This is a genomic window from Rhodococcus sp. MEB032 (assembly GCF_030208925.1).
In the GTDB taxonomy this organism is placed as follows: Bacteria; Actinomycetota; Actinomycetes; order Mycobacteriales; family Mycobacteriaceae; genus Rhodococcus_F; species Rhodococcus_F qingshengii.
Genome location: NZ_JARVSY010000010.1, coordinates 56425 through 797628, shown reverse-complemented (window position 1 = coordinate 797628; position 741204 = coordinate 56425). Strand labels below are relative to the sequence as shown.

At 62.3% G+C, this 741204-nt stretch carries 736 protein-coding genes, 5 tRNA genes, 2 pseudogenes and 4 riboswitches (1 of these 747 only partly in view); of the genes and pseudogenes, 417 read left to right on the top strand and 326 right to left on the bottom strand.

The window, feature by feature from the left end:
• On the bottom strand, positions 1 to 535 hold a 535-nt coding region (locus QRN54_RS14145; protein ID WP_285182223.1), incomplete at its 3' end, for a TIGR03620 family F420-dependent LLM class oxidoreductase.
• Positions 536 to 579: 44 nt separating this feature from the next.
• Positions 580 to 900 carry a GYD domain-containing protein gene (locus tag QRN54_RS14140; RefSeq protein ID WP_007729728.1) on the bottom strand — a complete coding sequence of 107 codons (321 nt, stop codon included), beginning with the start codon at positions 898 to 900 and terminating at the stop codon, positions 580 to 582.
• An 81-nt stretch (positions 901 to 981) separates the two neighbouring features.
• Between QRN54_RS14140 and QRN54_RS14135 the strand changes: the two genes are divergently transcribed.
• The 4 genes from QRN54_RS14135 (at position 982) to QRN54_RS14120 (ending at position 3093) form a co-directional block, all read left to right on the top strand.
• The gene (locus QRN54_RS14135) at positions 982 to 1164 is read left to right on the top strand and encodes a hypothetical protein (RefSeq protein WP_003940600.1); all 183 of its coding nucleotides are present in this window, start codon (positions 982 to 984) and stop codon (positions 1162 to 1164) included.
• 44 nt (positions 1165 to 1208) lie between these two features.
• Positions 1209 to 2024, top strand: a complete 816-nt coding sequence (locus QRN54_RS14130) for a DUF72 domain-containing protein (protein ID WP_030536491.1) — start codon at positions 1209 to 1211, stop codon at positions 2022 to 2024.
• Between the two features lie 70 nt (positions 2025 to 2094).
• Positions 2095 to 2604 (top strand): hypothetical protein, encoded by a 510-nt coding sequence (locus QRN54_RS14125; RefSeq protein ID WP_030536492.1) that lies wholly within the window; start codon positions 2095 to 2097, stop codon positions 2602 to 2604.
• 33 nt (positions 2605 to 2637) lie between these two features.
• Positions 2638 to 3093: a PPOX class F420-dependent oxidoreductase gene (locus QRN54_RS14120; RefSeq protein ID WP_058038281.1), complete on the top strand. Its 456-nt coding sequence runs from the start codon at positions 2638 to 2640 to the stop codon at positions 3091 to 3093.
• A gap of 2 nt (positions 3094 to 3095) precedes the next feature.
• Here QRN54_RS14120 and QRN54_RS14115 read toward each other — a convergent pair whose 3' ends face one another.
• Positions 3096 to 3539, bottom strand: a complete 444-nt coding sequence (locus QRN54_RS14115) for a winged helix-turn-helix transcriptional regulator (protein WP_030536494.1) — start codon at positions 3537 to 3539, stop codon at positions 3096 to 3098.
• A 117-nt stretch (positions 3540 to 3656) separates the two neighbouring features.
• On the opposite strand from QRN54_RS14115, the gene QRN54_RS14110 reads away from it, so the two are divergent.
• The gene (locus tag QRN54_RS14110) at positions 3657 to 4061 is read left to right on the top strand and encodes a PaaI family thioesterase (RefSeq protein ID WP_003940256.1); all 405 of its coding nucleotides are present in this window, start codon (positions 3657 to 3659) and stop codon (positions 4059 to 4061) included.
• Between the two features lies 1 nt (position 4062).
• Here the strand turns inward: QRN54_RS14110 and QRN54_RS14105 are convergent, their stop codons facing one another.
• Positions 4063 to 4578, bottom strand: a complete 516-nt coding sequence (locus QRN54_RS14105; RefSeq protein WP_003940222.1) for a MarR family winged helix-turn-helix transcriptional regulator — start codon at positions 4576 to 4578, stop codon at positions 4063 to 4065.
• A gap of 58 nt (positions 4579 to 4636) precedes the next feature.
• On the opposite strand from QRN54_RS14105, the gene QRN54_RS14100 reads away from it, so the two are divergent.
• Positions 4637 to 6070, top strand: a complete 1434-nt coding sequence (locus QRN54_RS14100; RefSeq protein ID WP_058038280.1) for an FUSC family protein — start codon at positions 4637 to 4639, stop codon at positions 6068 to 6070.
• A 58-nt stretch (positions 6071 to 6128) separates the two neighbouring features.
• Positions 6129 to 6728 carry a TetR/AcrR family transcriptional regulator gene (locus QRN54_RS14095; RefSeq protein ID WP_285182218.1) on the top strand — a complete coding sequence of 200 codons (600 nt, stop codon included), beginning with the start codon at positions 6129 to 6131 and terminating at the stop codon, positions 6726 to 6728.
• Positions 6729 to 6749: 21 nt separating this feature from the next.
• On the opposite strand, the gene QRN54_RS14090 is transcribed toward QRN54_RS14095, so the two are convergent.
• On the bottom strand, positions 6750 to 7190 hold the full coding sequence (locus QRN54_RS14090; RefSeq protein ID WP_007729713.1) for a VOC family protein: 441 nt from the start codon (positions 7188 to 7190) through the stop codon (positions 6750 to 6752).
• Positions 7191 to 7364: 174 nt separating this feature from the next.
• Here QRN54_RS14090 and QRN54_RS14085 point away from each other — a divergent pair, with 174 nt between their 5' ends.
• A complete protein-coding gene (locus QRN54_RS14085) occupies positions 7365 to 8528 on the top strand; it encodes an alpha/beta hydrolase family protein (protein WP_007729711.1) in 1164 nt (387 codons plus the stop codon).
• 62 nt (positions 8529 to 8590) lie between these two features.
• On the opposite strand, the gene QRN54_RS14080 is transcribed toward QRN54_RS14085, so the two are convergent.
• Positions 8591 to 9322 (bottom strand): TetR/AcrR family transcriptional regulator, encoded by a 732-nt coding sequence (locus QRN54_RS14080; protein WP_285182217.1) that lies wholly within the window; start codon positions 9320 to 9322, stop codon positions 8591 to 8593.
• A gap of 146 nt (positions 9323 to 9468) precedes the next feature.
• Here QRN54_RS14080 and QRN54_RS14075 point away from each other — a divergent pair, with 146 nt between their 5' ends.
• The 6 genes from QRN54_RS14075 to QRN54_RS14050 are packed head-to-tail and all read left to right on the top strand — an operon-like array spanning position 9469 to position 16664.
• Complete coding sequence (locus tag QRN54_RS14075) at positions 9469 to 10491, top strand: ABC transporter substrate-binding protein (RefSeq protein ID WP_064112404.1); 1023 nt, start codon at positions 9469 to 9471, stop codon at positions 10489 to 10491.
• Positions 10488 to 12050, top strand: a complete 1563-nt coding sequence (locus tag QRN54_RS14070; protein ID WP_285182216.1) for a multicopper oxidase family protein — start codon at positions 10488 to 10490, stop codon at positions 12048 to 12050. Before QRN54_RS14075 ends, QRN54_RS14070 begins: the two co-directional genes overlap by 4 nt.
• A gap of 10 nt (positions 12051 to 12060) precedes the next feature.
• Positions 12061 to 12408: a plastocyanin/azurin family copper-binding protein gene (locus QRN54_RS14065; protein WP_003940254.1), complete on the top strand. Its 348-nt coding sequence runs from the start codon at positions 12061 to 12063 to the stop codon at positions 12406 to 12408.
• On the top strand, positions 12405 to 14219 hold the full coding sequence (locus tag QRN54_RS14060) for an ABC transporter ATP-binding protein (protein WP_225320158.1): 1815 nt from the start codon (positions 12405 to 12407) through the stop codon (positions 14217 to 14219). The genes QRN54_RS14065 and QRN54_RS14060 overlap by 4 nt, the downstream gene beginning before the upstream one ends.
• A complete protein-coding gene (locus QRN54_RS14055; protein ID WP_285182214.1) occupies positions 14216 to 15949 on the top strand; it encodes an ABC transporter ATP-binding protein in 1734 nt (577 codons plus the stop codon). The genes QRN54_RS14060 and QRN54_RS14055 overlap by 4 nt, the downstream gene beginning before the upstream one ends.
• A gap of 25 nt (positions 15950 to 15974) precedes the next feature.
• Positions 15975 to 16664, top strand: a complete 690-nt coding sequence (locus tag QRN54_RS14050; protein WP_285182212.1) for a SanA/YdcF family protein — start codon at positions 15975 to 15977, stop codon at positions 16662 to 16664.
• A gap of 95 nt (positions 16665 to 16759) precedes the next feature.
• Here the strand turns inward: QRN54_RS14050 and QRN54_RS14045 are convergent, their stop codons facing one another.
• From QRN54_RS14045 to QRN54_RS14010, 8 genes are all read right to left on the bottom strand, one after another.
• A complete protein-coding gene (locus QRN54_RS14045; protein ID WP_042447112.1) occupies positions 16760 to 17596 on the bottom strand; it encodes a hypothetical protein in 837 nt (278 codons plus the stop codon).
• A gap of 74 nt (positions 17597 to 17670) precedes the next feature.
• Positions 17671 to 17994, bottom strand: coding sequence for a cupredoxin domain-containing protein (locus tag QRN54_RS14040; RefSeq protein ID WP_080712742.1), 324 nt, complete (start codon positions 17992 to 17994; stop codon positions 17671 to 17673).
• The gene (locus QRN54_RS14035; protein WP_003940240.1) at positions 17994 to 18341 is read right to left on the bottom strand and encodes a plastocyanin/azurin family copper-binding protein; all 348 of its coding nucleotides are present in this window, start codon (positions 18339 to 18341) and stop codon (positions 17994 to 17996) included. The genes QRN54_RS14040 and QRN54_RS14035 overlap by 1 nt, the downstream gene beginning before the upstream one ends.
• 27 nt (positions 18342 to 18368) lie before the next feature.
• Positions 18369 to 19958: a multicopper oxidase family protein gene (locus QRN54_RS14030; RefSeq protein WP_065351486.1), complete on the bottom strand. Its 1590-nt coding sequence runs from the start codon at positions 19956 to 19958 to the stop codon at positions 18369 to 18371.
• Entirely contained in the window at positions 19955 to 21274 is a 1320-nt protein-coding gene (locus QRN54_RS14025; RefSeq protein ID WP_285182211.1) for a hypothetical protein, read from the bottom strand. Before QRN54_RS14025 ends, QRN54_RS14030 begins: the two co-directional genes overlap by 4 nt.
• Positions 21271 to 21942: a methylamine dehydrogenase light chain gene (locus tag QRN54_RS14020; RefSeq protein WP_285182248.1), complete on the bottom strand. Its 672-nt coding sequence runs from the start codon at positions 21940 to 21942 to the stop codon at positions 21271 to 21273. Before QRN54_RS14020 ends, QRN54_RS14025 begins: the two co-directional genes overlap by 4 nt.
• Positions 21943 to 22017: 75 nt before the next feature.
• A complete protein-coding gene (locus QRN54_RS14015; protein ID WP_019745575.1) occupies positions 22018 to 22626 on the bottom strand; it encodes a redoxin domain-containing protein in 609 nt (202 codons plus the stop codon).
• 44 nt (positions 22627 to 22670) lie between these two features.
• Positions 22671 to 23261 carry a MauE/DoxX family redox-associated membrane protein gene (locus tag QRN54_RS14010; RefSeq protein WP_285182210.1) on the bottom strand — a complete coding sequence of 197 codons (591 nt, stop codon included), beginning with the start codon at positions 23259 to 23261 and terminating at the stop codon, positions 22671 to 22673.
• A gap of 348 nt (positions 23262 to 23609) precedes the next feature.
• Here QRN54_RS14010 and QRN54_RS14005 point away from each other — a divergent pair, with 348 nt between their 5' ends.
• Positions 23610 to 25148 (top strand): APC family permease, encoded by a 1539-nt coding sequence (locus QRN54_RS14005; protein ID WP_047271947.1) that lies wholly within the window; start codon positions 23610 to 23612, stop codon positions 25146 to 25148.
• Positions 25145 to 25930 carry an IclR family transcriptional regulator gene (locus QRN54_RS14000; RefSeq protein ID WP_020909339.1) on the top strand — a complete coding sequence of 262 codons (786 nt, stop codon included), beginning with the start codon at positions 25145 to 25147 and terminating at the stop codon, positions 25928 to 25930. Before QRN54_RS14005 ends, QRN54_RS14000 begins: the two co-directional genes overlap by 4 nt.
• Before the next feature lie 2 nt (positions 25931 to 25932).
• Here the strand turns inward: QRN54_RS14000 and cobU are convergent, their stop codons facing one another.
• The 4 genes from cobU to QRN54_RS13980 are packed head-to-tail and all read right to left on the bottom strand — an operon-like array spanning position 25933 to position 30041.
• Positions 25933 to 27255 (bottom strand): bifunctional adenosylcobinamide kinase/adenosylcobinamide-phosphate guanylyltransferase, encoded by a 1323-nt coding sequence (cobU, locus tag QRN54_RS13995; RefSeq protein WP_285182207.1) that lies wholly within the window; start codon positions 27253 to 27255, stop codon positions 25933 to 25935.
• Positions 27255 to 28043 (bottom strand): ABC transporter ATP-binding protein, encoded by a 789-nt coding sequence (locus tag QRN54_RS13990; protein WP_285182206.1) that lies wholly within the window; start codon positions 28041 to 28043, stop codon positions 27255 to 27257. Before QRN54_RS13990 ends, cobU begins: the two co-directional genes overlap by 1 nt.
• On the bottom strand, positions 28040 to 29074 hold the full coding sequence (locus QRN54_RS13985) for a FecCD family ABC transporter permease (protein ID WP_019745569.1): 1035 nt from the start codon (positions 29072 to 29074) through the stop codon (positions 28040 to 28042). Before QRN54_RS13985 ends, QRN54_RS13990 begins: the two co-directional genes overlap by 4 nt.
• Before the next feature lie 7 nt (positions 29075 to 29081).
• Positions 29082 to 30041: an ABC transporter substrate-binding protein gene (locus QRN54_RS13980; protein WP_285182204.1), complete on the bottom strand. Its 960-nt coding sequence runs from the start codon at positions 30039 to 30041 to the stop codon at positions 29082 to 29084.
• Positions 30042 to 30349: 308 nt separating this feature from the next.
• On the opposite strand from QRN54_RS13980, the gene QRN54_RS13975 reads away from it, so the two are divergent.
• From QRN54_RS13975 to QRN54_RS13965, 3 genes are read left to right on the top strand one after another with little or no spacing between them, the layout of a single operon-like run.
• Complete coding sequence (locus QRN54_RS13975; protein WP_003939899.1) at positions 30350 to 30766, top strand: GntR family transcriptional regulator; 417 nt, start codon at positions 30350 to 30352, stop codon at positions 30764 to 30766.
• Complete coding sequence (locus tag QRN54_RS13970; protein WP_285182201.1) at positions 30763 to 31632, top strand: ABC transporter ATP-binding protein; 870 nt, start codon at positions 30763 to 30765, stop codon at positions 31630 to 31632. The genes QRN54_RS13975 and QRN54_RS13970 overlap by 4 nt, the downstream gene beginning before the upstream one ends.
• Positions 31629 to 32699, top strand: coding sequence for an ABC-2 membrane transporter-related protein (locus QRN54_RS13965; protein WP_285182199.1), 1071 nt, complete (start codon positions 31629 to 31631; stop codon positions 32697 to 32699). The genes QRN54_RS13970 and QRN54_RS13965 overlap by 4 nt, the downstream gene beginning before the upstream one ends.
• A 1-nt stretch (position 32700) precedes the next feature.
• Here QRN54_RS13965 and QRN54_RS13960 read toward each other — a convergent pair whose 3' ends face one another.
• Positions 32701 to 33342, bottom strand: coding sequence for a DUF4232 domain-containing protein (locus tag QRN54_RS13960; protein ID WP_285182198.1), 642 nt, complete (start codon positions 33340 to 33342; stop codon positions 32701 to 32703).
• A gap of 190 nt (positions 33343 to 33532) precedes the next feature.
• On the opposite strand from QRN54_RS13960, the gene QRN54_RS13955 reads away from it, so the two are divergent.
• Both QRN54_RS13955 and QRN54_RS13950 read left to right on the top strand, forming a co-directional pair.
• Positions 33533 to 34378, top strand: a complete 846-nt coding sequence (locus QRN54_RS13955) for an alpha/beta hydrolase (RefSeq protein ID WP_003939910.1) — start codon at positions 33533 to 33535, stop codon at positions 34376 to 34378.
• A gap of 24 nt (positions 34379 to 34402) precedes the next feature.
• A complete protein-coding gene (locus QRN54_RS13950; protein WP_285182197.1) occupies positions 34403 to 35476 on the top strand; it encodes a VIT1/CCC1 transporter family protein in 1074 nt (357 codons plus the stop codon).
• Between the two features lie 8 nt (positions 35477 to 35484).
• Here the strand turns inward: QRN54_RS13950 and QRN54_RS13945 are convergent, their stop codons facing one another.
• Together QRN54_RS13945 and QRN54_RS13940 are read right to left on the bottom strand one after the other, a co-directional pair.
• A complete protein-coding gene (locus tag QRN54_RS13945) occupies positions 35485 to 37317 on the bottom strand; it encodes an APC family permease (RefSeq protein ID WP_285182245.1) in 1833 nt (610 codons plus the stop codon).
• A 94-nt stretch (positions 37318 to 37411) separates the two neighbouring features.
• Positions 37412 to 38623: a DUF2254 family protein gene (locus QRN54_RS13940; RefSeq protein WP_285182195.1), complete on the bottom strand. Its 1212-nt coding sequence runs from the start codon at positions 38621 to 38623 to the stop codon at positions 37412 to 37414.
• 117 nt (positions 38624 to 38740) lie between these two features.
• Between QRN54_RS13940 and QRN54_RS13935 the strand changes: the two genes are divergently transcribed.
• Together QRN54_RS13935 and QRN54_RS13930 are read left to right on the top strand one after the other, a co-directional pair.
• Positions 38741 to 41107, top strand: coding sequence for an arylsulfatase (locus tag QRN54_RS13935; protein ID WP_285182194.1), 2367 nt, complete (start codon positions 38741 to 38743; stop codon positions 41105 to 41107).
• A 47-nt stretch (positions 41108 to 41154) separates the two neighbouring features.
• A complete protein-coding gene (locus QRN54_RS13930; protein ID WP_153211511.1) occupies positions 41155 to 41292 on the top strand; it encodes a hypothetical protein in 138 nt (45 codons plus the stop codon).
• Between the two features lie 8 nt (positions 41293 to 41300).
• On the opposite strand, the gene QRN54_RS13925 is transcribed toward QRN54_RS13930, so the two are convergent.
• The 3 genes from QRN54_RS13925 to QRN54_RS13915 form a co-directional block, all read right to left on the bottom strand.
• Complete coding sequence (locus QRN54_RS13925) at positions 41301 to 42956, bottom strand: FAD-binding dehydrogenase (RefSeq protein WP_285182192.1); 1656 nt, start codon at positions 42954 to 42956, stop codon at positions 41301 to 41303.
• Complete coding sequence (locus tag QRN54_RS13920; protein WP_065454946.1) at positions 42953 to 43618, bottom strand: TetR/AcrR family transcriptional regulator; 666 nt, start codon at positions 43616 to 43618, stop codon at positions 42953 to 42955. Before QRN54_RS13920 ends, QRN54_RS13925 begins: the two co-directional genes overlap by 4 nt.
• Positions 43619 to 43759: 141 nt before the next feature.
• Positions 43760 to 45091 (bottom strand): MFS transporter, encoded by a 1332-nt coding sequence (locus QRN54_RS13915; protein WP_030536520.1) that lies wholly within the window; start codon positions 45089 to 45091, stop codon positions 43760 to 43762.
• Positions 45092 to 45248: 157 nt separating this feature from the next.
• Between QRN54_RS13915 and QRN54_RS13910 the strand changes: the two genes are divergently transcribed.
• The 3 genes from QRN54_RS13910 (at position 45249) to QRN54_RS13900 (ending at position 47819) form a co-directional block, all read left to right on the top strand.
• On the top strand, positions 45249 to 46412 hold the full coding sequence (locus tag QRN54_RS13910; protein ID WP_003940457.1) for an LLM class flavin-dependent oxidoreductase: 1164 nt from the start codon (positions 45249 to 45251) through the stop codon (positions 46410 to 46412).
• A 150-nt stretch (positions 46413 to 46562) separates the two neighbouring features.
• Complete coding sequence (locus QRN54_RS13905) at positions 46563 to 47099, top strand: hypothetical protein (protein ID WP_007729952.1); 537 nt, start codon at positions 46563 to 46565, stop codon at positions 47097 to 47099.
• 87 nt (positions 47100 to 47186) lie between these two features.
• A complete protein-coding gene (locus QRN54_RS13900; protein ID WP_209448004.1) occupies positions 47187 to 47819 on the top strand; it encodes a hypothetical protein in 633 nt (210 codons plus the stop codon).
• A gap of 10 nt (positions 47820 to 47829) precedes the next feature.
• Here the strand turns inward: QRN54_RS13900 and QRN54_RS13895 are convergent, their stop codons facing one another.
• A complete protein-coding gene (locus QRN54_RS13895) occupies positions 47830 to 48345 on the bottom strand; it encodes a CGNR zinc finger domain-containing protein (protein WP_003940315.1) in 516 nt (171 codons plus the stop codon).
• Between the two features lie 25 nt (positions 48346 to 48370).
• Here QRN54_RS13895 and QRN54_RS13890 point away from each other — a divergent pair, with 25 nt between their 5' ends.
• The 4 genes from QRN54_RS13890 to QRN54_RS13875 all read left to right on the top strand — a co-directional run bounded on the left by QRN54_RS13890 (position 48371) and on the right by QRN54_RS13875 (position 51455).
• Entirely contained in the window at positions 48371 to 48562 is a 192-nt protein-coding gene (locus tag QRN54_RS13890) for a hypothetical protein (protein WP_039973125.1), read from the top strand.
• Between the two features lie 103 nt (positions 48563 to 48665).
• On the top strand, positions 48666 to 50273 hold the full coding sequence (locus tag QRN54_RS13885; protein WP_007729954.1) for an AMP-binding protein: 1608 nt from the start codon (positions 48666 to 48668) through the stop codon (positions 50271 to 50273).
• A 127-nt stretch (positions 50274 to 50400) separates the two neighbouring features.
• Complete coding sequence (locus QRN54_RS13880) at positions 50401 to 50685, top strand: hypothetical protein (protein WP_003939785.1); 285 nt, start codon at positions 50401 to 50403, stop codon at positions 50683 to 50685.
• 38 nt (positions 50686 to 50723) lie between these two features.
• The gene (locus tag QRN54_RS13875; RefSeq protein WP_285182188.1) at positions 50724 to 51455 is read left to right on the top strand and encodes a hypothetical protein; all 732 of its coding nucleotides are present in this window, start codon (positions 50724 to 50726) and stop codon (positions 51453 to 51455) included.
• 14 nt (positions 51456 to 51469) lie between these two features.
• Here QRN54_RS13875 and QRN54_RS13870 read toward each other — a convergent pair whose 3' ends face one another.
• Together QRN54_RS13870 and QRN54_RS13865 are read right to left on the bottom strand one after the other, a co-directional pair.
• The gene (locus tag QRN54_RS13870; RefSeq protein ID WP_285182187.1) at positions 51470 to 53425 is read right to left on the bottom strand and encodes an ABC1 kinase family protein; all 1956 of its coding nucleotides are present in this window, start codon (positions 53423 to 53425) and stop codon (positions 51470 to 51472) included.
• Between the two features lie 303 nt (positions 53426 to 53728).
• Complete coding sequence (locus QRN54_RS13865) at positions 53729 to 53866, bottom strand: hypothetical protein (RefSeq protein WP_021345701.1); 138 nt, start codon at positions 53864 to 53866, stop codon at positions 53729 to 53731.
• 1420 nt (positions 53867 to 55286) lie between these two features.
• Here QRN54_RS13865 and QRN54_RS13860 point away from each other — a divergent pair.
• Positions 55287 to 55586, top strand: a complete 300-nt coding sequence (locus QRN54_RS13860; RefSeq protein WP_223304584.1) for a DUF4259 domain-containing protein — start codon at positions 55287 to 55289, stop codon at positions 55584 to 55586.
• Positions 55587 to 55620: 34 nt separating this feature from the next.
• On the opposite strand, the gene QRN54_RS13855 is transcribed toward QRN54_RS13860, so the two are convergent.
• Complete coding sequence (locus tag QRN54_RS13855) at positions 55621 to 55797, bottom strand: hypothetical protein (protein ID WP_209448001.1); 177 nt, start codon at positions 55795 to 55797, stop codon at positions 55621 to 55623.
• Positions 55798 to 56015: 218 nt separating this feature from the next.
• Positions 56016 to 56897 (bottom strand): alpha/beta fold hydrolase, encoded by an 882-nt coding sequence (locus tag QRN54_RS13850; RefSeq protein WP_003940195.1) that lies wholly within the window; start codon positions 56895 to 56897, stop codon positions 56016 to 56018.
• A 113-nt stretch (positions 56898 to 57010) separates the two neighbouring features.
• Here QRN54_RS13850 and QRN54_RS13845 point away from each other — a divergent pair, with 113 nt between their 5' ends.
• Genes QRN54_RS13845 through QRN54_RS13835 form a run of 3 tightly spaced genes read left to right on the top strand, consistent with a single transcriptional unit; the run spans position 57011 to position 58551 of the window.
• Positions 57011 to 57655, top strand: coding sequence for a TetR/AcrR family transcriptional regulator (locus tag QRN54_RS13845; RefSeq protein WP_003939902.1), 645 nt, complete (start codon positions 57011 to 57013; stop codon positions 57653 to 57655).
• A gap of 9 nt (positions 57656 to 57664) precedes the next feature.
• Entirely contained in the window at positions 57665 to 58114 is a 450-nt protein-coding gene (locus tag QRN54_RS13840; protein WP_019745537.1) for an FAS1-like dehydratase domain-containing protein, read from the top strand.
• On the top strand, positions 58111 to 58551 hold the full coding sequence (locus QRN54_RS13835) for a MaoC/PaaZ C-terminal domain-containing protein (protein ID WP_058037951.1): 441 nt from the start codon (positions 58111 to 58113) through the stop codon (positions 58549 to 58551). Before QRN54_RS13840 ends, QRN54_RS13835 begins: the two co-directional genes overlap by 4 nt.
• Positions 58552 to 58627: 76 nt before the next feature.
• On the opposite strand, the gene QRN54_RS13830 is transcribed toward QRN54_RS13835, so the two are convergent.
• Both QRN54_RS13830 and QRN54_RS13825 read right to left on the bottom strand, forming a co-directional pair.
• Positions 58628 to 58972 (bottom strand): hypothetical protein, encoded by a 345-nt coding sequence (locus QRN54_RS13830; protein WP_225320154.1) that lies wholly within the window; start codon positions 58970 to 58972, stop codon positions 58628 to 58630.
• A 32-nt stretch (positions 58973 to 59004) separates the two neighbouring features.
• Positions 59005 to 59478: a hypothetical protein gene (locus QRN54_RS13825; protein ID WP_225320153.1), complete on the bottom strand. Its 474-nt coding sequence runs from the start codon at positions 59476 to 59478 to the stop codon at positions 59005 to 59007.
• Positions 59479 to 59592: 114 nt separating this feature from the next.
• Here QRN54_RS13825 and QRN54_RS13820 point away from each other — a divergent pair, with 114 nt between their 5' ends.
• The 4 genes from QRN54_RS13820 (at position 59593) to QRN54_RS13805 (ending at position 63687) form a co-directional block, all read left to right on the top strand.
• Entirely contained in the window at positions 59593 to 60654 is a 1062-nt protein-coding gene (locus tag QRN54_RS13820) for an NAD(P)/FAD-dependent oxidoreductase (protein ID WP_285182183.1), read from the top strand.
• A gap of 119 nt (positions 60655 to 60773) precedes the next feature.
• Positions 60774 to 61961 carry an ATP-binding protein gene (locus tag QRN54_RS13815; protein ID WP_007729973.1) on the top strand — a complete coding sequence of 396 codons (1188 nt, stop codon included), beginning with the start codon at positions 60774 to 60776 and terminating at the stop codon, positions 61959 to 61961.
• Entirely contained in the window at positions 61958 to 62677 is a 720-nt protein-coding gene (locus QRN54_RS13810) for a M50 family metallopeptidase (RefSeq protein ID WP_007729974.1), read from the top strand. Before QRN54_RS13815 ends, QRN54_RS13810 begins: the two co-directional genes overlap by 4 nt.
• Positions 62678 to 62850: 173 nt before the next feature.
• Complete coding sequence (locus QRN54_RS13805) at positions 62851 to 63687, top strand: SDR family oxidoreductase (RefSeq protein ID WP_285182180.1); 837 nt, start codon at positions 62851 to 62853, stop codon at positions 63685 to 63687.
• 54 nt (positions 63688 to 63741) lie between these two features.
• Here the strand turns inward: QRN54_RS13805 and QRN54_RS13800 are convergent, their stop codons facing one another.
• Both QRN54_RS13800 and QRN54_RS13795 read right to left on the bottom strand, forming a co-directional pair.
• A complete protein-coding gene (locus QRN54_RS13800; RefSeq protein WP_003940093.1) occupies positions 63742 to 64749 on the bottom strand; it encodes an NAD(P)H-dependent glycerol-3-phosphate dehydrogenase in 1008 nt (335 codons plus the stop codon).
• Between the two features lie 97 nt (positions 64750 to 64846).
• A complete protein-coding gene (locus QRN54_RS13795; protein ID WP_030536531.1) occupies positions 64847 to 65575 on the bottom strand; it encodes a FadR/GntR family transcriptional regulator in 729 nt (242 codons plus the stop codon).
• 133 nt (positions 65576 to 65708) lie between these two features.
• Here QRN54_RS13795 and QRN54_RS13790 point away from each other — a divergent pair, with 133 nt between their 5' ends.
• The 5 genes from QRN54_RS13790 (at position 65709) to QRN54_RS13770 (ending at position 69789) form a co-directional block, all read left to right on the top strand.
• Positions 65709 to 67097 carry a GntP family permease gene (locus tag QRN54_RS13790; protein WP_003939838.1) on the top strand — a complete coding sequence of 463 codons (1389 nt, stop codon included), beginning with the start codon at positions 65709 to 65711 and terminating at the stop codon, positions 67095 to 67097.
• Between the two features lie 12 nt (positions 67098 to 67109).
• Positions 67110 to 67640 (top strand): gluconokinase, encoded by a 531-nt coding sequence (locus tag QRN54_RS13785; RefSeq protein ID WP_007729978.1) that lies wholly within the window; start codon positions 67110 to 67112, stop codon positions 67638 to 67640.
• A gap of 46 nt (positions 67641 to 67686) precedes the next feature.
• Positions 67687 to 68226, top strand: a complete 540-nt coding sequence (locus tag QRN54_RS13780) for a LiaF domain-containing protein (protein ID WP_030536533.1) — start codon at positions 67687 to 67689, stop codon at positions 68224 to 68226.
• Positions 68227 to 68236: 10 nt separating this feature from the next.
• The gene (locus QRN54_RS13775; protein ID WP_083056544.1) at positions 68237 to 68674 is read left to right on the top strand and encodes an SRPBCC family protein; all 438 of its coding nucleotides are present in this window, start codon (positions 68237 to 68239) and stop codon (positions 68672 to 68674) included.
• A 143-nt stretch (positions 68675 to 68817) separates the two neighbouring features.
• Positions 68818 to 69789 carry an alpha/beta hydrolase gene (locus QRN54_RS13770; RefSeq protein ID WP_030536535.1) on the top strand — a complete coding sequence of 324 codons (972 nt, stop codon included), beginning with the start codon at positions 68818 to 68820 and terminating at the stop codon, positions 69787 to 69789.
• A gap of 6 nt (positions 69790 to 69795) precedes the next feature.
• Here the strand turns inward: QRN54_RS13770 and QRN54_RS13765 are convergent, their stop codons facing one another.
• From QRN54_RS13765 to QRN54_RS13755, 3 genes are read right to left on the bottom strand one after another with little or no spacing between them, the layout of a single operon-like run.
• The gene (locus QRN54_RS13765) at positions 69796 to 70599 is read right to left on the bottom strand and encodes a transglutaminase-like domain-containing protein (RefSeq protein ID WP_030536536.1); all 804 of its coding nucleotides are present in this window, start codon (positions 70597 to 70599) and stop codon (positions 69796 to 69798) included.
• 58 nt (positions 70600 to 70657) lie between these two features.
• Entirely contained in the window at positions 70658 to 71224 is a 567-nt protein-coding gene (locus QRN54_RS13760; RefSeq protein WP_261255138.1) for a nucleotidyltransferase family protein, read from the bottom strand.
• 2 nt (positions 71225 to 71226) lie between these two features.
• On the bottom strand, positions 71227 to 72069 hold the full coding sequence (locus QRN54_RS13755; protein ID WP_019745522.1) for an alpha/beta hydrolase: 843 nt from the start codon (positions 72067 to 72069) through the stop codon (positions 71227 to 71229).
• 146 nt (positions 72070 to 72215) lie between these two features.
• Between QRN54_RS13755 and QRN54_RS13750 the strand changes: the two genes are divergently transcribed.
• Together QRN54_RS13750 and QRN54_RS13745 are read left to right on the top strand one after the other, a co-directional pair.
• Positions 72216 to 73325: a DUF6670 family protein gene (locus QRN54_RS13750; protein ID WP_285182171.1), complete on the top strand. Its 1110-nt coding sequence runs from the start codon at positions 72216 to 72218 to the stop codon at positions 73323 to 73325.
• 18 nt (positions 73326 to 73343) lie between these two features.
• Positions 73344 to 73919 (top strand): P-loop NTPase family protein, encoded by a 576-nt coding sequence (locus QRN54_RS13745; protein WP_058226628.1) that lies wholly within the window; start codon positions 73344 to 73346, stop codon positions 73917 to 73919.
• Here QRN54_RS13745 and QRN54_RS13740 read toward each other — a convergent pair.
• Complete coding sequence (locus QRN54_RS13740) at positions 73902 to 74546, bottom strand: formylglycine-generating enzyme family protein (RefSeq protein ID WP_256938450.1); 645 nt, start codon at positions 74544 to 74546, stop codon at positions 73902 to 73904. The two genes, QRN54_RS13745 and QRN54_RS13740, sit on opposite strands and share 18 nt — an antisense overlap.
• A gap of 26 nt (positions 74547 to 74572) precedes the next feature.
• Positions 74573 to 76093, bottom strand: coding sequence for a PucR family transcriptional regulator (locus QRN54_RS13735; protein ID WP_241064861.1), 1521 nt, complete (start codon positions 76091 to 76093; stop codon positions 74573 to 74575).
• 175 nt (positions 76094 to 76268) lie between these two features.
• Here QRN54_RS13735 and QRN54_RS13730 point away from each other — a divergent pair, with 175 nt between their 5' ends.
• Positions 76269 to 76733 carry a nucleoside deaminase gene (locus tag QRN54_RS13730; protein ID WP_003940577.1) on the top strand — a complete coding sequence of 155 codons (465 nt, stop codon included), beginning with the start codon at positions 76269 to 76271 and terminating at the stop codon, positions 76731 to 76733.
• Positions 76730 to 78061 carry a cytosine permease gene (gene codB, locus QRN54_RS13725; RefSeq protein WP_042447014.1) on the top strand — a complete coding sequence of 444 codons (1332 nt, stop codon included), beginning with the start codon at positions 76730 to 76732 and terminating at the stop codon, positions 78059 to 78061. The genes QRN54_RS13730 and codB overlap by 4 nt, the downstream gene beginning before the upstream one ends.
• Before the next feature lie 94 nt (positions 78062 to 78155).
• On the opposite strand, the gene QRN54_RS13720 is transcribed toward codB, so the two are convergent.
• Positions 78156 to 79007, bottom strand: coding sequence for a mechanosensitive ion channel family protein (locus tag QRN54_RS13720; protein ID WP_007729990.1), 852 nt, complete (start codon positions 79005 to 79007; stop codon positions 78156 to 78158).
• 80 nt (positions 79008 to 79087) lie between these two features.
• Here QRN54_RS13720 and QRN54_RS13715 point away from each other — a divergent pair, with 80 nt between their 5' ends.
• From QRN54_RS13715 to QRN54_RS13700, 4 genes are all read left to right on the top strand, one after another.
• A complete protein-coding gene (locus QRN54_RS13715) occupies positions 79088 to 79726 on the top strand; it encodes a DUF2461 domain-containing protein (protein ID WP_285182165.1) in 639 nt (212 codons plus the stop codon).
• Positions 79727 to 80154: 428 nt separating this feature from the next.
• Positions 80155 to 81147: an ABC transporter substrate-binding protein gene (locus QRN54_RS13710; protein WP_007729992.1), complete on the top strand. Its 993-nt coding sequence runs from the start codon at positions 80155 to 80157 to the stop codon at positions 81145 to 81147.
• Positions 81148 to 81230: 83 nt separating this feature from the next.
• A complete protein-coding gene (locus QRN54_RS13705; RefSeq protein ID WP_285182160.1) occupies positions 81231 to 82016 on the top strand; it encodes an alpha/beta fold hydrolase in 786 nt (261 codons plus the stop codon).
• Positions 82017 to 82086: 70 nt separating this feature from the next.
• Positions 82087 to 82815, top strand: a complete 729-nt coding sequence (locus tag QRN54_RS13700; protein WP_030536545.1) for a Clp protease N-terminal domain-containing protein — start codon at positions 82087 to 82089, stop codon at positions 82813 to 82815.
• Between the two features lie 69 nt (positions 82816 to 82884).
• On the opposite strand, the gene QRN54_RS13695 is transcribed toward QRN54_RS13700, so the two are convergent.
• Positions 82885 to 83088, bottom strand: coding sequence for a cold-shock protein (locus QRN54_RS13695; protein WP_003939930.1), 204 nt, complete (start codon positions 83086 to 83088; stop codon positions 82885 to 82887).
• A 318-nt stretch (positions 83089 to 83406) separates the two neighbouring features.
• On the opposite strand from QRN54_RS13695, the gene QRN54_RS13690 reads away from it, so the two are divergent.
• A complete protein-coding gene (locus QRN54_RS13690) occupies positions 83407 to 84459 on the top strand; it encodes an ABC transporter substrate-binding protein (protein ID WP_285182154.1) in 1053 nt (350 codons plus the stop codon).
• Between the two features lie 46 nt (positions 84460 to 84505).
• Positions 84506 to 85225 carry a dienelactone hydrolase family protein gene (locus tag QRN54_RS13685; RefSeq protein ID WP_030536547.1) on the top strand — a complete coding sequence of 240 codons (720 nt, stop codon included), beginning with the start codon at positions 84506 to 84508 and terminating at the stop codon, positions 85223 to 85225.
• Here the strand turns inward: QRN54_RS13685 and QRN54_RS13680 are convergent, their stop codons facing one another.
• The gene (locus QRN54_RS13680) at positions 85226 to 85951 is read right to left on the bottom strand and encodes an SDR family NAD(P)-dependent oxidoreductase (protein WP_030536548.1); all 726 of its coding nucleotides are present in this window, start codon (positions 85949 to 85951) and stop codon (positions 85226 to 85228) included.
• A gap of 72 nt (positions 85952 to 86023) precedes the next feature.
• Here QRN54_RS13680 and QRN54_RS13675 point away from each other — a divergent pair, with 72 nt between their 5' ends.
• A complete protein-coding gene (locus QRN54_RS13675) occupies positions 86024 to 86563 on the top strand; it encodes a MarR family winged helix-turn-helix transcriptional regulator (protein ID WP_225320148.1) in 540 nt (179 codons plus the stop codon).
• Here the strand turns inward: QRN54_RS13675 and QRN54_RS13670 are convergent, their stop codons facing one another.
• The 6 genes from QRN54_RS13670 to pcaH are packed head-to-tail and all read right to left on the bottom strand — an operon-like array spanning position 86564 to position 92492.
• A complete protein-coding gene (locus tag QRN54_RS13670; protein ID WP_285182153.1) occupies positions 86564 to 87775 on the bottom strand; it encodes an acetyl-CoA C-acetyltransferase in 1212 nt (403 codons plus the stop codon). It abuts the gene before it with no gap.
• Between the two features lie 24 nt (positions 87776 to 87799).
• The gene (locus tag QRN54_RS13665; RefSeq protein WP_211920977.1) at positions 87800 to 88624 is read right to left on the bottom strand and encodes an IclR family transcriptional regulator domain-containing protein; all 825 of its coding nucleotides are present in this window, start codon (positions 88622 to 88624) and stop codon (positions 87800 to 87802) included.
• Positions 88621 to 89802 carry a bifunctional 3-oxoadipate enol-lactonase/4-carboxymuconolactone decarboxylase PcaDC gene (gene pcaDC / locus QRN54_RS13660; protein ID WP_285182152.1) on the bottom strand — a complete coding sequence of 394 codons (1182 nt, stop codon included), beginning with the start codon at positions 89800 to 89802 and terminating at the stop codon, positions 88621 to 88623. The genes QRN54_RS13665 and pcaDC overlap by 4 nt, the downstream gene beginning before the upstream one ends.
• Positions 89799 to 91127, bottom strand: coding sequence for a 3-carboxy-cis,cis-muconate cycloisomerase (gene pcaB, locus QRN54_RS13655; RefSeq protein WP_050654574.1), 1329 nt, complete (start codon positions 91125 to 91127; stop codon positions 89799 to 89801). Before pcaB ends, pcaDC begins: the two co-directional genes overlap by 4 nt.
• A gap of 11 nt (positions 91128 to 91138) precedes the next feature.
• Positions 91139 to 91780: a protocatechuate 3,4-dioxygenase subunit alpha gene (gene pcaG, locus QRN54_RS13650; RefSeq protein ID WP_042446987.1), complete on the bottom strand. Its 642-nt coding sequence runs from the start codon at positions 91778 to 91780 to the stop codon at positions 91139 to 91141.
• Positions 91773 to 92492 (bottom strand): protocatechuate 3,4-dioxygenase subunit beta, encoded by a 720-nt coding sequence (gene pcaH, locus QRN54_RS13645; protein ID WP_007730015.1) that lies wholly within the window; start codon positions 92490 to 92492, stop codon positions 91773 to 91775. Before pcaH ends, pcaG begins: the two co-directional genes overlap by 8 nt.
• A gap of 171 nt (positions 92493 to 92663) precedes the next feature.
• Here pcaH and QRN54_RS13640 point away from each other — a divergent pair, with 171 nt between their 5' ends.
• Positions 92664 to 93410, top strand: coding sequence for a CoA transferase subunit A (locus tag QRN54_RS13640; protein ID WP_007730016.1), 747 nt, complete (start codon positions 92664 to 92666; stop codon positions 93408 to 93410).
• Positions 93407 to 94054 (top strand): CoA transferase subunit B, encoded by a 648-nt coding sequence (locus tag QRN54_RS13635; RefSeq protein ID WP_003940102.1) that lies wholly within the window; start codon positions 93407 to 93409, stop codon positions 94052 to 94054. Before QRN54_RS13640 ends, QRN54_RS13635 begins: the two co-directional genes overlap by 4 nt.
• Positions 94055 to 94117: 63 nt before the next feature.
• On the opposite strand, the gene QRN54_RS13630 is transcribed toward QRN54_RS13635, so the two are convergent.
• The gene (locus QRN54_RS13630) at positions 94118 to 94996 is read right to left on the bottom strand and encodes an AraC family transcriptional regulator (RefSeq protein WP_064443675.1); all 879 of its coding nucleotides are present in this window, start codon (positions 94994 to 94996) and stop codon (positions 94118 to 94120) included.
• Between the two features lie 154 nt (positions 94997 to 95150).
• On the opposite strand from QRN54_RS13630, the gene QRN54_RS13625 reads away from it, so the two are divergent.
• The 4 genes from QRN54_RS13625 (at position 95151) to QRN54_RS13610 (ending at position 99252) form a co-directional block, all read left to right on the top strand.
• Positions 95151 to 95723, top strand: a complete 573-nt coding sequence (locus QRN54_RS13625; RefSeq protein ID WP_003940498.1) for a peroxidase-related enzyme — start codon at positions 95151 to 95153, stop codon at positions 95721 to 95723.
• Between the two features lie 133 nt (positions 95724 to 95856).
• Positions 95857 to 97554, top strand: coding sequence for a hypothetical protein (locus tag QRN54_RS13620; RefSeq protein ID WP_064443676.1), 1698 nt, complete (start codon positions 95857 to 95859; stop codon positions 97552 to 97554).
• A complete protein-coding gene (locus QRN54_RS13615) occupies positions 97526 to 98143 on the top strand; it encodes a sortase domain-containing protein (RefSeq protein WP_003940455.1) in 618 nt (205 codons plus the stop codon). Before QRN54_RS13620 ends, QRN54_RS13615 begins: the two co-directional genes overlap by 29 nt.
• A gap of 26 nt (positions 98144 to 98169) precedes the next feature.
• Positions 98170 to 99252 (top strand): M20/M25/M40 family metallo-hydrolase, encoded by a 1083-nt coding sequence (locus QRN54_RS13610; RefSeq protein ID WP_083056572.1) that lies wholly within the window; start codon positions 98170 to 98172, stop codon positions 99250 to 99252.
• On the opposite strand, the gene QRN54_RS13605 is transcribed toward QRN54_RS13610, so the two are convergent.
• Positions 99213 to 100238 carry a LacI family DNA-binding transcriptional regulator gene (locus QRN54_RS13605; RefSeq protein WP_285182146.1) on the bottom strand — a complete coding sequence of 342 codons (1026 nt, stop codon included), beginning with the start codon at positions 100236 to 100238 and terminating at the stop codon, positions 99213 to 99215. The genes QRN54_RS13610 and QRN54_RS13605 overlap by 40 nt on opposite strands.
• A 234-nt stretch (positions 100239 to 100472) precedes the next feature.
• Here QRN54_RS13605 and QRN54_RS13600 point away from each other — a divergent pair, with 234 nt between their 5' ends.
• Genes QRN54_RS13600 through QRN54_RS13565 form a run of 8 tightly spaced genes read left to right on the top strand, consistent with a single transcriptional unit; the run spans position 100473 to position 107448 of the window.
• On the top strand, positions 100473 to 101315 hold the full coding sequence (locus QRN54_RS13600) for a BtpA/SgcQ family protein (RefSeq protein WP_285182145.1): 843 nt from the start codon (positions 100473 to 100475) through the stop codon (positions 101313 to 101315).
• Positions 101316 to 101317: 2 nt separating this feature from the next.
• Positions 101318 to 102217: a PfkB family carbohydrate kinase gene (locus tag QRN54_RS13595; RefSeq protein ID WP_058037938.1), complete on the top strand. Its 900-nt coding sequence runs from the start codon at positions 101318 to 101320 to the stop codon at positions 102215 to 102217.
• Entirely contained in the window at positions 102214 to 103221 is a 1008-nt protein-coding gene (locus tag QRN54_RS13590) for a substrate-binding domain-containing protein (protein WP_019745494.1), read from the top strand. Before QRN54_RS13595 ends, QRN54_RS13590 begins: the two co-directional genes overlap by 4 nt.
• Before the next feature lie 2 nt (positions 103222 to 103223).
• A complete protein-coding gene (locus tag QRN54_RS13585) occupies positions 103224 to 103994 on the top strand; it encodes an ATP-binding cassette domain-containing protein (RefSeq protein WP_285182141.1) in 771 nt (256 codons plus the stop codon).
• On the top strand, positions 103991 to 105034 hold the full coding sequence (locus QRN54_RS13580) for an ABC transporter permease (protein ID WP_285182140.1): 1044 nt from the start codon (positions 103991 to 103993) through the stop codon (positions 105032 to 105034). Before QRN54_RS13585 ends, QRN54_RS13580 begins: the two co-directional genes overlap by 4 nt.
• The gene (locus QRN54_RS13575) at positions 104989 to 106080 is read left to right on the top strand and encodes a phosphotriesterase family protein (RefSeq protein ID WP_007730025.1); all 1092 of its coding nucleotides are present in this window, start codon (positions 104989 to 104991) and stop codon (positions 106078 to 106080) included. Before QRN54_RS13580 ends, QRN54_RS13575 begins: the two co-directional genes overlap by 46 nt.
• Positions 106073 to 106825 (top strand): glutamine amidotransferase, encoded by a 753-nt coding sequence (locus tag QRN54_RS13570; protein ID WP_003939869.1) that lies wholly within the window; start codon positions 106073 to 106075, stop codon positions 106823 to 106825. Before QRN54_RS13575 ends, QRN54_RS13570 begins: the two co-directional genes overlap by 8 nt.
• The gene (locus QRN54_RS13565) at positions 106822 to 107448 is read left to right on the top strand and encodes a TenA family protein (RefSeq protein WP_162114554.1); all 627 of its coding nucleotides are present in this window, start codon (positions 106822 to 106824) and stop codon (positions 107446 to 107448) included. The genes QRN54_RS13570 and QRN54_RS13565 overlap by 4 nt, the downstream gene beginning before the upstream one ends.
• Before the next feature lie 97 nt (positions 107449 to 107545).
• Here the strand turns inward: QRN54_RS13565 and QRN54_RS13560 are convergent.
• Positions 107546 to 107619, bottom strand: a tRNA-Met gene (locus QRN54_RS13560).
• Positions 107620 to 107672: 53 nt separating this feature from the next.
• Complete coding sequence (locus QRN54_RS13555; protein WP_285182139.1) at positions 107673 to 108383, bottom strand: FadR/GntR family transcriptional regulator; 711 nt, start codon at positions 108381 to 108383, stop codon at positions 107673 to 107675.
• 98 nt (positions 108384 to 108481) lie between these two features.
• Between QRN54_RS13555 and QRN54_RS13550 the strand changes: the two genes are divergently transcribed.
• The 4 genes from QRN54_RS13550 to QRN54_RS13535 are packed head-to-tail and all read left to right on the top strand — an operon-like array spanning position 108482 to position 112245.
• Positions 108482 to 109231, top strand: a complete 750-nt coding sequence (locus QRN54_RS13550) for a (Fe-S)-binding protein (RefSeq protein ID WP_285182138.1) — start codon at positions 108482 to 108484, stop codon at positions 109229 to 109231.
• A complete protein-coding gene (locus QRN54_RS13545; protein WP_003940584.1) occupies positions 109228 to 110748 on the top strand; it encodes a LutB/LldF family L-lactate oxidation iron-sulfur protein in 1521 nt (506 codons plus the stop codon). The genes QRN54_RS13550 and QRN54_RS13545 overlap by 4 nt, the downstream gene beginning before the upstream one ends.
• Complete coding sequence (locus QRN54_RS13540) at positions 110745 to 111371, top strand: LutC/YkgG family protein (RefSeq protein ID WP_285182137.1); 627 nt, start codon at positions 110745 to 110747, stop codon at positions 111369 to 111371. Before QRN54_RS13545 ends, QRN54_RS13540 begins: the two co-directional genes overlap by 4 nt.
• A 58-nt stretch (positions 111372 to 111429) precedes the next feature.
• Positions 111430 to 112245 carry a mycofactocin-coupled SDR family oxidoreductase gene (locus QRN54_RS13535; protein ID WP_007730029.1) on the top strand — a complete coding sequence of 272 codons (816 nt, stop codon included), beginning with the start codon at positions 111430 to 111432 and terminating at the stop codon, positions 112243 to 112245.
• Positions 112246 to 112251: 6 nt separating this feature from the next.
• Here the strand turns inward: QRN54_RS13535 and QRN54_RS13530 are convergent, their stop codons facing one another.
• Together QRN54_RS13530 and QRN54_RS13525 are read right to left on the bottom strand one after the other, a co-directional pair.
• Positions 112252 to 112890 carry an LON peptidase substrate-binding domain-containing protein gene (locus QRN54_RS13530; protein WP_064073901.1) on the bottom strand — a complete coding sequence of 213 codons (639 nt, stop codon included), beginning with the start codon at positions 112888 to 112890 and terminating at the stop codon, positions 112252 to 112254.
• On the bottom strand, positions 112890 to 113366 hold the full coding sequence (locus QRN54_RS13525; protein ID WP_003940372.1) for a DUF309 domain-containing protein: 477 nt from the start codon (positions 113364 to 113366) through the stop codon (positions 112890 to 112892). The genes QRN54_RS13530 and QRN54_RS13525 overlap by 1 nt, the downstream gene beginning before the upstream one ends.
• Before the next feature lie 140 nt (positions 113367 to 113506).
• On the opposite strand from QRN54_RS13525, the gene QRN54_RS13520 reads away from it, so the two are divergent.
• Positions 113507 to 113851 carry a YciI family protein gene (locus QRN54_RS13520; RefSeq protein ID WP_285182136.1) on the top strand — a complete coding sequence of 115 codons (345 nt, stop codon included), beginning with the start codon at positions 113507 to 113509 and terminating at the stop codon, positions 113849 to 113851.
• Positions 113852 to 113857: 6 nt separating this feature from the next.
• Positions 113858 to 115099, top strand: a complete 1242-nt coding sequence (locus QRN54_RS13515) for an RNA polymerase sigma factor (protein WP_083056580.1) — start codon at positions 113858 to 113860, stop codon at positions 115097 to 115099.
• Between the two features lie 8 nt (positions 115100 to 115107).
• Here the strand turns inward: QRN54_RS13515 and dprE1 are convergent, their stop codons facing one another.
• From dprE1 to QRN54_RS13500, 3 genes are all read right to left on the bottom strand, one after another.
• Entirely contained in the window at positions 115108 to 116520 is a 1413-nt protein-coding gene (gene dprE1, locus QRN54_RS13510) for a decaprenylphosphoryl-beta-D-ribose oxidase (RefSeq protein WP_285182135.1), read from the bottom strand.
• A gap of 62 nt (positions 116521 to 116582) precedes the next feature.
• Positions 116583 to 117161: a DUF7822 domain-containing protein gene (locus QRN54_RS13505; protein WP_208690207.1), complete on the bottom strand. Its 579-nt coding sequence runs from the start codon at positions 117159 to 117161 to the stop codon at positions 116583 to 116585.
• 26 nt (positions 117162 to 117187) lie between these two features.
• Positions 117188 to 117796, bottom strand: a complete 609-nt coding sequence (locus QRN54_RS13500; protein ID WP_030536572.1) for a TetR/AcrR family transcriptional regulator — start codon at positions 117794 to 117796, stop codon at positions 117188 to 117190.
• A 140-nt stretch (positions 117797 to 117936) separates the two neighbouring features.
• Between QRN54_RS13500 and QRN54_RS13495 the strand changes: the two genes are divergently transcribed.
• The 3 genes from QRN54_RS13495 to QRN54_RS13485 all read left to right on the top strand — a co-directional run bounded on the left by QRN54_RS13495 (position 117937) and on the right by QRN54_RS13485 (position 120662).
• Positions 117937 to 119082 (top strand): acyl-CoA dehydrogenase family protein, encoded by a 1146-nt coding sequence (locus QRN54_RS13495; protein WP_285182134.1) that lies wholly within the window; start codon positions 117937 to 117939, stop codon positions 119080 to 119082.
• A gap of 73 nt (positions 119083 to 119155) precedes the next feature.
• Positions 119156 to 119917 (top strand): SDR family NAD(P)-dependent oxidoreductase, encoded by a 762-nt coding sequence (locus tag QRN54_RS13490; protein ID WP_003939707.1) that lies wholly within the window; start codon positions 119156 to 119158, stop codon positions 119915 to 119917.
• A 97-nt stretch (positions 119918 to 120014) separates the two neighbouring features.
• Positions 120015 to 120662, top strand: a complete 648-nt coding sequence (locus QRN54_RS13485) for a TetR/AcrR family transcriptional regulator (RefSeq protein ID WP_007730038.1) — start codon at positions 120015 to 120017, stop codon at positions 120660 to 120662.
• 2 nt (positions 120663 to 120664) lie between these two features.
• Here QRN54_RS13485 and QRN54_RS13480 read toward each other — a convergent pair whose 3' ends face one another.
• Positions 120665 to 121126 carry an SRPBCC family protein gene (locus tag QRN54_RS13480; RefSeq protein ID WP_003940411.1) on the bottom strand — a complete coding sequence of 154 codons (462 nt, stop codon included), beginning with the start codon at positions 121124 to 121126 and terminating at the stop codon, positions 120665 to 120667.
• An 89-nt stretch (positions 121127 to 121215) separates the two neighbouring features.
• Here QRN54_RS13480 and QRN54_RS13475 point away from each other — a divergent pair, with 89 nt between their 5' ends.
• Positions 121216 to 121842: a TetR/AcrR family transcriptional regulator gene (locus QRN54_RS13475; RefSeq protein WP_030536574.1), complete on the top strand. Its 627-nt coding sequence runs from the start codon at positions 121216 to 121218 to the stop codon at positions 121840 to 121842.
• 80 nt (positions 121843 to 121922) lie between these two features.
• On the opposite strand, the gene QRN54_RS13470 is transcribed toward QRN54_RS13475, so the two are convergent.
• Entirely contained in the window at positions 121923 to 122501 is a 579-nt protein-coding gene (locus QRN54_RS13470; protein WP_269610952.1) for a TetR/AcrR family transcriptional regulator, read from the bottom strand.
• A gap of 82 nt (positions 122502 to 122583) precedes the next feature.
• Here QRN54_RS13470 and QRN54_RS13465 point away from each other — a divergent pair, with 82 nt between their 5' ends.
• Positions 122584 to 123513 (top strand): DMT family transporter, encoded by a 930-nt coding sequence (locus QRN54_RS13465; RefSeq protein WP_502944050.1) that lies wholly within the window; start codon positions 122584 to 122586, stop codon positions 123511 to 123513.
• On the opposite strand, the gene QRN54_RS13460 is transcribed toward QRN54_RS13465, so the two are convergent.
• The 6 genes from QRN54_RS13460 to QRN54_RS13435 all read right to left on the bottom strand — a co-directional run bounded on the left by QRN54_RS13460 (position 123500) and on the right by QRN54_RS13435 (position 126962).
• On the bottom strand, positions 123500 to 124321 hold the full coding sequence (locus QRN54_RS13460; RefSeq protein ID WP_042448676.1) for a tyrosine-protein phosphatase: 822 nt from the start codon (positions 124319 to 124321) through the stop codon (positions 123500 to 123502). The two genes, QRN54_RS13465 and QRN54_RS13460, sit on opposite strands and share 14 nt — an antisense overlap.
• Positions 124322 to 124359: 38 nt before the next feature.
• Entirely contained in the window at positions 124360 to 124773 is a 414-nt protein-coding gene (locus QRN54_RS13455) for a phage holin family protein (RefSeq protein ID WP_020970904.1), read from the bottom strand.
• 27 nt (positions 124774 to 124800) lie between these two features.
• Positions 124801 to 125778, bottom strand: coding sequence for a DUF1214 domain-containing protein (locus QRN54_RS13450; protein WP_003940299.1), 978 nt, complete (start codon positions 125776 to 125778; stop codon positions 124801 to 124803).
• 65 nt (positions 125779 to 125843) lie between these two features.
• Positions 125844 to 126152, bottom strand: coding sequence for an SHOCT domain-containing protein (locus tag QRN54_RS13445; protein ID WP_285182131.1), 309 nt, complete (start codon positions 126150 to 126152; stop codon positions 125844 to 125846).
• Position 126153: 1 nt separating this feature from the next.
• Complete coding sequence (locus QRN54_RS13440) at positions 126154 to 126591, bottom strand: DUF6325 family protein (RefSeq protein WP_007729624.1); 438 nt, start codon at positions 126589 to 126591, stop codon at positions 126154 to 126156.
• The gene (locus tag QRN54_RS13435; protein ID WP_030537228.1) at positions 126588 to 126962 is read right to left on the bottom strand and encodes a PLDc N-terminal domain-containing protein; all 375 of its coding nucleotides are present in this window, start codon (positions 126960 to 126962) and stop codon (positions 126588 to 126590) included. The genes QRN54_RS13440 and QRN54_RS13435 overlap by 4 nt, the downstream gene beginning before the upstream one ends.
• Before the next feature lie 171 nt (positions 126963 to 127133).
• Between QRN54_RS13435 and QRN54_RS13430 the strand changes: the two genes are divergently transcribed.
• Positions 127134 to 128669, top strand: coding sequence for a helix-turn-helix transcriptional regulator (locus QRN54_RS13430; RefSeq protein ID WP_058226603.1), 1536 nt, complete (start codon positions 127134 to 127136; stop codon positions 128667 to 128669).
• On the opposite strand, the gene QRN54_RS13425 is transcribed toward QRN54_RS13430, so the two are convergent.
• Positions 128604 to 129191, bottom strand: a complete 588-nt coding sequence (locus QRN54_RS13425) for a TetR/AcrR family transcriptional regulator (protein WP_285182130.1) — start codon at positions 129189 to 129191, stop codon at positions 128604 to 128606. The two genes, QRN54_RS13430 and QRN54_RS13425, sit on opposite strands and share 66 nt — an antisense overlap.
• 95 nt (positions 129192 to 129286) lie before the next feature.
• On the opposite strand from QRN54_RS13425, the gene QRN54_RS13420 reads away from it, so the two are divergent.
• The 4 genes from QRN54_RS13420 to QRN54_RS13405 all read left to right on the top strand — a co-directional run bounded on the left by QRN54_RS13420 (position 129287) and on the right by QRN54_RS13405 (position 134108).
• Positions 129287 to 131065 (top strand): ABC transporter ATP-binding protein, encoded by a 1779-nt coding sequence (locus QRN54_RS13420; RefSeq protein ID WP_007729612.1) that lies wholly within the window; start codon positions 129287 to 129289, stop codon positions 131063 to 131065.
• Positions 131066 to 131140: 75 nt separating this feature from the next.
• Positions 131141 to 132352, top strand: a complete 1212-nt coding sequence (locus QRN54_RS13415) for an acyl-CoA dehydrogenase family protein (RefSeq protein WP_003940162.1) — start codon at positions 131141 to 131143, stop codon at positions 132350 to 132352.
• Complete coding sequence (locus tag QRN54_RS13410) at positions 132349 to 133374, top strand: phosphotransferase family protein (protein WP_007729609.1); 1026 nt, start codon at positions 132349 to 132351, stop codon at positions 133372 to 133374. Before QRN54_RS13415 ends, QRN54_RS13410 begins: the two co-directional genes overlap by 4 nt.
• Complete coding sequence (locus QRN54_RS13405) at positions 133371 to 134108, top strand: SDR family NAD(P)-dependent oxidoreductase (RefSeq protein ID WP_030537223.1); 738 nt, start codon at positions 133371 to 133373, stop codon at positions 134106 to 134108. The genes QRN54_RS13410 and QRN54_RS13405 overlap by 4 nt, the downstream gene beginning before the upstream one ends.
• Before the next feature lie 4 nt (positions 134109 to 134112).
• Here QRN54_RS13405 and QRN54_RS13400 read toward each other — a convergent pair whose 3' ends face one another.
• The gene (locus QRN54_RS13400) at positions 134113 to 134658 is read right to left on the bottom strand and encodes a hypothetical protein (protein ID WP_007729604.1); all 546 of its coding nucleotides are present in this window, start codon (positions 134656 to 134658) and stop codon (positions 134113 to 134115) included.
• Positions 134659 to 134802: 144 nt separating this feature from the next.
• On the opposite strand from QRN54_RS13400, the gene QRN54_RS13395 reads away from it, so the two are divergent.
• Genes QRN54_RS13395 through QRN54_RS13380 form a run of 4 tightly spaced genes read left to right on the top strand, consistent with a single transcriptional unit; the run spans position 134803 to position 137282 of the window.
• Entirely contained in the window at positions 134803 to 135303 is a 501-nt protein-coding gene (locus QRN54_RS13395) for a methylated-DNA--[protein]-cysteine S-methyltransferase (RefSeq protein ID WP_003940613.1), read from the top strand.
• Positions 135290 to 135844 (top strand): RNA polymerase sigma factor, encoded by a 555-nt coding sequence (locus QRN54_RS13390; protein ID WP_285182129.1) that lies wholly within the window; start codon positions 135290 to 135292, stop codon positions 135842 to 135844. Before QRN54_RS13395 ends, QRN54_RS13390 begins: the two co-directional genes overlap by 14 nt.
• Complete coding sequence (locus tag QRN54_RS13385; protein WP_007729599.1) at positions 135841 to 136440, top strand: methylated-DNA--[protein]-cysteine S-methyltransferase; 600 nt, start codon at positions 135841 to 135843, stop codon at positions 136438 to 136440. The genes QRN54_RS13390 and QRN54_RS13385 overlap by 4 nt, the downstream gene beginning before the upstream one ends.
• Entirely contained in the window at positions 136437 to 137282 is an 846-nt protein-coding gene (locus tag QRN54_RS13380; protein ID WP_007729596.1) for a DNA-3-methyladenine glycosylase family protein, read from the top strand. Before QRN54_RS13385 ends, QRN54_RS13380 begins: the two co-directional genes overlap by 4 nt.
• A gap of 4 nt (positions 137283 to 137286) precedes the next feature.
• On the opposite strand, the gene QRN54_RS13375 is transcribed toward QRN54_RS13380, so the two are convergent.
• The 5 genes from QRN54_RS13375 to QRN54_RS13355 all read right to left on the bottom strand — a co-directional run bounded on the left by QRN54_RS13375 (position 137287) and on the right by QRN54_RS13355 (position 143180).
• Positions 137287 to 139512 carry an MMPL family transporter gene (locus QRN54_RS13375; protein ID WP_285182128.1) on the bottom strand — a complete coding sequence of 742 codons (2226 nt, stop codon included), beginning with the start codon at positions 139510 to 139512 and terminating at the stop codon, positions 137287 to 137289.
• Positions 139513 to 139614: 102 nt separating this feature from the next.
• Complete coding sequence (locus tag QRN54_RS13370; RefSeq protein ID WP_050654595.1) at positions 139615 to 141165, bottom strand: bifunctional 3'-5' exonuclease/DNA polymerase; 1551 nt, start codon at positions 141163 to 141165, stop codon at positions 139615 to 139617.
• A gap of 46 nt (positions 141166 to 141211) precedes the next feature.
• Positions 141212 to 142075, bottom strand: coding sequence for a 5-oxoprolinase subunit C family protein (locus QRN54_RS13365; protein WP_042448604.1), 864 nt, complete (start codon positions 142073 to 142075; stop codon positions 141212 to 141214).
• The gene (locus QRN54_RS13360) at positions 142072 to 142704 is read right to left on the bottom strand and encodes a 5-oxoprolinase subunit B family protein (RefSeq protein ID WP_003940006.1); all 633 of its coding nucleotides are present in this window, start codon (positions 142702 to 142704) and stop codon (positions 142072 to 142074) included. Before QRN54_RS13360 ends, QRN54_RS13365 begins: the two co-directional genes overlap by 4 nt.
• Positions 142701 to 143180 (bottom strand): MarR family winged helix-turn-helix transcriptional regulator, encoded by a 480-nt coding sequence (locus tag QRN54_RS13355; RefSeq protein WP_054188402.1) that lies wholly within the window; start codon positions 143178 to 143180, stop codon positions 142701 to 142703. Before QRN54_RS13355 ends, QRN54_RS13360 begins: the two co-directional genes overlap by 4 nt.
• A 238-nt stretch (positions 143181 to 143418) precedes the next feature.
• On the opposite strand from QRN54_RS13355, the gene QRN54_RS13350 reads away from it, so the two are divergent.
• On the top strand, positions 143419 to 144087 hold the full coding sequence (locus tag QRN54_RS13350; protein WP_285182127.1) for an alpha/beta fold hydrolase: 669 nt from the start codon (positions 143419 to 143421) through the stop codon (positions 144085 to 144087).
• A 4-nt stretch (positions 144088 to 144091) separates the two neighbouring features.
• Here the strand turns inward: QRN54_RS13350 and QRN54_RS13345 are convergent, their stop codons facing one another.
• Positions 144092 to 144535, bottom strand: a complete 444-nt coding sequence (locus QRN54_RS13345; protein WP_217017889.1) for a hypothetical protein — start codon at positions 144533 to 144535, stop codon at positions 144092 to 144094.
• A 49-nt stretch (positions 144536 to 144584) separates the two neighbouring features.
• On the opposite strand from QRN54_RS13345, the gene QRN54_RS13340 reads away from it, so the two are divergent.
• Entirely contained in the window at positions 144585 to 144863 is a 279-nt protein-coding gene (locus QRN54_RS13340; RefSeq protein WP_054188399.1) for a hypothetical protein, read from the top strand.
• A 118-nt stretch (positions 144864 to 144981) separates the two neighbouring features.
• Here the strand turns inward: QRN54_RS13340 and QRN54_RS13335 are convergent, their stop codons facing one another.
• Together QRN54_RS13335 and QRN54_RS13330 are read right to left on the bottom strand one after the other, a co-directional pair.
• Positions 144982 to 146358, bottom strand: a complete 1377-nt coding sequence (locus tag QRN54_RS13335; RefSeq protein ID WP_285182126.1) for an NAD-dependent succinate-semialdehyde dehydrogenase — start codon at positions 146356 to 146358, stop codon at positions 144982 to 144984.
• A 99-nt stretch (positions 146359 to 146457) separates the two neighbouring features.
• Complete coding sequence (locus QRN54_RS13330) at positions 146458 to 147771, bottom strand: YhgE/Pip domain-containing protein (RefSeq protein ID WP_285182125.1); 1314 nt, start codon at positions 147769 to 147771, stop codon at positions 146458 to 146460.
• Positions 147772 to 147942: 171 nt separating this feature from the next.
• Between QRN54_RS13330 and QRN54_RS13325 the strand changes: the two genes are divergently transcribed.
• From QRN54_RS13325 to QRN54_RS13285, 9 genes are all read left to right on the top strand, one after another.
• Positions 147943 to 148575 carry a DUF4178 domain-containing protein gene (locus QRN54_RS13325; protein ID WP_050654601.1) on the top strand — a complete coding sequence of 211 codons (633 nt, stop codon included), beginning with the start codon at positions 147943 to 147945 and terminating at the stop codon, positions 148573 to 148575.
• Positions 148572 to 149072, top strand: a complete 501-nt coding sequence (locus QRN54_RS13320; protein ID WP_042448582.1) for a DUF2617 family protein — start codon at positions 148572 to 148574, stop codon at positions 149070 to 149072. Before QRN54_RS13325 ends, QRN54_RS13320 begins: the two co-directional genes overlap by 4 nt.
• 26 nt (positions 149073 to 149098) lie before the next feature.
• The gene (locus QRN54_RS13315) at positions 149099 to 149476 is read left to right on the top strand and encodes a DUF4247 domain-containing protein (protein WP_042448578.1); all 378 of its coding nucleotides are present in this window, start codon (positions 149099 to 149101) and stop codon (positions 149474 to 149476) included.
• Positions 149473 to 149976: a DUF350 domain-containing protein gene (locus tag QRN54_RS13310; protein WP_042448576.1), complete on the top strand. Its 504-nt coding sequence runs from the start codon at positions 149473 to 149475 to the stop codon at positions 149974 to 149976. The genes QRN54_RS13315 and QRN54_RS13310 overlap by 4 nt, the downstream gene beginning before the upstream one ends.
• Positions 149976 to 151550, top strand: coding sequence for a polyamine aminopropyltransferase (locus QRN54_RS13305; protein ID WP_064074246.1), 1575 nt, complete (start codon positions 149976 to 149978; stop codon positions 151548 to 151550). Before QRN54_RS13310 ends, QRN54_RS13305 begins: the two co-directional genes overlap by 1 nt.
• A 150-nt stretch (positions 151551 to 151700) precedes the next feature.
• Positions 151701 to 153254, top strand: coding sequence for an acetolactate synthase large subunit (locus QRN54_RS13300; RefSeq protein ID WP_063316036.1), 1554 nt, complete (start codon positions 151701 to 151703; stop codon positions 153252 to 153254).
• Positions 153255 to 153303: 49 nt separating this feature from the next.
• Positions 153304 to 153981: a GAP family protein gene (locus QRN54_RS13295; RefSeq protein ID WP_030537205.1), complete on the top strand. Its 678-nt coding sequence runs from the start codon at positions 153304 to 153306 to the stop codon at positions 153979 to 153981.
• An 18-nt stretch (positions 153982 to 153999) separates the two neighbouring features.
• The gene (locus QRN54_RS13290; protein ID WP_234551271.1) at positions 154000 to 155892 is read left to right on the top strand and encodes an SEC-C metal-binding domain-containing protein; all 1893 of its coding nucleotides are present in this window, start codon (positions 154000 to 154002) and stop codon (positions 155890 to 155892) included.
• Positions 155893 to 155927: 35 nt separating this feature from the next.
• Complete coding sequence (locus QRN54_RS13285) at positions 155928 to 157850, top strand: SEC-C domain-containing protein (RefSeq protein ID WP_285182124.1); 1923 nt, start codon at positions 155928 to 155930, stop codon at positions 157848 to 157850.
• A 36-nt stretch (positions 157851 to 157886) separates the two neighbouring features.
• Here QRN54_RS13285 and QRN54_RS13280 read toward each other — a convergent pair whose 3' ends face one another.
• Positions 157887 to 159317, bottom strand: a complete 1431-nt coding sequence (locus QRN54_RS13280; protein ID WP_063315748.1) for a coniferyl aldehyde dehydrogenase — start codon at positions 159315 to 159317, stop codon at positions 157887 to 157889.
• A 109-nt stretch (positions 159318 to 159426) separates the two neighbouring features.
• Here QRN54_RS13280 and QRN54_RS13275 point away from each other — a divergent pair, with 109 nt between their 5' ends.
• The 5 genes from QRN54_RS13275 to QRN54_RS13255 all read left to right on the top strand — a co-directional run bounded on the left by QRN54_RS13275 (position 159427) and on the right by QRN54_RS13255 (position 165129).
• Positions 159427 to 160224 (top strand): enoyl-CoA hydratase, encoded by a 798-nt coding sequence (locus QRN54_RS13275; protein WP_003939812.1) that lies wholly within the window; start codon positions 159427 to 159429, stop codon positions 160222 to 160224.
• Between the two features lie 45 nt (positions 160225 to 160269).
• Positions 160270 to 161790 (top strand): acyl-CoA synthetase, encoded by a 1521-nt coding sequence (locus tag QRN54_RS13270; protein WP_063315749.1) that lies wholly within the window; start codon positions 160270 to 160272, stop codon positions 161788 to 161790.
• Positions 161791 to 161910: 120 nt separating this feature from the next.
• A complete protein-coding gene (locus QRN54_RS13265) occupies positions 161911 to 163077 on the top strand; it encodes an acyl-CoA dehydrogenase family protein (protein ID WP_007729538.1) in 1167 nt (388 codons plus the stop codon).
• 42 nt (positions 163078 to 163119) lie between these two features.
• Complete coding sequence (fabG, locus tag QRN54_RS13260) at positions 163120 to 163860, top strand: 3-oxoacyl-ACP reductase FabG (protein ID WP_003940214.1); 741 nt, start codon at positions 163120 to 163122, stop codon at positions 163858 to 163860.
• A gap of 72 nt (positions 163861 to 163932) precedes the next feature.
• Positions 163933 to 165129: a CaiB/BaiF CoA transferase family protein gene (locus tag QRN54_RS13255; protein ID WP_063315750.1), complete on the top strand. Its 1197-nt coding sequence runs from the start codon at positions 163933 to 163935 to the stop codon at positions 165127 to 165129.
• 5 nt (positions 165130 to 165134) lie between these two features.
• Here the strand turns inward: QRN54_RS13255 and QRN54_RS13250 are convergent, their stop codons facing one another.
• Positions 165135 to 166355 carry an acetyl-CoA C-acetyltransferase gene (locus tag QRN54_RS13250; RefSeq protein WP_007729531.1) on the bottom strand — a complete coding sequence of 407 codons (1221 nt, stop codon included), beginning with the start codon at positions 166353 to 166355 and terminating at the stop codon, positions 165135 to 165137.
• Positions 166356 to 166665: 310 nt separating this feature from the next.
• Between QRN54_RS13250 and QRN54_RS13245 the strand changes: the two genes are divergently transcribed.
• Positions 166666 to 167856, top strand: a complete 1191-nt coding sequence (locus tag QRN54_RS13245) for an acyl-CoA dehydrogenase family protein (protein ID WP_007729528.1) — start codon at positions 166666 to 166668, stop codon at positions 167854 to 167856.
• 64 nt (positions 167857 to 167920) lie between these two features.
• On the opposite strand, the gene QRN54_RS13240 is transcribed toward QRN54_RS13245, so the two are convergent.
• Entirely contained in the window at positions 167921 to 169591 is a 1671-nt protein-coding gene (locus QRN54_RS13240; RefSeq protein WP_209909936.1) for a chitobiase/beta-hexosaminidase C-terminal domain-containing protein, read from the bottom strand.
• A 182-nt stretch (positions 169592 to 169773) separates the two neighbouring features.
• Here QRN54_RS13240 and QRN54_RS13235 point away from each other — a divergent pair, with 182 nt between their 5' ends.
• On the top strand, positions 169774 to 170664 hold the full coding sequence (locus tag QRN54_RS13235; protein WP_030537198.1) for a LysR family transcriptional regulator: 891 nt from the start codon (positions 169774 to 169776) through the stop codon (positions 170662 to 170664).
• On the opposite strand, the gene QRN54_RS13230 is transcribed toward QRN54_RS13235, so the two are convergent.
• Positions 170598 to 171542, bottom strand: a complete 945-nt coding sequence (locus tag QRN54_RS13230) for a LysR family transcriptional regulator (protein WP_054188394.1) — start codon at positions 171540 to 171542, stop codon at positions 170598 to 170600. The genes QRN54_RS13235 and QRN54_RS13230 overlap by 67 nt on opposite strands.
• A 187-nt stretch (positions 171543 to 171729) precedes the next feature.
• Here QRN54_RS13230 and QRN54_RS13225 point away from each other — a divergent pair, with 187 nt between their 5' ends.
• The 6 genes from QRN54_RS13225 to QRN54_RS13200 are packed head-to-tail and all read left to right on the top strand — an operon-like array spanning position 171730 to position 177773.
• Positions 171730 to 173289 carry a long-chain-fatty-acid--CoA ligase gene (locus QRN54_RS13225; protein ID WP_285182123.1) on the top strand — a complete coding sequence of 520 codons (1560 nt, stop codon included), beginning with the start codon at positions 171730 to 171732 and terminating at the stop codon, positions 173287 to 173289.
• Positions 173286 to 174332, top strand: a complete 1047-nt coding sequence (locus QRN54_RS13220; protein ID WP_116057842.1) for an MBL fold metallo-hydrolase — start codon at positions 173286 to 173288, stop codon at positions 174330 to 174332. Before QRN54_RS13225 ends, QRN54_RS13220 begins: the two co-directional genes overlap by 4 nt.
• Positions 174333 to 174369: 37 nt before the next feature.
• Entirely contained in the window at positions 174370 to 175131 is a 762-nt protein-coding gene (locus tag QRN54_RS13215) for a crotonase/enoyl-CoA hydratase family protein (RefSeq protein WP_065351440.1), read from the top strand.
• Positions 175128 to 175940, top strand: coding sequence for an enoyl-CoA hydratase/isomerase family protein (locus QRN54_RS13210; RefSeq protein ID WP_064688122.1), 813 nt, complete (start codon positions 175128 to 175130; stop codon positions 175938 to 175940). The genes QRN54_RS13215 and QRN54_RS13210 overlap by 4 nt, the downstream gene beginning before the upstream one ends.
• Before the next feature lie 30 nt (positions 175941 to 175970).
• On the top strand, positions 175971 to 176873 hold the full coding sequence (locus QRN54_RS13205; RefSeq protein ID WP_007729501.1) for a LysR family transcriptional regulator: 903 nt from the start codon (positions 175971 to 175973) through the stop codon (positions 176871 to 176873).
• A gap of 3 nt (positions 176874 to 176876) precedes the next feature.
• Complete coding sequence (locus QRN54_RS13200) at positions 176877 to 177773, top strand: LysR family transcriptional regulator (RefSeq protein ID WP_003939949.1); 897 nt, start codon at positions 176877 to 176879, stop codon at positions 177771 to 177773.
• Here the strand turns inward: QRN54_RS13200 and QRN54_RS13195 are convergent.
• The 5 genes from QRN54_RS13195 to QRN54_RS13175 all read right to left on the bottom strand — a co-directional run bounded on the left by QRN54_RS13195 (position 177770) and on the right by QRN54_RS13175 (position 183973).
• On the bottom strand, positions 177770 to 178675 hold the full coding sequence (locus QRN54_RS13195) for an NAD(P)H-dependent flavin oxidoreductase (protein WP_502944049.1): 906 nt from the start codon (positions 178673 to 178675) through the stop codon (positions 177770 to 177772). The genes QRN54_RS13200 and QRN54_RS13195 overlap by 4 nt on opposite strands.
• A 53-nt stretch (positions 178676 to 178728) precedes the next feature.
• Complete coding sequence (locus tag QRN54_RS13190; protein ID WP_285182241.1) at positions 178729 to 180384, bottom strand: class I adenylate-forming enzyme family protein; 1656 nt, start codon at positions 180382 to 180384, stop codon at positions 178729 to 178731.
• A 41-nt stretch (positions 180385 to 180425) separates the two neighbouring features.
• On the bottom strand, positions 180426 to 181190 hold the full coding sequence (locus tag QRN54_RS13185) for an SDR family NAD(P)-dependent oxidoreductase (RefSeq protein ID WP_003939944.1): 765 nt from the start codon (positions 181188 to 181190) through the stop codon (positions 180426 to 180428).
• 54 nt (positions 181191 to 181244) lie between these two features.
• Complete coding sequence (locus QRN54_RS13180; protein ID WP_165638943.1) at positions 181245 to 182375, bottom strand: thiolase family protein; 1131 nt, start codon at positions 182373 to 182375, stop codon at positions 181245 to 181247.
• A 134-nt stretch (positions 182376 to 182509) separates the two neighbouring features.
• The gene (locus QRN54_RS13175; RefSeq protein ID WP_172403434.1) at positions 182510 to 183973 is read right to left on the bottom strand and encodes an MFS transporter; all 1464 of its coding nucleotides are present in this window, start codon (positions 183971 to 183973) and stop codon (positions 182510 to 182512) included.
• Positions 183974 to 184168: 195 nt separating this feature from the next.
• On the opposite strand from QRN54_RS13175, the gene QRN54_RS13170 reads away from it, so the two are divergent.
• A complete protein-coding gene (locus QRN54_RS13170) occupies positions 184169 to 185326 on the top strand; it encodes an acyl-CoA dehydrogenase family protein (RefSeq protein ID WP_003940617.1) in 1158 nt (385 codons plus the stop codon).
• Between the two features lie 66 nt (positions 185327 to 185392).
• On the opposite strand, the gene QRN54_RS13165 is transcribed toward QRN54_RS13170, so the two are convergent.
• The 3 genes from QRN54_RS13165 to QRN54_RS13155 are packed head-to-tail and all read right to left on the bottom strand — an operon-like array spanning position 185393 to position 188515.
• Positions 185393 to 186613: a CoA transferase gene (locus tag QRN54_RS13165; protein ID WP_054188392.1), complete on the bottom strand. Its 1221-nt coding sequence runs from the start codon at positions 186611 to 186613 to the stop codon at positions 185393 to 185395.
• 31 nt (positions 186614 to 186644) lie between these two features.
• Positions 186645 to 187643, bottom strand: a complete 999-nt coding sequence (locus QRN54_RS13160) for a MaoC family dehydratase (protein ID WP_285182121.1) — start codon at positions 187641 to 187643, stop codon at positions 186645 to 186647.
• Positions 187640 to 188515 carry an HpcH/HpaI aldolase/citrate lyase family protein gene (locus QRN54_RS13155; RefSeq protein WP_204855369.1) on the bottom strand — a complete coding sequence of 292 codons (876 nt, stop codon included), beginning with the start codon at positions 188513 to 188515 and terminating at the stop codon, positions 187640 to 187642. The genes QRN54_RS13160 and QRN54_RS13155 overlap by 4 nt, the downstream gene beginning before the upstream one ends.
• 200 nt (positions 188516 to 188715) lie before the next feature.
• Here QRN54_RS13155 and QRN54_RS13150 point away from each other — a divergent pair, with 200 nt between their 5' ends.
• The 5 genes from QRN54_RS13150 (at position 188716) to QRN54_RS13130 (ending at position 192852) form a co-directional block, all read left to right on the top strand.
• A complete protein-coding gene (locus QRN54_RS13150) occupies positions 188716 to 189867 on the top strand; it encodes an acyl-CoA dehydrogenase family protein (RefSeq protein WP_003940468.1) in 1152 nt (383 codons plus the stop codon).
• Between the two features lie 31 nt (positions 189868 to 189898).
• Positions 189899 to 190645 (top strand): GntR family transcriptional regulator, encoded by a 747-nt coding sequence (locus QRN54_RS13145; protein ID WP_285182120.1) that lies wholly within the window; start codon positions 189899 to 189901, stop codon positions 190643 to 190645.
• Positions 190646 to 190712: 67 nt separating this feature from the next.
• Complete coding sequence (locus QRN54_RS13140) at positions 190713 to 191165, top strand: MaoC family dehydratase (RefSeq protein ID WP_285182119.1); 453 nt, start codon at positions 190713 to 190715, stop codon at positions 191163 to 191165.
• Between the two features lie 40 nt (positions 191166 to 191205).
• Positions 191206 to 192402, top strand: coding sequence for an acetyl-CoA C-acetyltransferase (locus QRN54_RS13135; RefSeq protein WP_285182118.1), 1197 nt, complete (start codon positions 191206 to 191208; stop codon positions 192400 to 192402).
• A 60-nt stretch (positions 192403 to 192462) separates the two neighbouring features.
• A complete protein-coding gene (locus QRN54_RS13130) occupies positions 192463 to 192852 on the top strand; it encodes an ArsR/SmtB family transcription factor (protein ID WP_003940184.1) in 390 nt (129 codons plus the stop codon).
• A gap of 7 nt (positions 192853 to 192859) precedes the next feature.
• Here the strand turns inward: QRN54_RS13130 and QRN54_RS13125 are convergent, their stop codons facing one another.
• The 3 genes from QRN54_RS13125 to QRN54_RS13115 form a co-directional block, all read right to left on the bottom strand.
• Positions 192860 to 193357 carry a hypothetical protein gene (locus QRN54_RS13125; RefSeq protein ID WP_003940625.1) on the bottom strand — a complete coding sequence of 166 codons (498 nt, stop codon included), beginning with the start codon at positions 193355 to 193357 and terminating at the stop codon, positions 192860 to 192862.
• Between the two features lie 111 nt (positions 193358 to 193468).
• Entirely contained in the window at positions 193469 to 194119 is a 651-nt protein-coding gene (locus tag QRN54_RS13120; RefSeq protein WP_285182117.1) for a pyridoxamine 5'-phosphate oxidase family protein, read from the bottom strand.
• A 17-nt stretch (positions 194120 to 194136) separates the two neighbouring features.
• Positions 194137 to 195090, bottom strand: a complete 954-nt coding sequence (locus QRN54_RS13115; protein ID WP_193594923.1) for a DNA-3-methyladenine glycosylase family protein — start codon at positions 195088 to 195090, stop codon at positions 194137 to 194139.
• Positions 195091 to 195135: 45 nt separating this feature from the next.
• Here QRN54_RS13115 and QRN54_RS13110 point away from each other — a divergent pair, with 45 nt between their 5' ends.
• Positions 195136 to 195687, top strand: coding sequence for a ribonuclease H family protein (locus QRN54_RS13110; RefSeq protein WP_007729467.1), 552 nt, complete (start codon positions 195136 to 195138; stop codon positions 195685 to 195687).
• 5 nt (positions 195688 to 195692) lie between these two features.
• Here QRN54_RS13110 and QRN54_RS13105 read toward each other — a convergent pair whose 3' ends face one another.
• From QRN54_RS13105 to QRN54_RS13095, 3 genes are all read right to left on the bottom strand, one after another.
• Complete coding sequence (locus QRN54_RS13105; RefSeq protein ID WP_064074261.1) at positions 195693 to 196691, bottom strand: MDR family oxidoreductase; 999 nt, start codon at positions 196689 to 196691, stop codon at positions 195693 to 195695.
• An 80-nt stretch (positions 196692 to 196771) separates the two neighbouring features.
• Positions 196772 to 197905 (bottom strand): oxidoreductase, encoded by a 1134-nt coding sequence (locus QRN54_RS13100; protein ID WP_058037639.1) that lies wholly within the window; start codon positions 197903 to 197905, stop codon positions 196772 to 196774.
• A 4-nt stretch (positions 197906 to 197909) separates the two neighbouring features.
• Positions 197910 to 198437: a nuclear transport factor 2 family protein gene (locus QRN54_RS13095; protein ID WP_003939692.1), complete on the bottom strand. Its 528-nt coding sequence runs from the start codon at positions 198435 to 198437 to the stop codon at positions 197910 to 197912.
• Positions 198438 to 198562: 125 nt separating this feature from the next.
• Here QRN54_RS13095 and QRN54_RS13090 point away from each other — a divergent pair, with 125 nt between their 5' ends.
• A complete protein-coding gene (locus QRN54_RS13090; protein WP_197486159.1) occupies positions 198563 to 199468 on the top strand; it encodes an amidohydrolase family protein in 906 nt (301 codons plus the stop codon).
• 22 nt (positions 199469 to 199490) lie between these two features.
• On the opposite strand, the gene QRN54_RS13085 is transcribed toward QRN54_RS13090, so the two are convergent.
• Together QRN54_RS13085 and QRN54_RS13080 are read right to left on the bottom strand one after the other, a co-directional pair.
• The gene (locus tag QRN54_RS13085; RefSeq protein ID WP_064074321.1) at positions 199491 to 200234 is read right to left on the bottom strand and encodes an SDR family NAD(P)-dependent oxidoreductase; all 744 of its coding nucleotides are present in this window, start codon (positions 200232 to 200234) and stop codon (positions 199491 to 199493) included.
• 26 nt (positions 200235 to 200260) lie between these two features.
• Positions 200261 to 201199 (bottom strand): 3-oxoacyl-ACP reductase, encoded by a 939-nt coding sequence (locus QRN54_RS13080; RefSeq protein ID WP_007729451.1) that lies wholly within the window; start codon positions 201197 to 201199, stop codon positions 200261 to 200263.
• Between the two features lie 369 nt (positions 201200 to 201568).
• Here QRN54_RS13080 and QRN54_RS13075 point away from each other — a divergent pair, with 369 nt between their 5' ends.
• Positions 201569 to 203164, top strand: a complete 1596-nt coding sequence (locus QRN54_RS13075; protein ID WP_064687742.1) for an acyl-CoA synthetase — start codon at positions 201569 to 201571, stop codon at positions 203162 to 203164.
• A gap of 56 nt (positions 203165 to 203220) precedes the next feature.
• On the opposite strand, the gene QRN54_RS13070 is transcribed toward QRN54_RS13075, so the two are convergent.
• From QRN54_RS13070 to QRN54_RS13060, 3 genes are all read right to left on the bottom strand, one after another.
• Positions 203221 to 204468 (bottom strand): Nramp family divalent metal transporter, encoded by a 1248-nt coding sequence (locus tag QRN54_RS13070; RefSeq protein WP_020909201.1) that lies wholly within the window; start codon positions 204466 to 204468, stop codon positions 203221 to 203223.
• A gap of 129 nt (positions 204469 to 204597) precedes the next feature.
• A complete protein-coding gene (locus tag QRN54_RS13065) occupies positions 204598 to 205089 on the bottom strand; it encodes a nuclear transport factor 2 family protein (RefSeq protein ID WP_003939809.1) in 492 nt (163 codons plus the stop codon).
• 32 nt (positions 205090 to 205121) lie between these two features.
• Positions 205122 to 205997 (bottom strand): TIGR03619 family F420-dependent LLM class oxidoreductase, encoded by an 876-nt coding sequence (locus QRN54_RS13060; RefSeq protein WP_064687741.1) that lies wholly within the window; start codon positions 205995 to 205997, stop codon positions 205122 to 205124.
• A gap of 138 nt (positions 205998 to 206135) precedes the next feature.
• Here QRN54_RS13060 and QRN54_RS13055 point away from each other — a divergent pair, with 138 nt between their 5' ends.
• The 4 genes from QRN54_RS13055 to bphC all read left to right on the top strand — a co-directional run bounded on the left by QRN54_RS13055 (position 206136) and on the right by bphC (position 210296).
• Positions 206136 to 207044, top strand: coding sequence for an IclR family transcriptional regulator (locus QRN54_RS13055; RefSeq protein ID WP_007729442.1), 909 nt, complete (start codon positions 206136 to 206138; stop codon positions 207042 to 207044).
• 76 nt (positions 207045 to 207120) lie between these two features.
• Positions 207121 to 207990 (top strand): alpha/beta fold hydrolase, encoded by an 870-nt coding sequence (locus QRN54_RS13050; protein WP_285182116.1) that lies wholly within the window; start codon positions 207121 to 207123, stop codon positions 207988 to 207990.
• 171 nt (positions 207991 to 208161) lie between these two features.
• On the top strand, positions 208162 to 209340 hold the full coding sequence (locus tag QRN54_RS13045; protein ID WP_003940250.1) for an acyl-CoA dehydrogenase family protein: 1179 nt from the start codon (positions 208162 to 208164) through the stop codon (positions 209338 to 209340).
• 35 nt (positions 209341 to 209375) lie between these two features.
• A complete protein-coding gene (gene bphC / locus QRN54_RS13040) occupies positions 209376 to 210296 on the top strand; it encodes a biphenyl-2,3-diol 1,2-dioxygenase (protein ID WP_003940493.1) in 921 nt (306 codons plus the stop codon).
• A 64-nt stretch (positions 210297 to 210360) separates the two neighbouring features.
• Here bphC and QRN54_RS13035 read toward each other — a convergent pair whose 3' ends face one another.
• The 3 genes from QRN54_RS13035 to QRN54_RS13025 all read right to left on the bottom strand — a co-directional run bounded on the left by QRN54_RS13035 (position 210361) and on the right by QRN54_RS13025 (position 213230).
• Positions 210361 to 211674 (bottom strand): bifunctional o-acetylhomoserine/o-acetylserine sulfhydrylase, encoded by a 1314-nt coding sequence (locus QRN54_RS13035; RefSeq protein ID WP_003939848.1) that lies wholly within the window; start codon positions 211672 to 211674, stop codon positions 210361 to 210363.
• Positions 211675 to 211711: 37 nt separating this feature from the next.
• Positions 211712 to 212227 carry an OsmC family protein gene (locus tag QRN54_RS13030; protein ID WP_007732784.1) on the bottom strand — a complete coding sequence of 172 codons (516 nt, stop codon included), beginning with the start codon at positions 212225 to 212227 and terminating at the stop codon, positions 211712 to 211714.
• Between the two features lie 241 nt (positions 212228 to 212468).
• Positions 212469 to 213230, bottom strand: coding sequence for an enoyl-CoA hydratase-related protein (locus QRN54_RS13025; protein WP_007732783.1), 762 nt, complete (start codon positions 213228 to 213230; stop codon positions 212469 to 212471).
• A 117-nt stretch (positions 213231 to 213347) separates the two neighbouring features.
• On the opposite strand from QRN54_RS13025, the gene QRN54_RS13020 reads away from it, so the two are divergent.
• Positions 213348 to 213941 (top strand): TetR/AcrR family transcriptional regulator, encoded by a 594-nt coding sequence (locus tag QRN54_RS13020; RefSeq protein WP_003940428.1) that lies wholly within the window; start codon positions 213348 to 213350, stop codon positions 213939 to 213941.
• On the opposite strand, the gene QRN54_RS13015 is transcribed toward QRN54_RS13020, so the two are convergent.
• Complete coding sequence (locus tag QRN54_RS13015) at positions 213942 to 214544, bottom strand: TetR/AcrR family transcriptional regulator (protein WP_047270758.1); 603 nt, start codon at positions 214542 to 214544, stop codon at positions 213942 to 213944.
• A 343-nt stretch (positions 214545 to 214887) separates the two neighbouring features.
• Between QRN54_RS13015 and QRN54_RS13010 the strand changes: the two genes are divergently transcribed.
• From QRN54_RS13010 to QRN54_RS12945, 14 genes are all read left to right on the top strand, one after another.
• Positions 214888 to 215691, top strand: coding sequence for an SDR family NAD(P)-dependent oxidoreductase (locus tag QRN54_RS13010; RefSeq protein ID WP_007732778.1), 804 nt, complete (start codon positions 214888 to 214890; stop codon positions 215689 to 215691).
• A 55-nt stretch (positions 215692 to 215746) separates the two neighbouring features.
• A complete protein-coding gene (locus QRN54_RS13005) occupies positions 215747 to 216868 on the top strand; it encodes a DUF5938 domain-containing protein (RefSeq protein WP_003940189.1) in 1122 nt (373 codons plus the stop codon).
• Between the two features lie 73 nt (positions 216869 to 216941).
• Positions 216942 to 218462 (top strand): AMP-binding protein, encoded by a 1521-nt coding sequence (locus QRN54_RS13000; protein WP_285182115.1) that lies wholly within the window; start codon positions 216942 to 216944, stop codon positions 218460 to 218462.
• A 208-nt stretch (positions 218463 to 218670) separates the two neighbouring features.
• A complete protein-coding gene (locus QRN54_RS12995) occupies positions 218671 to 220050 on the top strand; it encodes an MFS transporter (RefSeq protein ID WP_007732774.1) in 1380 nt (459 codons plus the stop codon).
• A 137-nt stretch (positions 220051 to 220187) separates the two neighbouring features.
• A complete protein-coding gene (locus QRN54_RS12990; protein WP_042448493.1) occupies positions 220188 to 220730 on the top strand; it encodes a VOC family protein in 543 nt (180 codons plus the stop codon).
• 2 nt (positions 220731 to 220732) lie between these two features.
• A complete protein-coding gene (locus QRN54_RS12985; protein WP_042448491.1) occupies positions 220733 to 221497 on the top strand; it encodes an SDR family NAD(P)-dependent oxidoreductase in 765 nt (254 codons plus the stop codon).
• Positions 221487 to 222407 (top strand): beta-keto acid cleavage family enzyme, encoded by a 921-nt coding sequence (locus QRN54_RS12980; protein WP_054187476.1) that lies wholly within the window; start codon positions 221487 to 221489, stop codon positions 222405 to 222407. The genes QRN54_RS12985 and QRN54_RS12980 overlap by 11 nt, the downstream gene beginning before the upstream one ends.
• 58 nt (positions 222408 to 222465) lie before the next feature.
• On the top strand, positions 222466 to 222822 hold the full coding sequence (locus tag QRN54_RS12975) for a hypothetical protein (RefSeq protein WP_007732768.1): 357 nt from the start codon (positions 222466 to 222468) through the stop codon (positions 222820 to 222822).
• A complete protein-coding gene (locus tag QRN54_RS12970; RefSeq protein WP_285182114.1) occupies positions 222822 to 223256 on the top strand; it encodes a hypothetical protein in 435 nt (144 codons plus the stop codon). The genes QRN54_RS12975 and QRN54_RS12970 overlap by 1 nt, the downstream gene beginning before the upstream one ends.
• The gene (locus QRN54_RS12965) at positions 223253 to 224248 is read left to right on the top strand and encodes a dihydroxyacetone kinase subunit DhaK (RefSeq protein ID WP_042448479.1); all 996 of its coding nucleotides are present in this window, start codon (positions 223253 to 223255) and stop codon (positions 224246 to 224248) included. The genes QRN54_RS12970 and QRN54_RS12965 overlap by 4 nt, the downstream gene beginning before the upstream one ends.
• 29 nt (positions 224249 to 224277) lie before the next feature.
• On the top strand, positions 224278 to 224910 hold the full coding sequence (dhaL, locus tag QRN54_RS12960) for a dihydroxyacetone kinase subunit DhaL (protein WP_285182113.1): 633 nt from the start codon (positions 224278 to 224280) through the stop codon (positions 224908 to 224910).
• Positions 224907 to 225800 (top strand): beta-keto acid cleavage family enzyme, encoded by an 894-nt coding sequence (locus QRN54_RS12955; RefSeq protein WP_007732764.1) that lies wholly within the window; start codon positions 224907 to 224909, stop codon positions 225798 to 225800. Before dhaL ends, QRN54_RS12955 begins: the two co-directional genes overlap by 4 nt.
• Positions 225793 to 227523 (top strand): IlvD/Edd family dehydratase, encoded by a 1731-nt coding sequence (locus QRN54_RS12950; protein ID WP_058037644.1) that lies wholly within the window; start codon positions 225793 to 225795, stop codon positions 227521 to 227523. Before QRN54_RS12955 ends, QRN54_RS12950 begins: the two co-directional genes overlap by 8 nt.
• Entirely contained in the window at positions 227510 to 228265 is a 756-nt protein-coding gene (locus tag QRN54_RS12945; RefSeq protein WP_007732761.1) for an SDR family oxidoreductase, read from the top strand. The genes QRN54_RS12950 and QRN54_RS12945 overlap by 14 nt, the downstream gene beginning before the upstream one ends.
• 5 nt (positions 228266 to 228270) lie before the next feature.
• Here the strand turns inward: QRN54_RS12945 and QRN54_RS12940 are convergent, their stop codons facing one another.
• From QRN54_RS12940 to QRN54_RS12930, 3 genes are all read right to left on the bottom strand, one after another.
• On the bottom strand, positions 228271 to 229056 hold the full coding sequence (locus QRN54_RS12940; RefSeq protein ID WP_007732760.1) for an IclR family transcriptional regulator: 786 nt from the start codon (positions 229054 to 229056) through the stop codon (positions 228271 to 228273).
• Between the two features lie 92 nt (positions 229057 to 229148).
• Entirely contained in the window at positions 229149 to 230705 is a 1557-nt protein-coding gene (locus tag QRN54_RS12935) for an alpha/beta hydrolase (RefSeq protein ID WP_285182112.1), read from the bottom strand.
• Between the two features lie 78 nt (positions 230706 to 230783).
• Positions 230784 to 231551 (bottom strand): MerR family transcriptional regulator, encoded by a 768-nt coding sequence (locus QRN54_RS12930; RefSeq protein WP_042448467.1) that lies wholly within the window; start codon positions 231549 to 231551, stop codon positions 230784 to 230786.
• Between the two features lie 175 nt (positions 231552 to 231726).
• On the opposite strand from QRN54_RS12930, the gene QRN54_RS12925 reads away from it, so the two are divergent.
• The 4 genes from QRN54_RS12925 to QRN54_RS12910 all read left to right on the top strand — a co-directional run bounded on the left by QRN54_RS12925 (position 231727) and on the right by QRN54_RS12910 (position 235212).
• On the top strand, positions 231727 to 232677 hold the full coding sequence (locus QRN54_RS12925; RefSeq protein ID WP_054187475.1) for a TauD/TfdA dioxygenase family protein: 951 nt from the start codon (positions 231727 to 231729) through the stop codon (positions 232675 to 232677).
• 142 nt (positions 232678 to 232819) lie between these two features.
• Positions 232820 to 233950, top strand: coding sequence for an ABC transporter permease (locus QRN54_RS12920; protein ID WP_050656859.1), 1131 nt, complete (start codon positions 232820 to 232822; stop codon positions 233948 to 233950).
• Positions 233947 to 234633 carry an ABC transporter ATP-binding protein gene (locus tag QRN54_RS12915; RefSeq protein ID WP_003939803.1) on the top strand — a complete coding sequence of 229 codons (687 nt, stop codon included), beginning with the start codon at positions 233947 to 233949 and terminating at the stop codon, positions 234631 to 234633. Before QRN54_RS12920 ends, QRN54_RS12915 begins: the two co-directional genes overlap by 4 nt.
• Before the next feature lie 27 nt (positions 234634 to 234660).
• Positions 234661 to 235212, top strand: coding sequence for a TetR/AcrR family transcriptional regulator (locus QRN54_RS12910; RefSeq protein WP_058037647.1), 552 nt, complete (start codon positions 234661 to 234663; stop codon positions 235210 to 235212).
• A gap of 9 nt (positions 235213 to 235221) precedes the next feature.
• Here QRN54_RS12910 and QRN54_RS12905 read toward each other — a convergent pair whose 3' ends face one another.
• On the bottom strand, positions 235222 to 235596 hold the full coding sequence (locus QRN54_RS12905) for a nitroreductase family deazaflavin-dependent oxidoreductase (RefSeq protein ID WP_058037648.1): 375 nt from the start codon (positions 235594 to 235596) through the stop codon (positions 235222 to 235224).
• Positions 235597 to 235706: 110 nt separating this feature from the next.
• Here QRN54_RS12905 and QRN54_RS12900 point away from each other — a divergent pair, with 110 nt between their 5' ends.
• From QRN54_RS12900 to QRN54_RS12870, 7 genes are all read left to right on the top strand, one after another.
• Positions 235707 to 236381: a TetR/AcrR family transcriptional regulator gene (locus tag QRN54_RS12900; protein ID WP_058037649.1), complete on the top strand. Its 675-nt coding sequence runs from the start codon at positions 235707 to 235709 to the stop codon at positions 236379 to 236381.
• Positions 236382 to 236577: 196 nt separating this feature from the next.
• Positions 236578 to 238050, top strand: coding sequence for an aromatic amino acid ammonia-lyase (locus QRN54_RS12895; protein WP_003940419.1), 1473 nt, complete (start codon positions 236578 to 236580; stop codon positions 238048 to 238050).
• A gap of 99 nt (positions 238051 to 238149) precedes the next feature.
• Positions 238150 to 239265 carry an ABC transporter ATP-binding protein gene (locus tag QRN54_RS12890; protein WP_058037650.1) on the top strand — a complete coding sequence of 372 codons (1116 nt, stop codon included), beginning with the start codon at positions 238150 to 238152 and terminating at the stop codon, positions 239263 to 239265.
• Entirely contained in the window at positions 239262 to 239912 is a 651-nt protein-coding gene (locus QRN54_RS12885) for an ABC transporter permease (RefSeq protein WP_058037651.1), read from the top strand. The genes QRN54_RS12890 and QRN54_RS12885 overlap by 4 nt, the downstream gene beginning before the upstream one ends.
• Entirely contained in the window at positions 239909 to 240649 is a 741-nt protein-coding gene (locus QRN54_RS12880; protein ID WP_058037652.1) for an ABC transporter permease, read from the top strand. Before QRN54_RS12885 ends, QRN54_RS12880 begins: the two co-directional genes overlap by 4 nt.
• An 11-nt stretch (positions 240650 to 240660) precedes the next feature.
• A complete protein-coding gene (locus tag QRN54_RS12875) occupies positions 240661 to 241569 on the top strand; it encodes an ABC transporter substrate-binding protein (protein WP_058037653.1) in 909 nt (302 codons plus the stop codon).
• A 238-nt stretch (positions 241570 to 241807) separates the two neighbouring features.
• A complete protein-coding gene (locus QRN54_RS12870) occupies positions 241808 to 242077 on the top strand; it encodes a hypothetical protein (RefSeq protein WP_030536965.1) in 270 nt (89 codons plus the stop codon).
• A gap of 293 nt (positions 242078 to 242370) precedes the next feature.
• On the opposite strand, the gene hutG is transcribed toward QRN54_RS12870, so the two are convergent.
• The 11 genes from hutG to QRN54_RS12815 all read right to left on the bottom strand — a co-directional run bounded on the left by hutG (position 242371) and on the right by QRN54_RS12815 (position 255982).
• Complete coding sequence (gene hutG / locus QRN54_RS12865; RefSeq protein ID WP_042926100.1) at positions 242371 to 243339, bottom strand: formimidoylglutamase; 969 nt, start codon at positions 243337 to 243339, stop codon at positions 242371 to 242373.
• A gap of 23 nt (positions 243340 to 243362) precedes the next feature.
• Positions 243363 to 244553 (bottom strand): imidazolonepropionase, encoded by a 1191-nt coding sequence (gene hutI / locus QRN54_RS12860; RefSeq protein WP_029256288.1) that lies wholly within the window; start codon positions 244551 to 244553, stop codon positions 243363 to 243365.
• Between the two features lie 37 nt (positions 244554 to 244590).
• Complete coding sequence (gene hutU / locus QRN54_RS12855; protein ID WP_007732742.1) at positions 244591 to 246264, bottom strand: urocanate hydratase; 1674 nt, start codon at positions 246262 to 246264, stop codon at positions 244591 to 244593.
• A 42-nt stretch (positions 246265 to 246306) separates the two neighbouring features.
• A complete protein-coding gene (locus QRN54_RS12850; RefSeq protein WP_285182110.1) occupies positions 246307 to 247743 on the bottom strand; it encodes a purine-cytosine permease family protein in 1437 nt (478 codons plus the stop codon).
• 203 nt (positions 247744 to 247946) lie between these two features.
• Positions 247947 to 249311, bottom strand: a complete 1365-nt coding sequence (locus QRN54_RS12845; RefSeq protein WP_285182109.1) for an FAD-binding oxidoreductase — start codon at positions 249309 to 249311, stop codon at positions 247947 to 247949.
• Between the two features lie 16 nt (positions 249312 to 249327).
• Positions 249328 to 250401 carry a histidinol-phosphate transaminase gene (locus tag QRN54_RS12840; RefSeq protein ID WP_285182108.1) on the bottom strand — a complete coding sequence of 358 codons (1074 nt, stop codon included), beginning with the start codon at positions 250399 to 250401 and terminating at the stop codon, positions 249328 to 249330.
• Positions 250398 to 251966 carry a histidine ammonia-lyase gene (gene hutH / locus QRN54_RS12835; protein ID WP_007732730.1) on the bottom strand — a complete coding sequence of 523 codons (1569 nt, stop codon included), beginning with the start codon at positions 251964 to 251966 and terminating at the stop codon, positions 250398 to 250400. The genes QRN54_RS12840 and hutH overlap by 4 nt, the downstream gene beginning before the upstream one ends.
• Positions 251967 to 252075: 109 nt before the next feature.
• Entirely contained in the window at positions 252076 to 252867 is a 792-nt protein-coding gene (locus QRN54_RS12830) for an IclR family transcriptional regulator (protein ID WP_007732728.1), read from the bottom strand.
• Between the two features lie 91 nt (positions 252868 to 252958).
• A complete protein-coding gene (locus QRN54_RS12825) occupies positions 252959 to 253621 on the bottom strand; it encodes an IclR family transcriptional regulator (RefSeq protein ID WP_003939923.1) in 663 nt (220 codons plus the stop codon).
• Positions 253622 to 253658: 37 nt separating this feature from the next.
• Positions 253659 to 254801 carry a CaiB/BaiF CoA transferase family protein gene (locus QRN54_RS12820; protein ID WP_285182107.1) on the bottom strand — a complete coding sequence of 381 codons (1143 nt, stop codon included), beginning with the start codon at positions 254799 to 254801 and terminating at the stop codon, positions 253659 to 253661.
• Positions 254802 to 254812: 11 nt separating this feature from the next.
• A complete protein-coding gene (locus tag QRN54_RS12815; protein ID WP_007732726.1) occupies positions 254813 to 255982 on the bottom strand; it encodes an acyl-CoA dehydrogenase family protein in 1170 nt (389 codons plus the stop codon).
• 234 nt (positions 255983 to 256216) lie between these two features.
• On the opposite strand from QRN54_RS12815, the gene QRN54_RS12810 reads away from it, so the two are divergent.
• From QRN54_RS12810 to QRN54_RS12785, 6 genes are all read left to right on the top strand, one after another.
• Positions 256217 to 260863, top strand: coding sequence for an NAD-glutamate dehydrogenase (locus QRN54_RS12810; protein WP_285182106.1), 4647 nt, complete (start codon positions 256217 to 256219; stop codon positions 260861 to 260863).
• 109 nt (positions 260864 to 260972) lie between these two features.
• A complete protein-coding gene (hutC, locus tag QRN54_RS12805) occupies positions 260973 to 261728 on the top strand; it encodes a histidine utilization transcriptional repressor HutC (RefSeq protein ID WP_024487384.1) in 756 nt (251 codons plus the stop codon).
• Positions 261729 to 261945: 217 nt separating this feature from the next.
• Positions 261946 to 263340 carry a serine hydrolase domain-containing protein gene (locus QRN54_RS12800; RefSeq protein ID WP_230587599.1) on the top strand — a complete coding sequence of 465 codons (1395 nt, stop codon included), beginning with the start codon at positions 261946 to 261948 and terminating at the stop codon, positions 263338 to 263340.
• Between the two features lie 92 nt (positions 263341 to 263432).
• Positions 263433 to 264512: a dipeptidase gene (locus tag QRN54_RS12795; RefSeq protein WP_080961193.1), complete on the top strand. Its 1080-nt coding sequence runs from the start codon at positions 263433 to 263435 to the stop codon at positions 264510 to 264512.
• A gap of 32 nt (positions 264513 to 264544) precedes the next feature.
• Entirely contained in the window at positions 264545 to 265480 is a 936-nt protein-coding gene (locus QRN54_RS12790; protein ID WP_007732711.1) for an alpha/beta fold hydrolase, read from the top strand.
• Between the two features lie 87 nt (positions 265481 to 265567).
• Entirely contained in the window at positions 265568 to 266074 is a 507-nt protein-coding gene (locus tag QRN54_RS12785) for a ClbS/DfsB family four-helix bundle protein (RefSeq protein ID WP_064443723.1), read from the top strand.
• On the opposite strand, the gene QRN54_RS12780 is transcribed toward QRN54_RS12785, so the two are convergent.
• Positions 266065 to 266643 carry a GNAT family N-acetyltransferase gene (locus QRN54_RS12780; protein ID WP_030536976.1) on the bottom strand — a complete coding sequence of 193 codons (579 nt, stop codon included), beginning with the start codon at positions 266641 to 266643 and terminating at the stop codon, positions 266065 to 266067. The genes QRN54_RS12785 and QRN54_RS12780 overlap by 10 nt on opposite strands.
• 214 nt (positions 266644 to 266857) lie before the next feature.
• On the opposite strand from QRN54_RS12780, the gene QRN54_RS12775 reads away from it, so the two are divergent.
• Positions 266858 to 267652, top strand: a complete 795-nt coding sequence (locus QRN54_RS12775) for an SDR family NAD(P)-dependent oxidoreductase (protein WP_285182103.1) — start codon at positions 266858 to 266860, stop codon at positions 267650 to 267652.
• Between the two features lies 1 nt (position 267653).
• Here the strand turns inward: QRN54_RS12775 and QRN54_RS12770 are convergent, their stop codons facing one another.
• Genes QRN54_RS12770 through QRN54_RS12755 form a run of 4 tightly spaced genes read right to left on the bottom strand, consistent with a single transcriptional unit; the run spans position 267654 to position 270420 of the window.
• A complete protein-coding gene (locus QRN54_RS12770; RefSeq protein ID WP_054187461.1) occupies positions 267654 to 268112 on the bottom strand; it encodes a nuclear transport factor 2 family protein in 459 nt (152 codons plus the stop codon).
• Positions 268113 to 268163: 51 nt separating this feature from the next.
• Positions 268164 to 268952: an SDR family NAD(P)-dependent oxidoreductase gene (locus tag QRN54_RS12765; RefSeq protein ID WP_020909164.1), complete on the bottom strand. Its 789-nt coding sequence runs from the start codon at positions 268950 to 268952 to the stop codon at positions 268164 to 268166.
• Between the two features lie 30 nt (positions 268953 to 268982).
• A complete protein-coding gene (locus QRN54_RS12760) occupies positions 268983 to 269279 on the bottom strand; it encodes a hypothetical protein (protein ID WP_003940353.1) in 297 nt (98 codons plus the stop codon).
• Positions 269257 to 270420 (bottom strand): 3-ketosteroid-9-alpha-monooxygenase, oxygenase component, encoded by a 1164-nt coding sequence (locus QRN54_RS12755; protein WP_058037661.1) that lies wholly within the window; start codon positions 270418 to 270420, stop codon positions 269257 to 269259. The genes QRN54_RS12760 and QRN54_RS12755 overlap by 23 nt, the downstream gene beginning before the upstream one ends.
• Before the next feature lie 237 nt (positions 270421 to 270657).
• On the opposite strand from QRN54_RS12755, the gene hsaA reads away from it, so the two are divergent.
• The 7 genes from hsaA (at position 270658) to QRN54_RS12720 (ending at position 276597) form a co-directional block, all read left to right on the top strand.
• Entirely contained in the window at positions 270658 to 271824 is a 1167-nt protein-coding gene (hsaA, locus tag QRN54_RS12750; protein ID WP_042448427.1) for a 3-hydroxy-9,10-secoandrosta-1,3,5(10)-triene-9,17-dione monooxygenase oxygenase subunit, read from the top strand.
• 38 nt (positions 271825 to 271862) lie between these two features.
• Positions 271863 to 273155 carry a type I glutamate--ammonia ligase gene (locus QRN54_RS12745; RefSeq protein ID WP_285182102.1) on the top strand — a complete coding sequence of 431 codons (1293 nt, stop codon included), beginning with the start codon at positions 271863 to 271865 and terminating at the stop codon, positions 273153 to 273155.
• 65 nt (positions 273156 to 273220) lie between these two features.
• Positions 273221 to 273580 carry an ArsR/SmtB family transcription factor gene (locus tag QRN54_RS12740; RefSeq protein ID WP_285182101.1) on the top strand — a complete coding sequence of 120 codons (360 nt, stop codon included), beginning with the start codon at positions 273221 to 273223 and terminating at the stop codon, positions 273578 to 273580.
• On the top strand, positions 273573 to 274034 hold the full coding sequence (locus QRN54_RS12735; protein WP_285182100.1) for an SRPBCC family protein: 462 nt from the start codon (positions 273573 to 273575) through the stop codon (positions 274032 to 274034). The genes QRN54_RS12740 and QRN54_RS12735 overlap by 8 nt, the downstream gene beginning before the upstream one ends.
• An 81-nt stretch (positions 274035 to 274115) precedes the next feature.
• Positions 274116 to 274997 carry an SMP-30/gluconolactonase/LRE family protein gene (locus tag QRN54_RS12730; protein ID WP_285182099.1) on the top strand — a complete coding sequence of 294 codons (882 nt, stop codon included), beginning with the start codon at positions 274116 to 274118 and terminating at the stop codon, positions 274995 to 274997.
• Position 274998: 1 nt separating this feature from the next.
• A complete protein-coding gene (locus QRN54_RS12725; protein ID WP_285182098.1) occupies positions 274999 to 276015 on the top strand; it encodes a TIGR03617 family F420-dependent LLM class oxidoreductase in 1017 nt (338 codons plus the stop codon).
• A gap of 30 nt (positions 276016 to 276045) precedes the next feature.
• The gene (locus QRN54_RS12720; protein WP_285182097.1) at positions 276046 to 276597 is read left to right on the top strand and encodes a pyridoxamine 5'-phosphate oxidase family protein; all 552 of its coding nucleotides are present in this window, start codon (positions 276046 to 276048) and stop codon (positions 276595 to 276597) included.
• Between the two features lie 79 nt (positions 276598 to 276676).
• Here QRN54_RS12720 and QRN54_RS12715 read toward each other — a convergent pair whose 3' ends face one another.
• Complete coding sequence (locus QRN54_RS12715) at positions 276677 to 278209, bottom strand: FAD-dependent oxidoreductase (protein ID WP_285182238.1); 1533 nt, start codon at positions 278207 to 278209, stop codon at positions 276677 to 276679.
• A gap of 153 nt (positions 278210 to 278362) precedes the next feature.
• Between QRN54_RS12715 and QRN54_RS12710 the strand changes: the two genes are divergently transcribed.
• From QRN54_RS12710 to QRN54_RS12680, 7 genes are all read left to right on the top strand, one after another.
• Positions 278363 to 278989 (top strand): TetR/AcrR family transcriptional regulator, encoded by a 627-nt coding sequence (locus tag QRN54_RS12710; RefSeq protein WP_030536987.1) that lies wholly within the window; start codon positions 278363 to 278365, stop codon positions 278987 to 278989.
• Positions 278990 to 279181: 192 nt separating this feature from the next.
• Positions 279182 to 280345, top strand: coding sequence for a steroid 3-ketoacyl-CoA thiolase (locus QRN54_RS12705; RefSeq protein ID WP_007732681.1), 1164 nt, complete (start codon positions 279182 to 279184; stop codon positions 280343 to 280345).
• Positions 280346 to 280379: 34 nt separating this feature from the next.
• On the top strand, positions 280380 to 282560 hold the full coding sequence (locus QRN54_RS12700; RefSeq protein WP_054826826.1) for an acyl-CoA dehydrogenase family protein: 2181 nt from the start codon (positions 280380 to 280382) through the stop codon (positions 282558 to 282560).
• Between the two features lie 7 nt (positions 282561 to 282567).
• Positions 282568 to 283770 (top strand): lipid-transfer protein, encoded by a 1203-nt coding sequence (locus tag QRN54_RS12695; RefSeq protein WP_003940027.1) that lies wholly within the window; start codon positions 282568 to 282570, stop codon positions 283768 to 283770.
• Positions 283770 to 284639, top strand: coding sequence for a MaoC/PaaZ C-terminal domain-containing protein (locus tag QRN54_RS12690; RefSeq protein ID WP_042448411.1), 870 nt, complete (start codon positions 283770 to 283772; stop codon positions 284637 to 284639). The genes QRN54_RS12695 and QRN54_RS12690 overlap by 1 nt, the downstream gene beginning before the upstream one ends.
• Positions 284639 to 285289, top strand: coding sequence for a PaaI family thioesterase (locus QRN54_RS12685; RefSeq protein WP_003940283.1), 651 nt, complete (start codon positions 284639 to 284641; stop codon positions 285287 to 285289). Before QRN54_RS12690 ends, QRN54_RS12685 begins: the two co-directional genes overlap by 1 nt.
• A gap of 78 nt (positions 285290 to 285367) precedes the next feature.
• Complete coding sequence (locus QRN54_RS12680; protein WP_007732675.1) at positions 285368 to 286156, top strand: SDR family NAD(P)-dependent oxidoreductase; 789 nt, start codon at positions 285368 to 285370, stop codon at positions 286154 to 286156.
• A gap of 31 nt (positions 286157 to 286187) precedes the next feature.
• Here the strand turns inward: QRN54_RS12680 and QRN54_RS12675 are convergent, their stop codons facing one another.
• On the bottom strand, positions 286188 to 287012 hold the full coding sequence (locus tag QRN54_RS12675) for a mycofactocin-coupled SDR family oxidoreductase (RefSeq protein ID WP_003940537.1): 825 nt from the start codon (positions 287010 to 287012) through the stop codon (positions 286188 to 286190).
• Positions 287013 to 287147: 135 nt separating this feature from the next.
• Between QRN54_RS12675 and QRN54_RS12670 the strand changes: the two genes are divergently transcribed.
• Entirely contained in the window at positions 287148 to 287303 is a 156-nt protein-coding gene (locus QRN54_RS12670; RefSeq protein WP_003940615.1) for a hypothetical protein, read from the top strand.
• Between the two features lie 40 nt (positions 287304 to 287343).
• Here the strand turns inward: QRN54_RS12670 and QRN54_RS12665 are convergent, their stop codons facing one another.
• Complete coding sequence (locus QRN54_RS12665; RefSeq protein WP_054781179.1) at positions 287344 to 288840, bottom strand: DUF222 domain-containing protein; 1497 nt, start codon at positions 288838 to 288840, stop codon at positions 287344 to 287346.
• Positions 288841 to 289678: 838 nt separating this feature from the next.
• Here QRN54_RS12665 and QRN54_RS12660 point away from each other — a divergent pair.
• The gene (locus QRN54_RS12660) at positions 289679 to 290194 is read left to right on the top strand and encodes a hypothetical protein (protein ID WP_232329918.1); all 516 of its coding nucleotides are present in this window, start codon (positions 289679 to 289681) and stop codon (positions 290192 to 290194) included.
• A gap of 8 nt (positions 290195 to 290202) precedes the next feature.
• Here QRN54_RS12660 and QRN54_RS12655 read toward each other — a convergent pair whose 3' ends face one another.
• The 4 genes from QRN54_RS12655 to casG are packed head-to-tail and all read right to left on the bottom strand — an operon-like array spanning position 290203 to position 293752.
• Complete coding sequence (locus QRN54_RS12655; protein ID WP_042924821.1) at positions 290203 to 290712, bottom strand: nuclear transport factor 2 family protein; 510 nt, start codon at positions 290710 to 290712, stop codon at positions 290203 to 290205.
• 1 nt (position 290713) lies between these two features.
• Entirely contained in the window at positions 290714 to 291610 is an 897-nt protein-coding gene (locus QRN54_RS12650; protein ID WP_081558434.1) for a TIGR03619 family F420-dependent LLM class oxidoreductase, read from the bottom strand.
• Between the two features lie 13 nt (positions 291611 to 291623).
• Entirely contained in the window at positions 291624 to 292094 is a 471-nt protein-coding gene (locus tag QRN54_RS12645) for a nuclear transport factor 2 family protein (protein ID WP_054827056.1), read from the bottom strand.
• Complete coding sequence (gene casG, locus QRN54_RS12640) at positions 292091 to 293752, bottom strand: steroid-24-oyl-CoA synthetase (protein WP_007732670.1); 1662 nt, start codon at positions 293750 to 293752, stop codon at positions 292091 to 292093. Before casG ends, QRN54_RS12645 begins: the two co-directional genes overlap by 4 nt.
• Positions 293753 to 294006: 254 nt before the next feature.
• Here casG and casI point away from each other — a divergent pair, with 254 nt between their 5' ends.
• From casI to QRN54_RS12625, 3 genes are read left to right on the top strand one after another with little or no spacing between them, the layout of a single operon-like run.
• Entirely contained in the window at positions 294007 to 295638 is a 1632-nt protein-coding gene (gene casI, locus QRN54_RS12635; RefSeq protein WP_502944048.1) for a steroid-22-oyl-CoA synthetase, read from the top strand.
• The gene (locus QRN54_RS12630; protein ID WP_083056677.1) at positions 295635 to 296465 is read left to right on the top strand and encodes an SDR family NAD(P)-dependent oxidoreductase; all 831 of its coding nucleotides are present in this window, start codon (positions 295635 to 295637) and stop codon (positions 296463 to 296465) included. Before casI ends, QRN54_RS12630 begins: the two co-directional genes overlap by 4 nt.
• Positions 296462 to 297343, top strand: a complete 882-nt coding sequence (locus QRN54_RS12625; protein ID WP_285182095.1) for an LLM class F420-dependent oxidoreductase — start codon at positions 296462 to 296464, stop codon at positions 297341 to 297343. Before QRN54_RS12630 ends, QRN54_RS12625 begins: the two co-directional genes overlap by 4 nt.
• Positions 297344 to 297427: 84 nt before the next feature.
• Here QRN54_RS12625 and QRN54_RS12620 read toward each other — a convergent pair whose 3' ends face one another.
• Positions 297428 to 297991: a GtrA family protein gene (locus tag QRN54_RS12620; RefSeq protein ID WP_003939753.1), complete on the bottom strand. Its 564-nt coding sequence runs from the start codon at positions 297989 to 297991 to the stop codon at positions 297428 to 297430.
• A gap of 65 nt (positions 297992 to 298056) precedes the next feature.
• Entirely contained in the window at positions 298057 to 299262 is a 1206-nt protein-coding gene (locus tag QRN54_RS12615) for an enhanced intracellular survival protein Eis (RefSeq protein ID WP_372025156.1), read from the bottom strand.
• 133 nt (positions 299263 to 299395) lie between these two features.
• On the opposite strand from QRN54_RS12615, the gene QRN54_RS12610 reads away from it, so the two are divergent.
• On the top strand, positions 299396 to 300616 hold the full coding sequence (locus tag QRN54_RS12610; protein ID WP_021331991.1) for a fatty acid desaturase family protein: 1221 nt from the start codon (positions 299396 to 299398) through the stop codon (positions 300614 to 300616).
• A 4-nt stretch (positions 300617 to 300620) separates the two neighbouring features.
• Here the strand turns inward: QRN54_RS12610 and QRN54_RS12605 are convergent, their stop codons facing one another.
• From QRN54_RS12605 to QRN54_RS12590, 4 genes are all read right to left on the bottom strand, one after another.
• The gene (locus tag QRN54_RS12605; protein WP_007732650.1) at positions 300621 to 301289 is read right to left on the bottom strand and encodes a methionine ABC transporter permease; all 669 of its coding nucleotides are present in this window, start codon (positions 301287 to 301289) and stop codon (positions 300621 to 300623) included.
• Positions 301286 to 302287 carry a methionine ABC transporter ATP-binding protein gene (locus tag QRN54_RS12600; RefSeq protein ID WP_007732648.1) on the bottom strand — a complete coding sequence of 334 codons (1002 nt, stop codon included), beginning with the start codon at positions 302285 to 302287 and terminating at the stop codon, positions 301286 to 301288. Before QRN54_RS12600 ends, QRN54_RS12605 begins: the two co-directional genes overlap by 4 nt.
• Before the next feature lie 12 nt (positions 302288 to 302299).
• On the bottom strand, positions 302300 to 303157 hold the full coding sequence (locus QRN54_RS12595) for a MetQ/NlpA family ABC transporter substrate-binding protein (RefSeq protein ID WP_003940478.1): 858 nt from the start codon (positions 303155 to 303157) through the stop codon (positions 302300 to 302302).
• 114 nt (positions 303158 to 303271) lie between these two features.
• The gene (locus QRN54_RS12590; protein ID WP_030537000.1) at positions 303272 to 303730 is read right to left on the bottom strand and encodes a nuclear transport factor 2 family protein; all 459 of its coding nucleotides are present in this window, start codon (positions 303728 to 303730) and stop codon (positions 303272 to 303274) included.
• 130 nt (positions 303731 to 303860) lie between these two features.
• On the opposite strand from QRN54_RS12590, the gene QRN54_RS12585 reads away from it, so the two are divergent.
• Genes QRN54_RS12585 through QRN54_RS12560 form a run of 6 tightly spaced genes read left to right on the top strand, consistent with a single transcriptional unit; the run spans position 303861 to position 309525 of the window.
• A complete protein-coding gene (locus QRN54_RS12585; RefSeq protein WP_285182093.1) occupies positions 303861 to 305027 on the top strand; it encodes an acyl-CoA dehydrogenase family protein in 1167 nt (388 codons plus the stop codon).
• Positions 305024 to 305971 (top strand): bifunctional MaoC family dehydratase N-terminal/OB-fold nucleic acid binding domain-containing protein, encoded by a 948-nt coding sequence (locus QRN54_RS12580; RefSeq protein ID WP_285182092.1) that lies wholly within the window; start codon positions 305024 to 305026, stop codon positions 305969 to 305971. Before QRN54_RS12585 ends, QRN54_RS12580 begins: the two co-directional genes overlap by 4 nt.
• Entirely contained in the window at positions 305971 to 307086 is a 1116-nt protein-coding gene (locus QRN54_RS12575; protein ID WP_030537002.1) for an acyl-CoA dehydrogenase family protein, read from the top strand. Before QRN54_RS12580 ends, QRN54_RS12575 begins: the two co-directional genes overlap by 1 nt.
• A complete protein-coding gene (locus QRN54_RS12570) occupies positions 307083 to 307511 on the top strand; it encodes a MaoC family dehydratase (protein ID WP_003940399.1) in 429 nt (142 codons plus the stop codon). Before QRN54_RS12575 ends, QRN54_RS12570 begins: the two co-directional genes overlap by 4 nt.
• Positions 307511 to 308689 (top strand): lipid-transfer protein, encoded by a 1179-nt coding sequence (locus tag QRN54_RS12565; RefSeq protein ID WP_003940050.1) that lies wholly within the window; start codon positions 307511 to 307513, stop codon positions 308687 to 308689. The genes QRN54_RS12570 and QRN54_RS12565 overlap by 1 nt, the downstream gene beginning before the upstream one ends.
• 14 nt (positions 308690 to 308703) lie before the next feature.
• Entirely contained in the window at positions 308704 to 309525 is an 822-nt protein-coding gene (locus QRN54_RS12560; protein WP_003940443.1) for a MaoC/PaaZ C-terminal domain-containing protein, read from the top strand.
• Positions 309526 to 309635: 110 nt separating this feature from the next.
• On the opposite strand, the gene QRN54_RS12555 is transcribed toward QRN54_RS12560, so the two are convergent.
• Positions 309636 to 310412 carry an SDR family oxidoreductase gene (locus QRN54_RS12555; RefSeq protein ID WP_003940546.1) on the bottom strand — a complete coding sequence of 259 codons (777 nt, stop codon included), beginning with the start codon at positions 310410 to 310412 and terminating at the stop codon, positions 309636 to 309638.
• A 199-nt stretch (positions 310413 to 310611) separates the two neighbouring features.
• Between QRN54_RS12555 and QRN54_RS12550 the strand changes: the two genes are divergently transcribed.
• Positions 310612 to 311373 carry an SDR family NAD(P)-dependent oxidoreductase gene (locus tag QRN54_RS12550; protein WP_081558427.1) on the top strand — a complete coding sequence of 254 codons (762 nt, stop codon included), beginning with the start codon at positions 310612 to 310614 and terminating at the stop codon, positions 311371 to 311373.
• 15 nt (positions 311374 to 311388) lie between these two features.
• Here QRN54_RS12550 and QRN54_RS12545 read toward each other — a convergent pair whose 3' ends face one another.
• The 3 genes from QRN54_RS12545 to QRN54_RS12535 are packed head-to-tail and all read right to left on the bottom strand — an operon-like array spanning position 311389 to position 312798.
• The gene (locus QRN54_RS12545; RefSeq protein ID WP_285182237.1) at positions 311389 to 311472 is read right to left on the bottom strand and encodes an SDR family oxidoreductase; all 84 of its coding nucleotides are present in this window, start codon (positions 311470 to 311472) and stop codon (positions 311389 to 311391) included.
• Complete coding sequence (locus tag QRN54_RS12540; RefSeq protein WP_285182091.1) at positions 311450 to 312163, bottom strand: SDR family NAD(P)-dependent oxidoreductase; 714 nt, start codon at positions 312161 to 312163, stop codon at positions 311450 to 311452. The genes QRN54_RS12545 and QRN54_RS12540 overlap by 23 nt, the downstream gene beginning before the upstream one ends.
• The gene (locus tag QRN54_RS12535) at positions 312160 to 312798 is read right to left on the bottom strand and encodes a hypothetical protein (protein WP_007732640.1); all 639 of its coding nucleotides are present in this window, start codon (positions 312796 to 312798) and stop codon (positions 312160 to 312162) included. Before QRN54_RS12535 ends, QRN54_RS12540 begins: the two co-directional genes overlap by 4 nt.
• 188 nt (positions 312799 to 312986) lie before the next feature.
• On the opposite strand from QRN54_RS12535, the gene QRN54_RS12530 reads away from it, so the two are divergent.
• From QRN54_RS12530 to QRN54_RS12510, 5 genes are all read left to right on the top strand, one after another.
• Positions 312987 to 313886: a LysR family transcriptional regulator gene (locus QRN54_RS12530; protein ID WP_285182090.1), complete on the top strand. Its 900-nt coding sequence runs from the start codon at positions 312987 to 312989 to the stop codon at positions 313884 to 313886.
• An 84-nt stretch (positions 313887 to 313970) separates the two neighbouring features.
• Positions 313971 to 315002, top strand: coding sequence for a hypothetical protein (locus QRN54_RS12525; protein ID WP_285182089.1), 1032 nt, complete (start codon positions 313971 to 313973; stop codon positions 315000 to 315002).
• A 5-nt stretch (positions 315003 to 315007) separates the two neighbouring features.
• On the top strand, positions 315008 to 315994 hold the full coding sequence (locus QRN54_RS12520) for a hypothetical protein (RefSeq protein ID WP_193594938.1): 987 nt from the start codon (positions 315008 to 315010) through the stop codon (positions 315992 to 315994).
• A 9-nt stretch (positions 315995 to 316003) separates the two neighbouring features.
• A complete protein-coding gene (locus tag QRN54_RS12515; protein ID WP_390890689.1) occupies positions 316004 to 317293 on the top strand; it encodes an adenylosuccinate synthetase in 1290 nt (429 codons plus the stop codon).
• Positions 317290 to 317940 carry an NUDIX hydrolase gene (locus QRN54_RS12510; RefSeq protein WP_020909123.1) on the top strand — a complete coding sequence of 217 codons (651 nt, stop codon included), beginning with the start codon at positions 317290 to 317292 and terminating at the stop codon, positions 317938 to 317940. Before QRN54_RS12515 ends, QRN54_RS12510 begins: the two co-directional genes overlap by 4 nt.
• Positions 317941 to 317946: 6 nt before the next feature.
• Here the strand turns inward: QRN54_RS12510 and hppD are convergent, their stop codons facing one another.
• On the bottom strand, positions 317947 to 319152 hold the full coding sequence (hppD, locus tag QRN54_RS12505; RefSeq protein WP_007732631.1) for a 4-hydroxyphenylpyruvate dioxygenase: 1206 nt from the start codon (positions 319150 to 319152) through the stop codon (positions 317947 to 317949).
• A 195-nt stretch (positions 319153 to 319347) separates the two neighbouring features.
• On the opposite strand from hppD, the gene QRN54_RS12500 reads away from it, so the two are divergent.
• Positions 319348 to 319860, top strand: coding sequence for an Lrp/AsnC family transcriptional regulator (locus QRN54_RS12500; protein ID WP_003939810.1), 513 nt, complete (start codon positions 319348 to 319350; stop codon positions 319858 to 319860).
• Here QRN54_RS12500 and QRN54_RS12495 read toward each other — a convergent pair.
• Positions 319848 to 321392 carry an MFS transporter gene (locus QRN54_RS12495; protein WP_058037678.1) on the bottom strand — a complete coding sequence of 515 codons (1545 nt, stop codon included), beginning with the start codon at positions 321390 to 321392 and terminating at the stop codon, positions 319848 to 319850. The two genes, QRN54_RS12500 and QRN54_RS12495, sit on opposite strands and share 13 nt — an antisense overlap.
• 56 nt (positions 321393 to 321448) lie before the next feature.
• Between QRN54_RS12495 and QRN54_RS12490 the strand changes: the two genes are divergently transcribed.
• Positions 321449 to 322099, top strand: a complete 651-nt coding sequence (locus QRN54_RS12490) for a TetR/AcrR family transcriptional regulator (protein ID WP_030537009.1) — start codon at positions 321449 to 321451, stop codon at positions 322097 to 322099.
• A 4-nt stretch (positions 322100 to 322103) separates the two neighbouring features.
• Here the strand turns inward: QRN54_RS12490 and QRN54_RS12485 are convergent, their stop codons facing one another.
• Positions 322104 to 323204, bottom strand: coding sequence for an adenylate/guanylate cyclase domain-containing protein (locus QRN54_RS12485; protein ID WP_502944047.1), 1101 nt, complete (start codon positions 323202 to 323204; stop codon positions 322104 to 322106).
• Between the two features lie 206 nt (positions 323205 to 323410).
• Here QRN54_RS12485 and QRN54_RS12480 point away from each other — a divergent pair, with 206 nt between their 5' ends.
• Complete coding sequence (locus QRN54_RS12480; protein ID WP_285182087.1) at positions 323411 to 324130, top strand: DUF6319 family protein; 720 nt, start codon at positions 323411 to 323413, stop codon at positions 324128 to 324130.
• A 74-nt stretch (positions 324131 to 324204) separates the two neighbouring features.
• Positions 324205 to 324861 carry a S1 family peptidase gene (locus QRN54_RS12475; RefSeq protein ID WP_007732621.1) on the top strand — a complete coding sequence of 219 codons (657 nt, stop codon included), beginning with the start codon at positions 324205 to 324207 and terminating at the stop codon, positions 324859 to 324861.
• Positions 324862 to 324874: 13 nt separating this feature from the next.
• Here the strand turns inward: QRN54_RS12475 and ilvD are convergent, their stop codons facing one another.
• The gene (gene ilvD, locus QRN54_RS12470; RefSeq protein WP_003940201.1) at positions 324875 to 326569 is read right to left on the bottom strand and encodes a dihydroxy-acid dehydratase; all 1695 of its coding nucleotides are present in this window, start codon (positions 326567 to 326569) and stop codon (positions 324875 to 324877) included.
• Positions 326570 to 326644: 75 nt separating this feature from the next.
• Here ilvD and QRN54_RS12465 point away from each other — a divergent pair, with 75 nt between their 5' ends.
• The 3 genes from QRN54_RS12465 (at position 326645) to QRN54_RS12455 (ending at position 329941) form a co-directional block, all read left to right on the top strand.
• A complete protein-coding gene (locus QRN54_RS12465; protein WP_285182086.1) occupies positions 326645 to 326878 on the top strand; it encodes a hypothetical protein in 234 nt (77 codons plus the stop codon).
• A gap of 103 nt (positions 326879 to 326981) precedes the next feature.
• A complete protein-coding gene (locus QRN54_RS12460) occupies positions 326982 to 328670 on the top strand; it encodes an alkaline phosphatase D family protein (RefSeq protein ID WP_003939836.1) in 1689 nt (562 codons plus the stop codon).
• Positions 328667 to 329941 carry an alkaline phosphatase family protein gene (locus tag QRN54_RS12455; protein ID WP_058037682.1) on the top strand — a complete coding sequence of 425 codons (1275 nt, stop codon included), beginning with the start codon at positions 328667 to 328669 and terminating at the stop codon, positions 329939 to 329941. Before QRN54_RS12460 ends, QRN54_RS12455 begins: the two co-directional genes overlap by 4 nt.
• Here QRN54_RS12455 and QRN54_RS12450 read toward each other — a convergent pair.
• The gene (locus tag QRN54_RS12450) at positions 329938 to 330495 is read right to left on the bottom strand and encodes a TIGR03086 family metal-binding protein (RefSeq protein WP_042924783.1); all 558 of its coding nucleotides are present in this window, start codon (positions 330493 to 330495) and stop codon (positions 329938 to 329940) included. The genes QRN54_RS12455 and QRN54_RS12450 overlap by 4 nt on opposite strands.
• A 101-nt stretch (positions 330496 to 330596) precedes the next feature.
• On the opposite strand from QRN54_RS12450, the gene QRN54_RS12445 reads away from it, so the two are divergent.
• The 6 genes from QRN54_RS12445 to QRN54_RS12420 all read left to right on the top strand — a co-directional run bounded on the left by QRN54_RS12445 (position 330597) and on the right by QRN54_RS12420 (position 337083).
• The gene (locus tag QRN54_RS12445; protein ID WP_285182085.1) at positions 330597 to 331592 is read left to right on the top strand and encodes an aldo/keto reductase; all 996 of its coding nucleotides are present in this window, start codon (positions 330597 to 330599) and stop codon (positions 331590 to 331592) included.
• Positions 331593 to 331637: 45 nt separating this feature from the next.
• Positions 331638 to 332909 (top strand): MFS transporter, encoded by a 1272-nt coding sequence (locus tag QRN54_RS12440; protein WP_007732605.1) that lies wholly within the window; start codon positions 331638 to 331640, stop codon positions 332907 to 332909.
• Positions 332910 to 332979: 70 nt separating this feature from the next.
• Entirely contained in the window at positions 332980 to 333408 is a 429-nt protein-coding gene (locus tag QRN54_RS12435; RefSeq protein WP_007732604.1) for a DUF6325 family protein, read from the top strand.
• Between the two features lie 24 nt (positions 333409 to 333432).
• A complete protein-coding gene (locus QRN54_RS12430) occupies positions 333433 to 333759 on the top strand; it encodes an SHOCT domain-containing protein (protein WP_003939954.1) in 327 nt (108 codons plus the stop codon).
• 63 nt (positions 333760 to 333822) lie between these two features.
• A complete protein-coding gene (locus QRN54_RS12425) occupies positions 333823 to 335730 on the top strand; it encodes an alkyl/aryl-sulfatase (RefSeq protein WP_285182084.1) in 1908 nt (635 codons plus the stop codon).
• A gap of 114 nt (positions 335731 to 335844) precedes the next feature.
• On the top strand, positions 335845 to 337083 hold the full coding sequence (locus tag QRN54_RS12420) for an HNH endonuclease signature motif containing protein (RefSeq protein WP_054781515.1): 1239 nt from the start codon (positions 335845 to 335847) through the stop codon (positions 337081 to 337083).
• A gap of 70 nt (positions 337084 to 337153) precedes the next feature.
• On the opposite strand, the gene QRN54_RS12415 is transcribed toward QRN54_RS12420, so the two are convergent.
• Positions 337154 to 338149, bottom strand: coding sequence for an endonuclease/exonuclease/phosphatase family protein (locus QRN54_RS12415; RefSeq protein WP_050656987.1), 996 nt, complete (start codon positions 338147 to 338149; stop codon positions 337154 to 337156).
• A gap of 67 nt (positions 338150 to 338216) precedes the next feature.
• Positions 338217 to 339638 carry a short-chain fatty acyl-CoA regulator family protein gene (locus tag QRN54_RS12410; protein ID WP_285182083.1) on the bottom strand — a complete coding sequence of 474 codons (1422 nt, stop codon included), beginning with the start codon at positions 339636 to 339638 and terminating at the stop codon, positions 338217 to 338219.
• Positions 339639 to 339805: 167 nt separating this feature from the next.
• On the opposite strand from QRN54_RS12410, the gene prpD reads away from it, so the two are divergent.
• From prpD to QRN54_RS12380, 6 genes are all read left to right on the top strand, one after another.
• Entirely contained in the window at positions 339806 to 341308 is a 1503-nt protein-coding gene (gene prpD / locus QRN54_RS12405; RefSeq protein WP_003939787.1) for a 2-methylcitrate dehydratase PrpD, read from the top strand.
• Entirely contained in the window at positions 341308 to 342225 is a 918-nt protein-coding gene (gene prpB, locus QRN54_RS12400) for a methylisocitrate lyase (protein WP_099697539.1), read from the top strand. Before prpD ends, prpB begins: the two co-directional genes overlap by 1 nt.
• On the top strand, positions 342222 to 343343 hold the full coding sequence (locus QRN54_RS12395) for a bifunctional 2-methylcitrate synthase/citrate synthase (RefSeq protein WP_003939898.1): 1122 nt from the start codon (positions 342222 to 342224) through the stop codon (positions 343341 to 343343). The genes prpB and QRN54_RS12395 overlap by 4 nt, the downstream gene beginning before the upstream one ends.
• 189 nt (positions 343344 to 343532) lie before the next feature.
• Positions 343533 to 344315 carry an enoyl-CoA hydratase gene (locus tag QRN54_RS12390; protein WP_081558419.1) on the top strand — a complete coding sequence of 261 codons (783 nt, stop codon included), beginning with the start codon at positions 343533 to 343535 and terminating at the stop codon, positions 344313 to 344315.
• A gap of 60 nt (positions 344316 to 344375) precedes the next feature.
• On the top strand, positions 344376 to 345236 hold the full coding sequence (locus tag QRN54_RS12385) for an SDR family NAD(P)-dependent oxidoreductase (RefSeq protein WP_047269779.1): 861 nt from the start codon (positions 344376 to 344378) through the stop codon (positions 345234 to 345236).
• A gap of 10 nt (positions 345237 to 345246) precedes the next feature.
• Positions 345247 to 345720 carry a MerR family transcriptional regulator gene (locus tag QRN54_RS12380; RefSeq protein ID WP_054781518.1) on the top strand — a complete coding sequence of 158 codons (474 nt, stop codon included), beginning with the start codon at positions 345247 to 345249 and terminating at the stop codon, positions 345718 to 345720.
• Positions 345721 to 345726: 6 nt separating this feature from the next.
• Here the strand turns inward: QRN54_RS12380 and QRN54_RS12375 are convergent, their stop codons facing one another.
• Entirely contained in the window at positions 345727 to 346236 is a 510-nt protein-coding gene (locus QRN54_RS12375; protein ID WP_118606639.1) for a MarR family winged helix-turn-helix transcriptional regulator, read from the bottom strand.
• A gap of 94 nt (positions 346237 to 346330) precedes the next feature.
• On the opposite strand from QRN54_RS12375, the gene QRN54_RS12370 reads away from it, so the two are divergent.
• Positions 346331 to 347299 carry an NAD(P)/FAD-dependent oxidoreductase gene (locus tag QRN54_RS12370; protein ID WP_007731334.1) on the top strand — a complete coding sequence of 323 codons (969 nt, stop codon included), beginning with the start codon at positions 346331 to 346333 and terminating at the stop codon, positions 347297 to 347299.
• Here the strand turns inward: QRN54_RS12370 and QRN54_RS12365 are convergent.
• Both QRN54_RS12365 and QRN54_RS12360 read right to left on the bottom strand, forming a co-directional pair.
• The gene (locus QRN54_RS12365) at positions 347257 to 348177 is read right to left on the bottom strand and encodes a TIGR01777 family oxidoreductase (RefSeq protein ID WP_050656413.1); all 921 of its coding nucleotides are present in this window, start codon (positions 348175 to 348177) and stop codon (positions 347257 to 347259) included. The genes QRN54_RS12370 and QRN54_RS12365 overlap by 43 nt on opposite strands.
• Complete coding sequence (locus QRN54_RS12360; protein WP_285182081.1) at positions 348174 to 348851, bottom strand: TetR/AcrR family transcriptional regulator; 678 nt, start codon at positions 348849 to 348851, stop codon at positions 348174 to 348176. Before QRN54_RS12360 ends, QRN54_RS12365 begins: the two co-directional genes overlap by 4 nt.
• A gap of 145 nt (positions 348852 to 348996) precedes the next feature.
• Between QRN54_RS12360 and QRN54_RS12355 the strand changes: the two genes are divergently transcribed.
• The gene (locus QRN54_RS12355) at positions 348997 to 349401 is read left to right on the top strand and encodes an EVE domain-containing protein (RefSeq protein WP_030535154.1); all 405 of its coding nucleotides are present in this window, start codon (positions 348997 to 348999) and stop codon (positions 349399 to 349401) included.
• A 12-nt stretch (positions 349402 to 349413) separates the two neighbouring features.
• Positions 349414 to 349860 carry a MarR family winged helix-turn-helix transcriptional regulator gene (locus QRN54_RS12350; RefSeq protein WP_003940281.1) on the top strand — a complete coding sequence of 149 codons (447 nt, stop codon included), beginning with the start codon at positions 349414 to 349416 and terminating at the stop codon, positions 349858 to 349860.
• Between the two features lie 6 nt (positions 349861 to 349866).
• Here QRN54_RS12350 and QRN54_RS12345 read toward each other — a convergent pair whose 3' ends face one another.
• Positions 349867 to 350520 carry a TetR/AcrR family transcriptional regulator gene (locus QRN54_RS12345; protein WP_214924381.1) on the bottom strand — a complete coding sequence of 218 codons (654 nt, stop codon included), beginning with the start codon at positions 350518 to 350520 and terminating at the stop codon, positions 349867 to 349869.
• A 96-nt stretch (positions 350521 to 350616) separates the two neighbouring features.
• Here QRN54_RS12345 and QRN54_RS12340 point away from each other — a divergent pair, with 96 nt between their 5' ends.
• The 9 genes from QRN54_RS12340 to QRN54_RS12300 all read left to right on the top strand — a co-directional run bounded on the left by QRN54_RS12340 (position 350617) and on the right by QRN54_RS12300 (position 360371).
• Positions 350617 to 351078: a MaoC family dehydratase gene (locus QRN54_RS12340; RefSeq protein ID WP_042453553.1), complete on the top strand. Its 462-nt coding sequence runs from the start codon at positions 350617 to 350619 to the stop codon at positions 351076 to 351078.
• Positions 351079 to 351106: 28 nt separating this feature from the next.
• Positions 351107 to 352279 carry an acyl-CoA dehydrogenase family protein gene (locus QRN54_RS12335; protein WP_285182080.1) on the top strand — a complete coding sequence of 391 codons (1173 nt, stop codon included), beginning with the start codon at positions 351107 to 351109 and terminating at the stop codon, positions 352277 to 352279.
• A 9-nt stretch (positions 352280 to 352288) separates the two neighbouring features.
• Positions 352289 to 353422: an acyl-CoA dehydrogenase family protein gene (locus QRN54_RS12330; protein ID WP_073512532.1), complete on the top strand. Its 1134-nt coding sequence runs from the start codon at positions 352289 to 352291 to the stop codon at positions 353420 to 353422.
• 130 nt (positions 353423 to 353552) lie between these two features.
• Entirely contained in the window at positions 353553 to 355481 is a 1929-nt protein-coding gene (htpG, locus tag QRN54_RS12325; RefSeq protein ID WP_054781209.1) for a molecular chaperone HtpG, read from the top strand.
• Positions 355482 to 355635: 154 nt separating this feature from the next.
• On the top strand, positions 355636 to 356175 hold the full coding sequence (locus QRN54_RS12320) for a DinB family protein (protein WP_030535159.1): 540 nt from the start codon (positions 355636 to 355638) through the stop codon (positions 356173 to 356175).
• Between the two features lie 92 nt (positions 356176 to 356267).
• A complete protein-coding gene (locus QRN54_RS12315) occupies positions 356268 to 357848 on the top strand; it encodes an FAD-binding oxidoreductase (protein ID WP_042452763.1) in 1581 nt (526 codons plus the stop codon).
• A complete protein-coding gene (locus QRN54_RS12310) occupies positions 357845 to 358762 on the top strand; it encodes a diacylglycerol kinase (RefSeq protein ID WP_007731349.1) in 918 nt (305 codons plus the stop codon). Before QRN54_RS12315 ends, QRN54_RS12310 begins: the two co-directional genes overlap by 4 nt.
• 46 nt (positions 358763 to 358808) lie before the next feature.
• A complete protein-coding gene (locus tag QRN54_RS12305; RefSeq protein WP_285182079.1) occupies positions 358809 to 359636 on the top strand; it encodes a potassium channel family protein in 828 nt (275 codons plus the stop codon).
• A 48-nt stretch (positions 359637 to 359684) separates the two neighbouring features.
• Entirely contained in the window at positions 359685 to 360371 is a 687-nt protein-coding gene (locus tag QRN54_RS12300; protein ID WP_007731351.1) for a TetR/AcrR family transcriptional regulator, read from the top strand.
• Positions 360372 to 360377: 6 nt separating this feature from the next.
• Here the strand turns inward: QRN54_RS12300 and QRN54_RS12295 are convergent, their stop codons facing one another.
• Positions 360378 to 361562 carry a metallophosphoesterase gene (locus QRN54_RS12295; protein ID WP_030535164.1) on the bottom strand — a complete coding sequence of 395 codons (1185 nt, stop codon included), beginning with the start codon at positions 361560 to 361562 and terminating at the stop codon, positions 360378 to 360380.
• Positions 361563 to 361685: 123 nt separating this feature from the next.
• Between QRN54_RS12295 and QRN54_RS12290 the strand changes: the two genes are divergently transcribed.
• Positions 361686 to 362315 (top strand): GyrI-like domain-containing protein, encoded by a 630-nt coding sequence (locus tag QRN54_RS12290; RefSeq protein ID WP_007731353.1) that lies wholly within the window; start codon positions 361686 to 361688, stop codon positions 362313 to 362315.
• 3 nt (positions 362316 to 362318) lie between these two features.
• On the opposite strand, the gene QRN54_RS12285 is transcribed toward QRN54_RS12290, so the two are convergent.
• The 6 genes from QRN54_RS12285 to QRN54_RS12260 form a co-directional block, all read right to left on the bottom strand.
• Positions 362319 to 362711, bottom strand: a complete 393-nt coding sequence (locus QRN54_RS12285; RefSeq protein WP_228401307.1) for an RNA-binding S4 domain-containing protein — start codon at positions 362709 to 362711, stop codon at positions 362319 to 362321.
• A 24-nt stretch (positions 362712 to 362735) separates the two neighbouring features.
• On the bottom strand, positions 362736 to 363629 hold the full coding sequence (locus QRN54_RS12280; RefSeq protein ID WP_285182078.1) for an oxygenase MpaB family protein: 894 nt from the start codon (positions 363627 to 363629) through the stop codon (positions 362736 to 362738).
• 164 nt (positions 363630 to 363793) lie between these two features.
• A complete protein-coding gene (locus tag QRN54_RS12275) occupies positions 363794 to 364642 on the bottom strand; it encodes a 3-hydroxybutyryl-CoA dehydrogenase (RefSeq protein ID WP_003940434.1) in 849 nt (282 codons plus the stop codon).
• 87 nt (positions 364643 to 364729) lie between these two features.
• Positions 364730 to 365887, bottom strand: a complete 1158-nt coding sequence (locus QRN54_RS12270; protein WP_003939784.1) for an acyl-CoA dehydrogenase — start codon at positions 365885 to 365887, stop codon at positions 364730 to 364732.
• Between the two features lie 159 nt (positions 365888 to 366046).
• Entirely contained in the window at positions 366047 to 366739 is a 693-nt protein-coding gene (locus QRN54_RS12265; protein ID WP_003939674.1) for a TetR family transcriptional regulator, read from the bottom strand.
• Positions 366740 to 366767: 28 nt separating this feature from the next.
• Entirely contained in the window at positions 366768 to 368372 is a 1605-nt protein-coding gene (locus QRN54_RS12260) for an acyl--CoA ligase family protein (RefSeq protein ID WP_030535166.1), read from the bottom strand.
• A 131-nt stretch (positions 368373 to 368503) separates the two neighbouring features.
• Here QRN54_RS12260 and QRN54_RS12255 point away from each other — a divergent pair, with 131 nt between their 5' ends.
• Together QRN54_RS12255 and QRN54_RS12250 are read left to right on the top strand one after the other, a co-directional pair.
• Positions 368504 to 369370: a helix-turn-helix transcriptional regulator gene (locus QRN54_RS12255; RefSeq protein ID WP_058037699.1), complete on the top strand. Its 867-nt coding sequence runs from the start codon at positions 368504 to 368506 to the stop codon at positions 369368 to 369370.
• 115 nt (positions 369371 to 369485) lie between these two features.
• A complete protein-coding gene (locus tag QRN54_RS12250; RefSeq protein ID WP_285182077.1) occupies positions 369486 to 370913 on the top strand; it encodes an amidase in 1428 nt (475 codons plus the stop codon).
• 28 nt (positions 370914 to 370941) lie between these two features.
• On the opposite strand, the gene QRN54_RS12245 is transcribed toward QRN54_RS12250, so the two are convergent.
• From QRN54_RS12245 to QRN54_RS12190, 12 genes are all read right to left on the bottom strand, one after another.
• The gene (locus QRN54_RS12245) at positions 370942 to 371622 is read right to left on the bottom strand and encodes a 3'-5' exonuclease (RefSeq protein ID WP_050656424.1); all 681 of its coding nucleotides are present in this window, start codon (positions 371620 to 371622) and stop codon (positions 370942 to 370944) included.
• A 123-nt stretch (positions 371623 to 371745) separates the two neighbouring features.
• Positions 371746 to 372879, bottom strand: coding sequence for an o-succinylbenzoate synthase (menC, locus tag QRN54_RS12240; RefSeq protein WP_030535169.1), 1134 nt, complete (start codon positions 372877 to 372879; stop codon positions 371746 to 371748).
• Complete coding sequence (locus QRN54_RS12235) at positions 372869 to 373690, bottom strand: GNAT family N-acetyltransferase (RefSeq protein ID WP_007731362.1); 822 nt, start codon at positions 373688 to 373690, stop codon at positions 372869 to 372871. Before QRN54_RS12235 ends, menC begins: the two co-directional genes overlap by 11 nt.
• Complete coding sequence (locus tag QRN54_RS12230) at positions 373668 to 374831, bottom strand: M20/M25/M40 family metallo-hydrolase (protein ID WP_054187730.1); 1164 nt, start codon at positions 374829 to 374831, stop codon at positions 373668 to 373670. Before QRN54_RS12230 ends, QRN54_RS12235 begins: the two co-directional genes overlap by 23 nt.
• On the bottom strand, positions 374828 to 378187 hold the full coding sequence (locus QRN54_RS12225) for a serine hydrolase (protein ID WP_285182076.1): 3360 nt from the start codon (positions 378185 to 378187) through the stop codon (positions 374828 to 374830). Before QRN54_RS12225 ends, QRN54_RS12230 begins: the two co-directional genes overlap by 4 nt.
• Positions 378184 to 378975: an ABC transporter ATP-binding protein gene (locus tag QRN54_RS12220; RefSeq protein WP_003940215.1), complete on the bottom strand. Its 792-nt coding sequence runs from the start codon at positions 378973 to 378975 to the stop codon at positions 378184 to 378186. Before QRN54_RS12220 ends, QRN54_RS12225 begins: the two co-directional genes overlap by 4 nt.
• Positions 378972 to 380852: a dipeptide/oligopeptide/nickel ABC transporter permease/ATP-binding protein gene (locus QRN54_RS12215; protein WP_225320135.1), complete on the bottom strand. Its 1881-nt coding sequence runs from the start codon at positions 380850 to 380852 to the stop codon at positions 378972 to 378974. The genes QRN54_RS12220 and QRN54_RS12215 overlap by 4 nt, the downstream gene beginning before the upstream one ends.
• A gap of 1 nt (position 380853) precedes the next feature.
• Complete coding sequence (locus QRN54_RS12210; protein ID WP_003940249.1) at positions 380854 to 381867, bottom strand: ABC transporter permease; 1014 nt, start codon at positions 381865 to 381867, stop codon at positions 380854 to 380856.
• A gap of 62 nt (positions 381868 to 381929) precedes the next feature.
• The gene (locus QRN54_RS12205; protein ID WP_285182075.1) at positions 381930 to 383531 is read right to left on the bottom strand and encodes an ABC transporter substrate-binding protein; all 1602 of its coding nucleotides are present in this window, start codon (positions 383529 to 383531) and stop codon (positions 381930 to 381932) included.
• Between the two features lie 227 nt (positions 383532 to 383758).
• Positions 383759 to 385357, bottom strand: coding sequence for an ABC transporter substrate-binding protein (locus tag QRN54_RS12200; protein ID WP_285182074.1), 1599 nt, complete (start codon positions 385355 to 385357; stop codon positions 383759 to 383761).
• A 145-nt stretch (positions 385358 to 385502) separates the two neighbouring features.
• On the bottom strand, positions 385503 to 387104 hold the full coding sequence (locus tag QRN54_RS12195; RefSeq protein WP_211920864.1) for a PucR family transcriptional regulator: 1602 nt from the start codon (positions 387102 to 387104) through the stop codon (positions 385503 to 385505).
• Between the two features lie 49 nt (positions 387105 to 387153).
• Positions 387154 to 388068: an SDR family NAD(P)-dependent oxidoreductase gene (locus QRN54_RS12190; protein ID WP_007731375.1), complete on the bottom strand. Its 915-nt coding sequence runs from the start codon at positions 388066 to 388068 to the stop codon at positions 387154 to 387156.
• A gap of 100 nt (positions 388069 to 388168) precedes the next feature.
• Between QRN54_RS12190 and QRN54_RS12185 the strand changes: the two genes are divergently transcribed.
• Together QRN54_RS12185 and QRN54_RS12180 are read left to right on the top strand one after the other, a co-directional pair.
• Positions 388169 to 388786 carry a TetR family transcriptional regulator gene (locus tag QRN54_RS12185; protein WP_007731377.1) on the top strand — a complete coding sequence of 206 codons (618 nt, stop codon included), beginning with the start codon at positions 388169 to 388171 and terminating at the stop codon, positions 388784 to 388786.
• Between the two features lie 302 nt (positions 388787 to 389088).
• Positions 389089 to 390240, top strand: coding sequence for a magnesium and cobalt transport protein CorA (locus QRN54_RS12180; protein WP_007731382.1), 1152 nt, complete (start codon positions 389089 to 389091; stop codon positions 390238 to 390240).
• A gap of 88 nt (positions 390241 to 390328) precedes the next feature.
• On the opposite strand, the gene lppU is transcribed toward QRN54_RS12180, so the two are convergent.
• Positions 390329 to 390946 carry an LppU family putative lipoprotein gene (lppU, locus tag QRN54_RS12175; protein WP_007731384.1) on the bottom strand — a complete coding sequence of 206 codons (618 nt, stop codon included), beginning with the start codon at positions 390944 to 390946 and terminating at the stop codon, positions 390329 to 390331.
• Between the two features lie 109 nt (positions 390947 to 391055).
• Between lppU and QRN54_RS12170 the strand changes: the two genes are divergently transcribed.
• The 13 genes from QRN54_RS12170 (at position 391056) to QRN54_RS12110 (ending at position 403847) form a co-directional block, all read left to right on the top strand.
• On the top strand, positions 391056 to 392102 hold the full coding sequence (locus QRN54_RS12170; RefSeq protein WP_003940354.1) for an ATP-dependent DNA ligase: 1047 nt from the start codon (positions 391056 to 391058) through the stop codon (positions 392100 to 392102).
• A complete protein-coding gene (ligD, locus tag QRN54_RS12165) occupies positions 392102 to 393142 on the top strand; it encodes a non-homologous end-joining DNA ligase (protein WP_003940248.1) in 1041 nt (346 codons plus the stop codon). Before QRN54_RS12170 ends, ligD begins: the two co-directional genes overlap by 1 nt.
• A gap of 78 nt (positions 393143 to 393220) precedes the next feature.
• Positions 393221 to 393736: a DUF6764 family protein gene (locus tag QRN54_RS12160; protein ID WP_502944046.1), complete on the top strand. Its 516-nt coding sequence runs from the start codon at positions 393221 to 393223 to the stop codon at positions 393734 to 393736.
• Positions 393737 to 393844: 108 nt separating this feature from the next.
• Positions 393845 to 395056, top strand: coding sequence for a serine hydrolase domain-containing protein (locus QRN54_RS12155; RefSeq protein WP_003940004.1), 1212 nt, complete (start codon positions 393845 to 393847; stop codon positions 395054 to 395056).
• Between the two features lie 15 nt (positions 395057 to 395071).
• Complete coding sequence (locus tag QRN54_RS12150; protein WP_003939815.1) at positions 395072 to 395290, top strand: dodecin; 219 nt, start codon at positions 395072 to 395074, stop codon at positions 395288 to 395290.
• 10 nt (positions 395291 to 395300) lie between these two features.
• Positions 395301 to 396182, top strand: coding sequence for a hypothetical protein (locus QRN54_RS12145; RefSeq protein ID WP_285182072.1), 882 nt, complete (start codon positions 395301 to 395303; stop codon positions 396180 to 396182).
• 81 nt (positions 396183 to 396263) lie between these two features.
• Positions 396264 to 397946, top strand: a complete 1683-nt coding sequence (locus tag QRN54_RS12140) for an FAD-dependent oxidoreductase (protein ID WP_285182071.1) — start codon at positions 396264 to 396266, stop codon at positions 397944 to 397946.
• A 216-nt stretch (positions 397947 to 398162) separates the two neighbouring features.
• Positions 398163 to 399086 carry a L,D-transpeptidase gene (locus QRN54_RS12135; RefSeq protein WP_285182070.1) on the top strand — a complete coding sequence of 308 codons (924 nt, stop codon included), beginning with the start codon at positions 398163 to 398165 and terminating at the stop codon, positions 399084 to 399086.
• Positions 399087 to 399160: 74 nt separating this feature from the next.
• The gene (locus tag QRN54_RS12130) at positions 399161 to 400135 is read left to right on the top strand and encodes a carbohydrate ABC transporter permease (RefSeq protein ID WP_172827032.1); all 975 of its coding nucleotides are present in this window, start codon (positions 399161 to 399163) and stop codon (positions 400133 to 400135) included.
• Positions 400132 to 401034 (top strand): carbohydrate ABC transporter permease, encoded by a 903-nt coding sequence (locus QRN54_RS12125; protein WP_285182069.1) that lies wholly within the window; start codon positions 400132 to 400134, stop codon positions 401032 to 401034. Before QRN54_RS12130 ends, QRN54_RS12125 begins: the two co-directional genes overlap by 4 nt.
• Before the next feature lie 37 nt (positions 401035 to 401071).
• Positions 401072 to 402403 carry an ABC transporter substrate-binding protein gene (locus QRN54_RS12120; RefSeq protein ID WP_003940485.1) on the top strand — a complete coding sequence of 444 codons (1332 nt, stop codon included), beginning with the start codon at positions 401072 to 401074 and terminating at the stop codon, positions 402401 to 402403.
• A gap of 15 nt (positions 402404 to 402418) precedes the next feature.
• Positions 402419 to 403504, top strand: a complete 1086-nt coding sequence (locus tag QRN54_RS12115; RefSeq protein WP_007731405.1) for an ABC transporter ATP-binding protein — start codon at positions 402419 to 402421, stop codon at positions 403502 to 403504.
• A gap of 16 nt (positions 403505 to 403520) precedes the next feature.
• The gene (locus tag QRN54_RS12110; RefSeq protein WP_003940244.1) at positions 403521 to 403847 is read left to right on the top strand and encodes a YnfA family protein; all 327 of its coding nucleotides are present in this window, start codon (positions 403521 to 403523) and stop codon (positions 403845 to 403847) included.
• A gap of 67 nt (positions 403848 to 403914) precedes the next feature.
• On the opposite strand, the gene QRN54_RS12105 is transcribed toward QRN54_RS12110, so the two are convergent.
• Positions 403915 to 405873, bottom strand: a complete 1959-nt coding sequence (locus QRN54_RS12105; protein ID WP_058037706.1) for a M13 family metallopeptidase — start codon at positions 405871 to 405873, stop codon at positions 403915 to 403917.
• 112 nt (positions 405874 to 405985) lie between these two features.
• Here QRN54_RS12105 and QRN54_RS12100 point away from each other — a divergent pair, with 112 nt between their 5' ends.
• The 3 genes from QRN54_RS12100 to QRN54_RS12090 are packed head-to-tail and all read left to right on the top strand — an operon-like array spanning position 405986 to position 409264.
• A complete protein-coding gene (locus QRN54_RS12100) occupies positions 405986 to 406435 on the top strand; it encodes a helix-turn-helix transcriptional regulator (RefSeq protein WP_030535180.1) in 450 nt (149 codons plus the stop codon).
• A gap of 5 nt (positions 406436 to 406440) precedes the next feature.
• Positions 406441 to 406851, top strand: a complete 411-nt coding sequence (locus QRN54_RS12095) for a VOC family protein (protein ID WP_003940539.1) — start codon at positions 406441 to 406443, stop codon at positions 406849 to 406851.
• A 52-nt stretch (positions 406852 to 406903) separates the two neighbouring features.
• Positions 406904 to 409264 (top strand): ATP-binding cassette domain-containing protein, encoded by a 2361-nt coding sequence (locus tag QRN54_RS12090; RefSeq protein WP_007731409.1) that lies wholly within the window; start codon positions 406904 to 406906, stop codon positions 409262 to 409264.
• 13 nt (positions 409265 to 409277) lie between these two features.
• Here QRN54_RS12090 and QRN54_RS12085 read toward each other — a convergent pair whose 3' ends face one another.
• The 6 genes from QRN54_RS12085 to QRN54_RS12060 all read right to left on the bottom strand — a co-directional run bounded on the left by QRN54_RS12085 (position 409278) and on the right by QRN54_RS12060 (position 414747).
• Positions 409278 to 410261, bottom strand: a complete 984-nt coding sequence (locus QRN54_RS12085) for an intradiol ring-cleavage dioxygenase (protein ID WP_064073466.1) — start codon at positions 410259 to 410261, stop codon at positions 409278 to 409280.
• Positions 410262 to 410327: 66 nt separating this feature from the next.
• Complete coding sequence (locus tag QRN54_RS12080; RefSeq protein ID WP_064073465.1) at positions 410328 to 411254, bottom strand: PaaI family thioesterase; 927 nt, start codon at positions 411252 to 411254, stop codon at positions 410328 to 410330.
• A 44-nt stretch (positions 411255 to 411298) separates the two neighbouring features.
• Entirely contained in the window at positions 411299 to 412081 is a 783-nt protein-coding gene (locus QRN54_RS12075; protein WP_003940511.1) for a pirin family protein, read from the bottom strand.
• A gap of 115 nt (positions 412082 to 412196) precedes the next feature.
• A complete protein-coding gene (locus tag QRN54_RS12070) occupies positions 412197 to 412943 on the bottom strand; it encodes a pirin family protein (protein WP_003939960.1) in 747 nt (248 codons plus the stop codon).
• Position 412944: 1 nt separating this feature from the next.
• The gene (locus QRN54_RS12065) at positions 412945 to 413910 is read right to left on the bottom strand and encodes a pirin family protein (RefSeq protein WP_007731415.1); all 966 of its coding nucleotides are present in this window, start codon (positions 413908 to 413910) and stop codon (positions 412945 to 412947) included.
• A gap of 114 nt (positions 413911 to 414024) precedes the next feature.
• Entirely contained in the window at positions 414025 to 414747 is a 723-nt protein-coding gene (locus QRN54_RS12060; RefSeq protein ID WP_003939719.1) for an IclR family transcriptional regulator, read from the bottom strand.
• Positions 414748 to 414885: 138 nt separating this feature from the next.
• Between QRN54_RS12060 and QRN54_RS12055 the strand changes: the two genes are divergently transcribed.
• The 6 genes from QRN54_RS12055 (at position 414886) to QRN54_RS12030 (ending at position 420355) form a co-directional block, all read left to right on the top strand.
• Positions 414886 to 415335 carry a nuclear transport factor 2 family protein gene (locus QRN54_RS12055; RefSeq protein ID WP_007731417.1) on the top strand — a complete coding sequence of 150 codons (450 nt, stop codon included), beginning with the start codon at positions 414886 to 414888 and terminating at the stop codon, positions 415333 to 415335.
• A 49-nt stretch (positions 415336 to 415384) separates the two neighbouring features.
• Positions 415385 to 416221 carry an SDR family NAD(P)-dependent oxidoreductase gene (locus QRN54_RS12050; protein ID WP_064073464.1) on the top strand — a complete coding sequence of 279 codons (837 nt, stop codon included), beginning with the start codon at positions 415385 to 415387 and terminating at the stop codon, positions 416219 to 416221.
• On the top strand, positions 416214 to 416996 hold the full coding sequence (locus QRN54_RS12045) for an SDR family NAD(P)-dependent oxidoreductase (RefSeq protein ID WP_064073463.1): 783 nt from the start codon (positions 416214 to 416216) through the stop codon (positions 416994 to 416996). The genes QRN54_RS12050 and QRN54_RS12045 overlap by 8 nt, the downstream gene beginning before the upstream one ends.
• Entirely contained in the window at positions 416993 to 418450 is a 1458-nt protein-coding gene (locus QRN54_RS12040; RefSeq protein WP_050654819.1) for an FAD-dependent oxidoreductase, read from the top strand. The genes QRN54_RS12045 and QRN54_RS12040 overlap by 4 nt, the downstream gene beginning before the upstream one ends.
• A 76-nt stretch (positions 418451 to 418526) precedes the next feature.
• Positions 418527 to 419840 carry an MFS transporter gene (locus tag QRN54_RS12035; protein WP_007731424.1) on the top strand — a complete coding sequence of 438 codons (1314 nt, stop codon included), beginning with the start codon at positions 418527 to 418529 and terminating at the stop codon, positions 419838 to 419840.
• A 26-nt stretch (positions 419841 to 419866) separates the two neighbouring features.
• Complete coding sequence (locus QRN54_RS12030) at positions 419867 to 420355, top strand: nuclear transport factor 2 family protein (protein WP_030535188.1); 489 nt, start codon at positions 419867 to 419869, stop codon at positions 420353 to 420355.
• Positions 420356 to 420423: 68 nt separating this feature from the next.
• On the opposite strand, the gene QRN54_RS12025 is transcribed toward QRN54_RS12030, so the two are convergent.
• Together QRN54_RS12025 and QRN54_RS12020 are read right to left on the bottom strand one after the other, a co-directional pair.
• Positions 420424 to 422064 (bottom strand): ABC-F family ATP-binding cassette domain-containing protein, encoded by a 1641-nt coding sequence (locus tag QRN54_RS12025; protein WP_285182068.1) that lies wholly within the window; start codon positions 422062 to 422064, stop codon positions 420424 to 420426.
• Between the two features lie 208 nt (positions 422065 to 422272).
• Positions 422273 to 422830, bottom strand: coding sequence for a TetR/AcrR family transcriptional regulator (locus QRN54_RS12020; RefSeq protein ID WP_021332048.1), 558 nt, complete (start codon positions 422828 to 422830; stop codon positions 422273 to 422275).
• A 51-nt stretch (positions 422831 to 422881) separates the two neighbouring features.
• Between QRN54_RS12020 and QRN54_RS12015 the strand changes: the two genes are divergently transcribed.
• The 8 genes from QRN54_RS12015 to QRN54_RS11980 all read left to right on the top strand — a co-directional run bounded on the left by QRN54_RS12015 (position 422882) and on the right by QRN54_RS11980 (position 430599).
• Positions 422882 to 423841, top strand: coding sequence for a DMT family transporter (locus tag QRN54_RS12015; protein WP_064113427.1), 960 nt, complete (start codon positions 422882 to 422884; stop codon positions 423839 to 423841).
• Positions 423838 to 425433 carry an amidohydrolase gene (locus tag QRN54_RS12010; protein WP_285182067.1) on the top strand — a complete coding sequence of 532 codons (1596 nt, stop codon included), beginning with the start codon at positions 423838 to 423840 and terminating at the stop codon, positions 425431 to 425433. Before QRN54_RS12015 ends, QRN54_RS12010 begins: the two co-directional genes overlap by 4 nt.
• Before the next feature lie 516 nt (positions 425434 to 425949).
• On the top strand, positions 425950 to 426492 hold the full coding sequence (locus tag QRN54_RS12005; RefSeq protein ID WP_285182066.1) for an alternate-type signal peptide domain-containing protein: 543 nt from the start codon (positions 425950 to 425952) through the stop codon (positions 426490 to 426492).
• 3 nt (positions 426493 to 426495) lie between these two features.
• Positions 426496 to 427050: a hypothetical protein gene (locus tag QRN54_RS12000; protein WP_285182065.1), complete on the top strand. Its 555-nt coding sequence runs from the start codon at positions 426496 to 426498 to the stop codon at positions 427048 to 427050.
• Complete coding sequence (locus QRN54_RS11995) at positions 427047 to 427682, top strand: signal peptidase I (RefSeq protein ID WP_285182064.1); 636 nt, start codon at positions 427047 to 427049, stop codon at positions 427680 to 427682. Before QRN54_RS12000 ends, QRN54_RS11995 begins: the two co-directional genes overlap by 4 nt.
• Entirely contained in the window at positions 427675 to 428271 is a 597-nt protein-coding gene (locus QRN54_RS11990) for a SipW-dependent-type signal peptide-containing protein (protein WP_285182063.1), read from the top strand. Before QRN54_RS11995 ends, QRN54_RS11990 begins: the two co-directional genes overlap by 8 nt.
• Positions 428272 to 428278: 7 nt before the next feature.
• Positions 428279 to 429940 carry a signal peptidase I gene (locus QRN54_RS11985; protein ID WP_285182062.1) on the top strand — a complete coding sequence of 554 codons (1662 nt, stop codon included), beginning with the start codon at positions 428279 to 428281 and terminating at the stop codon, positions 429938 to 429940.
• Positions 429941 to 430032: 92 nt separating this feature from the next.
• Positions 430033 to 430599 carry an alternate-type signal peptide domain-containing protein gene (locus QRN54_RS11980; RefSeq protein ID WP_050654813.1) on the top strand — a complete coding sequence of 189 codons (567 nt, stop codon included), beginning with the start codon at positions 430033 to 430035 and terminating at the stop codon, positions 430597 to 430599.
• A 98-nt stretch (positions 430600 to 430697) separates the two neighbouring features.
• Here QRN54_RS11980 and QRN54_RS11975 read toward each other — a convergent pair whose 3' ends face one another.
• The gene (locus QRN54_RS11975) at positions 430698 to 431405 is read right to left on the bottom strand and encodes a hypothetical protein (RefSeq protein WP_285182061.1); all 708 of its coding nucleotides are present in this window, start codon (positions 431403 to 431405) and stop codon (positions 430698 to 430700) included.
• 358 nt (positions 431406 to 431763) lie between these two features.
• Between QRN54_RS11975 and QRN54_RS11970 the strand changes: the two genes are divergently transcribed.
• Positions 431764 to 433047, top strand: a complete 1284-nt coding sequence (locus QRN54_RS11970) for a hypothetical protein (protein ID WP_285182060.1) — start codon at positions 431764 to 431766, stop codon at positions 433045 to 433047.
• Positions 433047 to 434432: a lipase family protein gene (locus QRN54_RS11965; protein WP_502944045.1), complete on the top strand. Its 1386-nt coding sequence runs from the start codon at positions 433047 to 433049 to the stop codon at positions 434430 to 434432. The genes QRN54_RS11970 and QRN54_RS11965 overlap by 1 nt, the downstream gene beginning before the upstream one ends.
• Positions 434433 to 434438: 6 nt before the next feature.
• Here QRN54_RS11965 and QRN54_RS11960 read toward each other — a convergent pair whose 3' ends face one another.
• Positions 434439 to 435662, bottom strand: a complete 1224-nt coding sequence (locus tag QRN54_RS11960) for a cytochrome P450 (RefSeq protein WP_285182058.1) — start codon at positions 435660 to 435662, stop codon at positions 434439 to 434441.
• 185 nt (positions 435663 to 435847) lie between these two features.
• Between QRN54_RS11960 and QRN54_RS11955 the strand changes: the two genes are divergently transcribed.
• The 4 genes from QRN54_RS11955 (at position 435848) to QRN54_RS11940 (ending at position 439920) form a co-directional block, all read left to right on the top strand.
• Positions 435848 to 436402: a TetR/AcrR family transcriptional regulator gene (locus tag QRN54_RS11955; protein WP_007731448.1), complete on the top strand. Its 555-nt coding sequence runs from the start codon at positions 435848 to 435850 to the stop codon at positions 436400 to 436402.
• 122 nt (positions 436403 to 436524) lie between these two features.
• A complete protein-coding gene (locus QRN54_RS11950; protein WP_285182056.1) occupies positions 436525 to 437673 on the top strand; it encodes a TetR/AcrR family transcriptional regulator in 1149 nt (382 codons plus the stop codon).
• 58 nt (positions 437674 to 437731) lie between these two features.
• Positions 437732 to 438859: an acyl-CoA dehydrogenase family protein gene (locus QRN54_RS11945; protein ID WP_042452718.1), complete on the top strand. Its 1128-nt coding sequence runs from the start codon at positions 437732 to 437734 to the stop codon at positions 438857 to 438859.
• Positions 438856 to 439920 carry an acyl-CoA dehydrogenase family protein gene (locus QRN54_RS11940; protein ID WP_030535203.1) on the top strand — a complete coding sequence of 355 codons (1065 nt, stop codon included), beginning with the start codon at positions 438856 to 438858 and terminating at the stop codon, positions 439918 to 439920. The genes QRN54_RS11945 and QRN54_RS11940 overlap by 4 nt, the downstream gene beginning before the upstream one ends.
• A gap of 19 nt (positions 439921 to 439939) precedes the next feature.
• Here the strand turns inward: QRN54_RS11940 and QRN54_RS11935 are convergent, their stop codons facing one another.
• Positions 439940 to 441478 (bottom strand): acyl-CoA synthetase, encoded by a 1539-nt coding sequence (locus QRN54_RS11935; RefSeq protein ID WP_064073455.1) that lies wholly within the window; start codon positions 441476 to 441478, stop codon positions 439940 to 439942.
• A 190-nt stretch (positions 441479 to 441668) separates the two neighbouring features.
• On the opposite strand from QRN54_RS11935, the gene QRN54_RS11930 reads away from it, so the two are divergent.
• Positions 441669 to 442706 carry a phosphatidylinositol-specific phospholipase C domain-containing protein gene (locus QRN54_RS11930; RefSeq protein WP_285182055.1) on the top strand — a complete coding sequence of 346 codons (1038 nt, stop codon included), beginning with the start codon at positions 441669 to 441671 and terminating at the stop codon, positions 442704 to 442706.
• Between the two features lie 75 nt (positions 442707 to 442781).
• Positions 442782 to 443558: a trans-aconitate 2-methyltransferase gene (locus QRN54_RS11925; RefSeq protein WP_030535206.1), complete on the top strand. Its 777-nt coding sequence runs from the start codon at positions 442782 to 442784 to the stop codon at positions 443556 to 443558.
• Between the two features lie 27 nt (positions 443559 to 443585).
• Here QRN54_RS11925 and QRN54_RS11920 read toward each other — a convergent pair whose 3' ends face one another.
• From QRN54_RS11920 to QRN54_RS11900, 5 genes are all read right to left on the bottom strand, one after another.
• Positions 443586 to 444581, bottom strand: coding sequence for a glycine betaine ABC transporter substrate-binding protein (locus QRN54_RS11920; RefSeq protein WP_003939988.1), 996 nt, complete (start codon positions 444579 to 444581; stop codon positions 443586 to 443588).
• On the bottom strand, positions 444578 to 445396 hold the full coding sequence (locus tag QRN54_RS11915) for an ABC transporter permease (protein ID WP_003939758.1): 819 nt from the start codon (positions 445394 to 445396) through the stop codon (positions 444578 to 444580). Before QRN54_RS11915 ends, QRN54_RS11920 begins: the two co-directional genes overlap by 4 nt.
• A gap of 2 nt (positions 445397 to 445398) precedes the next feature.
• A complete protein-coding gene (locus QRN54_RS11910; protein ID WP_007731456.1) occupies positions 445399 to 446610 on the bottom strand; it encodes an ATP-binding cassette domain-containing protein in 1212 nt (403 codons plus the stop codon).
• Positions 446607 to 447254 carry an ABC transporter permease gene (locus QRN54_RS11905; protein WP_054187726.1) on the bottom strand — a complete coding sequence of 216 codons (648 nt, stop codon included), beginning with the start codon at positions 447252 to 447254 and terminating at the stop codon, positions 446607 to 446609. Before QRN54_RS11905 ends, QRN54_RS11910 begins: the two co-directional genes overlap by 4 nt.
• A gap of 300 nt (positions 447255 to 447554) precedes the next feature.
• On the bottom strand, positions 447555 to 448175 hold the full coding sequence (locus QRN54_RS11900) for a malonic semialdehyde reductase (RefSeq protein ID WP_007731458.1): 621 nt from the start codon (positions 448173 to 448175) through the stop codon (positions 447555 to 447557).
• A gap of 109 nt (positions 448176 to 448284) precedes the next feature.
• Here QRN54_RS11900 and QRN54_RS11895 point away from each other — a divergent pair, with 109 nt between their 5' ends.
• From QRN54_RS11895 to QRN54_RS11870, 6 genes and pseudogenes are all read left to right on the top strand, one after another.
• The gene (locus QRN54_RS11895; protein ID WP_064687673.1) at positions 448285 to 448638 is read left to right on the top strand and encodes a winged helix-turn-helix transcriptional regulator; all 354 of its coding nucleotides are present in this window, start codon (positions 448285 to 448287) and stop codon (positions 448636 to 448638) included.
• Positions 448639 to 448792: 154 nt separating this feature from the next.
• Positions 448793 to 448960 (top strand): hypothetical protein, encoded by a 168-nt coding sequence (locus QRN54_RS11890; protein WP_155277909.1) that lies wholly within the window; start codon positions 448793 to 448795, stop codon positions 448958 to 448960.
• Positions 448961 to 448983: 23 nt separating this feature from the next.
• A pseudogene (locus QRN54_RS11885) lies at positions 448984 to 449328 on the top strand (transposase); the annotation flags it as partial.
• A gap of 176 nt (positions 449329 to 449504) precedes the next feature.
• The gene (locus QRN54_RS11880) at positions 449505 to 450467 is read left to right on the top strand and encodes a DUF389 domain-containing protein (protein WP_021332068.1); all 963 of its coding nucleotides are present in this window, start codon (positions 449505 to 449507) and stop codon (positions 450465 to 450467) included.
• Positions 450468 to 451010: 543 nt separating this feature from the next.
• Positions 451011 to 451859, top strand: a complete 849-nt coding sequence (locus tag QRN54_RS11875) for an alpha/beta fold hydrolase (RefSeq protein WP_020970664.1) — start codon at positions 451011 to 451013, stop codon at positions 451857 to 451859.
• A 190-nt stretch (positions 451860 to 452049) separates the two neighbouring features.
• Entirely contained in the window at positions 452050 to 452253 is a 204-nt protein-coding gene (locus QRN54_RS11870; protein ID WP_003939828.1) for a PspC domain-containing protein, read from the top strand.
• Between the two features lie 9 nt (positions 452254 to 452262).
• Here the strand turns inward: QRN54_RS11870 and QRN54_RS11865 are convergent, their stop codons facing one another.
• Entirely contained in the window at positions 452263 to 452922 is a 660-nt protein-coding gene (locus QRN54_RS11865) for a TetR/AcrR family transcriptional regulator (RefSeq protein ID WP_080712681.1), read from the bottom strand.
• A gap of 99 nt (positions 452923 to 453021) precedes the next feature.
• On the opposite strand from QRN54_RS11865, the gene QRN54_RS11860 reads away from it, so the two are divergent.
• Positions 453022 to 454518 (top strand): MFS transporter, encoded by a 1497-nt coding sequence (locus QRN54_RS11860; RefSeq protein WP_003940566.1) that lies wholly within the window; start codon positions 453022 to 453024, stop codon positions 454516 to 454518.
• 49 nt (positions 454519 to 454567) lie between these two features.
• On the opposite strand, the gene QRN54_RS11855 is transcribed toward QRN54_RS11860, so the two are convergent.
• A complete protein-coding gene (locus tag QRN54_RS11855; RefSeq protein WP_007731468.1) occupies positions 454568 to 455275 on the bottom strand; it encodes a TetR/AcrR family transcriptional regulator in 708 nt (235 codons plus the stop codon).
• Between the two features lie 141 nt (positions 455276 to 455416).
• Between QRN54_RS11855 and QRN54_RS11850 the strand changes: the two genes are divergently transcribed.
• Together QRN54_RS11850 and QRN54_RS11845 are read left to right on the top strand one after the other, a co-directional pair.
• Positions 455417 to 455854, top strand: coding sequence for a GtrA family protein (locus QRN54_RS11850; RefSeq protein WP_020908979.1), 438 nt, complete (start codon positions 455417 to 455419; stop codon positions 455852 to 455854).
• Between the two features lie 50 nt (positions 455855 to 455904).
• Entirely contained in the window at positions 455905 to 456675 is a 771-nt protein-coding gene (locus QRN54_RS11845; RefSeq protein ID WP_042452705.1) for an ABC transporter permease, read from the top strand.
• A gap of 523 nt (positions 456676 to 457198) precedes the next feature.
• On the opposite strand, the gene QRN54_RS11840 is transcribed toward QRN54_RS11845, so the two are convergent.
• Entirely contained in the window at positions 457199 to 458680 is a 1482-nt protein-coding gene (locus QRN54_RS11840) for a flavin-containing monooxygenase (protein ID WP_285182054.1), read from the bottom strand.
• Positions 458681 to 458756: 76 nt separating this feature from the next.
• Positions 458757 to 459215 (bottom strand): DUF5990 family protein, encoded by a 459-nt coding sequence (locus tag QRN54_RS11835; RefSeq protein ID WP_285182053.1) that lies wholly within the window; start codon positions 459213 to 459215, stop codon positions 458757 to 458759.
• A gap of 38 nt (positions 459216 to 459253) precedes the next feature.
• Between QRN54_RS11835 and QRN54_RS11830 the strand changes: the two genes are divergently transcribed.
• Complete coding sequence (locus QRN54_RS11830; RefSeq protein ID WP_042452699.1) at positions 459254 to 460408, top strand: alpha/beta hydrolase; 1155 nt, start codon at positions 459254 to 459256, stop codon at positions 460406 to 460408.
• A 33-nt stretch (positions 460409 to 460441) separates the two neighbouring features.
• On the opposite strand, the gene QRN54_RS11825 is transcribed toward QRN54_RS11830, so the two are convergent.
• The 4 genes from QRN54_RS11825 to QRN54_RS11810 form a co-directional block, all read right to left on the bottom strand.
• Positions 460442 to 460774, bottom strand: coding sequence for a CD225/dispanin family protein (locus tag QRN54_RS11825; protein ID WP_007731480.1), 333 nt, complete (start codon positions 460772 to 460774; stop codon positions 460442 to 460444).
• A gap of 180 nt (positions 460775 to 460954) precedes the next feature.
• Complete coding sequence (gene msuE / locus QRN54_RS11820) at positions 460955 to 461521, bottom strand: FMN reductase (protein WP_054781094.1); 567 nt, start codon at positions 461519 to 461521, stop codon at positions 460955 to 460957.
• Positions 461522 to 461529: 8 nt separating this feature from the next.
• Positions 461530 to 462588 (bottom strand): LLM class flavin-dependent oxidoreductase, encoded by a 1059-nt coding sequence (locus tag QRN54_RS11815; RefSeq protein ID WP_054781093.1) that lies wholly within the window; start codon positions 462586 to 462588, stop codon positions 461530 to 461532.
• Between the two features lie 11 nt (positions 462589 to 462599).
• Positions 462600 to 463103, bottom strand: coding sequence for a MarR family winged helix-turn-helix transcriptional regulator (locus QRN54_RS11810; RefSeq protein ID WP_007731489.1), 504 nt, complete (start codon positions 463101 to 463103; stop codon positions 462600 to 462602).
• Positions 463104 to 463261: 158 nt separating this feature from the next.
• On the opposite strand from QRN54_RS11810, the gene QRN54_RS11805 reads away from it, so the two are divergent.
• Positions 463262 to 464563: an HNH endonuclease signature motif containing protein gene (locus QRN54_RS11805; protein WP_285182052.1), complete on the top strand. Its 1302-nt coding sequence runs from the start codon at positions 463262 to 463264 to the stop codon at positions 464561 to 464563.
• A 90-nt stretch (positions 464564 to 464653) separates the two neighbouring features.
• Here QRN54_RS11805 and QRN54_RS11800 read toward each other — a convergent pair whose 3' ends face one another.
• Complete coding sequence (locus QRN54_RS11800; RefSeq protein ID WP_058037733.1) at positions 464654 to 465616, bottom strand: sensor domain-containing diguanylate cyclase; 963 nt, start codon at positions 465614 to 465616, stop codon at positions 464654 to 464656.
• Positions 465617 to 465789: 173 nt separating this feature from the next.
• On the opposite strand from QRN54_RS11800, the gene QRN54_RS11795 reads away from it, so the two are divergent.
• A complete protein-coding gene (locus QRN54_RS11795; protein WP_030535218.1) occupies positions 465790 to 467058 on the top strand; it encodes a vWA domain-containing protein in 1269 nt (422 codons plus the stop codon).
• Between the two features lies 1 nt (position 467059).
• On the opposite strand, the gene QRN54_RS11790 is transcribed toward QRN54_RS11795, so the two are convergent.
• The 4 genes from QRN54_RS11790 to QRN54_RS11775 all read right to left on the bottom strand — a co-directional run bounded on the left by QRN54_RS11790 (position 467060) and on the right by QRN54_RS11775 (position 470464).
• Positions 467060 to 468151: an alpha/beta fold hydrolase gene (locus QRN54_RS11790; protein WP_058226197.1), complete on the bottom strand. Its 1092-nt coding sequence runs from the start codon at positions 468149 to 468151 to the stop codon at positions 467060 to 467062.
• A gap of 170 nt (positions 468152 to 468321) precedes the next feature.
• Entirely contained in the window at positions 468322 to 468948 is a 627-nt protein-coding gene (locus QRN54_RS11785; protein WP_030535220.1) for a superoxide dismutase, read from the bottom strand.
• Positions 468941 to 469513 carry a flavin reductase family protein gene (locus tag QRN54_RS11780; RefSeq protein WP_042451450.1) on the bottom strand — a complete coding sequence of 191 codons (573 nt, stop codon included), beginning with the start codon at positions 469511 to 469513 and terminating at the stop codon, positions 468941 to 468943. Before QRN54_RS11780 ends, QRN54_RS11785 begins: the two co-directional genes overlap by 8 nt.
• A gap of 105 nt (positions 469514 to 469618) precedes the next feature.
• Positions 469619 to 470464, bottom strand: a complete 846-nt coding sequence (locus tag QRN54_RS11775) for an LLM class F420-dependent oxidoreductase (RefSeq protein ID WP_050654799.1) — start codon at positions 470462 to 470464, stop codon at positions 469619 to 469621.
• Between the two features lie 125 nt (positions 470465 to 470589).
• Here QRN54_RS11775 and QRN54_RS11770 point away from each other — a divergent pair, with 125 nt between their 5' ends.
• The 5 genes from QRN54_RS11770 (at position 470590) to QRN54_RS11750 (ending at position 474799) form a co-directional block, all read left to right on the top strand.
• Complete coding sequence (locus QRN54_RS11770; RefSeq protein WP_285182051.1) at positions 470590 to 471480, top strand: class I SAM-dependent methyltransferase; 891 nt, start codon at positions 470590 to 470592, stop codon at positions 471478 to 471480.
• Between the two features lie 244 nt (positions 471481 to 471724).
• The gene (locus tag QRN54_RS11765) at positions 471725 to 472582 is read left to right on the top strand and encodes an ABC transporter permease (protein WP_277377528.1); all 858 of its coding nucleotides are present in this window, start codon (positions 471725 to 471727) and stop codon (positions 472580 to 472582) included.
• Positions 472579 to 473679, top strand: a complete 1101-nt coding sequence (locus QRN54_RS11760) for a taurine ABC transporter substrate-binding protein (RefSeq protein ID WP_231782504.1) — start codon at positions 472579 to 472581, stop codon at positions 473677 to 473679. Before QRN54_RS11765 ends, QRN54_RS11760 begins: the two co-directional genes overlap by 4 nt.
• Entirely contained in the window at positions 473663 to 474490 is an 828-nt protein-coding gene (locus QRN54_RS11755; protein ID WP_007733784.1) for an ABC transporter ATP-binding protein, read from the top strand. Before QRN54_RS11760 ends, QRN54_RS11755 begins: the two co-directional genes overlap by 17 nt.
• 81 nt (positions 474491 to 474571) lie before the next feature.
• Positions 474572 to 474799, top strand: a complete 228-nt coding sequence (locus QRN54_RS11750; RefSeq protein WP_030535223.1) for a hypothetical protein — start codon at positions 474572 to 474574, stop codon at positions 474797 to 474799.
• A 57-nt stretch (positions 474800 to 474856) separates the two neighbouring features.
• On the opposite strand, the gene QRN54_RS11745 is transcribed toward QRN54_RS11750, so the two are convergent.
• The 6 genes from QRN54_RS11745 to QRN54_RS11720 form a co-directional block, all read right to left on the bottom strand.
• The gene (locus QRN54_RS11745; protein WP_003940277.1) at positions 474857 to 475045 is read right to left on the bottom strand and encodes a helix-turn-helix transcriptional regulator; all 189 of its coding nucleotides are present in this window, start codon (positions 475043 to 475045) and stop codon (positions 474857 to 474859) included.
• Complete coding sequence (locus tag QRN54_RS11740; protein ID WP_218695843.1) at positions 475045 to 475464, bottom strand: hypothetical protein; 420 nt, start codon at positions 475462 to 475464, stop codon at positions 475045 to 475047. The genes QRN54_RS11745 and QRN54_RS11740 overlap by 1 nt, the downstream gene beginning before the upstream one ends.
• 90 nt (positions 475465 to 475554) lie before the next feature.
• A complete protein-coding gene (locus QRN54_RS11735; RefSeq protein ID WP_003940356.1) occupies positions 475555 to 476073 on the bottom strand; it encodes a GNAT family N-acetyltransferase in 519 nt (172 codons plus the stop codon).
• Positions 476074 to 476092: 19 nt separating this feature from the next.
• Entirely contained in the window at positions 476093 to 476971 is an 879-nt protein-coding gene (locus QRN54_RS11730; protein WP_065455251.1) for an SDR family oxidoreductase, read from the bottom strand.
• Positions 476968 to 478500 (bottom strand): flavin-containing monooxygenase, encoded by a 1533-nt coding sequence (locus tag QRN54_RS11725; RefSeq protein ID WP_054187715.1) that lies wholly within the window; start codon positions 478498 to 478500, stop codon positions 476968 to 476970. Before QRN54_RS11725 ends, QRN54_RS11730 begins: the two co-directional genes overlap by 4 nt.
• Before the next feature lie 13 nt (positions 478501 to 478513).
• The gene (locus QRN54_RS11720; protein ID WP_285182050.1) at positions 478514 to 479518 is read right to left on the bottom strand and encodes a patatin-like phospholipase family protein; all 1005 of its coding nucleotides are present in this window, start codon (positions 479516 to 479518) and stop codon (positions 478514 to 478516) included.
• A 130-nt stretch (positions 479519 to 479648) separates the two neighbouring features.
• Here QRN54_RS11720 and QRN54_RS11715 point away from each other — a divergent pair, with 130 nt between their 5' ends.
• Positions 479649 to 480239: a TetR/AcrR family transcriptional regulator gene (locus QRN54_RS11715; protein WP_030535226.1), complete on the top strand. Its 591-nt coding sequence runs from the start codon at positions 479649 to 479651 to the stop codon at positions 480237 to 480239.
• Here the strand turns inward: QRN54_RS11715 and QRN54_RS11710 are convergent.
• Positions 480175 to 481299, bottom strand: a complete 1125-nt coding sequence (locus QRN54_RS11710; RefSeq protein ID WP_256519831.1) for an alpha/beta hydrolase — start codon at positions 481297 to 481299, stop codon at positions 480175 to 480177. The genes QRN54_RS11715 and QRN54_RS11710 overlap by 65 nt on opposite strands.
• 19 nt (positions 481300 to 481318) lie before the next feature.
• Here QRN54_RS11710 and QRN54_RS11705 point away from each other — a divergent pair, with 19 nt between their 5' ends.
• Genes QRN54_RS11705 through QRN54_RS11695 form a run of 3 tightly spaced genes read left to right on the top strand, consistent with a single transcriptional unit; the run spans position 481319 to position 483341 of the window.
• Positions 481319 to 482083 carry an MBL fold metallo-hydrolase gene (locus QRN54_RS11705; protein WP_003940355.1) on the top strand — a complete coding sequence of 255 codons (765 nt, stop codon included), beginning with the start codon at positions 481319 to 481321 and terminating at the stop codon, positions 482081 to 482083.
• A complete protein-coding gene (locus tag QRN54_RS11700) occupies positions 482080 to 482739 on the top strand; it encodes an alpha/beta hydrolase family protein (protein WP_054187712.1) in 660 nt (219 codons plus the stop codon). The genes QRN54_RS11705 and QRN54_RS11700 overlap by 4 nt, the downstream gene beginning before the upstream one ends.
• Before the next feature lie 50 nt (positions 482740 to 482789).
• Positions 482790 to 483341 carry an SRPBCC family protein gene (locus tag QRN54_RS11695; protein WP_003940599.1) on the top strand — a complete coding sequence of 184 codons (552 nt, stop codon included), beginning with the start codon at positions 482790 to 482792 and terminating at the stop codon, positions 483339 to 483341.
• Positions 483342 to 483345: 4 nt separating this feature from the next.
• Here the strand turns inward: QRN54_RS11695 and QRN54_RS11690 are convergent, their stop codons facing one another.
• Entirely contained in the window at positions 483346 to 484416 is a 1071-nt protein-coding gene (locus QRN54_RS11690; RefSeq protein ID WP_285182049.1) for a LacI family DNA-binding transcriptional regulator, read from the bottom strand.
• Between the two features lie 159 nt (positions 484417 to 484575).
• On the opposite strand from QRN54_RS11690, the gene QRN54_RS11685 reads away from it, so the two are divergent.
• Positions 484576 to 485748 carry an acyl-CoA dehydrogenase family protein gene (locus QRN54_RS11685; protein ID WP_003939770.1) on the top strand — a complete coding sequence of 391 codons (1173 nt, stop codon included), beginning with the start codon at positions 484576 to 484578 and terminating at the stop codon, positions 485746 to 485748.
• Positions 485745 to 486893, top strand: coding sequence for a CaiB/BaiF CoA transferase family protein (locus QRN54_RS11680; RefSeq protein ID WP_003939934.1), 1149 nt, complete (start codon positions 485745 to 485747; stop codon positions 486891 to 486893). The genes QRN54_RS11685 and QRN54_RS11680 overlap by 4 nt, the downstream gene beginning before the upstream one ends.
• A 54-nt stretch (positions 486894 to 486947) precedes the next feature.
• Here QRN54_RS11680 and QRN54_RS11675 read toward each other — a convergent pair whose 3' ends face one another.
• Positions 486948 to 487949, bottom strand: a complete 1002-nt coding sequence (locus tag QRN54_RS11675; RefSeq protein ID WP_003939765.1) for an NADP-dependent oxidoreductase — start codon at positions 487947 to 487949, stop codon at positions 486948 to 486950.
• Between the two features lie 111 nt (positions 487950 to 488060).
• On the opposite strand from QRN54_RS11675, the gene QRN54_RS11670 reads away from it, so the two are divergent.
• Both QRN54_RS11670 and QRN54_RS11665 read left to right on the top strand, forming a co-directional pair.
• Positions 488061 to 488984: an alpha/beta fold hydrolase gene (locus QRN54_RS11670; protein WP_058037741.1), complete on the top strand. Its 924-nt coding sequence runs from the start codon at positions 488061 to 488063 to the stop codon at positions 488982 to 488984.
• Positions 488981 to 489412, top strand: a complete 432-nt coding sequence (locus tag QRN54_RS11665; RefSeq protein ID WP_003940510.1) for a nuclear transport factor 2 family protein — start codon at positions 488981 to 488983, stop codon at positions 489410 to 489412. The genes QRN54_RS11670 and QRN54_RS11665 overlap by 4 nt, the downstream gene beginning before the upstream one ends.
• Positions 489413 to 489430: 18 nt before the next feature.
• Here the strand turns inward: QRN54_RS11665 and QRN54_RS11660 are convergent, their stop codons facing one another.
• Positions 489431 to 490204 carry an SDR family oxidoreductase gene (locus QRN54_RS11660; protein WP_221741861.1) on the bottom strand — a complete coding sequence of 258 codons (774 nt, stop codon included), beginning with the start codon at positions 490202 to 490204 and terminating at the stop codon, positions 489431 to 489433.
• A gap of 209 nt (positions 490205 to 490413) precedes the next feature.
• Between QRN54_RS11660 and QRN54_RS11655 the strand changes: the two genes are divergently transcribed.
• Entirely contained in the window at positions 490414 to 491340 is a 927-nt protein-coding gene (locus QRN54_RS11655; RefSeq protein ID WP_218695847.1) for a hypothetical protein, read from the top strand.
• Here the strand turns inward: QRN54_RS11655 and QRN54_RS11650 are convergent.
• A complete protein-coding gene (locus QRN54_RS11650; RefSeq protein WP_058037744.1) occupies positions 491328 to 491939 on the bottom strand; it encodes a phosphoribosylanthranilate isomerase in 612 nt (203 codons plus the stop codon). The two genes, QRN54_RS11655 and QRN54_RS11650, sit on opposite strands and share 13 nt — an antisense overlap.
• Before the next feature lie 69 nt (positions 491940 to 492008).
• Here QRN54_RS11650 and QRN54_RS11645 point away from each other — a divergent pair, with 69 nt between their 5' ends.
• The 5 genes from QRN54_RS11645 to QRN54_RS11625 all read left to right on the top strand — a co-directional run bounded on the left by QRN54_RS11645 (position 492009) and on the right by QRN54_RS11625 (position 497348).
• Positions 492009 to 493310: an alpha/beta hydrolase gene (locus QRN54_RS11645; protein WP_030535234.1), complete on the top strand. Its 1302-nt coding sequence runs from the start codon at positions 492009 to 492011 to the stop codon at positions 493308 to 493310.
• Positions 493311 to 493401: 91 nt separating this feature from the next.
• Positions 493402 to 494631 carry an acyl-CoA dehydrogenase family protein gene (locus QRN54_RS11640; protein ID WP_007733810.1) on the top strand — a complete coding sequence of 410 codons (1230 nt, stop codon included), beginning with the start codon at positions 493402 to 493404 and terminating at the stop codon, positions 494629 to 494631.
• Positions 494632 to 494757: 126 nt separating this feature from the next.
• Positions 494758 to 495354: a CatB-related O-acetyltransferase gene (locus QRN54_RS11635; RefSeq protein ID WP_124567832.1), complete on the top strand. Its 597-nt coding sequence runs from the start codon at positions 494758 to 494760 to the stop codon at positions 495352 to 495354.
• A gap of 247 nt (positions 495355 to 495601) precedes the next feature.
• The gene (locus QRN54_RS11630) at positions 495602 to 495955 is read left to right on the top strand and encodes a VOC family protein (RefSeq protein WP_285182048.1); all 354 of its coding nucleotides are present in this window, start codon (positions 495602 to 495604) and stop codon (positions 495953 to 495955) included.
• A gap of 73 nt (positions 495956 to 496028) precedes the next feature.
• Positions 496029 to 497348 (top strand): M18 family aminopeptidase, encoded by a 1320-nt coding sequence (locus tag QRN54_RS11625; RefSeq protein WP_063315841.1) that lies wholly within the window; start codon positions 496029 to 496031, stop codon positions 497346 to 497348.
• A gap of 25 nt (positions 497349 to 497373) precedes the next feature.
• On the opposite strand, the gene QRN54_RS11620 is transcribed toward QRN54_RS11625, so the two are convergent.
• Complete coding sequence (locus tag QRN54_RS11620; protein WP_064073430.1) at positions 497374 to 498351, bottom strand: Dyp-type peroxidase; 978 nt, start codon at positions 498349 to 498351, stop codon at positions 497374 to 497376.
• A gap of 250 nt (positions 498352 to 498601) precedes the next feature.
• On the opposite strand from QRN54_RS11620, the gene purL reads away from it, so the two are divergent.
• The 9 genes from purL (at position 498602) to purM (ending at position 508949) form a co-directional block, all read left to right on the top strand.
• A complete protein-coding gene (gene purL / locus QRN54_RS11615; protein WP_003940379.1) occupies positions 498602 to 500890 on the top strand; it encodes a phosphoribosylformylglycinamidine synthase subunit PurL in 2289 nt (762 codons plus the stop codon).
• Positions 500891 to 500893: 3 nt separating this feature from the next.
• Positions 500894 to 502678, top strand: a complete 1785-nt coding sequence (locus tag QRN54_RS11610; RefSeq protein WP_285182047.1) for an alpha/beta hydrolase — start codon at positions 500894 to 500896, stop codon at positions 502676 to 502678.
• Positions 502675 to 503331, top strand: coding sequence for a CPBP family intramembrane glutamic endopeptidase (locus QRN54_RS11605; RefSeq protein ID WP_054827114.1), 657 nt, complete (start codon positions 502675 to 502677; stop codon positions 503329 to 503331). The genes QRN54_RS11610 and QRN54_RS11605 overlap by 4 nt, the downstream gene beginning before the upstream one ends.
• Entirely contained in the window at positions 503331 to 503720 is a 390-nt protein-coding gene (locus tag QRN54_RS11600; protein ID WP_007733822.1) for a sterol carrier family protein, read from the top strand. Before QRN54_RS11605 ends, QRN54_RS11600 begins: the two co-directional genes overlap by 1 nt.
• Positions 503721 to 503890: 170 nt before the next feature.
• Positions 503891 to 505468, top strand: a complete 1578-nt coding sequence (gene purF, locus QRN54_RS11595; RefSeq protein ID WP_003940541.1) for an amidophosphoribosyltransferase — start codon at positions 503891 to 503893, stop codon at positions 505466 to 505468.
• Positions 505469 to 505612: 144 nt separating this feature from the next.
• Entirely contained in the window at positions 505613 to 506221 is a 609-nt protein-coding gene (locus QRN54_RS11590; RefSeq protein WP_003940441.1) for an AIM24 family protein, read from the top strand.
• A gap of 3 nt (positions 506222 to 506224) precedes the next feature.
• On the top strand, positions 506225 to 506902 hold the full coding sequence (locus QRN54_RS11585) for an AIM24 family protein (RefSeq protein ID WP_003939918.1): 678 nt from the start codon (positions 506225 to 506227) through the stop codon (positions 506900 to 506902).
• Between the two features lie 13 nt (positions 506903 to 506915).
• Positions 506916 to 507662 (top strand): AIM24 family protein, encoded by a 747-nt coding sequence (locus QRN54_RS11580; RefSeq protein ID WP_165639040.1) that lies wholly within the window; start codon positions 506916 to 506918, stop codon positions 507660 to 507662.
• A 207-nt stretch (positions 507663 to 507869) separates the two neighbouring features.
• On the top strand, positions 507870 to 508949 hold the full coding sequence (gene purM, locus QRN54_RS11575) for a phosphoribosylformylglycinamidine cyclo-ligase (protein ID WP_003940225.1): 1080 nt from the start codon (positions 507870 to 507872) through the stop codon (positions 508947 to 508949).
• 150 nt (positions 508950 to 509099) lie between these two features.
• Here the strand turns inward: purM and QRN54_RS11570 are convergent, their stop codons facing one another.
• The 4 genes from QRN54_RS11570 to ygfZ all read right to left on the bottom strand — a co-directional run bounded on the left by QRN54_RS11570 (position 509100) and on the right by ygfZ (position 512242).
• Positions 509100 to 509303: a DUF3073 domain-containing protein gene (locus QRN54_RS11570; protein ID WP_003940337.1), complete on the bottom strand. Its 204-nt coding sequence runs from the start codon at positions 509301 to 509303 to the stop codon at positions 509100 to 509102.
• 202 nt (positions 509304 to 509505) lie between these two features.
• Entirely contained in the window at positions 509506 to 510459 is a 954-nt protein-coding gene (locus QRN54_RS11565) for an asparaginase (protein ID WP_003940365.1), read from the bottom strand.
• Positions 510456 to 511124 carry an MOSC domain-containing protein gene (locus QRN54_RS11560; protein ID WP_042451408.1) on the bottom strand — a complete coding sequence of 223 codons (669 nt, stop codon included), beginning with the start codon at positions 511122 to 511124 and terminating at the stop codon, positions 510456 to 510458. Before QRN54_RS11560 ends, QRN54_RS11565 begins: the two co-directional genes overlap by 4 nt.
• On the bottom strand, positions 511121 to 512242 hold the full coding sequence (ygfZ, locus tag QRN54_RS11555; protein ID WP_283376102.1) for a CAF17-like 4Fe-4S cluster assembly/insertion protein YgfZ: 1122 nt from the start codon (positions 512240 to 512242) through the stop codon (positions 511121 to 511123). Before ygfZ ends, QRN54_RS11560 begins: the two co-directional genes overlap by 4 nt.
• Positions 512243 to 512321: 79 nt before the next feature.
• On the opposite strand from ygfZ, the gene QRN54_RS11550 reads away from it, so the two are divergent.
• The 5 genes from QRN54_RS11550 (at position 512322) to cydC (ending at position 519317) form a co-directional block, all read left to right on the top strand.
• Entirely contained in the window at positions 512322 to 513185 is an 864-nt protein-coding gene (locus QRN54_RS11550; protein ID WP_007733829.1) for an aminodeoxychorismate lyase, read from the top strand.
• Between the two features lie 154 nt (positions 513186 to 513339).
• On the top strand, positions 513340 to 514839 hold the full coding sequence (locus tag QRN54_RS11545; RefSeq protein WP_003939875.1) for a cytochrome ubiquinol oxidase subunit I: 1500 nt from the start codon (positions 513340 to 513342) through the stop codon (positions 514837 to 514839).
• Between the two features lie 9 nt (positions 514840 to 514848).
• On the top strand, positions 514849 to 515892 hold the full coding sequence (gene cydB, locus QRN54_RS11540) for a cytochrome d ubiquinol oxidase subunit II (protein ID WP_003939727.1): 1044 nt from the start codon (positions 514849 to 514851) through the stop codon (positions 515890 to 515892).
• A 58-nt stretch (positions 515893 to 515950) separates the two neighbouring features.
• Positions 515951 to 517639: a thiol reductant ABC exporter subunit CydD gene (gene cydD / locus QRN54_RS11535; protein WP_285182046.1), complete on the top strand. Its 1689-nt coding sequence runs from the start codon at positions 515951 to 515953 to the stop codon at positions 517637 to 517639.
• Positions 517629 to 519317 (top strand): thiol reductant ABC exporter subunit CydC, encoded by a 1689-nt coding sequence (cydC, locus tag QRN54_RS11530; protein ID WP_285182045.1) that lies wholly within the window; start codon positions 517629 to 517631, stop codon positions 519315 to 519317. The genes cydD and cydC overlap by 11 nt, the downstream gene beginning before the upstream one ends.
• Before the next feature lie 233 nt (positions 519318 to 519550).
• On the opposite strand, the pseudogene QRN54_RS11525 reads toward cydC, so the two are convergent.
• The 8 genes and pseudogenes from QRN54_RS11525 to QRN54_RS11495 all read right to left on the bottom strand — a co-directional run bounded on the left by QRN54_RS11525 (position 519551) and on the right by QRN54_RS11495 (position 524800).
• Positions 519551 to 520591: pseudogene (locus QRN54_RS11525) on the bottom strand (hypothetical protein).
• Positions 520592 to 520735: 144 nt separating this feature from the next.
• Positions 520736 to 521374 (bottom strand): heme-binding beta-barrel domain-containing protein, encoded by a 639-nt coding sequence (locus QRN54_RS11520; protein WP_039973378.1) that lies wholly within the window; start codon positions 521372 to 521374, stop codon positions 520736 to 520738.
• Positions 521375 to 521632: 258 nt separating this feature from the next.
• On the bottom strand, positions 521633 to 521938 hold the full coding sequence (locus QRN54_RS11515) for a DUF1416 domain-containing protein (protein ID WP_003939797.1): 306 nt from the start codon (positions 521936 to 521938) through the stop codon (positions 521633 to 521635).
• 2 nt (positions 521939 to 521940) lie between these two features.
• Positions 521941 to 522774, bottom strand: coding sequence for a sulfurtransferase (locus QRN54_RS11510; RefSeq protein ID WP_003939859.1), 834 nt, complete (start codon positions 522772 to 522774; stop codon positions 521941 to 521943).
• A 74-nt stretch (positions 522775 to 522848) separates the two neighbouring features.
• On the bottom strand, positions 522849 to 523319 hold the full coding sequence (locus tag QRN54_RS11505) for a DUF4395 domain-containing protein (RefSeq protein WP_003940408.1): 471 nt from the start codon (positions 523317 to 523319) through the stop codon (positions 522849 to 522851).
• A gap of 131 nt (positions 523320 to 523450) precedes the next feature.
• Positions 523451 to 523537 carry a putative leader peptide gene (locus QRN54_RS33595; RefSeq protein ID WP_350318872.1) on the bottom strand — a complete coding sequence of 29 codons (87 nt, stop codon included), beginning with the start codon at positions 523535 to 523537 and terminating at the stop codon, positions 523451 to 523453.
• A gap of 10 nt (positions 523538 to 523547) precedes the next feature.
• Positions 523548 to 524024, bottom strand: coding sequence for a thioredoxin family protein (locus tag QRN54_RS11500; RefSeq protein ID WP_050654782.1), 477 nt, complete (start codon positions 524022 to 524024; stop codon positions 523548 to 523550).
• A complete protein-coding gene (locus tag QRN54_RS11495) occupies positions 524021 to 524800 on the bottom strand; it encodes an LmeA family phospholipid-binding protein (RefSeq protein WP_003939847.1) in 780 nt (259 codons plus the stop codon). The genes QRN54_RS11500 and QRN54_RS11495 overlap by 4 nt, the downstream gene beginning before the upstream one ends.
• A 141-nt stretch (positions 524801 to 524941) precedes the next feature.
• Between QRN54_RS11495 and QRN54_RS11490 the strand changes: the two genes are divergently transcribed.
• From QRN54_RS11490 to QRN54_RS11430, 13 genes are all read left to right on the top strand, one after another.
• The gene (locus tag QRN54_RS11490) at positions 524942 to 525694 is read left to right on the top strand and encodes a winged helix-turn-helix transcriptional regulator (RefSeq protein ID WP_003939728.1); all 753 of its coding nucleotides are present in this window, start codon (positions 524942 to 524944) and stop codon (positions 525692 to 525694) included.
• Position 525695: 1 nt separating this feature from the next.
• Positions 525696 to 526595, top strand: coding sequence for a mycothiol synthase (mshD, locus tag QRN54_RS11485; protein ID WP_285182044.1), 900 nt, complete (start codon positions 525696 to 525698; stop codon positions 526593 to 526595).
• 193 nt (positions 526596 to 526788) lie between these two features.
• Positions 526789 to 527907 (top strand): phosphate ABC transporter substrate-binding protein PstS, encoded by a 1119-nt coding sequence (gene pstS, locus QRN54_RS11480; protein WP_003940482.1) that lies wholly within the window; start codon positions 526789 to 526791, stop codon positions 527905 to 527907.
• 62 nt (positions 527908 to 527969) lie between these two features.
• A complete protein-coding gene (gene pstC / locus QRN54_RS11475; protein ID WP_007733846.1) occupies positions 527970 to 529061 on the top strand; it encodes a phosphate ABC transporter permease subunit PstC in 1092 nt (363 codons plus the stop codon).
• Positions 529062 to 529064: 3 nt separating this feature from the next.
• Entirely contained in the window at positions 529065 to 529973 is a 909-nt protein-coding gene (gene pstA, locus QRN54_RS11470; RefSeq protein ID WP_003940100.1) for a phosphate ABC transporter permease PstA, read from the top strand.
• A 58-nt stretch (positions 529974 to 530031) separates the two neighbouring features.
• Positions 530032 to 530808, top strand: a complete 777-nt coding sequence (pstB, locus tag QRN54_RS11465) for a phosphate ABC transporter ATP-binding protein PstB (protein WP_003939968.1) — start codon at positions 530032 to 530034, stop codon at positions 530806 to 530808.
• Positions 530809 to 531088: 280 nt separating this feature from the next.
• Entirely contained in the window at positions 531089 to 531391 is a 303-nt protein-coding gene (ureA, locus tag QRN54_RS11460; protein WP_003939800.1) for an urease subunit gamma, read from the top strand.
• A complete protein-coding gene (ureB, locus tag QRN54_RS33590) occupies positions 531388 to 531858 on the top strand; it encodes an urease subunit beta (protein WP_007733849.1) in 471 nt (156 codons plus the stop codon). Before ureA ends, ureB begins: the two co-directional genes overlap by 4 nt.
• A complete protein-coding gene (locus QRN54_RS11450) occupies positions 531855 to 533564 on the top strand; it encodes an urease subunit alpha (RefSeq protein WP_083056792.1) in 1710 nt (569 codons plus the stop codon). The genes ureB and QRN54_RS11450 overlap by 4 nt, the downstream gene beginning before the upstream one ends.
• Before the next feature lie 4 nt (positions 533565 to 533568).
• Entirely contained in the window at positions 533569 to 534258 is a 690-nt protein-coding gene (locus QRN54_RS11445; RefSeq protein WP_007733855.1) for an urease accessory protein UreF, read from the top strand.
• Positions 534251 to 534994: an urease accessory protein UreG gene (gene ureG, locus QRN54_RS11440; RefSeq protein ID WP_003939705.1), complete on the top strand. Its 744-nt coding sequence runs from the start codon at positions 534251 to 534253 to the stop codon at positions 534992 to 534994. The genes QRN54_RS11445 and ureG overlap by 8 nt, the downstream gene beginning before the upstream one ends.
• A complete protein-coding gene (locus tag QRN54_RS11435; RefSeq protein WP_232329909.1) occupies positions 534994 to 535731 on the top strand; it encodes an urease accessory protein UreD in 738 nt (245 codons plus the stop codon). The genes ureG and QRN54_RS11435 overlap by 1 nt, the downstream gene beginning before the upstream one ends.
• A 90-nt stretch (positions 535732 to 535821) precedes the next feature.
• Positions 535822 to 536568, top strand: a complete 747-nt coding sequence (locus tag QRN54_RS11430; RefSeq protein WP_285182043.1) for an SDR family oxidoreductase — start codon at positions 535822 to 535824, stop codon at positions 536566 to 536568.
• A gap of 58 nt (positions 536569 to 536626) precedes the next feature.
• On the opposite strand, the gene phoU is transcribed toward QRN54_RS11430, so the two are convergent.
• From phoU to QRN54_RS11405, 5 genes are all read right to left on the bottom strand, one after another.
• Positions 536627 to 537322, bottom strand: a complete 696-nt coding sequence (phoU, locus tag QRN54_RS11425; protein WP_003940130.1) for a phosphate signaling complex protein PhoU — start codon at positions 537320 to 537322, stop codon at positions 536627 to 536629.
• A 72-nt stretch (positions 537323 to 537394) separates the two neighbouring features.
• Complete coding sequence (locus tag QRN54_RS11420) at positions 537395 to 539425, bottom strand: LCP family protein (protein ID WP_042451384.1); 2031 nt, start codon at positions 539423 to 539425, stop codon at positions 537395 to 537397.
• A gap of 150 nt (positions 539426 to 539575) precedes the next feature.
• Positions 539576 to 540718 carry a tRNA dihydrouridine synthase DusB gene (dusB, locus tag QRN54_RS11415; protein WP_003939756.1) on the bottom strand — a complete coding sequence of 381 codons (1143 nt, stop codon included), beginning with the start codon at positions 540716 to 540718 and terminating at the stop codon, positions 539576 to 539578.
• 81 nt (positions 540719 to 540799) lie between these two features.
• Entirely contained in the window at positions 540800 to 541759 is a 960-nt protein-coding gene (locus tag QRN54_RS11410; RefSeq protein ID WP_003940492.1) for an acyl-ACP desaturase, read from the bottom strand.
• A 131-nt stretch (positions 541760 to 541890) separates the two neighbouring features.
• Positions 541891 to 542766, bottom strand: coding sequence for a LysR family transcriptional regulator (locus QRN54_RS11405; protein ID WP_081377546.1), 876 nt, complete (start codon positions 542764 to 542766; stop codon positions 541891 to 541893).
• Between the two features lie 147 nt (positions 542767 to 542913).
• On the opposite strand from QRN54_RS11405, the gene QRN54_RS11400 reads away from it, so the two are divergent.
• On the top strand, positions 542914 to 544098 hold the full coding sequence (locus QRN54_RS11400) for an MFS transporter (protein WP_166502994.1): 1185 nt from the start codon (positions 542914 to 542916) through the stop codon (positions 544096 to 544098).
• A 57-nt stretch (positions 544099 to 544155) separates the two neighbouring features.
• On the opposite strand, the gene QRN54_RS11395 is transcribed toward QRN54_RS11400, so the two are convergent.
• Both QRN54_RS11395 and QRN54_RS11390 read right to left on the bottom strand, forming a co-directional pair.
• A complete protein-coding gene (locus tag QRN54_RS11395; RefSeq protein WP_003940105.1) occupies positions 544156 to 544746 on the bottom strand; it encodes a DUF937 domain-containing protein in 591 nt (196 codons plus the stop codon).
• Positions 544747 to 544845: 99 nt separating this feature from the next.
• Complete coding sequence (locus QRN54_RS11390) at positions 544846 to 545292, bottom strand: hypothetical protein (protein ID WP_003939955.1); 447 nt, start codon at positions 545290 to 545292, stop codon at positions 544846 to 544848.
• Positions 545293 to 545391: 99 nt separating this feature from the next.
• Between QRN54_RS11390 and QRN54_RS11385 the strand changes: the two genes are divergently transcribed.
• Positions 545392 to 545769, top strand: a complete 378-nt coding sequence (locus QRN54_RS11385) for an MmcQ/YjbR family DNA-binding protein (protein ID WP_285182042.1) — start codon at positions 545392 to 545394, stop codon at positions 545767 to 545769.
• Positions 545770 to 545814: 45 nt separating this feature from the next.
• On the top strand, positions 545815 to 546399 hold the full coding sequence (locus QRN54_RS11380) for a hypothetical protein (RefSeq protein WP_003940111.1): 585 nt from the start codon (positions 545815 to 545817) through the stop codon (positions 546397 to 546399).
• A gap of 1 nt (position 546400) precedes the next feature.
• On the opposite strand, the gene QRN54_RS11375 is transcribed toward QRN54_RS11380, so the two are convergent.
• From QRN54_RS11375 to QRN54_RS11365, 3 genes are all read right to left on the bottom strand, one after another.
• On the bottom strand, positions 546401 to 547600 hold the full coding sequence (locus tag QRN54_RS11375; RefSeq protein WP_075834255.1) for a low temperature requirement protein A: 1200 nt from the start codon (positions 547598 to 547600) through the stop codon (positions 546401 to 546403).
• An 84-nt stretch (positions 547601 to 547684) separates the two neighbouring features.
• A complete protein-coding gene (locus QRN54_RS11370) occupies positions 547685 to 548773 on the bottom strand; it encodes an NAD(P)-dependent alcohol dehydrogenase (RefSeq protein ID WP_285182233.1) in 1089 nt (362 codons plus the stop codon).
• Between the two features lie 29 nt (positions 548774 to 548802).
• Entirely contained in the window at positions 548803 to 549276 is a 474-nt protein-coding gene (locus QRN54_RS11365; RefSeq protein ID WP_007733878.1) for a DUF4334 domain-containing protein, read from the bottom strand.
• 121 nt (positions 549277 to 549397) lie between these two features.
• On the opposite strand from QRN54_RS11365, the gene QRN54_RS11360 reads away from it, so the two are divergent.
• The 3 genes from QRN54_RS11360 to QRN54_RS11350 all read left to right on the top strand — a co-directional run bounded on the left by QRN54_RS11360 (position 549398) and on the right by QRN54_RS11350 (position 551382).
• Positions 549398 to 549940, top strand: coding sequence for a TetR/AcrR family transcriptional regulator (locus tag QRN54_RS11360; RefSeq protein ID WP_030535258.1), 543 nt, complete (start codon positions 549398 to 549400; stop codon positions 549938 to 549940).
• A 219-nt stretch (positions 549941 to 550159) separates the two neighbouring features.
• The gene (locus QRN54_RS11355; RefSeq protein WP_136470805.1) at positions 550160 to 550468 is read left to right on the top strand and encodes a hypothetical protein; all 309 of its coding nucleotides are present in this window, start codon (positions 550160 to 550162) and stop codon (positions 550466 to 550468) included.
• Positions 550469 to 550530: 62 nt separating this feature from the next.
• Complete coding sequence (locus tag QRN54_RS11350; protein WP_030535259.1) at positions 550531 to 551382, top strand: alpha/beta fold hydrolase; 852 nt, start codon at positions 550531 to 550533, stop codon at positions 551380 to 551382.
• An 88-nt stretch (positions 551383 to 551470) separates the two neighbouring features.
• On the opposite strand, the gene QRN54_RS11345 is transcribed toward QRN54_RS11350, so the two are convergent.
• From QRN54_RS11345 to QRN54_RS11335, 3 genes are all read right to left on the bottom strand, one after another.
• A tRNA-Lys gene (locus QRN54_RS11345) sits at positions 551471 to 551543 on the bottom strand.
• A gap of 12 nt (positions 551544 to 551555) precedes the next feature.
• Positions 551556 to 552947, bottom strand: a complete 1392-nt coding sequence (locus QRN54_RS11340) for an MFS transporter (protein ID WP_285182041.1) — start codon at positions 552945 to 552947, stop codon at positions 551556 to 551558.
• A complete protein-coding gene (locus tag QRN54_RS11335; protein WP_007733882.1) occupies positions 552944 to 553435 on the bottom strand; it encodes a MarR family winged helix-turn-helix transcriptional regulator in 492 nt (163 codons plus the stop codon). The genes QRN54_RS11340 and QRN54_RS11335 overlap by 4 nt, the downstream gene beginning before the upstream one ends.
• Positions 553436 to 553840: 405 nt before the next feature.
• On the opposite strand from QRN54_RS11335, the gene QRN54_RS11330 reads away from it, so the two are divergent.
• The 10 genes from QRN54_RS11330 (at position 553841) to QRN54_RS11285 (ending at position 563467) form a co-directional block, all read left to right on the top strand.
• Positions 553841 to 554494, top strand: a complete 654-nt coding sequence (locus tag QRN54_RS11330) for a TetR family transcriptional regulator (RefSeq protein WP_003940323.1) — start codon at positions 553841 to 553843, stop codon at positions 554492 to 554494.
• A gap of 112 nt (positions 554495 to 554606) precedes the next feature.
• Positions 554607 to 554679 (top strand) — tRNA-Glu (locus QRN54_RS11325).
• A gap of 135 nt (positions 554680 to 554814) precedes the next feature.
• Positions 554815 to 554888: transfer RNA gene (locus QRN54_RS11320), tRNA-Asp, on the top strand.
• A 70-nt stretch (positions 554889 to 554958) separates the two neighbouring features.
• Positions 554959 to 555035 (top strand) — tRNA-Phe (locus tag QRN54_RS11315).
• 241 nt (positions 555036 to 555276) lie between these two features.
• The gene (locus QRN54_RS11310; RefSeq protein ID WP_285182040.1) at positions 555277 to 556905 is read left to right on the top strand and encodes an ABC transporter substrate-binding protein; all 1629 of its coding nucleotides are present in this window, start codon (positions 555277 to 555279) and stop codon (positions 556903 to 556905) included.
• A 179-nt stretch (positions 556906 to 557084) separates the two neighbouring features.
• Positions 557085 to 557180: riboswitch (SAM riboswitch) on the top strand.
• Positions 557181 to 557184: 4 nt separating this feature from the next.
• Positions 557185 to 558264: an LLM class flavin-dependent oxidoreductase gene (locus tag QRN54_RS11305; RefSeq protein ID WP_285182039.1), complete on the top strand. Its 1080-nt coding sequence runs from the start codon at positions 557185 to 557187 to the stop codon at positions 558262 to 558264.
• Positions 558265 to 558293: 29 nt separating this feature from the next.
• Positions 558294 to 559688, top strand: a complete 1395-nt coding sequence (locus tag QRN54_RS11300) for an NtaA/DmoA family FMN-dependent monooxygenase (protein WP_285182038.1) — start codon at positions 558294 to 558296, stop codon at positions 559686 to 559688.
• Positions 559689 to 559757: 69 nt separating this feature from the next.
• The gene (locus tag QRN54_RS11295) at positions 559758 to 561119 is read left to right on the top strand and encodes an MFS transporter (RefSeq protein ID WP_128637942.1); all 1362 of its coding nucleotides are present in this window, start codon (positions 559758 to 559760) and stop codon (positions 561117 to 561119) included.
• A gap of 257 nt (positions 561120 to 561376) precedes the next feature.
• Positions 561377 to 562720, top strand: a complete 1344-nt coding sequence (ftsW, locus tag QRN54_RS11290; RefSeq protein WP_223304427.1) for a putative lipid II flippase FtsW — start codon at positions 561377 to 561379, stop codon at positions 562718 to 562720.
• A 114-nt stretch (positions 562721 to 562834) separates the two neighbouring features.
• Positions 562835 to 563467: a TetR family transcriptional regulator gene (locus QRN54_RS11285; RefSeq protein ID WP_007733896.1), complete on the top strand. Its 633-nt coding sequence runs from the start codon at positions 562835 to 562837 to the stop codon at positions 563465 to 563467.
• Positions 563468 to 563470: 3 nt separating this feature from the next.
• Here QRN54_RS11285 and QRN54_RS11280 read toward each other — a convergent pair whose 3' ends face one another.
• On the bottom strand, positions 563471 to 564229 hold the full coding sequence (locus QRN54_RS11280) for an SDR family NAD(P)-dependent oxidoreductase (protein ID WP_042922254.1): 759 nt from the start codon (positions 564227 to 564229) through the stop codon (positions 563471 to 563473).
• A gap of 131 nt (positions 564230 to 564360) precedes the next feature.
• Here QRN54_RS11280 and QRN54_RS11275 point away from each other — a divergent pair, with 131 nt between their 5' ends.
• Positions 564361 to 565101: a VIT1/CCC1 transporter family protein gene (locus QRN54_RS11275; protein ID WP_007733901.1), complete on the top strand. Its 741-nt coding sequence runs from the start codon at positions 564361 to 564363 to the stop codon at positions 565099 to 565101.
• A 54-nt stretch (positions 565102 to 565155) separates the two neighbouring features.
• Here the strand turns inward: QRN54_RS11275 and QRN54_RS11270 are convergent, their stop codons facing one another.
• From QRN54_RS11270 to QRN54_RS11260, 3 genes are all read right to left on the bottom strand, one after another.
• The gene (locus tag QRN54_RS11270) at positions 565156 to 566046 is read right to left on the bottom strand and encodes a universal stress protein (protein ID WP_063315860.1); all 891 of its coding nucleotides are present in this window, start codon (positions 566044 to 566046) and stop codon (positions 565156 to 565158) included.
• Positions 566047 to 566095: 49 nt separating this feature from the next.
• On the bottom strand, positions 566096 to 567631 hold the full coding sequence (locus tag QRN54_RS11265) for a CYTH and CHAD domain-containing protein (RefSeq protein WP_064073414.1): 1536 nt from the start codon (positions 567629 to 567631) through the stop codon (positions 566096 to 566098).
• 75 nt (positions 567632 to 567706) lie between these two features.
• Positions 567707 to 568630, bottom strand: a complete 924-nt coding sequence (locus tag QRN54_RS11260) for a pseudouridine synthase (RefSeq protein ID WP_081377549.1) — start codon at positions 568628 to 568630, stop codon at positions 567707 to 567709.
• Positions 568631 to 568770: 140 nt separating this feature from the next.
• On the opposite strand from QRN54_RS11260, the gene QRN54_RS11255 reads away from it, so the two are divergent.
• From QRN54_RS11255 to QRN54_RS11220, 8 genes are all read left to right on the top strand, one after another.
• The gene (locus QRN54_RS11255; RefSeq protein WP_064073412.1) at positions 568771 to 570798 is read left to right on the top strand and encodes a CocE/NonD family hydrolase; all 2028 of its coding nucleotides are present in this window, start codon (positions 568771 to 568773) and stop codon (positions 570796 to 570798) included.
• 62 nt (positions 570799 to 570860) lie between these two features.
• Entirely contained in the window at positions 570861 to 572105 is a 1245-nt protein-coding gene (locus QRN54_RS11250) for a DUF6986 family protein (RefSeq protein ID WP_007733914.1), read from the top strand.
• 3 nt (positions 572106 to 572108) lie between these two features.
• Positions 572109 to 573095 carry an allantoicase gene (gene alc, locus QRN54_RS11245; RefSeq protein ID WP_064073411.1) on the top strand — a complete coding sequence of 329 codons (987 nt, stop codon included), beginning with the start codon at positions 572109 to 572111 and terminating at the stop codon, positions 573093 to 573095.
• Between the two features lie 16 nt (positions 573096 to 573111).
• The gene (gene puuE / locus QRN54_RS11240; protein ID WP_064073410.1) at positions 573112 to 574041 is read left to right on the top strand and encodes an allantoinase PuuE; all 930 of its coding nucleotides are present in this window, start codon (positions 573112 to 573114) and stop codon (positions 574039 to 574041) included.
• Between the two features lie 169 nt (positions 574042 to 574210).
• The gene (locus tag QRN54_RS11235) at positions 574211 to 575122 is read left to right on the top strand and encodes an SDR family NAD(P)-dependent oxidoreductase (RefSeq protein ID WP_064073409.1); all 912 of its coding nucleotides are present in this window, start codon (positions 574211 to 574213) and stop codon (positions 575120 to 575122) included.
• Position 575123: 1 nt separating this feature from the next.
• Positions 575124 to 576044 carry a hypothetical protein gene (locus QRN54_RS11230; RefSeq protein WP_064073408.1) on the top strand — a complete coding sequence of 307 codons (921 nt, stop codon included), beginning with the start codon at positions 575124 to 575126 and terminating at the stop codon, positions 576042 to 576044.
• Complete coding sequence (locus QRN54_RS11225) at positions 576041 to 577528, top strand: flavin-containing monooxygenase (protein WP_007733920.1); 1488 nt, start codon at positions 576041 to 576043, stop codon at positions 577526 to 577528. Before QRN54_RS11230 ends, QRN54_RS11225 begins: the two co-directional genes overlap by 4 nt.
• Before the next feature lie 75 nt (positions 577529 to 577603).
• Positions 577604 to 578356, top strand: coding sequence for a MerR family transcriptional regulator (locus tag QRN54_RS11220; protein WP_285182037.1), 753 nt, complete (start codon positions 577604 to 577606; stop codon positions 578354 to 578356).
• Positions 578357 to 578399: 43 nt separating this feature from the next.
• On the opposite strand, the gene QRN54_RS11215 is transcribed toward QRN54_RS11220, so the two are convergent.
• Complete coding sequence (locus QRN54_RS11215) at positions 578400 to 579155, bottom strand: class I SAM-dependent methyltransferase (protein ID WP_030535277.1); 756 nt, start codon at positions 579153 to 579155, stop codon at positions 578400 to 578402.
• An 82-nt stretch (positions 579156 to 579237) separates the two neighbouring features.
• Positions 579238 to 580488, bottom strand: a complete 1251-nt coding sequence (locus tag QRN54_RS11210) for an MCE family protein (protein WP_397517595.1) — start codon at positions 580486 to 580488, stop codon at positions 579238 to 579240.
• A 338-nt stretch (positions 580489 to 580826) separates the two neighbouring features.
• On the opposite strand from QRN54_RS11210, the gene QRN54_RS11205 reads away from it, so the two are divergent.
• The gene (locus QRN54_RS11205) at positions 580827 to 581138 is read left to right on the top strand and encodes an ArsR/SmtB family transcription factor (RefSeq protein ID WP_007733929.1); all 312 of its coding nucleotides are present in this window, start codon (positions 580827 to 580829) and stop codon (positions 581136 to 581138) included.
• A gap of 98 nt (positions 581139 to 581236) precedes the next feature.
• Positions 581237 to 582412 carry an MFS transporter gene (locus QRN54_RS11200; RefSeq protein ID WP_064687638.1) on the top strand — a complete coding sequence of 392 codons (1176 nt, stop codon included), beginning with the start codon at positions 581237 to 581239 and terminating at the stop codon, positions 582410 to 582412.
• On the opposite strand, the gene QRN54_RS11195 is transcribed toward QRN54_RS11200, so the two are convergent.
• The 3 genes from QRN54_RS11195 to QRN54_RS11185 form a co-directional block, all read right to left on the bottom strand.
• Positions 582379 to 583107 (bottom strand): aspartate/glutamate racemase family protein, encoded by a 729-nt coding sequence (locus QRN54_RS11195; protein WP_064687637.1) that lies wholly within the window; start codon positions 583105 to 583107, stop codon positions 582379 to 582381. The genes QRN54_RS11200 and QRN54_RS11195 overlap by 34 nt on opposite strands.
• Positions 583108 to 583112: 5 nt before the next feature.
• Positions 583113 to 584687, bottom strand: coding sequence for an NCS1 family nucleobase:cation symporter-1 (locus QRN54_RS11190; RefSeq protein WP_064687636.1), 1575 nt, complete (start codon positions 584685 to 584687; stop codon positions 583113 to 583115).
• Between the two features lie 108 nt (positions 584688 to 584795).
• Positions 584796 to 585521 (bottom strand): GntR family transcriptional regulator, encoded by a 726-nt coding sequence (locus tag QRN54_RS11185; RefSeq protein WP_064114424.1) that lies wholly within the window; start codon positions 585519 to 585521, stop codon positions 584796 to 584798.
• Between the two features lie 196 nt (positions 585522 to 585717).
• On the opposite strand from QRN54_RS11185, the gene QRN54_RS11180 reads away from it, so the two are divergent.
• Entirely contained in the window at positions 585718 to 588075 is a 2358-nt protein-coding gene (locus QRN54_RS11180; RefSeq protein WP_064687635.1) for an ATP-binding protein, read from the top strand.
• Here QRN54_RS11180 and QRN54_RS11175 read toward each other — a convergent pair.
• Both QRN54_RS11175 and QRN54_RS11170 read right to left on the bottom strand, forming a co-directional pair.
• Positions 588050 to 588286, bottom strand: coding sequence for a PhlB family protein (locus tag QRN54_RS11175; RefSeq protein ID WP_042922236.1), 237 nt, complete (start codon positions 588284 to 588286; stop codon positions 588050 to 588052). The two genes, QRN54_RS11180 and QRN54_RS11175, sit on opposite strands and share 26 nt — an antisense overlap.
• A gap of 190 nt (positions 588287 to 588476) precedes the next feature.
• Positions 588477 to 589124 (bottom strand): C40 family peptidase, encoded by a 648-nt coding sequence (locus QRN54_RS11170; protein WP_285182036.1) that lies wholly within the window; start codon positions 589122 to 589124, stop codon positions 588477 to 588479.
• 281 nt (positions 589125 to 589405) lie between these two features.
• Here QRN54_RS11170 and QRN54_RS11165 point away from each other — a divergent pair, with 281 nt between their 5' ends.
• From QRN54_RS11165 to QRN54_RS11155, 3 genes are all read left to right on the top strand, one after another.
• Positions 589406 to 589711, top strand: coding sequence for a DUF6412 domain-containing protein (locus QRN54_RS11165; protein ID WP_029256089.1), 306 nt, complete (start codon positions 589406 to 589408; stop codon positions 589709 to 589711).
• A gap of 112 nt (positions 589712 to 589823) precedes the next feature.
• The gene (yidC, locus tag QRN54_RS11160) at positions 589824 to 590777 is read left to right on the top strand and encodes a membrane protein insertase YidC (RefSeq protein ID WP_003939695.1); all 954 of its coding nucleotides are present in this window, start codon (positions 589824 to 589826) and stop codon (positions 590775 to 590777) included.
• A 50-nt stretch (positions 590778 to 590827) separates the two neighbouring features.
• A complete protein-coding gene (locus QRN54_RS11155) occupies positions 590828 to 591703 on the top strand; it encodes an oxidoreductase (protein ID WP_030535283.1) in 876 nt (291 codons plus the stop codon).
• Positions 591704 to 591781: 78 nt separating this feature from the next.
• On the opposite strand, the gene QRN54_RS11150 is transcribed toward QRN54_RS11155, so the two are convergent.
• From QRN54_RS11150 to QRN54_RS11125, 6 genes are all read right to left on the bottom strand, one after another.
• Positions 591782 to 592789, bottom strand: coding sequence for an NADP-dependent oxidoreductase (locus tag QRN54_RS11150; RefSeq protein ID WP_019745038.1), 1008 nt, complete (start codon positions 592787 to 592789; stop codon positions 591782 to 591784).
• Positions 592786 to 593214 carry an organic hydroperoxide resistance protein gene (locus tag QRN54_RS11145; RefSeq protein WP_003939720.1) on the bottom strand — a complete coding sequence of 143 codons (429 nt, stop codon included), beginning with the start codon at positions 593212 to 593214 and terminating at the stop codon, positions 592786 to 592788. The genes QRN54_RS11150 and QRN54_RS11145 overlap by 4 nt, the downstream gene beginning before the upstream one ends.
• Positions 593211 to 593672, bottom strand: coding sequence for a MarR family winged helix-turn-helix transcriptional regulator (locus QRN54_RS11140; RefSeq protein ID WP_042451335.1), 462 nt, complete (start codon positions 593670 to 593672; stop codon positions 593211 to 593213). The genes QRN54_RS11145 and QRN54_RS11140 overlap by 4 nt, the downstream gene beginning before the upstream one ends.
• Positions 593673 to 593750: 78 nt before the next feature.
• On the bottom strand, positions 593751 to 595133 hold the full coding sequence (locus QRN54_RS11135) for a condensation domain-containing protein (protein WP_064687631.1): 1383 nt from the start codon (positions 595131 to 595133) through the stop codon (positions 593751 to 593753).
• Positions 595133 to 596599 (bottom strand): condensation domain-containing protein, encoded by a 1467-nt coding sequence (locus QRN54_RS11130; RefSeq protein WP_285182035.1) that lies wholly within the window; start codon positions 596597 to 596599, stop codon positions 595133 to 595135. Before QRN54_RS11130 ends, QRN54_RS11135 begins: the two co-directional genes overlap by 1 nt.
• Positions 596532 to 598046 (bottom strand): condensation domain-containing protein, encoded by a 1515-nt coding sequence (locus QRN54_RS11125; RefSeq protein ID WP_064687629.1) that lies wholly within the window; start codon positions 598044 to 598046, stop codon positions 596532 to 596534. Before QRN54_RS11125 ends, QRN54_RS11130 begins: the two co-directional genes overlap by 68 nt.
• Positions 598047 to 598516: 470 nt before the next feature.
• Between QRN54_RS11125 and sthA the strand changes: the two genes are divergently transcribed.
• The 3 genes from sthA (at position 598517) to QRN54_RS11110 (ending at position 601940) form a co-directional block, all read left to right on the top strand.
• A complete protein-coding gene (gene sthA, locus QRN54_RS11120; RefSeq protein ID WP_054827928.1) occupies positions 598517 to 599929 on the top strand; it encodes a Si-specific NAD(P)(+) transhydrogenase in 1413 nt (470 codons plus the stop codon).
• A gap of 151 nt (positions 599930 to 600080) precedes the next feature.
• On the top strand, positions 600081 to 600983 hold the full coding sequence (locus QRN54_RS11115; protein WP_058037781.1) for a hypothetical protein: 903 nt from the start codon (positions 600081 to 600083) through the stop codon (positions 600981 to 600983).
• A 93-nt stretch (positions 600984 to 601076) separates the two neighbouring features.
• Complete coding sequence (locus QRN54_RS11110; RefSeq protein ID WP_007733954.1) at positions 601077 to 601940, top strand: class I SAM-dependent methyltransferase; 864 nt, start codon at positions 601077 to 601079, stop codon at positions 601938 to 601940.
• 579 nt (positions 601941 to 602519) lie between these two features.
• On the opposite strand, the gene QRN54_RS11105 is transcribed toward QRN54_RS11110, so the two are convergent.
• Both QRN54_RS11105 and QRN54_RS11100 read right to left on the bottom strand, forming a co-directional pair.
• Positions 602520 to 602954 (bottom strand): hypothetical protein, encoded by a 435-nt coding sequence (locus tag QRN54_RS11105; RefSeq protein ID WP_285182034.1) that lies wholly within the window; start codon positions 602952 to 602954, stop codon positions 602520 to 602522.
• 50 nt (positions 602955 to 603004) lie between these two features.
• Complete coding sequence (locus QRN54_RS11100; RefSeq protein ID WP_285182230.1) at positions 603005 to 604006, bottom strand: helix-turn-helix domain-containing protein; 1002 nt, start codon at positions 604004 to 604006, stop codon at positions 603005 to 603007.
• A gap of 364 nt (positions 604007 to 604370) precedes the next feature.
• Here QRN54_RS11100 and QRN54_RS11095 point away from each other — a divergent pair, with 364 nt between their 5' ends.
• Positions 604371 to 606890 (top strand): helix-turn-helix transcriptional regulator, encoded by a 2520-nt coding sequence (locus QRN54_RS11095; protein WP_285182033.1) that lies wholly within the window; start codon positions 604371 to 604373, stop codon positions 606888 to 606890.
• Between the two features lie 6 nt (positions 606891 to 606896).
• On the opposite strand, the gene QRN54_RS11090 is transcribed toward QRN54_RS11095, so the two are convergent.
• Positions 606897 to 607652 (bottom strand): MerR family transcriptional regulator, encoded by a 756-nt coding sequence (locus QRN54_RS11090; protein WP_285182032.1) that lies wholly within the window; start codon positions 607650 to 607652, stop codon positions 606897 to 606899.
• Between the two features lie 321 nt (positions 607653 to 607973).
• On the opposite strand from QRN54_RS11090, the gene QRN54_RS11085 reads away from it, so the two are divergent.
• Entirely contained in the window at positions 607974 to 611429 is a 3456-nt protein-coding gene (locus QRN54_RS11085; RefSeq protein ID WP_165639063.1) for an indolepyruvate ferredoxin oxidoreductase family protein, read from the top strand.
• A 94-nt stretch (positions 611430 to 611523) separates the two neighbouring features.
• Here the strand turns inward: QRN54_RS11085 and QRN54_RS11080 are convergent, their stop codons facing one another.
• From QRN54_RS11080 to QRN54_RS11070, 3 genes are all read right to left on the bottom strand, one after another.
• The gene (locus QRN54_RS11080; RefSeq protein ID WP_003940243.1) at positions 611524 to 612183 is read right to left on the bottom strand and encodes an LppP/LprE family lipoprotein; all 660 of its coding nucleotides are present in this window, start codon (positions 612181 to 612183) and stop codon (positions 611524 to 611526) included.
• A 93-nt stretch (positions 612184 to 612276) separates the two neighbouring features.
• The gene (locus tag QRN54_RS11075; protein WP_285182031.1) at positions 612277 to 613944 is read right to left on the bottom strand and encodes an amidohydrolase; all 1668 of its coding nucleotides are present in this window, start codon (positions 613942 to 613944) and stop codon (positions 612277 to 612279) included.
• A gap of 16 nt (positions 613945 to 613960) precedes the next feature.
• Positions 613961 to 614932: an MFS transporter gene (locus tag QRN54_RS11070; RefSeq protein WP_285182030.1), complete on the bottom strand. Its 972-nt coding sequence runs from the start codon at positions 614930 to 614932 to the stop codon at positions 613961 to 613963.
• Here QRN54_RS11070 and QRN54_RS11065 point away from each other — a divergent pair.
• Both QRN54_RS11065 and QRN54_RS11060 read left to right on the top strand, forming a co-directional pair.
• On the top strand, positions 614904 to 615245 hold the full coding sequence (locus QRN54_RS11065; RefSeq protein ID WP_285182029.1) for a hypothetical protein: 342 nt from the start codon (positions 614904 to 614906) through the stop codon (positions 615243 to 615245). The two genes, QRN54_RS11070 and QRN54_RS11065, sit on opposite strands and share 29 nt — an antisense overlap.
• A gap of 213 nt (positions 615246 to 615458) precedes the next feature.
• Positions 615459 to 616088 (top strand): TMEM175 family protein, encoded by a 630-nt coding sequence (locus QRN54_RS11060; RefSeq protein ID WP_030535295.1) that lies wholly within the window; start codon positions 615459 to 615461, stop codon positions 616086 to 616088.
• On the opposite strand, the gene QRN54_RS11055 is transcribed toward QRN54_RS11060, so the two are convergent.
• A complete protein-coding gene (locus QRN54_RS11055; protein WP_054827153.1) occupies positions 616085 to 616663 on the bottom strand; it encodes a CGNR zinc finger domain-containing protein in 579 nt (192 codons plus the stop codon). The two genes, QRN54_RS11060 and QRN54_RS11055, sit on opposite strands and share 4 nt — an antisense overlap.
• A gap of 108 nt (positions 616664 to 616771) precedes the next feature.
• Here QRN54_RS11055 and QRN54_RS11050 point away from each other — a divergent pair, with 108 nt between their 5' ends.
• From QRN54_RS11050 to QRN54_RS11030, 5 genes are all read left to right on the top strand, one after another.
• Entirely contained in the window at positions 616772 to 617674 is a 903-nt protein-coding gene (locus QRN54_RS11050; protein ID WP_285182028.1) for an NAD(P)-dependent oxidoreductase, read from the top strand.
• A complete protein-coding gene (locus tag QRN54_RS11045; RefSeq protein WP_285182027.1) occupies positions 617671 to 618717 on the top strand; it encodes an MFS transporter in 1047 nt (348 codons plus the stop codon). The genes QRN54_RS11050 and QRN54_RS11045 overlap by 4 nt, the downstream gene beginning before the upstream one ends.
• On the top strand, positions 618714 to 618869 hold the full coding sequence (locus QRN54_RS11040; protein ID WP_285182026.1) for a hypothetical protein: 156 nt from the start codon (positions 618714 to 618716) through the stop codon (positions 618867 to 618869). Before QRN54_RS11045 ends, QRN54_RS11040 begins: the two co-directional genes overlap by 4 nt.
• A gap of 12 nt (positions 618870 to 618881) precedes the next feature.
• The gene (locus QRN54_RS11035) at positions 618882 to 619397 is read left to right on the top strand and encodes an Rv2253 family sensor-like surface protein (RefSeq protein ID WP_285182025.1); all 516 of its coding nucleotides are present in this window, start codon (positions 618882 to 618884) and stop codon (positions 619395 to 619397) included.
• Between the two features lie 114 nt (positions 619398 to 619511).
• A complete protein-coding gene (locus QRN54_RS11030) occupies positions 619512 to 621935 on the top strand; it encodes an ATP-dependent Clp protease ATP-binding subunit (RefSeq protein WP_058037788.1) in 2424 nt (807 codons plus the stop codon).
• Between the two features lie 52 nt (positions 621936 to 621987).
• Here QRN54_RS11030 and QRN54_RS11025 read toward each other — a convergent pair whose 3' ends face one another.
• The 5 genes from QRN54_RS11025 to QRN54_RS11005 all read right to left on the bottom strand — a co-directional run bounded on the left by QRN54_RS11025 (position 621988) and on the right by QRN54_RS11005 (position 627969).
• Positions 621988 to 623880, bottom strand: a complete 1893-nt coding sequence (locus QRN54_RS11025) for an FAD/NAD(P)-binding protein (RefSeq protein WP_285182024.1) — start codon at positions 623878 to 623880, stop codon at positions 621988 to 621990.
• A gap of 4 nt (positions 623881 to 623884) precedes the next feature.
• Positions 623885 to 623978: riboswitch (SAM riboswitch) on the bottom strand.
• Between the two features lie 78 nt (positions 623979 to 624056).
• Positions 624057 to 625247 (bottom strand): fumarylacetoacetase, encoded by a 1191-nt coding sequence (gene fahA / locus QRN54_RS11020; RefSeq protein WP_285182023.1) that lies wholly within the window; start codon positions 625245 to 625247, stop codon positions 624057 to 624059.
• Positions 625244 to 626113 carry a hypothetical protein gene (locus QRN54_RS11015; RefSeq protein WP_285182022.1) on the bottom strand — a complete coding sequence of 290 codons (870 nt, stop codon included), beginning with the start codon at positions 626111 to 626113 and terminating at the stop codon, positions 625244 to 625246. The genes fahA and QRN54_RS11015 overlap by 4 nt, the downstream gene beginning before the upstream one ends.
• A complete protein-coding gene (locus tag QRN54_RS11010) occupies positions 626110 to 627309 on the bottom strand; it encodes a homogentisate 1,2-dioxygenase (RefSeq protein ID WP_030535304.1) in 1200 nt (399 codons plus the stop codon). The genes QRN54_RS11015 and QRN54_RS11010 overlap by 4 nt, the downstream gene beginning before the upstream one ends.
• 108 nt (positions 627310 to 627417) lie before the next feature.
• Positions 627418 to 627969: a MarR family winged helix-turn-helix transcriptional regulator gene (locus QRN54_RS11005; protein WP_007733603.1), complete on the bottom strand. Its 552-nt coding sequence runs from the start codon at positions 627967 to 627969 to the stop codon at positions 627418 to 627420.
• Between the two features lie 104 nt (positions 627970 to 628073).
• Here QRN54_RS11005 and QRN54_RS11000 point away from each other — a divergent pair, with 104 nt between their 5' ends.
• Together QRN54_RS11000 and QRN54_RS10995 are read left to right on the top strand one after the other, a co-directional pair.
• Positions 628074 to 628688 carry a TetR/AcrR family transcriptional regulator gene (locus QRN54_RS11000; RefSeq protein WP_003939912.1) on the top strand — a complete coding sequence of 205 codons (615 nt, stop codon included), beginning with the start codon at positions 628074 to 628076 and terminating at the stop codon, positions 628686 to 628688.
• Positions 628689 to 628861: 173 nt separating this feature from the next.
• On the top strand, positions 628862 to 630460 hold the full coding sequence (locus QRN54_RS10995; RefSeq protein WP_007733602.1) for an ABC transporter substrate-binding protein: 1599 nt from the start codon (positions 628862 to 628864) through the stop codon (positions 630458 to 630460).
• Positions 630461 to 630518: 58 nt separating this feature from the next.
• On the opposite strand, the gene metE is transcribed toward QRN54_RS10995, so the two are convergent.
• From metE to QRN54_RS10960, 7 genes are all read right to left on the bottom strand, one after another.
• Positions 630519 to 632783 (bottom strand): 5-methyltetrahydropteroyltriglutamate--homocysteine S-methyltransferase, encoded by a 2265-nt coding sequence (gene metE / locus QRN54_RS10990; RefSeq protein ID WP_285182021.1) that lies wholly within the window; start codon positions 632781 to 632783, stop codon positions 630519 to 630521.
• 159 nt (positions 632784 to 632942) lie between these two features.
• A riboswitch (cobalamin riboswitch) is annotated at positions 632943 to 633167 on the bottom strand.
• A gap of 81 nt (positions 633168 to 633248) precedes the next feature.
• On the bottom strand, positions 633249 to 633686 hold the full coding sequence (locus tag QRN54_RS10985) for a helix-turn-helix domain-containing protein (protein WP_003940179.1): 438 nt from the start codon (positions 633684 to 633686) through the stop codon (positions 633249 to 633251).
• Between the two features lie 219 nt (positions 633687 to 633905).
• Positions 633906 to 634535, bottom strand: a complete 630-nt coding sequence (locus tag QRN54_RS10980) for a response regulator transcription factor (RefSeq protein ID WP_003940330.1) — start codon at positions 634533 to 634535, stop codon at positions 633906 to 633908.
• The gene (locus QRN54_RS10975; protein WP_003940336.1) at positions 634532 to 635656 is read right to left on the bottom strand and encodes a sensor histidine kinase; all 1125 of its coding nucleotides are present in this window, start codon (positions 635654 to 635656) and stop codon (positions 634532 to 634534) included. Before QRN54_RS10975 ends, QRN54_RS10980 begins: the two co-directional genes overlap by 4 nt.
• Positions 635657 to 636451 (bottom strand): ABC transporter permease, encoded by a 795-nt coding sequence (locus QRN54_RS10970; RefSeq protein WP_019745005.1) that lies wholly within the window; start codon positions 636449 to 636451, stop codon positions 635657 to 635659.
• Positions 636451 to 637407, bottom strand: coding sequence for an ABC transporter ATP-binding protein (locus QRN54_RS10965; RefSeq protein ID WP_285182020.1), 957 nt, complete (start codon positions 637405 to 637407; stop codon positions 636451 to 636453). The genes QRN54_RS10970 and QRN54_RS10965 overlap by 1 nt, the downstream gene beginning before the upstream one ends.
• 45 nt (positions 637408 to 637452) lie before the next feature.
• Positions 637453 to 638400, bottom strand: coding sequence for an EamA family transporter (locus tag QRN54_RS10960; RefSeq protein ID WP_285182019.1), 948 nt, complete (start codon positions 638398 to 638400; stop codon positions 637453 to 637455).
• 68 nt (positions 638401 to 638468) lie between these two features.
• Here QRN54_RS10960 and QRN54_RS10955 point away from each other — a divergent pair, with 68 nt between their 5' ends.
• The gene (locus QRN54_RS10955; protein WP_003939872.1) at positions 638469 to 639014 is read left to right on the top strand and encodes a CGNR zinc finger domain-containing protein; all 546 of its coding nucleotides are present in this window, start codon (positions 638469 to 638471) and stop codon (positions 639012 to 639014) included.
• Positions 639015 to 639127: 113 nt separating this feature from the next.
• Positions 639128 to 640426 carry an NtaA/DmoA family FMN-dependent monooxygenase gene (locus tag QRN54_RS10950; protein WP_058226146.1) on the top strand — a complete coding sequence of 433 codons (1299 nt, stop codon included), beginning with the start codon at positions 639128 to 639130 and terminating at the stop codon, positions 640424 to 640426.
• Here QRN54_RS10950 and QRN54_RS10945 read toward each other — a convergent pair.
• Both QRN54_RS10945 and pruA read right to left on the bottom strand, forming a co-directional pair.
• On the bottom strand, positions 640423 to 641388 hold the full coding sequence (locus QRN54_RS10945) for a proline dehydrogenase family protein (RefSeq protein WP_003940479.1): 966 nt from the start codon (positions 641386 to 641388) through the stop codon (positions 640423 to 640425). The two genes, QRN54_RS10950 and QRN54_RS10945, sit on opposite strands and share 4 nt — an antisense overlap.
• The gene (gene pruA / locus QRN54_RS10940; protein WP_058037794.1) at positions 641388 to 643049 is read right to left on the bottom strand and encodes an L-glutamate gamma-semialdehyde dehydrogenase; all 1662 of its coding nucleotides are present in this window, start codon (positions 643047 to 643049) and stop codon (positions 641388 to 641390) included. Before pruA ends, QRN54_RS10945 begins: the two co-directional genes overlap by 1 nt.
• A 195-nt stretch (positions 643050 to 643244) precedes the next feature.
• Here pruA and QRN54_RS10935 point away from each other — a divergent pair, with 195 nt between their 5' ends.
• Genes QRN54_RS10935 through QRN54_RS10925 form a run of 3 tightly spaced genes read left to right on the top strand, consistent with a single transcriptional unit; the run spans position 643245 to position 646329 of the window.
• Positions 643245 to 644915, top strand: a complete 1671-nt coding sequence (locus QRN54_RS10935; RefSeq protein ID WP_285182018.1) for a PucR family transcriptional regulator — start codon at positions 643245 to 643247, stop codon at positions 644913 to 644915.
• Positions 644912 to 645229 carry a nuclear transport factor 2 family protein gene (locus QRN54_RS10930; protein ID WP_007733586.1) on the top strand — a complete coding sequence of 106 codons (318 nt, stop codon included), beginning with the start codon at positions 644912 to 644914 and terminating at the stop codon, positions 645227 to 645229. The genes QRN54_RS10935 and QRN54_RS10930 overlap by 4 nt, the downstream gene beginning before the upstream one ends.
• Positions 645229 to 646329 (top strand): DNA alkylation repair protein, encoded by a 1101-nt coding sequence (locus QRN54_RS10925; protein WP_209447895.1) that lies wholly within the window; start codon positions 645229 to 645231, stop codon positions 646327 to 646329. Before QRN54_RS10930 ends, QRN54_RS10925 begins: the two co-directional genes overlap by 1 nt.
• An 11-nt stretch (positions 646330 to 646340) precedes the next feature.
• Here QRN54_RS10925 and QRN54_RS10920 read toward each other — a convergent pair whose 3' ends face one another.
• The 3 genes from QRN54_RS10920 to QRN54_RS10910 form a co-directional block, all read right to left on the bottom strand.
• On the bottom strand, positions 646341 to 646787 hold the full coding sequence (locus tag QRN54_RS10920) for a DUF2752 domain-containing protein (protein ID WP_064443831.1): 447 nt from the start codon (positions 646785 to 646787) through the stop codon (positions 646341 to 646343).
• A 50-nt stretch (positions 646788 to 646837) separates the two neighbouring features.
• A complete protein-coding gene (locus QRN54_RS10915) occupies positions 646838 to 647128 on the bottom strand; it encodes a CD225/dispanin family protein (RefSeq protein ID WP_003940575.1) in 291 nt (96 codons plus the stop codon).
• 166 nt (positions 647129 to 647294) lie between these two features.
• Entirely contained in the window at positions 647295 to 648344 is a 1050-nt protein-coding gene (locus tag QRN54_RS10910) for an ABC transporter substrate-binding protein (RefSeq protein ID WP_064444222.1), read from the bottom strand.
• A 373-nt stretch (positions 648345 to 648717) separates the two neighbouring features.
• On the opposite strand from QRN54_RS10910, the gene QRN54_RS10905 reads away from it, so the two are divergent.
• Positions 648718 to 649806, top strand: a complete 1089-nt coding sequence (locus QRN54_RS10905; RefSeq protein WP_003940571.1) for a 3-deoxy-7-phosphoheptulonate synthase — start codon at positions 648718 to 648720, stop codon at positions 649804 to 649806.
• Positions 649807 to 649860: 54 nt separating this feature from the next.
• On the opposite strand, the gene QRN54_RS10900 is transcribed toward QRN54_RS10905, so the two are convergent.
• From QRN54_RS10900 to QRN54_RS10865, 8 genes are all read right to left on the bottom strand, one after another.
• A complete protein-coding gene (locus QRN54_RS10900) occupies positions 649861 to 650664 on the bottom strand; it encodes a sugar phosphate isomerase/epimerase family protein (RefSeq protein ID WP_285182017.1) in 804 nt (267 codons plus the stop codon).
• A complete protein-coding gene (locus tag QRN54_RS10895; RefSeq protein WP_003940036.1) occupies positions 650661 to 652388 on the bottom strand; it encodes an FAD-dependent oxidoreductase in 1728 nt (575 codons plus the stop codon). Before QRN54_RS10895 ends, QRN54_RS10900 begins: the two co-directional genes overlap by 4 nt.
• Complete coding sequence (locus QRN54_RS10890; RefSeq protein ID WP_118603293.1) at positions 652385 to 653479, bottom strand: Gfo/Idh/MocA family protein; 1095 nt, start codon at positions 653477 to 653479, stop codon at positions 652385 to 652387. Before QRN54_RS10890 ends, QRN54_RS10895 begins: the two co-directional genes overlap by 4 nt.
• On the bottom strand, positions 653479 to 654303 hold the full coding sequence (locus tag QRN54_RS10885; protein ID WP_118603296.1) for an aldo/keto reductase: 825 nt from the start codon (positions 654301 to 654303) through the stop codon (positions 653479 to 653481). Before QRN54_RS10885 ends, QRN54_RS10890 begins: the two co-directional genes overlap by 1 nt.
• A complete protein-coding gene (locus QRN54_RS10880) occupies positions 654300 to 656252 on the bottom strand; it encodes an oxidoreductase (RefSeq protein WP_285182228.1) in 1953 nt (650 codons plus the stop codon). The genes QRN54_RS10885 and QRN54_RS10880 overlap by 4 nt, the downstream gene beginning before the upstream one ends.
• A 44-nt stretch (positions 656253 to 656296) precedes the next feature.
• On the bottom strand, positions 656297 to 657178 hold the full coding sequence (locus tag QRN54_RS10875) for a shikimate dehydrogenase (protein WP_285182016.1): 882 nt from the start codon (positions 657176 to 657178) through the stop codon (positions 656297 to 656299).
• A gap of 63 nt (positions 657179 to 657241) precedes the next feature.
• Entirely contained in the window at positions 657242 to 658618 is a 1377-nt protein-coding gene (locus tag QRN54_RS10870; RefSeq protein WP_047270985.1) for an MFS transporter, read from the bottom strand.
• 139 nt (positions 658619 to 658757) lie between these two features.
• The gene (locus QRN54_RS10865) at positions 658758 to 659675 is read right to left on the bottom strand and encodes a LysR family transcriptional regulator (protein WP_285182226.1); all 918 of its coding nucleotides are present in this window, start codon (positions 659673 to 659675) and stop codon (positions 658758 to 658760) included.
• Positions 659676 to 659809: 134 nt separating this feature from the next.
• Between QRN54_RS10865 and QRN54_RS10860 the strand changes: the two genes are divergently transcribed.
• Positions 659810 to 660502 carry an SDR family NAD(P)-dependent oxidoreductase gene (locus QRN54_RS10860; protein ID WP_099698086.1) on the top strand — a complete coding sequence of 231 codons (693 nt, stop codon included), beginning with the start codon at positions 659810 to 659812 and terminating at the stop codon, positions 660500 to 660502.
• Between the two features lie 22 nt (positions 660503 to 660524).
• Here QRN54_RS10860 and QRN54_RS10855 read toward each other — a convergent pair whose 3' ends face one another.
• The gene (locus QRN54_RS10855) at positions 660525 to 661298 is read right to left on the bottom strand and encodes a hypothetical protein (protein WP_285182014.1); all 774 of its coding nucleotides are present in this window, start codon (positions 661296 to 661298) and stop codon (positions 660525 to 660527) included.
• A 105-nt stretch (positions 661299 to 661403) separates the two neighbouring features.
• Here QRN54_RS10855 and QRN54_RS10850 point away from each other — a divergent pair, with 105 nt between their 5' ends.
• Together QRN54_RS10850 and QRN54_RS10845 are read left to right on the top strand one after the other, a co-directional pair.
• The gene (locus QRN54_RS10850) at positions 661404 to 662231 is read left to right on the top strand and encodes a crotonase/enoyl-CoA hydratase family protein (RefSeq protein WP_003939849.1); all 828 of its coding nucleotides are present in this window, start codon (positions 661404 to 661406) and stop codon (positions 662229 to 662231) included.
• Complete coding sequence (locus QRN54_RS10845; RefSeq protein ID WP_256082631.1) at positions 662228 to 663766, top strand: class I adenylate-forming enzyme family protein; 1539 nt, start codon at positions 662228 to 662230, stop codon at positions 663764 to 663766. The genes QRN54_RS10850 and QRN54_RS10845 overlap by 4 nt, the downstream gene beginning before the upstream one ends.
• Here QRN54_RS10845 and QRN54_RS10840 read toward each other — a convergent pair.
• On the bottom strand, positions 663759 to 664391 hold the full coding sequence (locus tag QRN54_RS10840; protein WP_204855459.1) for an alpha-ketoglutarate-dependent dioxygenase AlkB: 633 nt from the start codon (positions 664389 to 664391) through the stop codon (positions 663759 to 663761). The two genes, QRN54_RS10845 and QRN54_RS10840, sit on opposite strands and share 8 nt — an antisense overlap.
• Positions 664392 to 664538: 147 nt before the next feature.
• Between QRN54_RS10840 and QRN54_RS10835 the strand changes: the two genes are divergently transcribed.
• Entirely contained in the window at positions 664539 to 664955 is a 417-nt protein-coding gene (locus tag QRN54_RS10835; protein ID WP_003940106.1) for a DUF7144 family membrane protein, read from the top strand.
• A 94-nt stretch (positions 664956 to 665049) separates the two neighbouring features.
• Here the strand turns inward: QRN54_RS10835 and QRN54_RS10830 are convergent, their stop codons facing one another.
• Positions 665050 to 665277, bottom strand: coding sequence for a hypothetical protein (locus QRN54_RS10830; protein ID WP_020970523.1), 228 nt, complete (start codon positions 665275 to 665277; stop codon positions 665050 to 665052).
• 248 nt (positions 665278 to 665525) lie between these two features.
• Between QRN54_RS10830 and QRN54_RS10825 the strand changes: the two genes are divergently transcribed.
• Both QRN54_RS10825 and QRN54_RS10820 read left to right on the top strand, forming a co-directional pair.
• Positions 665526 to 666317, top strand: coding sequence for a MerR family transcriptional regulator (locus tag QRN54_RS10825; RefSeq protein ID WP_042921734.1), 792 nt, complete (start codon positions 665526 to 665528; stop codon positions 666315 to 666317).
• 83 nt (positions 666318 to 666400) lie between these two features.
• Positions 666401 to 666865 (top strand): hypothetical protein, encoded by a 465-nt coding sequence (locus QRN54_RS10820; protein ID WP_042921731.1) that lies wholly within the window; start codon positions 666401 to 666403, stop codon positions 666863 to 666865.
• 53 nt (positions 666866 to 666918) lie between these two features.
• On the opposite strand, the gene QRN54_RS10815 is transcribed toward QRN54_RS10820, so the two are convergent.
• Positions 666919 to 667293: a hypothetical protein gene (locus QRN54_RS10815; RefSeq protein ID WP_063315893.1), complete on the bottom strand. Its 375-nt coding sequence runs from the start codon at positions 667291 to 667293 to the stop codon at positions 666919 to 666921.
• Between the two features lie 136 nt (positions 667294 to 667429).
• On the opposite strand from QRN54_RS10815, the gene QRN54_RS10810 reads away from it, so the two are divergent.
• The gene (locus tag QRN54_RS10810) at positions 667430 to 667798 is read left to right on the top strand and encodes a hypothetical protein (RefSeq protein ID WP_042451261.1); all 369 of its coding nucleotides are present in this window, start codon (positions 667430 to 667432) and stop codon (positions 667796 to 667798) included.
• A gap of 22 nt (positions 667799 to 667820) precedes the next feature.
• On the opposite strand, the gene nicT is transcribed toward QRN54_RS10810, so the two are convergent.
• The 3 genes from nicT to QRN54_RS10795 form a co-directional block, all read right to left on the bottom strand.
• Complete coding sequence (gene nicT / locus QRN54_RS10805) at positions 667821 to 668966, bottom strand: Nickel transporter NicT (RefSeq protein WP_007733551.1); 1146 nt, start codon at positions 668964 to 668966, stop codon at positions 667821 to 667823.
• A 140-nt stretch (positions 668967 to 669106) separates the two neighbouring features.
• Positions 669107 to 669436, bottom strand: a complete 330-nt coding sequence (locus QRN54_RS10800; protein ID WP_003940007.1) for a branched-chain amino acid transporter permease — start codon at positions 669434 to 669436, stop codon at positions 669107 to 669109.
• Positions 669429 to 670166, bottom strand: coding sequence for an AzlC family ABC transporter permease (locus tag QRN54_RS10795; protein WP_003940360.1), 738 nt, complete (start codon positions 670164 to 670166; stop codon positions 669429 to 669431). Before QRN54_RS10795 ends, QRN54_RS10800 begins: the two co-directional genes overlap by 8 nt.
• A gap of 79 nt (positions 670167 to 670245) precedes the next feature.
• Here QRN54_RS10795 and QRN54_RS10790 point away from each other — a divergent pair, with 79 nt between their 5' ends.
• Positions 670246 to 670686 (top strand): Lrp/AsnC family transcriptional regulator, encoded by a 441-nt coding sequence (locus QRN54_RS10790; RefSeq protein ID WP_020970517.1) that lies wholly within the window; start codon positions 670246 to 670248, stop codon positions 670684 to 670686.
• A gap of 57 nt (positions 670687 to 670743) precedes the next feature.
• Positions 670744 to 671169, top strand: coding sequence for a VOC family protein (locus tag QRN54_RS10785; protein ID WP_003940409.1), 426 nt, complete (start codon positions 670744 to 670746; stop codon positions 671167 to 671169).
• Here the strand turns inward: QRN54_RS10785 and QRN54_RS10780 are convergent.
• The gene (locus tag QRN54_RS10780) at positions 671166 to 672176 is read right to left on the bottom strand and encodes an AraC family transcriptional regulator (protein WP_003940556.1); all 1011 of its coding nucleotides are present in this window, start codon (positions 672174 to 672176) and stop codon (positions 671166 to 671168) included. The two genes, QRN54_RS10785 and QRN54_RS10780, sit on opposite strands and share 4 nt — an antisense overlap.
• The gene (locus tag QRN54_RS10775; protein ID WP_003939670.1) at positions 672173 to 673363 is read right to left on the bottom strand and encodes a pyridoxal phosphate-dependent aminotransferase; all 1191 of its coding nucleotides are present in this window, start codon (positions 673361 to 673363) and stop codon (positions 672173 to 672175) included. Before QRN54_RS10775 ends, QRN54_RS10780 begins: the two co-directional genes overlap by 4 nt.
• Before the next feature lie 135 nt (positions 673364 to 673498).
• Here QRN54_RS10775 and QRN54_RS10770 point away from each other — a divergent pair, with 135 nt between their 5' ends.
• From QRN54_RS10770 to QRN54_RS10750, 5 genes are all read left to right on the top strand, one after another.
• Positions 673499 to 674077 (top strand): carboxymuconolactone decarboxylase family protein, encoded by a 579-nt coding sequence (locus QRN54_RS10770; protein WP_007733549.1) that lies wholly within the window; start codon positions 673499 to 673501, stop codon positions 674075 to 674077.
• 125 nt (positions 674078 to 674202) lie between these two features.
• Positions 674203 to 674598, top strand: coding sequence for a TOBE domain-containing protein (locus QRN54_RS10765; protein WP_003940157.1), 396 nt, complete (start codon positions 674203 to 674205; stop codon positions 674596 to 674598).
• Positions 674599 to 674623: 25 nt separating this feature from the next.
• Positions 674624 to 675433: a molybdate ABC transporter substrate-binding protein gene (gene modA / locus QRN54_RS10760; protein ID WP_042451258.1), complete on the top strand. Its 810-nt coding sequence runs from the start codon at positions 674624 to 674626 to the stop codon at positions 675431 to 675433.
• Positions 675430 to 676239, top strand: a complete 810-nt coding sequence (locus QRN54_RS10755; protein ID WP_020970514.1) for an ABC transporter permease — start codon at positions 675430 to 675432, stop codon at positions 676237 to 676239. Before modA ends, QRN54_RS10755 begins: the two co-directional genes overlap by 4 nt.
• Positions 676236 to 677321, top strand: a complete 1086-nt coding sequence (locus QRN54_RS10750) for a sulfate/molybdate ABC transporter ATP-binding protein (protein ID WP_285182013.1) — start codon at positions 676236 to 676238, stop codon at positions 677319 to 677321. The genes QRN54_RS10755 and QRN54_RS10750 overlap by 4 nt, the downstream gene beginning before the upstream one ends.
• Here QRN54_RS10750 and fadD11 read toward each other — a convergent pair.
• Genes fadD11 through QRN54_RS10715 form a run of 7 tightly spaced genes read right to left on the bottom strand, consistent with a single transcriptional unit; the run spans position 677297 to position 685566 of the window.
• Complete coding sequence (gene fadD11, locus QRN54_RS10745; RefSeq protein ID WP_064073967.1) at positions 677297 to 679099, bottom strand: fatty acid--CoA ligase FadD11; 1803 nt, start codon at positions 679097 to 679099, stop codon at positions 677297 to 677299. The genes QRN54_RS10750 and fadD11 overlap by 25 nt on opposite strands.
• Positions 679096 to 680058: an SDR family oxidoreductase gene (locus QRN54_RS10740; protein ID WP_064073968.1), complete on the bottom strand. Its 963-nt coding sequence runs from the start codon at positions 680056 to 680058 to the stop codon at positions 679096 to 679098. The genes fadD11 and QRN54_RS10740 overlap by 4 nt, the downstream gene beginning before the upstream one ends.
• Positions 680059 to 680062: 4 nt before the next feature.
• Positions 680063 to 681496, bottom strand: coding sequence for an aldehyde dehydrogenase family protein (locus QRN54_RS10735; protein WP_047270965.1), 1434 nt, complete (start codon positions 681494 to 681496; stop codon positions 680063 to 680065).
• Complete coding sequence (locus tag QRN54_RS10730; RefSeq protein WP_285182012.1) at positions 681493 to 681993, bottom strand: SRPBCC family protein; 501 nt, start codon at positions 681991 to 681993, stop codon at positions 681493 to 681495. Before QRN54_RS10730 ends, QRN54_RS10735 begins: the two co-directional genes overlap by 4 nt.
• Entirely contained in the window at positions 681990 to 683081 is a 1092-nt protein-coding gene (locus tag QRN54_RS10725; protein ID WP_063315897.1) for a PDR/VanB family oxidoreductase, read from the bottom strand. Before QRN54_RS10725 ends, QRN54_RS10730 begins: the two co-directional genes overlap by 4 nt.
• Positions 683078 to 684010 carry a metal-dependent hydrolase gene (locus QRN54_RS10720; RefSeq protein WP_003940129.1) on the bottom strand — a complete coding sequence of 311 codons (933 nt, stop codon included), beginning with the start codon at positions 684008 to 684010 and terminating at the stop codon, positions 683078 to 683080. The genes QRN54_RS10725 and QRN54_RS10720 overlap by 4 nt, the downstream gene beginning before the upstream one ends.
• On the bottom strand, positions 684010 to 685566 hold the full coding sequence (locus QRN54_RS10715; protein ID WP_054782246.1) for a flavin-containing monooxygenase: 1557 nt from the start codon (positions 685564 to 685566) through the stop codon (positions 684010 to 684012). The genes QRN54_RS10720 and QRN54_RS10715 overlap by 1 nt, the downstream gene beginning before the upstream one ends.
• A gap of 183 nt (positions 685567 to 685749) precedes the next feature.
• Between QRN54_RS10715 and QRN54_RS10710 the strand changes: the two genes are divergently transcribed.
• Positions 685750 to 686406 carry a TetR/AcrR family transcriptional regulator gene (locus QRN54_RS10710; protein WP_007733534.1) on the top strand — a complete coding sequence of 219 codons (657 nt, stop codon included), beginning with the start codon at positions 685750 to 685752 and terminating at the stop codon, positions 686404 to 686406.
• A complete protein-coding gene (locus tag QRN54_RS10705; RefSeq protein ID WP_030535343.1) occupies positions 686403 to 687029 on the top strand; it encodes a TetR/AcrR family transcriptional regulator in 627 nt (208 codons plus the stop codon). Before QRN54_RS10710 ends, QRN54_RS10705 begins: the two co-directional genes overlap by 4 nt.
• Before the next feature lie 4 nt (positions 687030 to 687033).
• Here QRN54_RS10705 and QRN54_RS10700 read toward each other — a convergent pair whose 3' ends face one another.
• Positions 687034 to 688212 (bottom strand): acyl-CoA dehydrogenase family protein, encoded by a 1179-nt coding sequence (locus QRN54_RS10700; RefSeq protein ID WP_047271188.1) that lies wholly within the window; start codon positions 688210 to 688212, stop codon positions 687034 to 687036.
• 187 nt (positions 688213 to 688399) lie between these two features.
• On the opposite strand from QRN54_RS10700, the gene QRN54_RS10695 reads away from it, so the two are divergent.
• On the top strand, positions 688400 to 690121 hold the full coding sequence (locus QRN54_RS10695; protein ID WP_064074069.1) for an FUSC family protein: 1722 nt from the start codon (positions 688400 to 688402) through the stop codon (positions 690119 to 690121).
• Here the strand turns inward: QRN54_RS10695 and QRN54_RS10690 are convergent.
• Entirely contained in the window at positions 690097 to 691059 is a 963-nt protein-coding gene (locus QRN54_RS10690) for a sigma-70 family RNA polymerase sigma factor (RefSeq protein ID WP_063315898.1), read from the bottom strand. The genes QRN54_RS10695 and QRN54_RS10690 overlap by 25 nt on opposite strands.
• Before the next feature lie 277 nt (positions 691060 to 691336).
• Here QRN54_RS10690 and QRN54_RS10685 point away from each other — a divergent pair, with 277 nt between their 5' ends.
• The 6 genes from QRN54_RS10685 to QRN54_RS10660 are packed head-to-tail and all read left to right on the top strand — an operon-like array spanning position 691337 to position 697706.
• Positions 691337 to 692416, top strand: a complete 1080-nt coding sequence (locus tag QRN54_RS10685; RefSeq protein ID WP_007733528.1) for an ABC transporter substrate-binding protein — start codon at positions 691337 to 691339, stop codon at positions 692414 to 692416.
• Positions 692413 to 693234 (top strand): ABC transporter ATP-binding protein, encoded by an 822-nt coding sequence (locus tag QRN54_RS10680; protein WP_063315899.1) that lies wholly within the window; start codon positions 692413 to 692415, stop codon positions 693232 to 693234. The genes QRN54_RS10685 and QRN54_RS10680 overlap by 4 nt, the downstream gene beginning before the upstream one ends.
• Entirely contained in the window at positions 693227 to 694099 is an 873-nt protein-coding gene (locus tag QRN54_RS10675; RefSeq protein WP_007733521.1) for an ABC transporter permease, read from the top strand. Before QRN54_RS10680 ends, QRN54_RS10675 begins: the two co-directional genes overlap by 8 nt.
• A 31-nt stretch (positions 694100 to 694130) precedes the next feature.
• A complete protein-coding gene (locus tag QRN54_RS10670) occupies positions 694131 to 695477 on the top strand; it encodes an LLM class flavin-dependent oxidoreductase (protein WP_285182000.1) in 1347 nt (448 codons plus the stop codon).
• A complete protein-coding gene (locus QRN54_RS10665; protein ID WP_042451237.1) occupies positions 695474 to 696706 on the top strand; it encodes an MFS transporter in 1233 nt (410 codons plus the stop codon). Before QRN54_RS10670 ends, QRN54_RS10665 begins: the two co-directional genes overlap by 4 nt.
• A gap of 13 nt (positions 696707 to 696719) precedes the next feature.
• Positions 696720 to 697706: an LLM class F420-dependent oxidoreductase gene (locus tag QRN54_RS10660; protein ID WP_063315901.1), complete on the top strand. Its 987-nt coding sequence runs from the start codon at positions 696720 to 696722 to the stop codon at positions 697704 to 697706.
• A gap of 9 nt (positions 697707 to 697715) precedes the next feature.
• Here the strand turns inward: QRN54_RS10660 and QRN54_RS10655 are convergent, their stop codons facing one another.
• From QRN54_RS10655 to QRN54_RS10635, 5 genes are all read right to left on the bottom strand, one after another.
• Positions 697716 to 698378 (bottom strand): DUF3239 domain-containing protein, encoded by a 663-nt coding sequence (locus tag QRN54_RS10655; protein ID WP_007733514.1) that lies wholly within the window; start codon positions 698376 to 698378, stop codon positions 697716 to 697718.
• Between the two features lie 74 nt (positions 698379 to 698452).
• Positions 698453 to 700531, bottom strand: coding sequence for an amidohydrolase family protein (locus QRN54_RS10650; RefSeq protein WP_285181994.1), 2079 nt, complete (start codon positions 700529 to 700531; stop codon positions 698453 to 698455).
• Between the two features lie 102 nt (positions 700532 to 700633).
• A complete protein-coding gene (locus QRN54_RS10645) occupies positions 700634 to 702292 on the bottom strand; it encodes a DNA repair helicase XPB (RefSeq protein WP_003940219.1) in 1659 nt (552 codons plus the stop codon).
• A 180-nt stretch (positions 702293 to 702472) separates the two neighbouring features.
• Positions 702473 to 703549 (bottom strand): alcohol dehydrogenase catalytic domain-containing protein, encoded by a 1077-nt coding sequence (locus QRN54_RS10640; protein ID WP_030535354.1) that lies wholly within the window; start codon positions 703547 to 703549, stop codon positions 702473 to 702475.
• On the bottom strand, positions 703546 to 704739 hold the full coding sequence (locus QRN54_RS10635) for an LLM class flavin-dependent oxidoreductase (RefSeq protein WP_165639086.1): 1194 nt from the start codon (positions 704737 to 704739) through the stop codon (positions 703546 to 703548). Before QRN54_RS10635 ends, QRN54_RS10640 begins: the two co-directional genes overlap by 4 nt.
• Positions 704740 to 704981: 242 nt before the next feature.
• Here QRN54_RS10635 and QRN54_RS10630 point away from each other — a divergent pair, with 242 nt between their 5' ends.
• Both QRN54_RS10630 and QRN54_RS10625 read left to right on the top strand, forming a co-directional pair.
• Positions 704982 to 705293, top strand: coding sequence for a hypothetical protein (locus QRN54_RS10630; protein ID WP_003939736.1), 312 nt, complete (start codon positions 704982 to 704984; stop codon positions 705291 to 705293).
• A gap of 54 nt (positions 705294 to 705347) precedes the next feature.
• Positions 705348 to 705998, top strand: a complete 651-nt coding sequence (locus QRN54_RS10625; RefSeq protein WP_285181987.1) for a TetR/AcrR family transcriptional regulator — start codon at positions 705348 to 705350, stop codon at positions 705996 to 705998.
• A 424-nt stretch (positions 705999 to 706422) separates the two neighbouring features.
• On the opposite strand, the gene QRN54_RS10620 is transcribed toward QRN54_RS10625, so the two are convergent.
• Together QRN54_RS10620 and QRN54_RS10615 are read right to left on the bottom strand one after the other, a co-directional pair.
• Positions 706423 to 706548 carry a hypothetical protein gene (locus tag QRN54_RS10620; RefSeq protein WP_003940363.1) on the bottom strand — a complete coding sequence of 42 codons (126 nt, stop codon included), beginning with the start codon at positions 706546 to 706548 and terminating at the stop codon, positions 706423 to 706425.
• Between the two features lie 87 nt (positions 706549 to 706635).
• Positions 706636 to 708960, bottom strand: a complete 2325-nt coding sequence (locus QRN54_RS10615) for a helicase-associated domain-containing protein (RefSeq protein WP_285181986.1) — start codon at positions 708958 to 708960, stop codon at positions 706636 to 706638.
• 60 nt (positions 708961 to 709020) lie between these two features.
• On the opposite strand from QRN54_RS10615, the gene QRN54_RS10610 reads away from it, so the two are divergent.
• Positions 709021 to 709209: a hypothetical protein gene (locus QRN54_RS10610; protein ID WP_019744939.1), complete on the top strand. Its 189-nt coding sequence runs from the start codon at positions 709021 to 709023 to the stop codon at positions 709207 to 709209.
• 83 nt (positions 709210 to 709292) lie between these two features.
• On the opposite strand, the gene QRN54_RS10605 is transcribed toward QRN54_RS10610, so the two are convergent.
• Positions 709293 to 709856 carry a transglycosylase family protein gene (locus QRN54_RS10605; protein WP_003939675.1) on the bottom strand — a complete coding sequence of 188 codons (564 nt, stop codon included), beginning with the start codon at positions 709854 to 709856 and terminating at the stop codon, positions 709293 to 709295.
• 8 nt (positions 709857 to 709864) lie between these two features.
• A riboswitch (cyclic di-AMP (ydaO/yuaA leader) is annotated at positions 709865 to 710074 on the bottom strand.
• Between the two features lie 394 nt (positions 710075 to 710468).
• Between QRN54_RS10605 and QRN54_RS10600 the strand changes: the two genes are divergently transcribed.
• Positions 710469 to 711866 carry a YncE family protein gene (locus QRN54_RS10600; RefSeq protein ID WP_058226123.1) on the top strand — a complete coding sequence of 466 codons (1398 nt, stop codon included), beginning with the start codon at positions 710469 to 710471 and terminating at the stop codon, positions 711864 to 711866.
• Positions 711867 to 711960: 94 nt separating this feature from the next.
• Here the strand turns inward: QRN54_RS10600 and QRN54_RS10595 are convergent, their stop codons facing one another.
• Positions 711961 to 712350, bottom strand: a complete 390-nt coding sequence (locus QRN54_RS10595) for a YccF domain-containing protein (protein ID WP_003939919.1) — start codon at positions 712348 to 712350, stop codon at positions 711961 to 711963.
• A gap of 33 nt (positions 712351 to 712383) precedes the next feature.
• Positions 712384 to 712611: a hypothetical protein gene (locus QRN54_RS10590; RefSeq protein ID WP_003940194.1), complete on the bottom strand. Its 228-nt coding sequence runs from the start codon at positions 712609 to 712611 to the stop codon at positions 712384 to 712386.
• A gap of 215 nt (positions 712612 to 712826) precedes the next feature.
• On the opposite strand from QRN54_RS10590, the gene QRN54_RS10585 reads away from it, so the two are divergent.
• Positions 712827 to 713240: a cold-shock protein gene (locus QRN54_RS10585; RefSeq protein ID WP_007733502.1), complete on the top strand. Its 414-nt coding sequence runs from the start codon at positions 712827 to 712829 to the stop codon at positions 713238 to 713240.
• A gap of 88 nt (positions 713241 to 713328) precedes the next feature.
• On the opposite strand, the gene QRN54_RS10580 is transcribed toward QRN54_RS10585, so the two are convergent.
• The 3 genes from QRN54_RS10580 to QRN54_RS10570 all read right to left on the bottom strand — a co-directional run bounded on the left by QRN54_RS10580 (position 713329) and on the right by QRN54_RS10570 (position 716417).
• Positions 713329 to 713796: a DUF2771 family protein gene (locus QRN54_RS10580; RefSeq protein WP_257230628.1), complete on the bottom strand. Its 468-nt coding sequence runs from the start codon at positions 713794 to 713796 to the stop codon at positions 713329 to 713331.
• A gap of 26 nt (positions 713797 to 713822) precedes the next feature.
• Positions 713823 to 715517, bottom strand: coding sequence for an MFS transporter (locus QRN54_RS10575; protein WP_285181982.1), 1695 nt, complete (start codon positions 715515 to 715517; stop codon positions 713823 to 713825).
• Positions 715518 to 715586: 69 nt separating this feature from the next.
• Positions 715587 to 716417 carry a glutaminyl-peptide cyclotransferase gene (locus tag QRN54_RS10570; protein WP_285181981.1) on the bottom strand — a complete coding sequence of 277 codons (831 nt, stop codon included), beginning with the start codon at positions 716415 to 716417 and terminating at the stop codon, positions 715587 to 715589.
• A gap of 38 nt (positions 716418 to 716455) precedes the next feature.
• Here QRN54_RS10570 and QRN54_RS10565 point away from each other — a divergent pair, with 38 nt between their 5' ends.
• The 3 genes from QRN54_RS10565 to QRN54_RS10555 all read left to right on the top strand — a co-directional run bounded on the left by QRN54_RS10565 (position 716456) and on the right by QRN54_RS10555 (position 720576).
• Positions 716456 to 717277, top strand: a complete 822-nt coding sequence (locus QRN54_RS10565; protein ID WP_030535360.1) for a DUF3027 domain-containing protein — start codon at positions 716456 to 716458, stop codon at positions 717275 to 717277.
• A 68-nt stretch (positions 717278 to 717345) separates the two neighbouring features.
• Positions 717346 to 720018, top strand: a complete 2673-nt coding sequence (locus QRN54_RS10560; protein WP_285181979.1) for a sacsin N-terminal ATP-binding-like domain-containing protein — start codon at positions 717346 to 717348, stop codon at positions 720016 to 720018.
• 6 nt (positions 720019 to 720024) lie between these two features.
• Positions 720025 to 720576: a phosphatase PAP2 family protein gene (locus QRN54_RS10555; RefSeq protein ID WP_050654714.1), complete on the top strand. Its 552-nt coding sequence runs from the start codon at positions 720025 to 720027 to the stop codon at positions 720574 to 720576.
• Here QRN54_RS10555 and QRN54_RS10550 read toward each other — a convergent pair.
• Positions 720566 to 721606 carry an iron-siderophore ABC transporter substrate-binding protein gene (locus QRN54_RS10550; RefSeq protein ID WP_285181977.1) on the bottom strand — a complete coding sequence of 347 codons (1041 nt, stop codon included), beginning with the start codon at positions 721604 to 721606 and terminating at the stop codon, positions 720566 to 720568. The genes QRN54_RS10555 and QRN54_RS10550 overlap by 11 nt on opposite strands.
• A gap of 90 nt (positions 721607 to 721696) precedes the next feature.
• Positions 721697 to 721954 carry a DUF2530 domain-containing protein gene (locus tag QRN54_RS10545; protein ID WP_007733492.1) on the bottom strand — a complete coding sequence of 86 codons (258 nt, stop codon included), beginning with the start codon at positions 721952 to 721954 and terminating at the stop codon, positions 721697 to 721699.
• Between the two features lie 102 nt (positions 721955 to 722056).
• Between QRN54_RS10545 and QRN54_RS10540 the strand changes: the two genes are divergently transcribed.
• The 3 genes from QRN54_RS10540 to QRN54_RS10530 all read left to right on the top strand — a co-directional run bounded on the left by QRN54_RS10540 (position 722057) and on the right by QRN54_RS10530 (position 725420).
• Positions 722057 to 723511 (top strand): NCS2 family permease, encoded by a 1455-nt coding sequence (locus QRN54_RS10540; protein ID WP_003940242.1) that lies wholly within the window; start codon positions 722057 to 722059, stop codon positions 723509 to 723511.
• Between the two features lie 65 nt (positions 723512 to 723576).
• The gene (locus QRN54_RS10535; RefSeq protein ID WP_003939901.1) at positions 723577 to 724008 is read left to right on the top strand and encodes a MarR family winged helix-turn-helix transcriptional regulator; all 432 of its coding nucleotides are present in this window, start codon (positions 723577 to 723579) and stop codon (positions 724006 to 724008) included.
• A 104-nt stretch (positions 724009 to 724112) separates the two neighbouring features.
• Complete coding sequence (locus QRN54_RS10530) at positions 724113 to 725420, top strand: MFS transporter (RefSeq protein WP_007733487.1); 1308 nt, start codon at positions 724113 to 724115, stop codon at positions 725418 to 725420.
• On the opposite strand, the gene QRN54_RS10525 is transcribed toward QRN54_RS10530, so the two are convergent.
• On the bottom strand, positions 725404 to 725952 hold the full coding sequence (locus QRN54_RS10525) for a hypothetical protein (protein ID WP_285181975.1): 549 nt from the start codon (positions 725950 to 725952) through the stop codon (positions 725404 to 725406). The genes QRN54_RS10530 and QRN54_RS10525 overlap by 17 nt on opposite strands.
• 70 nt (positions 725953 to 726022) lie before the next feature.
• Here QRN54_RS10525 and QRN54_RS10520 point away from each other — a divergent pair, with 70 nt between their 5' ends.
• The 3 genes from QRN54_RS10520 to QRN54_RS10510 are packed head-to-tail and all read left to right on the top strand — an operon-like array spanning position 726023 to position 727725.
• The gene (locus tag QRN54_RS10520; RefSeq protein ID WP_054826479.1) at positions 726023 to 726613 is read left to right on the top strand and encodes a TetR/AcrR family transcriptional regulator; all 591 of its coding nucleotides are present in this window, start codon (positions 726023 to 726025) and stop codon (positions 726611 to 726613) included.
• A gap of 48 nt (positions 726614 to 726661) precedes the next feature.
• Positions 726662 to 727468: a TrmH family RNA methyltransferase gene (locus QRN54_RS10515; protein ID WP_003939731.1), complete on the top strand. Its 807-nt coding sequence runs from the start codon at positions 726662 to 726664 to the stop codon at positions 727466 to 727468.
• Positions 727465 to 727725, top strand: a complete 261-nt coding sequence (locus QRN54_RS10510; protein WP_030535366.1) for a DUF2537 domain-containing protein — start codon at positions 727465 to 727467, stop codon at positions 727723 to 727725. Before QRN54_RS10515 ends, QRN54_RS10510 begins: the two co-directional genes overlap by 4 nt.
• A gap of 20 nt (positions 727726 to 727745) precedes the next feature.
• Here the strand turns inward: QRN54_RS10510 and QRN54_RS10505 are convergent, their stop codons facing one another.
• From QRN54_RS10505 to QRN54_RS10490, 4 genes are all read right to left on the bottom strand, one after another.
• Positions 727746 to 728531 (bottom strand): DUF6928 family protein, encoded by a 786-nt coding sequence (locus QRN54_RS10505; protein ID WP_042921685.1) that lies wholly within the window; start codon positions 728529 to 728531, stop codon positions 727746 to 727748.
• Positions 728532 to 728583: 52 nt separating this feature from the next.
• Complete coding sequence (gene sepH, locus QRN54_RS10500) at positions 728584 to 729525, bottom strand: septation protein SepH (protein ID WP_030535368.1); 942 nt, start codon at positions 729523 to 729525, stop codon at positions 728584 to 728586.
• A gap of 200 nt (positions 729526 to 729725) precedes the next feature.
• Entirely contained in the window at positions 729726 to 730847 is a 1122-nt protein-coding gene (serC, locus tag QRN54_RS10495; protein WP_007733484.1) for a phosphoserine transaminase, read from the bottom strand.
• 63 nt (positions 730848 to 730910) lie between these two features.
• Complete coding sequence (locus tag QRN54_RS10490; RefSeq protein WP_003940025.1) at positions 730911 to 732038, bottom strand: citrate synthase 2; 1128 nt, start codon at positions 732036 to 732038, stop codon at positions 730911 to 730913.
• Positions 732039 to 732282: 244 nt separating this feature from the next.
• Between QRN54_RS10490 and pdxH the strand changes: the two genes are divergently transcribed.
• From pdxH to QRN54_RS10465, 5 genes are all read left to right on the top strand, one after another.
• The gene (gene pdxH, locus QRN54_RS10485; RefSeq protein ID WP_007733483.1) at positions 732283 to 732996 is read left to right on the top strand and encodes a pyridoxamine 5'-phosphate oxidase; all 714 of its coding nucleotides are present in this window, start codon (positions 732283 to 732285) and stop codon (positions 732994 to 732996) included.
• Complete coding sequence (locus QRN54_RS10480) at positions 732993 to 734258, top strand: MFS transporter (protein ID WP_021332219.1); 1266 nt, start codon at positions 732993 to 732995, stop codon at positions 734256 to 734258. Before pdxH ends, QRN54_RS10480 begins: the two co-directional genes overlap by 4 nt.
• Positions 734259 to 734299: 41 nt before the next feature.
• On the top strand, positions 734300 to 735247 hold the full coding sequence (locus QRN54_RS10475) for an aldose 1-epimerase family protein (protein WP_003939677.1): 948 nt from the start codon (positions 734300 to 734302) through the stop codon (positions 735245 to 735247).
• Positions 735248 to 735605: 358 nt separating this feature from the next.
• Positions 735606 to 736904, top strand: a complete 1299-nt coding sequence (locus tag QRN54_RS10470; RefSeq protein ID WP_003940509.1) for a citrate synthase — start codon at positions 735606 to 735608, stop codon at positions 736902 to 736904.
• Positions 736905 to 736974: 70 nt separating this feature from the next.
• The gene (locus QRN54_RS10465) at positions 736975 to 737337 is read left to right on the top strand and encodes an FKBP-type peptidyl-prolyl cis-trans isomerase (protein WP_003940440.1); all 363 of its coding nucleotides are present in this window, start codon (positions 736975 to 736977) and stop codon (positions 737335 to 737337) included.
• Between the two features lie 92 nt (positions 737338 to 737429).
• On the opposite strand, the gene QRN54_RS10460 is transcribed toward QRN54_RS10465, so the two are convergent.
• Together QRN54_RS10460 and QRN54_RS10455 are read right to left on the bottom strand one after the other, a co-directional pair.
• Positions 737430 to 738191 carry an ABC transporter permease gene (locus QRN54_RS10460; RefSeq protein ID WP_285181968.1) on the bottom strand — a complete coding sequence of 254 codons (762 nt, stop codon included), beginning with the start codon at positions 738189 to 738191 and terminating at the stop codon, positions 737430 to 737432.
• Positions 738188 to 739141 (bottom strand): ATP-binding cassette domain-containing protein, encoded by a 954-nt coding sequence (locus QRN54_RS10455; protein WP_285181967.1) that lies wholly within the window; start codon positions 739139 to 739141, stop codon positions 738188 to 738190. The genes QRN54_RS10460 and QRN54_RS10455 overlap by 4 nt, the downstream gene beginning before the upstream one ends.
• Before the next feature lie 93 nt (positions 739142 to 739234).
• Between QRN54_RS10455 and QRN54_RS10450 the strand changes: the two genes are divergently transcribed.
• Positions 739235 to 740038: a TetR/AcrR family transcriptional regulator gene (locus tag QRN54_RS10450; protein ID WP_007733476.1), complete on the top strand. Its 804-nt coding sequence runs from the start codon at positions 739235 to 739237 to the stop codon at positions 740036 to 740038.
• On the opposite strand, the gene QRN54_RS10445 is transcribed toward QRN54_RS10450, so the two are convergent.
• Positions 739973 to 740956: a sugar-binding transcriptional regulator gene (locus QRN54_RS10445; RefSeq protein WP_007733475.1), complete on the bottom strand. Its 984-nt coding sequence runs from the start codon at positions 740954 to 740956 to the stop codon at positions 739973 to 739975. The two genes, QRN54_RS10450 and QRN54_RS10445, sit on opposite strands and share 66 nt — an antisense overlap.
• A 239-nt stretch (positions 740957 to 741195) precedes the next feature.
• On the opposite strand from QRN54_RS10445, the gene QRN54_RS10440 reads away from it, so the two are divergent.
• Positions 741196 to 741204, top strand: the 5' end (the start) of a protein-coding gene (locus QRN54_RS10440; protein WP_285182224.1) for an MIP/aquaporin family protein. It continues 819 nt past the right edge of the window; the window shows 9 of its 828 coding nt (coding positions 1-9); its start codon is at positions 741196 to 741198; its stop codon lies off the right edge, out of view.

Genomic DNA, 741204 nt, shown 5'->3' with positions numbered 1-741204 from the left:
GCTCGGGGGCCAGGATCTTCGAAGGGCCGAGGATTTCGCGAGCTTCGGCCGTGTGTTCGGGGGTGGTCAGGTACGGATGCGCGCCGGCGGCGCGAGCGGCGGACAGTTTCAACACCTTCGGCCCCAGTGCGGCGAGGACGCGCCGCGCTTCCGGGACCTGGGCCGCGTCGAGTTCGTCGAGGTACGACACGAGCGAGGCGTACGGCTTGGTGTAGTCGCCGGTAGCCTCCGGATGTCCGACGCCTACGCCGAGCAGGAATCGCCCCGGGTGCGCGGCTTCGAGTCGGTGATAGGACTCCGCCACCTCAGCCGCAGGTGAGGACCAGATGTTGACGATTCCGGTTGCCACGGTGATGTGCTCGGTCGCGTCGAGAAGTTTCTCGGCGATCCGTAGATCGGCGCGTGGGGAGCCGCCGATCCAGATGGTGCCGAAACCGAGTTTCTCGATCGCAGTTCCCAGCTCGGGCGGCAAACCAGCCGCTCCTCGCCAGATTCCGTAGGTTCCCAGGTCAGGTGTTTTCGTAGTCTCCGTCACAGCGGGTGCAACTCGGCTGCTGCCGGGATCTATTCCTTCCGTCGTCATTTGCCCGGCGCGCGGTAGTCGGTCGGTCGCTTGACTGCCTCGTCGATCTGCTCCGGCGTGAGCAGTGTGATCGACTCCGAGCGTGCTGCACCTGCCGCAGCCGTGCGAATGCTCAATGCGGCTGCCGCGACGTCGTCCGGCAGGTTGCCGATCACGAACATGTCGTGACCGCCCAGTGCGAAGTGGCAGGATTCGACAGTGCCACCGATGCTTTCGACCATTCGCGTTATCGCGTCGCGCCGCGCAGTGCCTCCCTCCTGCTGCAGACCGGCGGCGCCGGAGGGTGAGTACGTCACTTGCCAGAGGTATTTCGGCATTTCCACTCCTAGCTCGGGATGGGTACTTCGATCGTGTACCCGTAGGGCGCTCGGTGGCAATGGGTAGGGGACAATCACGGCATGGTTGGAACTCCGGTGATCGTGACTATCGTGTCCGTGTGTGTAGGTTTTGTGATCTTCATGCTCGCTGCCAGTGGTGCACGCGGAAAGTGGGACCGTCGCCTCGTGATCGCGTTGTTCATCGGTGCGGTGGTGTGCCTGACCGTCGTACCGGTATCCGTCGCGCTCAGCGCCGGAGTTTGAAACACGGAGTGCCAAAACGCTCGAGTGCCGCTTAGTCTGAATCGATGGCAGATATTCGGGTAGGTATCTCCGGGTGGACGTATCCCGCGTGGCGCGGAGATTTCTATCCGAAAGGTCTTGCTCACCGCAAAGAATTGTCTTATGCCGCAGAGAGATTGACGTCGATTGAGATCAACGGCTCGTTCTACGCGCTGCAGAAGCCGGAAAGCTACACCAAATGGCGCAGCGAAACTCCCGAAGATTTTGTGTTCGCGATCAAGGGCGGCCGGTACATCACACACATGAAACGGCTGCTCGACGCCCGTGACGGACTCGCCAACTTCTTTGCCGCCGGAACGCTCGCCCTCGGCCCCAAGCTCGGGCCGATTCTGTGGCAACTACCTCCGACGCTGCAGTTCGAATCGCAGCGATTGGCCGACTTCTTCGACGGTCTTCCCCGTACCACGCAGGCTGCAGCCGATCTGGCAGCACAGCACGACGACAAACTCACCGAAGACCGAGTGTTCGCCCAGACCGAGAGGGACGTGCCGATTCGCTACGCGGTGGAAGCGCGGCACGCCAGCTTCGAGACCGACGAAGCCGTGGACCTGATGCGCGAGCACTCCATCGGTTTTGTCGTCGCAGACACAGCCGGCAGGTATCCCCGCATCACCACTCCTACTGCCGATTTTGTCTATGTGCGGATGCACGGGGACAAGGAACTGTATGCGAGTGGGTACACCGACGAAGCTCTGGACAAGTGGTCCAAGCGCTTTCGGGATTGGATGGACGAGGGCCTCGACGTGTACGTCTACTTCGACAACGACATGAAAGGCTTTGCGCCGCACAACGCAATGTCCTTGTTGGAGCGGCTGCGCTGACGGATCGCCTGGCCTGTCGGTGGGATGTGGAAGGCTTCCGCATGAACACGAGGACCGAGGAGATACCACGATGACGCCAGAACAGCGGACGCCAGAACAGAGCTGGCCGACGCATTGGCCGAAGGTCGCCCGTGACATCGCCGATGCCACGGCCGACGCACTCGCCGCGGTGCGGGCGGCAAATCGTGACGGACTACTCGTGGCTGTCGAGGAACTGCGCGGGCTCTCTTTCGAGCAGGTCAGCTCGGTTCACGCGGCGATCGTGCGCGAATTGCTCGAGGACACGCATCCGGACGGCTTGTCCAGCGAGGACGTGCAGGATGCGCTCACCGCCTGCGCCAAGTCCACGATCGTGTGGCTGCCGGATCTGGACGTGCAGGCGCTCGCTGCGGTCTACACCGGGGCGCTCGGGATCTCGGATCTGGAAGACGATTCGTTCCGTATCGGGCACGGCGCGTACCTGCGTTCGGCGGTTCTGGTCATCGGGAGTTTGTCGACCGGAGTGAAGAAAGCTCAGAGCGCGTACATCATTCGTGCAATCGGCGAAATCGCACGTGCTCAGACCATCGAGATGCCCTGAGCGTCAGTTCGTAAATCGAATTAGGCTGAGGTCATGTCCAAGATCGCCAGCGCAGATCGTGTGTCGTTTGCCGAACTCCTCGAGTTCATCAGGCCGCGCCATCGGGCCACGTTCGTCACGGTGAAGAAATCCGGCGAGTTGCAGATCTCTCCGGTGACGTGCGGGGTCGACGACGAGGGTCGGATCGTCATCTCCACGTACCCGGAACGGGCCAAGGCCGCGAATGTCCGCCGCACCCCGGCGGTGTCTCTGTGTGTCCACTCCGACGAGTGGAACGGCCCGTACGTCCAGGTGAACGGAACCGCGGAGTTGATCGACCTCCCGGACTCGGTGGAACCGTTGGTCGACTACTACCGATCCATCGCCGGTGATCATCCCGACTGGGACGAGTACCGCGAAGCCATGCGCAAGCAGGGTAAGAGCCTGATCCGCGTCACCGTCGACTCCTGGGGTCCGATCGCAACAGGCGGGTTTCCGCCCGGACGCTGACGCTATCGAGCAGGCGGCGAGAGTTCGACTACATGCGCGTCTTTGGCGGCCAGCGGCTCTTTGCAGTGCGCGCACACAACTTGGGCGTGCAGGATCTCACCGCAACGGTGTTCGACGACGGTTGGCGGTGGACCCGTCGTCGCAAAGGCGTCCCCCCATTCCATGAGCGCCATCAGAATGGGATAGAGCGCCTTCCCTGATTCGGTGGCGACGTATTCGTAGCGCGGTGGATGGTCTTCGTAGCGTCGCTTCGCGAGGACGTCGGCGTCGACAAGGGTGCGTAGACGCGCGGCGAGGATGTCGCGGCTCGCACCCGTGCCCGCGGCGATCTCGTCGAACCGTCGTTGCCCGAGGGCGATTTCTCTGAGCACCAACAGTGACCACTTCTCGCCGACGACCTCCAAGGCGTTGGCGATGGAGCAGTTGCGTCCTTTTGTCGCCGTCATCTCTGGGCCCCTGTTAGTTGGAAATGTTAGTTGGGAATTCCAACTTAGCACTTGACGGCATGTATTCGAGGGCGGAAGGTAGGTCGAGAAATCCAACGGAGCAGATGAGGGGTCGTCATGACGGAATTGAATCTCGAGGCAGCAAGCGGATTTGTCAGCGCTGCCGGATTGCAACTGGACGAGGTGTCCGGCACGAAGGTTGTCGGGCACATCGATCTGTCCGAGGAGCATCACACGCCGTGGGGCGTAGTCCACGGCGGTGTCTACACGACCGCCGTCGAGTCCGCCGCGAGCATCGGGGCCAGCACTGCAGTGGCGGACCGTGGCGAATTTGCCGTCGGAGTGCACAACGGAACGGATTTCCTGCGGGCGCGTACGGGTGGGCGCGTGGACGTCGTGGCTGTGCCGATACAGCAGGGCCGGGTTCAGCAGTTGTGGTCGGTGGTCATCACCGATCCGGAATCGGGCAAAGAGGTGGCGCGCGGTCAGGTGCGTTTGCAGAACGTGCCGCTGCCGAAGTAGGTCAGTCCCAGATCCCCGAGTCGATGTTGAGTGAGATGCGTTTGAGCAGTGCCGTCAGTTGGGCACGTTCGTCCTCGTCGAGTCCGGTGAGTACTTGACGGTCTCGCTCGACGCGTCGGGGAAACTCTGCCTCGACCAATGCGCGACCGGCATCGGTGAGTTGAAGCAGAACCACTCGTCCGTCGTGTTCGAAGCGCTGACGCTCGACAAAGCCCAGCTTGGCCAGGCGGTCTGCGTGTTTTGTGGTGGCGGCGCCGCTGACCATCGTGACGGCGGTGACTTCGCTCGCCCGCAGGGGACGGTCACTGCGAGCAAGTGCACTCATCACGTCGAATTCGGCGCGAGAGACCCCGCTGGACGCCAGTGCGCGGTCGAGCTGGTGAAGAGACTGCGCGTTGATGCGGGCGATCCGGCCCATCACCTCGACGGGAGCAGTGTCGAACTCGGGGTAGGCGCGCTTCCATTCGCGACGGACTTTGTCGATGAAGTCGTCTTCGGATCTGTTCGCCGCGCCCATGTCCCTATCTTAGCGACAGAATTCACATTACTTCACAAGTAATTTACTAGTGAAATAAATGTATGCTGATTGGGTGAGCCGAACCGAAACCGCAGCCAGGACGCCCAGCCGTCTCACTCATTCGAGTGAAGCCATTGCACATACCGTCTCCGGGGCGACGTGGCGAGCGGCTTTTCGCGTCGGATCTGCCGACGCGACCATCGCCCCCGCGATCAGGGTCGGGCTCGCCACCGCCGTAGTCCTCGTGGTCGGCGGACTGCTCGGGCATCGGGAATTGGCCGGCTTCGCGGCCTTGGGCGCGCTGTGCGCCGCGTTCGGCAGGTACGAGCCGTATCCACGGTTGGCCGGCAAGCTGGCAATGGTGGGTGCTGCACTGGTGGTTTCGATTGCCTTCGGCGGCGCCATGGGTGTCGCGGGCGTTCCGATGTGGTTGCAGATCGGCATCCTCTCTTTGCTTGCGGGTGCGTCGTACTGCTTCATGTCGGGCTTCCGGATCACCGGACCAGGGCCCGTCATCCTCGTCTTCGCGGCGACCGGTGCAGCCGGATATGCCTCCAGCGTTGATGATTTGGCGCGGTTGGTCACTGCCGGTGCGCTCGGAGTTCTGGTCGGTTGGGCGGCCGCGATGCTCCCAGCGCTCGTACTGCCGATGGGACCTGCCCGCCTGGCAGTTGCCCGTGCAGTTTCTGCGGTGGGGCGTCTCGAACAGTCCGGCGCAGGCGGAGTGGAACCGGCGCTCGGATCGATTGCCAACGCCCGCTTGGTTATTGCGTCGAGTGGCCGGATCAAGTCGACCGTCGATCACGGACGCGAACTGGTGGCGGTGCTCGACGAAGCAGAAGCGGCAGTTCAGGAGTGGCAGTTGCACGGCGACGCCACCCTGATTCGCAGCATTGCTCGGCACGAGAAGGAGCTTCGGAAGCTCAAGCGTTCCAGCATGATCGAACACGATCTCGCACCGGCAAAGAACCTGGCCGCGCCCGAAGGCTATTTTCTCGAAGGATTGAATCGGCTGTATTCGCGCCCGGTGCGGATGAATGCTCTCCGCATCGTGGCAGCGTCGGCTCTGGCCGGTTGGCTCGCGGCGGGAGCCGGGTTGGAGCATCCGCTCTGGGCGTCGATGGGTGCCATCGCCGCGATGCAGGGGCTGAACTACAAGCAGACCGTCCAGCGTGGGATTCAGCGGTTGGTGGGAAATGTCGGTGGCGCCGTCGTCGCTGCTGCTCTCATCGCATTGACGCTCGGCTACTGGCAAGCGGTTGCCGTGGTCGTGATTCTGCAGACTGCTGCTGAGCTGCTCGTGATCAAGAACTATGCACTGACATCACTGGCCGTCACCCCGATGGCACTGCTCCTCATCGGTTTCAGTGCTCCGATCGGGACCGAAGCGGCAGTGGCTCGCGTCGCGGACACTCTCATCGGCGTGGTGATCGGTGTTGTCGTCGCCGCTGTGACGATCAGTCGATCGGATCGCCACCACGTCACCGTGTAACCGGTACTGCCGTGTTTCCGGTACTGCTGTGTTTCCGGTACTGCGTAGGCTCCTGCAGGTGGAGGACAGCACGCCGGTCGACGGCCGGAAACTGCGTTACCAGCATCGCCGTGCCGAATTGCTCGAGCAGGTAACCGCGTACGTCACGGCGAACGGCGTCGGTGAACTGTCCATGCGGCCATTGGCCAAGGATCTGGGGATCAGTCATGCGACACTCATCCATCATTTCGGTTCGAAGGAACAACTGCTCACTGAAGTAGTTGCCACCCTGCGAGACAGCTCTTCTCTCGACATCTCTTCCGGGACCGACATCGTCGAGATGTTGACGAGTTACTGGAATGGGCGCACATCAGCGGAATCGTTGCCGAACTTTCGCTTGATGTTCGAGATCTACGGACAGGCGTTGTTGCATCCGGAGCGGTATCGCGAGTTTCTCGACCATGTGGTGGGGGACTGGTTGGGTGGTTTGGCGGAAGCTGCGCTCGCGCACGGATGTCCACCCGATCGCGCTGATCGCTACGCGACGATCGTGTTGGCGCAGATTCGCGGGTTGACGCTCGATCTGGTGACCACCGGTGACCGCGTCAGAATCGACGCGGCGTTCGCCGAATTCGCGGCTGCGATGGGCGCTCTGGCCGGCTCCTGGAAGGCGATCTGACGCTCCGAATGCCGTGACGCTTCAGGCGATCTGCTCGAACAGGGACACGATGATCCCTTCAGGCCCCCGGACGTAGGCCATGCGCACGCTGTTCTCGTACTCGCCGATCCCGCCGATGAGTCCGTAACCGTCCGCAGCCACCGCGTCGACCGCAACCTGGAGATCGCCCACCTCGAAAGACACGTTGCGTATCCCGATCTCGTTGGCCATCGGAGCAGGCGATCCGGGTACGTGCTCGGGCGTGACGAAGGACGAGAGCTCGAGCCGTGATCCTTCGCCCGGCGGGCGCAGCATGGCGATTTCGCACTTGGCTCCAGGGATACCGCAGACGGTTTCCACGAACTCACCCTCCACGGATCCGGTGCCCTCCACCTCGAGACCCAGACCGACGAAGAATGCCGTCGCTGATTCGAGGTCCGCGACGGTGATGCCGATGTGGTCGAAACGCTGTACGTGTGCCATGGACACATCCTCCTACTGTTTTTTCGTGCGGTTCGATGCTAGGTCGGAGTTGGGGCCGGAATCTCGACATATACGTTTCACGAAGCTGCAAGATTTTGCTTGACCGATCGGTTAAACAAAATCTACGATAACGTCCAACGAGGTCGCCCACCGCACGAACCGGAGTCGTCAGACGTGAAATTCCAGTCGAAGTCGTTTGCCCGCATATCCATCGCAGCCCTCTGTGCTGCAACGATCGGCTCCGCCGTTGCTGCGCCCATCGCGTCCGCACAGGCACCGAGCGCGTCGCAAGCCACTGGCACTGTGGTGTCGAGTGAGCCGCTACCGAAAGATCTGTGGATTCCGGGTACCGCCGACGCCAAGCGATTCACGTACTGGACCATCGGTTCCAACGGCGGGCCTGCGCTGAGCAGTGGCGCGTACTACGTCCCGGCCGGTCCGGCACCGGAAGGCGGGTGGCCCGTCATCGCCTGGGCGCACGGCACCACGGGACTCGACGATTCCTGTGCCCCTTCGCTGGTCGGTCCTGGCCTGCCCGAGCGTGACTACCCCTACCTGGGGCGTTGGCTCTCCGAGGGCTACGCCGTCGTCGCCACCGACTACGTCGGTCTGGGTACACCAGGGCTGATGCCGTACCTCGACGGAAAGGTGGAGGCGCACAGCGTAGTCGACTCGGTCAAGGCGGCACGGGTCATCGACTCCTCGATCTCGAATCGTTGGGCAGTGGTCGGGCAGTCGCAGGGCGGCGGTGCGGCCATCACGACGGCCCGCTACGCAACCGAGTATGGAGGGGATTCGCTCGACTATCGCGGCGGGGTGGGTACCGGAGTGCCGGCCAACATCGAGTTGACCCTCCTGCCTGCCGGTCCGGGCTTCCCTCCCATCGCCCTCGGCGGCGGATTGACGTCGTACGCGCTCTACATCCTCGCGGGCTTGCGGGAAGCGCACCCCGAGATCGACTTGAATTCCTACCTGAACGACTTGGGAAGGGAAAAGGTCGACTCGGCCGAAAAGCTCTGCGCCGCAGACCTGGACGAGGCATCCAAGGATCTGGTCCTCGGTGACATCTTCTCCCGCCCGCTCAGTCAGATCCCGAACTTCCAGGGTCTGCTGAACGATTACATGGGTGTACCGACCAGTGGATACGATCGCCCCATCTTCATCGGCCAGGGCTTGCTCGACGTGGATGTCCCTGCACCGTCTGCACTTTCGCTGGTTGCAGCGTTGGTCGCCAACGGTGAACCGGTCACGTTCAAGACCTACAACACCGATCACAGCGGCGCTTTGGTCGAATCACAGGCTGACACGATTCCGTTCGTCGCGAACCTGTTCCGTTAGACATATCGAGAATCCAACTCATCCGAGGGTTGCTGTCGCACAACTGCGACAGCAACCCTCGGTCATTTCTGTGACTCCTTGATTGCGTTCAGCCGCGCCTCGAGGCCGTCGAGGACACGGTCGAGTGTGTAGCGATAGTGTTCTGCCCGTGTGGCTTCCGCAGCATCCGGTGGACCGGCGAACTTCCCGATCAGTGTCTCCATCGATGAACGAGGATCTGAGGGTCCGTCGTTACTCAGTCGTTCCAGCATCGCGCTGTGATCGGGTGAAGGCTGTCCGCTGGGAATGCGCCTGGCGTCGTTCATGGCGATCAGTGTGATTGTCGAGGTGAAGGCGACGGTGTAAGCCTGAGCGGCTTCTTCCCCGAACCCGGCGTCGATCAGCGATGCCAATCCGGCCTCCATGAGTTCCCGGCTGCGCTGGGTGGCAACTCCGTTCATCAGCAGCCACTGCGCCGCACCTGGACACTCGATCAATGCCTCTCGCATCTGCAAGAGCAGATGTGTCAGCCATTGACGCCAATCTTCTTGTGCGGATGGAACGTTCACGGCCGACACCGCACTGTCGACCACCGCAGCCGAGAGTGTGTCCCGATCTCCGACGAGTCGATAGACGACGGAGAACGACGTATCGAGTTCGCCGAGCAGCTGCCGCAGCGACCAGCCCTCGACTCCGTGCTCGCGACTGAGCCCGAACGCCACGGTCAGCACCGCGTCCGCAGTGATCCCGGTGTTGTAACTCCGGCGGCGCTGTGATTTCGCGGCGGACTTCTTGTCAGGTGATGGCGCAGTCATGGTCCGACCGAGCTTAGTGGCGTCGGATCGCGTCGCGTAGTCGACGCAAGCGATTGACGGATGAACTTAGGTGAGGTTTACTTGCCAAATCCGAGCAGTGCTCGGATTTATGCGAAGCCCCCGATTTTTCGAAGCTGAAGGACACCATGAAGTTGAAAACGCGACCCGGTTACCTATCGAGGCTGGGTGCTTCGCTGCTGGTCAGTGTCGTTGCCCTGACTGCGGCCGCCTGTAGCTCGAGTGAGGCGGGACCGACGACGGAACCTGCCGAGGGAACGCGTGTTGTGTCCCATGAATTCGGTGAAACGTCGGTTCCGGGCGACCTCGGGCGAATTGTTTCCCTCGACGAATACGCCGCACTCGGTCTCCTTGCCGTCGGCATCACCCCTGACGTGGTCTTCACGTCGTGGGGATCGGAGATCGGCCAGGACATCTTGGCGTCAGCTGGTACCGAGGTGGTCACGGTGCCGCCGCTCGGTGCACCCCCGATCGAGCAGGTACTCGCACAGGATCCCGGACTGGTCATCTTCACGTCGATGGGCGATCGGAGCTACTACGACTCCCTCGCGTCGACCGTCCCCACAGTGCCGGTCCCAGCCGTCACCACTCCGTGGCGTGAGAATCTTGCCTTCTTCGGACGCGCTTTTGATCGTCAGTCGGTTGCCGACAAGCTGACTGTCGCCTTGGAGGGCAAGATCGCTGACGTCTCTGCTCGGTCCGGTGGTGAAGCGAACACCGTGTCGGTGCTGATGAGCAGTTCTGGAATCCTTGCCACCACCACCGAGCAGGCGCCGCCGTCGTTGTTGTTGGCGGAGAGCGGCTTCGGGCGTCCGGAATCCCAGCGATCGAATGCCGCTGGAGGACTGCCGTATGCGCCCCTGTCCGACGAGGCGATCCCGGCGCAGGATGCTCGGATCATAGCCGTGTTCGACGAGGGCGTGTACGAGTTCGGCAAGGTTGCCGGTGTTCCCGGATTCTCGAGTCTTTCAGCGGTGCAGGAGAACCGAGTGGCCAAGGTCAACGGAGACATGTGGCTTGCCACTCATCCCTTCGCCACCTTCTGGATGATCGAGGACATGGATGCCATGGCTGCCGGCAATCTGACCGGCACCGGAACCGAAGATGTTGCCGCGACGCGCTATCAGGAATTCACGGCGCTGACGGCATGAGTTCGAGTGCGTTGAGTCGGCGCCTGGCTCTGCGATGGGGAGCGGTGACGCTCGGCTCTGCGGCTGTGGGTTCTGCGGCTTTGGGTTCTGTGGCATTGAGTGCGTGCAGCCGTGGTTCGGCGAACGAATCCAGTTCTGAGATTTCACCGTTCGACGACGAAGTTCGTGCTGCCGAACAGGCGAGATTTCATAGCGGGCGCACAGTCGAACGGAATCTGACAGCTGCACCGGCTCGGGTGAGTCTGGGCGCCAGAGAGGTCGACACATGGTCGTACGGTGCGGAAGCAGTTGGCCCGGAGCTTCGAATCTCCAAGGGAGACCGGCTCAACGTTCTTTTGCAGAACGACCTTCCGACGGAGACCTCGGTGCACTGGCACGGCATTGCGATCCGCAACGACATGGACGGCGTCCCGCCGGTCACCCAGGAACGAATCCAACCAGGTGCCGAGTTCACCTACGACTTCGTGGCCCCGGATCACGGAACATATTGGTACCACTCCCATTCAGGCTTGCAGGCCGATCGAGGGTTATTCGGTGCACTCGTGGTCGAGGACCCGAACGACCGGACCGGAGCCGACGAGGACGTCGTCATCGTGATCGACGACTGGCTCGACGGGCTGGGAACAACCCCGGATGCAGTGCTTCGCGCATTGTCACCGGACGTGCAGGGAGGACACCACGGGCACGGCGGCACTCCACCGGAAGTCGATGGTGCAGAGATTGATTCTGCCGCAGGACTTCTCGGCAGTGGTCACGGAAATTCCAAGGCGCTCGGTGGAATGGCAACGCACATCACGTATCCACTGCATCTGATCAACGGACGGCCTGTGGAAGATCCCTTCGTCGTCAGTGCGACGGCCGGAACTCGGCTTCGATTGCGGGTGATCAATGCCGGGGCGGAGACTCCGTACCGTTTCTCGGTCGCCGGGCACGAGATGACCGTTGTCAGTGCTGACGGGCAGGACGTTGCCTACACAGCCGGAGACGAGATTCTGATCGCACCCGCGCAGCGATACGACGTATTGGTGACGGTGCAGTCCGGCTCGTGGCCCATCGCCGCGAAGGTGGAAGGGAAGTCAGGTGGCGTCGCGTGCCTGCTTCGGACGCCGGATTCGGTAGCGGTCGTCGACCTGACTTCGCCTGCAGTGCTGTCAGGTTCCGGCGGTCGGCTCGTTCTGGAATCGGAGCTTCGCCCGTCAGGAGCGCTGGAGCAGAGGGCACCGGATCGTGCGTATTCGGTGGATCTCATTCAGGCCGGCGATCGATACCTCTGGGGAATGGCGGGCGCCGATGCAGGTCGGTTGAGAATGAAGCAGGGCGAGCGAATACGAATCGTCATGAACAACGACACCGACATGTGGCACCCGATGCACACCCATGGGCACACCTTCTCGGTTCCCTCCTACGGCGGGCTTCGCCGAGACACCGTGATCGTACTTCCGCGTACACAAATGGCGATCGACTTCGACGCCGACAATCCAGGACGGTGGATGTTTAAATGTCACAACGCGTACCACTTCGAGGCCGGGATGACTGCCGACCTCAACTACGTTCGATGAGGAGAGCAGAATGTCAGTTCGCACCGGATTGACCACATTGATCGCTGTTGCAGCGGTATTCACACTGACGTCGTGCGGCAACGATTCGACGGGATCTACCGAGCAAGCGCCGGTCGAGATCTCGGTGAAAAACCTTGCGTACACACCGAACTCCGTCACCGTGCACACAGGACAGACCGTCACGTGGATTTTCGAGGACCAGGGAATGCCGCACGATGTCGTGTTCGCCGAGTTGGGGATCAAGAGCGATCTCCAAGGAAGCGGAACCTACAGTCAGACCTTCGACAAAGCCGGAACGTTCACCTACACGTGCACACCACATCCGAACATGACCGGCACGATCATCGTCGAAGAGTGAGTGCGGCAATGAAAGTGAACGAGTCCGCAGCCCCGGAAGACTCGCCTGGACTCGTCGACCGAGACGCTTTGGGCAGGATGATCGCGCCGGTGAGAAATCAACTCCTCCTAGGGGCGGGTCTGTCGGCACTGTCGGTGCCGTTGCGATTCCTGCCCTACGTTGCGGTGGTCGAGATCGCGCGGGTGCTCCTGACCGGCTCGTCGTTGAACCTGGTCTGGATGTGGGCCGCAATCGGTGCAGCGGGCACAATTCTCGGTTTTGTCGTCTACAACGCAGCACTGACCGTCTGTCACACCGCCGACGCGCATTTCAAATACTCGATCCGCTCGCGTATCGCTCGGCATCTGTCCCGAGTTCCTCTGGGGTGGTTTGCAAATGGTGGCACCGGTGAAGTGAAGCAGGCGATGACGGACGACGTGAAGCGGATGCATCTTCTCGTCGCTCACCTTCCCGCCGACGTGGTACCAGCGATACTGTCGCCGATAGTGGCCCTGATCTATCTGGTGGCGATGGACTGGAAGTTCAGCCTGGTCCTGGTCGGCTACATCGGAGTGTGTCTCGCTCTCGCCGCGCCGTCGATGCGCAGAGCCTATCGAACGAACGTCGACTCCTGGAATCTTGCAATGTCGACATTGACCTCTGCGACAGTAGAACTGGGCGACGGTATCGAGGTTGTCAAGACGTACGGGAGTGGGAGTCGCGCATTCGCGCGCTACTCGAGCGCTGTCGATTCGATGGTTGCGGTGTGCGTGCGATGGATGTCGGGGATGGGAAGGCCGGTGGTCGCGATGTCGATCCTCCTCTCACCGGCGGTACTCATCGTGGTCATCACGGCGACGGGAACTGCAATGTTGTCCGGGGGTTGGATTACCCCGGTAGCTCTTGTTGCCTTTCTGGTCGTCGGAATCGGTGTTCCGTCGTCGGTTCTGCACATGGGAACGATGGCCAACCTCTACCGCGAAGGCCAACTGGGAGCGACTCACGTCGAGAGCATCCTCGGCGAACCAGAGCTGGCCGAACCTCAGGATGCAGTGCCTGCTCGCAGCACTTTGGTCGAATTCGACAGCGTCGGCTTCGAATACACCATTGGGCAGCGCGTCCTCGAGAACATCTCCTTCGAGATGCAACCGGGCACCGTGACCGCGATCGTTGGCCCCTCCGGCTCCGGAAAGACCACTTTGGCGCGTCTACTTCCGCGGTTCTGGGACGTCACGGACGGGTCTATTCGACTGGGCGGAAGTGATTTACGAGATCAGTCCAGTCGCGAACTCTTGAGATCAATGGCCATCGTCTTCCAAGATGTTGTGCTCCTGCGGGACAGCGTGCGCGAGAATATTCGGCTCGGTCGACCGGATGCAACGGATCTGGAAGTGGAGACAGCGGCGAGGCGGGCGCAGATTCACGACGTGATCATGCGACTGCCGGACGGGTATGACACCGAGATCGGTGGTGGTTCGGGCGGTGAGCTGTCGGGTGGGGAGAAGCAACGCCTGACGATCGCCCGCGCCATCCTTCAGAACCCGCCGATCGTCATCCTGGACGAGGCGACTTCGCAGGCCGATCCCCACAGTGAATCGGCCGTTCAACGCGCACTGGGCGAGATCAGTGCAGACGGCGGCACCCTGATGGTGATCGCTCATCGACTGCACACCGTCCGATACGCAGATCAGATACTCGTTCTCGACGCCGGACGGATCGTGGAAAACGGTACGCACGAACAGTTGTCGGCGCTCGGCGGAACCTACGCGCGGATGTGGGCGCTCCAGAACCCCCTCGTCGAAGACATCTCTCCGCGAAAGGCGCTGCAATGATTCGCGACCTGGACGAAATCCTCGGGCGCGGCAATGGGATGCGAGGTCAGATAGCAGGTTTCACCCTCGCTGGGATACTCGAGGGTGTCGTCTTTGCACTGATGATTCCGATCCCGAAAGCGGTGGTTCGCGGCGATTACGACGCCGCAGTGCCGTGGGTTGTCACGGCTGCTCTCGTGGCGGTGGCCTGTGGCGCCGTACGGTGGATCGCCGAGAATCGGGCGTACCGCATCGGAATCGAGGGTTTTGCCGGTGGAATCATGCATCGCCTCGGTGAGCACTTGGTGCAGGTTCCGCTCGGGTGGTTCAGCAAGGCAAACCGTGGAGCGTTCACTCGCCTGGTCACCGAGGGCACGGCTATCTTGATGAGCATCCCGGGAATGATCATCGCGCAACTCGTCACCGTCACGGTGACTCCAGCGACAGTGGCGATCGCTGTATTGTTTGTGGACTGGCGACTATCCCTCGCGATGGTCGTCTTCGTTCCACTGGGGATTCGGGCTTACCGCAACGTGCAGCGTGCGGTTGTTCCCGAATACGAGGCGATCGGCAAGAGCGAATCCGAGTTGGCATCGCGCGTCGTCGAATATGCACAGGCGCAGCAAGTTCTACGTTCGGCCGGTAAGAGCGGCGAAGGCTGGACCCGGTTGGACGAAGCTCTTGTGTCCAACCGGGACGCACACCTGCAGGAAATCGGATCGGTCGACAAGTATCTGCTGCGCTTCATGATCGTCGTTCAGGTTGCCTTTCTCACCGTCCTGGTTCTGGCGGCACTGCTGGTCACCACCGGGTCCATCGACACAGCAAGCGTGATCGTTGTTCTCGTGTTGGCCGTGAGGTTCGTGGAGCCGATGCAGATGCTCGCAGGATTCGGTGAAGGTATCTCACTGGCCCGGGTGTCGCTCGGATCTGTCCGAGAGATGATCGATGTACCGGTGCTGGCGGAACCTGAGGTGCCGAAAGAGCCTACGTCGTATGATATTCGGTTCGATTCGGTCTCCTTCGGCTACGGCCCGGATCGCGTGATTCGTAACGTGAGTCTCGAATTCCCGGACTGCTCGGTCACCGCTCTGGTCGGTCCTTCCGGTTCCGGAAAGACAACTCTGGTTCGGCTGATCTCCAGATTCTGGGACGTCGACGAAGGTGCGGTAACCATCGGGGGAGCCGATGTTCGCGAGATCGGAACGAGAGCATTGATGTCTCGGATATCGACTGTCTCACAGCAGGTTTACCTGTTCGACGGAACCATCCTGGAGAACATTCGGTTGGCGCGTCCGGATGCCACCGAGTCGGAGGTCCGTCAAGCAGTGGTGGATTCCAGACTAGGCGAAGTGATCGACCGTTTGCCGAGCGGCGAGGAGACCAGGGTAGGTGAAGGCGGATCACTGCTGTCCGGCGGTGAACGTCAGCGGGTCTCGATTGCGCGGGCATTCCTCAAGGACACTCCGATAGTTCTACTCGACGAAGCGACTTCCGCCCTCGACGGAGAGAACGAAGTCGCCATCACCGAGGCAATTCACCGATTGGCCCGTGGTCGAACGGTGGTGATCATCGCTCATCGCCTGTCGACTATTGAGGGAGCAGATCGCATCGTCTACCTCGAAGACGGTGGGGTGGAGGAGGTCGGCTCCCACGAAGACCTGATCGCGCGAGGTGGGAAGTACTCGGATTTGTGGGCCGAGCGCAGTGGCGCGGAGGGATGGAGGATCGACCGAGCGCCTAAGCGGTGAAGAAACCGTGTGGTTTGATCGACGAATGGACGAAGCCGCTGCAGATCCAGTGAAACCGCCGCGCAAGCGCCGGTGGCCTCGTTGGGTCGCAGGCATTGCGGTGCTCGGAGCGGTTGTCTACGCAGGCTCGATCGTGTGGATTTCCGTGGCGTCGGCCGGCCACACGTCGGACGCCGCCGATGCTCCCGATGCTCCGGTCGTGATCGTGCTGGGCGCGCAGATCAAGGACGGCAAGCCGATGGCTTTCCTGAAAGGGCGGCTGGACGCAGCAGTAGAACTGGTGGAAGCGGGAAAGGCTAAAGCGGTCCTGGTCTCCGGCGACGCGAACGGCGGCTCGGGTGACGAGATCGCCGCGATGACGAACTACCTGGTGGAGCAGGGAATCGATGAGCGTCGCATCGTGGGGGATCCGTACGGCCTCGACACCTACGACACCTGCTTCCGGGCCATACATACGTATGGGGTGACCAAGGCGTTGATCGTCACTCAGGGGTATCACGTGCCCCGCGCTGTTGCGTTGTGCCGAGACGTCGGCATCGACGCAGACGGTGTGAACAGAGATTGCGGGTGCGCAACTCCGACGCTGATCAAGAACGCCGCGCGGGAGTGGGTTCTTGCCAAGCCCAAGGCAGCGCTGGACATGCTCTGGAGTCGGGACGCAAAGGTGACGTCGCCGTCGGAGGACTCGGTCCAGGTGGCGCTGTCGATTCCCTGACGCGGTGTGAGTGAGCACAGTTCGTGTCGAGCGAACACACGCTCCGGGGAGTCGGAGCGTGTGTTCACTCGAGGTACAGGGTGCTAGCTCGACAGTCAGATCAGTGCTGCGGCGGCAAATGCTCCCAACGCGATCAATGCCGCGCCGGTAACGCTCTGCACGCGACGGTCCACGACGCACATGATCGAGAGGAATCCCGGCATCGAGCCACCGCGCTTGGTGTGCACGATTGCCGCGAGGCTGGGCATGCAGCGGCCAAGGGATACGACCGTGAACAGCGCCGCCCCGAGAGCCGGTGAACCCGAAGCCATGACGCCGAGTGCCAGGAGGTAGTACGCACTCGAGCGGATGAAGATCAGAAATCCCGGACCGATGATCGCGCCGAAGATCAGCGAGACCTTCCAGGGCGCCATCGTGCGGCGTAGATGGCGCGGAAGCTGTTGGCGCCGCATCGGAGTCGGCATGCTCACCGCACCCAACTCGTGCAGCCCGTATGCAACCGCGACGACGGCCCAGACGCCCAGCGCCCAGCCGACCGGCACGTACCCGGACATCGCCGCACCGAGAGCGCCGATCAATGCCCCGGTGACGGCTCCCGTCGTGACCGAACCCAGAGCGTGCCAGCCGAGTCGGCGGACGGGAGTCGAGGATCCCTTCCGATCGACTTGCTTCGGCGCCGCAACAACTCCGGCGACGGACATTCCGCAGGTCGACCAGTTCGCGGCCAGCGACGTAACCAGTCCGGCGCCGATAACAGCTGTGGTCAAAGCTGTTGTCGCAGATGGCGTGGCCACGAGTGCGAGGCCGGCACCCGCAGCGGCGCCCGCCGCGACGAGGCTGACACGGGTCGCGGTGCCGACCGAGCCTTGAAGGGTCGGCCGGATGTCAGGGACATCGGTCTGCAGTGGGCCGTGTGAGAGAACAGTAGTCATCAGATCCTCCGAAGTGTTTGTGGTTCAGGAAAAGTGTCGAGTCGAAGTCGCAGCGAAAAGTGATGAGCCAGTGTTCACAGCACTGTGATGACTCCGATCATGTACGGGTGCACGGAGCACGAATACTCGTAGACGCCGACGCTCTCGAACGTGTGCCGGAACGTTCCGTCTCCGGTGATACCACTGTCGAACAGGCCGGGTGATTCCACATGATGCAGGAGTCCACCGTCGTCGAAGCGCCACTCGACGGTGCCGCCGTGCTCCACGGTGACGTCCATCGGACTGAACTGAACATTGCTGATCTCGACCACCACGTCGGGGACGGGATCTTCTGTGCCGCAAGCTGGGACACACGTCGCCGCGACGGCGAGGCCGAAGCCGGCGATCCACCTCCTCACTATTGAACGATCACGGTGCCCACCATCATCGGGTGGGGCGTGCAGTGGTAGGTGAAGGTTCCGGCGTCGTCGAACGTGTACGAGAAGGTTCCCTCGGTGAGCAACTCGCTCTTCAGTTTCCCGTCGAGATCACCGTTGCCGACCACGTCGTGGGGGAGTCCGCTGTCGTCGAACTTCCATTCGACGGTCTGTCCCTTCTCGATGGTGACCGATGCCGGTGTGTACGCCATGTTCTTCACCTCGATCACGACTGCAGGTTCGTCCGACGACGCACCGGCATCACTACTGCAGGCGGTGAGGCTCAGGGCAGCGCACGCGGCCAGGAAAGCGGGAACGAGTTTCTTCATGAGGTGTTCTCTCCATTCTTCGACTTGTCAGCGGACGTAACGCAGATTTGCCGTCATGCCGGCCTCGAAGTGGTAGGCGTTGTGGCAGTGGAACATCCACTCGCCGGGATTGTCGGCGTCGAACTCGATGGCAAGCTCGGTGCCGGGTAGGACGTTGACGGTGTCGCGGCGAAGTCCGCCGTAATCCGGTACCGCAAACGTGTGGCCGTGGGTGTGCATGGGGTGCCACATCGTGGACGCGTTCTTCATCGTGATCCGGACCCGTTCGCCCTGTTTCATGACGAGCTTGCCTGCATCGGCCCCCGCCATTCCCCAGACGTACCGATCGCCGGCCTGGATCAACTCGATGCGGTAGTCGCGATCAGGCGATTTCGTCTCGAGCCGTGCGGATTCCGTGGGCCGGAGTTCGCTTTCGGTGACCAGTCGGCCGGCCAGTTCCGAGAGGTTTCCGCCGACATCCGGGTTCGCCAGCGCCAACGCGTCGGTGCTGCGTAGGACGGTCGACGCATAACCATCTCGGCCCTCGACCTTCGCCACCACCGGCCATGTTCCCGACTTCACCGTCACCAGCACGTCGTAGCGCTGCGCCATTCCGACGATGATGGTGTCGGCGGGAGTTGGTTCCACGTCGTAGCCATCGGTAGCGACAATTGTCATCTCGTGACCGGCCACAGCAAACCGGTACGGAGTTTCGGCGGCTGCGTTGATGATTCGCAGTCGCAGGGTCGAACCGGGCGCTGCAGTCACGACAGCAGGATCGTTGGGTGGCCGCCCGTTGATCAAGTGCAGTGGATACGCGATGTGTTGAGTCATCCCGCCGAGTGGTTCGGAAGAACCGTGTCCGCCGCTCACCAACTGTTGCGCGACGGACATGTCGGCTTCCGAGTGTTCCGCCGGAGTTGTTGCCCCACCGCCGTGTCCGCCGTGCCCGCCCGAAATTGCCGGGTTCAGGGCCATCAGGACGGAATCCGGTGTGGTACCCAATCCGTCGAGCCAGTCGTCGAGCACCAGAACGGCATCGATGTCGGCCCCGGTGATGTCGTTCGGGTTCTCGACGATCATGGCGCCGAAGAGCCCCCGATCGGCTTGTAATCCGCTGTGCGAGTGGTACCAGTACGTTCCCGGATCCGGTGCGATGAAGTTGTACTCGAAACTCGAACCGGCGCCGATGGGTGCCTGCGTGGTGGGTGCCGCGCCGTCCATGTCGTTGCGGATTCGAATTCCGTGCCAGTGCAGTGTTGTTTCGGCGTCGAGGCCGTTCTGGACGCTGACGTTCACCCGGTCACCGGACTTCAGGCGAAGTTCCGGAGCCACCGCAGCGCCTCCGTACGTCCACGTGTCCACGAGGCGTCCGCCAAGATCTACCGTCGAGAATCCGGCGGCAAGGGCAAACGCAGCGGTGGTCCCGTTCCAGGCTCGCGCCGATTCTGCGGCGGCAACTTCGGGGTCGGTGGGCAGGATGTAGTCGAGATCGGTTGTGGGCGTCGGAGATGCTGCAGTGGAACTGCATCCGGCAATCGTCCCCATTGCGCCGAGCCCGAGTGCTCCGGCGCCGAGTGCCCCCAAACTCAGGAAGCGGCGCCGGCCCATCACCACACCGGATCCGGGACGACTCATCGGAGTACTTCTGGTGTGATCAACCCGCTGACATCCCCGACGTTGCCCGAGACATCGACGGAACTGACCTGCTCGCCGGTGCTCGCGTTGTAACCCACGATCTTCTGCGGAGCGGAGCCTTCGACCTCAGGTCCCGAACCGAGCACGTAGAACGTGGCGCCGTCGACGGAAAAGGTCATGCTCTTGATGTCTGTCAAGCCGAGGTCTGCAAGCGTCAAGCTCTTCACCGGGGCGAAGGTCGTTGCATCGGACAAGTCGATCTTGACCAGTGAGCCTCCCCGAGCAGAGTCCGGATGAATAGCCGTGTCCGTGTACGCGATTGCGAGCCGGGTTGCGTCGGCGTTGATGACGTTCTCCGAGAATCGACCGGAGTCCTGCCCGGCGTTTCCGATCGGCTTGACACCTTCCTGAGGTAGTCCGTTGGAGAAGTCGAAGACGTACACATCGCCGTTCTCACTGACCAGCAAGGCTTTATTCGCTTTCGATGCCCACGTGACCTTGCGGGTGGAGACAAAATCCTCGGGTAGGACCTTGCTTCGGGCGGTTTCCTTCGGAACACCGTCGTCACCGATCGTGACGTGCAGCAGTTCCCGGGTGTCCTCGCAGACGCTGTACAGCTCGTGATCGACCATCCACGTGAACGGACCGCAGCCGACTATCTGGAGTGCACCGGTCGCTTCCTTCTTCTCGAGGTCGACCACTCTGATGCCGTACAAACCGTCGTCCCACGTGACGAAGAACTTGCCGTCGGAGGTCACGGCGTTCGAGCCGGGACGGGAATGTACGCGTGCGACGTCCGGAAGCATGACCTCGGCTGGTTCCAGTAGGTTCCCGGAGTAGGTGCTGACCGTGAAATCTGCCGCGCCGCGGGAACCTCGGGGCCGCCACACCTCGGCAGCGAGCACCGCAGGATCCTCGGCGGAATCCCCGACGAATCCGTGAATGACCGGATCCCAGATACCCGGGCCGACGGTGATCCGGCTCTCGGCCACACCGGTTTTCGGATCGATGACCTTGACGCTGAGCTCGAGTTGGCCGAATCCACCTTCGACGCCCAGCAAGCGGTCAGCTGCGATCGGGGTGATCGAACCGACGTGCAACGGCTCGGGAATGGTGTCGCCGATTTCCTGGTCGTCGTGACCGAGGGAGATTCCCTCGCCCGGTGCAGTGAACGGAACTGTCGGATAGGTGACATCACCTGCGCTGGAGGGTTCGTCGTTGTCGGACGAACTGCAACCGGCCAGCGCGAGTACGACGGTGAGTGGGATGACGGCAACGGCGGGTCGCGCCAGTTTTCGGGTTCGCGGACTGCTCATGATCCGGCACCGACCCTGGGGCGCTCGGCCGGTCGAGTCTGGCAGTCCTCACCGATGATGGGCGCCATCGTGCAGGTGTATGCCTGGGACTCGTCGGAGACACACCAGATGATTTCCTGGTCGTAGCTTCCGGAGACCGGGTTGTACATCACGGCCTGCATGTCCGGTTCGCCGCAGAATGCGTTGGAACACGAAGGCGCACCGCAGCAGTCGTAGTAGGCGATCAGATAGGTCTTGCCGGTATCAGGGTTGGTGCAGCATCCGACCCAGAACTCTGCGCCGGGCTTGCTGCCGGGGGCACAGGTGGTGACACCGCCGCCGTTGCATGCGGCACAGGACGTTCCGTCCATGTTGCACCAGCGCCAGTACTCGCACTCGGCCGGATCTTTACCGTCGTAGACAGGGACAAGAGGTTCGGGGCCAGGTGCCGGCGCAGGAACCTCGGGCTCTTGGGCGAAGGCACTACGTGTCACGGGAAGTGTGCTGATCAGTGCCACTCCTGACACACCCATGGTCCACTTGCCGATCCGACTGATCATGGATCGCCGCGAAACTCGTTCGGAGAGTTTACGTCCGGTTCGGCTGGTGAGCGAACCGCCCTGGCCCGCCATCCATTCGGCCTGGGCCTGAACTGTCGCCTCGTCGACGGGATATCGATTCTCCGTCATGTTGTGCTGCGGGAATTCATTGTCGTCCAACGATTTTCTCCTGATTCGTGAAGAGGATCGAACTGTGCAGGAAGATCAGGCCGCGCTGCCGGATTTCGCCTGGGCATGAAGGTGCTGGAGTGAGGGGGTGCCGGATTCGAGCGCATTGAGGAGGCTTTCCACCTGAGCCATGTGATTGCACAGGCCCTTTCCTCGGATCTTGCCGTGCTCGTCGAGAATCACGCCGTACGGAGTGGTGCCCACCTGGTATGCGATACCGACGTCTCGAGCGTCGATGTAACTGAGCTCGGAACCGATCCCGCTGCCGGCCAGGAACTCGCGATGCTCTTCGGGTGTTCCGTCGGAGATGATGATCACGTCGAGATCCGATTCGGCTCGGGCCATTGCCCTTACGCCGGGAAGAAGGCTCTTGCACGTCGAGCAACTCGGTGCTGTGAACAGCAGGAGTTGAGGTTTGTCGCGGTGACCACCGACTCCGACGGTCCGTCCTTCCTGATCGATGAGACCGGCAAACGACGGGCCGGCCTGTTCGACCTTGGGCCCGGTATCCATCATCCGGGCACCGAGAGGTCCGAGACGTACTTGTACGCGGCCGATTTCACGAGCCAGAGCAAGAACCATCAAGAACAGTACGGCTACGGCGATCACCAGGATCACTGTCGCGACAAGGAGGAAAGTGGTCATCGTGGTAGTCCTGCCTTCGAGTTTTCAGTGGTGGGGATGTAAGTTCACGAGCCGTACCGGGACGCGGTTTCGGCGGTTCGGAGGCGGATGGAGGCGCTCGACAGGTAGTCGTCGACCGGGCGTCGTCCGAGGTGGACCACCGAACGAATCTGTGCGAGAGCAACTCCAGCCAGGACGAGGAGGAATCCGAAGGTCGCCGCCACGACCTGGACGCCGATCTCAGCCTGTCCGGCGGTGACCGACAGTGCCACAGCGATCACCGCGAGTGTTCCGGCGCGAACGGCGTGGAACCATCCGATACGCGGAATCCCGCCGACTCCGAATGCAAAACATCCGCAGTCCAGATCGCGTCGCCCACGCAGGAGGTTGATCGTGAGGCCCGTGAAGAACGACGCGAACATGACGGCAGCAACCAAGGCGGCGAGGCGATGGGCCACGCCGAGAACCAGGAGGATGCCTACGACGGTTTCCGTGACGGGAAGGATGCGAGCGATAGGTACTTCGAGTCGCACCGGCAACACTTTGTATCCGCGCACCGAACGAAGGACCCCGTCGTGGTCGTTCAGCTTGGGAATGCCGGCGAGCAGGAGAACAAATCCGATGATCGCCGAAGTGGTGGCGCTGACCAAGTCCATGCTTCCTCCGTTCCTCTCGGGTAGTGCCGGTGGTGTGTGGGACACATCCTGTACGGGCGATGCTGCGAACCCGCGTCGACCGCGCTACGCCTGGACGAGGTGCAACTGAGAGAGCAGTTGTCGTGTGAGAATCGGAGAACTCGCAGGTCAAGGTGCTCCCGGAGGGGACGGATACCGTCGGCCGCCCTTGATCCGGCATGACGCTGGGTGGGAAACAGAGTCGGATTCTCACTTGAAAGTTCTGTGCGCGCCATCGTGGAAACTGCGCGGAAACATAAGCGGACTAACTTGACCGAATTCTGACAATTCGCTCGTAGGTTCGGGCCTGGACGCGACGGACGGTGACACATGGCCGTGAGTGCGGCACTGCGTGCGGCGATCACGCGAGCGCAGAATGCGGATCAACACAGTGAGCCCGTGTTCTCCCCGCTCCGTGGTCTCGGACGAGGACGTCTGACCCCGATCGACCTGTTGGGGCAATCACTTTCCACGATCGCTCCGGCAACGGGAATGGTGTTCATCGCCCTGTGGATGATCACCTACAGTCCCGGCTACGTCGGGTTGGCTGCGATTGCTGCGACAACTTCGGCGGTGTTTCTCGTTGCGTTCTGCATCACTCAGTTCACGCGGAGACTCGCCGCAGCAGGATCGTTGTACAGCTTCGTCTTCCAAGGCTCCGGTATCCGGGCGACACTGACGGCGGGTGCCGCACTGGTACTCGGGTATCTCGGAATCTCGGTTTCGGTTTTCTCGCAGGCAGTTCCGAGTCTGCTCGATACCATCGCCATTGTCGGCCCCGACGTGCGAGGGCCTGCCGCGACGGTGATCACGACGGTGGCGATTGCCCTGGCCGTCGCGTGGATTGCAGTGCGAGGCGTCCGGTTCGCCACCCGAGCGATCCTGGTCGTCGAAGCGTGCTCGTTGATTCTCATCGTCGTGGTCATGCTGGCGACGCACAGTGACACGACAACTGCTGTTGCCCTGCCGAATCCGTCGCTGAGTGCAGTTCCGTTTCTCGCGATGCTGACGGTGCTCAGCATGGCGGGCTTCGAAAGCTCGGCCTTCTTCGGCCCGGAAGCGAAACGACCACTCATTAGCGTCACACGCACGGTTCTCATTTCGCCGATCATCTGCGGGGTCCTCTTCGTTTTTGCGGCCTGGGCGGCGATGACCGGCCACGGCGCAACGATCGTCGGAGCGTACTTCGAAGGAACGGCATCCGGAGCCAGCGCGGAAGTGGTTCTGGCAGTCAAGATCGGAATGACGTGTTCCTGGTTCGCATCCACTCTCGGTTGTGCGCAGGCGGGTTCGCGGTTGTTGTACTCGATGGGGATCGAACGGGTACTGCCTGCGCCGCTCGCTCGCGTACACAGACGGTTCCGCACCCCGTACGTTGCGGTACTTGCGTTCGTCGCGGTAAGTGCGGCGGGCGTATTCATCTATTCGGATACGGTTCGCGACGATTCGGGATCCTTCGACGGCGTGGTGGAGACCGCGTTGGTCTGCGCTTACACGCTGGTGGCCTTTGCTTCGTGGAAGTTCTTGCGCCGAATCGGGGAACATACTTCGCTGACCCGGATATGCACTGTGTCCGTGAGCGTCGCCGGTGCCGGTCTATTGGTCTACATCGTTCTCGACGGTGCGGTTCACGGGATGTGGGCACTGCCGATCGCTGCTCTTGCTGTTGCTGTGTCGGGGACAGTGTGGAGTTCATTGCTTCGAAGAGCCAGACCGGAAAGCCTTCTGATGGTGGGCGCTTTCGACAGCGTCGAGACGGCGGACCTGTTGCCCGGTGCGGGCACTCTGCTGATCGACGGTGACGGGCGAAGGCGACTCGTTCCGGATCGTGGGACCGCCGAGGGTGACTCGCCGGAGCATGGGCGGTGACCGCGGACCGTGCAACCGCTGGTCCACGATCAGGCAAACAGATCGGCGACGAGACCCACTTCAGTGGACAACAACCGCGTGCGGTCCAGAAGGCGCTGGGGATGCTCGAGGCGGTGGCTCATCTGGGACCGGGAACAACCGCGAAGGAGATCGCCACTTTTGCAGGCGTTCCGTCGGCCACGGCGTACCGGATGCTGAATCTGCTGGTGGCGGAAGGCTTTCTCGTGCGGGTGCCGGACCTGTCAGGGTTCGCGTTGGGGCGTCGGACTGCCGAGCTCTCGCATGCGGCGTCGTCGAGTGGTCCGGCGCCGACGCTGCACGAGCGCGTCGAGGACATGCGGACACACACGAGGTTCGGATTGCACGTCGCCTCATTCGCTGGTGGGCGCTTGAGGTTCGTCGACAAGGATCCGGATCACGAGATCATCGGAATAGCGGCACTGGCCAAGAACCTTCACGCGAATGCGCTGGGGAAGGTTCTGTTGGCGCACGACGAGCGGCTGCTTTCGGGTTTGGAACTTCGCCGGGTCACGGAGTTCACCCTCGGTGATTTCGATGCGTTGTATGAGCAGTTGAGGTCTGTTCGCCTGCAGGGTTTTGCATTCGAGAACCAGGAATGTCGCCTGGGTCGATCCGCGGTCGCAGTACCGGTTCGAGATCACGCAGACCAGGTGGCCGGCGGGTTGTGTGTTCAGGGAGCGAGCGGGCGAGTGACGGACGAGGATCGAGAGTTGGTCGGTTTCCTACTCGATTGCGCGCGTCAGCTCACCGGATTGCTCTGACGTCACACGCGCAGGCTCAGGGGGAGCCCGGCGGTCATCAGGACCACGGACTCCGATTCACTGGCGATGCGGCTGTTCACCAGACCGAGTAGATCGCGGAACAGTCTCCCGGACTTCGTGTCCGGGACGACGCCGCTTCCCACTTCGTTCGTGACGGCGACAATCGGAACCGGACAGGCGGTCCAGGCGTCGGCCAACCGGTCGATATCTGCGTGGACGTCGCTGAGATCTTCTGTCGCCCACGCCTGATGTCGGTCCAGACGTGCGGTCAGCCACGTGCCGAGGCAGTCGATCAGGATCGGTGTTGTTGCGGCCACGAGAATTTCGGCGACCTCGGAGGTCTCTACCGTCGTCCACGTCGGCGGCCTCCGCGCGCGATGCGACGCAATTCGTTCGATCCAGTCGGGATCGTCGTCCAGCGGATCCCCGGTGGCGATGTACGTGACGTGCCGGTAGCCGGCAAGCAGGCCCTCCGCGTAAGTGGACTTGCCCGAGCGGGCGCCACCGGTGACCAGAGTTCGATGGCTCTGTCCTACCCCGATCTCGAGCACAGCTCCATCCGGAACCGCTCGCGCCCCTGACACACGAAGTGCTTCCGAGAGTTCGTTTTCGACGGGGTTGTGGTGCCCGAGGTGTACGGCGACCACATCGGTTCGATCGGTGATCGCGTCGCAGTTGCGGAGCCGCAACACCGTCTCCGCGAAACTCGACAGATCGTGGTGCCCGGTGCCGTGGTCGGTCTTGTAGCCGAAGGTCTCTTCGAGAAAGACGGCGTCGAAACGCGCGTCGGCAAGGGCGTCGACAGTTGATTCGGGCAAAGGCCCGGTGTCGGTGGCCCAGAAGATTCGGGTTCCGGATGCGTCGGTCATGTCGTAGAGAAGGGTGGGTACTTCGTGCGCGGCTTCGAGTGCGCGAACACGATAGGTGCCCAACATGATCGACTGGCCGGTCTCGAGCGGTGTGAAGGTCACCGGGTCATCCGGGCCTACCCAGTCTCGGCAGAGATCGAGCGCGTCGGGTGGTCCGAGAACCTGTAGTGGTTCGGTGCGCGAGGCCCAGGACCGGAACAGCAATGCCATCGGGCCGAGGTGATCGGGATGAGAATGCGTCAACAGGATGCGTTCGACGTGTGCCAGCGTTCGACCGAATCGCGACGCGGCACGCGGTACTTCGGGTCCACAGTCTAACAGGATTCTGTTGTCCACCAGGGCGGCAGTGTGCCCGCGGATGGTTTCACTCGACAGGGCGGCCAGGCAGGAAGGGCAAGTACAGAACGGGTTCGGCCAACCGTCGGCAGCACCGGTGCCGAGCATCACCAATTCCATCAGCGGGTGCCTTCCTGCCGAATCGGAACAACTATGGGACCGCTGGGCCGGTCCAGGATTTCGACCCGAGCGCCGTACACGCGGCCGAGGATGTCTGCCTTCAGCGCCGATGAGGGAGTGCCGTCGGCAACGACGCTGCCCTTGTCGAGCAACATGATTCGTCGACCGTACTGACCCGCGAGAGTGAGGTCGTGCATCGCGGCGATGACCGTGATGTTGTCGGCTTCACGCAGTTCCTCCACCAAGTCGAGAACCTGCTGCTGGTGACCGATGTCGAGCGCGCTGGTGGGTTCGTCCAGGAGCAGTACCTGCGGTTCTTGGGCCAGTGCCCGAGCCAGGACCGCGCGTTGCAATTCGCCACCGGAAAGTTCGGTGGCTCGTCGATCTGCGAACTCGGTGAGGTCGAGTCTCTCGATGACCGAAGAGATCACCGAACGGTCAGTGGCGGTTTCGGTTCCGAAGCGTCGTAGATAGGGAGTGCGGCCGAGCGCAATCAGTTCCTTGACCGTTGAGCCCTCGGGTACTACCGGACGCTGAGGCATCAACGCGACGACGGCGGACATCGCCTTGCGGCTGGAATTGCGAGGACTCAGCCCCCCGACCGAGAGCTCACCGGTAGACGGAATCAATCCAGCGAGGGCATGCATCAAGGTTGTCTTGCCGGCGCCGTTCGGCCCGACCACGGCAACCCAATCGCCTGGTGTCACATCGAGATCGATGCCGTCGACGACGTCCTTGCCGCCGAGGTTGACTCGGAGGTCGCGGCACCGCACTGCGCTGTCGGTCACGCCGAGACCCGGCTGCGGCGCAGAACCAGAAGGAAGAACGGAGCGCCGATCATCGCGGTTACAACCCCGATGGGGAGTTCGGCCGGTGCCATGACCGTGCGGGCGGCAACGTCGGTGAGGACGAGAAACGCCGCACCCAGCATGAGTGACAGGGGGAGAAGCAGTCGATGAGACGGGCCGACGACCAGTCGAACCGCATGGGGAACAACGATTCCGACAAAGCCGATCAGTCCACTTGCACTCACGACCGCCGCCGTTCCCAGAGTTGCGGCGAGCACCAGCACCAGGCGTGATCTGGCCGGGTCGACGCCGAGGCTGGCGGCTTCGACGTCACCTACGGCCATCACGTCGAGTACGCGTCGGTGTACCAGGATGACGGCAGATGCCAGCGCGACGTACGGCAAGACAACCAGAACTTCCGACCAACCGTCGGTGGACAGTCCGCCGAGTAGCCAGGAATAGACCTCGCGGAGTGAATCGTCGAACCGCTGCTGGACAAATGTCTGCGCTGCATTCGTGAACGCTGCGACTGCGACACCGGCGAGGATGATGACTACCGCGTTCTGCGGCCCGCCTATGCTTCGGCCGAGCGAATAAGTTGCGAACACGGCCAGCACACCACCGACGAAGGCGGCCATGGGAATTCCGAACATGCCCAGCGCTCCACCCGAAACGATGGCGAGGGTTGCGCCCAGTCCGGCTCCGCTGGAAACTCCGAGGAGATACGGATCTGCCAAGGGATTTCGAAACACGCCCTGGTAGGCTGCGCCGGCTACGGCCAACATTGCTCCGACCAACGCGCCCAGGACTACTCGCGGAAGCCGGATCTGCCAGAGAATCGCCTGCTGTGTTGCGGTGAGGCCGGAATCGAGGTGGATGCCGGGTATTCCGTCCAGAAGTTCGAGAATGGTCCGATCAGGCGTCAATCCGGCCGGCCCCACCAGAACACCGATCAGCAAGGCAGCGCACAGAATGAGCGCGGCGCCGAGCAGAACGGCGGTCCGATGTTGGGAGATACCGGCTTTGATCATCGAGTGCTCAGGCCGCGGGAACTTGGGCAACGATGGCCGCGACGGCCTTCACCTGGTCGGCGACACGAGGTCCCCAGCGGCTGGAGAGGTCTTCGTCGAGCACATGGATCTGGTTGCCGGTAACCGCTTTCATGCCGCTCCACCCGGGCCGAGCGGTGACGGATTCTGCTGTCACTCCACAGCATTGGGAGTCTGCGAGAAAGATGAGATCGGGATTAGCCTGCACCACGAATTCGGCGGACAGCTGCGGATAGTCACCCTGCCCCACGGCGTCGGCGATGCTCTTCATTCCGAACAGCGAGTAGATCTGCCCGACGAAGCTCGAACTCGTGACGGTGTAGAGCGAGGAGTCGAGTTCGTGGAAGTACGTCAGCGGCTGTTGGCGCGCAGGAACACTGGCGACAGCGGCGTCGATGTCCGAGCGCATGGTGTCGACAACTTCGGTGCCCTTGTCTTCGTGGCCGGTGGCCTTCGCGACGCGCTCGATTTGGGCGTAGACGTCGTCGATGCTTGTGGCTGCCGGTAGTAGGAGTGTCGGCACCTTCGCCTTTTGCAGTCCGGAGACAAGATCGTTCATGTCATCCGATGCGATCACCAGATCCGGTGCGTAGCCGAGGATGGCTTCGACGTTCGGTTGAAAGCCCGAGAGATCGGTGACCGGGATACCGGCCGGGTAGTCGGACTGATTGTCGACGGCCTTCACCTGATCGCCCGCGCCGACGGCCCACAGGGTCTCGGTGGCGCTGGGACTGAGTGACACGATCGACTGCGGACGTGACTCGATGGTGATGTCCGTGCCGGAATCCGTGGGACCGGAAACAACAGTCACCGGGAACGAGCCGTCCGAGGCCGCTGTGGTTGCGGGTGCATCGGACGTCGAGCTACTGCACGCACCGGCAAGCAGTGCGGTGCTCACCGTCAGTGCTGCAAGTACAGATCTGAATCTACGTGTCGGCCGAGTACTCACAGCCACCCCTCCGCTAGTGGTGAAGGGTCGCGAGCAGCGCGGCCGCGAGGCGAAGCGCCACGAGCGGTCCTTCGTCCGAGAACCATCGTGTCGCCACGAGGCCGGTGACCTGACTCGTTCGCCTCGAGTAGTGACGGGCGAATTCACAGTTGCGTCGACAGTGCCGGGGTTTCACCGAACTTCACACGAGCAGCGTGGCACCCCGGTGAACCGGGGCATCTGCACTTTACAGGGGTCGTCTGGCTTGACCCGGGAGGTCAAGGCAGGGTAAATATCTATTCCACTAATGAACTAGTGAAAGGGTTCGGATGATCGACTTCCGTATCGACCGCCGATCCGGCATTCCCACTTACGTGCAATTGGTCCTTCAGGTGAAGCAGGCGCTCAGGCTCGGTGATCTCCAAGTCGGGGATCGGCTGCCCACAGCCAAGGACGTCGTGGGAGCGCTCGCGATCAACCCGAACACAGTCCTGAAGGCCTACAAGGAACTCGAGCGCGACGGGCTTGTTGCCCCGAGGCCCGGATTGGGCACGTTCGTCGTGAAGTCCCTGGCCAAGCCCGGTATGGCGGAAAGCTCTGCGCTACGGCGCGAGTTGGCCCGCTGGGTGGCAGATGCCGTGGCTGCTGGACTCGAGCGCACGGACATCGAAGCACTGGTGAGTTTGGAACTCGAGAAGACGTTCATCGAAACGGATCCGTCCGGAAAGCAGGGGGAGACATCATGACTGAGCAACAATCGGCGCTCACGATGCAGGACGTGGACAAGCGCTTCGGTAAGAAGAAGGTGCTCGACGCCTGCACCTTCGAGGTCGCAACAGGAAGCATCACTGCCCTGGTCGGGGTGAACGGAGCGGGCAAGTCCACACTGATGTCCTTGGCGGTCGGGTTGACGATGCCTGACCATGGTTCGATCTCCGTCCTGGGCAGCACGCCGGATCAGGACGGCATCTGTCCAGGCCTGTCGTACCTCGCTCAGCACAAGCCGCTGTATCCCAAATTCACTGTTGCAGAACTTCTTCGATTCGGCGCATATACCAACGACGAGTGGGATGCGAAGTACGCTCTGGATCTGGTGGAGCGCGCTGGAATTGCTCTAGATGCGAAGGCGAAAGCCCTGTCGCCAGGTCAACGAACCAGGGTTGCACTGGCTTTGGCACTCGGGCGCAGGCCGCAGTTGCTTCTACTCGACGAGCCTCTGGCAGATCTCGATCCGGTGGCACGGCGGTCTGTCGCGACCACTCTGCTCGAAGACGTTGCCGAGTACGGCACCACAGTTCTGTTGTCTTCACACATCGTCTCCGAATTGGCAGACGTATCGGATCGACTTCTTCTGCTGGGCGGCGGAAACGCGAGATTGTCCGGTCCGTTGGATGAATTGATCTCTGCCCATTACGTATTGATCGGGGACGGCGACCCCTCGGACGTGGTCGGCGCCGGTGCGGTCATTCATACCGACAAGGGGATGCGGTCGAATTCTCACGTGGTGGAGGGAATCCGTCCGAGCCCTCGGGCCGGCTGGGTGATCGACGACGCAACTCTCGACGACGTGGTGCTCGGGCACCTGAGCGCAGAAACGATGGTGGCGGCATGATCTGGGTTACGTGGCGGCACCACCGGACATCGCTCGTTGTGTCATTGGGATTCATCGCGGCACTAGCAGTCATTGTCTTGTCGAGTGGTGCGATCATCAAGAGCAGCGGACAAACCCAACGCTTCGGATCGCCACTCAGTTGCTTCGACGACATCACCGCGATCTGCACGGCAGAGACGGCTCTCACCCTGACGACAGTGGTTGCTACTGCTCTGCCGGTGTTCCTCGGCGTGTTGATCGGGGTAACCGTGTTTTCGCGGGATGTCGAACAAGGAACACACGTACTGGGGCTTACTCAATCGGTCAGTCGGACTCGGTGGTTCTGGACCCGTGTGTTGATCGTCTTCCTGCCGATTTCTGTGGCTTCCGCATTGCTCGGATTTGCATTGCAATGGGCTCGATCCCTCCCGGATAACTCCCGGTATGGATTTGTTGCCGGGCGTTCGACTTTCGTCGAGATATCGAACCTGTCGTATCCACTCTTTCAATCCAGCGGACTGGTCTTGGGTGCGTACACATCCATGTCACTCTTGCTCGGAGCAGCACTGGCTTTGCTGGTGCGCAGTTCGATCGGCGCAATGGCGATCACGATGGTCGGTGTTGTTGCGATCCTGGCAGGATTTCAGTTGGTTGCACGACCCGATTACGCCGAGCCGAGTGTCCGAACATCACCCGTCGCCGGATTCAGTTCCTACTATTCGAGCGATACCAGTATCCCCGCGGTCAATTGGGAACTCGCGCAGGGATATGTCGACCTCCGAGGTAACTGGGTCCACGTCAAATACGACGAGTGCACGTGGGGTGGATCAGGCGATGAGGACCCGTACGACCAGCGCCCGGAGGAGACCGGCGCCGAGTACAACCTCCGCATGGATGTGCTCTCAGCGCAGCAGAACAGAGAGATGGAGATCTGTTTGCGGGAACACGGCGTCGACCACTACGAAGTTCGCTACCACTCGGATGATCGGTTCTGGCGTTTCCAGTTCACGGAAGCTGCACTCGTCCTGATCCTTTCAGGCCTGTTCCTCCTGCCGGCGCTCTGGGGTCTACGACGCCTCAAGCCGTGACTCAGCGGGCGACCGGCGCGACCGTCAGCTGGTTGATGTTCGCGCCGGTCATCGAGCAACCCTTGGTGGGGTAGGCGAGGAAGACCGAGTCGTAGCTGTTGGGCGGGTAAACCCTCAGTCCCGCAACGTCGGTCAGGCCGCACTGATCTTCCGGGTAGTTCTCGACGTTCGTAGCTCGCACCAAAGACGTTGCGGCAGAGCCAGGGGCAAGGGAGACGAGTGAACCGGATCCGGAGCGGCCGGCTGCAGCACCCACTTCGCTTCCGGACGCTCCCGTGACATACGAGACGCCGGGGAAACCGTCGAGCGTGCACGTGCGGCCGCCCGTGTTGGTGAAGACCACCGGAAGCTCCACAGAACCGGCGGCGCCACTCGACTCGCCGAGGGTGACGTTCAGTTCCCCGATCGCGCAGCCTTCGGGATTGGATGCCGTCGAGGTTGTGGTTTGGGTGTGATCGGTATGGGTCGTCGAAGGTGAAGCGGTGCCGGTCTGGGTCGTCGGCGCAGAGGCGGTCGTGGTTGAGGCGGGTGCCGGTGAACTCTCGGCCGTTCCCGTTTCATCCGAGCCGCAACCGCTGAGAAGGGCGAGAGCAGCAAGTGGAGCCGCCAACAAGCCGACGTTGCGCATGCGGTTGGGATTCATCGCTCTGTACTCCTCAGGCTGGTCGACAACTGTTTCCGAACATCCGTGTCCGGTATATCCGAGTTTGAAGCCGGATGTGCAGAAACGAATCAGGCTCGCCGGTGATCAGGACCTACTTCCCGGATGGATTGCCGCTGCGGATCTAGCATGAGAAATGACCTGTCCGGATCGCGACCACCGGGAGTAGCGCATGTTCACCTTCACCAGCGACGACGGAGTGGTCATTCATGTCCACGAATGGCCCACCGAGCAGGAACCTCGAGGGGTTGTTCAACTCGCGCACGGTATGGGTGAGCACGCAAAACGCTACGCACACGTTGCCGAAGCCCTGAATGCTCGCGGTTTCCACGTCTACGCGGCGGACCACCGCGGCCACGGTGAGAGCATGCACGCCGGCCCAGGCAACATCGGCGACGACGGCTGGAACCGCTTGGTGGCAGACATGGTGACCCTCACGGGCATCATCCGCGACAAACACCCCGGCCTGCCCGTCGTACTGCTCAGCCACAGCCTCGGTTCGTTCGCTTCGCAGCAGTACATCCTCGACCATTCACACCTGATCGACGCCGTCGCACTGTCGGGGACCACCGCGGTCGATCAACTCATCGAGAGCCTCGTCAACGACGGCCCGGACGTCCTCGCCCAGTTCAACGCCGAATTCGAACCGGCCCGTACTCCGCACGACTGGCTCAGCCGTGACGAAGCGCAGGTGGATCTGTACATCAACGATCCACTGTGTGGTTTCAGCCTGGACGACGCCGGCATGGGCGGGCTTATCGCAGCGGGACCGAGGTTCGTCGACGTCGAGGGCGTGCGACAAGACCTTCCGATCCTGGTCTTCGTCGGCACCTCGGATCCTCTCAACGCCGCGCTGAGCCGTACCGACGTCGCAGTCGAACGGTACAACTCGGCGGGGATCGAAGACGTCACCTATTACACCTATCCGGGTGCCAGGCACGAGATCTTCAACGAGACCAACCGCGACGACGTCATCAATGATCTGACGACGTGGATGGACCGCGTACTCGAAGCGTGACCGCCTCACCGGAAGGGGAACACGATGTCCACAGTTCCGGCCGCACGACCCGATCCAGACCCGCGAGATGTCAAGCGCTGGAGACGATACCTCGCCGACGAACAAGCCGAGGCCGCCGTCTACCGCGACCTCGCGGGTAGGCGCAGCGGCGAGGAGCGCGAAATCCTTCTCGCACTGGCCGATGCGGAGGGTCGACACGAGGCGCACTGGCGAGCGCTACTCGGCGATCACGTCGGCAAACCACTTCGCGGTGATATCCGCACTCGGATACTGGGCTTTCTGGCCAGACGCTTCGGCTCTGTCTTCGTGCTCGCTCTTGCCCAGCGCGCGGAGACACGATCCCCCTATCCGAACGACGCCGACGCGACCGCATCGATGGGCGCGGACGAGAAGATCCACGAAGAAGTGGTGCGGGCCTTGGCCACCCGAGGCCGCAACAGACTTTCGGGGACGTTTCGTGCCGCCGTCTTCGGAGCCAACGACGGCCTCGTCAGCAATCTCGCTCTTGTACTCGGCATCAGCGGTAGCGGCGTCTCCAACCAGATCGTTCTGATCACCGGCATGGCCGGGCTTCTGGCCGGCGCCCTGTCGATGGGCGCCGGCGAGTACGTTTCAGTCCGCTCGCAGCGAGAGTTGTTGGAAGCGTCCAATCCTGGTCCCGCTGCCAGCGAAGCTGTCGGCCTGCTCGACGTCGACGCCAACGAATTGTCCCTGGTCTACCGGGCCCGCGGCATGTCCGCCGAGGAAGCGGACCAGCGCGCCGCCGAGGTCCTCGCGAACAGCACCTTCGGCGCCGCTGACGTTGTCGACGACCATGAAGCCGTCGGAACCGGATTGGGCGCAGCGGCGGCAAGTTTCTGCTTCTTCGCCTCGGGCGCAATCATTCCGGTGCTGCCGTATCTGTTCGGCCTGGAAGGCATGACGGCTCTGATCGTCGCATCTGTTCTCGTGGGGATCGCGTTGCTGACGACGGGCGTTGTGGTCGGGTTGCTCTCGGGCGGGCCTCCGTTCAAGCGGGCCCTACGCCAACTTGCGATCGGCTACGGCGTTGCCGGCGCGACGTATCTGCTCGGCATGTTGTTCGGGACCTCGCTCTGAGCGTCGGCTCATGCGCGTAGGGCGGGATCGCGGTGAGCCGGATCGATCCGAACCGGAATCTGGCACACCACGGCCTCGGTGTGTTTGCGCAGTGCATGAGCGATCTCATCGGTCCGTTGGCTCGGGAGGAATCGGTGCCATCTGGTGGCCGGGTCGATGGTGGCGACGACAACAAAGGTCTCTCGGTGGGGGAAGTGTGTGCGGATGTATCGGGCGAGGGTGTTCCCCACGGAATTCTCGGTGTCCTCGATGACGATCAAACGCGAATTCGGGTGTCGGGCTTGCCATCGGCGTGTGAAGTCCGTCGTCGATTCGTGGGCCAGGCAGACTCGAATTGCGATGGGCTGTGACGACATCGCCGTTGCCGCGGCCATCGCGCGGGTGGAGAGCGACGTAATTTCGGACACGGGTACTAGGACCGCTGGTTTGTATCCGATAGACAGAGAATCGTTCTCACCCTGAACGGTTAACCGAGTACCGATATGTGTGTACGCACCGCGGATGCGTTCCATACCGAGGACGAGCGCAGGGAGGGCGAGAGCGATCAGCCAGGCTCCCTCGGTGAACTTCATGGCGGTGGTCACCACTGCTGCGATCGAAGTCAACGCAGCCCCGAAACCGTTGAGCGCTAGGCGCCACTTCCAGCCCGGCGTCTGTTCGGCGAGCCAGTGGCGCACCATGCCGAACTGCGCGAGCGTGAATCCGATGAACACACCGATGGCGAACAGCGGCACCAAGGTGTTCATGTTTCCGCCGGATCCGATGAGCAGGAGAGCACCGACGCCACCGAGCGACAAGACGCCGTAAGTGAAGACGTCACGCGTCGACTTCCGGCTGAAGCGGTGCGGGAGCACGTTGTCGTCGGCGAGGATCCGCATCAGGTTGGGAAGTCCGCCGTACGAGGTATTCGCGGCCAACGCCAACAGAATCACGGTGGAGAATTGGACGACGTAGTAGCCCACACCATTTCCGAGGGCAGCGGAAGTGAGTTGCGACAGGACCGTTGTTCCGGGGACTGGGGCCAGTGAGAACTTTTCGATCAACACCGCAAGGCCGATCAGCATGGTGCCCAACAGGATTCCCAGAGCTACTTCGGCACGCTGAGCGCTACGCACGCGAGGCTTCTTGAAACTGGGTACCGCATTGGCGATGGCTTCGACTCCGGTCAATGCGGCGCAACCACTCGAAAATGCCTTGAGCAGAAGGAGAATGCCGATCGTGTGTGCGTTGTCGGCGAGGAAGGGAGCCGTGGCGGCGGCAGGGTTTTCCCGAAGTAGTCCGGCACCGATCACCGTGAAGATGCTGACGACAAAAACCACGGTGGGCAACATGAATACTCGCGCGGAATCTGCGATGCCCCGTAGATTCAGTGCAGTGATGCCGCCGAGTATCGCCAGTGCGATCCAGACCGTGTAGGGAAGAAGCGCAGGGAAGGCGGAGGTCAGAGCCGCGACACCGGCTGCGATCGATACCGCGACGTTGAGGGTGTAGTCGACGATCAACGATGCGGCGGCAGTCAGGCTTGCGCGAGGACTCAGATGCTTCTTTGCGACGGCATATGCGCCACCGCCTTCGGGAAATGCGGCGATCACCTGGCGATACGACGCCACCAGAACCACAAGCAGCACGGCGATGGCGATCGTCACCGGCACGGTGAAGCCGATCCCCGCGCCGCCGGCGAGGGCCAAGACCAACACGATGGCCTCTGGACCGTACGACACCGAGGCCATCGCGTCGAGTGACAGACCCGCCAGTCCGGTTGCGACGGAGAGCTTTTGCTTCTCAGGTTCGCCGCCGGCGCGGATGGTCGACGATATGACTCCACGGTGTCCGAGTATCACTGCATGTCTCACCGAGTCAGTATCGTCATTTCCCGTAGCTCTGAGACTGATCTTGACGATGCTTTGACGCGATGGCCTGCAAATCTGTACGGGTTCACAACGGGGGTTCGAGTCGCGGGAAGCCTTGTGACAGCTGATCAATCCAGCGAGCGCGCGTGGCGAGAATATCGCGGTTCCGAGACTCCGATTGGGCGGCGACGTGCGAAAGTAGGTCGCGAAGTCGGCCCAGAACGAGTGGCGAGTTCGATGCCGAGGCTATGACGTCGTCCAGTCCGGTTCTGACGAAGCTCGTGAAGTCGGGCAGTGGAATCACCACACGCAGATCACCACGCTCGTCGACGGCCCGGATCGAATCTGCGCGTACGGAGGCCACCAGAGAGAGGAGGTCCTCGATCTCGTCCAGAGCCTGCACGGCCGTCGCAGGATCGTTGATAGCGGGTGAGAGCGCTCTGAGCGCGATGTCAGCCAACAACCGAATCGCGAGTAGGGGGTCCTGGGTGAAGGTCCGCTCACTCCCACTGACCAAGGCGTCAAGGATCGTGTTGGCGGGCATGGGTCCGCCGTAGACGTCGGCGAGCGGCAATCCGTCTCGCAGCGTGCTACCCGGCGACACTCGGAGGACCACCATGGATCGGCAGTTCCGAGCGTTCTGCAGCAGATCTTCGACGAGGATCTGCTGCAGAACGGCCGGCGGTCGATGCCACTCGATTGTCGTGATCACCGGAAGTGTTGGTAGAGGAGGCAACTCCAGATCAGTGGTGGGGTACACGGCGGCGAAGACTGCTCGGCCACGACTCGAGATCGTGGTCAGTACAGGAGCCAACTGGATGGCCGAGAATGCGCGCAGCTGGAGCAGCCTGATCAGCGTCAGCGTCGCCAAGAGCGCCAGCACTGCGAGGCTGGGCACGATCACCGACACGTCCGTTTCGTTGCTGATGGCGAGCGCCGCCGTGATGTCGAAAACCGACTGGCCTATCGCGAAGGCAAACGTCCGCCACACGATGGGGTCGTCGCGGAACAACAACAAGCGAGGAGTGAAGGTGGTCGCGGCCCACTGGACGACGAGGAACAGCAGCGAGAAGATCACTGCCACTACACCCAGTAACCCCAGTCCGAGGGCAACGAGCATCTCGCTGACCTGACGGGCGGGAATCATCGGGCCGCTCCGGACATACGGCATCCCCAGTCCGGCAGCCAGTCCCACGACGACGCACAGGATCTGGGTCAGGCCTGCACGTACACGGCGCCGGGGGACGAGGAAGGCATGCCCGATCGGGGTGGGAGCGAAACGTCCGGGCTGATCCACACTTCAAGCCTCCACGCTGCGGCAATGGTGCGCCTTCACCCGAAACGGATGATGTCGACGTCGTCGTGATCCTGAAACGCTTGAAAGAGCCATGTGAGAGACAGAAGGCGAGACGTCATGACGGATCCGACAGACCAGAGCCGCGCCGTACTACCGATTCCGGATCGACAACATCTTGGTCTGGTGACGTACGACGCGAAGGATCCGGACACCGAGTTTCCGCCGATCACTCCGCTACTACCGCCGGCCGGCGCACCCAATGTTCTGGTGGTCCTGTTGGACGACGTGGGATATGGCGCGAGCAGTGCCTTCGGAGGACCAGCGGACACACCGACTGCTGAGCGATTGCAAAGTAATGGGCTCACGTACACGCGGTTTCACACGACGGCACTGTGTGCTCCGACCCGCGCCGCTCTTCTGAGCGGGCGCAACCATCATTCGGTCGGCATGGGATCGATCACCGAAACCGCTACCTCGGCTCCTGGTCTTTCCGGCCTGCGGCCGAATACCAAAGCCGCACTGCCGATGACGTTGAAACTCAACGGATACTCGACGGCGCAGTTCGGCAAGTGTCACGAGGTTCCGCCGTGGCAAACATCCCCGGTGGGACCGTTCACGTCGTGGCCGACGGGAGAAGGCGGATTCGAGCATTTCTACGGATTCATCGGCGGGGAGAACAACCAGTATTACCCGGCGCTGTACGAGGGCGTCGCGCCTGTCGAGCCGGACAAGACACCGGAGGAGGGTTACCACCTCACCGAAGACCTTGCCGATCACGCGATTGACTGGGTTCGGATGCAGAAGTCATTGGCTCCGGACAAGCCGTTCTTCGTCTACTTTGCACCCGGCGCTACCCATGCGCCGCACCATGTTCCGATGGAGTGGGCCGACAAGTACGAGGGCCGCTTCGCAGGAGGTTGGGACGCTCAACGCGAATCAATTCTCGAGCAGCAGAAGCAGCGGGGGGTCGTTCCCGCGGATGCGGTCCTCACCCCGCGTCCCGAGGCCATCCCGGCGTGGGAGGACATGAGTGAGGAGATGAAGCCCGTCCTCGAACGCCAAATGGAAGTCTATGCAGGATTTCTCGAACACACCGATTTCCATGTCGGCCGGCTTGTCGATGCGATCGAAGAACTCGGAGCTCTCGACAACACCCTCGTGTACTACATCATCGGAGACAACGGAGCGTCCGCAGAGGGGACGATCAACGGCGCTTTCAACGAGATGGCCAACTTCAACGGACTCGCCGCCATCGAGACGCCCGAGTTCATGGCGGAAGTGAAAGACAAATTCGGTACCAAGGACGCATACAACCACTATTCCGTGGGGTGGGCGTGGGCAATGTGTACGCCGTATCAGTGGACGAAACAGGTTGCGTCACACTGGGGTGGCACCCGTAACGGGACGATCGTGCACTGGCCTGCAGGGATTCGGACCAAGGGGGAGACGCGGTCGCAGTTCACCCACGTCATCGACGTTGCACCGACGATCCTCGAAGTCGCGAAACTACCGGAACCGACCTTTGTCAACGGCGTCCAGCAATCACCCATCGAGGGGACCAGCATGGTCTACACCTTCGACGACGCCGAAGTCGCCGAACGTCACGATCTGCAGTACTTCGAGATGGCCGGCAACCGTGGAATCTATTACAAGGGTTGGAGTGCGGTCACCAGGCACAGCACTCCGTGGCTTTTCGCGGAGGCACTCCCCGCTCTCGACGACGACGTGTGGGAGCTCTACGACGGGTCTCAGGATTGGACGCAGTCCAAAGATTTGGCGGCCGAGTTGCCGGAGAAACTCGCTGCACTGCAACGCTTGTGGTTGATCGAAGCAGTCAAGTACAACGTGCTTCCGATCGACGACCGAAGATTCGAGAGGTTCAACCCTCACATCGCGGGGCGTCCGCAGTTGGTGTCCGGGAATCGACTGGTTCTGTTTCCCGGAATGAAACGGCTGAGCGAGCACAGCGTGCTGAGTATCAAGAACCGATCATTCAGTGTCACAGCAGCAGTCGACGTCGCGGATGGCATTACTGCCAACGGTGTGATGATCGCGCAGGGAGGCAGATTTGGTGGCTGGGCACTTTACGCGCGGGAAGGCCGCGCCAAATTCGTCTACAACCTATTGGGCATGACCGAGTTCGTCATCGGTTCCGACGTTGACATTCCGGCAGGATCACACCAGATCAGAGCTGAGTTCACCTACGACGGAGGTGGTCTCGCGAGAGGCGGTGGGGTCACGATCTATCACGACGGTCGCGAAGTGGGCTCAGGTCGCGTCGAGCAGACGCAACCGATGGTCTTCTCCGCGGACGAGACCACCGACATCGGGGATGACTACGGCATGCCTGTCAGTGTTGATTACAGTGGAGCAACCACATTCAACGCACGTATCGACGTCGTGCAGATCGATGTCGGTGACGACGACCATACCCACCTCATCGATCCGGAGGAGGTGGCGCGAGTGGCGGTGTCCAGACAGTGATTCCACAGGCAAGAGCAGCAGTCACAATCTCCTGAGGGAGGGTCGCAATGCCGACCGTCATCCGTACTGTTCACGATCTGGTCCGCCACGCGCGCGGGCCGACGCACCATCACCACCATCAATCCGTGCACGAGGCGCGGCGAATGCGTGCCCACCACATTCTGGTCACGCATTCGCTCGCCTGATTTCGGGGCTACAGGTCGCGCGCCAATGCTCGTCCGGCTGCGCGGCCCGAGAAGATGCAGCCGCCGAGGAAGGTCCCCTCGAGTGCGCTGTAACCGTGGACTCCGCCGCCGCCGAAGCCCGCGACTTCACCGGCTGCGTACAGGCCGTCGAAGACACTGCCGTCGGCCTTGATGACCTGCGAATCCAGGTTGGTTTCCAAGCCGCCGAGAGTCTTGCGTGTGAGCAGGTGCAACCGGACCGCGATCAGTGGGCCGTTCTTGGGGTCCAGGATCTTGTGCGGTGCAACGACGCGCACGATCTTGTCTGCCAACAGATTACGGGCACCGTGGATGGCGGTGACCTGGAAGTCCTTGCTGTACTTGTTATCGACTTCGCGGTCGCGGGCGATCATCTCGCGTTCGATGTCCTCGTAGTCGAGGAGCGGTTCGTCGGTGAGGGCGTTCATGCCGTCGACCAGATCACGAAGGTTGTTGCGCACCACGAAGTCCGCGCCCTTCTGCTTGAACGCCTCGACCGGTCCCGGCGCGCCCTTCTTGATTCGTTCGAGAAGGAGCTTGAAGTCGCGGTTGGTGAAGTCAGGGTTCTGTTCCGATCCCGAGAGTGCGAACTCCTTCTCGATGATCTTCTGGTCGAGGATGAACCACGTGTACTCGTGGCCGCTGTCGAGGATGTACTTGAAAGTTCCCATCGTGTCGAAGCCGGGGAAGTTGGGGACCGGCAGACGCTTGCCGGTGGCGTCGAACCACATCGAGGACGGTCCGGGGATGATTCGGATTCCGTGGTTGGGCCAGATGGGATTCCAGTTCTGGATGCCTTCGGTGTAGTGCCACATGCGGTCGCGGTTGACGATGTTTCCGCCCGCGGATTCGGTGATTTCGAGCATGCGTCCGTCGACGTGCGCCGGTACTCCCGTCAGCATGTGCTTCGGAGCCGTGCCGAGTCGCTCCGGCCAGTTCTTCTTCACCAGTTCGTAGTTGCCGCCGATTCCACCGGAGGTGACCACGACGGCCTGTGCGGCGAACTCGAATTCGCCGATGGGGGTGCGTGAGCTCTTCACACCGCGCAGATCACTGGAAGGTTCGAGGACGGTTCCTCGTACACCGGTGACCGCGCCATCGGTGACCACCAACTGATCCACCTGGTGGCGGTGCTTGAACGTGACAAGGCCACGTTTCTGGGCAGCTATGACCTTGGTCAGAAAGACATCGACGACGCCAGGTCCGGTTCCCCAGGTGAGGTGGAAGCGCGGCACCGAATTGCCGTGTCCAAGAGCCATTCCGCGGCCGCGTTCGGCCCAGCCGACATTCGGCATCAGGCGAAGCCCCAGATCGTGCAGGTACTGACGCTTGTCGCCGGCCGCGAACTCGACGTACGCCTTGGCCCACTGACGCGGCCAGTGATCTTCGCGGTCGCGGTCGAATCCCGCTGTGCCCATCCAGTCCTGCATCGCCAACTCGAGGGAGTCCTTGATGCCGAGTCGGCGTTGTTCGGGGCTGTTCACGAGGAAGAGTCCGCCGAGAGACCAAAATGCCTGCGCGCCGAGGTTGGCAGCGTTCTCCTGTTCCACGACAAGGACTTTGCGGCCCGCGCGCGTCAGTTCGTAGGTGGCGACCAGTCCCGCCAGCCCTGCCCCGACAACGATGACGTCAGCTTGTTCGCTCACGACAACTCCTCTTCCGATTGGTTGTTCTGGATTATTTCGCTGTAGGACAGCAGAATTCGAGTGAAGATATCGCGGCGCAGTGCAAAGGCGGCGTTGGTGTCGGTATCGACGAGGCACTGCACGCTGGTGCCGTCGTGCACTGCAACCAATGCCCGTCCCAACGCCGTCGGGTCGCCGACGATTGTTCGCCCGACATCGCTGAGTGCGGACTCCACGATGGGCAACAGGGTGCGAAGGATCGCGTCTTCACGGTCGGCAAGGGCTTTGCGAAGTGCCGGGTTACGGAGCGCGTGGGCTGTGAATTCCGCGTTGATCCGGTACCACTGGGGGTCGACCGGAACCACCGCCACGATCCGGGCGACAGCGGCATGGATGTCGACGGTGTTGCCGGCGGTGATCGACTCCGTCGCCAGCCGTAGATCGGCGAGCATTGATGCAGATCGCTGCTCCCACATCGCGAAGAACAATTCGTCGAGTGAATCGAAGTTGGAGTAGAACGCGCCTCGGGAGTATCCGGCGCGTTCGCAGATCTGCTCGACCGTGGCGTGCCCGAACCCGGATTCGGAGAAGACATCTGCAGCCGCGTCGAGCAGACGCTGCCGGGTCTGACCACGGCGTTTGGTGACACGCTTGGCCGGCGAGTTGTCCGTTCCAGTCGTCATCGGCGCCTCCGTCAGGGTGGGACCCCAAACGATACACCGATGTATCCGATGCGCAGGCGTATCTCGATCTGTTCTTCTTCGCAGGTATTTCTATGCATATCTAGTAAATGTGCAAGAGAGGTGAATATTCAGATGTGATCGCTATAGATGCAGATCACGCTTCCTGATCGCCGCAGTGGCGACGACGCTGATCGCCGAGGTGGCCACCAGATATCCACATGCCAGCCAGGGCGAACCGCCACTGGCGCCGATCAGTGCCGTCAGAATCAGAGGTGTGACGCCGGAGGCGTAGATACCCGAGAACTGGTAAACGACCGACAACCCGGTGTACCGGATTTCTGTGGGGTAGAGGCTCGCATACAGCGTTCCCTGGGCGCCGTAGAACAAGGCATGAATCACTCCGAAGACCACGACCATCGCGACTCCGAAGAGCAGGAGATTCTCGGTACCGAACAGTGCGAAGGCGGGGAAGATCGCGAGGCCGTACGCGGCGATGCCCACGATGTAGACCCGTTGCGGGCCGAACCGATCAGCGAGTGAACCGGAAAACGGCAGCAAGATCGCCATCACTACTGCGGCCACGGTGACCACAAGAAGTACCGGAACCTTTTCGAAATGCAGAGTCTTGGTTGCATACGTGATTGCAAAGACGCCCCAGGTGTTGAACGCGGCGCCCTCGCCCCAGCGAGACAGCATGCCCAGTACGGTGTTTCGCGCGACTCTTCCTTGAAAGACTTCCCTGAGCGGGGCGGATGAGCGCTGTTCGAGGTCGCGAACGGCCTGAAATGCCGGCGTCTCGTCGACCTTCAAACGGACCACCAACCCCACGATCACGAGTACCAAGCTCAGAACAAAGGCTATGCGCCAGCCGAAACGGAGAAACTGTTCGTCGTCGAAGACCGTTTGAAGTAGTGCGAACATTCCTGTGCCCAAAGCCAAGCCGAGAGCCAGTCCGATCTGCGGGATGCTGCCGAACAGCCCGCGCTTCTTCTCCGGACTGTGTTCGACCGCCAGAAGAACGGCTCCGGCCCACTCACCACCGAGAGCAAATCCCTGCAGGATACGAAGCAGCAGAAGCAGAATCGGTGCAACGACCCCGATTTGAGCTGCGGTCGGAAGGACACCCATGAGCGCCGTCGCGATACCCATGATGAACATCGTGAGGGCAAGCGTTTTCTTGCGCCCGATGCGATCGCCGATGTGACCGAACACCACTCCGCCGATGGGGCGAACGAGAAAGCCGACTGCGAAGGTCGCAAAAGAGAGCATGGTCCCGACGAACGAACTCTGGTTCGGGAAGAACAGTTGGTTGAAGACCAGACTCGCGGCCGTTGCGTAGAGGAAGAAGTCGTACCACTCGACCGTCGTGCCGAGCAGGCTCGCGGCGACGACGGTTCTCAATCTGGATCGCCGCTCGTCGTCGGTCTCGTTCGAGAACGGTGAATTGTGCTCGACTTCGGCAAACGTGGTCATCGGAGCCCCCGGGTCGCGGTGCAAATTCACGAAGGTATCGCCGGAGCCGAAAGTGGGCACCCCTAGCGATCAGGGTGATTTCAACCCTGTTCTTCGAGGTGGACTGTGGTTGTAATGACAGAAGAGTTCTGCCTGTTCGTCGACGAAAGGAATCACCGTGTCACTGCGCTTCCACTGGTTCTTGCCTACTTACGGTGATTCCCGGAATCTGATGGCGGGTGGGCACGGCAGTTCGATGTCCGGTGATCGTCCGGCGACGCTGAAATACCTCAATCAGATCGGCGCGGCCGCCGAGACGAACGGCTTCGAAGCTGTCCTCACGCCGACCGGCGCGTGGTGCGAAGACGCATGGCTGACGACGGCGATGATGCTCGAGACCACCGAGACACTCAAGTTTCTGGTTGCTCTGCGCCCGGGATTGCTCAGCCCCACGCTTGCCGCTCAGATGGCCGCAACCTTCCAATGGCAGTCGGGCGGTCGTCTGCTGCTCAACGTCGTGACCGGCGGGGAGGACCACGAGCAGCGCACGTTCGGTGACTTCCTCGACAAGAACCAACGGTACGCACGATGCGGCGAGTTCCTCGACGTGATCCGCCAGTTGTGGTCCGGTAACGGTCCGGTTGATTTCTCCGGCGAGTACGTCAACGTGGAAAAGGCTACGCTGCAGCGTATTCCGGATCCGGTACCGCCCATCTTCTTCGGCGGATCGTCGCCGGCGGCCGGAACCGTCGCATCGCGTTACGCGGATACGTATCTCACGTGGGGTGAGACGCCGTCCGCTGTTGCCGCCAAGATCGCCTGGATCCGCGACCTCGCGGAAGTCCAAGGTCGTCACCTCGACTACGGAATCCGTCTGCATGTCATCAGCCGGGACACCTCGGAACAGGCATGGGCAGAAGCGGATCGGCTGCTCAGTGCGCTCGATCCGGCGACCGTCGAGCAGGCTCAGGCGAGTCTTGCGCGATCCGGCTCCGAAGGTCAGCGTCGAATGCTCGAATTGCACGGCGGCGGTTCGGCTTACAAGGAGGGCGTCGGAGCGAGGTCGCTGGAGATTGCGCCGAACCTGTGGACCGGCGTCGGATTGGTGCGAGGGGGTGCAGGCACCGCATTGGTAGGTTCGCACCAAGAAGTGGCTGATCGGATTGCCGAGTACGCGGCGATCGGCCTGGATCACTTTGTATTGTCGGGCTATCCCCATCTCGAAGAGGCGTATCAGTTCGGTGAGGGTGTGCGTCCGATCCTCGAAAAGCGTGGATTGGTAGCACCGCACGGTTCGGTCGGCGGACCGGTGCGAACGCCCTTCGTCTCCAGTGGGAACTGAGTCGAACAGCAAGCTCTTCGAGAAGGGGACGTTTGTCCCGATCTTTCGGGCACGGCCTCCCTCCGGGACTATTCACGCAATTCGGTCAGTAGATCCGTTCTAGGCTGCGCACTGTTGCCGAACTCAAGGCGCAGTACGAAAGGATCCTCGATGAAGCTGGGCACGAGTGGAGTACGTCGCGTCGTGGGAACCGTGGCAGTCGCCGCTGCAACCGCGGCAGGCGTCGCGATGGTCAATCCTGCAACTGCGTCGGCCGAGGTGGTCCCGCCGGTCGTCTCGTACAAGGTGACCGGAAACGATCTGGCGCTGACGATCACGAACAACAACACGGGCATTGCCCCGTTGTGCCAGGCGTTTGTCGTCAACGCCGCGGATTCTGCTGCCGTGCTTGATGATCCGCTCAAGCTGCTCGATCCGAACCTTGTGGTGTACCCCAAGATCACCGACCCGTCCTCACTGTTCGCCGTCGGTAAGGGGCAGACGGTCACCAACACCGTGACCGATGTTCCGGACGGAACCTACGCCGTGCTCGGTGCCTGCTCCGATCTTCTCGATCTGGAGACGTTGGGTAAGCCTGTTCCTGGCGTGCCGAGCCTCGTTGTCATCGGTGGACCGTTCAGCGGCATCAATACCGGAAGCCTGAGCGACCTGTTCGGCAGCGGCAGCCTCGAAGGACTTTTCGGGTAGCTCACCGTCTGTCTCCCCAATTTTCCGACTGAGCGGTCTATTCTTCAGGCATCTGGTGATCTGACCGACTTGCCTGGAGGTTCGGAAATGCGAAGTCGTGGATTCAAACGCGCTCTGGGAAGCATTGTCGCGGCGTCGGCCGCCGTCGTGGGACTTGTTGTCATGACTCCGGCGACGGCGTCGGCAGCACCGGCGATTCTCCCGCCTCCGGTGTCGGTGAGCGCAGCGGACAATGCGATCACCTTCACCATCACCAATCCGAACCCGCGGTTCAGCTTCATCAACTGCACAGTGGCGATCCTCAACGCCAGGGATGTCCCCGACGTGATCCGCGATCCGGCAAAGCTGCTCCAGCCCGGCGTGTTGGTGTATCCGACCGTCAGCAACATCCTCGATCTGTTTGCCGTTTCGCCTGGGCAGACGATCACGCGGACCGTCGGGAATCTGCCGGCCGGGGTGTACGCCGTTGCGGGAGCGTGCGTTCGACTGCTCGATCCGACCAACCCCACTATCGCGATTCCGCAGGCCGTTGTGGTCGGCGGCTGGTTCGAGGGCGCCGGAACCGGAAGTCTCTCAGGTTCTTTGGAGGACCTGGGATACAACACGGTCCAGGACTTGATCGACGCGTGGAATCGGATCAGCTCGGGAAGCAGCGGCGGCAGTTTCCAGTTCGACTACCAAGGTGGCTCGGATTTCGAGGTAGTGGGTCCTACGTCGTAGTCGGTCCGGCTCACTTGCGCGCGCGGTGGCGTCGCACCGCGTCGCGATTTGCACACGTGGGGGAGCAGTACCGCTGATTGCCGTTGCGTGAGGTGTCCGCGTAGATGTTGGTGCACTCGTCCAGGGTGCACCGACCTAATCTGTGCATTCCGCGGCCGACGAGGTGCAGCGCCGTGCCTACCGAGAAGAGTGCCTTGAGGACCTCGGCGAGCGACTGTTGGGGATCGCGGTAGTGCAGATGCCACCCGTCGTTGGCGTGGTTGGTCATGCGCGGATACGCCGACGCTTGCTCGAGCATGACGTTCACCAACTCGGCGCGGGCAGCCTCCTCCGTGACGTCGACGATTTTCGACCACTCGATCAGAAGGTCGAGGGTCTCGTCGAGGTCCTTCTCGGCGATGGGGAAATCGAGAATGATGCCTGCATCGACGCAGCGTTCGACGAGTTCGGCCAAGGTCTCGGGATTTCGATTGGCCAGGTCGGCGGCCAGCGTCACCGCATATTCGCCGTAAGGGTTGAGATGCACAATGCCATTACATCATGCTCGTCGTATGAAGAAAACAGATTTCGCGCCGATAAGTTGCATCCACCGCTGGGAGATCGAATCTCGGCATCGGACCAGCGAGGGGACGGTCACCTACCTGCGCTGCCATTGTGGGTCGTGGCAGACCTTGCTCGCCGAATGGGTGTCGGGCGGTGCGGGCTCGGCCGTCGCTGCGCCGATCAAGGTCAGGTCCAGGTAATGGTCAGCTAATCGCTCCGTTTTGCCTCGGGTGACATGGAACGTGTTCTAGATTCAGGGTTGTATGCCTCGGTATCGCGGCGCAGACTCTGAAAGGGAAGACGATGCAGTTCAACCTCGCTGATGTATTCGAAACCGTCGCCAGCTCGGTGCCTGATCGCGTCGCCTTGACTTACGAGGGAGAGAACTTCTCCTACGCTGAGCTGGACGCGGAAGCCAACCGAACGGCCAACCTGCTCGCGCAAGCCGGCATCTCGCGCGGCGATCATGTAGCCCTGTTCCTGAAGAACAGCGTCGAACATGTCACGTCGATCCTCGGGTTGATCAAGATCCGTGCGGTCCCGATCAACGTGAACTACCGGTACACGCCCGCCGAGCTCGAGTACATCTTCACCAACTCCGACTCGGTCGCAGTGGTCGTGGAACTCCCCGAGCATCAGCGTGTCCTTGCTTCCCTTTTCGGTGCATGCCCGAAGGTGAAGACGGTGATCGTGATCGGCGAGGTCGAGGCCGAACTGGTCGCTGCCGCGAAAGCGCATGAAGTGTCGGTGGTTTCCTTCGACGACGCTCGCGAGATGTCACCGGTAGGGGAGTTCGATTCTCGTTCGGGCGACGACGTGTACCTGCTCTACACCGGCGGGACGACCGGATACCCGAAGGGTGTCATGTGGCGTCACGACGACTTCTTCCGTAAGCCGCTCTCCGGCGGAAATCCGTACGGCGAGGAAGCTCGACAGGACCTCGCCGAGATAGCCAGCGCTGCAAAGGAATTTCCGGAACTCTCGTTCCTCATTGCCGCCCCCCTCATGCACGGCGCAGCGTTGTATTCGCTGTTCACCTTCCTCACCCTCGGTGCCCGCGTGGTTCTACGACGAGAATTCGTTGCGGAGAAGGTCGTCGAAGCGATCGAGAAGGATTCGGTACAGGTGATCCTGATCGTCGGTGACGGCATGGGACTGCCGTTGGTCGACGAGATGGAACGACGCAAAGACGAGGTCGATTTCAGCAGTCTCTTCTCGATCACGTCAGGTGGTGCGATCTGGTCCACCAGCGTTCGAGACCGCATGCTGGCGGTGAAGCCGGACCTGCTGTTGCGGGACAACTTCGGAGCCTCGGAGTCCGGTAATGACGGCGCCTTCTCCATCGACGAGGCGGGAAATCTGCGAATGCCGCCCTCGCCGAACATGATCCTGGTCGACGAGCGGCTCGAAGAGATCCCCGCCGGCTCCGACGACGTGGGCTACATCGCGCGTATCGGAAACGTCCCGCTCGGGTACTACAAGGACGAAGAGAAGACCGCCCGCACGTTCCCGACCCGCGCTGACGGCACCCGTCTTTCGGTGCTCGGCGACATGGGCAAGGTCGAAGCGGACGGCACGATTGTCTTCCTGGGCCGCGGCTCACAGTGCATTAACACCGGCGGCGAGAAGGTTTTCGCCGAAGAGGTCGAGGCTGCCCTTCACGCGCATCCGGCGATCTCCGACGCGCTTGTCGTCCCCGCACCCGACGCGCGCATGGGGCAGCAGGTTGCCGCGGTGATCGCGACCTATCCCGAGTCCGACGAGCTGACTCTCGAAGCGGTTCAGGAACATTGCCGTAAGACGTTGGCCGGTTACAAGGTGCCGCGCACGATCGTGCTGGTCGATGAAGTCAAGAGGACCCCGGCCGGTAAGGCGGACTACCGCTGGGCGACGACACTGGCGTCGTCCTAGCAGTGTGGAGTGGGTGGCGACAACCTTTCACACGGATTTCACCACGACATAAGAGACATACCGGAAAGATGGCGCAGAGTAAGTCGTTCGCGCCTTGCGTCGTCACTCCACGAAAGGGTCTCAGCTCATGCTCATCATCGGAATACTCCTGTTCGGGATCGTCATCGGAGCGGGAGCCCAGCTGATTCTGGGGAAAACGACCGCACGAGTGGACTGGACCTTCGCGTTCATCGCGGGAATCGGTGGTTCGCTGGTCGGCGGATTGCTCGTGAGTTTGATTGCAGGCGACGGATTATCATTGCGCCCGAGCGGCATCCTCGGGTCCCTTGCCGGCGCTGTCATCATCACCGCGGGGTGGCAGTGGTACCGCGGGAGGAACGCAACTACAACTACGCGTCCGTCTGATCGCTGATTTCCACAGTTCCGTCAGGGGACGGAGAGCGTCGACATATGACCGAACTACTCGATGAAGTCCTCACCGCACATGGCGGAGTCGAACGTTGGCAGTCTGTTTCAGCGATCACGGCACGGGGACGTTTGGGCGGTCTGCTGCCTCAGCGCTTCCCCGGCAACAAGCTGGCGAAGTTCACGGTCGAGGTTGAAGTCGCCGAGCAACGCACTGTCCTCCAAGACTTTCCGCGTGTCGGCGAGTGCGCTGTGTTCGACAAGGGCGTCGTGCGGTTCGAAACTCGTGACGGCGAAGAACTCGGGAGGCGAACCGACCCACGTCCAGAGTTTTTCGGGTTGAGTGGAGTCCGGCGCAACCTCCACTGGGACGCGCTCGACACCGCTTACTTTGCCGGCTACGCCTTTTGGAACTATCTGAACGCACCGCTGCTGCTCGCCCGCGACGACATCACTGTCACCGAAGCCGAACCTTGGCAGGAATCCGGGCAGCAATGGCGACGACTACAAGCAACATTTGCGCCAGAAATCGACACCCATTGCCGGCAGCAGACCTTCTATGTCGACAACGGTGGCCTCATCCGCCGTCACGACTTCGTCGCCGAACCGGTAGGCAGCTGGGCGAAAGCTGCTCTCTACTGTGACCATCACCGTCAGTTCGACGGTCTCACCTTTCCCACTCGACGGCGCGTTCTCCCGCGGGGCCCAGGCAGTCGCGTTCTCTCGCGGCCGACCCTCCTGGCGCTCGACTTCGACGACATCGAGATCAAGCGATGAAAATCAGTTCTCGGTTACCTGTTGTCGAGTGTGAACAAACGGAACACGGTCCGCATGCACAGAACGACGCCGACGAAGCCCAGTACCGCACTCGCGAGTGCATAGCCCGACAGCTGAGGTGTGAGTTGTGGTCCGCCAGGTACGAACAGCAGGATCGCCGCGACGATCAGCGCGGTCACTCCCGCCGCCATACCCAGGGCGTTGTTCGCCGACCGTCGTAGCCATCGCCTGTCGTCGGGGTGTGCAACCGAGCGAGTGCGAAGTGTGAAGCTTCCCGACGCGATCGAGGTCGCGATCTGATCGAGCTGACCAGGCAGGCGCCGGACCACCGCGGTTGTGACCGCCGTCGTCGACAGGATTGCCTGCGCGGCTGCAGTCGGGCTGGCGACATGGGTCAACAGTCGGGGTACTTCGGCCCGAACAGCAGCGACGAGGTCGATCTGCGGATCCAGGAGCCGCAGGGCGCGCTCCAAGGACGCGAGCGAACGGAAAGCGGCGGCGACGTCTCCCGGCACTCCGATTCGGTGTTCGCGAAGCACGGTGAACATTCGCGCGAACGATGCCATGGAAACATTGGGTTGGACACTGAGCAGGGTGATCTCTCGGCCCACCTGGTGACGTAGTGCTCCGCGATCAACTTCGGGCGGCACGTCGAATGCCATCAGCATCGCGTCGACTGTCGCCACCGGATCACCTGCGAGGGCAGCGTTGAGGAGCACGGCGAACAAGATCCGTGTCTCGCCGTCCAGAACCCCTACTGCGCCGAAGTCGAGGAGCCCGACCCGGCCGTCATCGAGGATCATGATGTTGCCGGGGTGCAGGTCCGCGTGAAACACGCCGTGGACAAAGATCCCGTCGAGCAACGACGCAAGAAGTTCGTTGGCGATGCTGCTGCGGGTGTCGCGGTCGAGGCCGGTGAGCGCCGACTCACCGTCGGAGAGCGGTGTGCCGTGAAGACGTTCCATCACGAGCACCCGTCCGCTACTGAGGTTGGGGTAGATGTGCGGAACGACGATATCCGGGCGGTTCGACATGGTGGAAGCAATCGCGCCGGTATTCGCTGCTTCGGTGCGGTAGTCGAGTTCCTCGAGCAGTGACGTGACGAGGCCCCCGGCGAGTCGGTGAACGCCGATATCGCGTGCCCAGGGAAAACGGGTCTCCGCGCGGGATGACACGCGAAGGAAGATATCGCAATCCACGCTCACTTGTGCGCTCGCCTCGGGCCGTTGAACCTTCACCACAACGTCGACGCCTTCAACGGTGCGCGCGGAATGTACCTGTGCGACAGAGGCGGCGGCGAACGGCTCCACATCGAACCATGCGAACACCGACTCTGGTGCGTCGCCGAGTTCCGATGCCAGTAGCTCCGCAATGCGGACTGGATCAGCCGGTCGTGCCGAACTTTGCAGAGACGAGAGAGTGCGAGCCAACTGGGGTGGTATGAGGTCGTCTCGCGTGCCGAGGATCTGTCCCAGCTTGACGAAAGTGACACCGCACCGGTTGATTACTTCCACCAGCGCGTCCCCGAACTGAGGCGCTGATGGCCCAGCACGGAGAGCGGGCCCGCCTCCCGCTCGCACGACGATGCCCATGATCTGGACGTATCGCTTGGTTCGTCGCCACGATTTGCGGCTGCGCTGCAATGCTTCTGGCGGTCCGGGGATGGACCCTGTTGGAAGGACAACTTCGAGGAAAACCAATGCGGCCAGGCATGCTGCGAACACCCAGAGCGCGACAACTCCGAAGAATATGAGCGCTGTTCCTACGCTCACCAGAAGTTGATCGTCCTGGCTGGCAATTCCTGCAAGTGTTGCGACGTATCCCGACAGTGGAACCCCCACCGAGAGTGCTATCACCGCGACCGCAAGGGTTCGCGGCCATCCGACTCTCGTCCCCAGCGTTCGTCGCATCACGCCCGCCAGTGCTGCTGCAAGAAATGGCGTCGTGACGATCCAGACCATCAAGTCCATTGCGATAGCGTACGGGTTCGCAATCTGCGATACATCCAGGAAAACCCCGAGCCCACCCCGACTGCCGGGTAACAAGCCCGACAGTGCCCAAGCGTCGAACATGCTTGGGCACTTCGGTGTTCATTCGCTCCGATGTCGACTCGTCCTGATCGACCGTCCAAAACTGCGTTCACTGACCATCCGCGAGGCCGAACTGCGCATCATGCTCGTCAGCGATGTCCCGGCCACCTTTCGCGAGGAGCAGTACAGCCGAAGAACAGGCTGCGATGGACGCCGAGCAGAAGTGAGACCGAGTGGACTCCTTTAAAGAATGGGGCCGCCGGTGAACAGGTTGACGAGACTCACCGCGAAGAACTGGACGATCGCTATGGCGGTGGCAAACGGGTCGCCCGCATACGTAGCTTGGTTGACCCATTCGTTGAATGCGTTGATCGAACCCATTGTGATTCCTCCTGAATAGTGATGGCGTGACTGATTGAAACTGGTGGTGCGACACTCGACACGAGGGACGTCAGTACGGACCCAGCGCAGTTGGGCATATGAGGCCACGAAAGGTCAGTGACGAGCGCCGACAGTACGCTGCGGTTGCGGCCCTCTGTGTTTCGAATGTAGTTCCCCGACTTAGGAATACCGTGAAGGACGGGCGGATTCGGTTACGAGTATCCCGCGACAGACGACATCGTCAATATTATGATGTCGGCAACAAGCGCGACGACGGCACCAATCGGATTCTGGACAATCCACGAAATTACTTCAGTCATGTTCTCGGTCCTTCCTTAGCGTAAGACGCGTGATCGAATACTCGACCAGCTATTGCAGTACCCGGCCCCGTTCGGCGAATTAAGCCTTTGCCGAAAATGATTGGCGCAAACAGATAGATCGCACACCGGGGCGTTGAATCAACTCGCCCAATCGTTGCACCTCTATGCTCGGGGTTCGATTCGTTACCAACATCTTTCGGAGAAGGGGTGATCAGTCCCATCAGCGATCGGTACCCCGCGTGCGAAACCCTTTTCCGTAAACACCTGCCCAGCAACGTCGTAACGTCAGAAGTGGCAGTTGGCGAGGCCGACCGTCTTCTCGAGATCGTGGCGAGTTTTGCTGGGCAGATGTGACACTACCTCGCGGTCTCGCCGGATCAGTCTTCCTTTCGGACATCGATGGCTGTTCTTCGTGTGGTTGTTACACAATCGACGGAATCGCTGTTGGGGGTGGCGATGCGCAGCTATTTCCCCTGCGAATCTTCAGGAATTGCCTGCGACACCCGTGGATACGGATCCTCGATCTCCACCGAGCGCAATTCCGTGTGCCGACAAACATCGCAGTGCTTCCGACCGGATCGATGCACCCAGAACCAATCGCCGTCACGCACAAAGGGCCAGACGGTTCTGGGAAAGACCCAAGCGCTCCTGCAGTTCCCGGCGATCTGTTGCGCCAGTTCGAGTTCACACTTGATCTAACTGGTCGACGCATAGTGGTGTACCGGTAGCCAAAAGAGTCCCGCCGGTCGGTTAGTGTTGACGGTGAGATACGACGCGGAGGTGGCTGTGAGAATCTGGAACTGGTTGATGCTCAAAATTTCAGCAATCGGTGGGTCGCCGAAGTTTCGGAAGACAGTCGACAGTCCGATTTGGGCGGGCGCCAATGACCGCAAGCTCTGACTGAGCGGGCGGCAGATTCTCCAATTTGCAATTGCCGACCTGAAACTGCGAGCACGCTCACGGCCTGCTGCGACGGGAACGCGACTGTCGACCTGAATTTATCCGCAATCGATATGGGAGGGCTTGTGGGAGTCTGGGGTCCGGGAAACTTTGACAGTGACACCGTCGCGGATGGGTTGGGGGCCCTGACCGGTCGAATCGTGGACGACATCACTGCCGAGTTCGAAGACGATTCGAGTCTGGAGCCGGATGAATGGGGCGGGGAGATGGTGCCGGCGTGGCTCGAGATCCTCACCGATATTGCCCAGACGAAACGAGTCGGTGTGACGTTTCCATCCACGCAAGTGCTGATCGACTGGCGCGATCGATATCTGCGCGTGTGGGATGGCTACATTGACGAACTCGAACCGGACGAGGATCACAAGGTCGCTCGACGTGCAGTGCTCGTCCATACTTTCGAACAGGCGGTCGCCCTCGCAGCCGAGCGCGAACAGGCATAAACCTGGTGCGGCCGCGCTACTGACCATAGATCCGTCAGTTCCCCGGTGGAACGACGGTGAACGTGAACCCTCCGGAAGTCATTGCGTTGGCTTCTTCGAACATCGAACAGGGAGCTTCGGCGGCGTCGGTCGCCAATGCTCGGGCAGCGCTGGGGGTTCGACCTCGGGCCGTCACCGCGAGCCCAGGTACGTCCGCATCTGTGATCGTCAATCGGACTCGTGGTCGGAAGCACTGCCACCGAGTATCTGCGCGAGGAGATGGTCTTCGTCCACCACAGACCTCCCGCCACGACCAAAACGGCGGCGGCAACGGCCACCATTACCTGACCGCGGTGGTCGGAGAGGAATGTTCTCCTCTGTCAGTTGTACCGCCTTGGCCAGCTGATTGACCGGCTTCATCACCACCTTGTCGGCGGCTGGTCCGCGAGATCACGTCCGCTTCGCGTCGTCATGATTGCGGACGAACTTCATGAGTCGGGGAATCACCCGATCGGGTATGTGTCCCAGGATTCCGTGGCCGGTTCCGGCATAGATCTCCACTTCGGCTTCAGGTACAAGATCAGCTAACCTCGCGGCCACCTGCTCGGGGTTGGAGACCACCGTCTCAGCACCGGAGATTACGAGCATGGGAACCGAAATCGACTGCACTTCTGCATCCTTGAGCATTCGTGCCCACCCGATACCGGGCCGGTAGTTCAGCGCTTCCTTGGCGAGGGCGAACTCGAGGTCGCCGAGAACGTACCCGGGGGACAGCCAATCGTTGAGCTTGCGAATATTCTTGTCGGTGCGGCGCATACCGGCGCGGACCATCTTCAGCAGCACACGCCACGAGGGCTTGTCGAAGACTCCACCCGGTTCGATGAGCGTCACACTCGCCAGTCGTTCAGGAGAATGAAGTGCTACGAGAACGGCATGCCACGCGCCCTGCGAGTAGCCGACCAGGTGGACGCGATCGACCTCGAGTTCGTTCAATACCTCGCTGATCCAGGTGGCGAAGTCGGACTCCCCGGTCAGTGGAGAAGTCTGGACACTGAGGCCTGGTGTGCCGATCGTGTCCAGTGCGTACACGACTCGGTCTCGGCACAGGTCCTCGATGACGATGTGCCATTGCAGACAATTGGCCCCGAGAGAGTGCACCAGGACGATCGGCGTCTCCGTGCCGGTCCCCGACCTACGGACATGGGTGGTTCCGAACGATGTCGGCACGTCGAGTTGTGTCGACGGAACCGGCCAGGTGCTCTCCAGTTCTCGGTAGATGCTCTCGTACGCCTGCTTTGATGCTTCGTTCTTGAATCGTCCGATCTTCGGCATGAGCCTCCCTCTCGCTGCATTCAATTTTGATGGTATGACCGTATCACTAATGCGGTACGTGCGTATCATTAACGGGTCAAAGTCATCTATATCGAAAGGGGAAGGACAGCCTAATGCCGCGACTGGTCGACCATGAAGTGAGGCAACGGGAGATCACCGACGCGGTGCGGCGAGTAATTGTCGACGGTGGGCTCGCGGCGGTGACATTTCAGTCCGTTGCTGCCGAGGCCGGGATTTCGGTGCGACTCGTGCAGTACTACTTCGGCACGAAGCGGGAATTCCTTCTCGCGACGCATCAAGCTGTGCGTCAGGATGCGGGTGCTCGCTTGATGCAGGAGTTGTCTGTTCTTGGCGCGGAAGCGACACCCCGCGAGGTTATTTCAGCGTTCCTTGTTGGCATGCTCCCACTCGATCGACAACGTCGGGAGGAAGCGATTGTTCTCGGCGCCTTCCACGCTGCCGCACTGACCGGACAAGGAATCGCCGCCGAGGAAACCCTCACTGCCCCAAGAGAGTTGACAGCGCTCATTTCCGGCCAGCTTCAACGAGTGACCAATCGGGACGCGGTTGCGCCGTCAATGGATCCCGACCTCGACGCCGAGCTCATTCTGGCGGCTGTCGCCGGGCTCGCCCAGGGGATGCTTCCCGGCTACGCCACAGCAGAATTGGCGGTCCAGTTGGTTGAGCGTCTCCTCGATCGCATTCTCGGGCCGACGAGACCTCAGGCCACGAATCAACCCGAAGTCGGCCGCCGTTAGTATTCCGGGATGTCTCCTGTGAACCCAGCGCTCGCCGGCCGGGTGTTTCCCTCGTCTTCGTACCTTGTCGGGCGCGAGAAGATTCGCGAGTTCGCTCTGGCGGTGCGTTCGAGCAATCCCTTGCACCATGATGTCGGTGTCGCCAGGGAGGCCGGGTTCGTCGATGTCATCGCACCGACAACATTCACAACCGTTGTCCAGCAACGAGCGATCATGGCACTGCTGCGCACGCCGGATACCGGGCTCGATCCGACTCGTGTGGTCCATACTTCCGAGAAGATCGAGCATCAGCGTCCGATAGTCGCCGGCGATGACCTGTCTACGACACTGACGATTACAGGGGTGACAGTGCGTGCAGGCAGTGCGATCCTGTCGACAGTTTCCGAGATCCACGACGTGACCGACGCTTTGGTAGCAACGGTCACCTCGACGCTGCTGGCGCGAGGAGAAGGCGCATGACCGTACCCGTCGTGCCGGTTTTCGAAAACCTCGTCCTCGGTGACATCGTCGCGAAGGTTGATCTGGTCCTCACTCGTGATGACCTAGTTCGCTACGCCGGTGCCTCCGGCGACATGAACCCGATCCATTTCAACGACGCAATCGCTACTGCGGCTGGGCTACCGGGAGTTCTGGCGCACGGAATGCTCACTGCCGGAATTGCTTTGCAGGCTATCGTCGACTGGGTTGGTGACCCGAGCGGTGTGATCTCGTATGAAACTCGCTTTACTCGGCCCGTCGTAGTCGATGCCGTCGATGGTGCTGATCTCTCCATCACTGCGAAGATCGCGCGAATCGACGCCACGATGCGGACAACGCGGATCGATGTCACAGTCACGCACAAGGGCCAGACGGTTCTGGGAAAGACCCAAGCGCACCTTCAGTTCCCGGGCGCCTGACAGGATTGCGGGCTGTCACTGGTCACATCGGGACCTACGCATCCGGGCGGGAGATCAACTGCATTGTGGCGCAGCACTACCGGAAAGACACCAACAGCTCGTCCGACGCTTGCATCGGTGCGTATCCGTCGGCGATGACGCGCCGACAGCCGTCGATCTCGACGGTGAGTAATCGTTCCTCGTTCGTGGGACGGTCCACGTAGATCGTCGACGCCACCTCGGTGGCCACCGCGTCACAGTCGGGAGCGGGTGGAAGTCCGTCGAAGGTTTCCGTCGTAGACGATGTGCCTACGAATTCGGTGGAGGAGAATCGGCAGAAAACGCTGCCCGCCGACAGCGATGTCAGCGCCGTTGTACCTGTCGTGGCTGGTCGGTAGGTCGGCCTGCAATGCGACAGTTCGTAGATCTGATCGTCGGACAACGCTATTCGGTGTTCGGTACTGCCGACCGGTGTCAGTTCCTTGATGGCGGCCAGGCCACCGGGTTTCGGTAGTCCACACGAATCGGAGGGATACCCCGGCCGAGTTGCTCGGCCTCGATCGTCGACCAACCAGAATTGCTCCAGGACAGCCAGGCTGTAGTTGTGCAGCCTTCGGGGAACCAAGTCTTGTGCGCGGACGAGCGGTTCAGCATTTCCACCGCCCGACTGAAATCGCCCTCCCAACGGTGAGCAGAGAAGCTGACGGTTCGGTCGGCTGCCACGTTGTCGCTGACAAACGGGTCGCACGTGACGGCGGCGACGGGTACGAAATCGTCTGGAACTGTCGCAGTTGGTGTCGTCTGGAGCGGGCCGATCGGATACGGGGTCGCGCACCCCAGCGTCTCGGCGTCGACTATTGCGGCAACAGGACGGTCGGGGATGGTCACGTGCCAAATGCCGGCAACAGCGAGGATGACGATCACGACTGCGAACCAACGCCAGAGCATGAGCACACCGTATCGGTCCCGATGTGCGCCGAGGCTTAGTCCTCCGTTTACCGCCGAAGTCCTCGCATCCAAATTGAGTGGATCCAGGTTGCGGCTCGCAGATATGGTCCACTGGTGGCGCATCCGAATGGTCGAAACGACAGTCCGATCCTGGTGATTGGTGCCGGCGTCGTCGGCGCGTCGATCGCGTATCACCTGGCGCGCGTTGGTCTCCGAGTCACCGTGCTGGAGCACGGCTCGGTGGCGGGAGGGGTGACCGGCAACTCCTTTGCCTGGGTCGGCCTCTCGAAGAGTGCCGCAGAAACTTACTCAGATCCGTTCCGGCAAGGCGCTGCAGTCGAAATCGACCGCCTGGAGCGCGAACTCGTCGAGCCAATCGGTTTGCGCCGCAGAGGCGCGATCACCTGGGAAGAGACGGAAGCGGAGACTCGAGCGTTCGTAGATGCTCATCGAGCACTCGGCCATCCCGTCGACCTCATCGGTAAAGAGGAAATCCTTGCTCGTGAGCCGGGATTGCGGACGGCCCCCTCGGTCGCAGCGTACGCGCCTGATGACGGTGGCGTTGACCCGGTTGCGTTCGCTCGATCGCTCCTGCGAGGTGCCGAAGAGTACGGTGCCACAGTGTATTCCGATGTCAGTGCGCTCGGGGTGCTCGCGGAGGGCATGAGAGTGTGCGGAGTAATGACTGCCGACGGTCCCGTCTACGGAACGGCCACCGTGCTCGCTGCGGGTACCGCGATTCCTGGACTCGCGGCGTCGGCGGGAGTGGACGTCGAGGTCGACGCCTCCCCGTGTTGCCTCATCAGATTCTCGACGCCCTACCCATTGGTGAACGGAATACTCTCCTCTCCGGATTTCGAGATCCGGCAATTGGACGACACGACACTGATTGCGGCTGAAGATGTTCCGGTCGGGTTCTCCGGAGATGCTCGTGAGCTTGCGGGGCCGACGCTGCGCGCGATCCGCAGTCAGCTCGAGGACGGTGACCAAGTGGAACTGATCGAGGCGGTAGTCGCTGACCGTCCCATCCCGCGTGGTGGCCGCCCGCTGCTGGGCTTCGCCGAAGGCGTGTCGGGGCTCTATCTGGCCGCGACGCATCCGGCGATCATTCTGTCCGGAGCAATTGGAGCCCACGTGGCCGGGGACTTCGCCCGAGCGTCAACCCTGGACGGTTAGACGACGACGCCGGAGCCCGGTTCGACAAGGTTCGAGCCGATATTGCGGTTCCTAGTTCTCTCTAGGACACGCGCTAGAGAGCGGGATATTCGTCTACTCGGCTTGTACCGTCGATGGGCATGGACCCCGTGCGCAATCCGTATGCCCCCGGTGCCGGTCAACGCCCGCCGGAACTCGCCGGGCGCGACAAGCAGATCGACGCCTTCGACGTCGTTCTCGAGCGAATTGCGCGTGGCCGCCCGGAACGAAGTGTTGTCCTCACCGGATTGCGTGGCGTCGGCAAGACCGTCCTGCTCAATCAGTTGCGTTCGGCCGCGATCTCCCGGAGCTGGGGGACAGGCAAGATCGAGGCGCGCCCCGATCAGGATTTACGACGCCCACTCTCGTCAGCGCTCCACATGGCAGTCCGAGAGATCGCGGTCTCCCATCGCGATCCGGAGCGGGTCGAGCAGTTCCTCGGAGTCCTCAAATCGTTTGCCCTACGCGCCACTGCGGACAAGGGAATGCGCGAGCGCTGGCAGCCAGGCATCGACGCACCCGCGATCAAAGGTCGGGCAGACAGCGGCGACATCGAGATCGACCTCGTCGAGTTGCTGCTCGACGCGTCGTCGCTGGCCAGGGATGTCGGCGTCGGGATCGCCATCTTCATCGACGAGATGCAGGACCTCGGTGCCGCGGATGTCTCGGCGATCTGCGGGGCCTGCCACGAGTTGAGTCAGGACGCGGCACCGCTGATCGTCGTCGGTGCAGGGCTTCCGCATCTGCCTGCTGTGCTGTCGGCGTCGAAAAGCTACTCGGAGCGCCTGTTCAGCTACCACCGGATCGATCGCCTCGAGCGTGAAGCTGCAGATCAGGCGCTGATTGCACCTGCCGAGCGTGAGGACGTCGAGTTCACCGAATCCGCGCTCGACGCTCTGTACGAAGCGGCTGACGGGTACCCGTACTTCGTTCAGGCCTACGGAAAAGCCACGTGGGATGTGGCGGCGTCGAGTCCGATCACGGCAGAAGACGTGCGCGTCGGCGCGCCGACGGCTGAGGAAGAACTCGCTGTCGGTTTCTTCGGATCGCGGTACGAGCGAGCAACGCCCGCGGAGCGTGAGTACATGCGCGCCATGGCCGATCTCGCCGGTGACGACGGGCCCGTCGCAACCGCGAAGATCGCCGTCGAGTTGGGGCGCAAACCGGCTTCCCTGTCGCCGGCACGGGATGGACTGATCAAGAAGGGGCTGATCTATTCGGCAGAACGTGGATCCATCGGATTCACGGTCCCGCACTTCGGCCGATACCTGCGCGGACAAGCGGAGTGAACGCGCTCGAAACCGCGTGGGATCGGGTGGCGGCGCTCAGTCCCAATCCGCCGGTGTGGGTGGTTCAACTGGCCGCGTTGATCGCCGTGATCATCGTTCTCGAACCACACCTGTGGCGGATCGCCCGCAACGTCGTCACCATCGCACACGAGGGTGCTCACCTGATCGTCGCCGTCCTGGTCGGTCGACGGTTGAAAGGTCTTCGCCTGCATTCGGATACGTCGGGTGTTGCGATCTCGTCGGGCAAACCGACCGGCTTCGGCGTCATTCTGATGACGTTCGCGGGGTACGTCGGACCGTCGATTCTCGGACTCGGCGCGGCCGGGTTGTTGGGCGCGCAGCGTGCGGTCTCGGTGCTGTGGATCGGCGTATTCGTCATCGCGGTGATGATGGTCCTGATCCGAAACCTCTACGGAGTCTTCTCACTTGCCGTGGTGGGAGCCGTGTTGTTCGGGCTCGTCTGGTGGGGGACCCAGGAGCAGCAAGTGGCCGCAGCGTACTTCCTGACGCTCTTCCTCCTCTTTGCCGGACCACGCCCGGTCGTGGAACTTCAACGGCAGCGAATGCGACGAGGCGGGGCACCGGACTCGGACGCCGACCAATTGGCCAGGCTCTCACCGATACCCGCGATCGTCTGGGTCGGGTTGTTCCTGCTCGTGAACGTCGCGGTGCTCGTGCTCGGCGGATGGTGGATTCTGCGCCCGGTGGGTGGCTGACCGGATTGATCCGTTGTCCCGTCAGGACAACGGACCAACGATTGTTGATGCTCTGCGGACGTAGTCATCGCATGAAGGCGCTCATATCGTGGAAGTCGACGAGTGGTCGTGTGGGGACTTCACGCGGCCACACCCGCAACGACGAAGACCGTCGACGATGACAAGGATTCGTTTTGGACGACAAGAACTTCCGCGGACGAACCGCGATCATGTCCGGGGGAAGCCGTGGCATCGGACTTGCCATCGCCCGTGCGATAGCGCGCCGCGGCGGAAACATCGTGTTGCTCGCCAAGACCGATACGCCGGATCCCAGGCTGCCTGGAACTATCCACACGGCTGTGGACGAGTTGAACGAGCTCGAGGGTCATGCCGTTCCGGTCGTCGGCGACGTGAGGAACGACGACGACATCGCGCGGGCCGTGGCTGCAGCGGTAGAGCACTTCGGTGGCATCGACATCGTGGTCAACAACGCGAGCGTCCTCGACATCTCGAAAACCGAAGATCTCGCGATGAAGCGATTCGATCTGATGCAGCAGGTCAACGTCCGTGGCACCTTCGCGCTCACCCGCGCGTGCCTTCCGTACCTTCGGGTTTCGGCCAATGCGCACGTATTGACGCTGTCGCCGCCGCTCAACTTTTCGCCGCACTGGTTGGGTGCTCATCCGGGCTACATGTTGGCCAAATACGGAATGACATTGGCGGCCTTGGGCATCGCCGCAGAGTATTCAGGTGCACCGATTTCGAGTAATTGCCTGTGGCCGGAGACCATGATCGCCACGGCCGCTGTCGGAAACCTGCTCGGGGGAGACGACAGTATCGAGCACTCGCGTTCACCCGAGATCATGGCCGATGCGGCTGTCGAGATTCTCGGGCGTCCCGCCGGCACGGATACCGGTCGTACAGTGCTCGACGTCGAGATCTTGCGCGAGGCGGGGATCTCGGATTTCTCGCAGTACGGCGGTGAGTCACCGTTGGCGATCGACATCTTCGTCGACGCTCCAATTCCGTGATCTCGGGCGATCTACAGGTATCTAGCCAAATCGCTAGATACCTGTAGATCTTCCTCACGCCACTTCGTGCTCGCCGCCCGGGGCAACCTTCTGAAGTCCGCGATATGCGTCGCTGGCACTTTGGCGACCGCCGATGACGGCCTCGACCTCCGCGGCAATCGGCATGTCGACACCGTATTCACGGGCCAGATCCATGACGGTGGGGGCAGTCTTGACGCCCTCGGCAACCTGGCCGAGCTTGGCTACCGCCTCCTCGACGGTCAATCCCTGCGCCAGAGCTTCGCCGACGCGACGATTGCGAGAAGTCGGAGCCATGCAGGTGGCAATCAGATCGCCGACGCCCGTCAAGCCGGCAAAGGTGCGCGGGTTGGCGCCCATCGCCTCACCGAGTCGGGTCATCTCGGCGAGACCGCGTGCGAGCACCATCGCACGAGTGTTGTCACCGACCCCCAGACCGTCAGCCATGCCCGAGGCGATGGCAACGATGTTCTTGAGGATGCCGCCGAGTTCGCAGCCGAGCACGTCGGTGTTGCGATAGACGCGGAAGACCGACGACGCGAACAGGGGTTGCAGCGCGGCGGCGACGCGATCGTCCTGGGTCGCCACGACCGATGCCGCGGCCATGCCGTCGACGATCTCTTTGGCGATGTTGGGGCCCGCGAGCAATCCGACGGGATGGCCGGGCAGGCACTCGGCGATCACTTCGGTGGGACGCTGCCGGGTGCCGGGCTCGAGGCCCTTGGACAGTGACAACACCGGGACCCACGCCCGAACCTCGTTGGCGATCTCGGCGAGGGTGGAGCGAACGGCGTGCGATGGCACCCCGCACACGAGTACGTCCGCTTCTCGGGCGGCTTCGACCAGATCCGAGGTTGCCTTGAGCCCCTTGGGAAGTTTGCGCTCACCAAGGTATTTGGAGTTGGTCCGTTGCGAATTGATCTCGTCGGCTGCTTCGGAATTGCGTGCCCACAACAGGGTCGGGGTGTTGCGGGCAGCGAGGCCGGCCACCGTGGTTCCCCACGATCCGGCACCGAGGACGACGACGCGTACCGGGCGGGCCATCAGAGTGCGCTGTTCTGGGTAGCGAGTGCTGTCATGGCGCCAAGCGTTCCACTTGCGGAGCAGTTGCGGGCCAATTCCGCCGAGTCTGTGGCTCGACTTACAGATGAGGCGGCGGTTCGGGGCTTTCGCGCATTGTTTCGACCGCTTCTGCGGATTCCGCGACGATCGAGCGCATGGCGGCTTCCGCGGCGTCGGCGTCCCCGGCCTGAATAGCAGATGCGACCACTCCGTGCAGGTGAATCGCTTCGGGGTCGGCCTCGTGGGGCATCAACGAGTGGCGGGTGCGGCCTTCGAGTATCTCGACGACGATCTGCGACATCGCCCGCAGCATCGGGTTACCGGAGGCGGCGAGCAGGGTGCGGTGGAAGTCGGAGTCATGGCCGAGATAGGCGCCGGTATCGGCAGCGCGAGAGGTAGCTGACATGCCGATGACGGCTGCAGTGAGAGCGCCGCACTGCTCAGGTGTGGCGCGAGTTGCGGCGAGTCGCGCAGCCAGAGGTTCGATGCCGGAACGGAGTTCGCTGAGGATAGACAGCTGCTCGAACCGATCAGGACCGGCCAGTTGCCAGCGGATGACATTGGGGTCGAGCGAGTTCCAGTGTTCGGAGCCCAGGATGGTGATTCCGACGCGTCGACGAACCGAGGCGAGTCCGAGGGATTCGAGAACGCGGACAACTTCGCGGATGACGGTTCGCGACACGTCGTATCGCGTTGCCACCTCGTCGGCGGAGATCGTGGTTCCCGGAGCGAGCACACCACCGACTATGTCTTGGCCGAGCTGTTCCAGCATCGAGTCGTGTAACTGCTGAAACGGGACAGAAGGCATACGTAGATCGTCCCATGCGTATGGAGTAAGCCCGGTGGAAGCCGAATAAATACTACAAATTAGTGTCTGCTCTTGAAATTGTAGGTTAATTAAGGAACAGTGACCTCAATCACTCATCGGACTGGGAGTCCCTATGAACACCACAGCATTGCTGGCGGCCGAGGTCGTCCCCGCTGGTAGTGACGCACGATTGATCATCGCTGCAGTCGCCGGCGTCGCGGTTATCATCGCGCTGATCACCTGGCTCGACCTGCACCCCTTCCTCGCACTGTCCATCGGTGCGGTTGGTGTCGGTCTGGCGGCCGGCCTCGGATCGGCCGAGTCGGTCGCGGCATTCGCGACAGGCTTCGGGTCGACCATGGGAAGCGTCGGAATCCTGATCGGTTTCGGCGCGATGTTCGGCAAACTCCTCGCCGATTCCGGCGGTGCCGACCGAGTGGTCGACACGCTGGTCGGCCGCTCCAGCACCAAGGCGCTTCCGTGGACCATGGCTCTGGTCGGCGCAGTGATCGGTCTGCCGATGTTCTTCGAAATCGGTCTCGTCCTGTTGATGCCGGTCATCATCCTCGTCGCGCGGCGTTCCGGCTTGTCCCTGATGCGCATCGCGATCCCCACCCTCGCCGGCCTCTCGGCCATGCACGGGTTGGTTCCCCCGCACCCAGGGCCGCTGGTTGCAGTCTCGGCTTTGAACGCAAACCTCGGCCTCACCCTCGCGCTCGGTGTCCTCGTCGCGATCCCCACTGTTGTTCTCGCCGGACCGGTCTTCAGTAAGTACGCCGCGCGGTGGGTCGACGTGAAGGTCCCGGATCTTTTTGTCACAGGCGAAGATCGAGGCGAGGAAGAGAAGAAGCAGCGTCCCTCGTTCGCGGCTACTCTCGCAGCGATCCTCCTCCCGGTTGTTCTCATGCTGGGCAAAGCATTTGCAGACGTGATCGCACCCGATTCCGAGGCACTACCCAAGTCCGTCCTCGACTTCCTCGGAACACCCGTTGTGGCTTTGGGTCTCGCGGTTCTGGTCGGTATGGTGCTGCTGGGTCGCGGCGGCGGAATGGACCGCAAGGCCATCTCGAAGTCACTCGAGAGTTCCCTACCTCCCATCGCAGGCATCTTGTTGATCGTCGGCGCCGGTGGCGGTTTCAAGCAGGTCCTGATCGACACCGGTATCGCCGGAGTGATCGCCGACGCGATCAAGGGCAGCAGCCTCCCCGTGCTGTTCCTGGCCTGGCTGGTAGCGGTATTGATCCGCGTCGCAACAGGTTCGGCAACGGTGGCAACAGTGACGGCGTCGGGCATCCTCGCTCCGGTTGCGGCAGACCTCTCGTCCGCACATGTCTCGCTGATGGTCTTGGCGATCGGTGCGGGCTCGCTCTTCCTCTCGCACGTCAACGACGCCGGATTCTGGTTGGTGAAGGAGTATCTGGGCGTCAGCGTGGTACAGAACCTCAAGACCTGGACCGTGATGGAATGCATCATCTCGGTATCGGGCCTGGCCGGAGTGCTCGTGTTGAGCGCATTCATCTAGGTAGGCGAGCACATGAACAGCGAAGCGGCACAGCAGAAGCAGTATCCCGTGCTCGTCCTGATGGGTGTCTCGGGTTCGGGAAAGTCGACGGTCGGCGGCATGCTCGCCGGAGCGATGGGTTGGGACCTTCAAGAAGGCGACGATCTCCACCCGCAGGCGAACATCGACAAGATGGCGACCGGGCATCCGTTGAACGACCAAGACCGCTGGCCCTGGCTCGACAAGATCGCCGTCTGGATCAAGAGCCATACCGACGCCGGTCAGCCGGGCATCGTCACGTGTTCGGCACTCAAGCGCAGCTACCGCGACGTGCTTCGCGGTGAGCACGTCGTGTTCGTGCACCTCGCCGGTTCGCGGGATCAGATCGGCCAGCGATTGACCGCTCGCCTCGATCACTACATGCCCGCCTCGCTCCTCGACTCCCAGATCTCGACACTCGAGGCCGTCGACCCGGACGAACAGGCCATCGTCGTCGACGTGGGCGGGAGTCCCGCCAAGATCGCGGAGGAGATCCTGCGACGCGTGGAGACATTCGAATACTGAGCAAGCCCGGCGTGTAAGCACCCGAGGTTCGGGTTACGGTGCTTGGGTGACTGCTGCTGAAGAAGGCCACGACGTCGATCAATTGCGTGTCGATGCCCAAGCGCGTCTGGAAGTCGCGGTGGGTGAGGGGCGTTTGACCCTCGAGGAGTACTCGGACAAGGCGGCAGTGGTGTGGTCGCCCACCGCAGATCGAGGGCAGCTCGAGCAGATCGTGCCGTTCAGTGCGGCACCACCTGCTGTGGTGTCGCCGCCGCAAGCAACGATCGTCGGTGTCTTCGGTGACACGAAGCGCTCCGGCCGTTGGTCTTTGGCGAAAAAGACACTCGCTCTGCTGTTGTTCGGGGACGTCAAGTTCGATCTGCGATCGGCAACCATCACAGCGTCCTCCTCGACGATCACCATCGTGTCGATCTTCGGGGACACGAGGCTGCGGGTTCCGGAGGGTGTTTCAGTCGAGTTGGGTGGCTTCGACCTTTTCGGAGATCGGGAATTCGACGGGGGTCGACAGGATCCCGGCCCAGGTGCACCGGTTATTCGTGTCGTCGCGTATTCGTTGTTCGGCGATCTCACCGTGCGTACCGGCTAGCTCGGACGCCGTGACCGACTTCGACTTCCACAGCGTCTGGACGCTTCCTGCCTCTGCTGACCGCGTCTACGAGGTTCTCGCGGATGCCGAACAGTATTCGCAGTGGTGGCCTCAGATACGCCGAGTCGGGACGATCGACGAGCATTCAGGCTCCATGTCCATCCGCAGCGCTGTCCCTCTGACGCTGCTGGTCTTCGGGCGACGCGAGGTGGAAGACTCAGTTGACCACTTTCTGAAAGTGCGTCTCACCGGCGCAATGACCGGGTGGAGTAGCTGGGCGGTGCGCCCCGCTGGATCTGGTTGCACAGCCGAATTTCGGCAACAGGTAGCGGTGTCCGGAGCGCTTGGTCTGGCCGCGAAGGTCGCGAAGCCGCTGTTCGAGTGGAATCATGAAGCGATGATGCGTGGAGGGCACCGCGGACTGTGCGCATATCTCTCCCGGCCGTGATCGCGACCAGAACTTGCACACGCTCGAGCAATTGATCCATACCCGTCGTGTCATTTTGACGCAGCGTCAGTTATCGTTCACATCAGCAGCCGACAAGTATGTGTAACTCAAATGCACAAAACGGCTTGACCTGGGAGGACGCTATGCGGACGCGAGATTCGACGGTATGGCATTGGAACGTGAGTCCGCGAGCGCGGGTTATCTTCTGCCTGACCAGGACGTTCGTGAAGCCGATGTTCACCCTCTGGCCGACCACCGAACGTGGTATCCGCCAGCTCGAGCGACTCGACGCGATGGCGGACAAACTGCCGAAGCCGAAGAACCTCGATATCGAGCCTTTCACGCTGGGTGGTGTGCCCAGCGAGAAGGTGCAGCATCCACGCAAAGCGCAGGGCGAGTTGGCCGGCGCCACGATCCTCTACTTCCATGGAGGGGGATTCGTCTTCTGCGGTCTGGCAACGCACCGGGCACTGTGCGGTTTGCTCTCTGCGAAGGCCGGAGTACCGGTGATCTCCGTGCGCTACCGCCAGCTGCCGGAAGGTTCCATCGGCACCTCCGTCAAGGACGCAATGGCCGCGTACACCGCGTTGCTCGAGACAGCCGAAGACCCGAACAAGATTGTGGTTGCCGGTGACTCGGCGGGCGGATACCTGGCCATGAAGGTCGCCGAAATTGCCGCACTGCGCGGAATCACGCGGCCCGCTGCCGTGGTGGGATATTCCCCTCTTCTCAACGTGAACCTCGAGGACCATGATCCCGATTTCATGAAACGTGATGCCTACCTACCGATGTCACAGGTGGAAAAGCTCAAGGACCGGTGGCTCGAGGGTCCGGACGAGATTCCTGGTGCGCAGTCGCCGATCAACGCCGACGCCAGTCTGATTCCGCCGTCGTTCCTGGTGTCCGCCGAATACGAACTGATGCGTCCGGACGTCGAGATCATGACCGAAAACTTGATCAAGGCAGGACAAGCCGTCGAAACGCACATCTGGAGTGGGCAGATCCATGCTTTCCCGGTGATCGGGAAAGCTCTTCGGGAGGGGAAGGCGATCGTCGATCTCACGATCAAGTTCCTCGAGCGAACGATGGCCTCGCAGAACCAGATCAGCGCCTGACGCTTTTCAGCCGATCGATGTGAGTGTTGCGTAGTCGTCGTTGTCGAGAACGCCGTCGACGACTGCGCGAACTTCCGAGGCGTGCAACGTGATCGAACCGCCGTGATTGTCGAGGAAGGCTGTGTCTGCGGCATCTCGGCCGGTCGAGATGCGCACAAGATTGCTGCGCGGCGCCAATTGCGTTGCATCGACCACGCGCCAGACGTGGTCGATATTGGCTTCGACTACGGCGTGAAAATCCATCGGATCGCAGCCCGGCGCGTAGACGGCCACCAGTCGAGCGGGAATCCCCACGGCGCGCAGCAGTGAGATGGTCAGGTGCGAGTAGTCGCGGCACACTCCGGCGCCGGCGAGCAAGGTGTCGACCGCACTGTCGGTGCCGCGACTGGTGCCGGGAACATAACTCAAATGTGTACTCACCCAGCGAGTGACTTCGAGGAGGAGTTCGGCCGGGGGAGTGGCGAGATCGAATTGCCCGGCGACAAAACCGAAGAACTTGTCGGCCTCGGCATACCGGCTGGGGCGCAGATATTTCGACACGTCGTAGTCGCTGACCGACGCCGGTTCTGCGCGGCCGATGACGGTTGCGTCGTAGCTGACGATCAGTTTGCCTGGGGCACAGTCGAGTAGGTGAATTCGGGTACCGTGTTCGGCGGTGATCTCGCGGGGTTCGAGCGGATTGCCGTCATGGACGAACGACATCGTTTCCAGCAGTTCGACACCCGGCGCGCGCGTCACCGCGATCTTGAACTCCAGGTTGGTCGCCTCGTCGATCTCGATGTCGAGCAGGGCGGCGACGGTACGTTTCATCGGGCCATCTTTACACCGAATACGGACACCCACCACCTGGGAGGATTGTGACGTGCGATCAGGCTTCGGGATAGTCGACGTCGACGCCGCTGCTGAGGTCGCTGCACTCCACCAACTCGACCCCGTGTTCGCGTAGGTAGGTGTTGGCGCCGCCGTCCCCGGTGAGTGACTTTGCAAGCGTCGGCCAGTGGTCGCGTCCGATCAGGACGGGATGGCCGGGTCTTCCGTGAAAGACAGCTCTTCGCAGTATGTTTCGTGATGGGGAAATCTGACCCACGATCCGCGTCACGGTGTCGGCGTTGAGGTCCGGGACGTCGACCAGACAGATCGCTGCCGCATCTGCGTCGTCGATTCGCATGGCGGCTTCGAGTCCGCAGCGCAGTGACGCGCTCATTCCGTGTTGCCAATCCGATATCACCACAATGACATCGGTGGTGGGCAGTAGTTCGAGGGCGTCCTCTGCCTGCGCGCCGAGCACCACGATGACCGGTGAGAGGCCTGCGGACTGCAGTGTCGTCACCCCGTGGTGGAGCCAAGACTGACCCTCGGTGTTTGTGACGAGCGCTTTGGGTTTGCCCATGCGGGATCCGGCCCCGGCCGCCAGCAGGATCCCGCACGTAGACATGACTATGCTCCGGTGACCCGCGGACGCAGCCACTCGATCAGATCGTTCAGAACTTCTTCCTGCTCAGGCTCGTTGAAGATCTCGTGGTACAGGCCGTCGTACACCTTCAAGGTGACATCCGAAGAGCCGGCCAGATCTGCGACGAGCTTGCTGCCGGCCGGGTCCGTCAAACGGTCGTCCGAGCCGTGTTGAAGCAGTACGGGAATGGTGAGCGAGGGCAGGCGCGCCGGGAAGCCTTCCGCGGCGGTGATCATGCCGCGCGCGATGCCGGCGGGAACCTTGCCGTGGTGAACCAGCGGGTCGGCGTTGTACTTGTCGACGACCTTCTGATCACGCGATACGGCAGCAGCTTCCAGGTTCTCGACGGGCACGTCCGGGAGGTATTTGCCGACGATCTTGCCCAGCTGCATCACGATCTTCGGAGTGCCGGTTGCGATGATCACCGCAGGTCCGGACAGGGCGAGGGCTTTGAGATCGGCCTGATGGTCGAGGGCGTAGGAAAGGGCGATCGCGCCGCCCATGCTGTGCCCGAGCAGGAACTTGTCCTTGCCGGGATGTGCCGCCGTCACGATCGAGAACAACGTGTGGACGTCGTCGGTGAAGTCGGAGAATTCCTTGAGGTGAACGCGCTTGCCGCCAGAGCGTCCGTGCCCGCGATGGTCGGGTGCATACACGATGAGCCCGAGTTCCCCGAGCCGCGCAGCAACATGGTCGTAGCGCCTCGCGTGTTCGCCGAGTCCGTGGCACAGGACGAGAACCCCGGTGGGTTCGCGGTCCGGTGTCCACACGTCGTAGACGATCTTGGTACCGGCGACTCCGGTGAACGACGACTCTTCGTGCTGCATTGTTGCGCCCTCTCTGCGACCGGTTCCGGTACGCGGATTCTCACATGCTATTCGCCCGGTGGGCAGGGCGCGGGTGTTCAGGGTGTGAGGTCGTCGAGGAAACTTCGACACTTGTTTGTTACGGCTGGTTACATTAACTTAGGGGCGTGACCGGACAAACCGTTGATCGTTCCGACCCTGTTCCCGCCACCCGCTCGCGCCGATTGTGGCGACCCGCGGTTCGGGCTTTGCTGGACGGCGCGCTACCGCTGATCGACAAGCGAATGGCGGAATCGGTACGCCCGTTCGATCGGCCCGACATGATGCGTCCGCACCTGGCTTCGCGTAAGTTCGCGTGGACGCACTACGGGATCTTCGTTCCCCGGCTGCCAGGGCCTTTCCGTTACCTCAACACCATGACGTTGATCGGTGCAACCGGGACGGTGGTGTTCGACAACGACTATCTCGCTGCACCCGACGCGCGAAACACCGCAACCGTGCTGAGTTCCACCGCAGCGCCGGGCCATCACTTCTACCGGGCGTACGACGCTGCCGATGAGTGTGCGTTCGAAGAAGATGGTTCGCGAATCGCCTTCGGTGACAACCTGATCATCGAGAACAGCTATCCGAACTTCCGAGTCACCGGGCGATACGACTCATTCGACGTCGATCTCGAGATCGTGGCAACGGACCAAGCGACGTGGTTCGTGCGTAATCCCGTCTACGACCACGTCAGTCTGCTGGCACAGTGCTCCGGAACAATTGCGAGTCCGGATGGACCGGTGAGTATTTCGGCTCCGTGCACCGTCGAGTACGCGCGGTGCATGACACCGCAATCGTTGACTCGCCGCGTGCTTCCCGAGTCGTGGAAGCTCCCGGCCGACTTTTTCACCTACCAGATCGTTCAACTGGACGACCGGCATCAGTTGTTGCTCACCGATGTTCGAGCGTCAGGGGTTACGGCGTGCAAGCTCGCCTACATTCGGACTGTCGACGGTAGTGCGAAGGTCTTCGACGACGTCGAGTTCGACGTGCTCGAGTACGCCGACGCATTGCACGTCGACCCACAGGGTCGCGAGATGCGTGTGCCGCGCGTACTGCGTTGGCAGGTACGCGATCACGGCAGGACGGTCGTGGAGTTCGAGGCCGAGATAGACTCGGAGTGGCGCTACGGTCACGGCAAGGGATACGTCGGCGCGTATACCTACCGGGGAAGCTTCGACGGTGCGTCGATCAACGGCACCGGTTACATCGAATGGGTGGACTGCGAAGTGTAAGGCCCCTAGGGTGTATCGGTGCCTTTCGTAGACCCCGCCGCGCTGACGATTCGTCCGCAGAAGATCCTTGTCGCGGGGACTTCCGGTGCCGGAAAGACGACTCTCGCCGGTCGAATCGGGCGGCTTCTCGAGATCGAACACACTGAGCTGGACTCGCTGTTCCACGGGCCCGGCTGGATTCCGCTCGACAGTTTCGAAACCGAAGTACGACGCTTTTCCAGCGAGCCGGCCTGGGTGACCGAGTGGCAGTACGGTGCGGTGCGTCGACTTCTGGCCGAGCGTGCGGACCTGATGCTGTGGTTGGATCTGCCTCGGCGGACGGTGATGCGCCAGGTGATCACACGAACCGTGCGTCGGCGATTGCAGCGAGAGGTGTTGTGGAATCGCAACATGGAGCCTCCACTGCACACCATTCTGTTCGATCCGGATCACGTGGTGCGCTGGGCCTGGCGAACCGACGGACGCAACGCCGAGCGAATGGCCACGGTTCTTGTCGATGTGCCGTCGTTGCCGATAGTTCGGCTGCGCAGTCGAGAAGAGATCGAGGCTGTGCTCGAAGTCCTCAGCCGTCTGCCCTCAGATCGTTTGAGCTAGGCGAAATCCCAGGTCGTCGATTGCAAACGTCGGATGGCTTCGCCTCCTTACGGTAGCGCCGCAACCGCGCTCGCTTTCGGCCCAACTGCCGCCGCGAAAGATCCGGTACGTGCCGTAGACCTCGGGGTCGTAGAGATCCCAGCACCATTCCCAGACATTGCCGATCATGTCGTACAGGCCCCAGTTGTTGGGTGCCTTCGTTCCGACGGGACGAGCCCTACCCTCTGAATTGTCGCTGTACCAGGCAATCTCGTCGATCTCGCCGTAGCGGTAGCCGGAGGTGCCGGCCTTGCATGCGTACTGCCACTCGGCCTCGGTGGCGAGCCGGTAGCCAGTTGCGCCGCGGTCCCACTGCGGAGAATCGGTGTCGACGTCTCGATATGCGGGTGTCAGACCGTCCGCGACCGAAAGTGTGTTGCAGGTTGCGATGGCGTCCTTCCATGAAAGGTCGACCGCTGGTTTGCTCGAATCGTCCGACGAATCTCCGTGAAGCAGCGCCCTGGTGGTGAGATGGCGTGCGAGGCGGAAGGATTCGACTTTCGAGGTCCACGCAGTACCTTTGCGGTCGTCCCGAAGGTGCACCTGGCCGGCAGGGATCTCGATCATCAACTCTGCTGCTCCGGTCATTCGTTCATCATCGCAGAGGTTGTCGCTCACCCGGGGAGACGCTCGAACGCAGCTTGTGGATCAAGGCCGGTGCGCATGCGCCATGCGGTCAGCGCAAGCCCGAGGCAGACCACCTGTGCCGGATCGTCGAGGGAAACACCCATCAGCTTCTCGATACGCGTGAGCCGTGCATAAAGCGACTGACGCCGAATGCCGAGGAAATCCGCGGTTCTCGCCTTGCCGCCCCGATGTGCGAGGTACGCGTCGAGCGTTCGGACGAGATCGGCGGAATGTGCTGTGTCGTATGCGATCAGCGAACCGAGTTGCTCGGTTACGAACACGGACAGCGAAGCGGGAGTCGTTCCGGCGGCGAGCAGTCGCTGGACGCCGACGTCCCTCGCGAGGATCACTCCGGTCCGGGTGCCGAAGCGCCGCGCGATCTGGACGACTTCGCGAGCTTGCGCGACCGCCGCCCCGACGCCCGACAGGTCCGCGACCGGCGTCGCCACTCCGAGCGTGCGTACCGCGGAACCGCCCGGCCCGCGGCGTAGCAGCTCGTCGGCTTCGGTGAACGCAGTCCGCACTCGAGCGGGGGATGCGGACGCCCACCCGTGCGCGAGCACGATGACGTGATTGGCCGCAGTCCCGACGACACAGGAGCCGAGCACGGCCCGTACGGCGTCGCGTACTTGGTCAGCGAGCTCTCGAACCGGCGTTTGCCGATCGATGTCGACAGCGGCGACGAGGACGTGGTGCCCCTCCGACAACGGCGTCCACCCGGCCGCTGTCAGTCGCTCGGACAAGTCGCCGTGCGATGTGAGCACACCGCCCACCACGTCGGTGATCACCGATTGGGCGAGTGACTGTCTTGGGCCGAGATCGCCGTGACGGCCGAGTTCCAGAGCTACCGCGACGGCGGCGCAGTTTGCGACGGCGGTTCGGCGTGTGGTTGCCGGCCCGCACAGGACAAGTCGACCGAGTGAGTTCGTCGGGCCGCGTACGTCGTGGATAGTGCGTTCGGTCTCGGATCGCTCTGCGCCGGTTGTGCTGCGCTCGACGGTTCTGCCATCCGCGTCGAGCAGATCGACGCCGCACCCCGCGAGTCGTGACACCTTGTCGAGCAGCGCGGTCATGCCCTGGCCTGCAACCACGAGACTCAGAAGTTCTTGCCAGACAGGCTCGCCCGCTTGCGCCGAACCGAGAGTGCGGCGGAGCATGAGGTCGTGAAAGTCTTCGACCATCCGCTCGAAGGGCACTACTGCGTGCAGGGCCAAGAACGCGAGTCCCCGTCGGCGCGAAGCTTCGACGAGTTCGGGAGGGGCCGTGAGGAACGAGCGCCCGACTTCCATCGCGAGTGCGACGCATCCCGCGTCCGCCAATTGGTCGATGTAGGCGGTGAGCTGCTCGGGAGATCGCCCGTGCAGACCGAGGCCCGTGGTCAGAAGGACCTCACCTCCGGACAGCAGCCCACCCATCTCGTACACCTCGGACGAATGGACCCAGCGGACCACCGCGGTATCGACGTCGCCCGCGAGCACCTCGATTGCGGCGGCCTTGAACGAGGGCATCGCAAGAACTTGTCGCAGAGTCGGGAGCATTTTTATATCGTCCGCTGAGGGGGCACTTCGTCATAGAGCTAGTTCTGCCGAACTGACAGGTTGTCCCTTGTCGGGCTGTTACCACCGTGGTCGGATTGTGACACGAGCCACAATCGACGATTTTGGTCAGACTCCAGGAGCGCACATGAATCATCCGGCACACACCGATGAGTATTTTCTCGGACTTGCGATCGAACAGGCGAAGATCGGTTGGGAGGAGGGCGGCGTGCCGATCGGCGCGGCGCTGATTCACCGGGGCGAGGTTCTCGCAGTCGGACGTAACCGTCGGGTCCAGATGAACAGCGCCATCCGTCATGGCGAGACCGACTGCATCGAGCGCGCCGGACGACTGCCGGCCTCGGTGTATCGCGAGTGTGTCCTCTACACGACTTTGTCGCCGTGCTTCATGTGCGCCGGAACGGCTCGCCTGTACGAGATCCCTCGAATCGTGGTCGGCGAAAATCGTTCCTTCGAGGCATCGGAGGAATGGTTGCGCAGCAGCGGAATTCAGGTCGACGTCGTCGACGACGCGGAGTGTGTGGCACTGATGGACCGCATGCTGGCCGAGCGCCCGAGCCTGTGGCTCGAAGACATCGGCGAAGTTGTATGAGCAGCGCCGTCGAACCTGCCACGGTCGCAGGCGATTCGGAGAGCGCAGGCCCCCCGGTCGATCCTGACTATCCCGTTACTCCGGTTCCGCTTCATGCACGAAAGCCGTTCTTCTCGCTCGCGGTGGTGTTGTTGGGGTTCACCATCTTCACACCGACGATGTTGGCCGGAGCAGCGCTCGGTACCGCGTTCTCGTTCTGGAAACTGATGGTGGTGATCGCCGCCGGATCCGCCATCTTGGGGGTTTACGTCGCCATGATGGGGTTCGTCGGAGCTCGAACCGGACTGACAACAGTTGTGATGGCGCGCTACAGTTTCGGCACTCGCGGGTCCAAGCTCGCTTCGATCCTGCTGGGCGGTACCCAGATCGGCTGGTACGGAGTCATCATCGGCACGATCGGCGATCTCACCGCCCAGGCGCTGGGCTGGGATTCCTACCTCGCCAGGGCGTCGGTGATGATCGCGGCGAGCATCTTGATGTGCGTCACCGCCTGCTACGGCTACCGCGGAATGTACTGGGTTTCGCTCGTCTCGACGCCCTTGATCCTGGCGTTGGCCTGCTGGGTCGTGTTCAGGTCCCTCGAAGAGGTCGGTGGATTCTCCGGCCTGGTCTCGGTTCAACCGCAGACGACCATGACGATCGCGCTCGCAATCACCACTGTCGTCGGCACGTTCGTATCGGCGGGAACGCAAGCGCCCAACTGGACCAGGTTTGCCCGTTCCGGATCACAAGCGGTGTGGGCCTGCGTTATCGGGTTCCTCCTCGGAAACGGATTGATGATCCTGTTCGGCGCCATCGGAGCCATCACGTTCCACGAGGGTGACTTCGTGTTGATCCTCTACAACCTCGGGCTTGTCGGCTGGGGCCTGGTCTTGCTGTTCGGAAACCTCTGGAAGAGCAACGCAGACACCGCATACGCCTTCGGAGTGGCCGGTGCCGAGCTGTTCAGAAAGCCCCGCAAGACCCCGTTCGTCATCGGTGGATGTGTGATCGGCACGGCGCTCGCTCTGACCGGTGTGCACAACCATCTGGTCGACTACCTGAGCCTGCTCGGAACTTTCATCCCGCCGTTGGGCGGCGTGATCATCGCTGACTTCCTGTGCCGGTGGCGGCGAGGCATCCCCGAGGGGTACACCCCGCAGCCGGTCCACTGGCGCAACCTCGCCGTCTATGCCGTCGCAGCGTTCCTCGCTTGGCTTTCCGGTGAGTTCGAGGTGGGAATCCCGCCTCTGATCGGCATCGTCGTAGCCATTGCACTGACGATGTTCCTGCACCGGTTGTTTGGCAACAGCTCGGCAGATCGGGAGGTCTCGACTTCCACCGTCTGAATCATGCTTCAGGCACCAGCGAGCCCCCGGCGGTATCGACCGCGCCGGGGGCTCGCGTACTTGATGGAAAGGGCAGACGCTTCCGTCTCAACCGTCATCGCAGAACAGGCAGGTACGGTGCCTCGATTCCCTGCTCTTCGAACGCAGTCAGCGCCGAGCGCGCAAATGCGCGCTGGACTGCCCATTGGCGCCCAGGCTTGACCTGCGCCGTCACTCGAATGGTAATCGCCTCGGCAGTAACCGAATTGACTCCCAGCATCTCCGGCTTGTCGATCATGTCCGCCCTGATCGGTTCGGACTCCGCCGCCTCGAGGACGGCTCGCGTCGCCACCTCACACGCTTTGTGCACGTTCGCATTGTGGGCGATCGGGAGATCGAGAACTGCAGTGGCGTAACCCTGACTCATGTTGCCCACTCGCAGGATTTCGCCGTTGCGGCAATACCACAAGGTGCCGTTGACATCTCGAATCGTGGTGACGCGCAGGCCCACTGTTTCGACGGTGCCGACCGCGTCGCCGAGATCAACGACGTCGCCGACACCGTACTGATCCTCGAGCAACATGAAGATGCCGGAGAGGAAGTCACGCACCAGGTTTTGTGCACCGAAACCGATGGCAAGGCCGATGACTCCGGCGGATGCGATGAACGGCGCGACGTTGATCCCGAGGATGCCGAGAATCTGCAGCACACACCAGACCAGGATGACGATGGACACCGTCGATTTGAGTACCGAACCGATGGTCCGGGCTCGCTGCGATCTGCGCTCGTTCACCTTGGCGTTCGGAGACTTGCGAGGCTTCGACATTCGATCGATCCCGCGGTGCAGTGCGAAGCGCAGAACGACTGCGAGTGCCACGTAGATCGCGATCTCGACGGGTCGGTGAATCAACCAGTCTCGGTTGGTATCGGTCAGTTCCCATGCTTGTATTTCGGAAATCATCTCCATGCAGTCTACGGATTCGGGCCGATCCGGGCATCGGTGCAGGGCAGACGGTCCAAAGCCGAACAGGCAGCTAGGCTTACGTCATGGCTGCGTTCACTGGCATACCCGTTGCTGCACTCGACTTCTACGAAGACCTGGAAGCCGACAACAGCAAGACCTGGTGGGCAGCGCACAAGGAGACGTACGACGAAGTGGTTCGTCGTCCGATGGCGTCGTTGACCGCGGCATTGGAGGACGAATTCGGCACGGCCAAGCTCTTTCGGCCGTATCGTGACGTTCGATTCTCGAAGGACAAGATCCCGTACAAGACGCACCAGGGAGCGTTCGTCGGTCTCGCCGAGAGCTGTGGCTACTACGTGCAGATCGACGCGGCAGGGTTGATGGTGGCCGGTGGTTTCTACGCCAGCAGTTCGGAGACCATCGCGCGTTATCGTGCGGCTGTCGACGACGACGTTCGAGGGCCGGAGCTCGAGAAGATCCTGGCCTCCGTCGAGAAGGCCGGATTCACGATCGGCGGCGACAAGCTCAAGACGGCGCCTCGCGGATACACGGTCGATCACCCGCGGATCGAATTGCTGCGTCACAAGTCGCTGACCGCTGGGCGTACTTACCCGAGCCCGTCGTGGCTGGACAGCGCCAGGACATTGAAGGAAGTTCGCACAGCGTGGCGCGCACTGACGCCTTTGGTCGAATGGTCCGGACAGGTGCTCGGACCGAACTGACCGTCCGACAGAAAAGTGTGACGTAGCCGTAGGAGAGTTCACCTCGAGTTCATCGAAACTCGAGACGCCTGGGGCTAGCGTGGTGTGTGTAACCGAAAGTTTCGGCCCCGCTTCGAGTCGCAGCGCCGCAGTTCGAAGCCATTTTCTCTCGATCGACATCGTGAACAACCCGTGTCAGTGGAGACCATCATGGCTATGTTTCTCGCTCTCGTCCTGATCATCTCGGTCCTCGGAATCGTCGGCACCTACCTCGCGTTCAGTGCGGTCTACTTCGTCGAGATGCGCAAACTCGACAAGTAAGGGGTGCGAATTGGCCTGATTCGACTATTTCTGGGCCGATCGCGACGACCCTCCCTGCGTACGCTGTTAGGGCATCCTTATCCGCTCGCAACAGTGGATGATTCATTTCTTTTGGAGGTTCGACACGCATGCCCGCTCAATCCACGCTCTTGCTTCCCGAGGGCTACTCCGACAACCGCCTCGTTTCGGACCTCACACGTCGGCAGTTCGGCTTCGGTGCCGGGATCGCCGGGCTGGGCGCGTTCCTGGCGGCCTGCGGTGACAGCGGGAGCAGTTCGGGTGAAACCGAAATGCGTTCTGTGACGACACCTCTCGGAACGTACGACATTCCTGTCAATCCGAAGAGGGTTGTCGCGATCGACTCGCGGCTCGATCTGGAACCTGCTGTAGCTCTGGAACTTCCGCTCGTCGGCTACACGTACGCCCAGGCGACACCGTGGGTGCCTATCGATTCGTCGGTACCGTTCCTGTCGGAGATCCCCAACCGCGAGCAGATCTTGGCGCTCGAGCCCGACCTGATCGTGTGCCTGAACTACGAGAGCGAGTGGTGGCCGGTGGCCGAGATGTCCACCATCGCACCGGTTCTGACGACAGAGTTCACCGACGACTGGCGCACAAACCTCTCGCGGTTGTCGGGCTGGCTCGGTCGAACGGCCACACTCGATCGATTGACGCTCGACTACGACAATCTGATTTCCGACATCCGCAGTCGTCATGCCGAGAAGATTGCGTCCAAAACCGTTGCCAGTGTCTCGTTCATGCCGGACACGAACACGCTGTACGTCACGAGCATCCGTACCTCCGAGAAGGGCGACAAGCCCAGCGACATGACGCTCGGCGACATCGGTGGCAAAACCGCCACCTCGGAAGGGCTCGATCCCGAGGGCGGCGTCAGCCTCGAAGGCCTCGACGTGCTGGCCGGCGTCGACGGCTTCATGATCACCGAAAACGAGGACAGTGCGGCGTACCAGGCATTGGTGGCGAGCAAGCTGTGGCAGCGACTCCCGGCAGTGCAGGCGGGCAACGTCACCAGTCTGGGTGGCTCCACCTTCTACGGTTCGATCTACACGATTTCCTACGTGGCGCAGGGTTGGGATGCCCTGTACAACAAGATCAGCTGAAGCCTCTGCCGACCGGACCGATGAGTTTAGGTAACGCGGGCGGTCTAATCAGGTAGGCATTGACCAGACCTGAGGAGATCGACGTGCAAACAGAGCAATCCCCAGCGGTAGTGCAATCCCGCGACGGTACGACCATCGCATACGAACGCTCCGGTGCCGGACCAGCAGTGGTCCTGGTCGCCGGAGCGTTCTGCGACCGCGGTTGGTTCGATTCCCTGGCTGCAGAGTTGGCGGCGGACTTCACGGTGTACTCGTACGACAGGCGCGGACGCGGGGACAGCGGTGACAGTCGCGCGTTCTCGATCGACGCCGAGGTGGAGGACTTGCGGGCGGTCGTCGCTGCCACCGGTGAAACACCGCTCGTTTACGGATTGTCGTCGGGTGCCGCGCTGGCTTTGGAGGCCGCTGCGCAGGCCGTTCCGATGCGTAAGCTCGCCGTCTACGAGGCGCCGTACATGGACGACGACCAGCGTGACGAGACTGCCCAAAGTGACCTGGAGCGATTGATTGCGGGCGGCGACAGGGAAGGTGCTGTGACGCGTTTTCTGGATCTGACCGGCGCGTCTCCGGAGATGGTCGACGAGATCAAGCGGAGTGCCGATTGGCCCGACATGTGCGCCATCGCGCACACCTTGCCTTACGACGTCGCTGTGTGTGATCACGGCTGTCAGTCGCTCGACTGGCTTGCCTCCATTGCCGTCCCCACGTTGGTCATGTACGGCGGTGATAGTGGTCAATGGGCACCTGCCTCGGCGACGAGAATCGCTGCAAAAGTCTCGGGGACAAAGACTTTGGAGATCCCCGGTCAGGGCCACGGCGTCGCCGACGACGCTATTGTCCCGGCTCTGCGTGAATTCTTTTCCGGCTGAGCACTGGGCGGCGAAGACGATCGTCAACCTAGGGTTGACGTTTTCGATTGCGTCAACCTATGGTTGACGCATGAGCAAACCAGTGGAAATGACCAACAAGGTTCGACTCGACGACCTCATCGACGCGATCAAGAAGGTTCACACCGATGCTCTCGACCAACTTTCCGACGCCGTGATTGCCGCTGATCATCTCGGTGAAGTTGCAGATCACCTGATCGGTCACTTCGTCGACCAGGCGCGCAGGTCGGGAGCGTCGTGGACGGAGATCGGCGCGAGCATGGGTGTCTCGAAGCAGGCTGCGCAGAAGCGTTTTGTTCCCAAGGCGCCGAGTGATCAGAAGCCGATGGATCCGAACGAAGGGTTCAACCGGTTCACTCCCCGGGCGAAGAACGTCGTCATGGCCTCGCAGAACGAAGCCCGCGCCGCCGGTAACGCAGAGATCCAGCCGGAGCACCTGCTCCTGGGGCTCGTCGAGGAGCCTGCCGGGTTGGCTGCGAAGGCGATAGTGGCGCAAGGGGTGGAGCTCGGATCCGTCCGAGCTGCAGTGGCCGGTGTACTACCGGCTCCGACTTCCGAACTACCAGAACTCATTCCGTACGACGCTCGTGCGCGCAAGGTCCTGGAACTGACGTTCCGTGAGGCTCTTCGCCTGGGCCACAACTACATCGGAACCGAGCACATCCTGCTCGCACTGCTCGAACTCGAAGACGGATCAGGTGTTCTGGCTGATCTCGGAATCTCGAAGTCGGTGGCGGAGTCGAACATCGTTGGAGCGTTGGCCGTCATTCAGGATCAGTGATTCAGAGGTGAATCCGATGCAGAAGAGGGCCGCACCCTTGCGGGTGCGGCCCTCTTCTTGTGTCACTGATTAGACAGCGCGCACATTGGTGGCCTGAGGACCCTTCTGGCCCTGGCCAACCTCGAACTCCACACGCTGGTTCTCGTCGAGCGACTTGTAGCCGTTGCCCGAGATTTCAGAGTAATGAACGAACACGTCCGGTGTTCCGTCGTCGGGAGCGATGAAACCAAAGCCCTTTTCGCCGTTGAACCACTTCACGATGCCCTGTGCCATACCGATACTCCCTACAAACTCGATCCGGGCCCTCACATCGAAGTCCCGATCTCGATGTGTCTATCCTCCCATGCCGCGCAAGTCGAACGGTGGGCGACGTGCAGAAGCGAGTTTGTCAGGGGCCGACAAGGAGGAGGGATACCGATCTTCAGCACTTGTCTGATCAATCCGTCGACGGCGTGGACTCGTGGCTCGCATGCCAGCCTGCGGGGCTAGACCAGCGAGAAGCTGCCCAGCTGTGTTCTCGCGCTCGGATCGCTCGAAGTCGACAACGTAGGGCCCCACGGGAGCTGAGGGTGGGCTAACCTCTCATTCGCTGTGCCCTCGGCGCGCGCAGCAGACGCCGAGAAGGAGAGTGCACACGTGTACGGAACGATTCGCGAATCACCGACTACCGCTGAACTTGTGGACCAGCTCAGTCGCCGTGGGTTCTTCGGGGTCGGCGCAGTGGCGGCGGCCGCCATCCTTGCGGGGTGTTCGACTACATCAGATGCTTCTGATGCCGGCGAACAACGTGAGGTGATCAATGCGCTCGGAACCACCACGATCTCGGGAAAGCCGGAAAGGATCGTTGTTGCCAGCGACTTCACGGATCTGGAATTCCTGCTCTCGCTCGGCGTTCACCCAGTCGCCTACGGCAACACAGGATCGTGGGACCGCGGTTCACTGCCTTGGCAGAGCACCGCGGGAATAGCCGACCTCGAAAGCTTCGGCACCACAGGCGAAATCAACCCGGAAATCATCGCGCGCTACTCGCCGGACCTCATCATCGGAATGAAGACTTATCTCGAACCTGCAGCCGAGAGGCTCAGTCAGATCGCTCCGGTCATCGCGCTGGACTGGACCACCTCGTGGCGTGACGGCGTCGCCATGGTCGGGCAGGCAGCTTTTGTCGACGAGGCTGCTGCTGCAGCGATCGCCCGGACCGACGCTCTGATCTCCGACACCGCAGCTTCCCTGAACGGCTTGGGTGGCAAGACGATCATGATCGGCTCGATGTACGGCGATCAGTTGTATGTGCAGGGGGATGCCAGTGCGCCCGGGGTTCTGCTGCGCGAACTCGGACTCGACTATCGCGGATACAACGCCGAGCAGATGACTGCGCTGTCGATGGAGCAGGCGGAGGTACTCGCACCCGCAGACATTTTGCTCAGCCTCGCTTCTGATCAGGAAGCGACGACGAGGTTGGAGAACTTCGCAGTTTTCCAGAACCTCCCCGCGGTGAAGGCGCGATCCTATGCGCCGGTCGAACTTCTGCTCTCGAATGCCTTTGTCGATAATTTCGGTCCACTGAGCGCGCCGTACGCCTTGCCGCAGCTCGCCGGGGTCTTGACCGGGCTTGCGGCGGGCCAGGGAAAACAGCTCCCCTGACCTCGCTTCCGAGCCTATTGACGCCGCGTCGGCCTAGCATCGAAACATGGTGGACATAGATCTGACGGGCCGCGCCGCAGTAGTCGGCGGATCACAACCGCTGCGAGCGATACTCGAAACCCCCACTACCCCCGGCCCGTGGCCGGGGGTAGTGATGATTCACGAGGCCTTCGGGCTCGAGGAGGTGATGCAGCGGCAAGCCAAGCGGCTGGCCGCTGCGGGGTTTTTGACGCTTGCTGTCGACCTCTACAGCGCGGGCGGGGCGAAGCGGTGCCTCGTGCCCACCATGACGTCGATGCTTCGAGGACACGGCAAGGCGTTCACCGACATCGAAGTCGCTCGCAGTTGGCTGGTGGAATCCCCGGACTGCACCGGAAAGATCGGTGTCATCGGATTCTGCATGGGCGGCGGCTTCGCGATGGTCAGCGCCGGAGATTTCGACGCTGCCTCGGTCAATTACGGTCAGCTTCCACGCAAACTCGATGAGGCCGTGGTGGATGCGTGCCCGATCGTCGGGAGTTTCGGAGGCAAGGACTTTTCGCTCCGGGGCGCGGCAGCGAAGCTGGAGACGGCGCTCAGCAATGCCGGTATCGAGAACGACGTCAAGGAGTACCCCACCGCCGGCCACGCGTTCCTCAACGACGCGGAGGCCGGACCCAAGGTGCTTCGTCCTTTGGAGCGCATCCTCGGAATCGGTCCCGATCCTGTTGCAGCGCAGGATGCCTGGAAGCGAATCGACTCGTTCTTCGAGCGCCACCTGGCGTGATCAGCGACTGGTTCTCTCACCGCCGTTGACTGCCAATACCTGACCGGTGATCTGCCGGGCACCCGGTGAGGCCAAGAAATGGACGGCTGATGCGATGTCGTCCGGGGTTCCGGCGCGCTTGGTGCTGGTGGATTCGATCAGCATCGCGCGACGCTCGTCCGTCAGAAAGTCCCGGAAGAACTCGGTGTCGGCGATGTAACCGGGGGAGACGATGTTCGCCGTGATGCCTTCTGGGCCCAGTTCGGCGGCCAGATCGACATTCCACGTCGCAACTGCTGCTTTGGCAGCGCCGTACGCTCCAGCTCCCTTGTCGGCGGCAATCGATCCGATGGTGATGACGGCACCGCCACTGGGGATTCGATCTCGAACTGCTGCTGTGGTCAACACTGCCGAGATCAGATTGGAGTCCAGATTGGCCCGCCACCCGGCGGCCAGGGATTCCAGATCTGACGGCGCTTCGCGATCGAAGTCCGTGTTACCGCCGGCGCAGTGCACCACGACGTCGATGGTTCCCGGAAGTGAATCCTGCAGCCGCTTCAGGTCTTTCGGGTCGGAGTTGTCACACGTCAAGGCGTGAACATTATCGCCCAACTCCTCCGCGGTCTTTTCGAGTGGTTCCGTGCGTCGGCCGGTGACAAAAACGGTGTCTCCGTCTCGGGCGAACGCCGCTGCAACTGCGCGTCCGATCCCTGTTCCGCCGCCGGTTACCAGAACTGTGCGTGTCATGCCTACCTCCGTGAGCTACGTTTAGACCTATACGAAGAACGTATCATTTAGAGCTAAACGAGGTGTGCAGTGGTGGGCGACTACAACCCGGACGACGCGGTGGACGCGGTTGCCTTGGCGTGGCTTCGCGAAAGGCCGGGCACGCCCGTGGAGGGTATCGGCATCGTCACCAGGCTGTGGATGTGCGCCAAGCTGCTCGGTGAGGATCGCCGACGGGTACTCGCCTCGGCCGGTGCGGACACAGCGACGCTGGACCTGCTCAGTGTCCTGCGGCGATCCGGCGAGCCGTATCAGTTGACGACTCGCCAGATCACCGAGCAGACCGGAGTCACGGCCGGTGCAATCTCGCAGCGACTCGCGCGCGCGGAGAACGCGGGTCTGGTGGAGAGGTCTTCCGCCGCGGAAGGGTCACGAATAGTGCTCGTGACCCTCACTGCCGCCGGTCACGAACTGGTGGAGCAACTGGTGGACCGAGTCCTCGGCCGTGAAGCCGAACTGACGTCGATTCTCACCGAGCAGCAGCAGGCCGAACTCACCGACCTGCTGCGTGTCTTTCTCGACGGCCTACGCGGCGAACTCGGTGACTCCGGCGTCGCGCACGTCGGGGCTTGATCAGGACAGGCGCTCGAAGACCGCAGCCAGGCCCTGCCCGCCGCCGATGCACATCGTCTCGAGGCCGTAACGCGCTTCGCGACGGTCCATCTCGCGCAACAGGGTGGCCAGGATTCGTCCACCCGTAGCTCCGACCGGATGTCCGAGGGAGATGCCGGAGCCGTTGGGGTTGATGCGTGGGTCGTCGGCCTCGAGATTCCAACTCTGCAGGACTGCAAGTGCTTGTGCCGCAAAGGCTTCGTTGAGTTCGATGACGTCCATGTCCGCCAGGGACAGCCCGAGGCGGCCGAGTGCCTTCTCCGACGCCGGTACGGGGCCGATGCCCATGGTGCGCGGCGGAACGCCCGCAACGCTCCAACTCGCGAGGCGTGCGAGCGGTCGCAGTCCGAGGGTACGAGCTTTGTCGGCGGTGGTGACGATCGCCAGTGCTGCGCCGTCGTTCTGACCGCTGGCATTACCTGCAGTCACGGTGGAGTCGGGGTCGATCTTTGCGCGCATGGGACGAAGGCGCGCAAGCGATTCCATCGAGGTGTCGGCGCGTGGATGCTCGTCGGTGTCGACGAGCAGGGCCTCGCCCTTGCGCTGCGGAACGGATACCGGAACGATTTCTTCGGCGAAGACGCCGTTCTTCTGTGCTGCGACGGCACGCTGATGGGATTGAACCGCGAGTGCATCTTGATCCTCGCGGCTGATGGAGAACTCGGCGCGCAGGTTCTCTGCCGTTTCGATCATTCCGCCGGGAACCGGGAAGTCACGTCCGCCGGCTGTGACGCGGGCCCGCGCGAGACGATCGCTGAGCGCAACTCCTTCACCCTTGACGCCCCAACGCATTCCGGTTGCGTAGAACTCGGCCTGGCTCATCGACTCGGCACCGCCCGCGAGGACCAGGTCACTGCCACCGGACTGAACCTGCATGACGGCCTGGATGACTGCCTGTAATCCCGACCCGCACCGGCGATCCACCTGCATGCCGGGAACATCGATGCCCAGACCCGCGTTGAGCGCCGCGATGCGTCCGATCGCCGGAGCCTCACCGTTCGGCGAAGCCTGGCCGAGAATGACGTCGTCGATCTCCGCGCCGGAAATGCCGGTACGCGTGACGAGTTCGGTGATCAGCGTCGAGGCGAGATCTTCCGGGGCTACGTCACGGAAGGCACCGCCGAAGCGGCCGACAGGGGTACGGAGCGGTTCACAGATGACAACGTCAGGCATTGGTTCTTCCTTGGGTCTGCTCGGTCAGCGGGTGGCAGCCGAGTGATTGTTGGACGACTGAGTACGTCCGAGATCGACGGAGATGGCGTCCGCAGTGGCGACTGCGGCCGGAACCAGTTCACCGCGAACAGCTTCGGCGCTGTAGCGGGCGGCTTGGGTGGAGATGTTGACGGCCGCGACCACGTCACCGGTCGCGTCCCGGATGGGTGCGGCGAGCGAGCGCAGACCCTCTTCGAGTTCCTGATCGACTATCGCGAACCCGTCGGTGCGAATCTTCTCGAGTTCGGCGCGTAGTCCGTCGGCGGTGGAGATGGTCTTGCCGGTCAGGCGGGCGAAGGACACTCGGGCGAGGTAGGCGTCCAGGGCGTCGTCCGGCAAGCCGGCGAGCAGAACTCGACCCATGGATGTGGCGTACGCGGGAAAGCGCGTGCCGATGGTGATGGACACCGTCATGATGCGGCTGACCGGAACACGAGCCACGTACACGACGTCGTCACCGTCGAGGATCGACACGGACGTGGATTCACGGACCTTGGCGGACAAGGCTTCCAGATGCGGCCCGGCGATCTCGGGAAGGGACAGACTGGAGAGGTAGCTGTAGCCGAGTTCGAGGACACGGGGCGTCAACCAGAACACCGAACCGTCAGTACGTACGTATTCGAGTTCGACGAGCGTGAGTAGGAAGCGGCGAGCAGTCGCACGCGTGAGGTCGGTGTGCCGGGCAACCTCGCTGAGGGTGCGACGCGGGTGCTCACCATCGAAAGCCTTGATGACGGAAAGCCCACGGGCCAGCGACTGCACGTAGTCCGGGGACGGTCCCGGCGCTTGCTCGCTGCTGTTCTCACTCATGTTGTCTCGTTCTCCTCAGGTTCGGCCGAGAGGTCCGCGAGTGCTTGCTTTCCCAGCGCAAAAGCCAAGTTGCTGTTCGGCACACCCGCATAGACCGCGGTATGGAGAAATACTTCCACGAGTTCGTCGGGATCGATCCCGGCACGCAGCGCAGCGCGAATGTGCATGTCGAGTTCGTGTTCGTTGCCGACGGCAGTGAGGATCGCGAGAGTGAGGAGCCTGCGGGTGTGGTGATCGAGGCCGGGGCGCGACCAGATGTCACCCCACGCCGTGCGAGTGATGAAGTCCTGGAAAGGGGCGGTGAACTCGGTGGCACCGGCAATGGAACGGTCGACGTGGGCGTCGCCGAGCACCTGGCGTCGTATGGTCATGCCGGCCGACACCGCGGCGCTACGTTGGGCGAGCGCAGATGTGTGCGAGGCAATATGCGTTGCAAGTAGTTTGGTGACGCGCCCGGCTTGTTCGACGTTGGCCAGGTGTGCGCCCGGATCGACCACGTGCAGTACCGCATCGGCGATGCCGTCGGCGATCGCACCCAACGTCGACGGAGGCGTCGCCGGATCCTGCTCGCCCGCGACGAGGAGCGTCGGAGCGACGATGCGGGCCAGGTCGTTGCGGCCGTCCCACGTCGAAAGCGCCTCGCAGCAGGCGGCATAGCCCTCGTCGGGTGTGGCTTCGACCATCGCGACGTGACGGGCGACAAGCTCCGGATCGTTCTCGGCCAGTCCCGGCGTGAACCAGCGTCCGACGACGGCGGCCGCGATGGATGCAATACCGTCCGCACGGACAGCCCGAGCACGATCGATCCACGGTTGAGCCGGGGCGAACTGCGAGGACGTGCACATCAATGTCAACGTCTCGACGCGAGTGGGGTGGTGCGCGGCGATCCATTGGCTGACAGCGCCGCCGAGGGAGAGCCCGACGAGATGTACGGACTCGAGTTCGAGCGAATCGAGGAGAGCGATGACATCGCCGGCGAGATCGGCAATTGAGTAGGGGCCCGTAGGCACCGGTGACTTGCCGTGGCCGCGATGGTCGACGGCGATGACGCGGTAGCGATTCGACAGCGCGTGAATCTGCGGCTGCCACATGGACAGATCGGATCCGAGTGAACCCAGGAGAACCACTGCCGGGGCATCGAGATTGCCGGTCTGTTGAAAGTTGAGCGCGACGCTCATCGAGATCCTCCTGTGGGGCGTTCGGCGAGGGCGCGGTCGACCAGATCGGTGGCGTGGCCCAGATAGTGTGCGGGGTCGAGTAGTTCGGCGATCTCGGTTTCGCTCAGGTGCTCTGCGATGGCGGGATCACGATCCAATCTGGTTCCGGAAGTGGCTGCCGCGGTGACGATGTCGCGCGCTCGATCAGTGTGTGCGGACAGGGCCTTGGTGACACGCTCGGCGAGAATCAGGCCACCGGTGATGTCGAGATTGCGAGCCATCGACTCGGTGTGTACTTGCAGGCCGGTGAGGCTCACGGAAAGCTGGTGCGCCGCTCCGCCGGCCAGACGCAGGAGATCGGTGACGGTTTCCCACTCGGCGTGCCAGGGGCCTGCAGCGCGAGCGAATTCGTGATCCATGTTCGACAGGGCTGTGGCCACCAGCGCGGGAGCACGTCGCGCTGCCGCGCGGGCGGTGATCGCGGCAACCGGATTCTGCTTGTGCGGCATGGCCGAAGAGCCGCCCGGAGCGCTCTCGGCGACCTCGGACAGTTCGGTGGACGCCATGACGGTGATGTCGGTGGCGGGCTTGGAAACGGCGCCGGCGACGATACCGAGTGTGGTCGCGAGTTCTGCGATGGTCACGCGGTCGGTGTGCCAGGGAGTGACCTGCCTGGCCAGGCCGAGTTCGTCGGCCAGCGCGTCGGCGATCCTGAGCCCGTCGGGATACAACGCAGCGAGTGTTCCTGCTGCTCCGCCGAATTGAACCGGCAACGTGGACAGCACGATCTCGAGGCGGATCGCGGCGGCGTCGAGTGCGGTGAACCAACTCGATGCCAGTAGCCCGAAGGTGGTCGGAAGTGCTTGCTGGCCCAGAGTTCTCGCGACCATCGGAGTGGAGCGATGGAGGCGGGCGAGGTGGGCGGCGGAATCGGCGGCGCGGGTCAGGTCGGCCAGAACCACCGCGCCCGCGCGTCGCGTCAACAGCATCAGCGCACAGTCCATGATGTCCTGACTGGTGGCGCCCGGGTGCACCACGGAGGCAGGCACACCTTCCTGTCCGACCCTTTCGCGCAGCATCTTCACCAGCGGAATGACGGGATTTCCGCCGGCGGCCGACGCGCGGCCGAGCGCCACGATGTCCAGACCGCCCGGTTGTGAGAGTTCGGCCGCGGCAGCAGCCACCGCGGCGCAATGTTCCCCGTCCGCCAACCCGACTGTGGCCATCGCACAACTCAGTGCGGCCTCCACGTCGAGCAACGCGGTGACCCACGCCTGGTCGGACAGGTGCTCCGATACGCGGGTGGCCCCGAACACCGGGTCGAACAGTGCGCCGCGAGTGGGCATGTGTACTCCTCTTACAGCTCGAAGAAGGGCGTCTCGACGCCGTTCGCGTCCTCGTCCTGAACATAGACCGTCCAGGAGTACCCACCGTCGACCTTGGTTGCAACCAGCTTCGCGCGTTCGGTTTCGCTCAGTGAGGACAGCACCGGATCTGTTGCGTGTGCGTCGGCGTCTTCGGGGAAGTACAAGCGGGTGACCAGGCGGTCGAGCATGCCGCGAGCGAAGACCGACACGTTCACGTGTGGGGCCTCGTCCGCATCCGTTTCAGTGGGCTGCGCACCGGGCTTGACAGTGTGGACCAATGCAGTGCCCGTGGGATCCGCTGCGCTGCGGGCGAATCCGCGAAAACCAGCCGGAGTGAGCTCCACTGCGCCACGGGGATCGTCCGGATGGTTGAAGCGTCCGAGCGTATCGGCCTGCCATGTTTCGATCATCGCGTCGGCGACGGGTGTACGGGCGCCGTCGATCACCGTGATGGCCAGCGTGATTCGTCCGGGGGCATCGGCGGGAGCGGCGTCGGGGCCGTCCGTCCAGGGGAGGCCGATGTGCCAGTACGGCCCGACGGTCTGAGAGGGCGTGACACCGAAGGGGGCGGTGGTGAAGTCGCCGGGGACGACCGGATAAGTGGGTGCGGGCTTCGCGGTGTGATCAGTCATCGTGGTCTTCCTCGTTCTCGAATACGGAGGCGTTACGGCCGCGCAGGACGATGTCGAAGCGGAACCCGAGAGCCCAGTTGGGGACTGTGGCGTCGTAGTCGAAGACGCTGACCATGCGGTGACGTGCTGCTTCGGGTACCGCGTTGTAGATCGGGTCCTGGAAGAACATCGGATCGTCGGGGAAGTACATCTGCGTCACGAGGCGCTGCGTGAATGCCGTGCCGAACAGCGAGAAATGGATGTGTGCCGGTCGCCAGGCGTTGTCGTGGTTCATCCACGGGTAGGCGCCCGGCTTGATCGTGGTGAAGCTGTAGTGGCCGTTCGCGTCGGTGACGCAGCGACCCAGGCCGTTGAAGAACGGATCCAGCGGCGCGGGCCAGTTGTCGCCGGTGTGGCGGTAGCGTCCACCGGCGTTGGCCTGCCACACCTCGAGCAGTGTGTGGGGGACGGGTTTTCCGTCGCCGTCGAGTACGCGGCCGTGAACGACGATGCGCTGTCCCTGTGCTTCGCCGCCGTTGGCAATGGTCAGGTCGTTTTCGCCGGCGCCGACGCGATCTTCGCCGAATACCGGCCCGGTGAGCTCCGTGAGCCGCTGGGGGAGCAGCTTCAGCGGCTGCTTCGGGTGGCGAAGGGAAGTCGTCTTGTAGTCCGCGAAATCGGCCGGGGCGTTGACGCCAGTCGGCCGCTGGTACCTCGGCGGTAGATGCAGCATAGGGAACCTCGTCGTTCGGTTACGTGAAGTTGTTCGCAATGTGTACATGTGTTGCGCTCTGCGAACAGAATAGTTCGTAGATGTGACCCAGGCAATGCCGGGGGCGAAATATGTTCGTTATGCGGACGGGGGTTCACAATACGTACGGGTCGCGCTACTGTGATCGACATGATGGACAAAGTCATTCCCACTGCTGCCGAGGCCGTCGCCGACGTGCCGGACGGCGTCACGATCGCTGTCGGAGGTTTCGGGCTCGTCGGAGTGCCGGAAATCCTCATCGATGCGCTCCTCGAGCAGGGCGCGACATCACTCGAAACGGTGAGCAACAACTGCGGCACCGACGGGTTCGGGCTCGGAGTGCTTCTTGAGAAGGGGCGTATCCGTCGGACTGTCAGCTCGTACGTCGGCTCCAACAAGGAGTTCGCGCGTCAGTACCTTTCAGGTGAGCTGGAAGTCGAACTCACGCCGCAGGGCACGCTCGCCGAGCGCATGCGCGCCGGGGGAGCGGGCATCCCCGCGTTCTTCACCCCGGCCGGCGTCGGCACCCAGGTCGCCGACGGCGGCCTGCCACTGCGTTACGACGGTAACGGCGGCATCGCAGTTGCCAGTCCGCCCAAGGAAACTCGTGACTTCGACGGCGTCACCTACGTGATGGAGCGCGGCATCGTCGCCGACTATGCACTGGTCCATGCCTGGAAAGGTGACCGGCACGGCAACCTCGTCTACCGCGCGAGTACCCAGAACTTCAATCCGGCTGCAGCAACGTCGGGGCGCATCACCATTGCGCAGGTCGAGCACCTCGTAGAGCCGGGTGAGCTCGACCCCGCCGAGATCCACACGCCGGGCATTCACGTTCAGCGTGTTGTCCACGTCGGCCCCGTGACGGTCGGCATCGAGAATCGGACGGTACGAGCATGACTTCTGTACTACCCACCAAACTCACCCGCGAAGAGATGGCGGCCCGCGTCGCGCGCGAACTCGAGGACGGGCAGTACGTGAACCTCGGCATCGGTATGCCGACGCTGGTTCCGAACTACCTCCCGACAGACATCACCGTTGTATTGCACTCGGAGAACGGCGTTCTGGGCGTGGGGCCGTACCCGACCGAGGACGAACTCGATCCCGAGCTGATCAATGCGGGCAAGGAGACCATCACCGTTCTCCCCGGTGCGTCGTTCTTCGACTCCTCAGCGTCGTTCGGCATGATCCGCGGCGGCCAGGTCGACGTTGCCGTGCTCGGTGCCATGCAGGTCAGTGCCACCGGAGACCTCGCGAACTGGATGATCCCCGGCCACATGGTCAAAGGCATGGGCGGCGCGATGGACCTGGTCCACGGCGCAAAGCGCGTCATCGTGATGATGGAGCACGTCTCGAAGAAGGGTGAGCACAAGATCGTCGAGAAGTGCTCGCTTCCGCTGACCGGTAAGGGCTGCGTCCAGCGAATCATCACCGACATGGCCGTGATCGACGTGACTGACGACGGTCTCCGCCTGGTGGAGACGGCGCCGGGCATCAGCGTCGAGGACGTGGTTGCTGCTACCGGGGCGAAACTGATTCTTTGACAGTCTGTTTCATCTGATGGCTCAGCCGCCGGGTCGTGACTTCCATCCGACCTGGCGGCTGTTTTACGCCCCGACGTCGCTCAGCTCGCTCTCGACCGGAATCCAGAGCTCGAACCGTGCGACGGTGAAATCGTCGTTGTATTCGGTACGCATGATCTCGGGACCAGGTACGGAGCGAAAAGGGTTGGCAGGGAACCATTCCGTGTAGATATCTCGCCACAAATACTGCACAGATTCGATTTCCGACCCGTCGGCGGTGAAGACGGCCCACGTGTGTGCGTCGACCGTCAGCGCATCGAAACCCGTGGGTGAAGGTTTGCCGGTGACCACTCCCAGGTAGTAATCCAGTTCTGTGCCTTCGGTTCTGGGATGCGCCAAATTGTCGACGACACTGACGATTCCCGACGGGTCCTGATCGGAGAGCTCGCGCAACCCTCGCAACGCAACCTTGTCCACGGAGCGGGTGAAATCTTCGATCGCAGAATTGGGACCTTCGTGAACCAATGGAACCCGGGTCTTGAACCCGACTACCGTCAGGGCAGGTTTGTCCACAAGCATGTAGTCCATCGGTGTGGCTCCTTCCAGTGTCACGTGAATGACAAGTTTCTGTTGGGATTTGAGAACGGCGGGAGCGCGTTTGACCGCGCCGGGGCTCACGCCGTGAAATGCGGTGAACGCTCGTGTGAAGGCCTCCGCGGACGAGTAGCCGTACTTCACGGCGGTCTCCAACACTCCTGATCTGCTGACGGACAACTCGGCACCGGCCAGGGTGAGTCGACGTCGACGGATGTATTCGGATACGGGAATGCCGGCCAGGGCCGAGAACATCCTCCGAAAGTGATACTCCGAGGTGGTTGCCAGCCTTGCTATCTCGGCTGTCTCGATCTCGCCGCTCAGATTGCTTTCGATGTAGTCGAGCGCGCGGTTCAGTCCGTCGATCATCGTGTCTTCCTGTTCACGGGTTTCACGCTACGCAGATCACTTGGGCCGTACCCGACTATCCGTGCCCGAAAAAGTAGGGCAGGAAATGCATCTGGACAACTCAGTTAATCATCATTATCTTGAATCGAACATCGATGGTTGACCAGGAGGCACAGTGAGCACCCGATTTCCGCAGGCTGAATTGACCGAGGTGCCCGAGGACATCGCCGCCAAGATTCTCGAGATCCAGGAGAAGTCGGGGTTCGTGCCCAACGTCTTCCTGATGTTCGCTCGGCGCCCAGCCGAGTTCCGGGCATTCTTCGCATACCACGACGCGATCATGCTCAAGGAAGATTCCGCACTCACCAAGGGTGATCGAGAAATGATCGTCACCACGATCTCTGCGGCCAACAAATGTACGTACTGCGTTGTCGCGCACGGCGCAATTCTGCGTATCTACGAGAAGAAGCCGCTGGTTGCCGACCAGGTTGCGGTCAACTATCGCACCGCAGAAATCTCCGATCGTCAGCGCGCGATGCTCGACTTCGCCACCAAGGTGAACTCCGCCTCGCACGAAATCGCCGACGCCGACTTCGACGCCCTTCGTGTGCACGGCTTCGGCGACGAGGACGCGTGGGACATCGCCGCGATCACTGCATTCTTCGGGCTCAGCAATCGCATGGCGAGTTTCTCCGGCATGCTGCCCAATCCGGAGTTCTACCTGATGGGGCGCGTTCCGCGGTCCTGATTCCTGCGGGTAGAGCAGCAGCTCTCAATTTTTCGGACCGACCGGTCGTAACGTCTGGAAGTCAGCCGACGAAGTAAAGGCTGTCCACGCCGGAATTGCCGTCTTCGTAAAGAAGGCCGAAAGGTTGAGCGCTATGTCGGAGAAGTCCATCGCCCATTCTCGGAGGGTCCGCTCTGCGGCCGCCGGTGCCGTACTAGCTCTCGGATTGGCGGTGGGCGGCACGGGAATTGCATCGGCAGAGCCGGAAACCGTGTGTACCCCGAGCGCTGATCCGCTGGTGACCTGCGCCGAGGAAGAGGCAGCTGCCACCACCGACGCCGACGCGGCGACGAGCACCGAGACCACGCCGGAGAAGGTTGAAGCCGGGGTCGCGGGCACGGGCAGTGCCGAAACCGCTGGTACGGACGCTGCAGCACTGGCGGAAGCCGAAGCAAAAGCCAAGGCAGCTGCCGACGCGGCAGCGAAGGCCGCCGAAGCAGCCGCGACAGCAGGGGTCGACTCGTCCGCAGCGACAGACACTTCGGTGAAGGCGACCGAGGCAATGACCCAGGCGAGCGTCGAGGCAACCAAGGCGGCGGTCGAATCGACCAAGGCCAAGGCGGAGGCCGGGGCCGCGGAACAGTCTGCGAAAGAAGCGGAAGAGGCAGCCAAGGTTGCGGAGTCCGCGGCGGCCGATGCGAAAGAGGTAGCAAAAACAGCTCAGGCAGAAGCCGACGCGGCCGCAGCCAAGGCTGCTGAACTCGAGGAGGCTGCGAAGGCCGCCGGTTCGGGGCCCAAGACCGAAGAGGCAGCAAAGGCGCGCGCCGAGGCTAATGCTCTGCAGGCCAAGGCCGATGAGGCGAAGGCTGCCGCGGATGCAAACGCCAAACTGGTAGCGGACAAGAACAAGGAAGCCGAGGAAGCCTTCAAGAACTGGGATTTCGCGAAGGCAGCCGTCGCTAAGGCTCAGGCGTTGGCCGCAGCATGGAACGCCAAGCAGCTCGCGATCACCGTCAAGGAAACTCAGAAGGTGGCCACCGCCGCCGAAACCACCGCCAAGGCAGCCGAGTCCGCAGCCGCCACCGAGGTAGAAGCTGCCACCGCCGCCCGTAAGGCTGCTGATGAAGCGGCAGCTACCGCAGCTTCCGCACAGAAGGACGCTGCCGCTGCACAGAAGGCCGCGGAGACGGCGCAGGCCGAGGCCGATGCTGCAGGGGAGGCGGCCACCGACAAGCGAGCAATCGCCGACGAAAAGGCTGCCGAAGCCGCCAAGAAGGCCGAAGCTGCCGAAGCAGCGAGTAAGAAGGCGCAGGATCTCTACCTGGCCGCCGAAGACGCGAAGGCGGCGGCCGACGCCGCAGCAGCAAAGGCAAAGGAAGCTCAGGCCGCCGCAGCCGCCGCAAAGGCCGAAGCGGATGCAGCGCAGAAGATCGTCGACGAGCTCAAGGCAAAGGGCGAGAAGGAGATCGACAACGGAACAGGCGTCGGCGGTGAAGTGATCATCGGTGAGCACACTGACGACGGCTCCGGGGTCACGAAGGTCGACGAGACCACCGCTGTAGTGAACAAGACCGGCGTCAAGCTGGTCGGCTACTACAACAACAAGGGAGCCTTCGACGTCGTCGACTACTACGTCACCGATGCCGACGGCGATCCGGCGCTCGCCGGAAGCCTGCCCCCGGTCGACCTTGCTCTCGGTGACACCGCAAGCAGCAGCACCAGCGGTAGCAGCAACTCCAACCTGCCGGCTGTATTGATCGGCGTCGGAGTCGTGGGCGCTGCCGCCGCAGCAGCTACGACGGTGGTTGTTCGTCGCAAGCGTCATGACGGCCCGGGCAACACGTCTGCGTAGCGCCGGCCTCTCGGCGGTAGCGATCCTCGCCCTCCTCGCATCCGGATGTTCGGGCGAGAACGCAGGATCGCTACCAGACCGCTCGCCGGTGCAGTCGCATATCGCGGCTGCACCGGCTTCGGTGACCGTCGATCCGGCAGAACCCGAGCGGATCGAGTTGAGGTCTGCGTCCGGGGTTACGTACCTGAGCAGTCCGTTGCACTCGGAGAAGCTGATGCGCGGCGGCGAGAGTGGGCAGCAACTGAATCCTGTCGACGAACTGCCGGTGTGGTGGGGTGAAAGCGGAATGCCGGGAACGTCGACCACACAAACAGTTGTCGTGGTCGGCCACAACTACACCACTCGCGAAGCACCGTTCCGGGCGCTCCGGGTAGTGGAGCCGGGCGATCGAATTCTCCTGGGTACACCGAACGGCACACTCGAGTACGACGTCGAAACAGTCGGGCCGCTGCACAAAGGTTCGCTGCTGGGCGCTCACGAGTTGCGCGAATCGGTTCCGGGACGGCTGATCCTCGCCAATTGTGATGTCGTCGAAGGAGAGTCGACCGACGACAATTACGTTGTCATCGCCCAGCTGGCAGCGCACTGAATCCGTGGCAGTGCAAGAATAGGTACATGGATTCCCTCGGACTTCTCTCGGAACTGGTAGCTCTCGACACGGTCTCGGGGGAGTCCGCTCCTCAACAGCGGGCGATGGATTCGATTGTCTCGTTGGTTCTCTCACGTGCGCCACAGGCGAAGGTGGAGTCAGACCTGACCGGCAATCATCCCTGGGCCTTGATCACCAACGAAGCTGCACCCTCGGCAGCCAGACTCCTGTTCGCCTGCCACGTGGACACGGTGCCGGTGGGCACTGTCTCCGACTGGGAGTTCGATCCGTATGCCGCACAGGTCGACGGCGAATTGTTCCTCGGCAGAGGGACATCGGATATGAAGGCCGGCCTTGTTGCCGCTACTGCCGCGGTTGTCGAAGCCTTCGAACGTGGAGTCCCGGTCGCGCTGTTGCTGACGAGCGACGAGGAAATCGGATCGCTCGGGGCTGTTCGTTCGGCCGACGCCGTGGCGAATCTCGAGGTCGGGGCCGTCATCGTTCCCGAGGCGACGGGCAACCGAATCAACCTGGGGCACCGCGGCGCACTGTGGCTCGAAGTGTCCGTCAAAGGAAAAGCCGCGCACGGGAGTACACCGCAGCGAGGAACCAACGCCGTCCTCAAACTGCTTGACGTCGTCGACCGAGCCCGGCGTGAGCTTCCGCTGTCGTCCGACGCGTTTCTGGGTGCCGAAACCTGGAACCTCGGCTTGGTCGGCGGGGGTTCGGCTCCGAACATCGTGCCGGACAGTGCACGTGCGGTGATCGATCACCGCACGGTGGGAGACGGCGCCGACCTGCTCGCGTGGTGGCGAGCCCAACCAGAAGTCGACTCGGTGGAGACGTCGATTCATCTGGGAGGTGTGCGTACCGACGCGTCGGACCCGTGGTTGGCCACCCTGCCTATCCCTGTTGCAACCGAACCGGTTTCGTACTTCACCGACGCTTCGGTACTGGCCGCCGCCGCCCCTGGTGCTCCCGTCGTGATCTGGGGCCCTGGCACTCCCTCGCTGATGCATGCGGCCAACGAAAGCGTCAAGGTTTCCGAACTGGACGATGCGATCGCTGCTTACGGTGCGGTTGCCGCCGCTTGGCCGACGGTGGACTGACGGACAATCAGTTCAGGAGCAAGCGCGATGTGGGCTGTCGACTCGGAAGAGTTGTTCATCGCCTGATCCAGAAGTCGCACAGCTTCTTCCGCGATTCTTTCCTGCGGCTGCCCGACGGTGGTCAACGGTGGGTTGCACAATTCGGAGAATGGGATGTTGTCGAAACCGGTGACCAGAACGTCGCCGGGAACGTCGATGCCCAATGTGTGACACGTCTGCAACACGCCAAGTGCGATCAAGTCGTCGGCGCAGACCAGGGCGTCGGGGCGAGTTTTGCCGGTCAGGATGATGTTGGATGCCGTGCGCCCCCACTCGATCGAGTACTCGCCGAGTTGTGTCCACTCGTCACGAGTTTCGATGCCCATTCGATCCGCGTGGCGGAAGAAGCCGGCCCGGCGAAGTTCTGTTGACGAATTGGTCAGCTCGGAACTGATGAAGGCGGCTGATTGCGCGCCACGCTCCGACAGATGCTCCATCACCAGGGATTGAGCGGCGTCGTCGTCGACGCCGACCCAGTCCGTCTGGGTATCCATTGCAAACCGGTCCAGTTGAACGACCGGAAGCGTTGCCGCGCTGGCTCGGACGGCTTCTGCACTCAGTTCGCCGTGGCACGGGCTGATGATGATTCCGTCCACTTGCCGGGAGACGAGCGACTTGAGTCGCTGCGCTTCCACGTCGGGATCGGAACGAGAATCGCACAGGAACAGTTGTAGTCCGCGCTGAGCGAGGACGTGTTCGACGTTGACCACCAGCGAAGTGAAGAAGGGGTTCGCGATACTCGGAACCACCATTCCGACAGTGTCCGTCCGATTACGACGCAGCGAGCTGGCGATGATGTTTCCCGAGTATCCGAGAGAATCCGCGGCTCGTTTGATCGTCGCTGCAAGCTCGTCCGAGACAGGGCGGGATCCGGACAGTGCCCGCGACACGGTGGCCGTCGACACCCCGGCCAGTTCCGCGACATCGCGAATGGTCGCCTTGCGCATGCGTCCCCCGTTTTCTGCTCGATTCGGGTCCGAGGTTATCGAACCGCACGGTCCAGTGTCCCGCATGTAACGCGATTGAGGCAATCGTTTACAAATTCGAATTGTGAAATCCTTGACACAACCCGGTGCTGATCGCATAACCTGCTAATTCATCAAGGCAATCGATTACATCGTGTGCAGATCTTGTGCATGGACATACAGCGCAAATCTTGCGCATGGAATGGGGTAGCTGAAGTGACCGCATCACCGCTCGGAGTCTTTCCGCCCAAGCCCTCGGCGCTGGCAGAGATGTTCACTGGCACGCCATCTCTCATCGGGGCCATTCACCTCCCGGCCCTGCCGGGCAGCCCGCACTACACCGGGCAGCCGGTTTCGGAAATTGCTCGCTTCGCCGTCGAGGAAGCACACGCGTATGTCGACAACGGTTTCGACGGTGTGATCGTCGAAAATCACTGGGACATACCGTTCCTCAAGCCCGGCGAACACGGATACGAAACCGCCGCGAGCATGGGAGTCATCACGGCAGCGGTGGTCGGCGAGTTCGGCGAGGCCGTCGGCGTCAGCATCCTGTCCAACGCCGGCGAGTGCGGAGTGGCCGCAGCGTGGGCGGCAGGCGCGAGTTTTGTGCGCGTCAATCAGTGGGCAAATGCCTACATTGCCAATGAGGGCTTCATCGAGGGCCAGGCCGCCAAGACGACGCGCTTCCGCCATCGCATCGGCGCCGACCCGGTCCGGATCTTCGCTGACGTGCACGTCAAACACGGTGCGCATGCCATTGTCGCGGACCGCACTGTCGCGGAACAGACCGAAGACGCCGAGTTCTTCGACGCAGATGTTCTGATCGCGACGGGTTCGCGCACCGGTGACGCCGCTTCGGTCGACGAGGTTTCCGTGATCCGAGACAACACCGTTCTTCCGGTGATCATCGGCTCCGGCATCACGGCTGCCAATGTCGCAGCGCTGATGAAGGAATGCGACGGCGCGATAGTTGCATCCTCGGTGAAGGACAATGGACGCTGGTGGGGACGGGTCGCAGGCGAGAAGGTCCGCGAACTGTCCCGGGCCGCAGGAAAGTAACCATGATTGTATTTTGTGGATACGCCAACAACGATGTGACGGTACATGTCCCACACGTACCGGTACTCGGTGAGCGCGTTCAGGCAACGGCCATCAGTCAGATCGACGGTGGAATGAATGCAAATGCTGCGGTATCCGCGGCCAGAATGGGCGCGCAAGTGATCTTTGCCGGTGCCGTGGGCCCGGACGCGCGGTCCACCGAGTTTCTCGAATCCCTCGAGGCAGACGGCGTCGACACCAGTTGGTCGCCGCGAGATGCGTTCCTGTCGACGGCAGTTGTTCTCATCGCGCAGGACGGCGATCGCTCCATCATCAGCCAGGACGACCCGAACGATGCCGAACGCATCGGAGTTGTCGTCACCCGATTGGCCGCTGCCGGCGGTGGACGACTGTTCCTCGACGGATACCGTGCGCTCTTCCTCCCGGATGAATTACCGGGAAGCGTAAGTCTGGTAATCGATCTGGACGGTTGTGAAAACAAAGCCGCGGCACTGCGCGCGTTCGCTCTGGCCGACCACGTCGTCGTAGGGCGTGCCCTGTGGGAAGGCGAGTTCGGGATCGGTTTCGACCAGTGGCAGACTCTGGCCGCCGAGCACCACACCCACCTGCTGGTGACCGACGGCTCGCGAGGTTGGACACTGGCCACACCGGACGGCGAGGTGACGAGCGAACCGGCAGTAGTGGTCGACGTCGTCGATGCAGTCGGGGCCGGTGATTGCTTCGGCGGTACGTACATCGCTTTTGTCGACGCCGGGCGCTCACCGGTGGACGCCGCACGACTCGCCGGGGCATCGGCTGCATTGGCTTGCGCCACCGCAGGCCCCCGCGGATGCCCCACCCGAGATGAATTGGACAGCTTCACAGCAACATTGACCCCTCATACCCTTTTGGAGACTCGATGATGAAACGTGCATTGCCTCTGGCGCTGGGAGCTGCAGTCGCGCTCACGCTCACCGCTTGTGACTCGGCTTCGTCGAGTGACTCGAAGGACGCGTCGGGGGGCTCGTCCATCCCGCAGCCGACCCGGGTCGCCGAAAGCTGTGACGGGACGAACGGCAAGCTCAAGGTCGGTCTGGTGACCATCAACCTCCAGGCGCTGTACTTCAACCAGATCAACAATGCCGCGAAGAACGTCGCGGACAAGGCAGGCGTCGACCTGCAGATCATCAGCGGCAACGACGATTCCGTCGCGCAGGCCAACGCCTTCGACAATCTGATTGCCGCCGGAGTCGACGCGATCATCGTCGATGCAATCGACACGGACGGAATCAAGCCGTCGGTGGTCAAGGCCAAGAACGCGGGCATCCCCGTCGTCGCGGTGGACGCGACCATCGACGATCCGGCACTGTCGACTCAGGTCGGTACGGCCAACGCCGAGGGTGGTGCCAAGATCGGAAACACCTTGGCCGACGTCGCGAACAACACCGGAACGGTCGGTATCGTCGGCGCGCTCAACAGCACTGTTCAGTTGGAGCGGCAGAAGGGCTTCACGGAGACCGTGACCGGCCGCGGAATGACCGTCGGCACCGTCGTGGACGGACGTAACATTCAGGAGAACGCACAGACCGCGGCGGAGAACCTGCTGACCGGCGGTGGCGACATGAAGTACGTCTACGCAACCGGTGAGCCGGCACTGATCGGTCTCGTCGCGGCGGTCAACAGTCAGAAGGCGCAGGATCGAATCGAAGCAGTCGGTTGGGATCTTTCGGATCAGGCGGTAGGCGGACTCAAAGCCGGTTGGCTTAAAGGCGTGGTCCAGCAGAACACCTTCGAATTCGGCCATGAGGCAATGAATTCGGCAATCGACCTGGCTTGCGGACGCGGCGCTCCGGCAAACATCCCGGTTCCCACCCAGATCGTGACCCCGGAGAACGTGGCCGACTACATGTACTACTTGGAGAAGTAATCATGGCACCTCCACTGATCGAACTCTCGGGCATCACCAAGTCGTACGGACCGGTGAAGTCCCTTCAAGGAGTGGACCTTCGGCTGGCGAAGGGTGAAGTACTCGGAGTGGTCGGCGACAACGGCGCCGGTAAGTCCACTCTGATGAAGATTCTCGCCGGTGCGGTTCAGCACGACGGCGGCGAAATGCGCGTCAACGGTGAACCAGTGCGCTTTTCGACGCCTCTCGACGCGCAGCAGAAAAAGATCGGAATCGTCTACCAGGATCTGGCTCTGTGCGACACGCTGGACGTCGCCAGCAACCTGTTCCTCGGCAGAGAACCGCGAAAAGGCCCCTTCCTCAACCGGCATGCCATGCACGAGAAGGCGGCTCACATTCTTGCCGACCTGCATGTCAAGGTGAAGTCGACCTACCAGGAGATCGGGCAACTGTCCGGCGGACAGCGGCAAACCGTCGCGATCGCCCGCGCAGTCTCCTTCCGCCCAGACGTACTGATCCTCGACGAGCCCACCGCAGCGCTTGCCGTCGCCGAGGTCGAGTCGGTGCTCAAGCTGATCACGGACGTCGCAGCGGCCGGCGTGGGCGTCATTCTCGTGACACACCGCCTGCAGGACCTGTTCCGCGTATGTGACCGAATCACGGTCATGTACGAGGGGCAGAGTGTCGACGACGTTCCGATCGGCGACCTCAACATCGAGTCCCTCGTCGGACTCATCACTCGAACTCCGGTGCCGCAACGGACATCGGCAGCAACACAGGGAGCCACGGCATGACCACTCTCGAGAAGACCCAGGCGCCGATCGAGCGCAAGCTCGCCGCGAAACCCTCCTTGTGGGACAGCGTCAACAAGCCCACCCTCGCGATGCTGGCGGTGACAGTTGCTGTCGCAGCCGTCTTCTCGGCGACCACGTCGTCGTTCCTGACATTCACGAACCTGTCGAACCTGGCAACCCAGATCGCTCCGGTTCTGATCATCGCGGTGGCGATGACTTTCGTGATCACGGCAGGTCAGATCGACCTGTCCGTCGGTGCGATCGTCGCGTTCGTCGCGGCGATGAGTGCCGAGCTTATCCAGGCCGGCGTCGATTCGTCCCTGGTCTTCGTCGTCGCCCCGGTGATGGGTGCGGCCTGGGGCCTGGTCAACGGATGGCTCGCTGCCTATCAGGGCATTCCGCCGTTCATCGTGACTCTGGCGACGATGTCCGTCATTCGCGGTATCGCGCTGTATCGGACCGAAGGATTCTCCGTTCCGGTTCCGGCCGACACTTACTTCGCGAAGCTCGGAACTGCTGAGTTCCTCGGGTTCTCCGCCAGCGCCTGGATTGCTCTCGTCGTCGTGGTCATCGGAGCAATTGCGCTCAACCGCATGCGCTTCGGGCGCTACGTCACCGGTATCGGTTCCAACGTCGAATCCGTGCGACGGTCCGGCGTCAACACGCGTCGTGTGCTCATGATGACGCTCGTCTTCACCGGCTTGGCTGCCGGTATCGCGGGCCTGCTGATCGCGGCTCGACTGGGCTCGGGTTCGGCCAACTCCGCAACGGGATTCGAGCTCACGGTGATCACCGCGGTGGTTCTCGGTGGCACCAATCTCTTCGGCGGTCGCGGCACCGTGATCGGTACCGTCATCGGCGCCGTCCTGACCGGAATCATCGCCAACGGATTGACCCTGCTCGGCGTGAGCCCGTTCCTGACGCCGATCATCACCGGTGTCGTTCTGCTACTGGCCATCTGGATCAACATGCGGGGACACACCCTGAGCGCGCTGTGGCGACACCTGCAGTCCGCACCGTCGGGGCCCGCACGCTCATGAGCAAGGTTCGTACTGTCACGGGAACTGTGGACAGCTCGGAACTCGGACTGGTTCTCCCACACGAACATCTGCACAACGACGTCACCGGTGCGTACACCGAGGCCCCGGATCCGGTTGTGGCACAGCGGTTGGCCGGTCCGGTACGCGCCGAGGATGCCTGGCTTCTTCACGACAATCCGTACTACAGTCTCGACAATTGTCGAGTCGACGACGGATCGGCCGTGGTGGAAGACCTTGCGGACTTCGCCCGCCTCGGTGGTCGGACGATCGTCGATCTGACACCGCCGGGACTGGGCCGGGCACCGGAGAAGTTGGCGGAGTTCTCGCGAAAGTCAGACGTGCGAGTGATCATGGGTTCAGGGTGGTACCTCGAGACGACCCATCCGGTCGAGGTCCACGAACTCGGTGTCGACGATCTGGCAGGTTCGCTCGTCGAGGAGTTCGATCCGGCAAAGGAATTGGCTCCTGGCGTGATCGGGGAGATCGGAGTCTCCCCGCTCTTCACTCAGAACGAGGCGAAAGCGTTGCGGGCGGCATGCATCGCCCAGCGCGAGGTGGACGTGCCCCTGTTCGTCCACCTTCCGGGCTGGCAGCGCGTGGGACATCACGTCGTCGACATCGTGGTCGACGAGATGGGCGTCGATCCGCAAGCAGTGGTCCTGTGCCACATGGACCCGTCCGGACACGACGCCGACTACCAACGATCGCTCGCCGACCGCGGTGTCTTTCTCGAGTTCGACATGATCGGGATGCCTTTCGATTTCCCCGGCGAGGGTCTTTCTCCGCATCCGGCGGAAACAGCCACTGCGGTAGCCGGATTGGTCACCTCCGGTCACGCATCACAGCTCCTGCTCAGTCACGACCTCTTCCTCAAATCAATGCTCAGAAAGCACGGCGGAAACGGATTCTCCTACGTACCACTCGCCTTCGCCGCCCGATTGGTGCGCGCAGGCGTAGATCCCCAGCAAGTGTCCGCATTGATGCGAGACAACCCGAGGTCGCTCTTCGAGCAGGCCGCGAAAGGAAACAGAAGCAGTCATGGGTAAACGAGTACTGATCGCCGGCGAGAGCTGGATGACGACGTCGACGCACGTCAAGGGCGTCGACGAGTTCAGTGTCCATTCCTACGTCGAGGGAGTCGGCCCGCTTCGGGATGCGCTCACCTCACGTGGCCACGACGTGACACACATGCCCGCACACCTGGTGCCGACGCAGTTCCCCGGTACCGCAGAAGCACTGTCGCAGTTCGACGTCGTCGTTCTCTCCGACATCGGAGCGAACTCGCTGCAGCTGGCTCCCGGCGTGTTCGACCAGTTCCGCGCCGGCGAGGATCGTCTTGTCGCGCTACGTGACTGGGTGAACGCCGGCGGCTCACTGATGATGATCGGTGGCTACCTCTCGTTCTCCGGATTCCAGGCGCGAGCAGCTTTCCGCCAGACCGCGATCGCCGAGGTACTGCCCGTGACGATGCTGGCCGAAGACGATCGCGTCGAGACACCGGCTGGGATCGTTCCCACCGTCGTCGATGCTGCTCACCCGGCTCTCGGTGGTGCCGGCGATTCCTGGCCGGCGCTCCTGGGATACAACCGCGTCGTCGCGAAGGACGGTGCCGTGGTTCCCGCCACCATCAACGGCGATCCGCTTGTCGCTGCCGGTGAATACGGCGCCGGACGGTCGATCGTCTTCACCTCGGACTGCTCGCCGCACTGGGCTCCGCCGGAGTTCTGTGAGCAGTGGCCCGGATACACCGACCTGTTCGACGGCTTGATCAGTTGGGTCGCCGGCGAATGAGTCGCTCCTCAGACCTGCTCGCGCGGCAGCAGAGTAATCTCGCTGCCGCGCGGGCGGTTCCATTCATCGAGGACACCATCGGCGGGACGTTGAGTGATGAGGGATTCCGCCGGTACCTCGTGATCGAAGAGGCATTTGTACTGACGGCCGTCAAGGTGTTGGGGTTGGTGGTCGCCGAATCCCCGACGCTCGACGACGCGCTCGACCACGTGACGTCGATGTCGAACCTGGTGGGCGAGCAGCGCGAGTATTTCGCGCAGTTGCGTTCCCGCTTCCCGTACGAGGGTGACGCAGCGGCGCTGGTCGAGGAGTCGGCCGTGCTGTCGACGCACGCCTTGACTCTCGCTCGCGAAGAGGGCAGGGCGGCGGCGCTGGTGGGCATGTACGCCGCGGAAACCCTGTATCTGTCGTGGTGCCGGGAGGCGGCGGCAGTGAAGGTAGATCGCGAACCAGCGTTGCAGGACTGGGTGGACATGCATGTCGCTCCGCCGTTCGTGTCTCAGGTGGCAGTGCTGGCGTGCGAAGTGGACGCCATGCCCGAGTCCGTCACCGACGAGGACCTGGATCGGTGGTTCTCGGGCATGCTGGCCGCGGAGATCGATTTTCACAACGTGGTGGTGTGAGGTACTGCTGTGCGCCTTTATTAACCCCCGGCGGTTAATAAAGGCGCACAGCAAAAGGCCCGTAGGTCGCTTTCGCAACCTACGGGCCTCTTCTTTGTAGCGGGGACAGGATTTGAACCTGCGACCTCTGGGTTATGAGCCCAGCGAGCTACCGAGCTGCTCCACCCCGCGTCGGTGTGAAACCAACAGTACACGACTTCTGGAGGCGCAATTACCACCCCCTGTCACCGGCTGGAGTGCGCGCTTTCCGAGTAGTAACCGCGGATGTGTCCGACTATGCGCTGACGTGCGAGTTCGCCGTCACCCGCGTTGACCGCATCCACCAATCCTCGGTGTTCGTCACGCAGTCGCCTGCAGGTGCTCGGCCAGCTGTCGATCTGGACGCCCGCGAGAACGTAGGCCTCGATGGACTCGCGCAGGCCGGTCATCATGGCTGCGATCACCTGATTGCCCGCCGCGTCGGCGAGCGCCACGTGGAACTGTGCGTCGAGTAGCAAGAATTCCTCGGCCGAGAGAGCTGCGTCCTCCATCGAGTCGAGCAGTTCGACGGCCGCGCGGAGGTCGGGTGTCGGGGTCCGCGATGCCAGGGACTGCATCACCTCGGATTCGAGAACGAGTCGTGTCTTCACCACATCCGAGACCGGAAAGCCTTGTGCTGCAACCTGCATCCGCATCAGCATGGTCATACCGCCGGTCGGTTTGGCCACGATCATCGCGCCGGACGTCGGGCCGGAGCCAGTCTGCGCCTTGAGGAGGCCGAGTGCTTCCATGACCCGCAACGCTTCTCGGACCGATGACCGTCCGACGCCCAACTCTGCTGCCAGAATTCTCTCTCCCGGCAGGCGCTGGCCAGGAGACACCTCGCCTGAAACGAGCCGACGTTCGAGGTGGCTCAGTACTTGTTCCCACGCTCGCGGGCTCGGCTCGGTCGGCATGAGGCAAGAGCATAACCGGGTGGACGCCGTTTATGGGGTGGCCTGTACGGGGATGTATTACTGTGGTCAGACCACACTGACAGATTGCGGGGAACCACATGCGAGTAGCGCTGTTCGCCACCTGCATCGGGGACACGATGTTTCCCGACGCCGTCAAGGCCACCGCCCTCCTGCTCACCCGTCTCGGGCACGACGTCGTGTTTCCGTCCGGGCAGACCTGCTGCGGGCAGATGCACGTCAATACCGGCTATCAGCCGGGCGCACTACCGCTGGTCGCGAACTACGCCGATACCTTCGGTGATGCGTCGATCGACGCCGTTGTCGCACCATCGGGGTCGTGCGTCGGCTCGGTCCGTCATCAACACGAGATCGTCGCCGAGCGCTACGGCACCGCGTCGCTGTGTGGACAGGTGCAGACCGTGAAGGCAAAGACGTACGAGCTTTCCGAATTCCTCGTGGACGTTCTCGGGGTCACCGATGTGGGCGCGTACTTCCCGCACCGGGTCACCTATCACCCGACCTGTCACTCACTGCGCATGCTGAGGGTAGGGGACAAGCCACTTCAGTTGCTGCGCAACGTCCGCGACATCGATCTGGTCGAACTCCCCGAAGCAGATTCCTGCTGTGGATTCGGCGGCACCTTCGCCATCAAGAATGCGGAGACTTCGACGGCCATGCTGGCGGACAAAATTCGCCACGTTGCGGACACCGGCGCCGAATTCTGCAGCGCCGGAGACTCGTCCTGCCTCATGCACATCGGCGGCGGTATGTCACGACTGCGGATGGGCGCCAAGACCATTCACCTCGCGGAGATTCTGGCGTCGGTGGAAAGCCGGGTGCACGCATGAGCGCTGTGACGCTGGGTCTGCCCAGCTTCCCGCCGAGGTCGCCCGAGGGTGCAGGGTTCCTGCGAGGTACTGAGAAATTCCCCGTCGCAGCACATCACGAGCTGGCCAACGCGCAACTGCGACGCAATATCGGCAAGGCGACGCACACCATCCGTGCCAAGCGCATCAACGTGACTGGAGAGCTTCCCGATTGGGAAGACCTGCGTGATGCGGGTTCGGCGATCAAGGCCGACGTCATGGCGCGGTTGCCGGAACTGCTCGAACAGTTCGAAGCTGCAGTCATCGCGCGCGGTGGGCAGGTGCATTGGGCGGCAGATGCCAACGAGGCCAACGCCATTGTGACCGAACTTGTCAAAGCCACCGGCTCCGACGAGGTCATCAAGGTCAAGTCGATGGCCACGCAGGAGATCGGTCTCAACGAGCATCTCGAAGCCCACGGAATCACCGCCTACGAGACCGATCTCGCGGAATTGATCGTCCAACTCGGCCATGACAAACCGTCGCACATCCTGGTTCCCGCGATCCATCGCAACAGGTCCGAGATTCGGGAGATATTTCTTCGTGAGATGCCAGATGTCGATCCGAACCTCGGGGAGAACCCGGCCGAACTTGCCGCAGCTGCACGAAAGTTCTTACGCCACAAGTTCATGACGACGCCGGTCGCCGTCTCCGGCGCCAATTTCGGCATCGCGGACACGGGCACTCTGACCGTCGTGGAGTCGGAGGGCAACGGGCGAATGTGCCTGACGCTGCCGAAAACACTGATCACCGTGATGGGCATCGAGAAGATTCTGCCGACGTATCAGGATCTGGAGGTCTTCCTGCAACTGCTGCCGCGGTCCTCGACGGGGGAGCGGATGAACCCGTACACCTCCATGTGGACCGGCGTCACGCCCGACGACGGTCCACAGGAGTTCCACCTGGTCCTCCTCGACAACGGTCGGACTGCCGCGCTTGCCGACAAGATCGGGAGGGAAGCCCTGAGCTGCATACGGTGCTCGGCGTGTCTGAACGTGTGCCCGGTCTACGAGCGCACCGGCGGTCACGCCTACGGATCGACCTATCCGGGACCGATCGGCGCGGTGCTGACTCCGCAGCTCGCGGGCATGCATGGCAAAGACGATCCCAACTCGACGCTTCCCTTTGCCTCGAGTCTGTGCGGTGCGTGCTTCGACGCCTGCCCGGTCAAGATCGACATACCCTCGCTGCTCGTCGAATTGCGGCACCAGAAGGTCGAGCAATCCGGTGTCACGGCAGAGTCTTTGGCGATGAAAGCCGCCTCTCTGGCGATGTCGACCGAGGGCCGGTGGACGTTGGCTCAGAAAGCTGCCGGGCTCGGACGCGTCGTGGCCGGCAGGAAAGGGAAGATCTCTACGTTGCCACCTCCATTGAACGGTTGGACAGCTGCCAGAGACATTCCCGCACCGCCCAAGCAGACCTTCCGATCCTGGTGGGACTCCGACGAAGGCCGCGCGGCATTGGACGAGGCTCGTCGTGACGGGAAGGCGGACAGATGAATTCACGTGAAGTGGTGCTCGGACGCATTCGTGATGCCATCACCTTGGCGCCCGCCCGCGAAGGCGAGATACCGCGAAACTACCGGACTGGCAGAACCATGTCCGACGGGGAACTCATCGATTTGTTCATCGACCGTCTGGTGGACTACAAGGCGCACGTTCACCATTGCGCTGCAACAGAAGTCGCCGAGGCCGTCGCCGGAATACTGAGAGAGCGCGGACTACACACTCTGGGGATCCCCGCCGGCCTCGACCGATCATGGGTAGCCGGATTCGACGGAACGCTGGTGGTGGACAGCCCGGACGTACCGGCTCCTGAACTCGAGAACCTCGACGCCGTTGTCACCGGCTCGAAGGTATCGTGCGCCGAAACCGGCACCATCTTCCTCGACGCCGGTCCATCGCAGGGACGCCGTGCGTTGACGCTGGTACCGGACACACACATCTGCGTCGTGTATCGCAGCAGTGTGGAAGTGGGAGTGCCGGAGGCGATTGCGAAGCTGACACCGGAGCGCCCCACCACCATGATCAGCGGCCCGTCGGCGACCTCCGACATCGAACTCGAGCGCGTCGAAGGTGTCCATGGTCCGAGGAATCTTCACGTCGTCATCGTCGACGGTTGATTCCCGTCGAGCGGGAACTCACAGGCAGGCGGCCTCATCAGCGTCTAACGTCCCGGCCATGACACAACTGTTGGCAGGCAAGGTCGTTTTCATCACCGGTGCAGCGCGGGGTCAGGGACGCAATCACGCGATTCGACTCGCGCAGGAAGGTGCAGACGTCATCGCTGTCGACGTGTGCGCGTCGGTGTCCGAAGACGTGGGTTACGCGGCCGCGACTGAAGCCGACCTCGAAGAAACGGCTCGTCTCGTGCGAGCGGAGGGGCGCGAGATCGTCACCGCTGTAGCGGACGTCCGTGACCTCGAGGCGCTGCGGGCGGCGGTGGCGTCGGGCGTCGACAAGTTCGGTCGCCTCGACGTCGTGATTGCCAATGCGGGCATCGCTACGTGGAACCGTTTCTGGGAGATGCCTGAAGAACAGTGGTCGACGCTGGTGGACATCAATCTCAATGGTGTCTGGCGCACGATGACAGCTGCGGTTCCTGCAATGATCGAAGCCGGCAACGGTGGTTCCATCGTGATTGTGAGCAGTGCTGCCGGCGTCGCCGAAGCGCCCGGCTGCGCGCACTACTCGGCGGCCAAGCACGGCCTCGTGGGTTTGGCTCGCACTGCTGCAACGGAATTGGGAAGCTTCGACATTCGAGTCAACACCATCCACCCTGGCGCGGTGGAGACCGAGATGGGCAACGATCCCAACGTCGGTAAGGTACTCACTACTCATCCGGAGTACATGAACTCGTACAAGTGGCCGCTCACGTCCGTCCCGCGCACCACCGTCGAGGACATCTCCAACGCTGTTGTCTACCTCGCGACGGACCTCTCCCGCGCGGTCACCGGGACGAAGATCGTCATCGACATGGGTCAGACGATGGCGTAGTTGCGCTCAGAGGAGATTGAACTGCGCGACCTCGATGGTGTTCTCGACTGCCTCCGAGAGTGCGCGAATACGTTCGTCGGCGCCTGGCGCGGTCAAAATCGCCAGGCGATCGGCGTCACCCATCGGAATGCTCCTGGCGAGGGCATACAGCCGAGAACCCAGCGGATCCAAGGGATCCGGTGGGACGGGCATTCGCGGAGTCTGTTCGCCGGCCCGAAGTGCGAGCTTTCCCAACATTCCGTACATGAACTCGATGCGCTCGAGGAGCGAGTCGTATTCGTAAGCAGTGACTGGTGTTCCGTTGTTCTCGTCAGGCCACAATTCGACCTCGGCAAGTGGGTAGGGATCGTCCGGCAGCCATCGATTGACCCGGATGCGGTCTTCGGTCCGGCAATACAACTGATACCGCCCGGCACCCATGGCGACATGAGACTCGATCCGAGCCAGAGTGCCGACGTCGTGACGTGATTCGCCGCCACCGACCTCGTGGCCACGAGCGATGAGCACTACTCCGAACAGTGGGCCGTCGGCAGCTTCGAGAACGTTCTCGACCAGTGCGCGATACCGAGGTTCGAAGATGTTCAGGGGCAACACCTCACCCGGTAGCAAAGCGGAGCCGAGCGGAAACATGGGGAAGATGGGCATCAGGGGATTCTCAACCTCGGAATCGGAGGGGCGGGGAAATCGCCGGGGCGATCGATTTCGGCGAGCAGGTGCTCGGACCACGTCAGTAGACCGGGGATATCGAGGCCGTGCGGACTCTCGACCTCGTAGTGCCTGATGCGGTCGTGACCCTGGCCGAGGAGTGAGACGGCGCCGGTGTTGTTGCCCCGAAGCAGATGGGTGAGCCCGACGGCCAACTGAGCCAGTCCCTGCCACAGGTCACGTTCCTCGGGCGGCGCGCTTTTCCACGTTCCTTCGAGAATCTCGTGTGCGTGGAAAGGCATGCCGTGGTCGAGGAGGCGCTGCGCCTCGGTGATCGACTCGTCTGGTGGCAGGCGTACATCGTCCGGAATGCGCGGGACACCGCCCGCTGCGTCGCGTGGCAGTGGACGTCCGAGTCCGTCACGGGGCCGCGAATTGAGGGGTTTCCCAGCGGCGTCCCGGTCGCGTTCGGTCATACACTCAGCCTAACGGCAGCGCCTCGGACGAACTCGCCAAAAGTTTTTTCGAGTCGCCTGTCGATTGCGGGGAGAACCGTTCGTCGTCATGTTGTAAGGCAAGAAAGCCGGAAGAGAAACAACAGACCAAGGAGTCAGTCATGAAGTACATGTTGCTCATCTACACCGCACCCGGCGGAGACACCGAACCCCAGTGCACGTTCGAGGACTGGCAGCAATACGACAAGGAAATGAAGGATGCCGGGATCTGGGTGTCCGGCGATGCCCTCGCCGACCTGACGGCAACGACGACGGTTCGGGTCTCGCAGTCCGGAGAAAAGACCGTCACCGACGGTCCCTTCGCAGAAACCCGTGAAATCCTCGGCGGCTACGACGTCATCGACGTTCCCGATCTGGATGCGGCGCTTTCATGGGCCGCGCGGTGCCCCGGCGCGCGCGACGGCGGCAGCGTCGAGGTGCGTCCACTGGCCGGGTTCGGGGACTGATTCGCCGTGGACGAGCAGGCCGAGAACTCCATCGAGTCAGTGTTCCGGGAGGAACGCGGACGACTCTTGGCCTCGCTCGTCAGCCGCTTCGGTGATCTGGATCTGGCCGAGGAAGTCACCTCCGAAGCCGTCGAGGCCGCGTTGGTGCACTGGCCCGTGGACGGAGTGCCGGCTAAACCCGGCGCCTGGCTGCTGACCACGGCGCGTCGTAAAGCCGTCGACAGGCTTCGTCGTGATCAGGCCTATGCGGCGCGATTGGCGGTGATGCAGGTGGACGCCGATCGTGCCGACCCGGCGCCGCCCACGGTCGACGGAGAACTTCCCGACGAGCGGTTGCAGCTGTTCTTCACCTGCTCGCACCCAGCGCTGGCCGAGGACGACCGAATCGCACTCACCTTGCGTTGCCTCGGCGGGTTGACGACGCCCGAAGTCGCTCGGGCCTTCCTCGTGCCTTCGGCGACCATGGCGCAGCGGATCGTGCGTGCGAAGAAGAAAATCCGTCAGGCTCGGATTCCCTTCCGAACTCCCAGCGCCGAAGAACTCCCGGAGCGTCTGCCCGGTGTTCTGCAGGTGATCTATTCGGTGTTCACCGAGGGGTACGCAGCGAGTTCGGGTCCGGATCTGCAACGCGTCGACCTGGCGGTGGAGGCGATCAGGCTGGCGAGGATCTTGCGCGCATTGCTTCCCGATGAGCGCGAGATCGCCGGGTTGCTTGCATTGATGCTTCTCGTCCACGCGCGTCGGGATGCCCGTACCGACGCCGCCGGCGGGATCGTGCTCCTCGAAGACCAGGATCGCGGGTGTTGGGACCAGCCGATGATCGAGGAAGGCAGCGACCTCGTCGTAGTCGCGTTGACCGGGGGAGCGCCGGGGCCGTACGGGGTGCAGGCCGCCATCGCCGCATTGCACGACGAGGCCGCAGATGTGGAGAGCACCGACTGGCCACAGATCTGCGCTCTCTACGGAGTGCTCCTCACGCTGACTCCGTCGCCGGTCGTGGCCGTCAATCGGGCAGTAGCGTTGGCGATGCGCGACGGCGAGGAAGTCGGGCTGACTGCGCTGGAGGAACTGGCAGCGGAGCCCAAACTTGCCGACTACCATCCGTATCACCTTGCACGAGCCGAACTACTTGCTCGGTTGGGGCGCACCGACGCAGCGGCATCCGCGTACCGACAAGCTCTGAAACTCGTTGGTACGGAACCGGAGCGGGCCTACCTGGAGCGTCGGTTGGGTGAGATCTCCGACTGATCGGCGCCTCAGACCAATTCGAGTCTTCGGGCCATGTCGGACACGAAAACACCTGTCGGATCGATATTTCTGCGTATCTGGATCCACTCGTCGATTCGCGGATACATCGAGTGGAAGCTTGCTGCGGTAGTCCGAGAGTCCTTGGCGGTGTAGAGGCGACCGCCGAATTCGAGTACCCGTTTGTCGAGGGAGGCGACGAACTCACCCAGGCCGGACTTGATCGGGAAGTCGAAGGCGACGTTCCACCCGGACATCGGAAAGCTCAGTGGCGCTGCGTTTCCCTCGCCGAAAAGTTTGAAGACGTTGAGAGCTGAATAGTGTCCCGAACGCTGGATATCGCGGATGATGCTCTTGAATTCGTCCACCGCGTCGACGGGCACCACGAACTGGTATTGCAGGAATCCCTTGGACCCGTAGGCACGGTTCCAGTCACCGATGAGGTCGAGCGGATGGTAGAACTGCGTCAGGTTCTGCACCTTCCCGACGTAGTTGCCGCCGGTGCGGTAGTAGAACTCGCCGATCGCTGACGCCGAAAGCTTGTTCATCAAGCCGTTGGGGAAAACATCCGGTGTCGTGAACAGTTGTGGCGCATCGAATTTCAACGGATTCTTCTGCAATTTCAGCGGAAGCTGGTCGACGGTCGCCAACGAACCACGCGTGATCGAGGCCCGGCCGAGCTTCGGCGGCGCACTGACTGCATCGAACCAGGCGCTCGAATACGTGTAGTCGGCTTCGCTGCCGTCGCTGTGAAAAGCGACGGTTTCATCAAGACTCGCGGTCAGAGCGCCGTCGTTGGCGAAATACGCCGTTTCGGTCGGCGTCATCTCGAGGGTGACGCGCAGGATGATCCCGGTCAGTCCGATCCCGCCGACGGTAGCCCAGAAGAGCTCGGATGTCGGGCCATGCGGCTCCAAGGTTCGGATACTGCCGTCAGCAGTGAGCAGATTCATCGAGCGGACATGATTTCCGAAGCTGCCCTCGGCGTGGTGGTTCTTGCCGTGAATATCGCAGGCGATCGCTCCGCCGATGGTTACCTGGCGTGTTCCGGGGAGAACCGGGACCCAGAGGCCGAACGGTAGTGCCGCGCGCATCAGCTGATCGAGAGAGACTCCCGCGTCCATCTCCACGAGACGGGACTCGGCATCGATCTTGTGAATTCGACGGAAGGCGGTCATGTCGATGACCAAGCCGCCGGTGTTCTGCGCGTTGTCTCCGTAAGACCGGCCCAGACCACGAGCGATGACTCCACGTCGGAGGTGCAACGGCTTGTCCGCGTTGTCGTCTGCGACGCGGGCGACGGCCTTAGCGATCGCCTCTACATCAGGGGTCGAAACGACGTGCGAGGTAGTTCGGGCTGTGCGACCCCAACCGCCGAGGACGGTGGACGCAGCGGTTGGCAGATCGGTGGCGTAGTCGGACACGAAATCCGAGGGTACCTGTTTGCGGACCACCCGGTCTGAAACCTTTGGTTGCGCCGGTGCTCTTATCGAGGGACGTCGAGATCGAAGTACAGGGTCTCGGACCAGTAACCGAGGCCGAGCTCGCGTAGCGGTTCCTCGACGCTCTCCTGAGTCGGCGTGAACAGCCGCTCCCAGAAGCGCGGCTTGGCGGGTGCGAGCGTGGCCAGCGCCGCCTCCATCTCGGCGTCGATGTCCGCCAGACCGGTCATCAGGGCCGTGCCCTGTTCGGCGAACGGTTCGTCGTCCATGTCGAAGATCTCGCCGCACTCGAGGACGAAGTAGTGGTCGGGTTCGGTGTGGCTGTGCAGGAAACGCAGCGCATCGCCGGCCATCGTGCCGAGTGCGGGGTGATCGATGCGGCCGAGGAAGTCTTCGAACCGGGCGATACCAGGACCACAGGGCGCGGTGACCGCGATCAGGTCGGGGGTGTCGTCCCAGATGATCGACTGGCGGGGGAGCGGATTCACGGACACAAGGATCCGGGGGACCAGCGGTATCGCGTACGACCACTCCGAGATTCCTTTGAGTCCACGGGTGCGAGCGGCAGCCGGATTCTCATGCGGGGCAACAGGAGTCGAGTAGAGATAGGTGCGGTTGGCCACTGGCCGAGTCCTTTCTGCGGTCGGCGTCACCTGATTCGGGCGGCGCCCACCATCCTCAATGCCAGGTCTCCGTACAGTTTTCCGATGTCTTCCGGATTCGTGTAATTGCCGGCCGGGAACCAGCGGCACACGTCGACGCACAGGGACATCAAGGCGAGGGTGACGCCTTCGGCATCGGGGATCGTGAAATCGCCCGACTGCACGCCGGCATCGACAACCTCCCGGACCACCCGCGTCGTGCTGCGGCGAAGCGCGACGACGGTTCGGTAGTGCTCTGGTGTGAGGGCAGTGAGTTCGTACTGGACAACGCGAGCGAGTGAATGGTGCCCGGCCTGCCAACTTGCGAAGGTGCTGATCAGTTCCTGCAAACGAACGGACGGTTCTTCACCAGGTCGGTCGGCGCCCTCGACCACCTTCAACGCTTCGGTGTGGCCTTCGAAGCTGATCGCGAAAAGCAGTTCTTCTTTCGAGCGGTAGTGCGGGTACATGGCGGCGGGACTCATGTCGAGTCGCGCGGCGATGTCACGGGTGGTGGTGCCGCCGTAGCCGGCAGAGGCAAAAGCGTCCACGGCTGCCGCGCGGATACGGGCCGCAGCTTTGGAGGGGCTGATCACCACGTCAGGTGAATCGCTCACGGTTTCCTCCAGGTGTGACGGATTTCGATGTTGACAATATCCCGCTCTCGATTCACTATAAGCAGGTGCTTAGATTCTAAGCGAATGCTTAGGAACATCGTTACGTGTGGCTTTGCCACGCCGAAAGGAAGCAACTCGTCATGCGTCGCACTCTGTACGGACCCGATCACGAGGCATTTCGCGAATCTGCTCGCGAATTCGTCAACCGGAACATCCTTCCGGTCGCAGAGAAGCTGATCGACCAGCGCTTCATCGATCGTGAAATCTGGCTCGAAGCGGGACGCAACGGCTTCCTCGGACTCGAGGTTCCGGAGGCGTACGGCGGAAGCGAAGCCGACGACTACCGCTTCAACGCGGTTCTGGCCGAAGAGCTCTCGCGCGCCAGTGCAGCTGTTGCTTCGAGCTTCGGCATTCACGCCGACGTCGTTGCTCCCTACCTCGTTCAGCTCACCACCGAAGAGCAGAAGCAGCGTTGGCTGCCCAAGTTCTGCACCGGCGAGATGCTGACGGCCATCGGCATGACCGAGCCTTCCGGTGGATCCGACCTCGCCTCGCTCAAGACCACTGCGGTCAAGGACGGCGACGACTGGATCATCAACGGCTCCAAGACCTTCATCACCAACGGCTACAACGCCGACCTCGTGATCGTGGCGGCTCGGACCAGTCCCGAGAAGAAGTCCAAGGGCATCACCCTCTTTGCCGTCGAGACCGGCATGGAAGGCTTCGAGCGCGGACGCAAGCTCGACAAGGTCGGCCAGCACGAGTCCGATACCGCCGAACTGTTCTTCGAGAACGTTCGCGTGCCGTCCACCAACATCATCGGTGAGATCGACCGCGGCTTCATCCACATGATGGAAATGCTGCCGCAGGAGCGCGTCGGCGCTGCGGTGTCCAACATCGCGCACGCCGCTCCGATCCTCGAAGAGACGCTGCAATACGCCAAGGACCGCAAGGCTTTCGGTCAGCCGATCGGCTCGCTGCAGTGGAACAAATTCCTTCTCGCGGATCTCGTCACCCGCATCGAGGTCACCCAGGCCTACGTCGACAACTGCGTCGCGGCACACGCTGCCGGCGAGCTGACCGCCATCGACGCCGCCAAGGCTAAGTGGTGGACCGCGCAGGTGCAGAACGAGGTCCTCGATCACTGCGTTCAGTTGCACGGTGGCTACGGCTTCATGACCGAGTACCGCGCCGCTCGCGCGTGGATGGACGCCCGTGTCACCAAGATCTGGGCCGGATCCAACGAGATCATGAAGGAACTCATCGGCCGCGATCTCGGCCTGTAATTTCGCAACTGCAGTCGATACGTCACTGCAACCGCCACTTCCCGAACCCGACGACACAGGAGCATCACCGCGCATGTCTGTTCTCGACAAGTTCTCTCTGACCGATCGAGTGGTCATCGTGACCGGTGCGTCGTCGGGCCTCGGGGTGGCGTTTGCGAAAGCCGCAGCAGAGGCCGGCGCGGACGTCGTCCTCGCTGCTCGCCGCGTCGACAAGCTCGAAGACACGGCCAAGCTCGTGCGTGACGCAGGCCGCGAAGCATTGTGCGTGGCCACCGACATCGTCGATCCGGCTCAGGCTCAGAACATGGTCGACGCCGCGATGGAGAAGTTCGGCCGCGTGGACGTGCTGGTCAACAATGCCGGCGTCGGAACTGCCGTTCCGGCGACCCGCGAGACCCCGGACCAGTTCCGCGCCGTCATCGACATCAACCTCAATGGGTCCTACTGGGCAGCGCAGGCCTGCGGCCGCGTCATGCTCCCGGGCAGCTCCATCGTCAACATCTCGAGCATTCTCGGATTGACGACCGCCGGACTCCCGCAGGCCGCCTATGCGGCGAGCAAGGCAGGCGTCGTCGGATTGACCCGCGACCTCGCACAGCAGTGGGGAACGCGCAAGGGCATTCGCGTCAACGCGATCGCGCCCGGCTTCTTCAAGTCGGAAATGACAGACCAATACAACGACGGTTACTTGGACGCGATGGCTCCGCGCCTGATCCTCGGCCGCATGGGCGATCCGGAAGAGCTCGCGGCCACCATGGTGTGGCTCGCGTCCGAGGCCGGCGGATACGTCACCGGTCAGACCATCGCCGTCGACGGAGGAATCACCATCACCTGACGCCGATGCCGAGATGTCGCCGGCTTTGCCGTATAAGTAGCTGGTGACCTCTCGCGCCGAACCTCAGGAGAACTGGGAAGACCGTCCGCCACCATCCATGGCTGCGACGGAGCTTCTGCGTGACCTGCCGGTGACTGCCCGCGGCGTCCGTACCAGGGCTTCTCTGGTCGCAGCGGCTCGAACGGTGTTCGAGCGCGCAGGGTATCTCGACGCCCGTCTCACGGACATCACCAAGGAAGCGAACTGCTCCACCGGCACGTTCTACACCTACTTCGACAACAAAGAGCAGATCTTCGCCGCAGTTCTCGACGTCGCGCAGGAAGACATGCTGCACCCAGGCATGGGACGGGTCCGCGACGTCGACAATCCGTATGCGGTCCTCGAATCGAGCAACCGTGCCTACCTGACGGCTTTTCGCCGCAACGCCAAACTGATGGGTCTGCTCGAGCAGGTATCGCACATCGATCCGGCCTTCGCGAAACTGCGTCGGGACCGAGCCGAGACCTTCATTTCTCGTAATGCCCGAGCCATCGAACGCTTGCAAGCAGCTGGCAAGGCAGACGCCTCGTTGGACCCGCTGTTGGCTTCCCGAGCACTGTCGGCGATGGTGAGCCGTCTTGCCTACAGTTCATTCGTCTCCGAGGAACCTGGCGCCGACGGCAACCCCGTCCCGTTCGAGGACGTCGTCAAGACGGCTACTCAGGTGTGGGCCAACGCGCTGGGACTCGAAGGCGACCGCGGGTAGTTTCAGCCTTCGCCGCGGGCCGCGAACTGCTCCTCGAGGCTGTGGCGCAGTGTTTCCTCGCTGTTCTTGACAGCGTTTTCGACGAACGGCCCGATCAATCGGCCGAGTGCCTTGCCGGCAATGCCGCCGGGCAGTTTGTAGGCGAAGTCGACGGAAAGCTCGGTCTTGGAATCGTCGATCGCAGCGAACTCCCACGTGGACGAGTTAGATACACCGCCGAGCGAGGACAGCTTGATGATCCGATTCTTCTCCCACTCGGTGACCTCGAGTTTGGAGCGCAACGTGCTCGGCCCGATCTGCATGGCCGCGTCGAACGTGGCGCCGAGTCCCTGATCGAACTCTCCGAACGGGGTGAACTCGGAAACACCGAACATCCACGTCGGGACATTGCGGTAGTTGTCGATGTAGTCGAAGGCGACATCAACCGGCACGGCAGCAACCGCGGTGTGGCGAACATGGATCATGACTGGTCCCTGTCTTTCGGTGAACACCGACTCTAACCAATGGCTCCGACGTGTTCGGCGGCGGCGCAAGAGCGATCTACGGTATCGGTATGACGAACGAGCTTCCGGTACGCGGGTCCTGGCGCGATTACGAAGACCTGGGACTACCGAAACCGCTCGCTGCGGCGTTGGAGGCGTTCGTCGAGCAGGGCTATCACGGGACTTCGATCCGTGACGTCGCGTCGCGGTCCGGGCTGTCGGTGCCGGGGCTCTACCACCACTACCCGTCCAAGCAGGCTCTGCTGATCGGTCTGGCGACCGTTGTGATGACGGAGTTGTTGGAGCGAAGCCGCGCCGCCGAACTCGATGCCGGGGACGATCCCTCCGATCGCTTCGACGCGGTGATCGAATCTCTGTTGCGGTTCCACATGTTTCGGCGCGAGCAGTCGTTCGTCGCCTCCTCGGAGATCCGCAGCATGGAGCCCGACAGCCGGGCTGGTTACATCGCCCAGCGCGACGAACAGCAGAAGCAGGTGGACCGGATCGTCCTCGACGGCGTCGCCTCGGGCGTGTTCGAAGCCGACCATCCCGAGGACGCCAGCCGAGCCGTGGTGACGATGTGCGTCGCCGTCGCGGTCTGGTACCGACCGGACGGTGAGTTGTCTCCGGACGAGTTGGTGGAGAGGTATTTGGAGATAGCGAGGCGCATGGTGGGGGCGAAGCGGGTGGGGGAGTGACTGTGGGGGCGAAGCGGGTGGGGGAGTGACTGTGGGGGCGAAGCGGGTGGGGGAGTGATCTGTTGACGCAACGGCGCGAATCAGTCTGAATTTTTCAACAATTCGAGCGCTGCGTTCCGGCCGGCATCGAAGGGGTCGGTGCCGATACCGATCCCGTCTGCGACGAGGGCACCTTCGTGAAGCAGCATGATTGCCTCGACGAGACGTTCGTCGGCTAGTCCGTCCGTCGCCAGAATGCGCCGGAAAAGGTCTGACATCTCCCGCTTTTGTTCGGCGATGACAGCGAACACCGGATGTGAGTGATCGCTGAACTCGGCGTGCGCGTTGATCATGCTGCACCCTTTGCCTCCGCTCGCCTTGGACCAGGAGGCGGAAGCGTCGAATACCGCACTCAACTGTTCGGCGCGGCTAGCTCCGGCTGATGCGAGCTTCTCGTCGCGAAAGATTCGCCACCGCCGATCTCGAGCCCTCAGGTATTCAACGACGAGACCGTCTTTCGAGCCGAACCGTTCGTACAAAGTCTTCTTCGTGACGCCGGCGTCCAGTGCGACGGTATCCACGCCTACGGCATGAATCCCCTTTTCGTAGAACAGCTTCGACGCAGACTCCAGAATGCGACGCGCTTTCGGAGTCAATTCGGGTGTGGATTCCTCTGCCATGGACAAAAGTATACCGATCTGTATAGTCGGGCTCATGAGTAAACAGATCGGTATACCTCGGATCGTGACCTCGAGATCTGCCGTGACGGCTACCTTGTCGGTCCTGTTCGTCGCGTGCTGGAGTTCGGGATTCATCGGAGCCAAACTAGGCGCCGGCAGTGCCGGGGTCCCCACGCTGCTGATGTGGCGTTTTCTCCCGCTCGCGGTGGTACTGCTCCCGATTGTCTGGTTCTCCGCCCGGCGCCAGAACACGATGCCGACACCACGGGCTCTCGGCAGGCAGGTGGTGATCGGGATGCTCTCCCAGAGTGGCTACCTGTTGTCGATGTACTGGGCAGTCGATCTCGGCGTGAACACCGGAACAACTGCGCTGATCGACGGTATTCAGCCGCTGGTGGCTGCCGCGCTGCTCGGTCCGGTCCTCGGTGTCGCAGTCCCGCGTATGCAGTGGGTCGGGTTGGCGATCGGAATGGGCGGCGTCGTGATGGTCACGGCAGCCGATGCCGGGGCCGGTACATCGGCGCCGTGGTGGGCGTACGCGATTCCGTTCCTGGGGATGCTCAGCCTGGTTGCATCCACCTTCGTCCAACAACGCGCTCCCACGTCTACACCGCCACTGCAGGCTTTGGCCATCCACTGCTCTACCAGCGCAATAGTTTTCACGACACTGGCGGTGGCCTCAGGTGTCGCCGTACCACCAAGCGTCAACACATTCTGGATCGCATTGCTCTGGTTAGTCGTGCTGTCCACGTTCGGTGGTTACGGGCTGTACTGGTTACTGCTCCGTCGCATCGGCATCACGTCCGTCAACACCTTGATGTTCTTGATCGCCCCCGTCACCGCGGTCTGGGGCGCGTTGATGTTCGGAGAATCGTTCACTGCGTTCACCGCGCTCGGCTTGGCGGTGGGGATCCTCGCCGTCGTCGTGGTCACCCGGGCGGACAATCACCAGAAAAAGCGGGGAGAGGGCGAAAATGCCTGTTCGGTAAGGGCTCCGATCACTTCGCGCTGATGACTCCCGACCTGGATGTGAACCGCTCGCGGAGCGCGGTGAGTTGCTCTGCGGTGAGCTTCAGTCCGTTGATTGCGTAGTCCTCGACGGTGCCGAAGTGCGTGCGCATTTCGTCGAGAGCTGCGTCGAAATAGCTGTCACGGACTCCGAGGAGGGGTCGTAGCACTTCTGCGTCAACGCCTTTGCTCGCGGCGAAGTCGAGGATCGGTTCTGTCATGGGAGCCAGATCGGTGTTCGTCTCCAGGTAGTCGGCGCGTACATCGGCTTCGTCGGCCCCGAGGAGGAGTAGGAAAGAGGTCGCGGCCCACCCGGTTCGATCCTTGCCGGTGGTGCAGTGGAAAAGTGCTGCCCCGGAGCGTTTTTCGTCGATGAGGTCGAGGTAGAACGTGCGATAGGCGTCGAGAGCGGACGGCAGGCTGACGAAGTTGCGGTTGGCTTCCTCCATCTGTGCGATCCCACGTCCGTCGCTGATGGTCTCGGCGTATGCGACCGGGTCCGTCATGAGTAGTCCAGTGGCCGCGGCGTTTTGGGCATTGTCGGCAAGTACGTCGAGCCAGACTGTGCGCGTCGAGTCAGGGAGATTGTCGAGTGCGCCGTCGCGCTCGGCGGCGGTCCTCAGGTCGTATACCGTCCGCACGTCCAAGTCGGCGACCGCGGCAAGGTCGTCGCCGTCGAGTTTCGCCAGAGTCGCCGAACGATAGAGCGCGCCCGCGCGGACGGTGCCGTCTGCAACAGGAATGCCACCGAGGTCCCGGAAGTTCGGAGCGGTCTTCAGGAGAACGCGGCGATCGAGCGGGTGAGTTGGCATGGCTGACTCCTTGTGGGTTCCGTTTCCGAACTGATCATTCATGCCTTCTGCACACTGCGCACGAGCTTTTCGGCATTGCGTCTCTTGATCCACTTGTCGATGACGAGAGCCATGAAGATCCACCCGCCCAATGCCGTGATCACCCACACGATGATCGGGGCGAGGATCCAGGACCCGACGCCGCTGATCTCGATACCGTCGGGGACCAGGGTCGCAACCCAGAGCGCGAGCAGTGTGGCGACCAAGCCGACACCACCCGCGAGCGGAGCCGCGTAGTGCAGTGCCACGCTGAGCACGAATGGGCCGAGGATCATGTGTGCGAGGGTGAATACACCGATAGCGGCCAAGAAGCCGTTCACGCTCAGGCTGACCCCGGGAAGAGCAAAATGCACGACGATCAGCGCTATCGCGCCGAGAACACATTGCGAAATGAGCTGAAATAACAGACGCATGGCTTGTACCTCCGTGATCAGGTCGAGTCACCCGAGAGTGGTGTGTGCGTGGGGAACGCTTTGCTGCAGGGCTTCGGGACGAGGCGCCGTCCAGGTGCCGTCGAGCACGGAGGGACGGGGGCGGTACAGGCGCAGTACGTAGTTCCACCCGGGCATGATGGGCAGTGCGTTCGCGACGCCGTCGAGATGGACCCCGAAGCGAATGGTGGTGCTGCCGTCGGAGTCTGGGGTGGCCGTGAGGCTGTTGATGCTGTTGACGCCCAGAGCGTTCTCTTCGAAGTATCCGGCCGCGTTGTACAGCGAGACCGACCAGAACGCATCCACGGGAACATCGTTCAGGCGGAGACGGTATTCCCCGACCGGGAGACGTTCGTCGAAGTTGACGTAGGTGGCCTCGTACTCGGGAAGGCCACCCCAGCCGGATGCGGTACCGAGCAGGTGCCTGATCGGATCGACTTCCGCAGCGGTACCGAATGAATGGTCGTACGTGGTGATGCCACGCGCGAGTGCGAGGAGTGCGTCGCGGGTCTCGGTCTGCGATTGCTCGTCGTAGTCGGGCAACGGGAACTCTCCCGTTCCGCCGCCGTCGATGTTGAGGGCGTCTTGCAACCGGTTCACCTCGGCGACGTCTTCGGGGCTGTTCGGATCGACGAGGATGCGCACGATCAGTGCGGCGTAGTCGGTCCCGACCAATTCACGCGTGAGCAGGTGCTCTCCCGGGTCGCGCAGGATGACGGGACCGAAGTGATCTTGACTGACCACCCACACGGAGATGTAGCGCTCGCCGGTATCGGGCACCGTGATGGTGACGTTCTCGCGCACGTCGATGATCGCGCTGCTGTACAGAGTGTCGCGGTTCTGGCGGATGATCGGCTGGTTGTCGAGTGACCCGAGATCACGAGTGTGGTTCCACGTGCCCAGGCCGACGCCCGCGGCCAGGCGAGCGAACATGAGATCGGACTCTGCCCGATTGAAGTTCAGGACGTTGACGGCGATCGTGGACATAGTGGGTTCCAATCGGTGTCGGGGTACGGAAGCGGGCGCGGTAATCCATGGCCCGTCGGGGTGAATCAGCCCAGCAGTCGTGCTTTCGCGGCTTGGAACTCGGCGTCACTCAGCAGGCCTTGTGATTTGAGGTCGCCGAGTTTCTGCAACTCGGCGACGAGATCGACCGGGGCCGCGGGTGCGGGTGTGGGCATCGGGAGTGCGGTATGCTGCTGGGCGAATTCGTACTGCGCCTGCTCGTAGTCGGCCTGAGCTCTCCTTTGCCGGCGGGTGGCCATACCGTCGCTGACGGCGGTCGCGGTACCGGTGACGACCGCGGTGCGGGCGGCGAGGCCCAGCAGTCCGGGGCGGCCTCGTCTCGGGATGTACGGCATGTCAGACCTCCAATTTCGGGATGATCGTGTCCATGAGGGCATTGACGACGGGTGCGGGTATCCGCTCGTAACCCAGTAGCACCGCGCCTGACGCAGCGGTGCGGGCGGCGAGTTCGCGCTGATAGACCAGCTCGAGCGCGACCAGCAGCGCTGCAGCGCCGGTGGGAATGGCTGCCGCGAGTTCGGTGATGTCCTCATGCCCGAGCAGACCGGACGCGCCGAGCATCTCGACGTTGATCTCGAAGCCGTTCGGCAACTCCTCGACTTCGATGAGGGTGAGTTCATCGTCCTCGGACTTGGAGATGACGATCAGATCGAGCAGCCGCACCAGGCCGGTATCCGTAAGGTCGGTCAGTGCGGAGAGCGCGGCCGGGTCGAGGCTCTGCCCAGGCAGGCCGAGAAGGTAGAAGTCGACGGGGCCGAAACGCGCGGCACTCACGAGAGGACCTTCAGCTTGAGTGCGGCGAACTCGTCCTCGCTGATCGCTCCGGCTTCGAGCAGTGCTGCGGCTGCGGCGATCTCCTCGCTGGGGCTCTTCCCCGCGACCTCGCGGATATACGATTCGGCGGCCTTCTCGGCGTCGCGTGCGGCCTTGTTGCTGCGTTCCGTCATCCCTTCGCCGCGGGCGACGAGATAGACGAGGGCGGTCAGGATCGGTAGGAAGAGCAGGAAGAACACCCAAACGGCCTTCAACCAACCGCTGAGCTTGTGGTCGCGGAACAGGTCGGCGATGATCGCGAACAGCGCGAAGAGATATCCGATGAAGACGGTCGCCCACAGCATCCAGCCGAGGCTTTCCCAGAAGCTCATGTGTCTTATCCGTTTCGTGTAAGGCCTGCGCACACGGTATTCCGCTGACTCACGCATTTCGGTTGATTCCGGCAATTCTCACCGGTATCGGCGGGCTTCGATCGCGGCCTAATCCGAAGCGGATGAGACCGGATTTCCACGGACATCGAACGTCTCGAGTATCTTCGACACATGATCGAAGCCGTGCGTGACGCACTCGCCTCTGGTGAGGCGGAGCAGGCTCGACGAGTCCTGCGGAAAAACTGGCTTCGTTTGATTCTCGAATCTCACACCAGGGAACTCGAGCAGCTCTGCCTTGCTCATCCCGATCCCCACGATCCGCACATCCTGCTGATACGAGCGTGCTGCCGCGATCTCAGCGGTGATCCGTACGGCGCTGAGTTTCTCCGCGGGCAGGGTCTGCGGGTGGCGTCCGACGATTTTGTCGTCTGCTTCACCGACCTGCTGCTCGCTCCGGACACCTCGACCAAGGCCGTCATCGCCGATCGCGCGCGTCACGCGCTCGCCCAGTGCGAGCCCGAGGACGATTACCCGTCCGCGCTTTTCCTCCTCGGATGGACCGAGGTCAGGCTTCGTCGTGACCTTCCTCGTGCCATCGCGCTACTTCGCTCCGCCGGTGACGAGGCGCAGTTGCAGTCGCGCACGGAGACATTGCGTCTTGCACAGTCCAACTTGGCCTTTGCGCTGACCCACGCGGGAGCATTCACCGAAGCCGAACAGATCCTCGACGGCCTTCCTGCGCGAGATGTGGCGTCCGATTGGGAACGCTTCGAAGGTGGTCTCCCACAGTCGAATCGGGGGTGCATCGCTTACTGGCGTGGCGACTTCGAGGAGGCGATCGCTCAGTTCGACTCGATCATCGTGGAGGGCAGTCCCGGAACCAACTTCGAGGCGCTCGCCCGTCTGTACCTGGTGATGAGCCTGATCGCTCTGAACCGGGAAGACCGGTACCACAACGCCGCTCGTCTGCTGCGAGGCGTGAGCACTGCGGACAAGCACGGCATTCCTTGGGATACGCTGCGGCGCGTCACCACGGCCTGGCTCGCCCACGCTCAAGGACAGGACGAGCAAGCTCGCCGCATCGCAATGCCCACGCTGACCAGAACAGGTGCTGCGGTCGCTCACGCGCTTCTCGCGGAGCTCTACCGAGTCATGGGGGATCCGGAACCGTCGGCTCAAGCGCTTCGCTTGGCAACCTCGGCCGCGCTGCCGCGATATGCGCTGGTGAGCACCCTTGTCACGTCTGCCGCCCTGAGCTCCGTCGCCGGGCGTGGACCGCAGGCGCACGAGCAGTTGGATCGTGCGCTGGCGGAAGCAATCCCCGAGCGGATTCTCGCCCCATTTCTGAGCGGCGATCCGGTAATCGTCGATCTGTTGAACGCGCACGCAACACAGGGGTCGAGACACCAGGAGCTCCTACGCACGATTCTGGAAAAACGGGGCCAGCTCTCTGCCAAGCTCGCCGGAGTCCTGACGGAACGTGAGAAAGAGATCCTCACTTTTCTGCGAACTACGATGACTGCAGACGAGATCGCTGCGCACCTCGGCATCGCCTATCCCACTGTGAAGACTCACATTCGCTCGATCTACCGCAAACTAGGCGTGACCAAACGGCGTGCCGCTGTTCAAGCAGCCGACAACCTAGACCGCGGGATCGGGGGCGATTCCGCGGCGGAGGCTGCGAACCGTCAGATCCAAGGCTTGTAGTCGCGTCCCGGAACCGCGGTTCACGTAGTCCATCGACGTGTAGAGCAGTGACCACAGCAGGTTCTGCACCCAGTCCGAACCCATGTCGGGGTCGATGGAACCGTCGGAGTGTCCGCGCTCGATTGCATCGGTGACTGAGTCGTCGTTCGACGCGGACTCGGCAAACGAATCTTCTTGATACACAACGGGAGTGAAGAACAGGACCGTCAAGAGGTCGGCCAGTTCGAAGTATTCATGGCACAGGCGAACCAGTGCTTCGGCTCCGGTACCCTCGCCGAGTCGAGCTGCTGCTGCTGCCTCTCCGACGGCGCGGGTGGCCTCGGCCGCGACTGCGTCGACCAGGTCTGACCGTTCGGGAAAGTAGCGGTGCAAAGTGGTCCGGCCGACCTTTGCGGCCGAAGCGATCTCGCTGAGGGTCGCAGCAGGCTTGGATGCGAACACCGAAACGGCAGCATCGAGGATGGCCTTCCGTGTGCGCTCGCGGGTCGCGCTTTGTTCTGGTGCGCTGTGGATCGTTGTCACGAATCCGAAGCGTAGCCGTGTCCGGTTTCGGTATCCAGTGTTTCCGAATCGGAATTTCTCTTGCCCTTTATGGAACATTCGTGTTCCATAAATTCATGCTTGAATCCGACGCTTCTCAGCCCGCACCGAAATGGAGCAATCTCCGCGTCCTCTCGGAGTTCGCTCGACCGCATCTGCCGTCGCTCCTTCTCGGATTGGTACTGGCGCTGTGCGGCTCCGCGGCGACGCTGGCAACGCCCATGGTCACCAAGTGGGTTCTCGACACCCTCGATACCGGTGCGTCGCTGAAAGGACCTATCCTCACGCTCGTCGTCCTTCTGATCGTCGGTGCCGTGCTCGGTTGTGCTCAGTGGATCGTTCTCGGAACCGCCGCCGAGAAGGTTGTCTTCGACGCCAGGTCGTCGCTGGTGAAGCGATTCCTGGCGGCGACCGTACCTTCGCTGCAATCGCGATCCGTGGGTGAATTGGTCACCCGGGTCACGTCTGACACCTTGCTGCTGCGGGAGGCTGCGTCGTCGGCCGCGGTGAATATTCTGAACGCAGCCGCGTTGACCATCGGAACGATTGTTCTGATGGGCGTACTGGATCTGCCGTTGTTGGGCGTCACCATGGTGGCAATCGTGTTCGCCTCCATACTCTTTGCCGTTCTGATGCCTCGGATTTCCGCAGCCGAAGCGCGAACCCAGGAATCGCTCGGTCAGCTCGGCGGCGTACTCGAGGGTGGCTTGCGTGCGATCCGGACGGTCAAAGTTTCCCTCGCCGAGGATCGCGTCGGCGCTCTGGTGACGAACAATGCGTCCGATGCGAAAAAGCATGCGATCACGGCAGTTCGAGTGTCGGCAACCGCGTGGACTGTCGCGTGGACCGCCATTCAAGGATCGATCATTGCCATCCTCGGCTTTGGTGCGTGGCGAGTCGCCGACGGCGAAATGGCAGTCTCGACGCTCATCGCGTTTCTGCTCTACGCCTTCACCCTGATGGGGCCGGTGTCGGAGCTTGCGCAGAACGTGACCTCCGTTCAGTCGGGAATCGCGGCAGCTATCCGGATTCGCGAGATGCAGTCGTTGCCCACCGAGCAGTACGACGAGGTCGTGGACGTGGTCGCGAAAACCAACGCTGCCGCGCCGCTGATCGAGTTGCGCGACGTCACCGTGAGCTACCACGGATCGAACCAGCCGGCGTTGCGCGATGTCTCGCTGGTCATTCCGACGCGTGGGCACATGGCCATCGTCGGCCCGTCGGGTGCAGGAAAGACGACCTTGCTCTCGACCGTGCTGCGATTTGTCGAACCTCGATCGGGTGAGGTTCTCCTGCATGGAGTCGGTTACGACGCGCTCGATCACCGCGCTGTGCGCGAGAGTCTCGCGTACGTGGAGCAGGAGACACCGGTGGTGCCCGGAACGATTCGGGAGAACGTCGTCTTCAGCCATCCCGATGCGACGGACGAAGAAGTCCAGGCCGTTCTGCGCTTGCTCCGGCTCGACGACGCGATCGAGGCCCTGCCCAACGGACTCGACACCGCTCTGACGGCCACCTCGCTGTCGGGCGGCCAACGTCAGCGGATCGCGATGGCGCGCGCAGTTCTGCGGCCGAGTGCTTTGCTTCTGCTCGACGAAGCCACTGCCCAGGTCGACACGCTCACCGAAGCCGCGATTGTCGACGCGATCAACGAACGTGCGCGCACCGGGGCCGTGGTGACTATCGCTCACCGGCTCTCGACGGTGCGTGACGCCGACTGGATCGTGGTCATGGAAGACGGTCGGATCCGCAACATCGGCAACCATGACGAGCTCATGGACAAGGACGATCTGTACCGCGACATGGTGGTTGCCGGCCGGCTCGATCAGGGCGAGGCGATGCTCGAAGATTGTTGACCCGGCGCATCGGCATGTGCGAGAGTGCTGTTACCGAGCGATCGCTCGGTCGGGATGTTCTTTCGGAGGTGGCTGGTGGCAATCGATCTGACGTACGCGCCCGAGGTGGTGGCGCTGATCGAGAAGACGCGCGACTTCACGCGCAACGTAGTGCTCCCCATCGAAGACGAACACGCCGGTGACATCGCTGTAGCGGGTGGCGATGCCATCCGCATCGAGATGCAGTCGGCAGCAAAAGAAGCCGGTGTCTTCGCCCCGCATGCACCGATCGAGTACGGCGGCCACGGACTCAACATGAGTGATCGCGCGCCGGTCTTCGAGGAAGCCGGCTACTCGCTATTCGGGCCGACGGCGCTCAACATCGCGGCGCCGGACGAGGGCAACGTTCACATGCTGGCCCACGTGGCGAACGAAGCACAGAAGCAGCAGTTCCTCGCGCCGCTCGCAAGCGGGGACATGCGGTCGGCATTCGCCATGACCGAACCCGCGCCCGGAGCGGGATCCGATCCCTCGGCTTTGAACACCCGCGCCGAAAAAGTCCCCGGTGGCTGGAAGATCAACGGTAAGAAATGGTTCATCACCGGCGCCGACGGCGCCGGGTTCTTCATCATCATGGCGCGCACGTCCGGCGAGCCCGGGCAGCGCGGCGGAGCGACCATGTTCTTGGCGCCGACGGACACTCCCGGCCTGGTAGTGGGTCGACACATCGACACCCTCGACAAGGCCATGATCGGTGGGCACTGCGAGGTCACGTTCGAGGATCTCTTCGTACCCGACGAGGCCGTTCTCGGTGAGGTCGATCAAGGTTTCGCCTACGCGCAGGTTCGCCTCGGTCCCGCCCGCATGACGCACGTGATGCGCTGGCTCGGTGCAGCGCGCCGCGGCCACGACGTCGCCGTGGCCAGAGTTGCCGAACGAGAAGGCTTCGGCTCGAAACTCGGTGATCTCGGAATGATCCAGAAGATGGTCGCCGACAACGAGATCGACATCGCAGCCAGCCGCGCACTTCTGGTGCAGGCCTGCTTCGAACTCGATCAGGGCGGGCACGCGAGCAACGCGACGTCCATCGCCAAGACCTACGCTGCCGAGGCGATCTTCCGGATCGTGGACCGCTCCATTCAGATGTGTGGCGGAATGGGCGTGTCCGGCGATCTGCCGCTGGCACGCTTGTCCCGCGAAGTGCGTCCCTTCCGCGTCTACGACGGCCCGTCCGAGGTTCATCGCTGGGCAATTGCGAAACGTGTTGTCGGAGCTGCGAAGCGCGCTGCTCGCGAGGAGTCGAAGTGACGGACTTTCCAGGACTCGATCTCGCGGCGCTCCACAAGTATCTGCAAGCCGCTGGCGTCGAGGTGAGCGGTGAGTTGCGAGCCGAACTGATTTCAGGCGGCAAATCCAATCTCACCTACGGTATCTTCGACGACAACTCGAAGTGGATTCTCCGTCGTCCACCCACGGCCGGCCTCACGCCGTCGGCGCACGATGTTGCGCGCGAGTTCCGAATCACCTCGGCGTTGCAGAACACCGCCGTGCCGGTCGCGCCGACCGTCGTGCTGTGCGAGGACGCCTCGGTGATGGGTGCGTCGTTCACGGTGGTCGAGTTCGTCACCGGTCAAGTGATCCGAACCAAAACCGAGTTGGAAGCTGTTCCGGCAGCGCAGGTCACGCAGTGCACCGACGAGTTGGTGCGTGTTCTCGCTGCACTGCACGACGTCGACTACACCGCAGTGGGTCTCGGCGAACTCGGCAGACCCGACGGTTACGTAGCCCGCCAGGTGAAGTTGTGGGCCGGTCAATGGTCACGCGTCAAGACCGAGGACTCGGCCGACGTGGACAGGTTGGCGTCGAGCCTCGCGGAATTGATTCCGGCGGAATCAGCCTCGTCGATCGTGCACGGCGACTACCGGATCGACAACACGATTCTCGCGGCGAACGACGTCACCAAGGTTGCCGCAGTGGTGGACTGGGAACTGTCGACGCTGGGAGATCCGCTGGCGGACATCGCGATGATGTGCGTCTATCGGCATCCCGCGCTGGATCTGGTTCTGGGTGAGCCTGCTGCGTGGACGAGCCCGTCGCTACCGTCCGTTGTCGATCTGGCGCAACGGTATTCGTCCGTTTCGGGTCGTGAACTGGCGCATTGGAACTTCTACATGGCGCTCGGGTTCTTCAAACTCGCCGTCGTGGCGCAGGGCATCGATCACCGATTCCGAGCAGGAGCCACCGTCGGCGGGGGATTCGACAAGGCTGGATCTTCTGTGCCGGAACTGATCTCGGCCGGACTCAACGCACTGCAAGGGAAATTCGAATGACTCGATCAGCACTGGTCACCGGCGCCTCCAAGGGAATCGGGCTCGGCATCGCAACACGCTTGGCTTCGCAAGGGTACGGGCTGACCATCACGGCGCGTGATACCGAGCGGCTCGCCGTTGTCGCCGAAGAACTTACCCGCGCCGGATCGCCGGACGTCGTCGTCTCGGCCGGCGACATGGCGGACGAGAACTTCGCCGCAGCACTCGTCGCCACACACAATGAGCGATTCGGCTCCATGAGGGCTCTCGTCCTCAACGCCGGAGTGGGAACCAGTGGGCGAGTAGCGGATTACCCGATGCGACGTTTCGACAAGACCGTTGCCGTCAATCTCCGAACACCGTTTGCACTATTGCAAGCGTCGCTGCCGCTCCTGCGTACAGCGGCGGACGCGGACCTTGCCGGCGGAGCGAAGGTGATCGCTCTCGCCTCGATGGCCGGTGTGTATGCCGAGAGCGGCCTGGCCGTCTACGGAGCCACCAAAGCTGCGCTGATTTCGATGGTCGAGGCACTCAACGCCGAGGAATCCGGAAACGGCGTCAGTGCGACGGCCATCGCTCCCGGTTACGTCGACACCGACATGTCGGCATGGACACACGATCGGATCACACCGGACACCATGATCAAGGTCGACGACATCGTGGAGTTGGTGGACGGTCTGCTCAAGCTCTCGTCTCGAGCGGTCGTTCCGAAGGTCGTCATGGCGCGGGCCGGGACCAACGGCTACTCCGCCTGAAATTTCAATCCAGCTTGGCTTCGCCCCGCTTGCGAAAGAAGTGAAAGCCGGGCACCCCGACGATCGCCTGCCGCAGGTCCTTGACCACTCCGAGGAGTTCGTGGATCTCGGGCGAGACGGAGTCCAAGGTTCCGAGGATGGGCAACACCGCGGCCACCCGGTCGGTGAGCTCCGGTAGTTGGTCGATCAGCTTGATCGCGGCGCTGACCTCTGCCTCGGAAAGGTCGTCGGCGAACCTGGCGGCCAGCGGCGCGAGCTGTAGGGCGATGGGCTCGTAGATCTCGAGGAGTTGACCCGCGATGTCCGACGTCTGCTCGACGGCCTCGACCAGTGTCTCAGCGCGAACGGTCACGGCGGCGGCTCCGATGACGACGCGGTCGGCGTTGTCGGCGATCTGGTTGATGCGCGCCACCAACCTCTCGACCGAGAAGAGGAGCGCCTCGAGTCGAGTGGGCAGGGTGACCGCAAATGCGACCGTGGACAGGGACCAGTGCACCACGTCGCCGACGGAGCGGACAACGGTGGAGCTGCCGGGCAAAACTAGAGCCATCCCTCGATACTGCCTGATGTGACGTCAAAGTACAGGTAAATCTCACATTCACGAGGCCCGCGGCGTTTTCGAGGTGTCGGTGCCGGCGCGGACAATCAATTCACCCGCTGTCTGCCGCACCGCGCAACCTGGAAGGATCGAGACATGACGGCTATCCGTACGCACACTGTGATCGACTCGCCGATCGGAGCGTTGACGCTGGTAGCAGCAGGTGACGACCTCTGCGGTCTGTACATGGCGGAGCATCGCCACAAGCCGGACGAGTCCACGTTCGGTGATCGTTCCTCGGCGGTCTTCGGTGAAGTCGAATCGCAGCTCACCGAGTACTTCGAGGGTGATCGCACGGAGTTCTCGGTGCCGCTGGCGCCCGTGGGTACCGAGTTCCAGAAGCGGGTGTGGGATACCTTGCGAACGATCCCGTACGGCGAAACCTGGACCTACATGGAGCTCGCGCAAACTTTGGGTAACCCGCTTGCGATCCGTGCTGCCGCCGCGGCAAACGGCAAGAATCCGATCAGCATCATCGTTCCCTGTCATCGCGTGGTCGGTAGCGACGGAAGTCTGACCGGTTTCGCCGGCGGCCTCGAACGTAAGCGGTTCCTGCTCGACCGCGAGCACGGCGGCGAATCGGATGTCCTCTTCTGATGCGCTCGGCTCACAATTCGGTGATCGGGAACGTCTACCGATCGTGAGACTCAAACCGTTCGAAGACGTCGTGACCGAATACGGTGCAGTGGTCCTCCGTGTCTGCCGCGCGGTGGTCGGGCCCGTCGACGCCGAGGACGCGTGGTCCGAGACGTTCATCGCGGCGATGCGGGCATACCCGGATCTGAACCCGGACGCGAACATCGAAGCCTGGCTGGTCACCATCGCGCACCGCAAGGCGATCGACATCACCCGAGTGCGTGCCCGCGTGGCCGTGCCGACAGACGACGTTCCGGAATTGCCGACGCGAATCGGCGTGCCGGGCACGTGGGATCACGAACTCTGGGACGCACTCGAACAACTACCACTCAAACAACGTGCGGCGGTCGCCTATCACTTTCTGGGCGGGCTGCCGTACGCAGAGATCGCGGACATCCTCGGCAACACGCCGGCAGCCGCCAGACGCGCGGGTGCCGACGGTATCGCCACCCTACGAAGAACCTACTTGTCCGCTACCGCTGCGGAAGGGAGTCACTCATGAGTAACGATGTGTTCGAGGCACTTCCAGCCGTTGACGCCGACGCCATGATCCGCCTACGGGCGCGCCTGGCTGCGCAGGCGTCCGAAGCCGAATTGATCGACGTGGCATATCGAACCGTCGATTCGCCGGTCGGAAAGCTGCTGCTGGCGGCAACTGATGTCGGCCTGGTGCGGGTTGCCTTTGCCGTCGAAGGGCACGACCTCGTTCTGGAACGATTGGCGGACACCGTCAGCCCTCGTGTGCTTCATTACCCGCGCAGGCTGGACACTGTCGCTCGCGAGTTGGACGAGTACTTTGCCGGTGCGCGTCGAGAATTCGATCTGCGCTTGGATTTCCAACTCGCGAAAGGGTTTCGACGCGAAGTGTTGCGTCATCTTCCCGAGATCGAATACGGCCACACTGCAAGCTATTCGGTGGTCGCGGCAGCGTCGGGAAGCCCACGTGCGGTGCGTGCCGTAGGGACCGCATGTGCAAAGAACCCGCTGCCGTTGGTGGTCCCGTGTCACCGGGTGGTGCGCAGCGACGGCAGCCTCGGGCAGTACGCGGGTGGCCCCGAACTGAAAGCGATTCTGCTGGATCTGGAAGCCGGCCGGTGAGCGCAGTGACGCTGCGCTTTCAGGCGCCCTATGCAGTCGAACCGCTCACCGGTGCCCTGCGGGCTCACTGCGTCGCAGGCCTCGAGCGTCACGACGACGGTGTTCACACCAGAGTCGTACCGTTGCCTTCCGGACCCGTTGTCGTGTCGGTGTCGTGGACCGACGACGGTGTCGTCGTGGATTCCGATGTGCCGGTAACGGATTCCGCAGTGCTGGAGGTGATCGTGCGCCGTTGGCTCGACCTCGACGCCGATCACACTGCTGTCGAAGCGGCGTTCGGTAGTGATGAGTTGTTGGCCCCACTTGTTGCCGCCCGTCCAGGATTGCGTGTGCTCGGTTCGGTGGACGGGTTCGAGACCGCAGTGCTCACCGTTCTGGGACAACAGGTTTCGCTCGGCGCGGCGAGGACGTTCGGTGGTCGTTTTGTCAGCGCATTCGGAGCGCCGGTGCAAGGGGATTTTCTTGCCTTCCCTGATCCGGACATGGTTGCAGCGCAATCAACCGAGGGCATACAGAAAGCCGTCGGATTGACCACAGCGCGCGCAAGAACAGTGCACACGCTGGCAACTGCGGCAGCGAACGGCCTCGACCTCTCCTGGAATGCGGATCCTGTCCAATTTCGGCGAGAGCTGTTGGCGCTAAAGGGGATCGGACCGTGGACCGCTGACTATCTCACCGTCCGGATTCTCGGTGATCGCGACGCATTCGTGCCCGATGATCTGGTGTTGAAACGTGCGCTGGGGGTCTCGACGGCCAAAGAAGCCGCAGCGTTGTCCGAGCGCTGGCGACCCTGGCGAGCCTACGCGCTCTTTCATCTGTGGACCAAGGAAGCGTTTCTGTAGTCGGTCAGTCTTTCGCGCGCGCCAGTTCGGACGGCCACCAAATACGTTTCCCGATGTCGTGAGAGAGTGCCGGCACCAGGACGCTGCGCACGATGATCGTATCGAGCAGCACGCCGAAGGCCACGGCAAATCCGATCTCGGCGAGGAAGACCAGTGGCAGGATGCCCAGTACGGCAAATGTTGCGGCCAAGACGATTCCGGCTGACGTGATCACACCGCCCGTCACCGCAAGACCGCGCAGTACACCTGCGCGGGTGCCGAATTCTCCGGTCTCCTCCCGGACTCTGGTCATCAGGAAGATGTTGTAGTCGATACCCAGCGCGACGAGGAAGACGAAGGCGAACAGCGGGAACGATTGATCCGCCCCGGCGAACCCGAATACGTGTGTGAAGAAGAATCCGCTCACACCGAGGGTCGCCGCGAAGGAAAGCACCACGGTGACAATGAGAATCACCGGGATCAGCAGAGCACGGAGCAAAGCGGCCAGAACCAGGAAGATCACCACCAGCACGATCGGGATGATCAGGTTTCTGTCGCGGACCGAGGCCGCCTGGACATCAAGGGTGGTGGCCGTGCTGCCGCCGACGAGCGCGTCGGCGCCGGGCACGTCGTGGACGGCAGTCCGCAGTCGCTTGACAGTTTCGAGTGCCTCCGGCGAATCGTAGGAGTCGGCGAGGGTTGCATTGATCATGGTTCGGCCGTCGATCGGTGCAACGGTGAAAGCCGCAGGGGCGCAACCCGCAGCGGCGGCTTGTGCGACGGCAGCGGGGTTGGTCTTGATCAAATCGCTGACCTTTGCGACGTCCACCTGGGTGCAGACGGCGCCGGGATCCTGCGAGATACCTTCGACGCCGCTGGCTGCTTTGATGACGGCGTCGGCCTGGTCGGCGTTTGCGGTGATCACGGCCGGTGCGCCGGCTCCGGGATCGAACTTCGAGTCGTAGAGTTCTTGTCCGACAACTGCGTCGGGACGATTGGTGAAGCTTTCGGTGGATGTCAGGCCATCGGTTTCGAGACTGCCGATCCCGGCCGCGAACAGGATGATCAACAACACTGTGGCGCCGATCCACAGTGGGCGGTCCTTGCTACCGACGGCCTCGGCGATCTTGCCCCACATCCCGTGCGTCGTAAGGTCTGCGGCGTGATCGACCTTGGGCTTGCGCGGCCAGAAGACCCACCGTCCGGTGGCGGCCAGAGCGACCGGCATGAACGTCATCATCACCAGGTAGGTGCAGGCGATCCCGATGGCGGCGACGGGTCCGAGGCTCTTGTTGGAGTTGAGTTGAGAGAACGTCAGGCAAAGCAGACCGAGAATCACGGTGACAGCCGAAGCGGTGATGGCCGGCGCAGACTCGCGCCAGGCCTTGATCATCGCGTCGAAGCGGTTGGGATACGTGTGCAATTCTTCGCGATAGCGAGAGATCAAGAGTAGGGCGTAGTCGGTACCGGCACCGATCACCAACACGAAAAGGATGCCTTGAGATTGTCCGGTCAGAGTGAGTAATTCGGCTTTCGCGAGAAAATAGATCACCATCGACGACAAACCGATGGCGAGGAGCGCGGAGAACAGCGGGAAGAACCACAACACCGGCGATCGGTACACGACAAGCAGGATGAGGATCACGACCAGGAGTGCCGCGCCAAGGAGCGCTCCGTCCAGACCGGCAAAGGCGTCGATGAACGCAACGAGTAGCCCACCTGGCCCGGCTGGGAGTACCTCGACATCACCAGCTGCTTGTTTTGCTGCGTCGATGACGTTCTGCTCGGTGGTCGCCAGGACATCGCCTGCCACGGATGTGTCTCCGTCCTTGGCGACGAGTGGCACGAAGATCGACGCAGTTGTGCCGTCGGCGGAGTACTGAGTGGGCTGCATACCGTCGGCGTCTACCCCGGCGACGCCGGCAATGGCGCCGTAGGCCGAGTTGATTGCAGATTTGTCCGCCTCGGTGAGGGCCGAATCTCTATGGAACAGAACAAATCCAGGGATCGTCTCGACTGCGAGGAAGTTCGCGGATTGGTTGCTGACGATTGTCGATTCGGCGGAACTCGGGAGGTACGAGGCGTTGTCGTTCTTTTGAACCTCGGCGAGTTTGCCCTGGAAAGAACCGCCGAATCCGCCTGCGAAGAAGGCGAAGATCGCAAGGGCGATCACGGTGAAGATCGGCACGCGAAGGCGCTTCACGGCTCCGCGCTCGTTCCGTTCTGCGTCAGTTGTGTCCAGCTTGGTCATGGTTCTCCTCGAACGCAGTCGACCAGCACCAACAAAGCAACATTTTCCAGTAGAACACGCAATACGGGCGCGGTGGAACCACTTGGCGTGGAATTGACGACGCTACGAAGTGCCTTTGCCGTATGTCTCGCGGGCTGCGACGTCCATGGGAAAACGGACGACTGTGTCGCCGAACAACAATCGAGTTGCCGAAGCCGCGGCGGCCAGCACGTGGGCGGTACCTGACTCGGGATTTCGGGTATGCACGACTACCTCGTCGTGCTGGAAGAAGACCAACTCGCCGTCCGGGTCTTCGGCGAGGCGGCGCCTGAGGTCGGCCAGGAGGCACAGCGCCCACTCGGACGCAGTGGCCTGCACGACGAAGTTGCGCGTGAAACGACCGCGGGCGTGAGCGTCGCCGTGGGAGTAGAAGTCGGGAGACGGTGGGGGACAGGCCCGGCCGAGCAGTGACTTCACCACCTCGCCGCGCTCACCTGCCTTGGCAGCTTGCTCGACGTACTCGACGGCGACCGGGAATCGCTTCCGCAACAAGACGAGCAGTGCTTTGGCTTCACCCGCCGTCGCCCCGTACAGGACTCCGAGGATTGCGACCTTGGCTTTGGCGCGATCACCGCCGAAGGCTTCGGCACCGACAAGTGCGTACAGGTCGTCGTCCCCGGCGGCGGCCATCATGCGGCGGTCGCCGGACATGGCGGCCAGAATTCGGGGCTCGAGCTGACCGGCGTCGGCGACGACGAACACGTGGCCCGGATCGGCGACGACGCTCGAGCGCATGGTCTTCGGAATCTGGAGGGCCCCGCCGCCTCGACTCGCCCACCTGCCGGACACGACACCACCAGGAACGTAGATCGGACGGAATCGATCTCCCCGCACCCAACTGTCCATCCACTGCCACCCGTTGGTGCTGTACAGCTTGGCGAGTTCGCGATGACGAAGGAGTAGCGGCACAGCCGGATGATCGATCTCCTGCAGAAACCACTTGCGCGTCGACGGAAGTTCGATGCCCTGACGACCGAACGCCTCGGTGATCTCCACCGAAGACGAAGGATTGACGGTGCGCCCGAAGACCTCACTGATCTGTGCGGCAAGTTCCTGCATACGAGCGGGGAGGTCGTATCCCGTCGGCCGCGGCCCCAGCCGTTCTTCGAGGAGTTCGCGATGCTTCTGCGTCGAGAACGGAAGGCCCGTGTGCGTCATCTCGGCGGCGCTGAGAGCGCCGGCCGATTCTGCTGCGATCAACAAGTCCAGTCGAGCGTCCGCGCCGATGGTTGCGCGCTGCTCGGCGAATTCGGTGACGACGGCGAGGGGATCGAGAACGGGTGCAGTGTCGAAGAGTCCGAGTCGATCGTCGTCGAACTCCTCGGCGGGCGGTGACGGTTTGCCGGCGCGCATTCCGAGTATCGCGCGGGTCAGGGAGATGTCGTGGCACCGCTGAACCCGTACGCCTGCCCGCAGTAGAGGTGGGTACACGGTCGCCGTACTCGGCCACACCCACCGCGGGTGCTCGGCTTCCTCGATGGTGCGTACCGCTGCGATCAGGTCGGGGTATTCGACGGGATCGGCGAGCGGCGTTCCAGCGGGATCGGTCCGTAGGACAGTTGCCGTCACAGCTCCCGTGGACGTCGTACTACCGGGGACCAGGACAACTCGCACGACATCAGTGTGACGGCTGGGTCCGACACGCTATCGCTCGGCGTGCTCAGGCCCTGACGAACCGGATGTGTTGACCCGGGCGGGCTTGGCCGAGTCGGTCGATATCTGCGTCCGCGACCACTCCCACCACCGGATAGCCGCCGGTGATGGGGTGATCGGCGAGGAACACGACAGGTTGGCCGCTGGGTGGGACCTGGATCGATCCGAGTGCCACGCCTTCGGTGGGCAGTTCGGTGTCGTCTGTTCTTCGAAGTAGTTCGTCGGCGCCGACGCGATCGACGCGTGCGCCGATTCGGTCCGAGTCGGTCGAGATCGCCCATCGGCCCTGGAGGAGTGTTTCGGGGTTGGTGAATCGATCTGCGCGAGGACCGAACACCACTCGAATGGCGAGAGTCTCGTTTGCCATCGGCGGCACCGGTGCGAGGTCGACGGCTGAGAACGTGGTCGGCGATGGCCCGATCGGGAGAAAAACACCAGGCTCGAGAGGCGCCGGACCGATCCCGGACATCGTGTCGGTGCTGCGCGATCCCAGGATCTCGGGAACCACAATGCCGCCTCGGACGGTCAGATACGTCCGCAGTCCACTCGGTGCGTAGTCCAGGCGGACGGTCTGCCCAGCCCGCAGATCGATCACGCTCGAATGCCCGACCGGAATGCCGTCGCGGTAGGCCTGTGCAGGCGCACCGGTGAACGCGATCGTTGTCGGTTGCTGCGCCCGAAGACTCAGCCCACCCAGGAGGACCTCGACACCGGCTGCGCCCTCGTTGTTGCCGACGAGCCGATTGCCAAGCCTGAGAGATCGACTGTCTGCCGCACCGGAAACCCCGACACCCGAGCGAAGATGACCTATCCGTCCGAGGTCCTGGATCAGGCTCAGCGGCCCGGTGTCGAGTATCTCCAGACCGTTCATCGTTGTTCCTCGTTCACGAAGCGCACGCGTCTGCCGGGCTGAACGGTGGCCGGTGGTGTGGCGTTCAGATCCCACATCACGGCATCGGTGCTCCCGATGATCTGCCAGCCACCCGGTGATGCACGCGGGTAGACCGCGCTGTATCCAGCGGCCAGGGCGACGGAACCGGCAGGCACAGCGGTTCGTGATTGCGTTCGACGCGGAACGTCGAGCCGAGTGTCGCCTGAAGTCAGGTAGGCGAAGCCGGGTGCGAATCCGATGAAGGCGCAACGCCACATTGCCCCGGTGTGGGCCGCAACCACCTCGGATCGGCTCATACCAAGTGACTGTGCGACGTCGTCGAGGTCGGGCCCGTCGTACCTGACGGCGATGGTGAGTGCATCCGTCTCGAAATGCTCGTCTGTGGTCGCGGCAGAATCGGTCTGCTCGAGATCGTTCAAGCGCTTCCGGACGTACGTGAGATCTGCCGCCGGGGTGCACGTGACCAGGACCGTGCGAGCTGCGGGGAGGAAGTCTTCGACCCCGACCGGGGTGTTACGCGTCAGTGCTTCGGTGAACGCTAGAACGCCAGCTTCGGAATCGAAGTCCACGAGCAATGCGCGTTCTCCCGCGGGAAGTATGCGAGTCACCGGGAGGGCTCCCTATCGACTCGAGTCCGCTCCACGTCCGCTCGCATCGCGGCGATGAAACTCGCGATGGTGGCTCGCTCTGTGGCGGTAAAATTGCCGAGGGTGCTCACCGCCCGTGAAATGAGTGGGCCGAAGTAACTCTCGCCCAGAGTGACCGCCGATGGTGTGACCTGCAAGAGCACCCGCCTGCGGTCTGCTGAGTCTCGCTCCCGAGCTACGTGGCCCGCTTTGACCATCCGGTCGACGAGCGCGGTCACCGACGCCGAGTTGATACCCAGCTGTGCGCCGAGCCAGCCTGGTGTCGCCGGTGCGTCCGAGCGCTCGGCATCGAGAAGGCAGATCAACGCGCGCACGTCGGTGGAGTGCATTTTGTACTTGTTCGCAAAGCCGGAAACCGCCACGTTCAAGTCGACGGTAAGTGCGCGAAGCGAGTGGACGATCGCCATCGCTTCGTCTTCTGCATCGCCGACGCTCAAGGATGCCTCCAGCCCTGGTGTGTTGTCTCTTGATTGTCTACTATCTCGATAATCGAGAGAAATGGGGGTGGGGGATGGACTTCAATCGCGCATACGACGCTGTACTGACCAAATGGCCGCAGAAACCGCTGGGTGTGGATCTCGCGGGGCGGTTCGGTAGCACTCACGTGAACGTCTGTGGACCTGCAGACTCGCGGCCGTTGCTCCTTCTGCCCGGGGGAGGTGCCACTTCGACGGTGTGGTTCGACAACGTTGGGGCGCTGTCGAAATCCCGGCGTGTTTTGCCGTCGACACGCTGGGTGATGCCGGACTCAGCATTCCGAATGGTGATCGGATGAAGTCCGTCGACGATCTGATCGAGTGGATGGACTCGATAGTCGATTGCACCGGGGTCGACACCGTCGATGTGATCGGACATTCCTACGGCGCGATGATTGCGTTGGCCTTTGCGCTGCATCGACCTGATCGTCTCGGCAAACTTGTTCTGCTCGACCCTAATTCGAGTTTCTCCGGCATGAAGGCGGGCTACCTTCTGCGTGCGCTTCCGCTGTTGCTCTCCCCGTCGCGAGCACGCCGACGGCGACTGTTGGAATGGGAGACAGGCGAGTTGAGTATCGACTCCGACTGGCTGTCTCTTGTGGAAGTGGGCACTTCGGATCTACCGCGACCCGATCTCGTAGTGCCTCGACGTCCGTCGACGGAGGCCTTGAGCGCACTGGATGTCGAGTTGCTGGTGGTCCTCGCACAAGACGGACGGGTGCATGATGCGGAAATCGTGTCGAAGTCAGTGCGGGAGAGGGTTCCCGCAGCGCGTGTCGAGGTGCTGAAAGCTTCTTCGCATCACAGCATTCCGATGGTTCCCGCCGATGAAGTCAACCGGGTGCTCGTCGACTTCTTGGAGGGCTAGCGGATCAGGGTGCGACGACGCACCCCGGACCGATCGGTGTCGCCGGATTGACATCGACCGTTGTGACCGGCCCGCCCGCGGACGTCTGGTAGGCCATCAGAGAGTGTTCGCCCGGTGCAGTCGGAGTCCACAGCGTGACGGCGTGGCCGAGTACGACCGGCAAGGTGAAGTAGGGATTGACGGTGTCCCAGATCAGTTCCTGCGGGAACATGGTCGACGCTCGGTTCATGTCGACAATCGAGACGTTCGGCTCGTTCAACGCTGCTGTCCTGGCAACCACCAGATACGTGCAGCCCGCTCCGTACGGCGTCGTCGACCCGCTGCTGAGACCCGGAAGGATCGTGACGTCGACTACGTCCGCGGACGCTGAAGTCGCGGAACAGATGGCTGCACTCGCGCAGAGGGCAGCGGCGATTACGGTAGTTCGAGCGATTCGTGAAAGTGTCATACCAGCAGGTCGGTTTTATCTGGGTGGGTGTTACAGGCAGACTGACCGGATGCGCGCACTTCACGTTCTGCTGGCCGGCTTCGGCTTCCTGCTGGGGTTCCTGATTATTGTTGTCTCCGGCCTGATCGAGTGGGCCTCCTTCGCCTCCCGAACCGATTTCGCCTTCGTCGGTGACTCCGCCGTGTCGGTTGGTGTTTCCAACGAGGCGATCTACACCGCCGTCGCTGCTCCACTGGTGGGTGCGCTGATGGGCTGGCTGTCAGCTGTCATCGCGACGAGGTTCGGGTGGAGCCTCACTCGTGGGAGTGTCACTCTGGCAAGCGAGTGACCAGGCAGCGGACCCGCTTGCTGGTCCGTGGGTTGTGAGGAAAGGCCCCGACCTCCATCGAGGTCAGGGCCTTCCTTTGCGCCGAGCTACTTCTGTGTCGAGCTACTTCTGTGTCGAGCTACTTCTTCGAGACGCGGAGCAGCTTCTTGTTGACGAACTCGTCCATTCCCCACGGACCCAGCTCGCGGCCGACTCCGGAGCGCTTGACTCCGCCGAAGGGCAGACCGGGCAACGTCGTTCCGTGCTCGTTGACGAACGCCATTCCCACGTCGAGATCTGCAGCGACCGACCGGGCGGAATCGAGATCGCTGCTCCAGACGGATCCGCTCAGACCGTAGACCGACGAATTGGCAAGTTCCACAGCCTCGCTGGCCGACTTGACCTTGTAGACGACTCCGGCAGGTCCGAACAGTTCTTCGCTGTAGGCCCGCATGTCCGGTGTCACGTCTGCGAGCAATGTCGGTTGAACGTAGGCGCCCGGGCCGTCGATCTTCTTTCCACCGGTCAGCAGCGTGGCACCCTTGGACACAGCGTCGTCGATCTGCTCGATCAGAGTGTCTGCCGCGCCCTGCGAAGAGAGCGGACCCAAGACTGTGGATTCGTCCAACGGGTCACCGGCAGTGACGGATTCGAAGGACGTCGCCAACTTGTCGGTGAAGTCGTCGTAGAAATCTTCGGTGACGATGAAACGCTTCCCCGCGTTGCAGGCCTGGCCGGCATTGGACAGACGTGCCTTGGTTGCGGACTTGACGGTGGCATCCATGTCGTCGGAATCGAGGACGATGAACACGTCTGATCCGCCGAGTTCGAGGACGACCTTCTTGAGATTGCGTCCGGCAGTTTCGGCGACGCTGGTTCCGGCGCGTTCGCTGCCGGTCAGTGACACACCTTGAACTCGGGGATCGGCGATCATGTCCGCGATCTGCTCGTTGGTCGCGAAGACGTTGACGTAGGCGTCGTCCGGCAATCCGGCTTGTCGCAGAATCTCTTCCATCAGCAGCGCCGACTGCGGACAGTTCGATGCGTGCTTGAGAATGATCGTGTTACCGAGCATCAGATTCGGTGCCGCGAAGCGGGCGACTTGGTAGTACGGGAAGTTCCACGGCATGACGCCGATGAGAGCGCCGATCGGTCGCCGGTACACAACCGACTCCTCGGCCCCGGGAACGTCGAGTCGTTCTTCCTCGAGCAGTGCCGGACCGTGGTCTGCATACCACTGATAGATCGCGGCCGAGAGTTGTACTTCGCCCTTGGCCTCGCGGACCGGCTTACCCATCTCCAAGGAGATCATTCGGGCCAGTTCGTCTGCGCGCTCTGTGTACAGTTCGGCGGTCTTGCTCAGGACTGCCGCACGCTGCTGTGGCGCACTGTTGCGCCAGGTCAAGTAGCCGCGATGCGTGTTCGCAAGTGCGGCTTCAACTCCGGCGTCATCCAAAGTATCGAATTCCCTGACGGTTTCACCTGTCGCGGGATTGACTGTTTTGTAATTAGCCATAGTTGTACAACGTGCGGAAGGGGCTCGAAGATTCCCGAAACGCGCAATCACATTGAATCGGCTCAACAGGTTTCGATCAAATCCCGGCTGGGTACCATGTCACGCCACCTTGCGGCGATGGGTGCGCTCGTAGCCCTTGCGGTCGTAGAAACGGGTGGTCACGATGCCGAGTACGACGCCGATCAGTAGACCCACCAACGTCATCCAGACGGCATGCAGCAGGCCTGCCTCACCGCGTGCGCCGAAGAACAGGATCGATCGCGTGCCCATGTAGATCTGGTGCATCGGCTCGAATTGCGCCAGCCAGGCATACAACCTGGGGCTGGCTTCGAGGGGGATGGTGCCACCGGACGAGGGCAGCGCGAGAATGACGAACACGAACAGGTTGATCAACATGCCCAACGAGCCGAACGCGGCCATCACCGACATCACCGTGATGCCCACCGCTGTGATGACCAGCGCGCCGTACTCCCACAATGCAAGCCCGTGAGTGACCGGCATTCCGAGGGCGCGACTGATCCACTGGAACAACGCGGAGACTATGCCGGACAACACGATCATGAATGCCCATTTGACGAGCAGCGTTCGAAACCTGTTGATACCCACAACGTCGTTCTGAACGAAGAGTGGACCGAATTCGGTAGGCGCGTATCCGAGCATGCCGTCCACCAAGGAATTGACCACGGTTGCTCCGGTGAATCCCGCAAGGACCAACAGCAGCGCGAAATAGAATGCCACCAAACCGAATCCGGTTCCGTCGGGAAGCGGATCGTGGGCAACCGTGAGTACGTTCACCGGGTTTTCGAGCAGCAGGCGGCTCGCTCCGGAGATCTGGGTTCCGGTGCCTCCCGCTTCCAACTGCGCGGTGACAAGGGCGGTGAGTTGCTCGCCCATGTTCTTGTTGACCGAGGCGAGGGCTGTGGTTCCGATCGACTGGACCAGCGATGCCGAGACGGAACCGGCGCGAGGATTGGTGTAGATCGTGATGATCGGTTGCTCTACTTCACCGGCGACGACGCTGGCCTCCGCCAGGATGATCGTCCTCTTCGTGAAATCACTGGGAATCACGATCGCGCCGTACAGCGTGCCGGAGTTCAACCGCGATTGGGCTTCGGCGATACCGATCTGCTGCAGGTCGATCTTCTGGTGGTCGATTCCGCTTTCGAGGCCGGCGACGATGTCGTTTCCGAAGTTCTTGCGGTCGGCGGGGTCGCCACCGGGGAGGGTGTCGCCCTCGTCCTGGTTGACCAGGGCGATCGGGAACTGGTCCAGGTGTTTCTTGGGGTCGAGTATTCCGCCCATGTACAACGCTGCCAGCGCAGACATCAACAGGGTGACCACTATCAATGGTGTCAACCAGAATCGTGGTGTGTGCATGACGGTGCGGGCAGACGGCTCCGTGTTCTTGCTCATCGTCAGTCGACCGGCTTTCGTTCGCGCGGAGTTCCTCGGGCTGAGCGTAAACGCAAAGGTGCGCCGGGGCAGTCTTTCGATCTGCCCGCGGCGCTGGAGACCTGTCCGGTCGGCGACAGGCCGGATTGCCGGCAGTCTCATCCGAAAAGGCTGAGAACGGATCGGTAGGGTATGGCCCGCGGCAACCCTGCCGAGACGATTTCGGAGAAACCGTTGACCAACGTGCTGATAGTTGTCCTGATACTCGTAGTGATCGCTGCCGTCGTGTTTGTGGTCCTGCGTGGACGCCAGGGTAAGCCGAATGCTCGCGTCGACCCGCTCGCCGACTATCCCGAGGTGTACGACCCCCACAAGATCGGGGTCGGCGACATCATCACGTACGCGGGTATCGACCATGTTGTTCGAGGGACCATCACGCTCGACGAAGAGGGGTACATCTGGCGTGAGCACCTTCTCGACGGTTCGACCGGTCGTCGTTGGTTGACGGTCGAGGACGACGAGGGCGAATTGGAGATGACTCTCTGGATGCGTCGAGAAGGAACCAACCTGGTCCCGAACGGCGACGTCATTCTCGACGACAAGGTTCACCGCAAGATCGAAAGTGGAACGGCGAAGTTCACGGCCGAGGGTACGACGGGTACGGCCCCTTCCGGCTCGATGGAATACGCGGACTATGCGACCGCAGACAAGACCGGCCTGATTGCATTCGAGAAGTGGGCGCGCGGACAGTCGTGGGAGGTTTCCACGGGACGGGCGGTCACTCGCAGCGAACTCACTGTCATCCACTCGGGCCCCCCGGAATGAGCCTGTATCTACTCGACGTGGAGCCGACCGACGTGGATGCCTCGGCACTGGGGTTGGTACTGGGAGCTCCTGCGCCACCGACCCTCGCCGAGTTGGTGATCGGAACTTCCGACGCGACGCTGACACTCGGAGTGCTCGGGGCTTCGCACGTGGTGACGGCCTGGGCGTCGGGAAAGGAACTGACCGAGCAGGTTTCGTGCGATGCTCTTGCCGCCGGCGGTGAACCCTTGCCGGCAGTGGAGTCCACGGAAAACTACCGGTTCGAGTCTTCCTCGCTGATCCTGGACCGAGTCGAATTCGATTCGGAAGCTGCATCGTTGAGAGAGTCCGCCGGCCAGGACGGTTGGATCTGCGGATCCTTTCCCGGCGACGACACAGCGTTGACCGCGTTGTGTGGCGTGCGAGACCGCCAGGGGTGGAGTTGGCAGAGTTGGCATTTGTACCCGGGGGAGGGGACAGGAGTGATCGTGAAGACGCGCAGTAGGTGGCGCCCGTGAGGGGGCGGACGTGGTTTGCTCCGGTGATGCTGGCGGCCGCAATTATGTTGTCGGCGTGCGGTGGTGGAGCCAAAGACTTCATCGCGGACAACTATTCCAAGACGTCCCAGGATGGCGACGTCGTGTTGTACTCGTCGAAAGATCCAGTGGGCACGACCGTCTCACGGATTGTCGACGCGGACGAACCAGCGGCGCGAAGTGCTGACGGCGGCAACGAATACCTGCGCTACGACGACGACATCGTCACTGTCAGTTCGGCTTCGGGCGGTGGCAGCACCATCAAGGTAGAGGACATCGACGGCACGTATCGCAGCGGCGGATACGCGTACCTGGGACCGGGCTTCAACCCGGGATCCCCGGCGGGTGGAAGCAGTGGCAGCGGCGGCTCGGGTAGTGCCAAATGACGGTAATGCTCAATGAGAAGGAGAACGGCGTGACGAACATCTTTGCATCCACTTCCGTCGAGATCGGAACGGTGGATCCGGCATTGCTCGTCGGGGGCGTTCTCGGCACCCTCGCCTACTTCGTCGTCGGTGCAGCGGTTCTGGCGACGGGATTCCTGGTCCTCGACCTCATGACACCCGGAAATCTCCGCCACCAGGTTTACGTCGACAAGAACCCGAACGCTGCGATTCTGTTGGCCTCCAATCATCTTGCGCTGGCGATCATCGTGGTGACGGCAATCCTGACCAGTTCGGACGGCTTTGCTCAGGGACTCGCCGACTCCGCGGTGTACGGACTGTTCGCGATCGTGTTGCAAGCGATCGCGCTGCGATTGATGAACGCATTCCTTCCCGGCAAGTTGGTTGCGCTGGTGCAGGATCCGAAGATGTGTGGCGCCGCGTGGGCTGTGGGTGTGAGCTTGCTGTCCATCGGTTTGGTGAACGCCGCAGCGCTCACCTGATGGTTGCCGCTGATCCCGATGTGACAGTTGACGAGCGTTCGACGATGCTCGGCCCGCGCGCACGCGTCCTTCTCCTTGCGGCTGTTGCGGCGTGCGCTGCGTGTGGCCTGATCTACGAGCTGGCCCTGTTGACACTCAGCGTGAGTCTGACCGGCGGCGGCATCACCCAGACGTCGTTGATCGTCGCGGGATTTGTTGCGGCTCTGGGTATCGGAGCGCTGGCCGCCAAACCTCTGCTGGGACACGCTGCCGTTTCGTTCGTGACGGTCGAGATACTGCTCGGGCTGATCGGCGGATTCAGTGCCGTCACGCTGTACGTGACCTTCACGTTCTTCGGTTCCAGCGCAGCAGTTCTGGTGGCGGCGACCGCGCTGATCGGCATCCTCGTCGGTGCCGAAGTGCCTCTGCTGATGACGCTCTTGCAGTCCGGTCGCAGCGACAACGACGCACAGAGCACCGGAAAGGTACTGGCCAACCTCAATGCCGCCGACTACCTCGGCGCATTGATCGGTGGTCTGCTGTGGCCGTTCGTACTGTTGCCGTGGGCGGGAATGATTCGCGGTGCCGCACTCACCGGCATGATCAATCTCGTGGCTGCGGCAGTGGTCGCGCTGATACTCCTTCGGTGGCAGCTCAGCCTGCGCGCACGATCGATCGCCGTCGTCGCAATGCTGTTGGCAGCAAGTTTGATCGGATGGTTGCTGATCGCAGCGTCGGACATCGAGACCACGTCGAGGCAGCGGCTCTACACCGATCCCGTGGTGGCCGCCGAGCGATCGGTGTACCAGGAAATCGTCGTCACCGAGCGGGGGAACGACGTGCGCCTGTTCCTCGACGGAGACCTGCAGTTCTCCAGTGTCGACGAGCATCGGTACACGGAGTCGCTGGTGTATCCGGCCCTGGTGAACGACCCCCGGCGCGTGCTGATTCTGGGCGGCGGTGACGGCCTCGCTGCACGGGAAGTGCTGCGAATGAACAGCGTCGAGCAGATCGTTCAAGTGGAACTCGATCCGGCAGTCATCGAGTTGGCCAACACGCGTCTTCGTGATCTGAACGAGGGAGCGCTCGAGGATCCACGGGTGGACGTCGTACTCGACGACGCGTTTCGGTGGCTGCGAGAGCGTCCGGAACCGGGTTTCGATGCGGTGATCGTCGACCTCCCAGATCCCGACACCCCCGCACTCGGCCGCTTGTATTCGATGGAGTTCTACGGACTTGCCGCTGCCGCGATGAATCCGGGCGGGCTGATGGTCGTCCAGTCCGGCAGCCCGTACTCGACACCGGATGCGTACTGGAGAACGGTGTCGACGGTATCGGCTGTCGGACTGAGCGTCTCGCCCTATCACGTTTTCGTGCCGAGCTTCGGTGACTGGGGATATGTGCTCGCGCAAAGAGGTTCCACGCCGCCCGAGCTTCGTCTGCCCGCTGATGTGCCGGAACTACGGTTCCTCGACGAGCCGACGCTGGCGTCGGCCTCGGTGTTTCCTCGCGATCGCCCGAGGCGGGAGTTGGAACCCTCGACGCTCGACCGGCCACGCATCGTCGACGATATGCGCAAGGGCTACGAACGCTGAACTCCCGACCGAGTAGCTTGAATCGAGACTCTCGGCCACGACGGAGGTACGGATGACTGTTCGGATCGAGGAGCACGCACCGGGAGTTCGGTTGCTCACGATGAAGCGCAGGAAGCATTCGCAGCTTTTCATGAAGAAGAGGTGATCGAAATGAACGGTGCACAGTCGCTTATCCAAAGCCTGGTCGACTCGGGCGTCGAGGTGTGCTTCGGCAATCCAGGAACGTCCGAGATGCATTTTGTCGCCGCACTCGATTCCGTTCCGCAGATGCGTGCGGTACTCGGCTTGTTCGAGGGCGCCGTGACCGGTGCCGCGGACGGCTACGCACGGATCGCCGGAAAGCCCGCCGCGACGCTGCTCCATCTGGGCCCCGGTATGGCGAACGGACTGGCGAACCTTCACAACGCGCGCCGCGCCCACACCCCCATCGTGAACATCGTCGGGGACCACGCGACCTACCACCACGGTTTCGACGCTCCTCTCGAATCGAACATCGATGCGCTGACCGAATGGTTGGAGGGGTGGAGTCGACGTTCCGAATCCACCGCGACCGTCGGTAGCGACGCGGCCGACGCCGTTGCCGCCTCGATGAATCCGCCCGGGCACATTGCCACACTTGTCCTCCCCGCCGACGTCTCGTGGGGCGAAGGTGGAGTTCTTGCGGGTCCTCGGGACATACCGCCGCGGGCGGAAGTTTCTGCAAAACAGATCGACTCGGTGGTGGGCGCGCTCAATGCCGAGGGTCGCGCCACGCTACTGCTGGGCGGCGCAGCCTGTTCCGAAGCTGGGCTGCGCGCCGCTTCCCGAATTGCGGTCGCGACCGGTGCACAGATTCTGATCGAGACTTTTCCAGCCAGGCTTCAACGCGGTGCGGGGCTACCGTCATTCGAGCGCTTGGGATACTTCGCCGAGCACGCCACCGAACAACTTCGCGGAACAACTCAGCTGGTTCTGGCCGGAGCGGTTTCGCCGGTCTCGTTCTTTGCGTATCCCGGAAAACCGAGCGATCTGGCACCGGAGGGTGCTGCGGTGACAACGCTGGCAAGCGTCGGCGACGATGTTGCCGGTGCACTGGAGGCAGTGGCCGAACTCGTGGCACCGGGAGTCGAACCTGTTTTGCAGGAAGCGAATCGGCCGGCGCTGCCGAGCGGGCCTCTGGACGTTCGAAATTGGGCCGACGTGATCGGCGCCCTGCTGCCAGGCGACGCCATCATCTCCGACGAGGCGGCGACTTCCGGTTGGGCGATCCCGATTGCCCTTGCCGGAGCGCCGCGCCACGACGTGCTCACGCTCACCGGAGGTGCCATCGGCCAGGGCATCCCGGTGGCGACGGGCGCCGCTGTGGCAGCGCCGGAGCGACCGGTGATCAATCTCGAAGCCGACGGAAGCGCGATGTACACCATCACGGCGTTGTGGACGCAGGCGCGAGAGATGTTGAACGTCACGACGATTCTGCTCAACAATCGCGCATACGCCATCCTGCGTGGCGAACTGCAACGAGTCGGCGCAGAAGGTGGCGGCGTCGTCGCACAGTCGATGTTGGATCTGTCATCTCCGAACATGGACTACGTCAAGATCTCCGAGGGGTTGGGAGTGCCCGCGTCGCGGGCGAACACAGCGGAGGAGTTGGCCGAACAGTTTGCCGCAGCGCTGGCGGAACCCGGCCCGCATCTCATCGAGGTCATGCTGCCTCCGACGTCGTGATTTCGACCTCGAATCGATCGTCGATCGTGCATTCAACTGGAGGTTTTCGGTGCTAGCTGCGATCGGTTTGTCTCTTCCGATTGCCCTCGGCCTGCTTTTCGTCTCGATGCCCATGGCGGTGATCGTGCTCGTCATGATCACCGCTGGAGCACATCGAGGGGCGGCATCTTTTCTACTCGGGTGGGTCCTCGGAATCTCGGCAGTCGTCGCGGTGACCATCGTGATCGCGGACTATTCGTTTGCGGAGTCGGAGTCGTCGCAGACTTCGGTGTGGTCGAGCGTCGTACGAATCGTGTTGGGTCTTGTCCTGTTCGGCTTGGCATACAAGCAGTGGCGCGCGCGTCCGCGAAACGGGAGTGAGCCGACAGTTCCGAAGTGGATGAAGAGCGTCGACGGGTTGACTCCGCGGAAGGCGTTCGGATTGGCGTTCTTGTCCGCGGCGGTCAATCCCAAGAATGCAGCGCTGGCGGTATCCGGTGCGGCCACTATCGCGGTCGCCACGAATGTCGTTGCCCAACAGATTGTTGCCGCGGTGATCTTCACGGTCATCGCGAGCGTCGGCATCGCGTCGCCGATCCTGGTGAAGGTGTTCTCCGGCAAGCGTGCCGACGAGATCCTCGCGTCCGCGAAGGCATGGATGACCGCCAACAACGCGGTGATGATGACGGTCATCCTGACGATCCTCGGTGCGACCGTGCTGGGCGAGGGGCTCAGTGGGCTGCAATAGGTCGCCTACCATTGGCGGGTGACTGATTTCGACGACGACGCTGCCGGTTCCATTGCCTCCGCTGCTTTGGCTGTTCTGCGCGAGCAAGGCCCGCTGAGTCTCGAAGAGTGGGCGACCCATCTCGAGGAGTACGGAACTGCGACCGAGTTGGCCGATGTACTCGAGTACCTGTCCGAACCGATGCTCGGGTACCTGCCCAACGGAAAGTACGTCGCTCTCGACACGGTCCTCGAAGGGCTCGTGTTCACTCACCGGCTCAGCGAAGTCGAAATTGCGTCGGACATCCTTGACGCGAGCCCCGACCTGGAACCGATCTTGGCATTCGGCGACGACGACGGGGCGATCCGGGTGGCCCTGGCGGAAGAAGCAGCCTCCGAACGCGGAGCTGCTCCCTTCCGGAGTCGACGAGTTGTGGTACTTCCGGCCGGAACCCTCGGCGAGTGCGCCGACGGTGATCTCGTCGGCTTGGCTGTCGAAGACGGAACACTTGCGTTTCGTCTGGTCGAGATCGAGGACGAACCCGATCTTGCTCCGGCGCTCGGCGAACTCTTCGAGGAGGACGGAGTCGAGGCCCTGGATTCTGTGTGCTGGCAACTCCTGATCGAGGATCCGTCACTCTTCACGGTTCCTGTTGCGCCGCTGGGTGAGATCTTCGAGGTGGCAGGTTACGAGCACGAGCGTGAGCTACTGGCTCGGCGGGGATTCGACTTCGACGCCTACGACCTGCAGATTCGGACAGCCTTGGCGGCCAGTACCTACGACCTGACCCACGACGAGGCAGTCTCTGCCGTTGCGTTTGTCGATCTGGCGGACCGCGGATACACCGACGCGGTCATCGCCGACTTCGATATCGCGGACTGGGCCCACCGTCATGTGAGCGCTGCTCCGGACTCTTTTGTCTCACTGGCAGATCCGGGTGCTGCAGTGGCCGTGTTCGATCTCGGATTTCGGAATCAGGACCCGGTGACCGACGCAATCCTCGAAGCGCTTGCCTCCGAACTGGCCGAGCGAGGGCCACGGTCGGTGCGGGCGGCGGCTCATTGGCTCGCCGGTAAGGCCGTCGATCGGCTGGGACGCGTCCTCGAAGCGGAAGCGCACTACGAGAAAGCGGTCCTTGCCGAATCCGGTTGGGGTCCGGCTTTGTTCGAGCTGGCTCAGTTCGCGTCGGACCGGGGCGACGCGACCCGGGCGCTGTCACTGCTCGGGCGGATCGACGGCGGAACCGAAGAGAATCTCTACGCCGTACTGCAGGACTTCGTCCCAGCCGATCACCCGGAACTCGGACGAAACGACAAGTGTTGGTGCGGTTCCGGCCGCAAGTACAAGGTCTGCCACCTCGGAAAGACCGATGAATCCGTCAAGGCGGACGGTCGGTGGCTGTACAAGAAGGCATGCCTGTTTGCGTTTGCCTCCGAATTCGTCGACATCGTGACCGGGCTCGACGATCTCGAAAACGAAAGTCTCTCCGAGGACGAACTGATCGCGGCCACGATCTTCGACGGCTCGGCACTGGACGTCGCTCTGTTCGAGGGTGGAATCTTTGCCGAATTCTTGGCCAGACGCAGCGAACTACTTCCGGAGGCGGAAGTTGTGACAGCCGCACAGTGGCTCGGAATCCGGAGGTCGGTGTACGAGGTGATCGAAACGTCCGACACCGGCGTCGTGCTGCTCGATCGTGGGTCCAAGGAGACCGTCACGGTTGCTCACTCGGTCGAAGGCAAGCCAGGTGATGTGATCAGTGCTCGGGTCCTGACGGCCCCCACTGGCGCGTTTGCGGTGGGTGTTGTGGTCATGGCAACGGAATCGCAGGCTGCGAGGGTGCTCGAGGTTCTCGCTTCCGAAGATCTCGAGGCCGAAGAACTGGTGCGCGAGTTGCGTGGAGGCGCCGATCACTCGACCGATGACCGGTGACGATGTATCGAGTCGACCCCGTTAAAGTTGGATAGGTGAACGAACCGATGGATGCCAATGACTTGATCGCCGAAGCCGCGATGGAGTTGTTGCGTGAGCACGGCCCGCAGACAGCGGCGGACTGGGGCACTCTGTTGGCTGACGCCGGCCACGGCACAGCCGAGGACATGACCGAATTCGTCGAGTACGTCGAGGACCCGTTGCTCGGATACTTGAGTGAGGAACGGTACGCCGCCCTCGACACGTTGTTCGAGCATCGAGTGCTGACCCATCGGCTCACCGAAGCCGAAATAAAGTCCGGCGTTCTCGACGCGAACCCCGATCTGATGATGCTGCGGGTGTTCCTCGATCGTGACGACGACGAGATTCATGGCATCAGCGTCGTGCACCGCGGGATAGACGACGACCTGTTGGCTGATCGTGGGATCGAAGATCCGGAGTTCCCACACGACGAAGGCTTTCTACTCGACACCGACACCCTTGCCGAGTGCTCGGCAGGTGACTTGATCGGATTGTTCGTCGCTGACCGTGAGCTGACGCTCTGCACCATCCCCGAGGTACTGGATCCCGCACCCGGATTCGGCGAGCACCTGGCGACGGTCCTTGCCGACATCGGTGCTGACACCCTCGATGCCATTGTCTGGCAGTTGATGCTCGACGAGCCGTCGCTGTTCCGTCAGCCGACCGCCCCGCTGGGCGAGATGCTCGAGGCGTCAGGTTACGTCCGCGACGGTGACTACGTTGCGGTCGACGGATTCGATTTCGAGGCATACCACCTGGCGAACCGGGCTCGCATGCTCGAGGTCCGCGAGAATCTGCACCCCGAAGAAGCCGCGTCGGTGATCGCCTTCGTCGATGTGGTCATGGCCGCGAAAGCCGAAGGCGTCGACGATGTCTCGGACTGGGCGCGCAAGCAGATCAAGGAGGATCCGCAGGCCTTCGCCGGCCTCGCCGAGCCGCCCGCGGCTGCGGCAGCGTTGGAGCTGTTGTCCGAACTCGACGATCATGATTCCGTATTGCATTCTGTTGCAACTGCTCTCGCCGAAAAAGGGTCGCGTCGTGTCAAGCCGGCAGCGCACTGGCTGGCGGGCAAGGCTTCGGATCGTCTCGGCAAGATCCTGGCCGCTGAGGCGTCGTACGAATCAGCGCACGATCTCGATCCCGACTGGACTCCCGCGATCTTCGATCTGGCGCTACTGGCCGCCGATCGAAGCGATGTGACGCGCGCGCTGGCTTTGCTGGGCCGAATCGAGGGTGGCGAGTCCGAGGTTCTGCACGAGGTTCTTCAGCGCTACGCCCCGGCCGAGCACCCCGAACTCGGACGAAATGACAAGTGCTGGTGCGGTTCCGGTCGAAAGTTCAAGGTTTGCCATCTCGGTAAGTCCGAGGTGACGTTCGACGACCGGGCCAGCTGGCTCTACGTCAAGGCTCAGTTGTTCTCGCGCACGCCGGAGTACTTCGACGCCGTGTTCGATCTTGCGCTCATCCGTGCCGAGCAGTTCAACAGCGAAGAAGCACTGACGCTGGCCGTCGAAGGTGGTTTGGCCGTCGACGCTGCCTTGTTCGATGCGGGTATTTTCGCAGCTTTTGTCGAGCGCCGCGGAGAACTGCTGCCTGCCGACGAACGCGAACTGGCCGATCAGTGGTTGTCGATTCCGCGCTCGGTGTACAAGGTCGCCTCGACGGAGCCGGGACAGTTGGTGACCCTCAGCGACGTCCGCAACGGGCATCTGGTGAAGGTCACGGACGAGTGGGGCTCGCTGAACCTCGAGCCAGGCACACTCGTGTGTGCTCGTGTTCTTCCGGCCGGGTCCACGATGCGCACGTTCGGTGGCATCGAACCGCTTGCGGTAGAAGACAAGAAGGAGTTGATCCAACTGATCGAGTCGGTGGATACCGAACCGGGTCAGCTGGTGGAGTTCCTCAGCCGCGGCCTTGCCGGTGCGCCTTTCCGGTAGCGCGAACTACCAAAAAGGCGCACGGGGCCGGAGGCCCTAGGGCGTTACCTGAGCCAACATCATCTGCTCGAAACCCTCACCGTACGGCGGGAGCATTCCCCATTCACCGCGTGGGTCATGCTGCGCTGCTTCGAATACCGTTCGCGCGTGACTGAACTCCAGGAAACCCTCACGGCCGTGGTAGTGCCCGATGCCCGAAGCCCCGACGCCGCCGAAGGGTGCGTCGCTCAGCCCGGGGTGAGACATCGCGTCGTTGATGGTGACGCCGCCCGAGACGGTGCGTTCGAGTACGGATTCCTTCTCGTCCAGATCGGTTCCGAAGTAGTACAGCGCCAACGGTTTCGGTCGTGAATTGATGTCGGCGACGACGTTGTCGAGTTGGTCGTACGGCAAGACGACGACGGCCGGCCCGAAGATCTCCTCCTTCATGATCTGCGCGTCGGTCGGAGGGTCGACCACGATTCGCAGTGGGCGACGACGAGTGTCTGCGGAGAGTTCTTCGTCGGGAACGGTGATGATCCGTGCCCCACGTTCTTCGGCGTCCGCGATGTACCCCTCGATGCGTGCGAGGTGACGATCGCTGACTATCGAGACCATGTCTTTGTTGTCGGCGATCGTGGGAAACAGTCCCGTGAACTGGTCGGTGAACGCGTCGATGAATGCTTCCGTGTTCTCGCGCGGAACGTAGATCAGATCGGGAGAGACACAGAGTTGACCGGCGTTGGTGGACTTCGCGATAGCCAAACGCGAAGCAGCAGAGCTGATATCGGCACTGCGGCTCAAGACGCTCGGTGACTTGCCGCCGAGTTCGAGGGTGACCGGCACCAGGTTCTTCGCAGCATTGGCCATGACCAGCTTTCCGACGGTCGTGCTGCCGGTGAAGACGAGGTGGTCGAAAGGCAGCGACGTCAGCAGATCAGCGACTTCCGGGCCGCCGGTCACCACCGCGACCTCCACGGGGTCGAGAGTTCGACGAGACGCCTCGGCCAGGACGGCCGCAGTATTGGGCACGATCTCCGACGGTTTGAGAACGGCGCGATTTCCTGCTCCGAGGGCGCAGGCGAGCGGGCTCAGGAGAGTGAACAGGGGAGCATTCCAGGTTCCGATGATGCCGATCGAACCCTTCGGCTGGTACGACACGTACGCCGTGGCACCCAACTGGTCCTGCATCGCTCCGGTAGCTCTCGGTGAGCGAATCATCCACTCTTCGAGCGAATCACGAACGTGCTTGAGTGAAACCATCGACCCGAGAACGTCATTCATCACCGAGTAGGCCGGGATTCGGCCGCCGAAGTCTTCGTTGATCGCCTCGGTCAGATCCTTGTGGTTTGCCACCAGGAGATCGACGACGCGTTGAATGCGCTCGCGTCGTGTCTGCGCGGACGGAAGACCAGCGGCTCGAGTTGCTTCCTGCTGAGCGCGCAGAATCTCTTCGAGATCAGTGGTGACGGCGGCATCGGTGCTCATGGGCACTCCTCGTAGTGGCGAAGTATTGACCGGACCGTATCGACGCGGTGCGAGTGGATGTCCTTTTCGTCTCGTTGACCGGGACGGATTCGATTGGTAGAGAGAACACATGTCGCAGACACAGGTAGAAGACACTGCAGTGAAGATTTCCGTCGAGGAATCGGTGGGACTCGGTTTCCTGACGCTCGATCGGCCGGCGCGGCGCAATCCGCTCTCGGCGGAGACCATGCGTGAGGTGACGGCTGCCCTTGTCGAATTGTCTGTAGACGAGCGCGTGCGGGTCGTGATCGTGCGCGCCGAAGGCCCGGTGTTCTCCGCCGGACACGATCTGACGGAGATGATCGGGAGAACCCTCGAGGACGAGCGGGCGATCTTCGACGGCTGTACCGAGATGATGGAGACCGTACAGCGGATTCCGCAGCCGGTGATTGCCGCAGTACAGGGCCCGGCTATCGCGGCGGGCTGCCAACTGGCCGCGTCGTGTGATCTGGTTGTTGCTGCGTCGAATGCTGTCTTCGGCACGCCGGGCGTCAAGATCGGACTGTTCTGCTCGACGCCCATGGTGGCGCTGAGCAGGGCAGTAGGGCGCAAGCGCTCGATGCAGATGTTGCTCACCGGGCAGACGATCGACGCCGACACCGCTGCGGACTGGGGTCTGGTGAACTTCGTCGTCGCGCCCGAAGACCTGGACCGAGAGGTGCGCGAACTGGCCGCCAAGATCACGACGGCCAGCCCCTTGACGGTGAAGATCGGTAAGCAGGCGTTCTATCGCCAGATCGATCTGCCACAAGCGCAGGCGTACGAGGCGATGGCGGAAACTATGGCAACCAACGCCGTGACCTGCGACGCTCAGGAAGGTATGCAGGCCTTTGTAGACAAGCGAAAGCCCGAATGGCGCAATAAGTAACGATCGCTCTTCCGGTTTAGTTGGACGTCCTATAACCTGAGGCGCATGAGCCTGGATCCACGCACCAACACTGTCGACGGAGTGCTTCGGCGCTCGGCAGCCAAGTACCCCGACCGTGTAGCCGTCGTCTTCGAAGATCGCACTCGCACCTACCGCGAACTCGACGACGCGGTGACGCGGGTCGCCGCCTACTTGCTCGGTCTGGGGCTCGAACACGGCGACCGCGTCGCGGCATACGGAACCAACTCCGACGCCTATGCAATCGGATTTCTTGCCTGTGCACGAGCAGGTTTGGTGCATGTTCCCGTCAATTACGCACTGAAGGGGGAGGAACTCCGGTACCTCGTGGCGCAGTCAGGCGCCCGCGCGGTGTTGGTGGATCCGGCATTGGCACCGACACTCGACTCGGTACGCTCCGACCTCGATCTCGATCACGTGATCGCACTGCGGGACGCGGAACTGTCCGTCGTCACGATCGGTGAGGCAGGCGAGGTGCCGGTCTTCGAACCGCGTGCGACGTCGACCGATCTGGCGCAACTCCTGTACACCTCGGGCACCACCTCGAAGCCCAAGGGCGCCATGATGTCTCACGGTGCACTGGTTCACGAGTACGTGTCCTCGGTGATCGCGCTCGGCCTCGACAAGAACGACAACCCGCTGATCTGCATGCCGATGTACCACTCCGCGGGCATGCACGTCTTCATGCTGCCCTACCTGTCCGTCGGCGCGACGGTCAGTCTGATGCAGGCGCCGGACATCCCGGAAATCCTGCGCCGTGTCGAAGCCGAAAAGATCGGATCGCTGTTCCTGGCGCCGACCGTGTGGGTGCCGCTGGCCAACCATCCGGACCTCGAGACCCGCGATCTGTCGTCGCTGAAGAAGGCGCAGTATGGCGCCTCGATCATGCCGGTCACCGTGCTCAATCGTCTGCGCGAGCGCTACCCGGACATCGGTTTCTACAACTGCTTCGGCCAGTCCGAAATCGGCCCACTGGCAACAGTTCTCCAGCCCAGCGAGCATGCTGATCGCCCGTCTTCCTGTGGTCGCGCGGTGTTCTTCGTCGAAACCCGCGTCGTCGACGCCGACGGAAACGATGTCGCCGACGGTGAGGCCGGCGAGGTTCTCTACCGCTCACCGCAGCTGTGCAACGGCTACTGGGAGAATCCGGAAGCCACCGCCGAGGCCTTCCGTGACGGCTGGTTCCATTCGGGCGATCTGGTCGTGCGGGACGAAGAAGGGTTCATCACGGTCGTCGACCGGATCAAGGACGTCATCAACACCGGCGGCATCCTGGTGGCGTCACGCGAGGTCGAAGATGCGGTCTACACGCACCCCGCCGTGGCAGAAGTTGCCGTGATCGGTACGCCCGACGAGAAGTGGATCGAGGCCGTCACCGCGATCGTCGTGCTCAAGGACGGCAACGACGAGTTGACGCCCGAGGCGTTGATTGCCCACGTCAAGGAGCGAATCGCTCCGTTCAAGGTGCCCAAGCATGTCCGTTTCGTGGCCGAGCTTCCGCGCAACCAGAGCGGCAAGCTACTGAAGCGGGAACTGCGCACCGTCTGAAGCTTGCTATAGGTTCTGCCTTACCTTCGGTTCGTTTTCAGGTCTTTGACTCCGATTGCCTCACGGTATTGACTTCGGGGGACGGCATGGACTTCGGAAACAGCAAGGTGGGTGGTGGGAATGCAGGTCGACGCAGATGACTTCGCAGATATCTTGGCGACTGCGCGGGAGTTCATCCGTAAGGAAGTAGTTCCGCGTGAGCAGGAGATAGCCGACACCGACGCCATTCCTGAGGACATACGCAAGAAGGCCGCAGCTATCGGGCTCTTCGGTTACGCGATCCCTCAGGAATGGGGTGGGCTCGGACTCGACCTCACCCAAGACGTCGAACTGGCAATGGAATTCGGCTACACGTCTCTGGCGCTGCGTTCGATGTTCGGTACCAACAACGGAATTGCCGGACAGGTGCTGGTCGGCTTCGGTACCGACGAGCAGAAGGCTCAGTGGCTCGAGCGCATCGCCTCCGGTGATGTCGTGGCTTCCTTTGCTCTCACCGAACCGGGCGCGGGCTCCAACCCGGCCGGCCTTCGGACCAAGGCAGTGCTGGATGGATCCGACTGGGTGATCGACGGCAACAAGCGGTTCATCACCAATGCTCCACTGGCGCAGCTGTTCGTGGTGTTCGCGCGCACTCGCCCGGCGGATTCCGATGGTCCGGGAATTGCAGTGTTCCTGGTTCCGGCTGACACGCCAGGTGTCACGGTCGGTCCCAAGGACAAGAAGATGGGTCAAGAAGGTGCTTGGACCTCCGAGGTCACCTTCGACAACGTCCGGGTTCCCGAGTCGGCCCTCGTCGGTGGCGACCAGGACACCGGATACCGCGCAGCGATGACGTCTCTCGCGCGCGGACGAGTCCATATCGCGGCGCTCTCGGTGGGAGCAGCACAGCGAGCGCTCGACGAATCTGTCGCGTTCTCCGTGGTCACGGAACAGGGCGGCACCGCGATCGGCGACTTCCAGCTGGTTCAAGCGATGTTGGCAGACCAGCAAGCCGGTGTGATGGCAGGGCGCGCGATGGTGCGCGAGGTGGCCGCGCGGTACGTCAGCGGTGAGGATCGCCGTCTCGGGCCTTCGGCGGCAAAGCTTTTCTGCACCGAGATGGTGGGCAAGGTCGCAGATCTCGCCGTGCAGATCCACGGGGGCAACGGGTACATGCGCGGTGTGCCGGTCGAACGCATCTACCGTGAAGTTCGCCTGTTGCGCCTGTACGAGGGAACCAGCGAGATCCAGCGTCTGATTCTCGGTGGTGGGCTCGTGGCGCAAGCGAAAAAGCAAAACCAACGCTGACACATTTTCCAGACGAGCTTTAACCTCACGAACGGAGTGGACATGGGATTGTTGGACGGCAAGGTTGCGGTAGTGACCGGAGGAGCACAGGGCATCGGGCTCGAAATTGCGCGCACCTTCATCAAGGAAGGCGCGACCGTCGTTCTCGGCGACATCAACGAAACCGTGGGAACGGCTGCGGTCGCCGAACTCGGTGGAGAGTCGGTCGCCCGTTTCGCTTCCTGCGACGTGCGTGACTCCGGACAGGTCGAGGCCATGCTCGATCTGGCCGAAAGCGCTTTCGGTCCAGTCGATGTCATGGTCAACAACGCCGGCATGACGCGCGACGCCACGATGCGGAAGATGACCGAGCAGGACTTCGACGACGTGATCGCCGTTCACCTCAAGGGCGCCTGGAACGGAACACGCGCTGCCGCCGCCCGCATGCGCGAGCGTGAGACGGGCGCGATCGTGAACATCTCGTCGATCTCCGGCAAGGTGGGCATGCTCGGGCAGACCAACTACTCGGCCGCGAAGGCCGGGATCGTCGGTCTGACGAAGGCCGCGGCAAAAGAGGTCGCGTTCAAGAACGTTCGCGTCAACGCCGTTCAGCCCGGACTGGTCCGCACGGCGATGACCGAGGCGATGCCCGAACGGATCTGGAACGAGAAGCTTGCCGAGATTCCGATGGGGCGCGCAGCCGAGCCTTCGGAAGTTGCTTCGGTTGTGCTGTTCCTCGCGAGCGACCTCTCGAGCTACATGACCGGCACGGTTCTCGAGATCACCGGCGGCCGCCACATCTGATCCGTCCTGTTCGAGTGCAAGAATTCAGAGTGTGAGAATTCTGGGTGTAAAACTTCTGGGGTGACTACTGACATGGGACAGCCGAACTCGGATCTTCCGCTCGACGGAATCACCGTAGTTGCACTCGAACAGGCGGTGGCGGCACCGCTCGCCACCAGACATCTCGCGGACATGGGTGCGCGGGTGATCAAGATAGAACGCGTCGGCGAGGGTGACTTCGCGCGTCACTACGACCAGGCGGTTCACGGTCAGGCATCACACTTCGTGTGGCTCAACCGTTCCAAGGAATCGATCGCCGTCGACGTGAAGTCGGACCCCGGCCGGCAGATCCTTCTCGATCTGGTCGCGCGAGCCGATGTGTTCCTGCAGAACCTGGCTCCCGACGCAGCCGCGAGACTGGGGTTCGGCGCGGAGGAACTGCGCGATAAATACCCACGGCTCATCGTGATCGACATGTCCGGCTACGGCAGTGCCGGCCCGCGGCGCGAGCGTAAGGCCTACGACATGTTGGTCCAAGCCGAGACCGGAATGATCTCCGTGACAGGCACACCGGAGACGGCCACCAAGACCGGCATCCCGGTCTCCGACATCGCGGCAGGAATGTACGCGCTGACTTCGATTCTGAGCGCCCTGTTCCGTAGAGAGCGAACGGGCAAGGGAGCGCTCGTCGAGGTCTCGATGTTCGATTCCACCGTCGAGTGGCTGGGCCATCCGATGTACATGAAAATGTATGCGGACAAGCAGATTCCACGTGTCGGTCTCGGCCATGCCGCGATTGTTCCCTACGATTCGTATCCCACGGCCGACGGCGAAATCCTGATCGGCGTCCAGAACGATCGTGGATGGCGAGCGCTGATGGTGGACGTGTTCGAGCGAGAGGATCTGGTCGATCATCCGCGTTACCGCACCAACATCGTGCGCGTCGAAAACCGTGGCGAGGTGGACGAATTGGTGGGCTCTCTGACGCGTCTGTACTCGACGACAGATCTGGATCAGCGTCTGGCCGCCGCTGGTGTTCCGGCCGCGGCACTCAACGACATGGCCGGTCTGCTGGAACATCCGCAGCTGGAGAAGCGTGCCAGGTGGCGGTCCGTGGGCACCGAGAACGGTCCGATCGATGCCGTGCTGCCTCCGATGACGTATTCGGATGTCGAAATGAGCATGGGTGACGTTCCGGCACTCGGCCAGCAGACGGATTCTCTGCTGGCCGAGTTGGGACTTACGGGCGACCGGATCGCGGAACTTCGCCGCGACGGATCGATCGGTTAACGCTTCTAGCGTCGCAGGTTCTCGAACACCGCGGCAATCCCTTGTCCGCCACCGATACACATGGTCTCGATCCCGTACCGTGCCTGGCGCCGGTCGAGTTCGCGCAGCAGATTGGCGAGGATCCGCCCACCGGTAGCGCCGACAGGATGTCCGAGCGAGATTCCGGAACCGTTGACGTTGAAGCGTTCCTCGATGTCCTGCGCGCTCAATCCCCAGGCTTTGGCGCACGCGAGAACCTGGGCGGCGAAGGCCTCGTTGACTTCGATGAGGTCGATGTCGTCCAGCGACAGATCGACACGGGAGAGAGCCTTCGCCACGGCAGGCACCGGTCCGATGCCCATCCGGTTCGGCTCCACACCGGCCACACCCCAGCTGACCAGTTTCGCGAACGGCCGCAGGCCCAGCCGTTCGGCGTTGGCCGCAGTGGTGACGATGGCCGCGGCTCCGGCGTCGTTCTGGCCGCAGGCGTTTCCGGCGGTGACTGTTGCTTCAGGGTCGACGCGACCTCGAATGGGGCGCAGTGCAGCAAGATCGGACAGTTGTATCCCTCGGCGCGGATGCTCGTCTTGGGTGACGACTGTCTGCTCACCACGGCGTCCGGGCACCGAAACGGGAATGGTCTCGTCGTCGAAGTACCCACTGTCTTGGGCGTGAACGGCCCGTTCGTGCGATCGCACCGCGTATCGGTCCTGCTCGTCGCGGGTGATCGAGTACTCCCGGCGCAAGTTCTCAGCGGTCTCGATCATGCCGCCTTCCACCGGAAAGTTGACTCCGCCGGAGTTCGTGCGCGGTTTGGCCAATCGGTCGTGGAACTCGACGGAAGGGCGCTTTGTGCCCCAACGCATGTCGGTGGAGTAGAACTCGGTTCCGCTCATGCTCTCGGCGCCGCCGGCGATGACCAGATCACTCATCCCAGTCTGTACCTGCATCGCGGCGTAGATGATCGCCTGCAATCCCGAACCGCAACGGCGATCGAGTTGTATTCCGGGAACGGACACGTCGAGACCGGCGTCGAGTGCCGCGATTCGTCCGATGGCCGCGGCCTCTCCGTTGGCGTACCCCTGACCGAAGATGACGTCGTCGACATCGGTGGACGCAATGCCGGTTCGTTCGACGAGGCCACGCACAACAGTGCCGGCGAGAGTGGTGACGGGAACGTCCTTGAAGACTCCGCCGAATCCGCCCACCGGGGTGCGAACGGGTTCACAGATGACTGCGTCGTGCATGGAATGCGCCTGTCTCGAGGAGAGGTGGGGAATGCGTCGCGTGAACGGGCCGATCGAAGGGCCCGTCGCGACCTGGCCACTCGAATATCCAGCACGCGTGGCGCGGTTGTCAACAGCAGGAACGACCTGTTCGGACATAGTTTCCGCCATACGGTTCGTATGCGAAATCGACTTTGACACATATACCCTTCGGGGATTGAATGGATACAGCGTCTCTGCCGCACACACGTCGCGGCGGGATGAAAGTTCCTGGAGTCGAATCAATTTCGTCGACCGGGAGGGCACGAAGTACCGACTGACAGGTGGAACAGTGACTCGTTTGGCGCAGACGGCGGGATTGACCGAAACTCAGACCGATATCGTCGGGGCGGTACGCGAGTTCGTCGATCGTGTGGTCATCCCCGCGGCGCAGGAACTCGAACACTCGGATACGTACCCGACCGACATCGTCAAGCAGATGAAGGACATGGGTCTGTTCGGACTGACCATCGACCCCGAGTACGGGGGTATCGGCGAATCATTGCTCACCTACGCGCTGTGCGTCGAAGAATTGGCCCGTGGATGGATGAGCGTGTCCGGTGTCATCAACACGCATTTCATCGTGGCTCACATGATTTCGGCGCACGGGACGCCGGAACAGAAGGCGAAGTACCTGCCGCGTTTGGCGTCCGGGGAACTCACCGGTGCATTTTCCATGTCGGAGCCTGCCCTCGGTTCCGATGTTGCTGCCATATCGACCAAGGCGAAGCGGACGGACTCCGGCGATTACGTGATCACCGGCCAGAAGATGTGGCTGACCAACGGGGGTTCCTCGACCTTGGTGGCAGTCCTGGTCAAGACGGACGAGGGCGCGGAGAAGCCGCACAACAATCTGACGACGATATTGATCGAGAAACCCGCAGGTTTCGGCGAGGTACTCCCGGGCCTGACCATTCCGGGCAAGCTCGAGAAGATGGGGTACAAGGGAATCGACACCACGGAGATGATCTTCGACGGTTTCGAGATCGGAGCCGAGGAGGTTCTCGGTGGCACCCCTGGCTCGGGATTTCGGCACATGATGGACGGCGTCGAGGTCGGCCGGGTCAACGTCGCCGCGCGTGCCTGCGGAATTGCCCAGCGCGCTTTCGAACTGGCTGTCACCTACGCCAAGCAACGCGAGACTTTCGGCAAGCCGATCGCCGAGCATCAGGCCATCGCGTTCCGGATCGCCGAGATGGGCACCAAAGTCGAAGCGGCACATCTGATGATGGTCAACGCTGCCAGGCTCAAGGACTCGGGTGAGCGCAACGATGTCGCCGCGGGTATGGCGAAGTATCTGGCGAGTGAATTCTGCTCGGAGGTCACCCAGGACAGCTTCCGTATCCACGGCGGATACGGCTATTCCAAGGAATACGAGATCGAGCGGTTGATGCGTGAGGCGCCGTTCCTTCTGATCGGTGAAGGCACCAGCGACATCCAGAAGCAGATCATCAGCAAGGGCCTGCTTCGCACGTACAACTGAGCCGAGAAGCGGCACCGCGAATATGCGCGGTGCCGCTTTGTCGTGTCGGGTCAGCGGGAGGACGTCAGCGGGTGAAGGCCAGGGTTGTCACCGGTGACCGGTTGCCGTATGCGTCAACGGCTTCGACGCGGGCTTCGTACGCGGTGCCCGCTGCGGCATCGGGAATCGGAATGTCGAGGCTGTTCGGCCGCGGCATGAAGTAGAAGTCCGAGAGCACCTTCGACGAGACCACCTTCGCTCCGGTGGCTGTGTCCGTGACCTCGACGGCGTAGTGGTGCACCATCTGATCGTCCTTGGCCTGCGCGATCCTCAGTGCGGTCGCACCGTTTTCGCCGGTCGTCACCGAGAGCGGAGTGCTCGAGGTGAACTCCGGCGCGTGCGTGTTCCGTGCGCCCGAGGTGTAGCGGAAGTTGTCCTTGATCTGCTGGTTGGTCGACCCGTCGAGTTCGACCGTCCACCCCGAACCGCTCAGCGTGCCCGCGCTCGAGTACGGAGGCTGCCAGTTGGCTGACCACGCGCCACCGGCGTAGATGTCGTGCTTGTCTGCCGCCATGTTGATTCGGTTGATTTCCGTGCGGTTCTGGTAGACCTCGACGAAGAGCGCTTGGGCAGTGGGTGATTCGAAACGGTTCGCGAGACCGGACTCGGTCACCATCTGGTAGCCGTGATCGATTTCGATGTACGACATCGAGCCGTCGTTGACCGACGTGAAGTCACGCTGATGGATCGACCGGTCGTCGTTGTTGTTCAGATGTGAGTGCCCGGAGAAGAAGATTGCCTGAGGGAAGGCACTCAGGTCTTCGGTCAATCGAGGGTTCGACGCCTGCTGCCCGTCCATGGCTGTGTTGCTTGCCGGCCGGTGTCCCTGGACCAGGATCGGCTTGGTCAGGTTCCCGGACTCCGCGGTGATTTCGGTCAGGCGGGACTTCAGCCAATTGCGTTGCGCTGAATCATTGTTGTAGGTTTCGGTGTTGACCGTGAAGAGATGGACACCATTGACGTCGGATTCGTAGTATCCGCCACCGGAATCCGGGAACCACTCCGCCGGATATCCGGCTCTGATCGCCGCGAGACTTGCATCGTGATTGCCGTTGGAGATCAGGAGTTGTGTGTCGTTCATGCCCTTTCGGGCGAGGTTTGCCTGGAAGATTTCTGCGACGATCTTGTGGTCGGGCCCCTTGCCGTCTCCGTTGTCGTTGATCATGTCCCCGTTGGAGAGGATGGCGTCGGGTTTCGGGTAGATGGAACCGATTGTGTCGAAGAAGCTTTCGTACTTCTTGTCGTTGTTCGCGTGATCGCCGACGTGGACGTCGGACATCACGACGACCTGAGCCAGCGGCTTTTCCGAGGTCTTGATCAGGTAGCCGAACGAGACGGCCGCGCTCGCGTGATCGCCGCGGAAAGCTGCGACAGTGACGTTGGTGTCCTGTGCGATGTGCAGCGGACGTCCCGGCGTGGCAGCTTGGCTGTCGGTGGTGGGTGTCGTTCCGTCCACGGTGTAGCGGACGGTGGCGCCGCGCTCGGCGGTGAAGGTCAGGTCGACGGGGTGCTCGTACCGTCCGCCGGGGACGCTGACGCCGGGCGCTGCGGGCGGCGTGTTGTTCTCGCCCGAAGAGCTGCCCCATTCGAAGGACGAACTGCCCCAGCCGGGTTCGGCGTGGGATTCGGCGGGGGCGATGCCGGGAACGGCGAGAGCCGCGGTCACGGCTGCTATCGCGATGGTCGTACGTCTCACGAGGATTCCTTGTCTTCGACGCGGTGGTTCAGACCTATCCGTAATTGGTCTGGACCAATTACGGTAGGTGGCGCCGGGTAGAAGAAGGTGCGTCCTGAATGTCCGATTAATGAAGCGTGTGTGAACACCCTGCAGTGCTTGGTACCGGTATACCTGTCTGCGTTTATGGCAAAGTCGATGGAGTGGACCTACGTCAGATCGAGTACTTCCTTGCCGTTGCCGGTGGTGAGTCCTTGTCGACGGCTGCGCAGAATCTGTCGGTCACCAAGCCGTCGCTGTCGCAGGGTATTCGTGGCCTCGAGCGCGAACTCGGAGTCGAACTGTTTCACCGTGTCGGTCGCGGTTTGGTGCTGACGGCAGCAGGTCGGGCGTTGGTAGGGCCGGCGAGGCAGATGACTCGCAGCAGCGCGGCCGCGTTCGACGTCGCGATCGGTACGGCCGACGAGCCTCGTGGCCGGCTCGACATCTGCTCCGCGGCACATGGTCTCGAAGGTCCGATCGCACGCATCGTGGCAGACTTTCGTGAGCGGTGGCCTGCTGTGACCGTTCGGGTCGGTGAGTTGCCGCAGGGTGCAACGTCTGAGCAGGTGTTGGCAGACGGCGCGTGCGAGGTGGTCTTCAGCTATTGGCCACCCGACATGTCGGCGCTGTCCACGAAAGTGTTGGGGGTGAACGAGTACTGGCTGGCAGTGCCGTCGGGGGTTCATCCCGACGTCTGGCCGAATGGTGTGAAACCCGCTGCGGGAGAGCCGGTGTCATTGACGGCATTGCCCGATCTCCCCGTGGTGGGTGTGCTCAAACACTCGCGGGCTCGGCTTGCCATCGAGTCGTCTCTGCAGGCCGCCGGGGCCCGGACTCGGATGTCGACGGAGTTGGCGCAGCGGGAGACCGTCGGCGCGTTCGTCTTTGCTGGTTTGGGCATGGCATTCATGGAGCGTTCGTTGGCCGAGAGATCGGTCGCGTCCGGCGCGGAGATATTTCCGGTGGAGCCGGCGATCTCACTGAATTACGGCGTCGAGTTCGATCCGGAGACGCTCTCGCCGTTGGGCAGGCTGTTCGTGGAGGGCTTGTGACGTGGGGAGATGTTCTCGATGTACGCAGACCCGGCCGGTGAGAGCGGGCCGTCGCGGTAGACCAAGATCGTCTGCCGGGTGATCGGTGGGAAAAGCGAGCGAACCTCAGATGCCGGTGAGTCTTGTTCGGCGATCGATCTGGGCAGCAGCGCGGCGCCTACACCTTGCCCGACCATTTCCCGGACAGCAAGGCGATCTGGCACTTCCACGACGACGTCGGTGAGTTCCAGATCGTCGTCGATCGAGTGCCCGCGCCGAACTGCGGATGCCTCGACCACCATTGGCAGGCGCGCGACCACGGTGCGCGGAACCGGATCGGGGAGGTCTGTGGCCAGGCGAATGGGGATCGACAAGACCGTTTCCTGGGTGCTCACGGCAATTTCTCGAAGCCCGTCGGAGACTTCGGTACCCGGGTGGGTCTCGAGAAACCCGAGTTCACACGTACCTGCTCTGACGAGCGCGCGCACGTCCTGTGCGTTGGCGGAGGCGTTCGTGGAGAACCGAATTCCGGGTGCCGTCAGATGGAGGCGTCCGGCGACCTCTGCAACAGGGTCGATGGCGAGATCGGACTGAACTGCTATGGCGAGTTCCCCGGCGCGCAAAGCGGTTACCGCAGCCACCGCGGCCTCGGCCCGAGCAACGTCGGCGAGCAACGTACGGGCAGAATCGGCAACTGCCAGTCCGACCGTGGTGGGAGCCAGACCGCGAGTGGTGCGCTCGAAGAGTGTGGCTCCGAGAGCTCGTTCGAGGTTGCGCACGGCCTGCGAGAGGGACGGTTGCGAGATACGCAGGACGTCCGCGGCGGCAGTGACGCTGCCGTGATCGACGACCGCGACGAGATACTGCGCGCTGCGTATGTCCATGCCGGGTGCCTGCATCTGACGAATTCTCCCAGATGACGGAGCCTTGGCGGCGGTGACTTGCTGCGACCTGCGGACATAGGTCTGAGCTATGGCTCTGTGCGCCTTCTCGTCTTTGTGGCGCAGGCCATAGCGATGGTCGACTGTTCCAGTACCACCGACCGCGTTTCGTGCTCGGTGAGTACCTGGAACACAGGAGCGTGATGTGAGCGAGCTTCACCTACCCAACCGGATACGCCACTCGGCGTCGACACGGCCGTCCGATCCGGCAATCACGTGCGGCGACCGAACGCTGACTTGGGCTGAGCTGGATGGCGAGACCAGCACCTTGGCGAGTGCGCTGGCAGAAGTGACCACAACGGGTGCTCGTGTCGGTGCGCTACTGCGGATGGGGCTCGAAGGTGCGGAAACCTTCATCGCATGTGCGAAGGCAGGCGCTGTGTTCATCCCGTTGAACTGGCGGCTCAACCCACTCGAACTCGTCGACATCGCCGAGGACGCGGAGCTCGACGTCTTGATCGTCGATGACGAGTTCGCCGCGGGGGCGGCGGCGATGTCCGCAGCGTTGCCGGACATCGAGGTCATAACCGTGGGAGCTGCAGGGGGCCTGCCGGATTCGCGAACCTGGGCGGAGTTCGTGGCATCAGGGACCGGTGTCGACCCCGGACACGGGCACGATCCGGACGCAGCAGTTCTGCAGCTGTACACGTCCGGGACAACCGGCCGGCCCAAGGGCGTCGTGGCCACGCACCGGAATCTGTACAACGAGCCCGAGGGGTTCGATGTCTACGAATTCGGTTCGAATACAGTCGCACTCGATGCACTTCCCCTCTTTCACATCGCCGGTGCCGGCTGGATGAGTACATGCTTGTCGGCCGGAGTGCCTTTGGTGCTGCTCGGAGACATGGCGCCTGCTCGGGTCGCTGATGCCATCGCGACCCACCGCGTCACCCACGCATTTCTGGTGCCTGCAGTCATTCAGACGCTGGTAGATCTGCCGACTCTCGACAGTTTCGATCTGACCAGCCTGGAGGTGGTCGCCTATGGGGCGTCACCGATCACTCCGGCGCTCCTCGCCCACGCGATGACTGTCTTGAACTGCAAATTCGTTCAGCGATACGGGATGACCGAGACGACGGGTTCGGTATCCGTCCTTCGTGCTTACGACCATCATGTGAGCGGGCCGCGTTCGGAGTTGCTTCGCTCTGCGGGCAAGCCGATGATCGGCGTCGAGATCTCGATTCGAGACGTCACCACTGGTGAGGAATTGCCGCCCAATAATTCCGGTGAGATCGTCGCGCGCAGTAGAAACAACACTCGCGGATACTGGCGACGTGACCGTGAGACCGCCGAATTGTTCACCCACGACGGTTTCCTCCGAACGGGGGACGCCGGCCATCTGGACGACGAGGGGTATCTGTTCGTCACCGATCGACTCAAGGACATGATCATCACCGGCGGAGAGAACGTCTATCCGATCGAGGTGGAATCCATTCTGGCCGAGCACCCCTCGGTCGCCGAGGTTGCGGTGGTCGGGGTTCCCGACAAGCGCTGGGGTGAATCCGTGACCGCAGTGGTCAAACTGGTCGACGGTGCCGACGTGCCGAGCGTCGACGAGTTGATCGCTTTCAGCACAGCGAAGTTGGCGTCGTACAAGAAACCTCGCCAGATCCATTTCGTGGACTCCCTACCTCGCAACGCGAGCGGAAAACTGCTCAAGTCGAGCCTGCGGACCATGCTGAACGCGAGCGGAGAAGCATCATGATCGTGACCGAAGACGTCGGTGTCGCACAACGTGAGGCATGGGCGAACAAAGTCCTTCCACCGGTCGAACAGGTGCGGGACGGATTGTGGTCGATCCCTGTTCCTATGCCGGACAACCCTTTGCGCTACGTACTCGTCTACGCACTCGCGCTCGACGACGGACTTGCCCTCATCGACGTCGGTTGGGATCACGAACAGTCCTGGCAGGCTCTCGTCGACGGCATAGCATCGATCGGATACCACGTTTCCGAAGTGCGCTATGCGGCAATCACGCACCTGCATCCCGATCACTTCGGCCTGGCGCCGCGTCTTCGGCAGGTCAGCGGCGCGACACTTGCGATGCACGTGGCCGACGCGACGCTCCTCGGGTACCACGGGCCCGAACAGACCCGCGACGACATCAGTGGCTGGAACCTGCAGTTGTCCGAACTCGGCGCACCGGCCGAAGTGCTCGACGCGTCTCGGGTCGACCTGGTGCGGTTCGCCGAGTACGAAACCATCGACATCGTTCTGGGAGAAGGGGATTCACTCGACCTACCCGGTTGGAATCTCCGCGCCCAATGGACACCGGGGCACACTCCCGGACATCTCTGTTTCGTGGAAGAGGACAGAGGCTTGTTGTTCAGCGGCGATCACATGCTGCCGAGGATCAGCCCGAACATCTCCACGATTCCCGGTGAACTCGAGAACCCACTTCATCGTTATCTTCTCTCGCTCGAGGCGACGACAACACTGGGCGAGTGCGAAGTGCTTCCGGCACATGAATATCGATTCCGTGGGATCGCCGATCGTGCACGTCAATTGATGGGGCACCACGAGGAGCGATTGGCGGAGATCGTGGCTGCGGTGCAGGATGAGCCTGAATCCACGGCCTGGGAACTCTCACGCACGATCTCCTGGTCTCGCCCGTTCGAACAGATGTCGCCGCGACTACTTCGCTTGGCAGTCCGCGAAACCCATGCTCATCTTGTTGTTTTGGCGAAGCGGGAGATCGTGACACCGTCCGGCGGCACACCCGTGCGCTGGAGCATTCGCGCGCAGTGACCTTTCAAGAATCTCATCACGGAAGTAGGAACCGAACATGAGCGTCGTGCTCACCGACTTCGCCGACGGCGTTGCCGTCATCACCCTCAATCGTCCCGAGGCCAAGAACGCGGTCAATCTCGAACTTGCCGAAGCCTTGGCTGCGGCCATCGACGAGTTCGAGGAACGGGCCGATCTCACCATCGGCATTCTGACCGGATCTGGTGGAACCTTCTGCGCCGGTATGGATCTGAAGGGATTTGCGCGCGGAGAGCGGCCATCGCTACCGGGTCGTGGTTTTGCCGGTCTGACCGAGGCACCGCCGTCGAAGCCGCTGATCGCAGCCGTCGAAGGTTGGGCACTCGCCGGCGGTTGCGAACTGGCCTTGGCGGCCGACTTGATCGTGGCGTCCACGGACGCGAAATTCGGCCTGCCCGAAGTGAAGCGGGGACTTGCCGCGGCCGCCGGCGGACTCCTACGTCTGCCGAAAATTCTTCCGTATCAGTTGGCCATGGAAATCGCGATCACGGGGGATCCACTCAGTGCCACCGTGGCGCATCATCACGGCTTGGTCAATCGGCTCGCCGAACCGGGACACGCGCTGACCGTCGCACGCGAGCTTGCGGCCCGAGTAGCGGCTAACGGTCCACTGGCTGTTCGCGCGACCAAGCAGGTACTGGCAATGTCCGCCAAGTACACCGATCCGGATGCCTTTGTCGCGCAACGCGAATTCATCGATCCGGTCTTCACCTCTCGTGATGCCAAGGAGGGCGCCACGGCATTTGCCGAGAAGCGCTCTCCCGTGTGGAGTGGTTCATGAGTGCCGAGACGATCGAGCGTGCGGCCGTAAGCATCGAACGAGACGGTGCTGTCGCGACGATTGTTCTCTGTCGGCCGCACCGCCGCAACGCTCTCGATCTCGACGCCTGGATCGCTCTACGTGAAGCAGTCCTCGAACTTCAAGAGGACGCGCAGATTCGCTCGGTGATCCTGACCGGCGCGGATGGGACCTTCTGCGCGGGCTCCGATCTGGACAAGCGTGGCTCGTCGCACCCGCTCGATCGCATGCGTGTCATCAACGCAACGGCAATCGCACTGAGTGAGTTTCCCAAACCTCTGGTGGCGAAGGTCGACGGGTTTGCCGTCGGAGCCGGATGGAACATGGCGTTGCTCTGCGACTTCGTCGTGGCGGCCAAGGGTGCGAAGTTCAGCCAGATCTTTGCCAAACGGGGGTTGTCTGTCGACTTCGGTGGTTCGTGGATCCTGCCGAGACTGGTCGGCCTCCAACAAGCCAAGCGACTGGTGATGCTTTCCGAGACGATCGACGCACAGGAAGCCTACGAGCTCGGGTTGGTGACTTATCTGGTCGAACCGGCCGAGCTGGACGAACACACGTCAACACTGGCGCAGCGGCTCGCCGCCGGCCCGCCGGCCGCACTGAGTCAGTCTGCCGCCATGCTCGAACGTCACACCTCCCTCTCGTTGCGGGAGGCCTTGGACAACGAGGCGAGGGCGCAAGCGGTCAATTTTGCGACGGATGCCACCGACGCGGTTCGTGCCTTCGTGGAAAAGCGGGAGCCGATCTTCACCGGAGAGTGGGCCGTACCAGGGGCAACTCGGGTGGAGTGAGCGACGGATCGCTGGTCGTATGATGGATGAGTGGATCTGCACTTCGTCACCTACTTCGTCGCTGTTGTCGACCACGGTGGGATAACGAAGGCCGCTCAGGCTCTCTACATTTCGCAGCCCTCGCTGTCACAGGCAATTCGTACGCTCGAGCGTCGACTCGGCGCCACGCTGTTCGACCGGACGGGCAGGCGGTTGGTTCTTACCGACGCGGGCCGCACGTTCGATCTCGCGGCCAGGAGAATCCTTGCCGACGTCGAGCGCGCGAAGGCGAAAGTGACCGCCGTTCGCGAACTCGAGTTCGGTCGTGTCGACGTCGTCTCGTACTCGGCGTTCTCGATCGATCCGATGGTCGAGTTGGTCCGGCGATTCCGGGCCAACTTCCCGAAGATCGTCGTGCGTGTTCTCGACACGTACGGCCCGGCCGGGGTCGACAATGCGTTGCGGCGAGGTTCGGCCGAGGTCGGCGTCACCGATCTGAGTATCGGGTACGAAGGTTTGGTCACGGCTCCGATTGCCACTCAGGAGTTGGTGCTCGCCACCCATGCGTCGTTGTCCGGCCGACTTGCAACGCCGTTGGCGGATCCGGTTCCGCGAGCGCTCTTGCACAGTTTGCCGCTTGTGGTCGATCTCGGTGATCAATCGAATCAGTTCCGGGGTCTACTGAGCGAAGGCGCCGAGAACGTAGTCGTGGACTGTGTCCACCCTGTGACCACGTGGGAACTGGTTCGCCGAGGAATCGGCGCCACTGTAGTGCCGAGAAGGGTTGCACAACAGCAGATGACAGACGTCTGCGCCTTCTCCTTCGATCCGCCGCTGACACGCGACGTCGGTATCGTCTATCGCTCGGGCGAGCAATCCCCGGCGGCCGCTGCATTTATCGCGACGGCTGCGGAAATGGCCACCTCCGCCGTTCCGTCCACGGAAGAGGAGTGAACTGTGGAGTTCCGGCAGATGGAGTACTTCCTCGCAGTGGTCGAGAACAAGGGGATCAACGGCGCCGCAGCGGCTCTCGGCGTTGCTCAGCCGACCGTGTCACAAGCGTTGCGCGGGCTCGAACGTGAACTGGGAGTAAGGCTGTTCCATCGCATCGGGCGCGGCATGGTGCTCAGTGCTGCCGGTCGCAGTCTGGTCGGCCCGAGTCGACAGGTCTTGCGAGACGTAGCTGCGGCGGCTGAACAGTTGACGGCATCCGATGGCGCCATCGTCGGTCGCCTCGACATCATGGCTTTCCCTGCACTGACCTCGGGGACGATCGTCGATCTGATTGCGGAGTTCTGTCGACGGTATCCGCAAGCACGAGTCAGATTCTCGGAACTCGAGCGTGAGGACAATCTGGAAAGTCTCATCCGGGACGGCCACTGCGAATTCGCGGTGGCTCATCTGCCGCTCGAGGCGGGCGAAGGGCTCGAAATCGTCGAATTGGGGGAGCAGGAATACCGCCTGGTCTACCCGGCTGGAACAGAACTACCCGAGGGGCCGGTACGCCTTTCGGAAATGCCGGACATTCCCATGGTATTCGTTCCTCGCGGGGCAGCGATGGGTGACGCGATCGAAGATTCGATCCGAAAGGCCGGTACCAGAACGGAACTCGCGGTGGTGACCGAGCAACGGGAGTCGCGGCTCCCGATGGTCATCGCCGGACTCGGCGGTTCGTTGGTCGAGCGCTCGGTGGCGAAATCGATGCCTGGTCAGGTGGTGGAACGGGCCTGCGAGCCGAGATTCCTGCGTGCGTACGGTCTCGCCTTCGACCCCTCGACGTTGTCGCCGGTGGGACAGGTATTCGTGAACCTGATCCACGAGTACCTGTCCGACGAACGCCGGTCACAGCACTAGAGTCGGCAGATACGTTCTCGCGCGGCAGAGTACTCGGCGGCGAGACGTTCTACTACTGCATGCGTCGGAAGGACTGCGTCGATCGCTCCGATGCCCTGTCCGGCGCCCCAGATGTCACGCCAGGCCTTGGTATCGGTGTCGTTGGTCGCGAAACTCATTGCGGATGGATCGGATTCGGCCAGGTTGTCGGGGTCCAAGCCGGCGGCAACGATGCTGCCCCGCAGGTAGTTTCCGTGTACTCCGGTGAACAGGTTGGAATAGACGATGTCGGAGGCCCCTGAATCCACGATCATCTCCTTGTACGCAGGATCCGCGTCAGCCTCTTCGGTTGCGATGAAAGCTGATCCGACGTATGCCAAATCGGCCCCGGCCGCGAGCGCAGCGAGAATCGAATCACCATGAGCGATGGCACCTGACAACAGCAGTGGACCGGCGAACCACTCACGAATCTCCCGAATCAGGGCAAACGGCGACTGCCTACCGGCATGGCCACCGGTCCCGGCAGCTACCGCGATCAGTCCGTCGGCGCCCTTCTCGATCGCCTTGCGTGCAAAGCGATTGTCGATGACGTCATGGAGAACGATTCCGCCGTATGCGTGGACTGCGTCGTTGATGTCGGTGCGAGCGCCGAGGGACGTGATGACGATCGGAACCTCGAACTCGGCGATGGTCGCCAGATCCTCTTCCAGGCGGTTGTTGGACCGGTGGACGATGAGGTTGACGGCAAATGGCGCCGATGGATTCTCCGGGTGCTCACGATCATGTTCCTCACGAGCCACGGTGATCAGTTTGAGCCAATCCCGAAGTGCCGACTGCGGACGAGCATTCAGTGCCGGGAAGGACCCGATGATGCCAGAGGTGCACTGCGCGATGACGAGGTCAGGGGTCGAGATGATGAACATCGGTGAAGCGAGAACCGGGACACGCAGTTGCGACGTCAGGTCTGCGAAGGTCGTCACCTGGAACCGCCTTTCTGATCGACGGATTCGAGAAGTCTCGAGCGGAGGTCGGTCTTGAGGACCTTACCGGCAGCCGATGTCGGAAGGAGTTCTACCTCGACGACTTCGCGAATCTTCTTGTACGGCAGCACCTGCTCGGCGACGAACGCCTTGATCTGCTCGGCGTCGAACTCGGTGCCCGGAATCATCACGACGAAGGCTACGGGCTCCTGGCCGTTGTTCCCCACTTCGCGGCCGACGACCGCGGCAGTCGAGATCGCCGGGTGCGAGACCAGAATCTCTTCCAGTTCACGCGGATAGACGTTGTATCCCTTGTAGATGAGCATGTCCTTGGCCCGGTCACAGATGAAGAGGTATCCGTCCGAGTCCAGGTACGCGATGTCTCCCGTGTCCAACCAGCCGTCGACGAACTGTTCTGCGGTGGTTTCCGGGTGTCCGAGATAGCCGTCGGTGACCTGAGGCCCACGCACCCACAGTTCGCCGCGTTCGTTCTCGCCCAGAACGGTCTTCCGGTCGAGCTGATCGCGAATCTGGATTTCGGTGTCGAAGATCGGGAGGCCGACGCTGCTCTGCCGATATTCCGAGCCGTTGATCAGCGGAGCGGCCGTGACCACACAGGTGGCCTCGGTCAGCCCGTAGCCTTCGACGACGAGCGCTTTGGGAAATGCCCGGCGGAGTGCGGCGAGCGTGACACTGTCGATCGGGGCAGCACCCGAAGAGACGACGCACACGCTGTCGGTGTTGCGCACCGTGGCGTCGGGATGAACCGACAGTGCGTGCCACATGGCGGGAGACCCGGTGAGATAGGTGGCCTCGTGCTTTTCGATCAGCTCGAGCATCCGGCCGGGTTCGAACCGACCGGCAAACACCTGGGTGAGACCGGAAATCAACAGGAACGACGTGTTGAGCAACGAATGTGCGTGGAAGAGAGGGGAGACAACGATGGTCGCCCCGGTCCCGGGCGTCGGACCGAGCACGTCGAGGCCATCGATGCGTCGAGGAGTGACGAGACCTTCAGGACCTGCATCCAACTCGTGACCGGTTCTCCACCCACACATCTGTGTGATGTTGCCGACGACGTTGCGGTGAAGAACACGAACACCTTTGGAGACTCCGGTGGTTCCGCCGGTGAACGCGATGTGTGCGATGTCGTCGCTACGAACCGAGGCAGGGGTGAATTCGTTGGGTAGATCGGCGATGAAGGAGTCGAACGCGACGACCGACTCCGGTGTGTCGAGCGCGCCCTCGGTGTCCTGGACCATCACGATCGTACGCACGGAGGTTCCTGAAGCGGCCGCGAGCAGTACGTGCAGCTGCGAACTCTGAGTGACTGCAGCAACGGCGGACGTCTCCTCGATCTGCTTGCGCAGGCCGAGCTCTGGCTGCAGTGGGTTGACCAATGTGACTGTCGCCCCGGCCTGTAGGCATCCGTAGTAAGCCTGGAGGAACTCGACGCAGTTCCCGAGGTGCATCAACACCACGTCGCCGACGCCCACCCCGGCTTGCCGCAGTGCGCCGGCGAATTGCGCACTGCGCTGGCCGAGTTCGCGGAAGGTGCACGTACGCTCGCCGTCCACGACGGCGAGGCGGTCACCGTAGAGCGCCGCCATGCTGGGCGCCCAGTACGCCATGGTGGTATCCGGGTATTGCATGTTGTGCCGCAGTTGTGGATTGGCGATCACGCTGGTGCCCGTCACCGGGGAGCCATTCGGATAGCGCCGTCGAGTCTGATGGTCTCGCCGTTGAGGTAGCCGTTCTCGAGCATCGAGACGGCGAGCTGGCCGAACTCGTCCGGACGACCCAGTCGTGAGGGATTGGGAACAGAGGCTTCGAGGGCCGTGCGCACGTCTTCGCGTAGGCGCGCCAGGAGGGGAGTGTCCATGATGCCGGGAGCAATGGTGTTGACGCGGATTCCGCGGCTGGCGAGATCGCGGGCAGCGGTGACCGTCATACCGACGATGCCGGCTTTGGACGCTGTGTAGTTGATCTGACCGATCTGACCTTCGAATGCTGCGACCGACGCCGTCATGACGATGGCACCTCGCTCACCGTCCACGGCGTCGAGTTCCGCCATCCGCTCGGCGCCGAGACGGAGTGCGTTGAACGAACCGACAAGATTCAGCTTGACGACGAACTCGAAATCTTCGACCGATCCGGCTTTTCCGTCCTTGTCGAGAATGCGCATACGACGCCCGGCGCCCGCGCAGTGGACGACGCCGCGGAGGCCGCCGCGCTCGTGCGCCGCGTCGAGTGCTTCGGCGAATTGTTCGCTGTCGGTGACGTCGGCCGGGGCGAATTGTGCGGCAGCACCGAGATCGGCCGCCACCTGCTTACCGTCGGACGAAGGCAGATCGATCAACGTGACCTGCGCTCCGGCGTCGAGCAGCCGTCGAGCGGTTGCCAGGCCGAGGCCTGAAGCGCCGCCGGTGATCGCGGTGGAAAGTCCCTCGAGTTTCATGGATCAATTCTTCTTTCCTGCTGGATGACGTGTCGGCCCGAAAGCGTTGTCGGGTCAGATCAATTCGAGAATGGTCGCATTGGCCATGCCGCCGGCCTCGCACATCGACTGGAGACCGTAGCGAATTCCGTTGTCGCGCATGTGATGTGCAAGGCGAGTCATCAAGATCGCACCTGATCCGCCGAGTGGGTGGCCGACCGCGATAGCGCCGCCGAGCGGATTCACACGATCGATGGCTGCGCCGGTTTCAGACTGCCAGGCAAGCGGGACGGGGGCGAATGCCTCGTTGATCTCGAAGGCGCCGATGTCGTCGATGGACAATCCGGAGCGATCCAATGCCTTTGCGGTGGCGGCAATCGGACCGGTGAGCATGATGACCGGGTCGTCGGCTGCGACCACTGCGGTGTGAATACGAACGAGCGGCTTCCACCCACGTGCCCGGGCGTACTCGCTGGTCGTGACGAGTGTGGCGCCCGCCCCGTCGGAGATCTGAGAAGAGTTGCCGGCGTGGATGGCACCGTCGGCGTCGAAGGCCGGGGGCAACTTCGCGAGCGACTCCACACTTCCGCCTCGCCGAATGCCTTCGTCCTGGGACAAGCCCGCGATCGGAGTGATCTGCCCGGTGAATGCCCCTTCATCGGTGGCACGGGCCGCGAGTTCGTGTGAGCGGAGGGAGTATTCGTCCAGAGCTGTTCGTGTGAGTGCCCATTTCCGGGCCATCATCTCGGCGCCGGTCCCCTGGCTGAAACCGTCCACCCCGTAGCGTTCGAGTACCGAAGCCGGAAAATGCTCACCGTTCTTGCTGGCGGTACCCATCGGTACTCGTGACATCGATTCGACGCCTCCGGCTACGACCACGTCGTTCTGACCGGAGATGACGGTGGCCGCAGCAAAGGAAACTGCCTGCTGGCTCGATCCGCAGGCCCGGGTCAGTGTGACGCCGGGAACGCTGTCGGGCCAGCCGGCAGCGAGTGCCGCTGTGCGGGCGATGCTTCCGGCCTGCTCGCCGACCTGACTGACGCAACCCCAGATCACGTCGTCGACCGTCGCCGCGTCGAGTCCGGTCCGTTCAGCGAGCGCACGCAGTACATGGGCGGACAACTCGGCCGGATGGATCTCCGAGAGGGCGCGGCCGCGACGGCCGATCGGTGTACGTACTGCGTCGACGATGACGGCATCTCGCATGTATCTCTCCTGCTGTTCGTGCCCGGTTCTGCGACTGTGCGGTCGGGGCGTGTCTCGAGTCGATCACGAGCGGGTCGACCCGGCAATGTCTTTCGGTGAATGGCTTTGTTAGCGAATGGCTATACGTGGAGTACTCAGCCTCGGATGAGCTTGCGATCGCGCTCGGGATTGGCGAAGACGAGGACCAGAACCGCGGCGATCACTCCGATGACGCCGATTGCCTGGAAGGACTGGGCGTAGCCGTCGGCCGGGGTTGCAGCGTTGTCCACGATGACTCCCGTTGCGTAAGGAGCAATCAGGCCACCGATCGACATGATGGCGAGGAAGAATCCCATCGTTCCGGCAGTCTGCTGCGGCGGGCACAGCTCCGAGATCGCAGCGTTGATGAGCGGGAAGGTGATTGCCGAGAACCCGTAGCCGATCGAGACCATGGCGACAGCGACGATGGGAGTGGAGATCTGTGGCAGGAACAGGAGAATCGATCCGCAGATCAGAACGCCGACACAGGGAACGATGACGCGAACCGTACGAGAGGTGAAGCCGCGGCCGATCAACTTGTCCGTGACGGAACCGGAGGTGATCATGAGGACGAGACCGACGATCGAGGGCAGCGCGAACATCGAACCGGCCTGCATAGCACTGTATCCGAGGCCGACCTCGAAGTACGACGGCAACCAGGTGAGGACGACGGTGGTCAGCGCGTAGATGGTCGCGATGAGGAAGCAGCAGCTGACGAAGGTGCGGGAGAGCAGGATCTTGCGCCACGGAACGTTGGGCTCGGTGACCGCCTTCGTGGCTGTCCCGGCTGCCTCGGTTGCTTCTGTATCTGCAGTCTTGGTCGCCTTGACGGCCTTGCTCGTGTACGGGCCCTCGGACCAACCGGCCAGCCAGCAACCCATCCACACGAGACCGAGAACGGAGAGCGAGAGAACCGCTGCGCGCCAGCCGTAATGAACGGCGATGAAGGTCAGTACCGGCGCGAGGGCGATCTTTGCGACAGAGGCGGATCCGGCGAGCATTGCGCCGGGAAGGCCGCGCTTGGCCGGCGGGTGCCACGAGTACGCCGCGGTGTGCATCAGCGCCGAACTGGGGCCTTCGGCAAATCCGAGGAGCATGCGCGAGACGATCAACATCGCGAGGCTGGCGCCGAGAACGAGGGGGAGCATGACCACGGACCAGATTGCGGCCAGGATCAACAGCGCCCAACGCAGGGTCAGGTACTTGTTGAGCGGTCCGGCGAGGAATCCACCGATGCAGAACATCAGGAAGAAGAGCGAGCCGACCATGCCGATTTGCGAAGACTTCAGTCCGAGCTCACGAGCGAGGGGCTGAGCGATGATTCCGAGGACTGCCTTGTCCGCGTAGTTGACGATGTAGAGGAAAACGACGAGCCCGGTCATCGTCCACGCACGCTTGCGGGTACCGAAGACGGGAACTGCTGACGAATCTGGCGTTGCTGTTGCTTCGGGCTGGACGTCGTTACGCTGTGGCGCGATGGGGGTCACGTGGCGTCCCTTCGAGACTGGTGGGCGGATGCGATCGTGCTCGAAGCGCGGCCTCGAAGCGATCGATGGTGGTGTGTTTGCCGGCTGACCCATTCAACGTGTTCTGGATCACTTTGAGCAATGTCGCGTCGATGATCGGAACGATAGCGGTTGCCTATGTATCGCAGGTCAGGCCATATTGGTACGCCCTATCGGACGCATAGCCGATGAGTGTTGGATCGAATGCGGAACATTGAGGCAAGGTGAGATCAGGATCACCCTGTCCCCTTGACCGACTGGAGTTCATACATGCAGCGCACCGTGTTCAACGAGGATCACGAGGCATTCCGGGCAACCGTTCGCGATTTCATCGCGAAGGAAGTAACCCCGGTCCACGAGAAGTGGGAAGAGGACGGTCACCCGCCCCGTGACTTCTACCGACGACTCGGAGAGCTGGGCGTACTCGGAATTCAGGTGCCGGAAGAATACGGCGGAGGCGGCGAGAAGTCGCTCAAGTTCAACGTCGTCGTCGCCGAGGAAGTTGCTGCCGCCGGGGCGTCGTTCGGCTCGCAGTCGGTGCATACGAACCTGATCCTGCCCTACCTGCTCGAGTACGCGAACGAAGAACAGAAGAGCCGCTGGTTGCCGGGCTTCGCTTCCGGAGATCTGATGTTCGCGATTGCGATGACCGAACCGGGAACAGGATCGGATCTGGCGAACATCGCGACCACGGCCAAGCTGTCGGAGGACGGTACGCACTACGTGGTCAATGGTTCCAAGACGTTCATCACCGGTGGAGTACTTGCCGACCGCGTCCTGGTGGTGTGCCGTACCGCGCCCAGCACAGCGGAGAACCGGCGCACGGGGTTGTCGATTCTGGTGATCGATACGTCGTCGCCCGGATACTCGGTGGGGCGCAAGATCAACAAGATCGGGCTCAAGACCTCCGACACTGCGGAGCTTTCGTTTGTCGACGTCAAGGTGCCCGTCGAGGACCGACTCGGAGAAGAGGGCGACGGCTTCAGCTATCTGACCCACAACCTGGCTCAGGAGCGGTTGACCATCGCGTTCGGAGCGGCCGCCACTGCCAGTGCAGCGCTTCGCTTTGCCATCGACTACGTCAAGGACCGCAAGGTGTTCGGCAAGCCGGTCGCGGCCTTCCAGAACACCAAATTCGTTCTGGCCGAATGCGCTACCGAGGTTGATGCCATCCAGCTGGTGTCCGACAACGCACTCGAATGTCATGACCGCGGCACTCTGACGATTCCCGACGCAGCGAAGGCGAAACTGTTCTGCACCGAGGCGGCAGGTCGAGTGATCGACAAGTGCCTCCAATTGCACGGCGGGTACGGCTACATCACCGAGTATCCCATCGCGCGTCTTTACGCAGACACGCGTGTCACACGAATCTACGGTGGCACAAGTGAAGTCATGAAGACCATCATCGCGAAGGATCTTGGTCTCTGACGCACTCTCGACATGTTCTCGGCCTCGGAACAAATGTTCCGAGGCCGAAAACATCTTCCGGGTAGGTCAGTTCGCCGGAACCCCGACGACGCCGTCCGCGATCAGCGTCGAGGCGTGATCGGCGTTGGTTCCGAGGATGTCGGCGAGCACCGCGATCGAATCGCCGCCGACCTCGGAGGCGGGTCCGGTACCCAGGTGTGCGCCGTCGAACGAGGCAGGATTGGCGGCAGCCAGGTAGCTTCCGATTCGAGGTTGATCGAGTGCGGAGAACATCGGGTTGTTCTCCAGTTCGCCAGATTTCACCACTTCCTCGAAACTGCGGTACCTCTCGAACAGAACCGACGATGTGTCCAGCGCTGCAGCGATCTCGGCGCCGCTGTGTTCCCGGAACCAATGTGAGAATAGAGCAGTGAGTACCTCTCGATGACGGTAGCGATCCGCTTCGGTGGAGAAGTCGGCTCCGAGTGCAGCTTCGACAGCGTCGACAGCCGCCGTGGTGCCGGTGACCGACGCGAGGTCGCGGAAATGGCGGGTAGTGAGTGCAACGATCATGAACCGTTCGTTGTCGCTGGAGACGAAATCGATTCCGTACGTGCCGTAGACGGCGTTTCCGCCGGACTCGCGACTGCGACCGTTCACTTGTACTTCGGTGAGGTAACCGAGGGTTCCCGCGGTGGCCAATGCGACGTCTTCGAGTGGGAGCGTGATCCGAGATCCATGTCCGGTCGAGTCACGTTGGCGCACTGCGGCAGTGATCGACAGGGCGGCGTAGAGCCCGCATGCGACGTCCCAGGCAGGCAAGGCGTGATTGACAACTCCGGCGTAGTCCGCCGGGCCGGTGATCTGTGGAAATCCCAAGGCGGCGTTGACCGTGTAGTCGACTCCGGGACTGCCGTCGCGGCGTCCGAGGATCTCGAGGGTGATGACGTCGCTACGCAACTGGGCCAGGGAGTCGTGGCTCATCCACTTACGGCCGCCGGCGTTGGTGACCAGGATTCCGCCGCCAGGTCCCGGCGCCGTGACCAGTTGGCGTATCAGTTCTTGGCCGCGTTCGGCGCGCATGTCCACTGACAGTGACCGTTTGCCTTTGTTGAGTCCGGTCCAGTAGATGCTCTCGCCCTTGTCTGTGACGGGCCAGCGATTGTAATCGGAGGCACCTCCGATCGGGTCGATCCGGATCACCTCGGCGCCGAGTTGGGAGAGCGTCAGTCCGCACAGCGGCGCGGCGACAAAGCTCGAGACCTCGACGATGCGAAGCCCGGACAGCGGGCCTGGGCTCTGAGTCATGTGTGGTCCTCCGTGATAGAAGAGTGTGTGCTCATGCCATCAACACGGTGAAACGCCAGTCGAGAACCGGAGTTTGTGTTGCAGAAGCATTGTGGGAGAACACGAGCGAACGCAGTTGCACTGCGGTTCCGTGTTCGAGGGGCGACGAGTTTTCGACGTGCAGTTCGCTCGTGAGGGTATCGCCCTCGTGAACGGGTCCGGTGTGATCGCACGAGTGCCACCCGAGAACCGTCACCACGTTGGGCAGAGCGCGAGTCGCCTGGGCGAGTGCGATCCCGATGGTGTGGCCGCCGTAGACGAGGCGACCGTGGGTGCCGACGCGATCGTCGTGGTGCGTCGCTGCGATGTTCAAGCTCAGCCGGGCAAGTTCTGGTGCACTGGAGACGACGTCGCCGCTGCTACGGAATACCGAGCCCACCAAATCCGACTCGAAGTGCCTGCCGGGTACCCGCTCTCGATACGTGTCGAGGTCCCAACCGTCAGGTGATACGTACGGAGCCGGTTCGGACGGACCGATCGCCCCGAGGTCGTCGGCGTGGCGAGTTCTCGCCTCGATCGGGTCGGGGCTCAGGGGGAGCATGGCGCAGCGGTAGAAGTCGAGGACCGTGTTGCCGTTCTGATCAGCAGACGTCATCCGTAGCGCGGCAAGTCCGGTGGCGCCGCGTCCCGGCTTGGCCGAGTTCTCGCGTAGACCGACAACCTCGGTGCGCGTGTACAGGGTGTCGCCGAGTACCGGGAAACGGTGGAATCGCAGTCCACGGTAGAAGAGGTTCGCCTTGACGTGGTGTGTGACCACGGTTGACTGGCCGATGGCGATGTCGGTGACCAGTCCTGGATTTGCCACTGGTGCACCGGAACCCGTGACGCTCGACGACAAGTGTGCGTCGAGAGGCAGGCGCATGCGGTCACCGAGGATCGCCTGATGGGAGGCGGCGAGTCCACTGGTCAACGTCACCGCGGGGGCTTCGTCGAAGATCTGTCCATGGGTGAGCTCGTCGAAGTACGGGCCTCCCACGTAGTGCTCGCTCATACGGTGACTCCTTCGGCTCGGGCAAGCGTACGACGCGCTGCCACGGCCACAGCTTCGTCGAGCATCTGGCCGTCGAGTTGGGCGGCACCCGAACCCAGGGTTTCGGCTTCTTCGAGTGCGGTCAGTACCCGTCGGGCGTCATTGACGGCGTCGTCCGAAGGAGTGAATGCGGTAGTGGCCGAGTCGATCTGCGCCGGGTGGATGACCCATTTGCCGTCGAACCCGAGAGCGCTGGTCCAGTGCGCGGCATGGCGGAAAGCGTCGTCGTCGGTGATGCCGAGAAAGGGCCCGTCGATGGCTGCGACGCCGGCTGCGCGGCAGGCGATCAGAATTCTGTCCTGGACGGCAAGCCAGTGTTCAGGCAGTGCCGAGCGTGAACGGCCGAGCGCTGCACCGAGATCGGCGTATCCGATGATCGCGGCTTGGAGACGAGGAGTCGCGCGGGCGATGGAGTCGGCATTCTGGACGCCGAGCGGAGTTTCGATCAGGGCTTGCAGGGTGGTGTGGTGCCCACCGGCAGTGAAGAGGATGTGCTCGGCCTCGAGTAGTTCGTCGGCGGACTCGACCTTCGGGACGATCACGCTCGTCAGCGATTCTCCGAGGGCGCCGCAGGCGATCAGGTCGTCGCGGGCCCATGGTGTGGTCAGGCCGTTGATTCGGACCGAGATGGTGCGCGCCCTACCGAACTCGTGCACCAAGGTGCTCACGAGGGTTCGCGCCAGGTCCTTGTTCGTCGAAGTGACGGCATCTTCGAGGTCGAGAATCACCTCGTCTGCGTTCGAGAAGAGTGCTTTGCGTGCCTTGCGCTCGTCTGAACCCGGCGCGACCAGGGACGCGCGACGTCTGGTGGCGCGGTAGTGGTTCTCGTCCATAGTGTGTCGATTACCTCGATCTGGAAATCAAATGTACGGCCAGTTGTGAAGTGGATGAGCTGCCGTGAACGGCGTTGATGTGCACCGAACTGCCTCGATGCTGGCAGTTGCTGCGTATCGATGTCAAGGCGCGGTATTGACATTGCGCGAACAATATCGAAATATGGCCGTACAAACTTATTTCAAGTCGAGGCGGATTCATGCTCAAGCTCAACGACGAAGAGACATTCCTGATCGAAACCGTGCGCCGGTTCGTCGACCGAGAGGTCAAGCCCACGGTCCAGGAGGTGGAGCACGCGAACGAGTATCCCGAGAAGTGGATCGATCAGATGAAGCAGATCGGGATCTACGGGCTCGCGATTCCCGAGGAGTACGGCGGATCGCCGGTGTCCATGCCCTGTTATGCGCAGGTGACGCAAGAACTGTCGCGCGGATGGATGTCCCTGGCGGGAGCGATGGGCGGGCACACTGTGGTCGCCAAGCTCATCTCGCTGTTCGGTACCGAAGAACAGAAGGTGAAGTACCTGCCGCGAATGGCAACCGGCGAGATCCGGGCAACGATGGCCCTCACCGAGCCCGGCGGAGGTTCCGATCTGCAGGCCATGACAACCAACGCCAAGAGCGACGGCACAGATCTGGTCGTCAACGGCGCCAAGACATGGATCACCAATGCCCGCCGATCCGGCGTGATCGCCTTGCTGTGCAAGACCGATCCAAGCGCAAGCCCTCGTCATGCGGGCATCTCGATCGTTCTCGTCGAGCACGGCGAAGGGCTGACCGTCTCCCGCGACCTCCCGAAGCTCGGATACAAGGGCGTCGAGAGTTGTGAACTGTCCTTCGACAATTACCGCATCTCCGAGTCGGCCATTCTGGGCGGTACTCCCGGAAAGGGCTTCGGGCAGATGATGAAGGGGCTCGAGACCGGCCGTATCCAGGTGGCTTGCCGCGCACTGGGCGTCGCCACGGCCGCACTCGAAGATTCACTTGCCTACGCGCAGCAGCGCGAGAGCTTCGGCCAGCCGATCTGGAAGCACCAGTCGATCGGCAATTACCTCGCCGACATGGCAACGAAGCTGACGGCCGCACGGCAGCTGACGTGGCACGCGGCGCAGATGTACGACAGCGGCGAGCGGTGCGACATGGAGGCAGGCATGGCCAAGCTGTACGCCTCCGAGGTGGCGATGGAAATCGCTTTGTCCGCCGTCCGCATCCACGGCGGTTACGGCTACTCGACGGAGTACGACGTCGAGCGGTATTTCCGTGATGCACCACTGATGATCGTCGGGGAGGGAACCAACGAAATTCAGCGCAACGTGATCGTTTCGCAGCTGGTTGCCCGCGGCGGTCTGTGACGGACCGGTGAGCAAGTAGGATCATGTCGCTATGAGCGGTAAGGAAAGAGAGACGGAGCCGGCGTACCAACGCCTCTCTCGTGAGCTTCGTCAGCAGATCTCTGCCGGTACCTACCGCGACGGCATTCAACTGCCCACCGAATCCGAACTGGCGCAGCATCACGGCGTGAGTCGGCAGACGGTCCGCCGAGCCTTTCACGATCTGGTTGCCGAGGGCATCGTGTACCGAGTACCCGGGCGCGGAACGTTCGTGACCGAGAACAGCGGCCGCTATCTCCGTCATCTCGGATCCATCGAAGATCTCATGAACCTTTCGCGGGACACGACGATGGAAGTTGTGTTACCGCTGCAACGGCGCGTGGACATCGAGGCGGCCAGTCGGCTTCGGCTCGACACCGACGTCGTGTACACCGTGGTCTTCCGGCGGATACACGAGGGAGTTCCGTTCGTGCAGACGACGGCGCATCTGCCGGAGGCGATCGCGCGGCAGATCATCGACCTGCCCGCCATGGCGGCCGGTGCGGTGAGCGCCAATACGGTGATCGGCTTGCTGGAACCGCTGATCGACAGTCCGATTGTCGAAGCAGCACAATCGATCACGGTGTCCCCGGCCACGGCGGACGTTGCCAGGGACGTCGATTGCGAAATCGGCCACGCCATGTTGCGGGTGGACCGTTTGTACTCCAACGCGCAGGGCGTTGCCAACGAGTTGTCGGTGAGCTATTTCTTGCCGGAGCAGTACACGTATCGGGTCACGCTGCGCCGCGGCGCACATTGACGCTGCGCCGCGGCGCACATTAGCGCTGCACTTTTCTTTGCTGTTCAACACCTTTCAGGAGAGAACTATGCGAATTTTCAACGGAATCGACGAAGTAGAGACGGCTGTCGGTGAGCACTTGGGCTACAGCGCGTGGCTCCCGGTCACACAGGATCGGATCGACAAGTTCGCCGACGCCACCGAGGATCACCAGTGGATTCACGTGGATCCCGAGCGCGCAGCGCAGGGTCCGTACGGCGGCACCATCGCCCACGGCTATCTGACTCTCTCGTTGTTGCCGGTGCTCGGCGCTCAGGTGATGCGTGTCGACGGAATCTCCATGACCGTGAACTACGGAAGCAACAAGGTGCGATTCCCCGAACCGGTCAAGGTCGGTTCTTCGGTGCGGGCAGGTGCGGAGATTCTTTCCTTCGAGCGCACCGCGAAGGGCGCGACGATAGTCGTGCGGTACACGATCGAAATCGAAGGAGCGGGTAAACCTGCGCTGGTAGCGGATACCGTGCGCCTGTTGGTCTCCTGAATCCTTTTCCATTCTTCCAGAACGAGATTCGAGGTCAGTTGTGAAACGAGCAGCATTGGTCGCGCCGGTCAGAACCGCGGTGGGCCGTTTCGGAGGGGCACTTCGTGACGTGCCTGCGGAAAGTCTGGCTGCCACCGTCGTCAAGGAGACCGTGCGTCGTAGCGGAATCGATCCGTCCCGCATCGACGACGTCGCGATGGGGCAGTCGTATGCCAATTCGGAGGCACCGTGCATCGGAAGGTGGGCGGCGCTCGAGGCCGGGTTGCCGATTTCGGTAGCCGGCTTCCAGACGGATCGCCGATGTGGAACGGGTCTGCAGGCCATCGTTTCCGCGGCCATGATGGTCCAGACGGGTGCGGCCGACGTGGTTCTCGCGGGTGGCGTCGAATCGATGAGCGGGATCGAGCACTACACCACCGGAGCGCGGTGGGGCACCAGATCCGGTGGGCTGCAACTGTTCGACCGCCTCGATCGTGGCCGCGAGCGCTCGCAACCCGAGTGGCGTTTCGGCCGGATCAGCGGAATGATCGAAACGGCCGAGAACGTCGCGACACGCTGCGGGATCACGCGGGAAGAGTCGGACGCCTTCGCCGTCGACAGCCACCGAAAGGCAACACTGGCAAGAGAATCCGGCCGCTTCGATGCCGAAATCGTCGCCGTCGAACTGACGGATCGAAAAGGGAACGTCACACAGTTTCGTGCTGACGAGGGGATCCGTCCGGATACCTCACTCGAAACCTTGGCACGGCTGCGCGCGGTGACCGAGGGAGGCGTCGTGACCGCCGGTAACGCCAGCCAGCAGAACGACGCTGCGGCAGCGATGTTGGTTGTCGCCGAGGATCGTCTGGACGAGCTGGGGCTGGAACCCATCGGGTTCCTCGACAGTTGGGCCGCGGCCGGTTGTGAACCGGCGCTGATGGGCCTCGGGCCGGTTGCCGCCGTCTCGAAACTGTTTGCTCGCACCGGGGCAGGCTTTGCCGATTTCGATCTGGTCGAGCTGAACGAGGCGTTTGCGTGCCAGGTTCTCGGCGTCGTGAAGGAATGGGGATTCGAGGACCTCGATCGCCTGAACGTCAACGGTTCCGGCATCTCGCTCGGGCACCCCGTGGGAGCGACGGGTGCGCGTATGGCAACAACCGCGCTTCACGAACTCGGCCGACGCGGCGGCGGAAAAGCGCTGTTGACCATGTGTATCGGCGGTGGCCAGGGTATGGCGGCCGTGGTGGAGTCTGCCTGACGAGGTTCGCTTCTGGGTACACTTGCGGCGGGGGATCGGAAGTTCTACGGAGGCAGTCGGTTGACGAATGCAGGCGCAGCAGACACCAGTGGCGCGCTGAGCGTCGAGGATGTTCGTCGCGCCAGGGCCGCACTCGAGGGTTTGGACGTCACCAGTTGGTCCGGTCGCTTCGAGCTTCTCTCCGACACCAATCGTCTGCGTCTGTTGCTCTGCCTTCATCACGCACCGGGTATCTGCGTCACGGATTTGTCCGTGGCGCTGGGGATGAGCGGCACAGCCGTCTCACATGCGCTGCGGCTACTGCGTAGCCAGGGGTGGGTGAGCGCGACCCGCGACGGCCGATCGATGCGATACCAACTGGCGGACGACACCGTTCACCAGCTGCTGCATTCGATCGGCGCCACACATTTTCACGACGAGACACCCACCCCCGGGCACACGCACAGCTGAGCGCTACTCAAGGAGTCGCGAAGAACTTCTCGACGGCCGGCGCAGCGTTCGGGTTTCCGTTGGTGATTCCTGCGCCGACTCCGGCAACCGTGCCGATGACTCCACCGACGATGCAGCCGGCGATGAAGTTCGGGAAGATCGACAGGCAGCCGATTCCGACGCCGAGGTTGGCTCCGATCAGGGTCGACTGCAGACCACCGTTGTTCCAGCCGATATTGACCTCGTTGGCCATCGTGTCGAACGCGGCCTGCTTCGGATCGTTACCGGGGAAGAGCATCAACGCCGCCTGGCTGTTCGACTCTGCGGTCGGTGTCAGTAGGGGTTGGGACGGATCGAAGCCCGCATTCGGGGGCGCTGCGACCGCGGTGCCGGCTCCGGCGCCGACTGCGGCGACGACGAGTACGGACATGGTGAGAGTTCGGGACAGTTTCATGGGGACGGCCAATCTGTCTGTGTGGAACCAGTCGTGAATGGTGGCGGTGCAGTTCGTTAACCAGAACTCCACCGTCTGGATCGATCGTGCGGACCTCCTCGGGCACAACGGGACCCGTCGTCTCCGCGCGACGGGCCGTGTTTGGTGGCTACCCGACTCCGAGTGCCCTGAAACCGCCTAGTCTCATTCGTTTTTCGACAACCGCGCACGCAATTCTTCGACCTCGGCACTAAGCCGATCTACCTCGGCTTGCAGGGGTTGGCGTGCCAGAGCGAGGGATTCGTCCATGCGCTCCTTGTCGAAGCGTGGCGTGATGTTTCGACTGCAGTTCCAGTCGAACGCTTCGACGTCGATGACGATGGAACGCTGGGCTTTTGCCGTCATGGTGCCGCCGGGGACTTGCAAGAGCTGTTGCAGTAGTGCAGGGTCCTCGTCCGCTTCGATCACCTGCGCACGCCCGTAGATCTTCAATCTCGTTCGCGTCGGGTAATCGATGACGAACAGCGAGGTGCGATTGTTCTCTTCCAGATTGCCGAGCGTCACGAATTGCTGATTGCCGGGGAGATCGGCGAATCCGATTCGATTCGGGCCCAACACATGCAGGAATCCGCGCGGGCCGCCGCGATGTTGGACGTACGGCCAACCGTCGGGCGTCACCGTGGACATGAAGAAGGAATCCACGGATTTCACGAATCCCTGCGCGCGGAAATCGAATTCCATCGGGCCTTCGTCGGGCTGATCGAGTTTCGAACCGTACACGGTGAAACTTCCGGTCGACCGCTGACGCTCCACCGCAGCGGGGGAGAAGGCGATGTGTGCGTATCGGGTCGACATTTTCCAACTCCTGATGCTCAGTGCCAACGGTGGTCGGCAACGGCAGTTCGCGGACCGAACTTGGGTTTGACGGCTTGCCCGCTGACCTGCAGGAGCCTCACGGCGCGGTATCGATGCGGTTGAAGGGGAGCGAGGTACTGCACCATCTGGGCGTCGTCGATCGGTTCACCCAGCAGTGACCACCCGACGACGGCAGCGAGGTGGTAGTCGCCGACCGAGAGTGCATCTGAATCGCCGAATGCACGCTGAGCCACTTCGGCGGCAGTCCAGATCCCGACGCCGGGTACCGCTCGCAACCGTTTGGTCGCCTCGGTCCTGGGGAACGTGGATGCCTGCTCGAGGCGGTCGGCGACGCGAGCGCACTGAACGATCGTCTTGGACCTCGCGGGATCGACGTTCGCGCGATGGAATTCCCATGACGGCATTCGACGCCATTGGTCCGCGGTGAGTGGAACCCGCATTCCGTCGGGCGCGGGGCCGGGTGGGCGCTCCCCGAACTTGGTCAGCAGGCGGCGCCACGCGGCGAATGCGTCGATGCCGTGGACTCGTTGCTCGAGGATCGCGGGAACGAGAGCTTCCATGACGCGGCCGGTGCGGCCGATGCGCAGATGAGGGAAGCGTCGATGAGCTTCGGCGAGCTTGGGATGCTCGGGCGCAAAATCTTCGGCCTCGTCGTCGAGACCGAGCAGAGCTTCGGCGCCGGTCAGAAATTCCGTAGCGCCGGGACCCCAGGCCTGTACCCGGACCGTATGGCGATCCGACTGCGTGATGCGGTAGGTCACAGGACCCGAAAGTTGGCGGGAAACTCGCCAGATCGCTCCGTCGGCTGACCGTCTATGTGCGGGGTCGCCGGGTCCGCGCTGATGCGGGCTGAGCGTCAGCGCGGCATCGAGCGGTCGCTGAGAAGTCACCGTGACTTCGTCGACCGGAGATAGCGGCGTCATCGAGGTCAGCGTATCGCCACCGTCCATCCTCCGTTAAGGCGTGTGTCGGTGGCGCAACGTATTGTCCGAGCCATGATCATCGTGAGCACCGACGGATCCTGTCTGCGAAACCCCGGCGGGGCTATCGGCTGGGCATGGGTCAATCACGAGGGTCCGAGCATGTCCGGCGGAGAAGCGTCCGGCACCAATCAGATTGCCGAGTTGCGTGCGCTCTTCGAGGCCGTCGTCGCCCATCCCGGTGCTGATCCTCTGCTCATCGAATCCGACTCGCAGTACGCCATCAAGTGCGCGTCGGAATGGCTGCCGAGTTGGAAGCGCAAGGGCTGGAAGACCGCGAGCGGTGGGGCGGTCAAGAACCTGGAACTGGTCCAGAGCATCGACCGAGCCATTACCGATCGAGTCGGTCCGGTGCGCTTTCGTTGGGTGCGCGGGCACGTCGGCAACCACTACAACGAAATGGCAGACAAGCTGGCCGGCGAAGCCGCACGCGCCATCGTCTCGGGGGACATCGCATCGGTCCCGCTTGCTGCCCCGGTGAAGAAGGAACCGACCGCCGTGAACTCCCCCTACAAGGAGAAGTCCACGACGGCCGAAGAACCAGCAGATTTGTTCACACTTTTCTGAGCGGTTCAGAAACCGTCGGCAACCTGAACCAGCGCCCGGCCGGTGTACTTGCCTTCGCGGACCTGATCGATCACCGAGACGACGTCGCGGACGGCAACGAGGTTCGTGATCTCCTTCAGATGACGTGGGGCCAAGTCGGAGCCCAGCCGGGTCCACAGCGCGCGACGGGGCTCGATCGGCATCAATACCGAGTCCATGCCCAGCAGTGAGACTCCGCGGAGAATGAACGGCAGCACGGTCGTAGGCAGCGCGGCGCCACCGGTCAATCCGCTGGCGGCCACAACACCGCCGTAGTTGATCGTGCTCAGAACGTGAGCGAGGGTCTTTCCACCGACGCAGTCGACGGCCGCCGCCCACTGAGATTTTCCGAGCGGGCGAGGCTTGGCGTCGGGATCCTCGGGGAGCCGGCCGATCACCGAAGACGCACCGAGTGACGTCAGAAGGTCTGCCGCGCCTGGCTTACCGCTGGAGGCGACCACGTCGAAGCCTGCGCTTGCCAGAAGGTCGACGCTGACGGTGCCGACTCCGCCGCTCGCACCCGTCACCAGGACGGGACCGTCGGCGGGCTTCACTCCGCTGGCCAGAATGGCTTGGACACTCATGGCCGCGGTGAATCCTGCCGTGCCGATCGCGGCAGCGTCGGCGGTGGAAATGCCGTCGAGCTTCACGACCCACTCGGCAGGCAAACGGGCGATCTCGGCGTAGCCGCCGTTGCGGGCGGTCCCGATCTCGTAGCCATGTGCGACGACCTTGTCTCCCGGGGCGAATGCGTCGGACTCGGAGGCAATGACCTCGCCGGCGACGTCGATGCCGGGGACGATCGGGTACTCGCGAACCACCCCGCCTTTCGGCGTGACCGCGAGCGCGTCCTTGTAGTTGACGCTCGAATACTCGACGCGAATGGTGACCTCACCTGCCGGGAGGAAGGATTCGTCGACGGTTTCGGGGGCGAAGTCGATGGTGCCGTCGCTGTCGCGGGCGACCCAGGCGTTGAAAGTAGTCATGGGTCGAACATAAAGGCCTTCGGCCCTGTGCGCCTTTTTGGTAGTGCGAACTACCGGAAAGGCGCACAGGGGCGGAGCCCCTAGATCAAGCTGCCCTCATGCACCGCTCGATCGAACGCCGGTAGCGGGCCACCGGCGCGCAGGGTAGTTGCCAATGCAGGATCGGCGAGATGGAGACGGCCGATCGCGATCAGATCGAACTCTCCGCTGCCGATGCGCTCCTCGAGCTGTGGGATGTTGTCGACTACAGGTGCGACGCCTTCGATGCGGCTGTCCCGCAGCGACTTTCCGATACCGACGCTGCCGACGGCCATCGTGACGGCGCCGGTCAGCTTCTTCGCCCAACCCGCCAACGAGAGATCGCTGCCTTCGAAGGCCGGCACGTCGAAACGCCTGATGCTGGCGTCGAGAACGTCGACTCCGGCGTCGACCAGCGCGCTCAGGATGACGCCCAACTCTTCGGGGGTTTCCGCGATCTTCGCGGTGAAATCCTGCTGCTTGTGCTGTGAGAAACGGTAGATGATCGGCAGATCCGGTCCGATGGCTGCGCGGATCGCGGCGACGACGGCGGCCGGGAACCTGGTACGACGCTCCAGGTCGCCTCCCCACGCGTCGTCGCGCTGGTTGGTGCCCTCCCAGAAGAAGGAATCGAGGAGGTAGCCGTGACCGCCGTGGATCGCGATGCCGTCGAAGCCGAGTTCGACGGCGTGCTTCGCGCTGCGGACGTACGCGTCGATGACGTCCTGGATGTCCTGCTCGGTCATCGCTTCGGTGCTCGCCTGTGCGCGTTCGACGTAGGCAGCGGAGTACGAGGTGACGCCGAGCGGGCCCCATTCGCCTGAGGGGCGCATCGGCTTGAGTGAGGGGTCCATCTGCGTCATCGCGCCCCACAGAGGTCCGACGTGCCAGAGTTGAGGCACGATCTTGCCGCCCGCAGCGTGCACGTCGTCGACTACCTTCCGCCATCCGGCCTGAGCAGCGGGAGTGTGGAGGTTGGGGACGTTGGCGTGGTCGACAGCAGTCTCGTGATCGATCGCGACGCCTTCGGTGACGATCAGTCCAGTGCCGCCCTCAGCTCGTCGGCGGTAGTAGTCGGCAACGTCGCGGCCGGGCACACCTTCGATGGAGTACGTGCGCGTCATCGGCGACATGACTATGCGGTTGGACAGTTCGAGCGAACGGATGCGGAGCGGTTGGAACAGCGGGTTGGTCACTTCGTCACAGCGCTTTCATGAATCGGAAGAATCCGGGGTCCTGGTCGACACGGAGCCGGGTGAGGGTTCGGTAGCTGATCAGCCACTTGCCGTCTTCTTTGCGGTATTTCTCGTGGTAGTGGCCGTAGCCGTGTAGGTGCAGTTCTTTCTCGCCGTCGTTCCACCACAGCATGTCCTCCATCGCCCAGATGCCGGTTGCGGTGGTGGGCGAGGTCAGCACGATTTCGGGAGTGTGTGCGTGGTGCGCCGTGGTGAGGGGGATGTCGCCGTCGAGCATGTTCCGAATTGCCGCGGTGAGTTTGTCGATGCCCACTACCTGGTTCGAGGTGTCGCCGGTCTTGGGTTGCTTGTCTGTCGGGAGTCCGCCCCACGTCTCGCTGACGACGTCTGCGGTGTGCAGGGTTGGGTAGACGTGCCACTGCTTGGTGTCCATGCAGCGTAGGCGCGCGGCGAACACACGCTTGATTTCCTCGATTGCGAGCAGTTCCTCGACGGCACTGATCGACCCCACTTCGGACTCGGCCTGAGACATTCAACCTCCAACGGTGATCGGCAAGATGGGTTCACATTCGGGTGCTCCGGGCGGGCCGTCAACGACCTGTCCCGGTGAGCGCGACGGCACTCGGTATGGTCGAGCGAACGAAAGGGGTGTCAGACGTGTGTACCGAAGAGGTCCCATCGACCGGACCGGAGGAGATCGCCGAGGTTCGGGCTTTTTGGCGCGAGTTGGGTGTTCCTGGCGTGATCGACGTCCACACCCATTTCATGCCGAAGAGCGTCATGGACAAGGTGTGGGGCTACTTCGATTCGGCGGGACCGATGATCGGTCGACCTTGGCCCATCGCGTACCGACTTGCCGAGGAGGAGCGGGTACACCGTCTCCGCGAGTTCGGTGTCCGGGCTTTCACGTCGATGATCTACCCGCACAAGCACGCGATGGCCGAGTGGCTCAATCAGTGGGCCGTCGAATTTGCCGCGCAAACGCCCGATTGCCTGCACACGGCCACGTTCTATCCCGAGGAGTCGGCGGCGTCGTACGTCGGCAAGGCATTGGAGTCGGGCGCGCGAATCTTCAAGTCCCACATCCAGGTCGGAAACTACGATCCGAACGACCCTCTGCTCGACAAGGTCTGGGGGCAACTCGAGGACTCCGAGACGCCCATCGTGATCCACTGTGGTTCGGGACCGGCGCCGGGGGAGTACACGGGACCTGATCGCATTGCTTCGCTGCTCGCACGGTACCCGCGCCTGTCGTTGATCGTCGCCCACATGGGGATGCCCGAGTACAGCGAATTCCTCGATCTGGCAGAGGCTTACGGCAATGTCCGCCTGGATACGACCATGGCGTTCACCGACTTCACGGAAGAGCAGTGTGCCTTCCCGAAGGTAGACGTATCACGGCTCGTCGACATGCAGGACCGGATTCTGTTCGGTAGCGACTTCCCGAACATTCCGTACCCGTATCTCACAGCCTTGCAAGCGGTTACGCGCTTCGATCTCGGAGACGAATGGCTGCGAGCCGTCGTGCACGACAACGCCGCCAAGCTCTTCTCGGTGTGCTGAGCTCACCGAGAAGAACTTCGACTCAGCGCAGTTTGATGCTGCCGCCGTCGGCCATCAACGTCTGACCCGTCATGTACTTGGAATCGTCGCTCGCCAGGAACACCACGACGGGAGCGATGTCGGTTTCGGGATCACCGATGCGTCCGAGAGGCACCTTGGCAACCGATGCGGCTGCGCGCTCAGGGAAGGCTTCCTGCCACTTGACGACGCCTTCGGTGGCGGCGAACGGGCAGACCACGTTGACCCGAATGCCTTCCGGCGCCCACTCGTTGGCGACGACGCGCGTCAGGCCTCGCACAGCTTCCTTGGCCGCAGCGTAGGACGTCTGGGTCGGCATTCCGTCCAAACCTGAACCCGACGCGAAGTTGACGACGGAACCCTTGGTCTTCGCGAGTTCGTCGTGGCACGCCTGCATGAGGTGGACAACGGGGTAGAAACCGGTGTTGAAGGACAGGTCGAACATGTCCTGCGTGGTTTCGAGCAACGGAGCCTGACGGGACGCGTGAGCGTTGTTCACCAGGATGTCGAGCTTGCCGAAAGCCTCGAGCGCGGCGTCACGGATCTGCTCGGCCGAACCGGCGGCAGCAAGGTCGACGTTCAGGAACTTGCCGGAGCCGGCCAGTTCTTGTTCGAGGGCCTGGCCCTGCTCCTCGTTGATGTCGACGAACAGGACCTTCGCGCCTTCACGGGCGAAGACTCGGGTGACAGCGCGACCGATTCCACCGGCGCCGCCGGTGACGATCGCTACCTTGCCGTTCAACCTCATGAAACGCTCCTCTTCGTAAGTGCTGCTCAAACTGTTGCGGTCTCGTCGACTGCAAGTGCGATCTTTTCGAGGCCGGCGATGCTGTAGGCGGCGTAGGTCTCGTACGGCCCACGGCCGGAGAAGTAAGACGAGAGCTGGCCACCGAGTTCTTCGACGGTGAACGCGGATCCGGCTGCGTCGAAACGGTTCTCGACCTTGGGTGCTTCCATCAACGCCACCATCTTGCCGTAGACGACGAAGACCTGTCCGTTGATCTCGTCGGAATCGGGGGATGCGAGGTAGCTGACCAGGGTCGCGACGCGCTCGGGTGCAAGCGGATCGAGGCCGACGACGCCGGTGTTGTTCTCGCCGAAGGCTTCTGCCGTCATGGCGGTGCGGGCACGGGGGCAGATCGCGTTGGTGCGGACGCCGTAGCGGGAGAGACCTGCTGCGCTCGAGAGCGTCAGCGCGGTGATACCGGCCTTGGCTGCCGAGTAGTTGGGCTGCCCGGCGCTGCCGAAGAGGAAAGCCTCGGAAGAGGTGTTGATGATGCGGCCGTAGACCGGTGCGTCGGCTGCCTTGCTGGCTGCGCGCCAGTGGACTGCGGCTGCGTGCGAGGTGGCCGCGTGGCCCTTGAGGTGCACGCGGATGACGTCGTCCCAATCGGATTCGGTCAGGTTGAAGATCATCTTGTCGCGCAGGATGCCTGCATTGTTGACGAGGATGTCGAAGGATCCGAAGTTCTTGACAGCCTCTTCGATGATGCGCCCGCCGAGCGACCAGTCGGAGACGTCGCCGGTGATGGCGAGTGCCTGTCCACCTGCGGCCTTGATCTCGTCGACCACGTCGTTGGCCGCTGCACCCATGTCGTTGACGATGACGGCTGCACCGGCAGCCGCGAGTCCGAGTGCTTCGGCGCGACCCAGGCCGGCGCCGGCGCCGGTGACGGCGGCAACTTTGCCTTCCAAGCTCAGTGATTGCGTCATGTCGTGCTCCTTCGATCCGGGCGGTCGGGTACGTCTTGCAAAATTAGTATTCATTCTAATTTGAAGTCGAGAGTTCGGTAGTCGTTCCGAAAAAATCATTCGAGCGAAATCAGAATTAGTTCTAGTTTTGAACAGAAGTTTGGCCGACTGAGGAGGAGTCTCACTCAGCGGGAGCGGTGATCTGGGTCACGAGCGCTGCATGCCACCTTGGGGCGACGCGGCGATCCCACCGCGTACGCGTTTGCGTCACCACCGATCCGCTCAGTTCTCGGCCGCATTCGTCGGCTCCAGGGTCGGATAGTTCTCACCGAAAACGCAGTACGGTCGGCCCTGAATTCACCGGGCCGGACATCAAGGAAGGCACCAGCAGTGTCACTGAATTTGGCAGATCTGTACGAGGGCATCTCGGATCTGATTCCGGACCGCACGGCGCTCGTGTGCGATGGTCGTCGTCGCACCTACGTCGAGCTGGACGAGGGCTCGAATCGCATCGCCCGCCACCTGGCGAGTGTCGGTGTCGGGCCCGGCGATCACGTTGCTCTGCACATGCGCAACAGCATCGAGTTCGTCGAGAGTTTGCTCGGGTGCCTCAAGATTCGTGCGGTCCCGATCAACGTCAACTATCGCTACGTCGACGCCGAACTGACCTATCTGTACAACGATTCGCAGTCGGTGGCACTGATCGTGGACGAGGAGTTCGTTTCCGTCGTGGAGACGGTTCTCCCGGCCGCGCCCGGCATCAAGCACGTCGTTGTCGTCGGCGAGTCAGCCGTCCGCGATATCGAAGGCGTCGACGTCGTTCGATTTGCCGACGCTGCCGCGGAGCAGGCCGCCACTCGTGACTTCGCGCCCCGCAGCAACGACGACCTCTTCGTCATCTACACCGGCGGCACGACAGGGATGCCCAAGGGTGTCATGTGGCGTCATGAAGACTTCTACTTCGCGGCGCTCACCGGCGGAAATCCGTTCGGTCCGCCGCACACGACCGCTGAGGCTCTGTTCGCCGCGGTGCCGAACGTTCCCGCGATGAACATGCTCAGTACCGCACCCCTGATGCACGGTGCGGCGTCGTACTCGCTGTTCACCGGATTCTTCATGGGCGCCAACGCAATTCTCATGGCGCGGTTCGACGCGAAGACGACGCTCCAGCTCGCCGGAAGTGAGAAGGCCGTCTCCATCACCGTCGTCGGAGACGCGATGGCACGTCCGCTCGCAGACGAATTGGCAGCAAACGCAGCAGATTACGACCTCAGCACGGTCGGAATGGTCTCGTCCGGCGGAGCCTTGTTCTCGCTCTCACTGCGGGAGCAGCTCAAGTCGATGCTTCCGAACCTGGTGATCCGCGACGGATTCGGCTCCTCGGAGTCGGGCGTCGACGGCAATCTGGAGATCGGTCAAGACGGCCTGATGCGCATCGCCGCTCGCGACGAGACCCGCGTCGTGGACGAAAGGATGCGGCCGCTGGAGCCGGGATCGCCCGAGACCGGTTACATCGCTCGCAGTGGTCACGTGCCGGTCGGCTACTTCAATGATCCGGTCAAGACCGCGGCTACGTTCCCGGTGATCGACGGGGTGCGGATGTCGGTGCTCGGCGACGTCGGACGCGTGGAAGCCGACGGCTCGATCGTCCTGCTGGGGCGTGGTTCTCAGTGCATCAACACCGGCGGGGAGAAGGTGTATCCGGAAGAGGTCGAGCAGGCGCTCAAGAGTCACCCGGCGGTGCTCGACGCTTTGGTCGCGGGAATTCCGGATGCAAAGTTCGGTGAGCGCGTCGCTGCGGTCATCACGACCCGCGAAGGCTTCGACGTCCCGGACGCTGCCGAGATCGGTGAGCATTGCGCGTCGCAGGTCGCTCGGTACAAAGTGCCGCGCACCGTCATGAATGTTCCGTCGATCAGGCGTTCTCCCAGCGGAAAGGCCGACTATCGCTGGGCCAAGGCCACTCTCGCCGAGCAAGTCTCCTAGTCCGGCCGGAGCCGTCCAGCGCGTTTGTGAGGGACGCGTTGGGTGGCTCCGGTGCTCTAGCCTGTCACCGTCAGAACCAGCAGAGCGACGTTGAGTGCAACGATCAAGCCCGCCGCAATCCACGCCGCGACGGTCGTGAGCGGGGCATTGCGCGCGTCGCCCATGAGTTCGGGGTCCGAGGTCATTCGCACCAGCGGGATGATCGCGAAGGGGATGCACAGGCTCAAGACCACTTGGCTGAGCACGAGCGCCAGCGTCGGGTCGACGCCGAGTCCGAGCACGATCAGTGCCGGGATGAGCGTGACGATCCGGCGTGTGATCACCGGAATCCGAATGGCCAGAAGACCATGCATGATCTCGGCGCCGGCCGCGCATCCCACGGAGGTCGACGCGAGTCCGGAGGCGAGGAGGCCGATCGCGAACACCACGGCTACGCCCGGGCCGAGCGAATTCTCGATCGCGGCATGCGCACCGTCGATGGTGTCGGTGCCGGGTACTCCGCGCAGCGCCGAAGCGGCCAGCAGCAGCATGCCGATGTTCACGCCACCGGCGATGATCAACGCGACAACGACATCCCAACGGGTGACTTTGAGTAATCGCTGCAACCGTGGGCCGGGTTTGATGTGGCCGTGGCGATCACGTGCCAATGCGGAGTGAAGGTAGATCGCGTGCGGCATGACCGTTGCTCCGAGCATGCTGGCGGCGAGCAGTACGGTCTCGGTTCCTTCGAAGCGGGGGACCAGTCCGGCGACGGCCTCGCTGCCGGAGACGTCGGTGAAGGCGAGCCCGGTCAGGAAGCCGATGGTGATGATGGCCAGCAATCCCATGACCACGAACTCGAAAGTGCGCTGTCCGCGCCGACTTTGGATCGTCAGGATGACCATCGACACGCATCCGGTGATCAGTCCGCCGAGGAAGAGCGGGATGTTGAAGAGCAGGTTGAGTGCGATGGCGCCGCCGATGACTTCGGCGACGTCGGTCGCGATCGCCATCATCTCGGCCTGGAGCCAGAAGGCGCGGCGGTTGTTCTTACGCAGGCGCTGACCCAGCATTTCGGGCAGGGATCTGCCGGAGACGAGACCGAGTTTCGCGGACAGATACTGCACGAGGACGGCCATCGCGTTGGCGAGTACGAGTACCCAGATGAGGAGGTAGCCGTACTTGGCGCCGGCGGTGAGGTTGGCGGCGACGTTGCCCGGATCGACGTACGCGATTGCCGCGACGAACGCCGGACCGAGCAGGGCGATGGATCTCCCCGTGGGTCGTCGGCGCGGAGTCGTCGGCTCTTGCGTACTGGTGCTCATCGGTCTCCTGGTCACACGTACTCGGACCTGTTGGTTCGAATAAGTGAACTATAGAGTTCGGGGAGCCGAACTTTCAACAGCTGTGCGCGGTTAGCGACCGCAGAGGGTCCCTAACCGCCCACAGGCCGGTTAGGCCGTCACGCCGGCAGCCAGGAGAGCGCGAGCCTCGGGTCGGCCGTCGAGGAGGGCGTTGGTACGCAGTTCGACCTTCCACTCGCCGTCCGTCTTGATCAGTTCCCAACGGTTTGCGGTGATGCGGAGGACCTTGAATCCCGTCGGGTTCTCGGGATCTTTGATGACCAACTGCGAATGGCAGGTCGCGACGGCCTTGTTGCCGTCGATGCGGATGTGGGCGGGTGTCATCATGTGGGCCGCGCCGTTCATGATCCAGTTCTGGTGTGAGGCGCTGTGAACCATCGCGCGCAGTTCGCCGCGGCCGTGCATCGCACCGGTATCGACGTCGTAGACGCCGTCCTCGAGCCACAGGTTCGCGACCTCGTCGGCTGATCCGCTGTCGACGGCAGGGCTGTATGTGGTCAGCAGTTCGGTGATCGCGAGCTTGTCCTCGAGCAATTCCACTCGGGCGAGCAGGGATTCGATCAGGGCGGTCGAGTCGGTCATCGGTACGTCCTTTGCATTGAATTGTCGGGGAATCAGGAAGTGGTGAAAGAAAAGCCCTCGGCGAGGGCGATTCGGTGAAGTTCTTCGAGTTGTTCGCAGTAGTGCTCGACGCTTCGAGCGCCGACCGAGCAACTGGCGATGGTCGCCCCGGCGTCACGGACGCGAGTCAAGGCGCGAAGGGTGGATTCGCGATTGCCGAGGGGATCGAGCGGCGCACCGGCGGGAAGCACCACGTCGAATCCGTCGGGGAGCGTCGTGGCGTCGAGCATTTCCTTCAGTTCGGAGAATCGCAGCCCGAACGGCACCCACCCGTCGCCGTGTGTGGTGGCCCGGCGCAGCGATCTCTTGGTCCGGCCGCCGATCCACAGCGGCACCCGTTTCTGGACGGCGTGGGGTTCGACGACAAATCCGGAGTAGTCGTAGAACTCGCCGTGATACTCCGGAGTCGGCGTCGACAGTGATGCCCGAAGTGCGGCCAAGGCATCGTCAGCGCGCGCTCCTCGGTCGGCAAATGGAGCATTTATGAGATCGAATTCTTGTTTCAGAGTCCCCACCCCGAGGCCGAGTATCAGGCGTCCATTGCTGACTCGATCAAGCGTTCCGTAACGCTTGGCGATCTCGAGGGGGTGGTGGTAGCCCAACACCAGCACCTGGGTCGCCAGCAGGATTCGTGATGTACGCGCGGCGAGAAAACCAAGGGTGGCGAGCGGATCCCAGTAGGTTCCGCCGCGCTCGGTGGCAATCTCCTCGGGGACCGCCACGTGTTCACTGCAGGTCAGATGATGGAAACCGAGTCGATCCGCCGTGGCGGCCACTGTGGCGATCTCGCCGATGTCAGCACTTGCCTCCCACTCCGAGCGCGTGCTCGGGTGCTGAATCAGGACCGGCGTGACGATTCCCAGGTGCATCGGGCGTTTATAGCGTCCCCACTCGCCCAGCGGCAGGTGAATTACCGCTGATCGGGATCGAAAAGATCGATTCACTTTCCAGAAACTGTGACCTGGGTTATAGTCGGTAGAATCAATTCCAGTTTTCGGGAGGCGTCCATGACCATTGTTGACATGAACGACACACTGTCCACCGTCCAGACTGCCGGTGGGCAACCCAAGAAGGATCTGCCGCCGTCGATGGTCGAGCGGATGACACTGATTCTCGACGCATTCGACGGCCGCGCCGCGCGGCTGACGCTGGAAGAGGTCGCGTGCCGTACTCAGTTGCCGCGCTCCACGGTCCACCGCATTCTCGATCAGCTGGTCAAGCTGGACTGGGTCGATCACGCATCGTTCGGCTACTGCCTCGGGCGTCGCGCGCTCGGCCTCGGTGGTGGCGACGGCGGCCACAGCCAGATCCGCGAAGCCGCTGCACCGCTTCTGCACGAACTGCACCTGCAGACCGGCATGGTCGTTCACCTGTCGGTGCTCGACGGACGCGAGAGCGTCTATCTCGACAAGGTCGGCGGACGATTCGCCGCGGCGCTCCCGTCCCGCGTCGGCGGCAGAGTGCTCGCTCATTCGACGGCTGGTGGCAAGGCGATGCTGGCGTGGATCGACCCCGAGCGCGTCGACGCTCTGTTCGGGGCTTCTCTTCCCCGCTGCACCGAGAACACGATCACCGACGTCGCTGTGCTCCACCAGGAACTGAACCGCATCCGTCAGCGTCGGGGACTGGCCTTCGAACGCGGGGAGTCAGCGCGTGGAGTCGCTTGTGTGGCTTCGGCAATTCGCGGACACGAGGGTCCCGTCGGCAGCATCGCGTTGTGTGGTGACATGCGGACCGCTCAGCTCGAGCGAGTTGCTCCGCTGGTCGTCGACGCGGCTCGCGAGGTCTCACGGACGCTGTACCCCGAACTGGGTGCTCCTCGCCGCGGCCGCAAAACGCCTCCCGTTCCGACCAATACGTTCTCGGCGGAGACGATGGATCGCCTGCTGGCAGCGTCGTCCGACCACTGGATCTGACGTATTTTGATCGACTTGTCTCGCTGATCGGGACGAGTCATAGCAGCTCAGCGGTACTGATGGCACGGTTCGGACCATGACGACTGAACTGAGCTACGAGGGAACTCTGAAGGAACTGCAGACCGATCTCGGTGTGCTCCGGTACCACGAAGCCGGCGACGGCCCGCCGCTCCTGCTGCTGCACGGATCGGGCCCCGGCGTCACCGGTTGGCGTAACTACCGCGGCGTTCTCGCGGACTTCGCGAAGCACTTCCACTGCTACGTTCTCGAGTTCCCCGGATTCGGCGTCAGCGATCCCGGCCCCGACCATCCGATGATGATGGCGCAGGCGTCGGTCGGGATGTTCCTCGACGGCCTCGGCCTCGGCCCGGTCCACATGATCGGTAACTCCATGGGCGGCATCGTCGCCACCAAGGTCGCGATCGACGAGCCGCACCGGGTGAGCAAGCTCGTCACCATCGGCGGCATGGGAAAGAACACCTTCTCGCCGGGGCCCGGTGAAGGCATCAAACTCCTCATGGAGTTCACCGACAACCCCACCCGCGAAGCCCTGGTCCGCTGGTTGCATTCGATGGTCTTCGACCGTGCCGTCGTCACCGAGCAGCTCATCGAAGAGCGTTGGGCCCTGGCCACCGAGCCGACGACGCTCGAGATCGCCCGTCGTATGTACAGCAGCAAGGCCATGGCCGCCATGGGCGCGGCTGCCGCTGCGTCGACCGCCGTGCCGTACTGGGCGCAGCTGAACAAGATCAAGGCGCCAACGCTGTTGACCTGGGGACGCGACGACCGCGTCAGCCCCGTGGACATGGCGATTCTGCCGATGCGCGACATCCCCAACGGCGAAGTTCACATCTTCCCCAACTGCGGACACTGGACGATGATCGAAGCTCGCGACGCCTGGGTCGCGTCCGTTCTGGCATTTCTGACGCGTCCAGAAGACAAGTAAGGACGGTGCGCCTTTTTGGTAGCCCCCACTACCAAAAAGGCGCACAGGGGTGCTCCCACTCACCGGGAAGCGTTTCTGCACTTCGGTGGGCTACCTGCCACCGTTTCACCAACAGATTTTCATTCTGCCCAGGCACTCGCCGGGTAGCGAAACCAGAAAGCCGGAAAAATCATGGGTCAGGTTCTGGACAACATCTCACAGTTCGCCGACGAGATCCGCGCCGACGGAGTCGAGGGTGACAAGCTGATGCGCTTGACGGACGGCAGCGCGAAGCGCTTGCGCGACTCCGGCGTCATCCGGATGTTCCAGCCGAAGGAGTTCGGAGGCCTCGAGGCGCATCCGCGTGAATTCGCCGAGACGGCAATGGCTATCGGCGCGATGGACGGTGCCACGGGCTGGGTCAGCGGCATCGTCGGTGTTCATCCGTGGGAGCTTGCGTTCTTCGACCGCAAGGCTCAGGAAGAGGTGTGGGGAACCGATCCCGATACGTGGATGGCGTCACCGTATGCGCCGATGGGCGTGGCGAGGCCGGTCGAGGGTGGGTACATCCTCAACGGTCGTTGGTCGTTCTCGTCCGGCACCGATCACTGTGACTGGATCATGATCGGCGCGATGGTCGGTGACGAGTCCGGCAAGCCGTTGATGCCGCCGAAGCACCTGCACGTACTGCTGCCGCGCTCCGATTACGACATCGACCAGGACAGCTGGAATGTCGTGGGCCTGCGCGGAACCGGGTCGAAGGACCTGATCGTCAAGGACGCGTTCCTGCCCACCTACCGCACGATCGACGCCGGAAAGGTGTACGACGGGACGGCGTGGAAGGAAGCGGGTCGCACGGAGACGTTGTACAAGTTCCCGTTCTCGTGCATTTTCCCGTTGGGGATCACCTCGTCGTTGATCGGTATCGCCGAGGGTGCGTTGGCGTGCAACATGGCGGCGCAGCGTGAGCGGGTGACGGTCAGTGGTGTTCCGATCAAGGAAGATCCGTACGTGCTGTTCGCGATCGGTGAGGCGGCGGCTGAGATCGCTGCTTCTCGGGCTGCGATCTTGGAGACGGTGGATCGTTTCTGGGACATGACCGAGAAGGGGCAGGAAGTTTCGTTCGAGCTTCGTGCGATCGGTCGCCGTACGCAGACTGCTGCGGCGTGGCGTGCGGTGCGGGCGGTGGACGAGATCTTTGCTCGTTCCGGTGGTGGGGCTTTGCAGTTGAACACGCCGATGCAGCGGTTCTGGCGTGACGCTCATGCCGGTTTGGCGCACGCGATCCATGTGCCTGGCTCCATCTTCCATGCGTCGACGCTCTCGCAGCTCGGCGGCGAACCGCAGGGTATCCACCGCTCGATGATCTAGTCCCACAAATACTTTCGAAGCAAGGACGGTTAGGCATGACTGAAATTCGGGGCCTGGGGTATCTCAGGATCCAAACGCAGGACGTGGCTCGCTGGCGCGAGCTCGTGGTCGACGGACTCGGCCTCGCGGTCGGTAGTGGCCCGGAAGCCGACGGCCTCTACTTGCGCCTGGACGAGCGTCGTGCGCGACTGATCGTCCTGCCCGGTGAGACGGACAAGGCTCTCGCAGTGGGCTGGGAAGTGCGAGATCAGTTCGCGCTCCAGCGTGTTCGTGAAGCAGTGGAGAAGGCCGGAGTCGAGGTCGAGGTTCTTTCCGAGGTCGACGCCAGCTACCGCGATGCCGAGCAGGTCATCGCATTCGACGATCCCAACGGCAACCGAGTCGAGGTCTTCTTCGGACCGGTACTCGACCACAGCCCGTTGGTCACCCCGCACGGCGGCCGTTTCGTCACCGGCGATCAGGGCCTCGGCCATGTGGTGCTTCCGGTTACGCGTTTCGACGAGGCATACACCTTCTACACCGAGGTGCTCGGATTCCTCCCGCGCGGTTCCATCCGTCTCGGCGGTATCGATGCGCCGCCGCCGGCTCGCCGCGTTCGCTTCATGGGTGTCAACCAGCGCCACCACAGCCTGGCGTTGTGCCCGGCGCCGCCGGTTGACGAGCCCGGTCTCGTGCACCTGATGATGGAAGCCGAGACTCTCGACGCCGTCGGTCAGGCTCTCGATCGTGTTGCCAAGCTCGGCTTCTCGATCTCCTCGACGTTGGGCCGCCACACGAACGACAAGATGGTGTCGTTCTACGTGCGCGCACCCGGTGGATGGGATCTGGAGTTCGGTTGCGAAGGCATGCTTGTCGACGAAGCCTTCTACACCGCTGAGGAAATCACGGCCGACAGCTACTGGGGCCATGACTGGTCCGAGAGTGAACCGCTGGCCGCGTTCACTCCCAAGAGCTAGCTCTTACGCAACGAAAAAGCTCGGTCCCAATGCATATCGGGGCCGAGCTTTTTCGTGCGATAGATCAGGAAGCTGCTGCGGCCAAACCGGTTTCGAGGTCGGCGAGAATGTCGTCGATCCCTTCGATGCCGACCGCAAGGCGGACGAGCCCCGGGGTGACGCCCGAAGCGAGCTGCTCCTCGGGGGTGAGCTGCGAGTGCGTCGTCGACGCGGGGTGGATGACGAGTGAGCGAACGTCACCGATGTTGGCGACGTGGCTGTGCAACGTCAGAGCGTTGACGAACTTCTTGCCTGCGTCGACTCCACCGGCGAGCTCGAACGCGACGATGGCGCCGGTTCCCTTGGGCGCCAGCTGCTTTCCGCGCTCGTGCCAGGGCGAGGATTCCAGTCCGGCGTACGCGACCGACGTGACCTCGGCGCGGCCCTCGAGGAATTCCGCGACCTTCTGGGCGTTGGACACGTGGCGCTCGATGCGCAGGCTCAGTGTCTCGATACCCTGCGAGATGAGGAAGGCGTTGAACGGTGCGATGGCCGAGCCGAGGTCGCGCAGAAGCTGAACGCGTGCCTTGAGGGCGTAGGCGGGTGCACCGAGATCGGCAAAGGTGACGCCGTGGTAGCTGGGGTCGGGGGTCGTGAAGTTGGTGTGGCGTCCCTGGGTCCAGTCGAAGGTGCCACCGTCGACGATGACGCCGGCGATCGCGGTGCCGTGTCCGCCAAGGTATTTGGTGGCGGAGTGGACGACGATGTCGGCGCCGTGCTTCAGCGGCTGAATGAGGTACGGAGTTGCGACCGTGTTGTCCACGATCAGCGGGATGCCGTGCTCATGGGCGACTGCGCTGATGCCGGGGATGTCGAACACGTCGTTCTTGGGGTTGGAGATGGTTTCGCCGTAGAACGCCTTGGTGTTCGGACGGATTGCCTCACGCCAGTGATCGAGGTTGTCCGGGTCCTCGACGAAGTCGACGGTGATACCGAGCTTGGGCAGCGTGTAGTGGAAGAGGTTGTACGTGCCGCCGTACAGGCGAGGGCTTGAGACGATGTGGTCCCCGGCCTCGGCGAGGTTGAGGATCGCGAAGGATTCGGCGGCCTGACCGGACGCAACCAGCAGAGCCGCGACTCCGCCTTCGAGGGCGGCGATGCGCTGCTCGACGGCGTCCTGCGTCGGGTTCATGATGCGGGTGTAGATGTTGCCCGGCTCGGCGAGGCCGAAGAGCGCCGCCGCATGGTCGGTGTTGTCGAAGACGTAGCTGGTGGTCTGGTAGATCGGAAGCGCCCGAGCGTTGGTGGCGCTGTCCGGGCCCTGTCCGGCGTGGACCTGCTTGGTTTCGAACGACCAATCGGCGGTCGGATCGGTATCGACGGGGGTGTTCTCGCTCATGAATTCATACTCCGTGGTGAAGGTGGGTTGGTGCGGGTCAGGCGGTTTCGACGACTGTATGCACTGGGACGGGATTGCGGGTGAGATCGAGTACGGGGCAGTGTGCGTCGACCGTTTCCTGCAGTTCCAGGTAGCGCTCGCGGGTTTCGGGGCCGGTCAGGGTGACGACCACGCGGACCTCGGAGAATCCCGGACGGACGGCGTCGTCGAAGCCGAAGAATCCACGAACGTCGAGGTCACCTTCGGCTCTGGCCGAGATGTCGTCGAGAGCGATACCGAGTTTGTCCGCCCAGACGCGGTAGGTGACCACCTGGCAGGAGAGCAGGGAAGCAAGGTAGTACTCGACAGGATTGGCTGCGGTGTTCTCGCCGCCGAGGGCCGGCGGCTCGTCGACCTCGACGCTGTACTTACCGAGAGAAATAGTGCTGGCAACGGCGTCGTGCGCCTGGGCGGAAGCCTTGAAGACGACGTGCGCTTTGCTCGCGTCTTTGTCGATGGCGTCGGCGTTGGCTGCTACGACGGAACTCAGGTGTGAGATGGAGGCGGTGGTCATGACAGAAATGTCCCCTGATCTGGGTGTACATACGAGTATCGACGTGAGCGGCGCTCACGTCGTAGGTCCGATCAGTAGATCGGACACCCGGATGTACAGACATGCGCAAAGTCGACATGGCGCCGCCGCGTCAGCAGCGTGCCCGTCTCGTATGCGCCGATTCCCGTCACAGGAGAGACTGTAACCGGTTCATACCCTTTCCGACCAGACGTATAGGAAATCTGTCTCGGATTGTGGTCTGTCATGCGGGCGGCAGTCCGCTCCACCGGGGTGTCCGACGATTGGCGAAAGCGTCGAGTCCTTCGGCGATGTCCGGAGAGCGCAACACTGCGTCCTTGGCGTCGTCGGTGACCTTCCATCCGTCGGCGTCGGCGTCGGCGTAGAGAGCCTCGATGGCCTTCAGACTCAGACTCACGGAGGTGGGGGAGGACTCGCAGATCTCCGCTGCCATCACCAGTGCCTCGTCAAGTGTCTTACCAGGGGCAGTGACTGCATTGACGACGCCGAGGTCCTTTGCCCGTTCGGGATCGAGTGTGCGGCCGGTGATCAAGAGTTCACGGGCGACGTTGATCGGAAGCGCGCGAGGAGCCCGAAAGAGTGCGCCGGACGTCGCAACCAGACCGCGTTTGGTTTCGGGAAGGCCGAATTGCGCTGTGGCAGAGGCGACGATCAGATCGCAGGCCAGTGCGATTTCGAAACCGCCACCAAGCGCGTAGCCCTCGACTGCAGCGATCAGGGGCTTGTTCCGCCGGCGCCGAATGACGCCGTACTCACCGCCGCGAGGCATGCGAAGGTCGGCCCGCTCTCGGATATCGGTTCCGGCGCAAAAGATGTTGGGGGTTCCGGTGATGATGCCGACCCACAGATCAGGGTCGTCGTCGAGAAGATTCAGCGCGGCTTCGATTCCCTCGGCAGTCTCACGGTTGATCGCGTTACGGCGTTCTTCGCGTTCGATCCTGACGATGAGAACGCGGTCATGGCGTTCGGTGGAAACAGTCGACATAATTGGACTGTAGTCCACCTATCGGAGGCGGAGGTGCGTCACCTGACGGGACGGACATTGGACACATTCCGGACTGTGGCGAAGACTGTGTTCTGAGGCGGAGAAGGGCAGGTCGACGTGATTTCCAAACGAGAACAGAACAAGCGCGACACCAACGACAGGTTGCTCTCGGCTGCTCGAATTCTGTTCTCGGCGCAGGGTTTCGCCAGCACGACCGTCGACGACATCGCCGAGCGAGCCGAGGTGTCGCGAGCCACCTTCTTCAATTACTTCCAGGGCAAGGACTCGGTTCTCGAGGCGTTGCACAGTGATCATCTCGATCAGCTTGCGGCACTGGTGGATCAGCTCATGGAATCGCCGATGCCGACTTCTGATCGGATCTCCCGGATTTTTCAGGACTTTGCGCAGCAAGCGATCATGCACCCGCGCTATCTGCGCATGGTGACTGCAGAACTCGAGCGCGACTTCGCCTCCTCCGGAGCGGGGGCGGCCCACGATCATCGGTTCCACGTGGAACTTCTGCGGATCGTCACTGCCGGTATCGAAGCCGGCGAAGTGAGATCGGACTACCCGCCGCTCTTTCTCGCACAGATGATCGGTGGTACGTACGGAGCGTTGGTCCGCTTCTGGCGGCAAGACGCCGATTACGACGTGGTCGGAGAATTCGATCGCGGAGCCAGGTACGTCGCGGAAGGCATCGCTGCTCGCTGATCAGGGAGTGGGCACTACCAGAGGCAGCATCTGCTGGACGCTCTCCGAAAGATAGTTTGCGGCAGTCTGATCGCCGGACAGATGGCGCAGCAGGCTCTGCTGGAACAGGCCGTCGAAGATTGCGTACATCGCCGCCGAGGTGACCGATGCCTCTACGTCGAGAAGCTCGGCGTAGCGAGAAACAATGCGCCAGATCATGTTTTCGAGACTCTCGTCGATCGCGGCGACGTCGGCTCGGAACGACTCCTCGAACATCGACTGCGCGCGCAGGTCGTACCAGAGGCGGTGCATCGTGGGTTCTTCGATCATGGTCTCGGCGAGCAGTGTGCCGAAACCGGTTTTCAGTTCCTCCGGTGTCTTCGCGGTGGCGACGATGCCGTCGTAGCGGGTTACGCAGCGTGCCTTGTAGTGGCGCACGCAGTGGGTGATGAGATCGACCTTGTCGCTGAAGTAGTAGTGCAGGACGCCGTGGGAGAACTCCGAATTCTGGGCGATTTCGCGCAGGCTCGTGCGTGCGTAGCCCAATTCGGCCAGGGTTTGCAGTGCGGCCTCGGCGAGTTGATCACGTCGCTCGGAGAATTTGTCGACCTGGCGACGCGACACCTTGTCTGCGTTGGACCGCTTGGCGGAGTCGGACCGCTTCGCGGAGTCGGACTGCTGGCCCGGTGAGCTAGGTGCAGCCTTTTTCCCTGCCTCACTAGGCTTCTCGACTGTCGTGGTCACGATGGCACGTCCTGTTCCCTGCGGTTTCCACAGCGGCACGATCACCGCGTCCGAATCAGTGTAACCCCTGGTCTTTGACGAGCGTGTAACAAAATCTTGACAGTCGTCAAGATTTCTCTTGACACTCGTCCAAAGTTGAATACTCTGTGACTCACACCACTTGGCAGCGTCGCTGTGAACGGTGGCATCGCGAGAGTCGTTTCAGTCATGGAGGCAGTCGAAAATGAGCGTGTTTGATCTCGAGGGACGAAAAGCACTGGTCACAGGTGGTGCCAAGGGGCTCGGAGCCGGAATGGCTGAGGCGTTGGCGAAGGCGGGGGCGTCAGTGATGATCGGCGACGTTCTCGAAGACGAGGGTCGTGCCACCGCAGAGGCTGTTGGTTCGGGCGGAGTCAAAACCGGCTTCGTAAAGCTGGACGTCACCGACGACGCCAACTGGGAAGAGGCAGTCGCCGCCACCGCGGAGACTCTCGGCGGCTTCGACATCCTCGTCAACAACGCAGGCATCGAGATTTCCTCGCTGGTGGTCGACCTCGATCCGAACGACATCCGCCGTATGTGTGAGGTCAACATCCTCGGAACAGCGCTCGGAACCAAACACGGACTGCGCAGCATGCGTCCGGGTGGCGTAGCCGGAACCGGCGGTTCCGTCATCAACATCTCTTCAGTGGCCGCCACCATTCCGTTTCCCGGGATCAGTGGATACTCCGCGACCAAGTCCGCGGTCGATCGCTTCACCAGAGTTGCCGCCGCCGAGTCGGGCAAGCTCGGCTACGGAGTCCGCGTCAACTGCATCTACCCGGGTCTTGTCGCCACGGAGATGGGTCTCGGACTCGCGGCGGACATGGAGAAGCTCGGTCTCTGGCCCAGCGCCGAAGCAGCAGTCGGAGACGTCATCGGCCTCACCCCGCTCGGCCGCCTCGGTGAAGTGAACGACATGGCTGACGCCGTTGTGTTCTTGTCCTCCGACGCCGCGCGATTCATCACCGGAATCGGCCTACCGGTCGACGGTGGCATGGGCATGTAACTCGCCCTTCATTCGTACGTACACCCTTCTCACGTCTTCGAAAGGTTCCACGAACATGTCCGAAAAGAAGCCCGTCATCGTTTACGGCGTCTCCGGGTACACCGGCCGTCTGGTGTGTGAATACCTGCGCGAGTTCAACATCCCGTTCATCGCAGCCGGCCGCGACGCCGCTCGCATCCAAGAGGTCCTCGACAAGATCCCTGGTTTGGACACCGTCGATCACGAGGTCGTCGAGGTCGAGCACACGGTCGAGGCTCTTACCGAATTGTTCACCGGTGCACAGGTTGTCAGTAATATGGTCGGCCCGTTCATCAAGCTCGGCGGCACCGTCGTCGAGGCTGCGTTGAATGCCGGTTGCCACTACATGGACACAACCGGTGAGCAGGACTGGGTACTCGACGTCCAGGAGAAGTTCAGCGACAAGTACCAGGAGAAGGGCCTGCTCCTCTCGCCCGGTATCGCGCAGATGTACACCACCGGTGAGATCGCGGCCAATATCGCACTGGAAACGCCGGGCCTCGATACGCTCGACATCCTCGTGCTGTGGAAGGGATTTCCCACCTACGCGTCCACTCAGACGATCTTCACCATCCTCAAGGCAAACTGGTACTACCTCGAGCAGAACAAGTACGTGCAGTGGGCGCCCGGCCAGACTTTCGACGTCGTCGTTCCCGGCCAGCACGAAACTGCGCTTGCATTGCCGTGGGGCGGAACATGCCACCCGGTGTGGTTCAAGAACGATCCGCGAGTTTCCAACGTCAAGGCTGCGGGCGGAGTGTTCGACCGCACCGTGATGGAAGGCGTTGTCGCGACGCAGAAGATCGTGGAGGAGCAGATCAAGACCCTGCCCGCCGACGAGCAGGAAGCCGCCTTGGCCGAGATCGCCGGATCGGTTCAGGCCGGTATGCCCCCTCGTGAAAATCCGCGCATCAACACCTCACTCGACTCCGTCTACGCGTCGGGCCCGCTGGGTCGCTCGCACGTCGTGATCCACGGAAACTGTAACTACAAGCAGACGGGCCTCCTGCACGCCTATGCAGCGCATTCTCTGCTCCAGCAGGCGCCGAAGCGGACCGGGCTTGCCTCGGCTTGCCAGGCGTTCGGCCATCGCGAACTGCTCGGCGCGCTACGTAGTTTCGGGCTGGCTCTGGAGCCGGAAGTAACCATCAACGCCTAACTCGTCGCCCTCGTCATCATGTTCACGGCTCCCGGCGTGTAGCGCGCCGGGAGCCCCGCCCTGGAGGCTCCCCATGCGTTTGACCGACTATCTCGACAAGGGAGCCTCTCTTGGTTCCACCGCACCGTGTTTGACGATGGGGGAGCGCACTCTCTCCTACGGCGAGGTGCAACAGTTCAGCCGACGCTTCGCAGCTTCACTCGCGGCTTCGGGCATCGCGCCGGGCGAAAAGGTCGCGATTCTGTCCGGCAACGACCCGATCTCGTTCTCGTGCGTATTCGGAATAAGCCGGGCCGGCGGCGTCTGGTGCCCGATCAACCCTCGCAACGAAGCTGCGGAAAACCGAGACCTGTTGGATCTGTTCGATTGTCGCGCTCTGTTCTTCCAGAAGTCCTATGCGCCGCTAGTCGACCAGATCAAGGATGCTCTTCCCCAGTTGGTGACGCTCGTCTGTATCGACGGCGAGTGGGATTCGGCACAGTCCCTCGAAAGCTGGCTCGGGGAAGAAGAACTCGACGCCGCGGCGCCCGACGACGTCACCATGCTGGTCGGCACCGGTGGTACAACTGGACGGCCAAAGGGAGTGATGTTGACCGGGCACAACATCGAGACGATGACCGCAATCACTTTGATGAGTTATCCGTTCGAGGGGCGCCCGGTGTATCTGGCGCTGGCACCGCTGACTCACGCCGCCGGTGTTCTGTGCTTCCCGATCATGGCCCTCGGCGGCGAAGTAGTGATCATGCCGAAGCCCGATCTCGGGTACTTCCTCGCGAACGTTCAGAAGCGCAAGGTGACTCACACCTTCCTGCCGCCGACGCTCATCTACATGCTGCTCGAGCACGAGGCCCTGTCGGCCACGGATCTCAGCTCGCTGCAATGCTTCTGGTACGGAGCGGCGCCGATCTCCCCGACCAGACTCGCGGAGGCGATCGACAAGATCGGCCCGGTCATGGCTCAGCTGTTCGGGCAGAGTGAAGCCCCCATGATGATTTCGACGATGTCACCGAAGGAGCACTTCGGCTCGGACGGCACTGTCGCAACGTCACGACTTTCCTCGGCCGGTCGACCGTCGCCGCTGGTGACCGTGGGAATCATGGATGACAAAGGCGCGCTGCTCGGACGTGGCGAGCGTGGTGAGGTGGTGATTCGCAGTTCGTTGGTGATGGCGGGTTATTACAAGAACCCCGACGCAACCGCGGAAGCGTCAGCCCACGGCTGGCATCACACCGGCGATATCGGGTACCTGGACGAGGACAATTTCCTGTTCATCGTCGACCGTGCGAAGGACATGATCATCACCGGCGGTTTCAACGTCTATTCGGTCGAGGTGGAGCAGGCACTCATGGCGTATCCGGCGATTCAGGACTGCGGAGTGATCGGGTTGCCGGACGACAAGTGGGGCGAACGCGTTGTGGCAGTGGTGCAACCGCACCTCGGCGCCGACATCGACGGCGCCGAGGTGATGGCTTTCGTGAAGGCTCGCATCGGAAGTGTGAAGACTCCGAAGCAAGTCATCGTCTGGGACGATCTACCTCGCTCCAAGGTCGGCAAAGTTCTCAAGAACGAGATCAAGAGCGAGCTGACTGGCTGAATACCCTCGGGACGCCTATGTTATTTCACCGCACGGAGTGCCTGTCGAAACCGACAGGCACTCCGCTTTCTTGTCACCCCGGCTGGTCGATTGCTCACGAATCGAGTACCGATCATCGGGAATCGTGTCTGTGAAGTTCGAATCGCGACCCGCATCGTCTCTGTGTCAGCCATCACAATGATGTGTTCGAATGAGTACGAGGTGAATCATGCGTCACGAAAGAACAGTCACCGAGCAACTTCCCCTTCCGGCCAGGACCGTCCGGAAGGTCATGCTCCGCTTCATGCCGGTCATCGGATTGGCATACATCGTCCTGTATCTCGACCGATTGAACATCGGCGTTGCAGCATTGACGATGAACAAAGAACTCGGAATATCGGCCTCGATGTTCGGGTTTGCGGCCGGAATCTATTTCTGGAGTTACACGATCTGCGAACCCCCGAGCAACTACATCCTCACAAAGGTCGGTGCGCGGCGCTGGATCACACGAATCATGATCACGTGGGGCGTGGTCACCATCGGAACCGCGTTCGTTCAGGGTGCCAGCGGATTGGTGGCAGCACGATTCCTGTTGGGTATTGCCGAAGCCGGCTTTTCGCCCGGCATGCTGTTCTTCGTCTCGAAGTGGTTCCCGAATCGGGATCGAGGCAAAGCAATGGCGTGGATCGTGACCTTCATCTGTATCTCCGGCCTGGGTACTCCGATCACCACACACCTGATGGCTATCGACGGCTTTCTCGGGCTCTCCGGATGGCGATGGGTTTTCATTCTCACCGGCGTCCCCGCTGTGGTCATGGCGTTTGTGATCTACAAGGTTCTGCGGGACAAGCCTTCGGAGGCGGAGTTCCTCTCCGAGGAAGAACGCGGTTGGCTCACCGATACGCTCGAGTCCGAGGCGCAAGAGCGCGAAGCGGTCGTCGGTAAGCACAGCTTCCTCCAGGGACTCGTGCACCCACGAGTACTGGTGTTGATCTCCGTGTTCATTTGTTTCACCTTCAGCCTCAACGGTTTCCAGATTTGGATGCCGCAGATTTACGCGCAATTCGGGATGAGCACCAATCAGATCGGATGGGTTGCCGCACTACCTGCACTGATTGCGATCGGACCGATGATCTGGTGGACGCGCCATTCGGACCGCGCCGGAGAGCGCCCCGTGCACTTCGCCATCGCCGCATCGGTCGCAGCACTCGGATTTGCTATTGCTGCGCTGTTCTTCACCACACCGGTTGTCGCTATCTTCGGATTCTGCATCGCCGGGATCGGTCTCTACAGTTCGATGAGCATCTTCATCACCATGCCTTCGAGCTTCCTTACCGGCGCTGCCTTGGCGGCAGGTTTCGGTGTCATCAACGGAATGGGTAACCTCGGAGGCTATTTCGGTCCACAGGTCACCGGCTGGATCAAGGACGCGACCAACAGTTTCACACCGGCAATCGGGGTGTACTCCGCGGTGCTGGCGACGGCAGCATTGATCGTGCTGCTGCTCAAGGTGATCACCAGAAAGGCCGACAAGGCCAACGACCAACTGACACTGGATTACCGGGCGGAGCGCGACGCCGGAACCTTGGTTGCACCTGAACAGGCTTGAGCCGAGTCTCGGCCCCGGAAGATTCCCGATCAACGGGAATTCTTCATTCTTCAGGCGAGCATGCGCAGGACATCATCACTTATCAGGATCACAGTCGTCGACCGTGGTTTCGTCGGCAACGAACAAACGAGGACTTCGTGAGTAGATACTTCGGGCCTTTGCGCCAATTGGGTTTTGTGGTCAACGACATCGACAGCGCGCTGAAGCATTGGATCGACGTTGTCGGCGTTGGCCCCTTCTTCTTCGTGGAGGACCAACCGTTGAACGACTTCGTCTTCCGTGGCAAGTCGAGTGCGCCTCGATTCAGTGTGGCGCTCGCGCACAGCGGAAGCGCGCAGATCGAGCTGATTCAACAACACAACGATGAGCCGTCGGCATTTCGCGAGTTCGCCGATCGAGGGCTCGAAGGACTTCAACATGTTGCCTACTGGACAACGGATTTCGATCGATATGTGGAGGAATCCAAGAACCGAGGGCTCGTCGAATTGCAGAGTGGTAGATCCGGTAGTGGCGCACCGGACGAGCGATTCGTGTACTACGAGGACGGCCCGTATCCGGGAACAGTCATCGAAGTCTCGGAGGTCAGCGGAAGGAAGGGCGATCTGTTTCGCGCAGTCGAGGCTGCATCGAAGGAGTGGGACGGGTCGAATCCCATTCGCGATATGAGGAAGGTGCTGTAGTCGTGAGTAGGAAGGTAGCGATCGTCACTGGTGGCGCATCCGGGATCGGCCTGGCAACGTGCAAACGATTCGCCGACTTGGGTTGGCATGTCATCTCTGCCGACCTGTCGCATACATCCGGAGACACTGCGCCAGAACCAGATACACGGACGGTCGGCGTTCGAGTGGATGTCACCGATGAGGGAGACATCCGACGGCTTCGCGACGTCGCCGAAGAGCTGTTCGGTCGTGTCGACACGGTTGTGACCTCGGCGGGAACCGCGGACAACGCGCCGATCCGGCACACCACACCCGATCGATTCAGGCGAACCCTCGAGCTGAACCTCGTTTCCACGTTTGCGGTGGTCAGGGAGTTCGTGGATCTGCTCGCCGCAGATGGCGGCGGATCCGTGGTGACAATTGCCTCGGTTTCCGGCCTACGCGGCAGCGTAGACCGTGCTGCGTATTCCGCATCGAAAGGTGGCGTGGTCGCGTTGACCACACAACTCGCGATCGAGCTCGCCGGCGAGGGGATCCGAGTCAATTGTGTTGCACCGGGTTCGACGCGGACACCGCTTGCAAGTCGGGCCCAGAGCCCTGAAATGCAGAGCGCCATCTTGCAATCGATCCCGTTGAGCCGTTACGCGGAGCCGGCTGAGATTGCCGAAGTCGTGACCTTTGTCGCTGGTCCCGGCGCCGGTTTCGTGACGGGTCAGACGTGGACAGTCGACGGAGGTCAGTCGATGACAGCCGGTTGGAATCTTCCGAAGGAGCGACATGACTCTTGAGGCAACGTCCAGTACAACGGAGAAACCGGTAATCATCGGAGTGCACGTCAACGAGAACACCATGCGCGCACCCAATCCCCACATTCCGTGGACGCCCAGCGAAATAGCCGACACTGCCCTCGCTTGTGAGGATGCGGGGGCGTCGTTGATGCATTTTCACGGTCGAGCCGTGGACGGCGGCGTGGATCACTCGGCGGCGACCTACGGAGAGATCGTCGAGCGGGTTCGGGCGGTATCGAATCTGCTGCTTGCGCCGTCGATGGCCAATGTTCCCGGCTACACGATAGACGAGCGGCTGTCGAATCTTGCCCCGAACCAAAGTGATCCGAAACGACGTTCGGACTTCTTGGTCGTCGACATGGGCTGTGCGGCGATGGACTTGATCGATGCGACGACAGGCTTGTTCGCAACCGATTCCAGGGTCTTCGTCAACGACACTCGAACACAGATCGAATTACTCTCGCGCGCTAGTGAATTGGGTCTGGTGCCGTATCAGACGTCATTCAACGTGAGTTGGACGCGCGCGATCTTCGCCCACGCAAGGGTGCGGAATCCGTCGTCACCATTGGTGATCGCTTTCATTCTCGGTGGTGACGAGTTTCCGGCTGCACATCCGGCGACAGCAGCAGGGCTACGTGCGCAACTGGACCTCCTGCCGGCTGATCTTCCAGTGGAGTGGATCGTCTCGGCCTACCGAGGCAATGTTCTTGCAGCAGCGGAGGAGTCGATCAAGCGCGGGGGCCATGTAGCAATCGGTGCCGGTGACTACCACTACGAAGAACTGGGATACCCCTCCACACCTGATCTGGTCGCCGAAGTTGTTTCGATCGCTCGGCGGTACGGGCGTGAACCCGCAACTCCTGATCAGGCACGTCGAATTCTAGGGGTGGATGTCCATGCGAGTAGTTGAAACCGAAGGTGCCGAACCTACTTTGGTTCATTCCTCTAACGGAACGAGAGTGTGGATCATGGATTCGATTGCGTTTGCTTCCTCGGCTCAGGCCGGTGATGTGATCGTGACCGGATCACACGGAGGGACGAGTGCTGGAGAGTACGCCGTCGGGTTCGGGGTTCGTGTTGTGGTGTGCAATGACGCCGGCATAGGGAAGAACAAGGCCGGAATCGCAGGTTTGGCTGCGATCGACGCCCAGAAGATCGTCGGCATTGCAGTCGGACACGAGAGTTCGCGTATTGGAGATGGCAACGACGTGTGGGAGTGCGGCATCGTGACGTATGCCAATCCGACTGCAGTCGCAGCGGGTGTGCGTGTGGGCAGCCGCGTTTCCGAAGAAGTGCTGGCACTGATAGAGAGGAGCGTCGACTGATGTTTCGGAACATTGTCGGTGTGGAGAACGGTAGACAGATTGTCGTCATGGACAGTATGTCGCAGATCGAACGGACGGACCGCGACCGCATCGTCGTTGCGGCATCCAACGGCGGTCAAGAGTCAGGGCGGATGGCGATTGCGACGGGCTGTGCGTTGGCGGTGCTGAACGATGCCGGAATCGGCAAGGACAACGCGGGGATCATCGGAATCGTCCGCATGGGAGATTCGGGACTTGCCGGCGTAGCGGTCAGTCACGACTCTGCCGAGATCAGCAATGGAATGGATATGTGGCACAACGGAACTGTTTCGTATGTCAACGAGCCTGCAGCGGAGGCTGGGATACGGGTCGGTGACAAGGTTCGCACGTGTGTGAGTGCGTTTGCGGTTCGCTTCCCTGTCGGCCCAATGTCGGCGTCCGAGAGTTCGTCATGATCGGCCATGTGGTCAACCGGCCCGAGGATGTAGTCCGCGAAGCGCTCGAAGGACTTCAGATCCTGCACCCGGAAATGCTCTCCTACCACCGAGATCCGTTGTTTGTGACTCGCGCGGGTGTCGCCCGAGACAAAGTTGTGTTGGTCTCAGGTGGCGGGGCCGGGCATGAGCCGTTACACGCGGAGTTCGTCGGATCCGGCATGTTGGACGCCGCAGTTCCTGGGTCGGTCTTCGCCAGTCCCACAGCCTTTCAGATCCGCGCTGCGGTCAATGCTGTCGAGACCGGACGGGGTGCACTTCTCATCGTGAAGAACTACACCGGAGACAAACTGAATTTCTCGATCGCGGCCGAGTTACTCGGAACTGAGCGGCAAGTGGAGATCGTGATGGTCGACGACGACCTCGCGACGACGACTGCAGACGAGGGTGGACCTGGACGTCGTGGTACCGCTGCGGTAATTGCCGTGGAGAAGATTTGTGGGGCGGCCGCGGAACGGCACTGGGCGCTTTCCGAGATCGCTGACCTGGGGCGCCGGGTGGTGGCGGCGTCGGCGACGTTGGGTGCAGCTTTCCGCTCGTGCACGGCTCCCGGACAGGATCGTCCGTCCTTCGAACTGGCGCCGGGGGAGATGGAGTTCGGCATCGGAATCCATGGCGAGCGTGGACGTGAGACGCGTCCGACGGTTCCTGCCGCCGAACTCGTGGCGCAGTTGTCGGAGCCGATCCTCGATGCTGTCGGGGTTGAGCGCGGGGACGGTGTGATAGCGATAGTGAATGGGCTAGGGGCAACCCATGGACTCGAATTATCTATTGCCACTGCAGAATTAAAGTCTTTCCTCGAGGATGCCGGTATCGGTTTGGATCGTGTGATTGCAGGTTCTTTCGTCACTGCATTGGATATGCACGGGCTCTCTATCACCCTTCTCCGTTCGACCGAGGAGTTTCTGGATCTCTGGGATGCAACGGTACGCACTCCCGCACTCGCTTGGTAACTCGAATATGCACTACTGAAAAGAGTTTCATGATGACAATGTTGAGCGTCGGGGACACTCGGGCGTGGATCGATCGATTTGCCGATGCCGCCGAAGATCAATTCGATTCCCTCACAGATTTGGACCGGCTTGTCGGAGACGGCGATTTCGGAATGAATCTGCGGACGGGCCTGCGAAGTGCGGTGCAACGACTTCGTTCCGACCCGCCGACCAGTCCTGGTGAAGTGTTCGCCCGTACGTCGGATGCGTTTCTCGACATCGGTGGGACAAGCGGACCACTTCTCGGTCTGTGGTTCGGCCGGATCGGAGCAGTCTCTGGAGTTGAAGTGACCGCAACAGAATTGGCTTCTGCCCTGGGTACGGCGACAGCTGCGGTGCAGCGTCTCGGCAATGCCCAGGTGGGTCACAAGACCATGGTCGACGCCATGGTCCCCGCAACCAGCGCATTGACCGAGGCGGCAGTCAGCGGGGCAACCTTGTCCGCTGCCTTGAACTCTGCGGCCACGGCTGCGAGGCTCGGCGCCGAATCGACTCGCGCGATGCTCGCCCGCCGCGGACGCGCGACCTACGTGGGAGAACACGCCAGGGGCGTCGAGGACCCGGGGGCATCGGCGATTGCCATGTTCTTCGCCGCATCCAGCTACAGGAGCGTTCCGGCATGAGCGATCTGCGAGACAAGGTCATCGTCACAGTTGCCCCGACGGGTGGCTTCCTCACTGTTGCCGACAATCCGTTCATTCCGACTCAGCCTGAGCAGATTGCGGCGGATGTGGCACGCTGCCACAGTGCTGGAGCCAGCGTGGCAGCACTTCATGCTCGACGACCGGACGATCAAGCGACCTGTGATGCCGCAATCTATCGGCAGATGAATACGCTTGTCCGCCAAAGCTGCGACATCGTGATCAACAACTCGACCGGCGGCGGAGTCAACGGTGACATGGTGAGTGTTCGCAGTGACGGTGCGCGCATCGTGGACTGGGACGCGAGGCTCCAGGGCCTGCATGGCGGCGCAGACACATGCACGCTCGATGCCATCACGGCCTATGTGACCTCACCGGTCGGTGAGGTACTGATGGACACGCCGCCCAGTCGTGCCGCCGAACTGGCAGCGTCAATGCGCAAACTAGGAATCAAACCTGAGTGGGAGGCCTTCAGCCCGTCACATCTGCTCCAGGAGATACGTACGTTGACCGAAGGGCAGCCTGGCCCGCACCTCGTCAATCTTGTACTGGGACTTGATCGAACTTTTCAGAATGCGATGCCGTACTCCCCGCAGATCTTGCAGCAGATGGTGGAACACCTACCGGAGAAATCGGTCTTCTCCGTGAGCATCAGCGGGCCAGATCAACTGCGTGGTCTGACTCATGCACTCCTGCTCGGAGGGCACGTGCGTGTGGGAATCGAAGACTATCCGTTTCTCGCGAATGGAGAGCCGGCCGAGAACGTTCGTTTGGTGGAGAACATCATCGACATCGTCCAGCGACTCGGAATGCAGCCTGCAACACCTGGGGAGGCAAGGGCAATCCTTGGTTTGGAGGGTTCGGATGAGTAAAACACCGACGAGTAGAACACTTCGCTCGCAGGATTGGTTCGGAGGCAATGATCTCAATGCATTCATCCACCGCTCGTGGATGAAGAACCAGGGTATCCCTGATCGGATGTTCGACGGCCGACCGGTTATCGGTATCTGTAACACGTATTCCGAGCTCGCGCCGTGCAACGCTCACTTCAGAGATCTGGCCGAGCAGGTGCGACTGGGAGTCATCGAAGCAGGCGGATTTCCAGTTGAGTTTCCGGTGATGTCATTGGGTGAGACGATCATCCGCCCCACCACGATGCTCTATCGGAACCTCGTCAGTATGGATGTGGAGGAGTCGATTCGAGCCAATCCGATCGACGGCGTCGTACTGCTCTGCGGCTGCGACAAAACCACCCCGGCGCTGGTGATGGGCGCAGCCAGTTGTGACCTTCCCACCATTGTCGTATCCGGTGGGCCCATGTTGAACGGCCGCCATCAAGGTAAGACTGTCGGATCTGGAACCTCGGTGTTCGAGATGAGTGAAGCAGTGCGAGCCGGATGCATGAGTGAATGTGAGTTCAGAGCAGCGGAATCGGCTATGTCTCGATCGCCCGGTCACTGCAACACTATGGGCACCGCGTCGACGATGGCGTCGCTTGTCGAGACTTTGGGCCTCACGCTCCCCGGTAACGCTGCGATCCCGGCAGTGGATTCACGGCGACGTGTACTTGCACGCGACAGCGGCGTGAGAATCGTGGAGATGGTGGCCGAGAACCTGACGATGTCTTCGGTCGTCGACCGAAATTCATTCGAGAATGCGATCAAGGTGAACACGGCTATCGGTGGGTCCACCAACGCTGTGGTGCACTTGCTTGCCATCGCCGGGAGGCTGGAAATTCCCCTCGAGCTCAGCGATTTCGGGGAGCAGAGTCGTGACGTTCCCCTGCTGGTCAACCTCATGCCTTCGGGTACCTATTTGATGGAGGATTTCTTCTACGCAGGCGGACTGCCTGCGGTGATCGCCGAGCTCGGAGACATCCTCCATCTGGATGCCGCCACGGTTACCGGAAAGACTCTCGGTGAGAACAACTCCGGCGAAACAATTTGGGACGACGACGTAATTCGTAGCACGGCGGCACCGTTGCTGGAGCAAGCCGGCATAGCGGTATTGACCGGCAATCTCGCGCCGAACGGTGCAGTGATCAAGCCATCTGCGGCGTCGCCGGAGTTGCTCAGCCACGTGGGCCGTGCGGTCGTGTTTCACGGAATGGACGACTTCACGGCGCGCGTCGACTCGCCGGATCTCGACATCGAGGCCGACGACGTCATCGTCCTCACCGGCGCTGGACCGAAGGGGTTTCCGGGTATGCCAGAAGTAGGTAATCTGCCACTCCCTCGAAGGCTGCTCGAGCGGGGTGTACGAGACATGGTCAGGATCTCTGATGCGCGAATGAGCGGAACAGCCTTCGGCACAGTCGTTTTGCACGTTGCGCCCGAAGCGGATGCCGGTGGGCCTCTCGGCGCGGTCAGGGATGGTGATTTGATCGAGTTGGATGTTGCTCGTGGGGTCTTGCGTGTACTCGTCGACGACGACGAGCTGGCCAGGCGTCTCGAGGCGTTGCCGCCACGCGTACAAAAGAGTACGAGTGGGTATCAACGACTGTTCGTGGATCATGTGATGCAGGCCGACCGCGGAGTCGATTTCGATTTCCTGGTGGGCAGGCGTGGAACGGAGGTACACGGTGACAATCACTGAGCGTGTCGGCCGAGTCGTGGTCGTGACCGGTGCAGGGTCGGGACTCGGCCGCGCAATGGCCAGAGGTCTACTCGATGCAGGACACCACGTTGTATTGGCTGGTCGAAACAGCGTGAGCTTGGAAGCGACAGGTGGGGGTCACGAGCGCGCAGTGGTAATTCCCGCTGATGTGTCCTCGCCCGAATCGGTTCACCGGTTGTTCACATCCGTGACTGAGCGTTTCGGCAGACTCGATGTGCTTGTCAACAACGCAGGGACATTCGGGCCGTCGGGGAGTGTGGACGAGATCGATCCTGAAGCGTGGAACGCGACAGTCGCAGCCAATCTCACCGGCGTATTCCTTTGTGCGCGTGAAGCGATTCGTATCATGAAAACACAGGATCCGAGAGGAGGCCGGATCATCAACAACGGGTCGCTCTCCGCTCACACGCCCCGGCCCGACAGTGCCGCCTACACGGCGACCAAACACGGTGTGTCAGGTTTGACGAAGTCGATCTCTCTCGACGGCCGAGAGTTCGACATCTGTTGCAGTCAAATCGACATCGGCAATGCGGCAACTGACATGACGGCCGGAATCGGCCACTCGGCAAGACAAGCTGACGGCACCACCAGGCCCGAGCCGACATTCGATCCTCGTCATGTCGCGAACACCGTTGTGCAACTGATAGATCTACCACTCGACGTGAATGTCCCGACTCTGACGATCATGGCAAACCGGATGCCGTACGTCGGGCGCGGTTGACGGCATCAGCGTCGTTGTAGGACAGGGCGGACGACGGACTGGGCACTCGAGAGATCACGTGAGATGGCGATTGCCGTCGTCCGCACCGCCGCGTCGATACGGGTCAGATTTATTCGGCCTGCCATACCGGAAATGGAGATTGCGCCGAGGACGCCTTCGTCCGGGCCGAATATTGGTGCTGCGGCGCCGACGATCCGGGGAAATGCTTCCTGGCGGTCGAAGGCGACACCACGCTTGCGAACACGATCCAGTTCTCGGTGGAAGAGTTCGGGATCGGTGATGGTGTTCTCGGTGTGTGCTTCGAGGACAGTGGGCATCGTGAAATCCCCAGAGTTGGTGAACGCCAATACTGCTTTGCCGGAACAACTTGCGTGTGCAGGCCACCGACCACCAATTTGCTGCGGAAGGCGTGGTCCGTCGTCGCCACGGAAGACATCAAGGTAAACCACGTCGAAACCGTCCAATACAGCGAGTCCCACGTTGTGTCCCGTTGCTTCACGCAAGGCCGAAAGGTGGCGCCGCGCTGCTTCGCGGAGGTTTCGCTGCCGTGGAACAGATTCGCCGATCTCGAACAGGAGGAGACCCAAGCGGTAATTGGTTCCTTGCCGTTCGAGCAACCCGACTCGGACGAGATCGTCGACCATTCGATACACCGTTGTTTTGGCCATGCCTGTCCGTCGAACAAGCGCTGCTGCGCTGAGAACGCCTGAGCTGTCACGAAAAGTCTTCAGTATCTCGGTGGAACGACCAATTGCGGAAACCTCGCCATCGGCCCGATGAATGGGACTCACCGAACTATTCTGTCTGCCTGATGCGAGATTGTCGAGGGGCAATCGCGCATCAGATCACGCAGGTCTTCCGGTGATGGGATCGCCGGAAATCGTCACGACTCGCACACCACGTCTTCGGCCGGCAGTGAGCCGTCGAGCAGGTACGAGTTGACGGCGGCGTTCGCGCAAGTATTCGCGTAGCCCGGGAACACCGCATGAGTGCGGCCTGGAACTGTCACTAGCCGTGAGCCTTTCATCGCTTCATGCATGCCGAGGCCTTCGTCGTACGTCGTGCGGGTGTCACCGGTTGCCTGGATCTGCAATGCCGGAACGTTGTTGTCGATGTCGATCCGCGTAGTGGCCTCACTGCGCCAGAACGCGCACGGCATGATCGTGTTGTGTGTGCCGGCAAAGATCGGCTGATCATCACGGTGCTCCTCCAACTTGTTGCGGTACCACTCGGGATCGCTCGGCATCGATACGTCTCCGCAGACGATGGCGATTGTCCCGGCATAGTCAGGACCGGTTCCCAGTTCGGTCTGGAACCATGCCTGCATCAATCCCGTCAGCTGGGGATGGATGTTCTCGACGGTCTTGCCTGCGGCGAGATCGCGCAACTGAACCAATACCTGTGCGAATGCCTCGCTTTCCTTTTCGGTGTCGCCGGTTCCGTTGACGTACATCAGGAATGGAAGGACGTGATCGTCGACGGCATGGTCACCGATCTGTATCGGAGTGGTGGCCGCGTCCGAGATCAGCTTCTCGATGAGGGCGCGAACTTCGGCGGGCGTCGATCCGAGTGCATAGGTGGAGTTGTGTTCTGCTGCCCACTGCGAGAATCCGTCGATCGCTTTCTCGTTGGCCGGGCCCATGTCCTGGAACATCTCGTATCCGTATTTCTTCCGATCCGGTGCACTGTCGAGAACCACACGGTCGATCCTGTCCGGGAACATTTGAGCATGGGTTGCACCGAGGTATGTGCCGTACGACCACCCGAAGTACGACGCCTTCTCCTGGTCGAGGGCGCCACGAATCACGTCGAGGTCTCGGGCGATGTTTTGAGTATTGATGTGCGGCAGATAGTCCGGGTACTTGTCCCAGCATGTGTCAGCGGCCTTGCGTGCGAGCGCAACACTCTCGTTCCATCCCTCGTCCGTGGTGCCCGGCGACCGCATCCATGTCATCTGTTCGACGCCGCAGTCGATCGGTGTGCTCTTGCCGAGTCCTCGGGTATCCATGCCGATGACGTCGTATGCCGCTGCGACTTCCGGTGTCATTCCCGCATTCAGAATCTCGGGCAATCCCAGTCCTCGGCCACCCGGCCCACCAGGGTTGGTGAGCAGGATCCCGCGTCGCTGTGCGGGGTCGGTGGACGCGACCCGCGAGATCGCCACTTCGATCGTTTTGCCGTCAGGGACGGAATAGTCCAAAGGTACTGTGAACATGGCGCATTCACTTGCGGTCGACGTTCCGGTGTCTGTGGCGCATGGCCCCCACTCGAGATCCTGTTCGTAGAACGCGCTGAGATTCGATTGTGGATCTTCCTGCGGAGTAGCAGGATCCGAGCACGCCGCCAATGCAGGTCCGGCGAGCGCGGCAGCGGCGATTGTGGTAGCCAGCCACCTTCGTGGTCGAGGCATGCGTGATCTGGGCATGGTGAATCCAGTCATTGTCGTGTCCTTGCGTTGAGCCCATTTTCGGGCAGTGTTGGTCACCCCACTTCGAATGTGGGGGTTGATCAGGGTTTTTCAGAGGCGGGATTGACGGGCGGCGAACTCCGCGGCCACAGCCTTCGCGAATCTTTCCTGGGTGACGGTTCGTCGATCCGCTTGGTGTTCGCGCAGTACCGCTACCAGCCGGGTGGGGGAAGCGTCCTCCGGTGCAGCCTGTTCGGGTAGCACGCTCTCGGTGAAGTCGCAGAACTGAATGGCAAGGGCCGCAATCGTGTCCGCGTCAGCCGGTGCGTCGGCGAGGGCATACATGCGAGTTATCAATTCGATGGCCTGCTCGCGGTTCGGCTCGGCCAATACCCGGCGATGGGCGGACAGGAGTGAATCGCAGACCTCGGGATCGCCCCCGGAGACCGTGAGTGCGAGGATCAGAAGTTCACGCTCGTTGTCGATCCACGCTGTCGGCGCACCGGCAACGACGTACTGTGCGAGCACTTCCGAAAACGCGTCGGGTAGTTCAGGATCGGCATTGCGGCGTAGCGACTCGATGTGCGCACGCTGAACAGCGATCTGTTCGGCCTTCGTCGCCAATTCCTTGTCGAGGGCATCGAGTGCAGACCGAGTGTCGTGAGCGTCGCCGTCGAGTAGTTCGGCGATCTTGGCAACAGGAATCCCCAGATCGCGCAGGCGGCGGATGCGACTCAGTCGTGCCAGGTCCACCGCCCGGTACGTGCGGTAGCCGTTGGGTTGGCGTTGTGGTTCTTCGAGAAGGCCGTTCGAGTGGTAGTAGCGCACGGACCTGACGGTGGTGCCGGCCAATTTGGCCAGCTCGCCGATGGTCATCATCGCCCTGCCCTCCCGTGATCGAATCGGATTCCGTCTGTGAAAACCATTCTCCAACCTTGACGCGGCGTCAGGGTCAAGATTCGCGCCGGAGAACGTGACCGTTGACACTTTAAGGAGGCGGACTTAATCTGACTTTTGTCCTTTACGACATCGTCGATTTCGAGGAAGTGCCCTGATGGCTACCCTTTTTCCTGCGGCAACAATCTTTCCGATCCCCACCGACCCGCTTGCTGCGTACGGTCCACTCGTTGCTCGCCGGAATCCCGAGTCGGTAGTTCCGGCACCGTACGAACACTTTGCGGTCAAGGCGGTCGCGCCGACGATCGGAGCGGAAATCTCCGGTATTCGACTCGGCGGGGGCCTGTCTGATGCCGTGATTGCGGAACTCCGCCGAGCTCTCCTCGAATGGAAAGTCCTCTTCTTCCGCGATCAGGACCTCGACCGAGCGGAACATCGAGCTTTTGCCGAGCGTTGGGGCGATCTCGAACAGCATCCGTTCTTCAAGTACACGCAGCCCGGGCAGACGGACGTCGATGTCACGACACTGGCGAAGGATGCGATGGTCGGCGGAGTCGAGAACAACTGGCACAACGACGTTACGTGGCACGAGTTTCCTTCGTTCGCAGCAGTTCTTCGTGCGGTCGAGGTGCCGGAGGTGGGTGGTGACACTTTGTGGGCCGATACTGCAGCTGCCTACGATCTGCTTCCTGAAGACATCAAGAAGCGTATCGACCCGCTTGTTGCAGAACACGATTGGATCAACTCGTTCGGCAGGTCGATGCCGGTGGATGCGGTCGAGATGTTGCGTCCGAAGTTCCCCGCTGTGCAGCATCCGGTGGTTCGGATCATTCCGGAAAGTGGCAGGCGGGTGTTGTTCGTCAACATGACCTTCACGCAACGGATCTTGGGTGTGTCAGAAGAAGAATCGAACGAACTTCTCACGATGCTGTATCGCCACGTCAATCGTCCGGAATTTCAGGTCCGTTTGAAGTGGGAGCCGAATACTGTTGCCTTCTGGGACAATCGGACCTGCCAGCACTACGCGGCCAGTGACTACTTCCCGGCTCGTCGTGTGATGGATCGAATCTCGATTGTCGGGGATCGACCGGTGGGCGTCGGGGGCTGATACGACGCTCAGCGCCTCGAGTGTCTACTACGGGAAGTAGTAACGCACCTCACATAGTTTTTCGACGCCTTGTCGATATGATTTCGACAAGGCGTCGATAAAAGTCGGCGTGACTCGTATCGACGACTTTGGAGCTTCCCGAATGTTCCTCGCCCTGCGTGAACTGTGGTTTGCGCGAAATCGATTCCTCTTGATGGGTGCCGTGGTTGCCCTCATCTCGATCCTGATGGTGATTCTGTCCGGCCTCTCGTCCGGACTGGTAAATGACGGTGTCTCCGCTTTGCAGCGGACGCCGATTCAGGCGTTTGCCTTCGCACCGGACACCAAAGCCGACTCAGCGTTTTCGCGCTCGGTCGTCACCGAGGAGCAGGCGCAGGCATGGCGTATGCAACCCGATGTCCAAGACGCCGAGCTCTTCGGCAACATGATCGTCAATGCAAAAACTCGCAGTGGCACGCCTGTCGATCTCACGCTCTTCGGCATCGAACCTGGCTCCTTCCTCGAGCCCGTCTCCGCCGACGGGAGGGGGCTGCATGCCGACACGGACATCATCGTCAGCTCTACCTTCCGTGACGACGGTGTTGCGATCGGTGACACCGTGATACTCGATCGACTCGGTACGGAGCTGACAGTTGTCGGATTCACCGAAGACAAGCGCACTTTCGGTCACGTCGACGTCGCCTACCTGCCTCTGCGTACTTGGCAGGAGGTTCACGCCGGTGCCAAGATCGGCGAAACCGCCAATGCCAGTGCCTATTCCGAAGCAAGTGTTGTTGCGATTCGGGGCATTGGTGGCGCGTTACCGGATCTCGTGTCGGGCGATGCGGCGGCGGGAACGTCCGCAAAGACGCTCGAGGAATCTTTCGACTCCTCACCAGGGTTCTCCGCGGAAATGATGACTATGTCGATGATCAAGGCGTTTCTGTACGCGATTTCGGCCCTGGTGGTCGGTGCATTCTTCAGTATCTGGACGGTTCAGCGCGGTCGTGAACTCGCAGTGTTGCGCGCGATGGGAGCCTCTACCGGCTTCCTGCTTCGTGACGGCATGGCGCAGGCACTGGTAGTGCTGCTTGGTTCCATCGGCCTCGGTGTGTTGCTGGGCTTGGGGCTCGGTTCGGGGCTCGAAGGCGGGGGGATGCCGTTCGCCCTCGAGTCCGGCCCAGTCGTCAACGGCGCAGTGCTCTTGGCGGTACTCGGGCTGGTCGGCGCAGCCGTTGCCATCGTCCGTGTTACCCGTGTCAACCCGCTCACCGCATTGGGAGAAAACCGATGACCACAGTCGAAAAGACCACAACCGGATTGGTATTGACCGCTGTCAGTCTTCGATTCGGTGACGGTGACTCCACCGTGCTCGCCCTCGACAACGTGAACCTGGAGGTCTCGTGCGGCGAACTTGTCGCGATCGTCGGACCGTCAGGCGCTGGAAAGTCGAGCTTGCTCGCTGTGGCAGGCGGACTCGGTCGGCCGTCGAGTGGAACGATTGTCATCGACGGCGTGGACGTGTCGGCGATGCCGGCCCGTGCTCTCGCCAAACTTCGACGAGACAAGGTCGGCTTCGTCTTTCAGTCCGGCAACCTGATTCCAGCGCTGACGGCGCGCGATCAGCTTCGGCTGATTCCCAAGCTCACGGGGCGGCCGGGTCGCGATCCCGAGGAGTTGCTCGACTCGGTCGGTATGAGTCACCGTGCAGATCGTCGACCCGGTCAACTCTCCGGCGGTGAACGCCAGCGCGTCGGTATCGCTCGGGCATTGATGAGCAATCCCTCACTACTGCTCGTCGACGAGCCGACGGCTGCTCTCGACCGCAAACGCAGCCATGAGGTGGTCGAACTGCTCTCGCGCGAAACTCACGAGGCAGGCGTCGCTACGATCATGGTGACCCACGATCACGACGTGCTCGGGCACTGCGACCGCATCCTCGAAATGGTTGACGGTCGGTTGCGTCAGAGCGAGTAAGCCCGCGAGGGGACTGGAGGAGATTCGGTGCCGAGGATCGATGCGCCCACTGTGGTCGAGCATCGTGCTGCTCAGCGCCGTGCCCTCCTCGACGCTGCACACGCTCTTCTGTCCGAGGCCCCGGACCGGCCGCCGGGGCTCGGTGAGGTGGCAGCGAAGGCAGGGCTCGCCAGGTCGAGTGCCTACCACTACTTCCGGTCCCGGGAAGATCTCCTCAGTGCCGTCGTCGAAGACATGTTCCCGCGCTGGAACGACAAGATCGTCGAGGCGATGGCAGGCGCAGACGATTCGGTATGGGCGTACGTCGAGGCAAACCTCCAACTGGTTGCCGACGGGGAGCATGCGATAGTCGGAGCGCTGGCGACGCTGACCCCGCAAACATTTCGAGATTCGCGGATCATGGAAATGCACGACAGTCTTGTGCTTCCGCTGGTCGAGGCCCTCCGCCTCCGTGGCGTGTCGGACCCGAAGCTCACCGCCAAGTTGATCAACTCGCTGGTGCATACGGGTACCGAACTGATCGAATCCGGTTGCAGCATGGAGGAAGTCAGGTCCGCCGTGCGTGAGGTCCTCGCGTGACGGGCACCCTCAGGCCGTAATCAGATCCATCCGAAGGTACTCGGTGATGCGGAGCAGCCTCGGGGGTTGGGACACGTCTGAGGAAAGTGCTTGAAATGCTTCGTCTTTCGCGACGAGGCGTGGGGTGCCGAGGCTCACCTCCGTCTCGTCGACCGACAGTCGAGCGCTTCCCGCTCTCAAGACGTTCTGCACCCAGTCCGAGCCTGATCCGTACACCAGAATGAAGACGTAGCCACCCTCGACCGGATAGGCGTCGAGGGGCGTCCGGTAGGTCGTGCCGGATGTGCGTCCGACGTGAGTCAGTACCGGCCATTTACCGCTCGAAATTGCACGCGGGTTGAACACTCGTTTGTTGACATGTCCCCACCATCTAGGCATCGGCATTGTGATCTCCTCTCTCGATCGCCTTACGAGCGTAAGGCGGGCTTACACCTGTAAGGGTGACTTACGTATGTAAGGTTGTCAACGTATTCGTTCCGCCGAGGGGAGTCTGTGTGTCACGGCAACCGCGACAGTCGCTGAACAGGACTCGCGTAATCGAGGGTGCGATCCGCGTTGCCGACGCGGGTGGTGTCGAAGCCGTCACGATGCGACGGGTGGCCCAGGAGCTGGGCATCGAGGCGATGTCGCTCTACCACCACGTGCCCAACAAAGATGCGATTCTCGACGGCCTCGTCGATGCGGTCTTCGAGGCGATCGACCTGCCCGACAGTGAGTGTGCGGATTGGCGAGATGCAATCCGTGGACGCGCCTTTTCCGCTCGCACAGTCCTGTCGCAGCACCGTTGGGCTCTCGGTCTGCTGGATTCGCGACGCAGCCCTGGCTCGGCGACCCTGCGTCATCTCGACGCTGTGCTCGGAGTGCTCCGGAAGGCCGGGTTCACACTCCCGATGGCCGCCCACGGAGCCTCGCTGATCGACAGCTACATCGGCGGATATGTTCTCCAGGAGGCGAATCTGCCGATCAGCGGGCCCGTCGACGTCGAAGAAGTTGCGAGTGACATCCTCGAGCGCCTTCCGGCTGAAGAGTTGCCCTTCCTTCACGAGATGATCGTCGATCACGGTCTGAGTCCGGCTTACGACCACACGAGTGAGTTCGCCTACGGTCTCGATCTCATCCTCGATGCGCTCGAGGCGCGTCGCGCATCGGCGGCACCGGTCCTCGAATAGCGACGATTCGTGTCCAGTTGCCCACCCTTACTGAGGTGACGCAAGGTTGTGTGCACGCGGGTGAGCTGCAGTGTCCCTATTGACAGGTGGCTGTATATACAGGACTATACATTCATCAAAAGTGACCCAAGGCACATTGCGTAGATGATGTGATGCACGCCCGCGGTGGCCGAGTCCTTCGATCGATGGAGTTCTGATGACTGAACGTCTTCCTGGAGAAGACCGGACGGAAGACGACAATGTCCTGCTCGACGGGAAAGGGTTGTCGGTTCACCGGGTGAACGAAATCGCGCGAGAGCCGGCCGTGATTCGACCTGCCGACGCGGCTCTCGAGCTCACACGGCGGTCATGGGAGACCGCGGTTAGGGTTTCCTCCCGTCAAGCGGTGTACGGGCGCACTACCGGGGTAGGCGGGAATCGCGAAACATCCGTCTCCGACGGTGTGCAGCAGGATCTGAGGCTTCTGAGAAGTCACGCAACGGGATCGGGCCCCAGGCTCCCTGACCGGTTGGTGCGCGCCGCGATCGTCATCCGCACCAACCAGATCCTCAACGGCGGCTCAGGTATGCATCCCGACATCATCGACGGTCTGGTTGCTGCTGTTGCTTCACAGAACCTGCCGACAGTGCACGCACGCGGTGCGATCGGAACGGGCGACCTGAGTGCGTTCTCCGAAATCGCCATGGGGCTGATCGGCGAGAGCCCGCTTCGCGACGGACGCACCGGAATCGGTTGGACTCCGCACCACGGTGATGCACTTCCGTTCATTTCCACCAATGCGATGACGGTGGCGATCGCCGGCGACACCAGTATCGAAGTCGCGGGGTGGCTTCAGCACTGCTTGGTTGTCAGTGTTCTTTCCGTGCTTGCGTCGCGTAGTTCTGTCGAACCATTTGCTGCACAAGTACAGTCGGCAAGAATGCACTTCGGTCAAGCGGAAGTCGCAGAGCGGGTTCGCGATCTGCTGGCACCACACGACATCACACCCGTGAGAGTTCAGGACTCGTTCGGGTTTCGCGCCCTACCGCAAATCTTGGGTGCCACCTGGCAAGCGGTGCATCGACTGCAGAACACGCTGAGTATCGAGATGAATTCGTCTTCGGAGAATCCGCTGGTGTCGGTCGAAGACGACATGGTGTTCCACAACGGAAATTTCCACGCAATGCCAATAGCCCTTGCAGTCGACGAGGCGAAGTTGGCGGTCGCCAGTGCTGCCCTGCTCTCGCAATGTCGGCTCGCCAACCTCTCCGACCCCGCAGTCACCGGCCTTCGTGCGTTCCTTGCAGACGGTCCCGACGGCAGCAGCGGAACCATGCTTCTCGAATACACGACTTCTGCTGCCATTGCCGAGATCCGCTCGTCGGCGGCACCGGGGTCGTTGGGCCACACGGTAATTTCGCGCGGCACCGAGGATCACGCAAGTTTCGCATCCCAAGCTGCAACTCAATTGGCGGACATTCTTGCCCAATCTCGATTGGTGCTGGCGTGTGAACTGATCTCGGCAGTTCGCGCACTCTCGCAACAACAGCGTGAGCTGGATCCGGCGACCGAGCTCGGCGCGTACCTCGCGCGTGCGCGTTTGGTGCTGGACACGAGGACCGAAGACCGGCCACTCAGTGCAGATCTGAGTGCCGCCGTGAACTTTCTTTCTCAACCGCTCGACCAGTAAGCAGGTGGACCGAATCACAAGTAGGTGTGTGCTCGAACGGAACTCGACCATTTCTCCTGGGTGCGTCCGGACTCAGGTCGACACGAAAGTAGTTCGTAGATGATCAAATTCGACAAGGTCACCAAGGCGTATCCAGACGGAACCATTGCCGTCGATGCTCTCGATCTGGAGTGCCCGACGGGAAAGATCACCGCGTTGGTGGGTCCTTCCGGCTGCGGCAAGACGACCTCACTCCGCATGATCAACAGGCTGATCGAACCGACGTCAGGCACGATTTCGCTCGACGGCGAGTCCACGGCGGGAATGGATCCGGCCCTTCTGCGTCGACGCATCGGGTACGTGATCCAGCACGCGGGTCTCTTTCCCCATCGCACCATCGTCGACAACATAGCGACCATGCCTCGATTGCTCGGTGCGAGTAAAAAGGAATCTCGCACTCGCGCTATGGAATTGCTCGAAACGGTTGGTCTGACGACCAACTTCGCCGACCGCTATCCGTGGCAGCTCTCCGGAGGGCAGCAGCAACGAGTCGGTGTTGCGCGAGCATTGGCTGCGGATCCGTCATTCATGCTGATGGACGAACCGTTCAGCGCCGTTGATCCGGTTGTTCGCGGCCAGCTGCAAGACGAGTTTCTCCGTCTGCAGAAGGAAATCGGAAAAACGATCATCATCGTCACCCACGACATCGACGAAGCGCTGAAACTCGGGGATCAAGTGGTGGTTCTGCGTACCGGCGGCATTCTTGCGCAGGCGGCGACGCCCCTCGAATTGCTGACTCAACCTGCCGACGAATTTGTTGCCGACTTCGTCGGACGTGACCGTGGGTACCGATCGTTGGGGTTCACGACATTGGACGGCGACCTACCGACGGTGTCAGAACCCGTTGCGCATCTGGGCGATTCCGCTGCGGCGGCCCGCGCACTCACCGGCGATACGTGGCTGTTGGTAGTGGATCCCGCGAACAAGCCGCTCGGATGGGTGAGGCCGGACGCGCTCACGGATTGTATCCGCCCGGATGACTTGAATCTCAGTGGAACACTTGCTGATTCCACCGGGACGATGCGCGCTCTGCTGGATGCGGCGCTGTCAGCGCCGAGCAAGCGGGGCGTTGTCGTGGACGACGCCGGACGCCTGGTGGGAACCGTCACTGCGCATGCTGCAGTGGAAGCCATCGAGGCTGCCGATCTGGCTGACGCGGGGAGGGTGCTTCGATGAACTTCGAATGGCTCGGACGTCAGTCCGACCGGATCATGGACTTGGTGGGATGGCATGTTCTGCTGTCGTTGATTCCCTTGGTGATCGGCTTGGTGGTCGCGTTGCCGATCGGCTGGGTCGCCTATCGCAGTCGTCGGTTGCATCCCTACGTGGTGGGGACGGCCGGATTGCTCTACACGATCCCTTCGCTCGCGCTCTTCGTGCTCCTGCCTCCAATTCTGGGTACCAAGATTCTGGATCCGATAAACATCATCGTGGCGCTCACCGTGTACACCGTTGCTCTGCTCGTGCGGGTAGTGGCCGACGCGCTCGATTCGGTTCCGCCGGAGACGGTTCTGGCAGCGACGGCGATGGGTTACCGGCCGTATCAGACGCTGTTGAAAGTACAGTTGCCAGTAGGAGTTCCGGTGATCTGTGCAGGTTTGCGCGTCGCAGTCGTCTCGAACGTCAGTCTTGTCTCACTCGGCGCACTCCTGGGTATTCCGCAGATAGGTTCCTTGTTCACCCAGGGATTTCAGTTGCGTTTCTACACGCCCATCATCGCGGGTATCGCTCTGTGTCTGGTGCTGGCGTTGATCCTTGATCTCCTCATCATGTTGGCGAATCGGCTGTTGACGCCGTGGACCCCGAAAGTGACTACATCATGATCAGCTTCCTTCTCGACGGATCCCACTGGACCGGGCCGGACGGCATCCCCACCCTTCTCGTTCAGCATTTGATGTACACATTCGCCGCGCTGGCGGTGGCTGCGGTTATCGCGATCCCGCTCGGTCTCTACATCGGACATACGGGCCGTGGCTCCGTTATTGTTGCTGGACTGGCCAACTCGCTACGAGCGCTGCCGACCATCGGTCTGCTGATCCTACTGGTTCTCATCATCGCGCCGTCATTCCCGAACAAACTCGCGTATCTGATCCCCAGCCTCATCGTCCTGGTGCTTCTCGCGATCCCTCCCATTCTCACCAACACGTACGCCGGAGTTCGAGCGGTCGATCAGGCTGCAGTCGACGCCGCGCGGGGGATGGGATTTCGGTCGATGCGGATCTTGACCGAGGTCGAGATTCCATGTGCCCTACCACTCATGTTGTCCGGCATCAGAAGTGCCGTGCTTCAGATCGTCTCCACTGCGACTGTCGCCGCTTACATTTCTTTGGGCGGACTCGGCCGGTTGTTGATCGACGGAAAAGCTCAGAGCGATTACGGCCAGATGGCGGCCGGAGCCGTACTGGTATCGCTGATTGCCCTGGTTTTCGATCTCGGAATCGGAGCACTGACTGCGCGGGTCGTTTCGCCTGGCCTGACCAGGCGCGATCGGAAGAAGAAGACCGAGAAGACCGCCGCCCCCTCACAGCGCACCGCTGTGCCTGAGCCCGCACCGATCTGAGGACGTTCGACATGAACAAGGTATTAATCGCCGCGTTGGTCGGCGTGACAGCGGTTGCGTTGTCCAGCTGCGGAATCGGCAAGGACCCCTTGGCTACGGACGGCGGCGGTAGTGCTGAGGGCGCCATCGTGATCGGTTCCGCCGATTTTCCCGAGAGCCAACTGATTGCGACCATTTACGCCGAAGCGCTTCGTGCCAACGGTATCGACGTTACCGAGAAGTTGAACATCGGTAGCCGAGAACTCTATGTACCGGCACTGCGCGACGGTTCCATCGATCTGATCCCCGAGTATTCCGGCGCCTTGTTGCAATATCTGGACAGCAAGACAACGGCGACGGCTTCAGATGAAGTATCCGCTGAAATCGATGCGAAATTGCCCAAGGGTCTGGTGGCTCTCGAGCCCTCGCCCGCAGAGGACAAGGATGTACTTGCCGTCAAACAGGAGACGGCGGAAAAGTATTCGCTGGAGACCGTCGAGGATCTGGTGCAGCATGCCGACGAGTTGACTCTCGGCGGACCGCCGGAATGGAAGACGCGCGAAAACGGCGTCGCCGGCTTGAAGACCAAATACGGCCTGACATTCCGGGAGTTCCTGGCACTCGATGCAGGTGGACCCCTCACGCTCAATGCGCTTCTGAGCGGGCAGATACAGGTTGCCGATGTCTTCAGTACCGATCCTGCGATGCGCTCGGAGAACTTGGTTGCACTCGAGGATACGAAGCACCTCTTCCTCGCGGAGAACATCACACCGATCATCAACGAGTTGAAGGCTCGCGATGACGTCCGATCCGTGCTCGCGGGGGTTTCGGCGGCGCTGACCACCGAAGATCTCATCGAGATGAACCAGCGCGTTGCCGATCTCGACGACATGAGTGACATCGCTCAGGACTGGTTGCAGGAGAACTCCCTGGTGCCATGATCGAAGGCCGGGGTGGCGTCCTTGTCGTCGGCCGAACAGACGATATCGATTCGACCCCGCTCGGGGTAGCGTCGCGAAGTCAGGCATGCCTCGACCTCGCGGCGAGCCGTTCCGACCAAGGATGCCGACATGCCGAGAAGCCGACCGCGCACACCCATTGGACGAGTTCGGAACGGCGCAGCCACTACAACCACGGTTGTAGTGGCCGGCGTGTGTCTGGCATCAGGCTGGAACGCCCATGCAGTTTCCGAGTTGCGCTGTAGTTCCGTTCACGACGCCTGGTGGCACCGGACGGGCAATTCTCACCAGCGAGGGCGTCACCGTCATCGAATCACCGCCGGGAACGCTGACTGACCGCGGCGTCGGTGACGGCTCACCGTGGCTCAAATCGAATCGGCCTACGGCAACGATCATTCGACACGGACGATTCAGACTGAGTCAGGCCAATCGATCTTCGTCACCACCGGTGATCCGGGGCAAGTCGGTAATGGCGACCCCGGAGGGTTGATCGGCTTTTCGATTCACGACGGTACGGTCGGGCCTCCTGTGATCGGTGGTGTCCCCGGCTTCGAGTACTGCTCGGGCAATTCGTCGACTTCGACTTCACGATTCCCGACGGCATCCACATCCGAGGGGTGCGGAACGATCACGTACCCCGAGACAGGCGTTGTCGCCGCCATCGGCAATCTGCAAGGCGGCATCACTTGTGAGGTGGCAAAGGACATAGTTTGGAGTGCTCGAACAGAACTCGTGGAATCAGTTTTCAGGCAGTCCCGTAGATCTGCTGGAGGCGCGCCGAGGCTAGCGCTGAACCGGCACGTGCTTCGTGACTATCCGGTGGATCAGACGAGCAGCCGTTCGGGCAGTGCGATTGTCGACGTCGAGGCTCGGGTTCAGTTCGGCGACATCGAGAACCGCGAGCTTTCCGCTGGACGTGACTCGATCACATACGTATTGGATGGTTTCCAGGCTGACACCGTAGGCCGCAGGTGCGCTGACGCCCGGCGCCACAGCTGCAGGCAGGACATCGAGGTCGATGGTCAGGTAGACCAGATCGACGTCGTCGAGGAAGTCTGCGAGGAACTGATCCACGACGCCTCGGCCGATCGCTCCGCATTCTTCGTCGAGCAGATAGCGAACACCGAGGCGGTGAGCCGTGTCGAACAGTGCCGTGGTGTTGCTCGGTTGGCTGATTCCGATCACGCTGTACTGATGCGACGTGCCTGCCGCGGCTTCGTCCTCGGCGATCTGACGAAAGGGTGTGCCGGAGCTGGGTATCGGATCGCCCCGCAGGTCGAAGTGCGCATCCAAGTTGAGGATTCCGAGTTTGGCTCCAGCGGTTCGCAACTCGGAGCCCGCGACGCCGAGATACGTGCCGTAGGCGATTTCGTGTCCTCCCCCGAGAACCACGGGGAAGTGTCCCGAATCAAGCGCAGCGCTGACGGCGTTCCCGAGTGCGGCTTGACCGGCCTCGAGTTCTTCACCCGACACGGCAACGGTTCCGGCGTCCTGAATCTGCAGTGGTTCGGCCAGCGCCATGGAAGCCAACCCGGCTCGCAACGCGTCCGGGCCATCCGCGGCGCCGCGGCGGCCCTTGTTGCGGCGGACTCCTTCGTCGCTGGAGAATCCGATCAGAACACAGTCGCCGGGAGCTGTTTCGGCTGAATACGGTTGCACGGCATGATGCCACCGCAGATGCTCGGCAGTGGTGCCGTCGGAGCGCCCGGTCCACGGCTTGGGTTCGATGTCGACTGCGATCTGATGAGCCACGACGGCCTCCCGGTGAGTGTATTTCAGTAGCTTGTGGCGAGTGCGCCGTTTTTCCAGACCTCGCGCACCAGAGGGACGCCCGGGCGGTAGGCGAGGTGGAGGTACGACGGTGCATCGAGCGCGATGGCGTCGGCACGTGTTCCGAGAGAAAGGGTTCCGACGTCGGTGCGCTGCAGCGCCCGGGCGCCTCCTGCAGTGGCTGCCCAGACTGCCTCGGCGGGTGTCATGTGCATGTCTCGCACCGCAATTGCTATGCAGAACGGGAGGCTGGTGGTGTAGCAGGTGCCGGGATTGCAGTCGGCGCCGAGAGCTACTGTGACGCCGGCGTCCAGCAGTGCGCGGGCGTCGGGGTACTTGTTGCGGGTGGAGAAGTCGGCACCTGGCAACAGTGTTGCGACGGTGGAACTCTGAGCCAGGGCGTCGATGTCCTCGGCGGTGACGTAGGTGACGTGATCGACGGACGCGGCTCCCATCTCGACGGCGAGCTGAACTCCTGGCCCTTCGCCGAGTTGATTGCCGTGGACGCGGGGGATCAGTCCGGCGGCGACGCCTGCGCTCAGGACTGCATGTGCCTGTTCGCGGTTGAACGCCCCTCGTTCGCAGAAGACGTCGATCCACTTCGCGTGTGGCGCACAGGCAGGGATCATCTCGTCGCACGCCATGGCGACGTAGTCATCGGCGCGGCCGGCATATTCGGGTGGTGGAACGTGGGCGGCCAGCAGTGTGACCTCGTCGGTGAACTGTCCGGCGATCAGTGCGCTGCGTAGTTCGCTCTCGGTGTTCTGCCCGTATCCGGTCTTGCATTCGACGGTTGTGCTGCCGGAGCGCAGGGATTCGTCGAGTAGGCGTCGAACATTGGCCTGCAATTGTTCGTCGGTGGCCGAGCGCGTCGCTTCGATGGTGTTGCGAATGCCGCCGGCGGCATACTTCTCGCCCGCCATGCGAGCTGCGAATTCCTCGGCCCGCTCGCCACCGAACACCAGGTGCGAGTGACTCTCCACGAAACCGGGGAGCAGGGCCCGACCGCCGATATCCTGACCGATATCGGCAGCCGGGGCGTCGGCGGAATCACCGACCCAAGCAACAACGCCGTCGTCGAAAACGATTGCCGCGTCGTGTCGTACGCCGAGCTTGCCCTCACCCAGAGTCGGGTCATTGGTGACGAGGGTTCCGATGTTGGTCAGAACGGTGGTTCGAGAACCATTCGTGGTCAATGTAATTCCTAACTCAGGGTGAGGTGGTGGAGCTGTTTCAGTTCTCGGTCATCGGGATGCGGACGCCGCGGGTGGCTGCCGTGTCGATGGCGTGGTCGTATCCTGCATCCGCATGCCGGATGACGCCCATCCCGGGATCGTTGGTGAGAACTGCTTCGAGCTTCTTGGCTGCGAGTTCGGTGCCGTCGGCGATGCACACCTGTCCCGCGTGGATGGAGCGCCCCATCCCGACGCCGCCGCCTTGGTGGAGTGAAACCCACGAAGCGCCGGACGCGGTGTTGACCAGGGCGTTGAGCAGCGGCCAGTCGGCGATCGCGTCGGACCCGTCGATCATCGATTCGGTTTCGCGGTACGGCGAGGCGACCGATCCGGAGTCGAGGTGATCGCGGCCGATGGCGATCGGTGCGGAGAGCTCGCCCGAGGCCACCATCTCGTTGAACTTGAGGCCGGCGAGGTGGCGCTCACCGTATCCGAGCCAGCAGATGCGAGCCGGAAGGCCTTCGAAGGCAACCTTTTCGCCGGCCATGGTGATCCAGCGGCGCAGGTGCTCGTTCTCGGGGAAGAGTTCGAGGATGGCCTTGTCGGTGGCCTCGATGTCCTTGGGATCACCCGAGAGCGCCGCCCAGCGGAAGGGGCCGAGGCCTTCTTCGAAGAGCGGACGGATGTAGGCGGGAACGAATCCGGGGAAGTCGAATGCACGGTCGTAGCCGGCCTTGCGGGCCTCGTCGCGGATGGAGTTGCCGTAGTCGAATACCTCGGCGCCGGCGTCCATGAATCCGACCATGGCCTTGACGTGTGCGGCCATCGCGTTGCGGGAATCTTCGGTGAACTTCTGCGGATCCTTCTCCGACATGGTCTTCATGTCGCCGAAGTCGATGCCGATCGGCAGGTAGGCGAGGGGATCGTGCGCCGAGGTCTGGTCGGTCACGATGTCGATGGGGGCCTTCATCTCCAGCAGCGCCGGGAAGATCTCTGCCGCATTGCCTTCGAGGCCGATGGAGAGCGGCTTCTTGGCATCGCGTGCCGCGGTCGCCAGTTCGAGCGCGTGCTCGATGCTGTCTGCCTTGGTGTCGAGGTACTTGTGGGCGATACGACGGTCGATGCGGGTGATGTCGCAGTCGACGCAGATCGCGACGCCGTCGTTCATAGTGACGGCGAGAGGCTGAGCGCCGCCCATGCCGCCGAGACCCGCAGTGAGGGTGATCGTTCCGGCGAGTGAGCCGTTGTAGCGCTTCTTCGCGATGGCGCCGAAGGTCTCGTACGTACCCTGCAGGATTCCCTGGGTGCCGATGTAAATCCAGGAGCCTGCGGTCATCTGGCCGTACATGGTCAGGCCGAGGTCTTCGAGACGGCGGAACTCTTCCCAGTTCGCCCAGTCACCGACCAGGTTGGAGTTGGCGATCAGCACTCGCGGTGCCCACTCGTTGGTGCGGAAGACACCGACCGGCTTGCCGGACTGCACCAGCATGGTCTCGTCGTTCTTCAGCGTCTTCAGCGTGGCGACCATGGCGTCGAAGGCAGCCCAACTACGCGCTGCGCGACCGGTTCCGCCGTAGACGACGAGGCTGTCCGGGTGCTCGGCAACATCGGGGTCGAGGTTGTTCATGAGCATGCGCAGGGCACCCTCCTGCTGCCAACCGAGCGTCGTGAGCTCGGGGCCGCGGGGAGCACGGACGGGGCGCGGCTCGTGGCCGGGGGTGCTGATTTCCATTGTGTTCTCCTAGCTTGCTGAAGTTCGAAAGACGTTGGGGGATCAGACGCGAGAGTCGGTCATCGCGGTGTGATCGGGGTAGATCATCGACGAAGGGGGATTGCTCGTGCGCTTGGCGAGTGGGTAATAGATCAGCCCGGTGAACACGATGCCGACCAGCCACGAGATGTCGGCGCCGCCGAGCATGTCCGTGACGGGGCCGGTGTACATCTTCTGGGCGAGGAACGGGATCTGGGCGAGAACGCCGGCGGCGTAGCAAGCCAATGCGGTGAAGTTCCATGCTCCGTATCGACCGTTGACGTCGTACAGCGCCGGAATGTCGATGCGTTCCTTGGAGATCAGGTAGTAGTCGATCAGATTGATCGCACTCCACGGCGTGAACACCATCAGCAACACCAGGACGAAGTTCTTGAAGTTGTCCAGGAAGTTGGCGCTGGCGGCGATGGCGATCAAGACCGAGACCGCAGTGAAACCGAGGATGTAGAGGGTGCGCGCGGTGCTCGAGATTCGCGACTGTCCGTTGAAGGCGGTGACGGTGGTCAGGATCGACATGAATCCGCCGTAGGCGTTGAGCACGTTCACCGTCAGCTTGCCGACCAGGATGACGAAGTAGATCAGGAAGGCGATGGCAGCGGGTCCGGCCAGATCTCCCATGAAGCCGACCTGGTTACCCAGGAACGCGTCGCCGGCGCAGGCCGCGACGAGAGCGCCGAAGGTCATGGACCACTGCGATCCGATGACACTACCGAGGAACGTCGACCAGAACGTGGTGCTCTCGGAAGTGCTGCGCGGCAGGTAACGCGAGTAGTCGGCGACGTACGGGCCGAAGGTGAGCTGCCAACCGGCACCCAGCGAGATCGCGAGCAGGAAGGTGACTATGTCGAAGCCCTTGATGCCGACGTACGAGGCGACGTCGTACTCGAGGAACAGTCGAACGGCCAGGTAGGAGAATCCGACGATGCCCACGACGGTGGCGATCCTGCCGACGATGTGGATCAGCTTGTAGCCGGTGACCGCGACGAATGCGGTGAGGAGACCGAAGACGACGATGCCGACGGTGGGGCTGTCGATGTGCAGGATCTTGTTGACGGCCTGTCCGGCCAACACGGTGCCGGTGGCAGCGAAGCCGAGGTACATCAGGATGACGAGAACAAGCGGTACGACTGCTCCCTTGACGCCGAACTGGGCGCGACTCGAGATCATCTGGGGGAGACCCATACGCGGGCCCTGTGCGGAGTGAAGCGCCATGACAGCGCCACCGAAGATGTTGCCGATCAGAAGTCCGACGATCGCCCAGATGGCGTCCGCGCCGAATACGACGGCGAGAGCGCCGTCGACGATTGCAGTGATCTGCATGTTGGCGCCGAACCAGAGAGTGAACTGGCTGCGCGGGGTGCCGTGTCGTTCTGCATCCGGGACGACGTCGATAGTGCGTCGTTCCGGAGTGAGGATGACCTCGGCCGGTCCATCGTGAGTCATAGGCCTGTCTTTCTGCTGCGAGCCCGTCGAGCGACGGAATCGACGTCGGGGTATTGCCCACCTTCTTCGTGCTTGGTGCTTTGCGCCTTGTGCTTTGTGCGCTGGGTCACTGTCACTGCGGATAAATGTATATGCCTGTATATACAGGCGTCAATACCCGGGACCCGTTTTCGCGTAAATGCTGTGTAACACCACGCGAGAAATCAGAAACCCTTACCCGGGTTGAGGATTCCGAGCGGGTCGAAGGCAGCCTTGATCGATCGGTGCAGTTGCATGCTGTCCTCGCCGAGCTCGAGAGAGAGCCAGCGACGCTTCAGAACGCCGACGCCGTGCTCTCCGGTCAGAGTTCCTCCGAGTTCGAGAGCACGCCGGAAGACCTCGTCCGCGGCGGTCCACACGGCTTCGGGGACCGAGCCGTCGGCAGTGCGGTCGAAGACGAAGGTCGGATGGACGTTGCCGTCACCAGCATGCGCGACGGTCATGATCTTGACCATGTGCTCGGCGGCGGCTCGGTCGATACTCTCGAGCATGTCGGGCAGTTTCGACCGCGGGACCCCGACGTCTTCCACGAGACATTGCCCGAGTCGTTCGGAAGCCGGATAGGCGAGTCGGCGAATCTCGAGTAGCTGTGCGGCTTCTGCCGCGTCCTGCGAGACGGCGACAAAATCTGCGCCCGCCCTCTCGAAGTGTTTCTGCATCGCCGCGGCTGCTGCGTCGGCATCGACCCCGTCGGCCTGTGCGATCAGCATCGCGGCGGTGTTGTCTTCCAACCCGATTCGTTTCCAGTCGTCGACTGCGCGCAGCGTTGCTCGATCGATCAGCTCCAGCAGGCTCGGTCCGATCCCGTCGCGAACGACCGCGGCAACTGCGTCCGCTGCGGAGCGGAGAGAATCGAAACTGCCGACGACGGTGACCGGTGCTCTCTTGGGCTTGGGCTGCAACTTCAGCGTGGCACTCGTGACGACTCCGAGTGTTCCCTCCGAACCGACGAGAAGACTGGTCAAGTCGTATCCCGCAACACCTTTGACGGTCCTTCGGCCTGTCCGCACGATCCGACCGTCGGCGAGCACAACCTCGAGACCCAGGACTGAATCGCGGGTGACGCCGTACTTCACGCAACGCAGTCCACCGGCGTTGGTGGCGATGTTTCCGCCGATCGTGGAGATCTCGAAACTGCTCGGATCAGGGGCGTACATCAGCCCGTACTCGTCTGCTGCTCGACTGATGTCGGCGTTGATCACCCCGGCTTCCACGACAGCGAGTTGATCGTCCGGATTGACCTCGAGAATCGAGCGCATGCGAGTGGTCGAGATGACCAGGCAGCCCTCGACGGCTGCCCCGCCGCCCGCCAAACCGGTTCCCGCACCGCGGGTTACCACCGGGACACGGTGAGCAGTAGCCCATTTCAGCGCCTCGGAAATGTCGGCCGCAGTTTCGGCGAGCATGACGGCCGCCGGATGGCCGGGTTCGGCGAGATGGGCCTCGTCACGGCGGTACGAGTCCATTACCGCAGGGTCGGTGATCAGGCGACTCGAACCGATCGACCGAGCAAGTTCTTGGACGGACATTCTTTTCTCCAGTCGGTCAAAGGTTGTGTGCGAGTGCATCCACAGCGGCGATCACGGCGTCTTCTGCTGCCCGCTCACCTACGGTCACCCGCACACCCTCGCCGGGGAACATCCGGACCGAGACACCCTGCGCGACGCAGGCCGCTTCGAGTGCAGAAGCTCTCTTGCCGAGAGGAATCCACACGAAGTTGGCACCGCTCGGGACCGTCTCGACGCCGCGCAGAGCCAATTGCTCACGTAGGTGAGAACGACCCTCGGTCACCGTTTCGACTATCGAATCGGTGTGTGCCGGATCGGTCAGGGCCGCGCAGGCCGCGGCCTCGGCAACGGCGCTGAGCCCGAAGGGCGGTGCAGCGCTGCGAAGATCCGCTGCGATCGCCGAGTTGGTGACGGCATAGCCGGCACGAAGTCCGGCCAATCCGTAAGCCTTGGAGAAGGTTCGGAAGACGACGATGTTGGGAAAGGCTCGAAGCAGGTCGACGCCGTCGACGTCGCTGGTCGCGAACTCCCGGTAGGCCTCGTCCAGGAGGATGAGGACGTCGCTCGGGATTGCACGGGCGAACGCGACGAACTCGGCGGTCGAGAACTCGCTACCGGTCGGATTGTTGGGGTTGCAGACGAGTACCGCGCGGGTTTGCGGGGTCACCGCCGCCGCCATTGCACTCAGATCGTGCCGATGTTCGGAATCGAGTGCGACGGGGACACCGCTCGCCCCGGCGATTCCGATCAGTATCGGGTACGCCTCGTAGCTGCGCCACGGGTAGACGACCTCGGTGCCCGGACCCGTGTACGCAGTCAATACCTGCTGGAGCAGTGCCAACGAACCGGCGCCGACCAATACCTGGTCGTCGCCGACGCCCAGGCGGCCGCTCAACCGAGCGATCAGCGTGTCGCCGAACAGCGACGGATACAAGTGCGAGTGTGAGGCCGCGAGATTGACGGCCTCGAGAATGGCCGCCGAGGGTGCAACCGTCGACTCGTTGCTCGACGCCCGCCACCGAACCTGCTCGAGGCCGGCGGCTTTGGAGTATCGAGGGAGTGCTTCGATTTCGGGTCGGGGGCGAGGCCTCAGCGCACCGGGCGCGCTCATGCCAGGGCGCCGATCGCGTTCTCCGCGGCCGCAACAAGTGCACCCGATGCCGCCAAGTCCACCGCGGCCTCGATCTCGGGGGACAGGAAGCGATCGGTACCCGGCCCCTGCACCTTCTCGCGCAGGGTCCGAAGGACGGCTCCGGTGGCGGGGGAGGGCTCTAGTGGGGAGCGCAAATCGATTCCTCGTGCTGCAGTCAGTATCTCGATCGCGAGAACTCGGGTGAGACCGTCGATGGACCGGCGGAGCTTGCGTGCACCCGACCATCCCATGGAGACGTGATCTTCCTGCATGGCCGAGGAGGGAATCGAATCGACACTGGCCGGGCTCGCGAGTCGCTTGAGTTCGGACACGATGGCAGCTTGTGTGTACTGCGCGATCATCAGTCCGCTGTCGACACCGGGGTCGTCGGCGAGGAAGGGGGTCAGACCGTGATTGCGTGCTACGTCGAGGAAGCGATCGGTGCGGCGTTCGCTGATACCCGCGACATCCGCGGTCACGATGGCGAGGAAGTCCAAGACGTAAGCGACGGGAGCTCCGTGGAAGTTACCGTTGGATCGAACCCGTCCGTCGAGGGTGACAACGGGATTGTCGACAGCACTGGCCAATTCGCGCCCGGCGACGAGGCGGGCGTGATCGACGGTGTCGCGTGCGCCGCCGGCGACCTGCGGTGCGCACCGCAGTGAGTACGCGTCTTGAACCCTGGTGCAGTCAGGGCCCGCGTGGCTGGCGACGATCGGGGAGTCGGCAAGCAAGCGCACCATGTTCGAGGCGGCCGCGCCCTGTCCGGGGTGGGGGCGAAGCGCCTGAAGATCGGCGGCGAACACTTGATCGGTGCCGAGCAAGCCCTCGACGCTCATAGCGGCAGCGATGTCGGCCAACTTGAGCAGATGATCGAGATCGGTGATCGCAAGGGCCAGTTGGCCGAGCATCCCGTCGGTACCGTTGATCAGTGCGAGGCCTTCCTTCTCGGCCAGAACCACCGGTTCGAGGCCATGAGCAGCCAATGCCGTTGCCGCATCGGTGAGTTCACCGTCGGCGGTGCGGACGGAACCTTCACCGATGATTGCCATCGCCACATGCGCCAGTGGTGCCAGATCTCCCGAGCATCCGAGGCTGCCGTATTCGTGCACCACCGGGGTGATGCCTGCGGTGAGTAGGTCGGCGTACGCCTGTGCGACTACAGGGCGCACTCCGGTCCGCCCGGTGGCGAGCGTCGACAGACGCAGAAGCATCAAGGCCCGGATCACTTCGCGTTCGACTTCCGGTCCCGAACCTGCCGCATGTGAGCGGATCAGGCTGCGCTGCAACTGTGTCCGCAGATGCGCCGGAATGTGCCGGGTGGCAAGTGCGCCGAATCCGGTGGAAACTCCGTAGACCGGTGTGGGGTCTGCGGCCAGCGCTTCGATGCGTGCACGACTTTCGGCGATCGCGGCCAGTGATTCCGCGGTCAATGCAACGCCGTATCCGTTGCGCGCGACGTCGACGACGTCGGCGATGGTGACAGCGCCGATTCCGACCTCGATGGTTCGGGTGGCTGTCTGGGTGGCAGGGGTGGCGTTCATGGGACTCCAATGATGATGCGGTGGTGATCCAACAAGTCTTGTATACGAGACTCTAGTCTTGAATATGAGACGAAAACAAGGCCCGCAGAGTACGGAACGGAGAATTTTGCTACATGTCTGCGGTCGGGGTCTCCACCATTCGATCTCCGAGATCGGCGGAGAACTCGGCGCTGACGGCGCGCACTCGGTCGGCGATCAGGGCACTCTCCTCGGCCGATTTGGAGCCGGAGAGGAAGGTGACGCCGAGAGCTGCGACCGGACGACCGTCCCGTGTGATCACGGGGCTGGCGATGCAGTTGATCCCGGATGTCGTCGCATTCTCTTCGACCGCATATCCGCTCTCACGTGCTGCGGCGAGCAGTTCTCGCAGTTCGGCGAGCGTCGACGGACCCGTCCCGGTCCGCGTCGGCCAGGTGTACCCCTCGTAGAGCGCGCTGATCTGTTCCGCATCCAGACGGCTCAGAATCGCCCGCCCGACTGCGGTGAGATGCGCCGGAAGGCGGGTCCCGATCTCGGTCACCAACCGAACGCCGGGCTTCAGAGGTTCACGTTTGTCGAGGTAGATGACGTCAGAACCCTGAAGTACCGCCAGATGGGAGGTCTCGTCGGTCGACTGAGTGAGTGCCAGCATGAATCGTTGGCCCTCACGGTGAAGTGGGCCGGACCGCATGTACGACGCACCGACTTCGAACGCCGAGACACCCAGGGTCCAGGCGCGTTGATCAGCCCAGTACGAGACGAACCGTCGATCCCGCATGACATTGAGGAGGTGATGCGTCGTACTCTTCGGCAGCTCGAGGGCGCTGGAGATTTCTGCCGTCGCCAGCGGCACACCCCGGCGGGCCAGGAGATCGAGCACGTCGAGCACGCGCTCAGCAGATTTCACGCGGCTCGTCGTCATGTGGGGTGTGTCCTTACGGGTAGGGCTGAGGTGGGAGCGGGGAACCACATTGTCTCGGATACGAGACTGAATCGCCAAGTGCTCGGGGTGGTCAGGGTGTCTGGCTGCCGAGTTCCGCGGACAACCGGGCGCAGTGCTCCACCAAGACGCGGCCGTGGCTGGCGCAGACCTCGTCCGTCAGACGGAATGTCGGGCCGACGACGCTGAGCGCTCCGGCTATCTGACCGACCGCGTTGTAGATCGGCGCGGCAACTCCGGTCGAGTGATCCTCGATGGTGTCGTGCGCAATGGCGTACCCGCTCTCGCCTACCTTGCCGCTCAACGCTGCGCCGACGGCGGTGCCGTCCAGGGGAACGCTCTGGCCCACCCACCCCATGTGGCGGATCGCGTGCGTGCCCTCGATCTGATCGAGATACAGCGCAGTGTCTTTCGGTCCCTTCGTCGACAGGTAGGTCGACTCTCTCGTGGTTTCGGCGATGGCCTTCATCGCGGGCCGCGCTCTCGGCAACAGTTGATTGTCACCGAGTGCGCGAGCCCCGATCTGTAGTAGCCGCGGGCCGACGCGATAGACGTTGTCCTCGCCGCGGACGACGAACTCGGTTTGTTCGAGGCTTCTGATCAAGCGAAGCGCGGTACTGGTTGCCAGATCGGTTGCCTTGGCGGCGTCGCCGAGCGTCAACCCGCCGTGCTCGACGATCGCACCGAGAAGTTCGAACGTGCGATTCGCGCTGCGGGTCACGTCGCCAGGGGCCATGTCCTACTCCAAGTGCCGAGGGATGTCTGCGCTGAATCTATCGCGAGCCCGGCAGTACCTCACCGTGGTGCTCGTCCAGCAGGGGACTGCGGCGGACATCGGGGCGTCGGCTATCACCGAACACGACGGGTTGTCGTACGTAGGAGATTTTTCCTGCTACCGGGTGCTCGAACGATTCGACGACTCCGCGATACTCGGCCTGCGCGGAGGTGAGTGCCTGCTGGACGTCCCAGATTTCCGAGCCGGCGAGGCCCGCGTCGCCGAGAATACCGACCACGTCGGCGACGGTCTTTCCGGCAGCCCAGTTTTCGATCTCCTTGCGCAGTGCCGGTTCGTTCTCGGTCCGGGCGGTGTCGTCGGCAAATCGAGGATCTGCGATCAGGTCGACGCGATTCATCGTCTGCGCCAGCTTCTCGAAACCCGACTGGCTCGCAACCGCGAGGACGAAGAGTCCGTCGTCGGCCTTGTAGGTGTCGAACGGTGTTGACACCGGATGACGGTTGCCGACGCGTGGGGGAGTGAGCCCGGTGGATTGCAGTTGGCTGTGTGCTGTCGGCAGCATGGCGAGCATGCTGTCGAACATCGCGACGTCAAGGTGCTGCCCGAGTCCGCTCGCCCGTGCACTCAGCAGGGCGGTACTGATTCCCCAGGCGGCGAACAGCCCGGCGACCAGGTCTCCGAACGACTCACCCAACCGTGTCGGCCCGGATTCCTCCGAACCGGTGATGCTCATGATGCCCGAAAGAGCCTGGACTACAAGGTCGTAGGCGGCGGCTCCGGACATGGGCCCGTCCTGTCCGAAACCGGAGATGGACGCGTACACGATCCGCGGATTGCGAGCCCGCGCAGCCTCGTAGTCGATTCCCAGGCGCTTGGTGACTCCAGGGCGAAAGTTTTCGACGACGACGTCGGCGGTCTCGATGAGCGTTAATAGCGCCTCACGGTCCCCGTCGTTCTTGAGGTTGAGTGCCACCGAACGCTTGCCACGATTGAGCACGTTGAAGTAGATGCTCTCGCCGTCGCGGAACGGGCCGAGGTGCCGAGAGTCTTCACCGTGTTCGGATTCGATCTTGACGACGTCCGCACCGGCGTCGGAAAGCAGTGCGGTGCAGTAGGGTCCGGCAAGGACGCGTGAGAGGTCGATGACCCGGATGCCGTCGAGTGGGGGAAGTGCAGTCATGTCCGCGCCTTTCAGAACTCGGTGGAACGCGGCGACGGAGCATTGCCGGCAATGGTGAGCAACTGGATCTGCGAGGTGCCCTCGAAGATGCGTAGAATGCGGCAATCGCGGTACAGGCGTTCGATTTCCGATTCGCGCATGAAACCTGCGCCACCGTGGATCTGTACGGTTTGATCGACGATCGAGAAGCAGGCTTCGGTGGCGACGTACTTCGAAATCGATGCGGCGCGGCGGATGTCCTGACCGGCGTCCTTGACGTCGGCGGCCCAGTCTGCGGTGACGCGTGATGCGACAAGTTGCGCGTCGCAGCCACCGAGGAGTAGCTGGATTGCCTGGAAGTCGAAGATCGGCGTGCCGAACTGCTTTCGCTCCGTTGCGTACTCGCGTCCCAGTTCCCAAGCGCGCAAAGCGATGCCGTTTGCCATTGCCGCTACGTCGATGCGTGCTCGGTTCAGGGCGGTCAAGGCAATGTTGCCGCCGCGACCTTCGGTGCCGATCACGGAGTCGAGCGGCAGAACGACGTCGTCGAGGTAGACGGTGTACGTCGGGGCCGAACGAATTCCCATCTTGTCCTGCGGCTCCGAGTAGCTGATTCCCGGAGTTCCCTTGGGGACGACGAAGGCGGTGATGCCTCGGAATCCTGCGCTCGGGTCCGTCTTGGCGAAGAGCACGACCAGGTCGGCTTCCTTGGCGTTGGAGATGTACGTCTTCGATCCGGAGAGATGCCAGCCGTCGTCCTCGCGTCGGGCGACGGTACGCATCGAGGCGATGTCGGAGCCGGCATCGGGTTCTGTGAGTGCAAAGCCGGCCAGTAGTTCGCCCGACGCGAGTTGAGGCAACCAGCGATGCTTCTGCTCTTCGGAGCCGCCGACGAGAATCGGCTCGAGGCCCAGGTAGTGGGCGGTGTAGATCGATGCCAGCGCGGCGTCGGTACGTGCAACTTCTTCGATGGCGACCAGTTGGGTTCGTGTCGACAGACCCAGCCCACCGAATTCCTCGGGCACGGAAATGCCCATGAGGTCCTGCTGCCCGAGGCGCTTGACCAGCTGCGCCGGGAACTCCTTGGACTCGTCGCGTGCGGCTGCTCCTGGGTGGATCTCGGCGTTGGCGAAGGCTCGGACAGTGCTGCGGAACTCTGCGAGATCGACGCTGTCGGTGTCGGGCGCGGTCTGGGTAGTCACGGGGGCTCCTTCGAGGCGGAATAGTTACGAATTTCATCTAATGAAATCTAATTGCCACTAGTTGGCATGGACTGACTATGGCCGAGGGTGGCGAATTTGTCCAGGGGTGAATTTGTTGTGTCGCGGCTCACGTTCTGTAATGATCAACTTGTCTAAGCCTGTATAGACAAGTTGATTGCGGATCGAACCCACTACAAGTCGGAAGCAGCGTGGCTTTCGGCGGAAGGTGCTGACATGAGCCTCGTTTCAGTCGACACGACACCGGACTCCGAGAATGTGAGGAGGGTGTCCAGTACGTATTTCGAGGGCTTGTCGGCGGACCGATACGCTGCGCTCGCCGAAGACCGCAAGCTGGCGATTGTCGCCGCGCACATGGACCTTTCGCGTCGACGAGGACACAACTCGTCGATCTCGCGACTCGCGCCGGCCGGGGAGTTAGGGGATGGCCCCGCGATTCAATACGTCGGCGACGACATGCCGCAGCTCGTCGAAGCGGTCTTGGCGACACTTGCCCGTGCCCGCGTGGAACCTGAATTCGTGGTGCACCCCGTGCTTCGCACAGCCGTACAACCGGCGCACAGCACCGAAGACGCCCGGGCCGGGGAGCGCACCGAATCATGGATCCACATAGGACTACCCGCACACTGTTCGGACGCGCAGGCGCAGGTGATCGCGGACGACGTCGCCGGAATCCTCGACCGTATCGCGCGTGCCTTCCGCGATTCCGTGCCCCTGCGGGACCTCGTCGACGAGGCGCGCGAGCAACTGGACTCGAACGGCTACGCCGAAGAAGCTGACTTTCTCCGGTGGTGCAGCGCCGGAAACTTCAGTGTCATCGGTGGTGCGCGAACTGTCGACAGTGACGAGCCGTACGCCATCGGCGTGCTCCCCGATCCAACCGGCTCTTCGGATTCGAAAGCGGCGCCCCTCGCGATTGCAGTGGTGTACCTCCGGCAAGGGTTCGGTGGATCCGAATACGCCACCGAGATCGACGTGTCCGTCGGCGACCGTGCGTACCGATTCGTCGGGTTCTTCACCGCGACCGGTATCGTCGCCGACGTCAGGCGAACCCCGCTCGTGCGAGGACGCGTCGCAGACATCTTCGAGGCCTCAGGATCCACCGTCGATTCGTTTGTCGGACAATCGATGCTGGCAGTGATTCAGTCGATTCCGGTCACAGTGCTCCTGGCGGCCGAGCCGGCCCGAATCGCGGACGCGCTGGACGAACTCACTTCCGTGGACGGCCGCACATCGATCCATCTGTTCTTGCAACCGGTGGGAAGTTCCCCGGTGACAGGGCGAGATCAAGAGTTGTCGGCTTTGCTCTTCGTTCCGCGCGAGAAATTCAGTACGACGATCAGAACAACGGCCGAGTCGGTACTCGCCGACGCACTCGGTGCCCACAATATCGAGTTCTCCAGTCGAGTCTCGGAATCCCCCTTGGCCGTCGTACATTTCACGGCCACAGTCGGCGGCGGCGCGAACTTCGCGTCGGCGCGACAAGCACGGGAGATTCGGGACCTCGTCGTCGACGCGTGCCTGACGTGGGACGAACGATTCGTTCTGGATGCTTCGCACTACGACGAGCGGCGCAGGCGTGCTCGGTTCGCCGAGCGCGTTCCGGTGGCATACAAGCAGGATTTCGACGCTGTCCGAGCCGCCGAGGACATGGCGGTGTTCGAGGGCCTCGCGCCCGGAGAAGTAAGTCCACGGTTGGCCCGTTCTGTCGACGGACCGGGTACTCACCGTCTCGGGCTGTACGTCTCGGGTGATCCGCTCTCGCTGGGCGAGGTGCTGCCCGTATTGCAGAGCCTGGGCGTCGAAGTGGTCGACGAGCGTCCGTACGAGATCGCACCGGCGGGAACCGAACAGTCCAGGATCTACGAGTTCACGCTCGACTATCCGACTGCTCCGGTCGAAGGCTTCGACAACTTTGCCGCGCGATTCGCGGCGACGTTTGCCGCGGTTCGAAACGGTGACGCCGAGCCGGACTCGTTCAACGAATTGGTCGCGATCGCGGGACTCGGCTGGAAACAGGTAGTGGTGCTGCGGGCATACGCGGAGTTCTTGCAGCAAGCGGGATTTCCTTACAGCACCGGTCGCGTCGCCGAGGTACTTGCCGATCATCCCGAGATCGCCGGCAGATTGTGCGAATTGTTCGAGAGCCGTTTCGATCCTGACGTCGTCGACGGAGATCGAGGTGCACGTGCAGCAGCGGACGTGGAAACGGCCGTGGCGCAGGTGCAAGGACTCGACGCCGATCGGATCCTGCGCGCGTTGTCCGAACTGGTCCGTAACACGTTGCGTACCAACTATTTCGTGTATCCCACTCAATCGCTCGGCGCGCTCTCGTTGAAGTTCGATTCGGAGAAGCTGTCCGTATTGCCTTTCCCTCGACCGAAGTTCGAGATATTCGTGTACTCACCCGATGTAGCAGGTGTGCACCTTCGTTTCGGTACGGTGGCTCGCGGCGGCTTGCGCTGGTCGGATCGGAAAGAGGACTTTCGCACCGAGGTACTGGGATTGGTGAAGGCGCAGGCAGTCAAGAACGCGGTCATCGTGCCTGTCGGAGCGAAGGGCGGATTTGTCGTCAAACGCCCACCGGTTCCAGGGCTGGGCGCAGACGCAGACCGAGAAGCTGCGTTGGCGGCCGGGATCGATTGCTACCGATCCTTCATTCGCGGACTACTCGATCTGACCGACAACGTCGACAAGCAGAGCGGGGCCGTTGTCGCGGCGCGGCGGGTCGTTCGCCACGACGGGGACGACACGTATCTTGTTGTCGCCGCGGACAAGGGAACTGCGAAGTTCTCCGACATCGCGAACGAGGTTGCCGCGGAGTACGGATTCTGGCTCGGCGACGCCTTCGCGTCCGGCGGGTCGGTCGGCTACGACCACAAAGCCATGGGTATCACGGCGAAGGGCGCCTGGGAAAGTGTCAAGCGGCACTTCCGTGAGCTCGGCGTCGATACCCAGCACGATGACTTCACCGCGGTGGGGATCGGAGACATGAGTGGCGACGTCTTCGGCAACGGTATGTTGTGCAGCAAGCACATTCGCCTGATCGCGGCGTTCGATCATCGGCACGTGTTCGTCGATCCGAACCCGTCGCCTGAGCGCTCGTACGACGAGCGATCACGTCTCTTTGCGCTCCCCCGATCCTCGTGGGCCGACTACGACCCGACCTTGATCAGTGCCGGCGGCGGAGTGTGGGAACGCTCGGCGAAGCGCGTTCCGATCAGTGACGAGATACGAGAGGCGCTGGGCCTCGAGGACGACGTCACCGAACTGACTCCACCGCAACTGGTTCGGGCGATTTTGCGGTCCCCGGCAGATCTGTTGTGGAACGGCGGCATCGGAACGTACGTCAAGGCCTCCGGTGAGTCCGACCTCGAAGTCGGTGACAAGAGCAACGACGCCGTTCGGGTGAACGGCAACGAAGTGCGTGCCCGAGTGATCGGTGAAGGAGGCAATCTCGGCCTCACCCAGGCCGGACGGATCGAATACGCACGCGGCGGTGGACGGATCAACACAGACGCCCTCGACAATTCGGCCGGAGTCGATTGTTCCGACCACGAGGTGAACATCAAGATCCTTCTCGACTCCCTGATCAGCTCAGGCGTCGTCACGGACTCACGTCGTGACGCACTACTCGAATCGCTGACCGACCAGGTCGCAGAACTCGTTCTCGCAGACAACCGTTCGCAGAACGAACTGATGGGTACCACGCGGGCGGATGCGGGGGCGATGATCGGTGTGCACGGCAGAGTGATTTCCAACCTCGAATCGCGCGGGATCGTCGACCGTGTCATCGAAGGGTTTCCGACCAAGAAGCAGTTCGCCGCGGCCGAGAAGTCGGGAACGGGGCTGACGTCGCCGGAACTCGCCACACTGATGGCCCACGTCAAGCTCGATCTGAAATCCACGCTGTTGGCGGGAAGCTCGATCGACAACCAGATCTACCGCCAGGTGCTGGCGAACTATTTTCCGGAGGGCGTTCGAGTTGCAGGGGGTGACGCCCTCGACCGGCACCCACTTCGTCGCGAGATCGTCGCGACAGTGCTGACGAACAACGTCATCGATCGAGGCGGCATCACCTATGCGTATCGGCTCGGTGAAGAAGTCGGCGCTGATCCGGAAGACGCAGTACGTGCCTTCACTGTGGTCTCCGAGGTGTTCGGACTGTGGGGGTTGTGGCACGACATCAGCGAAGCCTCGATCTCGACCGCAGTGTCCGACGAGTTGATCCTGCTCACCAGGCGACTGCTCGACCGGGCGTCACGGTGGATGCTGACACGTCGTCCGCAACCGCTGGCCGTCGGGGCCGAGATCAGCAGATTCGGTGATCGCATCGCGGAGGCGTCGGCAGAGCTCGATGGCTGGCTGGTAGGCGCAGATCAGCGGAACCTGGCTGCGCGAACGGTCCTCATCACGGACAAAGGCGCGCCGGAGAACCTGGTCAGACGAGTGGAGATATTGCTCGATCAGTTCGGACTGCTCGACGTGGTGGAGATCGCGGACCTCGCCGATCGGACGATCTCGGAGACCGGCGAACTCTATTTCCGGCTCGGTGAGCATGTTGGGCTCGTCCCGATGCTCAATCGAGTGTCGGCATTGAGCAAGGACGGAAAATGGAACGCGTTGGCGAGGTTGTCGTTGCGGGACGAGTTGTACTCGACGGTGCGGGCCCTGACCCTCGACGTCTTGGCCGACGCGGAAGCGGGTGACACGACAGCGGAAAAACTCTCGAGGTGGGAAGAAAGGAATGCGTCGAGAATCGAGAGGTCCACTCTCGCGCTCGCAGAGATCGAGGCGTCCGGGCAACACGATCTTGCTGCGCTTTCGGTTGCGACGAGCCAATTGCGGCGCATGGTGGGTTAGGTCCGGCGCGGACGCTCGCGGATGGATCGGAAAGGTGCACGAGGCGGATAGACTTCGGAGGCCGAACGGGAGAACCGACTCGGTGGTTTTCGACGAACGGGTGGTGGCGATGGCGATTGCCGAAGTGGACGCAGAACTCGCCGTGCTGTTCAACGAGGCAGGCGGCGAGTCCGCCCCTGCCTACGAACGGGTCAAGAACCTCGTGGTCTCGCAGATCAACTCGGGTCGGTGGACCGAAGGCGATCAGCTGCCTTCGGAGAATCAACTGGTCAGTGCGCTGGGGTTGTCACGAATGACGATCAATCGAGCGCTTCGCGAACTCACCAGCGACGGTCTGATCGTGCGGATGATGGGGGTCGGTACTTTTGTCGCCGCCACGAAGACCGCGTCCCCGCTGTTCGAAGTCAAGAACATCGCCGACGAGATTCAGCGCCGCGGCCACCGTCATCGAACCGAGGTCGTCTTCGTTCGTGAGGAAGAAACCGACCACGGGCAGACGTTCCTTCGTGAATCGGTGGGCAAACGGGTGTTCCATTCGCTGATGGTGCACTTCGAGGACGAAACTCCGATTCAGGTGGAAGACCGATTCGTGAATCCGAACGAGGCGCCCGACTATCTGCGCCAGGACTTCACCGCGATCACCCCCAACAACTACTTGAGTGACGTTGCGCCTCTGGTTCGCGGCGAGCATGTCGTGGAAGCGGTGTTGGGTAGCCCGGACGAATGCGAGCTGTTACGCATCGATCGCGGGGAACCGTGCCTGCTGATTCGCCGCCGCACCTGGTCGGCTAACGGATTGGTCAGCGCGGCGCGCTTGATCCATCCGGGTTCACGCAATCGCTTGGAAGGAACCTTCGAGCGCTGATCGTTTCGAATGGCGAATCCTGAACACTCGCTCGTCCGATTGCACCATTTTCGGGGCCGACTTCGGTGCAATCGACCAGGACGTGACTGCGAGCACACTGAGATCATGGGTGGACGGTTATTGCTTCCGCAACCTCACTTCCCGACGAGTGAGACCTGAGCGGATCCCAGCAACGCCGTCTACGCCGCTCGCTTCCATGATCGAAGGAGTTCGACCTGTGACCGACTTGCCCAAGGACCTACTTGTCGCCCCGAAGTGGCAGGAACGCCTCGACGAACTGGCAGCCAAGCATTCGGTACCGGGCGCGCAGGTCGGTGTGATCGCGCTGGGCGAAGACGGCGCGGCGGACATCCGTGTCATCACCACCGGAGTGACGAGCCTGAACACGCGCGTCGACGTCGACGCAGACACCCTGTTCCAGTACGGATCCGCGAGCAAGATCTGGACGACGACGCTGATCATGCAGCTCGTCGACGAGGGCAAGCTGACGCTGGACACCCTGGTGGTGGAGGTGCTTCCGGAGTTCACGATCGCGGATCCTTCCAACACGAAGGAAATCACGATCCGCCAGTTGCTCACGCACACAAGCGGTATCGACGGAGACCTGTTCAACGACACCGGTGACGGTGACGACTGCGTCGAGAAGTACGTCGACGAACTCGCGACCGCGATCAGCGTCACCGAGCCCGGCGGGCATCTGAGTTACAGCAACGCGGGTTTTGCCGTTGCCGGCCGCATCGTCGAGGTCCTTCGTGAGATGACGTGGGACGAGGCGTTGGTCGAATATCTCTGGAAGCCACTCGGATTGACGCACATCATCACCAAGGCCAAGGACGCGCCGCTGTTCCGCACGGCCGTCGGCCACGTGGCCAACCCGGATCGGACGTCGCCGGACAAGGTGATTCCGACCAAGCAGTGGCTGCTTCCGCGCGGTATCGGTCCGGCCGGGATCATCACCGGATCGGTCAGCTCGCTCCTGACCTTCGGTGCTGCACACATGCGTGACGGACTCGCATTGACGGGTGAACGCATTCTGTCCGAAGAATCCGCGCGCCTGATGCGCACTCCGCAATTCGACCTGACCGCGGTCTCGAGCGTCGATCAGGCCTGGGGTCTCGGCTGGATCCTGTCCGACTGGGGTGGCGTGACGTCCGCGCAGCACGGTGGTGCGACGATCGGCCAGATCACTCGTTTTCACACCTTCCCCGAGCTCGGTCTCGCCATGGCCGTGGTGACCAACTCGCGTGGCGGCGGCGCCCTGGCCCACGACATCGAGAAGGAGATCGCCCAGGAGCTCGATCTCGTTCTGCCGGAGCCGAAGTCCGAGCCGAATGCGGAAGACATCGACCTGTCGCACATTCTCGGAACCTATGAATCGACAACCGTGCGAATCGAACTCACGCGTGGCGAGGACGGCGGATTCCAGGTGCAGAACTTCGCCAAGGTCGAGATCGACGGCGAGCCGCCGGCTCCGCCCACCAAGGTCGTACCTCTGTCCGCCTCCAGGTTCTCGATCAGTAACGAGAGCGCTTCGGGTGAGATGGCTCATCTCACGATCGATGGCGAGCAATATCTGTACATGACAAGGCTTTTCAAGAAGATTTCCGACTAGTCGCGGCGATTCTCTCCGCTGAATGAAATCTCGGGCAGGTCGAAGGCGATGAGGGCCCTCGACCTGCCCGCACTACTTTTCGAGGAAAACTCATGATGAAACCTCTCGCTCCTTTTCCGGACGTGAATCACCCCGCGGCACTCGATGCTTACGGCCTTGCGCCGGTCATCGACGGTCACAACGATCTGGCCTGGACGGCTCGCGAAACTGCCGCATACTCGGTGGAGAATCTCGAGAAGGATTCCATCTTCCAAACCGACATCGACAAACTCGGTCGCGGCGGCGTCGGTGCGCAGTTCTGGTCGGTCTACACCCCGTGTGACCGGACGGAGCCAGAGGCGGTTCAGTACACACTCGAACAGATCGACTACGTGTACCGGATGATCGAGCGATATCCGGATACTTTCGAATTCGCGCGTACAGGTGACGACGTGCGTCGCATCTGGAGCGAGGGCAAGGTCGCGTCCTTGTTGGGCGCGGAGGGCGGTCACAGCATCGGCAGCTCGCTCGGTGTCCTGAGAATGATGGCGCGCCTTGGTCTTCGGTACATGACGCTGACGCACAACGACAACACCGGGTGGGCGGACTCCGCGACGGACACTCGAGTACACGGCGGGCTGACCGACTTCGGTCGCGAGATCGTGCGCGAAATGAATCGGCTCGGCGTACTCGTCGACCTGTCGCACGTCTCGGTGGAAACGATGAGAGATGCCATCGAGACGTCGTCGGCGCCGGTGATTTTCAGCCATTCGTCGTGCTCTCAGCTATGCGGTCACCCCCGTAATGTTCCCGACGACGTCATGCGACTGCTCGCGGACAACGGCGGGGTCATCATGATCGCCTTTGTACCCATGTTCCTTTCTGCCGAGTACAACGAGTGGTTCAAAGGCGGGCGAGTCGGCCCACGACCGGCGATGACAGTGGACCATCTCGCCGACCACGTCGAGCATGCCCGAGACGTCGCGGGCATCGACCACATCGGTTTGGGCAGTGACTACGATGGGTTCGACGACTTTCCGGACGGTATGCAGGACGTATCCGGTTTCGCGGTGTTGATAGACCGTCTGGCGGAACGCGGTTGGTCCGCGGAGGACTTGGCAAAGCTGATGGGCAACAACATGTTGCGTGTGCTCGACGAGACCAGTGCGGCCTCGATGTCGAGCCTTTCCTAGCCGTATCGACGCCCGAGAAGATGAGGATGAGAATGAAGAAGATTCGTACCGTTGCACTGAAGCTGGTTGCTTCGGTGTCCGTAGTTCTGGTTGTGCTGGTATCGATAGCGCTCGTATTCAATGTCGGCTCCAGCAAAGCGAGCGTTCCGGCTGGGGAGACGGGCAACCAGTTCGTGTCCGTCGACGGAAAGAACATGAGCTACTCGATCCGCGGCAACGGCGATCAGACCATAGTGCTGTTACCCGGGTTCGGAACGTCCGCACCGATTCTCGACTTCACACCGCTTGTCAATGAGCTCGCACCCGACTACCGCGTCGTCACGATCGAGCCCTTCGGTTACGGCTACAGTGATGGAACGGACAAGGACCGCACGACTGCGAACATCGTCGAAGAGATTCATACGGCAGTACAGTCGCTGGGAATTGACGAATACATCCTCATGGGGCACTCGATCACTGGTCTCTATGCGCTGGACTACACCGCGAAGTACCGTGACGAGGTCACCGCATTCGTGGGTATCGACAGCAGTGTTCCAGGGCAGCCGAACATGGATACCAAATTCCCGATCGACGCACTCCGAGTTGGAAGGCAATTGGGCTTGGCGGAATTGCTGTCCAAGGTCGTCGGTGGTGAAGCCTCGGACGAGTACCTCGATCCCGCCGCAAAGGACGAGATGCGACAGTTGACTGCGAAGAACAACTTCAGCGATACCTATCTCAACGAGATGGATCATCTTTCGAGTAACTTTGCTGAAGCAATCGGCAAGACGTTCCCAGCCGATCTTCCGATTCTGTTGTTCGCCGTGAACAATTCAGAAGTTCAGGGCTGGACAGAGCTGCACGAGGGGCAGGCAGCCTCCGTCGATCACGGAGAAGTGATCTTGCTGGACGGAGACCACTACCTGCACCACACCAGGTCGAAGGAAATCGCCGAGAACCTCGGAAGGTTCTTGGGTGAGCTGAACTGAATCCGGGAGGACGTTAAAGTTGGAGGCGGGGCCATCGAGTCGAGATGGTCCCGCTTCTTTCTTCTCCACTGATCGTTCGGAGGCATTGTGGCGCAGACCTGGTCACGCGAAGAACTGGTGAGCGAGCTGGACTCGGCGTATTCGAAACTCGAAGCGTTACTCGACGGCGTCGCCGAGGCCGATGCGTTCGACGCCGTTGCCGTCGATGCGTGGACGGTGCACGACGTACTCGCTGTGCGTGTCTGGTGGGCAGAGGCCGTCGCAGAGTGGATAGGTGCCGGGCTGCGAGACGAGGCTCCGCAGACGCCGGCGGCGGGTTACAAGTGGACGCAAACACCCGCACTGAACCAGTCGGTTGTCGACGCGAGCATCGACATTCCGGCTCAGGAGCTTCGTGACCGCTTGGGAGCCGCTGTTGCGATGTTGCGCAACTACATCGAGACCCTTGACGACGATCAACTGCTGTCGGTCGGGGTTTTCTCGTGGACCCGGACGTGGCCGGTCTCGAGGTGGATCGCCGTCAACACGATCACCCAATACGCGTCGTTGTCGAAAATGATTAGGCGAGTGCTGAAGTCGAACAATCAGCCCTGAAGTCGATGCATCCGCCATACGTCCGGTCCGTCGGGGAGCGAGGTCTGGCCGACGATCGTGAAACCGAACCGTTGGTACAGCGGTAGATTTCGTTCGGTCGACGTATCGAGCCAGCAATTCTGTTCGGTTCGATCCAGTTCCGCCAAAGCATGTTTCAGTAGCGCAGAACCCAATCCGGTTCCGCGTGAGCGCGGCGTCGTACCGATCGTTGCCAACGACCACGCGTTGTCGGGGACGGGAAGCGCAGACAGTTGTTCGTCAGCCTGAAGAACGCGCTCGAACCGATCTCCGTGCAGTTCGACGATCTTCTCGACGGTCGCTTCATCAGGCTCTGGAGCGTCCGGCGGCAGGACTGCGATGACGCCGTTGCCGGAATCGTCTATGTAGGAACGCCCGAACGGTAGTGCCAGGTGTTCGAGGTAGATCCGTTGCAGAGTCGCGACGCGTTCCACGTGGGAGTCTTCGGCGACGCACCAGTTCGTCCAGGGATAGTCGGCAAACGCCTCGCCGAGAACCTCGGCGGCACGGTCGAGGTCGTCGATGGACAGCGGTCGAACAGAATTCTGCATAGTGCCACTTCAGCACAGTGAGGTCTTCCGTCGCCACTCGATTTCGGCGGTGTAGCAGGTGCGCGGGCCGTGGTCACGTACTTGTGAGTTCATTCAAGAAAGTTGGACGAGGCTGTCGATCCTGCGTTGACTGGTAGTGATCGGGCAATCGCCGAGCTGTCAACTCCGGGCACGTGAGATCCGGGTATGGCGATTCTCCGCGAAAGGAACAGATATGAACAGGCTCGAAAGCAAGAGTGTAGTGATCACAGGCGCCGCCAGTGGAATCGGGCGTGCAGCAGCACAACTCATGGCGGCAGAGGGCGCCAAGGTGTTGGTCGCCGACCTCGATCCTGCGCGTGCAGAGGAAGCGGCGGTGGCGATTCGCGAGACCGGTGGCAATGCACTGGGTTTCGGCGTCGATGTCATGAACGAGGACTCTCTGGCAGCGATGATCGAAAAGGCGGTCGCCGAATTCGGCGGCATCAACGTCCTGTGTAATCACGTGGGCGGTAGTAACCCGCGCAAGGATCTCGACCTGCTCCGGATGGACTTGGACGAGTGGGATCGCGTGATGTCGCTCAACGTCCGCAGCACTGTCGTCGCTTCACGACTTGCCATTCCGCACATGAACAGTGCCGGTGGAGGATCGATCGTCAACACGGCCTCGGTAGGTGGATTGATCGGGGATTCCCTGCAGTCTGCCTACGGATCCGCCAAAGCGGCAGTCATTCGTCTGACGCAGTACATCGCAGTCCAGTACGGAGCAAACGGTGTTCGGTGCAATGCCGTAGCGCCGGGCGCGATCATGACACCCGCTCTCGTGGACAACATCCCCGCTGATGTCATCGACGGCATGAAGCAGGCAAACGCCCTGCCTTACCTCGGCGAACCCGAAGACATCGCGCATGCCATGGTCTACTTGGCTTCGGACGAATCTCGCTACATTACGGGGCAGACCCTGGTGGTCGACGGCGGACTCACCAGCAAGAGTCCGCTCGCGACCGGCCGTTCGTCGATGTTGAGCTGAATCAGCTCCGCCAACCGCTGGGGCCGGCGCCCAGAACCTCGATGGATCCCTGACTGGCGTGTGAATGCTTGGTGCGGTGCGTCATTCGCCACTTTCCGTCGATCCGCGCCCATGAGTCGTGGTAGTCGCCGAGGGTGAAGAAGTTCAGGTGAGCCTTGCTCCCGGTGCCCACATGCATGTCGCTGACATAGGAGCGGCTGGTGGCGAGATCGCCGACCACCTCGACCAGCACGTTACCGATCAGATGTTGGGTGGGACCGCACTCGTCGAGGAACGAGCGGATGGACGCCACTACCTCGGCGGGTCCGCGCAGAGTTCCGGTGCCCAATTCTGCCGTAGCGTCCGGCGTCATGATCCGGTGGAGTTCATCCCACGCTCGCGCATCCATGGCTCGGGCGAACTCGAAGATGGAGCGGGTGATCTCGCGTTCGTCGAGAAGAGTGGTGATGTCGATGCTCATGCTGTGCGCCTTTCTTAACGTCGGGGGGTTAATAAAGGCGCACAGCAGATGTCAGCGGTTGAGCAGCTTGCGCATCGCTTCGGCAGCACCCTTGACCATCTTGTCTCGGGGGAAGCCACTGCGCTTCTTGGCGCCTTCGTAGTTTCCTGCAGCCACCCAGATCGGGCCGTCGGCAAGGTGTTCGAGACCTTCACGTGCAACATCTTCGGGCTCTGCGACGTTCATGCCCGGGATGTCGAAGTTCAGTCCCGCGCGAATCATAGCGGGTGTGCGAGTGACACCGAGAATGAACTCGACGACGTGAACGCCGTACGGCTGGAGTTCGAGCCACAGGCTTTCGGCGAAGATGCGCCCGAATGCCTTGGACGCCGCGTAGATGCTCTGGTGCTCGGAGCCCATGAATCCGGCCAGCGAACCGAGCAGCATGATGCCGCCGCGTCCGCGATCCTTCATCAATCCGCCGAAGTGGTGCGAGAGTTCGAGCTGCTTGTTGATGTTCAGCTCGATGACTCCGGCAAATCCCGTCAGATCACCGGTCACGAACTCGTGGCCGTAGCTGTTGGCGCCGGCGTTGAAGATGAGCAGGCCGACCTCGACGTCGTCGGTGACCGCCTTGATCTGATCGAGTGCGTCCGGAACGAGCAGATCCAATGCGAGAGTGCGTACTTCGACGCCGTTGGCGCGTGCCTTGGCTGCGGTCTCCTCGAGCGGGCCCGGCTTGCGGGCGATGAGAACGAGGTTGATGCCGATCTTGCTGAGCTCGTCGGCGAACCCTGCGCCGACACCTTCTGAACCGCCGGCGATGACTGCCCACGGGCCGTAGTACTGAGGATCGATCATTACTACCTTCTTCGAAAGATGTTGGCTTGACTAGTGAAACGGAGTCGGTACGGGTTCGCTGTCGTCGACGATCGGCTGAGGCACCGGCTCGTCGTTGAGGATCTCGAGTTCGCCCGCTGTTGCAGCGTTCACGATGGACGCGATCAAGGCGCCGCACTGCTTGCGAGGGGCACCGGGTCGTCCCTCTCGCTGCCCGAATTCACGGTCGTCGGCGATTTCGAGGCACTGGGCGCGGGCCTGGTCACTCCACTGAACGGTGGTGTGTTCCCAACTGTTCTTCTGGACCAGGACCTGAGCCTTGCACTCAGCGCACTGAAGAGGCTGCATCTTCGTCTGCCCTCTTTGCAGCGAGGTTGTCTTCGACTTCCTTCTGCCAGGCTGCGACGGGTCGCGCGGTGTCGAGTTCGAATTCGAAGCGCTCGGTCATCTCGGGAGCGATGTCCGCGACATCGACGTAGAACTGTTCGTACCAGCGACGGAGCTGGTAGACCGGGCCGTCTTCTTCGCACAGGAGCGGGTTCTCGATGCGAGTCTTGTTCTTCCAGATCTCGACGTCCTGCTCGAAGCCCTTGGCGATGAACGTGCCGAAGTTCGCGGCCATCGCGTCGGCGGCTTCACCCTGGAAGCGATCCGACTTCTTGACGATGATGCCGTACTGGAGCACGAACTTGTCCGCACTGACCGGGTAGTGGCAGTTGATGAGCACAGAGTCGACGTTGTAGTCCTCGTACTCGTAGGTCAGGTCGTCGACCATGAAGGAGGGGCCGAAGTACGTCGCAACCGAGTTGCTGCCGACCATCTTCGGGGTGCCAGCTGCGTGGGGACGCATGTCCGAGCGAGCGACGCCGCGCATGTACTGCGTTGCGGCGTGGCCTTCGAAGACGTTCTTGAAGTACGTCGGGAAGGAGTAGTGCACGTAGAAGAAGTGCGCCATGTCGACGATGTTGTCGACGATTTCGCGGCAGTTGGTGTCGACGGTCGTGGTGTACCAGACCCAGTCGCTCCACTCGTCGCTGAGCGCGCCTTCGATGCGGGGGATAGCCACGTCGTCGGTCGGCGGGTTGCCCTCGGGGTCATGCCAGACGAAGAGCATGCCGTCCTGGTCGAGGGTCTGCCAGGCGCGCGTCTTGGCCAGCGGGGGGACGCGGCGTGCGTACGGAATCTTCTGGCACTTGCCGTTGCCGCCCCAGCGCCAATCGTGGAACGGACAGGCAATGGCGTCGCCCTTGATGGTGCCCTGGCTCAAGTCGCCACCCATGTGACGGCAGTACGCGTCGAGGATCTTGACGTTGCCTTCACTGTCGGCGAAGACGACCAGTTTGGTGCCGAACGCCTCGATGGAGTGCGGCTGGCCGTCCTTGAAGGACTCCGTGAGTCCAATGCAGTGCCATCCACGCGCAAAGCGTGTAGGCGCGGTTCCAGCTTGGATCTCGCGAACCTCGTCGTTGTCGGACTGAGTGATCGTCACGATGAGTCCCGTCCTTTCCAGGGGCAGTGTCGACGCCCGACGCTAGGGGAGCGTGAATTGCCTCTGGGGTCTCGTCTCACTGGCCGGGACCAGCGGCGAGCGCGAGGATCCGGCGGCTGATCCCGGCCTCCGGGACTTCCGATCACCGGAACGCGTGACCGACATATCGTGACGGGGCAGCCGTTATGTCTATCTGCCGATCCGCTCCCTCACGGTTCGGTGCGAGGAGTGTCTCCCATGGTCAACAAGGTTCTGAGTTCAGTCCGTGATCTGCTTCCGAAGATCGCGGCCCGCGCTCAGAAGGTCGACGATTCGCGCAAGATCTCCGAACGGACCATCCGGGAGCTGTCCGAAGCCGGCGTCTTCTCCATGCTGGCGCCGAAAAGATACGGAGGTGCCGAAAGCGACCCGGTTCAGTTCTACGAAGTGGTCCGGGCCATCTCGGCTGCCTGCGGCTCGACCGGTTGGGTCGCGTCGGTGGTGGGGGTGCACCCGTGGCATCTTGCACTTTTCGACGACCGAGCGCAGGCCGACGTGTGGGGAGAGGATCAGACGACGCTCATTTCGTCCGCCTATGCGCCGGTCGGTCGACTGACGGCGGTGGACGGAGGCTACGAGCTATCGGGCCAGTGGGGTTTCTCCTCCGGTTGCGACCACGCGAGTTGGGCGTTGCTGGGAGCGATGGTGGTCGGCATGGATGGTCGTCCCGTCGATTTCATGACGGTGTTGGTGCCGCGCACCGATTACGAAATCCGTGACGTGTGGGATGTCGTGGGTATGCGGGGCACCGCGAGCAACGAGATCGTGGTCGACAAGGCCTTCGTTCCCGAGCACCGATTGAAGCGCAACTACGAGACCGCACAACTGCGTGGTCCTGGCCAAGCGGTCAATCCTGGCCCGCTGTACAAACTTCCGTTTGGGAGCATCTTCACCTCGACGGTTGCCGCTCCGTGTGTGGGCATCGTCGCCGGTTGTTACGAGGGGTACCTGGACGTGATGCGTGAGCGCGTCCGTCTGAGTTTGGGTGGTGGACGGTTCAGTGAGGATCAGTTCGCTCAGGTCGCCGTCGCACGTGCGTCGTCGGAGATCGATGCTGCGATTCTGCAGATGGATCGCAATATCCGGGAGATGTACGAACTTGCTGTGGCCGGTCAGGAGCTCCCACTCTCGATGAGGCTGCGTGCGCGTCGTGATCAGGTTCGTGCGACGGAACGCTCGGTGGAAGCGATCGACATGCTTTTCAAGACGGCAGGCGGAAACTCCCTCTCTCGCGGAAACCCGATCGAGCGTGCGTGGCGTGACGTTCATGCGGGCAGCGTTCACGTTGCCAACGAACCCGAGCGCGCGTTGGCGCTCTACGGCCGGGCGGCGTTCGGACTGCCGGTGGAGGACAACCTGATCTGACGGGTTGGCGCGTCACCGGGTGGGGTATTTGCCTTTGGATGAGGGAAGTACCGGCTCTGACCATCGGCTCGATCGTCGACATGGCGGGTGTCGCGCGCGCGAAGGTGATGCCGGCCGGCCGAACCGGTGTCTTCGAGAAAGCCGGTGCGGGAGTCTCACCGAGCTGGAACGTCTTCTGTAGCGACGATCGGATTGCCTTCACCGATTCCTTTTCCGTCGTGGGTGATCTCCGGTTGCGTATCGACCGCTCCGACCTCCGTGATCTCGGAGGGGGCGTGTCGTGGGCGCCGGCGACGTTGCACGAGCAAGACGGTGCGACGGCTGCCGTGTGTACTCGGTCCGCACTCACTGCCGTCGTGGCGCGGCTTGCCGCCGACGGACTGGAAGCTCGGGTGGGTCACGAGATCGAGTTCACTCTTTTCGGTGATGCGTGCAACGGAGCGTGGTCGGCGTACGGGTTAGGTGCAGTCCTGCGCCGCGAGGACTTCCTCAAGGACCTTCTGCGCAATGCCGAACGCGCACAACTTCATATCGAGCAAGTTCATGCAGAGTACGGACCGGAACAATTCGAGATCTCCATCGCTCCGGCAACTCCTGTTCAGGCTGCCGACCTGGTGATACTGGCCCGGATCTTGATCAGCCGCACTGCCAGAGCCCATGGATTGGCGGCCTCGTTTTCACCGATACCTACGGTCGGAGGTGCAGGGAACGGTGCACACCAGCACTTTTCGTTGAACTCAGGTGGGCGGCCCGTCTTCTCCGGTGGCGGGCAGGAGTACGGGATGACCGACAAAGGATCATCAGCTTTGGGTGGAATCCTCTCTCACCTCACGGAATTCACGGCCGTCTTTGCGTCCTCACCGCTCTCCGGGGTCAGGCTGCGACCGGACAATTGGTCGGGGGCCTACGTCTGTTGGGGGCTCGAGAACCGGGAAGCGGCACTGAGGTTCTGCGCCGAGTCACCGTCGAATCCACACGGCGCCAACGCCGAAGTGAAAATCGTCGATCCATCGGCCAACCCGTATCTGGCGACCGCTGCGATACTTGGCCTTTCGCATATCGGTATCGGCAATGCCTCGCCATTGCCGCCGGAAATTGTGGTGAACCCGTCGACTCTCACGGAGGCGGAACGTGATGAGCGCGGGGTGACCCGAGTCCCCACCGATCTGCGCGAGATAGTGCAGAAGTTCAACTCCTCCTCGGTGGCGAAGGAAATCTTCGGGGAGTCGATCATCGAAGCGATGGTGTCGGTGAAGGGAGTTGAGCGCGAGACTTTCTCCCAGATGGACGAGGCGACAACCGTCGAGCGGCTTCGATATACCTGGAGCTGAAAGGGTTGACGCGCAAGATGTCGAGTCCTATGTTTAAGCTATTCCTTAATTAAGGAGTTGCTTATATGGACGAGCGAAGTGGCCGACTCGATGCAGTGTTCAGCGCATTGGCCGACCCGACGAGGCGTGAAATGCTCTCTCGCCTCACTGATGGTTCGATGACCGTCGGTGAGTTGGCCGAGCCGTTCGAAATGAGTCGACCCGCCATCTCTCAGCATCTGAAGGTGCTCGAGCGAGCCGGTCTCATCGAACGAACCGCCACCGCGCAATGGCGCACGTGCACCCTTCGCACAGAGGGTCTCGACGACGCCAGCGCCTGGGTCGACGAACACCGGCGAGGCTGGAACGAACGCTTCGACCTCCTCGACGAGCGTCTACGTGAGCTGAAGCAACGTCGACCGAAGAAGGAGAAGGACAATGATTGACCGGAATGCCGATGCCACTGCAGAATTCACCATCACCCGGATCTTCGACGCGCCGCGCGACCTTGTCTGGCAAGCATGGACCGACCCCGACGAGGCGGCGCGGTGGTGGCATCCGAAGGGTGTCAGCAGTCCTCGGGAGTACGTCACGATCGACCCCCGGGTTGGCGGAACGTACCGCTACCTGATGATCAACGACGAGAACGGAGCCGAGTACCCCACCGGCGGAACCTATCTCGAGGTCGACGAGCCGAAGAGGCTGGTCTTCACCTGGGGAAATCCGAGTGATCCGGTGGATGCCGCACCTCGGATAACGGTCACGCTCGCAGAACGGGGTGACAAAACCGAGATGACCTTCCACCTGGTAGGAATTCCGGGATTCAAGGGTGACGGGAATGTGTACGACGGATGGGAATCCGCTTTCGACGTGTTGGACGAAGTTCGCGCCGGCGACTAGTCGGGAATCGGACACCGCGACAGCGGTGCCGGTGATTGAATGGGGCTGATAGTCCATTCGTCACCGACGCAGGAGAGCCTGATGGCACCAGAAGTTGCGGTAGTTCTCGAGGGATACACCTACTTCGAATGCCCGCGCTGGCACGAGAACCGGATCTGGGTATCGGACTTCTACACCTACCAGGTGATTTCGGCCTGCGAGGACGGGACAGACATACGCGTCGAGGCGGAGGTTCCAGGGCAGCCGTCCGGGCTGGGGTGGCTTCCGGACGGCAGATTACTGGTCGTCTCCATGCGGGACCAGAAGATTCTGCGGCGAGAATCCGATGGCGAGTTGGTGGTGCACGCAGACTTGTCCGGGTACGTCAGTGCCAACGTCAACGACATGCTGGTCGACGCACAGGGACGAGCGTACGTGGGCAACTTCGGGTTCGATCTGATGAACCTGGCCCCCGTCGAGACGGCAGATCTCCTCCGCGTCGACCCGGACGGATCGGTGCACGTCGTCGCGCGAGATCTCCACTTCCCCAACGGAATGGCTCTGACGTCGACCGGAGATCTGCTCGTGGACGAAACGCTGGGAAATCGAATCAGTGTGTTTGCCGTCCAGGCCGACGGCTCTCTGGGTGAACGCCGCGACTGGGCGTCGTTCGGGCCGGTGCCTGGTGGACCCGAGATGGAGACCACCCTCGCTCAGATCGTCGTTGCGGCGGACGGGTGTTGTATCGACGGAGACGATTCGATGTGGGTGGCCGATGCCCTCGGAAGCCGTGTTCTTCATGTGGGCGCCAGCGGGGAGATAGTCGACGAAATTGCCTTCGACAGCGGTGTCTTCGCTTGCGGACTCGGCGGTTCCGACGGTCGTACCCTGTTCGTTTGTGCCGCCCCGGATTTCAATGAACACGCTCGCAAGGTGGCTACCGAAGGAAAGCTGCTGTCGATTCGCCTGGAGCCTTTGAGCTGATATGGAATTGGTGACCTCGCTACCTGCCGACACTCCGCTGCGGCAGGTAGCTCAGCACGTCCGACGCATCGAGAACCTTGGTTTCGACACGGTGCACATCTCCGAAACCATTCGTGATCCGTTTGCGGTGGCGGCCCTGGCCGTCGAGCACAGCAGTACTCTCACTGTCCGGACGTCGATGGTTGTCGCGTTTGCGCGCAGTCCCATGGTGACGGCTTTGGCTGCCTGGGATCTTGCGGGTTTCTCGGGTGGGCGATTTCAACTGGGGCTTGCGACGCAGGTGCGTGGGAACATCGTTGGGCGGTACTCGATGCCGTGGACGGATCCTGTTGCGCAACTGCGTGATTACGTCAGCGCTGTACGCGAGATCTTCCGAGTGTTTCAGGAGGGCGGTGAACTCGACCATGCGGGAACGCACTATACCTTCGACCGGCTGCAGCCCTACTTCAATCCGGGGCCGCTCGATGTTCCGGCTCCGGAGATCTGGACCGGGGGAGTGAACTCTCGCATGTGCTCACTGGCGGGAGCCGTCGCCGACGGTTTTGTTTCTCACCCCACCAGCTCCCATCCGAAGGTGCTCGCGGAGAGGATCATTCCATCGTTGACGGCAGGAGGAAGGAAGCCGCGACTGATTGCCGTTCCGAAGATGATCACCGGCAAAGATCCTGCCGCGATACTTGCTCAACGAGAAGCGGTGCGCAGTGAACTTGCCTTTCTCTACTCCACTCCGACGTACCGAGTCGCGCTGGAGGTCCTCGGATTATCCGAGGTCGGGGAAGAACTGACAGTGATGGCGCGGGCAGGTGATTGGGCTCGACTACCTGCCGTCCTCACCGACGATGTTCTCGACAGGCTGGTCAGGCAATGCACCTACGCCGAACTCCCCGAGGTGCTGAGTTCGAAATACGCGAGTCTCTGCGACGGCATTGCACTGGCGGTGCCGGCGAATCCCGCCGACGACCGCGTCTTCGCAGCGATGTGTGAGGAGATTCGAGCCGCCGCAGCGTCTGCCCCGTGACGTCCAGTCGGCGCGAACTACACTCTCGACATGGGGCGCGTCTACGAAGGCATCGATGAAAAGCTCACCACGTGGTTGCAGGCTCAACCGCTGTTCGTCGTTGCCACCGCACCGTTGTCTGCTGACGGGTTGGTCAATTGCTCACCCAAAGGGGGAGTCGGATCGTTTGTGGTGCTGACATCCACCCGGGTGGCGTACCTCGACCTCACCGGCAGCGGCGTGGAAACCATCGCGCACGTGCGCGAGAACTCCCGAATAACACTGATGTTCATGGCGTTTGAAGGCCCGCCGAAGATCGTACGACTGCACGGTCACGGACACGTTCTGCTTGCAGGGTCGGAACCGTTCAACGAGCTTGTCGGTAGGTTCCCCGAGCATCCGGGGCTGCGGTCAATCGTCGTGGTCGATCTGACGCGCATTTCGGATTCGTGCGGATACGCAGTACCGCTGATGGACTACCAATCCGATCGTGACGTGCTCGACCGCGTGGCGGAGAAGAAGGGGCCGGAGCGGCTCATCGCCTATCGCGCCGAGAAGAACGCGAAGAGTGTGGACGGGTTGCCCGGTATCGACCTGGAGTGATATAAATTCGCGTCGCCGTGCGAAAGAGTGTGGGGCAGGTGATTCTGACATTGCCTGCCCCACGTCCTCGTTGTGCTGGTTACTTCGCCATGTCCTGGGCTGCTCGGTACGAGAAGACCATGGCCGTGCCGAGCGGAACGCCAGGACCGGGGTAGAAGCGGCCGCTCAGTGACGCGCTCGTATTGCCGGCGGCGTACAGGCCGCCGATGGCGCTGCCGTCGGCACGCAGGACTCGACCGTTGACGTCGGTGACCAATCCGCCCTTGGTGCCGAGGTCACTGAGGACGATGCGGGCCGCGTAGAACGGACCGTTCTCGATCGCCGTCAGTGCAGCATTCGCGCCGCCGTTGGGTGGGCAGAAGAACGCGTCGTACGGGTCTTCGCCGCGATGGAACTCTTCGTCGACTCCCAGCTTTGCGGCATCGTTTAACTTTTCGACAGTGCTGCGCAATGCGTCGGCCGGCAGTCCGGTCTTGGCGGCGAGTTCTTCGAGAGTGTCGGCGGCGACCCAGGTTCCGGCCTCGAGGTGTTTGGCGGGCGCCGTGTTCGGGATGCAGATGGCAGGCAGTCCGCCACCCTCGCGCGAGTCGAAGATCATGAAGGACGGCACTGCAGAACCGTTGTCGTCGTGCGCATCCATGGCCCGGCCGAACTGGTCGTACGGGAGAGACTCGTTGAGGTAACGCTCGCCCGCGTTGTCGACGACGAGTCCGCCGCGAACGCCGACCATGAATGCGGCGCTGCCGTCCGGCTGCTCGACGCCGGGGCAGAACCACGCCTGATCGAGCAAAGCGGTTGCGCCACCGACAGCAATTCCGGCGGAGATCGCGTCACCGGTGTTGGCGCCGAAGGGACCCATACTCCAGATTGCTTTGCCGGGGGTGCCGGCCTGCTCACGCATCTCGGCGTTGCCTTCGATGCCGCCCGCTGCCATCAGCACACCGCGGTTCGCCTTGATTCGCTGGGTTTCGCCGCCGGATTCGACCTCGGCGCCGACAACCCGACCGTCTTCCACGATCAGGGAGGTGAGGATGGATTCGGTACGAAGTTCTGCGTTACCGGTGCTCTGGACTGCGGCCAGCAGTCGGCCGATCAGTGCGCGCCCACCGATCATCGGGCCGGGAGCATGATCCTGACCGGTGCGGTCTTGGTCGAGTTCCGGACGCACCTTGCCGGCGAGGTCACCGATGTCGGCAGGATCGAGATCGAGAGGGTTGATGGAGCGTCCCGTGTCCATCCGGCCTTCGGCCTTGTAGTAGTCGGGGAACGCACGGAACTCGAATTCGATGTGCGGGTTCTGCTCGAGTAGTGCGACGACATCGGGAGCGGTCTCGACATAGGCATCCTGGCGCTCGGACTCGGCGTCGCCGAGCAATGCGCGCAGATAGGTGCGTGCGTTCTCCGTCGAGTCGGGGAGTCCCGCACGTTCCTGTACTTGGGTTCCCGGCAGCCAGATGGATGCGCCCGAGTACGCGGAAGTTCCGCCGAAGCGATCGGTTTTCTCGAGGACGATCGTCGTCAATCCTCGAGCTGCCGCGGTGTATGCGCCGGTCAGCGCGCCGCCGCCGGAGCCGACTACCAACACGTCGCACTCGGTGGTCCAGTCCTGCATCATTGCGTCCTAACTCCAAGAGGGTGGGGTGTCCACGGAATACCGCACGGGGAGAGAAGGCCATGCCAGGTCCCACTGAGCGGGCAATATGCCGAGATGGGTGGTCGAGATGAGAGAATTGGCGAGGTCGTTCGCGACCGGGACACAGAATCGATGATGGGGGCGACGTTGCCGAGAATTGCCGAGGTCAGGGACGCTGCAGAGCCCAGTTCGGACGAGCAGCGGGCGCGCCATGTGCGGATGCTGGAAGCGGCAGCCGAATTGGGGACCGAGAAGGAACTCTCACGGGTACAGATGCACGAGGTCGCCAAGCGGGCGGGCGTGGCCATCGGCACTCTTTATCGCTATTTCCCCTCGAAGACGCACCTCTTCGTCGCTGTGATGGTCGAGCAGATCGACCAGATCGGTGCCAGCTTTGTCAGGCATCAGGTTCAGTCGGACAATCCGCAGGATGCGGTGTACGAGGTATTGGTTCGCGCGACTCGCGGGTTACTGCGTCGGCCGGCTCTCTCGACTGCGATGCTGCAGTCGTCCAGTACCGCCAACGTCGCGACGGTGCCGGACGTGGGAAAGATCGATCGCGGCTTCCGGCAGATCATCCTCGACGCGGCCGGGATCGAGAACCCCACCGAAGAAGACAACACCGGGTTGCGTCTGCTGATGCAGCTGTGGTTCGGGGTCATCCAATCGTGCCTCAACGGTCGAATCTCCATCCCCGATGCGGAGTACGACATCCGCAAGGGATGCGACCTGCTTCTGGTGAATCTCTCACGGCACTGACGTGACTTCGCCCCTCTCTGGGGTGGGTTCGTCATGTTCGCAAAATTGAAATCAATTCTATTTTTGAATCCGCATCGGTTGGGAGTTGATGTCAATCCGGACATTGCCCTGACATCATTAATAGAATAAATTACAGAAAAATAGACGGTGAGCCAGCTCGCCGACCGAAAACTCCACGAAGGAGCGAACATCATGGGTCATGCAGTCATCGTCGAGGCCGCTCGGACACCGATCGGCCGTCGTCGCGGCGCCCTGGCGGGACTGCACCCCGCCGAGATTCTGGGAGCAGCGCAGCTCGGCGTTCTCGAACGGGCAGGCGTCGCACCGGAAGACATCGGACAGATCATCGGCGGCTGTGTCACCCAGGCAGGTGAGCAGTCCAACAACGTCACGCGGCAGGCGTGGCTGCACGCCGGATTGCCGTACAGCACCGCGGCAACCACTATCGATTGCGCCTGTGGATCCGCCCAGCAGGCAGTGCATTTGATTTCCGGCCTGATTTCGTCTGGTCAGATCTCGGCCGGTATCGGCTGCGGCGTCGAGGCTATGAGCCGTGTGTTCCTGGGTCAGGCAAACGCACCGGGAACGGGAAACCCGTACCCGGACGACTGGACCATCGACATGGGTGACCAGTTCACCTCCGCGCAGCGAATTGCCGAGAAGCGTGGGATCACGCGCGCCGACGTCGACGCGTTCGGTCTGGAATCGCAGCGCCGCGCAGCTCAGGCTTGGGCAGAAGGACGCTTCGACCGCGAGATCGTGCCCGTCAAGGCTCCCGTGGTGGACAAGGAAGGCGTGCCTACCGGTGAGATCGCCACTGTCACTCGCGACGGGGGACTGCGTGAGACGACGGCAGAAGCGCTGGCTGGGCTCAAGCCGGTCATCGAAGGCCATATCCACACCGCCGGCAACTCGTCGCAGATCAGTGATGGCGCGGCTGCGGTACTGCTGATGAGCGAAGAGCGCGCACAGGAACTGGGATTGAAGCCCCGCGCGCGGATCGTCGCGTCCGGCATGGTCGGATCCGATCCCTTCTATCACCTGGACGGGCCGATCGAGTCCACCCAGATGGTGCTCGACAAGGCCAAAATGACCTTGGACGACATCGATCTCGTCGAAATCAACGAAGCCTTTGCCTCGGTCGTGCTCTCCTGGGCGCAGGTTCACGGCGCAGACCTGTCCAAGGTCAACGTCAACGGTGGTGCGATCGCGCTCGGACATCCCGTCGGTTCCACGGGCGCTCGTCTGATCACCACTGCGCTGCACGAACTCGAGCGCTCGAACAAGTCGACGGCTCTGGTCACGATGTGCGCCGGTGGCGCTCTCTCGACCGCCACCATTATCGAACGCATCTGACCCGTACTGACACTGTCGAATTGACGAGGTAGACATGACTATTGGATTGAGTGAAGAAGATCGTGACCTCCGCGACTCCGTACGGGGCTGGGCGGCGCGTCACGCAACACCCACCGTCGTCCGTGAAGCCGTCGAGGCGAAGGTCGAAACTCGCCCCCAACTCTGGAACGGGCTTGCCGAGCAGGGGCTTCTCGGACTACACGTAGCCGAGGAATTCGGCGGCGCAGGATACGGATTGGTCGAACTCGCCATCGTCGTCGAGGAACTTGGACGCTCGATGGTTCCCGGACCATTCCTGCCGACGGTAGTGGTCAGCGCTGTTCTCAGCGATGCCGGAGAAACGGACAGACTGCCGACGCTCGTGGATGGCAGCACGCTCGGAGCTGTTGCACTACAGCCGGGTTCGCTGAAGATCACCCGCGACGGCGACAACACCACCCTCAGCGGAACGTCCAGCCTTATTCTCGGCGGCCATGTCGCTGACCTGTTCCTCCTCGCGACGGACAGCGGATTCGTTCTGCTCGGACGTGACCGCCTCGAGGTCACGGACTTGGCCAGCTACGACGTCGTGCGTCGTAACTCCGAGGTCACCGTCGACGGTTTGGTGCTCACCGATTCCGAGATCCTCACCATCGATACCCAGCGTGTACTCGACATTGCCGCAACACTGTTCGCGGCCGAGGCATCAGGCTTGGCCGACTGGGCAGTCACGACGTCGGCCGACTACGCGAAGGTGCGTCAGCAGTTCGGTCGCCCGATCGGCCAGTTCCAGGGTGTCAAGCACAAGGCTGCACGTATGCTCGCGCTTGCCGAGCAGGCACGCGTCTGCGCTTGGGACGCTGCGCGTGCGCTGACTCCCGCCAACGGCGTCGGTGCCGAAGAGGCTTCTCTCGCAGCAGCCGTCGCCGGAGCCACGGCCCTCGAGGCTGGCTTCTCCGTCACGCGTGACTGCATCCAGGTGCTCGGCGGAATCGGCTACACGTGGGAGCACGACGCGCACCTGTACCTGCGCCGCGCGCAGTCCCTGCGAATTCTGCTGGGTTCCACGGCATCCTGGCGTCGTCGCGTTGCCGAGCTGACCATTGCCGGCACCCGTCGCGTGCTCAGCATCGAGTTGCCGCCCGAGGCCGAGGCGGTCCGCGCCGACGTTCGCGCCGAGCTCGGTCCTGCGCTCGAACTCGAAGGTGCCGCGCAGAAGACGTACCTCGCGGAAAAGGGCTACACCGCACCGCACTTCACGGCTCCGTGGGGCAAATCCGCCGATGCCGTCAGCCAGCTGGTCATCGCCGAAGAACTGCGCGCTGCGAAGATCAAGCCGCACGACATGATCATCGGCAACTGGGTCATCCCGACGCTCATCGCGCACGGCAACGAAGAGCAGCTCGCCAAGTTCGTCCCGCCGTCACTGCGCGGGGACATCGTCTGGTGTCAGCTCTTCTCCGAGCCCGGCGCAGGTTCCGACCTCGCCGCGCTGAGTACAAAGGCCACCAAGGTCGACGGTGGCTGGAAGTTGCAGGGCCAGAAGGTGTGGACGTCGATGGCACGCGACGCGCACTGGGGAATCTGCCTCGCGCGCACCGACGCCGACGCCCCCAAGCACAAGGGTCTGTCCTACTTCCTGATCGACATCAAGAACAGCGGCCTCGACATTCGCCCGCTTCGCGAGATCACCGGTGAAGCACTGTTCAACGAAGTCTTCTTCGACGACGTCTTCGTTCCCGACGAGTGCCTGGTCGGCGAGCCAGGCGACGGCTGGAAGCTCGCTCGCACCACGCTGGCCAACGAGCGTGTCTCGCTGTCCAACGACTCGTCGCTCGGATCGGGTGGCGAGGCTCTTCTGAGCCTGGTCGACGGACTGCCCGGTGGCATCGACGACGAGCAGCTGACCGTGCTCGGAAAGGTGCTGTGCGACGCGCAATCCGGTGGTCTGCTCGGTCTGCGCACCACGCTGCGCTCGCTCACCGGCGCGCAGCCGGGTGCCGAATCCTCGGTGGCGAAGCTGATCGGTGTCGAGCACATCCAGCAGGTCTGGGACGTGGCAATGGAGTGGGCCGGACCGAGTTCACTTCTGGGCGAACAGCATCGGATGTCTGCAACCCAGATGTTCTTGAACTCGCAGTGCATGTCCATCGCGGGTGGTACAACCAATGTTCAGCTCAACATCATCGGTGAGCGAATCCTGGGTCTGCCTCGCGACCCTGAACCGGGAAAGTGACCTGCACATGAGCAATCGCACCTTCGTCATCGGCGTCGGCATGACCAAGTTCGAGAAGATCGAGACCCGCGACTGGGAATACCCGGACATGGTGACCGAAGCCGTCTCGAATGCCCTGACCGATGCCGGGATCGGCTACGGCCAGATTCAGCGTGCTGCGGTCGGTTACGTGTTCAACGCGTCGACAGCAGGACAGCGAGCTCTCTACGAGACCGGTCTGACCGGCATTCCGATCTTCAACGTCAACAACAACTGCGCGACCGGCTCGACGGCGCTGATGATGGCGCGCGAGTGGGTCCAGGCCGGACAAGCCGAGTGCGCCTTGGCCGTCGGCTTCGAGAAGATGACCAAAACGGCGTTGACCGGTAACGGTGAGATGCCCAAGGTCACGACCTTGGACTCTCAGCTGAAGATCATGGTCGAGGATTACGGGTTCGCCCGATCGCCGATGACAGCTCAGCTGTTCGGTAACGCTGCCGTCGAGCACATGAAGAAGTACGGCACCACGGTCGAGCAGATCGCAGCGGTGGCGGTCAAGAATCACAAGCATTCGGTGAACAATCCGTACGCACAGTTCCGTGACGAGTACACCCTCGAACAGGTACTCGGCGACAAGATGATTCACGAGCCGCTGACACGTTCGCAGTGCTCGCCGACCTCGGACGGCGCCGGAGCCGCGATCGTCGTGAGCGAGAAGTTCGTGCGTGAGCACGGCCTCGAAGACCGGGCGATCGAAATCGTCGCACAGGCGTTGACCACTGACACCGAGGCAGCGTTCGCCGAGAAGTCGATGATCGACGTGGTCGGCGCGCCGATGACGGCAGCTGCGGCAGAGCAGGTCTTCGCGCAGGCCGGGATCACCATCGATGACGTCGACGTCATCGAACTGCACGACTGCTTCGCGATCAACGAGATCATCACCTACGAGGGCCTGGGGATGTGCGCGGTCGGAGAAGGCGGAAAGCTCGTCGAATCCGGCGCGACCACGTACGGCGGCCAGTGGGTCGTCAACCCGTCGGGTGGTTTGATCTCGAAGGGACACCCGCTGGGCGCGACGGGCTTGGCGCAGTGCGCCGAACTCACGTGGCAGCTCCGCGGGACCGCGGATGCGCGGCAGGTCGAAGGCGCTCGTATTGGCTTGCAACACAACCTCGGACTGGGCGGCGCGTGCGTCGTGACGGTCTACCGAGCCGGAACTTTGGAGAACTGATGGCTATCGATCTCGAGGTGGCGTTGGCCGCCGAACCGACTGTGCGCGAGGCGTCGTGGACCGATCGCGACGTCATGCTCTACCAATTGGGACTCGGGGCAGGGGTGAATGCTCTCGATCCCGCTGAACTGACCTGGGTGTACGAAAAGGGGCTGAAGGTACTCCCGACGTTTGCAATGGTTGCAGGCCAGGGAGTTTCGGCGGGTGTACTGCCCGCACCGTCGATGAGTATGCCGGGAATCGACATCGATCTGCGAAAGATCCTGCACGGTGGGCAGTCGCTGGCACTTCACGCGCCCATCCCGTCGACGGGTGCTGCCCGTATTTCCTCTCGGGTCGCCGATGTCTGGGACAAGGGAAAGGCAGCTGTGATCGTTCTCGAGACGGCGGCCGAGGACCTGGACGGGAATCCGTTATGGACCACCGGAATGCAGATCTGGGCGCGCGGCGAAGGTGGATTCGGCGGCAACGCCGGGCCCGAAGTTGTTGCCGGGGTGCCTGATCGAGCGCCCGACAAGGTACTGACGTCGAGCACGAGTCCCTCACAGGCGCTGGTGTACCGACTCAGTGGAGACATGAACCCGCTGCACGCTGATCCCTCCTTCGCGAAGATGGCGGGCTTCGATGCACCGATTCTGCACGGCCTCGCGTCGTACGGCATCGTCTGCAAGGCCGTGGTAGACGGGATTCTCGACGGAGATCCGACGCGGGTGAAGAACTACTCGGTGCGGTTTGCAGGTTCGCTCTTCCCCGGCGAATCCATCACCACCTCGGTATGGCAGGACGGCAACACACTGACGTTGGCGGCGACGTGCCCCGAACGCGAGAACTCCCCGGTTCTCACGCACGCAACAATGGAGATCAACTGATGGACCTCGGTTCGCACCCCACAGCAGCGACACATCCGGGCGGCACGATTCTGACGTCGCCGCCGCAGGACGCCCCGGTCGACCGGGCCACGGCAGCAGCGCGTCGCGTTGTCGACGCGATGCTGCGCACCGACCGCGGAAACGCCAATTTGGACCGGGTTGCGGAGGAGCTCAACAGCATTGCAGAGCATCTCGAACAGCACTCACCCGAGGTGGCCGAGCGGTTGATCGACATGTGGAACGGTGAGGGCGTGACTCGTCACGACCCCGTGACCGGCCCCGAGAACGCCATTGCGCCGCCGCTCGTACTGGAAGGGCTCGCTGACGGGTCGGTGCAGGGAGTGGTCACGTTGACGCTGCCGTACCAGGGCCCTCCCGGCCATGTGCACGGCGGTGTTTCGGCGCTGCTGCTCGATCACGTTCTCGGCGTCGCGAACGCCTGGGGTGGAACTTCCGGCATGACAGCACAATTGAGCACTCGGTACCATCGCCCGACTCCGCTGTTCGAGCCCCTCACGATCAGCGGCAAATTCCTGTCCAAGGACGGCCGCAAGATTCACACCGTCGGTGAGATCAAAACTGCGGACGGCGAATTGTGTGTGTCGGTAGAGGGACTGTTCATCGACAAGACCGTGCCGCGCCCCAGGTAGGGGCTTCGCCCCCGTGCGCCTTTTTGGTAGTGGGAACTACCAAAAAGGCGCACAGGGGTTCTGACGAAGGAGGGCCCAGTGGGCAAGCTCGACGGACGTGTAGCAGTGGTCACCGGTGCCGGTATGGGCATCGGGCGCGGAGTGGCGGGCGCGTTCGCGCGTGAAGGCGCGTCGGTGTTGGTTGCCGAGATCGACGAGGCAGCGGGCCTCGAAACCACCCAGTGGTTGCGGGACGAATGGGGCGCGGAGGCGGAATTCGTCCGGACCGACGTCACTGACAAAGCTCAGGTTGTTGCCATGGTCGACAAGTCCGTCGAGCGGTTCGGACGCCTCGACATCCTGGTCAACAATGCTTGGCGGACTTTCGGTTTCGCTCGGCTCGAGAAGATGACCGACGAGCAATTGCGCGGCGGTTTCGACATGGCAGTGATGGCGGCATTCTGGGCGATGCAGGCTGCCCTGCCGGAACTGGAGCGACACGGCACGGGCCGCGTGATCAACATGTGCAGCCTCAACGGCGTGAATGCTCACATGTACTCGGTGCAGTACAACGCGGCGAAGGAAGCATTGCGAACCCTGACTCGCACTGCTGCCCGCGAGTGGGCTCCCAAGCAGGTGAACTGCAACGTCATCTGTCCCGGTGCGCAGAGTGCGGCGTACAAGCGTGTCGCCGAAGCCAATCCGGAGAACGTGGCAGTGATGGCCGCACAGAACCCGATGGGGCGGATCGGCGATCCCCTCGACGACATCGGCCCCGTTGCGGCCTTCCTGGCAAGTGACGACAGCCGTTACGTCACCGGCAACACCCTCTTCGTCGACGGTGGTGGGCACATCAACGGCGTGCAGTGGGCGCCGACCGTCGACTGATCGACGGCGACTCGGCCGGTGTATCCGGCGTCTATTTGGCCGTGAACCCGGCGTCGACCGGCAACGCGATACCTGTGACGTATCGAGCCTGATCCGAAACCAGCCAGGCTATCGCGTTGCTGACGTCGGCAGCTTCGATCAACTCGACATTCAAGAGGTTGCCCACGTCGGCTCCGCTCGATGTCGGGGAGTCCGCAAACAGCTTCGCGACCGCGTCGTTGACGACCATCGGTGTATTCGCGCCAGTCGGGTGCACGGAGTTGACACGAATATTGTGGGGAGCAAGCCAGTGCGACCACGTGCGCCCAAGCCCCACGATGGCGTGTTTACTCGCGCAGTAGCCGTCGGATCCGCCGGTGCCGTCACCTCCACGACCGACAAGTCCCAGAGTTGATCCGGTAAGGACTATTGCGCCACCTGTACCTTGTTCGATCATCGCGGGCGCTGCGGCCTGGACGGTATTCCAGACGCCGAATAGGTTGACCTCCATCTGGTCGCGGAAGGCGCGAGCATCGTCGATATCCGGGGACATCATGCCGATACCGGCGTTGGCCAGGACGATGTCGACGCTGCCCAGCTCCGCAATTCCTTCGGATACCGCAGTTCGCAGTGCGGACAGATCGCGAACATCCACTTCTCGCGCGACGATACTTCGTCCCAGGTTCTCGACCGCTGCTGTTGTCTGCCGCAAATCGTCGGCGGTTCCCATCGGGTAGGCCACCGATTCGATCTGACGGCAGATGTCGAGCGCAATGATGTTCGCGCCCTCCTGCGCCAATCGCACGGCGTGGCTCCTGCCCTGACCTCGGGCGGCCCCGGTGATCAGTGCGGTTTTGCCTTCCAACTGTCCGGGCATGCGTGCTCCGTCCGTCGTGAATCATGACTACTCGGTCATGAGTACTGACCCGAGGGGACGGCGAAATTCGTCGCCGGCGACGTAGTCTGAGTTCAGTTACAGCGGGAACTCGCTTCGGAAGAGAAGAGGCTCGGGATGTCCGATTGGGTGAAGAAGGTCGAAGCTGAAGCCAAAGGGCTCCTCGCCGAGGCGGAAGAAGAGCTGACCGTCCTTGAAGGTGTCGACACCATAGATCCGCTTGCCGACGACGATCCGGCACCAGAAGACGGCACCAAGCCGACGTCAGACTGACCCTGCGACCCGTCGGCGCGCCTCGACACCGCTCGGTATCTCAGAACGGTGGCGGGTCGTCCCCGTAGTCGTTGGGTTCTCGGCGGGCTCGCGGTGATTTCCGCCGCTTGTATTGAACGTGCTCCTCTGCTCGTTTCTGTATCCGTCGGCGCTGGCGATTGCGTTCACTCTGGATACGGGCAGCTTTGTTCTCCGCCTGGGTCCGCCGATTTCGACCGCCCTGGGGCGGTGTCGGTTCGTGCGATCCAGCCATCAATCCTGCGGGTCGCGTTCGGTAACAATGCCCGGTCGGCGACGTCAGCGACATGGTCCGATCCTCGTTCGACGTGAACCGCCACCGGTCGGAATGCTTGAGGCGATGATGGTTGCGGCAGAACGCACTCATATTCGACGCGACCGTTTTACCGCCGCATTCGGGGTCGCCGTGATGGAACGGTTCATTGTGGTCCAGATCGGAATTCCAGGCCGGGACATCACAATGCAGCCATTGGCAGCTGCCCGCGATGATCCGTAACCAGGTATCGAGAACGGCGCCCGGCCGGTAGACGCGCGCCGAAGCAGGCACCGGCTCTGCGACGTCATCAGCAGGTGCTCGGACGTTTCGAATTACGGCGCCACGGGCGATATCGCGAGCATGCTCAGCGCTGATCACCCCGTACCCGTCGAGGTGGGCGGGCTCGCCGCCACCGTGCAGAGTGGAATCAGTCATCACGACGTGAACCACGGGCCGACGAACGACAACACCACCGCTACGATCCTGCGGGCAATCAGCTCGGCCACAGTTGCACGGCAAGAATTGTGATCCGTTGGTCAACTCGAAGAGCGCGTCGGCTCGTCGCTGCTCGTACGTTCGAGAGTCGTTTCGGCATACCGACACTGCCAACTCGCGTAGTCGGCCGTCGAATGCCCGAGCCTGCTCTGCCGGAACGCTTCCCAAGATCTTTGCCATCCCGTCCTCGGCAGCGCTGACTCCGACGAACCGATCGGTGAGAGCACGGCGTCGGCGTTCTCGCATACCTTCCGGGTCCACCATCGCCACGATCCGATCGATCGCCGCTGTCAGTCGTCTTCCCGTCAAGCCCGTTCCGCCTGCTACTGGTGGGGCGAGAACCTGCTCGAGCAGTAGTCGTTCCACCTCGTCGATCAATTCGTCTTTCACGTTCGCGGTCGCGGAATCGATCAAACCAACTCGGTACAGATCCAACTCGCCACGCGCCATCGCCGCGCGAGTGCGATGCAGACGAGTCTTTAACGAGAACCCCAACCCGATCAGCTTGCCGGCAGCCGCGCGACCCATCGTCAGTGACGCACCGACTTCCGACTCCGCCAACTCGTGTGCGGTCGACGACCACGCACCACTGGCGACGTGCTCCGAGCTTCGCCGCGAAAAGAACTCGGCAATCACAGCGAGCTTGCGTTCGACCAGCATCGCCTCGCATGCATGCAGATCGGTCATGAGATCAACCAGCGCACAATCAGTTTCGGTACCGGTCAGCTGTGCTGAGATACCGAAGAGCTCTGTTGTCGGGTTGAACATGCACCCATTATATTCGAATGTGTGTTCGATGTGAACTGAATTCTCAAATCAGTCGGAATAGTCCGAATCGGCCGAAATGCTTATTGTGCTTGCGTTTTGGATCCTGTTCATTCGAAACTCGAACATGATCGTCGTGCCACTGTGTAAGTATCGGCTTGTGGCAGACAACGCGAACGCGGTGAAACTCAGTGAACAGTCGCTTGTGCTCTTCATGGACTATGGACAGTTTTACATATACGGCGACGACGACGGTTTCGGGAGGGAAACGGACCTGCTCGAACTCGCGATGGCTTCGCGCCCTGCGTACAGTGACGGCACAGTTGTGATTGTCCTGAGCCCGCACCAGAACAACTTCAACATGCATACAACGGTCGAAGTCTGGTCCTCCCGACCCACATCCGATCGCGAGAAATGGCAGCAGGTCAGTGAGTCGTTTCTGACGGTTGGTCCGCAGGGGTCAATCAGCTTTGATTCACCTCCGGGTGGGGAGTTCATTGTCTGTGATGTACCCGAGGGGTCATATCTGGTCGAGATTGCCGGCCGCGGTTTTGTAAACTACGGCTGGCCCGGATCGACGGAACCCGGAGATGTTTGGCGGGTGCGTATGTGGCCTGCAGGTGGTGACGAGGTGCGGCCATCGCTGCAGTGGGACATGCCGGGATATGGCGTTCCTGTGGACGAACCGATACCTGAACCGATTCCTCGTCCACAACGGGACATCGAGTCGAAATGGATAACGATTTACGGCGAGAACGGCGAGCCGTCCAGGGTTGTGCAAATCAGTGACCTCCGCGCCGAAGCTGCTGAACGAGAGCGGCAGGAGTGGGGAGGAGATCCGATGCCTGAACTCGAACGATTCCAGTCCGGCAAAGAACTAGCTCGTATGGACCGACCACTTGCCGAAGCGGTCGTCCGCATGAACGTCGCGACTCTTCGTCGACTCGCGTTTTGGGCCGCTGTGCAGGCGTATGAGCATGCGGGATTAGCCGACAGGGATTGGGTTCGTCCGGCCCTCAACGCTATGCATGTGGGACAACAACTTCCGGAACCCTTCGGAAATCGCACAACGGCATTCGAGCACCTACACGAGGAGGAATTCGGTGCGGGGACCGACAATGTGGAGTTGGAAGTCAAGATCGAGATAGTGGACCATTCGTCGCAACCGGAGTCCAATCCGTTCGATCACGGGAATATTCATGTCCCGTCCTACGCTCTCAATGCGATTTTCGACGCGATCGAATCGGACCCGTTGACCGCAGCGGTCAATGCATTGGGAACGGCAGCAGTCACGTTCGGGAAGGATATCCGCATGTTGTTCGCGAGAGCGCGAGTTGAATTCGACCTCGCAGACTGAACCCCAAATTATTCAAGGGACCTTCGTAGTGCGGTGAGCGGATCCGAGGCATCTCGACGCCCACGCGGACCAGGCCCTTCGGGGTTGACGAAGCGGCCCTCGTCCGAGCGAGTCCACTCGCGTACGGCCCATCTCTCCTTGATCGCCCAACGGCCGTCGCGCCGCTCCATGTGGTCGATGAACCGCGCACCACTGGTGAAGTTGATCATTCCGATGTCTTCGGGCCCGCCCCAGTGTGTGGACATCGAATATGCCTCGCTGATCGCGTGGTCGCCGTGCAGTTCGACCAGGTGGTTGCCGATGTGGTGCATCGTGCCGCCGATCGCGGAGAGTTTTGTTGTGGCCCAGGCGATGTACTCGTCGATGGTGCCGTCGAATCCGGTGTGATGGTCGATCGCGTCCGGGTGGTAGGCGCTGCGGACGAGATCGAAGTCGAGGCGATCGATGCCGCGGCAGTACGTCAGAACCACCTCACGAATTGCCTGCTTGTCGATGAGATCCTGCAGTGCCTGGTCCATGTCACGCCTCCTTGATGCTGGTCATCCAGTCGAGTAATTCCGGTAGTTCTTCGGCAGCGCAATCGAATACGGCAGGCCGAAGCACCACGGCAGACGCGCCGCGGTCGGACCAGTCCAGGACCTTGTCAGCGGTTGCCGAGAGGTCGACGGACCGATTGTCGCGCCGAACCGGCGCCGCAGACACTTGCACACGTGCGGTATCCGGCTCGCGGTCGTGGGCTTCGAACGTGTTGCGCAGCAATGTGACACTGTCGGTGAACGTTCCCAGGTCGGTCGGGTTCACGGTCCAACCGTCGGCGACGCGTGCTATGCGGTCGAAGTTCCGCCGGCTTGGTCCGAAACCGAAGAGCACCGGTACGCGATTTTGGATCGGCAGCGGGAGGCTGTGGTAGTTCTCGAAGGCGAAGTCGCGTCCCTTGAAGGTGGCCGGAGCATTGGTCCACAGTTCGCGACACGCTGCGACAGCCTCCTCCATGCGCCCGAATCGCGCGTCGAAAGGCATGTTGGTAGCGGTGTATTCGGCTTCTTGCCAACCGACGCCGAAACCCATGACGGCTCGACCTTCGGACAATGAGTCGAGAGTTGCAACTTGTTTGGCAAGCAGGGCGGCTGGGCGAACAGTGGCGATCAGAACCGATACTCCGAGGCGAGCGCGTTCGGTCACTGCGGCGATCGAGGAAAGAAGTGAAATCGGTTCGTACCAAGGGTGATCCAACGGGAACAAGAAGTTGTATTCGGCTACCCGCTGAGCGTGTGCTTCGGCATTGAACCCGAGATGATCGCCGGTGCAGATCAGATCGATCCCGGCACGGTCAGCACGCGCGGCGAAGTCCAGAACCGGGCGAATCTTGCCGTCGAACAGGGCCTCGAGGCCCAAGATGTTGACGCCGATTTCCACAGTCGTCGTTCCTCTACAGTGCCCGCTTGGCATGCGCGGACATCTCGCCCATGTTGTCCAGACAGAAGAGTCTCGAGCTGAACTGCCACGACCCGTCGACGCAGGTGAAGCGATCGAAGTAGCGCCCCGCCAGAATAGGTTGCAGGGCAAGATCTTCGGTACCTTGGATGACCGTGACGTACGAGAGTGCCGTCGCTGATTCACCGTCGACTGCGATTCGCGTGTTGGTCAGCAGATGTTTGGTTCGTGGAACCGGCGGATCACCGTACATTCGAATGAAGCCGCTGCAGGCTGCGAACACTGCGTCGGCGTCGGACGAAATGAGCGTGATGGCAACCCCGTCCGGCCCGCACTGCCCGTAGTCGGACGAGGCGAACAATGCAGCGACTTCACGCAATCGGCCCTGATCGATCAGATGCGTGTACTCGCATAGCAGGTCACGGATCGCCGACTCGGCGACGATCCGTGACAGCTCCGTGGTCATACGGTGATCTCGCGCCGAACCATCTTGCCGGTTGCATTGCGAGGCAACAGATCGCTGGTGATGCGCCACTTCGACGGCACCTTGAAGTAGGACAGTCGCTCGGCGGCGTAATCACGCAGCTCCGCCTCCGTTGTGGCGGCTCCGGGACGCAGGACAACCACGGCGGACACTTCCTGGCCGAGGTCGGGGTGCGGCATGCCGATGACAGCGCACTCGATCACGTCGGGGTGTTCGTCGAGCGTCTGCTCGATCTCGGTGGGGTAGACGTTCTCGCCGCCACGCAGGATCAGGTCGGAACGACGACCGGTGAGACGGAGACGCCCGTTCTCGATTACGCCGAAATCGCCGGTGCGGAGCCAGCGTCCGGGGGCAATTGCCGACTCGGTCGCCTCGTCGTTCTCCCAGTATCCGAGCATGACGAAGGGGCTGCGTACGCACACTTCACCTTCGATGCCGTCCGGCAGCCATTCGCCGAAGGGATCGCGAATCTCCATCGAGACGGTGATGATCGGACGCCCGAGAGTGCCTGGGAATTCTTCGAGTTCGGCGCCGACGGCGACCGCAATGGCGGTGCTGCATTCGGTGAGGCCGTAGCTGTCGACCAGAGCATTGCGTGCGAACGGCACCTGCTCCTTGAGGCGTTCTTTGAACGCGGGCGACGACGGCGCGGATGCCAGCGAGAATGCAGTCAACGAAGAGACGTCGTACTTGGCGATGTTGCCGTGCTCGAGTAGCCGCGATGCCATCGTGGGGACAGCACCCCAGTTGGTGACACGCTCGCGTTCGACCAACCCGAGCACCTTGTCGACGTCGAAGCCGCCCTCGGTCAGGATGACGGCACTGCCCGTCGCGAGACGGGGAACCACCAGATTGTGCAGGCTGGCGATGTGGAAGAGCGGGGAGGTGAGTAGATAACGCAGTGGGCTCGGCTTGGAAGCGTCGTACTCACGGCCGGTGAATGCGGCGCCGATCGCGTCGCTGTACTTGTGGTAGTCGACGACGGCCATCACGTTGCGGTGCGAATGGAGTGCGCCCTTGGGGCGGCCGCTGGTACCACTGGTGAACAAGATGACGGCAGGGTCGTCCTCGTCGATGTCGGTGCTCGGCACGTCGGAGCCTGCATATTCCGCGATGAGCGCGGGCAGATCCTCTTCCATGGTGAGGACCGTGATGTCTGCCGGCAGTTCGGGGAGGGCGGCGCCGCGCTTGGCGTCCACGACCAGAACCTTCGGACGTGAGAGCTCGATCCCGTGGGTGACCTCGCGCGGAACCCACCAACCGTTGAGACCGACAGCGATCGCGCCGAGCGCCTGCGTCGCGAAGAACGTCATGACCCATTCGGGAGTGTTGGCAGCGAGGATGCCCACACGGTCGCCCTTGCGGACTCCGTACTTGTCCCGCAGAGCAGTTGCCAGCGCGGCAACGGAATCGGCATGCTCGGTGAACGAGATTCGACGATCGCTGGTGACGAGATAGTCGCCGTCGCCCCAGGCGCGAGATGCCGAGATCAGTTCACCGATGGCGTGACCGCGGTTCTTCATCACAGGCATGACGGTGCCGAGAACCTCTTCTTCGACGATCTCGAATGGCCCACCTGGACCGGTGAGGCGTGAGACCGCCTGGTCCAGAAGCAACTGCGGATCTGCGGGGGCAGTCATGGAATGGCCTTTCGTATTGTGGCGCTTTTCACGTCACAAAATCTCACGAGAAAATCATATCTGTGGCGGCGGTTACCACTGAGCGAGACTGGGACCGTTCCGGCTCTGAGGCGTCGATACGTTCGAGTCGTATCGCAGTTGGAGTAATCGACATTCCGATATCGACTAGGACACAGGACACGATGACGAACACCGCCACCGAAGCATCTTCGAATGCAGCTCTTGCAGCTCCTCAGCGCGAGGACGTCGCGCAGATGTTGATCGACCGTCTCGGTGATCAGCACCTGGGTCTGCGGACGCGGACGCAGGACTGGAGCTGGGACGAGGTGGTGCGCGAGAGCGCAGCGCGCGGCTCGCTGGCGAAGTCGCTTCGCGCGCCCGGACCGTTTCACATCGGAGTTCTTCTCGAGAACGATCCGGAGTTCCTGTTCTGGCTCGGCGGCGCGGCCCTGACCGGGGCCACGATCGTCGGCATCAATCCGACCAGGCGTGGAGCTGAACTCGAGGCTGAGGTCCGGTACGTCGACTGCCAGCTGATCGTCACCGACAAAGCAGGCTACGAGAAGCTTGCCGGCCTGGACCTCGGGCTGACCGAAGATCGTTTCGTCCTGGTCGACGACGCGTCGTACCCGGACAGGATTGCAGCACATCACGTCGAGTCGCCTCAGATCGACCTCGGTGTCGACGCGTCGACGCTGTTCTTGCTTCTCTTCACCTCGGGCACCACCGGAATGTCCAAGGCAGTACGGTGCAGCCAGGGGCGTCTGACGCGGTTGGCCTACGCGAACTGCGCCAAGTACGACATCGACCGCGACGACGTCTGCTACTGCTGCATGCCGCTCTTCCACGGCAACGCGTTGATGGCTCTGTGGGCGCCGGCCCTTTCGCAGGGAGCTACGGTCTGCCTCGTTCGTAAGTTCACGGCCTCGGGATTCATGCCGGACGTTCGGTTCTACGGCGCAACATATTTCACCTACGTCGGTAAGGCCTTGGGGTATCTCATGGCGACGCCGGAACTGCCCGACGACATCGAGAACACCCTCACCCACGGCTTCGGGACCGAGGCGTCGCCGGGGGACAAGGCAGAGTTCATCCGTCGTTTCGGTGCACAACTTTTCGAGGGATACGGTTCGAGTGAAGGTGCCGGTTCAGTAGTGCTCGATCCGAACCAACCTGCCGGAGCGCTGGGCCGTCCCGCGAGCGAGAACATCGTCATCGTCGATCCCGATACGCGCGAAGAGCGACCCCGCGCAATTCTCGACGAGCACGGTCACGTGCTGAACCCCGACGAATCCATCGGCGAGATGGTCGACAAGGCCGGATCGAAGAAGTTCGAGGGGTACTACAAGAACGAAGACGCGATCGCCGAGAAGGTTCGCCACGGTTGGTACTGGACAGGCGATCTCGGCTACGTCGACGAGGCCGGCTTCATCTACTTCGCGGGACGCAAGGGCGACTGGATCCGCGTCGACGGTGAGAACACCTCGGCTTTGATGATCGAGCACATCCTGCGTCGGCACCCCAAAGTGATTGCCACGGGTGTCTTCGCGGTACCGGATCCGCGTTCGGGTGATCAGGTCATGGCTGCGATCGAGGTCGCCGATCTCGCCGATTTCGATCCGGTCGAGTTCGCCGACTACCTTGCCGCGCAGGCGGATCTGGGTACCAAGGCAGCGCCACGATTTGTTCGCGTTTCGACCGACCTGCCCGTCACGGGCTCCAACAAGGTACTCAAACGTGAACTTCAAGCCGATCGCTGGCGGACCGACGAACCAGTGTTCCACTGGGTGGGCCGAGGCACTCCCGAATACACGTTGATGACCGAAGCTGACGTGGTGAACCTGGAGAAGGAGTTCGAGACGCACGGCCGCACGCGGTTCCTGTGAGTGAAGTTGCGCTGGTGACCGGCGCTTCCCGGGGGATCGGCCGAGAGTGCGCGCTTGCATTCGCGCGCGCCGGATTCGACGTTGCAATCACTGCTCGCACCGTTCGTGAAGGAGAGGGACGGGCAGCCCCGCGAACGAGGCAAGGCGAGCAAGTGATTCCGGTGCCCGGCAGCCTGGAGACGACGGTTGCCGAGATCGAGTCCTTCGGTGTGCGCGCATTGGCCGTTCCGATGAACCTGCTCGATCTGGCCTCCGTCCGCGGCGCCGGTGAACGGGTGCTGGCGGAGTGGGGACATGTCGACGTGTTGGTGAACAACGCCTACGCGCAGACGGTCGGAAACATGGACCGGGTGCTCGACATCGAGATCGACGACGCTCAGGCGATGGCGATCGGGAATTATCTGCACCAACTCGCTCTGGTCCAGGTGATACTCCCGTCGATGATCAAGAGCGGCAACGGCGTAGTGGTCAATCTGGCATCGGGCTCGGCGACCATGGATCCGCCTGCGCCTCCCGGCGAGGGTGGTTGGGGTCTGTCGTACGCCGCGTCGAAGGCGTCGTTCGGACGTATTGCCGGAGCGATCAACTCCGAGTACCGAGACGCCGGAATCAAAGCGTTCAACCTGAGTCCGGGATTTGTCATCACGGAATCAGGGAAAGCCCGTGGTGGCGCGGACGCAATCGTGGACGCCGGATTTGCGGCCACACCGGCATCCGTACCCGCTGCAGCGGCGGTGTGGCTTGCAACAGATCCCGATGCGGACCGGTACCTCGGTCGCGTCGTGGATGGTCCGAAATTGATGGCGACACTGGAGGAAACGGTATGAAGCTCGGCGTGGTCGTTCCGGTCGAACTGGGTCGAAGCGGAGACCCTGATTGGATTCTGCAATTCGCCCGTGCGGCCGAGTCGCTGGGTTTCGACGAGATCTCGGCAGTGGAGCACTCGGTGGTCATCGCCGACACCGAGAGCGAGTACCCCTATTCTCCGACCGGAAAATCGCATCTTCCCGATGACTGCGACATCCCGGATCCGCTCGAACTGCTTTCGTTCGTGGCGGGTGCCACAACCACTTTGGGCTTGTCCACTGGAGTTCTGGTGCTGCCCAATCACAATCCGGTAGTGCTCGCCAAACGATTGGCGACGCTCGATCGCCTTTCCGGTGGGCGATTGCGCATCTGCCTCGGCCTGGGGTGGATGAAGGAAGAGATCGAGGCGTGCGGCGGTGACTTCGAGCGCCGTGGCAAGGTAGCCGATGAGGCCATCGCGGTGATGCGTTCACTCTGGGCGGGCAAGGAAGCAGTCGATTTCGACGGCGATTACTTCTCGTTCAAGGGTGCGTACAGCTGGCCGAAGCCGCACCGCGAATCCGGAGTTCCGCTCTACATCGGTGGACACAGTCTCGCTGCTGCTCGGCGAGCAGGCCGGTTGGGTGACGGTTTCCAGCCGCTGGGACTGGCCGGTGAAGAACTCGACAAGGCCGTAGCAGCGATGAAAGCTGCTGCGGTGAAGGCAGATCGAGATCCTGCCGACGTCTCGCTGGTACTCGGTGCGACACTGCCCAGGCTCGACGAAGCGAAACTCGACTGGGCACGCGGGTTGGGAGCCGATCGAATCGTGTTGTCCGCGAGTCGTCGTGGCACGTCGCTGGAACTGATCATCGACGAAATGGCCGAATGCTCGAAGCGGCTGGGGCTCGGAGCGTAGTCCTTCGTCTGATCAGGGATGGGCCAGCCCGTTCAGGACCATCGAGCCACGAAGCGCGAGCGATCGGGTGCGTCGATCCGGGAGTCAGTCGAGGGCGGTGGCGTCGGTTGTCGGCGTCTTGGTGCCGGGAGTCGCTTCGATGTCGAGAACGACCTGGCTGTCGGTGGCTTCTTCGGGGAAGACGTACCGACGCATGGCCCACCAGCGGAAGGCCGTCGCCAGCAGGGTCCCGATGATCGATCCGCTGATGAAGTCCGCGAAGTTTTCCATCAACACCGACACCTCGGGTTGACGCAGATGGAACACGTACCGGGAGGTCCAGAGTGGTACCTGGTTGATGGCCAAACCGATACCCGCGACGATGAAGAACAGAGCGGCCTCGTGATGGCGCTGTCGACCACCGCGCTGCGCAAACGACCATTCGCGGTTGAGGACGTAGGACAGAACCGTCGCGATCAGGACCGCAAGGATGTTGGCCGTCACCGGGTGCTGAGGCAGAACCGTCCACTTGATGCCGAAGAACAGCACCGTGGTGACGATGAAGGCGATGCCGCCGACCACCAGGAACTTGAGCATTTCTGCGTGCGGCAGGACGCGCACGAGAACCCGCTCAGGAAGCCTATTGACCATCTTTTCGACAAACGCCATTGTTCGAGGCTAACCCTGAATACGACCGAGGGCACAAATCGTCGATGCCCGTGTCGGCAAGATCATCAGAATCCGTACCCGAGAATTGCGGGCTTCTGCGCGTTGAAAGCGAAGTCGAAATTCACGATCTCCTGCGGATCGGACGCGTGGAGTCGGTGCGCCGCCGCGAAGGTCTTGGCCTGGTGCTCGCCCAGGTACAAGCTGCTCAGGACATCAGAGGGCATCGTGATCGCAGGCACCGCGTCAGTGGCCGTACAGGTGGCCTTGCCGCCCTTGACCTGAAGTGCGAAGGTTCCGCCGGCCTTCAGGAACGGATCTTCGACCTTGATGACTGTGTCCAGGTCAGCAGCATATTCACGAGCCTCGAGAGCCGCGGGAACGTCCATGATGCGCAGCCACAGTCGATCGGAGCGCGTCGTCGTCCGGGCAAGGCGGTAGTCCGTGAGCATCAGCCGGAGTGGATCGGCAGGATGCTGGCGTGTCTCGATCCGGGTGACGAGGTCGAGGCCGCAGATCGTGCGCCACAGCGCCGCGTGCGCATCTTCGGTGATCGTCACGAACTCGTCGATCCGGGCGATGCTGTCGCGGCCCTCGCTCGTGTGCCGGTAAGCGATGTATCCGTCCGCGTGTGTCAGAAAGAACAGTCCGGAGGCGCCGTCACGATCCTCGGACGGGTCGGCGAACATATGGTCCCAGAGCGGTTGCGGACGGACCTGCGCGCCGGGAGTCTGCAGTCGCCAGCGGTCGTAGATCTCGGGAAGAAGCGTCGAGGCAGCTTTGATGTCGACGATGGACACGCCACCATTGTCGGGCACCTCGGGGCGGAATCGCGCGAAGCGGCGATCGAGGGTGATGCCTTCGCTGAAGGTGGCCGGGCCGTATCCGAAGCGGTTGTAGATGCCGGCCTCGCTGGCCGTCAGGGCGGCAAGCGGTGCTCCGGTCGACTCGATGTGGGCATGAAGCGCAGTGAACATCGAGCGTAGGACGCCACGACGACGGTGAGTCGGGGCGACGGATACCCAGGTGATTCCGCGCGTGGGGAGTTGGCGTCCGCCGGGCACGGTGAATTCCATGTCGATTTCGATGGCCACGCCGACGGGTAGGTCACCGTCGACGGCAAGGATGATGTCCTCGGGCTTGTAGAGCGCCTTCGTCAGTTCGCTGACCGCGGGAGACGGGTGAAAACCGAACCCCACCGAGTCGAGTAGTTGGAGAGCCGGCCAGTCACTCTCGGTAGCGGTGCGGATGGTGATCTTGTTTTCGGGGCTCACGTATATCGACTCTGGCATAGATTGCGTGAAGACGCACATGAATATCGGGGCTGACGTTTCCGCACCGGCTCCCAGGGGTACCGCCCGACGGACCAGTCCTGCGGCACGGAGAAAACCGATACGGAGAAACACTGTGGCGATCACCGACATCAAGGAATATGCCCATCTGACCGAGGAAGACGTCGAGGCACTCGGGCGCGAGCTGGATGCCATTCGGCTCGACATCGAGGAGAAGCGCGGCGCGCACGACGCTCGATACATCCAGCGGACGATCGCGTTTCAACGCTCTCTGATGGTGGCCGGCCGCATCGTCTTGTTCGCCAGCAAGAAGAAGCCTGCCTGGATTCTGGGGACTGCGCTCCTGGGGGTCGGCAAGATCATCGAGAACATGGAACTCGGCCACAACATCATCCACGGCCAGTGGGACTGGATGAACGATCCCGAGATTCACTCGAGCAACTGGGAGTGGGACAACACCTGCCCGTCCTCGGGATGGAAGCACTCGCACAACTTCACCCATCACAAGTTCACCAACATCGTCGGACTGGACAACGACGTGGGCTACGGAATCATGCGCGTCACGCGCGATCAAAAGTGGCACGCCGACTACCTCTTTCAACCGATCACGAATTTTGTGCTCGCGACCCTCTTCGAGTGGGGAGTGGCACTGCATCACCTAGAAACGGACAAACTCCGCAAGGGTGAGGTGAAGTGGTCCGAGAAATCGGACATGGCCAAGGACGTCGGTAAGAAGATCGCGCGTCAGGTGGCGAAGGATTACATCCTGTTCCCCGCCCTGACCGGCCCCGCGTGGAAGACCACGTTGACGGCGAACGTCGTTGCGAACCTCATCCGAAACTACTGGAGTTACGCCGTCATCTTCTGCGGGCACTTTCCCGACGGTGCCGAGAAGTTCACGCTCGAGGAATTCGAGAACGAATCGCGCGCTCAGTGGTACCTACGACAGATGCTGGGCTCTGCCAACTTTCATGCCGGTCCCGTCATGGCCTTCATGAGCGGCAACCTCTGCTACCAGATCGAGCATCACTGCTTCCCGGATCTGCCGAGCAATCGGTACTCGGAAATCGCGGTGCCGCTGCGGGACCTGTGTGACAAGTACGACCTCCCGTACACGACCGGGCCGCTGTGGAAGCAGTACGGATTGACTCTGCGCACCATCTGGAAGTTGTCGCTGCCCAACAGGTTTCTCTCGGCTTCCCAGGACGACGCTCCGGAGACGCACTCGGAGTTGAAGTTCCGCATCCGAGGCGGAATCAAGGAAGTGTTCGGCGTCGATCCGCAGACGGGTAAGCGGCGCGGACTGCGAACAGCGATCGCGATGGTCTCGAGCTGATCAGTTACCGCTTGTGCGCCATTGAACGAACCACGAGATCGCCGGTCGACTGGATTGCCTGCACCAGCACGATCAAGATCACGACTGCGACGAACAGCACCGGTGTGTTGAATCGTTGGTAGCCGTACTTGATTGCGAAGTCGCCGAGTCCACCGGCGCCGATGGCACCTGCCATGGCCGAGAAACCGATCAGCATCACCGCCGTCAGGGTTGCTCCTGCTACCAATCCCGGTACGGATTCGGGCAGTAGCACCTTGGTGATGATGTCTTTGTCGGTGGCGCCCATGGACCGCGCTGCCTCGACGCGTCCGGAATCGACTTCACGCAAGGCGTTCTCGACGACGCGCGCAAAGAAGGGCACCGAACCGATGGTCAGCGGGACGATCGCTGCCGTGGCGCCGAGCGCTGTTCCGACGATCGCCCTCGTTGCCGGGATGAGGAGCACCAACAAGATGACGAACGGCAGCGAACGGCCGATGTTCACAACGGTGCCCAGAACCGAATTGAGGACGCGGTTGGGACGGATTCCGTCGGGCGCGCTCGCGTGCAACAGAACACCGAGAGCGATACCGATGATCACGGTGAGCACGAACGAGACACCGACCATGTAGAGCGTGTCGAGTAGGGCTTCCCATGCTTCGCCCAGGGAATCCTGCCAGGACGTCTTGTTCATGAGAACGTCACCTTCACTCCGCGCTGCGAAAGATGTTCTTCGACAGACTTTCTTGTCTCTTCGTTGCTGACGAGTCCCGTGTGTGAAGCGAACTCCACGCGAAGGCGACCGACCTGATGGGATCCGATGTCCTCGATACCGCCGGAGATCACGGTGACGTCGACGTCGAGATCTCGTGAGAGTTGGGAAATCACGGGTGAGGTGGACAGTGAATCGACAAAGGTGAGGAGCGCCGGAATTCCGGTCGTGGACGTTCGTACCGTTCCGGTCGGCAGTAGCGCCTCTCCGAGGGGTGAGTCCGGGTCTGCGACCAGTTCGGTGAGCGTTCCCTCGTCGACGATGCGGCCCTGATCGATCAGCGCAGCGCGATGGCAGATCCGTCGAACCACGTTGAGTTCGTGGGTGATCAGAACAATGGTCACACCGAGTCGTCGATTGAGATCGGCGAGCAGGTCGAGGATCGAATCGGTTGTGTCCGAGTCGAGGGCGCTCGTGGCCTCGTCGCACAGGAGGACGTCGGGTGAAGCCGCCAAGGCTCTCGCGATGCCGACGCGTTGTTTCTGGCCGCCGGACAGTTGCGAGGGGAAGGCGTCACGTCGGTCTTCCAAGCCCACCAACTCGATCAGCTCGTCGACGCGGGCACGTCGATCTGCCCGCGAGTATCCCGCCACTTCGAGGGGGAAGGCGATGTTGGCGGCGACCGAACGGGAATGCAGCAGGTTGAAATGCTGGAACACGACCCCGATCCGCTTGCGTGTGTCGCGCAGTTGCGCTGGACTCAGCGCGGTCAGATCGGTGTCGCCCAACAGAATTCGGCCACTGGTCGGGCGTTCGAGCAGATTGAGGCAGCGCAGCAAAGTCGACTTGCCGGCGCCGCTCTTGCCGATGATGCCGAAGATTTCGCCGTCTTCGATTTTCAGGGATACAGAATCGAGTGCATGCAGAACTTGTGTGCCGCTGCGGTATTCCTTGGAGACCGATTCGATCGAGAAGACCATGACGGGTCTCGATCAGGTAGCGCTGGCCGGAATGACCGAGCCCTGATAGGTCTGCTCGATGAACGTCGCGACGTCGGCGGACGTCAATGCCTCGGCCAACTTCTGTACTCGCGCATCGTTTTCGAGCGAGGTGCGTACGGTCAGGACATTGGCGTACGGGTTGCCCTCGGCCTTCTCGAGCACCAGGGCGTCCTTGGCCGGGTTGAGGCCACCTTCGATTGCGTAGTTGCCGTTGATGATTGCGAGATCGACATTTCCGTCGTCGAGCGTGCGCGGCAGCTGCGGGGGATCGACCTGGGTGAACGTGAGTCCCTTGGGGTTGTCGATGATGTTCTTCTCGCTGATCTGCGTGATGTCGGTGCCGGGGGCGCCCAACTGCTGATCGAGCTTGATCAAACCGGCCTGCTGCAGCAGGTACAGCCCACGGGCGAAGTTCGTCACGTTGTTGGACAAAGCGACCGTTGCGCCCTGGCGCAGGTCGGCCACGTTGGTGACCTTCTTGGAATATGCACCGAGGGGCTCGACGTGGACCTTCGCCACGGCGACCAGGTCGTCGACACCCTTTTCCTTCGACCACGATTCCTGGTACGGCACGTGCTGGAAGAAGTTGGCGTCGGTGTCTCCGGCTTCGAGCACCTCGTTGGCGTCGAGATCGCCGGTGATCTCGCTGACCTCGATCTTGGTGTCACCGAGCAGGCCCTTTTCTTCGACGAACTTCAGGATCTCGGCGTGCGGAACCGAAGAAGCGACGATGCGAAGAGGTGCGTTCTCGTCGGAGGAGTTGTCGCTCGAGCACGCGGCTACGGTTCCGACTGCGACGGCGGCCACTGCGAAGGCAGCGAGGAATCTTCTGGTGCGCGAGCGTGACATGTGAATCTCCAAGACATAGCCGAACGCACGCCGAGATGGCGTGACAGTTGCTGAACGCTAGCCCGGTAAACCTCCCGAGAGGAGATACAGAATCACCGCGATTTTTTCATGTACCTATTGTCCGAGCAGGATGACCGGAACATCCTCGGCAAAATCGACTACCAGTTCGCGACGCGAGAACAGCCAGGTGCCGTCGATCTTTTCGAAGCTGTCCTGGTAACGAATCTCGATCCGGTTGTCCCGGTGGCCCTCGCCCCGCGGATAGATGTGGTGAGCGGAGCAGTAAGCCTCACCGTGTGCGGTGGTGGGGCCGTCGAGGTCGAGGATCTGCTGCTCGACGATGTGCCGGGTCGAGTGCAGATGTGAGACGGCATCGACCACCGAACTGCTGACGACGGAGTTCCCACGTATCTCCGTCGGCGCACCCGTTCCGTTCAGTGCCGGCGGCAAGACGAATGCCACGTCGTCAGTGAAGAGAGCCGCAAGTGCAGTGGTGTTTCGGCGGTCGACGGCCTGTGCGTACCTGGCGGCCAAGTCGGTGAGAGCGACGCGATCCGAGGAGTCCATGCGCATATCTCACCCTATGTGACGCCGCTCATGTTTCGGCTTCCCGCTCATCGAGACACTCACAGCGCCCACCTGGGCATCTGGTTAGCGTCCAGGCCAAGAGTTGCCAGCCATGAATGCCATAGGAGAAACAGCGATGGATCTGAGGGAATCGCCCGAGCAGCAGGAGCTCCGCAAGGAGTTGCGCGCGTACTTCGCGGCGCTGCTGCCGGAAGAGAAGCGTCGCGCGGCCGGCGAGCAAGGTGTGGGCGGCGAGTACTTCCGCGAGATCGTGAAGTTGCTGGGCAAGGACGGTTGGCTCGGTATCGGCTGGCCCAAGGAATTCGGTGGACAGGGACGCTCCATCGAAGAGCAGTTCGTGTTCTTCGACGAGGTTCAGCGCGCAGGTCTGCCGTTTCCCTTCGTGACGGTCAATACCGTCGGACCGACGTTGATGAAGTACGGCACCGAAGAACAGAAGGAACGTTTCCTGCCCGGCATCCTGGCCGGCGACATCGTCTTCGCAATCGGGTACACCGAGCCCGAGGCCGGCACCGACCTCGCGTCACTCAAGACTCGTGCGGTTCTCGACGGTGACGAGTGGATCGTCGACGGCAACAAGATCTTCACCAGTGGCGCCAACACTGCCGACTACGTGTGGCTGGCCTGCCGCACCGAGGCGGATGCCCCCAAGCACAAGGGAATCTCGATCCTGATCGTCCCCACCGAGGATGCAGGCTTCGAGTGGTCACCGATCAACACCGTCGGCGGTTTGATGGTGACGTCCACGTACTACTCCGGCATTCGAGTTCCGTCGAAGGACGTTGTGGGCGAGGTCAACGGCGGCTGGCAGCTCATCACGGCTCAGCTCAACCACGAGCGAATCGGCCTGGCGGCCATCGGTGGTCGCACGTACGGTCTGTGGAACCTGGTCCTGGACTGGGCCAAGGAAAACGGCGCCATCGACATCCCGTGGGTGCAACAGGACTTCGCTCGCACACACGCCAAGCTCGAGGCCATGCGACTGCTGAACTGGAAGATGACGGCAGCCGTCGCACAGGACACGCTCTCCGGAGCCGACGCCGGTGCCACCAAGACGTACGGGACCGAGACTCACGTCGACGTCTACCGCACCCTGCTCGGAATTCTCGGCTCCGCCGGTCGCATCCGCCCCGAGTCTCCGGGCGCTCTGCTTGCCGGTCAGATCGAGCAGATCTCGCGTCAGGGTGTCGTGAACACCTTCGGCGGCGGCGTCAACGAAGTTCTGCGGGACATGGTCGGCACCATCGGCTTGGGACTCGTTCGCGAAAAGAGGGTCAAGTGAGCGGCATTTCGGCGCAACTCGACGCTTTTGTCGGCCAGACGCTTGTTCCCACCACCTGGGGGCCAGACGAGGTCAACATCCCCATGATCCGGCATTGGGCCGAGACCATGGGCGATACCAACCCCGTCTACCTCGACGACGACGCCGCCCGCGCCACCGGTCGTGACGGCGTCGTCGCTCCCGCTCAGATGCTTCAGGTCTGGATCATGCGGACCTTTACCGACAAGATGGCGGGCAACGACCCGTCGCAGGTGTGGACCGATCTGATCGCCACCCTCGACGCAGCCGGCTACAGCTCTGTCGTGGCCACCGATTCCGATCAGGAGTTCTTCGCCGAACTTCGCCCAGGCGATCGCGTTAACTACACCGAGGTCATCGAGTCGATTTCGCCGGAGAAGAAGACCGGCCTCGGTGTCGGACACTTCGTCACGACGCTCAAGACCTACCGCAACGGTGACGATCAGGTTGTCGGCACCCAGCGGTGGCGGACGCTGCGGTTCAAACCTCAGGAATCTGCTGCGCCCGAAGCTCCTCGTGCACTGCGTCCGCGTCCGGCTCTCAACGCGGACAACGCTTTCTGGTTCGAAGCAGCCAAGGAGCACCGTCTGGTGATCCAGCGCTGCACGTCCTGCAAGACGCTGCGTCATCCCACCGGCCCGATGTGCGGGGAGTGCCGGTCACTCGAGTGGGACACGATCAACGCGTCGGGTCGTGGCACGGTGTACAGCTTCGTGGTCAATCACCACCCCAAGATCGACGCGTTCGACTACCCGCTCATCGTTGCGGTAATCGAACTCGAAGAGGGAACCCGATTGATCGCCAACATGGTGGGTATCGCGCCCGAAGATGTCGTGGTCGACATGCCCGTGGAACTTGACTGGATCGACGCCGACCCGGATCTGACGCTTCCCGCGTTCCGGCCGGCCGTACGCGAGGAGCACTGATGGACTTCAATTTCAGCGAAGAGCAGGAAGCAATTCGCGCACTGGCCGACGAGGTCTTCACCAGCAAGGCAACGATCGAGCGCACCAAGGAGATCGAACTCTCCGCTGAGCGCGTCGACCGTGAACTGTGGCGTGAGCTCGCGAGCACCGGGTTGCTCGGTATCGCCCTGCCGGAGGAGTTCGGCGGCGGTGGCCTCGGCTTGTCCGAGCTGTACGCACTGCTCGAACAGCAGGGACGTCACGTTGCGGCCGTGCCGATCTGGGAAACGACCCTTGCAGCATTGGCTGTCAACGAATTCGGCTCTGATTCCCTTCGCGCCGAACTCCTTCCGGGAGTTGCCGACGGCAGTCGATTCCTGACCGTCGGTCTCGAAGAGTTCGGTCCGTACACTGGCGGCGACCCACTGACCACGGCTGAGCAGGACGCCGACGGCAATTGGACTCTGACGGGTGAGAAGGCAGTAGTGCCGATGACTCACGTCGCGAACCTTGCTCTCGTTTCGGCAACCGCTTCCACTGGTACGGCACTGCTGCTGGTCGACCTGAGTGCCGAGGGAGTGACGCTCGAACAGACGCAGTCCACCAGTTGGGAGATCTGTGCCAACGTCACCTTTGCCGGTGCCCCCGCGCAGCTGATCGGTGCGGCTGACGGCACCACGGTTCCGTGGCTGATCGACCGCGTTCAGCTGGCATTGGCCGCAATCCAATGGGGCGTCGGGTCGGGTGCAGTCGCGCAGGCCGTCACGTACCTGAACGGCCGCAAGCAGTTCGGCCGTCCGCTGGCGACCTTCCAGGCCGTCAATCATCAACTCGCTGACTGCTACATCGATCTCGAAGCGATGCGCGTGACACTGTGGCAGGCCGCCTGGCGCATCTCCGAGGGACTGGATCTCGGCACCTCGGTACTGGTCGCCAAGTGGTGGGCTACCGACGGCGGACAGCGCGTCGTGCATCGCACCACGCATGTTCACGGCGGCATGGGCGTCGACACCGACTACCCGGTTCACCGTCACCTGTTGTGGGGCAAGCAGATTGCTGCCACCCTCGGTGGTTCCAGCTCCGATCTGGCGCGTCTGGGTGCGCAGCTCGCATCCGGTGTGGAGGTGCTCGCATGACCGTACTTGCCGGTCGCAGTTACGCAGACGTCGTTGTCGGAGAGGCATTGCCCGAGTTGGCGATCCCGCTGACCCGCACGTTGATCGTCGCCACGGCAATCGCCACTCGCGATTTTCAGGACGTGCACCACGATCCGAGCCTGGCCCAGGAGCGTGGCTCGAAGGATGTCTTCATGAACATCCTCACGAGCAACGGTCTTGTCGGTCGATACGTCACGGACTGGGCCGGATCTGCATCGACCCTGCGCCGCATCGCCATTCGTCTCGGGGCGCCCAACTACCCGGGTGACACCATGACGATGACCGGTGAGGTCGTGTCCAAGGAAGACGGAGTGGTCGTGGTCAAGGTGCAGGGTGCAAACAGCCTCGGCAACCATGCATCCGGCACCGTCGCAGTCGCTTTCAAGGAAGAGGAGAGGCCCTGATGGCGATCAGCCCACTCTCGGGAGCCGCCGCCATCGTCGGCATCGGATCCACCGAGTTCTCCAAGAACTCCGGCCGCACCGAACTGCAGTTGGCGTGTGAGGCCATCGTCGCGGCACTCGCTGACGCCGGTATCGATCCGTCCGAGGTCGACGGTCTGTCCACCTACACGTCGGAGACGAACGGCGAAGCGATCGTGGCTCGCAACTGTGGTCTCGGCGAGCTGAAGTTCTTCTCGCGCATTCACTACGGTGGCGGCGCTGCGTGTGCCACCGTGCAGCAGGCGGCCATGGCAGTTGCGACGGGTGTTGCCGACGTCGTGGTTTGTTACCGCGCCTTCAACGAGCGCTCCGGTGTGCGCTACGGCCTAGGGCAGCACGATCGCCCCATGGACAGCACCGCGGATCGCGCGGCATATGCGTGGATGACTCCGCAGGGATTGTCGACTCCCGCTCAGTGGGTCGCCATGTTCGCCCGCCGCTACATGCACCAGTACGGTGCGACGAGTGAGGACTTCGGACGAGTTGCAGTGGTGGCGCGCAAGCATGCCGCCAACAACCCGGCTGCTTGGTTCTACGAGCGTCCGATCACGCTCGAGGACCATCAGAACTCGCGCTGGATCGCCGAGCCGCTGCACCTGCTCGACTGCTGCCAGGAAACCGACGGTGGCCAGGCATTGGTCATCGTCTCTGCCGAGCGCGCAAAGGATCTGGCCAACAAGCCCGTCGTCATCAAGGGCGCCGCTCAGGGCAGTAGCAAGGATCAGCACATGATGACCAGCTACTACCGGCCCGACATCTCCGGTATCCCGGAGATGGGCCTGGTTGCTCGTCAGTTGTACGGCCAGAGCGGCCTGACCCCTGACGACATCAACGCCGCGATTCTGTACGACCACTTCACTCCGTTGGTGCTTCCCCAGCTCGAAGAACTGGGCTTCTGCAAGCCAGGCGAAGCAAAGGACTTCATCCGCGAAGGCAACCTCGAGATCGGTGGACGCCTGCCGTCCAACACTCACGGTGGTCAGGTCGGCGAGGCGTACCTGCACGGTGTCAACGGAATTGCCGAAGGTGTGCGACTGGTGCGAGGCACGTCGACCAACCAGCCCGAGGGCGTCGAAAACGTATTGGTCACAGCCGGAACAGCAGTACCCACCAGCGGTCTCGTTCTCGGCGCTGTTTGAGAGAGGAAAAGACAGTGACAACTTCGGAAGCTGCGAAGACCGCCGGCGATTGGCGTGGAGCCGATCTCGGGACCCGCACCGTGTCGTACACCGAGCGCGACGCGATCCTGTACGCACTTGCCGTGGGCGCCAAGGCGACCGAGCTGGACCTCGTCTTCGAGGATCAGCTTCGGGTACTGCCGACCTTTGCTCTGACGCTGGCGCAGTGGGCTCCCGACGCTCTGGGTTCGGCGGGCGCCTTCGACACCTCGACGGCACTGCACGGCTCGCAAGAGCTGAAAGTGCTTGCTCCGCTTCCGCGTAGCGGTGACGTGACCTTGAAGGCTTCGGTCGGCGAGGTGTGGGACAAGGGCGCAGCGGCCGTGTTCGAAGTGAAGGTGGAGTGCGAATACTTCGTCGCGACCTGGTCACTTTTTGCCCCCGGTGCCGGTGGATTCGGCGGAGAACGTGGACCCTCACGTCCGGCGGAGCCGACCGGCGAGCCTTCGTTGACCGGTGTGTTGACCACAGCGGAGAACCAGACGGCGATGTACCGGCTCCTGGGCGACAAGCACCACATCCACATCGATCCCGAGGCTGCGGCGCGGATCAACCAGCCGCGTCCGATCATGCACGGCCTGTGCACGTTGGCCGCGAGCACGCTCGAGCTTGCCCGGGTCGCCGGAGTGCATCCGGCGGACCTCGTGAGCCTCGAGGGTCGATTCGCTGCGGCAATCCATCCGGGTGAAGCGCCGTCCATCGTTGCGTGGGGAACTCCCGACGACCTGGCCTTCCAGGTCACCAAGGGTGATCAGGTAGCGATTTCCGGTGCACGAGTGAGCTTCTCCGCTCGCTAGTCCCTCCAGACTCAACTGCGGGGTGCTTGACCCCTCGTCGCGCCCCGCAGTTGTTCACACGAAGAAGCAGCCCCCGAGCGAATCCGCTCAGGGGCTGCTTCGTATTTGTTTCAATCCTGGTGGGTCGCCATGTAGCGAGCCGGGTACTCACCGCCGCCGTGAACGGCGATGTCGGCGCCGTTCACGTACGAGGAGAGCGGGCTCGCCAGGAACAGGCAGGAGTTGGCGATATCGGCCGGCACGGCCATGCGCTCCATCGGAATGGTCCTGGTGACCGCAGCGCCGCCGTCGGCGCCGTAGACCTCGGCGGCAGCCTCGGTACGGATCAGGCCGGTGGTGATGTGGTTGATCCGGACCTTCGGCGCCCATTCGAGGGCCAATGCCTTGGTCAGAACGAGGAGGCCTGCCTTGGCTGCGCTGTACGCCGCGGTTCCGGGCTGCGGGTCGATCGCCGAGACACTGCCGATGTTGATGATGGCACCGCCGTCGTCCTGAGTCTGCATCACTGCATTTGCGGCCTGGGCAACGTTGAAGGGTGCCAACAGGTTCAGGGCCACGATCTTCTCGACGAAGCGGGGTGACACCGTCGCAGCGTCGGCGTCGGGGGAGCCGCCGGCGTTGTTGACCAGGACGTCCAGACGGCCGAAGCGCTCGACGGCATCCTGGACGAGGGCTGCGGCGTCGGCGGGATCGCGGACGTCAGTGGCGCGAAAGGCTGCGCTACGGCCGTCGGCGGTGGGTAGGTTTTCGGGCTCGTTACGGCCACAGACCAGCACGTTCGCACCCGCGGCGAGGAAGGTTTCGGCGATGACGTAGCCGATGCCTTTGGTGCCGCCGGTGACGATCACCGAGCGTCCGCTGAAATCGACGGGGTTGGGCAGTGTCACGGTGGAGCCTTCCTGGTGCGGTGCCGAGCTGAATTGCCGCCCAATGTGATTGACGCGACGTGGTCGCACACCTTAGGGTCAAGCAAGTGCTTGGTTGTTTTGTAGGTCGAGTGTAGACGACAAACAGCGGCAGTCACCAGAATCGACCGGTCCCTCCCGCAAAAGGGACCTCTGCGTCGACGGACATTGGAGTAGTCACATGGGCAAGCTCGAAGGCAAAGTCGCACTCATCACCGGTGCGGGTCAGGGAATCGGGCAGGGGATTGCCCTGGCCTTGGCCAAAGAGGGCGCCGTGATCGCCGTTGCCGGCCGCACCGAATCCAAGTTGCACACCACGTGCGGACTACTGGCTGACATCGGTGCGCGCGGTGAGGCGGTGGTCTGCGACGTCAGCAAGAAGGACGACATCACCGACGCCGTGGACCGTACCGTCGAACTGTTCGGCGGAATCGACATCCTGGTCAACAACGCCAACGACTGCAAGCCCGGCCCACTCTTGAGCGTGCTCGACGAAGACTTCGAGCGTTCCTTCGCGACGGGGCCGCTCGCCACCCTGCGCATGATGCAGGCGTCGTACCCCCACATGAACAGTCGTGGCGGTGGCGTCATCATCAACATGGTCACCTCGGCGGCGGTGCGCTGGGATGCCAGTAACTACGGCGCTTACGGTTCCATCAAAGAAGGCATGCGCTCGTTGACCCGCGCTGCCGCCTGCGAATGGGGCAAGGACAACATTCGCGTTCTCAATGTTGCCCCGCACGCCAAGACTCCCGCGTTGCAGTGGTGGATGGAAAAGAATCCCGAAGAGGCAGCGGCATTTGTCGCAGGTATTCCGCTGGGACGCGTCGGAGACCCCGAGACCGACATCGGTCGTGCCGTCGTCTTCCTCGTCAGCGAAGACGCCGGGTACCTCACGGGTGCCACGATCCCGCTCGACGGCGGCCAGTCGCGCTGGGGCTGACCGCCATCGACCCGATCAGGTCATCACGGCGCCGCCGTCGACGGCAATCGTCTGGCCGGTGACGTTGCGAGCCTTGTCACTGAGCAAGAAGGCGACCATCTCGGCGATGTCTCCGGGCGTCTGAGCTCGACCCATCGGAACCATCTGTGCGACAAAAATCGAAGACGTCAGCATCGGAAACATCTGTGAGCGAGGGATCGCGTCGACGCAGTTCCTTGATGGTTCGAAGCCACATGTCGGTGAGGATCAGGCCGGGCATGACCGTATTCGAGCGAAGTCCTCGAGTCGCACCGATCCGGGCGACGCTGTGACTCATCTCGATCACGGCGGCCTTCGATGGTCCGTAGTGCGCGAGCATGTCACCGCCCAAGCGGGCACCGATCGACGCGATGTTGACGATCGCTGCCGGACCCTCGGTTCTGCTCACGAATTCGCGGCACATCAGGAAGCTGCCCTTGGTGTTCACCGCAAAGGTGTTGTCCCACTGGTCTTCGGTGATCTCGAGGAACGGAGTGAAGACGCCGATTCCGGCGCCGTTGACGAGTGCAGTCGGGCTTCCGGCCGATGCAGCCACGTCGAAGGCGTTCTTGACGTCACCTTCACGTCGAACATCGCATCGTGCCGTGTGGACTGCTACGCCAAGGCTTTCCAGGCGTGCTGCGGTGTCGGCGAGTGCGGCCTCTTCGATGTCGAGGAGAAGCAGGGTGCCGAAGTCCTCCGCAAGGCGCTCGGCAATAGCGGCGCCCAACCCGGCAGCTGCGCCGGTGACAATGGCTACGGGCGCGCTCACGGCAGGTGCGTTTCGAGCAGTGGGGCAAGCAGTTCGGCTGCGCGCGCCGCAGTGATGACCTCGCTCGGGTCCACCTTGGTCACGACTTTCGAAGCAGAATCTTCGTAGACATGCTCACCGATGAGTCGCCCCTGCTCGTCGTACGGCCAGACAAATGCCAAGGTCCGACGCACGAGATACCAACCGTCGGGGTCGATGTCCGACGACTGTTCGGGGGCTGCGGGGGTGGATCCACCCGATTCGTGCACCGCGCCGAACACCCCGTCTCCCAGAATCGATCCTGGGACGAATTGACTGAAGAGAGTCTCACCCGAGAATCCGCTGTCGGAGACCGCGAAGTCGGACTGTCCGGTCCACATGACAAGGGTGTCCGTCTCGGCGAGTGACTGGTAGAAGTTGGTGACGGCGTCCATGCCGTCGAGGACAATCGACTGCCCGTCTTCGAACAACCGGTAGACGGGTTCTTCGACGGTCATGTCGGGCGAGAGGATTTCCTTGTAACGACCGGAGACCTCGAGCAATGCGTGGCGCCGGTAGTTTCGGAGGATCTTCTGGTGCCGCGGATTGTCGATGGTTTCCAATTGCTTTTCGACGCCATCCATCATGTGGACGAATTCGTGCTCGTACTTGCTCATCACATCTCCTGGTTTCGCGGATTCGGCGGGCTGTCCGGATCTGCGACAACTGTGACCTGACGTGGCATTCGCTGTACATGTAGAACTTCGTTCGACAATTGCCGGTTTGCTTAACTCCGCTGTTCAGATACCGTGATGGTCATCACTTTGCTGGCGAACGGCGGCCTAAGACAACCGAATGGACGGTAATGAAAAAGGCGAGAAGAGGTGAAGATCTGAATCTGCGGTTGGTGTCCTCGTTGCTCGTCGTCGTGGCGGAAGGGCACTTCGGACGAGCGGCAGACCGGTTGTTCGTCACGGCGCCTGCTCTCAGTCAGCAGATTCGTCGACTCGAGGAGCAGGTGGGAACCGAGTTGATCGATCGCAGTTCGCACCCGGTGGTGCTCACCGCCGCGGGTGAGGTGTTCGTCGCGGATGCACGGCCCGCTCTCGAGTTCGCCGTCCGCGCGATGAACGGGCTCGACGCACTCGAGCGTCGGCGGGCCAGGCGGTTGCGGATCGGATTCATCAACGGGGCGGCCGGAAGTTTGGGACGTGCGGTGATCGATTCGTTGCATGCGGAGGTGGAGCTGGTCCAATTGGACTGGTCCCAACAGGTTTCCGCGGTGGCGAGCGCGACCGTCGACGCGGCCTTCGTGCGACCGCCACTGCCGGTGCTCGACGGTGTGGTGCTCGAACGGATAGGCGTCGAACCGCGGGTGGTGGCTCTGCCTCGAGGGCACCAACTGGCGGGCCGTACGAGCATCGAGATTTCTGAAATAGATGGGACTGTGCAGGTTTCGAGTGACGGCGCACCACCCGAATGGGTGAAATGGTGGTCGGTGGACCCGCGCCCGAGTGGTGTACCCGTCCGGTACGGTCCCTCTGTCCGCACGATGGACGAAGCGCTCGAGGTTGTCGCCAACGGTCGGGCGGTGGTGATAACGGCAGCAACCATTGCCGAGTACTACACCCGCTCGGATATCAGTTTCGTGCGCATTTCCGATATCGAGCAGTGTTCGATCGATCTGTGTACCCGTGAGGGCGACAGCAGTCCGGCAGTGATCGAGCTACGCAAAGCTGTTTCAGCCCTCGGTGCCGACAGGTGATTGCCGTGTCCTGATGTGATGCGCATGTACTCGGATGAAATACGCATTCTTGCCGTTTTCGTTTTAGTCGCTTAGACTAAAACAATGAAAACGACGCACACTGCACTCGAAACGGTCGAGACGGCAAAGGTTTCGGCTGATGTGTTCGGGGGAGTCCCCAGTGATCTCGACTCCCGCCGCGCTGCAAAGCGTCGTTTTCATCGGCTCGCCTCAGCCATTCATCCGGACCGGGCGAAGCCCGAAGATCGGGTGCGATACTCGGCCGCAACATCTCGATTGAACGAGCTTTACCGCAGTTGGACAGTGGAGTTCGAGCCGGCAGATTCTCGACCCGTTTATGTCGGCGAGCGGGGCGAGTACATGTTGGGTGGACTGGTAGAGCGCGGCTCGGTCGCTAACCTGTACCGGTCCGATGCCGGTGTCGTACTCAAGATTCCGCGAAACCCTCGGGCGAACTCGATGATCGAGGCCGAACGGAATGTGCTGACGGACATCGAGAATTCGTGCGAAGCCGGTTGGGCAGTCTCGTACTTCCCGCGATTGATCGATCGAATCACCCATGTGGGCAGCGGCACGAGACGTCAGATCGATGTGCTGGACGATCTGACCGAAGGTTTTGTGAGTCTCGCCGACGTCCGTGAGGCGTATCCGGGTGGCCTCGATCCACGGGACTGGGCGTGGATGCACCGACGGCTACTTCGGGCTCTGGCAGCAGCGCATGCGACTGGTTGGGTGCACACCGCGACTACCGCGGAGAACGTGCTGATCGAGCCTGATCGGCACGGGGTGGTGCTGGTCGGCTGGTCCTTTGGCACCCGTACGGGCAGCCGCCCGGTGGCGACGATCGGTTCCGATCGTGATTCGTACCCACCGGAACTCGGCGAAGGAGCGTCTCCGGCCTGGGACGTCTACATGGCTCATCATTTGATGCTCCGAATGCTGGGCGAGCAGACCCACGAACGGATGAAGGTGTTTGCCGACGGCTGCATGCAGGACAACCCGAGATTGCGTCCCGACGCGGTCGACCTACTGGGTGAGTTCGACGAACTCCTCGATCTTCTCTATGGCCAGCGGACATTTCGTCCGTTCGCCGTTCCATCCACGAAAGGACAGTGATTGTCATGGGCTACGGATACTGGGACGACAACACCTATTTGGCGGGCAAGACTTTTCGTGCCGCACGCGGTGTCGACGATTTCGGTTACACCGATTCGCTTCGGTCGCGTCCGCGAAGCAGTTGGAAAGCGGACCCGACCCTCGACCCCTTCGGCGTCGACAAGCGTGAATGCCGGGACTCGGCCGGGCACCCCGATTCTCTCCCGATAGCAGTGCTCTTCGATGTCACCGGCTCGATGGGCGCTGTTCCTCGAATCATGCAGGACAAGCTCGGAAAGCTGCACGGGCTGCTGCAACGCAAGGGATACGCGGATGATCCGCAGATTCTGTTCGGTGGTATCGGCGACGCCGATTCCGATCAGGTGCCACTACAAGTCGGCCAGTTCGAGTCGGGTAACGCGATGGACGAGCAGCTTCGGACCATCTTCCTCGAGGGCAACGGTGGTGGACAGAAGTCGGAAAGCTATGAATTGGCAGCATATTTCATGGCGCGCCACACCAGTACGGATGCCTGGGAGAAGCGCGGAAGGAAAGGCTACCTCTTCATCATCGGCGACGAGCTGAACAAGCCGCGACTCTCGGCTCGTCACATCCGTTCGGTGATCGGCGACAAGGTACGTCAGGACGTATCGGTCTCGTCGATCTACCGTGAACTCGAAGAAAGATGGAATGTTTACTTCGTTCTGCCAGATCAGTCGTCGTACTTCAACGATCCGGAAATCGCGGATCACTGGAAGAAGTTGCTCGGTGAACGCTTCGTCAAACTCGACGACCCCGCTGCGGTGTGCGAACTGATCGCGCTGACGGTCGGAATCGGCGAGGACCGCATCGACCTGCGTGACGGACTGGCGGATCTCTGCGACATCGGTTCAACAGCTGAAGCCGAGACCGTCGGCAAGGCTCTCGCTCTAATTCCAGGGCGCAGCACCGCGACGGTGGCCGGGTTGCCCCACGATCTCGGAACCGATACGGACGATGTTGATTTCGCATAGAAGGAGAGCATGATGGAGCCGTTCGAAGACCGCGATATCGTCGTCGTAGACCTCGGGTTCGGAGATGCGGGGAAGGGAGCAACCGTCGATTGGCTTTGCTCCGACCAAGCCGATTTGGGTGTGGCCGCAGTGGTCCGCTTCAACGGTGGGGCACAGGCAGCGCACAACGTGACGGTCGGCGAGCGCCACCACACGTTTTCGCAGTTCGGTTCGGGAACGCTGTCCGGCGTCCCGACGTTTCTCTCGAGATTCGTGTTGGTCGAGCCCATCGCGCTCGCCCGGGAGGCGCGTGCTCTGGAAGCGCTCGGAGTTCGAAATCCGTTCGATTTGATACGGATCGACGCGCGCGCATTGTTGACGACGCCGATTCACGTGGCCGCCAACAGGGCCCGTGAGGATGCTCGCGGCGGTAACCGACACGGCTCGTGTGGCAAGGGGATCGGTGAGACCGCGGCGTACGCGCTCGAAGTTGCGAATGCGCCTACGGTGGGAGACTGCCGGCGACCTGACTCCTTGCGTCGTAAGTTGTCGGCGTTGGTCACATTCTACGGACCGTTGATCGCGGAGAGTCGCCACGGTTTTCCGCCGATCGACGACATGGTCGACATGTACGCGGAATTCGGTGCCGTCGTGGACATCGCCGACCCGGATGCGCTGGGCGCGTTGGGTGCCGGTGGTCGTCTGGTATTCGAGGGGGCACAAGGTGTCCTTCTCGACGAGTGGCGGGGGTTTCACCCACACACCACGTGGTCGACGGTCGAGCCGTCCAACGCGCGAGCAATGATCGACGAGTTGGGCCGGGACAGTTACGTACTCGGCGTCACCCGCACCTACATGACACGACACGGAGCTGGGCCCTTCCCGACGGAGGATCCGGAGTTGGCGAAGGTGTTGCCCGAGCTGCACAACGGGACGGGTGAGTATCAAGGCGGATTCCGGACGGGCCACTTCGACGAGTTGTTGTTGCACTACGCAATCGAGGTGAGCGGTGGCGTCGACGGTTTGGCGCTTACTCATCTCGATGCGATGGATCGCGCGCGGGCTGCAGGCATCCCGATCCACGGGGTGCACGCGTACGAAGGATTGCCGTTCGTTCCCGTCGGAGAGTGGAAGGATCTCGATCACCAGCAGGCGCTGACAGATTCCCTGAAAGCCGTAGGGATCGTGCCGAAGGAACTTCCGGCCGACCCGGAGGATTTCGCCCGGTATCTGAGCGAGGAAATGGGTGCGCCGGTAGTGCTGACCGCGAACGGTGCCGACCGGGTCGATCGTCAGATGCGATGCCCAGTGCCTGCATGATGGACGGTGTGGACCAGTCACTTGTCTCGATCGATGTCATCGCGCTCCGGTTCGGCAATCCGGAACCCGGGATGTTGCGATTTGCCGTCACTCCGCGGCAAGCGGAGCCGTACACCGGGCAGTTGGCGCTGCCCGGTGTACTGCTGGGCGCCGGTGAGCGGTTGCAGGACGCCGCCAGGCGAGCCGTGACCACCAAGCTCGGAATTCCCGACGAGAAGATCCTCGTCAGCGGTCAATTGACCGTGTTCGACGAACCCAATCGCGACCCCCGCGGTCCGACGCTCTCGGTGACCATGTGGGCAGTGATCTCGTCGGACGAGGTGCCGGGTTCGGCCGAATGGGTGAGCTGGGACAACCCGGGGGACCTTGCGTTCGACCACAATCGGATAGTCGCCGATACCCGCCCGATCCTTGCTGACACCCTGTTGTGGCGAGATCAGGCATTCACGCGGGCATTACTGGGTCCGTCGTTTCCGGCGTCGTACGCGCTGGCCGTGGCGGAGGAGCTTTCCGGTGTGCGTCCGGACCCGGGCAATTTGAACCGGACGCTCAAAGCGTTGCCAGGGCTGGAACGTACGGACGAACGAGTCCGGGTCAGTGCCACCGGGCGACCCGCGGTGGTCTGGGCGTGGACCGAAAACAGCTGACCTACCTCAGAAGTTGCCCCGCGCGGCCTGCTCACGCTCGATCGCTTCGAACAGGGCTTTGAAGTTTCCCAGTCCGAATCCCAGTGAGCCGTGGCGTTCGATGATCTCGAAGAACACGGTGGGACGATCTCCGATCGGCTTGGTGAAGATCTGAAGAAGATAGCCGTCCTCGTCGCGGTCGACGAGGATGCCTCGCTTCTGCAATTCCTCGATCGGAACTCGAACCTCTCCGATACGCGCGCGCAATTCGGGATCCTCGTAATACGAAGCAGGAGTAGAGAGAAATTCGATTCCTTCGTCGACCAGAGCATCGACTGCTCCGAGGATGTCGTTGGTCGCAAGTGCGAGATGCTGAGCGCCGGGACCTTGGTAGAACTCGAGGTACTCGTCGATCTGTGACCGCTTCTTCGCGATGGCAGGTTCGTTGAGTGGGAACTTGACTCGGTGATTGCCGCTCGAGACGACCTTGCTCATCAGCGCGGAGTAGTCGGTGGCTATGTCGCCGCCCACGAACTCGGCCATGTTGGTGAATCCCATGACCCGGTTGTAGAAGTCGACCCACTGGTCCATCTTGCCGAGTTCGACATTGCCGACGACGTGGTCGAGGGCCTGGAAGATTCGCTTGGGCGCGCCGTCACGCTTGCGGTACGACGACGTCCGTTCGACGTATCCGGGAAGGTAAGGGCCGGTGTAGCGGGAACGGTCGACGAGGGTGTGCCGAGTCTCGCCGTACGTCGCGATGCTGGCCAGGCGAACGGTGCCGTGCTCGTCGGTGACGTCGTGCGGTTCGCTCAACACTGTCGCGCCTTGGGTGATGGCGTGTGCGATGCACTTGTCCACGTCGGGGACGCTGAGCGCGATGTCGCGGATACCGTCGCCGTGACGGCTGTGATGTTCGATCAGCGGACTTGCCGGATCCACAGCGCCCTTGACGACAAACCGCACGGCCCCGCTTTTGAGTACAAACGCGTGGTGGTCGCGGTTTCCCGTCGACGGGCCTGAATAGGCCACCAATTCCATGCCGAATGCGGACTGGAAGAAATGTGAAGTCTGCGTGGCATTTCCGACGATCCATTCGAGGCCGTCCCAACCGCTCACGGGGAAGGGATCGTGATCGCTGTCGTACTCGACCAAGCCGACCAACTGGCGCAATTGCTCCAGATCCAGGCCGGCCAGCTGTTCGTCGTCGGTGAGAGTCTGTTCGACGGTCATGGTGAGTCCCCTCTGAGTGCGATGTACACAGCGCGGTGCTCGAGTTATGTTCGGCACTGCCAGTACTAACAGATAAGTCCTTCAGAGGTTGGGTAGTCAACGGAGGTAGTTGAAAGTAGACACAGCGCCGGAATGCGAAGATGGCGGCACTGTTTTGTAGGCAATTTGCATAGTTGAACGACGAGTGGAGCGGACGTGAATCTCGACGCAGTGGATCTGGCTCTGTTGGACGCGATGAACAAGCACCCGAGAGCCGGTGCGTTGGAGCTTTCGCGTCAGGTCAAGGTTGCGCGGGCGACAGTGCAGGCGAGATTGAAAAGGATGGAAGATGCGGGCGTCATCGCCGGATACGCGCCGCACATCAATTTGGCTGCAGCGGGTTTCGGAGTACAGGCATTCGTGACTTTGCAGATCGCCCAGGGGGCGCTCGACACCGTCACCGCGGAACTCGAGGCAATCCCCGGTGTGCTCGAAGCCTTTGCCACCACCGGCTCCGGCGACGTGCTGTGCCGGATTGCCGCTGCGTCGCACGAGGATTTGCAAGCGACGCTGCTCGAACTGAATCGGTCGGGGATAGCCACCCGGTCGACCAGCGTCATGGTTCTCTCGGTTGTGGTGCCGCTCCGGTCGATGCCCCTTCTACAGACTCTGCAGTCGGAGCAGACGACCAAGGCCCCGGCGTACCGACGAGGCGGTCAGTCTCGCTGACGACCCGGAGCCCAGAATCCCAGAACGATCGCGGATACCCACATGATCGCAGCGAGCGTGAGTGCTCCTTGATCCATGCCTTTGATGAAGGCTTCACGGGCGAATTCGGCCAACTGGGCACCCTGCGGCCCGGCTGCTTCGGCGACGTGGAGAGCGGCGGCCAGAGAACCGGATACCGGCTCCTTGGCCGGTTCGGGTAGCAAGTCGACCGCGGGCTGGACGTGATTTCCGTAGCCGGCGGCGAGGATACTTCCCGCCAGTGCAACGCCGATGGCGGAGCCGATCTCACGGGTTGCGTCGTTGACTGCTGAGGCAACCCCCTGTTTGGAGTCCGGTGCGTTGGAGACGATGGCAGCAGTGGCGGGGGTTGTCGACAAACCCAATCCAATGGCGGCCACTACCAAGGGAACACAGACTTCGGCATAGGTCGAACTGGCATCCAAGCGCGTCAGGAGTGCAATTCCGGTTCCGAGGAAGGCGACACCGGTTGCGGTGAGGGCGCGAAGGCCGATACGCGGAATCAGTAGGGGCGCAACCACGGACAGGGCCATCACCGGCACGGCGATCGGCATGAGGGCGAGCGCCGATTGCAGGGGGGAGTAGTCGAGCACCAGTTGGAGATACTGCACGATCAGGAAGAACAAGCCGAAAGTCGCCAGGAATTGCAGGGTCAGTGACGCTGCGCCGCTGCCGAATGCACGATTGGCAAACAGTCTGACGTCCAGAAGTGGGTGGCGAGTGCGTAATTCGACCCAGCTGAAGATTGCTGTCATGGCAATTCCGCCGACCAGCAACGCGAGAACTACCGGATCGAGCCAACCACGGGCCGGCGCCTCGATCATCCCCAGGACGAACAGTCCGATCGAGCCGGCGATCAGCGCTGTACCAGGTAGATCGAGTGGAGTTGCCTCCGTGTCCTTCGACGTCACGATCGTGAACGACACCACGAGGATGAGGACCGAGACGACGGCCAGGCTGACGAAAATCGAATGCCAGGACCATTTTTCGAGGAGTAGCCCGGAGACGACGAGTCCGGCGATTGCACCGGACCCTGCGACGCCGGACCAGACTCCGACGGCGCGGGCACGCTGCGCCGGCGGGAAACCTGCAGTGAGTAGAGACAGCGTCGCCGGCATGACAAATGCGGCGCCGACGCCGGATATCACGCGGGAGACGATGACCCACGACGGTTCGTCCGCGAAGACCGGAATCGACGAGCCGGCAGCAAAAACGAGTAGTCCGAACATGAGCAGTTCTCGTCGACCGTATCGATCGCCGAGTGCGCCCGCCGGCAACAAGAGACAAGCCAGCGTGAGCGTGTACCCGTCCACGATCCACGTGAGCTGGCTCTGTGTTGCACCGGTATCGCGGGCCAAGTCGGGAAGGGCCGTGTTGAGAGCGGCCATCGCTGCGACGACCAGCGCGACGGCGCAGCACGCGACCGTCAGCATCCAGATCTGTCGGATGGTCCACGTGGACTGTTCGAGCGTCGTATCGCTACTCACGAAACCTCCCGATAGAAACAAGACCATCAGTATCGTTACAAGAACAGCAGTTCCACAACCCCCAAGTGGGTATAACTGAAGTTGTGACGGTGGGAATCGACAAGCAGGGAATCGAACAGCAGGGAAACGACGAGGACCCGCGCAAACAGCGTTCCAGGTCCAGGTTGCTCGACGCAGCGACCACGCTGCTGGCAGAAGGCGGCGTCGACGCCGTGACGATCGATGCCGTCACCAAGTTGGCCAACGTCGCGCGTGCGACGCTGTACCGCCATTTCGACAGCGGCACGGAGTTACTCGCCGCGGCATTTGCACGTCTACTGCCGCCGGTGCCGGAGATGTCCGGTGAAGGCGATCTCCGCGCGCAGTTGCTCGAGTTGTTGACCAGTCAGGCCAAGGCCATCGAAAGCGCACCGATCCAGGTGACGGCGATGTGCTGGCTCGGCTTGGGGCCGGAACTGAAGGGTTATTCGAGCGTCGATGCCCTGTCCACGGACAAGCCCGAATTGCGATCGCTGCGCCAGACGGTTTTCGAGCAGTACCGACACGCGTTCGATCGGATCCTGCGCTCGCCGGACGCGATCGACGCGTTGGGGGAGTACGACTACGACGTCGCACTTGCTCAGTTGGTCGGACCTTTGGTGCTCACCAAGCTGGCCACGCTGACGCCTCTCGGGGAGGCTGCGTGTGAGCAGATCGTGGACGACTTTCTGGCTGCACGCGGAGTGTCGAGCTGAGAGCTCACGGCTCCAGATTGCGGCGTAGCACGTACTGCTCGAGCCTGTCGATGCCGCGCACTCGTCGCGGACGTAGGTGCCGCAGTTTGAAATTGGCGTCCGAGCCGAGTTGGGTGGCCAACTCGGAGTCGATCAGCACGGTGCCGGGACGAGCAGAGCTGGTGAGACGCGCGGCCTTGTTGACCACCGAACCGTAGAGATCTCCGAAGCGAACCAACGTCGGCCCCATGGCCAGACCCACCCGAAGCTGCGGATCGTCGTGATCGGCGAGGACCGCCTGCTGGATCTGCAAAGCGATCTCGGCGGCGTGGTGGGGACTTTCAGCGGCGAACATGACCTCGTCACCGACGGTCTTGACCACCCAGCCGTAGTTGCGACCGATGATTTCGGTGGACGCGGACTCGAACCGCTCGAGCAGATCGTTGAGTTCGGCGGAGTCGAGGCCGCGGGTCAGCGAGGTGTACCCGACGATGTCGGCGAAACCCACGACCAGAACACGACTCGCTACTTCTTCGCCCGGGTTTCCGACGTTGCGGCCCGTCGACGACGCGACGTGGCGCTTCCACACGTACGTCTGCAGAGATTCGACAGCGGGAATGATCTCGGCGCCGAGGCGCAGAACGATCTTCCGGATCGCTTCGGGCTCGTGATCTGCCGAGTCGGCGAGCTGGTCGACGATGTGTGTGCTGATCAGCGAGACCTGCCACTCAGCCAACCTCGACATCGACTGCCCCAGTGAACGGGCGGCAGCCACCTCACTGCTCTGCGAGATGACTCCTCGATTGACCATGTCGATGATCGTCTTGAGGGCGTTGGCGTCTTGCTGGGTGAACATGACGGCGTCGGGATCCTCGTCGACGGCAAAGCCCATCGCGACCCACAAACGATCGGCACGCTCGCGTGTCACACCGGCGAATTCCGCGATCTGCGATTGCGTGAAGCAGCGCGGTCCGCCGAGGAGGGACTCCTCGATGTCGGCTTGAATCCGGCTGAGCAGATGAGCATCGACGTCGACCGGATCAGCGGTGTGAGGTTCGGCAACGTGAGATTCAGCAGGGGCGGGTTCGGTGACCTCGTTGATCCACTCTGACTCCGAACTGCTCACCGTGCTCCTTATTGCCGCAACGAATTTCTGTCCACCATCTTCCACGCGGTGCCCCGAGAACAGTACTGAATTGGCCGAACCGTCTACGGATCCTCGGGCTCAGGCGGGCGGTGAGAGTCAACACGTCGGTGGCTTGTGCAAGAGTTGCCCCGAGAAAAGCACTGTCGATACCGAAATGCACGAGATACTTCTGAAAGGACCTGCGCATGCCACCCCGTAGACGTTCCGGCGCTGCCGCATCAACGCCGGATCACCTCACTGCGGACAATCTGGCAGCGCTCGCCACGGCTGTCGCCGAAGGCAAGCGCGCCACCGTCTATCTGCGCGAGGCGACTCCCAGCTTGGGGATCGAAGCCGGTACCTCGGCGAAAGTCGTGTCGGTGGACGGCAACACCGTGATGATCCGCCCCAAAGGCGTCAACGACGAATTGCCTTTCGAGGCAGAGGAATTGCGCATCAACCGCGTCTCCGCGGCATCGGCCAAACCGGCGCCACGGCCCAAACCAGTTGTGGAGTCCGAGCCCCTGATGGAGCCACTCGTAGAGCCTGTTCGACCGAAGCCGCGTGCGCAGCCTGCACCCGCTCCGGTACCGACTACCACTGCTGCCCCTGCCGCGACACCTCGTCCGGCCGTCAAGCGTGCGAAGAAACTGCCGGCCGGCATCAGCGTCACGATCCATGCGGGCGCGGACAACGACTGGAGCGTGACGGTCACACAGGGCGCCAAGCGTCCGGGCAAAGCAGTTCCGGTCGCACCCGATGCGGTCGAGCGAGCTGTCCGCGAGTTGGGTGAGCCCACCGCAATCGAGGCTGTCGAGTCCATCATCGTCGCTGCACGGGACATGGCTGCAGCGCGAGTCGACGAGTTGAGTCGTCAGCTCGAGGAGGCACGCAAGATGCTCGAAGCGCTCGGAGCTACCGACTAGAAACGCTGCGTAGGTCCGCACTTTCCGGGGTATGCGTTTTTTGCAGCGGGGAGATTACCGGCGGAGAGATTGTGATGTTGCAGCGAATTGTTTCGGCTCTGGCAGCGTTGGTCTTGGCACTCGGACTCGGGTTCATCGTCAGCAGCAACGCTGTTGCTGCACCCACGCCCATGGGTGGTGGTTCGGGCATCATCATCGACAATCAGCTGGTCTGTACGTTGACCACTATCGGTCACGACAACGGCGGCAGACTCGTGGGTATCACCGCAGGTCACTGCGGTGGTCCTGGATCGTTCGTGATCCCGGAAAGCAACGAGGACGCAGGCGTGGTCGGCACGTTCGTCGAGTCGAACCCGGACCTGGACTACGGGGTCATCCAGTTCGATCCGGGCAAGGTCACACCAGTTCGAACGGTGGGCGCGGCAACCATCACCTCGATCGGCGCTCCGGCCAGCTTCCCGGCTACAGCCTGCAAGGAAGGCCGTACGACGGGCACGACCTGCGGCGTCGTCTGGGGAGACCTGAGCGCCGACGCATCCACCTGGACTCAGATCTGCGTCGACCACGGTGATTCGGGAGCCCCGGTCACGGTCGGGACGACGCTGGTCGCGATGGTCAACGCCTACCTCTGGGTGCCGTGCCTGGGGCCGGAACTCGGCACCAACATGACCTCCATCGTGGACACGATCAATGCCCACGGAGGTGTCGGCGCCGGGTACCGGCCGATCTAGCGGCGGGCTGGGATCAGCCGCACACTGCTCCACCCGAGGCTGATCCCACGAGCTTGGAGTACTTGGCCAACACACCACGTGTGTAGCGAGGCGGCAACGGCTCCCAGCCCTTCTTGCGGGCTTCCAATTCGGAGTCGTCGACCAACAATTCGAGTTGTCCGGTACCCACGTCGAGCCGGATCTGATCGCCGTCGCGAACGAACGCGATGGGACCGCCGTCGACGGCCTCGGGCGCAACGTGTCCGACACACAGGCCGGTGGTGCCGCCCGAGAATCGTCCGTCCGTCAGCAGCAGGACGTCCTTGCCGAGACCCGCGCCCTTGATCGCGCCCGTGATGGCCAGCATCTCGCGCATGCCGGGACCACCCTTCGGGCCTTCGTAGCGGATGACGACAACGTCACCGCCGGTGATGGTGCCGTCCTCGAGAGCATCCATCGCGGCGCGCTCGCGTTCGAAAACCCGTGCAGTGCCGACGAATACATCAGACTCGAATCCTGCCGACTTGACCACCGCGCCGCCGGGCGCGAGTGACCCCTTCAAGATCGTGATGCCTCCGGTCGGGTGAATGGGCTTGTTCATCGCCCGCAGGACCTTGCCGTCCGGATCGGGCGGGGTGATGTGCGCGAGATTCTCCGCCACGGTCTTACCGGTGACGGTCAGGCAATCTCCGTGCATGAGTCCCGCGTCGAGTAATGCCTTCATGATCACGGGGACGCCGCCGATACGGTCGACGTCCGTCATGACGTGCTTTCCGAAAGGCTTGACGTCGGCGAGGTGCGGGACCTTCGCGCCGACGCGAGCGAAGTCGTCGAGCGTCAGCGGGACGTACGCTTCGTGCGCGATCGCGAGGAGATGGAGCACCGCATTGGTGGATCCGCCGAATGCCATGACTACTGCAATGGCGTTCTCGAACGCTTCCTTGGTGAGGATGTCCCTCGCGGTGATACCTCGACGCAGGAGTTCGACAACGGCTTTGCCGCTCTCGCGGGCGAAGCCGTCGCGGCGACGATCCGGTGCGGGCGGTGAAGCGCTGCCGGGCAGCGACATTCCCATGGCCTCGGCGGCGCTCGCCATTGTGTTTGCCGTGTACATGCCGCCGCACGCGCCTTCGCCCGGGCAGATCGCCCGTTCGATGGTGTCGACGTCGGCGCGGCTCATCAGCCCACGCGAGCAGGCGCCAACCGCCTCGAACGCGTCGATGACGGTGACTTCCCGCTCACTGCCGTCGGAAAGTTTGGCGACGCCGGGGAGGGTGGAGCCGGCGTAGAGGAACACGCTGGCGAGGTCGAGGCGGGCCGCCGCCATCATCATGCCGGGCAACGACTTGTCGCAGCCGGCGAGAAGGACCGATCCGTCGAGACGCTCGGCCTGCATGACGGTCTCGACGCTGTCCGCGATCACTTCACGGGAGACGAGGGAGAAGTGCATGCCCTCGTGCCCCATCGAAATGCCGTCGGAGACGGAGATAGTGCCGAATTCGAGAGGGAACCCGCCGGCTTCCCGTACGCCCTCCTTGACGGCCTTGGCCAGGCGATCGAGGGACAGGTTGCATGGCGTGATTTCGTTCCAGGACGAGGCGACGCCGATCTGCGACTTGACCCAGTCGTCGTCGCCCATTCCTACTGCACGCAACATGCCGCGCGCTGCGGTCTTTTCGAGTCCGTCGGTGACGTCACGACTTCTGGGCTTGATGTCGGGTTCGGTCATTTTCCAAGCATAGGCGTCAGCGGGGTGTGTTTCCGGCAGACGAGCGACTCGACTTGCCGACAAACGCCGTCCGTCGTGAATAGACTCGTCGTATCGGTGTGGATGACTTTCTTTGCCGCTCTGCTGATACTGCCCATCCTGTTCGGCGCGTTGATCGCAGGCTATTCCGCGTTCTCCGAGGTCGACGGGTCCGAGGCTCTGCTTCCGCCGGCGTTCTGGATCCTGATCGCGGCCGGGGGTGCACTCGGCGGTTACATCGGAGTCAAGGTCGGTGTGGTTCGAGGCTCGGCCCTCGATTACCGGTTGTAATCGGGATCGACTCGATCAAACTTCCAGAGAAGCGCAGGCGAAGCCTGGGTGAACATCCCGAAGCTCTCTTGAACGCCCGTTCAGGTGCGGGTTCACTCCTAGCGTGCACACGAATGCCTTCGATCGAATATCCAGACGTGGCCTGCTGCAGGGATCGGCGGCCCTCGCCGGCGCAGTAGGTCTCGGTGTCGCTTCGGCGAGCCACGCCGGTGCCGAGGTTCCGGGTGGCAGCCCGGGCTTCGCGCACGGCGTGGCATCCGGTGACCCGTTGCCGGATGCGGTGATCATCTGGACCCGCATCACCCCGACGGCAGACGCGACGCCCGGTTCCGGCGTCGGGCCGGCGGTGACTCTCAACTGGCAGGTCGCGACCGATGAGGGGTTCGCGAGCGTCGTTGCGTCCGGAAGTGTTGCTGCTTCGGCGGATTCCGATCACACCGCGAAGGTCGACGTCACCGGACTCGATTCGTCGACGACGTACTGGTACCGATTCACTGCGGGTTCGGCTGTTTCTCCGGTGGGCCGCACCCGTACGGCTCCGTCGAACTCGGCAGATCTCGATCGTCTCCGCTTCGGCGTGGTGTCCTGCTCCAATTGGGAGGCGGGGTATTTCGGTGCCTATCGTCACCTCGCATTCCGCGAAGACCTCGACGCGATCATCCACCTCGGTGACTACATCTACGAGTACGGGCAGGGGGAGTACGGCGCGAGAAACGGATCCGTTCGCCTTCACGAGCCGGCCCACGAGATCATTTCGCTGGCCGACTACCGAATTCGGCACGCGCAGTACAAGACAGACCCGGATCTGGCAGCTCTGCACCTGAAGCTCCCGTTCATCACCACGTGGGACGATCACGAATCGGCCGACAACGCGTACCGGGACGGCGCCGAAAACCACACTCCCGGTGTCGAAGGTGACTGGGCAGATCGAAAGGCCAACTCGGCCAAGGCATATTTCGAGTGGATGCCTGTCCGCCCGTCGGGTAGTGGTTCGAGCGTTCAGCTGTATCGTCGGTTCCGCTTCGGGAATCTGGCCGAGATCTCGATGCTCGATCTGCGTACTTACCGCGACGAGCAACCGACCATGAAGCAGGTCGACGATCCGTCGCGCACCATTACCGGACGCGCACAGATGGATTGGTTGACCAACGGAATCGTCACCTCCCCGACGCAGTGGAAGGTCGTCGGCAATCCGGTCATGATCACGCCCTGCGTGTTCCCGCCGCTGGAACCGGCGACCACCGCGGCGTTGACCGAACTGGTGGGTGTGCCGCAGGCCGGTGTCCCGTACAACACGGATCAGTGGGACGGGTACACCGCCGACCGCACCAGGCTTTTCGACGCGATCACCTCGAACGGTGTGGACAACACCGTCTTCATCACCGGTGACATCCACACGTCATGGGCCTGCGACCTACCGACCAACGCCGCCAACTATCCGGGTGGGCCGACCGTCGGCGCCGAGTTCGTCGTCCCGTCGGTGACGTCGCCCAATATCGACGACATGCTGAAAGTGCCACCGCGCACGGTAACCGTTGCGGCAGAAGAAGCATTCAAGGCCGTGAACCGCCACGTGCGGTACGTCGAACTGGATTCGCACGGCTACGGCGTATTCGAAATTGCCCGCGAAGGTACTCAGATGGACTGGTACTACGTCGACGATCTCACCAATCCGCAGAGCAATGCGCACTACGCCGTGAGCTACCGTCTTCCGGCAGGCGCGGGCAGTAGAGTCTCACCCACCTCGGCCGCCCTCGATCAGGCCTCGTACCGACCAGGAGTCGACCAGTGAGTATCGAAGTTTCGCGTCGTAGCGTTCTGATCGGTGGAAGTGTTGTCGCCGGAACGGCATTGCTCGGAACGCCCGCTCGCGCGAGTGTTCCCACCAGCGCCGGAATCCCAGACCTGGACGTGCATGTCATAGTCGTCGACGGCATGCGGCCGGACGAGCTGCGATCGGAGCTCACCCCGACGCTGACCGGGCTTGCGGCCGGCGGTATCCACTACCCGGACGCCAGCGCCATCACGATCGCAGAGACGCTGCCGAACCACACGGCGATGATGACGGGAGTGCTGCCGGCGCGTTCGGGCGTACCCGCCAACTCCGTCTACGATCCGGCCATCGACAAGAAGCGTGACCTCGATCGGCCTTCCGACCTGCAGGCATCGACGGTTCTGGATCGGGTACGCACCGAACTCGGATTGACCACTGCGAGTGTGCTGTCGAAGCGCTACCTTCACGGGCTGTTCGGTGACCGCGCCTCACTGGTGTGGGATCCGCAGCCGCTCGTTCCCGGTACCGAGCATGCGCCGGACAACTTCACGATCGACGCCTTGATCCGTATCGTCGGCGGGAACTCGCCGCGGCTGTCATTCACCAACCTCGGTGACGTCGATCGGGTCGGGCACCTGGATCTGTCCGGTCCGTCCATCCGGATCGCTCGCACGGCTGCACTTCAGAACACCGACAACCAGGTTCGCCGCTTCGTCGACTTCCTTCATGACACGGGTCGCTGGAATCGGAGCATTCTGATCGTGTTGGCCGACCACTCGATGGACTGGTCGGAGCCCGCGCGGCTCATCGGCTTGGATCGACCGCTGAACGCGGACCCGTTGCTGGCAGGCAAGATTCGAATCGCCCAGAACGGTGGCGCAGACCTGATCTACTTCGTCGGACCCGATGGCGAACGGGCGGAAGCCGTCAGCCGGATTCAGCAGATCGTGGATGGTGTGGACGGCGTCGAATCCAGCCACCTCCCCGCCGAATTCGATCTCGGCACCAATGCCGGTGACGTCGTTGCGTTTTGCGCTCAGGGCTGGCGGTTCAGTGATCCGACTCCACTGTCCAACCCGATTCCCGGCAACCACGGCCACTTCGTGACACTGCCCATTCCGTTCTTCCTCAGCGGCGGACATCCCGCTCTGGACGGTGGACGGAAGATCGACACGCAGGCTCGCACGATCGACGTCGCGCCGACGGTTGCGGCTCTGCTCGGCCTCGGTGCACCTGCCGGCGGCTGGGACGGCGTCGCCCGCACGACGGGTGTGTCGCTGAACGTCTAACGAGGATCGCGACCGGTCAGGGCAATCAGTCTGTCCTGCAACGACGCATCGTCCGGGAGGTCGACGGGATCGGAGAAGAGTCCGCTCTCGGCGAGCATGTCGCGCTGCCCGTCGAGGTCGGACCAGACGGCCTCGACGAGGTCTGGATCGAGCCGCTCGTCTGCTCCGACCGCTCGCGCAAGGTCCCAGGTGTGGATCGTGACGTCCGAGGTCTGCTGGCGCAGATAGGGTTCCACCTTCACCGTGCCGTACGAGAGGTGAACGTGGGCACTGAGGTCCGTCGATTTCCACGCTTTGATTGCGGCATCGGAGTACTTCTGCCATTCGGTCCACAGGTCGTCCCCGACGGGAACGATGTCCGGTGTCGCCTCGCCGACCGTCAGTCCGGCCAGGAGCGGCGGTACCCACTGCTGCTCCTCGATGACGTGGCGGACGAGGTGTTCGACGTGCCAGTCGGAGTCGGGCGTGGGTGCGTTCCAGTCCTCGACCGCAGCGAGTCGTGAACCGAATTCGCGGTGGGCGGTGAGTACGAGTTCGAGCCAATCGAATGCCATCACTCGAGGGTAACCCGATCAGCGTGACGTTAATCGGTGCGTGAGGCTTCGATTCGGTGAAGACTGTCGGGGTTGTCGCTCAGTCGAATCGAGGAGTTTTCATGACCGTCCCCACCGTCACTCTGGCCGAAGGTCTCACTGTCAGCGCCCAGGGATACGGCGCGATGTCCGTCGCCCCGGTCTACGGCCCGGTGGATCCGGCCGAGGCGCTCGCCACGCTGCACCATGCGGTGGACATCGGGATCACGTTCATCGACACCGCCAACGTGTACGGCGAGGGCTCGAGTGAGCGTGCGGTGGGAGAGCTTCTCAAAGACCGCCGGGACGAAGTGCAGTTGGCGACCAAGTTCGGTCTGGTCGGCAACATCGCCAACGGTCAGCGCGGGATCAACGGAGACCCGGCTTACGTGTCGCGGGCACTCGACGAGTCTCTGGGACGACTCGGCGTCGATCATGTCGACCTCTACTACTTGCACCGGGTCGACCCGAACGTGCCGATCGAAGACACCGTCGGCGCGATCGCGGAGCAGGTGAAGGCGGGCAAGGTCCGCAACATCGGACTGTCCGAGGCTACCGGTGGCGAACTGCGTCGTGCGTACGGGGTACATCCGATCGCGGCGATCCAGTCGGAATGGAGCATCTGGAGCCGTGACGTCGAGAACAAGGTAGTACCCACCGCGGCGGAACTCGGAGTCGGGTTCGTGCCCTTTTCACCTGTGGGCCGAGGCTTCTTGGCGGGATCGTTCGATGCGGCGACGCTCAGTGACAACGACCTACGCCGACGCTTCCCCCGCTTCTCGGACTCCGCACTTCCCGCCAATCAGAAGGTTCTCGACGTGGTCCGCGCCGTCGGTGAGGAGCTCGGCGCGACGCCTGCACAGGTTTCCCTGGCATGGCTCGATGCCAAGGGCCGCCAGTACGGGTTGCCTTCCGTTTCGATTCCCGGCACTCGGTTCGCTGCACGAGTCACCGAAAACGCCGGAGCGTTGGACATCGTTTTGAGCGAAGACCAGATCGCTCGCCTCGACTCCCTCGCCGCGATCACCGAAGGCTTCCGTTCGGCTGATTTGAATTGGGTCTCTCAGGGCCGCGAATAATCATGTCCTGAGCCTTGCGAAAGACAGGAGTAACATACAGACCCGATGAAAAAAGTGTGGTTGGTCTGGGGTGTCGGTGTTTTTGCCTACGTGATCGCCGTGCTTCACCGCACTTCGTTCGGTGTCTCGGGTCTGTCTGCTGCTGATCGGTTCTCGATCTCGCCCAGCGTTCTGTCGAGCTTCGTCGTGCTGCAGATCGTTGTGTACGCCGGCATGCAGATTCCGGCGGGAGTCCTCCTCGACCGCTACGGTTCGCGGATCATGATCGCAGTCGGTGCGTTCATCATGATGTCCGCGCAGTTGGCTCTCGCCTTCACCGAATCGCTGCCCGTCGCGATCGGTGCACGTATTGCCGTCGGTGCCGGGGATGCACTCACCTTCATCTCGGTGTTGCGGTTGGTACCGCAGTGGTTCCCGCCCCGGCAGGTGCCGTTGGTCTCGCAGTTCACGGGCATCCTCGGTCAGCTGGGCCAGGTGATGTCTGCGCTTCCGTTCATGTTGCTGTTGTCCGGACCGGGCTGGACTTTTGCCTACGGCAGCGCTGCCGCTGTCGGACTGTTGGCGTTTGCGCTGGCGTTGAGTGTCATCCGCGACGCGCCTCCCGGTGCCGACGTGGTCGCCGTGCCGGCCGGCGCCAAGGAGATCGGGCGACAGATCAAGACGGTGTGGATGCGGCCCGGCACCCGACTCGGGTTCTTCAGCCACATGGGGACTCAGTTCTCGATCACGACGTTCGCGCTGCTGTGGGGTGTGCCGTACCTGAAATCGGCTCAAGGCCTCGACTCCACGACGGTCGGCTCGCTGCTGACGCTGTCAGTCATCTCGGCAATCGTGGCCGGCCCGATCCTCGGTATTCTCACCGGTCGCTATCCCATGCGTCGATCGTGGTTGGTTCTCACCATCATGGTCGCCAGCGCGCTCATGTGGACGATCGTGCTTTCACGAAGCGAACCGTCTCCGCTCTGGTTGTTGACGATCCTGGTGGTCGTCATCTCGGTGGGTGGACCGGGTTCGGTGATCGGCTTCGACTACGCGCGTACGTCGAACCCGAGTTCGGCGATGGGCACCGCGCAAGGCATGGTCAACATCGGGGGATTCCTCGCTTCCCTCATCGTGATTCAAGTGATGGGCGTCATCCTCGGACACATGGGCGGGTACACGTTCGACGGATTCCGTGTCGCCTGGATGGTGCAATATCCGGTTTGGATTCTCGGTATCGTCGGTGTGCTCGTCACCCGAGGCAAAGCCCGGCGAGCCCTCGCAGCAGAAGGCGTACACGTACGGCCGATTCGCGAAGTCATTCGTCGCAACAAATAACTCGATCGCATCGGGTAATTCATCCCCTGCGGGTGAGGTTCCCAAGCGTCCGAGCCACCAGGCTTGATGGATGAACGACGCAATGAACATCGGACCGGTCGAGCTCGTGGTGCTGGCATTCCCAGGTTCAACTGTGGATCCTGAAGCTGTCGCCGCGCTGCAGAACGTGGTGGAACGAGGTTTTGTCACTCTGCTCGACCTCGTGTACATCGCCAAGGACGCGGACGGACAGGTGTCGCAGATCGACGTCGACGAAGATCTCACCGACATCGGACTGGCGATTCTGTCCATCGAAGCCAAGGCATTGATCAGTGACGAGGACCTGGACGTGGTCCGTGAGTCACTCGAACCAGGAACGTCCGCCGCAGTCATCGTCTACGAGCAGACGTGGGCGCGTGAGCTCGCGTCGACGGTTCGCGGTGGCGGCGGCGACGTAGTCCTTCACGTTCAGATACCGCGCGAGGTAGTCGTCGCAGCGGTCGAAGCAGCATTTCAGTAGCGACAATTACCCAAGGAGTTCGGCATGGTTTTTCGAGGTGGACGCAGAGGGCGGCCGGGGTTGCTCGGCACGGTGGCGCGCACGGCGGTAGTGGCTGGAACCGCAAAGGCGACGTCCAACGCCATGGATCGACGGAGTCAACGAAAGGCCAGCGAGCAGCAGCAGGAATATCAGCAGGAGTACCAGCAGCAACAGCCGCCGCCGCAGCAGCAGGTCGCCCCCGTGCAGTCCGTTCCCCCTTCCGGCGCGGACGATCTGGTCTCCAAGCTGCAGGAGTTGGGACAGCTTCATCAGTCCGGCGTGTTGACCGATGCCGAGTTCGCGGCGGCAAAGGCACAGTTGCTGAGCTAGCCCTGCTGTTCTCTTCAATTGCGGCAATGCGCATTGCCGCAATTCGGCGTGAAAGGCTGACTTATGATCGACCCACGTGCGGCATCGGCCGCAATCGAAGCCGCGAACGCCCGAGTCGCCGAGACTCTACCGTTCTCCGACGACGCCGACTTCACCGAGGCGAAGCGGGGTTTCGTCGCCGCACTCGATCCGGGGCTGGTTTCCGATTCGGACGGAAAAGTCCTGTGGAACAACGATTCCTACGCGTTCCTTGACGAGGACTGCCCGCCAACGGTCAATCCGAGCTTGTGGCGTCAGTCGAAGTTGGTCGCCAAGCAGGGACTCTTTGCGGTGACGGATTCGATCTATCAGATTCGCGGACTTGATCTGTCGAACATGACGTTGACCGAGGGAGATACCGGAATCATCGTCATCGATCCACTGATCTCCCGGGAAACCGCTGCCGCTGGTCTCGCGTTGTATCGGGAGCATCGTGGTGATCGACCGGTTGTCGCGGTGATCTACACGCATTCGCACATCGACCACTTCGGCGGGGTCAAAGGAGTGACCACCGACGACGACGTCGCCGCCGGGCGATGCGTGATCGTCGCACCCACCGGGCTCGTGGAGCACGCGGTCGAGGAAAACGTCTATGCGGGAACGGCAATGGCTCGACGCGCGGCCTACATGTACGGGGCGGCCTTACCCCGAGGTCCCCGAGGTAGCGTCGGAGCCGGGTTGGGGCAGACCACCTCAACCGGCACACCGACGCTCATTTCGCCGACGGTGTCGATCTCGAAGACAGGTCACACGGAGACGATCGACGGCGTTCGGATCGAATTCCAGATGACGCCCGGAACCGAGGCCCCGTCCGAGATGAACTTCTACTTCCCGGATTTGCGCGCACTGTGTATGGCGGAGAACGCAACTCATACTCTCCACAACCTGCTCACGCTTCGCGGTGCCCTGGTACGAGATCCTCATGTCTGGTCTGCGTACCTGACGGAATCGATCAATCGTTACGCCTCACGATCCGACGTTCTGTTTGCGTCCCACCACTGGCCGACGTGGGGGACCGAACGGCTCACCGAGTTCCTGTCATTGCAGCGCGACCTCTACGGGTACCTTCACGATCAGACACTTCGTCGAATCAATCAGGGGTGGACCGGTCTCGAGATCGCCGAATCGATCGAGCTGCCAACTGCATTGGCGCAAGCGTGGCACACGCACGGGTACTACGGTTCCGTCAGTCACAACGTCAAAGCCATCTACCAGCGATACATGGGTTGGTTCGACGGTAACCCTGCGCATCTGTGGGAGCATCCACCCGTCGAATCGGCCAAGCGTCACGTGGAGTTCATGGGCGGATCAGCAGAAGTGTTACGGAAAGCTCGGGAATCGTACGAGCGCGGCGACTTTCGCTGGGTTGCGCAGGTGGTGAACTACGTGGTCTTCGCTGAACCGGACAACGTCGAGGCCAAGAATCTGCAGGCCGATACCTTCGAGCAACTCGGGTACGGCGCCGAGAACGGCACATGGCGGAACTTCTACCTCACCGGTGCATACGAACTGCGCAACGGCTCAGTGGGGACGCCCACGGTTGCCGCGGCGCCCGACATCACCGCAGCGCTGTCGGTAAGTCAAGTCTTCGATGCAGTATCGCTGCGCGTGGATGGAGTGCGCGCAGCGGGCTCGCACATCGTCGTCGATTGGAACATCACTGACGAAAACATCGTTCACCGAACGGAACTCAGCAACGGAGTTCTGATCCATTTCGACGTGGAAGGTGGGTCTGCAGATGCTGGGTCTGTGGATGCGATGTTCAGTTTGAGTCGGCGCGACTTACTCGGTGTGCTGCTCGGTGGTGTGGACTTGGGTGCCGAGATTGCGAATGGAACCATCTCGGTTTCCGGCGACGCGGCGAAGCTCGCAGAACTTGCCGGATACCTCGACGAGCCGGATCCGAACTTTGCGATAGTCACTCCGACCTAGCGCTGTATCAGTCGTGAACGAGCCTGTACTTCAACAGGTCTCGAGTCGCGCACCTTTTTGAAGTTGTCCGTTTTGTCTCTGGTTCTCGAAAGTATGTTCGATTAAACTTTGAGCATGGACAGTCGGGAAGCGTGGCAACTGGATGGCGAGGACCTCAAGAGTGAGGTTCTCGATCTGGTGCGCGCCCGACACGAGTTGCAGTCGCGGATGGTGTTGCTGATCGTGGAGATGTTTTCCCGGGACGTTCTTGGCGGGAGGGGTTTTCGGGCGATCGCTCAGTGGTTGCATGGTTCGACGAATCTGGAGATCGGTGAGTGCAGTCTGCTGGTCGGGTTGGCGCGGTTGTTGATGCTCGAACCTGTTGTCGGCGATGCGTTTCACCGCGGGGATGTTGATGCGTTGAAGGCGCGGCAGGTGGCGTCGTTTTGTCAGCATCCACCGAAGAACATGACGCCGGCGGATGTGGACAAGGCCCGCGGGATCCTGCTTGGCCTGGCGTCGAAGAACATTGCCGATTGTGATGCGGTGCGGGCGGCGATCCGGCGGATCGAGAAGCAGTACGGCAAGCGTGAGGACGGTGTTCCGGTGGGTGAGGATTCGGAGCGTAACGAGTTCTATGCCTCGAAAGGTTTGTACGGGCGCGTGTCGGTGAAGGGCGACCTAGATGCTGTGAACGGGGCGCGTCTGATTACGTTGTTGTCGAGTCTGTCTGCGCCGACGCCGGAGAAGGACGGCGTGAAGGACACGCGTACTCCGGCATTACGGCGTGCGGACGGGTTCTGCGAACTACTGCGGCGGTACGAGCGGGCGGGGTTGGGTCCGATCGAAGGCGGAGTGAAACCGCACATCACGGTGACCGCGTCGGCGAAAGACATGACCGACCTCAAAGCGTTGAAGGACCTCCTGCCGTCCACCGAAGAACTGGGTTTCGCGTGGACGGATTGGGTGGGTCCGATCAGTATCGACACGGCCCGGATGTTGGCGTGCGACTGCACGGTCACCCGGATCTTGTTGGACGAGAGTGGTGTTCCGCTCGACTGCGGTAAGGAAGCGCGAACGGCGACGGTTCCGCAGCGGCGGGCTCTTGCGGTTCGTGATGGTGGGTGTGCGTTTCCGGGGTGCGGGACTCCGTCGGGGTGGTGCGATGCCCATCATATTGTTCACTGGGGTGATGGTGGCCCAACGGATCTCGATAATCTGATTCTGTTGTGCGGTCATCATCATCGGACGCTGCATCACACCGAGTGGCGGGTCGAGATCGGACCGGATCGGAAATCGGTGTTCTATCCACCGATGTCGGTTGATCCGTATCAGCATCCGATCGGCGGGAACAGTCCGCCCACCGCGGCGTGAATCGCGACAACTGAAGACGTGAGCACCGGGGCACAACCATGCCCTGGTGCTTGCTCAATCCAGTATTTACTCAAGACAACGTGATGTCGGCAATCAGGCCGTGGTGATCGGATCCCTCGATCTCGATCCGTTCCAAGGATGTCGCCACGGCGCCTTTCGTGATGATGTGGTCGATACCGACCACCGCCGGATACCGCTTGTCGGTCGGATAGGTCGGGATCAGGCCGGAACCCAATTGGTCGGCGGCGCTGGTGTATCCGTTCGTGAGAAGATTCCGGAACTGTTTGTTCGAGTACGACGCGTTGAAGTCGCCGCTCACTATCACGTTGTCCCGTCCGGCGACTTTGTCCATGTAAGACCCAAGCCTTCGCTGCTCGTCCGCCCACACCGAAGGCGGTGAGATGTACGCCGGTGCCGGATGCACGGCGAACAATGTGACTGGCTGCGCCAAGCCGACATTCAGTTCTGCGGACAGCGTTTCGGGTGAGAATCCGTCGAGGCTACGCGGATTGGAGAGTGGAAAGCGACTGTAGATTCCTGCCCCGCCACCACCGTCGGTGTACGGGACGAGGAATTGGTGGCTCAGAACCTCGTCAAGCCCGGCGGCTTTGAGCGCGTCGGCTTCCTGGTACGTCAACTCCTGGACCGTCACCACGTCGACCTCGCGTTCGCGGACCATCGCCACAAGCGACTCCGGATCCGCTGCACCGACCATCAAGTTGGCCTGCATGATTCGAATCGATGGACCGTTCGCAGACGTCGACTCCCCAGTTCCGCCGATGTACAGCGGGCTCACAGACCATCCGAACAACCCAAGGACGAGGATCGAGGCGGCGCACACGATCCACTGACGCCCGATACCCGAGACGACGGCACCGATCAGCGGAGCAATCATCAACAAGGGCGCCACTGACGCCAGAACGATCACGATGTTGTGATCGACGTCCAACTGAGTTGCGATCAAGGCAACCAAACCAGTCACGATGCCGGCCACACCGGCCACGGCCGAAAGGCGGCGAAGAACCAGTCGACGAGGGGTCACGGCATCGGGTTGCATGACGTCCATGGAAGCAGAAGAGCGTCGTAGCTCCGGGAAACTGCAGGTGGAGTCGGTGCGCCCTATTGTTTGCGCCCTATTGTTGCGGATACGGAAGGTGGCTGCTGCTGTTCTCACTGACGGAGATCGAGCGGCCGAGTTGGGGGAAGGCGCGTTGAGAGCACGCTGGCCTGTCACAGACTTTGCACCCCGCGCCGATCGGCACGATGGTCGCGGGGTCGTCCGTCTGAATTCCGTGTGAGTAGACCATGCGATCGGCGTAGCCGATGTCGCAACCGAGTCCGACGGCGAAGTTGCGCTCGGGTGCGAGGTACCCGAGTCCGCCGCTGTGGGTAGTGCGCGCCACCCAGAGGTATGTCCGGCCGTCGGGCATCTTCGCGACCTGAGTGAGGATGCGACCTGGGCTCGCGAATGCCTCGTGGATGACCCACAGCGGGCAGCTGCCTCCGACTCTGGAGAAGTGAAAGGCGGTAGCAGACTGACGCTTCGAGATGTTTCCGGCGCGATCGGTTCGGACGAAGAAGAAAGGGATGCCGCGTTGGCCGTGTCGTTGGAGAGTGGACAACCGGTGGCAGACTGTCTCGAAGCCGACCTCGAACCTGAGGCTGAGCAGGTCGATGTCGTACCGCAAGGCCTCAGCGGATTGCAGGAATTGGGTGTACGGGAGTAGCAGTGCGCCGGCAAAGTAGTGTGCGAGTCCGACGCGAGCCAGCGCTGCGGACTCGGCGCTCAATGATTCATCCTCGGCGACAAGGGAATCGATCACGTCGGCCTGCGTGAAGAAGGCCAACTGCATTGCGATCTGGAACGCGCGTTGTCCTGCCGACAGACGACGGGCGAGTGTGAGGACCGACTTGTTCGGATCGTAGTAACGCTTGGGGCCGAGCTTGTCGGGTTCGTCGTTACGGATCGTCACGGTGACGCCGTGCTGATCGCGAAGTAGTCGTGCCAGTTGCAAATCCACTGCGCCCACGGACAATCCGTTGTCCAGAAACATCTGCTCGGCAGCGTCGTCCAGAACGGCGATGTGATTCTTTCGGTCGTAGAAGAAGTCCCGAACTTCCTCGTAGGGCATCGGTACGAGTGACACATCGGACGCTGGTTCGCCGGACAACTGCGTCGAGAACTGGTCCAACTGCTCTGTCGCGGCGTGAAGGCGGCGGTGCAACATCACGAGGGTGCGTCCGACCGCCGGCATGCGGGCCACCAATTCGTCCACCTCGGCCAGAGATACGTCTCCAGATTCCGAAGTTTCGGCCAAGGCGTGATGAACGTCCGCAACCAGGCGTGCGTCGGAATCGGAGGCGAAGAATTGCACGTCGAGATCGAACTCGGCGTTGAGCTTGAGAAGGACGGGCACCGTCAGCGGTCGTTGATCGTTCTCCAGTTGATTGACATAGCTGGGGGAGAGTTCGAGTGCCTTCGCCAGTGCGGACTGTGACAGGTTTCGTTCCTCCCGCAGCCGTCGCAGCCGCGCTCCCGCGTACATCTTCTTCATCGAATCTCCTCGGTGCCGATCGCGTTCACCCTACCGAGAAGCTATTCGCAACATTCGCAACATTGCAGCATTGTCATTGCACAAATAGGCAATTGCGAGGGCCTATCCCGAGGTGAATGAGCTGCGTAGCGTGCAAATAGATACCGAAGAACGTGAGAAGAGGACCGATGAAGACGCATCTCGTACGCACTCACCGCTCTGCCGAAGAGTTCCCCAAGGAAGACCACCTCGCGTGGAAGATCGCGGAAGTTGCGACGGATTCCGTCGACGTCACCGACGCCACATCCGACATGATCGTCAACCGGATCATCGACAACGCGGCAGTTGCCGCAGCTTCCCTGGTGCGCCGTCCCGTGGTGAATGCGCGGGCGCAAGCACAGTCGCATCCGTATACGCCGGGCTCCACCGTGTTCGGTATCCCCGGTACGTTCTCTCCTGAATGGGCCGCCTGGGCCAACGGTGTCGCGGTTCGTGAACTCGATTTCCACGACACGTTCCTCGCCGCCGAGTACTCGCACCCCGGTGACAACATCCCGCCGATCCTCGCCGTCGCTCAGCACACCGGCCGTGACGGTCGAGACCTGATTCGTGGTCTGGCGACCGGCTACGAGATCCAGATCGACCTGGTTCGGGCTATCTGCCTGCACGAGCACAAGATCGACCACGTCGCACACCTCGGCCCCTCGGCTGCGGCAGGTATCGGAACTTTGCTGGGCCTGGGCACCGAGACGGTCTACCAGGCAATCGGCCAGGCGCTTCACCTCACGACGGCGACACGTCAGTCCCGCAAGGGCGAGATCTCCAGTTGGAAGGCGTACGCGCCTGCGCTGGCAGGCAAGGTTGCCGTAGAGGCGGTCGACCGCGCGATGCGCGGTGAGGGCGCACCGTCACCGATCTGGGAAGGCGAAGACGGCGTCATCGCCTGGCTACTCGGTGGCCCGGACAAGGAGTACCACGTTCCGCTACCCGGTTCGGGTGAGGCGAAGCGCGCCATCCTCGACTCGTACACCAAAGAACACTCCGCGGAGTACCAGAGCCAGGCGCCGATCGACCTCGCTCGCCGAATGCGTTCTCGTGTCGGTGATCTCGACCAGATCGCGTCGATCGTCCTGCATACCAGTCACCACACCCACGTCGTCATCGGCACCGGTTCCGGCGATCCGCAGAAGTTCGACCCGACCGCCTCGCGTGAAACCCTCGACCACTCGGTGATGTACATCTTTGCCGTTGCGCTACAGGACGGTACGTGGCACCACGAACATTCCTACGCGTCCGAGCGTGCACAGCGCGCGGACACGATCGAGCTGTGGAACAAGATCTCCACGCGCGAAGATCCCGAATGGACACGCCGTTACCACTCGACGGATCCGGACGAGAAGGCTTTCGGTGCGCGCGCCGAGATCACCTTGAAGAGCGGCGAAGTCATCGTCGACGAGCTTGCGGTGGCCGATGCGCACCCGCTCGGCGCACGTCCGTTCGCTCGCGATCAGTACGTCGCGAAATTCCGCACCCTCGCCGAGGGCGTCATCGAGCCGAGCGAACAGGACCGCTTCCTCGATGCGGCTCAGCGCACCGCCGAATTGAAGGCAGGCGAACTCGATCAGCTGACCTTCACCGTTTCCGAAGACGTTCTCGCTCGAGCTCCCAAGGTCGCCAAGGGACTTTTCTGATGTCGGGCCTCATCGCAGCAGCGACGTCTGCAGCCGACAAGCGGATTGCCTTCCGGGCGGGGCTGACGTCCGGAAAGATTCAACGACTCCCGGGTGCGATCAATCCGCTGACAGCCAGACTGATTCAGGAAATCGGGTTCGAGGGTGTCTACGTTTCAGGTGGTGCGTACTCCGCCGGATTGGCGCTTCCCGACATCGGACTGACCACCTTGACCGAGGTCGCCGGCCACAGCAAGCAGATCGCGCGCGTCACGGACCTCCCGACGCTCGTCGACGCCGACACCGGTTTCGGTGAACCTATGAGCGCGGCCCGCACGGTCACGATCTTCGAGGACGACGGAATAGCCGGTCTGCACCTCGAGGATCAGATCAACCCCAAACGCTGCGGGCACCTCGACGGCAAAGCAATTGTGCCCACCGAAGACATGGTTCGCCGTGTTCGTGCTGCAGTGTCGGCGCGTCGTGACCCGAACTTCGTCATCTGCGCGCGCACCGATGCTGCCGGAATCGACGGTATCGACGCGGCGATCGAGCGAGCAAAGGCCTATGTGGATGCCGGTGCCGATCTGATCTTCACCGAAGCTCTTGCCACCGAGGCCGACTTCGAGAAGTTCCGCGCAGCGGTCGACACTCCGCTCCTCGCCAACATGACCGAGTTCGGGAAGTCGAGTCTCATTTCGGCGAAGACGTTGGAAGAGATCGGTTTCAACGCCGTCATCTACCCCGTGACCACCCTTCGGCTGGCGATGTTCGCTATCGAAAAGGGTCTGCGCGAGATTTTTGCGGAGGGCACGCAAGAAGGACTGCTCGGCGAAATGCAGCATCGCAGCAGGTTGTACGAGATTCTCGAGTACGAGCGCTACAACGAATTCGACAGTGGCATTTTCAATTTCAGCTTGGAGGGGAGTAGGACATGACCGAACAGATTCCGACGATCTACAAGGGCTTGGCCGGAGTTGTCGTCGATACGACGGCTATCTCCAAGGTAGTGCCCGAGACGAATTCGTTGACGTATCGCGGTTACGCAGTGCAGGACCTTGCCGCGAACTGCAGCTTCGAAGAAGTTGCGCACCTGCTCTGGTACGGCGAACTGCCGACTCCCGAGCAGCTCGAATTACTCTGCCTGCGTGAGCGTGCGGCCCGTCGTGCCGACCGCTCACTGCTCTCGCTTCTGACCAAGATGCCGGACAACTGCCACCCCATGGATGTTGTCCGCACGGCGATCAGCTACCTCGGCGCCGAGGATCCGGCGGAGGACGACAACTCGGAGAAGGCCAATCTGGCCAAGGCGCTGCGGATGACAGCTGTGCTGCCGACCATCGTCGCAGCCGATTTCCGCCGCCGGCGCGGTCAGGATCCCATCGCGCCGCAGTCGGATCTGGGTTTCGCCGAAAACTTCTTGAACATGTGCTTCGGTGCTGTTCCGGAGCCGGCGATCGTGAAGGCCTTCGAGGTCTCGCTGATCCTGTACGCGGAGCACTCCTTCAACGCCTCGACGTTCGCCGCTCGTGTTGTGACGTCCACACTTTCGGACATCTACAGCGCAGTGACCGCTGCTATCGGCACACTCAAGGGCCCGTTGCACGGCGGTGCAAACGAAGCTGTCATGCACGACATGCTCGAGATCGACGACCCCGACCGCGCCGAAGCCTGGATGTCGGAGAAGTTGGCTGTCAAGGAGAAGGTCATGGGCTTCGGGCACCGCGTCTACAAGAACGGTGATTCGCGTGTTCCGACCATGAAGCAGGCCCTCCTCGACGTCGCGGCAGCGACCGACGGCGAGAAGTGGGTGCAGATGTACGAGATCCTCGAGAAGACAATGGTCAGTGCCACCGGAATCAAGCCGAATCTCGATTTCCCCACGGGCCCTGCATATTTCCTCATGGGCTTCGACGTCGAGATGTTCACGCCGATCTTCGTGATGAGCCGCATCACCGGATGGACGGCGCACATCATCGAGCAGGGGCAGTCGAATGCACTGATCAGGCCGCTGAGCCAGTATTCGGGCGTGCCACAGCGCACAGTCGTGGCATGACACTTTTTGCTGTCGTGGCATGACACCCCTTTGATACTGCGTCGGCGAGGTTCGGTTCTGGCATCACCGTCTCCTGGCCTCGTCGACGCTTCTCCGTTCGCACTATCTGCAACTTTGCATCGAGAATTCGCAAAGATATTCAAGTGCAATGTGTTTCGGCTTTTCTCTACCGGAAATAACGTGAGTGTCATGACTGAAACGCACGAAGAAATCTTGATCATCCGTCGTGGCGAGACCCTCGACGTCGTGTTCAACCGGCCGGAAAAGCGCAACGCATTGACCCCGCAGATGTACGACGCCATTGCCGGAGCCTGCCGGCGCGCCGACTCCGACCGCGAGATTCGGTTACTCACTCTCCGAGGTGCTGGGGGAGAGGCGTTCTCGGCAGGCTCCGACATTGGCCACTTTCAAACCTTCTCGAGCTTTCAGGACGGGCTCGACTACGAAAGCCGGTTCGTTGGCGTACTGACCGAACTCGAGAAAGTGAGGGTTCCCACCCTCGCGGTCATCGACGGTGTGTGCGCGGGAGCAGGGCTGTTGCTGTCGGCAGCGTGCGATGTGCGGATCGCGACGCAGGGGTCACGCTTCTGCCTACCGATCGCGCGCACACTCGGAAACTCGTTGTCGATCCATTCCGTGGCGTTGCTGGCGGACAGGATCGGCAGTTCGCGTCTGATGTCGTTGATCGCTCGGGCTGGGGTGATGTCGAGTGGCGAGGCTCTGCGGAGCGGCTTCCTCAGCGACTGTGCAACAGAGTCCGAGTTCGCGACCCTGACTGCCCAGGTATCTCGCGATCTACTTGCCGCCGCCCCGATGACCGTCTGGACTATTCGGGAGTCCCTGCGACGCATCAGAACCCGAGTGATTGCCGACAACGATGATCTGATGAGCATGATCTACAGCAGTGACGACTTCAAAGCCGGCGTCGACGGTTTCCTTCGCGGGGAACGACCGGTGTGGGCCGGCGTGTAGTTCGGCGGTAGAACCACAGGCTTGCGTTGGAGCGCGCTCTAACCCCTAGCGTTGCCGACCATGACAACAAAGACCTGGATCATCACTGGAGTTTCTCAGGGTTTCGGCCGTGAACTCGCACTGTCTGCACTTCGATCGGGGGACGCGGTAGTCGCTGCAGTTCGTCGTCCCGAGTCCGTTGCAGATATCGCGTCGGAGCATCCGGATCGGTTCTCGGCGGTGACGTTCGACGTCCGCGACACCGCGGCGGCACCCAGCATCGTCGAATATGCGCTCGAGCGTTTCGGTCGCATCGACGTGCTGGTCAACAATGCCGGTCGTGGGATGGTCGGCGCGGCGGAGATGGTGGACGATTCGACCTTGCGGGATCTCATGGAACTGCACCTGATCGGACCCGCCGCGTTGGTGCGCGCCGTCCTTCCGTCGATGCGAGTGCAGGGCAGCGGGACGATCGTGCAGATGAGCAGTCAAGGCGGCCGTATGTCGTTTCCCGGTGTCGGGGCGTACTCGGCGTCGAAGTTCGCTCTCGAGGGTTGGTCGGAGGCTCTCGCCGGTGAGGTCGCGCAGTTCGGCGTTCGGGTGATGATCGTCGAGCCCAGCCGATTCCGTACAGCATTCAACACGCCTGGCGTTCTGAGCTTCGCCGAATCATCATCGGAATACCGTGATTTGCTGGATCCCGTTCTGCGGGACATGGCGGCCGCAGACGGTGTTCAGGAGGGTGATCCGGAGAAAGCAGCAGAGATCATCACCTCGCTTGTGCACAGCGAGAATGTGCCACTTCGTCTGCCACTCGGAAAGGAAGCCGTGGAGCGTGTCTCCGCGTCGTATCGGAAGAATCTCGCCGAGGTATGCGTCTGGGCCGACCTGGCTCGCAGTGCAGACTTCGCGGATGCTGCCGGCCCTGTCCGCCCGTTCTAGGCTGAGAGTCATGGCTACGGAAGACTTGATGCGTAAGGCACTCGAGGCACTTGGGGAAGTGGACGGGCCCATGTCGATCGAGGTGATTCACCGACTCGTCGATGCAGGGGACGTTCAGGAGCCGATGTCGATCGCCGAAGTCTCGGACCTGCTGGATGTCTCGGCACATACGCTGCGCTACTACGAGAAGATCGGTCTGGTCGAGGTCGATCGTGACTCGAGCGGACATCGTGTGTACGGTCCGGAATCTGTTCGCAGGCTGGTGTTTCTGACCCGCATGCGTATTTCAGGTATGGCGATTCGCGACCTGCAGCACTACGTCGAACTGGTCGACGCCGGTGAAGGGACAATTCCGGAGAGGCTCGACATGCTGCTCGAGCACCGGGACACCGTTCGTCGGCAGATCAAGGAGCTCACGTTGTCTTTGGCTGCGACGGAGTACAAGATTGCGACGTACGGCGGGCGGACCGGAGAGCAGGAGTAACCCCGATTACTTGCCCGGCATTCGATTCAGCCCGCTTTCCATGGATACTGCCAGTCGCTCGAGTGCGGCAAGGACCTTCCCCCGGTCCCGGCCGAGTTGGGTGAACAATTCACCGTGAGCGGCGAGTTCGCGAGGAAAGACGTCGTCGACGACAGCGTTTCCCTGGACCGTCATCGTGATCAGTGCAGATCGCCTGTCTTCGGGATTGCTTGTGCGGGAGACGAGTCCTCGCTTCTCGAGTCGCGCGAGTGCCTTGCTGACCCCGGCCCGAGACATACCGAGGCGTTCGGCGAGACGAATCGCGGTGACCGGTTCCTCGGCGTATCGCAGTGGCACAAGCAGTTCCACTTCCGAGACGGTGAGATCCGCGGTTTGGTATACCGGTTCGACTGCTAGTTCGAGAAGCGCCGTAATCCGTTTGAGTTGCGCGACTACTTCCATGGGCGAGGTGTCGAGGTCGGGATTGTTTTCGGCCCAGAGGTTGCAGGTACGGGAGCGGAGTGTTGGTTCGTTCACGATTCCTCAACTTTGTTAACCGGTAAACAAATTTGCTAGATTGCCAGAATAGCCCACCGTCTCGGGTGGGACGATCTGCGGACTGGGGGAGCACATGAGGTTCGACGTGGTGATTGTCGGTGGCGGTGCGGCGGGGTTGAGTGCCGCGCTTGTTCTGGCTCGGGCTCGGCGGCGAGTGATGATCGTCGATGCAGGTAACCCGCGCAATGGTGTCTCCGAGCACCTGCACGGGTACCTGACGCGGGATGGTGAGAGTCCTACGCAATTACTTGCGGCCGGCCGCAAGGAGGTTCTCGAGTACGGCAGCGAAATGACGACTGGCACCGCAATCCGAATCGAGCGCACGGATGACGGTGGATTTCTTGTGCAAACCGATGCGACCGCGCAGCTGGAGGCACGGACTGTTCTGGTGGCCACGGGGTTACGTGACGAGCTGCCGAACATCGCTGGGCTGCACGATCGGTGGGGAGTCGATGTTCTGCATTGCCCCTATTGTCACGGATACGAGGTTCGAGATTCCCCGATCGGTGTGCTCGGTGGTGACAACAGGCCGTTCACCATTCATCAGGCGTCGTTGGTGCGCCAATGGTCGGAGGATGTCGTCTTCTTTCCCAACCGTATCGAGCTGACCGGAGCCGAACGGGAGCGGCTGACTGCCAGAGGGATTCGCATTGTCGAAGGTGACGTGGCCGGGGTTTCGGTTGGCGATGGTCGATTGGACGGCGTCGAACTGGCCTCCGGTCAGGTGATTCCGCGAAGCGTAGTGTTTGTCGGCCCACAATTTGTTCCGCGAGGCGATCTGTTGACTGACCTGGGGTGTGAAGCCGACGAAAATGGTTGGGTGGTAACTGATCCTGCAGGCAGCACAAGTGTGCCTGGAGCCTGGGCCGCGGGGAATGTGTCGGATTCTCCGGCGCAGTTGATCACCGCCGCCGCTGCCGGATCAAAGGCTGCGATTGCACTGAATCACTATCTGCTCGAGCAGGATATTGTGCGAGCGGTTGCGATCGCAGCCGAACTTCAGCCAAGTGAAACCGGAAGCAACCCTCGCGGGGTCTCTTGAGCGATCTGGTTCAGCGCAGACTCCAACGTCGGAAATTGATACTGGAAGCCGCTGTCCGCGAGCACCCCTGGTGAAACCCAGCGACTCTTCGTTACCAGTTCAGCCTCGGTGCGGATGATTCGTGCGCCGAACTCGAGCATCCAGCCCGGCGTCGGAAACCCATATTGTCGGCCAAGTTTCGCTCGTACCATCCGCATCATGTCGGTGTTGGTTACCGGATACGGGGATGCGATATTGACCGGGCCTGAGATCTCCGGATTCTCGTAGACGTGGATGATCGCGCGAATGACGTCGGCGATGTGAATCCAGCTGAACATCTGTCGGCCGTCGCCCATTCGTCCGCCGAAGCCCATTCGGGCGAGGTTGACGAACGGATTGATCGCCCCACCGCCGGCTCCGAGGACGATCGACATTCGTAACGCCACTTTGCGAACAGGCGTTGGGGCTGAGAACAATTCGTGTTCCCACGCTCGCGCGACCGCTACGGAGAATCCCTTTCCCAGCTCTCCGTTCTTCTCGTCCATCGGTCGATCTCGTGCGTCTCGGTAGATCGTGCCGGTACTGGCATTCGCCCAGAGTGAGGGTGGCTGCGGCGTGCGGGTCAGCGCACGACCCAACAGTGCAGTCGTTTCCACTCGGGAGGAGAAGATGTCGTCGGCATTGCGCTTGTTGTAGCGGCAGCTCACGGAGCGGCCGGCGAGGTTGACGAGCAGATCCGTGCCGCTGAGTACATCGGCGACGCCGTGCTCGTCGGACCACGTGGCATCGCTCGTTCCTCCCCGGCCGATCGTCCGAACGTCGACCCCGTTGGATTCGAGCGTTCGAAGAAGGTGTTGGCCTACGTAACCCGACGCACCACAGACAACAACGGTCTTCATGGTTTTGTGTTCCCCTCTGCAGAAACGACTTTTGTCATCAGGGCGGCGACATCGCCGACCAGACCTCGTGCCACTGGCAGCCGGGCGAGTGTGAGCGCTTTGGCGATGATCGGTACCAGGCCGTCGACCAGGGATCGGGTGCGCGTTTGCCCCGGAGACGAGTCGGTGACCCAGTGCAGCGTCACGCCCAGATAGCTGAGCCACAAGAGCGTGGGGAGCTGGGTCTCCAATGACGCCGGAGTCTTCTGCTTCGACGCCGCCAGTGCTTCACGCATCAGATCGACGGCCATCGATCTCGCATCGGTCGACTCGGCCGAGAACGGGCTGGACGGTGATGCGGTGGGCAGTGCAACGTGCAGAAACGTGCTACCGAAGCCGTGATAGGGCCCCATGACATCGAGTCCGGTGTGCAGAACAATCCTGAGATTTTCTGTCAGTGACCCACCTTCGCGAAGGAGTGGAAGCGCCAGAGCGCGGTGATCGCGTTGGATGACGAGATACAGCTCGTGAACCAGTTCGTCCTTACTGGCGAAGTAGTAGTAGGCGTTCCCGAGCGAGACCTCTGCCTCATTTGCGATCTTGCGCATGGTCGTCGCTGCGAAGCCCTCGTCGCGGAAGAGCCGCAATGCTGTTTCCACCAGCTTTTCCCTGGTCTCGATCCCGCGACTACTCATCGACACTCCTTCTTTGAACATGTTCAAGTGCAGCGTACGCCCTGGAGTTGAACACGTTCAAGAGTGGATCTGTTGCGTGAAATATAATAAGCGCGCATACTAAATGTATGAATGAATGTGCTTTCGGTTCGCCAGGGGGCCGGCGATGAATGCCTGGTTAGGGGTTGTCTCTGCCGAACATGTGCGTCGCGCAGTGGATCTCGGTATCGCACAGATCGGGCACGGAAAGAGAGCTGGTTTGGTACGGATGAAAGCAGGTGACGTGCTTGTCTATTATTCGCCGGTCGAGTCCATGGGCGACCGAGATCCGTTGCGCGAGTTCACAGCTCTCGGTGTGATCGAAGAGGGTGAGATCTGGCAGGCGGACGAGGGGTGTTTCAAGCCGTTTCGGCGGCGAGTTCGGTACGAACAGTTCAACCCCGTTCCTCTCGACGCAGTCCGGAGTCGATTGGCGCTGACCTCGGCACCGAATTGGGGGTATCAACTCCGGCGTGGCTTGATTCCGTTGGATGACAACGACGTCGAGGTTCTGCGTTCGACGACGAGCTGACACACTGGCGCTGTGGCGAAGAAACTGGAAACCGACTTCGAGGACGCGGACGAGAGTCCCGGTCTGATGTTGTGGCGTGTCACCAATGCTTGGCAAGCCTCGATTCGCGCGGCGCTGCGACCTTTCGACCTGACCCACGTACAGTTCGTTCTGCTCGCAGCACTGACCTGGCTGGATGCAGAGACGCCGATAACTCAACGCGGTCTTGCCGAGTACGCGCGCACCGACGCGATGATGACGTCACAGGTGATTCGGACCCTCGAATCCAAGGGGTTTGTCGAACGACGTCCACATCCGACCGATGCTCGTGCTCGCTCGCTTGCCGTCACGCCGGTGGGTGCGGCCTTGGCCGGCAGGGCGAACCGCGCGGTGGAATCTTCGGACCGGGAATTCTTCGCCGCTCTGGGGGATCGTCAGGCGGCCTTCGTCGCGATGCTCGGCGCGCTTGATCGACGGTAACAACCCTCAGTTTCGAGGAGGTTGCTCTGTAGTTCTCTGCAGCAGTGCGTATTTGGCGTCCAGCCCGTCCAGCAGGGATTCCAGTGCGAGTTCGAAGCTGGCGCCGTCGATCTCGGTGGCACGCTCACGCAACAGGTGTGCTCGTGTGAGGTGCGGGTAACGCTCGGCGTAGATAGCGGGATCGTCCACGAATCCGCCGGAGAACGTTGCCGTCGCAGCACCCATGACCACGTACTTGACGGAAGCGCCGATCAGCGTTGCCGTGCGCTGCGGCCATCCGGCGCGCACCAGGCCGCCGTGGATGGCGTTCGCGCGATCGAGGGCGATGGGCCTGACGCTCGGACCGTAGGCCAAGTAGGGAACGATATTGGGATGCTTGCCCAGGGCGGCGTGGTAGGACCGCGCCCACGTGCGTAGCGCGCCGCGCCAATCGTCGGAGTCGAAGCCGCTCACGTCGACGGACTCCATGATGACGTTCGCGACGTCGTCGAGTAACTCGTCCTTGTTGGCGTAATGGCTGTACAGCGACGGTGCCTGTACGCCGAGAACAGTGGCGAGTTTGCGCATCGAGAAGTCGGTCAAACCGTGCTCGTCCACCAGTTTCAGGGCGGTGTCCCTGATGATCGGCTTACTCAGTAGTGGAACCCGCGGTCGCGCCATCGCCCAGAACCCTTTCGTCTGAAAGTACTGGACAACCTTACACTGTGAGTTTATTATCCAATTAACCTAACAGTGTTCGGGAACGTGGAGGATCAGATGACACGGGTGTTCGAGAACAAGTCCGATCTCCTGGGGGCGGTCGGTGAAACGCTGGGCTCGAGCGAGTGGGTCGAGGTCACCCGCGAGATGGTCCATCAATTTGCCGACGCGACCGGTGACCATCAGTGGATTCATGTCGACGACGAAAGAGCCAGGCGCGAATCACCTTTCGGTGGACCAATTGCGCACGGGTATCTGACGCTCTCACTCCTGCCGCTTCTGTCGAAGTCCGTGTATCGCATCGACGGCGCGAAAATGGTCATCAACTACGGGTCCGACAAGGTTCGATTCCCGAGTCCGGTGCCAGTCGGGGCCAAGGTTCGAAATACCGCAGTGCTCTCCGCGATCGAAGAGTTGCCGAACGGCTCGCTGCAGAGTCAGATCACCAACACCGTCGAGATCGAAGGCGTGGGCAAACCTGCCGTCGTTGCGCAGACCGTCGCGCGAATCTTGTTCTGAAATCCTGCAAGAAGAAAGCAGACTCCACATGAATCTCGAACTGACCACTGAGGAAGTTGCGTTCCGCGAGGAGATGCGAAAGTTCTTCACCACCGAATTCTCGCCCGAACTTCGAGCACGTGCAGCCGGATTCGGAAAGCTGACTCGTGAGGACATCGTTGCGGGTCAACAGATTCTGAACGCACACGGGTTGGCGGTTCCACACTGGCCGGTCGAATGGGGTGGCAAGGACTGGACTCCGGTTCAGCGCCACATCTATTCCGAGGAAATGCAGTTGGCGTCGGTACCCAACCCGTTGCCGTTCAACGTGAGCATGGTTGGGCCCGTTATCGCTGCCTTCGGTTCGCAGGAGCAGAAGGAGAAATTTCTCCCCGCTACGGCCAACGCCGATATCTGGTGGTGCCAGGGTTTTTCGGAACCAGAAGCCGGTTCGGATCTCGCTTCACTCAAGACGGCCGCTGTCCGTGACGGCGCGGATTACATCGTCAACGGTCAGAAGACGTGGACTACTCTCGCTCAGCACGCCGAGTGGATCTTCTGTCTGGTTCGCACAGATGCCAGTGCCCAGAAGCGGCAGGCCGGAATTTCGTTCTTGCTCATCGATCTGGCAACTCCCGGCATCACGGTTCGCCCCATCAAACTGATCGACGGCAGCGTCGAGGTCAACGAGGTGTTCTTCGACAACGTCCGCGTACCTGCGGAGAATCTTGTCGGCGAGGAGAACAAGGGCTGGGACTACGCCAAGTTCCTGCTCGGCAACGAACGCACGGGGGTCACACGGGTCGGGTTCTCCAAAACCCTTGTCGCCACGGCAAAAGAGAAGGCGCAGGAGGTCCGCGTCGGAAAAGGCACACTCCTCGAGGATCCGTTGTTCGCGGCTCGGTTGGCTGAGTTGGAAAACGAACTGCTTGCACTGGATCTGACTCAACTGCGAGTTGTGGCGAGTTCGGCAGACGGAAAGCCGAATCCGGCATCGTCGCTGCTCAAGCTCCGTGGCTCCGAATTGCAGCAGGCGGCAACGGAATTGCTGATGGATGTTGCGGGTCCGGACTCGTTGCCGGTGAACACGGCCGAGATCGACTCGCCGGAGTGGGCGCAGCAGGCGGCGCCGCGCTACCTGAACTACCGGAAGGTTTCCATCTACAGCGGATCAAGTGAGGTGCAGCGCTCCATCATTGCCTCCTCGATCCTCGGATTGTGAGCATCTGACATGAATTTCGAACTCGACGACGAGCAGACGATGCTTCGCGACACGACGCGTGAATTGCTCAACCGCAGCTACGACGCGGAGAAGCGCAACGCCACCTCGGCTACTGACGAGGGATGGAATGCCTCGGTGTGGAAGCAGTTCGCCGAGCTCGGGTTGCTCGGCCTGCCATTCGCGGAGGCCGACGGCGGGATGGGCGCTGGGCCGGTCGAGACCATGGTCGTGATGACCGAACTGGGCCGCGCGCTTGCACCCGAGCCGTATCTGGGTGGTGTTCTGATCCCCGGCGGTTTGATCGCGGCTGTCGGTTCGGCAGATCAGCGGGCGCGGCTCCTGCCGGCGCTCAGCGACGGGACCACTCTGTCGGCCTTCGCGCATACGGAACCCGGCACGCGCTGGCCGGTCGCCACTGTCACGACCAATGCATCGCAGGAGGGATCGGGGTGGACGATCACCGGCGTCAAGAACCCGGTTCTGCAGGGCGACAGCGCGCACGTCGTGATCGTCAGCGCCACACTTCCAGGCGGCGGCACCGGGCTCTTCCTGGTGGATGCGGAGGGCTCAGGTGTCACACGGAGCACGTACGCCACCCACGACGGCCGTCGCGGTGCGCAGTTCACGTTCACCGATGCCGCGGCCGAACAGCTTGGTGAGGGCGGCGATGTCACGGAGGCGATCGTCGAAGCAGAGGTTCGGGCGCAGGCAGCTCTGTGCGCCGAGGCGATCGGGATCATGACCGAAGCTCTGCGACTGACGACGGAATACCTGAAGCAGCGCAAGCAGTTCGGTGTTCCGCTCGCGAAGTTCCAGACGCTGACTCATCGTGCGGCCGACATGTACGTGGCGCTCGAACTGGCGAGCAGCATGAGTCTGTACGCCACCATGGCCATCGCCGACGGAGTGATCGATCCGACCATCGCGTCGCGAGCGAAGCTGTCTGTCGGTCGCGCCGCGCATCAGATCGGTCAGGAAGCAATTCAGATGCACGGTGGTATCGGTATGACAGCCGAGTATCCGGTCGGGCACTACGTCTCGCGGCTGGTGGCCATCGAACACACTTTGGGCGCATCTGACGATCACCTCAGGGTGCTGGCCGCCGGCGTCTCGAACTATTCGATGGTGAACGTCACCGAGTAGATCGGTGGTGAAGATAACGGGAGGTCACGCGCAGGTCGCGTGGCCTCCCTTGTCTGTGCGGGGGCCGACCCGCGGTATTCGCGGTCAAGTAAAATTCCTGTGATCAGTCCGAGAAGAGAAAGGGATCGAAGTGACCGCGCATACCGAGCAGCTCGAGTTCCAAGCAGAAACACGTCAGCTGCTGGATCTGATGGTTCATTCAATCTATACGAACAAGGACAGCTTCCTTCGTGAGTTGATCTCCAACGCTTCGGACGCGCTGGACAAGCTCCGCCTCGAGTCGTACCAGGACAAAGACCTCAACGTCGACGTCTCCGATCTGCACATCGAGATCGACATCGACAAAGCGGCGCGCACCCTCACGATCCGCGACAACGGCATCGGCATGTCGCGTGACGAGGTCGTCGACCTGATCGGCACGCTCGCCAAGTCCGGCACCGCCGAGGTACGTCGTAAGCTCAAGGAAGCCAAGGATGCAGCGGCATCGGAAGAACTGATCGGTCAGTTCGGCATCGGTTTCTACTCCACGTTCATGGTCGCGGACAAGGTCACGCTGCTGACCCGCCGTGCCGGTGAAGATCACGCGACGCGCTGGGAATCGACCGGCGAAGGCACGTACACGCTCGAGCATGTGAACGAGGCACCGCAGGGTAGCTCCGTGACCCTGCACCTGATGCCCGAGGATTCCGAGAACGGCCTGCACGACTACACGTCGGAATGGAAGATCAAGGAACTGGTCAAGAAGTACTCCGACTTCATCGCGTGGCCGATCCGCATGGATGTCGCTCGTACGTCGACGCCGGCCGAGGGCGAGGAGCCCGAGGTCACCATCGAGACCGAGACGATCAACTCGATGAAGGCGCTGTGGACTCGCTCCAAGGACGAGGTGTCCGAGGACGAGTACAAGGAGTTCTACAAGCACGTCAGCCACGCCTGGGACGAGCCTCTCGAGGTCATCCCGATGAAGGCCGAAGGTACTTTCGAATACCAAGCGCTGCTGTTCATTCCGTCGACGGCGCCGTTCGATCTGTTCATGCGTGAGCGCAAGGCCGGCATCCACCTCTACGTCAAGCGCGTCTTCATCATGGACGACTGCGAAGAGTTGGTGCCCGATTACCTGCGCTTCGTCAAGGGCGTGGTCGACGCACAAGACCTCTCGCTCAACGTCTCTCGTGAAATTCTGCAGCAGGACCGGCAGATCGCTGCCATCCGTCGTCGTCTGACCAAGAAGGTCCTCTCGACCATCAAGGACATGAAGGCGAACGAGCCGGAGAAGTACTCGACTTTCTGGACCGAGTTCGGACGCGCGCTCAAGGAAGGCCTGATGGCCGATGCCGACAACCGCAAGACGCTGCTCGACATCTCGTCCTTCGCCTCGACCAACAGTGAAGAGGGCGTGACCACTCTCGCCGAGTACGTGGAGCGTATGAAGGACGGTCAGGAACAGATCTACTTCATGACCGGCGAATCTCGTCACCTCATCGAAAGCTCGCCGCACATGGAGGCTTTCAAGGCCAAGGGCCTCGAGGTTCTGGTACTTACCGATCCCGTGGACGAGATGTGGGTCGACGCAGTCTCGGACTTCGACGGCAAGACCTTCCAGTCGATCGCCAAGGGCGAGGTCGACCTCGACACCGAGGACGAGAAGAAGGCGGCCGAGGCCGAGCGCGAAGAGAAGGAAAAGGAATTCGGCGCGCTGCTGACGTGGCTGACCGAAACCCTGTCCGACGACATCAAGGAAACGCGTCTCTCGACGCGCCTGACCACGTCGGCTGCCTGCATCGTCGGCGACGCGTTCAGCATGTCTCCGACGCTCGAGAAGATGTACAAGGCTTCGGGTCAGCCTGTTCCACACAGCAAGCGCATTCTCGAGCTCAACCCGGAGCATCCGCTTGTCTCGGGTCTGCGGGAGGCGCAGGCCGCCAATGACAATGCAGAGAACCTGACGGAGACGGCTCAGTTGCTCTACGGCATGGCGTTGCTTGCCGAGGGCGGTGAACTGAGCGATCCGGCGCACTTCACGCGCCTGCTGGCCGATCGTTTGGCTCGCACAGTCTGATCTCGTCTAGCTCGCTCGAACTCCCGGCAGTCACCTTCATCGGTGGGTGCCGGGAGTTTTTTCTTGATCGTTTTCTAATGAGGACCGTTTCTGTCCGCAATAACTTCTAACGTAGTTCTCACAGGGCACGAACCCACGAGCGAAGGAAAACATCATGAACGCACCGATCACCACCGTCACCGGCGAGCGCGCGGATCTCCTCCAGAGCCTGCGTCGGCATCGTGAATTCCTTCTCTTCACCGTCAAGGACCTCACCGACGAGCAGGCCGCTTCGAGGCCGACCGTGAGTGAACTGTGCCTCGGCGGATTGATCAAGCATGTGGGTCAGGCGGAAAAGGGATGGGTCGACTTCATTCTGGAAGGGCCGGCCGGACTTGGTGGGGACTTCGACCCGACCCAGTGGTCGGAAGAGATGCAACAGGAACGGGCGAACGAATTCGCCATGGTCGAGGGTGAAACCTTGGCAGGCATCGTTTCCGAGTACGAGGGGATCGCGGCCAGGACTGACGAGTTGGTGGCCTCGCTGGATAGCCTCGACATCTCGCATCCACTGCCGTCGGCGCCGTGGTTCGAAGCGGGAGCTCGCTGGTCAGCGCGGCGCGCATTGCTGCACATCATCGCCGAGACGGCCCAGCATGCGGGCCACGCGGACATGCTTCGCGAAGCCATCGACGGTTCCAAGACGATGGGTTGATGGATGGATTGATCCACCGGTATGTTTACACATCACACAAATATGTAACACTAGTGTCTATGAGCACCGAAAAGTCTGCCTTGCAACCGCCGATGCAGTGGGACGCCTGGGGCGATCCGGCCAAGAAGCGTGAACTGTCGGACGCAGTCACATCATTGTTGACCGGATTTCTCGGTGTCTCCGCACCGACTCGATCGCGTCTCGCCATCGAAGACGTCCAGGTGGCTCCGTCCGCTATGGCCCAGTCGCATGTCGAAGCGCTGTCCGGGCTGGTCGGGGCCGAGTACGTCAGTACCAAGGATTCCGATCGAATCCTTCGGGCCGGTGGCAAGAGCACCCCGGATCTGCTTCGCCGTCGTAGCGTCGAGCCGCAGGACGCACCGGACGCAGTCGTCACTCCAGGGACAGACGCAGAGGTCGAGCAGGTTCTCCGATACTGCTCTGCCAACCGGATCGCAGTGGTCCCGTTCGGTGGTGGCACCAGCGTCGTCGGCGGGCTCGATCCCATTCGTGACGGGTTCGACGCAGTTCTTTCTCTCGATCTGCGCAGGTTCGATCAGCTTGTCGGGTTGGACGAGGAATCGGGCATTGCGACGTTCGGCGGCGGAACTACCGGCCCACGGGCCGAGGAGCTTCTGCGTGAGCACGGTTTCTCGGTCGGGCACTTCCCGCAGAGCTTCCTGTTCGCCACTCTGGGCGGGTTTGCCGCCACCCGGTCTTCGGGGCAGGCGTCGGCTGGATACGGGCGCTTCGAGGACATGGTTCAGGGCCTCACCGTTGTCACCCCGAGTGGAGTGATCGAGACCGGGCGTGCGCCGGCATCCGCTGCAGGCCCCGATCTGGGTGAGCTTTTTGTCGGCTCCGAGGGCACCTTCGGCGTCATCACGCACGTGCGTGTGCGGGTTCACCGTCTGCCCGAGACCACCGTGCGCGAAGGGTGGAGCTTCCCCGACTTCGCCACCGGCGCAGCTGCATTGCGTGAGCTTGTCCAGGAAGGATCGGCTCCGACCGTGCTGCGGTTGTCCGACGAGGCCGAGAGTGGCGTGAATTTGGCGACCACCGACAAGATCGGCGAGAACGCCTTCACCGGTGGTTGCCTCGGCATCACTACCTACGAGGGCACCGCTTCGCACACCGCTGAACGGATGGCGGAGGCCCGAGCAATTCTCACCGCTCACGGCGGCACATCGCTCGGTGAGGAGCCCGGAAACAGCTGGGAACACGGGCGATTCGATGCGCCGTATCTGCGTGACGCTCTGCTCGACGTCGGCGCACTGTGCGAAACCCTCGAGACGGCAACCACCTGGGGTAACCTCGCGAACCTGCGCTCCTCGGTCACCGAGGCGCTGACCAAGGCTCTCGTCGAGCAGGGGACTCAGCCGCTCGTGATGTGCCACATTTCGCACACCTACAAGACCGGTGCTTCGCTGTACTTCACCGTCGTCAGCGCGCAGACCGAGGATCCGATCGCTCAGTGGCACAAGGCGAAAACTGCCGCTGGCGATGCGATCATCGCCGCCGGTGGCACGATCACCCATCACCACGCTGTCGGCGCCGATCACCGCCCATGGATGAAGGACGAGATCGGTGAACTGGGCGCGAACATCCTTCGCGCAGTGAAGAATGCAGTGGACCCTGCCGGCATCCTCAATCCTGGAAAGCTGATTCCGTGACCGAAACCCGCAGTCAGATCGAGAAGGTTACCGTCCTGATCAATCCGATGGCGGGACATGGTCACGCGCCTGCGGCAGGACGCAAAGGTGTTGCGCGACTGCGCGCTCGGGGAGTTGCCGTCACCGAGATCATCGGAACCGACGCCGACGACGCCAAGAAATTGGCCCGTCGTGCGATCGAGGAGGGTACCGACGCGCTGGTGGTGGTCGGCGGTGACGGTGCCATCAGCATCGGATTGCAGGCTGCCGCGTTGACCGATACTCCTATCGGGCTCATCCCGGCGGGCACCGGTAACGATCACGCCCGTGAGTTCGGCATTCCCACAGGCGATCCCGAGGCAGCCGCCGATGTGATCGCCGACGGCGTCGTGCAGCAGTCCGACCTGGCGAAGATCACGCTGGCCGACGGTTCCGTCGTCTGGTCGGGAACGATCATCGCGAGCGGATTCGATTCGCTGGTCAGTGAACGGGCCAATCGGATGTCGTGGCCCAAGGGACCGATGCGCTACAACTTGGCGATGCTCGCCGAGTTGGCGAAGATGAAGCCGCTGCCGTACCGGATCGAACTCGACGACGAGGTCATCACGGTGGACGCGACGCTCGTGGCTGTCGGCAACGGCCGCTCGTACGGTGGCGGCATGCTCATCACTCCGGGCGCGTCGAAGTCTGACGGGTTGCTGGATCTGACCGTCGTCGGGCACGGTTCGAGGTTGCGTCTGGTGCGCCTGTTTCCGCGGGTGTACAAGGGAACTCACGTCTCCTTGGATGCGGTGCAGACGTATCGGTCGAAGAAGGTGCGGTTGGTCTCCGAGGGCATCATCGCCTACGCGGACGGCGATCGGGTGGGGCCGTTGCCCATCACGATCGAGGCAGTTCCCACGGCGCTCAACATCTTGACGCACACTCGGATCTGAGTCGGTTCTGCCGGGCACTAGGTAGCGGTGGTGTCAGACTTCTCGGATGAACGAATCGACGAAGTCGGCGCACCGCCGCGCTGCGTGGACGTTGGAGAAATGGCAGCTAGCCATCGACATCCCGTTGACCGCTGCGGCCTGCCTGTTCTTGGTGGCGTACGCGTACCAAGTGCTGGCGCAACCGACGGGCCTTCCACATCGTCTGACCGAATGGACGATGTGGGCTGCGTGGGTCGTTTTTGCCGTCGACTACGCAGTTCGCCTGTGGTTGGCACCTGCCCGCGGTGGCTGGTTCGTCAGGCATCTCTTGGACTTGGCGATGGTGGTGTTGCCCATGCTGCGTCCGCTGCGCCTACTTCGGTTGGTCACACTGCTTGCGATAGTTCACCGCTCGAGCGGGCAAAGCTTGCGTGGACGGGTGGTTATTTACGCCACTGGTGCCACGGCCTTGCTGATCGGTGTCGCGGCGCTGGCCATGCTCGATGCCGAGCGTCACGCGCAGGGCGCTGCCATCACGTCGTACGGAACGGCATTGTGGTGGGCGATGGAGACGGTCACGACCGTCGGTTACGGAGACATGGCGCCCGTTACCACGACCGGGCGCATGATCGCCGGAGCATTGATGATCGGCGGAATTGCGTTGCTGGGCATCGTGACTGCCACACTCGCTTCCTGGTTGGTCGAGCGCGTGGCGGAACAGGACGAGGCATCCCAGGCCGCGACGCGTAAGCAGGTGGCGGACCTGTCCGAGGAAGTCCGAGCCTTGGCCACCCGCACGCACCGAGTCGATCTCGCGTCCGTCGATACCGATTCGCTGCGTCGCGAACTGGCGTCGAGGGGAGTCGTGGCGCAGCATGCACCTTCGGACAATTGACCCGCAGTACAGCAAAACAATAGAACGATGGTCTGATAATCTTGCGTGATGGTGGCGACCCACGGATTTCAGCGCGCGCGCAGGCCTGAGCAGATCGAAGCGCGTCGGTGCGCGATTCTCGATGCGGCCCGCGCGATGCTCGGGTCCAGGCCCGTCGCCGACATCAGCCTGCGTGAGCTCAGTGAGAGCGTCGGACTGGCGAAGTCCAACGTGCTTCGCTACTTCGACAGTCGCGAAGCCATCTTTCTCGAAGTGCTCGACGAGAACTGGGTTGCGTGGTTGGACGGGTTGTCCGAGTCGTTGACCCCGACCGGTGACGACTCGCCGTTCGCCACTGAAATCCATGTGGCATCGACGGTTGCGGAATCGCTTGTCGCACAGCGTTTACTGTGTGAGTTGATGAGCGTCATGGCAGGTGTCCTCGAAAGAAACATCTCCGTCGACTTCGCCCGTGACTTCAAGAAGCGGGCAACGGTCAACTCGGGAAGGTTTGCGTCGCTGATTCATTCGCAATTGCCTCACCTCTCGGAGGGCGACGCGGCTCAATTCGCCAAGGTAACCCTGGTGATTGTTGCAGGCTTGTGGCCGACTGCCGAGCCTGCCGAATCCATGGTCGTCGTACTGAACGAGATGCAGGCGCCCCCTGCTGCCGACATGTTCGCAACCGGCCTACGTGAAGGTCTGATCAATCAGCTCGTCGGGCTGTCGGCGCGAGCGGCAACCCGAACGAGCTGAGCCCGTTCAGGCGCTGTGCAGCGTCAGGACGGTGATCTCGCTCGGTGCGAACACGCGGAATGGTGGACCCCAGAACCCGGTTCCGCGGCTTGTGTACAACTGCGTGCGGTCGCCGTGACGGGTGAGCCCGTGCACCGACGGTTGATCGAGTTTGACCAGAAGGTTGAACGGCCAGATCTGTCCGCCGTGGGTATGACCGGCGAGCTGCAGATCCACTCCCGCGGAAGCGGACTGAGTTACCTGCTTCGGTTGATGGGCGAGCATCAGGATCGGCAAATCGGGGTCGGTGCCGGCAAGGGCCATATCGAAGTTCGCGCCGTGACCGTCGAGCTTCGATCCCAGAGCGGTGGCGTCGTCGACTCCGGCGATGACCAGGTTGTCGCCGCCCTTGGTGACGACGAGGTGCCGGTTGTGCAGGGCATCCCAGCCGATCGAGGTCATGTAGTCGAGCCACTCCTGAGCCTCGTGGAAGTACTCGTGATTCCCGGTGACGTAGACACGAGCGAGTCTGGCTTCCACCGACGCGAGTGGGGTGGCTTGGCCGAGGCGCTGCTCCACTGTTCCGTCGGCAATGTCACCGACGTGGGCCACGATGTCGGCGTCGAGTTCGTTGACTGCCGCGATCACGCGCTCGGACCACTTCTCGCGATTGATCGGGCCGAAATGGGTGTCGGTAATTGCGACTACCCGAAGCTTGTCCATTCCCGCTCCGAGGCGAGGGATGGTGACGTCGACGTGCTTGATCCGTGGCAGTCTCATGGCTTCCCGATAGCCCCAGATCAGCAGAACGGCCGAGGTGATCAGTGCCGCAACGGCGACGATTCTCGATCGAAGCGGGTCATCCACGCCGCCGACGAGCAATCCGAGCCTCAGGACTTCACCGAGCAGGGTCCACACGAACACGACCCAGATGATTCCGAGGAGGGCGTCGCCGACCAGGCGAACTGGATCGCGGTCAGTGTGTCCGTGGCTGAGCATCATGGTGGCAGGCAGGGTGATCAGGAGGGCGGCAAACAGAACGGTGCCGAAAACTGCCACCGCTGTCGGCCAGTCCGGCCGGACGAACAAGCTCCACCACGGGTACACGAACAACAGAGCCAAGATCGACGCGACAATCGCGGATATGGCAACGATCCGCAACGGTCTGCGGCGCGGAACTCGAGCGACGTCGGTCGCCTGGGGTGTAGTCACCCCGTCCAGAGTAAAGGTCCACTGGTCTATTAACAAGGGGACAGTGGTCCGCTATCGGGATGTCGGTGTTCTCGGATAGGTTTCCGAACATTGAAACTCGGCCAGTGATCAGGTGGGTGGCGCATGGAGAAGTACGACGTCAAGAAGGCATACAAGGATCTCTATTCCCCCGGGCGCCGCGATTTTGCCCTCGTGACCGTCCCGCGCTTCGGCTACTTCGCCGTCGACGGTCACGGTGATCCCAACACTGCCACCGAGTACTCCGAGGCACTCGAAGCGCTGTATTCGGTGTCCTACGCGACCAAATTCGCGAGCAAGAAGGAACTGGATCGCGACTTCGTCGTGGGCCCGCTGGAAGGGTTGTGGCGGGCAGATGACCCCGAGGTGTTCGTGACGCGGGACAAGTCGTCGTGGGATTGGACGATGATGATCTCGCAACCGGAGTGGATCACGGAGACGGAACTGTCTGCGTCGATTGACGCAGTCCGGGCCAAGGCAGTGCGGGCCAAGAAGGAGATTGCCGCTCTCGACAAGGTCAGGTTTCTCGAGTTGGAGGAAGGTCTGTCCGTCCAGATTCTTCACGTCGGCTCGTACGACGACGAAGCTCCCACCCTGGACCGGCTGCACAACACGTTCATCCCGTCGAACGGCCTGAGCTTCAACGGCGATCATCACGAGATCTACCTCAGCGACGCTCGCCGGACGCCGCCCGAGAAACTGAAGACGGTTCTGCGTCAGCCTGTTTCGAGGTAGCGATTACGGCTCGAGGCCGCGCAACTTCTCGAGGTCGCGTCGCTCGCGTTTGGTCGGTCTGCCGGCGCCGCGATCACGTCGCGGGATGGACGCGATCAGTTCGGGAGGCGGTGGGGGTGGTGAATTATCCTGCAGGCAATCGGCGGCCAGCACGGCGCTGACTCGCTTCGCGATCGGCTTGACCACGACGACGATGCGCTCGATGCCGGATACACGCACCCGCACCTCGTCGCCGGCTTTCACCTGCTGAGCCGCCTTTGCCGACGTTCCGTTGACCCGAACGTGTCCCGATCGGCAGGCGGTCGCCGCCTGCGAGCGTGTCTTGAACAGCCGAACCGCCCACGTCCAGCTGTCCACACGAACACTGATCGCGTCGGAAGGGAGATGAGCTGGCACGCACTCCAGCCTACCGACGAGTGCTCACAGACCCTGCGCGCGGATGCCCGAGTAGGCGCGCGGTGCATACCGCAGTCGTAACGGCAGCAGATGCCAGAACCGATCCGTCAATGTCAGGAAGCGGGCGAACCAGAAGTACATCCGTTCGTCGCGTGGCGTCCATTCCCATTCAAGGGTCTTGCGCGCCTTCTCCGGCATCAGTGCCTTGCCGATCCAGTTCGCCACGGCCATCGTGGGGCGAGAGCTAAGACGCCACAGCCACGTCGGAACCTTCGGAGTCGGTGCGATGTCGTGCTCGGCGATGCGCGTCGACCATTTTGTGGTGTGGGTGTTGATCAGGTGGTTGTCGAGCATGTCTTCCCAGTACGTGCGGAAGCTGGCGTAGTCGTCGAAAGCCGGTCGGTCGGTGAGTCCGTAACAGCGCCACCAGGTTACGGCCTCACGGACAAGCTGGTCCTTCTGCTCCGCCGTGAACTTCTTGTACGCGAATCGCTCGTTGAAATCGAGTATCACCTCGAAGAACGTGACGTGTGTCCACCAGAAAGTGTCAGGAGCGAGGGCGTGGTAACGCCCGCCGGTTTCGTCGATTCCTTTGAGATCGGTGTGGAAGTTGCGAACGAGCGTGCCTGTGCCCTCTTCGGTCCGGTCGTACACGACGCCGTAGATGGGCGGCAGTGAGCGGAACAGGCGGTCGAGCGGGTTGTCGAAAAAATTCGAATGATCCTGCAGCGCTCCACTTACCGCGGGATGCATGTTCTGCAGCGTGCCTGCGCGTCCGAGATACAGCAGACCGCGAACGTCGCCGAAGTGTGTCCACGTCAGGGAACCGGGGCCGATCGGATCGGCTCGTAGTTCCTGGGGCTCTGGTCGCGCCTGGGGCTTAGGTCGACGAGTATCGGTGTCCGGATCGCTGCTCATCTGGTTGACCCTCCGCCTGCGCTCATGTGACAACGGTTGTTGTCAAATGATGACTTTTGCTGCGCCGCGCGAATTTGTCAATGGATTCGGCTAGATCTGCCCGAAAACAACTCCGGCCCCTCACCTGCAACAGGTGAGGGGCCGGAAGAGTGAAGCGGTCGGACTCAGGCGTATTCGTAGAAGCCGCGACCGGTCTTCTTGCCGAGGCGACCGGCGTCGACCATGCGGCGAAGCAGCGCCGGCGGAGCGTAGTGCGGTTCTGCGAATTCCGCGTACAGCGACTCCGCTGCTGCGAGAGCGATGTCGAGACCGACGGTGTCGAGCAGCGTCAGCGGGCCCATCGGGTAGCCGCAGCCGCCCTTCATGGCCTCGTCGATGTCTTCTGCTGTGGCGTAGCCGGATTCGAGCATCCGGACAGCCTGGCACAGGTACGGGATGAGCAGAGCGTTGACGATGAAGCCCGAACGGTCGCCCGCGCGAACCGTCTTCTTACGCAAGGTGTTCTTGGCGTAGTCGGTGACGGCGAGAACGGTCTCTTCGGACGTCGTCAGGCTGACCACGATCTCCACGAGCGGCATGACCGGCACGGGGTTGAAGAAGTGAACGCCGACAACCTGGCCGGGGCGCGAGGTGGCCTTGGCGATCTTGATGACGGGGATCGACGACGTGTTGGTCGCAAGAATGCCTGCAGGCTTGACGATCTTGTCGAGCTTGCCGAAGATCTCGTACTTGAGAGCTTCGATCTCGGGAGCAGCTTCGATCACCAGATCGCGATCGGCGAACTCTTCCATGTCCAAGGTGACGCGGACGCGTGCGATCGCGGCGTCGGCTTCTTCCTGGGTGATCTTGCCCTTGGCGACGCCGCGGTTGATCGACTTGGCGATCCGTTCGCGGGCAGCGGCGGCAAATTCTTCTTTGGTTTCGAGCACCAATACCGAGCTACCGGCTTTTGCACATACCTCGGCGATGCCGGCACCCATGGTGCCGCCGCCGATTACGCCTACAAGTTCCACGATTCTCCTCAAAAATTAGGGGCAAGCCCCTGTGCGCCGTTCCGGTAGTCAGAACTACCAGAAAGGCGCACAGGGGCGCGAAGTGCCTTACTTCAACAGCGCACGCGACATCACGACGCGCTGAATCTGGTTGGTGCCTTCGTAGATCTGCGTGATCTTGGCGTCGCGCATCATGCGCTCGACCGGGAAGTCGGTGGTGTAGCCGGCGCCACCGAACAGCTGCACGGCGTCGGTGGTGACCTCCATGGCAACGTCCGAAGCGAAGCACTTCGCCGCAGCGGAGATGAAGCCGAGGTTCTTCTCGCCGCGCTCGGCGCGTGCTGCGGAGGTGTAAACCATCAGACGTGCGGCTTCGACCTTCATCGCCATGTCCGCGAGCATGAACTGAACAGCCTGGAAGTCGCTGATGGACTTGCCGAACTGCTTGCGATCCTTGGTGTATGCCAGAGCCGCGTCGAGTGCGCCCTGGGCCAGGCCGACAGCCTGAGCGCCGATGGTGGGACGCGTGTGGTCGAGGGTCTCGAGTGCCGTCTTGAAGCCGGTGCCCGGTTCGCCGATGATGCGGTCACCGGGGATGCGGCAGTTCTCGAAGTACAGCTCGGCGGTGGGGGAGCCCTTGATGCCGAGCTTCTTTTCCTTCGGTCCGACGACAAAGCCCTCGTCGTCCTTGTGGACCATGAAGGAGGAGATGCCGTTTGCGCCCTTGTCGGGATCGGTGACAGCCATGACGGTGTACCAGGTGGACTTGCCGCCGTTGGTGATCCAGCACTTGGAGCCGTTGAGGATCCAGTCGTCGCCGTCAGCCTTTGCGCGGGTACGCATCGAAGCGGCGTCGGATCCGGCTTCACGCTCGGACAGTGCGTACGACGCCATTCCGCCGTTGACGAGGTCCGGGAGCACCTTGGACTTGAGCTCTTCGGAACCCTTGAGGATCAGGCCCATGGTGCCGAGCTTGTTCACAGCGGGGATCAGCGAGGAGGATCCACAGACGCGGGCGACTTCCTCGATGACGATGCAGGTGGCGACGGAATCGGCGCCCTGGCCGTCGTAAGCCTCGGGAACGTGGATGGCGTTGAAGCCGGACGCGTTGAGAGCGGTGAGCGCTTCCTCGGGGAAACGTGCGTTCTCGTCGACGTCCTTGGCGTACGGCGCGATTTCCTTCTCGGAGAGTCCGCGGATAGCAGCCCGCAGTTCGTCGTGCTCTTCGTTCAGTGCGAAGAGATTGAAATCCGGGTTTCCTGCCATGGGAACGCTCCTTGGTGAAGGTGGCTTGAAGGCGGTCGGTGCGGCTCCGGCGTTACCAGCGAGATTCGCGGACAGACCGGTGCCCATGACCCCAGTCAAACACGGCACTGAGTGCCAGGTCAAGGGATGGGTGTGTGAAGTTTCGGTGCACGAGCAGTGTCAGCCGAGTTGTTCGTGGATTTTTCTGCTGATCTCATCAGCGGACGTGCCCGGGGGAAAGGCTACTACCAGCACGGACTTCGATTCTGGCGTGCTGGTCTTGGACCCGGGTGCCACGCCGTACGTCCGCCGAACGTCGAGCAATGCCTGACTTAGTGCATCAGCTGTGGCGTCCTCGTCGCCTTTGATCATGCTTCGCAAGAGGTAGTTGTGGCACGCGGTGACAGCTGCGGCAAAACCGACAACCTCGAGGACAGGCTCGCGGGGCACAGCGCTGCGCAGGTAGTCGACGAAGAGGCGCTCGTAGCGGAATCCGGTGACGAGTTCGCGGTCGCGAAGAGCCGGAACATGCTGTACGACGCGGTATCGCCGCATCGACAGGTCTCGGTTCCTGCGGAAGAAATCGAACACCAGTCCCGCGGCCTCGCACACGGACGCCCAGGGGTCGGCGGAATCGGACGCGAGGAACTCTGCGACGTGTTCGAGGAGGGACTCGTGATCGGCGAAGATCACGTCTTCCTTGGAGCGGAACTGCCGGAAGAACGTCCGACGCGACACACCGGCGGCAGCGGCGATCTGCTCGACGGTGGTGGCTTCGTACCCGTTCTCCGAGAACAACCGGATCGCTTGAGACGCGACGTGTACCCGAAACTGTGCGGGGTCAGTTCCGGGTACATCGGAGCGCTCGGTCATGGATGCAAGTATCCAGGTTTCGTCGGCGTCAGTTGTCGGCGCGTAGCTGGAACTTGAGAACCTTGCCGGTGGGGGTGCGAGGAAGGTCGAGCGGGAAGACGATGTCGCGGGGAACCTTGTACCCGGCCAGCAAAGTGCGGGTGTGCTCGACGATGTCTTCGGCGGATGCCTGTAATCCCTTGCCCAGCACCACGAATGCCTTCGGGCGCTCGCCCCACTTCTCGTCCGGAACGCCGACGACTGCCACGTCGATCACCGCGGGGTGACTCATGATCGCCTGCTCGACCTCGACGGTGGAGATGTTCTCGCCGCCTGAGATGATGATGTCCTTCGCGCGGTCCTTGAGCTGGATGTATCCGTCGGGATGCATGACGCCGAGGTCGCCGGAATGGAACCAACCACCGGCAAATGCTTCGGCTGTCGCGGCCTCGTCGCGGTAGTACCCGAGCATCACGTTGTTGCCGCGGAGCACGATCTCACCCATGGTCTGGCCGTCGGCGGGGACGTCGTTCATCTCGGCATCGACAACGCGAGCATTTTCGGCCTGCACCATGCCGACTCCCTGACGCGAGAGAAGTGCGGCGCGCTCGGACTGCGGCTTGTCGTCCCAGGCTTCCTGGTATTCGCAGATCGTGTAGGGGCCGTACACCTCGGTGAGGCCGTAGACGTGAACCACGGTGACACCGATGTCTTCGAGTTTTCCGATGATCGTCGGTGACGGGGGAGCGCCGGCGGTGGTGATGCGCAAGGCGTCGACCTTGTGGGCCTGGTCTGCGTCGGCGATGGTGGAGCAGACGGTAGGAGCGCCGCACAGATGTGTCACGCCCAGATTGTCGATGGCGTCCCAGATCGCATCGGCGCGGACCGCGCGCAGGCAGATATGTGTGCCCGCGGCCTGAGTGACGGCCCACGGCGTGCACCACCCGTTGCAGTGGAACATCGGCAGTGTCCACAGATACTTCGTCGCTCCGTCGAAGCCGTTGTGGAATGTCTCGCCGAGCGAGTTCAGGTACGCCCCGCGGTGGGAGTACATGACGCCCTTGGGTTTTCCGGTGGTACCCGAGGTGTAGTTGATGGCGATACACTGCTGCTCGTCGTCGACGCCCCAGTGCAGTGGCTGATCGGAGAGAGCTTCGCCTTCGGCAATCAGATCGGCGTACTGCCCGGTGACGATTCCGGTGGGAACGTCCGGATAGGGGACGGTGGAGTCCGGGATCTCGACGATCTCACGCAGGCTCCCCACGTTTGCCTTGGACGAGGTGACCGAACCGACGAATTCGGAGTCCACGAACAGGATCGTGGTTCCCGAGTGATCGAGAATGTATTCGAGTTCGGGACCGGCGAGGCGTGAGTTCAGGGCGATCAGGACCCCGCCGGCGAGGGGAACGGCAAAATGCGCGAACAGCATCTCGGGTACGTTCGGCGCCAGGTATGCAACGCGGTCACCGGGCTGAATGCGTTCACGCAGGACGCGGGCCAGAGCCGCGACCTCGTCACCGAACTCTCGGTACGAGTAGGTCCGGTCGCCGTGAACGACGGCGGTGCGCTCGGGGAACACCGCGGCGCTGCGCTCGAGAAAACGCAGCGGACTGAGCGGGGTGTTGTTGGCTGCAACAGCTGTCGGGACAGACACGGTTCCTCCGAAGGCGACGTGGCACGGTTGGTGTCACGATAAGTGTGATCGGCACTACAAATGGCCTGGATGCACGCTATTGCCCAGCCAAAGGTGCCGCTACCCTCTGAATTGGGTACGTGGAGGTGAGAGTGAACAGGGTACTGAGACCGAGCGACGACGACGCGTTGCGCGCCGAACTGCGTCGGCTGCACCCCAAAACCGAGTTGCCGGTTCTGTTCGGCGGCTGCGTCAGCGACCGGTCGCTGACCATCACCGGTCACGTCGGCACGCGCAGCAACATCCTGCGAAACCTGCGGATCGACGCCGAATGCGGACTCGGCGGTCGGGCGATCGCAGAACAACGACCGGGCGCGGTCCAGGACTACGCGAACTCGTCGCACATCACTCACGACTACGACTACGAAGTGGGCACCGAAGCGATCGAATCCTTGATGGCAGTCCCGATCGTCGTTCGCGGGGTTACTCGCGGAGCGATCTACGGAGGACTGCGTGCCAACCTGCCGATCGGCGACGTGATCGCAGAGACGATGATGCGATCGTCGTACGCGTTGGCCCGAGAATTCGAGATTCGCGACGAAGTGGATCGTCGGGTGGCGATGCTCGATACCGCTGCGGTGGAACATGGTTCGAACCGCGATGCCCAGATATCCGAAGGGTTGACCGAGAGCGTCCTGGCGCTCGGCGAGATCGCGGCGAACCTCGAGGACATGGCTCTCAGCGCGCAGGTCCTCGCGGTCGAGGCAAAGTTGCGGTCGTTGGCGTCGCCGAAACCTTCCGCGAACACTCCAGTCGCGAACACCGTTGTCCTGTCGCCACGCGAGCGGGAGGTGATGGGGTACGTCGCTCTCGGACTGCGCAATGCCGAGATCGCCGAGAGGTTGTCCCTGAGCGTCGAAACGATCAAGACGTACATGAGGAATCTGATGGGAAAACTCGACGTCCGCAGTCGTCACGAAGCGGTCGTGGAAGCGCGGCGGCAGGGTTTGATTCTGTGAGGGCTTGATTCTCTGATCGGTCCCGCCAAGCGGAATTTCGGAACTGCGTCGCCACTCCGGTTGATATGACGGACCTCACTATCGGCAGAGTTCGACACGAGTGATGAGGGCATCGATGCAGGATTTGTTCGACAACAACGACATGACCGGCCTGGCCGAAGCGATCAAGAGCGGCGACGTCTCCGCCAAGGAAGTCCTCGAGTTCAGTCTGGACAGGCTCGACGAGCGCAACCCGGCAGTCAACGCGGTGATCAGTGAGCGCCGAGAGGAAGCGCGCAACGAGGTATCAGGCGGCCTGCCGGATGGTCCACTGCAGGGCGTCCCGTTCGTGATCAAAGACCTCGGCATGGACGTCGCAGGATTGCCGAGCACCAATGGATCTCGATTGTTCGCCGACGCTGTGGCAGAAAAAGATTCGACGCTCGTCGAGCGCTACCGCCAGGCTGGTCTGGTTGTCATCGGCAAGACGAACACCCCGGAGTTCGGCAAGAACGCGAGTACCGAACCTGCGCTGTTCGGACCCACCCGTAACCCTTACGCCCTTGATCGTTCGCCCGGCGGATCTTCGGGTGGCACGGCTGTAGCTGTTGCCGTCGGGATCGTGCCAGGCGGGCATGCCAGCGACGGTGGTGGATCGATCCGTATTCCCGCATCGGCCTGCGGCCTGGTAGGCCTCAAGCCGAGCCGAGGACGTACTCCGACGGCACCGGCGCGCACGCTCTTCTCGTCGCCGATGAGTGTTCATCACGCGCTCACCCGAAGTGTCCGCGACACTGCGCTGCTTCTCGATCTGTCCGCCGGGCCGACAGTGGGCGATCCTTACGTGATCCTGGCGCCGAAGCGGCCGTACATCGAGGAAGTGGTTGCCGATCCCGGACGGTTGCGGATCGGTCTGAGTAACGCTCTTCCTGACGGCACACCGGTGGACCCGGAGTGCTCGGCCGTCGCGACCGGTGTTGCTGGCCTGCTCGAAGAACTCGGTCACGATGTCACCGAGAGCGCCCCGAACTTTCCGCTCGATGCGCTCACTGCCGGGCTGTCGGTGTTGATGGGCATTCCGATGACGATCGAGGTCGACGAACGACTCGACGCCCTGAACCGCGCGATCCGTGACGACGACCTCGAGCCGATGGCGCGGATGATCTACGACCGCGCGAAGTCCGAAAGTGCGACGAACGTCGTCAAGGCGCTGCAGGAACTCGAGCGGGCCGCCCAGGTGATCGGTGCGTTCTTTGTCGATCACGACCTGTTGCTGACTCCGACGATGGCTCGGCCGGCAGCTCCGCTCGGTCTGCTCGATACGGCGAATCCTATGTCGATCTGGGAGCATTCGGCCGGGTACAGCGGCTTGACCAGTCCGTTCAACAGTTCAGGTCAGCCGGCGATTTCCTTGCCGATGGGTCATGACTCGGCCGGCGTTCCGATCGGCGTGCAGTTGGTCGGCGCGTTCGGCCGTGAAGATCTGCTGATTCAGGTTGCGTCGCAGCTCGAAACAGCCCGTCCGTGGTCCATTGCGCCGGTGTGGCCGCCGGTCCCGGCGTAGCGCGCGGTCGTCCGAGCCGGGGAGGACGTCAGGCGATGATGCGAATCGGCCACTGGCCGTTCACATCTGCCACGTCCCTCCCTTGGCTGAGAAGGTACTCGGCGAAATCGCGTTGCCGCTCTGCGTGCCAATCGGCTTGATCGACCATGAGATCGAGCCCCAGGATGTCGGGGAACCTCACGGCCAACTCGCGGGCCAACGCTGCCGCAGCTTTGGCATCGGCCTCGGCTTCGTGCGCCGACTCCAATGAAATTCCGTAGTGCTCGCACACGGCCGCAAGCGTTCGCTTGCCCTTGCGGAACGTATCCATCGCCCGATCGATCACGTACGGATCGATCACCAACCCCGGAACGAATGCAGGCTTGCCGATGCGCAGACCCTCGGCATGCATGACCGTCAGATCATAGGAGGCATTGAACGCCACGACGGCGTGATCGCGCGCCCAGGAATTGTGCAGAGCCTCGCGAATCTCTTCGTAGCCCTCGGAATAATCCTGGCCGTGTTGCGCCGCGAACTCGGTGCTGATGCCGTGAATATCCGAGGCGCCGGCGGGGATCTCGACGCCGGGATCGAGTAGCCACGTGCGTGTTTCGACACTCGAACCGTCGATCACCGCGACGCAGGCACTGACGATACGAGCGGTCGACGGATCCCGCCCCGTGGTCTCGAGGTCGAACGCGCAGATCGGGCGATCGGACCAGCTACTCATCGGGGGCCTTTCGGTGCAGAACGTCATGTCCGAATCACTATGCACCTCCCTACCGACACAAACGACGAACAGCCACCTCCGGGGTGACGGTGGAGGTGGCTGCTGCGTGACTGTGTGACGGACCTACAGAATCTCGGTTCCGACCGTGAAGCGATCCATGACGTCTTCACGTGGAGTCACACCGAAGCCCGGTCCCTGCGGCACAGCGATGTGGCCGTCCTCGATGACAAACGGTTCGGTGATGTCCTCCTTGTAGAAGCGATCGGAAGCCGAGATGTCGCCGGGCAGCGTGAACCCGTCCAGCGCCGCGAGGGCCGCGTTGGCGGCGCGGCCGATTCCGGTCTCGAGCATTCCGCCGCACCACACCGCAATACCGTGTGCCGAGGCGAGATCGTGGATGCGCTTGGCTTCCAGATATCCACCGACACGGCTCGGCTTGATGTTGATGACCGAAGCGGCACCGAGCGTGATGGCATCCGCCGCATCCTTGGCCGACTCGACCGACTCGTCGAGGCAGATCGGAGTCGAGAGGGACTGGGCGAGCTTGGCGTGCTGCACCAAATCGTCCTCGGCCAGCGGCTGTTCGATGAGGAGCAATGCGAATTCGTCCAGGCGGCGCAGCAACTGCGCGTCGACGAGGGTGTACGCGGCATTCGCGTCGACCTGCAGAGGAACGTCGTAGCCGAACTCCTTGCGCACCGCAGCCACGGGAGCGATGTCCCAGCCCGGCTTGATCTTCAGCTTGATTCGCACGTAACCCTGCGACAGATAGTTGCCGACGGTTTCGAGTAGCTGCGGAATGCTGTCCTGGATGCCGACGGACACTCCCGAGGGCACCCGAGTGCGAGTGGCACCGAGGTACCGAGCGAAAGACTGTCCACGAGCCCGCAATTCAGCATCGAGGATTGCCATTTCGATAGCCGACTTCGACATCTGGTGACCCACGACGTGGTGAAGTACGCTGCCGACCGTCTCGGCCGAGAGCGGTTGATCCGACTGCGACTTACGTAGCGTCGGAACAAGATACTCGCGAAGCATCGCCCGCGCACCAGCGGTGTATTCGGAGTTGTAGTACGGATCGCTGAGCGAGCCGCACTCGCCCCAGCCGACGGTCTCCACCGGACCGTTGGGGCCGTCGGTGGTGCCGCTCACTTTCAGGACGAGGGTGTTGCGCTCGAGCTGGGTGCTGAATGACGTGGTGAAGGGGGAGACGAGAGGGATGCGCAGTTCGCGCAATTCGACGGACTCAATGTGCATGGACTTGCTCTTCTCCGGTTGTCTCGCAGATTTTCGTGAACATGTAATAGCCGCTGGGGTCGAAGCCGGTCGATTGCCATTCCTTCGAGGCGATCAGTGGTTCGAGGTACTCGCGAAGCGCGTGTCGCCAGGCAAAGGCAGAGGCGCGGTCGACTGTTCTCAGATGCTCGATGTCTCTGGGTATTCCGACTGCGATATCGACGCAGTCGGGTGGGATCGGGAGCATTCGAGGCGTACCGTCTTCGGTGGGTTGAAGCACCTTGAATGTATCATTCACGGCCACAGTAGAACTCGGAGATCCATCGACGTCGAGGTCCCAACTGACGAGCATACGATCGCTGGCGTCGCCTGCGTTGATTCCGTCTGCCATCGACCCGTAGAAATCCGGGTTGTATTCGGCCGGTTCGGCTCCGAGACGCTGAATGTTGAAATAGGCATTTCGTGCGACCAGTGGATCGAAGGTCCACCGGATCGTCCTGACGCCGCGCTCGATGCACCAGTCTCGCTGATGATGCTTGAGGGCGCGGCCGATTCCCTTGCCTGCGTGTCCCGGTAGTACTCCGGCGATGTGTGAGTGCAGAACCTCGCCGAGAGGCTCGACGAAGAATCCGACGCAACCACCGATCATTTCGCCTTCGGAAAAGGCTCCCACCACGTAGTGACCACCGTGGTGAAGCGCAACCAACATCGCAGTGCCGAAATGAGCCGGTCCGGGACTGGTAGCCCAGATCTCGTCGAAAACGGCGGATAGATCGGCTATTTCGCGGGTATCGACCAGTTCTCGAAACTCAACCGCTTTGCTTTTCGACACGAGGGCCCCCTTCAGACGTGATCGAACGAATAAGGCCCGCAACCAACGCCGTCCTCGGAGCGATTGCGGACACGAGCGCATGCTCGGTCTCGGCGTGTGCACCGCCGCCGACGCCACCGAGGCCGTCGAGGGTGGGGATACCGATACCGGCAGTGAAGTTTCCGTCCGAGGCTCCGCCGACGGCGAGGCCGACGAGCGGAGTCAGATCATGCTCGAGCGCAACGCGTTCCGCCAACGCCAGCAACGGTGCGGACATCGTCGCTTCGAGAGGTGGACGGTTGACACCACCCGAGACCGTGACTACGGCTTCGGGGTGGATTGCCTGCAGGGCTCGGATATTCGCATCGACGCGCTCCTGCTCGGCGGCGCTGGTTGCGCGCACGTCCACGTCGACGAAGGCTTCTGCCGGAACGGTGTTGGTTGTGGTTCCGGCTGAAATGACAGTCGGGGTGACGGTGGTTGCCTGCGCCGGCGAGGACAAGTCGTTGATCGCGATCACGAGACGAGCCAGTTCTACTGCAGCGTTGATGCCTTTTTCCGGCTCCAGCCCGGCGTGGGCGGCGCGACCGGCAACATGGATCCGATACAGCGACACTCCCTTGCGGACAGTCTTCAGTTCGCCACCGTCACCGCCGGCCTCGAGAACCAGTACCGCGCCTGCCGCAAGTTCCTCGATGAGGGACCGCGACGTGGGTGAACCGATTTCTTCGTCACCGGTCACGAGGAGTGTGATTCCGTCGAGTGCATCGTCGCCGTGCAGCTCCCGGACGATAGCGAGGGCGTGGATTGCCTGAACGACACCAAGTTTCATGTCGAGTCCGCCCGGACCTCGGAGCGCTCCGTCGGTGACGGCTGCGGGCAGGCGTGTCAGGGTGCCGATCGGCCACACGGTGTCATGATGACCGAGCAGCATCAGCCGCGTCGGTGAGCTGCCGAAACGGGTCACCAGATGGGTACGGCCTTCCGTCACTATCGACTCCGGTGTCACGCCGAGTCGTTCGTGGACAAGATCTGACGTCCACTTCGCGCTGCGGGCAACAGCTTCGAGATCGTGTGACGGCGACTCGACTTCGATGAGCGCGATGGCGTCCTCGAGGATCTGAGGAAGTTGGCGCTCGGCCAGATCGCGGAGAATGGTCATCGGTTGTTCACTCGCGGATACGCGCGGCTTCCGACGTGTAGCAATTGTGTACTCCCGTTGTCGGAGAAAGTGATCCGGATCCAACCCGCTGATTGAGGTAGTTGGGTCGCGAATACTCCAGGGTGAACTTCGATCAGGCTGAGAGAGACGGACTCTGCGCTTTCGGCGGTGACCGAAGGGTCGATGTGATCGGTGCGGCGGGCGGTCAGGGAACCGCCGGTCCTTTCCAAGACGAAATCGGCTGCGGCATCGCGGTACAGGCCGCACAGCGCATCGAGTTCTTCAGGTGAGGACGTGACGCGGGTGTGGGGGTCACCAGGCGAGAATGCCGGTGTCACACTGACGCCGCCTATGGAACCGATTACTTCAGCCAGAAGATCGCCGGAGAGAGCGTCCATTGCTCCACCGTTGGCCATCAGGACCACGGCTAGACCGCACGACGGCACCACTCGCAAGAACGACTGCTGGCCGAGAGTTCCGCCATTGTGGCCATGAGCCAGTACCCCGCCCCAATTGTGCAGCAGCCACGTGGTTCCCATGATGTCCGCTGACGACACGTCACCGATCTGGCGGCGCTCCTCGAGCATCGCCAGATGGGTGGACCGCTGAAGCAGAATCGGATCCTCGCGCATCGAATCCTGCGCGAACAGAAGAAGGTCCTCGGCGGTGCTGTTGATGAGACCGGCGGGGCCCATCGAGCGAGGGATGAGGAATTGTGGTGTCTGCTCGAGGTCGTCGGCAGCGCCGACGTGCCCGACTGCAGCGCGGTGCAGTGCCGTCTCCTCAGGCAGGGTCGTGGTTTTGGTCAGGCCGAGCGGTTCGATGATCCGCTCGCGCAGAACCGCGTCCCAACTCTTACCTCGGAGAACCTCGATGATTCGTCCGGCGATCACGAAGCCGGTGTTGCAGTACGACCAATCGGTGCCGGGGGCGAAGAGCTGCACCGTTGATTTCAGTGCTGCGACGTATCGCTCGACGCAGTCGTCGCCGCGTCCGCCGTCGATGAAAACGTCACCGTCGATGCCACTGGTGTGAGTCAACAGGTGGCGAGTCGTGACCGTTTCGGTGGCTACCGCGTCGGCAACTGCGAAGTCCGGCAAGATGTTCCGGACAGGTGAGTCGAGATCCAGCAATCCTTCTTCGACGAGCTGCATGATCAGGGTGGCCGTCCAGACCTTGCTGATCGAACCCATCTGGAACAGCGTGTCGGGCGTAGCCGCGACGCCGGTGCGGGTACTGACTACACCGGACGTGACCACGGTGCGGGAGAATCCGCTGCGGGTTGTGGTCAGAATTCCCAGTGAGGCGCCGGGCACCCCGTACTTCGCACTCAGGGTGTCGAGTCGGTACTGCCAGTAGTCGGGATCGACCGTGGTCAGTGCGGGCTTGGGGGAGAGGTGCCGTTCGATCCAGTCGACGAGACGAGTGCTGTACTCCAGTCGGTGGGACGGCCGACCCGTCAACACGAAGGCATGTGACGCGTCCGGGAAAACCACCAACTCGGTCGGGGTGCCGGCCAAACGCAGTCCACCGAACCACTGTTCGGCCTGGTTGACCGGGCAACGGACGTCGCTGCCGCCGTGAAGGATCAGCGTCGGTGTCGTCACCTGGGAGACTCGCCCCAGCGGCGAAAGTTCCTGTACCCGAGATGACTGCGGGTCGAATTCGACCGTCTGCAGCAAGATGCCCTCGTCTGAGGGGCCGGCCGTGTTCGCGATGTCGCAAACGAGACCACCGGCGACTGCGACGGCAAACCGATCGGTGACGGACGTCAGGGCGCACGTCATGAATCCGCCGTAGCTGTAGCCCGTGAGCACCAGTTGCTCCGGATCTGCCATCCCCTCGGCGACAAGGGTTTCGACCGGTTCGAGCAGGTCGGCACGATCCGCCTCACCCCAGCCGTCCCGCACACCGTCGAAGAAGTCGTTTCCGTAGCCGTCACTTCCGCGCGGATTGATCATCAAGACCGTGAATCCCAGCGCGACCAGTTCCGCGTGGTATGCGTGCATCACGGTGGGCGTTCCGGTCCAGGCATTGTGTGGTCCGCCGTGGACGTCCAGAACCAGCGGACCGGCGCCCGTGACGTTCGGGTCGCGCAGGATCCAACCCTGAACACGGGTGCCGTCGCTGATGTCGAACCAACGCTCGGAGGCGACTGGAAACGCGACGGAAGTTGTCAGTTCCGTGTTCAATTCGGTGACCGTTTCGACTGCACGAGTCTCGAGGTCGATGACGGCGACCTCGCCGAAGGATGTCGCCGTTGCCAGCGCGACGACGGCTCGCCCGGACGTCAGGGCAAGGCCTGAGACCACTGTCTGCTCGCCGGTGAGAAGTGGTGAGACGGAGCCTGATCCGAAATCGACCTTGTGCAGTTCGGTGGAGCCGTGGTTGCGGATGCAGAAGACGATGTCGCCGTCGGCGGTGAAACTCGGTGCGCCACCGGGATAACCGGTCCCGCCCGGCATGACGTTTCGGTCGAGTCCGGACGTCAGGCTGCGGTCTTCCGCTCGCTGGTCGCGGTGCAGGACAAGAAGTTCGTTGTTGTGAATGATCGGCGTGTGCCAACCGACGGCTACGACCGCGTCGCCGGCAGGTGTCCATGCAAGTGGTCCTGCGATGCCGCGTGCGTGCCCCAACATCCGCGGAGCGGAGGCGAGATCAGTCAGCGATACGGTCCAGGCGGAACTCGCCCGCGTCAGATCGGCGTCGCCGTCCATCGCCGCGGTGAAAGCCAGTTCGGTGCCGTCGGGACTGTACGCGGGATGCGAAGCGTCCCAATCGCCGTCCGTCAGCTGCCGTAGTGAGCCGGCGGCCAGATCGAACTCGAACAAGTGCGCCCGAACGCTGCCCCGGACACCGGATCCGTCGACCTTGTAGTTGAGGCGCTTCGCCACCAAGAGGCATGACGATCCGGCGGCAGTGCGGTCGACGGGGGCGCTGAAGGCGATCCGAGCGCCGTCGGGAGAGAACACCGGTGCCCCCGCGCCGAGCGGGAGCTGCGCCGTGGTGGTCAGCTGTGTTGCCGGGCCCCCGGTGGCGTCGACCTTCCACAGTTGTGGTGTGCCCGAGGAATCCGGCCGAACGAAGACCAACAGCGTCGAAACGGGATGCCAAGCCGGCGAGGTGTCGGCAGGTCCCGCGGTGAGCTGTAGTTGCGGGGAAGCCAACCAGATCGAGTGCTCGTTGGTATCCGCAGCCGGATTCGCTTCGGTACGTACGTATGCAATGCGTCCCGACGCCGATACGGCGATGCTGGTCGGTGTAACCACGGACGCGTAATCCTGGATTCTCGCCGAACGACGTTCTTCGGCACGGGCTACGGCAGCGGGGGAGTCGAGAGTGGTCGGCGTTGTCATTGGAACATCGGCTCCCCGAATGTCGGGATCGCGGACAACAGCTTTGCCGTGTACGGCTCCTTCGGCGAATCGATCACGTCGAGAACCGGCCCGTGCTCGACGATCTCGCCGCCGAGCATGACTGCGACGTGGTCACAGACGTAGCGGATCACCGCCAGGTTGTGACTGACGAACAGAACCGTCAGACCAAGCTGCTTCTGCAGATCCACCAACAGATTCAGAACCGCGCCCTGCACGGACACGTCCAGAGCAGAGGTGATTTCGTCGGCAAGCAGAACTGCCGGTGCGGCTGCCAAAGCCCGCGCGAGGGCAACGCGTTGGCGCTGACCACCCGACAACGACGATGGGTATTCGTGCGCCTTCTCCACCGGCAGTTGGACGGTGGTGAGGAGTCGAGCGACCTCGGCAGCGCGGTCGCCGCGGCTGCGCCGAGCTTTGTCACGACGCTCGGTGGACCTCAGCGCCTCGGCGAGTGACTGGCCGATGGTCATTCGCGGGTCGAGGCACGAGTACGGATCTTGGAAGACCATCTGGATCCGGTGGCGCAGACGAGCCGTCGCGCCGCGGGCGTGAGCGACGTCCACACCGTCGAGAAGGATCTGGCCGGAACTGGGCTCGGCCAGGCCGACAGTTGCTCGCGCCAGTGTCGACTTTCCGGAACCCGATTCACCGACGAGACCGACCACCGATCCGGAGGGGATGTCGAGATTGATGTTCTTGACGGCGTGGAATTTTTTCGAACCGCTACCGAGGTGGACGTTGACGTCACGGAATTCGAGTCTGCTCATCGGATCTCCTCTGCAACAGCCAACAGTTCTTCCAACTCGATGTCGGCGGTGCTCTCCTCGGCGTCGAGGCTCTCCACCTGCCAGGCTTCGTCGACGGTGGCAAGCGGCTTGTCGCGATCGGTGCTCATGGTGGGGACCGCGGCGATCAGCGCGCGGGTGTACGGATGCTTTGCACGGCCGGCAATCAGATCGTCTACTGCGATGTCTTCGACGATTTCGCCGGCAAACATGACCAGGACACGGGTGCACATGCCGGTGATGACGGCCATGTCGTGCGAGATGAGAAGGATTGCGGCGCCGGTTTCTTCGCGAACCTCGTGGAGCAGCCCGAGGACCTCACGCTGAACGGTCACGTCGAGCGCAGTGGTGGGTTCGTCCGCGATGATCAGAGCGGGCTTACCCATCAGACCCATGGCGATCATCGCGCGCTGACGCATACCGCCGGAGAACTCGTGGGGGTACTGCTTCGCACGCCTGGGCGCGTCGGGGATCTTGACGGCGTTCAGTCGCTCGACTGCCGCCTTCTTCGCGTCGGCCTTGCTCATACCTTCGTGGAGCCAACCGATCTCGGCGACCTGGTATCCGACCTTGAGAGACGGATTCATGGACGACATCGGATCCTGGAACACCATCGCCATACGTGTGCCGAGTTGGCGGGCAACCTTGCGCGAAGCCGCGTCGTCCGGCCGCTTGCCGTCCTTCATCAGCACGGTGCCGTCGAACTCGATGAGCCCGGCATCGACCACGGTGGGGTGGTCGGTCAGCTGCGCGATTGCCATGCAACTCAGTGACTTTCCGGACCCGGATTCACCGACGATGCCCACGGTTTCGCCGCGGTGAACTGTAAAACTGATGTTGTCGACGGGGCGACGCCAGTCGTCACCCGCGGGGACTGCGACGGACATGTTGCGGACGGTCAGTACCGCGTCTTCGTCGGTGGGCGCCGAATCGGCCTGGGCAGTTTTCCGGTTGATCGGCTTCCACTTCGGCAGGCGACTGCTGATCGGGCTGCGAACTCCCGCGCCGCGAGCAATGGCCTCGCCGAGCAGCGTGAAGGTCAAGCCGGCGAGCACGACGGCGATGCCGGGGGCGAGTGCGGTGGCCGGGTTGACGAAGATCTTCGACAGACCTTCGTTGAGCATCCGGCCCCAGTCGAATGCAGGCGGCTGAATGCCCAAGCCGAGGAACGAGAGTCCGGCGAAGACCACGAGGCCGCTGCCGACAGCGATGCTGGCATTGACGATGAGTGGTTCACGGATATTGGGGAGAATGTGGCGGAACAGCAGCCCCGGCTTGGTAACCCCGAGGATGCGTGCTGCGTCGATGAAGTCGCGTCCGTTGACCGACGAAGCCAGTGCGTACGTCAACCTCGCGAACGGCGAGGCCAGGGCGAGACCGATGGCGATCACCGCGCTGCCAGCACCCTGTCCGAGAACGACCAACAGGAAGATCGCGAGGAGCAGTCCGGGGAATGCGATGGCGAAGTTGAGGAATGCCACGACCATTCGTCCGACCCAGCGGGGAGCGAGCGTCGGGAGCGTACCGAGTATCAGGCCAATTGTGACACCGAGTGCGACGGCTCCGAGAGCCATGAGCACCGACAGTCTCGCGGCGGTCATCGTGCGGGCGAAGACGTCACGCCCGCCGGCGTCGGTGCCGAAGATGTGCTCGGAACTCGGTCCCTGAGAGAGTGCCTTCGGGTTGGCTGCGACAGCGGCGTCACCCCAGATCATCGGTCCGAAGATGACGAGGGCGATCAGAGCGGTCAGGAAGGTGAGGGCCAGGATTCCCAATGGGGTGCGGAACGTTCCGACGATCCAGTGTCGTCGCGGGGGCGTCTTGGGGGCCGCAGTGGGGGCCGTAGGTGAGGTGCTCAACTCAGTTCTCCCGAATTGTGGATCGTGGGTCGATGAGAGCGAGCACCACGTCGACGATGAAATTGATGAGAAGGACGATGGCGCCGTAGATCACGACCAGTGTCTGGGCGAGCGGGTAGTCCTTCTCGGTGATGGACTTGACCAGCGCCATGCCCATGCCGGGCCAGGCGAAGATGCTCTCGATGAGCACGGTGCCGGCAATCAGACCACCCAGGAGGAGTCCGGCGAGCGTCAGCGTCGACGTCATGAGGTTGGGCATTGCATGACGGAAGTAGATTCGTGCCACGGGCATTCGCTTGGCGCGCGCCGTACGGATGTAGTCCATGTCCAACACGCCGAGCGCCTCTGCACGGACGATGCGCGACATCGAGGCGATGGCACCGATCGACATGGCCGCGACCGGGAGGATGTAGCTTTCCGGTCCACCTCGGCCGGCGACGGGCAGAACAGGGAACGTGACGGCAAAGAGGTAGACCAGCGCCGTACCGAACATGAACTCGGGGATCACGGCGATGGTGCCCGACGTTGCGGTGTAACCGATCTCGACTCCGCGTCGTCGACCGTTGCGGGTCAGTGCAGCAAAGATGAGGCCGATCGGAATGCCCACTAGCAGCACCGTGACGACTGTGAGTACAGCCAGTTCGAGTGTTGCCGGTAGGCGGGACGCGATCACCTCGAAGACCGGAGTCCTCAAGGTGATCGAGTCACCGGGATTCCCGCTCAGCAACCCGCCGACGAATCGGAAGTACTGCTGCCACAAGGGAAGGTCGTAACCGAGCTGAGACCTCGTTGTCTCGACCAGTTCGACCGGTGCGTTCATTCCCAGTGCCAACCGAACCGGGTCTCCCGGAATCAGTTGGAGCATCAGGAACGCCGCAGTCACCAGCGCCCAGAGTGAAATCACGAAGGTGCCGAAACGACGCAGAAGATATGCGGGCCAGCTGTCGGACTCGAGCCACTTTGCTCGAGCCTGAGGCGCCGCTTCTGGTTTCGCGGCTTCAATAGTTTGACTCATGGGCTGTCTTTCCGGAGGGCGGGATGCTGGGGCGGGAAGATATTTCAGAGTGGGCGGACGGCCTACTGGTAGAGACGCAGCGCAGAACCGTTGAGCGACTTGCCGAATGAGAGTCCGGCCTTGTTGAAGTACACGTTCATGACGGAGTCTGCGAAGGGCACGGCCGCGATCGTCTTGGTGAGCTCCGACTCGGCGTCGGCCCAGGCGTCACAAGCGTCGCTACCGGTCAGACCGGAAGCCTTGGTGGCTGCTGCTTCGTAGGCGGGGTTGCTGACCGATCCGAAGTTCTTGCCTGCTGCGGGAACCGGCCCGGCAAAGTACGCAGTGAAGGTGCTGGGCAGCGAGGAGTTGACCTGGACCCAGGCGATGTCCCAGGCAGAGTTGTCCTTGCCGCTCAGAATGACGTCGATGATCTTGTTCGAGTCGCCCCCGGTCACCTCGACGTTTGCGCCGAGTTCGGACCACGCCGACTGAGCAAGTTCGGCCGCCGCGTTGCGCGGATCGTCGGTGCCGTCGTACACGAGGCGGAGATTGAGCGGCTTGCCATCCTTGCTTCGCTTGCCGTCAGCGCCGGCGGTCCAACCAGCGCCGTCCAGTGTTGCCTTGGCGGCAGTGAGGTCGAAGTCCGGAATGTTGCCTGCGACAGAGTCGTAAACGCAGGCGCGCGGTTCGACGGCGACGAGGCTGGTTGCCCGGACCCCGTGTCCGGCGGTGATGACCTGAGTGAGGTCGTCGAGATCGACCGCTTGGATCAGGGCCTTGCGCACTGCGGGATCGCTGGTGGGATTACTCGCGATCTGGTTGAAGTACATCTGGCCTGCCGGCAGAGGCCGACCGACGGAGTCCAGATTGGCTGCCGCGACGCGGTCCTTGTCCGGACCGGCGATCGGAGCTGCGTTGAGTTCACCCGAGAGCAGCTGATTTGTGGCGGTGCTCACGTTCGGCGACATGGCGGCGACGACCGTCTTGGGGACGCCCGGGGTGTCGGAGGTCGTGCCGTCGGGGCCCCAGTTGTAGCCCTCGCGACGCTGGAACGTGTAGTGGTCGTTGGCGGCAACTTCGGTGACTTCGAACATGCCGGTGCCGAGCGACTTCTTGTTCGACGCTGTCGGATCTTTCAATCCGGCCTCGCACAGGATCGGCAGGCGACCGACGTTGAGAAGAAGGAACGGGCTCGGCGCCGGAGTGGTCACCGTGACAGTGCGCGTTGCCGGATCGGCAGTCGCAGTGGCGCCGGTCGGCACGGAGGACCCGCGCAACTGTGAACCGTTGTCCGGGTTGGCCACGAAGTTGATGTTGTCCGCGACGGTCTGCGGTGTCAGCGTCGATCCGTCGGTACAGGTCACCCCGTCACGGATGGTGAAGGACGCCGAGGTCGGGGTCTCCTCCCACTTCTCCGCCAACCACGGTCCGACTTCACTGGTATCGGGATCCTGGTAGATCAGGTAGTCGTACGCCAAACGCGACAACTCGGCGGTCGCCGAGGCGGCCGACATGATCGGGTTGAGAGCACCCGGATCGGCCTGCAGGGCGAAACGGAAGGTCCCGTCGGTGGCCGGTTCACCGCCACTGGCGCCCGAGGACGTGCCTCCCGAGCCACAAGCAGACAACACAAGCGTGAGCCCTGCGGCTGCCGCAAGTGTTGGATAGAAGCGGTGTTTCATGGTGCCTCCGTGATGGAGCAGGGGCCCGAGCGAAAAACGTGAGGGCGCGGTTGAGTGTTGACTGCTAAATCTTGGCGCATGACGTGACGCGCATCTCTGTCGATCCTCACGAAAATCGGGTCGATTTTCGTCCGCTCCCACGAAAACCGTCAGGATCAGTGAATACCTGTCCGTATACCGACAGCGACCGGCGAAACACGACGATTTCCCCGGTCGCTACCGGCGGTCTACTGGTACAGGCGCAGGGCCGAACCGGTGAAATTACGGCCGAATGCAAGACCCGCATTGTTGAAGTAGAGAGTCGTGATCTTGTCGGCAAAAGGTACCGCGGAGTTTGCTTTGATGATCTCTGATTCGGCGTCTGCCCAAGCGGCACAAGCATCCTCGCCGGTCAGTCCCGAAGCCTTGGCGACGGCTGCGTCGTAGGCCGGGTTGGAGATCGACGAGAAATTGAGTCCCGCAGCTGGCACCGGACCGGAGAGGAAGGGTACGAGCATGCTGGGCAGCGCGACGTTGATCGGCTCCCACGCAACATCCCACGCGGTGTTGTCCTTGCCGCTGAGTGCTACATCGAGGATCTTGTTCGAGTCTCCGCTGGTGAGTTCGACAGTTGCGCCCAGATTGTTCCACGCGTTGAGTGCGACGTCGGCGGCAGCATCGGTCGAGTCACCGAACGTTTCGTAGACCATCCGAAGTCGGAGCGGTGTGCCGTCCTTGCTGCGCTTACCGTCGGCACCGATTTTCCAGCCCGCTGATTCGAGAGTTTCTGCGGCTGCGCTGGGATCGAAGGCCGGCAGGTTTCCGGCGACAGAGTCGTAGATGCAGGCCCGCGGTTCGATGGACACCATCGTGGTAGACCGGGTTCCGCGGCCGGCGGTGAAGATCTCGGCGAGGTCGTCGAGATTGAGCGCCTGGACCAGCGCCTTGCGTACGGCTGGATCGCTCGTCGGATTACCCGGGCTGTGATTGAAGAACATCTCGCCCGCCGGAGCCGGCTGCTTGACCGTGTTCAGATTCGCGGCATTCAATCGGTCCTGATCGGCGCCGGAGACGGCGGCGGCATTCAGATCACCGGACAACAGCTGATTCGCAGACGTACTCGTATTGGTCACGATGGACGCGACGACATTCTTGGGCACTCCGGCGGTGTCGGAGGTGGTGTCGTCAGGTCCCCAGTTGTATCCGTCGCGCCGGACGTAGGAGTAGTGATCGTTCGCCACGGCCTCGGTCATCTGGAACATGCCCGATCCGATGGTCGTTTTGTTCGCCGCCGTCGGATCCTTCAACCCTGCCTCGCACATGATCGGAATCCGCGCCAGATTGAGGAGCAGGAAGGGCGAGGGCTCCGGAGTCGTAACAGTCACTGTCCGTGTTGCCAGGTCGGCGGTGGCAGTTGCAGTTGCCGGTGCGTACACCCCGCGGAGAGCGGATTTGTTTGCGGCGTTCGTGATGAAGTTGACGGTGTCTGCGACAGTCTGAGCAGTCAGGGCGGATCCGTCGGTACAGGTGACGCCGTCGCGAATGGTGAACGACGCGGAAGTAGTTGTCTCTTCCCATTTTTCGGCGAGCCACGGCTTGGTGACGCCGGTATCGGGATCTGGGTTGAGCAGATAGTCATAGCTCAGACGTGCCAGTGCGTGTGCCGGTGAAGCGGCAGTCATCAGCGGATTCAGAGCGCCGGGGTCGGCCACGAGTGCAAACTTGAAGGTGCCGTCGGTGAGCGGCTCACTCCCACCCGAACCTGATGATCCACCCGACGAGCATGCGGTCAGGGCAAGGACAGTGCCGGTTGCCGCGGCCAGTAGTGCGTAGGACCGTTGTTTCATGGTGCCTCCGGGAGATGAAGTCCCGACCCGAACGACGCGAGGTCTGTCGGGTCAGGAGCAAAAGACGATTGCTTGAATCTTCACCCAACAAAAGAACGAGAACATCGTCCGGATTTACGAATGTTTCGTGAGACTTGGTAGATCGCTACAACATTGTCGGATGGAAGAGACGAAGCTGGAGCATCAGGCTGAATCGAGTTTCCGGATCATCGAGATCGATGCCGGCAATCCCGGCAAGCTTCTTGAGGCGGTACCGGAACGTGTTGACGTGGATGTGAACCAAGGACGCAGCAGCCGGAATGTCGCCGAACGTGTCGAGCCAGGCACGGAGAGTGTCGACAAGGTTGATGTCGTGACTGCGGTCGTACTCACGCAGCACCGCGAGCGGACCCGATGCGGTCTCGTTCTCGTCCGCCAGGGCGTCGGAGAGGCGCAGAAGTAGGGAATTGATCTGCACGTCGTCGGCGCACGCGACGGTCCGGCCCGAAGAATTCCACGTCGACCTCAGAACGCGAAGTGCTCGGTCGGCTTCGTCGCGTGACTTCTCCAGCGTCATCACGTCGGCCACTGTCGCACCGATTCCGATGACCACCGACTTTTCCGAACGGGAACGGTCTGCAAACTCCGACGCGATCCGACGCACGTAGTCGTCGTCGGTCTGATGCCGGGTGTGTGGGATGACGGCGTAGACGGTGCCGCCGATCGCTGCCGCCACCGACAGCGGAAATACTTGGTCGAGATAGGTATTGAGTGTCAGGGCCAGTTGATCGACGTCGGCTTCGGCCTCCAACGATGCACCGGCGCCGCTACGGAAGCCGGCCGCAAGCACGTTTGCTTTCGAACGGCCGTAGCCCAGTCGCTCGGCCGCTTCCTTCGCTGAAGTGCCGCCACTCAGTAACGTGATCACCTCGCCCAACCTCAGTCGTCGTGCCGAATCCGCGGCCAGTTTGGCGCGAAGCAAACTCATGGCGGCCACGCCCGCAGCCTCGACGAGCGTTTTGACCTGTAATTCGTTCGGCTCCTCGTCCAAGATCACCCAGATCGAACCGAGGATCTGCGATGCCGCATGTATTCGCATGCCGACGCGGGGCCTGATGCCCGGCCCGATACCCGGTAGAAATACCGGCAGGGTAGAGCCGTAGATCTTGTTGAAATACCCCATTGACCTGAGCCGATCGGAATAGTGCTGCGGCACTTGATGTCCGAGGACACTCTGCTTACGTGCCTCGTCGCCGAAGGCTTGATCCGCCGAGAACGCGAGGATCCGGCTCGACTGATTCTCGATGGTGACCGGGCCGTTCAATACCTGAGCGATCGAGTTGGCAAGATCGAACAGGTCGGCGTCGGCGGCCGACGTGCGGTCCCCGTTGTTGCCGGATTCGAGGATCTCGTTGATCAACGACGCGCTTTGCAGCCAGCTTGCATCCTTGACCATTCCGAGGAGTGCGACGTCGGTGTCGGCCACCGCTTTCTCGACGAGGCCGTCGAAGTCCAGGGGCTCTTTGACGATCAGCGCTACCGCACCTGCCGAGCCGTATTCTCTTACCGCCGTTGCGATATCGGCCGAACCTGCGAGACCTGCGCCGAGTACGACGGCGCCCGCACTGTCCTGGGTAGCTTCGGACCCTTCGTGCAGGGTCACGCGGCTGACAGTGCGGGCGCCGTCGACGGTGTCGCCACCGCTGAGGAACGTCATTCCCAGTCTGTCGACGATGTCGACGATCGATACTCCCGTAGGTGTGGTCACCACCACACCTTAGGGGGAGCGGGGTCGATCAGTTGTCTGGTTGCCCTGCTCAGTTGCTGGGCTGCTCCGCCACGGCCTTCTCGACGAACCGGCGGGTCTGATCGAACGCCGCGGGCACCTGGACGGAATCGGTCATGTCACTGATCTCGGACCACCGTTCGGCGACGACCTCGGGCGAGAGTGCGCCTTCGGGGATGTAGACGCCCTGCGACTCTTCCATGCGAGCGATCGCGAAGACGCCGGCGCCGGCGCTGAGGATGGTCTTCGTCGGTGCGTCATCGGAGACCATGAACAGTGCGCCGGGTGAAATCGATTCGGGTGCAAGCAGAGCGAGAGTCTTCTCGTCGAGGAGGTCTTCGGTCATGCGGGTCGCGGCGGTCGGGGCCAGCGAGTTGACGCGGATGCCCTTGCGTTCGCCCTCGATGGCGAGAACGTTCATCAGGCCGACGACGCCGGACTTCGCGGCGCCGTAGTTCGCCTGGCCGAAGTTGCCGTAAATTCCCGATGCTGACGTAGTCATGAGGATGCGTCCGTAGTTCTGTTCGACCATGTGCGGCCAGACTGCCTTGGAACAGATGACGGAACCCATCAGATGCACGTCGATGACTTTGCGGAAGTCGTCGAGCTCGGCCTTGATGAACGACTTGTCGCGCAGGATTCCGGCGTTGTTGATCAGGATGTCCACGCGGCCCCACTTGTCCACGGCCGTCGCGACCATGGCGGCAACGGCGTCGACGTCGGTGATGTCGCAGTGGTCCGCGATGGCCTCGCCGCCCAGCTCGACGATTTCCGCCACTACTTTGGCTGCTGCGGTATCAGCGCCGCCACTGCCGTTGACCGAGCCACCCATGTCGTTGACGACGACGCGTGCGCCGCGTGCGGCGAGGGCCAATGCGTGTGAACGGCCGAGTCCGCCGCCTGCGCCCGTGATGATCGCTACCTTGCCGGAAAAATCCAACGACATTGGAAAACCTCTCTGATCTGGGATACTACTCAGTATTACTATGCGATGGCGTGGAAACAGTCAAGGGCCGGCAGGCAGTGTGAATGGGAGTGGAAGTCGAATGAGTAGTGATCTTCCGGACGTGCGATCCGCGATCATCACCAGCGCCGCCGACGCCTTTGCCGAAGACGGTTACGCGGCCACGACTGTAGATTTACTGGCCGATCGAATCGGCGCCACCAAAGGTCTTGTCTACTACCACTTTCGTTCGAAGTTCGACATCTACCTGGCAATCTACGAGCGCGGGATGAGCCTGCTCCGCGCTGAGGTCGAGTCTCGGATGGGCGGGGCAGAAAGCGGCCTCGCGCGTCTCGAAGCGATGTCGCACGCCCACCTGGTCAATCTCATGACACATCTCGGGTACCACCACACGATCCACCAAGGCGTCCGGGGCCAGATGAACTCCGCGCTCAAACCGAGACAACAGCAAGTCCTCGTGGAACTGAATTCGCTGCGACTCGATTACGAGAATCTGTTCGTCGACGTGATGACCGAAGGTGTCGCGGATGGTTCCATTCGTGCGGGCTCACCTCGAATGGCGGCAAAAGTCCTCCTCAGCAGTCTCAACGGCATCGACCTCTGGTACCGAAGGCGTGAAGGGCAGACTTTGGCGGAGACGGAGTCGTTGGCGGACCAGATCGTCGAACTGTTGATCGGCGGATTGCGCGCTGCGAACTGACTGAAAGCTGCATTCGTCGAGCGGGTTTCCTCCGACCGGTTCGTGCTGTCCTGCGGCTTGTCGTTCGGTTTGTCCCGCTCTGACAGTCGGGGTAGCATGTTGGCGTCGTGCGCGGACTTGCGTAGGAATTCAGGGAAGAGGAGGTGTGGCTGTAATGCGTGGCCAACCTCCGAGTACCAACTGAAGCTGTAGCCGCCCGGGTTGATCCGGTATTTTGCTGCAGCTTCATCGTGTGTTCATCGGCTTCGGCTTTGCTGTGAAGCAAGCGTCGTCGTTCACTCTTCCCTCGAAAGCTGTTCAGCATGCGCGAATTTCGTCGTTCACGTTCGGTACTGCCGCGTCGTTCCGCGGGGCTCGGTGACTCACATCCCGGACACTCGCGTGCCGCACGCACCGTCGTCAAGGCTGCCCCGCCCGAGGCGGTGGCGCCCGTCGAATCGACCGTCGTCAACAGCGGCGTGTACCGCGACGGCGAGCGGATAGCGTCACCGTCCACGCTGGCGGAAGCACTGTCATGCCTTCCGGATTCGCAGTCGATGGCGTGGATCGGCATGTACCGGCCCGACGACGCCCAGTTGTATGCCGCTGCACAACATTTCGACCTCCACGAACTGGCGGTCGAGGATGCGATCGTCGCGCACCAGCGCCCCAAGCTCGAGCGCTACGGCAAGACACTGTTCGTGGTGCTGCGTGCTGCGCGGTACCGCGACGAGACCGAGCGGGTCGAATTCGGCGAGTTGCACATCTTCTGTGGTCCGAACTTCATTCTGACCGTCCGTCACAGTGAATCGCCGGATCTGTCGGCGGTGCGGACTCGCATGGAGAACGATCCTGACCTGTTGCGGTTGGGTACCGAGGCCGTTCTCTATGCCATTCTCGACGCAGTCGTCGACGGGTACGCCCCGGTGGTGGCCGGCCTGCAGAACGACATCGACGAGATCGAAACCGAAGTATTCAGTGGCGATCCCGGAGTTTCGCGTCGCATCTACGAACTGACCCGTGAGGTGATCGAATTCCAGCGGGCGACGCGTCCGCTGCTGGGAATGCTGCGTGGGTTGTCGGCAGGGTTCGACAAGTACCACACGGACGAGGAACTCCAGCGATACCTGCGCGACGTCACCGACCATGCGACGACTGTGGTGGAGCGGGCCGACGGCTTTCGTCAGTTGCTCGGAAACATCCTCACGGTGAACGCAACTCTGGTGTCGCAGAACCAGAACGAGGAGATGCGCAATCTGACGCAGGCAAGCTACGCGCAGAACGAGGAGATCAAGAAGGTCTCGGCGTGGGCGGCAATTCTCTTCGCGCCGACGCTCATCGGAACCGTGTACGGGATGAACTTCGACGACATGCCGGAACTGCACTGGCACTTGGGCTATCCGTTTGCGCTCTCGATGATGTTCCTGACCTGTGGAAGTCTCTACACGATCTTCAAGCGTCGGGGCTGGCTGTAGAAAGCGCCGGCTGTAGAAAGCGCTGTGCGCCTTGCCAACCGAGATCGGTTGGCAAGGCGCACAGGTGTTTTTCGGGAGGGCGCTCGAATCAGAGCGTTGCGACGCAGACCGTGAACTTACGTTCCGGGTGCTCGAATCCCGAGTCTGCCCCCGAACCGCATTCGTCGATCGACGTGGAGTTCTGCAGGATTTCGACGACCTCGACGACATTGGTGCCGCTGGTATCCGAGCATTCGATGCGGGCGGGCTCGTCCATTCCGCTGCCGAGGTCCATGCATCCGCCGACTACCCAGTCGACGTCGAGACAGACAGCGCCCTGCTCGTCACCCGCGAGGGTCTCGTAGTAGTACGAGTCGACGTCGGAGGCACACAGATCAGAGGTGGGAACCTTGGCGACCACCTTGTAGTTGGAATCCTTGCTACCGCAGTCCGCGTTGTCGATTTCTGCGGCCGTCGTGGTGCCTCCGAGCTTGACGCAATCACCGATCGACACGTCGATGTCGACGTCGCCGCCGTCGTCCGAACCCTCCTGGCCGGTGATCTTCGAGGTGGTCGGGGCCGCGGAGGTAGTGGTCGAATCGGCAACCGAGGAAGATGATTCCGCAATGGCTTTCGGCTCGATGTCGGAACCGCAACCGACGGTGAAGGCGGCGATTGCAGAAGTTGCGATCACCGCAGTGCAAAGTCGCCGGACGATTCCGGACATAAGGACCCCTTTGTTGATTCTTGGATAATTCTGTTGGTTCGTGGATTGTTCGGGACCTATTCCAATACATCGGTAGTCGAATTGCCAACCGGACTGTCAGTATGGGTAGGTGGAGCTACCCCTGATGCCGCCGCTTGCCCCGATGCTCGCGAAGGCTGCGGCCACTGTGCCGCCTCAGCCCGAGTCCGGTGACCCGACGTGGTCGTACGAGCCGAAATGGGACGGATTTCGAGCAATCATCTTTCGTGACGGTGACGAAGTGGTGCTCGGGTCGCGAGGAGGAAAGGACCTGGCGCGGTACTTTCCCGAAGCGGTGGAAGCTGTCAAGTCTGAATTGCCCGAAAAATGTGTCGTGGACGGAGAACTGGTGGTTCCCCGTGAGATCGACGGTGTGACGCGTCTGAGTTGGGAAGCGCTCTCCGAGCGGATTCATCCCGCCGCGAGCCGCGTCGCATTGTTGTCGGAACAGACGCCAGCGCAATTTGTCGGGTTCGATTTACTGGCGCTCGGCGATCGCGACGTCTCGATCGAGGACTTCGGGGTCCGACGTGCGCTGCTCCTCGATTGCATCGGTGGCGGGCCGAGTTGCCACGTCACGGCAGCGACGGCCGACAGCGCCGAAGCAATGGCCTGGTTCGAAACCTTCGAAGGCGCGGGTCTCGACGGGGTTGTCGCCAAGAAGCTGGCGGGACCGTACCTGCCGAACAAGCGCGAGATGATCAAGGTGAAACACGCCAGGACCGCGGATGTCGTACTGCTGGGCTACCGTCCCCACAAGAGTCAGCCAGGTATCGGGTCGATGCTTCTTGGTCTGTACGACGGTTCCGAATTGAAGATGGTCGGTGGCGCTTCTGCTTTCACCGCGGCGCGGCGGATCGAGTTGTTGGCCGAACTCGAACCTTTGCGCCTCGGGGACGACGTTGTAGCCGAGGGAGAGGCCAGCCGGTGGAGATCGGCCGCAGACCGCTCCTGGATTCCGCTTCGTCCTGAGCGGGTGCTCGAAGTGGCGTACGACCAGATGGAAGGGGAACGCTTTCGGCACGCTGCACGATTCCTGCGCTGGCGTCCGGACAGGGTGCCCGACGAATGCACATTCGATCAGTTGGAGGTTCCGGTGCGATACGACTTCGCGGATGTTCTTGCAGGCGGTAAGTGATGGCGAGCCCGGCAGAGGAACTGGACGTCGACGGGATCGCGGTCCGATTGTCGAGCCCGGACAAGATCTACTATCCGCAGTTGGGTGAGGACGGCGGAACCAAACGGCATCTTGTCGAGTACTACCGAACGGTGGCGCTGCAGGGTGCAGCGTTGCGGGCGCTCCAAGATCGGCCCACGCATCTTCAGCGATTCCCCGACGGCATCGAGGGCGAAGAGGTTTACCAGAAGCGGCTGCCGGCAAAACGGCCCGAGCACGTCGAATCCTGCGAGGTCACGTTCCCGTCGGGTCGCAAGGCCGACGTCCTTCGAGTGCGAAGTGCTGCGAACATCGTGTGGGCCGCCAATCTCGGGACTGTCACGTTTCATCCCTGGGCCGTGCGGTGCCCGGACACCGACCACCCGGACGAACTGCGCATCGATCTCGATCCGCAACCGGGGACCGGGTTCGACGAGGCCGTTGCCATCGCGGACGAGGTCCTTCGCCCTCTGCTCGCTGAGTTGGGATTGGAAGGATTTCCCAAGACGTCCGGTGGCCGAGGCCTTCACGTCTACATCCCGCTCGAGGCGCGCTGGGATTTTGTCGAGGTCCGTCACGCGGGTATCGCCCTTGCTCGTGAAGTCGAGCGTCGTAGTGCCGATCGCGCCACAACCGCGTGGTGGAAGGAAGAGCGGGGTGAACGGATCTTCATCGACTTCAATCAGAATGCCCGTGACCGGACGATCGCGGCGGCGTATTCCGCTCGTAAGACGCCGATCGCAACTGTGTCGACGCCGGTGACCTGGGACGAACTGCGCGACGTGCATCCAGACGACTGCACCATCGCCACGGTTCCCGGCTTGCTCGCCGATCGTGGTGATCCGATGGAAGCCATGCACGACAAGGCCTTTGCCCTCGATGTTCTGTTGGAGATGTGGGAGAAGGATCTGGCGGCAGGACTGGGCGATCTGCCGTACCCGCCGAACTATCCCAAAATGCCCGGTGAACCCAAACGTGTTCAACCGAGCAAGGACCGCGATCGGAAGAACAAAGACGGGTAGCGTCAGAGGCGGACATATCGGGTAATTCGATCAGACGTCGAATGTACGGTCACGTCGAATGCACTGTGGGGGTTGGATATGGATCGCCGGAAAATGCGAGCAGCAAGCTTAGCGGCGGGCGGTGTGATTCTTGCCGCCTTCGGATTGTCACTCGGTAGCGGAACAGCGTCAGCCGCGACGTTGGATTGTTCGGCGCGCGGGCAAGATCAGACGATCGTCGACGGGTCATCCGCATGCCGAGCGGTGGCAGATGCCTCCAGTTACGCGATTTCACACGTCGAGGGCGACGGCGTCGGCGTCGCGGATTCTCGAGACGGCGGCAGGTCGGCAGGCCTCGGCCTCTTCGGCGGCGTTGCTGCGGCGGAGTCGCGCGGTGGGTTACTTGCCGCGGTCGCGTACGGCCCGGGTTCGCTCGCACTCGGTCGCACCGACTCCTCACCCTTTGCCGTGGTGCTCAGCGGACCTGGCGGCAGAGCGGCAGTGGGTGACGCGGACGTCGGGGCGATCTGCTCAGGTGGTCCCACCCTTGTTTTCAATATCGCCACAGGTCAGGGATGTTTCAGCGACGGCGCTTCGACGTGGGTCACCCCGTGAGGGCACCCCGGCCCTGAGCCTCTTGCGTGACAGTGGTCACAATGGTGTCAAGCTCCTGCCACCGATCGGGTGACCGGGCAACTTGATCAGCGGGGATCGGAGGACGCGATGACTCCCAGTGCACGACGGGGTTCGCTCGCCCGGGTGGAGGTGCCTTCGCGCACCGAGCTGTACGTGGACCGGCGATTCCTTCCCTTGGCCGACCGCTTTTTCGCGATGTATCGCCAACCGCAACAAGGCGGCGGCGCGCTGGTCGTGTACCTGGGCGGTGAGAAAGTGCTCGACATCTGGGCCGGCAATGCCGATCGTGATCGGCGCTGGGACCACGACACGGTGTCGCTGTCGTTCTCGACCGGCAAAGGCGTCGCCAGCACCGTCGTTCACCGACTCGCCGAACGTGGGTTGATCGACTACGACGCTCCGGTTGCTCGGTACTGGCCTGAATTCGCGGCGGCCGGCAAGGACAAGATCACCGTCCGTGAACTGATGTCACATCGCGCGGGCCTTCACCGAGTTCGCGGCTTGATGCCGCATCCTCTCGACCTGATGGACTACGACGCGGTCGTTGCCGCCCTGGCTGCCGAGAAACCGGATCCGCGTCGGCTTCGAGGCCCCGGCTATCACGCTGTGACCTACGGCTGGTTGGTAGCGGAACTTGTGGCCAGGGTGTCCGGTCAGCCGTTCATCGACGTCGTACAAGCGGAGATAGCGAAGCCCCTCGGAGTCGACGAATTCTGGTACCGCGTACCCGAAACCGAGCGTCCACGGATCGCGAAGCTGTTCCCACATATCAACCCTGCCGGCTTGAACTGGGCCTTCGCGTCGACCGTGCTCTCACACGTCGGTCCGACTCGCGGACTCGCGGAGGCCGCGATGCCGGACGGTTTCGACGTCATGGTGCGCAACCCGGCTGTCCACGACGCCGTCATGCCGGGCTGGAACGGAGTGTTCAGCGCGCGTGCTCTCGCGAAGATGTACGGCGCCATCGCGAACGGCGGCGTGATCGACGGGAAGCGGTTCCTGAAGGAATCGACCATCGACCAGATGTCGACCATCCAGACTCGCGATCGGGATTACGTGCTGGCGGTGCGGCCCAACTGGACTCTCGGTTACCACCCGCCGATCATTGCCGCGCGGCGGCAGCCGCGGAATGCGATAGGCCACTACGGAGTCGGCGGTTCAGGCGCGTATGCGGACCTGTCCAGCGGACTCTCGCTCGGTTTCACCACCAACAGGTTGGGTAGTGCTGTGACAGCTCTCGGTGATCTTCGCCTTGCGAGGCTCGGCGCCGAGGCGCAGGAGTTGGTTCGTCGAATCTGACACGAAGGGAATGCCATGAGCAGCAACGTGTACCGGGTGACCGAGATCGTCGGCTCGTCCACCGAGAGCAGTGACGCGGCAATTCGCACCGCCATCGCCCGGGCGAACGAGACGGTGCGCAACCTCGAATGGTTCGAGGTGGTGGAAACTCGCGGTCACATCGAGAACGGCGCCGTGGCGCATTTCCAGGTCACGTTGAAGGTCGGCTTCCGGCTCGACGGCGACGAATCTTGAGTCGTCGTTCATGAGTGTTGATCTCAGGGCGGCCGTCGGGTTCATGGCGGGACATGCCAGAACTCTCGATCGGCATCGACTGAAATTGATTCTCGGACAGGGGGACCGGACCGCGGCATTGGCGGCTGTGGACAGTTATCGCAACCCGGACGGTGGGTACGGCTGGGGACTCGAACCGGATCTTCGCTCGGCATCGAGCCAACCTGGCGGCGCGCTGCACGCCTTCGAAGCCTTTGCCGACATCGGAACGCCGACGCCCAGAGCCGTCGAGCTGTGCGACTGGTTGCAGACCAATTCGCTGGCAGACGGCGGTTTGCCGTTCGCCTTCCCGATCGCCGACCCGGCCGGTTGTGCGCCCTTCTGGGTGGATGCGGATCCGTTTGCGCCGTCGTTGCAGATCACCAGCATCGTGTGTGCTGCAGCGGCTCGCGTTGCCGAATTCGACGAGGCCGTCGCCGAACATCCGTGGTTCGCCTCTGCCGTTCGATATTGCCTCGACGCGATCGACGGGGCGGATTCTCTGCATGCCCTCGAGCTGGCCTTTGCCTTGCAGTTTCTCGACGCGGTTCACCGGAACAGTCCCGAAGCGTCGTCGTTGGTGAGCACTCTTGGTTCGCGTGTCCCGGCTGACGGCTTGGTTCACGTGGACGGGGGAGCCGAGGGCGAATTCATGCGGCCCCTCGATTTCTCACCGCTTCCCGGCGGCCCGACCCGCGCGTTGTTCGACGCATCAGTGATCGAGTCCGAACTGTCTGCGCTCGCTGCGCGACAACATGGCGACGGCGGTTGGGCGGTGGATTTCGACAGCTATTCGCCCGTCGCGGCGTTGGAATGGCGAGGTCACGCCACCGTGCAGGCGGTGTGGCTGCTGAAGCGCAATGGGGTGATCTGAAAACGATTCTCGCGCCAAATTGGAACACGTTATAGTCTGGGAACCAGTTCGAGCTTCGTGTTTCAGGGATAGGGGAATGTCATGGCGTATGTGATCACGCAGCCGTGCTGCAACGACGCCTCGTGTGTTGACGTGTGTCCGGTCAATTGCATTCACCCCACACCGGACGAAGCCCCGTTCGCGACCACCGAAATGCTCTACATCGATCCCGACACCTGCATCGATTGTGGTGCGTGTGTGGACGAATGCCCGGTCGAGGCGATCTTCCCGGACAACGAACTCGACGAGGACGACGCGCCGTACCTGCAGATGAATGCGTCGTACTTCGAGAAGCATCCGATGGGCCCGGATTGGCCCGAGCCGATCACGATGGCCAAGATCGATCCCGAACTGGGAACGCTGAAAGTGGCGATCGTCGGCTCCGGCCCGGCCGCCTGCTACGCGGCGATGGAACTGACCGGCAAGCCTCGCGTCGAGGTCGACATGTTCGATCGACTTCCCACTCCCTACGGTTTGGTGCGCGCCGGCGTGGCGCCAGACCATCCCGGAACCAAGGGGGTCACCGATCAGTTCCGCGCCGTCGTCGCGAAGAAGACTGTGCGCTGCCACTTCAACGTCGAGGTGGGCACTCACATCTCGCATTCGGAACTCTTGGACCATCACCACGCAGTGATCTACGCGGTAGGCGCTGCCGGGGATCGCAAGCTCGAGATCCCGGGCGAGGATCTGCCGGGAAGTCACGCCGCCACCGAGTTCGTCGCCTGGTACAACGGCCACCCGGGATATGCCGATCGGACTTTCGATCTGTCCGGCGAGCGAGCGGTGATCGTCGGAAACGGCAACGTCGCACTCGACGTCGCACGCATCCTGGTGACCGACCCTGACCAGCTTGCGAAGACGGACCTCGCCGAGCATGCATTGGAAGCGCTGCGGAACAGCAAGATTCGTGAGGTGGTCATTCTCGGGCGTCGTGGGCCGGCGCAGGCCGCGTACACCAATCCCGAACTGTTGGCGCTCGGACAGATGGCGAACGTGGACGTAGTCGTCGACCCGATCGAAGCCGAACTCGACGAGGCCAGTCAGGCGTTCGTGGAAAGCGATGCCGCCGAGCCGTCCGTCCTGCTCAAGGTCAAGCAGGCGCAGGAATTTGCTTCGCGTACCGCAGATCCTTCTCGCAAGCGGATCGTTCTCCGGTTCCTCACCTCTCCCGTCGAGGTCCTCGGCGACGGTGCAGTCTCACAGGTGAGGATCGTGAAAAACGAATTGGTGGCAAAGCCGACCGGTCAGCTCTCCGCCCGGCCTACCGAGACCGAGGAGACGATCGACACTTCACTGGTGCTTCGGTCGGTCGGATACCGCGGCACACCGATGGCCGACTTGCCCTTCGACGACGCTCGCGGCGTGATCCCCAACGAGAACGGCAGAGTAATCGACACCGAGACCGGCACGCCGATCCCGGGTGTCTACGTCGCGGGTTGGATCAAGCGCGGACCGACTGGCGTGATCGGCACCAACAAGTACTGCTCCGCCGAGACCGTGTCGATGATCTTCGACGACTTCGCTGGTGGGCGCCTCGCCACCCCGACCGAGGATGCCGACAAGTTGCAGGTTTTGTTGGCAGACCGGTCGCCGGATCAGGTGGACTATCAAGGTTGGCAGCGTATCGACAAGGCAGAACGCGCATCCGGTGCCGCAACCGGACGACCGCGAACCAAACTCATCTCCATCGAATCCATGTTGGCGGCTGCCCGCAGCGACGGATAGCAACGTTTGGGCGAACATCCGAATTGCTCGATTGCCGCTTTTGTGTGTTAATGACTATGGAAATGTGCGGTTTGCTCTCTTCGGCGTGCTCGGGTGTGTAGGTGTGCTCCGAGCGGGTGCGTCCGAATGGTGCATCGGCATCGGTACCAGGCGGGTATCGATGCCGGCCGCGCACGATCCACGTGAGTACGTGGTCAGTCGAGCGAAGGTAGTGACATGGGCAGCAAAAAGGGTCGTCGGACGTCACGGGTTGCCGTGGCAATCGTCGGAGCAGTGGCCGCCGGCCTCGCTCTGGCCGGACCCTCCGCGGCTGTTCCGCTCTTTCCCGGTGGACCCGACATTCCGTTGCCCGTCATTCCCGGCGTTCCGTACCTCGATCCGGCAATTCCGGTTCCGGGCATCCCGGGTACGCCGATCCAGGCGCCCATCGGCGTCCCCAACTTCTCCGCTCCGTCGCTCAATCCGTCCGCGGGTGAGACAGTCGGCATCGCGCAGCCGATCATCATTCGTTTCAACGAGGCCGTCGGCGACCGTGCGACGGCCGAGCGCGCGATTCGCGTGACCACCGATCCGCCGGTCGATGGCAGCTTCTACTGGATCAACGACAGCCAGGTCCGTTGGAAGCCGGCACAGTTCTGGCCGGCGAACATCTCCGTGACCGTCGACGCCGGTGATTCGCACTCCACGTTCAACATCGGTGACGCACTCGTCACCGTCGCGGACGACAACACCAAGCAGGTCACGGTCACCCGCAACGGCGAGGTCGTGCGCACCATGCCGACGTCGTTCGGCAAGCCGGGCCACGAAACACCGAACGGCACGTACATCGTCGGCGAGCAGCTGCGCGACATGTACATGGATTCGTCCACGTACGGCGTTCCGATCGATTCTCCCGAGGGGTACCGCACCTACGTCGAGTACGCGACGCGAATTTCCTACAGTGGCATCTTCGTCCATGCAGCTCCGTGGTCGGTTGCGCAACAGGGTTTCACCAACGTCAGCCACGGCTGCCTCAATGTCAGCACCGAGGATGCCAAGTGGTTCTTCGAGAACGCTGGCAAGGGCGACCCGGTGATCGTGCAGAACACCGCAGGTGGAGTCCTCAGCGGCGCCGACGGATTGGGTGACTGGAACCGCTAGACATCGACGAGGAAGGCCCTGCGCGAGAAGTATTCGCGCAGGGCCTTTTTCGTGTCGCGTTCAGCTCGAGTGTCTTGTACGTTCACCATTCATTCGTTGCGGGCGGTCAGACTGCCTCAGTGAGATCGAGTCCGGAAAGAACGCTGCCCACTTCAGGCAAGCCAGGTCTGTGGGGCAGACCATGGCGTGATTACGCGCTCTTCGCGCTCTTGGTCGGCCCCAATCTCGCGTTGCTGATCTTGTTCACCTATCGCCCGCTGGTGGACAACATCCGACTTTCGTTCTTCGACTGGAACATTGCGGACCCGAAGGCGACGTTCATCGGGCTGAGCAACTACCGCGAGTGGTTCGGACGAAGCGACACCTGGCAGATCGTCACCAACACAGTGATATTCACGTTGGTTACAGTGGTGGGTTCGATGGTCATCGGTTTGGCGTTGGCCATGCTGCTCGATCGCAAGCTCGTCGGGCGAAACCTGGTCCGGTCGGCCATCTTCGCTCCGTTCGTCATCTCCGGTGCAGCGATCGGTGTCGCGTTTCAGTTCGTCTTCGACCCCAACTTCGGTCTGATCCAGGATCTCCTGCACCGCGTCGGACTCCAATCGCCCGACTTCTATCAGGACCCCCACTGGGCGCTGTTCATGGTGACGGTGACATACATGTGGAAGAACCTCGGCTACACGTTTGTCATCTATCTCGCTGCGCTGCAAGGAGTTCGGCAAGAGTTGAACGAAGCCGCCGAAATCGACGGTGCCAAGCCGTGGACCAAGTTCCGCCGGGTTCTCCTACCTCAGTTGCGCCCGACGACGTTCTTCCTCTCCATCACCGTCATGCTCAACTCGCTCCAGGTCTTCGACATCATCAACGTCATGACCCGTGGTGGCCCGCTGGGTACGGGGACGACGACGATGGTCTACCAGGTGTACAACGAGACGTTCCGAAACTTCCGGGCGGGCTACGGTGCGACGGTTGCCACCATCATGTTCCTGATCCTGCTGATCATCACCGTCTACCAGGTTCGTGCCATGGATCGGGGAGAAGAGAAATGACAGCGGTAGAGGAAAAGAAAAGCGCTGCTCCGACTTCCGTCGTCAGGCCGGGGCCGGACCGCAAGAGCGTGGACCGGCGTGAGGTCGGTGTGAAGATCCTCGGCTATGCGGCAATGGTGATCGCGTTGGTCATCATCGTCCTGCCGCTCTACTGGATCGTGATGACCTCGTTCAAGGAGCGCCCGGAGATCTACACGCAGCCGGCAACGTGGTGGCCGTCGTCGCTGCATCCCGAAAACTATTCGGAAGCAACCACATCGGTCCCGTTCTGGATGTTCTTGCGGAACTCGATAGTGATCACGACGATTCTGTCGGCGGCGAAGTTCGTTCTGGGGACTCTCAGCGCCTATGGGCTTGTTTTCCTGCGCTTCCCGGGGAAGAACTTCGTCTTTCTCGGAATCATCGCCGCATTGATGGTTCCGAACCAGATCACCGTGATCTCGAATTACGCGCTCGTGGCAGAGTGGGGCTGGCGTAACACGTTCCAGGGCATCATAGTTCCGCTCGCGGGTGTAGCCTTCGGTACGTTCCTCATGCGCAACCACTTCCTCTCGATCCCTTCGGAGATCGTCGAGGCGGCGCGGATGGACGGAGCCGGCCACTGGCGGTTGCTCTGGCGCGTGGTGCTCCCCGTTTCCGGACCCACGATGGTGGCGTTCGGCATCATCACGGTGGTCAACGAATGGAACGAGTACCTGTGGCCGTTCCTCATGTCCGACGATTCCTCGGTAGCGCCGCTGCCGATCGGATTGACCCAACTGCAGAACAACGACGGACTTACCAACTGGGGTCCGGTCATGGCAGGAACGGTGCTGACGATGCTACCGATCCTGGTGATTTTCCTTCTGCTGCAACGACACATGATCAAGGGCCTCACCTCCGGTGCGGTCAAGGGCTGACAGCTTTCCCGTCACATTTCTTTCTCGAGGAGCAGTAATGGCAAACATGAACAGGCGCGGATTCTTGAGCCTCGGCGGTGCAATCGCCGCCGGAGCCGCACTGACCGCGTGCGCGGGATCCGGCGGGTCGAGCGCTGATGCTGCGGGAACATCCGGTGCGTCGGGTGATTCCAACACCATCACCTTCTGGTCGAACCACCCGGGTAAGTCCACCGACGTGGAGAAGGAACTGATCAACCGCTTCCAGACCAAGTACCCGGACCTGAAGGTCAACTTGGTGGACGGCGGCAAGAACTACGAAGAGGTGGCACAGAAGTTCAACGCTGCCCTCTCCGGTGGAGATGTGCCCGATGTGGTTGTGCTGTCCGATGTCTGGTGGTTCAACTATGCACTGGCCGGGGCAATCGAGCCGCTTGACGGACTCTTCTCCGAGGTGGGGGTCGACTCGGCCGACTACGTCGATTCACTGCTCGCCGACTACCTGTTCCAGGGCAAGCACTATGCGCTTCCCTACGCGCGGTCGACGCCGTTGTTCTACTACAACAAGGCGGTCTGGTCGCAGGCAGGTCTTCCCGACCGTGGGCCGGCGACATGGCAGGAGTTCGACGAGTGGGGACCCGAGCTGCAGAAGGTCGTGGGCAACGGCAAGTTGGCACACGGGTGGGGCAACGCGAAGGATTACCTCGGCTGGACCTACGAAGGCCCAATCTGGACGTTCGGCGGCTCGTACTCCGACCAGTGGAATCTGCAGCTCGACAACGAGAAGACCATTGCCGCAGGGCAGTTCCTCTCCAGCATGATTCACGACAAGAAGTACGCCGCGGTCTCCACTGACATCGCGAACGAATTCGGTACCGGCATTCTGGCGTCGACCATCGCGTCGACGGGCGATCTGTCCGGCATCAAGAAGACTGCCAACTTCGACTTCGGCACCGCTTTCCTCCCGGCAGTGGACGGAACTCCCGGTTGCCCCACCGGCGGTGCCGGGCTTGCCATCCCGTCCAAGATCTCCGATCAGCGTAAGAAGAACGCGCTCAAATTCATCGACTTCATCACCAATGGTGAGAACACGGCGTACTTCTCGCAGAACGTCGGCTACATGCCGGTCCGCAAGTCGGCAACCTCGGAGCCGAGCATGAAGGCGTTCCTCGACGCGAACCCCAACTCCCGTACCGCTGTGGATCAGCTCTCGCGTACGCGCTCGCAGGACTACGCACGCGTGTTCGTCCCGGGTGGGGATCAGATCATCGGCACCGGACTCGAGCAGATCGCTCTCCAGAAGGCCGACGTCGCATCGACATTCGCCGGCGTTGCCACGCAGTTGCAGCAGATCATCGACCGGCAGATCACCCCCAAGCTGCCGAAGTAGTAGGAGAGAACACTCATGGCCAACGTGCAATTCGCGGGAGTCACGCACCGCTACGAAGGAACCGATCGACCGGCAGTCGACCGTCTCGACCTCGACATCGCCGACGGTGAGTTCCTGGTACTCGTAGGACCTTCCGGTTGCGGTAAGTCCACCAGCCTGCGAATGCTCGCCGGTCTCGAGTCCGCGTCGGACGGTCGGATCGAGATCGGCGGCACGGACGTCACGCACCTCGCTCCGCGAGCACGTGACGTCGCCATGGTGTTTCAGAGTTACGCGCTGTACCCGAACATGACCGTCGAGCAGAACATGGGCTTCGCGCTCCAGAATGCCGGAGTGGGAAAGACGGAGCGCCGGGAGCGGGTACTCGAGGCCGCGCGGATGCTCGAACTCGAACCCTTGCTCGGACGGAAACCGGCAAAGCTGTCGGGCGGGCAACGTCAGCGAGTTGCCATGGGTAGAGCCATCGTTCGCCATCCCAAGGTGTTCTGCATGGACGAACCACTCAGTAATCTGGACGCCAAACTGCGCGTCAGCACACGGTCGCAGATCGCCGCCCTACAGCGTCGACTCGGCACCACGACGGTCTACGTCACCCACGATCAGGTCGAGGCGATGACGATGGGGGACCGAGTGGCGGTGATGCTGGACGGTCGCTTGCAGCAGGTGGCGAAGCCGCGCGAACTCTACGACAACCCCGTCAACACCTTTGTGGCCGCCTTCATCGGATCGCCCGGCATGAACCTGATCGAAGCGCCGGTCGAGGGTACCGTCGCAGTGCTCGGTGATCTGCGGATTCCGCTGCCCACCGGGGCGTCCGAGCGGGAGCGGGTCGTCGTGGGAGTGCGCCCGGAATCGTGGGATCTGGTGGGAGCGTGGCGAAAGGGCTCGCTGGCCGTGGATGCCGATCTGCTCGAAGAGTTGGGAGCCGAATCGTTCGTCTATGCAAAGGGTGCCCCGGATTCGCAGTGGCAGAGCCGATCCGGTCGAATCGTCATTCGCGTCGACCGGAAGATGTCGGTGGCACCGGGGGAGTCGCTTCATCTGCTGCCCAAGGCCGGCGAGGTGTACTTCTTTTCCGCGGAGACCGGAGTACGTCTGTAGCGATACTGTGTGCGGCATGACCGTCGCACGTTCGCTGTTGCTGTTCGTACTCGCCGCGCTGCTCGAAATCGGGGGCGCGTGGTTGGTGTGGCAGGGAATTCGCGAGCACAAGGGATGGATCTGGGTGGGGCTCGGCGTCATCTCGCTCGGCCTCTACGGTCTGGTCGCCACCATGCAACCCGATGCGAACTTCGGGCGCATCCTCGCCGCGTACGGCGGGATCTTCGTCGCAGGTTCACTGCTGTGGGCGGTGGTGATGGACGGATTCCGCCCGGATCGTTTCGACATCGCCGGTGCGCTGATCTGTCTGGTCGGCGTCGGGGTGATCATGTACGCCCGGTAGGCCTTCGGCCCCGTGCGCGCTCAGGGAGTCCAGGGGGTCCCTAAGCGCGCACAGGGGCTTGCCCCTGCTACCAGATCTTCACACGCTTCTCCGGCTCCAAATACAGTGCGTCACCGGGCTTGACGTCGAACTCCTCGTGGAACGTGTCGAGGTTGCGGACGACGCCGTTGCACCGGAACTCCGGCGGCGAGTGCGGGTCAACGGCCAGACGGCGAAGCGCTTCGGCCTCACGGGCCTTCGTGCGCCATACCTGCGCCCACCCGAAGAACACGCGCTGCAAGCCGGTGAGTCCGTCGATGACCGGAGGTTCGGTACCTTCGGTCGCGATCTTGTACGCCGCGATCGCGATCGACAGGCCGCCGAGGTCGCCGATGTTCTCGCCGATCGTGAACTCGCCGTTGACGTGGTGGCCCGGCAGTTCCTTGGGCTCGAACTCGTTGTACTGCTCGATGAGAGCCTTTGTGCGCTTGCCGAATTCGCTGCGGTCCTCGTCGGTCCACCAGTCGACCATGTTGCCGTCGCCGTCGTACTTGGCGCCCTGATCGTCGAACCCGTGGCCGATCTCGTGGCCGATGACGGCGCCGATGCCGCCGTAGTTGGCAGCGTCGTCGGCTGCCGCGTCGAAGAACGGCGGCTGGAGAATGGCTGCGGGGAAGACGATTTCGTTCATGCCCGGGTTGTAGTAGGCGTTGACGGTCTGCGGCGTCATGAACCACTCGTCACGGTCGACGGGGCCGCCCAGCTTGGCCAGGTCACGGTCGTACTCGGCGGCGTATCCGCGACGGTAGTTGCCCACCAGGTCGGTTGCCGAGATCTCGAGTCCGGCGTAGTCGCGCCACTTGTCGGGGTAACCGATCTTCGGGGTGAACTTCTCGAGCTTGGCCAATGCAGCCTCACGAGTCTGCGGGCTCATCCACTCGAGGTCGGAGATGTTGCGGCGGTACGCCTCCTGCAGGTTTGCGACCAGTTCCAGCATGCGGGTCTTCGCCTCTGCGGGGAAGTGTCGATCGACGTAGAGCTTGCCGACGGCCTCGCCGAGCAGATCCTGGACCAGGCTTACCCCGCGCTTCCAGCGCTCACGGTTCTCTTCGGTTCCCGAGAGCGTGGTGCCGTAGAAAGCGAAGGTCTCGTCGACCAGGGCCGAATGCAGGTAAGGGGAGCGGGCATGAAGCACCTTCCACGCCGCCCATGCCTTCCAATCGTCCAGTGACTCCGACGCCCAGAGTGCGGTGAAGGTGTGCAGGAAATCGGGCTGGCGGACCACGATCTCGGCGAACTTCTCCGAATCGGCGCCGAGACCGGACAGCCATGCCGCCCAGTCCAAACCGGGGTTCTGTTCGGTCAGTTCCTCGAAGCCCACCAGGTTGTAACTCAGATCTGCGTCACGACGCTTGACGACGTCCCAATGCCCGGCCGCGATCTTCTTCTCGAGCTCGAACACACGCTGGGCGTCGTAGCCGACGCCGGCGAGGGTGAACATCTTGTCGATGTGCGCGACGTACTTCTCGCGGATCTCCGCGTAGTTGTCCTCGCGGTAGTACGACTCGTCGGGGAGGCTGATTCCCGACTGGCTGAAGTGGATCAGGTACCGCTCAGAGTTCTTGGCATCGGTGTCGACGTAATGCGAGATGGCACCGCCGACGCCGACGCGCTGGTGGCGTCCGATCACGGTGGCCAGCGACGACCGGTCCGGCGCATCGGCGACGGCGTCGAGCTCGTCGTCGATGGGGCCGAGGCCTGCGGCCTCCACGGCGTCGGCGTCCATGAAGCTCGAGTACAGGTCGCCGATGCGCTGTGCATCGGTACCGGCGGCCGAGTTGGACTCCGCGGCTTCGGTGATGATGGTCTGTACGTCTTCTTCGGCCTTGTCGTAGAGCGTCCGGAAGGCCCCGTCGACTGCGCGGTCTGCCGGAATCTCGTATTCGGCGAGCCATTTTCCGTTGACGTGGACGAACAGATCGTCCTGCGCCCGTGTGTCGCCGTCGAGGTGGGTGAGGTCGATGCCTGAGCGATGAGCCGTGGTCATTTCTCCATCCTTACACGATCATGACGAACTGCTCGGTGTGTGCGCGATCGCTCCACGCCGAGTTCATCTCTTGTGCTGGGCAACGTCGGTATGGCATGGCACGATCGAATACGTGACCAGCAGACCTGCCGCAGATCCGCACCTGCAGGACCTCGCGCGACTGCGACGTGTGCGAGACCGTATCGACCGGGAGTACGCGCGGCCTCTGGACGTGGAGGCGCTCGCGCGGGGAGTGAACATGTCTGCGGGGCATCTCAGTCGCCAATTCCGTCAGGCATACGGAGAACCGCCGTACGCCTACCTGATGACCAGGCGAATCGAGCGAGCGATGGCGTTACTGCGGCGCGGAGACCTCAGTGTCACGGACGTCTGCTTCGAGGTCGGTTGCAGCTCTCTCGGCACTTTCAGCAGCAAGTTCACCGAATTGGTGGGGGTTCCGCCCAGTGTCTATCGGCGTGAGGCCGAGCAGTCGACGGCAGGAATGCCGTCCTGCGTGTCCAAACAAGTCACCAGACCGATCAGGAATCGAGAAGCGCAGACCGCGCAGCCGCAATTAACGTGATCGCCATGGACATCACCATTCACTCGAGTTTCCTTCCGCAGGACGACCCTGAAGCCGCCCTGAACTTCTATCGCGACACGCTCGGCTTCGAGGTTCGCAACGACGTCGGCTACGACGGGATGCGTTGGATCACGGTGGGGCCGCCCGGCCAGCCCGGCACCTCCATCGTGCTGCATCCGCCGGCCGTCGATCCCGGAATCACCGACGAGGAGCGCCGCACCATCATCGAGATGATGGCCAAGGGCACCTACGGCGGACTTCTCCTGGCCACCAAAGATCTGGACGACACGTTCGAGCGGCTTCAGGCCGGCGACATCGACGTCGTCCAGGAACCGACCGAGCAGCCGTACGGCGTTCGCGATTGCGCCGTCCGGGACCCAGCGGGAAACCTGATCCGTATTCAAGAACTGCGCTGAGCCCGTCAACTGCGCTGAGACCGTCGGCGATCGACTGACAGATGGAGACACGATGACTGCCTTGCACACCGCAGACAGCCACGATTTGATCCGCGTGCAAGGCGCGCGGGTGAACAACCTCGAAGACATCAGTGTCGAGATCCCGAAGCGGAGGCTGACGGTATTCACCGGCGTCTCCGGTTCGGGGAAGAGTTCGCTGGTGTTCAGTACGATCGCCGCGGAATCGCAGCGGATGATCAACGAGACCTACAGCGCTTTCGTTCAAGGATTCATGCCGACGCTCGCGCGGCCGGACGTCGATGTTCTCGACGGCCTGACCACCGCGATCATCGTCGATCAGCAGCGGATGGGAGTCGACCCGCGCTCGACCGTCGGAACCGCCACCGACGCCAACGCGATGCTCCGCATTCTGTTCAGCCGTCTCGGAAAGCCTCACATCGGTTCGCCTCAGGCGTTTTCGTTCAACGTGGCCTCGATCTCCGGAGCAGGCGCGGTCACGATGGAACGCGGCGGACGTCAGACGAAAGAGCGTCGCAGCTTCAAGATCACCGGCGGCATGTGTCCGCGGTGTGAGGGACGAGGGGCGGTCAACGATTTCGATCTGACCGCGTTGTACGACGACACCAAGTCGCTCAACGAGAGTGCGATCACGGTCCCCGGCTACAGCATGGAGGGTTGGTACGGCCGGATCTACCGCGGCTGCGGTTTCTTCGATCCCGACAAGCCGATCAAGAAGTACACCAAGAAGGAACTGAACGATCTGCTCTACAAAGAGCCGACCAAGATCAAGGTCGAAGGCATCAACCTGACGTACACGGGTCTGATTCCGCAGATTCAGAAGTCGTTCCTGGCCAAGGACGTCGACGCGATGCAGCCCCACATCCGGGCGTTCGTCGAGCGGGCGATCACGTTCACCACCTGCCCCGAATGCGACGGGACGCGACTGAGCGAGGGGGCGCGGTCGTCGAAGATCAAGGGCGTCAACATCGCCGACGCCTGCTCGATGCAGATCAGCGATCTCGCGGAATGGGTCAGCGGACTGAAGGAGCCTTCGGTCGCGCCGTTGCTCACGACGCTCGGTGAAACGCTCGACTCGTTCGTGGAGATCGGACTCGGCTACCTCAGTCTCGATCGGCCGTCGGGAACCCTCTCCGGCGGTGAAGCTCAGCGCACCAAGATGATTCGTCACCTGGGTTCCTCGCTCACCGACATCACGTATGTTTTCGACGAGCCCACCACCGGCCTGCATCCGCACGACATCGCGAGGATGAACGACCTACTGCTGCGCCTGCGGGACAAGGGCAACACCGTGCTCGTGGTCGAGCACAAGCCGGAGACGATCGTGATCGCCGACCACATCGTCGACCTCGGTCCGGGTGCGGGTAGCGCCGGCGGAAACGTCTGCTTCGAGGGCACCGTCGACGGTTTGCGTGCCAGCGACACCGTCACCGGCCGTCACTTCGACGACCGGGCCGCAATCAAAGAGACCGTGCGGGAGTCCACCGGAGCAATCGAGATTCGTGGAGCGAACTCACACAACCTCCAAGATGTAGACGTCGACGTACCGCTCGGCGTACTGGTCGTGGTGACCGGTGTGGCAGGGTCGGGCAAGAGTTCGCTGATCCACGGCTCGCTCGCGAAACGCGAAGACGTGGTGTCGGTCGATCAGAGCGCGATCCGCGGCTCGCGTCGGAGCAACCCGGCGACGTACACGGGGCTGCTCGACCCGATTCGCAAGGCATTCGCCAAGGCCAACGGCGTGAAGCCGGCGCTGTTCAGTGCCAACTCCGAGGGCGCCTGCCCGACGTGCAACGGCAACGGCGTCATCTACAGCGACCTGGCGATGATGGCCGGCGTTGCCACTCTCTGCGAGGAGTGCGAGGGCAAGCGCTTCCAAGCCGAGGTACTCGAATACAAATTCGGTGGCAAGGACATCAACGAGGTTCTCACGATGTCGGTGGCCGAGGCCGAGGAGTTCTTCGGCGACGGTGAGGCCAAGACCCTCGCTGCGCACAAGATCCTCGTCCGACTGGTCGACGTGGGGCTCGGATACCTCACGATCGGCCAGCCGTTGACGACGCTGTCGGGCGGTGAGCGTCAGCGCATCAAGCTGGCAACCCACCTGGGCGAGAAGGGCGGCGTGTACGTCCTCGACGAGCCGACCACCGGACTGCACCTGGCCGACGTCGAGCAGTTGCTCGGCCTGCTCGATCGACTCGTCGATTCCGGTAAGTCAGTCATCGTGATCGAGCACCACCAAGCGGTGATGGCACACGCAGACTGGATCATCGACCTCGGCCCTGGTGCCGGTCACGACGGCGGTCGGATCGTCTTCGAGGGCACTCCCGAGGAACTGGTCGCCGACGGCTCCACCCTCACCGGAAAGCACCTCGCGGCATACGTCGGCAGCTGACCGGGCTCCTACCTCAGGCGTCGATACCCAGGTTGATGACGGCGAGGTAGGACCCGTCCGACTGCTTTTCGACGGTCATGAGGCCGGTGTCGTCGTAGATGCCGTCACTGGCGTTGTTCGTGTTGTTCTCACGACCGGTGTGCTCGCTGTACGGGGACTGCGAGTACACCTCGTCGAGAAGGGTCTCGTCGAAGAAGGTCTGCGACGTGAGGACCGTTTTCTTGTCGATGTGAACCTTGACGTGGATGTGGGTGGTGCGGCCCATGTACCAGCCGGGAAAGATCGTGGTGAACTGCGCGATGCCGTTTGCATCCGTGGTCTGGGCGCCGCGCAGGTAGGTGCCGTCGTCGGTGGTGGTGGCTTCGGTGTCGCCGACGCTGTACGAACCGTCGGAGGTCTCACCGGACCCTCCCATGCCGCCGCCCATTCCGCCGGTGGCGCCTGACGGTGGTTCGCCCATTCCGCCTCCGGGTGCACCTGACGGAGGTTCACCCATCCCGCCGGCCGGGGGAGTTCCGCCACCGCCGCCGCCGTTGGCGCTCAGCGAACCGGATTCGAAGCCGGAGTACACGCCGCCGGCGTCGCAGTGCCAGATCTCGACGACGGCGTTACTGACCGCGCCGATGCTGCCGTCGACGTTGCACTGGCTGTTGTCCTGCACGCGCATCGCAACCTGCAGCGTGGTGCCCGGACGGTCCTCGCGGATGTCGCCGCGAATGGAGTCGACGTCGAACCAGTAGGGACCCTGCGTCTCTTCCTTGCTCATGACACACTGCGGTGCTTTGGCCAGAAGTGCGGTGACAGCGTCGCCGGACGTGGCCGCGGCGGAAGTGCCGGAAGTGGTTGTCGTCGACGCAGCCGCAGCCGAAGTCGTCGTGGCGGTGCCACTGTTGCCGGAGCACGCTGCGATGAGCCCGCCGAGACTGATGGTTCCGCCGAGGGCGAGAGCCCGCCGACGGCTCACGCGCAGCCTGCTCGCTTCGATGTCTTTGTTCACGCCGCTGTACCTCCATTGTGTGGGCTGTTGTCTCAATGGTGGACGGGCGACCTGGTGCGGAACTGGTTATCCGCTGTGAACTTGCTGGGAGAGCATCTGAATGCTCGAAGTGGCCCGCACATAGACCTGTCCGCCGGCGTCGACGATGCGAGTTTCGATCAGCGCGAGCCTGCGCCCGGCACGAATCACGGAGGCCTCGGCGCGCAAGACCGGCCCGCCGATGTCGGGTGAGCGCAGGAAGTCGATCTTGTGGTCGAGGACGCGATAGTCCTGGTCGACGCGGGTCAGGGTCTGGGCAGACAGGCCAGTGATGGCGTCGACTGCCGAGATGAGGACACCGCCCTGAACGGCGCCCAACGGGTTGGCCATCCAGGCCACGGTTGCGAACTCACCGACGACGGAACCCGGGGTCACGTCGACGACAGCAAGATCGAGGAGACCGGCGAGTGGACCGCGTTCGAGTTTGCCGTCGCGGATTCCTTCGACGACGTCGGACCCGGACAACCCGCTCAGGTTGCTTGTCTTCTCCGGCGTCGGGACGGGCAGCGGCTCGCCCTCTACGTAGTCGTCGATTCCCACGACGGGGGGACGCGAGACCACCATGGCGCGACCGGCCATCACTGCCAGAAGGGTGCCGTTCTCGTCGCGAAGTTGCCCGGATGCGAGTCCGACGCCGTCGTCGAGATGCACGAGTGTTCCGGTGGCACCGACGTCCGCGATGTCGGGGATGTCGGCGCCCGCACTGACCGTGACCTGCGCGAGCACGGACTGATGGCCCGAGGTCAGTCCCGAGTACACCGCGCCACCCATGGCACCGTCGATCATGACTCCGATGGAACCGAGCACGGTCTTGCCACGGTGATCGTGGAATCGCTCGCCGACGGCCTGCGCGAAGGCCAGGTCCCCGGGCTCGACCGAAACGGCGCGCACACCCATCAATGTGTTGAGTGGGTCAAGCTTCTTGACGGGCGCGGCGGAGTTGTCGATGCTCATCTGTCGAGTATCTCCAGCGCGCCGAGTCCTGCCGAGACCGGGTCTCAACCACCGATACGTGAATGCATCTCCCAGACGAGGACTTCGGCCCCGGCGTCGGAGGTCAGCTGCTGGCCACCCGAATCGCTCAACCGGACAGCATCGCCTTCGTACAGTGTGCCGACGCCCTCCATCTCGGCAGTGCCCTGCGCGACGAAGACGTGCAGGAACCGTGCGCCCGGAAGATTCACGGAGGTGCCCGGCAGAATGCGTGCGACATGCATGGCGGCGTTCTTGTTGTTGATGCGAATCGCCGAATGATCCTTGTAGCGCTCCATCCCGGAGGCAACCGGGATCAGACCGCCGCGCAGCAACTCGTCGTCGATCTCGAGCTGTTCGTAACCGGGGGTCAGTCCACCTTCGTCCGGTACCACCCACATCTGGATGAAATGCACGGGGTCGGAATGCTGTTCGCCGCCGATACGCCACGAATCGTTCTTCTCACTGTGCATGATTCCGGTACCGGCGCTCATGCGCTGGGCGAGTCCCGGATAGATGACGCCGGTGTGGCCGATGGAATCCTGGTGCACGAGCGAACCGCGAAGCACCCAGGTCACGATTTCCATGTCCTTGTGCGGATGGGTGTCGAAACCGGTTCCCGCCAGTACGGTGTCGTCGTTGTTGACGAGCAGCAATCCGTGATGAGTGTTGTCCGGATCGTAGTGCTGTCCGAACGAGAACGAATGTTTCGAATCCAGCCAGGAGACGCGGGATTTCAAGCGATCGCCGGAGCGGTGCACATCGATGTGCGGTGTCGTCCGTGGGGCCTGTGCTCGACCAGATGCCATGGCTCCTCCTTCTGTACCACCGGGATCCACCACAATCGGGATCCGCCACTACCGGCATCCACCCTACGACGAACCTGCTGTGTAGTCCGAACATTGGGCGTACTCGGTGGTGTCGTCAGTTCGTCGACGCGTGCATCTCCCACACGAGTATCTCCGCATCGCCGATTCCCTCGACTCGTTGACCGCCAGTATCCTTGAGTCGCAACGAATCTCCCGGACCGAGCAATCCGACTCCCTCGACGTCGACAGTGCCACCGGCGATGAAGCCGTGCACGTACGGCGCATCCGGGAGAGATACCGACCCACCGGTCTCGAGGCGAGCAACATGCAGTGCCGCATGTTTGTTGTGCAAGCTGATCGCGCTGTGATCGCGATGCGCGGGCATCCCCGACGCCAGGGTGATCAGGCCACCGCCGTCGAGTTCGGAGTTGATGTCGAGTTCCTGATAGCTCGGAGTCACTCCGGATTCGTCCGGGGGTATCCACATCTGGACGAGGTGAACGGGCTCGGTGACACGCGAGCCGTCGGCCCGGAAGCGATCGTTGCGCTCGGAGTGCAGGATTCCGGTACCGGCGCTCATTCTCTGCGCGAGTCCGCGATGGATGACCCCGGAGTGCCCAGCGGAATCCTGGTGAACCAGAGATCCGCTGAGCACCCACGTCACGATCTCGGTGTCGCGGTGCTGATGAGTGTCGAAACCGTAGTCGGCTTCGATGATGTCGTCGTTGTTCACCAACAGAAGTCCATGCGCGTACGCGGCGTGATCGAAGTTTCCGGCGAAGGGGAAACTGTGACGCGCCGTGAGCCAGCCGTAGTTGAGATGCGCGCGTTCGTCAGCTCGCTGGACGACTACCGACGACATGTCAGCTCAGCGTCTCGTGTGCCGCCGGGATGGATCCCAGGCGTCCGGCCTGGAAGTCCTCGAAGGCCTGCATGACCTCGGACTTGGTGTTCATGACGAACGGCCCGGCCATCGCGATGGGCTCACGAATCGGTTTGCCGCCGAGGATGAATACCTCGAGAGATTCGGTCCGTGAATCCTGGCGATCGGAGGCGGCGACGGTGATGGAGTCACCGCGTCCGAAGACAGCTGTCTGTCCGACACGAATGGGCCGACGCTCTGCCCCGACCGTGCCTTCGCCGGCGAGCACGTAGACGATCGCGTTGAACTCGGGGTTCCACGGAAGCGTCAGGCTCGCACCCGGGGCCACAGTCGTGTGGGAGAGCGCGATCGGTGTGTACGTCGAACCAGGTCCGGCGTGGCCGGCGATGTCTCCGGCGATGACGCGTACCAAGGCTCCGCCGTCCGGCGAGGAAAGCAGGGCCACCTTGTTACCGGTGATGTCCTGGTACCGCGGAGATGCCATCTTGTTGTCGCGAGGCAGGTTGACCCACAGTTGGACGCCGTGGAAAAGGCCGCCGCTGAGGACGAGGTGCTCCGGCGGAGTTTCGATGTGGAGGATGCCGCCACCCGCGGTCATCCACTGGGTGTCGCCGCCGCCGATAATGCCACCGCCACCGTTGGAGTCCTGGTGCTCCATGATGCCGTCGATCATGTAGGTCACGGTTTCGAAGCCGCGGTGCGGGTGCCACGGTGTGCCCTTGGGTTCTCCGGGTGCGTAGTTGACCTCGCCCATCTGGTCCATGTGGATGAAGGGATCGAGGGCGGAGAGGTCGATGCCGGCGAAGGCGCGGTGAACGGGAAAGCCTTCACCTTCGTATCCGACCGGTGCGGTGGTGATGCTCTTGACGGGGCGGTCGACTGCTGACTCTGCCGGCTCGTCGAGACGGGGCAGGGCCAAGATGTTCTCGACTGTCACAGCAGGCATGTCGTACTCCTTGTATCCGTGAAGCTGATGTCAGGTAGTTGATTGTTCAACTATCTCATTCGGAGTCAACAAAGTCGAGCCCCGGGTATTCCCGGGGCTCGACTGGTGTTCGGATCAGCGCAACATGCTGCCGAGGGTTTTTGCCGCTGCCATGACCTCGGCGCCCAGCGCTGCTTGGTCCTCGGAGTCGAACACGGAGATTCCGAGGCTGGAGATGGCGTCGCGGCGTCGGCCGGGGATCACCGCCGAGATTCCCAGGACCGACGGGATGACCTCGCCGACGGTCACTGCGTAGCCGCGTGCGCGTGCCGCCGTCACTTCCTCTCGTTCCCCGCTCGTCGGCGGGAGTGAGGCAAGGATGGAGAGCCCGGCGGAGCCGCGGTCGATCGGATCGACCTGCCCTGGATGAAACGCGACGTGAACCTTGGCGCTGCGCGGTTCGACCACCATCAGCGCGCGCACTTCGGTATCGCTCTCGCGGACCACCAGGTGCGCTGTCGCCTCGGTGGCCTCGGCAAGTTCTTGAAGTATCGGGCGAGCGAGAGTGCGCAAATCCTGTTCCACCGGTTCGGCGAGGGTGACCAGGCCGGCGCCGAGAGTGACGCGCTTGAAGGAGTCCTTGCGGCACAGGTGATGAGCCTCGAGCGTGCGGATCAACCGATGTGCGACGGTTCGGTGGACTCCCACTCCGTCGGCGATGTCGGTGACCGACAAGCCGTGCGGATAGGACGTCAGGAGTTCCAGGATCTCGAGTCCGTGGTGCAGCGTTTTCGACATGCTGGAGTCCACTTGAACTGCACTTTTGCGCGGTCGGTGTTCCTCGCTCAGCTCTGACATCAAATCCCTTTCTTGACGTTTGTGAGGTATGCCACCTACGCTTTGAACATATCGCACAGTGTGTGCGATTATCGCACACTTTACGAAGCTGCACAACCTTCGGGTGGATGCAGCGCAGCGTGTTCGGAGAGAACCTTCATGAGCAACTACAGCGTCGTGGCAACGGAGGACGTTGCCGCAATCCACCAGCTGTACGGCCACCAGAGTCATTGCATAGACTCTGGGCGCCAGCAGGATTGGGCGCAGACATTCACCGATGGCGGTGAGTTTCATTCCCCCAGTTATCCGGAACCCGTGGTCGGTTTCGACGACCTTGCGGCTTTTGCTGCTCGCTTCTTCGCGGCGGCGGAAGCTGCCGACGAGGTGCATCGCCACGTTCTGACCAATCTCGTCGTCGAGGCGGTGGACGAGAGTGCTCTCACAGTGCACGGGTACCTGCAGATCGTTGCCACCGCTCGCGGCGGAGACTCGCGACTGGTGCGGATGACAACTGTCACAGATCACGTGGTTCGGGTCGGTGAGGAGTGGAAGATCGCCCGCCGCACCGTTTCCCGCGACGACGCGCCCCGAGCGTCCGAACAAGCTTGAAGTGCCGAAATGTTTCTTGCACAACAATATTCAGTAGGAGAAGTACATCATGACCGAAAGCTCTGACCAGACGAACCCGGGCCGTACCGTTGTGACGCAGATGTCGGCGGTGTACCCGGAGTTGGCAGGCAAGGTCGCAGTGGTGACCGGCGCGGCTCAGGGTATGGGTGCGACGTTCGCCGAAGGACTGGCAACGCGCGGCGTACATGTCGTCGGCGCCGACATCAACGAAGAGCAGATGCTCGCCACGGCCGCACGAATCAACACGGACCTCGAATCGAATGCACTGGCGGACAAGCCGGGTCGCGTCGTCGGAGGTCGGGTCGACGTCACCAAGCCCGACGAGCATGAATTGCTTGCACAGTTGGCGTTGAAGGAGTTCGGCCGGGTCGATTTCTGGATCAACAATGCGGGTATCTTCCCGTTTGCGCTGGCCGAGGAGATCACCCCGGAGCAGATCGGCGCAACGCTGAGTGTCAATGTCGAAGGAGTGCTCTACGGTGCGCAGGCGGCGGCACGTCACCTCGGTCCCGGCGGCGCCATCGTCAACATGTCTTCGGTGTCTGCGCTGCGTGTGCGGAAGGGGAGGGGCGCATACTGCACGTCGAAAGCTGCCGTTGCGCACCTCACGGAGTCTCTCGCAGTGGAGTTCGGCGACAAGGGTATTCGGGTCAACTCCATTGCACCCGGCTACATCGACACGGCGATGACGAAGTGGGTCCAGGAAGATCCGATCGCGCTCGCGAACGCACTCGACGCGGTACCGCTGCATCGTCTGGGCTCGCCCGAAGAGGTCTTCGGCCCGCTGCTGTTCCTGCTCTCGGACAGCGCGCGTTACGTCACCGGGCACAGCATTGCGGTGGACGGTGGTTCGCGGCATGTCTGAGTCCACGACATATCCCGGCGTCGTTCTCGTTACCGGCGGTGCTGCCGGGATGGGAGCGCATCACGCGCGCACTCTCGCCGCGCGCGGTTCGCATGTCTGCATTGCCGATGTTTCGGATTCATCCGGCGTGGTCGACGACATCGTCGCCGCAGGCGGATCGGCATCCGCTCATATTCTCGACGTCACCGATGCCGAGGCCTGGGACCGGGTTGTCGACGAAATTCGCACCACCCGTGGGGAACTCGGCGGACTGGTCAACAATGCCGGTATCTCGCGTCGGCTCGAATTCATGGACACCCCGAACGACATCTGGGAGCTGACCATGAAGATCAACCTCTTCGGCCCGTTCTACGGTATGAAGGCGGTGGCGCCGCTGATGCGCGAGAGTGGTGGCGGATCGATCGTCAACATCTCGTCCATCGCCGGTCAGATCGGATACTTCTCTCCGGCTTACTCGTCGAGCAAGTGGGGTCTGACCGGTCTGTCGAAGTCGGCCGCAGGCAACTTCGCGCAGTGGGGGATTCGCGTCAACTCGGTGCACCCGGGACTGGTCGGTACGGCGCTGCTCGGCGGCGCGAACGACTTCGTCGCCGCGTCACTGAAGTCGGTTCCCTTCGGACGCATGGGAACTCTCGACGAGATCACCGAAGCAGTGCTGTTCCTGCTCTCGAACAGTTCCACCTACACCACCGGTACGGAACTCACTGTCGACGGCGGGTTGGTGTCGAACGGTCTTTACCACCGCATCATCGCGGAGACTGGAGAACTTTCATGACCGAACACTGGGACGTCGTTGTCATCGGTGGCGGCGGAGCAGGTCTCGCCGCTGCGGTGTCGGCAGCTGAAGAAGGCGCATCCGTTCTGCTGTTCGAATCCGAAACCGAACTCGGTGGATCCACCGCGCTGTCGGCCGGCATCTTCACGGCCGCCGGAACGAGCGTGCAGGCCGGCCTCGGCGTCGACGACTCGGCAGAGAAGTTCTTCCAGCACTACATGGACCTCAACCAGTGGATGCTCTCACCCGGATTGATTCGTGCGTTCTGCGAAAACGCCGGTCCGACACTGGAATGGCTCATCGGACTCGGCGTCGAGATTCCCGCGACGATCTCGGGTAACGCTCACCAGCCGGGACTCGCCCAAGCCGGCGTCGAGGACGTCTGGCGCGGCCACGTGCCCAAGGACCAGGGATACGGACTGATTCAGGTGCTGGACAAGGCTCGTCGTAAGCACGGGATCGAGGTCATCTTCGGAACACGGGTGCAGAAGCTGATCGAGGAAGACGGTCGGGTTGTCGGCGTTGTCGCCGACGACATCGAGGTGCCTGCGGGCGCCGTCGTTGTTGCCTCCGGTGGATTCGCGCAAGATCCGGGTTTGGTGGAACGCCACTTCCCGGACGCGAACAAGGCCGGAGAGGCCTTGTTCGTCGTCGCAGCCGAGGGGAGCCGCGGAGACCATCTTCGTTTTGCCGAAGACCTCGGTGCTTCCCTGGCGGGCGACGGCTGGGGTCTGATGCTGCCCACCGTCTACTTCCAGCGATTCCACCACTGGCAGGCCGGCTTTCCGCCGAAGTCGCGGATCTACGTCAACCAGGACGGCCGTCGTTTCATGGACGAGGACAGCTCGTACGCGGTCTCGACCGGCATCATCGACCATCAGGGTGGATACGGTTGGATGATCTTCGACGAGAACGCTCGCGTGAATCTGGCTCCAGGATATGCGGATTGGAATCCCGAACGCATCGAGGAAGAAGTTGCCGCCGGTGGCACGATTCGTGCGGACACGATCGAAGACCTCGCAGTGGCTACGGGTGTTCCGGTTGCGACGTTGGCGCAAACCCTGCGTCGATGGAACGACCAACTGCCCAGCGGTCACGACGACGACTTCCTCCGCCATCGCACGTTGCGGAACAAGGGTGCCGTCGGCAATCCGGATCCTATTGCGACAGCTCCGTTCTATGCCGCGAAAATCCTTCCGGCAGAGCTCGTCTGTACGCATGCGGGAATGGAGATCAACACCGATGCCGCCGTGCTCGGCAGCACCGGAGTACCTATCGAGGGTCTGTACGCCGCAGGTGAGGCCGGCGCCGGAATCCTCGGACTGAGATACGTGGGCGGCGGCAATGCGGTTGCCAACGCTTTGACCATGGGCCGCGTAGCGGGACGTAATGCGGCGAATTACACCAGGACCAGCGCTGAGAGCGCACCGGTCCATTCCATCGCGCACTCCTGACGTCCGACGTCTGCGCGGCACCGAATCCAGTCAGTATCCAATCCAGGCAGGGAACAACATGTCAGAGAATGAGACCATGGCGAGAGCCGAATCCACCGAGGGCAGCAGCGTGGCAACCGAACGACAGTCGACGACGAAGGTAATTCGCGCGGCCATCGTCGGTACCGTCGTCGAGTACTACGACTTCGGTATCTACGGATACATGGCCACGACGATCGCCGCGCTGTTCTTCGTTTCCCATGACCCGAACGCAGCACTGCTCGGTACCTTTGCAGCATTCGCCGTGGCCTTCTTCCTACGCGTGCCCGGCGGCATCTTCTTCGGCCACATCGGCGACAAGTACGGCCGCAAGAACGCGCTGTCCTGGACCATCCTCCTGATGGTTCTCGCGACAGCCGGAATGGGCCTGCTGCCGACTTACGCCACGTTGGGTGTGTGGGCGACGTCCATCCTGGTTCTGGCTCGTTGCCTGCAGGGCTTCGCGGCCGGCGGTGAACTCGGCGGCGCCAACGCGTTCGTCTCCGAGTCCGCTCCCAAACGGTGGCGTGCGACGCAGACCTCGATGGTCAATACCGGCACCTACCTGGGTTCGCTGGCAGCTTCGCTCATGGCCCTCGGCCTGACGTCGGTGTTCTCGCAAGAGCAGATCCTCGAATGGGCTTGGCGTATCCCGTTCCTGCTCAGCCTGCTGATCGGTGGCATCGGTATCTGGATCCGCAGCCAGATGGAAGACACTCCTCAGTTCGAAGAACTGCAGGACAAGGGTGAGACCAAGAAGCTTCCCATCCGTGAGTTGCTCAGCACCTCCGGTGGCAGCGTCGTCAAGATCATCCTGCTGGGCGCACTCATCACCGGCGGTTACTACATCGCCTCGGTGTATGCCGCGACGTACCTGCAGACCACCGGCGGTCATTCGTCGCGCGTTGCTTTCCTTTCCACCTCTCTTGCACTGGTTCTCGGCGTCATCACGTTGCCGATCTCGGGATACATGGCAGACAAGTACGGGCGTCGGCCGGTGCTGTTCGCCGGTAGTGCCGCCGCAGTGGTTCTCGGAATCCCGATGTTCATGATGATGGCCGGTTCTGGCATCTGGCAGGCGGTTGTCGGTCAGTCAGTGCTCTTCATCTGCGTTTCCGTTGTCAACGGTGCTTCGTACGTGACCTATGTCGAAATGCTGAAAGCATCTGTGCGGTACAGCGGTCTGGCATTGGGTAACAACGTCACCAACATGTTCCTCGGTGGCACCGCGCCTTTCATCGCCACCTATCTCATCAGCTTGACCGGTAACTCTCTCGCTCCGGCTGGATACTTCGTCTTCTGTGCGGTGATCACCCTCGTCACGGTCTTCTTCATCAAGGAGACCAAGGGTGTTGAACTGCAGGTTGATTGATCATCGGGTAGAACAGGAGCCTGACCGTGTCCCTCGCTGACAAGCAAGAAATCACCGAAGTTCTGTATCGCTACGCTCGGGCCGTCGATCGGAAGGATTTCGACAGCGTGGCCCTCTGCTACTTCGACGACGCGATAGACAACCACGGTGGTTACATCGGAACCGTCGACGGGCTGATCGAAGACATGAAGCTCAGACACAAGACGATCGACTCGTCGATTCACTGCATTTCCAACATACTGATCGACGTCAACGGCGATGTCGCTCAGTGCGAGTCGTACTGTTTGTGCTTTCTGCGGCAAGAGCGTTCCGGTACGGATACGGTGCAGACGCTTGCGACGATCAAATGCCGTTACGTCGACAGGTTCGAAAGGCGCCACGGTGAATGGCGAATCGCCGATCGGATTGTCGTGTTCGACGAATCCCGTGAAGACGTGATCGAGAACATCCTGTCCACGGACTGGGTGACGCAACGTCGATCCTTCGACGATCCGGTGTACACCAGGACGCCTTGACCAGTAGTGCAGACGAAGGCCTTCACACACATCGTGTGTGAAGGCCTTTCGCCTGTTCACTTCTCGTGTCAGCCCACTGCGCCTGGTGCGGCGACCTCGGTCAAACGGCCGTCCGAGAGCCTGAGCCAGCGTTCGACCTTGACCTCGGCCAGGAATCTCTCGTCGTGGCTGACCACCACGAACGCCCCCTGATATGCATTCAGGGCACTTTCGAGTTGAGCAACGCTCACCAAGTCGAGGTTGTTGGTCGGCTCGTCGAGAAGAAGCAGCTGCGGGGCCGGATCGGCGAAGAGAACGCACGCCAATGTAGCCCGCAGTCGTTCACCGCCCGAGAGTGCAGCGACGGGAAGATGAGCACCCGCACCCCGAAAGAGGAAGCGCGCCAGGATGTTCATGCGTTCCGGTGCCGGTAGGCCTGGAGCAGACAAGGCAAAGTTCTCTGCGACGGTGCGTGCGGGGTCGAGTAGGTCGAGCCTCTGCGACAGGTATGCCACTCGACCGTCGGCTCGCGTGATCTCACCGGAAGTCGGCGCCACATCCCCGTTGACGATGCGTAGCAACGTCGACTTTCCGACGCCGTTCGGCCCGGTCAACGCGATACGCTCCGGTCCTCGAATGGCCAGGTCGATTCCGGAGTCGGCGAAGATCGCATGATCGCCGAACGCGAATTGCATTCGCTCACCGAGGAACACCGTCCGGCCGGCGGGTACATGTGTGCCAGGCAATTCGAGTGAAATCGTCTGGTCGTCTCGAAGAGCGCGGCCCGCTTTGTCGAGTCGGTCCTTCGCCGCGTCGACCCGGGCGAGGTGTGTCTCGTTGGCCTTGCCTGCCGACTCCTGAGCATTGCGCTTCATGGTCCCCGCAAAGATCTTGGGCAAGCCCGCGTTCCCGAGATTGCGGGCAGCGTTACTTGCGCGTCGCGAAGCACGTTCTCGGGCCTGCTGCAGTTCGCGCTTCTCGCGCTTGACCTCTTGCTCGGCGTTGCGGATGTTCTTCTCCACCACTTCGCGAGCCGAGCGTGCCGCGGCTTCGTAGTCGGTGAAATTGCCACCGTAGAAGCTGATCTCGCCGCTGTGAAGTTCGGCGATGCGGTCCATGCGGTCGAGTAGTCCTCGATCGTGACTGACCACCAACAGACAACCACTCCAGTCGTCGAGAACGTCGTAAAGCCTGCGGCGCGCGTCCAGGTCGAGGTTGTTGGTGGGTTCGTCGAGGAGAAGGACATCGGGGCGTCGCAGGAGTTGCGCCGCCAGTCCGAGCGAGACGACCTGCCCGCCGCTCAGAGTGTCGAGGCGACGATCGAACGTCATGTCGGCCAAACCGAGTCGACCGAGTTGGGCTCGCGTTCGTTCCTCGATATCCCAGTCGGACCCGATTGTCGTGAAGTGTTCTTCTCGTGTGTCCCCGGATTCGACTGCGTCCAACGCAGCGAGCGTCGGGGCGATGCCCAAGACCTCGGCAATGGTCAGATCGCCCGTCAGTGGCAGGTCCTGCGGAAGGTATCCGAGAACGCCGTCGAGGGACACACTGCCGGCGCGTGGCCGCAGCTGGCCGGCGATCAATCTGAGCAGAGTGCTTTTCCCGACGCCGTTCTGGGCCACCAGCCCGGTTCGGCCGCCGGGCACGGTGAATGACAATTCGTCGAAGACCGGAGTGTCGTCCGGCCAGGCAAAAGACAGATTCGAGCAAACGATGTAGGTATCGGACATGAATAGACCTCAGGTGTTGTGCGGGCGCGGCAACGCTGCTCCGCGAAGAGTCGGGTAAGTGAACGACAACATGGCCACGACGGCAGCGCTCCGAGGCGTCTGCCGGTGGCCGTCATGCCCGGTTTTATCCGGAGATGTCGAGTTCACCAACCATGTCTGATCCTTTTTGGTCTGTGTCGTTTCATCCGACGATAACAGGAGCCGGTATCTACATACGAGCAATACCGGCGCAGAGAAGTTCGACCAGTCGTCGATACACCCGATCCGGGTCGGTGCCGGCCGGTTGTCCCTCTACCGATTCGAGGATGCAGAAGCCGTGCAGCGCACTGCGAAGAGACCACGCCGCCTGCTCCGAATCATCCGGGCTCAGACCGTATCCCGCGATCACCTTGTTGATGACGTCGACCACCTCGCCGACGGCGGAGACCAGATCGGGATGCGGAGCAGTGGGGTAGCGGTCGGTGATGGCGTAGAGCCCGGGGTGTACTCGGACGAACGCACGCCATGCGTCCGCGAGCGCCATGACGGCGTCGTCGCGCGAGAGACCGACCGCGGCGGCACGCAGTTGTTCGGCGAGAAGGCTGCGTGCGAGGAGGCTGAGTTGATGGTGGACGTCGTCGACCCCGTCGACGTGTTTGTACAGCGCTGACTGCCGGACGTCGAGGGTCTCGGCGAGTTGACTCAGTACCAGAGCGTCGGCGCCTTTGCTGTCGACCAGATCGGCTGCGGCAGCGATCACGCGTTCACGGGTAACCGGAGTTCTCATGCACGCATCTTCCCTGTATGACAGGCTTCGCGTCGGTGATACATTATCACCATGAGTGATGAAGTATCGCCACGCGAGCTGTCCGGCGATCAACTACGCCGTCGTGACCTGCGCGTAGTCGTCACCGGTGCATGCATCCTCGGGTTGACCTCGGTGCTCTACGAACTCTCAGGAGTGTCTCCGTCGACGGGTGCATTCTTTCGGTGTCTCTATGCGCTCATCCCTCTCGGCATGCTCGTGCTCGTTCAGCGTCGTCGGTCACCCCGGCCTTCGGTCTCGGCGCCCTGGATCGTGAAGTCTCTACTTGCCGGCGCGTTCCTCGGAATCGATCTGGTGCTCTGGCACGAGTCGATTCATTCGATCGGGGCAGGTCTTTCGACTGTGATCCTGAATTTGCAGGTGCTGTTCGTCGCAATCCTCGGCTACGTTGTCCTGCGCCAACGGATCGGCCGGGAACTGGTCGCCAGCCTTCCGTTGCTCTTTGTCGGAGTTGCTCTGGTAGCCGGGACGAGCACAACGCTCACCGGGTCGAATCCTGCTGTCGGAGTGTCGTTTGCCGTGATCGCCGCAGGCGCGTACGCGGTCTACATCTTCCTCATGGGTCTGGCTACTCGGGCGGCGGGCAGAACGGCGTTGCCGATGTTCGTCTCGACGGGAGCCACTGCCCTCACGGCAGGTGCATACGGCCTCGTGAGTGGAACTTTGGATCTGACCCCTTCGCTCGTAGCTCAAGGCTGGCTTGTGCTGCTCGCGTTGGTATCTCAGGTGATCGGGTGGCTGCTGGTAGCCAGCGCCAGTCAGCGTCTGCCTGCCAGTGCAGTCGCCGCCAGCCTCGTGTTGCAATCGGCGTCAGCACTGTTGTTCGGCGCGGTGCTGCTTGCGCAGACCCCAACTCTCGTCCAACTTGCGGGTGCCGGAATGATTTTGGCCGGAGTGGTTGTGGCGACGCGGATACCCGCGAAGAAATCCTCGACGACTGTTGTCGGAAAACGAATGGAGACAAGCGTATGACCACGGCGGCTGACCACATCTACATCAACGGCGACATCAGGGCCATGGACGGTGCGGTCGGCGATAACGCCACCGCTGTGGCAGTCAAGGACGGCAGATTTGTCGCCCTCGGAACTGACGCCGAGATCTCGGCGCTGACCGATTCCGAAACCTCCGTTGTCGATCTCGCCGGAGCGGTGGTTGTGCCGGGGTTCATCGAGACGCACCTTCATCCGATGATGTGGGGTTTGATGCTCAGTGGGGTCGACGCAACGACGAATACGTGCCCGACCATCGAGAAGTTGATCACGGCGTTGGCCGCGCGGGCCGCGATCACACCACTTGGCGAGCCCATCGAAGCGTGGGGCTTCGACGACAGCCTCGTGGCGGAAGATCGAGGCCTGACCGCGGTTGATCTGGACAAGGCTTCCACCGATCATCCGATTCTGGTGCGGCACTTGTCTGCTCACGGAATCTATGTCAACTCGGTCGCACTGGAGAAGGCCGGGATCGATGCCACCACGGTCGATCCGGAGGGTGGTGTCATCGTTCGAGACAGCGACGGTGTACCCACCGGTGAACTGTGCGAGGTTCCGGCAATGTCTCTGGTGCACGGACTTGTTCCGGATATGAACCCGGATGCGTCCAAGATCGCGATGCTGCGGGCGCAGGAAGTCATGGCGTCGGTGGGCGTGACGAGTTTCCACGACATGTACGTCACGGCCGAGATGTACGAGGCGTACCGGCAACTCGACGCCGATGGTGACTTGAGGCTGCGTGCGCGCCTCTATCTCGGCCACGGGGTTCACGATCAGTTGGGTGAACTCGCCGATCCGACCGAGCGAGTTCGTGTGGGCGGCGTCAAACTCATTTCGGACGGGTCGATTCAGTTGCACACCGCTGCGCTGACCGCGCCGTACCACGATCTGGGCGGATGCCACTGCGGCGGAATGGCAATCCCGGCAGGTGCGCTCGGGGCACTCGTCGAGGAACATCACGCCGCCGGCCGACAGGTTGCGATTCATACCAACGGTGATCAGGCCATCGATTTTGCATTGGACGCAATTGCAGCGGCACGGACGGCGCACCCGGACATCGAAGTTTCGCATCGCCTCGAGCACGTTCAGACGTTGCGGGAAGATCAGATCGCGCGGATGGTCGAACTCGGGGTGGTGGCGTCGATCTTCGTGAACCACGTCTACTACTGGGGTGACCGGCACCGCGATCGTTTTCTCGGACCGGGTCGCGGCGAGCGGATCAGCCCCGTGGCGTCGGTCGTGGCGGCGGGGCTTGCCTACGCGCTGCATTGCGACTGCCCTGTCACTCCAGTGAACCCGCTCTTCACGATGAACACCGCCGTACATCGTGTGACGCGAGAAGGTCATGTTCTGGGTGCGGAGCAACGGGTTTCCGCGTCCGAGGCGCTGGCCGGCTACACAAGCGCAGCCGCTCGTCTCACCGGTGAGTCATCGGACAAAGGTCGGATAGCGGTGGGACTTTTGGCGGATTTTGTTGTGCTCGACGGAGATCCGCTGCGCAGCGATTCGACAGACTTGAATGAACTGTCGGTCCTGCGCACGGTTGTCGGAGGTGAGACCGTCTTCGAGGTGTAGGGCCTCCGCCTTAGCTTGTTGCTCGATTGTCGCTGCTTTCAAAGCGGAGGCAATCGAACGATCCCCAAAACAAACCAAAAGTTTGTAGAACTTGTTTCAGGTGAATTTCCGACTGTATGGACCATCCGGGCGAAGGTTACTTCAGCAAACGGGTTGCAACAAAGTGCTGCGTCTTTTAAATGATCCAGGTGAGAGGCGATTCTGTAGTCAAGTTCAGGTTTCAACAAGCTTCTGGACATTCGACCAGCTTTTCGCCAAAAATTCCTGATACGTGTGGTAAAAATCTAAACGACGCAAGCGGACGTCGACAGCACGAGAGAGGAATGACTCGTTCGCGAGAACGGCTCGCAATCTTTCCGCAACACGCTCTCGCTCTGCACTTACCGCTACGACCCCTCACTGACCACGGATGAACGAAACCCTCTGCCCGTACCAGGGCGCACATGACTGGATCCGACCAGCTTTCTCACCCTGCAAGCTCCCCGCCACGGGGACCAGACGAAAAGAGTGTTCTCCATGAACAAGGCAACCAAGGGCGCAGTCGCGGCCGGTGCAGCAGCACTTCTCCTCGCCGGTGGCGCGGGAACCATGGCGGCGTGGAACGCAAACGCACCGATGACCGGCGGAACGATCACCGCAGGTCATCTGACTCTCAGCGCCGATCCCTCTGCTCTGCCGAGTTGGACCGTCACCAATGGGGCAACAACGGAAACCAATGTCGACATCGCGAGCTATCGCGTTTCTCCCGGTGACAAGATCACCTACACAGGCAAGGTAAAGGTCGGTATCGACGGTAAGTATCTCAAGGCTCAAGTGATTGCCGACACGACCACGATTACCGGCTCGTTGGCTACTGCCCTGACAACCACGACCTCAACCACCCTCGCGGGGCAGCCGCTCACTCAGCTGACTGAAGCCAACGACGGCACGACAGTTGACGTTGTGGTGACCTTCGACTTCCCTAAGGGCACAGTGTTGCCTGACAACACAGCCAACAACGCCAGCCAGGACCAGACGGCAAGCTTGGCGAACTTCAACGTCAAGCTTGAACAGGTCTAAGGCTTGCGTAAGCACTACCGTTGGTGGGCAACTGCCGCCGCGCTGGTCATCGGACTGATCTTCGTATCGGTGCAACAGACCAGCGCGCGGTGGACGGCCGCTGAAACACTGTCCGGTGGCACGATCCAGTCCGGGATCCTCGACCTGACGGTGGGCAGTGCCGGGAGCGGCCAGAGCAGTTACGACTTCACTGCTCTGAGCGCCACCGGTATGTTCCCCAACGCATATGCACAGGCTCCGTTGACAGTTCACAACTCCGGTAGCGTTCCACTCAATTACCGGATCCAGAACGTCACGCAGTCTTCCGCTGATGTTCCGCTCGCGTTGGTAGTAACGCCAGTGACTACCGAAGCCGGTTGCCCTGCCCAGGGCGCAGCTGCCGGCACCGCGATCTACGACGGTCCCATGGTCGGCGCTCAGGTACCGACAGCTTCGGGATGGCGCACGGTTGCTGCTGGCAGTACCGAAATCTTGTGCCTGCGTGGCACTGTCGGTCCTGACGTCGCATCGGGTGTTTCCACGAGCGTGCATTTCTCGTTCGAAGCGGAGTCGGTATGACGCACACAGTGAAGGGTTCTGATCAGAGAACCGGCGCCTGGTGGTGGATCCGCAATATTGTCTCGTGGGCTCTGCTGCTGGGTGTTCTGGCGATTCTGTTGTCGACGGTCGTTGTTCCACGTTTGACGGGGTCGACGCCCTTCACTGTGTTGACCGGTTCGATGCAACCCACCTATCCACCCGGCACCCTCATCGTGGTGAAACCGCAGGACGCTGACCGATTGCAGGCAGGCGATGCGATCACCTATCAGATCGAGTCCGGGAAGCCCGACGTGGTTACGCACCGCATCATCATGGTGCGACTCAACTCCGCCGGTGATCTCACCTTCGTCACGCAAGGCGATGCAAATCCGATAGCAGATCAGAATCCCGTTGTACCGGAGCAGATTCGCGGCAAGGTGTGGTACAGCGTGCCGTATATCGGATACGTGTACAACGCCATCACGGGACAGATGCGCTCGGTGATGCTGACGGTTGTCGTCGGCGCATTGTCGATCTATGCCGTGTTCATGTTCGTCGGATCGGTCCGTGACCGTACCCGGCGACGTTCTGCGTCTGCAGACTCCCAACCTTCCGAACCGAGTGCGTCGGCGCCTCGAGTTGAGCAGCAAGAAAGGCACAGCCATGTCTAAGCACGAGGAGCAGCAGGCGCCCGCCTCGCTCGGTACACGTCTGGTCGGGGGCGCAACCAGCGGCCGCGCACGCGCGATCATGTCGGTGGGAATTGTTCTGGGCCTCGGTGCCGTTGGCACTCTTGCTGCGTGGACTGACAACGCTACAGCGACTTCCGGCGTATTCAGCACCGGTTCGATCGAGATGAAGCTCAACGGTGACCCGGGAGATCCGACTGCTTACGGCTTCACCGCGTTGACCAAGACGGGCATGATGCCCGGCGACAGTGTCACGGCAACTCTTCCAGTGCAGAACACTGGCGCGGCACAGTTCAAATACACCATGGCAGCAACCGCAACAGGCGAGGCCGCGCTCGCCCCCTTCATGAAGGTGACTGTTCTCGATCAGAGTTGCACCACCGTTATCGCCGGTCCGGTCGGCTTGTCGACGACTGCCGCGACTCCGATCATCACCACGGGACGCCAGTTGGCTGCGAATTCAGGTTCTGAGACTCTGTGCTTCAAGGTTGCGCTCGATACGGGAGTGCTTTCGGCACAACAGAACAAGTCGATGAATGTTTCGTTCCAGTTCGCGGCGACGACGGCCTGAGGTGACCATGTCTGATCACACAACTCCCGGCAGTTCGAGATCGGCACGTGCCGGTCGCGAACTCGCGCTGACAGTAGGGGCGGTGGCTGGACTCATCTGCGTTCTCGCCGCCGCGGCCTCGATGCTGTTCGGCATCAAGCCGCTCGTCTTCCGTTCGGGTTCGATGTCTCCCGAAATCGCCACTGGCTCAATGGCATTGGCCCACACCGTGCCCGCCACTGATCTCGCAGTGGGCGACGTCGTAAGCGTCGTTAACGGCCAGGGTACGCGGATCACACACCGCGTGTACGAACTTGACCAGCAGGCCGGCAACTCTGTCACGGTGACTCTCAAAGGCGACGCAAACGCCAAGCCTGACGCGGAGCCCTACTTCATCACAGAGGCCGACCGGATCTTCTTCAGCGTAAGCGGTTTGGGCTATGCGATTGCCTGGCTTTCCAGCCCACTAGCGATCTTCCTCGGTGGGGCACTGGTCGGCGGACTGGTGATCATTGCGTTCCGGCCGAACTCTCGCCGTAAGGATTCGGATGACGGTCCGAGCGGAGGAATCGGCAGCGTAGACACGGAAGCCGCTGCAACAATGGAGTTTCCGATGGTTTCTTCGAGCAGCGGGACAGGCGGGCACAGCTCGGCGTTCTCGCTCCGAAAGCTTACGGTTCTCGGTGTTTCAGCATTTGCACTGATCGGTGTTACGCAGGTGGGTGGCACCGCAGCGGCTTTCACGGATAACTCAACTGCAACCAGTGGTGCTTTGCAGGTCAGCTCAAATGTCCTCCCCAAGCCTGGGTCGATCAGTTGCGGCAACAGCGGATCGGCAGGATTCCGGTGGACCAAGATAACTTGGCCGCATATGGGCTCTCCATTCACATACAGGGTGCTGGTCTACAGGGACAACAGCGAGCTTCGGTATACAAAGAACGTCGATCCGGGAGTCAATGCTGCGATCGGTGCATCACAGCTGGTGGAATTAGGTGCTGGCGAACTCGGCATTCACACGAACTGGAATTACACGGCGAGAATCTACAGCGTAAACCGCGTCACCGGCGAAATCGGCACTGAGTGGGGTGGCTATAATTTGAGGCAGGCCACAACGAATGACGTCGTCTGCGGCAGCGGGAACTCAGGGAATACGGCAGCGGCTTTCGTCGAAACGGAACCGCTTGCTCGCGGAGTAGCACCGACAACCACGACGGCTGCCGAGACCACCACGACAAGTGCACCGACAGGAACGTCGACGACGGCTCCCACTACGACTGACGTGACAACCACGACCGGCGCCCCACTGACAACGGAGTCCTCGACCAGCACTACGACTCAGTCGACAACTCCGACAACAACAACTGATGCGACCACCACGACAACCACAACCACGAAGCAACCGCCGGTGGCTTTGGGTGCGGCCGAGACGTCGCTGACTGGCTACGACGCAACGTTGATGCAGGACGGTGCCAGCGTCGCGGTGGTGGTCACCGACAGTTCGGGTGCAGAAGTGTCGAGCACACCGGTGAGCGCCACTGCAACCGTGATGTGGCAGTCCGATGCAGACGAGCTGTGGATCATGGACGGCGCCAACGTCTATCGCGTCAACGCCGAAACAGGGGTCTCGGAAAAGAACCCCTCCGGCGAAGCTCCCGCAGAGATCGCTGCCTGGATCGACGGGCAGAAGTGATGAATATAGAAGAGACGGAATTCGGGAACGGGAGAGTTCGAATGAATAATCGCATCGTTCCTGCAAGTCGATGGAATACGCGACGTACCAAAATGATCGGCACATCGCTGGTCATGCTCGGAGGGGCGGCATTCCTGACTGGCTGTGCTGATACCGGCTCGTTGGGTTCGTCCGGCGGCGGTAAGCCCACCACGACCACGTCCGTTCCGGCCACAACTACGCCTGTGGTGACTACTCCGGTCGAATCCGGTTCGTTGGCGCTGAAAACCGTCACCGCACCTACCTGGACGGATCAGAACGGTCCGATCGATCTGTCGACGATGGTTGTCGTGCCGGGCGACGTTCTGACCTACCACGCCAGTTTCGCGTTGGAGATCAAGGGAACTGGAATGAAGGCAAAGCTGTCGACCAGTGATCTGGGTGTCTCCGGCGGAGCTGCGCTGGTTGCCCAGCTGAAGCCGGTCACCGAAGTCAAGCTCGACGGGGTGCCAGTGCCTGTCGGTGCCGACGGAACTGTGGTCAGTACGGCGAAGGACGGCAAGATAGTCGACGTGGCAATACGTTTCACCTTCGACAAGGATTCCGCGACAGCGTTGTCGATGGATCAGTCGTTGAACTTGGCGCGATTCGACGTGAATCTGGTGCAGATTCCCGCATGATGTCGGTGCGGACAACACGAGCGCTGTAGCTGTTCAGAAGTGAGGCCGGGTAGCAAATCTGCTATCCGGCCTCACTTTGTGAATTGTTGTAGGGGAGGTTATCCGATGAATGTGACCGGCTTGCCGAGCGATCCGACATCAAGCGATCCGGAGCTGGTAGATCCGGTCTTAACTGATCCGGTGTCGAGTGAACCGAAGCTCGCCGACCCCAAATTCAGGGAACCGAAATCGAGTGATCCGGTTCCGCCGGGCGTGACGGGTGTATCGGTGGAATCGAGTGTGAGGTCCACACTCCAGTTCGGCGTAATACTGCCGTTCTGCGAAGAATTCCCTGCCTCGACGGGCATTCCGATCACGAAGGCAACCTTGGCACTTTGGCCCGGTGCGAGGCGGACCGAGTTCAACTGGGTCCCTGGTGTGGCGGCATTGCCGGTGACGGTGAGCGGATTGCCGGTGACGCCGTTTACGTCGACACGAAGGAAGGCTTCCATGCCGTCGCTGATTTCGTAGTCTCCGACGTAGAAGTGTGCCTCACCTGCGCGGTCCGATGCGTTTCGGACGTAAAATGTGGTTGTGTTCTTCCCACCCGGGATGAGTATGTCTGTGCTCCAGACGATTTTGGAAGTATCTCCCCAGGTCGAGTGGTCTGCGGAGTACTCGATGATTCCACTCTCACCGTCCGCTGCGTGAGCGAGCGACGGCATCAGCGCTCCGCCCACCAGTGCAAGTACGAGGGCCGTGAGTATCCCAATGACTGTGCTCCATAGCGCACCAGGCTTTCGAGATGAGTAACTGATTGTTTTCATAACTCCGAATTCTAGTCGGACAAACGTCCGAGCGTGACGAGTTGTGAGAGCTAACTGTTTGTTGTGCAACAATTTTCGCAAATTTGACGAATCTAGTGGGAGGGAGCTGAAAATGAACTGTGATCGGAGCGGATGTGAGCCGCAGATTGGGAGCGCGGATAGCTGGTCGATCGCTTGACGAGTGAGTTTCGATGCCGGCCATGCGGGGTAAAGGCTTCTCATCTGCAATGGCTTCAGTCGCTGCGGAGATGTTGATTCGGCATTTGGTATTTCTTACAGATTCAGCTATCTTACTGCAAAGTAAGTGTTTGGTGTCGGCGTCGATCGGGGCTATGCCGACCTGAGTGCAGGGATCGATATGCGGATGAACCTGGGGGCAGGTGTTCGGCGACGTCGTTGGGCGCGCGACGTATTGGCAGCCGCGACGGCATGTGCGCTGGCGATGTCCGCGTTGCTCTCGGTACAGATTTCAGCGTCGGCGTCCGAGTTGGACGAGTACGTAAATTTGCCTTTGGTGAATCGGAATGCCGAACACAGTCCGGGCGGTGTCCATCCCGCGTTGCCGACTGATCTCGGCACCTTGCAAGCCCTTGTGGAAGAAGCCAGCGCCAGTGGTCGCAGTCCGGAATCCTATGCGGCCTTGCTGTTTCAGTATCGATTGGTCGCTGCCACGGAAGCCGCCGGAATCGATCTGTCATCGTGGAATCCGCGCGCCGGAGTGTCGGCCAATCGCACGAACCTGGTGAAGTCGTACCGCTTCTACGAGGATCTGCAACTCGGTCACCCGGAATTGCAGTGGGCGGGCATGGGCGGACAGGTTGGTGCGGACTTCGGCGGAGGACTGATCGACTTCGAACTGATGGCGGACGTGTACTCGTTTCCGAATCTGCAATATGTTGCCAATTCGATAGTTTCTCAGGTCACGGATCAGGTTGGCGTGCAAGCGCTGAACCAATTGCCGGCAGGGCTGCGCGCGCTCGCCGCGGTGGGCAGGAACGTCAAAGCGGACGACTTGGATTATGTGCTGGGGATGATCCTGGTGATGCAGAAGAACATCTTCTCGGATCTGATGCCGATGCATCAGGCATACGTGGATGAAGGACTTCCCGCGCTGGAGGAAATGCAGAGTGCCGGATTGTTCGGTCAGGATGTCATGGACGCCTGGCGTGATCTAGCTTCCGGCGATTCGAATCGGATTGCACGTGGGAACGTAGCACTGCTCCAACGTGAGCAAGGGATGATCATCCGTGACCAGTGGGATACCGTGCGCGCCTACAAAGGTGATGTGGGAGAGGCGATCACTTACGCATCGACTGTCGCCGGTTCACCTTCGGTCGCCGGCGTCGTACCGCCTCGCTCGTTTCGGTCTCTCGAGTTCGCGACAACACTGGCGGACGGACGCACCGCGACAGTGACGCTGCCCCTCCCGGATTGGAACTGGTCGGTGTACGAGGACCGGTGGGACTACATCACCTCGCAGCTCTTGCCGAAGTACCGAGCGATGGTCGAAGAAGATTGGCCGCGGCTCGTAGCCACATTGAGTGTTCCCTACGAAATTCAATTGGAGAGTCACCGCCCGATGGTGACCCTCCCACAAACTCTCGAATCGGCCCTCTCCAGTTTGAAAGTGACGGTTCAGTGATGTCGTCGGCGACATTCCGAAGGTTGGCGCCGCTGGTAGCGCTGACCGTTGCGCTGGTCCTGCCAGCAACGGCTGGAGCTGAGGTGCCGGACAGTGATGCCCCGAAAGACGTGCAAACTCCTGTATCCGAGGAGTTTCGAACCGACACCCCAACTCTGGGAGAGGTGTTCAACGGGTTCACCGTCGGTGCTCTCAGTTCGGGGGAGTTCGCATCCGAAGAGGAGATCTTCACTGCACTCACGCCCGATGATCCGTTTTACGACGAGCCGGTGTTGACCGGCGCCGAGCGTCTCGGTGATCTCCTGAAGTCGAAGAAGGTGGATGTACTGTTCACCGGATACAAACCGGGACAGCTCGACGCCTACAAGATCATGTACGTCACAACCGGAATCGACGGTTCGACGCCGGTGGTGAGCACCGGGATCATGATGATTCCGATCGACGGAATACCGGCATCGGAGAAGAAAGTCATCAGCTACCAGGAGGCCAACGACAGCGTCGGCGGCTACTGTCATCCGAGTTCGCACTGGACGGGCGGCGATCCGCTGGACGGCGCCTCCTGGTCGGCGTTGGGTCCGCTGGCACTGATGTTCGGAAAAGGCTATGCCGTAGTGATATCCGACGTCGGGAACAACGGAGACCGTGATCCTCACGGCGTCTTCGCGGGCAAGTTCGCGGGGCACGCGCAGTTGGATGCTGTGCGCGCAGCATTTCAGCTGCAGGATTCCGAGCTGAATCCGGATGCGGAGATTGCGTTGTTCGGAATCGCTGGTGGTGGAGTTGGTTCGGCATTCGCCGCAGAATCTGCGCAGTCCTACGCGCCGGAACTCGATATCGTCTCGACAGTCCTCGAGGGCATGGTGATCAAGCCCCGAACATTCATGGAGACAACAGATTCCTCGGTCGGCGCAGGCTTCGGATTTGCGACGCTCCTTGGCCTCGAACCCTGGTACCCCGAGATGAAGTTGAACGACAAGCTCAATCCCGTGGGCCGAGCGATTGCCGACGTGTACCGGGATGAGTGCCAGATGCCGGCGTACTTCACGCTTCCGTTCGTACCGCTGGCGAGCCTTTTCGAGCCGGGGATCGATCCGATCACAGAACCCAGTTTCCAGCGCGCGTACGACGACAACGTACTGGGCCACGGTGCTCCGGCGTCGAAGGTATTGATAACTTCGTGCGCAAAGGACGACTCCCCGATGTCACTTGTACCGGCAGCTGATGCGCGAGAACTGGCGGACACGTACAGGAGTCGAGGGACGGACGTGAGCTACCAGCCCACCGACTGCAGTATGGACCGCGCATTCACGGATCCATACGGTTGGGGAACTGATCTGTTCGGAATGCAGACGATCGACTGGATAGCCCACAATTTCGACAACTGAGTGAAACTATCCGGTGACAGCGAGACACAAACTCTGATGGCGGCGCACGAACATGCTGGGGACCCAACGGGGTGGGGATTCGGAATCGATTGTGAAGTGTGAACTGTTATCGAGAAGGACTGCGATCGCGGTCTTTGCTTCCAGACGAGCCAGCGCGGCCCCGACACAGAAATGTGCTCCTTTGCCGAAGGCGAAATGTGCTCGGGGATTGACTCTGTCGAGGTTCATCACCTGTGGTTCGACGAACGACTCGGGGTCGCGGTTCGCCGAACCCCACAGCAGTATGAGATGACTGCCGGCGGGCAGTGTCATGCCACCGAGTGTCGTGTCCGCGTTGACATGTCGGTGATGTCCGCGAAAGGGTGACTCGAGCCTGAGCGTTTCTTCCAGGAACGCACCCACGAGTAGAGGGTCCTCGCGCAGCTGCGTCTGCATCTCAGGGCGCTCGGCGAGCAACCGTGCAGAGTTGGCGATCAGTCCGGCGGTCGATTCGCCACCCGCACCGACGAGTTGCACCAACATGAGCACGGCCACGTCTTCGCTGAGTTCGCCAGTGTCACAGCAACGGACGAGATCTCCGAGTAGATCATCCACCGGGTGAGCCCGTGCCTCACGAAATTTGCTGTAGAGGTACCCGGTGAGTTCGGCCGCCGAGGTGACGACGCCTGTCAACCGTTGTGCGGTCACGATGCCGCTGAGAAGTTCGGTGCTGTCGTACGACCACGCCAGCAATTGGGGGACGTCGTGTGCCGGCAAGCCGATCAGCGTGGCAACCATCTGCAGCGGCAGCGTGTCCGCTACCGACGTGACCCATTCGATCCGTCGACCGTCGAAGCCGTTGTCCCACAACTGCTGCGTGTACTCGGTCATCGCCGGCTCGAGTGCTCGTATACGTTTGGCGACCAGTGTCGGCAAGACAAGTTTGCGCTGGTGTTGATGGTCGGGCTCGTCGGCAGTCGCGAGAACGTGAACAGCTTGGCCGCCGCCGTTCATGTCGAAGGTCACGGCCGAACCGTCCGGTGTACGAACCAGCACGCCGGTGAGGTTGTTGGAGAAGTCGTCGGTACGGGAAACGGCTTCGGTGACCAATTCCCACGTGGACACCAGATAGAAGTCGGTATCAGGAATGCGGTACACGGGGTGCGCGCGCCGGAGTACGTCGTATAGCGGGTACGGGTCGTCGATGTTCGACGGCAGGAAAGGGTTGATGTCGAGCGTCGATGGTGTCACGAAGGGAAGATTTCACGGCCGTCGAGGAGAAGTCAACAGGTGGAAAATGCCTCTGAACTGGCATTTTGAGAAAATCTCACGCACTTCAACCCCCTCGTACTTCTTCCAGGTCAGAGGCTCGCGGCCTTCCGTAGCCTTGAGATTTCTGATTGAATCTGTCTCAGAGTGAGACGAGGTGACGGAGAGTGACCGGTGCAAACGAGCGCCGCGCCGCCGACTGGTTGGCCGGCGGTAACCGCCGTGAACTCGCAACCGAGCGCATCTTCGCGGCTGCGGCAGAGCTGATTCGAGAACAGGGATTCGATCGGTTCAACGCCGACGACGTCGCTGCCCGCGCAGGCTGTTCGAGGGCAACGCTCTACCGCTACGTAGGTGGCAAGTCCGCGATCCGCGAGGGGTTGTTGTCACGAGGCGCGGCATCCGTGGCGAGCCAGGTCGCAACCGCCGTCGAATCACTGCACGGCGACGAGCGCATCGTGGAGTCGATCCTCGTCGCCGTCGACGCGATCAGATCCGACGCTGCCATGAGCCACGGCCTTGCGGCAGCGCGGGCCAACGGAATCGACGAGTATCTCGTGTCCTCGCCGTTGCTCCCGCGTACTGCACTGGAACTTGCAGGATTGGATCCTGAAGGTCAAGAGTCGCAGTGGGTGGTTCGGATCGTGTTGATGCTGTTGGCGTGGCCGCTTGCAGACAGAGCCGCCGAACGAGGGATGGTCGAGTCGTTCATCTACTCCTGAGCGGGATTCCGTGTTCGTGAACGGTGCATCGGATCGTCGCTGCTGTAGACGGTTCGGTTCATTGCTTCATTCCTCGGCTCGGTACTCTGAGCTTGTCCGCTGCCGCGAAGGAGAGAGTCACGATGGTCGTACGCAGGCCCCGCGACCGTAAGCAGCAGATTCTTGCGGCTGCAGGTGAGCTTTTCCGTGAGCACGGTTATCACAACGTGTCTGTCGCTCAGGTGGCTGCTGCAGTTGGAATCACGGCACCTGCGCTCTATCGGCACTTCAAGAACAAGCCGGATCTCCTCTACGCCGCGGTCAACGCAGGCATCGAATCGCTCTACGATCGGGTCGCAGGTGCCGAGGATCTGAAAACACTGATCACCGAACTTGCGGCATCGGTGTCCAAACGTCGGGGTCTGTCGCTCCTGTGGCAGCGAGAGGCACGCTATCTGCCTGACGAGCAACGAGAGGAAATGCGTTCGACCCTCAAGAGTGCAGCTTCGCGCGATGCAGTGCTGATCCGAATTGAGCGTCCCGACCTCGACGAAGAAGACAGCTATCTGCTCGCCTGGGCTGTCATCGCAGTCTTCAACAGTGTGTCTTCGCATCGAGTGTCATTGCCGAGGCGTCAGATGGAACTGCTGCTTGTCGAGTTGGCAGACCGCGCTGCATACGCGGAACTGGGTCGCTCAGAAGTGAAAGTCGTGGCGGCAACGGGTCACCTGCCCGTTGTGATACCCAGACGTGAACTCTTGTTGACCGAAGCAATTCGGCTGTTCGACGAGCGTGGATATCAAGCAGTCAATACCGAGGACATCGGTGAGGCTGCAGGAACGACAGGCCCGAATGTGTACAACCACTTCGATGCCAAGATCGACCTGCTGATCTCCGCGGTCTCGAGGGGCGGCGAGCGTCGCCGGCTCGGCGTTGCACAGGCTCTCGGCGCCGCAACCGGCCCGGAGGACGCGCTGTCCGGATTGCTTGCCGCACATATCGATTTCGCGATCAACGAGCGTCATTTGATCGGGTTGTTGATCGGCGAACTCGACCAATTACCGGACAAGTTCCGCCGCACGTGTGAACAGAATCAACGTGAGTACGTCGCGCTATGGGTCAAGATGCTCGAAGAAGTCCGTCCGGGCCTCGAGTCCGCCACCGCCAGGATCACCGTCAATGCCACTTTGACAGTTGTGGAGAACGCCGTCCGAATCGGCCGGCTTCGCCGTCGCGACGACCTGTCGGACAGACTCTTCGAGATCGGCTGCGCCCTGCTGCTGGGCGCATGAAAAATTCGGGTAAGCGCCACGGGCGGCGGATCGACTCACGAAACTGATCGGAGACGTCATGCGTTTCGACGCAACAGAACTGACGATCGAGGAGCTTGCTCTTCAGGCTGACGTGCGGGAGTACCTCGACAAGCGACTCACCCCCGGTACCTACTCGCTCGGACTCGGGATGGCCGGGGCGGTGGATCCGGTGTTCTCGCGAGATCTGGGTCGACGTGGGTGGCTCGGCATGTCGCTGCCGAAGGAATACGGCGGGGGCGGACGGTCAGCAGTGGATCGATTGGTCGTCGTCGAAGAACTTCTCGCGCGGGGAGCGCCGGTCGGCTATCACTGGATCGGAGACAGACAGTCGGGTCCGAGCATCGCCGCCAACGGCACGGAAGAACAGAAGCGGTACTTCCTTCCCGGTATCGCGAGCGGTGAGTTCTCGTTCTCGATCGGGATGAGTGAGCCCGACTCGGGTTCGGACCTGGCATCGGTGCGCACTCGCGCCGAACGTGTCGATGGTGGCTGGAAAGTCAACGGCACGAAGATCTGGACCACCGGCGCCTTCCATGCCACACACATACTCGCCCTGCTTCGAACCTCGGCAGACAAGCACAACGGACTCACTCAGCTGATCGTCGATCGCGACAGCGAGGGCCTGACCGTCTCACCCATTCCGTTCATCGACGGTAGTGAGGACTTCTGCGAGGTGTCGTTCCAGGATGTTTTCGTGCCGGATTCGCGTCGCCTCGGAGACGTCGGAGCGGGCTGGGGACAAAACACCGGTGAACTCGCACTCGAGCGAGGTGGCGTCGACCGTTGGATGTCGCTGATGCCGGTCCTCGAGAACTTCGCGGCCAACCAAGCAGCGCAAGGCGGTCCAGCTGCCCTCGCCGATCTGGGCTCGATTACCGCACGCTGCTGGGCTTTTCGCGGGATGTCGCTGTCCATCGCACGGATGGTCGACGCCGGTCGCTCGCCGGTCACGGAGGCCGCGCTGATCAAGGAGATGGCAACACGCTTCGAACAGGACTGTGTTGCGACCGTCGCGCGGCACCTCGGCCGGGCTCCGGACCTTGCATCCGACGATCCGTACGAGTCGCTGCTCGCCCGGGCCGTGCTGGTGGCGCCGTCGTGGTCGATTCGCGGCGGTACCAACGAAATTCTCCGCACCGTGATCATGAAAGGGTTGGACCGATGAATTCGGGGTCACAGATCAACGCGTACACATTCGACGCCGACCTCGAATCGATGGTCGAGCAATTTTTCGCCGAGAAGTCCGGCACCGAGGTGGTAGCGCAGGCGGAGATCGGCGGTCTGCCCGCCGGATTATGGAGCGCGGCAGTCGAACTAGGGTTACCTCTGGTCGGTCTTCCCGAATCGGTTGGTGGTTCCGGTGGCTCGCTCCTCGACGCCGTGACTGTCCAGCGCGCGGCGGCGAGGCACGCTGCGCCGCTGCCGCTCGCCGAGACGTACCTCGCGGGCAGGCTGGCAACAGCGGGCGGGTTACCCGTGCCCTCCGGAATCGCAACGGTCGCCCCGGGTTCGCCGCGCGACGATGTGCGCCGGACCGACGACGGTTTCCTGTCGGGAACCTTTCACGACGTGCCGTGGGGTAGTGCCGCATCAGTGCTGGCAGCAGTTCTCGGTGATCGCGTCGTACTCCTTGACATCTCCGACGCCGAGATCGGTGGCGGGACGGATCTTGCGGGGCAACCGCGTGAGAGCCTGACGTTCTCCGAAGCGCGGACCATTGACGGCGACAACCCGGTCGATGCCCGGATTCTCAGCAAGCTCGGCGCGTTCTTGCGCTCGGTGCAGATGTCGGGAGCGATGGAGTCGGCGTCGACGTTGACCCGGCGCTATGTGTCCGACCGGGTGCAATTCGGTAGGCCCGTCGCGCAGTTTCAAGCAGTCCAGCAGCATATCGTGACGCTTGCTCAGATGGCTTCGATGTCCACGCTGGCCGTCGATCGCACTGCACATGCACTCATCAGAGGCGACGCCGACTTCGAAGTGAGCGCAACCAAATTGGTGGTTTCGCAGAATGCGCTCGTGAGCGTCCGCGCCGCCCACCAGGCACACGGTGCAATCGGCATGACCCGCGAATACCGATTGCAACAACTGACGCGTCGACTGCACGCCTGGCGATCGGAGTTCGGCGACGAAATCGCGAGTGCGACGCAACTAGGAGAGGCCGTAGCGGCGTCGCCGTCACTGCACCGCTTGATCACCGACCCAGAACCGACATTGAAGCTGTAATCCTGACCGTCGTAAAGGATTACGTTGCGTTGCAGCGAAGATCGCGCTTCAGCACCTTGCCTGCTGCCGACAGCGGCAATGCATCGACGAATTGGAAAGTGCGCGGAGATTTGTATCCGGCTATCAGCGTTTTCACGTGAGCGCGCAGTTCGTCGGCGTCGGCGTCGAAACCATGCCGAAGGACGACCACGGCATGGACACGCTCGCCCCACTGGGCATCGGGCAGACCGATCACGGAACAGGCCGCGACGGATTCGTGTTGTGCCAGAGCGTTTTCGACCTCGGTGGAGTAGACGTTCTCGCCACCGGTGACGATCATGTCCTTGATGCGATCGACGATGAACAGGTAACCGCGGGCGTCGAGGTATCCGGCGTCGCCGGTATGCATCCACCCGTCGCGGAGCACTTCTGCGGTCTCCTTCGGTTTGTTCCAGTATCCGAGCATGACGTGGCTGCCGAACGTGACGATTTCGCCCACCTTGCCGGGTGGGAGTTCCGAGCCGGCCGGGTCGACGATTTTCACCTCGCAATGAGGGAGCGCGCGACCAGCGCTGCGGAGGAGATCACCACCTTCGAGGTGATCGGCTGGACTCAGCATGCTGATGTGCGCGGTTTCAGTCATCCCGTAGCCCTGAGCGAAGGAACTGTTGGGGAACATTTGCATGACCTGCCCGAGAAGCGTCGGAGATATGGGCGAAGCGCCGTATCTCAGGATCCTGACGCTGGACAGATCGTAGGTGGTTGCGTCTTCGCCCGTTTCGTTTTTGTGGGCGACCAACATCTGGAGCATTGTCGGCACCAGACCCACGGTTGTCGGGCGATAGCGGTCCACGGCCTCGAGGAACGTCCGTGGGCTGAAGTTCGGTACGAAGACCTGAGTTCCACCCATCAGCGACTGAGCCAACCATCCGACTATCCCGGCAATGTGAAACAGAGGGTTCACCGCGAGGTTCGTTCCGTTGCTGATTGCCACGCCGCCTGCCGCGAGAGTGCCCAGCGCCGAGGTCATCAGCGCTTGATGGCTGATCATCACGCCCTTCGGCACTCCGGTGGTCCCGCCGGTGTAGAGGAGTAGTGCAAGCGTGTCGCCGCCGACGCGCAGATCGTCGACCGGAATCGCCTCCGCGATCACCTGTTCGTAGTCGAGCATTCCGTCCGGAACTCGGTCGTTGCCGCAGTAGACGACAGTGGTCAGGCCTGGACACGCCTCGCGAAGGGTAGATCCGACGGAAGCAAAATTCTCGTCCACGAGTAATACCGTCGACCCTGAATCTTCCAGGGCGTACCTGATTTCCGCCGTGCTCCAGCGAGAATTGACCGGACTGGCCACTGCTCCGAACCACCAGCAGGCCAGGAGCGCCTCGTGGTAGTAGTCGGAGTTCGATGCCAAGATCGCGACTCTGTCACCGGTGCGCAGGCCTAACGTCTGCAGCCCGCCCGCGAGCCTTTTGATCCGGTCGACCGATTCGCGAGACGTGCGCACTCGGCCGTCGGAGATCGTCATCACCGCTTCGGGCGACGCTCGTAGGGATCGGTGAACGAATTGAGTCAGCTGCATGCGATTCCTCCTGCGAGTGTGCGGCGAGTGCTCTGACTCGGATCAGTTCCGGCACTGATGCTATGGGCCTGACAATTGCCCTTACCCACCGCCTGAAATCATGCCCCACTCCGGTGCAATCTAGACGATTGTCCAGTTAACTCTGACGATTCCATCCTGCCGTGGGGTGATTTCTGCGAGAGTGTCGAACATGCGAGCAATCCTGGTAGCCGGTATGAGTGCGTTCGTGGCGGTCGTCTCGGCGCCCTCTGCCGGCGCCGAAACGACTACGAACCAAGTGCGCTCGTTTTCCGAGACCACGTCAGTCGGGGTCCACAATTCCTACGAGAAGGCGACGTTTCCGTACTTCGCCGACGCTTTGGATTCCGGGGCGTCGTTGCTCGAGCTGGACCTGTGGACCAACGTGGGCGGTCCGGACTGGCGTGTGTCGCACATGAATCCGGTGGCGAGCGAGAGCAACTGCGTCGGCGCTCAGGACGCATCCGGGTTGCGAAGCGGTCTACGAGATCAGGGATTCCGTGGATGCCTGGCAGATATGCGGGCGTGGCACGAGGCCAATCCCGAGCACCCGCCGGTGATGATCAAGTTGGAAATCAAGGACGGGTTCACTGCCGGGTACGGACGTGGGCCCGCGGATCTCGACGCCCTGATTCTCGGGACACTCGGAGACGCGGTTTTCACGCCGGCCGATTTGATGGGGGAGTCCTACTCCACCCCGGATGCCGCCGTCACCGAGCGTGGATGGCCGAGCAATTCCGAAATGACCGGGAAATTTCTGTTCGAGCTGATACCGGGAACGATCGAGGAGGGAAACCCTCTCGATACGGAGTGGACGGACCGGCAGTATGCGACGCACCTGCGAGATCTGTCCTCCGCCGGGCTCGTCGAACTCGGCGCCGCCTTTCCCGCTGTTCACCGTGCATCACCGGGAGACCCACGTCTCGACCGCTATACCGACCCGGGGATCCGTCCGTGGTTCGTGATCTTCGACGGTGACGCTCTCGACTACACCGCCGGAGTCGTGGATCCGAGTTGGTACCACGATCGCGGCTACCTGCTCGTCATGACCGACGCGCACAAGGTCGCTCCGCAGATCGACGGAACCCATGCCACCGAAACCGAGGCGAGCGAGCGTCTCGACCTGTTGGCCGGGCAGCACGCAAGTTACATCACCGCGGACTGGTCGAGGTTGCCGAACGTACTGTCCACCGTGGTGCCGCGTCGGTGATTTTCGAAAGGCCGGATCGTGAAGAGCGAGATCTGACGGGCGGCAATTCTCAGGAACAGGGTGCAGGATGGGTTCATGCGCACTGTCACGTGGAATCCCGAAGTGTACGGCCGCTATTCGGGTGAGCGGTCACGCCCGTTCGTGGACCTGGTGTCACGGGTGGCCACCGAAGACCCGACGCGGGTAGCCGACCTCGGCTGCGGATCAGGCACCCTGACCGCGATGCTCGGGGAAAGATGGCCGGACGCCTCGGTATCCGGATTCGACTCGTCTCCCGAAATGGTCGCGCAGGCCCCTACAGACCTACCGGGAAACGTCACCGTCGAGTTGGGGGACATCATGTCCTTCGACGCCACCGGTTACGACGTGGTCGTCAGTAACGCTGCATTGCAGTGGGTTCCGAGCCATCGCGAGCTGATCGACCAGTGGGCGGACACCCTGGAATCCGGATCGTGGCTGGCGTGGCAGGTGCCGGGTAACTTCGATGCTCCGTCCCATGCGCTCATGCGAGATCTCGCGGAATCAGCGGAATGGAGTGAGCGACTGGGTGGCGTCCTACGCGGCCCGGAAGGCGTCGACAGTCCAGTTCAGTACGCGCAGCGTCTCCAAGAACACGGATTCGACGTCGACGCCTGGGAGACGACGTACGTACACGTGCTGGCAGGTGCCGACCCGGTGCTCGGATGGGTACGGGGGACGGGGTTACGGCCCGTGCTCGACGTTCTCGGCGAAGCTGACGCTCCGGAGTTCGAGCGTCAGTATTCCGATCTGCTGCGGGAGGCCTACCCCGCAACAGCCGCCGGAACGCTCTTTCCGTTCCGGCGGGTGTTCTGCGTCGGACGCAAACGGTAACTACTCGGCTGGGTTGCGGTCAGCCGATCACTGCGCCGTGACAAAGCCTTCCGAGACCAGCCAGTCGCGGGCCACGTCCGCCGGCTCCTTGCCGTCGACGTCGACCTGCCGGTTGAGCTCGGTCATCACCTCGTTGGTCAGTCGCTCCGAGATCGGTGCCATGACTTCTGCTACCTGCGGATGTGCTTCCGCGAAGTCCTTTTTCATCACCAGTGCCGGATTGTATTTCGGGAAGAACTGGAGATCGTCGTCGAGCAGAACGAGATCGAGTGCGATGATGCGACCGTCGGTGGTGAACACCTCGCCGAACTTGCACTGATCGCCATCGGCTGTCGCCTGGTAGATGATGCCGGTCTGCAGGATCTGGCGTTGGGCACGAGAGGCGTCGAAACCGTATTTCGCTGCCAGGCCGGGATATCCGTCCTGGCGGACGTTGAACTCGGTCTCGACGCACGTCACCGCAGCTCCGGGATCGGATTCGACCAACTTCGCGTAGTCGGAAACGGTCTTGACACCGGTCTTCTCAGCGGTCTCCTTGCTCATCGCCAATGCATACGTATTGTTCATCGGCGCCGGATCGGTCCACACCATGTCGTTCGCAGCAAGGTCCGCATCGCGGACGGCCTCGAACTGCGCCTGCGAATCGGGAAGCGGTGTCTCGTTGCCGAGGTAGTTGATCCAGCCGGTTCCGGTGTATTCGTACGCAAGATCGATCTGGCCGTTCAACTGTGCGTCACGGGTGCTGTTCGAGCCCTGGATGTTCGTGAGATCTCGAACATCCGCGCCCGCAGCGGCCATCGCGAATTCGATGACGTACCCGAGCACGATCTGCTCGGTGAAGTCCTTGGAGCCGACGGTCATCTTCACACCCTCGAGCTCCGGAACCGGCTCGATGCTGCCGGGGCCGACGGCCAGGGGCAGTGCGCCACCGGACTCGAGACCACACGAAGCGACAAGTGTGAGGCCGATCGTGGCAACCGCGAGTTTCCAGCCCCACGTTCTGGTGATCGAAGTCTTGGTCATCGCAATCCCTTGGGCCCGAGATAAGTTTCGGCGAGCGCGCCGAGCCAGTCGATCAGCAAGGCCAGCGACACCGCCAGTACGGCACCGACCACGAGGGTGACGTTGTCGCGGAGCTTGTATCCGGTGTCGATCAGAATGCCGAGTCCGCCGGCACTGACCAGGAAGCACAGCGTCGCGGTACCGACGGCCAGAACGAGCGAAGTACGCAGTCCTGCAAGGATGTACGGGACGGCCATCGGGAACTCGAGTTGACGTAGGACCGTGAGCGAAGACATTCCCTGCCCGCGCCCCGCATCGATCAAGGTCTTGTCCACTTGCTGGTAGCCGAGGATGGTGTTGCGCAGCACCGGAAGCAACGAATAGAACGCAATGGGAAACACGCCGATCCAGAAGCCGGTCGTTCTTGTCGCGAGATAGAACAGCACGAGCAGGCCGATGGCAGGCGCTGCGGCTCCGATGTTGGCTATTCCCACGAAGAACGGTGCCAGGCGGGTGAATTTCGGCCTGGTCAGCAGGGTTCCGAGTGGAACCGCGATGGCGACGACGATGATGACCACGGCGGCGGTGATCAGTACGTGCTGCCAGGTCAGAGTGACGATGTTGTCGAGGTTGATGCTCGCCTTCTGCGTCGCGTTGAGATCTCGGCTGAATGCCCAGATCAACACGCCCGCAACCAGGATCAGGACGATGACCGGCTGCACATACAGTCGCATCCGTTCCGCACGGCGCGTGGCGGCGTTCTCGGCCGCACCCAGATCGGGGGCGTCCGGTTCCATCTCAGGCGCGGAGACGCGCTCCTCTGTCGTGGCAGTCATGTTCAACCCTCGACGTTCTCGGTGTCTGGCTCTTCGTCGTGGTCGTGCGCATGCTCCTCGCGCATTTCGGAAAGATGGCTGACCAGTGTGTCGATGGTGATGAGACCGACGTACTCGCCACGCCGTCCGGTGACCACGGTGGACGCATTGCTCTCTGCGAGAAGAGCTTCCAAAGCATCCTGCAGGGTGGACTGGATGGACACGGCTTCGCCGATCTCGTTACCGACACCTCGAAGAGTCGACGCATGGGCGAGGTGGCCGGGCGAGACCCAGCGAAGCGGCCGTCCGCGCTGATCGAGAATCAGGGCCCACTTCCACTTACGCGCTGCGAGTGCGGTTCTCAAATCATCGACCGAATCGGTTTCGCGGGCGGTGAGGCACTGCTTGAGTTTGATCTGGCGCACGCGTGTCAGGGTCAGCTGCTTGAGCGAGGCGTCCGCCCCGACAAATCCGGCGACCATGTCGTTTGCGGGATTGGCGAGAATCGCTTCCGGAGTGTCGTACTGCATGATGCTGGACTGATTGCCCAGCACGGCAATACGGTCACCGAGTTTGACTGCCTCGTTGAAATCGTGCGTGACGAAGACGATGGTCTTACCCAACTCCGACTGCAGACGCATCAGTTCGTCCTGGAGCAGGCCGCGGGTGATCGGATCGACGGCACCGAAAGGTTCGTCCATCAACAGCACCGGAGGATCGGCAGCCAGCGCCCGCGCCACGCCCACACGCTGTTGCTGCCCGCCGGACAATTGGCGAGGGTAGCGGTCGCGATAGGTATCGGGATCGAGGCCTACGAGGTCGAGCATCTCGTCGGTGCGCGCTGCGATACGTTTCTTGTCCCAACCGATCAGACCCGGGACAGTCGCGACGTTCTTCGCAATCGTGAAGTGCGGGAACAAGCCTGCCTGCTGGATCGAGTACCCGATGCCACGGCGGAGCTTGTCCGGGTCGATCGACAGCGCGTCCTTGCCGTCGATGGTGATCTTGCCGGAGGTAGGTTCGATCAGGCGGTTGATCATGCGCATCGTCGTTGTTTTGCCGCAACCCGAAGGTCCGACGAAGACCACGATCTCACCAGCCGGAACAGTCAGCGAAACATTGTCCACCGCTGCAGCTTTCTGGCCCGGGTACCGCTTGGTGACGGACTCCAGGACGATCTCGACCCCGGATACCTTCTGATCTGTGGATACGTCAGACGGAATGGTTTCAGTCATTGCAGCCCCTTCGAAGTAGTGAGACGACCGATGACGACGTAGATTCCGTCGAGAATCAGAGCGAGAATGACGATCAGTACGGTGCCGACCAGCGCTTGCGGAACAGCATTCGGGCTACCGACACGCGAGAGTCCGGAGAAGATCAGGTTTCCCAGACCAGGGCCTTTGGCGTACGCCGCGATGGCGAGGATGCCCATGAGCATCTGTGTACTGACCCGCATGCCGGTGAGGATCGACGGCCACGCGATCGGTAGCTCGATTCGACTCAGTACGTGCATGCGATTCATTCCGACACCGCGGGCTGCGTCCGTGATCGCCGGGTTGACTGCATCCAGACCGATGATCGTGTTCCGAATGATCGGGAGCAGGGCATACAAGATCAACGCGGTGATCGTGGGAGCGACGCCGAGACCGAGAATCGGAATGAGCAGTCCGAGGAGGGCGAATGAAGGAACCGTCAGGATCGTGCTGGCCAACGCCGTAGCGATGGAGGATCCCGCCGGGCTCCGGTAGACGAGAATGCCGATGATCACGGCGGCGATCGTCGCGATGATCACGGACTGGATAACTGCTGAAACATGAAGGTACGAGTCGGTCAACAACTGTTGTCGTCGTGCAACGACAAAATCCCATAGCGCGCCCATATTTCCGAACCCACTTTCTTCGGACTTCTGCTCGCTCGAACGTCTTCCCTCGACACCGACCGGCGCACAAGGGCTTTCCCCACAGCCTCCGTAGGCCGAGGGGTTTCCCTCGACTGTCGTCCAAAAACTGAGATACTGCAACTAATTCCGATTGCAGCGTGTCGGATGTTGTTCTGGACGTGAGATTTTGCGAGACGCGGGTATGTACCCACTGCGAGCAGAGTTGAAACGCGCTGGAGATGGCAAAGCGGGAGAGTTCCGCAGAACTCTCCCGCATTGCTTGATTTGTCCGAATTGGCCTCAGGCCCAGCTGAGCGCATCCTCATCGGAGAGGCGCGGCAGACGATCGAACCAGGGGTTCTCACCGGGATGGCCGATGTTCACCACGAGGATCGTCTTGAAACGTCCGTCTGCGAAGAATTCGCCGTCGATGCCGTCGGCGTCGAACCCGGCCATCGGGCCGGCGACCAGACCCTGTGCGCGAATCGCGAGGATCACATAGCCGGCCTGAAGTGCGGCATTGAACCGACTCGTCGAACTGGCGGCAGCCTCGTCGGATTCGAAGTAGTCCTTCATCTCCGGGCGAATGGGGAACAGGTTGGGGATGTGCTTGTAGAACTCGGTGTCCACCGCCAGTACGGCAACTGCAGGAGCGGCCTCGGTCTTGGCTTTGTTGCCGTCTGCCATGTGCTCGACGAGGCGTGCTTTGCCTTCCTCGGTACGGACGAACAGCACACGTAGCGGATTGGTGTTGGCCGCGGTCGGTGCCCACTTCGCGAGCTCCCAGATCGCAGTCAGTTCGTCGTCGGTCACAGGTTCGTTCGAGAAGGAGTTGGCGGTGCGAGCCGCAGTGAAGAGGAGCTCGCGGCCGGCTTCGTCGAGTTGCTGGGCGGTGAATGGGGTGGCTGCGTCGAGAGACATCGGGGGTTTCCGTTCCGTGGTAGCTCGACCGAGCATCACCCGGTAAAGCTAGTTGCTAGTAAAAAAATAGTGCCTACGGATACGTTAGCACTGTGGCTAGGATGGTGGGGTGGCAAGCAAGAGCGAAGCGGGACACGAGCCCCGCGCATGTGACGGGGCTCTGGCCCGCGCGTTCGGCTTCCTGGGCAAACGGTGGAACGGCGTCATTCTCGGCACGCTGCTGAACGGGCCGGCGGGATTCTCCGAACTCAAGCGCGCGGTGGGTGGGATCAGTGATTCGGTGCTCTCGGAACGCCTGACGGAGTTGGCAGGGGCAGGCCTGGTGACGAGGAGCGTCGATGCAGGTCCGCCCATCGCCGTGGAGTACGAACTCACAGCGTCGGGGCAGGCGCTGCTCCCCGCTCTCAGTGAACTGACAACGTGGGCCACCGAAAATCTGCCACCCGAGAGTTGCTCGAACTGAGCGCTAGCTCGAACGGCAGTTCAGCGACTGCGCGGGTCCTGTTTCTGCCAGTTGTTATTTCCTTACCGTTTTTCCCGGGCGATACTGGCCGAACATTTGTCGGTTCGGGGCTGCCTGGGACGCCGGGTATGGCTCTTTTTGTGCTGCTGTTCACATGGCTGAAGGAGAACGGCCGCCCGGTGTTCTCGACGACTCGACCTATCAATCGCCTGACGGACTTCGAAAATTCGGCCGGACGAAGTCGGAAGTGTGGTTCCGGAACAAGAAGGCATACAACGCCTCTCGGATTGACGACGCCGCGGTCGAGGCCGCAAACGGGTAGCTGGTGCGGGTGGCTGGGCAGATGTCGCCGCCACGGGTGGTGACGTGTCTGCGTTCGGAAGCGCAGACAGATTGGCCGGCATCTCAGGGTCTAGCGCCTGTGCCGCGAGATTCGGGCCGAGTCAGTGGAAATCTGCGCCGGCCGCGCAGGTACGACCGCAGGCTGTTGCGGGCCTTCTATCTGTCCGCGCAGCACAGTATCCGGCACAACGCTCAGTCGTAGGCTTTTTGTACCCGCAAACGGGCCGAGGGGCAGTGTCATACGCAGGCGGTTCTTGCGTTGGGAGGCGGAGACTGAACGTGTGGTGGGCGCTCCTCCGCGATAACGCGATCTATCAACTTGGACCGACTACCGCCGCGACTGCGTGAGCGCCCTAGCGACTAACGCAGTGCCGTAGATGTATGTGCGCCGGGGGGAGTGTGGCTCGTAGCGCTGAGAATCCACGGTGTTGAGACATGTCCGAGCCCGCTATGGTTTCCGGTGATGGACCGGCCGTCGATGCTGCCTGCACCCGAGGCCACCGCCGGCTGAAGGAGACAATACTGTGCTGCATCTGCGTGTCATCTCGCCGAGTGAGCGGACCGGAGATGTGCTGAACATGTTGGCCGCCGAACCTGGGGCTACTCATGTGACACTCGCACTCAGAGCCGCTGTCGATCCGCCGGGAGATGTGATCGAGGCCGATGTAGCCCGCGCATGCGCGAACGACGTGCTTGCCGCGTTGACTGCTCTGGACCTGGTGAGGGCTGGCGGTATTTCGTTCGAGCCGGCGGGAACCATGCTGTCCTTCTCCGCAGAACGGGCGGACACTGCGGCCCCGAGAAGACCCGACGAGACAGTGGTGTGGGAGCAGTTGCTCGGTCAGGTGCGCGAAGGTGCCCGACTGACTCCGGCGTTCCTGGCCTTCCTGGTGATCGCGTTTTTGCTCTCGGCAGTCGGTGTTGCCACGGCGTCGCCGCTGACCCTGGTCGGTGCAATGGTGGTGGGGCCGGAGTTCCGGCCGCTGGCAGCGCTTTCAGTGGGTCTGGTACGTCGAGACAAAGATCTCGTGCGAAATTCGATTCGTACCCTCGCGATCTCGTTTCCGGCCGCGATGGCCCTCACCGGCCTGGCTACCTTGCTGTGGATTCGTCTGGGCTGGGTCGGAATCGGCGATGTCGAGAACGCCCGCGCATTCGACTTCATCTACGAGGTGGGGCCGTTCTCACTGGTGGTAGCACTGCTGGCGGGAGCGGCTGGCATGCTGGCAACGGTCACCTCTACCTCTACGGTCCTGGTGGGGGTGTTCATCTCGGTGACGACGGTGCCAGCTGCGGGATTGGCGGTCGTTGCGGTCTTCGCAGGTAAGTGGAATGTCGTGCTGAGTTCGCTGGCTCAGCTCGGTGTCAATCTGATCGGTATCGTGCTCGCTGGAGTAGTTGTGCTGCTGCTGTTCTCGTTGCCCCGATCCGGTCGCCAATGGAAATCAGTCACGCGCCGGGACGCCAGGCCTGGCACATCGCCGTAGGCGCCTGACCCACTGCCGGAACTGGACTTTCGAGGCTTCAGGCTGACAGCTGTCTTGCGGATCGGTGGGAATGTCTGCGCCGACAAACGTCGCGACAAACAGATCCGGCATGCGAACTGTCGGATCTGGGTACCGCTGTCTGTACCGATCATGGCTTCCAGGCTGGTTGCAGCGACTGGAAAAGGGGATCAATCGAGCCGAAACCGATTGGCCGCGTGACTTCACTCAGACCCTTCGGACCTGCAGCGCCGACGGCTCTGCCGGAGGAAACGGCCTGCCGCAGTGCTTGACAAGACTTGTCGAGCTTCTCCTTGGTAGCGACGAAACATCTACGCAACGTAGATGCAACGTAACCAAAACTAGTGTTCTGGATCACACAGTGTTCGTGTGGTCGAGAGGCCTTTGGTCACGAATCTGTGGGCAGAACGGGTCCTAGTTCGCTACCGGTGGTGGATGAGGACAAGGTTCCGCGGGTTGAGCACACAGCTCGCGGAACCGCCCCACCACACGCCCCGACGAGGGCACCGGCCGACAGGAGTTCAGGTGTCCGTAGTTGCGGAAGTCTCGGCGATCGATTTCGCGGAGACCGAATTCGATTGGGCGCAGCGATCGACGCTGATTCGTGAAGTCGACCCACTCGTTCCGGGGCCACCATCCTTGGCGATGTGTCTGAGCGAGCCGACGCGCGGACTGGTCGACATCGCTTCACTGCTTCTCGCGGCTCCGTGGTTGCTTCGATCGCCGCGTGGGGACGGGCATCCGGTCCTCGTTCTCCCCGGATTGCTGACTTCGGACGTTTCGACTCTCGCCTTGAGGACATACTTGAGCTTTCTCGGCTACCGGGTTCACGGTTGGAATCTGGGTCTGAACACCGGTCCGACGGCGACGGTGGTCGACGGACTGCCTGCCGCATTGGCCGAGGTAGCAGATCGATACGAGCAGAAGGTGTCGGTGATCGGCTGGAGTCTGGGCGGTATCTACGCTCGAAAGCTGGCGAGGGACCTGCCGGATTCGGTGCGTCAAGTAGTGACACTCGGAAGTCCTTTCGGTCTCACCAGTCTGGAGCAGACGAGAGTCGGATCTCTCTACGCTCGTTTGTCCGGCAATCACGCGATACTGCCTCCGGTAGACGGCATCGAATCCGAACAGGGATCGCCTATTTCTGTTCCCGCCACGTCGGTCTACTCCAGGCACGACGGTATCGTTCCATGGCAAGCGTGCTGTGAAACCTCGGCAGGCCTGTCGGAAAGCATTGCGGTGCAAGGCAGTCACATGGGGTTGACCCACAACCCGTCGGCGTTGTGGACCGTTGCCGATCGTCTGGCGCAGGACGTCGACAACTGGCAACCTTTTGCGGCTCCGAAACGGCTTCGACGCATGTTTCCCTGCTGAGGTGCGAAGCTGAGGTCCGAGGCCGGGGTGTGGGGGAGAACCCTGAGTCAGACGCGGGGACGGACTCGTACCTGAGGACACACCGCGTCGGAAAAGATGGGTCCATGGCCTGATGCGCACAGGTGGATCGGCAGCGGATAGTGGAGGTCGACGCGGATGAACCGCGAGTTCCGTTGAAAGGAAACAACACATGACCTCCCCGATGAATACCCGCAAGCTCACCCGCGCTCGCTCGGGAGCAATGTTCGGTGGGGTGTGCGCCGGAATCGCTCGGTACTTCGGTTGGAAGTCGTCGACTGTCCGCTTGCTGTTCGTACTCTCGTGCCTGCTGCCCGGCCCGCAGTTTCTGATCTACATCGTGATGTGGATTTTCATTCCTCGTGAGCAGATCTGACCGAACCGCTCAACGGCGGCGGTCTTTCAGGCATTGCTTGGCCTCGTGCAATTCCTCCGAACTCAGTGGAGGAAGGGGCAGTGCGTCACGGTGCAGGCCCTCCGTGCGTAGGCCGTCGAGCATTACCGAGAGGTATCGACGCCACACGGTCGGGTTGACGGGCTGAGCAAATTCGGTGACTGCGCCCACCATGAAGATGAGGCCGAACAGGTCCGTCGGTACGGCGTCGGTGCGCAGCATCCCGGCCTCCTGGGCCCGGTAGAAGATCCTCTCGACCGACGGTTCGATGATGGATCGTTGGCATGCGACTTGCTCGCATCCCTCGTCGGTTCCGTTCAGGACGTCTTTGAGTCCGCGGTTGACCGACATACGGCTGCAGGCGAATTCGGCAAAGGTGACAAGTCCGTCCCACGGATCCGGATTGGCAAGTGACGCGTCCGCGGCCGCTGCCATGTCGGCGAAGTTCTGCTGGAAGACTCCGTCGATCAATTCTTCTTTGCTGGCGAACCGCCGATAGACCGTTCCGACGCCGACCCCCGCGCGCCGGGCGACGTCGTCGAGTGTGACGTCGATCCCTTCTTCGGCGAACAATTCACGTGCGGCGTCGATGATCAACTGCCGATTACGTGCAGCATCGGCGCGAAGGGGGCGCTCCATTGCGGTACTCATGCCCCCACTCTACCCGCCAAGTGGAGACAGCCTCTCCGTTTTCGTGTAGCGTTTTTGCTAACCGGAGAAGCCATCTCCGCATAGGTTGGGCGAGGGACTATGTCAGACATTGCTGAACGGACTGAATTCGAGCAGTCCTCGGCGCCTTCAGGGGACAACCACGCAAAGCGGTGGCTGGTTCTCGCGGTTCTGGGAATTGCGCAGCTGATGGTGGTCTTGGATGCCACCATCGTCAACATCGCGCTGCCTGCTGCGCAGCGCTCACTGGAGTTCGGTGATTCGGACCGCCAGTGGATCATCACGGCATACGCATTGGCGTTCGGCAGTTTGCTGCTACTCGGCGGTCGATTGAGCGACTTGTTCGGGCGCAGGCGAACTTTCATCGTCGGCCTGATCGGCTTCGCAGTCGCTTCCGCCATCGGTGGCGCAGCCGTCAACTTCGAAATGCTTGTTGCCGCTCGTGCCGGCCAAGGCGTATTCGGTGCGCTCCTTGCCCCGGCAGCCCTGTCGCTGCTGTCCGTGACATTCACGGATCCAGGTGAGCGTGCCAAGGCGTTCGGTATCTTCGGTGCCGTTGCCGGTGGTGGTGGCGCCATCGGACTGCTGCTCGGCGGCGCACTCACCGAGTGGGTCGACTGGCGCTGGTGCCTCTTCGTAAATCTCTTCTTCGCGGCGATCGCCCTGGTCGGTGCAGTCCTGTTGCTCGCGCCGCACACCAGTGACTCGCGACCCAAACTCGACATCCCCGGAACGATCCTGGTGTCGATCAGCTTGTTCAGCATCGTCTTCGGATTCTCGAAGGCCGAGTCGGACGGGTGGAGTGCAACTCCCACTATCTCGTGGCTCGTTGCCGGCGTCGTGTTCATGGCGGCGTTCATCTACTGGCAGACCAAGTCCGAGCACCCACTTCTTCCGCTGCGGGTGGTCCTCGACCGAATCCGGGCTGGCTCGTACCTGGCGATCTTCCTTTCCGGCGCAGGCATGTTCGCAGTCTTCCTGTTCCTGACGTACTACATGCAGCTGATCCTCGGGTACAGCCCGATCATGACCGGCCTCGCATTCATGCCGATGGTGTTCGGAATCGTGACAGCGGCAACGCTTTCGACAGCGGTTTTGCTGCCGCGCGTCGGTCCGCGAGTGCTGATCGTGAGCGGAATGGTCATCGCGGCGATCGGAATGACGCTGCTGGCCCAGATTTCCGTGGACAGCACCTATGCAGTACACATTCTGCCGGGGCTCGTCGTCACCGGACTCGGCATGGGCAGCATTTTCGCCCCGTCGATGCAGGGAGCAACTTCAGGCGTGCATCACGAAGATGCCGGCGTCGCATCTGCCACGGTCAACACGATGCAGCAGGTGGGCGGCTCGATCGGAACTGCACTGCTCAGCACGATTGCCGCCTCGGCTTCTACCAACTATCTGGTGGGCCGCGAGATGAATCCGCTGACTCAGGCGCAGGCCGCCGTCGAGAGTTACACCACGACGTTCTATTGGGCCGCAGGCATATTCGCGGTCGGTGCGGTCTTGACCGGACTGGTTCTTCGGAGTGGATTGCTTCCGGATTCGCCGGAAGGTGAACCGGTAATCGCCCACTGACAGCAAATTTCGGGGTCGACGCCGCAATGGCGTCGACCCCGAAATCGACTCAGCAGTTCTTCCCGGGCGTTGCCTGAAACCGATGAAGGACGTGATCGAGTTGCTCGGAGGACAGCGCCGGCACGGGCAGTTCCCGATGGTCGGTGCGGGACGCGCAGAGTCCGTCGATCATGAACCCGAGTGCGCGGCGGTAAGCCTGAGGGGCCTCGTCGCCACCGAACTTCTGGGCCATCTTGACGACCTGCATGAGAAGCGGAATGTCGTTGACTTCGAAGTCGCTGCGCAGGGTGCCCTGTTCCTTGGCTCGATTGACAAGTACCGCAGTGTGTCGAGCGATCCCGGCGCGCGCGCGAGCGAAGGTGTCGGACGTGAAGCGTCCGTCCATCAGGAGATCGCCGAATCCGCGGTTGTCTGCCATGCGCAGAGAGATCACGTCGAGAAAGTAGACAAGACCTTCCCAGGCGTCGGGCATCTCTCGGGCGGTGGCGGCGATCGTTTCGATCTCGGAACACCGCGTGTCGAACAGTGCCTGGATCAGTTCGTCCTTGCTGGCGAACCGGCGATAGACGGTGCCGACGCCGACGCCGGCGTGCTTCGCGACGTCCGCCAGCGTGGCGTCGAGTCCTTGGGCAGCGAACACCTCGCGAGCGGAGTTGAGGATGCGCTCGAGGTTGGCCTTGGCGTCGGACCGAAGGCGCGGCTGTGAGCAGTCGGCCGAGGTCCCCGCATGAGAAGCGTCGGGGTGTGTTGTCGGCATCCTCACAGTCTACGGCACTAAGCGGAATGATCGATTCCGTTAGTGCTATATTGCTAAGCGGAACGTGTGGTTCCGATTGTCCGTATGAGAGAAGCCGATATGAGCACGTCTGACATCTGGGTCGGGAGCAATCCGATCTCGATGGTGGGTACGCGGAGTGCAGGTTTCGCGGCAACGAGGCTTCGCGCCCTTGCCGGCGACGGCGCCTTTGCTCAGCTCGTTCGTTTTGCCCTCGTCGGCGGAGCCAGCAACATCTTGTACTTTGCCGCTTTTCTGGCGCTGCGCGGTGACGGAGCGCTGGTCGCCAACGCAGTTGGTGCGGTCTTGAGCACCATTCTGGCCAACGAACTGCATCGCCGGCTCACCTTCCATGCCGCGGATCGCGTCAACTGGTTCACCGCGCAGTGGGAAGGCGGTGGACTCGCACTGGTCGGGTTGATCGCCAGTTCTGCCGCCATCAGTGCGCTCGGCTTCCTTCTCCCGGGCGCCGACGGGCTTCTTCAAGCCGGGCTTGTGATCGCCGTGAGCGGAATTGTCGGTGGCCTGCGATTCGTCGCCCTTCGCGGTTGGGTGTTCTGAGCGGTTCTCGAATTCGGATCGGACTCGGCTCGTAGGGAACACTGAGACCCATGAGCCTTTCGATAGCCGACTCCGGCATCCGTCTGGCTGTGCTCTGCATCGTCATGGCACTTGTCGCCACGCTCGTCTACCGATTCACCTATCTCGGTAGCGTTCGGGTGGTCCCCGGTGCCCTCGCTCGTGGCGCTCTTCAGTTGGCTGCGATTTCGTTGATCCTTGCCGCCGCCTTGGCCCACATCTGGTCGGCGCTCCTCGTGCTCGTCGGCATGTTCGTTGCAGCGTCTTTCACCGCGGCACGACGCTCGAACGCGGGGACGTCCGGAGTTTGGCTGACCATCGCGTTGGCGTCGGGAATCGGTGTGGTTCTGCCACTGATGCTGCTGTCCGGAGTGGTTCCGCTGCAAGGCGTCGCTCTGGTGCCGATCGGCGGCATTGTTCTGGGTGGCGCGATGACTGCAACATCGATGGCAGCCAAACGCGGACTCGACGCCGTCGACGACCGGTACGGGGAAGTGGAAGCAGCACTGAGCCTTGGATTTTCCCAACGCGATGCGCGGTGGGAGGTAGCCCGCACCGCTGCCTCCGATGCTCTGCTGCCTGGAGTCGACCAGACGCGCACCGTCGGCCTCGTGACATTGCCCGGAGCCTTTGTCGGTGTGTTGCTCGCGACGGGATCGGCCGTTCAGGCCGGTGCTGTGCAAATTCTTGTATTGGCAGGGTTGTTGTTGGCACAAACCTGCTCGGTGGCCGTGGCGTTGGAACTCGTCGCCCGCGGTTTCGTCTTTCGAGGTCAAGCTGTCAGGCCTGCGCGAGTTCGTTGATCTTGTCGCTGCGAAGGACGCGGCCGGGAAGATCGGGGGTGTTTGCCGCGAGGGTGATCATTGCCCTGCCGATGTTTTCACTGGTGGTCACGCTGCTGGGCCACACCCTGCGTAAGAGTGGGTGGAGAGGCACGGAGATTTGATACGACCGTGTCGATTCGTGAATCGTCCATGTATTCGACCAGCACTCTGTTGCCGACCATCACAACGGAACGGACTGGAGATCATCCGGCCGGAATGGCCAACTGAACGCTTGACCTGCAATTATGAGTCCATTTTGATCCGACTCGCGACTAAAGTCCCTACAAACCGGCTGGACGGTTGGCTGAAAATAGTTTTATGGACGAAGGAGTTGATGAAATACACGTTCTCGGATCGGAGTCCGCCGGTCGAATGGTAGAGGCGTCGGCGATCATCGTTCTCGGTGCGCTCTGTGCAGTAGTCGCAGGTTCGGGTGTGTTCTTTGTCGCCGGATCGATTGGTGGCTTCGCCCGATTGCTCTACCTGGTTGTTCGTGGTCCGCTCAACTCTTGCTCGGTACCGGCGTCGACTGTCGAGCTGGCGCCTTCGAGAACGTCATGTGGTCGTTGATGCTCCCGAACGTCGAGTGAAGACGATCAAGGATGTAGTTCTGACGCATGTTCCACGGTGACTTCGATCCCTGCTTCGGGAACTGTTCCACAGCACGCATGACGTACCCCGACGCCAGGTCCAGGATCGGCTGCTGGTCCATCTCTTCGCTCGCGTGCGGCACGCACTTCGAATAGCCGCGCTTGTCCATCTCCGTCAGCAGTCGGCAGACGTACATCGACGTGAGATCTGCTCGCAGAGTCCACGAGGCGTTGGTGTAACCGACGCACATCGCGAAGTTCGGTACGTCGCTGATCATCATGCCCTTGTAGACGTAACGATCACCGAGGGTGACGGGTTCGCCGTCCACTTCGATCGACATCCCGCCGCACGCTTCCATCTTCAATCCTGTTGCAGTGACGATGATGTCAGCTTCGAGTTCGCGACCTGACGCGAGACGAATTCCAGTCTCGGTGAAAGTGTCGATGCGATCGGTCTCGATCGAGGCCTTGCCGGATCGGAGGGCTTTGAACAAATCGCCGTCCGGTACGACGCACAAGCGTTGATCCCAGGGATCGTAGGTGGGTGTGAAGTGAGGATCGAGTGGGATCTCTTCCGGGAGTTGGCGACTGATCGCGAGGTTCAGCAACCGCTTTGCACGCGCAGGACTGCGCCGGCACAGTTGATAGAAACTCAGGTTCACTACGATGCTCTTCCATCGAGCGATGCTGTGCGCGAGTTGATTCGGCAGTACTGCGCGAATGGTGTCCGATAATTTGTCGCTGGACGGCAGAGCCAGAATGTATGTCGGTGATCGCTGGAGCATCGTGACGTGGCTTGCGTCCCGTGACATCGTGGGGACCAAAGTGACTGCGGTGGCGCCGCTTCCGATCACAACGACCTTCTTGTCGGAGTAATCGAGTTCTTCGGGCCAGAACTGCGGGTGCACAACCTCGCCGGCAAACGATTCACGTCCGGGGAAGTCGGGGGTGTATCCGCCTTCGTAGCTGTAGTAACCACTGCACAGATAGAGGAAGTTGCAGGTCAGGGTTTCATCTTCGTCACCGGTCGTGACAGTGACCGTCCACGTCGAGTCAGCTGACGACCATGATGCGGCCGTCACCTTCCGGTTGTACCGAATCTTCTTGTCGATCCCGTTCTCTCGCGCGGTGTCGCGCACGTACCGGAGGATCGAATCACCGTCGGCGATTGCTTTGGCATCTGTCCACGGCCGAAACGGGTAGCCGAGCGTGAACATGTCGGAATCCGATCGGATGCCAGGGTATTTGAAGAGGTCCCAGGTTCCGCCACTGTTCGCACGGGCCTCGAGGATTGCGTACGACTTGCCGGGAAGCTCGGTCTGGAGTCGATACGCAGCACCGATGCCGGACAAGCCGGCGCCGACGATCAGGACATCGAGGTGTTCGGTGCTCATCAGTTCGGACTCCGTATCGATCGTGTGGGGCCACCGGGCAGACTAGGTGTTCGATCTCCACACTACTGAACGATGCTCAGTAAGGCGAGGATGACCATGTGATCGTCGGCGGTCGGATAGCCGCACACAGTGGTTTACCTGCGGCGTCGGTGAGGCCGAGGTCTCCGTGGAGCGTGCCGGAAGCGTCGGCCTCCTCGGCGATGTGCTCGGGGATCGCGTCGAGCATCAGCTTTGCGCGCCGAAACATCTCGAACGTCTGGTCATCGGATACCGTCACCCAGGACAGGTAGATGAAGCGTCCGCGAGGCGGACCCTGGATGTATGGACCGAGTAAGTCCCAGGCACCGGACTTTCGCTCCAGACTCGCTGTCAGTTCCCATCGCACTGTCTCGGTATCTCCCGGTACGAGGTCGAGGATTTCGTGTGGCTTGCCTCGGCGCTGAACGCCGACGTGGATGTTGCTGCGCTCTTCGAAGGTTGCGGTTTCGGAACACTTACGTCCGGGCAGGCTGTGACCGGTGATGATGATCTGCATATCGACATCATGCTCTGCACAGGTCGGGAGGGGTTGGCGTGGTGAGTCGTTCGGGTAGAACCTTTGTTGCGGCCGTGGTGGCGAGCATTCTGTTGTCGGGTCTCGGGTGGGGGTCAGGTGTTGCAGTGGCGACGGCGGACGAACCGGAAGTCGCGGGCGCGCTGGAGTCCTATGGCGAACTCTCGGCCGCAGTGTTTCCGGTCGGCGCCGGTGAGACGCAGCGGGTCGTCTATCGAACTCTGCGTACCGCTGACAGATGGGGAGAGTCGTCAGGGTCCGTGTTTCTGCCGGAAGGCGCCCCACCGGCGGGCGGTTGGCCCGTCATCTCCTATGCCCACGGAACTTTGGGCAGTGCGGATCAGTGTGCACCCTCGTCGACCGGATTCGGTCCGGGCGAGATCGAACCGATCGAACGCTGGTTGGAGCAGGGGTACGCGGTGGTCGCTACCGACTACTCGGGAGTTGGTACCGACGGGGTGCTGGCCTATCTCGACGGACATGCCGCCGGGGCGAATGCCGTCGACATCGTGCGGGCCGCGCACGAGTTGTACGGCAATGTGCTGAGTCCGCGGTGGATGGTCGCGGGTTTGTCCGAAGGTGGTCATGCGGCGTACTTCGCGGGACACGATGCCACCACTCGTGCACCGGAATTGGATTTCCGTGGCTCGGTTGTCGTCGCAGGCCCCACACACATGGAAGGGCTGTTTCCGTTGGGCGGCCCGCTGTTTCCCGACATCGGTATCACCGGGCTGGTGGGATATGCGCTGTACGTCCTGGCTGGGATCGACGATCAACGACCCGAAGAGAACATTCGCGAGGTTCTCTCGCCGCAGGGGATCGAGTGGATGGAAAAGGCTCGGACACTGTGCGCCGGAGATCTCGGCCGACACATTCGAGCCGAACGAATCCAGTTGAGCTCGTTGTTTTCTCGGTCAGTATGGACGCCGCGCATGTACGACCTGTTCCGCGAGATGATGCAGGTGCCGGTCGACGGCTACGACCGTCCACTGCGCGTGGTGCAGAGCGTGTCGGACACAACGGTTCCTGTCGCCCTTACCTGGGCGCAACTGGTCGACATGCGTTCGCGGGGAACGCAGTTCGAGTATCAAGAACTCGCCGGAATCAGCCACGGTCAAACGACGGTCGCTTCGATGGACCAGACCATGGAGTTCGTCGATCGATTGATGAGGTGATGTCCTGGTGGTGTGGTTGTCCAGGGTGGCTGTTCAGCGCATACGCCGCGGACCGTAATCGTGGCCACCGTTGGCGAACCACACGATTGCCGCAATCGCGTACAGGATGCAGACCAGGAGTAGTAGGCCGCCTGCGATCCACAGCGAGATCTGACCGAGCCGTTTCACTCGATCGGACGCATACCGCGACCCGGCCACATCGCCGTCAGCCCACAGCGGATACACGTTGAAGGCGTGCGTGAAAGCGGAGAAGGAAAGCGGCCAGAAGAACAGCAGCGAGACCACTGCCCAGCCCGCATTGACGGGTGGTCGAATCGGGTGCTGAGGAACGGATTGCTGGACAGTGGGTTGATCCGGGGTGGTCATGGGGGGCTCCTGACATGAGGTGGCCCTTTCGACGCTACTGCGATGGAGCTGAAGAATCACTGAAAAACGGTGTTCGGTGATGCGATGTGGATCAGCGGCGTAAGTGTGCTGGATCAGCCGCATTGCCAGTCGTGACCGCTGGTGGTGGTTCCGGGTCATTGTTGTGCAGACGAGGGGCGTTCACGTCAGCGCAACTCGATGCCGCTCCGCGAGCATCCTCGCTACCGGCAGGACGTCCTTTGCTGCCATCTCGATACGTTCGAATACCTCGGGATTGAGGATGGTCGTTCCGTCGAAATCACCTGAGCTGAGATAGATTCCGACCGGAGCGGTCAGCGCTTGGAAGAAAGCGAACAGTGGCCGCAGGGCATGATCCAACACGAGAGCATGGCGGTCGCTACCACCTGTAGCGGCAAGAATCACCGGAGTGTTGGCAAGCGCGTACTGGTCGACGAGATCGAAAAAATGCTTGAACATTCCCGCGTACGAGCCGCGGAACACCGGTGACGCCGCGATGACGATATCGGCGGACTCGACTGCTGCCAGCGCTTCGGCGGTCACTGAGTCGACGTGATCGCGATCCAGAGCAGATGCAAGACCTGGAATCAGATCCACGATCTCGAAAACTCGTGTGTCGATCTGCTCGAAGTCTCCCAAGGTTTCGACGATCAGGTCGACGAGGGCACGAGTCTTGGAGGGTTTTTGAAGGTTGCCGACAACGGCAACAATTTTGAGCGGTGTGCTCATCGAAACTCCTATTTTTGGGACGACTTCAGTGATTCGATTTCCTTACGCACAACGGGGGCTACTTCGGTGCCGAGGATCTCGATCGCACGCAGCATGTCCTTCTGTGGCACGTTGCCGAACCCCATCTGGATCATGATGCGGTCATGATGGAACAGTTCGTACTGCGCCATCGTCTTGTCGATGATTTCCTGCGGGCCGCCGAGGAAGAACGCACCCGCGGTGGTTGCCTGCGCCTCGTATGCCCTGCGCGGCATGGGAACTCCGTTTCCCCGCTGATGATGATTCTGCATCCACCCGGCCTGGAAGTACGGGTACGACGTGTCGAGTGCTGTTTGCTTCGAGGTATCGACAAATCCTGGCGAAGCAATCGAGACAGCGAGCTTCTTCGGATCGTGTCCGAACTCCGCTGCAGCCCTGCGGTACAGATCGACGAACGGTTCGAACTGTTGGTAGCTTCCACCGATGATGGCCAGTGAGAGGGGCAGGCCCAGTTTCGCGGCACGGACGACAGAGGCCGGAGTACCTCCGACTGCGATCCACACCGGAATCTGACGGTCCGGGCGGGGCGTCACGTCACCGTCGATCAGTGGTGGGCGAAGTTGTCCTTCCCAGTTGATCGGGTTCTCGTCGCGCAGTTTCAGTAGTAGATCAAGCTTTTCGGCGAAGAGTTCGTTGTACTGGGACAAGTCGTACCCGAAGAGCGGAAATGACTCCGTGTACGAACCTCGGCCGGCAATGATCTCGGCACGGCCTTCGGAAAGCAGGTCGACTGTCGCGAACTGTTGGAACACACGTACGGGATCGTCGGAACTGAGTACGGTTACGGCGCTGGACAGCTTGATGTTGTCGGTAGCCTGAGCCATTGCCGCGAGCACAACGGCAGGGGCTGAGACTGCGAAGTCGGTGCGATGGTGCTCGCCGACGCCGAAGACATCGAGTCCAACCTGATCGGCAACGGTTGCCTGCTCCACCAAATGACGAAGGTGGACACCGGGATTCATCATCGCGCCGGTGGTGGGGTCTGGGGTGAGTTCACCGAAATGGTAGACGCCCAATTCGAAAGCCATGTTGTTTCTCGCTATCTGTTCGTGGGGGTGATGGAAAGCTGTTCTACGTGCGCATCGCATGCGCCGCCTTGATTCGTGTGATGTGTGGCAAGTCGGGAGAAGAAGCGTTCGAGTACCGGAAGCTCCTCGGTTTCAATGAGATCGGAGAAGTATTCGGCGATCCCTCGCGTGTGTATGGCGGACGCTTTTCGAAGCGTCTTCTTGCCCGCAGGCGTCATCGATACCGTCACGACGCGTCGATCGTTGTCCGGTCTAACGCGCTCCACTAATCCGGCCTCGACCAATCGATCGACGACGCGCGTCACGCCACTGGTGGTGACCAGGACCAGTTCGGCCAGATCGCCCATTCGGATCGTGTTTCCCGGAGCTTCGTGCAGTCGGAGCAGAACGTCGTACTGGCCAAGGGTGAGTCCGGTGGTGGTTCGAAGGTCCGCCTCCATCTTGCCGAGGATGACGCTGTGGGAGACGACGAGGTCGCGCCACACACGACCACGTACGTGTTCATCAGTTGTCATCGGTGACGCCCTCCATTTATTTGCGACCGCAAGTATTGCTTACTCAAATAATACGCGTGTGACGGTCGAACTATTCCCTGCTCTTATTTGCGCTGGTAGCGAGGTATTGACTCGAACGCATGTTCGAGTATGATTTGGGGAGGGGATCGGGGGATTCAATGACTGTCTTGTTGTCGGATGTGGTGTCTGGTTCTGCGGTGGGGTTACGCGGACGGTTGTGGCGGTTGACTGCTGCTGAGTTGCGCGCTGCTGCGGTGTCGGCGAGTGCGGAGATTCTGCGCCTCGAAGCCGTTCGTGTGGCGGTGGTCGACGAACTTTCGTTGCGTTCCGATGATCAGGTGATTGCCAGCCGCGGTGTGGGTGCGTGGTTGGCGGCGAACACGATGCTGCAGGTTCGGGACGGGAAGAAGATCGCCGCGTTGGGTGCGGCTTTGCGGCCGTTTCCGGCGGTGGCGGCTCGGTTCGATGGCGGGGATTGCTCGTTCGATCATGCCGTGTTGATCGTGGCGTTCTGTGAGTCACCGCCGAAGGGGATGCCGGAGGAGGCGCTACCGAAGTGCATCGATTTGTTGTTGGCTGCGGCATCGGGGGTGGAGGCGACGACCACGAAGGTGCGGAACGTGATCGCGACCTTGGAGCGGTTGTTCGAGTCCGATGAGATCCCGCCCGCCGAGGATGTCGATCTCAATGAGTTGCGGATCGCCTCGACCTTGAACGGCCGGGTGGTGGTGCGTGGTGATTTCGACGCCCTCACCGGCGAAATGTTGTTGTCGGCGTTGTCGAATCTGACGATGCCGACCCCGGCACCGGACGGGACTCCCGATGCTCGGTCGGCGGCGAAGCGGACCGCGGACGGGTTCACCGAACTGATCCGGCGTTACCTGGACTGCGCGAGGACTGGCACCGATGGTGGTCAGCGTCCGCATGTGAATGTGCACATCAATGCTCGGGATCTGGCGGAGCATCGGGACTGCGCCGCCACACCAACTGATGGTGGTGGAGTGGCTGTGTCTGATCTTGATGTCGGGCACATGCCGTGGCTGGGGCCGCTCTCGGTGTCGCAGACCAGACTCCTCGGCTGTGATTGTTTCCTGTCCACGGTGCTGCTCGATGATCACGGCGCGCCCTTGGATGCGCAACCAGGAAAGAGGCTGGTCACCGCCGAACAACGGACTGCGTTGATTGCCCGCGACAGAGGCTGCGCGTTCCCGGGCTGCACATGCGTGCCCGCCTGGACCGATGCGCACCATATCCGGCACTGGGCGAACGGCGGGCCGACGGTGATGAACAACCTGGTCCTGCTGTGCCGTTCACATCACCGGCTGATGCACCGCAAAGCCGGGTTCGTCGGGAAATGGGCGATCCGCATCGGGGTCGACAACAAACCCTGGTTCATCCCACCACCCTCGATCGACCCGCAGCAGCAACCGCGCCCAGCGAACACCACCTTCAAAACCTGAGAACGAACCTCAGGCACAACAGAACACGGCCGAGCACCGCATCGAAGGGATCCCCCCGATGCGGTGCCAACCGGCCGTGGAGGAGTCGAATCAGTGCTTCGAGCGCTTGTGGCGGTACATCTCCGCATCGGCCGTATCCCAAGTCTCGGAAAGGCTTTGGGTCATGGAAAAGTCGGCTCGACCGATCGAACAACAGACGTCGGCATTCCGGAACGCCTTCTCCAAACACTCGAGCAGGTAGTCGACGGCGCGCGGCTGTGTATCGGGCAGAGCGATTCCGAACTCGTCTCCGCCCAACCGTGAAACCACCGCACCAGGGTGCGCGCACGCTGCCAAGATCTTGCCGGCCCTTTGAACGTATTCGTCGCCCGCGGCGTGGCCGAGTTCGTCGTTGATGGTCTTCATGCCGTCCAGATCGACGATGATGATAGCTCCCGGATCGGCGAATTGGCGGTACCGAGTTTGCTCGGCCTCGAGGATGCGATTCCACCCGCGCCGATTGAGAAGACCTGTCAACGGGTCGGTCTCGGCATCGAGTTGCGCAGTTTCGGCCAGTCGGACTGACTGCGCGCGCTGATAGTCGACATCGAGAATGGTTCCGAGAAGTCGGCACAGGAGATTGAGGAGGGCTAGGTTGTCCTCGAGTGCGGAGTCGCCCGCACTCGGGTCGGCGCCACACAGAGTGCCGAAGAGACTGCCGTCGTTGTGGAGGATTGGGATGCTGACGTATGCGCCAATGCCTTCCCACCTGCCATCACGGGACAGTGCGCGCACGAGCGCGCGATTCGATGAGACTGGCGGCGCATTTCCGAGTACCACCTCGCTGCACATGGTGTTTGGCCAAGCCCGGGTCTCGCCGACTTCGATGTGAAGTGGGTTGGGTGAGACGGTGAGAAAGATTTGATTGGACCCGTCGAACCGCGTGATCGACCACAGTGCCAGCGGAAGATATTCGTCGAGGTAGGACACGACCGAGCGACTTGCGTCGTCGAAATTCGTCAGAGGTGGCAACAGTGGCAACATCGGGATGGTGCGCGTCTGGCCGTGCGGCATTTTGACCTCCTGATCGACCCTAGGATTCTGTCGATGTTCAGGCTCTTGGTCCCGCGTGCGACAAATCTTCCACGAACAGTCTGCCTCGAGAATCCTCGCGATTGCTGAAAGTGTGCTGTGATTCTTCCGACCGCGGGGCCGTGGATTCTTTGGTGGCCAGCTAATCTTCCGGTATGGAGCTGGCGCGTGGAGCGAACACAGTCGTTGAGGGAACTTCGCTGAAGGTGGCGGTGAACGGTAGCGCTCCGGGCACGGTAGACCTGATGGTGTTCCAGCTCGACGAACGGAACAAAGTACGGGACGACGCAGATTTTGTCTTCTTCAATCAGCCGGTCTCACCCGAAGGCGCGGTGCGCTTGGAGCCCGGCGGCGTCATCGAAATCGACATTGCGAGGTTGCCCGCTGACATCCATCAGCTGAGTGTTGCCGTGGCACTTGATGCGGCGGCAAACGGAACCCTGTCTGCTGTCGGGGGCCTTGGGGTCGTGGTGGAGCAGGTTGGTTCCACCGCCATCGTGGCTCAGGCTTTGGGGTTGACGAGTGAGAGGGCAGCGGTTCTCGTCGAGATCTATCGCCGCGGCGCGGGCTGGAAGCTGCGAAACGTGTCAGCTGGCTGGGACAGCGGATTGGCGGACCTGGTAACAGCATTCGGAGTGTCGGTCGACGAGGAACCGCAGGCTCGACCCGCCGGCTCTGCTGAAACGACAGACGGCATTCGGACCGTGCCCGACGAAGCCAAACTCTCCATGGTGAAGCGGGAGAAGCTGGACCTCCGAAAGCGCGAAGTGGCCAAGGTCCTGCTGACGAAGGGTGGCAACGGAATTCGGGCACGGGTGGTCCTGGTGATCGACAAAACCGGAAGTATGGCCAAGCAGTACCGCACCAGAGTGGTGCATCGTGTTGTCGAACGCATGATTCCCGTTGCGATCCAACTCGATGACGACGGCAAGCTGGAGCCGTACTTGTATGCAGTCAGCTTCGTCAAACTCCCCGAGATCTCTGTCCATGACGCGGAAGAGTGGTCGGATACCTACCTGCACTTGCGCGGCTCGCACGGCGGATTCAACTACGACAAGATCGGCGCCGCAAATCGTGAAGTGCCGATCATGACTGAGATTCTTTCCGGCCTGACACGTGGTTCCGCGCCGACGCTCGTCCTGTTCTTCACCGACGGTGGCTTCAGCGAGCGCAAGGAAATCACGAAATTGATGCGCGAAGCGTCTGGGCTCCCGGCCTTTTGGCAGTTCGTCGGAATCGGCAAGGCCAACTACGGAGTGCTGGAGAAGCTCGACGACCTCGACGGCAGGGTGGTCGACAATGCCGGATTCTTCGCGCTGGACGACATCGACACCGTCGACGACGCCCAGTTGTACACCCGTTTGCTGAGTGAATTCCCGGATTGGCACAAGGCAGCTGTAGCCGCGGGCATCACAACGCCGTGATTTAGCTAGTCGAAACCAACTGCGGTGCATTCTCTTTCAAGAATTCGTCGATGTGCGCCCAGGTGGAGTCTCTCGCGGTGGGGCCGGCAACGAGCCCGAGGTGACTTCCCGGCGCCTTCTCGAACCGGACCGACGGCGCTCCGGTGAGGACCGACGTGATCGCTTCCACCGAAGCGATGGGTGCAATCACGTCAGTGGTGCCGCCGACCGCGAGAACGGGAACGCTCAGAGCTGACAGTTTGATCTCGCGTCCGGCAAGCGTGACGGTGTCGTTGAAGAGATTGTTGCCCAGCATGAGTTGTTCGCAGATCTGCTGAAAAGCCTTGCCGGGGTATCCAGGCATGGCTGCCATGAACTTGTCTATCGATTCCATGCGAGCCAGTGTCTCGGTGTTGTGGAGGTTGCGCATGATGAACCATGGCTTGAGAACTTCGCGCTGCAACGCCGTCACCTTGTAACTCGCCTGAACGAGTGGAGCAGGTAGTCCGCCGACAAGATTGGTCGCGGACGTGAGTGGGGTGTCGCCCGTATATTTGCCGATCAGCCTCAAGGGGCTGATAGCGGGAATCTTCGTGTAATCGATTGGCGTTCCGATTGCCGTGATCGATGCGATCGGCAGGTCGGAGTGAGCGGAGCCCGTGAGCAGAGACATGGTCCCGCCGAGGCTCCACCCGATCAGCGAAACCGGTGCGCCGTCATGTAGGTCCGAGATCGTACGGATCGCTTCCGGGATGATGTCGTCGACCCAGGCCTCGAAACCCATCCCGCGGTCGGAGTACCGCATGGTCCCGTAGTCGAGGAGGTAGGGCGTGTTCGCCCCATCCAGTAGGTGCGCGGCGAGGCTTTGGCCCGCACGAAGGTCGTAACAGTCGGCTGAAACCGCGAGGGGCGGTACGAGGAGAACCGGATTACCTCTTGGCCTCCACAATGCGCCGAAGCGATACAGATCGCGGTGTGGACCTTCGCTGATCAGTACGGACGGGGTGCGTTCGGTCTTCTCGACACCGTCGCCGAACGAGAGTCCCCATGCATTGCGTGCTGCGGTGTCCAGCGTCGGACGCCATGTCGCGATCAAACCACTGATATCGAGCACTGGTTCCCCTCGGAGTCGAATCGGCGGACGGCCGAGTCAGCCGCGCTCGGTGTATGTTACCTGCCTTCACATACATCGACTTCGTGGGTGCAGAAACCCAGCTCGGCAACGGAGCCACCGTGCCGAGCTGGGGTGATCGGGGTGAAGCGGCAGTGATCAGGTGGGGACGATCAGGCGGGGACGATCAAGCCCGTCGCCGCCGTGGCCGTTGCGTAACGCTGTGCAACGTCTTCCCAGTTGATGACGTTCCAGTAGGCCTTCACGTAGTCGGCCTTGACGTTCTTGTACTGCAGGTAGAAAGCGTGCTCCCACATGTCGAGCATGAGCAACGGAACGATACCGATGCTGATGTTGCCTTGCTGGTCGGTGAGCTGCTCGATGACCAGGCGCTGCCCGACCGTGTCGTAGGCCAGTACGGCCCAGCCGGACCCCTGCAAAGTGGTTGCTACAGCGGAGAAGTGGTTGACGAATGCGTCGAAGGTGCCGAAGTGCTCGTCGATTGCGGCTGCCAACTCGCCCTCTGGCCGCTCACCGCCGTTGGGGGAGAGGTTCTTCCAGAAGATGGAGTGATTGGTGTGGCCGCCGAGGTGGAAGGCGAGGTTCTTGCTGAGCAGCGGCGCCTTCGCGGTGATCGTGCCGTCTTCGCGCGCAGCAGCCAACTGCTCGATTGCGCTGTTGGCGCCCGCCACGTACGTGGCGTGGTGCTTGCTGTGGTGCAGTTCCATGATCTCGCCGGAGATGTGCGGTTCGAGAGCGGCGTAGTCGTAATCCAGTTCGGGGAGAACGTATTCAGTCATGTGACATGCCTTCCTTTGAGGAAATGTTGTGAGTCGAGAGATTCCGATAGGTTCGATTGTGATAGACGAGCGGCGCTGACATGTGCTGCGGATCGATGACGTCGACGACGCGTGCAGTGACGATCACTGCGGCGCCACATGTAGTGGCATTCAAGGGAACCGCACGCAGGGCGTGGCCTGTCCCATGTAGGAACGGTTCACCCGTCGAGAGAAACGACCAGGGCATATCGTCTCCGAAGCGCACAGCGCCGCGGGTTGCGAACGTGGAAGCCAGTCGTTCGTTCGCCGAATTTGCCAGGTGAACAACAAAACTGCGGGCGGAAGCGATGACGCTCGCAGAGCCTCGCAACGACTGCAGTGAAAACGCCAGAACTGCAGGATCGGCGCTGATCGAGATCACCGACGATGACGTGATGCCGGCCGGGCCGTCATCGCCCGTTGCGGTGATGATCGAGACGCCGGCGGGATGGTTCCGGAACGCCTCGACGAAGGAGTTTCGGATGGACGGCTCCGCATCAACAGAGTCGTCCGAAACAGATTGGGTGCCAACCAGTTTTGTGGTCACTCCTCGCCCCTCTTCTGTCTCGGGTTTTGCTGCCGTTGCACTGTCTTGTGCAATACCGACGTTAAAACCTCGAGTGCAGTTGAGGTCAAGATGCTGTGGCGGACCTCACCGTCCGAGCTTGGCTGCCAGACGTTCCATGTATCCGACAACCTCGTCGGGGCTCTTGTCCGGAGTGCCGAACATTGCTTCGGTGACACCGATGTCTTCCCAGTGGGCGAGCTTCTCCGAATCGGGTTTGCCTGCCAGGACGGTTATTTCAGGCTCGCCGACTCTACCTGCTTCGGCCCAGATCTTTCGGAGCAGTTCCACGTTTCCGTCGATCTCCTGCTCGATGGGTGTGGTGATCCACCCGTCGGCAGACTTTGCGATCCACTTGAAAGTCTTCTCGTTGCCGCCGCCGCCCAAGAGGATGGGAGGACGGGGCTTCTGAACTGGTTTGGGCCACGCCCAGCTGGGTCCGTACTTCACGAATTGGCCGTCGTACGACGCTTCTTCCTTCGACCACAGTTCGCCCATGGCTTCGAGATACTCGCGGAGTGCGGTCCGGCGTTTGTTGGGCGGTACGCCGTGGTCGGCGAGTTCCTCTGCATTCCAGCCGAATCCGACGCCGAAGACCACGCGTCCGCCGGAAAGATGGTCCAGCGATGCGATGGTTTTCGCGAGAGTGATCGGATCGTGTTCGAGGGGGAGGGCCACGGAGGTGCCCAATCGGATGGTGTTCGTGACCGACGCGGCGGTGCCGAGGGCAACCCAGGGGTCGAGTGTGCGCATGTAACGGTCGTCGGGCAATTCGGCCGACTGGGTTCCGGGGTGATCGGAATCCCTCGAGACGGGGATGTGAGTGTGCTCCGGAACGTAAAAGGCGTCGAATCCATTCGCCTCCGCAGCCTTTGCTGCATCGGCAGGGCGGATGCCGCGATCACTGGTGAACAGGCTGAGTCCGTAGCGCACTGGTTCTCCTTCGATGGTCCGTCGAAAAACTGTAACCTGTTGCATCTTCGTTCGGATAGGTTTCCAGCCCAGTAAATCGATTGCCGACGTGACCGGGGACGTGGTGAACTCGGGCGGACTTTGTTGTGGGTCGAGAAGTGGATGCAGTAGAGGTGGATGCAGTAGTGATGGATGCAGCGGAGATGAATCGGTTGTCGTGGAATGCGGCGACCGTCGCTCACAACAGTCACAAAGGAGACCAGGCACAGTTCTTTCGCAACGGCGGGTCGACCTTGTATCCGGAAGAACTGGCGCTGCTCGGCGAGATCGACGGCTCCTCGATTCTTCATCTGCAGTGCAATTCCGGTCAGGATTCGTTGAGTTTGGCCGCTCTCGGTGCCGCGGTGACCGGCGTCGACATCGCGGATTCCGCGATCGACTTCGCCCGAACCTTGTCCGCGGAATCCGGAATTGCCGCCGATTTCGAGCGTGCCGATGTATCTGCGTGGCTCCGCGCTGCTGCCGCTGGCCAGAGAAAGTTCGACCGAGTCTTTTCTTCGTACGGAACGGTGATCTGGTTACCCGATCTCGACGAGTGGGCCGAGGGGATTGCCGGTGTTCTCGCGCCGAACGGTCGATTCGTTCTGGTGGAGTTTCATCCGTTTGCCATGTGTTTCGACGAGAAGTGGTCGCTGACATACCCGTACGGAGGCGGGACTCCCGTGACCGAACCCCGTGGCGTGGGCGACTACGTGGCAGACTCGGCCGATCTCGTCTTGCCAGGCGCTGAGGGAAACGGAGTCGAGAACTTCGAAAATCCTTTCCCCTCATGTGAATTCAACTGGTCCATTTCCGAGGTGCTAGGAGCTTTGCGGCGCGCCGGATTGACGCTCGAGTCTTTCGACGAGTACCCGTACGCCAACGGTTGGCAAGGATTCGAGGAGATGGCTGAACTCGGCGGCAAGCGTTGGGGAGTCCCGGCCGGACGACCCGAGATCCCGCTCATGTATTCGCTGTCGGTTCGCTTGGCCGACTGACGCCTATTTCCCCCGCATTTGCGGGTAATTGCAGACACAGGTAGTAATTACCCCCATGCCCTCGACGCCACTGACACGACGCATCGCCGTCGACCTGTGCCGTCTTGGTGCCAACTGCTGTTGCTGTTGATTCCCTCCGACTCTCCTGAGTGAGAATGGCGCCGCTCTGTGCGCCTTCGCCCCTGCATATGCGCCCGTTGCTGCATGTGTGCCGGAATTTTCCGTACGTCGAGGAAGAACAGCGATGTCGACTCCTGTCGAAGCAATAGAACCAACATCAGTCACGGAACCGAACCGTGAGCCGCGTCGGCCGTGGACTTCGAGTGTGACCACTGTCGGACTGCCGGTGCTTTCCGTGATCGCATTCTTGGCCCTGTGGCAGGTCGCTGCCGCGAGCGGCACCTGGAGTGAGACCTTCGTGCCGTTCCCGAGCACGGTCTGGCATGCCTTCGTCAACACGATGACCACGCACGACGGAGTGCGCGGCTACCAGGGCTACCTGCTCTGGGAGCACCTCTACATGACGCTGCGACGGGTGCTGGTCGGTGTGATCATCGGCGTCGGAGTGGGCGTGATCCTCGGTTTGGCCATGGGATCGGTGACATGGCTGCGGAGCCTGCTCGAACCGTGGTTGACGTTCCTGCGCGCACTGCCGCCCCTGGCGTATTTCTTCCTGCTGGTGATCTGGCTGGGAATCGACGAGGCGCCGAAGATTACATTGCTGGCGCTCGCTGCTCTTCCGCCGGCAGCGGTGGCCACCACAGCTGCTGTGGTCGCGGCGCCGGTCGGACTGGTCGAAGCGGCCAGGGCCCTGGGAGCCTCACGGGCGCAAGTGATCCGGGACGTCGTCGTCCCGTCGGCCTTACCGGAAACTTTCACGGGCATTCGGCTGTCGGTAGGTATGGCGTACTCGTCGGTGGTCGCGGCCGAACTGTTCAACGGCATCCCCGGAATCGGCGGAATGGTCAAGGATGCAAGCAATTACAACAACACACCGGTCGTGCTGGTGGGGATCTTTGCCATCGGATTCTCCGGCCTGATCATCGACGGACTGCTGCGGGCTGCAGAGCGCCGCGCCGTTCCCTGGAGGGGAAAAGTATGACTGACAATCAGAAACACGCCAGCAGCAATCTGAAGCGCAGCAGTAATTCGACGCCCAATGAAGGAAGGGCTGCCCGGACGGCGTTCACGGTGCTGATCGGCGTCCTTGCCCTTGTTCTCGGTGCGTGCTCGGTTGATCATTCGGGCCAGGATTCGTCCAAGGAAACGATCCGTATCGCTTACCAGTCGTTCCCGAGCGGCGACTTGATAGTCAAGAACAATCGCTGGCTCGAAGACGCACTGCCCGAGTACAACGTGAAGTGGACGAAGTTCGATTCGGGAGCCGACATCAACACCGCCTTCATCGCCGGTGAAATCGATTTCGGCGCAATCGGTTCGAGTCCGGTTGCTCGTGGACTCTCGGCACCGCTGAACATTCCGTATCAGGTCGCGTTTGTTCTGGACGTGGCCGGCGACAACGAAGCCCTGGTGGCGCGCAACGCAACCGGAATCAAGACCGTCGCAGATCTGCGCGGCAAGAAAGTGGCCACGGCATTCGCCTCGACCGCGCACTACAGTCTGCTGGCAGCGCTGAACCAGGCCGGACTCAGTGCCGACGACGTCCAATTGGTGGATCTCCAGCCGCAAGCATCCCTCGCAGCCTGGCAGCGCGGTGACATCGATGCCGTCTACACCTGGCTGCCCACGCTCGACGAACTCCGTAAGGACGGAACACAGTTGATCGCCAGCCGTGAGCTCGCGACAGCAGGAAAGCCGACACTCGATCTTGGTGTGGTGTCGACTGCGTTTGCCAAGAATCACCCCGAGATCGTCGACACCTGGCGCCAGGTTCAGGCCCGCGCGCTCACGACGATCGCCACTGATCCGAACGCGGCAGCGGAAGCTGTTGCCGCACAATTAGGCGCCTCGAAGGAAGACGCGGCAGCGCAGTTGAAACAGGGTGTGTTCCTCACTCCGGAGCAGATCTCCTCGCCGGAATGGTTGGGCACCGAGGGCGCTCCCGGGAATCTGGCAGTGAACCTGCAGAGTGCAGCGCAATTCCTGGCCGAGCAGAAGCAGATCGACAGTGTGCCTGACCTGACGGTCTTTCAGAGTGCTCTCTATGTGAAGGGGCTTCCCGATGTCCTTGACCAGTAGCGTGACCGCGCAGCAGGCCTCGGGTGGATTCGCCCCCGACCGCCCGGGCGCGATCCGAATCGACACCGTCTCACACAGGTACGGCCACGGTCGAGAGTCCGTCACGGCACTCGGGCCCGTATCGATCGACGTCACACCTGGTGAGTTTCTGGTTCTCGTCGGAGCGTCGGGTTGCGGCAAGAGCACATTGCTGCGGCTGATCGCGGGTTTCGAAAGTCCTTCCAGTGGAACGGTTCAGGTCTCCGGATCCGACCCGATTCCCGGGTCGAGTGCGGGAGTGGTGTTTCAGCAGCCACGGCTCTTTCCGTGGAAATCGGTGGGCGGCAACATCGATCTGGCACTCAAATACGCCGGCGTTGCGAAGAGCGAACGCGGGCAAAGGCGTGACGAGCTTCTCGACCGCGTCGGTCTGGTCGGCACTGCGGACCGGCGTATCTGGGAAATCTCCGGGGGGCAGCAGCAGCGGGTGGCAATTGCTCGTGCCTTGGCGGCCGAAACGTCGTTGCTCCTGTTGGACGAACCCTTTGCCGCGCTGGACGCCCTCACTCGCGAGCGTCTGCAGGAGGACCTGCGCAGTGTCAGTGCCGAATCGGGGCGAACAAGTGTCTTCGTCACTCACAGTGCCGACGAGGCGGCCTTTCTCGGCTCCCGCGTCGTAGTTCTGACAAGCCGACCGGGCAAGGTCGCGCTCGACCTGAAAATCGATCTGCCACGAACCGGCGTCGATCCCGACGATCTCCGAGGCTCACCCGAATACGCGGCATTCCGAGCCGAAGTCGGCCATGCGGTCAAGGTTGCAGCTGCAGCGTAGGTACCCTGCGCGTCGACTACCAGGTGGCCGCGTCGATAATGGGAAGGAGAACGTGCAGGACACGACGAACAAGGAGTGGTCATGGCAACTGAGGTGGAGTCCGGTGACCTCGTGCAGGCAGCCGGCCATGCGGGTCCGTGGACGGTAGTCGAAGTTCGCCAGGGGATGGCGCTGCTCGAACACAGTGACGGGCACAGGTTGTCGCGTCGAACGACGACGTTGACCGTCGTCCGCAAGGGCTCGGGCAAGAAGGCAACGGCCGTCGAAGACGGGAAGGACGAAAACGGATCGCCAACTCTGTTCGACTGAAACCGCAGCTCGACTGAAACCGCAGCTCGACTGATCTTCCGTCAGTTCGAGACGGCGTCAGCTGGAGAAAATGTCGTCTACGCGTTTGTCGAAGTATTCGGCGATTCGGAACGCCAGTGACAGACGCGGGTCGAAGTGTCCCTTCTCGATCGAGATGACGGTCTGGCGTGTGATGCCGAGCGCGTCGGCGCACGCTTGCTGTGACAATCCGGCTGCCGTACGAAGTTCTTGAAGGTTGTTGCGCATCAGATCTCGTCAGATCTCGAATGTGGGGTGCGGTCCCTCGACACTGCCCAGTACCGGATTCCGAAGTCGGCCAGACCGAGGGCTGTAAACATTACGAGCGGCAGTTCGGGAGCGCCGAAGACATTGTGCGCGATCAGCGCGATCCCCATGGCAGTGATCAAGTCGGTGAACGCGCCGAAGCCGGCCTTGCGACTCCATTCTGTTTCGACGGTGTCCTCGGGGTAGGCGGGGGCCTTGTCGTTCTCCGATGGAAAAAGGGCCCACGCCGACCCGATACAAGCCGGTGCCATGACGATTGCGAAGACGATGAAGGCCAACGTCTTCCGATCATCGGCGGTCAATGTTGCAAAAAAGCTGAAGGCTAGCGTTGCTGCGACGCCGATACCGATGATCAGGCTCCACCGTGCCGTGGTGCTCATGAAGCCTCCCAGGTGTAAGAGTTCTTTGACATGCCTGAGCGTAGGTCTACGTGCGCTGGATGTCAAAGAACTCTTACATCGCGCTGAGGGTCAAGCGACCCCGAACGGCGCTGCGTATGAAAACTTCCCCGTCTGATCGGGGCGGTGCGTGGTGAGGGTCCTGATCTGAAAGTGCTCGCCCCACTCGGCTTCCGGAGACTCGATCCCGGCGTCCGTGCTGGTGACGAACCCGAACTGCGGGTAGTACTCGGTGCTGCCCAGGAGGGCGAGCAGTGGCACGTCCAGAGCGTCGGACGCACCGATCACCGCGTGCATCAGCGCCGAACCGACGCCGCTGCGTTGGTTGTCCGGTGTGACTGCCAACGGGCCGAGGCCAACCGCCTCAACGGGACCGACCCATCCGCGTGTTCCGATCACGAAACCAACGATCTCATCACCGGCGACGGCGACAAGGGACAACTTCGGTAAGTAGTCGTTCGAGGCGAAGAGCTGACGTGTCAGTTCGATCTCGTAGGGAGACTCGCCGGGCGGCGCTTGGTCGGCAAACGCCGCCCCGAGCAGTGAATAGATTGCGTCACGGTCGGAAGAAGTTTCGCGGCGGATGTACATGGCCACGAAACTACCCGCTTCATCTCCGATCGTGCTCCTCGTTTTCGGCCTGACGTGCCACTCGCTTTTCGTAATCCGCACGCCCGTTCGGATCTACCGATGTCAGCGCGCGGCGATCGTCGATCACCCGGCGTCCGATGTTGATCATCCATTCGGGTACTACAGCGTCGATGAGGTCCCAGCCCGCAAGGTAACGCGGAACAGTAGTTTCGGCTCGCCGGTGCGCGACCGTGTCGACGACAGCTTCGGCCACGACCTCGGGTTCAACCGTCGGCATGCCCTTTCCGAGTGGCACACCGGAGGAGAGCCCGGTGCGCACCGCGCTGGGCAGGATGGCGCTGACGCTGACGCCGGAATCTGCGAATTCGACACGAGCAGAGGCGGAAAGGCCCACCGCACCGAACTTGCTTGCGTTGTACACGGCCATTCCTGGCACCGGTAGCTTGCCTGCCATGGATGCGATGTTGACGACATGACCGCGTCGCCGATCCACCATGCCGGGCAGCACGGTGCGCATCCCGTGAATCGGGCCCCAGACATTGACGTCGAGGGTTACTCGACTGGTGGCGTCGGACTCGTCGAGGAAGCTGCCGAGCGGCATCACGCCCGCATTGTTGACCAGAATGTCGATGTGACCGAATTCGCCGATCACTGTGGAGACGAACACATCCCAGGATTCGCGTGAGGTGACGTCCAGAGCGTACCCGCGGGCCCGTGCGCCGATGGATGCGGCGGTGTCGACGGCCGTCTCCTCGTCGAGGTCGCCGACGCAGACGAGTGCGCCGCGAGCTGCGAACAACTCCGCTGTGGCCCGGCCGATTCCGCGGCCACCTCCGGAGATGACGACGACTGCTCCGTCGAGATCGATCGGCGGGTAGGTGGTGCCGAAAAGGCTCATGTGGTGTACTCCGGTTCGGGGGTGGTGGTGGGCTCAGCGGGGGTGTCGTCTGACGCAGGGTTGTCGGACAGCGTGTGGTTGTAGGCGTATGGATCGAAGGCCCGTAGCCGTCGACGCATGGCTCCTGACGACCACGGCCAGTTGAAGCTGTTGCGGCCGTTGACGTCGAAGAAATAGCTTTCGCAACCACCGGCGTTGTAGACCGTGGTACCCAATGCCTCCTGAACTTGAGAGTTGAAGGCTGCCTGTACTTCCGGGCGCACGTCGATGGTTTTCCAGCCGTGCCGACGAGCGTGGCCGATCGCCTGTGCCACATAGTTCAGTTGGGCTTCCAGAATCATGAAGGCCGACGTGTGTCCGGTGCCGAGGCTCGGGCCCAGCAGAATGAACGCGTTGGGGAATCCGCTGACGGCGGAACCGAAGTACGCCCGCGGGCTTCCCTGCCAATGATCGTCGAGTGATCGACCTTCTCCGTCGAATACCTTTGATGCGATGGGCATGTCGAGGATGTGGAAGCCGGTTCCGAAGATGATGGCGTCCACTTCCGATTCCACTCCGTCGGCTCCGATCACGGTGTTGCCGTGGATCTCTTCGACTGCGTTGGCATGGACGGTCACGTTGGGTCTGCCGAGGGCCGGGTAGTACGAGTTCGACATGAGTAGTCGCTTGCAACCGAGGGTGTAGTCGGGAGTCAGCGCCTTGCGTAGCTTCGGATCGCGCACCTGCAAGCGCAATTGGGCCGACCCGAGTTTCTGCACGATACGCAGGATCCACGGATTGCGGAACCCCAATCCAAGCGCTTCCATGATTCCGTATTCGATGCTGCGTAGAGCCTTGTGCGCTCCCGGTACGAATCGCATGACGGACCTTTCGATCCGCGGTACGTAGTGATCGGGTTTGGGAAGGACCCATTGAGCTGTGCGTTGGTAAAGGTGAAGGGCGGACACGTCGGAGACGATGCGCGGCACGAATTGGACTGCGGAAGCGCCGGTACCTACGACGGCGACGCGCTTTCCGGTCAAGTCGTAGTCGTGATTCCACTGCGAGGAATGAAACACCTCGCCCTCGAACGTTTCCAGCCCGGGGATCGCCGGCGTCAAGGGTTCGTTCCACGGGCCGGCGGCGGCTATCACGAAACGAGCAGTGAGTTCACCGCTGGAAGTTGTGATCTTCCAGAGTGATTGCGATGCGTCCCACTGTGCGGAGAGCATTTCTACCCCGAAGCGAACGTGCTTGTCGACCCCGTGGCGGACGGCCGTGTCCTCGATGTACTCGCGGATCTCCGGCTGCTCCGCGAACAGTCGGGTCCAATCCGGATTGGCGGCAAAGGAATACGAGTACAGGCCGGACGGGACGTCGCAGGCACAACCGGGATAGGTGTTGGCGCGCCAGGTGCCGCCGAGGGAGTCCGCTTTCTCGAGCAGGACAAAATTGTCGATCCCGAGGCGCTGCAGGTGAATTGCTGCACCGATCCCGGAGATCCCGCCACCGATGATCACGACCTCGAAGTGGTCAGTTCTGTTGTTCACTGAGTCTGCGCTTTCACTGGTGGGACGGGGTGGAGTGGAACGGGCGCGCATCGAGTTCGCGTTTCACGCTCGCACGTGTTGTACGTAGGGATGATTCGAAGGTGGCGAGCCGCCGTCGGCCGTCCATGAAGTTGGCGCCCATGACGGCGAGATCGTCGTCGGTGGCGTCTATGCGCAAGACCCTGGTTCCCGCAGCGCGCACCAGTTCGATTTCCCGGTCGAGGCCCTTGGACATGGAGTTCCGCAGGGCGCCGCGTTCGATACGGGCGGCGCCGCGCGCCGGCTTCAGTGTTCGAGATGCCATGGGCGCCAGTACAACCAGCTCGTCGAGTTCGAGGGGGAGCAGGAGGTCTACCGATGCCGTGGACGCCGCGCCGCCGTCGATGTACCTGACGCCGTCGATGGTGACAGGTGGGAACCAGCCGGGAATCGCCCAAGACGCTCGAAGCGCTTCACCGACTGTCGCTTTCGGAGCCCCCTGTGCCCCGAACGCGACCCGTCGCCCGGTTCTGTAGTCCATGGATACCATGTACGCGCACGGATGTGGGAGCCACGAATCGCCAGGGGCAAGAGATTCGGCGAGCGTGGTGAGCCAGGACGGGTCGCCGCCACCACGCGGTGCGATACCGCTCATCCGGCTCAGAACGGGAAGATCTCGACGCGTCACCAGTCGTGGATTGCCGATCCCCAAACTCGGAAGTGGCGGGATTCTTCCGGGCGCCGATGCTGTGTGGGCGAGGAGTTCGGGACGTGCGGCGGGCTCTCCGAGTTGCATGGCTACCAACTCGTCGACGCCGACTCCGCTGCCGAGCATTGTCACGAACTCGGCTCCGGCGGACGTGCCGATGATGGCGGTGGCTTCGCGGGGATCCCAGTCGAGGGCGTCCCGAACCGAGGCGAGGGCAGCAACGGTCCAGGCGAAGCCGAGGGTGCCGCCGCATCCGATTGCCAATCCCCGTCTAGGCGCGCTGTGTCGTCCGGACCCGGGCGCGGTGGTGCCGCTCACTTCTGAAGTCATATTTCGGAGACTATCAGTATCTGAATAACGTGGGTACCCCAAATTTGGGTTTCGGGAGTGCGCCTGCGGTGCGCTTCCGGTATTCGGCTACCGTTGGAATCTCGATACTCAGAACCGCGAGGAGGTTCCGATGGCGCGATTGACCAGGCAGGAAGCGCAGGCGATGACCCGCGAGACCTTGTTGGCGACGGCCGTCGAACATTTCCTCGATCGCGGGTACGCCGCCGCGTCGCTCGATCAGATCGCCGAGGATGCCGGTTATTCCAAAGGTGCGGTGTACTCGAACTTCAAGAACAAGGACGAGTTGTGCGCCGAGGTGCTCGGCCGAATCAGGTTGACCAAGGTCGGCGAGATCACCTCACAGCTCGGAGCCAATTCGACGCTCGACGACGCGGTGGCCGAGTTCGCGCGATGGGCCGAGCGAACCATCGGGGACAAGAGATGGACGTTGCTCGAAGTCGAGTTCTCGGTGCGATCGCGGCACAGCGAAGAGATCCGCGAAAAGATCGCGACGGGTGCCGATCAGGTGCGCGGATTGATTGCCGGAGTGGTGCAACATCTTGCCGAGTCCAACGGCGTGACGCCGGCACTGGACCCGAACGCCGCGGCACTGCGCATACTCAGCGTCGGAATCGGTTTGGGGCTACAGCGTGCGATCAGCCCTGAGCTGCCGGTTGATCCGCTGGTGGATACGTTGCGGGAGATTTTGCTGGGTGGGTGAGTAGAACGCGGAGCATTCCGCCGATCTCGGCGACGGCGGTGCGCGAACCCACGCTCGGTCCCAGAACGTTGACGAAGCCGTGGATGAACCCGCGATAGCGTCGATCGGTCACGTGAACACCGTTGTCGCGCAATCGAGCTGCGTAGGCTTCGCCTTCGTCCCGGAGTGGATCGAATCCCGCCGTGATCACGATGGCCGGCGGCAGTCCGGTCGCGTCGGGGGCGCGTAGCGGCGACACCATCGGATCGAGTCGATCGGCATTGCTGCCGAGGAAGCTGGACTCGTAGAAGTTCATGTTGGCCTCGGTCAGGAAGAAACCTTCACCGAACGTCGTTCGCGAGGGGGCCTTCTCGTGAAAGTCGGTCGCGGGGTAGATCAACAGCTGCGCCGCCGGTGGGGTCTTGCCGTCGTCGCGGGCACGCAGCGCGACCGTTGCGGAAAGATGCCCGCCCGCGCTGTCGCCCCCGACAGCGATGCGCGTCGGGTCTGCGCAGAACTCGTCGGCGCGGTCGACGATATCGAGGTAGGCGGCGTAGGCATCGTGTACCGGTGTGGGGAAAGCGAATTCGGGTGAGAGCCGGTAGTCGACCGAGATGACCCGTGCGCCGGAGGTTTCGGCCAACAGGCGGCACGGGGCATCGTGGGATTCGATGCTGCCCTGTACCCACCCGCCGCCGTGGAAGTAGACGAGCAGAGCGCCGGTGTCGGCTGTCGGGACGTAGAGCCGGGCGCGAAGCGGGCCGTCGGCACCCGAAACGGAGATCTCCTCGGTGTGGACGGGCGTGGGCCTGCCGCCCATCATGATCGCGGTTCGGGTGAGATTGGCGCGAGCAGCGGCGAGTGACTGGGGATCGGCTGAATGCGAGGGGAGTGGCCGCGTCCTCGCGAGCGTGAGCAGAAGGTGTGCGTCGGCGTCGAGCGTGTTGCCCTCGATGACGACGGGTGGTCCGGTGATTCGACGTTTCACCGCGCTGGGCAGTGCGAATGCGGCTGCCACCAAGGATGCTTCGGCGCGATCTCGAATGCTGCGGCTGCTGGCCTGCTTCACGGATTCCGACACGTGGCGCAGACTACCAAGCATGACTACTGCGGCACTGTCGATCACGCAGATCGAGAACACACATCTGGTTCGGTGCGGTCACGCCAATTGGGTCCTGGTCGAAGAGGGGTCCGATCTGACCTTGATCGACGGCGGATATCCGGCCAACGGCACCGACGTCGAACGCTCGATCGAACAGATCGGTCACCAGCTCGGGGATGTTCGGGCAATTCTCGTCACTCACGCGCACATCGATCACATCGGTGGGATCGCGGACATCGTGACTCGGCTCGAAGTTCCGGTCCTGATGGATCCGTTGGAAGTGCCTCATGCGAAGAGGGAGTATCTGCAACAGTTGTCGCCGGCCGGAGTTCCGTTGCTGTTGTGGCGGCGAGGTGCTCCGAAATGGCTTCGCGACGTGATCGGAGTCGGCGCGTTGAAAGGTGCGGAACTGCCTCGGGCACAGTCCTTTGCGTCCGGTGGTGCGCTGGACGTTCCCGGTCGGATCGTGCCGATTCCCACTCATGGGCATACCGACGGCCACAGCGCTTACCTTGTTCCCGACGCAGGAGTGATCGCGTCGGGTGACGCTCTGGTGACCGGACACGCGACGTCGAGCGTCGCCGGACCACAGTTTCTGGTGTGCCCCTTCAATCATGACCGTGAAGCGACCGACCAGGCGTTGGACAATATCGCCGCTGCACCTGCCGGCGTGCTGTTTCCCGGACACGGTCCGGTTTACGAGGGCAGCATGACTGCCGCGGTCGAACAGGCCCGAGCGGGCCGGACAAGGATGCGTCCATGACTACTGTCGAAACGGTCGACGAAGGTGCGGTGCACGGTTTCCTTCATCGACCTGCATCTGTGTCCTTCGCGTCGCCCGTCGCCACGCTTGCACTGACTCACGGCGCGGGAAGTAACTGCGACACCGTGCTGTTGCGTGCTGTTGCCGACGGCTTTGCTGCGGCAGGAGTGCAAGTTCTGCGCTTCGATCTCGCGTTTCGGGTGCGTCGAGCTTCGGGGCCTCCGCATCCGTCGCGTGCTGCAGAGGATCGCGCGGGCATTGCCGAGGTGATTGCTGCTGTTCGCAAGGACTACTCGGTGCCCGGACCCGTTCTGCTCGGCGGACATTCGTACGGCGGTCGGCAGGCGTCGATGCTTGCGGTGGAGAACCCGGGACTTGCCGACGGCCTGGTCCTACTCTCCTATCCACTGCATCCACCGAAGAAGCCCGAGAAGCTCAGAACCGAACACCTGCCCGACCTGAACACACCGACCGTTGTCGTCCACGGATCGAAGGACGAGTTCGCGACAACGGAGGAGATGCGGGCAGCACTCGCCTTGATTCCCGCCGCGACGCGTCTGGTGGAGTTCGAAGGAGCTCGACACGACTTGTCCGTGGTGAAATTTCCGGTGGTGGAGGAGACAATCGCGGCCGCATCGGCGGTGTTTGCGTTCTGAACGCCGAGCGGGCGGTTGCCCGTGTCGGTGGTTCCTGGTGAGATCGAACCATGAGTGCCCAGCCGTATCAGCCCAGTGCCCTGTCCGACGTCACGGTGAGCGTCGACGGTGACGACACAGTCGTCAGCTTTCCTCGGGTGCTGCCGTATTCCGTCGAGAAGGTGTGGGAGGCGATCACCGACCCGGAGATGTTGGCGCAATGGACGCCGTACACCGCCGATCGGAATCTGAGCCGTACCGGTGATGCGGTGATCACCATGCTCACCGAGGACGGCGCCCCCGAAATGTCGCTGCCGGTCACCGTTCACGTCGTGGAGACCACTCGGCGGCTCGAACACGAGTGGGGCCCGGACGAATTGGTGTGGGACCTGACCCCGATCGAAGGCGGTACCCGCGTCGTGCTGACGCAGAGGTCGCGCGCCGAGGGGATGGCGTCGGCGCTCGCTGCGGGGTGGCATCTGTGCTTCGACGTACTCGATGCCCTTCTGGCAGGCGAGCCCTTCGGGCCGATCGTGGGTGAACGGGCGCGCGAGTACGGCTGGGACGCACTCAACTCCGGTTACGCGCGACAGTTGGGCATCGACGAATCTCAGGTCTGGTAGCTGCTCAGAGTTTGTGACTGGCAGGCTTTCTGGTGGAGGCTCGCGCGATCAGTTCGACGGGAAGTTTCACGGATTCGACGTTCTTGCCGGAGATCAGTGCGAGTAGGTGCTCGAGCCCGGTCGCACCGATCTTTCGAGCGGGGGACCTGACCGTCGTCAGGGGCACCGGGAGTTGGGAGACAACCGGAATGTCGTTGTAGCCGACCAACGCAAGATTGTCGGGAATGCTCAACCCGAGATCACGGGCCACACCGAGTACGCCGATCGCGATGGTGTCGCTCACCGTGAAAACGGCGTCAGGGCGCGTGTTCCCGCTGAGCAGTGTGGCCGCCGCATCGACGCCCCCTTGAACTTCGAACTCGGACGCCACTATTCGGTTCGGCGGCAGTTCCAGACCGGCTTCGGTCAGGGCGTCGCGGAAACCCGCGACGCGTTCCCGCGACGTGCTGGCGTGATCCGGCCCCGCGATCACTCCGAGATCGCGATAGCCGCAGTCCAGTAGATGCCTCCCCGCGAGGTAGCCGCCGAGGCGGTCGTCGCCGCTGACAAAGGGAAGGCTTCGGTTGACGGATGACGTCGCCGAGTCGATGTGCCGGTTCAGCAGCAGGATCGGCAGTGAGCGCAGGGGGAGCGAGTCGACGAAATCGGTACCCGGCAGGTGGATGCTGCTCAGCATGAGACCGTCGACCTGTCGGCTCACCAGGAACTCGACCGCTTTGCGTTGCGCTTCCAGATCGTCGGGCGGGCTGGAGAGCAAGACGGAGTACCCGGCTGCGGTGGCGGCTTCCTCGATGCCTTGGAACATGGTGGCCACTACAACGTCTGTCAGTCTCGGCATCACGACGCCGATAGTGGTGGTCTTGCGGGTACGCAGGCTGGCCGCCCACAGGTTCGGTTGGTAACCGAGTTCCTCGGCAACCTGACGAACTCGGAGTGCGGAGTCGGACCAACCGTCGGCGGGCTCGGGCTGACGGAGGACCCGCGACGCCGTCGAGATGTGGACCCCGGCCTGGTCGGCGATTTCGCGCAGCGTCGGCGGACGGCCGTTGCTGCGGTTCGACGGATCGGGCGTCATCTGCGTCGTGGCTCCTGGTCTGCGTCGGTTCTGAGTTGGTTCGGTGTCGGTCGGCAGTTCGGGGATTGACGGGTGCGCAACCGGGCTCTACTCTAGGCGATGCAAACGATTGCGCAATCGTTCTCGCAAAGGATTGCGCCCGAGAACACTGGAGGCCCCGTGACCACGCCGCAGTCCCTGTCCGAGCTTTTTGCCATCGACACCCTGCTGGACGCCGAGGAGATCGCGATCCGCGACACGGTCCGCAAGATGGTCGACGATCGCATTCGCCCGCACGTAGGTGAATGGTTCGAAGCGGCAGCACTGCCGGCTCGTGAGCTGGCAAAGGAACTGGGCGCGCTCGGCGTACTGGGCATGCACCTCGAGGGCTACGGCTGTGCCGGGATGAGCGCCACGGCGTACGGGTTGGCCTGCCAGGAACTCGAAGCTGTCGATTCGGGCATTCGCAGCCTCGTCTCGGTCCAGGGCTCGCTCGCCATGTTCGCGATCCACCACAACGGAAGTGAAGAGCAGAAGGAAGAATGGCTCCCGCGAATGGCGGCGGGTGAAGCCATCGGCTGCTTCGGTCTCACGGAACCCGATTTCGGATCCAACCCCGGCGGTATGCGAACCAACGCCAAGCGCGACGGCGACGACTGGATCCTCAACGGCACCAAGATGTGGATCACCAACGGCTCCATCGCGGACGTCGCCGTGGTCTGGGCTCGAACCGACGACGGCGTGCGCGGATTTGTCGTTCCCACCGACACTCCGGGATTCTCCGCCCCCGAGATCAAGAACAAGATGTCGCTCCGGGCGTCGGTCACCTCGGAACTGGTGCTCGAGGACGTGCGTCTGCCTGCCTCGGCGATGCTGCCCAAGGCTCGCGGACTGTCCGGCCCGCTCGGCTGCCTCAACGAGGCACGCTTCGGCATCATCTTCGGGGCAATGGGTGCAGCACGTGACTGCCTCGAGACTGCGATCTCATATGCACGTGATCGCAAGGTCTTCGACAAGTCGCTCGCCGCGTATCAGATCACCCAGGCCAAGATCGCCGACATGGCAGTCGAATTGGGCAAGGGGCAGTTGCTCGCCATCCACCTCGGGCGCCTCAAGGACGCCGGGACGGTTCGCCCCGAGCAGGTCAGCACCGGCAAGCTCAACAATGTCCGCGAGGCCATCAAGATCGCCCGTGAATGCCGAACCATTCTGGGCGCCAACGGCATCACGCTCGAGTACCCCGTGATCCGGCACGCCAACAACCTCGAATCCGTTCTCACCTACGAGGGCACGTCCGAGGTTCACCAGCTCGTGATCGGCCGCGCTCTCACCGGTGAAGAAGCTTTCCGGTGACGGCAGACGCTGTCGGAGCGCTCGACGGGTTGGTGATCGCTGATTTCGGCCGCGTCCTCGCCGGTCCGTACGCCACGATGATTCTCGCCGACCTGGGTGCCGAGGTCGTCAAGATCGAGCGGCCGGGTGTCGGGGACGACACTCGCAGCTGGGGCCCACCGTGGGTGGGGGACGAGTCGAGCTACTTTCTGTCGGTGAACCGTAACAAGAAGTCGGTCACTCTGGACCTGCGCGAGCGCGAGGATCTGGAGAGTGCACGCGAGCTGGTTCGCAATGCGGACGTCGTGGTGCAGAACTTCCTGCCGGGAACGATGGACCGTCTGGGGCTGGGCTACGACGCTGTCCGAGAAATGAATCCGCGTGCGGTCTACTGCTCGATCAGCGGCTTCGGTGGCAACAACTCTCTGCCGGGATACGACCTGTTGATTCAGGCGGTCGGCGGATTGATGAGTATCACCGGACCCGATCCCAAGACTCCCACCAAGGTCGGTGTCGCGGTGGTCGACGTCATCACCGGCCTGCATGCCAGCGTGGGAATCCTTGCAGCGCTGCGCCATCGCGATCGCACAGGCGAAGGGCAGCACGTCGAGGTCAATCTGTTGTCCTCGTTGCTGTCCGCACTGGCCAACCAGTCGTCCGGCTACGTGGCCGCGGGCGTGGTGCCGCAGGCAATGGGCAACCGGCATCCGAGCATCGCACCATACGAGGTATTCGACACCGCGGACCGTCCGCTGGTCCTCGCGGTCGGCAATGATCGGCAATTCAGTTCGTTGACAGAGGTTCTCGGAGTTTCCGAACTTGCCGCTGATGCGCGTTTCGCGTCCAACAGCGACAGGGTTGCGCATCGAGAAGAACTGTTCGACGCCGTCACTGCTGCATTGGCCAAGGGCTCTGCGGACTCGTGGTTCGAGGCACTGACCGAGCGAGGTGTTCCGTGTGGGCCTCTCAACGACATCGCCGACGCGATAGCGCTGGCGGAACGGCTGAATCTCGATCCGGTGGTGTCCATCGACGACCCGCGTCGCGATGCACCGACTCGGCAGGTAGCCAATCCGATTCGGATGAGCGGCACGCCGGCAACCTATCGGTCGGCCCCGCCGCGGTTGGGGGAGGACAGCGTTCCCACTCCGTCCGGAGTCAGTTGACCCAAGCGAATCGGCCACCGGAATACCGGTGGCCGATCTGCGTGTGTGGCCGACTCAGCTGACCTTCAAGACCAGCTTTCCGGTGTTCGCTCCGGCGAAGAGAAGATTGAGGCTGTCGCCGAACGCGTCGATACCGCCGTCGACGACGTGCTCGCGAGCAGTCAATTCGCCACTCTTGATCCACTTTCCGATCTGCTCTTGTGCTTCTGCGTAGCGATCGAGGTAGTCGAAGACCACGAAGCCGGCCATCGTGGCGCGGTTGACGAGAAGTGACAGGTAGTGAGCAGGGCCTGGCTGAGGTTCGGTGGCGTTGTAGCCCGCGATGGCGCCGCAGATGACCACCCGAGCTCCGAGGCGCAGACGGGAGAGAGCGGCGTCGAGAATTTCTCCGCCGACGTTGTCGAAGTACACGTCGATACCGTCGGGAGCGTTGGACTTGAGCGCCTTGTATACGGATTCGTTCTTGTAGTCGATGGCGACATCGAAGCCGAGGTCCTCGGTGAGCCACGCGCACTTCTCCGGACCGCCGGCGATGCCGATGACCTTGCATCCGTGAAGCTTTGCGATCTGGCCGACCAGACTGCCGACCGCACCCGCGGCACCGGACACGACGACGGTGTCACCGTCTTTCAGCTTTCCGACGTCGAGTAATCCGAAATACGCAGTGACGCCGGGGAAACCGAGAGCGCCGAGCCAGGTCGGTAGGGGAGCGATCGATTCGTCGACCCGAGTGACGTCTGTACCGTCGGAAACGCCGTACTCGGAAGCGCCGAAGGATCCGGCCACGATGTCCCCGACCTGGTAATCGGGGTGCTGTGATTCGGTGATGCGTCCGACGCCGTGGGCGCGCATGACGGAACCGAGCTTGACCGGCGGAACGTACGACTTGACGTCGTTGAGCCAACCGCGCATCGCGGGGTCGAGGGAGAGGTATTCGACCTTGACGACAAACTCGCCCGGTCCGGCGGACGGGATCTCGGCATCGACGTATTCCCAGGTGGAAGCGTCGGGAAGTCCTGTCGGGCGGGCGGCGAGGCGTACTTGGCGGTTGGTCATCTCTCCCCTTCGGCGAAACGAATTGAACTTGAGGCCGGATTCAATATAGGTGATGGATCACGAACTGGGAAGAGTTGGATGAACCGATTGACGACTATGTATGTTCGATCGATGAGCAATGTGGTCGAAGACGCGCCTGGTTGGTTCACTCGGGCGTTGGCAGCGCCGGTCGAGACGGGGTCGGTGGAGGTCGAGGGTGCCTCGGTGCACTTTCGGGCTTGGGGGCCGGCGGGGCCGGGAATCGTGCTGATTCACGGCGGCGCAGCCCACAGTCGCTGGTGGGATCACATTGCGCCGCAGTTCGCCGAGGGGCGCCGCGTCGTCGCTCTCGACTTGACGGGCCACGGCGACAGTGACACTCGCGACGCCTACGCGATGTCCCAGTGGGCTCGCGAGGTGCTGGCGGCGGCCGAGGCCGGGGGAATCGACGGCAAGCCGATTCTGGTGGGGCACAGTATGGGTGGGATTGTTTCTTTCGTGGCCTCGCATCTGCATGGCGAACTGTTGGACGGGGTTGTCATCATCGATTCTCCGCTCAAGGCGCGTACGCCCGAAGAGGAGGCGGCTCGACGCCAGAATGCGTTCGGCCCCAAGAAGGTTTATCCCACCAGGGAAGACGCGATGGGCCGTTTCCGCTTCGTTCCGCCGCAGGATTCGGGTCTGCCTGCGGTGCGTGACCATGTGGCGGCCACGTCGATGGAGGAAGTCGAGGGCGGTTGGTCGTGGAAGTTCGATCCGAATTTCTTTCTCCGAGTAGGCGCCGAAGATGTCCTCGACAGCGAACCACGTTGCCGCGTAGCCTATTTCCGAGCCGAGAACGGCATCGTGTCCGATCGACTCATGGAGCACATGCGCGGATTGTTCGGAACGGAGGCCATCGTGGCGGAGATTCCCGAAGCCGGACATCACGTCATGATCGATCAGCCGTTGCAACTCGTGACCGGGGTGCGAACTGTGTTGAGTGCGTGGTCCGTCGCAAGTCAAGTGCCGGTAGATCAAGCGGCAGGTAACGTCGAGGGAAGGGTAGAAGCATGAGCACGGAATTGACGCTCGAACCGAAAGTCGAAGCTGCACTGAAGTTGTGGCACACCATGATCGAAACCGGCGATCTGTCGGCGCTACCGACGATCGTCGCGCCCGACGCGCAGTTCCGATCGCCCACGGGATTCAAGCCGTACCAGTCCGCGGATGCCGTTGTGCTCATTCTCAATACGGTGATCCAGGTGTTCGAGAACTTCGAGTACCACCGTCAGTTCGCCGGAGCCAACGGTCGACAGGTCGTGCTCGAATTCAGTGCGAACATCGGCGACAAGAGTCTCAAGGGAATCGACATGGTCGAATTCGACGAGGACGGCAAGATCGTCGATTTCGAGGTCATGGTGCGTCCGGCCAGCGGGCTCGCGGCTTTGGCTGCCGAAATGGGTAAGAGGCTCGGGCAGACGCTACCGACCTACAAAGCCTGAACTGAGTCCGGCCAAGGCTCAGTTCGTACTGAATCCGCCGTTGGAGTGAAGGAGTTGTCCCGTAATCCAGCCTCCGGCGTCGGACATCAGAAACCGAACGAGGTTTGCAGTGTCGCCGGGAGTACCCAGCCGGCCGGCAGGAGTCTGGAGGGTTGTGGCCTGTCTGATCTCGGGTGTCATCCATCCTGTGTCGATAGGTCCTGGGTTGACGACGTTGGCTCGTATGCCGCGTGATCCAAGTTCGACTGCGGCGGCGATGACGATGCGGTCGAGAGCGCCCTTGCTGGCCCCGTACGGAAGATTGTGGGCCGCATGGTCGCTGGTGAGTGCGATGATCCGCCCGGCCACCTGACTGACGTCGCGCTGTTCCGGAAGCCGTTCAGCGAACGCTTTGATCAGCAGCCAGGAGGCGCGAGTGTTGACGGCGAAATGTCGTTCCCAGCTCTCGACGGTGGTATCGAGGATCGAGCTGTCGACGCTTTCGCAATGTGAGAGCACCAGCCCACGGAGGTCGTTCCGCGCTGCGGCAGCGTCAACGAGCTGATCGGCCACGTCGGGCGAGGCCAGATCTCCAGGAACGAGGTCGACACGGCTTCCGAGTGCGCGACACTTCTCGGCAATGTCTTGCGGATCGTGCGCTCCGCGCCCGAACCCGACGCGTTCGTCGTAAGGCTCCCAGTAGCCGATAGCCAGATCCCAACCATCCTCGGCAAGGCCCAATGCGAGGCTCGCTCCGATCGACTTGCTCCGACCGACACCGGTGATCAATACGGTCCCGCGCTTGTCAGACACTGCTCGCCTCCAGAGATGTCCTGCAATTCAAATGGGGTGAGGTCACTTCAGATGGAAGCATCACTGTAGCGGGCGAGCTGTCGCCTGTATCGAGCGAGCTGTCGCTGTGCCTCGACCTGACCAGTGTCTTGACACGGCGCTGGTCACAGCGTTTGACTGAGATGCAAGCTCGAGTTGATTCGCCGGACTGTGTCCCGGGAGGTTGACCTATGCGCGGCAATGGAATTGCAGGCAAGGCTTTCTCAGGCGAGGGCTGTAGACGTGGACAAGAATCTCACCGAGCACGGTCTCATCGCGGGACCGTCTCGGTTCTGGCTTTGGTTGGGGTGTGCGTACTTTCGTTTGCCACCACTCAGATGGCCGGCGCGCAACCGGTTGCAGAGAATGTCGATACCGGGTTCGTGATCCCTTTTGCCGGGGCACCGGTCTACGAGAGCGTCGCGCCCACGCAGATGACTACTCCGGATCAACTCAACCAGCCACTCGGTCAGCAGACTGCGGAAGAGATTGCCGCGCAGATCGGACTCGAGCCAGCCGACGCTTTGACCGAGGAGCAGTATCGCGACCTCATGGCCGGTGGTGGGGTCGGTGGCAATCTCGAGGATGCCGAGGTGATCGACGAATGCGCCCGGATTCTCACCAATACGAACGGGCGGCCCCTCTATTCCGGCACTACGCCGTCGGTTCTGGCCAGTTACGGGTTGTACGTGAATCCCGACGGATTGCTGGAGAGTCCGGCCAACGCGGATGCGCCGACGCGACAGGTGAATACGCTGATCGCCCCTGCCGGTTTCGTGGGCACCTGGTTGCGCAACAACGGTGCAACGCACACTCTGATTGCGCTCTATCAGTCGGCATACACGGTGCAGGCAGTCTACGGATTTGCAGCGCAACAGATTTCGGGAGCAGCGCAGCTGGTGGCCAACACCAAAGGCGATGTGAATTCGGAAGTCGGCATGTCGATGGCACCGCCGCTCTGGATAGTGAACTTCGCACTGCTCTACATCTTGAAGCCGTCACTGGCGGCGGCCATGCCTGCGCACTGGGCTCCCATTCCGCCTGCCGTTGCCGACGCCGTGAAAGCGAGTCCCACCGGTCAAGTCGCTTTCAGTGACTACGCGTCCTATTTCGAGTGATCGGTCTGGCGGACAGCGCTCACGAACTTCTCGATCAACGCGTGGTCCTTGACGCCGCGGGAGGATTCGACGCCGCTGGAGACGTCGACGCCCCAGGCTCCGGTGGCATCGAGTGCGTCGCGAACGTTGTCCGGGGACAGTCCGCCCGCCAGGATCCACTTGCCTTGCGGGCGCGATTGCTGTTGGGCCCAGTTCCACGGCACCCCTGATCCGGCGTCTGCGCCGTCGATCAGGAGTTCGTCCTCGCCGAGGTCGAGATTGTAACCGTCGCGGACGTTGCTGGAGACGACCGCGCGGATGACGGTGAGGCCGGCATCGTGCAGCCGCTGCACTTGCTCGGCGTCGACAAGATCGTGAACCTGTACGGTGCGAAGCCCGGTGATCTTCGCGATCTCGAGGATCTGTCCGATCGGGTTGCCGAGAAAGACTCCGATTGCACGGATGTGATCGGGAACTCGCGCGAGCAGAGCGACTGCGAGTGTGGGGTCGACTTTGCGGACGCTCTCGGCGAAGACGAAACCGATGGCGTCGACGCCCAGGCCCACCGTGAGGTCGACCGTGTCAACGTCGCGTAGGCCACAGACCTTGATGAATGTCACCTGATACAGAGTACTAGCGTCGTCGTCTAGCCTCGTGCGTGCGACATTTCTACGCGCGAGAGGTTTGACGTGGACTGGCTCTACCGAATCAGTTTGATCTCGGGACCGCTGCCGGTGATCCTGACTGTCCTTGGGGTCCTGGGTGGCGTGTGGCTGCTCGGTTCGAACGTGCGCTGGTACTACCGCAGAGCGGTGCCGATCGCGGGGCTGATTGCGCTGGTGATCATGATCGCCGTGTGGATCACCGTCGAAAAGGTGATCGTGCCGTTCCCCGATCCCATCGAGATGTCGATCTACGTGTGGATCGGTCTCGGTATCTACGCGCTGCTACTTCTCGGGCCGCGAATCAAGGCGGGCGGAACCGTCGCGAAAGCGCTCCTGTCCGTGATCGCGACGGTTCTGGTCGTCATCACTGCCGCGACGCAGATCAATCTGGTTTTCGCCGCGTATCCGACTGTGGGAATTGCGTTCGGACACGACGATTTCGACCGCATCTCACTCAGTGAAGTTCCCGGTCCGACCGATCCTGTTGTCACCGGCGATCCCACCGACACTGTGTGGAAAGCGCCGGAGGGCATGCCGATTCGCGGACGGGTCACGACTTTGCCTGTCCCCGGGACGATTTCAGGATTCTCCGCGCGCGACGCGCAGGTGTATCTGCCGCCGTCGTACTTCACCAATCCGCGTCCGCTTCTTCCCGTGCTCGTGCTCATGGCAGGTCAGCCTGGCAAGCCCGAGGACTGGCTCCAGGGCGGAAAGCTGACCGCGACAATGGATGCCTTTGCACGAGATCACGAGGGGTTGGCTCCAGTCGTCGTGATAGCCGATGGAACAGGGTCGCAGATGGCCAATCCGCTGTGCACCGACTCGTCACAGGGCAAGGTCGGCACGTATCTGGCAAAGGACTTGCCCGCTGCGGTGGCGAATGCGTTCCAGATCGACACGAATCCGCGAGCGTGGGCAATCGGCGGGCTCTCCTACGGTGGCACCTGCTCACTGCAGATGGCGACCAATTACCCCGAGGTGTACCCGACATTCCTCGATCTGTCCGGTCAATTGGAGCCTTCGCTCGGTGACCGACAGCGAACCGTCGACGAGATATTCGGCGGCGACGAAGCGGCGTTCGTGAAGGTGAATCCGATGGACCTGCTGGCGACTCGGAAGTTCCCGAACTCGGGCGGAGTGTTCGTCGTCGGAACAGATGACAATGAGTTCAAGCCCGGTCAGCAAAAGGTGTACGAAGCGGCCAAAGCGGCCGGAATGGACGCCAGGTATCTCGAGCTTCCCGGTGGTCACAGCTTTTCGGTGTGGTCGGCCGGCGTCGAGCAGGAGCTGACGTGGATCTCGCAGCGAATGGGACTGATCAGCTGAATCCTGTTCCGGTTTTGGAACGTGTTCTATATTCGGTGTGTGGCTGTCGTTCGGCAGTCTCTCGATCGTTCACCGACTGGAGTTCAGGCACATGTACGAGTGGTCCGACACCGACCTGATGTTCCGCGACGCCTTGCGGGGCTTTATCGACAAAGAGGTGCGACCTCACGTCGACGAGCTCGAAAGCGGTGCGCTGCCGCCGTTCGACATCATTCGCAAGCTGTACTCGACCTTCGGTCTGGCGGACATGGCACGCGAGGGCCTCGAGAAGTCGCTGGCACGCGAGCGCGGCGATGCGCCCTCCGGTGACGGTGAGAAGTCGAGCGCCTTCAGCGGCGCCGGCAGCATGGGCGTCGTGCTCAACAGCGAATTGGCCGGAGTCAGCCTCGGCCTGGTCGCATCGTTGGGTGTCAGCCTCGGATTGGCCGCCGGAACTATCCGCAGCCGCGGCACACTCGCGCAGAAGGAACGCTGGCTCCCCGGCCTGGTGACATTCGAGACCGTCGGCGCCTGGGCGATCACCGAACCGGACTCCGGCTCGGATGCCTTCGGCGGCATGAAGTCCTACGTACGCCGCGACGGCGACGACTACATTCTCAACGGCAACAAGACCTTCATCACCAACGGTCCGTACGCCGACGTGATGATCGTGTACGCAAAGCTCGACGAGGGCGATGCGTCGGTTGATCGTCGCGATCGCAAGGTGCTCGCCTTCATCCTCGACAAGGGCATGGAGGGTCTCACCCAGAGCCCGCCGTTCAAGAAGATGGGCATGAACTCCTCACCCACAGGTGAGCTGTTCTTCGACAACGTCCGCATCACCAAGGACCGTCTGCTCGGCGAGACCGAGGACAGCGGAAAGTCGGACGGCAAATCCAGCGCCAAGGAGAGCTTCGCCGCCGAACGCATCGGGATCGCGTCCCTGTCTCTCGGCATCATCAACGAATGCCACCGTCTGAGTATCGAATACGCGAAGTCCCGCAAACTGTGGGGACGCGAGATCGGGCAGTTCCAGCTCATCCAGCTCAAGCTCGCCGAGATGGAGGTCGCTCGAATCAACGTGCAGAACATGGTCTTCAATGCGATCGAGCGCACCGCAGCCGGAGACAAAGTGAGCCTGGCGGAGGCGTCGGCGATGAAGCTGTACTCCTCGCGCGCAGCGACCGAGGTCGCGATGGAAGCCGTGCAGCTGTTCGGTGGAAACGGCTACATGGCCGAGTACCGAGTCGAGCAGTTGGCGCGTGATGCCAAGTCGCTCATGATCTATGCGGGCAGCAACGAAATTCAGGTCACCCATATCGCCAAGGGTCTCCTGGGCTGACACCGGTACGTTTTCGCTTGTCGGTCGATCGCAGCAGGAACCAGATAGTCTTGCTGCGGTCGGCGACACCGCGCCGACGGATCGGAGTAAGCAGTGAACGCGCCGGATCCCACAAATGTTCATCCGATGGCCGGGCAACCGCGAGTGGTGTTGCTGAAGCCGTTGATCGACAACCCGTTGATCGAGGTAGGGGAGTACACCTACTACGACGATCCGGAGTTCGCCGAAGAGTTCGAGACTCGAAACGTGTTGCATCACTACGGTCCCGACAAACTGGTGATTGGCAAGTTCTGCGCCCTGGCCACCGGTGTCACCTTCATCATGAACGGCGCGAACCATCGTATGAACGGTGTCTCCACCTACCCGTTTCCGATCATGGGCGGTGATTGGGCCAGGCACATGGATTTGGTGCAGGATCTGCCGTCACGCGGTGACACCGTCGTCGGGAACGACGTGTGGTTCGGCGGGAACGTGACAGTCATGCCCGGTGTCCGGATCGGTCACGGGGCGATCGTGTCCACTGGCGCCGTCGTAACGCGCGACGTCCCGGACTACGCAATTGTCGGCGGCAACCCGGCAACGGAGATCAAGCGCCGCTTCAGTGCCGAAGACATCGAGAAGTTGGTGCGAATTGCGTGGTGGGACTGGCCGATCGAGAAGATCACCCGCCACGTCCGGGTGATCTCGGACGGGAGTGTCGCGGAACTCGAAGCGGTCGAGTGATCTCCGCGCCCGCTAGTTCGTTCGTGTGAGCGAGTAGTTCCGGACATAAAGCAGGGCGGCCGCGAGAAGGCCGACGGCAAGACCTGTTGCGGTGAAGGTGATCAGGTTCGGCTCGAGGTCGAAGTGGATAACGGCGAAGAGTGGTTCTGCAACACGGTCGCGCAGCGTTGTGAGTCGTACTCGACGATCGTCTCATCTCAGCCCGAGATCGAGAGTCTTTGTCGGTGGCTTCCATTAGCGTGTGCGCATGACTCTCACACTCGGCATGATCACCTTCGACAGTCTCGATCCCGGTCCGCTCGCAACGTGGTGGGCAGCGCAGTTGGGCGGAAACATCGTCGAGGAAAACGACGGTTGGTTCTACATCGTCTCGGTCCCTGACAGCGCCACCAACTTCGCATTCCAGAAGGTCCCGGACCCCACCGCCGGCAAGAATCGCATCCATCTCGATTTGGGGAGTCCGGATCTCGACGCCGAGGTGGCGCGGCTCGTCGAGGCCGGAGCTACCGAGCACCACCGCGAGAACATGGACGGTTTCCGCTGGGTGACGTTCCTCGATCCTGATGGGAATCAGTTCTGCGTATCCGGTCCTCACGCCTGAGCTAACCGATTCTGTGCCCACCTGATTCGTGGCCACTGATATCCCGGACACCTGTTCGGGCATGATGAGAGGCATGACTTCTCAGACTTCTCGGACGGCTCGGGCCGGGGCGGCTTCTCCGACCGGGGCCGACGCAGACGGCTTGTGCAGCTTCGTCGATTCGTCACCGTCGCCGTTCCATGTGTGCGCGACGGTGGCGACCGAGCTGACGGCCGGCGGGTTCGTCGAAGTCCACGAAACGCAGTCGTGGCCAGCCGAGCCCGGACGGTACTTCCTCATGCGAGGCGGTTCGCTGATCGCCTGGAGCACCGAGGGCGTGGGAAGTACCGCTCCGTTCCGGATTGTCGGAGGTCATACCGACAGCCCCAACCTGCGGGTCAAACAGCATCCCGACCTCACTTCGGCCGGGTGGCAGATGGTGGGCCTCGAACCGTATGGCGGTGCGTGGCTGAACTCCTGGCTCGACCGCGATCTCGGTATCTCCGGACGATTGAGTGTCCGGGTGGGAAACACTGTGGAGCAGAAGCTGGTTCGCATCGACGACCCGATTCTTCGTGTTCCGCAGCTGGCTATCCACCTGTCCGAAGATCGCAAGGGTGTGACGCTGGATCCGCAGAGGCACGTCAACGGAATCTGGGGCGTGGGTTCGAAGCCCAAGTCGTTCATCGGCTTTGTCGCCGAGCGTGCGGGTGTAGCCGCGTCGTCGGTTCTCGGCTGGGAATTGATGACACACGACCTTGCGCCCAGCGCAGTCGTGGGGGTGGACAAGGAATTGGTCAGCGCCCCCAGGCTCGACAATCAGGGCACGTGTTATGCAGGGACACAAGCACTTTTGGCCGCGGCTGAGTCGCCCGGTCAGCAGGTCCCAGTGCTTGCTCTCTTCGATCATGAAGAGGTCGGCAGCATGTCCGATCGCGGAGCTTTCTCGGACCTGCTGAACACCGTGCTCGAGCGGATCGTGTTGGGACGCGGTGGTGGCCGCGAAGAATTCCTGCAGGCGATGGCCGGCTCGGTATGCGCGTCGGGCGACATGGCACACGCGACGCACCCCAATTACCCGGACCGCCACGAGCCCGCTCATCGGATCGAGATCAACGGTGGGCCGGTACTCAAGGTGAACCAGAACCTGCGCTACGCCACCGATGCGGCCGGTGCCGGCGAATTCGCGCTCGCGTGCGATCAGGCGGGAGTGCCGATGCAGCGCTACGTCCACCGCGCTGATCTGCCGTGCGGCTCCACCATCGGACCGATCACGGCATCACGCACCGGACTGTCCACCGTCGACGTCGGCGCGCCTCAGCTCGCGATGCACTCTGCCCGCGAGCTGATGGGCGCGGCAGATGTCCGCATGTATGCCGACGCGCTCGGTGCGTTCCTCACGCCGCGTAGTTAGAGGGTGGGTAGCTGGGAGCGGGCAGTCAAACGGCTGAGAGCCCAGCGGGTGTAGCCGGTAGATCCTCGAAGAAGTCGGCGCTCGGAGTGAAGAACATCGAGCCCGTCACGGCCGTCGAGAAATCGAGCAGACGGTCGTAATTGCCGCGAGGGTTGCCGAGAAACATGTTCTCGAGCATCCGTTCGGTGATCGCCGGCGTGCGGCAGTAGCCGATGAAAAAGGTGCCGATCTCGTCGTCGCCGAGGCGCCCGTACGGCATGTTGGCACGCAGGATCTCGAGAGCCTTGCCGTTCTCGTCCTTGATTGCGTTGAGGGCTACGTGCGAGTTGGCCGGCTTCACTTCGGACGTCATCTCGATGTCTTCGAGCTTGCTGCGTCCGATCACACGTTCCTGCTCGTCGACGGTGATTGCTTCCCAGTCCCGCATCTTGTGGATGTAGCGCTGGATATGGACGTAGCTTCCTCCGGTGAACGCAGGATCTTCGTCTCCGACAGTCACGGCGGCGACGGCGTCGCGGCCCACCGGATTCTCGGTGCCGTCGACGAAGCCGATGAGGTCGCGGTTCTCGAAGTACTGGAAGCCGTGAACCTCGTCGACCACCGTGGCTGCGCCGTGCAGTCGCTTCGTGATCTGCCGAGCCACCTCGAAACACGCATCCATGCTCATCGCGCGGATGTGGAAGAGCAGATCGCCGGGAGTCGACGGCGCCCAGTGAACGTCGCCCTGCAAAGCGGTGAACGGGTGCAGTAGCGCGGGGCGCGGACCGGCGAACAGTCGATCCCAAACCGACGAACCGATGCTTGTCACCACATCCAAACCTGATCCGGGGACGCGCAGCCCCACGGCGCGCTGTAGGCCGGCGACGTCGGCGAGTAGTTCTCGTGTGGTGTTCTCGCCACCCGGATTCACGGTCGCGACCAGGAAAATCGCAGCCGGAGTGAGGGGAGTGGTCACCGACTGGGACTGTGCCGTGAGGTCGGACTGACGAACATCCTGGGGCATGCGAGACCTTTCGAGGGAGAGAGTGGGCCGGCCCTGACTTTAGGAAAACCGACCGGATCACCCAACCGGGGCGGGTGTGACCGGCGATACTTCGCAGGCCCGGAGGTGTTGCGGGTGCTGCCGTCTGCGGAAGTCGTCGGCCCACACCGATAGACTGTCCCCCGGCACGTTCTTTCGTTGGGCACATTCGTGGTGTCCCGCTCCGCGCCGGCTTGCCTCTTGACTCCCGTAGGGAAGGGACCACTCTCCAGTGTCTGCTCACCAGGTCGATACCGTCACGCACGCATCGGCTGATCCCGATGCCGCTCAGCCGTTCAAGGAGCTCGGTCTCAAGGACGACGAATACGCACGCATCAAGGAGATCCTGGGCCGCCGTCCCACGGACGCCGAACTGGCGATGTACTCGGTGATGTGGAGCGAGCACTGCTCGTACAAGTCCTCCAAGGTCCACCTCGGATACTTCGGCAAGACCACCACCGACGAGATGCGCGCCAACATGCTGGCCGGTATCGGTGAGAACGCCGGCGTCGTCGACATCGGTGACGGCTGGGCAGTCACGTTCAAGGTCGAGAGCCACAACCACCCGTCGTACGTCGAGCCCTACCAGGGTGCGGCGACCGGTGTCGGCGGCATCGTCCGCGACATCATGGCCATGGGTGCTCGTCCGATCGCCGTCATGGATCAGCTTCGGTTCGGTGCTGCTGACGCCCCCGATACCCGTCGCGTCGTCGACGGTGTCGTGCGTGGTGTCGGTGGATACGGAAACTCCCTCGGCCTGCCGAACATCGGCGGCGAGACGGTCTTCGACGAGTCCTATGCAGGTAACCCGCTGGTCAACGCCCTCGCTGCCGGCGTCATGCGCGTCGAGGATCTGCATCTGGCCTTCGCTTCGGGTGCAGGCAACAAGATCATTCTGTTCGGTGCTCGCACCGGTCTCGACGGAATCGGCGGCGTCTCGGTCCTCGCGTCGGCGACGTTCGACGACGAGGGTGGAGACACCGGCGGACGTAAGAAGCTGCCCGCGGTTCAGGTCGGCGACCCGTTCACCGAGAAGGTGCTCATCGAGTGCTGTCTCGACCTTTACAAGGCCGGCCTCGTCGTCGGCATCCAGGACCTCGGCGGCGCCGGGCTGTCCTGCGCCACCTCCGAGCTGGCCGCGGCCGGCGACGGCGGCATGCACATCAACCTCGAGAAGGTTCCGATGCGCGCCACCGGCATGACCCCGGCCGAGGTGCTCTCTAGCGAATCGCAGGAGCGCATGTGCGCCGTGGTCACGCCCGAGAACGTCGATGCGTTCATGGAGGTCTGCAAGAAGTGGGACGTCCTGGCCACCGACATCGGCGAGGTCACCGACGGTGAGCACCTCACCATCTCCTGGCACGGCGAGACCGTCGTCGACGTTCCCCCGCGCACCGTCGCGCACGAGGGTCCGGTTTACCACCGCCCCGTCGAGCGTCCGGCAACGCAGGATGCCTTGATCGCGAATACGACTGCCGGACTGAAGCGTCCCGAAACCGACGCCGAGCTCGAAGCGACCCTGCTGAAGATGATCGCCTCGCCTGCCCTGTGCAGCCGCAAGTGGATCACCGAGCAGTACGACCGCTACGTCCGCGGAAACACCGTCCTGGCCGAGAACGCCGACGGCGGTGTCATCCGCATCGACGAGAAGACCGGACGCGGAATCGCACTGTCCACCGACGCTTCGGGCCGCTACACCGCGCTCGACCCGTACACCGGTGCGCAGCTCGCGTTGGCCGAGGCTTTCCGCAACGTGGCAGTCACGGGCGCAACGCCCAAGGCCGTCTCCAACTGCCTGAACTTCGGTTCTCCCGAGGACCCGGGTGTCATGTGGCAGTTCCAGCAGGCCGTTCGCGGCCTTGCCGACGGCTGCGCCACCCTCGGCATCCCCGTCACCGGCGGCAACGTCAGCTTCTACAACCAGACCGGATCCACGGCAATCCTGCCGACGCCGGTGGTTGCCGTCCTCGGTGTGATCGACGACGTTCACCGCCGCATCCCGACGGGCCTCGGACTCGAGCCCGGCGAGACGCTGATCCTGCTCGGCGACACCCACGACGAGTTCGACGGCTCCATCTGGTCGCAGGTCGAGCACGGTCACCTCGGTGGCGTGCCGCCGAAGGTCGACCTCGCCCGTGAGCAACTGCTCGCCGACATTCTGCTCGCCTCCTCGCGTGACGGTCTCGTCACCGCAGCCCACGACCTCTCCGAGGGTGGACTGGCCCAGGCAGTCGTCGAAGCCGCGCTGGCCGGCGAAACCGGTTGCCGCATCCTGATTCCCGAGGGCGCAGATCCGTTCGTGACCTTGTTCTCGGAATCGTCGGGACGTGTCCTCGTTGCAGTTCCGCGTACCGAGGAGACTCGCTTCACCGGTATGTGCACCGCCCGCGGCTTGCCGTGGACGCGTATCGGGGTCGTCGACGAGGGCAGCGACTCCGTCGAGGTCCAGGGACACTTCTCCGTCACGATGGCCAAGCTCCGTGAGGCCTTCGAGGGAACGCTGCCCGCACTGTTCGGGTGATAGATGGTCGATTCCGGAGAACTGACTTCTTCTGACAGCCAGCCGCAGGAACACCACCTGCGGCTGGCTGTTCCCGCACCCCTCGAGAAGCTCGACAACCGCTTCACCGAGTGGGCGTGGGGGCTCCTCAAACTCGACTTCACCGGCATCGCGTTTGCCGCGTTCTTCTTCTGCTGGTCGTTGACCCCTTCGCTGTTGCCGCGCGATTGGCTTTTCCAAGGTCTGATCGGCGGAATCAACTCGGCCATCGGCTACGGCGTCGGTACTGCGATCGGTTGGGCTGTCGAGCGATACCTGCTCAGCGGGCGACGGTGGTGGCCACTGCCCGAGCCGGTGCCTTCCGCGATCAAGGTCTTCGTTCCGGTCGCGTCCATCGTCGCGGCGATCATCATGCTGGTCTACGCGGCCGGGTGGCAACGTGAAATCGCGGCACTGACCGATGCCGAAGGCACGACCACTTCCGGCTACATCCGAACCCTCGGACTGAGCCTGCTCGTCGGTGGCCTGCTCATCTCGATCTGGCGGGTCCTCCACGATCTGGTGAAACTGATTGCCCGACAGCTGATGCGGCGGTTCCACTGGTCACGGTCGGTGGCCAATGGCGTCGGTGTCCTGGTTGTCACCGTCCTGTTCTTCATGCTGGTCGACGGCGTCCTGGTCCGCGGAATCTATGCAGCGACCAACTCGATCTTCAGTCTGCAGAACTCGACCACTCGCGACGGCGTCGTCGAACCGCAGGATCCGATGAAATCGGGTAGCCCCGAATCAGCCGCTCCCTGGGACACATTGGGGTTCGAGGGACGAAACTTCGTCTCGCGCGGACTCGACGCGCAGGAACTCGAAGCGGCAACCGGTAAGCCTGCGATGGATCCGATTCGCGTATATGCCGGACTTGAAAGCGCCGAAGATCCCGAAGAGCGTATGGATCTGGTCATCAAGGAGCTGGAGAGGACCGGCGCATTCCAGCGCAAGGTTCTCGTGGTCATTCCGACGACGGGTACGGGGTGGGTCAATCCCACTGCGGCGCAGGCAATCGAACTTGTGCACGACGGCGACACTGCTCTTGTCGCCAGCCAGTACTCGTACCTGCCGAGTTGGATCTCATTCCTCGCCGACCAGGAGAAGGCGCAAGCTGCCGGACGCCTGTTGATCGAGCGGGTACACGAAAGATGGCTCCAGGAACCGGAAGCCACCAGGCCGAAGTTCATGGTCTACGGCGAGAGCCTCGGCGTCATGGCCGGCGCCGGAGCCTTCGACACACTGCAAGCGGCGCGCGATACCGCCGACGGAATTCTGTGGGTTGGCCCACCGAACGCGACGCAGTTGTGGCGTTCGATCGAGAAGAGGCGCGATCCCGGCACTCCCGAAGTAGCTCCCGTCTACGCGGACGGCTTGGCCGGCGTGCGGTTCGCGGATCGCTCCGAAGACATTCCGACCGACGGGACGACGTGGCCGCAGCCGCGGGTTCTGTTTGTCCAGCACCCTTCCGATCCAGTGGTGTGGTGGTCACCCGACCTCATGTTCAATCGGCCCGAGTGGCTCAAGGAAGTGCCCGGTTTCGACCGCTCGCCGTCGATGAAATGGTTCCCGGTCGTGACGTTCTGGCAGGTGTCTGCAGACCTCGGTAACGCTGCGGGAGTTCCCGACGGTCACGGTCACAATTACGGAACCTCCGTTCTGGACGCCTGGATCAGCGTCGCCCAGCCCGAGGGGTGGACGGCCGCAGAAACCGAGCGAGTGCGGTCGGCATTGGTTGTCGCCGTGAAATCAGAGGGCCCCGAGAAGTGAGGGGAGTCGCCTCGATCGCGCTCTGCGCTACCGCGATCACCTGGAGCAACGTCGTGCTTCCGGCATTCGGTCTTTCGCCCCGAGCCCGCGCCGTGGTCAACACCGCGGCCGGTCTGTCGGCCATCGGAGTCCTACTCGCACGTGGTTACACCCGCGAGGAACTCGGCTTGGCGCACACCGGCATTCGTGGTGGCGCCCGGTTCGGCGGAGCCGCGGCCGGCGCAGTGCTTACGGGTTACAGCGTCGCTTTAGCCGTTCCCTCGTTGCGCGCGACTCTCGCTGCCGACGAGCGAGCAGACGGCCGCGAAGACTTCCTCGAATGGATCATCCTGCACATCCCGTTCGGCACAGTGCTCTCCGAGGAGCTGTTGTTCCGCAGCGCGATGTCCGCGGTCTGGAACCGTGAACTGAACAGGCCGACCGCGCAGGCCGTTCACGCACTGACCTTCGGATTGTGGCACGTCGCCCCCGCCCGCGGCGCCGGCGACAACGTTCCCGCAGCAGTGGCATTCACCGGTGCTTCGGCATTGCTGTTCGAGTGGCTGCACCGCCGGGGCGGCAGCGTGCTTGCCCCCGCCCTGCTGCACCTGGCCACGAATGCCGGTGGCGCACTTGCCGTTCGTATCGCTACTCGCAGACAGGGAGTGAACTGATGCCGCCCCGCCGCGCCGTCGACCCCGCCGAATTTCGTGCCGCCGTCCTGGCCGTCGGCCCGTGGCTTCGAGATCCGGAACTGCCGAAGCCTTCGCGCAGTGAACTCGGTGCGGCAGTGAAGATGAGTGCGCGCACTCTCGAACAGATCGCCCCCGGATCGAGCGTCGAGGTGCGGGTCCCACCGTTTGTTGCGGTGCAATGCATCGAAGGTCCGCGTCACACGCGCGGAACCCCGCCCAACGTCGTCGAGACGGACGCTCGGACGTGGTTGCAGATGGTCACCGGATTGCTCGAGTTCTCCGAGGCCTCAGGTGACGGACGAGTCGACGCCTCAGGTAGCCGCGCTCCCGAAATTGCGCACTGGCTCCCACTGCTGCGGTTGACCTAGCAACAGAGGGGTTGGCGTAGTGACAGAGTGGTTGACGCAGTAACAGAGAGAGACCATCCGGTTCGCTTCGGCGTGATCTGAGAGCCAAGGCAGCCCTCAGGGGAAGTGAGTCCCAAAATGGCCGTAGACTGTGGATGCCCCCCAACCCCTGCCCACAAAGGGAGCGCCCGGTGACTCGTGCCGATCTGTCGGTCAACAGTCCAAATCTCCTCGCTTCGAACCCGTCCGACGAGGACGAGAACGAGCCCCGCGAAGAATGCGGTGTATTCGGCGTCTGGGCGCCGGGAGAGGATGTGGCGAAGCTCACTTATTACGGCCTGTACGCACTTCAGCACCGTGGTCAAGAAGCTGCCGGCATTGCGGTAGCCGACGGCTCCCAGGTGCTGGTGTTCAAGGATCTCGGCCTGGTCAGCCAGGTATTCGACGAGCAGACCCTCGCAGCGATGCCAGGTCACGTCGCCGTCGGACATTGCCGTTACTCCACCACCGGTTCCACGACGTGGGAGAACGCGCAGCCCATCTTCCGTACCACCACTGCCGGTACCGGCATCGCGCTCGGCCACAACGGCAACCTGGTCAACACCGCTGAACTCGCGAGCCGCACCCGTGCAGCCGGCCTGGTCAACGACAAGCGCCCCAACGCAGCGACTTCCGACTCCGACCTCATCGGTGGTCTCCTGGCACACGCTGCCGGCGACAGCACCATCGAACAGGCCGCAATGGAATTGCTTCCCACGTTGGAGGGCGCGTTCTGCCTCACCTTCATGGACGAGCACACGCTGTACGCAGCGCGGGATCCGCACGGCATCCGCCCGCTCTGCCTCGGTCGACTCGACCGCGGTTGGGTAGTCGCCAGCGAGACCGCAGCCCTCGACATCGTCGGTGCGTCGTTCGTTCGCGACATCGAACCCGGTGAGCTACTCGCGATCGACGCCGACGGCGTCCGCTCCTCGCGTTTCGCGAACCCGACTCCCAAGGGTTGTGTCTTCGAGTACGTCTACCTCGCGCGTCCCGACAGCGTCATCGGTGGCCGTTCGGTCCACTCGACCCGCGTCGAGATCGGCCGTCTGCTCGCCAGCGAGCATCCCGCCGAAGGTGACTTGGTCATCCCCGTTCCCGAGTCCGGCACCCCCGCAGCCGTCGGATACGCACAGGGCTCAGGCATCCCCTACGGCCAGGGTCTGATGAAGAACGCCTACGTGGGCCGCACCTTCATCCAGCCGTCGCAGACGATCCGTCAGCTCGGTATCAGGCTCAAGCTCAACCCGCTCAAGGAAGTCATCCGCGGCAAGCGCCTTGTGGTGGTGGACGATTCGATCGTCCGCGGCAACACCCAGCGTGCGCTCATCCGGATGCTCCGCGAAGCCGGCGCCCTTGAAATTCACGTCCGTATCGCCTCGCCACCGGTCAAGTGGCCCTGCTTCTACGGCATCGACTTCGCCTCACCAGCCGAGTTGATCGCCAACGGCGCGGGCGGACAAGACGCGACGTTCGAGGAGATGCTCGACGGCGTGCGTCGTTCCATCGGAGCGGACACGCTCGGATACATCTCCACCGAAGGCATGATCGCCGCCACCGAGCAGCCGGCCAGCCGTCTGTGCGCCGCGTGCTTCGACGGGACCTACCCGATCGCGCTTCCCAAGGAAACCTCGATCGGCAAGAACGTCCTCGAGGGGATGCTCGAGAGCACCGCAGGTTCGACGGCCACTCGCGACAACGACAACGCGAGCGCGCTCAGCCGCCCCTGAACATCAGAATCGTTGAAATTCGACAGCCGAGAATCTGCCGTCCACAGCATGTGGGCGGCAGATTTTCTGTTCACGACTTTCTGTTCCACGACACGGCATACGTCGTGAGCATCTGGCATAGTGCCCTCCGTGGCGCAACTGAGAATGGATGGGCACCGGGTCCTGGTCGCAGACCTGGTGGGGGACACCATCAAAGCGATCAACGGCTCGATGGTGGCGTACGAGGGTGCGATCACCTTCAAGAACGCCGGAATGGGCGGTGGCGGTGGGTTACGTGCCGCGCTGAAACAGAAGGCGGCAGGTGAATCACTGTCCCTGATGGAAGTCAGCGGTCAAGGCACCGTCTACTTCGCGGTCGACGCCCAGGACATCACGATTATCGAGCTCAACAACGACGCTTTGCACGTCGAAGCCTCGCAATTGCTCGCATTGGTCGGCCAACTGCGAACCGACGTGAAATTTGCCGGTCTCCGCGGCGCAGGTTCCGGACAGGGCTTGTTCACGACGGTCGTCAGCGGCACCGGTCTGGTGGCGGTGCTGTCGAAGGGCGGACCGATCATCGCGCTCGAAGTCAGCCCGCAGTATCCGCTGGTTGCCGATCCCGACGCATTCGTCGCTCACCGTGGCCAGCTGAACCAGAGCTTCGTCACCGACGTCACCTGGCGCTCTGCGATCGGCGGTGGCAGCGGTGAAGCGTTCTCGCTGCGATTCGACGGATCCGGAGTCGTCTACATCCAGCCCGAGGAGCGCTGAACCATGCCGTTGGAATTGGTGAACAGCAAGGTCGTCAAGTCGACCCTCGCGCCGGGCCAGAACGTGCTCGCCCGCACCGGGTCGATGCTCTACTACACCGGTGACGTCCGCTTCATCCCGCACAGCATGGGCGGTGGGCCCGGCGCCATGCCGAACATGGGCGGGATCGCCGGGATGGCCGGCCGCATGATGTCCGGCGAACACGCACGCATGATGGCGGCCGAGGGAAACGGTGAGGTCTTCTACGGGCACGCCGGCTTGTACGTCGAGGTCATCCACCTCGACGGGTCGTCAATGCTCACCGTCGAAGCCGACCGACTCCTCGCACACGACGGTTACCTCCAGAGTTCGATAGTCGCTCTCACGTCGCAGGGCGGTGTGCGCGGAGCAGTACGCGGCGCCATGACCGGTCAAGGACTGTTCACGACGCAGTTGCACGGCCAGGGAAGCGTCGCGGTTCTCTCGCACGGGGGCGCGATTCCGTTGCAGGTCGGTCCGAACAATCCTCAGGTCGTCGTCGACCCGCAGGCATACGTGTGCCACATCGGTCAGATCAACGTCGACATCTCCGCGAACGTCGGTTGGCGCGAGGCCGTCGGCAAGGGCTCGGGGGAGTCCATCCAGCTGAAGATGACCGGCGCCGGCACCGTCTGGGTCCAGGCGTCCGAGCAGAAGTTCTGAGAGGGCACAGAGCATGGGTATCGAAATTCACAATCCGGCATCTCTGCCCGCCAACGACAACGTCCCGGGCAACGACTACGCCTTCTGCGTCGAGATGGCCGGACAACCGTGGTTCACGTCCAAGGGTGCGATGATCGCGTACTACGGAAACATCAACTTCGAGCCGCTCGGGCGCACGAGCATGACGGCGATCGTCGCGGCCAGGTTTTCTTCACCGCTCTACGCGGACGACTGGGTGCTCGCTCAGGGACAGGGCAAGTTGATCCTCGGGGACCGCGGATTCAACATCAATTCCTACGACCTCGACGACGGCAACCTCACGATTCGCGCGGCCAATCTCCTCGCCTTCGAGACGAGCCTGGACCTCAAACAGTCCATCGTCCCAGGCTTTTTGACGCTACTGGGGACAGGCAAGTTCCTGGCGTCGTCCAATGGCCCGGTCATGTTCGCGGAGCCGCCGCTGCGCATCGACCCGCAGGCGTTGGTGGGTTGGGCCGACTGCCCGTCGCCGTCCCACCACTTCGATGCCGACTGGATGCAGAGCTTCCTGGGCGCGGTTCGCGGAAGCATGTTCGGCGCGAATACCGGCGAAGAACGCCAGTTCGATTTCACCGGAGCCGGGACGGTACTGATCCAGTCGAGCGAGAAGGTCGTCCACGACGGACACCTCCTCAAACACATCGAATCCGAGACGGTCGCACTCGGGCAGAACAGTCTGCGCGCACTGCACGCCTCGATCGGTGCGCGGCTGCAGAACTGACGTCTCGGGGTACGCGAGGTCTCACCGAGGGGGCCGGTCCGGTAGCGTATGGGCGTAATCGTCGGTATTTGTGTGCGCGCTCTGGGTCTCGAGTCGAACGATCCATCTCGCGTCACGAGGATTGCAAACACTTCACATTGCAAGACCACTTACCTGTGCACGAGCAATACGTGCTCGCGAGAAATACAAGGCTGGAGTAGTAACCCGATGACCGAGGACAGTCACCGCACCGCAGGCGCCTCCTACGCGGCAGCAGGAGTCGATATCGCCGCAGGCGACCGGGCGGTGGAACTCTTCGCCCCTCTGGCCAAGAAGGCCAGCCGCCCCGAGGTCATGGGTGGCCTCGGTGGTTTCGCCGGCTTGTTCTCCCTCAAGGGTGACTACAAGGAGCCGTTGCTCGCCGCATCGACCGACGGTGTCGGAACCAAGCTCGCTGTCGCGCAGGCGATGGACAAGCACGACACGGTCGGACTCGACCTCGTCGCCATGGTTGTCGACGACCTCGTCGTCTGTGGCGCCGAGCCGCTGTTCCTCCAGGACTACATCGCCGTCGGCCGGGTCATCCCCGAGCGCGTCGCGGAATTGGTCAGCGGAATCGCCGAGGGCTGCATCCAGGCCGGCTGCGCTCTCCTCGGCGGCGAGACCGCCGAGCACCCCGGCATCATGGCCGACGGTGACTACGACCTTTCCGCCACCGGTGTCGGCGTCGTGGAGGCAGAGAAGCTGCTCGGACCGGATCGCGTTCGCCCCGGCGACGTCGTCATCGCGATGGGTTCTTCGGGACTGCACTCCAACGGTTACTCACTGGCCCGCAAGGTCCTGCTCGAGATCGACCGCATGAACCTGAGCGCACACGTCGACGAGTTCGGCCGCACGCTCGGTGAGGAGCTGCTCGAGCCCACCAAGATCTACGCCAAGGACTGCCTGGCACTCGCTGCCGAGACCGACGTGCGCACGTTCTGCCACGTCACCGGTGGCGGCCTCGCCAACAACCTCGCGCGCGTCATGCCCAAGGGCTTGGTCGCCGAACTCGATCGCGGAACCTGGAGCCCCGCTCCGGTCTTCGCCATGATCGCGCAGCGCGGACGCGTCGAGCGCGCCGAGATGGAGCAGACGTTCAACATGGGCGTCGGCATGGTCGCCGTCGTCGCACCCGAGGACGTCGACCGCGCACTTGCCGTCCTCACCGCACGCCACATCGACTGCTGGACGCTCGGTAGCGTCAAGAAGGCGTCGGACGCCGCTGCAGAGCGTGCGTTCCTGGCCGGAGACCACCCGCGCTTCTAGACCGCAACGTCAGCTGCCCCATCGGAGAGATCCGGTGGGGCAGTTTTGTGTGTCCGTGCAAGCAGACGCGAGGCGGAAAATGGAACGCAAAAATGAGGAAGAGCGATCAGCTCTTCCTCATTTCACAGTCTGCGCGGTGGCAGTGCGCGGTCAACGCCGCCAGTCGTCGTAGTCGTCCTCTCGCGCATGCCCTTCCCTATCGGAAGTCTGGTCCGATCGGACACTGCTCCGATGCGAGTTGGTCGATCCACCTGCGAGCTCTCTTTGCAGGCTGTCGAAATCCGTGGTCGGTACGCTGTATTTCAATTCGCGTGCAACCTTGGTCTGCTTTGCCTTAGCCCGGCCGCGGCCCATGGCTGACCCCCTCGCGCTTTCGCGGGGCGGCCTGGGGAATTTGGCGGCCCCGTTTGAGTGTGTAAGTTTCCTGACACACACTCTAGCGTGGAAAAGTCGCTTCCGCTTCCACGAAGGCCTCACCGCCGTGTCTGATTGCTCTCACTATGGCCGCGAGCTGCCAGGATGCTGAAAGAACTCGTCAGAACTTTGTGAGAACTGCTCAGAAGTTTCCGGGAATTGCGCGAATCGTCCCCACTCGGGCGTCGCCGCCGAAGACCGGAGCGGATGCGAGAGCCGCCAACTCCTCGGTCCACTCGGTGTTCATCCGCTTGAGCAGAGCTGCCGCCAAGGGCAGGAGCGCCCGCTCGTGACCGTCGTCGATCTTGAGGGCGAAAGCGGAACCGTCGGGAAGCGCTCCGGCGTAGATGCCGTCGTATCCGGTCTTGGAGAACAGACCCGGCACGGCGGACATCAGGCGCTGATCGTTGCGGCCGGTGCCCGAGACGAGGAAGGGGTTCTCGCGGACCGCGTCGGCCACAGCTCGTTCGGGTGAGTCGGGCTCAGCCGAGGGCAGGCGTCCGAATGCCCGAGCCAGGTTCGTGAGCGAGAGCGGCACGATCGGGAGACCACAACCGTCGATGCCGAGTTCCTGCTCTTCCTCGCCGCTGAGATCGAAGATCGTCTCCTGGATCGCGAGTTGGAGGGGATGAGTCGGCTCCATGTACGTCTCGAGCGGCCAGTCGTTCACGACGCACGTGGCGAGCATCGCGGAGTGCTTGCCCGAGCAGGTCATGTAGATCGGGCTGGGAAGCTCGCCCGCTGCGATCAGTTCGGCTCGGGCCAGTTCGTTGCCCGGCAGATCGGAGGGGCACTGCAACTGGTCGACACCGAGTTGGTAGCGAGCGAGAAGCGCTGCGACCAGTTCGATGTGATCGGCCTCGCCCGCATGTGAGGACGACGCGACGGCCAGCTCTTCCGGGCTGGTGGGTGCAAAGCCGTTACGAAGCGCAGCGACGGCTTGCAGCGGCTTGTTCGCCGAGCGCGGGTAGATGGGTGTGTGAATTTCCCCGAGTCCGACAACGACCTCGCCGTCGGCGCCGAGAATGACGGCCGATCCGCGATGCACGCATTCGCGGAATCCGGAGCGGACCACTTCCACCAATTCGATACTCACGAGTGCACCTGCGCTTCTGCTTGTTCGATGAACCTCTGGACGCGCGCGGTGACGTTCGGTGCAAGGTCGGTGTGTTCTGCGAGGAGCCGTCGAAGCCGCTCAGGATCCGTTCCGGCGAAGACCTCTCGAACAGTCACTCCGTGATCCGGTACGTGGACTCGGGTGACCGAATCGCCCGCGGCGATCGTGCCGGTCCGGTTGACGCGAAGGTAGGCGCCGACGTCGGTCCGCTCGGTGAATCTTTTGACCCAGCCCTTTTCCGCGGCCCAGATGCCGAAGGTGCCACACGGGACCCGGGGAGCGGTCACTTCGAGTTCGAGAACGTCCGACGCCTCGGCTCCGGTGATGTGCCAACGCTCGCCGATCACGGCGTCCGTGACGAGCATCCCGCTGATGTGAAGATTCTCGCCGAACCATCCGGGGCCGAGAGGTCGGCCCAATTCGTCCGACCAGCGCTGCGCTTCGTCGCGCTGATACGCGTAGACAGCTTGGAAGGCGCCGCCGTGGAACTCGGTGTCGCAGACGTAGTCGCCACCCAGACCGAGTCGGCCGACCGCGACGCGGCCGTCGACGGGACGCTTGTCGATCGCCGTACGGGGGACTCGCCTGACGCCACTGTCACGTTCGGTGTGGACGACGCAGACCGCGTCGACCATGCCCGTCACTTTCCGCGCAATCGGTTGACAGCCTCACGTCCGGCCTGGGGTGCGTCGTCCGCCACGATCGAATCCGGATCGATGGACGCAGCGCTGGGGCCGGCCATCAGTTCGGTGTCGACCGGGATGTTGCGCTTGATCAGAGCGAGTGCGATGGGGCCGAGCTCGTGATGATTGACGACGGTCCCGACGCGTCCGACGGCCCGTCCGCCCGCCGTGATCGGGTCACCCGGTTCCGGGACGGCTTCGGCGCTGCCGTCGAGGTGCAACATGACGAGATGGCGCGGGGGCTTGCCGAGATTGTGAACTCGGGCGACGGTTTCCTGACCGCGGTAGCACCCCTTGTCGAGGTGGACGGCGCCGTGCTCGGCCGGCCCACCGATCCAGTGGACCTCGTGCGGGATGGTCCGTTCGTCGGTGTCCAGTCCGAGGCGAGGCCTCGTCGCTTCGACGCGCAGTGCCTCGAAGGCCCAACTGCCGGCGGGCTTGGCGCCGGCATCGGTCAGCCTGGTCCACCACGCTGCCAGTTGCTCACGTGGGACGAGAAGGTCGAAAGAGTTCTCGGTAGGCCACGGCATGCGGCGGACAAATCCGCCGTCGGCCAAGGCGTGAGCGTCGTAGGCCTCGGTGGGTGTCTGAACCTCGAGTGCGGCGAGGACAGTTGACGCTTCGGGTCCGATCAGGCTCAGGACCGCGAGTTCGTTGCCGTCTCGAGGTTCGGCCTTGGACCAGAACACCATCTTCTTCAAGAAGGAGAGAAGGTCGGGTCCGCGGTTCGCCTCGGTGTCGATCCAGGTGACACCTGCCAGGTCCGTCTGCACGAAGTGGTGCTCGACGCGTCCGTTGACGTCCAGGCTCAAGTTCTCGGCACTCTTGCCGTCGGGGAGCGCGGTGATGTGCTGGCTCGAAATCGTGTGCAGCCACGTGAGGCGTTCGTCGCCGGGAATGGCGATCACGAATCTGTGACTGCGGTCGACCACCACTGCTGCGCGCTGCGCGGTTCGCTGTTCGCCGAGGGGATCGCCGTAGTGCCACGCGACACCGATGTCGGCCGAACCGTCCGGTGCGGTGACCGCGCCGGGGGAAGTCAGAAGTGGGCTGTTGGGCACAAGAGCGTTGTCGACCACGAGACCAGTCTAGGAGTGTGGGCGGGATCGCGGTTACAGGGCGGCCCCGGCGGCTTGGCGGATCGTTAGGGTTGATGGCATGCCTGATCGCGTATTGGTGACTCTCGACCATGAGGTGCTCGATGCTGACGCACCGTTTCTGCACGCCGACGACCTGGCGGTGGTGCGCGGCGACGGAGTCTTCGAGACGCTGTTGGTACGCGACGGCCGCGCCCGGGTGGTCGAGGGACACCTGAGTCGACTGGTTCTGAGCGCACGGGCACTCGGCCTGCCCGCTCCGGTTCTCGATGATTGGCGTCTGGCGATCGAGATGGCTGCCGAGGAATGGGGGACCGAGAAGGAAGGCGCCCTTCGTCTCGTTCTGACCCGCGGCCGTGAGAGCGGCGACAAGCCGACAGCCTTCGTGATGGTCGGTCCGGTGGCCGATCGGGTCAGACAGGTCCGCGAATCGGGGTTATCGGTGATGACTCTCGAGCGAGGTTTCTCTGTCGATCTCTCTGCCCGGGCACCCTGGCAGCTACTGGGCGCGAAGACGTTGTCGTACGCAACCAACATGGCAGCGCTTCGATATGCGGCGAATTTGGGTGCTGACGATGTGATCTTCGTCAGTTCCGAGGGCAATGTGTTGGAGGGACCACGCTCGACGGTGGTGATCGTTCGGGACAGGACTTTGATCACACCGCCTCCCGCACAGGGCATTTTGATGGGCACTACGCAGCGCGCCCTGTTCGACGTTGCCGGCAGTGCTCGCTTCGATTGCCGATACGAAACCCTCCGACCTGCGGATTTGATTGCGGCCGACGGAGTGTGGATGGTTTCGAGCGTCACGCTGGCCGCACGCGTCCATACACTCGACGGGCTCACATTGCCAGAGCCGAAGGTCTCCGGGGAATTCGCGGAATTGGTTGAACGTGCAATTGATTCGGATTCAGCAGGGCGATAGGCGAATAGGAATCGCGACAGGTCTCTACTACATTTGGTAGTAGCAAAGTCCTGCGGTCCAAACCGGACAGCAGTACCGTGTCCGCAGGGGCCGAGCGACTGCCCGCGTCTCGAACCCCGAAGCCTGTCCCAGGGCCCTACTCTCGGAGTAGCCAATGGATACTTTGGACGTCTCCAGGTGGCAGTTCGGTATCACTACCGTCTACCACTTCATCCTTGTTCCGCTGACCATCGGACTTGCGCCGATGATCGCGATCATGCAGACGATGTGGGTGGTCACCAAAAAGGACCACTGGTATCGGCTCACCAAGTTCTTCGGCAAGCTTTTCCTCATCAACTTCGCACTCGGTGTAGCCACCGGCATCGTGCAGGAGTTCCAGTTCGGCATGAACTGGAGCGAGTACTCGCGATTCGTCGGTGACGTCTTCGGAGCTCCGCTCGCATTGGAAGGCCTTGTCGCCTTCTTCATGGAGTCCGTCTTCATCGGACTCTGGATCTTCGGTTGGGGCAGGCTGCCCAAACTTGTACACCTGGCGTGCATTTGGCTCGTGGCGATTGGCGTCAACGCGTCGGCGTTCTTCATCATCGCGGCCAACTCGTTCATGCAGCATCCGGTCGGTGCGACGTACAACCCTGAAACGGGTCGTGCCGAGCTCACCAGTATCTGGGAGCTGCTGACCAACAACACCGCTCTCGCTGCCTTCCCGCACGCGGTTGCCGGCGCCTTCCTGACGGCGGCGACGTTTGTTGCCGGCATCAGTGGTTGGTGGATGGTGCGGAACATGCGCCGCGCCAAGCAGGCTGAGGCCGCCGAAGCCGAACGCCTCGAGTCCGACGCGCGCACGATGTACCGTCCGGCAACACGATTCGCGTTGCTCGTCATGATCGTGGCCGGAATCGGAATCATCTACACCGGTGACGTCCAAGGCAAGCTCATGTTCCAGCAGCAACCCATGAAGATGGCGTCGGCGGAATCGCTGTGCGACACCGAGATGGATCCGGACTTCTCGATCCTCACTATCGGCACTCACAACAACTGTGACAGCGTGACGCACGTTCTGAAGGTGCCGTTCGTTCTTCCATGGTTGGCCGAGGGCAAGTTCACCGGCGTCGAACTGCAAGGCGTGAACCAACTGCAGGAGCAGGCGGAGCAGGACTTCGGACCGGGTAACTACCGACCGAATCTCTTTGTCACGTACTGGTCTTTCCGCGCCATGATCGGCCTCGCCGCCGGTTCGGCAGCACTGGCTCTCGCGGGACTGTGGGTCACTCGTAAGGGGCGGGTCCCGGACCAGAAGTGGTTCGGAATACTCAGCCTGGTCGCGATCCCCACTCCGTTCATGGCGAACAGCGCCGGTTGGATTTTCACCGAGATGGGCCGTCAGCCCTGGGTGGTGCATCCCAACCCGACCGGCGTCGACATGATCAGACTTACTGTCGACCAAGGTGTTTCGGACCACGCGTCGGCTACCGTCTGGGCTTCGCTGATCACCTTCACCCTGCTGTACGGAGCGCTGGGAGTCGTCTGGTTCAAGCTGATCGTGCGGTACGCGAAGGAAGGCCCGTTGGAGCACGACATGCATCCACCAGGCGATGCAGATCATGACGAGCCGGAAGATCCGGACAAGCCCAAACAACTGTCGTTCGCGTACTAGGAGGCGATCATGGGACTTCAAGAAGTATGGTTCGTGCTCGTCGCAGTACTGTTCATCGGGTACTTCGTCCTCGAAGGGTTCGACTTCGGTGTCGGGATGCTCATGCCGATCGTCGGCAGAGGCAGTGACCTCCCGGCCGATACGCGTCGACGGGTGGCGCTCAACACGATCGGCCCGGTGTGGGACGGCAACGAAGTGTGGCTGATCACCGCCGGTGGCGCGATGTTCGCGGCATTCCCGGAGTGGTACGCGACGTTGTTCTCCGGGTTCTATCTACCGCTGCTGATCATCCTGGTGGCCTTGATCGTTCGTATCTGTGCCATCGAATGGCGAAGCAAGATCGACGACGACAAATGGCGTCAGCGTTGCGACTGGGGCATCATCTTCGGCTCCTGGGTCCCGGCAGTTCTCTGGGGCGTGGCTTTCGCGAACATCGTTCGGGGCGTGGCGATCAACGCCGACAAGCAGGTCGAGTCGGGATTCTTCGATCTGCTCAATCCGTACGCGCTGCTCGGCGGTCTGACCACCGCGCTGGTGTTCGCTCTCCACGGCGCAGTGTTCCTGGCACTCAAGAGTGCCGACGAGGTTCGTGAAGACGCCGTGAAAATTGCCGCACGACTGGCAATTCCGGCTATTCCGGTCGCCGGCGGATTCGTCCTCTGGACGCAACTCGCCTACGGCAAGGGATGGACGTGGATTCTGGTAGCCGCCGCTGCTGCCGCACTGATCGGCGTCGTCTTCCTGACGCGGGCCGAGCGCGAAGGCTGGGCTTTCGTTCTCACCTGTGTGGCCGTCATCGCCACTGTCGTGCTGCTGTTCGCCTCGCTGTTCCCGAACGTCATGCCGTCGACGCTTGATCCGGCGTACAGCCTGACCATCGAGAACGCGTCGTCGAGTCCGTACACGCTCAAGGTGATGACGTGGGCCGCGGCATTCATGACACCGGTGGTGATCATCTACCAGGGCTGGACGTACTGGGTGTTCCGACAGCGCATCTCCTCCAAGCAGATTCCGGCGTCGATCGGTCTCCGATTCAAGGAGAAGACGTGGTAGTCACGAACCCTGAATCACGACACATTCGAAACACGAAAGAACTGACGGTCGAATTCACGTGACAATCGAAGTAGGCGACGCTCCCACCACTCGGGAGCGTCGCCGGGGGCCGATCGACCCGCGGCTGTGGCGACATTCCGCTTCTGCGCGCGGCTACCTGATCCTGACTGTTGCTCTGTCGATGGTGAACGTCGTGATGGTCATCGTCGCGGCGCTCATGATCGGCCGGGTGCTGGCCGGAGTGATCACCACTCGAACTGTGGATGTTTCCTCGTGGACAACCGAATTGGTTGTTCTCGCCGCAGCTGTGGCGGTCCGAGTTCTGGGGACCTGGCTGCAGACCAGGTATGCGCACCGGGCGTCGACTCGCGTCGTTGCCGAGATCAAGAACGGCGTGCTGACGTCGGCGACGGCGATGAGTCCTCGCGATCTGGATCCGCGGCGTGACGAGATCGCGACCGTGGTCACCCGAGGTGTCGACGGCCTTGGTCCGTACCTGACGGGATACCTTCCGGCCCTGGTCTTGTCGGTGACGCTGACACCCATCACCCTGATAGTCATTGCGGTGCAGGACATGACGTCTGCGGTCATCATCTTCGTGACGCTGCCGCTGATCCCCATCTTCATGATTCTGATCGGCCTGCTGACAAAGGGTAAGTCGGAGAAGACGCTGGCAGCGATGACCACGTTGTCTTCGCAACTGCTCGATCTCCTTGCCGGTTTGCCGACGCTGCGGGCGCTCGGTCGTCAGCAAGGTCCTGCCGAGCGCGTCCGTGAACTCGGTGACGCTCATCGGCGAACGACGATGTCAGCTCTCCGCGTCGCGTTCCTGTCCTCGATGGTGCTGGAACTGCTCGCAACGCTCTGCGTCGCGTTGGTGGCCGTGAGTATCGGCTTGCGACTGGTGTACGGCGACATGTCACTCGAGCCGGGGATAGTCGCGTTGATCCTCGCCCCCGAGGTGTACCTGCCACTTCGGATGGTGGGAACCCAGTTCCACGCCGCCGAGGACGGAATGGCGGCAGCCGACAAGGCATTCGAGGTTATCGAGGCGGATTCTGCCGCGCCGGAGGGTGGTAGCACGACGGTGGTCGCTCGAGGCGCCGACATCGTCTTCGGCGGACTCGGTGTGGCCTCTCGTGGGGGAGTCGCACCGTCTCGACTTTCCGCCGTGGCATCGCCAGGGGCGATCACCGTGCTCACCGGTCCCAACGGCTGCGGCAAGTCGACGGCAGTGCACGCGCTGCTCGGGTTGATCGAACCGAGCAGTGGGCGTGTGACGGTCGCCGGCGTCGATGTCCGAGACCTGGACGAGCACGCGTGGTGGAGTCAGTTGGCCTGGCTTCCCCAGCATCCGGTCCTCCTACCCGGCACCGTTCGTGAAAATCTCGATCTCACCGGGGTCGTCGATGCGCAAGCACTGACCCACGCCGCTGCTGCGACGGGATTCGACGCGGTACTGGCCGAGCTGCCTGCGGGCGTCGAGACCGTGATCGGCGTCGGCGGTACAGGTCTGTCTTTGGGGCAGCGGCAACGGCTGGCACTGACACGCGTGCTTGCCTCGGACCGCGCAGTTCTTGTCCTGGACGAACCCACCGCTCACCTCGACTCGGATTCGGAAGGGACAGTGTTGGCTTCTCTGAGAGCACGGGCGGAGCGTGGCGACACCGTTGTCGTGATCGGCCACCGTCCGAGTGTGCTTGCCGCAGCTGACCGGATCGTCGAGGTGCGCGCTCATGAGAAGTGACGCTCACGATCCGCTTCTGCGTGCTCTGCGGCTACTGGAACTTCGGCCACGACGCGTACTGACGGCGGTAGCGGCGGGTGTGGCAACACTCGGTAGCGCACTCGCCTTGGCCGCGCTGTCCGCATGGTTGATCACGCGTGCTTGGGAGATGCCCCCCGTTCTCGATCTCAGTGTTGCGGTAGTTGCCGTACGCGCATTGGGAATCTCACGTGGTGTCTTCCGCTATCTCGAACGATTGACGACGCACGACGTCGCGTTGCGCGGAACCACCGCGGCGCGATCGAGGATCTACCAGCAGTTGGCCGCAGGAGATCCCGCGGCAGCAGCCGGACTACGACGCGGTGACCTGCTCTCACGTACGGGCGCCGACGTGGATGCACTGGGCGACGTCGTCGTCAAAGCACTGATCCCGATTGCGGTCTCGATTGTCCTCGCGTTTGCTGCGGTGGGAATCCTGTTGTTCATCTCGGTTCCGGCCGCGCTCATCCTGGCTGTTGCGCTGGCGGTGTCCGGGATCGCGGCACCCTGGCTGTCGGCTCGTGCTGCTCGACTCGCCGAGGCCGACAGTTCTGCTGCCGCAGCGCGATTCAGTGAGTCCGCGGTGACCGCCCTCGACCATTCCGCCGAGCTCCGGGTATCGGGTCGCTTGGATCAGGCGGTGAGCGAGGCTGTGTCCGCCGAGAACGATGTGGTCGACGCAACCGATCGCGCGGCGGTCCCGAGTGCCTTTGCCGCCGCTGCCACGCCCCTGGCAATCGGAGTGAGCGTCCTCGGTGCCCTGCTGATCGGAATTACGCTGTACGGAACCACCGAGATGTCACCGATGTCCATGGGAATCCTTGTACTGCTTCCGCTGTCGGCTTTCGAGGGAACCGCGATACTGCCCAGCGCGGCGGTGGCATTGACCAAGGCGCGGCTGGCGTCGGCACGCATCATGGCGGTACTCGATCGAGCCGACGCCGAACACGTTGAAGGAAATCGTGCGTGGCCGGAGGACGGGGTCCTGAGTGTGCACGCGTTGCGGGCGGGTTGGCCCGGGGGAAAGGTGACCGAACCGCTGTCGGTGGATCTTCCTCGCGGTGCTCGTGTTGCCGTCGTCGGCGAGAGCGGATCCGGAAAGACCACTGCGCTGATGACGATGGCGGGACTGCTGCCGCCCGTCGCGGGAACAGTTCGTGTTGACTCGGTGGACGTTTCGGATATCGATCCGGCCGAGCTGCGTCGGCACGTGGGGTACTTCGCCGAGGACGCACACCTCTTCGAGACGTCGGTACTCGAGAACCTGCGCGTTGCGCGGGGTGACCTCACCGCCGAGGACGCGGAGAAGGCACTTGCCGCAGTTAGTCTCGGCGACTGGTTGTCGGAACTGCCGGAAGGGCTCGATACCTACCTGGTCGGCGGTATGCGAGCGGTTTCGGGCGGTGAGCGTCGTCGGTTGCTGTTGGCACGCGCGATCGTCTCGCCTGCGGAGGTGCTGCTGCTCGACGAGCCGACCGAGCACATGGACGCGGAGGCGGGCGATCAGTTGCTCCGCGAGTTGCTCAGTCGTGACGCAACGCTGGTCGATTCTTCGCGAACCGTTGTTGTCGTCACCCACCAACTTCCGGACGGCACAGCAGCTGACCAGGTGATATGCGTCGGAAAAGTTTCTGTGGAAAATACGTTGCCGTCATCGTGAAGTGGGCGTACTTTCTCCTGTACACAAGGAAGGAGGTGGTCTGAAATTGAAGTACAGACGGACGCGTGAGGTGGCTGCCAGCTAGCCGCAATCGCTGATGGAATTCACTTACCGCGTGAGCGGCCGGCGAATCCCAGGCAGCCACCCGACCCCCGAGCCCCCGATCAGTCCGACCGGGATCCGCGCGAAAGCGTGGGTGTGGCTCGGGGGTCGCTTCGTGCCGTGCGCCTTTATCAACCCCCGGCGGTTAATAAAGGCGCACAGCGTGGACAAGGATTAGGCCCCCACCATCCACCGCGCTCGAGGATCGCTCTGACCTCGGCTGCAGTTCGGCACGAGGCCCCCTCCACCTCCTCCCAACCGAAGACCAGTGTGGCGTTGCCTGACAGTTCGGATGCGTTTCCTCGCCGACGATCACGCAGTGCAGTCGCTCGAGAAGAGTGGAAGGCAAAATCCGTCGAGTCGAACGATCAGTGCGACACCGCAATTGCGGTAGTCGACGTCCTCGTAGAGAGTTCTCCCATCGACGAGGACCGGCGATTGCCGTCGTGCTTCCGGCAAACCGTGTGCTCGCTCGACCTCGATTGCGTAGCGATGCTCGAGTACCGACTGGACACCGCGATCCAACAGGTCCAATGTCGAGGACAGCGCTTTGACATATCGCCTCGGCCGGCGGCATTCCATTCGGGTGCGCAATTCCATCCGTGACACTTTGCACGCCGTGGCGGAGCGAACCAGAGAACGAGCGGCGTCGCGAGCCGACGGCTCTGCAACCGCCAGGTCAATTGCGGTGTCGGCCAGCGAAGTACGAGCAGGCTGAGTGGCAACGCCGATGTGGGCCTGAGCGCGTGAACGATGAACGATCACTCCGGGATGGGCAGTGGACCACCCCAACGGAACGGGGCGCGCCGGGGAGCGTTCGGGTCTGACCGTCGGACTCTGACAGCGCGAGGATCTGCCGTATCGGACCGTGATGTGGACCGGCAGTTCGGACTCGATGTGCGTGAGTCCCCACTCTTCAGCTGCCGTCCGGTGACTCAGGTAGGTCTCTCCGCCGCCGAACAGCAGTGCGGCCTCGAGAATCATTGCTCGGTTGAGTGGGCCGTTGGTGCTGGATTGAACGCCGTGGAGGACGGAAGTCCATTACCCGATTCGACCAGATGTTGGATGCGCCGCGGTGAATAGCCGAAAGGGCGTAGTTGTTTATTGGTCGCGAGTCCGTGTTGGAAGTCGAAGAGTCTTCGGAGATCAGGATCGATGTAGTCGCAGCTCATGCGAATACCGTGAGATCGCGGTCCGACAGGAATCGGTCGAAACTGCCGCTCCAGAGCCCGCCTGTGGAATTTGTCGGTGCCTGTGGATAAATCTGCTGTGCGCCTTTATTAACCGCCGGGGGTTAATAAAGGCGCACAGCAGAGCTAGCCGATGTAGCGGGTGAGGCGGGCCGAGAGACGCGGTTCCAGGCCACCGTCAGACATGATCCGCTCTTCGACGTACGCGAGGTCGCCGCCTTCGACGATGCCGTACAGACGCTTCGCGCCGCCGTACAGTGCACCGGACTGGCTGCGGATCACCACGTCGGTGGCAAGTTCCCACGACGCTTGGGTGAGTGCGCGCCCGTAGTACATTTCGACGACACCGGAGCTGTGGCTGAGCAGGAGTTCGACCACTTCCTGGTTGACGCTGCCCGGGATGCCGTCGCCGCCCATGCGCCAGTAACCGCTCTCGCGCAGATCGGGGCTCACGTACTTGCCCTCGGCGTCGAGGCGCCAGGACCGGGACTCCCAATTGAGGTACGGGCCGCCGTCGTGCGAGATGACGATCTGCTGACCGAAGGCGTAGTCGCCGTTCTCGTCGTGTCCTTCACCTTCGCCGCGCCAGACACCGACGAGGGGGAGAAGCGCGAGGAGTTCGGGATTGATGTCCGGGCCGAGGCGCAGGTTTGCGGTGTCCTCCGGCAACGGAAGGTCCGGCAGGGTCGGAATGTTGAGCGACGCCGTCGACTTGGAGCGCTCGACGGCGATGGCGACAGCTTCGTCCCCGCTGCCGCGCCTCACGGCACCTGCAGCGGCGGAATCGTCAGCGGTCGCGTCGGAGCCTGACTCCGGAGCCTGACTCACGACTCGTCGGTGACCAAGCGGTACACGACGTACACGGAGAACCAAGCGATCATGACGGATGCGAGTGCGAGGAGTACCTCGAAGAAAATGACCACGGGTACATCTTAGACCGCGGCGACCGACCGGAAAAATCGGGAGCCGGAATGCAGAAGGCCCCGCACCGGAGGGGTGCGGGGCCGCCTGACAAAGCAGGAATTACTTGCTGACGGTCACGTCCACGTTGTGCACGCCCGAGCCCTCGGGAGCGACGGTGGAGGTGCCGTTGCCCGAGCTGGACAGTGCACGCACGGTCCACTCGCCCGGAGCGGCGAAGAAGCGGAAATCGCCGGTTCCCGATGCCACGACCTCGGCCGTGAACTCTCCGGAGCCGTCGAGCAGACGCACGAATGCGCCGCCGATGGGCTGGCCGTCAGCTGCGAGAACGCGGCCGGTGATGACCGTTTCCTTCTCGACGTCGACGCCGGCAGGCAGGGTCTGGCCCTGGGTAGGTGCTCCACACATGATCAGGCTCCCAATTCGATCGGTGCGCCGACGAGTGAGCCGTATTCGACCCAGCTGCCGTCGTAGTTCTTGACGTTGTTCTTGCCGAGGATCTCCTGCAGGACGAACCAGGTGTGGCTCGAACGCTCGCCGATGCGGCAGTAGGCGATCGTTTCCTTGGTGTCGTCGAAGCCCTTTTCCGCGTACAGCTTGGCGAGGTCGTCGTCCGACTTGAAGGTGCCGTCCTCGTTGGCGGTGGTGCTCCACGGGATGTTGATGGCTCCGGGGACGTGGCCACGCTGCTGCGCCTGCTCCTGCGGAAGGTGGGCGGGAGCGAGGATCTTGCCGGAGAACTCGTCAGGGCTACGAACGTCGACGAGGTTCTTGCTGCCGATGGCGTCGATGACCTCGTCGCGGAATGCGCGGATCGAGAAGTCGGGGGTCTCGGCCTTGTACTGCGTGGCTTCGCGGTTGACTGCGTCCTTGGAGAGCGGGCGTCCGTCGAGTTCCCACTTCTTGCGGCCGCCGTCGATCAGCTTGATGTCCTGGTGGCCGTACAGCTTGAAGTACCAGTACGCGTAAGCGGCGAACCAGTTGTTGTTGCCACCGTAGAGAACGACGGTGTCGTCGTTCGCAATGCCTTTGGCGGAGAGCAGATCCGAGAACTGCTCCTGGTTCAGGAAGTCGCGTCGGACGCCGTCCTGGAGGTCCTTGCGCCAGTCGAGCTTGACTGCACCCTCGATGTGGCCGCCGTCGTATGCGCTGGTGTCCTCGTCCACCTCGACAAAAACGGTCTTGGGGGTGTTGAGGTTCTGCTCAGCCCAGTCAGCGGAGACTAGGACGTCGGAGCGAGCCATGGTGTTCCTTTCGATGTGGTCTTGCATCGGTCGTTATCTAGCAGGGGTTCAGCAGGGTTGTGGGGCAAGCGTTTTCACGCGGTGGTAGCGCGGCCGGTATTTCGCAGCCTTGCGACGAGTGGATAGATCTGGCAGCCGAGGCAGATGCCGAACGCGGCGTTGAGCAGGGCCGCGAACAAGGCGAAGCCGGTGGCAACGGTGCCGACGATCGTCGACCCGGCCAGGAAACCGACCGTGCCTGCCAATGCGAAGACGAAGCCGACGAACTGCGCGAAGCGCAGCGGCGCTACGGGTTCGCGTTCGCTGACCGGCGAGAGTCGCGGGGCGACGAGCTTGCCGAAGATCTGGCCGTACGGGCTGCGCTTGGGGCCGAGTACCGCTCCGACCGCGAAGACGATGGCCTGTAGTGCGAGAACGACGGTGGCGGCGGGCAGTGAGAAGGTCGAGAGGATGAGCGTGAGTACGAGAACGCCGGTGGTGACCCACGCGGCGAATCGAGGTCCGCGGACGTCGACCTGCTCGAGCTGGGGTGTGGTTGTGGACATCGGGAGTGCTCCTGCGCTGGATTGCATGATGCTGTGCCTGGACCGAGAAAACGGGACGTCAAAGTCCCACTCGGTGGATTGATCACGTGAGCGAAAGCTCGAAGGTCAGAGAGATCTGACGGATGAGGTGATCAGCAACAGGTACAGCAACAGCCCCCGAGGCGGCACAGGTCTACTGCGCGGCGTCGGGTGAGCATCAGCTCGTGGCGGGTTTGCACGTCGGCGAGTTTACCCCGAATTCTCGGATTTTGGCTCGTGGGGTCCGGATAGTGGTACGAGTGCAGCTTTCAGATCGGCTGCGGATGGCACTCCGGACACCCGGAACTGTTCCTCCAGGCCACCGTCGAGGATGAAGGTGGTGGGCAGCGAGAGGACACTCATCTCGCGTGCCAGAGCCGGTTCCTTGTCGATGTCGAGCTCGATCTCCACCGGCGGACGGGGAGCGTCGGCCATCGAGATCACGACCTGACCGACGACGCGGCGTACTGCCGCGCACGGTCCGCACCAGTCGGCAGAGAAATGCAGTACGACGGGTCCGCCGTTCGGCGAAGAGACTCCAGCAGTGCGGAGCAGTTCGAGGCGACTGTCCGCCGCGCCGGTCGCGGCCGGCGTGGTGACTCGGACCTTTCCGTTGCGCGACTTGAGAAAGAGCCCGACCGCGACGACGGCGACCAGCGCGACCAGCAGAATTGTGATCCCGGTCATCGGTTCTGCAGCTCTGCGAGATCGATCGTCGTGTTTTCGGCGCTGCCTTCGATCACGATTCTTCCGCCTTCCGCGTAGACCAGGCTCGGCTGAATTCCGTAGGGAAGTGCCTGCGGATCGATCGTGTAGCTGAACAAGCCGAGGACGACGGGTTCGAGTGCTGCGGGGATCGAGAAATCGGCTTTGCCCTCCGGACCGAAGTACAGATTGCTGGCGACGATCTTGACCTGCCCACCTTCCAGAACGAGGTTGGCCTGCACGCTCACTGCAGTCTCGACCGGACCGACGGCAACCGTTCCCGTCAGCACGACGGCGCCCGCGGTGCTCGCTCCGGTTCCGCCGCTGCCCCCGGTGCCATCCGACTTGTTGGCCGGCGGCGAAGATACCTGCAGGTCAGGGATATTGAGCAGCTTTCCGAGGTCGGTGGCGTTGATTCCCATCCGGCCGTCGAGTTTGTCGACGGGGAGTTGGGTGACATTGCCGTTCACGATGTCGGAGAAGGGAACGGTGACCCCGCGCAGATCGGCCTCGACGGTCACTTCGCCCACCACGTCGCTCTGGACGCCGGTAGCTCTGACGTAGACGTCCTTGTATTTCCCGCCGAGTGCCTGGGTGAGGAAGGGGAACCCGTTGAAGGTGACCTCCGGATCCGACTCGAGTGATGCGCCGGTTCGGAGCTCGCGGGAAACCCGGTACTCGGCGTACGCGGCCGCGCCGAAATCGGCCACCAGTCCGAGGCCGAGGAGAAAGACGATGCCGATGATCAGTTTGCGCACCGCACCATTGTGACGGACTCCGGTCGGGGTTCGATGCGACGGCCCCGGTACCAGGCACGCTAATGTAGGGACCGACCAAAAGCGTCGAACTACTCGAGCGTTGCCCTCACGGGTTGCGCGGGCTACTAGATAGGAGGCCGTGTGGAACTGCTCCTCCTCACCTCCGACCCCAACCCGGAAGCTGTACTACCGGCGTTGGCGTTGCTGGCGCACTCGGTTCGGCCTGCCCCCACAGAGGTTTCCTCGCTACTCGAGGCAAGTTCCGCGGACGTGGCATTGGTGGATGCGCGCACCGATCTGGCTGCCGCACGCGGGTTGTGTCGATTGCTCGGAAGCACAGGATCCGCAGTACCTGTGGTCGCCGTCCTCACCGAAGGCGGACTCGTTGCCGTCAACGCCGACTGGGGGTTGGACGACATCCTGCTTCCCGGTACCGGTCCGGCTGAGGTGGACGCCCGATTGCGGTTGTTGGTCGCCCGCAGCGGCGGTGTGGCCAGTCCGGAAGCGTCGGGAAAGATCACGCTGGGCGAACTGGTTATCGACGAGGGGACGTACACGGCACGACTGCGTGGACGGCCCCTTGATTTGACTTACAAGGAATTCGAGCTGCTCAAGTACCTCGCGCAGCACGCCGGACGGGTATTCACCCGGGCGCAGCTGCTGCAGGAAGTGTGGGGCTACGACTTCTTCGGCGGCACCAGGACGGTCGACGTCCACGTGCGTCGTCTGCGGGCGAAACTCGGCACCGAATACGAGTCCTTGATCGGTACAGTCCGAAATGTCGGATATAAGGCAGTGCGTCCGACCAGGGCCAAGGGTGGCGCAGCTGCTCCCGTTCAGTTCGAGGACGACGAGGACGTCGACTACGACGCGGCCGACGGATCGGTGGTCTGACGTGGGTTGGACAGATTCACTGCCGGCTGGATTCGCCGAGCAGGTTTCCGCGCTTCTCGATCGCGCAACCGAGTTCGACGGCAAGGCGCCCGTGTCGGAACAGGGGCGCCATGCCGTTGCCGGGCGCGGTGCCGCGCGACACTTCCTCGAACTCGACGGCGATGCAATCGTCGGTTATGCGCAGCTGCAAGCCGGTTCGGACGAGCATCCCGACATGGCCGAGTTGGTGGTCGACCCGCAGGCGCGGCGCCGCGGCATCGGAACCAGGCTTGCCGCAGCGGTATTCGACGAGGGCCGGCCGGGCACGCGTGTCTGGGCGCACGGAAACGTCGACGCCGCAGTCGAATTCGCCAAGAGCCTCGATCTGGTCAGCGTCCGTGAACTCCTGCAGCTGCGTCGACCGCTCGATGCTCCGCAGCTTCCGGAAATCGTTGTGCCCGAAGGTGTGACGATTCGGACGTATCGTGGACCCGAAGACGATTCCGAGATCCTTCGCGTCAACAATGCGGCCTTCTCCTGGCATCCCGAGCAGGGTGGCTGGACCCAGGCGGAGATCGACGAGAGAACGGCCGAAGGTTGGTTCGACCCTGCTGGTCTGTTCATGGCGTTCGCGGACACCGATCCCGATACTCTTCTCGGCTTTCACTGGACCAAGGTGCACGCACCCGAAGGTGACGATCCGGAGCTGGGGGAGGTGTACGTCGTGGGGATCGATCCCGCGGCGCAGGGACGCGGCCTCGGCCGAGTGCTGACTCTCGCGGGCATGCATTACCTGCGTGATCGCGGCCTCGGAACCGTCCTTCTGTACGTCGAAGGCGACAACACGGCCGCCCTCCACACGTACGAACGACTCGGCTTCGATCGCTTCCACGTGGACATGGCTTACGCTCGCGCGCTCTGACGTCACAGTCGGACACGCAGAAATGTCCAGTCTGTTCATTCTCCGTTAACCATGTGTGGTCCAGCCGGACACCGCGCCCGCCTACTTTTCTCTGTGGGCAGCGCCGTGTTGCCTGATGCAGATTTCAATCATTCTGCGTCTCATGTCGCCGCCCGATCGTGGGCGTGGCGGTAGCGATTTCCGGAGGATCTTGGTGAATCTCAAGCGCAGTGGTGCCCTGCTCGGTGTAGTGGCCGTGGGCGCCATGACCTTGGCCGCATGTGGCAGCGACAACAACTCGTCGTCGACGGGTGTGGACGCGTCCGCATCGAACGCAACGTGCGAAGGCAAGAGCAACCTCTCTGCCGCTGGTTCCTCGGCACAGAAGAACGCCATGGACCAGTTCGTCGCCACTTACATCTCCGTGTGCCAGGAAAAGGGCAAGACGGTCAACGTCGCGTACAACCCCAGCGGTTCGGGCGACGGTCGTACACAGTTCATCGCCGGCCAGATCGACTTCGCCGGCTCCGACTCGGCCATCAAGGACGAGCAGGCCGACAAGGCCAAGGAGCGTTGCGTCGGCGGCGAAGCCTGGAACCTTCCCCTCGTCTTCGGCCCGATCGCAGTTGCATACAACCTCGACGGCGTCGACAAGCTCGTTCTCAACGCAGAGGTTCTCGCGAAGATCTTCAACGGCGGCATCACCAAGTGGAACGATCCGGCAATCGCCGCGCTCAACTCCGGTGCATCGCTTCCCGACGAGAAGATCACCACCGTGATCCGCTCCGATTCCTCGGGTACCACCGACAACTTCCAGAAGTACCTCGACGCGGCATCGAACGGTGCTTGGACGTCGGGCGCAGGGTCCGACTTCACCGGTGGCGTCGGTGAGGGCGCCAAGGGTTCGGCGGGCGTTGCACAGGCAGTTGCCACGGCACCGGGTTCGATCACCTACGTCGAGAAGTCGTTCGCCGATCAGAACAAGCTCTCGGTTGCCGAAATCAACACCGGCTCCGAGGCAGTCGCACTGACCAACGACACGGCCGCGAAGTCGATCGCAGGCGCGAAGTTCAAGTCCGACGCAACCGGCGACCTGACGCTCGACCTCGCGTCGATCTTCAAGACCAACGAAGCCGGCGCCTACCCGCTGGTTCTCGCCACGTACTCGATCGTCTGCTCCAAGGGCTACGACGCGGACACCTCCGCAGCAGTGAAGTCGTTCCTGACGAGCGCGGCCAACGAGGGTCAGGCCAACCTGGCCGAGCAGGGTTACGTCCCGCTGCCGTCCAACGTCCAGGATCGCCTCAACGCGTCCATCACGGCAATCAGCTGACCTAGAGACTCGTGCGGACAAGCTCATGGATCTACATTCAGACGTGAAGGAAGTGAGCGCGCATGAGTGACGCGCCCATCACCTCGACATCTCGTTCTCCCGGCCCCGCAACCAGCGGGGCCGGGGTGGGCGGTCCGAACGGCACCACGGAGGACACGATTACTTCCACCAAGGCTCCAGAAACCGAGCATCCTCCGAAGGGTGACGGTCCGGGTAGCGGCAACAGCAAGACGGTGACCCGTCCGGGTGACCGCATCTTCAGCTCGCTCGCCTCCGGTTCGGCAATCTTCATCACGGTTGTCATCGCGGCGATCGGCGCGTTCCTGATCTGGCGTGCTGTTCCTGCTTTGAGCCGGAACCAGGTCAACTTCCTGACCAGCCGTGAATGGGTCACGCAGAACATCAACGCGATGGCGTTCGGTGTCCTCGATCTTTTCCAGGTCACGGTGTTGGTCTCGCTGTTCGCACTGGTGCTCGCGATGCCGATCGCACTGGGCATTGCGATCTTCCTGACTTCGTACTCACCCAAGTGGCTCACGCGGCCACTGTCGTACACGATCGACCTTCTGGCAGCTGTGCCGTCCATCGTCTACGGCCTGTGGGGACTTCTCGTCTTCGCTCCGGCGATCACCCCGGTCGCGGTGTGGCTCAACGACACTCTCGGCTGGTTCCCGCTCTTCGCCGACGGCAGCGGATCGATCACCGGCGGCGGCACCATCTTCACCGCAGGCATCGTCCTCGCCGTGATGATCCTTCCGGTCATCACCGCAGTGACCCGCGAGGTGTTCATCCAGACCCCGCGATCACAGATCGAAGCCGCACTCGCCCTCGGCGCCACGCGCTGGGAAGTTGTGCGCACCACGGTCATCCCGTTCGGTAAGTCCGGCTACATCAGCGGCTCGATGCTCGGTCTCGGACGCGCACTCGGTGAGACGATGGCGCTCTACCTGATCCTGCGCACCACCTCTCAGGCCTTCGGCTGGTCGCTGTTCGACGGCGGCTCGACCATCGCCTCCAAGATCGCCCTCGGCTACGCGGAGTTCAACAACGACATCCAGGCAGGCGCGTACATCGCGGCCGGACTGGTGCTGTTCGTACTGACCTTCGTCGTCAACGCGGCTGCCCGCGCAGTGATCGCCGGAAAGAAGGACTGACCCATGACCTCCACTCTGGACCGGCCGGTCAAGGCCCCCACTTTCCAAGGCGTCGGCGCTCGTCGTCGTGCCAAGGACGTCATCGCGACCATCCTGGTGAGCCTGGCAGTCGTCATCGCGCTCATCCCGTTGGTCTGGGTGCTCTTCACGGTCATCGCCAAGGGCCTGCCCGCTCTGACGTCGCCTACCTGGTTCACCAACTCGCTGAGCGGATTGACGGCGTCGGCCGACGGCGGCGGTATCTATCACGCCTTGATCGGCACCCTGCTGCAAGGCATCGTGTGCGCGGTCTTCTCCATCCCGCTCGGTATCTTCGTCGCGATCTACCTGGTGGAGTACGCCGACCGGAAGTCGAAGCTGGGCAAGCTGACCACGTTCATGGTCGACATCCTCAGCGGTGTTCCGTCGATCGTGGCTGCGCTGTTCATCTACGCCCTGTGGATCGCGACCTTCGGCTTCCCCAAGTCCGCGTTTGCGGTGTCACTGGCTCTGGTCCTTCTGATGGTCCCGGTCGTCATCCGCTCCACCGAGGAAATGCTGCGCATCGTCCCGATGGATCTGCGAGAGGCGTCGTACGCGCTCGGTGTGCCGAAGTGGAAGACCATCTCGAAAATCGTTCTGCCGACGGCACTTCCCGGCATCATCACCGGCGTCATGCTGGCGCTGGCCCGCGTGCTCGGTGAGACCGCACCGCTGCTGATCCTCGTCGGCTACGCACCGTTCATCAACTTCGACCTGTTCAACGGCGAAATGGGCACACTGCCTTCCGTCATGGTCGCCGAGATGAACAACCCCACCGACGCCGGCACCAACCGCATCTGGGGCGCAGCACTGACCCTGATCCTGCTGATCGCGATCCTCAACATCGTCGCGAAGCTGATCGGTCACTTCTCACAGGTCAGAAGTAAGTGATGCGGCCTCGGAACATGTTCGTACTCAACAGCGTCAACAACTCAGTAGGGAGCCGGTAATGGCCAAGCGTCTGGATCTCAAGGACGTCAACATCTACTACGGCAAGTTCCACGCCGTCGCCGATGTGGGCCTGTCCGTCCCGCCCCGGAGCGTCACCGCCTTCATCGGCCCGTCCGGTTGCGGCAAGTCCACCGTTCTTCGTTCACTCAACCGCATGCACGAAGTGATTCCCGGTGCGCGCGTCGAGGGTTCGGTGCTGCTCGACGGCGAGGACATCTACGGCTCGAACGTCGATCCGGTCGGTGTTCGCAAGACCATCGGCATGGTGTTCCAGCGACCCAACCCCTTCCCGACCATGTCCATCAAGGACAACGTCGTCGCGGGCTTGAAGTTGCAGGGCGAGCGCAGCAAGAAGAAGCTCGACGAGGTGGCCGAGCGTTCGCTGCGCGGTGCCAACCTGTGGAACGAGGTCAAGGATCGCCTCGACAAGCCCGGTGGCGGCCTCTCAGGCGGTCAGCAGCAGCGTCTGTGCATCGCGCGTGCCATCGCGGTCTCGCCCGACGTCCTGCTCATGGACGAGCCGTGCTCCGCGCTCGACCCGATCTCGACTCTCGCGATCGAAGACCTGATCACCGAGCTGAAGAAGGACTTCACGATCGTCATCGTCACGCACAACATGCAGCAGGCTGCGCGTGTGAGTGACCAGACGGCATTCTTCAACCTCGAGGCAACCGGCAAGCCCGGTCAGCTCGTCGAGATCGACGACACCGAGAAGATCTTCTCGAACCCGACGCAGAAGGCCACCGAGGACTACATCTCCGGCCGCTTCGGATAGGTCCCGGGATCAACCCTGCACGATCATGTTTCACCCCCGTTTCCAACAGGAGACGGGGGTGAAACTTTTTGGTTGTGGTGATAGTTCCCACTCCGGTGCGCAGAGCTGAGCGTCGTTGGGCGCCCGAATAATTCGATGAGCAGCGCAAGTGCGCCGAGTGGGCGCTGAAGTAGCCGACGACGTGAATCTCGTGGATACTGACGACGCTTCGGACAATGCTAATCTCGGCCCGACAGCACGCTGTCGATCGATGTCGTTTCACAACCGGAAGGGCTTGTCAGTGCACCTCACCCCTTCAGATACCGAAAAGCTGCTCCTGAGCGTCGCGGGCATGGTCGCCCGTGACCGCCGCGAGCGCGGGGTACTGCTGAACTACCCCGAAGCGATGGCACTGATCTCGTGCTGGATTCTCGAGCGCGCGCGTGACGGAATGACGGTTGCGGAACTGATGAACGCCGGTCGGCAAGTGCTCACCCGCGACGACGTGATGGAAGGGGTACCCGAGATGATTGCAAACGTCCAGGTGGAGGCCACTTTCCCGGACGGTCGCAAGCTGGTCACCGTGACGGAGCCCATTCGATGATTCCCGGCGAGGTACGTGTGTCCACCGAACCGCTCGAGTTCGGCACGGACGCGGAGAAGATCACGATGGTCGTCGTCAACGACGGCGATCGCCCCATTCAGATCGGTTCACATCTCCACCTTCCCGCGGCCAACCCGGCGTTGACCTTCGATCGCGAAGCGGCAGACGGCTTCCGGCTCGACATCCCCTCGGGAACGTCGGTTCGGTTCGAACCCGGGGTCAGCAGAACGGTGACCCTGATCGCGCTCGGCGGACTCAAAAGGGTTCCGGGCCTGCAGATCGTGCCGGACGAAGACCTACCGACACATGCGCGCGAGCCCAAGACCGTCATGCCCTTCGGCACGCCCGGCGTCGAGGTCGAAGAACCTTTGCGAGCGTCCTCGGTGAACGTGCGAGTGAGTGATGTTCCAGTCGAGGCGGATTCACCGGACGACGCCGCGACGACAGTTGAGAGGACAGCCGAATGAGCAGGATCGATCGACGCGGCTACGCCTCCCTGTACGGCCCGACCGCAGGCGACCAGATCCGTTTGGCCGACACAGATCTGTGGATCGAGATCGAGCACGACTACACCGCGACCGGCGACGAGATGGTCTTCGGCGGCGGTAAGAGCATCCGCGAGTCGATGGGCCAGGGCCTGACCACTCGCGACCAGGGTGCTCTCGACGTCGTCATCACCAACACGGTGATTCTCGATCACTGGGGAATCGTCCGGGCAGACGTGGGAATTCGCGACGGACGCATCGTTGCGATCGGCAAGTCCGGTAACCCCGACATCATGGATGGCGTACACCCCAAGTTGCTCATCGGGCCGAGCACCGACGTGATCGCCGGCGAGGGAAAGATCCTCACCGCGGGTGCGATCGACACTCACGTGCACTTCCTCAGTGAAATCGAGATGATGGAGGCGCTCGCGACCGGTACGACGACGGTGGCGGGCGGCGGAACGGGCCCAACCGAGGGAAGCAAGGCAACCACCGTCACACCCGGCGCCTGGTCGTTGACGATGATGCACCGCGCCCTCGACCACATCCCGCTCAACGTTCTTCTCCTCGGCAAGGGCAGCACCGTCAGCCATGAGGCCATGCGTCAGGAAGCTCTCGCCGGCGCAGGCGGATTCAAGGTCCACGAGGACTGGGGTTCCACTCCGGCTGCGATCGACGCAGCTCTGCGCGCAGCCGACGAGTTCGGCCTCCAGGTAGCGCTGCACGCCGACAGCCTCAACGAAACCGGTTACGTACAGCACACTTTGGATGCGATCGCCGGACGCGGGATCCACGTGTTCCATGCGGAAGGCGCCGGCGGCGGGCACGCACCGGACATCATCGTGACGGCAGGTGAGCCGAACGTTCTTCCGGCATCGACCAATCCGACGTTGCCGCATACCGTCAACACGGTTGCCGAGCACCTCGACATGCTCATCGTGTGTCATGCGCTCAATCCCCGGGTTCCGGAGGATCTTGCCTTTGCCGAGTCCCGGATCCGGCCGACAACGATTGCAGCAGAAGACTTTCTGCACGACATCGGAGCCATCTCGATCACCTCGTCCGACGCCCAGGCGATGGGCCGTATCGGTGAGGTGACCCTGCGGACATGGCAGGTGGCTCACGTCATGAAGGCCCAGTACGGCAAGCTGGGCACCAGCATGCCGGCCGACAACGAGCGTGCGCGGCGTTACGTCGCCAAGTACACGATCTGCCCCGCGGTGGCGCACGGTATCGATCACGAGATCGGCTCGGTCGAGGCAGGGAAGATGGCGGACCTGGTGCTGTGGGATCCCGCGTTCTTCGGAGTCCGTCCTTCTGCCGTGATCAAGGGCGGGGCGATAGTTGCTGCGCCGCTTGGTGATCCGAATGCTGCTATCCCGACCCCGCAGCCGGTGTTCGTTCGCCCGGCCATCGCGGCGACTCCGGGATCGGCCCCGCACCTGTCCACGACGTTCGTCTCTCCGATGGCCATCGAGGACGGTCTGGCCGATCGTCTCGGTCTCACCCGCACCCTTACCGGTGTTCGTCCGACGAGACACCTCTCCAAGGCGGACATGCCGAACAACACGGCGCTGCCGTCCATCGACGTCGATCCGGAGACGTTTGCCATCAAGGTCAACGGCGACCTGATCGCGCCCAACCCCGTTGACGTAGTGCCGATGGCTCAGCGCTACATGCTGTTCTGAAACCATGTCGATCGAGACGGCGTCTGCCGAGATAGCATCGATGCTCTTGGCAGACGGGCGTCTGCCTACCGGCGGTCACGCGCACTCGTCGGGGTTGGAACCGGCACTGGCGGGCGGACTCCTGCAGAGTCAGGTCCCTGACTTCATTCGCGGTCGACTCGAAACAGTCGGACTTGTCGAGGCCGCTTCAACGGTGGTCACGCGCCGCTGGGCCGTAAGTGAGGGTAGTGCAGGCGAACTCGAGGACATCTCGAGGGAACTGCTCGCTCGGACTCCCAGCGCACCGCTGCGTGAGGCGTCGATTCAGCTCGGCCGTGGGCTGGCGAGACTGGCGTCGCGATTGTGGCCGCAGCACCCCGCGGTGCAGATGCTCATGGCGCTGCCTGGGCATCCGATGCGTCCGCTCGCGTTGGGCGTCTTCACGGCGGTCTCCGGGATGGACGACCTACAGGCAGCCAGATCTTGTTTGTACGACGACGCCCAAACGGTGGCGTCGGCGGCATTGAAGCTACTGCCGGTGGATCCGGCAGAACCGGTCGAATGGTTGCTCCGAGCAGCCCCGACCATCGAAACCGTCGCCGCGGCTGCCGTAGCCGTCGAGGGCGTCGCAGATATACCCGCAACAACAGGGCCGTTGGTCGAACAATGGTCACTCGAACACCACGCTCGATCCAGGAGGATTTTCCGTGCTTGACAACCTGAACAACACCACCACTGCTGCAAGAGGTTTGAGGCTCGGCGTTGCCGGCCCCGTCGGCACCGGCAAAAGCACCCTCATCGCCACCATCTGCCGCGAACTCGCGGCGGAGTACGAGATCGCGGTGGTCACCAACGACATCTACACCGACGAGGACGCGCGACTGTTGCGCGCGGCCAACGTTCTGCCGATCGAGCGCATCGTCGCAGTCGAGACCGGTGCGTGCCCGCACACGGCTATTCGTGACGACGTCACGCCGAACCTCATTGCGGTCGAAGACCTCGAGCGTCAGTTCCATCCCCTCGACATGGTGATCGTGGAAAGCGGCGGTGACAACCTGACCGCCACGTTCAGCCCGGCACTGGTCGACGCCCAGATCTTCTGCATCGACGTCGCGGGCGGCGGAGACGTCGCACGCAAGGGCGGTCCCGGAATCGAGCGGGCAGATCTGTTGGTGGTCAACAAGATCGACCTGGCCCCGTACGTCGACGTCGACGCGGTCCAGATGGTTGCCGATGCCACGGCCGCGCGTGACGGACTTCCCGTTCTCGCGCTCAGCCAGAAGGATCACTCAACGATCGACCAGCTCAGTGCGTGGCTCCGCCAGGTCATCGCATCTCATCGCGCGGGTAGTCACACCCCGCAGGATCCGGGGCCGATGGCGCCGCACTTCCATGCCGATGAAGAAGACCACGGTCACGGTCACGGGCACAGCCACTCTCACGCTCACTGATGCGCACTGGAGCTACGCGGGTCGTCGTCGAGAGAGTGGGTGACACCGCTGTTGCGCGAGAGCTGATCTCGGGCGACTTCCTGGCCCCGCGGTTCGTCGACGCTCGCGGGCTCACCGTGCGAATTGCCCTGGTAGGGCACAGCGCAACGCTGTTGGCCGGCGACGACCTGCGTATCGAGTTCGTGGTCGCACCCGGTACGTGTCTCGAGGTGATCGAGCCGTCCGGGACCGTCGCGTACAACGCACGCGGTGGCCGGGCGTCGTGGTCGGCTTCGGCGAGCGTCGGTGCCGGTGCGGCGCTGATCTGGCGTGCGGCACCGTTTGTCGTCGCCGGCGGCGCGGATGTGACCAGGCGCGTGGATATTTCACTGGAATCCGATGCCGTTGCGCTGCTCGACGAGATGATCGTATTCGGCCGGACCGGCGAAACCGGCGGTGCGCTTCGCTCGGATCAGCGCATTACCGTCGACGGTGACGCGCTGCTCGTGGAAACTCTCGACCTGCGTAGCGTTCCTGGCCGTTCGCTGCCGGGAATTCTCGGTGGCCATCGCGTGCTCGGTACGACCATGCTGTTGGGGATGAAGACTACCGACGACGTCGAAGGGCACGTGACGCCGCTGGCGGGAGCAGGGATGCTGGCACGGGCCGTTGCCGATCACGCACATGAGGCGAGCGCAGCGTTGGATCCGATCTGGTCGCAGTGGCGTGGGCGAGTTTCGCAGGAGTACACCGACTGATTCGCCCTACCGTCACACTTCGGGAGGCTGCGTCGTCCAGTATGTGACCAGGCCGAAGAGAGCCGGGCGCACAGGTTTGACGGAGGCATCATGCGAATTGTTGTTCTGGGCGGAACCGGCCAGATGGGAAAGCTGGTCGTCGAGCAGGCAAAGGCAGGGGGCCACGACGTGGTCGCTGCCGCTCGATCGACGGGAGTCGACATCTCCACGGGTGCGGGGTTGGACGAAGCATTTGTCGGTGCCGACGTGGTCGTCGACGTGAGTGATCACGTCACCAACAGTGCCAAGAAGGCAATCGAGTTCTTCGAGACGGCAGCGAAGAACATCGCCGCGGCCGAAGCCAGGGCCGGCGTGAAGCACCACGTGTTGCTCTCGATCGTGAACTGCGACGATCCGCAATTGAAGTCCTTCGGTTACTACCAGGGGAAGGCTGCGCAGGAACGCGCGGTGGAAGCGTCGAGTATTCCCTTCACGATCCTGCGATCCACTCAGTGGTTCGAGTTCGGCGAGAAGACGATCGCGCTGTTCGGACTGGGGCCGATCGCTATGGTTCCTCGGATGCGGTCACAACCGGTGGCAGCGAAGACCGTTGCCGAGGCGCTCGTGACCTGCGCTCAGAACGGTCCGACCGGGAGGGCTCCGGACCTGGCCGGGCCCGAGCTCCTCGAGATCCCGGCCATGACGCGCGAGATCTTGAAATACCGTGGCCGACGTAAGTGGCTGATCCCGATCTCGATGCCGGGAGCGGGTAAGGCGATGAAGGGTGGGGCGTTGCTGCCCGCGCCGGGATCCACAACTGCAGGACCCACGTTGGAAACCTGGTTGCACGAGAACTGAATAGGAAAGGCGGCCGCGCAAGTGCGCGGCCGCCTTTTACTCACGTGGACGGTTGGGTTCAGAGATCCGGGTACGAGGTGAGGTTGTCGACCTTCTCGGTGGTTTCGGGCTCTTCGGGCAGCTTGCCGGTCACCAGGAAGATGACACGTCGGCCGACCTCGACGGCGTGGTCGGCGAATCGCTCGTAGAAGCGGCCGAGCAGCGTGACGTCGACTGCGGCGGCAACGCCGTGCTTCCACTCACGGTCCATGAGGACGGTGAAGAGGTGGCGGTGGAGGTCGTCCATCGCTTCGTCTTCTTCGCGCAGACGGGCAGCGCGCTCGGGGTCGCGGGTCTCGAGGACGACCTTGGCGGCCGCACCGATGGAGACAGCGATGCGTCCCATCTCGGCGAAGTAGCCGTTGACCTCTTCGGGAAGCACGTGGTTGGGATGTCGGCGGCGCGCGATCTTGGCGACGTGCAGGGCGAGTGCGCCCATGCGGTCGATGTCGGCGACGATCTGGATTCCGCTGACCACCGAGCGCAGATCTCCGGCAACGGGAGCCTGCAGGGCGAGCAACGCAAACGCGCGCTCCTCGCAGATGGTGCTGAGTTCGGTGATCTTGTCGTGTTCGCCGATTACTTGTTCTGCCAGGGACAGGTCTGCCTGGAGCAGGGACTGGGTGGCGCGCTCCATAGCGGCACCTGCCAGTCCTGCCATCTCGCCGAGCGTGTCTGCAAGCTCGGTCATCTGTTCGTTGTAAGCCACGCGCATGAGGTCAGAGCCTACGTGCCGTGAAAGACCAAGTCACAAGCACCAGGTGAACGCAAGGTGAATGAACGCGTGTCAGTCGCAGGTGGTGTCGCCGGCGTTGACGCTGGCGATGTCGGCGGGCAGAGCCGTCGAGGTGCTGGTGTCGACCGACGTCGGATTTGCCGCCAGGATGGTTCCCGGGTCCGCGGGGGCGACGACGGTGCCGGCGAAATTGCTTCCGACGACGACCTCGATCATGTCTCCCATGCTCGGAGCGAGAACCAGAACCGCGCCGGGAATCGACGACGCGACGGTCACCGCTTCAGCCTCGTAACCTGCGGCGTAGCGCACGACGGTGGTCGACGCTTGGGCATTCGCCAGGCCGGTGGCTGCGCTGAAGTTACCGACTGTGGAGATCTGGAAACCGTAGGCCGCGAGGCTGTCGGCGATTGTCGCGGCCTGCCCGGCGATTCCCGAGGCGTTGGAGACGTCGACCGAGATGTTGTAGGCGCTCATTGCCTCGACGGAAGTGGCGGCCGGCGGCGTGCTGGACGTAGGAGCGGTTGTCGTGGAACTGGTCGACGACGGTGTGGTGTCCTCGCGCTCTTCACCCGGAAGCGGATCGTCGTCGATGATCGCCTGGAAGAGGGACTTGATCTCGTCCGTGCGAGGAATCTCGTTGCCCCAGTCGTTGGTGCCGTCCGTGGGGACCGTCAAGAACGTGACCGCGCCTGCGTCGACGTTCTGGAGCGAGCGACCGAGGGTGACCAGTGACTTGGTGTCGATGTTTTCGACGAACGTGTCGCTGGTGAAGGCGTTGATGAATCCGTTGAGCTTGCTCGGATTCAGGAGGACCTGGTTGGACAGGGCCGAGCGGAGCAGCGCCGACAGGAACTTCTGCTGGCGGGTGATGCGCCCGTAGTCGCCGTTGCCCTCGGCTTCGACGTGGCGAGCACGCACGTAGTTGAGGGCGGTACGGCCGTCGAGCATCTGCGTGCCGCCGGAGGCGAGGACGGTTCCGAGGATGCCGTCTTCGATCGGTCCGGGGGAGCAGACGTTCACACCGCCGACGGTGTCGACCATGCGCTCGAAACCGGCGAAGTCCATTCCGACGAAGTGCCCGATTTTCAGGCCGGACATCTTCTGGATGACCTTGACCAGGCATTTGGGGCCACCGAGTGCGTACGTCGCATTGAGTTTGTCCCCGCTCGCTGCCGGGAAGGTTTCGCTGGTGTACTTGCCGGCGTCGTTGTCCCATCCCTGACAGATCGGACGTTCGACGTCGAGGTCACGCGGGAAGGAGACGGCGACGACGCGGCTTCGGTCGGCGGGAATGTTCACCAGCATGACCGTGTCGGCTCGGGCGCCTTCGGCGTCTTCGACGGTTCCGGCGCCGATCTCACCGCTCGCACCGGCGCGGGTATCGGTGCCGATGATCAGGTACGTCTCGTCGCCGAGTTGACCACCGGCGTCGATGATGTCGTCGGACTCGGTGTCGAGTGCCGCAATCTGATCGAATCCGCCTTCGACCGAGCGCAGATAGCCCCACACGACGCCGGTCAATGCGAGAGACATGACGGCCAGGAACGCTACTGCCGATCGGCCGATCACTTTTGCGCGATGGCGGCGGCGAATCTTGCTTTGCGCCAGACGAGTGGCGCCGGTGTCACCGACTACCCGCGGCACTGCGGAGGTGACGGGATGTTCTTCGGTGATCCAGTCCGCAGCGGCGGGCGGAACGGTCGGACGGGCGGGAATCGGCCGGGCGGGGGGCGGCGACGACGCTGCTGAAGATTGAGTCTTGGGTGGTACGGATTTGTTCGGCGCCGGCTTGGGCGGCGTAGCCGGGGCTGGTGGCGGCTTCTTGTCGCCTACCCGACGGACCAACTCGGCGACCGAAACAGAGTCGTCGGTCGGAGGCGAGTCCCGTCGCCCGGTACGTCCACTGCTGCGACGCTCCGGGGGACTGGGTGGTTGCGGTGTTGGTCGCTGGGGTGTGGCAGGGCGCTGGGGCGTTGCCGGTTGGTCCGGTCGGGCGTTGCGGAAGCGCTTGTCTGCGAGCGGACGTTCCCAGGGGGCGCGGCTCTCGGGCGGAGGTGGGCCCGAATCGTGATCATCACCCACCGATGCAACCTGTCCCGTCGTCGACTGTCAGTAACTCGTCATTCAGATGCCGGCGTCAACCGGTTGTCGACGAAGCTGGAGCCATATTACTGGTGAATCCTGAGTGCTTCACTCAGAAAGTGATGTGAGTAATCCGACGGCGTGTTTTCGCTAGCCACCAGAGTGCATCATGTCAGCTCCCACCGGCACAAGGTCGTCTTCGGGATCGTCGAGCCAACCTTCCGGGAGTGCTACCTGACCGGGTGAGCCTTGGCGTCCGCGCGGGCCTTCGGCGTCCTTGGGGAACGGGACGTCGTGGTCGAGCTGTCCGAGCAGATCGTCCAGTTCGGACAACGTGCTGACCAGAGCCATCGAGACCCGCAGATCCGATCCGACCGGGAACCCACGCATGTACCAGGAGACGTGCTTGCGAAGTTCGCGCAGACCCTTCATTTCACCGTGATGTGCGGCGAGCAGTTGGGCGTGACGGGCGATGATCTTGGTGACTTCGCCGAGCGTCGGCGGCGTGGCGATCTGTTGTCCGTTGAGAGCTGCGCTGAGTTCCGCGAACAGCCATGGCCGTCCGAGGCAGCCGCGTCCGACGACGACGCCGTCGCAGCCGGTCTCGTTCATCATGCGGGCAGCATCCGAGGCGTCGAAGATGTCGCCGTTGCCGAGGATCGGCACGTCGGTGACGTGTTCCTTGAGGCGCGTGATCTCGTTCCAGTCAGCAGTGCCGGAGTAGCGCTGCGACGCGGTACGTGCGTGAAGTGCGACGGCAGCGGCGCCTTCAGCTGCGGCGATCCGGCCGGCGTCGAGGTGCGTGTGATGTTCGGGGTCGATGCCGACGCGCATCTTGACGGTGACCGGAATGTCGGTGCCTTCGGTGGCGCGCACGGCTGCCGCGACGATCTGACCGAACAGTCGACGCTTGTACGGTAGCGCCGATCCACCGCCCTTGCGGGTCACCTTGGGTACCGGGCAGCCGAAGTTCATGTCGATGTGATCGGCCATGTTCTCGTCGACGATCATCTTGGCCGCGGCGTAAGTCGTATCCGGGTCGACGGTGTACAGCTGCAGCGACCTGGGCGTTTCGGTCGGACCGAACGTGGTCATGTGCATCGTGGCGGGTTGGCGTTCGACGAGCGCGCGGGCGGTGACCATCTCGCAGACGTAGAGCCCGGACGTGCTGCCTGCACGTTCGAGTTCGAGTTCACGGCACAGCGTGCGGAAGGCGACGTTGGTGACGCCCGCCATGGGTGCGAGGACCACGGGGCTGTGCAGCTCGAGTGAACCGATACGAAGGGATGACATGTCTACCTCTGAACAAATACTTGTGACAATTGGAAGTGCCCGGTACCGAATCCGGTACCGGGCACAGAATAGCTGGTGAAACTAAGAAGCCTGCTGTTCGCGCTTGGCGGCTTCGCGTGCGAGCATGCGATCGCGCTGTTCCTCGAACTTCGTCGCGTTGGCGGCGAGTGTCTCGAGGAAGGCCGCCAACTCTTCGCGCGTGTTCTCGCCTTCGGCGCTGAAATCGTTGCGCTCGAAGATGTTCCACTTGCGCAGGACAGGCCAGACGACCTCGTCGAGGTGCTGGCGAAGGTCGTAGATGCCGTGCTTGGCCATCAGAGCGCCGTTACGGCGGAAGTTCGGCATGCCGGCACCGGGCATCTGGAAGTTCTGGACGATGTTCGCCACAGCCTTGAGCGCCTGATCGGGAGCAAGATCGAGCGCGGCGGCGCAGATGTTGCGGTAGAAGATCATGTGCAGGTTCTCGTCGGCGGCGATGCGCTGAAGCATCTTGTCGGCAATCGGCTCGTCGCAGGCCTTGCCGGTGTTGCGGTGGCTGACGCGCGTCGCGAGTTCCTGGAAGGTCACGTAGGCGACCGAGTGCAGCAGGCCAGCGTCGCCCTCGTCGATGGGTGCGCTGTAACCGTTTGTCATGTGTTCCATGCGGAAGCGCTCGAGCTCGACGGGGTCGACTGCGCGCGTGACGACGAGGTAGTCACGCATCACGATGCCGTGGCGGTTCTCCTCGGCGGTCCACCGGCCGACCCACGTTCCCCAGGCACCGTCCTGCGAAAAGTTCTCGGCGATCTCACGGTGGTACGACGGCAGGTTGTCCTCGGTGAGCAGGTTGGTGATCATCGCGGCGCGAGCTACCTCGCCGAGTTGTGACTGTTCGAGACTCCAGTCTTCGCCGCCCATGGCTGCGAAATTACGGCCCTCGTCCCACGGAACGTAGTCGTGTGGATGCCATTCCTTGGCCATGGAGATGTGGCGGTTGACGTTCTCCTCGGCAACCGGCTGCAGCTCTTGTAGCAGCTCCAGCTGCGTCAGAATCCTCGTCATTTCTTGCCTCCATGTTGAGTGAATGCGCGACTTCGCCCCAGCCTACGGCACCGTAGGTTTGAAAAGAATGGCATGAAAATTGCTCCCCTCGAGGGATGTTACCGATCCGTAGTTATCCGGGGGCACTTTCACTACCAAGTCGTTCTTTCGACGTAGTCGCGGAACGTCCGGGCGGGATCGGACAGCTCGCGGCTCTTCGACCAGATCAGCCCTATTTTTCGCTGTGCTCCTTCGATCGGTACGTAGACGACTCCTTCGGCCCAGATCGGTGGATCCTGAACCGGCATGACCGAGACACCGAAGGACGCGGAGACCAGTCCGCCGACCGTTGCCAGCTCGCTGCTCTCGAAGACGAAATTCGGAGTGAATCCTGCGGCCGCGCACAGTTCATCGAGAATTCTTCGCATCCCGAAGTTCGGATGCATACCGATGAACGGTTCGTCGGCCGCGTCCGCAAGCTCGACCGAATGCAACTTCGCAAAGCGATGATCAGCCGGAACAGCCAATGCCAGTGACTGCTGGGCGATCTGCATCCACGCCACCTGCGGATCGCGCGGCTGAGGCGAGACGACGGCCAGGTCGGACGTGCCGGCGGCGATTCTGTCGACCAGGAACTGCGCGCTGTCCTGATGCAGTTCGAATCGCACTCCGGGATGCTCGACGCGGTATCCGCGCAGCATGTGCGGCACCAACCAGGTGCCGAACGAGTGGAGGAAGTCGAGCCGGACCGTGCCGCTCTCTGGGCTCGCCAGCGACTGGATTTCGGTCTGCGCGGCGTCGAGGGCACGCAGTGCGATGCGAGCATGTCGATAGAGGATCTCGCCGTACCGGTTCAGTTCGAGTCGGCGTCCCTGACGGTCGAAGAGTGTCACGCCGATCTGTCGTTCGAGGCGTGCGAGTTTGCGCGAAAGGGTCGGTTGCGACAGGTGAGTCAGATCCGCGGTAGCGGTCACCTGTTGGGTTTCGGCGAGCACGACAAACCATTCGAGGTCTTCGGTCAGCATCACGAACCCAATCTATATACCTCCAGAGCATATAGAACATCAAGTTTATGCATTTTCTTTTGCCGAGTCTGGGCGGGAGGATTCTTGCCGGAGGTAAGTGATGCCTGGAGGTACGTGGTGACTGTCGAGAATGTGATCGAATCCGAAGTGATGCCGCTTCGCCGCGGAACATCGGGATATCGAACCGTGACCGTTGCGTTGTTCGCGGCCGGGCTGTCGACGTTCATCTCGATGTACGCGGCACAGGCGTTGCTGCCTGCGTTCGCCGAAGACTTCCACGTCTCGCCTGCGGTGTCTGCGCTGTCCGTCTCGGCGACGACGGGCATGTTGGCGTTGGCAATCATTCCGGCCAGTGCGCTCTCCGAGCGGTTCGGTCGCACACGGGTGATGATCGCGTCGGCGTCGGCGTCCTGTGTGATCGGTTTGTTTCTGCCGCTGAGTCCGACGATCGAGGTTCTGCTGGTCGGACGCGCAGCACAAGGATTAGCTCTGGCCGGTGTCCCGGCGGTGGCGATGGCCTATCTGGCCGAGGAGGTCGATCGGAAGGACCTCGGTGCAGCGATGGGAAGGTACGTCGCCGGCACGACGATCGGTGGGCTGATCGGACGGCTCGTGCCGTCGGCCGTCGTCGATTTCAGTACGTGGCGTTGGGCGCTGTTGACTGCGTCCGCGCTGTCGGCATTGTTCGCGCTCAACATGATCCGGCGGCTTCCCGCGTCGAAGTTCTTTCGCCCGCAACCGATATCGGTGCGCACGATCGCGTCGAATCTACGACGCCACCTTGCGAACCCGTCGCTGCGAACACTCTTCGCTTTGGGATTCATCCTGATGGGCGGCTTCGTGTCGATTTACAACTTCCTCGGGTTTCGGCTCACGGCAGCACCTTTCGGCCTTCCTGAAGCGCTTGTGGGCCTGGTGTTCCTTTTCTACCTTGCCGGAACTTTCACCTCGGCGGTAGCCGGCGGGGCCTCTGACCGACTGGGTAGGCGCAGCGTGCTGCTCGGGTCGGTTGTCGTCATCGGTATCGGCCTGGCACTGACCGTTCCGGACAATCTGGCGTTGACGCTCGTGGGGATGCTGCTCTTCACCGGAGGATTCTTCGCCGCACATTCGGTGGCCAGCGGTTGGGTGGGGCTGATCGCTACCGATCACCGGGCCGAGGCGTCGGCGTTGTATCTGTTTGCCTACTACGCGGGTTCGTCCGTGGCGGGCGCCCTCGCGGGTCTTGCATACGCGGGTGGCGGTTGGGTCGGGGTCAGTGCTTTTGTGGGCGCGCTGCTGTTGGTTGCGTTTGCCTTGTCACTGAGGATGTTTCGATCTTCGACGGTTGACTGAACCGAGCACTGCGGCGATCCCGAACGGGATCGCCGCAGTGCGAATCTGTCGAGCGAATTACTTCTTGCCGCCGCCGAGGAGGCCGCCGAGCAGGTCTCCGAGGCCGCCGCCCCCGGATCCGCCCAAGATACCGCCGAGTGCTCCGCCGATGCCGCCGCCGGAATTGCCGCCGCCGCCGAGAATTCCGCCGAGGAGGTCCCCGAGTCCGCCGCCACCGGAGGCCTGGGTCTGCGCGCCGGCTCCGCCACCGGTGAACTGCTTGGCGAGGTAAGCCAGGACGATGGGAGCGAGGATCGGCAGCAACTGCTTCACCAGATCGTTTCCACCGCCGCCACCGACACCGCCCAGTGCGCTGGCGACCTGATCGGTGTTGCCGCCGAAGATGTTCGAGACGATCTTCTGACCGTCAGCGGTGTCGACTTTGCTGATGTCGACGCCGTCGTCGAGAAGGCTGGTGTCGGCGTGCGACTGCAGCGCACTTTCGAGTGAGGCTGCGCCGGCGGGATCCTGAGCGTTGGCGCCGAGGCCACCGACGAGGGTCGGAAGTGCAGTCTTGACCGCCGATTCGGCAGTTGCCTGGTCGACGCCGAGTTGCTGCGCGATCTGGTCGATGGGGATCTGGGATAGAAGGTCGTCAAGCGATGCCATTGATGCCCTACCTCTTCTGGGGTACTACTCGTCAGTACCCGGCTGTTGCAGACACTAGTGAATGTCGGCGTCGACGGTAACCCTCCGGTTGCCGAGCGGTCAGGCTCGGGTCTTCTCGCGGGGGACCAGGCACGCTAGGAGAGCGAGAATCAGTCCGCCGGCCGTCAGAATGAATCCTGTCTGATTTGTCAGGATCGTGGAGTAGTTTTCCCTGATGACATTGTCGAACTGATCGTTCACGCGGTAGTAGAACGTGCCAAGAGTCCCCAATCCCACGATAATTCCGATCCACGCTGCGATACGAGAACCGAACAAAGCGGCGATCAGAATCAATACGGCGGCGGCGAGCAGAAGTATCGCCATCGACCGGTAGAAGGTCACGGACTGATCGCCGAGTTGCTCGATTGCCCACCCGGCCGGAAAGCCGTCCCGCAGGTCCTCGAGGCGAACGTTGTCGGGTTTGACCCCGGCCAGTACGTACATGAACGAGCCGACGGCAACGGCGATTCCACAAATGAGCAGAACGAGATGAACTAACGTGCGCATGCCAGTCTCCCTGTGTTCGGAGTTCGGTGACGCGGTCGTCGCCGAGCCTAGCTGTGTCGCGGGTGTCAAGCTCGGTATCGAGCGTGCAGAATCGTCTCCATGCCCGACAACATGCGTCGACTCGAAGAGATCTCGCTGTCGCTGCCGGAAGCAGAGCGCGTCGACATCGAAGCGTGGGACGGCCACCCGACGTTCCGGGTCCGCGGCAAGAACTTCGTGTTCTGCAACCTCGAAGCCACCTCCTTGACCGTCAAGCTGAGCAAGGAGGAAGCCGAAGCGGTGGTGGCCACCGAACCAGGCGCAAGTGCTGCGGGCTATGGACTCGGTCGACACGGGTGGGTTGTACTCGACATCGGCACCGACGTTTCCGAGGAGAAATGGTCGCAACTGGAGGAGTGGATCTACACCTCGTTCACCCTCGTTGCGCCGAAGCGGCTTGCCCGGATCGTTCTCGATGCGGATGAGGAACGCCCGTAACGGATAGATTCGTCAGTACAGACGCCGACTAGACGAGGAATTGTCATGACGACACCGGAAACTTCACCGGCCACCGCAAAACCGGGCATGCCGCCGTGGGCGAAGAAGGCCATCGGGATCGCAGTGATGGCGGTGGTCCTGGTCATCGCTTACTTCATCCTTGCCGCCTTCCTTCCGCGTTGGTGGGCGCAGCGCATTGCGTCGTTGGCGAACGGCAGTTTCAGCGCCGGAATCGCGTGGGGGTTGCTGTTCGGTCTCGTGTGCACCCTGGTCCCGCTCATCTTCTTCCGGGCGGTCTGGCAGGTGCGCAAGCGCAAGCATGCTCGAATCATGCAGATCACGGCTCTCGCGTTGGGTGTGATCTTCGCGCTGCCGAATCTGCTCTCTCTGACAGTTGTTCTCGGCAACAACAACGCTGCGCATGCGGGCGAGCGGATCCTCGACGTCGACGGCCCCGGATTCCGCGGGGCATCCGTTGTCGGTGCCGTCCTGGGCGTTGCGTTGTTCCTTGGACTTGTCGCGCTCGGCTACATGTACAAAAAGCGTGGAAAGGATCTCGACAAGATGCGCGGTGAGCTCAAGCAGCACGAGCCGCAGAGCAAGGGCGAGGCTCCGGCTCCGGAAATCTGAGTCAGCTCTTCGACCGAGTACTCAGGCCGACACCGACTCCGACGGTTCCCGCCGCCACCAGTCCGGCGAGCGGGACCGCCCAGTGTCCGGCAAATGTGCAGGCGAGAACCAGGATTGCGCTCACCGGTAGAACGGCCTGCTCGATCCTGTCGCGCTTGAAGTGGCGTGAATGCATGAGCCACACGAAGATCAGGAACATCGCGGCCGGAATCGTGACCGCGGCAGATGCTGCGAACGTCGAAATGTGCGCTTCGCCAACTGCTTCCTCGACGGCTACTTCGATGCCGGCGCCGATGGCCGCAGCGGATCCGAATACGAAGTAGTGCCCGTATCCCCACAACAGGACGGCGCGATTGCCCTGGTCTGCGAGGTACTCGTGGATCGGGACGGCGAAGTAGATCCACAACGCGGAGAACACGATCAGAACTCCGCCGACGGCAATCGGAATCAGTAGATCGGCGGCGTCGAAATCCCGGATGCCGGATTGGACCGCGATGGTCGCGGCAGCGATGGTTTCGCCGAGCATGATGATGGTGAAGAGGCCGTAGCGTTCGGCGATGTGATGCGGGTGCCACGGCGTCTGGTGGTTGCGTTCGGCGATCGCCGGCACCGCGAGTTCGGCGATCATGAGAACGAAGAAGCCCGGAATCCACGCCGACGCCGGCATCAGGAGCAGCACGATCCAGCCGGCCTGGACGATCACGAGCCCGGCGGCATATTGCAGAGCAGTCGTTCGCGCTGCACCGGATTCACCGCTGGCGGCTCGAAGCCATTGGCAGGTGAGCGCAATTCGCATGATGAGGTAGCCGACGATGGCCGTCGTACGGTCGGTTCCGTCGAATGCGTCGGGGATTCCGGCGGCGAAGACGAGGACGCCACAAATCTGTACGAAGGTCGCGACCCGGTAGGGGACGTCGTCCGTGTCGTAGGCAGACGCGAACCAGGTGAAGTTCACCCACGCCCACCACAGCGCGAAGAAGACGAACATATAGCCGGCGATGCCGTCGGCGTAGTGGCCCTCGGCGACAGCATGCACCAGTTGAACTCCGGCCTGTGCGGCTGCAACCACGAAACACAGGTCGAAGAACAGTTCGAGCGGCGTCGATGCTCGATGGTCCTCGTCGCGGCTGCGTGCGCGCATCCGGATGATCGGCATTACGGCCCGGCCGTGGCCCGCGCCTGTACTGGTGTGTTCTGTCATCGTCCCCACCTTGCTCCGACGTGTAGTGCAGGAGCGCAGTCTAGGGCGAATTTCGTCGGGTCGACGAATGAGACATTTCGCCCCTCACCACACGAGAACGGGTTTGACGACTCGGCCCGACGCCTGATCTTCGACGGCTTTGTTGATGTCGGAGAACGCGTAGCGCGTCACCAAGCGGTCGATCGGAAACCGGCCACCAGTGAAGAGCTCGACGAGTTCGGGGATGAACGTCGAGACTTCCGACTCTCCTTCGATGCATCCTCGAATTGTCTTTCCGCTCAGCATGATGTCGGCCATGTTCATCTCGACCGTGGACGCTCCGAGTCCGACTACCGCCAGTGTTCCCCGTGCTAGAAGTGATGTGACGGCTTGATTGATCACGGAGCCGATTCCGGTGGTGTCGAGGGAATGTGTCGAACCTCCGTCGGTGGCGGCGCGTACTGCTTCGACCGCGTCCTCGGTGGTCGGATCGACAGTGACGGCGCCGAATTCCTCGGCGAGTTCGCGCCGCTGCGCAACGGGGTCCACGGCGACCAGGGTGGAAACGCCGGCAGCCCTCGCCGCCAGCAGCGCTGCGAGTCCGACGCTGCCTGCCCCGAAAACGGCAAACGTCGAGTCGGGCTCGGGGCGAAGTAGATTCAGCACTGCACCCGCGCCGGTTTGAAATCCGCAGCCGAGGGGAGCCGCGACGGTCAGGTCCACCGCAGGATCGACGACGACGGTGTTGTCGGCAGAGGCGATGACGTATTCCGCGAAGCTGGACTGGCCGAAGAAGGCGGACCGTAGCGGGGTTCCGTCTCGCCGGATCGGCGTCGAGCCGTCGGTGCGTGCGCCAGAGCTGTTGAGCGCGTGTGAGCTTTCGCAGTACGCCCGATGACCGCTGAGACATTGCCTGCACGCACCGCAACTGCGATAGCTCAACAACACGTGATCGCCGGGCACGACCTTGTCGATCGCCGAGCCGACGGCCTCGACCACCCCCGCCCCTTCGTGCCCGAACACGCAGGGGCCGAGTCGTTCCGGTAGCACCGACTTCGTGAACAGATCTGTGTGGCACAGGCCGGTTGCGACGATGCGAACCAGGATCTCGTCTGCGCGGGGTTCGTCGATCTCGACGGTGTCGAGTGTGAAGGGGGAGTGCGGGCCGTGTGAGAGCGCCGCTGTCATCTGCATGGCGGACGTCGAATTCTGTTCGGCGCGAATCACGCTCGCTCGAGCAGGAAGTAGTAGTGCTGTCCGCCGTCGAGAACCAACGCCGATTTTCCGTTCATGATGCCCATGAGCGTCGAATCGTCGACTTTCTTGAAATGGTCGAAGATCGGCGCGCCGTCGTAGACCATCGTCGCCGTGACTTCGCCACGAAACTCGATGTTCCACAGACTTGCCTCGCCATTGCCGCTCTTGACGTCGGAGTAGAGGTTGCCGTCTTCGTCTCGGCAGATCAACGGCTTGGCGTCCTCGACCGAGTTGAAGGTCTTGCCGTACCAACGGCTCGCGAACAGCTTTTCGTGAAGACGGTGACCGGTGGCGAAGTCGTCACCCTTCCACTCGCCGAGGATTTCTTCGGCGGCGACGGTTTCCAGCGCGGCCCACACTTCGTCGAGTTCTGCTGGTGATACACCACTTTCCGCAGCACGGAGCCGGGCGAAAGCAGTTCGGGCTTCGTCGAGATTCATGTCTCTCCTCGAGTTGACGGTAAGTGGCACGACTTGTTCGCGAACCAAATTGTTCGTCAACTCTGCACGCTACGCCGAACCGGATGGTTCGGCAACGGCCGATTCGTTCTAGGCTGTGAACATGCGCTCAGCAGGGGAAGCTACGAGGGACCGCATTCTGGCGGCCGCAAAGGACGAATTTGCCACGTACGGGCTGGCCGGCGCGCGAATCAATCGGATCGCCGCGCAAGCGCGTGCCAGCAAAGACCGTCTCTATGCGTACTTCGCAAGCAAGGAAGAGTTGTTCGCTGCCGTGACCGAACAGTGGACGTCCGAAACAACAGCGGAGACAGCACTTCGAGGTGACGACTTGCCGGGCTATGCAGGTCGCCTCTTCGACAACTACGTTGCCCATCCCGAGAACGCCCGATTGCAGCAATGGGCGGATCTCGAAGCGCCGGACGTCATGAGCGAGGACGACATACGAAGCAAGACCTTCCGGCCTAAAGTTGCGGAAATCCGCAAGGGGCAGCTCGAGGGACACATCGACCCCGCGTGGAATCCCACGGAGTTGATCCTGCTGATCACGGATATCGCCCGGATGCTCGCGCTCAAGTCGTCTCGTTCCATCCCTCGACGTCGGGAGGCGGCAGTCGAGGCGGTTCGGCGTTTGATTGTGGCGTAGCGAGTCCAAACGCGAACGTCCACGCCCGTCGCTGTGTGGTTGCCCGGATTTACGGATTTCTCAGTAACGGTGCGTACGTTGGGCGTCGGCTCGTTGACGCCCTCGGGATGTTGACGTGCCGCCAAAACTTTTGTCGTCGACTGTTCAGATGCTGGTGAGCAAAAGGATCGCGGCCGGCCACCCTGACTGAATATCGTCGACGCCGAGCGTGTTCCTTCGGTGCGCGCACCTGTTCAGCATCTGGAGTGGACCCGTGTCGAAGTGGCCGTGCATATGAAGATCTCGAAGAAGGTAGCGCTGGTCGTTGTGGCTGCTTGCGCCCTGACGTTGGGATCGGCGCAAGTCGGAACCGCCCGCGCGGATGCGCCGGTCAAGGTCAGCGTGGCCGGTCATGTGGTGAGCGCCGGGCACTTCGAGCAGGTGCGGCGCCCCAACCGGTGTGTGAAGGCCGGGACGGGGAAGTCGAAACCGAGCGAGCAGAAGTCCACGAATCGCAGTGGGCGTCGAGGCAGCGGGGGATGCTTCTGACAGTGATTGCGAAGTTCCGCAATCAGCCGTCGCAAATCTGTAACACGTTCTAATCTTGCGGTATGGACGTGACTTACGAAGGGACCAAACGCGAAGTCGCTACCGACAGGGGGACTTTGCGCTATCACGAGGCGGGCGATGGTCCGCCGTTGATCCTGTTGCACGGCTCCGGGATCGGCGTGAGTGGATGGCGGAATTACCGGGGGAACCTCGAGGTGTTCGCAAAGCACTTCCACTGCTACCTCCTGGAGTTCCCGGGTTTCGGCGTGAGCGATGCCGTCGACGGTCATCCAGTTCTCACGGCAACCTCGGCGGTGGTTCGATTCATGGATGCGCTGGGAATCGAATCCGCTGCGATGATCGGCAATTCGATGGGCGGAGTTGTCGGGGTCAACGTCGCGATGAGGTTCCCTGACCGCGTCCGCAGATTGGTCACCATCGGAGGCGTGGGCCCGAACATCTTCAGTCAGAACCCGAGCGAAGGTACGCGTCTCCTCCAGGAATTCGCCGACGCTCCCAGCCGTGAGAAGTTGGTTCGCTGGCTCGAGTGCATGGTTTACGACAGATCCGTGATCACCGAGGAGCGGATCGAGGAACGATGGCAAACGGCCAACGATCCGGCCTCGCACCAGGCATTGACCGCGATGTACGGATCCAAAGCCTTTGCCGCTCAGCAGCAGATGATGTCCAACTCGGATGTGCCGCCGTACTGGTCGATGATGCACAAGGTGCAATGCCCGACCTTGCTGACATGGGGGCTCGATGATCGGCAGTGTCCACCGGACATGCCGATGATTCCGATGCGACTGATTCCGAACGCCGAACTGCACGTATTCCCGAACTGCGGGCACTGGGTGATGATCGAAGCCAAGGAGGCATTCGAGCGCGTGACCCTCGAGTTCCTGCTTCGATGACCTGCTGATGCATTGATGTGGCACGAATTGATGTGGCATGAACGCACAAGACCCGGCGCCTCTGAATGAGGCGCCGGGTCTGTGTTTGTGCCCCCAGTAGGACTCGAACCTACGACCTGCGGATTAAAAGTCCGTAGCTCTACCAACTGAGCTATAGGGGCGCGGCGCAGAGTCTAACGGGACCGCAGAGTCCGTGAAAACACCACCCCCACCAGAAGGGCAATTCCGATGACGGCGATGGTCCCGCCAGTGCGATGCAGACCCGCGTCGTCGATGGTTCCGCGCATGGTCAACTCGATGACGACGGCAGCAAGGTTGGCGCCGATGTACTGGATTGTTCGGTACAGACCGATCGCAGTTCCGACGTCGGCGGAGGTGGTCACCGAGTTGATCAGGTTCTGGTTTCCCATGTTGTTGAAGCCGTTGGGAATGCCCAGGATCGCCGCAATCAGCAGGAGTGCCACAAGGGGAGTCGAACTCGATTCGACAAAGGCAATCAGAATCCCGCCGACAGCCAACGCGGCGGTGCCGATCAGGAGGGTGATCCGTGCGCCGAATTTCCCGTACACCCTGGACGCGGACATGGTCGCGAAGATCCCGACCGCAGCGACAGGCAGCATGAAGAGCCCGGCGCTGATCGGTGACATTCCGCGGGCTACCTGTAGCCACTGGGGGAGTCCGAAGAAGATGCAGTAGAACGCTGTGTAAGTCAGCAGGGTCCGGCCGAGAGTCATGCTCAGTGCGCGGTTTCGGACGACGGCGCGGACGTCGACGAACGCCGAGGCCGTTCGACGTTCCCACCAGACGAACAGGAACGCGAAGAGGGCCGTCGACGGGACGAGGTACCACTTCGCGTGCTCGGCGAGAGAGAGGAGAAAGAGCATCGTCGATGTCGTCAGAGCGAGAAACAGGGTGATGCCGAGTGGGTCGAGAGATTTGAACAACGCAGCGGCGCCGGCCCGGTCGGGCAGGGCGGAGTCGCTCGGGGCGGCGAAGAAGACCCATACGGCAGTGACGACGACAAGCGGGAGGTTCACCCACATGATCGATTGCCAACCGAGTGTGCCGACCAACAACCCGCCGAGAGTGGGCCCCAGCGCGACGACCGATTGAGCGCAAATGGTGAGTGTTGCTATAGCTGAACGGGTTTGAGTCCGGTGGCGGTCAGCGTATTCGCGGATGACGGTCATCGCGTTCGGATACTGTGTCGCCGTGCCGATTCCGAGCAGGATTCGTGCGGCGATCAGCCAGCCCAGCGACGGGGCGAGCGAGCCGAGGATCGATCCGGCAGCGATCAGGCCCAATCCGGCGAGGTAGACGCGTTTGGCGCCGAGGATCGATCCGAGTCGACCAGCCGCCGGCGCCGTGACCGCAGTCGCGATGTAGAGGGCCGAGATGACCCACGCTGTGCCTGAACTGGAACCGAAGTATGTGGCGATCGGGACGATTGCCACGGCAATCATCGACGAGTTCAGCGCTTGAAGAACGGTTCCGGAGCCGAGAGCAAGACTCAGTTTCAGTGGAACGGGAGTTTGGGGGGTCGGCGTTTCGACGACGGTGGTCACGAGTTCATCAGTGACTCCTCTGATATCGATGTCGATGCTGGGGACTCGCCCTGGCCTAGTCTGCGCAGGATTCGGCCGGCGATCAGAAGCAAGTCACGCTCGGCTTCGGTGCACTCGGCGTCGATGACCTCGGCCAGCCACTCTGTTCGTTTCGTTCGGTCTTCGTGAAGGGTCGATGTGCCGAGTTCGGTCATCGTGACCAAGACCGCGCGGCCGTCCGATGGATCCGCCCTTCGCGTCACCATGCCCTGTTCTTCGAGCGCCGCCACGGTCTTTGCGATTGATTGCGGTGTGACGCGCTCGAATTTTGCCAACTCTTTGGCGGTCGACGGACCTTGTCGGTCGAGGTGGCCGAGGGCTTGGATCTGGCTCGGCGTGAGCTTGTGGTCGTTGCGTTTGGTGCGTAGACGTCGGACGAAGGCACCCAGATCGTCCCAAAGTACGTCGATCTCGTCTCGAGCCTTGCTGCGACCCTCTCCAACGTTCATTTAGACAGTCTAACTGTGTTGTTTCGATGCTGCCAGCACGGTTTCGACGGAAAAGGGGGAATAAACAATTGCACTAGTTGTTTAAAACCTTGGGACTGCTGTCCATCGGTCGGCGAAGCAGTTCCGTCTGCGAGGTCGAATTATCAGAATCTCGGGCACGAAAAAGCTCGGATGCGCACCCCCTGCGGCGCACCCGAGCGGCCAAAACCATACCACTTGGTGTCTTTTGGGCATAAAGTCGGTTCTTGTCCCCTGAACAGCCGATTGCGTCTAGTACTTTTGGCGGGTATGGCTCTAGTCCTTACGTAGGGTGTGTTGGAGGGGATATTGTGAAGTTTCGGGGGATGACAGGCGCCGACCACGGCGGCTCTGCGTACCAACTCTGCGAGAGGCACAACACCGTAAATGGCACGTCAACAAGAGCGTGCGCGGCGTACCCGCGCCGCCCTGGTCGAAGCGGCTGCAGTCGAATTCGCCAAGCGCGGCTATGCAGCTGCGTCGGTGAACACGATCCTCGAGGGCTCCCGCGCCACCAAAGGCGCCATGTATTTCCATTTCCAGTCCAAGGAAGAGTTGGCGCGAGCGGTTCTGACCTCGGCTATCGAAACCTTCACTGGAATTACTGATCGTTGGGCCAAGAGAACAGACCTCGATCCATTCGTCGCTTTGCACGGTCTCGTGCTCGACATTGCCGAGGTCTTCCGTGCCGAGGTAATCGTGCAGGCGGAATTCCGGCTGATCATCGAGCCCGAGTTCTACAAGGATGTGCAGTCCGGTGGTGGGCAGGTCTGGGGAAAGACCGCCTATGAGTTGGCATTGCGTGCCAAGGACGACGGTTTGCTCCGAGAGGACGCCGACCCGGACAAATTCACGCGTGTACTGGCAGCGAGCCTTGCCGGTCAGCGGTACATGGCAGACCTGATTGCCTCCAGTGGAGATCTGGGCGAGTGGTTCGAGGAGTCTCTCGAAGTAGTCCTCGAAGCCATGGCTACGCCGCAGTGGTTGGAGACGTTCCATCGTGACGGGTGGCCCCAAGTCGAGTTCCCTGACACTGAATAGTGCACTTTTCTGCCCGTGAACAGGCGATTTGTGATTTCCGAATGCCGTGCCATAAGCTATCCAAGCTCCCAACGGAACGCCGTTGGGGTACTAGTTCGGAGAGATCCGGCGGGCCCCCTTCGTCTAGCGGCCTAGGACGCCGCCCTTTCAAGGCGGTAGCGCGGGTTCGAATCCCGTAGGGGGTACGTTTTGCGAAAGCGAAACGATGCAGTATGGTTTGACCCGCACGACACGCTTTGAGATGCACAAATGCCAGGCCAGGACAGTGGTTTGGGAGCGGCTCGAAGATGTAGTACGGTTTCACAGCAAGGAAAAAGCAAGGCCCTGTGGCGCAGTTGGTTAGCGCGCCGCCCTGTCACGGCGGAGGTCGCGGGTTCGAGTCCCGTCAGGGTCGCAAAGCTTTGTTCTCAATCAATCGGTTGAGAACAAAGCAATGCGATAGGCATTCGGTTCGGGTGCCGTCCGGCCAGGTAGCTCAGTTGGTACGAGCGTCCGCCTGAAAAGCGGAAGGTCGCCGGTTCGATCCCGGCCCTGGCCACCATAATTCTTTTCGACAAGCTCCAATCTCATGTTCTTCGAACATAAGGTTGGAGCTTTTTCGTATTCGGATGTCAGTCGCCGTCAACCACTCGGCCCGATCATCTCAGTTATGCGCATCCTTTGTCTCCGTGAATGTTTCCGGTCACCGGGAACGTGCTGGGCGTCACTCCACAGAGGACATCACTATTAGCCGATTGCGGCCGATCCGTGGCTGCGTCTACTGAAAGTGAGGTGGAATCTCCGTGTCGCACTCGAGATCTTGGCGCATCGGGAAAGTCAGCCGGGTCGCCGTCGCATTGTTCGGCACCGGGGTTCTGTTGGTGGGCTGCGCGAGCAACGGTGACGACAGCGGGACCGATACGACGACCGCGTCGGCGGACGTCGTGACCGGCATGGTCAACGAGCAGCCCGATCGGGGAACTGCGGTGGCCGGCGGGACCATGACGTACGGCGTACAGGTGCTCGTTCCCTCACTCGACCCGACGAAGACGGCCGCGCGCGGCGGTTCCGGCGGTGAGGCCTTCGCTGCTGTGTACGACGTCCTGATGAGTTACGACACTGCGAGCGGCGAGTTCGAGCCCAAGTTGGCTGAATCGCTCGAGACAGCCGACGACGGAGCCACCTGGACGCTGAAACTTCGCGACGGTGTGAAGTTCAGTGACGGCACCACCCTCGACGCCAACGCCGTGATCGCGAGCATCGATCGGTACAACGCGGGCAAGGGCAATGGCGCCGAACTGTGGCTGGCTTCGGTGGAATCGGCGCAGGCAAGCGGTCCGACGACAGTGGAATTCAAGCTGAAGACGCCGTGGATGCGTTTTCCGTCGATGCTCGCTCTCGGGCACGGGATGATCGTCGCCCCGAGTTCGCAGCAGGGCGACAAGTTCACCGCCGTCGGAGCCGGACCCTTCACCGAAGATGTCTTCACACCGAGCGTCGAGCGAATCTTCAAGGCCAACCCGTCCTACTACGGCGGCGCCCCCAAGCTGGACAAGTTGCGGATGGTTGCGCTCAACGGTCCGCAGGCCAATCTCGAATCATTGAACAGCGGTCAGCTCGATGTCGCCTACATTCGCGGCCTCACGTCGGCGATCAATTCCGCCAAGTCCGCTGGCTACCCCGGCTACATCGACGTGCTCAATGCCGGTAGTGCCGAGATTGTCAACAACCGTGAGGGCCGACCGGGCTCGGATGTTCGCGTCCGTCAGGCTATCGGCTACGCGCTCGACACCACGTTGATCGATCAGCGAGTGGAAAACGGTGAGGGACTGCCGGGCTCGGAGTTGTTCGGTCCGACGTCTCAATGGCATGTAGACACACCGGGTATTGCCTACGACCCCGAAAAGTCGAAGGAACTTCTGAATCAGGCAAAGGCAGACGGGTACGACGGCAGCCTCGACTACGTCGTTCTCAGTGAGCCGAAGGACCACGCGATCGGCCTCGCCGTGCAGTCACTGTTGCAGGCCGTCGGGTTCGAGGTGAACTTGATCTTGGCCAACAACGCCGGCGACATCGTGCAGAACGTCTACGTCAAGCACGATTTCGACCTCGCGCACGCGGGCATCGGAATGTACGAGTCGATTCTCGATCTCGGATTGTTCTCCACGACCAACAGCACCTCGATGGCGAATACTGCTGGATATGCGAACCCGGCGATGGATCAGCTGATCGCAGATCTACAACAGGCCAAGGACAATTCGTCGACCCTGGCGATCATCGGCAAAATTCAGACGCTGTGGAACGAGACGGTTCCATCGGCGCCGATCGGCGGGCTGACGTCGTTCTGGGCTTGGCAGAAGAATGTTCACGGTGTCGTTCCCACTGCCACGGGAATCATGCTGTTCGATCAGGCATGGATGGGCGCGAAGTAGCGTTCCAGCGCACACCGAGAGCCCCGTCCGACGCGAGTCGGGCGGGGCTCTTTCGTGTCTACGTCGGCTAGCGTTGCGCAACCCTTTCGATCAGGATGATTGTATTGAAATATGTTGTAGGTCAATGTGATTCGACAAGCGTGATTTGACTTGCCCAGCGTGGCCCGCATAGATTGCATCCACCATCCAGAGTGGCTGAGAGACCTGGCTCGATGATGCCGCAGCAACCCGCTACCTAACCGCAGTGTGGGTGCTACCGCCAGGACCGATGGAGGACACATGACTGTATTTGCCGTGGGTATCGAACTGGACGGCGAGGGCACTCACCCCGCTGCCTGGCGCCGAAGCTCACACCGCCCGGACCAGCTGCTCACGGGCAAAGCCGTGCGCGATCGCGTCGCGGCTGCCGAGAATGCCGGCTTCACGTTCGCGACGTTCGACGATTCCATCCTCCCCCCGAGTGGTGACGTCGTCGGCCGCATCGATGCCGTCTCGAGGGCGTCGTACGTGGCGGCGACAACCAGCGCGATCGGGCTGGTCCCCGTCGTCGGGACCACGTACGCCGAACCGTTTCATACGTCCTCGCAATTGGCGACGTTGGACTACTCCTCGCGTGGGCGTGGCGGCTGGCTTGCTGTTCCGGTCGAAGACGATGCCGCGGCGAGGGCGTGGGGGAGGGCTTCGGTAACAACGGAGTCGGCGCGTCAGCAAGAGCAGCGGGATTCGGTCACCGTTGTGACCGATCTCTGGGACTCGTGGGAGGACGACGCCGTCGTTCGTGACTATCTCAGTGGGCGTTTCCTCGAGCGTGATCGTCTGCATTACGTCAATTTCGAGGGCGACACGTTCTCGGTGAAGGGGCCCGCAATCGTTCCGCGGCCGCCTCAAGGCCAGTTGGTGGTGTTCGGCCGCTACGGCGAAATCGATCCACGCCAGCCGGATGTTGTTCTCGTTTCCGGTGATTCGGTGGAGACCATTGCACAGTCGGCTGCCAAGGCGCGCGATGAGGGCGCGTCATTGGTGGTCGCCGAGGTCGATGTGGCATTCGATGCGCCGAATCTGTCTGCGGCGCAGCGGAAGACCGAGCTGAACTCGTACGGGAATGCCGTCGTCACCGGCCGACTGCTCCTGGCTGCAGATCCGGGGGAAGCGGCCGTGGTTCTGAAGGAATTGGCCGGACACCTCGACGGTGTTCATTTCCATGCTCTCGTGATCGACGAGGACCTTCCGGTGCTGGCCAAATTCGTGCTTCCGGCGCTGTCCAAGGCCGGGTTGACGCGACGCCCGGTTCCGGGATCGACCCTGAGGGGCAACCTCGGTCTGCAGCGGCCCGCAAATCGATTCGCCCACTCCTCCTGACTTGACTTCGCGCTAAGGATATTTCGGCCATGACTGCATCACGCTCCGCCGTACCTGGACCCGACGCTCACGTTCACTTCGGCGTCTTCTTCCAGGGGGTCAACCACACCACCATCTGGTCCGATTCCGCGAGCGGATCCCAGATCGACTTCGAGACGTTTCGGCGGTTGGTACTCACCGCCGAGCGAGGTCTGTTCGACGCCTTCTTCCTCGGTGAAGGCCTGCGGCTTCGGGAACAGAACGGCAAGATTCTCGATCTGGATATCGCCGGCCGACCCGACGCCATTGCGCAGTTGGCCGCCCTCGCCGGTATCACCGACAAGATCGGGTTGGTCGCGACACAGAACACCACGTACAACGAACCGGCCGACCTTGCGCGTCGACTCTCCGGCCTCGACCTACTTTCCGACGGACGGGCCGGCTGGAATGCGGTGACCACCGACAACGCGTGGACGGGAGAGAACTTCCGTCGCGGTGGTTTCCTCGACCACTCCCTGCGCTACGAGCGTGCCGGGCAGTTCATCGAAACCGCGCGGGCACTGTGGGATTCGTGGGCCGACGACGCGATCTCGGATTCTCGCACGTCCGAGAACTGGTCTACTCCGGGTGCCGTCGGCGACGTGCGCAGGCAGACTTCACAGTTCGACATCTCCGTGACGCCGACGCTTCCCCGAAGCCGCCAGGGGCATCCGGTCATCTTCCAAGCGGGTGATTCCCCGAGTGGACGCGATTTCGCGGCGACCCATGCCGACGTCATCTTCTCGCGACACGGGACTCATTTCGACGGCGCGCTCGACTTCGCCGACGACATTCGGGCTCGGTTGCGTAAAGCCGGGCGACCGGAGGACGACGTCAAGATCTTGCCCAGCACGCAGATCGTGTTGGCGGAGAACGAGTCCGAAGTCGAGGAGAAGGCACGGTGGGTCCTCGAAGGCCAGTTCACCGGTCAGACTGCCCTCTCTCTCGTCGGACTGGTGTGGGGTAAGGACCTTTCCGATCGAGACCCCGACGGTCCACTCCCCGAGGAAGATCCGGTTGCCCGCCCGGTTTCGGAGACGCGCGGTTCCGCGCGGGACGGCAACGACCCCATTGCGATCGCACGTGAATGGCGTGCTCTTGCCGAGGCAAAGAATCTGTCCCTACGTCAGGTCGCCATCGAGACCTCGCAGCGTTCGGGTTTTGCGGGCACTCCGGGGCAGGTCGCAGATCAGTTGGTCCATTGGGTGCGCAACGGAGCTTCGGACGGCTTCAACATCTCGCCGTACCTGGTGCCGACCGGGCTCGACGAGATCGTCGACTGGTTGATCCCGGAACTGCAGGAGCGTGGGGCGTACCGCACCGAGTACTCCACGTCGACGCTGCGAGAGCACTTGGGGTTGCGACCGCCGCTCACGCGTCGGGCCACGTCTGAAGCTGCGGGGTAACGGGTCCTGTCCCACACAGTCACAGCGACGGCCGAATCCACCAAGTTCGGTTCGGCCGTCCGCTGGGAAATCGTCGTCTGCGTAGCTGCGGGTTTCACCACCCTTCTCGATTCGGCGGTGCTCGGAATCGGGGTTCCGTCGATCCGGGCGTCGCTGGGCGCGTCGACCTCGGAGGTGCAGTGGATCCTTGCGAGCTATTCGCTGACTTTCGGCTTGGCCCTGGTGCCGGCGGGCCGACTCGGTGACGTCGTCGGGCGTCGACGCTTGTTCTTGGCGGGCCTGAGCATTTTCGCGGTGATGGGAATCCTCGGAGCGTGTGCGTCGGATCCGTCGATGATCGTGTTGGCCCGGCTGGGGCAAGGGATCGGCGCAGGCACCATCAGTTCGCAGGTGCTCGGCATCATCACCGACCGGGTGTCCGGAAAGGCTCGGGCGAAGGCGTTGGGCGCGTACAGCACCGCGGGTGGTCTGGCCGGCGTTTCCGGACCGATCCTCGGTGGCGTTCTGCTGAAGTATTCCGACGCCGACTTCGGATGGCGGTTGCTTCTCGTTCTCAACGTGCCGTTTGCTCTGATCACACTGATTCTGGCGTTTCGCTTTCTGCGCCGTGATCGAACCACCCGATCGGGCGCGTCGATCGATCCGGTTGGGCTGTGTCTGCTGGCGACTACGACCGGGCTCCTGTTGTGGCCCATCGTGACCCGGACCAGTGTTACTGTCGCCGCGGCTTTCCTGATCGGTGCGTTCGGCGTTGCCGTTGCCTTCTGGTTCTGGGAACGTCGGTACGCCGAGCGCGGCGGGACGCCGGTACTGCTTCCGTCGTTGATCGCCTCACGGGGCTTCCGACTGGGTACGACGGTTGCACTCTTCTGGTTCGGATCCATCCTCGCCGTCAACGCGGTGCTCAGCCTCTATCTGATCGAAGGTTTGGGCTTCGCCCCGCTGAGTGCGGCGTTGATCATGACCGGTAGCTCACTCGCGATGGCATTGACGTCGGCTTTCGGATGGCGGCTGGTTGCCAGGTTCGGCCGAAGTGCAGTGGTTTTTGCCATAGTCGGCGAGATCCTTGTCATCCTCGGGTACATCGCAGCGGTCAATCTGATTCCGCGGGAACATCTGATCCCGGTGCTGGTGGTCCTGGCGGTGTTGTCGGGAGTTGCCAGCGGTTTGGTCGACGCGCCCAATCGGGTGCTGACTCTCGAATATGCACCGCCGGGCGCGAACGGTGTTGCGGCGGGTTTCCTTCAACTGTCTCAGCGCCTGTCAGCGACCATCTCGCTGGCCGCGGTATCGGGGTTGTATCTCGGTGTACTCGGATGCTCGCCCGACGGATATGGACGTGCGTTCGGGATCGCGCTTGCCGTCTGCGTGGTCATGTTGACGCTCTCGTTGGCGGGGGCGGTGGCAGACCGACGCCGGCGAAGGACGTGACCTGGTATTTCGTGGGTCTACATGGACCTCGGGAGGCCGAGCCCGTGTGACTCATGGGACTTGTGTTACCCATGGGTTAGGAGTCGTGGGACGATACTTGTGTGGTGACCGGTCGCAGTGAAGAAAAGCCCAACGGTCGCGGGAGTGGAGAGCCAGTTAACTCACCCCGTGGATCGTCGGACAAACGTGACCGCACATCGACACCCTTCCGCGCTCGAACGGCGATGTGGACCAATCGGCCTCTGTTCGATTTCCATATGATCGTCGGTCTGGTCGTGCTGATCGTCGCGTTCGGACTGCTGATGGTGCTGTCGTCTTCGGGCGTCGAATCCTATGTGTTGTCCGGGACGTCCTATGCCAGATTCTGGCCCCAGTGCATGTTCGCGGCGATCGGCTTGGTGATGTTCGTGGCAGTCGTGCGGTTGCCGACCGAAACGATGCGTAGAGCGTCCCCGTGGCTGCTGATCCTGTGTCTTGTTCTGCTTGTCCTGGTGCTGATTCCAGGTATCGGCTCGGAACAAATGGGTGCTCGCAGCTGGTTTGTGATCGCGGGCATTTCCTTCCAGCCGTCGGAGCTGGCCAAACTTGCTCTGGCGATCTGGTCCGCAGCGACGGTTGCGTCGTTCATGAAGGCGCGGATGGACGTCAACCGCGCGCTGCCGGTGATCGGCGGTACGACGTTGCTGGTTCTGGTTCTGGTGGTGTTGGAGAAGGACCTCGGAACCACCATCACCATCGGCATCATCTTCATGTCGGTGCTGTGGTTCGGGCTGTTCCGGATGAAGACATTCATCAGCCTCACACTCGGTTCCGCAGTCGCATTTCTCGTGCTCGGGCTTACTGCTGGTTACCGCTCGGATCGCATCAAGGCTTTCCTCAATCCTGATCTCGACCCGCAGGGTTTGAACTTCCAGAGCACTCAGGCCAAGTACGCACTGGCGAACGGAGGCATCTTCGGGCGCGGTCTAGGACAGTCCGACGCCAAATGGAGCTATCTCCCGCAGGCGCACAACGACTTCATTTTTGCCGTGATCGGTGAAGAGTTGGGTCTGGTCGGCGCGCTGATCGTCGTCGCTCTCTTTGCCGCGGTTCTGATCGTCGGGCTGCGGATCGCGAAACGGTCCACTGATCCGTTCCTCAAAGTCATGACAGCGACGGCAACGACGTTGATCGTCGTGCAGGCGTTCATCAACATCGCCTACGTCGTCGGCCTGATTCCGGTGACCGGTCTGCAACTACCGCTCATCTCGGCGGGCGGAACGTCGATGATCACCACCCTGCTGATGTTCGGGCTCATCGCGCACGCAGCCTTCCGTGAGCCCGAGGCTGTCGCCTCGGCCGAGAGCAGCGGTCGCGGCTGGATTCCTCTGGTCTTCGGCAAGCCTCGGTTCGGCATTGCCAAGAAGCCACAGACCGATCGACGGAGGCCGCCCGCTCGCCGCGCCCAGCCTGCTCCAACTGGGCAACGCCGACCGGAACGACGGGCACCACAACCCGACAGACGCCGGGCTCCAGCTCCGGGCCGACGCGCACCCTCTCGCGACTGGTCGGAAGATCCACGTAGACGCGGCCGATCCGATCGGCCGCGGCGCGCTTCCTGATCTGGGCCAGTTCCACTGGCGGGCAGTTCGGAAGCGGGCAGTCATGCACCCGACAATTGCGTTGGGCGGCTACATTGGGAGTCGGCAAAACGACGTCTAAAAAGGGTTGTGGACATGGCAGGTGGCGACAAGGCAGACCAGTCGGTGGTCGAACGTAGCTCGGTGACCGGACGTCGTACGACGCCGTCGCAGCGAGCGCGTTTTCGCCGGATTGTCGACGCCGCAATGGAATCCGCCTCCGAAGGCGGCTACGACGCGGTGCAGATGCGATCGGTGGCCGATCGCGCCGGCGTCGCGATCGGCACTGTTTACCGGTATTTCCCGTCCAAGAACCACATGCTTGTCGTCGCATTGTTGTGGATGTTCGAGGGTTTGCGTGACAGATTCCAAGACTTTGTAATCCCGGGCGAGACTCCGTCGGACCGGATTCTGTTTGTGCTGCGCAAGAATACGGAGGTCCTCGAGACCGATCACCTCCGTTACGAAGCGTTGGTTCGGGCGTACATGTTCGCGGACGCGTCGGCGACTCCGGAACTCAACGCGCTCGGTGGGGTCGTGACCGAGATGTTCGCGAAGGCGATCGGTGTCGAGGAAGTCTCGCAGCAGCAGTTGGACGCGGTGAAGGTGATCGACGACGTCTGGATGTCGAGTCTCGTCTCGTGGGTTGCGGGCCGGATGACGACGGACGAGGTGATGGCGCACCTGGAACTTGCCGTGCGACTGGTCTTTCGCAAGTTGGGCGGATAGCGCTCAGACGGTGTAGCCACCGTCGACGTTGAGCTTCTGACCGCTGATGAATCCGGCCGCGTCGCTTGCGAGGAAACATACTGCTTCGGCGATGTCGGCAGCTGATCCGAAGCGCTTCAACGGGATTCGGCTCATCGTCACGTCGAGCGCGTCCTGGTCGAGTTCGGCGGAGCTGATCAGGCGCTCCGCCATTCCGTCCGTCAACATGCCTGGTCCTACAGCGTTGAACCGGACGCCGTAGCGTCCCTCCTCTGCGGCGAATCCGCGAACAAGTTGTTCGACAGCCCCTTTGGTGCCAGCGGAGAGTCCGTCGCGCACGGGAAAGCGATCCGTTGCCGCGGTTGTCACCGCCACCACCGAACCCGAGGATGCACGCAGCGCAGGCAGGGCGGTGTGGACGAGGGTGAAGAACGCCGCGGCCTCCTGGTTCAGTTGTTCGGTGAAGAACGCCGGCGTCACACGTGAGAGGTGCGTCATCGGGACGTGCGGTCCCGCAGCGTGGACCAGCGTCGTCAATGTGCCCAGATCATCGACCGCATCGTTGACGGCGGCGCTGATCGACAACTCGTCGGTCAAGTCGAGAGAGTACGAGTGGGCGCGCACGCCATGCGCTCGAATCTGCTCGCTCAGTTGCTCGGCAGCGCCCTTGTTGTTTCGGTAGGTGAAGGCGACGTCGTGTCCGCGTTCGGCAAGGGTCAGGGCGATCGCCGACCCGATTCCACCGGTTCCGCCGCTGACAAAAGCGGTGCGTACTGCGCTCACAATGCCTCCAGATGTCTGCCGATTCCAAACCTAACAAATGCTTGGTTGGGGTGCCAATCGGAATATATCAGTGCGCGAAGGACAGGCTCAGATTGCTATCGCAACCGGACTGATCGTCCTAATCTGTTGCCATGTCCGGAGACAGTGTGCAGTTGACCGACGGGGCGCCCGGTGGGGAATCGGAACCTCACGCACCGAGTTTGAACAATCGCCTGAACTGGCTGCGTGCAGGTGTTCTGGGTGCAAACGACGGAATCGTCTCGACCGCAGGCCTCGTGGTCGGTGTTGCGGCAGCCACAACCGAGCGCTCAGCAATCTTCACAGCCGGTTTTGCTGGACTGGTTGCCGGCGCTGTGTCCATGGCGTTGGGCGAGTACGTCTCGGTCAGCGCTCAGCGGGATACCGAACGCGCACTCCTGCAGAAGGAGAAGAAGGAACTCCTCGAGACCCCGGAGGCTGAACTTCAGGAACTGACCGAGATCTACGAGAACAAGGGATTGAGTCCGGAGACGGCCCGCCGCGTCGCCGAAGAATTAACCGAGCACGACGCCTTCGCGGCGCACGTAGAAGTCGAATTGGGTATCGATCCAGACGATCTCACCAATCCGTGGCATGCAGCGATTTCGTCGGCAATCTCGTTCACGATCGGCGCGGCGATCCCGTTGGTCGCAATTCTGGTGCCGCCGACAGGCATCCGCGTCCCTATCGCATTTTTCGCGGTGCTGATCGCACTTGCGCTGACCGGGACGATCAGCGCGACGCTCGGCGGAGCTCGCAAGACCAGAGCGGTGCTACGCGTGGTGATCGGTGGCGCGCTGGCGATGGCCGTGACGTACGGAGTAGGTCAGTTGGTGGGCACGGGTCTCGCCTGACCCCTGCTGTGCGCCTTTATTAACCGCGGGGGGTTAATAAAGGCGCACAGCAATTCAGGCGCGACAGATCATGACCGGCCCTGGCGCATGGTGCAGCAGATTCTGGCTGGTGGAGCCCATCACGGCGCCCGCCATCGCACTGCGGCCGTGACTTCCGACAACTATCAACTGTGCGTCGTCGGCGTATTTGAGCATGACGGGAGCAGCGGCACCGGGTTCACTGATGCGGGTGACCGGCACGTCCGGGTACTGGTCGGCCATACCGGCTAGATTTTCCGCCAGTAGCGCCGATTCCTCCTGCTCGACAGCCTCCCAGTCGATCAGGATTCCCGCTCCGCCTTCGCGGAAGGTGGACGAGCCCTGCCAGGTGTGGACCGCGATGAGCGGCGCGTCGAACTGATCGGCATAACGAAACGCGTACTCGACGGCCTTCTTGCTCAACGCGCTTCCGTCGACTCCGACGATGACGGGACGCTGATCCGGACCGGGATTCTCCGCCGAACCACGCCACACGGTGACCGGACAGGTTGCATGATTGGCCACCTTCAGTGCGGTCGATCCGAGCAGCCGTGAGCGCAGTGCGCCCGATCCGGTCGACCCCATCACGATCAGGCGGGCGGTACCCGAGGATTCGAGGATATGCGTCGACGCCGGCCCTGGCGCGATCTCGGATTCGATGGTCAGTTCGGGGAATTCGGCCGAAATCACCGCGGCGGCGGCATCGACGATCGCTTCGCCGTCTTCGCGGATCTGGCTGAGGAACTGTGACTGCAACATCACTGCAGCGGGACTGTAGATCGGGCCCTCTTGCGGCAGGGCGTGCGCCAGAATCAGCCGTGAGTTCACCGCGTTCGCGACGGAGGCCGCCCACCGGGCCGCCGCCGTCGAGGCCTCGGATCCGTCGATACCGGCGACGACATCCTGGTGTCCTGCAAGTGTGTTCATGTCTACTCCCTCTGAAATGATCGAGATCGGTCGACTGTTTACAGCGAAGTCACCAGAGTGACGATGCTGATTTCACGGCTTCCTTCCACGTCTTGCGTAGCAGGGTCGATTGCCCGTCGGCTATTTCCAGTTCTCGTCGGTAGGCCATGCCCAATCCGAAACTGGTGAGCGAGGTATGCTCCTGCTCGGCTGCCATTGCAAGTAGATGATGTTGGGCGACAACGGAATCCTGGTGCTCGCCGAGAACATCCTGGAAGTGGCTGAAATGCTTCAGTGCGCGCTTCGCTCGGCTCTTCGACACGGGTTCCATGACCTCGATCGCGTACTTCATCCGCTTGGCTCCCTTGCGGGCGCGGTGCATTCGCTCGTCACGCTCGGTGCGGGTATCGGCATCGAAGACGTGATCGACCCGCTTACCGACCTTGTGTGCCAGGTGCCGCAGGGTATGGGCCAACTCTCGTGCCGATGCCTTCTTTCCGACGCGGTGGGTGGCGGTGTCGAATTCGAGGTCGCCGACGTACTCGTCGAGGCGATCGAGCAGCGTGGTGTATCGCTCGGAATCGAGCGCCTCGAGGGCTGTTTCCTGGGCGGTTTCACCACGTGCAGAGAAGAACTCGTCGATTCGAGCTCGCACAGCTTCTCGCTCGGGCATCTCGTCGATTTCGCCGAGGCGTTCCACAAGACGCTCCCACTGGACCTCGACGTCGCGGGCGTCACCGAACTTTCCACCGATCCACCGCAGATCCGTGATGAGATCGTCGGTCTTGGGGGAGTGGCCGGCGTACGACTGCAGAGCGCTGCGGATGCGACGTGCCGCAACCCGGAAGTCGTGAACGGCTTCGTCGTCGGCCCGACGCGTGCCGAGATCCGCGGCGACCAGTGCGCGCAATTGTTCGATGAGGTAATTACGCAACAAGATCCGCGGATTCGACGCCTTGCCCGAGGTGACCTCGTGACCGGCGTACGGTGTGACCGACGTGCCCAGTGCTCGTTTGAGTTTGGACGGACTCGCAGAGCGCTCCAGCCCGGCGTCCAGTAGAACCGACTCGATTGCATCGGCCAGCTCTTGCCCGCCTGCGCCTTGTTCGACCTCGACTTCCTGCCACGTGGACTCTCCGGAACCGTCTGCCTTGCAGGCGATGACGGTGTCGGAGACCACTTCGGCAAGCAGCACACCGTTTTCGCCGTTGAGCCTGGTGCGCTCCCGATCGGTGATGATCAGGGCGACCGGCACCAGATCGTGACCGCGAATGATCGCCCGGATCAGACTCGACAGCGGCGAGGGCACATCGGTGCTCTCGTCCGGGGGAAGTTGGATTTCGGTTCGAGTGTCCTGGCCTGCGGGAAGTTTCATGTGCCACCCCGCGTCGTCGCCACCCTCACGCTTGCGCAGCGTGATCTTCTCGGCCAGCAACCGGTAGTCCGCGGTGTCGAAGTAGGTGGCAGAGAGCTGTATCGAGTCGTGGACCGGTTCGCCGACAACACCGGGAAGTCCGCCCAAGGCGGGAACTTCCTGCTCGGCCGGCGCCTCGTACTTGCGCTCGATCTCCCGTACGGCTTCGGGTACGACGGCGGTCTTGCTCATCTGGTCTCCTCTTGCGGTGCGGTCTGCGCTTCCATCCTCCCGGTATCGGAGGCGCAGTGGAAGGGTCCGGGGTCCCTACGGCGAGTCGCCACGGCCTGATTCGTCCGGCCAGGACAGGGTCCGCCGACTTTCGAACCGTTGCAGCCGGCCGGTCTTCGGATCCTCGAACTCGAGAACCTTCGACAGCAGGCGCAGCGGGTTCGAATAATCTTCTGCGGCAACGTCGTAGAAGTCGGGATAGAAGTTGTCGCCGTGGATCGGGAGCCCGAGCGAGGTCATGTGCAGCCGAAGTTGATGGGTCTTGCCGGTATGGGGAGTCAACCGGTACCGCGCGAAGCCGTCTCGCGTTTCGATCAGTTCGATCCGCGACTCGCTGTTGGGTTCGCCCTCGATCTCCGCGGCCTTGAGCACGCCGCGTTCTTTCACGATGCGACTACGCACGACCACGGGGGTGCTCACCTGAGCGTCGTGACGCGCGATGGCCTCGTACTCCTTGGCGACGCGGCGCTCGGCGAACATGGTCTGGTAGTCGCGCCGGGCCGCCTGATGCACGGTGAACAGCAGCAGTCCCGCCGTGACGCGGTCGAGGCGATGAGCTGGACTCAGCTCCGGTAGTTCGAGGTCCCGACGCAAGCGGACCAACGCCGATTCGGCGATGTATCGCCCGCGCGGGGTGCTCGCCAGGAAATGCGGTTTGTCCACGACCAAGATGTTCTCGTCCCGGTAGAGGATGTCGATCTCGAACGGCACCCGCGTTTCGACGGGAGGGTCGCGGTACAGGTAGACGAACCGCCGGGGAGCAAAAGCGCTCGTCTCGGTGATTCCGACACCCTTCTCGTCGACGACCTCCCCGGCTGCGACCTTCTCCCGCAATCGGACGGCGTCCTGGGGGAACCGTTCGAGCAGGTAGTCGAGCGTCGTCGTCCACATGCCGTCGTCTGGCTGACGGATGCGACTGGGGTTCAGGCCGTCGCGGACGGGAAGCGGTGATCGTGACACATCTTCAAAGCTAGCCGTCCGGTCGGCATTCAGACCTATTGACGACATATGGGACGGAAGTTACTATCCGGTAAGTTCGTGACACCGGTCACTGTCGTGGGGGCAGGGCTGGGTCATCACAACAGAAAATTGGAGTTTTCGTGAGGACACGACTTCTACGTCGAAGGTCGACAACGATTGCGGTGGGGCTGTGCGTCGTGGGATTGGCGGTGCCGAGCGCCGTCGCTTCTGCGGATCCGACGGGAGGGTCGGACGGGCAGGCCTGGCTCGCGGCAACGGAGGCGACGCCGCAGTATCCGGGGGTCTCGATCGAGTGGGACGTGCCCATCACGATGAGTGACGGCACAGTTCTGCAAGCGAATGTGTACCGACCGGCGGATGCATCCGGGCGGGCCGTGGAATCGAAGACGCCATCGGTCCTCAACATCACGCCGTACACGAAACTGCTGGACACACTGGTGGATTCAGCTCTGTCGATCCCGCAGGTCGGTGAGACGCTGATGGACGTTGCGAACTCGCTCGACCTCGCGGCGCCGTTCGACGGCGTGTCGGAGTTGACGGGCGTCATCGCCGGCGGAGGCGCCAGGGTTCTCGGCGTCAACCGTGATCTGGTCCAGAACGGATACACGCAGGTAGTGGTCGACGCTCGTGGAACCGGCTTCTCCCAAGGTAATTGGGACGTGCTCGGTAAGCGCGAGCAACAGGATTCGGTCGAGGTCATCGACTGGATGAGCAAGCAGGGATGGTCCGACGGGAAAGTAGGGATGGCGGGCATCTCGTACTCCGCGATCAACTCGGTGCAGGCGGCGAGCAACAATCCATCTGCACTGAAGGCGATCTTCCCGGTCGAACCTGGCAACGATCTGCTGCGCGACATCGTCGGAACCGGTGGCGGCCTCGGAGTCGGGTTCATGCCGTTGTGGTTGACCGCGGTCAACGGGCTCAAACTCATCCCGAACGTTCAGGACATCCTGCAAGGAAACTTCGATCCCCTGTGGTTGGCGAGCCGCCTCGAGGATCCCGGTACGCTGATTCCCGAACTGGTGCAAGCGATGACGGCTCAGAGAATCGAGGACGTGTCGCCGTCGACTCTGCAAGTCGCGCAAGACGGGCAGTTCTATCAGGACCGAGCCGCTGACGTCGGCAACATCGCCGTTCCGACGATGGTCTACGGCGGTTGGCACGACATCTTCGCCAACAGTGAGCCGCGGATCTACAACGGAATCGATCTGCCGCCCGGGCAGAAGCAGTTGATCATGGGGAACGGCTATCACGTCACTCCCGGTGGAGGATTCGGCAAGGACGGTGCGCCGCCGCGCCTCGACGTACTCGAACGTGCGTGGTTCGACAAGTGGCTCAAGGGCATCGACAACGGAATCGATCGTTACGGTCCGGTGACGATGTTCCAGCAAGGCGGCGGATGGATCACGGACGATCAGTTCCCGCGAGCCGGTGCGAGCTACGAACGTATGTATCTGAACTCTGCGCCCAGCGGTACTGCCGCCCACGCAGCGTACGACGGTTCGCTGACGAATGACCCGCCCAGTGCCGCAGCGCGATTGACAGTCGCACCAGGACTGCGAGGCTTCTGCTCCGGTGACGGAACTCAGGGAACTGCCGGGATCTCCGTGGTGCTCGGTGCGACGTGTTCCAAGGATTCCCGATTCCAGGAAGCGGAGGGCCTGACGTTCACCGGTGAGGCAGTGACGGAGCCGACCTCACTCTCGGGCCCGATCAACGTCCACCTCGAGACCGTCCTGGACGCGACGGACGGATTCTGGGCAGCGACGGTCAACGACGTAGCACCGGACGGAACATCGACACCGATCACGAACGGCGCTCTGACTGCGTCGCTGCGGGCAGTCGACGATTCGAAGAGCACTCGCTCGGCCAACGGTGACTACAGTGAACCGCACCACTATCTGACGATCGACACGCGTCAGCCGGTGGTTCCCGGTGAGGTCACCACCGTCGACATCAACATGCTCCCGACGGACGCAGTGCTGCAACCGGGGCACCGGCTCCGCGTCGACGTCTACGCTGCCAGCGTGCCGCGATACCTGGCGCTCGGCCCGATGCTCGCCGACAGCCAACTCAAACCGCAGCACATCGAGTTGGCTGCAGACCGGCCGAGCTTCGTCAACGTTCCGTTCGTCGGGGGCCGCTGACTCGGATTGGATCGGCGGCGTGAGAACCTGCGGGCTCGCGGACGTTCTGAGAAGATCGTCCGATGACAGAATCCCGACTCTCCGCCGCCGTCCACGATCGTCTGGACGGACTTCTGGATCCGGTGGACGAGCGGCTCGCGGCGCAGTACCCGGGAAACCGTGACGAGATCCAACCCGTGCACACGATTTACGTCAGTGCCGCGGATGCAACCGTCGACACCCCTCGACTCTGGGGTGAGCAGGCGATCGCGCTTCTCGATTCCCATGCTCATGTGTTCGCCGATCTCGACACGGAGAATGCGCTCGCTGATGTGCGAGTTCAACTCGGCCGCAAGCCGGTCCAAGACTTTCGGATCGATTTCGAGGACGGGTACGGACGCCGCAGCGACGAAGAAGAAGACGATGCAGCGACGTCGGCCGGACAGACGCTTGCCGCGCTCAGCGCTGATCCTGCCGGGCCGAACTGGAGTGGAATCAGGTTCAAGGGGTTGCCGGCCGGTGAGCGTCGGCGCTCGATCAGGACGCTCGAGCTTGTGCTCGACGCGGCCGGCGGAGTGCCGGACGGATTTGTCTTCACCGTTCCCAAACTGCGCGCGGTGGAGCAGGTCACGGCGACGGTGTTGCTCTGCGAAGAGCTGGAGAAGGCGCACGGACTCGAGCTCGGTTCGCTTCGGTTCGAGTTGCAGATCGAGAGCCCGCAGGCGGTCATCGCGGCCGACGGAACGGTGGCAGTTGCTCAGGCGATCCATCGCGGTGCCGGTCGTCTGACCGGTTTGCATTACGGCACTTACGATTACAGTGCAGCTTGCGGAATTGCATCGCGTCATCAGTCGCTCGAACATCCGGTGGCAGACCACGCAAAGGCTGTCATGTTGGCTGCTGCCGCGCAGACCGGTGTCTGGGTGTGCGACGGGTCGACTCAGGTCGCGCCTGTCGGGAGCGCCACGGCGATCCGCGACGCGATCACTCGGCACCATCGCCTCGTCACGCGGTCCCTGGAACGCGGTTACTACCAGGGGTGGGACATGCACCCCGGGCATCTGGTCACCCGCTGGCTCGCCACGTTCGGCTTCTATCGCAACGCGCTCGGCGCCGCTGCCCCGCGCATCCAGTCGTACTTGGGGCGCCAAGGTGGCGACGTGATGGACGAACCTGCAACCGCCCAGGCGCTCGCAGCGGTGGTACTGCGCGGGCTCGACGCGGGGGCTTATCCGGAATCCGAAGTTCTCCGGCTCGCCCCGAGCGCCGACACCAACGCACTCCGTCACCTCGTAGGACGCACCACACCGATCACAGGAGAACACTGACCGATGAGCACCACCGAATTCACCTTGCTGCCCGATCTGGCACTGCGCACCCTCGGCGGAGCCGTCATCTGGGCGAACGACGAGGCGTTTGCCGAGCGTGAGGCCCTGATCCGCCCAGGAAAGGCCGGGTACCAGCCGGCGACGTTCGGTCACAAGGGGCAGGTGTACGACGGTTGGGAGACGCGTCGCCGCCGGGTGGCAGGCCATGACGAGGCGATCGTCCGACTCGGTGTTCCCGGAGTGGTGCGAGGCGTCGTGGTCGACACCGCGTGGTTCAAGGGCAATTACCCGCCCGAGATCTCGGTGGAAGCAATCTCGGTCGACGGGTATCCGGATCCCGCCGACCTGGCCGTATCCGGTGAGTGGACAACCATCGTCGAGCGCTCGACCGTGCATGGTGACTCGGAGAATCCGTTCTCGGTGACGTCGGAGGAGCGGTGGACGCACGTCAAGCTGACCATTTACCCGGACGGCGGCGTGGCGAGATTCCGTGTTCACGGCGAAGCGCGCCCGGACCCGCGTTTCCTCGATGCCGGGCCGTTGGACCTCGCAGCACTCGAAAACGGTGGCCGCGTGACCGATTGCTCCAACATGTTTTACAGCTCACCGCAGAACATCCTGTTTCCCGGACGCGCTGCTTCGATGGGTGACGGGTGGGAGACCGCCAGGCGCCGCGACAACGGAAACGACTGGGTGCAAGTACAACTCGCGGGTGAAGGCGTGCTGAGTTTCGTCGAGATCGACACCTCGTACTTCCTCGGAAACAGTCCAGGTGAGGGCGCTCTGACCGGGCGGACGTCGGAGGGGGAGTGGATCGAACTGTTGCCGCGCACGACGCTGCGTCCGGATACGCGCCATCGCTTTCCGATCGATTCCGAAGTCCAGGTCACCGATGTTCGCCTGGACATCTTCCCGGACGGTGGCCTGGCGCGGCTGAGAGTCTTCGGCGTACTCACCGACGCTGCTCGCGCTGTGATCTCCGGGCGCTGACGGTAAAGTTGTTGGCATGAGCGACTATCCGCGCGACGACTATCCCCGGGACATGGTGGGGTACGGCCCTCATCCGCCGCATCCGCACTGGCCCGGCGACGCGCGGATAGCGGTTCAGTTCGTGCTCAACTACGAAGAGGGAGCCGAGAACAACGTCCTGGACGGGGACGCGGCTTCGGAAACATTTCTGTCGGAAATGACTCCGGCAGAGGCATTTCCGAATCGACACATGAGCATGGAATCGCTGTACGAGTACGGCTCCCGGGCCGGGTTGTGGCGTGTACTGCGAACCTTCGAGCGGCGAAACCTGCCTCTCACAGTCTTTGCGGTGGCGCGGGCGATGCAGCGGAACCCCGAAGCAGTCAGTGCTTTTCAGGAGTTGGGCCACGAGATCGCGTGCCACGGATTACGTTGGAAGTCTTACCAATCCGTGGACATCGAGCGCGAACGCGCAGACATGGCCGAGGCAGTGCAGATTCTGCGAGATCTGACGGGTTCGGCGCCCCTCGGTTGGTACACCGGGCGCGATTCACCGAACACCCGCGAATTGGTGGTCGAGCACGGCGGCTTCGTCTACGACTCCGATTCGTACGCCGACGATCTGCCGTACTGGGTCGACGTTCCGCGTGGCGCAGAATCGGTGAAGCACCTGGTCGTTCCGTACACCCTTGACACCAACGACATGCGTTTCGCCTCTCCCGCAGGATTTCCCAGCGGTGATCAGTTCTTTGCGCACCTACGCGATGCCTTCGACGTGCTGTATGCGGAGGGGACGGCCGGATCGCCCAAGATGCTCTCGATCGGGTTGCACTGCCGCATAGTCGGCCGCCCTGCCCGTGCGGCCGCTCTCGAGCGATTTCTGGACCACGTGCAGTCACGCGAGAAGGTCTGGATCGCGCGGCGCATCGACATCGCCGAGCACTGGAAGACCGCGCACCCCGTTTAGATCACGGTCGGTCGACAAAAGACTTCATTCGAGCAGTCCGGGTACTGGTTCGACTGCCGCGTATTCCGCTATCGAATTCTAGGCCATTGACAACTGGCACGGTTGTGGATGACTCTTTGGAGATGGAGAAACACACAGCAGTCGAAGCGTCTTCAAGGTGAGCCGACCGGTGCCGACCAAGAAACCGACCAAGAACCGCGGATCGAAGTTGTCCCACAATGCCCGCGCAGTGGTGACCGGCGCCGGCAGCGGAATCGGCCGTGCCTTTTCGTTGGAGTTGGCGCGCAGAGGCGGTGAGGTGATCTGCGCGGATATCTCGCTGGAACGGGCCAAGGAAACAGTGGCACTCATCGATGAGATCGGTGGTACCGCGCACGCCGTCAAATGCGATGTGTCAATTCGTGAGCAGGTTCAGGACCTGGCGTTGTTCGCGGAACTCGAACTTGCGGGTCCGCTTTCGCTGGTGATCAACAATGCCGGGGTGGGTATCGGTGGAAAACCGGTGGGCGAGATCGGTTTCGACGATTGGGAGTGGGCACTCGGGATCAATCTGTGGGGTGTCGTGCACGGCTGTGAGATATTCGCTCCACAACTGCGTGCGAGCGGCGCCGGGGGATTCATCAACGTGGCCTCGGCTGCTGGGTTTGCGGCTGCGCCGCTGATGGCGCCCTACAACGTCGGTAAAGCCGCCGTGATGTCGCTCTCGGAGACCTTGTCCGCTGAACTTGCCGGTACGGGAGTGCGGGTGACGGTGCTGTGTCCGACCTTCGTCAAGACAAATGTTGCTCTCGACGGCCGAATCACCGCGGAAGCAACACAATTGGCGCAAGCGTTGATGCGGCGAACCGGCTTTTCGCCGGAGCGCATCGCCGTCACCACTCTCGACGCCTACGACAAGGGTCGACTCTACGTGGTGCCGCAGTTCGATGCGAAGGTGATCTGGCGACTCAAACGGTATCTACCCGTTGCATACACGTGGGGCTGTGGAGTTCTCAATCGCTTTGCACCGAAACAGAAGTCGGGATCATCTGGAACTTCGGCGGCGCCGGAGACGAACTCGCCGAGCACGAAAGGAGCGTGACATGTCCTTCGATTTCGACGGCATGCTGCACAAGATCAAGGACCGCCAGTGGGCTCTGGTGGACATCGACTGGGATGCTCCGGGCGCCGAGACGATCAGTCCAGAGCTTCATGCGAAGCTGAAACCGTTCATGTCGGACCTGATGTGGATCGAGAACGTTGGTGCCCGTGGCTTCGCTGCGATGGCTCTCAAGGCGCCGACTGGAACTCTCCGAGACATCTATCGGCATTTCCACGCCGAGGAACAGAAGCACGCCAACGCCGAACTCGCGCTGATGCGTCGGTGGGGAATGCTCGACGGCGACGAGATGCCCGAGCCCAACATCAACGTCAAGCTCGTCATCGACTGGCTGGACAAGCATTCCGACGGTTTGTCGCTCTCGATTCTCGGGACCGTCATACCGATGCTCGAGGTGGCGCTCGACGGAGCCCTGGTCAAGTTCATCATGGACGAGATCGAGGATCCGGTCTGTCAGGCTGTGTTCAAGAAGATCAATGCAGACGAGTCCAGGCATCTGGCGGTCGATTTTGCGGTGATCGAGATGCTCGGGCACTCGACGACGCGCAAGCTCGTTGTCGAAACCGTCGGCGCCTGGATGAATCCGGCGTTGATCATCGGGACACTTCGCTACATCCCGCTGCTGAACAAGATGCGCGACAACATCGTCGACATGGGAGTGAACGAGGAACGGCTCTACACCGCGATGAAGCGATTCAGGAACGTAGGCGAACGGAGTCCGGCCGCGCTCCGCGTCCCGATGTATCGGGTGGTGAAGTGGCACGGCAACATGGTCATCAATCGCAACCATCCCTACCATCTGCTTGCCGATCGGATGGTCAAGGTCACTGGCCGACTTTCCGGCAGCAGGCTCAATTCCGAGCCGACCTGGGCCAAGGAACTTACGTACGAGCCACTCGCATGAGTACTGCCGAGCCACTGTCAGTGGCGATCATCGGTGGAGGTTTCGCAGGAATCGGAGCGGCGATTCGGTTGAAGCAGAACGGTATCGAGGACTTCGTCGTTCTCGAACGCGGCACGGAGGTCGGCGGGACGTGGCGCGACAACACGTATCCGGGAGCTGCGTGCGACATTCCGTCCCGTCTGTACTCGTACAGTTTCGCCCCGAACCCGGACTGGTCGCACACCTACTCGGCCAGCGCGGAGATCCTCGGCTACATCCGAACGATGGTGAAAGAGTTCGGCCTCGAGCCGAAGATTCGGTTTCGGTGCAACGTCACGGGCGTCGAGTGGGACGAGCAGACAGGTGTCTGGGCGATCGCGCTCGAGGGCCGTGAAGCGGTCATTGCCCGGACCGTCGTCATGGCGTCCGGTCCGCTGGCGAACGTCAGCTTTCCTGCTGTTCCGGGTTTGGAGAGCTACGAAGGACACAAGATTCACAGTGCTCGCTGGGACCATGACTACGACTTCACCGACAAGCGGGTCGCAGTGATCGGAACCGGGGCCAGTGGCGTCCAGATCGTCCCTGAACTCGTGAAAACTGCACGATCAGTGAAGGTTTTCCAACGAACACCGGGATGGGCATTGCCGCGAGCAAACCTACGCACCCGATCTCGCACGAAGGATCTGTACCGTCGTCATCCGGTCGTCCAGACTCTGGCGCGTCGGGCTTGGTACTGGGGACACGAATCGGTAGCTCTCGGGGTGGTGTGGGAATCCCCGTTGACGAGGGTGGTGGAAACAGTCGGGCGTCTTCATCTGCGCATGCAGGTGAAGGACCCGTGGTTGCGGCGACAACTCACTCCCGACTTTCGGGCAGGGTGCAAGCGGTTGCTGATGACCAGCGAGTATTACCCGGCTCTCCAGCAAGACAATTGCACACTCGTGACCTGGCCGATCGCGAGATTGGCGCCACATGGCATTCGCACGGTCGAAGGGATCGAGCATCAATTCGACTGCATCGTCTTCGCCACCGGCTTCGACGTTTGCAAGACCGGAACACCGGTCCCGATCATCGGCCGGGACGGACGTGTGCTCGCTCAGGAGTGGAAATCCGGGGCGCGTGCGTACAAGAGCATTGCGGTATCCGGTTATCCCAACCTGTATTTCACCTTCGGACCCAACTCGGGTCCGGGGCACAGCTCCGCCCTTGTGTACATGGAAGCGCAACTCGACTATCTCGCCCAAGCGATCAAGATCGTTCTCGAGCGCGACCTCAAGGCACTCGATGTTCGTCAAGATGTCGAAGATGCGTACAACGTCGAGTTGCAGCGTCGGCTGTCGAAGACCACGTGGAACTCGGGATGTTCGAGTTGGTATCTCACCGACGAAGGATTCAATGCCACTATGTTTCCCGGTTTCGCGACCCAGTACGTGAACCAATTGAAATCGGTGGATCTTCGGGACTACACGAGCACGGTGCGCGAGAAAGACACCGCGCAGACCTGATCCCGGGTTCTGATCGGCCTGGTGTTGCCACTAAGTTGGAATCGTGACGACCGACGCGGCAGAGGAGACGAGGCGGTGACCGAGTACCGCATCGACGATCTAGCGCGCGCTGCGGGCACCACCTCGCGGAATGTACGGGCATATCAGGAACGTGGATTGCTTCCTCCGCCGGAGAAGCGTGGGCGGGTAGGCATCTACGGCGACGCGCACCTCGAACGCCTCAAGCTGATCGACACGCTTCTTCAACGAGGTTTCACCACTGCGCATATCGACGACTTCATCACCGGGTGGGAAAGCGGGAAAGACCTGACAGAGGTGCTGGGTCTGCAGCACGCGGTCACCGAACCATGGTCCCGCAGCGACACCGTGAGTATCGATATGGCCGTCGTACGCGAGTTTCTCGGGGGAGATGCAGATGGTCAACTGCATCGTCTCGTAGATCTCGGACTGGTACAGATCGAAGGAGAGAACTGCGTTTTCACCGATCCTGCTTTGCTCAGCGGATTTTCGAGTCTCCTCGACTACGGTTTCACTCTCGATCAACTGGTCGATGTGCACGAAAAGCTTCACAACGCTGTGGACGGGATCGCCAAAGACCTGATTCAGGCGGCGAAGGATCGCATCGTCGATCAGCACGGGGTCGGTTGGCTCCCGGAGGGCGACGAGGTTGCCGGAACAGCCGAGATGCTCCAGACGATGCGTGAACTCGGTGTGGCGTCGGTACATTCGGCACTGGCCCGGGCACTCGACGCGAACCTTCAGCGTGAACTCGGCGACTATCTTGCCGCTGCGATCGGCTCGCGGAGCGACGCCGACGAGTCCGACTAGCAGCATCGATCACATTCGGGATGTGCGGCCCGTCGCGGTGCGCTCAGCTCTTGCGTGCCTCGATCAGGAATCGACTCGAGTGCGCGACAAAAGATCCGTCGCGACGGATCTGCTGATCGAGTTCGCGGAGCCGGTCCCGATACTGCGCGACGGTGAATCCCGGAACCATCCAGATCACCTTGCGTAAGAAGTAGACAACGGCGCCGATGTCGAAGAATTCCATGCGCAGACGCTCGAAACGAAGGTCGACGACGGTGAGCCCGGCCTCAATCGCGTCGGCAGTTTCGTCCTCGTGGTGCCGTCCGCGACGAGCCTGCGGCTGAGGACCGAGAAAGTACTCGACCAGTTCGAACACGCTGGCGTGACCCACATGTTGAGCGAAGTACGTTCCTCCCGGTTCGAGTACCCGCGCGATTTCGGTCCACCACACCGTCGCTGGGTGTCGGCTGGTCACCAGGTCGAAAGCCGAATCGGCGAACGGTAGCGGCGGCTCGTCCGGATCGGCGACCACCACCACACCTCGGGGACGCAGAAGGGCGGTGGCCTTGGCGATGTTCGGTGGCCAGGATTCGGTTGCAGCCATCACCGGCGGGAGTGACGGTGCAGCGGCGAGGACTTCGCCGCCGCCGGTCTGGATGTCCAATGCGGCGCCGGCGCGGCCGAGACGTTCACCCATCAGCCTCTGGTACCCCCACGACGGACGCTGCTCCGTGGCGCGTCCGTCGAGCCACGAGAAATCCCACCCGTCGACGGAGGCGGATTCCGCTTCGGCGACAAGTTCGTCGAAACCTCGTGACATGCTCTGTGACTCGCCTTCAGGCGTTCCTTCCGACATCACATCATCATCGTCGCGGAGGGTCGACGGTGCCAGTTGTTTACGGCTACTTCGGGGTGGCGCCGAGCATCGGTGCGAGTTGAGTGGCAATCGGGTTCAGGTTGAGCTTGTCCGGGTCCACCTTGGGCTTGCCGTCCCACGGTTGCGAGGTGTTCGGGTCGGCGAACGCGATGCGGTTGGCGCTACGAACTCCCGTTTCGCTGCCCTGAGGTGCCTGGCAGTTGGCGGCAGTGTTCAACGGGAAGTTCTGCGTCGTGTCGTCGAAGTTCGGGTCCTTGCGCTTCATCTCGTCGAGGATCGCCATGGTCCCTTCGTAACCGACGGTGCACGAGAGCGGGTTGTTGGTCTCGAGTACCAAGCCCAGATGTACTGTGCCGTCTCCCGGTGCAACGGTGGGCGCCGCCCCGGCGAGCGCAGGCAGGAAGAGCAGGAAGGGCTGCAGCGAGTGCAGTGTCGGTGCGGCTGCCGCTGCAACGGCGGAGAGGTTGGAGAGGTTGGTCGTGAGCGCGGGGCCGGCTTCGGTGACGAGAGAGCCGACTTGTTCGCTGGCCGGTATGCCGTTGTCGATCACGCGTCGGATGTCGGGGTCGCTGGTGCGCAATTGCGCCGTCAGTGCGTCGAGGTCGGTGCTGAACTGCTTGATCGCCGACGATTGATCGGACTGGGTCGTGAGCACCGTCTGGCTGTCGCGGATCAGTCCGAGGGTCTGGGGAAGGGTGTCGAGGCCCGACTGGGAGATCCCCGACAGCGAGTCGGCAAGTACCTGCAGATCTTCGCCCTTGCCGTTGAATGCCGCGCCGAGTTCTTTCGCGACGGTGTGGAGTGCGTCGACCGGAACGGAGTGCACCAGACCGTTGGCGCTGGTCAAGACATTCTCGATCGGGATCGGCGTGGTTGTGTCGCCCACGGCGATCACCGAGCCGTCTTCGAGGAACGGGCCCTGGTCGGTATCGGGCTGAAGGTCGACGTACTGCTCGCCGATGGCTGAGCGATTGGCCACCACGGCCCGCGCGGATGCGGGAATCTGCGGAGCACTGCTGTCGATCAACAGGTCGACTTCGATTCCGTCGGACGTGAGCGACATGTCCCCGACGCGTCCGACGGGTACACCGCGATAGGTCACTTCGGCGTTGGTGAAGATGCCACCGGACGTCGCCAGTTCGGTTTTGACCGTGTATTGGCCGAATCCCAGAAGATTGTCCAGCCGTACGTATTTCGCTCCGACATAGATCAAGCCCAGGAGTGCAACCACGACGAGGGCGACCAGCTGCCATTTGGCGAGCTTCGACATCACCATGAGGTGACGACCCTGAACTGATGCGGTGTGTTCATGGTTCGACTCCCGAATGACAAGCCGGGTACGGCTGGTGTTGAGCGAATTGTGTTCACCCACGGACGTTCTGAGGTGAACCGGAAACTTCCGGCAATTCGTTGTTGGCGATAACTATAAACAAGTCGTCACAGATAGAAAGTCGACGCTGAGATTTCCGCAGGTCGTCGAAACGTAAGTGTCGCAGCTCACTTCGAATGCTTCGATGTGATGCAGACGGCTTTCGGTCCGGATCGGGCTTGACTTCGCCAAACATATCCATAAAAGTAGATGCGTTCCGGTTGTCGTGCAGAGGGGTGTGGTCCATGGATGCTTTGGCGATCTTCAAGGCGCTGTCCAACCCGACTCGCCTGCAGATCATGGAGTGGCTCGCGCATCCGGCGAAGTATTTCGACGAGGACTCGTATACGCAGCAGGATCTCGGGTTTCACATCGGAGTCTGTGTCGGTGACATCCAGGGGCGATCGGGACTTGCCCAGTCGGTGATCTCGGGGTATCTACAGGGCATGAAAGACGTGGGTCTGCTCGAGTCCGAGCGCATCGGGAAGTGGACGTATTACCGACGAAACGAATCCGTGATCGGCGAGTTCAGGGAATTCGTTCGCGAAAAGCTGTAGCGGCCGAATTGCCCTCGTCGGTCGGGTTGTTCAACCAGATATATCTACATATATAGATATGTAACTGTCTTGTGTGGCGAAGTAGTGAGGAGTGTGTCGTGAAGTCGAAATTGTTGATACCGGTTCTGGCGTTGGGTGTATTCGGAATCATCACTACGGAGATGGGCATTATCGGGGTTCTGCCTCAGATCAGCGAAAAGTTCGGTATCACCGCGTCGACTGCCGGATGGTTGGTCGGTGTGTTTGCACTCGTCGTGGCGGTGACCGGTCCGTTCACAACGCTGATCACCTCGGGAATCAACAGGAGAACCGTTCTGTTGGTGGCGATTGCAGTCTTTGCGGTCTCCAATGTGGTGTATGCGACCACATCGAGTTTCGAGGTGATGTTTGCATTTCGGATCATCCCCGCCGTGGTTCATCCGGTCTTCTTCGCTGTCGCGCTTGCAAGTGCGGTTCGTCTGGTATCGCCGGAACAGGCGACCGCCGCGGTGACCAAGGTATTTGCAGGCGTCACAGTCGGATTCGCGTTCGGCGTGCCCTTGACGTCCTATTTGGCCGAGAACTTTTCGGTGTCGACAGCATTCGTGTTCGGCGCCGTGGTCAACGTTCTCGCGTTTCTCGGGATTGTCGTACTTCTGCCCTCGGCTCCTGTGACACAACGCCTGTCGTACGGTGCACAGGTCGGGATACTTCGCCGGCCGCGCGTGTGGTTGACCATTCTTTCCGTCACCTTCGTCTTCGCAGCCATGTTCTCGGTGTACGGATACTTTGCCGAATACCTCGGCGAAGTGACCGGCATGAGCGGATCGTGGATCAGCGCGATGCTCTTGGCTTTCGGTGTCGTGATGATCTTCGGCAACTTCGTCTTCGGGGCTCTGCTCGCCAAGGGGGTGGTGCGCACGGTTGTGGCTTTTCCCTTGCTGTATATCGTCGTCTACGTGATGCTCTATCTGGCGGGCCCGTACTTCGGCGCGATGGTTGTAGCCGTGTTAGTTTGGGGTGTACTGCATTCCGGTGGACTGGTGGTTTCGCAGAGCTGGATGGGGCGAGACGCAGTCGACGCGCCTGAATTCGGCAACAGCCTTTTCATCTCGTTCTCCAACCTGGGGATCACGCTCGGCACTGCGGTCGGTGGACTGTTTCTCGCGCATTTCGAAACCCGCCAATTAGTCTGGGCTGGAGTATTGTTCGCGGTCCTGGCGCTGCTGGTGACAGGTGTTCGACTCTCGCTCAGGCACGCTCACAGCGAGAACGGTGTCAGTGTACCGGTGTAGTTCTTGGGAAGTGGGCGTGCGAACTCGCCGCGCGAACTGGTCGACAGCCCGAGGGTGACCAACGACTGAACCACCGTGACCCCAGCGGCAACGCCGTCGACTACCGGGACACCCAGTTCGTCGGACAAGTCCTGGCACAGGTCCGCCATGCCGGCGCAACCCAGCACGAGGACGTCCGAGTCGTCTTGCTCCAATGCGTCGAAACAGGCTTCCAAGATCACCTTTCGCGCGTCGGGATCACGATCGAGTTCCAGAACCGGAATCTCGCAGGAGTGGATACCCCGGCACCGAGCCTGCATGCCGTACCGGTCCACCAGATCGGCTGCGCGGCCGCGGGTTCGACCGAGAGTGGTCACGATGCTGAATCCGCGACCCAGGAAACTTGCGTAGTTCATTGCCGCTTCGGCAACAGCTACGACGGGGCCCTTGGCCAACTCTCGGGCTGCATCAAGACCTGGGTCACCGAAGCAAGCGATGACGTAGCCGTCGACTTCGTTCTTTTCTCCGGCGGCGATCTCGGTCAGGATTCCGGGGACGCTGAGAGCTTCGTCGTAGTGGCTTTCGATCGACGCGGGACCCATGGCAGGGCTGACAGCCTCGACGAATGTGCCCGAGCCTGCGACGGTCCGGGCACATTCCTCGATCTTGGCGGTCATCGCCCACGTGGTGTTGGGGTTGATCACCTTGATTCTCATGACGATCAGTCGACCGTCACAGTGTCGGGAGAGGAAGCATTCCGGACAGCTGAGGAAGAGCGCGCGGCGAGTAGGTAATAGACGGTGAATCCGAGCCCACAACCGATGAACCAGCTGTACTGCGCTGCGGTGTACATCCCGGTGAGGTCCTTGCCCAGGACCGGGACCATCGCGACGACGGCTCCCACCACGGTGGCGATCACTGCAGCAGGGTTGTATCCCTTGCTGTACCAGTAGGTTCCGGTCGGCGACATGCTGAACAGTTCGTCGACGATGACCTTCTGCTTGCGCACGAGGTAGTAGTCGGCAATCAGAATTCCGAACAGCGGACCGATGAAGGCTCCGAGGGTTTCGAGTGTGTAGTGAATAACGTCCGGATTGTTGTACAAGTTCCACGGCGTGATGAGGATCGAGCCGATCGCTGCGATCATTCCGCCGGCGCGCCAGCTGATCTTCTGCGGACTCACGTTGGAGAAGTCGAAGGCCGGGGAAATGAAGTTGGCCACGATGTTGATGCCGATCGTGGCGATGGTGAAGGTGAGTGCTCCGAGAACGATGGCGAAGGTGCTGTCGATTCGTGCAACGGTCGCAACGGGATCGGTGATCAGTTCGCCGTACACCGGCAGCGTCAACGATGCAGTGACGACGACCAACACCGAGAATACGAGGAAGTTCAACGGCAAACCGAGGAAGTTGCCCTTCTTGACGGCAGCGAACGACTTTCCGTAGCGGGAGAAGTCGCCGAAGTTGAGCATCGGTCCGGAGAAGTACGAGACAACCAGAGCGATCGCACCGAGCATGACCGGCACGGCGTCGAAACCCGAGTACTTGACGTCGCCGAGCGTGAGATCGATGGCGCTCCAGCCTGCCTTGTAGATCAGGTAGCCGCACAGCATGAACATCACGACATACACAGCCGGCCCGCAGAAGTCGATGAAGCGGCGGATCGATTCCATGCCTCGCCAGAAGACACAGGCCTGAAGTACCCACAGGAGCATGAAACTTCCCCAGCCCAGTGCGGAGAGTCCGGCGAATCCGTAGTCTTCGACGACGGCATAGGGCGCGAGTGACGGAAAGAGTTTGATCAGTACGACATCGAGGGCTGCTGAAGCGAGGAAGGTTTGAATTCCATACCAAGCCACGGCAATCAGGCCACGAATGATTGCCGGGATGTTCGCGCCGAGGACGCCGAACACGCTGCGGCAGATCACCGGATACGGCACGCCGGTAACTTGGCTGGGCTTGGCGACGAGATTGCAGAAGAAGTAGACGATCGTGATACCGACCAGCAGGGCGACGAGTACTTGCCAGCTGGCCAATCCCAGTGCGAAAAGACTACCGGCAGTGACATATCCGCCGACGCTGTGTACGTCGGACATCCAGAAGGCGAAGATGTTGTACGACGACCAGGTCTGCCTGCGAAGCGGCGCCAAGTCCTCGTTGGTCAAACGAGGGTCGTAGCCCGGCTTGATCAGGCCGCTTCCGACAGGGTGACCCGCGGCTTCGACAAGGTCACCCGATCCGCTTTCCTTTGGGGGAGTGGGGGTAGTGGTCGTTCGGGACGGAAGAATGTCGGTCATGACAGCTCCTGTGCATCAGTGCAGGAAATCAGCGGACGGTGCCACGAGCTCTCAGCGTCAGTGATGAAAACTGTGTTGAGAGAAAGGTATCGATGCTGTGTTGCACGACTATTGCGCGATCGGTATATCTTTTTCGGCCAATAGACCGGTGTCTGTCGGTAGAGTCGCGATCACGGTATCGAGTCGGCGATGATGGATTTCGGAAGCGCTCAGAAGTGCGGATGCGTCCCGACGCAGGAATGCGTCCAGCATCGCGGTGTGATCCGAGTGCAGAACCCGGCGATCGACGCCGGCAACATGGACCATCGGCTGTACTGGTTCGGTGATGTTCCAGGCAGCTTCGAACATGTGCAGAAGTCGAAGCATCTGAGACGGTCGGGTCAGTGCGAGATGAAAGTTTCGGCTCTCGCAGTGATAGGACTGAGAGTCGTCGTAGCGCAATGCGATCTCCAAACGGGAGTTCACCTCGACGGCGTGTTCGTGATCCTCTTCGGTTGCCTGCTCGACGGCGACGGCCAATGCAGCTGATTCGAGAGTTTCGCGGACGATGTACATCTCTCGCAGTTCTGCCGGCGTCAGCTGAGCAACGGTGTAGCCGAATTGATGTCGATGGTCGACCAAGGACTCTCCGACCAGTGTTTTCAGTGATTCCCGCACAGGTATTCGACTGACACCGAACACATCAGCCACGTCGCCGAGAGGAATCGGGGTACCCGGAGGCGCCGAACCCGACAGAATCACTCGCCGCAGTTCGTCGAGGATCGTTTGTTGTGGACTTCCGGGAGCATCGATTACCAGTTGCGTCAGCAGTACCGATCTACGGCGCGGCGGCATGTCGGTCTCCCTTCGTCTGTCTGCCAGAGTAGGAATACGTTGTTTCGTCTGCGTGACGCCGGTGTGGCCGTCGTGCATCTCGCACTCGGGGGAGAACAAGTGGGCTCCGATCACATGCTCGCGTGAGTGCTGCTCGGGAGGCCGATCGTGGGGGTAGCGTTGTTGTGTAGTGGTATGGCAGAAAGCGAGTCGGTCGATGGCATCCGCTGTGCGCTCAGAAGCCGACCAGCGAGTTGTCGGCAACCTGCCCTTGGAGCTGACGAGTTTCGTCGGTCGTCGGCGTGAGTTGGCCGACGCCAGGAGATTGTTCGAGACGTCCCGTTTGTTGACACTCACCGGGATCGGTGGCGTGGGCAAGACACGGCTCGCGATCCGACTTGCGGGCGCGTTGCAACGGGTGTTTCGAGATGGTGCCTGGTTGGTGGAACTGGGGGAGCAGACAGATTCGGATCTCCTCGAAGATCATGTCGCCGTGACCCTTGGTGTCCGGTCGGTCTCGTCGGCGGACCCGCTGCAGGCATTGATCGACTACTGCGCCGATCGGAGTCTGCTGTTGGTGCTCGACAACTGTGAACATCTGGTCGATGCCGTCGCTGTGTTCGTAGGCGCGATCCTACGGCGATGTGCCGGCGTCAAGATCCTGGCGACGAGCCGCGAATCGCTGGGCCTGGGCGGTGAGGTGACGATGCGCGTTCCCTCACTCACCACACCGCAGCAACAGCCGCCCGAATTCGAGGGAATTGCCCAGTACGAATCGGTGTCGTTGTTCACCGAGCGTGCGGCTTCCGTCGTACCTGGTTTCACCCTCACCGAGGAGAACAAGCGCGCCGTTGCGCATATCTGTCATGACTTGGATGGACTCCCACTTCCGATCGAACTGGCGGCAGCTCGCCTGCGTGGTATGTCTGCTGAGCAGATCATGAACAGGCTCTCGGATCGATACCGACTTCTTACAACGGGTGGACGCGACGTTCCGAGTCGTCAACAGACGCTGCGATTGTCGATCGATTGGAGTTACGACCTCTGCTCGCCAACCGAACAGCAGTTGTGGGGGAGGTTGTCGGTGTTCTCGGGTGGGTTCGACCTCGACGCCGTTGAGGGCGTGTGTGGGCAGGACATGAATTCGACCGAAGTGCTCGATCTCGTCACCGCGTTGGTCGAGAAGTCCATCCTGATTCGTGAGGAAACCGACGGGGATGTTCGGTACCACCTCCTCGACCTACTCCGGGAGTACGGACATGAAAAGTTGGAGTCCGCCGGTGAGTATTCCGCTCTGCGTCGAAGCCATCGTGATTGGTTCGAGGCACTGGTCGTTCATGCGGAAGCCGAGTGGATCAGTGGCCGGCAAGCTGCCTGGATCGCAAGGCTCGGTCGTGAACAGCGCAACGTCAACGATGCGTTGGAGTACTCGATTTCCACTGCCGGAGAGGCGCGATCTGCAACGCGAATGGTCGGTGCGTTGTACAGATTCTGGCTTGCAGGTGGATTGCTTGTGCAGGCGCGTTATTGGACGGATCGAGCCTTGAATGCACAGGATCGAGAGCTGGATCCGTTCCGAGTGGATGTCTTGGCCATCGACGCCGTGAATCACGCGATGCAGGGGGAACTCGAACGGGCAGAAGAGTTGGTCGACGAGAGTTGGCGCCTGGCAAACGACTTGGCGGATGTGCGCTCGCGCGGCTTGGCGACGTGGGGAGACGGATACGTCGATACCTTCAGAGGTAACTTCGATACCGCTACAGCCAAGCTGGAATCCGCGTTGACGCTGTTTCGACTCGACAAGAATCTGCTGCATGTTGTGATCGGCCTGGACACCTTGGGAGTCGCGTACTTCCTGTCCGGCGCCCTTGATCGCTCTGTGGAGTGCAACGAAGAGATTCTCGCGATCACCGTGCCCGCCGACGAGATGATGTTCCAGGCATTTGCGCTGGGAACTCTCGGGCTCGTGAGCTGGCTCCGAGGTGAATTGGATGCCGCAAGTGACTATTTGACTCGAAGTCTGAGAATTCTCGATGCCCCGATGAACTCGGCGTGGTGTATCGAGCCGTTGGCGTGGATTGCTGCAGCGCAACGTGATTGGAAGCATGCAGCGGTTCTGCTCGGCGCGGCAGCCATGTATTGGCAGAAGGTCGGGGGGCGGCTGGCGGGCCTGCCGGGTTTGTCAGCTCATCACGACACTGCTGCAGAGACTGCTCGCAAAGCCATGGGTGACGATACTTTCGACAAGTCGTTTCGCAGCGGGTTTGCGATGTCCGAGGGTGAAGCTGTCGCATATGCGCTCGACAAGCGCTCCAGTGTCACGACTGCGTCGTCGGCTGAAGGGCCTCACCTCACTCCGCGTGAGCAGCAAGTTGCGGAACTGGTTGCCCAAGGGTTGACCAATCGCGCGATTGCGGAGCACTTGGTAATCTCGCTGCGCACCGCTCAGGGACACGTGGAACACGTACTGACAAAACTGGGATTCAGTTCCAGAGCGCAGATCGCAGCGTGGTACGTCTCGACCGCGCAGGAGCGTGACTCGCGTGAGGTCAATGGTTCAGCAGGCCGGAGTTGACGTCCGATAGCAGTTCACCACGGTCGTCGCCGCACAAGCAGAACACCGGGTAGCGCTTACCTTCTTCACGCCCCTGAAACGACACTCGTAGCGGTGCAGGCGCATCCACGCGAGGGGATTCGGTGAGGAAAGTGTACAGCCACGGCCCCTCGTCCAATTCCACGATGGCGAGAACGGTCGAGGGGTCGCCGTGAACCGTTCGCCAGGACACGACAGTGCCGTCTCCGCAACACCGCGTCACGTCCAACCGCGCCCCACGACACCGGGCGCAGACCGCGCTCGCGGGTGAGAGGATGACATCACATTCCGCGCAATGGGGGAGCGTCAATCGTTCGGCTCGCGACGAGCGATTCGAATATCGCCGCGATACACGCTGTTTCATCGAGCTTGCGGGATTCATGTCAGTAACGTCGGGCGAGGTAGTACGGCATCGAGTCCACGGGTGCGCGTTCGACCGACTCCCCGGACGTCGGGGCGTGAACGACCTCACCGCCTCCGGCGTAGATCCCCACATGCTCCCCGCCGTAGTACAGGACCACGTCACCCGGCTGTAGATCGTCCCGGGAAACTGGAGTGCCGCCAACCGCCTGGTCGTAGCTGGTTCGCGGAATCGAAACGCCCGCTTGTGCATAGGCCCATTGAACGAGACCGGAGCAGTCGAACGAGTCCGGCCCGGTCGCGCCCCAGACGTACGGAGCGCCGATCTTGGACTCTGCGGCTGCCAATACGCGGCCTGTATCCGAGGAAGCGAAAGCTGACACCTTCGCCGGATTCGTGTCGACGGAAACTGCGGCGATGTTCCAGTCCCGAAGCACGGGGGCCTGAGCGTTCGCGGTGTCGATACTCACGGCAAGGGTTGTCAGGGAAAGAACGCCGACGACAAGCGCCCTTCCGAGTGCATGCTTCTTCGTGCGGGGGTCGGTGAATCGGTGGTGCGACATTTCGCGTGTTGCCTTTGCGTCGATGCGTCCCGAAGCAGGTGTCCAGCTGGGTGTGATCGGGCTTCGGCTTGCGACACTCAGCCTGGTTGCGCCTCGACGTGTTCGCACCGGTCAGTTGGACGGGGTGCATACCTGTTTCGAGCGGCATTGTGGGTGCAAGGCCTGTTGATCGATCGCGAGAACTTCGACGGACTTTCGTAATCCGAATCAAGGAGGGCACGGCGGCCGGCGTCCCCCGGCTCCGGTCAGGCGATTCGCAGCGGGAGCGCCGAACGCTCAACAGTGGCACGGTCGGATGGACCACGATCCTGCGCACAAATGGCTGCGCGAACAAGTACGTGAGGCAAGCGTCTGGCTGGATTCGGCAGACGTTCTGTACTCTCGCAGTCATGCAACAGCGGAGCACAGGAACGGTGACACGGTCACTGTTGCTGCTTCTGCTGCCGTTCATCGCTCTTCTCGCAGTGCCTCCGCTTGGTTCCTCGGGTAGCGCCGCGGTGCTGGGAACTGCGATTGCCGTCTTCGTGGTCGCTGCGCTCGCAACTTCCTCGAAGTACGAACTTCTGCAACTGTGCGCGGTTTCGGCCACTGGCCCGTCTGATGACGAACGCTGCCTGCGTGGTGCTTTCCGCAGGCAGAGCAGCCCGGACGCGCCCGGTCGTCCGCAACCTCGAGCTCCGGGAATCGGTCTGTAGATCGGCAGTCGGCGGGTGTGAACTCGTCGTAGGTCGGTCAGACGTCTCGCGTCCACGACCATTCCCGCGCTCTCGTCTCTCTGAGCGTGCCTTTCGGTGAGGTTCATTCGTCATGCTCGATTTTGTCTACTACCCCGTGTCCGGAATCCTCTGGTTCTGGCACAAGGTCTTCTCACTGGTCTCCGGATCACCCGACAACGGCGTCGTGTGGGCGTTGTCGGTCGTATTTCTCGTCTTCACGCTCAAAGCCCTGCTGTTCAAACCCTTCGTCAAGCAGGTCCGCACTCAACTGGTGATGCAGAAGCTGCAACCTCAGATCAAGGCGTTGCAGAAGAAGTATTCGGGTGACCGGCAGAAACTCACTGTAGAGATGGCCAAGCTGCAGAAAGAACATAATTACAGTCCGTTGCTCGGCTGTCTGCCGATGCTGGTTCAGGCACCGGTGTTCATTGGTCTCTATCACGTCCTGCGATCGTTCAATCGGACCGGAGCGGCATCGCACGTCCCGTTTCTGAGCCCGACCGAACCGATGTCGGTGGCGGACAACGCGAACACGGCCAACTACTTCTTCAGTGCCTCGGATGTGCAGTCTTTTCTCGACGCCAAACTGTTCGGCGCACCGTTGTCCGCCATGATTTCGAGCCCGGCAGCACAACTGGAAGCATTCGGCGACGTCAGCCGTATCTCCATCATTCTGGTAGCGGTACCGCTGATGATATTTGCCGCCGTCGCTACACATTTCACATCGCGGGCATCCATCGCGCGCCAAGTGGACACCGGAACCGTCAACCCTCAAACAGCGATCATGAACAAGCTCGCATTGTGGGTGTTTCCGGTGGGGGTGATCGCTTTCGGTGCGTTCGCGCCCGTGGCGATCCTGCTGTATTTCGTGAGTAACAACTGCTGGACGCTGGGACAACAGCATTTTGTGTACGGACGCATCGCTGCGGAGCAGAAGGAAGCCGAATCGTCGCCGACTCCCGGAATGACCGCGCCCCCGTCGCCCAGAGTGGCTGCACCGCCGCTGCCGGGCGCCAAGCCCATCCGCGCCAAGCGCAGGCGATGACGGAAAGCGACCCCTCCCTACCGGCGAGTAAGGCACGTACGCTGGAAAGCATGACCAAATGGACCGCAGAAGACGTAGTCGATCAGACCGGCCGCACATTTGTCGTCACGGGGGCGAACAGCGGACTGGGTGAGGTAGTCGCACGAGCGCTGGGCAAAGCCGGGGCCGACGTCGTCCTCGCCTGTCGTGACACCACGAAGGCCGACGCCGTAGCCGCCGAGATCGGGCCCAACGCGGTTGTCCGCAAATTGGACCTCTCGGATCTGTCGTCGGTACGAGCCTTCGCCGACGCAACGGAGAAGGTCGACGTCCTGGTGAACAACGCCGGCGTGATGGCGGTTCCGTTCCGCCGGACGGTCGACGGATTCGAAATGCAGATCGGCACAAACCATCTCGGACACTTCGCATTGACCGGATTGCTGAAGGACAAGCTCACCGATCGTGTCGTGACGATGTCCAGTGCCCTGCATCAGCTCGGAACTGTCGATCTGGACGATCTCAATTTCGAGCGTCGGAAGTACAACCGATGGTTGGCCTACGGGCAGTCCAAGCTTGCCAATCTGTTGTTCACGTACGAACTTCAACGCAGGTTCGCGGCGTCGGGATCTTCGCTCAAAGCGCTCGCTTCGCATCCGGGATACGCGTCGACGAACCTGCAGGGGCACACCGAGTCGATCCAGGACAAGCTGATGGGAATCGGCAATTCGATCTTCGCGCAGTCCGCGGAGATGGGCGCCCTTCCCGAACTGTGGGCGGCAACCGCGCCGGATGCCTTCGGCGGCAGTTACATCGGACCGGACGGTCCGTTCGAGCAGCGAGGGTATCCGAAGGTCGTGGGGTCGAACAAGAAGTCACACGATACGAAGACAGCCTCGGGTTTGTGGACACTGTCGGAGAAGTTGACCGGAGTCTCGTTCGGGATTTGATTCAGATATGAAGGTGGCCGCGAACTTCGAGAAGTTCGCGGCCACTTTCATATCCGTTCGAGCTAGATGTTGTTCGGGTTACAGCGTGACAACCATCTTGCCGGTGTTCGCGCCGCGCATCAGGTCGATGAACGCTTGCGGTGCATTCTCCAGGCCTTCGACGATGGTCTCGTCCCACTGAATCTTGTTGTCGGCGAGCCACCCTGCCATGTGGGTGCGGAATTCGCCACCGAGGTGACGGTAGCCGCCCACGAGGAATCCGCGCAGTGTGAGCTGCTTGCCGATCACCAGTGCCAGGTTGTGGGGAGCGGTGGGCTTCTCGGTGGTGTTGTACTGAGCGATGGCTCCGCACAGGGCAATCCGGCCACCCTGGTTCATGGCATCGATTGCGGCTTCGAGATGCTCGCCACCGACGTTGTCGAAGTACACGTCGATGCCGTCAGGGGCGGCAGCGGCGAGTAGTTCGGTGATCGGGCCGTCGTGATAGTCGAATGCCGCATCGAATCCGAGTTCGAGAAGTCGGGCAACCTTCGCCGGTGAACCGGCGCTACCGATTACTCGCTTCGCTCCGAGCAACTTGGCGATCTGACCGACGAGCGATCCGACGGCACCTGCTGCGCCGGAGACGAATACGGTATCGCCTTCCTTGAACTCCGCAACCGCGGTGAGGCCGGCATACGCGGTGAGGCCAGTCATGCCGAGGGCACCCAGGTAGGCCGTCGCCGGCGCGATGGACGTGTCGGCCGGAGTCACTGCGGATCCGTCGAGGATGGCGTATTCACGCCATCCGAGGCCGTGGACGACAACGTCGCCCACGGCGCGATCAGCCGACTTGGATTCGACGACCTCGCCGACGGCACCACCGTCGAGCGGCGCACCGACCTGGAACGGCGGAAGGTAGGACTTCACGTCGTTCATTCGGCCGCGCATGTACGGGTCGACGGAGATGGCGATGTTGCGGACCAGGATCTGGCCGTCTTCGAGTTCGGGGAGTTCTACTTCGGCGGTGGCGAAGTTCTCCGACGTGGGCCAACCGTTCGGGCGTGAAGCGAGACGGATTTCCCGGCTGACAGTGGTAGTGCTCATTCGTCGTCCTTACTTACTTCGAGGGTGACCTCGATGTTGCCGCGAGTTGCATTGGAGTACGGGCACACCTGGTGTGCCTTCTCCGTCAGCTCGACGGCCTGATCATGGGGTAGATGGGGGAGTGAAACCTCCAGCGTCACAGCGAGTCCGAAGCCTCCTGCACCGTTGGGGCCGATGCCGACCCGCGCGCCGACTGCGGAATCAGCCACGTTGGCCTTCTCGGCACGGGCGACCATCTGCAGAGCGGAGTGGAAGCATGCTGCGTATCCGGCGGCAAAGAGCTGCTCGGGGTTGGTGCCTTCGCCGCTGCCACCCATTTCCTTGGGAATGGCGAGGCCGAGATCGAGGCGTCCGTCCGAGGTGCGAGCGTGACCGTTGCGGCCTTCGCCGGTGGCAAGTGCTTCTGCGGTGTAGACGATGTTCATGACTTCTTCTTTCCGTCGGAGTGGGCATTGGATGCTTGGAGCGACTCGCCGAGACGAGTGAGAACGTCTCGAAGTTCGGTGAGTTCGTCGGTGCTCAGACCAGTGGCACCTGCGAGTTTGGCTGGGATGTCCTCGGCCTTGCTGCGCAGGGTGGAACCCGCCTCGGTCAGGTGAATCTCGACGCGACGCTCGTCGGTGGTGAGGCGTCGGCGCTCGATGAATCCCAGACCCTCGAGCCTCTTGAGCAGCGGCGAGAGAGTTCCGGTATCGAGATCGAGTGCCTCACAGATCTCACGCACCCCGCGGCCGTCTCGTTCCCAGAGTGTCAACAAGACGAGGTACTGGGGATACGTGATTCCCAGGTCGTCGAGCATCGCCCGGTACGCGGCCGTCGTGGCCCGCGACGCCGAATAGAGGGCGAAGCAGACCTGGCGTTCGAGGGCGAGTGGGTTGGTCACGAGAACAACTGTAGCGCACAGTTAAGTTGTGCACAACAAAGAAGTGTCAAATAGATCTACGGATAGGCGGCCGTTCGTCTACGGCGTCGACAGGATCTCGGAGACATGCGAGAGGAAGGTGTGCACTGTCCGGGCAGCGGGCGCAGGAAACCTGGTCCGCACTGCCAATCCGTCGTGAGTTCGTGAGAACCAGAACTGAACGTCGTCGGCGTTCGAGACGCGACTGAGTTGCTGCGGATTGATCGGCGCAGGCTGTGATTCGCTGGACTTTGATTTACGGGGGCGAGATCCACCGGGCATGGTTCGGTAGTCGGCGTAGGACACCGAGAAGATGTCTCTGCGAGTGGGCGAAACCTCGGGCCCCAAGCTCCGCAACACCTGCCTCGACGAGACGGACGACAGTGAAAGTGACTCGTGGAAAGCGAGATTGACTGCCCGGGCAGTGCTGTGAAGATTGTCCATGCTCGTCACGGTGATGGGCGCATTGGCTACCAGCCATCCGAAGGTGTGGTTGTGTCGCGGTTCCCGACGCGTGTGAACAGGGAACAGTAGGTGCGTGTCCCTCTTGCCGGTCAATTGTGTTGTGGCCAAACCGATCGACGCAAGAATTGCACCGAACGACGAGTGCCGATGATCGGCGCAGTTCTGGTCGAACAACTCTGCTTCGTCGGCGTCGAGGAGCATTCGGGTGTCTGTGCCCTGGGGCGACATCGCCCCGGCAGGCAGTCCCAGATCTACGGGAAAATGGGGAGTGTCACCCCCGCATGCTCGGAGGAAGGACCGCCAACCCGCAATCCGGTGGTCGCCGGGCTCTGGATCCGCGGTTGCCGATTCCCGGAAGCAGTAGTTGAGGAAACTCCCGGGCTCCGGAAGGAGATCAGACGCGATCGGATCACGGTCCGCCCGCGTGTATTCGCGATACAGAGTGCTGATCTCGGTAATTGCGATGCTCATGGACCAGCCGTCGCAGATGGCATGGTCGAACCCGCAGACCACTGTCGACTGGTCCTCGCGGGTGATGGCACCGAGAAAGTACGCGGGAAACGCGAAAGGATTGCACCATCGATCCAAGCGCTCGCCCAAGAGTTCTCGCACCTGCTCCGGTGTTCGCGCGTCAGCCACTGTTTCCTCACGCAGGCGCAGATCGGCGACGTCGGCGACGTCGACGAACAGTGCCGAGGATTCACCCGATTCTTCGGCCTGGGAGAACGAGCACGACAGGGCGTCGTGACGGGACGTCCATTCCTCGAAGCTGGCCTTGAGTGCGTCCGTGTCGATGGGGCCGGGAACGTCGAAAGTGGCAGCGAGCCAAGTCGTATCGCCGCGGCTGCCGGCAAGATGCAGCTGCTGATTGGAGGTCGGAGGAACCGGATACGTCGTTCCGGTGGAGATTTCACTCGGCGTCCACTGCAGAATGCGGCCCGGCCGTGCCTCGAACCTGTCGAGAAACGTGATGTGCATCAGGCGGTCTCCACTTCCTGACGTGCATCCGCCTGACGCACGACACGGTAGTCGCCGGTATCAGCGACCGTTCTCAGGACGTTGCGAAGGTGTCGTAGGTACCGATTCACCGATGTGTGCGCCTGATCGGTGTCCGGAAAACTGACCATCACGTACGTACGGTCTTCCTTCCGGTTGATCCACATCGACAGATCACCCGTCGTTCCTGGCCCACCCAGTGCCCGCGCCTCGAGTTCGTCATGGTGCTCGGCACCTGGAATCAGGCGCATGTCGATGTACGACACCATCGGCGGGACCGAGGTTCCACCGATGTCGGATCCGGTCAACTTCGACACCTGGGCGATCACCGAGTGAATGGACACATCCGCGAGTCCCTTCACCGCAGCGCGAGCAGCGTGGGCAAGGGGGAGTGCATCGGTAAAGTTCGTGACACCGCTCAGCGTGAACGAGACCGGGACGAGATTGATGAACCAGCCTTGGGAATAGAGGTATCTCGGATCGGAGCGAGTGCCGACTGCGTTGAGCGCGAAGTAGTTCGCTCGATCCGCAACTTCGATCTCGGTGAGGGCGAGGGCTGCGAAGATCCCCGTGGAGAAGCCGACGCCATTGGACTTGCACAGCGCTGCGAACGCGGCTGACTCGTCGCTGTCGAGAACGTCGATGTGTGTGCGGGTCGACCGGGTCTGTTCGCCCCGCGCGACACCGAGGTCGAGGGGGAACGTCGGGAGTTGGCCGGCGTTGGCGGCGAGAATCGAAATCCACTGCTGCACAGGCGCTGCGGCCAGGTCGAGGTTCCCCGCGGATGTCCGTTCCTCGCCGCTGTACTCGACGTAGCTGCCGGGAGAGGGAAGTTGAGCGTCGATGCCGGCGCTTTCGGCGATGTACAGCGCACGAAGTTCTTCGACGCCCAGCATCAACGACAGGCCGTCGGTGTGCGAGTGATCGACGCCGTAGTAGACGGTGAAGCCGGCGCCGTGCTCGACGACGCCACTGATGAACGAGGGCCATTGCAATGGGCTGGTATCGCCGGCGAAACTTCGGCTCACATGCTCGCGAACCGCATCTGTCGTGTTCAGAGAACCGATGCTGTGCGGCGTGAGTTCGATCGTCGACGCATCCACCACGTGACGGTCGATGACCCCGCTACCGTCGGGATCTTCGGATGATCTCACCTCGAACCAACTGTGCAGTGTGTTGTGCCGCAGGACAAACGCCTGGACCGCCCGACGCAGTGCCTCCCGATCGAGATCACCGGGCAGAGCGAACGTGAATCCGATCCACGGTGACCAGTCGACGCCTTGTGCGCGCTTGTGATCGGCGGTACGAATGTGTCCTTCCTGTAGGAACGAGAGCGGTTGGTCGCTCCGCGGTGCCCCGGATGCCGCCGCCAGGGATTGTTCAGTAGGCCTGAACTCGGTGAGCGTCCCGGCTTTCGGTGCCCAGAGATCGATGGGTGTCATTTCCATGAGAGTTCTCCTCGATCGGTACAGCGGTATTGATCGGTACGGCGGTGTTGGTCGGAGGTGCGAAAGTGTCGGTCGAGAAGGCAAAGTCCTCCATTTCGCGGCGTAGGAGTCCCGCGAACTGATGGATGTGGCGGCTCGTGCGCGCGTTGCCCGGGTGGCGTATGGCCAGATTGAGCCCTTCGGGAGTCCGCGTGAGCCAGATGTAGACGTCGGTTCCCGAATGATCTCGACTACGAAGGCCCCTGGTCTGCCAGCTCGTCCATTGCTCGGCACCAGGAACGTGACGAACGTCCATGTACGAGAGCACGAACGGCAGGTGCTGCGGGGAGTCGATCAGCTCGCACACTTTCGAATACGGCAGTGCCGCGGCGGGGCGGACGCGCCGTATCTCCGTGCCGGCAACCTTGGCCAGATCGCTCACGGTTGCGGCGGGGGCAATCGGAATCCTCACCGGCACAACACCGATGAACCATCCCAGCGACGCGGCCCATCGAAGCTCCGAACGGGTGTGTTGCGGCACGACGACGCGGAATTCGTCTGCACCGGTGAGATCGCCGGTCACCTTGGCCGCGCACGCGAGTATCGCGGCCAGGAATCCTTGGTTGCTGCGCTTGCTCGCTTCTGCCAGGCGTTCGGCTCCCCGGGCGCTCAGAAGCCAGGCAGACAGGCTCTGCTGAGGGACTCGGCGTCCGGTGACCGGTTCGGGTAGCGCTGGAAAGTACGGAGCCTCGCCCTGCGCGTAGAACTCGCGCCACGTCTGCACTGCCGGGTGAGAGCGGTCCGCGTGTCCCACGAGATCTCGTTCCTTGGTGCCGAAGTCGATGTAGCTTCCGGTCTCCGGCGGCGAGGGAGGGCTTCCCTCGCTCAACGATCGGTAGATCGTCTGCAGTTCGTGCGCGGTCAACGCCACCGAATATCCGTCCAGCAGAGCATGATCAGCGGCAAAAACCACGGTGAAGTGGTTGGGGCCTTCGATCGTCGCGAACTGATACGCAGGCCAGACAAGTGGATCGGTCGATCGGTCGAGCAGTTGCTGCAGATGCGTGAAGACAGACATCGAGGACGCAAGGTGTCCGACCTCGGTGCCCAGAATCCGGACGTCTCCAGACGCCGCGGTGCGTCGGACTATCGTTTCGCCCTCCACGGCGACGTGTGTTCGGAGCACTTCGTGGCGATCGATCCAGTGATCGAGAGCGGCCGCCCAGATCCTTCGGTCGAGTCGGTCGTGGATGCGAAACGAGGTACCCAGCCACGACGGAGTGCACACGTCGGTCTGATGGTGCACCTGCCGTTTCGCCTGCTGGGCATGTTGCAAGTGTGCCTCGTGTATGTAGCTGGCGGGACGCTGGTCGACAGGCCACAGCTCGGGCGGATTCACCGCGGCGGGAGTCCACTCGGTGACGGTCCCTGGAGGTAGGGGATAGTCGGCAAGTTCCGTGAATTCCATTGGGAAACCTGATCTCTCGAGATGGCGAAAGGTGGGGATCGTGAACGGGGCGGATGTTTGTAACCGAGAGTGACAGATGATTAGTCAAGGCAAGTAGAACGCGGCCCGAGGCTCCGCGCAACTGCTTCGGTGCGGGATGTGACGAGGAACATTCCGCTCGTTATTTCGGACAATTCGAATACTGGACATCCGGTTTACGGCCCTGGTCACCTGTCAGTTGATCGATCAATCACTCTGTGGTGAAACAAATTTCAACAGACCGTTGTGAATTCCGTCGGCGACGAAGCATGTGCGCATGCGAACGTCGGAATATGTTTATGTGTAGCAAGTTTCGTATTAATTCGGCTGTATCTCTTTTAATTGCAACAGGGTTCGTGTACTGCCGTCGTGTCGTTTCGGCGCGCGGATTGTTCACCGAGTATTGACATGCTCGGCATCTGCCGGTCGTATGCAGACGGTATTTCTAAGCGATGACTGATCCGATGGAATACGACCTGGTTGTGATCGGCTCCGGCCCGGGTGGGCAGAAGGCTGCCATCGCGGCGGCCAAGCTGGGTAAACGGGTAGCGATGGTCGAGAAAGGCAACATGCTCGGGGGAGTGTGCGTCAACACCGGCACCATTCCGTCGAAGACGTTGCGTGAGGCGGTTCTCTACCTCACCGGGATGAACCAACGCGAACTGTACGGCGCGAGTTACCGCGTCAAGGAGAACATCACTCCGGCCGACCTGCTGGCGCGAACCCAGCATGTCATCACCAAAGAAATCGAAGTCGTTCGATCTCAGCTTCTGCGCAACCGCGTCGAATTGTTGGTAGGGGTCGGCTCGTTCGTCGACGAGCACACCATCCTCGTCGAGGACTCCTCGCGCGGAGACAAGATGACGATCACGGCGAGGTTCGTCGTGATCGCGACCGGAACGTTGCCTGCTCGCCCGGCGGGGGTGTCCTTCGACAGTCACCGGGTGCTCGACTCCGACGGGATCCTCGATCTGACCTCCATCCCGACCACCATGGTCGTCGTGGGCGCGGGAGTGATCGGTATCGAGTACGCATCGATGTTCGCGGCACTCGGCACCAAGGTCACCGTCGTCGAGAAGAGGACGTCGATGCTGGACTTCTGCGACCCCGAGGTCATCGAATCGCTTCGATTCCATCTACGCGATCTGGCGGTCACTTTCCGATTCGGTGAAGAAGTGACGGCCGTCGACGTCGGAGCGAACGGAACGCTCACGACGCTGCGCAGCGGCAAGCAGATTCCAGCCGAGACCGTGATGTACTCGGCTGGACGGCAAGGCCTCACGGCGCCACTCGCGCTGGAGAACGCCGGGCTCGAAGCCGACGAACGTGGCCGTATCTACGTCGACGACAATTTCCGCACCAAGGTCGAACACATCTACGCCGTCGGTGACGTCATCGGATTCCCGGCGTTGGCGGCGACGTCGATGGATCAAGGTCGACTCGCGGCCTATCATGCCTTCGACGAACCAGGCGCGAAGCTGATGGATCTGCAGCCGATCGGCATCTACTCGATTCCCGAGGTGTCGTACGTGGGCGCCACCGAGGTCGATTTGACCAAGGAATCGGTGCCGTACGAGGTCGGGGTTTCCCGATACCGCGAACTCGCACGCGGGCAGATCGCAGGCGACACCTACGGGATGCTCAAGATCCTGGTGTCGACGGATGACCTGAAACTGCTCGGTGTTCATATCTTCGGCTCGGGTGCAACGGATCTCGTGCATATCGGCCAAGCGGTGATGGGGTGCGGCGGGACCGTCGAATACCTTGTCGACGCCGTCTTCAACTATCCGACACTGTCCGAGGCGTACAAGGTGGCGGCGCTCGACGTCATGAACAAGATCAGGGCTCTCAAGCAATTCCACTAGGGGTCGGGGTGTCCCCAGGTACCGGTCAGGGGCGGTCGGTGTACTTCTCGGGTAGCACTTGTTCGAATACCTGAGGGTGATGTCAGGCCTGGGGAAATAAGGCAGGGTCTATCTCCATGACCATTGCCCAGGAACTTCGTGTGGAATTTCGATGCTGATCGGACTGATTGCCGCGATCGTGGCATGCGTCGGGTACGGCGTTGCATCCGTGCTGCAAGCCTACGGCGCGCGCAAGTCGGCAGCTGCCGCCGAGCAGCGTGGCGAGGCCGGACACGTGACGGCGTCGGGTGGCCCGACCTTGCGTTCGACGTTCGCGGCCGCGCTGACGGCGTCGTTCATCCTGGGCACCGTGCTCGATGCGGTCGGATTCGCCGGAAGTGCCATCTCCGCGCGGCTCATTCCACTGTTCTTGTCGCAGACAGTGGTCAGTGCCAATCTCGTCATCACGGCAGTGCTGGGGACCGTGGTCCTCGGCATCCAGTTGCATCGTCGCGACTGGTTCGCGATCGCTGCGGTGATCGGATCGCTCCTGCTGCTCGGATTGTCGTCAGGTCACGCGGGCGGTGGGAGTTCCAACGACGTCGTCCATTGGGGTGTCCTCGTGGGCTCGGCGTTGATCTTGCTGATCGGCATCGGTTTGATCCGATGGTTGGGCTCACGCGCAGCAGTTGTCGCCGGGTTGATCTCGGGTGTGCTGTTCGGCTGTCTGGCCATTGCCGTACGCGTGGTCTACGGAATCGATCCGTTCGAAATCGGTACGATGCTCCGCGATCCGGCCGGCTGGGCGATCCTCGTCTCGGGCCTGGGCGGTTTCTATCTGCACACGGTGGCGCTGCAACTGGGATCCGTCAACGGAGCGACAGCGGCTCTGGTTGTCGGCGAGACGGTGGTTCCGGGAATCGTCGGCGTCGTGGTGCTCGGCGACACGTCGAGACCTGGCCTGGAATGGCTTGCCGTCGTCGGCTTCGTCGGGGCAATCGCGGGTGCCGTCGCCGTGGCCGTCTTCGGCGCGGCGAGCCACGAGGAGAAACCGGTCGAAGAAGTGACCGTCTGATCCGGTAGACGAAAGTGTCCTCGAAGACACGACGGCGAACACGGCTACAGACGTGTTAGAAAGGCAGTTCAGGCCGATCTCGGAGGGGTAGTCATGCAAGGGGCAGCAGCGAAGCACGAGGCCGAAGCCATCGCCGGAAACAAGGCAAATTGGGACGATCGCGCCGATGTGCATGTGCGCTCCGAAATGTATGACGTCGGCGGGTTTCTCGCCAACAGAGCGACCATTTCCACAGTTGTGCAGAACGACTTGTCGATTCTGGCCCCGCATCTGCCACAGTCAGGAGTGCAAGGTCACTCGCTCCTGCATTTGCAGTGCCACATCGGGATCGACACGATCTCCTGGGCGCGTCTTGGTGCGATCGACGTGCACGGGCTTGATCTGTCACCCAACTCTCTGCACCACGCTGCTCGTATCGCAAAGGCAGACAACCGCGAGATCACCTGGGTGGAAGGTGATGCGCGATTCGCCTCGACGCTGATCGACCGACGTTTCGACGCGATCGTCACCAGTGCCGGAACAATCGTCTGGTTGCCGGAACTCACCGCTTGGGCTCAGTCGATCCACGACCTCCTCGAGCCTGGTGGGGTGTTTCAGATCCGGGACGATCATCCGATCCTCGGCGCAATGGCGTTCGAGCCGTGGATGATCACCGACGACTACCTCTCCGGAGGCGGCATGCGATCGTACGAAGACTCGGCGACTTACACCGGGACCTCCGATGGGCAGATAGCGCACACTGCCAACCACGAATGGCGCCACGACCTAGGCGAGGTCATTGGTTCATTGCTGGATGCGGGTCTTCATATCGAATCAGTTTCGGAACTTCCCTATATGGACTGGCCGGCCTTTCCCGAACTCGTTCCATGCGCCAACGGATGGACTCTGCCGAGCCACTCTCCGCGGATACCGTTGAACTTCGCCATCGTCGCCAGGCGAAATCAGCGAAGTGAGTGAGCAGAGCCGATCCCTTGGAAGACTTCGAATTATTCCTCGAGCGGCGTGGCCGTATTTCGTGCATGATCGTCGGATGGCTTTGTCCCGGTTGTTGCCTGTCAGCTCGCCCTTTTCGCAAGTCGGCGCGTCTGGTGTGGTGCGTCCAGGAATCGAGTTAATCGTAGTTCTTTCGAGCTAATACTTCTGGTGGATAGTGCTTTTCGCTCGAACTCTGCTCGGCGTTGTTGCAACCGTTCGGCGAAGTTGCAATATCAGGTTCGAATGAACCTGCGTCGCTGTTCGATCGGTCAATTGGTAACGGAAACCGCGTTCTCGCAGATAGTTCCAGTGCGCCCCAATGTCCCGCTTACGTTGTGCGTCACGGGCAGCGGGACGAAGAACGGAGGAAAGTGATGAGCAGCTTGGATATTCAACGCTGGTCGAACGACTTCACCGCGCTGACCAAGGTCATATCGGAAGGCATCGAGCAGTTTGTTCTCCGGTTCATTTCCAGCTGAAGTGATCTGAGCTCGTTGCCCGTCGTGGAATTATTGATCTCCACCGCGATTCGGAGGACGAATCGTGATGAAGCAGAGGTTCTTACGAGGTCTGGGAGGCCTGGGCGGGGGCGAGCAGGTAGGAGAACACGTACGTAACTGCGGCGATGACCGCCAGTACGATCAAGGACATCGGGAACCCTGCGGCATCTCGCACCGGGTCACCAGTAGCGACGACAGCCGACATGAACACTCCGATTACCAGCAATGTCACCGCCAAGGCAGAGCACGCAGCGAACCGATGCTTCCAGCAGCAGACTGTGCGCGCCGGCCATGTGTGGCTTGTTCTCAGGGCGCAGCGCCCACCTGCAACAGCGCCCGAGCCGACAATCAGCCCTGCCAGCGCTCCGATGAAGGCGGGTATGAACAGTCCTACCCAGGACCAGGCTCCATCGCCGACTATCGGGATCATCACGGCGACACCTGTGACCGCACCTGTGAGCGCAGCCAGACTCAGTTCCTTGTCGACCCAGCTCATGGATCAACTAGAACACAGGCACGCTCGCGAGGCTGTGGAGTATCTCGGATTCAGGGGCTGAAGAACTCGAGTCGGCGGTGCAGGCGTGCGATCGACGGGTCCCCGATCGTGCGTCTGCCGTCGGTTCGGGCTTGGCTCGGGGTCATCCCGTAGAAGTCCTTGAACGCTCGCGCCAACTGGGATTTCGAGGTGAAGCCGCATCGCAGGGCCAACGCTTCGATCGTTTCGTTCGGCATCTCGGTTCTGGTCAATTCGCGGTAGACGAGTTCGAGACGCTTCCGCCGAATGACAAGAGCTATTCCGCCGTCGGATGCGAATGCGCGATAGAGCTGTGCCCGGGAGACGGACAATGCTGCGCACATGCTCGTCGGGCCGAGCCAGGTCTCCGAGAGATGCTCGGCGATGTGGGCGTACGCACGATCGCGGAGAGAGTGATCGGGCCGCGGCGACAGATCAGGTTCGGCGATACCCAAACTGACACGAAGGAGGGAAGCGACGACGTCCTCGTAGCCGGCCGCAGCATCGGGATCGAGATGCGGTAGCGCGAGTACGACCGATTGCATGCACTGAGCGAGCACGACGGCAGGAACTCCGCGCAGTACCGTCCCGTGTAGAGAACGACCCTTCGACTCGGCCTCGACGAGGGAACGCGGTGCGAGGAGCGTGATGGTGCGCCCTGTCGATTCTGCCTCCGCGTCGGCGGTCCAGGTACGCCCGAGGTCGAAGAATGTGACATCGCCTTGACGTGCGACGAAATCGACTCCGTCGGCGTTGCCGCTCAACTGCCCGTCGAGGACGACCTGGACCATGTATTCATCGTCGAGTCCGCTCTCGGCGATCAGCCGATTGTTTCGGGTGTACTTCTGTGCATTGAAGGTAGTTTGACCGATCAACGAGGTTCCGATGGAAAGCGCTGTGATCGAGCCTTCGAGAGATGTGTCAGGGTCAATTCGGTCGGTGACGAAGAACGGACGTGTGGCACTGCGCCAGAAGTCGTCGGCGTCCGCAGGATCGACCGATCGGGTCGACACGCGGATGCGGGCGGAATTCATCGACACGCGGGCATGATATGTCAGATCCCGCAGGTCGCAGTCACTCTCCCGCAAATAGACGCCAATAGTGACCGAGCCCACATAATGAGACAAATCGGGCGTATTTGTGAGACGGCCAGTGCTCGCGTGTCGCGGCGAAGCTGTCTATGTTGTTCGTTATGGGTGGACAGGTTGGGAGTTCGATGCTCGAACGAAATCTCGAGTTCGGCGGGGATCGACTGCTCGTTTGTCGGCCATCATGACGTCCACTTCGAATCGATCGCAGCTATCTCGAGCAAAGCGAAATCCTCGAGGAAGGGGCACGCTGCAAAGGCGGCTTGCCGGGCGTGGAGCCACGGCGATTCGTCCCCGCCTCCTCGGATTGATGGAACGCTCGGCGGGATTGACTGTCATCGATTCGCCACTTGGGTTCGGCAAGACGGAACTCGCCGCGTTGTGGCTCACGACTCTCGGGCAGGTGCCGAGCAGACCGGTAGTCTGGGTGCCGGCGCCATCGCATCGGATGACCCCCCTCGAGTACTGGAACACCGCGCTCGCAGTAATTCAGGATTCGCTGGAATCACTCGAGGCCCCGCCACGAATGCGCGAGGATCCAGTGGGCGCGATCGAATCACTCCTCGACTCGTCGCCCGCACCATTCGTGTTGGTGTTCAACCGCATCGACCTGGTTGAGGGTGACGAGGTGGGACGCCGAATCGTGGATCTGATCGTGCGGCTTCCCGGATTGAAAGTAATCGTCACGCTGCAGGATCGGTCTGCGACGGACTTGCTCGAAGACGTCCGCGTGGACGAGTACCTGTGCGCGAACGACCTCAGATACACGCTCGACGAGTCCACCGTTCTGTTCGCGGAGGCAGGGGTTCACCTTCCCTCGGGCATCGTCCATTCGATCTGTGAACGCGTCGCCGGCGTTCCCGTGCTGATGAAGGTTGCTCTGAGTGCGGTTGCGGGGCTGAGTGAACCGAGCCGTGGACGCGAACGCGTTCAGCAGCGAGTGGACCAGGCGATCCACGCGTACGTCAGTCGGACCGCTCCTCGGTCGGGCAAGTCGCTCGAGTTGTTCGACTTCGCGACTACGATCGCCGCTGCCCGCACGGTGACACCAGAGATCGCTCGTGTCTTGTCCGACGATCTTGACGTGGAGGGCAAACTGGACTTGCTCGAGTCTTTCGGTCTGATCTTCCGGAATGGTTTCGAGGGAGAACCGTCCTGGTACTTCGCGCCGTCAGTTCGACTGGCATTCATACAGATACGGGCCGAACAAGGGGATGGATTCGAAGATCCCTTCCAGGTACTCGTCGATCACGCTCTCGGGACTTCGGATATAGCCGGTGCCGTTCACTACGCCTTGGACGGACGCAAGTGGACCAGGGTGCTCGACATACTCGAGCGCCACTGGGCTGATCTTCTGGTCGATCACACCGGATTGGTCCGGACTGCGTTGCAATCCATACCCGGTGACGTACTCAGTTCGAACCCTTCGATTCTGGTGGGTCGTGACCTGCTCGAATCACGTCTGCGGCCGCAGTTGATCAACGGCGATTCATTACCGACGGAACCGGCGGAATTGCGTGCGATAGGTGGTAGTCCGCATGCGCACAGCTTGTTGAACGTCGGAACTGTCCAATCGGTGGTGCTGAGAACATCCGGTAAGTACCAACGCTCTACCGAGATCACGCGCAAATTGGCGCACGTCGCGTACGGACTCGGCGACGAGTCGTTGGGCGCGTTGGGGTCTCAACTGCCCGCCCTGCGGCTGATCTGGGGGGTCTCGCATCAATTGACCGGTGACCTCGGTGATGCCGCGGTGGAATTGCGACTCGCCTATCAAGGTGCGGTGCAACATGGTCCGGAGTTCGTCCTGCGTCACGCCGCAGGCAATGCCGCGCTCAACTCCGCGCTGATCGGGGACGTCGCGCACGCGACGGACTGGCTGCACCTGGAAAGCACACACCCGGACGTTTCGGGATGGTTGGGACCGCCCTCGCACATGGGGGGAGCGATCGCGCGGGCACTGGTGGCGTGCGACAGCGTGGACCTGCACGCCGGAGCTGCCGCGATGGACGCACTCGCCGAGGTCACACCGCCGGGCGACCTGTGGGCGTTCGCGGCCTACACTTACACCAGATTTGCACTGCTGCAATCGGACCCGTTCTGGGGGCTGATTTCCCTCCAGCGCGCAGTGGCAACGCACGGGCACGTGAATCCGTGTGAACGATCGCTCGGTGACGCGCTTCTCACCGCGGCACGTATCGATCTTCTGTTGGCGTCCGGGGAGGGTACCAAGGCGCTGGAAGAATCAGTCGCTGCGCCACATACGTTTGCAGTTGTCACGGTCTCCGTGGCGCGGGCGCATCTCCTGACCGGGTCGCCGTCCCAGGCATTGGAATTGTGCCGCGAAATCGACTGGAGCGGGCAGTATCTCACGAGGTTTCGGCTCGAATCCCTGCTGATCGAATGCGCTGCTCTGTGTGAACTGGGCAGGATCCCCGCTGCCGCGAGTACATGGGAGGAAGCTCGCGGACTGCTCGAAACCTCCGGTGTCCTGTCGGCCCTGGCGACGATACCGCGTGATCTGATCAGGCAACTCGAAGATCGGGCCGAGGGCTCGAGCAGTGCCGTCGCGACCTTTCTCGAATCCGAAGCGGCGCAGATGTATCCGGCGGCCATCGTTCGGGTCCAATTGACGAAACGGGAGATGGACGTTCTCGTGGAACTGGGTCTCGGCATTCCGATCGGTGAGATCGCGCGGCGGTTGTTCGTATCCAACAACACGCTGAAGAGTCACCTCCGAGCCTTGTATCGCAAACTCGGTGCGCATTCCCGGGAAGAGGCTGTCGCGGCAGCGCACCGACACAACCTCCTCGGCAGTGGGCAGGACTGATCGACGTCAGTGCAGATTGCGCTCGGCGTAGACCTTCATCGCGTCACGGACCAGCGAAGCAGTGCCTTCTTCGTACTTGTCGTAGTTTGCAGTGAAGCGGGGATCGTCGACGTACATCTGGCCGAGCCCGGTGAAGGCGTCGGCGCTGGGAGTCCTTCCCTGCCAACCGATCTTTATCCACTCGAACTGTCTTCGGGTAATCGTCTGGACGTCGTCGCTTTCCGCGGACAGCCCCGCTGTCAGTGCTTTTCCGAATGCCGCTGCGATGTCGGCTTGAGATTGCAGATGAGCTTTACGGTCCTGCTCCGACATCGACCGCCACCAGTTGTCGCCGCTGGTGTAGGCGTCCTTGCCCCAACGCTCGATGACCTCGTCCTTGTATCGGGTGTGGTCGAACCCGTCGAAAACATCTTCCGGCATGAGTGATTCACCATTCTTCGTCTTGTTCAAGGTCCTGTTGACCGATTCGATCTGTCTCGAGATCCGCGTGCGCTCTTGCTCGAGGAGTTCGAGGTGCGTACGCAGTGCGGCGGCCGTATCGCGTTCGCCGGTGAGGACTTCGGCGATGGCCGGCAATCCGAGTCCGAGTTCCCGAAGTAGAAGGATGCGTTGCAGTCGCACCAGGGCGTCTTCGTCGTAGAAGCGGTAGCCGTTGGCGCCGATGCGACTCGGTTCCAGGAGTCCCAAATCGCCGTAGTGACGCAGCGTTCTGCTGGTGGTACCTGCGGATTTGGCGAGTTCTTGGATGGACCATTCGCTCACGTGGAGTTCCTACTCTCGGATCGGTTGTGCTCATTCAGCATGCAAGTTGACGTTGCGTCAATGTCAAGAAAGTTCTCGGTGTGCATTGTCGGGAACGTTTTATGTCCGTTTCGCCGTATCGCCACGAACGGGTCTCCAACTGATTGATTCGATGACCTAGGTCACGTGATTTGGCTCACAAATTGTCAATTTGAATAGTTGAACAAGCCTCTGTTGACGCTTTCACATACCTCGACCACGATCATCTGAACAGATCGAGTTACGCGGTTGTTGAAAATGCACGGTAGTTGAAATGCACTGCAGACGGAACGGTGGTCCACGATGACTGAACTGGTGTCGGGCGTAGCCCAGGCCAAGCCCTATGACCTCGATGATCGGTACCGGTCGGGATCGGGACCGGTGTTGCTGACCGGTGTTCAGGCAATTGCACGCGGCTTCGTCGAGCAGCACGTTCGCGACATTCGGGCAGGTAAGCGTATTGCCACCTTCGTCTCCGGTTACCAGGGCAGCCCCCTCGGTGGCGTCGACAAGATGCTTCACGGCATGCCCAAGGTTCTCGCCGAGCACGACATCACCTTCATCCCTGGCTTCAACGAGGAGCTCGCCGCCACGGCGGTATGGGGAAGCCAGACGGATCTCCCTGCCGGAACCGCGACCCACGACGGCGTGACCGGCGTCTGGTACGGCAAGGGCCCCGGCGTCGACCGCGCTACCGACACCATTCGCCACGCCAACATGTACGGCGTGAACCCCAAGGGCGGCGTCGTCCTCCTGGTGGGCGACGACCCCGCGTCGAAGTCCTCCACGGTTCCGGCCGTCAGCGAGCGCTCGCTTGCCGCGATGGGCGTGCCGGTTCTCTTCCCACGCAATGCCGAAGAGATCATCACGATGGGTATGCACGCCGTTGCTCTCTCGCGTGTCTCCGGTTGCGTCGTAGCGCTGAAGATCGTCGCCGACGTCGCAGACGGTGCCTGGACGATCGACGGCAGCATCGCGGACTTCGACATCGTGGTTCCGGAAGTGCAGTTCGAGGGCAAGCCCTTCGTCTACAAGCAGCGTCAGATGGCCGCGCCGCCGGACAGTGTCATCGCCGAGGCCGATCTGTACGGCCCGCGATGGGATCTTGTGCACGCGTACGGAACTGCCAACAACCTCGATGTGATCGAGGTCAACCCCTCCGGTGCGAAGATCGGTATCGCCGCCACCGGTACAACTTTCGACTCCGTCCGACAAGCTCTGGCAGACCTCGGCGTCGATGATGCCGCGCTGCACCGCGCCGGGATCCGTCTCCTTCGCATCGGAATGTGCTACCCCGTCGTGGGCGAGAAGATCAAGGAGTTCGCCGAAGGTCTCGAGCAGATCGTCGTGGTCGAGGACAAGACCGCGTTCATCGAAGCTCAGATCCGGGAAGTTCTGTACGGCACCGACGATGCCCCTCGCATCATCGGCAAGCGTGACGGCCAGGGCCGTCTGCTCATGCCTGCCAGTGGTGAACTGACCGCAGGCCGGCTGCTCGCCCCGTTGCGCCGCGTACTGAAGCCGCACGTCGAACTCAAGCGCACCCTCCCGGCCCCGCTGTCGCTCAACGTGCTCTCCGCCAAGCGAACCGCGTACTTCTGCAGCGGGTGCCCCCACAACCGTTCCACCGCTATTCCCGAGGGTTCCATCGGCGGCGGCGGAATCGGTTGCCACACACTCGTCACCATGTCCGGCCGTGAGGACAGCGCTGTCACCGGCCTGACGCAAATGGGCGGCGAGGGCAGCCAGTGGATCGGGCAGGCACCGTTCACCGACGTGCCTCACCTGTTCCAGAACATCGGCGACGGCACCTTCTTCCACTCCGGTCAGTTGGCTGTCCAGGCATGCATCGCCGCAGGCGTGAACATCACCTACAAGTTGCTCTACAACGAAGTAGTAGCGATGACCGGTGCACAGGACGCGGAAGGTGCCCTCTCCGTTGCTCAGCTCAGCCACAAGCTGACCACCGAGGGCGTCAAGCAGATCATCATCTGCGCCGACGAGCCTTCGCGTCACAACAAGCGCGCTCTGGCCAAGGGCACCAAGCTCTGGCACCGCGATCGCCTCGACGAGGCCCAGAAGGAGCTTCGCGAGATCAAGGGCGTCACAGTGTTGATCTACGACCAGCACTGTGCGGCCGACGCTCGTCGCCAGCGCAAGCGTGGCACGCTGCCCACTCGCAACACTCGCGTCGTCATCAACGAGGCAGTGTGCGAAGGCTGCGGTGACTGCGGTGTGAAGTCGAACTGCCTCTCGGTCCAGCCCGTGGACACCGAGTACGGCCGCAAGACGAAGATCGACCAGACGTCCTGCAACACCGATTACACCTGCATGGACGGCGATTGCCCGTCGTTCGTGACCGTCGAATTGGTACCGGGCAAGAAGGCTCCGAAGGCCGCACGTCCCGTCCCGCCCGTCGTCGCAGACCCCGATTTCGGACCGCTCACCAGCACGCAGAACGTTTTCCTCGCGGGCATCGGCGGCACCGGCATCGTGACCGTCAACCAGGTGCTCGCAACGGCTGCACTGCGCGCCGGCCTCGAGGTGGAGAGCCTTGACCAGATCGGACTGAGCCAGAAGGCCGGACCGGTTGTCTCGCACCTGCGTTTCAGCTCCAGCGCGCTCGAGCCGTCCAACCGCCTCACTCCGGGCAGCGCGGATTGCATCGTCGCCTTCGACCTGCTGACCGCGACGGACAACAAGAACCTCGACTACGGCAACGCCGAGAAGACGGTCTCCATCGCCTCGACGTCTCAGACGCCGACCGGAGACATGGTCTACGACAAGGCTGTTCGCTACCCCGAGGAGACGTCACTCCTCGCCCGTCTCGACAAGGTGTCGCGCACCCTGCGTTCGTTCGACGCACTCGCCGCGGCACAGGAGTTGTTCGGTAACACCGCAGCAGCCAACTTCCTGCTGATCGGTGCGGCCTACCAGAGCGGCGGACTTCGTCTGCCGGCAGAGGCCATCGAAGAAGCGATCGGCATCAACGGCGTTGCCGTGGACGCGAACATCGCGGCATTCCGTTGGGGTCGTGCAGCAATTGCCGACACCGCAGCGTTCTCGGCCGTCACCACGCCGGCCAAGTCCGTCCGCGAACCCGTTGTCGCACCGGCTCACATGTTCGCCGGAACCACCTTCACCGGTGAAACCCTGCGACTGGTGGAACTGCGTGCGGCGCAGCTCATCGAGTTCCAGTCCGTCAAGATCGCCCAGCGTTACATCGATCAGGTTCAGGCAGTCTGGACCGCCGAACGTGCCGCAACCGAGCGGACCGATTTCAGCGAGGCTGTTGCCCGCGGCCTGTTCAAGTTCACCGCGTACAAGGACGAGTACGAAGTTGCTCGTATGCTGGTCGACCCCGCATTCCTCGAGGACGTCAAGTCTCAGGTGCCGGCCGGGGAGAACCTGACCTACAAGCTCCACCCGCCGATCCTTCGAGTGATGGGCCGCAAGAAGAAGATCGGTCTCGGACCCAAGTCGCATGTTGCACTGAAGGTTCTGGCCAAGGGTAAGAAGCTTCGCGGTACCAAGCTCGACCCCTTCGGCTACATGCACGTCCGCAAGGTCGAGCGTGAACTGCTCGCCGAGTACGAGGCCATGATCGCTGACCTCTCTCGTACGCTCGCAACCGACGGATACGATCGCGCCGTCGAGATCGCGGCACTGCCGGACGTGGTTCGCGGTTACGAAGACATCAAGCTCGGCAACATCGAGCTGTACAAGACTCGCCTGCGCGAACTCGGTGTCGGTGAGTAGGAGCGCCGGCGAGTAGATCGAACAAGACTGTGCCCCAGTGACCGTCGTCGCTGGGGCACAGTTGCATTCAGGGCCTTCTCGGACCCAGGCAGGTTCAGGAGGGCGGGAACTGGCCGTCGGCAACCACGGCGCTGCCGTTCCACGTGAAGTTCACTATGTTCGGTCCGCCTTGGGGACAGCAGAATGCATCGTCGTCCAGCAGCCAACGGTATTGGACGGATACCGAATCCTTGTTGCTGTCGATGACGTGTGTGTACGAGTACGGCTCACTGGTAGCCGTGCCCAGGTATGTTCCGTCGTGGAAGAACAGGACGTGTGACTGGTAAGTCGCATCGCCGACGCCGTCGCCGTCCACCGAAACCCAGAGCAGGTCAGGACAATTCCCGATCTGTTCTTCGCTCGCGGATCTCGGTATCCAATTGCCCCCGTTGATGTCGGTGCCCAGCGTGCCGATGGCGTCGGTGACGAGCGAGGAGCCGACGTCGAGACAGGGACCCGAAGCGGGGATTGCTGTCGTAGTCGCCGTCGTGGATGCATTTGTGCGGGTGTTCGATTGCGGCGGGGGAGAGCTCGCTACCGTCGTCTCGGTTTCGTTTGCCGTCGATGTCGCCGACGCCGTTGAACTGGCTGCCGTGGAACTCGCCGCCGCTTCAGGTGTTCCTTCGGTCGACCCACAACCGGCGACCGTCAGGGCAGTGGCCGTCACCAGTGCAGCGGCTGCGACGGCGGCCGAAATCGGAGCTTTCCTGCGCATGCGTCCTCCAGAGTGTATGGGTTCACGTGTTCAAGTCCCTCCTTCGTTCTGTCGCCGGGCCGCATGCGTGCGTTATCGAACAACCGGTAACGATCAGCTATCGGACTCGGCGTTCCGTGCTTCGGTGCTCTTGGCCCCGGCCGCGTCGTATCGCACGGATCCAGCAACGACGGTCATCGCAATCTCTGTGGTCAGGAGAGAATCGACCCCTTCGGTGAACGGATCTTGTTTCAGTACGACAAAATCGGCTGCTTTACCCCGAACCAGCTGGCCGGTCACATCTTCCCACCGGCACGAGTAGGCAGCGTCGCGAGTTGCGTGAGCCAGCGCGTCCGCGAGGGGGAGTGCGTACTTCGGCAGGTTGGGTGCCAGTGACGGATCGATTGCGGATCGACGGGTGGTGGCGATGAACATGTTCGGCAGCGGCGGGTGGGGAGCGGTCGGAGCGTCCGAACCCAACGCCAGAACCGCTCCGGCCTCGGTGAATTCGGGCCAGGGGTACGCGCGATTGACCCGGTAGTCGCCGAGCATCGCCTGCCAGTTCTCCTGGATTGCAGGGTCAGCGTGAACCGGTTGCATCGAGGCGATGATTCCCAGGCGGGCAAGCCTTTCGACGTTGTCCCGGGTGATGGACTCCAAGTGTTCCATTCGGTGCCTGCGGGGAATGTCTCCGTTGGCGGCGATCGCGTACTCGAGTGCCGTCAATCCGATCTCCGACGCCTCGTCGCCGATCGCGTGCATCGCGATCTGCAGGCCTGCGGCGTCAGCGGCTGTCACGACGGGGATCAAGGATTCGAGATCCCAGATGGGCTCGGCGTTGGTGCCGTCCGAGTACGGCTCTTTCATTGCGGCAGTGCAGCTGTCGATCACACCGTCGATGATGATCTTGATTCCGGCGATACGGAGCCACGGACCTTGGACACGCTCGTGGAGTTCGATTGCGTCGTGAACTTGTCGGACGTTGTCGGCCTCATTGTCCTCGCGGGTCATCAGCCAATGAGCCGCGACGCGCAGCGGCAGTGTTCCGTCTCCTGCGTCCAATGCTCTTTCCAGCGAGGCTAATTCGTCCGCGCCGAGAGCCATGTCGACCGCACCGGTCACGCCGTCCTCGAGATAGTGGCGGAAGGTGAGAGCGAGGGCGGCGTCCCGGTCTTCGTCGGATGCGAGCTCCGCCAGTTTCGGCCAGACGTAGAGCATCATGGCGGTCTCGTACAGCATTCCGGTGGCTTCTCCGGTGTCCGGATCCCGGCCGATACGACCGCCGATCGGATCGGGAGTGTCCGCGTCGATGCCGAGTTCTCGCAGTGCTGCAGTGTTCACCCAGACCGAATGTACGTCGTTGGCGTCGAGGTACACCGGGCGATCGGGTACGACGGCGTCGATCATCTCTCGCGTCGGGTGCCCTCCATCCAGCGCGGAGAACAACCAACTGCGACCCAGCAGTCGTGGTGCGTCCGGGTTCGATTCCGCGAATTGCTTGATGCTGGACTGAATGTCGGCGAGATCGGCGGCATCACGCAGATCCAACTTCTGCAGCGCGAATCCCATCATCACCAAATGCGTATGGGCGTCGACGAAACCGGGTAGCACGACGGCACCTTCGAGATCGATCACCTCGGCGTCTGGAGCCAGGATATCGGCATAGACGGTTTCGCCCACGAATCTGAGCTTGTGGTCCTCGACGACTATCGACTCGGCCCATCCGTCGTCGGCAGCCGTGAAGATCTTTCCGTTGCGGTAGTGAGTGATGCTGTCATTCATGACTTCTACGTGATCCTTACGCGATGACGGTAGTAGTGATGGCGGCGCTGTGGTGACGATACGCACCTTCGGTACGTGCGGAGAGTCGGGAAACCAAGGCGAACGGGCCCAGTAGAACGAAGCTGATCCCCGAGATGATGACTCCGAAGGTCGGATACCCGAGGCCGGCCGTCACCGAAGTTCCGAACAGCGGCGCGAACGCGGAGCCGATGAGGTAGGTGCCCAGTAGTGGCGCCGACCATCGGCCGGCCGCGTCGAGCGCGGCCGAGATGGCAACCAGGACGATGAACGTGGCCGCGTAGATCGTGTTCCAAGCGATGACCACTACCAGGTAGATCGTGGGATCGGTGGTGAGGCCGGCAGACAGCTTCAGAATTGCCCCGAGTATCAGTAGCACGGAGATCGATACTGTCCGACTGACCCGAGAACCCAACGCGGTCAAGGTAACAGCCGCGAGCACACCACCCGCCGTTGATGCGCTCAGTGCGAGACTCATTTGTTGATCCGAGAGCCCGGCGTGCTCGGAACCCATGATGCCGAGTACTGCCCACAACGAGTCCTCGCTGATCGCCCAGACTGCAAGCATCGCGAGAAATGCGGTTCCGGCAAAAGTGAGTCGTTTCGCGCTGACCCCGGCGGGGAGAGCTGTGGTCGTATTGGCGGACTTCGCCGTCTCCGGCGACTCTTTCACCGGGGACGACGGCAACCAGGTGACCGTTGCTGCGGTAGCCAGTGCCAGGACTGCGACGATGCCGAATGCGTTGGTCATGTGTGTGCCGAGGATGGGTATGAGAGCGAGGACGGCTGTGACGACGACACGGTTCACGAGGCCGCTGATGCTTGACGCCCGGTCCGGGTTCGTGAGCGCGGCCAGTGCCGCTCCGCCAACGGATGCGGATCCACCAGCGCCGATACCGCCGACGATGATCGCGGCGCATGCGATCGTCGTGGACGGTGCGATGGCCGCAACGCCGAATGCGGCTGCCATCGCGATCAGGCTGACGCGGCCGAGGAGATGGCGATGCCGGCCCGAGGCGATTCGGGTGGTGGCGATGCCGGCCCGAGGCGATTCGGGTGGTGGCGAGGCAGGTGACGGCGCAGACCAGCAGCGATGCGGTCAGAACGGCACCGGCAGCGGATTCGGTGACACCAAGGTCCTCGACCATTGCCACGATCATCAGGGGGATGAGGTTCGCGGTGATGAACCCCATGACGCCGATACTGAAGACGGCAATCCCGCGGTTGGCGGTGAGTGGAACCCGGTCGGACTGCGTATTCGTCGAAGCGTTGATCGGCACTAGGGCAACCCCATGTCCTGAAGGGGGTGGCTGAACCGACCCCTGGTGGCGTGATGCGAGTCACTTAATGAATGTGATTCGTTAAGTATGGGGATGGGCTCCGCCACGGTCAAGAGATCTAACGAATTTGATTCGTTAATTGTATGTTTCCGGATACGTGCTTCCGTAAAGTGGCGTCGCCGGTCTGTTTCCTGTTGTGAGGCTTATGCTTCCGCAATGGCTGAGATTGCGGAACGCACCCGCTACTTCGAGCGCTACGTCACTTTCATCGACGCGATTGTCGCCATTGCGATCACGCTGCTCGTCCTGCCGCTGGTCGAACTCACCAGTGACCACCACGGCACCACGTCAGAACTGCTGCGCGATCACGCTGCGCAGTTCTACTCGTTCGCCCTGAGCTTTCTGGTGATCTTCCGGCTCTGGTGGTCGCAGCATCGGCTGCTTCGTTTTGTGGTCGACGCGGACAAGGTGGTCGTTCGCGGACTGGGGTTGTGGGTGATGACCATCGTGTTCCTGCCCTTCCCGACAGCGCTCGTTGCAGCGCCGTCGCAGGATCTCGGGACCAGGGCTCTCTACATCGGGACAATGGCAGCCAGTGCTGCGTGCCTGGCGGTGGTCGCGTGGGGTCTGGTCCGCAACCCGTCGTTGAGCGAAGAGAATGCGAAGCCGCATTTCACCGCTGAAATCGTCACTTTCCTGATCATGGTGGTGGCGCTGCTCGTCAGTGTGCTCGTTCCGGTGACGTCGTACTTCCCGCTGTTTCTTCTCCTGCTGTCGACGCCGATCGAGAAGCTGTGGAACCGAGTGGCGGCGAAATGGAGTCGCGGTGAAGGTGAGATGAGCTAGTCGGCGCGAGCGGTCATCGCGGATTTCTTGGCTTTGTTTCCGCAGATGTTCATCGAGCACCAGCGTCGGTTGTTGCCGCGACTGGTGTCGACGTAGAGGCCGGTGCACCCGTCGCCCTGGCAGGCTTTGACGCGGTCCCGGTCGGCTCCACCGAGCACCGCGATCGCGTCGGCAGCCACTATCGACAAAGCGTCACGGATCGGATTGTCTCCGGCTGATTTCCAGAGGGCCCGGCCACTCTCGAGGACGAGGTGGGCATCACCGAGCTCGGATGCGGTGTTGACGATCCCGACATCGGTGCGTGAGGCACGGCGGTTCTCGCATACGGCGGTTCCGATGCGATGAATGGCCTCACGTAAATCCTGCGCGCCGCGGAGGTCGTCTTCTGTCGCGGTTGCGGGGGCGCCCATCAGATCGTTGGCGCGTAACCATAATTCGAGTCGCTGCGGGCTCGTGAGTCGTTCGAACCTCGAGCCGTTCCGATTGGTGAGGGTGGCGGTGAAGCGGAAGGCGAGCGTGTCGTTGTCGAGTCGAAACACGTCCCGAGCGGATTGATCAGCTCCTGCTTCGTTCACTTTCGTCCTCCTTCGTGGCGAACCATCTCAACCGGTTCGACAGCAACTGTACCCGTATGAGAGTCTTGAACCGTCTTAGATGGTTCAGCACTTTCGAGAGGGAAATCCATGACTTCTGTTTCCGTGGTCGGCTTGGGTGCGATGGGTCGTCCCATCGCTCGAAATCTACTGGGCGCAGGCTTCGACGTGACGGTGTGGAATCGCAGCCCTGAAGCGGTAGCCGAACTGGTCGAGGAAGGGGCGAGCGGCGCGAAAACCGTTGCCGAGGCATTCCAGTCCGGTGTTGTGCTGTCGATGTTGGCAGATGATTCGGCCGTGTCTTCGGCCATTCTGGATCCCGCCGTCCTCGCATCCGTTCCGAGTGGAACCGTGCACGTCAACATGGCCACCGTCAGCGTCGACCTTGCCAAGCGCGCCGCCGCACTGCACGCCGAGTACGGCATCGGGTACATCGCGGCGCCGGTGTTCGGACGCGTTTCTGTTGCTCAGGCTGGCCAGTTGAACATCATCGCCGCCGGCGACAGTTCCCTCCTCGAGCGAGTGCAACCCTTCCTCGACGTCATCGGTGCTCGCACGTGGCCACAAGGTGAGCGTCCGGAGCAGGCCAACATCGTCAAGATCATCGGCAATTACCTCATCCTCGCCGCGATTCAATCCTTGGGCGAGGCAATCACATTGGGGGAGAGGTCCGGTGTGGACGGAAGCCAACTCGTAGAACTGCTGACCTCGACGATCTTCCCGGGGCCGGTCTACTCCAGCTACGGAAACCTCGTCGCGATGCGTCAGTACGAGCCTGCAGGATTCACCACAGCTCTGGGCCTCAAGGATTTGAGGCTTGCGCTCGACGCCGCCGACAGCGTCGATCTGGATTTGCCGTTCGGTGGCGTACTTCGAGGCGTGCTCGCTCAGGCTCTGGCGAACGGTCAGGGCGAGATGGACTGGGCGTCTATTGCAGAACTGGTCCGTTCCGGCCAGTCGGGTGAAGGCAGTCCCGAAACACCGACGAGGTGAGCTCGAACTCGGACGGGACGGCGACTTCGGCACTGGCGGAGACCGATTCCGTCCGGACACTACCGCTGGCCGGGTTGTCGGCACTCGCAATGGCAGGCTTCATAGCGATCACAACCGAAACCATGCCGGCCGGACTACTGGTGCAGATCGGGTCAGGGTTGTCCGTATCGGTCTCCGGCGCAGGGCAATTGGTCATCGCATACGCATTGGGTTCCGTCGTCGGGGCGGTACCACTGATCGCATTGACCCGAGGATTGCGACGGCGTGCTGTCCTGGTGTCGGCGATTCTGGGGTTCGGTGTCTTCAATCTGGTGACAGCGCTTTCGTCGAATCCGGTTCTCACCTTGGGTGTTCGGTTTCTGGCCGGTATGGCGGCAGGTGTGGTGTGGGGGTTGCTTGCCGGGTACGCACGCAGGATGTCGCCCCCTCACCTGCAGGGGCGGGCCATTGCGGTTGCCTCCGTCGGACAGCCGATCGCGTTGGCAATCGGCGTTCCGATGGGGGCGTGGCTCGGGACCCTGGCCGATTGGCGCGTCGTCTTCGCCGTGATGTCGGTTGCTGCGCTACTTCTGGTCGCGTGGATACTCACGGTGATGCCGGACTTTCCCGGGCAACAAGCGGATCGGCAGCTGCCGGTGCGGAAAGTCCTGGTCCTGCCTGGCGTACGACCTATTCTGTTTGTCGCGTTCTTGTGGATCCTCGCGCACAACATCGTGTACACGTATCTGGCGGCGTTTCTGGATCGCATCGGTTTCGGCGATCGGTTGGGAATCGTCTTGTTCGTGTTCGGACTTTTCGCCTTCGTGGGCATAGGTGTGGTCGGGGTGTTTGTCGACCGGGCCCTTCGAAGTCTCACCGTGCTGAGCTTGGTGGTCTTTGCCGCAGCTTTGACGGCGTTGGGCGTCGGCGGTGACAGCTTCGCAGTGATCGCACTCAGCGTTGCGGCATGGGGCGTGGCATTCGGAGGCGCTCCCACTCTCCTTCAGACGGCGCTCGCGGATACGACGGGCGACGTGTGGACACTGCGCAATCGGTTTTCGTGACGATCTTCAATTCGGCGATCGCAGCGGGCGGCGTCGTGGGCGGGCTGATCTTGGCGGACAGGGGTGCGGGAGCATTGCCGTTGGTTTCGCTGGTGCTGATCGTCGTCGGTGTTCTTGTGGCCAGTATCCGACAATTCGGACATAGCTTGTGATTCACTTCACGCATGCGAAAGTCATTGCTGGTGGTTGCGCTCGTTGCTACGTGGTTTGTCGCCGGAGCGATGCCCGCGGGGGCTGCGGATGCGAATTGGTCCGGTGATTACTCGCTCAAGCGTTTCGCCGCGACCAAGACGGGCACAAGTCTGGCCGCCAGCCAGTGGGAGCCGGATTTCTCCGATACCTACACGTTCGAGACGGATTGCTCGAGCGGAGTCTGTATCGCCACAGTGGTCGGCGGTCCGGCTCCCGCCAATCCGACGTTGCCGCAGCCTGCTCGATACACCTGGGACGGAACCAGTTGGGTGCACCCCTATGACTGGGAGTGGGATTGCTACCAGGGGGAGGGCGTGCCCAAGGTGTGGGCAGCGGCGCACTCCGAGGCGTATTACACGCCTCAGCCCGATGGCAGTCTGAAAGGTTCGTGGCGTACCGACATCAAGAGTGGTCCCTGCGCGGGATCGGTGATCATGCGCGTCGAGGCGCACCCGGTCGGTCGGTCTACCGGATCTTTCGGTAGTTGAGAACGATCGGCGACTGGATGGTGTTGAAACAAATCTGAGGCGGCGGGAATTGATCGAGCCCCATGCACGTTAATTGAGTCAGTAACGCTCAACTTTCTGCAAGGAGGCTTCGGAATGCCAGCATTCTTCGGGCCCGAGGGTCCCGGTCGCATCGATATTTCCCGGCTCATGAGCAGGGCCACCCAGCAACTCATGGCTGACGCTGCACGTGTAGCGGCTGCTCGCGGTGATTCGGATCTCGATGCACTGCACGTTCTCCGCGTCATGGCGGAGCAGGATCCGGTCCGCACGCTCATGCAGCGCGCCGGAGCCGACCCGAAATCCGTGGTCGACGCCGTCGACCTGCGGCTGCCACAAGGCCGTGAGCAGGGGGGCTACTCTGCTCCTGCGCTCAGCAGTGCCGTGAAAACCGCTCTACTCGAGGCTCATCAACTGGCCCGAGCCCTGGGATCGACGTACATCGACCCCGAACATCTCTTCATCGCCCTGGCCGGTGACCCCGATCATGTTCCGGGTCGTCTGCTCGCTTCGGCCGGCATCACGCCGGAGAAGCTGCAGGCAGCGGTTCAGAATCCCGCAGCCGGTCCAGTCGAAGACGAGTCCACCACACCGACGCTCGACAAGTACGGCATCGATCTCACCGATCGCGCCCGCAACGGCGGCGTCGATCCGGTGATCGGCCGCGCCGACGAGATCGAACAGACCATCGAGATCCTCTCCCGCCGCACCAAGAACAACCCGGTCCTGGTGGGTGAGGCCGGCGTCGGCAAGACTGCCATCGTCGAAGGTCTCGCCCAGCGCATCGTCGACGGGGATGTCCCGGAATCGTTGGTGGGCAAGAAGATCGTCCAGCTCGAACTCTCGAGCATGGTCTCGGGTACCCGTTACCGCGGTGACTTCGAGGAACGGCTGACCAAGGTGATCGACGAGATCACCGCACACAAGGACGAGCTGATCGTCTTCATCGACGAGATGCACACCATCGCCGGTGCCGGAGGCGGCGCAGACGGTGCGATGGACGCCGGAAACATCCTCAAGCCCAAGCTCGCTCGCGGTGAACTGCACATCGTCGGCGCCACCACGCTCGACGAATACCGCAAGAACATCGAGAAGGATCCCGCGCTCGAGCGGCGCTTCCAGCCCGTACAGGTCGGAGAGCCGTCGATCGAGGACGCAATCGCGATCTTGAGCGGACTGCGCAGTCGGTACGAGGATCACCACAAGGTGCACTACACCGACGAGGCGATCACCGCTGCGGTGGAGCTGTCGGCACGTTACATCGGCGACAGGTTCTTGCCGGACAAGGCAATCGACCTGATCGACCAGGCCGGCGCCAGGCTTCGCTTGAAGACGGCCACGGTAGACACCGCTGCGCTGCAGCAGCGTCTCGAGCAGCTCGAGAGCGACAAGGAAAAAGCCGTCGCCGACGAGTTGTACGAGAAGGCGTCGACCCTGCGTGACGAGATCAACGGCGTCGCAAAGCGTCTCGAGAAGGCAGGATCCTCGGTTCCTTCCGAGGAAACGCCGGACGTGACCGCTGAACAAATCGCCGAAGTTGTCGCTCGCGCAACGGGTATTCCGGCAAGCCAGATGACTCAGGCAGAGAAAGATCGCCTGCGCCGTCTGGAAGAGGAACTGCACGGTCGTGTCATCGGGCAAGATGACGCCGTTCGCGCAATCGCGCGTGCCGTGCGTCGTAGCCGTACCGGTATGAGCGATCCGGATCGTCCCGTCGGTAGCTTCCTGTTCCTCGGACCCACTGGCGTCGGCAAGACGGAGCTCGCAAAAGCTCTGGCTGCCACACTCTTCGGAGACGAGAACAAGATGCTGCGCTTCGACATGAGTGAGTTCGGTGAGAGGCACACGGTCAGCCGATTGGTCGGTGCTCCTCCCGGATACGTCGGCTACGGCGAGGCCGGACAGCTCACGGAACAGGTGCGTCGTAACCCGTACTCGGTGATCCTGCTCGACGAGATCGAAAAGGCACACCCGGACGTGTTCAACACCTTGCTCCAGGTGCTCGACGACGGGCGTCTGACCGACGGTCAGGGTCGGACGGTGGACTTCAAGAACACCGTCGTGATCATGACCAGCAATCTCGGCTCGGACATCATCTCGAGCAAGTCCGGTGGACTCGGCTTCACCACGGGTGATGCAGAGTCGGCGGAGAAGCCACTGCGCGACCGCGTGATGGCCAGGTTGCGCGAATCGATGCGGCCGGAGTTCCTCAACCGTATCGACGAGATCGTGATCTTCCGCAAGCTCGACACCGAGCAACTGCACCGGATTACTGATCTGCTGCTCGACGACAGCCGGAAGCGGCTGCAGTCCAAGGGCATCGAGATCGAGTTCACTGCCGACGCGGTGGACTGGATCGCCGAGCACGGGCATCAGCCCGAGTTCGGGGCTCGCCCGTTGCGTCGTTCGATTCAGCGTGTGGTCGACGACAAGATCGCCGACATGCTGCTCGACGATCTCCTCGAAGAGGGCGGCAGTATCACCGTCGCGGTTGACGAGGGTGAGTTGGTGTTCAGCTAGGAGGGGCACAGCCCCCGTGAGCGGTTAGGGAGTCCCAGGACTCCCTAATCGCTCACAGGCGCGCAGCGCCCAAAATCTCCGCCGCCAGGGCATCGTTATGCCGGAAGAACCCTGCATTGGTACGGGGACGAGGGAAAGCCGCCGACCAGTTATGGCCTGCAACCCACGGCCCGGCCGCGAAGCGGCGGGGATGAGCAGTGTTGTTCCGGTCGAGAATTCGTGAAGTACCGTCGACGGCGAGCTTCGCCGAACTGTCCACGGTCGCACGAAGTTCGACTGCCTCGCCCCGACGGTGAAGCGTCCGCAGGAGCAAGTCACCGCTCGCGCTGATGGAAGCAACCGGCAAGCGTGCTTCGACGAGGGTGTTCGCGGCCACGATGTCGGTGTGCGACGCACTGCGCGCGACAAAGATCCCAGCCCCCGTTGCCGGGTCGATCTCGGTGGAGAACACCGAATCCGGCCCGAGGAACTGGACGATGCCCGCCTCGTTGAGGGCGATCAACTGTTCCAGTCGCTCGGGTGGCGGACCACTGGCGATGAAGCTGAAGAACGAATGAAGCCAACCCTCGACGTCCTTGGCGACGGATTCGGCCGGGATTCTGCCGCGCCGCAACAATTCTCCGACGGTCATGTACGTCGACAGCAGCGCTGAGAAGACAGCCGCGTCGGCGCTGAAATACGGGTCCGACCTCCGCGCGACATCTGCCGAGATGTATTCGGTGATCCGGGATTGGACCTCGGCAAGCCCGTCGTAGCGCTCACCGCCGAGTGGGCGGTTCAGCCGCTCGAGATCGATACGGTCTTCCGGCTTCGGGACTGCGTTCTCGACCAGTTCCTGCAATCGAGGCGATCCCCAGGCCAGCGAGGCGAATTCGGCGTCAAACTCCTCCCAGGTGCCCACTGTCCGATCCGGGTGAGATGCGAACAGCTCGTGATAGTGGGCGCCTGCCAGTTCTTTCGACGCCAAGGGCCAGATGTCGTTTCGGAAATCCAACGGTCCGTCGCCGGGAACGAGATCAGCGGTGAAGAACCGCGGTAGCGGTGGCCGTGCGTCAGCGATCGAGTACGAAATCTTGGAGTGATACGGCACTCCGCGACGAGATCCGGCATACAACAGGGGTTCCCGACCCGAGGGAGCGTAAGTGAGGATGCCGTCTTCACCGCGTTCGAAGATGCCGCCACGGCTCTCGGCGAGGAGAACCATCCAGTCGATGAAAGCCAGCCCGAGTCCGGCGATCAGAACCGGTTCGCCTTCGGGAATGACATCGGCGTCGAGGTCGGCAGTGTAGCCCGGACCCACATACGTCAACCCGTGATCGGACGCGAAGCTGGTCAGCGCGGTTTCGCGTGGGGCAGGCAACGCATCGGGGTGCCCTTGTGCGAGAAGGACGGTCGTCGCGTCGATGACAGCTCCGTCGTCCAGATGAACCGTCTGTGTCTCGCCGACGTTCACGATGTCGACCACGGATCGTCGATGAACTCGAACGTCGACGTGCGCTGGCGCGGAGTCGACTGCAGTCTCGAACACCCAGTTCAGGTATCGGCTCTGCAGTGACCTCGATGCAAACGACGACGGGGTGATCGTCGGAACTTCTGCTGCGATTTCTGGGAATTCGGCAAGCTCAGCCGAGCGCTCGGCGACCCATTCCGCGAGGGTCGGACCCGGCAGCACCGGGCCGATCACGGCGGTGGTCTCGTCGGTGAACATCGTGACGTCCGCTGTTGTCGAATTCATCCACAGAAGCGGCGCCTGGCTGCCTCGCCAAATACGGCCGGCGCCTGCCGGATACGGGTCGACAACGTGAATGTCGATCGGTGTGGGATCGGCGTTCACCGATTCGTGAGCGAGGATCCGCTCGAGTACGCCGGTCCCGCGGGGTCCACCACCCACGATCACGATGACAGCTGCTGTCCCCACTGAGGTACGGGGTCGATCGCCTGGCACGAGTCCTCCATCGGACCTGGCAGAAAGCACCCGCACCTCAGCAGAGGGGGTTGCTGCGACGTCACGGAGCCAGGACTCTCGATCGCTCTGGATGGTTAGTCCAGCTTATCTTCGGAGAATCGTGAGGCAAGGAATTCCGGACATCAGATCAGCGTGAATCAAACAGTTGTCAATCACTATCTTTCGGTTTGCGTTGCAGGCAGGATCCGAGCGTGAACATCCCCGAAGCCGATTCGTGATCCGCCGGCGCCGGGAGCGGTGGCTGAGATGGCGATGGTGTCGCCGTCTTCGAGAAAGGTACGGGTCTCGGAGCCCACAGCTACGGGTTCCTTGCCGCCCCACGTCAGCTCGATGAAGGCGCCGCGCTGATCTTTGTCCGGTCCGGAAATGGTTCCGGACGCGAAGAGATCGCCGGTGCTCGCTGCTGCGCCGTTGATGGTGGTGTGCGCGAGCATCTGCGCAGGCGACCAGTACATCTGGGCGTAGGGCGGCCGGGAGACGACGTGACCGTTCCATTCGACGGCCAGGTCGATGTCCAGCCCCCACTTCTCTTCACCACGCAGATAGGAAAGCGGTTCGGGATCCTGCACCGGAGTGTCGATTCGGGCTGCTTCGAGAGCGAGCAAGGGTACGACCCACGGTGAGATGGAGGTCGCGAAACTCTTCCCCAGGTTCGGACCGAGGGGCACGTACTCCCACGCCTGGATGTCTCGGGCAGACCAGTCGTTCACGACGACGGCGCCGAAGACGTGCTCGGCAAATTCGTCCGGGGTGATGGAATCGCCCATCTTCGAGGGAGTTCCGACGATGAATCCCATCTCGGCTTCGATGTCGAGGCGCCGGGACGGTCCGAAGTCCGGGCTTTCCTGATCGGGTGCCTTCCGCTGTCCGCAGGGACGAACGATGTCGGTGCCGGAGACGACGACGGTGCTCGAGCGCCCGTGGTATCCGACGGGAAGATGCTTCCAGTTCGGCATCAAGGGGGCTGCGTCCGGGCGGAACAACCGCCCGAGGTTGGTTGCGTGATTCTCCGAGGCGTAGAAGTCGACGTAATCGGCCACTGCGATCGGCAAATGCATTGTCACCGAATCAACGGAAAACACTGCATTCGAGTCTATTTCGCTAGTCACGAGCTCCGTGATCCGGTTTCGCACCGATACCCACTGATCTCGTCCCTGAGCCATGAACGCGTTCAAAGTCGGTTCGGAGAAGACGGAATCACCCAGTGTCGCTGCGAGATCGACCACCGATTCGGCGACGCGCACACCGACACGCGGTAACCCTCCCGCGGGGGAGAAGACCCCGTACGGCAGATTGTCGAGACCGAACAGTGAGTCGGCGGGAATGTCGATGGTCGTGACAGTCATACGAGAGTTCCTTCGGTTTTGTCGGAGCGGACGATCAACCCGAGGCCTTCCAGCTCGGTCAGAGGGTCCGAGATGCTGCAGGTACCGAACGAGAGGAATCGGCGACGCACCTCGCCGGCCTCGTCCTCGGTGAGGTCGGCCAGGGCTTGCGCGATCGATTTTCCATCGCGCTGAGACAGTGCAGCAACAATTTCCGAACGATCGGCGCCCCGCCTCGCCGCGTCGACGGCCACCATGATGTTGAGGAAGCCGTGTTGCTCGAAGCCTGTTTCCGGATCGGTGTTGCGCACACCGTGGTGCAGTCCCGCAGTCGCCTTGAACGGGATATTCGCTCGGACAACGGATATCACCGCATCGGCGAGCTCTTCCTCGTTCGGGTACGCCTCGGCGACAATCCCGCCGGTGCGAAACTTTGCGGAATGCCCGGCAGTTTCGAGAGCTGTGAGATAGCCCGCGCGCCGATCACCTCGAGGCACCTCGACAAAAATGTCGACGTCGGGATGAGCGGCATGGACACGAGAGAGTTCCTCGAAGGCCGCATCGGCGTCCAACCCGTCAGGAATTCCCACCTCGACGGCGGCGACGTGAACACCAGGGATGGCGAGCGCGTTCGAGAGTGCGGCCGCCGTATCGGATGGGCCGGCCGGCACGGTCAGGCTCAGCGTCACCGGGCTGTCCGCTGAAACGTACGCAGCCAGTTCGCCCAGTCGCGGCGCGGGAAAAACGAAAGGCCCGACCAGTGCGTCGTAATCCGCCTGCAGGTAGGCGACGTGGGCCGGAATTGCCTCGGCGAGAGGAGCATTGCCGGGTGGGAAGAGTGCTGCGTCGTCGCACAGGCCACGCAGGAGTGGGGAGATGATCGTCATTGCCGAGGCCCCCGCCCTGCCCAGCTCCAGGCGTACGCTTCGTCCTCGCAGGCAAGGGCTCCCTCACCCAATTCGAGGGGCCGGAACGTATCGACCATCACGGCGAGCTCGTCGAAGAACTCGGCGCCGATGCTCCGCTCGTAGGCGCCGGGTTGTGGTCCGTGGGCGTGGCCGCCGGGATGAATAGATATCGAACCCTGACCGATGCCGGAACCCTTGCGCGCCTCGTAGTCACCGCCGCAGTAGAACATGATCTCGTCCGAGTCGACGTTCGAGTGGTAGTACGGCACCGGGATCGACAGGGGGTGGTAGTCGACCTTGCGCGGAACGAAGTTGCAGATCACGAAGTTGTTCCCCTCGAACGCCTGGTGTGCCGGCGGCGGTTGGTGAACACGGCCCGTGATCGGCTCGTAGTCGGAGATGTTGAAGGTGTACGGGTACAGGCAGCCGTCCCAGCCGACGACATCGAAAGGGTGCGTGGGATAAACCATTCGGGTGCCGACGATGCCCGCCGACGTTCGGTGCTTGACCAGTACCTCGACGTCGGTTCCTTCGGCGATCATGGGCGCGATCGGTCCGTGCAGGTCTCGTTCACAGAACGGTGCGTTCTCGAGCAGCTGGCCGAAGCGGGAAAGATAGCGCTTGGGCGGGACGATGTGACTGTTCGCCTCGATGGCGTAGGCACGAAGTGGCTTGTCACCCTTGGGGATCCATCGATGCGTTGTGGACATCGGGATCAGGACGTAGTCACCTTCACTGGCCTCGAGTGCACCGAAGACGGTCTCGACGGTCGCCTCGCCAGATTCGATGTAGACCATCTCGTCGCCGATTGCGTTGCGATACAGGGGAGATGGCGCTGCCGCAACGACGTAGGACAATCGCACGTCGGCATTTCCGAGGATGAGACGACGGCCGGTTACCACGTCGGTCTCGTTCCAGGTGCTTTCGGGAAACAGCGTGTGGAGTTTCAGATGGCGCGGTTTGAGGGGATGGTTGGGGGTTGTGCTCTGATCGCGCAGTTCCCAGACCGTTGCGTCGACGATGGCCGACGGGATCTCGCGGTGGTACAGCAACGAAGAATCCGAGGAGAAACCTTCCTCTCCCATCAGCTCTTCGTAGTAGAGGTTGCCGGACTCGTCACGGTGTTGGGTGTGACGCTTCGGTGGGATGTTGCCGAGTTGTCGATAGAACGCCATGACGGGGCTCCTTCTGTGCTGTTCTGCCTGGCTCACCTCCACCAGATAGTAAACACATTAACTAAAATGATGTGATGAGCGCAACCCTCCAAGGGGTTCGGGTCTATGTCAGTTACGTCCGCGTACGTCGAACTGGCTGCGGTTGGTGATCAGTTTGTCCAGGAGCATGACAAGAATTCGCTGTTCGGCCTCGCTCAGGACGCTTACCCAGGCGTGTTCGCGTTCGTTCTGCTCGCGAAAGGCTTCGACCATGGCTTCTCGGCCCTTGGCGGTCAGGTACAGCTGGACGGAACGGCCGTCGTTCTCGGTGGGCCGACGATCGATCAATCCGTCTGCCAGCAGCGACTTGGACAGATTGGAGACCGCTGCCCTACTCATGCCGGTGAGCTCGGCGGCAGCCTTCGGCTCGATCGGACCGGCCAGCCAGGTGACGAACAACAGCCTGAAGGAGGACCATGACCAGCCGCGAGGGCGGTGGATCGACGACTCGAGATCGTAGGTGACCACGTTGGAAGCCCGATTGAGTGTCAGTAGTACCTCGGTGGCCAGCTGGTCGCGAAAGCCGTGTTCGGTGGCCAGTCGCTTGTTGGCCAGTTCGATGAACGACCAGAAGTTCAGCACGCCGACGGTTGGCTGGTCATCGGTTGTCCGGTCAGTCATGGACTAACCCTAGCGCGATCTGCAGTTGATTAATCCGTGTATTAGATCTCGGGGTTACGATGAAACTTCGCAACCCGGCACTGCGGTCAGGATTCTGAACTATCGTGACGCGCGTGACTGCGCGCAGCGACGAGTTTCCCTTGGACGTCGACCTCATGTCGGTGGGGCAACTCGAGCGGAGAGGACGACTGACCACGGCGGTGGTCGAGATGCTGGCCGAGATGCCGTCGGATCGAATCCAGATGAAAGACGTCTCGGAGCGTTCAGGCGTCGCACTCGGAACGCTGTATCGCTACTTTCCGACCAAACAGCAACTTCTGGCTGCGGCGATGACGGCGTGGAGCGGTCTCGAATCGGTCCGTCGTCCTGAGAAGTTGCGGGCAGACGGTGGTGAGAACAACGCGTACGAGCGGGTTCTGGCACTTCATCGCCGCGAGATGAAGGCATTCGAGCGTAGGCCCTACTTCGCTCGGTTGGAGATCGAACTCCATTCGTCCTCGGATCAGTTCGTGATCGAGTCGTTGGATCTGCGCGCAGCGGCACATCGGAGAATGCTGTTCGAGTTGATGGACGGCGTCCCGGCCGAGACGGCGAGGGTTGCGGCCGTGGCAATAGGCGGCACGATGTTGACGGCCCTTGCGCTGTGGACCAGTGGCCGGATCGGATTCGCAGAGGCCCAGCGGAACGTCGAAGACGTCATCGGACTGGTAATTCGCTGAACGGTTGCAACCTAGAATTCAGTTCTTGTTTCTGCTGTCATGAACGCGAATTATCGCTTTGGCTTTGTGAAAACGAAGACGCAGGACGAGACCTTACCTAGAATTCACTTACAAATATGTCGGGTGTCCGATCCAGGGATCGACGTATCCGTGAACTGTGAAAGTGAGTCGCAATGAAGCGCTCGTACCGAGTCCGCGCTCGAATCTGGATGGTTGTCCTGGCGTCGGCGACGCTGGTGGTGACGGGGTGCGCCGGTAGCAGCCAAGGTACGACCACGGATGCATCGGACGTGACGGTCGGAGTTGTCGGTGACCAGAACAACGGGGGAGAGCCGCGATCGGGTGGCACCGTGTCGTTTGCCACCTACAACGGGATCAGCAGTCTCGATCCGGCTGACCGTCAGGACGGCGGCGCTACCGGTGGTAGCGAAATGGCAGCCATCTACGACCTTCTCATGCGCTTCGATACGGCGGCGGGCGAATACGTCCCCCACTTGGCTCAGTCGTTGTCGGCCAACGGCGACAACACGGTGTGGACACTGAAATTGCGCGACGGCGTCACCTTCAGCGACGGCACTCCGATGGACAGTGCGGCAGTCCTGTGGAGCATCGATCACTATCTGCAGAAGAAGGGAACTCACGCGCTGGTGTGGAAGACCGCTGTGCGCGAGACGAATTCACCGGATCCGAGTACGGTCGTCTTTACATTGGCGCAGCCGTGGGACGAGTTCCCGATCATGTTCACCACCGGTCCCGGCATGATCGTCGCGCCCTCGTCGATGGCTACCGGCACGTTCACCCCGATCGGGGCAGGCCCGTTCACCGTCGAGAAGTTCGCCTCCCAGGACGAATTGGTGCTCGCTGCCCGTCCGACGTACTGGGACGGGGCGCCGTACCTCGAGAAGTTGCGCTTTCCGGCAATCGTCAACGAGAAGAGCAAACTGGAAGGATTGCACACCGACGGAATCCAGGTTGCCTATCTGAAGTCTCCCGACTTCATTCACGAGGCTTTCGAAGCCGGTGATCCCGGATTTGTGTACTCGGCCAGCATGGCCGGAGTTCTGGCAATCAATCAGCGCGACGATCGGGCAGCGAAGGACGAGCGCGTGCGTAAGGCGATTGTCGCTGCGGTGGACCCGAATACGTTCAACGAGCGAGTTCAAGGCGGCTTCGGCGAACCCGGCACCGACATGTTCGCGTCGTGGTCGCAGTGGCACGGATCGGTGGCCGGGAACGGCTTCGACCCCGAGGCGGCCAAGAAGTATCTCGCCGAGGCGAAGGCGGACGGTTACGACGGAAAACTGACGTACGTCGGGATGAACGATCCGGCGACGCAGCGCAGCGCACTGACGTTTCAGTCGCTCTTGCAGGCAGTGGGTTTCACGGTCGACATCACCTACGCAACCAGCATCAACGATCTGATTTCCATGCTGTACGCAAAGCATGACTACGACGTGTCCTACTTCGCGTTCAACGTGCTGGAAGAGTCACCGTTCGTGCGTATGTACGGCAACCTGTTCAGCGAATCGCCGTCGAACATTCTCGGTTACAAGAACGCTCGGATGGACGAGTTGCTCGGCAAGCTGCAAACGGCGTCGGGCGAGGATGAGCGGCGAGCCGTCATCGACGATATTCAGACCGTGGTCAACGAGACGGCGCCGATGGCCGTGGTCAACTCCGGCAAGGTCTTCATTCCGTGGCGCGAGAACGTGCACGGAGTGACCCCGAGTGCGGACGGGATTCTGCTCTTCGGCAATACGTGGTTGAGCTGACCCCCGTGCGCCTTTTTGGTAGTGCCCACTACCAAAAAGGCGCACAGGGGCTTTGCCCCTATAGCTCCGCTCGTACCAACTTCGCGGCTTCGACGAGGTTACGCAGTGACGCCTCGACCTCGACGGAACCGCGGGTCTTCAAACCGCAGTCCGGGTTGACCCACAACCGCTCGACAGGAACAGCTTTAAGTGCCTCACGCAGGGATTCGGCAATCTCGTCGACGCTCGGCACCCGCGGCGAGTGGATGTCGTAGACACCCGGGCCGACGCCGAGGTCGAACCCGACCGAACTGAGATCGTCGAGGACCTCCATGTGTGAGCGCGCCGCCTCGATGGACGTGACGTCCGCGTCGAGGCCGGCGATGGCGCCGATCACCGCTCCGAACTCGGAGTAGCACAGGTGCGTGTGGATCGCGGTGGAATCCGCGACGCCCGAGGTAGCCAACCGGAAGGCGCCGACCGACCAGTCCAGGTAGGCACGCTGATCCTCGGCACGCAGTGGGAGTAGTTCTCGTAGAGCCGGTTCGTCAACCTGGATGATTCCGATTCCGGCGGCCTGCAGGTCGACGGTCTCGTCTCGAATGGCCAGTGCGACTTGATTTGCCGAGTCCGCGAGGGGTTGGTCGTCGCGGACGAACGACCAGGCCAGAATGGTGACGGGTCCGGTGAGCATGCCCTTGACCGGCTTGTCGGTCAGGGACTGCGCGTACGTGATCCAGTCGACGGTCATCTGTTTCGGGCGGGAGACGTCGCCGTACAGAATCGGCGGACGCACGCAGCGGGTGCCGTACGACTGGACCCAACCGTTGGCGGTGGCGAAGAATCCGTCCAACTGCTCCGCGAAGTACTGGACCATGTCGTTGCGTTCCGGCTCACCGTGAACAAGAACGTCCAGGTCCAGCTTTTCCTGGAGCGCAACAACTTCGGCAATTTCGGCGCGCATACGGTTGACGTACTCGGCTTCGTCGATCTCGCCCTTGCGCAGTGCTGCGCGAGCGATGCGGATCTTCGAGGTTTGCGGGTACGAACCGATGGTCGTCGTGGGCAGCGGCGGCAGAGAAAGCAGTTCGTCCTGGGCAGCGCGACGTTCGGCGGCGGGCGCGCGACCGGTCGCCGAGTTCAGCACCGCGTCCAGACGGCCTCGAACACTCGCATCATTGAGTCTGCGATCGTCCTTGCGGGTCGACGCGGCCGCTCGTGCCAGAGCGAACTCGTCCTCCACCGACTCTCGGCCCTGTGTGAGAGCGGTTGCGAGAGTTACTACTTCCTTGACCTTCTCGGTGCCGAACGCGAGCCACGAGCGCAGGGCCTTGTCGACATCGGCCTCTGCGTCGAGAGTGTACGGAACATGCAGCAGGGAGCACGATGTGGAGACGGCAAGAGTATCCACGCTGCCCAACAGAGCACCCAACGTGCTCAGTGCCGAATCCAGATCCGACCGCCAGATGTTTCGTCCGTCGACCACACCGGCGACGACCAGTTTGCGGGCGAGTTCGGGGACGGAGCCGATCGAATCCTGACCGGCCACCAGGTCGACGACAAATCCTTCGACGCCGGTGGACGCAAGCGCGGGCAGCGCCTCACGCAGCGAACCGAAGTACGACGCCAACAGGATCGACGGCCGCTCGGACAGCGCTGAAAGCTGTTCGTACGCAGCGCGTGCCGCTTCGATTTCCTCGTCGGTGCGATCGCCCACGAGGGCCGGTTCGTCGAGCTGAACCCAGCTCGCACCGGCCTTCGCGAGCCGACCGAGTAGATCCGCGTAGAGGGGGAGTAGTTCTTCGAGTCGCGAGAGCAGCGGCTCGTCGGTGCCGACAGCCTTCGAGAGCAGCAGGAAGGTGACCGGTCCGATGACGACCGGGCGGGCTGCAATGCCGTCGGAAAGTGCTTCTGCCAGTTCGGACAAGACCTTGGACGGGTCGAGTGCGAACGTGGTGGACGGCGAGATCTCCGGCACCAGGTAGTGGTAGTTGGTGTCGAACCACTTCGTCATTTCGAGCGGCGCGATGGTGTCCGTCCCACGGGCAGCGGCAAAGTAGCGGTCCAACGGATCGGCGACCGACGCGACGCGGTCGGGCAGCGCGCCGAGAAGAACTGCGGTGTCGAGCATCTGGTCGTAGAAGGAGAAGGTATTGACCGGGACGGAGTCGAGGCCCAGGTCACGGAGGTCGGCCAAGCCCTGCCGACGGAGGTCACGGGCGACAGCCTGCAGGGCGTCGGCGTCGATGCGCCCTGCCCAGTAGCTTTCGGTTGCCCGCTTGAGTTCTCGATGAGGACCGATGCGCGGTGAGCCCAGCACGGTCGAAGTGAATGTTGTTGTCACGGAGTTTCTCCAGATTGCCAATGCATTGATGGCCACTGCCGGCAGACGGGTACACCTCACGAGACCCCGAGTTTCAGCGGGCAGCACTGCCCGCACCGCACACGAGGTCCGATGGAGATCTACACGCCCATTCCACGAGGCGGTGGACCGTCGGGCACGGCGTGCCCGACACAGTCGGCAGGTCTTCGGACTCGCGGGCACTCGATCGAGTTGGATCGAACCTACTGGCCGTCGCTTCCCAGGCGGATGCCCAGTGCACATGAACGGCGGTCGTTCCTGCTTACCGCTGCGGGACAGTCCCGGATTTTCACCGGGTTCCCTCTCACCCCGACAGCTTGCGCTGACGGAGCTTCGACGCCGGGACCGGTCTTCGGGGCTCCTCATGACCGTGCCGGGCGAACCAGCTGCATCGACCAGCATAAGGCCAACCCTCCCTGAGCAGTCAAGGAGAGTCGGCGAAGGGCGCTATGCGCGTGACATGTAGGAATTCGAGTCCGGTGGTACGCGCGGAAGATTTTCGGAGGAACGTAGATTCTCCGCCATTTCGACAAGCAGATCCTGTGAAGACGGTGAGAGGTCGACGACACGGGAGGTGAGGTTCCGCAGGCGCACGTTGTGCAGCTGTTCGAGGAGGGAGAGGTCTGCCTCGCCACCTGAGATCGCGGGCGGAGTGTGATCGGACGGGGCGTAGAAGTAGTCCGGATGGACCTTGAAGAAGTGGGCGAGGGCGGCAACCACTTCGGGTGACGGATTGGTTCGGACGCCGGTGCGCAGTTGCGACAGGTACGGCGTCGAGATACGGCAGCCGAACTCGGTCATGCCGCGAACGACCATCGCGTTGGTGACGTGAAAGTCGGCAGTCTCGAACAGCGAGTTCAAGCGATCGTTGAACTGGTTCGACATGAGACGTCCCTTCCCCCGCTACGCACAGGCTCCGTCGGTTCAATTAACTGCATCATAGCCAGTTATCGAACGATTAGCTGTTTCAGATTCTCGCGAAGCGGTCGTTTGCAGGGAAAATCCCTAGGGTAGAAGGTCCCTACTTTGAGTGATCTGGACAAATCGCCATCACGAATCGAACGGCGAACTATTTGCCGGGGAAGGCTATTCCAGACGCGCGGATCAGAGCCAGCCGTTCGACTCGGCGATTCTGACGGCTTCCGCGCGCGTCGACGCACCCGTCTTACCCATCGCGGATGACAGATGATTTCGAACTGTCCCGGCAGACAGGAAGAGCGCCCCTGCGATGGCTGCCACGGGTGCGCCGTCGTGAGCGGCGCGCAGTACTTGGGTCTCACGCTCCGTCAGGGGCGACTCGCCGCTGACGAGGCTGTCGGCCGCAAGGGTGGGATCGACGACGCGCAGTCCGGCGTGGACACGCCTGACCGCGTCGGCAAGCTGCCTGGCGGGGGTGTCCTTGACGACGAACCCGCCGGCCCCGGCGTGCAGGGCTTTACGAAGAAATCCGGGACGGCCGAACGTGGTGACGATCAGAACCCGGGTGTCGGGTGCTGCCTCGCGAAGGGCCGCCGTCGCGGCGATTCCGTCCATGCCGGGCATCTCGACGTCCAAAAGCGCGACGTCCGGGCGGTGTTCGAGAACGGCGGACACCACCTCGTCGCCGCGACCGACCTCGGCCACCACGGACAGGTCGGATTCCAGATCGAGCAGCGCGGCCAAAGCTCCTCGCACGAGCGCCTGATCGTCCGCCAAGAGCAGCCGTATGGTTGCTCGATCGCCCTGGCTGTTCACTCTGTCTCCTGTTCGACTACCTGAAGTGCAAACCCCTGTGGCTGGGGATGAGTGATGATCACTCGTGCGCCCGACGCTCCGGCGCGCTCGCGCAATCCGATCAGACCGTTTCCGGAAGACGTCGACTCGGCCCCTCGTCCGTCGTCGACGACCGACGCACTATTTTCGTCGACCGTGATCCGGCAGTGGGTCGCACCGCTGTGTCGAACGACGTTGGTGACGCCCTCACGGATCGTCCATGCAAAGAGTTCCCGAAGACGCGTGGGAACCATGTCGGTACTGCTCGGCACCTCGTCCTCGATACCAGCCGCACGCAATGCCTCTCGCGCTCGGGCTATCTCGACGGGTAGCGAAATCCCACGAAATCCTTCGACGGCCGAGCGCACGTCTGCCAACGCGTCACGAGAAAGTCTTTCGAGGTCGTCGAGTTCGTTGCGCGCACGTTCGATATCGACATCGAGTAGGCGATTGGCCAGTTCGGCTTTGATCGTGATGACGGTCAGCGAGTGCCCGAGGATGTCGTGCAGATCGCGCGCCATCCTCGTTCGCTCCTCCATGATTGCCCGCTGCTCCTGCTCTTCGCGTTCATGGAGTATGGCGAAGTTGCGGCTGATCAGGGACATGATTCCCCAGGTCGCGAACGCGGCCGCGCAGACTCCGAGTGAGAGTCCGGAGTAGTTTCCCCATCCGGACGAGAGGCTGACTATCTCCACGGAGGCCGCGAACACCAAAGCGAGAATGCCGCCGGCGACGGTCGGCAACAGCGTCACCGCTGTCACCGCGAGGTACGGTGCTGCTGTCAAACCTGTCGGCCCGACGCTCACGATCATCACAGCGGCCAACGCGGTCAAGGCGGACAGAGCCAGTGCAGCTTCGCGAATCGTCGGCCGAGTCATCGTCATTCGACGCCGCTGCTGCGTTGTGGCGAAGGTGTAGAGGTAGAGGGCACTGAAGGCGATCGTCGCGAGAATCCCTGTCCAGCCGCGCAGTTCGTCGCGTAGATTCCATCCCTCGATCAGCGGCCCGCCGAGAAATACCATCCAGACCGCCGCGAAGAGAACGCCGAAACGATTCCGCCGCGGGAGCGCGACGGAATCTTCTCGGTCAGTCGTTTGCGACAACTACACACGCTCCGTATCTCGTTGGAACCGCCAGATCGCTCCGCCGGCGAAGATGGCGAACCACACCAGGATATTGACGATCCAGGTCCAGTGAATGCTATTGCCCGTCAACGGTGCGTGGGCGAGGGCGTTGATGCCGAACATCGGGGTGAACTGTGCGATGGTCGCCCATACGGAACCGTCGGTGAGTGGTACGAAGAGTCCGCCGCCGAATGCGAGCAGAGCCAGTCCCGGTCCGAGCAACTGCATGACGTTCTCACTGGGGAGTAGGTACCCCATGAACAGGCCGAAGGCCGCGAAGATCGACGATCCCAGCCAGGCGATCAATGCCGTTGTGAACCAGAGTGATCCGTCCATCTGCGCCGAGGTGAACGCGCCGACGACGTAGACCACGAGAATCGAGACGAGACCGAGCAGCATCGCCATGATCAGTTTGACGGCGATGTAGGCGACCGGGGTCAGGGGAGTCAGCCGAAGTTGTCGGCTCCACCCGGACGCTCGTTCGATCGAGACCATCGCGCCGCCGCTGGTGGTGGCCAGCATCGCGCCGTACAGGGCCATGCTGATCATGATGTACGCGGCGACATTGCCGTGCCCGATCCCGTGGTCGTCGTCGCCTTGACCGAGACCGAAGACGAGGAAGAAGACAACCGGCATGACGAGCGTGAAGATCATCGTGCGCCGGTTGCGAGTCAGACGACGAAATTCCAGTCGCAGTAGCGTCGTGTTGAATCCGCCGAGAGGTACGACGGTTCGCTCGGCTCCGTAGGTGTTCGCTTCGGTTGCAGTGGTCATCACTTCTGTCCTTCGGAGTTGTTCGACGTGAGTGCGATGAATGCGTCTTCGAGGCCACGCGAGACGATTTCGAGATCGCGAGCCTGCGTATTGGTCAACAGGAACCGTGCAACGGCATCGGTGTCACCCGAGTGCACGAGCAGCGACTCACCGCGCACCTCGACGGCGTCGGAGTTCGGTATGGCTCGCAGGAGTTCGTCGGTGATGCCTGGAACAGTCGCGCGCAGGGTGCGTCCGGACGCCATCGCCTTGACCTCGGCGGTGGTCCCGTCTGCGACCACGGTGCCTTGCCTGACCAGGATGATGCGGTCGGCGTAGACATCGGCCTCTTCGAGGTAGTGCGTCGCAAAAAGCACAGTGCGACCGTGATCTGCGTCGGCGCGGATGGCGGACCAAAAGTCCCGACGCCCTTCGACGTCCATGCCGGTGGTGGGCTCGTCGAGAATGAGCAATTGCGGGTTCGACAGCAACGCCATCGCAAATCGCAACCGCTGTTGTTGTCCGCCTGAGCATTTGCTGACCAGGCGATCGGAGATGTCGAGGATTCCGGCTCTCCCCAGCACTTCGTCGACCGGACGGGATTGGGAGTACAGGCTGGCGGTCAGCTGCACCGTCTCGGCAACCGTCAGCTCTTTCAGTAGTCCGCCGGTCTGCATGACTGCCGAGACGAGTCCGCGGGCAATCGCCGATCGAGGTGACATTCCGAAGACGCTCACCTTGCCTGACGTCGGCCGGGACAGGCCGAGGATCATGTCGATGGTTGTCGTCTTGCCTGCGCCGTTCGGGCCGAGGAACGCGACGATCTCGCCGGGGCGGATGCTCAGGTCGATACCTTTGACGGCGTCGACGGTTCCGAAACTCTTGCGAAGTCCGGTCAACCGGACGGCGTCGTGTGCCGAACCTTCAGTGCGTGTATGCAGTGCCTGTGGTGAATGCCGTGCCTGTGTTGAGGTCATACATAGAATCTGCTCGCTTCGAGGTCGTGATCCCTCGTCCGTCCGTCATTCTTCTGCCATGACATTTGTCATCGGGTCGGCCGGTATCTGTTTCGGTGCAACCTGACCGAGGCGCGCGAGGACCAACCCCGCGATGATTGCTGCGCCACCTACAGCTTGGAGTGCGGTGACGGATTCCCCGACCAGGATCCACGCGGCGACGACCGCGCACAGCACTTCGGTCAGCGCTACCAGAGACCCGATTGTCGGCCCCAGCAGCGTGATCGCGGCGATGCCGGTGAGATAGGCAATGACAGTGCTGACCAGGACCAGGACCACCACCGGCAGCCACACGTTCACCAAATGGTCTGCCACGACGGCGTTCGAGGCCGAGAACTGGAAGGGGAGGACGCCTACGAGTCCGAGCGCGCCGATGACCACTGCACTGACCGTGAGCCCCGATGCCGCGAGAACAACTGGATGGAGATCACCGTCCGCACGTTCGGAAATGACGAAATAGACTGCAAGGCATGCCGCGGCGGCCAGTCCCCAGGCGACTCCGACGGCACTGATCTCTGCCGATCCGAAGACGTCGATCACCACGGCGGCGCCGATCAAGGCCACCGCCGCACCGAGAAGCGTCTGCACGCTCGGACGTGCGCCCTTGGTTATCCACACCCACCCGATGACGATGATCGGTGCAAGGTACTCGAGAAGCAATGCGACGCCGACCGAAAGATGTTGCACGGCATTGAAGAAGCACAGTTGAACGCCCGAGATCGCGAACACCCCGTACAGCAGTACCGTTCGCGTGTGGGTGCTCACCTGTCGTAGGCGAGGCCATTGGGTGGCTACGGCGATCACCATCATCACCAGTGCGCCGCCGGCAACGCGCGCGAACACTGCGCCGCCGGGGGACCACCCTGATTCGATGAGAGATTTCGCGAACGGGCCCGATACGCCGAACGTTGCCGCGGACAGCAGAGCGAAGATCAAGCCGTTGCGAGAGTTCACGTCGTCACCCGTCAGGAGTAAAAGCGATTACGATGCTGACATTAGGTTGATACGGCTCAGGAGTCAAAGTGCATTTTGCTGGTGACACGGAATCGGCGCTCGTCTTCGCCGCGTCGTTGGTCAACACGGCCCGCGGCGGGGCCGAACTGCTTCCGGATCAAGAGGAGCTGACACGGTTTCTCGACGCGGATCGCTGGACCGGCAGGCGGGACGGCACACCGGAGGAATTGACGGCGGTTCGTGCGCTGCGTCCACGACTGCGAAAGTTCTGGGAAGCCGCGGGAGTGGACGACGCCGTCGAGGTGGTGAACACACTGCTACTCGAATCGGGCGCGAGGCCGCGGCTCACCAGGCACGACGACCTCGGCTGGCACCTGCACGTCACCGCTGACGATTCGCCACTGGTGGACCGGATGGCCGCAGAAGCGGCGATGGGTGTGCTCGATCTGATCCGAACCGACGAATTCTCGAGGTTGCGATGGTGCGAGGCCCCGGACTGCGAAGCGGTCTTCGTGGATTTGTCGCGCAATCGTTCGAAGCGATACTGCGACACCGGGAACTGTGGGAACAGGGCGCACGTCGCCGCCTATCGTGCCCGTAAATCCGGGGCGTGACCAAGCGGCGTTCGGAGGGATAGAACCAGGCTGAGTGAATACCTTGTCGGGAGCCAGGATCGGTCTAGCGTTGTGAATTCGGAACAGATTTCGCGAAGCCAGGAGGATGGTCGGTGGCCGATCGTAGGCGTCCACTCAAGACGGTGACCGGTGTCAGCGGGGCGGTGAGTATCTACGACGCCGCGATCGATCCGACGACTTCGACGGTCGCGTCCGCGATCGACGTCGCAAAGACGGCCGAGGCGAACAAGATCGACGGACTGTTTGCCGCCGACCTGCTGAGTTTCGGTGCGCAGGGCGCGATCGGTGCGCAGGAGCCGTTGATCTTCCTTGCCGCGCTGAGTGCGGTCACCACCCATGTGGGGCTCATCGCCACCGTCACGACGACGTTTCATCACCCATTCAACCTGGCACGGTTGTTCGGCACCCTGGACCACGTCAGCAATGGTCGAGCCGCATGGAATGCCGTCACTTCCTCACTCGGAGAAGAGAACTACAGCGACCTGGACCTGCCGAGTCCGGAGGAGCGGTACGCCCGAGCGGCCGAATCGCTCGAGGTGGTCAACGCGCTCTTCGACAGCTGGAAGCCCGGCGCCTTGATCCGGGGAGAGGGCTCTGCGGTGCTGGATCCGTCGAGGGTGGTCCCCATCGAGCACCGAGGCAAGTACTTCACCGTGCAGGGGCCGTTGAACATTCCATCCCTGCCGCAGCGTCGTCCGGTCCAATTCCAGGCAGGCCAATCTGCCGGAGGTATCGAACTGGGTGCTCGCTTCGCCGAGGTCGTATTCACTTCTCTCGCAACCTTCGAGGACGCGGTCACCTACACGAAGACGATCCGCGCCAGGGCGGCAGAGTTGGGGCGTGGGGACGAACTGCCACTGATTTTCAGCTCGTTCCACGCAACGTACGGCGCTACCGAAGCCGAAGTCGAACGATTGGTCAGAGAAGCCGAGGAATCGACGGACTTCGACGCCGGACGCACCAGGCTTGCCGACATGTTCGGCGGTGACGTGGATTTCTCGGAATTGCCGCTGGATCGGCCGATCCCGGAGTCGTTGTTGCCGGACCCGTCGTCGGTGAATCGACGACGGGGCCGGGTCGAGATCTTCGGCAAGCTCGCATCACAAGGAAAGACTCTGCGTGAGTTGATCATCGCGTCCAAGGACACCGGCCACTGGGCAGCGGCGGGCACCCCGGAACAGCTCGCGGACGCGATCGAGGAACGATACGACGCGGGCGTACTCGACGTCATCACGCTCGGTGACCTTGCCGATCCGCGTACACGCGATTTCGTCACGAACGGGCTGCTGCCGGAGCTGCGCAAGCGCGGAATCGTGGGATCCGACTACGTCGGCGGTACCTTTCGCGAAAACCTCGAGTTGCCACCGCTGCCACCGGTTTCCGGTGTCTAGTTGTTGGAAGCGAGTGAGCGCATGAAGAACATGAGGTTGGCCGGTCTTTCCGCCAGGCGACGCATGAAGTAGCCGTACCACTGGCTGCCGTAGGGAACGTAGACCCGCAGGTGATTGCCTTCGGCTACCAATCTGCGTTGTTCGCCGTCGCGGATGCCGAAGAGCATCTGGAACTCGAAATCCGCGGCTGTCCGCTCGGTCAGTGTGGCGAGTCCGAGGGCGGCGTCGATCATGGTGGGATCGTGGGAGGCCACCATCGGGTATCCGTCACCTTCCATCAAGACCTTCAGGCAACGCACGTACGACGCGTCGACTTCGGCGGCCTTTTGGAACGCGACGCCGGCCGGTTCCTTGTATGCACCCTTGCACAGCCGAATTCGTGAACCTGATCCGGAGAAGTGCCGGCAGTCGGCCTCGGTGCGGTGTAGGTACGCCTGCAGGACCGTGCCGAGCGTCGGGAAGTCGCGGCGCAACTCTTCGACGATGGACAGTGTCGAGTCGGTGGTGGTGTGATCCTCCGCATCGACGGTGACCCACGCGCCCACTTCGTCTGCCGCTGTGACGATTCGGTGAGCGTTCGCCAGGGCGATCTTCTCGCCGTCACCGGGAAGTGACTGCCCCAACGCGGAGAGCTTGAGCGAAACCTCCAGGGAGTGTTGCGTCCCGGCAATCTCGGAAAGCGTTGCGTACGAGCGGAGAAGGGAGAGATAGGCATCGACGGTAGCTGTTGCCTGAGCCGGATCGGTGGTGTCCTCGCCGAGGTAGTCGACCGTCACGAACCGGCCACTGGTGAGGATGTCGCGCACCGCTGACATCGCTGCGGGTTCCGCGTCCCCGGCGACGAACCTGTCTACAAGCTTGCGGGTCAAGGTCATCCCGGAGACTGTCTTCTCCAGTCGCGACGAGCGTGCCGCCGCGAGGAGCACCGGGCGCAGTGGGTTGCTCAGCGAGACGGCACTCATCAACGGTTCTCGCTCTCGGCTGGATCGACGTCCTGGTGGGGGTAACGATGATCGGTGGGAGGAACGAAGGTTTCCTTGACGGTGCGTGTCGACGCCCAACGGAGCAGATTCTGCGGCGAACCGGCCTTGTCGTTGGTACCCGAAGCCCGCGCACCTCCGAAGGGTTGTTGTCCGACAACCGCTCCCGTCGGCTTGTCGTTGACGTAGAAGTTTCCGGCGGCGAACCGCAGACCATGATGAGCTTGATCGACGGCCGCACGGTCGGTGGCGATCACGGCACCGGTCAGGGCGTAAGCGGATCCGCTGTCGATACGAGCGAGGATGTCGGCGTAGGCATTCGGTGCGGAGTCGTCGTAGACGTGAAGCGAAAGGATGGGGCCGAAGTACTCGGTGCTGAAGGCCTCGTCACTGGGGTCGTCACCGAGCAGGACCGTCGGCGAGATGAAGAATCCTTCGCGGTCGTCGTAGTCGCCGCCTGCTGCGATGGTGAGGCTGCTGGTCGACTTGGCGCGGACGATCGCGGCGGCGTTTCGGTCGAACGAACGTTGGTCGATGACGGCGCCGCCGAAGTTCGTCAGGTCGGTGACGTCTCCGTACTTCAGCGACGACACAGTGTCGATGAACGTGTCGCCCATCTTGGCCCACACCGACTTCGGGATGAACGCCCGTGATGCGGCCGAACATTTCTGGCCCTGGTAGTCGAAGGCCCCGCGAATCAATGCCGTCGTGAGTACGTCCGGGTCAGCGGAACTGTGTGCGAGTACAAAATCCTTGCCGCCGGTTTCGCCGACGAGACGCGGATACGTCCGGTAGTTCGAGATGTTGGCTCCGACCTCACGCCACAAACGCTGGAACGTTGCGGTGGATCCGGTGAAGTGGATACCCGCCAGTCGGGGGTCGGCAAGCGCGACCTCGGACACCAAGGGGCCGTCGCCGAGAACAAGATTGATCACCCCGGGCGGGAGGCCGGCAGCTTCGAGTAGTTGCATTGTCAGGTACGCCGCGACGGCCTGCGTGGGTGACGGCTTCCAGATCACGGTGTTGCCCATCAGGGCCGGTGCTGTGGGGAGATTTCCGGCGATGGCGGTGAAATTGAAGGGAGTGATCGCGTAGACGAAACCTTCGAGTGGACGATATTCGACGCGATTCCACACTCCCGGAGCGGAAACGGGTTGGTCGGCGAGTATCTGACGTGCGAACGCGACGTTGAAACGCCAGAAGTCGATCAGTTCGCAGGGCGCGTCGATCTCGGCCTGGTATGCGGTCTTCGACTGGCCGAGCATTGTTGCGGCGGCGATGGTTTCGCGCCACGGGCCGGAAAGTAGATCGGCGGCGCGGAGGAAGACCGCAGCGCGGTCGTCGAACGAGAGGTCGCGCCAGGCCGGGGCGGCGAGTGTGGCGGCGTCGATGGCATCACGAACGTCCGAGTGGGTTGCGCCCGCATACGATCCGAGCACCGAACTGTGACGGTGTGGTTGAACAACGCTCTCTCGCTTACCTTCCGCAGTTCGGTGGATGCCGCCGATGACCTGCCTGATGTCGGTCGGCGATTCGGCCAGTTCGGTCAGTTTCGTACGGAGGCGCGATCGTTCCGGGCTTCCCGGCGCGTAATTGTTCACCGGTTCGTTGGCTGGGTGGGGGACATTGGTAACGGCGTCCATGACGATCCTTCGGCAGACTCAGGAGTGGGCAGTTGTCGTGTCGTGAACCAGTCAAGTCGAAAGACGTCGGCGAGTAATCCGCTGAGCGGCCAAACATCGGTGTCCGTGTTTGTCCGATCGGCTGAACCGTTTTCGCAGGAAAATGCACTATTCTCGAAGTTGAGGCGTTGCGACGGTCCGGAGAGTGGGTGGTACGTGTCTATCCGTGGGGTCAGGCTCGACGCGGTCCTTCGGGCGCTGGGCGGAGCTTTTGTCGAGCTCGTCCTCGCGCCGTCGGGTGATGACGTCTTCGTCGACTCCGTGGTGTTCGCAGAGGTCGGGGACCTCACGCGCCCCGGAACCGCGGCCGTCGAATCCTCTGAGCTCTGGCTCGCTGTCGGTATCGGCGCAGCCGAATTGGCGGCCTGGCTGAACCGCCTCGATCAGAAGGGATCAGCGCCTCGGGCCGTCATGTCGAAGGAGGTCTCGGACACGTCGGTGCGTGCGGCGGCACAGCGCGCCGGGATCGCCTTGATAGCGGTCCATCCGGATGCTCGTTGGGATCGATTGTTCACGACCATCCGGGGCGTGCTCGATCATTCGGTGTCCCGACAGGATTCGGACGACATCGTATTCGGTAGTGACACAGACTTGTTCGAGCTGGCGCAGAACGTCGCCGCAATCATGCGGGGGATGGTCAGCATCGAGGACGAGCATTCCCACGTCTTGGCCTATTCGGCATCGGGAGATGCTGCGGACGAGCTACGTCGGCAATCAATCCTCGGCCGCGAAGGACCTCGCGAATACCTCAGAAAGCTACAGGAGTGGGGCGTCTTCGAGAGCCTGCGGCGAAGCGACGACGTAGTGGAGGTGCCCGCTCACGACGACCTTGCGATCAGGCGACGGTTGGTGGTTCCGATTCGGAGAATATCCGACAATGTCAAGGGGGAGAGCGGTTTCAGCTCTGATCTTCTCGGCACGATCTGGGTGCAGGAAGGCCCGGTTCCCATTGCCGGCGATGCTGACAGCGTGCTCCGCGGTGCCGCGGCCGTTGCTGCTCGGCTGATTTCGCGCATCCGAGACGCGCCGAGTAACGAGGCGATACAGATTCAGCGGTTGCTCGGGGTTCGCGGCGGCGGTGTCGACGTTCCTTCGCTCGCGGCCTCGTTGACCATCCCGATGTCCGGACCGGCGATGGTGGTCGGAGTGGCGAGTATCGGAAACGGTGGGCTGCCGTCTTCGGGCGAACTCGTGTCGTCTTTGCGACTGCACGCCAGCGCCTTTCAGCGTGAATCGCTGGTGAGTGCCGTCGGCACCCGGATCTATGTGCTGTTTCCGCGAACCCAATCCGTGAAATCCACAGTCTCGTGGACCCGCGAAGTTGTCGCGCGTTTGGACAAGGTGTCGCCTTCGGGGCTACGGGCCGCGGTCTCGTCGCCGGTTTCGACGCTTGCGGAGGTGGCCCAGGCTCGGGCCGAAGTGGATCGGGTCTTGGACGGAACGTCGGGGGATGTTCGTGTGACCACCCTCGCGGACTCGCGCACACCGGTGCTGCTGGGCGAAATCATGGACACCATTGCGGCCGACGAGCAACTGCACGATCCGAGAGTCGACGCCCTGGACGTCTACGACAGACGCAACGGGTCGAACATGCGCGAAAGCATCTCCGTTTACCTCGCACATTCGGGCGATGTCCGACGTGCATCCGAGCAGCTTCGGATTCACCCGAACACCCTCAGGTATCGGATCAAGAGGGTCGAGGAGATCACGGATACCGACCTCTCCGAGCCGTCGGCCAGGCTGTTGATGGAGATTCAGTTGGCGGCGTCTGCTCGGGCAGTGAGTTCGCCGAACCTGTCGGACCCCAGCAGTACTCTTCGCGAATGATCGACTCAGCGAAGGTGCCAGGCGCAGCGCGCGCGTATTTCGACGGCGGCGACGTCCGCGGCGTTTTCACCGAAGACGCAGTGGTTCGTGACGACGGCCGTACGTATGTCGGGATCGAAGAAATCGTGGCGTGGAAGTCCGCCGTGTCGACGGCGTTCACCTTCACCCAGAAGATCGAGTCGGTCAACACCCCAGGCTCGGCCGTTGTCGTGTCGGTGAAGGTCGAGGGTGATTTTCCCGGAAGCCCCGTCCAGTTACATCACCATTTCACTCTCGACGGTGATCGGATTTCCGCTCTCACGGTGTGCCCCTGATGCCCACCGCTGACGAACTGCTCGGGAAATCCGTCGTCGCCGATCTGGCAGGCTGTCTAGAGCGAGCCTCCGGTCACACACGCCTCGCCCTCGTTCGGGGTAGTACATCCGAATTCGACGGTATGAGTCTCGGCGAACGTACGCGCGTTGTGCGGGACGCGATGACTGCCGAACTGCCTCAGGATCTTCCGGCCTTCGCCGAGATCATCCGCCGTGCGCTTTCAGAAGAGACCTTCACCGGTTGGATGATCTGGCCGGTGACCGAAGCCGTCGCCGTCACGGCGACACGAAGTGGCTCCGAGTCGGATTTCGACGAGGGAATGGCTCTGCTTGCCGAGTTGACGTCGCGTCTGACGGCCGAATTCGCAATTCGCTCATTTCTCGAAACGAACCTTGACCGTTCGCTGGCGATCGCACTCACCTGGACCGGCCATGAAGACGAACACGTCCGGCGCTTGGCGACCGAAGGCACTCGTACTCGTTTGCCCTGGGGAAGACGAGTGAAAGAATTGACGGCGCGTCCCGAGTCGACAATCGTCATTCTCGACGAGCTGTATCGGGATGATTCGGAATATGTACGACGTTCGGTCGCAAACCATCTCAACGATCTCAGTCGTGCTGACGCTGCGCTCGCAGTATCGACTGCGAAGCGTTGGCTGCAGACACCGGATGCCAACACACTGAAAATCGTCAAACATGCATTGCGGACGTTGATCAAGGCCGGCGATCCAGATGCTCTGTCCCTCTTGGGGTTCTCGCCGCCCACCGACGTCGTGGTCGAGGGGTTCGTCATCGACCGCGAAACAGTTGATGCGGGTGGAGAACTCACCTTCGACTTCGCCGTCACGAACAATGGCAGCGAGTCCGTCACCGTCGTGATCGATTACATCGTCCACCACGTGAAGGCCAACGGGACCACGACGCCCAAGGTCTTCAAACTGACAACACGAACGCTGGAACCCGGGGTGCCGGCCCGTATCGCGAAGAGGCATTCCTTCAAACCGATCAGCACCCGGAAGTACTACGCCGGCGAACATGCCGTCGAGGTGCAGATCAACGGCGTACGCCAGGTGCGAGGTGTATTCCGTTTGGACGCGTGAGGAGATCCGGCCTAGACGCGGAGACCGGCAAATATCGGGATCGGGGCTATGCGGACCGTCGTCCAGATCAACACGAGTGTCAAGATCACAGCCGGTGACCAGCGCAACTGATGCCAGAGCACGACGGGTCTTCCACGGGTGCGGGCGGTCGTCCACGAGACGTACGTGAACGCCAGTGCAAGCAGCATCACGAGGCCAAAGGCATTGAAACGCATCGCTGCACCGAAATCGCCGTGGATGAGGCTGTACGCCATCCGAGTGCTACCGCAACCGGGACAATTGACGTTGAACAGCGCTTTGGTCGGACAAACGGGAATGACCCCACCAGGTGTGGTGGGGTCACTCCAGGAGATGAAGCCGCACAGCGCAATTGCCGTGAACGCAACTGCCGCTGGCGCCTTCAGTGCGGCGAGTCGTGATATGTCATCGTTCTCGGTGTCACCACAATTCGGTGTCATTGCAGTTCGGTGTTTGGCCGTCGATCAGTGTCGCCGGTCGGCGTCGGCGGTCACAGGGAACTCGATCCGGCAAGGACGACGACAAAAAGGAAGTACAGAACAGCGACGGCAACACCTGCGCCGACTGACCACAAGGCGAACTTCTTGGCATCGTCAGCTGATTTTCGCGCAGCGTCGAACTGACCTTGCGCCCACAAAGTGTTGACCTGGCTTGATTTGACGATCGAGACGATGCCGAGCGGGAGGCAGCAGAACACTGTCACGAGAATCGCCCAGACCAGATTGTTGTCCGGCGGAGGGCCGACCGGTTGTTGCTGGCCGTAGTACGGGTTCTGCGTCATTGGTCACCTAGCGTTCGGAGAAACAGGGCGTTCGGAGAAACACCCTCTGACGTGCGAAGAGCACGGGCAGGTGACAACATAATCCGTTTCCGAGTGAGTCAGTATCGACTGTTCGTATGACAGAGAATCCGGTTGATTTCTGATTCGGAAGGCGATACCGAAGACGTCAGCGCATGACCTGTACCTGCTCGGCGATATCAGCGGCCAGGGCCATCGCAGTCAGAGCGAGGCCGTTGTTGAGGTCGTATCGCAGATGCCCGACATGGCCGTCCTGGACAGCGCGGACTCGTTTCCACGTGGGCGACTCGGCTTCCACAGCGTCGGGGTTCTGTAGCAAGACGAAGTCGGCCTGGTCGAAGATCGCAAGCTCCTCGAGGCTGTAGAAAGTCGAATCCTTCCGATCAGGTGCGGCATGGGCAGCGTCGGTCAAGACGTTCAAGCCGAGGTCCTGCGCAACCGAGACGGCGAACGTGTTGTTCTGCAGCCAGATCTGACCGCTGTCTGCGCCGGCGATCGCAATCGACTTGCCTTCGAGGAGACCACCGATCTTGGCCCGCGCTTGTGCAAGTTCGGCGTTGTATCGGGCGATGACGCGTTCGGCGACTTCGCGGCGATCGAGAGCCGTGAGCTGCGCGGTCATGGCCTGCTTCCACGACGAGCCCGTCGTGCCCTCGTCGACGACGAGCACCGGTGCGATGTCAGTGCCGAGCAGGCCCTTGTCCTGGTAGTAATTCCACCAGCCTTTCCCGACGACCAAAAGATCGGGGTCGTGGCTCAGTATCGATTCGGCATTCGGTTCGTTGTTCGTCCCACCGAGGCGAGCCGCGCCGGCGGGTACCTGGCGCATGAGTTGAGACTTCGGATCCCAATTGGTCGCGACGATCGGGTACTCGGCAAGTAGTGCAAAATCGAGGGCGCCTCGAGCTTCGAGCACCACGACGCGCTTGGGGTCCCGCGGGAGGCGGTAGGCCTGGTCCGCGACGACGATGTCGACCCACTCGTCGGAGGCTTCGGTGCCGCTGGATTCGCCCGAACATGCAGAGAGTGCGCCTAGAGCACCGAGCGCCGCCGCACCGGCCAGGAATCCGCGTCGTGTCAAGGAATCGATCAGACGGGTGAACTCGCCGTCCACATCTCTTGTCGACGGCAAGGGGGTATCGGTCGCAAAAGGGGACATCGTCGGGTGGAAGGTTTCGGTCGATTCGATCACAGGCATGAGAAGGCGTAGCTCCATCTGATGTTCCGGGCATTGGCAGGTGCCTGACCAACGTATTCGAATTCCGTAGCCGCAGCCTTGCTCGAAAGCGCCAATCGCTCAGCGGATTTGGCCATTCGTCACGGGCTCGTGCCACGGGACTCTCCCCTCGGATTCGGCTCGTTGTGGAGGGGCGCGCCCATCTGATCCGAACTCGAGGTATCGTGGCCGACATGCAGCGCGTCTATTTCTGGTTTAGCAGGCCGGCCCCGGGTGGGCCTGCCGGCGTAACCACGCGCTGACAACCTCCACCCAAGAGCCGGACTACAGACCGGCTCGCTGGAGTTTCTCTTCATCTCTGGGGTCGGCCTGAGAACAGGAAACCGAAAACCCCATGACTGTCACCATCGACACCACCGCAGCTTCGGACAGCCTCGACGATCAGCGCACTGTGAGTATCAGTCCGCTCGTGTCACCGGCGACTGTTCGTGCTCAGCACGCTCCGGACGAGGTCGCGGCCGCCACTGTGCGCACCGGTCGGGCCGACACCATCAACATCCTCAACGGTGACGACGATCGTTTGATCGTCGTAGTCGGTCCGTGCTCTGTGCACGATCCGGAAGCGGCGATGGACTACGCCCGCCGGTTGGCCGCCAAGGCCGAAGAACTGCGGGACGATCTGCACATCGTCATGCGCGTCTACTTCGAAAAGCCGCGCACCACACTCGGGTGGAAGGGCCTGCTCAACGACCCCCACCTCGACGGCACGTTCGACATCAACACCGGGCTCGGTATCGGCCGCAAGTTGCTTCTCGACGTGTCGAGCCTGGGCCTGCCAGTCGGCTGCGAGTTCCTTGATCCGATCATGCCTCAGTACATTGCCGACCTGGTCAGCTACGGTGCGATCGGCGCCCGGACCGCCGCCAGTCAGGTTCACCGTCAGCTGTGCAGCGCGCTGTCCATGCCCGTCGGTATCAAGAACTCCACCGAAGGTGACGTGCAGGTAGCCGTCGACGGCACCCGCGCCGCGGCAGCGAGCCACGTGTTCCCCGGAACGGACCTCGACGGCCAGGCTGCCTTGATCCGTACCGCGGGCAACCCCGACTGCCATGTCATTCTTCGTGGCGGTAGCGACGGACCGAACTACGATGCCGAGACCGTCGCGGACACCCTTGCCCGCCTGCGTAAGTCGAACCTGCCCGAGCGCGTGGTCATCGACGCGAGCCACGGTAACAGCAGCAAGGACCATGAGCGTCAGGTCATCGTGCTCGACGACATTGCCCGACGTCTGACCGAGGGCGAGCAGGGAATCGCCGGCGTCATGTTGGAGAGTTTCATCGAGGCCGGCCGTCAGGACCTGACCTTGGGCAAGGCGGACGAGCTCACCTACGGCCAGTCGATCACCGACGCGTGCATCGACTGGTCCACCACCGCAGCGCAGTTGGATCGTCTGGCGCAGGCCGTTGCGGCTCGGAGGGGCTGACGCCCCCGTGCGCCTTTTTGGTAGCGCCAACTACCAAAAAGGCGCACAGGGCCGCTAGGCCAACACTTCTCGCGTGGCCTCGACCAGGCGTTCCAGCCAGGCATCCGTGCCGACGGCCTGACGCAGTGGCTCGTTGGGCAGTTCGATGCTGACCGGCAGTCCGGCAGGCAAAGTCGACCAGATGTCGGCCAGGGCTATGCCGCCGGTGCCGGGCACCAGACGCTCCTCGCGGGCCTGACGGATCAGCTCTGCGTCCCCAGTGGGAGCGGGGGTCGAACCGTCGCACATCTGGGCGTAGTGCAACCACTCGCGCGGGATGGACGCAAGATCCTCGAGCGTTGTCGCCGAGCGGTCGGTGTGCAATGTGTCGACGAGGACACTGCGAGCCGGACCGTCTGCCGCCGAGACGATCTCGATGGCCGCACGCGCATCGGGCACCGCAGTCCACGGCATGAACTCGAGGGAAGCGACGATGCCGTAGTTCGCGCACAGTTCAGCGAGGCGGGCATAGGAGTCCGTGAGCCGAGCGCGGTCGCGGTCGTCGCCGCCCACCAGAACGGCTTTGGCTCCGAGCTGTGCTCCGGCTTCGAGCAGCGGAGCGTAGTCGGTGGGGTCGAAGTCGGCTGCAAGACGGATGATTTCGAGGTCGAATACCTCGACCGGTGAATCGCCCAGTCGACGCACCAGTTCGTCCAACGACTGCTTGTCCTCGTGCAGAGGGTAGGCCGTCGTACCTGGTGCCGCGGGCATCAGACGGATACCGATGGTGTCGAAGCCGTGCTTTTCAGCTAAGTCGACGTGCTGCATCGGTGCGGTGTCGAGCACTGTGAGGGCTGCCAGTCCGAGTGAGAGTGTCATGCGTGCGCTCCAACTGTCTCGGCTCCGGCCAGTTCCCGGCCGGCCAGGTAACCGAATGTCATGGCCGGTCCGAGGTTGATGCCCCCGGACGGGTAGTGCCCGCCCATCACGCTCGCCTGATCGACGCCGACGGCGAGCAACCCCTCGATGGGGCGGTCGTTGTCGTCGAGCACATGCGACGACGAGTCCGTGACCAGTCCGGCGAAGGTGCCGAAACTCCCTGGCACGACTTTCACCGCGTAGTACGGGCCCTTCTGCAAGGGCGCGAGCGACGGGTTCGGCCACGGATTGGAAGCATCTCCGGAACCTCGGTTGAACGGTGTTGTACCGCGACCGAACTCGGGGTCTTCACCGGCCACGGCCCCGATATTGAAAGCTGCGACGGTTTTCTCCAACTGCACGGGGTCGACGCCGATCTTCTCGGCCAAGTCCCGAAGAGTGCGCCCACGCGTGAGGTACCCCGAGCGCAGGTACGGCTGGATCGGGATCGGCAAGGGCTTCGCCATGCCCAGCGGGAGGTATCGCACATACTGTTGATCGGCAATCAACCACGAGCACACCTCTTCGCCCTCGGGAACCTGCTCGACCATCGCGAGTGTGTAGTCGTGATAGCCGAGTGCTTCGTTGACAAACCGCTTGCCGTTCGCGAGAACTCCGATGACACCGGGCTTTCCGCGATCGAGGATGTGCGGGAACACACCTTCCTTGCCGTTGCGGTAGCGAACGATGGAGACGGGGCAGTACGCGACGGGAGAGGCGAGTGTGCGGTCGAGTCGGCCGCCCACGGATTCGCCGAGGGTGATGCCGTCGCCGGTGGTTGTCTTCGGAGTGAGTGACCAGTGCTCGTTTCCGGTGGGGGTACGGGGGAACAGTTCACGTCGGCGGTCGATGTCCTGGGCGAAGCCGCCGGTGGCCAGTACGACGCCGCGCGTGGCAGTTACCGAGTACGCGCCATCCGGACCTTCGAGGCGGACACCGACAACGCGACCGTCATCGTCAGTCTGCAGCGATGTTGCCGACGTTTTCACCCGAAACTCGACGCCGAGATCGAGCGCTGAGCGAAGCATCATGCCGACAAGCGCAGTGCCGTTGACGAGTTGCTGACCACGACGCTTGGTGGCGAGATCGAACATGTGCTTTGTCACCCGAACACCACAGTGCACAAATGCTTTCGGCGATCGAGTCGAGTGCAGGAATGCCTGCAGGTCGGGCCCGGCCATGATGCCCATGCCGAGGAATGACGTCTCGTACAACTGTCGACGTAGCAGCGCCGCGACGTCGGGTCCGAGCTTTCGCAAGCTCACCGGTTTCGGTCCGACGGAACGATGACCCGTGCCGGCTCCCGGTGTGTCACCGTGAATATCGGCGATCTTGGCTCCGGGAACAAACTTCAGCGCTGTCTTGCGTTCGAAGAACTCGACCATCTCCGGTGCACCGTCGAGAAGAGCATCAACCTTGGCGGCGTCGAAGTTGTCGCCGAGTCGGTTTTCCAGATACGTCCGCGGTGCCGAGCGATCCTCGACAACCCCGTCGGCGATGGCAAACATGTTGCGTGGGGTCCACATCCACCCGCCCGACCAGGCCGTTGCGCCGCCGCAGGTGTCGGCCTTCTCGACAACGAGTACCGACGCGCCGCCATGTGCTGCGGCAATTGCTGTGGAAAGCCCGCCTGCGCCGGAGCCCACGACAACTACGTCGTAGGTGAGGGGGGTACTGCTACTCATTTCTGCTCCTTGGCAGTTGTTGCGAGGGTCGGTGTCGATGTCAGATCGACAACCTTGCCGGTTCGTGACGATTCGTAGATTGCGGCGATGATGGCAAGTGATGCGCGGGCGTCTCGTCCGGTGACGGCGGGTTCGCGCCCGGTCAGGACCGCGTCGGCGAAGTCTTGCACCTGCAAGGTGTGGAAATCGGTCAGTGCCGCATTGACCGCGCCCACATCGAGATTCGCGTCGATGTCGGCAGAGTACGGCGACCGGAACTCCACTTCGCCCGGCACCGTCCAGATTTCGTTGACACCCTCGTGCCCTTCGGGGAACTCGAGGACACTGGCGATGGCACCGGTGCGCCCGATCACCGTGACGCGGTTGCCCAGGTTGTGATTGGCACCCGTTGTCGCTGTGACGGTTGCGGTGCCGCCTGAAGCAAACGAAATCACTGCTGACGCACTGTCTTCCGTCTCGATGTGGTCGCCGTGCGTGTGAGTGCGGATGAAGCCACTGACCGAGACGGCTTCGCCCATGAACCAGGCCAGCATGTCGATCTGGTGCACGGCCTGTGTCATGAGCACGCCACCGCCGTCGGTGTCCCAGCGTCCGCGCCACGCATCGGCCGAGTAGTAACTAGACGGGCGGTGCAGGATCACCGACGCCTCACCGAGCATGGGTAGTCCGATCCGCCCGTCGTCGATGGCGTCGCGGATCCGACGTGCTGCCGGCCAGAATCGGCGTTGGAAGAGCACCCCGAACCTGATACCGGCGCGGTCGGCGGCCTCGATCATGCGGTCGGCGGCAGCAACATCGACTGCGATGGGCTTCTCGCACAAAACATGTACACCCGCTTCGGCAGCGGCCACGACTACCTCTTCATGTACCGGGTGCGGCGTGCAAACGGTGCAGGCGTCGAGTCCGAGGGCGAGAAGTTGCTCCACTGAACTCACGGCTGCGGGAATGCCGTGCGCTGCCGCGAACTCCTGGGCGCGTCCGAGATCGGGATCGCAGCAGCCGATCACCTCGACACCGGGGACTTGTTGCAGCGCGCGGGCATGGTTGCCGGCGATCTTGCCGCAGCCGACGATTCCGACTTTCAACGTCATCAGAAATGTTCCTCTGCTTCGACGTCCCGCGCGGCAGACTCGCCGCGGTCGAGACTGTTCAGTGCTTCGATGTCCTCGCTGGTGAGGGTGACGTCGAGTGCTGCCAGGTTCTCGGCCTGACGCGTCGGGTTCGCTGATCGCGCGACCGGAACCACACCCTGCGCGACGTGCCAAGCGAGGACCACTTGAGCTGGTGTGCAACCGATTCGACCGGCGATCTCGCTCACAACGGCGTTGTCGAGCACGTCACCCCGGCCGAGCGGACTCCACGACTGAGTGAAGATGCCAAGTTCGTCGTTTGCGCGGCGAACCGGGATCCGAGCGAGCGACGGGTCCATCTGAATCTGGTTGACTGCCGGTGCCTCGCCGGTTTCGGCGACGACGCGGCGCAGGTGGAGCTCCAGGAAGTTCGACACACCCACGTACCGAACCAGTCCGGCGTCGCGGCAGGCCAGCATCGACTCGAACGACGCGACATAGCGATCGATTCGCGGGAGTGGCCAGTGGATCAGGAACAGATCCAGCTGGTCGAGTCCCAGTAGTTCCAGACTCTGCTCGAGGGCGCCCCGAATGTCGCCGGAAACCTGGTCGTTGCCACGAAGTTTGGTGGTGACGAACAGTTTTTCTCGCGGCACACCTGATTCCGCCAGCGCCACACCGACTGCGCCCTCGTTGCCGTAGATCGCGGCGGTGTCGATGAGGCGGTACCCGGCCTCGATGCCGGAGAGAACCGAGTTCGTGGCGTCGGCACCGACCAGTGGCCAGGTTCCGAGTCCAATGGGCGGCAATGCAGTTGCCACGGGTGTGGCTGCCTGTGTGGTCATGCGTGAACCTCCTGACTTGCCGCAGCGGCGGCGGTGATCGCGACGGCAACGTCGGCTGCGGTCACGAGTGCGGCATGGATGGACCCGCCGTCACCGCTCGCGTCGCCGACGGTATGTACTCCGAGTCGTGGTGCCAGTGAACGGAGTTCGGCAAGAAGTTCCGAACGCGGCTCGACGCCTTGCGAGATCAGCAGTTCGCCGGGAGCATCGACCTCGCTCAGCACACCGGCCGTCGAAATCGTGACGCGGTCAGCGGCGACTGTGGTGACGATCGAGCTGAGGTAGGTCGTGAGGTTCTCACTTGCGGCCAGGCGCGGCAGCAGCACGATCTTTCCGCGGCGTCCGACGTCGTGCGCGATGGTTTCCTGCGGGCCGATCATCACGACCTGGGTGCCCTTCTGAAGGAGATCGTCGGCGACAGCCGCAGCCTCACGGTCGGCGCCGAAGATGGTGACAGCGGCAGGAGCTGGATTGCCGGAGACGAGGAATTCGCGGACGTCGCGAACGGTACGGGTTGCTGCTCCGGGGAGATCGACCACGGGGCCGACGCCGCCGGCGGCAAGAACTATGGCGTCGAAATCGACACCGGAGAGCAAAGCAGCATCTGCCCGGGTCGAGGTGTGGCAGTGGACCCCGAGTTCAGCCAGTTCCGCGGCGTACCAGTCCACGATCCGTCCATATTCGGGATACTCGTGCAGCTTCGATGCCAGAGCGAAGTCGCCACCGAGGCTGGGTCGCTCGTCGTACAGGTCGACGCGGTGACCGGCAAGTGCGAGGTCGCGGGCAGCGGCCATTCCCGACGGCCCGGCACCGATGACGGCGACCCGCACGGTGGCATCAGCCGGCTTGGTAGGCTGATCCAATTCGCGGCCGACCCACGGGTTGACGGAGCAGGGAATGGGGCCGGCGGCCAGGCTGTCGATGCAGTAGTTGCAGGCAATGCAAGGGCGGTACCGGCCACCGTCGATGGCGCGATTCGGGAAGTCCGGATCTGCGTGCAGCGTACGAGCCATGCTGACGAAGTTCGCCTGCCCGGATTCGATGATCCGCGCAGCGATCTCCGGCGACGTGATGCGTCCGGCCACACCCACCGGGATGTCGAAGTCGCGCTGGTACTGCTCGGAGTACGGCGCGAGGAGACCGCGCGACCATTCACCGGGCTGGATGATCCACTGTCCCGCTTCGTAGTTGCCGGCCGAGACGTCGAGGAAATCGAGTCGGTCGGTGTCGATGGCGCCGATGCGAGCGCGAGTCATCTCGGCGTCGAGTCCGCCGTCGATGCCTTCGAAGGCTGAGAATCGGAGTCCCAGAGTGATTCCCGGTGCGTGCTCGTGGACGGAGGCGATGACCTTGTTGACGAACAAGGTGGGGTCGGCCCACTCGTCGTCGCGGTGATTGTAAGCAGGGGAGAGGAACTGGTGGATCAGATACCCGTGGCCGCCGTGCAGGGAGATGACGTCGACGCCGGCCTGCTGGCAGCGTGCCGCGGCTTCACCGAAACACTCGATGATGTGCTCGATGTCGTCGCCGTCGAGTTGTTCTGGCATCTCGCCGCCGACAACCAAACACGGAATCGGTGTCGGGGCAACGGGAACAAACCCGCTGACAGAACCTTGCGCCGTGCGACCACCGTGGTTGAGTTCGACTCCGACGAGGGCGCCGTGAGCGTGGATCGCGTCGGCCATCTTCTTGATGCCGGGAATCCGTTCGTCGACGTCGACGCCCATCTGCCGGATGCGTCCCTTACCGTCGGCACGCACGTAGCTCGCTTCGGTGAAGATCAGTGCAGCACCACCTTCGGCGCGGCGGGCGAGGTACGCGATGTACTCGTCCGTCATGGTGCCGTCGACTTCGCAGTAGTTGCGTTCCATCGGGGCCGACACGAATCGGTTTCGGAGGCGGACGCTGCCCATGTCGAGAGGTTCGGCGAACGGCGCAGTCACGTTCATCAGTGCTCCTGGTACTTCGCGAGAAAGTAGGTGTTCGGTTGTGCTCATGCGCGTGCCGTCTCGGAGAGCAGCTCGCTCAGATGGCTACGCATGCGATCCGTATCGGCTTCGACACCCGTCAGGAGTGTGAAGGTGTCAGAGGCTTGAGCCACCAGCATCTGGCCACCGTCGAGGACTCGACATCCGAGAGTAATTGCAGCGTCGAGTAATTCGGTGCGCATCGGCCGATAGACGATGTCCGCGACCCACAAGCCCGCGTTGAGCGCCGCGGGGTCGAACGGAGTTCCTGGATGGCCGACCATCCCGATCGGAGATGCGTTGACGACGCCGTCGCACGTCGTCAGGTTGACGGAGATCTCACCGGTCGCCAAAGCCCTTGTGCGCGTGCCAGGGAAGGCCGAGGCGACGCGAGAACACACATCGGCAGCGCGATCGGGATCAATATCTGCGATGCGAAGATCCGTGGTACCGGCGGCGGCGAGTGCGTATGCCACAGCGGAACCCGCCCCTCCTGCCCCGGCAAGCACCACTCGGTCCAAGGCGGCGTCGGGTAAACCGCGTCGCAGTGCGGTGAGGAATCCACTGTGATCGGTGTTGTGGCCGATCAGAAGGCCGTTGTGGACGACAATCGTGTTGACGGCACCGAGCAGTCGGGCATTGTCGGACAGTTCGTCGAGTGCGTCCACGACAACCTGCTTGCACGGATGGGTGATGTTCAGTCCGGTGAAGCCGGCTGCGACGGCGCTCCGCACCACCTCGCCGGTCTTTTCGACCGAGACCGTCAGGTTCTCGAGGTCTACCAGTTCGTAGCTGTAATCGTCGAGTCCGAGTGCTGATGCTTCGTGCGAATGCAGCGCCGGCGAGAGGGAAGTCGAGATCCCGGCTCCGACAAGGCCGATTCGGTGACGTGTGAATTCGGTAGTCATGACATTCTCCTGCATAAGTGGGGACGGCCCCTCGCGGCAATTCAGCGCGAGGGGCCGGTCCGGTCAAGCGTTGTTGCTGGTGAGCTCTGAGTCCTGCTTGATTGGCAGGCTCGGCTTCGGTTGGCCCAGTTCAGCTGTGGGCGTGCGGTACGTTTCCGGTCCGGTCATTGCCGCGATGGCGGAGACGACGGCGAAGCCCAGGCACATCCAGGCAACCGGTGTCCAGTTGCTCTTGTCTCCGGCTGAAATCGCCTGAGCGATAGCCGGTGTGAAGCCGGCAACAAGGAGCCCGAGCATGAGGCTGACGGCCATTCCGGTGTATCGGACCTTCGCGGGGAACTGCTCCGGGAAGTACGCCGGGTACGTGCCGTTGGGCATTGCGTAGAAGATTCCGATCATGACGATTCCCGAAGCGAAGACCATGGGGACGCTTTGGGTTCCGATCGAATGGAAGAAGACGAAGATCATCAGGCCGGCTCCGATCGCGCCGACGACGAAGATGGGCTTGCGTCCGTAGCGATCCGAGAGGATGCCGAACAGCGGCTGAGTCAGTACGGCAACAAAATTGGCGGTCGCGATAGCCCACAGCATCGTGGAGCGTTCGAAGCCGGATTCGACGGCGTACGCCAGAGCGAAGACGTTGACGATGGTGTTGATCATCGCGAAGGTCGAGCTCATGCTGATACGGATCACGGTGCGCCAGTGCGAGCGGAACATCTCGACGACGGGAATCCCGGCCGTCTCGTCCTGTTCCTTGAGTTCTTCGAATACCTCGGGTTCATCCAGGGCACGACGTAGCCACAGGGCAACGACGGTCACGATGATGCTGAGCCAGAAGGGAACTCGCCAACCCCACGAGTAGAGATCTTCGTCGGGCAGGCTCGCCACTGGGATGAATACCAGGCTGGAGACGACGATGCCGAACATGATCCCGCTCATGGTGAACGAGGTGAAGAACGAACGACGGTGATCCGGCGCGTGTTCGAGCGTCAGTGCGGAAGAGCCGGGTGATTCACCGCCGGCAGAGAGCCCTTGAAGTAGGCGAAGCAAGACGAGAATGATCGGCGCGGCGATGCCGATCTGGTCGTAGGTCGGCAGGCAACCGACGATGACCGTCGCAACACCCATGAGGAGCAGGCAGGCGAGAAGCGCGTTCTTGCGTCCGTACCGATCGCCGAGGTGACCCCACAGCACCGCGCCGAGCGGGCGGGCGACGTAGGCGACACCTAAGGTGCTGATCGAGAGCAGGGTTGCCGTTGATCCGCCGCCGGGGAAGAAGATCTTGGGGAACACCAGCGCGGCCGCGGAGCCGTAGATGAAGAAGTCGTAGTACTCGAGGGTGCTGCCGAGGAAGCCCGAAACGGCGGCGCGGCGCGCGTTCGCATTCGGATGTTCCTCGGTCGAGTTCGTGGATCCGGTGGAGGTGATCGGAGGTGCCATGTGAAGTCCTTTCGTCCCGATGGGCCGGCCGTGGCGGCACGTTTGGAGATGCACCACGCATCGGTGACGTCCCTCACCTTTCGGCGGCTGAGACGACAGTGCCACGAAGGACTATGGCGCGTCCAACACTAAATGAGTCTCAGATAATGACGTTTTCGGTCTCAATCTCCGGCGTCGGCAGAATTTCCTCGGATGTCTCCAATGCGACGGCGAGCGCATCGGTCATGTGCCGCGGTGACCAGGCAATTCCGTGATTCATGAACGTCGGCTCGCCGGTGAGTGGGACGAACACACTGCCAGGTGGGGTGATAGCAGCCATGCCGGACGTCATCAGCGCTACACCGACGCCGGCGGCAACGAGCATCAGGATCATGTACGGATCGGTGATCTCCTGGACGACGCGAGGCCTGAAGTCTGCGTTCATGCAGGCGCGCATCGCGGTTTCCTGGAGGGCCGAGCCGGCCGAGAGCGGGGTGGTCACGAATCCGTCGTCGGCCAATTCGCGGAGGTCGATCGCGTCTCTCTCTGCGAGGGGATGGTCGATCGGAAGCACAGCGCCGAATGCCTCTCGTCGGATGAGTCGCGTAGACAGTGATGCGGATTCCACGGGTAGTCCGACGAAGGCGAGATCGAGGGCGCCGCTCTCGAGTTGAATGACCGCGTCGCGCGTCATGATCCGGCCGAGGAGTGTCAGTTCGACTTCCGGATAGCGCTGACGCAACGCGCGTGTCAGTGGCGGAAGTGCTTGATAGTTGAGCACTCCGGTGAAACCGATCGTGACTCGTCCGTAGACGCCTCCCGACGACGCGCGCGTAGCGTGTCGTGCCGTCTCCATGTTCTCGATGACGCGATAGGCGTGGGGGAGAAAGGCATGTCCGCCGGATGTGAGTGCGACGCTGCGAGTGCTTCGTTCGAACAACTTGACGCCGATGTCCTTTTCGAGCTTTCGGATCATCTGGCTGAGCGGCGACTGGGCCATCTGGAGCCGTGATGCGGCCCGCCCGAAGTGAAGTTCTTCCGCAACCGCGACAAACGCGTGCAACCAGCGGGTTTCCATCGGCAAGGCCTCCAGGTATTTGACGTTGACAACAAACGCCATATATTCAGAATTTCTACACAGTGTGACGGCAATTATGCCTGTTTGCAACATAAATTGAGTGCGAAGCGCACAGAAACTGAGGAGTGAATGCGATGCAGGGTTACCCAGAGGGTGTCACCGCGCTCGTTACGGGCGGTGCGAGCGGAATCGGCGCCGCAAGTGCAAAGCTGTTGACGGAGAAGGGAGTTCGGGTGGTAACGGCAGATCTTGCCGAAGGCGCGGACGAACAACTCGACGTGAGTGATCCCACAGCGGTCGATGCGCTTCGAACCAGACTCGGCAGAGTCGACATCTTGATCAACAGTGCGGGAATCGTCGGACCATCAGCGCCACTCGTCGACGTAGATCTTGTGGCTTGGCAGCGTACGTTCCGGATCAACGTCGAAGGGACCTTCCTGATGTGCCGGGCGTTCGTGCCGGGAATGGTTGCGTCGGGGTGGGGACGGGTCGTCAATCTCGCGAGTATTGCGGCCAAGGACGGAAACCCGAATCAGAGTGCATATTCCGCGTCCAAAGCGGCAGTCGTCGCGCTGACGAAATCGCTCGGCAGAGAGGTCGCCACCACCGGTGTGCTGGTCAACGCGATAGCTCCGGCGGCGGTGGAAAGTCCTATGAATGCCGGCACCGATCCGGCCATCCTCGCCCGTTCGCAGTCTTTGACGCCGATGGCACGGATGGGGAAGGCGGACGAAATCGCCGAACTGATCTCCTGGCTGTCGTCGTCGGCGGTGAGTTACTCGACCGGCGCCGTGTACGACGCCAGCGGCGGCCGCGCAACATACTGAATTACCTTCTGGGAGAAATCGATCAGAACTCGAGCAGTGACTGCCACAGTTCGCGAGATGCGTCCTGGTACTCGAGCATGTGCGAGATCAGTTCACGCAGTGGCTGCGTCGGTTCGAGTTCTTCCGGAAGGAGCGGATTGCGCACGATGACCGCGATCACCGCGCTGCCCAGAGCAAGTGATTCGCGGGCCGCCTCCTCGCGACTGATTGTCGCCAGGCGTGTTTGCGCCTGTGTGAGTGCTTCACGGGCCTCGGCGATGTCGGCCAACAGTGCTTCCGAGTTCCAGAGTGTGCGGATTGTCGAATCATCCTCGGGGGCAAGGTGAGCGATTTCCATGACGGCCGATTCGGGGGCGGCGCCGAGTCGGCGGAGAGTGCGGCGGGCGCTGTCCGTGCCGCCGAGCAGATTGTTCGGGCGGACGGCGAGTGTGGGCTTCCACTCCTCGTAGCCCGCCAGGCGCAGCGCCTGATCGTGTCTTCGGGCGGCGGTGCGGTCGCTACGTTTGAGCGCTGAGTGCTCGACGGCTATCCACGTGCCGTCCCAGGGGCGTATGCGATCGGTACGAGTTCGCCACCCCTCGACCTCGCTGTAGGTGGGGATGCCGTCCGGGTTGAGGACGTACGTTCCACGAGCGGTACGACGCAGTTTGTTCTCTCGGCACAGGCGGCCCGCTGCCACGCGAATGCTCGATGCGCTGACGCCGACGATCTCGCCGGCCCGGGTCAGCACAGCGGTGCTGAACTCGGTGTCCGGGCTCGCTGTTGCGAGGTCCAGCACAACTCGGGTTGCGGACATTCCTCGATCAGTTTGTAACAACTTTTGAACAACTCCTGACAAATTCTGTTACAAGTGGCATGGTGGGTACCGGGAAACCTTATCCGCGAGCAGTGAGGAAATATCGTGACCGACTCCGATCGACCAGGTGGCGATGTCTATGTGGAGCGTGACGGTGGCGTCACTGTCATCGTGATGAATCGCCCTGATCGCAAGAATGCGGTGGACGGGCCGATGGCGGCGCAGTTGCGTGATGCCTTCCTGGAATTCGAGTCGGACGAGAGTCAGAAGGTGGCAATTCTGTGGGGTGCGGGCGGCACATTTTGTGCCGGTGCGGATTTGACCGCAGTCTCCGACCCCGCGCGCGTGCACGAGTTGCATCCGGAAGGCGGCGGCACCGGCCCGATGGGGCCGAGTCGGTTGGTGTTGTCCAAACCGTTGATCGCCGCCGTCAGTGGATACGCAGTGGCCGGAGGGCTCGAGCTTTCATTGCTCGCGGACCTGAGGATCTGCGAGGAGGATTCCGTGTTCGGAGTCTTCTGCCGGCGCTGGGGAGTTCCTCTCATCGACGGCGGGACCGTGCGACTGCCGCGAATCGTCGGGCAGGGGCGAGCGCTCGACATGATCTTGACCGGTCGCCCGGTCGACGCTTCGGAGGCGTTGGCCTTCGGACTGGCCAATCGTGTTGTTCCAGTGGGGCAGTCACTCCAGGTAGCCAAGGAGCTTGCGCACCAGTTGTCCGCTTTCCCACAACTCTGCATGCTCGCGGATCGCGCATCGGCCTACCGATCTTTTGATCTACCACTTGCCGAAGCACTGCGCGCCGAGGGTGTCGCAGGAAATCCCATTGTCATCGCCGAAGGTGTGCGCGGCGCTGCTGCGTTCGCCGCGGGCGCCGGCCGGCACGGCCGATTCGAGAACAACCCGAATTCGAACGAGGAAACTGAACCATGATGCCCGTAACCCGAGATCTGATCGCCCGTGGTGCGCGACAGCACGGACCGCGAACAGCCGTCGTCTTCGGCGATCGATCGATGACGTTCACGGAAGTGGACGAACTCAGCAGCCGATTGGCGCATACATTCATCGCGCTCGGTATCGGGCGTGGCGCACGGGTTGCGTTGCTGGTCAACAACTCTCTTGCCAGCGTGCCTGTCGATTTTGCGTGTGTCAAAGCCGGCATCAACAGGGTTCCGCTCAACTCGCGACTCTCGCTCGACGAGCACGCACGAATGCTCGAGGACACCGACACCTCGCACGTCGTTTTCGGTACTGACCTTGCCGGCCGAGCTGCTGAACTGTCCGCCAGGTTCCCGGATCGGACGTTCGTCGGGCTGGAAACAGGTGCGGAGGGGCAGCTTTCGCTGTTGGATCGAGCACAGGGCATGTCTTCGGCCACTCCGGACGTCGCGGTAGATCCCGACGACGTGATCCTGACGCTGTTCACTTCCGGGACCACGGGAACGCTGAAGGCCGCGCAGCACACTCAGCGCAGCTACGCCGGAATCTGCCGCAATGTTCTGCTCAATCTGCTTCCGGCGACTCAGGACGACACGATGTTGCACGCAGCATCACTGATTCACGCCAGCGGTGTCTTCGTGCTTCCGTTCTGGCTACGTGGCGGTAAGACCGTCATCCTCCCCGGTTTCGACCCGTCGACCTTCTTGGACTCGATAACCGAGCATCGGGCTACGGCAATCAATCTGGTGCCGACGATGATTCAGATGCTCCTCGAACGCCCTGATTTTGCGAGCGCAGACATCTCGAGTCTGAAATCCGTGATCTACGGTGCGTCGCCGATGCCGCTGGCCACCATCGAACGGGCGATGCAGGCGTGGGGGCAACACCGTTTTCTCCAGTACTACGGGCAGACCGAGGCACCGCTGTGTATTGCAGTCTTACGGCCCGAAGATCACACGGAAGATCGCCTGCTGTCCTGTGGTCAGCCGGCCATCGACGTCGAGATCAGGCTGCTCGACGGTGAGGGAAACGAAGTGCCCCAGGGAGAACCGGGTGAAATCGTGATCCGCTCGCCATCGGCGATCGCCGGATACTTCAATGCACCGGAACTGAATGCGGAGACCTTCACCGAAGACGGCTGGGTTCACACCCGTGACATCGGTCAGTTCGACGCCGAAGGATTCTTGTTCTTGAAGGACCGAGCTTCGGACATGATCATCAGCGGCGGATACAACGTCTACCCCCGTGAAGTCGAGGATGCACTCCTGACGCATCCGTCTGTCCGTGAGGTCGCCGTGGTGGGTACCGCCGACGCCAAGTGGGTGGAGGCGGTCACGGCTGTGGTGGTACTCGAGGACGGGACCGTCGAAAACGACGTACTGCAAGCATCATTGGTCGCGCACGTCGGCGAGCGACTGGCGTCGTACAAGAAGCCGCGTCGGGTTGTTTTCGCAGAATCCATACCGAAGACGGCCGTCGGCAAGCTCAATCGGAAGGCGCTGCGAGACGAACTCCGCGACGCTATCTAACTCCGCGAGTGCGGAATTGAACGCTGATTCTCGGCCCGAGGGCCCGCGCACTCTTCGGGACACAGTGTTCCCACGTGCGTTGGCAGGATCCGCCCATGACGAGTAGATCTCCGTGTCCGAGATTGAAGCGGATGGATTCGCCGCCCCCACGAGGGCGCAATAGGAGCGGGCGAGCCGCACCGAGAGACAGGATGGCCACCATCGTGTCCTCGGTGCGACTTCGTCCCGTATCGTCCCCGTGCCAGGCAACGCTGTCGGAACCGTCGCGATAGAAACACAGACCCGACGTGGCGAATGGTTCACCGAGTTCGTCGAAGTAGTGACTGCTCAGCGCTTCTTTGGCTTCGGTGAGAAGTGCGTCCGGCAGTGGTTGATTCTCTGCGTAGAAACACACCAGACGAGGGACGTCGACAACGCGGTCGTACATCTGACGCCGTTCGGAACGCCACGGCACCGTGGCTTCCAGATTGTCGAACACGGCCTCCGATCCGGTGAGCCAGGCCGGGCGATGGTCGACCCATGCGCCGGCGGTGAGAATACGTCGCTGCACCGTGCCGTCGAGATCGGCCAAAGAAACGCCGAGGTCACCGTTGTCGAACAGAGACGGTTGCATCGTGGCGGTCATAGGCTCCACCGTACACCGAAATCGAACATATGTTCCCATGAATTTTGATTGCAGTGCTGGACGGCTGTTCATCCTTGCTGGGTGATGTCCGTCGGCGTGAAGCTTTGAATACTGTTCTCACGCTATTTCGCCGAAGAAGGGGATGTCATGACTGCTCCGCACCAATCTCATGCGAACCATCCTGTCCGACAAGGCTTTGCCATCGGGACCACGGTGGCGGCAGCATGCCTGCTCTTCGTCGCGGGAATCGTCGCGTTGCTGCAGGGCATCGCGGCTCTCGCAGACAACGACCTGCTGATCGTCGGAGTCAACTACACCTTCGAATTCGATGTCACGACATGGGGTTGGATCCACATCGTGCTCGGAATCATCGGCATCGCGGTGTCGCTGGGATTGTTCGTCGGCATGACGTGGGCCCGCGGCATGGCCTTCGTGATCGCGGCGCTCTCGATCGTGGCGAATTTCCTGTGGATGCCGTATTACCCGCTGTGGTCGATCGTGATCATCGCCCTCGACGTCGCCGTGATCTGGGCCGTCGCGACCTGGCGACCTGACGAGGTGTGATTCTCTGACCGAAGTGAGTGGTTCACCTGCGACAGGTGAACCACTCACTTCGCTGTGTCCGGGCCTCCACGGTTGGCCTCATCCCTACGCGGCGTCAGCGCCGTTTCGGTGACTCGCGATCCTGGTTCTCGCGCGGACGCATGTCCTTCGTCGATCGGTGTGGGAAGCCATGGATCATCGAGCAAGAGATCCAGCAGATCACTACCGTTGCGATTCCGAGTCCGATCGACGCGAATGGTTCCTGCGTAGCCAGCCAGACGCTCAGTCCGATTGCCGTCCCGACGATCAGAATCAGGATGGTGTCGAGTCGTGTCGTTTGCATCGAAATCATCGCCTGGCACAGATAGTTTCTGGCGGCCCGCTGGTTTTGGCGGCCCGCCGCCCGGCGAGTGACAGCCGGGGGCAGACCTTGCGCGGCTGACCCCTCGCTCTGGAAATCGCCGCCGCAAGTGATCAATACCCGCGAAATTCGTCTGCGAAACTCTTGGCAGGAAGAACAGGACCTTATGCCTCAAGGCCCGACATGCCGGGCCTTGACTATGACGTAGCGTCATAGTTAATGCTGTTCGTATGCGAATCAGCGACGTGGCCAGTGCGGCAGGCACCACTCCGCGGACCGTTCGGCACTATCACCGACTGGGGTTGCTGGCCGAGCCGAGACGACTGTCCAACGGTTACAGAACTTACGAACTTCCCGATCTGGTCAGGCTGATGCGCATTCGTTGGCTCACCGCCGCCGGCATTCCACTCGGATCCATTGCCGCGATGATCGAACCGACGCCGATCGATGCACGAGAACCGGACGACTTCGCCGAAGATCTTTCCTCCCTGATCGCGGAGATAGACCGGAAGCAGCGCGTCCTCGCAGACCAGCGAGTGCGCCTCCAGGAAATGCTCACGGCGCGAGGTGCTGGGAGGGTGGTCTCGCCGCTTCCGATGGAGCTGCTGTCGGCGTTCGACGAGTTGATCGCGTCGTCCCCCACGGGTTCGGTGCGACGCTTGTTCGAGCGCGAACGTGACATGTGGGAATTGGTGGCGATCTCGGGAGCAGCGCCACACGAACTGTTCTCCACGGCTGCGCGATTGCTGTCCGACGAGGGCGACCGGAAGAGAATTGTCGATCTGTACCGTCGTTTCGCCGCTCTGGCTGGGCGCGAGGTAGCCGAGGTTGCAGACGAGATCGCGTACTTGTCGGACGAACTGGAGGAATCACTGGACGGGGTGCTCGGCGATGTGTACGCAGACGGAGACTCCGCAGGCGTGGGATTCTCGGTTGGGATCGCTGATCTGGTGCCTGATTCAGCGCAACGTGAAGTGGTCGCGCGCGTCGCAACACGTCTCATGTCAGGCGGTACGGCGTGATCCGATCACTGTGGTTGCTCTCGACGGGTCGGAGAGACGGAGGTTCCAGTGATACAGCGACTTTCGGCTACGCGAGGGGGACAATGTCGATACCGGTGGCATTTGTTGCGGCGAGTGTGATCGAGGCCGTGGCGATTCACTTCCTGGTGCCGTGGCAGTGGCTTCGCGTCGTGCTGCTCGTTGCAACGGTGTTGTCGCTGATTGCGATTGGCGGTTGGCTTGCCGGACGCGTCGTGCACCCGCATCTCGTCTCGGCTCGAACGGTGGTGTTTCGTTCCGGCACGGGCATTCGAGTCGAGGTGGACCGATCACGGATTTCGCGGGCGAGCATGGTCCGAAGGTTCGGTGAGACAGCAAATGTGATTGTCGACGATCGCTTGGTTCTGCCGGGGCCCGACGGCACTGTCGTGGACATAGACTTCGATCGGCCGCTCTCGGTCACGCTCCCGAAACGGCTGTCGAAGGGATCTCGCTCCACTCTGATCGGTGGGTTGCGGTTGCATGTCGATCAACCCGGCGAATTCTGTGCAGCGTTGTCGCGGGACTGAACTCGCAAAGATCGTCTGGAGTCGGTCAGAGCGGAGACCTCGATGGAAGACCTTCAGGGAAACGGCTCGACAACCAGCCACTGCACCGTGCCGCCGACATTCCACAGTGCATCGGGGTTGTCGAGCGAGGCCGCGTAGGTTGTCGCAGCTCGGTTGCCGGCGATCTCACCGCTCTCACCCGACGGCGGGTTGGGCTCGAGGAATTCGGAGGGGTGCGGCCCTGGCCATGCAGGCACGTCGAACGGGGAAATGCTGGTGTCGATGAGGCCAGGTCGATGCACGGTCACCCGGTCGGGAACTTGCTTGGTTTCCGCCGCCACGGCGATCCCTGGTCCCTCGGCAGCTTCGCCGTCGCCGCTACCGCAGCCTGCCACTGCAAGAACAAGTCCCGTGATTGCCACACCCACTACCGCATGACGTATCCGCACCGTTTTCTCCTAGCCGGGGCTGACCCCGTTCGAACTCCACTATTGCATCTCGCCAACTCCGCGGGATGCGTCTTTCGATAAATGTGGGAAACGCACTGAATGTGCTCGACAGGAGAATTGGATTGTACTGTGAGCCATGCCGACCCTGCTTCGACGTGCATTCAAGATCGGCGCGGTAGCGCTGGCAACGATTGTGGTGGCGGCCTACCTGTATGCGGCCTTCACTTATCGCAGCGCTGATGTCTTTGCGCCGCCAGGGCGCATCGAGGCTCTCGGCCGGACCTACCTGATCAGCAATTTCCCGCCGCGCACTCGTGAAGATCTCGAACAGCGATTCGCGCAGGGCCATCGTGAGCAGTACACCTTGGAACAAGTGAGTTCCGTATTTCCGTGGCGCGCTGTCTACCAGTGGCAGAACGACCAGATCCGCGGCCAGGCGACGTCCAGTGCATACCTGAAATGGGGCGAGACGTACATCAGCTATTCGCTTTCGGGTGGCCCATGATTCTGCGTAGACCGAGTCGAACTCACATCGCTTCGTCTGCTGTCGCTCGTCGTGCTACTGCTGCACCGGACTGAGCCTGCCACCGTTCTTCGATGCGGCCGTACCGCCACACGAGTAGAGCAATCAGCCAGGTGGCGACAAAGAGTCCGACGATGATGAAGCCCATCGCGCCGAGATCCAAGTTCCCGATGGCGCCGAGAAACCCGTCGTGGATGTCGAGTTTGTCGGTGAAGATCGAGATGATTTCCTGGGACCCGATCAGCAGGGCGACTGCCACCGAGAGTCCGGTGATCACCATGTTGTAGTAGATCTTTCGGACCGGCTGAGCAAATGCCCAACCGTAGGCGAAATTCATGAACGATCCGTCGATCGAGTCGAAAAGCGACATCCCGGCGCAGAAGAGGATCGGCAGAACGAGGATCGAATACCACGGGAGCCCTGTCGCCGCCGCGCCGCCGGCGATCACCAACAGCCCGACTTCGGTGACGGTGTCGAATCCCAATCCGAACAGCAGACCGACCGGGTACATGTGCCAGGGCTTGCGAACCATCTTCATCACCGGGCCCAGAATCTTGTTCAGGGCGCCGCGGCTGTCGAGTTCCTTCTCGAGTTGTTCCTCGTCGAAGGTTCCGGCCTTGTACTTCGTGTACACCCGATGAATCCCGATGAGAGAGACAAGGTTCAAGATTCCGATCAAAATCAGGAACGTGCCGGAAATGGTGGTGCCGAACAAGCCGGTCCACTTCTCCAGATCGGAGTTGTCGTCGGAAAGGCTGGTGGCCAGTTGCCGCACACCCAAAGCCAAGAGGGCGACGAGTACGAAGACGATGGTCGAGTGTCCGAGCGAAAACCAGAACCCGACGGACATCGGTTTCTTGCCGTCCGCTACCAACTTCCGAGTGGTGTTGTCGATAGCGGCGATGTGATCGGCGTCGAAAGCATGGCGCATGCCGAGCGTGTACGCCGTGACACCGAGTCCGACGCCGAAGACACTGCCTTCGATCGTGTAGTGGCCGGGGACAACCAGGCCGAGAAGAACTGCCCACCCGACGACGTTGAGCGCTACGACGGTGACGGTCATCCCGATGATGCTTCGACGCTGGCCTCGATCCAGACTGTGCCAAGCACCGGCGATTCGAGTGCCCGTCGTGGTCATTGTCGTGGACATCGAACCTCACCGATCCTTCAGTCGCGGCCGGCGGCCACGCTACTGAAATCGTATAAGTGTTCAACTGTTCAGATAAGCGCCTGGAGGTTACAAATCACCCATCCGGGGGTAAAACTGCTTTGCTCCCGGATGGGAAATGCTCAGGCGAACACGGTATTGACCAGCGCGACGTAGATCGTCGTTCCGACGACGATGCTCAGGACGGCATTCTTTCGCCAGAGGTGCGCGGCGATCGTGGCGCACACTGCAATCAGTTCGGGTAGGCCGTGAGAAGGGGCGGTGATCGACACCCCTTTGAGTGAATACATCACGAGGATCAACATGACGCCTGCCGGCATGTAGATGCCGAGGTAGCCGACCAGGGCGGAGGAGCGCAGCGGCATGAGCGCGGCGAAGGGGATTGCGCGCAGCGCGAAGGTGACCACGGCCATGACTGCGACCGCCGCAAAGATGTACGAGGTGTCAGGCATCGATCTTCGCCTTTCGTGAGTCGTAGACAAAGCGCCCGATCAGGAAGAGCACGAAGGCGCCCATCGCAATTGGCAGCATGTGGTCCGGCGCTGCGAGCCGGGCGACCAGAGCGCAGGTGACCGCGGCGACCGGCACCGCGAATCCGTTTTGTGCGCGAATCGCTTCGATCGAGAGGACGACGAACAACGCCGTCAGGGCGAAGTCGAGGCCGACGATCGAGTCCGGAATCCACTGTCCTGCCGTCGCGCCCAGGATCGCGCCACCGATCCAGTAGCCGTGCAGGTACAGCTGGGAGTAGACGATGACGCGTCCGGTGAGTGCCTTGGGATCGGCAGTTACCGACATCGCATAGGCCTCGTCGGTCAGCGCGAACATGCTGTAGAAGCGGGCGAAGGGGTTGCGAATCTTTTCCAGCGGAAAACTCAAGGCGTAGAACACATGTCGAAAGTTGACCAGCAGTGCGGTCAGAGCGACGTACGGCAGCGGTGTCATGGCCGCGACCATTCCGACCGCGAGAAACTCCAGCGATCCTGCGTAGATCAGCGAGGTGAAAGCGACTGCCCACCAAGGGCTGAGCCCTTGTTGGACCACAAGAACGCCAAGTGCGATCCCGAGTGGGAGCAGGCCGAATCCAACCGGTAGCGACAGCTGGAAGGCGTGCCGCCACGCCGGGGTTCGCGGTGGGAGTTCGACGGCCGGTGCGGCCGTCGACGATGCTGGTTCGATCACGACGCAAATCTATAACAAAGATCGAGGTGATCGATTGCTCAGAATGCCCACATATTGAACAGTGCGCAATAATAGTGCGATGGATGCCATGGATGACGCAATTTTGTTTCACCTACGCCAGGACTCGAGTTTGACCAACACCGAGTTGGCGGATCTGGTGGGTCTGACACCCTCACCTTGCCTGCGTCGGGTGAAGAAGCTCGAAGCCGACGGAATCATTACCGGGTACCGGGCGATCGTCAGTCAGGAAGCGCTCGGTCGAGGATTTCAGGTGATCGTCACCGCCGAGATCGGAGTCAATGACCAGGCCACCATCGAGGACTTCGAATCCCAGGTCGCCGCCTTCGACGAAGTGATCGAATGTCGGCGGTTGTTCGGAATTCCCGACTACTTCATTCGGGTCGCGGTGAAAGATCTCGCGACGTATGAGAACTTCATGGTCACCAAGCTCAGCGGGCTTCCGGCTGTCTCGCGGGTGACATCGTTGATCACCATGAAGACCATCAAGAGCGTCGACTGACTCCCGGGCTCGGCTGAACCTTCACTAGGTGTCGGTGGTCGGCGTTAACGTCGGAACATGGGATACGAATTTCAAGTCACAGTAGATTCGGCACATCCGCACGAACAGGCGAAGTGGTGGGCCGCAGCACTCGGGTGGGCAGCGGAGCCCAGCGACGAAGACTTCATCAGGGGCCTCGTCGCCGCTGGTCACGCCAAGGAATCCGACACCACGACATTCGAGGGAGTCCTCGTCTGGCGCGAAGGTGCGGCCATCAGCGATCCGGAGCATCCCGAACGTCCCCGCGTTCTGTTCCAACTGGTTCCGGAATCGAAGACGGTGAAGAACCGGCTCCATTTCGACATACGAGTGGGCGACAAGCGCGAGGATGTCGCAGCGCACCTCGAGACGGTGGGGGCGACGATCCTGCACCGAGGAGCGCAGGGGCCGAGCGTGTGGATCACGATGACCGATCCCGAAGGAAACGAGTTCTGCGTCAGCTAGCGGTACGAACTCGGAGTGTCGCCGGTCCATCGTTTGAAGGCCCGACGGAAGGCGCTGGGCTCGGAGAACCCCAATCGCGCCGAGAGTACTTCGACGGATTCTCCGCGCCGCAAACCAGCGATGGCTACGTCGCGGAGCACTTCCTCGCGCAGTTGATTGAGTGATGTTCCGTCACGCCGCAGCAGTCGACGCAGATGGGGAACGCTGATCGAGAGCATCTCCGCGATCTCCTCGGCCGTGGAGGTTCGCCCCTTCACCCCGAGTTCCAGGACCCGTCGTACCTGCGCCGACGCAGTGCTGTCGTAATCACGTTCGGACATGAGCTGAATCGGAGATTCTCGGAGGTACTCCTCCAACGTCTCCTCGGTTTGGATGATCGGTGCACGCATGGCCGAGTTGTCGAACTCCAGTGCCGCGCGCTTCGCGCCGAAGGTGACCGGCGCTCCGAAGATGTAGTCGTAGTCCTGCGCCAACCGTGCATCCGGTGCCGAGTACGGAAACTCGACCGCCCGAAGTCGGACGCGCTTTCCGATCAACCATGCGGAAAATCGGTGCAGCAAGATCAGGACGAAATCGGTTGTGACACGTTCTGCGACATCAGGTTCGGCGACGCCTTCGCGAGCTCGGACAGCGAAACTCACCCGAGTGCTTTCCTCGCCCTTCTCGATCGACAGTGGGGCCAGAGCCGGTAGCGCACGGATCACGTCGGACATTCGAGCGAAGGCCGATCCGAGATCAGGGCAATGGATCAACGTCAGGCAGATCAATCGGAAAGTGCCACGGGGGACCGGGGCGGATCCGAGGCCGAACAATTCGTCGTCGGTGATCTGCCAGGTGGATTGGATGAACGTGGTGACCTGAGTCGGGGTCAGCCGGGCGCGCGGGTCGGACAGTGTCTCGAGGTCGATCCCGGCAGCGCGCAGTGCACCCGACAAGTCGACGTCGTTGTCCGGCGAGAACGCGAGATAGCGGTGGACGAATGCGGTCGGGATGGTCCGCGCTGTCATGGGTGCGCTGCTCCTTGGAGCAGGTGGAGACGGCGTGCAGCTTCGGACAGAATGTGGTCCTGCTTGCAGAAGGCGAAGCGCACCAGGTGCTTCCAATCGTCGCGGTTGTCCGCGAACACGTCGACCGGAACGGCCGCGACGCCGATCCGCTCGGGCAGTGCGCGGCAGAAATCTCCCGCATCGGTTTCGCCCAACGGTCTGATGTCGGCAAGGAGGAAGTACGTGCCGCCACCGGAATGCACCGTGAAACCGGCCTCGGTCAGAGCTTTACCGAGCACGTCGCGTTTGCCTTGCAAGCTCTGTCGAAGTTCGACGACCCACGGCTGTTCGTTGGTGAGCGCGTAGGCAACGGCCGGTTGGAACGGTGCACCGGCAACAAATGACATGAACTGCTTGGCGGCACGGACTCCGTCGATGAGTTCGCGCGGGCCGATCGCCCAGCCGGTTTTCCAGCCGGTAACATTGAAAGTCTTTGCGGCACTGGACACCGTGACGGTGCGCTCACGCATGCCCGGGAGCGACGCCATCGGTGTGTGGGTGAGGCCGTCGAAGACCAAGTGCTCGTAGACCTCGTCGCTCAACACGATCAGGTCGCGTTCGCACGCGAGTTCGGCGATCGCTCGAAGTTCGTGATCGGTGAATACGGTGCCGGTGGGGTTGTGAGGACTGTTGACGATCAGCATCTTCGTCTTGGCGGTGATCGCGCCGCGCAATGCATCGAGATCGACCGCAAATCCGTCTCCCGCGGTTACCAACGGAACTGTGCGACGTACAGCGCCTGCCAACGCGACGGATGCAGCGTAGGAGTCGTAGTACGGCTCGATCAGCACTACTTCTTCGCCGGGTTCGACCAGTCCGAGAATCGCAGCACTGATCGCCTCGGTGGCGCCGACGGTGACCAGAACTTCGGAGTCGGGATCACTGTCGAGTCCGTAGCGGATGCGCCGATCCTCCGCGATGGCCTGACGCAAGACGGGCATGCCCGGACCGGGCGGGTATTGATTGACGCCCTCGGCGATGGCTCGGCGCGCTACCTCGAGCATGGCCGCAGGACCGTCGGTATCCGGAAAGCCCTGACCGAGGTTGACCGCGTCGTGAAGTGTGGCCAACGCTGTCATCTCGGCGAAGATCGTGGATGCGAACGGCTGCAGACGCGAGACGGTGCGGTTGCGGGGCGTCGAAGGCATCTTTGCAGCTTAGTCGGCTGACACCGCATCCTCACATCCGCTCGGACGCGGTGCTTGTCACGTTTGAATCGCCGCCATCGTCCAACTCTGTAGAGAGCATCGAATCCGGTGCCCCAGAACATACGGAGGCTTGCCATGACTCGCATTCCCGCAGTGACACCGTCAGAAGCCAGTCCGTTGATCAAAGTGGCATACAAATTCGCCGCCAGGCAGTACGACGAAGTCCCCGAGCCCTTTGCCGTCCTGGCCAACCATCGGAAATTGTTCGTAGCGGCTGCCCGCCACGAAATGGCTGTGCAGAAGGCGTCGAAGGTGCTGCCGTCGAACATTCGTGAACTGGCCGTCTATCGCGTCGCCTGGACTGTCGGCTGCTCGTGGTGTGTCGACTTCGGGACGATGCTCTCGCGCTTGGACGGTTTGGACATCGACAAGTTGAAAGAGATCGCGAACTACCGGGATTCATCGAAGTACAGCGAAGACGAGCGGGCCGCGATCGCCTACGCCGACGCCATGACCGGTGACCCCCATGGGGAGAACGGGGTGACGGACGAACAGGTCGCGGATCTCGAGCGCAGGTTCGGGCGAGCGGGCGTCGTGGAACTGACCTATCAGATCGGGCTCGAAAACATGCGCGCCCGGATGTATTCGGCGTTGGGGATTACCGAGCAGGGGTTCAGCACCGACTCCTGCCGTGTGCCCTGGGCAGAAGAATGATGCGCTGATTCGTCTACGGCAACTATCGACAATGCTCCGCAGATACGTGATCATGATTGACTAGTTCACGCATCTGCGGAGCATTTCGGCTTGTTAGGTCCGCACTTGCGACCTACGATCACCTGGTGCCCAACATTCGAATCCGCGAAGCTGCCGGCCTGCTCGGTGTCAGTGACGACACCGTCCGGCGGTGGGTCGACGGTGGGCTTCTCACCGCGACGACGGACGACTCCGGCCGCAAGGTCATCGACGGTGCCGAGTTGGCGGGCTTCGCCCGGTCCAACGCCGGACCCGCACCGGCCGATCCGCTCACGGGTGCGAGTTCGGCCCGCAACCGGTTCGCCGGCCTCGTCACCAAGGTCGTCACCGACAAGGTGATGGCTCAGGTCGAAATGCAGTGTGGGCCCTTCACTGTCGTCTCGTTGATGAGTACCGACGCGGTTCGGGAGCTCGGACTCGAGGTCGGGAGTATCGGAGTCGCAATCGTGAAGGCCACCACGGTCATCGTGGAAACGCCGTAGTTTTTGAACATACTGGAGGAAATTCGTGAAGCGTGTAGTCGGACTTGTTGCAGCAGGTGCCTTTTCGCTTGCCCTGGTGACCGGTTGTAGTTCCTCCGACAATTCTTCGTCGGAGACGTCGTCGGCCGCTCCGACCACAACCACTTCCAGTGATAGTGCCACGGGAAGCATCACCGTCTTCGCAGCGGCGTCACTCAAGAACAGCTTCACCGAACTCGGCAAGGAATTCGAGTCCGAGAACCCCGGTTCATCGGTCACATTCAGCTTTGCCGGGTCCTCGGACCTCGTCGCTCAGATCACCCAGGGCGCACCGGCTGACGTGTTCGCCTCGGCTGACGCCGCCAACATGACCAAGGCCACAGACGCCGGCGTCGTCGCGGGGTCGCCCTCGGACTTCGCGAGCAACACCTTGACGATTGTTGTGCCGCCGGGCAATCCGAAGGGCATCGCGTCGTTCGCCGATCTGGCAAAGGAGGGGACGCAACTGGTGATCTGCGCTCCGCAGGTCCCTTGTGGCGCGGCTACGAAGAAGGTCGAGACGGCCACAGGCGAGACCCTCTCGCCTGTCAGCGAAGAATCGTCGGTGACCGACGTTCTCAACAAGGTGACGTCCGGGCAGGCCGATGCCGGCATCGTTTACGTCACCGACGCGAAGTCCGCTGGTGACAAGGTTCAGACCGTCGCGTTCCCGGAAGCCACCACGGTGGTCAACCTGTACCAGATTGCGGTGCTGAAGGATTCGAAGAATTCGGAAACGGCAACCAAGTTCGTCGATCTCGTGAAGGGCCCCAAGGGCTTGGCAGTTCTGGGTGACGCGGGATTCGCTGCCCCGTGACACACCTAAGACCGGCGGTCCGGGCTCCGCTCGGGTTGCCGGTATGGATTTACCTTCCCGCGCTGATCGGCGGGGCGTTTGTCATCGCTCCCTTGGCCGCGATGCTGGCCACCGTGCAGTGGTCGCAGTTCTGGGAACTCGTGACTTCCGAATCGTCGGTTGCCGCGTTGAAACTGAGTTTGAAGACAGCAGCGATGAGCACGCTGCTGTGCATCCTGTTCGGCGTACCGATGGCCGCGGTGTTGGCGCGCAGTCATTTTCGGGGACTGTCCGTTCTTCGATCCTTGATTCTGCTCCCGCTGGTTCTGCCGCCCGTGGTGGGCGGTATCGCGTTGCTGTACACGTTCGGGCGCAAAGGGTTGATCGGTGAGCAGTTGGAAGTGCTCGGCATCCAGATAGCATTCTCGACAACCGCGGTGGTCCTGGCGCAGACGTTTGTCGCGCTACCGTTCCTCGTCGTCAGCCTCGAAGGTGCGCTACGCACTGCGGGCACACGATACGAGGCCGTAGCCTCGACGCTCGGAGCCCGCCCGACCACCGTGCTTCGCCGGGTGACTTTGCCGCTGGTGCTTCCCGGTCTGGTGTCAGGGGCAGTGCTGGCTTTCGCTCGCGCACTGGGGGAGTTCGGTGCAACGCTGACGTTCGCGGGAAGTCTGCAAGGGGTCACGCGTACTCTGCCGTTGGAAATCTATCTCCAGCGTGAGACCGATCCGGATGCAGCGGTAGCGCTTTCGCTGGTGTTGGTCGTAGTCGCGGTGGTCATCGTGGTTGCGGTGCGTGGACGAGGATCGGCGGGTTCGTTGTGAGTGGCCTCCACGTCGACATCGAGATTCCGGAGCGCGACGTCGTTGCGACGTTCGACGTCGCGGCCGGTGAGGTGACCGCTGTCCTCGGACCGAACGGCGCAGGCAAGTCGACGGTACTGGCGGCGGTTGCCGGACTACATCACCCGCGGCGTGGGTTGATCGAACTGAATTCCCGCGTTCTCACCGATACCGGTAGGGGAGTCGCGTTGGCGCCGCATCGGCGCGGCACTGCTCTACTCGCGCAAGAGGCACTTCTCTTTCCCCACCTCAGTGCGGCCGCGAACGTGGCGTTCGCGCCGCGCAGTGCAGGGCGGTCGCGTCGCGATTCCGCCGATTCCGCGCGCCACTGGCTCGACGCAGTCGACGCCGCCGAATTGGCTGACCGCAAGCCGTCACAGCTCTCCGGCGGTCAAGCGCAACGAGTCGCAGTGGCGAGGGCATTGGCTGCCGAACCCGAACTACTCCTGCTCGACGAACCGATGTCTGCGCTCGACGTCGCCTCCGCCCCGGCATTGCGGTCGTTGCTGCGTAGAGTGCTCCGAACAGGAGATCGCACGGCCGTGCTCGTCACGCACGACGCTCTGGATGCGCTGGCCCTTGCCGACACCGTTGTCGTGCTGGACGGCGGCCGGGTCGTCGAACGTGGTGACGTACGAACAGTTCTGACTCGCCCGCGTAGTGCATTTGCAGCACGCATCGCAGGGATCAACTTGCGCAGCGGCACGATGGCCGGAGACGGAATGCTCAGAAGTCCGGCCGGGGTGGATATCGCGGGCCAGACGGAGACCGACCTACCGGCCGGCAGTGCCGCCGTGGCAGTCTTCGAGCCGCGAGCAGTGTCGGTCTACCTGGATCCGCCTCACGGGAGCCCACGAAACGCGTTTGCGGTCACGATCGCGGAGATCGAAAATCGAGGCGATGTCGTCCGAGTCCGAGCCGAGGACGAAGCCGGCCAGCCGGGCTTGTCTGCCGACATCACGGCGAGCGCAGCGGCCGAGCTCGATCTGGTTCCGGGATCGGCCGCTACGTTTGTGGTCAAGGCCACCGAGACGCTGATCTATGCGCAGGGCGCAGGCTCGTAGACGTCCTCTACGACCGAATCCGCATAGAGGGCTGCAATTTCGGACGCGTACTTCTCGGCTATCGGCTTGCGCCTGAGCTTCATCGTCGGTGTCAGCTCGTCGCCGCCTGGCTCCCAGAACGTGGTGAGTACGTGAAACCGCTTGATCTGCTCGGCCCTCGACAGACGCGAGTTTCCCTCGGCGACAGCAGTTGCAACGATGTCGACGATCCGAGCGTCCTTGGCGAGTACCGCGGCCTCGGCCGCAAGTCCCAGTGAGCGTGCCCCTCCGACCGCGGCGTCGGCGCTGAGAGTGATCAACGCTGTGTTGAACTTTCGGCCGTCTCCGATTGCCACGACCTCACCGATCAACGACGACGACGTCTTCACTGCGGTCTCGATGGCAGCGGGGGACATGTTCTTTCCCGACGCATTGATGATCAGCTCCTTCTTGCGATCGATCACCGTGAGGTATCCGTCTGCGTCGGCCGTGACGATGTCTCCGGTCGAAAGCCAACCGTCTGCACTGATCGCTTCGGCCGTTTTTGCCGGTTCGCCGCGGTACCCCTTCATGACCAACGGTCCTCGAACCAGTAGCTCACCGTCCGCCTCGATGCGCATTTCCATGCCTGGAAGCAACTTTCCGACCGTTCCCAGCTTGGTCGGCTCGGCCGGTGCGGTGCTCGCAATGCATGTCAGCTCGGACATTCCCCAGATCTCCGAGATCGGAACTCCCAGGGCTGCAAAGAATGCCAAGGTGTCCGGCGGAATCGGTGCGGCGCCAGAGATGGCCCACTTCAGTTCGGCAAAACCGAGTTTCGCACGCAGAGCGGAGAGGACCATTGCATCGGCTCGGGCGTAGTCCGCTTCCAGTTCGGCGGGGACTGTTTCACCGGCTCGCAAGTGTGCGAGCCGAGTGCGACCGACGTCGAGTGCCCACTGCAATGCCACTCGCCGCGCGTCGTCCGGTTCGTTGGCGACGGCCGATTCGACTGCAACCTTCAGCTTTTCCCACACACGGGGGACGCTGCCCCAGATCGTGGGGCGACAGTCCGGAAGCGCAGCCGCTACCTGGCTCGGATCCGGCACGACAGTGATCTGGGCGCCGAACACCATTTGCATGTACAGGCAGGTGAGCCGATCGGCGATGTGCGCCGACGGCATGTACGAGGTGATGCGGTCACCGAACTCGACGGGGAGTACAGCACTGACGGCGGTGGTTTCGAACAACAGACAGGCATGAGTCGTCTCGACGCCCTTGGGGTTGCCGGTCGTGCCGGAGGTGTAGATCAACGTGGCGACGTCGTTCGGTTTCACCGCACGCCAGGTGCTCTCGAAATCGAAATCGGCGGCAGCAGAGGACTTCATCTGCTCCAGCGTCAGGGTGCCGGACTGCTGGGCAGACGGTTGCGCGTCGACGACCACGATCGTGTCGAGTGTGGCACCGGATCGGCGAACGGTATCCACGTACTGGGCCTCGCAGACGAGCACTCGCGCACCGGAATTGGCGAGGATGTACTGGATGGCTTCGGGTGCCGACGTGTTGTAGATGGAGAAGGACGTCGCGCCGAGGTGTTGGGCGCCGACGTCGATCGGGTAGAACTCGATGCGGTTACTCATCATCAATGCAACCGTATCGCCATGTCCCACGCCGATTCCGGCCAATCCCGCGGCAACATCGCGAACCTGTTCGCCGTACGCGCGCCACGTCAGTGTTCGCGCATCGCCGATGTCTCGCAAAGCCACCGCGTCGGGCGCCACCGCCGACACTCGCTGGAAGGCTGCACACAACGTAGTCATGATGTTCTCCTGGATGCCTTTGGCAGGGCTGATGCATTCGTCGGGGCCGCAGCGGTGGTTCTGTCTTCGAGTTCGCGGATCAGGTCGTGTGCCTGTTTGTCTTTTGCCAGGTAACCGTCGGCAAGGACATTGATGAATCCGCGTCCCCACGCCCAGGGTTCCCAGGCAGCGGGGGCAAGGGTCCGGGCGGCGCGGCGCGCGATCGCGTCGGCGATCACGGTGGCGGCACGGTCCGGGGAGATTCGATGACGGAGGGGACCAGGTAGTCGAGCGTCGAGTTTGCGCCCGATCTCGTCGTCGTCGAGTGTTGCGCGTGCAAGTTGTGTATCCACCATCCCGAAGTACGCGATGCCGGCAGTAGCGCCGTAGCCGGCAACCTCGAGACGCAGCGCCCGGCCGAGCGCTTCGACCCCAGCCTTGCTGATCATGTACGAAGCGCCGCCCAAACCGGGGGCGAACGACGCCGCCGATGACACGACGACGATGTGCCCACTGTTGCGGATCACCTCGTCGATGGTCGGATGCACGGTGTTGAAGACGCCGGTGAGATTGACGTCGAGCACACGATCGAAGGCGTCGGGATCGATCTGGCGCAATGTTGCCGGGGGAGGGGTGATTCCGGCGTTGGCCACCACGACGTCGATTCTGCCCAGCTGCTCGATGATCGTTTGCACGGCTGCGGTCATGCCGTCCCGATCTCGGACATCGGCCGTCACCGTCACGACTCGCTGTGACTCGAATGAGCGCTCGGCCGTTGCCAATGAACTCTCGTTGACGTCGACCAGTGCCACGGTGGCCCCACGCCGGTGGAGAGTGCGCGCCAGCGCTGCACCGATACCGTCGCCTCCACCGGTGATCAGTACGACCTTCCCGGCGACGTCGTAGTCGAGTCGGCGTCCGGGCAGTGGAATGCCCAGATCGCGGACTGTTCCCGCAATTGCGGACAAGCGTCCCGTCATTGCTTCAGTGCCTTCCGTGTAGCGCGCGGATGAGAACCTTGACCAGCCAGTCGATTCGGGCGGTCCTTCGAAACGTCGTCAGTGGTAGGGGCGAACGGAATCGTTGCCGAGTCGTCGAACGAGCGTAGGTGAACTCCTTCAGACCATCTGGGCCGTGAACGCGTCCGAAACCAGATGCTCCGACCCCACCCAGTGGCAGGTTGGGAACCGCGGCATACATCACGTAAGAGTTCACCGACGCTCCTCCGGATCGGAGCCGATCGGCAACAGCCGCTCCGTCCTTGCCGAACACGCTTGCTCCCAATGCGTATGGCGACGCATTGACCAACTCCACCGCCTCGTCCATCGAGGCGACCTTGGTGATCGTCATCGTCGGGCCGAAAGTTTCCTCCGTGACGGCGAGGCTGTCTTCGGGGACGTCGACCATGATGGTCGGTTGCACGTACTGGCCGGAGATCGAGCCGAGCCCTCCGAGAACGACACGTCCACCCCGCGACATCGCGTCGTCGATGTGGCGCCGGATTACAGCCACTTGCGAGGGCATGGTGATCGGACCGATCTTGTCTTCGGCACCCGGACCCGCATGAACTCGGGCAGCCAAAGTGATTGTCTTGTCGATAAACTCGCCGTAGACATGTTCGTGCACGTATACACGCTCGACGCCCAGACAGGTTTGACCGGAGTTGGACAATGCTCCCCACACCGCAGCATCCGCGGCGGCACCGACATTTCCGTCGGCATCAAGGATGAGCGCGTCCTTACCACCACATTCCATCAACACCGGTGTGAGGGTCTCGGCGCACGCTGCCATGACTTTCTTGCCCGTCGCGGTCGATCCGGTGAACCCGATCTTGTCGACACCGGCCAGGCACAGTGCCGCGCCGACCGAACCATCGCCCGTGACGACCTGCAGCACAGGATGTTCAGGGACGACCTCGGCGAAGGCGCGGCCCAACCATTGCCCGACTGCCGGTGCGAACTCACTCGGCTTGTAGACCACGGCGTTGCCTGCAGCCAGCGAGAACGAGAGCGAACCGAGTGGGGTGAAGACCGGATAGTTCCACGGACCGATCACACCGATCACCCCGAGAGGTCGATACTCCACCGAGGCGGCCTGATTGACCGTCAACAAACTGGAGCGGACGCTGCGCCTGCCCAATACCTTTCGGGCATTCTTCGACGCCCACGCGAGATGTTCTAGTGCCATGGCGATTTCGAGCATTGCGTCAGGGTGCGGCTTGCCCATGTCCCGGTGCACGACGTCGGCGAGTTCGGATGCGCGACGAGCGATGATTCCTCGCCACCGATCCAGTCGACGAGCGCGTTGCTCGAATGTCAGTTCTGCCCACCATTCGGAAGCAGTACGGGCGTCGCGCACTGCCTGTGTCACTGTGTCGTCGGACGCCTGTGTGGTCGTGTCGATCTCGGTCGCCGTCATCGTGGAGTTCCTTGAAGTGTGTGGTGGACGGCGCCGTCGGCCCAGCCGCGGGTGACGCGTTGGAGGATCGGTCGGGACAGAGTCAGAATGGGGGCGAACCACGGCTGCGCTTGCACAGCGAACGTCCAGGTGAGGCGGCTGCCAGTCGAAGTCGGTTCCAACACCAGATCTTCAGCGAAGCGTTTGAACCCCGGAAGTGACGCCGACTCCACGTAGAACGACATCCGGCGCCCCTCGTCCCAGCGGAAGAATCGCTCGTTCAGTGCAGCAAAAGCGCCGGCTCGCACGGTTCGCGTAGTCCCGACGCCGAATGGTCTGTCCGAGGTCCAGTCGGCTCCGGTGATCCCGTGCGCCCACGACGTGAGCGCTCCGTCCGAGGTCAACGTCTGCCAGAAGCTTTCACATGTCGCTTCGGATTCGATCCGGTGAGTGATCACCAGCGGAGCGGAGCGGATGAAGGCTGCGTCGGCCGCAGAAAGAGAGAATTTTCCCTTCACAGGTCCACCACCAAAGACCCACCGGTGGAACGTGATCGACAGGTCAACATCGAACCAGTACGTTCGGATTCGGTGAGGAGGGTGTCTCGATGCTCGACGGTCCCGGAGAGCACCCGGACCTTGCATGTACCGCAGAAGCCCTGTTGGCATGAATACGCTACTCCGGGAAGTACGCGTCGTATTGCAGCCAATGCACTTTCGGACTCGCCCACATCGACGGTGAGACCGGTGCGCGCCAGATGCACCGTGAACTCCTTGCCGTCGACTACCGGGAGTGGGGAGAACCTCTCGCTGTGCACCGATCCGGTCGGGTTGGCGGCGAAAGTTGCCGCACGCACCGTGTTCATCAGCGGAACCGGTCCGCACGTGTACACCGCGGCACCTGGATCCGCAGCAGCGACGAGTGTTCCGATATCCGTCGGACCCAGCTCGTCGTCGGGTCGGATGGTTACCCGGCCGCTGGAATACTCCTCGATCTCGTTCAGGAATGGCATAGCTGCCCGAGTTCGTCCGAGATAGTCCAATCGCCACGGGACTCCGCGGCGGTGACAGCGTTGCACCATGGGAAGTATCGGAGTGATCCCGATTCCGCCCGCAACAAAGAGGTACGACGGAGCAGTGACAAAAGGAAATGCATTCCGCGGCCCTCGTACGTCGACAACCATTCCGGGTTTCAGCGACTCGTGTATCTCGCGGGAGCCACCCCCGCCCTCGTCGATCCGCCGGACGGCGATCCGATACGAGGTCAAGTCGTCGGGGTCTCCGCACAACGAATACTGTCGTTGCCTTCCCGAGGGGAGAATGACGTCTAGGTGAGCGCCGGGAATCCACGACGGCAGGGTGATTCCTTCCCTCGGGGTCAAGGTGACACTCAGGACGTCTGCGCACTCGAACCGGACGGACTTCACGTCCAGCGTCATGTCGAATCCGCTGTAGCGGACCGGGTTGGGACGCGAAAATATCTGCGCTGCAGGACTTGACGCAAAGATTCGACGGTATGCGCTCGTCGCCTGTGCGGCAATCCTCAACGACCGGGTCGGTGTGAAGTCTTGTGCGTCGTGAGGACGGTCGGCAGTGGTCTTGTTCATCCTTCACTCTTTTCGGAAGAACGATTGGCGGCAGGTGAGCGAGCGAGGTAGCGCATGGCTACGTCCATGTCCCCGATCTGGGACGGATGGAAGCTCGGCCGCAGATACGGAGGAATCTCGGTGATCAGGAATTTCATGTTCGGGACCAGGCCGCGGCGAGTGGCGCTGATCAGTTGCAGAGGCCACAGGCGGCCCTTCGCCTTCGACGGGTCCTGCCGGAAGAGGTAGTTCATCGAGGCGATGAACAACACGAACAACGTGAAGCTGGCGAGCAGCGCCGTGCGAACGCGGCGGGCGTAGCTACCGTCCACGTACATGTAGGCGTCGAAGGCCACGTTGCGGTGCTCGACTTCCTCGGCGCCGTGCCACTTGACCATGTCGAGCATCGTCGGGTGCATGCCGGCATCTTCGAGGGCGGGATCGGTGAGCAGCCATTCCCCGACCACCGCCGTGTAGTGCTCCATCGCGGCAAACAAGCCGAGACGTTCACAGAGCCAGGCGTGCTTGGCTTTTCCGGTCAATCCTTTGTCGCCCAATATCTTGTCCACGAGCCAGTCCATCCGGCGTGACATCGGTTTCATGTCCATGCCGAGGTCCGCAAGATGCTCGCGTGCACCTTTGTGCGACGACGCGTGTGTTGCTTCCTGGCCGACGAATCCCACCACCTCTTCGTGCAGGCGGGGGTCCTCGATGAGTGGGAGCGCTTCGGCGAGCGTTGCGGACATGGCCCGCTCTCCCTCGGGCAACACGAGATGCATGAAGTTGATGACGTGGGTGACCATCGGTTCGTTCGGCACGTAATGCAGTGGTACGCCGTCCCAGTCGAATTCGACGTCACGGGCGGCGATCGCATGTGCTTCGTCGGTGTAGCGGCGCGCGCCGGACGGTGCGACGACGGGTGTGCCTCGGAAGGCGTTGATGCCGAGCATTATCGGCTCCTCACGGTTTCTCGGGCAGTGGTGAGTGATTCGGACGAGACGGGTTGTACTTGCGCGTAGTGAGCGAGGTCGGCTCGTTTGGTCCTGGTGCGGAAGGATCGGTTGAATCCTGGATAGAAGGTGTAATTGCGGCCGCCGTCGACGAGGTAGTAACTACTGCACCCGCCGGCGTTCCACACGCTGGTGGCGAGTCGGCGGTCGGTCGCGCGCACGAACTCTCTCTGCACGTCTGCCCGGACGTCGATACTGCCGATGCCGCCCTCGTCCATTTGAAGAATGCAGCTCACGATGTACTCGACCTGCGCTTCGATCGTGACGACCTGCGAGGTGTAGACCACGGAATTGGGGCCGAGGATCATGAAGAAGTTCGGAAACCCGCTGATGGTGGTGCCGAGGAAGGCCTCGGCACTGCCGTTCCACGTCTGCGCGAGGCTGCGGCCGTCCTTGCCCCGGATGATGTCGAACGACGGGTTGTCTCCCATACGAAAGCCGGTTCCCATGACTATGGTGTCGACTTCCCGGAAGGCGCCGTCCGCGGTGAGGACTCCGCGCTCCTGCACCTCGACGATTCCGTCCGTCACCACCTCCACATTGGGTGACGCCAGCGCGGGATAGTAGGTGTTCGAGAACGTCGGACGCTTGCATCCGAATGCGTAGTGGGGGAGCAGCTTTGCGCGAAGCTCCGGGTCCCGCACCTGCCGGCGAAGGTGTGCTCGGCCGAGTGCGGCCAGCCCTTTGAGCAGTGACGGCTTGTACACGAATCCGGGTACCAGGGCTTCTTGGAGCAGGTCAAGTCCCTTGCGTGCCAGTCGTTGGGTGAGCGGCACCCGCTCGAAGAGAGCGCTCGGCCAGCCGGTCATCGGCTGATCCGGGTGCGGCAGGATCCACGTCGGTGTCCGCTGGAACACGGTCAACGTGTCCGCGAGCGGTTGCAGTCTGGGGATGATCTGCACCGCAGAGGCGCCGGTGCCGACCACGGCTATCCGCTCACCGCGAAGGTCGTGGTCGTGGTTCCAGTCCGCGGTGTGGAACATCTGACCACGAAACGATTCGAGCCCGGGAAGGTCGGGTGTGGCGGGGGCACTGAACGGGCCGGTGGCCGCGACCAGGAACTGTGCCTCCCACACGGTTTCCGCAGTGTGTACCCGCCAGATCTGGGCTTGCTCGTCCCACGAAGCTTCTGTCACGTCCTGGTTGCAGTGGAAATGACCGGCCAGTCCGAAGCGATGGACGCAATCCCGGAGATAGTCGTAGATCTCGGGCTGTAGCGGATACAGCCGCGTCCAGTTCGGATTTGGCGCAAACGAGAACGAGTACAGAATCGACGGGATGTCGCACTGTGCACCGGGGTAGGTATTGACCTGCCAGGTTCCCCCGGGCTCCGCGGCACGTTCCAGAACGACGAAGTCGTCGATCCCGGACTGCTTCAAGCGGACAGCCGTTCCGATGCCGCCGAAACCGGCTCCGATGACGACGACTCGTGTTCGGCGAGTTCGAGTTTCCTCGTCACCGGCCGATGGCCCCGAGGTTGGGTCGATGTCGACCATGTGTGACGCCTCCTGATTGGTGCGTGAACAACTGAACGAAGAGTAAGTCTGACATCAAGTGATGTCAACAGCGGTTGATGTCAGAATTCAACTGATTGACATCGGGCGATGTCAGTTCGCTTGCGGAGGTCGCCGCGATAACCTGAGGTCGAGAGCGCTGCCGGTCAGTGAGAACATGGGGACATGACGGATACCGAGGCTCGGCGCACCGGCCCGCGCAGGTGGCGTGGGCAGGAACCGGAAGATCGCCGCGCCGCGCGCCGGACACAGCTGATCGAAGCCGGGTTGCAGATCATGGGTACCGAGGGAGCGGCCGCCGCGACCATGCGTGCGACCTGCCGCGAGGCCGCGCTGACCGAACGGTACTTCTACGAGAGCTTCGCCAACCGTGACGAACTGCTGGTCGCCGTGCTCGACGAGGTCGTTCTCGGTGCGCGTGACACTATTCTGGACGCTCTCGAGGCGGCGCCTTCCGAACCGTCGGCCCTGATCCGCCACGTGGTGAAGGCCTTCACCAACTACGTATTCAAAGATCCTCGACGTGGACGCATCATGTTCGTCGAATCCCAGGCGGAACCTGCGCTGTGGGATCGAGGGCGAGAATTGATGGCGGAGTTCACGAATCCGATTTCCGCGTCGCTCGAGCTGATGTACGGCGGCGAGGCAACCGACTCCGCGAACTCCGAACTCAATTCGGTGGGGCTGTTCGGTGCCCTCGCGTTCATCTATCAGGCGCACACCCCGTCCTCCAAGATCTCTCGAAAGCGTTTGGTGGAGCACATTTCGCTCATGGTCGAGGCGCAGGCGACGGTCAACAGCACGCCTGCGAGAAAAGAATGACGTCCGCGTCGGCCACAGGCGGAAGGCGTCTCGGTCCCGAAGACCGGCGTGAGCAGATCATTGTCAGCGCGGCAAAGGTTTTCGAGGAGAAGTCTTTTGCCGACGTCTCGATGACCGAGTTGGCCAAGGCGGCTGGGGTCGGACGTCCGCTGCTCAATCATTACTTCGGCTCCAAGCGGGAGTTGTATCTCGACGTCGTGCGGCGGTTCGTCTTCATTCCCGAAGTGGCGGTGGACCGCATTCCGCGATCGGCGAGCCAGGAGAAGCGGATCGGCGCCGTGATCGATCGGTGGCTCGACGTCGCCTGGCGTCATCGCGACATGTGGATCTCGACAGTCATGTCCGACGACCTCCGCCGTGATCCCGAGATGGATCGGATCCTGCAGGATGCTGACGACGTTGCTGCGCGACGCATGATGGATGCGCTCGAGATTCGACCGAGTGAAGGCAGCGAGGCTGCTGTTCATTCGATGATCGTGGCGTACGGAGGCTTGGCGAAGGCTGCCAGTAAGCAGTGGTTGGTGACGGGAGCGCTCGACCGCGAACAGGTGCACCTTCTGCTGGTACGCAGTTTGCTCGCCATCGTGCGTGACGTTCTGCCGGCGTGCGAGGCGGATTCCTGATTGCTCAGAGTGATCTCGCCACGAGGTCCTTCATGACTTCGTTCGATCCGGCGTAGATTCGCTGAATACGAGCGTCGGCATACATCTGAGCGATGGGATATTCGAGTATGTAGCCGTACCCGCCGTGTAGTTGCACGCAGCGGTCGATCACGGCGCACTGCTGATCGGTGAGCCAGTACTTGGCCATCGCGGCGGTAGTCGCATCGAGCTGCCCGGCAAGGTATTTGACGATGCAGTCGTCGATGAACGTTCGTGAGATACGAGCGATGGACGCGCACTCGGCAAGTTCGAAGCGCGTGTTCTGCAGATCGAAGAGCTTTTGCCCGAACATGTTTCGGGATTTGGTGTACTCGACGGTGAGGGCGACTGCACGCTCCATTGCCGCAGTGGCTGCAACTCCGCAGATCAATCGTTCGGGCAGTAGCTGCTGCATCAGCTGGGCAAACCCTGTGCCTTCGCGGTCCCCGAGCAGGTTTGTTGCAGGCACCCGCAAGCGGTCGAAGAACAGCTCGGTGGTGTCCTGGCCCTTCTGTCCGACCTTCTCGAGTATTCGCCCGCGCTCGAAACCCGGTGTGTTGTCATCGACCTCGGCCACGATGAGCGACACTCCACGCGCTCCGAGGCTGGGATCGGTCTTGGCGGCAATGATCACCAGATCACAATTGCGACCGTTGGAGATGAAGGTCTTTGCGCCGCTGATCAGATAGTCGTCACCGTCGCGGACGGCTCGGGTGGTGATGTTCTGCAAGTCGGATCCGGTGCCGGGCTCGGTCATGGCGATTGCGCCCACCCACTCGCCACTCACCAGCTTCGGTAGCCAGCGCAGTTTGTGCTCGTGATCGGCGTAGGCATTGAGGTAGTGCGGCACGATTCCCGAGTGCACGCCGAGTTGGAGTGAATGATCACCCGCCATGACCTGCTCGTGGAACAGCACGGCGTCGTGCGCGAAAGTTCCTCCTCCGCCGCCGTACTCGGTGGGGATCGACATGCCGGCGAGCCCGAGCGCCCCGAGTTCTCGATATGCGGATTTGTCGGGAAAACCTTGGGACGCGAAGCGTTTCTGATGCGGTGTGACGTGTTTGGCGAAGAAGTTCCTTGCCAGGTCGGCCACGGCCTCCAATTCGTCGTCCATCCACGGGGACCGTCGTTCTGCGGTCCGGGTTGCGGTAGATCCTTGCGTCATCGTGATTCTCCCGATCGATGAAGTGCGACCCGCGAGCGGATCCGACTCCACCTATCATCCACACTGTTGACATAGTGTCAATAAAGGGGTGGTCGAATCGACCTCCGGACCCGCCTCGAATTCCACGTCGGCCGCCCGCAAGAATGGGAGGACACAGACACGAACAGGCCGGCGCGAAGGATGGGCAGTGGACCCCGAAGAAACATCAGCGGGTCACGAGTCCAACCTCCCGGCTCCGCGGCCGGCGCGCAGCGTCCTGTTCGGATTGCCGCCGGTGGGAAACAGGTACCCCGGAGCGGTTCGCGTCGCCCTAGCCCTGGCGATTCCGGCGGCCATCGCCACACTGCTCGGATTCGGGTCTGCTTCGCTCCTGGTCGGCCTCGGTGCATTTGCATCGATCTACGGTGAGGGTCGTCCGTACCGGAGCAGGTGGAAGGCAGTCGGTATCGCTGCGACGGCGCTGACGATCCTGTCCTTCGTCGGGGCATCGGTGGGTGAGCCCGTCCACCGAGCCATCGCTGAGGGAGCGCCGACGGTGCTGCTGGTCTTTGTCGTGCTGATCATGGCCGTCGTGGTGTCGACCTGCGCCTTCACCGTCGACGCGCTTCGATTGGGTCCACCGGGCGCGTTCTTTCTGTTGCTCACCACCGAGATCAGTTCCGTGATCGCCACTCCCGGTCAGCCGCCGGTCGAGGTCGCGATGTGGACGGCAATCGGTGGGATCAGCGCGGTGGTCGTCTCGATGACGGGAATCCTGTGGGCACCGAGAGCTGTCGAACGCAGCGCTGTACAGGCAGCCGTCTCGGCCGTTGCGGAGTACACGGACGCTCAGGCGAGGTACGCCCCACCCGAACTCACGCGAGACAAACGCCACGCTGCAGCACTTCGGCTGCACGACGCGTGGCAGTGCCTTTACCGCGGCGCAATCGTCGGGAAAGACCACCCGTTGACCCGTGAACTCGAACGAGCGCAGATCTCGATGGCCAGAGCGATCTCCGACGACCACGATCCGGAGCTCATGGCGGACCCCGCGTTCGACGTCGACGAGGTCGGGGCCCACCCGCCTCTGCCCGACCCGACGATCCGATATCGGTTCCTCCGCGCCTGCAATCCGTCCAGCCGAGCGTCGGTGACGGCACTTCGGCTGTCCATTGCCTGTATGGCGGCGGGAACCCTCACCGTCCTGCTCGGCATCGATCGCCCGGACTGGGCGGTGATCGCCGCGGCGATGGTCCTTCATCAAGGACCGGATCGAATACTGGGCACCTATCGCGGAATCCACCGCATCGGTGGGACCGTCCTCGGGTTGATTCTGTTGGGTGCCATCTACTCCTGGAGTCCGACCGGTCTGTGGTTGGTGGCGGTACTTGCAGTCCTGATGGCGGGGATCGAGCTGTTCCTGGTGCGGAATTACGGGATAGCCGTCATCTTCATCACCGCCCTCGCGATTCTCCTCGGCGCGGCCGGTGGTGCGCACGGGACCGTCCGACATCTGATCCTCAGCCGCATGCTCGAGACGGCAATCGGCGTCGTCGTGGCGTTGGTGGTCCTGTGGACGGTGGGGCGCGGTGCGCATCGACGCACTCTGATCTGGGTCGACGAGCGGGCGGGTAGCGTCCTGTTCAAGCTGCTGACCGAAATTCGCGCGAGGCACTATGCACCACAGGCGAATTGGTCGGAGCTTTCGGAGCTTCGTCGGGACCTGGACTTCGAACTGCGAGGTAGCGCGATGGCCGGGATCGACGCCGCCCACAACGAACCCGAGTGGGCGTCGCAGCAGTGGAGGACGCACACCGAATTGCATCATCTGGGATCGGATGTACTGCACCGACTGTGGTTCGGCACGCAGGTGTCCAGATCACACCTCGAGGAATGGGAGTCTCGCTACTTGCGTTCGGGTTCGGTGTGATCGAGCATCGGCACAGCGCTGAACTTGGCTGGATTCGCAATGTCGTAGGCTGCGCACACAACTCCGTCGCGGACAGTGAAGCCGGCAACGCGAGCGGCGAACTGCGGGTACTGGTCGTCCCCCGGTGAGCCGGCGAATACACCGCCGAGCTGTCCGTTGACGAGAACCGGTGACATCGAGAACACCGCTGCCGGTCCGTACTTGCGGGCCAATCCCAGATAGAACCGCGCGACACGATCGCTGCCGCGCACAATGTTGACAGCCGTGCGGGTAGTTCCGCCTGCGTCACCGATCAGGACGGCATCGGGATCGAGTGCACCTATCACGGCGTTCAGATCTCCACTCGCGATAGCCGTCACCAATCGCTCGACGGCAGCAGCATGCTCCTCGCTACTGACCGGGACCGGCGCCGACGCTGCGGCTTTACGGGCCCGCGAGGCCAACTGACGGGCAGTGGCTACTTCGATGTCGAGGATGCGCGCAACCTCGGCGAAGGGCACGTCGAAGCCGTCATGCAGGACGAAGGCAACGCGTTGAGCGGGAGTAAGGGTGTCCAGGACGACGAGGGCAGCAAGACGATTCTGTTCCTGCGTCACGACGTACTCCAGCGGATCGGGTGTCGCTGAGGGTGTGCCCGAGGTGGCGTCGACGGGCGTGACGATCGGCTCCGGAAGCCACTGTCCGACATAGCTTTCTCTTCTGACCGCGGCCGATTTGAGATGATCGAGGCAGATCCGACCGACAACAGTGGTGAGCCATCCGCGCAGCTCGCGGATCTCGAGGTCGCTTCCTTGTCTCGATTGTGCGACTTGCAAGCGTATCCATGCCTCCTGCACCGCATCCTGAGCGTCGCTGAAACTTCCGGTGAGACGGTAGGCCACCGACGTCAGGTGGCCACGGTGTTGCTCGAAGTCCTGCGCAGTCGTCGGCGAAAGCATGCCCTCATGATACGGACCTCACACATTAAATCCGGCATGAATGTAACCGTTGACCCAGGTAGTGGGTGCCGACGTATGGTTTCGGCACTGCTCACGGCTCGATCCTGTCTGCACATTCATTGGAGTCTCACGTGTTTCGGTCTTTCCCGCTCATGTCGCTCAACTGTTGTCGTTGAACTGACATTCCCCACACCTGCCTGTGCCGAGCGCCGCACACGGCGCTCCGGACAGGTGTAGCCGAGAACTGAACCAATCATCTTCTACAGGAAGCAACTTCATGATTCGCCCTCGTTTCGCGCGCTCGGTAGCCGCGGTCGTCGCTCTTGTCACTCTGTCCAGTTTTGCCGTTGCCTGCTCGGGCTCCTCCGACGAAGTGGTCAAGACCGCCGACGGCAAGACCGTCCTGCGGTACGAGGGCAGCACCGGACAGGTCATCTACCCCGAACTGGCCGCTGACCTCGGCTACTTCAACGACGTGGAGCTCAACTGGATCGGCGATACGACCAGCGGCCCTCAGAGCATTCAGAACGCAGCGACCGGTCAAACCGAGTTCGGCGGAGCGTTCAACGGGGCGGTGGTGAAGTTGGCTTCCGCGGGTTCACCGATCACCTCGGTCATCGGGTACTACGGCTCCGACAAGGAGAGCTTCAACGGGTACTACGTTCTCGACGACAGTCCGATCAAATCGGCGAAGGACCTGATCGGCAAGAAGGTCGGGATGAACACCCTAGGTGCGCACCACGAGTTCGTCGTGCGTGAATGGCTTGCGCGGGAGGGGCTTACACCGGACGAGATCAAGCAGGTGGAACTGATCGTGGTTCCGCCGGTCAACACGGAACAAGCTTTGCGGCAGGGACAGATCGACGTCGCCACCCTCGGCTCGGTCTTCCGTGACTCCGCGCTCGAACGTGGTGGCCTTCGCGAGCTGTTCACGGACGAATCGTTGTTCGGCTCGTTCACCTACGGCACGTTGGTGTTCCGTGACGACTACATCGCGCAGAACAAGGAGGCGGTCGCCGATTTCGTGCAGGGAACAGCGAGGGCCATCCGCTGGACGCAGACACACCCACGAGAAGAAGTGGTCGCGAAGCTGACGTCGATCATCAACAGCCGCGGACGCAACGAGGACACCAAGCTCATCAGCTACTGGAAGAGCCCAGGAGTCGCCGGCCCCGGCGGAACGATCACCGATACCGAGATCAGCACGTGGATCGACTGGCTCACCCGTAACGGCGAACTCGAAGAAGGAAAGTTGAAGCCGTCGGACATCTACACCAACGAATTCAACCCGTACGCCAACGGAACGTATTCACCCGACAGCGGCGCTGACGGACAGGCACTGGAGGCAGCAAAATGAGCACAGAACCGAAACTACGGCTCGAGCACGTCACCAAACAGTTCGACATTCGTGGGACCGACGAAGTTTTCACCGCGGTCGAGGACATCAACATCGACGTGGCGCCGGGGGAGTTCCTGGTCCTCGTCGGGCCGAGTGGTTGCGGCAAGTCGACTCTGCTGGACCTCCTCGGAGGACTCAGTTCGCCCACTTCCGGTCGAATCCTTCTGGACGGCAAGCAGATCACGGGCCCAGGCTTGGATCGGGGAATCGTCTTCCAGCAATACGCGCTACTTCCATGGCGAACTGCACGTCACAACATCGAGTTCGGACTCGAAGCGAAGGGCGTGAAGAAGAACGAGCGACGCGAGCTCGCCGAGCATTACCTCGAACTGGTCGGTCTGCAAGGTTTCGCGGATCGCTATCCGCACGAGTTGTCCGGTGGAATGAAGCAGCGAGTCGCGATCGCCCGCAGCCTGGCATTCGACCCCGAAGTGTTGCTGATGGACGAACCATTTGCTGCGCTGGACGCACAGACGCGAGAGTCGCTGCAGGACGAGCTTCTGCGCATCTGGAAGGCCACCGGCAAGACCATCTTGTTCATCACCCACGGAATCGACGAGGCCATCTACCTCGGGCAACGTGTTGCAGTACTGACTTCGCGGCCGGGGCGAGTCAAGACGATCGTCGACATCGACATCGACCGGTCCGGCGACGACGTGCGATCAGGTGAGGAGTTCCGAGTGTTCCGGCACCGGATCTGGACGCTGCTGCACGGTGAAGTCGAGCGCGCTCGGGCCGGCGAACTCGATCCTGCCAAGGAGGTTGCACATGTCTAGCGCATTGGCGACGCCGGAGGTGGTCGCCACCCCGAAACCGTTGGCCGACAAAACACCTGACATTGCGCAGCGGAGCCAGGCCGGCGGCAAGGCGGCGCGCTACATTCGTTCCACCGCCTGGCGGATTGCCAAGCCGTCGATTGCGATCGCGATCTTCCTCGGGATCTGGGAAGCGGCACCTCGGCTCGGGCTGGTGGACAAGGTCTTCCTCCCGCCCTTCACCGAAGTTGTGTCCGCATTCTTCACTCTCGCCGAGAACGGACAATTGCAAGAGCATGTTTCGGCCAGTCTGACGCGTGCGCTGACCGGATTCTTCGTGGCCATCGCGATCGCGATTCCGTTGGGAATCGCGATCGCCTGGTACCGCCCGGTCTCCGACTTCCTCAACCCGATTCTCGAATTGTTCCGCAACACAGCAGCCTTGGCTCTGCTTCCCGTCTTCGTGCTGATTCTCGGAATCGGTGAGGAATCGAAGATCGCCCTGGTGATCTACGCCTGCACCTTCCCGATTCTGCTCAACACGATCTCCGGTGTGCGAACAGTGGACCCCCTGCTGATCAAGTCCGCTGCCTCGCTGGGGTTCTCCTCGATTCGGCTGTTCCAGAAGGTGGTTCTGCCCGCCGCTGTTCCCACGATCTTCACGGGTATCCGCATGGCAGCCGCGTCGTCGATTCTCGTGCTGATCGCCGCCGAAATGGTCGGGGCCAAAGCCGGTCTCGGGTATCTGATCACCGCTTCACAACTCAACTTCCAGATCCCGAACATGTACGCGGGCATCGTCGCGATCTCGTTGTTGGGTCTGACAATCAACGCGATTCTGGTCCTGATCGAACGTCGGCTCTCGCGCTGGCGCGTCACCACCTGACCACACATTCACGGAAAGATTCTGCGAACTCATGTCCGAACGACAATTTCATCTGAACGCCTTCCTGATGGGCGTCGGCCATCATGAGGCGGCGTGGCGCCACCCACGCACAAATGCGGCCAACCTCCTGGACGTCAAGCACTTCCAGGAATTGGGGAGAATCGCCGAGCGTGGAAAGCTGGACTCGGTGTTCTTCGCCGACGGTCTAGCAGTCGGCCCGCGGGTCAAGTACAACACCCAGGCGATCTTCGAACCCGTCACCTTGCTGTCGGCGATCGCGGCGGCCACCGACAAGGTGGGGCTGATTGCAACCGCGTCGACCAGTTACAGCGATCCATACACTCTCGCAAGGAAGTTCGCTTCCCTCGATCACATCAGTGGCGGACGAGGCGGGTGGAACATCGTGACGTCGGCCGGCGCCGACGAGGCCGCGAACTTCGGCCTCGATGCGGTACCGACGCACGGCGGTCGTTACGAGCGCGCCGAGGAGTTTCTCGACGTGACGCTCGGACTCTGGGACAGCTGGGAAGAGGGGGCAGTTGTCCTGGACGAAGAGACCGGAATCTTCGCCGATCCTGATCGTGTCCATCGCATCGACCATGACGGTCAACGATTCACGGTGGCTGGCCCGCTCAATTCGCCGAGGTCTCCACAGGGACGTCCGTTGCTCGTGCAAGCCGGTTCCTCCGAGAGCGGTAAGGACTTCGCGGCGAAGTATGCCGAGGCCGTGTTCACCGCTCAACGAACACTCGAGCAGGGGCAGGATTTCTACACCGACCTCAAAGCGCGGCTGATCAAGTACGGGCGTAGTCCCGACGAGATCAAGGTGCTGCCAGGCATCGTTCCCTTCATCGCGGATACGGAAGAAGAAGCTAAGGCACTGGAGCAGTCGTTCACGGATCTCATCTCACCTGAGTACTCGCTGCGCCAACTCTCGAACATGGTGGGCGTCGACCTCACCGAGCATTCGCTGGATGCCCCGTTGCCTCCGTTGCCGGACATCGATCGCATCCAAGGAAACAAGAGTCGATACCAGCTCGTCAAAGACCTTGCGGAGAGCGAAAACCTCACCGTCCGTGAACTGATCGGCAAACTCGGCGGTGGCCGTGGGCATCGGACATTTGCCGGGACACCGGAGCAGGTCGCGGACGAGTTGACCGAATGGTTCGACAAGGGCGCCGCGGACGGCTTCAACATCATGCCGCCCTATCTGCCCGGAGGGCTCGAGGTGTTCGTCGACCGGGTCGTGCCGATTCTGCAGGCGCGTGGGCTCTTCCGGACCGAATACACGGAATCCACCCTGCGGGGTCACTACGGCCTCGATCGTCCGGCGAATCGGTTCTCGCGGGCCGCTGACGCGGCAGAAGTGAGCGCGTGACGGAAACACTGCCCAAGGAACAGCCGGCGATTGCCGGTCTCAAGCCACTGGTCACAACGGTTTTCGTACCGGCGGCCATCTTCGGGATCGGTCAGGGTGCGGCTGCCCCCATCATGGCCGTCACCGCGCGCGACCTGGGTGCCTCGGTTGCCGTCGCCGGCCTGATCGTTGCACTCGGTGGTTTGGGCGCCGTACTCGGTGACCTCCCCGCCGGCAGGATCGTGTCGCGTTTCGGTGAGCGCAGGTCGATCATCGGCGGAAGTTCCTTGGGTGCAACAGGAGTGGTGATCTGTCTCCTTGCACAGACTCCGTGGATGCTCGGTATCGGCGCACTGTTGACCGGATTGGCGAATGCGGTGTGGGGCCTTGCGCGGCAGAGCTACCTCGCCGAGACCGTGCCACTCGGTCTACGGGCCCGAGCAATGTCGTCGTTCGCTGCGATGTGGCGGTTGGGTTTCTTCCTGGGACCGCTCATCGGGGCCGGCGTGATTCTCCTGGTGGGAGCGCGCGGAGGATTCCTTGTCCAGTTGGTGGGCGTCGTGCTCGCCGGGGCGCTGATGGCCCGCGTTCCCGACCCGCCACGAAAGGTGCAGGCAGGCAACAGCGATCACGGACACGTCACGCTCCCGGAGATCCTTCGCCGTCATCGTGCCGCTCTGTCGACGCTCGGGACAGGCTCCCTTCTGATGGGCGCCGCCCGCGCTTCGCGTGAGGCCGTTCTTCCATTGTGGGCATTGCACCTCGGATTGGATGCAGCCCAGGTGAGTGTGATCTTCGGTATCGGTGCGGCCGTGGACTTGCTGTGCTCGTACCCGGCCGGACACATCATGGACCGATACGGCCGCAGGCTGGTCGCGGTGCCTTCGCTGACGGTGATCGGTGTGTCGTACCTACTGTTGCCGTTCTCGACGGGTGCAGTGGGATTGACCGTGGTCGCTGTCGTGATGGGGATCGGCAACGGGCTGGGCAACGGCGTGATCATGACCCTCGGTGCCGATATCGCCCCGCCCGAAGAACGCGCCGAGTTCCTCGCTGCATGGCGATTGACTCACGACACCGGCATGTTCGGTGGGCCGCTCGCGATCGGTCTACTCGCCGCGGTGCTCCCACTCGGGTGGGCATTCGCCGCTCTGGGCGCGACGTCGTTCGCCGGCGCGGCGATGATGTTCCGCTTCATTCCGGTCTACTCTCCGCGGGTGTCACCCCGGTCGCGCGTCGGGAAACTGTAGGTAGGCTCGCTACATGCGATTCGGACTGTTCGTACCTCAAGGCTGGCGTCTGGACCTGGTCGGCATCGACCCCGCGAAGCAGTGGGAGGTGATGCGAGACTTCACGCTGCGCGCGGAGGCAGGGCCGTGGGAGTCGGTGTGGGTCTACGACCACTTCCACACCGTTCCCCAGCCGACGGAAGAAGCGACTCACGAGGCGTGGACGTTGATGGCCGCACTCGGTGCGTCGACCTCGCGTATCCGACTGGGCCAGATGTGTACCGCCATGAGTTACCGAAACCCGGCGTACCTCGCCAAGGTCGCCGCGACCACCGATCTCATCACGGGTGGACGCGTCGAGATGGGCATCGGCGGCGGTTGGTACGAGCAGGAGTGGCGTGCGTACGGCTACGGTTTCCCCTCTGCCGGTGAGCGTCTGGGCCGCCTCGACGAAGGAATCCAGATCATGCAGCAGGCGTGGTCGACCGGCAGCTCGACGCTCGACGGCAAGTACTACCAGGTCGACGGAGCGCTGTGCCGTCCACTTCCGTTGCAAGAGGGCGGAATTCCCATCTGGGTTGCCGGTGGCGGCGAGAAGGTCACACTCAAGATCGCGGCCAAGTACGCGCAGTACACGAACTTCGACGGCACCCCGGCCGGCTTCGCGCACAAGTCCGAAATCCTGAAGAAGCACTGCGACACCGTCGGTAGCGATTTCGACGCCATCGTCCGTTCGGCCAACTACAACGTGGCCATCGGCGCGACGGAATCCGAGGTGGCTCAGCGGTTGGAGACACTGAAGGCCCGACTGACGCCGTTGGTCGGCGAAGCTGCCGCCGATGCGTCGCTCGATGCGTTCCGCGGAATGCCTGCCGTGGGTACGCCCGAGCAGATCATCGAGAACCTGTCGGCGCTCGCGGCGCAGGGACTCGAGTACGGAATCTTCTACTTCCCCGAGGCCGCGTACGACACGTCGGGAATCGAGATGTTCGAGAAGGAAGTGCTGCCCGCGCTCGCGTAACCGTTGGGGCTAGCGCAGCGAGTCAGGAAGATCGGCCGGGTTGATCAGAACCCGGCGATCGGGGTGGGTGCGAACTTCTTCGGAATCGGGAATCCGGCTCTGCAGGAAGTTCCACTCGCTCGCACTGACAGCAGCGATCGCGCGTGCCAGCACTGCCGAGTCCTTGGTCCCCCACTCGATCGGCATGGGACTGACCATCTGCCACGTGTCAGCCTTGCTGCGGGTGGAACGATCCGAACGCAGTGCGACCGACGGAATGCGGTCGCCGACTCGCCACTTCGGATTGAGTCGAACGTTGCGGCTGACGAGCGCGTACTGCGGTGCTCCGGCCGCAGGCTTCGCGATGTCGATCAATGCCGTCAAGGTCGCCGCTCGAGGGTGAACCTCGGTGACGATCGCGGGAACCAGTGGGTTGTCCGCATACAGAGATTCGACGCTTCCCACCTTGCGAGGTGCCCACACGGCAACCCACAGGGAACTGGCCGCACCGATGGCGAGGACTGCGCCGATGATGATGGACCACACCTCGCCCATGCTGATCAACCAGGCCCCGACCGCGGCGAGGACGATCGCGAAGATCACCGCAGAAATCTGCAGGCGGCGTACATCGGCCAGTGTGTCGTTGACCGACTTGGCATGAGCCTTGTCGACGGTGAACTGGAAGTCAGCCACGAAAAATTCCTTCGGGTGGTGCCGGACGATCTAGGACCGGCCCCCGATCGCCCGGGGACCGTCCACCAGCGTAGCTAGTTTCGCGCGCGCTCCCACATCTGCAGGTAAGCCTCGGCGCCGCGGCTCATGTCCTCGATGATGGTGTCGCCGTCGGCTCCCGCAGCGATGCGCATGTCCGCGATCCAGTCGGGAATCATCCCGTACTGCGCCACGCCGTCGGTGTTCACGTCGAAAACCCGGGTGCCGGCGCGCTGCTGGTCCATGACCGTGCCGTCGAAGGCGGTGTACGGATATTGCAGCGGATTTTCTGCGGCGTCGCCGCGCGGTGCGGCCTGCGGCCCGAAGCCGTTGGTGTCGGCGCCGTAGCCGAAACCGAAGTAGTAGTTCTCGCTTCGCATCGCCCGTGCGTCCCGCCACTGGTCGATGAACCCACGCTCTTCGGGCTTTTCGTCCGATGCGTCGAGTTGTCCGGCGTACAGGGCGACAAATCCGCCGAGTGCGTAGATCCGCTTGTACAGGCTCGGGTCGCTCCAGCTGTGACTGGAAACGACGCCGGAGTAGTTCGCAGCTTCGAGAATATCGAGAGCCGCTTCGGCGGTCTTGACGCTCATGTGATCGATGTCCACGATCATCCCTCGGTCCATCAAACCTCGGATCGTGTACGCGCCGAGGTCGGTCAGGCCGTGCGAATTGCATTGCGGACCAGAGGGGTACACCGGAAGCGTCACTCCGGGTGGGAGTACCGCGAGAAGATTCTGTGCGCCGTCGACCTTGGTGGGCAGCACATTGTCCTCGGCAACGCCGGTGCATGGTTCCGACTGCCAGAACTCCCCGGTGCCCAGGTAGTTGCCGATGTTGACGGCCACTCCGGTGACGCCACCGTCGAAACGGGCACCGCCGAGGGCGTTGTCGAACTTGTGCGTGACGATCATCTGCCGGACACCGAGGTCGTACAACTCGTCCAGGCCGCGGTCGATGTCGTCCTCGGTGCACTGCGGAATACCGTTGCGCACAGAGCAACCGAAGGGTTCGGACACCTCCACCCCGAGGGTGACGGCCAGCTTTCCGTCGGCGGCCACCTGCCTGGCCTGTTCAGGGGAGCTCACGATGCGGAACCAACCCCGGCCGGGACCGCCGTACTGGGCGTCGATGTAGTCCTGGAGTTCGCGTGTCTGCTGCGCCTGGATCCGGACGGTCTCCATCTCGTCACAGGGATTTCGTTTACTCGGATACAGCTCGCACAGGACACGGTTGGCGACAAAGAGGTTGGTGAAGATTCGCAGACCGCCACGCCAGGCCCGCTCGACCCACTTGTAGTACGTCTGCTCGTGTGTCAGTGAATCGTGCGCCGGCCAGTCGGTGAAACTCGGCCAGCCGGTGGTGTCGTGAGTTTCGAAGGGATTGCCGTACGACAGAACGTTTTCGAGGAGCGCCGGTATCCCGTCGGGTTGATGGTCCGGGCAGTCGACGAGCGCTGCGGTGACGCCCTGAGGATCGAAAGGTCGGCCGCAGTGCAGGTTTCCGCCCATGAACTCGGAAGCATTCATGTGCACGTGTGTGTCGATGAATCCGGTGACTTCACCGTTCGGTCCGATTTCTCCCGGAACGCCGTTTGCGCCCAACTCCGTTTCGGGGAAGTCGGCGCAGCCGTCGCGCGGGATCAGCGTGAACGCAGAGTCGGGAACGTCACCGGGATCGGACATCGTGAGCATCAAATCTCGCGAGATCAGTTGTCGGCCGTTCGAGGTCGCTGTCAGAACGAAGGACTCGCCAGTGGACATCACGGTCCAGTCGGTGGACGGAGTTGCTTCGGAAGTGGCGAGCACCGAGTCTGCGCCGTCGTGCGAGAGCATCGACCCGTCCGGGCCGTACAGCATGAATCGACCCAACTGGGCCGCATGTAGTCGGAACGGTTCGGCGTCTGTGGCTTTCGTTACGTCGGTGAGGTACGCCGACCCGTCACGACGGACGAAATCGCCGGACTCCGTACGAAGTGCGAAGCAACCGTTCGCAAGTGCGTACACCGAGTTCTGCGTGGTGGGAGCAGGACTCGGAGCGGCCGCACTGACGCCGGTCGCGGCGACGACGACGGCGGCAGTCAGCAGCGAAATGGTCCCGGCGAGCCGACCCCGTAGACGTGGAACTGAGCGCATGGTGCAGGTGACCCCCGGCCGATGGACACGACTGTGACAGGGGACACTCTACAGATAACTGGACGTATGTCCATTTGATTCTGCAACGTGTTGCAGAAATGCTCAGCCGATTGCAGGTCCGAGCAGGTCATCGGCGTCGGTGATCCGGTAGGCGTAGCCCTGTTCGGCGAGGAATCGCTGACGATGTGCCGCATACTCCGCATCGAGAGTGTCGCGGGAAACCACCGAATAGAAGTGAGCCTGACCGCCGTCGTGCTTGGGTCGCAGTAGGCGTCCGAGTCGCTGCGCTTCTTCCTGTCTCGACCCGAAGGTTCCCGAAACCTGCACGGCGACAGACGCCTCCGGAAGGTCGATCGAGAAGTTCGCGACCTTACTCACCACCAGCGTCTGGATCTCACCGTTACGGAACTGATCGAAGAGGATCTCGCGTTCCTTGTTCTTGGTGGATCCCTTGATCACCGGGGCGTTCAGGGCTTCGCCGAGTTCGTCGAGCTGATCGAGATACGCACCGATCACCAAAGTCGGAGAATCGGGGTGCTTGGCCAGGATCGACTTCACGACCGCAATTTTCGTGTGAGCCGTCGAGCACAGTTTGTAGCGCTCCTCCGGTTCGGCGACGGCATAGGACATGCGCTCGGCGTCCGTCATCGTCACTCGCACCTCGACGCAGTCGGCCGGCGCGATCCAGCCCTGCGCTTCGATGTCCTTCCACGGAGCGTCGTAGCGCTTGGGGCCGATGAGCGAGAAGACGTCGCCTTCGCGGCCGTCCTCACGAACCAGCGTTGCGGTCAGGCCGAGACGGCGGCGCGACTGCAGATCTGCCGTCATCCGGAAGACGGGCGCGGGCAGCAAGTGGACCTCGTCGTAGATCACCAGTCCCCAGTCGCGGGAGTCGAAAAGTTCGAGGTGCTTGTACTCGCCCTTCGTGCGACGTGTGATCACCTGGTAGGTCGCGATCGTGACCGGCCGAATCTCCTTGCGCTCGCCGGAGTATTCGCCGATTTCTTCCTCGGTCAACGATGTACGCGCGATCAACTCACGCTTCCACTGACGACCGGCAACGGTATTGGTGACGAGGATGAGGGTGGTGGCCTTGGCCTTTGCCATCGCTGCGGCGCCCACCATCGTCTTGCCGGCGCCACACGGCAGCACGACGACGCCCGAGCCGCCGGCCCAGAACGAATCCGCTGCCATCTGCTGGTAGTCGCGCAGTTCCCAGTGGCCCTCTTCGAAAGCGAGATCGATCGGGTGCGCTTCGCCGTCCACATAGCCGGCGAGGTCCTCGGCCGGCCAGCCCACCTTGAGCAGCATCTGCTTGAGGCGGCCGCGTTCGCTCGGGTGGACGATCACGGTGTCGTCGTCGACCTTCTCACCGAGCATCGGCGAGATCTTCTTGTGTCGCATCACCTCGGTGAGGACTGCGCGGTCGAGGCTGACCAGGATGAGGCCGTGCACCGGGCTCTTGACCAGCTGTAAGCGTCCGTACCTGGCCATCGTGTCGACGATGTCGACCAGCAGCGGTTGTGGAACCGCGAATCGTGAGTACGACACGAGCGCGTCGACAACCTGCTCGGCGTCGTGTCCGGCGGCGCGGGCATTCCACAAGGCCAGGGGAGTGATGCGATAGGTGTGGACGTGTTCGGGGGCCCGTTCGAGTTCCGCGAAGGGGGCGATTGCCTGCCTGGCATCGCCGGCGCGCTCGTGGTCGACCTCCAACAGCAGCGTCTTGTCGGATTGGACGATCAACGGTCCGTCGGTCACGGAATCCTCCTAGTGAAACAAACGCGGCAGCCACAGAGCGTTGCGCCGCGTTGTCGGCTGACGCCAACCCTGCCATTGTCCTGGTATCGGGGCGCAGACGCCAACAGGCGACGCTCGCACAGCCCGAAGTAGAGGTGCCCGAGTGCGAGCACCCCTACGTCAACAGGGCAGGATCGACCGCTATTCCGGGAGGCCCGCGGGTAGTACGAGGATCTTCACGTGTTCGTCGGGTGCGCGCAGAGCTGCGAAAGCGTCCGAGACTCCATCCAGACCGACCCTGCCGGTGATGATCGCTTCGGCGTCGATCTCGCCGTCGGCGAGCCTCTGCAGGGTGATGTCGTAGGCATTCTCGTAAGGACCGTGACCGAAGTTGATCGAGATCCTCCGGAACTGCCCGACGACGGGAATGATCGTCTCGTCGCCGAACGGCGCAGCCAGAACCTGAATCCGCGAGTTGAACGGCAGAGTGTGCATCAGTTCTCCGATGACTCCCGCCCGCCCGCTGCATTCGTAGGCGATCAGAACTCCGTTCGCGGCCTGGCCGACAAGCTGGTTGCCTTCGGCGATCATTCGATTCCACAGTTCGATCGGATCCTGCTCGGCCGGATCGACGACGATGTCCGCGCCCATCTTCGCGGCGAGCTCGCGTCGTTTGGGGGAGGGCTCCGACGCGATGACGATCTGCGCTCCGCGCGCTTTCGCGGCGACGATGGCGCCCAGTCCGATCGTTCCGCAACCGATGACGAGCGCCGAATCGGCCGAGGTGAGGCCGGACTGTTGGAGATGCATCTCGCCGACGTGGAGAGGTTCGGCAAGTGTGGCGTGCTCGAGTGACAGGTGGTCGGGAACTTTGCGGACCCAGAACGCGTCGACGACTATGTGATCGCCGAACGCGCCGTGGTACTCGTTCGAGTAGCCGATGATCGTCGGGATCCCGGTAGCGGTGTCGGTGGCCAAGCCGATGCCGGCCACCCGATCGCCGATCGCGAAATCGTCTACTGCAGAACCGGTCTCGGAGACGATACCCGCGTATTCGTGCCCCAGCACCACTGGCGCGTCCGGATCGAAGGTGGCGAGCGGGTAGCCCCCGTCGTGCGCGACCTCGACGAATCGGCACGGGTCCTTCGACATGCTCAGGTCGCTGCCGCAGATCCCGCAGGCGACGACGTCGATGCGGATCTGATGGGGTGCCAACGGCGGCGGGTCGGCGATCTCGGTGACCGCGAATTCTCCCTGCTGGAAACGGACGGCCCTCATGCGCGCACGGCTCCCGTCTCGGCCGGCCGGCCGTAGTAGTCGGTATGGGCTTTGGTGATCGCTCCGACCAGCCCGCCGATCAGGTATTCGCGATTGTCCTCGGCGAACTGCATGCTCGCCTGACGCCCGACATTTCGCTTCCGGAAGTGCGGGACCACCTCGGAGGCGAACAATTCGTAGCTGCGTTTGGTGTCCTCCCAGCTCGCCATGTCGACGTGAAGGATCAAGAACGTGCCGAACCCTCCCGTCTTCTCGATCAGACGCTCGATCTGTGCGATCGCATCTTCGGGGGTACCGATGATCGCCTGACCGAACTCGCCGAGCGTGTCGTTTCGCCACTGATCGATGATTCCGGCAGGTGTATCTGCCCAGGCCGGGTTCTGGCCGGTCTGTCGATTCACGTAAGAAGCCATCGATCCGATCCGCCGGCTCACGGCGCGCTCGGCCTCGGCTCGGGTCTCGGCGATGAACATCGGATTGACCACACGCCACGTCGCTCGGTCGGCGCGGTGGCCGTGTTCGGCCGAGACCTTCTCGTACACATCCCAGTTGCGATCCAGTGCGTCGAAGCCGCTGGGTGAACTCGCCGCCAATGAGAGCAGGGAGAGGCCGTTCTTGCCTGCGAGCACCGAACCGTTGGGGGAAATCGTGGACGCTGTCACGGTCTCGATGCCGTCCGCGCGGTAGGTGGGTAGCTGTGCGCGTGCGTCACGCAACGTGAACCAGTCGGTTTCCATGTTGACGACCTCGCCGCGAAGCAACGCGAGAATGGCCTCGAGCGCTTCGCCCTGGCGACGACGCTGGGCCGACGGGTTGATGCCCATCATGTGTGCATCGAGGGGGATCTTGCCCGGGCCGGTGCCGAAGATGAGCCGTCCGCGGGTCTGCAGATCGAGCTGAGTGATGCGGTCGGCCGTGATCAACGGGTGGTGATAGGGCAGAGACGTCACGCCTGTGCCGAACTGGATGCGCTCGGTTCGCTCTGCGGCGGCCGCGATGAACATGTCCGGGGCAGGCACGATCTCGGCGCCGGTCGAATGATGCTCACCCATCCACGCTTCTTCGAATCCGAGGTGGTCCAGGTGTGTCATGAGGTCGATATCGCGTCTGAGTTGCAGGGCGGGATCGGCGTCGAGCGGGTGGTACGGGGCGAGGAAGGCTCCGAAGCGGATGGACGATGCGGACCACACGATGACAACTCCTGTCGACAGGGGAGTGATTTGGATCACTCGCTCTGATCGAGATGTCTAACATGGATCAACTGATCCAATAAGTTGAGCCTCCCGCACAGTGGGAGATTTGTAATCACCTGTGGTTCAACGTTATCTGGTGCAATGACGTCGGATATCGTTGTTGCAAGTCGATCGACTGAACCAAGTACTTTCCGAAGGAGTACTGAACCAAGTACTTTCCGAAGGAGTATTGAAGAGGTATGCAACTGGACGTCACAATCACCCCCGACTCCTCGACCGTCGAACTGAACAGTGTCGACGACTTCACCAGTCTCTCGGTCGTCGTTGGCGGCGACGATCGATCCGAGACTCTGAGTCGGGTACTGGAACCGTGGGGGGAACTCGAGGGGGATCACGTCTGGCTCGACATCGGCCACTTGGAGCAAGCCGTCGCTGCCCGGATCGGAAACACCGAGTGGAGACAGAAGTTCTCCGCGATGGTGGACTACGCACGCGCCCACGGCTGGGTGGATCGCGACAACAGGGTGCGAGCACACCGTGAATCACTCTGACTCCGCGTTCGCCACGGTTGAGACGTTTGTCGAGCCCGTGCGAAGCTCGTTCGTATGACCGACTCCCGGCAGAACCGTCAAGGCGACGCGACGCGTCTGCGTTTGCTCAAAACTGCTGAACGGCTTTTCGCGACAGAGGGATTGGATGCAGTTTCGCTGCGCTCGGTCAACGCCGCGGCCGGTCTCGGGCCGTCATCGGTCCACTACCATTTCGGAACCAAGGACGATCTGGTCGCAGCGGTGCTGTCGGACATGGGAACGTCGGTGCGAGATCAGATCAGCGCGAACGTCGACGCCCTCTCCGCCGACAAGACGCCGCCGACGGTCGAGGCGCTGGTACGGGCCGTCACTGCGCCCTACAAGGCATTGCTCCTTCGCCATCGCACGCGGGGAATGCGATGGATCAGAATCGTCACGCAGATCTCGCAGCCGCAGATGTCACGACCGGGCCATCCAGCCCTCGAGGCGACCGAGCTGCACCTGCGTGAACATCTTCTCGACCAGGTCCGTCGTACTTTTCCTGCTACTGATCCCGAACGGCTCGAGACTCGCTGGGCGATTGCCTTGATGGGCTTCCTCCAGGCGTTGAGCCGGGCGGACGATTGGAGCGGAAGTGGCAAGCCGCTCGCGCCGGAGCGGCTTGCCGACTTCTACGAGGACCAGGTCGTCTTTCTGGTGGGTGGTGTGCGGCAGTTATTGGGGTGAGCGCCTAATCGATGCGTCTCCTATTTCTGCGCGACCACTGACTTCCGCATTTCCATTACATGAGTAATAGCTTCGGAAATTCCGGACCGGTAACCGATATTCTTTTCGGAATCACCCGGAGTGGAATCAAGCTCCGATTCGAGTCTCGTTTGAATGCGGTCCAGGGTATGGATTGTTCTTTTCACGATGGTTGATTCTCTTTCTGCGGTAAATCCGATAGAAGTATTCCGGATTGCCGAGCGTGTTCGTCGAGGACGCAGAGTGAAGCGAGGGTCATGCCCGCTGCGTACCCGCGCGAGCGTGCGTCAGTTCCTCGATTACGTGACTTGAACAGGTTGAACGTTTCGTGCAGGTGCACAAGGGTGTCGGTGGGGGCAGGCATTGGTCAGCTTCGCAATCAGCTCGTCTTCTCTGGACTTTGCTGTCAGCTCCGCTTCCGCTTACGGATGAACTCGGAAGACTCCGCAGATTTCGCCCGCTTCTCCGCGCGGCGTTCCTTGATCGACTGGGCGGGTTTCTTCATGTTCTTACCCGGCGCCTTGTCAGCCATTGTCGCTCCTCATTTTTCGAAGTGGCAATCACAAACTGACCTCGACCATACTTCATTTACAGAAAAAAGCCAGTTGCTTCTTTTTTGCTACTTTTTTCCGGAGTCGACGGGGCTGACGGAAGTAATTCGGTGCAACGTGAAACGGCGAACCGCGCCGCTCGCGGGGTCGAAGGCGTCCAGCTGTCCGCCGCCCACGCTGACGGGGTCGACGATGCGATGCGTCGCGACCCCCTGGGCGTCGACGTAGCCGATGTTGACGCTCGAATTGTCTCGGGCCGCCGTGGCCAGCAAGGCGATGGTGGCGGCGTTATTCTCCCGTGAACCGTCCGTTCGCACTCCGCCGCGGCCGGGGGCGGAAGCACGGTCTCCGGCCCGCATCGTGCGGACCAACGACGCCAGCTGATCCGCCGACGGGCTCGCCGGCATCCTCGACGCCGGTCGGCTGCGACGGTTGGGTACACGTGCCCCGCGTGGGCGGAGATCGACCAACGTGCCCGAGGAGTCCTCACCTGCCGGCGCGAATCCGGCGGCTCGCAGCTCGGTCAGGACTTCGCGGAGAGGGGCCTGCGAAATCGCGACGGTGGGAGCCAAGGCGCGCAGTGCCAACGGCTCGGCCACTGCGGATGCGAGGACCTCCGCCAGCAGTGACGCGTCCTCACATCGAATGAACGACGCCGCCACTCCGGCACGCAGTCGTCCGTGTCGACGGGCGACATCGTCGATCAGATACGAAAGTGATTGGGGGACAGGAGTCTTCGATTTCGAAGCGAACATCGTATGCAGTTCGGTGGCCGTCAGACCGGCGTCGAGCGCACGACGCACGCTGTCCTCGCTGATGCGGTACATGGACGCCGATCCGGCCGACTCGATGTCTGCGACCAGGCTCACCTGCTCGAGCAGGTCCGGTACCAGCGGGCCGGGCGCAACCAGAGTCAGATCCGCCTGGACCAGGATGTAGTCGATGGGCTCGGGTAGCGCGGACTGCATTTCGGCTTCGGCGTCCCCGCCGTGCAGCAAGGCTCGTCCAGGTGACGACAACGCGCCGCGGGCCACCAGCCCGAGAGCAGCGGCCTCGTCCAGAGTCCGCTCGATCGCGAACGTCCGCAGGCGCCCGCTCCATCGCGGGCGTCGCCACGCCAGCAGCCGACTTACCTCGACGGCCGACGCGGTCTGGCCGCTGTCGAGTTCGGAGAGCAGCCCCAGAATGGCCTGACGATCTCGCGGAGCCGCCGGAGCGCGGCCCTCCTCGGACAACGCCGCGATCGGCTTGTCGGTGGAATCGCGCAGCCCGATCATCCACGGGACTCGAGGTACGTCGACCCAGGCGGACGCCAGGACCTCCCACCGTCGCGCTGTGGATGCGTTCAGCCAGCCGTCGACCGCAAGCGTGGGCGTCCAGTATTCGTCCGCGTTGTCCGAGACCGGCGCCGGCTCTGGTGTTCCACTGGCGATGAGTCCGGCTGCCGAGAGCAACTCGACAAGTAGGCTCACGCGCGCTTCGTCGAGATCGGCCGTCTTGGCCACGCGTCGTAGTTCTCGAACACCGAGCCCACCGGCTCGCAGTGCGGGGGCCGGCGCTGCGCCCAGAACAGCGATCACGTTCTCGCATTGGCGTACCAACTCGAGCGCCTCGCCGGCTGCTGCGGCGTTCACGTCCGCCGGCTTGAGTTTGTCGCCCCCGATGACAGGTGCGGTCAGCGTCGTCGGATCGAAAACCGGCTCGCCGCGGATGACCTGACGAACCGTCGCCGGAAGCTCGACGGTCTGCTCGTCGAGCCACCGCAGCAGGCCGGCCGCCAGCAGTCGTTGAACCGGGCGCTCAGGCGGCGTTCCGGGGGCAGCGTCGCGGGTGCGACCGATCGGGCTGGAGTTGGCGAGTGTCTCGAGGAGATCCCGCTCGCGGGTGTCCAGAGCGTTGAGCGCAGCCGAGATCTCGGTCTCGGTCATCGCCTCGGCAGGTTCGAGGGCGCGCCCCACACGCCACGGAATCATCCCGATGACTGCCGGGACGACGCTGATGGGATCGACACCCCAGATGAGGGCGGACGCGCGCATCTTCGACAGAGACTTGTCGACGGCCTTCTTGGTGACCTTGCCCTTGCCGGTCAGGGCGCGTTCGGCGATCGCACTGTTGAGCTCCGCCCGCGTCATCGGAGTTTCCTCGGCGCCGGCCAGTGCCAACAATTCGAGAAGACCGAAATCGAGGGTGTCGAGTTCGTCCGCGGCTCGGCTGACCGACGCGCGTTGCTGTGCCCGACCGCTGAGAACCACCATCGTGCTCGGCGGCGGTACGGCCAGATCGGGGCGCAGACGCAGCAACTCCGTCAACTCGGCGTCACTGCGCGCCGAGAGCCAATCGGTCAGACTTTCGGCTGCGGAACTGCCCGCCGGGGTGCCACGTGTTTCGGTCATCAGGTATCAGATTAGAGACCTGGTCTGTACGGCGTAACGGCGTCCTGTCAAAATGACTTCGTGGCCAACAATTCGAAGCAACACTATGTAGATCCAGGATGGCCGGAAACTGCAGACGGAGATCACGCAGTGACCGAATTGTCATCGACCCGCGCAGGTGGACTTTCACCCTTCGGCGAGGACACCACCTTTCCGGTTCCGGTGGAGTCACTTCCTTACGTACACCCGCACACCGTCATCAACCGATAACAACTCGACACGAAGAAGGCCCGCACCGAATCGGTGCGGGCCTTCTTGATGTTCGAGCGTCCGAGCGGACAGTCTTGCCGGTGTTACTTGAGGAACGACTTCGCGGTGTCGGCGACTGCGAGGATCTGCGGGTCGACCGGGATACCGTTGGCCTCGGCGAATGCGATTGCCTGATCGATGGCGTCGGCGACCGGGTGTGCAACGGTCTGTGCGACCTGCTGCGCCGGAGCCGGAGCTGCCTGAGGAGCCGTCGTGGCCGGAGCGGAACGCTCGGTGGCGCCGCTGCTCAGCCCGAGGCTGGAGGAGCAGGACGGCCATGCGCCCCAACCCTGGTTTGCGAGAACACGCTCGGCAACAACGATCTGCTGCTCGCGAGTGGCCTGGTTTGCGGTGGCTGCGTACTGTCCGCCGCCGTGTGCGTTCCACGTGCTGGGGGAGAACTGCAGTCCGCCCTGGTAACCGTTGCCTGTGTTGATGGCCCAGTTTCCGCCGGCCTCACACTGGGCGAGACGATCCCAGTCGGAGTCGGGGGCAGCGTTTGCGGTTCCGGTGGCTGCAATTCCTGCTACGCCCATGATGGCGCCGGTGACGGCGACCTTGGCGACAGTGCGGCCGGTGGTGGTGGGCTTGCGATGGCGTCCGCTCATGATGGTCGAAATCCTCTCCACACGCGCCTGCGAGGTCAGCTGTCGGGTTCGGGCTGAGAGGTCGCCCGGCCTCGCCTTTCCTGGCTGGAAAGGGTCTGGCTTCACCCCAAGATTCGGTCTTGCGATCGAACCGGTGTCCACTGGAGAACTTTTCTGTTCTCACAGAGGACTTTGGGTCCCCCGTCCTCGTCCCTGGAATGCTCTGTCGGAAGTCCGGTACCCGCGGGACAAGGCTTGGCGCGGCGGGCCGGAGGTGGCCGAGTTTCCCGGCCGAAAACGACGGTAACGGCTCGAGTCGCTCGTGTCACCATTTGATAACGCGGCGTGGCGAAAGCCGTACAACGCGTCACACAAAGCGCAGGAGACTCTTCCCAGGTAGGTGGGGGTGCCCGAGTGAATGTCCGGTTGTGTCCGTTCCGTTATCCATCCGTAATGTGAGCAAGGTCACACGTTATGTGGAAATACAATTTCGGGCGATTGAGAGGTGTGTCGATCCGGGCCCAAGGTGTGGCCCGTGTCTCAACATCGAGATCGAAACTTAGGTTAGGTTTGCCTGACTTGCCTCGATTGGGCAGGTTTCGCAGAGTCTTCCAAAGAAGTAGGGCACCCCTCATGAAACTGCAATACCGTCGGCGTGCGGTCACCGCATCACTCGCCGTCGCCGCTGCTGCTGTCGGCCTGGCCGTCACTGCTCCCGCTGCACACGCCTCACCCGAGGATCCGACACACGGTGTTGTCGGAAGCTATTCCGCAACCCAGCCCGGCGACATCGTCGTCGACTCGGCAACCCACCGCGGATACATCACGCAGTACGGCGGACCGACCAGCTCGTTGTCCGTCGTCGACACGAACACCGGCAAGTCCGTCGGCACCATCGACGGCGTCGTCGGTTACCCGTCGGCACTTGCCGTCGACTCAGGCCTCGGACGCGCATACGTGTCCTCCTCCTACGGCGGCGCGATCTCGATTGTCGACACGAAGACCGGGAAGGTCGAAAAGACGGTCACGCTGAGCGAGAAGAACCCCGACGGCTCGCGTCCGCAGATCAACGATGTCGTCGTCGATCCCACAACACACCGCGCGTACTTCTCGGACTACAAGTCCGGCAACATCCGAGTCGTCGACCCCAACGCCGCCGACGCCGTGTCGAGCATTCTGGTCCACAAGTCGGCAACGCCGACCAAGCTCGCCTTCGACAGTGTCCGCGGCTTCCTCTACATCGCGGACACCAACTTCTTCGACGAGAATTACGGCCGCACGCTGTGGCAGGCGGACGTACGCAAGGGCGGAGCACTCAAGTCGATCGTGCGTGCCGACAACCTCTACCCGGTCGACGTCGATGTCGACACGAACACCGGCAACATCTACATGACCGACACCCGGGCAACCAACCTGTGGGCGATCACCCCGGCCGGCGCGGTTCTGTCGAAGACCACGCTGTCTCCGACCGCGATTCCCAACGGCGTGGTCGTCGACGCTGCGGCAGGCATTGCATATGTCGCGGACGTCATGAACGGACACCTGTGGTCGGTCGATCTGACGACCCGCGCCACCACCGCTCTGACCGATACCAAGGTTCCGGCACTGGAGAAGGTCAAAAACCTCGCGCTCGACACCTCGACCGGCGCCATCGCGTCGACGACCAACGGGGGCAAGGTGACAGTCGTTGCTGCGTACCCGCTACCCGCGACCGTCGAATTGCCTGCCGCTCAGGTAGGTAAGGCGTATTCGCAGAAGCTCACTGCCGCCGATGCGCGCGCAACCTTTGCACTCACCAGTGGCACTCTGCCCGGCGGACTGTCCCTCGCACAGGACGGCACCATCTCGGGTACCCCCACCGCTGTCGGCAGCGTCACCGTCGAGGTCACTGCGAAGAGCGTGCTTTCGCGTGCTTCGAGCGTGACCATCGTGGTCTCCGAGGGGCCGGTCGGCCCCGTCGATCCGGGCAACCCGGGAACGGGTACCGGTTCGCTCGGTAACCTCCCCGGACTCGGTAGCCTCGGCCGCTGATACGACCTGATACCAGAGAACCCGACCACAGCAACTGCTGTGGTCGGGTTCTTCGGTCCGCGGGCCCGCTATGCGTAATCGACGCGGTCCACGACTATGCGTAATTCACCCGGTCCACGTCGACGATCTCCTTGCCGAGCGGCATCAGCGAGATCGGAATCATCTTCAGGTTCGCGACCGCGAGCGGAATTCCGATGATCGTGATCGCCATCGCGACGGCGGTGACGATGTGTCCGATCGCCAACCAGATACCGGCGATGATCACCCAGATGACATTGCCGATCATCGAACCGACACCAGCGGTCGGCTTGTCGACGACGGTCTTACCGAACGGCCACAGTGCGTAGATGCCGATGCGGAATGCCGCGATTCCGAAGGGAATCGTGATGATGAGGATGCAGCAGATGATGCCTGCGGCGAAGTAACCCAACGCCAGCCAGAAGCCGCCGAAGACCAGCCAGATCACGTTCAGGAGGATTCTCATGGTCAGTGACCTTTCGGTTGGAGGCGGGAGTGATCAGCGCACGCGTCGACCGGATCTGAGCGTGTAGACGATGGCCAGGAGGAAGCCGATCGGGCACGCGAGTGCTACCAGGTACAACGCCAGGCCGGGTGGGGTGTCGCTGAAGATATGGACTGCGAAGATGGCCACGATCGCCAGGAATCCGACGATGAACAGTGCCATCGCCGTACGGAACAGACCGTTTCCGGTGCCGGAAGTGCGCGGGTTCGGTTGAGGGTCCACACCTACGAGGATAGTGCCTGTAAACCTGGGTGCCGACCCGGGTTCGTCACAGGTAGACTGTTAACAGACTGCGCGCCCCGCTGAAGCAAGTGTGGGGCGCGTTCTTTTGCATTCTTCCACCGGAAGCGATGCGAGCAAGGCCATGAGGCTCTTCCGAGAGCCTCCCGAGCACATTGGGGCAGACGCCCCAGTCGAGTGATGAGCAGGTGAACGCGGTGCCGACCGGCAAGGTGAAGTGGTACGACGTCGAAAAGGGTTTCGGCTTTCTGTCGCAGGAAGAGGGCGAGGACGTCTACGTCCGTGCTTCCGCTCTCCCCGAGGGCGTCGAAGGCTTGAAGGCCGGCCAGCGCGTCGAGTTCGGAATGGCTGCGGGCCGCCGCGGTCCGCAGGCACTGAGCCTGAAGGTACTCGAGCCGGCGCCGTCGTTGCGCGGCGCGACGGCGACGCGTCGTGAGCCCGTCGAGCGTAAGCACACCCCTGATCAGTTGCACGGCATGGTCGAGGACATGATCACGTTGCTCGAGGCGAAGGTCCAGCCGGATCTGCGCAACGGCAAGTACCCGGACCGTAAGACCGCTCAGCGGATCTCCGAGGTCGTCCGGGCCGTCGCTCGCGAGCTCGACACCTGATCGCTCGATAGGAGCTGCCGTACACGGCTTCGAAACAAGATGCCCTGCACACCAATCGGTGTGCAGGGCATTTTCGACGTTCCGGGGATCAAGCGGTCTTGATCGACCAGATCAGCAGTCCCTGTTCGCTTCCCTCACCGACGGCGAGGTGGATTTCGACGCCGACGAGTTGCTTGACGGGATCGCTCGAAGACTCGACCGTCACTGCCAGGGCCTCGCCGGGCTCGAAGACTCGGGGCTCACCGGTCTGGTTGCCGTCGGCATCCTCGTAGACGGCGAGCAGTGCCCACTGCGCATCCGAGACGTCCGTCGACAACGACAGCTGCAGCGGGAGGCCCGCTGGAACGTCGAGTGCGTAGATGTCGCCCACCTGGGCGCACTGGGACAGGTCGATGGTGCAGAAACCGGCAGGGTTCGTTTCGATCGTCTTGCCGTGTGCGTATGCAGTGATGACCGGCAGCTTGTCGGGGTCGTCGTTGATGTTCTTGATGATCACGAAAAGAACGGAGACGTAAGCAACCAGTGCCACCACCATCAGGACACTGATCGCTGCCACGATCTTCTTTGTTCTCGAGCGCATCATCACTGCGGAGTACTTCCTTGTCCTCGGTTGGATTTACCGGTGTAAATCACTTCGGTCACTTCTTGTTCGGCCAGATCGGGTCGCTTCCCGCCGAGGCCGGGCAGGAGGCTGCTTCCTCGGTAGCTCAGGAAGGTCTGCAGAAGCCCGATCGTCAGGAACACCGATACAACAGTGAACCCGATCCAGTATTCGGTCGGAAGCAGAACCCCCAATGCGCCGCCGAGTACCCAGCTCAGCTGCAGAACCGTCTCGGATCTACCGAATCCGGACGCGATCGATTCCTCGGGCAGGTCGTGCTGGAGTGACGCGTCGAGTGAGACCTTGGCGAGCGCGCTGGCGGCCGATGCGATGAGCGTGGCAAGCGCGGCCGTCATGAGGTTGTCCGTCAGCGCTGCGATCACCGCGATGATCCACACCGACGCAGTACACCGGAGCACGATCAAGGCAGGCCGGCCGAGCTTGAGGCGCGCACCCGTGGCATTTCCGGCGAAGTTACCCAGACCGGCTGCTGCGCCGACCAGGCCGAGCATCATGGCCTGCTGGAGCGGCTCGTGATCGGTGCGTGATTTGGCGACGAACGCGATGTAGAGCGTCAGGAAGCCGGTGAGCACGCGAATGGTGCCGTTGCCCCAGAGTCCGATGATCACGGCGCGTCCGAGAGGCTGACGGACCTTGGCAGGTTTGGCGTCCGGCTGCGGTGGGGCGCTGCCGGCGTGATGCGCTTCGTCCGGGTGGTAGGTGATGGTCGCGGGAACCTCACCCTCGGTGACCTCGACCCACGACGGGATTCGCATGCTCAGATATGCGCCGAACACGGTGACGGCGACCGCGAACCACAAGGCGCCGGTGGAACCGAAAGCCAGCGCGAGCGCACCTGCGACAGCGCCGGCCCCGATCGTTCCACCGATCAGCCCGAAGACCGTCAGACGCGAATTCACGCGCACCAGGTCTATTTCCGGTGGTAGGACGCGTGGTGTCACTGCGCTCTTGAGCACCGAGAACGATTTACTGAGCACCATCATGCCGAGCGCGGCCGGATAGAGGATCCAACTGTCGAAGTTGAAGACCAGGATCACCGCGAGGAGCGTCCGGATTCCGAACGACGACGCGAGTGCGATGCGGCGTCCGCGCTGCAACCGGTCGAGCATGGGGCCGATGAGCGGTGCGATGACCGCGAACGGTGCGATCGTGATCAGGAGATAGAGCGCGACCTTGGTCTTGTCCTCGCCCGTCGCGGCCGAGAAGAACAGCGTGTTGGCCAGAGCGACGGAGATCGCCGCGTCGGTCGCGTTGTTCGTCATCACCGCGTAGGTGAGAGCGGTCAGACCGGACTTGTCCGCGCCGTCGGCCTTCGCCGCGCGCTGGAAGGTCGCGATGCCCTTGTTCGTCAGTTCGCGGCTGCGCATCGCTGCGACGCGAGTGACGGTGAGCTTGCGAGGCATCGGTGGAGCCTTGGGAGCGTCCGCCCCCGGCGTCTTCGAACCGGGCGCGGATTCGGAGTCTCCCCGCGATTCGGGAATCGGATGCAGCGGTGGCAAAGGCGTGCGACGGGCAGCGGGACGGGCCGAAGGTGGGTAATTGTCCGGGCGGGCCGCGGGTGGGTAATTGTCGTAACCGGGGTGCACCTGTTGCCCCTCCGGCTCGTCGTGGATTCGCCGAGTTTCGGGGTCGTAGGGTTCGCGCGGTCCGGTCACCACTCAATTCTGTCCTAGTGTCGGCGCGGCTACCACGCACACCCCTGCGAGTCCTGTGTCATGTCGGACTCAGTTAACAAAACGGACTTCGAACATCTGCGGCCAATACTTGCCGGTGAGCAGGAATCGATCGGTACCGGGAATCTGCGCGATGCCGTTGAGAACGTCGACGGTGCTGGTCGATCCGTCCGCGACGAGTTCTTCGCGTAGCGGCGAAGCGTCGTACACGTTCGTGACGCTGCCGTCCGACGGGTCGATTCGGACGACGGTGTCCGTGGTCCAGACATTGGCGTAGACGGAGCCGTCTTCGGCGCATTCCAATTCGTTCAGCTTGCCGACGGACTCCGAAGATCTGGTGACGTCGACGGTCGAGATCGACGCGAAGGTTTCGGGATCGCGAAAGGTCAACGTGGCCGAACCGTCGCTCGAGACAATCCGATCCCCGAGCGAACAGATTCCCCATCCCTCGGTGTCGAGTGGGAACCGCCCTCGTTCGGTCAAGGTGTCCTTGTCACGGGCGATGGCAACGCCGTCTTTCCAGGTGAGTTGCCACAGTGTGTCTCCGGCGACCGTGATGCCCTCACCGAACAACGGCGGGTCGAGATCGGCACGCGCAACTTCCGGTCCCGAAGCGGGGGACTGCTCGTCGGAGATCTCGCTCGAGCGCACCCAGGACTGCCCGACGCGTCCGGTGCTTTCGTACAACCGGTTTCCGTCGATCTCGAGGCCCTGCGTGAACGCGTCGGGATCGTGCGCGGACACTCGAACGATCCCGACGGAGCCGGTTTCGGACGTGAGGTTGTCGGGAGCGCCGGGGGAATCGGAGCACCCCGCCAAGGCCGAGGCGATCACGGCGACCACTGCAAAAGTGCGCACGGAATTGGCGTGTGACCTACTCATCTGCCCAGCATGGCAGCCCAGTGCGTTGCGGACTTGCGGTGGTGCGGCAAACTGGAGGAGTGAGTGTTGCTACTTCTCCAGAGCGTGCAGTGCCGCGCCCAGTACTGGCCGATGCGGTCGAGCTTGCCCGAAAGGCAGTCGTCGACCTGCATGAAGGCGGTGTGGGGGCATACCTCGGCGTGACGTCGGAGGACGAATTTGCCGCCACCCATCGATTTGCAGCAGACATTCCGGGATACCGCGGTTGGCAGTGGGCGGTTGTCGTCGCTGCCGGACCGGAGGACACCCACGCCACGATCAGTGAGTTGGCGCTGTTGCCGGGTCCCGACGCGTTGGTTGCGCCGGAATGGCTGCCATGGGATCAGCGGATTCGTCCCGGCGATCTGTCCGTCGGTGACCTACTCGCCCCGCCGGCCGAGGATCCTCGCCTCGTTCCCGGCTACGTCGCCACCGGTGACCCGGAAGTCGACGAGGTAGCTCTCGAAATCGGGCTCGGCCGCAAACAGGTCATGAGCCGCGAGGGCCGACTCGATGCCGCGCAGCGTTGGTTCGACGGTGACTTCGGCCCGGAGTCGGAGATGGCGAAGGCCGCGCCGTCGACGTGTGGACTGTGTGGATTCTTCCTTCCACTCGCCGGTTCGCTGCACGCAGCGTTCGGTGTGTGCGGAAACGAACTCTCCGCAGACGGCCGTGTGGTCAGCGTGTCCTACGGTTGTGGCGCGCACTCGGACACCAGCCTGCCGCTCGGTGCGGGCTCGCCGCAGTTCGACGCATTCGACGACGGGGCCGTCGAGCTGATTGCGGTGCCCGCTCGCCCGTCGAGCGCTGTTGCAGTTGAGGATTCGGTATCCACCGAGTAGAAGATCCGTTCGGTACGGACGCACTCCGCGAGGCGACGCTGCGCGCGTGGTCGGAATCTCCGACGCGATTGCGTGAAGACGCGGCTGCGGAATCCGACCTCGCAAAGGCCGGGTACCGCGACCGTCTGCTCACCGAACTGGCGCAGAACGCTGCCGATGCAGCTGCACGCGAGGGCGTCCAGGGCTCTTTGTGGGTGGATGTGGACGGTCGGACGCTGACGGTGGCGAACACGGGCCGTCCACTGGACGAATCCGGTGTACATGCGCTGACCGCGCTGCGCGCGTCGAACAAGGTCGACGCCGACGAAGGTGTGACGGGACGGTTCGGCGTCGGATTCTCGGCAGTTCTCTCGGTCAGTGACGAGGTGGAACTGCGCTCGTCGACGGGATCGATTCGATTCTCTGCCTCGCACACTCTGCGCGAGATCGAGTCTCGCGAACTCCCGGTACCGGAAACCAGTGTCCCCGTACTTCGTTTGGTGTGGCCGTCTGGCGAATTGCCGAGCGATGGTGCTGATTCGGAAGTGGTGCTGACGCTTCGGCCGGACGTCGATGCCGCAGCGCTGCTTTCGCAGATGGCACGTGAGGCTGTCGACCTGCTCCTCGAACTCCCAGCTCTCGGATCAATTCGTCTGGGTGAGAAGACTTTTCGGCGATCGGAACGGGTGCTGGATTCCGGCCTCGTCGAGATCGCTATCGGTGATCGCACGTGGTGGCAGTACACCGCGCCGAACGCACGATGGTTGGTGCCCGTCCGCGACGGGGTCGTCGAGCCGGTCGCAGACGACGTCCTGCGGGCGCCGACGCGATCCGACGAGGAACTGTCGATCCCCGCGATCATCATTGCCGACATTGCAATGCAACCCGATCGGCGACGCATCATGCCCGCTGCACCGATCGCTCCGCTTGCCGAGGGGTACGCGAAGTTCCTTGCTGCACTACCTCCTCGGCAGCGAACGGCACTCGTCCCGATCCCTGCCTTTGCCCGCAGCGAAACCGATTCGCTTCTGCGCGAAGCGCTTCTGAAGGAGCTGCAGGAAAACGAGTGGCTTCCGGTGGTCGGTGAACCCGACCGCGCGCCGCAGCGAGCATCCGTGGTGCCCGGGCTCGGTGATGACCTTGCCGAGTTGCTCACCGACATCATCGGCGGCCTGGTTGTCCCCGAGCTCTCCGGCCCCAAGCACGAGCGAGCACTCGCGGCAGTGTCGACGCACCGCATCGGGCTCGCGCGCATCGCGGAACTGCTCAGCGGTTCGGAACGTGAACCGAAGTGGTGGAATCGACTCTATTCGGCTCTCGAGCCCTTGGTGATCGACACTCTTGCGGTGGAAGAGCTTGGAACACTGCCGGTTCCGCTCTCCGACGGACGGACGGTGACCGGGCCGCGGACCGTCGTCGTCGGCGTCGAACTGGGCGAAGACGCGCCGTCGGTGCAGTGGACGAGGTTGGTTCATCCCGTCGCGGTTCACCCGTTGCTGTCTCGATTGGGAGCGCAGACCGCGAGTGCCACCGACCTGCTGTCCGATCCGGCGCTGCGCGCATTGATCGAAGATGCTGCGGACCAAGATGATTCGGTAGCGACGGAGTTGGCGCAGGTTGTACTCGGATTGGCGGCCCACGTGGCGCCAGGAGCGCTGCCGTCGTGGATCGGTGAAGTGCTGCTTCCTGATTCGGAGGGCGAATTGCGGTCCGCCGACCAACTTCTGCTTCCGGGAGCTCCCCTTGCAAGCGTCCTGGTCGAGGATTCTCCCTTCGGCATCGTCGACGCTGATTTTGTTCAGCGGGTGGGGGAGCAGGCGCTACGGGTAGTCGGTGTCGGGTGGGGTTTCACGGTGGTCCGTGAGGAATTGCCTTCCGGCCCCGATCACGATCTCGACGCCGAAGACGCATGGTGGGACACCCTCGACGAGGACCCCGAATACATCGAAGCCGTGCGCGATCTCGACCTCGTGGACGAAGACCGCTGGCCGCAGGCGTTGTCGCTGCTGGTCGAGTCGCCGGCGACGCGGGCGCTGCTCACCGACCGTCGTGGATACACGGCGTGGTGGTTGCGTTCGAATGCCGAACTCGGCGGTGAGGTGCTGGGCTTGCTGCGCGCTCCGGGCGATCGCACCTTCGAGGGCTTGCTCGATGCTGCCGAACACCCCGACGCCGGATTCTTCTCCGGATTGCTGGCATCGGATACCGTCGACGATCCGGAACTGGCTCAGCTGCTGCTCGATCGGCTTGCGGACCCACTACGGATGCCGGCCTCCGCCGTCGTCGCGCGGACGCACCGGCTACTGGGTGAGGCAGCGCAGCGACGGGTTCTCGACCTGGAGGAACTGCACCTGCCTCCGTTCGTGCGAGGCCTTTCCGGCGATCTGGTCGATCCCGGCGACGCCCTTGTTCTCGACCGACCGTGGCTGGGAGCGGCACTACCTGCACAACGAGTGGTGCTCGGCAGCTTCGAGACGGCCGACGCACTGGCAGATCTACTCGACGTCGCGACGGCGTCTGCATCCGTTCACGGACGAGTGAGCAGCACCGGCGTCGTCACGACGTGGGCGAACGAACCGCAGGCAGTTCTCGGCTTCGCAGCCCTCGGCCGTGAGGTACCCAGCGGCGAGGTAGTGATCCATCACGAACTGACGGTGGAACTGACGGGGGCGGTCGAGACGACGGTGATCGTGCCGTGGTGGGTGGACTCGGACGGCGTTCATCACGTGATGCGTACGTGGACTCTGCCGCAAGGAATGTGAGGGCAGATGTCTTTTGATCAGTGGGTACTCGACAGCGCAGTGAGTCAGCGGACGGCGTGGCTCGTGGACGTCGTCGACGTCATCACCGACAGCGGCGGAACCCTCGCGTCGTGGCTGATCGCGACGCTGCTCACGATCGTGCTTCTGGTTCGGAGACTGCGTACCGAAGCTCTGCTGATCGCCGGATCGATGTTGACCGGTCTGCTCGTGATGAGCGGATTGAAGCGCATCTTCACGCGAACCCGCCCACCCGTTCCGGAGAGATTGATCGAAATCGATTCGTATTCGTTCCCGTCGGGCCACGCGATGATGAGCGCGATACTCGCGACTTCGGTTGCCGCCGTGATCCTTCGTCTTGCCTTGCCGAGGCTCGCGAAGATGGCAATGCTCGCGAGCCTCGGCCTGTACACGATCGCCGTCGGATTCTCCCGCGTCTACCTGGCTGCCCATTGGATGACCGATGTACTGGCAGGTTGGGCGTTCGGGATGATGTGGGCCGGGGTGTGGATCTGGGGAACCGCGCAGATCAGAAAGCGCCGGGCGCTGGTTACTTCGTGAGCTCGGCGAGTAGTTGGCTCGTGGCCCACGGCAAGCTCAGTGCCGAGCTTGCGGTCAAGGCCGCACCGACCTGCGGAGCCTGATCGTCGTTGACGTAGACGACGCGATTGTCCTTGACCACGTCGAGTTGCTGGAAGCCAGGGTTGTTTCGGACCGCCTGTGCGGCATCGGGATTGCCGATGACAACGAGACGGTCCACGTCGAGAAGATCCAGTCGTTCGGTGGAGATCGGCGCGTAGAACTCACCGTTCATCAAGGCCTCGACCGCGGGAGCAGGTTTGAATCCGAGACTGCCGAGAACCCGTCCGCGGGCGTCCTCGGAGGAGAAGGCGTGGAACTCCGGGGTCGCGTCGACGCTGATGATCACCGCGGTCTGGTCTGCAAATTCCGGGTGAGCGCTTCTGGCGTCGGCGAACTGCCTGTCGATATCGGCGACCAACTTCTCGCCGTCGGCTTCGCGACCCACTGCCTTCGCTGCGGTCTTCGTCGTGATCTGCCACGGAGTTGCGTAGTCGCCGTGGGCCGGATCCTTCGCGACGGTCGGGGCGATCGCGGAAAGTGTGCTGTACAGGTCTTTGTCGATGCTCGAGTAGAGCGCGAGGATCAGGTCGGGCTCGAGCGCAGCGATCTTTTCGACGCTGATCGTGGTTTCGGGATTGCTGCCGACGACGGTCGGTTCGGTTCCGCCCCAAGGGCCGGTGACCCATGGCCACGTGCGGTTGACGTCCGGTTCGCCCGGGTACTGGTTGACCATTCCGACGGGCTTGATGCCCAGAGCCAACAGAGCCTGCTCGTCGTTGTAACCGACGGTGACGATCCGTTGTGGTTCGGAATCGATCGTGGTGCTGCCGAAAGCGTGATCGATCGTGACGGGGAAGGCGCCACCACCGGAACTCGACGAACTACTTGCTGCGTCGTCGTTCGAACTGCAGGAGACGAGTGCTGTGCCGACCAGGGCGACCACAGCAACGGATGTCAGTCTCGTCCAACGTCCTCGGCTTTTCCAACGATTTCGGTGGGAGATCTTCACGGCTACGTGGTTCCTTTCAGCATTGACAAGCTAAGACCGACACTGAAGTGCAGGGTAGGCTTACCATACTGAAAGGGTGAATCGACCTGCTCAGTCGACCAGACCGGCGCCCTGTTGTGCGCCCTTGTCACCGCGCACAGCTGCGCGTCGTTGAATGGAGAACAGAGCGAAGCCGAGGAAACCGACTCCGATACCCGCGTAACAGATCGGGAGTGCATCCGACCAACGATCGCCGCTCACCGCGACCACGATCGTGGCGATCACCCACAACGCGGTGCCGATGATCAGTGCCGGCGCGGGTGCGGACAATTTGCCGATCAGGCCTGTTGTGTTGCGAGTCTCCGTCACAAAATTAACGCTACCCGTACCCCGGTGGCCTACTCTCCCTAGTGCGACCGGCTTCATGTGCGCCGGCACACGGCGACCTACAGCGATGGGGAAAGAACAAACATGGCGGCACCCGGCAAGATCCTCGACACCTATTTCAAGATCAGCGAACGAGGGTCGACGATCTCGACCGAGATTCGCGGCGGTGTCGTCACCTTCGTGGCGATGGCCTACATCGTGGTCCTCAACCCCCTGATCCTCGGCAGTTTCTCGGCTGACGACGCTGCAGCGAAGACCGACGTTCTCGGCAACATCCTTCCGGTCAACCAGGTGGCTGCGGTCACCGCTCTGGTTGCCGGCCTGATGAGCATCGTCTTCGGTGTCGTTGCCAACTATCCGTTTGCCATCGCCGCGGGTCTCGGCATCAACAGCCTGCTCGCCGTCACAATCGCACCTCAGGTCACCTGGCCCGAGGCGATGGGCCTGGTGGTCATCGACGGTGTGATCATCGTTCTGTTGGCACTCACCGGTTTCCGAACTGCGGTGTTCAATGCGATTCCCTCGGCATTGAAGTCCGCGATCGCGGCCGGTATCGGCATGTTCATCGCCTTCATCGGACTGGTCGACGCCGGATTCGTCCGCCGTATCCCCGATGCCGCCGGTACGACGGTTCCCGTCGGACTCGGAATCAACGGCTCCATCGCTTCGTGGCCGACCGTGGTGTTCATCTTCGGTGTGCTGCTCATGGGTGTTCTGGTAGTGCGCAAGGTTCGTGGTGGACTGCTGATCGGCATCGTCGTCACGACGATCCTCGCTGCGATCATCGAGGCAGTTGCCGACGTCGGACCCTCGCTCGGAACCAACCCCAAGGGCTGGAACCTCAGCATCCCCGCGATCCCGGAGATGCTCGGTGGTATGCCTGATCTGAGCCTGGTCGGCGACGTCAGCATCTTCGGCGCATTCACCCGCATCGGTGTTCTGGCCGCCAGCCTGCTTGTCTTCACCCTCGTGCTCGCGAATTTCTTCGACGCCATGGGCACGATGACGGGTCTCGGTAAGGAAGCCGGCCTGACCGACAAGGATGGAAACCTCCCCAACGTCGGTCGCGCGCTTGTCGTCGAAGGCGCGGGCGCGATCGTCGGCGGTGGCGCTTCGGCGTCGTCGAACACCGTGTTCGTGGAATCCGCGTCGGGTATTGCCGAAGGCGCCCGCACGGGCCTGGCAAACGTCGTGACCGGACTGCTCTTCCTCGTCGCGATGTTCCTGACGCCGCTCTACTCCGTCGTGCCGATCGAGGCAGCTGCGCCTGCCCTCGTCGTCGTCGGTGCGCTGATGATCGGGCAGGTCCGAGACATCGATTTCACCAAGTTCTCGGTTGCTCTCCCGGCGTTCCTGACCATGATCGTCATGCCGTTCACCTACTCGATCGCCAACGGCATCGGCGTCGGCTTCATTTCATGGGTGGTCCTGCACGCTGCCAGCGGTGGTATCAAGAAGATCCACCCGTTGCTCTGGATCGTGGCGGCACTTTTTGTGGCCTACTTCACTGTCGGACCCATTACCGACGCCCTTACGTGAAATCAGGGTTGACCGGTATTCGATTACGTGAGCTACCGGCCAGCTCTTGACGTATTGTCTGACGCGTGACCACCGAAACTCGTGCGCTGGCCAGCGATCTTTCCCTGGCTGTAGTGCGTCTCACCAGGCATCTGCGCGGCCGCAGAGTCGACGCTCAGGTATCGCTGACGCAACTGTCCGCCTTGGCGAGCCTGGATCAGTACGGCCCGATGACTCCTGGCGTACTCGCAGCACGTGAGAAAGTGCAGCCGCCGTCGATGACGCGCGTTGTTGCTTCTCTCGCCGAGCTCGGTCTGGTCGAGCGCTCGCCGCATCCCACGGACGGTCGTCAGATCATCGTGAATCTGTCCGACGCCGGGCAGGCGTTGCTCGCGGACGAAACCCATGCGCGTGAGGCGTGGATGAACGAGCAGCTGGCCGGGCTGGGTGGCGAAGAACTCGCGACGCTGCGCGGTGCCGTCGAGATCATCACCGAGATGGTCAACAAGACGGAGTAGCTCCGTGAGTTAGAGGTCGCGTAGCTCCGCTACCTAGAGGTCGTTGCCCAAACGAATTACTCGAGGGGCAAGATAGTGGGGTGCCCCGAGACCCCGATTCCGGCATGTTTGCCGCGCTCCACAACCGCAACTACCGCCTTTGGGCTTCCGGACAGATCGTTTCTCTGGTCGGCACGTGGATGCAACGCATCGCCCAGGACTGGCTGGTACTGACGCTCTCGGACGGCAACGCGCTGGCGGTGGGCATCGTCATGGCCTTGCAGTTCGGCCCGACGCTGTTCTTGTCGGTGTGGGGTGGGGTGCTTGCCGATCGGTACGACAAGCGTCGGATCCTGATCTTCACGCAGTGGGCGAGTGCGGTATGCGCGCTGGTGTTGGGTCTGTTGGACGTCGGTGGGCTCGTCGCGTTGTGGCATGTCTTCCTGATTGCCTTTGCCCTCGGCTGTGTCTCGGCGCTCGACGCACCCGTGCGTCAATCGTTCACCATCGAAATGGTGGGCAAGGAACACCTGTCCAACGCCATCGCGCTCAACTCCATGACGTTCAACACGGCCCGCATCGTCGGTCCGGCCATCTCGGGTGTGCTGATCAACCTGATCGGAACAGGGTGGGTGTTCCTGCTCAACGTCGCAACATTCGGTGGGGTGCTCATCGCGCTCTACCTGATGAACAAGAAGGAGTTGATCCCGTCGGAACCGGCCCCGCGCACCAAGGGGCAGGTGCGCGACGGGTTCCGATATGTATGGGGCCGCAAGGACCTTCGCGTGATAATGGTGTCGGTCTTCATGGTCTCGACCTTCGGCCTGAACTTCGCGATCAGCCTGGCGGTGATGGCGCGCAACACGTTCGGCCTCGAGGCTGACGGTTACGGATTGCTGTCCACGACGCTCGCCGTGGGCACCCTTGCCGGCGCTGCGTACGCCGCAAGACGGAAGGAAGCGCCGCGGTTGCGGACGTTCCTCGGTGCCGCCGTGGCTTTCGGTGTGTTCGAGGTCGCGGTGGGATTGATGCCCACCTACGCGTTGGTGGCGCTGATGTTGATCCCCACGGGCGCACTGACGTTGACGTTCACGACGTCCGCGATGAACATCCTGCAGATGTCGGTGCCTTCCGAGATGCGCGGGCGGGTGATGGGTATCTACATGCTCAGTTTCCTCGGTGGCACACCGCTGGGAAGCCCGTTGCTGGGTTGGCTCGCCGACTCCGTGGACCCACGTGCGCCCTTGATCGTGGGCGGAGTGATCTCGCTCGTCTCGGGCACTGTGGCCGGGGTGTACCTGCTACGCAGCGAAGGGCTGAAACTTCGTCTTGCGCGACCGGAAGACGGTGGCAGGCTGCCGGTTTTCGTCCTGCGTCCGGTGATCGTATGCGACGCGACCGAACAGGCAGTCGAGGCTAGCCGCGCGCCGTGACCTTCTCACTCTTGGGAAACACCGTGTAGCTCAGGGCGATTGCTCCCCAGATTGCGAGTACCACTGTCAGCTTGCTGATCCATCCGTCGAGGGCTCCAGTGCGGGTGGGGTCGTCGACGAGGAAGATGGCCGCGCCGAGAAGTCCGCACGCGACGGCCCAGGCGATCGCGGCTTTGCCGAACTCGCGCCATTCGCGCAGTGCTCGCGCACTCCCGTACTTGGGTGGTGCGACGGGAGCCGGGCCGCCGGCGAATCGGTAGGCGAACCTGGCGTCGGCCCAGGAGATGAGGCTGTGTCCGAACGCGACGGAGAATCCGATGTAGGCCGCGGCAAGCCCATGGGTGAAGTTCGCCTCGCCACCGCCACGAAGATCGAGGGCTGTGGCGACGAGCAGTACGACATCCACCATCGGCGCGCAGATGAGCAGTGCGGCGCCCAGCGTTTTGCGGCGCAGTAGATAGCGGGCCGCGAGACCTGCGGCGATGAACACCCAGAACATGATTTCGCACGCGATGATCAAGTGGACGATCATGACATCAGCTCATTTCTAGTACGACTGTGTTAGTGATCGAAAACTAGCACAGCTGTGTTAGTTTTGTGAAGTGGTGAAACGTAGCAGTCCGGATGAGCGGCGTGAAGAGATCGCCGAGGCCGTGTGGCGTGTGATCCGTCGAGACGGTGTGGCGAGCGCCAGCGTCCGGGCGGTCGCGGACGAGGCGAAGATGTCGACGGGGTCGCTACGGCACTTCTTCGCGACGCAGTCCGAACTCTTGCTGTTCGCGATGACGCTCGTGACCGTCCGGGTGGAGCAAAGGATTGCCGGCATCGACTTCGATCCCGACATCCGCCGCGCGATCCGTCAGTTCACCGATCAGTTCGTTCCCCTCGACCAAGATCGGCGTGAAGAAATGCAGGTTTGGGAGGCCTTTGCTGCTGCCGCCCAGGCCGATTCGGCGTTGACGGCGGTGCGTGACGAGACAGACCGGACCTTGTTCGAGCACTTTCGTTCGTTCGTGGAAGCGGCGCATCGAGCGGGTTTTCTACGGCCGGGTGCCTCGGTCGACATCGAGGCGATGAGATTGCATGCGCTCGCCGACGGGCTCGCGTCGCACGGCGTCGACAATCCCGAGCGAACCAATCCAGAGGTGATCAGCCAGGTGCTCGACGCGCATTTTGTCACGCTGTTGCGTTAGGTCGGGAGTAGTGGTGGGGGCTCGCGGTGCGTACGGCACGATAGACCCGTGGTTCACGTCATCGACATCTCAGATCCCGCCGACCCCCGGCTGGATGACTTTCGCGATCTCAACTCTTCGGATCGGCGCCCCGACCTCCCGGAGGGCAAGGGACTGGTCATCGCCGAGGGAGTGTTCGTCACTCAGCGACTGCTGACTTCGCGGTTCGAGCCGATCAGTCTCCTCGGCGTCGAACGACGGCTCCTGGAGCTCGCTGACGATCTCGACGGAGTGGACGTGCCGTTCTACCGTACGAGCGCCGAAGTGATGGCCGAGGTCGTCGGATTTCACCTCAACCGCGGCGTCCTCGCTGCAGCAGCACGCCCGGCACCGCTCGCGGTCTCGGACGTGTTGAAGGACGCGAAGACCGTCGTGGTTCTCGAAGGCGTCAACGATCACGAGAATCTCGGCTCGATGTTCCGCAACGCGGCGGGGCTCGGTGTCGATGCAGTTCTGTTCGGGAAGGGTTGTGCCGACCCGCTGTACCGGCGGTCGGTCCGTGTGTCGATGGGGCACGTGCTGCGAGTGCCCTTCGCGCATGTGGCAAAGTGGCCACACGACTTGGATGAGCTGCGTGGCAACGGTTTTCAGCTCATTTCCTTGACTCCGAATCCGGAAGCGGTCACTTTGGCCGAAGCGATGACCGGGGAGAAGGTAGCGCTACTGCTGGGCGCCGAGGGGCCAGGTTTGACCGAACATGCGATGCGGGCCACCGACATTCGTGCCAAGATACCCATGGCGCCCGGCACCGACTCGCTCAACGTCGCGACCGCAGCGGCGATGGCCTTCTACGAACGTGTCAGGACCGGCCGGTGACTCAGGACCGCACGCCCTGGTTCACCGGAATCGCGGTGTCGGTGTTCGCAGCCATGCTCTCGACCAGTGCCGTCGCGGCGTTCTGTGTCGCGCTGGGCAACGTGAACGTGCTCCTGGCGGTTGTCGTCAATGTCATTGCGGTAGGCGGACTTGCGCCGACCGTCTGGCGCTGGCGAGCCGTCCCCGTCTGGCGATGGGTGGTCTACGGCGCGGTAGCCGGCGTACCGCTCGGGTGGATCGCAGCGATAGCCGCGTGAACCTGTGAGGCTGCTCGGCGCTACTTGAAGCCGAAGTACCGAGCGAGGCGGCCGCGCGGCTTGGCCACCGGTGCGTCGTGGATCGGCGGCATGTTTTCGGGCATGGGTACCTCTGTCGGCGCCTGCTCGGGCATCGGCGCGGGGGCTGGGGGTGCAGGTTTGGGTGCCTCGCCGGGTCGGTGAATCTTGAAGCCCCACAGGAGAATCTGCGTTGTGTCGAGTTCGTGTTCTCGCGGCGCGCCGGTGTATCGAAATCCCAGCCACTCGAGGTTGGCGGACTCCGCGAACTGTTGCGGGTGGAACGGAAGTGACTGCGGATCAGGCAGGATCCCGGGCGGGTAACGCAGGGGATGGTTGCCGGCCCAGAATTCCAGTTCCCAGGTCTGTGGGATCCCCAGATTTTCGACGATGTCGATCGGGATGGCACTGAACGAGCGTCGTAGCTCGCCGTCCTCCCACAGTGCAAACGAACCCTGCGCGGTTTCGGGGACGGAGCTGATCAACAGCGTCGAGCCACCCTCTGCCGAAAGGTTCCAGGAATCAGGCAGTTTCGAGGGGACGAAGGTGCTGAGTTCGGAGCTGCAGACGACACTCACTCGACCGTACGCGCCGACGAAGACGTAGCCGGGGCTCACCGTCGCGGCCATCGACAGCGGCTGAGGCCCGAGCGACTCGAACTCCTTGTCCGGGTACAGCGACATGGCGATTTTCAGGGCCTCGGTCTGATCCGGCTGTGGGTACCTGCTCAATTCGGTGCGAGCGTCTGCGCCGCCCAGAAACCAGATCGTCGATACCCGTGCAGCCACCGGCAGCCCTCTCTCCTCAGCCTCGCTCGAAAGAAGAATACTTTCCTTCGGGTCAGCGACCGCTGCTGCGGACCCCGAGGAGTACGTCGTCCCACGAGGGAAGAGCAGGCCGTCCGCGCTTGTCCTTGGTCTGCGTCTGCTGCGGAGCGGTTTTCGGGGTCACATCCGGTGCGGGTTCGGGAACCTCTTCGGTGACGACGGTTTCCGGCTCGACAGCAATCGGTTCGGGCGCCACGATCCGTTCCGCCACCACCGTCCGCTCGGGGACTACTGTGCGCTCGGAAACTGCTGTCCGCTCGGAAACTGCTGCGGGCTCGGGCTCGATCTCCGCCACCGGTTCGACGTCGAATCGGGACAGTTCGAGCTGCTGCGGCTCGTTCGAGACCACCGGTACCAGGCCGCGGAGCGGGCGACCGAAGTCGGGATCGATCAAGTCGAATGCCGCGTCGTCGAGTGCGACGATCGTTCCGCCGTGCGCGTCGGGCTGGTAGCGCCAGTGCGCGGCGTTGGTGGTGCGGCCGGCCTGCCACTGCAACTGCGCGACCCACTGATTGTCCTCGTCGCGCCAGGCATCCCAGGTGGCCTCGTCGATACTGTGGCCGCGGGCGCGGAATGCGTGGGTCACGATTTCGGAGAGGGTGGGAACTGTCGGACCGTTGTCGCGCACCGGGTGTCCGCCCTGCGCCATTTCCGCGGCGCGGGAGCGCTCGAGCAGAACGGGGTACGCAAAGCGCTCGACCTTGCTGATGGGGATCTTCGCTTCTTCGGCGACCTGCTCTACGGAAGCACCGGAACGAATGCGCGCCTGAATTTCGCGGGGACGGAGTTGGCTTTCCATTTCGATCTCAATCTGGCCGAGTCGAGCCACGTCTCCGCGGGAAGCTGCACGAAGTTTGTCATCGGCGGGAAGCCGGAATTTCTGGCCGGTTTCAGCATCTGCGCACACCACATGCGATCCATCGGGTTCAAGTCCGATCACTCGAAGCTCTCGCACATTGACCTCCTTATCGCGCCGGCTCGCGACTTTGCGCCGCGCTCAACTGTAATTCATTCGTGACCATGGACTCGGCAGGACACGCAGGGCGAGATGACCTCGGATCCGCCCACCGGTGTGGTAGCTCACAAGGCCTGGCGCAAACGACGCTCGGCCCCCGACGTCATGCCGGGGGCCGAGCGGTGAAGCAAATGTGAAAATCAGCCGAGCTGAGAAACGACCCAGTCGATGCTCTTGGTGAGAGCGGTGACGTCATCGGGGTCGATGGCCGGGAACATGCCGACGCGCAGCTGGTTGCGGCCGAGCTTGCGGTACGGCTCGGTATCGACGATTCCGTTGGCGCGCAGGATCTTTGCCACCTCGGCAGCGTCGACGTCGTCGTTGAAGTCGATGGTGCCGACAACCTGCGAGCGGTGTGCCGGATCAGCGACGAACGGCGTTGCGAACTCACTGGCCTCGGCCCAGTTGTACAGGCGCGAGGACGAATCCGCGGTGCGAGCGGTAGTCCAGTCGAGGCCGCCGTTGCTGTTCATCCACTCGATCTGGTTGGCGAAGAGCAAGAGGGTGGCCAGGGCCGGGGTGTTGTACGTCTGATCCTTGGAGCTGTTGTCCACGGCGATGGGCAGCGAGAGGAAGTCAGGCGTCCAGCGTCCCGAATCCTTGATCTCCGCGACGCGTTCGAGGGCGGCCGGGCTCATCAGCGCGATCCACAGTCCGCCGTCTGCAGCGAAGCACTTCTGCGGAGCGAAGTAGTAGACGTCGGAATCGGCGACATTGACCGGAAGTCCGCCGGCGCCCGAGGTGGCGTCGATGGCGATCAGTGCGTTCTCCGAACCCGCGGGACGCGAGACGGGGATCGACACACCGGTGGAGGTCTCGTTGTGCGCCCAGCCGATGAGATCGACGGACGGGTCGGAGACCGGCACCGGTGCGCTGCCCGGATCGGCGGAAACGACGATCGGGTCACCGATGAACGGGTTGGCCTTGGCGACCGAAGCGAACTTGGAGCTGAATTCGCCGTTGGTCAGGTGCAGCGACTTCTCGCGGATGAGGCCGAATGCGGCCGCATCCCAGAACGCAGTGGTTCCGCCGTTGCCGAGGACGACCTCGTAGCCCTCGGGCAGTGAGAACAGATCGGCGAGGCCGGAACGAATGCTGGCCACAACGTTCTTGACCGGCTTCTGGCGATGGCTGGTGCCGAACACCGAAGCGCCCACCTCGACCAGGGACTGCAGCTGCTCGGGGCGAACCTTGGAAGGACCGCAGCCGAAGCGTCCGTCGGCGGGCTTGAGGTCGGCGGGGATGATCGGTGTGGAGGTCATCGCTTCTTTCTGTTCCTTCACTTGTGTTCTGTACTACCGTGATTGGCGAATTCGAGCGGGGTACTACGCGTGGCTGATCTGGTCCCAGCCCTCGACCGACTCCGGAGTACGGGGCGCCGGGCCGGTGTAGATGGCGGCCGGGCGTACCAGTTTACCGAGACGCTTCTGCTCGAGGATGTGTGCACACCAGCCGGCGGTGCGGCCACAGGTGAACATGGCAGGCATCATGTGCGCGGGAACCTCGGCGAAGTCGAGGATGACGGCGGCCCAGAACTCGACGTTGGTCTCGATCGCGCGATCGGGACGACGCTCACGCAGTTCTGCCAGTGCAGCCTGCTCGAGAGCTGCGGCAGCCTCGTAGCGGGGAGCGTTGAGGCGCTTGGCCGTGGCGCGGAGCACGCGTGCACGGGGATCTTCGGCGCGGTAGACGCGGTGTCCGAAGCCCATGAGCTTTTCCTTGCGGTCGAGGATTCCCTTGACCAGTGCGCGGGCGTCGCCGGTCTTCTCGGTCTCTTCGATCATCGGAAGAACTCGGGCCGGTGCGCCGCCGTGCAGCGGGCCGGACATCGCGCCGATGGCGCCGGAAAGCGAAGCCGCGACGTCGGCGCCCGTGGAGGCGATGACGCGGGCCGTGAAGGTGGAGGCGTTCATGCCGTGCTCGGCTGCCGAGACCCAGTACGCGTCGATTGCCTCGACGTGTGCCGGATCGGGCTCACCCTTCCAGCGAACCATGAAGCGTTCGGTGACGGTCTTGGCCTCGTCGATGCGGCTCTGCGGGACTGCCGGCTGGTAGATGCCGCGAGCGGACTGCGCGACGTACGACAGCGCCATGACGGATGCGCGGGCGAGCTGGTCGCGGGCGGTCTCGTCATCGATGTCGAGGAGCGGCTGGTAGCCCCAGATGGGAGCCAGCATCGCCAGTCCGGCCTGAACGTCGACACGGACGTCGCCGGTGTGAATGGGGAGGGGGAACGGCTCGGCCGGCGGGAGGCCGGGGCCGAAGCGGCCGTCGACGAGAAGGGCCCATACGTTGCCGAAGGTGACCCTCTGGCCGACCAGGTCTTCGATGTCGACTCCGCGGTAGCGCAGTGCGCCGCCGTCCTTGTCGGGTTCTGCGATATCGCTGGTGAAGGCGACGACGCCTTCGAGTCCGCTCACAAAATCGTCCGGTATTGCTGCGCTCGCTGCCATTCTCGTGGACTCTCCTCGTTCGAGTGCGCCAGGTCTACAGTCGCACTGCCTCAGCTTCAGTGACTGCGCCTCGGTGCTCGCAGGGATGAGCACGCACCGTGTTTTGTACTGCGCAATCGTCTCGTCCCGATTCGGCGCTGTCGCTGGTGCGGCTCGCGGTCCGGGTCGGGTCTAGCCACGGCAAACTTTAGCGCGTGCCGCGTAGCCGTTGGCCAGTGAGTACCCGGGAGTAGCGTTCTCGGCTGTGTCGAATGAACGTCAGGACCCGCAGGCGGTGGACAACGAACTCGCGGCCATGCGTGTGGGCTATCCGCAAGCAGGCAGCGAATCGGAGTCCGTCGAGGACCGCATGAGTGCGGAATTGGATACTTCGGTTGTCGAAACCGGTTGGCTGCCCCTCATGCGCCAATGGCTCGTGGACGCCGTCGAAGCTGACGCGCCGGAGCCCAACGCCATGACTCTGTCGACGGTGGACGACGGTGGCCGTCCGGCGTCGCGCACCGTGCTCTGCAAAGGGCTCAGCGAGGACGGCGTCCTCTTCTTCACCAACTACGGATCCGACAAGGCTCGTCACCTCGACGCCCACCCGTACGCGTCGGCGAACTTCACGTGGCTGACCCTTGCCAGGCAGGTGATCGTCCGCGGCACCACCGAGCGGGTGAGTGCTCAACTGACGCAGGAGTATTGGCGAACCAGGCCTCGCGGTTCACAGCTCGGCGCGTGGGCGTCGTCGCAGTCTCGTCCGATCGACTCGCGTGCCGATCTCGACGAGCAACTGCGTGAGGTCGCTGCTCGATTCGGCGTGGACGGTGAGATTCCGGTGCCACCGAACTGGGGCGGGATTCTGATTCGGCCCGAGTCCGTCGAGTTCTGGCAAGGACGCGCGAACCGCATGCACAATCGAGTTCGCACGAGCCTGGTCGACGGACAGTGGTCCGCCGTCCGTCTCCAGCCGTGAGCCGGCTACTCGCGGACACGACTCCGCTCGAGAATCGCGACTATCGACGGCTGTGGACGGCCGGCATCGTCACCGTCATCGGCGCTCAGCTCAGCGTGGTCGCCGTACCGCAACAGGTGTACGAAATCACCCGAAGCTCGGCCTACGTCGGTCTGACGGGAATCTTCGGTCTGGTCCCGCTGGTCGTTTTCGGTCTGTGGGGCGGCGCACTGGCCGACGTCATGGATCGACGACGGCTGTTGATGATCACCTCGATCGGACTCGGCGTCACGTCGGTGCTGTTCTGGATCCAGGCTGCCCTGAACGTGAACAACGTGTGGTTGGTGCTCGGATTGTTCTCGGTTCAACAGGCGTTCTTCGCGGTGAACCAGCCGACGCGAGCGGCGATCATCCCTCGGTTGATTCCGGGCAGGCAGTTACCGGCCGCGAACTCGCTGAACATGACTGTCGTGCAGTTCGGTGCGATAGCCGGCCCGCTACTGGCGGGTGTCCTCATACCGTCGGCCGGTCTGCAACTGCTGTACCTGCTCGACTCGATCTTTCTTCTCGCCACTCTGTGGGCGGTATGGAAGCTCCCGGCGATTCCGCCGACCGGAACGTCTCGGCGAGCCGGATTGAGCGAGGTCCTCGGCGGTTTCACGTATCTCGCGACGCAGAAGGTTCTGCTCGCGTCGTTCGTGGTGGACATCATCGCGATGGTGTTCGGGATGTCGCGAGCACTGTTCCCGGAGATCGCTCACGAATCCTTCGGTGACCCCGCCAGCGGCGGTTTTGCGCTGGGACTGCTGTTCGCGGCGATGTCGGTGGGAGCCGTTCTGGGCGGAGTCTTCTCGGGTTGGTTGCCACGGGTTCAGTACCAGGGGCGAGCCGTTCTGGTCTGCATCGCGCTGTGGGGGCTGTCCATGGTCGGCTTCGGCGTTGCCGTGTACTTCGCGAGTCCCGGTTCCAGTGTGATTCTGCTCTGGGTGGCGGTCGCATTCCTGGCATTCGGCGGAGCCGTCGACATGGTCTCGGCGGCTTTCCGCAGCACGATGCTCCAGCAAGTGGCAACCGACGACATGCGCGGACGACTGCAGGGCGTGTTCATCGTGGTCGTGGCAGGTGGTCCGCGTATCGGTGACGTGCTGCACGGCGGTGCGGCCTTCCTGTTCGGGACCGGTGTCGCGGCAGCGGGCGGCGGCTTCCTGGTGATTGTCGGTGTTGTCCTTTCTGCCCTCGCATTTCCGGCATTCGTTCGCTACAAGGTGGGACGCGCCGTCTGACGTCCTGGTTAACCGGTCGCTCGTGGTGGAAACTGGTACGTATGACTGCGCCGCACAGCACGGGTAGGGGAGGGTTCGAGATCCGTGGTGGAGGCTATCGAGCCGAGATCGCCGCGGCCGGTGCCGGGTTGCGGCTACTCGATCACGAAGGACCGAACGGTCAGCGCGCGCTGACCGAGACCTGGGCACTCGGATCGAAGCCACCGCTGTCGGCCGGATTGGTTCTCGCGCCGTGGCCCAACCGAATTCGCGACGGGCACTTCATGTTCGACGGGATCGAGCATCAACTCGAGATCACCGAACCTGCGCTGGGGAACGCGAGCCACGGGTTCGTCCGGCGTCGCAATTGGAGCCTCGTGGACCACACGTACGAGCGCGTCGAACTGTCGGTCGACGTGGGACTTCACAAGGGTTGGCCCTATCCGTTGCAGCTGACGGTCGCCTACGAGGTCGGTGCCGACGGACTGACCGTCACGCACACGGCCACGAACAAGGGTGCGACCTCGTCGCCGTTCGGGCTCGGAATGCACACCTTCATTCGCGCCGGCGACTTTCCGCTCGACGAATGTGCTCTGCATCTGGCAGCAGGCACGCGGTTGCCGATCGATCCGGCGAGGATGCTGCCGAACGCGTATTCGCAGGCAGTCGCCGGTACGGACTACGACTTCCGGACACCGAGACTGCTTGCCGGGGTGCAGTTGGACACTCCGTACAGCGCATTGGACGTCGTCGACGGCAGTGGTCGCACGCAACACGAGCTGCTGGCTCCGGATGGAACGGGCACTGCCCTGTGGACCAACCGCGAGTTCCCGTGGATTCAGGCCTTCATCGCAGATCCCGCCAACGACAAGGGGTATCCCGACCGTGGGCGCGCATTGGCTTTGGAGCCGATGACCTGCCCGCCTGACGCCTTCAACTCGGGCATCGATCTCCTGGTGCTTCATCCTGGTCAGACGTGGACGGGTAGCTGGGGCATCAAGGCGCTGTGATCCGGCTCTCATACCGTGGGATCGTGTAACACCAAGTAGGCATCAGCCGATAACGATCGGTTTTCAGTACCCCGTGTCAGTGGTCCGGAAGGTCCGACGTTGCTCCCATTTGCGAATTGCAGCCGAGATTTGCAGATCAGTGTGGGTAAATGCGCGATTCCGTAGACTGGAGTACCGGTCACGCGAGTGGGAAAGCCCAGACTGGAACATGTTTCAGTTTCGGTGGGTATGTCGGGTTCGTGAGTACCCGAAAAATAGCCGTGGAGCGACCCTCCTTCGGCACGATCTCTCCCGTGCGACTAGTTTCTAGTTGATCGCATGTAGTTACTCGTTGGTTCGAGCTTGAGAGGGATCCTTCGTGCCCGCTGACAATGACACAAAGCCCACGCTTACTTACCCCGGTGGTGAGTACACGATGTCCATTGCCAGGGCAACAGAGGGCAATGACGGCATCGAGCTGGGAAAGCTGCTGGCCACAACGGGGTACACCACCCTTGACCCCGGTTTTGTGAACACTGCATCCACCAGTTCTGCAATCACCTACATCGACGGTGAGAAGGGAATCCTGCGTTACCGCGGATATCCCATCGAGCAGTTGGCAGGTAAGTCGACGTTCATCGAGGTCAGCTACCTGCTGATCTACGGCGAACTGCCGACCGACGCCCAGCTCGAGTCCTTCACGGACCGCATCCGTCGACACACCCTGCTTCACGAGGACCTCAAGCGGTTCTTCGACGGATTCCCGCGCAACGCTCACCCGATGCCGGTTCTCTCGTCCGCAGTGAACGCATTGTCGGCGTACTACCAGGATTCGCTCGATCCCGAGGATCCGGAGCAGGTGGAACTGTCCACCATCCGTCTTCTCGCGAAGCTGCCGACCATCGCTGCGTACGCGTACAAGAAGTCCGTCGGACAGCCGTTCCTGTACCCGGACAACTCGTTGAACCTGGTCGAGAACTTCATGCGTATGACGTTCGGCTTCCCCGCCGAGCCGTACCAGGGTGATCCCGAGGTCGCCAAGGCACTCGACATGCTGCTGATCCTGCACGCAGACCACGAGCAGAACTGCTCCACGTCGACCGTGCGTATGGTCGGCTCGTCGGACGCCAACCTGTTCACCTCCGTCTCGGCCGGCATCAACGCACTGTGGGGCCCGCTGCACGGCGGCGCCAACCAGGCAGTGCTCGAGATGCTCGACGAGATCAAGGCCAGCGGCAGCACCGCAGCCGAGTTCGTCCGCAAGGTCAAGAACAAGGAAGACGGCGTGAAGCTCATGGGCTTCGGGCACCGCGTCTACCGCAACTACGATCCGCGCGCTGCGCTGGTCCGCGAAACCGCGCACACCATCCTCGCCAAGCTCGGCGGCGACGACGAACTGCTCAACATCGCAATGCAACTCGAAGAGGCCGCCCTCACGGACGACTACTTCATCGAGCGCAAGCTCTACCCGAACGTCGACTTCTACACCGGCCTCATCTACCGCGCGATGGGCTTCCCGCCGCGCATGTTCACGGTGCTGTTCGCCATGGGCCGTCTGCCCGGCTGGATTGCGCACTGGCGTGAAATGCACGAGGATCCGGCTACGAAGATCGGCCGCCCGCGCCAGATCTACACCGGCTACACCGAGCGTGACTACAGAGACATCACGTCCCGCTGACGCGTGACCTAGCGATATCACCACCCGCTAGTCTTCTGTACCCAACATTTCGCCTCAACGAGGAGGACCCATGAGTAGCAAGCCCGTAATCGAGTTCCAGGAAGGCCCCGCGCCGACCGATCTGGTCATCAAGGATCTGGTTGTCGGAGAAGGCGCCGAAGCCGTTCCCGGTGGCACCGTCGACGTTCACTACGTCGGTGTCGAGTTCGAGTCCGGCGAAGAGTTCGACTCTTCCTGGAGCCGTGGCGAGTCCATTCAGTTCCCGCTTCGTGGCCTGATCAAGGGCTGGCAGGACGGCATCCCGGGCATGAAGGTCGGCGGACGCCGTCAGCTCACCATTCCGCCGGAGCTGGCATACGGCCCCGCCGGTGCAGGGCACCAGCTTTCCGGCAAGACCTTGGTCTTCGTGATCGATCTGCTGGACGCCAAGTAATCCACTGTGCGCCTTTATTAACCCCCCGCGGTTAATAAAGGCGCACAGCACAAGCAGCCCCGCACCGTCAGGTGTGGGGCTTTCTTGTGTGGTCAGCTCGCGGTCTTTCGTCGGTAGAGCCAGTTCGACCACACGAATCCCACGGCGGCGATGCCCAGGCACCACGCGAGGGCGATGGCCGCGCTGTTTCCGATCGGCGTGCCCATCAGGAGTCCGCGCACAGTCTCGATGATCGGAGTCACCGGTTGGTGCCGGGCAAATCCCTGCAGCCAGGACGGCATGGTCTGAGCCGGTACGAAAGCAGTGCTGACGTAGGGCAGGAACATGATGGCGAAGGTGAATCCGCTTGCAGCCTCCGGGTTCTTGGCCAAGAGTCCCAAAGCTGTCGAGAGGTGCGACATGGCAAAGACGAAGGCGACGATCACAGCGGCGACGCCGAGCCAGCGCAACGGATCGCTGGTCGGGCGAAATCCCATGATCAGCGCAACGACGACCACGATCGCCGTAGTCAGGACGTTGCGGACGACGCTGGCCAGTACATGACCGGTCAGGACCGACGACGGAGAGATCGCCAAGGTCCGGAAACGGTCGATGATCCCGTCCTTCATGTCGCTCGAGACGCTGACCGCGGTGGTCGAGGCGCCGAAACCGGCGCACAGAAGGATGATTCCTGGCACGACGTAGTCGATGTACTCGCTACCGGTGTTGATGGCTCCGCCGAAGACGTAGACGAACAGCAGCATGAGCATGACCGGAAGGGCTATCGCGGTGATCATCGAATCCGGACTGCGCAGAACGTGTTTGAGATTCCGGCGGAGCATCACCGCGGAATCGATTGCAATGGTGGAGGTCATCGAACGCTCGCAATCTCGGGTTGGCCTGATCCGGTGAGCGCGAAGAACACGTCGTCCAGATCCGGAGTGTGAACGGAGAACTTCTCGACGGTGATCGACGGATCGTCGATCGAGTCGAGGATCGCTTTGATCGACGGAACTGCCCCGTCGGAAGGGATGTGCAGGGTCAAGGTCTCGGCATTCGAATGCGCCTGCGGCAGTGATGCCGCGGCGAGTTCGAGTTGGGCCAGGTTCTCGAATTGCAGTGCGACGTGGCCGCCGGGAACAGGGCGTTTGAGTTCGTCCGGTGTTCCCTCGGCGACGATGCGGCCGCCGCTCAGCACGCCGACCGTATCGGCCAATTCGTCTGCCTCGTCGAGGTATTGGGTGGTGAGGAAGATGGTGACGCCTGACGCTGTGAGTCCTCGAACGATCGACCACATGTCGTGGCGGCTTCGCGGGTCCAGGCCGGTGGTGGGTTCGTCGAGAAAGACGACGTCCGGTCGGGCGACGAGGCTCATTGCGATGTCGAGTCGTCTGAGCATGCCGCCCGAGTAGTTGCCGGCGCGTTTGTCGCCGAAGTCCGTCAAAACGAACTGGTCGAGCAATTCCTCGGCACGGCGACGGGAGTTCTTCCGGCCCAGGTGATTCAGTTCGCCCAGTAGGGTGAGGTTCTCGAATCCGGTCAGCAAGGTGTCGACGGCTGCGTACTGCCCGGTCACGCTGATGCGTCGCCGAACGTTCTGTGGATCTCCGGGCAGTGAATGCCCCGCGACCGTGACCTCACCTCCGTCGAAGGGGATGAGGGTGGTGAGAATTCTTACGGCCGTGGTCTTTCCGGCGCCGTTCGCGCCGAGGAGGGCGTACACCGATCCGGCCGGGACCGACAGGTCGAGTCCAGCCAGTACCTGTTGATCGCCGTAGCGCTTACGGAGTCCGCGGACCGAGATTGCGGGGATCGTTCCTGACATCGAGACCTCCAATTAAGAACTGTGTATATCATAAACTCGTGTTTATAGCGTACACAGTTCTAGGATGATGGCAAGAGTGAAGAGTGGGAGCTTATGGATCGCGGAGCGCTACCGAGAGCAGTTGAACTGGCCTGGGGACTGGACCAGCCGGGAACGCGGGGTCCGAAGAAGGGGCTCAGTCTCGAGCAAATTCTCGACACCGCGATCGAATTGGCCGACGCAGAAGGCGTCACCGCTCTGTCGATGGGCCGCGTGGCCAAAGCGCTCGGGTTCACGACCATGTCGCTCTACCGCTACGTGGCAAGCAAAGACGAACTGATCGAACTGATTTCGGATCGGGTGATCGGGCCGCCGCCGGTAATTCCCGACGGCGTGACCTGGCGTGTCAAGCTCGAGGCGTGGGCGAATCAGGAGTACGCCACGATGCTGAGTCGACCGTGGTGGCTCAAGCTGCCCATCACGGCTCCACCGACCGGGCCCAACAACATGGCGTGGCTCGACGCGGGTCTGAGCGCCCTCGACGGGGTCGCCCTGAGCGCCGCGTCGAAGTTCCAGGTGGTGACCAACGTGTCGTTGTTCGTCATCGGCCGCGCTCGATTCTCGGCTGACCTGGCGTCTCGTTCAGCGCAGTCGGCAGACGACGACGTCGCATACGGCGCTCTCATTGCTCGTGTCATCAATCGGGAGGGATTCCCCTACCTGAGTGCCGCAATCGAGGAAGGCGGCTTCGAGGACGGCAGCCCGGAGGGTGAGGCCGCCGGCGACGATGCCTTCGATTTCAGTTTCTCGCTCGGCTTACTTCTCGACGGAATCGAGAAGCTGGTGCAGCGGTCAGGACACCAGCGCGGTGGCGCTGACGTCGTCGATGATCAGATCGGTGATCAGCCCGCCCCGTAGTGCTCCCTCCAGGGCCGGCAGTTTTGCTGTTCCGGCGACGATGCACACGCGCCTGGCGACCTTCTCGAAAAGGTCCAGTCGCGGGCCGCTCGCGCGCTCGTTGAGTTCGATTCCGCGGTAGCTCCCGTCCGACCGGAAGAAGACGGTTGCGATGTCGCCGACCACTCCGTCGCGTCGAAGTGCTTCTGCTTCATCGGGTTCGAGGTATCCGGCGGTGTAGACGTGACTCGGTACGTTGCCGCCCGGTACGCCGATGCTGAAGACTGCCAGGTCCATTCGCTTCTGCATGTCCAAGACGCGTTTGATGCTTCGTTCGCGCCACAGTTGCTCCCGGGTTTCCGGGTAGTCGAAGAAGGCAGGCACCGGAAATCCTTGTGGCAGAGCACCGTAGGCGTCGGCGATGGTTCTGATGATGTCGCTGGCGTAAGAGATCCCGGTGGTGCGAGTATTCGCGGCGCCGTTGAGTTGCACGACGTACGAGTTGTACGTGCGTTTGGGGGCAAGGTGCTTGCTGACTTCACTGAGTGTGGTTCCCCAGGCGATCCCCATCACCATGTCGCTGTCGAAGAACGACGCCAGCAGGCGTCCGGCAAAGGTTGCGACCTTTTCGAGTCGCTCGAGATCTCCCACCAGTTCCGGCACGGTCACCACGTGGGCGCGCACTCCGTACCGTTCCGAGAACTCGCGTTCGATGCGAGGAGCCTGGCCGTGCGGGGTGCTGATCTTGATCTCGACGAGACCCGAGGTGCGCGCGTAGGTGATCAATCGGGAGACGGTGGATCGGGACACCCCCATGTCGCGGCCGATGGCAGCCATGGTCTGGTCCTGGAAGTAGTAGAGGCGTGCGGCCTGAACTGCGTCGGCGATGCGCGGGTCCGCCGGATCGGAGGTAGCGGAGTCCGAAGTGGGAGTTTCCATGGGTTCGTCCTGTCTGCACGTACGTGCAAGAGCATTGAACCGAATCTTATCCGAGTAGGCCCAGGCCGAGGCGCTCGATCACGCAAAGTCCCAGAAGTGTGTCTGTTACCCGCGTTACGGTGCGCAAATGGGCCATTTGCACATATGTGCACGAGCTATGCGTGAATGTGCAAACGGCCTTACGCTACGGGTGCAGCAAACCAAACTATGACATGCATCACAACGAAGTGAGGGTGGGGATGGAGAAA

Bases quoted from the DNA above. Each gene is read 5' to 3' on its own strand.
- QRN54_RS13720 (WP_007729990.1), bottom strand. From the start codon at position 79,007: ATGGAGATGATTTCCGAAATACAAGCATGGGAACTGACCGATACCAAC.
- QRN54_RS12080 (WP_064073465.1), bottom strand. From the start codon at position 411,254: ATGAGCATCGACAACTCCGCCGCGCCCGTCAAGAAGCTTGACCCACTC.
- QRN54_RS12525 (WP_285182089.1), top strand. From the start codon at position 313,971: ATGAAAACGACGCACACTGCACTCGAAACGGTCGAGACGGCAAAGGTT.
- QRN54_RS13445 (WP_285182131.1), bottom strand. From the start codon at position 126,152: ATGCCGTACATCCCGAGACGAGGCCGCCCCGGACTGCTGGGCCTCGCC.
- QRN54_RS11805 (WP_285182052.1), top strand. From the start codon at position 463,262: ATGACTGTCTTGTTGTCGGATGTGGTGTCTGGTTCTGCGGTGGGGTTA.
- lppU (WP_007731384.1), bottom strand. From the start codon at position 390,946: ATGTCCGGAATCGTCCGGCGACTTTGCACTGCGGTGATCGCAACTTCT.
- QRN54_RS14050 (WP_285182212.1), top strand. From the start codon at position 15,975: ATGGACGAAGCCGCTGCAGATCCAGTGAAACCGCCGCGCAAGCGCCGG.
- QRN54_RS11585 (WP_003939918.1), top strand. From the start codon at position 506,225: ATGCCGTTGGAATTGGTGAACAGCAAGGTCGTCAAGTCGACCCTCGCG.
- QRN54_RS12535 (WP_007732640.1), bottom strand. From the start codon at position 312,798: ATGAGCAAGTACGAGCACGAATTCGTCCACATGATGGATGGCGTCGAA.
- QRN54_RS13080 (WP_007729451.1), bottom strand. From the start codon at position 201,199: ATGACGCAATCACTGAGCTTGGAAGGCAAAGTTGCCGCCGTCACCGGC.
- QRN54_RS11350 (WP_030535259.1), top strand. From the start codon at position 550,531: ATGGACGTGACTTACGAAGGGACCAAACGCGAAGTCGCTACCGACAGG.
- QRN54_RS12995 (WP_007732774.1), top strand. From the start codon at position 218,671: ATGCGTCACGAAAGAACAGTCACCGAGCAACTTCCCCTTCCGGCCAGG.
- QRN54_RS14090 (WP_007729713.1), bottom strand. From the start codon at position 7,190: ATGGCACACGTACAGCGTTTCGACCACATCGGCATCACCGTCGCGGAC.
- QRN54_RS12185 (WP_007731377.1), top strand. From the start codon at position 388,169: ATGAGTAGTGATCTTCCGGACGTGCGATCCGCGATCATCACCAGCGCC.
- QRN54_RS13735 (WP_241064861.1), bottom strand. From the start codon at position 76,093: ATGCCCTCGTTCAAGGCCGCCGCAATCGAGGTGCTCGCGGGCGACGTC.
- QRN54_RS13825 (WP_225320153.1), bottom strand. From the start codon at position 59,478: ATGCTCTGGCGTTGGTTCGCAGTCGTGATCGTCATCCTCGCTGTTGCC.
- QRN54_RS14115 (WP_030536494.1), bottom strand. From the start codon at position 3,539: ATGACGGCGACAAAAGGACGCAACTGCTCCATCGCCAACGCCTTGGAG.
- QRN54_RS11060 (WP_030535295.1), top strand. From the start codon at position 615,459: ATGGCTGAGATTGCGGAACGCACCCGCTACTTCGAGCGCTACGTCACT.
- QRN54_RS11745 (WP_003940277.1), bottom strand. From the start codon at position 475,045: ATGCGCAACAACCTTCAAGAACTTCGTACGGCAGCCGGATTGTCACAG.
- bphC (WP_003940493.1), top strand. From the start codon at position 209,376: ATGACTGAAATTCGGGGCCTGGGGTATCTCAGGATCCAAACGCAGGAC.
- QRN54_RS13865 (WP_021345701.1), bottom strand. From the start codon at position 53,866: ATGGGTTCGATCAACGCATTCAACGAATGGGTCAACCAAGCTACGTAT.
- QRN54_RS13950 (WP_285182197.1), top strand. From the start codon at position 34,403: ATGTCCACAGTTCCGGCCGCACGACCCGATCCAGACCCGCGAGATGTC.
- QRN54_RS13630 (WP_064443675.1), bottom strand. From the start codon at position 94,996: ATGATCGACGGACTGAACCGCGCGCTCGACTACATCGAAAGCAATCTG.
- QRN54_RS13025 (WP_007732783.1), bottom strand. From the start codon at position 213,230: ATGTCGACTGTTTCCACCGAACGCCATGACCGCGTTCTCATCGTCAGG.
- QRN54_RS12795 (WP_080961193.1), top strand. From the start codon at position 263,433: ATGATGAAACCTCTCGCTCCTTTTCCGGACGTGAATCACCCCGCGGCA.
- QRN54_RS10920 (WP_064443831.1), bottom strand. From the start codon at position 646,787: ATGACACCGAATTGTGGTGACACCGAGAACGATGACATATCACGACTC.
- QRN54_RS13815 (WP_007729973.1), top strand. From the start codon at position 60,774: ATGGACCCCGTGCGCAATCCGTATGCCCCCGGTGCCGGTCAACGCCCG.
- QRN54_RS11105 (WP_285182034.1), bottom strand. From the start codon at position 602,954: ATGAGCTGGGTCGACAAGGAACTGAGTCTGGCTGCGCTCACAGGTGCG.
- QRN54_RS12160 (WP_502944046.1), top strand. From the start codon at position 393,221: ATGGATCGCCGGAAAATGCGAGCAGCAAGCTTAGCGGCGGGCGGTGTG.
- QRN54_RS11330 (WP_003940323.1), top strand. From the start codon at position 553,841: ATGGCACGTCAACAAGAGCGTGCGCGGCGTACCCGCGCCGCCCTGGTC.
- QRN54_RS13665 (WP_211920977.1), bottom strand. From the start codon at position 88,624: ATGAGTGAGAACAGCAGCGAGCAAGCGCCGGGACCGTCCCCGGACTAC.
- QRN54_RS10525 (WP_285181975.1), bottom strand. From the start codon at position 725,952: ATGATCGTCCACTTGATCATCGCGTGCGAAATCATGTTCTGGGTGTTC.
- QRN54_RS11855 (WP_007731468.1), bottom strand. From the start codon at position 455,275: ATGCCGACAACACACCCCGACGCTTCTCATGCGGGGACCTCGGCCGAC.
- QRN54_RS12810 (WP_285182106.1), top strand. From the start codon at position 256,217: ATGAGCCTCGTTTCAGTCGACACGACACCGGACTCCGAGAATGTGAGG.
- QRN54_RS12890 (WP_058037650.1), top strand. From the start codon at position 238,150: ATGATCAAATTCGACAAGGTCACCAAGGCGTATCCAGACGGAACCATT.
- QRN54_RS12290 (WP_007731353.1), top strand. From the start codon at position 361,686: ATGGAGAAGTACGACGTCAAGAAGGCATACAAGGATCTCTATTCCCCC.
- QRN54_RS13680 (WP_030536548.1), bottom strand. From the start codon at position 85,951: ATGACACGCACAGTTCTGGTAACCGGCGGCGGAACAGGGATCGGACGC.
- pruA (WP_058037794.1), bottom strand. From the start codon at position 643,049: ATGGACGCCGTTACCAATGTCCCCCACCCAGCCAACGAACCGGTGAAC.
- QRN54_RS13870 (WP_285182187.1), bottom strand. From the start codon at position 53,425: ATGGACTTGATGGTCTGGATCGTCACGACGCCATTTCTTGCAGCAGCA.
- QRN54_RS13565 (WP_162114554.1), top strand. From the start codon at position 106,822: ATGAGTCGCTCCTCAGACCTGCTCGCGCGGCAGCAGAGTAATCTCGCT.
- QRN54_RS13160 (WP_285182121.1), bottom strand. From the start codon at position 187,643: ATGAGCGAGCACTACGTGGGAGGCCCGTACTTCGACGAGCTCACCCAT.
- QRN54_RS10825 (WP_042921734.1), top strand. From the start codon at position 665,526: ATGCGAATCAGCGACGTGGCCAGTGCGGCAGGCACCACTCCGCGGACC.
- QRN54_RS10835 (WP_003940106.1), top strand. From the start codon at position 664,539: ATGACTGCTCCGCACCAATCTCATGCGAACCATCCTGTCCGACAAGGC.
- QRN54_RS13640 (WP_007730016.1), top strand. From the start codon at position 92,664: ATGGACAAAGTCATTCCCACTGCTGCCGAGGCCGTCGCCGACGTGCCG.
- QRN54_RS10455 (WP_285181967.1), bottom strand. From the start codon at position 739,141: ATGTCAGGAACGATCCCCGCAATCTCGGTCCGCGGACTCCGTAAGCGC.
- QRN54_RS10790 (WP_020970517.1), top strand. From the start codon at position 670,246: ATGGATGCCATGGATGACGCAATTTTGTTTCACCTACGCCAGGACTCG.
- QRN54_RS11505 (WP_003940408.1), bottom strand. From the start codon at position 523,319: ATGTCCACAACCACACCCCAGCTCGAGCAGGTCGACGTCCGCGGACCT.
- QRN54_RS13695 (WP_003939930.1), bottom strand. From the start codon at position 83,088: ATGGCACAGGGCATCGTGAAGTGGTTCAACGGCGAAAAGGGCTTTGGT.
- QRN54_RS10640 (WP_030535354.1), bottom strand. From the start codon at position 703,549: ATGAGGGCCGTCCGTTTCCAGCAGGGAGAATTCGCGGTCACCGAGATC.
- QRN54_RS10705 (WP_030535343.1), top strand. From the start codon at position 686,403: ATGACGTCCGCGTCGGCCACAGGCGGAAGGCGTCTCGGTCCCGAAGAC.
- QRN54_RS12110 (WP_003940244.1), top strand. From the start codon at position 403,521: ATGACCGTCGCACGTTCGCTGTTGCTGTTCGTACTCGCCGCGCTGCTC.
- QRN54_RS13420 (WP_007729612.1), top strand. From the start codon at position 129,287: ATGCTTGAATCCGACGCTTCTCAGCCCGCACCGAAATGGAGCAATCTC.
- QRN54_RS12600 (WP_007732648.1), bottom strand. From the start codon at position 302,287: ATGGTCTTCTCGATCGAATCGGTCTCCAAGGAATACCGCAGCGGCACA.
- QRN54_RS10925 (WP_209447895.1), top strand. From the start codon at position 645,229: ATGCCCACCGCTGACGAACTGCTCGGGAAATCCGTCGTCGCCGATCTG.
- QRN54_RS13885 (WP_007729954.1), top strand. From the start codon at position 48,666: ATGCAGTTCAACCTCGCTGATGTATTCGAAACCGTCGCCAGCTCGGTG.
- QRN54_RS13170 (WP_003940617.1), top strand. From the start codon at position 184,169: ATGCAGCGCACCGTGTTCAACGAGGATCACGAGGCATTCCGGGCAACC.
- QRN54_RS10570 (WP_285181981.1), bottom strand. From the start codon at position 716,417: ATGAGTAGGTCACACGCCAATTCCGTGCGCACTTTTGCAGTGGTCGCC.
- QRN54_RS12720 (WP_285182097.1), top strand. From the start codon at position 276,046: ATGGGGCGCGTCTACGAAGGCATCGATGAAAAGCTCACCACGTGGTTG.
- QRN54_RS11115 (WP_058037781.1), top strand. From the start codon at position 600,081: ATGCTGATCGGACTGATTGCCGCGATCGTGGCATGCGTCGGGTACGGC.
- QRN54_RS12410 (WP_285182083.1), bottom strand. From the start codon at position 339,638: ATGAAGAAGATGTACGCGGGAGCGCGGCTGCGACGGCTGCGGGAGGAA.
- QRN54_RS11005 (WP_007733603.1), bottom strand. From the start codon at position 627,969: ATGACTGACCGGACAACCGATGACCAGCCAACCGTCGGCGTGCTGAAC.
- QRN54_RS11665 (WP_003940510.1), top strand. From the start codon at position 488,981: ATGAGCACGGAATTGACGCTCGAACCGAAAGTCGAAGCTGCACTGAAG.
- QRN54_RS13395 (WP_003940613.1), top strand. From the start codon at position 134,803: ATGACGGCTATCCGTACGCACACTGTGATCGACTCGCCGATCGGAGCG.
- QRN54_RS11030 (WP_058037788.1), top strand. From the start codon at position 619,512: ATGCCAGCATTCTTCGGGCCCGAGGGTCCCGGTCGCATCGATATTTCC.
- QRN54_RS13310 (WP_042448576.1), top strand. From the start codon at position 149,473: ATGACGGTAATGCTCAATGAGAAGGAGAACGGCGTGACGAACATCTTT.
- QRN54_RS12830 (WP_007732728.1), bottom strand. From the start codon at position 252,867: ATGACGACGAGCCGCGTGAAATCTGCTGAGCGCGTGCTCGACGTGCTC.
- QRN54_RS11185 (WP_064114424.1), bottom strand. From the start codon at position 585,521: ATGCCGCCGCGCCGTAGATCGGTACTGCTGACGCAACTGGTAATCGAT.
- QRN54_RS12895 (WP_003940419.1), top strand. From the start codon at position 236,578: ATGACTGAACGTCTTCCTGGAGAAGACCGGACGGAAGACGACAATGTC.
- QRN54_RS14015 (WP_019745575.1), bottom strand. From the start codon at position 22,626: ATGACCACTTTCCTCCTTGTCGCGACAGTGATCCTGGTGATCGCCGTA.
- QRN54_RS13710 (WP_007729992.1), top strand. From the start codon at position 80,155: ATGCCCGCTCAATCCACGCTCTTGCTTCCCGAGGGCTACTCCGACAAC.
- QRN54_RS12575 (WP_030537002.1), top strand. From the start codon at position 305,971: ATGGACTTCAATTTCAGCGAAGAGCAGGAAGCAATTCGCGCACTGGCC.
- QRN54_RS12280 (WP_285182078.1), bottom strand. From the start codon at position 363,629: ATGAGCAGCGATCCGGACACCGATACTCGTCGACCTAAGCCCCAGGCG.
- QRN54_RS13145 (WP_285182120.1), top strand. From the start codon at position 189,899: ATGAGCGGTAAGGAAAGAGAGACGGAGCCGGCGTACCAACGCCTCTCT.
- QRN54_RS13905 (WP_007729952.1), top strand. From the start codon at position 46,563: ATGAAGCTGGGCACGAGTGGAGTACGTCGCGTCGTGGGAACCGTGGCA.
- QRN54_RS11920 (WP_003939988.1), bottom strand. From the start codon at position 444,581: ATGACCAAGACTTCGATCACCAGAACGTGGGGCTGGAAACTCGCGGTT.
- QRN54_RS10650 (WP_285181994.1), bottom strand. From the start codon at position 700,531: ATGCGCTCAGTTCCACGTCTACGGGGTCGGCTCGCCGGGACCATTTCG.
- QRN54_RS13470 (WP_269610952.1), bottom strand. From the start codon at position 122,501: ATGGCAGAGGAATCCACACCCGAATTGACTCCGAAAGCGCGTCGCATT.
- QRN54_RS14135 (WP_003940600.1), top strand. From the start codon at position 982: ATGGTTGGAACTCCGGTGATCGTGACTATCGTGTCCGTGTGTGTAGGT.
- QRN54_RS13580 (WP_285182140.1), top strand. From the start codon at position 103,991: ATGACCACTCTCGAGAAGACCCAGGCGCCGATCGAGCGCAAGCTCGCC.
- QRN54_RS12265 (WP_003939674.1), bottom strand. From the start codon at position 366,739: ATGACCGAGCGCTCCGATGTACCCGGAACTGACCCCGCACAGTTTCGG.
- QRN54_RS13620 (WP_064443676.1), top strand. From the start codon at position 95,857: ATGTCGGAGAAGTCCATCGCCCATTCTCGGAGGGTCCGCTCTGCGGCC.
- QRN54_RS13050 (WP_285182116.1), top strand. From the start codon at position 207,121: ATGACGACTGAACTGAGCTACGAGGGAACTCTGAAGGAACTGCAGACC.
- QRN54_RS14110 (WP_003940256.1), top strand. From the start codon at position 3,657: ATGACGGAATTGAATCTCGAGGCAGCAAGCGGATTTGTCAGCGCTGCC.
- QRN54_RS13585 (WP_285182141.1), top strand. From the start codon at position 103,224: ATGGCACCTCCACTGATCGAACTCTCGGGCATCACCAAGTCGTACGGA.
- QRN54_RS11925 (WP_030535206.1), top strand. From the start codon at position 442,782: ATGCGCACTGTCACGTGGAATCCCGAAGTGTACGGCCGCTATTCGGGT.
- QRN54_RS10605 (WP_003939675.1), bottom strand. From the start codon at position 709,856: ATGAGCGGACGCCATCGCAAGCCCACCACCACCGGCCGCACTGTCGCC.
- QRN54_RS13570 (WP_003939869.1), top strand. From the start codon at position 106,073: ATGGGTAAACGAGTACTGATCGCCGGCGAGAGCTGGATGACGACGTCG.
- QRN54_RS12955 (WP_007732764.1), top strand. From the start codon at position 224,907: ATGAGCGATCTGCGAGACAAGGTCATCGTCACAGTTGCCCCGACGGGT.
- fadD11 (WP_064073967.1), bottom strand. From the start codon at position 679,099: ATGACTACGTTGTGTGCAGCCTTCCAGCGAGTGTCGGCGGTGGCGCCC.
- QRN54_RS10670 (WP_285182000.1), top strand. From the start codon at position 694,131: ATGTCCGAACGACAATTTCATCTGAACGCCTTCCTGATGGGCGTCGGC.
- msuE (WP_054781094.1), bottom strand. From the start codon at position 461,521: ATGAGCACACCGCTCAAAATTGTTGCCGTTGTCGGCAACCTTCAAAAA.
- QRN54_RS11265 (WP_064073414.1), bottom strand. From the start codon at position 567,631: ATGAGCAAGACCGCCGTCGTACCCGAAGCCGTACGGGAGATCGAGCGC.
- QRN54_RS11860 (WP_003940566.1), top strand. From the start codon at position 453,022: ATGTCAGACATTGCTGAACGGACTGAATTCGAGCAGTCCTCGGCGCCT.
- QRN54_RS11580 (WP_165639040.1), top strand. From the start codon at position 506,916: ATGGGTATCGAAATTCACAATCCGGCATCTCTGCCCGCCAACGACAAC.
- QRN54_RS13595 (WP_058037938.1), top strand. From the start codon at position 101,318: ATGATTGTATTTTGTGGATACGCCAACAACGATGTGACGGTACATGTC.
- casI (WP_502944048.1), top strand. From the start codon at position 294,007: ATGTTGATCGACCGTCTCGGTGATCAGCACCTGGGTCTGCGGACGCGG.
- QRN54_RS12700 (WP_054826826.1), top strand. From the start codon at position 280,380: ATGACTATTGGATTGAGTGAAGAAGATCGTGACCTCCGCGACTCCGTA.
- QRN54_RS11670 (WP_058037741.1), top strand. From the start codon at position 488,061: ATGAGCAATGTGGTCGAAGACGCGCCTGGTTGGTTCACTCGGGCGTTG.
- QRN54_RS13385 (WP_007729599.1), top strand. From the start codon at position 135,841: ATGAGTAACGATGTGTTCGAGGCACTTCCAGCCGTTGACGCCGACGCC.
- QRN54_RS12095 (WP_003940539.1), top strand. From the start codon at position 406,441: ATGGACATCACCATTCACTCGAGTTTCCTTCCGCAGGACGACCCTGAA.
- QRN54_RS14125 (WP_030536492.1), top strand. From the start codon at position 2,095: ATGACGCCAGAACAGCGGACGCCAGAACAGAGCTGGCCGACGCATTGG.
- QRN54_RS12445 (WP_285182085.1), top strand. From the start codon at position 330,597: ATGACCGTCCCCACCGTCACTCTGGCCGAAGGTCTCACTGTCAGCGCC.
- QRN54_RS11995 (WP_285182064.1), top strand. From the start codon at position 427,047: ATGACGCACACAGTGAAGGGTTCTGATCAGAGAACCGGCGCCTGGTGG.
- menC (WP_030535169.1), bottom strand. From the start codon at position 372,879: ATGCACATTGAGTCCGTCGAATTGCGCGAACTGCGCATCCCTCTCGTC.
- QRN54_RS14010 (WP_285182210.1), bottom strand. From the start codon at position 23,261: ATGGACTTGGTCAGCGCCACCACTTCGGCGATCATCGGATTTGTTCTC.
- QRN54_RS13330 (WP_285182125.1), bottom strand. From the start codon at position 147,771: ATGAGCAAGAACACGGAGCCGTCTGCCCGCACCGTCATGCACACACCA.
- QRN54_RS12510 (WP_020909123.1), top strand. From the start codon at position 317,290: ATGATGGACGGTGTGGACCAGTCACTTGTCTCGATCGATGTCATCGCG.
- QRN54_RS13140 (WP_285182119.1), top strand. From the start codon at position 190,713: ATGCGAATTTTCAACGGAATCGACGAAGTAGAGACGGCTGTCGGTGAG.
- QRN54_RS11155 (WP_030535283.1), top strand. From the start codon at position 590,828: ATGACCAAATGGACCGCAGAAGACGTAGTCGATCAGACCGGCCGCACA.
- QRN54_RS12060 (WP_003939719.1), bottom strand. From the start codon at position 414,747: ATGTCAGAGCTGAGCGAGGAACACCGACCGCGCAAAAGTGCAGTTCAA.
- QRN54_RS12040 (WP_050654819.1), top strand. From the start codon at position 416,993: ATGACCGAACACTGGGACGTCGTTGTCATCGGTGGCGGCGGAGCAGGT.
- QRN54_RS12710 (WP_030536987.1), top strand. From the start codon at position 278,363: ATGATGGGGGCGACGTTGCCGAGAATTGCCGAGGTCAGGGACGCTGCA.
- pcaDC (WP_285182152.1), bottom strand. From the start codon at position 89,802: ATGAGCGTCGCGCTCAACTTTCAACAGACCGGCAATCTCGATGCCCCG.
- QRN54_RS14065 (WP_003940254.1), top strand. From the start codon at position 12,061: ATGTCAGTTCGCACCGGATTGACCACATTGATCGCTGTTGCAGCGGTA.
- QRN54_RS11950 (WP_285182056.1), top strand. From the start codon at position 436,525: ATGGTCGTACGCAGGCCCCGCGACCGTAAGCAGCAGATTCTTGCGGCT.
- QRN54_RS13055 (WP_007729442.1), top strand. From the start codon at position 206,136: ATGACCATTGTTGACATGAACGACACACTGTCCACCGTCCAGACTGCC.
- QRN54_RS11385 (WP_285182042.1), top strand. From the start codon at position 545,392: ATGCCCGACAACATGCGTCGACTCGAAGAGATCTCGCTGTCGCTGCCG.
- QRN54_RS12585 (WP_285182093.1), top strand. From the start codon at position 303,861: ATGGATCTGAGGGAATCGCCCGAGCAGCAGGAGCTCCGCAAGGAGTTG.
- QRN54_RS12140 (WP_285182071.1), top strand. From the start codon at position 396,264: ATGGCGTATGTGATCACGCAGCCGTGCTGCAACGACGCCTCGTGTGTT.
- pstC (WP_007733846.1), top strand. From the start codon at position 527,970: ATGAGTGACGCGCCCATCACCTCGACATCTCGTTCTCCCGGCCCCGCA.
- QRN54_RS13400 (WP_007729604.1), bottom strand. From the start codon at position 134,658: ATGGCTCTAGTTTTGCCCGGCAGCTCCACCGTTGTCCGCTCCGTCGGC.
- QRN54_RS13120 (WP_285182117.1), bottom strand. From the start codon at position 194,119: ATGTCGACCCGATACGCACACATCGCCTTCTCCCCCGCTGCGGTGGAG.
- QRN54_RS13785 (WP_007729978.1), top strand. From the start codon at position 67,110: ATGAACAGCGAAGCGGCACAGCAGAAGCAGTATCCCGTGCTCGTCCTG.
- QRN54_RS12020 (WP_021332048.1), bottom strand. From the start codon at position 422,830: ATGAGAACTCCGGTTACCCGTGAACGCGTGATCGCTGCCGCAGCCGAT.
- QRN54_RS11365 (WP_007733878.1), bottom strand. From the start codon at position 549,276: ATGAATCTCGACGAAGCCCGAACTGCTTTCGCCCGGCTCCGTGCTGCG.
- QRN54_RS10595 (WP_003939919.1), bottom strand. From the start codon at position 712,350: ATGAGAATCCTCCTGAACGTGATCTGGCTGGTCTTCGGCGGCTTCTGG.
- QRN54_RS11755 (WP_007733784.1), top strand. From the start codon at position 473,663: ATGTCCTTGACCAGTAGCGTGACCGCGCAGCAGGCCTCGGGTGGATTC.
- QRN54_RS10785 (WP_003940409.1), top strand. From the start codon at position 670,744: ATGGGATACGAATTTCAAGTCACAGTAGATTCGGCACATCCGCACGAA.
- QRN54_RS13475 (WP_030536574.1), top strand. From the start codon at position 121,216: ATGACGAACGAGCTTCCGGTACGCGGGTCCTGGCGCGATTACGAAGAC.
- QRN54_RS12970 (WP_285182114.1), top strand. From the start codon at position 222,822: ATGTTTCGGAACATTGTCGGTGTGGAGAACGGTAGACAGATTGTCGTC.
- QRN54_RS13845 (WP_003939902.1), top strand. From the start codon at position 57,011: ATGCCGCGACTGGTCGACCATGAAGTGAGGCAACGGGAGATCACCGAC.
- dusB (WP_003939756.1), bottom strand. From the start codon at position 540,718: ATGTCATCCCTTCGTATCGGTTCACTCGAGCTGCACAGCCCCGTGGTC.
- hutC (WP_024487384.1), top strand. From the start codon at position 260,973: ATGGCGATTGCCGAAGTGGACGCAGAACTCGCCGTGCTGTTCAACGAG.
- QRN54_RS12530 (WP_285182090.1), top strand. From the start codon at position 312,987: ATGAAAAAGGCGAGAAGAGGTGAAGATCTGAATCTGCGGTTGGTGTCC.
- QRN54_RS13450 (WP_003940299.1), bottom strand. From the start codon at position 125,778: ATGTCCACGATCGCCGTCAACGTCCTGAACTTCAATCGGGCAGAGTCC.
- QRN54_RS10600 (WP_058226123.1), top strand. From the start codon at position 710,469: ATGAAACTGCAATACCGTCGGCGTGCGGTCACCGCATCACTCGCCGTC.
- QRN54_RS11760 (WP_231782504.1), top strand. From the start codon at position 472,579: ATGACTGACAATCAGAAACACGCCAGCAGCAATCTGAAGCGCAGCAGT.
- QRN54_RS12905 (WP_058037648.1), bottom strand. From the start codon at position 235,596: ATGCCGATGCCTAGATGGTGGGGACATGTCAACAAACGAGTGTTCAAC.
- QRN54_RS10630 (WP_003939736.1), top strand. From the start codon at position 704,982: ATGCAACTGGACGTCACAATCACCCCCGACTCCTCGACCGTCGAACTG.
- QRN54_RS13955 (WP_003939910.1), top strand. From the start codon at position 33,533: ATGTTCACCTTCACCAGCGACGACGGAGTGGTCATTCATGTCCACGAA.
- QRN54_RS12565 (WP_003940050.1), top strand. From the start codon at position 307,511: ATGGCGATCAGCCCACTCTCGGGAGCCGCCGCCATCGTCGGCATCGGA.
- QRN54_RS11205 (WP_007733929.1), top strand. From the start codon at position 580,827: ATGGATGCTTTGGCGATCTTCAAGGCGCTGTCCAACCCGACTCGCCTG.
- QRN54_RS13010 (WP_007732778.1), top strand. From the start codon at position 214,888: ATGAGCGTGTTTGATCTCGAGGGACGAAAAGCACTGGTCACAGGTGGT.
- QRN54_RS13300 (WP_063316036.1), top strand. From the start codon at position 151,701: ATGAACGGTGCACAGTCGCTTATCCAAAGCCTGGTCGACTCGGGCGTC.
- phoU (WP_003940130.1), bottom strand. From the start codon at position 537,322: ATGCGCGTGGCTTACAACGAACAGATGACCGAGCTTGCAGACACGCTC.
- QRN54_RS12735 (WP_285182100.1), top strand. From the start codon at position 273,573: ATGATTGACCGGAATGCCGATGCCACTGCAGAATTCACCATCACCCGG.
- QRN54_RS12245 (WP_050656424.1), bottom strand. From the start codon at position 371,622: ATGAGTAGCTGGTCCGATCGCCCGATCTGCGCGTTCGACCTCGAGACC.
- QRN54_RS11435 (WP_232329909.1), top strand. From the start codon at position 534,994: ATGCGCACTGGAGCTACGCGGGTCGTCGTCGAGAGAGTGGGTGACACC.
- QRN54_RS12915 (WP_003939803.1), top strand. From the start codon at position 233,947: ATGACCACAGTCGAAAAGACCACAACCGGATTGGTATTGACCGCTGTC.
- QRN54_RS10910 (WP_064444222.1), bottom strand. From the start codon at position 648,344: ATGCCTGTGATCGAATCGACCGAAACCTTCCACCCGACGATGTCCCCT.
- QRN54_RS12360 (WP_285182081.1), bottom strand. From the start codon at position 348,851: ATGAGTAGTCGCGGGATCGAGACCAGGGAAAAGCTGGTGGAAACAGCA.
- QRN54_RS12655 (WP_042924821.1), bottom strand. From the start codon at position 290,712: ATGGACCAGGCACTGCAGGATCTCATCGACAAGCAGGCAATTCGTGAG.
- QRN54_RS12850 (WP_285182110.1), bottom strand. From the start codon at position 247,743: ATGACTCACGATGGACCGGCCGAGGTCATCCTCACTCCGGAACGACGC.
- QRN54_RS13540 (WP_285182137.1), top strand. From the start codon at position 110,745: ATGAATTCACGTGAAGTGGTGCTCGGACGCATTCGTGATGCCATCACC.
- alc (WP_064073411.1), top strand. From the start codon at position 572,109: ATGAGCACCACCGAATTCACCTTGCTGCCCGATCTGGCACTGCGCACC.
- QRN54_RS11590 (WP_003940441.1), top strand. From the start codon at position 505,613: ATGGATGGGCACCGGGTCCTGGTCGCAGACCTGGTGGGGGACACCATC.
- QRN54_RS12885 (WP_058037651.1), top strand. From the start codon at position 239,262: ATGAACTTCGAATGGCTCGGACGTCAGTCCGACCGGATCATGGACTTG.
- QRN54_RS11750 (WP_030535223.1), top strand. From the start codon at position 474,572: ATGGCAACTGAGGTGGAGTCCGGTGACCTCGTGCAGGCAGCCGGCCAT.
- QRN54_RS13035 (WP_003939848.1), bottom strand. From the start codon at position 211,674: ATGAGCGAGAACACCCCCGTCGATACCGATCCGACCGCCGATTGGTCG.
- QRN54_RS14140 (WP_007729728.1), bottom strand. From the start codon at position 900: ATGCCGAAATACCTCTGGCAAGTGACGTACTCACCCTCCGGCGCCGCC.
- QRN54_RS11715 (WP_030535226.1), top strand. From the start codon at position 479,649: ATGGCGCGATTGACCAGGCAGGAAGCGCAGGCGATGACCCGCGAGACC.
- QRN54_RS12305 (WP_285182079.1), top strand. From the start codon at position 358,809: ATGAACGAATCGACGAAGTCGGCGCACCGCCGCGCTGCGTGGACGTTG.
- QRN54_RS12230 (WP_054187730.1), bottom strand. From the start codon at position 374,831: ATGACCATTCTCCGCGATCTGGCCGAGCGCCAACTTCCTCAGATCCTC.
- QRN54_RS12670 (WP_003940615.1), top strand. From the start codon at position 287,148: ATGTCCGATTGGGTGAAGAAGGTCGAAGCTGAAGCCAAAGGGCTCCTC.
- QRN54_RS11845 (WP_042452705.1), top strand. From the start codon at position 455,905: ATGAGCCTTTCGATAGCCGACTCCGGCATCCGTCTGGCTGTGCTCTGC.
- QRN54_RS10855 (WP_285182014.1), bottom strand. From the start codon at position 661,298: ATGTCCGCAACCCGAGTTGTGCTGGACCTCGCAACAGCGAGCCCGGAC.
- nicT (WP_007733551.1), bottom strand. From the start codon at position 668,966: ATGTCCACGACAATGACCACGACGGGCACTCGAATCGCCGGTGCTTGG.
- QRN54_RS10865 (WP_285182226.1), bottom strand. From the start codon at position 659,675: ATGGAAACCCGCTGGTTGCACGCGTTTGTCGCGGTTGCGGAAGAACTT.
- QRN54_RS13960 (WP_285182198.1), bottom strand. From the start codon at position 33,342: ATGAATCCCAACCGCATGCGCAACGTCGGCTTGTTGGCGGCTCCACTT.
- QRN54_RS11165 (WP_029256089.1), top strand. From the start codon at position 589,406: ATGCAACAGCGGAGCACAGGAACGGTGACACGGTCACTGTTGCTGCTT.
- QRN54_RS13765 (WP_030536536.1), bottom strand. From the start codon at position 70,599: ATGAAACGTACCGTCGCCGCCCTGCTCGACATCGAGATCGACGAGGCG.
- QRN54_RS12320 (WP_030535159.1), top strand. From the start codon at position 355,636: ATGAACGCACCGATCACCACCGTCACCGGCGAGCGCGCGGATCTCCTC.
- QRN54_RS11945 (WP_042452718.1), top strand. From the start codon at position 437,732: ATGCGTTTCGACGCAACAGAACTGACGATCGAGGAGCTTGCTCTTCAG.
- QRN54_RS10840 (WP_204855459.1), bottom strand. From the start codon at position 664,391: ATGACCGCCACGATGCAACCGTCTCTGTTCGACAACGGTGACCTCGGC.
- QRN54_RS10900 (WP_285182017.1), bottom strand. From the start codon at position 650,664: ATGACACTCTCACTCGGACTGGCAGCCCTCACAGTGCTCGACACCGCA.
- QRN54_RS13900 (WP_209448004.1), top strand. From the start codon at position 47,187: ATGCGAAGTCGTGGATTCAAACGCGCTCTGGGAAGCATTGTCGCGGCG.
- QRN54_RS12645 (WP_054827056.1), bottom strand. From the start codon at position 292,094: ATGACCACGGAGCTGTCACGGATCGTCGCCGAGTCGGCGATCCGTGAC.
- QRN54_RS13375 (WP_285182128.1), bottom strand. From the start codon at position 139,512: ATGACCAAGCTGGACACAACTGACGCAGAACGGAACGAGCGCGGAGCC.
- QRN54_RS12380 (WP_054781518.1), top strand. From the start codon at position 345,247: ATGGCTACGGAAGACTTGATGCGTAAGGCACTCGAGGCACTTGGGGAA.
- QRN54_RS11810 (WP_007731489.1), bottom strand. From the start codon at position 463,103: ATGACAACTGATGAACACGTACGTGGTCGTGTGTGGCGCGACCTCGTC.
- QRN54_RS13065 (WP_003939809.1), bottom strand. From the start codon at position 205,089: ATGACCGACTCGACCGCCCTGATCGAATCCCTGCTCGCCCGAGTGGAA.
- QRN54_RS11905 (WP_054187726.1), bottom strand. From the start codon at position 447,254: ATGGGCGCGCTATGGGATTTTGTCGTTGCACGACGACAACAGTTGTTG.
- QRN54_RS10465 (WP_003940440.1), top strand. From the start codon at position 736,975: ATGAGTAGCAAGCCCGTAATCGAGTTCCAGGAAGGCCCCGCGCCGACC.
- QRN54_RS11640 (WP_007733810.1), top strand. From the start codon at position 493,402: ATGTACGAGTGGTCCGACACCGACCTGATGTTCCGCGACGCCTTGCGG.
- QRN54_RS13190 (WP_285182241.1), bottom strand. From the start codon at position 180,384: ATGCAATACCCGGATACCACCATGGCGTACTGGGCGCCCAGCATGGCG.
- QRN54_RS13270 (WP_063315749.1), top strand. From the start codon at position 160,270: ATGAGCCTGGATCCACGCACCAACACTGTCGACGGAGTGCTTCGGCGC.
- QRN54_RS11085 (WP_165639063.1), top strand. From the start codon at position 607,974: ATGACTGAACTGGTGTCGGGCGTAGCCCAGGCCAAGCCCTATGACCTC.
- QRN54_RS10885 (WP_118603296.1), bottom strand. From the start codon at position 654,303: ATGACCACACAGGCAGCCACACCCGTGGCAACTGCATTGCCGCCCATT.
- QRN54_RS14075 (WP_064112404.1), top strand. From the start codon at position 9,469: ATGAAGTTGAAAACGCGACCCGGTTACCTATCGAGGCTGGGTGCTTCG.
- QRN54_RS12345 (WP_214924381.1), bottom strand. From the start codon at position 350,520: ATGGCGCGACCGCGGGTTCCACTACTGAGTAAGCCGATCATCAGGGAC.
- QRN54_RS12035 (WP_007731424.1), top strand. From the start codon at position 418,527: ATGGCGAGAGCCGAATCCACCGAGGGCAGCAGCGTGGCAACCGAACGA.
- QRN54_RS13165 (WP_054188392.1), bottom strand. From the start codon at position 186,613: ATGACTCAGAGCCCAGGCCCGCTGTCCGGGCTTCGCATCGTCGAGGTC.
- QRN54_RS13700 (WP_030536545.1), top strand. From the start codon at position 82,087: ATGAGCAAACCAGTGGAAATGACCAACAAGGTTCGACTCGACGACCTC.
- QRN54_RS10540 (WP_003940242.1), top strand. From the start codon at position 722,057: ATGGCGGCACCCGGCAAGATCCTCGACACCTATTTCAAGATCAGCGAA.
- puuE (WP_064073410.1), top strand. From the start codon at position 573,112: ATGAGCGACTATCCGCGCGACGACTATCCCCGGGACATGGTGGGGTAC.
- QRN54_RS11010 (WP_030535304.1), bottom strand. From the start codon at position 627,309: ATGGCGTTCTATCGACAACTCGGCAACATCCCACCGAAGCGTCACACC.
- QRN54_RS11335 (WP_007733882.1), bottom strand. From the start codon at position 553,435: ATGAACGTTGGAGAGGGTCGCAGCAAGGCTCGAGACGAGATCGACGTA.
- QRN54_RS13435 (WP_030537228.1), bottom strand. From the start codon at position 126,962: ATGAGCTTCTGGGAAAGCCTCGGCTGGATGCTGTGGGCGACCGTCTTC.
- QRN54_RS13340 (WP_054188399.1), top strand. From the start codon at position 144,585: ATGCGCGCACTTCACGTTCTGCTGGCCGGCTTCGGCTTCCTGCTGGGG.
- QRN54_RS13755 (WP_019745522.1), bottom strand. From the start codon at position 72,069: ATGCAGCACGAAGAGTCGTCGTTCACCGGAGTCGCCGGTACCAAGATC.
- QRN54_RS10915 (WP_003940575.1), bottom strand. From the start codon at position 647,128: ATGACGCAGAACCCGTACTACGGCCAGCAACAACCGGTCGGCCCTCCG.
- QRN54_RS11500 (WP_050654782.1), bottom strand. From the start codon at position 524,024: ATGACCGGGATCACAATTCTGCTGGTCGCGCTGGTCGCCGTCGTCGCG.
- QRN54_RS12920 (WP_050656859.1), top strand. From the start codon at position 232,820: ATGTTCCTCGCCCTGCGTGAACTGTGGTTTGCGCGAAATCGATTCCTC.
- QRN54_RS12975 (WP_007732768.1), top strand. From the start codon at position 222,466: ATGGATTCGATTGCGTTTGCTTCCTCGGCTCAGGCCGGTGATGTGATC.
- QRN54_RS12300 (WP_007731351.1), top strand. From the start codon at position 359,685: ATGGTGGCGACCCACGGATTTCAGCGCGCGCGCAGGCCTGAGCAGATC.
- QRN54_RS11865 (WP_080712681.1), bottom strand. From the start codon at position 452,922: ATGAGTACCGCAATGGAGCGCCCCCTTCGCGCCGATGCTGCACGTAAT.
- QRN54_RS14005 (WP_047271947.1), top strand. From the start codon at position 23,610: ATGGCCGTGAGTGCGGCACTGCGTGCGGCGATCACGCGAGCGCAGAAT.
- QRN54_RS12570 (WP_003940399.1), top strand. From the start codon at position 307,083: ATGACCGTACTTGCCGGTCGCAGTTACGCAGACGTCGTTGTCGGAGAG.
- QRN54_RS11930 (WP_285182055.1), top strand. From the start codon at position 441,669: ATGCGAGCAATCCTGGTAGCCGGTATGAGTGCGTTCGTGGCGGTCGTC.
- QRN54_RS11840 (WP_285182054.1), bottom strand. From the start codon at position 458,680: ATGAGCACCGAACACCTCGATGTCCTGATCGTCGGCGCCGGCTTGTCC.
- QRN54_RS11210 (WP_397517595.1), bottom strand. From the start codon at position 580,488: ATGGTGATGTCGAAGCTCGCCAAATGGCAGCTGGTCGCCCTCGTCGTG.
- QRN54_RS11380 (WP_003940111.1), top strand. From the start codon at position 545,815: ATGACGACACCGGAAACTTCACCGGCCACCGCAAAACCGGGCATGCCG.
- QRN54_RS12775 (WP_285182103.1), top strand. From the start codon at position 266,858: ATGAACAGGCTCGAAAGCAAGAGTGTAGTGATCACAGGCGCCGCCAGT.
- QRN54_RS11100 (WP_285182230.1), bottom strand. From the start codon at position 604,006: ATGAATTCCGCCCGCATCCGCGTGTCGACCCGATCGGTCGATCCTGCG.
- QRN54_RS12415 (WP_050656987.1), bottom strand. From the start codon at position 338,149: ATGGACGTCATGCAACCCGATGCCGTGACCCCTCGTCGACTGGTTCTT.
- QRN54_RS13110 (WP_007729467.1), top strand. From the start codon at position 195,136: ATGATCATCGTGAGCACCGACGGATCCTGTCTGCGAAACCCCGGCGGG.
- QRN54_RS12115 (WP_007731405.1), top strand. From the start codon at position 402,419: ATGGCCAACGTGCAATTCGCGGGAGTCACGCACCGCTACGAAGGAACC.
- QRN54_RS11610 (WP_285182047.1), top strand. From the start codon at position 500,894: ATGGTCGATTCCGGAGAACTGACTTCTTCTGACAGCCAGCCGCAGGAA.
- QRN54_RS10985 (WP_003940179.1), bottom strand. From the start codon at position 633,686: ATGTCGAACCAGTTCAACGATCGCTTGAACTCGCTGTTCGAGACTGCC.
- QRN54_RS13085 (WP_064074321.1), bottom strand. From the start codon at position 200,234: ATGAGGTTGAACGGCAAGGTAGCGATCGTCACCGGCGGCGCCGGTGGA.
- QRN54_RS11300 (WP_285182038.1), top strand. From the start codon at position 558,294: ATGACTGCATCACGCTCCGCCGTACCTGGACCCGACGCTCACGTTCAC.
- QRN54_RS13220 (WP_116057842.1), top strand. From the start codon at position 173,286: ATGATCGTGACCGAAGACGTCGGTGTCGCACAACGTGAGGCATGGGCG.
- QRN54_RS10735 (WP_047270965.1), bottom strand. From the start codon at position 681,496: ATGACGGCGACCGAGATCGACACGACCACACAGGCGTCCGACGACACA.
- QRN54_RS11835 (WP_285182053.1), bottom strand. From the start codon at position 459,215: ATGCAGATCATCATCACCGGTCACAGCCTGCCCGGACGTAAGTGTTCC.
- QRN54_RS10895 (WP_003940036.1), bottom strand. From the start codon at position 652,388: ATGAGTAGCAGTACCCCCCTCACCTACGACGTAGTTGTCGTGGGCTCC.
- QRN54_RS11890 (WP_155277909.1), top strand. From the start codon at position 448,793: ATGGCTGAAGGAGAACGGCCGCCCGGTGTTCTCGACGACTCGACCTAT.
- QRN54_RS13180 (WP_165638943.1), bottom strand. From the start codon at position 182,375: ATGCGAGATGCCGTCATCGTCGACGCAGTACGTACACCGATCGGCCGT.
- QRN54_RS14100 (WP_058038280.1), top strand. From the start codon at position 4,637: ATGTATGCTGATTGGGTGAGCCGAACCGAAACCGCAGCCAGGACGCCC.
- QRN54_RS11510 (WP_003939859.1), bottom strand. From the start codon at position 522,774: ATGGCTCGCTCCGACGTCCTAGTCTCCGCTGACTGGGCTGAGCAGAAC.
- QRN54_RS13670 (WP_285182153.1), bottom strand. From the start codon at position 87,775: ATGCCTGACGTTGTCATCTGTGAACCGCTCCGTACCCCTGTCGGCCGC.
- QRN54_RS11935 (WP_064073455.1), bottom strand. From the start codon at position 441,478: ATGCAGCTGACTCAATTCGTTCACCGATCCCTACGAGCGTCGCCCGAA.
- QRN54_RS11080 (WP_003940243.1), bottom strand. From the start codon at position 612,183: ATGCGCAGGAAAGCTCCGATTTCGGCCGCCGTCGCAGCCGCTGCACTG.
- QRN54_RS12075 (WP_003940511.1), bottom strand. From the start codon at position 412,081: ATGGCATCTGGTCGAGCACAGGCCCCACGGACGACACCGCACATCGAT.
- QRN54_RS10930 (WP_007733586.1), top strand. From the start codon at position 644,912: ATGATCGACTCAGCGAAGGTGCCAGGCGCAGCGCGCGCGTATTTCGAC.
- QRN54_RS12625 (WP_285182095.1), top strand. From the start codon at position 296,462: ATGAAGCTCGGCGTGGTCGTTCCGGTCGAACTGGGTCGAAGCGGAGAC.
- QRN54_RS12390 (WP_081558419.1), top strand. From the start codon at position 343,533: ATGACTGAAACGCACGAAGAAATCTTGATCATCCGTCGTGGCGAGACC.
- QRN54_RS11270 (WP_063315860.1), bottom strand. From the start codon at position 566,046: ATGAACACACTTGCAGGACACCAGGATGTCGTCGCCGGTATCGACGGA.
- cydC (WP_285182045.1), top strand. From the start codon at position 517,629: ATGAGAAGTGACGCTCACGATCCGCTTCTGCGTGCTCTGCGGCTACTG.
- QRN54_RS12880 (WP_058037652.1), top strand. From the start codon at position 239,909: ATGATCAGCTTCCTTCTCGACGGATCCCACTGGACCGGGCCGGACGGC.
- QRN54_RS13875 (WP_285182188.1), top strand. From the start codon at position 50,724: ATGACCGAACTACTCGATGAAGTCCTCACCGCACATGGCGGAGTCGAA.
- QRN54_RS13115 (WP_193594923.1), bottom strand. From the start codon at position 195,090: ATGGACGGTGGCGATACGCTGACCTCGATGACGCCGCTATCTCCGGTC.
- QRN54_RS14035 (WP_003940240.1), bottom strand. From the start codon at position 18,341: ATGAAGAAACTCGTTCCCGCTTTCCTGGCCGCGTGCGCTGCCCTGAGC.
- QRN54_RS11430 (WP_285182043.1), top strand. From the start codon at position 535,822: ATGCGAATTGTTGTTCTGGGCGGAACCGGCCAGATGGGAAAGCTGGTC.
- QRN54_RS10740 (WP_064073968.1), bottom strand. From the start codon at position 680,058: ATGACGGGACGCTTGTCCGCAATTGCGGGAACAGTCCGCGATCTGGGC.
- QRN54_RS11360 (WP_030535258.1), top strand. From the start codon at position 549,398: ATGCGCTCAGCAGGGGAAGCTACGAGGGACCGCATTCTGGCGGCCGCA.
- QRN54_RS14020 (WP_285182248.1), bottom strand. From the start codon at position 21,942: ATGACGGAGAATCGATATCCCGTCGACGAGGCGACAGTTCAGGCCCAG.
- QRN54_RS13965 (WP_285182199.1), top strand. From the start codon at position 31,629: ATGATCTGGGTTACGTGGCGGCACCACCGGACATCGCTCGTTGTGTCA.
- QRN54_RS12550 (WP_081558427.1), top strand. From the start codon at position 310,612: ATGGGCAAGCTCGAAGGCAAAGTCGCACTCATCACCGGTGCGGGTCAG.
- QRN54_RS13305 (WP_064074246.1), top strand. From the start codon at position 149,976: ATGGTTGCCGCTGATCCCGATGTGACAGTTGACGAGCGTTCGACGATG.
- QRN54_RS11195 (WP_064687637.1), bottom strand. From the start codon at position 583,107: ATGAGAATCAAGGTGATCAACCCCAACACCACGTGGGCGATGACCGCC.
- QRN54_RS10460 (WP_285181968.1), bottom strand. From the start codon at position 738,191: ATGACCTCCACCATTGCAATCGATTCCGCGGTGATGCTCCGCCGGAAT.
- QRN54_RS13030 (WP_007732784.1), bottom strand. From the start codon at position 212,227: ATGACCACCGCCTCCATCTCACACCTGAGTTCCGTCGTAGCAGCCAAC.
- ftsW (WP_223304427.1), top strand. From the start codon at position 561,377: ATGATCGTCGGTCTGGTCGTGCTGATCGTCGCGTTCGGACTGCTGATG.
- fabG (WP_003940214.1), top strand. From the start codon at position 163,120: ATGGGATTGTTGGACGGCAAGGTTGCGGTAGTGACCGGAGGAGCACAG.
- QRN54_RS13920 (WP_065454946.1), bottom strand. From the start codon at position 43,618: ATGACGACTGGAACGGACAACTCGCCGGCCAAGCGTGTCACCAAACGC.
- QRN54_RS11700 (WP_054187712.1), top strand. From the start codon at position 482,080: ATGACTACTGTCGAAACGGTCGACGAAGGTGCGGTGCACGGTTTCCTT.
- QRN54_RS11390 (WP_003939955.1), bottom strand. From the start codon at position 545,292: ATGCGCACGTTAGTTCATCTCGTTCTGCTCATTTGTGGAATCGCCGTT.
- hutU (WP_007732742.1), bottom strand. From the start codon at position 246,264: ATGGAAATCAGCACCCCCGGCCACGAGCCGCGCCCCGTCCGTGCTCCC.
- QRN54_RS12820 (WP_285182107.1), bottom strand. From the start codon at position 254,801: ATGACTGCACTTCCCCCACTCGACGGCATCCGGGTCATCGACCTCTCA.
- QRN54_RS11015 (WP_285182022.1), bottom strand. From the start codon at position 626,113: ATGACGATCATCTCCCCACTCCTGCGTGGCCTGTGCGACGACGCAGCA.
- QRN54_RS13975 (WP_003939899.1), top strand. From the start codon at position 30,350: ATGATCGACTTCCGTATCGACCGCCGATCCGGCATTCCCACTTACGTG.
- QRN54_RS12355 (WP_030535154.1), top strand. From the start codon at position 348,997: ATGAATGCCTGGTTAGGGGTTGTCTCTGCCGAACATGTGCGTCGCGCA.
- QRN54_RS13770 (WP_030536535.1), top strand. From the start codon at position 68,818: ATGCGGACGCGAGATTCGACGGTATGGCATTGGAACGTGAGTCCGCGA.
- ureB (WP_007733849.1), top strand. From the start codon at position 531,388: ATGATTCCCGGCGAGGTACGTGTGTCCACCGAACCGCTCGAGTTCGGC.
- QRN54_RS12495 (WP_058037678.1), bottom strand. From the start codon at position 321,392: ATGGTCTTGTTTCTATCGGGAGGTTTCGTGAGTAGCGATACGACGCTC.
- QRN54_RS12220 (WP_003940215.1), bottom strand. From the start codon at position 378,975: ATGAGCAGACTCGAATTCCGTGACGTCAACGTCCACCTCGGTAGCGGT.
- QRN54_RS13930 (WP_153211511.1), top strand. From the start codon at position 41,155: ATGCCGACCGTCATCCGTACTGTTCACGATCTGGTCCGCCACGCGCGC.
- QRN54_RS14080 (WP_285182217.1), bottom strand. From the start codon at position 9,322: ATGACTGCGCCATCACCTGACAAGAAGTCCGCCGCGAAATCACAGCGC.
- pcaG (WP_042446987.1), bottom strand. From the start codon at position 91,780: ATGACTGATCACACCGCGAAGCCCGCACCCACTTATCCGGTCGTCCCC.
- QRN54_RS12620 (WP_003939753.1), bottom strand. From the start codon at position 297,991: ATGGCGTTTGTCGAAAAGATGGTCAATAGGCTTCCTGAGCGGGTTCTC.
- QRN54_RS10700 (WP_047271188.1), bottom strand. From the start codon at position 688,212: ATGACGCAAGGATCTACCGCAACCCGGACCGCAGAACGACGGTCCCCG.
- QRN54_RS12015 (WP_064113427.1), top strand. From the start codon at position 422,882: ATGAGTGATGAAGTATCGCCACGCGAGCTGTCCGGCGATCAACTACGC.
- QRN54_RS11795 (WP_030535218.1), top strand. From the start codon at position 465,790: ATGGAGCTGGCGCGTGGAGCGAACACAGTCGTTGAGGGAACTTCGCTG.
- QRN54_RS11825 (WP_007731480.1), bottom strand. From the start codon at position 460,774: ATGACCACCCCGGATCAACCCACTGTCCAGCAATCCGTTCCTCAGCAC.
- QRN54_RS11630 (WP_285182048.1), top strand. From the start codon at position 495,602: ATGACTCTCACACTCGGCATGATCACCTTCGACAGTCTCGATCCCGGT.
- QRN54_RS13795 (WP_030536531.1), bottom strand. From the start codon at position 65,575: ATGCCTTCTGTCCCGTTTCAGCAGTTACACGACTCGATGCTGGAACAG.
- QRN54_RS12200 (WP_285182074.1), bottom strand. From the start codon at position 385,357: ATGAAACAACGGTCCTACGCACTACTGGCCGCGGCAACCGGCACTGTC.
- QRN54_RS13605 (WP_285182146.1), bottom strand. From the start codon at position 100,238: ATGCGCAAGGCGACCATTCGCGATGTCGCGGAACTGGCCGGGGTGTCG.
- QRN54_RS13460 (WP_042448676.1), bottom strand. From the start codon at position 124,321: ATGCCAACTCACCCGCTCGATCGCCGCGTTCTCCTGAAGACCGCTCCG.
- QRN54_RS11215 (WP_030535277.1), bottom strand. From the start codon at position 579,155: ATGTCACGAGGTTTCGACGAACTTGTCGCCGAAGCGGAATCCGCCTCC.
- QRN54_RS10530 (WP_007733487.1), top strand. From the start codon at position 724,113: ATGTTTGCCGCGCTCCACAACCGCAACTACCGCCTTTGGGCTTCCGGA.
- QRN54_RS12365 (WP_050656413.1), bottom strand. From the start codon at position 348,177: ATGAAGACCGTTGTTGTCTGTGGTGCGTCGGGTTACGTAGGCCAACAC.
- QRN54_RS12705 (WP_007732681.1), top strand. From the start codon at position 279,182: ATGGGTCATGCAGTCATCGTCGAGGCCGCTCGGACACCGATCGGCCGT.
- QRN54_RS12770 (WP_054187461.1), bottom strand. From the start codon at position 268,112: ATGAGCATCGACATCACCACTCTTCTCGACGAACGCGAGATCACCCGC.
- QRN54_RS12025 (WP_285182068.1), bottom strand. From the start codon at position 422,064: ATGTCCGATACCTACATCGTTTGCTCGAATCTGTCTTTTGCCTGGCCG.
- QRN54_RS12965 (WP_042448479.1), top strand. From the start codon at position 223,253: ATGATCGGCCATGTGGTCAACCGGCCCGAGGATGTAGTCCGCGAAGCG.
- QRN54_RS10995 (WP_007733602.1), top strand. From the start codon at position 628,862: ATGAAGCGCTCGTACCGAGTCCGCGCTCGAATCTGGATGGTTGTCCTG.
- QRN54_RS13215 (WP_065351440.1), top strand. From the start codon at position 174,370: ATGAGCGTCGTGCTCACCGACTTCGCCGACGGCGTTGCCGTCATCACC.
- QRN54_RS11970 (WP_285182060.1), top strand. From the start codon at position 431,764: ATGCGGATGAACCTGGGGGCAGGTGTTCGGCGACGTCGTTGGGCGCGC.
- QRN54_RS14070 (WP_285182216.1), top strand. From the start codon at position 10,488: ATGAGTTCGAGTGCGTTGAGTCGGCGCCTGGCTCTGCGATGGGGAGCG.
- QRN54_RS11815 (WP_054781093.1), bottom strand. From the start codon at position 462,588: ATGGCTTTCGAATTGGGCGTCTACCATTTCGGTGAACTCACCCCAGAC.
- QRN54_RS13390 (WP_285182129.1), top strand. From the start codon at position 135,290: ATGTCCTCTTCTGATGCGCTCGGCTCACAATTCGGTGATCGGGAACGT.
- QRN54_RS13550 (WP_285182138.1), top strand. From the start codon at position 108,482: ATGCGAGTAGCGCTGTTCGCCACCTGCATCGGGGACACGATGTTTCCC.
- QRN54_RS13060 (WP_064687741.1), bottom strand. From the start codon at position 205,997: ATGCACCTGGGAATCGTCACGCCGGTCCTGATTCAGCACCCGAGCACG.
- QRN54_RS12125 (WP_285182069.1), top strand. From the start codon at position 400,132: ATGACAGCGGTAGAGGAAAAGAAAAGCGCTGCTCCGACTTCCGTCGTC.
- QRN54_RS13070 (WP_020909201.1), bottom strand. From the start codon at position 204,468: ATGAGCACCAGTACGCAAGAGCCGACGACTCCGCGCCGACGACCCACG.
- prpB (WP_099697539.1), top strand. From the start codon at position 341,308: ATGTCGGGCCTCATCGCAGCAGCGACGTCTGCAGCCGACAAGCGGATT.
- QRN54_RS10725 (WP_063315897.1), bottom strand. From the start codon at position 683,081: ATGAACAAGACCACTGCCGACCGTCCTCACGACGCACAAGACTTCACA.
- QRN54_RS11395 (WP_003940105.1), bottom strand. From the start codon at position 544,746: ATGGCATCGCTTGACGACCTTCTATCCCAGATCCCCATCGACCAGATC.
- QRN54_RS11785 (WP_030535220.1), bottom strand. From the start codon at position 468,948: ATGACTGAATACGTTCTCCCCGAACTGGATTACGACTACGCCGCTCTC.
- QRN54_RS10690 (WP_063315898.1), bottom strand. From the start codon at position 691,059: ATGCTTTCGCCGACGACTGCGCAGGACTTCGAGCAACACCGTGGCCAC.
- QRN54_RS12180 (WP_007731382.1), top strand. From the start codon at position 389,089: ATGCGCGAATTTCGTCGTTCACGTTCGGTACTGCCGCGTCGTTCCGCG.
- QRN54_RS12145 (WP_285182072.1), top strand. From the start codon at position 395,301: ATGAGTGTTGATCTCAGGGCGGCCGTCGGGTTCATGGCGGGACATGCC.
- QRN54_RS13150 (WP_003940468.1), top strand. From the start codon at position 188,716: ATGCTCAAGCTCAACGACGAAGAGACATTCCTGATCGAAACCGTGCGC.
- QRN54_RS12875 (WP_058037653.1), top strand. From the start codon at position 240,661: ATGAACAAGGTATTAATCGCCGCGTTGGTCGGCGTGACAGCGGTTGCG.
- QRN54_RS12475 (WP_007732621.1), top strand. From the start codon at position 324,205: ATGTTGCAGCGAATTGTTTCGGCTCTGGCAGCGTTGGTCTTGGCACTC.
- QRN54_RS10675 (WP_007733521.1), top strand. From the start codon at position 693,227: ATGTCTAGCGCATTGGCGACGCCGGAGGTGGTCGCCACCCCGAAACCG.
- QRN54_RS14105 (WP_003940222.1), bottom strand. From the start codon at position 4,578: ATGGGCGCGGCGAACAGATCCGAAGACGACTTCATCGACAAAGTCCGT.
- QRN54_RS10710 (WP_007733534.1), top strand. From the start codon at position 685,750: ATGACGGATACCGAGGCTCGGCGCACCGGCCCGCGCAGGTGGCGTGGG.
- QRN54_RS11275 (WP_007733901.1), top strand. From the start codon at position 564,361: ATGTCCGGAGACAGTGTGCAGTTGACCGACGGGGCGCCCGGTGGGGAA.
- QRN54_RS10810 (WP_042451261.1), top strand. From the start codon at position 667,430: ATGCCGACCCTGCTTCGACGTGCATTCAAGATCGGCGCGGTAGCGCTG.
- QRN54_RS11070 (WP_285182030.1), bottom strand. From the start codon at position 614,932: ATGGCAGCCGCATTCGGCGTTGCGGCCATCGCACCGTCCACGACGATC.
- QRN54_RS10770 (WP_007733549.1), top strand. From the start codon at position 673,499: ATGACTCGCATTCCCGCAGTGACACCGTCAGAAGCCAGTCCGTTGATC.
- QRN54_RS12055 (WP_007731417.1), top strand. From the start codon at position 414,886: ATGAGCAACTACAGCGTCGTGGCAACGGAGGACGTTGCCGCAATCCAC.
- hsaA (WP_042448427.1), top strand. From the start codon at position 270,658: ATGGTCAACAAGGTTCTGAGTTCAGTCCGTGATCTGCTTCCGAAGATC.
- QRN54_RS13455 (WP_020970904.1), bottom strand. From the start codon at position 124,773: ATGCGTCTGTTATTTCAGCTCATTTCGCAATGTGTTCTCGGCGCGATA.
- QRN54_RS11695 (WP_003940599.1), top strand. From the start codon at position 482,790: ATGAGTGCCCAGCCGTATCAGCCCAGTGCCCTGTCCGACGTCACGGTG.
- QRN54_RS11190 (WP_064687636.1), bottom strand. From the start codon at position 584,687: ATGACCGACATTCTTCCGTCCCGAACGACCACTACCCCCACTCCCCCA.
- QRN54_RS11635 (WP_124567832.1), top strand. From the start codon at position 494,758: ATGGCCGGGCAACCGCGAGTGGTGTTGCTGAAGCCGTTGATCGACAAC.
- QRN54_RS12440 (WP_007732605.1), top strand. From the start codon at position 331,638: ATGAAAAAAGTGTGGTTGGTCTGGGGTGTCGGTGTTTTTGCCTACGTG.
- QRN54_RS13635 (WP_003940102.1), top strand. From the start codon at position 93,407: ATGACTTCTGTACTACCCACCAAACTCACCCGCGAAGAGATGGCGGCC.
- QRN54_RS12590 (WP_030537000.1), bottom strand. From the start codon at position 303,730: ATGCGCATGGACTCCTCGGATCGCGTCGCTCTCACCGACTTGGCCGCC.
- QRN54_RS12950 (WP_058037644.1), top strand. From the start codon at position 225,793: ATGAGTAAAACACCGACGAGTAGAACACTTCGCTCGCAGGATTGGTTC.
- QRN54_RS12155 (WP_003940004.1), top strand. From the start codon at position 393,845: ATGACTCCCAGTGCACGACGGGGTTCGCTCGCCCGGGTGGAGGTGCCT.
- QRN54_RS13280 (WP_063315748.1), bottom strand. From the start codon at position 159,317: ATGAGCACCGATGCCGCCGTCACCACTGATCTCGAAGAGATTCTGCGC.
- QRN54_RS10660 (WP_063315901.1), top strand. From the start codon at position 696,720: ATGCGATTCGGACTGTTCGTACCTCAAGGCTGGCGTCTGGACCTGGTC.
- QRN54_RS10720 (WP_003940129.1), bottom strand. From the start codon at position 684,010: ATGCTCGGCATCAACGCCTTCCGAGGCACACCCGTCGTCGCACCGTCC.
- codB (WP_042447014.1), top strand. From the start codon at position 76,730: ATGAGCAGCGCCGTCGAACCTGCCACGGTCGCAGGCGATTCGGAGAGC.
- QRN54_RS10905 (WP_003940571.1), top strand. From the start codon at position 648,718: ATGACTGTCACCATCGACACCACCGCAGCTTCGGACAGCCTCGACGAT.
- QRN54_RS13210 (WP_064688122.1), top strand. From the start codon at position 175,128: ATGAGTGCCGAGACGATCGAGCGTGCGGCCGTAAGCATCGAACGAGAC.
- QRN54_RS13610 (WP_083056572.1), top strand. From the start codon at position 98,170: ATGGATTCCCTCGGACTTCTCTCGGAACTGGTAGCTCTCGACACGGTC.
- QRN54_RS12250 (WP_285182077.1), top strand. From the start codon at position 369,486: ATGCAGGATTTGTTCGACAACAACGACATGACCGGCCTGGCCGAAGCG.
- QRN54_RS13095 (WP_003939692.1), bottom strand. From the start codon at position 198,437: ATGTCTCAGGCCGAGTCCGAAGTGGGGTCGATCAGTGCCGTCGAGGAA.
- QRN54_RS12740 (WP_285182101.1), top strand. From the start codon at position 273,221: ATGGACGAGCGAAGTGGCCGACTCGATGCAGTGTTCAGCGCATTGGCC.
- QRN54_RS12840 (WP_285182108.1), bottom strand. From the start codon at position 250,401: ATGAGCGCGCCCGGTGCGCTGAGGCCTCGCCCCCGACCCGAAATCGAA.
- QRN54_RS13850 (WP_003940195.1), bottom strand. From the start codon at position 56,897: ATGCCGAAGATCGGACGATTCAAGAACGAAGCATCAAAGCAGGCGTAC.
- QRN54_RS11250 (WP_007733914.1), top strand. From the start codon at position 570,861: ATGACAGAATCCCGACTCTCCGCCGCCGTCCACGATCGTCTGGACGGA.
- QRN54_RS13740 (WP_256938450.1), bottom strand. From the start codon at position 74,546: ATGACCGGAGCAGCAGAGTTGATGATCGAGATCCCTGCCGGCCAGGTG.
- QRN54_RS13275 (WP_003939812.1), top strand. From the start codon at position 159,427: ATGTCGCAGACACAGGTAGAAGACACTGCAGTGAAGATTTCCGTCGAG.
- QRN54_RS11720 (WP_285182050.1), bottom strand. From the start codon at position 479,518: ATGACTTCAGAAGTGAGCGGCACCACCGCGCCCGGGTCCGGACGACAC.
- QRN54_RS12480 (WP_285182087.1), top strand. From the start codon at position 323,411: ATGCCACCCCGTAGACGTTCCGGCGCTGCCGCATCAACGCCGGATCAC.
- QRN54_RS12370 (WP_007731334.1), top strand. From the start codon at position 346,331: ATGAGGTTCGACGTGGTGATTGTCGGTGGCGGTGCGGCGGGGTTGAGT.
- QRN54_RS10555 (WP_050654714.1), top strand. From the start codon at position 720,025: ATGTCTTTTGATCAGTGGGTACTCGACAGCGCAGTGAGTCAGCGGACG.
- cobU (WP_285182207.1), bottom strand. From the start codon at position 27,255: ATGGAATTGGTGATGCTCGGCACCGGTGCTGCCGACGGTTGGCCGAAC.
- QRN54_RS13915 (WP_030536520.1), bottom strand. From the start codon at position 45,091: ATGACCACGTTTGCCGAAGTCGAGCACAATTCACCGTTCTCGAACGAG.
- QRN54_RS13175 (WP_172403434.1), bottom strand. From the start codon at position 183,973: ATGGGTCAGCCGGCAAACACACCACCATCGATCGCTTCGAGGCCGCGC.
- QRN54_RS11375 (WP_075834255.1), bottom strand. From the start codon at position 547,600: ATGACAGAACACACCAGTACAGGCGCGGGCCACGGCCGGGCCGTAATG.
- QRN54_RS11915 (WP_003939758.1), bottom strand. From the start codon at position 445,396: ATGACTGCCACGACAGAGGAGCGCGTCTCCGCGCCTGAGATGGAACCG.
- QRN54_RS11050 (WP_285182028.1), top strand. From the start codon at position 616,772: ATGACTTCTGTTTCCGTGGTCGGCTTGGGTGCGATGGGTCGTCCCATC.
- QRN54_RS13105 (WP_064074261.1), bottom strand. From the start codon at position 196,691: ATGACTACTTTCAACGCCTGGGTCGCCCGCGACAGCGACGGCACCATC.
- QRN54_RS12050 (WP_064073464.1), top strand. From the start codon at position 415,385: ATGACCGAAAGCTCTGACCAGACGAACCCGGGCCGTACCGTTGTGACG.
- QRN54_RS10615 (WP_285181986.1), bottom strand. From the start codon at position 708,960: ATGACCGAAACACGTGGCACCCCGGCGGGCAGTTCCGCAGCCGAAAGT.
- QRN54_RS10830 (WP_020970523.1), bottom strand. From the start codon at position 665,277: ATGCAAACGACACGACTCGACACCATCCTGATTCTGATCGTCGGGACG.
- QRN54_RS12105 (WP_058037706.1), bottom strand. From the start codon at position 405,873: ATGACCACGGCTCATCGCTCAGGCATCGACCTCACCCACCTCGACGGC.
- QRN54_RS12190 (WP_007731375.1), bottom strand. From the start codon at position 388,068: ATGTCGTTGGATTTTTCCGGCAAGGTAGCGATCATCACGGGCGCAGGC.
- QRN54_RS10800 (WP_003940007.1), bottom strand. From the start codon at position 669,436: ATGCCTGACACCTCGTACATCTTTGCGGCGGTCGCAGTCATGGCCGTG.
- QRN54_RS12430 (WP_003939954.1), top strand. From the start codon at position 333,433: ATGGTTTTTCGAGGTGGACGCAGAGGGCGGCCGGGGTTGCTCGGCACG.
- QRN54_RS12595 (WP_003940478.1), bottom strand. From the start codon at position 303,157: ATGTCACGCTCGCGCACCAGAAGATTCCTCGCTGCCTTCGCAGTGGCC.
- QRN54_RS11870 (WP_003939828.1), top strand. From the start codon at position 452,050: ATGACCTCCCCGATGAATACCCGCAAGCTCACCCGCGCTCGCTCGGGA.
- QRN54_RS10875 (WP_285182016.1), bottom strand. From the start codon at position 657,178: ATGACTACCGAATTCACACGTCACCGAATCGGCCTTGTCGGAGCCGGG.
- QRN54_RS12605 (WP_007732650.1), bottom strand. From the start codon at position 301,289: ATGAACAAGACGTCCTGGCAGGATTCCCTGGGCGAAGCATGGGAAGCC.
- QRN54_RS13335 (WP_285182126.1), bottom strand. From the start codon at position 146,358: ATGGCTAATTACAAAACAGTCAATCCCGCGACAGGTGAAACCGTCAGG.
- QRN54_RS12845 (WP_285182109.1), bottom strand. From the start codon at position 249,311: ATGTCCGTCCAAGAACTTGCTCGGTCGATCGGTTCGAGTCGCCTGATC.
- QRN54_RS12730 (WP_285182099.1), top strand. From the start codon at position 274,116: ATGGCACCAGAAGTTGCGGTAGTTCTCGAGGGATACACCTACTTCGAA.
- QRN54_RS10620 (WP_003940363.1), bottom strand. From the start codon at position 706,548: ATGGCTGACAAGGCGCCGGGTAAGAACATGAAGAAACCCGCCCAGTCG.
- QRN54_RS12045 (WP_064073463.1), top strand. From the start codon at position 416,214: ATGTCTGAGTCCACGACATATCCCGGCGTCGTTCTCGTTACCGGCGGT.
- QRN54_RS13250 (WP_007729531.1), bottom strand. From the start codon at position 166,355: ATGCACGACGCAGTCATCTGTGAACCCGTTCGCACCCCGGTGGGCGGA.
- sthA (WP_054827928.1), top strand. From the start codon at position 598,517: ATGACTGATCCGATGGAATACGACCTGGTTGTGATCGGCTCCGGCCCG.
- QRN54_RS10490 (WP_003940025.1), bottom strand. From the start codon at position 732,038: ATGGCAGCGAGCGCAGCAATACCGGACGATTTTGTGAGCGGACTCGAA.
- QRN54_RS11940 (WP_030535203.1), top strand. From the start codon at position 438,856: ATGAATTCGGGGTCACAGATCAACGCGTACACATTCGACGCCGACCTC.
- QRN54_RS13185 (WP_003939944.1), bottom strand. From the start codon at position 181,190: ATGAAACTCGAGGGACTTTCCACCGCGATCACCGGCGGCGCTTCAGGC.
- QRN54_RS12760 (WP_003940353.1), bottom strand. From the start codon at position 269,279: ATGCAGCCTCTTCAGTGCGCTGAGTGCAAGGCTCAGGTCCTGGTCCAG.
- QRN54_RS12135 (WP_285182070.1), top strand. From the start codon at position 398,163: ATGGGCAGCAAAAAGGGTCGTCGGACGTCACGGGTTGCCGTGGCAATC.
- QRN54_RS12520 (WP_193594938.1), top strand. From the start codon at position 315,008: ATGGGCTACGGATACTGGGACGACAACACCTATTTGGCGGGCAAGACT.
- QRN54_RS14055 (WP_285182214.1), top strand. From the start codon at position 14,216: ATGATTCGCGACCTGGACGAAATCCTCGGGCGCGGCAATGGGATGCGA.
- QRN54_RS12930 (WP_042448467.1), bottom strand. From the start codon at position 231,551: ATGATGACCATCGGCGAGCTGGCCAAATTGGCCGGCACCACCGTCAGG.
- QRN54_RS12270 (WP_003939784.1), bottom strand. From the start codon at position 365,887: ATGGCAGGAAACCCGGATTTCAATCTCTTCGCACTGAACGAAGAGCAC.
- QRN54_RS12070 (WP_003939960.1), bottom strand. From the start codon at position 412,943: ATGTCGTCGGTAGTCGTCCAGCGAGCTGACGAACGCGCGCATCTCAAC.
- QRN54_RS10680 (WP_063315899.1), top strand. From the start codon at position 692,413: ATGAGCACAGAACCGAAACTACGGCTCGAGCACGTCACCAAACAGTTC.
- QRN54_RS12980 (WP_054187476.1), top strand. From the start codon at position 221,487: ATGACTCTTGAGGCAACGTCCAGTACAACGGAGAAACCGGTAATCATC.
- QRN54_RS13760 (WP_261255138.1), bottom strand. From the start codon at position 71,224: ATGTCTACGTGCGGGATCCTGCTGGCGGCCGGGGCCGGATCCCGCATG.
- QRN54_RS12925 (WP_054187475.1), top strand. From the start codon at position 231,727: ATGGCTACCCTTTTTCCTGCGGCAACAATCTTTCCGATCCCCACCGAC.
- QRN54_RS12065 (WP_007731415.1), bottom strand. From the start codon at position 413,910: ATGCCTGCTGTGACAGTCGAGAACATCTTGGCCCTGCCCCGTCTCGAC.
- dhaL (WP_285182113.1), top strand. From the start codon at position 224,278: ATGATGACAATGTTGAGCGTCGGGGACACTCGGGCGTGGATCGATCGA.
- QRN54_RS13325 (WP_050654601.1), top strand. From the start codon at position 147,943: ATGGCCCGCGGCAACCCTGCCGAGACGATTTCGGAGAAACCGTTGACC.
- prpD (WP_003939787.1), top strand. From the start codon at position 339,806: ATGAAGACGCATCTCGTACGCACTCACCGCTCTGCCGAAGAGTTCCCC.
- QRN54_RS12725 (WP_285182098.1), top strand. From the start codon at position 274,999: ATGGAATTGGTGACCTCGCTACCTGCCGACACTCCGCTGCGGCAGGTA.
- QRN54_RS13230 (WP_054188394.1), bottom strand. From the start codon at position 171,542: ATGCAGGCACCCGGCATGGACATACGCAGCGCGCAGTATCTCGTCGCG.
- QRN54_RS12685 (WP_003940283.1), top strand. From the start codon at position 284,639: ATGGACCTCGGTTCGCACCCCACAGCAGCGACACATCCGGGCGGCACG.
- pcaB (WP_050654574.1), bottom strand. From the start codon at position 91,127: ATGCCCACTCGCGGCGCACTGTTCGACCCGGTGTTCGGGGCCACCCGC.
- QRN54_RS11130 (WP_285182035.1), bottom strand. From the start codon at position 596,599: ATGGAAATGACACCCATCGATCTCTGGGCACCGAAAGCCGGGACGCTC.
- QRN54_RS11620 (WP_064073430.1), bottom strand. From the start codon at position 498,351: ATGCCCCAGGATGTTCGTCAGTCCGACCTCACGGCACAGTCCCAGTCG.
- serC (WP_007733484.1), bottom strand. From the start codon at position 730,847: ATGACCTCCACACCGATCATCCCCGCCGACCTCAAGCCCGCCGACGGA.
- QRN54_RS11980 (WP_050654813.1), top strand. From the start codon at position 430,033: ATGATCGGCACATCGCTGGTCATGCTCGGAGGGGCGGCATTCCTGACT.
- QRN54_RS11730 (WP_065455251.1), bottom strand. From the start codon at position 476,971: ATGAGCCTTTTCGGCACCACCTACCCGCCGATCGATCTCGACGGAGCA.
- QRN54_RS13365 (WP_042448604.1), bottom strand. From the start codon at position 142,075: ATGAACGGTCTGGAGATACTCGACACCGGGCCGCTGAGCCTGATCCAG.
- QRN54_RS11655 (WP_218695847.1), top strand. From the start codon at position 490,414: ATGCGCGGCAATGGAATTGCAGGCAAGGCTTTCTCAGGCGAGGGCTGT.
- ilvD (WP_003940201.1), bottom strand. From the start codon at position 326,569: ATGACCGAACCCGACATCAAGCCCAGAAGTCGTGACGTCACCGACGGA.
- QRN54_RS12745 (WP_285182102.1), top strand. From the start codon at position 271,863: ATGAGGGAAGTACCGGCTCTGACCATCGGCTCGATCGTCGACATGGCG.
- QRN54_RS11135 (WP_064687631.1), bottom strand. From the start codon at position 595,133: ATGCACATCACGTTTCTCGACAGGTTCGAGGCACGGCCGGGCCGCATT.
- QRN54_RS13520 (WP_285182136.1), top strand. From the start codon at position 113,507: ATGAAGTACATGTTGCTCATCTACACCGCACCCGGCGGAGACACCGAA.
- QRN54_RS13430 (WP_058226603.1), top strand. From the start codon at position 127,134: ATGATCGAAGCCGTGCGTGACGCACTCGCCTCTGGTGAGGCGGAGCAG.
- QRN54_RS11675 (WP_003939765.1), bottom strand. From the start codon at position 487,949: ATGACCAACCGCCAAGTACGCCTCGCCGCCCGCCCGACAGGACTTCCC.
- QRN54_RS11410 (WP_003940492.1), bottom strand. From the start codon at position 541,759: ATGACGAGGATTCTGACGCAGCTGGAGCTGCTACAAGAGCTGCAGCCG.
- QRN54_RS13800 (WP_003940093.1), bottom strand. From the start codon at position 64,749: ATGGCCCGCCCGGTACGCGTCGTCGTCCTCGGTGCCGGATCGTGGGGA.
- ligD (WP_003940248.1), top strand. From the start codon at position 392,102: ATGGCGAGCCCGGCAGAGGAACTGGACGTCGACGGGATCGCGGTCCGA.
- QRN54_RS12335 (WP_285182080.1), top strand. From the start codon at position 351,107: ATGAATCTCGAACTGACCACTGAGGAAGTTGCGTTCCGCGAGGAGATG.
- QRN54_RS13790 (WP_003939838.1), top strand. From the start codon at position 65,709: ATGAACACCACAGCATTGCTGGCGGCCGAGGTCGTCCCCGCTGGTAGT.
- QRN54_RS12675 (WP_003940537.1), bottom strand. From the start codon at position 287,012: ATGCCCGGACAGTTGGAAGGCAAAACCGCACTGATCACCGGGGCCGCC.
- QRN54_RS11990 (WP_285182063.1), top strand. From the start codon at position 427,675: ATGTCTAAGCACGAGGAGCAGCAGGCGCCCGCCTCGCTCGGTACACGT.
- QRN54_RS10860 (WP_099698086.1), top strand. From the start codon at position 659,810: ATGCAGGGTTACCCAGAGGGTGTCACCGCGCTCGTTACGGGCGGTGCG.
- QRN54_RS11910 (WP_007731456.1), bottom strand. From the start codon at position 446,610: ATGACTGAAACCATTCCGTCTGACGTATCCACAGATCAGAAGGTATCC.
- casG (WP_007732670.1), bottom strand. From the start codon at position 293,752: ATGACTGCCCCCGCAGATCCGCAGTTGCTTCTGGACCAGGCGGTCTCA.
- QRN54_RS13835 (WP_058037951.1), top strand. From the start codon at position 58,111: ATGACCGTACCCGTCGTGCCGGTTTTCGAAAACCTCGTCCTCGGTGAC.
- QRN54_RS11965 (WP_502944045.1), top strand. From the start codon at position 433,047: ATGTCGTCGGCGACATTCCGAAGGTTGGCGCCGCTGGTAGCGCTGACC.
- QRN54_RS11690 (WP_285182049.1), bottom strand. From the start codon at position 484,416: ATGACGCCCGATCCGTCGAACCGCAGCAACGGCCGTCCGCCGACGCTG.
- QRN54_RS12120 (WP_003940485.1), top strand. From the start codon at position 401,072: ATGGCAAACATGAACAGGCGCGGATTCTTGAGCCTCGGCGGTGCAATC.
- QRN54_RS11800 (WP_058037733.1), bottom strand. From the start codon at position 465,616: ATGCCGCACGGCCAGACGCGCACCATCCCGATGTTGCCACTGTTGCCA.
- QRN54_RS12780 (WP_030536976.1), bottom strand. From the start codon at position 266,643: ATGCAGAATTCTGTTCGACCGCTGTCCATCGACGACCTCGACCGTGCC.
- QRN54_RS12870 (WP_030536965.1), top strand. From the start codon at position 241,808: ATGCAGTTTCCGAGTTGCGCTGTAGTTCCGTTCACGACGCCTGGTGGC.
- QRN54_RS14045 (WP_042447112.1), bottom strand. From the start codon at position 17,596: ATGACTACTGTTCTCTCACACGGCCCACTGCAGACCGATGTCCCTGAC.
- QRN54_RS11230 (WP_064073408.1), top strand. From the start codon at position 575,124: ATGTCCTTCGATTTCGACGGCATGCTGCACAAGATCAAGGACCGCCAG.
- yidC (WP_003939695.1), top strand. From the start codon at position 589,824: ATGCTCGATTTTGTCTACTACCCCGTGTCCGGAATCCTCTGGTTCTGG.
- QRN54_RS11975 (WP_285182061.1), bottom strand. From the start codon at position 431,405: ATGAAAACAATCAGTTACTCATCTCGAAAGCCTGGTGCGCTATGGAGC.
- QRN54_RS11625 (WP_063315841.1), top strand. From the start codon at position 496,029: ATGACTTCTCAGACTTCTCGGACGGCTCGGGCCGGGGCGGCTTCTCCG.
- QRN54_RS13000 (WP_285182115.1), top strand. From the start codon at position 216,942: ATGCGTTTGACCGACTATCTCGACAAGGGAGCCTCTCTTGGTTCCACC.
- QRN54_RS13320 (WP_042448582.1), top strand. From the start codon at position 148,572: ATGAGCCTGTATCTACTCGACGTGGAGCCGACCGACGTGGATGCCTCG.
- QRN54_RS13935 (WP_285182194.1), top strand. From the start codon at position 38,741: ATGACGGATCCGACAGACCAGAGCCGCGCCGTACTACCGATTCCGGAT.
- QRN54_RS13715 (WP_285182165.1), top strand. From the start codon at position 79,088: ATGGCTGCGTTCACTGGCATACCCGTTGCTGCACTCGACTTCTACGAA.
- pstB (WP_003939968.1), top strand. From the start codon at position 530,032: ATGGCCAAGCGTCTGGATCTCAAGGACGTCAACATCTACTACGGCAAG.
- QRN54_RS13405 (WP_030537223.1), top strand. From the start codon at position 133,371: ATGACTCGATCAGCACTGGTCACCGGCGCCTCCAAGGGAATCGGGCTC.
- QRN54_RS13005 (WP_003940189.1), top strand. From the start codon at position 215,747: ATGTCCGAAAAGAAGCCCGTCATCGTTTACGGCGTCTCCGGGTACACC.
- QRN54_RS13590 (WP_019745494.1), top strand. From the start codon at position 102,214: ATGATGAAACGTGCATTGCCTCTGGCGCTGGGAGCTGCAGTCGCGCTC.
- QRN54_RS12435 (WP_007732604.1), top strand. From the start codon at position 332,980: ATGAACGACGCAATGAACATCGGACCGGTCGAGCTCGTGGTGCTGGCA.
- QRN54_RS11740 (WP_218695843.1), bottom strand. From the start codon at position 475,464: ATGAGCACCACGGCACGGTGGAGCCTGATCATCGGTATCGGCGTCGCA.
- QRN54_RS11515 (WP_003939797.1), bottom strand. From the start codon at position 521,938: ATGTGTGGAGCACCTACCCAGGGCCAGACCCTGCCTGCCGGCGTCGAC.
- QRN54_RS10780 (WP_003940556.1), bottom strand. From the start codon at position 672,176: ATGACAGCGCGGACCATCCCGACCGCATTCGTCCACCGCTATCTCGCG.
- QRN54_RS12935 (WP_285182112.1), bottom strand. From the start codon at position 230,705: ATGACTGGATTCACCATGCCCAGATCACGCATGCCTCGACCACGAAGG.
- QRN54_RS12690 (WP_042448411.1), top strand. From the start codon at position 283,770: ATGGCTATCGATCTCGAGGTGGCGTTGGCCGCCGAACCGACTGTGCGC.
- QRN54_RS10965 (WP_285182020.1), bottom strand. From the start codon at position 637,407: ATGACCTCAACACAGGCACGGCATTCACCACAGGCACTGCATACACGC.
- QRN54_RS11370 (WP_285182233.1), bottom strand. From the start codon at position 548,773: ATGCAGATGACAGCGGCGCTCTCACACGGCCCGCACTCCCCCTTCACA.
- purM (WP_003940225.1), top strand. From the start codon at position 507,870: ATGACCGAGGACAGTCACCGCACCGCAGGCGCCTCCTACGCGGCAGCA.
- QRN54_RS13530 (WP_064073901.1), bottom strand. From the start codon at position 112,890: ATGCCCATCTTCCCCATGTTTCCGCTCGGCTCCGCTTTGCTACCGGGT.
- QRN54_RS11600 (WP_007733822.1), top strand. From the start codon at position 503,331: ATGCCGCCCCGCCGCGCCGTCGACCCCGCCGAATTTCGTGCCGCCGTC.
- QRN54_RS12315 (WP_042452763.1), top strand. From the start codon at position 356,268: ATGCAGTGGGACGCCTGGGGCGATCCGGCCAAGAAGCGTGAACTGTCG.
- QRN54_RS12545 (WP_285182237.1), bottom strand. From the start codon at position 311,472: ATGGTCGCCTTCTTGCTCAGTGACAAGGCTCGCAACGTCACCGGCCAG.
- QRN54_RS11570 (WP_003940337.1), bottom strand. From the start codon at position 509,303: ATGGGCCGCGGCCGGGCTAAGGCAAAGCAGACCAAGGTTGCACGCGAA.
- QRN54_RS13345 (WP_217017889.1), bottom strand. From the start codon at position 144,535: ATGACACTTTCACGAATCGCTCGAACTACCGTAATCGCCGCTGCCCTC.
- QRN54_RS11180 (WP_064687635.1), top strand. From the start codon at position 585,718: ATGGCATCCGCTGTGCGCTCAGAAGCCGACCAGCGAGTTGTCGGCAAC.
- QRN54_RS13615 (WP_003940455.1), top strand. From the start codon at position 97,526: ATGACGGCCCGGGCAACACGTCTGCGTAGCGCCGGCCTCTCGGCGGTA.
- QRN54_RS12420 (WP_054781515.1), top strand. From the start codon at position 335,845: ATGGACAGTCGGGAAGCGTGGCAACTGGATGGCGAGGACCTCAAGAGT.
- QRN54_RS11900 (WP_007731458.1), bottom strand. From the start codon at position 448,175: ATGTCTCTCGACGCAGCCACCCCATTCACCGCCCAGCAACTCGACGAA.
- QRN54_RS13195 (WP_502944049.1), bottom strand. From the start codon at position 178,675: ATGTTCATCATCTCGACCCCTGACCTCGTCATCGCGCAGTGCACCTCT.
- QRN54_RS10715 (WP_054782246.1), bottom strand. From the start codon at position 685,566: ATGGTCGACATCGACCCAACCTCGGGGCCATCGGCCGGTGACGAGGAA.
- QRN54_RS12385 (WP_047269779.1), top strand. From the start codon at position 344,376: ATGACAACAAAGACCTGGATCATCACTGGAGTTTCTCAGGGTTTCGGC.
- QRN54_RS11705 (WP_003940355.1), top strand. From the start codon at position 481,319: ATGACTACTGCGGCACTGTCGATCACGCAGATCGAGAACACACATCTG.
- QRN54_RS13255 (WP_063315750.1), top strand. From the start codon at position 163,933: ATGGGACAGCCGAACTCGGATCTTCCGCTCGACGGAATCACCGTAGTT.
- QRN54_RS10475 (WP_003939677.1), top strand. From the start codon at position 734,300: ATGACTGCGCCGCACAGCACGGGTAGGGGAGGGTTCGAGATCCGTGGT.
- QRN54_RS13555 (WP_285182139.1), bottom strand. From the start codon at position 108,383: ATGCCGACCGAGCCGAGCCCGCGAGCGTGGGAACAAGTACTGAGCCAC.
- QRN54_RS11450 (WP_083056792.1), top strand. From the start codon at position 531,855: ATGAGCAGGATCGATCGACGCGGCTACGCCTCCCTGTACGGCCCGACC.
- QRN54_RS12660 (WP_232329918.1), top strand. From the start codon at position 289,679: ATGCCTGAACTCGAACGATTCCAGTCCGGCAAAGAACTAGCTCGTATG.
- QRN54_RS10450 (WP_007733476.1), top strand. From the start codon at position 739,235: ATGGATCGCGGAGCGCTACCGAGAGCAGTTGAACTGGCCTGGGGACTG.
- QRN54_RS13535 (WP_007730029.1), top strand. From the start codon at position 111,430: ATGACACAACTGTTGGCAGGCAAGGTCGTTTTCATCACCGGTGCAGCG.
- QRN54_RS12010 (WP_285182067.1), top strand. From the start codon at position 423,838: ATGACCACGGCGGCTGACCACATCTACATCAACGGCGACATCAGGGCC.
- QRN54_RS11285 (WP_007733896.1), top strand. From the start codon at position 562,835: ATGGCAGGTGGCGACAAGGCAGACCAGTCGGTGGTCGAACGTAGCTCG.
- QRN54_RS11095 (WP_285182033.1), top strand. From the start codon at position 604,371: ATGGAACGCTCGGCGGGATTGACTGTCATCGATTCGCCACTTGGGTTC.
- QRN54_RS10870 (WP_047270985.1), bottom strand. From the start codon at position 658,618: ATGGCACCTCCGATCACCTCCACCGGATCCACGAACTCGACCGAGGAA.
- QRN54_RS10845 (WP_256082631.1), top strand. From the start codon at position 662,228: ATGATGCCCGTAACCCGAGATCTGATCGCCCGTGGTGCGCGACAGCAC.
- QRN54_RS12450 (WP_042924783.1), bottom strand. From the start codon at position 330,495: ATGGCATTCGATTGGCTCGAACTCGTACTCACCGCCCACCGCGAATTC.
- QRN54_RS13890 (WP_039973125.1), top strand. From the start codon at position 48,371: ATGAAGAAAACAGATTTCGCGCCGATAAGTTGCATCCACCGCTGGGAG.
- QRN54_RS10820 (WP_042921731.1), top strand. From the start codon at position 666,401: ATGTCGATACCGGTGGCATTTGTTGCGGCGAGTGTGATCGAGGCCGTG.
- QRN54_RS11035 (WP_285182025.1), top strand. From the start codon at position 618,882: ATGCGAAAGTCATTGCTGGTGGTTGCGCTCGTTGCTACGTGGTTTGTC.
- QRN54_RS14130 (WP_030536491.1), top strand. From the start codon at position 1,209: ATGGCAGATATTCGGGTAGGTATCTCCGGGTGGACGTATCCCGCGTGG.
- QRN54_RS12150 (WP_003939815.1), top strand. From the start codon at position 395,072: ATGAGCAGCAACGTGTACCGGGTGACCGAGATCGTCGGCTCGTCCACC.
- QRN54_RS11150 (WP_019745038.1), bottom strand. From the start codon at position 592,789: ATGAGCACTACCACTGTCAGCCGGGAAATCCGTCTCGCTTCACGCCCG.
- QRN54_RS13485 (WP_007730038.1), top strand. From the start codon at position 120,015: ATGGCTGCGACGGAGCTTCTGCGTGACCTGCCGGTGACTGCCCGCGGC.
- QRN54_RS10945 (WP_003940479.1), bottom strand. From the start codon at position 641,388: ATGAGTGCCGTCTCGCTGAGCAACCCACTGCGCCCGGTGCTCCTCGCG.
- fahA (WP_285182023.1), bottom strand. From the start codon at position 625,247: ATGACTGTCACGACCATCGACATTCCCGCCGACTCACTGTTCGGTCTC.
- QRN54_RS12090 (WP_007731409.1), top strand. From the start codon at position 406,904: ATGACTGCCTTGCACACCGCAGACAGCCACGATTTGATCCGCGTGCAA.
- QRN54_RS13840 (WP_019745537.1), top strand. From the start codon at position 57,665: ATGTCTCCTGTGAACCCAGCGCTCGCCGGCCGGGTGTTTCCCTCGTCT.
- QRN54_RS11145 (WP_003939720.1), bottom strand. From the start codon at position 593,214: ATGAACATCGTCTACACCGCAGAAGCACTTGCCACCGGCGAAGGCCGC.
- QRN54_RS11985 (WP_285182062.1), top strand. From the start codon at position 428,279: ATGTCTGATCACACAACTCCCGGCAGTTCGAGATCGGCACGTGCCGGT.
- QRN54_RS12205 (WP_285182075.1), bottom strand. From the start codon at position 383,531: ATGAAACACCGCTTCTATCCAACACTTGCGGCAGCCGCAGGGCTCACG.
- QRN54_RS11550 (WP_007733829.1), top strand. From the start codon at position 512,322: ATGCCTGATCGCGTATTGGTGACTCTCGACCATGAGGTGCTCGATGCT.
- QRN54_RS11125 (WP_064687629.1), bottom strand. From the start codon at position 598,046: ATGGAATTCACGGAACTTGCCGACTATCCCCTACCTCCAGGGACCGTC.
- QRN54_RS10880 (WP_285182228.1), bottom strand. From the start codon at position 656,252: ATGAACGTGACTGCGCCGTTCGCCGAACCTCTCGACATGGGCAGCGTC.
- QRN54_RS13315 (WP_042448578.1), top strand. From the start codon at position 149,099: ATGCTGGCGGCCGCAATTATGTTGTCGGCGTGCGGTGGTGGAGCCAAA.
- QRN54_RS11400 (WP_166502994.1), top strand. From the start codon at position 542,914: ATGCCGCTTCGCCGCGGAACATCGGGATATCGAACCGTGACCGTTGCG.
- QRN54_RS13545 (WP_003940584.1), top strand. From the start codon at position 109,228: ATGAGCGCTGTGACGCTGGGTCTGCCCAGCTTCCCGCCGAGGTCGCCC.
- QRN54_RS12515 (WP_390890689.1), top strand. From the start codon at position 316,004: ATGATGGAGCCGTTCGAAGACCGCGATATCGTCGTCGTAGACCTCGGG.
- QRN54_RS13685 (WP_030536547.1), top strand. From the start codon at position 84,506: ATGGTGGACATAGATCTGACGGGCCGCGCCGCAGTAGTCGGCGGATCA.
- QRN54_RS11735 (WP_003940356.1), bottom strand. From the start codon at position 476,073: ATGTACATCCGCCGCGAAACTTCTTCCGACCGTGACGCAATCTATTCA.
- hppD (WP_007732631.1), bottom strand. From the start codon at position 319,152: ATGACCGTCGAACAGACTCTCACCGACGACGAACAGCTGGCCGGCCTG.
- QRN54_RS12340 (WP_042453553.1), top strand. From the start codon at position 350,617: ATGACACGGGTGTTCGAGAACAAGTCCGATCTCCTGGGGGCGGTCGGT.
- QRN54_RS13480 (WP_003940411.1), bottom strand. From the start codon at position 121,126: ATGATCCATGTTCGCCACACCGCGGTTGCTGCCGTGCCGGTTGATGTC.
- QRN54_RS11075 (WP_285182031.1), bottom strand. From the start codon at position 613,944: ATGAATGACAGCATCACTCACTACCGCAACGGAAAGATCTTCACGGCT.
- QRN54_RS10775 (WP_003939670.1), bottom strand. From the start codon at position 673,363: ATGCCTTCGACGCCCCGCAACCGCACCGTCTCGCGTCTGCAGCCGTTC.
- QRN54_RS12330 (WP_073512532.1), top strand. From the start codon at position 352,289: ATGAATTTCGAACTCGACGACGAGCAGACGATGCTTCGCGACACGACG.
- QRN54_RS13525 (WP_003940372.1), bottom strand. From the start codon at position 113,366: ATGACCGAACGCGACCGGGACGCCGCTGGGAAACCCCTCAATTCGCGG.
- QRN54_RS10685 (WP_007733528.1), top strand. From the start codon at position 691,337: ATGATTCGCCCTCGTTTCGCGCGCTCGGTAGCCGCGGTCGTCGCTCTT.
- hutH (WP_007732730.1), bottom strand. From the start codon at position 251,966: ATGAACGCCACCCCTGCCACCCAGACAGCCACCCGAACCATCGAGGTC.
- QRN54_RS12825 (WP_003939923.1), bottom strand. From the start codon at position 253,621: ATGGCCCCTGGCGACGTGACCCGCAGCGCGAATCGCACGTTCGAACTT.
- QRN54_RS11065 (WP_285182029.1), top strand. From the start codon at position 614,904: ATGGCCGCAACGCCGAATGCGGCTGCCATCGCGATCAGGCTGACGCGG.
- QRN54_RS14030 (WP_065351486.1), bottom strand. From the start codon at position 19,958: ATGAGTCGTCCCGGATCCGGTGTGGTGATGGGCCGGCGCCGCTTCCTG.
- QRN54_RS12695 (WP_003940027.1), top strand. From the start codon at position 282,568: ATGAGCAATCGCACCTTCGTCATCGGCGTCGGCATGACCAAGTTCGAG.
- QRN54_RS12765 (WP_020909164.1), bottom strand. From the start codon at position 268,952: ATGATCGATCCTCAGTACTACGGCCCGTGGGCAGTCATCGCCGGCGGT.
- QRN54_RS12425 (WP_285182084.1), top strand. From the start codon at position 333,823: ATGATCGACCCACGTGCGGCATCGGCCGCAATCGAAGCCGCGAACGCC.
- QRN54_RS13970 (WP_285182201.1), top strand. From the start codon at position 30,763: ATGACTGAGCAACAATCGGCGCTCACGATGCAGGACGTGGACAAGCGC.
- cydB (WP_003939727.1), top strand. From the start codon at position 514,849: ATGGGACTTCAAGAAGTATGGTTCGTGCTCGTCGCAGTACTGTTCATC.
- QRN54_RS13265 (WP_007729538.1), top strand. From the start codon at position 161,911: ATGCAGGTCGACGCAGATGACTTCGCAGATATCTTGGCGACTGCGCGG.
- QRN54_RS13155 (WP_204855369.1), bottom strand. From the start codon at position 188,515: ATGGACGAGAACCACTACCGCGCCACCAGACGTCGCGCGTCCCTGGTC.
- QRN54_RS12715 (WP_285182238.1), bottom strand. From the start codon at position 278,209: ATGCAGGACTGGACCACCGAGTGCGACGTGTTGGTAGTCGGCTCCGGC.
- QRN54_RS12210 (WP_003940249.1), bottom strand. From the start codon at position 381,867: ATGAGTCAAACTATTGAAGCCGCGAAACCAGAAGCGGCGCCTCAGGCT.
- QRN54_RS12790 (WP_007732711.1), top strand. From the start codon at position 264,545: ATGAAGAAGATTCGTACCGTTGCACTGAAGCTGGTTGCTTCGGTGTCC.
- QRN54_RS12225 (WP_285182076.1), bottom strand. From the start codon at position 378,187: ATGACAACGCCGACCACTCTCGACTCCCCCGCTGCCGTAGCCCGTGCC.
- QRN54_RS10625 (WP_285181987.1), top strand. From the start codon at position 705,348: ATGACCGACTCCCGGCAGAACCGTCAAGGCGACGCGACGCGTCTGCGT.
- pcaH (WP_007730015.1), bottom strand. From the start codon at position 92,492: ATGCTGCATCTACCGCCGAGGTACCAGCGGCCGACTGGCGTCAACGCC.
- QRN54_RS11305 (WP_285182039.1), top strand. From the start codon at position 557,185: ATGACTGTATTTGCCGTGGGTATCGAACTGGACGGCGAGGGCACTCAC.
- QRN54_RS13045 (WP_003940250.1), top strand. From the start codon at position 208,162: ATGGGTCAGGTTCTGGACAACATCTCACAGTTCGCCGACGAGATCCGC.
- QRN54_RS13730 (WP_003940577.1), top strand. From the start codon at position 76,269: ATGAATCATCCGGCACACACCGATGAGTATTTTCTCGGACTTGCGATC.
- QRN54_RS11850 (WP_020908979.1), top strand. From the start codon at position 455,417: ATGGTGGGTACGCGGAGTGCAGGTTTCGCGGCAACGAGGCTTCGCGCC.
- QRN54_RS10970 (WP_019745005.1), bottom strand. From the start codon at position 636,451: ATGACCACTGCAACCGAAGCGAACACCTACGGAGCCGAGCGAACCGTC.
- QRN54_RS12665 (WP_054781179.1), bottom strand. From the start codon at position 288,840: ATGTTCAACCCGACAACAGAGCTCTTCGGTATCTCAGCACAGCTGACC.
- QRN54_RS11225 (WP_007733920.1), top strand. From the start codon at position 576,041: ATGAGTACTGCCGAGCCACTGTCAGTGGCGATCATCGGTGGAGGTTTC.
- pstA (WP_003940100.1), top strand. From the start codon at position 529,065: ATGACCTCCACTCTGGACCGGCCGGTCAAGGCCCCCACTTTCCAAGGC.
- QRN54_RS10890 (WP_118603293.1), bottom strand. From the start codon at position 653,479: ATGACGTTGAAAGTCGGAATCGTCGGCTGCGGCAAGATCGCCGGCAAC.
- QRN54_RS14025 (WP_285182211.1), bottom strand. From the start codon at position 21,274: ATGAGCAGTCCGCGAACCCGAAAACTGGCGCGACCCGCCGTTGCCGTC.
- QRN54_RS13490 (WP_003939707.1), top strand. From the start codon at position 119,156: ATGTCTGTTCTCGACAAGTTCTCTCTGACCGATCGAGTGGTCATCGTG.
- QRN54_RS13495 (WP_285182134.1), top strand. From the start codon at position 117,937: ATGCGTCGCACTCTGTACGGACCCGATCACGAGGCATTTCGCGAATCT.
- QRN54_RS11445 (WP_007733855.1), top strand. From the start codon at position 533,569: ATGTCGATCGAGACGGCGTCTGCCGAGATAGCATCGATGCTCTTGGCA.
- QRN54_RS11110 (WP_007733954.1), top strand. From the start codon at position 601,077: ATGCAAGGGGCAGCAGCGAAGCACGAGGCCGAAGCCATCGCCGGAAAC.
- QRN54_RS12005 (WP_285182066.1), top strand. From the start codon at position 425,950: ATGAACAAGGCAACCAAGGGCGCAGTCGCGGCCGGTGCAGCAGCACTT.
- QRN54_RS14120 (WP_058038281.1), top strand. From the start codon at position 2,638: ATGTCCAAGATCGCCAGCGCAGATCGTGTGTCGTTTGCCGAACTCCTC.
- QRN54_RS12395 (WP_003939898.1), top strand. From the start codon at position 342,222: ATGACCGAACAGATTCCGACGATCTACAAGGGCTTGGCCGGAGTTGTC.
- QRN54_RS13880 (WP_003939785.1), top strand. From the start codon at position 50,401: ATGCTCATCATCGGAATACTCCTGTTCGGGATCGTCATCGGAGCGGGA.
- QRN54_RS13985 (WP_019745569.1), bottom strand. From the start codon at position 29,074: ATGATCAAAGCCGGTATCTCCCAACATCGGACCGCCGTTCTGCTCGGC.
- QRN54_RS11545 (WP_003939875.1), top strand. From the start codon at position 513,340: ATGGATACTTTGGACGTCTCCAGGTGGCAGTTCGGTATCACTACCGTC.
- QRN54_RS11765 (WP_277377528.1), top strand. From the start codon at position 471,725: ATGTCGACTCCTGTCGAAGCAATAGAACCAACATCAGTCACGGAACCG.
- QRN54_RS10445 (WP_007733475.1), bottom strand. From the start codon at position 740,956: ATGGAAACTCCCACTTCGGACTCCGCTACCTCCGATCCGGCGGACCCG.